Annotated in this window: 649 protein-coding genes, 3 tRNA genes, 2 rRNA genes, 3 other RNA genes, 19 pseudogenes, 1 CRISPR repeat array, 6 riboswitches and 1 other annotated feature (2 of these 684 cut by a window edge); of the genes and pseudogenes, 550 read left to right on the forward strand and 126 right to left on the reverse strand. The window is 55.1% G+C overall.

All coding sequences use genetic code 11. The features are described from left to right. Nucleotides 1–192 carry the final stretch of a succinate--CoA ligase subunit alpha gene (sucD, locus tag OL236_RS01860; protein ID WP_009645156.1) on the forward strand. It extends 714 nt beyond the left edge of the window, so only the last 192 of its 906 coding nucleotides appear in the window; its start codon lies off the left edge, out of view; it ends in the stop codon at nt 190–192. A 167-nt stretch (nt 193–359) separates the two neighbouring features. On the opposite strand, the gene OL236_RS01865 is transcribed toward sucD, so the two are convergent. Continuing rightward, nucleotides 360–605 (reverse strand): hypothetical protein, encoded by a 246-nt coding sequence (locus tag OL236_RS01865; RefSeq protein ID WP_265071125.1) that lies wholly within the window; start codon nt 603–605, stop codon nt 360–362. 122 nt (nt 606–727) lie between these two features. Next, a complete protein-coding gene (locus OL236_RS01870) occupies nt 728–2,083 on the reverse strand; it encodes a GHKL domain-containing protein (protein ID WP_265071126.1) in 1,356 nt (451 codons plus the stop codon). Between the two features lie 112 nt (nt 2,084–2,195). Between OL236_RS01870 and OL236_RS01875 the strand changes: the two genes are divergently transcribed. The 4 genes from OL236_RS01875 (at nt 2,196) to OL236_RS01890 (ending at nt 5,017) form a co-directional block, all read left to right on the forward strand. After that, nucleotides 2,196–2,927 (forward strand): LytR/AlgR family response regulator transcription factor, encoded by a 732-nt coding sequence (locus tag OL236_RS01875; protein ID WP_265071127.1) that lies wholly within the window; start codon nt 2,196–2,198, stop codon nt 2,925–2,927. Between the two features lie 235 nt (nt 2,928–3,162). Then, nucleotides 3,163–3,828, forward strand: coding sequence for a DUF5105 domain-containing protein (locus OL236_RS01880; protein WP_265071128.1), 666 nt, complete (start codon nt 3,163–3,165; stop codon nt 3,826–3,828). An 84-nt stretch (nt 3,829–3,912) separates the two neighbouring features. Further along, entirely contained in the window at nt 3,913–4,704 is a 792-nt protein-coding gene (locus OL236_RS01885; RefSeq protein WP_265071129.1) for a hypothetical protein, read from the forward strand. A 70-nt stretch (nt 4,705–4,774) separates the two neighbouring features. Then, nucleotides 4,775–5,017: a phospho-N-acetylmuramoyl-pentapeptide-transferase gene (locus OL236_RS01890; protein ID WP_265071130.1), complete on the forward strand. Its 243-nt coding sequence runs from the start codon at nt 4,775–4,777 to the stop codon at nt 5,015–5,017. A gap of 164 nt (nt 5,018–5,181) precedes the next feature. Here OL236_RS01890 and OL236_RS01895 read toward each other — a convergent pair whose 3' ends face one another. The 5 genes from OL236_RS01895 to OL236_RS01915 all read right to left on the reverse strand — a co-directional run bounded on the left by OL236_RS01895 (nt 5,182) and on the right by OL236_RS01915 (nt 11,813). After that, the gene (locus OL236_RS01895) at nt 5,182–6,513 is read right to left on the reverse strand and encodes a threonine/serine ThrE exporter family protein (protein ID WP_265071131.1); all 1,332 of its coding nucleotides are present in this window, start codon (nt 6,511–6,513) and stop codon (nt 5,182–5,184) included. A gap of 127 nt (nt 6,514–6,640) precedes the next feature. Further along, entirely contained in the window at nt 6,641–7,972 is a 1,332-nt protein-coding gene (locus OL236_RS01900; RefSeq protein WP_265071132.1) for a threonine/serine ThrE exporter family protein, read from the reverse strand. A gap of 212 nt (nt 7,973–8,184) precedes the next feature. After that, nucleotides 8,185–9,945 (reverse strand): NADH-dependent [FeFe] hydrogenase, group A6, encoded by a 1,761-nt coding sequence (locus OL236_RS01905; protein WP_265071133.1) that lies wholly within the window; start codon nt 9,943–9,945, stop codon nt 8,185–8,187. Next, nucleotides 9,945–11,195, reverse strand: a complete 1,251-nt coding sequence (locus OL236_RS01910; protein ID WP_009645120.1) for an NADH-quinone oxidoreductase subunit F — start codon at nt 11,193–11,195, stop codon at nt 9,945–9,947. The genes OL236_RS01905 and OL236_RS01910 overlap by 1 nt, the downstream gene beginning before the upstream one ends. A 126-nt stretch (nt 11,196–11,321) precedes the next feature. Further along, nucleotides 11,322–11,813 (reverse strand): complex I 24 kDa subunit family protein, encoded by a 492-nt coding sequence (locus tag OL236_RS01915; protein ID WP_009645110.1) that lies wholly within the window; start codon nt 11,811–11,813, stop codon nt 11,322–11,324. 155 nt (nt 11,814–11,968) lie between these two features. On the opposite strand from OL236_RS01915, the gene OL236_RS01920 reads away from it, so the two are divergent. Beyond that, nucleotides 11,969–13,123 (forward strand): metallophosphoesterase, encoded by a 1,155-nt coding sequence (locus OL236_RS01920; protein ID WP_265071134.1) that lies wholly within the window; start codon nt 11,969–11,971, stop codon nt 13,121–13,123. Between the two features lie 9 nt (nt 13,124–13,132). Then, nucleotides 13,133–14,137: a hypothetical protein gene (locus OL236_RS01925; protein WP_265071135.1), complete on the forward strand. Its 1,005-nt coding sequence runs from the start codon at nt 13,133–13,135 to the stop codon at nt 14,135–14,137. Between the two features lie 49 nt (nt 14,138–14,186). Here the strand turns inward: OL236_RS01925 and OL236_RS01930 are convergent, their stop codons facing one another. The 3 genes from OL236_RS01930 to OL236_RS01940 are packed head-to-tail and all read right to left on the reverse strand — an operon-like array spanning nt 14,187 to nt 17,576. Next, nucleotides 14,187–14,990 (reverse strand): TPM domain-containing protein, encoded by an 804-nt coding sequence (locus OL236_RS01930; protein WP_265071136.1) that lies wholly within the window; start codon nt 14,988–14,990, stop codon nt 14,187–14,189. Between the two features lie 12 nt (nt 14,991–15,002). Beyond that, nucleotides 15,003–16,115 (reverse strand): hypothetical protein, encoded by a 1,113-nt coding sequence (locus tag OL236_RS01935; RefSeq protein WP_265071137.1) that lies wholly within the window; start codon nt 16,113–16,115, stop codon nt 15,003–15,005. Nucleotides 16,116–16,148: 33 nt separating this feature from the next. Further along, complete coding sequence (locus OL236_RS01940; protein WP_265071138.1) at nt 16,149–17,576, reverse strand: SPFH domain-containing protein; 1,428 nt, start codon at nt 17,574–17,576, stop codon at nt 16,149–16,151. Between the two features lie 244 nt (nt 17,577–17,820). Here OL236_RS01940 and OL236_RS01945 point away from each other — a divergent pair, with 244 nt between their 5' ends. Continuing rightward, a complete protein-coding gene (locus OL236_RS01945; protein ID WP_009645163.1) occupies nt 17,821–18,105 on the forward strand; it encodes a glutaredoxin domain-containing protein in 285 nt (94 codons plus the stop codon). 121 nt (nt 18,106–18,226) lie between these two features. Here the strand turns inward: OL236_RS01945 and rpsT are convergent, their stop codons facing one another. Beyond that, nucleotides 18,227–18,490 (reverse strand): 30S ribosomal protein S20, encoded by a 264-nt coding sequence (gene rpsT / locus OL236_RS01950; protein ID WP_009645094.1) that lies wholly within the window; start codon nt 18,488–18,490, stop codon nt 18,227–18,229. Nucleotides 18,491–18,638: 148 nt separating this feature from the next. On the opposite strand from rpsT, the gene OL236_RS01955 reads away from it, so the two are divergent. From OL236_RS01955 to OL236_RS01985, 7 genes are all read left to right on the forward strand, one after another. After that, nucleotides 18,639–19,094, forward strand: a complete 456-nt coding sequence (locus tag OL236_RS01955) for an RpiB/LacA/LacB family sugar-phosphate isomerase (RefSeq protein WP_265071139.1) — start codon at nt 18,639–18,641, stop codon at nt 19,092–19,094. 111 nt (nt 19,095–19,205) lie between these two features. Then, nucleotides 19,206–19,281 (forward strand) — tRNA-Asn (locus OL236_RS01960). A gap of 5 nt (nt 19,282–19,286) precedes the next feature. Then, nucleotides 19,287–19,361 (forward strand) — tRNA-Glu (locus tag OL236_RS01965). A 242-nt stretch (nt 19,362–19,603) separates the two neighbouring features. Next, the gene (locus tag OL236_RS01970) at nt 19,604–20,203 is read left to right on the forward strand and encodes a hypothetical protein (RefSeq protein WP_265071140.1); all 600 of its coding nucleotides are present in this window, start codon (nt 19,604–19,606) and stop codon (nt 20,201–20,203) included. Between the two features lie 198 nt (nt 20,204–20,401). Continuing rightward, entirely contained in the window at nt 20,402–21,514 is a 1,113-nt protein-coding gene (locus OL236_RS01975) for a M48 family metallopeptidase (RefSeq protein WP_265071141.1), read from the forward strand. A 9-nt stretch (nt 21,515–21,523) separates the two neighbouring features. Then, nucleotides 21,524–22,747, forward strand: coding sequence for a tryptophan synthase subunit beta (gene trpB / locus OL236_RS01980; protein WP_264919448.1), 1,224 nt, complete (start codon nt 21,524–21,526; stop codon nt 22,745–22,747). A gap of 294 nt (nt 22,748–23,041) precedes the next feature. Continuing rightward, the gene (locus OL236_RS01985) at nt 23,042–24,415 is read left to right on the forward strand and encodes a DUF389 domain-containing protein (protein ID WP_265071142.1); all 1,374 of its coding nucleotides are present in this window, start codon (nt 23,042–23,044) and stop codon (nt 24,413–24,415) included. Nucleotides 24,416–24,567: 152 nt separating this feature from the next. Here the strand turns inward: OL236_RS01985 and OL236_RS01990 are convergent, their stop codons facing one another. Beyond that, complete coding sequence (locus tag OL236_RS01990) at nt 24,568–25,104, reverse strand: OstA-like protein (RefSeq protein WP_264919446.1); 537 nt, start codon at nt 25,102–25,104, stop codon at nt 24,568–24,570. A gap of 186 nt (nt 25,105–25,290) precedes the next feature. Between OL236_RS01990 and OL236_RS01995 the strand changes: the two genes are divergently transcribed. From OL236_RS01995 to OL236_RS02405, 84 genes are all read left to right on the forward strand, one after another. Continuing rightward, entirely contained in the window at nt 25,291–26,298 is a 1,008-nt protein-coding gene (locus OL236_RS01995) for a deoxyguanosinetriphosphate triphosphohydrolase (protein WP_265071143.1), read from the forward strand. A gap of 219 nt (nt 26,299–26,517) precedes the next feature. Next, on the forward strand, nt 26,518–28,302 hold the full coding sequence (gene dnaG, locus OL236_RS02000) for a DNA primase (protein ID WP_265071144.1): 1,785 nt from the start codon (nt 26,518–26,520) through the stop codon (nt 28,300–28,302). Nucleotides 28,303–28,380: 78 nt separating this feature from the next. Beyond that, entirely contained in the window at nt 28,381–29,508 is a 1,128-nt protein-coding gene (gene rpoD, locus OL236_RS02005; RefSeq protein WP_009645128.1) for an RNA polymerase sigma factor RpoD, read from the forward strand. A gap of 29 nt (nt 29,509–29,537) precedes the next feature. Then, on the forward strand, nt 29,538–30,233 hold the full coding sequence (locus OL236_RS02010) for a tRNA (adenine(22)-N(1))-methyltransferase (protein ID WP_265071145.1): 696 nt from the start codon (nt 29,538–29,540) through the stop codon (nt 30,231–30,233). After that, the gene (locus OL236_RS02015; protein ID WP_265071146.1) at nt 30,227–31,021 is read left to right on the forward strand and encodes a Nif3-like dinuclear metal center hexameric protein; all 795 of its coding nucleotides are present in this window, start codon (nt 30,227–30,229) and stop codon (nt 31,019–31,021) included. Before OL236_RS02010 ends, OL236_RS02015 begins: the two co-directional genes overlap by 7 nt. 117 nt (nt 31,022–31,138) lie before the next feature. Then, nucleotides 31,139–31,496: RNase P RNA component class A (gene rnpB, locus OL236_RS02020), an RNA gene on the forward strand. 27 nt (nt 31,497–31,523) lie between these two features. Continuing rightward, a riboswitch (cyclic di-AMP (ydaO/yuaA leader) is annotated at nt 31,524–31,693 on the forward strand. An 18-nt stretch (nt 31,694–31,711) separates the two neighbouring features. Then, on the forward strand, nt 31,712–32,362 hold the full coding sequence (locus OL236_RS02025; RefSeq protein ID WP_369791792.1) for a C40 family peptidase: 651 nt from the start codon (nt 31,712–31,714) through the stop codon (nt 32,360–32,362). A gap of 120 nt (nt 32,363–32,482) precedes the next feature. Further along, nucleotides 32,483–32,596: riboswitch (FMN riboswitch) on the forward strand. Nucleotides 32,597–32,676: 80 nt separating this feature from the next. Next, nucleotides 32,677–33,780: a bifunctional diaminohydroxyphosphoribosylaminopyrimidine deaminase/5-amino-6-(5-phosphoribosylamino)uracil reductase RibD gene (gene ribD, locus OL236_RS02030; protein WP_265071147.1), complete on the forward strand. Its 1,104-nt coding sequence runs from the start codon at nt 32,677–32,679 to the stop codon at nt 33,778–33,780. Between the two features lie 3 nt (nt 33,781–33,783). Continuing rightward, nucleotides 33,784–34,437, forward strand: a complete 654-nt coding sequence (locus OL236_RS02035; protein WP_265071148.1) for a riboflavin synthase — start codon at nt 33,784–33,786, stop codon at nt 34,435–34,437. Between the two features lie 50 nt (nt 34,438–34,487). Further along, nucleotides 34,488–35,702 (forward strand): bifunctional 3,4-dihydroxy-2-butanone-4-phosphate synthase/GTP cyclohydrolase II, encoded by a 1,215-nt coding sequence (locus tag OL236_RS02040; RefSeq protein WP_265071149.1) that lies wholly within the window; start codon nt 34,488–34,490, stop codon nt 35,700–35,702. 44 nt (nt 35,703–35,746) lie between these two features. Continuing rightward, a complete protein-coding gene (gene ribE, locus OL236_RS02045) occupies nt 35,747–36,214 on the forward strand; it encodes a 6,7-dimethyl-8-ribityllumazine synthase (RefSeq protein WP_265071150.1) in 468 nt (155 codons plus the stop codon). A 12-nt stretch (nt 36,215–36,226) separates the two neighbouring features. Continuing rightward, nucleotides 36,227–36,784, forward strand: a complete 558-nt coding sequence (gene yfcE, locus OL236_RS02050; RefSeq protein WP_009645143.1) for a phosphodiesterase — start codon at nt 36,227–36,229, stop codon at nt 36,782–36,784. 167 nt (nt 36,785–36,951) lie between these two features. Continuing rightward, entirely contained in the window at nt 36,952–37,773 is an 822-nt protein-coding gene (locus OL236_RS02055) for an Rpn family recombination-promoting nuclease/putative transposase (RefSeq protein WP_265071768.1), read from the forward strand. 246 nt (nt 37,774–38,019) lie between these two features. Then, nucleotides 38,020–39,744 carry a hypothetical protein gene (locus tag OL236_RS02060; RefSeq protein WP_265071151.1) on the forward strand — a complete coding sequence of 575 codons (1,725 nt, stop codon included), beginning with the start codon at nt 38,020–38,022 and terminating at the stop codon, nt 39,742–39,744. Then, the gene (locus tag OL236_RS02065; protein ID WP_265071152.1) at nt 39,737–40,666 is read left to right on the forward strand and encodes an RAMP superfamily CRISPR-associated protein; all 930 of its coding nucleotides are present in this window, start codon (nt 39,737–39,739) and stop codon (nt 40,664–40,666) included. Before OL236_RS02060 ends, OL236_RS02065 begins: the two co-directional genes overlap by 8 nt. 1 nt (nt 40,667) lies before the next feature. After that, nucleotides 40,668–42,314 carry a hypothetical protein gene (locus OL236_RS02070; RefSeq protein WP_265071153.1) on the forward strand — a complete coding sequence of 549 codons (1,647 nt, stop codon included), beginning with the start codon at nt 40,668–40,670 and terminating at the stop codon, nt 42,312–42,314. Between the two features lie 5 nt (nt 42,315–42,319). Next, nucleotides 42,320–43,741 (forward strand): RAMP superfamily CRISPR-associated protein, encoded by a 1,422-nt coding sequence (locus OL236_RS02075; protein WP_265071154.1) that lies wholly within the window; start codon nt 42,320–42,322, stop codon nt 43,739–43,741. After that, entirely contained in the window at nt 43,738–44,337 is a 600-nt protein-coding gene (gene csx19, locus OL236_RS02080; protein WP_265071155.1) for a CRISPR-associated protein Csx19, read from the forward strand. Before OL236_RS02075 ends, csx19 begins: the two co-directional genes overlap by 4 nt. After that, nucleotides 44,321–46,135, forward strand: a complete 1,815-nt coding sequence (locus OL236_RS02085; RefSeq protein ID WP_265071156.1) for a TIGR03986 family CRISPR-associated RAMP protein — start codon at nt 44,321–44,323, stop codon at nt 46,133–46,135. Before csx19 ends, OL236_RS02085 begins: the two co-directional genes overlap by 17 nt. After that, nucleotides 46,132–46,944, forward strand: a complete 813-nt coding sequence (cas6, locus tag OL236_RS02090) for a CRISPR-associated endoribonuclease Cas6 (RefSeq protein WP_265071157.1) — start codon at nt 46,132–46,134, stop codon at nt 46,942–46,944. Before OL236_RS02085 ends, cas6 begins: the two co-directional genes overlap by 4 nt. Before the next feature lie 385 nt (nt 46,945–47,329). Further along, a CRISPR array of direct repeats spans nt 47,330–48,008; the repeat unit is 36 nt; unit sequence ATTGCATGCAATCCATACCGCTTGCGGTATTGAAAC. A gap of 88 nt (nt 48,009–48,096) precedes the next feature. Further along, nucleotides 48,097–49,071 (forward strand): CRISPR-associated endonuclease Cas1, encoded by a 975-nt coding sequence (cas1, locus tag OL236_RS02095; RefSeq protein ID WP_265071158.1) that lies wholly within the window; start codon nt 48,097–48,099, stop codon nt 49,069–49,071. Continuing rightward, entirely contained in the window at nt 49,068–49,343 is a 276-nt protein-coding gene (gene cas2 / locus OL236_RS02100) for a CRISPR-associated endonuclease Cas2 (protein WP_265071159.1), read from the forward strand. The genes cas1 and cas2 overlap by 4 nt, the downstream gene beginning before the upstream one ends. Nucleotides 49,344–49,483: 140 nt before the next feature. Beyond that, nucleotides 49,484–49,744, forward strand: coding sequence for a L7Ae/L30e/S12e/Gadd45 family ribosomal protein (locus OL236_RS02105; protein ID WP_265071160.1), 261 nt, complete (start codon nt 49,484–49,486; stop codon nt 49,742–49,744). 261 nt (nt 49,745–50,005) lie between these two features. Beyond that, nucleotides 50,006–50,383, forward strand: coding sequence for a 30S ribosomal protein S12 (rpsL, locus tag OL236_RS02110; RefSeq protein ID WP_006191709.1), 378 nt, complete (start codon nt 50,006–50,008; stop codon nt 50,381–50,383). A 42-nt stretch (nt 50,384–50,425) separates the two neighbouring features. Further along, nucleotides 50,426–50,896 carry a 30S ribosomal protein S7 gene (gene rpsG / locus OL236_RS02115; protein WP_006191712.1) on the forward strand — a complete coding sequence of 157 codons (471 nt, stop codon included), beginning with the start codon at nt 50,426–50,428 and terminating at the stop codon, nt 50,894–50,896. A 39-nt stretch (nt 50,897–50,935) separates the two neighbouring features. Further along, nucleotides 50,936–53,014 carry an elongation factor G gene (gene fusA, locus OL236_RS02120; protein ID WP_009645153.1) on the forward strand — a complete coding sequence of 693 codons (2,079 nt, stop codon included), beginning with the start codon at nt 50,936–50,938 and terminating at the stop codon, nt 53,012–53,014. A 19-nt stretch (nt 53,015–53,033) separates the two neighbouring features. After that, a complete protein-coding gene (gene tuf, locus OL236_RS02125; protein WP_009645155.1) occupies nt 53,034–54,221 on the forward strand; it encodes an elongation factor Tu in 1,188 nt (395 codons plus the stop codon). A 179-nt stretch (nt 54,222–54,400) separates the two neighbouring features. Then, nucleotides 54,401–54,754 (forward strand): 30S ribosomal protein S10, encoded by a 354-nt coding sequence (gene rpsJ, locus OL236_RS02130; protein ID WP_006191717.1) that lies wholly within the window; start codon nt 54,401–54,403, stop codon nt 54,752–54,754. A gap of 15 nt (nt 54,755–54,769) precedes the next feature. After that, nucleotides 54,770–55,429 (forward strand): 50S ribosomal protein L3, encoded by a 660-nt coding sequence (rplC, locus tag OL236_RS02135; protein ID WP_006191718.1) that lies wholly within the window; start codon nt 54,770–54,772, stop codon nt 55,427–55,429. Between the two features lie 23 nt (nt 55,430–55,452). Next, nucleotides 55,453–56,076, forward strand: coding sequence for a 50S ribosomal protein L4 (gene rplD, locus OL236_RS02140; protein ID WP_006191719.1), 624 nt, complete (start codon nt 55,453–55,455; stop codon nt 56,074–56,076). Next, the gene (gene rplW, locus OL236_RS02145) at nt 56,076–56,357 is read left to right on the forward strand and encodes a 50S ribosomal protein L23 (protein ID WP_009645115.1); all 282 of its coding nucleotides are present in this window, start codon (nt 56,076–56,078) and stop codon (nt 56,355–56,357) included. The genes rplD and rplW overlap by 1 nt, the downstream gene beginning before the upstream one ends. Nucleotides 56,358–56,382: 25 nt before the next feature. Beyond that, nucleotides 56,383–57,207 carry a 50S ribosomal protein L2 gene (gene rplB / locus OL236_RS02150; protein ID WP_009645099.1) on the forward strand — a complete coding sequence of 275 codons (825 nt, stop codon included), beginning with the start codon at nt 56,383–56,385 and terminating at the stop codon, nt 57,205–57,207. A 49-nt stretch (nt 57,208–57,256) separates the two neighbouring features. Further along, nucleotides 57,257–57,538 carry a 30S ribosomal protein S19 gene (gene rpsS / locus OL236_RS02155; RefSeq protein ID WP_009645084.1) on the forward strand — a complete coding sequence of 94 codons (282 nt, stop codon included), beginning with the start codon at nt 57,257–57,259 and terminating at the stop codon, nt 57,536–57,538. A gap of 23 nt (nt 57,539–57,561) precedes the next feature. Beyond that, nucleotides 57,562–57,894, forward strand: coding sequence for a 50S ribosomal protein L22 (rplV, locus tag OL236_RS02160; RefSeq protein WP_009645138.1), 333 nt, complete (start codon nt 57,562–57,564; stop codon nt 57,892–57,894). A gap of 16 nt (nt 57,895–57,910) precedes the next feature. Continuing rightward, the gene (gene rpsC, locus OL236_RS02165) at nt 57,911–58,582 is read left to right on the forward strand and encodes a 30S ribosomal protein S3 (protein WP_006191728.1); all 672 of its coding nucleotides are present in this window, start codon (nt 57,911–57,913) and stop codon (nt 58,580–58,582) included. Next, the gene (gene rplP, locus OL236_RS02170; protein WP_009645139.1) at nt 58,582–59,031 is read left to right on the forward strand and encodes a 50S ribosomal protein L16; all 450 of its coding nucleotides are present in this window, start codon (nt 58,582–58,584) and stop codon (nt 59,029–59,031) included. Before rpsC ends, rplP begins: the two co-directional genes overlap by 1 nt. Then, the gene (gene rpmC, locus OL236_RS02175; protein ID WP_006191731.1) at nt 59,021–59,233 is read left to right on the forward strand and encodes a 50S ribosomal protein L29; all 213 of its coding nucleotides are present in this window, start codon (nt 59,021–59,023) and stop codon (nt 59,231–59,233) included. The genes rplP and rpmC overlap by 11 nt, the downstream gene beginning before the upstream one ends. Nucleotides 59,234–59,261: 28 nt before the next feature. After that, the gene (rpsQ, locus tag OL236_RS02180; protein WP_006191734.1) at nt 59,262–59,519 is read left to right on the forward strand and encodes a 30S ribosomal protein S17; all 258 of its coding nucleotides are present in this window, start codon (nt 59,262–59,264) and stop codon (nt 59,517–59,519) included. A gap of 33 nt (nt 59,520–59,552) precedes the next feature. After that, nucleotides 59,553–59,921, forward strand: a complete 369-nt coding sequence (rplN, locus tag OL236_RS02185) for a 50S ribosomal protein L14 (protein ID WP_009645106.1) — start codon at nt 59,553–59,555, stop codon at nt 59,919–59,921. Between the two features lie 14 nt (nt 59,922–59,935). Next, nucleotides 59,936–60,268, forward strand: coding sequence for a 50S ribosomal protein L24 (rplX, locus tag OL236_RS02190; protein ID WP_265071161.1), 333 nt, complete (start codon nt 59,936–59,938; stop codon nt 60,266–60,268). Nucleotides 60,269–60,289: 21 nt separating this feature from the next. Then, nucleotides 60,290–60,829, forward strand: a complete 540-nt coding sequence (gene rplE, locus OL236_RS02195) for a 50S ribosomal protein L5 (protein WP_009645131.1) — start codon at nt 60,290–60,292, stop codon at nt 60,827–60,829. Between the two features lie 17 nt (nt 60,830–60,846). After that, the gene (locus OL236_RS02200; RefSeq protein ID WP_009645105.1) at nt 60,847–61,032 is read left to right on the forward strand and encodes a type Z 30S ribosomal protein S14; all 186 of its coding nucleotides are present in this window, start codon (nt 60,847–60,849) and stop codon (nt 61,030–61,032) included. 35 nt (nt 61,033–61,067) lie between these two features. Continuing rightward, entirely contained in the window at nt 61,068–61,466 is a 399-nt protein-coding gene (rpsH, locus tag OL236_RS02205; RefSeq protein WP_009645148.1) for a 30S ribosomal protein S8, read from the forward strand. Nucleotides 61,467–61,484: 18 nt separating this feature from the next. Beyond that, the gene (gene rplF, locus OL236_RS02210; protein ID WP_009645095.1) at nt 61,485–62,036 is read left to right on the forward strand and encodes a 50S ribosomal protein L6; all 552 of its coding nucleotides are present in this window, start codon (nt 61,485–61,487) and stop codon (nt 62,034–62,036) included. Between the two features lie 28 nt (nt 62,037–62,064). Then, nucleotides 62,065–62,424 (forward strand): 50S ribosomal protein L18, encoded by a 360-nt coding sequence (gene rplR / locus OL236_RS02215; RefSeq protein WP_009645159.1) that lies wholly within the window; start codon nt 62,065–62,067, stop codon nt 62,422–62,424. Between the two features lie 19 nt (nt 62,425–62,443). Then, on the forward strand, nt 62,444–62,974 hold the full coding sequence (gene rpsE / locus OL236_RS02220) for a 30S ribosomal protein S5 (RefSeq protein WP_006191759.1): 531 nt from the start codon (nt 62,444–62,446) through the stop codon (nt 62,972–62,974). 12 nt (nt 62,975–62,986) lie between these two features. Continuing rightward, nucleotides 62,987–63,166, forward strand: a complete 180-nt coding sequence (gene rpmD / locus OL236_RS02225) for a 50S ribosomal protein L30 (RefSeq protein WP_006191760.1) — start codon at nt 62,987–62,989, stop codon at nt 63,164–63,166. A gap of 25 nt (nt 63,167–63,191) precedes the next feature. Further along, on the forward strand, nt 63,192–63,632 hold the full coding sequence (rplO, locus tag OL236_RS02230; protein ID WP_265071162.1) for a 50S ribosomal protein L15: 441 nt from the start codon (nt 63,192–63,194) through the stop codon (nt 63,630–63,632). After that, complete coding sequence (gene secY / locus OL236_RS02235; protein ID WP_009645098.1) at nt 63,633–64,889, forward strand: preprotein translocase subunit SecY; 1,257 nt, start codon at nt 63,633–63,635, stop codon at nt 64,887–64,889. A gap of 13 nt (nt 64,890–64,902) precedes the next feature. Continuing rightward, nucleotides 64,903–65,547, forward strand: a complete 645-nt coding sequence (locus OL236_RS02240; RefSeq protein WP_009645085.1) for an adenylate kinase — start codon at nt 64,903–64,905, stop codon at nt 65,545–65,547. 172 nt (nt 65,548–65,719) lie between these two features. Beyond that, complete coding sequence (gene infA, locus OL236_RS02245; protein WP_009645081.1) at nt 65,720–65,938, forward strand: translation initiation factor IF-1; 219 nt, start codon at nt 65,720–65,722, stop codon at nt 65,936–65,938. 44 nt (nt 65,939–65,982) lie between these two features. Beyond that, complete coding sequence (gene rpmJ / locus OL236_RS02250; RefSeq protein ID WP_005842139.1) at nt 65,983–66,096, forward strand: 50S ribosomal protein L36; 114 nt, start codon at nt 65,983–65,985, stop codon at nt 66,094–66,096. A 14-nt stretch (nt 66,097–66,110) separates the two neighbouring features. Next, entirely contained in the window at nt 66,111–66,485 is a 375-nt protein-coding gene (gene rpsM, locus OL236_RS02255) for a 30S ribosomal protein S13 (protein ID WP_006191768.1), read from the forward strand. A gap of 16 nt (nt 66,486–66,501) precedes the next feature. Then, the gene (gene rpsK / locus OL236_RS02260; RefSeq protein ID WP_006191770.1) at nt 66,502–66,894 is read left to right on the forward strand and encodes a 30S ribosomal protein S11; all 393 of its coding nucleotides are present in this window, start codon (nt 66,502–66,504) and stop codon (nt 66,892–66,894) included. 18 nt (nt 66,895–66,912) lie between these two features. Then, nucleotides 66,913–67,506, forward strand: coding sequence for a 30S ribosomal protein S4 (gene rpsD, locus OL236_RS02265; protein ID WP_009645113.1), 594 nt, complete (start codon nt 66,913–66,915; stop codon nt 67,504–67,506). Between the two features lie 62 nt (nt 67,507–67,568). Beyond that, a complete protein-coding gene (locus tag OL236_RS02270) occupies nt 67,569–68,528 on the forward strand; it encodes a DNA-directed RNA polymerase subunit alpha (protein WP_009645117.1) in 960 nt (319 codons plus the stop codon). Nucleotides 68,529–68,542: 14 nt separating this feature from the next. Then, a complete protein-coding gene (gene rplQ, locus OL236_RS02275; RefSeq protein WP_265071163.1) occupies nt 68,543–68,881 on the forward strand; it encodes a 50S ribosomal protein L17 in 339 nt (112 codons plus the stop codon). 168 nt (nt 68,882–69,049) lie between these two features. Beyond that, the gene (gene nikB, locus OL236_RS02280) at nt 69,050–69,997 is read left to right on the forward strand and encodes a nickel ABC transporter permease (protein ID WP_265071164.1); all 948 of its coding nucleotides are present in this window, start codon (nt 69,050–69,052) and stop codon (nt 69,995–69,997) included. Further along, entirely contained in the window at nt 69,994–70,812 is an 819-nt protein-coding gene (locus OL236_RS02285; RefSeq protein WP_265071165.1) for an ABC transporter permease, read from the forward strand. The genes nikB (OL236_RS02280) and OL236_RS02285 overlap by 4 nt, the downstream gene beginning before the upstream one ends. 31 nt (nt 70,813–70,843) lie before the next feature. Next, complete coding sequence (locus tag OL236_RS02290) at nt 70,844–72,400, forward strand: ABC transporter substrate-binding protein (RefSeq protein ID WP_265071166.1); 1,557 nt, start codon at nt 70,844–70,846, stop codon at nt 72,398–72,400. Further along, entirely contained in the window at nt 72,397–73,164 is a 768-nt protein-coding gene (locus OL236_RS02295) for an ABC transporter ATP-binding protein (protein ID WP_265071167.1), read from the forward strand. Before OL236_RS02290 ends, OL236_RS02295 begins: the two co-directional genes overlap by 4 nt. An 18-nt stretch (nt 73,165–73,182) precedes the next feature. Beyond that, the gene (locus OL236_RS02300) at nt 73,183–74,718 is read left to right on the forward strand and encodes an ATP-binding cassette domain-containing protein (protein WP_265071769.1); all 1,536 of its coding nucleotides are present in this window, start codon (nt 73,183–73,185) and stop codon (nt 74,716–74,718) included. An 87-nt stretch (nt 74,719–74,805) separates the two neighbouring features. Beyond that, nucleotides 74,806–75,096, forward strand: a complete 291-nt coding sequence (locus OL236_RS12460) for a hypothetical protein (protein WP_320109804.1) — start codon at nt 74,806–74,808, stop codon at nt 75,094–75,096. Nucleotides 75,097–75,120: 24 nt separating this feature from the next. Beyond that, on the forward strand, nt 75,121–75,675 hold the full coding sequence (locus tag OL236_RS12465; RefSeq protein WP_320109805.1) for a hypothetical protein: 555 nt from the start codon (nt 75,121–75,123) through the stop codon (nt 75,673–75,675). A 657-nt stretch (nt 75,676–76,332) separates the two neighbouring features. Next, a complete protein-coding gene (locus tag OL236_RS02310) occupies nt 76,333–86,601 on the forward strand; it encodes an autotransporter outer membrane beta-barrel domain-containing protein (protein ID WP_265071168.1) in 10,269 nt (3,422 codons plus the stop codon). Between the two features lie 151 nt (nt 86,602–86,752). Beyond that, the gene (locus OL236_RS02315; RefSeq protein ID WP_265071169.1) at nt 86,753–87,757 is read left to right on the forward strand and encodes a protein tyrosine phosphatase; all 1,005 of its coding nucleotides are present in this window, start codon (nt 86,753–86,755) and stop codon (nt 87,755–87,757) included. 172 nt (nt 87,758–87,929) lie between these two features. Continuing rightward, nucleotides 87,930–88,955 (forward strand): branched-chain amino acid aminotransferase, encoded by a 1,026-nt coding sequence (locus OL236_RS02320; protein WP_265071170.1) that lies wholly within the window; start codon nt 87,930–87,932, stop codon nt 88,953–88,955. A 78-nt stretch (nt 88,956–89,033) separates the two neighbouring features. Beyond that, on the forward strand, nt 89,034–89,969 hold the full coding sequence (locus OL236_RS02325; protein WP_265071171.1) for a DUF1848 domain-containing protein: 936 nt from the start codon (nt 89,034–89,036) through the stop codon (nt 89,967–89,969). A gap of 57 nt (nt 89,970–90,026) precedes the next feature. After that, entirely contained in the window at nt 90,027–90,287 is a 261-nt protein-coding gene (locus tag OL236_RS02330; protein ID WP_265071172.1) for a type II toxin-antitoxin system Phd/YefM family antitoxin, read from the forward strand. Continuing rightward, nucleotides 90,280–90,588, forward strand: coding sequence for a type II toxin-antitoxin system RelE/ParE family toxin (locus OL236_RS02335; protein ID WP_265071173.1), 309 nt, complete (start codon nt 90,280–90,282; stop codon nt 90,586–90,588). The genes OL236_RS02330 and OL236_RS02335 overlap by 8 nt, the downstream gene beginning before the upstream one ends. A 240-nt stretch (nt 90,589–90,828) precedes the next feature. Beyond that, nucleotides 90,829–91,551 (forward strand): MBL fold metallo-hydrolase, encoded by a 723-nt coding sequence (locus OL236_RS02340; RefSeq protein WP_265071174.1) that lies wholly within the window; start codon nt 90,829–90,831, stop codon nt 91,549–91,551. Then, entirely contained in the window at nt 91,548–92,126 is a 579-nt protein-coding gene (locus OL236_RS02345) for a peptidylprolyl isomerase (RefSeq protein WP_320109806.1), read from the forward strand. Before OL236_RS02340 ends, OL236_RS02345 begins: the two co-directional genes overlap by 4 nt. Further along, entirely contained in the window at nt 92,110–92,418 is a 309-nt protein-coding gene (locus OL236_RS02350; protein ID WP_264919401.1) for a GIY-YIG nuclease family protein, read from the forward strand. Before OL236_RS02345 ends, OL236_RS02350 begins: the two co-directional genes overlap by 17 nt. Nucleotides 92,419–92,562: 144 nt before the next feature. Next, nucleotides 92,563–93,033: a transcription elongation factor GreA gene (gene greA / locus OL236_RS02355; RefSeq protein ID WP_006191814.1), complete on the forward strand. Its 471-nt coding sequence runs from the start codon at nt 92,563–92,565 to the stop codon at nt 93,031–93,033. An 85-nt stretch (nt 93,034–93,118) separates the two neighbouring features. Then, nucleotides 93,119–94,600, forward strand: a complete 1,482-nt coding sequence (gene lysS, locus OL236_RS02360) for a lysine--tRNA ligase (RefSeq protein ID WP_413777386.1) — start codon at nt 93,119–93,121, stop codon at nt 94,598–94,600. A 45-nt stretch (nt 94,601–94,645) separates the two neighbouring features. Continuing rightward, a complete protein-coding gene (locus OL236_RS02365) occupies nt 94,646–94,885 on the forward strand; it encodes a hypothetical protein (RefSeq protein WP_006191821.1) in 240 nt (79 codons plus the stop codon). 195 nt (nt 94,886–95,080) lie between these two features. Continuing rightward, on the forward strand, nt 95,081–95,767 hold the full coding sequence (gene ftsE / locus OL236_RS02370; protein ID WP_009646406.1) for a cell division ATP-binding protein FtsE: 687 nt from the start codon (nt 95,081–95,083) through the stop codon (nt 95,765–95,767). Further along, nucleotides 95,757–96,644 (forward strand): permease-like cell division protein FtsX, encoded by an 888-nt coding sequence (ftsX, locus tag OL236_RS02375; RefSeq protein ID WP_009646532.1) that lies wholly within the window; start codon nt 95,757–95,759, stop codon nt 96,642–96,644. The genes ftsE and ftsX overlap by 11 nt, the downstream gene beginning before the upstream one ends. Nucleotides 96,645–96,656: 12 nt before the next feature. Then, nucleotides 96,657–97,802, forward strand: coding sequence for a murein hydrolase activator EnvC family protein (locus tag OL236_RS02380; RefSeq protein WP_265071176.1), 1,146 nt, complete (start codon nt 96,657–96,659; stop codon nt 97,800–97,802). Nucleotides 97,803–97,817: 15 nt separating this feature from the next. Continuing rightward, nucleotides 97,818–98,987 (forward strand): S41 family peptidase, encoded by a 1,170-nt coding sequence (locus OL236_RS02385; RefSeq protein ID WP_369791801.1) that lies wholly within the window; start codon nt 97,818–97,820, stop codon nt 98,985–98,987. Nucleotides 98,988–99,010: 23 nt separating this feature from the next. Continuing rightward, nucleotides 99,011–99,262: a type II toxin-antitoxin system RelB/DinJ family antitoxin gene (locus OL236_RS02390; RefSeq protein ID WP_009646431.1), complete on the forward strand. Its 252-nt coding sequence runs from the start codon at nt 99,011–99,013 to the stop codon at nt 99,260–99,262. Nucleotides 99,263–99,264: 2 nt separating this feature from the next. Further along, on the forward strand, nt 99,265–99,528 hold the full coding sequence (locus OL236_RS02395) for a Txe/YoeB family addiction module toxin (protein WP_009646454.1): 264 nt from the start codon (nt 99,265–99,267) through the stop codon (nt 99,526–99,528). 209 nt (nt 99,529–99,737) lie between these two features. Continuing rightward, nucleotides 99,738–101,756, forward strand: coding sequence for an OPT family oligopeptide transporter (locus OL236_RS02400; RefSeq protein ID WP_009646449.1), 2,019 nt, complete (start codon nt 99,738–99,740; stop codon nt 101,754–101,756). A gap of 152 nt (nt 101,757–101,908) precedes the next feature. Continuing rightward, nucleotides 101,909–102,127, forward strand: a complete 219-nt coding sequence (locus OL236_RS02405) for a hypothetical protein (protein WP_006192315.1) — start codon at nt 101,909–101,911, stop codon at nt 102,125–102,127. A 79-nt stretch (nt 102,128–102,206) separates the two neighbouring features. On the opposite strand, the gene OL236_RS02410 is transcribed toward OL236_RS02405, so the two are convergent. Further along, on the reverse strand, nt 102,207–103,382 hold the full coding sequence (locus OL236_RS02410) for an aminotransferase class I/II-fold pyridoxal phosphate-dependent enzyme (RefSeq protein ID WP_006191462.1): 1,176 nt from the start codon (nt 103,380–103,382) through the stop codon (nt 102,207–102,209). Then, nucleotides 103,379–103,858, reverse strand: coding sequence for an Lrp/AsnC family transcriptional regulator (locus OL236_RS02415; protein WP_009646370.1), 480 nt, complete (start codon nt 103,856–103,858; stop codon nt 103,379–103,381). Before OL236_RS02415 ends, OL236_RS02410 begins: the two co-directional genes overlap by 4 nt. A gap of 174 nt (nt 103,859–104,032) precedes the next feature. Between OL236_RS02415 and OL236_RS02420 the strand changes: the two genes are divergently transcribed. From OL236_RS02420 to OL236_RS02485, 14 genes are all read left to right on the forward strand, one after another. Next, nucleotides 104,033–104,515, forward strand: coding sequence for a YhcH/YjgK/YiaL family protein (locus OL236_RS02420; protein ID WP_009646435.1), 483 nt, complete (start codon nt 104,033–104,035; stop codon nt 104,513–104,515). A gap of 51 nt (nt 104,516–104,566) precedes the next feature. Further along, complete coding sequence (locus OL236_RS02425) at nt 104,567–108,352, forward strand: phosphoribosylformylglycinamidine synthase (RefSeq protein WP_037370265.1); 3,786 nt, start codon at nt 104,567–104,569, stop codon at nt 108,350–108,352. Between the two features lie 88 nt (nt 108,353–108,440). Then, nucleotides 108,441–108,974 carry an acyl-CoA thioesterase gene (locus OL236_RS02430; protein WP_009646479.1) on the forward strand — a complete coding sequence of 178 codons (534 nt, stop codon included), beginning with the start codon at nt 108,441–108,443 and terminating at the stop codon, nt 108,972–108,974. A 378-nt stretch (nt 108,975–109,352) separates the two neighbouring features. Continuing rightward, a complete protein-coding gene (locus tag OL236_RS02435) occupies nt 109,353–110,258 on the forward strand; it encodes a DUF2156 domain-containing protein (RefSeq protein WP_265071177.1) in 906 nt (301 codons plus the stop codon). 40 nt (nt 110,259–110,298) lie between these two features. Beyond that, nucleotides 110,299–111,219, forward strand: a complete 921-nt coding sequence (locus OL236_RS02440) for a DMT family transporter (RefSeq protein WP_265071771.1) — start codon at nt 110,299–110,301, stop codon at nt 111,217–111,219. A gap of 110 nt (nt 111,220–111,329) precedes the next feature. Beyond that, nucleotides 111,330–112,469, forward strand: coding sequence for a cell division protein FtsZ (gene ftsZ, locus OL236_RS02445; RefSeq protein WP_265071178.1), 1,140 nt, complete (start codon nt 111,330–111,332; stop codon nt 112,467–112,469). A gap of 69 nt (nt 112,470–112,538) precedes the next feature. Continuing rightward, nucleotides 112,539–113,279: a tRNA threonylcarbamoyladenosine dehydratase gene (locus OL236_RS02450; RefSeq protein ID WP_265071179.1), complete on the forward strand. Its 741-nt coding sequence runs from the start codon at nt 112,539–112,541 to the stop codon at nt 113,277–113,279. Nucleotides 113,280–113,415: 136 nt separating this feature from the next. Then, nucleotides 113,416–114,375, forward strand: a complete 960-nt coding sequence (locus OL236_RS02455) for a TAXI family TRAP transporter solute-binding subunit (RefSeq protein WP_009646419.1) — start codon at nt 113,416–113,418, stop codon at nt 114,373–114,375. Next, nucleotides 114,376–114,909, forward strand: a complete 534-nt coding sequence (locus OL236_RS02460; protein ID WP_265071180.1) for a DUF1850 domain-containing protein — start codon at nt 114,376–114,378, stop codon at nt 114,907–114,909. Continuing rightward, nucleotides 114,906–116,852 (forward strand): TRAP transporter permease, encoded by a 1,947-nt coding sequence (locus OL236_RS02465; RefSeq protein ID WP_265071181.1) that lies wholly within the window; start codon nt 114,906–114,908, stop codon nt 116,850–116,852. Before OL236_RS02460 ends, OL236_RS02465 begins: the two co-directional genes overlap by 4 nt. A gap of 226 nt (nt 116,853–117,078) precedes the next feature. Beyond that, nucleotides 117,079–118,821 carry a GGDEF and EAL domain-containing protein gene (locus tag OL236_RS02470; RefSeq protein ID WP_265071182.1) on the forward strand — a complete coding sequence of 581 codons (1,743 nt, stop codon included), beginning with the start codon at nt 117,079–117,081 and terminating at the stop codon, nt 118,819–118,821. Continuing rightward, the gene (gene queF, locus OL236_RS02475) at nt 118,797–119,294 is read left to right on the forward strand and encodes a preQ(1) synthase (RefSeq protein WP_265071183.1); all 498 of its coding nucleotides are present in this window, start codon (nt 118,797–118,799) and stop codon (nt 119,292–119,294) included. Before OL236_RS02470 ends, queF begins: the two co-directional genes overlap by 25 nt. After that, nucleotides 119,291–119,863 (forward strand): cob(I)yrinic acid a,c-diamide adenosyltransferase, encoded by a 573-nt coding sequence (locus tag OL236_RS02480; protein ID WP_265071184.1) that lies wholly within the window; start codon nt 119,291–119,293, stop codon nt 119,861–119,863. The genes queF and OL236_RS02480 overlap by 4 nt, the downstream gene beginning before the upstream one ends. 125 nt (nt 119,864–119,988) lie before the next feature. After that, a complete protein-coding gene (locus OL236_RS02485; protein ID WP_265071185.1) occupies nt 119,989–122,076 on the forward strand; it encodes an ATP-binding protein in 2,088 nt (695 codons plus the stop codon). A gap of 64 nt (nt 122,077–122,140) precedes the next feature. Here the strand turns inward: OL236_RS02485 and OL236_RS02490 are convergent, their stop codons facing one another. Further along, nucleotides 122,141–122,476: a hypothetical protein gene (locus tag OL236_RS02490; RefSeq protein ID WP_264919381.1), complete on the reverse strand. Its 336-nt coding sequence runs from the start codon at nt 122,474–122,476 to the stop codon at nt 122,141–122,143. A gap of 184 nt (nt 122,477–122,660) precedes the next feature. Here OL236_RS02490 and OL236_RS02495 point away from each other — a divergent pair, with 184 nt between their 5' ends. The 8 genes from OL236_RS02495 to OL236_RS02530 are packed head-to-tail and all read left to right on the forward strand — an operon-like array spanning nt 122,661 to nt 130,952. Continuing rightward, on the forward strand, nt 122,661–124,574 hold the full coding sequence (locus OL236_RS02495; protein ID WP_265071186.1) for a sigma 54-interacting transcriptional regulator: 1,914 nt from the start codon (nt 122,661–122,663) through the stop codon (nt 124,572–124,574). Between the two features lie 12 nt (nt 124,575–124,586). Beyond that, nucleotides 124,587–125,237 (forward strand): tRNA (guanosine(46)-N7)-methyltransferase TrmB, encoded by a 651-nt coding sequence (gene trmB, locus OL236_RS02500; protein ID WP_265071187.1) that lies wholly within the window; start codon nt 124,587–124,589, stop codon nt 125,235–125,237. 11 nt (nt 125,238–125,248) lie between these two features. Further along, nucleotides 125,249–126,466, forward strand: coding sequence for an FtsW/RodA/SpoVE family cell cycle protein (locus OL236_RS02505; protein WP_009646368.1), 1,218 nt, complete (start codon nt 125,249–125,251; stop codon nt 126,464–126,466). A 16-nt stretch (nt 126,467–126,482) separates the two neighbouring features. Further along, nucleotides 126,483–127,118, forward strand: coding sequence for a GTP pyrophosphokinase family protein (locus OL236_RS02510; RefSeq protein WP_265071188.1), 636 nt, complete (start codon nt 126,483–126,485; stop codon nt 127,116–127,118). Continuing rightward, the gene (locus tag OL236_RS02515; protein WP_265071189.1) at nt 127,115–127,783 is read left to right on the forward strand and encodes a response regulator transcription factor; all 669 of its coding nucleotides are present in this window, start codon (nt 127,115–127,117) and stop codon (nt 127,781–127,783) included. The genes OL236_RS02510 and OL236_RS02515 overlap by 4 nt, the downstream gene beginning before the upstream one ends. Then, complete coding sequence (locus OL236_RS02520; protein ID WP_265071190.1) at nt 127,784–129,022, forward strand: sensor histidine kinase; 1,239 nt, start codon at nt 127,784–127,786, stop codon at nt 129,020–129,022. Nucleotides 129,023–129,034: 12 nt separating this feature from the next. Continuing rightward, nucleotides 129,035–130,057 carry a glycosyltransferase family 2 protein gene (locus tag OL236_RS02525; RefSeq protein WP_265071191.1) on the forward strand — a complete coding sequence of 341 codons (1,023 nt, stop codon included), beginning with the start codon at nt 129,035–129,037 and terminating at the stop codon, nt 130,055–130,057. Then, nucleotides 130,026–130,952 (forward strand): YitT family protein, encoded by a 927-nt coding sequence (locus OL236_RS02530; protein WP_265071192.1) that lies wholly within the window; start codon nt 130,026–130,028, stop codon nt 130,950–130,952. The genes OL236_RS02525 and OL236_RS02530 overlap by 32 nt, the downstream gene beginning before the upstream one ends. A gap of 138 nt (nt 130,953–131,090) precedes the next feature. On the opposite strand, the gene OL236_RS02535 is transcribed toward OL236_RS02530, so the two are convergent. Both OL236_RS02535 and bioB read right to left on the reverse strand, forming a co-directional pair. Beyond that, nucleotides 131,091–132,320 carry an NAD(P)-dependent oxidoreductase gene (locus OL236_RS02535; RefSeq protein WP_265071193.1) on the reverse strand — a complete coding sequence of 410 codons (1,230 nt, stop codon included), beginning with the start codon at nt 132,318–132,320 and terminating at the stop codon, nt 131,091–131,093. Between the two features lie 111 nt (nt 132,321–132,431). Further along, nucleotides 132,432–133,445, reverse strand: coding sequence for a biotin synthase BioB (bioB, locus tag OL236_RS02540; RefSeq protein ID WP_265071194.1), 1,014 nt, complete (start codon nt 133,443–133,445; stop codon nt 132,432–132,434). Between the two features lie 132 nt (nt 133,446–133,577). Here bioB and OL236_RS02545 point away from each other — a divergent pair, with 132 nt between their 5' ends. The 9 genes and pseudogenes from OL236_RS02545 to OL236_RS02585 all read left to right on the forward strand — a co-directional run bounded on the left by OL236_RS02545 (nt 133,578) and on the right by OL236_RS02585 (nt 141,569). Further along, the gene (locus OL236_RS02545) at nt 133,578–134,672 is read left to right on the forward strand and encodes a PhoH family protein (RefSeq protein WP_265071195.1); all 1,095 of its coding nucleotides are present in this window, start codon (nt 133,578–133,580) and stop codon (nt 134,670–134,672) included. After that, nucleotides 134,669–135,127 (forward strand): annotated as a pseudogene (gene ybeY / locus OL236_RS02550) (rRNA maturation RNase YbeY); the annotation flags it as partial. The gene OL236_RS02545 and the pseudogene ybeY, both read left to right, overlap by 4 nt. 61 nt (nt 135,128–135,188) lie before the next feature. Beyond that, nucleotides 135,189–136,082 (forward strand): GTPase Era, encoded by an 894-nt coding sequence (era, locus tag OL236_RS02555; RefSeq protein ID WP_265071196.1) that lies wholly within the window; start codon nt 135,189–135,191, stop codon nt 136,080–136,082. A gap of 28 nt (nt 136,083–136,110) precedes the next feature. Beyond that, a complete protein-coding gene (locus tag OL236_RS02560) occupies nt 136,111–136,812 on the forward strand; it encodes a DUF502 domain-containing protein (protein ID WP_265071197.1) in 702 nt (233 codons plus the stop codon). Beyond that, nucleotides 136,793–137,566 carry a DNA repair protein RecO gene (recO, locus tag OL236_RS02565; RefSeq protein ID WP_265071198.1) on the forward strand — a complete coding sequence of 258 codons (774 nt, stop codon included), beginning with the start codon at nt 136,793–136,795 and terminating at the stop codon, nt 137,564–137,566. The genes OL236_RS02560 and recO overlap by 20 nt, the downstream gene beginning before the upstream one ends. Nucleotides 137,567–137,649: 83 nt before the next feature. Then, nucleotides 137,650–138,208, forward strand: a pseudogene (locus tag OL236_RS02570) (NAD-dependent epimerase/dehydratase family protein). 86 nt (nt 138,209–138,294) lie between these two features. Then, a complete protein-coding gene (locus OL236_RS02575) occupies nt 138,295–139,311 on the forward strand; it encodes a nuclease (protein WP_265071772.1) in 1,017 nt (338 codons plus the stop codon). Nucleotides 139,312–139,557: 246 nt separating this feature from the next. Beyond that, on the forward strand, nt 139,558–140,115 hold the full coding sequence (locus OL236_RS02580) for a gamma carbonic anhydrase family protein (protein WP_006191537.1): 558 nt from the start codon (nt 139,558–139,560) through the stop codon (nt 140,113–140,115). Nucleotides 140,116–140,213: 98 nt separating this feature from the next. After that, nucleotides 140,214–141,569 (forward strand): sodium-dependent transporter, encoded by a 1,356-nt coding sequence (locus tag OL236_RS02585; protein ID WP_265071199.1) that lies wholly within the window; start codon nt 140,214–140,216, stop codon nt 141,567–141,569. A 102-nt stretch (nt 141,570–141,671) separates the two neighbouring features. On the opposite strand, the gene uraA is transcribed toward OL236_RS02585, so the two are convergent. Continuing rightward, the gene (gene uraA, locus OL236_RS02590) at nt 141,672–142,931 is read right to left on the reverse strand and encodes a uracil permease (protein ID WP_265071200.1); all 1,260 of its coding nucleotides are present in this window, start codon (nt 142,929–142,931) and stop codon (nt 141,672–141,674) included. Nucleotides 142,932–143,120: 189 nt separating this feature from the next. Between uraA and OL236_RS02595 the strand changes: the two genes are divergently transcribed. The 3 genes from OL236_RS02595 to OL236_RS02605 all read left to right on the forward strand — a co-directional run bounded on the left by OL236_RS02595 (nt 143,121) and on the right by OL236_RS02605 (nt 146,536). Beyond that, nucleotides 143,121–144,779 (forward strand): DUF4153 domain-containing protein, encoded by a 1,659-nt coding sequence (locus tag OL236_RS02595; protein WP_265071201.1) that lies wholly within the window; start codon nt 143,121–143,123, stop codon nt 144,777–144,779. A 55-nt stretch (nt 144,780–144,834) separates the two neighbouring features. Continuing rightward, nucleotides 144,835–145,047 carry a type II toxin-antitoxin system RelB/DinJ family antitoxin gene (locus OL236_RS02600; protein WP_265071202.1) on the forward strand — a complete coding sequence of 71 codons (213 nt, stop codon included), beginning with the start codon at nt 144,835–144,837 and terminating at the stop codon, nt 145,045–145,047. Between the two features lie 160 nt (nt 145,048–145,207). After that, nucleotides 145,208–146,536 (forward strand): MATE family efflux transporter, encoded by a 1,329-nt coding sequence (locus OL236_RS02605; protein WP_265071203.1) that lies wholly within the window; start codon nt 145,208–145,210, stop codon nt 146,534–146,536. A gap of 93 nt (nt 146,537–146,629) precedes the next feature. Here the strand turns inward: OL236_RS02605 and OL236_RS02610 are convergent, their stop codons facing one another. Further along, nucleotides 146,630–148,582 (reverse strand): methyl-accepting chemotaxis protein, encoded by a 1,953-nt coding sequence (locus OL236_RS02610; protein ID WP_009646443.1) that lies wholly within the window; start codon nt 148,580–148,582, stop codon nt 146,630–146,632. A gap of 503 nt (nt 148,583–149,085) precedes the next feature. Here OL236_RS02610 and ileS point away from each other — a divergent pair. The 7 genes from ileS (at nt 149,086) to OL236_RS02645 (ending at nt 156,657) form a co-directional block, all read left to right on the forward strand. Next, nucleotides 149,086–152,202: an isoleucine--tRNA ligase gene (ileS, locus tag OL236_RS02615; RefSeq protein ID WP_265071773.1), complete on the forward strand. Its 3,117-nt coding sequence runs from the start codon at nt 149,086–149,088 to the stop codon at nt 152,200–152,202. 19 nt (nt 152,203–152,221) lie between these two features. Beyond that, nucleotides 152,222–152,638 (forward strand): tRNA (N6-threonylcarbamoyladenosine(37)-N6)-methyltransferase TrmO, encoded by a 417-nt coding sequence (gene tsaA / locus OL236_RS02620; protein ID WP_265071204.1) that lies wholly within the window; start codon nt 152,222–152,224, stop codon nt 152,636–152,638. Nucleotides 152,639–152,690: 52 nt separating this feature from the next. After that, nucleotides 152,691–153,041: an Hpt domain-containing protein gene (locus OL236_RS02625; RefSeq protein ID WP_265071205.1), complete on the forward strand. Its 351-nt coding sequence runs from the start codon at nt 152,691–152,693 to the stop codon at nt 153,039–153,041. 331 nt (nt 153,042–153,372) lie between these two features. Then, on the forward strand, nt 153,373–154,434 hold the full coding sequence (locus tag OL236_RS02630) for an HD-GYP domain-containing protein (RefSeq protein ID WP_265071206.1): 1,062 nt from the start codon (nt 153,373–153,375) through the stop codon (nt 154,432–154,434). A gap of 17 nt (nt 154,435–154,451) precedes the next feature. Then, a riboswitch (TPP riboswitch) is annotated at nt 154,452–154,555 on the forward strand. A gap of 107 nt (nt 154,556–154,662) precedes the next feature. After that, nucleotides 154,663–155,970 carry a phosphomethylpyrimidine synthase ThiC gene (thiC, locus tag OL236_RS02635; protein WP_265071207.1) on the forward strand — a complete coding sequence of 436 codons (1,308 nt, stop codon included), beginning with the start codon at nt 154,663–154,665 and terminating at the stop codon, nt 155,968–155,970. 108 nt (nt 155,971–156,078) lie between these two features. Continuing rightward, complete coding sequence (locus OL236_RS02640) at nt 156,079–156,345, forward strand: DUF4160 domain-containing protein (RefSeq protein ID WP_264919356.1); 267 nt, start codon at nt 156,079–156,081, stop codon at nt 156,343–156,345. Between the two features lie 12 nt (nt 156,346–156,357). Then, entirely contained in the window at nt 156,358–156,657 is a 300-nt protein-coding gene (locus tag OL236_RS02645; protein WP_264919355.1) for a DUF2442 domain-containing protein, read from the forward strand. Nucleotides 156,658–156,662: 5 nt separating this feature from the next. Here OL236_RS02645 and OL236_RS02650 read toward each other — a convergent pair whose 3' ends face one another. Beyond that, nucleotides 156,663–157,691, reverse strand: coding sequence for an AI-2E family transporter (locus OL236_RS02650; protein WP_265071208.1), 1,029 nt, complete (start codon nt 157,689–157,691; stop codon nt 156,663–156,665). 245 nt (nt 157,692–157,936) lie between these two features. Between OL236_RS02650 and rny the strand changes: the two genes are divergently transcribed. The 6 genes from rny to OL236_RS02680 all read left to right on the forward strand — a co-directional run bounded on the left by rny (nt 157,937) and on the right by OL236_RS02680 (nt 163,255). Continuing rightward, complete coding sequence (rny, locus tag OL236_RS02655) at nt 157,937–159,481, forward strand: ribonuclease Y (protein WP_265071209.1); 1,545 nt, start codon at nt 157,937–157,939, stop codon at nt 159,479–159,481. A gap of 105 nt (nt 159,482–159,586) precedes the next feature. Next, complete coding sequence (locus OL236_RS02660) at nt 159,587–160,117, forward strand: hypothetical protein (protein WP_009646514.1); 531 nt, start codon at nt 159,587–159,589, stop codon at nt 160,115–160,117. 139 nt (nt 160,118–160,256) lie between these two features. After that, complete coding sequence (locus OL236_RS02665; RefSeq protein ID WP_198003332.1) at nt 160,257–161,033, forward strand: TIGR00282 family metallophosphoesterase; 777 nt, start codon at nt 160,257–160,259, stop codon at nt 161,031–161,033. A gap of 178 nt (nt 161,034–161,211) precedes the next feature. Beyond that, on the forward strand, nt 161,212–161,472 hold the full coding sequence (locus OL236_RS02670; protein WP_009646475.1) for a stage V sporulation protein S: 261 nt from the start codon (nt 161,212–161,214) through the stop codon (nt 161,470–161,472). Nucleotides 161,473–161,509: 37 nt separating this feature from the next. Beyond that, nucleotides 161,510–162,340, forward strand: coding sequence for a PHP domain-containing protein (locus OL236_RS02675; RefSeq protein WP_009646380.1), 831 nt, complete (start codon nt 161,510–161,512; stop codon nt 162,338–162,340). An 81-nt stretch (nt 162,341–162,421) separates the two neighbouring features. After that, entirely contained in the window at nt 162,422–163,255 is an 834-nt protein-coding gene (locus OL236_RS02680; RefSeq protein ID WP_265071210.1) for an Asp23/Gls24 family envelope stress response protein, read from the forward strand. A 69-nt stretch (nt 163,256–163,324) separates the two neighbouring features. Here the strand turns inward: OL236_RS02680 and OL236_RS02685 are convergent, their stop codons facing one another. Further along, nucleotides 163,325–163,840, reverse strand: coding sequence for a DNA-deoxyinosine glycosylase (locus OL236_RS02685; protein ID WP_265071211.1), 516 nt, complete (start codon nt 163,838–163,840; stop codon nt 163,325–163,327). 379 nt (nt 163,841–164,219) lie between these two features. Here OL236_RS02685 and OL236_RS02690 point away from each other — a divergent pair, with 379 nt between their 5' ends. From OL236_RS02690 to OL236_RS02810, 25 genes are all read left to right on the forward strand, one after another. Then, on the forward strand, nt 164,220–164,621 hold the full coding sequence (locus OL236_RS02690; protein ID WP_265071212.1) for a hypothetical protein: 402 nt from the start codon (nt 164,220–164,222) through the stop codon (nt 164,619–164,621). Between the two features lie 146 nt (nt 164,622–164,767). Then, nucleotides 164,768–164,945, forward strand: a riboswitch (cobalamin riboswitch). Between the two features lie 179 nt (nt 164,946–165,124). Continuing rightward, on the forward strand, nt 165,125–166,108 hold the full coding sequence (locus tag OL236_RS02695; RefSeq protein WP_265071213.1) for an ABC transporter substrate-binding protein: 984 nt from the start codon (nt 165,125–165,127) through the stop codon (nt 166,106–166,108). A 34-nt stretch (nt 166,109–166,142) separates the two neighbouring features. Beyond that, complete coding sequence (locus tag OL236_RS02700; RefSeq protein WP_265071214.1) at nt 166,143–168,074, forward strand: TonB-dependent receptor plug domain-containing protein; 1,932 nt, start codon at nt 166,143–166,145, stop codon at nt 168,072–168,074. 113 nt (nt 168,075–168,187) lie between these two features. Beyond that, the gene (locus OL236_RS02705) at nt 168,188–168,826 is read left to right on the forward strand and encodes a MotA/TolQ/ExbB proton channel family protein (protein ID WP_006191989.1); all 639 of its coding nucleotides are present in this window, start codon (nt 168,188–168,190) and stop codon (nt 168,824–168,826) included. Beyond that, nucleotides 168,823–169,236, forward strand: a complete 414-nt coding sequence (locus OL236_RS02710; RefSeq protein WP_006191990.1) for an ExbD/TolR family protein — start codon at nt 168,823–168,825, stop codon at nt 169,234–169,236. The genes OL236_RS02705 and OL236_RS02710 overlap by 4 nt, the downstream gene beginning before the upstream one ends. Nucleotides 169,237–169,239: 3 nt before the next feature. Next, nucleotides 169,240–169,971, forward strand: a complete 732-nt coding sequence (locus OL236_RS02715; protein ID WP_265071215.1) for an energy transducer TonB — start codon at nt 169,240–169,242, stop codon at nt 169,969–169,971. A gap of 4 nt (nt 169,972–169,975) precedes the next feature. Beyond that, on the forward strand, nt 169,976–172,018 hold the full coding sequence (locus OL236_RS02720) for a TonB-dependent receptor plug domain-containing protein (protein ID WP_265071216.1): 2,043 nt from the start codon (nt 169,976–169,978) through the stop codon (nt 172,016–172,018). A gap of 69 nt (nt 172,019–172,087) precedes the next feature. Beyond that, complete coding sequence (locus tag OL236_RS02725) at nt 172,088–173,068, forward strand: sugar phosphate isomerase/epimerase family protein (RefSeq protein WP_265071217.1); 981 nt, start codon at nt 172,088–172,090, stop codon at nt 173,066–173,068. 47 nt (nt 173,069–173,115) lie between these two features. Continuing rightward, nucleotides 173,116–173,622 carry a hypothetical protein gene (locus OL236_RS02730; RefSeq protein ID WP_265071218.1) on the forward strand — a complete coding sequence of 169 codons (507 nt, stop codon included), beginning with the start codon at nt 173,116–173,118 and terminating at the stop codon, nt 173,620–173,622. A 22-nt stretch (nt 173,623–173,644) separates the two neighbouring features. Then, a complete protein-coding gene (locus tag OL236_RS02735; RefSeq protein ID WP_265071219.1) occupies nt 173,645–174,676 on the forward strand; it encodes a FecCD family ABC transporter permease in 1,032 nt (343 codons plus the stop codon). A gap of 3 nt (nt 174,677–174,679) precedes the next feature. Then, nucleotides 174,680–175,714: an ABC transporter substrate-binding protein gene (locus OL236_RS02740; protein WP_265071220.1), complete on the forward strand. Its 1,035-nt coding sequence runs from the start codon at nt 174,680–174,682 to the stop codon at nt 175,712–175,714. Nucleotides 175,715–175,754: 40 nt separating this feature from the next. After that, entirely contained in the window at nt 175,755–177,959 is a 2,205-nt protein-coding gene (locus tag OL236_RS02745) for a TonB-dependent receptor (protein ID WP_265071221.1), read from the forward strand. A gap of 70 nt (nt 177,960–178,029) precedes the next feature. Then, nucleotides 178,030–179,007: a FecCD family ABC transporter permease gene (locus OL236_RS02750; RefSeq protein WP_265071222.1), complete on the forward strand. Its 978-nt coding sequence runs from the start codon at nt 178,030–178,032 to the stop codon at nt 179,005–179,007. Between the two features lie 4 nt (nt 179,008–179,011). Further along, nucleotides 179,012–179,770: an ABC transporter ATP-binding protein gene (locus tag OL236_RS02755; protein WP_265071223.1), complete on the forward strand. Its 759-nt coding sequence runs from the start codon at nt 179,012–179,014 to the stop codon at nt 179,768–179,770. Nucleotides 179,771–179,785: 15 nt separating this feature from the next. Continuing rightward, nucleotides 179,786–180,088 carry an RNA helicase gene (locus tag OL236_RS02760; protein ID WP_265071224.1) on the forward strand — a complete coding sequence of 101 codons (303 nt, stop codon included), beginning with the start codon at nt 179,786–179,788 and terminating at the stop codon, nt 180,086–180,088. 1 nt (nt 180,089) lies between these two features. Beyond that, the gene (locus OL236_RS02765) at nt 180,090–180,881 is read left to right on the forward strand and encodes a HesA/MoeB/ThiF family protein (RefSeq protein ID WP_413777387.1); all 792 of its coding nucleotides are present in this window, start codon (nt 180,090–180,092) and stop codon (nt 180,879–180,881) included. A 297-nt stretch (nt 180,882–181,178) separates the two neighbouring features. Next, nucleotides 181,179–182,270: a tryptophan--tRNA ligase gene (gene trpS / locus OL236_RS02770; protein WP_265071226.1), complete on the forward strand. Its 1,092-nt coding sequence runs from the start codon at nt 181,179–181,181 to the stop codon at nt 182,268–182,270. 10 nt (nt 182,271–182,280) lie between these two features. After that, entirely contained in the window at nt 182,281–182,670 is a 390-nt protein-coding gene (locus tag OL236_RS02775) for a PBECR2 nuclease fold domain-containing protein (RefSeq protein ID WP_265071227.1), read from the forward strand. A 219-nt stretch (nt 182,671–182,889) separates the two neighbouring features. Further along, nucleotides 182,890–183,127, forward strand: a binding site (T-box leader). A 47-nt stretch (nt 183,128–183,174) separates the two neighbouring features. Further along, entirely contained in the window at nt 183,175–184,845 is a 1,671-nt protein-coding gene (locus OL236_RS02780; RefSeq protein ID WP_265071228.1) for a 2-isopropylmalate synthase, read from the forward strand. Then, entirely contained in the window at nt 184,842–185,798 is a 957-nt protein-coding gene (locus tag OL236_RS02785) for an alpha/beta hydrolase (protein ID WP_265071229.1), read from the forward strand. The genes OL236_RS02780 and OL236_RS02785 overlap by 4 nt, the downstream gene beginning before the upstream one ends. An 87-nt stretch (nt 185,799–185,885) precedes the next feature. After that, entirely contained in the window at nt 185,886–186,323 is a 438-nt protein-coding gene (gene dtd, locus OL236_RS02790; RefSeq protein ID WP_006192015.1) for a D-aminoacyl-tRNA deacylase, read from the forward strand. A 260-nt stretch (nt 186,324–186,583) separates the two neighbouring features. Further along, nucleotides 186,584–187,348, forward strand: a complete 765-nt coding sequence (locus OL236_RS02795) for a dihydroorotate dehydrogenase electron transfer subunit (protein ID WP_265071230.1) — start codon at nt 186,584–186,586, stop codon at nt 187,346–187,348. After that, nucleotides 187,345–188,259 carry a dihydroorotate dehydrogenase gene (locus tag OL236_RS02800; protein ID WP_009646527.1) on the forward strand — a complete coding sequence of 305 codons (915 nt, stop codon included), beginning with the start codon at nt 187,345–187,347 and terminating at the stop codon, nt 188,257–188,259. Before OL236_RS02795 ends, OL236_RS02800 begins: the two co-directional genes overlap by 4 nt. Beyond that, nucleotides 188,256–189,074 (forward strand): hypothetical protein, encoded by an 819-nt coding sequence (locus tag OL236_RS02805; protein ID WP_265071231.1) that lies wholly within the window; start codon nt 188,256–188,258, stop codon nt 189,072–189,074. The genes OL236_RS02800 and OL236_RS02805 overlap by 4 nt, the downstream gene beginning before the upstream one ends. Before the next feature lie 76 nt (nt 189,075–189,150). After that, complete coding sequence (locus OL236_RS02810; protein ID WP_009646519.1) at nt 189,151–190,407, forward strand: aminopeptidase; 1,257 nt, start codon at nt 189,151–189,153, stop codon at nt 190,405–190,407. 71 nt (nt 190,408–190,478) lie between these two features. On the opposite strand, the gene OL236_RS02815 is transcribed toward OL236_RS02810, so the two are convergent. Next, nucleotides 190,479–190,563: transfer RNA gene (locus OL236_RS02815), tRNA-Leu, on the reverse strand. A gap of 184 nt (nt 190,564–190,747) precedes the next feature. On the opposite strand from OL236_RS02815, the gene OL236_RS02820 reads away from it, so the two are divergent. The 17 genes from OL236_RS02820 (at nt 190,748) to OL236_RS02900 (ending at nt 207,951) form a co-directional block, all read left to right on the forward strand. Then, nucleotides 190,748–191,347 (forward strand): ComEA family DNA-binding protein, encoded by a 600-nt coding sequence (locus OL236_RS02820; protein ID WP_265071232.1) that lies wholly within the window; start codon nt 190,748–190,750, stop codon nt 191,345–191,347. A gap of 54 nt (nt 191,348–191,401) precedes the next feature. Then, nucleotides 191,402–192,574, forward strand: a complete 1,173-nt coding sequence (locus OL236_RS02825) for a hypothetical protein (RefSeq protein WP_265071233.1) — start codon at nt 191,402–191,404, stop codon at nt 192,572–192,574. A gap of 39 nt (nt 192,575–192,613) precedes the next feature. Next, complete coding sequence (locus tag OL236_RS02830; RefSeq protein WP_265071234.1) at nt 192,614–195,010, forward strand: DNA internalization-related competence protein ComEC/Rec2; 2,397 nt, start codon at nt 192,614–192,616, stop codon at nt 195,008–195,010. An 89-nt stretch (nt 195,011–195,099) separates the two neighbouring features. Beyond that, a complete protein-coding gene (locus OL236_RS02835; protein WP_009646508.1) occupies nt 195,100–195,348 on the forward strand; it encodes a type II toxin-antitoxin system Phd/YefM family antitoxin in 249 nt (82 codons plus the stop codon). Next, nucleotides 195,345–195,611: a Txe/YoeB family addiction module toxin gene (locus tag OL236_RS02840; protein WP_265071235.1), complete on the forward strand. Its 267-nt coding sequence runs from the start codon at nt 195,345–195,347 to the stop codon at nt 195,609–195,611. The genes OL236_RS02835 and OL236_RS02840 overlap by 4 nt, the downstream gene beginning before the upstream one ends. Nucleotides 195,612–195,782: 171 nt before the next feature. Further along, complete coding sequence (locus tag OL236_RS02845) at nt 195,783–196,766, forward strand: 5-bromo-4-chloroindolyl phosphate hydrolysis family protein (RefSeq protein WP_265071236.1); 984 nt, start codon at nt 195,783–195,785, stop codon at nt 196,764–196,766. Between the two features lie 26 nt (nt 196,767–196,792). Next, a complete protein-coding gene (locus OL236_RS02850) occupies nt 196,793–197,947 on the forward strand; it encodes a toxic anion resistance protein (protein ID WP_265071237.1) in 1,155 nt (384 codons plus the stop codon). Nucleotides 197,948–198,008: 61 nt separating this feature from the next. After that, on the forward strand, nt 198,009–198,500 hold the full coding sequence (gene purE, locus OL236_RS02855) for a 5-(carboxyamino)imidazole ribonucleotide mutase (protein WP_006190842.1): 492 nt from the start codon (nt 198,009–198,011) through the stop codon (nt 198,498–198,500). Between the two features lie 24 nt (nt 198,501–198,524). Beyond that, complete coding sequence (gene purC / locus OL236_RS02860) at nt 198,525–199,238, forward strand: phosphoribosylaminoimidazolesuccinocarboxamide synthase (RefSeq protein ID WP_314761872.1); 714 nt, start codon at nt 198,525–198,527, stop codon at nt 199,236–199,238. A gap of 92 nt (nt 199,239–199,330) precedes the next feature. After that, nucleotides 199,331–200,383, forward strand: coding sequence for a phosphoribosylformylglycinamidine cyclo-ligase (gene purM / locus OL236_RS02865; protein WP_265071238.1), 1,053 nt, complete (start codon nt 199,331–199,333; stop codon nt 200,381–200,383). Next, a complete protein-coding gene (purN, locus tag OL236_RS02870) occupies nt 200,376–200,987 on the forward strand; it encodes a phosphoribosylglycinamide formyltransferase (protein WP_265071239.1) in 612 nt (203 codons plus the stop codon). The genes purM and purN overlap by 8 nt, the downstream gene beginning before the upstream one ends. Before the next feature lie 38 nt (nt 200,988–201,025). Further along, nucleotides 201,026–201,619 carry an IMP cyclohydrolase gene (locus OL236_RS02875; protein ID WP_265071240.1) on the forward strand — a complete coding sequence of 198 codons (594 nt, stop codon included), beginning with the start codon at nt 201,026–201,028 and terminating at the stop codon, nt 201,617–201,619. 10 nt (nt 201,620–201,629) lie between these two features. Next, complete coding sequence (gene purD, locus OL236_RS02880) at nt 201,630–202,907, forward strand: phosphoribosylamine--glycine ligase (protein ID WP_265071241.1); 1,278 nt, start codon at nt 201,630–201,632, stop codon at nt 202,905–202,907. Between the two features lie 6 nt (nt 202,908–202,913). Continuing rightward, nucleotides 202,914–205,856, forward strand: a complete 2,943-nt coding sequence (locus OL236_RS02885) for an insulinase family protein (RefSeq protein ID WP_265071242.1) — start codon at nt 202,914–202,916, stop codon at nt 205,854–205,856. Between the two features lie 90 nt (nt 205,857–205,946). Next, nucleotides 205,947–206,834 carry a 4-hydroxy-tetrahydrodipicolinate synthase gene (dapA, locus tag OL236_RS02890; RefSeq protein ID WP_265071243.1) on the forward strand — a complete coding sequence of 296 codons (888 nt, stop codon included), beginning with the start codon at nt 205,947–205,949 and terminating at the stop codon, nt 206,832–206,834. A gap of 39 nt (nt 206,835–206,873) precedes the next feature. Further along, the gene (locus OL236_RS02895; RefSeq protein ID WP_265071244.1) at nt 206,874–207,422 is read left to right on the forward strand and encodes a coenzyme F(420) biosynthesis enzyme; all 549 of its coding nucleotides are present in this window, start codon (nt 206,874–206,876) and stop codon (nt 207,420–207,422) included. A 112-nt stretch (nt 207,423–207,534) separates the two neighbouring features. Then, nucleotides 207,535–207,951: a YbaN family protein gene (locus OL236_RS02900; protein ID WP_265071245.1), complete on the forward strand. Its 417-nt coding sequence runs from the start codon at nt 207,535–207,537 to the stop codon at nt 207,949–207,951. Here the strand turns inward: OL236_RS02900 and OL236_RS02905 are convergent. Further along, nucleotides 207,936–208,685 carry a transglycosylase domain-containing protein gene (locus OL236_RS02905; RefSeq protein ID WP_265071246.1) on the reverse strand — a complete coding sequence of 250 codons (750 nt, stop codon included), beginning with the start codon at nt 208,683–208,685 and terminating at the stop codon, nt 207,936–207,938. The two genes, OL236_RS02900 and OL236_RS02905, sit on opposite strands and share 16 nt — an antisense overlap. A 40-nt stretch (nt 208,686–208,725) precedes the next feature. Then, nucleotides 208,726–208,968, reverse strand: a complete 243-nt coding sequence (locus tag OL236_RS02910) for a DUF2442 domain-containing protein (protein ID WP_265071247.1) — start codon at nt 208,966–208,968, stop codon at nt 208,726–208,728. 302 nt (nt 208,969–209,270) lie between these two features. On the opposite strand from OL236_RS02910, the gene argC reads away from it, so the two are divergent. The 7 genes from argC to argH all read left to right on the forward strand — a co-directional run bounded on the left by argC (nt 209,271) and on the right by argH (nt 217,372). After that, entirely contained in the window at nt 209,271–210,305 is a 1,035-nt protein-coding gene (gene argC / locus OL236_RS02915; RefSeq protein WP_265071248.1) for an N-acetyl-gamma-glutamyl-phosphate reductase, read from the forward strand. An 18-nt stretch (nt 210,306–210,323) separates the two neighbouring features. Further along, the gene (gene argJ, locus OL236_RS02920; protein WP_265071249.1) at nt 210,324–211,535 is read left to right on the forward strand and encodes a bifunctional glutamate N-acetyltransferase/amino-acid acetyltransferase ArgJ; all 1,212 of its coding nucleotides are present in this window, start codon (nt 210,324–210,326) and stop codon (nt 211,533–211,535) included. A 12-nt stretch (nt 211,536–211,547) separates the two neighbouring features. Further along, on the forward strand, nt 211,548–212,432 hold the full coding sequence (gene argB, locus OL236_RS02925) for an acetylglutamate kinase (protein ID WP_009646467.1): 885 nt from the start codon (nt 211,548–211,550) through the stop codon (nt 212,430–212,432). Nucleotides 212,433–212,458: 26 nt separating this feature from the next. Next, entirely contained in the window at nt 212,459–213,664 is a 1,206-nt protein-coding gene (locus OL236_RS02930; protein ID WP_265071250.1) for an aspartate aminotransferase family protein, read from the forward strand. Nucleotides 213,665–213,679: 15 nt separating this feature from the next. Continuing rightward, complete coding sequence (gene argF, locus OL236_RS02935) at nt 213,680–214,612, forward strand: ornithine carbamoyltransferase (RefSeq protein WP_265071251.1); 933 nt, start codon at nt 213,680–213,682, stop codon at nt 214,610–214,612. A gap of 115 nt (nt 214,613–214,727) precedes the next feature. Further along, nucleotides 214,728–215,948, forward strand: a complete 1,221-nt coding sequence (locus OL236_RS02940) for an argininosuccinate synthase (protein ID WP_006190805.1) — start codon at nt 214,728–214,730, stop codon at nt 215,946–215,948. After that, complete coding sequence (gene argH, locus OL236_RS02945) at nt 215,945–217,372, forward strand: argininosuccinate lyase (RefSeq protein WP_265071252.1); 1,428 nt, start codon at nt 215,945–215,947, stop codon at nt 217,370–217,372. The genes OL236_RS02940 and argH overlap by 4 nt, the downstream gene beginning before the upstream one ends. Before the next feature lie 668 nt (nt 217,373–218,040). Here the strand turns inward: argH and OL236_RS02950 are convergent. Both OL236_RS02950 and OL236_RS02955 read right to left on the reverse strand, forming a co-directional pair. Beyond that, nucleotides 218,041–218,400 (reverse strand): hypothetical protein, encoded by a 360-nt coding sequence (locus OL236_RS02950; protein WP_265071253.1) that lies wholly within the window; start codon nt 218,398–218,400, stop codon nt 218,041–218,043. A gap of 17 nt (nt 218,401–218,417) precedes the next feature. Continuing rightward, on the reverse strand, nt 218,418–218,996 hold the full coding sequence (locus OL236_RS02955; protein ID WP_265071254.1) for a helix-turn-helix domain-containing protein: 579 nt from the start codon (nt 218,994–218,996) through the stop codon (nt 218,418–218,420). Nucleotides 218,997–219,207: 211 nt separating this feature from the next. Here OL236_RS02955 and OL236_RS02960 point away from each other — a divergent pair, with 211 nt between their 5' ends. Both OL236_RS02960 and OL236_RS02965 read left to right on the forward strand, forming a co-directional pair. Next, nucleotides 219,208–219,390, forward strand: a complete 183-nt coding sequence (locus tag OL236_RS02960; protein ID WP_265071255.1) for a hypothetical protein — start codon at nt 219,208–219,210, stop codon at nt 219,388–219,390. Between the two features lie 739 nt (nt 219,391–220,129). Beyond that, nucleotides 220,130–220,315 carry a hypothetical protein gene (locus tag OL236_RS02965; protein ID WP_265071256.1) on the forward strand — a complete coding sequence of 62 codons (186 nt, stop codon included), beginning with the start codon at nt 220,130–220,132 and terminating at the stop codon, nt 220,313–220,315. A gap of 261 nt (nt 220,316–220,576) precedes the next feature. On the opposite strand, the gene OL236_RS02970 is transcribed toward OL236_RS02965, so the two are convergent. Both OL236_RS02970 and OL236_RS02975 read right to left on the reverse strand, forming a co-directional pair. Then, nucleotides 220,577–220,915, reverse strand: coding sequence for a hypothetical protein (locus OL236_RS02970; protein WP_265071257.1), 339 nt, complete (start codon nt 220,913–220,915; stop codon nt 220,577–220,579). A gap of 141 nt (nt 220,916–221,056) precedes the next feature. Continuing rightward, nucleotides 221,057–222,203 (reverse strand): annotated as a pseudogene (locus OL236_RS02975) (IS3 family transposase). Nucleotides 222,204–222,730: 527 nt separating this feature from the next. On the opposite strand from OL236_RS02975, the gene OL236_RS02980 reads away from it, so the two are divergent. Beyond that, nucleotides 222,731–224,464, forward strand: a complete 1,734-nt coding sequence (locus tag OL236_RS02980; protein WP_265071258.1) for a nuclease-related domain-containing DEAD/DEAH box helicase — start codon at nt 222,731–222,733, stop codon at nt 224,462–224,464. A 121-nt stretch (nt 224,465–224,585) separates the two neighbouring features. On the opposite strand, the gene OL236_RS02985 is transcribed toward OL236_RS02980, so the two are convergent. Beyond that, on the reverse strand, nt 224,586–224,966 hold the full coding sequence (locus OL236_RS02985) for a hypothetical protein (protein ID WP_009646433.1): 381 nt from the start codon (nt 224,964–224,966) through the stop codon (nt 224,586–224,588). Between the two features lie 445 nt (nt 224,967–225,411). Between OL236_RS02985 and infC the strand changes: the two genes are divergently transcribed. From infC to OL236_RS03005, 4 genes are all read left to right on the forward strand, one after another. Then, a complete protein-coding gene (gene infC / locus OL236_RS02990; protein ID WP_049781183.1) occupies nt 225,412–225,942 on the forward strand; it encodes a translation initiation factor IF-3 in 531 nt (176 codons plus the stop codon). 2 nt (nt 225,943–225,944) lie between these two features. Next, on the forward strand, nt 225,945–226,139 hold the full coding sequence (gene rpmI, locus OL236_RS02995; protein ID WP_006192168.1) for a 50S ribosomal protein L35: 195 nt from the start codon (nt 225,945–225,947) through the stop codon (nt 226,137–226,139). Between the two features lie 31 nt (nt 226,140–226,170). Next, entirely contained in the window at nt 226,171–226,524 is a 354-nt protein-coding gene (rplT, locus tag OL236_RS03000) for a 50S ribosomal protein L20 (protein WP_006192170.1), read from the forward strand. Between the two features lie 116 nt (nt 226,525–226,640). Next, nucleotides 226,641–227,513 (forward strand): TrmH family RNA methyltransferase, encoded by an 873-nt coding sequence (locus OL236_RS03005; protein ID WP_265071259.1) that lies wholly within the window; start codon nt 226,641–226,643, stop codon nt 227,511–227,513. Here the strand turns inward: OL236_RS03005 and OL236_RS03010 are convergent. Further along, the gene (locus tag OL236_RS03010) at nt 227,501–228,202 is read right to left on the reverse strand and encodes a thiamine diphosphokinase (protein WP_265071260.1); all 702 of its coding nucleotides are present in this window, start codon (nt 228,200–228,202) and stop codon (nt 227,501–227,503) included. The two genes, OL236_RS03005 and OL236_RS03010, sit on opposite strands and share 13 nt — an antisense overlap. 108 nt (nt 228,203–228,310) lie before the next feature. Between OL236_RS03010 and OL236_RS03015 the strand changes: the two genes are divergently transcribed. The 4 genes from OL236_RS03015 (at nt 228,311) to dut (ending at nt 230,672) form a co-directional block, all read left to right on the forward strand. Then, nucleotides 228,311–228,988, forward strand: a complete 678-nt coding sequence (locus tag OL236_RS03015) for a metal-dependent hydrolase (RefSeq protein WP_006192175.1) — start codon at nt 228,311–228,313, stop codon at nt 228,986–228,988. Continuing rightward, the gene (gene miaA, locus OL236_RS03020; RefSeq protein WP_265071261.1) at nt 228,985–229,944 is read left to right on the forward strand and encodes a tRNA (adenosine(37)-N6)-dimethylallyltransferase MiaA; all 960 of its coding nucleotides are present in this window, start codon (nt 228,985–228,987) and stop codon (nt 229,942–229,944) included. Before OL236_RS03015 ends, miaA begins: the two co-directional genes overlap by 4 nt. Next, nucleotides 229,913–230,146 (forward strand): RNA chaperone Hfq, encoded by a 234-nt coding sequence (gene hfq / locus OL236_RS03025; RefSeq protein WP_265071262.1) that lies wholly within the window; start codon nt 229,913–229,915, stop codon nt 230,144–230,146. The genes miaA and hfq overlap by 32 nt, the downstream gene beginning before the upstream one ends. A 70-nt stretch (nt 230,147–230,216) precedes the next feature. Beyond that, complete coding sequence (gene dut / locus OL236_RS03030) at nt 230,217–230,672, forward strand: dUTP diphosphatase (protein ID WP_265071263.1); 456 nt, start codon at nt 230,217–230,219, stop codon at nt 230,670–230,672. Between the two features lie 12 nt (nt 230,673–230,684). On the opposite strand, the gene OL236_RS03035 is transcribed toward dut, so the two are convergent. Both OL236_RS03035 and OL236_RS12505 read right to left on the reverse strand, forming a co-directional pair. After that, nucleotides 230,685–232,442: an NFACT family protein gene (locus OL236_RS03035; protein WP_265071264.1), complete on the reverse strand. Its 1,758-nt coding sequence runs from the start codon at nt 232,440–232,442 to the stop codon at nt 230,685–230,687. 172 nt (nt 232,443–232,614) lie between these two features. Further along, nucleotides 232,615–232,710: pseudogene (locus OL236_RS12505) on the reverse strand (methyl-accepting chemotaxis protein); the annotation flags it as partial. A 279-nt stretch (nt 232,711–232,989) separates the two neighbouring features. Here OL236_RS12505 and ylxM point away from each other — a divergent pair. From ylxM to ssrA, 10 genes are all read left to right on the forward strand, one after another. Next, nucleotides 232,990–233,358: a YlxM family DNA-binding protein gene (gene ylxM / locus OL236_RS03045; RefSeq protein ID WP_037370306.1), complete on the forward strand. Its 369-nt coding sequence runs from the start codon at nt 232,990–232,992 to the stop codon at nt 233,356–233,358. After that, nucleotides 233,348–234,718 carry a signal recognition particle protein gene (ffh, locus tag OL236_RS03050; RefSeq protein WP_265071265.1) on the forward strand — a complete coding sequence of 457 codons (1,371 nt, stop codon included), beginning with the start codon at nt 233,348–233,350 and terminating at the stop codon, nt 234,716–234,718. Before ylxM ends, ffh begins: the two co-directional genes overlap by 11 nt. A gap of 74 nt (nt 234,719–234,792) precedes the next feature. Next, nucleotides 234,793–235,068, forward strand: coding sequence for a 30S ribosomal protein S16 (gene rpsP / locus OL236_RS03055; RefSeq protein ID WP_006191829.1), 276 nt, complete (start codon nt 234,793–234,795; stop codon nt 235,066–235,068). A gap of 70 nt (nt 235,069–235,138) precedes the next feature. Continuing rightward, nucleotides 235,139–235,366 (forward strand): KH domain-containing protein, encoded by a 228-nt coding sequence (locus OL236_RS03060; protein ID WP_006191831.1) that lies wholly within the window; start codon nt 235,139–235,141, stop codon nt 235,364–235,366. Nucleotides 235,367–235,477: 111 nt separating this feature from the next. Continuing rightward, nucleotides 235,478–235,885 (forward strand): YlqD family protein, encoded by a 408-nt coding sequence (locus tag OL236_RS03065; RefSeq protein ID WP_009646489.1) that lies wholly within the window; start codon nt 235,478–235,480, stop codon nt 235,883–235,885. After that, nucleotides 235,878–236,387, forward strand: a complete 510-nt coding sequence (gene rimM / locus OL236_RS03070) for a ribosome maturation factor RimM (RefSeq protein WP_264919815.1) — start codon at nt 235,878–235,880, stop codon at nt 236,385–236,387. The genes OL236_RS03065 and rimM overlap by 8 nt, the downstream gene beginning before the upstream one ends. Beyond that, nucleotides 236,377–237,132 (forward strand): tRNA (guanosine(37)-N1)-methyltransferase TrmD, encoded by a 756-nt coding sequence (trmD, locus tag OL236_RS03075; protein WP_265071776.1) that lies wholly within the window; start codon nt 236,377–236,379, stop codon nt 237,130–237,132. The genes rimM and trmD overlap by 11 nt, the downstream gene beginning before the upstream one ends. Nucleotides 237,133–237,222: 90 nt before the next feature. Then, on the forward strand, nt 237,223–237,825 hold the full coding sequence (locus tag OL236_RS03080) for a 3D domain-containing protein (RefSeq protein ID WP_009646398.1): 603 nt from the start codon (nt 237,223–237,225) through the stop codon (nt 237,823–237,825). 110 nt (nt 237,826–237,935) lie between these two features. Next, a complete protein-coding gene (gene priA, locus OL236_RS03085) occupies nt 237,936–240,344 on the forward strand; it encodes a primosomal protein N' (protein WP_265071266.1) in 2,409 nt (802 codons plus the stop codon). 110 nt (nt 240,345–240,454) lie between these two features. Beyond that, nucleotides 240,455–240,807: a transfer-messenger RNA gene (ssrA, locus tag OL236_RS03090) on the forward strand. A 140-nt stretch (nt 240,808–240,947) separates the two neighbouring features. Here the strand turns inward: ssrA and OL236_RS03095 are convergent. After that, on the reverse strand, nt 240,948–243,134 hold the full coding sequence (locus OL236_RS03095; protein WP_265071267.1) for an EAL domain-containing protein: 2,187 nt from the start codon (nt 243,132–243,134) through the stop codon (nt 240,948–240,950). Between the two features lie 421 nt (nt 243,135–243,555). Between OL236_RS03095 and OL236_RS03100 the strand changes: the two genes are divergently transcribed. Then, nucleotides 243,556–244,215: an HAD family hydrolase gene (locus OL236_RS03100; protein WP_265071268.1), complete on the forward strand. Its 660-nt coding sequence runs from the start codon at nt 243,556–243,558 to the stop codon at nt 244,213–244,215. Between the two features lie 33 nt (nt 244,216–244,248). Further along, entirely contained in the window at nt 244,249–245,625 is a 1,377-nt protein-coding gene (gene rlmD / locus OL236_RS03105) for a 23S rRNA (uracil(1939)-C(5))-methyltransferase RlmD (RefSeq protein WP_265071269.1), read from the forward strand. 319 nt (nt 245,626–245,944) lie between these two features. On the opposite strand, the gene OL236_RS03110 is transcribed toward rlmD, so the two are convergent. The 4 genes from OL236_RS03110 to OL236_RS03125 form a co-directional block, all read right to left on the reverse strand. Continuing rightward, entirely contained in the window at nt 245,945–247,216 is a 1,272-nt protein-coding gene (locus tag OL236_RS03110) for a tyrosine-type recombinase/integrase (protein WP_265071270.1), read from the reverse strand. Nucleotides 247,217–247,332: 116 nt separating this feature from the next. Then, nucleotides 247,333–247,605, reverse strand: a complete 273-nt coding sequence (locus OL236_RS03115) for a hypothetical protein (RefSeq protein WP_265071271.1) — start codon at nt 247,603–247,605, stop codon at nt 247,333–247,335. A gap of 270 nt (nt 247,606–247,875) precedes the next feature. After that, nucleotides 247,876–248,586: a hypothetical protein gene (locus OL236_RS03120; RefSeq protein ID WP_265071272.1), complete on the reverse strand. Its 711-nt coding sequence runs from the start codon at nt 248,584–248,586 to the stop codon at nt 247,876–247,878. 26 nt (nt 248,587–248,612) lie between these two features. Next, entirely contained in the window at nt 248,613–249,293 is a 681-nt protein-coding gene (locus tag OL236_RS03125; protein ID WP_265071273.1) for an XRE family transcriptional regulator, read from the reverse strand. A gap of 138 nt (nt 249,294–249,431) precedes the next feature. Between OL236_RS03125 and OL236_RS03130 the strand changes: the two genes are divergently transcribed. The 32 genes from OL236_RS03130 to OL236_RS03285 all read left to right on the forward strand — a co-directional run bounded on the left by OL236_RS03130 (nt 249,432) and on the right by OL236_RS03285 (nt 272,688). Further along, nucleotides 249,432–249,632, forward strand: a complete 201-nt coding sequence (locus OL236_RS03130) for a helix-turn-helix transcriptional regulator (RefSeq protein WP_265071274.1) — start codon at nt 249,432–249,434, stop codon at nt 249,630–249,632. A gap of 70 nt (nt 249,633–249,702) precedes the next feature. Further along, nucleotides 249,703–249,909 carry a hypothetical protein gene (locus OL236_RS03135; protein WP_265071275.1) on the forward strand — a complete coding sequence of 69 codons (207 nt, stop codon included), beginning with the start codon at nt 249,703–249,705 and terminating at the stop codon, nt 249,907–249,909. 304 nt (nt 249,910–250,213) lie between these two features. Next, a complete protein-coding gene (locus OL236_RS03140; protein ID WP_265071276.1) occupies nt 250,214–250,408 on the forward strand; it encodes a hypothetical protein in 195 nt (64 codons plus the stop codon). Between the two features lies 1 nt (nt 250,409). After that, nucleotides 250,410–250,473, forward strand: an RNA gene (locus OL236_RS03145) — hammerhead ribozyme type II. A 155-nt stretch (nt 250,474–250,628) separates the two neighbouring features. Continuing rightward, on the forward strand, nt 250,629–250,940 hold the full coding sequence (locus OL236_RS03150) for a helix-turn-helix domain-containing protein (RefSeq protein WP_265071277.1): 312 nt from the start codon (nt 250,629–250,631) through the stop codon (nt 250,938–250,940). Then, the gene (locus OL236_RS03155; RefSeq protein WP_265071278.1) at nt 250,937–251,305 is read left to right on the forward strand and encodes a DUF4406 domain-containing protein; all 369 of its coding nucleotides are present in this window, start codon (nt 250,937–250,939) and stop codon (nt 251,303–251,305) included. Before OL236_RS03150 ends, OL236_RS03155 begins: the two co-directional genes overlap by 4 nt. Beyond that, nucleotides 251,302–251,433 (forward strand): hypothetical protein, encoded by a 132-nt coding sequence (locus OL236_RS03160; protein WP_265071279.1) that lies wholly within the window; start codon nt 251,302–251,304, stop codon nt 251,431–251,433. The genes OL236_RS03155 and OL236_RS03160 overlap by 4 nt, the downstream gene beginning before the upstream one ends. A gap of 6 nt (nt 251,434–251,439) precedes the next feature. After that, on the forward strand, nt 251,440–251,982 hold the full coding sequence (locus OL236_RS03165) for a hypothetical protein (RefSeq protein WP_265071280.1): 543 nt from the start codon (nt 251,440–251,442) through the stop codon (nt 251,980–251,982). 88 nt (nt 251,983–252,070) lie between these two features. After that, nucleotides 252,071–252,418, forward strand: a complete 348-nt coding sequence (locus OL236_RS03170; protein WP_265071281.1) for a hypothetical protein — start codon at nt 252,071–252,073, stop codon at nt 252,416–252,418. Between the two features lie 11 nt (nt 252,419–252,429). Then, nucleotides 252,430–252,936 (forward strand): siphovirus Gp157 family protein, encoded by a 507-nt coding sequence (locus OL236_RS03175; RefSeq protein ID WP_265071282.1) that lies wholly within the window; start codon nt 252,430–252,432, stop codon nt 252,934–252,936. Beyond that, on the forward strand, nt 252,900–253,610 hold the full coding sequence (locus tag OL236_RS03180) for an ERF family protein (protein ID WP_265071283.1): 711 nt from the start codon (nt 252,900–252,902) through the stop codon (nt 253,608–253,610). The genes OL236_RS03175 and OL236_RS03180 overlap by 37 nt, the downstream gene beginning before the upstream one ends. 12 nt (nt 253,611–253,622) lie before the next feature. Then, nucleotides 253,623–254,171, forward strand: a complete 549-nt coding sequence (locus OL236_RS03185) for a single-stranded DNA-binding protein (RefSeq protein WP_265071284.1) — start codon at nt 253,623–253,625, stop codon at nt 254,169–254,171. 11 nt (nt 254,172–254,182) lie between these two features. Continuing rightward, a complete protein-coding gene (locus tag OL236_RS03190) occupies nt 254,183–255,583 on the forward strand; it encodes a DEAD/DEAH box helicase (RefSeq protein WP_265071285.1) in 1,401 nt (466 codons plus the stop codon). Further along, nucleotides 255,561–255,962, forward strand: coding sequence for a VRR-NUC domain-containing protein (locus OL236_RS03195; protein WP_265071286.1), 402 nt, complete (start codon nt 255,561–255,563; stop codon nt 255,960–255,962). The genes OL236_RS03190 and OL236_RS03195 overlap by 23 nt, the downstream gene beginning before the upstream one ends. A 48-nt stretch (nt 255,963–256,010) precedes the next feature. Further along, a complete protein-coding gene (locus OL236_RS03200; protein WP_265071287.1) occupies nt 256,011–258,929 on the forward strand; it encodes a DUF927 domain-containing protein in 2,919 nt (972 codons plus the stop codon). A gap of 339 nt (nt 258,930–259,268) precedes the next feature. Next, nucleotides 259,269–259,706: a hypothetical protein gene (locus OL236_RS03205; RefSeq protein WP_265071288.1), complete on the forward strand. Its 438-nt coding sequence runs from the start codon at nt 259,269–259,271 to the stop codon at nt 259,704–259,706. Nucleotides 259,707–259,850: 144 nt separating this feature from the next. Continuing rightward, the gene (locus OL236_RS03210; protein WP_265071289.1) at nt 259,851–261,185 is read left to right on the forward strand and encodes a DNA cytosine methyltransferase; all 1,335 of its coding nucleotides are present in this window, start codon (nt 259,851–259,853) and stop codon (nt 261,183–261,185) included. 39 nt (nt 261,186–261,224) lie between these two features. Continuing rightward, nucleotides 261,225–261,458 carry a hypothetical protein gene (locus OL236_RS03215; RefSeq protein WP_265071290.1) on the forward strand — a complete coding sequence of 78 codons (234 nt, stop codon included), beginning with the start codon at nt 261,225–261,227 and terminating at the stop codon, nt 261,456–261,458. After that, a complete protein-coding gene (locus OL236_RS03220) occupies nt 261,455–261,913 on the forward strand; it encodes a hypothetical protein (RefSeq protein WP_265071291.1) in 459 nt (152 codons plus the stop codon). Before OL236_RS03215 ends, OL236_RS03220 begins: the two co-directional genes overlap by 4 nt. Nucleotides 261,914–262,274: 361 nt before the next feature. Next, the gene (locus OL236_RS03225; protein WP_265071292.1) at nt 262,275–262,763 is read left to right on the forward strand and encodes a hypothetical protein; all 489 of its coding nucleotides are present in this window, start codon (nt 262,275–262,277) and stop codon (nt 262,761–262,763) included. After that, nucleotides 262,747–264,546: a phage terminase large subunit family protein gene (locus OL236_RS03230; RefSeq protein WP_265071293.1), complete on the forward strand. Its 1,800-nt coding sequence runs from the start codon at nt 262,747–262,749 to the stop codon at nt 264,544–264,546. The genes OL236_RS03225 and OL236_RS03230 overlap by 17 nt, the downstream gene beginning before the upstream one ends. 22 nt (nt 264,547–264,568) lie before the next feature. Then, a complete protein-coding gene (locus OL236_RS03235; protein ID WP_265071294.1) occupies nt 264,569–264,772 on the forward strand; it encodes a hypothetical protein in 204 nt (67 codons plus the stop codon). Further along, nucleotides 264,769–266,328 (forward strand): phage portal protein, encoded by a 1,560-nt coding sequence (locus OL236_RS03240; protein ID WP_265071295.1) that lies wholly within the window; start codon nt 264,769–264,771, stop codon nt 266,326–266,328. Before OL236_RS03235 ends, OL236_RS03240 begins: the two co-directional genes overlap by 4 nt. Further along, nucleotides 266,297–268,192, forward strand: a complete 1,896-nt coding sequence (locus tag OL236_RS03245; RefSeq protein WP_265071296.1) for a prohead protease/major capsid protein fusion protein — start codon at nt 266,297–266,299, stop codon at nt 268,190–268,192. The genes OL236_RS03240 and OL236_RS03245 overlap by 32 nt, the downstream gene beginning before the upstream one ends. A 14-nt stretch (nt 268,193–268,206) precedes the next feature. Further along, nucleotides 268,207–268,533: a DUF2190 family protein gene (locus tag OL236_RS03250; RefSeq protein WP_265071297.1), complete on the forward strand. Its 327-nt coding sequence runs from the start codon at nt 268,207–268,209 to the stop codon at nt 268,531–268,533. Beyond that, complete coding sequence (locus OL236_RS03255) at nt 268,533–268,871, forward strand: hypothetical protein (protein ID WP_265071298.1); 339 nt, start codon at nt 268,533–268,535, stop codon at nt 268,869–268,871. Before OL236_RS03250 ends, OL236_RS03255 begins: the two co-directional genes overlap by 1 nt. 5 nt (nt 268,872–268,876) lie before the next feature. Next, on the forward strand, nt 268,877–269,395 hold the full coding sequence (locus tag OL236_RS03260) for a hypothetical protein (RefSeq protein WP_265071299.1): 519 nt from the start codon (nt 268,877–268,879) through the stop codon (nt 269,393–269,395). 3 nt (nt 269,396–269,398) lie between these two features. Further along, on the forward strand, nt 269,399–269,878 hold the full coding sequence (locus OL236_RS03265; protein WP_265071300.1) for a hypothetical protein: 480 nt from the start codon (nt 269,399–269,401) through the stop codon (nt 269,876–269,878). 10 nt (nt 269,879–269,888) lie between these two features. Beyond that, entirely contained in the window at nt 269,889–270,305 is a 417-nt protein-coding gene (locus OL236_RS03270) for a hypothetical protein (RefSeq protein WP_265071301.1), read from the forward strand. Nucleotides 270,306–270,307: 2 nt separating this feature from the next. Continuing rightward, a complete protein-coding gene (locus tag OL236_RS03275; RefSeq protein WP_265071302.1) occupies nt 270,308–271,759 on the forward strand; it encodes a phage tail sheath family protein in 1,452 nt (483 codons plus the stop codon). Nucleotides 271,760–271,777: 18 nt separating this feature from the next. Beyond that, entirely contained in the window at nt 271,778–272,308 is a 531-nt protein-coding gene (locus OL236_RS03280; RefSeq protein ID WP_265071303.1) for a phage major tail tube protein, read from the forward strand. Between the two features lie 14 nt (nt 272,309–272,322). After that, nucleotides 272,323–272,688, forward strand: coding sequence for a hypothetical protein (locus tag OL236_RS03285; RefSeq protein WP_265071304.1), 366 nt, complete (start codon nt 272,323–272,325; stop codon nt 272,686–272,688). Nucleotides 272,689–272,885: 197 nt separating this feature from the next. On the opposite strand, the gene OL236_RS03290 is transcribed toward OL236_RS03285, so the two are convergent. Further along, nucleotides 272,886–273,125: a hypothetical protein gene (locus tag OL236_RS03290; RefSeq protein WP_265071305.1), complete on the reverse strand. Its 240-nt coding sequence runs from the start codon at nt 273,123–273,125 to the stop codon at nt 272,886–272,888. A gap of 72 nt (nt 273,126–273,197) precedes the next feature. On the opposite strand from OL236_RS03290, the gene OL236_RS03295 reads away from it, so the two are divergent. From OL236_RS03295 to OL236_RS03475, 37 genes are all read left to right on the forward strand, one after another. Continuing rightward, nucleotides 273,198–277,001 (forward strand): phage tail tape measure protein, encoded by a 3,804-nt coding sequence (locus OL236_RS03295; RefSeq protein WP_265071306.1) that lies wholly within the window; start codon nt 273,198–273,200, stop codon nt 276,999–277,001. Beyond that, on the forward strand, nt 276,994–277,197 hold the full coding sequence (locus OL236_RS03300; protein ID WP_265071307.1) for a tail protein X: 204 nt from the start codon (nt 276,994–276,996) through the stop codon (nt 277,195–277,197). The genes OL236_RS03295 and OL236_RS03300 overlap by 8 nt, the downstream gene beginning before the upstream one ends. A 3-nt stretch (nt 277,198–277,200) precedes the next feature. Continuing rightward, the gene (locus OL236_RS03305; RefSeq protein ID WP_265071308.1) at nt 277,201–278,331 is read left to right on the forward strand and encodes a phage late control D family protein; all 1,131 of its coding nucleotides are present in this window, start codon (nt 277,201–277,203) and stop codon (nt 278,329–278,331) included. Then, a complete protein-coding gene (locus OL236_RS03310; RefSeq protein ID WP_265071309.1) occupies nt 278,321–278,743 on the forward strand; it encodes a hypothetical protein in 423 nt (140 codons plus the stop codon). Before OL236_RS03305 ends, OL236_RS03310 begins: the two co-directional genes overlap by 11 nt. Before the next feature lie 12 nt (nt 278,744–278,755). Continuing rightward, nucleotides 278,756–279,046: a PAAR domain-containing protein gene (locus tag OL236_RS03315; protein ID WP_265071310.1), complete on the forward strand. Its 291-nt coding sequence runs from the start codon at nt 278,756–278,758 to the stop codon at nt 279,044–279,046. A 21-nt stretch (nt 279,047–279,067) separates the two neighbouring features. Continuing rightward, nucleotides 279,068–279,544: a phage tail protein gene (locus OL236_RS03320; RefSeq protein ID WP_265071311.1), complete on the forward strand. Its 477-nt coding sequence runs from the start codon at nt 279,068–279,070 to the stop codon at nt 279,542–279,544. Further along, the gene (locus tag OL236_RS03325; RefSeq protein ID WP_265071312.1) at nt 279,516–279,857 is read left to right on the forward strand and encodes a GPW/gp25 family protein; all 342 of its coding nucleotides are present in this window, start codon (nt 279,516–279,518) and stop codon (nt 279,855–279,857) included. Before OL236_RS03320 ends, OL236_RS03325 begins: the two co-directional genes overlap by 29 nt. A 21-nt stretch (nt 279,858–279,878) precedes the next feature. Then, complete coding sequence (locus OL236_RS03330) at nt 279,879–280,997, forward strand: baseplate J/gp47 family protein (RefSeq protein ID WP_265071313.1); 1,119 nt, start codon at nt 279,879–279,881, stop codon at nt 280,995–280,997. Further along, nucleotides 280,990–281,727, forward strand: a complete 738-nt coding sequence (locus tag OL236_RS03335; protein ID WP_265071314.1) for a phage tail protein I — start codon at nt 280,990–280,992, stop codon at nt 281,725–281,727. The genes OL236_RS03330 and OL236_RS03335 overlap by 8 nt, the downstream gene beginning before the upstream one ends. A gap of 2 nt (nt 281,728–281,729) precedes the next feature. Continuing rightward, nucleotides 281,730–282,518: a phage tail protein gene (locus OL236_RS03340; RefSeq protein WP_265071315.1), complete on the forward strand. Its 789-nt coding sequence runs from the start codon at nt 281,730–281,732 to the stop codon at nt 282,516–282,518. Nucleotides 282,519–282,535: 17 nt separating this feature from the next. Continuing rightward, nucleotides 282,536–283,066, forward strand: coding sequence for a hypothetical protein (locus tag OL236_RS03345; protein WP_265071316.1), 531 nt, complete (start codon nt 282,536–282,538; stop codon nt 283,064–283,066). Nucleotides 283,067–283,078: 12 nt separating this feature from the next. Further along, nucleotides 283,079–283,456 (forward strand): hypothetical protein, encoded by a 378-nt coding sequence (locus OL236_RS03350; RefSeq protein WP_265071317.1) that lies wholly within the window; start codon nt 283,079–283,081, stop codon nt 283,454–283,456. Beyond that, nucleotides 283,453–283,605, forward strand: coding sequence for a CD1375 family protein (locus OL236_RS03355; RefSeq protein WP_265071318.1), 153 nt, complete (start codon nt 283,453–283,455; stop codon nt 283,603–283,605). The genes OL236_RS03350 and OL236_RS03355 overlap by 4 nt, the downstream gene beginning before the upstream one ends. Before the next feature lie 74 nt (nt 283,606–283,679). Next, on the forward strand, nt 283,680–284,126 hold the full coding sequence (locus OL236_RS03360; RefSeq protein ID WP_265071319.1) for a holin family protein: 447 nt from the start codon (nt 283,680–283,682) through the stop codon (nt 284,124–284,126). After that, nucleotides 284,123–284,263 carry a hypothetical protein gene (locus tag OL236_RS03365; RefSeq protein ID WP_265071320.1) on the forward strand — a complete coding sequence of 47 codons (141 nt, stop codon included), beginning with the start codon at nt 284,123–284,125 and terminating at the stop codon, nt 284,261–284,263. Before OL236_RS03360 ends, OL236_RS03365 begins: the two co-directional genes overlap by 4 nt. A 5-nt stretch (nt 284,264–284,268) precedes the next feature. Further along, nucleotides 284,269–284,796, forward strand: coding sequence for an N-acetylmuramoyl-L-alanine amidase family protein (locus OL236_RS03370; protein WP_265071321.1), 528 nt, complete (start codon nt 284,269–284,271; stop codon nt 284,794–284,796). Further along, entirely contained in the window at nt 284,793–285,053 is a 261-nt protein-coding gene (locus OL236_RS03375) for a hypothetical protein (RefSeq protein ID WP_265071322.1), read from the forward strand. Before OL236_RS03370 ends, OL236_RS03375 begins: the two co-directional genes overlap by 4 nt. A 157-nt stretch (nt 285,054–285,210) precedes the next feature. Continuing rightward, on the forward strand, nt 285,211–285,498 hold the full coding sequence (locus OL236_RS03380; RefSeq protein WP_265071323.1) for a hypothetical protein: 288 nt from the start codon (nt 285,211–285,213) through the stop codon (nt 285,496–285,498). Nucleotides 285,499–285,842: 344 nt separating this feature from the next. Next, nucleotides 285,843–286,946: a hypothetical protein gene (locus tag OL236_RS03385; RefSeq protein WP_265071324.1), complete on the forward strand. Its 1,104-nt coding sequence runs from the start codon at nt 285,843–285,845 to the stop codon at nt 286,944–286,946. Continuing rightward, nucleotides 286,936–288,726, forward strand: a complete 1,791-nt coding sequence (locus tag OL236_RS03390; RefSeq protein ID WP_265071325.1) for a GNAT family N-acetyltransferase — start codon at nt 286,936–286,938, stop codon at nt 288,724–288,726. The genes OL236_RS03385 and OL236_RS03390 overlap by 11 nt, the downstream gene beginning before the upstream one ends. Then, on the forward strand, nt 288,707–290,011 hold the full coding sequence (locus OL236_RS03395; RefSeq protein ID WP_265071326.1) for a DUF3440 domain-containing protein: 1,305 nt from the start codon (nt 288,707–288,709) through the stop codon (nt 290,009–290,011). The genes OL236_RS03390 and OL236_RS03395 overlap by 20 nt, the downstream gene beginning before the upstream one ends. A 9-nt stretch (nt 290,012–290,020) precedes the next feature. Then, entirely contained in the window at nt 290,021–290,536 is a 516-nt protein-coding gene (locus OL236_RS03400; protein ID WP_265071327.1) for an IbrB-like domain-containing protein, read from the forward strand. A 15-nt stretch (nt 290,537–290,551) separates the two neighbouring features. Beyond that, nucleotides 290,552–290,743 carry a YlcI/YnfO family protein gene (locus tag OL236_RS03405; RefSeq protein WP_265071328.1) on the forward strand — a complete coding sequence of 64 codons (192 nt, stop codon included), beginning with the start codon at nt 290,552–290,554 and terminating at the stop codon, nt 290,741–290,743. 69 nt (nt 290,744–290,812) lie between these two features. Further along, nucleotides 290,813–291,268 carry a hypothetical protein gene (locus OL236_RS03410; RefSeq protein ID WP_265071329.1) on the forward strand — a complete coding sequence of 152 codons (456 nt, stop codon included), beginning with the start codon at nt 290,813–290,815 and terminating at the stop codon, nt 291,266–291,268. A gap of 212 nt (nt 291,269–291,480) precedes the next feature. Beyond that, a complete protein-coding gene (gene ylqF, locus OL236_RS03415; protein WP_265071330.1) occupies nt 291,481–292,389 on the forward strand; it encodes a ribosome biogenesis GTPase YlqF in 909 nt (302 codons plus the stop codon). Then, a complete protein-coding gene (locus tag OL236_RS03420) occupies nt 292,389–293,156 on the forward strand; it encodes a ribonuclease HII (RefSeq protein WP_413777383.1) in 768 nt (255 codons plus the stop codon). The genes ylqF and OL236_RS03420 overlap by 1 nt, the downstream gene beginning before the upstream one ends. Before the next feature lie 89 nt (nt 293,157–293,245). After that, nucleotides 293,246–295,366 carry a DUF4175 domain-containing protein gene (locus tag OL236_RS03425; protein WP_265071332.1) on the forward strand — a complete coding sequence of 707 codons (2,121 nt, stop codon included), beginning with the start codon at nt 293,246–293,248 and terminating at the stop codon, nt 295,364–295,366. Further along, nucleotides 295,363–295,692 (forward strand): EscU/YscU/HrcU family type III secretion system export apparatus switch protein, encoded by a 330-nt coding sequence (locus OL236_RS03430; RefSeq protein WP_009646424.1) that lies wholly within the window; start codon nt 295,363–295,365, stop codon nt 295,690–295,692. Before OL236_RS03425 ends, OL236_RS03430 begins: the two co-directional genes overlap by 4 nt. Beyond that, complete coding sequence (locus OL236_RS03435; protein WP_265071333.1) at nt 295,689–296,054, forward strand: YraN family protein; 366 nt, start codon at nt 295,689–295,691, stop codon at nt 296,052–296,054. Before OL236_RS03430 ends, OL236_RS03435 begins: the two co-directional genes overlap by 4 nt. 279 nt (nt 296,055–296,333) lie before the next feature. Then, on the forward strand, nt 296,334–296,774 hold the full coding sequence (rplM, locus tag OL236_RS03440; RefSeq protein ID WP_009646432.1) for a 50S ribosomal protein L13: 441 nt from the start codon (nt 296,334–296,336) through the stop codon (nt 296,772–296,774). Nucleotides 296,775–296,799: 25 nt separating this feature from the next. After that, entirely contained in the window at nt 296,800–297,192 is a 393-nt protein-coding gene (rpsI, locus tag OL236_RS03445; RefSeq protein ID WP_006192988.1) for a 30S ribosomal protein S9, read from the forward strand. 867 nt (nt 297,193–298,059) lie between these two features. Beyond that, nucleotides 298,060–299,001 (forward strand): LysR family transcriptional regulator, encoded by a 942-nt coding sequence (locus tag OL236_RS03450; RefSeq protein WP_265071334.1) that lies wholly within the window; start codon nt 298,060–298,062, stop codon nt 298,999–299,001. Continuing rightward, entirely contained in the window at nt 298,976–300,565 is a 1,590-nt protein-coding gene (locus OL236_RS03455) for a nitrogenase component 1 (RefSeq protein WP_265071335.1), read from the forward strand. Before OL236_RS03450 ends, OL236_RS03455 begins: the two co-directional genes overlap by 26 nt. Nucleotides 300,566–300,674: 109 nt before the next feature. Beyond that, entirely contained in the window at nt 300,675–302,918 is a 2,244-nt protein-coding gene (locus tag OL236_RS03460) for a TonB-dependent receptor (RefSeq protein WP_265071336.1), read from the forward strand. Nucleotides 302,919–303,040: 122 nt separating this feature from the next. Beyond that, a complete protein-coding gene (locus OL236_RS03465) occupies nt 303,041–304,105 on the forward strand; it encodes an ABC transporter substrate-binding protein (protein ID WP_265071337.1) in 1,065 nt (354 codons plus the stop codon). Nucleotides 304,106–304,113: 8 nt separating this feature from the next. Beyond that, nucleotides 304,114–305,127, forward strand: a complete 1,014-nt coding sequence (locus tag OL236_RS03470; protein WP_265071338.1) for a FecCD family ABC transporter permease — start codon at nt 304,114–304,116, stop codon at nt 305,125–305,127. Continuing rightward, complete coding sequence (locus tag OL236_RS03475; RefSeq protein ID WP_265071339.1) at nt 305,124–305,891, forward strand: ABC transporter ATP-binding protein; 768 nt, start codon at nt 305,124–305,126, stop codon at nt 305,889–305,891. The genes OL236_RS03470 and OL236_RS03475 overlap by 4 nt, the downstream gene beginning before the upstream one ends. A gap of 193 nt (nt 305,892–306,084) precedes the next feature. Here OL236_RS03475 and OL236_RS03480 read toward each other — a convergent pair whose 3' ends face one another. After that, nucleotides 306,085–307,362, reverse strand: coding sequence for an MFS transporter (locus OL236_RS03480; protein WP_265071340.1), 1,278 nt, complete (start codon nt 307,360–307,362; stop codon nt 306,085–306,087). A gap of 100 nt (nt 307,363–307,462) precedes the next feature. Here OL236_RS03480 and OL236_RS03485 point away from each other — a divergent pair, with 100 nt between their 5' ends. From OL236_RS03485 to OL236_RS03525, 9 genes and pseudogenes are all read left to right on the forward strand, one after another. Next, nucleotides 307,463–308,869, forward strand: a complete 1,407-nt coding sequence (locus OL236_RS03485; protein ID WP_265071341.1) for a PLP-dependent aminotransferase family protein — start codon at nt 307,463–307,465, stop codon at nt 308,867–308,869. A gap of 96 nt (nt 308,870–308,965) precedes the next feature. Beyond that, a complete protein-coding gene (locus tag OL236_RS03490) occupies nt 308,966–309,658 on the forward strand; it encodes an aspartate/glutamate racemase family protein (RefSeq protein ID WP_265071777.1) in 693 nt (230 codons plus the stop codon). Between the two features lie 159 nt (nt 309,659–309,817). After that, entirely contained in the window at nt 309,818–310,567 is a 750-nt protein-coding gene (locus tag OL236_RS03495) for a Bcr/CflA family efflux MFS transporter (RefSeq protein ID WP_265071342.1), read from the forward strand. 14 nt (nt 310,568–310,581) lie between these two features. Next, nucleotides 310,582–310,968, forward strand: a complete 387-nt coding sequence (locus tag OL236_RS03500; protein WP_265071343.1) for a hypothetical protein — start codon at nt 310,582–310,584, stop codon at nt 310,966–310,968. 148 nt (nt 310,969–311,116) lie between these two features. Beyond that, on the forward strand, nt 311,117–311,542 hold the full coding sequence (locus OL236_RS03505; protein WP_265071344.1) for a hypothetical protein: 426 nt from the start codon (nt 311,117–311,119) through the stop codon (nt 311,540–311,542). Next, nucleotides 311,500–311,871 (forward strand): class I SAM-dependent methyltransferase, encoded by a 372-nt coding sequence (locus tag OL236_RS03510; RefSeq protein ID WP_413777388.1) that lies wholly within the window; start codon nt 311,500–311,502, stop codon nt 311,869–311,871. Before OL236_RS03505 ends, OL236_RS03510 begins: the two co-directional genes overlap by 43 nt. A gap of 215 nt (nt 311,872–312,086) precedes the next feature. Then, nucleotides 312,087–312,319: pseudogene (locus tag OL236_RS03515) on the forward strand (magnesium chelatase domain-containing protein); the annotation flags it as partial. A gap of 151 nt (nt 312,320–312,470) precedes the next feature. Next, complete coding sequence (locus OL236_RS03520; RefSeq protein WP_037370324.1) at nt 312,471–312,776, forward strand: nucleotidyltransferase family protein; 306 nt, start codon at nt 312,471–312,473, stop codon at nt 312,774–312,776. After that, a complete protein-coding gene (locus tag OL236_RS03525; RefSeq protein WP_265071346.1) occupies nt 312,773–313,138 on the forward strand; it encodes a DUF86 domain-containing protein in 366 nt (121 codons plus the stop codon). Before OL236_RS03520 ends, OL236_RS03525 begins: the two co-directional genes overlap by 4 nt. A 97-nt stretch (nt 313,139–313,235) precedes the next feature. Here the strand turns inward: OL236_RS03525 and OL236_RS03530 are convergent, their stop codons facing one another. The 14 genes from OL236_RS03530 to OL236_RS03595 form a co-directional block, all read right to left on the reverse strand. Continuing rightward, nucleotides 313,236–313,613 (reverse strand): hypothetical protein, encoded by a 378-nt coding sequence (locus OL236_RS03530; RefSeq protein WP_265071347.1) that lies wholly within the window; start codon nt 313,611–313,613, stop codon nt 313,236–313,238. A gap of 33 nt (nt 313,614–313,646) precedes the next feature. Beyond that, a complete protein-coding gene (locus OL236_RS03535; protein ID WP_009647115.1) occupies nt 313,647–313,883 on the reverse strand; it encodes a hypothetical protein in 237 nt (78 codons plus the stop codon). A 5-nt stretch (nt 313,884–313,888) separates the two neighbouring features. Next, nucleotides 313,889–314,323, reverse strand: a complete 435-nt coding sequence (locus tag OL236_RS03540; protein ID WP_009647107.1) for a hypothetical protein — start codon at nt 314,321–314,323, stop codon at nt 313,889–313,891. Beyond that, nucleotides 314,307–316,142, reverse strand: coding sequence for a hemagglutinin repeat-containing protein (locus OL236_RS03545; protein WP_265071348.1), 1,836 nt, complete (start codon nt 316,140–316,142; stop codon nt 314,307–314,309). Before OL236_RS03545 ends, OL236_RS03540 begins: the two co-directional genes overlap by 17 nt. A 79-nt stretch (nt 316,143–316,221) precedes the next feature. Continuing rightward, nucleotides 316,222–316,935, reverse strand: a complete 714-nt coding sequence (locus OL236_RS03550; protein ID WP_265071349.1) for a hypothetical protein — start codon at nt 316,933–316,935, stop codon at nt 316,222–316,224. Between the two features lie 30 nt (nt 316,936–316,965). Then, entirely contained in the window at nt 316,966–317,142 is a 177-nt protein-coding gene (locus OL236_RS03555) for a hypothetical protein (RefSeq protein ID WP_265071350.1), read from the reverse strand. A 42-nt stretch (nt 317,143–317,184) separates the two neighbouring features. Beyond that, nucleotides 317,185–318,165, reverse strand: coding sequence for a hypothetical protein (locus OL236_RS03560; RefSeq protein ID WP_265071351.1), 981 nt, complete (start codon nt 318,163–318,165; stop codon nt 317,185–317,187). Beyond that, the gene (locus OL236_RS03565; RefSeq protein WP_265071352.1) at nt 318,162–318,614 is read right to left on the reverse strand and encodes a hypothetical protein; all 453 of its coding nucleotides are present in this window, start codon (nt 318,612–318,614) and stop codon (nt 318,162–318,164) included. The genes OL236_RS03560 and OL236_RS03565 overlap by 4 nt, the downstream gene beginning before the upstream one ends. Nucleotides 318,615–318,736: 122 nt before the next feature. Next, entirely contained in the window at nt 318,737–319,363 is a 627-nt protein-coding gene (locus tag OL236_RS03570) for a hypothetical protein (RefSeq protein WP_265071353.1), read from the reverse strand. Then, the gene (locus OL236_RS03575; protein WP_265071354.1) at nt 319,344–319,829 is read right to left on the reverse strand and encodes a hypothetical protein; all 486 of its coding nucleotides are present in this window, start codon (nt 319,827–319,829) and stop codon (nt 319,344–319,346) included. The genes OL236_RS03570 and OL236_RS03575 overlap by 20 nt, the downstream gene beginning before the upstream one ends. A gap of 242 nt (nt 319,830–320,071) precedes the next feature. Then, a complete protein-coding gene (locus OL236_RS03580; protein WP_413777389.1) occupies nt 320,072–321,331 on the reverse strand; it encodes a hemagglutinin repeat-containing protein in 1,260 nt (419 codons plus the stop codon). Nucleotides 321,332–321,602: 271 nt separating this feature from the next. Then, nucleotides 321,603–322,406: a hypothetical protein gene (locus tag OL236_RS03585; protein WP_265071355.1), complete on the reverse strand. Its 804-nt coding sequence runs from the start codon at nt 322,404–322,406 to the stop codon at nt 321,603–321,605. 69 nt (nt 322,407–322,475) lie between these two features. Next, the gene (locus OL236_RS03590) at nt 322,476–323,153 is read right to left on the reverse strand and encodes a hypothetical protein (protein WP_265071356.1); all 678 of its coding nucleotides are present in this window, start codon (nt 323,151–323,153) and stop codon (nt 322,476–322,478) included. 260 nt (nt 323,154–323,413) lie between these two features. Continuing rightward, complete coding sequence (locus OL236_RS03595; RefSeq protein ID WP_265071357.1) at nt 323,414–323,860, reverse strand: hypothetical protein; 447 nt, start codon at nt 323,858–323,860, stop codon at nt 323,414–323,416. 198 nt (nt 323,861–324,058) lie between these two features. Here OL236_RS03595 and OL236_RS03600 point away from each other — a divergent pair, with 198 nt between their 5' ends. Next, nucleotides 324,059–324,412, forward strand: coding sequence for an HNH endonuclease (locus tag OL236_RS03600; protein ID WP_265071358.1), 354 nt, complete (start codon nt 324,059–324,061; stop codon nt 324,410–324,412). 9 nt (nt 324,413–324,421) lie between these two features. On the opposite strand, the gene OL236_RS03605 is transcribed toward OL236_RS03600, so the two are convergent. After that, nucleotides 324,422–324,703: a type II toxin-antitoxin system YafQ family toxin gene (locus OL236_RS03605; RefSeq protein WP_265071359.1), complete on the reverse strand. Its 282-nt coding sequence runs from the start codon at nt 324,701–324,703 to the stop codon at nt 324,422–324,424. After that, nucleotides 324,700–324,972 carry a type II toxin-antitoxin system RelB/DinJ family antitoxin gene (locus tag OL236_RS03610; RefSeq protein ID WP_037370401.1) on the reverse strand — a complete coding sequence of 91 codons (273 nt, stop codon included), beginning with the start codon at nt 324,970–324,972 and terminating at the stop codon, nt 324,700–324,702. The genes OL236_RS03605 and OL236_RS03610 overlap by 4 nt, the downstream gene beginning before the upstream one ends. Before the next feature lie 62 nt (nt 324,973–325,034). Between OL236_RS03610 and OL236_RS03615 the strand changes: the two are divergent. Next, a pseudogene (locus OL236_RS03615) lies at nt 325,035–325,588 on the forward strand (P27 family phage terminase small subunit). Between the two features lie 197 nt (nt 325,589–325,785). Continuing rightward, nucleotides 325,786–325,913 (forward strand): annotated as a pseudogene (locus tag OL236_RS03620) (HNH endonuclease); the annotation flags it as partial. Nucleotides 325,914–325,935: 22 nt separating this feature from the next. Here the strand turns inward: OL236_RS03620 and OL236_RS03625 are convergent. Next, the gene (locus tag OL236_RS03625; RefSeq protein ID WP_265071360.1) at nt 325,936–326,208 is read right to left on the reverse strand and encodes a type II toxin-antitoxin system YafQ family toxin; all 273 of its coding nucleotides are present in this window, start codon (nt 326,206–326,208) and stop codon (nt 325,936–325,938) included. Continuing rightward, nucleotides 326,201–326,494 carry a type II toxin-antitoxin system RelB/DinJ family antitoxin gene (locus tag OL236_RS03630; RefSeq protein ID WP_009646550.1) on the reverse strand — a complete coding sequence of 98 codons (294 nt, stop codon included), beginning with the start codon at nt 326,492–326,494 and terminating at the stop codon, nt 326,201–326,203. The genes OL236_RS03625 and OL236_RS03630 overlap by 8 nt, the downstream gene beginning before the upstream one ends. A 238-nt stretch (nt 326,495–326,732) precedes the next feature. Here OL236_RS03630 and OL236_RS03635 point away from each other — a divergent pair. The 3 genes and pseudogenes from OL236_RS03635 to OL236_RS03645 form a co-directional block, all read left to right on the forward strand. Further along, nucleotides 326,733–326,855 (forward strand): annotated as a pseudogene (locus OL236_RS03635) (ParB N-terminal domain-containing protein); the annotation flags it as partial. Then, nucleotides 326,854–327,063, forward strand: a pseudogene (locus OL236_RS03640) (terminase large subunit); the annotation flags it as partial. The pseudogenes OL236_RS03635 and OL236_RS03640, both read left to right, overlap by 2 nt. A 43-nt stretch (nt 327,064–327,106) precedes the next feature. Next, a complete protein-coding gene (locus OL236_RS03645) occupies nt 327,107–327,373 on the forward strand; it encodes a hypothetical protein (RefSeq protein ID WP_265071362.1) in 267 nt (88 codons plus the stop codon). A gap of 80 nt (nt 327,374–327,453) precedes the next feature. Here OL236_RS03645 and OL236_RS03650 read toward each other — a convergent pair whose 3' ends face one another. Then, nucleotides 327,454–327,813: a hypothetical protein gene (locus OL236_RS03650; protein ID WP_265071363.1), complete on the reverse strand. Its 360-nt coding sequence runs from the start codon at nt 327,811–327,813 to the stop codon at nt 327,454–327,456. Here OL236_RS03650 and OL236_RS03655 point away from each other — a divergent pair. From OL236_RS03655 to OL236_RS03670, 4 genes and pseudogenes are all read left to right on the forward strand, one after another. Continuing rightward, nucleotides 327,808–328,601, forward strand: a pseudogene (locus OL236_RS03655) (phage portal protein); the annotation flags it as partial. The gene OL236_RS03650 and the pseudogene OL236_RS03655 overlap by 6 nt on opposite strands. Nucleotides 328,602–328,824: 223 nt before the next feature. Further along, the gene (locus OL236_RS12510; protein ID WP_265071364.1) at nt 328,825–329,070 is read left to right on the forward strand and encodes a phage major capsid protein; all 246 of its coding nucleotides are present in this window, start codon (nt 328,825–328,827) and stop codon (nt 329,068–329,070) included. Further along, nucleotides 329,003–329,342: pseudogene (locus tag OL236_RS03665) on the forward strand (head-tail adaptor protein). The gene OL236_RS12510 and the pseudogene OL236_RS03665 overlap by 68 nt, the downstream one beginning before the upstream one ends. Before the next feature lie 60 nt (nt 329,343–329,402). Then, nucleotides 329,403–329,804 (forward strand): holin family protein, encoded by a 402-nt coding sequence (locus tag OL236_RS03670; protein WP_265071778.1) that lies wholly within the window; start codon nt 329,403–329,405, stop codon nt 329,802–329,804. Nucleotides 329,805–329,861: 57 nt separating this feature from the next. Here the strand turns inward: OL236_RS03670 and OL236_RS12515 are convergent. Next, nucleotides 329,862–330,196: pseudogene (locus OL236_RS12515) on the reverse strand (winged helix-turn-helix transcriptional regulator). 236 nt (nt 330,197–330,432) lie between these two features. Between OL236_RS12515 and acgA the strand changes: the two are divergent. From acgA to OL236_RS03720, 9 genes and pseudogenes are all read left to right on the forward strand, one after another. Beyond that, nucleotides 330,433–330,645, forward strand: a complete 213-nt coding sequence (acgA, locus tag OL236_RS03680) for an ACGX-repeat peptide (RefSeq protein WP_265071365.1) — start codon at nt 330,433–330,435, stop codon at nt 330,643–330,645. Between the two features lie 129 nt (nt 330,646–330,774). Next, the gene (gene acgM, locus OL236_RS03685; RefSeq protein ID WP_265071366.1) at nt 330,775–331,824 is read left to right on the forward strand and encodes a radical SAM/SPASM domain protein, ACGX system; all 1,050 of its coding nucleotides are present in this window, start codon (nt 330,775–330,777) and stop codon (nt 331,822–331,824) included. 27 nt (nt 331,825–331,851) lie between these two features. Further along, on the forward strand, nt 331,852–332,817 hold the full coding sequence (locus OL236_RS03690; RefSeq protein WP_265071367.1) for an alcohol dehydrogenase catalytic domain-containing protein: 966 nt from the start codon (nt 331,852–331,854) through the stop codon (nt 332,815–332,817). A 34-nt stretch (nt 332,818–332,851) separates the two neighbouring features. Then, nucleotides 332,852–332,962, forward strand: a pseudogene (locus OL236_RS03695) (phage holin family protein); the annotation flags it as partial. 108 nt (nt 332,963–333,070) lie between these two features. Continuing rightward, complete coding sequence (locus OL236_RS03700; protein ID WP_265071368.1) at nt 333,071–333,256, forward strand: SHOCT domain-containing protein; 186 nt, start codon at nt 333,071–333,073, stop codon at nt 333,254–333,256. A 34-nt stretch (nt 333,257–333,290) separates the two neighbouring features. Continuing rightward, a pseudogene (locus tag OL236_RS03705) lies at nt 333,291–333,689 on the forward strand (recombinase family protein); the annotation flags it as partial. Between the two features lie 570 nt (nt 333,690–334,259). Continuing rightward, entirely contained in the window at nt 334,260–336,032 is a 1,773-nt protein-coding gene (locus tag OL236_RS03710) for a type I restriction-modification system subunit M/S (RefSeq protein WP_265071369.1), read from the forward strand. Nucleotides 336,033–336,034: 2 nt separating this feature from the next. Beyond that, a complete protein-coding gene (locus OL236_RS03715; protein ID WP_265071370.1) occupies nt 336,035–336,568 on the forward strand; it encodes a hypothetical protein in 534 nt (177 codons plus the stop codon). Between the two features lie 50 nt (nt 336,569–336,618). Next, the gene (locus tag OL236_RS03720) at nt 336,619–337,296 is read left to right on the forward strand and encodes a type I restriction-modification system subunit M N-terminal domain-containing protein (RefSeq protein WP_265071371.1); all 678 of its coding nucleotides are present in this window, start codon (nt 336,619–336,621) and stop codon (nt 337,294–337,296) included. A 243-nt stretch (nt 337,297–337,539) separates the two neighbouring features. Here OL236_RS03720 and OL236_RS03725 read toward each other — a convergent pair whose 3' ends face one another. From OL236_RS03725 to OL236_RS03765, 9 genes are all read right to left on the reverse strand, one after another. Next, a complete protein-coding gene (locus tag OL236_RS03725; protein WP_265071372.1) occupies nt 337,540–338,433 on the reverse strand; it encodes a BRO family protein in 894 nt (297 codons plus the stop codon). Between the two features lie 101 nt (nt 338,434–338,534). Continuing rightward, complete coding sequence (locus OL236_RS03730) at nt 338,535–341,894, reverse strand: DEAD/DEAH box helicase family protein (protein ID WP_265071373.1); 3,360 nt, start codon at nt 341,892–341,894, stop codon at nt 338,535–338,537. Beyond that, a complete protein-coding gene (locus tag OL236_RS03735) occupies nt 341,881–342,549 on the reverse strand; it encodes a restriction endonuclease subunit S (protein ID WP_265071374.1) in 669 nt (222 codons plus the stop codon). The genes OL236_RS03730 and OL236_RS03735 overlap by 14 nt, the downstream gene beginning before the upstream one ends. 38 nt (nt 342,550–342,587) lie before the next feature. Next, a complete protein-coding gene (gene xerA, locus OL236_RS03740; RefSeq protein WP_265071375.1) occupies nt 342,588–343,583 on the reverse strand; it encodes a site-specific tyrosine recombinase/integron integrase in 996 nt (331 codons plus the stop codon). Nucleotides 343,584–343,627: 44 nt separating this feature from the next. After that, a complete protein-coding gene (locus tag OL236_RS03745) occupies nt 343,628–344,728 on the reverse strand; it encodes a restriction endonuclease subunit S (protein ID WP_265071376.1) in 1,101 nt (366 codons plus the stop codon). After that, nucleotides 344,725–345,267 (reverse strand): restriction endonuclease subunit S, encoded by a 543-nt coding sequence (locus tag OL236_RS03750; RefSeq protein ID WP_265071377.1) that lies wholly within the window; start codon nt 345,265–345,267, stop codon nt 344,725–344,727. Before OL236_RS03750 ends, OL236_RS03745 begins: the two co-directional genes overlap by 4 nt. Continuing rightward, entirely contained in the window at nt 345,264–346,754 is a 1,491-nt protein-coding gene (locus tag OL236_RS03755; protein WP_265071378.1) for a class I SAM-dependent DNA methyltransferase, read from the reverse strand. The genes OL236_RS03750 and OL236_RS03755 overlap by 4 nt, the downstream gene beginning before the upstream one ends. A 38-nt stretch (nt 346,755–346,792) precedes the next feature. Then, nucleotides 346,793–347,725 carry an ImmA/IrrE family metallo-endopeptidase gene (locus tag OL236_RS03760; RefSeq protein ID WP_265071379.1) on the reverse strand — a complete coding sequence of 311 codons (933 nt, stop codon included), beginning with the start codon at nt 347,723–347,725 and terminating at the stop codon, nt 346,793–346,795. Next, nucleotides 347,703–348,209, reverse strand: a complete 507-nt coding sequence (locus OL236_RS03765) for a helix-turn-helix domain-containing protein (RefSeq protein ID WP_265071380.1) — start codon at nt 348,207–348,209, stop codon at nt 347,703–347,705. The genes OL236_RS03760 and OL236_RS03765 overlap by 23 nt, the downstream gene beginning before the upstream one ends. A 734-nt stretch (nt 348,210–348,943) precedes the next feature. Between OL236_RS03765 and OL236_RS03770 the strand changes: the two genes are divergently transcribed. The 5 genes from OL236_RS03770 to OL236_RS03790 all read left to right on the forward strand — a co-directional run bounded on the left by OL236_RS03770 (nt 348,944) and on the right by OL236_RS03790 (nt 353,563). After that, nucleotides 348,944–349,489: a hypothetical protein gene (locus OL236_RS03770; protein WP_265071381.1), complete on the forward strand. Its 546-nt coding sequence runs from the start codon at nt 348,944–348,946 to the stop codon at nt 349,487–349,489. Nucleotides 349,490–349,632: 143 nt separating this feature from the next. Then, nucleotides 349,633–349,884, forward strand: coding sequence for a hypothetical protein (locus OL236_RS03775; protein WP_265071382.1), 252 nt, complete (start codon nt 349,633–349,635; stop codon nt 349,882–349,884). Next, the gene (locus tag OL236_RS03780; RefSeq protein ID WP_320109808.1) at nt 349,884–351,011 is read left to right on the forward strand and encodes a DUF2800 domain-containing protein; all 1,128 of its coding nucleotides are present in this window, start codon (nt 349,884–349,886) and stop codon (nt 351,009–351,011) included. Before OL236_RS03775 ends, OL236_RS03780 begins: the two co-directional genes overlap by 1 nt. A 1-nt stretch (nt 351,012) precedes the next feature. Then, complete coding sequence (locus OL236_RS03785; protein ID WP_413777384.1) at nt 351,013–351,570, forward strand: DUF2815 family protein; 558 nt, start codon at nt 351,013–351,015, stop codon at nt 351,568–351,570. A gap of 55 nt (nt 351,571–351,625) precedes the next feature. After that, nucleotides 351,626–353,563 carry a DNA polymerase gene (locus OL236_RS03790; RefSeq protein WP_265071383.1) on the forward strand — a complete coding sequence of 646 codons (1,938 nt, stop codon included), beginning with the start codon at nt 351,626–351,628 and terminating at the stop codon, nt 353,561–353,563. 47 nt (nt 353,564–353,610) lie between these two features. Here the strand turns inward: OL236_RS03790 and OL236_RS03795 are convergent, their stop codons facing one another. Together OL236_RS03795 and OL236_RS03800 are read right to left on the reverse strand one after the other, a co-directional pair. Beyond that, nucleotides 353,611–354,240 (reverse strand): DUF4163 domain-containing protein, encoded by a 630-nt coding sequence (locus OL236_RS03795; RefSeq protein ID WP_265071384.1) that lies wholly within the window; start codon nt 354,238–354,240, stop codon nt 353,611–353,613. Between the two features lie 26 nt (nt 354,241–354,266). Next, nucleotides 354,267–354,680 (reverse strand): peptide deformylase, encoded by a 414-nt coding sequence (locus tag OL236_RS03800; protein WP_265071385.1) that lies wholly within the window; start codon nt 354,678–354,680, stop codon nt 354,267–354,269. A 155-nt stretch (nt 354,681–354,835) separates the two neighbouring features. Between OL236_RS03800 and OL236_RS03805 the strand changes: the two genes are divergently transcribed. The 9 genes from OL236_RS03805 (at nt 354,836) to OL236_RS03845 (ending at nt 362,214) form a co-directional block, all read left to right on the forward strand. Beyond that, nucleotides 354,836–355,516, forward strand: a complete 681-nt coding sequence (locus tag OL236_RS03805; RefSeq protein ID WP_265071386.1) for an ORF6N domain-containing protein — start codon at nt 354,836–354,838, stop codon at nt 355,514–355,516. 131 nt (nt 355,517–355,647) lie between these two features. Then, on the forward strand, nt 355,648–356,055 hold the full coding sequence (locus OL236_RS03810; RefSeq protein ID WP_265071387.1) for a DUF4406 domain-containing protein: 408 nt from the start codon (nt 355,648–355,650) through the stop codon (nt 356,053–356,055). After that, nucleotides 356,046–358,325 carry a phage/plasmid primase, P4 family gene (locus OL236_RS03815; protein WP_265071388.1) on the forward strand — a complete coding sequence of 760 codons (2,280 nt, stop codon included), beginning with the start codon at nt 356,046–356,048 and terminating at the stop codon, nt 358,323–358,325. Before OL236_RS03810 ends, OL236_RS03815 begins: the two co-directional genes overlap by 10 nt. A 233-nt stretch (nt 358,326–358,558) precedes the next feature. Continuing rightward, nucleotides 358,559–358,831 (forward strand): VRR-NUC domain-containing protein, encoded by a 273-nt coding sequence (locus tag OL236_RS03820; protein WP_265071389.1) that lies wholly within the window; start codon nt 358,559–358,561, stop codon nt 358,829–358,831. After that, a complete protein-coding gene (locus OL236_RS03825; protein ID WP_265071390.1) occupies nt 358,821–360,170 on the forward strand; it encodes a DEAD/DEAH box helicase in 1,350 nt (449 codons plus the stop codon). Before OL236_RS03820 ends, OL236_RS03825 begins: the two co-directional genes overlap by 11 nt. After that, the gene (locus tag OL236_RS03830; protein WP_265071391.1) at nt 360,167–360,385 is read left to right on the forward strand and encodes a hypothetical protein; all 219 of its coding nucleotides are present in this window, start codon (nt 360,167–360,169) and stop codon (nt 360,383–360,385) included. The genes OL236_RS03825 and OL236_RS03830 overlap by 4 nt, the downstream gene beginning before the upstream one ends. Before the next feature lie 83 nt (nt 360,386–360,468). Continuing rightward, the gene (locus OL236_RS03835) at nt 360,469–360,810 is read left to right on the forward strand and encodes a DUF1492 domain-containing protein (protein ID WP_265071392.1); all 342 of its coding nucleotides are present in this window, start codon (nt 360,469–360,471) and stop codon (nt 360,808–360,810) included. Between the two features lie 130 nt (nt 360,811–360,940). Further along, nucleotides 360,941–361,303: an HNH endonuclease gene (locus OL236_RS03840; RefSeq protein ID WP_265071393.1), complete on the forward strand. Its 363-nt coding sequence runs from the start codon at nt 360,941–360,943 to the stop codon at nt 361,301–361,303. 350 nt (nt 361,304–361,653) lie between these two features. Continuing rightward, complete coding sequence (locus OL236_RS03845; protein ID WP_265071394.1) at nt 361,654–362,214, forward strand: P27 family phage terminase small subunit; 561 nt, start codon at nt 361,654–361,656, stop codon at nt 362,212–362,214. A gap of 45 nt (nt 362,215–362,259) precedes the next feature. On the opposite strand, the gene OL236_RS03850 is transcribed toward OL236_RS03845, so the two are convergent. Together OL236_RS03850 and OL236_RS03855 are read right to left on the reverse strand one after the other, a co-directional pair. Beyond that, the gene (locus OL236_RS03850; protein WP_265071395.1) at nt 362,260–362,784 is read right to left on the reverse strand and encodes a hypothetical protein; all 525 of its coding nucleotides are present in this window, start codon (nt 362,782–362,784) and stop codon (nt 362,260–362,262) included. A gap of 34 nt (nt 362,785–362,818) precedes the next feature. Beyond that, nucleotides 362,819–363,394: a hypothetical protein gene (locus OL236_RS03855; RefSeq protein ID WP_265071396.1), complete on the reverse strand. Its 576-nt coding sequence runs from the start codon at nt 363,392–363,394 to the stop codon at nt 362,819–362,821. A 91-nt stretch (nt 363,395–363,485) separates the two neighbouring features. Here OL236_RS03855 and OL236_RS03860 point away from each other — a divergent pair, with 91 nt between their 5' ends. The 7 genes from OL236_RS03860 (at nt 363,486) to OL236_RS03890 (ending at nt 367,167) form a co-directional block, all read left to right on the forward strand. Then, the gene (locus OL236_RS03860; protein WP_265071397.1) at nt 363,486–364,748 is read left to right on the forward strand and encodes a site-specific DNA-methyltransferase; all 1,263 of its coding nucleotides are present in this window, start codon (nt 363,486–363,488) and stop codon (nt 364,746–364,748) included. Continuing rightward, a complete protein-coding gene (locus OL236_RS03865; RefSeq protein ID WP_265071398.1) occupies nt 364,748–365,290 on the forward strand; it encodes an N-acetylmuramoyl-L-alanine amidase family protein in 543 nt (180 codons plus the stop codon). Before OL236_RS03860 ends, OL236_RS03865 begins: the two co-directional genes overlap by 1 nt. Beyond that, nucleotides 365,291–365,584 carry a prevent-host-death protein gene (locus OL236_RS03870; RefSeq protein WP_265071399.1) on the forward strand — a complete coding sequence of 98 codons (294 nt, stop codon included), beginning with the start codon at nt 365,291–365,293 and terminating at the stop codon, nt 365,582–365,584. It begins immediately after the preceding gene. 67 nt (nt 365,585–365,651) lie between these two features. After that, nucleotides 365,652–366,371, forward strand: coding sequence for a virulence protein (locus tag OL236_RS03875; protein WP_265071400.1), 720 nt, complete (start codon nt 365,652–365,654; stop codon nt 366,369–366,371). After that, nucleotides 366,355–366,591, forward strand: coding sequence for a DUF4314 domain-containing protein (locus OL236_RS03880; RefSeq protein ID WP_265071401.1), 237 nt, complete (start codon nt 366,355–366,357; stop codon nt 366,589–366,591). Before OL236_RS03875 ends, OL236_RS03880 begins: the two co-directional genes overlap by 17 nt. Then, nucleotides 366,588–366,770, forward strand: coding sequence for a DUF5049 domain-containing protein (locus OL236_RS03885; protein ID WP_265071402.1), 183 nt, complete (start codon nt 366,588–366,590; stop codon nt 366,768–366,770). Before OL236_RS03880 ends, OL236_RS03885 begins: the two co-directional genes overlap by 4 nt. 118 nt (nt 366,771–366,888) lie before the next feature. Continuing rightward, the gene (locus OL236_RS03890) at nt 366,889–367,167 is read left to right on the forward strand and encodes a hypothetical protein (RefSeq protein ID WP_265071403.1); all 279 of its coding nucleotides are present in this window, start codon (nt 366,889–366,891) and stop codon (nt 367,165–367,167) included. A gap of 81 nt (nt 367,168–367,248) precedes the next feature. Here the strand turns inward: OL236_RS03890 and OL236_RS03895 are convergent, their stop codons facing one another. Then, nucleotides 367,249–367,965 carry a DUF554 domain-containing protein gene (locus OL236_RS03895; protein ID WP_265071404.1) on the reverse strand — a complete coding sequence of 239 codons (717 nt, stop codon included), beginning with the start codon at nt 367,963–367,965 and terminating at the stop codon, nt 367,249–367,251. 302 nt (nt 367,966–368,267) lie between these two features. Here OL236_RS03895 and OL236_RS03900 point away from each other — a divergent pair, with 302 nt between their 5' ends. The 4 genes from OL236_RS03900 to OL236_RS03915 all read left to right on the forward strand — a co-directional run bounded on the left by OL236_RS03900 (nt 368,268) and on the right by OL236_RS03915 (nt 371,834). Continuing rightward, nucleotides 368,268–369,194: an amidoligase family protein gene (locus OL236_RS03900; protein ID WP_265071405.1), complete on the forward strand. Its 927-nt coding sequence runs from the start codon at nt 368,268–368,270 to the stop codon at nt 369,192–369,194. A gap of 75 nt (nt 369,195–369,269) precedes the next feature. Then, nucleotides 369,270–369,755: a gamma-glutamylcyclotransferase family protein gene (locus tag OL236_RS03905; protein ID WP_265071406.1), complete on the forward strand. Its 486-nt coding sequence runs from the start codon at nt 369,270–369,272 to the stop codon at nt 369,753–369,755. A 61-nt stretch (nt 369,756–369,816) separates the two neighbouring features. Continuing rightward, nucleotides 369,817–371,418: a terminase large subunit gene (locus tag OL236_RS03910; RefSeq protein WP_265071781.1), complete on the forward strand. Its 1,602-nt coding sequence runs from the start codon at nt 369,817–369,819 to the stop codon at nt 371,416–371,418. 89 nt (nt 371,419–371,507) lie between these two features. Beyond that, nucleotides 371,508–371,834, forward strand: a complete 327-nt coding sequence (locus tag OL236_RS03915) for a hypothetical protein (RefSeq protein WP_265071407.1) — start codon at nt 371,508–371,510, stop codon at nt 371,832–371,834. A gap of 149 nt (nt 371,835–371,983) precedes the next feature. On the opposite strand, the gene OL236_RS03920 is transcribed toward OL236_RS03915, so the two are convergent. Together OL236_RS03920 and OL236_RS03925 are read right to left on the reverse strand one after the other, a co-directional pair. Beyond that, nucleotides 371,984–372,367 (reverse strand): hypothetical protein, encoded by a 384-nt coding sequence (locus OL236_RS03920; RefSeq protein ID WP_265071408.1) that lies wholly within the window; start codon nt 372,365–372,367, stop codon nt 371,984–371,986. Nucleotides 372,368–372,425: 58 nt separating this feature from the next. Continuing rightward, a complete protein-coding gene (locus OL236_RS03925) occupies nt 372,426–373,316 on the reverse strand; it encodes a GIY-YIG nuclease family protein (protein WP_265071409.1) in 891 nt (296 codons plus the stop codon). Nucleotides 373,317–373,355: 39 nt separating this feature from the next. Here OL236_RS03925 and OL236_RS03930 point away from each other — a divergent pair. The 28 genes and pseudogenes from OL236_RS03930 to OL236_RS04065 all read left to right on the forward strand — a co-directional run bounded on the left by OL236_RS03930 (nt 373,356) and on the right by OL236_RS04065 (nt 399,767). After that, nucleotides 373,356–374,615: pseudogene (locus OL236_RS03930) on the forward strand (phage portal protein). Next, on the forward strand, nt 374,605–375,300 hold the full coding sequence (locus OL236_RS03935) for a head maturation protease, ClpP-related (RefSeq protein ID WP_265071782.1): 696 nt from the start codon (nt 374,605–374,607) through the stop codon (nt 375,298–375,300). Before OL236_RS03930 ends, OL236_RS03935 begins: the two are co-directional and overlap by 11 nt. A 13-nt stretch (nt 375,301–375,313) precedes the next feature. Next, complete coding sequence (locus OL236_RS03940; RefSeq protein ID WP_265071410.1) at nt 375,314–376,489, forward strand: phage major capsid protein; 1,176 nt, start codon at nt 375,314–375,316, stop codon at nt 376,487–376,489. Nucleotides 376,490–376,581: 92 nt separating this feature from the next. Continuing rightward, nucleotides 376,582–376,857, forward strand: a complete 276-nt coding sequence (locus tag OL236_RS03945) for a head-tail connector protein (RefSeq protein ID WP_265071411.1) — start codon at nt 376,582–376,584, stop codon at nt 376,855–376,857. Continuing rightward, nucleotides 376,857–377,198 (forward strand): phage head closure protein, encoded by a 342-nt coding sequence (locus tag OL236_RS03950; RefSeq protein ID WP_265071412.1) that lies wholly within the window; start codon nt 376,857–376,859, stop codon nt 377,196–377,198. Before OL236_RS03945 ends, OL236_RS03950 begins: the two co-directional genes overlap by 1 nt. Further along, on the forward strand, nt 377,188–377,577 hold the full coding sequence (locus tag OL236_RS03955) for an HK97 gp10 family phage protein (protein ID WP_265071413.1): 390 nt from the start codon (nt 377,188–377,190) through the stop codon (nt 377,575–377,577). Before OL236_RS03950 ends, OL236_RS03955 begins: the two co-directional genes overlap by 11 nt. Then, a complete protein-coding gene (locus OL236_RS03960) occupies nt 377,574–377,927 on the forward strand; it encodes a hypothetical protein (RefSeq protein ID WP_265071414.1) in 354 nt (117 codons plus the stop codon). Before OL236_RS03955 ends, OL236_RS03960 begins: the two co-directional genes overlap by 4 nt. Continuing rightward, entirely contained in the window at nt 377,927–378,523 is a 597-nt protein-coding gene (locus OL236_RS03965) for a major tail protein (protein ID WP_265071415.1), read from the forward strand. The genes OL236_RS03960 and OL236_RS03965 overlap by 1 nt, the downstream gene beginning before the upstream one ends. A 16-nt stretch (nt 378,524–378,539) precedes the next feature. Next, nucleotides 378,540–378,851: a phage tail assembly chaperone G gene (gene gpG, locus OL236_RS03970; protein ID WP_265071416.1), complete on the forward strand. Its 312-nt coding sequence runs from the start codon at nt 378,540–378,542 to the stop codon at nt 378,849–378,851. 173 nt (nt 378,852–379,024) lie between these two features. Continuing rightward, nucleotides 379,025–379,603 (forward strand): annotated as a pseudogene (locus OL236_RS12480) (hypothetical protein); the annotation flags it as partial. A gap of 53 nt (nt 379,604–379,656) precedes the next feature. Further along, entirely contained in the window at nt 379,657–379,914 is a 258-nt protein-coding gene (locus OL236_RS03980) for a phosphoribosylformylglycinamidine cyclo-ligase (RefSeq protein ID WP_265071783.1), read from the forward strand. A gap of 2 nt (nt 379,915–379,916) precedes the next feature. Beyond that, the gene (locus OL236_RS03985) at nt 379,917–380,330 is read left to right on the forward strand and encodes a hypothetical protein (protein WP_265071418.1); all 414 of its coding nucleotides are present in this window, start codon (nt 379,917–379,919) and stop codon (nt 380,328–380,330) included. A 12-nt stretch (nt 380,331–380,342) separates the two neighbouring features. Further along, nucleotides 380,343–381,290 carry a hypothetical protein gene (locus tag OL236_RS03990; protein WP_265071419.1) on the forward strand — a complete coding sequence of 316 codons (948 nt, stop codon included), beginning with the start codon at nt 380,343–380,345 and terminating at the stop codon, nt 381,288–381,290. A 1-nt stretch (nt 381,291) separates the two neighbouring features. Continuing rightward, complete coding sequence (locus tag OL236_RS03995; RefSeq protein WP_265071420.1) at nt 381,292–383,355, forward strand: hypothetical protein; 2,064 nt, start codon at nt 381,292–381,294, stop codon at nt 383,353–383,355. Nucleotides 383,356–383,357: 2 nt separating this feature from the next. Further along, nucleotides 383,358–383,582 carry a hypothetical protein gene (locus tag OL236_RS04000; protein WP_265071421.1) on the forward strand — a complete coding sequence of 75 codons (225 nt, stop codon included), beginning with the start codon at nt 383,358–383,360 and terminating at the stop codon, nt 383,580–383,582. Nucleotides 383,583–383,610: 28 nt separating this feature from the next. Next, nucleotides 383,611–384,804: a hypothetical protein gene (locus OL236_RS04005; protein ID WP_265071422.1), complete on the forward strand. Its 1,194-nt coding sequence runs from the start codon at nt 383,611–383,613 to the stop codon at nt 384,802–384,804. After that, on the forward strand, nt 384,789–385,193 hold the full coding sequence (locus tag OL236_RS04010) for a holin family protein (protein ID WP_265071423.1): 405 nt from the start codon (nt 384,789–384,791) through the stop codon (nt 385,191–385,193). Before OL236_RS04005 ends, OL236_RS04010 begins: the two co-directional genes overlap by 16 nt. Before the next feature lie 162 nt (nt 385,194–385,355). Next, complete coding sequence (locus tag OL236_RS04015) at nt 385,356–385,784, forward strand: RNA polymerase subunit sigma-70 (RefSeq protein WP_265071424.1); 429 nt, start codon at nt 385,356–385,358, stop codon at nt 385,782–385,784. 6 nt (nt 385,785–385,790) lie between these two features. Next, entirely contained in the window at nt 385,791–385,979 is a 189-nt protein-coding gene (locus OL236_RS04020) for an SHOCT domain-containing protein (RefSeq protein WP_265071425.1), read from the forward strand. 80 nt (nt 385,980–386,059) lie between these two features. Next, complete coding sequence (locus OL236_RS04025) at nt 386,060–387,652, forward strand: recombinase family protein (protein ID WP_265071784.1); 1,593 nt, start codon at nt 386,060–386,062, stop codon at nt 387,650–387,652. Then, a complete protein-coding gene (locus OL236_RS04030) occupies nt 387,558–389,180 on the forward strand; it encodes a recombinase family protein (RefSeq protein WP_265071426.1) in 1,623 nt (540 codons plus the stop codon). The genes OL236_RS04025 and OL236_RS04030 overlap by 95 nt, the downstream gene beginning before the upstream one ends. A 443-nt stretch (nt 389,181–389,623) precedes the next feature. Continuing rightward, nucleotides 389,624–390,601, forward strand: coding sequence for an endonuclease/exonuclease/phosphatase family protein (locus OL236_RS04035; RefSeq protein WP_265071427.1), 978 nt, complete (start codon nt 389,624–389,626; stop codon nt 390,599–390,601). Between the two features lie 39 nt (nt 390,602–390,640). After that, on the forward strand, nt 390,641–392,986 hold the full coding sequence (locus OL236_RS04040) for a hypothetical protein (protein ID WP_265071428.1): 2,346 nt from the start codon (nt 390,641–390,643) through the stop codon (nt 392,984–392,986). 85 nt (nt 392,987–393,071) lie between these two features. Beyond that, complete coding sequence (locus tag OL236_RS04045) at nt 393,072–393,281, forward strand: hypothetical protein (RefSeq protein WP_265071429.1); 210 nt, start codon at nt 393,072–393,074, stop codon at nt 393,279–393,281. Between the two features lie 41 nt (nt 393,282–393,322). Beyond that, nucleotides 393,323–395,893, forward strand: a complete 2,571-nt coding sequence (locus OL236_RS04050) for an SIR2 family protein (protein ID WP_265071430.1) — start codon at nt 393,323–393,325, stop codon at nt 395,891–395,893. A gap of 1,117 nt (nt 395,894–397,010) precedes the next feature. Further along, a pseudogene (locus OL236_RS04055) lies at nt 397,011–398,156 on the forward strand (recombinase family protein); the annotation flags it as partial. 222 nt (nt 398,157–398,378) lie between these two features. Beyond that, nucleotides 398,379–399,323, forward strand: a complete 945-nt coding sequence (locus tag OL236_RS04060) for a Dyp-type peroxidase (RefSeq protein ID WP_265071431.1) — start codon at nt 398,379–398,381, stop codon at nt 399,321–399,323. A gap of 198 nt (nt 399,324–399,521) precedes the next feature. Beyond that, nucleotides 399,522–399,767, forward strand: coding sequence for a SemiSWEET family transporter (locus tag OL236_RS04065; RefSeq protein ID WP_009646032.1), 246 nt, complete (start codon nt 399,522–399,524; stop codon nt 399,765–399,767). Nucleotides 399,768–399,881: 114 nt separating this feature from the next. Here the strand turns inward: OL236_RS04065 and OL236_RS04070 are convergent, their stop codons facing one another. Then, the gene (locus OL236_RS04070; RefSeq protein WP_265071432.1) at nt 399,882–400,157 is read right to left on the reverse strand and encodes a GNAT family N-acetyltransferase; all 276 of its coding nucleotides are present in this window, start codon (nt 400,155–400,157) and stop codon (nt 399,882–399,884) included. A 115-nt stretch (nt 400,158–400,272) separates the two neighbouring features. Between OL236_RS04070 and OL236_RS04075 the strand changes: the two genes are divergently transcribed. Then, a complete protein-coding gene (locus OL236_RS04075) occupies nt 400,273–401,937 on the forward strand; it encodes a malolactic enzyme (RefSeq protein WP_265071433.1) in 1,665 nt (554 codons plus the stop codon). 170 nt (nt 401,938–402,107) lie between these two features. Here the strand turns inward: OL236_RS04075 and OL236_RS04080 are convergent, their stop codons facing one another. Then, nucleotides 402,108–403,043 carry a LysR family transcriptional regulator gene (locus OL236_RS04080; protein ID WP_009646077.1) on the reverse strand — a complete coding sequence of 312 codons (936 nt, stop codon included), beginning with the start codon at nt 403,041–403,043 and terminating at the stop codon, nt 402,108–402,110. Nucleotides 403,044–403,164: 121 nt separating this feature from the next. Here OL236_RS04080 and OL236_RS04085 point away from each other — a divergent pair, with 121 nt between their 5' ends. The 7 genes and pseudogenes from OL236_RS04085 (at nt 403,165) to OL236_RS04115 (ending at nt 409,839) form a co-directional block, all read left to right on the forward strand. After that, on the forward strand, nt 403,165–403,977 hold the full coding sequence (locus OL236_RS04085; RefSeq protein WP_265071434.1) for an MBL fold metallo-hydrolase: 813 nt from the start codon (nt 403,165–403,167) through the stop codon (nt 403,975–403,977). 209 nt (nt 403,978–404,186) lie between these two features. Next, a pseudogene (locus OL236_RS04090) lies at nt 404,187–404,330 on the forward strand (magnesium chelatase domain-containing protein); the annotation flags it as partial. Between the two features lie 153 nt (nt 404,331–404,483). Further along, nucleotides 404,484–406,013: a YifB family Mg chelatase-like AAA ATPase gene (locus tag OL236_RS04095; RefSeq protein WP_265071435.1), complete on the forward strand. Its 1,530-nt coding sequence runs from the start codon at nt 404,484–404,486 to the stop codon at nt 406,011–406,013. A gap of 30 nt (nt 406,014–406,043) precedes the next feature. Next, on the forward strand, nt 406,044–406,361 hold the full coding sequence (locus tag OL236_RS04100; protein WP_265071436.1) for a TfoX/Sxy family protein: 318 nt from the start codon (nt 406,044–406,046) through the stop codon (nt 406,359–406,361). Nucleotides 406,362–406,438: 77 nt separating this feature from the next. Beyond that, nucleotides 406,439–407,065, forward strand: a complete 627-nt coding sequence (locus OL236_RS04105) for a DUF47 domain-containing protein (protein WP_009646011.1) — start codon at nt 406,439–406,441, stop codon at nt 407,063–407,065. Beyond that, nucleotides 407,058–408,053, forward strand: coding sequence for an inorganic phosphate transporter (locus tag OL236_RS04110; protein WP_009646076.1), 996 nt, complete (start codon nt 407,058–407,060; stop codon nt 408,051–408,053). The genes OL236_RS04105 and OL236_RS04110 overlap by 8 nt, the downstream gene beginning before the upstream one ends. Before the next feature lie 139 nt (nt 408,054–408,192). Next, the gene (locus OL236_RS04115) at nt 408,193–409,839 is read left to right on the forward strand and encodes a nucleoside kinase (protein WP_009646054.1); all 1,647 of its coding nucleotides are present in this window, start codon (nt 408,193–408,195) and stop codon (nt 409,837–409,839) included. A 307-nt stretch (nt 409,840–410,146) separates the two neighbouring features. Here the strand turns inward: OL236_RS04115 and OL236_RS04120 are convergent, their stop codons facing one another. Then, nucleotides 410,147–410,914, reverse strand: coding sequence for a TVP38/TMEM64 family protein (locus OL236_RS04120; protein WP_265071437.1), 768 nt, complete (start codon nt 410,912–410,914; stop codon nt 410,147–410,149). 236 nt (nt 410,915–411,150) lie between these two features. Between OL236_RS04120 and tig the strand changes: the two genes are divergently transcribed. From tig to OL236_RS04160, 8 genes are all read left to right on the forward strand, one after another. Continuing rightward, nucleotides 411,151–412,440, forward strand: coding sequence for a trigger factor (gene tig / locus OL236_RS04125; RefSeq protein ID WP_265071438.1), 1,290 nt, complete (start codon nt 411,151–411,153; stop codon nt 412,438–412,440). Between the two features lie 61 nt (nt 412,441–412,501). Continuing rightward, nucleotides 412,502–413,110 carry an ATP-dependent Clp endopeptidase proteolytic subunit ClpP gene (clpP, locus tag OL236_RS04130; RefSeq protein WP_174261621.1) on the forward strand — a complete coding sequence of 203 codons (609 nt, stop codon included), beginning with the start codon at nt 412,502–412,504 and terminating at the stop codon, nt 413,108–413,110. A gap of 11 nt (nt 413,111–413,121) precedes the next feature. After that, entirely contained in the window at nt 413,122–414,399 is a 1,278-nt protein-coding gene (gene clpX / locus OL236_RS04135) for an ATP-dependent Clp protease ATP-binding subunit ClpX (protein WP_265071439.1), read from the forward strand. 63 nt (nt 414,400–414,462) lie between these two features. Next, nucleotides 414,463–416,796, forward strand: a complete 2,334-nt coding sequence (gene lon, locus OL236_RS04140) for an endopeptidase La (RefSeq protein ID WP_265071440.1) — start codon at nt 414,463–414,465, stop codon at nt 416,794–416,796. Then, entirely contained in the window at nt 416,786–417,409 is a 624-nt protein-coding gene (gene yihA / locus OL236_RS04145) for a ribosome biogenesis GTP-binding protein YihA/YsxC (protein WP_265071441.1), read from the forward strand. Before lon ends, yihA begins: the two co-directional genes overlap by 11 nt. 49 nt (nt 417,410–417,458) lie before the next feature. After that, nucleotides 417,459–417,911 (forward strand): Lrp/AsnC family transcriptional regulator, encoded by a 453-nt coding sequence (locus OL236_RS04150; protein ID WP_265071442.1) that lies wholly within the window; start codon nt 417,459–417,461, stop codon nt 417,909–417,911. Nucleotides 417,912–417,923: 12 nt separating this feature from the next. Next, nucleotides 417,924–418,418 carry an AsnC family transcriptional regulator gene (locus OL236_RS04155; RefSeq protein WP_009646071.1) on the forward strand — a complete coding sequence of 165 codons (495 nt, stop codon included), beginning with the start codon at nt 417,924–417,926 and terminating at the stop codon, nt 418,416–418,418. Then, nucleotides 418,418–419,602 (forward strand): pyridoxal phosphate-dependent aminotransferase, encoded by a 1,185-nt coding sequence (locus OL236_RS04160; protein WP_265071443.1) that lies wholly within the window; start codon nt 418,418–418,420, stop codon nt 419,600–419,602. The genes OL236_RS04155 and OL236_RS04160 overlap by 1 nt, the downstream gene beginning before the upstream one ends. Before the next feature lie 82 nt (nt 419,603–419,684). On the opposite strand, the gene OL236_RS04165 is transcribed toward OL236_RS04160, so the two are convergent. Together OL236_RS04165 and relB are read right to left on the reverse strand one after the other, a co-directional pair. Further along, entirely contained in the window at nt 419,685–419,951 is a 267-nt protein-coding gene (locus OL236_RS04165) for a type II toxin-antitoxin system RelE family toxin (protein ID WP_265071444.1), read from the reverse strand. After that, nucleotides 419,948–420,169, reverse strand: a complete 222-nt coding sequence (gene relB, locus OL236_RS04170) for a type II toxin-antitoxin system RelB family antitoxin (RefSeq protein WP_037370060.1) — start codon at nt 420,167–420,169, stop codon at nt 419,948–419,950. Before relB ends, OL236_RS04165 begins: the two co-directional genes overlap by 4 nt. 196 nt (nt 420,170–420,365) lie before the next feature. On the opposite strand from relB, the gene OL236_RS04175 reads away from it, so the two are divergent. From OL236_RS04175 to OL236_RS04255, 17 genes are all read left to right on the forward strand, one after another. Beyond that, nucleotides 420,366–421,403 (forward strand): ABC transporter substrate-binding protein, encoded by a 1,038-nt coding sequence (locus OL236_RS04175; RefSeq protein ID WP_265071445.1) that lies wholly within the window; start codon nt 420,366–420,368, stop codon nt 421,401–421,403. A gap of 79 nt (nt 421,404–421,482) precedes the next feature. Then, the gene (gene rimO, locus OL236_RS04180) at nt 421,483–422,811 is read left to right on the forward strand and encodes a 30S ribosomal protein S12 methylthiotransferase RimO (protein ID WP_265071446.1); all 1,329 of its coding nucleotides are present in this window, start codon (nt 421,483–421,485) and stop codon (nt 422,809–422,811) included. A 77-nt stretch (nt 422,812–422,888) separates the two neighbouring features. Further along, entirely contained in the window at nt 422,889–423,380 is a 492-nt protein-coding gene (locus OL236_RS04185) for a CinA family protein (protein WP_265071447.1), read from the forward strand. Nucleotides 423,381–423,709: 329 nt separating this feature from the next. After that, nucleotides 423,710–424,312 (forward strand): hypothetical protein, encoded by a 603-nt coding sequence (locus OL236_RS04190; protein ID WP_265071448.1) that lies wholly within the window; start codon nt 423,710–423,712, stop codon nt 424,310–424,312. A 113-nt stretch (nt 424,313–424,425) separates the two neighbouring features. Then, nucleotides 424,426–426,381: a molecular chaperone HtpG gene (htpG, locus tag OL236_RS04195; RefSeq protein ID WP_265071449.1), complete on the forward strand. Its 1,956-nt coding sequence runs from the start codon at nt 424,426–424,428 to the stop codon at nt 426,379–426,381. A 225-nt stretch (nt 426,382–426,606) separates the two neighbouring features. Next, a complete protein-coding gene (locus OL236_RS04200) occupies nt 426,607–427,476 on the forward strand; it encodes an Rpn family recombination-promoting nuclease/putative transposase (RefSeq protein WP_265071450.1) in 870 nt (289 codons plus the stop codon). A gap of 158 nt (nt 427,477–427,634) precedes the next feature. Then, complete coding sequence (gene speD / locus OL236_RS04205) at nt 427,635–428,408, forward strand: adenosylmethionine decarboxylase (RefSeq protein ID WP_265071451.1); 774 nt, start codon at nt 427,635–427,637, stop codon at nt 428,406–428,408. A 41-nt stretch (nt 428,409–428,449) separates the two neighbouring features. Then, nucleotides 428,450–429,919, forward strand: a complete 1,470-nt coding sequence (locus OL236_RS04210; protein WP_009646101.1) for an aminotransferase class I/II-fold pyridoxal phosphate-dependent enzyme — start codon at nt 428,450–428,452, stop codon at nt 429,917–429,919. Next, nucleotides 429,916–430,770 (forward strand): polyamine aminopropyltransferase, encoded by an 855-nt coding sequence (gene speE / locus OL236_RS04215; protein WP_009646027.1) that lies wholly within the window; start codon nt 429,916–429,918, stop codon nt 430,768–430,770. Before OL236_RS04210 ends, speE begins: the two co-directional genes overlap by 4 nt. Then, nucleotides 430,757–431,638 (forward strand): agmatinase, encoded by an 882-nt coding sequence (gene speB / locus OL236_RS04220; protein ID WP_265071452.1) that lies wholly within the window; start codon nt 430,757–430,759, stop codon nt 431,636–431,638. Before speE ends, speB begins: the two co-directional genes overlap by 14 nt. A 43-nt stretch (nt 431,639–431,681) precedes the next feature. Next, nucleotides 431,682–432,881, forward strand: a complete 1,200-nt coding sequence (locus OL236_RS04225; protein ID WP_265071453.1) for a saccharopine dehydrogenase family protein — start codon at nt 431,682–431,684, stop codon at nt 432,879–432,881. Next, nucleotides 432,881–434,044 carry a carboxynorspermidine decarboxylase gene (gene nspC, locus OL236_RS04230; protein ID WP_265071786.1) on the forward strand — a complete coding sequence of 388 codons (1,164 nt, stop codon included), beginning with the start codon at nt 432,881–432,883 and terminating at the stop codon, nt 434,042–434,044. The genes OL236_RS04225 and nspC overlap by 1 nt, the downstream gene beginning before the upstream one ends. Nucleotides 434,045–434,183: 139 nt before the next feature. After that, on the forward strand, nt 434,184–435,530 hold the full coding sequence (locus OL236_RS04235; protein WP_037370052.1) for an MFS transporter: 1,347 nt from the start codon (nt 434,184–434,186) through the stop codon (nt 435,528–435,530). A gap of 3 nt (nt 435,531–435,533) precedes the next feature. Further along, the gene (crcB, locus tag OL236_RS04240) at nt 435,534–435,923 is read left to right on the forward strand and encodes a fluoride efflux transporter CrcB (protein WP_265071454.1); all 390 of its coding nucleotides are present in this window, start codon (nt 435,534–435,536) and stop codon (nt 435,921–435,923) included. Nucleotides 435,924–436,035: 112 nt separating this feature from the next. After that, nucleotides 436,036–436,776, forward strand: coding sequence for an alpha/beta hydrolase-fold protein (locus tag OL236_RS04245; protein WP_009646074.1), 741 nt, complete (start codon nt 436,036–436,038; stop codon nt 436,774–436,776). A 76-nt stretch (nt 436,777–436,852) separates the two neighbouring features. Next, nucleotides 436,853–437,806: a serine O-acetyltransferase gene (locus OL236_RS04250; protein WP_265071455.1), complete on the forward strand. Its 954-nt coding sequence runs from the start codon at nt 436,853–436,855 to the stop codon at nt 437,804–437,806. 129 nt (nt 437,807–437,935) lie between these two features. Continuing rightward, a riboswitch (cobalamin riboswitch) is annotated at nt 437,936–438,114 on the forward strand. Nucleotides 438,115–438,494: 380 nt separating this feature from the next. Continuing rightward, entirely contained in the window at nt 438,495–439,493 is a 999-nt protein-coding gene (locus OL236_RS04255) for a sirohydrochlorin cobaltochelatase (RefSeq protein ID WP_009646039.1), read from the forward strand. Nucleotides 439,494–439,613: 120 nt separating this feature from the next. Here OL236_RS04255 and OL236_RS04260 read toward each other — a convergent pair whose 3' ends face one another. Genes OL236_RS04260 through OL236_RS04270 form a run of 3 tightly spaced genes read right to left on the reverse strand, consistent with a single transcriptional unit; the run spans nt 439,614 to nt 440,560 of the window. Beyond that, nucleotides 439,614–440,006, reverse strand: a complete 393-nt coding sequence (locus tag OL236_RS04260) for a hypothetical protein (RefSeq protein ID WP_265071456.1) — start codon at nt 440,004–440,006, stop codon at nt 439,614–439,616. 24 nt (nt 440,007–440,030) lie between these two features. After that, nucleotides 440,031–440,219: a hypothetical protein gene (locus tag OL236_RS04265; RefSeq protein ID WP_009646066.1), complete on the reverse strand. Its 189-nt coding sequence runs from the start codon at nt 440,217–440,219 to the stop codon at nt 440,031–440,033. Next, nucleotides 440,219–440,560, reverse strand: a complete 342-nt coding sequence (locus tag OL236_RS04270) for a type II toxin-antitoxin system RelE/ParE family toxin (protein ID WP_265071457.1) — start codon at nt 440,558–440,560, stop codon at nt 440,219–440,221. Before OL236_RS04270 ends, OL236_RS04265 begins: the two co-directional genes overlap by 1 nt. A gap of 238 nt (nt 440,561–440,798) precedes the next feature. On the opposite strand from OL236_RS04270, the gene clpB reads away from it, so the two are divergent. The 22 genes from clpB to OL236_RS04380 all read left to right on the forward strand — a co-directional run bounded on the left by clpB (nt 440,799) and on the right by OL236_RS04380 (nt 465,682). Next, nucleotides 440,799–443,372 carry an ATP-dependent chaperone ClpB gene (clpB, locus tag OL236_RS04275; protein WP_265071458.1) on the forward strand — a complete coding sequence of 858 codons (2,574 nt, stop codon included), beginning with the start codon at nt 440,799–440,801 and terminating at the stop codon, nt 443,370–443,372. Nucleotides 443,373–443,548: 176 nt separating this feature from the next. Then, on the forward strand, nt 443,549–444,865 hold the full coding sequence (locus OL236_RS04280; RefSeq protein ID WP_265071459.1) for an HD-GYP domain-containing protein: 1,317 nt from the start codon (nt 443,549–443,551) through the stop codon (nt 444,863–444,865). Nucleotides 444,866–445,037: 172 nt separating this feature from the next. Further along, nucleotides 445,038–446,210 (forward strand): HD-GYP domain-containing protein, encoded by a 1,173-nt coding sequence (locus OL236_RS04285; RefSeq protein ID WP_265071460.1) that lies wholly within the window; start codon nt 445,038–445,040, stop codon nt 446,208–446,210. A 96-nt stretch (nt 446,211–446,306) separates the two neighbouring features. Continuing rightward, a complete protein-coding gene (locus OL236_RS04290; RefSeq protein ID WP_009646061.1) occupies nt 446,307–447,692 on the forward strand; it encodes an HD-GYP domain-containing protein in 1,386 nt (461 codons plus the stop codon). 170 nt (nt 447,693–447,862) lie between these two features. After that, complete coding sequence (locus OL236_RS04295; protein WP_265071461.1) at nt 447,863–448,276, forward strand: DUF4418 family protein; 414 nt, start codon at nt 447,863–447,865, stop codon at nt 448,274–448,276. Beyond that, a complete protein-coding gene (locus OL236_RS04300; protein ID WP_009646044.1) occupies nt 448,273–449,463 on the forward strand; it encodes an ABC transporter permease in 1,191 nt (396 codons plus the stop codon). Before OL236_RS04295 ends, OL236_RS04300 begins: the two co-directional genes overlap by 4 nt. Beyond that, nucleotides 449,463–450,140 (forward strand): ABC transporter ATP-binding protein, encoded by a 678-nt coding sequence (locus tag OL236_RS04305; RefSeq protein ID WP_265071462.1) that lies wholly within the window; start codon nt 449,463–449,465, stop codon nt 450,138–450,140. The genes OL236_RS04300 and OL236_RS04305 overlap by 1 nt, the downstream gene beginning before the upstream one ends. A gap of 105 nt (nt 450,141–450,245) precedes the next feature. Next, entirely contained in the window at nt 450,246–451,106 is an 861-nt protein-coding gene (locus tag OL236_RS04310; protein WP_265071463.1) for an energy-coupling factor transporter ATPase, read from the forward strand. Beyond that, complete coding sequence (locus OL236_RS04315; RefSeq protein ID WP_413777385.1) at nt 451,091–451,954, forward strand: energy-coupling factor transporter ATPase; 864 nt, start codon at nt 451,091–451,093, stop codon at nt 451,952–451,954. The genes OL236_RS04310 and OL236_RS04315 overlap by 16 nt, the downstream gene beginning before the upstream one ends. After that, the gene (locus OL236_RS04320) at nt 451,948–452,754 is read left to right on the forward strand and encodes an energy-coupling factor transporter transmembrane component T family protein (protein ID WP_265071464.1); all 807 of its coding nucleotides are present in this window, start codon (nt 451,948–451,950) and stop codon (nt 452,752–452,754) included. The genes OL236_RS04315 and OL236_RS04320 overlap by 7 nt, the downstream gene beginning before the upstream one ends. Further along, entirely contained in the window at nt 452,751–453,527 is a 777-nt protein-coding gene (gene truA / locus OL236_RS04325; protein ID WP_265071465.1) for a tRNA pseudouridine(38-40) synthase TruA, read from the forward strand. Before OL236_RS04320 ends, truA begins: the two co-directional genes overlap by 4 nt. Before the next feature lie 187 nt (nt 453,528–453,714). After that, nucleotides 453,715–454,005, forward strand: coding sequence for an Asp-tRNA(Asn)/Glu-tRNA(Gln) amidotransferase subunit GatC (gene gatC / locus OL236_RS04330; protein WP_265071788.1), 291 nt, complete (start codon nt 453,715–453,717; stop codon nt 454,003–454,005). Nucleotides 454,006–454,017: 12 nt separating this feature from the next. Then, on the forward strand, nt 454,018–455,490 hold the full coding sequence (gatA, locus tag OL236_RS04335; RefSeq protein WP_265071466.1) for an Asp-tRNA(Asn)/Glu-tRNA(Gln) amidotransferase subunit GatA: 1,473 nt from the start codon (nt 454,018–454,020) through the stop codon (nt 455,488–455,490). Beyond that, entirely contained in the window at nt 455,487–456,932 is a 1,446-nt protein-coding gene (gene gatB, locus OL236_RS04340) for an Asp-tRNA(Asn)/Glu-tRNA(Gln) amidotransferase subunit GatB (protein WP_265071467.1), read from the forward strand. Before gatA ends, gatB begins: the two co-directional genes overlap by 4 nt. A gap of 602 nt (nt 456,933–457,534) precedes the next feature. Then, entirely contained in the window at nt 457,535–458,986 is a 1,452-nt protein-coding gene (locus tag OL236_RS04345) for a ShlB/FhaC/HecB family hemolysin secretion/activation protein (RefSeq protein WP_265071468.1), read from the forward strand. Between the two features lie 16 nt (nt 458,987–459,002). Further along, on the forward strand, nt 459,003–462,167 hold the full coding sequence (locus OL236_RS04350) for a filamentous hemagglutinin N-terminal domain-containing protein (RefSeq protein WP_265071469.1): 3,165 nt from the start codon (nt 459,003–459,005) through the stop codon (nt 462,165–462,167). Nucleotides 462,168–462,370: 203 nt separating this feature from the next. After that, entirely contained in the window at nt 462,371–463,162 is a 792-nt protein-coding gene (dapB, locus tag OL236_RS04355) for a 4-hydroxy-tetrahydrodipicolinate reductase (RefSeq protein ID WP_265071470.1), read from the forward strand. A 32-nt stretch (nt 463,163–463,194) separates the two neighbouring features. After that, a complete protein-coding gene (locus OL236_RS04360; protein WP_265071471.1) occupies nt 463,195–464,229 on the forward strand; it encodes an aspartate-semialdehyde dehydrogenase in 1,035 nt (344 codons plus the stop codon). A gap of 42 nt (nt 464,230–464,271) precedes the next feature. Next, on the forward strand, nt 464,272–464,535 hold the full coding sequence (locus tag OL236_RS04365; RefSeq protein ID WP_006190529.1) for an IreB family regulatory phosphoprotein: 264 nt from the start codon (nt 464,272–464,274) through the stop codon (nt 464,533–464,535). Then, complete coding sequence (ruvX, locus tag OL236_RS04370; RefSeq protein WP_265071472.1) at nt 464,532–464,981, forward strand: Holliday junction resolvase RuvX; 450 nt, start codon at nt 464,532–464,534, stop codon at nt 464,979–464,981. Before OL236_RS04365 ends, ruvX begins: the two co-directional genes overlap by 4 nt. 10 nt (nt 464,982–464,991) lie before the next feature. Next, nucleotides 464,992–465,330 carry a DUF1292 domain-containing protein gene (locus tag OL236_RS04375; protein ID WP_009646095.1) on the forward strand — a complete coding sequence of 113 codons (339 nt, stop codon included), beginning with the start codon at nt 464,992–464,994 and terminating at the stop codon, nt 465,328–465,330. A gap of 175 nt (nt 465,331–465,505) precedes the next feature. Continuing rightward, nucleotides 465,506–465,682, forward strand: a complete 177-nt coding sequence (locus OL236_RS04380) for a hypothetical protein (protein WP_013740765.1) — start codon at nt 465,506–465,508, stop codon at nt 465,680–465,682. Here OL236_RS04380 and OL236_RS12485 read toward each other — a convergent pair. Together OL236_RS12485 and OL236_RS04390 are read right to left on the reverse strand one after the other, a co-directional pair. Beyond that, nucleotides 465,657–465,773: pseudogene (locus OL236_RS12485) on the reverse strand (hypothetical protein); the annotation flags it as partial. The gene OL236_RS04380 and the pseudogene OL236_RS12485 sit on opposite strands and share 26 nt — an antisense overlap. Then, nucleotides 465,718–466,164, reverse strand: coding sequence for a hypothetical protein (locus OL236_RS04390; RefSeq protein ID WP_265071473.1), 447 nt, complete (start codon nt 466,162–466,164; stop codon nt 465,718–465,720). The pseudogene OL236_RS12485 and the gene OL236_RS04390, both read right to left, overlap by 56 nt. A gap of 464 nt (nt 466,165–466,628) precedes the next feature. Between OL236_RS04390 and OL236_RS04395 the strand changes: the two genes are divergently transcribed. The 35 genes from OL236_RS04395 (at nt 466,629) to OL236_RS04565 (ending at nt 498,637) form a co-directional block, all read left to right on the forward strand. Beyond that, nucleotides 466,629–466,811: a hypothetical protein gene (locus OL236_RS04395; protein WP_265071474.1), complete on the forward strand. Its 183-nt coding sequence runs from the start codon at nt 466,629–466,631 to the stop codon at nt 466,809–466,811. Beyond that, a complete protein-coding gene (locus OL236_RS04400; RefSeq protein ID WP_265071475.1) occupies nt 466,811–467,401 on the forward strand; it encodes a hypothetical protein in 591 nt (196 codons plus the stop codon). Before OL236_RS04395 ends, OL236_RS04400 begins: the two co-directional genes overlap by 1 nt. A gap of 464 nt (nt 467,402–467,865) precedes the next feature. Next, nucleotides 467,866–468,468: a hypothetical protein gene (locus tag OL236_RS04405; RefSeq protein WP_265071476.1), complete on the forward strand. Its 603-nt coding sequence runs from the start codon at nt 467,866–467,868 to the stop codon at nt 468,466–468,468. Further along, nucleotides 468,468–468,830 carry a hypothetical protein gene (locus tag OL236_RS04410; protein ID WP_265071477.1) on the forward strand — a complete coding sequence of 121 codons (363 nt, stop codon included), beginning with the start codon at nt 468,468–468,470 and terminating at the stop codon, nt 468,828–468,830. Before OL236_RS04405 ends, OL236_RS04410 begins: the two co-directional genes overlap by 1 nt. 143 nt (nt 468,831–468,973) lie before the next feature. After that, nucleotides 468,974–470,221 (forward strand): endolytic transglycosylase MltG, encoded by a 1,248-nt coding sequence (gene mltG, locus OL236_RS04415; RefSeq protein WP_265071478.1) that lies wholly within the window; start codon nt 468,974–468,976, stop codon nt 470,219–470,221. A gap of 51 nt (nt 470,222–470,272) precedes the next feature. Further along, entirely contained in the window at nt 470,273–471,499 is a 1,227-nt protein-coding gene (locus OL236_RS04420) for a peptidase U32 family protein (RefSeq protein ID WP_413777390.1), read from the forward strand. 5 nt (nt 471,500–471,504) lie between these two features. Beyond that, complete coding sequence (locus tag OL236_RS04425) at nt 471,505–471,786, forward strand: acylphosphatase (RefSeq protein ID WP_265071480.1); 282 nt, start codon at nt 471,505–471,507, stop codon at nt 471,784–471,786. A gap of 28 nt (nt 471,787–471,814) precedes the next feature. After that, nucleotides 471,815–472,273 carry a type II 3-dehydroquinate dehydratase gene (gene aroQ / locus OL236_RS04430; RefSeq protein WP_265071481.1) on the forward strand — a complete coding sequence of 153 codons (459 nt, stop codon included), beginning with the start codon at nt 471,815–471,817 and terminating at the stop codon, nt 472,271–472,273. Next, nucleotides 472,270–473,355, forward strand: coding sequence for a M24 family metallopeptidase (locus tag OL236_RS04435; protein ID WP_265071482.1), 1,086 nt, complete (start codon nt 472,270–472,272; stop codon nt 473,353–473,355). The genes aroQ and OL236_RS04435 overlap by 4 nt, the downstream gene beginning before the upstream one ends. A gap of 18 nt (nt 473,356–473,373) precedes the next feature. Next, nucleotides 473,374–473,931, forward strand: a complete 558-nt coding sequence (efp, locus tag OL236_RS04440) for an elongation factor P (protein WP_006192454.1) — start codon at nt 473,374–473,376, stop codon at nt 473,929–473,931. 102 nt (nt 473,932–474,033) lie between these two features. Continuing rightward, nucleotides 474,034–474,429 carry an Asp23/Gls24 family envelope stress response protein gene (locus tag OL236_RS04445; protein ID WP_006192453.1) on the forward strand — a complete coding sequence of 132 codons (396 nt, stop codon included), beginning with the start codon at nt 474,034–474,036 and terminating at the stop codon, nt 474,427–474,429. 17 nt (nt 474,430–474,446) lie between these two features. After that, nucleotides 474,447–475,025 carry an alkaline shock response membrane anchor protein AmaP gene (gene amaP, locus OL236_RS04450; RefSeq protein WP_265071483.1) on the forward strand — a complete coding sequence of 193 codons (579 nt, stop codon included), beginning with the start codon at nt 474,447–474,449 and terminating at the stop codon, nt 475,023–475,025. A 15-nt stretch (nt 475,026–475,040) separates the two neighbouring features. Further along, the gene (locus tag OL236_RS04455) at nt 475,041–475,328 is read left to right on the forward strand and encodes a DUF2273 domain-containing protein (RefSeq protein ID WP_265071484.1); all 288 of its coding nucleotides are present in this window, start codon (nt 475,041–475,043) and stop codon (nt 475,326–475,328) included. Between the two features lie 66 nt (nt 475,329–475,394). Then, nucleotides 475,395–475,817 carry a transcription antitermination factor NusB gene (gene nusB, locus OL236_RS04460; protein ID WP_265071485.1) on the forward strand — a complete coding sequence of 141 codons (423 nt, stop codon included), beginning with the start codon at nt 475,395–475,397 and terminating at the stop codon, nt 475,815–475,817. 67 nt (nt 475,818–475,884) lie between these two features. Then, nucleotides 475,885–477,087, forward strand: coding sequence for an exodeoxyribonuclease VII large subunit (xseA, locus tag OL236_RS04465; protein ID WP_265071486.1), 1,203 nt, complete (start codon nt 475,885–475,887; stop codon nt 477,085–477,087). Then, complete coding sequence (xseB, locus tag OL236_RS04470; RefSeq protein ID WP_265071487.1) at nt 477,084–477,338, forward strand: exodeoxyribonuclease VII small subunit; 255 nt, start codon at nt 477,084–477,086, stop codon at nt 477,336–477,338. Before xseA ends, xseB begins: the two co-directional genes overlap by 4 nt. Further along, the gene (locus tag OL236_RS04475; RefSeq protein ID WP_009646036.1) at nt 477,322–478,209 is read left to right on the forward strand and encodes a polyprenyl synthetase family protein; all 888 of its coding nucleotides are present in this window, start codon (nt 477,322–477,324) and stop codon (nt 478,207–478,209) included. Before xseB ends, OL236_RS04475 begins: the two co-directional genes overlap by 17 nt. A gap of 11 nt (nt 478,210–478,220) precedes the next feature. Beyond that, a complete protein-coding gene (gene dxs, locus OL236_RS04480; RefSeq protein ID WP_265071488.1) occupies nt 478,221–480,119 on the forward strand; it encodes a 1-deoxy-D-xylulose-5-phosphate synthase in 1,899 nt (632 codons plus the stop codon). Continuing rightward, complete coding sequence (locus tag OL236_RS04485) at nt 480,100–480,915, forward strand: TlyA family RNA methyltransferase (protein ID WP_265071489.1); 816 nt, start codon at nt 480,100–480,102, stop codon at nt 480,913–480,915. The genes dxs and OL236_RS04485 overlap by 20 nt, the downstream gene beginning before the upstream one ends. A gap of 11 nt (nt 480,916–480,926) precedes the next feature. Further along, nucleotides 480,927–481,778 (forward strand): NAD(+)/NADH kinase, encoded by an 852-nt coding sequence (locus tag OL236_RS04490; RefSeq protein WP_009646014.1) that lies wholly within the window; start codon nt 480,927–480,929, stop codon nt 481,776–481,778. Nucleotides 481,779–481,813: 35 nt separating this feature from the next. Further along, on the forward strand, nt 481,814–482,269 hold the full coding sequence (gene argR / locus OL236_RS04495; protein ID WP_009646025.1) for an arginine repressor: 456 nt from the start codon (nt 481,814–481,816) through the stop codon (nt 482,267–482,269). A 10-nt stretch (nt 482,270–482,279) separates the two neighbouring features. Next, a complete protein-coding gene (gene recN, locus OL236_RS04500; protein ID WP_265071490.1) occupies nt 482,280–483,995 on the forward strand; it encodes a DNA repair protein RecN in 1,716 nt (571 codons plus the stop codon). 10 nt (nt 483,996–484,005) lie between these two features. Next, nucleotides 484,006–484,554 (forward strand): NUDIX domain-containing protein, encoded by a 549-nt coding sequence (locus OL236_RS04505; protein ID WP_265071491.1) that lies wholly within the window; start codon nt 484,006–484,008, stop codon nt 484,552–484,554. 13 nt (nt 484,555–484,567) lie between these two features. Then, nucleotides 484,568–485,194 carry a site-2 protease family protein gene (locus OL236_RS04510; protein ID WP_009646086.1) on the forward strand — a complete coding sequence of 209 codons (627 nt, stop codon included), beginning with the start codon at nt 484,568–484,570 and terminating at the stop codon, nt 485,192–485,194. A gap of 9 nt (nt 485,195–485,203) precedes the next feature. Continuing rightward, nucleotides 485,204–485,926 (forward strand): segregation and condensation protein A, encoded by a 723-nt coding sequence (locus tag OL236_RS04515; protein ID WP_009646043.1) that lies wholly within the window; start codon nt 485,204–485,206, stop codon nt 485,924–485,926. Then, a complete protein-coding gene (scpB, locus tag OL236_RS04520) occupies nt 485,926–486,594 on the forward strand; it encodes an SMC-Scp complex subunit ScpB (protein ID WP_313972005.1) in 669 nt (222 codons plus the stop codon). The genes OL236_RS04515 and scpB overlap by 1 nt, the downstream gene beginning before the upstream one ends. Further along, nucleotides 486,587–489,073 carry a DUF3656 domain-containing U32 family peptidase gene (locus OL236_RS04525; RefSeq protein ID WP_265071493.1) on the forward strand — a complete coding sequence of 829 codons (2,487 nt, stop codon included), beginning with the start codon at nt 486,587–486,589 and terminating at the stop codon, nt 489,071–489,073. The genes scpB and OL236_RS04525 overlap by 8 nt, the downstream gene beginning before the upstream one ends. A 16-nt stretch (nt 489,074–489,089) precedes the next feature. Further along, the gene (locus tag OL236_RS04530) at nt 489,090–491,465 is read left to right on the forward strand and encodes an endonuclease MutS2 (RefSeq protein ID WP_265071494.1); all 2,376 of its coding nucleotides are present in this window, start codon (nt 489,090–489,092) and stop codon (nt 491,463–491,465) included. Nucleotides 491,466–491,555: 90 nt separating this feature from the next. Next, on the forward strand, nt 491,556–493,736 hold the full coding sequence (locus OL236_RS04535) for a transglycosylase domain-containing protein (protein WP_265071495.1): 2,181 nt from the start codon (nt 491,556–491,558) through the stop codon (nt 493,734–493,736). Nucleotides 493,737–493,774: 38 nt separating this feature from the next. After that, nucleotides 493,775–494,995, forward strand: coding sequence for a tyrosine--tRNA ligase (gene tyrS / locus OL236_RS04540; protein WP_265071496.1), 1,221 nt, complete (start codon nt 493,775–493,777; stop codon nt 494,993–494,995). A gap of 43 nt (nt 494,996–495,038) precedes the next feature. Further along, complete coding sequence (locus OL236_RS04545; RefSeq protein WP_006192433.1) at nt 495,039–495,770, forward strand: YebC/PmpR family DNA-binding transcriptional regulator; 732 nt, start codon at nt 495,039–495,041, stop codon at nt 495,768–495,770. Between the two features lie 44 nt (nt 495,771–495,814). Continuing rightward, a complete protein-coding gene (gene ruvC / locus OL236_RS04550; RefSeq protein WP_006192432.1) occupies nt 495,815–496,309 on the forward strand; it encodes a crossover junction endodeoxyribonuclease RuvC in 495 nt (164 codons plus the stop codon). A 55-nt stretch (nt 496,310–496,364) separates the two neighbouring features. After that, the gene (ruvA, locus tag OL236_RS04555) at nt 496,365–496,970 is read left to right on the forward strand and encodes a Holliday junction branch migration protein RuvA (RefSeq protein ID WP_006192431.1); all 606 of its coding nucleotides are present in this window, start codon (nt 496,365–496,367) and stop codon (nt 496,968–496,970) included. Nucleotides 496,971–496,994: 24 nt separating this feature from the next. Further along, complete coding sequence (gene ruvB / locus OL236_RS04560) at nt 496,995–497,999, forward strand: Holliday junction branch migration DNA helicase RuvB (protein ID WP_413777391.1); 1,005 nt, start codon at nt 496,995–496,997, stop codon at nt 497,997–497,999. Then, nucleotides 497,996–498,637, forward strand: a complete 642-nt coding sequence (locus tag OL236_RS04565; protein ID WP_265071498.1) for an epoxyqueuosine reductase QueH — start codon at nt 497,996–497,998, stop codon at nt 498,635–498,637. Before ruvB ends, OL236_RS04565 begins: the two co-directional genes overlap by 4 nt. 149 nt (nt 498,638–498,786) lie before the next feature. Here OL236_RS04565 and OL236_RS04570 read toward each other — a convergent pair whose 3' ends face one another. The 3 genes from OL236_RS04570 to murQ are packed head-to-tail and all read right to left on the reverse strand — an operon-like array spanning nt 498,787 to nt 502,225. Beyond that, nucleotides 498,787–499,872 carry a DUF871 domain-containing protein gene (locus tag OL236_RS04570; RefSeq protein WP_265071499.1) on the reverse strand — a complete coding sequence of 362 codons (1,086 nt, stop codon included), beginning with the start codon at nt 499,870–499,872 and terminating at the stop codon, nt 498,787–498,789. 17 nt (nt 499,873–499,889) lie between these two features. After that, nucleotides 499,890–501,323 (reverse strand): PTS transporter subunit EIIC, encoded by a 1,434-nt coding sequence (locus tag OL236_RS04575; protein ID WP_265071500.1) that lies wholly within the window; start codon nt 501,321–501,323, stop codon nt 499,890–499,892. After that, entirely contained in the window at nt 501,320–502,225 is a 906-nt protein-coding gene (gene murQ, locus OL236_RS04580; RefSeq protein WP_265071501.1) for an N-acetylmuramic acid 6-phosphate etherase, read from the reverse strand. Before murQ ends, OL236_RS04575 begins: the two co-directional genes overlap by 4 nt. A gap of 357 nt (nt 502,226–502,582) precedes the next feature. Between murQ and OL236_RS04585 the strand changes: the two genes are divergently transcribed. From OL236_RS04585 to aspS, 18 genes are all read left to right on the forward strand, one after another. Continuing rightward, on the forward strand, nt 502,583–505,201 hold the full coding sequence (locus tag OL236_RS04585) for a heavy metal translocating P-type ATPase (protein WP_265071502.1): 2,619 nt from the start codon (nt 502,583–502,585) through the stop codon (nt 505,199–505,201). A 248-nt stretch (nt 505,202–505,449) separates the two neighbouring features. Then, a complete protein-coding gene (locus OL236_RS04590; protein WP_265071503.1) occupies nt 505,450–507,051 on the forward strand; it encodes a bifunctional metallophosphatase/5'-nucleotidase in 1,602 nt (533 codons plus the stop codon). A 189-nt stretch (nt 507,052–507,240) separates the two neighbouring features. After that, nucleotides 507,241–508,485 carry a SpoIID/LytB domain-containing protein gene (locus tag OL236_RS04595; protein ID WP_265071504.1) on the forward strand — a complete coding sequence of 415 codons (1,245 nt, stop codon included), beginning with the start codon at nt 507,241–507,243 and terminating at the stop codon, nt 508,483–508,485. A 15-nt stretch (nt 508,486–508,500) separates the two neighbouring features. Then, nucleotides 508,501–509,547, forward strand: a complete 1,047-nt coding sequence (queA, locus tag OL236_RS04600) for a tRNA preQ1(34) S-adenosylmethionine ribosyltransferase-isomerase QueA (RefSeq protein WP_265071505.1) — start codon at nt 508,501–508,503, stop codon at nt 509,545–509,547. After that, nucleotides 509,544–510,659 (forward strand): tRNA guanosine(34) transglycosylase Tgt, encoded by a 1,116-nt coding sequence (gene tgt / locus OL236_RS04605; protein WP_265071506.1) that lies wholly within the window; start codon nt 509,544–509,546, stop codon nt 510,657–510,659. The genes queA and tgt overlap by 4 nt, the downstream gene beginning before the upstream one ends. Nucleotides 510,660–510,766: 107 nt before the next feature. Beyond that, complete coding sequence (yajC, locus tag OL236_RS04610; protein WP_009645216.1) at nt 510,767–511,063, forward strand: preprotein translocase subunit YajC; 297 nt, start codon at nt 510,767–510,769, stop codon at nt 511,061–511,063. Nucleotides 511,064–511,066: 3 nt separating this feature from the next. Further along, nucleotides 511,067–511,654, forward strand: a complete 588-nt coding sequence (locus OL236_RS04615) for a 5-formyltetrahydrofolate cyclo-ligase (protein ID WP_265071507.1) — start codon at nt 511,067–511,069, stop codon at nt 511,652–511,654. Nucleotides 511,655–511,663: 9 nt separating this feature from the next. Further along, nucleotides 511,664–512,374, forward strand: coding sequence for a PP2C family protein-serine/threonine phosphatase (locus OL236_RS04620; RefSeq protein ID WP_265071508.1), 711 nt, complete (start codon nt 511,664–511,666; stop codon nt 512,372–512,374). A gap of 51 nt (nt 512,375–512,425) precedes the next feature. Beyond that, nucleotides 512,426–512,767, forward strand: a complete 342-nt coding sequence (locus tag OL236_RS04625) for a hypothetical protein (RefSeq protein WP_009645212.1) — start codon at nt 512,426–512,428, stop codon at nt 512,765–512,767. A 42-nt stretch (nt 512,768–512,809) separates the two neighbouring features. Further along, entirely contained in the window at nt 512,810–514,078 is a 1,269-nt protein-coding gene (gene secD / locus OL236_RS04630) for a protein translocase subunit SecD (protein WP_009645228.1), read from the forward strand. Beyond that, the gene (gene secF, locus OL236_RS04635; protein WP_009645203.1) at nt 514,071–514,988 is read left to right on the forward strand and encodes a protein translocase subunit SecF; all 918 of its coding nucleotides are present in this window, start codon (nt 514,071–514,073) and stop codon (nt 514,986–514,988) included. The genes secD and secF overlap by 8 nt, the downstream gene beginning before the upstream one ends. A gap of 123 nt (nt 514,989–515,111) precedes the next feature. Next, nucleotides 515,112–517,082, forward strand: coding sequence for a single-stranded-DNA-specific exonuclease RecJ (gene recJ / locus OL236_RS04640; protein ID WP_265071509.1), 1,971 nt, complete (start codon nt 515,112–515,114; stop codon nt 517,080–517,082). A 115-nt stretch (nt 517,083–517,197) separates the two neighbouring features. Further along, complete coding sequence (locus OL236_RS04645; RefSeq protein ID WP_265071510.1) at nt 517,198–519,420, forward strand: RelA/SpoT family protein; 2,223 nt, start codon at nt 517,198–517,200, stop codon at nt 519,418–519,420. Continuing rightward, nucleotides 519,417–520,058, forward strand: a complete 642-nt coding sequence (locus OL236_RS04650; protein ID WP_265071511.1) for an MBL fold metallo-hydrolase — start codon at nt 519,417–519,419, stop codon at nt 520,056–520,058. Before OL236_RS04645 ends, OL236_RS04650 begins: the two co-directional genes overlap by 4 nt. A 336-nt stretch (nt 520,059–520,394) precedes the next feature. Beyond that, entirely contained in the window at nt 520,395–520,841 is a 447-nt protein-coding gene (locus tag OL236_RS04655; RefSeq protein ID WP_006192969.1) for a Fur family transcriptional regulator, read from the forward strand. After that, nucleotides 520,838–522,364: a coproporphyrinogen dehydrogenase HemZ gene (gene hemZ / locus OL236_RS04660; protein WP_265071512.1), complete on the forward strand. Its 1,527-nt coding sequence runs from the start codon at nt 520,838–520,840 to the stop codon at nt 522,362–522,364. The genes OL236_RS04655 and hemZ overlap by 4 nt, the downstream gene beginning before the upstream one ends. Further along, nucleotides 522,358–523,623: a histidine--tRNA ligase gene (hisS, locus tag OL236_RS04665; RefSeq protein WP_265071513.1), complete on the forward strand. Its 1,266-nt coding sequence runs from the start codon at nt 522,358–522,360 to the stop codon at nt 523,621–523,623. Before hemZ ends, hisS begins: the two co-directional genes overlap by 7 nt. Next, nucleotides 523,623–525,422: an aspartate--tRNA ligase gene (gene aspS, locus OL236_RS04670; RefSeq protein ID WP_265071514.1), complete on the forward strand. Its 1,800-nt coding sequence runs from the start codon at nt 523,623–523,625 to the stop codon at nt 525,420–525,422. Before hisS ends, aspS begins: the two co-directional genes overlap by 1 nt. A 62-nt stretch (nt 525,423–525,484) precedes the next feature. Here the strand turns inward: aspS and OL236_RS04675 are convergent, their stop codons facing one another. Continuing rightward, nucleotides 525,485–525,694: a hypothetical protein gene (locus OL236_RS04675; RefSeq protein ID WP_006192860.1), complete on the reverse strand. Its 210-nt coding sequence runs from the start codon at nt 525,692–525,694 to the stop codon at nt 525,485–525,487. Between the two features lie 67 nt (nt 525,695–525,761). Further along, nucleotides 525,762–526,358 carry a hypothetical protein gene (locus OL236_RS04680; protein ID WP_265071515.1) on the reverse strand — a complete coding sequence of 199 codons (597 nt, stop codon included), beginning with the start codon at nt 526,356–526,358 and terminating at the stop codon, nt 525,762–525,764. Between the two features lie 313 nt (nt 526,359–526,671). Between OL236_RS04680 and OL236_RS04685 the strand changes: the two genes are divergently transcribed. The 53 genes from OL236_RS04685 (at nt 526,672) to OL236_RS04945 (ending at nt 592,614) form a co-directional block, all read left to right on the forward strand. After that, entirely contained in the window at nt 526,672–527,931 is a 1,260-nt protein-coding gene (locus OL236_RS04685; RefSeq protein ID WP_265071516.1) for a L,D-transpeptidase family protein, read from the forward strand. A 56-nt stretch (nt 527,932–527,987) separates the two neighbouring features. Continuing rightward, nucleotides 527,988–530,591: a DNA polymerase I gene (polA, locus tag OL236_RS04690; protein WP_265071517.1), complete on the forward strand. Its 2,604-nt coding sequence runs from the start codon at nt 527,988–527,990 to the stop codon at nt 530,589–530,591. 13 nt (nt 530,592–530,604) lie between these two features. After that, the gene (gene mutM / locus OL236_RS04695; protein ID WP_265071518.1) at nt 530,605–532,038 is read left to right on the forward strand and encodes a bifunctional DNA-formamidopyrimidine glycosylase/DNA-(apurinic or apyrimidinic site) lyase; all 1,434 of its coding nucleotides are present in this window, start codon (nt 530,605–530,607) and stop codon (nt 532,036–532,038) included. Beyond that, complete coding sequence (locus OL236_RS04700; protein ID WP_265071519.1) at nt 532,014–532,700, forward strand: lytic transglycosylase domain-containing protein; 687 nt, start codon at nt 532,014–532,016, stop codon at nt 532,698–532,700. The genes mutM and OL236_RS04700 overlap by 25 nt, the downstream gene beginning before the upstream one ends. 11 nt (nt 532,701–532,711) lie before the next feature. Next, complete coding sequence (locus OL236_RS04705; protein ID WP_265071520.1) at nt 532,712–536,479, forward strand: PolC-type DNA polymerase III; 3,768 nt, start codon at nt 532,712–532,714, stop codon at nt 536,477–536,479. Between the two features lie 283 nt (nt 536,480–536,762). Then, nucleotides 536,763–538,097 (forward strand): tRNA (N6-isopentenyl adenosine(37)-C2)-methylthiotransferase MiaB, encoded by a 1,335-nt coding sequence (gene miaB, locus OL236_RS04710; RefSeq protein WP_265071521.1) that lies wholly within the window; start codon nt 536,763–536,765, stop codon nt 538,095–538,097. Between the two features lie 55 nt (nt 538,098–538,152). Then, nucleotides 538,153–540,738, forward strand: coding sequence for a DNA mismatch repair protein MutS (gene mutS, locus OL236_RS04715; protein ID WP_265071522.1), 2,586 nt, complete (start codon nt 538,153–538,155; stop codon nt 540,736–540,738). Beyond that, the gene (mutL, locus tag OL236_RS04720; protein WP_265071523.1) at nt 540,735–542,657 is read left to right on the forward strand and encodes a DNA mismatch repair endonuclease MutL; all 1,923 of its coding nucleotides are present in this window, start codon (nt 540,735–540,737) and stop codon (nt 542,655–542,657) included. Before mutS ends, mutL begins: the two co-directional genes overlap by 4 nt. 8 nt (nt 542,658–542,665) lie before the next feature. Beyond that, nucleotides 542,666–543,457: a class I SAM-dependent methyltransferase gene (locus tag OL236_RS04725; protein ID WP_006192415.1), complete on the forward strand. Its 792-nt coding sequence runs from the start codon at nt 542,666–542,668 to the stop codon at nt 543,455–543,457. Nucleotides 543,458–543,577: 120 nt separating this feature from the next. Continuing rightward, on the forward strand, nt 543,578–544,390 hold the full coding sequence (locus tag OL236_RS04730; RefSeq protein ID WP_265071524.1) for an amidohydrolase family protein: 813 nt from the start codon (nt 543,578–543,580) through the stop codon (nt 544,388–544,390). 50 nt (nt 544,391–544,440) lie between these two features. Next, entirely contained in the window at nt 544,441–544,908 is a 468-nt protein-coding gene (gene def / locus OL236_RS04735) for a peptide deformylase (protein ID WP_006192413.1), read from the forward strand. Next, nucleotides 544,905–545,846 carry a methionyl-tRNA formyltransferase gene (gene fmt, locus OL236_RS04740; RefSeq protein WP_265071525.1) on the forward strand — a complete coding sequence of 314 codons (942 nt, stop codon included), beginning with the start codon at nt 544,905–544,907 and terminating at the stop codon, nt 545,844–545,846. The genes def and fmt overlap by 4 nt, the downstream gene beginning before the upstream one ends. A gap of 33 nt (nt 545,847–545,879) precedes the next feature. Further along, nucleotides 545,880–546,710 carry a DUF116 domain-containing protein gene (locus OL236_RS04745; RefSeq protein WP_009645200.1) on the forward strand — a complete coding sequence of 277 codons (831 nt, stop codon included), beginning with the start codon at nt 545,880–545,882 and terminating at the stop codon, nt 546,708–546,710. Nucleotides 546,711–546,719: 9 nt separating this feature from the next. After that, nucleotides 546,720–548,051 carry a 16S rRNA (cytosine(967)-C(5))-methyltransferase RsmB gene (gene rsmB / locus OL236_RS04750; protein WP_265071526.1) on the forward strand — a complete coding sequence of 444 codons (1,332 nt, stop codon included), beginning with the start codon at nt 546,720–546,722 and terminating at the stop codon, nt 548,049–548,051. A 4-nt stretch (nt 548,052–548,055) separates the two neighbouring features. Next, nucleotides 548,056–549,108, forward strand: coding sequence for a 23S rRNA (adenine(2503)-C(2))-methyltransferase RlmN (gene rlmN / locus OL236_RS04755; protein WP_265071527.1), 1,053 nt, complete (start codon nt 548,056–548,058; stop codon nt 549,106–549,108). A 15-nt stretch (nt 549,109–549,123) separates the two neighbouring features. Then, a complete protein-coding gene (locus OL236_RS04760; protein WP_264919183.1) occupies nt 549,124–549,876 on the forward strand; it encodes a DUF3662 and FHA domain-containing protein in 753 nt (250 codons plus the stop codon). Beyond that, on the forward strand, nt 549,877–550,329 hold the full coding sequence (locus OL236_RS04765) for an FHA domain-containing protein (protein ID WP_265071528.1): 453 nt from the start codon (nt 549,877–549,879) through the stop codon (nt 550,327–550,329). Further along, entirely contained in the window at nt 550,326–551,045 is a 720-nt protein-coding gene (locus tag OL236_RS04770; RefSeq protein ID WP_265071529.1) for a Stp1/IreP family PP2C-type Ser/Thr phosphatase, read from the forward strand. Before OL236_RS04765 ends, OL236_RS04770 begins: the two co-directional genes overlap by 4 nt. Next, complete coding sequence (locus OL236_RS04775) at nt 551,032–552,285, forward strand: FtsW/RodA/SpoVE family cell cycle protein (protein ID WP_265071530.1); 1,254 nt, start codon at nt 551,032–551,034, stop codon at nt 552,283–552,285. The genes OL236_RS04770 and OL236_RS04775 overlap by 14 nt, the downstream gene beginning before the upstream one ends. Further along, complete coding sequence (locus OL236_RS04780) at nt 552,278–553,672, forward strand: peptidoglycan D,D-transpeptidase FtsI family protein (RefSeq protein WP_265071531.1); 1,395 nt, start codon at nt 552,278–552,280, stop codon at nt 553,670–553,672. The genes OL236_RS04775 and OL236_RS04780 overlap by 8 nt, the downstream gene beginning before the upstream one ends. A gap of 11 nt (nt 553,673–553,683) precedes the next feature. After that, nucleotides 553,684–555,465, forward strand: a complete 1,782-nt coding sequence (gene pknB, locus OL236_RS04785) for a Stk1 family PASTA domain-containing Ser/Thr kinase (RefSeq protein ID WP_265071532.1) — start codon at nt 553,684–553,686, stop codon at nt 555,463–555,465. A 21-nt stretch (nt 555,466–555,486) separates the two neighbouring features. Further along, a complete protein-coding gene (gene rsgA, locus OL236_RS04790; protein WP_265071533.1) occupies nt 555,487–556,371 on the forward strand; it encodes a ribosome small subunit-dependent GTPase A in 885 nt (294 codons plus the stop codon). Beyond that, nucleotides 556,368–557,012, forward strand: a complete 645-nt coding sequence (gene rpe / locus OL236_RS04795; protein WP_006192401.1) for a ribulose-phosphate 3-epimerase — start codon at nt 556,368–556,370, stop codon at nt 557,010–557,012. The genes rsgA and rpe overlap by 4 nt, the downstream gene beginning before the upstream one ends. A gap of 17 nt (nt 557,013–557,029) precedes the next feature. Further along, complete coding sequence (gene queC / locus OL236_RS04800) at nt 557,030–557,704, forward strand: 7-cyano-7-deazaguanine synthase QueC (protein ID WP_265071534.1); 675 nt, start codon at nt 557,030–557,032, stop codon at nt 557,702–557,704. Between the two features lie 10 nt (nt 557,705–557,714). Continuing rightward, nucleotides 557,715–558,533 carry a GTP cyclohydrolase FolE2 gene (gene folE2, locus OL236_RS04805; protein ID WP_413777392.1) on the forward strand — a complete coding sequence of 273 codons (819 nt, stop codon included), beginning with the start codon at nt 557,715–557,717 and terminating at the stop codon, nt 558,531–558,533. 39 nt (nt 558,534–558,572) lie between these two features. Next, nucleotides 558,573–559,574, forward strand: coding sequence for a lysylphosphatidylglycerol synthase transmembrane domain-containing protein (locus OL236_RS04810; protein ID WP_265071535.1), 1,002 nt, complete (start codon nt 558,573–558,575; stop codon nt 559,572–559,574). 110 nt (nt 559,575–559,684) lie between these two features. After that, a riboswitch (cobalamin riboswitch) is annotated at nt 559,685–559,935 on the forward strand. Between the two features lie 228 nt (nt 559,936–560,163). Beyond that, nucleotides 560,164–561,108 carry a nickel ABC transporter permease gene (gene nikB, locus OL236_RS04815; RefSeq protein ID WP_013740786.1) on the forward strand — a complete coding sequence of 315 codons (945 nt, stop codon included), beginning with the start codon at nt 560,164–560,166 and terminating at the stop codon, nt 561,106–561,108. Next, complete coding sequence (gene nikC / locus OL236_RS04820) at nt 561,105–561,917, forward strand: nickel transporter permease (RefSeq protein WP_006192394.1); 813 nt, start codon at nt 561,105–561,107, stop codon at nt 561,915–561,917. The genes nikB (OL236_RS04815) and nikC overlap by 4 nt, the downstream gene beginning before the upstream one ends. Before the next feature lie 41 nt (nt 561,918–561,958). After that, nucleotides 561,959–563,518, forward strand: coding sequence for an ABC transporter substrate-binding protein (locus tag OL236_RS04825; RefSeq protein WP_265071536.1), 1,560 nt, complete (start codon nt 561,959–561,961; stop codon nt 563,516–563,518). Between the two features lie 18 nt (nt 563,519–563,536). After that, nucleotides 563,537–564,325 (forward strand): ABC transporter ATP-binding protein, encoded by a 789-nt coding sequence (locus OL236_RS04830; RefSeq protein WP_265071537.1) that lies wholly within the window; start codon nt 563,537–563,539, stop codon nt 564,323–564,325. After that, nucleotides 564,315–565,295, forward strand: a complete 981-nt coding sequence (locus tag OL236_RS04835; RefSeq protein WP_009645176.1) for an ABC transporter ATP-binding protein — start codon at nt 564,315–564,317, stop codon at nt 565,293–565,295. Before OL236_RS04830 ends, OL236_RS04835 begins: the two co-directional genes overlap by 11 nt. A 139-nt stretch (nt 565,296–565,434) precedes the next feature. After that, nucleotides 565,435–566,766 carry an MATE family efflux transporter gene (locus tag OL236_RS04840; RefSeq protein ID WP_265071538.1) on the forward strand — a complete coding sequence of 444 codons (1,332 nt, stop codon included), beginning with the start codon at nt 565,435–565,437 and terminating at the stop codon, nt 566,764–566,766. 44 nt (nt 566,767–566,810) lie between these two features. Next, on the forward strand, nt 566,811–568,094 hold the full coding sequence (locus tag OL236_RS04845) for an S-layer homology domain-containing protein (RefSeq protein WP_265071539.1): 1,284 nt from the start codon (nt 566,811–566,813) through the stop codon (nt 568,092–568,094). A 173-nt stretch (nt 568,095–568,267) separates the two neighbouring features. Further along, nucleotides 568,268–568,606, forward strand: coding sequence for a YerC/YecD family TrpR-related protein (locus OL236_RS04850; protein WP_265071540.1), 339 nt, complete (start codon nt 568,268–568,270; stop codon nt 568,604–568,606). After that, entirely contained in the window at nt 568,593–569,777 is a 1,185-nt protein-coding gene (hisZ, locus tag OL236_RS04855) for an ATP phosphoribosyltransferase regulatory subunit (RefSeq protein WP_265071541.1), read from the forward strand. The genes OL236_RS04850 and hisZ overlap by 14 nt, the downstream gene beginning before the upstream one ends. After that, a complete protein-coding gene (locus tag OL236_RS04860) occupies nt 569,774–570,298 on the forward strand; it encodes a phosphohydrolase (protein ID WP_265071542.1) in 525 nt (174 codons plus the stop codon). Before hisZ ends, OL236_RS04860 begins: the two co-directional genes overlap by 4 nt. Before the next feature lie 90 nt (nt 570,299–570,388). Then, the gene (gene hisG, locus OL236_RS04865) at nt 570,389–571,057 is read left to right on the forward strand and encodes an ATP phosphoribosyltransferase (RefSeq protein ID WP_265071543.1); all 669 of its coding nucleotides are present in this window, start codon (nt 570,389–570,391) and stop codon (nt 571,055–571,057) included. Further along, a complete protein-coding gene (gene hisD / locus OL236_RS04870) occupies nt 571,054–572,403 on the forward strand; it encodes a histidinol dehydrogenase (RefSeq protein WP_265071544.1) in 1,350 nt (449 codons plus the stop codon). Before hisG ends, hisD begins: the two co-directional genes overlap by 4 nt. Before the next feature lies 1 nt (nt 572,404). Beyond that, the gene (gene hisB, locus OL236_RS04875) at nt 572,405–572,989 is read left to right on the forward strand and encodes an imidazoleglycerol-phosphate dehydratase HisB (RefSeq protein ID WP_265071545.1); all 585 of its coding nucleotides are present in this window, start codon (nt 572,405–572,407) and stop codon (nt 572,987–572,989) included. A 10-nt stretch (nt 572,990–572,999) separates the two neighbouring features. Next, nucleotides 573,000–573,620, forward strand: a complete 621-nt coding sequence (gene hisH, locus OL236_RS04880; protein ID WP_265071546.1) for an imidazole glycerol phosphate synthase subunit HisH — start codon at nt 573,000–573,002, stop codon at nt 573,618–573,620. Nucleotides 573,621–573,631: 11 nt separating this feature from the next. Then, nucleotides 573,632–574,363 (forward strand): 1-(5-phosphoribosyl)-5-[(5-phosphoribosylamino)methylideneamino]imidazole-4-carboxamide isomerase, encoded by a 732-nt coding sequence (hisA, locus tag OL236_RS04885; protein ID WP_265071547.1) that lies wholly within the window; start codon nt 573,632–573,634, stop codon nt 574,361–574,363. Nucleotide 574,364: 1 nt separating this feature from the next. Further along, the gene (hisF, locus tag OL236_RS04890) at nt 574,365–575,123 is read left to right on the forward strand and encodes an imidazole glycerol phosphate synthase subunit HisF (protein ID WP_265071548.1); all 759 of its coding nucleotides are present in this window, start codon (nt 574,365–574,367) and stop codon (nt 575,121–575,123) included. Next, a complete protein-coding gene (gene hisIE, locus OL236_RS04895) occupies nt 575,120–575,827 on the forward strand; it encodes a bifunctional phosphoribosyl-AMP cyclohydrolase/phosphoribosyl-ATP diphosphatase HisIE (protein WP_006192378.1) in 708 nt (235 codons plus the stop codon). The genes hisF and hisIE overlap by 4 nt, the downstream gene beginning before the upstream one ends. Then, nucleotides 575,820–576,455, forward strand: coding sequence for a SagB/ThcOx family dehydrogenase (locus OL236_RS04900; protein ID WP_265071549.1), 636 nt, complete (start codon nt 575,820–575,822; stop codon nt 576,453–576,455). Before hisIE ends, OL236_RS04900 begins: the two co-directional genes overlap by 8 nt. A gap of 95 nt (nt 576,456–576,550) precedes the next feature. After that, nucleotides 576,551–578,200, forward strand: coding sequence for a putative manganese-dependent inorganic diphosphatase (locus OL236_RS04905; protein WP_013740791.1), 1,650 nt, complete (start codon nt 576,551–576,553; stop codon nt 578,198–578,200). Between the two features lie 102 nt (nt 578,201–578,302). Then, a complete protein-coding gene (gene pcrA / locus OL236_RS04910) occupies nt 578,303–580,576 on the forward strand; it encodes a DNA helicase PcrA (protein ID WP_265071550.1) in 2,274 nt (757 codons plus the stop codon). Nucleotides 580,577–580,583: 7 nt separating this feature from the next. Then, nucleotides 580,584–582,593, forward strand: coding sequence for an NAD-dependent DNA ligase LigA (gene ligA / locus OL236_RS04915; RefSeq protein ID WP_265071551.1), 2,010 nt, complete (start codon nt 580,584–580,586; stop codon nt 582,591–582,593). 133 nt (nt 582,594–582,726) lie between these two features. Continuing rightward, nucleotides 582,727–585,351 carry an alanine--tRNA ligase gene (gene alaS, locus OL236_RS04920; RefSeq protein ID WP_265071552.1) on the forward strand — a complete coding sequence of 875 codons (2,625 nt, stop codon included), beginning with the start codon at nt 582,727–582,729 and terminating at the stop codon, nt 585,349–585,351. Nucleotides 585,352–585,485: 134 nt separating this feature from the next. Continuing rightward, nucleotides 585,486–586,436, forward strand: a complete 951-nt coding sequence (locus tag OL236_RS04925) for an HlyD family secretion protein (RefSeq protein ID WP_232208161.1) — start codon at nt 585,486–585,488, stop codon at nt 586,434–586,436. 25 nt (nt 586,437–586,461) lie between these two features. Further along, entirely contained in the window at nt 586,462–587,214 is a 753-nt protein-coding gene (surE, locus tag OL236_RS04930; protein ID WP_265071553.1) for a 5'/3'-nucleotidase SurE, read from the forward strand. Between the two features lie 44 nt (nt 587,215–587,258). Next, nucleotides 587,259–588,500 (forward strand): adenosylhomocysteinase, encoded by a 1,242-nt coding sequence (locus OL236_RS04935; RefSeq protein WP_265071554.1) that lies wholly within the window; start codon nt 587,259–587,261, stop codon nt 588,498–588,500. Between the two features lie 14 nt (nt 588,501–588,514). Further along, the gene (locus OL236_RS04940) at nt 588,515–589,795 is read left to right on the forward strand and encodes an amidohydrolase (RefSeq protein ID WP_265071555.1); all 1,281 of its coding nucleotides are present in this window, start codon (nt 588,515–588,517) and stop codon (nt 589,793–589,795) included. Between the two features lie 170 nt (nt 589,796–589,965). Continuing rightward, a complete protein-coding gene (locus tag OL236_RS04945) occupies nt 589,966–592,614 on the forward strand; it encodes an FtsK/SpoIIIE family DNA translocase (protein ID WP_265071556.1) in 2,649 nt (882 codons plus the stop codon). Nucleotides 592,615–592,732: 118 nt separating this feature from the next. Here the strand turns inward: OL236_RS04945 and OL236_RS04950 are convergent, their stop codons facing one another. Further along, the gene (locus tag OL236_RS04950; RefSeq protein ID WP_265071557.1) at nt 592,733–594,361 is read right to left on the reverse strand and encodes an SGNH/GDSL hydrolase family protein; all 1,629 of its coding nucleotides are present in this window, start codon (nt 594,359–594,361) and stop codon (nt 592,733–592,735) included. 118 nt (nt 594,362–594,479) lie between these two features. On the opposite strand from OL236_RS04950, the gene cobO reads away from it, so the two are divergent. The 18 genes from cobO to OL236_RS05040 all read left to right on the forward strand — a co-directional run bounded on the left by cobO (nt 594,480) and on the right by OL236_RS05040 (nt 610,682). Continuing rightward, nucleotides 594,480–595,019: a cob(I)yrinic acid a,c-diamide adenosyltransferase gene (cobO, locus tag OL236_RS04955; protein ID WP_265071558.1), complete on the forward strand. Its 540-nt coding sequence runs from the start codon at nt 594,480–594,482 to the stop codon at nt 595,017–595,019. A 96-nt stretch (nt 595,020–595,115) separates the two neighbouring features. Further along, nucleotides 595,116–596,768, forward strand: a complete 1,653-nt coding sequence (gene ilvD, locus OL236_RS04960) for a dihydroxy-acid dehydratase (protein ID WP_009645953.1) — start codon at nt 595,116–595,118, stop codon at nt 596,766–596,768. Nucleotides 596,769–596,783: 15 nt separating this feature from the next. Continuing rightward, nucleotides 596,784–597,266, forward strand: coding sequence for a tRNA (cytidine(34)-2'-O)-methyltransferase (locus tag OL236_RS04965; RefSeq protein ID WP_265071559.1), 483 nt, complete (start codon nt 596,784–596,786; stop codon nt 597,264–597,266). 68 nt (nt 597,267–597,334) lie between these two features. Next, a complete protein-coding gene (murB, locus tag OL236_RS04970) occupies nt 597,335–598,258 on the forward strand; it encodes a UDP-N-acetylmuramate dehydrogenase (protein ID WP_265071560.1) in 924 nt (307 codons plus the stop codon). A gap of 185 nt (nt 598,259–598,443) precedes the next feature. Then, nucleotides 598,444–598,896: a ribosome maturation factor RimP gene (gene rimP, locus OL236_RS04975; protein WP_265071561.1), complete on the forward strand. Its 453-nt coding sequence runs from the start codon at nt 598,444–598,446 to the stop codon at nt 598,894–598,896. 18 nt (nt 598,897–598,914) lie between these two features. Beyond that, a complete protein-coding gene (nusA, locus tag OL236_RS04980; RefSeq protein ID WP_265071562.1) occupies nt 598,915–600,057 on the forward strand; it encodes a transcription termination factor NusA in 1,143 nt (380 codons plus the stop codon). A 1-nt stretch (nt 600,058) separates the two neighbouring features. Beyond that, nucleotides 600,059–600,349 carry an RNase P modulator RnpM gene (gene rnpM / locus OL236_RS04985; RefSeq protein ID WP_265071563.1) on the forward strand — a complete coding sequence of 97 codons (291 nt, stop codon included), beginning with the start codon at nt 600,059–600,061 and terminating at the stop codon, nt 600,347–600,349. Nucleotides 600,350–600,368: 19 nt separating this feature from the next. After that, nucleotides 600,369–602,825: a translation initiation factor IF-2 gene (infB, locus tag OL236_RS04990; RefSeq protein ID WP_265071564.1), complete on the forward strand. Its 2,457-nt coding sequence runs from the start codon at nt 600,369–600,371 to the stop codon at nt 602,823–602,825. A 15-nt stretch (nt 602,826–602,840) separates the two neighbouring features. Further along, a complete protein-coding gene (gene rbfA / locus OL236_RS04995; RefSeq protein ID WP_265071565.1) occupies nt 602,841–603,200 on the forward strand; it encodes a 30S ribosome-binding factor RbfA in 360 nt (119 codons plus the stop codon). Nucleotides 603,201–603,205: 5 nt separating this feature from the next. Continuing rightward, nucleotides 603,206–604,162 carry a DHH family phosphoesterase gene (locus OL236_RS05000; RefSeq protein ID WP_265071566.1) on the forward strand — a complete coding sequence of 319 codons (957 nt, stop codon included), beginning with the start codon at nt 603,206–603,208 and terminating at the stop codon, nt 604,160–604,162. Continuing rightward, nucleotides 604,162–605,043, forward strand: coding sequence for a tRNA pseudouridine(55) synthase TruB (gene truB / locus OL236_RS05005; RefSeq protein ID WP_265071567.1), 882 nt, complete (start codon nt 604,162–604,164; stop codon nt 605,041–605,043). Before OL236_RS05000 ends, truB begins: the two co-directional genes overlap by 1 nt. A gap of 29 nt (nt 605,044–605,072) precedes the next feature. Continuing rightward, nucleotides 605,073–606,038, forward strand: coding sequence for a bifunctional riboflavin kinase/FAD synthetase (locus OL236_RS05010; protein ID WP_265071568.1), 966 nt, complete (start codon nt 605,073–605,075; stop codon nt 606,036–606,038). After that, nucleotides 606,019–606,774: a WecB/TagA/CpsF family glycosyltransferase gene (locus tag OL236_RS05015; RefSeq protein ID WP_265071569.1), complete on the forward strand. Its 756-nt coding sequence runs from the start codon at nt 606,019–606,021 to the stop codon at nt 606,772–606,774. The genes OL236_RS05010 and OL236_RS05015 overlap by 20 nt, the downstream gene beginning before the upstream one ends. A gap of 95 nt (nt 606,775–606,869) precedes the next feature. Further along, a complete protein-coding gene (locus OL236_RS05020; protein WP_009645926.1) occupies nt 606,870–607,523 on the forward strand; it encodes a phosphatidylserine decarboxylase family protein in 654 nt (217 codons plus the stop codon). Continuing rightward, nucleotides 607,508–608,209 carry a CDP-diacylglycerol--serine O-phosphatidyltransferase gene (pssA, locus tag OL236_RS05025; RefSeq protein WP_264919051.1) on the forward strand — a complete coding sequence of 234 codons (702 nt, stop codon included), beginning with the start codon at nt 607,508–607,510 and terminating at the stop codon, nt 608,207–608,209. Before OL236_RS05020 ends, pssA begins: the two co-directional genes overlap by 16 nt. A 37-nt stretch (nt 608,210–608,246) precedes the next feature. Further along, nucleotides 608,247–609,518: a glycosyltransferase family 2 protein gene (locus OL236_RS05030; protein ID WP_006192370.1), complete on the forward strand. Its 1,272-nt coding sequence runs from the start codon at nt 608,247–608,249 to the stop codon at nt 609,516–609,518. Between the two features lie 56 nt (nt 609,519–609,574). Then, a complete protein-coding gene (gene queD / locus OL236_RS05035) occupies nt 609,575–609,952 on the forward strand; it encodes a 6-carboxytetrahydropterin synthase QueD (RefSeq protein WP_265071570.1) in 378 nt (125 codons plus the stop codon). Between the two features lie 4 nt (nt 609,953–609,956). Further along, a complete protein-coding gene (locus OL236_RS05040; protein ID WP_265071571.1) occupies nt 609,957–610,682 on the forward strand; it encodes a 7-carboxy-7-deazaguanine synthase QueE in 726 nt (241 codons plus the stop codon). Between the two features lie 23 nt (nt 610,683–610,705). Here the strand turns inward: OL236_RS05040 and OL236_RS05045 are convergent, their stop codons facing one another. From OL236_RS05045 to OL236_RS05085, 9 genes are all read right to left on the reverse strand, one after another. Beyond that, nucleotides 610,706–611,497, reverse strand: a complete 792-nt coding sequence (locus OL236_RS05045) for a tRNA 2-thiocytidine biosynthesis TtcA family protein (protein WP_009645955.1) — start codon at nt 611,495–611,497, stop codon at nt 610,706–610,708. Nucleotides 611,498–611,685: 188 nt separating this feature from the next. Further along, nucleotides 611,686–612,066 carry a universal stress protein gene (locus tag OL236_RS05050; RefSeq protein WP_006192339.1) on the reverse strand — a complete coding sequence of 127 codons (381 nt, stop codon included), beginning with the start codon at nt 612,064–612,066 and terminating at the stop codon, nt 611,686–611,688. 177 nt (nt 612,067–612,243) lie between these two features. Further along, a complete protein-coding gene (csaB, locus tag OL236_RS05055) occupies nt 612,244–613,362 on the reverse strand; it encodes a polysaccharide pyruvyl transferase CsaB (RefSeq protein ID WP_265071572.1) in 1,119 nt (372 codons plus the stop codon). After that, nucleotides 613,359–615,413: a DUF5693 family protein gene (locus tag OL236_RS05060; RefSeq protein WP_265071573.1), complete on the reverse strand. Its 2,055-nt coding sequence runs from the start codon at nt 615,411–615,413 to the stop codon at nt 613,359–613,361. The genes csaB and OL236_RS05060 overlap by 4 nt, the downstream gene beginning before the upstream one ends. Before the next feature lie 5 nt (nt 615,414–615,418). Continuing rightward, nucleotides 615,419–616,114, reverse strand: a complete 696-nt coding sequence (locus OL236_RS05065) for a DUF2993 domain-containing protein (protein WP_265071574.1) — start codon at nt 616,112–616,114, stop codon at nt 615,419–615,421. A gap of 16 nt (nt 616,115–616,130) precedes the next feature. Then, nucleotides 616,131–617,238, reverse strand: a protein-coding gene (gene prfB / locus OL236_RS05070; protein WP_013740801.1) for a peptide chain release factor 2 whose coding sequence is annotated in 2 segments (ribosomal slippage) — nt 616,131–617,168 and nt 617,170–617,238 — 1,107 coding nt in all. Because the reading frame shifts where the segments join, the coding sequence is not laid out codon by codon here. A gap of 83 nt (nt 617,239–617,321) precedes the next feature. Next, nucleotides 617,322–619,850, reverse strand: coding sequence for a preprotein translocase subunit SecA (gene secA / locus OL236_RS05075; protein ID WP_265071575.1), 2,529 nt, complete (start codon nt 619,848–619,850; stop codon nt 617,322–617,324). 127 nt (nt 619,851–619,977) lie between these two features. Beyond that, complete coding sequence (locus tag OL236_RS05080) at nt 619,978–620,886, reverse strand: YitT family protein (RefSeq protein WP_009645962.1); 909 nt, start codon at nt 620,884–620,886, stop codon at nt 619,978–619,980. Continuing rightward, a complete protein-coding gene (locus OL236_RS05085; protein ID WP_265071576.1) occupies nt 620,886–621,542 on the reverse strand; it encodes a hypothetical protein in 657 nt (218 codons plus the stop codon). The genes OL236_RS05080 and OL236_RS05085 overlap by 1 nt, the downstream gene beginning before the upstream one ends. 333 nt (nt 621,543–621,875) lie before the next feature. Here OL236_RS05085 and lexA point away from each other — a divergent pair, with 333 nt between their 5' ends. Then, a complete protein-coding gene (lexA, locus tag OL236_RS05090; RefSeq protein WP_009645923.1) occupies nt 621,876–622,490 on the forward strand; it encodes a transcriptional repressor LexA in 615 nt (204 codons plus the stop codon). Nucleotides 622,491–622,567: 77 nt separating this feature from the next. Here the strand turns inward: lexA and OL236_RS05095 are convergent, their stop codons facing one another. The 11 genes from OL236_RS05095 to OL236_RS05145 form a co-directional block, all read right to left on the reverse strand. After that, the gene (locus OL236_RS05095) at nt 622,568–623,815 is read right to left on the reverse strand and encodes an aminotransferase class I/II-fold pyridoxal phosphate-dependent enzyme (protein WP_265071577.1); all 1,248 of its coding nucleotides are present in this window, start codon (nt 623,813–623,815) and stop codon (nt 622,568–622,570) included. A 15-nt stretch (nt 623,816–623,830) separates the two neighbouring features. Beyond that, nucleotides 623,831–624,520: a hypothetical protein gene (locus tag OL236_RS05100; protein WP_265071578.1), complete on the reverse strand. Its 690-nt coding sequence runs from the start codon at nt 624,518–624,520 to the stop codon at nt 623,831–623,833. A gap of 72 nt (nt 624,521–624,592) precedes the next feature. Then, nucleotides 624,593–625,168, reverse strand: a complete 576-nt coding sequence (gene pyrE / locus OL236_RS05105; RefSeq protein ID WP_265071579.1) for an orotate phosphoribosyltransferase — start codon at nt 625,166–625,168, stop codon at nt 624,593–624,595. Next, nucleotides 625,165–625,884, reverse strand: coding sequence for an orotidine-5'-phosphate decarboxylase (gene pyrF / locus OL236_RS05110; RefSeq protein ID WP_009645944.1), 720 nt, complete (start codon nt 625,882–625,884; stop codon nt 625,165–625,167). Before pyrF ends, pyrE begins: the two co-directional genes overlap by 4 nt. A gap of 59 nt (nt 625,885–625,943) precedes the next feature. After that, the gene (carB, locus tag OL236_RS05115; RefSeq protein WP_265071580.1) at nt 625,944–629,174 is read right to left on the reverse strand and encodes a carbamoyl-phosphate synthase large subunit; all 3,231 of its coding nucleotides are present in this window, start codon (nt 629,172–629,174) and stop codon (nt 625,944–625,946) included. Nucleotides 629,175–629,176: 2 nt separating this feature from the next. Beyond that, nucleotides 629,177–630,250 (reverse strand): glutamine-hydrolyzing carbamoyl-phosphate synthase small subunit, encoded by a 1,074-nt coding sequence (gene carA, locus OL236_RS05120; protein ID WP_009645921.1) that lies wholly within the window; start codon nt 630,248–630,250, stop codon nt 629,177–629,179. Further along, on the reverse strand, nt 630,247–631,557 hold the full coding sequence (locus OL236_RS05125; protein ID WP_265071581.1) for a dihydroorotase: 1,311 nt from the start codon (nt 631,555–631,557) through the stop codon (nt 630,247–630,249). The genes carA and OL236_RS05125 overlap by 4 nt, the downstream gene beginning before the upstream one ends. Then, a complete protein-coding gene (locus OL236_RS05130; protein WP_265071582.1) occupies nt 631,541–632,500 on the reverse strand; it encodes an aspartate carbamoyltransferase catalytic subunit in 960 nt (319 codons plus the stop codon). The genes OL236_RS05125 and OL236_RS05130 overlap by 17 nt, the downstream gene beginning before the upstream one ends. A gap of 210 nt (nt 632,501–632,710) precedes the next feature. Next, nucleotides 632,711–634,324, reverse strand: a complete 1,614-nt coding sequence (locus tag OL236_RS05135) for an MBL fold metallo-hydrolase RNA specificity domain-containing protein (protein ID WP_037369986.1) — start codon at nt 634,322–634,324, stop codon at nt 632,711–632,713. 26 nt (nt 634,325–634,350) lie between these two features. After that, nucleotides 634,351–634,923 carry a UbiX family flavin prenyltransferase gene (locus tag OL236_RS05140; RefSeq protein ID WP_265071583.1) on the reverse strand — a complete coding sequence of 191 codons (573 nt, stop codon included), beginning with the start codon at nt 634,921–634,923 and terminating at the stop codon, nt 634,351–634,353. Between the two features lie 76 nt (nt 634,924–634,999). Further along, on the reverse strand, nt 635,000–636,076 hold the full coding sequence (locus OL236_RS05145; RefSeq protein ID WP_265071584.1) for a VanW family protein: 1,077 nt from the start codon (nt 636,074–636,076) through the stop codon (nt 635,000–635,002). A 330-nt stretch (nt 636,077–636,406) separates the two neighbouring features. Between OL236_RS05145 and OL236_RS05150 the strand changes: the two genes are divergently transcribed. Then, nucleotides 636,407–637,750: a hemolysin family protein gene (locus OL236_RS05150; protein ID WP_009645969.1), complete on the forward strand. Its 1,344-nt coding sequence runs from the start codon at nt 636,407–636,409 to the stop codon at nt 637,748–637,750. A gap of 61 nt (nt 637,751–637,811) precedes the next feature. Here the strand turns inward: OL236_RS05150 and OL236_RS05155 are convergent, their stop codons facing one another. From OL236_RS05155 to mnmA, 13 genes are all read right to left on the reverse strand, one after another. Further along, nucleotides 637,812–638,057, reverse strand: coding sequence for a late competence development ComFB family protein (locus tag OL236_RS05155; RefSeq protein WP_265071585.1), 246 nt, complete (start codon nt 638,055–638,057; stop codon nt 637,812–637,814). A 161-nt stretch (nt 638,058–638,218) separates the two neighbouring features. After that, a complete protein-coding gene (locus tag OL236_RS05160; RefSeq protein WP_265071586.1) occupies nt 638,219–638,956 on the reverse strand; it encodes an ABC transporter permease in 738 nt (245 codons plus the stop codon). Beyond that, the gene (locus OL236_RS05165; protein ID WP_265071587.1) at nt 638,953–639,702 is read right to left on the reverse strand and encodes an ABC transporter ATP-binding protein; all 750 of its coding nucleotides are present in this window, start codon (nt 639,700–639,702) and stop codon (nt 638,953–638,955) included. Before OL236_RS05165 ends, OL236_RS05160 begins: the two co-directional genes overlap by 4 nt. Continuing rightward, nucleotides 639,699–640,628, reverse strand: a complete 930-nt coding sequence (locus tag OL236_RS05170) for an ABC transporter substrate-binding protein (protein ID WP_265071588.1) — start codon at nt 640,626–640,628, stop codon at nt 639,699–639,701. The genes OL236_RS05165 and OL236_RS05170 overlap by 4 nt, the downstream gene beginning before the upstream one ends. A 32-nt stretch (nt 640,629–640,660) precedes the next feature. Next, the gene (locus OL236_RS05175; protein WP_265071589.1) at nt 640,661–641,137 is read right to left on the reverse strand and encodes a hypothetical protein; all 477 of its coding nucleotides are present in this window, start codon (nt 641,135–641,137) and stop codon (nt 640,661–640,663) included. A 350-nt stretch (nt 641,138–641,487) separates the two neighbouring features. Next, nucleotides 641,488–641,886 (reverse strand): DUF3783 domain-containing protein, encoded by a 399-nt coding sequence (locus OL236_RS05180; RefSeq protein ID WP_265071590.1) that lies wholly within the window; start codon nt 641,884–641,886, stop codon nt 641,488–641,490. Between the two features lie 13 nt (nt 641,887–641,899). Then, nucleotides 641,900–642,625, reverse strand: a complete 726-nt coding sequence (locus tag OL236_RS05185) for an NYN domain-containing protein (RefSeq protein ID WP_006190981.1) — start codon at nt 642,623–642,625, stop codon at nt 641,900–641,902. A gap of 167 nt (nt 642,626–642,792) precedes the next feature. Then, on the reverse strand, nt 642,793–644,127 hold the full coding sequence (locus OL236_RS05190; RefSeq protein WP_265071591.1) for an AMP-binding protein: 1,335 nt from the start codon (nt 644,125–644,127) through the stop codon (nt 642,793–642,795). After that, nucleotides 644,124–645,266, reverse strand: a complete 1,143-nt coding sequence (locus OL236_RS05195; RefSeq protein ID WP_265071592.1) for a thiolase family protein — start codon at nt 645,264–645,266, stop codon at nt 644,124–644,126. Before OL236_RS05195 ends, OL236_RS05190 begins: the two co-directional genes overlap by 4 nt. Before the next feature lies 1 nt (nt 645,267). Beyond that, nucleotides 645,268–645,816, reverse strand: a complete 549-nt coding sequence (locus OL236_RS05200) for a biotin transporter BioY (protein ID WP_009645929.1) — start codon at nt 645,814–645,816, stop codon at nt 645,268–645,270. Between the two features lie 53 nt (nt 645,817–645,869). Then, nucleotides 645,870–646,451, reverse strand: a complete 582-nt coding sequence (locus OL236_RS05205; protein WP_265071593.1) for a hypothetical protein — start codon at nt 646,449–646,451, stop codon at nt 645,870–645,872. Between the two features lie 129 nt (nt 646,452–646,580). Continuing rightward, nucleotides 646,581–647,699 (reverse strand): hypothetical protein, encoded by a 1,119-nt coding sequence (locus OL236_RS05210; protein ID WP_009645947.1) that lies wholly within the window; start codon nt 647,697–647,699, stop codon nt 646,581–646,583. Between the two features lie 98 nt (nt 647,700–647,797). Next, nucleotides 647,798–648,856: a tRNA 2-thiouridine(34) synthase MnmA gene (gene mnmA / locus OL236_RS05215; RefSeq protein WP_265071594.1), complete on the reverse strand. Its 1,059-nt coding sequence runs from the start codon at nt 648,854–648,856 to the stop codon at nt 647,798–647,800. Between the two features lie 78 nt (nt 648,857–648,934). Between mnmA and OL236_RS05220 the strand changes: the two genes are divergently transcribed. Next, the gene (locus OL236_RS05220; protein ID WP_265071595.1) at nt 648,935–650,194 is read left to right on the forward strand and encodes a nucleotidyltransferase; all 1,260 of its coding nucleotides are present in this window, start codon (nt 648,935–648,937) and stop codon (nt 650,192–650,194) included. 17 nt (nt 650,195–650,211) lie between these two features. Here the strand turns inward: OL236_RS05220 and rrf are convergent. Further along, nucleotides 650,212–650,328: ribosomal RNA gene (gene rrf, locus OL236_RS05225) — 5S ribosomal RNA — on the reverse strand. Nucleotides 650,329–650,396: 68 nt separating this feature from the next. Then, nucleotides 650,397–651,263: ribosomal RNA gene (locus OL236_RS05230) — 23S ribosomal RNA — on the reverse strand; it runs 2,051 nt beyond the window's last position.

Consider the following 651,263-nt stretch of genomic DNA (forward strand, 5'->3'; position numbering starts at 1 on the left):
CAGGCGCCTCCGGGCAAGCGCATGGGTCATGCCGGCGCGATCATCTCGGGCGGCAAGGGCACGGCGGCTGACAAGGTCGCGGCTCTGAATGCTGCGGGCATTCCCGTTGCCGATACGGTCGCCCACATCGGCGAGACGATGGTCAAGCTCCTCAAGGAGAAGGGTCTCTTCGAGAAGTGCCATACCTGCTGAGTTTTGGCGGGATAAATAGCGAGATGCCACTGCGGTTTGCGGTGGCGTCTCGTTCTTGTTTTGGGCGGTTGTCTCTGTCGACGTTTGGTGTGACGGGGTTCGTGGCATGAAAAAGCCCGGGATGTGCATAGAGAACATGCACATCCCGGGCTTTTCATGTTTCTTGCTTAATAGTAGTAGCCATCCTCGTCGTAGGTGCTGCCGTCTGCACCCTCGGCGCTGACGGAGTAGTTGCCGTCCGCATCCACGGCTACGGCAGCGACGTTGCCCTCTTCGTCCGCTACGGCGTAGACGTAGTTGCCGTTCTCATCGTACCCTTCATACTCGTATTCGTCCGCCGAAGCGACGCCTGCCGTGCCGAGCATGATGGTGCAGGAAGCCATGACTGCAAAAGCTTTGAACCAGTTTTTCATAAATAACATCCCCTTTTTATGTGTGCCTTGCTCTATTCTTTTTCTAGTGTAACAGGAAGGTGGATGCTTTTCAACGAATGGGAAAAAAGTGTCGAGATCTTGCATGAAAGTGGTCATTTGCCTCATTTTTCCATGCGCTCGACCTGCGGCACATGCAGCAGGATGCTGAACCAGCCGTCCTTTTGCTCCGTGAAGAACTCGGCGCCGTACTTTTCCGCGAAGAGCAGAAGGGAGCGCGTGCCGTAGCCGTGGCCAGGCAAGGAATCTCTGCTTCTGGGCAGGCCGTTTGCGGCGAGTGGTACGGGCGTGCTGCGGCGGTTCTCAATGGAGAAGAAGATACTGGCACCCTTGGTACGCGCGAGGAGACGGATGGCTCGCTGCTGCTGCGGCTCTTCCTCTTCGGCATGGATGGCGTTTTCAAAGAGATTGCAGAGGACGAGCGAGAGATCGACTTCCGCGGCAAAGGAGGCGGGGAGGTCGATTCGAGCCTCGACGGCGATGTCCTTTTGGTGCGCTTGCCGCACATAGACGGAGAGCGCTGCATCGATCAGGGGATTGCTGGCGAAGTGCTCGACGCGCGTCGCATCGATCTGCCCGCTCATCCTTTGGACGAGACGCATGGCGGCATCATCTTCGCCGCGCGAGATGAGGTCGGCGAGCATCTGCGCATTGTGTCGGAGGTCATGGCGCACGATGGAGAGGCGCGCCTGCTTTTCCTGCAGGGTGCGCGTATACTCGCCGATCGAGTTCATGCGCGTCAGGAGCGCGAGATTTCGTTCCGTCGTTGCTGCCTGCTGGAGGATGTACTCAAGGCCACGCCATGCGGCGAGAGCGATGAGCACGCCGCAGACGAACAGCAGAACGCGAGGGAAGAGGTAGCGGGAGGCAAGGACCTCAGGCGAGGTGGAGAAGTAGACATCGTGAACGAGCATGAGAAGCGGCAGCGGGCAGATGTAGAGCCAGAAGCGGTCGGTGCTGATCGTGGAAAAGCGCAGGAAGATTTGCCGGAAGAAAGGGCGCACGATGGGCAGTGCGGTGAGATAAATCGTGAGATTCAAGGCGCAGTAAGTGGCGAAGTGGTCGAAAAAGTCGCTTTCGTTGTTGAATGTCAGCACGAGGAGAATCGCGATCGTCGAGATCGTGCTGCTGAGAATGAACTGCATGCCGAGGATGAAGATGTGCTGCGCGATGTATGGTCGGATCATGCAGAGGTTCAGCAGAAAGTAGGGAAGAAAGCCGAAAAAGATATAAAAGAGTTTGAATGTGTGAAAGCCGTAGGACAGGATGCCGAAAAAAAAGAGCAGCACGGAAATGGCAAACTCGGCAAAGAAGATAAGGGCGTATCCCTGCAGCAGTCGCCGCCGCACCTTCGGCGCAAGGATGGAGCGAAACGGCAGGTAGCGCAGGTAGACGGCCGGCAGGAGCGAGAGTAGGAACAGGAAGGTGTTGAAGATGACGGCAAGACTGTTTTCGTTCAAGACAAACCCTCCAGACTGTTTGCTTATGTATGGTTTTGTGGTATTATACGATAGAAGTCGTGCTTCGTCAAATGAATGACGGAGTCATACGGAAACAGAAAGGCGGGAAAGGATGCGCATTGCTATTGTCGATGATGAGGAAGAGGTGCGCGAGGCGGCGCGACGCTATCTGGCGAAGATGCTCGCGAGATATTGGTCGAAGGAAACAGCCGTCGTGCAGCTTGACCTCTTCGATTCTGCTGAAGCGCTCCTGGAGGGCTTTGATCGGCAGTCCTACGATCTCGTGCTCCTCGACATCTGCATGCCCGGTCTTGACGGCATGGAAGCGGCGCGTCGCTTGCGTGCCGAAAGCGCCGACATCGGCATCATATTCCTCACGACGAGCGAGGAGTATCTGATGGAGGGCTATCGCGTCTTTGCCGACGGCTACTTCCTCAAGCCTCTGGGGACGGATGAGGAGGCTTTTCAGGCCTCTCTGCGTCATGTCTTCGCACGCCGCGATCAGTCGGCGCACGTTCTCAGCGTGGAATACAACGGACGCGCCCTGGAGATCCCCTTTCAAAAGATTTTCTATGCGGACATCGAAGGCGGCAGGCTGCACATCGTCCTCGAAGAGCGCGATTTTCACCTCTCGCGCCCTTTCACCTATGAGTGGAGCGCGGAGCGGCTGCTGCACGACAAGCGCTTCCTTGAATGTTACCATCGCATCATCGTCAATATGGACAGAATCGAGCGCATGGAAGAGGGGGCGTTCGTGCTCACGAGCGGCATGAAATTGCCGATCAGCCGCAGGCGGTACGGTGCGGTCAAGGTAGAGTATATGCAGTATATGCTGAATAAGTAGCAGCAAGTTGGGGGGCTTAAGATATAAGTCCCATGGGTCTTTCTGCTGGCATATCTGTGACCACTTTCGTGCAAGAAAAAGCCACTTTCTGCAGATTCTTTGCAGGAGGTGCTTTTTTTTTGCTACAATTTAAGCGAAGGGGAAATTCGGCAAGGATGTTCGATAGCGGGCTGAGGGTTTCATCTCCTTGCCCATTGCCGTACTTTTCCGAAAAAATATAAAAGGAGAGGGTAATATGAAGAGGAAGATGATGTTGACAAAGAGGTTACTGCTGCCGTTCATCGCCGTTCTGGCGATGCTCCTCGTTGCGGGCTGCGGCGACAAGCCAAAGGACACGGCGGACAAGGCTGTCCTCGCTTACGCGGAGCTTTATGCTTATGGTGACACGGACAAGACCGAGGCGGCGGGCTTGACGAAAGAGCAGAAGGAGAAGATCAGTGAGGCGCTCCTGACTGAGGTCGATCAGCAGTTCCAGAGCATGATGCTTTCTGAGGACAATGCGGTCGCTGTCACGAATTACTATATTGCCGATCGCAAGGCGAACATCACGCTCAAGGCGAAGGTCAAGAAGGACGACAGCGAGCATCCCGTTGTCGAGTTGACGGCTACGCCGGTCGACAAGGCGGAGTTTGACAAGATCATGCAGACGAACGAGGATCTCGTCGCCTTGGGGGTTGTCCTCGGTCTTGCACAGCAGCAGGGCGTCGACGTCCGCAAGGATCCCTCTTATCAGCAGGGAGCGATGGACGTCTTGCGCAAGTTCATCGACGAGATTCCTTACGACGATGAAAAGACGCTCGATGTGCCGTGCGATATGGTGAAGAGCGATGACGGCAAGACGCTGCACTGGGCGCCGAAAGATCCGAAGGCGATCCAGAAGTTCCTCGACGGCGAGAAGTAAGGCGCTCGTATCTCCGTGAGGGAAGAGCGGCTGCTTTGTATGAGCAATATGCAGCAAGATAAAGGGAATCGCGAAGGAGGGAATATGATGATGAATCGCTTTTGCCGCATACTGCGACAGGCTTTCGCGGTTCTTTTACTGACACTCATCCTTGCGGGCGGCTATGGTGAAGCGGTGAAATCGAGATGGTGTTTTGCCGCTTCCCATGACCTTGCAGGACTTGAAGATCGCGCCGTCGATATTGATCCGTCGGATGGAAGCGTTTCCGTTACGCTCAGTGAAAGCGAAATGGAACTCCTCTCGTCCGTGCGCTGCAACCTGCTCTATCTCGACGAAAATGTCGTTATCCACCTCGGCAGCGATGCGAACATCGACGCCGATTGGGACACGGGCGTCTTTCGTGACAACTTCGACGGTACATGGCCGATGCTCGACGGGCACCCTGTCTACATCGAGCTCACCGAAGAAGGCGACGATTACAACCTCTATTCCATACCCATCAAGCTCAACGGTGAGGAGTGCATCCTGCAGGTTTCCTACAACTACAACGATGAGACGTATCACATCCTCGGCGCGCAGCGCGAGCTTGAGGAAAGCGACATGAGCGATCAAGAGCTGATTCCCTTGAGGGCGGGCGATATGGTCACGACGATCCATTTCGCGAAGCCCGTTTCCGACAATGATGATGATGAACTCGCTGCTGTCGAAGCCGAGACCTTTCAAATCGGCAGTCATCCTGCGGTCGAGGACGAAGAACTCGGCGACGGCACATACGGCTATATATTTGAGTTTCTTGCGCCGACGGGTGAAAGCGCCCTTTCGGAGATCGCCGTATTCAACATCGAGGACGGAAACATCACGACATTTGATGAATGAGCGGCAGACCTTCTGCCGCCGGTATTATTCCAGTATACAGGTCATACAACATCCAAAGGAGAGATTCATTATGAGCAAAAAAAGTCCTATTCTCGGAGCAATTCTCGGCTTCTTCATCTTGGGTATCTTCTACAGCACGGGCTTCAACAAGCAGGGCATCATTGCCGTTGTCGGACTGATTGTCGTCAGTTGGCTTATCAGTATGTTTGTCAGCCCGGAAGTCTCTGTGATCGTCAACCTTGTCGGAGCTTTTCTCGGCTACAAGTGGGCGAACGATCACAATGCATCAATCGAGGGCGGCGGTGCGATGTAAGGAGACGCAGCATCCAGTTTGCGTCTTTTGGCGCATCTTTTGCATCGTTTCGAGCAATCTCGAAACGATGTGCTTGTAACCGAGTCTGGCCGATAAAAAGCGTGCAGCGGAATCGAATCTGCTGCACGCTTTTTGCATGGTGATTTCATGGGAGCATCGCTCTGTCAGTCTTCCTGATCGACGAACCTCGACGCGAGCAGCTTCTTCTCCTGTGCGATTTTGTTGCGCTGGATTTGTCTTGACCAGAAGATGCTGGGAATAGCGACGCCGATGGCGATGCCGGCGATGATGCTCGCGGCTTCGACGCCGTTTCTAAGCGCCGCGAGCAAGAGGGGGGTGCTGACCTCGTTGATATTTAAGAGTGTGAAGAAGAAGCGGTAGAGAAGAACGCCGGGAATCAAAGGAATGGCGGAAGGGATCGTCAGCACGATGTTCGGCGTGTGAAACCAGTGAATGGCAAAGAGTGCGAGAACGCCGACGAAGGCGGAGGCGAGGAAGGTGCCGGCCGCTTGGCTCATGCCAAGTTCGAACATACAGATGTTCCGAAGGAGGATCGTGATGCTGCCGCCCGCGGAGACGACCCATAGCAGGCGGCGCGGCACGCTGAAGATCAGGGAGAAACCACCGGCTGCGATGGCGGCGGCTAGCGGGTGGTAGAGGTAGATCTCGCCGGGACTGAGGCTCACGGTCGTGAATGAACTGACGTGTCCAAGGCGCAGGGCGATCGCCATGCCGAATGCCGTGCTGCAGACGATGAGGAGCGTGTCGAACGCCCGCGTCATGCCCGAGGTGATGAAGTGGTTCAGAAGGTCATTTGCCGCGTTGATCAGAGGAACGCCGGGCACGATGAAGAGCGTGCAGGCGACGATGGGCAGCATAGGCGTCGCAGACAGATTGAGGTTTTGCAGCAGCACGGCGGCGAGCGTCGCAGTAAAGGCGGCGATGGCGATGCCGGCGTAGACGTTGAAGCCGTGCTCGTTGCAGAAGCGCCGTGCATAGAAGCCGAGGAAGGCACAGAGCGCTGTGATGAAGAAGGCGGCGAGGTCGCAGCCGAAGAGAGCGCACGAGCCGGCGCACGCGAAGCCTGCACCGAGCGCCGTCAAAAAGCCGCTGTAGGGGGATTTTCGTTTTTCCAGAGCTTCCATCTCGCGCTCGAAAAGTTCGAGCGACCAGGCGTCGCGCATAGCGCGCCAGATCATGCGGCTGACGGCGGAGAGAACGAGCATGTTCACGCGGTGCGTGCGGCACTTGCTGAAGCGCGTGTAGGTGCGCTCTTCGTCTTTGATGTTCAGCATGATGGTCGTGTAGGCGATGTGACAGCTGACGTTTTCCGCAGGGATGCCCATGTACGCCGCTGTGCGCATGATGTACTGCGAGGTGCGGTCGGAATCGGCGCCGTTTTCCATCATCGTGCGCGCGACGAGGAGGATCAGATGCATCTTGTAAATGATCTGGGAGAAGGGGTGCGTGAGAACATGTTCTTTCGTTTCTGCCATGGGGAGACTCCTTTCCTGTGCAAGGGGTGGTGCAAAAGCTGCTATGCCTTAAAGGTATTTTATGATAATAGTTTGGAATATTGTGACGATTCTTCATAGACTGCCCAGCGGGCAATCTATGAAGCGGTCAGTCCTCCTGATCGACAAATCTCGACGCGAGCAGTTTCTTTTCCTGTGCGATCTTGTTCTTGCGGATCTGACGTGACCAGAAGATGTTCGGTATGGCGACGCTGACGGCGATGCTGATGATGATGGTCGCCGCCTCGATGCCGTTTCTGAGTGCGCCCAAGAGGACTTCCGTACTGACGTCGTTGATGTTGAGGAGCGTGAAGAGCAGGCGGTAGAGCAGGATGCCGGGCACAAGAGGGATGGCGGACGGCGTCGTGAGGACGACGTTCGGCACATGGAAGCGATGGATGGCGGAAAGCGCGGCGATGCCGACGACGCCGCCGCCGATGAGCGTTCCCGTCGCCTGGCTGAGGCCGAAGTCGAACATGCAGATGTTTCGGAGCAGGACGGCGACGGCGCCGCCGACGGATACCGCCCAGAGGACGCGCTTCGGCACATTGAAGAGCAGCGAGAAGCCGCCCGCCGAGATCGCTGCAGCAATCGGATGGTAGATGTAGATGTCTCCGGGACTGAGGCTGATCGTCGTGAATTCGGTGATGCGTCCGAGGTGCAGCGCGATCGCCGTGCCGAACGCCATCGAGCCGATGATGAGCACGGTGTGGAAGGCTCGTGTGATGCCCGCCATGATGAAGTTGTTGAGCATGTCGTCTGCTGCATTGATCAGCGGCACGCCGGGTACAATGAAGAGGGCGCAGGCAACGATGGGGTGCATGGGCGTCGCGGAGTGGACGACGCTCTGCGAGAGCGTCGCTAAGGAGGTCGCGACGAAGGCGGCAATGGCGATGCCCGCATAGTTGTTGAAGCCGCGCTTGTTGCAGAGGATGCGTGCGTAGAAGCCGAAGAAGGCGCAGACCGCCGTGACGAAAAAGGCGATGAAGTCGCCGCCGAAGAGCAGGCACGAGCCGCCGCAGGCGAAGCTGGAGCCGATGGCGGTCGCAAAGTTCGAGTAGGGATTCTTGCGGCTTTCGACGGTTTCCAGTTCCTTTTCAAAGCGTTCGAGCGACCAGTTGTCGCGCATGGCACGCCAGATGACGCGGCTGACGGCGGCGAGGACGGTCATGCTCACGTTGTGCTTGCGGCATTTTGTGAGTTCCGTGTAGGTGCGCTCCTCGTTCTTGACGTTGAGGAGAAGCGACGTATACATGATGTGGCAGCTGACGTTTTCGGCAGGGATGCCCATGTAGGCCGCCGTGCGCATGATGTAGCGCGTCGTTCGGTCGGAGTCGGCGCCGTTCTCCATGAGGAGTCTGCCGACGGTCAAGATCAGATGCATCTTGTAGGTAATCTTGTAAAATGGGTCTTTGAATACTTGTTCAAGGGATGATTGCATAGTTTGTTAACCTCTTTATTTAGGAATGTTCGTGTGCTTTTTTTGTATGTGGGTATAGCTTATTTCGTCGTTAGCGTGTTAGACGAAATCGTACTTCTATTTTGCCTTAAATCTTATTCAATAGCAAGGAAATATGATATTATTTCTAAAAAAAGGGGGCGCAAGCGCCCCCTCATCGTGTTCCTGGCAGAAGATCTGCCGCGCTGTCTTCGTTATTTTCCTGCGCCCGTGAAGTCGTAGAGTTTCTCCGCCTTGTGAAAATGGGTGTGCAGCAGTTCGTGCGCTTTGCCTTCCAAGGGTGCGCCGAGGAATTCTTTGTAGATGCGCACGACTTCGGGATTTTCATGCGATTTTCTCACGGGGAGATTCTTGTCGATCTCGTAGAGAGCCTTCATGCGCTCGGCGCGGCGCGCGTTCGTCGTATTGAGAGGCTGTCCGCCGCCGCCTTGGCAGCCGCCGGGGCAGGCCATGACTTCGATGAAGTCGTAGGGACTTTTGCCGGCCTTGAGTTCGTCCATGATGTGCTTGGCATTCTTGAGCGTGTGCGCGACGGCGACGCGCACCTTGCGCTCGCCGAGGTCGACGGTCGCTTCCTTGATGCCGTCCATGCCGCGCACGGCGAGAAAGTCGATGGAAGGGAGCGTCTTACCCGTCGCCTTTTCGTAGACTGTGCGCAGCGCGGCTTCCATGACGCCGCCTGTCGTGCCGAAGATCGCGCCCGCGCCCGAGCATGTGCCGAGCGGGCTGTCGAAGTCCTCTTCGGGCAGATCGTGGAAGGTGATGCCGACGTAGTGGATGAGTTTGGCAAGTTCGCGCGTCGTGATGACGATGTCGACGTCCTGATGACCGTCTCTGCCCATCTCAGGACGCGCGGCTTCGAACTTCTTCGCCGTGCACGGCATGACGGAGACGGTCACGATGTCCTCGACGGGGATGCCCGACTGCTTCGGATAGTAGGTCTTGGCGACAGCGCCGAAGATCTGCATGGGTGACTTTGCCGTCGAGAGATGGGGCAAGAGGTCGCTGTAGTGTTTTTCGACGTAGTTGACCCAGCCGGGGCTGCACGAGGTCATCATGGGAAGCGTGCCGCCGTTTTCCAGGCGATGGATGAATTCATGCCCTTCTTCCATGATCGTGAGGTCGGCGCCGAAGTTCGTGTCGAAGACGCGGTCGAAGCCGAGCCGCTTCAAGGCGGCGACCATCTGTCCCGTGACGATGGCGCCGGGCGGCAGGTGGAATTCGTCGCCCAAGGAGACGCGCACGGCGGGCGCGACCTGCACGATGACGTGCTTTTTCGGATCTTGCAGGGCATCGAGGACGCGCTGCGTATCGTCTTTTTCCGTGATCGCTCCCGTCGGACAGACGAGGCTGCACTGGCCGCAGAGGATGCAGTCGGTCGCTTCGAGCGGGCTGTCGTAGGCGGTCGTGACGGTGATCTTGTCGCTTCGTCCAGCGAAATTCAGGGCTTCGATGCCCTGCACGTCCTTGCAGGCACGGATGCAGCGGCCGCATTTGATGCACTTCGTCGGGTCGCGAGCGATGCTCGGGTTGTTCGCCGCATCCTCTTTGCTTTCGACGACGATGGGCAGTCCCGTATGGCCGATGTTGAAGCGGCTGCAAAGCTCCTGCAGGTCACAGCGGTGGTTGCGCGGACAGTTCAGGCAGTCCTGGTTGTGGTTGGCGAGGATGAGCTGCAGGATGGCGATCTGCGTGTCGCGCACGATCTGCGTGTCCGTATGGACTTCCATGCCTTCCCAGACCTCGGTCGCGCACGCTGCCATGAGGCGGCGACTGCCCGTGACCTCGATGGAGCAGATGCGGCAGCGAGCCTTGACGCGCTGATCGGGGTGGTAGCAGAGATGCGGGATATTGATGTGCACCTTGCGTGCGGCATCGATGATCTTCGTGCCCTTGGGGACTTCGACGGGGATGTTGTTGATTTTCAGGTGTACGAGTTCTCTTTCTTCTGCCATCAGTGTACGCCTCCGATCCGGAATGTTTCAGGGAAGAGCTTGAAGGCGGCGGAAAGGGCGTTTTCGGCGCTTTCGCCCAGGCCGCAGAGGGCGGACATGGGCATGATGCGCGCGATCATCTTCATGTTTTCGAGATCCTTTTCCGTCGCTGTTCCTTGCGCGAACTTTTCCAAGATGAGCTTGATGTGGAGGACTCCCTCGCGGCACGGCGTACACTGGCCGCAGCTCTCGTGCGAGAAGAACGCCTGCGTCATGCGCAGAAAGTCGAGGACGCTCGTGCGCTCGTCGACGACGAGGATCGCGCCCGAGCCTACGGTCACGCCGGCCGCCTTGAGGTCGTCGTAGGTGTAGGGGACGTCGAGGATGGATTCGTCGGCGATTTTGCCCGACGCGCCGCCGAACTGGATGAGGCGGATGCGTCGGCCGCCCTGGATGCCGCCCGCAAGGTCATAGATGATTTCGCGCACGGTCGTACCGAAGGGGATCTCAAAGACGGCAGGACGGTTGACGTTGCCGCCGACGGAGACGAGCTTCGTGCCGAGGGATTCGCCCGAGCCGTAGCTGATGTATTCCTTCTTGTCGTCGAGGAGGAGATGCGGCACGATGGAAAGGCTCTCGACGTTGTTGACGCACGTCGGCAGTGCGAAGAGACCGCTCTGCTTGATGAAGGGCGGCTTCATGCGCGGCCGGCCCGCCTTGCCCTCGATGGAGCGGATGAGAGCCGTGCCCTCGCCGCAGACGTAAGCACCCGCGCCTGAGCGGAGGTGGATGTGAAAGTCGAAGCCTTCCTTGCCGAGGATGTTCTTGCCGAGGAAGCCGCAGCGCTCCGCCTCTTCAATGGCGTTCTTGAGGCGCGAGCGAAGGTGCGCGTATTCTTCGCGCAGGTAGATGTAGCCATCCTGTGCGCGGATGCTCCAGGCGCCGATCGTCATGGCCTCAATGAGGTTGAAGGGGTCGTTCGTGATCAGTTCACGATCCTTGAAGGTGCATGGCTCGCCCTCGTCGGCGTTGCAGATGATGACTTTGTGCTCGCCCTTGACGGCGCGCGCCTGCGACCACTTGCGTCCCATGGGGTAGGCGGCGCCGCCGCGCCCCTTGATCTGGGCTTCGGAGAGAAGGGAGGCGATGTCCTCGCCGTCCATTGTCACGGCCTTTTTGAGGGCGTTGAAGCCGCCAATCGCCAGGTAGGATTCGATGGACATGGGATCGTAGCGGTGGAAGTTCTTTGTCATGAAAGAAACCTTGCTCATATAGTCTCCTTTCGTGTGGATGGCGTTTTGTTTCCGGTCCTTTTTGTGCGCCTCGCAGAGAGAAGGCGCGGCTGCAAGGGGTGGAGAGCTCTTGCAGCGCAGGTTCGGTGAAGATGTGCAGGCCGCTTACTGCAGCGTGTGCAAAAGTTCCTCAATCTTCTCGCGGCTGTCAAGATGCCCGTAGACTTCGCCGTTGACGCGCACGGCGGGCGCGATGTCACAAGCGCCGAAGCACGGCGTCTTTTCGAGCGTGAAGCGTCCGTCGTAGGTGACTTCGCCGATGTCGATGCCGAGGAGGCTCTTGAGCGCAGAGAAAAGCGTTTCGTTCTCGTTGATGCGACAGACGACAGAGTCGCACACTTGGATGGGGTATTTGGCGCGCGGCACAGGCGACAGGCTTGCGTAGAATGTTAGACAGTCGTAGATCAGAGAGATCTTCAGCGGCAGTTTCTCCGCCACGTAATAGGCGGCAGGCTCGGGCACATAGTGGCGCTCGAAGAGGTCTTGCACGTCGAGCAGGATGCCGACGATCTGCGTCGGGTCGTAGGAATGAGCCTCAAGCACGCGGTCGATCTTCTCGCGCGTCGCGAGTTCGAGACTCTTGGGGTCGGCGTTCATGGCAGCATCTCCTTTTCTTGGAAAATATGTTTTCTTTTATCATTATAGAGGAGAACGGAGATTCATTCAAGAGAAAGGGGTACATGAGTATGTTTCTCCGTCCGTTTGTGCTATAATGTCTGCGATATCATCTGTTTGACTTTCGGAGGTGCAGCTTGGTCTCCTTTCTCATCATTTTAGTCACCGTTCTTGCAGTGTTCACCGTGGCGGCGCTTTGGGCGCTGCGCTATCTTCTCGCTGAGCGTGCGCTGTTTATTTGCCGCGTGCTGGTCGGCGTCGTGTTCACCGTCGCGTCGGCATCCTTCTTCTTGCGGCGCAATCCGCTCGTGGCGTTTCTTTCGGACGGTGCGACGATTTCTCTGGCTTCTGTCTTCTTCCTCTCTTTGATGTTCTTGTTTCTCTTCGTGTTGGCAGCCGTCGTCCTTCGTGCCGTCTATCGCAGGACGCTCGCCGTGCCCGAGGATGTGGGGCGGCGCAGGGTCTTGAAGGCGGCGGGCGCGTATCCTGCGGCGGCGCTCGGTGCGGTGCTCTACGGCAATCTCTACGAGCGGAATGCGACGGTTGAGCGTCGCTACGACATCCCCGTTGCGGCGCCGGCACTCGCGGGCTATACGGTCGCCCAGCTCAGCGACGTGCATCTCGGCATGTTTTTCTCGCTTGAGCGGCTGAAGAGCCTTTTGCAGCAGGTCGCCGACGCTGCTCCCGACGCACTCTTGCTGACGGGCGACATCTTCGACTATCCCGATTGGACGGTGGACGCCGTGCGCCTGATCGACGGCTTTGCCGCCGCCTTTCCTGACGGTATATGGTACTGCCACGGCAATCACGAGCATATACGCGGCATTGCGCTCGTAGAAGAAGCGCTGGCGACGTCGAAGATTCACTTTTTGAAAAATGAGGCGCAGTGCGTGAGGCAGGGAGCGCAGCCGCTCTACTTCGCGGGCGTCGACTACCCGATGTCGGAGTATGAGAAGAGGCTTGACGCCGAGGCATTCCAGCGCGAGAAGGCGATGTACGCGAAAGCGGCGCTCGAAGCGATTCCGGCAGATGCCGTGACCGTGCTGCTCGCGCATCATCCCGAGTTCATCGATGATGGCGCTGAGTACGGCGCACGTCTCGTGCTCACGGGGCACACGCACGGCTCGCAGTTCGGCATCTTCGGCCTGCCGCTCTTCCCTGTGTTCAAGTACACGCGCGGCATCGTCGAGAAGGGGAAGACGACGGGCTACGTCCACTCAGGCAATGGCAGTTGGTTTCCGTACCGCCTCGGTTGCCCGCCCGAGATCGCGTACTTCGTCTTGCGCGCTTAGGAGGAAGCAATGAAAATACTCGTGACAATACCGCATTACTATGCACATGACCCACAAGGCATCTATGCTTCGAACGGCGACCCTGAGCGCAAGGCAGGGAATCTTCGGAAACTCATCGTTCATCTGAAAACCCTGTTTGAAAGTCCGCAGGCATATTGCCGCTACGATCTGCAGAATGCAGACGGCTCGCGCTTCACGGATGCCGATTTGCAGGCGGGCAGGCCGATTGCACGCTCACTGGCGAACTACTATGCAGCGAACGAGGCGCTTCATGCCAGGGTCGACATCGTGCTCTCGACGGCGGGCGAGCGTCATGTGCTCGATCGGCTTGGATTGCCGCAGGGCATGTACGAGCGAAGGGATTTTCCCGCTGTCGATCCGAAGCTTCTGGGATTCACTTGTCAGGATGTACTCAAGGAGAGACGCGGCGAATACGACTACTATTGCTACATGGAGGACGACCTCGTCGTGCACGATCCGCTGTTCTTCCAAAAGCTCGTGTGGTTCGATGCGCTCTTCGGTGCGGAAGCCGTACTTTTGCCGCATCGTTTCGAGTACAATGAGCAGTGTGTATTCCCCAAAGGGTATGTGGAGACGGACGGTTTTGAGGCGGGAAGCGAGCTTGTGGAGCGTCTTTCCTTCGCGCAGAAGTACATCGACTTTGCCGAGCGTCCCGTCTTGATGGCTTCCATGCCCAGCGGCAACGTGCGCTTCGTCAAGGCGCGCAATCCACATTCAGGCTGCTTCTTCCTGACGGCGGAGCAGTTCGAGCACTGGCTGAGCCGTCCTTACTTCGGCGAGCGTACGGGGGAGTTTTCATCGACGTTTGAGAGTCCCGCGACGTGGGGGCTCATTCGCACCTTTGGCGTCTACAAGAGCGATTTTCCCATGGCGGCATTCTTTGAGATCGAGCATGCGGGTGCGCGCTTCCTGGGGCAGAGTCTTTCCAAGGAGCCGCAAAAGCGCATCAATGAGGAATCGTTTGCGCGGGAAGGCATCCATTTTTCGTTTTGATGCAGGAGTAAGACAAAGGAAAAGCCCGCTTTCGCGGGCTTTTTTTATGTCAATATTTCCCGCCACCACCGCCGTGGCTTTCATCGCGGCTCGAAGTGTCTTTTCCTTGCTTTTTGGGCTTTTCGTGCCGTGTGACGTTCATGTAGAGGAAGGAGTCGCGGTTTTCTGTCAGATGCAGTCCTTCGTGACTCAGATAGGCGTCGGCTTCCGTTGCCGAGGTGACGTTGCTCATCGAGGCGATGAGGCTGCTGCGCACGAGGTAGAATACACCGCCTGCGAGCACGACGGCGATGCCTAGGGCGATGAAGCTGAAACCTGCCTTGGGGTCGAAGGGTTTGCCTTCCTTTTCATAGTAGGTGAGCATTTCATCAGCTGCAGCGGCGTAGGCTTTGAATCCCGCCGCATAGTCGTCCTTCTTGAACGACGGCAGGAACTTGCCCGAAAGGTAGTCCGTACCGATGTCGTCGGTGATGCGGCTCTTCATCTTCTTGTCTGTCGCGAGATACCAGTCGCGCTCTTTCGGCGCGACAAGGAGAACGAGGGCGCCATTTTCCGTGCCTACTGCGAATTTGTCAGCGAATCTGTTCGCGACTGTGCCCGCTTTCTCCCCCTTGAGGTCTTTGACTGTGTAGACGACGATACGCGCTTTGTGTGCCGTTCCGATGTCGGCAAGCGTCTTTTCGAGTGAGGATTCGTCCGCATCGCTCAAGAGTCCTGCATCATCCATGACGCATGCGTCCGCCTGTGCGCGACTCTTTTCAGCCGCCTCGCTCAAGGCGGGGGCGGCGAGTGCGAGCAAAAGGATGAGGGAGAGGAGAACGGCGCTGAAGAAGTTTCTTTGTTCACGTTTCATGTGCAGCCCTCCTCATATTGTTCCCAAAAGGAATTTCGCGATGAAGTAGAGAATCGGCACGCTGATGAGTGAGGCGGCGAGGGGATAGAGCGTCGCCTTCCGCTTGTCGATGGGCAAGGAGCCGATGACCTTGCCTGTCTGTCCGTTCATCATGAAGGTGTAGGGCTTGCCTTCGTACTTCGTTGTGAGAATCCAGACGGGCACCATAGCGTAGCTGACGGTGCCGTCCTCTTTGATGATGCACGGCTCGCCATCGAGCGAGCAGCGGTCGTAGCCTTCGACGGTGCTTTCGAGGACGCCGAGGGCGCTTTCCGTCACGCGCTTGTCGGCGCGCGGCGCGGAGGCCTCGGCGTCGACGTCGTACTTCTCGGCGAGGAAGCCCGTGAAGTAGGCGGCCGAGAAGGGCACGAGTTCGCTGTAGTCGAATGGTTCGATGCTCTCCATGTAGGTATCGTCCATGCGTTCGCTGCCGTCGACGGGGATGCGCTCGAACTTCATCGAGCCTGTGCGCTCGCAGTCGTAGACGCTCGTTTCCGTGATGATCTCGTCCGCCGTCTCGTAGATGTTGTCCCTTTCCGCGCGGAAGGAGGCGCTTGCTGTGATGGCAGAGTCGAAGAGCCAGAACGGCACGTACATCGCCTGGATTTCTTTGATGCGGTTGTTCGATTTGAAGGAGTCGGGCAAGAGGTAGCGCTTCTCGTAGAACTTTTTGAGGGCAGCGATGGCTTCGTCCTTCGTTTTCTTGAATGGGATGACGAAATCGGGGCGCAGCATGCCGGAGAATTGCTGCGGCAGCATGTTTGGGCTGCCGCAGTAAGCGCATTCCGTCGCCATCGTGTTGCCGTCTGAGACCAGCTCCGCGCCGCACGATGAGCATGTCTGCACCTTCATGGTGGCGGCGTCCTGCTCATCCCATTCGCCGCCTGCATTCTCTGTGTTCCAGCGCGAGTCGCGCGCTTCTGCGGCAAGACGCGCCTTTTCCTGCTCGCGCTCGAAGAGCGCTTCAACGGTCGCGATCTCAAGCTCCGTCGAGCAGTATTCGCAGGTCACATGGTCGTGACCGGGCAGGAAGGAGAGCGGTGCGCCGCAGTTGGGGCATTTGTAGCTTACCGATGTATCGGCCATTTGCTTCACCTCGCTTGCTCGTCAGTGCATCATTTACTGCAGGTCGTTTTCGTCGAAGGCGTCGCCGCACTCGGGGCAGAACTTCGGCGGATTCGTCGGATCTTTGGGCTGCCAGCCACACTTGTCGCAGCGATAGAGGGGCGCGTCCGCCGGCTTCGGTTTGCCGCAGTTCGCGCAGAAGCGTCCCTGGTTCGTCGCGCCGCAGCTGCACTGCCAGCCGTCCGCTGTCGGCCGGGGTTTGCCGCAGTTCGCGCAGAACTTGCCCGTATTGCCCGCGTGGCCGCAGCTGCAGCTCCAAGTCCCTGCAGGCGCGGGCTGTGGCTTGCCGCATCCCGCGCAGAACTTGCCCGTGTTGCCCGTCTGGCCGCACGCGCAGTTCCAACTGCCGGCTGCTCCCGCCTGTGGTTGCTGCTGCGGCGGCGGAGCGAGCGGGTTGCCCTGCGGCGCTTGGCCGCCCGCAGGGCCGAAAGCACCCATGGCTCCGGCGCCGGCGTTTCCCGCCATGCCCATGCCCATGAAGCCGAAGGCGCCGCCCATGCCGGCTTCGTTGCCCGCTGCCGTGCGCATGGCATCCGCCGTCGCCGTCGCGAGGCGGCCGGCACGCAGGTTTGGGTCACTCATGATGGCGCTGTCCTGGATCTCCTTGATGCGCTTCTCGTCCTCTTCGTCCGCCTTGACGCTCGACACGCCGAAGGAAACGATCTCGATGCCGCGCTTTTTGCCCCAGTCCTCGGAAAGCTCTGCCGAAAGTTCCGTCTTGATGTCGCGCGTGTAGTTGATGAGCTGCGTGTAGCGGATTCCTTTGGCGGCGATGCGACCGAAAGCCGGCTGCAGCGCCGTCAGAAGCTCGCTCTTGAGCTGGGAGTCGATTTCGCTTCTCGTGTAGATGTCCTCGACGTTGCCGCAGACGTTCGTGTAGAAGAGAATCGGGTTCGTGATGCGGTAGCTGTATTCGCCGAAGCAGCGGATGTTCACGTTCATCATGTACTGGCCGATCATCGTCTCGAACTGGATAGACTGCGGCGTGCCGTACTTGTTGCCCATGATTTCCTTCGTGTTGAAGTAGTAGATGCGCTGGTCTTTCGGCGCATCGCCGCCGAAGGTGAAGCGCTTGCCGATGTTTTGGAACACCGCCTTGAGGTCGCTTGCGAGGTCGCCGCCAAAGATTGTCGGCTCGGTCGAGCTGTCGTAGGTGAATTCGCCGGGCTGTGCGCAGACCTCGACGACCTTGCCCTGCTCGACGATGATCATGCACTGCCCCTCGTTGACGGCGATGATGGAGCCGTTCGAGATGATGTTCTCCTCGCCCGAAGTGTTGGAACTGCGTCCGCGTGCGCTCGCACGCTTCTGCCCCTTGGCGACGAGCGAATCCTTGTCGAGGCTGTCGCAGTAGAAAAACTCTTTCCACTGATCGGACATGACACCGCCGGCAGCGCCCATAGCAGCTTGAATCAAACCCATGATGCATCTCCTCCTTCGTATGACTGTACAAATATACAAGTGTATCTATGAAACTAATTCTATTCTGTGAATAAGAAATCCTTGTGGAAAAGTCGGTTTTGCCTGGGTATTTTGGTGGAATTTTCCGATGTTGATTCTTTTTGCAAATGTAGAAGAAATGGATATAATATAGAAGAGACGGCGTGCTTCGTCGTGGAATTTTTTGTCGGACGAAAAGACTCTTTAAGGGAAGGCGGTCATTCGATTGAAGAAGATTACGGTGCTCTACATGGAAGGTTGTCCGTATTGCCGCAACGCGGCGCGGGCGATGGACGAATTGGAAAAGGCGTATTCGGCCTACGAGGCGGTTCCCGTCGAATGGATCGAGGAAACTCGTGAGAAAGAGAGGGCGCTGCCTTTTGCCAAGGATTATTACTATGTACCTTCGATGTTCGTAGATGGTGTGAAGCTTTATGAGGCGAAGCCCGGCGAGAGCTATGAAGAGTGCAAGCGTTGTGTCGAGGCGGTCTTTCAGGCGGCTGTAGATTGATGAGTGGAAATGGGGCAGTGTTTTTTACGCAATGTTTCGGGCATAGAAAAATCCCATCTCCATAAGCAATGCGTTTTCGCGTTGCTTATGGAGATGGGATTCTATCGTGTCGCTGGTGAGTCTACGCCATGGCGTTGACCTTGCGGGCAAGGCGCGACTTCTTGCGGGCAGCGCAGTTCTTGTGGAACACATGGTTCGCTGCAGCCTGATCGATCGTCTTGCAGGCAGCCTTCAGGAAGGACTTCGCTTCATCAGCGTTTCCTGCCTCAACGGCGTCGAGTACATGGCGGGAAGCCGTACGAACGCGGGACTTCTCCGCAGCGTTCTTGGCGCGGCGCTTCTCATCCTTCTTGACGCTGCGGATGGATGCTTTGATGTTCGGCAAATGTTTCACCTCCCTTGAAGGAAATTACACTGTAGTATATTAGCATGGATGGGGGGAAAATGCAATATTTAATTTTGTGGCAGGGAAATTGGAAATAACTGCGAATGAATAAAAGGGATTCAATAGCCGGATCAAGGGAGGTACTTCGATGAAGAAAACAATCGTCATAGGCGCAGATCATGCGGGCTATCCCATGAAGCAGTTCTTGCTGCAGCAGTTGACGGAAGCGGGCTGCAGCGTCGAGGATGCGGGCACGTATGATGAAGCGTCCTGCAACACGCAGCCCTATGCGCAAAAGGTGGCGGAAGAGGTGGCGAAGGGCGAGGGGAAGCTTGGCATCCTCGTCTGCGGCACGGGTGCGGCGATGTGCATCATGGCGAATAAGGTCAAGGGAGCGCGTGCCGTCGTCGCGCACGACCTGTTTACGGCTCGCATGACGCGTACGCACAATGACGCTAACATCCTCTGCATGGGGCAGCGCGTCATAGCGAACCATATGGCCTGGGAGATAGCAAAGACGTGGCTCTCCTATGAGCCGCTTGGAGGCAAGTATGCTGAGCGGCGCGAAACCATCGCAAGGTATGAGGAAGAGCATATGAAATGACGAGGGTCTGTGCGCATTGCCGGAAAAAGTGGGAAGTTGTAAAAATAATGCTTGCGCCCCCTTTCATAATCGTGTATAATATCCCTTGCTGGTGCATGAGCACCGCATGATTCCTCGATAGCTCAGTAGGTAGAGCGCCTGACTGTTAATCAGGTTGTCGCAGGTTCGATCCCTGCTCGAGGAGCCATTCTCGGCGCGTTGGTCAAGTGGTTAAGACACCGCCCTTTCACGGCGGCTTCACGGGTTCGAATCCCGTACGCGTCACCATAAGGCAGAAGCAGCACCGTCCAGTCGGGCGGTGCTTTTTTGTGTGCATCCTTGGATGATTGTTGAAAAAGATAGAGAAAAGCATGCGTTAATTTTAATGAAGAGGATGCTCGCCTTTTAGGAAGGATTTTTTCTTTCCGCGACGAAGTGTTTCAGCGAACAGAGAAGATTTGACATTTTTTGAGAGAAATTCGCGAGGAGGGTGAGGAACTGCTATGCTCGTCGGTGGTGTTGTTTGTTCTATGGCGTTTTATTGTCAGCGCTGCGGCAAGATTCATGTGCACGATGTGCCGTATTTTCTCGGCGTAAAGCGCTTCTCTCTTCGCTGTGCAGGCTGCGGGCACGAGCAGGCGCTGCTGGTGCGTGGGGACAAGGGCTGCTTTGAGGTCCATGTGCCGTGCGTCGCCTGCAATAAGGAGCATGTGATTGCCTGCAGTCTCGCGCAGCTCAGGCACATGGATCTTGAGAAGGTCTATTGCAGTCGAGATCGCTTCGAACTGGGTTACATCGGAAAGCGCCGTCGCATCGAGGAACTTTTGGCGTTCAATCAGGCGGAGTTTGACAGGCTTCATCCTGCTGACGGCGCAAATTTCATCGGCAAGCAGCAGCTTCTTCTTGAGGCGGTCAACCGTGTGCATGAGTTTGTCGCTGCGGGTGATGTCGTCTGCCCGTGCGGCAGTCATGATTTCATCGCACATGTCGATGGCGCGTCCGTGTTCCTAGAGTGTAGGAATTGCGGCAGCAGCGCCGTGATTCCTGCTGAGAGCGCGGCCGATCTTCGCCGTCTCCTGTGCGGTTCATCGATCCGCTTCCTGGCGCCGACGGTGCACAACAAGCGCTAGAGAATCAGAGACCTCGCAGAGACGAAAGGTACGTTTGTGGAGATAGAGACTTGCGGTGCAATCTTTGCAAAAAGATGGTCGCAGGTCTTGTTTTTTTACCGAAAAAGGATTTTCATCGAATATCGTCGAAAAGGTGTTAAAGAGTAAACTATTGTTTATGGGTTTATGCGTAGCCGCTTCTTGATGAAAGCAAGGGAGATGATGAAAATGAATACTTGGAAAAAACGTGTGGCTGCAGGACTTACAGCGGGCGTGCTCGCCTTCGGAGGAAGCTTCGCCCTGCAGCCTGCTCCTGTGGCGGATGCGGGTTGGGGCGATCTCATCGGTACGGTCATAGGCGGCTTCCAGGCAAAGGCTGAGGCGGAGAATCAAATCAAGGAACTCGACCAGACGGAGGAGGGGCGGCAGGCGCTTTTCGCCTCGTACCAAGAAGAGCTTGGCGTAGAAGAATATTCTCCGTGGGAGGGACTTTGCAGCCGTGCGATTGAACGCGTTTCGGCTGGTATCGCTAAGAGCGATCCTTCTGTCCGCGACAAGCCGTTTCTTTGGTTCATTAATCAGGACGACACCTTCAATGCCTTTTGTTCGCTCGGTCATGTGATGTCGATCAACCGCGGACTTTTCTATTATCTGCAGAATGAGGACGAAATTGCCGTCGTCTTGGGGCATGAGATGGGGCATGGAATGAAGAACCATGTGGCGGATGGTTGGCGCAAGAAGATCGACGTGGCGATCGGTGCGCAGGTTCTTGCCGATATGACGAATGCGTCGGCGGTTAGAAACGTCGTGCTCAATACGGTTGTCACGCAGATCAACCAGGTGTCGATCGGCCGTGCGCACGAATGGGAAGCAGACGGACTTGCACTCAAGTACATCACGGACGCGGGGTACAATCCCGGTGCTGCAGCCGCCGTCTGGCAGCGCTTCATGGAGCAGATGGGCGACAATCGGCAGAATTTCGTCAGCGAGATGTTCGATCCGTCCGATCATCCGACGAACAAGGAGCGCCGTGACAAGTACATGCAGAGCGTCAAGGAGTACAGCGGCGGTCATGTCGAGGTCAAGGACGGCGTCGTTTATGTCAAGGGCAAACGATTCGTCGTTCCCGCTGAGACCGACAATATGTCGAGCGCCGAGCGCGCCTACTTCGTGCAGGGAAACTTGGCGGCGGCATACCACAACGGGCATAACAAGGAGAGTGCCTATGCGGACGGAAACGTCGTCATGCTCGGCGCACAGCCGGTCATGACCTGCCTTAGAGGCGACGACTCCGCAGCGGCGCTCGCCGAGAAATTGAATCAGGTAAAGTGAGGAAGATGTATGGATTTCAAGCGTTATCTCAAGGAATATCCGAACAAGGAGGGGCGTTTCGGCAAGTTCGGCGGCGCCTACCTGCCAGAAGAACTCGTGCCTGCTTTTGCGGAAATCAACGAGGCGTATCTGACGATTTGCCATTCTTCGCAGTTCATCAATGAGCTGCGGCGCATACGCCGCGAGTTTCAAGGGCGGCCGACGCCCGTCTACCACTGCGAGCGCCTTTCGCGCAAGATCGGCAATTGCCAGATCTATTTGAAGCGTGAGGATTTGAACCACTCGGGTGCGCACAAGCTCAATCACTGTATGGGAGAGGGGCTTCTGGCGAAGTTCATGGGCAAGAAGCGCATCATTGCCGAGACGGGCGCGGGACAGCACGGTGTGGCGCTCGCGACGGCGGCGGCCTTCTTCGGGCTCGACTGCACGATCTACATGGGCGAGGTCGACATCAAGAAGCAGGCGCCGAATGTGGCGCGCATGAAGGTGCTCGGCGCGAAGGTCGTGCCCGTCTCGCGCGGTGCGAAGACGCTCAAGGAAGCTGTCGATGCGGCTTTTGAGGATTATCTGGCGAACTACAAGGAGACGATCTACTGCATCGGCTCTGCTGTCGGACCGCATCCGTTCCCCATGATGGTGCGCGATTTCCAGACAGTCGTAGGCATCGAGGCGCGCGAACAATTCAAGGATATGATGGGGTTCCTGCCTGATGTTGTGACGGCGTGCGTGGGCGGCGGCAGCAATGCCATCGGCATGTTCGTGCCGTTCCTCGACGATCCTGTGGAGATCGTCGGCGTCGAGCCTCTGGGGCTTGGCAAGAAGCTCGGCGATCATGCGGCGTCCATGTCGTATGGCGAAGAGGGTGTCATGCACGGCTTTGACAGCATCATGCTCAAGGACGCGGCGGGCGAGCCGGCTCCTGTGTATTCGGTAGCAAGCGGACTCGACTACCCATCCGTCGGCCCCGAGCACGCCTTTTTGCGGGAGATTGGGCGCGTCAAGTACGATACGGCGACGGACGAGGAGGCGATCGGCGCCTTCTTCAAACTTTCGCGCTACGAGGGAATCATCCCCGCGCTCGAAAGCTCTCATGCGGTTGCCTACGCCATGCGCCGCGCCAAGGAGATGGATACGGGCTCGATCCTCGTCAACCTCAGCGGCAGGGGCGACAAGGATCTCGACTACGTCATTGAGAAGTACGGTACGGGCGAGAAGTATCTGGAATTTGCTTGAACGCTTGGATGAAGGAACAGTAAGAGGCCTTTGGGAATTACCCACAGGACTCGCATGCAAAAAGGAGCTGCTTTACGGTAGCTCCTTTTGCATGCGGGTCCTGTCTATGCTCTTATAGTATACTTCTTTCTATACACATGCTTTTCTGCTGGAAAAGTTAGATTGTACGACTTCTTACCGGGTTGACGGTTTTTGAGCTGGGAGGTTCGATATGATGGTGAAGGGCTCGAAAATATTCATGAAACATGGTATGCTTCTATATAATGAAAGTATCCCGATGCCCAGACAAAGGAGATGGTTTGTTTGGTTTGGAATAAGCTGAAAGATTTTTTTGATTTGCATGGCGACATCGCGTCGATACGGGAAATTACAGATCGGATCAACGCCGGCGTGCGATTTCGGGGGACGAATCTCTGTGTGCTGATGTTGGCCATCTTTATCGCCTCCATCGGACTCAACATGGACAGCACGGCGGTCATCATCGGCGCGATGCTGATCTCTCCGCTGATGGGGTCGATCTTGGGTATCGGCTATGGCCTTGCCCGGTATGACAGCACATATATCCGCTCTAGTGCAGGCAGTCTGTTGGCCCAAGTGCTCATTTCGGTTGCCACATCGGCACTTTATTTTTCCCTTACGCCCATAGCTACACCTTCGTCGGAACTGCTTGCACGGACATCACCGACCATCTGGGATGTTTTGATCGCTGTTTTCGGTGGACTGGCAGGCATCATCGGTATAACACGTAAAGAAGGTGGAAATGTCATCCCCGGCGTTGCGATTGCGACGGCTCTCATGCCTCCTCTCTGTACCGCAGGATACGGCATTGCTACGGGTGTGACTGCGTATACCGTAGGTGCGTTATATCTTTTCTTCATCAATAGTTTCTTTATCTGTTTGACCGCATTCAGTGTCCTGAAAATCATTGACATTCCATCCAAGATCGAGCGGGACTCCGTGGAATTTTCAAGACAGAAACGCTACCTGCTGACATTTGCCATACTTATCACATTGCCCAGCTGTTTCTTTGCGTATCAGAGCGTGCAGGAAAATCTGGAGAGCGAGCAGGCGAAGATTTATATCGAGGAGAATTTCAAAGTGCCGCCTCATCTGGCGATCTCCTATACCTTGGATAGTGAGGAGAAAATATTGACGGTATTTACGATTGCCGGAATATCGGAGGATGATTTGACAGTATTGACGGAGAAACTGCATGAAAAGGCATATCTCAAACCTTTCCGTCTGGAGGTTTTTTCTGCAGAAACGGTGGAAGAGCGGGAAAAGATGGAGGCGATGATCGATCAGAGACTCAGCGAGGTTGAAAAAAGAGCCATTCCTTCCGTACAGGAACAACAGACAGTGACCGCACTCAAATCTGCTCGAGAGGAAAGTGAAAAGCAGGGCACTTATATATTGGACTGGAATCGTGAGGCACGTATCGTGTTCCCGGAAATCTCCCGCATCGCCGTTGGGAGTGTGCGCGGCCCTGCTGCGACTGCAGATCCATCGGATTCTCTGAGTGAAATGCCGATTGCTTTTATATACTTGAAGGCCGATATGGACGAAGCGTTGCGTGCTCGTTTGACCGAATGGATTTCCACTAAGGCGCAGCGCCGTGTACAGGTGCAGTTCTTCCCCGAATCCACACGGGCAGAGGGAAAAACGTAACGATATTGCCGAGTCAATGTTCAGCGAGTCGTTGGGCAGACGCCAAAAAAGCCCGCCCAGTCCCCGTGAGTAAGAGGAATGGGTGGGCTTCAGTTTGTGAAATCTCGTGTTCGTTTCGACGGTGCGGTGTGAAGAAGGTCGTGTACTGCAGCTTAGAGCAGCTCGTCCTTGGCGACGTCGTAGAAGGCGTGCTCCGCCTTGATCTCGCGCTTGCCTTGGCGAATCCTCACGTTGTCGTCGAACTGTGCGACCTGAGTGTCCCAGTTGAAGAGGCCGCTGTCCGACTGAATCGTGACCTTGGGACGCTCAAGGAAGACGTTGCCTTCGACGACAGCCTCGTGCGTCTTGCCGATGACATGCGCCTTGTCACCCGTCAGTTTCAAGCCGTCCTGCGAGACGCTGACGTTGCCCTCGCACCAGACCTCGAAATCGGGGGAGTTGACGCCACTCTGGGCATCGAAGGCGCCGTTTTTCAGGTACTTGAGCGCCGTCGCAAGGTCGACCTCGGCATGGTCGGCCTGGAAAGTGCAGCCGTTGGCGACGATGCGAATGTTGCCGTCGAAGACGCAGCGTCCCGAGGAGAAGTCGAGACGGTAGGAGTCAAAGGAGAAGTTCGGTGCGGCAAGAGCCGTCGCGCTCAAGGCGAGCAGAACGAACATCATGAGAACCGAAACAAGGTTTTTTTTCATAAAGACGCTTCCTTTCATTGGCGTGAAAAGTATTTTCCATACAGATCCTTTTTCTATCATACAGCATGAAGGCGGGTTTTTCCAGCGAATTTTCCTTAAAGGCTAAGTTTCAGCAGGATAAAGCGGTGTTCTTGCCGTATTATTTCATCATATAATGGAAGACAAGCAGGAAGAGGAGGCGGACAAATGACGATACGGGAAAAACGTGAGGCGTTGGAGTATGAAATACTTTCCCCCCTTGCGGCGAAGAGCAGGGAGAGCCGGCGGCGAGCACCGATCGTACCGTGCCCTTTCCGCACGGACTTTCAGCGCGACCGCGACCGCATCCTGCACTCGAAAGCGTTCCGGCGTCTGAAGCGCAAGACGCAGGTTTACATCGTCTCGGGTGATCACTACCGTACGCGCATGACGCACAGCTTGGAGGTGTCGCAGATCGCCCGCACGATCGCGCGAGGGCTTTGCCTCAACGAAGATCTGACGGAGGCGATCGCACTCGGTCACGACGTCGGTCATACGCCTTTTGGTCATGCGGGCGAGGCGGCGATGGCGGAGATCATTGGACACTTCGCGCACAACGAGCAGAGTCTGCGCGTCGTCGAGTATTTGGAGCGCGATGGCGCGGGTCTCAATCTGACCTTCGAGGTCAAGGACGGCATCGTCAATCACACGGGAAAGCACTTGCCGAAGACACTTGAAGGGCGCATTGTGCGCATTGCCGACCGCATCGCCTACCTTTGCCACGATTACGACGACAGTCTGCGCGCGGGTATGCTTGAGGCGGGCGATCTGCCGACGCTCGTTTACGCGAAGCTCGGGTATACGACGTCGGAGATGATCACGGGCATGGTCTCCGACCTCATTGTGCATTCAGAGAAGCGGGAGGACATTGCGCTCTCTCCTGCCATGCAGGAGGTTATGGATGCTTTTCGGGCCTTCATGTTCGAGCATATCTACCATTCGGAGCGGCTGGCGCGTGAGAGGAAGCAGGCGGTGTTCGTGCTGCGCGAACTTTACGCGCACTACATGGAGAACTTTGAGGAACTGCCCGAGGAGTTTCGCCGCTATGAAACGCGCTGGGGCAGGCAGCAGACCGTCGTCGACTATGTGGCGGGACTCAGTGACAACTATGCCGTGCATACGTTCGCACGCATCTTCATGCCGCCCGTCGGCTTTTCCGTGCCGGGCGATGCGTGATTTTCAGGACGGAACTTTTGTGTTTTTTTGTGCTTGTGCCTCTGCAGCAGATTTCGGCAAAATTTTTTGGCGTAACGGAAAAAAAGAGGATATTTTCAATTTATAGGGAATATAAAATTTAGTGGAATTTGAGTGGATGTTCCGCGTGGCTCGTTCGTTTCAATACGGTAGAAAAATCGCAGAAAATCAAGAAGAGGGAGCAGCGAAGGGTGAAGAAGCATGAGGAATGAGGCGATGGACGCCTTTGTCGAGCGCGTACGCGCAGATTCCGACATCGTTGCCGTCGTTTCCTCCTATGTCGCGTTAAAGAAAAAAGGAAATCGTTATTGGGGCTGCTGCCCGTTTCACCACGAGAACACGCCGTCTTTTTCGGTAGTTCCCGAGCAGGGATTTTTTTATTGTTTCGGTTGTCACGTCGGAGGAAACGTATTCAAGTTCCTCTCGCTTATTGAGAACATCCCCTATTTCGAGGCAATCAAACTGCAGGCGGAAAAGCTCAATATTCCTTTGCCCGAGAGAGAGAGAAGCGCAGCGGAAATCGCGCGTGACAAGAAGGCGGAGGAACTTCGCCGCGTGCATGAGATGGCGCAGACCTTTTTTCACAACTGTCTGACCAAGACGCATTACGGCGAGGCGGCGAAGGCCTATCTCGCGGGGCGCGGTATCGGCGAGAGCGTCATCGAGGCTTTCGGCATCGGCTATGCGCCGCCCGCGTGGGACAAGCTCGCCGTCGCCTTCGAGAAGCGCGGCGTGCCTGCTGCGCTCCTTGAAGAGAGCGGCTTGGCGGCGAAGCGGCAGAAGGGCGCGGGTCATTACGACCGCTTTCGCAATCGCGTGATCATCCCGATCCGCGACGCGCGAGGGCGCGTCGTGGCGTTCGGCGGACGCATCTTGGGAGACGGCAAGCCGAAATATCTGAACTCGCCCGAGACGCTGATCTTCAACAAGCGACGTCTGCTCTTCGGTCTCGATCGCGCGCATCGTGCCATTGCGCGCGCGGGATTCGCCGTCGTCGTCGAGGGCTATATGGATGCGATTTCCGTCGCGGCTGCGGGCATAGAGAACGTCGTTGCCTCCCTCGGCACAGCTTTTACTGCAGAGCAGGCGAAGCTTCTGCTGCGCTATGCGCCGGAACTGCGCTTCTGCTATGACAGCGATGCGGCGGGACAGGAGGCGACGCTTCGCGCGCTTTCCGTCGCGCGCGCGGCGGGGGCGATGGTCAAGGTGCTGCGCGTGCCCGACGGCAAAGATCCCGACGAATACATCCGAAAACATGGCGAGGCGGCTTTTCGAAAACTCGTCGAAGCGGCGCTTCCCTTCATCGAGTACCGCATGGTGCGCGTATTGGAGACGGCGGACAAGGAGAGCCTGCAGGGCAGGCTCGATACACTCGCGGCGCTTCTGCCCGTGCTCGCCGAGGTGAAAAGCCCTGCGGAACTTGATGGCTATATCGTGCGCACGGCGCGTGAACTGACGCTCGACGAAGGGCTCATACGCGCCGAGCTTGGCCGGGCGGCAGGATCTTCTGCGCCGCCCGCTGCCGTGCGAGAGACGACGCGGCGCGCCTTCAAAAAGGCGGACGATATTCTGCAGCGTGCAGGGCGGATCGTGCTTCGGACAGCGTGGCATGATCCGGCTGTTACGGAGCATATTGCCTCCCTCGTGCCGTTCGAGGCTTTTTCGACAGAGGAACAGGCGAAGGCGCTCGCGTGGCTCTATGGACTTCATCTTGCGGGCGAGAGGCCGACGGATGCGCGTGCGCAGGCGGAGCTTTCCGAGGCGGTCGCGACGGAGATCAGTCGATCGCTTGCCGAGGACACGGGGACGATGGACGCGCTGGAGGCTTACGATGACTCCATGAGACGCTTGCGCAGGACGTATCTTGCGCAGCTCTTTGAGGAGCATACGCGGCGCGCTGATCGATGGGAAAAGGAAAATGATGCGCGGTTCTTGCAGGAATTAGCGCAGATTCAGCGAATAAAGAACGAAATGGAAGGGCTATGAGCAAAACAAAGGCATTTTCCCAAGCGGGCGTCCTTGCCCGACATGACGAAATGAGCAGCAGAAAGGAGGCGCGATTCCATGGCTGAGAAAGCGAACAAGACGGTTCTCGACGTGGAGAAGAAGCCGACGCAGAGCTCTGCCATCGTGTCGAGCCTTCTCACAAAAGGGCGGGGCAACGGCGGCGTGCTGACTTACGGCGAGCTGATGACGGCATTGCAGGAGCAGGAACTCACGCCGGATGAAATCGACGACCTTTACGAGACGTTCAGCAACAAGGGTATCGAGATTGTGGATGATTCGAACCGTGCACAAGCGGAGGTAGACGAGGACAAGGCTGAGGAAGAAGTGGATATCGATCTCAGTATTCCCGAGGGCATCAGCATCGACGATCCCGTGCGCATGTATCTGAAGGAGATCGGCCGCGTGCCTCTCCTTTCCGCAGATGAGGAAATCGCTCTTGCCAAGCGCATGGAAGCGGGCGACGAGGAAGCGCAGAAGGAATTGGCGGAGGCGAATCTGCGTCTGGTCGTGAGCATTGCCAAGCGCTATGTCGGCAGGGGCATGCTGTTTCTCGATCTCATACAGGAGGGGAATCTCGGCCTCATCAAGGCGGTCGAGAAGTTCGACTACAACAAGGGCTACAAGTTCAGTACCTATGCGACGTGGTGGATTCGGCAGGCGATCACGCGGGCTATCGCCGATCAGGCGCGTACGATCCGCATCCCCGTCCACATGGTCGAGACGATCAATAAGCTCATTCGCGTTTCACGCCAGCTCCTGCAGCAGCTTGGCCGGGAGCCGTCGCCCGAAGAAATTGCCGAGGCTATGGAGATCAGCGTGGAGCGCGTGCGCGAGATCATGAAGATTGCGCAGGAGCCGGTTTCCTTAGAAACGCCGATCGGCGAGGAAGAGGACTCCCATCTCGGCGACTTCATCGAGGATCAGGACGCGCCTGCGCCGGCGGAGGCCGCATCCTTCATGCTCCTCAAAGAGCAGCTCGAAGAAGTCCTCGACACGTTGACGGAGCGCGAGGAACGCGTCCTGCGCCTGCGTTTCGGTCTGGACGACGGCAGGGCGCGCACGCTTGAAGAGGTCGGACAGAACTTCGGCGTGACGCGCGAGCGCATCCGTCAGATCGAGGCGAAGGCTCTTCGGAAGCTGCGGCATCCGAGCCGCAGCCGCAAGCTCAAGGACTTTCTCGATTGATTGGATGCCGAAAAAGATGAAAAGGGGCGGTGACGGTGCCAGAACTCGATGAGCGTCTTGCGGCCGTCGCCGCCTTCGTACCTTTGGGTGCGCGTCTTGCCGACATCGGCACCGATCATGCGAAGCTGCCGCTCGCACTGGCTGCGTCAGGAAAAATTGCACACGCGATTGCCGTTGACGTGAATGAAGGGCCTTTTGAGGCGGCGCGGCGAGCCGTGCGAACGGCAGGGCTGACGCAAATGGTCGAGGTGCGCATCGGTGACGGTCTTGCGGCGCTTGCACCTGGCGAGGTCGACAGCGTCGCTGTCGCGGGCATGGGAGGCTCGCTGATCGCGCGCATCCTCACGGACGGTGCTGCCGTGCTGCAGACGCTGGAAACCCTCGTCCTGCAGCCGCAGAGCGATGCGGCGGAGCTTCGCACCTGGCTCTATGACAACGGCTGGCACGTCGCGGAGGAAAGCCTTGTGCGTGCGGGCGGCAGGCTCTATGAGATCCTTCTGGCAAGGCGAGGGAAAAAGGAGAAGCCAGAGCCGATCCTCTTGGAGATCGGCCCTTGCCTTTGGCAAAAGAAGCCGCCGCTCTTGAAAGAACATATCGAGCAGCTGCTTTCTCGTGTGCGCCGTGCGAGAGAAGGCATGGGAAAGAGTGCGCGTGCAAGGGAAGGGGCGGCGTATCGCGCGCTTGGAGAAAAGGCCGCCGCATTGGAGGAAAAGCTTATATGGTAAAGTTGCAGGACGTCATGCAGGCGATGGAGCGCATCGCGCCGCGCCGCTTGGCAGAGGAGTGGGACAACCCTGGCCTCCTCGTCGGCTCGCCGCACGATGAAGTGAGGAAGATCCTCGTCGCGCTCGATGTGCGCGAGGAAACAGTGGAACGTGCAATCGAGGATGGCTGCGATCTGATCGTCGCGCACCATCCTCTTATTTTTCGTGGACTCAAGGCGGTGCGCACGGACGATGCGACGGGACGCAAGATCGCGCGTCTGATCAAGGCAGACATCGCTGTCTTTGCCGCGCACACGAACCTCGACAGTGCGGCGGGCGGCGTCAACGATGTGCTCGCTGAAAAGCTGGAATTGAAGGGAGTTGTGCCGCTTGCCGAAGGCACGGCAGACGGCGAGCCGGGTCTTGGGCGCATCGGCTCGCTCGATGCGGAATTCTCCCTGGATGATTTTGCTGCACGCGTCAAGGCGAAATTGGGGCTTTCGTCGATGCGCATTGTGCGTGCAGGCGCTCACAGGATTTCCCGTGTCGCCCTCTGCGGCGGCAGTGGTGCAGAGTTCATCGGCAGGGCGGCGGCCAAGGGCGCCGACGTCTATGTGACGGGCGATGTCAAGTATCACGATGCCGAACGCGCCATAGGTCTTGGGATCCATATTCTTGATGCCGGGCATTTTGCGACGGAGCAGCCGATCGTTGCCCGTCTTGCTGAACGGTTGGAGAAGGAACTTGGCGATGGCGTGGAAATTGTCGCCGAAACAAAATCTAGTGATTTTTTCAAGTTTATTAACTAGATGTATGATAAATGGAGAAAATAGAATTAGTGTTCTCTTATAATAATTGTTTGCATGTGCCTCGAATCGTTTGACAAATCCTTGGGCAACTGGTATAATGGTCACGTTGTGAGTTTGCTGAGCATCCGGGCAATCGCGGGCGTTTCGCCTGAGGAAAGTCCGGGCTTCAGAGGGCAGCGTGCTGGATAACGTCCAGCGGGGGCAACCCTAGGGAAAGTGCCATAGAGACTTAGACCGCCGCACGGCATAGCCGTGTTGGCAAGGGTGGAAAGGTGCGGTAAGAGCGCACCAGCAGTCAGGTGACTGGCTGGCTAGGCAAACCCCACGCGAAGCAAGACCGAATAGGGAAGGGATGAGGCGGCCCGCCGACCTTCCGGGTAGCGTCGCTTGAGCCGTCCGGCAACGGGCGGTCCAGATAAATGATTGCCACTGCCGTAAGGCAGCACAGAACCCGGCTTATAGGACGCCCAGCGAGCAAAACAACGAGGAGCTAATACGCATCAGCGAAGAAAAGCCGAATCCAGCTCAGGAGCGGGGGAACCATAGTTTTTGGGGTGAATGATGAGGCGGCAGAAGGACGGCGGGGATAAGGTTGCTTTCCAGTCGCGTCAAAAAGGGTGTTCTCTTCCCTAACCCGGCAGCTAACCTCGTAGGCGAAATCAGAGAGGGAGTGTCTATTTGAGTAGAGTAATGCGTATTTTCGTGCTGACCATGGTTTTGATGTGTGGGTTTTCTGTTGCGGGGGCTTCGGCTTTCCGAATCGGAGACCAGGGAAGCGATGTAGCGGAGATTCAGGGACGGTTGGCGAGCCTTGGATATGACGTGGCGGCGGACGGCGATTTCGGCCCCGCAACGGCAGAGGCGGTCAAGGCTTTCCAGAGTGCGCACGGCCTTGAGGCGGACGGCCTCGTCGGCTCAGCGACGTACTCGGCGCTTCTCGGCAAGGGTATGCCGGAAGTGAGCCGCGGCTCGAACTATATTTCGCGCCGCATCATCTCGGATTCGATGCAGTATCTCGGCGTGCCGTATGTATTCGGCGGCACGACGCCGAGCGGTTTTGACTGCTCGGGCTATGTGCGTTATGTGTTCGCCAACGCCGGCATCTATCTGCCGCGCATGGCGGATGAGCAGTTCGAGGTGGGTACTCCCGTTTCGACCGACGAGCTTATCCCTGGCGATCTCGTGTTCTTCACGACGTACACTTATGGTGCATCGCATGTCGGCATCTATCTCGGTGACGGCAACTTCATCAACGCATCATCGAGCCGTGGCGTGGCGATTGATTCGCTTTACAGCTCGTACTGGGGGTCCTGCTACATCGGGGCTCGCAGGGTAATGTAATCTTTTTTGGGGGAGGCTGCAAGCCTCCTTCTTTTTTTGTGCGCATATATAGGATGTCCAGTGTCTCAGCCTATGAACTTGACAAATATCCTAGTCCTATGGTATTCTTTCTAGCAGAGGAGCAGTCTTTGGGGCGGGGTGGAAGTCCCCACCGGCGGTATAGCCCGCGAGCCTTTTGGCAGATTCGGTGTGATTCCGAAGCCGACAGTATAGTCTGGATGGGAAAAGACGTGCAAGTTGCGTTACGGAGACTGTGAAAAGAGTGTTCTTTTTGCGGTCTTTTTTTGTGCAAAGAACAGGAAGGAGGTGGAGAGATGCAGCAGGACGAGGACTTTATGCGCGAGGCGCTCCTGCTCGCTGCGAATGCGCGTGGCCGCACCTCGCCCAATCCGCTCGTCGGTGCTGTCATCGTGCGCGAGGGGCGCGTCGTCGGCGCAGGCTGGCACCGCAAGGCGGGCACGCCGCACGCCGAGGTGCATGCGCTCGCCATGGCGGGCGATCTCGCGCACGGCGCGACTGCCTATGTGACACTGGAGCCATGCTCGCACCACGGGCGCACGGGACCGTGCGCCGAGGCGCTCGTCAAGGCAGGCGTCAAGCGTGTCGTCGCAGCCATGCTCGACCCGAATCCGCTCGTCGCAGGCAAGGGCAAGGCGATGCTCGAAGCGGCGGGCGTCGAGGTGATGGTCGGCGTGCTCGCCGAAGAGGCGCGGCGGCTCAATGAAGCATATCTCAAATGGGTGACGCAGAAACTGCCCTTCGTCACGCTCAAGACGGCGATGACGCTCGACGGTAAGATCGCGACGGCAGCGGGGAAATCGCAGTGGATCACGGGCGAGGCGGCACGTCAGCGCGTGCATGAGATGCGCGACATGGCGGACGCCATCGTCGTTGGCATCGGCACGGTGCTCGCCGACGATCCATCGTTGACGACGCGTCTGGCGGACGGTACGGGCAGGAATCCCGTGCGCGTCATTGTCGATAGCCGCGCGCGCACGCCGCTCGCAGCGAAGGTCGTACAGGACGGTGCGGCGAAGACGCTCATCGCCGTGACATGCGCCGCACCCGAGGAGCGTTGTGCAGCTTTGGAAGCGGCGGGCGTCGAGATCGTCCGTGTGGGCGAGGGTGAGCGTGTCGATCTTGACGCGCTTATGCGCCTGCTTGCGGCGCGCGACCTGACCTCTGTATTTGTCGAGGGCGGCGGCACGCTGAACTTTTCGCTCTTGGCGGCGGGTCTTGTCGACAAGATTCATGCCTTTATTGCACCGAAGATCGTGGGCGGCAAGGCAGCTCTGACGCCCGTCGAGGGCGCGGGATTCGCCGAGCTTGCCGATGCCGCACTTCTGACAAGACTGACGGCGGAGCAGGTCGCAGCGGACATCCTCCTCACGGGCTATGTGGCGAAGGGAGCGAGGTAGCCTTTGTTTACAGGAATCATTGAAGAGGTCGGCGCATTGAGGCGTCTTGCGGGCGGTGAGATCGCCATCCGCGCGAAGAAGGTACTCGAAGACGTCGCGCTCGGCGACAGCATCGCGGTCAACGGCATCTGCCTGACGGTCACGCACTTCGATGCGGCGCACTTCACGGCGGACGTCATGCCCGAGACGGTCCGACGCACGTCGCTTGCAGAGCTGAAGCGCGGCAGCCGCGTAAATTTGGAGCGCGCCCTGACGCTTCGAAGCCGCCTTGGCGGTCACATCGTCAGCGGCCATATCGACGGCGTGGGCACGATCGCCGCCATGAAGGAGGAGGGCAATGCCATCCTCTTGACGGTACGCGCAGGTGCCGACATCCTGCGCTACATTGTGGAGAAAGGCTCAGTCGCGCTCGACGGCATCAGCCTTACGGTCGCGCGCGTGAGTGCGGCGGATTTCACGGTCAGCCTCATTCCGCATACGCGCGAGATCACGAACCTGCGCGAAAAGCGCAGCGGCAGTCGCTTGAACATCGAGACGGACATCCTCGGCAAGTACGTGGAGAAACTTTTTCCGGGAGTGCGCACACAGGGAGAAAGCGATGCGCCGAAGAGCGCGGGCAAAATAACTATGGATTTCCTGCGTCAGCAGGGATTTTAAGGGAGTGCGGAATTTATCCGTACTTCCCAGAGATAAGGAGATGCAGCAATATGTCAGATTTTGCAACGGTGGAGCAGGCAATCGAGGATATCAAGTACGGCAAGATGGTCGTCGTCGTAGATGACGAGGATCGCGAGAACGAGGGCGATCTCATCGTCGCGGCGGCGACGGTCACGCCTGAGGATATCAATTTCATGGCAAAGTACGCGAAGGGCCTGATCTGCACGCCGATCGACGGTAAGCGACTCGACGAGCTGAATATCGGACAGATGGTCGTGAACAACACGGACAATCACGAGACGGCGTTCACGGTTTCCATCGACGCCTACAATACGGATACAGGCATATCGGCTTTCGAGCGCTGCCAGACGATCAAGCTCCTGCTCGATCCGAAGGCAAGGCCATCGTCCTTCCGCCGTCCCGGCCATGTGTTCCCGCTGCGCTCCGTCGAGGGCGGCGTGCTGCGGCGCACGGGCCACACGGAGGCGACAACGGATCTCGCACGCTTGGCAGGATTCTATCCCGCGGGGCTTTGCTGTGAGATCATGGCGGACGACGGGCACATGATGCGCACGCCCGAGTTGAAAGAATTTGCGAAAAAACACGGACTCAACATCATCACGGTCAAATCGCTCATCGAGTACCGCAAGCGCACGGAGAGTTTCGTCAAGCAGGTTGCCGACGTCGACTTCCCGAGTCGTTACGGTCACTTCCGCATCAAGGCGTATGAGAGCACGCTCGACGGCAAGTGCCACATCGCTGTCGTCAAGGGCGATGTCGCGGGCAAGAAGAACGTGCTCGTGCGCGTCCACTCCGAATGCCTGACGGGCGACGCGCTCGGCTCGCTGCGCTGCGACTGCGGCGACCAGCTCGCCATTGCCTTGAAGAATATCGAGAAGGAAGGCGAGGGCGTCGTGCTCTACATGCGCCAGGAGGGGCGCGGCATCGGCCTCGCAAATAAGATGCGTGCCTACGAACTGCAGGACAAGGGCGCGGATACGGTTGAGGCGAACGTCGAGCTGGGCTTCGCGCCCGATCTTCGCGACTACGGCATCGGCGCACAGATCCTCTCCGACCTCGGCCTCACGAGCATCCGCCTCATGACGAACAATCCCGCCAAGCGCGCGGGACTTGAGGGATACAATCTCGAAATCGTCGAACGCGTGCCGCTCGTCGTCAAGGCGAACAAGTTCGACAAGCGCTACTTGAGCGTCAAGAAAGTCAAGATGGGACATATGCTCAGCGACGATGCGCTGAACGGTTGAGATAAACGATAGGTTGAAGGACAGAGACATAGGGGGAAATAATCATGGCAAAGACGATCGAAGGTTTTATTACAGGCAAGGGACTTCATATCGGCATCGTGGCGGCGCGTTTCAATGAGTTCATCACGAGCAAGCTCTTGGGCGGTGCGCTCGATGCGCTGCATCGTCATGAGACGAAGGAAGATGACATCGACGTCGCCTGGGTGCCGGGCGCGTTCGAGATTCCAATTGTTGCCAAGAAGATGGCCGAGAGCGGCAAATACGATGCCGTGATTTGCCTCGGTGCAGTCATTCGCGGCGCGACGACGCATTATGATTATGTCTGCAATGAAGTGTCGAAGGGTGTCGCGCAGGTCGGGCTTTCGACGGGCGTGCCGGCGCTCTTCGGCGTCCTGACGACGGAGAATATCGAGCAGGCGATCGAGCGCGCGGGCACGAAGGCGGGCAACAAGGGCGCGGACTGCGCTCTGGCGGCGATGGAGCTTGCAAGCCTGCTGAAGAAGATCGGCTGAGGGGGCGAGGTCATGAAAATCGGCATCATCAGCGATACGCACGGCTGCGAGAAGCGCTGGCAGCTTGCCTACGAGAAGCACTTTTCCGACGCCGACCTCATCATCCACGCGGGCGACGTGCTCTACCACGGCCCGCGCAACCCAATGCTCGAAGATTATAACCCCGCCGGGCTTGCCGATAAGATCAACGAGAGTGTGCCGCCCGTCCTTATCTGCCGCGGCAACTGCGATTCCGAGGTCGATCAGCTCGTGCTCAAGACGCCGATCCAAGCGCCTTACGCCTATGCTTTTGCGGGCGGCAAGCGCATCGTCGCGACGCACGGGCATCTCATCGAGAGCGACGCCGCCAAGGATGAGGCGGCACAGACGATGCGCGCCGACGTCTTCATCACGGGTCACATCCACACGAACGTCCTCGAAAAGCGCGGTGCGACCGTGTTCGTCAATCCTGGCTCGCCGTCTCTGTCAAAGCGCGAGGACGGCAGGGCGACCATCGCTTTAATGACCGATGAGAAAATCACGATCCTCGACCTCGATACGGATGAGGTGCTGATGGAATTGAAATTTTAGATATGTGCGCCGATAATCGGCGATGTTGTCTGGGAAATGTGCACATTGTGGTGTAGAAAGCCTGTCATGCCGCACACAAAAGACGCTCCGTTGAGGAGCGTTTTTGTGTGCGATTTTTGTTGCCTTGAAGCGAAAAAATTCGTACAATGGAGAAAAGGGGTGAGAATATGGGCGACTACAAGATCAAGCCGTGGGAAGAGTTGACGATTCGTGATGATTACATGTTCAAACTCGTTATGAGGCGCAGGCGCATTTGCAAGAAGATGCTTGAAGGAACACTTCGCATAAGGATTGAGAAGATTCGGTATCTGGAAACGGAAAAGTCTATAACAGCACCTTATCGAAGCAAGGGAATACGCCTGGATGTCTACGTCAAGGATGAGAGAAATACAGTCTATAACATTGAGATGCAGATTCGGCGACTGGAAGGAGATGCGCTTTTCAAAAGGACACGATATTACCAGTCCATGATGGATGCCGATCTTCTCGCGGCGGGAGCGGATTACGATGAATTGAATAAAACAATCATCATATTCATCTGTCCCTTCGATCCCTTTGGTGAAGGGCGCTATATGTATACGTTTGAAAATATTTGTCTGGAAAATAAGAACCTCAATCTACTGGATGGTGCGACGAAGATTTTTCTCAATACGAAAGGACAGATCGGCGATATTGATGATACGATTCGCGCATTTCTGCAGTATGTTGACGGTGTAGTCACAGATAACAGCTTTGTGCAGGAGGTCGAAGAGGAAATTCGAAGAGTCAAGCTTGAAGAAGGAGAGAGGGTGAGTTACATGACATTTGCCATGAAGATGATGGAAGAACGCAAAGAAGGACGCAAGGAAGGACAGCGGGACGAGCGTGTGGCAATTCTACGGCGACTTGTTACGCAATCTCAAATTCCTGTCGAACAGGCTCTTGAGATGATTGGCATACCGCAGGCGGAGCATCTTTCGTATAAGAAGATGCTCCATGCGAAGCTGTGACAGCAGTGTGAGGACAGGTGCAGCGGCACGGTTCTCGTGTACATTATGGACCGTATTCGGGCTATGCTCGAAAGTGAAAAGCCACCAGCTGTACAGGTGGCTTTTTTTCATGTGGATTGCCTCGGCTTAGGGAGATCTTCCTGAAGGTTTGTGCAGATTTCTCGCTTTTTGAGAGGATTTCTTCCTATAAAAGCGAATTAGATAAATACGACGGAAATTAGAACAAGAGGCAAGGGGGAAGGATAGATGGCAATCAAATTGCAGGCGATTCTTTTTGATACGCGCTCGATTCAGAAGTATATCTTCGCGAGCAACCGCCTCAAGACGAATATAGGGGCGTCGTTCTTGGTGGAGAGCGCTTTTTCGCGCGAGCTGCTTCATGTTCTGCGCGAGCGTTTCGGTAAGGATGAAGTCGACGATGCAACGTGGCGCGAGGTGGAAGCTCCCGATTGGACGAAGATGGAGCAGAAGTGCCGCATCGGCTATATCGGCGGTGGCAACGCTCTCGTGCTGTTTTCTGAGGGAACGACGGATGAAGAACTCGTCGAGGTGATCAAATCCTTCACGAAGCGGCTGCTGTGGACGACTCCCGGACTGCGCACGGGAGCGGCGCGCGGCGAAATGGTGCTCGAAGCGGACGGCGCCTATCGCGTGACGCGCGTGAAGCGTGCGGATGGCGAGGAAGAGGCGATCGACGATCTCACGCATCTCGTCCGCAAGCTCAGGGCGCAGCAGAACTTGTTCTTTCCTGCCGTATCGCTCCCCTATACGGGATTGACGCTTTCGTGCGAGGCGAGCGCGGAAACGGCGAATGCCTACGATGTGGACGATGTGCGCAAGGAGAGCCGCTTCCTTTCGTGGGAAGTGAAGAGGAAGCTCTTGGCGGCACGTCAGAAGGGGGGCGTCATCGCACCCGCTGAGGAAGCGCTTCTCGACAAGCTGCGCAGCATCCTGAGGGCACATGCCTTGGCGGGTGAGACGTTGCCGCCGTCGCGAGTCCGCGCTATGAGTGATCCCGAGGAATTGGCACGAGAGCTGCAAAAGTATGCTTTTCCTTCCGAGTTCGAGAAGCTCGGGCAGAGGGAGACGGAAGACTACATGGCGATTGTCCATATCGACGGCAACAACATGGGCGAGAAGTTCCGTGACTGCAGCACACTGACAAAGCGCAAGAACATGTCGCGCGCCGTGTACTGGAAGACAGTTCTGGCGTTCTGCATGCTCCTTGCGGACATCTTAGGCGATTATGCGGCGATGCATAAGCATCTCTCACTGGAAGAAGCTGACGACGGCAAGATGCTTCTGCCGATCCGCCCCATCGTGCTCGGCGGCGACGATATGACCTTCGTCTGCACGGCGAAGTACGCGCTCTCCTTCACGCGTACGATCATGGAAGCGCTCAATGACCTCGGCATCGATACTTGCGGCGGCGTCAGCATCCTGCCGACCGCCTATCCGTTCTTCCGCGGCTACGAGATTGCCGAGCAGCTTTGCGGTGCGGCGAAGTCGAAGATGCGTGCCATGCGCACGGAAGGAAGCTCGTGCTGGCTCGACTTCGCCATCCTGCACGGCGAGCAGCCGCCGACCTTGGAGCAAATCCGCGAGCAGCAGTACAGCGGCAAGTGCGGTGCGATGCACTTCGGCCCCTATCGCGTCGACGGTGATGCATCGAAGCCCGAGTACGTCGGCAATCTCATCGAGGCCGTGCGTCAGCTCGTGCAGGGTGAGGGACGCATGCCGATGAACAAGATCAAGGAACTGCGTGCCGTATTGGCGGCGGGCAGACATGAACATGCGCAATTCATGGCGCAGTATCACCGCTTGATTGCAAGTGGCGGAGCGATGCGCCTGCCCGAGATCGCGGCTTGGTCGTCGTACCGCGAATCTTTGTGGCAGGAGGGAAGGACGCCTTACGTCGACGCCATCGAGATGATCGACTTCTATGTGCCCGAGGAGGTGCAGCATGGCTAAAAAGAAGAACGCAAAGGAGGCGCGCGAAAACAAGAAGAAAGAGCTGCTGGCCAAACATGCCGAGAGTCGCAGACAGCAGATGGAGATGAACCAGCAGAAGCAGCAGGCAGCGCAAAGGCCTGCTCCGAGCGAGAGCAATGCGGCGGACGATGGCATGCCGACGCTGGAAGAACAGCTCAAGCGTGTGCCCAGGAACTCGTTTCCTCCTGTGCGACTCCCAGAGCATCCCTTGGCTGAGTCCAAGGAGATTCGCTTCGACGAATTTACGCTGGAAGTCGCGGCGCTTTCACCGCTGCACCTCGGCTCGGGGCGCGCCGATGTCAACGTCGATGCTGAGGTCGTGCATGACCGGGCGGGATTGCCCTACTTCCCCGGAAAGCGGCTCAAGGGGCTCATTTACGAGAGTGCGCTGGAAGTCCTTGAGATGTCCGAATTGGCAGGATTGAACCTCTTTACAGAAGAGGAAATGGAGGAGCTTTTCCAGCATAACGTGCAGAGCGATACACAGCTGACGATACCGAACCTTCACCTTGCGTCGGAGGAAGCAGCGCGGCAGATGGAAGAAGACTGGCTTTACCTGCAGCAGCACTATCCCGACCTCGTCTCTGCGCAGGATGTTCTTTCGCTCTATACCTCGCTGCGCTATCAGACGATGATTGACCGTGAGACAGGTACAGCTGCCGAAACGTCGCTCAGGAACATCCGTGTCGTCGATGAAGGGCTCACGTTTTGCGGCACGGTACGCCTCAAAGGAGGAACGCGGAAAAAGCTCACGATTCTTGCGCTGGCGCTGCGCAACCTCTCGCATGCCGGCATGAAGCGCAATCGAGGCTTCGGCCGCATATCGTGCGCGATGCTGCAGCATGGGAAAGATATACGGAGCGTCCTCGTCAATGAAGCGCTGAAAGGGGGCAAGGTTTGAGATGAAAAAGATCCGTGTAAAAATAGAGACCCTTTCGCCGATCGTGCTGGCGACGCGCACCAATACGACCGTCATGACGTCGTCGCACGATTTCTTCAGCGGCACGCTCGTGCGCGGTATGCTGGCCGAGCGCTACATTGAAGCGAAGAATCTTGGCAGTCAGGCGCAGGAGGACGAGAATTTTCTCGGACTCTTCTTCGACAAACTGCGCTTCGTCGCCGCCTATCCCGTGCGTGCGTTGGATGGAAAGCGCGCCTCCTTTGTGCCCGCTTCGGTGCAGCGCCTCAAGGACGGAGAGGCGGTCAGGGACTTGCTCGCAGATGCTCCCGAGGCAGGGTACAAGACATTGCGCGGCTTTGCCGTGATCGAAGACGGCGGCATCGAGAAGGTGGATGTCGCAAAGAACATATCGCTGCACATGAGCCGCAGTAACGTCAAGGAACGGCAGGGCAAGGAGAGGGGAAGCTCGTCCTTGGAGCGTCTTGCGGGACGTTCGCGCGACGGCGCGATCTACAACTATGAAGCTGTAGAGAAAGGCGTGCGCTTCGAAGGCGAAGTCTTCGGTGAGGATGCGGCGTTGGAAAGCTTCATGGACGCCTTGGGAACGGCTTCATGGACGGCGCAGGCGGGGCGTGCGCGCCATGCGCAATACGGCGCCTGCCGCGTACAGCTTGAGCCGGTGGAATTCATGCCTGAAAGCGTCGAGCCGGATGTGGACAATCGCATCAATCTGCGTCTAGAGACGCCGCTTCTCGCGGCGGATGACCTCCTGTCGAGCGCTGCTGTGGCTCTGCAGCAGATCGTTGACCGCCTCAACGAGGGCACTGCGGGAGAGTTTTCCCTTCACGCCTACGATCCAAAGCGGAGTGCAGCACAGGGAGATGTGGAAAACACGGTCTTTGCCGATTTTGTCGAGGTGGACAACTTCGTAGGCATCTGGGGCATGAAGCGCCCGCGCGCCGTTGCCCTCGCGGCAGGAAGCGTCTTTGCCGTAGAGAAGGAGAGCGCGTGGACAGAGAGCGACAAGGAGCGACTGCAAAGACTGCTGTACGATGGCGTCGGCGTACGCACGGAAGAGGGCTTTGGTCAGCTTCGCCTCTGGCATCTGCAGCCGCTTTCCCTCGCGAAGAGGATGCAGCAAAAGGAACGGCGTGCAGTCAAGTCGCCCGAGGTGCGCAGGCGGGCGAAAGAACTCCTCCTCTGCGCGGCGCAGCGGAAGATGGTCGTCTATGCGGCGGAAGATGTGCAGAAGCTCACGGGGGGTAAAGGGGTATCGCACTTTTTCGCACGACTCGATTCGATGTGGATGCGTGGACGGGCAAACATGCAGGGAGCATTGCGCGAGGAAATCCGCAGTCAGAAAAGCAATGCGTCGACGCCCTTTGCCAAGAATCTAGAGGCGATCAAGTTCAACGGGCGCTCCTTGGAGGAACTTTTGATGAAGGCGAATCTCGCCGATATGCCGTACAACAAGGAACGTCGTTGGAAAAAAGAGCTGGGCGAAGATCTCGAGGCATTCCTGGAAGATGTAGGCGAGCCGGACTTCCTGACGAGCGGCACGGCGCAGGACGCGCTCTTCTATGCGTATTGGCACAATTTCTTCCGCTTCGCGAGAAAGGCAGCGGCAGGAAAAGGAGGCGAGGAGTGATGGCGATGAGCGAAGAGAGTATCAAGAGCAAGGTCATCCTCAAAGGCACGCTCGTCCTCGATGCGCCGCTCCTCATCGGTGCGGGCGGCAGCGGTGCAGGCAATGAGATCGATACCGAGGTGCTGAAGACAAAAGCAGGACAGCCGTTCATCCCCGGCACATCGCTCGCCGGAGCGCTGCGAGACTTCATGACAGCGGAAAATGCGCTCGGCATGCGTCTGCTCTTCGGCACAGAAGCCGCGTATGAAAGACAGCATAATGCGGCTTGGCAAAGCTCCATCCGCATCGACGACGTCAAGCTGAACAACGTGGAAATCGTCGTGCGCGACGGCGTGAGCCTCGACGAGATCACGGGCACGGCAATCGAGCATCATAAGTTCGACTACGAGGCGGTGGGCAGCGGCGCGACGGGGAAGTTCTTCGCCGAGATCACGCAGCGCGGCATCCATGAGAGGTACGAGGACGCTATGAAGGAGGCGGTTGACCTCTTGGCGCATAGACTCGCTGCAGGGTTCTCCCTGGGTGCACATACGGCGAAGGGCTTTGGCGAAATACATGTGGGGGAGTTGAAGGTCTACCGCTACGATTTCAAAAATCCCGATCACGTCAGAGCTTGGCTTGGCTCAGAGGGAAAGAGCGAAGCTCTCGTCGAGCCGGAAGTATACGAACGACAGAAGGGCTTCTATGCCAAGGACGACTGCGTGCTCGAAGCGAAGTTCGCCTTGAAAAGCTCGCTTCTCGTGCGCGACTATGCGCGTGCTATGGAGGTGAAGACGGCAGAGCGCATGGATGATAAGGGGACGTCCGTGCAGGCGCTCATGCTGCGCGAGAACGATCATTGGCTGATTCCCGGCGCGAGCATCAAGGGGGCGCTGCGTCATCGCGCGGCGGAAATCCTGCGCAAACTCGATATCGACAGCACACTGCTCGACCGCATGATGGGGCCTTCGCTCGATCGCATCAAGGAGAAGCCTGCGGAGAAGTGGAAGAGCCATCTGCTTGTCTCGGAAGCACGCCTCGAAAATGGCGTTGTGACGGGACTGCAGACGCGCGTGCGTATCGACCGCTTCACGGGCGGCAAGATTGACACGGCCCTTTTCGCCACGGCTCCCATCTGGCAGAGGGAGAAAGAGGGAGCGGCGCTTTCCATGCGCCTTGTTCTGCATGAGCCGAAGGAAGAGGAGCGCGCCTGGCAGATCGGCCTTCTGCTCCTTTTGCTCAAGGAATTGTCACTCGGCAGACTGGCGCTCGGCGGCGAGAAGGGCATCGGCCGCGGTGTGCTTGAGGGAAGAGGCGCCGTCCTGCATTATCATGGTGAGGAAATTGCCTGGGATGCGACGCCCGGCGCCTTGACGGATGAAGAGAGACGGAAATTGCAGGGATTCGTCGAAGCCCTGCTGAAAAAGAGGGAGGCGAAAGCTCTATGAGCATCGAACTGGCATTGGAAGATCAGATGTGCATACAGCAGGGAAGCTCAGAGAGGCTCGCCGTAAGTCTCGCGAGGAAGGAAGCCGCCCTCTGCGAAAAGCTCGAAGTGCTCGGCATGAAGGAAGCGAATGTCGTCGTCTGGCAGGTGCACGGCATCACTTGGGGACGCTGGCAGAACGGCTCGCTCAAGCTGGCAGGCGATGCGGCTAAGAAGTGCAGCCTGTGGCTGGAACTGCGCGTATTCAACGAGGAAGAAGAGCTTCATTTGAAGAAGAGCGGCGACATGTGGCTCGGGCGTTGGCGCAAGGACGGCGCGGGCGAGGCGACGGAATACGTTGACAGCATCTCACGCTTCTGGGGCGAGAGAGTAGAGGCAGCGGATGCGCCCGAAGGCTATATGAAGCTCGAAGATGCAGCGCGAAAGCTCAAGCAGATTTTGCCGCAGGCCGAAGAGCGCGCGAAATACTACGGCTTGGTGACGCGCAGCTATATCGGCTACGAGGCGACGGGGCAGGCCGGCTATGCGGACTATCGCTATGTGCGCATAGCGGCGGCGGATGTGGAAGGAGGTATGGAAGATGGCAATGCGAGATGAAAAAGCCACGGCATCGTACAACTTCGTGCCGCTGCCAGCGACGGTCATCCGTTCGCCCATCGACGGCGGTGCGAAGAATGATGCAGAACGGCAGGAAAACTACAAGAGATATGTGAAGGAACATGGCAGGCTCAGCGGCTATATTGAGCTGAGCTGCCGCACGATGACGCCTGTCTTCATCGGCACGGGCGACAAGGAAGGCGCGTTCTTCGCCCCCGTCGGCAAGCCCGTCCTGCCGGGCAGCACGCTTCGCGGCATGGTCAAGAACATCTTCAAGATCGTGACCTGCGGCGCGATGCGCACGATGAAATCCGATGTTGTGGGCGGTCAGCGACAAGATTTCGATGTCGACAATCGGAGACTCTACTTTCGCACTGTAGCTGCGAAAAAGAACAGTCTCACGAAACTCTATGATGAAGAATTGCTCGAAAGGACTGATACGGATGAAGATGGCGAGCGGATCAGCATAACGAAGGCGGAAGCAGCGTTTCTCGTCCATGACAGCCAGGATGGAAACCATTACATGTGCCGTGCCGAATATCGCCATAAGAAGGTCGAAGATAAAGGTTTTCTTAAGCACAATGCAGGAAAGATCCTTTGGGAAACGTACGAAAGGACGGGAGAACTTCCCTGCTTTACCGGCGCGATGTTTTCCAAGAAGCGCTATACCGTGCATTTCAATCCAGACTGGAATGACCGTGTGCTTGTCACGCCGGAGGTTATAGCGCAATACAAAGAAGATCTTTTGCGCAGCGATGTCTTGGATTTGTTCAAGCTGGCGCGCAAGAATGAGGAGGCAAGGAACTTTACGGGAGATGATCGCTATGATTTCGTTGTGCCTTGCTTTTACAAGAATGAAAATGGCACGGTGAAACATTTCGGGTTTGGGCAGTTCTATCGTATTTGCTACCCTTATCGGCTTGGTGAGGCAGGGCATATTCCCGAGATCCTTCAGTCGAAAGCCGTTGATTATGCGGATGCGCTTTTTGGTCGCACGGAGCTTTGGGGCAGCCGCTTGTTCTTCGAGGATGCTGTGCTCAAAGAAAGCAAGGGATTTGAAGGGCAGCATTACTCGAAAACCTTGGGCGAGCCGAAACCCACGTCGTTCCAGCTCTACATGAAGCAAGAAGATGGAAAGAATCTCAATCACTGGGGCACGGAAAATGCCGCGATTCGCGGCTACAAGCTGTATTGGCATCAGAAGCCGGGTTTTCGCTGGCAAAAAGACGGCGACGTGAAGGACAATGTTGACCGCAAATTGCGTCCCTTGAAGGCGGGCAATGTGTTCAAGGGTAGAATACGCTTCAAGAACCTCAGCGAAGTGGAGCTTGGCGCATTGCTCAAGGTCTTTTCGCTCGCGGCAAAAGATCGCGAGCTTTGCTTCAAGATCGGACAGGGCAAGGGCATCGGGCTCGGCAGCGTGCGCATCGATGCGAAGCTCGTTCTCGTGGACGAGGTGCACGGCTATGAGCAGCTTTTTGCGGCGGACGGCGACTGGAACAAGGCGGAAAAAGAAACTTCGATGGAAGCATATCTGAAAGCCTTTGATGATGTCATCGCACAGCTCGGCAAAACGGAGCGGGCGCGCTATGAATTGTCACAGCAAGCTCTGCTCGATCTTCTCGATTGGAAGGCTGTAGAGCAGAAGGACTGGGCGGCGAGGACGCGGCAGATGACCTTGGGTGACAGGGATTCTTCTGATCGTGACGAAGTTTCCGACGCAGAGAAAAAGCAATTCCGCAATCGTTGGGTCTTGCCGACGGCGCATGAGGTATATGATGAAGGGATAGGCAAATGATCGGTGCTGTTGTCTATCGGCTGCGGGCAGAAGATACTGCCCGTGTGCCAGTTTTTCACGGACGTTGGCTGCATGGGCTGTTCTTCAAGATTATGGAAGGATATTCGGCGGAGCTTTCCACCTATGTCCATGAGACGCTTAACGTAAAGCCGTTCACCGTGTCGCTCCTCAAGTGGCGGCAGGAAAAAGACGAGGGCGGCTATCGTGTGGTTACCAGGGGCGAGAGCCTGAGCTGGCGCGTCACGGCGCTTCGGGAGGACGTATTGCAGGCGGCGCTCCATGTTCGCACGGGCGAGGTTCTGCAAGCGGGGAATTTGCCGCTTCGCGTCGAGAAAGTCAAGGCGGACGGCACAGAGGATTCGGGCGTCGTCGATGAGATGGAGCTTGTCGGCGCGGCGCTCCAAGCAGGGCGCATCGCGGAACTTCGTCTGCGCTTCCTCTCGCCCGTCGCCTTTCGCCGCGACGATAAGGACTATCCGACGCCTGATCCCGTCTTCATCTTTTCGTCGCTTGCCGACAAGTGGCAGCAAGCCGCCATGCCCGTGGAGATGGATCGCGCCTGGGTTCGCGAGGCGGCGGCGAGGGCGCTTCTGGCAGAATGGCACGGCAGCTCGCGCCGCGTCTACTTCGGCGGCGACCGCGGCATGCTAGCGTTCTCGGGCAGGTTCAGCTACGATGTCACGGCTTTGAATGAAGAAGAGCAGCACGCACTCCTTCTCCTCGCCCAATTCGCCAACTTCTCCGGCGTTGGCAGACTCACGGGACAGGGATTTGGCGAGACGCGGGCGATGTATCGGCTCTTGAGATGATCGGCATACCGCAGGCGGAGCAGCTGTCGTATAAGAAAATGTTGCAGGCGACGCTGTAAGAGCGGCAGAAGAAGCGGGAACGCTCCCTATGAGTGTTCCCGCCTTTGCGTTTGCAGAGAAAGAAATTCCGCAAGGGATATTGACAGCAGTTCAACTTCATGCTATACTTCATTACAGTGAAGTCTGGGATTTGCGAGAAACTGCCATGAGTTTTAGGTTTTCCTTGTGGACAAAAGTTTCCTTGATATTGCTGGCTTCACACCCCTTTTGAACCGCTTTTTGCGACAAAAAAGTTCCCTGAGGTTTGGGGAAAAGTGCAAAAAGGGAGGGAGTATTAGAAAACCTATTTCTGGGTTCACTGTTTTCAAGGGTTCTGGGAGACAGTATTGCATGCAATCCATACCGCTTGCGGTATTGAAACACAGAACCTTCTGGTTAGGTCTTACCTCTACACGATTGCATGCAATCCATACCGCTTGCGGTATTGAAACTCAACTCCCTCTTCCACTTTTTCCCTTCCCAATTCATTGCATGCAATCCATACCGCTTGCGGTATTGAAACTTCATCAAACATGCCAATCGTTGCGGACAGGCGGAATTGCATGCAATCCATACCGCTTGCGGTATTGAAACAATTTTATGTTTGTCTTCAGCAGGGACAATAAATTTATTGCATGCAATCCATACCGCTTGCGGTATTGAAACGATTACGCTCAATCTGCGAGCAGATCAGCGACTTCATTGCATGCAATCCATACCGCTTGCGGTATTGAAACGCTGATTTTGTTTACGAATACTACAAATTTGTTCATATTGCATGCAATCCATACCGCTTGCGGTATTGAAACTGTTTAACTGGTTAAACCCCGCTTGCTTCAGAAGCATTGCATGCAATCCATACCGCTTGCGGTATTGAAACAAGATTTTTCCTATTTTAGGAATCAAATACAACCGCATTGCATGCAATCCATACCGCTTGCGGTATTGAAACTAGCCTCCATTGGTGTTGTCAGCACCAATGTTTTCCAATTGCATGCAATCCATACCGCTTGCGGTATTTTTTTTATTTTTCGGTGCGTTTTTTTCAAACGGCCGCTTTTTTTATGGCATAATGGAGCTATCGAAAAAAAATCTTTCCGGGGAGGGATAGCGATGTGTGTCATTTATATGATGTCGGAGGAAACGAAAGCGATTAAGGATCATGGCAGGTTGATTCTTTATCGTAGGGATGAGAAGGTGGCGAGCCAGCCGATTCGTCATATTTCGGGTGTCGTGGTGACGAAGCAGGCGCATATAACGATGCCGCTGGTCTATGCCCTGTTGGAGGAAGGGATTCCGATTTCCTACATGGATTTTCGCGGACGCGTTTTGGGCGTCTTGGGCGGGGAGCAGATTTCTCTTGAGCATCTGTTTCGACAAAAAGAGGTGATGGAGCGCCCGAAGGAGCAGATTCGGCTCGTACGGGAGATTGTCTGCCGCAAGATTGGCAGCCAGCGCAGGCTGCTTAAGGAGTACAGCTATCGTGAACGGGAACTGCAGGCGATGGCGGCCATCGGCCGTCTTGCCGCATGTGCACATAAGGCGAAATATCTGATGGATCTAGAGGTGCTGCGCGGCATGGAGGGGGCAGCGTCGAGGGCCTATTTTTCGGCATTTCCGTGTCTGCTTAATGAAAAGATTTGGCGCTGGGAAGGTCGTGCGCAGCATCCAGCGCACGATGCGGTCAATGCGCTTTTGAACTACGGCTATGCGTTTCTTGAAAAGGAAGTGCGTCTTGCTTTGGCGGGCAGCGGACTGGATGCGCGTTTGGGCTTCTTTCATGCGAACAACGGACGCAAGGATAGCCTCGTCTACGACATGATGGAGCCGTACCGCCATGATGTGCTCGACCGTCTCGTTTTGAATCTCCTTCGCGGCGGGTCTTTCACGCCCGATGATTTTTTTGTGACGGGTGAGGAGTGCCGTCTTTCGCCAGCAGCGAAGAAGATTTGGGCGGCGCACTATGAAAACTATATGGAGAAACCGACGGCACGCTATGACGGGCTTTCACCGCGTGAGATGATTCGCCGCGAGATAGAAAACTTCGGCACTCGGGTTTTAAGGAAGAAAGGGGATGGTGACGTATGAAATTTCTCATTGGTTATGATATTGCCAGCAATCGCGTTCGCTCGCGTGTGGCGAAGTATCTGGAAGGCAAGGCGTACCGCATCCAATACAGTGTGTTTCTCTTTGAGGGGACGGAGCGCGAAGCGCAGGAGATTCGTGCGGCTTTGCTCACCTTGACGGAGAAGGAGGAAGGCCGTGCACTCTTCATGGCGCCGATGTGCGAGGCTTGCTGTGCGCGAATCTGGAAGGCGGGGAAGATGAGGGAGGAGGACGAGATTTGCATTGTGGCATAGCTGTTAGAGAAATGTGACACACGAGGCGCGGTGTACATAAAAATGCCGATAAAATAAAGTGTTGACATAGTTTTTTCCTTTTGCTAATATATATAGGTGCCTGACACTGAGCAGGAATCGTGCGTTGGGAGGGAAGCTGCATGACGTTGGAATCGCTGAGGGACGCGGAGCGGGTCATCGGGGTCAAGCAGGTCACGAAGGCCGTGCAGAAGAGCCGTGCGGATGCCGTTTTTTTGGCGGACGATGCGGATGAACGCGTGACGCAGCCGCTTCTCGATCTCGCGAGTGAGATCGGCGTGCAAGTCGTGCATGTCCCCACGATGCAGGAGCTTGGAAAGGCTTGCTCCATCGAGGTCGGCGCCGCTGCGGCAGCCGTACTGAAGGAAACGATGATAAAATAAAGTCCCCCAGATTTGCACAGATGCTCTGTATCTATCGAGGAGACAAACCGCAGGCGTAGCTGTGCTACGTCGAGGATTTGTCGACGACGAGAGGACAGTGCAGATGTGTGAAGATGGGTGGCTGAATTTATCAGTGGTTCCTCGAGAGCGATGCCTCAGGTCGGTAAATGCTTCGCCTGCCGCAAGGCGAGCGGCTCAAAGAGCTGCGGCGGAGTAATTATAAATAATAAATTCTCAATATGAAGGAAGGAGGTGCATCAAATGCCTACAATTAATCAGCTGGTTCGCAAGAGCCGCAAGAGCATGCAGGAGAAATCGAATGCACCGGCACTGAAGAATTGCCCGCAGAAGCGTGGCGTCTGCACGAGGGTCTACACGACGACCCCGAAGAAGCCGAACTCGGCTCTCCGCAAGGTCGCCCGTGTTCGCTTGACGAACAGCATCGAGGTGACGGCATACATTCCCGGTATTGGCCATAATCTGCAGGAGCATAGCGTTGTCTTGATCCGCGGCGGCCGTGTCAAGGATCTGCCTGGTGTTCGCTACCACATCATCCGTGGTTCGCTGGATACGGCGGGCGTTCAGGATCGCGGTCAGGCGAGGTCGAAGTACGGCGCGAAGCGCGCGAAGAAGAAGTGAGACGCTTTTTCTGAGAAGAGATTATAGCCAGGAGGGGTAAGTATGCCAAGAAAAGGTGCCGTACCCAGACGTGACGTGTTGCCGGATCCGGTATACAAGTCCAAGACGGTTACAAAATTTATCAACAAGGTGATGCTCTCGGGCAAGAAGAGTGTTGCCGAGCGCGTCGTTTACGATGCGTTTGAGACGATCCGCGCCAAGACGGGCAAGGATCCTCTGGAGGTCTTCGAGACGGCTCTGAAGAATGTCATGCCGGTTCTCGAGGTGCGCGCACGCCGTGTCGGTGGTGCGAATTATCAGGTGCCGGTTGAGGTTCGTCCCGATCGCCGCATGACGCTCGGCATTCGCTGGCTTGTGAACTACGCAAGACTGCGCGGCGAGAAGACCATGGACGAGAGGCTTTCGGGCGAGCTCATGGACGCAGCGAACAATACGGGCGCGGCGATCAAGAAAAAAGAAGATACGCATAAGATGGCTGAGGCTAATAAGGCATTCGCTCATTATCGTTGGTAATCCCAAGCAGTATCTCAACTAGTTAAGGAGCGATAATAAGTGGCAAGAGAGTTTTCTCTGGAAAAAACTCGCAATATCGGCATCATGGCTCACATCGATGCCGGCAAGACAACGACGACAGAGCGTATCCTCTTTTATACGGGCATTACACATAAGATCGGTGAGGTTCATGATGGCGCTGCCACGATGGACTGGATGGCACAGGAGCAGGAGCGCGGCATCACGATCACGTCGGCTGCGACGACCTGCCATTGGAAGAATCATCGCATCAACATCATTGATACGCCCGGTCACGTTGACTTCACAGTCGAGGTGGAGCGCTCGCTGCGCGTCCTCGATGGCGCTGTTGCCGTCCTGACGGCCAGAGGCGGCGTCGAGCCTCAGACGGAGACGGTCTGGCGTCAGGCGGAGAAGTACAATGTCCCGCGCATGGCTTATGTCAACAAGATGGACATCACGGGCGCGGACTTCTTCAACGTCATCAAGATGATGCAGGAGCGCCTGCAGGCAAATCCGGTGGCAATCCAGCTGCCGATCGGCTCGGAGGATACGTTCTCCGGCATCGTCGATCTCATCAAGATGGAAGCGATCATCTATGAGGACGACCTCGGAAAGGTCGCCGATGAGGTGGCGATTCCCGATGATATGAAGGATATGGCCGACGAGTACCGCGACAAGCTCCTCGAAGCCGTCGCCGAAGAGGATGACGACCTCATGGAGAAGTACCTCGGCGGTGAGGAAATCTCGGAAGATGAGATCCGTAAGGCCATCCGCAAGGCGACGATCGCCTGCAAGATGACGCCGGTGACGTGCGGCTCTTCGTACCGCAACCGCGGCGTGCAGCCGATGCTCGATGCGATCGTCGACTTCATGCCCGCGCCGATCGACATCCCCGCGATCAAGGGTGTCAACCCTGATACGGGCGAAGAGGATCATCGCGATTCGACGGACGACGGCCCCTTTGCGGCGCTCGCGTTCAAGATCATGGCCGATCCTTACGTCGGCAAGCTCGCGTTCTTCCGCGTTTACTCGGGCACGCTTTCCTCCGGCTCTTATGTCTTCAACTCGACGAAGGGCAAGAAGGAGCGCATCGGCCGCATCCTGCAGATGCACGCGAATCACCGTGCCGAGCTTGATACGGTCTACAGCGGCGACATCGCTGCTGCCGTCGGCTTGAAGGACACGACGACGGGCGACACGCTGTGCGACGAGTCAAAGCCGATCATTCTTGAGTCGATGGAGTTCCCTGACCCGGTCATCTCGGTCGCGGTCGAGCCGAAGACGAAGAACGATCAGGAGAAGATGGGCATCGCCCTGCAGAAACTGGCGGAAGAAGATCCGACGTTCCGTGTGCGCACGGATCAGGAGACGGGTCAGACGATCATCTCGGGCATGGGCGAACTTCATTTGGAAATCATCGTCGACCGCATGCTGCGCGAATTCAAGGTCGACTGCAACGTCGGCAATCCGCAGGTTGCGTACCGCGAGACGATCCGCAAGTCCGCGAAGGCGGAAGGCAAGTTCGTCCGTCAGTCGGGCGGTCATGGTCAGTATGGCCATTGCTGGCTCGAGCTCACGCCGCAGGAGCCGGGTGAAGGCTTCACATTCGAGAACAAGATCGTCGGCGGCGTCATTCCGAAGGAGTTCATCAACCCGATCGAGAACGGCGTGCGCGAGGCTATGGACAACGGTGTCATCGCGGGCTATCCGATGGTCGACGTCAAGGTCACGGTCTACGACGGTTCGTACCACGAGGTCGACTCTTCGGAAATGGCGTTCAAGATCGCCGGCTCAATGGCGTTCAGGAATGGTGCCGAGAAGGCGAATCCGGTGCTCCTCGAGCCTTATGTAAAGGTCGAGGTCATTGTGCCGGAAGAGTATATGGGCGATGTCATGGGCGACATCAATTCACGCCGTGGCCGCATCGAGGGCATGGAAGCGAGAAACGGCGCTCAGGTCATCAATGCGTTCGTTCCGCTGTCCGAGATGTTCGGATATTCGACGGATCTGCGCTCCAAGACACAGGGTCGAGGGAACTACTCCATGGAAGTTTCTTACTATGATGAAGTTCCTAAGAATATAGCCGAGGCTATCATCGCCAAGAACAAGGGCGAGTAACGAGGGAGGAAAAAACAATATGGCAAAGCAGAAGTTTGAGAGAACCAAGCCGCATGTCAACATCGGTACGATCGGCCACGTCGATCACGGCAAGACGACGCTGACGGCAGCAATCACGAAGGTTCTGTCCAAGAAGGGCATGGCGCAGTTCGAGGACTACGCGGACATCGACAAGGCTCCGGAGGAGAGGGAGCGCGGCATCACGATCAACACGGCGCACGTCGAGTACGAGACGGACAAGCGTCATTACGCGCACGTCGATTGCCCGGGCCACGCCGACTACGTCAAGAACATGATCACGGGCGCTGCTCAGATGGACGGCGCGATCCTCGTCGTCAGCGCCGCCGACGGCCCGATGCCGCAGACGCGCGAACACATTCTCTTGGCTCGCCAGGTCGGCGTTCCGGCGATCGTCGTCTTCCTCAACAAGGTTGACCAGGTTGATGATCCTGAGCTTCTTGAGCTTGTCGAGATGGAAGTCCGCGACCTCCTCACGGCTTATGAGTTCCCCGGCGACGATATTCCGGTCATTGCAGGTTCTGCGCTCAAGGCTCTTGAGGACGATGCGGAGCAGGAGAAGAAGATTCTCGAACTCATGGATGCTGTCGATGAGTACATTCCGACGCCGACGCGCGATACGGAGAAGCCCTTCCTCATGCCGGTTGAGGACGTCTTCACGATCACGGGCCGCGGCACGGTCGCAACGGGCCGCGTCGAGCGCGGTGAGCTGAAGCTCAACGATACGGTTGAGATCGTCGGTCTCGAAGATAAGACGAAGCAGACGGTTGTTACGGGCATCGAGATGTTCCGCAAGATGCTCGACACGGCTGTCGCCGGCGACAACATCGGCGCTCTCTTGCGCGGTGTCGATCGCAAGGACATCGTCCGCGGCCAGGTTCTCGCGAAGCCCGGCTCGATCAACCCGCACACGAAGTTCAAGGCTCAGGTCTACGTCCTCAAGAAGGAAGAGGGCGGTCGTCATACGCCGTTCTTCACGAACTATCGTCCTCAGTTCTACTTCCGCACGACGGACGTCACGGGCGTTGTCCGCCTGCCCGAGGGCACGGAGATGGTCATGCCTGGCGATAATGTCGAGATGGAAGTTGAGCTCATCACGCCGATCGCCATCGAGAAGGGCCTGCGCTTCGCGATCCGCGAGGGCGGCCATACGGTCGGCGCCGGCCGCGTGACGGAGATCGAGGGCTAAGGTAAAGGTTTCCAACATCATAAAGGCTTTTATAAGGGCTGCGGTCTCGCAGCCCTTTATAAAGGCTTTGTGTATTTATCTCATTTCCGGAATCACTGACAAGTTCAGCGCTTCCTTATTGCTCCCATGCGATGACGCGGCAGATGGCTCGGCAGAGCCGAGGGAACTGTTGCGGAGAAATGTTTGGGCCATGGAGTCCGGACGACAAGGAGGAAAAAACATTGTCGAAACAGCAGAAAATCCGTATTCGTTTGAAGGCCTACGATCACAAGGCTCTCGACCAGAGCGCGGTTAAGATTGTCGATACCGCGAAGAGGACGGGTGCTCGTGTGTCGGGTCCGATTCCGCTCCCCACGGAGAAGAACATCTACACGATCCTGCGCTCCCCGCACGTCAACAAGGATTCGCGCGAGCAGTTCGAGATGCGCACGCACAAGCGCCTCATCGACATCCTCGATCCTTCCAACAAGACGGTGGACGCACTGATGCGCCTTGACCTGCCGGCCGGGGTGGACATCGAGATCAAGCTGTAAGGGGAGGTGGAATTTATGTCGAAAGCTATTTTGGGAAGAAAACTTGGCATGACGCAGATCTTTACGGAAGAGGGCACTGTCGTCCCTGTCACGGTCGTCGAGTCAGGCAACAATGTTGTCATCATGAACAAGACCGTGGAGAACGACGGCTACAACGCTGTCCAGATCGGCTTCGGCGAAGTCAAGGAGAAGAGGGTCACGAAGCCTCTGAAAGGTCACTTCGCCAAGGCGGGAGTCGCGCCTGTGCGCTTCATCCGCGAGATGCGTCTTACTGATGCTTCGGAATATAACGTCGGTGACACTATCGGCGTTGACATATTTGCTGCCGGCGACCTCGTCGATGTGACGGGCACCTCGAAGGGTAAAGGTTTCGCTGGTACGATCAAGCGCCACAACTTCGCGCGCGGCCCCATGGGGCACGGTTCGAAGTCGCACAGAGAACCCGGCTCGACGGGCGCGATGATCAGCGGTCATGGCGGCCGCGTCTTGAAGGGTAAGAAGCTTCCTGGCCAGATGGGTCATGCGAGGGTCACGGTGCAGCGTCTTTCCGTCGTCCGTGTGGACGCGGAGCGCAACCTCATCCTCATCAAGGGCGCAATCCCGGGCCCGAAGAAGGGTCTTGTCGTGGTTCGTGCCACGGTCAAGCCGGACAAGCCGAAAAAGGCGGAAAAATAATCTGGAAGGAGGATTGCTAACTTATGCCAAAAGTAGCAGTTTATAATAGCGCAAACCAGCAGGTTGGCGATATCGAATTGAATGACAGCGTCTTCGGCGTGGAGATGAATGCCGGTCTCGTGCATCAGGCCGTCGTCATGCAGCTCGCATCGCGCCGTCTCGGCACGCATGCGACGAAGACGCGCGGCCTCGTGAGGGGCGGCGGAAGGAAGCCGTGGAGACAGAAGGGCACGGGTCGTGCGAGAAGCGGCTCGACGCGCTCGCCGCTGTGGGTCGGCGGCGGCACGGTCTTCGGCCCGCAGCCGCGCTCGTATGCTTTCCGCATGCCGAAGAAGCAGCGCCGCCTCGCGATCAAGTGCGCTCTCTCGGACAAGGTGGCGAGCGGTGATTTCATCGTCCTCGACGACCTTCAGTTCGATGCCCCGAAGACGAAGAGCGTCGTCAAGATGCTTGGCGATTTCGGCGTCGATGCGAAGAGCCTTATCATCACGCTCGATGAGAACGAGAACGTCGAGCTTTCTTCGCGCAACATCCCCGGCGTCAAGGCGATCAACACGATGGGCCTCAACGTCTACGACATCCTGAACCACACGAAGCTCTTCATCACGAAGGCTGCGATAGAAAAGATTGAGGAGGTGCTCGCATAATGGACGCACGCGATATCCTCATCCGCCCGCTGATCACAGAGAAAAGCACCCAGCTCATGGAGGAAGGCAAGTATGTCTTCGTCGTCGCCAAGAAAGCGAACAAGATCGAGATCGCCAAGGCGGTCGCTGAGGTCTTCAACGTGAAGGTCGCAAACGTGAACACGGTCAACGTCAGCGGCAAGATGAAGCGCATGGGTCGCTTCGTCGGCAAGCGCTCGGACTACAAGAAGGCGATTGTGAAGCTCGCTCCGGGCGAGACGATCGAGTTCTTCCAGGCATAAAATCGAGCAAAGGAGGTAAAAAGAAGTGGCAATCAAAAGTTTCAAACCTTATTCCGCAGGCCGCAGGTTCATGACGGTCGCGTCGTTTGACGAAATTACGACGGACAAGCCGGAAAAATCCCTCGTCGAGAGCCTCAAGAGTCATGGCGGACGCAATCAGCAGGGCCGCATGACGGTTCGCCATCAGGGCGGCGGTCACAAGCGCCGCTACCGCATCATCGACTTCAAGCGCACGAAGGACGGCATCCCCGCCCGCGTCGCGACGATCGAGTACGATCCGAACCGCAGCGCTCGCATCGCGCTCCTGAACTACGCAGACGGTGAGAAGCGCTACATCCTCGCACCGAACGGCCTTAAGGTCGGCGACAAGGTGGAGTCGGGCGCAGAGGCTGACATCAAGGTCGGCAACGCGCTTCCCATCAAGAACATTCCTGTCGGCACGATGATCCACAACATCGAGCTGAAGATCGGCAAGGGCGCACAGCTCGCAAGAAGCGCCGGCAGCGCCGTGCAGCTCATGGCGAAGGAGAACGACTACGCGCTCCTGCGTCTTCCCTCGGGCGAGCTTCGCAAGGTGCACATCAACTGCCGCGCGACGATCGGCCAGGTCGGCAACCTCGAGCATGAGAACATCACGATCGGCAAGGCGGGGCGCAATCGCTGGCTCGGCAAGCGTCCGGAGAATCGCGGCGTAGCGATGAACCCGAACGACCATCCGCATGGCGGCGGCGAAGGGCGCAGCCCGGTCGGCCGCAAGCATCCGGTCACGAAGTGGGGCAAGTGCGCGATGGGCGCCAAGACGCGCCGCAAGAAGGCGTCGGACAAGCTCATCGTGCGTGGCCGCAAGTAATTCGTGGGGGAAGGCAGCTCAGGCTGCCTGAGCGGAAGGAGGATATATTTTGTCGAGATCAGTCAAGAAGGGGCCTTTCGTACAAGAAAGTCTCGTGAAGAAAATTGACGCGCTCAATGCGGCGAACGACAAGAAGGTCGTGAAGACGTGGTCGAGGAGTTCCACGATCCTGCCGGATTTCGTGGGTCACACGATCGCCGTGCACGACGGCCGCAAGCACGTTCCTGTATATGTGACGGAAGATATGGTCGGACACAAGCTCGGAGAGTTCGCTCCGACGCGCACGTTCAAAGGCCATGCCGGCGAAGAGCGCAAGACTTCGCTGAGATAAGAGCGAAAGGAGGCATTTCCCCTTTGGAAGCAAAAGCTACAGCCAAGTATGTACGGATTGCGCCGCGCAAGGTGCGTGTCGTCATGGATCTCATCCGTGGCAAGAACATCGCCGAAGCTTTCGCAATCTTGAAGTTCACGCCGAAAATCGGTGCGGACGTCATAGAGAAGGTATTGAAATCCGCCGTTTCCAATGCCGAGAACAACTTCGACATGAATGTCGACAAGCTCTACATCAAGACGGCTTATGTCGATCAGGGCCCGACACTCAAGCGCATCCACCCGCGTTCTCGTGGGCAGGCGTTCAAGATTTTGAAGCGCACGTCCCACGTTACCGTCGCCGTGGAAGAAAGATGAGGAGGAGGGAAAAGGTTTGGGTCAGAAAGTAAATCCGAACGGCATCCGCATCGGCATCGTCAAGGATTGGGATGCAAAATGGTACGCAGATAAGGACTTTGCAGACAACCTGCATGAAGATATCAAGATCCGCAAGTATTTGAAAGACAGCCTCGGCGCTGCCGGCGTCTCGAAGATCGAGACGGAGCGCTCGAAGAACCGTCTGAAGCTCACGATCCATACGGCGAAGCCCGGCATGGTCATCGGCCGCGGCGGCTCGGGCATCGAGCAGATCAAGGAAGGCCTCAAGGGCAAGACGGAAAAGACGGTCGACATCAACATCTCCGAGATTCGTCAGCCTGATCTCGACGCGACGCTCGTCGCCGAGAACATCGCGCAGCAGCTGGAGCGCCGCATCGCGTTCCGCCGCGCCATGAAGCAGTCGGTCGGCCGCACGATGCGCCTCGGCGCCAAGGGCATCAAGGTCAAGGTTTCGGGTCGTTTGGGCGGCGCGGAAATCGCCCGAAGCGAGGCATATCGCGAGGGCAGCATTCCGCTGCACACGCTGCGCGCCGACATCGACTACGGCACAGCGGAAGCCCGCACGACGTACGGACGCATCGGCGTCAAGGTCTGGATCTTCAAGGGCGAAATCCTTCCAGAGAAGAAGCAGTCCAAGAGGGCTGCCGCTGAAGGGAGCGAAGCTTAATGTTATTACCGAAGAGAGTCAAATACCGCAAGCAGTTTCGCGGACGCATGAAGGGCAAGGCACATCGCGGCAACACGGTCAGCCACGGTGAGTTCGGCCTTGTGGCTCTGGAGCCGGCTTGGATCACGAATCGTCAGATCGAAGCCGCCCGTATCGCCATGACGCGCTACATCAAGCGCGGCGGTAAGGTCTGGATCAAGATTTTCCCCGACAAGCCGGTCACGGCGAAGCCGGCCGAGACCCGCATGGGCAGCGGCAAGGGCTCGCCCGAGTACTGGGTGTGCGTCGTCAAGCCCGGTCGTGTGCTCTTCGAGATGGACGGCGTGTCGAAGGAAGTCGCCATGGAGGCCATGCGCCTTGCAGGCCACAAGCTGCCGATCCGCACGAAGTTCGTCACGCGCGAGGAGTCACTGAAAGCAGCAGAGGGCGGTGAAGTAAATGAAGGTTAATGAGATACGCGACTTGAATGCCGGGGAGCTTGTTGAAAAGCTTGCTTCGCTCAAACAGGAGCTGTTTAACCTCCGTTTCCAGCACGCTACCGGCCAGCTGGAGAATCCGATGCGTATCAAGGAAGTCAAGAAGTCGATCGCGCGCGTCAAGACGGTGCAGCGCGAACTTGAGAATCAGGACGTTTGCTTGGCGAAGAATTGATTGATATGCAGAGGAAGGAGGCTCTTTGATGAGCGAGAGAAATGAACGCAAGACGAGAGTCGGCAAGGTCGTAAGCGACAAGATGGACAAGACCGTCGTCGTCGCCGTTGTCGACATTGAGCAGCACAAGCTCTATAAGAAGGCCGTCAAGAAGACGGTGAAGTTCCAGGCGCACGACGAGAACAACGAGGCGCATGTCGGCGATACGGTGGCTCTGATGGAGACCCGCCCGCTCTCGAAGCACAAGCGCTGGAGAGTCGTGAAGATCGTCGAGAGGGCGAAATAATTTCGCCACGATCTCGAAAGGGAGGTTCATACATTGATTCAACAGCAGACCATGCTGAATGTTGGCGACAATACGGGCGCGAAAGAGATCATGTGCATCCGCGTGCTCGGCGGTTCGTACCGCAAGTATGCCAACATCGGTGATGTTATCGTGGCTGCCGTCAAGGCAGCGGCCCCCGGCGGCACGGTCAAGAAGGGCGATGTCGTCAAGGCTGTCGTCGTTCGAAGCGTCAAGGGCATCCGTCGTCGGGACGGCTCTTACATCCGCTTTGACGAGAACGCCGCCGTGCTCATCAAGGAAGACAAGACGCCGAGAGGAACCCGTATTTTTGGCCCCGTGGCCAGGGAGCTGCGCGAGAAGGATTTCATGAAGATCGTTTCCTTGGCTCCTGAAGTTCTTTGATAGGAGGCGCTATTTTGTCACAGGTGAAACTGCACGTAAAGAAAGGCGACACGGTCGTCGTCCTCGCAGGCAAGGACAAGGGCAAAGAGGGCAAGATCGTCGAGGCTCTGCCGAAGAAGGGCAAGGTTGTCGTCGAGGGCGTGAACAAGGTGAAGCGCCATACGAAGCCGAGCCAGAAGTACCCGCAGGGCGGCATCATCCAGAAGGAAACCCCTCTGAACGCCTGCAAGGTCATGCTCGTATGCCCGGCCTGCAAGAAGGCGACGCGCACGGGCAAGAAGGAAGTCAACGGCAAGATGGTTCGCGCCTGCAAGAAGTGCGGCGAAGTCATCGACCAGACGAAATAATTGAGGAAGGAGGAGCACGGTTTGGATAGATTACAGGAAAAGTACAAGAACGAAGTTGTGCCTGAGCTCACGAAGAAGTTCGGCTACAAGAACATCATGCAGCTTCCGAAGATCGAGAAGGTCATCATCAACATGGGCGTCGGCGAAGCCGTCGGCAATCCCAAGGCTCTTGACTCTGCGGTCAACGATCTGACGATCATTGCGGGACAGAAGCCCATCCTGACGCGCGCGAAGAAGTCGCTTGCCGCCTGGAAGCTCAGGGAAGGCATGCCGATCGGCACGAAGGTCACGTTGCGCGGCACGCGCATGTACCAGTTCCTCGACAAGTTCATCAACGTCGCCCTGCCGCGCGTCCGCGACTTCCGCGGCGTGAGCAGCACGGCTTTTGACGGCCGCGGCAATTATGCGGTCGGTCTCAAGGAGCAGCTCATCTTCCCCGAGATCGAGTACGACAAGATTGACAAGCTGCGCGGCATGAACATCGTCATCGTCACGACAGCAGAAAAAGACGAAGAGGCGCGCGAGCTCTTGAAGCTCATGGGTATGCCTTTCAAGGCTTGAAGAAGGAGGTATGAACTGTGGCTAAGAAATCGATGATCGAAAAGTGGAGCCAGCAGCCGAAGTTCAAGGTGCGCCAGCACAACCGCTGCAAGATCTGCGGTCGTCCGCATGGCTACATGAGGAAGTTCGACATGTGCCGCATCTGCTTCCGCGAGCAGAGCTACAACGGCGCCATTCCCGGCGTGACGAAAGCCAGCTGGTAAACTACGAAACGTATGAAAGGGAGGATATCGGTTCCATGGTAATGACTGATCCTATTGCAGATATGCTGACGCGCGTTCGCAACGCGAACTCCGTCTACCACTCCAAGGTGGAGATTCCCGCCTCCAAGATCAAGAAGGCAATTGCCGAGGTCTTGAAGGAAGAGGGCTTCATCAAGGATTACACCTTCACGGCAGACTCGAAGCAGGGCATGCTGACGGTTTTTCTCAAGTATGGCCCCGCACGCGAGAAGGTCATCACGGGCATCAAGCGCATCTCGAAGCCCGGTCTTCGCGCTTATGCGAAGCACGATGAACTGCCGCGCGTCCTCGGCGGACTCGGCATCGCCATCATCTCCACGTCGAAGGGGATCATGAGTGACAAGGAAGCCCGCAAGGCCGGCCTTGGCGGCGAAGTCGTCGCCTATGTCTGGTAAACGTCTGGAGGTGAAAAGATGTCGAGAATTGGCAGAGCACCGATTGAGATTCCCGCTGGCGTAACCGTCAAGATCGAGGAAGTCAACAAGGTGACAGTAAAGGGTCCGAAGGGCGAGCTTTTCCGCGAGCTTCATCCGGACATGAAGATCGCGGTCGAGGGCAATGTCCTCACGGTCACGCGCCCGTCGGACGACAAGGAGCACCGCTCCCTGCACGGCCTTACGCGCACGCTCATCAACAACATGGTCATCGGCGTGACGGAAGGCTTCAAGAAGACGCTCGAAATCAACGGCGTCGGCTACCGTGCCGCGAAGCAGGGCAAGAATCTGAACCTTTCCTTGGGTTTTTCCCATCCCGTCATTGTCGAGCCGCCCGCAGGCATTACGCTTGACGCGCCCAGCGCGACGAGCATCGTCGTTTCGGGCATCGACAAGGAAGCTGTCGGCGCCATCGCTGCAAAGATCCGCAGCTATCGTCTGCCTGAACCGTACAAGGGCAAGGGTATCAAGTACGAGGGCGAGCACATCCGCCGCAAGGTCGGTAAGGCCGGCGCCAAGGCGAAGAAATAAGGCAGCTTAAAGGAAAGGAGTGACCATAGTGCTGATCAAGGCAGACAAGAACAAGGCAAGGCAGAAGCGCCACCTGCGCGTCCGTAACCACGTTTCGGGCACGGCAGAGCGTCCGCGCCTCAACGTATACAGAAGCCTCGCGAACATCTACGCGCAGGTGATTGACGACGAGAAGGGCGTGACGCTCGTCTCGGCAAGTTCGAAGGACAAGGGATTCTCGAACTACGGCGGCAACATCGAGGCCGCGAAGGCTGTCGGCGCTGCTGTCGCGAAGCGTGCGCTTGAAAAGGGCATCACCGAGGTTGTCTTTGACCGCGGGGGTTACATCTACCACGGTCGCGTCGCGGCGCTCGCAGAAGCAGCGCGCGAGGCAGGCCTCAAATTCTGACTTGCAAGGAGGTAAATGAATGGCTAGAATGGACAGGAACCATGACAGGGACCGGGACAGAAACAACGAGACTCCTGAATTTGAGGAGAAGGTCGTTTACATCAACCGCGTCGCCAAAGTCGTCAAGGGCGGCCGCCGTTTCTCCTTCAGTGCCCTCGTAGTCGTGGGCAACAAGAAGGGCAAGGTTGGCGCAGGCCTCGGCAAGGCGAGCGAAGTGCCCGAGGCAATACGAAAGGGCATCGAGGACGCGAAGAAGAACCTCATCGAGGTTTCCTTGAAGGATACGACGATTCCGCACGAGATGATCGGCATCTTCGGTGCAGGCCGCGTGCTCTTGAAGCCCGCCGCCAAAGGTACCGGCGTCATCGCGGGCGGCCCTGCGCGCGCCGTCTTGGAGCTTGCGGGCATTCGCGACATCCTTACGAAGTCTCTTGGCTCGTCGAATCCGAACAACATGGTTCGCGCCACGGTCAAGGGTCTCGAGCAGCTCAAGCGTGCTGAAGCGGTCGCTGAACTGCGCGGCAAGACGGTGCAGGAACTCTTAGGTTAAGGAGGAAGTTCGATGGCAAAGGTTAAAATCACTCTTACGAGGAGCCTCATCGGTCGTCCCGAGACGCAGAGAGCCACCGTTCGTTCGCTCGGACTTCGTAAGCTCAACTCGTCGGTGGAGCGTGAGATGAACGACGCATTGAAGGGACAGATCCACAAGGTCGAACATCTCGTGAAGGTCGAGAACATATAAGAAGGAACAAGGAGGTGCAAGCAGTATGAAGTTACATGAATTGTCCCCGGCGCCTGGCTCCAAAAAGACGCGCAACCGCGTGGGGCGCGGCATCGGCAGCGGCAACGGCAAGACCGCAGGCCGCGGGCACAAGGGTCAGAATTCGAGGAGCGGCGGCGGCGTCCGCACGGGCTTCGAAGGCGGCCAGATGCCGATCTACCGCAGGCTTCCGAAGCGCGGCTTCAACAATGTGTTCCGCAAGATTTATGCGGAGGTCAACATCGAAACCTTGAACCGCTTTGAGGACGGCGCTGTTGTCGATCCCGTCGCACTCGTCGAAGAGGGTATCCTGAAGAACGTCCGCGACGGCATCCGCATCCTCGGCAAGGGCGAACTCACGAAGAAGCTCACGGTTCGAGCCAACGGCTTCACGAAGTCGGCGGAAGAAAAGATCAAGGCGGCAGGCGGACAAGTCGAGGTGATCTGATTGTTTTCAGCCCTTGCGAACATCTACAAGATTCCGGAGCTAAGACAGAAGGTCATCTTCACGCTCATCATGTTCGCCGTGTTCCGGCTCGGTACGCACATTCCTGTGCCGGGCGTTGATCCGTCAGCCATTGAGCAGCTGTTTGCCACGGGCAACCTGTTCGGCCTGTTGGATCTCTTTTCCGGCGGTGCATTCAGCAAGTTTTCCATCTTTGCGATGAGCATCACGCCGTACATTAACGCGTCGATCATCATGCAGCTTCTCACGGTTGTCATTCCGACTTTGGAACAATGGTCCAAAGAAGGGCAGGAAGGGCACAAGAAAACGACGAAGGTCACACGCTACTTGACCGTAGCGCTCGCCTTTTTCCAGGCTGTCGGCATGTCGATCGGTCTGAAGCAGGCGATCTTGAATCCCAATCCCGTCTCTATTCTGATCATCGCGATCACCTTGACGGGAGGCACGATATTCCTCATGTGGATCGGCGAGCAAATCACGGCGAACGGCGTCGGAAACGGCATATCGCTTATCATCTTTGCCGGTATCGTCGCAGCATTGCCGAAGAATCTCGGCACGATCTACAGTTATTTGCAGGCGGGGACGATCAGCTATTTCAACGCATTCGTCTTTGCCGTCATCGCTCTCTTGATGATCGTGTTCGTCATTTACATCCAAGAGGGCAACCGCAGAGTCCCGATTTCCTACGCGAAACGGGTCGTCGGAAAAAAGACGTATGGCGGAAGTTCCAGCCATATCCCGCTGAAGGTCAATCATGCGGGAGTCATCCCAATCATCTTTGCGTCATCCGTGCTGATGTTTCCAGTAACCGTCGCCCAGTTTATTGAAGTTCCCTGGGTGACCACACTCGCCGGTTATTTTGCGTGGGGCACACCGCTGCAGACAAGCATCTACGCGCTGCTCATCATCTTCTTCACGTACTTTTATACCGCGGTTACTGTAAAGATATCGGATATGGCAGAGAACCTGAAAAAATACGGTGGCTTCATCCCGGGCATACGTCCGGGCAAGCCGACGGAAGAATATCTCGATACTGTCATGACGCGCATCACGCTGGCAGGCGCGTTCTTCCTGGCATTCATCGCAGTGCTGCCGAACCTCGTCGCGGGCGCGACCCACATCGAGGGTGTGTACTTCGGCGGCACGGCACTGCTCATCGTCGTCGGGGTTGCGCTGAACACGATGAAGCAGATCGAATCCATGGTGGTCATGCGCCATTACCAAGGTTTCATGAAATAGGAGGAGTCCTTTGATGCATATCCTGTTAATGGGTCCGCCGGGCGCCGGCAAAGGCACGCAGGCGGCCAATCTCGTGAAAGAATTCGGCATTCCGCACATCTCGACGGGCGACATGTTCCGCGCCGCCGTGAAGGAGGGGACGGAGCTTGGGCTACAGGCGAAGGCCTGCATGGACGCCGGCAAGCTCGTGCCGGACGAGGTCACGATCGGCATCGTAAAGGAGCGGCTCGCGAAGCCCGACTGCAAGAAGGGCTTCATCCTCGATGGTTTTCCGCGCACGGTGGAGCAGGCGGATGCTCTTACGGGCATCCTCAAAGAGCTGGGGCTATCCCTCACCGCAGCCCTCAACATCACGGTGCCGGCAGCGGACCTCATCGAGCGTGCTGTCGGACGCCGCATCTGCAAATCCTGCGGCGCGACGTACCATGTGAAGTTCAACCCGCCCCAGAAGGCGGGGGTTTGTGACACATGCGCGGGCGACCTCTACCAGCGTGCAGATGACAGCGAGGAGACGATGAAGAATCGCCTCTCCGTTTACGAGGCGCAGACGAAGCCCTTGATCGCCTACTACGAGAAGGCAGGCGTCTACAAGGAGATCGACGGCAGACAGGCCATTGACGATGTCAAGGCCGCCATGCTCGCCGCCTTGAAGGACTGAGCTGCGTGTCCGAGAGCCACCGAACGATAAAGACGCGAGAGCGTCACGGCGGGCGCGGGTTTGGCGTCCGAGAAAATACGATGTTGGGCATGGGCAATTCCCGATGCGGAACGCTCCTTTCACGGAAGATGGACAGCTTTCGCCCAACCCAATTTCAGAGAGGGAGAAGCTCATGTCAAAACAAGATGTAATCGAAGTTGAGGGCAAAGTGCTGGAAGCGCTGCCCAACGCGATGTTTCAAGTCGAGCTGGAAAACGGTCACGTCGTCCTGGCGCACGTCTCGGGGAAGATCCGTATGAATTTCATCCGCATCCTTCCCGGCGACAAGGTCACGATTGAGCTTACGCCTTACGACCTGACGCGCGGCCGCATCACCTATCGTTTTAAGTAGACGCGGCCGCTATTCGGCAGGCAGCGCAGAAGGAGGCAAAGTCAATGAAAGTCAAGCCGTCCGTCAAACGGATTTGCGAAAAATGCAAGATCATCAAGCGCAAGGGACGCGTCATGGTCATTTGCGAAAACCCGAAGCATAAGCAGAGACAAGGTTAAGGAGGTGCTTTTCTATGGCACGTATCGCCGGTGTGGATTTACCGCGTGACAAGAGAATCGAGATTGCTTTGACATATATCTATGGGATCGGCCTGACGACCTCCCAGAAGCTTCTGAAGCTGGCAGGCGTCAACCCCGACACGCGCACGCGCGACTTGACGGAAGACGAAGTCGTGAAACTGCGCGACGTCATCGACAAGGAAGCGATCGTCGAGGGCGATCTTCGCCGTGAGCGTCAGATGGCGATCAAGCGTCTCGTCGATATCGGCTGCTACCGCGGTCGTCGTCACCGCCTGGGACTTCCCGTGCGCGGACAGAACACGAAGAACAACGCCCGCACGAGGAAAGGTCCCCGCAAGGCCATCGCAGGCAAGAAGAAGGACAAATAAAAGGGAGGGTCATTGAGTGGCAGTAAAGAAAACGACGCGGACGAAGAAAAAAGACCGCAAGAACATTGAATATGGCGTTGCGCATATCAGCTCCACCTTCAACAACACGATCGTCACGCTGACGGACAAGAGCGGCAATGCCCTCTCGTGGGCGAGCGCGGGCGGCCTCGGCTTCCGCGGCTCCAGAAAGAGCACGCCGTTCGCTGCACAGATGGCGGCGGAAGTCGCGGCGAAGGCCGCGATGGAGCATGGCTTGAAGCAGGTCGAGGTCTATGTCAAGGGCCCCGGCGCCGGCCGTGAAGCCGCAATCCGCTCCCTGCAGGCGACGGGTCTTGAAGTCAACATGATCAAGGACGTCACCCCGATTCCGCACAACGGCTGCCGTCCGCCGAAGCGCAGAAGAGTTTGATGGAGGTGCAGAAGAAATATGGCTATTGATAGATCCGCAACCCTCAAGCGGTGCCGTTCGCTCGGCATTGAGCCGGGCATGGTCGGCATCAGCCGTCAGTCCAAGCGTCAGCCGCGCCGCCAGGCTCGCAAGGTCAGCGAGTATGGCATGCAGCTCAAGGAAAAGCAGAAAGCGAAGTTCATCTACGGCGTTTTGGAAAAGCAGTTCCGCAAGTACTATGAAAAGGCGAAGACGATGCCGGGCGTCACGGGTGAGAACCTCCTCGGTCTCCTGGAGCGTCGCATCGACAACGTCGTATACCGCCTCGGTCTCGCGCAGACGCGCCGTCAGGCTCGCCAGCTCGTGACGCACGGTCACATCCGTGTCAACGGCAAGCGCCTCGATATTCCGTCCGCGCTCGTTCGTGCCGAAGATGAGATCACGATCGATGAGAAGAGCCGCTCGAATGCGTTCTTCAAGGCGCTCGCCGAGAACTACAAGCCTCTGAACCTTCCCGCATGGCTCACTGCCGACGGTGCGAAGCTCAGCGGTACGGTCACGCGCTATCCGAGCCGCGATGAGATCGACGTCCCCGTCAACGAGCAGGCGATCGTCGAGCTGTACTCCAGATAATCTCTTGCCGGTATTTTCAATATGATTGACTGCATGAGAACAATGGAGGAGGGTTATCCCAGATGATCGAGATCGAAAAGCCAAAGATCGAGATAGTGGAAATCAGCGAAGATAATCGTTATGGGAAGTTCGTCTGCGAGCCTTTGGAGCGTGGCTACGGCACGACCCTCGGCAACAGCTTGCGGCGCATCCTCTTGTCATCCCTGCCGGGCGCTGCGATCACTTCGATCCGCATCGACGGCGTACTGCACGAGTTTTCCACCATTCCGGGCGTCCGCGATGATGTGACGAACATCGTGCTGAACCTCAAGTCGCTCTGCTTCAAGATGTACAGCGAAGAGCCGCGCGTTCTTCGCCTCGATGTCAAGGGTGAGAAGGAAGTCACGGCGGCGGACATCATCACCGATCCCGACGTTGAGATCTTGAACCCCGATCTTCACATCGCGACGCTTAACGAGGACGGAGAGCTGCACATGGAAATGACCGTTGAACGCGGCAAAGGCTATGTGGCAGCGGAGAAAAATAAGAAGCCCGATCATGTCATCGGCGTCATTCCGATCGACTCCATCTTTTCCCCGATTCAGCGCGTCAACTACACCGTGCAGGACACGCGCGTGGGCAACGTCACCGACTATGACAAGCTCATCCTCGAAGTGTGGACGGATGGCTCCATCCGCCCCGAAGAGGGCGTGAGCCGCGCGGCGACTATCCTCATCTCGCACTTTAAGCTCTTCCAAAATATGGCGGGCATTCCAGAGATTGAGGAAGAGGAGGAGATTGTTCCTCCCGAGCCTGAGGAGCCGGACGCTTCCAAGGTTCTTGAGACGACGATTGACGATCTTGACCTCTCTGTTCGCTCTTTCAACTGCTTGAAGCGCGCGAACATCAATACGGTCGCAGATCTTGTCTCGAAGACGGAAGAAGACATGATGAAGGTCAGGAACCTCGGCAGGAAATCCTTGGAAGAAGTCAAGAAGAAGCTTGAAGAGTACGACTTGACATTGAAGAAAGAAGAAGAATAAGAGAGGGATAAACCATGAGCTATAGAAAATTAGGGCGTAATTCGAGTGCCCGCAAGGCACTCTTCCGCAGCATCTTGGCCTCCTTCTTCAAGCATGAGCGCATCGAGACGACGGAAGCGAAGGCGAAGGAAGTCAGAAGCCTCGCGGAAAAGCTCATCACGCTGGCAAAGCGTGGCGACCTTGCCGCCCGTCGTCAGGCGATTGCCGATATTGGCGATGAAGAAGCAGTCCGCAAGCTTTTCAGCGATATCGCTGCAAAGTATACGGAGCGTTCGGGCGGTTACACGCGCATCCTGAAGCTTGGCCCCCGTCGCGGCGATGCCGCGCCGATGGCGCTTTTGGAGCTTGTCTGAAGACCCGCTGAAAGTAAGAAAGCAAGGAACGGGAGTCTCACCTATAAGGTGGGACTCCGCATCCTTGCTTTTTTGTTATGACATGAAAGAGGCAGCTTAATCTTTTCGGGAAATTTTCTATGAAATGTTTTGTGTAGGAAAGATGAGAGGCTTTGCGAATGGTAGAAAATGATGAAGAATTATATAATCGGACGATTCCTGCAGATGGTGCCGATGCTTTTGTGCATCACATTTTTGGCGTTCGCCGCGATGCGGTTGGCAGGCGACGATGCCGTTGACTTGATGTATGAGAAGTCGGGCGGTGTGACGGAGGAGGTCAAGGCGGCGAAGCGTGCGGAGCTGGGCCTCGATCAGCCGTTCCTCGTGCAGTACGGAGTATGGCTCAAAGGGGCTGTCACGGGGGATATGGGAAAATCGTATATCTCGGGCAAGCCGGTATGGGAGACGTTCATGGAAAAGCTGCCGGCGACGCTCTACTTGATGCTTGCTTCCGTCCTCATGACGCTCGCTTTCGCCTTGCCTCTCGGTATCTTGGCGGCGGCGCGGCAGAATCATTGGGTAGATGTTCTCATTCGCATCGGCACTTTTGTTGGCAACTCCCTGCCGAATTTTTTCGTGGGGCTTTTGCTCATCTATGTCTTTGCCGTGCGACTTGAGTGGCTGCCGATCTTGGCGAAGGCGGGCGATGGGCGTGCGGTCCTCCTGCCTGCGCTGACCTTGGCGATTGCCATGGGCGCGAAGTACACGCGCCAGATTCGCGCCGTGATCTTGGAGGAGCTGGCGAAGCCGTATGTCATAGGGGCGCGTGCGCGCGGTGTGAAGGAACGCACGATCCTTGTGAAAAGCGTGCTGCGCAGCTCTCTCGTGCTCATCGTCACGCTGCTCGCACTGTCGATGGGCTCTCTTCTCGGCGGCACGGCGATCGTCGAGACGATTTTCCTTTGGGACGGCGTGGGAAAAATGGCGGTCGAGGCGGTCTTGGCACGCGACTATCCGCTGGTGCAGGCGTATGTGGCATGGATGGCGGTGATCTATGTCGTGCTGAATCTCGCAGCGGATATTTTTTACCGTTTGCTCGATCCGCGCGTCGGCTATGAAAAGGCAGGGGCATTATGACGGTGCGCAGATATCTCCCGCTGCTGCCATACGCGGCAGCTGTGGGCGTCGTGCTCATCGTCGCCGCCTGTGCGCCGCTCTTGTCGCCGCATGATCCGTATGCACAGGATTTGGAGCAGGCGCTTCTCGCGCCGAGCGCCGAGCATCTTCTGGGGACGGATCGCTACGGGCGCGATCTCTTGTCGCGCGTCCTCGTGGGGGCGCAGACGACGCTCGGTTCGGCGCTGGCGCTGCTGCTCTTTGTGAGCTGCGCGGGCAGTTTGATCGGCGCGGTTTCAGGCTATCGCGGTGGGCGGCTCGATGCCTTTTTCATGCGGCTCGCCGATATGCTGCTCGCGTTTCCGCAGCTCGTCTTTGCGATCGCAATCGCAGGCGCTTTCGGCGGCGGACTTTTTTATGCGGCGGCGGCTCTCTCGTTTCTTGGCTGGGCGAAGTATGCACGCATCGCGCGCGGCTTGACGCTCTCTTTGTGTGCATTGCCGTACATGGAAGCGGCGCGCATGGCGGGCGGCAGTTCATGCGCCGTTCTTCGCCATCACGTCCTGCCGAATATCGCGGGACCGATTCTCGTCACGGCGTCGCTCGATCTCGGCACGCTCACGATGGAGCTGGCGGGACTTTCGTTTCTCGGACTCGGCGCGATGCCGCCGACGGCGGAGTGGGGTTCGATGATGAGTAGCGGGCGCAGCATGCTGCAGACGACGCCGTGGGTCATCTTAGCGCCGGGGGCGGCGCTCACTCTCACGGTGGCGGCGTTCAACCTGTTCGGCGACAAGCTGCGCGACGTGTTGGCACCGAAGGAATTAAGTAAGTAAGCGAGTAGGAAAAAGAGGAGGCTACAGGAAAATGAAGCTGAATAAGAAGAAATTGGTGGCAGCTTTGGCAGGGCTTTTCGCGGCGGCGATTTTCGCGGGCTGCGGTGCGGATAAGAACGAGGCGGCAGGGGAGAAAGTCTTTACCTACGGCACGATGTCGTATGGCGCGGCGATGGAGAATGCGGGCACGAACCCGCATGTTTCCTATAACGGTTGGAGCACCCTGCGCTACGGTATTGGCGAGACCTTGTTCCGCTTCAATGAGAAGATGGAGCCTGTGCCTTGGCTTGCCGAGAGCTTTGAGCAGGTCGATGAATATACGATGAAGATCAAGCTGCGCGACGATGTCGTGTTTTCCAACGGCAAGAAGATGACGGGCGAAGCGGTCAAAGCGTGCTTGGAGGACCTCGTGGCAAAGCATGACCGTGCGCCGAAGAATCTGAAGCTCAAGTCCATCACGGCGGACGGGCAGACTGTCACCCTCGTATCGAGCGAGAAGATGCCGACGCTCATCAACGCATTGGCAGATCCCTATGCCTGCATCATCGACATGGAAGCGGGAGAAAAGGATCGCATCGTCGTCGGCACCGGCCCGTATGTGGCGCAGAAGGTCACGGATACCGAAATGGAGCTTTCGAAAAACGAGAAGTATTGGGGCGCTGTCAAGCCGAAGCTCGACAAGATCATCGTCAAGAGCATTGCCGACGGTGATACGCTGACGATGGCGATGCAGAGCGGCGAGTTGGATGCCGCGCAAGGTCTGCCCTATGCGAGTTTGGAGCTTTTCCAAAAGGACAGCGCAAAGTACAAGATCAGCCAAGCCGATACGTCGCGCGTCTATCAGGCGGCATTCAACTACAAGACGCCCGAGCTGCAGGATGTGCGCGTGCGTCGGGCGATTTCTATGGCGCTCGATAAGGAGAACTTCTGCAAGGTGCTGCTGAAGGGCAACGGTACGCCTGCGGTCGGTCCATTCCCCAAGAGCATGCCTTTCGGCGGTGATGCCGTGCGGGCGGCTGCCTACGACTTGGATGGGGCAAAGGCGCTCTTGAAGGAAGCCGGCTACGAGGATACGGACGGCGACGGCTATGTGGATCAGGGCGGCAAGAATTTGGAACTTCGCTATCTGACGTATCCGTCGCGGCAAGAGCTGCCGATTCTCGCCGAATCGCTGCAGGCGAATCTCAAGAAGATCGGTATCAAGCTGAATGTCAACTCGACGGATAGCTACAAGTCGTTCTTGAAGAGCGGCGACTATGATATATTCGCCAAAGCGCTCGTAGCGGCGCCGACGGGCGATCCCGAGTATTATTTCCTGGGCAATCTCCTCAAGGATGCTGTCGATAACAGCGGCTTTTACTACAGTCCGCAGGTGGAAGAGCTCGCCGCCAAGCTGCACAACACCTACGGCGCCGAAGCACGCGCTGCGCTTGCCGTCGCCATGGAGCAGCAGGTCTTGGATGACTGCGCCGTTCTCTACGCATCGCACCTGCGCATGAGTCTCGTGATGAAACCGGGCATCGAAGGCCTCAAGGCGCATCCATCCGATTACTATGAAGTAAGCGCGGAACTGGAGAAGAAGTCGTGAGTGATACGCCGCTTCTCGCCGTGCGAAATCTCACGGTTTCGTACGGCGAAAAGCAGGCGGTGCGCGGCGTGAATTTTTGCCTGCATCGCGGGGAGATCCTCGTCCTTGCGGGGGAGTCGGGCAGCGGCAAGAGCACAATTCTGCGGGCGGTCATGGGCATCTTGGACACGAGCGTCTGCGAAGGAGAAATCCTTTGGGAAGGGACGGATGTTCTGCAGCTTGCCAAAGATGCACGGCGAAAACTCGCAGGCGAAGAGATCGCGATGGTTTTTCAAAATGCAGGCGCGTCCTTCTGCCCCGTACGCACGATCGGCAGCCAGCTCTATGAGAGCGTATGCGCCCATAGGGCGTGGAGCTATGCCGAGTTTCGCGAACGAGCCGAGGCGCTGATGGTGCAGATGCAGCTTCCGCGTGCAGTGCTCGATGAGTACCCGTTCCGCCTGTCGGGTGGCATGGCGCAGCGCGCAGGCATCGCCGCCGCGATGCTCCTGCAGCCGAAGCTCATCTTGGCGGACGAACCGACTTCGGCACTTGACGCGCTGACGCAGGTGCGCGTGGCGAAGGAGCTCATGGCACTTCGCCGACGCACGGGCGTCGCCATGCTTCTGGTCACACACCACATGGGGTTGGCGTATTACATGGCGGATCGCATTCTCGTCTTGCGGCGCGGGGAGACGGTGGAGCAAGGTACGCGCGAGGATATCTTCCGCCATCCGAAGGAAGCCTATACGAAGGAGCTGATCGCCGCCGTGCCGAGATTGTAGGTGGAATGAATCGTGGAAATGATTTTGAAAGCCGAAGGGCTGGTAAAATCCTTTGGAAAGGGGGCGGCGCGGCGGCGTGTGCTGGACGGCGTGGACTTCTCTGTTGCGGCGGGCGAGTGTCTGGGTATCGTCGGGCAGAGCGGCTGCGGCAAGAGCACCGCCATGCGCATCGCCGCACGCCTTTTGGATGCGGACGAAGGACGCATCTCTTTTTGCGGCAAAGACATCACACATACGCGCGGGCGCGAGCTTCGTGAAGTGTACGGCGCGATGCAGATGATCTTTCAAATGCCCGAGGATTCCTTTGATCCCAGAAAGACACTCGGTTGGAGCATCGCCGAGCCGCTCCTCCGGCACGGCTGGAGAAAGGAGCGGCGCAAGGAGCGCGTGGCGGAGCTCTTGCAAGAGGTGGGGCTCGGAACGCATTTTGCCGTGCGCTATCCGCACGAGGCAAGCGGCGGCGAATGTCAACGCGCCGCTATCGCGCGCGCCTTGACGCTCTCGCCGAAACTTCTGATCTGCGATGAGGTGACGAGTGCGCTCGACGTTACGGTGCAGGCGCAGGTCGTGCGCCTCCTGCGCCGCATCTTGCAGGAGCAGGGGGCGGCGTGCCTCTTCGTCACGCACGACCTCGCTCTCCTGCCTGCAATCGCTGACCGCGTCATCGTCATGCACGGCGGCAAGGTCGTGGAGGAAGGAACGGTGCAGGAGGTCGTGCGGCAGGCGAAGTCGCCTCATACGCAGGCACTTTTGGCGGCAGATTTTTCCGTTTGCCGCGAGAGGAAGATGGAGGGGAGACATCATAGGATGAAAACGAAGGAAATGATAGCGAGAGAAGAAGCGCTGGGAAAGCGGATTGAAAGCTACTGGGACGCGAGGAGCCCGAAGTTCTCTGCCGTGCGGCGAAGGGAACTCGAAGGCTCCGACGCTGCACGTTGGCAAAAGTTCATAGCGTCTCATTTGCCCGAGAAAAAGCCGCTGCGCATCCTCGACGTCGGCACGGGTGCGGGTTTCTTTGCCGTGCTGCTTACGCGCATGGGACACGAGGTCACGGGCATCGACATGTCGGCGGGCATGATCGATGAGGCACAGAAGAACCTCGCGGCGTTCGGCTGCCGGGCCGATCTTCGGAAGATGAATGCACAGCAGCTCGACTTTTCGGACGAATCCTTCGATGTCGTCATCAGCCGCAACCTCACATGGACGCTGCCCGATGCGATGGAGGCGTACCGCGAATGGCATCGCGTGCTCAGGGCGGGCGGCATGCTCTTGAACTTCGATTCGGATTACGGAAAGACGACATTTTCGGCGGCAGATGCTCGGGATTCTGTACACACGGGCATCGGCGAGGCGCTTCTCATTGAATGCAACAAGATCAAAGACGAGCTTCGCGTCAGCACGCATCGCCGTCCTCTTTGGGATGCAGATCTCCTCGAAAAACTCGGTTTTTCCGTGCAATACGACGCCGACGTCGCGTCCCTTGTGCATGGTGACGAGAGCCTTCGCTATGACGATGTGCCGCTCTTTGGCATTTACGCGAAAAAGGTGCGGTGAGCGACGTAGGGGGAGAGAGGCGGCTCATTTCCTTGTCGTGCAGGAGACTTCATAGTATAATAAAAGAAACAAGATGGGAGAGAAGCTATGACTTGGAGCGAGAACGAAGAATGGCGGCAGAGGTTCCTAAAGGTTCTGGCAGGATTCCGCCTGCTCGATGACGACTTCATGACGGCAGTCTTCCGCAGTTTGGCATGCGTCGACCTGCTCCTGCAGATCATCTTGGATAAGCCGCAGATCAGGGCGACGAAAGCAATCGTGCAGGATACGCTGAAGAATCTACAGGGTCGCAGCGTGCGATTGGACATCCATGCATGGGCGGACGGGCAGGAATTCGACATTGAGATTCAGCGAGGCGGCAGAGGAGCGGCAAAGTGACGAGCCAGATACAACGCGAGCCTGATGGACGCCAATGCCCTGCATGTGGGCGAGGATTACAATGAATTGCCCGAGTCGTATGTGATCTTCATTACGGAGACGGATGTGCTCGGCGAAGGGTTGCCGATTTATATAGTTCGGCGCACGATTGAAGGAAGCGGCAAAGTTTTCGATGATGGATCGCATATTATCTACGTCAATAGCGCGATGGCAGATGAAGATACTCCGCTGGGCAGGCTGATGCACGACTTTCACTGTACGCGGCCGGAAGACATGTATTATGACGTGTTGGCGGAACGAATGAGGTATTTCAAAGAGACGGAGGAAGGAGCGAGCGCTATGTGTGAAGCGATGGAAAAACTCGCAAGGGATTTCGCAGGAGAACTTGCGAAAGAAGCCGAGGCACGCGGCATGGAGCGCGGCATGGAGCGCGGCATGGAGCGTGGTCGAGAAGAGCGAAACATTGCAGTCGTCCTCGGGATGCTGAAAGAGAAGCTGCCGCTGGAAATGATCGCGCGTGTGTCAGACATTTCCATGGACAAGATCCGGGAGATCGGCAGACGGCACAGACTGCTTTGAAAAAGACATGGGGCACGCAGATGATGCAGGCAAAGATTACACAAATTTTCTTAATGTGAGTAAACTACACGCACAAACGTCCACTTTGTGGACATTATGCGCCGCCCTTACAGAAGCCTAGCCAATCGGCCTGCGCCTGCGTCTTGACCTCTTGGGGCTTCATGGTAAAATTGGGAGAATAGTTTTAAGGGGCGCTGTCGATACAGCGCTTCTTTTTTTTGTATAGCTCCACATATCTTCATGGAAAATAATTGACTGTTAAATTTTAATGGGATATAATGGGACTATAAATCTATGAGTACCGAACACCTGAGCTTCATGGGAAAGGGAGAGAAAGTCATGTTCAAGAAAGGGAATTCAAAACGCTGGAAAGCGCTTTCGCTGGCGGTTGCTTTGTATGTAGGGGGGGGACAACTGTCTCTTGAACATGTTGATGCTGCGGATGTGACGGGCGCGGATGTAACATATGATTCGGGGAATCATCTTCCACCTGTCACTTCGCCTTATGGAGGAGCAGTCTTTGGCGGGGTATCCACACTTGGTAATACGACCTACAACAAATTAACGATTAATGGTGGCGATAATTTTACAGGGCGCAAGGTTGCTGCTGGCTACACGTTGTCGCTGACGGGAGACGCCACCCATAACGAGCTCGTATTGAAAAATATCTCGGCCTCAACACTTACGTATCATACACACCTGTATGGAGGCTGGTCAGAGCAGGGGGATGCTACCAACAACACTATCGCGCTGGACGGCACAACGTATGGAAATTTTGGTGCGTGGTATTACGCCGATTTGCATGGTGGCGGTGGTAATAACAGCTCCAAGGACAAGACGACTGGGAATACGCTCAAGGTAACAACGAAGGACAATGCAGCGAATTCACTTGTCAACTTCGAGAAGATGCATTTCAATCTTAATTCTGGCATTGCGTCTGGCGATACGATGCTGTATGTCCGAACCTCGGTGCAGGATTTTGACTGGAACAAAATTTCTGTCGCGGGTGCTGCCGAGTGGATGACGGGTGCGCAGGGATCCAAGGACGTGACTCTTTACAACGGCGCTTCGATGAACTTGAGCAATTATGCGCCCAGGGGGACGACCTCGGGTGATTTTGAGTATGGTGTACGATCCAACACATCGACACCGGCGCTGTCGACGGTGAGCGCAACGAAGATTTATTTTGAGGGGAATAAATTCCAAAACGCGGATGTGACGTATGATTCGGGGAATCATATTCCGCCTGTCACTTCGCACTATGATGGAGTAGTCTTTGGCGGGATATCCACACTTGGTAATACGACCTACAAGAACAAATTAACGATTAATGGTGGAGATGATTTTACGGGGCGCAAGGTTGCTGCTGGCTACACGTTGTCGCAGACGGGAGACGCCACCCATAACGAGCTCGTATTGAAAAATATCTCGGCCTCAACGCTTACGAATCATACAGACCTGTATGGAGGCTGGTCAGAGCAGGGGGATGCTACCAACAACACTATCACGCTGGACGGCACAACGTATGGATATTTTGGCGCGTGGTATTACGCCAATTTGCATGGTGGCGGTGGTAATAACAGCTCCAAGGACAAGACGACTGGGAATACGCTCAAGGTAACGACGAAGGACAATGCAGCGAATTCACTTGTCAACTTCGAGAAGATGCATTTCAATCTTAATTCTGGCATTGCGTCTGGCGATACGATGCTGTATGTTCGAACCTCGGTGCAGGATTTTGACTGGAACAAAATTTCTGTCGCGGGTGCTGCCGAATGGATGACGGGTGCGCAGGGATCCAAGGACGTGACTCTTTACAACGGCGCTTCGATGAACTTGAGCAATTATGCGCCCAGGGGGACGACCTCGGGTGATTTTGAGTATGGTGTACGATCCAACACATCGACACCGGCGCTGTCGACGGTGAGCGCAACGAAGATTTATTTTGAGGGGAATAAATTCCAAAACGCGGATGTGACGTATGATTCGGGGAATCATATTCCGCCTGTCACTTCGCACTATGATGGAGTAGTCTTTGGCGGGATATCCACACTTGGTAATACGACCTACAAGAACAAATTAACGATTAATGGTGGAGATGATTTTACGGGGCGCAAGGTTGCTGCTGGCTACACGTTGTCGCAGACGGGAGACGCCACCCATAACGAGCTCGTATTGAAAAATATCTCGGCCTCAACGCTTACGTATCATACAGACCTGTATGGAGGCTGGTCAGAGCAGGGGGATGCTACCAACAACACTATCACGCTGGACGGCACAACGTATGGATATTTTGGCGCGTGGTATTACGCCAATTTGCATGGTGGCGGTGGTAATAACAGCTCTAAGGACAAGACGACTGGGAATACGCTCAAGGTAACAACGAAGGACAATGCAGCGAATTCACTTGTCAACTTCGAGAAGATGCATTTCAATCTTAATTCTGGCATTGCGTCTGGCGATACGATGCTGTATGTTCGAACCTCGATGCAGAATTTTGACTGGAACAAAATTACCGTTGGAGGGCTTTCTGCATGGGTAAATAAACTAAAGGCGGATGGTGTGAATAATCCGACAGCGACACTCTATACAGGTAGCGGCTTTACCCTCACTAATTATAGACCAGATTTGATTGGCACAGTTGGCGACTACGAATTTGGCAAGAAGGCGAATGTGACGGGTACGGGTACGGTGTCTGCTTCCGTCCTCACACTCGACGGCAATCGCTTCCAAAATGCCACGGAAACGCCGACGACGAGCAGCAGCACCGACATCCATGCGGGTATCTCTACCTATGGCAATACGACGAATCACAATACGCTGAACCTCAAAAAGAATGGTTCGACGCCTCTTTCTTTCACCACGGTGCGTGCCGGCTATACGAAGGCTTTGAATGGCGGCTCGGATTTCAATACGCTCAATCTCCTTGACGGCGCTTCTGTAACGACGGGCTATGCAGGCTATACCGAAGGTCGGAATCTGCTTCTTCATCCGACGGATGAAGATGATCCGACAGCTGTCGACACCACGAAGAACGCCGATGCAAAGAACAATATCGTCAACATCCAAGGCGGCACGCTCAATGCGGGAGGCAAGCTCTATGGCGGCTATATCGCGACGAATGCCGCACTCACGCCGCCGAATAATGTGTCGGCGGGCAACGCTTCGGGCAATACGATCAATATCGAGAGCGGCACGTTCGGCGGCAGCAACGAAATCTACGGCGGCTACACGAACGGTACGGGCAAGGCGACGGGCAACACCATCAACCTTGGCAAGAGTGACGGATCTCTGGCATCGACCACGTTGCAGAATGTCTTCCTCTATGGCGGCGCGGCGAGCGGCACGACGAACGACGTCTTTACGGACAACCTGCTCAATGTCAATGCGAAGAGCCTGACGGCGCGCAACATCAAGAACTTTGGCAAGATGAAGTTCAACCTCGGCGGCATGGGGACGATCGCTCAGACCGATCAGCTCCTCACGCTCAACGGTGGTGCGACGAACGGCCTCGATTGGGCGGGCGTCGAAGTCGTGCCCGGCAGCTATCATCCGTTCACGCCGAGCACATACAACGCACGTCTCTTCACGGCGCTGCACAACGGTTCGGGCATCAGCTTCACGAAGGGCACGACGGACACCTATCTGCCGATCGGAGCCAAGGAGAAGATCGTCGGCGACTTCGAATACATCATCGACACGGCGACCGGCTCGGTTTCCGCGCAGGACGTCTACGTCGACGGCTTTCGCTTCCGCAATCATACGGCGACGTACAACGAGACGCCTGCACACGCGGAGGCATGGGCAGGGCGCACAGCGAGCGGCCAGACCGTCACGGACAACAAGCTCATCGTCGCAGGCGGCACGCTCAATACGGCGGCTTACGGCGGCCTCGTCGAGAACAAGAAGCACAACACCGACGGCACCTTCCAGACGGCGGCAGGAACGGCGAAGAAGAACGCGCTCGAAGTCCGAGGCGGCACGATTGCCAATGCCTACGGCGCAAAGGTCGCAGCGGCTGCTGGCAGCGCGGAAGAAAACAGCGTCAAGATCACGGGCGGCACGATCGGCGGCTCCGCCTACGGCGCAGACCTCGCTGCAACAGCGGCTGCGGGAACCGCGAGGAAGAACAAGGCCGAAGTTGCGAACGGCAGCTTGAGCGGCTCTCTTTATGGCGCCCATACGGCGGGAAGCGGCTCTCTCGCAGAAAGCGAAGTCAAGGTCTCGGGCGGCACGATCGCAGGAGACGTCTACGGCAGCGATGTCGCCTCGGGCGCGGGAAGCGCCACGGGCAGCAAGATCGAGCTGACGGGCGGCACGATTACAGGCTCCGTCTATGGCGGCAAGACTGCCGGCACGGGCGCGGCGACAGGTCATACGCTAAGCCTCAACGGCGGCACGGTAGGCGGCAATGTCTACGGCGGACACGCGGCGTCGGGCGCGACGACGGGCAACACCGTCAACCTCGGCAATGGCACGACGAACGCTGTCACCACCATCACCGGCACAATCTATGGCGGCAGCGGGGCGACGGATACGGACAACGTCCTCAACGTCAATACCAATGCACAGGCGGGTAACATCGCCAATTTCAGCATGGTCAACTTCAACTTCAACGCGACCTTTAACCAGGCGAACCCCATGCTGAACCTTGTCGGCGGTTCGGTGACGAACCTCGACTGGAGCAAGTTCAAGCATACGGGCAATGCGCCGAGCGGGCAGTCCGTCCTCCTGCAGAACATGACGGGCATCAACGTCGACCACTACACGGGTGCGAAAGAAATCTCCTCGACCGGCACGCACGAATACACCATCGACACCGACACCAACACGGCGACGGCGAAGCAGATCCTCTACGGCGGCTACCAGTTCAAGGACGCCAATACGACACCGACGACAGGAAATGCTCTGGCAGACATCTGGGCCGGCCGCTCCGTCATCGGCAACACGACGACGAACAACACGCTCACGATCAACGGCACGACGCATCGCGACGCCTACGGCGGCTGGACGGCAGGCACGGGCACGACGGCCGCAGCGAAAAACAACAGCACGGGAAACACCGTCAACCTCAAGGCAGGTACGGTGCGCACCATCTACGGCGGCTTCACCTCCGTGCAGACGGGAAGCGCCACAGGCAACACCGTGACCATCACGGGCGGCTCGATGGCGGACGTCTACGGCGGCTTCACGAATGGCACGGGCGCGACCACGGGCAACACCGTCAACCTCGGCACGGCGACGAACGCCGTCGCCTCAGGCACGACGATCGGCACGATTTACGGCGGCAGCAAACCGACCGCCACGAACAACACGCTCAACGTCTACGACTCCGTCACGGCGGGCAACATTGCCAATTTTGACACGGTCAACTTCAAGGCGACGAGCAGCCACATCCAGACAGGCGACACCCTCCTGACCCTGAACGGTGGCGCGACGAACCTCGACTGGAAGAAACTCCACGTCGACAACCTCGACAGCCTCAATGCAAGCGCCACGAGTGACACGATCCTGACGCTCATGCACAACAGCAACAACATCAACCTCGCGAACTACAGTACGACGGGAACGCGCGGCCGCATCCACACGGCAGACTACGAGGCCGACATCACGACCGACGGCAACCTTGCCACCAGTCAGAACGTCTACCTCAAGGGATATCGCTTCCAGAACAATGTGACGGCCTACGCAGGCGGCACGGCGACGAATGCATGGGGCGGACGCTCCATCATCGGCAACAAGGTGCAAAAGAACGAGCTGACGCTTACGGGCGGCAGCGCGATGTTTACCGCACGCGGCGGCATGGTATCGAACACCGAGCTTGACGCGCACGGCAACCCTAAGACCACGGGCGACGCGGAAAATAACAAGCTCATTCTGAACACCGGCGCACAGGCACTCAACGCCTATGGCGCAGAGATACAGACCAAAGCGGGCAGCGCCACGGGCAACCAAGCCATCCTCAACGACGGCACAATTGCAGGCAACCTCTACGGCGCCTCCTTGACCGCAGCGGGCGCAACGGGCAATGCGACGAAAAACACCGTCGAAATCAAGGGCGGCACGGTTGCAGGCAGCATCTACGGCGGCCATATCGCCGATGGCGCAGCGACGGGCAGCGCCACGGACAATGTCGTCACCGTCGCGGGCGGCTCTGTCACAGGCGATGTCTACGCAGGCTTTACGAACGGCGCAGGCGCGACGACGGACAACACCGTGAGCCTAGGTGACGGCGAGCACAGCCTAGCTGCCGGCACGAACATTGCCGGCACGATCTTTGGCGGCAACAAAGCGGCGGACACGGGCAACACGCTGACCGTCAACACCAATGCGACGGCGGGCAACATCAAAAACTTTGAAAACCTCCGGTTCAACATCAACAGCAATGCGCTGAACCCCGCCAATCCTATGCTGAGGCTGAATACAGGTGCGACGAACGACCTCGACTGGGGCAAGCTCACCGTCGATGCGACGAAGTTCAACAGTACGATCAGCACCTATCAGGCGTACAACCTGACCCTCATGCAAAATGCGGCGGGCATCGACTTCAATAAAAACAGCACCAATACCTATACCGCAAACGGCGGCATCAAAAATGTGACGAGCGGCAACTTTGAATTCAGCATTGATACGCTCGGCTCCTCCGTCCATACAACCGAGGTGCGTGCGGCAGGCTACCAGTACAAGAACCACACGGCAGCGACGTACGTGGCAGCGGACGGCACCCATACAGAAGCATGGGCAGGACGCACCGCCGTCGGCAACAAGGTGGAGAACAACAAACTCACTGTCACGGGCGGCACCATCACCACCGCAGCCTACGGCGGACTTGTGAAAAACAACAGGCTCGATGCCCATGGCAACCCGCTTCCGACGGGAGATGCCGAAAAGAACACCCTTGTCATCTCGGGGGGCATGGTCGCCAATGCCTACGGCGCCGAACTGCACACCAAGGACGGCAACGCGACGGAAAACACCGCAGAGATTACGGGCGGCAACGTCGGCTCTGCCTACGGCGCCTCCCTTGCAGCAGCCGGTGCAGCAGGCACGGTAGACAAGAGCAAAGTCACCGTCTCCGGCGGCACAATCAACAACGTCTATGGCGGATCGATTGAGAGTGCTGCAGCGACGGGTCACATCACGCACAGCGAAGTAAATATCAAAGGCGGCAACGTCGGAACTGTCTACGGCGGCAAAAACGAAGGCGCGGGCAATGCCACGGGTGCGACGATCAATATCACGGGCGGCACGATAGGTGACATCTACGCAGGCCATGCGGCAGGCGCAGGTGCGACGACAGGCAACACCGTCAACCTCGGCACGGCCGCCGACGCCTTCGCGGCGACCACCGTCGGCACGATCTGGGGCGGCAACAAGGCCGATGCCACGGGCAACACCTTGAACGTCAACAGCCGCGGTGCAACGGCAATCGACATCAAGAACTTTGAAAACGTCAACTTCGACGTCGCCCACAACGTCAGCCATGGCGACACACTGCTATCGCTTACGAACGGCGCGGGCACATCGATCGACTGGTCCAAGATGAAGCTCAAGAACCTCGACGCCATCACGGCAAGCCCCATAACGAACCGCATCTTGACCCTTTTAAACAGCACGAACGATGTCACCTTCACGAACTATGATGCCACACGCGCCAAAGAAAGCAAGCGCGACGGTGACTACGAATACGTCCTCAACACCGACAATGAAACGGATCATGCAAAGAAAATCGACCTGATCGGCTACCGCTTTGCCAACAACCATGCGACGTATTCCGCCTCCCTCGGGGCGAACCCCGAAGCATGGGGCGGTCGCACGAAAGTCGGCAACAAAGTGGAGCACAACGAACTCACCGTCACGGGCGGCGCCATCACCACCGCAGCCTACGGCGGCATTGCCGAAAACTTTGAAGGCGACGGCCATGGCAACTACAAGCCGACGGGCGATGCGGAAAACAACACGCTGAGCCTCGAAGGCGGCACGGCAGCCGACGCCTACGGTGCCGACGTGCGCACCAAAGCGGGCAGCGCCACGGGCAACACCGTCGACCTCAAGGGCACGGCCGTCACAGGAAACCTCTACGGCGGAGCGCTGACGCACACCGCAGCCAGCGGCGCTGCCACGGGCAACAAGATCAACCTCTACAGCGGCACGGTCGCAGGCGACGTCTACGCAGGCTTTGCCAACGGCTCGGGCACGACGACGGGCAACACCGTCACCATCGGTGACGGCGTGACCGATGCAACCGTCACCGTCGCGGGAAAACTCTACGGCGGCAACAAAGCGGCGACAGACAACATCCTCGACATCAAGAGCAAAGGCGCGCAAGTCGGCAGCCTCGCCGGCTTCTCCAAGATCAAGTTCAACCTTGGCACAAGCGTGGCTGACGGCGATACCGTCTTGACGCTCAACCAAGACACGACGCTCGACTACAACACCGTCGAGAAACCGACCGGCGCCAGCGTATCGGCATGGCTCGGCAACGTCATGGAAAAGAACGCACACCTCTTCCAAATGGCAGCAGGCAAGACGCTTACCCTGAACGGCTATACGCCGACCACGGGCAGTGAACGCGAGGGCGATGTCGAATACAGTCTCGTGACCGACACGAACACCGCCAGCACCACCAGCGGCAGACTTGACCTCTCCGCGTACAAGTGGCAAAATGCCAACGTCGAAATCACAGGCGTCATCGCCAACGTATTCGGCGGCAAGACCACCTACGGTACGACTGGCGAGACGAAGACAAACAAACTCACCCTCAAGACGGGCGCAGCCGTCACCAACGCCATCGCGGGCGACACGCAAACGACAGACGGCACCGCCGAAGAAAACACCTTGACCATAGAAGCCGGAACCGCCGTCAACGCCCTCGGCGCAAAGACAACGAACGGCAAGGCTCTGAAGAACAAAGCTGTTCTCCAAGGCGGCTCGGTAACGAACCTCAAAGGTGCGCAAAGCGTGAACGGCACCGCTGAAGAAAACGCCATCGAAATCGCAGGTGGCGCCGTCACGGATGCCGTTGGCGCGGAAGCCGCAGGCGACGCAACGGGCAACAAAGCCGTCATCACCTCCGGCACGGTCACCGGAAGCCTCAAGGGCGCAAAGAGCGCCGCCAAGGCGAACAAGAACATCGTCGAAATCAACGGCGGCAATATCAACGGCGCCAAAGTCATGGGCGCAGAAGCCGCTGGCACAGCCGAAGAAAATGTTGTCACCATCAGCGCGACGCCGACCTCGAATGCAGTGACCGAAATTACCGGCGGACATTCGACGAACGGCGATGCGATCGGCAACATCTTGAACGTCGACGCTAGCGTCACGGGCAATCTCTACGGCGGACGTGCGCATAACGCCTCCTTGCGGAACGTCGTCAACATCAAAGACGGCGTCACCGTCACAGGCAACGTCACGGGCGGCGCCTGCCTCAATGCCAACGAAAACACCATCAACATCGGCAGAGGATCGACCGTCACAGGAAACGTCGTCGGCGGCAACGGCTCCGTCGAAAATAAGAACAACATCATCAACCTCAGAGGAGGCACCATCAACGGCGATGTTATCGGTGGTGCAGGAGCATCCGCGGACAACAACACACTCGCCGTCTATCACGACGAAACGCACACCAGTCAGATTCACGACTTCGACAAGGTCAAGAACCTCCACTTCTACCTTGGTGAGAGCATCGCCAACGAGAACCCGACGCTCCTGCAGCTCGGCGTCACAAACAAAGACATCCGCGGCGTTGATGTCGGTGTCGGCGTCATGGGACTTGCGCATGGCCTCAAGGTCAACGACGTCATCAGCCTCATGAAGGTCAACGGCGGAACGCTTACGACCGATGCGGACGGCGCCGTGCCGCCTGCGCCTGCGACGCTCATCAATCACGTCGAAGCCATGCATGGCGTATCGCTCCTCTATGGCTTCGATCTCATGAAGCGCGGCTCGGGCGAACTCATCGCCACCGTCACCAAGGCAGCCATCAGCGACCAGGCGAAATCCTTCGTCGAGACGAGGGCCGGCATGACCGACTTCATCAACCGCGGTGCAGATCTTCTGACCACGAACGGAATCCATGCCGCCAAGAAAGGCGCCGCAAGTGTAGCAAGCGACAAAGAAAAAGGCAAGTACAAGCTCTGGGCAGCTATCAGCCGCGGCAACATGAAAGTCGAAACCGGCTCCTACGTCGACACCACCGGCTGGCACTTGGCGCTCGGCTGGGCGAAAGAACTCGAGAGAAAGAACGGCAAGATCACCGTCAGCCCCTTCGTCGAATACGGCAGAGGAACATACGACTCCTACCTCGACGACGGCACGCACGGCAGCGGCAAACTCAGCTACCTTGGCGCGGGCGTTCTTGCGAGAATGGATCAAGAAAACGGCCTTTGGATGCAGGCGGCGCTCCATGCAGGACAAGCCAAGAGCGATTACACCGGCAGCATCTACCGGGGCACCGTATCGAACTACGACAGTTCCGACACCTATGTCGCAGCCGAGCTGAGCATCGGCAAGACGATGAAGCTCAAGGGCGGCGACAAGCTCGACACCTCGCTGCGCTACCTGTGGTCGTACCAGAGCGGTGGCGACGTCGCCATCAAGACGGGCAAGTACAACGACGTCTATGATTTCGCGGCGGTCAACTCGCACCGCCTGCGCCTCGGCACGAGGTACAGCCACAAGGAAAGCGAGGGCAACGAACTCTACGCCGGACTCTACTGGGAGTACGAATTCAGCGGCAAGGCGTGCGCGAGCTTCATGGGCTACGAAGCGCCCAGTCCGAGCCTCAGGGGCGGCAGCGCCCTTCTGGAACTCGGCTGGAGGTTCCAGCCGAAGGATTCGCGCGTCAGCTACGACCTGAACCTTTCCGGTTGGCAGGGCAAGCGCGAAGGCGTCACGGGGAGCGCCCATGTGAACTGGGCGTTCTGAGGAATGGACATGGAATAGAAGAATGAGGCGGGGCGGCTGCAAGGCCGCCTTGCTTGTTCATGCCGGCATCGTGCGCCGCACTTCGGTGAAGGGGAGAGGGTTTGCACGTATGGTATAATAGGAACATGGAAAAGAAGGGAGATATGAAGAAATGCAGAGGAAAATGTGGATGAGTCTTTGCGCCGCAGTGCTTCTTGTCTTGGGAGCGATGCTTGGCGCGGCAAATGTTGTTTCAGCGGCGGATGCGCCGCCGCGCATGCGCAATCTTGGTTATATCTGGCGCATCGACGCCGATGATGTGCGAGGGCTGCCGCGCAACTTCCGCACGATGGAGGATGAGTTCCATGCTCCTTACAAGAAGGACATGGACGATTCCTATGTGCCGACACGCGAGGGGCTTGAGCGTCTCCACGCGTCGGGCAGCGGAGAGTTTTCTGCGAGCGGCTTGCAGTCCTTGCTGGAAGCGCTTGCCGAGAAGACGCAGATGCCGATCTGCATCGTCGACCTGCGTGAGGAGTCGCACGGTTTCTTCGACGGAATAGCGGTCAGCTGGTACGGCGAGCACGATTGGGGCAATGTGGGCTTGACGCAGGAAGAGGCGCTCGCCGATGAGGCGGAGCGCATCCATGGTGCGGCAGGGCAGATGACGGCGGTTGCGCACCTCGGTGGGGAGAAGAATCCCCTCGATGAGCACGAGATCTTCGTGGAAGAGGCGCAGACGGAGAAGGAGCTTGTCGAGGCCGCAGGGCTTCGTTACAAGCGCATTGCGGCGACCGATCATATATGGCCATCGCCTGCTGCTGTCGATGAGTTTGTACAGTTTTACAAGAGCTTGCCCGAGAACATTTGGCTGCACTTCCATTGCCAGGCGGGCGAGGGACGCACGACGGAATTTCTCGCGATGTACGATATCTTGAAGAATCCTGCGGTGCCCTTGCAGGACATCCTTTATCGTCAATGTCTGCTCGGCGGCAGCTATGTCGCGCATGTAGAGCCTGAGGATTCAACGTATTGGAAAGTGCCGTATTATGCGGAAAAGGCGAAGCACATCGCACTTTTTTACCGCTATGTGCAGGAGAACGAGGGGGCGGGTTTCGCTGTCTCGTGGTCGGATTGGCTTGCGGCGCATGAGTTGGATGACGATGCCGATGAATAACTTTTGAAAAAGGGATTGACGGCGCAAAGAGTTCGATGTACTATATATTTTGCAGGATTACAGAAGGATGGCTGTGACAGTGGATGGGGATTCCTCCTGAGGAAACAGATGTCTTTTTGCTGATTCGGAAATGTGTGCCTTTTCTTGCGGCACGAACTTGGGAGGAATCATCATGGAGAAGAAGGATATTGATTGGAGCAGCTTGGACTTTTCCTATCATGTGACGGAACAGCGCTACGTTGCCAATTATAAGAACGGCGCTTGGGATGAGGGCGGACTCACGGGCGACGACAAGATCGTATTGAGCGAGGATGCGGGCGTCCTGCAGTATTCGCAGTCGGTCTTCGAGGGACTCAAGGCGTACACGGCGGAGGACGGCAGGACGGTCTGCTTCCGTCCCGATCTCAACGCGCACCGCATGTATGAGTCGGCGCAGCGCCTTGAGATGCCTCCGTTTCCCGAGGACAGATTCCTCGATGCCGTGCGTCAGGTCGTCAAGGCGAATGAGGCTTGGGTGCCACCTCACGGCAGCGGCGCGACGCTCTACATCCGTCCCTACATGTTCGGCTCAAGCCCCGTCATCGGCGTTGCACCGGCAGACGAGTACCAGTTCCGCATTTTCGTCACGCCCGTTGGCCCGTACTTCAAGGGCGGAGCGAAGCCCATTACGGTCAAGGTCAGTGACTTCGACCGCGCCGCGCCGCACGGCACGGGTCACATCAAGGCGGGGCTCAACTACGCGATGAGCCTGCACGCTATCATGACGGCGCACCGCGAGGGCTTTGCCGAGAACATCTACCTCGATGCGGCGACGCGCACGAAGGTCGAGGAGACGGGCGGTGCGAACATCATCTTCGTCGATGCGGATGGCAATCTCGTCGTGCCGAAGTCGCCGAGCATCCTGCCGTCGATCACGCGCCGCTCCATTACCTATGTCGCCGAGCATTATCTCGGGCTCAAGGTGGATGAACGCGAAGTGCTGTTCTCTGAGGTGCCGAACTTCAAGGAATGCGGTCTCTGCGGCACGGCGGCCGTCATCTCGCCCGTCGGCAAGATCAACGACCACGGCAGGGAGATCTGCTTCGCGAGCGGCATGGAGAAGATGGGGCCCATCACTCAGAAACTCTACGACACCTTGACGGGCATTCAGATGGGTCATATCGAAGCGCCCGAGGGTTGGATTTACGAGATCAAATAAGCCTTGTGCGAGGGGCGTATACGAGAAGCCGGGCGGGAGTTTTCCCCGTCCGGCTTCTTTGCGGGAAGGGGGAGAGCCATGATTTTGAATACGGGAAGCCGCACGGACATCCCTGCCTTTTATGCCGAGTGGTTCGTGCGGCGCTTGCGCGAAGGATTCGTCATGGCGCGAAGCCCCTATGACCCGCAGCGTATCACGCGCTATGTTCTCGATCCCGCCGTCGTCGATCTCATCGTTTTCTGCACGAAAAATCCCGCACCGCTTCTCGCGTACAGGGACGCACTCGCATCCTTTCGCCAGTTCTGGGGTGTGACGATCACGCCCTACGGAAAGGAGGTCGAGCCGGAGACGCCGCCCGTCGAGGCGGCGATCGAGAGCCTTGCCGCTTTGTCGCGCATTGTCGGCAGATGCGCCGTGCATTGGCGCTATGATCCCGTATTCATCACGGAGAAGTACACGCTCGACTTTCACAGGCAGGCCTTTCGCCGCATGGCAGAGAAACTGTCGGGAGCGACAGAGAACTGCGTCGTGAGCTTCGTTGACCTCTATGAGAAGACGCAGCGCAATTTTCCCTCTTTGCGCGAGGTCAGCGCAGAAGAGCGGCTCGCGCTCGGCAAGACGTTCGCGGCAGTTGGGCGGGAGTTCGGCATCAAGGTGCGCACCTGCCTTGAAGGAGACGATCTCGCGCCCTTCGGCATCGACACGCAGGGCTGCATGACGCAGGCTGTCCTCGAAGAATCCGTTGGCTGCCGCTTCCATATTCCGCGCACCTCGGCGGCGAGAAAGGGCTGCGCGTGCCTCCTCGGCAACGACATCGGTGTTTACAATACCTGCGCTCACTTCTGCCGCTACTGCTATGCAAACGCGAGCGTCGCCGCCGTCAGAAAGAACCGCACCCGCCACGACCCCGCCTCGCCGCTCCTCATCGGTCATGTGGAGCCGGGCGACATCGTGCAGGATGCAAGGCAGGTTTCGTATGTGGCGAAGAATGAGCAGCTGGGATTATTTGAGTAGCGATGTGCGTTGCATGGGCGAAAGTATGGTATAATCATGGGGGAAGGAAGTGAGTGTATGCCGAAGATTGTTCCAATTCATGATCTCAAAGATACCAACGCGATTTCAAAAATGTGTGCGGAATCAAGCGAACCGATTTATGTTACAAAAAATGGCTATGGTGATATGGTCATTATGAGTATGAAAACTTATGATGAATATATGCTCAGGCAGGAGATTTACCAAAAACTTTCTGTTGCGGAAGAAGATTTTCATAGTGGAAATGTGATGGATGCAGAGGAGTCTTTGCAAAAACTGAGGCAGAAGTATCATGTATAGGCTTTTTTTGTCGCGGGCGGCAGAAGAAGATTTTGAGCAAATTGTTTCGTATATGACGAAGGAACTTGCGAATCCTATAGCGGCAGAACATTTTTTGGATGCTGTGAACGATTGTTACACGAATCTTAAAAATATGCCGAAGATGTATGAAGAATCGCGCGATCCATACCTGCGATCTTCAGGCTATCGCAAGGCAGTGATTGGGAAATATATATTGCTTTATAAGATTGATGAATCAAAACAATGTGTGAAAATATATCGTATCTTTTACGGAGCAAGAAATTATAAGGAACTGTTGTAAACTCATGCTACTACCAATCTCTCGAAGCTTTTGACGTCAAAGAAGAGATCGCCCCGCTCAAGCTCTTCTTGAAAGCGGCGCTTGTCAAGACATGGGATCGTCCGCGATTTTTGCGCCATGCGCATGTATCACGGTGAATGCGGGGAAATCTAGGGGAACGGGTGCAGAAGAGCAAAGGAATTGTCTTTTCCCGTATTCTTCTGCTATAATGATACAGGCACTTCTGGAAGGAGGCAGCTTTTGGAGATTGCATATTTATTAAACAGCGGCTTTGCCGTGCGGCTTTCGCGCACTTTGCTCGTCTTTGACGACTACCTCGACCCCGCGCAGGCGGTTGAGAGTCTCTTAGCGGGGGCGGAGCGCGTGTATTTCTTTGTGTCGCACGCGCATTTCGATCACTTCGACGCGCATATTCTCGACTATGCGCCCTCGGTCACGCGCTACGTCATGGCGGCGGAGATTCGGCGCACGAAGCGCGGCAAGCGGTTTCCCGCGGAAAAGACGGTCTATCTTGAAAACTACAGCCACTATGAGGAAGAGGGGCTTCGCGTCGATACGTTTGACTCGACGGACACGGGCACGTCGTTTCTCGTGGAGGTCGAGGGCGTGCGCATCTTCCATGCGGGAGACTTCAACTGGTGGCATTGGAAGGGCGATACGGAGGAGAACAACAAGTTTGCGCGAAACGGCTTCCTAAAGCAGATGAAAAAGTTGGACGGGCTGACTGCCGACGTCGCATTCTTCCCTGTCGATGGGCGGCTTGAGGAGTTCGCCGACATTGGCGCGAAGGAGTTCTGTGCGCGTACGAACATCAAGGCGCTCGTGACGATGCACAGCGTCGGCTATCCGGCGTGGCATCCGGCGGCGGACTTCTTCGCTGAAGGGCGTGCCGTGCCGTATTGGACGCCGCTCGAAGCGGGGGAGAGGCGGCGCTGGACGGCGGAAGGAGGATTCACACGATGAAGAAGGCTCTCGTTTTTTTGCTGGCGACGTTCGTCCTCTTTACGACGGGCTGCTCGGCGTCAGGCATGAATGACAAGGATAAAGGAGCGAAAAAAATGGCAAATCCTATTGCAGTTTTTGAGACAAATCATGGCACGTTTGAAATCGAGCTTTTCGAGGACAAGGCGCCGATCACAGTGAAGAATTTCATCGACCTTGCGGAGAAGGGCTTCTACGACGGCTTGATCTTCCACCGCGTGATCGATGGGTTCATGATCCAAGGCGGCGATCCGAACGGTACGGGCACGGGCGGTCCTGGCTACGTGATTCCCGATGAGTTCCATAAGGATCTGAAGCATGACAGCGAGGGCGTGCTGTCGATGGCGAACGCAGGGCCGAATACGGGCGGCTCGCAGTTCTTCATCACGCTCGCGGCGACGCCGTGGCTCGACGGACATCATTCGGTCTTTGGCAAGGTCGTCAAGGGCATGGATGTTGTGCGCGAGATCGGCAAGGTTGACACGGATTTCCAAGACAAGCCGCTCGCGAAGGTCGTCATGGAAAAGGTCACGATTCGCCGTGAGGAAAAAGAGTGAGGTGAAGGCGTTCACTTACATCCTCGTCTGTGCAGACGGTACGCTCTACACGGGATGGACGAACGACTTGGAGAAGCGCCTTGCCGCGCACAATGCGGGCAGGGGCGCGAAGTATACGAGGAGCCGCCGTCCCGTGCGGCTCTTTTACTATGAGGAGTTCGCGGAAAAGTGCGAGGCGCAGCGCCGCGAGTGCGAGATCAAGCGACTGCCGCGTGAAAAGAAGATCGCGCTTGCCGCGCATTTGACGCAGGCGGGGCTTGGCGTCGCGCTTTCGGCTGAAGCGGGGATTTGACAAGGCGCGGCTTGCTACCTATAATGATAGGATATACGGGGCAGTATCAGACGGCACTTCTTTTTGCAGGGCGGCCGGGCGCGGAGCGTGCTTGGTGAGCCTGTTCGCGGAGGAGTGCCAAGTGCCGGGAAAAGGGGAATTTTGATGGCAGAAAAGCGTGTAATGCTGACGGAAGAGGGCTACAAAAAGCTGCAGGAGAAGCTCGACTATTTGAAGAGCGTGCGGCGCATCGAGGTATCGGAGCGACTCAAGGCGGCGATCGCGCTCGGCGATCTCTCGGAAAACTCGGAGTACGACGACGCGAAGAACGAGCAGGCGTTCCTTGAGGGCGAGATCCTCGATCTTGAAGCGAAGATAAGAAACAGCGACATCATCCAGGGCGGCGCATCGTCCGACACCGTGCAGATGGGAAGCACCGTCGTCGTTAAGGACGTCGAGTTCGATGAGCAGGAGACGTATACGCTCGTCGGCTCGGCAGAGGCAGATCCGACGGAGTTCAAGATCTCGAACGAGTCGCCTGTGGGCGCAGCGATCATCGGTAAGAAGGTCGGTGATCGCGTCGACGTTCATGCGCCGGCCGGAATCATTCAGTATGAGGTTGTAGAAATCAAGTAAGCAAGCGATATATGAGTTAGGAGAGGAAATATTGGCTGAGAACAAGCAGCAGAACGCGGCGCAGAAGGAAGATCTGAACGATCTCATGCGCGTGCGCCGCGAGAAGATGGAGAAGTTCCGCGAGATGGGCGTTGCGCCCTTTGGGCATCGCTACGAGGTCACGCGCCATGCAGACGAACTGCTCGCGGAGTTCGCCTCACTCGGTGAGGAGGCGGAGGGCGAGACGGAGGTCAGCATCGCCGGGCGTTTGATGGCGATCCGCGGCCATGGCAAGGCGAGTTTCGCTGTGCTCATGGATCTTTCGGGCAAGATTCAGATCTACTTCAAGCTCGACGTTCTGGGCGAGGAGAAGTACAAGGAGTTCAAGCTCTTAGACATCGGCGACATCATTGGCGTCCGAGGCGTCGTCTTTCGTACGCGGCGCGGCGAGCTCACGGTGCGCGTCGACGACTTCACGCTGCTCTCGAAGTCGCTTCGTCCGCTGCCCGAGAAGTTCCACGGTCTGAAGGATGTGGAAATGCGCTACCGCCAGCGCTACGTCGATCTCATCATGAATCCCGAGGTCAAGGACACGTTCATTGCTCGCACGAAGATCATCCAGTCGATTCGTCGCTACCTCGACGAGCGCGGCTTCCTCGAAGTGGAGACGCCCGTGATGTCGACGATCGCGGGCGGTGCGGCGGCGCGTCCCTTCGTGACGTATCACAACGCGCTCGACATGAAGCTCTATCTGCGCATTGCGACAGAGCTGAATCTCAAAAGGCTCATCGTCGGCGGTTTGGAACGCGTCTACGAAATCGGGCGCATCTTCCGCAACGAGGGCATCGACGTGCGCCACAACCCTGAGTTCACATCCATTGAGATTTATCAGGCGTATGCCGACTATAACGATCTCATGGACGTGACGGAGGGGATATGCTGCCAGGCCGCGAAGGACGTGCTCGGTACGACGGCGCTGACCTACGAGGGCACGGAGATCGACCTCTCGAAGATTCGCCGCGTCAGCATGAACGACGCCGTGAAGGAAGCGACGGGCAAGGACTTCATGAGTGCCCAAACCGTCGAAGAGGCGCGTGCCATGGCGGATGCAATCGGCGTCGCCTACGAGGAGAAGCATGGCATCGGCGGCATCTTGAACGAGGCGTTCGAGGCGAAGGTCGAAGAGTCCCTGATTCAGCCGACGTTCATCACGGGTCATCCGACGGAGATCTCGCCCTTGGCGAAGCGCAATCCCGAAGATCCGCGCATCACCGATCGCTTCGAGTTCTACGTCTACGGGCGCGAGCTTGCGAACGGCTTCACGGAGCTCAACGATCCGATCGATCAGAAGGAGCGCTTCCTTGAGCAGGTGAAGCAGCGCGAAGCTGGCGACGACGAGGCGCACCCGATGGACAACGACTACATCACGGCGATGGAATACGGCCTGCCGCCGACGGGCGGCCTCGGCATCGGCATCGATCGTCTCGTGATGCTCCTGACGGACAGCTCGTCGATCCGCGACGTGCTCTTCTTCCCGCACATGCGTCCTGAGGCCGCATCGCGTGCGCAGGAGAGTGCGGCGGAGTAACAGAGCGAAGTGCAGACGTTTTCACAAAGAAAGAAGGCTGATTGCATGAATATGAACGGAGTGCCGGAAGTCTCTTCGCGTCCGCTGAAGATGCGTTCGCAGGCGGAGGTCAAGGCGCAGTACGAGGTGAAGATCAAGAAGTACAACGAGCTGATGCAGGCGCAGGGAGACCACCGCGAGCAGCGCATGGAACTGTATGCGGAGATCAAGCTGCTCGGCTGGGTTCTCGGCAAGAAGGAAAAAGCGGTCATCGACGACCTCGGTTCGCATCACATCAATCGCTGAACAAGGGTGCAAGAACGTAGGGAACTGCTGTACGAAGGCGTGCGGCAGTTCTTTTTATGTGCAGTTGATATGAAAAAATGATTGGGAAATCCCTTTGTTTTCTGTGATATAATTAAGGGAGTGAAATTGGGAGAAGTGTGCTATAATAAGTAGGAATGCCAAAAATAGGCACTTGGTATGGGGGAATTCACTGCAATGATTTATATGAAGGATGTTTCCAAGGTATATGACAACGGCACGGTGGCGCTCGACCATGTGAATGTCAGAATCGAGAAGGGGGATTTCGTCTTTCTCGTGGGGGCGAGTGGTGCGGGCAAGTCGACCTTCGTGCGCATGCTGCTTCGGGAAATTCTGCCGACGAGCGGGAGTCTGCGCGTCAACGGGCACGATATGATGAAACTTCGCCCGAAGGATGTGCCGTACATGCGGCGTGGCCTCGGCGTGATCTTCCAGGACTATCGCCTTTTGCCTGACAAGACGGTCTACGAGAATGTCGCCTTTGCCATGGAGGTCATCGAAGCGCCGCGCCGTCTCATGCAGCGCAGTGTCAACGCCGTCCTCGACATCGTGGGACTGCGCGAGAAGTGGAAGAATTTCCCGTCGCAGCTTTCGGGCGGCGAACAGCAGCGCGTGGCCATTGCGCGTGCCATCGTCAACGATCCCGCACTCATCATCGCCGATGAGCCGACGGGCAACCTCGATCCCGAGACGTCGTGGGAGATCATGGACATCTTCCGCCGTATCAACGATGCAGGCGCGACGATCGTCATGGCGACGCATGACAAGAATATCGTGGATACGATGAAGAAGCGCGTCATCGCGATCGAGGGCGGGCGCATCGTGCGCGATGAGGCGAAGGGGGGGTACGGCTATGAAGCTTAGGACGACGGAGTATTTCGTGCGCGAGGTCTGCATATCGATCAAGCGTAACAACTGGATGTCGTTCGCCTCCATCAGCACGGTCGCCGTATCGCTCTTCGTGCTCGGCATGTTCCTCATCATCGTGCTCAACATGAACCGCATGGCGTCGATGCTTGAATCACAGGTGCAGATCAACGTCTACTTGGACGACAAGCTCAAGGGATCGGAAATCGACGATCTCGAAGACGACTTGAAGAAGATGCAGGGCATTGAGAGCGTGCAGTATGTGAGCCGCGAGGATGCCATCGTGCGCCTGAGGGAAAGGCTCGGCGACCAGAAGTATTTGCTCGATGCGCTCGGCGACAAGAATCCGCTGCCGAATGCCTTCGAGGTCACGGTCAAGCAGCCGACGATGGTGGAGACGGCAGCGAAGGCAATCGAGAAGTTCGGCGGCGTCGAATCGGTGAAGTATGGGCAGGACGTCGTCGAGCACCTCTTCGACATGACGCGCCTCGTGCGTATCTTCGGCTTCACGCTCATGCTGCTCCTAGCGGGCGCGACGCTCTTCATCATCTCGAACACGATCCGCCTGACAGTCTTTGCGCGCCGCAAAGAAATCGCCATCATGAAATACGTCGGCGCGACGGATTGGTTCATCCGCTGGCCGTTCCTCTTGGAGGGCGTCGTGCTTGGCTTCTTCGGCGGCGTTCTCGCTTCCATCGCGCTTCGAAGCATTTACGGGCTGATCACGGCGAAGGTTTACAGCACGCTGGCGTTTCTGCCGCTCATACCGCAGTACCCGTTTGTCAACTTCATCAGCCTCGTGATGGTCTTGAGCGGCATGGGAATCGGCGCGTTGGGCAGCACGATTTCCTTGAAGCGATTCCTCAAGGTATAGGAGGCTTTTCTCATGGTTTTTTATCCCGTAGGAGGAAAAAAGGGGAAGAAAGCGGCGGCGGCGCTTCTTTCTGCCGTCTACTTGATGACGCTTGCGCCGCTCGCGCAGGCTGAGACCTTGGAGGAGCAGCGCGACGCGCATATCGAAAAGGCGGAGCAGGCGCAGAAGAAGAAGAACGAGATCGAGTCCAGGATCGAGGGGCTTTCCGAAGAGAAGCGTGTTGTCGATGAGGCGGCAGACGAGGCGACGAAAGCCTACAAGGATGTGAGAAAGGAACTTGACGCGACCGAGAAGCGTATCGATGAGAACGAAGACAAGCTCAAGGTATTGAACAAGGACTTTGCCGTGAAACGCGACCAGCTCGCCAAGCGCGTGCGCGACATCTACATCAACGGTCAGATCAACTATCTCGACGTTCTCTTCGGCGCGAAGGATTTTCAGGACTTCTTTACGCGCATGGATCTCTTGAAGCGCGTCATTCAGCAGGACTACGACCTCGTGCAGGTCGTGTTTGCGGAAAAGACTGCGATCGAGACGTCGCAGAAGGAATTGGAAAAGGACAAGGCGGCGAAAGAAAAGCTCGTCGTCTCCGCTGCTGACCGTAAGAAAGAGGCGGAGAAGAAGCAGGCGGCAAAGCAGGCGATCATTGACAAGATGGAAACGGATCGCGCGACGCAGGAACGCATCATCAACGAGAATCTTGCGGCATCCAAGGAAGTCGAGCAGATGATCCGAAACAGCCGCTATCAGCCGGCGTCCCCCGCCCTTTCGGGCGGCGGAGCGCTCAACTGGCCGCTTGGCGGGCCGATCACCTCGCCCTTCGGCTGGCGCGTCCATCCGATCACGGGCGCGAGCCGCTTCCATTCGGGCATCGACATCGGCGGCGACTACGGCGATACGATTCATGCGGCCGGCGCGGGCATCGTCTCTTATGCCGGTTGGATTTCGGGCTATGGCTATGCCGTCATCATCGACCACGGCGGCGGCATATCGACGCTTTATGGGCACAACCAAGCGCTCCTTGTCAGCGAAGGGCAAAGCGTCTCGCAGGGACAGGCGATCGCCGAATGCGGCTCGACGGGGAATTCCACAGGGCCGCACTGCCACTTCGAGGTTCGTGTTGACGGCGAACCTGTCGACCCCATGGGGTATCTTTGATAGGTGGAGGATATTTTGAAAAAGAAAACGGTTTTCCTGCTCGTCGTCGCGACGGCTGTCGTGACGCTCAACGCGACGATCTTCGGATTCTACGCCTTGATGGGGTTCAATAATCAGAAGACGAAGGATATCCTGCGCTTCTTCGGCGCTCTGCGCTTCATCGAGACGCAGTATGTGCGTGACGTCGACTATACGAAGCTCATCGACGGCGCCATCTCGGGCATGGTCAAGACGCTTGACGATCCCCATTCCATCTATCTCGATCCCAAGATGTACGAACTCATGCGCTCGCATACGGAGGGAAGCTTCGGCGGCGTCGGCATCGTCATGGGCTTCAAGGACAACAAGATCACGGTCATTTCCGTCATGGAGGGGACGCCGAGCGAGGCGGCGGGCATCAAGACGGGCGATGAGATCATCGCCGTCGACGGTGTGCCGACGAGCGAGATTGAGCCGGAAGAGGTCGTGCTGCACATTCGCGGCGAGATCGGCAGTGAAGTGACGCTCAGGGTTCGCCGCGCAGGCGAAGAGGACAAGGACTACGTCGTGCGTCGTGCGACGATCCAGGTGCATACGGTCGCAGGGCAAATGCTGCCCGACACGGACGGCATCGGCTACATCCGCATCGCTTCGTTCTCCGAGCATACGGCAGATGAGTTCAAAGATGCCTATCATGCGCTGGAAAATGAAGGCGTCAAGGGCATGATCATCGACTTGCGCGAGAACCCCGGCGGACTTGTGACGAGCTGTGTGGCGATCGCCAATATGGTTGTACCGAAGGGACCGGTCGTCTCCGTCGTGCAGAAGGACGGAAGACGCGAAGAATATGAATCGGAGCTCTCGGAAGAGAAATATCCGCTCGTCGTGCTCATCGATGGCAACAGCGCCTCGGCGAGCGAAATCCTCGCGGGCGCACTGCAGGATACGGGCGCGGCGACGATCGTCGGCCAGACGTCGTATGGCAAAGGCTCCGTGCAGGTCATCTTACCGCTCTACGATGATGATGCACTGAAGCTCACGATTGCCAAGTATTACACTCCGTCGGGCAGAAGCATCGACGGCACGGGCATTGAGCCAGACGTTCGCGTCGAGCCGCAGGCGGACGGTGCACAGGACGTGCAGCTCTTGAAGGCAATCGACGTCATGAAGGACAAGCTTGCCGGCATTGGTGCAAATGTAATATAATCAAGAAGAAGGGGGATGAGATTATGGCACAGATTTGTCTGAGCATTGATGATGATGTGAAGCGGGAGGCAGAACAGGTGTGTGAAGACATGGGGATGTCCATGTCTACTGCAGTCAACATCTACCTGAAAAGGCTCAGCAGAGAAAGGCGCATCCCTTTCGAAGTCATGGCAGAGCCGTTTTGGTCTTCAGAAAATGCGGCGATTCTGGATCGGAGGATTGCAGACATAAGAGCGGGAAGAAATGTGTCTGAGCATGAACTCATTGAGGTGTAGCGGTGCGAAAAATATGGCATGATGAGGCGTGGGCTGAATATATCGAATGGCAAACCAAGGATAAGAAAACACTGAAAAAGATCAATAATCTCATCAAGGACATCGATCGAAACGGGTATGACGGTATAGGAAAACCGGAGCCTTTGCGCGGCAACTGGAGCGGCTTTTACAGCGTGCGCATCGATGAGAAGAATCGGCTTGTCTTTCAAATATCCGATGGCGTGTTGGAGATTGCTCAATGCGGTTCTCACTATGGAGACAAATAAGAGCGGCATGTATGAGATACAGATGGATATTATGATGAATCGCTGCGCCAAATTGCGCAGCGATTTCTTATTTGGTACAAATGAGGAAAATGGATTCATTTTTACGATTTTTATATAAATTTTGCCATATGTTCTATAAATATGTGCTATAATAGACAGGCATCCATTCGCCTGCTTCATGGGCGCAAATTACTATAGGGAGCGATACTATGAAAAATGAACACAATGAGTTCATGCAGCATGAGCTGCGATTACCTGAGCTTACCGTGCGCGGCATGCTCTTGGGTGCCGTATTGACAGTGATCTTTACGGCATCGAACGTCTACCTAGGGCTGAAGGTCGGCCTGACGTTCTCGTCCGCCATTCCGGCAGCTGTCATCTCGATGGCCGTCCTCAAGATGGCGAAGGATTCCAATATCCTGGAAAACAACATGGTGCAGACGCAGGCCTCGGCGGCCGGCACCCTGTCCGCGATCATCTTCATCATTCCGGGCATGCTCATGATCGGCTACTGGCACGGCTTCGAGTTCACGCAGACGCTTCTCGTCGCGGCTTGCGGCGGCTGCTTGGGCGTGCTCTTTACGATCCCCTTGCGCCGCGCCATGGTCGTGCACAGTGATCTCGCTTATCCCGAGGGTGTTGCGGCGGCGGAGATCCTGAAGGTCAATGCGCATGATGAAGATGGCAAGGGCAAAGGCACAGGGCTCAAGGAAATTCTGTCGGGCAGTTTCGTCGCGGGTGTCATCGCGCTCTGCACGAGCGGCTTTCAAGTGCTGTCGGGTGCGCTTTCTGTCTGGATTCCCGTCGGGCGCGGTATGACGCAGTTCCCTATCGGCTATTCGTCGGCTCTCGTCGGTGCAGGCTACCTCATCGGCATAGCGAGCGGTCTTGCCATGCTCGTCGGCATCCTCATCGCTTGGGCGGGTTTCGTTCCCTTCTACACGATCACGAGTACGCCGCCCGACGGCGTGACGATGCAGAAGTTCGCTGCCGCCGTCTATCAGGAGCGCGTGCGCCTCATCGGCGCGGGCGCCATGGGCGTCGCCGCCATCTGGACGCTGATTACGCTCGCGCGTCCCGTCATCGACGGCATGAAGGAATCGCTTGCCGCCATGCGCATGCCCGAGACGATCAAGGACAGGCATCGCATGGACATCGACATGTCGATGAAGAGCATCGGATTCGTATTCCTGCTGACAGTCGTCGGCCTGCTCGCTGTATTCTACGCCTTTGTCAGTCCGGAGGGACTGCCAAGTGGTCAGGTGCTCGCCTTCACGCTCGTCGGCGTCGGCGTTGCCGTATTCATGGGCTTCTTCGTCGCCGCTGCCTGCGCCTACATGGCAGGCCTCGTCGGCACGTCGTCGAGTCCGATCTCGGGTATCGGCATCCTCGGCATCATCGTCGCCTCGCTCGTCATGTACGCGCTCTGCTCTTCGTTCGGCATCTTCGATTTGCCGGGCGGTGAGAAGTTCGCGACGGCGACGGCTATTTTCACGACGTCGATCATCCTCGCCATCGCCTGCATCTCGAACGACAATATGCAGGACCTCAAGACGGGTTGGCTCGTCGGTGCGACGCCGTGGCGTCAGCAGGTCGCGCTTCTTCTTGGCTGCGTCGTCGGCGCACTCGTCATTGCGCCCGTCCTGAACCTCCTCTATGAGGCGTACGGCTTCGTCGGCGCCTTGCCGCGTGAGGGCATGGATCCTTCGCAGGCGCTTGCCGCGCCGCAGGCGGTGCTCATGAAGACGATCGCCGAGGGAATCTTCTCGAACAACCTCGCATGGGAGTACATCTACATCGGTCTCGGACTCGGCGTCGTCATCGTGCTCGTCGATCTCTTCCTGCGCCGCACGACGAGGAATCTCATGCTGCCGCCTTTGGCCGTTGGCATGGGCATCTACCTGCCGCCGAGCATCCAGACTCCGCTCGTCATTGGCGCTGTCCTTGGCTATGTGCTCGACAAGGTGCTGAAAGATCGCGGGGCGGAAGAGGGCAAAGCGGCACGCCGCCGCGGTACGCTCTTCGCCTCGGGACTCATCGTCGGCGAATCCATCGTCGGCGTCGCGCTCGCCGGACTCATCGCCATATCCGTATCGAGCGGCGGCAGCGAAAGCCCGCTGGCGCTCGTCGGTGCCGATTTCGCCGACACGGCGGAAATGCTCGGCCTCGCCGTCTTCGCGCTCGTGGTCGTCATCCTGAGCCGCGTCGTGCTCGCGAAGGGAAAATAAAAGCAAACGAAAAAGCATAGAAAAGCTGCCACATTTCGTCGATGTGGCAGCTCTTCGTCTTTTCATCGGATGGCGTCTGTGATATAATGCAAGTAGAAAGAGGATTCAGAACCTTCGTTCATTCAGAATTTTCATGGAAGGAGGTTTTCCGAATGGATGTCCAGGTGGAACGGCTGCACCGTGTGAAGCCGCTTGCGCCGATTTCCTTTTTTGAAGAGACAGCGCGGCGCGAGAAAAAGCAGGAGACGCATGAGGCGAGGAAACCTCTGCGCGGTACGGAGTCGGACGCTTACAGCGTGGAGATTTCGGCAGCGGGCAGGCGTGCAGCAGCGCGCAGCGAGGCAGGGGGTATGATGGTGGAGGGTTTTTGATGATTTTGCGGGATAATGGGAAAAGCCCCGCTTGAGCGTCTCTCGAAAGAGAAGGCGCACAAGCGGGGCTTTGTGTCTCTTATTTCCGATGATTCTTGAGGAAGTTGCCGATCCTTGCGAGCGCTTCGGAGATCTTGTCGATGGAAGTCGCGTAGGAACAGCGGATATGTCCCTTGCCGCTCTCGCCGAAGGCGCTGCCAGGGACGAGGGCGACGTGCTCCTTGATGAGCAGGTTTTCGGCAAATTCTTCATCCGTGTAGCCGCTCGACGTGATGTTCGGAAAGATGTAGAAGGCGCCTTTCGGCTCAAAGCACGAAAGACCGAGTTTCTGGAAACCATCGTAGATGAGGCGGCGGCGGCGGTCGTATTCTGCGACCATCTTTTTCATGTACTTCTCGCCGCGGCGCAGAGCTTCGACGGCGGCGATTTGCGCCGTGATGGGGGCGCAGAGCATCGTGTACTGATGGATCTTCGTCATAGCGGCAATGAAGTCGGGGTTGCCGAGCGCATAGCCGATGCGCCAGCCCGTCATGGCGTAGGCCTTGGAGAAGCCGTTCAAGAGAATCGTGCGCTCCTTCATGCCGGGCAGCGAGGAGAACGCCGTGTGTTCCATGCCGCCGTAGGTGAGGTCGCCGTAGATTTCGTCGGAGACGACGATGAGATCGTGCTTTTCGGCGAAGGCGGCGATCTTCTGAAGGTCGTCCTTCGCCATGACGGCGCCCGTCGGGTTGTTTGGGTAGCCGATCAGAAGCGCCTTCGTTCGCTTCGTCACGTGCGGCTCAAGTTCTTCGGGCGTGATGCGGAAGTCGTTTTCGAGTTTTGCGGCGACGGGTACGGGCTTGCCGCCCGCAAATGTCACACAGGCCTGGTAGGAGACGTAGCAAGGCTCGGGAATCAAGACTTCATCGCCGGGCGAGAGTATGGCGCGCATGGCGATGTCGAGCGCCTCGCTGACGCCGACGGTGATGAGGATGTCTTTTGCCGGTTCATAGGAAATGCCGTAGCGGCTCGCGTAGTGCGCGGCAATTTCTTCACGCAGTTCGAGCATGCCGCGGTTTGCCGTGTAGGAGGTGTAGCCCTGCTCAAGCCCGTGGACACAGCTTTCGCGGATCGACCACGGCGTGATGAAGTCCGGTTCGCCGACGCCCAAGGATACGACGTCCTCCATCTCGGCGGCGATGTCGAAGTATTTTCTTATGCCTGAGGGCGGCACGGCATGGACGGCGGGTGAGATGCGCTCCTTCCAGTTCGTCATGGCGACACCACCAGTCGGCGATCCTTCTCCTTGTCGTCGATGATCGTGCCGTCCTTCTTGTACGCCTTGAGCATGAAGTGACTGCGCGTCTGTGTGACGCCATCGATCGTCGAGAGGCGCGTCGCGACGAAGTTGGCGACGTCCTGCAGCGATTTTCCCTCGATGATGACGAGGAGATCGAAGCTGCCGCTCATGAGGTAGACGGTGCGCACCTCTTCAAAGCGATAGATGCGCTCGGCGATGGCGTCGAAGCCGACTTCGCGCTCGGGCGTGAGGTTGACCTCGATGATCGCCGTGACCGTGTCGTCGCCAAATTTCTGCCAGTTGATCAAGGTGTTGTAGCTGAGGATGATCTTGTCCTGCTCCAGTCCCCGGATGTCCTTTTCCACCTCGTACTCGCTTTTCTTGAGCACGGCAGCGATTTCGCCGATGGGACGGCGGGCGTCGTGCTCCAAGAGTTCCAAGAGTTCGCGCATAGTCATTTCTCCTTCTCTGCCCCAATTCGCGCACTTGCGGATATTGGTCTTTCATCATATAATATAAAAGAAACGCTATAAAGGATAATAGCATAGAATAAATGGGGAAATCAATCGCTTTTTTGGGGAAGCGCTGAATTTGTCTGTGCTTCCTATAGCGAAGGAGGATTGCTTATGATGACGGGCATCATCGGGGTATCGAAGGATGAGCAGAAGGGATATTCGGCGGCTCTGATGAAAGCGCTTGCCTTCTTGCGCGCACAGGACTTCCGCAATATGCCAGAAGGGCGTCACGAGATTGACGGCGACAAGATCTTCGCGCTGCTTTCGCGCTATACGACGCGGCCGCAGGCAGAGTGCGCTCCCGAGGCGCATCGAAAATTCGTGGATGTTCAGTATGTCGCAGACGGCGAGGAGTTTCTCGGCTGGTGTCCGATGAGTCCCGACCTCGTGGAGATGGAGCCTTACGATGAGGCGCGGGACATCATCTTTTATCGCGCCCTGATTCCCGAGAGCAGCATCCTGCTCAAGGCGGGAAGCTATGCCGTGCTCTATCCGGAGGACGTGCATCGCCCGGGCGTTTCGGTGCTCGACGAGTATCCAGCGGACGTGACGAAGGTCGTCGTGAAGATTGATTTGGAGTTGATGAAGAACTGACAAGATGCAAGAAGAGATCAGGGAACTGACCAGAGAGGATGGTTTGTGGGCATGAGTGTAAGAAGACTTTTTGTAGAGAAGAGGCAGGGATATTTCGACATTCCCGCGCAGCAGCTTTGTGACGACCTGACGGAGACGTTCCGTTTGGCGACGGAGCTCAAGGCAGTGCGCATCTTCATTCGCTACGACATCGAGGGACTTTCAGACGAAGAATACAAGGCGGTGCGCGACATCGTCTTCGTTGAGCCGCCCGTCGATACGGTCTATGAGGAGAAACTGCCCGACTTTCCCGAGTCGAAGGCGTTCGCTGTTGAGTATCTGCCGGGGCAGTACGACCAGCGTGCTGATTCGGCGGCGCAGTGCGTGCAGCTTGTGACGCAGAAGGAGCGTCCGACAATTCGCACGGCGATCGTTTATGTGCTCGTCGGCACGATTTCGGCAGATCTTTTGGCAAAGATTAAGGCGTACTGCATCAACAAGGTCGAAAGCCGCGAGGCCGCTTTGCAGAAGCCGGCGACGCTCGCGGAGAAGATCGAAGAGCCTGCCGATGTGGAGACGCTTGCGGGATTCTGCCGCATGGATGTGGCGGCGCTCGGAAATTTGTTGAAAGAGCGCGGCTTTGCCATGAGTCTGGAGGATCTGCAGTTCTGCCAGAAGTATTTTGCCTCGGCGGAGAAGCGTGAGCCGACGATCACGGAGCTTCGCGTCATCGACACGTATTGGTCTGATCACTGCCGCCATACGACGTTTACGACGGTCATCGACAAGGTGGACTTCGGCAACGGCAAATACGCACCGATGCTTGCGCAGGCAGTGAAGCTCTACATGCTCGACCGCGAGAAGATTCATGCGGGAAAGCAGGCGGACGTATCCTTGATGGATCTTGCGTGCATCGGCATGAAGGCGCTGCGTCAGCAGGGGCTTTTGGAAGATCTCGATGCTTCCGATGAGGTCAACGCGTGCAGCATCGTCGTGCCTGTGGAGATTGACGGCAAGGAAGAAAATTGGCTCGTGATGTTCAAGAATGAGACGCACAACCATCCGACGGAAATTGAACCGTTTGGCGGTGCGGCGACGTGCCTTGGCGGTGCGATCCGTGATCCCCTGTCGGGGCGTTCCTACGTCTATCAGGCGATGCGTGTGACTGGCGCCGCCGACCCACGCGGCAAGATCGCCGATACATTGCCGGGCAAGCTGCCGCAAAAGAAGATTACGCAAGGGGCGGCGGCAGGCTTCAGCTCCTACGGCAACCAGATCGGTCTTGCGACGGGCGAGGTGCATGAGTTCTACCATGAAGGCTACATGGCGAAGCGCATGGAGATCGGCGCCGTCATCGGCGCTGTGCCGCAGGCGGACGTCGTGCGCCAGACGCCGGAGCCGGGCGACGTCGTCGTCTTGGTCGGCGGCCGCACGGGACGCGACGGCTGCGGCGGCGCGACCGGCTCGTCGAAGGTACACACGGAGGCTTCTTTGACAACGGCGGGCGCCGAGGTGCAGAAGGGAAATGCGCCGACGGAGCGCAAGCTTCAGCGCCTCTTCCGCCATCCCGAGGTCAGCCGTTTCATCAAGCGCTGCAACGACTTCGGTGCGGGCGGCGTCGCCGTCGCCGTCGGCGAACTTGCGCCGTCCTTGGCGATCGATCTCGATGCCGTGAAGAAAAAGTACGAGGGACTCGACGGCACGGAGCTTGCCATTTCCGAGTCGCAGGAGCGCATGGCTCTCGTCATGCGTCCCGAGGCTCTACCCGTTCTCACGGCGTTCGCTGATCGCGAAAATCTCGAGGCGACGCCGATCGCTCAGGTCACGGATACAGGCAGGCTTGAGATGGTCTGGCGCGGGCAGAAGATTGTGAGCCTTGCGCGTGTATTCCTCGATACGAACGGCGTCAAGCAGCATGCGCGCGTAACCTTGAAGTCACCCGACGTGGAGACAAACTATCTGCGCCAGCTGCCGCCTGCTGTCGTCAAGAACCAGCGCGACCTTACGGCGGCATGGCATGCAAACCTCGCCGATCTCAATGTTGCCAGTCAGAAGGGACTTGCTGAGCGCTTTGACTCTACGGTCGGCGCGGGCACGGTTCTGATGCCGTTTGGCGGTAAGGATCAGCTGTCGCCGCAGCAGGGCATGGTCGCGAAAATTCCCGTGAAGAAGGGCGAAACGGATACGGCGACGGCGATGACCTTCGGTTTCGACCCGTACTTGTCAGAGTGGAGTCCGTTCCACGGTGCGCTCTATGCCATCGTCGAGGCGGTTACGAAGATGGTGGCGCTCGGCGCGGATGCGGCGACGGTGCGCCTCTCCTTGCAGGAGTACTTCGAGAGCCTTGGCAAGGATCCTGAGAAGTGGGGCATGCCGTTTGCGGCGCTTTTGGGTGCACTATGGGCGCAGCATGAGCTTCGCGTGCCTGCCATCGGCGGCAAGGATTCGATGTCGGGCACGTTTGAAAACATCCATGTGCCGCCTACGGTCGTTGCCTTTGCCGTCAACGTCATGAAAGCGAGCGAGGCGATTTCCGCCGAATTCAAGTACGCGAACAGCAAGGTCTATGCTGTCGAAGTGCCGATTGATGCGAACGATCTGCCTGTTTTTGCCAACCTGCGCCGCAACTATGAGCGCGTGCACGCTCTGATGCAGAGCCGCCGCGTGTTCTCGGCATCGAGTGTCGGCAGGGGCGGCATCGCGGCTGCTCTGACGAAGATGTGCCTGGGCAACGGCCTCGGTTTCAAGGCGGCGCCCGGCGCGATCAAGTTCGAAGATCTCTTCCGTCCCGCCTACGGTACGATTCTCTTGGAGATGAGCGAGGCGGTCAACGTGACGGATGCGCTCGCCGGCGTCAAGTGGACGCTCCTCGGGCGCACGACGACGGTTGCGAGCATCGTTTGCAATGGTATGGTGCAGACGCTCGATGAGCTTCGCGAGTCTTATGTGGGAGCGCTTGACGGCATCTTCCCGGCGGCAGTCAGCAGCAAGGGCAGGACGGCCTCGGCAGCCGCGCCGTTCCGCCGCGGCGTGCGTCAGCGAGCCAGCGATCGCTATACGAAGCCACGCATCTTCATGCCTGTTTTCCCCGGCATCAACTGCGAGTACGAGACGCAGCGCGCCTTTGAGAAAGCGGGTGGCGAAGTCGATGCGCTCGTCATTCGCAATCTCACGCCGCAGACGGTCGAAGAATCGGTGCAGGCGATCACCTCGGGCATCAACAAGGCGCAGATCCTCATGCTGCCGGGCGGTTTCTCGGGTGGTGACGAGCCGGACGGCTCGGGCAAGTTCATCGCGGCGACGCTCAGAAATCCGCGCATCGCCGAGGCGATCATGGAACTTCTGCAGAAGCGAGAGGGGCTGATCCTCGGTATCTGCAACGGTTTCCAGGCGCTCGTCAAGCTCGGCCTCCTTCCTTACGGCAAGATCATGCCGCTTGATCCGGAGTCTCCGACGCTCACGCGCAATACGATCGGCAGACACGTCTCGTGCATGGTGCAGACACGCATCATGTCGAACCTATCGCCGTGGTTCAACAACGTCTCAGTCGGCGATATTCATACGATTCCTGTCTCGCACGGTGAAGGAAGGTTTGTCGCCGACAAGGAAGTCATCGCGAGGATGCGCATACGCGGGCAAATCGCGGCGCAGTATGTCGACGATGCAGGCGAGCCGACGATGGAATCGCCGTTCAATCCGAACGGTTCGATGGAAGCGATCGAGGCGATCACAAGCCCCAATGGCCGCATCCTCGGCAAGATGGGGCACTCTGAGCGCGTTGGCGACAATATCTCGAAGAACGTTCCGGGCAACAAGGATCAGGGACTCTTCGACGCAGGTGTGCGTTTCTTCCGCTGAGATGGTGTCGAAGCAAAGGTAATAAGGAAGATGAGACTGCCGCATGAGTTATTTTTGCTTGTGCGGCAGTTTTGATAGGAGGAAATACATGAAGCATTTCAGTATGCAGGAAAGCCGCATCGTCATCAGCGAGGTCATGATGCCGAGCCAGGCGAACCCCAACGGCAACGTCCACGGCGGCGAGATCATGAAGCTCATGGATTCGGCGGCTTACGCGGCGGCGCGGCGCTATGCGCGCTCGAACGTCGTGACGGCGCGCGTCGATGAACTGGAATTCCATCTGCCGATCCGCATCGGCGATCTCGTCGTCGTGACGGCGGACGTCGTCTACGTTGGGCACAGCTCTATGGAGATCGCCGTCAATGTTATCGTCGAAGATCTCGATGACGGCAGCGAGCCGCAGCTTGGCCTGTCGGCGTATTTCACAATGGTGGCGCTTGACCGCAACGCACGGCCGAAAGCCGTGCCGCCCCTGGAGCTTGATACCGAAGAGGCGCGCGTCGCTTTCGAGGAAGGAAAGCGACGCTATGAGGAGCACAAGGCGCGCAAGAAACGCAAAGTGGCAGTGCCGGCGGGAATTGTCAAGCGCGGTCAGGGGAAGTCTGAGGACAACGGGAAATAGACAAAAAAGAAGGGCAAGCCGCAAGGCGAGCCCTTCTTTTTCGGGATAGAGAAAGAATTAGATTTTCAAGCAGCAGGGAGGCACAGAAGTGTGGAAAGGGCCACCGTTGCCGCTGGCATCGAGCCGGCTGCTGGATTCCTGCTCGATACGGAAAGTATAGCATGGTAAGATTAAAGGAAAGGGGCAAGTGCAGTTAAAAAGCAATTAACAATTCCGACTGAAATAGAAGGGATTGTTAATTGCTTGACACAGTTGATATAATGATAGGACAACAGGGCAAGAAAATTGCTGAATCGTGAGGTTTTGCAGCGGGAGTTCATGCGAGAAAAAGGCGCACGCTTCTTGTTCGCAGAACCTTGGTGACTGAGCGAGAGAGGAATGAGCATCATAGATTTCAAGGTTTTGCAAAAAGAGGACAAGCCGCTGCTCGACTGTTTTTTTCGGGCGCGTTACTATGAGAATTCGCACTTCAATTTTACGAACCTCTACATGTGGCACGAACCGTACAAGATCATGTGGGTGAAGGAAGACGATGTGCTTTATATGAAGGCTGAGTGGGAGGGGAGAGAATTCGCCATGCAGCCTTTCGGCCCGGAGGAGAAGATGGCGGCTGCCGTCGGACGCTTCATCGACTACTTTAAGGCGCAGGGAAAGCCCGTACGCTTTTCGGGCGTCGAGCGCTCCTTTGCGGACATCCTTGAAAATTACGAGGGCGCGGCCTTTGCTGTCGAGTCTGACCGCAACAACTTTGACTATGTCTACCTCGCCGACGATCTGATAAAGCTGGCAGGACGCAAGTTCCATTCGAAGAAGAACCATCTGAACAGCTTCCGCAAAAATTATCCCGAGGCCGAGTATCAGCCCATTACGGATGAGATCGTCACGCAATGCAAGCTGACGATCAACAGCTGGTACAAGCAGCATGCGCAGGAAGCTCCCGACGATCCGTTCATCGCGCTTGAGCGTCAGGCGATCATCGAGGTCTTGAACAACTTCGAGGATTTTCAGCTCAAGGGCGGTGCGATCCTCATCGGACAGCGCGTCGTCGCCTTCACCTTCGGCGAGCAGCTCAACGACGACACGGCGGTCATCCATGTGGAAAAGGCAGATCCCGAAGTGCGCGGCGCGTACCCTGCGATCAATCAGGCGTTCGTTGAGCACGCGTGGTCCGATATGACGTACATCAACCGCGAGGAGGACATGGGCATCGAGGGGCTTCGACAGGCGAAGGAGTCGTACAAGCCCGTTAAGCTCATTGAGAAGTTCAATGCTTGGATGAGATGAAGAAGCACTGAAATTGTCATGACTTCTCTAAGAAAGTGTGGTGAGACCTGTGCGTTTGCGCGGCAGCTTGGCACTCTTTGTCGCCGCCTTCATCTGGGGTACGACATTTGTCGCTCAGTCCGTCGGCATGGAGGGCATCGGTCCTTTCACATATGGTGCGGCACGCTATGTCGTCGCTGTCCCCGTCGTCTTTCTCCTGTGGCTCTTTTTCGCGCCCAAAAGACGCGCGGCGAAGGCGGCGGGTACGTATCGTCCGGGCTTTAAGGCGGGCGCTCTCGTGGGCGTGATCCTCTTCCTGGGGACGACATCGCAGCAGGTGGGCATGCAGTATACGACGGTGGGAAAGACGGCGTTCATCACATGCCTTTATCTCGTCCTCGTGCCGCTTGCCGCCGTATTTTTCGGCAGCCGCATCCGTCCGCTTCATTGGGGCGGCGCGGTTTTGGCGCTCAGCGGACTTTATCTCCTCTCGATGAAGGATGGCTTTTCCCTCTCTTACGGCGATGCGATCATGGTGGGAAGTTCGCTCCTCTGGACGATGCACATCCTCTGCGTCGGCCGCTTCGCGTCCTTCGTCGATGCGGTGGAGCTTTCCCTCGCGCAGCTCTTCGTCTGCGCCTGTGCGAGTCTGGCGCTCGCTTTTCTCTTCGAGCAGCCGACCGTCGCGGGCATCGAGGGCGCGGCGACGGCGATCCTCTATGCAGGGATCATGAGCTCGGGCGTCGCCTTTACGCTGCAGATCGTCGGACAGCAGTACGCTGAGCCTGCCTTGGCGGCCGTCATCATGAGCCTTGAGTCCGTGTTCGGAGCGCTTTCGGGCGCAATCCTCCTCGGTGAGTCGATGAGCGCTGCCGAGCTTTCCGGCTGCACCTTGATGCTTGCGGGCATGCTCCTCGCGCAGCTTGCGGGAGTTCGCGGGATGAAACGTCCTCAAACAGAGGAGGAGAACGGGACGAATTAAGCATTTTCCCTCTTTTTGCAGGAATGGCGAGAAGAATGGCGAATAAAAGCAAGTGGATAATTGACAAAGAGGGATGGATCTGCGAGGCATAGAGAGGGGGAACCGCTTCCATGATGACGGATGATACGAAGATCAAGAGAGCGGTAGTCACGATAAAGATCATCGGCGTGGGCGGCGGTGGCAACAGCGTCATCGAGCGTATAGCCGAGGGAAACGAGCTTGATGTGGAGCTGATCGCGATCAATACGGATGCGAAGCAGCTTGCCTATATGGAAGAGGCGGGCATCAAGGCGCTCGCTATCGGACGAGAGCTGACGAAGGGGCTCGGCACGGGCGGCGTGGCGGATCTCGGGGAAGCAGCGGCGAAGGGCGACGAGGCAAAAATCAAGGAAGTTTTAAAGGGCGCCGACCTCGTATTTGTCACGGCGAGCATGGGCGGCGGCGCGGGCACGGGCGCGGCGCCCGTCGTCGCAAAAATTGCCAAGGACATGGGCATACTGACGGTCGGCGTCGTGACGGTGCCCTTTTCCTTTGAGGGCGCGCGCAAGAAGCGCATCGCCAATGAGGGCATCGCAAAGATGCAGGGAAATCTTGACGCCTTGATCGTCGTACATAACGACAACCTCATGAAGCTTCCCGAGAACAAGCACATGACGCTCGTCAACGCGTTCAAGGCGGCGGACGACGTCCTCCGTCAGGCGATCAACTGCATCGCGGAATTGATTCTGACGACGGGCGAGATCAATGTCGATTTCGCCGATCTCACGTCGACCTTCCGGCAGAGCCAGAGCGGCGATGCGCTCCTCGGCATCGGCGAGAGCCAGAGGAGTGCGATCGAGGCCGTGCAGAAGGCAGTGGAAAGCCCGCTCGTCGAGAAATCTCTGACGGGCGCACGCGGCTTGATCCTGAACCTCAGTGGCAGCGAGCGCATGACGCTCGACGACGTGGGCGAGGCGACGAATTACATCCGGGAAAACACGCACCCCGATGTAAATATCATTCTTGGCACGGTCATCGACTCTTCCATGGGACAGACGATCCGCGCGACGATCATCGCGACGGACTTCGTCGATGGCGTCGTCATGAAGGCGCAGCGCATGGAGGCGCCCGAAAGCAAGCTCAAGACGGAGAGCATCGCCTCCTTGGAACCGCCGTCTTTCATGAAGCAGCCGACAGAGAAGGTTCCGGCCTTCGCCTCGCGCAGCGATTTCGCTCTGCCGAAGTTCGATCCGTTCCATCCGAAGAAGTGAGCGGTGCGTCGATGCGTCAGCATCCATGCAGCTGAGAAGCTACGTTTGCTTGGAGAGGAGCGAGTTTTTATGGAGGAACGCTTTTGCCGCACGGCGATGCTCATCGGCGAGGCGGGACTTGTGCGACTCAAGGCGGCTCGTGTCGCTGTCTTTGGCATCGGCGGCGTTGGCTCGTTTGCGGCGGAGGCGCTCGCACGCGCGGGCGTAGGGCGTCTCGTGCTCATCGACAACGATGCGGTCGCCGCCTCGAATCTCAATCGTCAGCTTGCGGCGCTCTACAGCACGATCGGGCGCAGCAAGGCGGCGGTCATGAAGGCGCGCATCGAGGACATCAACCCTGCTGCTGAGGTCGAGATCATTGAGGACTTCTTCCTGCCCGAGCGGGCAGGTCTTTTTTTTCACGGGTCTTATGATTACATCGTTGATGCCATCGACACCATCGCGGGTAAGATCGGGCTCGTCATGGAGGCGAAGAAACGGACGATCCCCATCGTGAGCAGCATGGGGGCGGGCAACAAGCTCGACCCGACGAAGTTCGAGGTCGCCGACATCTATGAAACGAGCGTGTGTCCTCTGGCGCGCGTCATGCGCCGCGAGCTGAAATCGCGCGGCGTGGAATCTCTGAAGGTCGTCTATTCCAAGGAAAAGCCGCGAAAGCCGCTCTTCGCGCTGCGAGAAGAAAGCGCAGAAAAAGGCGCGCAGGCTTTTTCCAAGCAGCCGCCGGGCAGCATCTCCTTCGTGCCATCCGTCGCCGGGCTCATACTCGCGAGCGTCGTCGTGCGCGAACTTGCGGGACTGGCATTGGAATGAGTGGTCATTTCGTGTGCGTGGTATCTGCAGGCAAGTAGATGCGTAATTTGTACGGAAAATTTGCATGGATATGCAAGATATGTTATAATAGCATACGTAGTATATAATAGAATTATATCTGTAGGAGGTATGAACCATGCATTTGGGCAAACTAGGGAGAATCCTCTCAGCGGCGGCGCTCCTGATTTTTGGCACATTGCTCCTCGTCGGCTGCGGTGGCTCAGGAAGCAACAAGTTCATCAACATCGCCACGGGCGGCACGGCGGGTACGTATTACCCGATCGGCGGCGCGATGGCGGAGATCCTGAACAAGGCGATTCCCGGCATGAATGCGAGTGCGCAGTCCACGGGCGCGACGGTCGCGAACATCAACATGCTGAAGGAAGGCTCGGTCGATCTCGCCATCGTGCAGAACGACATCACCTATTATGCCGTGAACGGCACGGAGATGTTCAAGGACAAGAAGGTCGAGAACCTGCGCGGCATCGCAGCGCTCTACCCCGAGACATGCCAGATCGTCACGCTTGAGTCGACGGGCATCAAGAGCATTGCCGACCTCAAGGGCAAGCGCGTCGCCGTCGGTGCGGCGGGCAGTGGTGCGGAGGCCAATGCGCGTCAGATTCTTGAGGCGTACGGCATCACGTATGATGATATCGATGAGCAGTTCCTGTCCTTCGGCGAGGCGGCAAGCGCCCTGAAGGACGGCAACGTCGACGCGGCTTTCGTCACGGCAGGATTCCCGACGGCGGCGGTGCAGGACATCACGTCGCAGAACAAGGTGCGTCTCCTGCCGATCGAGGCGGACAAGGCGGACGCCTTGATCGCAAAGTACCCGTTCTACACGAAGACGAAGATTCCGGCGGGTACCTATGCGGGCTTCGATGAAGAAGTCCCGGGAATCTCCGTCATGGCGATGCTCGTTGCGACGGACAAGGTGGACGAGAAGCTCGGCTACGACATCACGAAGGCGCTTTTCGACAATATCGAGAAGCTGCAGGCGGCGCATTCGGCGGCGAAGCAGATTACGAAGGAGAGCGCGAAGGACGGCATGTCCATTGAGTTGAATGCCGGCGCAGAGCGCTACTACAAGGAATAAATGAAGAAGCGGCTGGGTGTGAGGCTCTTCTTTGCGGCTCTCGTGCTCGCGGCGCTTGCAGATTTCTTGGCACGCCCCCTGCTCGTCGTGGAAAGCGAGCAGGGGGCGCTCCTTTATGCGGAAAAAGCGTACGCGGGGATGCCTGTCGTGATTCGCTTCATCCATTCGGTGCAGAAGACGCCCGTGGAGGAAGACCTGCGCGTGGATGACGAAGTTTCGGGCTTCGTGCTCGACAAGACGCGCTACCAATCGTTCGGCGTGGGGCTGCCGTTCCTCGCGAGCGAGGGCGAGTTCCGCGCGGAAGGCGACTTTTTCGTCATGGACGGCATGGAGCGCCGCTTCCCGCGTCTTTCTCTGCGCACGGGGGTGGGAACGGAATTGACGCTCGTGCTCGACGGCACGGAGGAGAAGCTTTTTGAAAAGCTTCCGGCAGGAAGCCGCGTCGACCTCACAGTCATCGCCCCGTGGCGCTGGGGCATGGAGAAGCTCTTCGGCAAGGAGCTTGGAGCCGCTGCTGCGGCAGGAAAGGAATGATGTTCATCATGCCGGACAAGAAGCATGAGGAACTTGCAAAAGAAGTTCTGAAAAAATACGATAAGGAATCCGACGTCATCGAGCACAAGGGATTCATGGCGAAGGTCGTGGCGGTTCTCGCCATCGCGTTTTCCCTCTTTCAAATCTATACGGCGGTCTTCGGCGTGCTCGATGCGCAGCTGCAGCGTGCCGTTCATCTGGGCTTCGGCCTGACGCTCGTCTATCTGCTCTTCCCCATGCGGCAGGGCTGGTCGCGCGAGAAGGTGCATGCCGTCGATGTCGTCCTCGCCATCTTGGGTGCGGGCGCTCCCGCCTACATCATCTTCGCCTATCGAAGCCTCGTGATGCGTGCGGGAACGGTCAATTCGCTTGATCTCGTCGTAGGTCTCATCGGCATCGTGCTCGTCATCGAGGCGACGCGCCGCGTCGTCGGCATGCCGATGGTCTGCGTCGTGCTCTTTTTCCTCGCCTATGCATTCGCAGGGCCGTACCTTCCGGGCGTTCTCGCACATCGCGGACTGAATCTCGACCAGCTCGTCTCGCATCTCTTCTTCACGACGGAGGGCGTGTTCGGCATACCGCTCGGCGTGTCCTCGACCTTCATTTTCCTTTTCATCCTTTTCGGTGCCTACCTGGAGTCGACGGGGCTCGGCAAGTTCTTCATCGACCTTGCGAATGCCGTGGCGGGCTGGGCGCGCGGCGGCCCGGCGAAGGTCGCCGTGCTTTCGAGCGGCCTCATGGGTACAGTCTCGGGCAGCTCGGTCGCCAACGTCGCGGGCACGGGAGCCTTCACGATTCCCATGATGAAGAAGCTTGGCTATGAGCGCAACTTCGCGGGCGCGGTCGAAGCGGCGGCTTCGACGGGCGGACAGCTCATGCCGCCTGTCATGGGAGCGGCGGCGTTCCTCATGGCGGAGTTCGTCGGCGTGCCGTACTTCGACGTCGTCAAAGCGGCGACGATTCCTGCACTCCTCTACTTCCTCGGCATCTGGCTCGGCGTCCACTTTGAGGCGCGCCGCAGCAATCTCAAGGGCGTGCCGCGAAGCGAACTGCCCAAGCCGTGGGAGATTCTGAAGGAGCGTGGCCATCTCGCGATTCCTCTCATCGTCATCATCTATCTGCTCGTCTCGGGCTTCACGCCGATGCGTGCGGCTCTGTGGGCGATCGTGCTCGCCATCGCGGCCTCGTCTTTGCGCAAGTCGACGCGCATGAAGCCCGTAGAGATCGTGCGCGGTCTTGAAAACGGTGCGCGAAACGTCCTCGGTGTCCTCGTCGCCTGCGCTTCAGCGGGCATCATCATCGGCGTCGTGACGAAGACAGGGGTGGGCCTAAAGCTCGCGTCGGCTCTGCTCGATCTTTCGGGCGGCATGCTTTTGCCGACGATGTTCTTCACGATGATTACGTCGATCATCCTCGGCATGGGCGTGCCGACGACGGCGAACTACGTCATCACCTCGACGATTGCCGCTCCCGCGCTCGTCCAGATGGGCGTGCCCGTGCTCGCGGCGCACATGTTCGTCTTCTACTTTGGTATCATCGCCGACGTGACGCCTCCCGTGGCTCTCGCCGCCTTCGCTGGGTCTGCCATCAGCGGCGGCAAGCCGCTGAAGACGGGCATCAATGCCTCGAAGCTCGCGATCGCCGCCTTCATCATTCCGTACATCTTCGTGCTGTCGCCCGTCGTCCTCATGATCGATGCGACACCCATATCGCTCATCACTGTGCTCGTGACCTCGGTCATCGGCATGGTCGGTTTGAGCGCATCGATGATCGGCTGCCTCGTGAAGCCGTTGAACGGACTTGAGCGCGTTATGCTGTTCGTCGGCGGTCTTTTGATGATTCAACCAGGACTTGTGACCGATCTCGTGGGATTCCTTCTCCTGGCGTCCGTGCTCTTCTTCCAGCAGAGGCGCAGCAAAGCGGAGGCGAGCAGCCTTGGCTGAGGAAGGGAATCGCGAATAGAGCGAAAAAGCGTTGATAAGTGAGGTCTGTACATCTCAAAGCCTTCGATTGCCATTCCGGCGTCGGAGGCTTTTTCTTTGGTCGGAAGATGGATTTCCTCCATAAAGTTTTATGGAGGAAATCTTTGTCAAGTCTTGCATTTAGGAAATTTGTCGGTTATTATATATTCATAAGATCATCGGGTACACCCGACAACAGGAGGTCGCCATGCGCCGAGCACCTAGAACTGCATTGAGTCCGCTTTTGAAGCGGCTGAAGATTTATTTTGATGTGCTGAAGAGGACGACGTCCGGCTATCTTTATGTGGTGGATCTGCAAAATAAGGTGGCGATGACGTCGCCGAACATCGTGCGGGATTTCGGCATACCTGCGGAAACGATGGGATTTTCTGCTTTTCGCCAGGCTTGGCAGGAGATCATGCATCCGACGGAGCGCGAAAACGTCACGAAGGTCTTTGACGATGTGCTGCAGGGGCACACGAGAGAGGGCTGTGTTGAGTTTCGCGCGAGGACGCGCAAGGACGACTACGAGTGGATCGAGTGTCGCTGCGCTGCTGCGCTCGACCATGAGGGAAAGAGGACGCTCTATGCGGGAATCTTTCGGCTCATGGGACAGCGCATCCGTGCGGACGCCGTCACGGGACTTTTGAACAAGTACCAGCTGGAGCAGCGCATGAAGGCGGCGCTTGACGAGGCGCGCGAGACGGGCAGGGGCGGCGCACTGATGATTCTTGGCATCGACAATTTTAAGATCGTCAACGAAGCCTACAACCGCGCCTTTGGCGATCAGGTTCTACGCGAGGTTGCAAAGCGCATCAAGAAGATCCTCTCGACGGATTTCCGGCTCTATAAGCTCGACGGTGACGAGTTCGGCATCGTTTATCCGGGGGCGGATGAGGCGGATGTTGAAACTCTCTACCGGAGTATACAGACGGCTCTCTTGAAGCCGCAGCAGATTAACGAACACAAGTATTTCTGCACGGTGTCGGGCGGCACGGTGTTCTTCCCGCAGTTCGGCAAGGACTACCTCGTGCTGCACAAGTATGCGGAAGCGGCGCTGACCTTGGCGAAGCAGGGGGGCAAGAACAAGAACTGCATCTTCTCGAAGGAGCTTTACAACCGCTGGCTGCGCTCTTTGACGGCGCGCGAGGACATACGCCGCTCGGTGGAGGACGGCTGCCGCGGCTTCAGCCTGTGCTTTCAGCCGCAGGTGGGGGCGGAAAACCGGCGCATCATCGGTGCGGAAGCCCTGCTGCGCTGGCAGAATTCCAAGGGGCGCATGGTCGCGCCTATGGAGTTCATCCCTCTGCTGGAAGAGTCGCAGCTGATGATTCCCGTCGGCAAGTGGATTGCCGATACGGCAGTGCGCATCTGTCGTGAGTGGCAGAAGATTGTTCCCGATTTCTGCATGAGCATCAACCTTTCCTATGTGCAGCTGCGCGACCCGTCCTTCAAGGAGGCTGTCAGGGAATGTATTGAGCGCTATGGCGTAGATCCGGCGAGCATCGTTTTGGAGCTTACGGAGCACACGGTCATCTCGGACTGGGATTTCATCAATCGTCAGTTTGCCTCTCTGCGCGAGTATGGCCTGAAGATCGCCATGGACGATTTCGGCACGGGCTGTTCCTCCTTGGCGATGTTCAAGAACCTCTCGTGCGACATCGTGAAGATCGACCGGGCCTTCGTCAAGCAGATCTTGTGGTCGGACTTCGATCGCCGCATCGTGGACTACACGGTGGAGCTTTGCCACAGCATGGGCATGAAGGTCTGCATCGAGGGTGTGGAAACGCAGGAGGAGTATGATCTTCTGGCAAAGACGTGCAAGGTCGATTCCATTCAGGGCTATCTCTTCGGACGGCCGGAAACAAAGGAAGGATTCGAGGAAAAATTTTTGATGCGTCAAGAAGCGCACGGAAAGGAGCAGCTATGTCACGCACGAGCGATGAGATGAAGGGCGTCACGCATCTCGGCGAAAAGAACACGCAGTATGCGGCAGACTATGCGCCTGAGCTTTTGGAAACCTTTGAGAACAAGCATCCCGACAAGGATTACTGGGTCAAGTTCAACTGCCCCGAGTTCACGAGCCTCTGTCCGATTACGGGGCAGCCGGATTTCGCGACGATCACGATCTCCTACGTGCCCGAGCGGCGCATGGTCGAGAGCAAGTCGCTGAAGCTCTATCTCTTCAGCTTCCGCAATCACGGTGACTTCCACGAGGACGTCGTGAACATCATCCTCAAGGATCTCGTGCGGCTCATGGAGCCGCGCTACATCGAGGTCTGGGGCAAATTTCTGCCTCGCGGCGGCATCTCCATCGATCCGTATACGAATTACGGCAGGCCGGGCACGAAGTATGAGAAGCTCGCCGAAAAGCGCTTCTTCGAGCATGACCTCTACTTCATGGAAAAGGTGGACAACCGATGATCGAGGTCTATACGGGCGCGGGCAAGGGCAAGACGACGGCGGCGATCGGCCTCGCCGTACGTGCCCTAGGTGCAGGGCTTCGCGTCTACATCATGCAGTTCATGAAGAGCCTCGCCTACAGCGAGCAGAAAGTTCTGCAGGGATTCGCACCGCAGCTTGCGCTCTATACGACGGGCAAACCGTTCTTTATCGCGAAGGAAGGCATGCTGACAGAAGAGGAGCGTGCGGCATGGGGAGAAGACGTCGTCGTATTCCCTGAGGGTGAGCCGCCCGCTGACTACCTGAGGCTGATGCAGGACGGCTTCGCCGAGGCTGCCGCAGCTGCACGCTCGGGCGCTTGGGACGTCGTCATCCTCGACGAGCTGAACGTGGCTCTCTTCTTCGAACTCATCTCGCGTGAGGCAGTCGAGTCCCTGCTCAATGATCTGCCGCCCGAGCGAGAGGTCGTCCTGACGGGCAGGAATGCGCCCGATTGGCTGATCGCGCGAGCCGACCTCGTCACGGAGATGCGGGAAGTGCGCCACTATTATGCGAAGGGCGTGGCGGCGCGCAAGGGCATAGAGAATTGAAACGAGATGAAGCATGATGAGAGGGGGGCGAGAGCCGCTCTCTTTTTTTGGACTTTCCTTGGAAAAACTGTTATACTATAGCGTAGAAAACGGATGGCAGAGAGGTGCTGAATGTGCAGGAAGAAATGACGGGGGTTCGCGGCGATTTCGTGGAGCAGATCGTGGCGGAGAGCGGATCTTTTTTGAATACGGCCGTGGCTTTTGCGAACGGACGAGGCGGACGCATCATTTTCTACGGTGAAAGCGGCAGGGGCTTTTCAGCAGAGGCGGAGCTCATTCCGTGCATAGATGAGATCACGCAGAAGATTTTCGACAGCTGCGAGCCGCGCATTTTTCCGCGTGTCGGTGTGGAACTGCAAGATGGACGGCAGGTCGTCGTCGTGGAGATTTTCCCCGGTATGGAAAAGCCGTATTTCGTCAAGGAATTGGGCATGATGGATGGCACCTATGTGCGCGTCGGCGGCGCGACGCGCCTCGCTGAGCCGTATCAGGTGCAGGAGCTTCTTCTTTCGGGCACGAACAGCAGCGCCGATCAGCTCGCGGCCGAGAGCACGGTCAGTGATGTGGAAATCGAGGAATTCTGCCGCATGATGTACGGCGAGGCGGAGAAACGCCGCGCTGATGATGATGTCGTGCGCCTGCAGAAGGAGGATCTCCTGGCATGGAAGCTTCTTCGTGAGGAGGAGGGCGAGTGCCGCGCGACGGGCGGCTGGCATCTGCTCGCAGGAACGGCGGAGGAACTTTTTCCCGAGGGCTTCATCCAGTGCGCCGAGTATCTTGGTGCGACGCGCCTTGATTTCGTCGGCGGCGAAGAGTTTGCCGGTTCTCTGACGGAGCAGGTGGACGGTGCGGCGGACTATGTGCAGGAGCGTCTTTTGGCGCGGGGTGTCAAGGCGCGCGGCTTGGAGGAGCTTCCGGAAGGTCTCATGCGCCGTCTGCTTGCTCGCGCTGTCTGCCAGAGGAACTATGCGGCGCCGGGACGCATCGCCCTCGTGCTTTACGAGGATCGCTTGGAAATCACCGTACCGGGATTGCTGGAAGAGGACATGACGATCTGGAAGCTCAAGACGGGCTTCTCCAAGATACGCAACCGCGCGATTGCGGCGGCGTTCCTCTACATGGGCATGATGACGGGATTCCAGAGCATCCTGCCCGAGCTTTATCGTGCGGCGAAGCGGGCGCGCTTGCCCGAGCCCGCCGTCATCACGCTCGGCGATTCCGTGCGCATCAATCTCTATTGCCGTGCCGAGGAAGAGGCACAGCAGCACGAAGGTGTTGTCGAGGAAACTGAACTTGTGCAGACTGCTGAGGCCGCTGAGGAGTCTGAGCCTGTCCAAGAGCAGGAACTTGTCGGTGAAGCCGAACTCATGCAGGATGTTGAGGCCGCTGAGAAAGAGGAGTCTGTCCAAAATCAGGAGCTTGTCGTCGAAGCTGAACTCGTGCAGGATGTTGAACCTGTTGAGATCGTGGAGCCTGTTCAAGAGCAGGAGCCTGTCGAGGAAACGGAGCTTGCAGAGGAAGCTGAATCTGTGCAGGAAGTTGAGCATATAGAAGAAGCTGAACCTGCGCAGGAAGTTGAGCATATAGAAGAAACTGAACCTATAGAAGAAGCTGAACCTGTAGGAGAAGCTGAATCTATCCGGGAAGAAGAGCCTTTACCGGAGGAAATAGAGGAAGAGCAGGCGCCGTTGCAGGAAGAAAGCGGCGCAGGCGATGTTTTGGCATCCGGGACTTCGCTGGAAGATGGACAAGATGCGAGCCTTGTTCAAGAAGTGGAAGCCGATCATGAGCCGGATTTTGAGCCTGCGCCCGAGCTGAAGCTTGAACTTGAATCCCTTGCGGATCTCAAGGCGGATGATGTCGCCCTTGAGGAAGAGCCGGCAGAGCCGCGGGAAGAAAAGGTGAGCGCGGGGCAGCAGGAGCTTTCTTTCGATGTGGAAGAGTCTGCAGAAGCGATGGCGGAGGAATCTGCCAAAGAAATCGTGAAAGAAGTTTTGGAAAAGCCTGTGGAGGTTTCTTCAGAAGAATCTATGGAGGAAAGGCTTCTCCATGTGATTCGTGAGAATCCCAAGGTCACGCAGAAGGCCTTGAAGGAAGCGCTCGGCGTATCGATCGCCACGGTCAAGCGCATGACGACGGCACTGCACAAGGCGGGCGTCATCGAGCGCACAGGAACGAATCGCAGTGGCGAGTGGCATATCCTCAAGGATTGAGAAAGCGGAAAGCAAAGAGAAGCAAAGAACCCACCACGCCGAGCGGGCATGGTGGGTTTCTGTATCAGGCAAAGTATTGGAAGTAGCAGATGGCCGCGAAGAGGGCGAAGGAGAGGGCGATGAAGAACATGCTGGCGCGCGTCATCCAGAGTTTTTCCTTCTCGCCGAAATTTCCCTGCTTGTAGCCGTAAATGAGGAGGAGGGAGGCGGCGAGGGAGCCGTACATCGAGCGGTTCAGCCACGTCATTTCCGACCAGCCGATGAACGCGATGAAGAACGTGAGCGCAATCATGATCAGGAGGAAGGTGTCCTTGCCCTTTTTTTCAGGGCGCTTCTCCGTATTCGTGCCGCCCGCCTGCGACTTCAGATTCCGGCGGATCTTCTTCAGTTGTTTCGCCATATCGAATCCCTGCTTTCTATGCAATAATTTCTTTTTTCATATCTTTTCTATTATACATGGGATATGAGAACTTGGCAATGTGCTTGTCGCTCTTAACATTTCGTAGTAGAATGAGATAGTATGATACGGAGGGAAACGAGATTGTTCATTCATAGAATACATTTGGCTAGGATGGGGGAGAGATATGATACGGGAGCAGCGCAGCAGGGAGAAGCTTGAGGCGTATTACCAGAGGTTTCGCGACGAAGGAGAGATTGATGTCAACGTGCATCCGTGGGTGGCCGAGGCGTGGCGTGAGAGCAGGCGGCTCGGTGTGCCGTCGATGGGGACGGAGCCGAAGCGTGTGCTTTCTGCGGAGGATTTTTGTGCACTGCAGAAAAAGCATGCCCCTGCCATCGACTGCCTTCTGCAGCTGACGGAGGGCGTGCAGGAGTTCTTTGCGCGTTACGGCTTGAGTCTCTTGCTGCTCGATGCCGAGGCGCTCGTCTTGAAGAGCTGCACGCTGCCCTTCATGCGTCTGCCTCCCGGCAAGGTCGAAGGCTCGCGCCTTGGTATCGAAGAGATCGGCGCTTCGAGCATCAGCATAGCGAAGGAGAAGCGTGTGCCGTTTTGGGTCTTCGGGCCGGAGATTTGGCGCGAGGCGTCTCACGAAAGCGATGCCTGTACAGCGCCCGTCCTCGTCAGCGGCGAACTGCGCTATCTCGTGAACATCGTCGTGGACGATCCGAAGCTCGTGCCGCAGGATGCCGTCATCGCTCAGCTTCTGCTCATCGCGCGTTCGCTTGAGGCCGCCTTGGCGCGCGACCTCAGACTGCAGGCGCAGGAGGCAATCTTGGATGCCGCGCCGTTCGCCGTCTATCATATCCTGCCGAGCGGCGAGGTCGCTTACGCGAACCGCTTGGGATTGGAGCGTCTCACGCGCATCGGAGCGCGCGATCAGGCGACGAGCCGTCTGTCGAACCTTAACGACATCGTTTTGAATTATCGTCACACGCCGATCTATCAGGGATTCAGCGGCACGCCCTGCTACAACAAGGAGGTCACATGGATCACGGAGGCGAAGACGTATGAGGACGTCACGACCGTCGTGCCGATCGAAAGCCCTGTGACGCGCGAGGTCAATGGCGTCGTGACCGTTTCCATGCCCATTGAGGATCTTAGAATGCTCGTCGCGCACACGGCGGGCTATACGGCGAAGTACAGCCTCGCCACGATGGCAGGCAAGGGACAGGCGTTCCAAGCGCTGCGTGAAAAAGCGCTGCGCGTGGCGAGGGGAAAGAATCATGTGCTGCTGCAGGGCGAGGGCGGCACGGGCAAGCAGCGTCTGGCGCACGGCATACATCAGGCGTCGGCGCGCGCGGCGGGGCCTTTGATTTCCTTCCGCTGCGGCGATGTGCAGCCGGAACTTCTGGACGAAGAGCTTTTCGGCGCGGCGGTTTCCCCCGATGTCAGCCGTCCCGGCAAATTGGAGCTTGCCTTTGGCGGCACGCTCTTTCTCGATGAGATCGAGAAGCTGCCGAAGAAGACCGCGGCCGCTCTCGCGGCGGCTCTGCGCGAGGGCAAGGCGCATCGTCTCGGCGAGACGGTCGTGCGCCCCATCGACGTGCGGATCATCGCCGACTGTGACGGTGATCTCAAGCGCTTGACGGAGCGAGGCCTCTTCGACCGAAGTCTCTACGACATCGTTTCACGCAGCGTCATACGCATGCCGGCGCTGCGCAACCGACGCGAGGATATCCCCCTGCTCGCCGAGCAGATTATCTGCGAGCTAGCCGAGCAGCACCGCATGGAGAGGAAGCGGCTTCTGCCGGAGACGCTGACGATTCTTGAAGAGTACGATTGGCCCGGCAACATCAAGCAGATGCAGAGCATCTTGGAGCAGGCGTTCTTCCATACGGAGGGCGTGGCGATTTCGCCCGAGAACATCAATCTCATGGGCGACGTCAAGCCCGATGATGACTGGAAGACGGATCGGGAAATATTCCTGCGTGCATGGCAGGCGGCGGGCGGCAACGTCAGCCGCTTGGCGAATCTTCTCGATGTCAGCCGCGTCACGCTGTATCGCTATTTGAAGAAGTTTCAGTTGGAAAAAGTGTAAGGAGGAAGTTCTGTGCGACTGCGCAGGAAGCCGTGGGTGGATGAGGCCATTCACGCATACGATGATTTTGTCTATCCGAAGGATCGCCCGGCGGGCGAGGCGGAAAGGGGACGTTGGAAGGAGATCTTCGGACGCGAGGCGCCGCTCTTTGTCGAACTTGGCACGGGCAAGGGCGATTTCATCCGTCAGATGGCGGAGCGCTCCCCTGAGGTCAATTTCATCGGCATCGAGAAGCAGCAGGATGTGCTCATCGCGGCGGCGAAGAAGGTGCGCGAGAAGGAGCTGAAGAATGTGCGCCTGCTCGTCTTCGACATCGCCCAGCTTGAGAAAATTTTTGCGCCGGGGGAAGTCGATCGTTTCTTTGTGAACTTCTGCGATCCGTGGCCCAAGGCGCGTCATGCGAAGCGCCGCCTCACGCACCACAGTTTTCTCGCTCGCTACAAGGAACTCCTCGTGCCCGGCGGCAAGCTTGTCTTTAAGACGGACAACCGCGCGCTCTTCGACTTTTCTTTGGAGGAGTTCCGCGAGATGGGGCTTTCGCTGCACGACGTTTCCTATGATCTGCACAGCGAGGCACGTCCCGACAACGTGATGACGGAGTATGAAAAGAAATTCAGCGGCAAGGGTGAGAAGATCAACCGCTGCGAGGTCACGTTCGCGTGAAGGAGGGGACTATGGAAAGACAGGAAGCCGCAGAAGAAAAGGGCAAGAAGAGCTTCTGGGTCAGCGATATGGAGGCGGTGCTCGCCATCTTCATCGTGCTCCTCGTCTTCGGCAGCATCAACGTGTTCAGCTCAAGCTTCATCTTGGCGGAAACGACGTTCGGCACGCCGTACTTCTTCTTGCAGCGTCAGCTTTTCAATCTTGCGGCGGGCTTCTTCTGCTTCTTTCTTGGCTGCCGCGTGAATTACCATCGCTGGCGTGCGTGGATCGTGCCCGTCGTCATAATCACGATCCTCTCGCTCATCGCAGTCCTTCTCGTGGGCGCGGAGGTCAACGGCTCGAAGCGTTGGCTCGGCACGGCAGGTTTTCAGATTCAGCCAGCGGAAATTGCGAAGCTCGTTTCCCTGATGCTCATTTCTGCTTATGCGGCATACCGTGTGCGAAATGACAAGCCCATCGACATTCTCTTCCCGAATCCGCAGTATCTGCTCGTCCTCTTCATGGGATTGTTGATCGAGCTGGAGCCGGACGGCGGCACGATGTTCATCGTCATCTTCGTGCCTTTCATGCTCCTTTGCATTGCAGGGCTTCAAAAGACGAAGGTGCTGACGACAGTCGCCATCTTCGCGGCGGCGGGCACGGCACTGTCCATCCTGCAGCCGTACCGCCTTGCACGCCTCAAGGTTCTGCTCGATCCGTGGGCGGATTCGCAGGGCATCGGCTATCAGACGGTGCAGTCTCTGTCCGCCATCGGCTCGGGCGGCCTCACGGGCATGGGGCTTGGCATGGGCGTGAGCAAGTACAGCTACCTGCCCGAGGCGCATACGGATTTCGCCTTCGCCATATTCAGCCAGGAGACGGGGTTTCTGGGCGTCATTCTCGTGCTCGTGCTCTACTCGGCATTCACCGTCTATGGTGCGCGCATCGCAAATGCCGCCTCTGACGCTTACGGACAGTTTCTCGCTACGGGCATCCTGCTGCTCATCAGCGGTCAGGCGGTCATCAACCTTCTGATGGTCGGCGGCCTCCTGCCTGTCATCGGCGTGCCGCTGCCTTTCATCAGCTACGGCGGCACATCGCTGATGATCAGCATGGCGAGCGTCGGCATCCTCTTGAACATTGGACAGCACGGCACGGGCGCGTCGAACCGCAGCAAGCTCCGGGAAGCCTTGGAGCGCGATGTGGCGAAGAAGAAAGCGGAGCGTCATCTGCGTCTCGTGAAGAAGTAGCAGGGGAGGGATTCTCTTGGAAAGCATCTATGGCAAGCAGGGAGAGGCGCTCCCTGAGATTCTAGGCGCGTTTCGCACGCGCATTGAGGAGATCAGCGCACGCGTCAAGGAGCGCACAGGATCGGCGCCCTACGAGCATCTGATCTGCCGCATCAAGTCGGACGAGAGCATGCGCGAGAAGTGCCGCCGCAAAAGCCTGCCCGAAACGCCGCAGTCGGCTCTCTGCAAGGTGCATGACGCCATCGGCGTTCGCGTCGTCTGCCGCTTCATCGATGACGTCTACGTCGTCGTGCGTGCGCTCAAGGCGCTTTCGGGCGTGACGGTCTTCGAGGAGAAGGACTACATTCGCGACGTGAAGCCGAACGGCTATCGCAGTTACCACATGATCGTTTCGATCGAAGCGCCGTTCGAAGATGTGGAAGGGAGGAACCCCGGGCATTTCTTTGTGGAATTGCAGCTTCGCACGCTCGCCATGGATTCCTGGGCGAGTTTGGAGCACGAGATGATGTACAAGCACACGGTCAAGAATCGCAAACTGTTGGCGGCGGAGCTCAAACGCTGCGCCGATGAGCTTGCCTCGTGCGACCTTTCGATGCAGACGATCCGCAACTTGATTCGAGAGACTGATGTGATGGGCGAGGTGATGGCATGAAGCTCCTGCTGGCGGAAGATGAAAAGGATATGGCGGCGGCGCTCGTCGCAGTTCTGGAGCATTCGGGCTACGAGGTCGACGCTGTTCGCGACGGCAGGGCGGCTCTGGCGCTCGCGCACAAAGGCACTTACGCCTGCATGGTCTTCGATGTGATGATGCCCGTGATGGACGGCGTGACGGCCTTGAAAGAGCTGCGTGCGGCGGGCGATACAACGCCCGTCCTGCTGCTGACGGCGAAGGCGGAAGTCGGCGACCGCATCGAGGGGCTTGACGCGGGGGCGGACGACTACCTGCCCAAGCCTTTCGCGATGGGGGAGCTGCTCGCACGTCTGCGTTCCTTGACGCGCCGCGCCGAAGTCTATGCGCCCGCCGAGCTGTCGCTCGGCTCGGTCACGCTCGACGTCGGAAAGCAGGAACTGGCGGCGAAGAGCGCCGTGCGCCTTGCGAGAAAGGAGACGCAGCTTATGCAGCTCTTGATGATGAATGCGGGAAAGTGCGTCACGACGTCGGAGATTTACGAGCGCGTGTGGCAGGGAGCGGAAGAGGGCGCGGACATCGTCTGGGTCTACATCTCCTACCTGCGACAGAAACTCAAGGCGATTCATGGCGACGTTGCGATTCGCGGTGAGCAGGGGGGAAGCTACACGATCTGCGAGGTGGGCTAGATGGAAATGGTATCGCGGCTGCGGCGCAAGTTCATCGTCCTAGGCACGGCTGCCGTCGTCCTCATCGTCTTCGTCGTGCTCGCCGCCTTGAACCTCGCGAGTTTCTACGACGAGGGAAGCCGCATCGAGGCGGTGCTCTCCTACATCACGCGCCACGACGGCAAGCTGCCCGAAAAGCGCATTGTCGACGAGGGCTTCGACTATACGCCGGAGTTTGCCTTTCAGACGCGCTACTACTGGGCGAAATTCAGTAAGGATGGTGCACTCCTTGCGGCGGATGCGAGCCACATCGCCGCCGTCACCGACGAGGAAGCCGAGGCATTGGCGACTCGTCTCGCTCATGGCGTCAGCCTGCGCGGCAACTACGAAGCCGATGGCGCCTACTACGCCTATCTCGTCACGAAGCTTGAGGGGGGCGGCTCCTTCGTCGTCGTCATGGACTGTACGCGCGAGATGCAGATGGTCTGGAACGGCGTGCGCTTTTCCGTCCTCGTCGGCATCCTCTGCGTGCTGCTCTACATCGCGCTCGTCGCGTGCTTCTCACGCTGCCTCGTCGCGCCCTTCGTGCGCAACTTGAAGAGCCAGCGACAATTCGTCACGAACGCGAGTCATGAGCTGAAGACGCCAATCGCCATCATCTCGGCGAATACGGAGGTGCTTGAGATCACGATGGGTAAAAACCAGTGGACGGAGACGATCTTGAAGCAGGTAAAGCGACTCTCAGGTCTCGTCAACGACATGGTCGCGCTCGCGAAGCTCGAAGAGCGCGTCTCGGAGCATTTCCACCCGATCGACGTCAACTGCGCGGAGACAGCGCGTGAGGTTGCCGCCTCCTTTGAACTTCCCGCGAAGGAGCAGGGAAAGCGGATCGTGACGGAAATCGAAGACGGCGTTCATGTGCTCGCCGACCAGCGCATCATTTACACATTGATGAACGTCCTCGTCGACAATGCCGTCAAATATGCAGACGACGGCGGCGACGTGCAGATCGCTCTCGCGAGCGGCAGGCGCGGGCGCGGCATGGTCTTTTCCGTGACGAATCCCTATGCGGCGGGCGAGGGCATAGACTATTCGCGCTTCTTCGAGCGTTTCTACCGCGAGGATGCGTCACATAACAGCGAGAAGGCCGGCTACGGCATTGGTCTGACGATTGCTGCTGAAATCGTCAGCTATCTCAAGGGAAAGCTCGCGGTTCGTTACAAGGATGGTGCGATCACTTTCGAGGCCGCACTGAAGTGAGGAGAAAAAAGATTGAAGCTCATTTCCATCGTTGTCCCCGTATTCAACGAGGAGGACAATCTCGAACATTTTTATCAGGCGATTTCTGAAGTCATGGCTGCGACGAAGTACGACTTCGAACTGATTTTTGTCGATGACGGCTCGTGTGACAAGAGCCGCGAGATCCTGCGCCGCTTGGAGGAAAAGGATGCACGCGTGCAGCCCATTTTCCTCTCGCGCAACTTCGGGCATCAGCTTGCCTTGACGTGCGGTCTCGACCACGCGGACGGCGCGGCTGTCATCATGATGGACGGAGACATGCAGCATCCACCCGCGCTGATTCCGACGCTTCTTGCCAAGTGGGAAGAAGGTTTTGACGTCGTGCAGACGATCCGTGAGACGACGGAGGGCGTCGGTTTCTTGAAGCGGACGACGTCGTATTGGTACTACAAGGCGCTCAACAAGATTTCGCGCGTCCACATCCAGGAGGGCGGCTCGGATTTTCGACTCATGGATCGCAAGGTCGTGCTGGAATTTCGCTGTTACCGTGAGCGTGCGCGCTTCATTCGCGGCATGATCGGCGCCATGGGCTACCGTCAGGTGCAGATCCGCTTCGTCGCGCCCAAGCGCTTTGCGGGCGTCTCCAAATTCTCGCCGCGAAAGATGCTGCACTTCGCGCTCGACGGCATCCTCGCCTATTCGACGGTGCCCCTGCGGCTGGGGCTTTACTCGGGGTTCATCTGCGGCATATTGAGTATCTTGCTGCTCCTCCATGTGCTTTACATCAAGTTCATCGAGGGGAGTGCCGTGCCCGGCTGGGCGACGATCACGGCCTGCGTGCTGCTCTTCGGCGGCCTGCAGCTCGTCGCGCTCGGCATTCTCGGCGAGTACATCGGGCGCATCTTTGAGGAGGTCAAGCGGCGGCCTCTCTACCTCGTCGCACGCGGCAAGCCCAAGGAAATCGCACGCATGGCGAGCGAGGACGCTGGGAGGGAGAAGGGAAGTCGTGAGGAGAGGAAAGGACATGACGATGAAGAAAAAGGAAATCATCCATGAGGTGCGCCGCTACTTTGTAATCCTTTTCGGCTGCGCCGTCTGCGGCGTCGGTATCAACCTCTTCATACTGCCGGCAAACTTGCTGACGAGCGGCCTCGGAGGCATTGCCATCCTCCTGCACTACTTTGTCGGCTGGCCTGTCGGCGCGCAGCTCCTCGTCTACAATTTGCCGATTCTCTACCTCGCGCATCGCTTCGTGGGAAAGCGCTACGCCGTCGATACGATCTTGGGCACGGTGCTCTTCTCCCTCGGCATCGATGTGTTCGCGCCGCTTTCGGTGCTGCATCCCGTGCACGACACGATGCTCAACGCCATCTTCGGCGGCGTCGTCTCGGGCATCGGCTACGGCGTCATCTTTCGCTTCGGCTCGAATACGGGCGGCGTCGACGTGCTCGGCGCCATCTTGAAGAAGTATTGGTCGATTGATGTCGGTACGGGCGTATTCCTGCTCAACATGCTCGTCATCGCAGCGTCGGCGGCGCTCTTTGATCTGGAGACGGCGCTCTTCACGCTCGTCTGCATCTATGCGACAGCGGAGCTTACGAACCGCTGGGCGGCGGGATTCAATCGCGAGAAGGCGATCTTCATCATCTCAGAGGAAAGCGAGAAGATCGGCGACGCCATCATGGAGAGCCTGCACCGCGGCGTCACCTACCTCGAAGGCCGGGGCGGCTTTCTGCAGGAAAAGAAAGCCGTCGTCTTCGTCGTCGTCTCCCTGACGCAGCTCGCACGCGTCAAGGCAATCTGCGATCGCTTGGACAAGAATGCGTTCCTCATCATCGCGAACGCTTCCGAAGTGCGCGGCAGAGGTTTTTCGCGCGAGCGCATCCTCTATCAGTTCGCGCAGCGCAAGGAGCTGATCGAGGCGCGGGAGAGGGAGAAGGGCGGGACGTGATTCAAAGGATGACCTCAGTAACGACAATAGGCAGAGCCGCATGGGATGGCGGCTCTGCCTGTTGTCGTTTTTGCTTATATTTTTTTGCGGCGGCACCGGCTCGATTCGTCCCGCTTCGATCGTCTTGTCAGCGAAGTCTCATTTCGCGCCGCGCTTTTCACGCAGGTAAACGTCCATCGCTTCCGCCACATGTTTGGCGTCGTTGACAACTTGGACGACGTTGCACGGGCCGAGGACGACGTCGCCGCCCGAGAAGACGCCGGGGCGGGTGGTGGCACCGGTTTCATCGACCTCGACCAAGCCTTTTTCGTTCGTCTCTATGCCCGTGGTCGTGCGCACGATCTTGTCTTTCGGATCTTGGCTGACTGCGATGACGGTGCTGTCGGCAGGACACAGGACAGGATCTCCTTCGCCCGTCAGTTTGCCTTCTTCGTCGAAGTGGCGGTCGCGCATCAAAGGTCCGTCCTTCGTGATGGAATCGACGCCCTTGCAGAACTCGAATTCCACGCCGTCTGCCTGCGCGTACTCGAATTCGCGCACGCTGGCGGCGACCTTGTTGCTGCGCGAATAGACCGTGACGTAGCGGCAGCCCTTGCGGATCGCGGTGCGCGCGACATCCATGGCGGAGTTGCCCGAGCCGATGACGGCGACGCGGTCGCCGAGAGCAAAGGAGTCGGGGTTTTGCAGATAGTCGACGGCGAAATGGCAGTTGCCGAGGCTTTCGCCCTTGACGCCGAGGCTGCGCGGTCGCCAGACGCCCGAACCGATGAAGATGGCGTCGTACCCGTCGGCAAAGAGCGTGTCGAGCGTCAGAAGGCCGCCGATCGTGCGGTTGGGTCGGATGCAGATGCCGAACTCACGCAGCTTTTTCTCATAGCGGTCGAGAATGCTCAGCGGCAGACGGAAGTCGGGGATGCCGTAGCGCATCATGCCGCCGATCTTGTCCATGCGCTCGAAAATCGTCACGTCGTAGCCCTTCTGCGCAAGCTTGATGGCAACGGTGATGCCGGCAGGACCCGAGCCGATGACGGCGACGGTCTGCCCCGTAGAAGGCGCACGCTCCAAGGTGACGCGGTCGAAGTAGGTATTCGAGATGTAGTGCTCGATGCTGGAGATCTGTATGGCGGATCCTTTGCGCAGTTGGATGCAGTTGCCCTCGCACTGCTTCTCATGGTCGCAGACGAGCGAGCAGATGATGCTCAGGGGATTGTTCTCGAAGAGCATAGCGCCCGCCTCGTTGATGCTGCCTTCGAGAAAGAGGCGGATCATCTCGGGGACGTTCGTCTGCACAGGACAGCCCTTGATGCGGCACAGGGGCTTTTTGCACTGGAGGCAGCGCCGCGCCTCGTCAATGACATGGATTGCCATGAAGATCACCTATCCTTTGTTGAATTGAAATATATTCCACCCTTCAGTCTACTTCAACGCGGGGATATTGTCTGTTGCTATTATCACATTTTCTTTAGAAAAGATAAACCTTCACCCGTTGGCTGTATGTGCGGCGTCCTGCCTTGTGCCCGCCGTCTCGTTGGATAGGCCGAGCCGCTGCAGAAGAGCCATGTCCTCGGCAATGGTCGTGCCCGAAGTCGTGAGCATGTTGCCTGTGATGGAGGCCGATGCGCCGTAGAGGAAGGCGGGCGTGCCATTGTCCTTGATGAGTTTGCGTCCCGCGCCGAGGCGGATGTTTGCCGTCGGGTTGATGAAGCGGAAGAAAGCGATGGTGCGCAGGATCTCATCGCTCGTCAAGGGCGTTCTGCCCTCAAGCGGCGTGCCGGGAATCGCCATGAGGGAGTTGATGGGAATGGATTCGATGCCGAGTTCGGCAAGGCTCACCGCCATGTCGAGGCGGTCTTCCCACGTCTCGCCCATGCCGATGATGCCGCCCGAACAGACGTTAAGCCCTTCGCCCTGTGCGAGACGGATCGTGCGGATGCGGTCGTCGTAAGTGTGCGAGGTACAGATCTCGGGAAAGAAGCGGCGCGACGTCTCGATGTTGTGATGGTAGCTCGTGACGCCCGCGGCGCGAAGCGCACGGAACTGTTCTCGCGAGAGAATGCCGTGCGAGGCGCAGAGGTCGATTCGGAGTTTCTTGCGCATGGCACGGTAGCAGTCGAGCGCGGCGTCGAACTCCTTGCCCGCGAGCGCCCTGCCCGAGGTCACGATGGAGAAGCGGTTGACGCCCGCCTCCTCGTTGGCGCGTGCGTTGGCGATGATCTCTTCCTGTGCGAGAAATGCGTATTCCTCGACGCCCGTCCTGTGGTGCGCGGATTGGGCGCAGTACTTGCAGTCCTCGCTGCAGTGACCGCTGCGCGCGTTGATGATCGTACAGAGGTCGATGTGCTTGCCGCAGAACTGTCGCTGCAGCTCGTGTGCGCCCTCCTGCAGCGCTTCAAGCGGCGCATCGAGGAATATGGAGAGGTCGTCCTCGCGCTTGATGCGGCGGCCGCAGAGAATTTCTTTCGTGAGTTTTTTGACGGCGTTTTCCTTTGTCATGGCAGAGCCTCATTTCTTTCAAGAAGTTTGCATTTCCTCCCATTATATTTCAGACGGCGCATATAGTCAACTGATATGGAAATCCTGGTTAACCTTGGACTACTATTGCTTCCTCGACGGCTGCAAGGTATAATGGGAACGATGAATTTAGAAGAGAGGAGTCTTTCTTTGCAAAAGGTTTTGGAGGAGAAGATCGCCTTTGCCGATCAGCGCGAAGCGACGGCGCTTCTTGGCGAGCACGACGAGTACTTGCAGGTGCTCATGGACAATTTCGACTGCCGCTTCATAAGCCGCGGCGAGGAGCTTGCAATCGACGGCGAGGCGGCTGTCGTGCGGGCGGCGGCGCAGGTCGTGCGCGAGCTGCAGTACCTGCACCGGCAGGGCACGACACTCACGATGCACGAGGTGCGCTACAGTGTGGGACTCGTCAAGCGCGGCAAGGGTGAGGCGCTGCACAGCCTTTTCAGCGACACGATCCTCGTGACGAGCCGTGGCCGTCATGTGCGCCCGAAAACGCTCGGCCAGCGCATCTACCTCGACGCCATCCGCAAGAACTCCATCACGTTCGGCATTGGACCTGCAGGCACGGGAAAGACGTACCTCGCCGTCGTCATGGCGGTGGCGGCGCTTCGTGCGAGGCTGGTGGAAAAGATCGTGCTCACGCGCCCCGCTGTCGAGGCGGGCGAGCGGCTGGGCTTTCTGCCCGGCGATCTGCAGGAGAAAGTCGATCCGTATCTGCGCCCGCTCTACGATGCGCTGCATGACATCCTCGGCTTTGACACCTACCAGAAGCTCCTCGCCAAGGGCGTCATCGAGATTGCGCCGCTCGCTTACATGCGCGGACGCACGCTGGAGGACGCCTTCGTGATTCTCGACGAGGCGCAGAATACGACGCCGAGCCAGATGAAGATGTTCCTGACGCGCTTGGGCTTCGGCTCGCGCATGGTCGTGACGGGCGACTTGAGCCAAGTCGACTTGCCGCGTGGCGTGTTCTCGGGACTCTCTGAGGCGAGCCGCATCCTGCGCGATGTGCGCGGCGTGGGCGTCGTCCGTCTGGAAGCGCTCGACGTCATCCGTCACGACGTCGTCGCACGCATCGTCGAGGCGTATGACCGCGCGGACAAGGCGCGTCGGGATTCTGAGAAAAAGCCGGCAGAGCTGCAGGAGAAAAAGCCGGCGGCTCAGGAAAAGGCTACGGCATCAGAGAGAGGGGAGGCGGACGCATGAACATCCTGCTCAGCCACGAGGTGGAAGACCTGCCCCTTGACGAGGGCCTTGAGGCGGAGATTCGGCGCGCTGTGGAAAAAGTCGGCGAGATTTACGATGTGGCGGACGCCGAGGTCAGCATCACCTTGACGGACGATGCGCACATCCATGTGCTGAACCGCGAGTACCGCAGGGTCGATCGTCCGACGGACGTGATTTCCTTTGCGCTCAATGAGAGCGAGGAGCCGGCGATCGCGGGCGGGCCTGCCGTCAACGTCCTCGGCGACATCGTCCTATCGGTTGAGCGCGCCGCGGCGCAGGCGGCGGACTACGGGCACAGCCTGCGCCGCGAAATCGTCTTCTTGACGGTGCACGGCATGCTGCATCTCCTCGGCTACGACCATGTAGAAGAGGCGGAGCGGCAGGAGATGGAGGAGGAGCAGCGCCATGTGATGGCGGCTCTCGGCGTGACGCGCGAGGAAGCGGCGGAAGGCTCTGCGGAATGCACGGAGCAAGTGACAGCGAAAGGGGAGAACGATGGAAAAGGCAAAGCATAGATCGGGCTTCATCGCTGTCGTCGGGCGGCCGAACGTCGGCAAGTCGACGCTCATCAACAGCCTCATCGGGCAGAAGATCGCCATCATGAGCGACAAGCCGCAGACGACGCGCACGCGCATCCTCTGTATCCTGACGGAGCCAGACGCGCAGATCGTCTTCCTCGACACGCCGGGCATCCACAAGCCGCGCCACAAGCTCGGTGAATACATGGTGCGCGCAGCGGAAAGCACCTTGAAGGAGGTCGACGCCGTCTTCTTCGTCGTCGATGCGACGGAGAAGATGGGACCGGGCGAGCGCTATATCGTAGAGCGCCTGCAGGCGACGAAGTGCCCGTGCATCCTCGTCGTCAACAAGCTCGACCTCATCGAGAAGCCCGCCGTGCTGCCGATCCTCGAAAGCTACATGAAGGTATATCCGTTTGCAGGCGCCGTGCCCATATCGGCGAAGGAAGAGGTGAACCTCGACTCGCTTCTTGCGGAAGTCAAGAAGTATCTGCCCGAAGGTCCTGCCTATTATCCGGAAGACATGGTGACGGATCAGCCCGAGAGACTCATTGTGGCGGAGCTCGTGCGCGAGAAGGCGCTTCTTGCGACGCGCGACGAACTGCCCCATGCCATCGCCGTCGATCTCGACGAGATGAAGGAGCGCGCCAAGGGGGGCTTCTACATCCGCGCGACGATCTACGTGGAGCGCGAGTCGCAGAAGGGCATCGTCATAGGCGCAAAGGGCGCTCTTCTGCGCGAGATCGGCGCACAGGCGAGAAAGGACATCGAGATGCTTCTCGGCGCGAAGGTCTTCCTCGATCTCTGGGTCAAGGTGAAGAAGGACTGGCGCAACCGTGAGGGCGTTCTGCACAACTTCGGTTTTGAATGAGAGGAAATAGGGAAAGGGCGGCAGCAGGATGAACAAGGTATCGAAGCGCTTTATTAACGGTCTTATCCTTCTCGTGCCGTTGGCCATCACGGTTTTCGTCGTGACAGAGGTGCTGAACTTCACGGAGATCGTGCTCGGCAAGCATTTTCCCGTCTATTATCCGGGCATGGGCATCGTGACGGTGCTGCTCGTCATCTATCTCGTGGGCTGGCTCTCGTCGTACTGGTTTATGAAGCGCGTGATTTCCTATGGCGAATGGCTGCTCGGCAAGATTCCCGTCGTGAAGTTCATTTACAACAGTGTCAAGCACCTTTCGACCGCCGTTTTTGAGTCGAACAACATGTTTGACCACGTCGTGCTCGTGCCGTTTCATCAGTCGCGGGCGCTCGGCTTCGTCATGGCAGAGGTGCCGGCAGTCTTGCGCGAAAAGCTCGGCGACGACTACGTCTGCGTCTTCGTGCCGTGGAGCCTCAACATGACCTCGGGTACGAACCTCTTCGTCAAGAAGAGTGATGTCATCTATCTCGACATCAGCAATGAGTCGGCGCTGCAGTACATGCTGACGGCGGGCGCCGTCATGCCGCAGCGGCAGATGGCGGCGAAACCGCAGGAGGTGGGCAGTGCGACGCGGCTGGCGGACGAAGTCGTGGCAGCGTCGAAGACGCAGTCAGCGCGTGCAGCCGGGGAAGCGTGCGAGGAGGCCGAACCGCATGGCACGCCGCAGCGCTGAGGCGCTTGTGCTCGCCACGAGAAACTGGGGCGAGGCGGACAAGATGGCGTCGCTCTTGACGCGTGAGTGCGGGCGCGTCGAGGCGGCGGCGTTCGGCTGCCGCCGCCCCAAGAGCGCACTTGCGGCAGGGATGCAGATGTTCAGCCACCTAGACGTGGAGCTTACGGAAGGCGGCCGGGTCTGGACGGTGCGGCAGTGTTCGCTCAAGGGACGGTTTCGCCGTCTCTCGGAAGACCTCTCGGCCATGGCATACGGCTCCTTTGTGGCGGAACTGGCGCTTGAGCTTTTTCCCGAGCACGAGCCTGCGCCCGATGCTTTCGACCGTCTGCTGCAGATTTTCTGCGCCTTTGAGGAGCGCAATCCGCGTCTCGTGGCGCTGGCGGCGGCGTATCAGCTCCTCGCGCTCGCGGGGCTTTCGCTTCATCTTGCAAGCTGCGTCCACTGTGGTGCGCCCTTCGAAGAGCCGATGTCCGTCGACATCGGCGAGGGCGGCGCATTGTGCGCCGCTTGCCGCAAAGAGGATATGCCACTCTTTTCTGCCGAATTGAAGGAGTTCATCGAGAAGCTGACCGCTCTCGATTGGCAGGCGTTTCTCTCGTCGCAGAAGGCGGCGGGCGGGCGCTCTCCGGCACCGTTTTCCGTCAGAAAGCAGGAACTTCTGGCAGCGGAAAGCCTGCTGCTCGCTTACCTGCGTGCGCTTTTCGGCAAGCCGCTGCGCTCGCTCGCCTTCATCGCACAGATCGGCGGCGTTTGAAGCGTTTGCTGTGCGCTTGTGGCGAAGGCATGAGGTGCGTTCTGCGATAGTTTTTGGCAATATGTTTGGGAGGGGAATTTTCCATGGCAATTCTTGTTTGCGGCGGCGCCGGTTACATCGGCTCTCATGCCGTTCATCAGCTCATTGAAAAGGGAGAAGAAGTCGTCATCGTTGACAACCTGCAGACGGGTCATCGCGGCGCGATTCACGCGCGGGCAAAGTTTTACGAAGGCGACATCCGCGACCGCGCCGTATTCGATGCGATACACGATCTACGGCGATGACTACAAGACGCCCGATGGCACCTGTCTGCGCGACTACATCCACGTCGTCGACCTCGCCGATGCACATGTGCGCTCACTCGAATACTTGCGGAAGGGCGGCGAGAGCGACATCTTCAACCTCGGCAACGGACAGGGCTTCTCGGTCAAGGAAATGATCGCCGCCGCAGAGAAGGCGACGGGCAAGAAGATCGCGGCAGAAATCGGCGCACGCTGTGCAGGCGACCCTGCGCAGCTCATCGCTTCCAGCGACAAGGCGCGCCGCATCCTCGGCTGGCAGCCGCACTTCACTGACGTGGAAGAAATCATCGCGACGGCATGGCGGTGGCACGAGAAGCATCCGAATGGGTATGGAGAGTAACTTTCTGGCTAAAGTGCGTAATCGGTGCTATAATGATAATAGAAGGTGGAAAAGAAACAGTTCTCATACAACAAGGAGAAATCTTAATGGCAGAGAGTGTAGGAGATTCCTATCAAGATCCGACATACGATCAACATGCCAAACGTTTGCTTTCACAAAGAGCGATCATGGCACGTCTCTTGAAGCGAACTGTGCCAGAGTTTAAGGATGTTGCAATCTCTGACATCGCAGAAAAATATATCGAGGGCACGCCACAGATCAGTGAGATTCCCGTGGATAGGGATAAGACGAATACCGTAAGAAACAGGAAAGATTCGCCGAAAGAATTCCTCGGTGATGCCACGGAAAATGTCGGCATCACGGAAGGCTGGATTCGCTTCGATATACTTTTCCACGCGAGAGTTCCCCAATCGGGTGAACGCATCACCTTGATTATCAATGTTGAGGCACAGCGGACACAGAAAAGAGCGAAGCTGGGCTACGCACTCCTGCGCCGAGCCGTCTACTATGCGAGCCGCTTGATTTCTTCGCAGAAAGAAACTGAATTTACAGGATCATCCTACGATGAAATCAAGAAAGTCTACAGTATTTGGCTTTGTATGGACTCCCCGGACGGCAGGAGCGCCATCAATCGTTATGACCTTGCCGAGCATCATATTCTGTACCATCACAAGGAAAAGTGTGCTGACTATGATTTGATGAGCATCATCACGGTTTATCTTGGAAATGAACGACAGCAGGACGAGGATTGGCTCATTCGATTCCTGCAGATCTTGTTCAAAGACACGGAAATATCTCCGGCAGCGAAGAAGCAGCTTTTAAAAAATGAATTTGATATGGATATAAGTGCAGATATAGAAGAGGAGATGAGGACAATGTGCAATCTGAGTACAGGTATCTATGAACAAGGCATGGAGCGTGGCATGGAGCGTGGCATGGAGCGTGGCATGGAGCGCGGCATGGAACGTGGGCGGGAGGAAGGAAAGGTTGATATTGTTCTGGAAATGCTGCGAAATAAGCTGCCGCTCGAAATGATCGCAAGCATGTCGAAGTTTTCCTTGGAAAAAGTGAAAGAGCTTGGCAAGATGCACAGCTTGCTTTAATTCATGGAATTTTCGTGTTCTGCTGAAATTGGTTTTGATACGTATAAAACCGCTCCTCTACTGCTCGGACGAGTAAGGAAAGGGGCGGTTTTATGTGTTTGATACAGAAGTATCTTTCGCCATTGTTCTCTTCTATGGGAGATCTTGCTGTGTCTGCATTTGGGTACGATATATTCCCTTTCCGCCTCAATCGTTGTATAATAGTATGCAACAAGCAAATTCAATCGAAGAAAAGGAGAGAGTCTTATGTATACGCTTTCCAGCACGGAATTTCATGGCATCAAGCCGCAGATTGACGAGGAGGCATTTGTCGCACCGCAGGTGTTCCTTTCGGGCGATGTGCGCGTCGCGAAGTATGCGAGTCTTTGGCCGGGTGTTGTTGCGCGCGGCGATGTGAATTACATCTCTGTCGGCGAGTGCTCGAATGTGCAGGATCTCGTCTGCCTTCATGTGGCGGACGACAATCCGTGCATCATCGGCGATTATGTGACGATCGGCCACAGCGCCGTCGTGCACGGCGCGGAGATCGGCAACCATGTCCTCATCGGCATGAACGCGACGGTTCTGACGGGCGCAAAGGTCGGCGAAGGCTCGATTATTGCTGCAGGGGCACTCGTGCGCGAGAACGAGGTCATTCCGCCGAATTCCCTCGTCGTCGGCATGCCGGGCAAGGTCGTGCGCACGATTGACCGCATCAAGACGATTCATGCGCAGGCGATCAAGTACAAGTGCGAGTGGGCGATTGAGTACGGCGTCTATCCCGAGATCGGCGGCGAGAAGTACCACGGCGAGCACATTATCTGACGTTTGCCGCTTTACAGCTTTGCACCTTATGATATAATGAAAGGCACAGCCTTCGTTTTGGCTGTGCCTTTCATTATATTTTTCAGGAGGTTTGATTCATGGCGCGAGAAACGCTGAAGAGCCGTTTCGGCTTCATTCTCCTCAGTGCCGGCTGTGCGATCGGCATCGGCAATGTCTGGAAGTTCCCTTATCTTGTCGGGCAGAACGGAGGCGGGGCGTTCGTTCTTATCTATCTTTTCTTCCTCATCGTGCTCGGCATCCCTGTCATGACGATGGAATTTTCTCTTGGCCGCGCGGCAAGGCGCAGTCCTGTGCGCATGTACCAGAGACTGACGCCCGAAAAGTGGGGCTGGCATTGGCATGGCTACGCATGTTGGTTCGGCTGCATCATGCTCATGATGTTCTATACGACGGTCGCGGGCTGGATGCTGCTTTACTTCTATCAGACAGCGTGCGGCGCGTTTGCGGGACTTTCTCCGAAGGAGATCGGTGCGGCCTTTGGCTCTATGCTCGGCGATCCTATCTTGCAGGTCGTGCCGATGGTGATCGTCGTCATCAGTGGCTTCCTCATCTGCTCGCACGGCTTGCAGTCGGGGTTGGAGCGCGTGACGAAGGGCATGATGGTGCTCCTGCTCCTCATCATGGTCGTGCTTGCCGTGAACAGCATTTTCCTCGACGGCGCGTCTGAGGGCATCTCCTTCTACCTGCGCCCTGACATTGCGAAGATGGAGGAGATCGGCTTTACGAACGTCATCGTCGCGGCGATGAATCAGGCGTTCTTTACGCTGAGCCTCGGCATCGGCGCGATGGCGATCTTCGGCAGTTACATCCCGAAGGATCACGCACTTCTCGGTGAGTCGGTCAACGTCGCCATCCTTGATACGCTCGTTGCCATCACGTCGGGACTTATCATCATCCCCGCGTGCTTCGCTTACGGCGTCGAGCCGGATAGCGGGCCGGGACTCATCTTCATCACATTGCCGAACATCTTCAATCACATGGCGGGCGGCATCATCTGGGGCAGTCTCTTCTTCCTCTTCATGACGTTTGCGGCCTTTTCGACGGTGCTCGCTGTCTTTGAAAACATCATGGCCTGCACGATGGATCTGACGGGGTGGAGCCGCAAGAAGACGGGATTCGTGAACTGCGCGGCAATCCTCGTGCTGTCCCTGCCCTGCGCTTTGGGGTTCAACCTCCTCGCGGGCATTCACCCGATGGGCGGCGAGAGCAGTTTCCTCGACATCGAGGATTTCATCGTGAGCAATATCCTCTTGCCCGGCGGATCGCTCATCTTTGTGCTCTACACGATGCATCGTTTCGGCTGGGGCTGGCAGAAGTTCTACGAAGAGGCGAATACGGGAAGCGGCTGGAAACTTCCTCGATGGGCGCGCGGTTATTTCGCCTACGTCCTGCCCCTTGTCGTCGGCGCGATTCTCGTGCTGGGATTGATGTGAGCTGCATGCACAAATTTCTGTGAATGCTTATGCCACTCTTGTGAAAGCGAAAGAAAGAACCCGACGCACGGCAAACGTCGGGTTCTTTTCTTTCAATATTGCCTATTCGCTTGCTACGCTCTTTTCGCGGCGCAGCCGAAAGATGAGACGGAAGGACAGCGAGAGGATGATGGCGATGACGGTCGCGAGCGACATGCCCCTGAGCGTCACCGTGCCGAGCGTGAGGCTTGCCGTCGATACGCCGACGCCCATGACGATAGAGGTCAGCAGGAGGTTCGTGGGCTTGCCATAGTCTACCTTGGATTCGACGAGGATGCGGATGCCTGAGGCGGCGATGACGCCGAAGAGCAGCATGGAGACGCCGCCCATGACGGGCGTCGGGATGCTCTGAATGAGTGCGGCGAGCTTGCCGAGGCATGAGAGCGCGACGGCGAAGACGGCGGCGCCGCCGATGACCCATGTCGAATAGACCTTCGTGATGGCAAGGACACCGATGTTCTCGCCGTACGTCGTGTTCGGCGTTGAGCCGAAGAAGCCCGAGAAAATCGTCGATATGCCGTTGCCGAGAAGCGAGCGGTCGAGTCCCGGATCCTTCGTGAGATTGCGCCCGACGATGTTGTTCGTCACGATGAGATGGCCGATGTGCTCGACGATGACGACGATGGAAGCCGGCAGGAGGATGAGGATCGCACCCGGCTCGAATTTCGGTGTGTAGATGGTCGGGATGGCGAACCACGGGGCGCTCTCGACAGCGGAGAGGTCGACGATGCCCGCTGCATAGGCGATGACGTAACCCGAAATGACGCCGATGAGGATGGGGATGATGGCGAGGAAGCCGCGAAACGCGATGGAAGCGAAGATCGTGACGGCGAGCGTGGCGATGGAGACGAAGACGACGGTCGGATCCGCCTCGGCATCGGTCAGACCTGCCATCTTCGCCGCCGTCGGCATGAGCTCAAGTCCGATGACGGCGACGATCGCGCCCATGGAGGCGGGCGGGAAGATCACGTCGATCCAGCCCGTGCCGATGGCATGGATGATGAAGCTCACGAGGCAGAAGACGATGCCTACGACGATGAAGCCGCCGAGCGCCGCCTCGTAGCTGTAGTCGGCGAGCACGAGGAATACGGGCGAGAGAAAGGCGAAGCTTGAGCCGAGATAGGCGGGGATCTTGCCCTTGCAGAGGATCAGATAGAAGAGTGTGCCGATGCCGTTGAAGAGCAGCACGGTCGCGGGGTTGACATGGAAGAGGATCGGCACGAGCACCGTTGAGCCGAACATCGCGAAGAGGTGCTGCAGGGAAAGCGGGATCGTCTGGAGGAGCGGCAGCCGCTCCTCGGGGGCAATGGTTCTTTGTGTCATGAAAATGCTCCTTTGGAAGATAGTTATACCAAAGAAGAATTTAGCACAGAATGAGCGCTTTGTCTAATGGATTATTTGACGATGCGGACGCTTTTGGAATCCAAGTATAATGTGTGTGCAGCAGGAAAGAATGAAACGGAAGGCGAATAGGCAAAGAAGGGATAGGGCGGTGATGGTGGAGGTGCAAGTATGGGCGTAAAGGACATGGGTCAGAGACTTTGTCGGTCCGTGCAGGGCGGCTATCAGCGCTTTCGCACGGCGATGATTCTTGATGTTGTACTGTTTGTTTGCGTGGGCGTGCTTACGTACTGCCATGTGTATGAGATGCAAGATTGGTATACGGAGGAGATTGGTTGCGCGGCGGCAGCGGCGGTGATCGGCTGCATCTTCGCTGTCGCCCTGCGGTTATTCTTGGAGAGGCGCGGACAGGAGCGGCATGGCTTCGAGGCACTGCTGACGGTTGTCGTATTTGTGTTTTTCTTCATTCTTGTGCAGGGACATGATTGGACGAATTCCTATATTCTGCTCAAGACGGCAGGGCCGGCGCTTGTTTTTGTGTCTGTCGGTCTTTATTGTCTTGAGCCGCAGAACGAAGGCGAGAATCCGCCACTTGCCGTGTTTTTTGCAATCTCTAAGGCATGGCTTGTCGGCACACTTTTGCTCATATCTCTGGGTATCTGCTTGACAGCATTCGATTCGCTGATTTTTTCTTTGGAATTTCGACTGCAGGCGATGCTGCATTTCCTCATGGTGGAATTTTCCTATCTTTTCATCGCGGTGCAGATCTTTCTCGCTAGCCTGCCTGATCGGGGGAAGACGACGGAGACTCCCGTGCTCTTTCGTGCGCTTCTCGTGCACGTGCTTTGGCCGGTCTATCTGCTCTTGCTCGCTATTCTCTATCTCTATGTGGCAAAGATCATCTATGCATGGGAGATGCCCGTCGGCATGATGAATTGGTTTGCCTCGTTGGCTCTTCTAGCCTTCAGCGTGTTTTTCTTCTGCTTTGCGAATGATGCACGCTATTCGCTGCTGCAGCGTTTCCTGCGCTGGGGTCTTTTGCTCTTTCTGCCGATCCTTGCGGTGCAGACTGTCGCTGTTTGGCAGCGAGTCGAGCCGTACGGCCTGACGGTGCTGCGCTATACGTCGATCCTCTGCACGATTTTTGGTATCTTTTTGCTCGTGCTTGCTTTCCTGCGCAGCTCGCCGCGTCCTGCGTTTCTCGTCTTGGCACTCATGATTGCCGCATGCACGCTGACGCCGCTCAATATCGTCGATGTGCCGCTTCGCACGCAGGAAGCGCGTCTTTGGGGCGTGCTTGAGGAAAACAGCATGCTGCAGGATGGCGAGGTCGTGGAGAATCCTGCACTCTCTGAGGGGGCGCGTGACAGGCTCTTGAGCGCTTCGGAGTATCTGACCGATCAGAAGAAGACATCGTTTCTCGAAACGCCGGGCATGCGTGAGACGCTTGCGAAACTGCGTGGGATGCAGAAGAGGGGAAAAACTACCGAATGGTTCGAATTCCAAGCGGAAAATCCTGTCTACATTCCTGTAGAGGGTTGGAAGAAAGCTTATCGGATTGACAATCCTGCTGTGGAGGATGGCGTGATTTTCGTGGACAAGGGCGACGGAACAAAGGAACGATTCGATGTTTCTGTGTATCTCAAGGAGCTTTTGGCATACGCGCACAAGGAGGATGCGAGGGGAACGGGAAAATTCATGCGGGAGCTTAGGATCGATATAGATGAAAACACTTGCCTTTGGCTGTATGATGTCGGCTTGTCCGTCCGCAGCCATAAGGGCAGAGAGGATATAACGGCGCAAATCAAGGGTGTGCTTTTGAGGCGCTAAATGGTTAACAATGTTTGTATTTTGTTATATAATTGTAATGAAAGGAGCTGATTATATGGCAGCAAATGCTACGTTTACTGTTCGTATGAATCCGGAACTTAAAAAGCAGGCGGAACTTGTCTGTGAGGAAATGGGCTTGACCATGTCATCTGCCATGACGATTTTTCTCAAGCGTTTGGTCAAAGACCGTGCCATACCGTTTCGCGTATCGGCAGGCGACCATTTTTACCATGAAACCCCAAGAAGTCAAGCCGAAGGCGCAGACTGATTGGCTAGGTTTCTGTAAGGGCGGCGCACAATGTCCACGAAGTGGACGTTTGTGCGTGTAGTTTACAGTGAGGAGAATAAGGAACACTATGATGATTGACGGAGAAGTTTGAAGGGAAGAAGGAAGTTTTTTGCTGGGGATTCATCGAAGAGAAATCAATATGCTTGAAGGTTCGCTGTGGGATAAGATTATCGTCTTTGCCCTGCCCATCGCTTTGACGGGCATTTTGGAGCAAATGTTCAATGCGGCGGACGTCGCGGTGCTCGGTCGCTTCGTTGGGACGGAGGCGATGGCGGCAGTCGGCAACAACGTGCCCATTGTCGGACTCATTGTGACGCTCTTCCTCGGACTTTCGCTCGGCGCCAATGTCGTTATCGCACAGTACATCGGCGCACGTCGCCTCAAGGAGGCGAGCCGTGCCGTCCATACGGCTCTTGCACTTTCGATCCTTGCAGGCATAGGCGTGACCTTGCTGGGCGAGCTTTTCGCTGCGCCATTGCTTTCCCTGCTTGACGTGCCCGATGCCGTCATGCCGCTGGCGGAGCTTTACCTGCGCGTATTTCTTATGGGGATGCCCTTTATGAGCGTCTATAATTTTGCCTCGGCGATTCTCCGAAGTCATGGAGATACGGGCACACCGCTCATTGCGCTCCTGGCGGCGAGCGCTCTCAATGTCGTCCTTGACTTGGGCTTCGTGCTCGTCCTGGGGTTGAGTGCTGACGGCGTGGCGTGGGGCACGGTGCTCTCGTATCTCGTGGCGGCTTCCCTGCTCATCCACGCCTTGCGCCGCGAAGAGGGTGTCCTGCGGCTCGATTTCCGCCTCCTGTGCGTGCGCCGTCACCATACGAAGCGCATTTTCGTCATCGGTATGCCCGCTGCCGTGCAGGGCATGGTCTTTTGCTTTGCGAACCTCGTCATTCAGGCGGCTTTGAACAGTCTCGGCGCGGAGGTCATGGCGGCGTCTGCGGCGGCATTCACAATCGAGATCAACATGTACTGCGTGATTGCGGCCTTTCAGCAGGCGTGCACGACCTTCGTCAGCCAGAACTACGGTGCGGGAAATCTGCCGCGCTGCCGCGAGGTCACGCGCTGGAGTCTTCGCCTGAACATCGTCGCCATGCTCGTTCTCGGCGCACTCATCCTTCTCTTCATGCGCCCGCTGCTGCGCATCTTTAACGGCGATCCTGCCGTCGTCGAGATCGGCGTCATACGCATCATCTACGTCGTCGTGCCCGAGATCTTTTCCGTATTCATCGACATCTTCTCCGGCTCGATGCGCGGCTACGGCTACTCGTTGATGCCGGCTCTTGTCACGCTCGTTTGCATCTGCGGTGTGCGTCTCTCGTGGGTATGGCTCGTCTTCCCGCATCGTCCGACGTTCGAGACGCTCATGGTCATCTATCCGATCAGTTGGATGGTGACGTCGCTGTTTCTCTATCTTTTGTACCGTTTCTACTTGAAGCATCTGAAGGTGATGCGCCTGACGTAGAGAAAGAAAACATGATCCCCTGCACAAAAAAACTCGGTCAAAGGCGAAATTCGACCGAGTTTTTTCGCGTTTTTCGTTTTGTCGGAAACAACGTCAGACGTGGAAGCGACCGACGGTCTCCTTCAGCTCGTGGGCGAGCTGCGACAGTGTCTGGCTCGCTGCAGCGATTTCCTGCGTTGATGCGGCCTGCTCCTCAGAGACAGCAGAGACATTCTCGGCCTCCTTGCGCACATCGTTCGAGGCGTTCTTGATTTCCTGTACGGAGGAGACGGTCTGTGCGCTGCCCTGGCGCACGCGCTGCGCCAACGTCTCGATGCTCGTGACGCGCTCGGACAGTTCTTGTACGAGTTCGGCGATGCGGTCAAACTTCTTGCCCGCTTCATTGACTTGCGTTACGCCCTCGCCGACGCGCTCCTTTTGCTGCTGCATGATGGAGAAGGTGCGCTCGATCTGAGAGGAGTTTTCCGTGATGAGCGTCGTGATTTGCTGCGCTGCTGTTTCCGACTGCTCGGCGAGCTTTCGCACCTCTTCAGCGACGACGGCGAAACCCTTGCCCGATTCGCCGGCGCGTGCAGCTTCGATGGCAGCGTTTAGGGCGAGGAGGTTTGTCTGGCTGGCAATTTGGGTGATCATCTCGACGATCTCGGATATGCGCTTCGAGCCTTCATAGAGAGAGTTGACAGCATCGGCAACCTCTTTCGTGCTGCCGTTGATGGTCTCCATGCCCTCGACGGCGACATGAAGACCGCTCTGGCCTTCCGTCGTAGCCTTGTGCGTCTCGGCGGCGGAGGCGGCGACATCGTGAATAACATTGACGACCTTGCCCATTTCATCGGACATTGTGTTAACAGAGTCGATGGAGCGGTCGACGATGTCATTTTGCTGCTGTGCGCTCTGGGCGATGTGGGTTACAGCTTCCGCCGCGCTCTGCGAAGCGTTGGCGGATTGGCCAGCCGATGAGGTCAATTCTTCGGAGGATACGGCGAGCTGATCGGCAGCTTTGAGGGAGCGCTGCACGAGGTCGTGCAGGTTCTTGGACATCTTGGCGAAGCTCTGATGCAGTCGTCCGATCTCATCCTGACGATCGGTGTCGCTGAACTTGTGCGACAGATTGCCTTCTGCCACCTGTTCGGCGATCTTGCCGAGTTCCGTGATTGGTGTTGCAATCGAGCGCGTGATGTAGAGGATGATGGCGATGAGCATGGCGATCGAAAGGAGGATGACGACGGCGACGATCGCGCCCATCTTCATGATCGGAGCGAGGATTTCCGACTTCGGCACTTCGAGCACGAGCACCCAGCCCGTATCGCCGACAGGAGCGGAAGCGAAGAGCATCGTCGTGCCGTCCTCGCTCCATGAGGCGATGGTTGGTTTGCCTTTGAAGAAGGCTTTGATCGCGTCAGCGTGTTCCTTCTGATCGAGAATCGTGTCGTCGATTGTCTTCGACTTGTGCGAGATGAAGTTGCCGTCCTCGTTGAGGAGGAAGGCGCCGCCCGTTTCTCCGACCTTGATGGCGGAGACGAAATCTTTCACGGCCTCGAGCGATAGGTCGAAGCCCGCGACGCCTGCGACCTGACCGTTTTGGCGAAACGCCGAGCTGAAGCTCACGACGGGCTTGTGATCGGTCTTGGTCAGGTAGATCTTCGAGATCATGACGTCCTGAGAGCCTGCTGCATCCTTGTACCAGGCGCGTCCCGTCGCATCGAAGGTGGGATCCGATGTCTTGTCCGCGCCGTCAATGAAGGGCTGGTTTGGAAAGCCGATGAAGAAATCCCCGATGCCGTTTTTGTTGGCAAAATAGTTCGCCGTCGTCTGCATGTCCTCGTATGAGGGAAGCTTCGCATCCCAAGCGCGCGTCACGGCGGCGAGCATTTCTTTCTTGCCGATTAGCTTGCCGTTGATGTCGCTCGCGTGATGGGTTGCCATTTCTGTCATTTCCTGTTCCATGGAATCCATGAGGATCTCATAGACGATGCCGGCCATGACGATGAAGACCAAGAGGACAGGCGTGCCAATCAGGGCGATCATCCTTGTTTTCAAATTCATGATAGTGACTCCTTTCTTTTCCTTTGCTGCATCTTGGATATCGGCAAAAGGATTATCTTTCGTTCGACTTTCCAAGTGTTCATGGCAGACTCGTCATGATGAATACGATAGAATATAAGGAAATTGACTCGTATTCTCTTATATCCTTATTACGAGATTAGATTCTGTTTTCCTGCCGACGATATATAAAATACGAGGAATCTCCCATAGAAAGAATTTGTTGGGTTTTTTGGCAAAAAGAAGGAGGAAAAATTACCATCAAGTCGATAAGTCAAGTCGAAGGTATGACGGATGGCTTGGGTTTCTATATGACCAGCCACAATATTCTTAAAGCGGACATTTGTGTGCGCAGCTTTCTTGGAAGATTACACTTGGCTTTTTTGTTGTTTTGCGTTATCATTAGGGTTGGAAAAAGGATATGAAATGCTGAAAGAAAGCTGGCAGGAAAGTACGCCTTCATCCTGTTTCGGGATGGAGGCTTTTTTATAGGAGGGAAAATCTTGCTGTACAAGAAGGTAGACACGACATTGAATTTTGTTGAGCGCGAGAAGGAGGTCGAAGACTTCTGGAAATCGCACGACATCGCCCAGAAGGCGATTGATCAGCGCGCAGGCAAGGAGAACTTCACGTTCTACGATGGGCCGCCGACGGCGAACGGCAAGCCGCACATCGGCCATGTGCTGACGCGCGTCATCAAGGACATGCTGCCGCGCTACCAGTCGATGAAGGGAAAACGCGTCCTTAGAAAAGCGGGCTGGGACACACATGGCTTGCCTGTGGAGCTTGAGGTGGAGAAGGCGCTCGGACTCGACGGCAAGGATCAGATCGAGAAGTACGGCATGGAGCCTTTCATCAAGAAGTGCCGCGAATCCGTCTGGAAGTACAAGGGCATGTGGGAGGAGTTCTCCGATGTCGTCGGCTTCTGGGCCGATATGGAGCATCCGTACATCACCTACGAGAACGACTTCATCGAGTCGGAGTGGTGGGCCTTGAAGGAGATCTGGAAGCGCGGTCTGCTCTACAAGGGATACAAGGTCGTGCCGTACTGCCCGCGCTGCGGCACGCCGCTTTCCTCGCACGAGGTCGCGCAGGGATATAAGGATGTCAAAGAGCGCTCCGCCATGGTCAAGTTTAAGGTGAAGGGGGAGGACGCGTATTTCCTCGCCTGGACGACGACGCCGTGGACGCTGCCGTCGAACCTCGGCCTCTGCGTCAATCCCGATGTGACCTACGTAAAGCTGCGTGTCGGCGATACCGTTTACTATCTCGCGGAAGCGCTCGTCGATGCGGTCTTCGAGGGTGTCGAGGGCGAACGTGAGGTTCTCGCGCGCATGAAGGGCAAGGAGCTTGAGTACCGTGACTATGAGCCGCTCTATCCGTATGCCGAGGGAAAAATCAAGAAGAAGGCATTCTTCGTCATCTGCGACGACTATGTCACGACGTCTGACGGCACGGGCATCGTCCATACGGCGCCGGCGTTCGGCGAGGACGACAACCGCGTGTGCCGCAAGTACGACATGCCTTTCGTGCAGTTCGTTGACGCAAAGGGCGAGATGACGGCGGACACGGACTGGCCGGGTGTCTTCGTCAAGGACGCCGATCCGCTGATCTTGCAGGACTTGAAAGAAAAGGGGCTTCTCTTCAAGGCACCCGTCTTCGAGCACAGCTATCCGCATTGCTGGCGCTGCGACACGCCGCTCATCTACTACGCACGCGAGTCGTGGTTCATCAAGATGACGGCGGTGCGCGACGAACTGATTGCGAACAACGACACGGTTAACTGGATTCCTGAGAGCATCGGCAAGGGACGCTTCGGCGACTGGCTTGAGCATGTGCAGGACTGGGGCATCAGCCGCAACCGCTACTGGGGCACGCCGCTCAATATATGGGAGTGCAACTGCGGACACCAGCATTCGATCGGCTCGATCGAAGAGCTGAAGTCCTTGTCGGACAACTGCCCGGAGGAGCTTGAGCTGCATCGTCCCTACGTCGACGCCGTGACGATCCGCTGCTCCGAGTGCGGCGGAAAGATGCACCGCGTGCCCGAGGTCATCGATTGCTGGTTCGATTCCGGCTCGATGCCCTTTGCGCAGTGGCACTATCCGTTCGAGAACAAGGAAATCTTTGAGCGCCGCTTCCCGGCGGACTTCATCTCCGAGGCCGTCGATCAGACGCGCGGCTGGTTCTATTCGCTCATCGCCATCTCGACGCTGCTCTTTCACAAGGCGCCGTACAAGAACGTCATCGTCCTCGGCCATGTGCAGGACGAGAACGGCCGAAAGATGTCGAAGTCGAAGGGCAACGCCGTCGATCCGATGGATGCGCTGAGGAAGCACGGTGCGGATGCGATCCGCTGGTACTTCTATGAGAACAGCGCACCGTGGCTGCCGAACCGCTACCACGACGGTGCCGTGCAGGAAGGGCAGCGAAAGTTCATGGGCACGCTGTGGAATACCTATGCCTTCTATGTGCTCTATGCCAATATTGACAATTTCAATCCGCTCGATCATGCGCTCGACTACGAAAAGCTCGCCGTCATGGACAAGTGGATTCTGTCGCGCCTCAACACGATGGTCAAGGCGGTCGACGAAAATCTCGCCGCCTACAAGGTCACAGAAGCGGCGAAGGCCCTGCAGAGCTTCGTCGATGAACTGAGCAACTGGTATGTGCGTCGCAGCCGCGAGCGCTTCTGGGCGAAGGGCGAGGGCGAGGACAAGGTCAATGCCTATATGACGCTCTACACGGCGCTCGTGACGACGGCGAAGGCCGCCGCGCCGATGATCCCTTTCATGACGGAGGCCATTTATCAGAACATCGTCTGCAGCATCGACAAGGAGGCGCCCGAGAGCATCCATCTTTGCGATTTCCCTGCCGTGCATGAAGAGTATATCGACGCATCGCTGGAAGACAACATGGAGATCGTTCTTGAGATCGTCGTCCTGGGGCGTGCGGCGCGAAACGCTGCGAACATCAAGAACCGTCAGCCCATCGGCAGGATGTTCGTCAAGGCGGCGCACGCGCTCGACGACTTCTTCCGCGAGATCGTCGAGAACGAGCTGAACGTCAAGGAAGTCGTCTTCAAGGACGACATGGAAGAGTTCCTAAGCTACAGCTTCAAACCGCAGTTCAAGGTCTTGGGGCCGAAGGTCGGCAAGAGGATCGGCGAGGTCAAGGCGGCTCTCGCAAAAGTCAATGGGCACGAGGCAAAGGACGAGCTTGACCGCACGGGCAAGCTGAAGCTCGCGCTCCCTTCGGGTGAAGTCACGCTGGAGGCCGAAGATGTCGAGGTGTCGATGGCGCAGACGGAAGGCTTCGTCACGGAGCGCTACGGCGCGGTCACGATCGCCCTGGAGACGACCTTGAGCCCTGCGCTCATCGAGGAGGGCTTCGTGCGCGAGATCGTCAGCAAGGTGCAGACGATGCGCAAGGAGAACGGCTTCGAGGTCACCGACCACATCAAGATCACGGCGGGAGGCAACGATAAGATCGCAGCGCTCATGGCGAAGAACGAGGAGTACATCAAGCGCATCACGCTCGCCGACGCAATCTCCTATGAAAAGGAGCCGGAAGGCAAGGCGTGGAACATCAACGGCGAGAAACTGACGCTCAAGGTCGAGTGAAGCGAGGGGAGGAAGCTGGATGGAATTGCAGCGCATCGGCGTGGTGCACAGTCCCTACAAGAGTTTGCAGCAGATACCGCGCCAGGGATTTTTCAGCGAGGAGGAGTCTGTCATCGAAATCGATGAGGCGTATGCGCCCGCCTTGGAGCATGTCGAAGAGAGCGAATGGCTCACGGTGCTCTACTGGGCGCACCTCGCCGAGCGCGACCGCCTAGTGACGACGCCGCCGAGCGGCACGCGTTCCTGCGGCGTCTTCGCATGCCGCTCGCCGCATCGCCCGAATCCCCTGTCGCTCTGCGCCGTGAAACTTCTGCGGCGCGAGGGAAGGAGGCTCTTCGTGCGCCATCTCGACGCCTTGGACGGCAGCGCTGTCGTCGACATCAAGCCGTATGTCGATGCGGTTGGTCTGGCAAGTGGCAAAAGCGGCGGCATGTGACTTGGACGCGCGGAATAGTTGGTTGGAAGCGTTGGCGAAAGGAGGATGTTTCTTGAAAGAAGAGACGTGCAGGGCGGCGGGCATCGACTATGCCAAAGGTTTGGAGCGTTTCATGGGAAACGAGGCGCTTTACCTTGAATTTCTGTCGAAGTTCCTCTATGACGGCTCTTTTCAGGAATTCTGGGCAGGTATCGAAATGGGCGACATCTCCATGGCGGAGAAGGCCATCGATACGTTGAAGGGGACGGCAGCGAATCTCAGTCTCGTCAAACTCTCGGCGCTGGCGGATGCGATAGGCAAAGAGCTTCGCTCGGGCAAGGAGGTGGAGGAAATCCGGCCTTTGATTTACGAGGTGCGTGAAATCCACGAAAAGGTGTGCGACGCGATTCGGCAGAATGGGTAAAAAGTCGGTTCTTACAAAAAGGAAAGAATTTCCCAGTACGATAAAGGATTTCCGACTTTTGTAGAGAATTAAGCATAGAGAAAGTATTCGGATGAATTCCGAATCGATTCATGTACGGAAGAAACGCGACTATGGGAATCACGGATAAATTCAGCTGTCCATCTTCACACATCTGTGCTGTCCTCTCGTCGTCGACAAATCCTCAACGTAGCTGTTGCTACGCCTGCGGTTTGTCTCCTAGACAGAACGAGCACATCTGTGCAAATCTGGACGACTTCATTTTATCAGCGCTTCCCATGATATATGCCGTTTCCCAAAGGAGGAGTTTGCTTTGAAAGCCGTATCCATCGAGGATCTGCATCCTGGAATGACCTTGGCGCGCACCATCGTCAACGACAACATGATCGTCGTGCTCTCGGAGAACACCGTTCTGACGAAGGCGCATATCACGCGTTTGGGATTCTTGAATATACCGGCCGTCTATGTCAAGGACGACTTCGAACTGACGACGACGCCTGTCGTCGGTGAGCCGTTGACGCGTAGCCATGCTTTCGTCGCTGCATACAAGGAAGTTGTCTCCGAAGCGCAGGACATCTTCAAATCTGTCGCCAAGGACAACGAGGTGCCCGTCGAGCGCACGACGGCGATGGTGCAGCGAGATCTTGCGCCCATGTCGAAGCAGAGCGGCGCCATTGACTATTTGTATGAACTCAACCATCTCGCGAGCGACGTCTACAATCATTCGCTGCGCGTCTCCATCCTCGCAGGCGTCATCGCCAAGTGGATGCGCATTCCGCAGAAGAAGACGCATGACATCATCATGGCGGGCTTCATGCACGACATCGGCAAGACGAAGTTTACGGAGCGCCTTTTGGAAAAGAACATCCAGACGCTCAAGGGCGAAGACCTCGAAGCGTACCGCAATCATGCGCGCGACGGCTTCAATATCCTCAGTGCCAACAAGGACGTTTCCGAGGGCGTGCGTCTCGCCGCGCTGCAGCATCACGAGCGCATGGACGGATCGGGCTTCCCGTCGGGACTCACGGGCAAGGACATCCATGAGTATGCGCGCATCATTGCCGTCGCGGACATCTACGACAACATCACGACGGAGCGTGAAGGCTATGTGAAGCAGACGCCGTTCAGCGCCATCGCGCAGATTTCCGAGGACATGTTCAGCAAGCTCGATCCCGCTGTCTGCATGCCGTTCCTCAACAACATCAAGCATGTGTTCCTCGGCTCGACCGTCACCTTGAGCAACGGTCTCCAAGGCATCCTCGTCGGCTATCCCGAAGACTTTGCGGCGCATCCGCTCATTCGCATCACGCAGGATCAGGTCGTCGATTTGAACGAGCATAAGAATATCAAGATCATCGAATACAATCCGAAATAAGAAAAATAAAAAGAATATGAATCCACTGGGGGAGCATTTGCTGAGAGACTCGCGCATGACGGAGTCGACCCTTGGAACCTGTTGGGGTAATACCTGCGTAGGGAAGTGGTGGTTTTCTAGGAATCTTGAGGGAGCTGCCGCACTTTGCGGGCAGCTCCTTTTTGCTGTTGCTCTGCTGTGGATTCGCCGAGAGAAAATAGTTTTGTGCAATTTGCAAGGAGGAATATTATGGCAACGCAGATGCAGCATGCAAGAGAGGGAAAGATCACCGACGCCATGCGGCAGGTGGCAGAGGCGGAGCAGCTGACGGCGGAGATGATTCGCGAGCGTGTGGCAAGGGGAGCGGTCGCCATCTGTGCCAACGTCAATCACACGGGGCTGAAGCCGGCGGGCGTTGGCGAGGGACTGCGCACGAAGGTCAATGCGAACATCGGCACATCGAGCACGTTCCCTGACATTGAGCCGGAATTGGAAAAGCTCGATGAAGCCGTGCGCTCGGGAGCGGATGCCGTCATGGATCTCTCGACGGGCGACAATATCGACGAGTCGAGGCGGCGCATCATTGCACATTCGCCCGTCATGGTCGGCACGGTGCCGCTCTACGAGGCGACGGTCACGGCGATCAAGCGGCACGGCGCCGTGGTCGAGATGACGGCGGATGACATCTTGCAGACGATCGAGCGGCAGGCGAAGGATGGAGCGGACTTCATGACGCTGCATTGCGGTCTGACGCTTGAGGCTGTACGAAATTTGCGTGAAGAGGGGCGTGTCATGGACGTCGTGAGCCGCGGCGGCTCTTTCATCACGGGCTGGATGCTCTACAATGAGAAGGAAAATCCTCTCTACACGCATTTCGATGATATTCTAGACATCTGTGAAACGTACGATTCGACAATCAGTCTGGGCGATGGCCTGCGTCCCGGCTGTCTTGCTGATGCGACGGATCGTGCGCAGATCACGGAACTCGTGAACCTCGGCGCACTCGTTGACCGCGCGTGGAAGCGCGGCGTACAGGTCATGGTGGAAGGGCCGGGGCACATGCCGTTTGATCAGATCGCAGCGAACATGAAGCTCGAAAAGAGGTTGTGCCACAATGCGCCGTTTTACGTCCTTGGTCCCTTGGTGACGGACGTCGCGCCGGGCTATGACCACATTACGGCGGCAATCGGCGGTACGCTCGCCGCCGTGAGCGGCGCGGACTTCCTCTGCTATGTGACTCCCGCCGAGCATCTTTGCCTGCCGACGTCGGAGGATGTACACGACGGCGTGATCGCAAGCCGCATTGCCGCACATGCAGCGGATATCGTCAAGGGTGTACCGGGTGCAGCGGAGTGGGATCGGAAGATGGCGGAGGCGCGAAAGGCGCTCGACTGGGAGGCACAGCTCGCACTCGCCATCGATCCGGCGCGCGCGCGGGCACGTCGCGAGGCGAGAAATGACGCGGGTGAAGGCGCCTGTTCCATGTGCGGTGACTACTGCGCGGTGGAGATCATCCAGAAGTATTTCGACAAGCCTGCCGGAGGCTGCTGCGACTGAGAATAAGAAAAGAGCCTGCCGTATTTTGCGGCAGGCTGTTGTTTTCTGAAGAAATGTCTTATAATGGAGGAAGTGAACAAATGAACAAGGTTAAGGGAGCGGATTGGGATGCCGGAAATTAGTCGCTTTATGGGCATGGTTATTAAAATGTTGTTTCTTGACAATGACCAACATCATAAACCTCACGTTCATGTGATTTATGGCGATTTCAAGGCGTCGGTCGGAATCGACGGTGAAATGCTTGCAGGTTCATTGCCTGCAAAGCAGTTGAAGATTCTTACGGCATGGCTGTGTATTCATGAAGACGAATTGTATGCTGCGTGGAACAAAGCTGTTCGCGGCTTACATTTTGACAAGATCGAACCTTTGCGATAGGAGGGGTGCCTTGTGTATATTATCAATGGAATTGTTTATGCTGGAGAAATGAAGGAAGGAATCTATGTCAGGGATTTCCGAATACTGCAGAATCTTTATATGCTCGTGACGTTTTCCACTGGGGAGGTACGCGTTTTCGATGCGGCTGAACTTTTGCAATACCCTGTCTATGCCCCTTTGGCTGATAATGCAGTGTTTCGGAGCGCGAAAGTGGAAGACGGTATCCTTGTTTGGCAGAATGGTGAGATCGATATAGCGCCGGAGGCTCTTTATGAAAGGAGTTATCCGTATAGCTCCTCTCAAGTTATCTAGAAGTCTCATATATCTCCCTCACGCTGCTTTCCCAATTCCTGCTGATCGCGATAGATGTCGGCGATTACGAGCTTTACGATGACGATGAAGGGGACGGCGAGGAACATGCCGGCGGGTCCGAGGATCTCACCGCCGAAGATGACGCCTAGGATGATGGCGACCGGGTGGAGATTTAGGGATTTGCCAATGAGAAGAGGGTAGACAAAATTGTGGTTGATCTGCGTGAGCACGATGTAAAATAGGACGGTCTGCAGCACGAGGGCGCTCGACTCGGTAGCGGTCAAGAAGACGCCGAACGCCGAGGCGGCAGTCGGGCCGAGTACGGGGATGAACTCGCCCGCCCCAGAGAGGAACGCGAAGACAGAGGCGTAGGGAAGGCCGGCGAACTCGAAGTAGAGGAAGACGACCGTGCCCGTGATGGCACACATGACAATCTGGCTGAAGATATAGACGCGCAATGCGCGAAGGATGTCATTAAAGAGGTTCAGTACGCGTCTTCTTGAGGCTTGCGGGAAGAGTCCTGCAAGCCAGATTTTTATGCTCTTGCCGTCCTTAAGAAGATAGAAGGTCACGAAGATGATGATGACGAACGCCATGAACTTGCCGAAGATTTCTAAGAGGAAGGACAGAGAGGATTTCAGCAGATCCGTGCTCAGACTGCGCAGGTTGGCGAGAGCGTCGCTGAGTTCGCTGCGCAGGAACTCGGAATCTGGCACGAAAGGAATGTTCTGCAGGCTCAGGGTGATGGTTGGCAAGTCGGTGACAAAGTTGCGGAAGGTAGGAACGAAGGAGAGCGAGAGCAGGACGATCATTCCTGTGAGAAGTGCGATGAAGGCAATGACGACAAGGCCGGCCGCAAGTGTGCGCGGCACCCTCTTGCGCTGCAGAAAATCGACGGGCGGCTGCAGGAGGAGCTGCAGGAGGAGCGAGAGGAAAATGATGAATGCGAGATCGGGGAAGAACCAGAAGGCAGAGAGCAGGAGCGTAAAGGTGATGCCCAGGATGATGGATGTGCGGTAGTTTGCCAGATGCATGGGGAAGCCTCCTTTTCTATTTATATATTTATAGAGAATGGGAAAATTTCCTGCACGAAGAGATGGGACGGGGAATTTTTTATCGTCGCTCCCTAGGGCTTTAGGGGGGCCTTGGAGGATAATTCTTGACAGGACATGGGAAACAGCATACAATAGGAAAGTATAGTTTTTAGCCACATACGAAAAACATATCATAGAAGGAAGAGTCGAAGAAGAGTCTTGGCGAATCCTGAACGACTTAGGAGGTGTTAGTTATCATTGAGATAGTTTTGGCGGTCATTCTCTCGTTGATCGCCGGCGTGGGCGGCGGTTATCTGCTGCGCAAGAGAGCTGCGGAGGCGCAGATCGGCTCTGCCGAAGATGAGGCGAGGCGGATCGTTGCCGAGGCGGAGGCCAAGGGCGAGTCCAAGAAGAAAGAGGCTTTGCTTGAGGCGAAGGAGGATATTCATCGGCTCCGCCAGGAGCTTGATCGCGATACAAAGGATCGGCGCAGTGAGCTGCAGCGGCAGGAACGCCGCATCGTGCAGAAGGAAGAGAATCTCGACCGCAAGCTCGATTCCTTGGAGAAGAAGGAAGAAGTCCTCTTGAGCAAGGAAGCGAAGATCGACCGCACGCGCGCGTCCATCAATGAGCTTCGCGACAAGCAGAAGGAAGAGCTGGAGCGCATTTCGAGCCTGACGGCGGAGGAAGCGCGCACGATGCTCCTGACGGAGGCGGAAGAAGAGCTCAAGCACGAGAAGGCTCTGATGATCAAGGATTACGAGCAGCAGGCGAAGGATGAGGCGGACAAGCGTGCGCGCGACATCGTTTCACTTGCCATCCAGCGCTGTGCTGCCGATCAGGTGGCGGAGACGACGGTTTCCGTGGTCTCGCTGCCGAACGATGAGATGAAAGGTCGCATCATCGGACGCGAGGGGCGCAACATCCGCACGCTTGAGACGCTGACAGGAATCGACTTTATCATCGACGATACGCCCGAGGCTGTCATCCTTTCGGGTTTCGACCCGGTGCGCCGCGAAGTGGCTCGCATCGCACTGGAGAAGCTCGTGACGGATGGGCGCATCCATCCGGCGCGCATCGAGGAGATGGTCGAGAAGGCAAAGCGTGAGGTTGACCAACGCATCAAGGAAGCGGGCGAGCAGGCGACATTTGAAACGGGCGTACACGGGCTTCATCCCGAGCTTGTGAAGCTCCTCGGACGTCTGCGCTATCGCACGAGCTACGGACAGAACGTGCTCAACCACTCGATCGAGGTCGCTCATCTCGCTGGCGTCATGGCATCGGAGATCGGCGCTGATGTGATGCTCGCAAAGCGCAGCGGCCTGCTGCACGATGTGGGCAAGGCGGTTGATCACGAGGTCGAGGGATCGCATGTGACGATCGGCGCCGATCTTGCGAAGAAGTACCGCGAGCACAAGGACGTGATCAACGCCATTAGTGCGCATCACGGCGATGTGGAGCCGACGACGGTCGAAGCCGTGCTTGTCGCGGCGGCGGACGCCGTGTCGGCGGCAAGGCCGGGCGCGCGCCGCGAGAGTCTGGAAGCGTATCTGAAGCGCCTGACACGTCTCGAAGAGATCGCCGAGTCGTTCGATGGCGTCGACAGTTGCTTCGCCATCCAGGCGGGGCGCGAAGTGCGCGTTATGGTCAAGCCCGAGAAGGTCGACGATACGGCATCGGTAGCGCTCGCGCACGACATCGTGAAGAAGATCGAGTCGGAGCTTGAATATCCGGGTCAGATCAAGGCGACGATCATTCGCGAAACGCGCGTTGTTGATTACGCCAAATAGTTGTATAATAGGGGTGTTGGGAGGATGCTTCTCAGCACCCTTGGTTTTTAGAAAGAGCGGCGCAAGGCGTACCGCGAGTATTCTGGCTGTGATTAGGGAAACGAGGTGTTTGCTTTGGGCAGATTCATGACAAGTGCGAAGAAGCCGAACAAGGATGGGATCAATCTGTTGGTGTCCATTCTCGTCTGTTATCCGGAGATCGGCATGGTGAGCTATGAACCGGAAAAGGAGGCTCTGTACTTCTCCTTCACCCTGACGAAGGTTCCTCCTCGGCAGGAATTCGAGGAGACGGCGGCGTTTCTTGAGGAAAGTATTCTCACATACCACGACCTTGAAGGGTTGATTCCGGGGGAGATTGATTTTTCTCTCGAAGGACAGGGGAATACGGCGTTCTTTCGTGTCCTGCGCGATGTCCGCACGCTTTCCCGCGGCGAGATCGCCCTTCTGGCAGACCTCATGTACGAACGCTTCGGCGACGCACTCGTTTCCGATGAGACGCGCGACGGCTACGAGGAGGACAATTTTCTGCGTGAGGAGGCGATCGACCACATCATCGGCAGCCTCAAGGGCAGCCGCATGTCTGATCGCATGATCGGCATCCGTGAGGAAGGCCGCGTCATGGTGTTCAATAAGTAAGCCGTCCGGCAAAAAGAAAATATGACGCAAGCGGCAGGAGTGCCGCTTGTCGTTTGTTGAAGGCGCGTGAGTACGAGAACGTGTCCACAAGATTCGTGCCCGTGGGGAAGACCTCGGGCGCACGAGAGGTGGTTATGTTTTGAGAGTCATGCTGGTTGGAGATGTTTGCGGCAGAGCGGGCAGGGAGGCGTTCAGTCGCTTCACACCGGGAATCCGCAAGGAAAAGGCGGTGGACATCGTCATCGTCAACGGGGAAAATTCTGCGGGGGGCAAGGGGTTTACGCGCAAGTCGCTCGATGCGCTCTACCATGGGGGCGCCGACGTCGTGACGTCGGGCAATCATGTCTGGGACAAGAAGGACGTTTTGGAGTTCATCGACGACGAGCCTTTTCTCATCCGACCCGCCAATTACCCAGACGGAGCGCCGGGGAAAGGCTATTGCATCTATCCTCATCGCGCGAAGAACATCGCCGTCATCAATATGTCCGGCCGCGTCTTCATGCCCGATATGGATTGTCCGTTTCAAAAGATCGAGAGAATCCTGCGCGAGATTCGTGACGAGGCGGACGTCATCTTTCTCGATTTCCATGCGGAGGCGACTTCGGAGAAGGCTGCGATGGGCTGGTATCTCGACGGACGCGTCAATGCCGTCGTCGGCACACATACGCATGTGCAGACGGCGGACGAGCGCCTTCTGCCGGGCGGTACCGCCTATATCACGGATCTCGGCATGACGGGGCCGTGGGACTCGGTGCTCGGCGTGCGCGTCGACCGCGTGCTGGAGAAGTTTACGACGTGCCGCCCCGTGCGCTTTGAGGTGGCGGAAGGCCCTGTCGTCTACAGTGCCGTGATCGTCGAGGTGGACGATGCGACGAATCGGACGCTCTCCATCGAGCGCATCATGAAGAAGGGCTAGAAGAGCGCGGATAAAATGAAAATGGACGGCTGAATTTATCCGTGCTTCCTTGGCAGCAGGATTTTTCTTTTTTGTATAGAATACATGGAGAGATAAGGTGTACGGTTCTTCTGATAATGAATGAAAAATCTGAATCGGCAGAAAGACGCTGCAGGGATTTTTGGGAGGGAAGGCGATCATGGAAGTCTTGAAGGTTTCAGCGAGGTCGAATCCGAACGCTGTCGCGGGGGCTTTGGCCGGAGTCATTCGGGAATCAGGCGCGGCCGAGATGCAGGCGGTCGGCGCAGGCGCCCTGAATCAGGCCGTCAAGGCAATCGCCATTGCGCGCGGCTTTGTCGCGCCGCACGGCATCGATCTTGTCTGCGTTCCTGCTTTCGCCGATATCGAGATCGACGGCGAGGAGCGCACGGCGATCAAACTCATCGTAGAGCCGCGTTGAGGGCTTTGCATGGGTTCAGCAAGGGAGTGAGGTTCCAGTGTCCAGCGATCTGCATACGCATACGTCATATTCCGACGGAAAGATGACGCCCGAGGAGCTTGTGGCGGCGGCGAAGGAAGCGGGGCTTCGCTACATCGCAATCACGGATCATGATACCGTGGACGGCGTCACGCATCTTTATGAGGAAGGGCTTTTGCCTGCGAAGGGCATCGGCATCATACCGGGCATTGAGTTCAGCGCCCATCATGAAAAGCGGGAAATCCATATCCTCGGCTACAATGTCGACATCTATCGCCGCGATCTCCTCGACCGCCTGAACGATGTGGGAGAGGCGCGTTGGAGTCGCTTCGCTGAGATGGTGGAGAAGCTGCAGGAGCTTGGCTACGGCATTACGGAAACGGATGTGCTGAAGGTAGCAGGCACGAGCAAATCCATCAGCCGCTCGCACATCGGACGGGCTCTCGTGCTCAAAGGCTGTTTTTCCAGCGTACGCGAGGCGTTCGATGCTGTGCTTTCCAAAGGCCGTCCCGCTTATGTTTCACACTATCGCCTAGAGCCGGAAGAAATCGTCGCGCTGATCAAGAATGCGGGCGGTACGCCCGTCCTCGCTCATCCGAAGCTTGTCGGTGACGACGCGCTCGTCGAGCATGTGCTCGACCTCGGCATCGAGGGCATTGAGGCATTTTATCCGCAGCACGATACGGTCGATACGCAGCGCTATCTCGGTATGGCGGAGCGCCGCCATCTGCTCGTGACGGGCGGCTCGGACTTCCACGGCTTTGCTTCGCGCTATCCGCAGGAACTTGGCATCTTCACGGTGGAGGATTCATTCGCGGAGAAGCTGTATAAGCCGAGAATGAATCTTTAGAGAGACCGACTGTCCTTTTTGCAAGGATTTCGCAGGAAAATTCCCTCGCTTTAGTTTCTTAAAGAAGCAGGAGAGAAAGATATGGACGTCATAGCATTCGTAGGTCCGAGCGGCACAGGCAAGAGTCACCGCGCCTTGCTCGTGGCGCATCAGCATCAGGCGGACGCCATCATTGATGACGGCATCCTGATCAAGGACGGCAAGATCGTCGCCGGTTCTTCCGCCAAGATGGAGAAGAGCAAAATCATGGCGGTGCGCCGCGCCATTTTCGTTCTGCCCGGACATGCGGAAGAAGTGCGTTCTGCTATCGCCGAGTGCAGGCCGCATCGCATCCTCATCCTTGGGACTTCCGAGAACATGGTCTATAAGATCGTGCGCATACTGAAACTGCCGACGATCGAACAGATCATCCACATCGAAGACATCGCGACGCAGCGTGAGATGCAAAAAGCGCGGGACAGCCGACTGAAGCAGGGCAAGCACATCATACCCGTTCCGACGATCGAGCTGAAGCCTCATGCTTCGGGCTTCCTCATCGATCCCATCCAGTCCTTTTTCCGCCGCAACCGCACGCGTCGCCGCAAACTCGGCGAGAAGTCCATCGTGCGCCCGGTGTTCAGCTATTATGGCAAGCTCATCATCGACGATCTGGCAATTCGCGAGATGGTCGTGCGCATCGTGCATGAGAAGGAATACATCTCGGAGGTCGGTTCTGTGCGCGTGCGCCACGTCTGGAAAGGCGACGAGGATCGCGGCCTTGAGATTTCCTGTTCCGTCGTGCTGACCTACGGCAGCCATATTCCGACACTCATCAAGGAGACGCAGCAGCGTGTGAGAACGAAGGTCGAATACATGACGGGACTTTTCGTGCGCGAGGTCGACATCATGGTGCAGGCGCTTTATATCGAAGCGTAATCTGTACGCGCAACGTTCGCTTTGTGGACGTTGTGCGCCGCCTGCTCATCGAGAAGAAAGGCGCTCCCCTTACTCTTCGAGGGGGAGCGCCTTTTTCCATGCTTTTACGAGATCGTCGAAGCGCCAGCGCGCGTTGGCTGCGCTCGTCGAGGGCAGCGCATGAAAGGTGAGATCGTCGCGTTTCAGGAGCGACTTGTTGGCACGGCGAAAAGTATCGGCCGATTTGCCGCCGTTCAGGCAGAAGGTGGAGAGGCGCGGATAATGCGCGAGGAGCGCGGTGAAGTCGTTGGGCTTTGCCGCGCGAATCGCTGAGTCCAAGCTGCCTTCGCGCTCGCATGAGGCGATGGAGTCCCAAAGCGCGATATGGTGGCGGAGCAGCATTTGAAGCCGCGCCGTATAGTCCTGCGGTGGCTCACCGCCCTCCAACAGATACGCCATGAGCCGCCAGAAGCGATTCTGCGGGTAGGCGTAGTATTGCTGCGCCCTGAGCGACGCCGCGCCCGGCATTGAGCCGAGAATGATATGCGTACAGTTTGCGTCGATGCTCGGAGGAAAGCCGACGCAGGTGAAGGAAGAAGCGGGCATGAGCAGGACTCCTTTGCAGTGGAATTTGACGAATCTGCCTTTACGTCGTATAATAAGCGTAGAAAGGGTGCTACTGGTAACGGTCAGCCCCGCTAGAGAAATTTGGGTTAAGAAAGCCCGCCTCTTCCGGCAAAGACTAGGCGGGTTTTCTTATGCTTTCAGAACGATAAGGATGAAAAGCGTTACCAAGAGCAACGCAATCAAATCATTAATCGCCATAAGCAACGCCCCCTTTCGAGGGCTAAGAATCGACCGCCACCGTTGTAGTAGCACCGTCTATATTATAGCACACATCCAATATTCATGGAAAGATTCCCGAAAAGGAAGCGCCTTAAGGAATTCTCCGATTCTTTCGACATAGAAATTGGAGGTGTTTTCTATGAACATGATCGAGAAACTTGGCGGGCATGGTCTCGCATCTGCTGTAGGCGCGGTGCACAAGAAGAAGTCCGAGGCGGCACAGGATGCTTTTTCCGCCATCCTGCGGCAGATGGAAACGGGCGGCGGTGCGCCTCGCGGCGAAAATTCTGGCGATAAGAACGAGGAAGAAACGACGACCGTGACGAAGGTGATGGCAGACGGTTCCGTGCTCGTCACCGTCTATCGTGGGACGGAAATCATTTCGGAGAACAAGACGAAGGCAACGACTGCCGAGAAGGATTCGACGGTCATCAGCACGAGGACAGAGCACATTGGGGGCGCGAAAGAAGCTGAGTTGAACGGTCGAACTGGTGCTGCGAGCGGAGCGAGTGCAGCGATGCTTCTGCAGTCGTTGGGCTGAGCATAGCTTTCATAAGAGACGAAGCGAAGGGGCTGCCTTTTGGCAGCCCCTTGTCGTTCTCGCCGAAGTGCATTGACAAGCCGAGAGTTTTGCGGTAGCATAGGCGGTGAAACAGTGTATTCATAATTTCATGAAGGACAGCGGAAAATCTCCGCTGTGGAGCAGGTACCCGCAAGGGTTTAAGAGAAAATCCGGATATGCCGGAGCGGTCCCGCCACTGTGAGGGGAGCGAAGCTGCAAGGATGTCACTGGGGCGTTGCCCTGGGAAGGCGCAGCCGAGCGATGAACCGAGCCAGGAGAACTGCCTGCTTGACAATCACCGTTTGACCTGCGATCGATGGGAAGGGGATTCTTCTGTGCCTGTGTGCGCCTTCGTGCCGCTGTAGGAGGGAGCTTTTCTCTTCGAGGGAGGAAGGCTCTTTTTTATGGATGATTTTCCTCGCAGAAAGTTGGATTTCACCGCTATCGAAGCTTTGTCGTAGGCGGTGGGAGGAGGAACGGGCTTGAAGAAAAGTTTCTTTGCCATAGTCCTAGTCGTTGTCTGCCTGCTGCTGACGGCGTGTCGTACAGCGCCGGAGGCGGCGCAGGGCGGCGCGGGAAGCTATACGGTCACGGACAGCCAAGGTACGGTCGTCACCGTGCCTGCGCGGCCACATCGCATTGTCACGCTTTCGATGAGCACGGACGAGGTCATGCTCGGTCTTGTGCCGCCCGAGGATATGGCGGCGGTAAACGGCCTCCTCGACGATCCTGTAAGCTCGAATGTTGTGGATCTTGCGAAGAAGGTGGAAAAGCGCGTCGGCAATCCGACAGTTGAAGAACTCGTCGCACTCTCGCCCGATCTCGTCATCGTGCCTAACTGGGGGGATCTCGCCATCGTGCCGTCACTTCGTGAAGCGGGGCTTACCGTCGTCGTCTGCAAGGGCGCGAGGAATCTCGCCGAGATCAAGGAGACGATCGTGCTTCTCGCACAGGCGGCAGGCGTGCCCGAGCGCGGGGAGAAGCTCCTTGCGATGATGGACGAGCATCTCAAAGGCATAGAGAAGAAGGTCAGCGCCATCCCCGAGAGCGAGCGCAAGACCGTCGTCTTGATTTCCTTGATGTCGGGTTATGGCGGCATCGGCTCCAGCTTTGACGACGCCTGCCGTTATGCGGGCGTGAAGAACGGCAGGTCGGCGCTCGGCATCCGCGACGGGCAGGTCATGACGAAGGAGCAGCTCGTCGAGATCAATCCCGACATCCTCTTCGTGCCGACGTACAACGACCATGGGAAATTTGACGTCGACAAGTTCCGCAAGGAATACTTCGATGATCCGTCTCTGCAGACGGTCAAGGCCATCCGCGAACATCGCCTCGAAGAGCCGACGGAAGCCTATATCTACAACTGCTCGCAGGACTTCGTGCTCGGCGTGCAGGAAATCGCCTATCGCGCATACGGAGACGCTTTCGCCCAAGGGCGTGAAGAGCATCTCTCGGCGGTGGAATAAGGATTCATCAAATCATCAAGGAGGAGAAAAGAGCATGAAGAGCAAGAAAATCTACGGCAAGGATTGTTTGACAAGGAAGGTGTTGGCGGCTTTTTTTGCGTCGAGTCTCTGCTGTGCACCAGTGTTCGCGGCAGAAAGCGACGCGGCTGATGAAGCGACGGATAATGCAGTGAACGATCTCGGCGCGACCGTCGTGACGGCGGAGCGCATACCGACGGAGCGCATGGATACGCCTGCCAACGTCACGGTCATCACGGCGAAGGAAATCGCCGCGAACCACTATGCGACCGTCGGCGAGGCGGTCGAGCATGTGAACGGCGTGACCGTCACGCGCATGGGCGGACAGCAGCAGGAATTGGTGCGTCTCAATGGGGATGGCCGAGTGCTTCTTCTTGTGGACGGAGAAAGGCTCAATAATGAGCAGGGGACTTCTACAGGGCGTTCCAGTGTTGATCTCAATATGATTCCTTCGATGAAGAACATCCAGCGCATTGAGATCGTCAAGGGCGGCGCTTCGGCGCTTTACGGCAGCGATGCCGTGGGCGGCGTCATCAACATCATCACGAAGAAGGGCGTGAAGAACGAGACGACCGTCGACCTCAGCACGGGCTCGTGGAAGACGCACAGCATCGAGCTGACGAATCAGGGCACCGACGGCAACTACAGCTGGTTCGTGACGGGCGCCATGACGAACGGCGGCAACTTCGACTACAACTACAGAGGCTCGGGCTATACGATGAACAGCAGCGACTACCGCAACCGCAGCTTCTCCGTGCGTCTCGACGGCAAGATCGACGAGCGCAGCTCGGCGCATATCTACTACGGTCATCGCTCGGTCAATGCGGCGCAGTATAGCAGCACAGGAGCGTCATCCACATCGAGTGGTAAGCTGACGGAGGTGTTCAACAATGTCAGCGCTTCTTACCGCTTCAAGGAAGGTACGGCGGCGCCGGGCTTCCTGCGCGTCTTTAACAACTATAAGACCGCGACACAGGGCTCGGAGTTCAATGCGCTCCTTTGGGGCTTTGACTACCAGAACGGCTGGCAGCTCGATGATAAGAATACGCTGATTGCCGGTGCAGAGTGGCATCAGAGCGATTCCTCGAATGAAAGCGAAGGACACTATAAAGGTAAGGGCATTACCAATAAAGCACTCTACGTGCAGGACACGATGAAGCTCGGCAAACTGTCGTTTGTGCCCGGCGTGCGCGTCGACAATCACAGCATGTTCGGCACGCATTGGACGCCGAAGGCAGCGCTGAACTATCGTCCCGATGATGCGACGCAGTTCTATGCTTCGTGGGGCAAGGTGTTCAAGGCGCCGACGGCAGACGATCTTTATTATAACGACGCATATGGACTGCATGGCAACCCAAACCTTGAGCCGGAAACAGGTTGGACGGCAACGGTTGGTATGAATCACAAATTCAACGACAAGACGAGCATGGGCATCAGCTATTTTGAAAGCCACTTGGATGATGCCATCCGCTGGGCGAACGGTCCTTCCGGTTGGACTCCTTCCAACGTCAATAAGGAAAAGAAGCGCGGCATAGAGCTTTCCTTCCGTCAACGGCTCGATGATGCTTGGAGCTATGACTTGGGGTATTCGTATATCCGCACGGAAGTGGATGCCGGCGCGGGGCGCGGCTTTGTCTGGGAGAACGGCAACAGTCAGCCGAACGGCTATCGCCTCGGCCTGCACTATGCGAAGGGGCCATGGAAGGCGAATATCCTCGGACGTATCGGCACGGGGCTTGATGAAGCCGTTTACCTCGACCATAGCTATGCCATCTGGGATTTCAATGTCAACTATGATATTGAAAAGAACATGACGGCGTACTTCCGCATCAACAATCTTACGGATGAGGAATACTATACGCGCAAGTTGTCTTCTGGCTGGTTAGGAAATTCCTACTATCCCGGCACGGGTCGCTTTTACCAAATCGGCCTTACCTGCTCGTTTTGACGCTTGCATGATGAATGGCGCCTTCTGCCCGCATTTTGACAGGAGACGCCTTTCTCATACGTTTCGGTTGTTGTCGATGCCATCATTTTATGTAATTTCAGGAGGATTTTTTCATGGACGCAATTATGACAGGCATAGAGTTTTTCCACAAGGGCGGCTCCATCATGTATGTGCTGCTCCTTTGCTCGATCTTCGTCGTGACGATCGGCATCGAGCGTGCGATGTACTTTTCGCGCATGGACACAGGACGCGCCTTTACGCGGGAGTTTTATCAGTGCATGGCGAACGATGATTTTGCGGGGGCGAGGAAACTTGCCGAAGATCATCGCGGGGCGCTTGCCAACATTCTTTTCGGGGCGATGAAGCTCGTAAAGAAGGATTCGTCTCGCGTCTCCTCCTACATGGAGATTCAGTCGGGCATCGTGCTGTCGAAGCTTAGGAAGCGTCTCTATTATTTGAGCGTCATCGTGACGATGGCGCCGCTTCTGGGACTTCTCGGCACGATCAGCGGCATGATCTCGGCATTTTCCGTGTTCAACCTTCAGTCGGGACAGGCGACGGCGATCACGGGCGGCGTCGGCGAGGCTTTGATCGCGACTGCCATGGGGCTTTGTGTCGCCATCATCGCGCTCTCCGTGCACGCGTACTTCACGCAGCGCATTGAGAGCATTGTGACGGATATGGAGCAGTGCTTCTCACTTGTCGAGGGTGCGAAGGATGCGCTTTCTTCCAATGAGGGGGCGGCGCGATGAGGCTCAGGGACAGGAGGGGCTTCGACAAGCCCGAGATCATCATCATCCCGATGATTGACATCATGTTCTTCCTTCTCGTCTTCTTCATGCTCAGCACGCTCTACATGGTGAATCTCAAGACTGTCGACGTCAATATGCCGAAGGCGGCAAATGTAGAAACGCAGATGCGCGTGACTTATGTCGTCACGATGAAGAAGGACGGCAGCCTTTTCCTTGAGGATCAGCCCATCGCGGAAAAGACGCTTCTTGAGCGTGCCAAGGCGGAGAACGCGAGGAACGGCAACTTCTCCCTCGTGCTGCGCGCCGACCAGGATATCGACTATGGCATGGTCTATGCACTCCTCGACAAGTTTAAGGGCGCGGGCATCACGCGCTTCGGCCTTGCCGGTGAAAGCGCAGGGGGCAAGTGACGTATGGAGAATACGAGGGATAAATACAAGGCTCTCCTCGCGTCTCTCGGTGTACATCTCATCATCTTCCTCATTGCGGCAGCTGTCGGGGTCTTTTCCGTGGCGACGATGAAAGAGAAGAGCGATAACGTCGAGGTCGTCATTTACGACGAGGTGCAGGATGAGGGGAGTGAAGGCGGCGGCTCGCCGCCGCAGGTGGAAGCGACTCCGGCCGTCGATGAGGTTGTGATACCCGACAAGACTTTACCTCCCATCGAGCAGAAACCTCCCGAGGAGCCGGACAAGCCGAGTCAGAAGCGAGAAGCACATGCGGGCAATCCCCTGGGACAAGGCGGTGAAGGGAAAGGCGTCGGCACGGGAGTCGGCGATGGCAAAGGACCGGGCACGGGCGGCAAGGGTACGGGAGTCAGTCAGTCTGAGCCGCCGCCTCCGCCTCCGCCGCCACCCCCGCCACCTCCGCCGCCGCCCAAGGAGCGCATTGAGGCGAGCCTTCGCTCGGAAGCGCGCCCTGACTATCCGCCTGACCTCATTGAGGAAGACGTCGAGGGCAGCGTCACGATCAAGATTTTCGTCGCTTCCGATGGCTCGATCGAAGATGTCGCCGTCATCTCGTCCTCGGGCTACGCCGAGATGGACAGTGCGGCGGTAGCGGCAGGCTACCGCTTCACGTTCAATCCCGGTGACGGCGGTGCGCGCGGCGTCTGGACGAAGACGTTTCATTTCCGTTTGAACTAAATTTATGAAAGAAGGATATATTTTGCAAAGCGAGAAAAAGAAGATGCTCACACTCGCCATCGCGGCTGCATTTATGGCGACATCCGCCCCCGCTTGGGCGGCGCAAATGCCGCAGCAGACGAGTGAGGCAGCAAAGGAAGAGTCTTCTGCTGCGCCTGTCGCAGCGGCAGAAGACGATCATGCGCTCGAAGATACCGTCGTGACGGCGACGCGCCGCGAAAAGCGCGACATTGACGTGCCGGCGGCAACCGTGGTCATCACAGGCGAGGCCATCAAGGAGAGCGGCGCCGCCGATGCGGCGGACGCGCTCGCCAAGGTCAACGGCTTCGCCTACAAATCCTTCGGCCCTTCCGGTGCTTCGATGGGAACGATGAACAACGAGCTGAACGTGCGCGGCTTCAAGAGCGGCACGCTCGTACTCATGAATGGCAGTCCCATCTCATGGCGTGGCAAGTACAACCTCGACCAGATCCCTGCCGACCAAATCGAGCGCATCGAGGTCGTCAAAGGCTCGGGATCCGTCCTCTACGGCAGCGAAGCGATGAGCGGTATCGTGAACATCATCACGAAGAAGGGCGCGAGCAATGCGGCGCATGTCGGCTTCGGCAATTTCGGACAGCGCCAGTACGGCGTGAGCGCAGGCGACGAGCGCTTCGGCGTCTACTACAATTACGACAAGTGGGGGCATCTGAACGGCCTTGCCGAGACAGATGTCATATCTGCGAAGTTCAACGGCTCGACGCGCACCGACTTGCGCGATGTGGAGAAGACGAGCGCGGGATTGACATATCATATCAATCCTCAGCTTGATTTCCTCTTCGGCTATTACAAGACGGAAGCGACCTATCTGCGCTTCGTCGACCGCGTGGATCGAACCTCCTCGGGCGTGCGCCTCGGCGACCCGTTCCATGCACGCACCTACACGACGGAGCAATACGTGAGTCAGCTCAATTACCACGATCATGCGTGGAAGGGCAGCCTCTATTTCAATACGGGGACGGTGGAAGCGAAGGGGCCGACAGAGATTTCGCGCACGGGTGCGAAAACGCCCGGCGATTGGTACAACACGCGTGAGCGCAATACGACGTACGGCGTCGATCTGCAGCGCACATGGAAGCTAAGTCCGAAAGCGACCGCCGTGCTCGGATTCAGCTTGGAACACGAACTCTACAAGGCGCTTCCTGCGCCGTCGACGAAGAACCCCGCGAGCTATATGCGAAACAACTGGGGCGTGTTCGGACAATGGGAGCAGAAGTTCACAGAGCGCGATACGGGCATCTTCGGCATGCGTGAGACGTGGACGACAGCGGCGATGCGCGATGAGAACTATCATAATTTCAGCGCTTCGGGGCAGTGGCTGCACAAGCTCGACCACGAAAATAGCCTCTATCTTTCCGTCAGCCAGTCCTTCATCATGCCGAAATTCGCGCAGATGTACGGCGCGAGCAGCCGCCTCGTGCCCGCACCGGATTTGAAGCCTCAGACGGGCGTTACCTACGAGATTGGCTGGAAGGCGAAGCACGCAGGACATACGTGGAAGGCGGCGCTCTTTCACATGGACGTCAAGGACAACATCACGGCGACTTGGAAACCGCGGGAGGACAGGTACCAATACACGAATGAAGATTTTCGCAACACGGGACTGGAACTTTCGTGTGAGACGCAAGGAAAGCACGGCTTTTCGTGGAACTGGGGAGTCACATGGCAGAATCCCGAGACGAAGGGCAGCAAGGGCGCAGACTGGCAGCGTACCTTCGGCAAGCTGCAGCTTACGGGCGGCGTGCTTTACAAGAAGGGCAAGTGGAGCTCGTCGCTCACAGGATCCTACCTCGCAGGCCGCGTGCAGTCGCCTTCGAGCAAGCCGGCCTATGCGTGCAAGCCGTACTTCCTCACGAGTTGGAGTACGGCATACCATCCCGACGAAAGAAGCGAGATTCGCCTGAGCGTGGAAAACGTGCTCGACCGCGCGGATGTGACATCGCATACGGGTGCGAACTACCGCGTTGCGCCGACGAACTTCATGCTGAGCTGCAACTATACGTTTTGAGAAATTAACGATGAGAGGGCGGCACGGAGCATCCGCATTCTTCGATGCTTTCGGACAGGGGGAAGAGATGTGCAGGAGCTTTTGAACATCTCGGATCATGCGTGCGATACGCTGGGTGTCCTCGACGGTGATCCGTCGCTCCTTGCTGCACTTTTGCAGCAGGGCGGCCTTTCAGGCATCGAGTTGATGGTCACGGGCTATGGCGATCCGGCTTTCTTTCCTACGGAAACGGTTCACGGCGTGCATCTGCGCTTCTGGCCAAACTGGCTCGATTTCTGGCTGGGCAATGAAGAGGAACTGCAAAAGGAGTTTGGCAGCAGAGAGAACGTCGCTGCCGTCTTCGGGGAGAATCGTGCAGAGTGGCTCGCGCTTTGGCGCGAGAACATGCGCACGGCGGCGCGTGTCGGGGCACGTTATGTCGTCTTTCATGTAGCGAATGCGCGCAGCTGGGAGATGAAGTGCCGCCATTTCGCTTATGGATCGGTGCAGGTCATTGACGCTGCAGCGGAAGTGGTGAACGCCATCGCGGATGTTCTTCCTGAGGAGTGTTTGCTGCTCTATGAAAACCTCTGGTGGCCGGGATTGACGCTGACCGAGCCGAAGCTCGCCACGCGTCTGATCGAAAAGACGCATCATGAACGCACAGGCTTCGTGCTCGACACGGGCCACATGATGAATACGAATACGAGTCTGACGAATGAGGATGAAGCTGTCCGATATATTCTGCAAAAGGTGGAAAATCTCGGCTCTTTGCGAGAAAGGATCTTTGCCATGCATCTGCACCGATCACTTTCGGGCGATTTCGTGCAAAGGAGCATGGTTGAGGCGCAGAAGGAGGAGATGCGGACACTGTCCTTTGAGGAGGGGTATCGTTACGTCTCGGCAGTCGATCGCCACGAGCCATTCGAGACTGCAGCTGTGCGTCGCCTGATCGAGGCGGTCGCGCCCGAGTTCCTCGTGCATGAGTTTCTGATTTCCTCGTGGGAGGAGTGGCAGAAGAAGGTGAAGAAGCAGAAAAACAGTCTTTGGGGAGGTGATGCATCGGAATAAAGAGGGATGTAAGTTTGCTGTTTATCTAGGAGAAGGAGTGCATTTTTATGAAGTTGAAGAAAATTGCTGTAAGCTTGCTGCTGGGCGCAACTCTCGCCGCTGGAAGTGCCGTATGCGGTGCGGAAGGGCTTGATTGGATCACGCCGCAGGATATGTCGCTTGGCGGCGTGGAGCCGGGAATGTCACTTGACTATGTGGAGAGCATTTACGGACCGATGAAAGATGTGCAGTCGCATTACGTCGAGCATCTCTTCGGCTACGGCGACACCGTGAAGATCGTGCCATCGGCGGATGGTATGAGTGTGAAGTCCGTCCTCGTCAAGGGAAACAATGGCTGGGCGACGCCTGCAGGTGTGACTGTCGGCATGGATGCTTCGATCCTGCAAAAAATCTATGGCACGGGTGCAGTCGACTCGACGAAGCATAAGAAACACCGTATGCCAGGCTACGACTACTACACGTATTGGCAGACAGACAATCCGTTTCACTATCTGACCTTCGGTGTCAAGAACGGTAAGATCGCCTTCATCAAGGTCGGTTTGATGCAGCGCTAAAAGAGAATGGAGGAATCATGGCATGAGGCAGGATGTTTTCAAATATAGTTTTTTTGTACTCCTGCTCTGCCTTGGTTTTGTTGCGGCCTTGGGAACTGGCGTTATCAACATCCCATTGTCCGATACGGCAGCGATTCTTATACATCGTATGACAGGGATGCTCGCGAATCCTCTGACGCAGGGCATCCTTGGCGATGTGATCTGGCAGCTCCGTCTGCCGCGCTTTTTTGCTGCCTGTTTTGCAGGTGCCGGACTCGCGGTGTGCGGTGTCGTCATTCAAGCCGTCGTTCGCAATCCGTTGGCAGATCCTTATATCCTCGGCATTTCGTCAGGTGCAGGACTGGGGGCGACAGCGGCTGTAGCGTTGCGATTGAGCCATGTGCTCGGACAGGACAGCATGGGTGTGTTTGCCTTTTTGGGAGCGCTTGTTGCATCGTTTCTCATTTTGCTGTTTGCTTCACGCAGTCGTCAGAAGGATTCGTTTCACCTGCTTCTTATTGGCATGGGACTCAATGTCATCTGTTCAGCTGGCATCAGCCTTTTTGTCGCATTGGCGGCAGATGAGGCTGGCATACAGACGATTACTTATTGGCTCATGGGAAGCCTTCTGCAGATTCAGTGGCACGGCCTTTTGATTTTGACCGTCGTTGTCTTGCTCGGTGTCGTCTTTTTCTGTACGCAGCAGAAAATCTTGGATTTGCTGTTGCTCGATGATGATACCGTGCTCACGATGGGACTGCGATTGCAGCGCTATCGACAAGCTTATGTCATGCTCAGTGCCTCCATCGTCGGCATCATTGTATATGAAACGGGCATGATCGGCTTTGTCGGTTTGATCGTGCCGCATATCGTCCGCAGGATTTTCGGCAGCAGCCATCGCCGCGTGCTGATTTTCAGTGCGCTCTTCGGTGCACTCTTCCTTTGTTGGGCGGATGTGCTGGGGCGCATATTGTTGCCCGGCATGGATGTGCCAATCGGCATCATGGCGGCGCTCTTCGGCGGACCGGTGTTTCTCGGACTGCTTTGCAGTCGCAGGTATGGCTTTGGGAGGTGAGAGATGAGAAAACGATTTTTGAAAATCAGCATGTATCTGTCGGTTTTTTGTACGATTTTTTTCAGTGGCTGCACACATCAGAATATGGAGTCGATGGAACAAAGTCGTACGGGAAAAAGCGAAGATGCCATTAAAGTGGAAAACCTGCGCATTGAAAATTACTTTGTCAAAGGGAAAAACATTCAGACGTTTGACGAAGTACCGCAGCGTGTCGTTGTCATCGGTGAGACGGAAACGGAGGCGCTCATGGCGCTTGGCATCCAAGATCGTATCGTCATGGCGTTCAAGTCGAATGATCGCGGGCAGAACATGCGCCCCGAAAATGCGGCGCGCTTTGCTGAGGTACCGCAAAAGACGCGGGCGTACATCAACGTCGAGTATATATCCTCGCTGCGCCCCGACGTCATTGTAGCGGAGCAGGATAAGTTCACGCAAGCGCGTTTGCGCGATACGGACTATTGGAATCGGCGCGGCATCAGAACATTCGTGCCATACAACACAAATACACCGTCGAAGCATATTTATCCTGAAACAATTGAGAAGGAAATGCAGTATATCGAAGGCTTGGGAAAAATTTTCCACAAAGAAGAGCGGGCTGCGGAAATTGTCTGGGAAACAAGGGAAACCATACGGGAAATCCGCGAAAAGACCGCGAATGAACCAAAACCGAAGGTGATGTTTGTGGAGTTTTTGAGCAGTTTGATATCCTATGACAGGACGAAGTTGGCTGGTGATATGGCGGCGAGCATCGGCGCTGATGTACCGACGACGCCGCCGGTTATCAGTTTCGAACAAATCATTCAAGAGGATCCTGATGTGCTTTTCGTCGTCTGCAGTCATACTGACTATGGAGCATGTCGCGTGCGCATTACGGAAAATCCGGCATTGGCACAGCTCAAATGCGTGAAAAATCATCGCGTTTACAGCATACCGTTGCGCTACACCTACTCTTCGTTGGCACGTACGGCGGACGGTTTGCGCTATATGGCGCAGTGCATATATCCGCAGGAATTTCCGTGGGTGGATGATCCACATTAAGAAAGATTTTAGAAACAAATGTTTTAGGAGGAAGAATTTCATGAAAACGGATTTGGCGAAGAAGATTTTGCTGGGAGTGTTTTCTGCATCATTTGCATCGACATTTTTAATACCCTTCCCTGTATGTGCTGCAGCAGATCAACAAGCTGTCAATAAAGACGCTGCGAAGACTGCAGAGAATGACAATGCACATGAGCTTGGAGACACCGTTGTCGAGGGTGCACGGCGCGGCTATGCAGGCGGCAGAGTCAGCGGTAGGGGAGGCGTGGGGCTTCTCGGCAAGCAGGATGTCATGGATGCATCCTTTAATGCGGTGACGCTCGGGCATAAATCCTTCGAAGATTTTTCGCTTCCCGGGCAGGCGCTGACGAATGTGCTGACGCTTGATCCGTCTGTGCGCTCAAGCACGAGCAATCTCTACAACGACATTTCGATTCGCGGTTTCAATGCAAGCGGTCATTTTTATTACGTCAACGGTATTCCAGCGATGTTTTTCCAAGGGAACATTCCTACGCTCTTTGCAGAAAGCGTGACGGTGGTAGCAGGTCCCGGCTCTGGTACGAACAGCACTTCGTTCAGGGATAACGCAGGCGGCACGGTCGATATCACTTCGAAACAGGCGCAGACGAAGCCGAATCTTGATATGAAGCTGACATTTTCAGGACGCAGCTCGTTGGAAGAGAGCATCGACTTTGGCAAGCGGTTCGGTGCCAATAATGAGATGGGTCTGCGCATCAATGCCAACAATATTTCCGGCGGCACGTCTACGCAAGGTGAGAAACTGAAGCAGGAGAACATCTTTGTCAACCTCGACCAGAAGAGCAGCCATAGCAAGACGAATCTTCTCTTGGGTTATACACATACGAAGCATACGGCAGGCATGTGGAGTATTACATTCCAGGATGCGGTCACATCACTGCCGTCTGCCATCGACGGCAGCCGTAATCTGAAGCCGAATTGGGCGTACAATGAGTACGACAGTATCTTCGCCGCGCTCAACCATGAGGAGAAGCTCAGCGATCATGCAAAGCTCTTCATCAATGCCGCATGGCATCATCTGAACTGGTACGGCTATGTGGATGGTACGGTTAAAGTTGGCAACAACCTCGGTGATTACACCATCGGCTTCTCGAACTATCCGATTGAAACGTACAATCGCTATTTGGGCATCGGTATTCGCGGTGATTTCAAGCTAGGTGAAGTCAAAAACGACTATGTCTTGAGCCTCGACCGCATCTCACAGGCGAACTACGGCGGACAGAAACCGGGATTCAGCGCCGGCGTTACCGGCAATATCTATCGCGGTATTGCCACGCAAACATATACGGGCACGCCTGACTTTGTTGCTCCGCATGGAAGCGATACGGCTTTGCGTGGCTGGCATATCATTGACACGCTGACTTCGCCAAATAAGAAACTCATTGTGACGCTTGGTTTGCATGGTCACAGCGCTACGGTGGACAGTTATAACAAAACGACGGGAAAGATCACATCGAGCGTCAATTCCGATGCGACCTGCCCGACCTTTGGCATCACTTACAAGTTCACTCCGCATCTGATGGCGTATGCGAACCATGCGGAGAGCTTCAGTACGGGAAGTTTGGTCGGTTCGAGTTATGTCAATGCAGGCGAGGTGCTTGCTCCCGCGAAGACGAAGCAGAATGAAATTGGCGTGAAGTGGGAAAATAAAAAGGTTTTGCAGACCCTGAGCCTTTTCGAGATCAAGCAGGCGAACAATGCTATTGAAAATGTGGCAGCGGGACAGCGCTTGACGCGCAATGGCGAGCAGCGGAACAAGGGTGTCGAATACATGGTATCGGGAGCGATTTCTCCGAAGTGGGAGCTTGTCGGTGGTCTGATGTATCTCAATGCGAAGCAGGAAAAGACGACGGCGGGTAGATTCGATGGAAAGAGTGTAAATGGCGCTGCTCCATGGTCAGGCACGCTGGCTGCCATCTATAAGCCGCAGCGGGATCTTTCCATGCTTGCAAGACTCAATTACATGAGCTCGGCGAAGCTCTTTACATCTTCAGACGCGTCCTATAAAGAGCTCGATGTGCCCGCTCATCTGACGCTTGATCTCGGTGCAACATGGAAGACGAAGTGGGAGCAAGTGCCCGTGACTTTAAGTCTTATGTGCTATAATGTGACGGATAAAAAATATTGGCAGCCGCGCACTGGGCAGAGTTCATTGATTGTCGGTGGACCGCGCACGTTTATGTTCTCTGCTGGCTTTGAACTTTAAGCCGCCCATGCGAAGAAGAAAAAGCAGGTATCGCCTGTATTTCATCGCTGTCAGCCTCACTTTGTTTCTTGTGACTTCTATCGTCGCTGGCTTGAAACTTGGTTACTTGGAAATCTCGTGGCAGCAGCTTCTTGCGTGCCTTGCGGATTTCCCGGCATCATGGCAGAGCAACGAGCCACTTGATGATACAATCTTCAACCTGCGTATGCCGCGCGTCGTTTTGGCCGCGGCCGTAGGTATGGGGCTTGCCGTTTGCGGCGTCGTTATGCAGGCGATCCTTGCGAATCCGCTTGCCGATCCGTATATTCTCGGCGTATCGTCCGGTGCCTCGCTCGGTGCTGCTGTCGCCATCTTTTTTGGTGCAGGCGCGATTTTCGGTGCACAGAGCATTGGCATCTTTGCCGCCGCAGGAGCATTTCTCATCTCCTTGCTCGTCCTCCTGATGGTTTCTTCAGGGAAGAAGGATGTGAGCACAAGACTGTTGCTCGCAGGCATGGCGTTTCATGCCGTTTGCTCTAGCGTTACATCTTTCATCGTGTTCATCGGCGGCAGTAAGGAGGGGATGCAGTCCTTTTCCTTTTGGCTCTTGGGCAATGTCGCGAATACGAAATGGGAAAATATCTTTGTGCTCCTCGTGATTGTTGCGTTCCTCAGCGTTTTTTTCCTCGCACAGTCGCGGCGGCTGAATTTGCTGCTGCTCGGTGAGGAGGACGCCGTCGTACTCGGTCTTGATGCGAGACATTGGCGTCTCGTGCTTCTTGCGACAGAGGCGCTCTTGATCGGGTTCATCGTCTACAATGCAGGTATCGTCGGCTTTGTTGGGCTCATCGTGCCGCATATAAGCCGCACCTTTTTTGGGGCAGATCATTGGGTCATGTTGCCGATGTCTGTGCTTTTGGGCGGCATCGTCGGTGTTTGGGCGGATATTCTGGGACGCACGCTTTTTACCGGAGTGGAAGTACCGTTCGGCGTTATGCTTGCATTGGTGGGGGGACCGTTTTTCCTCTATTTGGTAGTTCGTCGCTCCTATGGATTTGGGAAAGGGTGAGGCCATGGAAATCCGTGTAGAAGATCTGGAGAAATCTCTCGATGGCAGGAAAATCATCGAGCGCATCAATCTCGCAGTCAAGGACAAAGAGACTGTCGGCATCATCGGACCGAACGGCAGCGGCAAGAGCACGCTCTTGAAGTGCATCTACCGCGTGCTGGAGCCGGAATTGGGCAAGGTGTTCTTGGGCGGCGATGAACTGCGTGATCTCTCGGTGCGCGAATCGGCGATGCGTCAGGCTGTGCTCGCGCAGCATCACAGCACGGGATTTGACTTCACGGTGCTCGAAGTCGTGCTTATGGGCAGAAGCCCCTACAAGGGCATATTGGAGCGCTACAACGAAGAGGACTTCGCCCTCGCGCACAAGTACCTCGCTTTCACGGGCATGGAGAGGTTCGCCAAGAACTCCTTTGCGACGCTCTCAGGCGGCGAGCAGCAGCGCGTGATGCTCGCGCGTGCGCTCACGCAGTCGACGCCGTGTCTCATCCTCGATGAGCCGACGAATCATTTGGACATCCGCTATCAGCTGCAGGTCATGGAAAACGTGCGGCAGATGAACCTCACGGTCATCGCCGCCATCCACGACCTCAATATTGCCGCCGCTTACTGCGATCGTCTGATTGCCATGCGGCGAGGTCATATCATTCGGGAGGGGACGCCGAGGGAGTTGCTGACGGAAAAGTTCATCTATGAGCTTTACGAGGTTCATGCGCGCGTCGTAGAACTTGATGACGATGCCGTCGTTATTTCGTATCGTTTGTAAGGAGAGGAATCCACTATGATGGAAAAGGAATGGCTGCTGAACAATCCACATCTGACGGCGGAAAAGATGAGTCCGATCGAGGAGCGCATCCCTGCGGCTCGCACAGAGGTGCATGAAGGACTTTCGCGTGCGAAGGGCATCCTCGGGGAAGAGGGCTACAAGAAGTACCTTGCGCCGTTGCAGAATCTCGCGAAGAGCGGCACGACGCTCCTCCTCACGGTGCGCACGGCGCGCGAGCGCACGATGCTTGTGAAAGAGTGCCTGCCAGCCTTGAAGGAAGCCTTCGGCGCGAACGTCGTCAAGGTCGTTGCCGTCTGAAATGGGCGGCGAGGAAGCGGACTTGAAAGAACGATTGCTGACGCAGGAAGAGCGCGAGCGGTATTCGCGCCAGATGCTCTTGGCAGATGTTGGGGAAGTCGGACAGAAAAAGCTTCTCGCCGCAAAGGTTTTGATCGTCGGCGCGGGCGGGCTTGGCTCGCCTGCGGCGATGTATCTCGCGGCATCGGGCGTCGGCGAGATCGGCGTCGTCGACGATGATGTTGTCGATCTCTCCAACTTGCAGCGCCAGATCGCGCATCGGTCAGCGGATGTGGGCAGGAAGAAGGCGGATTCGATGGCGAGGGCGCTTGCCGCGCTCAATCCTGAGGTGCGCGTTAACGTCTATCGGGAGAGACTTTCTGAGGACAATGCCGAGGATATTCTCTGTGATCGCAGCTATGATTTTGTTCTCGACTGCACAGACAATTTCCCTGCGAAGTTTCTCATCAATGACGCCTGCGTGCGTCTGCATAAGCCTTTTTCTCATGCGGGAATCACGGGATTCAGCGGGCAGATCATGACCGTCCTGCCAAGAGAAAGCCCGTGCTATCGCTGCATTTTTGAGGATGTGCCCAAAGAGGGGACAGTGCCGACGAGTCGCGAAATCGGCGTTCTGGGCGCAGCGGTAGGCGTCATGGGATCTTTGCAGGCGGTCGAGGCTGTCAAGTATATTCTGGGCATAGGGGATCTTCTTGTCGGGCGATTGCTGATTTACGACGCGCTGACGATGAAATTTCGTGAAGTGGAGTTGCCAAAGCGGAATGAATCGTGCACGGCATGCAGGAACGTTTGATTGTGAAGCGATGAAGGAAAATATCGCAAGGCAGAGCGAGGCGGCGAATGTACATGGCGATGTGCATTCGCCGCCTCGCGCTCTTCCCTTCGGGCTTGACCTCTTGGATTTTCATAGCAAGCTACACGCACAAACGTCCACTTTGTGGACATTGTGCGTCGCCCTTACAGAAGCCTAGCCAATCGGTCTGCGTCTTCGACTTGACCTCTTGGGGCTTCATGGTAAAATAAAGGGTGAGTTTGGAAGTACGCATACATTCGGCACTTTCTGGCAAATCAAAGGAAAAGAGGCTTTATCGTGAAGAAAATCATATTGACAGGCGACCGTCCTACGGGGCGGCTTCATCTCGGACATTACGTCGGCTCGCTCAAGCGGCGCGTTGAGCTGCAGAATTCGGGCGAGTACGATGAAATATACATCATGATCGCCGATGCACAGGCATTGACCGACAATATGGACAATCCTGAGAAGATTCGTCAGAATATCATCGAAGTCGCGCTCGACTACATGGCATGCGGACTTGATCCAGCGAAGACCGTGATGTTCGTGCAGTCTGAGGTGCCGCAGCTCTTCGAGATGACGGCTTACTATATGAACCTCGTGACGGTTTCGCGCCTGCAGCGCAATCCGACGGTCAAGGCGGAGATTCAGATGCGCAACTTTGAGACGAGCATCCCTGTGGGCTTCTTCACCTATCCGATCAGCCAGGCGGCGGACATCACGGCATTTCAGGCGACGACCGTCCCCGTGGGCGAAGATCAGGAGCCGATGCTTGAGCAGACGCGCGAGATCGTGCGCAAGTTCAACGAGGTCTACGGCGAGACGCTCGTCGAGCCGCAGAGCCTGCTCGCCTCGCAGAAGGCGGCGATGCGTCTTCCCGGCACGGACGGCAAGGCGAAGATGTCAAAGTCCCTTGGCAACGGTATCTACATCTCCGATTCGGCAGCGGAGGTGAAGAAAAAGGTCATGTCGATGTACACCGATCCCGATCATATCCGCGTCGAAGATCCCGGTAAGATCGAGGGCAATACGGTCTTCACCTATCTCGACGTATTCTCGCGTCCCGAGCATTTCGAGAAGTTCCTGCCCGAGTACGAGAATCTCGATGCCTTGAAGGCGCACTACAGCCGTGGCGGCCTCGGCGACGTCAAGGTCAAGAAGTTCCTCATCGCGGTATTAGAAGATGAACTGGCACCGATCCGCGCACGCCGCAAGGAGCTTGAAAAAGACATCCGCGCTGTTTATGCCGTGCTCGCCGAAGGCAGCGAAAAAGCGCGCAAAAAAGCCGCCGCAACGCTCGAAGCGATGAAGGCGGCGATGAAGATCAACTATTTCCAAGACGAGGAATTGATCGCTGAGCAGGTAAAGCGGTTTACAAGCGAGGCGTAGGGGCTGCTTGATGATCCATCACGTTTGCAATCTGGATAAATCTCTGTTTTCTCTCGTTGAGGCGAATATACAGTCAGATGAAGTGGTATTTACTGAAGAGCGGATGGCACATGTTCGGATTCAGCATGGGAATGATTTTCTCATATTCAAGGAGCGCTTGGCAGAAGCGATTATGAATCCAGACTATATATTGGCATCTGCTTTTCCACATACGGCAATGATTTTGAAGGAATTTCATAGCGATGGAAAACGTTTGAATCTCATTTTGCGATTAGCCGTGGTGAGCGATAATTCGAAGAGGAAGAACTCAATTATTACTTATCATGTATTAAGTGGCAAGAAATGGGAGAAATATTTGCGAAATAAAAAAATCCTTTACAGAAAGGCGAGTATCATATAAGATGAAAGTAGAGAAGAGAACATCTGAGGTGGTAAATTTCGTGTCGACCACACGCCGATGGCATGACAGGGGAAACCCGAGAGATGCAGGGGCATGGCACGCCTGCCGGATGTTTTCTTGGCTCGGTTGCCGCTCAGAAATGGGCGGCTTTTGTTTTAGGAAATTTCTTCTTGCACAGTGACAACATATATGCTATCCTATAGAGCATAACTTCAAATTGCAAATGCGTTGCAGAGGAATAGTAGGCGTCGTGGAATGGATAGAGAGCCGCTGGCTGGTGGAAAGCGGAGAGGAAGCGCCGTCGAACTCGCCTTGAAGCAGCTCGCTGAAACCGACATGGAGTAGGCGGAGCCGGTGCCTGACCGTTAGAGCAGGAGGATATGATGGTATCCGTTAAAGTGCGCGCTTCGGCGCGAAATTGAGTGGTAACACGTAAGCATTGCCTTTCGTCTCTTTGGGGATGAAAGGCTTTTTTTATGAAGAGGCATGTAGGAGGCGTTATTTATGAAGAATTTCACAAAGTACGAGAAGCAGTATTTTCTGCCGCCTGAGATAGATTTGAGCTGGCTCAAGAAGGAGCATCCGACGAAGGCGCCAACGTGGTGCAGCGTCGATCTGCGCGACGGCAATCAGGCGCTGATCATCCCGATGAGTTTGGAGGAGAAGCTGGAATTTTACAAGATGCTCGTGAAGATCGGCTTCAAGGAGATCGAGGTGGGATTTCCTGCAGCATCCGATACGGAGTTCGCGTTCCTGCGCCGCCTCGTAGAGGATGATCTGATCCCCGACGACGTGACGGTGCAGGTCTTGACGCAGGCGCGTGAGCATATCATCAAGAAGACGTTCGAGGCGCTTGACGGTGTGAAGAACGCCATCGTCCACGTCTACAATTCGACGTCGGTGCCGCAGCGCGAGCAGGTGTTCCACAAGTCAAAAGAAGAGATCAAAAAGATTGCCGTCGAGGGAGCGAACCTCCTCGCCGAGCTTACGGCGAAGGCGGGCGCCGACTACCGCTTCGAGTATTCGCCCGAGAGCTTCACGGGCACGGAGCCGGAGTATGCTCTTGAGGTCTGCAATGCCGTGCTCGACGTCTGGCAGCCGAAGCCGGAGCGCCCTGCAATCATCAACATCCCCGTGACGGTGCAGCTTTCGATGCCGCATGTCTATGGCATGCAGGTCGCCTATATTTCGCAGAATCTCAAGTACCGCGACGCCGTCCGACTGTCCCTGCATCCGCACAACGACCGCGGCTGCGGCGTGGCGGATTCGGAGCTGGGCATCTTGGCGGGCGCGGAGCGCATCGAGGGCACGCTTTTCGGCAACGGTGAGCGCACGGGCAACGCGGACATCGTGACGCTTGCCATGAACCTCTTCGCGCTCGGCGTCGATCCCGAGCTGGACTTTTCCAATATGCCCGAGCTTGTCGAGCTTTACGAGCGCGTGACGCGCATGAGTGTCCACGCGCGTCAGCCGTATGCGGGCGAGCTGGTCTTCGCCGCGTTCTCTGGCTCGCATCAGGACGCGATCGCCAAGGGCATGAAGTGGCGCGAGGAGAAGCATCCGAAGTTCTGGAATGTGCCGTACCTTTATATCGATCCGAAAGATGTCGGGCGCGAGTACGACGGCGACGTCATCCGCATCAACAGCCAGTCGGGCAAGGGCGGCGTCGGCTATCTCTTGGAGCAGAAATTCGGGCTTGATTTGCCGAAGAAGATGCGCGAAGATCTCAGCTACTTCGTCAAGGGCGTTTCCGATCGTGGACATAAGGAGCTTCTGCCCGAAGAGGTGCATGAGCTTTTCCAGAAGGAGTACGTCAATGTCGATGCGCCTGTGCGGCTCGTCGATTTCCTACTGCGCAAGGCGCCGGACGGCGTACGCGCGGGCGAGGTGCACATGGAAATCGAGGGCAAGCCCGTGACGTACCAGGCGCGCGGCAACGGCCGCCTCGATGCCATCAGCAACGCTTTGCAGGAAAATCTTGGCATTTCCTATAAAAATCTGACGTACAGCGAGCACGCGCTCGAAATCGGCTCAACTTCGCGCGCTATGGCATACATTGGCATCACGGCGGAGAACGGCAAGGTCACATGGGGGGCAGGAATGGATACGGACATCATCACGGCATCGGCGATGGCGCTCGTCAGCGCCATCAACCGCATGAAAGCGGGAAAATGAGGACGCTGGTGACCATCGTCCTCACAAGTATCGTGACGACGCTTTTGCTCGCGGCACTCTCTGCAGGCGCTTTCGTCTATATTGTCGACGGTTACTTCGTTGACCTCGCCTTGGAGCGCGGCAGCGGCAGCGATCCGTTGGCGCCGCCCGTCATCGCCGCGAGTCTTTCCGACCCCAATGTCCATCTGCCAGAGAAGCCTGAGGCGAAGAGCGAGGATTGGACGCTTCGCTCCTTTGACGGACTGCATCTGGCGGCGACACACTTTTCGCCCGCTGCACCGAGTCATCGCTGGGTCGTGCTGCTGCATGGCTACGGGCGCAGTCAGGCAGATGCGTGGGATTATGCCGAAGCGTACATTGAGCACGGCTATCATGTCCTGACGCCGGATTTGCGTGCTTCGGGCAAGAGCGAGGGCAAATATGTGACGATGGGGACGTTCGAAAGCCGTGATGTTGCCGCATGGGTTTCGCGCATCGCCGAGGTTGACCCTGCAGCGCGTGTCGTGCTGCACGGCGTTTCCATGGGAGGGGCGACGGCGCTTCTCGCGGCAGGGCGGGACGATGTGCCGCAGAACCTTGTCGCCGTTATCGAGGATTCGGGCTATACGAGCGCCGAAGACATGTTCGTGCGGAAGATGGAGAGCTTCAACCTGCCAGCATCCGTCATCATGCGCGGCATGGATTACATGAGCCGCAAGAAGACGGGCGCTGCGCTCTCTGACGCCTCGGCGATCGACGCCGTGCGCCGCATGAAGGCGCCGACGCTCTTCATCCACGGCACGTCCGACCTGCTCGTACCTTACAGCATGATGCAGGAGTTGGCGGCGGCGTCGAGCGCACCGCAGAAGGAAGTGCTGACGGTCGAGGGCGCGTGGCATGCGGCGGCGAAGGCGAAGGATCCGGAGAATTACTACCGCCATGTATTCGCCTTTGCCGATCGCTGGACGAATTGAGATTTGGACGGCGGGCGTTGCTTAGACTTTCGGGTTTGCGGGTGTTTTGCTGTTGGCATGGTTTTTGCTGTAGGAAGGGATGAGTTTATGCGGGCAGTCGTGACGAGGGTGAAGGAGGCCGCCGTCTCCATTGACGGTGCAGTGACGGGCGAGATCAAAGAGGGCTTTCTAGTCCTTCTGGGCGTGGGACCGGCAGACGGGGAAGAAGAGGCGAAGCGCCTCGCAGAGAAAATCTGTCGTACGCGCGTCTTTTCCGACGCGGCGGGCAAGATGAATCTCGCGCTCGAAGATGTCGGCGGCGCGCTCCTCGTCGTCTCGCAGTTCACGCTCTACGCCGACCTTTCGAGCCGCCGCCCGGGCTTTTCCAAGGCCGCGAAGCCCGCGATTGCCGAGCCGCTCTACGAGAGTTTCATGGCACATTGCCGCGCTCTGGGCTTTCGCGTTGAGCACGGCAGTTTCGGCGCAGATATGCAGGTCACATCGGTCAATGACGGGCCTGTGACGCTGCTTTTTGATACGGAGTGAGAGAATCCCCGCCCAATGTGGATTGCTCACTGCTAAGCGGACAAGAAAGTAAGCCAATGTCGTAGAATTACGCTGATTTATGCAGTCTTGCTCCATATTTCGTATGGAGCAAGACTGCTTTTCTGTTGTATGCGCTTATGGTTATAAAGGTGCACATATTGATCTGCAGGCGGGGTATTTTTATTGCGAAGAAGGGGATTTCATCCAATAGTGTGCTATAATACAGAAAGACATAAGAATCAGGACAGGAGGACGATTCCTTGAAAAAAACTTTGGAGGATGCCGTTGTCGTTTTGAACCGCGCCATATTGCCCGACGTCTGGCAGATGGAGCTTCTCTCGCCGAAGATTGCAGCGGGAGCAGAGCCGGGGCAGTTCGTCATGGTGAAGAAGCCAAAGAGCGCGCATCTTCTGCGCCGTCCGTTCGGCGTGGCGGACATCGACGACGAGAAGGGGACGATCACGCTCTTTTACCGCATCTTGGGCGAGGGGACGGCGGAGCTTTCCACGCTGCGGCCGGGTGAAACTCTGAGCGTCGAGGGCGCACTGGGCACGGGCTTTACGCTCACGGACGAGCCTGCGCTTATCGTCGGCGGCGGCTTGGGACTAGCACCGCTTCTTCTGCTTGCGCATCGTCTGCATGAAAAGCCCGTCGTCATCGTCGCCGCCCGCACGGAGGCGGAGACGTTCTGGACGCGCTTCTTCACGCCGCATGCGAAGGCGGTCTACATCGCGACGGACGATGGCTCAAGCGGCTTCCACGGCTATCCGCTTCACTTGATGCCGCTCGTCCTCTGCGAGAATGAAGTGCATGCTGTCAAGGTCTGCGGCCCTGACCCGATGATGGACGGCATCGCGCGTCTGGCGCGGAGCGCGGGGCTTTCCTGCGAGGTATCGTTGGAAAAGCGCATGGCGTGCGGCTTCGGCGTCTGTCTGGGCTGCACCTTCGAGGGAAAGGCGACGGGCAGGAGGCGCAAAGTTTGCACGGAAGGGCCGGTCTTTGCGGCGGAGGAGGTTTTTGAATGAACAGGGAAAGGCTTGCCGTCGAGGTCGCGGGCATCCGCATGGCGACGCCGATCATGGGCGCGTCGGGCACGTTCGGCTTCGGCATGGAGTATGAAGATTTCCTCGACCTCGCGGACGTCGGCGCCGTCGTCTCGAAGGGCATCACGCCGAAGCCGCGTGCGGGAAACGGCGGCGTGCGCATCGCTGAGACGCCCGCCGGCATGCTCAATTCCATCGGTTTGGAGAATCCCGGCGTCGAGGCGTTCTGCCGCGACATCCTGCCCGAGACGGCAAAACTGCCGACGTCGTTTATCGTCAACATCAGCGCGGGCACGGCGGAGGAATACGGCGAGATGGCGCAAATGCTCGACGTCGAGGGCGTCGATGGCATCGAGGTCAATATCTCATGCCCGAACGTCAAGGAAGGCGGCATCGTCTTCGGCACTGACCCTGTGCAGGCGGCGCGTGTGACGCAGGAGGTCAAAAAGCATACGAAGAAGCCCGTCATTGTAAAACTTTCGCCGAACGTCACCGACATCACGCAGATGGCGCGCGCCGTCGAGGAAGCAGGTGCGGACGCCGTATCGCTCATCAACACGCTGACGGGCATGGCGATCGATGTCGAAAAGCGTCAGCCGCTCCTCGGCAACATCACGGGAGGCCTTTCCGGCCCTGCTGTCAAGCCCATCGCCCTGCGCATGGTCTATCAGGCGGCGCAGTCGGTCTCTATTCCCGTCATCGGCATGGGCGGCATACAGACGGGCGAGGATGTCGCGGCGTTCCTGCTCGCTGGTGCGAGCGCCGTCGAGATCGGCGCGGAGAATTTCGCGAATCCGCGTGCCGTCGTCGAAGCGGCCGAAGGACTCGATGCGTATTTGGAGCGCCAGGGCATTGAGCATGCGCGGGATTTGATAGGAGCGTTGGAACTTTGAGGCCAGGGAAAAGGCGCAGGATGCGTTTCGCCTTCCTCTTTGCGCTGTTCTTCCTGCTCGCGCTCTCTGCCGGCTGCGGCGGAAGGAGCGCCGTCTACCGCGAGCCTCCGCACCATCCCGAGTTCGTCGAGGGCGCGAAGTTCTCGGAGAATCCTGCGAAGTTCAAGGGCAAGGAAGTGCAGTTCGTCGCGCGTGTCGTTGATATCGACGGCGCGGCGATGCAGGCGGAGATGCATGAGGGCGGACCGCGCCTCCTCGTCGAGGGCAAGGGCGTCAGCGCCGCCGAGCCGCGCCCGTCGCGCGGCGACTATGTGCGTCTCTATGGCAAGGTGGCGGAAGACGACAGGGCGGGCTATGTCGCCGTCATCGACTCCTACAAGGTCACGGTGCCGCGCTGGAGCGAACTCATGCGCACGTCGAGGAGTCTTAGAAGCGACGATGGTCATGTCGAGGTACAGATTCTCTCGGCTGTGGCGGCACGCAATTCGCTCGAAGTCAAGGAGGGAAATATCTCCCTGATGCCCGAGAGCGCGGCGACGAGGCTTTCGGACATCGCTTTCATCGGCATGACGCTGAAGATTCGCGGCGAGATCGACGACGACGGCGAGGGTGATTTCGACTACCTCGAGCGCAGCGGTCAAAGGATGCGCTCAGGCTTCACGCTCGACTTGGACGGCGATGGCACGGCAACTTTCAAGACGGAGGCGCTTTCCGTGCCGATGGAGTACAAGGAGGCACTGAAGGCGGTCGGCGCGTCGGGCGACGGTAGCGTCGCCCTGCCTGAAGGAAAGACATATCGTCTGCGCTATCGCTGACGTTGGCACTGACAGAAAGCCCCTGTATCGCGCAGGGGCAGTGGATAGTCTACGGTTTTTGGAAAGGAAGCAAGGCATGGAAGGTATGGACGAAAAGAGCCGAGAGGAACTTCTCGAAGAATATGCGCGGCTCATTGTGCGCATGGGCGTCAATCTGCAGACGGATCAGCCGCTCGTCATCAACGCGCCGCTCGCGTGCGCCGACTTCGCGCGCCGCGTTGCGGGCGCAGCGTACGATGCGGGTGCGCACGATGTGACAGTCGCGTGGAACGATGAACGGCTCGCGCGTCTGCGCTACGACAAGGCGAAGAAGAGCGTCTTCACGGAGTTTCCCGAATGGCGTCGCCGCCTTTACGAGGACAGTGCGGCAGAGGGCGCGGCCTTCGTCACGATCCATGCCGCTGATCCCGAAATCTTCAGCGGCGTCGAGCCGGAGCGTCTGACGCTCGCGCAGCAGGCGGCAGGTGCGGCGCTCCTCGAATACCGCCAGCGCTTGATGAGCAACAAGAATGCTTGGTGCGTCGTCTCGATTCCGACGGAAAGCTGGGCGAGCAAGGTCTTTCCCGAGGATGCACCTGACGTTGCCGTTGAAAATCTCTGGCAGGCGATCTTCGCTGCCGTGCGTCTAGCGCCAGGCGAGGATGCGGCTGTGCGCTGGCAGAAGCACATCGAATTTTTGGCGCGTGCGGCGAAGTTCATGAACGACCATGCTTTCTCGCGCTTGGAGTACAAGAACGCTCTCGGCACGAACCTCTCCATCGAACTGCCCGAGGGACATATCTGGATGGGCGGCGCGGAAAAGACGCAGGATGGCGTGACCTTCGTCGCCAATATGCCGACGGAGGAAATCTACACGCTTCCCAAGCGTGACGGCGTAAATGGCACGGTCAAAGCGACGCGCCCGCTGAATGTCAACGGCAATCTCGTCGAGGGATTTTCGCTGACCTTCAAAGATGGCAAGGTGGTCGACTACAAGGCGGAGCGCGGTGCAGAAATCCTCAAGGAACTTTTCTCGACCGACGAAGGTGCGAGCTATCTCGGTGAAGTCGCGCTCGTGCCCTACGATTCGCCAATCTCGAAGAGCGGCGTGCTCTTCTTCAACACACTCTTCGACGAAAATGCCGCGTGCCACCTTGCCTTCGGCAAAGCCTACCCGACGTGCATCGAGGGCGGCGAGGCGATGACCAGCGTCGAGCTTTTGCAGCGCGGCGTCAACGATTCGCTCGTGCACGAGGACTTTATGGTAGGCTCAAGAGATCTCGCCATCGACGGAATCGAGGCGGACGGCACGCGCGTCCCTGTGTTCCGCGAGGGGAATTTCGCCTTTGTTTGAGGACGGCAGACTTCAAGTGCGTCGTATCAATAGAAAAAGCCCGGATTTTCCGGGCTTTTGTTCATCATCGTTGGTGCGGACGAGAGGGTTCGAACCTCCATGCCTTGCGGCACTGGATCCTAAGTCCAGCGCGTCTGCCAGTTCCGCCACGTCCGCATTGTACATTTGACGGTTCTTATTCTAGCATGACGGCAGAAGGCTGTCAAACATTGGGAATCACAATCATATATTTGCCGAAATGGCAGGAGAAATATAAAACTTTATAGAATATTCCATATATGGAAGAATAAATGCGAAATCGTCTTGTTAGAGGTGCAGTTCTGCTTAGGAGGCTGAAGCCATGCCGATGTTCAAGAAGTCGATGCTTGTTCTCCTGGCCGTCGTCGCCCTTGCGGCGGGCGGTGCTTTCTATGCGGGGATTCATGGGCAAGAGGAAGTTGTCGAGCTGGATGCGGGTACGGCGCCTGTGCAAGAAGCACAGGCGAAAGAGATCGTCGTTTATGTCGCGGGCGCGGTCAATCGCCCGGGCGTCGTGCAGCTCGCTGAGGGGGCACGCGCGAAAGATGCGGTCGATGCTTGCGGCGGCTTTCTGCCTACGGCGGATACGAACGGTGTGAACCTTGCGCAGAAGCTCAAGGACGGTATGCAGGTCACGGTGCCGGAGAAAATGACTGCAGCTGCACAAGGTGCGGCGACGCAAGGCGTGACGGGAGGCGCACAGGCGGGGGCGGCGAAGCCCCTGCCCGAAGGCATGGTGAACATCAACACTGCGGACGAGAAGGAGCTGGACAAGCTGCCGGGCGTCGGCCCCGCCATGGCGAAGCGTATCGTCGAGTACCGCACGGAGAACGGCGCGTTCCAAGCCCCTGAGGAGATCAAGCGCGTCAAGGGCATCGGCGATGCGAAGTATGAGAAGATGAAGGACAAGATTGCATTGTGAGGGGAGAAGCAGCGATCATGAGAGGACGGACATTTAAGATGGGACGAGGCAGATATGAATAAACAGACGAAATATGCGATACTGCTTGCTGTTTTTATTGGTGTTTTTATAGGGGCGGGAGTGGCTTATTTGGCATCGCATGTGGGAAGAGATGCGATGTCGTCTGATGTCCGTGAAGAACCCGTTAATGTCAAAACGCATGAAGAAAAAACGGAAAAGAAAGTTGAGAACATTTACAATATCGGGATCACCGAAGAGGAATTTCGCCAAAGATTTAATAAAATTGCGGACGAATATGAATTGGATTTACGGTTAACCAAAAGACATATTTATGAAGGGACTTATGCGAACGTTTATGAAGCTCCTTTAAATATAAGTTCTTCATTAATTGTATCTTATGAACCAGACACGGGACTCATACGAGGCGTTCTCTTGTCAGGAACGACTGCAACTGAGCTTGAGTCAATTCGCTTCCTTTCTGCGCTTTCAGACATTACGGCAACGCTAAACCCGGATTTGCCTGATGCTGGAGCAAGAGAATTGTTACCTAAACTAGGGATATTTGATGGAAAACATACAAATTATAGAAATGTAAACAAAGCGACCTCTTGGAATAATATTTACTACAAACTGCAAGGAAATGGAGAGGGAAAGGTGATGTTCTTTGCCGTTGCAAAAGACATCAGCACCGAAGCCGATGCATCACTTGGAAGAGATGCGCCGCATAATATCATCACCGATATTGCGAATTATATGGTTTGGGATTATTCTAATCAGAACTCGTATAATGCAACAATGGATACTATGCCGAACAAGAAAAATAGCCCACAAAGTTCATCTGTAGAAATGTCTCTGGGCGGAATCGCTATTGGCGATACAAAAAACAGGGTTTATTCTATGTTGGGAAGAGAATCAAGGATTTCTTATGAAGGCAGCTATAGCGATCCTCGTTACCAATATCCGAATATGGAAGTGGTCATGTCTGGAAATATTGTCACGGCATTTGTTTCTAAAAATGCAATGGTCAAAACGGGACGCGGGATTGGCGAGGGAAATAGTGTTCAAGACGTATTGGCGGCCTATGGTAAGGCGGATATGATTATGGAGTATGATGGCTATCTTCTCTATGAATATAAATTCATCTCTGCGAATGGAAGAAACTGTCTATTGCGCTTTGCGATGAAAAATGGTACAGTCTCGTACATTAGCGGGAGAGTTGCAGAGTAATGGGACGACAACAAGGAAGCTGAGAGGCGAGGCGTAGCCATGCGGTATGGACAGCAACAGCTTATTTTTCTCAACGGTCTTTTCCTTGTGCTTTTGCTCGGCATCTACGGCGAGGATTTGCTGCATGTCTCGCTTGGCGCTCTCGCCCTCGGCATGGCGGGGTTCTTCTTCTTGTCGCTTTTTCTTCTCGTGCGCGAGAGCAGCAAGACGTGGCTGGCGTTCTTGCTGCTCTTTCTTTTTTTCGGCGCGTGGCGTTTCGCTTGGGGCGAGGCTCTGCCTGCCGATGATGTTTCGCATTTAATTGGCCGTGAGGCGGCGGTCAAGGGCGTGCTCGTCGAGGCGCCGCATGTGCGGCGGACGGAGCAAGGAGTGTTCGTGCGTTATACGGTGGAGGCGAAGCATGTGCGCATCTCCGGTGAGGAGCAGGCGGCGTCGGGAGCGCTCTACGTCTCGGAGATGCGCGAAAATGTCGGCGACTTGCCTGAGATTGGCGCGGAAATCACGGCTTTTGGGAAGGTTAAGGGCATCTACGGCTACGGCAATCCCGGGCGCATTGATGTGGAGCGCGCGGCGGCGGTCAAGGGCGTGCGCGCGCGTCTTTCGGCGAAGAAGCCGGGTGTAGCATGGGAAGCGGGAGAGTCGCATCCCGTGCTGCGCTGGAGTGAACGGGTGCGTTCGGCATACCGCGCTTCGATGGAAAGTGTGATGCCCAAGGAAGATGCAGCGGCGATCTTTGCCATGCTCTTTGGCGGCTACGAGGGTATAAAGCCCGAGCTTGTCGAAGCCTTCACGGCGACAGGCATCGTGCACATCCTTTCGGTGTCTGGCTCACATATCACGCTGTTGGCGGCAGTCATGGCTTGGCTCGGCGCACTCCTGCGCCTGCGTCCCGTCGTGACGGCTGTTTTTGTCACCGTCGTCATCGTGCTGTACTGCGTGCTCGCGGGTTGCGTGCCGCCGGCAGTGCGTGCGGGTGCGATGGGATTGCTCGCATTTTTCGCACTCGCCTTGGAGCGCGAGAACGATGCGCGGCGGCTTTTGGCTCTCGTTGGCATGGCGCTGCTCTTCTTCGAGCCGCTTCTGGCGTTTGATGTCAGCTTCCAGCTGTCGTTCGCGGCGACGGCGGGGCTTCTCTACCTTGCGCCGCCTTTTGCCGAGCGCCTTTCGACCTTGCGCTTTCTGCCGCGCTTCGTCGTGCTGAGTCTTGCCGTCACGCTCGGGGCGCAGCTCGCGACCTTGCCGCTCCTCGCATGGTACTTCCACCGGTTGTCGCTTTCGTCTCTTATCGCCAATATCCTCGTCGTGCCCGTCGTGGAACTCGTCATCGTCGCGGGGCTTTTCGCGGGGCTTACATCCTTCGTACTGCCGTTTTTGGCAAAGATCGTCTTCCTCGCGGATAGCTTGCTCTTGGGACTTGTCTACGAGTGCACGCGGCTCTTGGCGGTTATGCCCGGCGGTGAGGTGTATTTGCCGACGTTTTCCGTGCCGCTCGCGCTCGTCTACTTCGCCATGCTTGCTGTATTTGTGCAGCCTGAGGAGCGGCGAGAAGCTGTCTTCTCTTGGTGCAGCGAACGGCGCAAGGTGATTTTTGCCGCATTTCTGTTCGCTGCTGCAGCCGTCGCCTTATGGCAGATTTCACGTCCACAGGAGATGGCGGTGCACTTCATCGACGTGGGACAGGGGGATGCGGCTCTTGTCGTGACGCCGCACGGCAGAGCCTTGATGATCGATACGGGCGGCACGCGCGACGGCGGCTACGACATCGGCTCGCGCGTCGATGTGCCGTACCTTTCGCATTACGGCGTGCGAAGGCTCGACTATATCATCCTCACGCATGTGCACGAGGATCATGCGGGCGGTGTGGGCGGCATCGTGCGCCATATTCCCGTCGGCATGGTCTTGACGGCGCACGAGCCGCGCAGCGAGTATGCACGCGTGCTCGGCTGCTCTCTCGATGCGTCTGAGATGCAGCATCTGGCCCCTGCGGAGGCGGGTGAGCACATCGACCTCGACGGAGTGGCGGTCGACATCCTCTATGCGCCCCAGGTGGAAGGCGGCGCAGCGGAGGGTGCGACGGGAAACGAGTATTCGAACGTCATCCGCGTGCGATACGGTGCGGCCGCGTTCCTCTTCACGGGCGATCTTGTCGCGGAGCAGGAAAAGACCATGCTCGCGGAGGGGAGAAATCCTCAATGCACCGTCCTGAAGGTCGCACACCACGGCTCGAAGACATCATCGACGGAGGCTTTCCTGGCTGCTGCACAGCCGCGCCTAGCCGTCATCAGCGTCGGCAGGGACAACAACTTCGGACATCCCGCCCCCGAGGTCATCGAGCGTCTGCAGAAAAGCGGCATGAAAATCTACCGCACCGATGAGAATGGTGCGGTCGTATGCAGGACGGATGGGAAGACGCTGCGGGTAGAGACGTTTCGCTGATATAGGTGCAATGAGGTTCATTTTGGCGTGGAAAAGATTGCGCTTCACAATGGTGTACGTTATAATGTACGTAAAGGAGGGCGGCTATCATGCAGGTGATGAATGCGACGACATTTCGACAGAATTTGTTTCAAACGCTTGAGCAGACTGTACGCTATAATGAGCCTGTCCATATCACAGGAAAGGAAGGGGCAGCGGTGCTCATGAGTGCCACGGATTACAATGATTTAATGGCGACGATCGAGCTTTGTGCCGTTCCTGGTATGCAGAAGAAAATCGTCGATGGGCTGAATACTTCGACGGAAGAATGCCTGTCTGCGGATAAGGTGACGTGGTGAGCTGGCGAATCGTATATACGAAAGCAGCGGCGGCGGATGTGCCGAAACTCAAGGCAGCGCATTTGGCGGAAAAAGCGCAGGCGCTTATCAAGATTCTGGGGGAGAATCCATTTCAGAAACCACCGCCTTATGAGAAGCTGCGAGGCAGTCTGCAAGGTGCATATTCCAGGCGGCTGAATATTCAGCATCGTTTGGTGTACGAAGTTTTGGGGGAAGAAAATACTGTTAAGATCATCAGCATGTGGACGCATTACGAGTTTTAAGGAAGAGCTGATAAAATGAGGTCAAGCCAAAGGTACAGACAGACTGGGCATCATGTTATCCATGATTTCTTGAGAAATACGCTATGGATATGAGTTTGCTTCAATGATATAATGGAGCACATAAGAAGTCCTTTTTCGCGATCGGCATTTGTCATAGGAGGGAGCGAGCGTATGCGCTATCTGTGGCTGATTTTCGCAATCGCTGCCTTGGGCGGCGGCGCTTGGCTCGGCTATGAGGGGGACTGGTGGAAGGCCGGCGTGATGGTTTTTCTCGGCGGCTTTACACTTTTTCAGGCGAGGGGACTGCGCGGCGGAAAGCAGAGGCTGAAGCTCAAGAGGGCGCAGCTGCAGGGGCTGCCCGATGCGCGAGCGGAGCTTCTGGAAGCGAGTTTTGCCAAGGCGGCAGGCGACTACGATGTTCTGCAGGATTTGCGGCAAAAGGTGAAGGATCGCGAGATGTCGCAGGAGCTTGTCGCCCTGCAGCATGTTGCGGGCAATATGCTGCGCTATCTGGAGCGCAATCCCGAACGCATCGCGGCAGCGGAGGATTTCATCGAGATATATCAGGAGAAGGCGGCCGTCATGCTGCGCCAGTATGTCGAGCTTGAGGAAACGCAGCTCGCCTCCGAAGAGGTGGTGCAGGCGAAGCGGCGTGTCAAGGAGATGCTTTCTTCCCTGCGCACGACGTATGAGGAGGAGTTCAAGCGCGTCATCAACTATCAGCTCATGGATCTCAACGCTGAGATCGAGGTGCTGCAGCATTCGATGAAGGGGCAGGCGATGGGGGAAGCGTGCACCGTGCCCGAAGCGGCGGAGCAGCCCTTCGTAAGGCGAGGTGCGCAGCATCCGATGAAGGCGGCGAACGCGACGCCAATCTTCCTGCAGAAGGTTTCGAGTCTCGCGCGAGGGACGAGCGTCATACCGCAGGAGCTTTACTGGCAAGTCGTGCGGCGCAAGATCAAGGCGTCGCTGCTCGGCATATTCCTCGGTGGTTTCGGTGCGCACAAGTTTTTTCTGGGCAAGAATTTTCAGGGTGTTGGTTACATCCTGTTCCTCTGGACGGGACTGCCGATCTTCGTCGGCTTCATCGAGGGCGTGCGTTGGCTCTTCATGCCCGTTGATGATTTTTACTTCGATTACTGTGATGAGGATTAGGCAGAGCAGATAAAGGAGAGGGAGAAATGGCGGAAATCAATCTGGACGATCTCTTGAGCAAGCGTGCGCAGCAGCCGCAGGAAAAGGCGCTGGAACTTGCGCCTGAAAAGGAGCTTGAGCGCATCGCGCAGGCGGTCGAGGAACTGACGCCTGCGGAGCGTGCCGAGGTGGAGAAGATCAAGGAGGGGCTTGACCTCACGGACTCGGCGGCGATCATCGACTTCGGCACGGCGGCGCAGAAGAACATCGCCGACTTTTCGGACAGCATTCTTTGCAACGTGCGTGCGAAGGACAGCGGTTACGTCGGCGAGCTTCTGGGCGAGCTTCTGACGAATGTCAAGAGTTTCGAGCCGAAGTCATCGGACGGCGGCTTCCTGAAGAAGCTGCCGCTTGTCAGCTCCCTCGTCGGCAAGGCGGAGACGATGATGCAGGGCTACGAGAAGGTTTCCGTGCAGGTCGAGAAGGTCAAGACGTCGCTGCAGAAGGCGCGCATGCTCATGATGAAGGACGTCACGATGCTCGACACTCTCTTTGCAAAGAATCTTGAGTACTTCAAGACGCTGGAACTTTACATTCGCGCGGGCGAGGAGAAGATGCAGGAGATGCGCGAGACGACGCTGCCCAAACTGCGTGCGCAGGCTGCCGCTTCGAGCGACCCGATGGCGGCGCAGGTCGTCAGTGATTTTGAGAGTTCCGTCGAGCGCTTCGAAAAGAAGGTGCATGACCTCAAGATCAGCAAGACGATCTCCATCCAGACGGCGCCGCAGATCCGCCTCATACAGAACAACGACAAGGTTCTCATCGACCGCGTGCAGAGTGCGATCTACAACTCGATTCCGCTGTGGAAGAATCAGATGGTCATAGCGCTCGGCCTCGCGAACCAGAAGAAGGTTCTTGAGATGCAGCACTCGGTCAATGAGATGACGAACGATCTTCTAAAGAAGAATGCGGAAATGCTCAAGATCGGCACGATCGAGACGGCGAAGGAGAACGAGCGCAGTATCGTGGACATCGAGACGGTGCGCAAGGTGAACGACGATCTCGTGACGACAATCGAGGAGACGCTGAAGATCCAGCAGGATGGCAGGGCGAAAAGGCGTGCGGCGGAAGCCGAACTCGTTGCGCTGGAAAGCAGGCTTAAGAAAGCGCTGGAAAGCACGCTTGACGGGCGAAATGGTTGACAGCGTTTCCTTTCATCTGCTATCATAAAATGTGCTAGAAAGAAAAGGAGATGGAACTTTCATGAAAGCAGCTCTTTTTATGGGAAGTGATTCGGACTGGCCGATCATGAAGCCGGCGGTGGAGCTTCTCAAGGAGTTCGGCGTCGAGGTCGATGTCATCGTGGCGTCGGCGCACCGCACACCCGCGAAGGTGCATGAGTATGCCGAAAACGCGCGTGAAAACGGTGTCGGCGTCATCATTGCAGCGGCGGGCGCGGCAGCGCACTTGGCGGGCGTTATCGCGAGCTACACGACGCTTCCCGTCATCGGCGTACCGATCAATGCGACGCCTTTGAATGGTCTCGACGCGCTCTTGAGCACGGTGCAGATGCCGTCGGGCATCCCCGTCGCGACGATGGCGGTCAACGGCGCGAAGAATGCGGCGGTCTTCGCCCTCGAAATCTTCGGTGCAGGCGATGCCGCTGTTGCAAAGCAGCTCGAAGGGTATCGCGAGAAGCTCAGGGAAGGCGTGGCGAAGAAGGCGGCGCGCGTCGCATCGCAGGTCAATCAGTAGGAATTCAACGGAGGACAGGAAATCATGAGCAAGAAGGTTCTGTACGAAGGCAAAGCAAAAATCATGTACGAGACGGAGAATCCCGACGAATTGCTCGTCTATTACAAGGACGATGCGACGGCAGGAAACGGCGCGAAGAAGGGCACGATCGTCGACAAGGGCGTCATGAACAACAAGATCACGGCTTTTTTCTTTGACCTCCTGAAGAAGAACGGCATCGACCATCACTGCATCAGCATGCCGAGCGACCGTGAGATGATCGTCAAGAAGCTTGAGATCATTCCGCTTGAGGTCGTCGTGCGCAACATTGCGGCGGGCAGCCTTGCCGAGCGCCTCGGCCTTGAAGAAGGCACGAAGATGGCGATTCCCATCGTGGAACTTTACTACAAGAGCGACGAGCTTGGCGATCCGATGATCAACCACTACCATGTCAAGGCAATGGCGATGGCGACGGATGAGGAGATCCGTGAGATTGAGCGCCAGGCCTTGAAGGTCAACGAGATTATGCGCGATTATTTGAAGACGAAGAAGATTACGCTCGTCGATTTCAAGCTGGAATTCGGCAGGGACAAGAACGGTACGATCATTCTTGCCGACGAGATCTCGCCGGACAACTGCCGTTTCTGGGACAGCGATACGAACGAGAAGCTCGATAAGGACAGATTTCGCCGTGACCTCGGCAACGTGGAGGACGCCTACAAGGAGATTCTGCGCCGCCTGACAGGCGAGGAGAGATAATAGCCCGCAGCCCGCCGCCATTCCGTTGGATGGCGGTGGGTTTGTGTATTTCTTTACATTTTTTCGTTTTCGATTGTGTTGGAGGAGGCAGAATGGAAAAGAAACTTACCTATCGCGATGCGGGCGTCGATATCGACGCGGGCAATGAATCCGTCAAACTCATCAAGGACAGCGTGCGTGCGACGTACCGCCCCGAAGTGCTCGGCGATCTCGGCGGCTTCGGAGGCCTCTTTGCACTGCAGGCGGCGAAGTACAAGGAGCCGGTGCTCGTCTCAGGCACGGACGGCGTGGGCACGAAGCTGCGGCTTGCCTTCATGCTCGACAAGCACGATACCGTGGGGCAGGATGCCGTCGCCATGTGCGTCAACGACATCCTCGTGCAGGGTGCAGAGCCGCTTTTTTTTCTCGACTACCTCGCCGTCGGCAAGCTCGTTCCCGAGCAGGTGGCCGCTGTCGTCAAGGGCGTTGCCGCCGCCTGCAAGGAGTCGGGATGTGCGCTCATCGGCGGCGAGACAGCGGAGATGGCGGGCTTCTATGCTGATGGCGAGTACGACATCGCGGGCTTTGCCGTCGGCGTCGTCGAGAAGTCGAAGATCATCACGAGCGAGCGCGTCCAGGAGGGCGACGTGCTGCTCGCGCTGCCGTCCTCGGGCATTCACTCGAACGGCTTCTCGCTCGTGCGCAAGATTTGCTTCGAGCACAAGGGCTTCACGGGAGCTGAAACCTTCCCTGAGCTTCAAAAGACGCTCGGCGAGGAGCTTCTGGCACCGACGCGGCTCTATCCGCGCGTGTGTCTGCCGCTCATCGAAAAGTTCGACATTCATGGCATGGTGCACATCACGGGCGGCGGCTTCTACGAAAATATCCCGCGCGCCCTGCCCGAGCATCTTGCCGCAGAGGTCGATGCTTCCGCCTGGCAGACGCCGCCGATCTTCCGCCTGCTGCAAGAGTGGGGCAATGTCGATGGACATGAGATGTACCGCACGTTCAACATGGGCGTCGGCATGGTCATCATCGCCGGGCCCGAGGAGGCCGCGAAGATTCGCGCTCACCTTGCGTCAGTGGGTGAGGAGGTCTACGAGATCGGCTGCGTCAAGAAGGGTGCGCATGATGTGACGATCAAAGGCGGGGTTCTCGATGCGTAAGGAAGTTCTCGGCATCCTGTGCTCGGGGCGCGGCACGAACCTCGAATCCATCATCAAGGCGCAGAAGCAGGGCGAGATTCGCGCTGAGATCGCTGTCGTCTTGACGGACAAACCCGAAGCGAAGGCCTTGGAACGCGCGGCACAGGCAGGCATCGCGCATCATTGCGTCGATCGCAAAGCGTGTGCGACGCGCGAGGAGTTCGAGGAGAAGCTCGTTGCAGCGCTTGAAAAGGCAGGCGTGACACTCGTTGTGCTCGCAGGTTTCATGCGCATCTTGAGTCCGTACTTCGTGCGCAAGTTTTGCGGGCGCATATTGAACATTCATCCGTCTCTCCTGCCGTCGTTTGGCGGGGCGCACGCCCATCGCGACGTGCTCGCCTATGGCGTCAAGGTCTCGGGCTGCACGATTCACTTCGTCGACGAGGGCATGGACTCAGGGCCGATCATCCTGCAGGCGGCTGTGCCTGTCATGGATGACGATACGGAAGATACGCTCGCCGCGCGGGTGTTGGAGCAGGAACATATCCTCTATCCGCGCGCCATCGCGCTCTATGTGGATGGGCGGCTCAAGGTGGAAGGCCGCCATGTGACGATTTTGGAATAAGTTATTTGTTTGTTGTAGACGAAAGGTGGAGGTTGACCATGAAAATCAAGCGTGCTCTCATCAGTGTATCGGACAAGACGGGCGTCGTCGAGTTCGCACGCAAGCTGCATGATGCCGGTGTCGAGATCGTCTCGACGGGCGGCACGATGAAGGCGATCCGCGATGCGGGCATCCCCGTGCTCTACGTCAGCGATGTCACGGGCTTCCCTGAGATCATGGACGGCAGAGTTAAGACGCTCAATCCCTACATCCACGGCGGCATCCTCGCCGTGCGCGACGATCCCAAGCACGCACAGCAGATGAAGGAGCACAAGATCACGCCGATCGATCTCGTCGTCGTCAACCTCTATCCGTTCGATGCAACCGTGGCGAAACCAAACGTGACGCTCGCCGAGGTGATCGAGAACATCGACATCGGCGGCCCTGCGATGATCCGCGCCGCCGCGAAGAACTTCAAGTTCGTTGCCGTCGTGACGAATCCCTCGCATTACGATGAGGTAGCGGAAATGATCCAAAAGGACGGCTGCGTGCGCGGCATGAAGCGCATGGAACTCGCTCGTGAGGCCTTCCGTCATACATCGGTTTACGATGAGCACATCGCCGCATATCTTTCGGAGCAGATTGAGAAATAGGAGCAACGAGATGAAGATTTTGGTCATCGGCAGCGGCGGGCGCGAGCATGCACTTGCCTGGAAGCTCAAGGATAGTCCGCAGACGGAGAAGCTTTATGCGATTCCGGGCAATCCGGGCATGGCGGCAATCGCCGAATGCGTACCGCAGATCTCTCCGACGGACAATGCGGCAGTCGTCGCTTTTACCAAGGAAAACGGCATCGATCTCGTCGTCGTCGGCCCTGAGGCGCCGCTTGCGGGCGGCCTCGTCGACGCACTGGCGGCGGAGGGAATCAAGGCATTTGGCCCCGCGAAGCTCGCGGCGGAGATTGAGGGTTCGAAGGCATTTTCCAAAGACCTCATGAAGAAGTACGGCATCCCGACGGCGAAGTACGAAGTGTTTTCCGATGCCGCCGCCGCACGCGCCTACGTCAAAGCCGAGGGTGCGCCCATCGTCATCAAGGCGGACGGACTCGCGGCGGGCAAGGGCGTCGTCGTCGCCATGACCGAGGAGGAAGCGCTTGCCGCCGTCGACGAGATCATGGAGGGCGAAGCATTCGGCGCAGCGGGCAGCCGCGTCGTCATCGAGGAATTCATGGCGGGCGAGGAGGTTTCCATTCTCGCGTTCACCGACGGCAAGACGATTCGTGCGATGATTCCGTCGCAGGATCATAAGCGCGCCTACGACGGCGACAAAGGGCCGAACACCGGCGGCATGGGCGCTTATGCGCCCGCTCCCGTCGCGCCTCCCGCACTCGTCGCCGAGGTGCAGCGGACGATTCTGGAGCCGACGATCCGCGCGATGGAGCAGGAAGGGCGGCTCTACAAAGGCTGCCTCTATGCAGGACTCATGGTCACAGAGGAAGGCGCGAAGGTCGTCGAGTTCAACTGCCGCTTCGGCGATCCTGAGACGGAGGTTGTGCTGCCGCTCCTCAAAGGCGACCTCGTCGAAATCATGCTGTCGTGCGTCGACGGCAATCTCGCCGATGTCGAGATTCCGTGGAACACGGGCGCGGCGGTAACCGTCGTCCTCGCGGCGGGCGGCTATCCGAAGACCTACGAGAAGGGCGCGGAAATCACGGGTCTCGCCGATGCTGAGGCGGAAGGATGCCTCGTCTTTCATGCGGGAACGGCAGAGAAGGACGGCAAGATCGTCACGGCGGGCGGCCGCGTGCTGAACGTCGTCGCTGAGGCAGCAGACATCCGCGCGGCGGTTGAGAAGGCATATCGCGGCGTCGGGCGCGTACATTTCAAGAACGCCTTCTGCCGCAAGGACATCGCGCACCGTGCATTGGAAAGGATGAAATGAACCTCTATGAAGTTGAACCTCAAGGAAAATGAGATTCTCCACGGTTTCCGTCTGCTCAAGCAGCAGACGGTGCCGGAGATCGATGCGAAGGCCTATGCGTTCGTGCATGAAAAGAGCGGCGCCCGCCTTTTCTTTTTGGAAAACGACGACGACAACAAAGTCTTTTCCATCAGCTTCCGTACGACGCCGGCGGATGATACGGGCGTGGCGCACATCGTCGAGCATTCGGTGCTCTGCGGCTCCAGGAAGTATCCGCTCAAGGAGCCGTTCGTCGAGCTTGTCAAAGGCTCTTTGAACACCTTCCTCAATGCCATGACGTTCCCCGATAAGACGATGTACCCGGTGGCGAGCCGCAATGACAAGGACTTTCAGAACCTCATGGACGTCTATCTCGACGCGGTCTTTTATCCTTCGATGAAGGAGACGCCTGAAATCTTCCAGCAGGAGGGCTGGCACTACGAGATCGACAATGCCGAAGAGCCGCTTCGCTACAGCGGCGTCGTCTACAACGAGATGAAGGGCGCTCTGTCCTCGCCTGATGACGTGCTTGAGAACAAGGTCATGCTCTCCCTTTATCCCGATACGACGTACGGCTTCGAGTCGGGCGGCGATCCTGATGCGATTCCGACGCTGACATATGAGGATTTCTGCGCCTTTCACAGTCGCTACTACCATCCGTCGAACAGCTATATCTACCTCTACGGCGCGATGGACATTGAGGAAAAACTCGCCTATCTCGACCGCGAATATCTCGCCGCGTTCGACCGAATTGAGCCGCATTCCGAGATTGCTTTGCAGCAGTCCTTCCGTGATATGGCTCGCAAGGAGGACTTTTACTCCATTAGCGAGGGGGAGAAGGAGTCGGAGAAAACCTTCTTGGCGCTGAATTGGCTCGTGGGAGAGGCGGACAATGCCGAAGCGATGCTCGCTCTTGAAATCCTGCAGCATGCTCTCCTGCAGACGGAAGCCGCGCCCCTCAAAAAAGCGCTGATGGACGCGAAGATCGGCAAGGACGTCAGCGCTTCCTTCGAGGATGCGCTGCGCCAGCCTTACCTGAGCATCATCGTCACGAGTTCGGAGGCCGAGCGCGCCGAGGAGTTTTGCCGTCTGACGGAAGAGGCGATGCGCGGCCTCATCGAGAACGGCATCGACAAGACGCTGCTCGAAGCGTCGATCAACCGCCTCGAATTCAAGGCGCGTGAGGCGGACTTCGGCACGTTCCCCAAGGGGCTTGTCTACAACATCAAGATCATGAACAGCTGGCTCTACGATGCCGACCCTGCGCTCTACCTCTATTATGAGGAGCTTTTTCAGAAGATGCGCGAAGGACTCAAAGGGCGCTACTTTGAAGAGGTCTTGGAAAAGTACCTCGTGAAGAATGCGCATCGTTCTCTCGTCGTACTCAAGCCTAGCAAGACGCTTTCCTCTGAGCGCGAGGCGGCGCTTTCCGAAGCGCTGGAAAAGAAGAAGCAGGCGCTCACGCACGAGGAGATTGAGCGCATCATCGAGATGAACAAACGACTGAAGGAACGGCAGGAAAGCTCCGAGACAGCGGAGGCCCTGGCGACGATCCCTCTTCTTGAACTCTCCGATATTCGCAGGGAAGTGGAGAAACTGCCGCTCACCGAGCGCGAGATCGAGGGCTGCAAGGTGCTCCACAGCGATATTTTCACGAACAAGATCGCCTACGTTAACCTCTATTTCGATGCGCAGGGCGTACCACAGGAGCACATCCCGTATCTCTTTTTGCTGACCGAGCTTCTTGATGCGGTTGACACAGAGAGCCATACATACGCCGAGCTGTCGAATCTCTCGAACCTCCATACGGGCGGCATATCGTACGAAAATTCCGCCGCCGTCCGAAACGGCGAGCCAGATTCCTGCATGCCGATGTTCCGCGTGCGTGCACGCGCCTTCGTACGCAAATTGCCCGAACTGTTCTCGTTTCTCGCGGAAGTTCTGACCGAGAGCAAGTTCACGGACAAGAAGCGCATCGAGGAGCTTTGCGGACAGTGCCGCGCCGTCATGGAGGCTCGCGTCATGAGCGCCTCGCAGCGCAGTATGGCGGCACGCATCGCGTCTTATCTGTCGCCAGCGGGCGCTTACAACGAGCAGGCGATGCTGTCCTTCTATAGCTTCATCGCCGATCTCACCGATCACTTCGAGGAACGCTTCGAGGGACTTTCTCAGATACTCGCAAGCCTCCTGCCGCTTGTGTTCACAAAGGGCAATTTGACCATCGGCGTGACGCTCGCCGAAGCCGAATATGCCACGTTCGCCGAGGAGGCCGCAAAGTTCTGCCGCCGTCTGCCGCAGGCGAAGGCAGAGCCGCAGGTCTATCACTTTGATGTACGTGCGAAGAACGAGGGGATTCTGTCGTCGAGCCGCGTGCAGTATGTGGGCAAGGCGGCGAACTTCCTGCGCCTCGGCTTTTCCTACACGGGCAGTATGAGCGTTCTGGAGACGATCCTGCGCTACGACTACTTCTGGACGAAAATCCGCGTGCAGGGCGGCGCCTATGGCGCATTTACGCAGTTCAGCCGCGTCGGCTTCCTGTTCTTCGGCTCGTACCGTGATCCGAACCTCAGGGAAACGCTCGACGTCTTCGACAAGACGGCGTACTATTTACGCGGCTTCGACGTGTCCGACCGCGAGATGGTGAAGTTCATCATCGGCACGATTAGCACGGTCGACGCGCCGCTGACGCCGCAACTCAAGGGACTTGCCGCGCAGGACGGCTTCCTGCGTCATGTGACGGAAGCCGACCGTCAGAAGTCGCGCGATGAGATTCTTGCGACGCGGCAGGCGGACATTCGCGCGCTGGCGGATGTCGTCGACGCCTGCATGCAGGAAAATGTCCTGTGCGTCTTCGGCAATGAAGAAAAACTGAAGGAAAATGCAGGCCTTTTCGGCGGGCTTCTGCACGCTCTGGGCAGTGCGGCTGATTGACTTTCTTCCCTTGTCATGCCATAATGAAGAGAAACGCTGCATACGTCGGCGTTTCTCTCCAAATGAGATAATATCAAGGGGGACTTCGGAATGAAAGAACCAATCTTTACCGGTGCGGGCGTCGCCATCATCACTCCCTTTACGGAAGATGGCGTGAACTTCGAGGAGTTCGGCCGCATCATCGAAGATCAGATCGCGGGCGGCACAGACGCCATCGTCGTCACAGGAACGACGGGCGAGGCGGCAGCCATGAGCGATGCCGAGCACAAGGAAGCCATCAAGTTTGTCGTTGAGACAGTCGGCGGACGCATCCCCGTCATCGCGGGCACAGGATCGAACGATACGAACTACGCGATCCAGCTTTCGCAGTATGCGGAGAAGGCGGGGGCGAACGGGCTGCTGCTCGTGACGCCGTACTATAACAAGTGTACGCAGGGAGGCCTTGTCAAGCATTTCTCGAAGATTGCCGACAATGTCAATATCCCGAGCATCGTCTACAATGTGCCGTCGCGCACCGGCGTCAACATTCTGCCCGCGACGTATGCCCGTCTCGCCGAGCATCCGCGCATCAACGCGACGAAGGAAGCGAGCGGCAACCTCGCGGCAGTGGCGCGCATCCGTAAGGCTTGCGGCGATTCGCTCAACGTCTATTCGGGCAACGACGATGAGATCGTGCCGATCCTCTCCGTCGGCGGCAAGGGCGTCATCTCCGTTCTTTCCAACGTCGCGCCGAAGGCGACTCACGATATGTGTCGTCTGTACTTCGAGGGAAAGGTTGAGGAAGCAGCGAAGATTCAGATTGACTACATGGATCTGATCGAAGCGCTCTTCTCCGAGGTCAATCCGATTCCCGTCAAGACGGCGATGCGCCTCATGGGCTACAAGACGGGGCACTTGCGCATGCCGCTTTCCGAGCTGGAGCCTGAGCATCTGGAACCGTTGAAAAAGGCGCTGAAGAGTCACAGCCTTTTGCAGTGACCTCATGCCGATTGAGAAAGAGTCAAGGAGGAAGATTCAATGAAGAAGATTGTCCAAGTCATGCTTTTCGTCTGCCTGACCGTGTTCGGCATGCAGGTTGCTTTCGCCAACTCCGACAAGGTCACGATTCCGGAGGGCGCCGACATTGTCAGCGTCAAGCGTCTTGCTCTCGCAGCGCCGCTCTACACGCCGACGAAGGACGCTCCGACGAAAGAAGAATTGCTCGCTTCAATGTATGAGGCAAGCAATGTGGCGCGCAGCTATGTGCTTTCCTATGATATGGTTGCCGCCGACATTCAGAAGAATACAGGCGTTGACATCAAGTCGCTCGACCGCCGCCAGGCCGCAAAGGTCTACAAGGAAAACGTGGCCGCCGATGCCGATGCTTATGTCGTCTTGACAGTCGCGAACAACAGTCGCATCGTCTTTTTCTTCGATGTCTACCGCTCGGGCACGAACGAGCTTCTCTACACCTATCAGATCGTAGCGAACAGAAGCCAGAAGGCGAATACGGAAACGTACAAGGCTCTGTCGGAGCAGTTCTACAAGAACTTCGAGCGCTCCGCCAACGAACAGGCAAAGAAATAAAAGGAAAGGGGGCTGCGCATAAGTCGATCGGACTTGTGCGGCAGCCCCTTCTTTATGCGGCGGGGTGCAGCTGAAAACCTGCACGGACAATACGGACAGAAAGGAAGATCGGATGATTTCAGCGAATCGCTTGATGCGCTATCTTTGGCTCGGTGTCGGCATGACCGCCTTCGCCTTGGGCACGGCGGGCATCGTTTTACCGCTGTTGCCGACGGTGCCGTTCTATCTTCTGGCGGCGTTCTGCTTTGCCAAGAGTTCGGAGCGTCTCCATCGTTGGTTTGCCGCCACCAAATTGTATCAGAAATACGTCGTCCCGTTCAACGACGGCAATGGCATGACGTGGCAGGCGAAGCTCAAGACCATGGCGCTTGTGACGGGCGTCATGAGCGTCAGCGGCTACTTCCTTTCGGACAACCGCATGGGCTTGATGATGCTCGGCGGCGCGTGGCTCCTGCAGTGCGTTGCGATGCTCTTTTTCGTCAAGACGAGGAGGCGTGAGAAGTCTCCTGTCGGTCAGTGTGCGAAGTAGAGCGGCTTGATCTTGGCGGATTCTGCGACGGATTCCGAGATGCAGCCCGTCCGCACCATGGCGTCGAGCACAACGAGCTGCCGCTTCTTTGCAAGCATGAAGTCGACGTAGGGCGAATAGACGGAAGGCGCATTGGGGATTCCTGCAAGCATTGACGTCTCGGGCAGGTCGAGTTCGTTGGGCTCTCTGCCGAAGTAGCCGACAGAAGCTTCGTGTATACCGTAAAAGCCTGAGCCGAAGTAGATCGTGTTGAGATACAGCTCCAGAATCTCATCCTTGGAGTAGTGCATCTCAAGATCGAGCGAAAGCAGCGCTTCTTCCAGCTTGCGGTCGAGGGACTGCTCATCGGACAGGAAGAGGTTTTTGGCGAGCTGCTGTGTGATCGTGCTCGCGCCTTCCTCGATGCGTCCGTATTGCAGATTGACGAGCGTCGCGCGTGCGATCGCTTCGGGATCGAAGCCGTGATGTGAGTAGAAGCGGCTGTCTTCGACGGCGACGACGGCGTCGAGGAGCGAGTCGGGCATCTCGTCAATCGTCACGTAGCGCTCGCGCTGGCGCACGCGCTCGGCGACCGCATCACGCAGAAAGATGAGGCGGCGAGCTTCCTGCATCTTCGGCAAGGAGTCGAAGAACGCGGGACGAAAGATTGCCGCACTGCCCGTGACGAGAAAGGCGAGACAGAAAATGGTGAGGAGAAAGAGGGAAAAGCGCAAGAGCCGCTTGATTTTCTTCATGATGGCGGAAGCGTCCTCCTTTGATGGTCTTTGAATGCACTCAGCTGGCAGGCACGGAATCGTCATAAAGCTCATGCGGCGCGATGTCTTGTCCATCGGCCCACGCAACGGTATGTCCGGCGATATGCACGGTATGAAATACCGATATGTCGCGCAGTTTGCCATACCAATCTCCTTGGATGTATGGTTCGACGTCAAAAATCTTTTTCTCGCCCGTTTCAAAATCCAAAAGCAGCTTGTAATCGGGCAATGGTTTTACTGCCGTAACTTTGGGTTGCAACATAAAGATGACTCCTTAAAGCAGGTTCGTCTTTATTATAAGTTATACCGTCCTTTTTTGGAATACATTTCGCAAAACAGCAATCATACAATTTGTTTTAGAAGATAAACTATACGCACAAACGTCCACTTTGTGGACATTGTGCGCCGCCCTTAATGAAAGTTCGCCAATCAGTCTGCGCCCTTCGGGCTTGACTTCTTGGACTTTCATAGTAAATTCCACAAACCTATTGCATAATTATGCAATAAAATGTATAATTATAAACATCGTTCGACAAAGGAATTCGGGAAGGGGCGGTCGAGCACATGAGAGTGAGCATTATCGGAGCTACAGGCTACGCGGGGGCGGAGCTTCTGCGGCTTCTTTACGAACACCCGCAGGCGGATGTCGTGCATATCACGTCGGAGAGCCATACGGGGGAGAAGATTTCGAGCATCTATCCGCATCTTCGCGGCATTTATGATGAAGAGCTTGAGAGCATGAAGGACATCGTGCGCATCGGCAGGGACAGCGACTTCGTTTTCATCGGTCTGCCGCACGGTCATGCGATGGCGGCAGGCAAGGCGCTCGAAGGCGAGAAGACGCGCATCATCGACCTCGGCGCGGACTATCGCTTCGCTGACACATCGGTCTATGAAGCGTGGTACAAGGTCAAGCATACGCACAAGGACGCCGAGCGCGTCTATGGTCTGGCGGAGCTCAATCGCGAGGCGATTCGCGGTGCGAAGATCATTGGCAATGCGGGCTGCTACACGACGGCGAGCATTCTCGCGCTCGCACCTCTCGCCAAGAATCACCTCGTCGACATGGCGAGCATCGTCGTCGACGCGAAGTCCGGCGTATCGGGCGCGGGACGCTCGGCGAAGCAGGCGAATCTTCTGCCCGAGCTTTACGACAGCTTCAAGGCGTACGGTGTCGCCACGCATCGCCATACGCCTGAGATCGAGCAGGCGATGACGGAGCTTTCGGGCGAAGCGTGCATCCTGTCCTTCACGCCGCACCTCGTGCCCATGTCGCGCGGCATCCTCGCGACATGCTACGCGCGGCTGAAAGAAGGTGTCGAACCCAATATGGTCGATGCAGCGTATGAAAAGATGTACGGCGAGGAATACTTCGTGCGGCTTCTCGGACGCGGCGGCTATCCGGCGACGAAGGCGGTGCGCGGCTCGAACTTCTGCGACATCGGCTGGCACATCGACGAGAGGACGCGTCGCGTCGTCGTCCTCTCCGCCATCGACAATCTCGTCAAGGGGGCGGCGGGACAGGCCGTGCAGAACTTCAACATCGCCTGCGGCTTCGATGAGAAGCTCGGGCTTGATCATATCGCAGTTTATCCGTAATACAGGAGGGTATACAACATGTTTTCTGATGCAGCAGCAAAAAAAGGCGTGACATTTCCCAAGGGATTCAAGGCGGCGGGCGTCAAGGCCGGCATTAAGAAGAGCGGCAACCTCGACGTCGCCGTGATTTACTCGGAAGAGGAGGCTGCCGTCGCGGGCGTTTTCACGCAGAATGCCGTGGCGGCGGCGCCCGTCTACGTTTCCAAAGCGGCGGTCGAGGACGGCAAAGCGCGTGCCATCGTGGCCAATGCGGGCTGTGCGAACGCCTGCACGGGCGAGCAGGGCATGAAGGATGCAAAGCGTACGGCGGAGATTGCAGCGAAGGCGCTCGGCTGTGCGGCGGATGACGTCCTCGTCGCCTCGACGGGCGTCATCGGCGTGAATCTGCCGATGGACAAGCTGGAGCAGGGCGTCAAGGATGCTGTGGCAAGCCTTTCCACGGAAGGCAGCATGGATGCGGGCAATGCCATCATCACGACGGACACATACTCCAAGGCGTGTTCGACGGAGGTCGAGATCGGCGGCAGGAAGGTGCGTTTCGGCGCGATTGCCAAAGGTTCGGGCATGATCCAGCCGAATATGGCGACGATGCTCTCTTTCATCACGACGGACGCGGCAATCGAGAGCAAGCTTCTGCAGGAGGCTCTTTCCGAAATCACCGAGGTCACGTTCAACATGATCTCGGTCGACGGCGACATGAGCACGAACGATATGGTGACGGTGCTTGCGAACGGTGCGGCGGGCAACGCGAAGATCACGGAGAAGAACGCTGACTACGAAATTTTCTATCGGACGCTCAAGGAGATCTGCACGGGGCTTTCCGAGCGCATTGCGGCGGACGGCGAGGGCGCGACGAAGTTTTTGACCGTGCATGTGACGGGCGCGGAGTCCTTCGACGCGGCGAAGCAGGTCGCGATGAGCGTCGCGAAGTCGCCGCTCGTCAAGACGGCCTTCTTCGGTGAAGATCCGAACTGGGGGCGCGTCATCTGCGCTGTCGGCTATGCGGGCGTGCCCATGACGCCGGAAAAGACCGTCGTGAAGTTCGGCGGCATTCCCGTCTATGCGAACGGCACGGGCGCTTCCTGCGATGCAGACGCCTTGCGCAAGGTCATGGGGCAGCATGACATCGTCATCGATGTCGAGATGGGCTTGGGCAGTGCCGAAGCGACGGTCTGGACGTGCGATTTTTCCTATGAGTATGTGAAGATCAACGGCGAGTACCATACCTGAGGCGGTGGAGCGATGTTTGCGGCAAACGACAAGGCGGCGATCCTCGTCGAGGCGCTGCCTTATATACAGGAATTTTATGGCAAGACCGTCGTCATCAAGTACGGCGGCAACGCCATGATCAATGAAGAGCTCAAGGAAAAGGTCATGCAGGACGTGGCGCTGATGAAGTACGTCGGCATACAGCCCGTCATCGTGCATGGTGGTGGCCCCGAGATTACGGGATTTCTCGGCAAGGTCGGCAAGGAGACGGAGTTCATCAGCGGCCTGCGCGTGACGGATGAAGAAACGGTCGAGATCGCCGAGATGGTGCTCGACGGCAAGATCAACTCCGACATCGTGACGCTCCTCAATCGCCGCGGAGTCAGTGCTGTCGGGCTGTCGGGCAAGGATGCGAACCTCATCCGCGCGCAAAAGAAGCTCGCGACGGTCTACGAAGGGGAAGAGAGCCGGAAGGTGGACATCGGCTATGTCGGTCAGGTCGAAAAAATCGACACGCGTCTCCTGCAAGACCTCATCGCGCACGACTACATCCCCGTCATTGCACCGATCGGCGTCGGTGCGGACGGCGAGAGCTACAACATCAACGCCGACTACGTGGCGGCGGAGATTGCGGGTGCGCTCGGGGCGGAGAAGCTCCTGCTCCTGACGGACGTCGAGGGCGTCTACAAGGACTATGAGGACAAATCATCCTTCATCTCGACGCTCACGGCAGCCGAGGCGCGTCGCTATATCGAGGACGGCACCTTGACGGGCGGCATGATCCCGAAGGTGGAAGCGTGCCTGAGGGCGCTCGATGCGGGTGCGGCAAAGACGCATATCATCGACGGCAGGCTCGGCCACTCCATCATCTTGGAAATCTTCACCTCGGCGGGCATCGGTACGCAGGTCGTGAAGTGACGGCGCATGGAAAAGCGGGGGAAATTATGAAAGAAACAGATGAAGCAATCTACGCGAAGGACGCGGCGGGCTATCTGCCCGTGTTCAACCGCTACAAGATTGTGCTCGATCACGGCGAGGGCGTCTACGTTTTCGACAACAACGGCAGGAAGTACATCGACTTCCTCGCAGGCATCGCGGTCAACGTGCTCGGCCACGCCTATGCGCCGCTCGTCAAGACGATTGCCGAACAGGCGGGGCGCATGATCCACTGCTCGAATCTCTATTACACGCAGGCGCAGGCGGATGCAGCGGAAAGGCTCGTGCGCCTATCAGGACTCGGCAAGGCATTTTTTGCCAATTCGGGTGCAGAAGCGAACGAGGGCGCAATCAAGGTCGCGCACAAGTATGCGCACGCGAAAGATCCTGAAAAGTCGCAGATCATCACGGCGTGGCACAGTTTTCACGGACGCACGCTCGCGACATTGACGGCGACGGGGCAGCCGAAGTATCATAAAGACTTTGGCCCACTGCCCGAGGGATTCGACTATGTGCATTACGGCAATATCGAAGAGCTGGAAAAGATGATGAGCGCGAAGACGTGCGCCGTCATGCTCGAAACGATTCAAGGCGAGGGCGGCGTCCATGTGCCGACGGCAGAATACTTGAAGCGCGTGCGCGAGCTTTGCGACGAGCACGGCGCACTCTTGATCTTCGATGAGATCCAATGCGGCATGGGGCGCACGGGCAAGATGTTCGCTTACGAGCATTTCGGCGTGCAGCCCGATATCGTGACTCTTGCCAAGGGGCTTGCGGGCGGCGTGCCCATCGGTGCGTTTATCGTGACGGATGAGGTGGCGGGGGCGTTCCATGCGGGCGACCACGGCACGACCTTCGGCGGCAATCCTCTCGCGTGCGCGGCGGCGAACGTCGTGCTCGACACGGTGCAGAAAGAGGGCATCTTGGGTCATGTCGACAAGGTCGGCGCGTATTTCCGTGAAAAGCTCGAAGGATTCCGAAAGAAGTATCCGGCTCTCATCAAGGAAGTGCGCGGCATGGGGCTTATTCTCGGCATGGAGCTGACCATAGAGGGACGCGGCATTGTCAACGAATGTTTGGAGCACGGCGCGATCATCAACTGCACGGCAGGAAATGTCCTGCGCTTCGTGCCGCCGTTGATTGTCAAGGAAGCGCATATCGACGAGCTCTGTGCGATCTTGGAGCCGATTCTGGCGAAGTACGCCAAAGGCTGAAGGGGAGGAAAACGTATGTTAAAAGGCAGGGATTTACTTTCCATCCATGATCTGTCCTCTGAGGAGGTCGAGGCGATTCTCGCGCTTGCCGAAGAACTCAAGGCAATGCAGAAGGCGGGCATCGAGCACCGCGTTCTCGCGGGCAAGACGCTCGGCATGATCTTCGAGAAATCCTCGACGAGGACGCGCGTTTCCTTTGAGACGGGCATGTTTCAGCTCGGCGGACAGGCGCTCTTCCTCTCGAACCGCGACCTGCAGATTGGGCGCGGCGAGCCAATCAAGGATACGGCTCGCGTCCTCTCGCGCTATCTCGACGGCGTGATGATCCGCACCTTCGAGCATGAGAAGGTGGAGGAGTTCGCCAAGTATGCCGACATTCCCGTCATCAATGCCTTGACTGATCTCCTCCATCCGTGCCAGGCGCTGACCGACCTCTTGACGATTCGCGAGCACAAGGGCAAGAATCTCAAGGGGCTGAAGATGGCGTACGTCGGCGACGGCAACAATATGACGCATTCTCTGATGTATGCGGCAGCAAAGACGGGCATGAACTTCGTCGCCGCGACGCCTGCGGACTACGCACCCGATGAAGGGGTGACGCAGAGGGCTCAGGAAGATGCGAAGGAGACGGGCGCGAGCATTACGCTCGTGACCGACCCGTTTGCGGCGGCGAAGGACGCCGACATCCTCGTGACGGACACATGGGCGAGCATGGGGCAGGAGGCGGAGCACGAGGAGCGCAAGAAAATTTTCGCGCCGTACCAGATCAACGGCGACCTGCTCGCCGCCGCCGACAAACGCGCCATCGTCATGCACTGCCTGCCCGCCTATCGCGGCGAGGAGATCACGGACGACGTCATGGAAGCATTCTCCGACGTCATCTTCGACGAGGCGGAGAACCGTCTGCATACGCAGAAGGCGATCATGGCACTTTTGATGGCGGACTGACTTCATATTATCTGCAATCCCCGGCAGGAAAAATTTATGAAAGCGCGTATTCTTAAGGAGACGCTGAATTTATCAGTGCTTCCTTGATATAAAATATTTTAAGGAGCTGTTTTTCATGGCAAAGGCAAAAGTGAAGAAAGTCGTACTCGCATATTCGGGCGGTCTTGACACATCCGTCATCATTCCGTGGCTCAAGGAGAACTATGACGGCTGCGAGGTCATCGCGGCGTGCGTCGACATCGGGCAGGGCGACGAGGTCGCTCCCGTGCATGACAAGGCACTGAAGTCCGGCGCGTCGAAGGCATACGTCGAAGACCTCACGCAGGAATTTCTCGAAGACTACGTCTGGCCGACGCTCAAGGCGCAGGCGGTCTACGAAGGCAAGTACCTCTTGGGCACATCGTTCGCACGTCCCCTGATCGCCAAGCGTCTCGTTGAGATTGCGAAGGAAGAAGGGGCAGACGCCATCGCGCACGGTGCGACGGGCAAGGGCAACGATCAGGTGCGCTTCGAGCTGACGATCAAGGCGCTCGCGCCGAACCTCACGATCATCGCCCCATGGCGCGAATGGGAACTTGGCGCGCGCACGGAGGAAATCGAATACGCGAAGAAGCACGGCATCCCCGTCGCCGAGGAAAACAAGACGTACAGCATGGATCGCAACATCTGGCACCTGTCGCACGAAGGTTCCGACCTCGAAGATCCGTGGAACGAGCCGAAGAACGAGATGTTCCTGATCTCGAAAGCTCCCGAGGACGCGCCCGACAAGCCCGAGTATGTCACGGTTGACTTCGAGAAGGGCATTCCCGTCGCCGTCAACGGCGAGAAGCTCGGCGCGGTCGAACTTCTGACGAAGCTCAACGAGATCGGTGCGCGAAACGGCGTCGGCATCACGGATATATGCGAGAATCGCCTCGTCGGCATGAAGTCACGCGGCGTCTACGAGAATCCTGGCGGAGCGATCCTCTACTACGCGCACCGCGAGCTTGAGTACCTGTGCCTCGACCGCGCGACGTACCACTACAAGGAAGGCGTCGCCATCCGCTTCGGCGAACTCGTCTACGACGGCATGTGGTTCTGCCAGCTCAGGGAAGCGCTGCAGGCGTTCGTCGACAGCACGCAGGAGAGCGTCACGGGCACGGTGCGCCTGAAGCTCTACAAGGGCAACATCATCAGCGCCGGCTCGAAGTCGCCGTACTCGCTCTACAGCCAGGAGTTCGTGACCTTTGAGCGCGACGAGGTCTACGACCAGTCCGACGCGACGGGCTTCATCAACCTTTTCGGCCTGCCCTTGAAGGTGCGTGCCCTCATGCAGGAAAAGGCAGGGAAGAAATGAGCGAACAGCTTTGGGGCGGCCGTTTTTCCAAGAGCACGGACGAGATGATCAACGATTTCCAGGCATCGATTTCCTTCGATAAGCGCATGTACCGCGAGGATATCGCGGGCAGCATCGCGCACGCGAAGATGCTCGCCAAGTGTGGCATCATCGCGGAAACGGATAAAGATGCCATCATCTCCGGGCTGCGCGATATCCTGCAAAAAATCGAGCACGGCGATTTCGACTTCGCCGTTGCGCTCGAAGACATTCACATGAACATCGAGAAGCGCCTGACCGACGCCATTGGCGAGGCGGGCGGCAGGCTGCACACGGCGCGCAGCCGCAATGACCAAGTCGCACTCGACACGCACCTCTATGTGCGCGGGCAGACACTCGCCGTGCTCGGCTGCATCGCTGACCTGCAGCGTGCGCTCGTCGAAACGGCGGAGCGCTATCCCGACGTGATCATGCCGGGCTACACGCACTTGCAGCGTGCGCAGCCGATCCTCTTCTCGCACCACATGCTCGCCTATTTCTCCATGCTCGCACGCGACTTCTCACGCTTCCTGGGCGTTTACGAGCGTGCGGACATCATGCCGCTCGGCGCGGGTGCGCTTGCGGGCACGACGTTCCCCATCGACCGCACGTTCGTGGCGAAGGAGCTTCACTTCGACGCTGTCTACACGAACAGCCTCGATGCCGTCAGCGACCGCGACTATATCATGGAATTCCTCTCCGCCGCCTCTATCCTCATGGTGCATCTCTCGCGGCTCTCCGAGGAAATCATCCTCTGGTGCTCGCGCGAGTTCTCCTTCATTGAGTTGGACGACGCGCACTGCACAGGCTCTTCGATGATGCCGCAGAAGAAGAACCCCGACGTCTCCGAACTCGTGCGCGGCAAGACGGGACGCGTCATCGGCCACCTCATGGCGATGCTCACGATCGTCAAAGGGCTGCCGCTCGCCTACAACAAGGATCTGCAGGAAGACAAGGAGGGCGTGTTCGATGCCATCGACACGGTGAAATTCAGCCTCGCCGTCTACACCGCGCTCCTGCGCGGCATGACGGTCAAAGGCGACATCATGAAACGCGCCGTCACAGAGGACTTCTCCAATGCCACCGACCTCGCCGACTACCTCGTGAAGAAAGGCATGCCATTCAGAAAAGCGCACGCCGTCGCAGGACGCGCCGTGCATCTTTGCATTGAGCAGGGCAAGTGGCTCGAAGACATGACCATGGAAGAATTCCGCGCCCTGTCTGACCTCTTCGACGCGGACATAAAAGACGCCATCCGTCCCGAAACCTGCGTGAAAAACCGCAATTCCTTGGGCGGCACCTCGTACAGCCAGGTTGCATGGCAGCTTGAAAAAGCGAAAGCGCTGCTTAATGAGGAAGGCAAGAAACAGGAAAAATTGAAGGAGAAAGAGATTCGGCTCGATTGATGAGACATCCCCTTGCATGGCGCGTTGTGCCGGCAAGGGGATTTTTCTGTAGGTGTTCTTATGGAAGAGCTGTATGTGCTGGCATAGAAGGAGATTTCTCTTTGAAGAAGAATAAGGTTAGCATACCTTGTGAAAATCTTTGCGGTTTATATGGTTTTGAATTGTTTTGCATATGATTGAATTTGAGTTATATCAACAATCATTTTTCAGAGCGTAAATTCGCAAAGTAACTTCTGCTGATGTAAGTCTATGGGATTTAGTCTAAGAAAGCCGATAGGAGTAAGTGCGAGAAGCATCGGAATTTGTATGCAATGGATGACCTGAGCACAATATCATCTCAAAAGCTACCGAACCATAAGGGATAATCTGGAAAAAAGGACATGCTTCGCACTCCGAAAAGCGAGGTTTTTCAGAGTAAGTTCCACCCTAGCGGGATTTACTATGAGAAAGACGTGCAGCGCAAGATTAGCCCTTCAGAAGCCTAGGAGACTGCACGACATCTTCCGGCGCAACATACGAGATACCCAAAAGAGCAGCCAGTTCCTCGGAAAAAGCGAACGTAAACATCTCATAGGGAGACTTGCCGCTGTAAATGTTGCGACGGACGCCATTGATGTGAGAAAAATCAAATTGACGGTATCCTGTGTGAAATGGTCGTGTGATTCTTCTCAATTTGCGCCTTCTGGCAAGACTGCATGGGATCGCAGAAAAAAAGGCAGGCCTCCTTTTCCCCCCTCAAGATTGTTCTCAAAGGCGAAAACATCGGAGAACTCTCCACCGTTGTCCGTAAGCATCACGGGCATAAGGTCAGGAAAAGCAAAACCGCCTGCAATCAAAGTTCGTTTGACATCTTGGAACTTCAAGGCAGCCTGCACAGCAATCTTGTTTTCGAGCAGAAGCCCGAACATGAAATTGAACGCAGTGAAGTGGACGATGAGGATGACTTTGCCGCCCGAAACTTCGATAACGGTATCAAGCTGCGTATGTGCGCAAAGCCCTTCCCGTTCCATATGAGCGAGGAAATCCACATAGGTGCGTTACTTCTTTATGGCAGAAGGAACGACATCCGCCCGCTTCTTTTTGCGAAGCTTGACTTTACGGCGTGTGGAAGGTGAATTTTGGAAGCCGAATAATATCCCTCGGAAAAATGCCGATAAACCGTGCTGAGAGACACATTGAGCTCCGGGAGAGAAGCGACGATATGATAAATGTGCTGATCCTTCTCAATGCAAGAGGAAATGATGCGATCCTGCTTGTAAAAAGACGCACAGTTCAATGGAATGCCTTCGCGTGCAACGTGCAGGAGCGCTTCGTATTCGGCATGTGCCTGCGGAGCGACATAGAGAAGGTGGAGGAAGCGGCAGTTAGCGGAACGGCGCTGGGAGTAAGCGTTGCAGACGAAGGGTGCCTTGTCGAGCAAGGGGCAGAGTTCGTCTGTTTGCACGAATGCATTGCGGTGCTCTTTGCGATGTCGCTTCACTTCGTAAGATATGGTAGTAGGATTTTTCTGAACGAGCAGGGCGATCGCCTTGAAGGACAATCCCTTGTCGAGCCCGTTCATGATTTCCTGGCGGTCTTGCGCAGTAAGGTGCTTGTTCTTCTTGTTGTTGTCTGCTTTCTTCATGATGACAGCCTCCTTTGTGTAGAGAACTTTCTCACACTAAATTCAGCCATAAATTCTTCTCAGAGTAAATCCCATCAGTGACCTATTATGTGGGATTTACTTTGGAAATTTACCAGAACATCTTGATACATACCTAGCGGTTCTTAAAACTTGACTTTTTGACCTAATTATGCTATAGTATAAATATCACAGAATGAAGGAGGTGAGTAAAATGAATGGATATAGGTATTACAACGGGACTCGATTCGTTGGTGGGACGGCGGCACTTTTGCATAAGATCAAGAAAGACGGGGGTCTTAGCAAGCATTATCAAAAAATCATCCAGCAATCGATTATGGACTTCATCCAAGCGGCCAACGAGGAAGAAAAACGTAATTATATCAAGCTCGCGTAACTCCAATGGATCGACAAATGATAACGCACCTGCAAGGTGCGCTATCATTTTTTTGTGCACATATAATATGCTGCTCGGTGTATGTAATGATGATAAAGAGAGGGAATTGGACATCTGCTGGAGGTGATAAAATGAGTGAATGTACAATAATTGCAATTTGCATGGCGATTGTCGCTCTTTGCGCTCATTTCTGAGAAACATGAGAGTAAGTTGTTGAAAAATACGGGAAGTCGCAACGTAGTTTTGATGTAATTGCTTCTCAAAAAATATAGGACTTATTTATTCTTTGTAATGAAAGAAACTCTGTGCAAAAATATAGATAACTTCCGTACCATATATCGTTTGTAATGTAGGGAGCGAGAAAGTAAAAAATTAGCAAAGAATTGGAGGTGGTTGAAGTACTTGACACAGTATCAATCATATCAATGTGTTTTGCCATAGTCGTAGTATCTCTCTGTTGTTGATTATAAGGATAGAAGTGGAGCTTGTACGAGCGGGAAATCCTTTCGTACAAGCCCCTTTTGTTTCAAAACCTATACTTTTTAGGAGTTTGCAGATCACCAATAAAATATGCTTCAAAAAGCCCCATCTACACTTTTGAAGCATTCTAAAAGTGTAGATGGGACTTTTTGAAACAAATATGATAAAATTTTAAGTAAAGGAGAGGAACTTGCAAAATGAAGATTGGATACATTCGCGTTTCTGATAAAAAACAGAATCCCGATCGACAGATTGAAAAATGCTGGCCATTGGAATTGAAACACGCAATATCGATATTGATATTGTGGTGCTGGAGCAGGAATCCTTGTTTGACAGTAGGCGATTCCGGGAAATGGGAGAATTGGGGAAGCTGATGGAAGATCAGTTTCTCCGCCTTTTGAGTTACGTTGCAGAGCAGGAGCGCAATAAAATTCGGATGCGGTAGCGTGAAGGAATCAATATTGCGTAGCGGAAAGGGGGTTGATTCGGACGACCGCGCGTCGAGATTACGAGGGAATTTCAAGATGTTGTAAAACAATGGCGAAACGGGGAGATTATCACAAAGAGGCGATACGTATATCCAACATGAAGCCGTCCACCTTCTATCGGAAGGCAGGAGAATTCAGCTGATAAGTGTTGGAAAGCCTTTTTGAGGGAATACAAAAAGGAATCCAACGAATTGGATTCCCCTGCTTATACGTTATTGTTAGTTCTGTAAAAGATCTCTTATCTCGTTTATGATCTCTCTTACACGCTCCACGGCTTCTTCTGGTGAGTTTAGTCCATAGTCTTCGTAGTTGTCGACTACATCCATGATGTGTTGTCCGATAAACTTGTCACCTAAGAAGTCATTGATGTCTTCTTTGACCTTTTCATCATTATGAGATAAAGCGTATCGATGGCCTAAGGCAAAGTTCACAGGACTTTTCCAGTCATCTCTTAGTAGGTTGTCATTTGCTTTTATACCAAAATCCAAATAATGGCATTTTAGATGTTTTCTCAAAATTCCTTCTAGGCTTTGGGCTAAATTTGCAGGATCTGCCATTCTAAAAACCTCCATACGAATAAATTGAATCTTTAGGATTTTTATCTTGCTTAGTATATCATATACCTGATTAGATGAAAAGATATATATGAGAATTTATGTTGTGGTCAAGCGTTTTTGTAACATGAGTGTCCAATCAACTTATGTCGAATATCTCGCTTCGAATGGCGTACGATATCCGTTATAAGAATGACATGGTTATATGTGGTATAAGCAAAATGTTCCACAGCGCGGTAGAGAGACTCCTCATCTTGATACTCGTGAAGATAAATTTCTTCGTTCTTCAGCGTATTGAAATAGCGCTCCATAGGGGCGTTATCATACGGGTATCCAGCCTTGCTCATGCTTTGCATCAGGTCATGTTCCTCGCAAAAGTCGGTGAACGCCTTCGATGTGTACGGGCTGCCTTGATCGCTATGAAGGATCAGACCTTTGATTCTCTTTCGTTGACTGCTGAGTGCTTTGCCAAGCGTTCGGATTGCCAAGTCACTCGTCATACGCCGATCCGTCAGACTTGCGACAACGCTGCGGTCATGCAGATCAATAATCGTACAGTTATATCGGACATCGCCTCCATGGAGAAATAAATAGGTGAAATCTGTTGCCCATTTTTGATTGATTTGTGGTGCTGTAAAATCTTGCTTGAGCAGATTCTCAAATTTCTTATGCTGCGTACCGCCTTGATATCTCGGGGCTTTTCGCCGTACAATGGAGCGCAGTCCCAGTTCCATATTCATATACTTATGAACCGTGAGGGCAGAAAGTTCGATGCCATTGCGTGCCAAATAAATCCGCATCCTGCGATATCCGGCAACGCCGTTGGTTTCATGATATATGGTTTGAATTTGATGCAGGATATCTTGTTTTCGGGCAACTTCTTTTGCCCGTCTGTGCTTTCGGTAGTTATAATAAGCATTTGGATAAATTTCCAAACGTCGCAGCAGCCATCGAACACCAAACAGATCCCGATATTCGGCTATGGACCGATAGGCCTCTAGTCGATTCCCTTTGCGAAGAATGTTGCCGCTTTTTTAGGAAAAGATTTTCTGCTTCTGCAAATTCTTCGCGCAAGCGGTGATTCTCCTTCATGAGCTCCAGATCATTCTGGGCAGTTGGGTTTTTTTGAGACACTTTTCTGGCATTCTTCGCTGAATTCTTTGCACCATTTGCAGATGCTTGATTTTGAGACTCCATACTCTTCCGTCAGGCTTCGGTATGTGCGTTCCTCTTCGATATGAAGACGGACAATCTGTTGTTTGAATTCTGGTTCATAATGTTGTTGTGACAAGAATCGTATCTCCTTTCACTAGATGGTTTTTCTTTGGACATTCCTGTTACAACTTTAGTTTACCACAACAGATGTTTACGCTCGCTTTTCAAAGAATTTTGCCGCTATATTGGGTATCTCGTATGTTGTATCGAAAGATGTCGTGTAGCTCCTATGCTTCTGAAGAATTGATTTTGCTCTGTCCATCTTTCTCATAGTAAAGCCCGTCAGGGGTGGCCGCACTCTGAAACACCTCGCTTTTCAGAGTGCGAAGCATGTTTATTTTTCAGTTTTTGCCTTATGGTTTGCTCATTTTTAGTATATGTTTTGCCTAGGGCATCCGTTCCGACTAAATCTAAGGCTTATCGCACTACTTCTATCTGTCTTTTCTGACTAAATACTACAGGCCTGCATTAGTGAAAGTTACTTTGTGAATTTACGTTTTTGCTAAGCAACGCAATCGCAAGCACAAAGAAGGGCGTTGGGGTCGACAATGCCTATGGCAGCGCATACTATGAGAGTGAACATCAAGATGAGGAGGGGCGGCGATGGCACGATTTTATCCTGCATTCGCGGGGGATTTTCATGGGAGCGAGGGGGAGCGGCAGGCTTACCGTGCGTTGGAAACGCTCGGGGATGATTATACGGTGTTCCACTCGTATTGCTGGCTGGGCGACGGCGTTCGCACGGCGCCGCAGGGGGAGGCGGATTTCGTCGTGCTGCATCCGAGGCACGGCATTCTTGCCGTTGAGGTGAAGGCGGGCGGGATTGCCTACGAAGATGGCGCATGGCAGCAGACGAACCGCCGCACGGGCGAGCGGAAGGTCATCTATCCGTTTCAGCAGGCGGAGAACAGCTGTCAGCGCATCCTTGCGGAGCTGCGCCAAAGGACGCCGCAGCATGTGCCTCTCGTAGGCAAGGCAGTCTGGTTCACCTCCGTGGAGATTCCTCAAGGCAAACCCTTGCCGTTGGAATCGCCGCGCGACATCATCCTCGACGCGGGCGATTTGCGTGAGCCGAAAGCGAAATTGGAGAAGATTTACAGCTATTGGCGCAAGTTGTTCCGCATTCCTGAGCGCGTGCAGTCGCCGAGCGTGTTCAGACAGGTCATTCAGACATTGCAGCCCGTGTTCCGCATCGTGGAGACGGTTTCTGCCGCGTCGCAGGCGGTCGAGCAATCGACGGCGCGTCTGACGAATGCGCAGTTCGCGCTCTTGGAGTATCTGACTGATCAGCGAACGGCGGCGATTCACGGCGCGGCGGGCACGGGCAAGAGCCTGCTGGCGGCGGAGAAGGCGCGCATGCTGGCGCGTGAGGGACAGAAGGTGCTCTACCTTTGTTTCAATGAGTTTCTTTTTGAGCGGCTGCGCTCCTGTCACTGGGATTCGCAGATCATGATCCACAATGAGCGCACGTTGGCGGAGGAGTTGATGGCGGGGCGGAATCTGCCGCTCACGACGGTACTGCGCGAGTTCGAAGAGTTCTTTCAGAATGAATTTGATGATACACTGTGGGAGTATCCGAACATCGTCATCGATGAGGCACAGGATTTCCCGAGCGCATTGCTCGAACATCTCGCTCTTTTGGCTGAACTTCATAACGGAGCGTTCTACCTGTTTTATGATCGCGGGCAGACGATCATTTCGCGCCGTTCGACAGGGCAGACGCAGCAGACGGCGGCAGAGTGGATCGACGCGCATATGGACTGCCGGCTCGTTCTCTATCGCAATTGCCGCAATACGGCGGAGATCGGGCGTACGGTGCAGAGCTTCCTTTCGGGTAGGCACAAGAATTATCTCAATGCCATCCATGGCAACAAGCCTCGTGCCGTATTCGTTCCCGATGCAGAAGCGCTTGCGGCGGCCGCCGCCGATTTCGTACGCCGTATGAAGAGCGAGGAGAAGCTGGAAATTCAGGACATCGTGATCCTTACGGTGAGCACGCTGGAAAAGAGTATGCTCGCAGGCGTGACGTCGCTCGCAGGGATTCCTCTCGCCCATCAGCCGGCGGAGGGAAAGGTCTGGTTCACGACGGTGCGTCGCTACAAGGGACTGGAGGCGAAAGCCGTCCTCCTCGTGGATGTGCATGTGTCGAAGCTCGTGAAACCGACCTGCCAACGACTCGTCTACGTCGGCAGCTCACGCGCTTCTGCATATCTTGAGACGATATTTCTTAGCGATGTTTCGGCAGAGGAATATCCAGCGTTGGTCGAGCAGTTGGATACGGCTATTGAACCGTCTCCACAAGGAGTTGCGAAGTGGCTGGGGATGGAGGCGCAATAATTTCCGCAATTCCCGCATCGTGCGCTTTGAGCATGACAAATCCCGCCTGTTGCAGATCGTATTCTGAACAGGCGGGATTTGTCATATTGGGGAGAAATTCGTGCGTTCGAGAGCGGTGGTCTCAATAGTACCAGTATCCCTTGATGTAATATGACCAACCTAAGGAATCCATGCAAAACTCGAAGACCTGATTCCTGGGGAGGACGACCGTCGTATGGTCTCCTCGCATAGTGCTTGTTTCATATCTCCACATATCCGATTTGTATTTGATGAAATTCCAATGGACGATACGGATCAGCTCTCCGTTTCGCACCTCCTTGGTAGATACCTTGAAATATTTTATGCTGTCGGATGAACCAGTTGTAAGCGTATCATCCATAACGTAGATATCGACGTCCTCTGAATTCCAATGGTCGACCCAGACGTCCTTTGCCTCGCAGACGTATGATGGCAGCAGAATGGCTGCAGATACGAGCAAAGCCATGAGAAAAAATCGTTTCATTTTGCATTCCTCCTGAGAATTCCTCAATCCCGACGTATCTTTAGATGCTCATAAGAGAAGTCTCCGTTTTGAGCAACCATTGTCCAGCCTGTCGTCCCATCACTCTTGCGAAGGCAGTACCATGTCTCGATGGAAAGGAAACGTACCTAGGTGCAGCTTGTCATTCATATTCATGTAAAATCCCTCCATAAAGCCTTTTACATAGAGTATATTCTGCATATTATATGAAATTCCTCTAACATATTTCGGGGTAAAAGCGGTGTTTTTGAAAAATCCCTTGACGTACGGTGCATTGATATGATAATATATGCAAGTAATTCAAGAAGAGGCCGCCGCTTCTCACCTGCCGACATGCGTCGAGCGGGTCTTATATGCAGGTTTTGCAAAGGAAGGGGTGGCGTCTGCCGCCCTTTTTATTTGCTCGTTCACCAGGAGGTGTTTTCCCATTAGCAGGGACTCTTTAAGAATCAACGAAGAAATCCGCATTCGCGAGGTACGCGTCACGAGCGCGTCCGGCGAGCAGCTCGGCATCATGGCGACACGCGATGCCTTGCGCATGGCGGAGGAGCAGCATCTCGATCTCGTCGAGGTTGCGCCGAAAGCGAAGCCTCCTGTCTGCCGCATCATGGATTTCGGCAAGTACCGTTACGAGCAGCAAAAAAGGGAGAAGGAGGCGAAGAAGAAGCAGAAGATCGTCACGATCAAGGAGGTCAAGCTGCGCCCGAACATCGAGCAGCATGATTTCGACGTGAAGCTCAAGAATGCTCTTCGCTTTCTGGAAGAAGGAAACAAGGTCAAGGTCACGATTATGTTCCGTGGCCGCGAATTGTCGCATCCGGAGCTTGGCCGAGAGGTCTTGAACAAGGTGGCTGATCGGCTCAAGGAGCTCGTTTCCATCGAGCGCGATGCGAAGCTGGAGGGCAAGAATATGACGATGATTCTCGCCCCGAAGGCGCAGACTAAAGGAGGAAAATAAACATGCCAAAGGTAAAGACACGCAGGGCCGCTGCCAAGCGCTTTTCGATAACGGGTTCCGGTGAGTTCAAGCGGAACAAGGCGTTCAAGAGCCATATCCTTGAGAAGAAGACGAGGAAGCGCAAGCGCAACCTGCGCAAGGCTACGCTTGTCGCCGCCGCTGACCACAGGCGCGTGCGCGATATGCTGAACAAGTAAGATTCGAGCGAAGTTAATGGAGGAATAAGATATGCCAAGAGTAAAATCCGGCGTTACGGCGCATCGCCGCCATAAGAAGATTTTGAAGCTCGCCAAGGGCTATCGCGGCGCAAAGAGCAAGCAGTTCAAGAAGGCGAACGAGACGGTCATGAAGGCGCTCTACTATGCGCGTCGCGATCGCCGCGCGAAGAAGGGCGAGTTCCGCAAGCTCTGGATCGCCCGCATCAATGCGGCTGCACGCATGAACGGCATTTCCTACAGCCGTCTCATCAACGGCTTGACGAAGGCCGGCGTCGAGGTCAACCGCAAGATGTTTGCCGATCTTGCCGTGCACGATGAGAAGGCGTTTGCTCAGCTCGTCGCTATTGCCAAGGAAAATCAGTAAGAAGATGACGAAAGGGGAGCTTTCCACAGCTCCTCTTTTTTTATGAAAGCCAAGAAGTCAAACTCGAAGGGTGCAGACTGCTTGGGGAACTTTCTGTAAGGGCGGCGCACAATGTCATGAAAGTGGATGTTCGTGCGTATAATATCTACAATTTCCGCGGAGGAACGATGGAAAAGATCGAGAGCGCACAGAATAAGAGGATCAAGTGGATTGCGAGCTTGAAGAATGCTAGGCGGCGAAGGGAAGAAGGCGTCGTCGTCGCCGAGGGCGTGCGGCTCGTCGAGATGGCGGCGGAGGCGGGCTGGACGACGCGCTTTTGTCTCGTCACAGCCGAGGCGGCGCGCGAGGAGCGCGCAGAGCGCATCCTCGCGCGGCTTGCGTCCCTCGGCTGCCCGCTCGCTGAGGTGACGCCCGAAGTCTATAAGAAGGCGAGCGACACCGACGCGCCGCAGGGCATTTTGCTTGTACTGGAAGAGCGGGGCGCGAGTCTTGCGGCTCTTGCGATGCGGCAGGAAATGCACGTCGTCGTGCTCGATGGCGTGCAGGATCCGGGTAATGCGGGAACGATCGTGCGCACGGCGGATGCGGCGGGCGCGGAGGCCGTCGTCTGCCTGGAGGATACGATCGACGTGTTTTCTGCCAAGGCGGTTCGCGCAAGCATGGGATCGGTCTTTCATGTGCCCGTCGTGCGGAACGTGTCTCGCACGGCGCTGTGCGAGTTCCTGCAGCAGGGACGCGTGCGGCTCTTGGCTGCCGATCTCGACGAGGCGGCGCAGCCGTACTATGCGGCGGATTACAGTGGCCGAATCGCGCTCGCCTTCGGCAACGAGGGCAACGGCGTGTCGGATGAGGTTCGTCGTATGGCCGAGGCAAAGCTCTTCATTCCGATGTTCGGCAAGGCGGAATCGCTCAACGTGGCGACCGCCGCCGCCCTTGTGCTCTACGAGGCGGCGGGCGTGCGCCGCGGCTTTCGGCGTCATTGCCAGTAGAGATAGACGGCGAGCGTGCCCGCTTGCAGGCTGACGCGGAAGGAGGAGCTTCCTTCCGCCAGTTCGTTGCTCACGGCGTAGGGTTCTTCTTGGCGCAGGACGGCGTCTTCGAGCGGCCATTGTGTTCCCGCTAGAGAGACGCCGCGACATTCGCCGCCCAAGGCGAGGAGAGAGATGGCCTTGGGCGTTTGCTTTGCGGTGAAGGAAAGGCTGTCTTCTTCGTGCAGGAAGAAGCACGCTTCCTGCTCGTCCGCCAGAATCATCGGGATGCCGCTGAAGGCGCAGGAAAAGAGCGTGCTCATGGCGTGGTCGAAGCGGCCGCCGAAAGCCCCTGTGAGCAGGAGAAACGTGTCGGGGGCTTTCTCCTTGATTTTGACAAGTGCGAGCTGCGTGTCCGTGAGATCCTTTTTGACCTCGAAGCGCTCGCAGGGGACGCCTTCGGCGAGCGCCCAAGACCAGGCGGCGGGCGAGGCGCTGTCTGCGTCGCCGAGCAGGAAGTCGGGTACGCATTTCATCGCGTGGCAGAGATCGATGCCGTGATCGATCGCCCAGAGCTTGCCACGCCGCGCCCTTTGCAGCCAGTCGGCGGCGGGCGGACGGCCTCCTGTGACCAAGGTGCAGATATGTGCGGGAAGCGCCCGAGAAAACGCGATCGTGCCCTGCGGCAGGGAAAATTCATGGGAGCGCATGTTTTTCCTCCTCCATTTCCGTTTGTAGGAAGGTTTTTCAATTTTTTTGTTTAATTATACAATATATAGATTTTTTGTGCTCGACTAAAATGGGAGGAGTCAAATGCGATGATCAAGTATACGTATTACGGGCACGCTTCGTTCTTGCTCGATGACGGCACGTCGAAGGTTCTGACCGACCCGTTCCTCACGGGAAATCCGCTCGCTGCGATTCAGGCGGATGAGGTGGAGTGCGACTACATCTTGCTGACGCACGCGCACGGCGATCATCTCGGCGACGCGCCTGCCATCGCCAAGCGCACGGGCGCGATGGTCTTGGGCATTCCGGAGGTTCTCGACGTCTGTTTGCAGGCGGAGAGCGACATCAAGACGCACGGCATGAACATCGGCGGCTCGGTCAAGCTGCCCTTCGGCAAGGTGCGCATGACGATGGCGCTGCACAGCTCGGGCGTCGCGGGCGGCATCGCCTGCGGCTACGTCATCCAGATCGGCGGCATCAACGTCTACTTTGCCGGCGATACGGCGCTTTTTAGCGACATGAAGCTCATCGGACAGAAGGATCCGCTCGATTACGCGGTTCTTCCAATCGGCGACAATTATACGATGGGACTTGAGGATGCGGCTCTTGCCGCACAGTGGCTCAACACGAAGAACGTCATACCGATCCACTACAACACTTGGCCCGTCATCGCGCAGGAAGCGGGGCGGTACAAGGAAGTGACGGAGGGCATGACGCGTGCCGCCGTGCATATCGTAGAGCCGGGCGGTACGTTGGAGCTTGCATGAAGAAGGCGCGGCTCGTCGTCCTCATAGGGCCGACGGCGGTCGGCAAGACCGCGCTTTCCCTTGCGCTTGCCCGACGGCTTGATGCGGAAATCATCTCGGGCGATTCGATGCTCTTTTATCGGGGCTTCGACATCGGCACGGCGAAGCCGACGAAAGAAGAGTTGAGTGTCGTGCCGCATCACTTCATCGACATTCTCGCGCCTGCGGCTTCGTTCAACGTCATGGACTTTCAGCGCCTCGCGCGGGAGGAGATCGGACGCATCGCCGCGCGCGGCAAGCTGCCGCTCGTCGTCGGCGGCACGGGGCTTTACATCAAGTCGCTCCTGGAAGGGTACGTCTTCAACGAGACTTCGGGTGATCGCGCCTATCGTGAAAAGATTGAGAGGCTGGCACAGGAAAAGGGCAAGGCGTTTGTCCATGGCCTTTTGCAGGAAGCCGATCCGGAGGCGGCGGCTCGTCTGCATGTCAACGATTTCCGCCGCGTCGTGCGTGCCTTGGAGGTCGCTTCCTTGGGAAACGAGCATATCTCCGAGCAGCGCGAGGCGGCAGGCGGGGAGCTTGCTTACGACGCCTATGTCATCGGACTGCGGCGTGAGCGGCAGGCGCTCTATGCACGTATCGAGGAACGTGTCGATGCGATGTTGGAGGCAGGTCTTGCCGACGAGGTGCGCTCTCTCTTGGCGGAAGGCGTGCCTCGTGACTGTCCGGCGATGAAGGGCATCGGCTATCGCGAGATGCTTGCCTATCTTGCGGGAAGCATGGACTTGCCGCTTGCCGCAGAGGAAATCAAGAAGGCGACGCGCCATTTCGCGAAGCGCCAGCTCACTTGGTTTCGCAAGATGCCGTATGTACATTGGTATGCGGCGTCGCAAGGGGAAGAGCTGCTGCTGGAAAAAATTTGTACGGATATAAGGAGGTCTTTCCATGCCGGTAAAACCGCTGAACCTACAGGATAATTTTCTCAATCAGATGCGCAAGGAGAACCGGGCAGTCAGCATCCATCTGCTCAACGGCTTCCAGATGAAGGGATATGTCAAGGGCTTCGACAATTTCACGGTGATTCTTGAGGTGGCGGGCAAGCAGAATCTTGTTTACAAGCACGCCATATCGACGATCGCGGCGACGAAGCTTGCGTCGGCTGGCGAGGTGGAAAAATAAGAAGAGCCTTCTCCCGCAGAGGGGGAAGGCTCTTCTTCGTGACGCGGCGAAGATCTTAGGAGGAAATACTTTGCGAAAGCGTGGATTTGAAATCATCAAGGCGTATGAAGCGGCGGGGCTTTCCCTGCCGCAGAGAAAGACGGCGGCGAGCGCGGGCTACGATCTCGCGGCGGCGGAGGACTGCGTATTGCCGTGCAGCAAGGTGACGATCGTGCCGACGGGACTCAAGGCGTACATGCAGAAGGATGAGTATCTCGGACTGCACATCCGCTCGGGAATCTCGCTCAAGCATCAGCTTATGCTCGTTAATGCGCAGGGAATCATCGACGCGGATTACTACGACAACGAGGAGAACGAGGGGCATATCATGGTGGCGATCCTGAATCTCGGCGCGGCGGATTTTCGTGTGGAGAAGGGCATGCGCATCGCGCAGGGCATCTTCTACAAGTATCTCGTCGCCGATGACGACGAGGCGGGCACGGGCGAAGCGCGTACGGGAGGGTTCGGCTCGACGGGCAAGCGCTGAAGCGGGCTGCTGTCAGCGCTCTTCGAGAAGCAGTCTTGCCGCGTCTTCTGCTGAAGGCGTCACATAAAGCGTCTTCTGGTGTGTGAAGATGACGAAGCCTGGACGTGAGCCGGAGGGCTTTTTCACATAGCGTCGGTAGGTGTAGTCGACGGGCACGTTCGAGGAATCCTGCGCCTTGCTGAAGTGTGCAGCGAGGAGGGCGGCGTGGTGCAGGCTCTCTTCGCTCGGCTCTTCGCCTGAGAGGCGCAGGATGACGTGCGAGCCGGGGATGTCCTTGGCGTGCAGCCAAATGTCGTCGGGTGCCGCCGTGTGGAAGGTCAGGCGGTCGTTTTGGTAATTGTTCTTGCCGACGAGGATGCTCTTGCCGTCCTCGGTCACGAAGCGAAAGGGAGCGGAGGGCTTGTCCTGCCGCTTTTTTTTCGTGCTCTCCTTGAGGAAGCCGCTTTGAATCAGCTCATCTTTGATTTCTTCGATTTCGGGCAGTGTCGAGGAGGCGGCGAGGGAGCTTTCGACGCTGGAGAGGTAGCGGATGTTCTCCTCGCAGAGTGCGATTTGCCCGTCGAGCAGCTTCTGCGCACGCTTGAGCTTGTCGTACTTGTGGTAGAACGCCTGCATGTTCTGACTGAGCGTCAATCTCTGGTCGAGTTTCAGCGTGATCTTTTCACCCGCTTCGCTGTAGATGTTGTCGACGGTCAGCGAGGCGTCGGCGTGGTCTTCGTAGAGATGCGCATACGTCATGAGATTGTCGCCAAAGATTTTGTAACCCTCGGCGTTTTCTGCTTGGCGAAGCTCTTCCTGCAGGACGCCGAGCTTGTTTTCGGCACGCGTGAGTTCGGTCTTGACGAATTTCTTCAGGCGATCCTTTTCGGGCGGCGTGTAGGCTCCCGCAAGCTGCGTGGCTTTTTCGAGCATCGCGCTGATCGTGGGAAAGGAGAACTGCGTGCTTTCTGCCGGGAAGTAATGGAGAGGAAAGGGCGAGGTCGCGAGCACCTTGTTGTTCTTGTCAAGGGTGAGGCTGGGCGCAGCTTCTTCCTCTATGCAGGCAGCATAGACTTCGGCGAGGGCGCATTGCAGCGCTTCCTTGTCCTTTGCGTCCAAGTCGGTGCAGCTCATCTTCTCGGGCAATCCGGCAGAAAAGATGACCTCGCGGGCGCTCACCGGGCCGAAGCCCAGACAGACGTTCAAAAGTCCTTTGCAGAGTGTCGCTTCCGCATCTTGTGCGAGGCGTTCGACGATGATGTCGGGCTTCACGGTGCGCAGGTCGAGTTTTTCCTGAGCGGGCGGCGGCGCGTATTCGCGTGCGGGCAGAATGAGGCGCGTGCGGCTGTTCGCGCTGCCGACTTTCTTGAGAGCGTCGATGACGACGCCGTCCTGCACGAGGATGATGTTGCTGTACTTGCCGATGAGCTCGACGATGAGGGTCTTCGTGACGATCTTGCCGCCGGCCGCGAGGGAATCGAAGTCGAAGCAGAGGATGCGGTCGAGAGAGTGCTGGCGGATGTCGGCGATGCGGCTTCCTTCGAGCTGCTTGCGCAGAACCATGCAGAAGAGCGGCGGTTCGGCTGGATTCTCGGGCGGCTTCGTCGCGAGGAAGACGGCGCTTGCCTGCGGGCTTGCCGCGATGTGCAGCAGGTGATTCCTGCCGGGCTGGCGTATGCTCAAGAAGACGGAGGCTTTCGTCGGCTGCGTGATCTTGTCGATGCGTCCGCCTAGAAGCGCGGCGCGCAGTTCCCTGACTAAGGGCTGTGTGGAAAATCCATCGAGGCTCATGGTCGTCACCTGTTCTTTCGTAAACTTAATACGAAGTATAGCATTGATGAAAGGAGTGGTCAACGGCGCGCGTCTTGCACGGGCGCGGGAATGTGGGGGAACGCGCGCTTCAGATCGTCCGCCATGCAGTTCAGGCATTGTCGTGATAAGTCAATGGTATTGCTGTATTTTGGAGGGAGGTGATTTCCTGTGCGGCGTTTTCCGACTGCTCGGCAAGCTTTCGCACTTCTTCCGCCACAACGGTGAAGCCGCGGCCCTGTGTGCCTGCACTTGGGCACGACGCCTTCTTTACTGACGAGAAAGTCGCGCTGACGTGCGTTTTACGATACAGATATTTTATTTATTGTCTTATGAGGAAACACTTAGATTTACAGGGAAATGATACACTGATTCATCGTCAACGTATCAAGGATAGAAAAATCTTATCTTTCTGCCAAGGAAAAAACTTGACAGGATGCATCACCTTGCTTATAATAGCCTAGTCAGGGGAGATTTCCCTGCGCATGTCCGTTTTGGAAACGTGCCTTGCAGGAAGGCGGGTGGAGTGATGCTCGAAAGACTCTTTCATCTGGCGGAACTGTTCGACATGTACGGCATGCTGCTCACAGAAAAGCAGCGGCGCTGTCTGGAACTTCATCTCTTCGACGATTTCTCCCTCGCGGAGGTCGGCGAAGCGGTCGGAGTTTCGCGGCAGGCCGCTTACGATATCATTCATCGCTCGGAGCAGGCGCTGGAAGGCTACGAAGAAAAACTCGGCCTCTTGCGGCGCCTTGCCAAAGAGCACGAGGAACTTGCGGCGATCGGCGAGGCGATTCGTAAGCTGCGCACGGAAGAGAACGATGTCGCCGTAGAGGCGGTCTTGCAGCGGATTTCGCGTCTTTTAGGGGCGCAGCGGGAGGTACAGCATGATTTTTGAAAGCTTGGCGGATCGCCTGCAGCAGACGTTTAAAAAGCTGCGCGGGCATGGCAAGCTGACGGAGGACGACGTAAACGAGGCGATGCGCGAGGTGCGCATGGCGCTCCTCGAAGCCGACGTCAATTTCAAGGTCGTCAAGGATTTCATCAAGAAGGTGAAGGAACGTGCCGTCGGGCAGGATGTGCTCGACACCTTGACACCAGCGCAGGTCGTCGTCAAGATTGTCGACGAGGAACTTACGGAACTCATGGGCGGCACGCAGAGCCGCCTCAATATCTCGTCTGTGCCGCCGACCGTCATCATGATGGCGGGACTTCAAGGCGCGGGCAAGACGACCTCGGCGGGAAAGCTCGGCCTTTCTCTCAAGAAGCAGGGGAAGAAGCCTTTGCTTGTCGCGGCCGATATCTATCGACCTGCGGCTGTCAAGCAGCTCCAGGTGTTGGGCGAGCAGCTTGGCATCCCCGTCTTTTCCATGCCGCAGGGTACGGATGCCGTGACGATTGCCAGAAGTTCGATCGAATATGCGCGTTCGCACATCAACGATGTCGTGATCATCGATACGGCGGGTCGTCTGCACATTGATGAGAAGCTCATGCAGGAGCTTAAGGATATCAAGGCGGACGTCAAGCCGCACGAGATCCTGCTCGTCGTCGATGCTATGACGGGTCAGGACGCCGTGAATGTGGCCGAGAGCTTCAACGAGGGGTTGGGCATTGACGGCGTCGTCTTGACGAAGCTCGACGGCGACGCCCGAGGCGGTGCGGCGCTGTCGGTCAAGGCAGTCACGGGCTGCCCGATCAAGTTCGTCGGCATGGGCGAGAAGCTTGAAGCACTTGAGCCTTTCCATCCCGATCGCATGGCGTCGCGCATCCTCGGCATGGGCGACGTGCTCTCCCTCATCGAGAAGGCGCAGTCCACGTTCGATGCGGAAGAAGCCAAGAAGATGGAGAAGAAGCTGCGCAAGGCGGACTTCACGCTCGACGATTTCCTCGCACAGATGCAGAAAGTGCGAAAGCTCGGCTCCTTTGAGCAAATCCTCGGCATGATTCCGGGCATGGGCGGGCTCAAGAAGCAGCTGCAGGGACAGGACATCGACCTCAACGGCAAGGAAGTGCGCCGCATCGAGGCGATCATCAAGTCCATGACGCCGAAGGAACGCGCGGACATTTCCATCATCAACGGCAGCCGCCGCAAGCGCATCGCGCTCGGCAGCGGCACGCGCGTGCAGGATGTGAACAAGCTCTTGAAGCAGTTCAACGAAATGAAGAAGATGATGAAGCAGGTCAAGAAGATGCAGGGAGGCAAGAAGGGCAAGGGATTCCCCGGCCTCGGCGGCATGAAGCTGCCGTTCATGCACTGATCGGCTCATGGAAGATTCGTCGGCTGCGATGCGTCGCGGCTGACAAAGAATTATCCTTTAAAGGAGGTGAAAACATGGCAGTAAAGATTCGTTTGACCCGCATGGGTGCGAAGAAGAACCCGTTCTATCGCATCGTCGTGGCGGATTCCCGCTCGCCGCGCGACGGTCGTTTCATCGAGATCCTCGGCAACTACGACTCCACGAAGGAGCCGGCCGTCATCAATGTCGATGAAGACAAGGCCATCGATTGGATGAGCAAGGGCGCACAGCCGACGGATACCGTCCGCTCGCTCTTCAGCAAGAAGGGCATCATGGCGAAGTTCGATGAGAAGAAGCGCTCGAAGAACTGATCGAGACGAGGCGACGGAGACGGCGTGAAAAGCCGCCTCCCGCAGCTTCTCTTGAGAAAAGAGGATCAGCATGAAGGAAGTCGTTGAAATCATCGCCAAGGCGTTGGTCGATCATCCCGAAGACGTCGTTGTCGACGAAAAGCAGGAAGACCGCATGACATTGATCGAGCTTCATGTCGCTTCGGACGATATGGGAAAGGTGATCGGCAAGCAGGGCAGGATTGCGAAGGCGATCCGCACGGTTGCCAAGGCCGCCGGTACCCGCGAGAACAAAAAAGTCAAGGTCGACATCAATTAGTGAACTACGCGGCAGCATTCCCTTCGGGGGTTCTTGCCGCTATTTCTTTAGGCGCACGGATGAGGTGACGGTGTTGCCTCTCATCCATGCGCTCGATGAAGGAGAGAGAATATGGACAGCATTCAGGTGAAGGTTCCTTGCACGGTCAAGGCGAAGCTGACAGAAAAGCTCAAGAAGCGCATCATTGACGAGCTGGAAGACAGTCTGCAGAAGGTTGATCTCGAACTGCAGCAGATGGGCATTGAGGAGAAGCGCATCGTCTCTGAGGCGGCGCAGCAGGACATCCAGCGTGCGCAGGCGGCGCGTCAGCACTTCGCCATTGAGCGTCAAAAGCGCATGGATTTCAAGGAGCAGGCACAAGCGAAGCTCGAAGAGACGAAGAAGCTCGCCATCGGTGCTGAAATCGTGCAGGGCACACTGGAGCGCACGGCGGAGCTGAAGGTTGGCTCGAACATGCGCGAGCTTATGAACGTCGAAGTCCTCGTCGAGGACGACAAGGTCGTTGCGATTCGTGGCTGACGGGCGCGTCGTCATAGGCAAGGCGGGTGCACCGCACGGCCTTCGGGGCGAAGTGCGCGTGATACCGCTGACGGATTTTCCCGAGCGCTTCGAGTCCCTGCGCGAGGTCTTCATCGGCGAGCGCGTTTTCCACGTCGAGCACGTTCACTACCATCGCCAGTTCGTATTGCTGACGCTCGCTGAATGCACGTCGCGCGAGGCGGCGGCAAAATTGACGGGCGAGCTTCTGCGCGTCGCGCGGGAAGATGCCGCGCCGCTCGCTGAGGGCGAGTTCTACACGTTCGACATCATAGGACTCGCAGTGCTCGATATGGCAGGGGAAAGGCTTGGTGAGGTCACGAACGTCCTCAAGACGGGCAGCAATGACGTCTATGTGGTGAAGAAGCCCGACGGCGCGGAATTGCTCGTGCCGGCACTGAAGAAGGTCGTGCGCGAGATCGACATCGCCGGAGGATTTTTGCGTGTCGACTTGCAGGAAGAGTTGGAAGACCGTGCGGATTGACATCGTGACGCTCTTTCCCGCGATGTTTGAGGCGGTGTTCGGTGAGAGCATCATCAAGCGTGCGAGGGAGAAGGGGCTGCTCGACATACGTCTGACGCAGCTGCGGGACTTTGCCTTTGACAAGCACCGGCAGGTCGATGATTCGCCCTTCGGCGGCGGCAGCGGCATGGTCTTGAAGCCTGAGCCGATGTTTCGCGCCGTGCGCTCGATCGTGGCGAACAGTGCTTTGAGGCGGCGGCGCATCGTGCTTCTGTGCCCGAGCGGCGAGACGTTCACCCAGGCGAAGGCAAAGGAACTGGCGAAAGAGGAACAGCTGATCTTCCTCTCGGGACATTACGAGGGATTCGACGCACGCATCCATGCGCATTTGGCGGATGAAGCGATCTCCATCGGCGATTTCGTGCTGACGGGCGGCGAACTGCCCGCGATGGTCGTCGTCGACGCCGTGGCGCGCATGATCCCGGGCGTCCTCGGCTCGGAGGAATCTGCACCGACGGATTCTTTCTACGATGGCCTCTTGGAGTTCCCGCAGTACACAAGGCCGCGCATCTTCGAGGGAATGGAAGTGCCCGAGGTGCTTCTGTCTGGCGATCATGCGAAGATTCGCGCCTGGCGTCGCAGAGAATCGCTGCGCATCACGCGCGAAAGGCGACCAGAGCTTTTGAAGGGCGTGCAGCTGACGGAGCGAGAGAAAGCCTATTTGGCGAATCTTATGGCACAGGAAGAGAATTGTGAGAAAGATTAGTCAGGGCTAAAGGAAAGCTTTGACGGAGTATCGTTTCTTTGCTATAATAGTCCTCGTAGGAAAATCAGCTTTTCTGTGAGGTGGCGTCTATTGAGAAAAATGGTGATTTTTTCGTCCATCCTTTGCATTTGCCTGCTCTTGTCGAGTGCTGCAGCCTTTGCCAGCGGCTTCCTTGTCAAGGAAGGCATGCGGGGCGACAGCGTTCGTGCCGTGCAGAAGCTGCTGATCGGGCGCGGCTATCTTGCGGATGGAGAAGATGACGGTGTATGCGGCAAGAAGACGGTGACTGCCATCACGAAGTTCCAGCAGGAGAATGGCTTGGATGCCGACGGCATCTGCGGACAGATGACGTACAGGGCGCTCTCGGGCGGTGAGGAGCCGCCTGTCATCGAGACTCCTGTGAGCCGCGGCGGCGGTCGTTCGCTGCTTGTGTCGGCGTCAGCGTACAGCCGTTTCGATCCCGGCCTTTCAAGTCATACGGCAAGCGGAACCTTGGTGAGAAAGGGTGTGATCGCTGTCGATCCTGCGGTCATACCGATGGGCACGCGCGTCTTTATTCCGGGATACGGCGAAGCGGTGGCTGAGGACATCGGTTCGGCGATTCGCGGCAATACGATCGACATCGCTTTTGAGACGGCAGAAGAAGCGATTCAGTTCGGCCGCAAGACCATCGAGATCTTCATCATGGATTGAGAAGCGTTTGCTGTTTTTGCAGCATGATGGCGGCAGAGCATCGGAAAGGCAGGCTTTCGGCGTGAAAGATTCGCGCTGGAAGCCTTTTTTCTTGTGGGAGGAGAGCAATTTTGCGAAGGGCGGAAGTCTTTGTCAATATTCCCGTGAAGAGCATAGCGAAGGCGTACAGCTATGCTGTGCCCGACGAGATGTCTTTCCTTGCGGCGGGCTGGCGCGTATTCGTGCCTTTCGGCGGGCGCAGGGTCGAGGGTTTCGTCGTCTCTGTCCGGGAGGACGAAGGGGAACGGACAGGCTACGAGCTGAAGCCGATCATCTCTGTTGTCGACGAAGAGGCATGGTTTACGTCCGAGATGCTGGAAACGGCATGTCGGATCGCGGACTTCTACCTGTGCTCGCCCGCTGAGGCGATGCGGCTCTTCATGCCGGGCAAGAGCGGCTTGAAGATCGAGGTCGAGTATGAGGCAAAAGAGGGGGAAGAGTCGTCTTTGACGGGCGCGGCGCAGCAGGTTTTCCGTTGCCTCCGTGAAAATGGCGTCATGCGGCTTTCTGCACTTCGCAAGGCGCTTCCTGCGCTTGCCGCCGAGATTCCCGGCCTCTTGGAAAAGCTCGTGCAGCAAAAGCAGGTGAGAAAGCTCTATCGGGCGCAGCAGCGCGACAAGGCGCGTTATGAGAATGTCCTGTCGCTTGCACGTCCGCTCGATGAGGCGGTGCTCTCCCGCTATCGAAGGCGGCACGCGCAGAAGCGTCTGTTGGAGCTCCTTGCCGCAGAGGGGGAAAAGGCGGATGCCGCCCTGCGCGAGGCAGGATTTTCCGCCGCTGTCCTTCGCGCGGTACTCGAAGCGGGCGATGTGAAGAGCGAGAAGCGGCGCGTTCTGCGCGACAGTTACGGAGATGTGACGGGCGTCGGGGCGATGGTCGACCTGACGGCAGAGCAGAGAGCGGCGGTCGATGCCGTGCTTCCTTACATCGGGCGGCGCGAGCACCGTGGCTTCCTCTTGCAGGGCGTGACGGGAAGCGGCAAGACTCAGGTCTATATCGAGACGGCGGCGGCCGCGCGCAGGGAAGGGCGCAGGGTTATCGTGCTCGTTCCTGAAATCGCCCTGACGAGCCAGATCGTCCTCGCCTTCAAGGGATCTTTTCCCGAGGACATCGTCGTCATGCACAGCCAGCTTTCCCTTGCCGAGCGAAACGACGCGATCTTCCGCGTGCGGCGCGGGGAGGCGGGCATCGTCATCGGTGCACGCTCGGCGCTCTTTACGCCCATCGAGGACGTCGGACTCATCATCCTCGACGAGGAGCAGGATATGTCCTACAAGCAGGACGAGGCACCGCGCTACCATGCGCGTCCTATCGCCGAGGTCATGGCGAAATTGCATCGCGCCGTACTGCTTTTGGGCAGCGCCACGCCGTCTCTTGAAACTTCGTATCGCGCGCGCTGCGGCGAGTTTACGCTGCTTTCGATGCCAGAGCGCATCGGTGCGAGACCGCTCGCGCATGTCGAATGTGTAGACATGCGCGAAGAACTGCATCGCGGCAATCGCACGATCATCTCCGCGCCTCTGCGTCAGCTCATCGAGGAAACGATGGCGAAGAAGGAGCAGATGATCCTCATGTTGAACCGTCGCGGCTTCTCGACCTTCGTCATGTGCCGCTCGTGCGGTGCCGTCGTCAAATGTCCTTCCTGCTCGCTGCCGCTCGTCTATCATCGCAGCGGCAGGCTCCTGTGCCATCACTGTGACATCGAGCAGGCCGTGCCGCTTTTGTGCCCCGAATGTTCGAGTCCCTACATCAAATACTTCGGCTCAGGCACGGAAAAGCTAGAAGCGGAACTCAAGGCGCTCGTGCCGACAGCCCGTGTCGTGCGCATGGACCGGGACACGACGGCGCGAAAGCTCGCGCACCAAGAAATTCTCACGGCGTTTCGCGAGAAGAGGTACGACATCCTGCTCGGCACGCAGATGGTCGCCAAGGGGCATGATATCCCGGGCGTTACGGCGGTCGGCATCCTCAGCGCCGATGCGAGCCTCAATGTGCCCGATTTCCGCGCGGCGGAGCGTTGCTTCATGCTCATCACGCAGACGGCGGGCCGCGCAGGCAGGGGCGAGGCGCCAGGACAAGTCGTCGTGCAGTGCTACAGCCCCGAGCACTATGCGGTGCAGGCGGCGCTCAAGCAGGACTACGAGGCCTTTTATCGCGAGGAGATCGCTATACGCGAGCAGCTTTTCTACCCGCCGTTCAGCCGTCTCGTCAAGCTTATCGTGCAGCATGGGGAAGAGGAGGCGGCGCGTCAGGAAGCGTGCCGCATTCAGGAAAACTTCCTCGCTGCCTTCGCAGGCAGGGAAGGGCAGCAGATCATTGGTCCTGCGCCCGCCCTGATTGCCCAGTTTCGCGGCATCCATCGCTTCGTGCTTCTCATCAAGACGGCGGATCTTGCCGCCGTGAGGGAGTTCCTGCGCGGCGAGGGGCTGGATAAGAGAAACGATGTGCTCATCGACGTCGATCCAATCATGACGATGTGAGTCATGCAAAAATACTTGTTGCAAAATTTCTTCAAAGGCAGTATACTATACATCCAAGCTGGACGGGCTTTTGAAAGTCTTTTCAGCGAGCGCTTCATGTGCATGCCAACGGGGACGTAAAGGTTTCGACGAGGGTAGATGGTGCATGGGCAGCGAGCCGGGGGTTCACCATCCCGTCAGCAAGGTGAAACTTTTATTTAAACATAAAAGCAAACGAAGACTACGCTCTGGCGGCTTGACGCCAGCCTCTGTCCGCTTGGCTCCCGCCTGAGCGGATAAGAGGACAACTGCGGGATACCTGAGAGTTGATTTTCGCAGGCTCAAAAGGGAAATTTTTGCGGAATCGGATGACGGAAGCCTGTCTGCGGGCGTCTGGATTCTTAAATAAAAACACAGACTGCGCTCGGAGAAGCCGATGAAACGATGCTTTCGGACAGGAGTTCGATTCTCCTCGTCTCCACCAGAGGAAAAGCGGCAGAGCCGCTGAAATAAAGAAGAGGACGCTTGCGGCATTCGTACCGCAGACGTCCTCTTTTCGTGTTTGTACATCGGCTTCAGTGATCGACGTGTAGGGGAGAGTCCCTCTGTTCATTCATGGGCATTCTACTTCTTTTTCTTTTCCAACAGGGCAAAGAAATCAGAAATCTCCATCGGCCGGTGGAAGTAGAAGCCTTGGATGTAGTCGCAGCCCGCTTCGAGGACGGTCTGAAGTTCCTGATCTGTCTCGACGCCTTCGACGCAGACCTTTTTGCCAAACTTATGGCAGGAGTAGACGATGCTCGATATGAAGTCGCTGCTGTTTTTGGAATATGCCATTTCTTTCATCAAGCTGCGATCGAGCTTTACGATGTCGGACGGGTGCTTCAAGAGAAGTTCCAAGGAGGAATATCCTGTGCCAAAGTCGTCGAGCGCGAGACGAATGCCGAGGTCGCGGCACGCTTCAATGAAGGTCTGTAAAGTGGCGGGGCTTTCGTTGTAGTTCGTTTCCGTGAGTTCTGCGACGAGATTTTTGCCGTCCATTTCGTGACGGACAAGGGTCTGACGCATGAAGGGCAGGAAGTCGGGGTCGAGCACTTGATGATAACTGACGTTGAAGTTTAGGGAAAAATTTGGATTCGTACGGCGTATGCGCTTGGCATGGATGACTGCCTGTTCGAAGATCCAGCGTCCGACAGCGCGGATTTGTTGAGTGCGCTCCAAGATGGGGATGAATACGGCGGGTGAGATGTTCGTGCCCTCGTGGGACCAGCGGCACAGAAGTTCGCCGCTGACGATGCCGAAACCGTCGGTGGTGACTGTTGGCTGGATGACCGTGCGGAAGTTGGCGCAACCGTGCTCGACATCCTCATTGATGGCGAGCAGGAAACGGCTGAGGTTTTTGCGCGTTTCGAGATTCTTTGAGGAGAAAAGAACATAAGGCTCATCGGGGGATTCTTTTGCGAGATCCAAGAGGCTCAGCATGTTAGCTATGATCTCATCACATGCCGTATCGCTCGGTATGTCCTCCATCAAGGCGAGAGAAGAGGGCGTTTGCACAGCAAGACCGTAGATGGCATAGAGATTCCTCACCGTCAAACTGATGAATTCGAGTATCGTCCTCGGATCTTCAGTGATGCTGGGCGAAAGGATTGCGAGGAAGCGCAGACCGTCGAGGCGGTAGATCAGAAGACCGTCGCGGAAGCGGTTCGTGAGCCCGGCTGCGATGTCCTTGAGGAGTGCGTCGGAATGGCTTCGGCCGTGCATCTCGTTGATTTCGCGGAAGTTGTTCAAGCGGAAGCCTATGAAGGAAAGGGAAGGATATTCCTTCTGCAGTTCCTGCAATTTGATTTCCGCGCCTTTCTCGCGTGCAAATCCTGTGATGGGATCAACGACAAAATCGAGTGCGAGGCGCGAGATGCTGCCGGAGAAGAATAGGGGGTTCTCGCGTGTCGAATCCCATTTGAGGATGCCGCAACAACGAATCCAGAACTCGTTTCCTTTATGATCGGTCACACGGTAGCGCAGATCATGGGTATCGCGCTTGCTTTTGATGATGTCGGCAATGTCCGCTCTGTATGTGGCGAGATCATTGGGACGATGGATTCGACTTTCCCATTTTTTGAGAAAGTTCTTGACAACGTTGCTCTTGAAAGCAAAAGTTTCGCGCATCTGGTCGTTGATGTAGAATAGGTTCGATTGCATGTCGCCGAAGTAGATGTATTGGTCGGCGAGTTCAATGGAATCGAGGAAACTTGGGAAGTCGAAGCGATTCTCTCGAAGGAAGGTGGAGAGAGCTCCCTTGTCGGCATCGGCATCGATTTCTGCAGCAACGCCGCCCGTGCTGCGCAAGAGATCCCTCATGCGGATGATGCGCATTGCAAAGCGCCCGACAAGGTACAACGCTGCTGTGAGATAACGAACTTTTTCCCAATCAGGAACATCGGAGATGATGATGCCTGATGGTTCGCCATCCTTGAAGAGGGGGACAGCGGATAGGGAGTAAAGACCGAGCGAGGTGAAGCACTGGCTGGCAAGAGGGTGTTTAGCAGCAATCGTCTGCGTATCCTTATAGAGAATGCACTTGCCGTTCATCAATTGATCATACGTCAAGGCGACAGCAGCGCGCACGAGGTCGCCCTCAGGCTGCCTGTATGGTTCCATATCATTTGAACTCCAAGTGTAGGCGGGCGTAGAGCGCTCATCCAAGGGTTCGATAATCATGATACGATGCAATGCAAAGATATCGCCCATATACTGAAAGAGCGAGTGGATGCCTTCGTCAGATTCTTCCGTATCGACGATCTTTTTCAAAAAAGCCGCAGAAAGTTCGCTTTTTTCACAGAATTCATCAAGCCATTCCAAAACGGAGTTCATGATTCTTCCCAACTCCTTTGTAGCGTTTTTGGGAATTGCTGATAAATTTAGTACAGCCATCTGGATGCATCTTTTCTGCCTGCTCTGCATCGACAAATCTTCACCGATCTGACAGACTTCGTTTATCAGAGCTCCCTTTACTATATGATGTTATTATACATGAAATCTCACTATTCGTCTATTGTTTATAGGAAAAAAGTTCATGTTTTGGAATTTTTGAATCGCACTTCGTTTTTAAAAGCAGTGCGATGGACTTTGGTGTGTGTTTTCGATCAACCGCGTATTCATGCAGGGAAAAAGAAGCTTTTCGCGAATAAAAAAAGAGCAATAGTTCGACAATAGCAGAAAGGTGATACCTATGCAATATAAAGCTGTGATCTTTGATTTAGACGGTACCCTTGTTGATTCCTTGGCTGATCTTTCGGACAGCGTGAATCTCATGCTGGAAAGTTACGGCTTTCCGACACATGAGATAGAACAGTACCGTTATTTCGTCGGTAATGGCTCGAAAAAGCTCATGGAGCGTACCTTGCCGAGGGATAAGGCGGCGTCCGCCGAATTTGTTGTGGAAGCGCTCGTGAAATACAAGGCGATCTACAAGGAGCGCCTTCTGGAAAAAACGCGTCCCTACAATGGCGTACGGGAACTTCTGGCAGAATTGAAGAGTCGTGGCATTCCCTTGGCAGTCTGCACGAACAAGCATAATGATGCGGCGTTGACCATCGTGAAGATTCTTTTTGCACCTGGTACCTTTGAAGAAGTGCTCGGCGATCGCCCGGGTTTTCCGAAGAAGCCCAATCCTGCGACCCCATTGGAAATCGCTTCACACCTTGGCGTGAAGCCTGATGAGGTGGCTTATTTGGGTGACACCTCGGTTGACATGGAAACCGCTGTGCACGCGGGATTTTTGCCTGTCGGTGTCCTCTGGGGATTCCGTCCCGAAGAGGAACTTGTGAAAAGCGGCGCGAAGGTCTTGCTCAAAGCACCGTTGGAGCTCTTGGAAAAAGTGGAGTTTTGAATAGCTATCGGACGATTGAAGGAAAGAGAAGCAATGAGAAAAGAAATTCCCGTGCAACAGGGCGAAAAATATGAAATCACAATCAAGACCCTTGGCGCGAGCGGCGAGGGCGTGGGGCGTGTCGCCGATTTCACTGTATTTGTGCCTGGCGCTTTGCCTGGCGAGCGCGTGCTCGTGCGTATCGACGAGGTTAAGAAAACGTATGCGCGCGGAAAACTCGTGGAAATCTTGGAGAAAAGTCCTCGGCGCATTTCCCCCGCCTGTCCGATTTACGACTTTTGCGGTGGCTGTCAGCTTCAGCACCTGTCGTATGAGGGGCAGTTGCACTGGAAGCGTCAGCAGGTCGTCGATGCCGTCGAGCACATCGGAAGGCTTCCCGGTATCGAGGTGCTGCCCGTTTTAGGTGCGAAAGAGCCGTGGTTCTATCGCAACAAGATGCAGTTTCCCGTAGGAAGGAAGCGAGGGAAGACGGTCATCGGCTGCTTTGCCAAAGGCTCGCATGACATTATCGATACGAGGGACTGTCGGATTCAAAAGGAAGGTAACAACACCATCGTCAACGTCATGCGCGAGGTCGTCGAGCGTCTGCGTATTCCCATCTATGATGAAGATCGTCACACAGGCATCCTGCGCCACGTCGTCGGCCGTATTGGGGAAAACGGCGAAGCGATGGTCGTGCTCGTCACAGCGACGAAGGATTTGCCTAAGGCGAAAGAAATCATACGGTTTCTTAAGGAGCGCGTGCCAAACCTCAGGAGCGTGCAGCAAAATATTCAGACGTACCGCAATAATGTCATATTGGGGCGCGAGACAAAACTTCTCTGGGGCAAGCCGACGATCCCTGACCGCATCGGCAAACTGCACTTCTCCATCTCCGCACGGTCGTTTTTCCAAGTCAATACGGAACAGGCCGCCGTTCTTTATGAGAAGGCTCTCGAATATGCAGACCTCAATGGAATGGAAACCGTCATCGACGCCTACTGCGGCACAGGTACGATCACGCTCTTCCTCGCACAAAAGGCGCATCGTGTTTATGGCATCGAGATCGTCAAGCCCGCGATCGATGATGCGAAGAAAAATGCGCGTGACAATCGCATAAAAAATACGGTGTTCCTCGTCGGCGACGCCACAAAGCTCATGCCGCGCCTCTATCACGAAAACGTTCATCCCAATGTCATCGTCGTCGACCCGCCGCGCGCTGGCTGTACGGAAACCGTTTTGAAAACCTTCGCCGCCATGCACCCCGACCGAATCGTTTATGTGTCTTGCAATCCCGCAACTTTGGCAAGGGATATGGCATTCTTGGCGACATTGGGATATATGGCGAAAGAAATACAGCCGGTCGATATGTTTCCGCAAACATCGCATGTGGAAACGCTCACGAAACTTATCAGGAAAGATTTGCTGTAAAGAAAAGGCTTCAAATCGAATTGACTGCACTCCAAAATACGGACATGGATAGCGATAAATCGTGATTTCTTTGTTTTGTACCTAGGCGCATGATGCAAGAACTCAGTAAAATCAAGGGTCGAAGGGAATATGTATAATGATAAAAAATGATGTAGCGAGAGATATACCCATCATCCAATGGTATCCGGGCCGAATGGCGAAACGCTGAGTAGAAGCCTTATTTTACTAGGGGATTCGGCGCGTCTTGTCTCCCGATGTAGTGAAATGTCTCCCATTCGTCTCCCAACCTTTTGCGGGAGACGAATGGGAGACATGAGTTTTACAGAACATTTTTCACTTTACTTGATATGATCCGCACTGGTATGGTTTGCATCTCCTGTCGGTTTCCGATGTAGCGGAGCGTCGTGTCGTAATCGGAGTGTCCCGCACGCGCCATGATGTCGTTCGGTGCCGCTTGCGACTCGCCGAGCATGGTGAGATTCGTGTGCCGCATGCAGTGAAAGTCGAAATTATGGACGCCGAGTTCACGGATTCGCTTGCATTGATAGCTCATTGTGCAGGGTTTGATGTACTTGCCGTTCTGCTGCGTGCATATGATATCAATGCGTGGCCCGGGGGCGGGATAGCCTTTTTCCAAAGAGACAATCTTCTTGATGTCGCGCCCCTGATAATCTTTTGCGGGGACGATGTAGTTATAGAAATAATCCTCTCCGTAGTAGAGTTCGTTTTCCGCCTGCTGACGTTTCCATCGCTGAAAGAGCGGAAGGATGACCTGTGCATCGAAAGAGAGTGTTCGGCAGCTGCTGTCGGTCTTCAGGTCGCAGACATAGTGCAGGCTGTGCTTGCCCCGCATGGCGAGGCGCTGGATCTGCTGCGTGATGGCGAGTGTCATGCGTTGCAGATCGCAGTTATCCCACGAGAGACAGATCGTCTCGCCGATCCGCGTACCGAAGTACAGCCCGATGATGAACGGCATGTGGAATGTCGTGCCAAAGGGATGGCGCTGAAAAATCATAGCGAGTTCGTTGTCCTCGATACGACGCCGCGGCTGTCGTTGGCTGAGAGGGGCGAATTCTTTGCCCGGCACATTGATAAGCCGGGCAGGGTTTTCGCGCAGCAGCTCCATTGGGTATATTGCATAGTCGAGAGCCGTGGAGATGTTGCTGAGGATTCGGCTGACCGTTTCGTAAGCATATCCGTCTTTGCGCTTTTGCTGAACAAATTGGTCGATGATGGCCGGTGTGAGAGAAGAGAGGCGGTATTCGCCGAGTGCCGGCTTGATGTGCAGTCGGATGTTCTTCTCGCGCAGCTCCAATGTGTTGTTTCGCGCGGAAAGGCGCGTACGTTCATACCAGATATCCAAGTAGTCTGCAAAGCTGATGCTGGCATCGTTTTTCTTGGTGCCGGCGCCGATGTATGCGTTGTACGCTTCGACGCCTGCGAGCCTTGCGTCCTGCTCTGTGGCATACCCGCCACATTCGCCGCGACAACGTTTGCCGCCGACTTTCGCTTTCTCGAAATAGTACGACCAAGAGGAGCCGCGCTGCTTCACGCGGACGTGATCGAGGGGATTGTTCGATTTTTTTGCCATAATAAAAGCCTCCCTTGAAAATCGGAGGCTAATCCCATATAATATATTCGTGGGTAGATGTGATTAGCCTCACATTTATGCTAAGCCGTCCGGAGGTGGTGCTCCGGGCGGTTTTTTTAATATCTTATCTGAAAATGTTCTTTCAAAGCTTCTTTTACTTTCTTTCGTTCAAATGGGCCATATCCATAGTGTTCATTTAAAAAAGCTAAAACTATATCGTAATGCTTCTTGTTTATTTCTGGTGAAATATAGTCAAACTTAAACTCTGCGCCAGTGTATTCGGCTTTTAGGTGTGAAACGGAACCAGCAAGCATACAGTCAAAAAAGATAGTGTGCGGATGCTTCTTTTCAAAATGAAAATCCGTCAATATGAGTGCATGTGTTGTCATTGTTACATTCTCCTATCTAACATTATATATGTGGCGGTAATACCACTAGAAGGGAATATCGTCGTCTGTCAGGAGTGCATAGTTATAACAAAAAAAGACCTCCGCTAAAGCAGAAGCCTTTTTTGTGTTACGCCGTAACATTTCGGTATTATTTGGGAGTCAAGCCCAATCTATACACATATATTACACGGCTTTTAGTAACATGTCAAGGCTTTCTACTTCTGGCACTCCCTCTGGCACGCCTGCTGATGTCGAAGAGAGCGCTCGATCCTATTTTGCGTTCTTCCAGTCAGGGCCTTGTTTGGTGTGCATTCCCGCAGTGATGTATTGATCGTAAAGCCATTTAGAGCGGTCGCCTACGTATTGCGCAGGTGCGACCCCGATCGAGATGTTATACGTATCAAATAGACTACCGTAGGAATCTTTTGTTGGCATGGTAAATGAGCTGTCGTGGATAACGACATTGGAGGAGTATCGTCTTATCAGTGTGTCCGCCATATCGAGTGCGGCTTTTTTGTTGGTCGCTGGATTCACAACAAGAGCCATCGTGACTTCCTTTTTGTCATGATCCACCTTGATAGAGAGGTCTTTTACCAGTGGGTAGTTTTGTGGATTCTTGAATTCGGCTATTGTGTCCCCTACTGCTTGATTTATCGCAGAGGTGGCCTTTTCCTTGGCTTTTGCTGCCTGTTCAGCCTGTGCTTTCTTTTCGGCTTCTGCTTGTTTATTTGAGGGAGTCTGTGCTTCGGTTTTCGTATTGTTTACAACGTGTTGTTCACTAGTAGTAGGGTAGGATACGTTATTTGATTTGGTTATGGTAAGAAGGATTGCAAATATGATTGTTGCAATAAGATAGATGACAGAGATCTTTTTTCGCTTCCACTCAGGTTTTTTTCCAAATGTTCCCCATGCAGGGTTCACTAGGGATATGAGTAGCATAATCAAACACACGAGATAAACCGCATAAAAGAAATTATGCATAAAAATCATCCTTTCCAATATTAATATTACAACGTCACATTATACATAACGACCTTACCGACGAGCTGCAAGTCCTCGCAGTTGTCGTAGCTGAAAACGATGTCACGATAGGACATATCGCTGCTGTCAGGGCGGAAGATGAACTCTTGGCGCTCTTTGTCGTTGAAAAATCGTTTGACCGTGTAATCGCCGTTATTGCTGACGACCACAATATCGCCATTCTTAATTTGCGGCAGCTCGATTTTTGTGAGCACGGCAATGATTGCGCCGTTACGGATGACGTTGTTCATGCTCTCTCCGTTGACGGGCATAAGAATGATGTTTTTGTTACGTGCGTACCGCCCGAGCATACAATCGGGAACGGTCACGAGCGGCAGATCGGTCAGTCCTTCGATGGTAGTGAGACTTCCTGCAGCGACCGAGGCAGGCACATAACGATAGGCGGAGGAGGGGAGAGCTGCTGGTTCTTCTGCTGGAGTGTCTTCCAGAAAATAGCTTTTCCCTACATCAAAGTAATCGGCTATCTGCTGGATAAGTCCCATTGTTCGCGGCATAGATTTTCCCAACACCCATTTTCCTACGGTACTTTCGGAAACATTGAGGATTTTTGCTAATTCATTTTGATTTAAATCGTGCTCTTTAAGCATTTTTCTAAGGCGTTCGCTAAATAGATCACGCGCTTTTAGCGTCTTGTCAGATAGAGACATCGCTTGTACACCTCCATAGCCTAAGTATAGAATAAAATTCTAGTTTTTGCAATATAAATATAGAAATGTAGAAAAATATTCTTGACACTAGAATCTAATTCTATTATACTGATATCAGAAAAGAAACGGGAGGTGATTATGTTGTTCCCCAAGATATCCCTGAAAGCAGCTCGTGTAAACGCGAATCTCACGTTGTTGGAGGCTGCAAAGCTTTTGGGAGTGGGAAAAGACACTCTTATAAAGTGGGAACGTAATCCAGATCGCGTTCAACCACGTTATCAAAAACGCATATCTAAGGTGTATGAAATGCCTATTGATGTGATTTTTTTTGGGATCTGACTAGAATCTAATTCTATACGCTGATCCTCGCGATCCAGCGGGGCGGCGTAGAGAGGGGGAGGGATGCGGCGTGCAGGTAGATGTCGATCTTTTGCGGAGAACGCTGAAGTTTCACGGACTGACGAATGAGATTGCAGGCAAAGCGCTCGGTGTATCACGAGATGCCTTCCAGCGAAGGCTTCGCGAAAGGTCGTTCCGCATTGATGAGATTCATATGCTCATGCGAACGGTACCACTCACAAAAGACGAGGTGTGGCAAATTTTCTTCAGCGAATGAAAAAGGTAGAGTGCGGTCACACTCTACCTCTTGGAAATCTTATGGCAGGTTACTTCTTGCCGCGCGCGGGGCGCTGTGAAAGTGCACTTCCTGCAGCGGTCTTAGATGCCTTGCTGGTGCGTCCGTCGCGCAACACCTTGGACGCTACACTTGCCGCGCGAGCAGAGGTTACCTTGCTACTATTCGACTTTGCCATGCAGATTCACCTCCTTTATTTAGTATCTATGCAAATTATACTACATATTGTATTGGAAATCAAATATAGATACTAAATATAGGGAATAGAAAAGGAGAGATTTACACCATGAAAACTTACTACTGTGTTACATCATCTGTTGACGACCGTGGCCGCATGACGGCAGCGGTTACGGAATCCATGGAGGCGGAGCAGATGCCCAAAAACACCTGCACGTCGACGCGGCGCAAGGACATCTACAAGGACTGGTTTGAAAGCCGCAAAGAGGCAGAGGATTTCGCCACTGAAGCTCGGAGCGCATAACAGCCGAAACGCCCGCAAGGGCGTCCGCGGGAGATTGCCTACCCGCGCTGATGAGGCAGGCAGAAGCGCCCTGCATAGATGCACGCGGACGCATGGGACGTTAGTCAAAACCGTGCAGGGCGTATTCCTGTAAATTTTATGGAGGTGATACTGCAACAATAAATCGTCGGACGGCTGAGCGTTGTGTGAGGCTAAATCAACGGATCGGAGGTGCAGGGATATGGAGATCGCAGCGATGGAATGTGTCATCGCCAGTGCGATCGAGCGTGCGGCAAGAGCAATGACCGTGGTGCGGGAGCGTCAAACACCAGACGAACTCCTGACGGTGATCGAGGTCGCCAAGGTGCTCGGCGTCGGCAAGAATTACGCAAATATGCTGGTTCAGTCCGGTATCATCCGAGGGATCAAGCTCAACGGCATGAAGGTTCGCCGGCGGGAGCTTGAGCGCTGGATGGAAGAGATGGAGGGGATGGATCTGGAAGATCCTCGGAATCCGGTTCCCATCGAACGAGAGGAGAGACGTGTGGTATGAGAATATACTTGGCGCATCCGTACACAGGCGACGAGGAGAAGAACCGCGAACGTGCGCTGCGGGCGGAGGAGCTGCTGCGCAAAGCAACGCCGCAGACGGCGTTTTACAATCCCGCCGGCAGGCTGTCCGACTCGAAACAGTTTGCAGCGATGTCCTACGCCGGCATCATGGCGCACTGCCTGGGCGAACTCACACGATGCGACGGTATCGTGCTTTGTGGCGACTGGGCAAAGAGCACGGGCTGCCGCATCGAAGCACAGGTGGCACAACGGTTGAGCTTACCGCGCTGGTACGGAGTGGATGCCTACATCAAGATGTGGATGCGCGTCGAGATCGAGGCGCAGTTCGAGGAGGTAGTCTTATGACAGAGACAACACGCATGCAGGAGCTTATCGAGATCTTTTGTGACGCCGATCGACGTCGGGGACTCACAGCGGAGGAGATCGAGCAGTATTGCCCAACCGTCGACGCCGCTGTTGATGCGGTGGGGTGATGGGCGATGAGCCAAGAATCCAAACGCGAGTACGCACGAGAAACGTACCACTGGCGCAAAGAGCACGGTGTTTGCGTGAAATGCGGCAAAGAAGATGCTGAACCAGGAAAGACACTCTGCGCGGAGTGCGCGGAAAAGCAGAGTGTGCACAACAAGAGATACTGGGGCTCACTGGACGCGGAGAAACGGCAGAAAATCATACGGCAGACACGAGAACGGAGTCGCGCGCAAAGGGAGCAGCGCAAGAACCTAGGGCTGTGCGTAATCTGTGGAAAGAAAGCAGCAAAAGGAAAGGCGCACTGCATAGAATGCCTGCTCAAGGAAAGGCGCAGAAACTTTGAGCGGTACAACACAAGGCGCGTGAAGACGGATTTCTCCGAGGGGCTTTGCTGCTGCTGTAACGAGCCCGCCCTGCCCGATAAAAAGTTCTGCAAAAAGCACTACGACATTGCACAACGTCGAGCAGAAAAGGCACGGAAAAGCCAAGACATTACAAAACACACGTGGAAGCAAGACAATCGCTTGATTTTCATCAAACAAAAGAAATAGCCTGCACCGCAAGGGACGCGATACAGGCTGCTCCATTGGAGACCTACAGATTACACCTCCAATGTAGCAAATCAGGGAGGTTATGTCAATGACGAATTGTGAGAAGTTGTATACGTATTATGCAGAGCATCCGAAGGCGACGACGGATGAGGTTATGACGGCGCTGGATTGGGAGCGCCGTCAGGTGACTCGGTACAAGCATCGGCTCAAGGCGCGCGGCTTCATTGATGTGGATCCCGTCGACGGGGTGCGGGCGCTGCGTCCCTACCGCAAGGAGGAGGACAGCGATCCGATCCACGAGTACAAGCAGGATGCGTATCGGCAGGCAGCCGATGCCTGCCTCGATCGGATGCACGCGCTGGAGACGACGATTCCGCAGATGATCGAGCTTATCCGCGAGCTTCGGATGATCTTGAAAGAGATCACCGCAATATAGGGAGGTACAGCATGGCAAAACAGACACTTTTCGATTTGTCGAGCGGGTTCAACAACATTCTCGACCTTGCGCTCGACGACACGATGGATCTCAACGTCTTGGAGGATGGCTTGCAGACGATCGAGGCGGAGCTGACAGTCAAGTGCCAGAACGGCATCGGGCTGATCCGCCACCTTGAGGCGCTGCACGCGGGCATGAAGGCGGAGGCGACGCGACTCACCGCGCAGGCGCGGTTTTTGAAGAACCGCATCGATTCTATCAAGATGTGGTACGCGAAGAATCTTGACGCGATGGGCAAGAGCAAGGTCGCGACGGAGTTCGGCACGATGCGCGTGCAGAACAATCCGCACTCCTATCCGCACGAACTCTGGCAGCGCGACAAGATACCCCCAAAGTATTTCGACGTGGTGCCGGAGCACTTGGAGTTGAACATCGACCGCGTGAAGGATGACCTCAAGGCGAATGTTGAAGTGCCGGGCGCATGGCGTACGCAGACGAGGGGGCTGAGAATCCAGTGAACATCTATGAGAAGCTGCAGGCGGTGCGCGTGGAGCTGGCAAAGCAAGGCATCAAGAAGGGCAAAAAGAACACCTATGCAGGCTACAGCTACTATGAGCTTGCGGACTTTCTGCCGCAGATTCAGGAGCTTTGCCAAAAGCACAAGGTGACGCCAATTTTCACCGTGTCAAGTGACGGGACGTCGGCATTGCTGATAATCCAAGATACAGAGAAGCAGGATGCGAGCTTGGAGTTTTCCATTCCGATGAGTCAGGCGCAGCTCAAGGCGTGTCATCCGGTTCAAAACCTCGGTGCGGTACTGACGTACGAGCGCCGCTATCTCTATATGATCGCCTTCGAGCTTGTCGAGGCCGACGTATTGGAGGCGACAACAGGCGATCCGAAGCAGGCAGTGCAGCAGGCCGCGCCCAAAGGGCAGGAGACGCGGAGTTTCGTTGTGAACACGGACGCCGACCCAAAGACGGAGCTTGAGCGGCTCTGGGCGTTCGTCGGCTGGGATACGAGCGGCATAGAGGAATATATCAACAGTTATGCCGCCCGCAACAAGCGCCCGGCTAATTCCCTGCTCTACGAGAGGATTCTGCATGAGCAGGTTGCCTATATCAAGAGCGAGGCGGAAAAGGGAAATCCGCAGTATGCAGCAATGACACTTGATGATGGAATACCTTTTTGAGGAGGATGTAAAATGAATGTTTCTTTTTTCGGCAGATTGACGCGCGATGCGGAGATCAAGACAGGCAAGAGCGGTGCGAACTTCACGGCATTTACCGTGGCGACGAATGTGCGCGCCAAGGGAAATGACGGCAAGGCGAAGGCGGTCTTCGTCGATGTGACGGCGTTCGGCAAGACGGGCGAGACGATCTGCCAGTATTTCCATAAGGGCAGCCGCATCGTCGTCCATGGCGAGGTGCAGGACATCTCGGCATGGCAGGGCAAGAACGACGGCAGTCTGCACGCGAATGTCAATGTGACGCTGAACGGCTTTGATTTTGTCGATACGCAGGCGGAGAGCCAGCAGCAGGCGCAGGGGAGTTATGCGCCGCCACAGCAGGCAGCGCCGCCTCAGCAGGGCGGCTATGCGTATCAGCCGCCCACGGCACCCGCAGGGTATGCCGGGCAGGCACCGCAGGCGCCGCCTCCTGCACAGGCACAGGCTGCAGCACCTTGGGGCGCACCTCCTGCAGCTGCCGCGATGCCGCCCGCTGCGCCACAGTATCAGTCGGTACCGTATTGAGGTGAGTCGCAATGTTCTCCCTGAGACCTTATCAGGAGCAGTGGATTGAAGATGTCGGCTACGAATTTTCTGCAGGACGGCGGCGCGTCTTGGCCGTCGCTCCCTGCGGCGCGGGCAAGACGGTCATGACGGGGTGGATGGCGCGCGGCACGGCACTTGCCGGACGGCGCGCCATCTTCATGGTGCATCGTCAGGAGCTTATCGAGCAGACGTCTAAGACATTTACGGCGCTCGGCATACGACATGGCATCATCGCAGCGGGAGTGGCGAAGGAGTACGCATTGCCGGTGCAGGTGGCGAGCGTTCAGACGCTCGTGCATCGCTTGGGCGAGGTGCCTGCACCGGATTTTCTCATCTGCGACGAATGCCACCACGTCATAGCCAATACCTACCTGCGCATCCTCGGCGAGTGGCAGGGGGCGCAGGTGCTCGGCGTGACAGCGACGCCGGAGCGCATCGGCGGACGCGGGCTCGGCGATGTGTTTGAGTCGCTCGTGTTGGGGCCGAGCGTCAAGGAGTTGATCGGGCTGGGGAATCTCAGCCCGTATGTTTACTATGCACCGCCTTCGAAGTTCGACAGTTCGCGTGCCAAGGTGAAGTTCGGCGAGTTCGTCCAGAGCGACCTCATGGAGCAGATGGACTCGGCGGACATCATCGGCGGCATCGTCAAGAATTATCAGCAGTATGCACGGGACAAACGCGCGATCTGCTACTGCATCAACCGCGCCCATTCGGAGCATATTGCACGGCTTTTTCGGGAGGCGGGCATCCGCGCCGTGCATGTGGACGGGGAAACGCCGCGCAGGGAGCGGGCACAGGCAATCGAGGATTTCCGTGCTGGCAGGATTCAGATTCTTACGAATGCGGAGCTTTTCGGCGAGGGGTTCGACGTGCCCAAGATGGAGGCGGTCATACTCGCGCGGCCGACAGCGTCATTGACGCTCTATATCCAACAGGCGATGCGCGCCATGCGTCCCGATGCAGACAATCCGGAAAAGCGTGCCGTCATCATCGACCACGTGGGAAATGTGTTCCGTCACGGACTGCCCGACGAGGATCACGAATGGAGTCTGGAAGTCAAGAAGAAGAAACGTCAGATGCGCGAGGCGCCGATCCGCGTCTGCCCCGCGTGCTTCGCGGCGATGCCCATAGGCTCGCGCACCTGCCCGCGCTGCGGCTGCGTCATGCAGGCGCCGGAGCGCACAATCAAAGAAAAAGAGGGCGAACTGGTCAAGATCGAAGAACTGCGGCGCAAAAAAAAGAGGCAGGAGGTCGGGCGTGCGCGGACAATCGCCGAGCTTGAGGAGATTGCAAGAAAGCGCGGCTATTCCATGCGCTGGGTCAGCCGCATGGCTGACATCAAACATATTGAGCGAGGAGCGGTAGAGAATGGCAAACAAAACCGAGCATGAGATACAAAATGAGATTCGTTTGGCCGTGACACGAAAAAGCAAGGCAACGACGCTTTTCCGCGCGAATGTCGGCAAGGCATGGACAGGGAAGAAGGTCGTCTGCTCGGACGACATGATCACGCTGCATGAAGCGCGTCCCTTTACGACGGGACTGCCCATCGGCTTTCCCGATCTCTTCGGACTGAAAAAGGTGAAGATCACGGAAGATATGGTCGGAAAGGAAGTCGCCATGTTCGTATTCCTCGAAGTGAAGCGCCCGGGCGGGCGTGTGATGAAGGCGCAGGAGCGCATGATCGAGCATCTGCAGAGTCTGGGTGCTCGCGGCGGCATCGTTCACTCTGCCGACGAGGCGATCGGCGTGCTTGAGGAAAAGCCTTGAACTGCATGATGGGCGAAAGGGGGCGAGGGGTTGGAGTCACGGGAGTTTTTGGAGCTGCTTTATCAAAGCGCCGAAGGGTATACCTATCTGTGGAAATTGCCGGAGAAGCAGACCGTCAGCTTTTCCCTGGATCAGCTGGACGCCATGACGCGGATGGCGCACGAAGAGGGTGCCGCCTACCGTCGGGACATGTTTTTCTCAGTCGGTATATCTGCAGGAGAATATCCGTCGAATAAACGCGCGAAAAACGAGGACATCATCGCCATCCCTGCGCTCTGGGTAGACATCGACATCGCGGGCGCGGGACATACCGCGAAGAACCTGCCGCCGGACTATGCGTCGGCGCGTGCGCTCCTGCCGGGCGCGATCGATCCGACGGCGATCGTCATGAGCGGGCACGGCATCCACGCCTATTATGTCATGAGAGAGGCGATGCCGACGACGACGGATGCTGAGCGTTCCGAGGCAGTCGATCTCCTGCGCCGCCTGCAGTACGTCGTCCGCGCGAATGCGGATGCGCATGGCTGGACGGTCGACAACACGACGGATCTCGCGCGCGTGCTGCGCCTGCCGGGAACGATGAATTTCAAGGGAGCGCCCGTGGCGTGCGAGGTTGTCGAATACGATGCGGCGCGACTCTACAATCCCGAGGATTTTGACATATTGCCGCCCGTCGAAGAAGCCGCATCGAAGGCTGTGCGCAAAACAAAATTCGAGCGGCGGCAGACTGACGGCGACGCGAAGCTGATGCTCGCAAACTGCGCCTTCCTGCAGCATTTCCAGCAAAACTATAAGACGCTCCCGGAGCCGGTCTGGAAGGCCGCCTGCACGAATCTCATGCGCGGCGTGGGCGGTGAGGATCTCATCGTGCCGCTCGTCAGGGATTGGCTCGGCGATAAGTACAATGAGCAAGAAACGCTGAAGAAGCTCACGCACTATCTTGATGACTGCCAACCGCAGACCTGCACGCATATCAAAACGGAACTGGGCTTTCAAGGCTGCTCCGACTGCCCCGGCGTAAAATCGCCGTGCGCGTGGTCGCTCGGCAAGGTGCCGCAGGCGATCGCGAAGATTCGTGAAATTACGTTGCCGGATGTCGAAAACACGCTGAATGAGGAAATCCTTGGGGCGCTCGCGCTCGTCAATCGAGAAAACGGCTTGGAATATGCACGCTTCAAGGAACGCTGCAAGGGCAGGGTCAATCTGAATGATTTGCAGCGCGAAGTGAAGCGTATGCAGGCGAAGCAGGCTGGGCTCTCAGTGGTCGAGGGCGGCGCCGCAGAAGCAGGGCAAAGGCTCGGCGATGTGACGACGCGCTCGATCTTGCCGGACACGCCGCTCGATCTCATCGTGCCGCCGAATTTTTCCTACAGCGCGAACGGCATATACGAGGTGCGGATGACGGACGCGGGAGAGGTGCAGCGGCTCGCTGCAGGTGCTCCTGTCATCATCTCGGAAAAGCAGTACAACATCGACACGCAGGCGGAGAAGGTGCAGATTTCCTTCCGCTATTACGGCCGTTGGATGCACGCGGTATGCAAGCGTTCGGAGGTGTTTTCCGCACGCGGCATCCTTGCGCTCGCCGATCGCGGTCTCAATACGTCGAGCGAGGCGGCGAAATACCTGGTCAAATACCTGCAGGTGCTCGAAGCCGCCAACCCGGACATTCCGCTCGTCCATGCCGTGTCAAAGATTGGCTGGCGTCCCGATGGATTGACCGAGTTTGTCATCCCTTCGTCGAGCAAGTACCGCGTCGACATGGACGACGACGGCGAGCTCTCTGCAGCATTCACGCAGGGCGGGACGCTTGACGAGTGGAAGCGGGCGGCCGAGGCGATCCGATTTCATCCGTTCGCCCGCTTCGCCTTGGCGGCGGCGTTCGCCGCTCCGCTCCTCAAGATCTGCAAGAACCGCAATTTCATGATTTATTTCTGGGGCACGTCGGGCGGCGGCAAGACGGCGGCGCAGCGCTTCGCGCTCTCGGTCTGGGGCAATCCGAAGCGACTCATGAAATCGTTCTACGGGACGACGAACGGGCTTGAGCGCGCCGCCGAGTACAGCAACGATTTCCCGCTCGTCATCAATGAGCGCCAGGTCATGATGGGCAACAACAAGCAGGAATCCTTGGAGAGTCTCGTCTATATGCTTGAGGGCGGTCATGGCAAGGTGCGTGCGAGCAAGTTCGGCATCCGCAAGACCGCCACATGGCGTACGATCGCGATGGCGTCGGGCGAGGAGCCGCTGTCAAAGGAGTCGAGCATCCAGGGCGTCAAGACGCGCCTCATTGAGCTGAACGTCTATCCCGTACTGCCGGAGATGGTCGCCAAGATGGTCTATGCGATGGATGAGGAGCAGCACGGCACTGCCGGCAGGGCGTTTGTTGAGCGGCTTCTGCAGGAGGCGTCGACGGCGTATGCGGAGATTCTTGCGGCGCGTCAGGCGCTGATCGCAAGGCTTCGGACGGATTATCCCGAGCACTTCGAGCCGCACATCGACAACGTGGCGACGGTCGCCATCGCGGACATGCTTTCGAGCCTGTGGCTTTTCGGCGAGCCGTCCGAGACGGCGCAGCAGGAGGCGTACGATATGGCTGCCGCCATCATGGCGGAGCTGCCGACGAGGATCGAGATATCCGATACGCAGCGTGCGTGGGACTTCGTGGAGGCGTGGCTTGTGAGTAACTGGCAGCATTTCAGCAATGACAACGGTTATGAAGCGCGCGCCAAACTGTCGCCGGAATACGGCTTCATCCGCAACGGCTATATCAACGTCTATCCGATATATCTGCGCGATGCGCTCGATGGGGCGGGGTTTGCGTCCAACAAGTTTTTAAAAGAGCTTGCCGAGACCGGGCTGATCTGCTCGACGCCCGAAAAGGGCAGGCGAAGATTTACGAAGAGGGTCAGCTATGGTGGGGCGAAGATTCATGTCGTACAGATTCCACAAAGAGAGGAGCGCTTGTTATGAATTTGCGGGAACTATGGGAACTCTGTGGGAACTCCTGTGGGAACTGGAAAAATCGAGGTTTTGCAAGGGTTTGCGGTATATATAAGAGAGAGTTCCCACAGTTCCCTCATAATATATATATACTAGATGCATACCCTTACCCTATGTATATATAGGGTATAAGGGGGGGTATAAAAATTTATATATATATGTCAAATTTTGTGGGAACTGTGGGAACTATTGCCCTCAAACCCTTGCGGCTCTAAGGCTCAAGCAGTTCCCGCAAGTGTCAAAAATCGCGGTACCGTCGCGGGAACTGTACGCTTTTTTGGGAACTCTTGTAAATTTGGAGGCGTTGATATGGGATATTTTGAGCACGTGCAGCGCAAGACGGAGGAAACGAAGCCGTATGCGTCTGTTGCGTCCATGGTTGAGCGCGTCGAGCGACGTGCGTATGAGGCGCTGAGTCCGAAGGAGCAGCAGGCGACGGAATATGCATGTGTTGATCCTTATGTCGTGATGAGTCCGCAGGATTCGGCGCTCTGGGTCGTGGCGCTGACCAAGGCGCGGGAAATGGACAAGGAATTTTATGTGCGGCTCTACTACATGCGCGGACTCGGCACGCAGCTCGTACGTCATCAGCGATGGGGGTATGTGCTGCGTCCGCTCATCACAGGAGACAGCGCGAACGGATGGCTGAATCAGGCGGCATACGAGGAGGAAAAACGATGCTTAGAGCCATACGCGCAGCAGCTCATACAGCTCTTGCAGATGTTGGCGTATGGCAGTGATGCATAAGTGAGGAGGATGAACAGATGCGACACGGAGGACAGAGGAGCAGGAGGTTTATGCGCCGGCTTATGGAGCGTATGGCGCAAAAGCGATTGATTGCATTAGGGCGCGAGGTAGAGCGCCGCGAGAGGCAGAAGCGGGAGGTGCGCGATGGAGCTGATCGTAGATAATTTTGCTGGAGGTGGTGGTGCGTCGACAGGTATTGAGCTTGCGACGGGGCGGAACGTCGATATTGCCATCAACCACGACCCTGCCGCGATCGCAATGCACAGAGCCAATCATCCTGCGTCAAAACATTACTGTGAGAATGTCTGGGATGTTGATCCGGTCGAGGCGTGCGGTGGCCGTCCTGTAGGATTGGCGTGGTTCTCGCCGGACTGCAAGCACTTTAGTAAGGCGAAGGGCGGCAAGCCTGTCGAGAAAGCCATCCGGGGGCTTGCGTGGGTGGCAATCCGATGGGCGAAATTGGTGCGGCCGCGCATCATCATCCTGGAAAACGTCGAGGAGTTTACGACATGGGGCCCGCTCGTTGATAATCGCCCTGACCCATCGCGCAAGGGGCAGACGTTTCGGCGGTTTGTCCATGCGCTCAAACGATACGGGTATCAGGTGGACTGGCGGGAGCTTAGAGCTTGCGACTATGGAGCGCCGACGATACGCAAGAGGTTTTTCCTTATTGCTCGATGCGATGGGCGGGCGATAAGATGGCCGGAGCCGACGCATGGGGATCCGTCTACACTGTTTGTGACGGGCGGGGCATTACGGCCATGGCGGACGGCGGCGGAAATCATTGACTGGTCTATCCCGTGCCCGAGTATCTTTACCCGCAAAAGGCCGCTTTGTGGCAACACGATGAGGCGCATTGCACGCGGGCTAAAAAAGTTTGTCCTCGACAATCCAGAACCGTACATCGTGGACAAGAGGCTGGCACCGCTGCTCATACAATATCACGGCGAGCAATCAGGCAAGGAGGTGCGAGGGCAGGCGATTGACCGTCCGCTTATGACGGCAGATGCGTCCAATCGTTACGGGCTGGTGACGGCATTTATCAGCAAGTATTTTGCAGGAGGCTACCAAAGCGCCGGGGCTGATGTAACGGTGCCTCTGCCGACAGTGACCAGCATAGATCATAATGCGCTTGTTGAGGCATTCTTGGTCAAATATTACGGTCAAGGCGAAGGGCAGTCTCTTACAGATCCGCTGCATACAATCACTGCAAAAGACCATTTCGGACTTGTCGTTGTGCGCGGAGAGATGTATCAGATCGTGGATATCGGTATGCGGATGCTCACGCCGCGCGAGTTATTTAATGCGCAGGGATTTCCGCCGGACTACATCATCGACCGCGATGCAGATGGCAAGAGTTATCCAAAATCGGCGCAAGTCGCAAGGTGCGGCAATGCAGTCCCGCCGCCCTTTGCCGAGGCGCTTGTACGAGCTAATCTGCCGGAGATGTGCAATAAGAGCGAGTGCGTGAGTGCATAGACTGGATGAGGCGGATGTGTGAGGAGGAGGAGGAGGAAGATGAGCGAGGCGAATGCGAAATCCTATGAAAATCTAGCGAACGCCATCATTTTGTTGGCAGTCAGTGACTACCGAGCCGCAAAGAAGAGACTGCGGGGATTTCCGACGAGTAGAGATGCGCTTGCAACGTGCAGAGAGGTGAGACGGTTTTTCCTGTCGGCGTATTTCGGAAATCTGACAAAACTGGATGGGAGATTGCTGCTGGAACAGCTGGACAAGGAGGCGGAAGCTTGAACGACACGAAACAGGCGAAGGCGTATCTCTGGCGGGTGCGTGATGCGGAGCGCGAACTGAAACGTCTGGAAGAGGAGTACGAACAAGCCAAGTCAGATATTCTGCATCTCAAGGCGATGGAGTACGACAAGGACAAGGTCAGTAACTCGCGCATCGGAGACTTGTCGGACGCGATTGCGGCGTTGGAGGGATATGCGGAGCGCATCGCCAAGCAGTGGGACAAGCTGATCGCGTTGCGCGAGGATGCTAAGGCACGGATTGAGCAGATCGAGGACGGGCGATACCGTGATGTGCTGGTGCGTCGGTATTTGCAGGGGCAGTCCTGGGAGTGGATTGCAGCGGGGATGGGGTACGATTACCGATATACGCTGAAGCTGCACGGGCTGGCGCTGGCGGCATTCGCCACGACAAAGACACAGAAAGACATAGAAAGACACATGCGACCTGTGATATAGTATAAGCTGAGAATCGAGGGTGCTGCAGGAGCGGCGCCCTTTTTATATGCAGAGGTGAGGCGCATGACGTTGAGAGACTATCTGCTTTGTCGCAGGGCGCAGAAGCAGTGTAGTACGCCAGTGCGTCCGAAGAAGAAACACAAGACAGGGAGTCGTAGGAAAAGCGTAAAAAGCAAATGAACCGCCTTGGGGCTGGTCTCCAGTCTAGTTTTTTTTGTGGAAAGATACCCCCGGGGATGCAGGTACTACAAGGGTTCACGGGCTACACGGGTCTGCGAGTCCCGAAAAGTGTCCCGATGAAAATGAAAAAAAGTATCCGTCAACCCGTTAAATGGAGGAGTGGTCAAAATGAGGTGAGCGTGTGGCGAAAGAGAATCCTGACAAATTTATTTACAGTACGCAGGATGCAGCAGAATTCTTCGGCGTCCATCGCGACACCATGACGGATTGGGCGAACCATGGCGCTCCGAAAGAGGGGCGAGGAAAATGGAATATCAAGGCGGTCATGGAATGGCGATTCAAGACGGATTCGAGACCAGGCGAAGAGTCGGCTGTAATCCGCAAACTGAAAGCCGAAGCAGACCTGAAAGAAATCAAGAAGCAGCAGGAAGCTATCCGCCTCGCCGTGCAGGAAGGGAAGTACATCTCGATTGAGCAGACGTCGCGCGACCTTGCACGGCTTTTTACGTCGCTCAAGAACAAGCTGCTTGCCATCGGGCATAAGGTTGCGGTGGAGGTAAATGGGCTGGATCCCGAGGTCGCCGCATTGGCAAACGGCGTTATCGAGGACTGTATCCGCGAAGCTTTGGAACAGCTTGCAGAAGGAGGCGTGTATGGCAGAAAGAAATAAGGCGTTTCCCGAATACATCCGGAAAGCCTTTGACGCTTTTCGCCCGCCGGAGCGCCTGACCGTTTCGGAGTGGGCGGACAAGTATCGCATCCTCTCCGAGAAAGACAGCGCTGCGCCGGGGTTGTGGCGCACGGATCGGACGCCGTATCTCAAGGAGCCGATGGATGCTTTCAACGACCGCGCTGTAAAAGACATCACATTCGTCGCCGGGACGCAGCTCGGCAAGACTGTCATGGAGCAGAACATGATCGGCTTTGCCATCGCACAAGACCCGGGACCGATGCTCATCGTTTACCCGACGGACAAACTCGCCGAGTTTACGAGCGTGAACCGACTGCAGCCCATGCTTGAGCTGTCCGATCCGTTGCGCACGCGTTGGGACAAGCAGGGGAGTGAGCGGCTGGAACTTCGATTCGAGCAGATGTATATCGCGCTCGTCGGGGCGAACAGCCCGTCGAACCTCGCGAGCCGCCCTGCCCGGTATGTGTTCTTCGATGAGATCGACAAATTCCCGCGCTGGTCGGGAAATGAAGCGAGTCCGATCGCTCTTGCAGAGGAGCGCACGAAGACCTTTTGGAACAAGAAAATCGTTAAAGTGTCCTCTCCGACGCTCAAGACGGGAAACATCTGGCAGAGCTGGGAGAATGCCGGCGCACAATATCGCTATTTTGTCCCCTGCCCGCACTGTGGCGCTTATCAGGAGTTCGTTTTCAGGCAGCTCAAATGGCCGGAGGGCGCTACGGCAGAAATGGCGCGCTATGCGACCTACTATGAATGCGTGCGTTGTAAGGAGCATATTGACGATCGCCATAAGATGCAGATGCTTCGTCAAGGAGAGTGGCGGCGCATCAATAAGGGTAGTGGCAAAGTGCAGAGCGTCGCGTATCATCTCAATTCGATTTATTCGCCGTGGGTGACATTCGGCGACGTGGCGGCCAAATTTCTTGGGGCGAAAGATTTCCCCGAAGAACTCATGAACTTTATCAACTCCTGGCTTGCCGAGCCATGGGAAGGCAAGAGCGGCAAAATGAAATCCGATGTTGTCATGGAAAAGGCGCTGCCGTATGAACGCGGGCAGATGCCGGAGGCGGCGCAGCTCCTGACATGTGGAATCGACGTGCAGCTTGACCATTTCTGGTATGCCGTGCGGGCTTGGGGGCCACACTTGACGTCATGGCTTGTCGATTGGGGGCGTGTGGAGACGTGGGCAGACATCGAGACGGTCATCAACCGCAACTATGCGGACACAAACGGCGTCATCCGCAGCGTCAATCTCGCCTGCATTGACTCGGGATACAACACAGATGACGTGTATAACTTCTGCGCGCAGCACATGGACGTCCTCGTGCCGACGAAAGGCTCCAGCTTTCCCCTGAAATCTCGCTATAACGTGACCATCCTCGACAAGCGAGCGGCGGGATTCGGTTTGCGGCTCTATATCATGGATCCGAACCAGATGAAGGATTTCATTGCCTCGCGCATGATGATTGACGCGGGAGCGCGCGGAAGCTGGAACGTCTGCCGCGATATCGAACGCGAGTACGCCGACCAGATTTGCGCAGAGCAGCGCGTCGAACAGCGTGATAAGAAGGGGCGCGTCTCTGTGGTCTGGAAGAAGATCAGCAGTCATGCAGCGAACCATCTGCTCGACTGCGAGACGAACAACACGCTTGCGGCGGAGATCATGGGCGTGCGCTACTTAATGGAGCAGGAAGATGAGCCGCAAGAGGAAACGAACGGGGAGAAAGACGATTGGATTGGCGCTGGAGAGAATTGGCTTTAAGGCTGAGAGGAGGTGAAACCATTTGGACACGTTGGAAACACAGCTTGCTCATGTGCAGGAGGCGATTCGAGCGGTTGAGGGTGGGGCGCAGGAGTACAGTATCGCAAATCGGCGCCTTGTAAAAGCGAATCTCGCGACGTTGTATGCGCGTGAAAATGCGCTCAAGGCGGAAATTGCGCGGCGCGATGGCGGCGATTTGCGATTTGCTCAGATGGGGCGCTTATGATCGGGCTTTTGGAAAAAGCAATCGCGGCAATCTCGCCGCAGTGGGCGTGCAAACGCGCCTTTTACGCTGAAAGCCTGCGTGCCTATGAGGCGGGCGAGGTGACGCGTTTTAACGACGGCTGGGTGCCTGTCAATGAGGACACAGAAAATGCGGACAAACCGCAGCGCGATCTCATCAAGGCGCGGGCGCGATACTTGGAGCGCAACAGCGACATCGCGGGCGCAGCTGTCGGCGGTATCGTGCGCAATGTTGTTGGAACAGGTATCAAGCCGCAGGCGCGTACGGGGAACGAAGAGCTGAACCGCCGCATTGAGTCGCTTTGGCGCGAGTGGACGGCGGCAGAGAACTGCGACATCACGGGACAGCAAACATTTGAGGAACTGCAGGCGATGCTCCTTCGGCGCAAAATTGTCGATGGGGAAATCCTCGTCAAGAAGGTGGTCGCGCGCAAGGGCAGGCATCCACTGAAACTCCAGGTCATCAAGGCCGACCTCCTCAGTAGTTTCATGATGTACGCCCCCAAAACGAGCAACATCATCCGCTCGGGCATCGAGCTCAACGACCACTTGCGGCCGCTTGCCTACTGGATCGATCGCAAAAGCCCCGACGGGTACATTGAATACAATCCCGATCGCATTCCCGCCGAGCAGATCATTCACCTTTGGACGCGTGCGCAGCCCGACCAGATCCGCGGCATTTCTGACCTTGCGCCCATCATCAAGCGGCTCAAGGATACGCAGGATTACCTTGACGCCGAGACGCTGACTGCGAGGATCGCGGCGTGCTTCTCGGTGTTCATTACGACGCAGACGGGCGCACCGGGGACGATGCCCGGGCGCATAGGCAATGGTAGGAAAGACTCTGAGGGGAAGAAGCTGAGCGCGATCCGCCCGGGTATGATCAAGTATCTTGCGCCCGGGGAAAGCGTCGAGACGGCGAATCCGTCGCGCGGTCTTGCCAATGCGCGGGATTATGTGGCGATACAGGAGCGGCTTGCGGGTGCAGGGCTCGGCCTGTCGTATGAGCTGATGAGTCGCGACTTCAATACATCGAGCTTTTCGAGTGCCCGGCAGGGGATGCTCGAAGACCGCAAGACCTTCGAGCCGATGCAGGTGTTCATGGCATCACACCTTTGTGCACCGATTTATCGCGAATGGATGGATTTATGCGTATTGTCCGGCAGTCTCGACATTCCCGATTATTTTGAGCGCCGCGAGGCGTATCAATCGGTCGAATGGGTAACACCGGGCTGGTCATGGATTGATCCGCAGAAGGAAGTTCAGGCGGATATCGCCGCCATACAGAACGGCGGCAAGACGCTCTCGCAGTGGTGCGCAGAGCGTGGCTATGACTGGCGCGAGCAGTTGGAGCAGATGGCGCTCGAAAAGGAGACCGCCGAGGCGATGGGGCTGACGCTCTCCGTACACACGCCGATCACGGTGCAGGCGGCGCAGAGCAATCACGTCGAGGGCGCGGGCGGAAGTGCAGACGCCAACGACGACGAGGACGAGAAGGAGGATGCAGATGGCGAAGACAAAGACGAGAAACAAGAATGAGCCGCAGCGGCGCTCGATGTACGAGGAAGCGATCATTTGCCGAACGGAAGGAGAGGACAGCCGCCAAGCGGAGCTTTCGCTGTCGAGTGAAGAGCCGTGCCGCCGTTGGTTCGGCAATGAAATCCTCTCGCACGATGCGGAGGCGGTTGATCTCAGCCGCCTGCAGGAGATCGGCGTGGTGCTTTTCAATCATAAACGTGACTGTGTGATCGGGCGCGTGCTCTCTGTCCGTTTGGATGAGGTGACACACAGGCTGCGTGCCGTCATCCAGTTTGACGAGGACGAAGAGAGCGAGCGCGTCTATCAAAAAGTCCGCAGCGGTACGCTCAAGGGCGTATCGGTCGGCTACTCGGTCGATGTGTGGGAAGAGGTCAAGGCGGGAGCGACAAGCACGAACGGACGCTTTACGGGTCCGTGTGAGGTCGCGACGCGGTGGATGCCCTACGAGCTGTCGATTGTGTCGGTACCGGCCGATGCGACCGTTGGCGTAGGAAGAAGTTTTGTAGAGAATGGAGATGGAACCATGGACGAAAAGGAAAAGGATATCGTTGAAAGGGAGCAGGCGCCGGCTGTGCCGTTGCCGACGACAACGGAAAGCTCTGCCGCTCCCGATGCGGAGGCAATGCGCCAGGAGGCGGTGGCTGAGGAGCGTCAGCGCGTGCGCGAGATCGGCACGATGTGCCGTCAGTTCGGCGTTGACGATGCGAAGTTTATTGCTGACGGCATGAGCGTCGAAGGCGTTCGCGCAGCAATCCTGACGCAGCTCGCCGAGGAGCGTAAGGCGCAGGCGGTCACGGTGCAGGTGGACGAAATGGATAAGTTCCGCGCTGCCGCGACGGACGGTCTCGCACTGCGGGCAGGACTGGAGGTCGAGAAGAAGGCGGCAGGTGCGGACGAGTATCGCGGGAAGCGCATGCTGCGTCTCGCGGCGGAGTGTGTCGAGCGCGAGATGGGCAAGAGCACGCGCACGATGGACGATGAAACGATTGTGCGTGAGGCGCTGACGGGTACGGGAGCGTTCCCCGGCATCCTCTCTAACGTCGCACATAAGAGTATGGCACAGGCGTACCAGACCGCGCCGACGACGTATCAGCTTTGGGTCGCGCATGGGAGCAATTCCGACTTCAAGGACGCGACGCGCTACCGCTTGAGTGAGGCGGATACGCTCGAAAAGCTCAATGAGAGCGGCGAGTTCAAGGCGAGCGGCGTATCTGAGAGCATGGCAAAGACGAGCATCGCGACCTACGGGCGCATGTTCTCTATCACGCGTCAGGCAATCATCAACGATGACCTGGGCGCACTGCAGCAGCTCCCGGCGATCTATGGCGCAGCGGCGCGACGTATGATTAACAAGATGGTCTACAAGACGTTGCAGGACAACCCGAAGGTCGAGGGCAAGGAGTTATTCCATGCCGATCGCAAGAATCTGCACGCAGAGAACATCACAATCGATGGCCTGGCGAAGATGAAGGCAGCGATGGCGAAGCAGAAGAACATCGCGGGCTTGGAGTATCTGAACATCCAGCCGGCATTTCTGATTTGCCCTGTGGAGCTTGAGGTCACGGCCGCGCAGCTCATTAGTTCGATGGTTGACCCGACCAAGGCGAACGCGACACCGAACCCTTTTGCCAACAAGATGACGGTCGTATCGGAGCCGGAGCTTGAGGATGCAAAGGCGTTCTACCTCGCTGCAGCCGCAGGCGTCGCGCCGACGATCGAGGTGACGAGCCTCAACGGCAATCTGACGCCCGTTATGGAGCGCGCGGAGCAGTTCGACACGCTCGGTATCAAGTGGCGCATCTACATGGATGTCGGCGTCAATCTGCTCGATTACCGCGGCATTCAGAAGAGCACGGGCAAGTAAGGAGGATCTGAATCATGGCAAAAGCAGAATACATCCAGCGCGGCGACAACATCGACTACACGGCGGCGGCAAATATCGCCTACATGGAGGTCGTGCCGCTCGCCGCACGCATCGGCGTCGCTCTCGCCGAGATTCCGAAGGACGAGACAGGCGCGGTCACGCTCGTGGGGGCGTTTCGCTTTCCCGCAGCAACAGGCAAGATTGACGTTGGTGCGGAAGTCTACTGGGATAAGACGCAGAACGTCATTGTCGGCGCGTCGGGGGCGTCTACGGTGCGCGCGGGCCATCTGATTGCGCCGAAGGCACAGGCGGACACGACGGCGCTCGTCCGCATCGGCTGATGGGCTTCAAGGAGATGGTCGCGGCGGATATTTCCGCCGTGTTCCTGAATCCCGCGGAGTTTGGTGAACGTCATGATCTCAACGGAACGGAGTGCGTCTGCGTCGTGGAGGGCATGACGGCGCGGGAAGGATTCCAGCAGAGTGAGAAGTACGAAGGCTATGACGTCGTGCGTGGCGCAACGAACGTCGTGCACGTCAAGAAAGCCGACCTCGGCGAAATGCCCGTAGAGGGCGAAGTGTTCAAGCTCGACGGCGAAATTCATTATGTGCATTCGTGCGCGGAGAACATGGGGATGCTGAGCATCTGCCTCCGAGCCAATATCAGCGGATGGGGGTGAGGACTTTGGTTGAAATCGGCATGTCGCGCGAGAGCATCAACAACATCGAAACAAGTCTCTCTTCCATGCGCGGAGACAAGCTGCACGCTGCTATGGGCAACGCGGCGGCACGGGCAGCGTCAAGCGCAAGAACCGTTGGCAAGAAAAGCGTGCGGCAAATCTACACCGTCAAGCCCGCCGCGATCAAGAGTTCTATCAGCATCAAGCGCATACCGAAGGGCGCCGTTCTGCGCGTCGTCGGGTATCGGCTCAGCGCCAAGAATTACAAGGCGGCGAAGCGAAAGAAAGGCATTTTTGTTTCTGTCAAGAAAGGCTCGGGGGACATCGTGCCACGCTCTTTTTCCTACGGCGACAAGTTCATGCGACGAAAAGGCGCGGCAAGATTCCCCATCAAAGGGATCACAAGCCCCGCCGTGCCGCAGCTCTTCGGCAATGCGGCGGTGCGCGAGGAAATGGCGAAGGAAGCTATGAAGAAGTACGAGGAACGGCTGCGCCATGAAGTCGGACGCATCATAGGAGGGTGACGCATGGAAACACCGATGCAATGCGCGAAAGAGATTGCAGATTTTCTCAAAGAGAAGTTTCGCGAATATGGTGAGAAAGAGCCGGACACAGGCGCAGAATACAACGTCTATGCGGGCTTTCTGCCGCGCGAGGACAACCCGAAGAAGATGAGGACGCAATGCCCTGCCGTCGTTGTCCGTCCACTGCTGATTGAGGATAACGCGGAGGAAACCGTCACGAAGATGGCGGTTTACGCTGTCACGTATGACGATGACATGAAATTCGGCAGCGAATCCCTCTATCACGTCCTGCAATTCATCCGCTTCCATCTGCTCACGAACAATCCGATTCGAAAACGGTTTGAAATCAATCTCAGGGACAGCGAGACGATGGAGACATACATTCCCGACGAACAGCCATATCCGTTTTGGCAGGGGCGGCTAGATTTCGCTGTTTATCTTGAGCAGCCGAGCCGCAGCCCGCTTGCCGGGAGAACCATCTAGGAGGTGCATTATGGCAAAAGCATGGAAAACGGACGACGAGCAGGAGAACACGCTTGTCGCTGAAAATGTAGAAACGCCCGAAGAAGCGGCGGACGTTGATTCTTCCGTTCCGAATACGGAGGCGGCAAAAGAGTCGGTGAATCTCTCGCCAAAAGGCGAAACAGCAGACGCACCGAAAGAGTCGGCGAATCTTGCGGAAAAGGTCATCTATGTGGGACCGTCCGTGCGCGGCACGATGCTTCACACCTTCGCCGTCTTTTCCGACGGCGTTCCCGCAGAATATCGCGGGCATCCGACGCTCAAGCATCTGTTCGTCGCGCCTGAGCGGCTGGACGAGACACGCGCGGAAATCGCCCGCACAGGCTCCTTGCGCAATACGTGTTACAAACGCGCAAGTGAAGAAATGAAATCGAAGGAGGCAGAATAATTATGGCGTATTTTCATGGCGCAAAAGTCAGGGAAATCCCGACATCTATCATCCCGCCAGTCAATACCACGGCGGGACTTCCCGTTGTATGGGGCACGGCGCCCGTACATCTCACGAAAGACCCGCAGAAGAATGTCAACAAGCCCGTGATCTGCTACGACTGGGCAGAGGCGGTGCGTGCGTTCGGCTACAGCGCAGACTGGGACAGCTTCACGCTCTCCGAGGTCATGTACGCAGAGTTCAAGCTGTACGCTGTCAAGCCGATCATCTTCATCAATGTGCTCGACCCGAAGAAGCACAAGGAGAGCAAGAAGGACACGGAAGGGCGCAAGGTGAACGGGGCGCATGAAGTCGTCATCGAAGATACCGTGCTCATCCCTACGCTCAAGGTCAAGGCGACGGCTCTTTCCGATCCCGCCAAGCTCGATACGGACTATGCGGCGGCCTACGACGACGACGGGCGGCTCATCATCACGCTGATCGAGGGCGGCGCACTCTTCGGCAAAACGGAAATCTTCACGGAGTATGACCGTGTGGATGCCACGAAGGTCAAGAAGGACGACATCATCGGCGGCGTGTCGACAAGCGGAGAGATCAAAGGCTCGGAATGGGCAAGCTCCATCTACACGCTCTTTTCCCTTGTGCCCGGCATCCTTGCCGCTCCCGGCTGGACGGATGATCCGACGGTCGCCGCCGTCCTCAAGGCGAAGGCGCTGACGCTCTGCGGGCTTTTCCGCTGCATCGTCCTCACGGACGTGGACACGGGCGAAGTCAAGAGCTACGCCGATGTCAACGCATGGAAGAACAAGAACAACTATACGGGCGTCAATCAGGTCGTATGCTGGCCGTGCGTCAAGAACGGCGATTACGTTTTCCGCATGTCCACGCATATCCTCGGCGTCATCGGCGTCATGGATGCTGCGAACGACGACGTACCGTATGAAAGCCCGTCGAATCTCTCTTTGCAGGCGACGGGGCTGTGCCTCAAAGATGGCACGGAAGTCAGCATCAGTTTTGAGCAGGCGAACATGCTCAACAGTCAGGGCGTCATGACGGGGCTGAACTTCAGCGGCGGTTGGAAGAGCTGGGGCAACTATACGGGCGCATACCCGTCTGTCACCGACACGAAAGACTGCTTCATCAGCGTGCGTCGCATGTTTGATTGGCAGTACCAGACGTTCATTCTGACGTATTGGCAGAAGGTGGACAGGCCGCTCACGCAGCGTCTCGTGCGCACGGTTGTCGACAGCGAATCCGTGCGGCTGAACGGGCTGGTGGCGCGTGGATTCCTCTTGGGGGCGAGCGTCCAATTCCTTGAAAGCGAGAACCCGCTGACTGATCTCCTGCAGGGCATTTTCCGTATCCACAGCTACATCACGCCGCCCGTCCCCGCGCAGGAGATTGAGGACATCCTTGAGTACGACGTCAACAACTTCAAGACGCTCTTTGCGTAAGAGAGAGGAGGCTAAACCATGGCAGTAAACAAAGTCCCCGAAATGGTGACAGATGCAAAGGTATACTGGGAAGGCGCCGACACGATGATCGGCGTCGCCAATATTGATCTGCCTGAGCTGTCGTCTATGACGACGTCCATCACGGGCGTCGGGCTTGCGGGCGAGATCGACGCGCCCGTGAAGGGGCATTTCCAGTCGCTGGAGCTGAAGATCAACTGGCGCACGCCGCACGTCACGGCGCTTCAAATGTCGGGCGGCAAGCCTGTCAACCTCGAAATCTGGGCGAACATCCAGAACATGGACGGCGGCAAGAACGAGTATGACGACGACTGCCTGCGCATCGTCGCGCGCGGCAGGGCTAAGTCCTACGCGCCCGGTACGTTGGAGACGGGCAATACGACGGATAGCTCCAACACGATTGAAGTGCATTACTACAAGGTCGAGTACGAGGGCAAGACCATCGTCGAAATCGACAAGTACAACTACAAGGCGATCGTGAACGGCGTGGACTTCTTGGCACAGGTCAGGAAGAACATCGGCATGAACTGAATGGAGGCATAAAAATGGCAACGGAAGAAAAGAAAATGGACGAAACCTCGGCGGCAGAGAACACCGTCGAGGTCGTAAAGGCGGAAGCGGAAGTCGTTGATGAAAGCAGCATCGTGCATTTGTCGAAGCCCCTGCGCGGCAAAGACGAGCTGATCTTCGACTTTGCAAAAATCAAGGGAAGCACTCTTTTGAAGTGTGAGAAGAAGGCGAAAGAGGTGGACAACTCCATCGTCGTGCCGCAGCTCTCCATGGCATTTCAGGCACACGTCGCGGCAGCGGCGGCAGGCGTCAAGTACGATGAGATCATCAATCTTCCCGGCTTGGACTTCATGGCGGTCACATTGAAGGTGTCGCGTTTTTTAAGCGGTGCGGAGAGATAAGCCGACTCAGGCTTTCCGCGCTTCGCCTTGCCAAATACAGCAAATCGCCAATCGGCTACTTCCTTGATCTGCCGATTGGCGATTTCTATGAATGGGTGAAGGTCATGAACGATGAGATGGACAGAGAAATCGCAGCGCAGAAACGTGCGGCGAAAAAGCACGGCTGAAGGCAAAGAAAAACCGCCCGTTAAGGGCGGCTAGGGAAGGCGCTTGGGGTCGAGCGACGGATAGGGCGTCAGGGAGTCAATAAGCTCCTGCGCTTTCGCTTTGAGCTCTTCGAGTTGTTTGCGCTCAACGTACAATCTGCCGATGTCGCAGCTGCCATAACGCGCATGATCGCAGTTTTCGCAGTCATGGTAGTGCGGGTGTCTCGTAGCACCCCAGTGACATGCCTGCCAGGGATCTCGATTTGTTGCCGCAAACACCCAGATTGGCATGACACTCGCCTCCTTCGTACGCATACACCATTCTTTTTTCTTTATTATATCATAAGCGAGGTGAATCAGACAATGGCGGGAAGACTGATGGAACTGGCAATCGCCATCAAGGGCAAGCTCGATGCCTCGTATACGGCGTCCATGCAGAAGGCGCTCACGGAGGCGGGAAACTTGCAGCGCAGGCTCGGCGATACGAGCCGCGCCATGCGCGACGCGCAGAAAGCCGTCGGCGGACAGTCCCTCGGCGGTTTCTCGCAAAATCAGCGGCAGCTCCTCGCACAGCTCGGTTCCTTGAATAAGGTGCAGTCGGACTTCCGCGCCTTTGCCGACCTCAAGCGCTCCGTAGGCGCTATGGGCGCGAGCTTTGACCAGGCGAAGGCGAAGACCGCCGCGCTTGCAGCGGAGTTCCGCAAGTCGCAGGCAAGTACGGCGCAGCTCAAAGCGCAGTTGGAGCAGGCGAAGAACGCCATGCAGCAGATGAAGGGGAAAGTGCCGGCGGCAGAATACCGCGCCGCGCGGGCGGCAGTCAAGGAACTGACGGTGGCGTATAAGGAGAGCCAAACGCAGACAAGGGCGCTCGGTGCAAGTTTCGAGGCGGCGAAGCGCAATGCAGCAGGCATGAAGGGAATGCTGAGCGAGCAGAGAGCCGCGCTTCAAGCCATGCGGGCGAGCCTTGCAAATGCCGGCTACTCGACGCAGAATCTCTCGCAGAATGAAATACGCTTGCGCAGCGAAATCCAGCGCACGACACAAGCATTACGGCAGGCGGCGCGTGAGCAGGAAAGGCTTGCGGCGCAAAGAGATCGCCAAACGGCTCAACGAGAAAACCATCGTCACGCTCAGCAAAACCTTTTCAATGCGACAGCAAACTGGCAAGCCGGATTGGGCGCGGTGCAGACGGCAGTCTCGCCGCTGACGGGAGCAATAGAAACTGCCGCCAATTTCGAGCAGGCCATGGCAAAAGTTAAGGCCATTACGAGATCGAGCGACGTTGAGATGCAAAATCTCACAGCCACGGCCAGAGCCATGGGAGAAAAAACACAATTCTCCGCATCGCAGGCCGCTGAAGCAATGAGCTATTTAGGCATGGCGGGGTGGAAATCTGAGCAGATCATCAGCGGCTTGCCGGGGCTTTTGGACTTGGCCGCCGCAGGCGGAACAGATCTGGCAAGGACGGCGGACATTATCTCCGACGACTTGACCGCTTTCGGCATGAGCGCAGATAAAGCGGGGCACATGGCAGACGTTTTTGCCTACACCATCACCAACACGAATACGAATGTTGAGATGTTGGGCGAAACGATGAAATACGCCGCGCCTGTGGCGCATCTTTTTGGCGCATCGTTGGAAGAAACCGCTGCCCTTGCGGGATTGATGGCGAACAGCGGCATCAAGGCGAGCCAAGCGGGAACATCCTTGCGAGCGGGATTCCTACGCTTGGCAGGGCCGCCAAAGAAAGCGTCGAAAGAGCTGAACGCGCTCGGCGTAGACCTTGACTCGCTCTATACGGAGCAAAGAGAAGCCGCCGAAGGAATGAAAGCTCTCGGCATTGATATGGAGAAATTCGCGGACGGTCCCGGGAAAATGGGGAAAATCCTCACGGAGCTGAAAGAAAAGACCGCAGGCATGGGGCAGGAACAGAAAATGGCAGCTCTTGGCGCTATTTTTGGTACGACTGCCGTCAGCGGCTGGCTTGCCGTCCTGCAATCTTCGCCGGAAGACTTCAATGCGTTTGTCAAGGCGCTTGAAAACTCCGACGGGGAAGCCGCAAGAATGGCGCAAATCATGCAGAATACGGCAAAGGGCGCACTGACGAGACTGAAATCCGCTGTGGAATCTGCCGCGATCAGTATTGGCAGCGTATTCCTTCCTATGCTTGCGAACGCGGCTGATGCTGTGGCAAAGTGGGCGGGCGTGCTCTCCCAAGCCGCAGCCGAACACCCAAGACTTATCCAGATGCTCGGCATTTTGGCGGCGGCGCTTGCGACCGTCGTCATGACAGCGCTCACGATCAATGTCGCGACAGCGGCGTGGAGCCTTCTTACATCCACAGCGGCCATGGTCAAAGGCGCAGTGCTGGGCGCACAAACGGCATTCATGGCGTGGGCGGCCGCGCAAAGAGCTGCTGTAGTCTCTACGGCAGCCTCAATCGCCGCACAGAGAACTGCCGCCGCAACCGCAGTGGCGACGGCAGCCGTACAGCGGGGCGCCGCCACGGCTACGGGCTTGTGGACGGCGGCACAGTGGGCGCTTAATGCGGCGATGGCGGCAAACCCCGTAGGGCTTGTTGTTGTCGCCATCGTCGCCCTAATCGGCATCATCGCTTTGGCAGTTGCCAACATCGACAGCTTGAAAGCGACGGCATCCATTACGTTCAACCACATCTCCGGCACAGTGAGCGCATGGGTGGCAACCATTCAGGCGAAATTCGCCGAAGCCCTGAATAAAATAACCGAGGTATGGAACAGCATCACGGGACAGAGCCTACAATCCTCCGAGCTTATTGGAGCGATTTTCAACAATTTAGGCTTTGTGCTGGGAGCGGTTTTCGATGTTGCCGTGGGTATCATCGGCAATTCCATTTCTGTGATGATAAACTTGGTCACATCGCTGGCGCAAGTGATCGGCGGTGTAGTCAACATCGTCGTCGGATTGTTTACGGGCGATTGGGACAGGGCGTGGAAAGGCGCTGGGCAGGTCGTCGAGGGCACTCTAGGGGCGACGATCGGGACGCTCAAAACGATTGCCGGCAGTATCAGCGACGTTTTCGATACGCTCATGGGGAAATCTGCCGAAGTGCAGAAGCAGGCGGAGCAGGCAAAGGCAAGCCAAGACGTTGTCGCGGCGGGTAGGAACGCACTGCCGCAGATCAATGCGGACTACCTGCCCGACGAAGGCATGATGCAGACCGCTGCAGCTGCACAGCAGACCTCGCAGGCGACCGCCGAGGCGGCGACGCATGCGCAGGAGCTTTCTGCCAACGTCCAGCAGACGGGACAGGACACGCAAGCGACGACAGACTACATGAAGCAGCTTCAGACTGTCGTCGGGCAAGTCCCGGCGCAGGCGGGAGCGGCGTTCTCCGACATGGGCGAGCAGTCCGCAGCGGCGGCGCAGGCCATCAACACGAACATGCAGCAGATTCCTGCACAGACGCAAGCGACCTTTCAGCAGCTTCCGCCGATGGCACAGCAGGGAACGGACGGCATGGTGCAGGAGTTCTCACAGCTCGCTACGAAATGCCAGCCGGGCGGCAACGCCTTCGTGCAGGGAGCGAACGACTGGGGACAGAGAGCACATCAAGCCATTGCCACATGGGCGGAGCAGATGGCTTCCACCGTGGAAAACAAGCTGTCGAGCGCATGGGGGCGCATCTCGTCACAGTTCAACGCGGGATTGAATGTCAACGTGACCACGAGCGGCGGCGCGAGTATCGCCGCAAACGCTACAGGCGGCATCTACCGCAAGGGCGCGTTTCTCACGACGTTCGCCGAGGACAGCGCAGAGGCGGCGATTCCTTTAGACGGTTCAAGCCGCGCCATATCGCTCTGGCGGCAGGCAGGCGAGATGCTGGGCGTACTGCCGAAGAACATGCCGGGTATCCTGCCACCCGACATCAACACCACAGCAGAGCTCGCCGCGCCGCCGACAGAAGCGCAAGTGGCAGCCGCGCCCGTTGCGCGTGAACCGTACCGCGAGGCAAGCGACGTCAAGATCGAGTACAAACCGACGATCACCGTTCAGGGTGGTGCAGGGAGCGAAGTCGTGCATCAGATTCAAGATATCTTGCGTCAGGGCAAGGACGAGATGAAAGCCCTCGTCCTGCAAGTCCTGCGCGAGCAGAAAATAAAGGAGAGGAGGACGTCTTTTGCCTAGTATCTATACGACGATTCAGGGCGACACATGGGACATGATTGCCTACAAGGTCTACGGCAAGGAAGCCTGCATGGCGAAGCTTATCGAGGCGAACGACGACCTTGCCCATATCGCCGTCTTTTCTTCGGGTGTCAAGATCGTCTGCCCTTCACTTGAACCTCAAGCATCGAAGATTCTGCCACCATGGAGGAGATAGCTTATGGCAGAGTATAAAAACCCGCTCGACGATTGGCTCAAGGAACTGCCGGAGAAAGCGGAGCTGTCGCGCCGCGCCTGGCTGGAAATCAAGTACACGCCTGCGGGAGAGGACGAGGAAACGGACATCTCCGAAGATGTCAGCAAATATCTCATTTCCATGTCCTACACGGACAACCTCTCGGATGCGGCAGACGATGTGACGCTCAACCTCGAAGACAGGGCGCAGCTCTGGACGGAAGACTGGTTTCCCGAGGGCGAAGGCAACATGCTCGACATCACGATCCACACCTACAACCGCATCAGCTTGCAGGACGGCGAGACGGTCTTTCATGTCGGCAAGTTCGAAATCGACGAGGTGGAAATCACTGGCTATCCGTCCACTGTACAGATCAAGGCGGTTTCCGTCCTCGGCGATTCGTCGCTTCGCGGCACGAAGAAAAATCAGACATGGGAAGAAATATCTGTCTGGAAATGCGCCGCCGATATTTGCGAGCGCAACGGACTCTCGCTTCTCTGGGATTGCGACGAAAATCCGAACCTCGACCATGTGGAGCAGGCAGATGAGTCGGACTTAGCCTTTCTCCTGAAAATCTGCAAAGACCACGGCATGAGTCTCAAGATCATGGCGGAGCAGATCGTCATTTTTGACGATGCGAAGTACGAGGCGCAGGCGCCCATCATCACGGTGTATAAGCCGGGCATAAAAGCTGAACTGGATGAGAATACGATGCCGCTGCGCTGGCTCACGGGCTACGGTCTGCGCTCCAAGACGCGCGACACTTACTGGAAATGTCATGTGAAATACCAAAAAGGCGAGGAAAAGGAAGTCATCGAAGGGGAGTTTGCCGCACCCGACCGGGAGAAGGGGCGCGTCCTCTATGTGCGCGAACAGGTCGAGGATACGGCAGAAGCCGAACGTCTCGCGAAGAAGAAACTGCGCGATGCGAACAAGGAAGCCGTCACAGGCAGCTTCTCCACGCTCGGCAACACGAACTTTGCGGCGGGGACGGTTCTGCAGCTCAAGAACTTCGGCAAATTCGACGGCAAGTATCTTATGACGAAGGTGGAGCACAGCGTCACGACGAGTTACACGACGACGGTCGATATCAGGAGGTGTCTGGATGGCTACTGAAAGAAATGCGGGCAGCGCGGCACTCTCCGAGTGCATCTTTATCGGGCAGGTATCGGCGTACGGCAAGACACCGGGAACGGTCATCGTACGCCGTCCCGACAAGGACGACCGCACAACAGCTGAGCTTGCCGTGATGAGCCGCTGTACGAAGGAAACAAAGGATTACTGGATGCCCGACATAGACGAACAGGTGCTTTGCATCCTTCTGCCGAACGCCTCGGGCAAAGGCCCCGGCGCGGGCTTTGTCATCGGCGCGTTTTACAGCACGGCCGACCCGCCGAAGGAGCACGATACGAGCGTCCGGAGCATCCGCTACAAGGATGGCAGCTACATCGTGAACAACAACGGCGCGATGGAAATTCATGCGTCGAAATCGCTCAAGATTACGGCGCCGCGCATTGATTTGAACTGAGGAGGATTGAAGATGCCTGCGGCAACACGACATCATGACAATGACACAGGGCATGACGCCTGTCCGCCGCGAGGTCTAGCCTCGCACAGCGGCGACGTATTCATCAACGGCAGGGGCGCAGGTCGCGTCGGTGACACCTACCCGCCGCACGGCTGTCCTGTGCACGCGCCGCACAGCGGCAAGATCGCCGCAGGGAGTGCGACCGTATGGATCAATGGACGGCAGGCGGGGCGCATCGGTGATCCCGTTTCCTGCGGCGGCAGCGTCGCCGTAGGAAGCGCGGACGTGTTTATTGGCGGCTGATAAACGGAAGGGGGATAAGCCGTGGAAGTCGGCTATATGGGCGATATTGTCTTTGTCTCGTCGGAAAGTCGCTTGCTCACGCCGACAAAATACGAGCGCGAGAGCACGGGGAGATGGGCAGAGCATGAACTGCTCATGCGAAAGCCCGTCAGTCAATACGGCGGCCCCGGACTGGAAAAGCTCTCGTTCAGCATCATCCTCGACGTGGGGCACGGCATCGACGTGCAAGAGCAGCTCAAGAAGCTCCGTACCATGCGCGACACGGGCGCGGTTTTCCCGCTCATCCTCGGCGGCAAGCCCGTCACGCAGAGCTATTGGCGCATGGACAGCATCAAGGAGACGGAGCATTATTGGGCGACCGACGGCAAGCTCATCCAATGCCGCGCGGACATCGCGCTCACGGAATACAACGACAGAAACGAGGTCGAGGAAACGAGTCTGGAAAGCAAGTACGGCAAGAAGGCGGACGATGAGAACGGCACGGCAGGAGGCGGCTGATATGGTCTATCTGATCAAGGGGAGCGTTGGGGCAGAAGTAGACTTCGCGCCCGCTACTGTCGTCGAGGAGGTTATTCAGAACGTCCGTACGCTCCTTGCGACGATGAAGTTTTCCGTGCCGATGGATCGCGATTTTGGTATTGACGGTACAGTGATCGACCGCCCCATCAATCTTGCTAAGGCGAGGCTGAGCAGCGAGATATTTCGTGCCGTGCGCCGCTATGAGCCGAGGGCGATCGTTGAATCCATCGAGTTTGAAGGCGCGGAAAGCGGGCGGCTGACGCCGATCGTGAAGGTGAGCGTTCGCGCATAAAATCTTGGGAGGTGAAGCGAAATGAAAATCAAGGACTTGGCAAAACTGACATTCGTTGACGCCGATCCGCAGGAAATGGAAATCCACATCTTGACGACGGTCGAAGGCCTCTTGAAGCGGAAACTCGCGCGAGCCGATCCGCTGCGACTGTTCCTCTTGAGTGTTGAAGCGCTGCTCATTCAGCAGCGCCTTTTGTTTGACCAAATGGCGAAAATGAACCTTTTGGCGTATACCAAAGGCGACTATCTTGACCATATCGGCATCCTCGTCGGCGCGAATCGTCTGCCTGCGAGTCCTGCCAAAGCGACGATGAAGCTCACGCTGTCGGCGGTGCGCGATCAGGCGGTGATTCTCCCGAAAGGCGCACGGATCACGGCAGGCGACAATATCTATTTCGCACTCGACGAAGCTGCCATCATTCCCGCAGGAAGCCTCGCTGTCAGGGCGGCGGCGACCTGCACGGAAGAAGGCGAAAAGGGAAACGGCTACCTGCCGGGCGAGATCAACAAGATCGTCGACCCTGTACCCTTCTGGGCGGCGGCAGAAAACGTGACGAAGAGCGAGGGCGGCGCGGATACGGAAAGCGACGAAGCATATCGCGAACGCATCCAAGAAGCGCCGGAAAAGTTCTCGACGGCAGGACCCGCGCTCGCCTACGAATATCATGCCAAGGCAGCTTCCGCGCTCATTGTGGATGTCAGCGTCGACAGCCCCGCACCCGGCGAGGTCATCGTCTATCCGCTTCTGAAGGGCGGCGTGATTCCGGGTAACGAAATCCTTACGCTTGTTGACAAGAAGCTCAACGATCGCAGCATACGCCCGTTGACGGACAAAGTGAGCGTCAAAGCGCCCGAAAGCGTCAAGTATGATGTCGATGTCCTTTACTACATCGACCGCCGCGACGCGACCGAGGCGGCGCAGATTCAGGCGCGCGCTGAAAGCGCCGTGCAGGAATTTATCGCATGGCAAAAAGAGCGTTTGGGCAGGGACGTCAACCCGACGGAGCTCTACTACCGTCTGCGGGCGGCAGGCGTGAAGCGGGCAGAAATCAAGCAGCCTGCATTTACTGCCATGAACAAGAAGCAAGTTGCCGTCGCCGAGAGCGTCAAAGCGTCGTTCGGAGGGCTGGAGGATGAGTAAGGAACTACGGCACACATCGCTCCTCGACATCCTGCCGCAAAATCTCTTGAGAGACGAGCAAATCAAGGCGGCAGCACAGGCGCTCGACGCGGAGCTGCAAAAAATCACGGAAGCGACGAAAGAAGCTCTGCTCCTGCCGCGCTTGGACGAACTGCAGGAAGCGGTCATTGACCTCTTGGCTTGGCAGTGGCACGTTGATTTTTATGAACCGAACATGAGCCTTGAGACGAAGCGTCAGCTCGTCCGCGAATCCATCGCATGGCATCGTCTCAAGGGCACGAAAGCCGCTGTCGAGAAGATGGTGCAAGCCGTGTTCAGGGGCGGCATCGTTACGGAATGGTTTGAGTACGGCGGCGAGCCCTATCATTTCCGCATAGACATTCTATCCGCGCCGCAGATAACGGCAGAGAATACGGCACGTTTGCTCAATGTCATCAACGCCTCTAAAAATATCCGCTCATGGCTGGATGAAATCACCTATAGGCGTGACTTGCAGGATTCGATCCACTACGCCGCCGCCCCTACACTTCACGCGACCTACGAAATTAACCCGATTGTAGCGCGTGATGCAGATGCAACAGCGAACCTCCATGCGGGCGGATTGCCGAGCGTATGCACGGAATATGAAGTCTATCCCATGTCGGTGCAGGATGCGGCATTGTCGCCGCATGTCGTCATCGGGGCAGCGATGGCGCTCCATCAAGCACATGAAGTCACAGAAAGGAGTTAATCATGGCAAACTGGCAAAGCGGGCAGCTCACGAAAGCGGGGCGCGACCTGCAAATCAAAGTGGAGGCGGGACAATGCAAGCTTGAACTGACGAAAATCAAGCTCGGCGACGGCACAGAGGACATCGGCGCGATTGACGCCCTGACCGATCTCGTCGGGCCGAAAGCCGTTTTTGACATCAGCAGCGTCGTCGCGAAAGACGGCATGTGCACCGTGACGGGCGTCATCTCCTCGTCCAACGTCACGGCGGCGTTTTATGCAAGGGAGTGGGGGCTTTTTGCCAAAGACCCCGACAAGGGTGAAATCCTCTACATGATCTCGCTCGACCCGAATCCCGAGAGCATCCCGCCGAAGACCGCCGCCTTGAAACAAGCGGCGACGTACGCAATGAACATTGTCGTCTCCAATGCGACGCATATCGAGGTGCGCATCGACCCTGCGGGGCTGGTCAACGCCTCCATGCTCGCGAATGGCGCAGGACTCGTACAGCGCAGCACGCGCTACGAGATGGGCGACATCCTCTACGATACGCAGCTCACGCGGCACGACCTGCGCCTTGAGTGCGTGCAGGCGGGCACGACGGCGGCGACACTGCAGGACCTGAGCGACGTGCATCTCGGGCAGAGCATCACCGATGGTACAGTCGTCTGGCGAGTTAAGCGTCTCTACACCATCGATGGCGACATGTTTGAAATTGACACAGACGGCGGCATCATGCCGACGGCAGAGCCGCACTACAGCGTCAACTATGAGCTGGATGAGGACGGAAATATCATGCCAAAGGCAATGTAAGAAAGGATTGGTGACACATGGCAACAAGAAACTACGTCCCGCGTGCAAATGGGGAAGGCAGCATCGGGACGGAAAAGAAGCGCTGGGGAGCGATATTCGCCGAAAAGGTCGCAGTCAAGGCGCTCGAAGTAATCGGAGGTGGGACGGAGAATGATGCGCAGCCTGCAACGGTCGGGTGGGTGAAACAAGGCTTTGAGAAGTTATTGAAGTCTACCATTGAAGCGTCTGGAATAAGAGTGATGGTCGGTCACAATGCGAGCTATGTCTGCTTCGGAAATCTTTTCGGCAATCTGACCATCCAGTGGGGAACGCTGGGGTGGGATGTTGGGAAATTTTATAAAGATGTAGTGTATCCTATATCCTATCGAAAATCGTGCAGGACAATCGTTGCAGATACCTCTTTCAACGTTGGAGAAAATGGTATTTCGGAATTAGATAAAAGCATACATCTCTTAATTGATGAAGGAAAATCTGACCTGACGAAATGTAGAATAACAAGCTCGATGACGGACGTTGGGGCATTTTCCTATTTATCTATTGGGCTCTGAGGAGGATGACAAATGGCAGAGATTTTAGCCAAATTTGACGCACAAGGCAGACGCCTTGCCACAGTGCTCTTTGGCATTCACTACACGGCCGATGCAGAGCGGCAGACATACATCCATAACGGCTACATCCTCATCTCCGATGAGGACTACCAGCACTACATCGGTAATCGCGGAATGGGTGACAACGGTACGGGCTACATCCGCGACCCAAAGACGGGAAAGCCTGTCTCCGCGCCGCCCGCGCCGCCTGTGGAGGAAGAGCCACAAGAGCTGCCCGTCGACCAAGAACGCCTCGCCGTCTACGAGGCCATGGCTGCGCAGGAGGAACGTCTTGCGACGTATGCAGAGCGCATCGCAGCGCTCGAAGCGAAGGGGGGTGAAGGAAAATGAAGAAGTGGGCTTATATGATTCCCATCTACGCCTACCTTGTACGGCGCAAAACGTGGGCAATCTCCGAAGAGGACAAACAGGAGGGGCAGAAGGTCGTACCCGAGGTCTACCGTGACGACGTTGCCGCATACCTCGTCGAGCACGCGTAGGACGTGTGAGGATCAAGAAGAGCCGCTGTAGTGATACGGCGGCTCTTGTATTTGCAGAGAGGAGAGGGTAAAGATTGAATGAAGTCATCGTGTTCCTGCGTGAGCTTATCCCAACACAGGTGCAGATTGAATGGGGGGCGATTGCCTCGGTGGTGGGGGCTGCCGTGTCGTATGCGCTCGGCTGGAACGGTGTTTTGGAAGCGCTCTTGTGCGCCATGGTACTAGATTACCTGTCCGGTTTGCTCGCGGCATACATCAATCCGCACATGATGCTGGACAGCCGTCGAGGGTTTCGCGGCATTGGCAAGAAGATCATGATCCTGCTGCTCGTGTCCCTTGCGCATTTTGCGGATTACGCGACGGGGCAGACCATCGTGCAGACCATCGCCGTATGGTTCTTCCTCGGCAACGAGGGGCTGAGCATTTTGGAAAATGCCGCCAATGCGGGCGTGCCAGTGCCAGAGAAGCTGAAAAAGACACTCGAACAGCTCAAGAGCGAGAAGGGAGGACGCGAGAAATGACGCGCGAGGAGTGGCAGGAGCTTTGGACAAGCTATTATGCGTTTCTCGCCATCGCCACGAGAGTAGGATTTTATAGCGACGAACTCAAGCGGATGGAGTCGTCCCTTTGGGCGTGTCGTCCGCTGAAGAAAGGATGATTGAAGTGAAAGTGTTTTTGAACCCGGGGCATGCGCCGGACGGTAATCCCGATCCGGGTGCTTGCGGTTGCGGCCTCAGGGAGTGCGATGTGGCAAAGAGTGTCGCCGATCTCGTGGAGCACTATCTAGTAGGTGCGGGTGTCGAGGTCGTCGGCAATCTGCAGGATGACAGTCTCTATACGATCACAAGCACGGCCAACGAGAGCGAGGCGGATGTTTTTGTGTCGATCCACTGCAATGCCTTTAATGGAAATGCGAACGGCACGGAGAGCTGTGTTTATCCCGGCAGCACGCGCAGCGGTCGGCTCGGCAACTGCATCCAGCGGCAGATCGTGGACAGCCTTGACACTACAGATCGCGGGCTCAAGGATCGCCCCGGACTCTATGTCCTCAAGCACACTGACATGCCCGCCGTGCTCGTCGAGCTTGCCTTTATCGACAATGAGGACGATGCCGCGCTCCTGCGTGACAATCAGGACGACTTCGCCCGCGCCATCGCGCGAGGCGTGACGGACTACGAGCAGATGCTGTGAGGCGACGGGCGAAAAAGGAGGCACGAGAGCCGCCCGAGCAAACGGAGTGGCACGACCTCGTGCGGTTGGACGCCATGCAAGATTTTGCCGCATGGCTGTCCGAGCCGCGGCAGGGTTGGTCAATAGACGCCTGCAGAGGGAGAGCTGCTGCGGGCGCATCGGTATGGGCGGTGCATCGTCGTCGCCTGGGACGAGCGCAGGGGAGCGACAGTCTGCCCAAGGGCGGTCATGGTGCTCTGGTATGCGTTTGTGTTTGATGCGTCGTTAAACCCTAATAACGACAATTTTGAAACTTGTAACAAATAATAACCAAATTATCGTTATTTTGGTTATTGCAACCTGTAAGTATGTTTTACATGTTCACCGTAAAAGTTGAAAGTTTCAAGGGAAAGAACAGAGAGGAGTAAAAAAATCATGAGCAAGTGGACGGACATCAGGGACAACATTGTCAAGGAGCTTAATGTTGATCGTGTCACAGAGGACGTCAAGCAGCGTGTGACTCGCGCGATCTTGAGCGAGGGCGTGCCGCTGGTCGAGCAGGCCGTGGACAAGTTTGTGGCGCAGATCAAAGAGCAGTCCAAGGAGGAGCATGGCTGGTGCTACTGGCGTGACGCTGTAGTATTGCCGACGGTCATGCAGGGAGCAGTGTGGCTGGTCAAGATGGTTCTGACCAAGACGCTCGCGCCGACGGAACAGGCGTAAGGCAATCGCAACGGCCCCGAGGCTTTGGCTTTGGGGCCGTTTTTTATTTGGGGTAGTTGACAGAATATTGAGATTGGACTATAATAAAAATGCAAGACAGCTCGCCTAGAAGCGGGCTGGTCGCCTCGTAGAGGCGCGGATTAGAATAGCGAAATAAAAATGGTGTCTATTGCAAATGAGTGGGAACACTCAAACGGGCGGAGACGCCAGCAAAAATGGAGAGTGTCGAAAAGGCCTCTCCATTTTTGCTTTTTATTTTTACAAAAAGTTAAAAAGCCTCTTGACATATCAATGATTTATATGCTAGCATATATATGCTAGCATATAAATAGGGAGGGCTTAAGATGGCAAAATATGATGTTGTTTGCAGCTGTGGGCACGAAGAAACTATCGTGCTTTACGGAAAGTCTTCAGAGCGTGAACGGAAAATTGAATGGCTGGAAAATTACGGGCTTTGCAGTGAATGTTACAAAGCCCAAATGCAGAAACATGAGGAGACCAGTAGAAAAGAACGCAAAGAAGCATTTAATCTTCCCACGCTTGAAGGGTCGCCCAAGCAAGTGGCTTGGGCGGAGAAGATTCGTGATGGTTTTTTTAAGGATTGGGAAAAGCTCGGGCCGCAAAAAGACCCGCGCGCTGAAAAATTCGTCAACTGGCTGAAAAACCAGACAGAAGCGAGGTTTTGGATTGATAATAGAGAGAAGTCAATCCGTGAATTGGTAAAAGAATGGGCGGAAAACGAAAGTAAAATATATGCTGTTGAAGAATCCAAAGAACTGGAAGCCGCCGCAAAAGAGGAGGCTTCCATATATCCGGAGAACGAGCAGACAAAAGATATAGCAGAGATCTGCCACAAGGGCGAGTTTATAGAAATAAAATCGCCAAAAAACGACATTATCATAGAAACCGCAAGAGCGGCAGGATATAAATGGGACGGTGAGAAGGCTCGGTGGTGCATGAAAGTGACGGCGACAAGGGGACGAGTAGAAGACCGCATCGCAGAAATCGGGAATCTCCTGCTGAATGCGGGCGTCCCTATCTGCATATATGATGAGGAAGTACGAGAGAAAGCCGTCAGGGGAGAGTTTGAGCCACAAAAACATAAGTGGATACTAAAGAGCGGGGATGAAGAAGTAGAGATATATTGGCGCACCAGAGAATATAGCCTCTATGATGAGGCAAAGCGCCTGCCGCACGCGAAATATCGCGAAGGCACTATGCGCGTGCCATCACGGTATTTTGCGGAGATACGGGAGTTTGTGAAACTCTACGATCTCGGAATCTCGGAAGCGGCAGAAGCCCTCCTTACCCAAGAGGAGAAAGCGTATAAAGAAAGGATTACCGTGTCGCCTAAAAAGACAGAGAGCGACAGCCAAAGAGGCGATAAGTTGAAAGAAATCCTGGAATCGTCCCGCGATGTTTTGGAGGATTTGAGGGATGAAGATTGATATCCCGCTCTTACCACATCAGGAAGAGGCCGTAAACAAGCTCAAAAAAATAAAAGTCGGTGCCTTGTATATGGAACAAGGCACCGGGAAAACACGGACGGCACTGGAACTCATCTCAGCGAGATTGAACAGCGCAAAGGTGGACGCTGCACTCTGGCTTTGTCCGTGCAGCGTTAAAAGGAACTTGCGGGAAGACCTCGCTTATTACTGCGGGGAATTTCCGCAAGATATTATTGTGCGTGGGATAGAAAGTCTATCATCCGCCGACTTGCTCTACATGAAGCTGTTGGAGCTGGTAAAACGATACCGCGTGTTTTTGGTGGTGGATGAAAGCAATCTCACCAAAAATAAAGACGCGATCCGCACGCAGCGCGTCATCGAACTCGCCAGTCATTGCGAGTATAAGCTTATTTTGAATGGCACGCCGATCTCAAAGAATGAGGCGGACATGTTCGCTCAATGGTACATATTGGACTGGCGAATTCTTGGGTATCAAAGCTTTTATAGCTTTGCGGCAAACCATTTGGAATACCGAAGAATTCGATTGCCAAGTGGACGTGAGATCGTGGACTACAATCGAATCGAAGCGGTGCTGAATACAGACTACCTGTCAGAGAAAATAGCACCGTATACTTATCAGGTAAAAAAGGCGGAATGCCTTGAATTACCTGATAAAAAATATTTTGGGGAACCATTTTCTTTAGATGAAACGCAGATGGAAGAGTATAGGGAGGTGAAACTGGCATATCTTGAATATGTCGATGAAATTCGCTCGGAAACAATATACAAGCTATTTGCGGCATTACAGCATATTGTATCTGGGCGGCGGATTCTGACCAGTCCGCAAGAACGGATGGTAACAGAAGCGATGATGCCTGATGAAGATAATCCTCGCCTTTGGGCATTGAAGAATCTGTTACAGAGAGAAATAGGGGATGAAAAGGTTCTGATTTTCTGCAAATACAGAACGGAGGCTACAAGTATTTGCAAGATGTTGACGCAGATGGGGCGAAGCAGCGTGTTGTTTACGGGTGAGATATCACAAAAGAAGCGACAGGAAAACAGAAAAAGGTTCCGGGATGATATGCAAGTCATGGTCGCAAATAAGGCTTGCGGCGCCTATGGCTTAAACCTGCAATTTTGCAGAAATATCATATTTTACAGCAATGACTTTGATCTTGCGACGCGGATGCAAGCAGAGGATCGCGTACATCGCATTGGTCAGACTGAGGAGGTGCGTATTTACGATATTTACTCTGTAGACACCATAGATGAGTTCATCATGCGTTGTTTGTGGCGAAAAGAAAGCCTCGTAGAAGAGTTTAAGAAGAATATTGAGAAATGGAGGGACGAAATGATAAAGTACAGACAAATTTCTTCAGGAATAATGCCGGAAGAATTTTACATCAAACTGGGACCGTTCCTCGGATCGAGGGATGTGCGCAAGGAGTTTGATGGATATCCGCTCAGCAATGCGGATGATTGGACGTGGATTGTCGCCGAAGATGGCGATGAAATTGTCGGCTTTGTGTCCATCGAGCCGAAAAACAAAGTACTGCAGTTCAGTGCCGGATATGTCATTCCGTCGCATCGCAGGAAAGGTGTATACAAGCGGCTCATAAAAGAGGCGGTTAAGTTTGCGGGCAATCGGGCAATGGACGTGACGACACGAGAGTATCTTGTGCCACTTTTTGAAAAGGCTGGCTTCCAGGCATTGAAAATGAAGGGAAAGAAATGGCGGCGTATGAGGAGAGTGCCCAATGAAAAAGGTGTATCTTAAAGAAAATGTATATGAGGCCGCGCAGGCGCGGATGCGCTACATTTTCGACGAATTCGAGAAAGTGTTGATTTCTTTTTCAGGCGGCAAAGATAGTGGTGTCGTCTTAAACATGGCCATAGATATGGCACGTGAGCGAGGACGGAAAATAGGAGTACTGTTCATCGATCTTGAAGCATTCTATGAAAAGACAATTTCCTATGTCGAGAAGATGATTTCCGAGAATCTCGATGTGATCGAACCATATTGGATATGTCTGCCAATGGAGAGTCCAAACAGTCTATCGTTTCTCGAACCAACATGGATATGGTGGCAGCCAGAGAAAGAGCCGATCTGGGTGCGCCCGATGCCGAAGAATCCGTGGGTCATAAATTTGAACAATCAAACATTCCCGTGGTATCGGCAGAATATGCCCTTTGAGAAGTTTATTCTCCATTTCGCTGAATGGTATGCTCAAGGGAAGAAAACCGCGCAGCTCGTAGGCATACGGACAGATGAAAGCCTCAACCGATGGCGGGCAGTGGCTGCTGACAGCAGCCAGAAGAATATTTACAAAGATAAAGCATGGTCGGTCAAAATGGCGGAGGATGTATATAGTTTCTACCCCGTATACGACTGGTCGTCGGAAGACGACTGGATCTATTACGGAAAACACAATAAGCCGTATAATACACTATATGACCTGTTCTATCGAGCGGGAATATCCATCCATAAAATGAGAGTGGACGAGCCGTTTGGGAATGAGGCAAAAGCGGGATTGAGCTTGTTCCGTGTGATTGAGCCGGAGACGTGGGCACGGGTTGTTAATCGCGTGTCTGGCGCGAATTTCGGCAATATATACAGCGGGAAAAAAATTATGACCGCCGCGTACACGCTGCCAAAAGGTCACACATGGAAAAGTTTCTGTAAATTCCTGTTGACAACCTTGCCGGAGGAGACGGCAGACAATTATCGGCGGAAATTCATAAAATTCATCCGGTACTGGAGAAAAACTGGATGCCCGGTGCTGGCAGATGCGATCGAGGAAATCGAGCGCACAGCTCCAGGAGCATACGAAAATACCCATAAACCAAGCAATAGGGGGAAAGGCGACAAGGACGTAATCAAGGCGCGGCGCGTACTGGATGAACTTCCGGGACTGGATAGTCGACAAGATTTATGCACTTGGAAGCGCATGGCCATGTGCATCATCAAGAACGATTACGTGTGCAAGGGACTGTGCTTTACGATTACAAAAGACCTGACCTTGCGACAAAAGGCAATCATTGAGAAATACAAGAACATTTAAGGAAGGGTGATGGAAATGGCATATCAGAGTCCAGTGTATGGCGTGAGAGCCGTACCGATCGAAAAAATACGAGCAAACGAGTACAACCCCAACAGCGTGGCGCCGCCGGAAATGAAGCTTTTGTATGACAGCATTAAGGAGGACGGATACACGATGCCGATTGTCTGCTATATGGCAGATGATGGCATGTATGAAATTGTCGATGGATTTCATAGATATTCCATTATGCTCAAGCATAAGGACATCTATGAGCGCGAGGGCGGGATGCTTCCTGTCTCAGTCATTAACAAGCCGATCGGTGAGCGGATGGCCAGCACGATACGCCACAATCGGGCGCGAGGATCGCATGACCTTGACCTGATGAGCAATATCGTGCGCGAACTCGTGGATATGGGTAAGAGCAACCGCTGGATCATGCAACACCTCGGCATGGATGCCGATGAGGTGATCCGTCTCAAGCAAATCACAGGGTTGGCAGCGCTGTTCAAGGACAAGAACTTTTCCCGCGCTTGGGAAGCAAAATAAGGAGGTGCGTGTGCGATGGCTTGGCAAGATAATGCAAAAAGATATATAAATAAATACAATAGTGAAAAATATGACCGTATTGCGATTCGCGTCCCTCAGGGTTTGAGGGACGCGATAAAAGACGCGGCCAATCAAGCAGGGCTTTCAATGGCTGCTTTTATCACAACGGCTGTGGAAGAAAAAATAAAATCTTTGAAAAAGACTTGACGTATCGATAGTTTATATGCTAGCATATATATGCTAGCATATAAACGACAACGAATAGGAGGAGTCAAGATGGTAGAATTTGTTGTACACTACGGGGCCTGCAATGAGGGATGGAACGAATCATTCCAGTCTATCGATGAGGCCTTAGAGTTCGCCCGAGAAGTTACACCAGAAAGCACTTGGTGCTTTATTGATCTTCAAGGCGGCTTTGAGGGATTGCCCCGACCAAAATACGTTTTGTGCGAAGCAAGCAAAACGGGAGGGAAGTGGTACGTCGGCAAGATGCCAGCAACGGAAGCCGACGCAAAAAAGTTCCTTAAAGAATATATGGCCGTTGGACAGTCCAGAGAAAAGCGAGTGAGAGAGGCAATAGAGGAGGCGGAAAAAGACTTCCCCAAGACAGGAGATTTTTTGTATGATGCTTTACTTCTACACCTTCCTGAGATTGATGTCCCTTTGACGGAAGAAGAGGCGAAGATGCAGGAGAAAATCCTTGCACTGTGCAAAGAAATGGAAGATGAATAAAGATAAGCCCCGACAGTCTTCATACGAACTGTCGGGGCTTATTTCCCTGTCTCCCGTTTTACGTTATCGTCTCCCGTTCGTCTCCCATTTATGGGTTTTTACACTAAAGTATGATATAGTATGGATAGCGATAAATCGTGATTTCTTTGTTTTGTACCTAGGCGCATGATGCAAGAACTCAGTAAAATCAAGGGTCGAAGGGAATATGTATAATGATAAAAAATGATGTAGCGAGAGATATACCCATCATCCAGTGGTATCCGGGCCACATGAAGAAAGCACGGGAACTGGTGGAGGAGAATTTGAAGCTTGTAGATGTCGTTGTCGAACTGCTTGACGCGCGGATTCCAGCGGCGAGCGCGAATCCCATGCTGCGGGAGATCGTCGGCGACAAGCCGCGCGTCGTGGCGCTCAACAAGAGGGATCTGGCGGACGAGAAGATGACGAAGTGTTGGCTGGAATATTTTCGTGCACAGAAGCTTCCGGCTGTCGCGCTCGATTCTGTGACGGGGAAGGGCATGCGGGAACTGTTGGTGCTCATTGAGAAGGCTGCGAAACATCGTACGGAAAGGTTGGTATCGAAAGGTGTTGCAGCACGCAAGGCGCGTGTGATGATCCTCGGCATACCGAACGTCGGAAAGTCGTCCCTGATCAACCGCTTGGCAGGCGCGGCGAAGGCGAAGACGGCGGACAAGCCAGGCGTCACGCGCGCGAAGCAGTGGATCCGCATCGGAGCGGACGTTGATCTCTTGGATACTCCGGGGATTCTTTGGCCGAAGTTTGAAGACCGCGCGGTTGGACTTAAGTTGGCGTTTACCGGCGCGGTCAACGATGAGATCTACGATTTGGAGAATGTGGCGCACTTGCTCCTTGCGGCTTTGCGGCGCGATCATCCGGAACGCTTGCAGGAGCGTTTCAAGTTCAAGGAGGCGCTTCCAGAGACTACGGAGGAACTGATGGAGGCGATTGGACGCAAGCGTGGCTGCCTTTTGAAGGGCGGACGCATCGATTTCGAGAAGGTGCAGCATATCCTTCTGACGGAATTCCGCATGGGGAAGTTTGGCAAGATCAGCTTGGACGTGCCCCCGACGGAACCATCGGAGGAAGTGGACGGCGGTTAATGGATAGGGAAGAAATGACGATAAGAGAACTGGAGTGCCTTTATCGCGCAGGGAAGTGGACTGAGGAGCTGCAGCGGCAGTGCCTGTCTGATTCCCGCACAGGTGTGCAGCGATTGGTGCGTCGATGGGAGCGAGATGCGCAGGAGCGCGCCCGCGTCGCAGCACTGTACCATTACGAATTTTTGGCACGTGAGAAGGGCTGTCTGCTTGTGGCAGGCGTCGATGAAGCCGGTCGTGGCCCTTTGGCGGGACCAGTTGTAGTCGCCGCAGTCATCTTGCCGCTGGGTCTTTTTCTGCCACATTTGAATGATTCGAAGAAATTATCTCCAGCCGTGCGCGAGGAACTTTTTTCTGCCATTATGGAAAGCGCTGTCGCTGTGGAAATCGTGAGCATTTCAGAGAAAATCATCGACGAAAAGAATATCTATCAAGCGACGAAGCAGGGGATGTACGAAGCTGTTTCCGCCTTGCGGCCGCAGCCGCAGCATGTCTTGCTCGATGCCGTGCCGTTGAAGCTTTCTATGACGTCTTCTCCCATTGTCCACGGGGATGCAAAGTCGGCGTCGATTGCGGCGGCATCGATCGCGGCCAAAGTTACGAGGGATCGCCTGATGCTGAAATATGACGAGGAATATCCGCAGTATGGTTTCAAAAGGCACAAGGGCTATGGGACGGCGGAGCATTTGGCGGCTTTACGGAAGTATGGGCCTTGTCCCATTCATCGAAGATCCTTCGAGCCGGTTCTTTCGATGGCGGTGAACCCTTGAGGCAAGGACGCGTTGATGAGGCCGGCATCAAACGGATGGATTTCATTTTAGCAGGTGTTCCTTAGAAGATTACACGGAGGATTCGTTTCATGGCAATGGAAGCAAATGCCGCCAATGCTGCGGGGTCTTTGCAGCGAATACAGCGGCCTCAGACGACAGGATCGACAGATGCCGTAACGCGGCGAGGGGACGGCACTTCGTCCTCCCCTTTTGCAAAGGAGACGAATGTCTCTATACGAAATTCCATTGCGGATTTGTCATCCGTCCTCGGGAGGATTTCCCAAGGACAGGAGGATTCGGTGGAGGTTCTGCCCGATCACCTGCAGAAGGTGATTCGTAATGTCATGGAAAGCGCTTTTTCGTTAAGTGCGACCTTGGAAGAGGGATTGGGCAGTACGACGGAGAGCCAGCGTTTTTCCTTGGAGCAGTTGGGCACGCTTTCGCGCATGCTCACACAGCTGGGTGCACTCGCGGAAAAGGGCGTGCAGGTCAGCGATTTCAGTGAGAGCATGCAGACGTTGCTGCGAAATCTGAAATCGCTTCTGACGGCGCAGGAGGGTGGAAACTCCTTGGAGCCAGCCCTCTTGAATAAGCTGTCCTTCCAACTGCTTGACGCTAAGGCGCTGGAGGATTTGCCGGCAGCCTTGCAGCAGGCATTGACGGTTTTGGCACAGACGCAGCCGCAGCCGCAGCAGGGTGCGAGCGAGACAAGTTCTTTTGACTTTCTGAAGTCTCTTGTGCAATATTTCATGCCGCGGCTCGGAGAGGAGAGTGTGTCGCCGATCATGCAGGAGTCGGGGCAGACGATGCCCGAAGGCGACGCGGATGCTGAGACCAGTGCGAATCCACCGATGCGCGATATGAGTGAAGGCGGTGCGAAGGAAGTGCGGCAAGAGGCGGCAAGGCAGATGTCGGAAGCCGCCAATGAGGAGACGAACGCTGCGCAGAAGGAAGGTGAAGCGGTACTTGGGAAGGAGGCGGCGTTGAGAAAAGCGGCGACGCAACAGCCCCAACGGAATGACGCCATTGTGCAGCAGAATGCCGAGGGAATGGAACCTGACTTGTTGCCAGACGCTGAGGATGGCGCTTCGGAAACAACACAGCAGCAGAAGGTTTCAGGGCAGGCAGAGACTACCGAGGGCAAGGGGCAGACGAAGACTCCTCAGGAGCAAAGCGGAGCACAGCAGCAAAAAGCCCTCGGACAGGGAAATGCTGCCGAGGGCAAAGGACAGTCGAGTGAGCAAATGCTGCGTGGTGCGCAGCAAGAGGGAAAGTCGACGGAATCAGCGGTATCGCGTCAGGATGAACAAAGTGTGAATCCGCAGTCGACAAGACAGGAAGGCACCAAACAGAATACAGCGCAGGAAAAGTCTCTGCTGCAGGGGCGGAATCCTGCCGGTCCATCGACTAACTCATCGAGCAATACGCAGGGAGAGGCGAAAGCTTCTGCGCGTCAGATGCCCGTGATGCAGAATACGCCTCAGCTCATGCAGAGTCTGAAGGAGACGGCGTCATTCATGCTGAAGAATATGCCGCTTACAGAGAAAGATGCCGCCTTGCTGCGCGACTTTATCAACAACGGGCAAAAACTCTTGCCGGACAAGGAAGCGAAGCAGCTGCAGCTTCTCCTGCGCCTCAGTCAGAATAATGTTCCTGCTGCCGTCAATCAGGCTGCCGTGCAGAAGAATCTCGGCGATCTGCCGCGTCTCTGGGCATTTATGCAGCTCTGCGATATGACGGCGGTGAAGGACATGAAGGAGCAGCAGCTCAAGCGAGCGGGTAAGGATGTCGCGGAATTTGCCGCTTCGATGAAGCGTTCTATGGAAGGCGGCAGTCTTTTTCAGACGGATGGCAAGGGCAATGTGCATCGGTCACTGAATTTCATGTTGCCATTGTATATGGGGGAAGGCGAAAAACAGAGTTTCCCCGCGTATGCCAATGTCTATAACGAGGAGAAGTATTCGCCCGAGGATGGGAGCATGCACAAGGAAACGTGGCTCAGACTCTGCGTGCTTACAGACCATATTGGCGCCGTAGAGCTGACTTGCCAGGTGTACGACGCGAAGAGCCTCAACATGCGCGTGCTTTTCTCGGAGGCGTCCGCTGTGGAAGAGTTCAAGTCGTATATTCCTGAGTTCAAGGAATCATTTCGTACGATGGCATTGGAACTGACCGATCTCAAAGTCAGTATAGCGGGTAGTAAAGAATGATGGACACGAATATGGAAAATAAAGATTTGCCGCTGGAAGAGCGAGACGTTGCCAATCAAAGAGCTGTGGCTTTGCGTTATGAGCCGGAAAGGCAGCAAGCTCCGAAAGTCGTGGCGAAAGGACGCGGTTTCGTCGCGGAAAACATCCTCGCAGCGGCACAGAAAAACGCGATTCCTGTCTACCAGAACAAATCGCTTGTCAACATGCTGATGGCCTTGGAACTCGACCGAGAGATTCCGCCGGAACTTTACCGTGTAGTTGCTGAGGTTCTCGCCTATGTCTATCGCATCGACAAACGCCATCAGAAGCCGGAGTTGCCGCGGTGATAACGAAGAGACTTGGCGACCGAGGTGAGGAAGCGGCGGCGCTGTATCTGGAAAAGCGTGGCTGCCGCATATTAGAACGGCAATTTCGCATGAAGACGGGTGAGATCGACATCATTGCTGAGGAAGATGGGACATTGCTCTTCATCGAGGTCAAGACGCGCCATCCGACGCGCTTCGGCACGCCGGCTCAGGCCGTAGGACGCACGAAACAGCGGCGTATTTTTCGTACAGCCTTTTTGTATATGCAGAAGCATGGGTTTGTGGAAAGAGCCTGTCGATTTGATGTCATAGAAATCCTCGCGATGGACGAATCTTATGCGGTACGCCATTATGAGAACGCCTTTGAATTTGATGGTATTTAAGGGAATTTGATAAATTCAGTGATTCCTGAAGGGTTTGGAGGGAAGGCGCCTTTGTCGTTTGCGGCTGCATAAGCTACCAAAGTTTGGCAGAACGATGCGACAATTAAACTTGCAATCTGCCAAGCAGAGCAGCGGCAAGAAAAAATGCTTGACAAGCTGTGCCCTTTTGAATAGAATATTTCTGTATGAGTCGTAGCAAGCGCATCCATTAGCCCCGGAGCGCCAGCGGGCCATCATCTATGAAAATAATGCATTACAATAGGTTGAGGGAGGATTCGCATGAAGACGACATTTATGGCGAATGCAGCGAATATCGAACGCAAGTGGTATGTTGTCGACGCTGCCGGCCAGACGGTAGGTCGCTTGGCGGCGGAAGTCGCCAAGGTGCTTCGCGGCAAGAACAAGCCGACCTTCACGCCGCATGTTGATACGGGTGATTTCGTCATTGTGATCAACGCGGAGAAGGCAGTCTTTACAGGCAAGAAACTCACGGATAAGATGTATTTCCGTCATTCCGGATATCCGGGTGGCACGACGTTCACAGCGGCAGGAAAGCTCATGGAGAAAGCTCCGGAGAAGGTCATTGAGAAAGCGGTGCGCGGCATGTTGCCGAAAAATCGCCTCGGTGCACAAATGTACCGCAAGCTCAATGTCTATGCTGGTTCGGAACACCCCCACGCAGCGCAGAAGCCCGAAGTGCTCGCGCTCGACATCCGTTGATTTCTGGAAGGAGGAGTTTTAATCCATGGCATTAGTCAGCTATTACGGCACGGGTCGCAGGAAGACCTCGGTCGCTCGCGTTCGCTTGGTTCCCGGTGACGGCAAGGTCACGATCAACGGTCGCGATATGGAAGAGTATTTCGGTCTCAAGACGCTTGAGCTCATCGTTCGTCAGCCATTGAACCTCACCGATACGGTGGACAAGTACGATGTCATTGCTAACGTCAAGGGTGGTGGCGCCTCGGGCCAGGCAGGTGCGATTCGTCACGGCATCACGCGCGCCCTGATGGAGCTCGATGGAGAGCTTCGCCCGGCGCTGAAAAAGGCTGGATTCGTCACGCGCGATCCGCGCGAGAAGGAGCGCCGCAAGTACGGTCTCAAAAAAGCTCGCAAGGCCTCTCAGTTCTCGAAGCGTTAAGCAGCAAGAACCGAATAGAAAGTTACAAAAGCCCGCTATCCAAGAGATGGCGGGCTTTTTCGGTTATGGGTCGTGACCCAGTGTCGCATGCAAAGCATGCGACACAATAAACCATCTGCTATGCGGGTGGAAGATAAAGGGGTATGGTCAAGCGTTTTTGTAACGCGAGTGTCCAATCAACTTGTGTTGAATATCTCGATTAAAAGTCGGTGTGTAGAGGCAATGGACAGAATGGACAGTTTAGATGGTATGATTACATTTCGCGTGATGTAAAGAGAGGAGCGTTGCCGCTACGCAAATGATGACCGCTTTTAGAGGCGTTTTCCTTAAAGACTTGTTTCTTGGAGTACCAGAGTGACATTACGGAAGTTCCTGTGCCAAACAAGTTTATTGTTCATTATTTGAATATCATGACGAGGTAGCATTTACATTCGCAAAGTTGCTGTGGGATTTACTTTGGAAATTTACCGTTGAATTCGGCGAGGATTTATGGGGCGGACTGCTTGATCATATCTGTGTTAAGATGGATGGGATGGCAGTTGTTGCTTTTAAAGGCGGGATTGAGGTTGGTGGTGGACAATATGTTTGCTTTGCATGATTTTTATATAGTCATTTTTTCTCTAAAATCCTTTCACATAACAGACGAAGTCTTTTCCTACATTGAATTTCGATGGAGAATGCGCGGCATTTATGGTAGAATGAACATCGAATGTACACCATCTCATGGTGGTCTTGGCAAAGGTGTTTTGCTGGAACGATTTTGTATGTTCGACTTTTTATGTGTCCAATTTCATTTTACAATGGACTATTTCTTCTCTACACTTTTTGTTTTGAGTATTTCATACTTACCAATGAGGATAGATACGGATGGAGCTAAAAATATTCACGACGTTCAAGACAATTGTGCGCACGGGTAGTTTTACAAAGGCGGCGCGCCTCCTTAGCTACACGCCATCGACAATTACATTCCACGTTGCGCAGCTGGAAAAGCTCGTGGGTGTACCGCTTTTTGAGAAAAATGGACGGCACATGATCCTAACAAAGGCGGGCGAGGCACTGGTTCCATATGTGGACGAGGTGCTTGCTGCAGTGAAGAAAATCAAAAGCTTTCAATATGGCATCACCGCCTATCAGGGGACACTCACGGTCGGCGCACCGGAGTCACTGCTCTGCTTCCGTCTGCCACCCCTGCTCCAACGTCTTCATGCACATGCACCGCACGTCGATCTGCGCCTGCGTTCACTCACGAGCCGCGATGTTGTTGCGGCACTCAGTGAAGGGCAGATCGATGTCGGTCTCGCGTACACGATTCAGGAAAAAGATAAGGAAAGTCTTGCATTCTGGATGCTTGAGGAAAATTCCGTGCATTTCTATACCTCGGTTGATACAGCTGTATGGTGCCCAAACTTTCGTGAGAGGGAAATGGAGATTAACGAGATGCCATTAGTTATAATGCCGCGACCAGGTGAGATTCGTCAGATGGTGGATGATTATCTGCGGAAACAGTCGATCTCATTTACGAATATGATTGAACTGCGGAGCATACAGACCATCATCAATCTGGTTGAGAACAACATGGGAGTTGCGCCACTGCCAGATTATGCGGCACGACAGAGTGTCGCTCTCGGTCGATTGGCTGTAGCAAAGTCGGCTCCGATGGCCGTCACGTCATATTATGGAATACATCGGAATAAATGGCGCAGTCCTGCAATGAATCTTTTCCTCGAAATCCTTGAGGAGAATGGACACCCGGGCAGGGAGGAACTGCTGCGTTGCGAGGAGGATGCGGATGCAGCCAATCGTCGCTGAGGAAATTAAAGACTTTGATACGAGCCTCGACCGACTGTGGGCACGACGCGATCTTGTTGTCGTTGCGGCAGGGGCACTCATCTGTTTTCGCTCCATCTACCGGCGCGCACTGCAGATCGGCGCACTTGAGAGGTTCCGCTATGTTGCTGTGCGAGCAGAGGATTATGTGTTGGGAACGGCGGAGGACGCGATCCGGGATGCAGTGTCGGATGCTGCACACCTTCCTGGCACACGTGCGGTCGTGATCTATCTCTCTTGCCTCGACATCCTCACGCGCCCAGATTTTGCAGACATCGAGCGCACACTCTCTGCGGAGACGGGCTGCGTCGTGCGCTGTTTCTTCCGCGGGCCACTGGCAAAGTCGGACGGCATTCGGCACGAGACTGTGGAAGAGCTCATTGCCTCATTGCCGCCAGAAGACGGCGTGATCACTGCAACAGCCCAGCTGCCGCCGCCGATGAGCGATGCGGCAGGCGTGTCGGATTTCCTGCAGGAAGATGGCGCAGCGCATGTTCTTGTCACGCCGTCGGGCTGTCGCAATGCGCTCGTACGCATGGATCTCATGTCGGGACGCAGCAATGTCTATGCGCTCATCCCGCAGGCGGAGGACTATATCTTCGGCATGGAGGAGACCGCTGCCGCAGAAACCAGTGCGCTTGCAGCAACGGGCGCATACCATACGGTGCATCTTCTCAGTTCTCCAGTGCCCTCTTTTATGGCGATGGAAGCCGCGCCGGTTCTGCAGGCTGCGGAAGAGCATGGTTGCCGCGCATGTGCATTACCAACAGACGGTTTTCATGACGCCGTGTACGGCACTGCAGAGGCGACACTTCGTCTTGTGCAGGAAGCGTCCGACGGATGGCTGGAAGGGGGGCGGACAGTCTTTATCCTCGGGTACAGCCCGCTGCTGTTTGGCGATATAGCACAGCTGAATATCCCAATTGATTTTCTCGCTGCGTACGGCTGCGATGTGCGCATTGCAGGGCGCGATGCACTGACCGAATGCCCCGCGCTGGTCTGGCTGATATCTGCTGCCGGCACGTCTGCGGCGGAATGGCTGCACAAGGAATACGGTGTGCCTGTTGTACGCAGCCTGCCGCTCGGGAATGCAGGTTGGGCCAGATGGCGGGCTGAAATCGCTGCGACACTTGATTTTCCCCCAGAGGATGCCGTTGTGGAGCAGACAGTGGAAGATGTACATACAGATAAAATCCTCATCATCGTTGATCCGATTGCTGCCGCAGCCATTGTTCATCTGCTTCGTGCATACGGGTTTTGCAATATCTACAGCGCAGCCTATACGTGGGGCGAGGAAACTGCAGTACTGTATCGGCAGATAGCCGAGGCCGACGTACTCGTCTTTCGTACGGCTGCAGACCTGCAATCTGCATGGAATGCGGCAGATGTTGTCATTGCCGATCCTGCGTTGCTGCCTGCGATGGGGGAGAAGTGCCTCGTTCCGCTGCCGTCAGGCCTGCTCTCGGGCAGGGATGCCGCGGGAGAGGGGAGCGGCGTGCTTGGCGCGGAATTCGCTGCAGTACTGGACGCATTTTTGAGAGGTTGATATTTTAAAAATATTGAACTATCGTTTTGAATCTATTCAATTGTATTTAATCGTAGACTATGATAGTCTTTCCAACGATTAATAGTTTCGATACAAAGGATGGTTCAAAATGACACGAAAGAAGAAACTTGCTCTGCTCTTCGCATGTCTGACGGGCACGGGCATGATGAGCACTGCTGCTGCCGAGGAGCATCCGCAGACAGAGACGGCAGAGGAGCATCCGCAGACGGAGGCGGCAGAGGGAATGAACACCTATGATCTGCCCGAGACAACGGTGATCGGAGTGCGCCGCCACGCAGGTACTCTTGCGCGTAGAAATCTGCCCGGTGGGTTTCATGCGAAACAGACGAATTTTGGTCTGATGGGTGATCGGGACGTAATGCAGGTGCCGTATACGGCGCAGAGCCTCACAACGAAGAATTTCGATACGTTTGCTGCGCCGTCGGGCGACGTGAATCAGGTCCTCTCGAATGTGTCGTCGTTGCGTGTTGGCACCTCGCTTATCAAGACGGACTTCTCCGCGCGCGGGATGCTTGCGAACGGTTCGGCAATGTATCTCAACAACGTGCCGGGTTTTTTCATCATGGCATCCGGTCCTGTGACGAATACCATTGACCGCGCAGATGTGATGGTTGGTCCTGCGGCAACGCTTTCCGGCTCGGTGCAGTCGTATAACGGCCCTGACGGCGGACAGCCTGTCTCCGTCTATCTCTACACGAAGCGCCCGGAGAAGGACGACTTCACGCGCTATCGGCAGACAGTGGGCGGCTATGGGCACTACGGCAGCTATATCGACGTGAACCGCAGCGGTCTCGGCGATGGGACATTCGGCGTACGCGTCTACGGCGAGCACAGCGAGGGGAATTTCGCCGTAAGCGGTGCGGGACGACAAAAGACGAACCTCTTTGTCGATGTCAGCCGCGAGACGCCAAAGAGCACGACAAACTTCTTCGGCGGATACTACAAGGATCGTCTGCGCGGAACGGAGCGGCGCTTCCAGATCCAACGTTCCGCACGACAGGTACCTGGCGCACCCGATGCGAGCCGCAGCTACGATGATCCGAACCTCATGCACAGTGACTGGGACGGCTATCAGATCACACTCAACCACGAGCAGAGGATCAATCCGCATACGAAGTGGTTCCTGAACGCGGGTATGAACGACATGACGAACCGCCGTTTCATCTACTGGGCGCAGGTCACGATCGATGGGGACGGCAACCTGCGCGGCAATCGCGTCTGGTCGCAGTATTTCTACCTCAAGAGTCGCTATGGACAGATTGGCGTAAACCACAAGTTCCGCACGGGTGCGGCGGAGCACGATGTGACGCTCGCCGTGGATCGCTCATGGCGCGTGCAGTACAACAATACGCGGCGCGATGGGGCAGGAGCGCAGGTGTCGGGCAATATCTACTCCGGCATCATCTACAAGCCGTCGATCTACAACTACGACATCTCCAGCAGCCTTGGTCGGAAGTTCCAGTATCAGGAGATGGATACGAGCATCAACTTGATGGACAATGTAAAGATTGGTAAGTGGAATCTGCTCGCAGCCGTCGCGCGCCGCTATGGCAACTACCGCGGCGCTGCTGCTTGGAATCAGGTGTCCGACACGCAGTATGCGCCTACGTTCGGCATGACGTATGCGCCGACGGATCGCCTCTCGGTCTACGGCACGTATGCGAAAGCCACAACGCGCGGGCAGGTGGTTCCCAGCGGCTATGTCAACGAGGGAGAGATTGCAGAAGCGGTTAATGTGACGCAGAAGGAGCTCGGTGTCAAATATAAGTTCGGCAGCATGTATGCCGCGCTTGCATACTTCGATGTGAACCAGCCGAACTACGTCGATATTCCGAACCCCGCTGTTCCAGGGACGAAGTTCTACCGTCTCGACGGAGAGAACCGCTACCGCGGTCTTGACCTCAGCGTCACGGGCGCCACCGCGCCAAAGTGGAACGTATTCGGCGGGATTCAGTACATCCATGCGCGCCAGCAGCGGACGCAGGGAGGCGCAAACGACGGATTGCCGACGGACAGCTCGGCGCCGTGGAGCGCTGTTGTCGGGCTTGAGTATATGCCGAATGCGGACTGGACCATCACGGGGCGTCTGAACTACGTTTCGCGCGGCACGATCATCGGCACCGGCCGCCGCGAACTCTCCGTGCCGTCCTCGGCAGTATTTGATCTCTTTGCTAACTATCGGACGAAAATTGGGACGACGCCGGTATCCGTTCAGGCATCCGTCTACAACGTATTCAACCGCAGCTACTGGATTCTGCAGCCAGGACAGGGGAGCAAGCTGTTGCTCTCGATGCCGCGGACGTTCATGCTCTCCGCGACATTTGATCTCTGACGGCGCTGCAGATAAACATACAAGAGAGGCTGCTCCGGGACTTTTACAAGCATTTTGGGTGTGCCCCGTATTGTATTTATGCTATAATTTCAAATGAAAGTTTTGGGAATGGGAGGATGATCATGACACATCGGTTTTCTCTTGGCGTTCTTGCGGCGCTGATACTCCTTTGCGCCGTGCTCGCAGGATGCGGACAGGAGCAGGCAGCGCCCGTAAAGGAGCGCGTTGTAATCGATCCCAAGGGAAGAGAGGTAAAGGTACCCGAAGAGGTAAAGAGCATCGCCGTTGTACCGATCCCATGGGCGTCCGTGGTTTATGCTGTGGACGGTTCGGCTGACCGCATCGCGGGGATGCACCCGTCGGCGAAGGCGGCCTACGAGATATCCATGCTGAAAAAACTCGCGCCGGAGATGGAAAACATTTCGAGCGATTTCGTGGGAAAGGATTTCTCCATCCAAATGGAGGAACTCGGCAAACTGAATCCGAGCGTTATCGCCGTCTGGCAGTGGCAGGATGATGAGATCAAACAGCTTGAGAAGCTGAACGTCCCGACGATCGCACTCACGTACGGATCGATGGAAGCGCTGCAAAATGGTATACGCGTCATCGGCCAGGTACTCGGCAAGGAGGAGCGTGCAGAGTCCCTCATCGCGTTCCAGCAGGATACAATGGGATATTTTGACGGGAAAAAGGCGGCGCTTGAAGGACTGGAAAAACCGAAGGTGCTTTATTTTCACGATCCGTCAGATCTCAAGGTGTACGGCGGTGGGGCGCTCAATACGATGATGATCGAGACGGCAGGCGGCGTGAACGTGGCAAAGGATCTCTCGGGGGAGTCCATACCGGTCACGATGGAGCAGATCGCCGCATGGGATCCAGATTTCGTCATCCTCAGCAATTTCTCGCCGGTTCAGCCGGACGATCTCTACGGTGACCATCTCGCAGGGCAGAACTGGAAGAACATCAAGGCGGTGCGCGAAAGACATGTCTACAAGGCGCCGATCGGTATCTACCGCTGGGATGCGCCGTGCATCGAGACGCCGCTGATGATCAAATGGCTCGCGCAAAAGCTGCATCCAGAGGTCTTTAACGACTACCAGTTGGCGGATGATCTTCGCGCGTTCTATCAGAAATTCTTTTCCTATGCACTGACGGACGATGACCTCAAGTCGATCCTGCATGAGTGAGGGCACGTATGAAAAAGCGTAGTGCTCTCCTGTGGATTGCGTTCAGTGTTCTGCTGATGGCCGTCTTTTTCTTGTCGCTCGCGGCCGGACGCTTTGCGATCGCGCCCGGCGAAGTCTGTGATATTCTCATGCGTGCGGCCGGAGGTAATGCGGGGACGGATATGGCGTCGACCGTCGTCTTGGAGCTGCGCTTGCCGCGGACGCTCCTCGCCATGCTCGTCGGCGCAGCGCTCTCGCTCTCGGGCGCGGTCTACCAGGGCATTTTCCGCAATCCGCTCGTCAGCCCCGATGTGCTCGGCGTCTCGAGCGGTGCGGGCTTCGGCGCTGTGCTCGGCATCCTCCTCTGGGGGACAGGCACGGGGACCTCGGTCATCGCCTTTCTTTGTGGCATGGCAAGTGTCGGGCTCGCGTATTACTTCTCGCGCAGCCGCGGCTCCGTCTCGATGATGTCGCTCGTGCTCTCGGGCATCATCATCTCGTCGATCTTCTCCGCGCTCATCTCGCTGGTGAAATACTCAGCCGACCCCTACGACAAGCTGCCGGCCATTACCTACTGGTTGATGGGCAGTTTTGCCAAGGCAGACTTTGATAAAATCCAGATCATCGGGCTGCCCATGATTGTCGCAGGGGCGCTCCTGCTCGCGATCCGCTGGCGCATCAACATCCTCTCGCTCGGCGAGGAGGAGGCACGCAGCCTCGGAGTGAATCCCGCGCGCATCCGCAACATTGCCATTGTTGCGGCGACGGTTCTCACGGCGCTCTCGGTGACAGCCTGCGGCATTGTCGGATGGGTCGGGCTCGTCATCCCGCACATGTGCCGCCGCATGGTCGGCGTCGATCATGCGCGCCTCCTGCCCGCGGCGTGCTTCACGGGGGCGATCTTCCTCGCGCTCGTCGACATCTGCGCACGGAGTCTCCTTGCTGCAGAGCTGCCGATCGGTATTCTCACGGCACTCCTCGGCGCACCGTTCTTTGCCTTTCTGCTGAAGCGTACGCGGGAGAAACAGGGGGACTGGTCATGATTACGGTGAAGAATGCCGCCTTTTCCTACGATGGCAGAAACGAACTGTTCTCCGATCTCACATTCTCCCTCACGGCGGGTGAGATCCTTACCATTCTGGGGCGCAACGGAATCGGAAAGACTACGTTCCTGCGCTGCCTGCTCGGCATCCTGCCGTGGACGCGTGGGGAGTGCCTAGTGGACGGGCAGCGGCCCGATCCCGCCGTGGTCAGCGATGTGATCGGCTACGTGCCGCAGAGCCATACGCCGGCCTTCCCTTATACTGTCTTTGAGATGGTCATGATGGGACGTGCGCGGCGTATTGGCCTCTTTCGGACACCTGTGGCGGCAGACCGTGCACGTGTTGCGGAGCTGCTCGATCTGGTCGGCATCCTGCCGCTTGCAGACCGTGCGACGACCGAGCTCAGCGGTGGGCAGCTGCAGATGGTCTACATCGCCCGTGCACTTGCTGTCGAGCCGAAGCTGATAATCCTCGACGAGCCGGAAGCACATCTGGACTTTCATAACCAGCTGGTTGTTCTGCGCCTGTTGAAGAAACTGTCAACCGAGCGGAATATGACCATTGTCATGAATACGCACTCGCCTGAGAATGCGCTCAAGATCTCGGACAAAAGTTTGCTTATGAGACGCGGGGAGCATCTCTTCGGGCCGACAGAAAACCTGCTCATTGAAGAGAACCTTCGTCGGTTCTACAACATCGATTGTCGTGTCACAGAAACACGTATCGGGGATACGTTGCATCGAGGTCTATTGACGTTGCTGTAAAAAATCAAAGGGATTATTAAACGGAGGAAAAAGAGATTTCATTCGCTCTACTTAGCGGGTGGAATCTCTTTTCTGTTATAAAGAATCATTAACTATTTTCTCTTATCCTGGGTTATAATTTTCTTACTCAAACTTCGCAGATAAATAATGTGTTGTACTATGATGATGGTCTTGTCCTGTGTCAGCGCCTCGATTATCTCTGCGTATTTTGCGTGGAGGCAGGGGTACGGCTGAGACAAACAGCGCAGCAGAGCGCAGCCGATGCGGCGCACACTTGAAGGGCGAGGCCGTCCACATAGGCCGCGGGCGAGGCAAGGGATGCGCCATCTCCCATGAGAAACTTGCCAGCGAATACAATTCCGAGCGCACCTGCAAGCTGCTGACCCGTCGTCAGGACGGCGCCGCCAACGCCCGCGTCCGCCATCGGCAGATAGCGCAGAACAATACCTGTCGAAATGGGAATCACCGTGCCGTTGCCAATCCCGAGAACAAACAACGCGAAGAGGACAAAGGGAATTGCAGTAGACAGTCCTGTGATTGTGCCGAGCAGCACGGCGAGGATGCCCGTGCCCGTGCAGAGTGTTCCGCAGATAAGCACGCGCGGCGGCGAGTATCTTCGCATGAGCACAGGACCTGCAGAGGAGGCGAGGACGAATCCCGTGCCGACCGCCATAAAGACAAGCCCCGCCATCTGCGGTGAGAGTTCACAGATGTTTTGCAGGTAGAGGCCGAGAATGACAAAGAAGGGGACAATGGCAGCGTACAGGCATACATTGAGAAAAATTCCGATTGTATAGCCACGATAACGAAAGAGTCGAAGAGGATTTCCGAGATGCTTTTGGTATGCCTCGTGTGCAGCTTTTAGATTCGGCGGAAGCGACGTGCAGCCAATGGCGGCGATCAGGCAGATCGGCATGTTGGCAAGGAAAATCATGCGCCAACCGAGTCCAAGAAAATCCCATGCAGGAATCCAGCCGCCAAGTACCTGCCCCATGATCTGCCCGAGTCCAATGGACACGCCGAATGCGGATAGTGCCTGCACCCGTGCATTCTCTTCGTATGAGACACGAATCAGAGCGAGTACCTGCGGCACCATGACCGCGCCCGAAAGCCCCTGCAGAAGACGTGCGACAACAAGCTGCTGTGCCGTCTGAGCAGTACCGCAGAGCACCGAGGTCACGGCAAAAAGAAAAAGCCCGAGACGGTAGATATGCCGCCGTCCGAAACGGTCGCCGAGGCGGCCGCCGATAATCAGGCCTACGCCGTAGACGAGTGCATAACCGCTCATAATGCCCTCGAATTCTGCAGCCGACGGATGTAATGAGGAAATGATGGCGGGGGCGGCGACATTGATAACGAACTGGTCAAAGATGGACAGAAACGAGCCGACCAGGATAAAGGGCAGAATATAAAGTGAGACGGATACCGTTGCGCTCGTTGAAGCAATGCTGTTTTTCCTATCCACTGTCATCTCTCCTGTGATATAATGCATACAATTATTATGTTAGACTGCCTATTGTATGATTTCAACAGTAAAATTGTATGTATGACAATGTTGTAGGAGATGTCCTATGCCCATCAATTCGTTCGATAATTATCCTATGACGTGGCGTCCCGCACGCGCGGAGCTCCATCCTCCGTTCTATCGTGCACTTGCTGCTCAGCTCGAATACGACATCCTCAGCGGACGGCTGCTGCCACATACAAAACTTCCGCCGCAGCGGGAACTTGCCGACTTTCTGGATCTTAATCTGAGCACGGTGACGCGCGCCTTTCGTCTTTGCACGGACAAGGGGTTGATCTATGCGGTCATTGGGCGCGGGACGTTCGTCTCGCCGAATGCCGTGCTGCATGATACGATGGGAGGAACGGAAAAGTCAATCATCGAACTCGGCAGCATTCATCCATATGAGGAGTTCAACGAGATTCTTGCGGATACTGCACGGGATATCCTGCGCGGCAAGGATGCAGCGCGGCTCTTCGCGCTTAGTGGTGTGCAGGATGAGGATCGTCATGCGCGAACTGCGTGCAGCTGGCTTGCACGTTTTTCTCTCGCGGCAGAGCCGGCGAATCTCCTTCTTACTTCTGGCACGCAGAGTGCACTTGCAATCGTACTCACTGCGCTGTTTGATGCAGGAGATCGAATTGCGGTGGACGGATATACGTATGCGAATTTCATCGGCCTTGCAAAACAGTTGAACATACGCCTCATCCCCATCGAGGGAGATGGGGATGGGATGCTGCCAGATGCGCTCGCACGGCAGCGTCAGCAGATAAACATCAAGGGTGTCTATCTTATGCCGTCCTGCGCGAATCCGACTGGCATCATCATGCCTGAGGAACGGCGCAGGAAGATTGCAGCGGTGCTGCGTAAGCACAATATGCTTTTGATTGAGGACGATGCTTATGGCTTTACGGTACGCGAGAACGCTGTGCCTATGACCATGCTTCTCCCGCGGCAGTCCGTTTATCTGCACAGCCTGTCAAAACTTACCTGCCCCGGACTGCGCGTTGCATATATGCTTGTTCCCGCGCATCTCAGGCAACTCATTCGGAGAGCAGCGCGCAGCATTAGCATGGCGATCCCTCCGCTGAGTGCGGAGATCGTATCAGAGCTGATTGCCAGCGGCGCGGCAGAGTGTATAATGAGGGAGAAATGTCGGATGTCTGAGGAGCGCAATCGCATCTTTCGAGGGATCTTCCCTGCACATACGAGGAATACACGCAGCTTCTTCCAATGGATGCCACTGCCTGTGGGATGCGGTGGGGCGAATTTCGAGGCACAGGCGCAGCATCGCGGTGTGCGTGTCCTCTCGTCGGATCGCTTTGCCGTCGGCGGGGAGGCGGAGCATTCCTTTATTCGCCTCGCCCTCTGCTCGCCGCCAACGAATGAGGAGCTGGCGTGCGGACTACGGATTGTTCATGATCTGATGGAGGAAAATACGATTCCGCCGCAGACGGAAACATTGATCCTTTAGGAAGAATAAAGGCAGAGCGGGGTGAATTGTCCTCCCTACAATTTTTATCTTGTTATGACGGATGGGCGGTGCTATCGTAATGGCAGAGGTGATATGATGAAAACAATAGGGCTGATCGGTGGTATGAGTTGGGAAAGTACGGTGACATACTATCAGGTCATCAACGAAACGATTAAAAATCAGCTGGGTGGTCTGCACTCTGCAAAATGTATTCTATACAGTGTTGATTTTGATGAAATCGAGAAATATCAAGCGAGCGGGGAATGGGATAAGAGCGCAGCTGTTTTGTCTGAAGCCGCACAAGCATTGGAACGGGCGGGGGCAGACTATATCGTAATCTGCACCAATACGATGCACAAGGTAGCGCCTAAAATCGGCAGGAGAATTCATATCCCCATCCTGCATATTGCAGACATGACCGCTGTACAGCTAAAGAAACAAGGCATCCGAAAAGTCGGCCTGCTCGGCACGAAATATACCATGCAGCAGGATTTCTATAAGAACGTTCTAATCAGACAAGGGATTGAGGTCATCATTCCGAACGATGATGATGTCGATGTCGTCAATCGCATTATTTACGATGAACTGTGTCTTGGGAAAATCTTGGAGGAATCCAAAGCCGTATATCTGGACATTATTCATGAACTCGCACGGAACGGGGCACAGGGGATCATCCTGGGATGTACTGAAATCGGACTTCTTATCCAGCAATCCGATACCGATATTCCACTCTTTGATACCACACTCATTCATGCAGAACAAGCAGCACTCAAATCACTTGAGAGATAAAAAAAGAGATTCCATTCGTCTTATTGACGTTTGGAATCTCTTTTCTACAGATCCCGATGCAGTAGTTATAATATGCAATATCAACAAGAGAAAGAGCATCCGTTATACGGAAATGGAAAGGAATTTACTATGCAGGAACCGAAACGCAGTCTGCCCTTTATGATGATCCTAAGTGCCTTTATGGCATTCGCCTCGCTGTCGACGGACATCTACCTGCCCGCGATGCCTGCGATGCAGGATGACCTCGGTGGTGCAGTGGCCCTGACGATCACGAGCTTCCTCGTTGGCTTTGCCATTGCCCAGCTCGTCTGGGGACCGATCAGCGATCATATTGGTCGTCGCATTCCGCTCGCGATCGGTGCGCTGCTCTTTTTTATCGGATCGGTCGGCTGTGCACTAGCACCCTCGATGGAGGCCGTCATTGGATTCCGTGTGGTGCAGGCCGTCGGCGCATGTGTCGGCCCGATGCTCAGCCGCGCGATGGTGCGTGACCTCTACACAAGCAATCAGGCGGCAGCGATGCTCTCGACACTTGTCCTCATCATGGCGGCGGCGCCGATCGTGGGACCACTGCTCGGTGCATTTCTCATGGGCGTCGGTGGTTGGCGCATGGTTTTCTGGCTGATGGCTGCGATTGCCGTACTGCTCTTTTTCTCCGTGCATTTCCTGCCGGAAACGCTGCCGCACGAAAAACGCTCTGCCGAGAGGCTCGGTGCGGCATTCAAGAGCTATGGGAGGCTCGTACGGATGAAATCCTTCGTGATGAATACCCTCAGCGTGACGTTCTTCTATGTGGCGGTGTATGCCTTCATTACGGAGTCGCCTGTCATCTACATCCGTCACTCGGTATTGATCCGCAGTACTATGGGCTGTTCTTCGGTGTCAACATCATCGGCGTTGCGGCGGTGAGCTATTTCAACCGCATGTTTGTGACACGTTTCTCCCTCTCGCAACTGCTCAAGGCAGCAACGGGCATTGCCGCACTCTTTTCTCTCTGGCTGCTCGCGGATGGACTGACGGGTATGCTCGGTTTGTGGGGGATCGCCATTCCCATGTTCTTGGTATGCAGTACAAATGGTATTATTACCGCGTGCTCCAATGCGGCGGCGCTCTCCAAAGTTCCGGATGAGATCACGGGTTCTGCGGCGGCACTCATCGGCGCACTCCAATACGGCAGCGGCATGATCTCCTCCGCTCTCCTCGCCGTGTTCTCGGGCGGCACGCCCGTCGCCATGTGCTGCATCATTACTGGCTTTGTTTTGCTCGCCGCTGTCTTTGCATTCGCGGCAGGAAAATTCGTGCGTGCATGATGGGGATGCACCATTCTCCGGATAGGATAGAGATTTCCATTCGCCTCACTTAGCGCTTGGAATCTCTTTTTTTGCAAAGAATCATCAGCCATCTTGCCCTATCCTATGTTATAATTTTCTTATAGTTGAAACGTGGGAGGGAAAGGCGTTGCTTGCAAAGACCTATCAAGATATAAATAAAGAAACGATTGACCGATGGGGTGAAGAAGGGTGGATGTGGGGAAAATCTATGTCTCATGAGGAGTATCTCGAAGCGAAGCAGGGGAATTGGAATGTTTTACTGACGCCTACGGTTTGTGTTCCGCATGAATGGTTTGGTGATATAAAAGGGAAGAAGATTCTGGGATTGGCGTCAGGCGGCGGTCAGCAAATGCCGGTTTTTCATGCGTTGGGCGCGGAGTGTACCGTGCTTGATTATTCCTCGAAGCAGATAGAATTTGAATTGTTGGTAGCTGAGCGGGAAGGCTATCATATTGATGCGATTGAGGGGGACATGACAAAAAATTCCCTTTTCCAGATGACAGTTTTGATATTGTATTTCACCCTGTTTCAAACTGCTATGTGGAAGATGTGAAGTTTGTCTTTCGTGAAGCGTACAGAGTTTTGAAACAAGGCGGCATGTTGCTTGCTGGATTGAACAATGAAATCAATTATATGGTTGACAATGAAGAAAAAGAGATTGTTTGGAATATGCCGTTCAATCCATTGAAAGATGAAAAAGCTAGGGCGTTCATGCTTGAGGAACGCTCCGGGATGCAGTTTTCTCATACGATGACCGAACAGATCGGGGGACAACTGAAAGCAGGATTTACGTTGCTTGATTTATATGAAGATACTAATGGTTTTGGCAGACTGCATGACATGAACATCAAAACCTATATTGCAACAAAATCTGTCAAATGAATAATCCGTATGAAGGTAGATGATGAACAAGGATCGTCATGTTGTGCAAGGCGAGACAGAAGAGCACGAGGAGGGCATCAGGATATAGGCTCCTCGCAGGTAATAAGTTCATAATTTTATGTAAATTCCCATTAATAAGCAGGATTAAATCTCAGCAATGAAGAAAAGTAACAAACAAAAGAAACACCATACCAATCAAAAAGAGGGGCAGCCTTGTGTTTGCTAAATCGTATGGTGCGGTGACTTTCGGGGTCGATGAGAGGATCATCGATGTCGATGTCGATGTGTCTTATGGATTTCCTGCGTTCGACATCGTTGGCTTCTCGATACGGCGGTGAAGGAGTCGCGTGAGCGTGTGCGCACAGCGATCAAGAATACGGGCGTGAAGCTCAAGCCTGCGCAGGTGACGATCAATCTTGCGCCTGCGGACATACGAAAGGATAGTTCACGGAAAGAATACCAATTTTCAAGGATTTTATGGCATTGATAGCATGGGGGTGTATATCCAAGAGTTAGGATAAAAAGAAGAGTGCATCTGGAACAGGACGTTCAAAGTGCAGAGCATATGATATAATTACAATGAGTGAATGGGAGGGACTGTGATGCAAAATCCTGTATTTACAATGGAACATATCGTTGCGATGGTAAAACCGCTTGCTGATAAATATCGTGTGAAAGAAATTTATTTATTCGGTTCGTATGCGAGAGGTGAAGCGGACGAAAATAGCGATTTGGATTTTTTGGTTTTTGGTGGAGAAAAGTTTAAACGAACGATGATTTTTGCTTTGGCAGAGGATCTACGAGAAGTTCTGAAGAAAAAAGTGGATGTTTTTGAAATCGGCGAAGTCAATCCGGACAGCAATTTTTATAAGAGGATCATGAAAGAAAAGGTTTTGGTGGCATGAAGTATTCAGATCGACAAAGGGTTGAGAAGATATATGACTATGCCGTTCGCTTGCAGGAATATATTCTAGAAAACCGCATTAAAAAAGAGGCGTTACTGACACAGTTGCCGTTGCAGTGGCTTGTCACAACGCCGCTATATAATATGGGTGAGCATTGTCATAATCTGTCTGCAGCGTATAAAGTCAAACATGGTGAAATTCCATGGGCAATGATAGCAGGTTTACGACATCGCCTTGTACATGATTATGATGGAACAAATTGGAACATTATCTCAGATGTTGTTTTTGAAGAACTGCCAATTTTGATAGAGCAGCTAAGGTTGCGTTTGACGGAAAACGAGAATACGGATGATGTAGGATGACAAATCACCGTTTCAGCTTCAAAAGTTTCGTTTGATTGACGATACATGCTTTATACAACATCCGTAGATTGGTTTACTACTTTCTGCAATATAGCCATTAAAACCTCCACCCGAGGGAGAAGCCGCAGGTCGCGTCCGGCGTGTGGAATACTTCGGGTTTTTCTATGGACGCGGCAGCGAAAACATCGTAGGAAATATCGTTGACCGTTCCGCGAACGCCGAGCGTTGCGCCTGCGAGCACATGCCCGTTGTAGAGATCGGCGCCGTAGCCATAGACGGCGCCGACATTGAGGCCGAGATAGAGTTCCGCCTTTTGTTTCGGGAACTGCAGCCGCTCCTGCCGTGCAGCCTCCTGCGCCCGCGACTGGTCGAGCTGCTCCTGCTGCGAGAGCGGAGCAGCTTGGGCGGGAGAGACGGATAAGGGGAGGATGGCTGCTGCGAGCAGGAGGGCGGATGGGAGTTTGTTTGGGATCAAATGGATTCACCTCGAACTTCTTGGGTCGTAGCTTTATTCATCGAAGTCGTCGTCATCTTGGATAAAGCCTGTGTCCCAACCTCCGACATCTACGCGACACTTGTCGATGTAGAAACAGTCCATCGGGTAGTCTCGAAAGCCGGGCTTTTTGCTGTACATGATCAGTGCTCGTTCAGCTTTTTCTCTTGTTGAAAAAATGCCGAGCATCTTGAAGATATCAATGCCGCGTTCATTTTCATAGTAATGTCCCAATTCATAACAGTATTCCATACTCGTCACTCCTTTGCTTCCAGAATAATTTTGGCATATCGTACCAAGGCTCCGGATTCTTCAGAGAAGAATCTGCTTTTCGGTTTTTCGGATTTCCCGTGCTTTGCCAAGATTCTCTTGAGAAACTGCTTGGGACGCTCCCCTTTGCACATCTGTTCCTCGCTTGCCCAAAGGGGGATATCGCAGGAGATGTTCTGCGGGGTCATGCGGGCGATGAAGCCTTCCTGCCAGTAACAAGCATCGATTTCGTATTCAATCACGTGAAAACAAGAATACGGATAATCCCGGAAGCCTCCCAGCTTAAAGTATCTTGCTGCTTCATCCTGCGCATTTTTGCGGCTGCTGTAGATTCCGATTTTTTTTGCTTCTATGTTGTATCTGGCCAGATCATAAACATGCAGCAGCATATAGACGACAGCCGGCTTATTTGTTTTTTCCACCGCGATCCCCCCATTTCTTTAATCTGTTATAATCGCTACCTGGCCCTCTGTCATAATTCCCTTCGCCACAGCGCTCATCCATAACTCTTTTGGCAAATTCCTTTCCGCTTTCTCCGGGGTTCGGGCGTAATCCTTTCGCCCATGATGGCAGATCCGTCGATTTCTCCTTTTCAGACTTTCTCGTGAAGAATATGTTGTCATTCGGGAGATCCTTTGTCCATTCCTCTCTGAAAATGGACAAAGGATCTGTATAGGTTTCTCGGTTAGAGTCTGGTATGTAGGGATGAAGCATAAACGGGTATCCGGGAGTATCCCAAGGAGTCACTGTCGTTGAATCTAAGATGTAATGCCTAGTATTGTCTGTCGACGATGAAGTGGAATAGGATATTCCAAGTTTTTGCAAAACAGCTTCTAGTGCCGAATCTGCTCTCTCAAGTATGCAATGTCCGTTTTCCTCTATTTTGGCTAGAGCTTCTTTTGTATCTGTATTTTGGATATACTGTACTCCGCTGGAAAAAACAATAGCATAGCTTATTCGAGGTAATGCTTCCTCTAAGAGTTGAACAATTCTGGGCGACTGTGATGAAACGGCAGCGGCAACTGCAGCAGCCGCTGCCGCATGATTGTTCTTCGTCCCACTAGTTGCCGAAGTCGCACCAGAACCCGCATTCCCACCGATCGCCTTAGCCGCCGCAGCTCCTACAATCGCACTGACGATCTGTGCGGTGCCGGGATCCTTGATCTTCTTGATCTCGCCGATGATCGCCTCGTTTACGCCTGCGCCAATGGCGCCAGAAGCAAACCCTGCGCCTGTGATCTGGCTCATGATGCCGCCGATGATGGCGTGGACGGCAACTTTTCTGCCGCTGCCGTCGTCGGGGAGGTTATGGGCAAGGCGGAAAGCTTCTTCGCCGAAGGCTTTGGCAAGTTCCTGTTGCTCTTCAATTTTTTGCTTGTCAAAGATGCGTCCAAGCTCATTCAAAGCGTTGTTCGTATCACGACTGAGGGCAGAGATGTCCTGCGTGGGATTCTTGCGAATGTCGATTGTTCCCGGTGCAACGGCAGAAGTTGTCGTGCTATTCGCATCGCCCTTGGCAGGCATGGAAAGGCTGGGGGAGAGGCCTATGGTGTTATAGACCTTGTTCTTCGCTTGTCGGCTCATCTTTTCATAGCTGCCGTAGTGGTGATACTCGGCGCCTATGCTCTTTGAACTGTAGTCCGCACCGTTCTTCAAATCGCTGAAAGAGAACGTCCCTGTCGAGAGGCGGTTCTTTCCCGCCTCCGCTTCGCTTGCGATGACCGCGCCCTTGAGGTTGGTGTTCTTTTCGACGTAGATGTCGAAGCCGCCTTTTCCAGCGAAGATGCCGGACTGGCCTCTGGCGCTTCTATAGTGGGAGTCGATCGTTCCCCTGCCCGCCGAAAGGCCGAACGTGGGCTTGGAGAATTTTCCCGCGCGAATATCCCACGAGAGATCGAAGCCTGCCGATGTGTTCTTCTCCTCGTAGGTTTCTTTTTCCTGCAAGGTCTCGATGTTGAGATTGCCGCCGATCTTTGCCGTGACCTTATTGCCCTGCACTGTGCTGCCGAGGATGTTCGTATCCTTGCCGCTTTTGATCTGCAGGGTGTCTTTCGCAGCGATCTCCGTCGGGGTATAGGTCGAGGCATTTTCCTTGCTGTTTCCCTGTGCTTTGCTTGCACTTAGACTGAGTCCTGAGAGTCCTTGTGGGCTAAAGGAGACGCCGATGCCGGCGGAGCTTGCTTCGTTCTCGCTCGTCGTGCGGTTGCTGTTTTCTCCAGCGAGCAGCTCTATGTTTTTCATGATCCTAACAATACGGTATTAATTGAAAGGAGTTAGTGTATCACCGTTTATCGAATGATTTTGGCAATAAAGATGTTGTTTAATTTTTATGAATTCCACAAATCAAATCTCGAAAGAGAGATAGGGGAAAGGATTGATCCAATGTTATTTTTTCTAGGGGTTCATGATCGTCTGAGGTGGTTTTTAATATTTGTTTTATGGTATATTTTAATGAATTTAGTCGGTTTTGAAAATGGGTGTTCTCTTGTGAACGATCCCATACTCTGCAGTATTTACCCCAATCAAACAATACATATATCTCTATATCGTTCCATTGTTGTTGTTGTTGTTGTTTGGCTTCGTGGAAAACAAGATTCTTTTTGATATGTAATTGAATCTCTTGAAGTGTGTGTATAACCTTTGTGAAATGATTATTTCCGAAGTTAATACGAAGTGTTCGTCCATAGAGAGAAGGCATTGCCGTTAGTAAATATTGTTTCCTTAAAGCATCTTTTTCTTTGATATATTGTTGGTCATATTTCTTATCCCAATACGCATGGCGAATGAAAATATCCTGTTGATAAGATATTTTCCTTTCTTTTGCATAAATCATGAAAGATGAGATTTTTTTATTGGGAATAAATTCTCGGAGTCTAAAAATTTGCTCATAAGGTTCATCTTGATTATCATAAATAAAAATGGGTTCTTCTGTATAGTGTGTGGCAATACTTTCATATCTTAATAAGAGTAGAGGTAGTACAGGTTTGCATTCTGTAATAATTTGCTTGCAATTTCCGGTTTCTATTGGATGCATTTATGGTACACTCCTTATAAATAACTCTGTTTATTTTCTAGGTTCCACATCTGCAACATGCTTAGGTTCACCGCCTTTTTTGGGAACACTATAAACTTCACCTGTTTTTGGATTCCAATATAAGTCGGATTTCGATTTTCCTGTCTGTTTTTTTACTTCTCGCGTAAAATCTTCGCCACCTAATTCATCAATTTTATCTTTAGGCATTCGTTTTAGTTCAAAGCCACTTTTAGCCCAAACAATAAAATCTTATATTTCAGAACCTATTGTGTCACCATTTGTATCTAGCCATGCACCGATATCCTCAGAGTATTCGGCGATGGCCTTAGGTATTCCGTCAATCGTATTGCTTATGGATTGGTTTCCTTTTTCATCCGTTATAAGAACATATCCCATCGCGAAAACCAATGCTGTTAAAGCCATTTCAGGAATCGCAACAGCCGCATTATTGTTCTTCGTCCCGCTTGCCGCAGCAGTCGCACCAGCACCGGCATTGCCGCCGACCGCCTTAGCTGCTGCAGCACCTACAATAGCGCTGACGATCTGTGCCGTGCCGGGATCCTTGATCTTCTTGATCTCGCCGATGATCGCCTCGTTTACGCCTGCACCGATGGCGCCAGAAGCAAAGCCAGCACCTGTGATCTGGCTCATGATGCCGCCGATGATGGCGTGGACGGCGACTTTTCTGCCGCTGCCGTCGTCGAGGAGGTTATGGGCAAGACGGAAGGCTTCTTCGCCGAAAGCCTTGGCAAGTTCCTGTTGCTCTTCAATTGTTTGCTTGTCAAAGATTCTGCCCAGCTCATTCAGCGTGTTCGTTGTGTCGCGGTTCAAGGCAGAGATATTCTGCGTAGGATTCTCGCGAATGTCGATGGTTCCCTGCGCTACAGCAGAACTGGTCGTGCTGTTTGCATCGCCTTTGGCAGGCATGGAGAGGTTGGGGGAGAGGCCTATGGTGTTGTAGACCTTGTTCTTCTTCTTCTGGCTCATCTTGTCATAGCTGCCGTAGTGGTGATACTCCGCGCCAATGCTCTTCGAGCTGTAGTCTGCGCTGTTCTCCAAGTCGCTGAACGAGAACGTCCCCGTGCTGAAGCGATTCTTTTCCTTATCCGCTTCGCTTGCAATGACCGCGCCCTTGAGGTCAGTGTTCTTTTCGACGTAGATGTCGAAGCCGCCTTTGCCTGCGAAGATGCCGGACTGGCCTCTGGCGCTTCTATAGTGGGAGTCGATCAAATTTGAATTCTTTCTACCATATATTGTTTGCATTCTCCAGTTTCGAGACTTTTTACTGTGACATTTATATCTGATTTAGTAATAACCTCAACAAAGAAATTTAATGAGATTATTATATAATGTAAAGGTTTTTCATATTCGAATAAATCTCCCATATATTTTTTAGTAAATGAATCATATTTTCCATTACATATTCTATAAAGTACGTTATCAAATTGTTTTCGGCGATAATACTCAAATTCTCTATCTTCATAAGGATAAAAAAGCCAGTTGGCTTCATCAACACAATGAAATGAAATATCTCCGAGAAAATCTAAAGATATTTCATGTGAAATACTCTTCAGAAAGACTATTAAATTTTCAAAATCACCAGTTTGTAGACGCATAGAATAATCTCCTGGCGGGATCATTCCTGGATTGACTTCCACCCATTTTTCATTTTCCATCATGAAAGACACCTCTTTTACTTTGGAAGTTTACCGTTGAAATTAAGAGCCTTTGACAAGATTTTAAGAGCATCTTGCCCGTTCCTTCATCTTGCATGGGCATGGGGATGACGAGATGTCAATATTTACTTATCTTGGTGTATATTATTGTGCTGTAGAACATGCTTTTTCCAAAGATGATATTTGTTTGTAAATAGAAGATCTTTGATTGTAAATTGGGCTTCATTGTTCTCCGCTGTATAAGCAGCTATATATTCCTGCCCGGCTGGTATTTTTGTATAGCCTCTTTGATTCAAATATAATTCTGCATCTATATGCAGAGAAATCGCGTGTATATGCTCGGCAGTATCATAATCCAAGCCGCAACGCCCTTCTATCATATCCTCCAAACCATTTTCATCATAATTTTTTATGGAAAAATTATGCACTATGCGAAATACCGGACAAATTTTTGAAATACTGAGACGGGATTTAAAACAAGCATAGAAACTGCTCGTTTCAATAGCAGAATACCAGATCTGCCAATTTTTCGATGGGTAGGTGCTTTCGTGAGCTTCTTCCTGCCAGTTACCCCATTTTGAGAATATGGCCAGCAAAGTATCGTCAATATTTAAATCCCTGCTGCATAATTGCCTATACAGCGTATCCTCCTTGTCGGCATAAACCCTCATGATATGGGCCGACAACTTTTCTAGGAATTCCGCACGTTCGAAGTTGTCCATAAGATGCGGCTCACTCATCGGCATCTTCATGTGCCTCCCAATCATAGAGAAAATCTGTAAATAGAAACTCCCCCACGCAACCGTATTTCTTATTTGGTATAATGCTGTTAAACCACCCGACACCAACGGCATATTCCTCTGCCTCTGAATCATAAATCATGCGGTAGCCTTCCTTTGAAAAATAATTTGTTGCCCTTTCATGGAAATCTTTTTGTTCCTTGCAATATGGATTAGATGAAACGCCGCTCAGCTCATAACAAGCATATTTTTTTCCTTCCTTGGGCACCATAACATTAAAACCATATCGAATGGTAACAACAGGAATGAGTTTACATATGAATAATTGCGCATCATACTGGATATGAAAATCTCCTCGCTTCTTTTCATGAAAAGTTACACAAAAAGCCCTTACGACAGAAGACATCCCATCTTCCAGAGAGTCCGAATATGCAACGCTGCTGTTCAAGAGATCATAAAATTCTTTTTTGAATTTCAAATTTTTTCTGCATAGCTGCATAAATCGCCCATGATTTGGTTTTCCGTAGAATGCTTCTATACATTGTATTATGTCTTTTCGCAATCGTTTCAACTCTTTCGTAAATTATGTTTACCTGATTTATCTGGAGGTTTTGTTTGATTCATATCAATATCGAATTCCCCTAAATGTTCCCCTCGTTTGTATGTGTTTACTAGCCCGGTTTTTTCTACGGGATCCTCGCGCCAAGCATAGATCTCAACCTAGAAGGGAGTGTTATATTCCGACAAGGGATGCGGCAAATGAATCCTTTTTGTGTTGTTCCCGCTGTTGGCCTCAATATCTAAATCGTAGATATTGCCGTCTCGATCTATGGTAACGGCAACTTTTTGTCCGGTTTTTTCTCTGTACAGCGGGATATACTCGTTTTCCCGCTGGGATTCGTATTCTTCGGTTATCAGTTGTTCTTCTAGCTGTTGCCTTATCTCAGGAATTTTCTCGTAGAGGTTATTCTTCGTCCCGCTCGCCGCCGCACTTGCACCAGAACCAGCATTCCCTCTGACCGCCTTAGCTGCTGCAGCCCCTACAATCGCGCTGACGATCTGTGCGGTGGCGGGATCCTTGATCTTCTTGATCTCGCCGATGATCGCCTCGTTGACTCCTGCACCTATCGCACCAGAAGCAAAGCCTGCTCCCGTAATCTGGCTCATGATGCCGCCGATGATGGCATGGACGGCGACTTTTCTGCCGCTGCAGTCGTCGGGGAGGTTATGGGCGAGGCGGAAGGCTTCTTCGCCGAAGGTCTTGGCAAGCTCCTGTTGCTCTTCAATCTTTTGCTTGTCAAAGATGCGCCCGAGTTCGTTCAGAGCGTTGTTTGTATCACGATTGAGGGCAGAGATGTCCTGCGTGGGATTCTTGCGAATGTCGATTGTTCCCGGTGCAACGGCAGAAGTTGTCGTGCTGTTCGCATCGCCCTTGGCAGGCATGGAAAGGCTGGGGGAGAGGCCTATGGTGTTATAGACCTTGTTCTTCTCTTGGTGGCTCATCTTGTCATAGCTGCCGTAGTGGTGATACTCGGCGCCTATGCTCTTTGCGCTGTAGTTCGCACCGTTCTCCAAATCGCTGAAAGAGAACGTTCCCGTGCTGAGGCGGTTCTTTCCCGCATCCACTTCGCTTGCAATGACCGCGCCCTTGAGGTCGGTGTTCTTTTCGACGTAGATGTCGAAGCTGCCTTTTCCAGCGAAGATACCGGACTGGCCTCTGACGCTTCTATAGTGGGAGTCGATCATTCCTCGGTTCGCTGAAAGGCCGAACGTGGGCTTGGAGAATTTTCCCGCGCGAATATCCCACGAGAGATCGAAGCCTGCCGATGTGTTCTTCTCCTCGTAGGTTTCTTTTTCCTGCAAGGTCTCGATGTTGAGATTGCCGCCGATCTTGGCCGTGACCTTATTGCCCTGCACTGTGCTGCCAAGGATGTTTGTATCCTTGCCTCTTTCGATCTGTAGGGCGTCTTTTGCGGCGATCTTCGTCGGGGTATAATGTGCATAAAGTAGGTGTTTTCATTGGCATAGAGCCAATACTTTAGGGATGTAAAATATTTTTGATGTGCGAAGTTTGAGTAAAATAAAAGGAAACCCAACGCGACGCATATTGCCGATATGTTATTTTTCAAACATGATAATGTGTTGTTTCCCAAGATTTTTCGACTCTAATTTTTCCTTACAGCGCATGTTTTGATGATTCTCTGTGCGCGGAAGCGTTCGTCCAGATGCGCTCATAGCGGAAAATAAAACACTATATGGGAACACCTAATTTATATATTATATCATCAGAGTTCGAGCTTATTCGTTTTGAGCAGGCTAGGATAAACAAACAATACATATCTCCACGAAGGGTTCCTACAGCATACGAAAAACTCATATATTTAGAAATAGATAGCTTCCCACACTCTCCTTTATAGAAGAGGTAGACGCACTCCTCGCTAACTAAAATAAGCAAGTCTCTAATAATTTCAATAAAGTGTATCTGTTTCCACGATGGCACCTCTGCTGTTTCATTTATTCTTCCCAGATTATATTTAATCGGCGAATTGATCCTCTCTACTATATAGTTTTGATTCATATCAGTATATCCCAAAACACGTTTGGAAAAATCGGCATATGTAATGTTTTTTTGATAATCATATCTTATTGCCTTCTGGTAAAGGAGATAATCCCGATAAAATCCTTTGTCGATAGATTTCATATCTTTCTTGGAGATCTGCTCAATGACGGCGCGGGATATATCCACACAAAAGAACTGTTCACTATAATCACCGATATATACTTTGTCCTTTCTCCAATGATAACACATGGAATAAATTACTTCCCGGTATACTGTTGGAATTTTTATGATCTTATACATCTGCTTTAGAAGGTCGATGTGTATAAATCGATTATTCTCCCTACAAAACAACAGAAATTCTCTTGTATCCGTATTTTTGTAGCAAGTTTCTATCATCAAGCCGTGCATAATCTCCATAGAATATATTGTTTTTAAATTTTCATCGTAAACAGTGATTCCTTTATGTCCGTCATTGACCACAATCATATCGTTCATATTTTCTATGAGGCATACTTCTTTTCCTCGCATAATACGTTTTCCCAAATTCGATACAATCATATTTCTTCACATCTCCAATTTCTTCGTAGAATCTGCGGTTCCCGGTCTAATTTCTCCAGTTTGAGGATCGGCTTCTCCCAAATGCTTTCCTCGTTTATCAAAAACCTCCAAATGAGCACTTTTACCGAAATGTTTCGTATCTCGATAATAATAACGATCTCCTTTTTTATATATCTTTACATGGTCTCGAGTTCTTCCTGTAAAACGATATTTTGGATTTCGCAATACAGTCTCTGAATCTAAAGGTATACGTCTGTCTCTTACATAGGCAGGAATATTATTGGTTTGGGGCTTGGAATCCGAAGCAAGGGAATGAGAAGCATCTTTGTTTGTCCCACGCGCTTCTGCTTTGTTAAACAGCTTCAGCAATCTGGGATACTTGCTGAGGTTTATGCCTTTGGCTGCTGCGCCGCCTGGAGCCAAGAAGATGAGGAGTTTTCCTGTTGTCTTTCCCAACTTTGCGGCTTGTTCTTTGGAATCCACATTATTGAAGTCATCTAGATCGGAAAAGAGTTCACTTAGGAGTGCCGGAGGAATTTGTGCCGCTAATGCCGTCTTTTTTGCTATTTCATCTGCAAGACCTCGAATTTCCATGAAGAATTTCCATGGATGCATTCCAGCATCGAGGAGTTCTTCACCTGCATCTATGCCGCTTTGCATGAGACATTCTGCGAAGTAATCCATATGCCCGCGTCGTCTGCCATGGAAGGGGATGGAGAGTTCCTGCGTTGGTTTTAGGTGCAGTTCTTCGCTTAGGGTCTCGTTCGACTCGAAAAAGATCGGCTTCCCGTCCTTTCCGATGCCCAGATATGCATAGTTGCCTTGTAGTCTCCTGAAGTCGTCTGGATCTTGACCCTCCTAGGTGATTTCGCAGTCCCATCCCATGCTAGAGCCGTCCCCGTCATCGACCCAGACAATCATGCCTTTTTGTGGTTGATGGATTTCTACATCAAGGTCTTTTTTTGCATCGTATTGATAGTATCTCCCATTGTGGTAGGTCGCTTCCTTGTCATAGTATCTTTTATGTCCGTGACGATTGTATTTGATGGCATGGAAGCTTCGTTTTTAAGGTCGCTGAAAGAGAACGTCCCTGTCGAGAGGCGGTTCTTTCCCGCATCTGCTTCGCTTGCAATGACCGCGCCCTTGAGGTCGGCATTCTTTTCGTTTTGGATGTGCGAAGCCTGCACATGGATCGTATTGCCGTAGATTCTGCCCGTGGCGTTGTTCTTGAGATTCGAGGCGGTGATAGCGGCTCCTTCGTCGGCTTGCATGAGGCCGCGATTTTCTATATCTGCCGTATGAATGGCGAGGCTTTTTCCGGAGATTTCTCCCACAGCCGTTTGCGTAAGGCTTCCTGTCGTTGCAAGGGAAAGCGTGCCGCCTGCGTTCATCGTCTTTTGATTGTGGATGTTCGGCTACACGGAGAAGGATTGAAAAATTTTTCGATTCGGGCATAGAATGTCACTAAATGGCAGTCGATGTCCTCTTGATGTCACTGGGTTGATTTTGATATGATAGAATCAGTAAGAGTAGGAAGAAGCCATCGAGGGAGAAATCCCGTCGGTGGCTTTTTTGATGAAGGGGAAGCGATGCCGAGGAAACCGAAACGCCCATGTCGCTACGGTGGCTGTCCCAATTTGACGGGCAGCAAGAGCGGCTACTGCGAGAAGCATGAGAAACCGATGCAGAGGTACTACGAACGTTTTGCTCGCGGCTACAGACAGCACGAGCGGTACGGCAGTGTGTGGCGAAAGATTCGTGACAGGCATCTGGCACGAGAACCGTTATGCGAGATGTGCAAAGAGCACGGACGCTTTGTGGCGGCGACACTCGTGCATCACATCAAGCCGCTTGGCGATGGCGGCACGCATGACGAGAGCAATCTCATGTCGCTCTGCATTAGCTGTCACGAGAAAATTCACCAAAGAAAAAAGCCGTCCTAAATGAACAGCTTATTCATCGAATATATCTGCATGAGTTCCAGTTTCGACAAGGGTCAAGGTTAGGATGTCATTTTCAACGAGGTACACCAACAACCAATCAGGTTGAACATGACACTCGCGAAACCCCGCCCAATTTCCGTGGAGTTCGTGGTCACGGTATTTGGCATCCAGCTTGTGTCCCTGCCGCAATTTATCGACAACATCATCTAATAGTTTGAGTTTCAAGCCGCGTTTTTTTGCACGCTTGTAACTTTTCTTATAGGCGCTGGTGAATTTGATGCGATAAGTCATTCTTCCAAGGCCCTCTTTAGCTCATCCATATTGTCGTAGCTGGGGACGTTCGGGTCGCGGGAGATTTTTCTTGCTTCGTCCATAGCGGCCAAAGTGCTTTGCTTATAATGGGGCATTTCGACAGAAAAAGGGATGCCTCCACGAAGAACGCACTGATGCAGAAACATGTTAACGGCACCGGACATATCCAAGCCCAACCCGGAAAACAAAATCCCGGCCTGTTCCTTTATATCTCGGTCAATTCTTATTTGAGTAGGGACAGTTGACATGGTGATCACACTCCTTTCTTTTAGAAATAGTATAGCTTGTTTGGTTTACGATGTAAAGCGAAATTCTTACTCATGACTGGGGAGGAGCAGTCAAATCTCCAAAAGCGCGCCATTGCTGGACCAGCGATGGGTCACGCGCAAAAAAAGAACGGTTCATAGAATTCCCCATGACGGAATTGGACGAAGCAGACCTTGCAGATGCCGCAGAGCTTTTCGGTGCAGATATGCCGAATCCGAGTGAGTATCTGTCTGCTCGGCAAAGGAACGGCAAGCCTCTCGTCGCGGACGAGATTTTCCGCGAAACATGGCTGTGGCCCAAGGAGCGCGGCTGTGAGCGTCTGGTGAATCCACGACTCCTCGAAAGTTACGCGCAGGCCTTCGCCCGCTTCATCCAATGCGAGGAAGCTGTGAGTCAATACGGGCTCATTGGCAAGCATACGACGCGACAGGCGGTGCGATTGCAAGCCCCTTCGTTCAGATGGGGCAGGCATTCCAGAAGCAGTCTAACCTGCTTTGGTACGAGATTTTCGATATCGTGAAGCAGAACTGCACGACGACGTTCAGCGGCTCGTCGCAAGAAGACCGAATGGAGCAACTGCTCCGATCGAGGAAGTAAAAGAAGCACCAATCCATAGATAGTGCTTCTTGTTTTGCGCTACGGTTAATCGAGATCTTGGCTCAGGTCAAGTACTCCTGCACAATACCAGAACCGTCCATTTAAAAATCCATTATCGTTTTTTTAGGTAGTTTCGGTAGAATTTCTTCCGGTATTGGGGGAAACAGCACTCAAGAACCTTATGATTCTTTTATCTGTTCGTGGCGGCGACGCTCGTGCATCACATCAAGCCGCTCGGCGATGGCGGCACGCATGACGAGAGCAATCTCATGTCGCTCTCATTAGCTGTCACGAGAAAATTCATCGGAGAAGCCGAGAAAGATAAAAGCCGACTCAAAAAGAATCGGCTAGAAGAGATCAGAGTGTGAACCTGTGCGGGAAGCGGCTAGGATAAGCTGTCCCTTGTCGATAGCATAGACGAGCAGCCAATCGGGAGCGACATGGCATTCACGAAACCCGATGTAATCACCGACAAGCGCGTGATCGCGATGCTTTTCAGACAAGGGTTCTTCTGCGCAGAGTGTTTGCAGGACATCGTCCAGCTTTTTCATATTCGCCCCGCGTTTTCGCAGACGTTTCAAGTCCTTGCGAAATTGCGTGGTAGTTACGAGTTCAAGCATCGCCGTCCTCCTCACCTAAGTCTTTTAAAAGTGCACTTAGGGAACGATAGCGTTTTGCCTCGATTTTCCCGTCCATAATGGCGCGCGCTTCATCGATGGCTAGTAGCGTCTCTTTATTGTAGCGCGGCAGCTTCGGCTGGAAGGGAAAGCCGCCCTCCATTATGGATGCGTGCAGAAAGATGTTGATGGCATCGGTGATGGATATGCCGAAGCTGGAAAAGACATCCTCTGCTTGGGCTTTCACCGTAGGCTCGATGCGCATGTTGATGGTGGCAGTTTTGGTCATGATACGATTCCTCCTTTCATTTATTGTAATGCGAAAGTGAAGCAGATGCAAGCTGTGTTTTGGCATCCCCCGGGGGCGGTAAAATCTCCAAAAGTGCGCTATTGTCGGACCGACGATGGGTCACGCGCAAAAAAAGAACGGTTCATGGAATTCCCCATGACGGAATTGGACGGAGCAGACCTTGCAGATGCCGCAGAGCTTTTCGGTGCAGATATGCCGAATCCGAGTGAGTACCTGTCTGCGCGGCAGTCTGCGCGAATTCGACTTCATCAATCCCGTCATCATTGACAAGAACTGCGGCATCCTCGCAGGTCACGGGCGCGTTGCCGCTGCCAAGGCGGAGGGGATGAAGAGTGTGCCAGAAGCGCGTGGTGTATCTGCCGACGAATAGTTTCTATCAGGTGCTCTCAGCAGAGGCCTATTCAAAGCACGGATTCAACATCCACGGCGTTGTGTTTGACGAACTTCACACGTAGCCGAATCGCAAGCTCTTTGACGTTATGACGAAAGGCTCGGGCGATGCGCGAATGCAACCGCTCTACTTCCTCATCACGACGGCGGGGACAAATCGCCGAGATTATCGAGAGCAAGGCCGTCGAGTACGGATTCACGATGCAGGAAAACACGATGGGCTGGGCAAACGAGCGCGACCGCGACACCTGCATCCGCATCGAGATTCGCAAAGAGACGGATTACGAGAAGACGGATTGGGAAGACCGCAAGGTTTTCCGAGACATCGAAGCCAACGCCAGAATTTGCCAGATGGGCGGACATCCCACGCCGGAGGAACTTTTGAAAGCCGCCGACGAGATTGCGCGAGGTGCGAAATTCACCGCCGAAATCAACGGCATGGAGCTTTCCTGCATCGAAACCTTCTGAGCCGAAAAAAGGAGCGCCGCTCGGAAAGGCGGTGCTCCTGCTTATTACATAATTTGTTCTTGGATATTCTATTGTTCTGTTCAATTCCAATATTTGCTCAACATGATATGGTTCATTCGACTGCCGAAGGAAAGATACTCTTCACCGCCGATGGCATAGCATCCGCCGCTTGAATAGCGGTCATCATAATCGATTTTCGGGATGCTTTTCAGATGATAAGCCTGTGCAAATTCATACGGAGTGTTTTCGCAGTTTAGTCCTGAGCGGTCAAGCGAAGCAGAACTCCCCCTCATAAGGATGATGCGGTCAACCGTATTCGCGTCGAATGTGACTGCGATGCCTAGGCTACGATAATACCAACCATAGGTATTCACATAAGGAGATAGATTCCTTGTTTCTGTAGGAGCACCGAGTACTTGTGCCACATCAGCTGAGATCATACCGGCAAGGTTCTCGGACTTTATCCTCTGCTTCCAGACAAGATGGAAGTTAGCCGCGACAGCCGCACAGGGGGAATCTACTACACTTACACCAGAAGTGCGGAGGAGAATCCGAACTTCAAGGACAAAGGACAGATTCGTTTGCGGCGTGAGGATGTGTTGCATATTCCAGGACTAGGCTTCGACGGTCTTGTGGGCTATTCACCCATTGCTATGGCAAAGAATACCGTCGGCATCGCTCTGGCGACGGAGGAATACGGCGCGGCATTTTCCGACATGGTGCGTGTCCAGGTGGTGTCTTGGAGTATCCGGGCGTATTGAAAGACCCGTCGAAGCTGCGCGAAAGCTGGCACGCCGTCTACGGCGGTGCGATGAATACGGGCAGAATCGCCGTTCTCGAAGAGGGCGTCAAGTATCAGCAGATTGCCATACCGCCAGAAGAAGCGCAGTTCCTTGAGACGAGGAAGTTCCAGATCGATGAGATTGCGCGGCTCTATCGCGTGCCGCCGCATATGATCGGCGACTTGGAGAAATCGAGCTTCAACAATATCGAGCAGCAATCCTTGGAGTTCGTCAAGTACACGCTGAATCCGTGAGTCGTGCGCTGGGAGCAGTCACTGCAGAAAGCCTTGCTTACGGATAAGGAGCGAGAGGAATATTTCATTCGCTTCAAGGTGGACGGGCTTTTGCGCGGGGACTACAAGAGCCGCATGGAAGGGTACGCTATCGGCAGACAGAACGGTTGGCTCTCCACGAACGACATCCGAAGTCTTGAGGACCTCAATCCTCAACGGCGACGGTGTGCACAAGCCGCAGGGGCTTATTGCTACGGGGCAGATTTCCCTCACCCAGCGGCGGCAGACATCAAGGCGGACGAGCCTCTTTCCTTCGTCTACACGCTCAAGCGTCCTACCGCAAGAATGCGGCATTTCTTGGCAACGACTAGACGCTTGCAAGTATCCGCAACTTAAGGACAACAATGGCGCCTATCTGTGGTAGCCCTCGTACCAGATGGGCGAACCCGACCGGCTGCTCGGCCATCCCGTGTATTCCTCAGCATATATGCCCGCTATCGCAGCGGGCAAGACCGTCATCGCATTCGGCGATTACTCCTACTATAACATCGGGGATCACGGCATCCGCGCCCTGCAGGAAATCAAGGAACTGTTCGAGGGCAACAGTATGTTAGGTGAGAGTGTCCATGAGCGAACTGCGTCACCGAATTTCTATCCTACGTCCCGTCACGGATACAGATGATGAGGGAAATATACTCGCGCAGTCCATGTAGGAGATTGCAAAGGCATGGGCGATTGTTCTGCCCTTTGCGGCGAAAATCTCCGACGGGTATGCGGAGAAGGTGCAGGAGGTGGATTATCGCGTAGTCATTCTCGTTACCGTGCGGATGTACGAGTGACGGATCGTATCCGTTGGGGGACAAAATGCTCACACCGATTGCGCCACCGTATCCGCTTGGCGGAAAGAAACGATGGCTTGTTCTGGAATGCAGGGAGTTGGTGGAGGATGCCTGAACCGTCGTCTGCGCAGGATGAATCATCTGGGGAAATGGAAAAAGCAGGAGGTTTTTGATGATGGATCAGATTTTAACAATACGCCTCTATGTAGCGGGCATCGGCATCGTGGTTGGGGCGTTCCTCGGCAGTTTCGGCGATCTGCTCTATGCCCTTGTTATGTTTGTGGCAACGGATTATGTTATGGGAGTTCTCCGTGCGATTGTGGAAAAGAAACTGTCGAGTGCCAGCGACTTCAAGGGAATCTGCAAGAAAGTTTGCATCTTCACCCTTGTCGGCGTGGCAAACGTGCTGGATACACACTTCATCGGCAGCAGCTGCCTCCTGCGCTCCGACGTGATCTTCTTCTACATCTCGAATGAGCGAATCTCCATCATCGAGAACGCAGTACGAATGGGGCTTCCCGTTCCGCAGAAATTGCAGGACATGATGCACAGCATTAAAAATCAGGAGGGTACATAACAACTTCAATGCCCAGCGGATAATCGTCGGGCGTTGAAGTTTGTGTGAAGCATATTTTTATTCTGCAAGCTCTTTATATCTGCACCCCCATTGTTTCATAGCTGCAATGATGGGATTTAGGGATTCGCCCAATGAAGAGAGTGCATATTCCACACGCGGCGGCACTTCAGGGTAAACGGTGCGCGTGATGATGCCGTCAGCCTCCATCTGTCGAAGACTGTCCGTCAGTACCTTCTGGCTGCTCCCCCCAGAGCTCTTTGCAATTCGTTAAAACGCCAAGGACGCAAGATGAGATTCCTGATAATAAGAAGCTTCCACTTGCTTCCAATCATGCTGACTGTCGTTGCGACATCGCATTCCGGAAGATCTTCTTTTTTGGCATGACAAACCATCTCCTCACATTATATATGCAGCACTTAAAATGAAATGTTACATACTATATATAATGTAACAGCCGCAAAATTTCAATAACCTGCCACTCTGTTATAGAAGAGTTTCTTTCGTTATACTTACTTTGAGGTAACGCAGGTTACAAAATTGTGCGTACTTGCGGAAGGTTACATCCTTGAATATAATCGAAATCCCAGGAGGCAATGATGCCTGCTGGATGTCGATAAGGAGGACGATCATGGCGTTATCAAACCTTTCCGGATGGACGGAAGACAAGACTGCCAGCGGCTGCGGAGCAGCCTGCGGTGCAGGTGACAAGCCCAATGAGGAACCTGCTGCCTGCGGTGCTGATGACAAGCCTGCAGAAGCCCCTGCAGCCTGCGGTGCCGGCGACAAGCCACAAGAGAAGCCGTCGGCTTGCGGGTCTTCCTGCGGCGCAGGTGACAAATAAGATTGGGATAAAAACCTTTCTTGTTTGAGCAGAACGGGAATCCTCCAGCTTTATCAGGGTTGGAGGATTCTTTTTGAAAGAAAACAGCTGCGCAGATGATACAGTTGAAACGGACAACGGTGAAAGATCATGAAACCATACTTTTCCTTTCAATGGCACATAACAGATGCATGTGACCAGAGGTGCAAGCACTGCTATATTTATTCCGCCGGCGACCATACCTGTATTCTTTCCATGACATGGAAGCAGATGGAAAGCACCTTCTACAACTGCCTTGATTTCTGCGAAGTATATGGAAGAACGCCCTATTTTTATATTACGGGCGGTGATCCGATCCTGCATCCTGATTTCTGGAAACTGCTTAAACTGATTCACGATCATGCGATCAAGTTCACGATTCTCGGCAATCCGTTTCATCTGAATGACCAGATTTGTCGGGAGTTGAAATGGTATGGCTGTGAGAAGTACCAGCTTTCTCTTGATGGACTCAGGGAAACGCACGATTGGTTCAGGAAGCCAGGCTCTTATGACTGTACCTTAGAAAAGATTGCCTGTCTCAACAAAGCGGGCATACGGAGCGTCATCATGACCACGGTATCCAAAACGAATCGTATGGAAGTATCAGGCATCATTGATGCGGTCGCGTTGGCGGGGGTGAATGTATTTGCCTTTTCCAGATACGTTCCGAGCGGCGATGATCTGGATGTGTCCATGACAGCGCAGGAATATCGGGATCTGCTTGCTGTCTGCGATCAGAAGTTCAAAGAATATGCAGAGCAGGGGTGCGATACCTACTTCAACAAAAAGGATCACCTATGGACGTTGTATGAATACGAGACAGGGGCATTTAAGATTCCCCCAAACGCGAAGACCGGTATGATCTATGGCGGCTGCAACTGTGGAAACTGTCATATCACCATTCTTCCTTCCGGCGATATCTACGCTTGTCGCAGAGTAGCAGACAGCAAGGTCGGAAATGGTTTTGAAGACCGTCTTGCTGATGTATGGGTGACAAGCATGGAAAGTTATCGAGAATACGAGCGGTTTGGTAAATGTGCGCGATGCAAACTGCTTGCATGGTGCAGGGGCTGCCCTGCCGTGGCAAAGGGGACAAGCGGTAGCTTTTATGCCGAAGATCCGCAGTGCTGGGCAGATGAAAACGGAATACTGTTTCAATAAAAACTCAAGATAAGAAGGATATGCCACATGAAAACAATGAGAGCGATTGTGATCGATAAGCCGACAACAGCAGAAAATATCACGTTTTCAGAGGTCGCTGTTCCTGCAGGCAAACATGGTTGGGTTCTTGTAAAGATCAAGGCATTTGGACTGAACCATTCGGAGCAGATTATCTGGGAACATGAAATCCTGCGGGATTATATCAAGAAACCCGTCATCCCCGGCATTGAATGCGTAGGCGTGATCGAGGATGCGTCCGATACAGATCTGAGCGTTGGGCAAAAGGTGGTCGCCCTTATGGGCGGCATGGGGAGAAGCTTTGACGGCAGCTATGCCGAATATGCACTTTTGCCGCGACAACATGTGTTTCCGGTCGATACGGAAATGAGCTGGGTCGAGATGGGCGCTGTTCCAGAAACCTACTATACCGCATGGGGATCGCTGATGCAGCGTCTGCAGCTGAGGCGTGATGACACGCTTCTGATCCGCGGCGCAAGCTGCGCTCTGGGGTATGCCGCGATGCAGCTGGCCAAGGCACTTGGCTGTAAAATCATCGCAACCACACACCGGGACAAACACCTGCATTTGCTTCAGGAAGGCGGTGCGGATGAATCTGTCCTTGACGATGGAGAGATCGCCGACAAGATTTGCGGAGCAACGAAGGCACTGGAACTGATCGGCTGCAAAACATTATTTGATACGATGCGGTCGGTAGAACCCGGCGGCATCATTTGTTATACCGGCGTTCTTGGAAATGTATTTGCATTCCAGAGCTTTTCGTCGCTGAATCACATACCAAATGGCGTATATCTGACCGGATTTCACTCGAATGATCCAACGGATGATGATTTGAGGGACATTTTCAGTTTTATAGACAAGTATAACTTAAAGCCGCTCACCGGAGCGATATATCGTTTCGACGACATCAGGCAGGCGCTGATTGACCTTGATGGCCATAAGGTGCAGGGAAAGATTGTCATCTGCATGGAGTAATGTGGATACATGAACGCGAATACGCAATCAGGCATTTCTCTTCATCTCGAATGAAGGAATCTCAATTGTAGGACACGCAGCGAGGATGGGGCTTCCTGTACCGAAGAAATTACAGGACATGGTGCATAGTCTTAAAAATCAATAATTAGTTTAACCTCAACGCCCGGCGAATGATCGTCGGGTTATTTTTATGCCTCCGAAGGTGGCCAAAAGTGCCGGTTTTGTCTGCTGTTCCATGAAGGGAGATGTTGAAATGAGCAAGGAAGAAGGACTTGGGGAAGTGACGTATCAGATGGTGATGCGTGCTTCATGGAAAATGCTGCAGAGCGAACTTTTGTCAGAGAACGAGTATATTGCCTTTGAAGCGAAAATGCGTGAGAAATATCGCCCCGTCATCGGGCTTCTATTTTCAGATATTGGCTCGCTATTGTGCGGATAGTACGGGAATATGAGCATGGAAAGGAGCAGATGAGATGAAAATACGAAGAGTTGAACGCAGCGTTCCTGTCATGCGCCCGAAAATACGTGTAGCCACATATGCCCGCGTTTCTGTGGATACGCTTCACCACTCTCTTGCGGCGCAGGTCAGTTATTACAGCCCCCTCATCCAGAAGAATCCCGCATGGGAGTACGCAGGTGTTTACGCAGATGAAGGAATCACAGGCACAAGTACCGCGCATCGGACGGAGTTCAAGCGGCTGATTGCGGACTGCAACACCGGGAAGATCGATTTGGTGCTCGTCAAAAGCATCAGCTGCTTTGCCTGCGACACTGTAGATTGCCTTCATACCGTCCGACGCTTGAAAGAGAAGGGGATCGCCGTCCGTTTCGAGCGCGAGAACATTGATTCCATGTCTGAGGACGGAGATGTCCAATGCGTGAAAATGATACAAAGGCTATCGCTGCCATACGTCGTGAAACCGCAGTATACAAGGGATTTCAGAGATTTCTCTGTCTGGAAGCTCGTTGATTTTTGACGATGTTCAGCGATTTTTCGCTCGATGGAAGATTGACCAACTGGCAGGGGTGTCAAAGTGTTTGACACCCCTATGGCACACTCGAAAGGAAAAATATCAGAGTTCATGAAGGCTTACGGGAACTGGCTTCACGAGCATTTTTACGACTCGGATTTTTGACACCCTTGTCGAGAATCAGCCATTGACATTTTGCTTAAATAACGGTCTTCAAAAACGTATGCCAGTTATGGACGTTCTGTCATAGGCATAAATCTTAAGCAGGAATAGAGAACCCAATTGTCGAAAACAAATATTAATATAGGTATTTATGGGAAGGAAGAAGAGCCAACTTGAATGAAGGAAACACTCGATAGATAGTGAATTTCTTGAAAAAGTTATATATAACTATTGACGGCTGCGCAACGTTATACTATAATTTGATTATGTCATATAGTTATATATAATCATTTATGGGAGGGGTTGCCTGTGGCTCTCGAAACATCAAGTCAAGCGCCGTTCATGTTGCTTTCTAAAGAAGAACTGCTTGCCTTGAAAGACATGCCCAACAAGGATGTGGCGCGGGATGGCATGAATCTGCTTCGAGCAAAATTCGTGCCTGATTTGGCGGATTTCGTGTCTTTTGCGTTATTGGCATATTGGAAGAAGTCTGTTCCAGACGATAATAAAGAGACCTTGAGGAATTTGACAGAGTGGTTGGTAGAAGATGATTCTGTAAAGATAAAGCTTCGTAATGTATTAGGAAACTGTTTCCGTGAAATCATCGCATTTGCTGATGAATGGAGTTCGAAGGAACTGCTTGCCGTGATTGTGAATGATTTCTCGTGGTATGCTAAAAATGATGGAAAGCGAAGCGGGTTGTCCGATACACCGAAGCCATTTGCATATATAGCGAGGGAATTGCTCTGTATTGGCGCGGGGGAAACGGTGCTCGACTACTGCTCGGGGACGGCAGGGTTTATCCTTGATGCCTATCTGCACACAGAAGCTGCAAAGTATTATGGAACGGAAATTTCCACCGAGGCTGCCATTGTAAGCAAAATAAGGGCGTTGTTCTTGGGCGATGCGCTTTTTATTCGTCAAGGCAACAGCGTGACTGCTGAACTCAATGCGGATAAAGTATTCGCTGACCCGCCCTTTGGCATGAAAGATGATTATGGCATAGAAAAATGGCGGCCACAAGATACCGGCCTCGCCCTTGTTTATGAAAGCATTCCCAGAACCCGGCGTATGGATTGGGCATTTGTGCTGTCTGCTCTTACCAGACAAAAAGACGGCGGGAGAACGGTCATATTGACCTACGACAGCCTGTTGTTCCGAGCCTCTAAGGGCGAGCAGGAAATGCGTCGTAGACTTGTGAAAAGCGGACGTTTGGAGTCAGTTATTGCTTTGCCTCAAGGGATTCTTCCTGCGACCAATATTCTGTGTGACTTGTTGGTGTTTAGTCATGGCAATACCAGCGTAAAGATGGTGGATGCAAGAGATTGCAGAGTAAAAGAGCGTTTCACCAGCGAAATGACGCAGGAAAACCTGGATGAAGTTTTGCGGCGAGTGAGCGAAGTGACGGACTACAGCCGCACGGTATCCCACGAGGAGATTGCCGAGCGGGAATATGGTCTAAGCCCCGTGGATTATATGGCGTCTGCTCGTATCAAGGTTGAAAATGGTGTACCCTTGGGGAATTTACTTATTTCGTTAGAACGAGGGCAGCTTGTGCCGGCGGCAAAGCTGGAGGCGCTTTCCACCAAGGAAGAAACAGAATTTCAATATCTCATGCTTAAGGACGTCGAGGATGATGCCATCCGCACGCCTCTGCCATACTTGACAGACATACCGGAAGCATGGGACAAGTACTGTGTAACGACAGGAAGTCTGGTCATATCTCGCAGTGCGCCGATAAAGGTCGCCATCATTCCCGATTTGAAGGGGAAGAAGGTTCTAGCCAACGGCAATATGTATTTTATGAAACTTGACGAGAACCGTGTAAACTCCATCTATGTGCTTTGCTACCTAAAAAGTCGGGAGGGTATCAAGCAAATAGAATTTCTATCAAAAGGCTGTTCTATTACAACGCTTTCCATTAAGGACTTGCAAAAGATTCTCATCCCTATGCTACCTATCGAGGAACAGGCAGAGCTTGCGGAGAAATATACATCGCTCCGCCGTCACATTGCCTCGCTGAAACGACAAGAGCGTGAATTGGAGGGTAAAATTGCCTCCCTCATAGAGGAGGTGCATTGACTTTGCTGTCTGAAAATGATTTTGCCGGATTGGTGGATGAGGTGCAGGACAAAATCTATCAGCAAATGGAATTCGCTTGGAAGAATCACCAACTGGACGACTATTTGCGGCAAATCGGTCTGGGGGATTTGGCAATCCGGCAACCAGCGAGTGATTGGGACGATTCTCTCTCGCATGGCAAAATTATCGTATTCGGAGAAGCTGCCGCTAGGGAAAACGATATTGTCAAATCCATAACCAGCCAAGGTGTTTCCAAGGATAGGGTGGAACTTCACCTTGGTTATGACGAGTTCAAGCGGTATAGGTTTGGCGATCTTCAGTACAACAGCGCGTATCGACTGATACTGGCAGGGCCGCTTCCGCATTCTACGAACGACAAGGGCGGCTATTCCAGCGTTATTGCGAGGATGGAACAGGAGGAAGGTTTTACCAAATTGGTAAAGCTGTCCAGCAATGGCAGGCTAAAAATTACGAAAACAAATATAAAGGAAGCCGTACAGCGGGAAATCGAATCAGGATATTTGGCTGTAGGCTGATCTCTTGTGGAAACAAAGATAAAAGATAGAAATGGAGATTTAAGAGGGTTATGGCTGTGAAAAAATCAGAATTGTATTCGCTCCTATGGGAGGCTTGCAATAAACTTCGGGGAGGCGTGGAGCCTGCCCGCTATAAGGATTATGTTCTTGTGCTGCTGTTTTTCAAATATGTGTCCGACCGATACAAAGGGGAGCGGCGCGCCGATTTTACGGTAAACCAAGGCGCGTCCTTCGATGAACTCATTGAGGCAAAATACACACCTAATGTGGCGGAGACGGTGGATAAAATCCTCCAGAAGTTCTTGGAGGACAACCATCTTTCCGGCGCTCTGCCGGACGTCAATTTCAATAACCCGGACGAACTTGGTACGGGCAAGGAACTGGTGGACAAGGTGTCCGGACTGATCGCCATATTCGAAAATCCTGCCATTGAATTCAAGAGCAATCGCGCCAGCGGCGATGACATCATCGGTGACGCCTACGAATATTTCATGATGAAGTTCGCCCAAGAGTCCGGCAAGAGCAAGGGCCAGTTTTATACCCCTAGCGAAGTCTCCCGCATTATTGCCCGCTTGATTGGCATTGGGGACATCAAGCCCAGCCTCACGAAGAAGTGGACGCTTTACGACAAAAGCACCGCGAGAATGATACACCTGAAATGGCGCAGAAGTGCCTTGAAATCACTGGAATTCGGAGGTTTTACAGGTTATTCGGGCAAGGCAGCATAGATGGAATCTAGAGTGGGAGACGAAAATAGTCGGTTCGATAGAATACCCTGAAACGATAGAAAAAGCTATCGTTTCAGGGTATTCTATCGTTAAAATGTAAGAACGAGGTGAATGCAGGTTTCTGTAAGGCGTGAGGACATATGTACAGCGTGACGCTATGATGTACCATCGCCAGAATCGGGCGCAAAAGGAAACTGTGCCCTTTGGCGTGGCGGCTGAACATATGTCCTGAAAGTTTGCAATCTATTCGTTGTCCTTCACATCATTTTCCGATATTGCTGCATCTGCGCTCACCTCAATCATCTGCGTAACCACATGATTAAGCTCCGAGGCATTCTTACTCGTGATGCTCGGTTTCCTTGTTTCACTTTCGATGGCTCTCCGAGCATTTCCGGCTACTTTGCCGCCCCGCTTGGCTACGGAAATACTTTGAGAAAAACCTTGCGGCTGCTCGGCAGCGGAAAATTCCCTGGTCGCGGTTTCTGCCAGCATATTCAGCACCAGTTCCGTGGTGCTCATGTTGTCGCGCAGACTCTCTTTTTTGAGCCCTTTCAGATTTTTGTACTGACGGGTGGTCATTCCGCTCCATGCGCGAGTGAGTTCATCGGTTAAAATGGCGTACTCCTTTCCTTGTTTGACGCCGCGCTCTTTCCATTCGTCGGTGAGTTCTTTGCGGGCGCTGATCGCCATGAGCCGCTGGTTGATCCATTCCCGTGTGTAGCCTTTATGCTCGTAGGTAGATACCAGTCGCTCGGCGATAAGTTCTGGGTCAAGGGTTTCGTCAATGCGTTCTCGTCCCACCTGTGCCAGCCAGAGCTTGAGCGGCTCGGCCTTTTTTGATGGAATGGACTGGATAAGGCGGAGAAGCTGCTCAGTGTTGGCGACATCCGTAAGGCGGCGTTTGCCATCAGCGGCTTTCAATCGCAAACCGTGACAATTTGTCACGGTTTCATTTCCCTCTTCTTTGAGTCGTTGTTTTAGTTTTCGCCAATACGCTGTTGGATTCTTGCTTTCTGTCAGCACGCCTATCACATCAACGATGGAGAAATACCACGCCTCTTCATCTTCGCTCCAAGCGGTGCGGATAGGTTGATTTTCAAAAAGTTGGAGATTTTCGTTGCATGTGTTCTCTTTCATGGCATAGCCTTTCTGCCTGAGTGGCTGGGAGTCGGAAATACATACCTTTTTCTGGACACCTTGTCAATCGATGTTTTTGCATGATTTTTGCTCCGTACATGCTAGGCTGCCTTAGGTGCAGCATTGGTGTTGATGCCATCGATGACGGCGAGGATGTTTTTAATCATGTTTGGCTCGAAAACTTCGCCTATGGAAAGACCGCCAAGGTTTTCACTGTCGCTGAGGTCTTGTCGATCCATTGTGCCGTTTTGTACCAACCAATCCATGATGCACTTTACGAGACCGATTTGCTCTTCGCTATATACGCTTTCGTCAAGAAATGCAGAGAAGGCTTTTTGCGCTGCTTCCTGTGTGAGTCCTGTAAGGCTTCGGACGAATTTTCCTAAAGGCATATCCTGCGTTTCTTCCGGGAGCATTTTTCGATACTCTTCCTGGCTGCCAACTTCGTGCCAAAAGATTTCTTCTAAGATAGAGATGTCGCTGTCATCAAGAGGAAGATTATTCTTCAGTTTTACGAGAACGGGGGTGTTTTCATTTTCCTTCACATAGCGGGAGGCGCGTTCGTAGTAATCGTCTAATGTGTTGCCCGTTCCTAGTCGTTCCCCTTCGCGTTCAAAGATAACGGCATCCGTGATATTGATTTCTTTCAGCTTCATTTCTTTCTTCAGATACTGCATGAGTCCTCGCAGTTCCTTGCGAATACTCTCGATCTTTATAATGCTGGCGTTTGGCCAAAATTCTTCGGTCGAGATCGCCGTCAGCGTATCCTTGGCCTTAATCACGTCTGGTATGGTGGCTTTTTGAGAGAGTTTCACGGCAATCAGACGGATTTTCTTGCTATATCCGTCAAATGCTTTATCATCGTGCTGCGCCCTAGAAAGCATCATGCGATACATGATTACATCCAGTCGTTTTGCTGATTCATCCTCGTTCACGGCAGGAATCAGCGGGGCGATGTTGTGCACGAGTTCCTCTGAAGATATTACTTCCAAGCACTCAAATGCTTTTATGCTAGAAAATTTCTCCACATATTCAAGGTTTTGGCGAACTTGGAATTGTAGCGAATTTAAGGCAGAAATGGCTTCCACAGCTTCACTTACCAGTTCCTTTCGGTAGCCTATTAGATCGGACTGTTGGTATTCTATTGCCTGCAGTTCCTTCATCATCTTCACCTTCAAACTGAAGGTGAGTTCAGAGAGGGATGTCACTCCATCGACTTCTTTTCCTTTGGGGTTGTTGGCAAAATAGGTGCAGTTTCCCATGTAATCGAAGATATAGAATTCTTTTTTGTCTTCGCCAGGGCCGAATAAATCTGCGCAGAGCCTTGTGCCGCGCCCAAACATTTGCCAGAACTTGGCTTTTGAGAATACGGGCTTATAAAACACTAAATTGAGAATTTCCGGCACATCTATGCCTGTATCCAGCATGTCTACGGAGATGGCGATTTGCGGGAACTTGTCTTTGTCTTCAAAATCCTCCAATAGCTTTTTACGATACTTTTCCTTGTTGTCGATCACTCGTGCAAAACGTCCCTTGTACTCGGGGTAGAGTTTATCAAACTGCTTCTTGATAAAATCGGCATGGTTGTGATTTTTGGCGAAGATGATGGTCTTGCCTAGCTTGTCGCCGCCGTCCACCTTTATCCCCTTTAACATTATCTCCGTAAGGACTCGCTGAGTGGTGTTCGCATTGAAATACACACGATCCATCTCTGAGGAAGAAATAAATTCTGGCATATCATCATCCTCGTCAAAGGCATCCTCATAGCGTTCCCTGTCCTCTGGCGATAATTTATCATAGCTTATGCCCTCGGTGGGAATGCTGTAGAGTTTTTCAATGCAGTGGTAATCTGCAAGATACTTGTTTGCCAGAGCCTCTTCATATTCATAGGCAAAGGTTGGCATATCGTTTTCCAAATCGAAAAAATCATAGGTGTTGTGATCGACGTCCGTTTTGGGAGTAGCTGTAAGACCTATCAACAAGGCGTCAAAATACTCGAAAATGGCGCGATATTTTTTGAAAATGCTGCGGTGTGCCTCGTCGATGACGATGAGGTCGAAATGGGCGGGCGTGAAAAGCTTTTGCCCGTCTGCAGTTTTCATGTCATCAATGGCGTTCATGATGGTGGGGTAGGTAGAGAAAATCGCCCGATCGGTGGGCTTGTCATCGCCACGCTCTAAAAGATTGCAGGTGGAGAGATTTGGCATATGCATGGTGAATGCCTTTTTCGCCTGCCGCACCAAATCTATACGGTCGGCGAGAAAAAGAATATTGGTTATATAGTTGTGCGCCAAGAGTACGTCGATGAGCGAAATAACTGTCCGAGTCTTGCCAGATCCGGTAGCCATTACCCACAGAACCTTTCGCTTGTTGTTGCCATATTCATTGCAAGCCCTCTGGATGGCAATTTTCTGATAGGGGCGATTGCTGATGTCGTCATTGATCGCGAGTTGACGGAATGGCTTTTTTTGATTTCGGCGATTCATGATGCGTTCCATATCCCTCTTGGCGAATACGGAATAAACCTTGCGGGGGGCATAGTTCGTGTCGTCCCAAAACCATGTGGTATAACCGTTGGTATAAAAGATCAGCGGGCGCTGCCCCGTCATTTGCTCCAAACAATCGGCATAGAGTCGGGCTTGCTCTCTGCCTACCTCGGCATCAATCCCCGTTTTTTTAGCTTCCACTACGGCTAAAGGTTTGTGATTGTTGCCGTAAAGGACATAGTCGACCCGTCCTCCTCCGGCGGTGGAAGGCATGCCACTAACAGAAACCTCTGTGAGGCAGTCCTCGCCAAATGTCCAGCCCATCTCCTTGAGGTCAACGTCGATGATGGTGCGGCGGGTGTCCGCTTCGGTCTTGGCGGCGGCAGCGGATACTGCAAATGTATGTGTCACTTCATTCTTTTTGCGAAGTTCGGCAAGTTCTGCTTTGAGGTTGAACATTTCTTTTGCCAAGGATTCACGCTCTTTGGTCTTTTGGGAAAGTTCATCCTTGAGAGTTTCCCACTCTTTATTTGAAATGGACTGATTTTTGTCAGCAGCTAAAATGGATTCATCAAAGGCACGTTCCGTATAGGATTTGCCGTAGCAGTAGTCGATGAACTGGACAAATTCAAACAGGTTTGCCAGAGCAAGGATGGCTTCTTTATATGTAACTTGCTTATTCGTGTGTGCAGAGAAATTTCCAAGTTTAATGATGAAGCGAAGGCAATTTAGGATTTTATTATCGACAGAGTCTGTGAAGGATGGGTTATATACGAGGGCTGAGAAATTATCCTTGTAGGGGAGACGCAAAGTATCATCTACGGAATAGAGCCATTTTACGGCAAGTTCCGCACTTTTTCGGACACCAAGAGCAGAGAGTGCAGGGCTTACAGAGATAGACTTTTCTGCCTCAATGCAGGCCTCGGCAAAGGCTGCAAATTGCGTTTCCTTCTTCAAAAAGTCAAAGTTCGTCATGTTCTACGCTCCTTCGATGTAAACTTTTGCAAATCCGTCTGTCCGAATTTGTATACGATGAAAACATTGCTGATAGCAGGGCGGTTTTTAGCGAGATTTGTCGATGCATCAAAACAGCAAATTTCGATTTGTCGGCCTGTTCGACAAAGGCGGCAAATTCGTTTTGTAGGTCGAGGGGAGGGACAAATACAACAAGGGATTTTAGTCTTTCTTGCGATATGTTTGACATAGATTGCGCTGAACCCGTAGCCAGTTTTTTGATTTTCGGACGGAATACATCGTGATTGATTAGCTTCCATAGAAAGATCGGATGAATGTTTTTGTTAGGAATCAATCGAAAAATCAAGTCTGGCATCATCAAATTTTCGGGAGTTTGCCAAACATAAGCACACATTCCGACAAGGTCAGGTGTATTTTTTCTCGTAAATAATAAATCTCCCGCATGAATCTCTGCTTGTTTTACAAAATCAGCATCTGAATGAAGAGCTTTATTTTCTTGAGGGTTGTATACGCCATAAGTTGCAGCACTTAATTTGAGTAGCCCAGGGGATGTTCCTTGCCGTTCGTTGCTATCACATATAAAACTCTTTCCGCTTTCGATTTTTTGTAAACATTCACTAAGGAAACCCATTTTCCACCCCTTCGGATTCGTCACAGGGTCACCGAACAACTCTATAAACCGTGATTTGAAACCTATGCGATGTACCTGCGATGCGAGATTTTCACATTGTTTTGATCGACCATAGCATATTCCATCGTGGTGTCAATTTTGCTATGACCTAAGAGCTGCTGAACTTGCTCGATGGGCATACCTTTATCGATGGCTTTCGTGGCTAGGGTACGGCGGAACTTATGCGGATGTACCTTTGGGATTCCCAGCATACGCCCCATATTTCGGAGGCGAATCTCTACGCCGCTGATTTGCAAACGATGATGGGGGTTCAAAAGAGAGACGAAGAGAGCCGGGTCATCGTCCGAGCGGCTGTCCAGATAATTTTTTAAGTGAATTTTCGTTCGTGCATCGAAGTACACGGGACGCTCTTTGCTGCCTTTCCCCAATACGACGCACTCCCGGCTTTCGAAGTCGATATCAGCGCGATTGAGCCTTACCAATTCACCAACACGCATTCCCGTGGAAGCCAGGAGATCAATCATAGCTAAATCTCGGATATTGGTGCAATTATCCCGCATTTGCTCCAAAGCCTCGTCCGTGTAAGTTTCTTTGACAACTTTAGCCGTCTTGATTTTGTGGATGCGACGCACCGGACTTTTAAGGATGTAGTTCTCTTCCTCCAGCCAGGCAAAAAAACTAGAGAGAATGCGCCGGATATTATCGATATTCGCCTTGCTGCACTGATGCTTCTCTTGATAGTCTGACAGATATTTCCGTAAATCATCTGTGGTGATATGGGTGACGTGATTTTCGAGGCTATCCAACACCTTGCGGAGAGTGGTCTGATAGTAGCGGATAGTTTTTTCACTGCATCCTTCCACCTTCTTGGCAGCGATAAACGTGGCAATCAGTTCGTCGTTGGTCACCGTGTCCATAGGATCGCTTGTCCTCGGGCAATCAATGATTTCTTTGTCGATCAAGCATCGTGTCAACACCGTTTGAAGGTGTGCCATTTGGGCGTTATCTAAAAAAGGGAGCATTCCTTGCATGATTTCGGTCATCAGATGCTCTTTCATATTGAATTACCTCTTTCTACCGACCACTGACGCCACAGATTTAATCAACCAAAATACTTTTGCAGTAGGGCTTCTTTCAGTAATTCGTGCTTTTTTAAGAGTTCTTGGATTACCAATTTCGATTTGTCGGCCTGTTCGACAAAGGCGGCAAATTCGTTTTGTAGGTCGAGGGGAGGAAGTGGAACATATAATCCTGACAGAATTTGTTGATTGAGATTCTGTATGTTGGCACCTCTGCCAGTCATTCTATGTCGCATTGATTCGTGTTTGAGAACCTGCAACAGATAACTAATAGTCAACCGCTCTTTATCGGCAAGTCGAAAGCGTATGCAAAAACCACTGAACACAGTTGGTATCTCGTTGGGATAAACAGCCAAACAACGTCCCACCAGATTTTTATTGCCATTTGAGCGAACGAAGACAATATCTTCATTCTGTAATAGATATTCTTTAGAAGGCTTATCATTGAGTGAAACGATCGGAAGTGTTGATGTATCATCAATAATAGATAAATTTTGAAAATCTCCGACGCCTAGACAATGTAATTCAACACCGTTTTCCCCCTTATGAAAATTCATGCCGTTTTTGCAGTCCCCCATATCCGATAACGGCGCAATTTCCCACCCCTTCGGATTCGTCACAGGATCACCGAACATCTCTACAAACCGTGACTTTACGAGCTCTTCAAGATGGGCTATTTGTGCGTGGAGTGTGTCTATCGCTTTATCGACTAGGATCAATATGCTTGAGATTTCTTGCTGTTTATCTCTGGATGGGATGTTAAGCGGCTCATGCTTGTAGTCTTTAAAATAAATGTGTGGAATCGTGGATCCAGTGTAGTATTTTTCAAGATGCATGAATTGTACTGCATAATAGAGGTAATTGACATCAATGCTATCTTTGGGTAGCAGATATTGCATTGTGCCTATAACCGAGGAATACGGTGGCAAAGAAAACACACGCCCGATGCCAGCTCCGTCTTTGACCACGGCTATATATTGCTGCTCCTGCTTATAAAAATTTACAAACCCAATGAGTCCACTTGCCCCATAGATGGGATATTGTCCTTTGTGACCCACTAAATCTTTTTGGGCGATATTTGATGACATCGAGCTACACGCATCCGCCAATGTTGACAGGCTCATGCCGCCACCTCCTCAAAGTCAGCGACAAGCCGTGATTTGACGAGATCCTCAGTCTTTTCCGTCAGAAGATTGCACATCTCAATCGCTTGGTCTATGTCCTCCAGATTTTTCACAATCTCTCGCTGTTCTTCTAAAGAAATCAACGGGATTTCAATATTCTCAAGTATGCCTTTTGAAATAGCTTTGAATGTACTCCCTGTTCCTTTTGCATTTAGTTCAGGCACACGACTACTCAAGAAATAAAATATATAATCTTTCAGGCATTTTAATGAAACAACCTGTATTGCCGCTAAACCTCGCCCTATGCAACATTCTTGATCTGCAACATTTAATGCGCCGATAGGAGCACGTACAGAAATTAGAATATCGTCTTTATGGGCATATTTTTTAGGGGATGAACACCAAACTCTTACATTTGGATGTGCTTTTCCAAAATCGGCATTTCCCTGAAAAAAAGGAATACCTTCGCGCACAATATTATAAGATGCAGAATCTGGGGACTGTCCCATCGTTATGGTAGCAATTTCATTGAGTTTCATAGTCGCTCCTCCAGCCGTGTCAGAACATCGTCCAATTTGTGATAAAGTCCTCGAATGTCCTGCATAATCTCCGCAACAGGTGGATACTCCAGAGGCGTATACTCAATCTTCTTGTATTTATTGATGGACAGGTCATAACCGTTTTGCCGGATTTCCTCCGCCGACACCATAAAACTCTGGTCGGTGCGGCTGCGGCTTTTTTCGGCATCAAGATTTTCAAAACGCGTTACGATATCATTGATGTCGCCGCCTGTTCCTAAATCATCTCGCTTATCGTCGAGCGAATATCCGTCGGATTTCATGTCATAGAACCAAACGTCATCCGTACCGCCGGAACCTGTCTTGGTGAAAATGAGGATGGCTGTTGATACCCCGGAATAAGGCTTGAAAACGCCAGATGGCATGGAGATGACCGCTGAGAGTTTGTTGTTGTCAACCAGTTCTTTCCGTAAATCCTTATGTGCCCTGGACGATCCGAAGAGGACTCCATCCGGGACGATGCAAGCGCAACGGCCTCCTGCGTCAAGCAATCGCAGGAAAAGCGCCACAAAAAGCAGCTCTGTTTTCTTCGTATCAACTTTCGATATGAGATTGGCCGCTACGGTATTGTTGTCCAGCGATCCCTTAAACGGGGGATTGGCGAGGATGAGAGTGTATTGATCTGCGTCGGTGTTGTTTTTCGACAGGGAATCGTTGAAACGAATATTCGCATTGTCCATGCCGTGAAGGATGGTGTTCATGGCCGTGATTCGGAGCATGGTTTGGTCGGTGTCGTAGCCTGTGAACATTTCATCTTGAAAATGGTCACGAATTTTCCGGTTGGTACGTAGCTGAGAATCATAATGCTCCTTGATGAAATTTCCGGCTCCCACGAGGAAGCCGCCTGTGCCGCAGGCCGGATCTATGATAAAATCCTTTAGCGTCGGCTTCATCATGCGCACCATCATCCGGATAATGTGGCGCGGCGTGCGGAATTGTCCGATGCGCCCGGCAGTCTGGATTCTGCCGATCATATATTCGTAGAGATCGCCCTTGAGGTCTTTGTCTTTCAACGGAAGTTCATCAATGGCGGTGACGACTTTTTCTGTGATGAGAGGATTCGGCAGGGCGAAGGTGGCGTCCTGCATATAGCGGGCATAGGCGCTCTTGCGGCTGTCTTTTTCCCTAGGATTTGGTTCTCCTTTCAAGGTTTTAATGAAGGGAAACACCTTCGTCCCCAGTATTTCGTGTATCTCCTCGGCCTTTTTGTCTCGGAAGATATGCCACCGCATGGCTTGTCCTTCGTCGTTTTGGGGGAATATTCGTCTGCCGTTCGCAATGCCCAAGAGAGCGTCATTCTTTTCATTATCTGTTTCAACATCATCTAAAGACTTAATGAAAAAAAGATACGTAAGCTGCTCAATGACGGTCAAAGGATTCGCCAGCCCGTAAGAGTACATATCATTCCAGATGCTGTCGATTTTGTTTTTGAGTTCGCCCGTAATCAACGCCTTCCTCCTAACTTATATACATAGTTTACGCTTCATTAGAGTTCACATTGTTCAAAGCAGAAGCCCTGCCTGATACGGAAAACCATCGCGCCGCACTGTTCGCAGAAAACAGTATCACATTTTTGACGATTGCCGCATGGTTTGTTTTCTGAGTTCTTTGGTGATGGCTTCAGAACCGTGCCGCAGTAAGGGCAGTAGTTCGCACTGCTGCTGTGCCGTCCGCCACAGTAGGGGCATTCGTCGGGATGCCGCAGAAATCTTGCCTTGGGTTTGATATACTTGGGACGTGGTTGATTTTGCGAGATAAACTCTGGCATCAATATATCATCCTTGTCCATGCAGACCGTGATTTCCTTGCAGTAATCGGCAAATCGCTCCTGTGTCAGAATGACATTGGTTGGGATAAATTGATAATCCTCCGTGGCCTTGACATATCTGTTCTGCGCCGCCTTATCAGAAATGCCGCAGATCATAGTGATGGCTTTTTCGTCATACACATCGAGACTGCGCATCAGCCACTTTGAGGCCAGCACCTCCCCGGCGAACATATCTGCTTCAAATTCCAGCTGATCGTACAGTTCCAGCGGAAGCTCTGATTTGACGATTTTTGTCAGATGGTTGTCTCGCAGATGTCCCAAGTATATATGCCCAATCTCATGTAGCTTCGTCCAAAGCAGCCGGCCAGGAGGTATAGTATCGGCAGCATTGATGAGGATTCTATACTTGTTTGCCTTTACATCGTACATTGACAGCCCGTCTTGACTGCGCATGACGTGGTCTAGGACATGCTGCTCGTTTTCACCAATTTCGTGGGCAAGTTGATGGACGTACTTGAGCTCCCAATTGTGGTGCTGGTTGATGATATCCTCCGGATTCACCGGGAGCCAACGGATATCATGCTCACGGAGGAATTGATGAGCGCTGCAGAAAATACGCAGTGCACGTTCACTGCTGCTTGGAAAAGGCATCAGGATAAAGCGACTCCATGACTTTCTTTACCTTCTCCAAGTCTTCGTCCGTCAAAGTGGCTCCAGCTTTGACGATGGCTTTTAGCTTGGGATTTTGTACGAAATCGGCAATGGTGCTATCGTCTTCCGTAGCGCGGAAAGCAGCCTGCGTTTTGGCAAGAGCGGCCGCATCGATGAACTGACTGCTGTTTGCCGTCCTTGCTACAGCGCGAATTTCATCGTCGTTGGCTTTCACATCACTGACCTTAAGTTTCGTGATAGCGGATTCTATTTGCTCCCTTTTTTGAATATTGACCATTGTTTCCAAGGGGACATCCAAGACAACCGCGATCTTTGCAAGCATATCCACTTGCGGTTCTCGCGCACCAGACTCAATATAGTCGATGTAAGATTTGGATATTCCTGTCCTGGTGCTGAGGTTTTTGGCAGAAATCTTTTTGTTTCGCCGTTCATCTTTGATGTAAGCGCCCAGTTTTAAACCCATGATAGCCTCCTTTCGATAAGTGTGATAATAATGTTGACAATGACCACAAATAGTGGTAATATGTAATGGTTGAATGATTGATGGTCAAGCTCGTGCAATAGAAAGCGCGAGTTTTTATTTGACCACAGCCTACCACAAATAGTAGGCATTTGTCAATAAAAATCTACATTGGGGGAGGAATTCTATGAGAGTGTTTCGGAAAGTCGGCGAAGGAATGGAAGAGGTGCGGAATTTGGACAAAAAGCGTGTCTTTGACAAGAGTAAGGATGATAGACTTATTGAGATTCGTCGTCAGCATTGCGTTACGAGAATCACAGCGAATGCCGACAAGACGATGAACATCTCTCATTGTTACGAGAAATAAATATTTATCCGCGAGAGCGCCAGACGACAGTGCGGGTACCGACCAGTTATCGGTATCTCGCTGTCGTTTTTTATTTAGAAGAATAATAGCGAAGCCTTAGTGAGCACAAGGGCATTTCATATGTATGCGCTTCTATGTAGAAAGATTTCTAAGGAGGTGATAGGAAAAATCAAATTCGGTTTCCCTAAGTAGTCAATCTGTTGTCCAAGATGGCCATAGGACGGCGGGATGCGGATAGGGATGCTGACAGGTAACGAGCTTGTCAGTAGCTCTATGCTCCCACCGTGCTTCTTTACGCCCATTTTCGGATAGAAGCCCATGCGTAGTTTTGCATCCCGCCGTTCGGCAAGAACGAAAGGAAGGCAAAACTATGAGCGACACCATCAAAGACTATTTCATTCCGCTGGAAGTCGATTCCCAAATGATTCGGGATTTCGACATTGATCGAAAGACGGTCAAATGGCGTATGGTTGGCAATCGTCGGGTAAGAGTCGTGATGATTCCGGTGACGGAGGATGTGTATCGCGAGTATATGCGTACGACATGGCGCGAGCAGAAGCAGGAGATACGGGCGAAGAGCCTTTGCATTTATAAGGATTGGGAAAATGCCTGTGACCATGACTGCGAACATTGCACACAGCCTGTATTTTTAGAATCCTCCATCAACTTTATGGAGGATGACGAACGGCTTTCCGTCAATCTGGAGGATTCCTGCATTGAAAAGATCATGTTGGAGCAGCTGGCTGAAGCGATGGAGGAGCTTACTCCTGCAGAGCGGGATTTGCTTGAACGAATCAAAGCAGGAGAATCCGAGCGCACCATCGCAAAAGCTCTCGGCTACAAGTCTAAGATGAGTATTCGTAAGAAAAAAGAAAAACTTTTCGCCCTTCTCCGAAAAAAATTGGGAATGTGGTGACCATTTCGCCGGTTTCTGTCCGCCCTCTAGTGAAAGGGGGGAACAAGTGATGCGAAAGAAAGAAATCGCAGCCGTGCTGATGGCAATCAGTCTGATTGCTAGAAATGCCGCAAAGAAGATTTTGCTGAAAGGAACTGATTCTAATGGTTGATTTGAAAGACTTGCCCAAGGTGCTGTGTGATGCAGCCGATGCGCTGGAAAAGGCGATGCCGCACAGCAGCGAGCCTGCAAAAAGCGTAGGACTCGAAGAGGTGCGTGCCGTTCTCGTGCGCAAGAGTGCGGCGGGAAAGCGGGAGGCGGTCAAGGCGCTGATTACGAAGTATGGCGCGGAACGCTTGAGCGATATCCCGGACGAAAATTACGCTGCGATGCGCGAAGAAGCGGAGGCGCTCTGATGGGGGCACATGCACTGCTGCCGCCGTCGGCAGCACTTCGGTGGATGAACTGCCCGCCGTCCGCGCGGCTTGAGGGAGAGTTTCCCTCTGCTGCAAGCAAGGCTGCCGCCGAAGGGACGGCGGCGCACGCGCTCTGCGAGCATAAGCTGCGCAAGCTTCTGCATCTGCGCAGCAAGCGGCCGCATTCGGATTTCGAGGATGAAGAGATGGAGCGCTGCTCGGATGATTATGTCGCATTCGTGCAGGAACAGATGCGGAAAATCCCCTCGCCGATGACGCTTGTCGAGCAGCGTCTTGACCTTACGCGCTATGTGCCGGAAGCTTTCGGGACGGCGGACTGCATCATCGTCGGAGGAGATACGCTCTGCGTCATCGACTTCAAGTACGGCATGGGCGTGCTCGTGGAAGCGGAGCGCAATCCACAGATGATGCTTTACGCGCTCGGCGCATTGGAACTGCTCGACGGAGTCTATGATATCCGAACCGTTTCCATGAGCATCTTCCAACCGCGCAGGGAGAATGTATGCACATGGTCGCTCACGAAAGACGAACTTCTGCGATGGGCAAAAGATGAGCTTGCAGAAAAGGCAAGGCTCGCCTATGCAGGAGAGGGAGAATTCTGCGCAGGTGTGTGGTGCACGTTTTGCCGTGCCTCCGCTCGCTGCCGGGCGCGTGCGGAGGCAAAGCTGCGCATGGCAAGAGAGGAATTCAAGCTTCCGCCGCTCATTACGGACGAGGAAATCGAGGAAGTCCTCAGTGAAATCCCCGACCTTATCAAGTGGGCGAACGCTATTCTCGCCTATGCGACAGATGCGGCAGTCAATCATGGCAAGCGATGGAAGGGCTTCAAGGTCGTGGAGGGGCGCTCTGTTCGCAAGTACAAAGATGAAAGTTCTGCTGCAAGAGCGGCGGAAGCCGCAGGCTATACGGACATCTTCGATAAGAAGCTCATTACGCTGACACAAATGGAAAAGCTGATGGGAAAGAAAGCGTTCATGGAGATTCTTGGCAATCTTGTTGTAAAACCGCCCGGAAAGCCGGCGCTCGTGCCACTTTCAGATAAACGTCCGGCAATTCAGGCAGGTAATGCACAGGCCGAATTTACAGATATTATGGAGGGAAATTAACATGGCTATGAAAAACCTTAACACGAAGGTTATCACGGGCAAGGTTCGCCTTTCCTATGCGAACGTATGGGAGCCGGCATCCATCAATGGCGGTGAGGAGAAATACTCCGTCAGTCTCATCATTCCGAAGTCGGACATGACGACCATCGGAGCGATTCAGGCGGCGGTGGATGCCGCCATCGAGGCGGGAATCGGCAAGTTCGGCGGCAAAAAGCCGAACAAGGCGTTGATCAAGCTGCCGCTGCGCGATGGTGACGTCGAACGTCCTGAGGACGAAAACTACAAGGACGCCTATTTCATCAACGCAAACTCCCGGACGGCTCCGCAGATTGTCGACCGCAAGGTGCAGCCGATTCTGGATCGCGATGAGGTGTATTCCGGCTGCTATGCGCGTGTGAGCATCACGCTGTATGCGTTTAACAGCAACGGGAACAAGGGAATCGCCTGCGGCTTGGGGAACATTCAGAAACTTGAGGATGGCGAACCGCTCGGCGGCCGCACGACCGCCGCTGCGGATTTTGCAAGTGTCGACGACGATGAAGAGGACTTCCTCAACTAAGTCTATAGGGATGGGCAGCGGTGAGAGCCGCTGCCTGTTTTATGGGAGGGCGAATATGAAATCCATCAGTATAGATATCGAAACATTTTCCAGTGTGCTGCTCGCCAAAGCAGGCGTTTACAAGTATGCGGCATCGGAAGATTTTGAAGTCCTGCTGTTCGGTTATGCCGCAGACGGCGGAACGGTGCATGTCGTGGATTTGGCAAATGGGGAAACGATTCCGGCAGAGATTCTTGCGGCATTGACGGATGATCGTGTCATCAAATGGGCATTCAATGCCATGTTTGAGCGTGTGTGCTTGTCGCGATACCTTGGCGTCAGACTGCGGCCGAACGCATGGCGATGCTCCATGGTTTGGGCGGCGACGCTTGGCCTGCCCTTATCCCTCAAGGATGTGGGAGCTGTGCTGCGTCTTGAACGACAGAAGATGGAAGAGGGCAAGGACCTTGTCCGCTATTTCTGCACACCTTGTAAAGCGACAAAAAGCAACGGCGGCAGGACGTGCAATCTGCCTGCGGATGCTTCGGAGAAGTGGGAGATGTTCAAAGCATACAATAAACGCGATGTGGAAACGGAAATGGCGATTCAGGAAAGATTGAAGAAGTTTCCTGTGCCGGAGAGCGAGTGGGAAAACTACGTCATAGACCAGGAAATCAACGACCGTGGCATTGCTGTAGATGCGGAATTTGCAGTGCAGGCAATTCGCTGCGACGAGCGCAGCAAGTCGCTCTGTCTTGCGAGGGCGAAAATCCTTACAGGGCTTGAAAATCCAAACTCTCCGCTGCAGCTTATGGACTGGCTGCGCGGGAAGGGGATACAAACGGAATCTCTGGCAAAGAGCGAAGTGGCGGAGATGCTCAAGGCGGCGACGGGAGATGTGCGGGAAGTATTGGAACTTCGGCAGAGACTCGCCAAGATAAGCGTCAGGAAATACATGGCGATGGAGTCGGTCATGTGCGCAGATCATCGTGCCCGCGGCCTGTTTCAATTTTATGGAGCAAACCGAACGGGGAGATTCGCAGGGCGGCTCATCCAGCTGCAAAATCTGCCGAAGAATAATATCGCGCCTTTGACAGAGGTTCGCACGCTCGTGAAAGACGGTTCGTTCGACCTTTTGGATATGCTCTATGACAGTACGGCAGATGTGCTTTCACAGCTGATTCGCACGGCTTTTGTTCCGCGTCCTGGTACGCGTTTCATCGTCGCGGACTACTCTGCAATCGAAGCGAGGGTGCTTGCATGGCTTGCAGGCGAACAATGGGTGCTGGACGTGTTCAGAAAGAACGGAGATATTTACTGCGAAACGGCATCGCGCATGTTTCACTGCAAGGTGGAAAAGCATGGTGAGAATGCGGAACTTCGTCAGAAAGGAAAGCAGGCGGTTTTGAGCTGTGGCTACGGCGGCTCTGTCGGCGCGCTCATTGCCATGGGCGCAGTCGAATCCGGCATGAAGGAAGAGGAACTTCAACCGCTTGTGGATTTGTGGCGCACGTCGAATCCTCATATTGTGCGGTTCTGGTGGGATGTGGATCGCGCTGTCAAAAATTGCGTGCGGCATCGCACACCTGTGGAAACGCACGGCATTCGCTGTGCATGGAAGAGCGGCATCCTGTTCATCCGGCTGCCAAGCGGCAGGAATTTGGCATATGCAAAGCCGCGCATGGGCAAGAATCGGTTTGGAGGGGAGTCCGTCACCTATGAAGGTCTTGGGATTGGGAGAAAGTGGGAGCGTATCGAGACGTTCGGAGGCAAACTTGTGGAAAACATCACGCAGGCGACGGCACGCGATCTGCTCGTCTTTGCAATGAAGCGACTGCGGAAAGAAGGTTTCTCCATCGTGATGCATGTCCATGATGAAATCGTGCTTGAAGTGCCGAAAGGCATCTCATCGGTCGAAGAAATATGCTCCATCATGGCGGAGAATCCACCATGGGCGAGAGAACTGCCGCTGAAAGCTGACGGATATGAGTGTGATTTTTATCGGAAAGACTAAAAAGTGTTCGGACTGCATATACATACAGTCCGAACACATGGGGGCTTTCATGGATTTTTCCGATTGAAGTAATCAATCCATTTAGGCTCAATGGGCGTGTAAGTCATGCCTTCAAAAAAGGCAGCCCTTTGATACTCTTGAAAAATCAGTGAAACTGTACCGTTTCCAGACAAGAAATAGTCGTCCGGGATGGTATGATCGCATTCTCGGTAAGGCACCCTTGATTTTATGTTGAGGAATTTATTCTTCTCGTTGTAGAGTGGAAAATCGAAAAGTGTACTGAAATCTTCATTAACTAAGTGGATAAAATATCGCAAAGGGACTTTTTCACCTGAGTGTTTGTTGTATACGAGACCAGTATGTATAGTATGCCCATGTACTCCTCCCCTCCAACGGTAATCATGAAGGATTAAAGAAACATAGTCAGCATTCTCGAATCGGAGTTCATATGTAAATTTTCCATCGATAAATTCTCCGTTTCGATAGTCGATTCGGAACTTCTCAATATATCTATATAAATCCGAATTGATTTTATTTTGAGCGACAGCATTTTCCGTGTACACAATAGGATAGTGCATTTCATAATTAACAGCCCTGTCAGTGCCGGTGCCCACACTCGCAGATGCATATGAGCAGAGAAAAGTGAGCAGCGAAAAAAGAAGCAGAACCTTTTTCAAGCATTTCATTTCTCATCACTCCTTATTCATATCAATATCCCGTTGCAGTGGTCAATCTCGTGCTGGATGATCTGTGCCGTAAAGCCGGAGAATGTATCTTTCTGTTTGTGAAATTTCATGTTGCGGTAAGTGACTTCAATCCACTCATACCGTATCGCTTTTCGCTGTCCAAGGAGGGAAAGACAGCCTTCTTCTGTTTCATATTGCTTGGCGGATGTTTTTGTAATTTCCGGATTCAGCATCACGACATGGGATTTTCCTATGCATATAGCTATGATGCGTTTCCGCGCTCCGATCATGTTGGCGGCAAGGCCTACGCAGTGTCCGACATGCGCCTTGAGGGTATCAAGCAGATCGTTCGCAAGGGAAAGGTCAGCTTTTGCCGCTTTTTCCGATGGCTGCGCGAGAAATACAGTATCCGTGATGATTGGCCGTACCATCTGTTTCACCCTTTCGTTGTTTGATGTATTCGCTTAGATAAATAAAATTTCCTGCACGTGGTGACCAATATGCCTCTTTCTGTCCGCCCTCTTTTGAGAGGGGGATGAACGTTCCCCATCATCACGAATTGACCATGTATTGGAGGGAATCGCTTATGAATGATTTGCAGGTTTTGGAGCATGATGCAGTGCGGGTGATGACCACGGAGCAGCTTGCGGAGGCGTATGGTTGTGAAGGTCGGAACATCAGTGACAATTTCAAGAACAACGAAGACCGCTTTCAGGAAGGCACGCACTACTTCCGCCTTGAGGGCACGGAATTGAAGGACTTCAAGAGGCAGTCCGAAAATATCGGATTGCCTGTGAGCAAGTTCGCCTCTGCGATTTATCTCTGGACGAAGCGGGGAGCGGCGCGTCACTGCAAAATGCTGGGGACGAATCGTGCATGGGATGTCTTTGAGGAGTTGGAAGAAAGCTACTTCAATCCCGTCAAGAACATGATGCCGGAGGAGGTTCTTCTGCATACTGTTCAGAGACTCGTAGAGCAGGCGAAGGCGATCAAGGCTGCAAATGCTCGTCTTGACAAGGTGGATGCGCGGCTTATGGAGGTCGAATCCAAGCAGATGACCATCGACCAGCAGCATTATACAATCATCGGCTATGCCAATCTCACGGGGGTTCGGGGCGTGAGCCGGGAAATTGCAGCATCTCTTGGGCGCAAAGCTTCGAAGATGTCCAGAAAGCAAGGCTACCACATCGGCAAAGAATATGATGCCAAGTATGGCATGGTGAACACCTATCATGTCGATGTGCTGCAGGAAGTTTTTAGAAGCTGAGTGAACTGCACGCACAAACGCCCACTTTGTGGATATTGTGCGGTGCCCTTACAGAAACCTAGCCAATCGGTCTGAGGATTTCTTTGGGGTTTTATGCTAAAAACCATCATGTGAACAGGGAGCGTGACGTCATGCTATATTTCAATGAGGCGCATTATCCGGATCCGACGGCGGGCGAGGCGATGAGGAACATCGAAAACTGCGAGAACGCCTATTTGCCGCTCATCTATGTTTGTTCGGCGTACCGAAGCAATCCGTCCGTCAATATTCGACGAGCACGGGAGTATTGCCGCTTCGCCGTGCGGAAGGGCTGCATTCCGCTTGCGCCGCATCTTCTTTTTCCGCAGTTTCTTTCAGAGAAAAAGGATCGTGCGCTTGCGATGCGCATGAACTTCGTTCTCCTGCGCAAATGCCGCGAACTTTGGGCGTTCGGCGCGGAGATTACCGAGGGGATGCAGTGTGAGATTGACAAGGCGCGAGTCTTGCGTCTGCCGATTCGCTGCTTCAGCACGAAATGTGAGGAGGTCGTATGGGAATGACCATCGCCAACCTCAAGGAAAAGAAAATCTGGATTTGCTGGAAGTACATCGAAAAAGACGGCAAGCGAAAGAAGAAACCTTGTGCTGCGGGCGGCGGCATCACGGGTGTGAATCATGCCTATCGGGCAAGTTGGGTGACATTCGAGGAAGCGCGGCGGGCGGCTGAGGAATCATCCTATGCCGGAGTGGGGTTCATTATCCCGAAAGGGATGTACTTCCTCGACATTGACCACAGGGATGCGGCTGATGCTATGGTGCAGCTGCAGATCCGCAGGCATGAAACTTATGCCGAAAAATCGGTCAGCGGAAACGGCATCCATCTTTACGGCTGCTGTGACTATGACCGCATTCCGAAGAAGAAAAACGAGAAGGGCGAGGAAAAGCTCGATCCGAAGTTCTATGTCAAGAATCCGCATAATGGCATGGAACTTTACATCGGAGGGCTGACCAACCGATTTGCCGTATTTACGGGCGATGTTGTGCATGACGTGCCGTTCGCCGACGGGACGGAAGCCGTGCTTACCACGTTGCGGAAGGATATGCTGCGAAAGAAGCCCGTGAACTGGATATCGAAGGAGGATGGTGACCGCGCCGTTTTCGACATTGTCTGCTCTCTGCGAAAAGCGAAAAACGGCGGAAAGTTCGAGCGGCTCTTCGATCGCGGTGACATCACGGAGTACAGTAGCGCGTCGGAAGCGGATGCAGCACTCTGTGCCTTGATCGCTTTTCGGACGGGAGATGATGCGGCGCTGATTGATGCCGTTTTTCGCCAGTCTGCCCTTTATCGGCAAAAATGGGAGCGTGAGGATTATCGAGCGGCGACCATTCGTACGGGAATTGAAGCCTGTCACGGCGTGTTCCATGCATCAGCGATGGAGCATCCGAAATTCATTCGTTTCAACGCAAAAGGAATCCCCTTCATCAGTTGCCCGGCGCTGGCGGACTACATCCGTAAGAATCTACATTACATCTTTGTCCGCGACAGCGCACGGCATGGCGTTCTGCGCTACGTTTATGAAGGCGGCGTGTACCGTCTCTATGCGGATGATATGCTCAAGGGACTCATCAAGAACTGCATTGCGTCCTACGATGCAGAACTTATCGAGATGCGGAAAGTGGACGAGGCTTTCCGCATCCTCACAACGGATTTGAACTACATCAAAGACTCTGACCTCAATGCAGACGAGGACATCATCAACTTTCAAAACGGCATTCTGCACCTCGCCGCGATGGAGTTGACGGAACACGCGCCCGATCTTCTCTCCACCATACAGATTCCGTGCGCATGGTCGGACGAAGAAACTGCAACGCCTGCATTCGACGCTTTCATGCATACGCTTACGGACGGGGATGCGGAAATTGAGCGTCTGCTGCTCGAATTCATCGGTGCGTGTCTTTCCAACGTCAAGGGATGGCGCATGAAGAAGGCGCTCTTTATGTACGGTGCAGGAGATACGGGAAAATCCCGGCTCAAATGTCTGGTGGAGCAGCTGCTCGGGCGAGGAAATTACATTGGCATCGACCTTCGCGAGATCGAGGCGCGATTCGGCACGGGGCTGATTTACGGTATGCGGCTTGCAGGAAGTTCGGACATGAGCTTTATCACCGTAGATGAACTCAAGACCTTCAAGAAATGCACGGGTGGGGACAGTATCTTTGCAGAATTCAAGGGGCAGAACGGATTCGAGTTCACCTTCAATGGGCTGTTCTGGTTCTGCATGAATCAGCTGCCGAGGTTTGGCGGTGACGACGGGCAGTGGGTTCACGAACGCATCATGCAGGTGCATTGCAAGAATGCCATCCCTCTGGAAAAGCAGGACAGGCATCTCGGCGAAAAGCTTTATGCAGAGCGCGAGGGAATCGTCCGTAAGGCCGTCCATGCTCTGCAGATGGTCATTCAAAACGGCTACCGCTTTACGGAACCGCAATCCGTCATAAAAGCAAGGGAAGCATACATGGTCGAGAATAATTCGGTGCTTGCTTTCCATGCGGAATGCATGATGAAGCGCCCCGAGGGAGCAAAATGCGGCGAGGTCACAACAGGGAAAGTCTACCGCATTTATCAGGTTTGGTGCAGGGACAACAACAACGGCTACGCCAAGACGGCGCGGGAGTTTAGAGCCACGCTGGCTCGGTATTACCGTACAGATTTCAGCGCCATGACCGTTCGGCGAAGTTACGGCAGCGTTTATAAGGATTTGATTTTGACGGAAGATGCGCTTCGTGAATACACGACGCATTACAATGAGCCTGAGGATGATTTTTTGTGACAGCAGTGATCGTCCGGTGACAGGAAAAGCGAAAAACTGTCACTGGCGCAAAGTCTTGTCAGTATTGGGATTACGAAGCGTGAGTGATAGCAGTGACAGTTCTTTTATCTTTTATATATAGGGAAAAAAGAAAAGTCAGGAAGAAAGAAAAGTTAAAAATATTTATATATATAAAGATATAGGCGGCAACTGTCACTACTGTCACTATGCACCTATGGAAGCGAGGAATATCAATGCGAGAGCGTGATTTGGAAACATTCACTAAAACGTACATAGAATCGCACGGCGGACTTGCACTGAAGTTCATATCTCCGGGATATGTGGGCGTGCCGGATCGGCTTGTGCTCATGCCGGGCGGGAAGATGTGCTTCATGGAACTCAAGGCGTTCGGCAAAAGTCCGCGCCCTTTGCAGGTACGGTGTATCGACAAACTGCGTGCACTTGGTTTCAAAGTGTTCGTGGTTGACGGAAAGGAACAGATCGGAGGGATTCTTGATGCGTTATGAACCGCATTTCTATCAGACGTATGTCAAGGAATTCATTCTCTCACACAAAGAAGCGGCGATATTTCTGGACTGTGGGCTTGGCAAAACGGTCGTCACGCTTACGGCACTCGAAGAACTGCTGCATGATTTCTTCGAAATCGGCAAGGTGCTCGTCATCGCCCCGCTGCGTGTGGCGCGGGATACATGGCCGTCGGAGATCGCAAAATGGGAGCATACGAAAAACATCCGCGCTTCCGTGGTTATGGGGACGGCAAAGGAACGCACGGCGGCTTTGCTGAAACATGCCGAGGTTTACATCATCAACCGTGAGAATGTGAAGTGGCTGATCGAAGAGAGCAATATGCCCATGGACTTCGACATGATCGTCATCGACGAGCTTTCCTCGTTTAAATCTTATCAGGCAAAACGGTTTCGTGCGCTTATGAAACTGCGTCCGTCAGTCAAACGCATCGTTGGATTGACGGGCACGCCATCGGCGAACGGTCTCATGGATCTCTGGGCAGAGTTTCGGATTCTGGACATGGGAAAACGACTTGGAAGATTCATCTCCCATTACCGCGATGCTTATTTCCTTCCAGACAAACGGAATCAGCAGATGGTGTTCAGCTACAAGCTGCGTGAAGGCGCGGAAGATGCCATCTATCGACGCATCGAAGATATCACCGTTTCCATGCGCGCCATAGAATATCTTAAAATGCCGGCTCTCATATCGAATATCGTGCCTGTCGCCCTGGATGCGCGTGAACGAAAACTCTATGACGATATGAAACGAGATATGGTCATCGCAGTCGAAAACGAAGAGATTGACGCTGTCAGCGCAGCAGCGCTCTCCAACAAGCTGCTTCAGATGGCGAATGGAGCAGTCTATGCGGATGGTAGGAAAGTCATCCGACTCCACGACCGAAAGCTTGATGCTCTGGAAGATTTGGCAGAAAGTGCGAATGGGAAGTCTGTCCTCATCGTCTATTGGTACAAGCACGATCTTGAGCGCATCCAATCGCGCCTGTCTGTGCGTGAAATTCGGTCGAGTGAGGATATCGAAGCGTGGAATGCGGGAGAAATTCTCCTTGGCGTCATCCATCCTGCAAGTGCGGGGCACGGGCTCAATCTTCAGTTTGGCGGTTCAACTCTCGTCTGGTTTGGATTGACATGGAGCTTAGAGCTTTATCAACAGACAAATGCGCGTCTTTATCGGCAGGGGCAGAAGGATACGGTGGTTATTCATCACATCGTTGCTGCTGGGACGATGGATGAGAAGGTTATGGAAGCACTCGAACACAAGGACAAGACGCAGGCGGCTCTGATTGACGCCGTAAAAGCGGAGGTGAAAAGCAGATGATACGGTCATACGAGAATCTGGCGAACGCCGTCATCGAGCAGGCGGTGAAAGATTATCGACGGGCGAGGGTGAAACTCGCCAAGGAGGCCGGAGATGTCATGGCGCTCAAGATGCGCAGGGAAACAGAGCGGTTCTTCCGTTCCGCATGGTTCGGTCAGCTGACGGCTTTGGACGGCGAGCTTCTGCTCGAAAAGCTGGAGGAGGAGTCTGAATGACGGCAAAAGAGTACTTGGCGCAGGCGCGGAATATCGACCAGCGCATCAATGACAAGCTTGCCTATGTGGCGTAGCTGCATGATATGGCAACGAACGTTAGCGCGGTCATCAGCAATATGCCGAAGAGTCCGAGTCCGAACAATCAGAAGATGGAAAGCATCATTGTGCGGCTCGCGGACACAGAAGCGGAAATCAATGCGGACATCGACCGTCTGGTGACTCTGAAACTTGAGATTATGAATACAATCTGGCAGGTCGAGGACGCAAAAGCCTGCGCCGTTCTTGAGCGACGCTACCACAGCTTTAAATCGTGGGAGGAAATCGCAGCCGAACTGAATGTCAGCGTGCGATGGGTGCATAAGATTCACGGCAAGGCGCTGGAAGATGTAGAAAAATTTTTGAAAAAGGACAGGGAAATGCACTAGACTGCACAAGAGTTCACAAAGGTTCATATTGCGTTCACTAGGTTGATTTTGATATGATAGAATCAGCAAGAATAGGAAGAAGCCATCGAGGGAGAAATCCCGTCGGTGGCTTTTTTGTTGGAGGTGCGAGATGCCGAGGAAACCGAAACGCCCGTGCCGCATAACAGGCTGCCCGAATCTAACAGACAAGAAGAGCGGCTACTGCGAGAAGCACGAGAAGCCGATGCAGCGGCACTACGAACGATTCACTCGTGGCTACAGACAGCATGAGCGGTACGGCAGTGCGTGGCGTAGGATTCGCGACCGTCATTTGATGCGAGAACCGCTGTGCGAGATGTGCAGAGCGCACGGACGCTTTGTGGCGGCGACGCTCGTGCATCACATCAAGCCGCTCGGCGATGGCGGCACGCATGACGAGAGCAATCTCATGTCGCTCTGCGTGTCGTGTCATGAGCGGATTCATCATAGAAGATGTGAAAAAAATAGACCGTAGCGAAATGCTACGGTCATAAAAGTCTAGGCTGAGTCCGTCAATACCCGTATACGTTGAAATCAACATGGTGATAAAAGACACTGTTGTTGAAATGTTAGATACCATAGGCAACACTCCTTTGATAGATAATGAACCTAAGTGCTCCATGTCAGGCATTATCTTTAGAGTTTGTTGCAAGTATTGTTGGACTCCCTGGAGCAACTAAATTATACATCATTTCGCGTGAAAAGTCTAGTTTAGCCCCCGGGGGGAGGTAAAATCTCCAAAACCGCGCCATTGCTGGACCGGCGATGGATCACGCGCGAAAAAAGACCAGTTCAAACGGGGTATTAAAGAAACGAGGTGAAACGATGGCGAAGGACGGCACGCACCGAGGCGGCAGGCGCATCCGTGCGGGAGACAAGCCCGACGCTCTGGTGGACAAGATTGCAGGCGGCAGGGCGGCAAACATCATGGAGCTTCCCATGATGGAACTGGACGGAGCAGACCTTGCAGATGCAGCAGAGCTTTTCGGTGCAGATATGCCGAATCCGAGCGAGTACCTGTCGGCACGGCAACGAAACGGTAAGCCGCTCGGCGCGGATGATATTTTCCGCGAAACATGGCTGTGGCTCAAGGAGCGAGGATGCGAGCGATTGGTGAATCCACGCTTGCTCGAAAGTTACGCGCAGGCCTTCGCCCGTTTCATCCAATGCGAGGAAGCTGTGAGCCAATACGGGCTTATCGGCAAGCATCCGACGACAGGCGGCGCGATTGCAAGCCCCTTCGTTCAGATGGGGCAGGCATTCCAGAAGCAGTCCAACTTGCTCTGGTACGAGATTTTCGACATCGTGAAGCAGAACTGCACGACGACGTTCAGCGGCTCGCCGCAGGAAGACCGAATGGAGCAGCTGCTCCGATCGAGGAAATAAAAGAAGCACCAATCCGTAGATAGCGCTTCTTGGTTTGTGCTACGGTTAATCGAGATCTTGGCTCAGGTCAAGTACTCCTGCACAATACCAGAACAGTCCATTTAAAAATCCATTATCGTTTTTGTAGGTAGTTTCGGTAGAATTTCTTCCGGTATTGGGGGAAACAGCACTCAAGAACCTTATGACTCTTTTATCTGTCTTATATGTGCTGAAGCGCATGACCTCCGGAGAATGCTTAGCAGCATTTCCATGGCCATCGGCACCACCCGAGCCATAATAGACCAGACAGGAAATAATTGCCACACCATCTGAGAGCTCATACTTACAGCTCGTCTTATCCAAAAAAATAGTTCCGTATTCAGTAAGCCCTACGAGAGGATAATTCATGTCCCCGTACATATAGTTATCTTGTATCTTGTCGCCTTGTTTTGGAAATGCCGGGATTGTCCCCGTTGTGTTTTTGTATATCCGTTCTTTATTGGTAATATCATAGCCTTCGTAGGGGCTGGCATATGCTGTCATGACAGAAAGCAAAAAAATGCTGAGTAGAGAGAATATCATCTTTTTCATGGTTTAGTTCCTCTTTTCTGGTAGCTAAAAGATTCTACTTTGATTGTTCGAATCCAATCTCATAGGATATAACCTTTCTTGTATCGTTATCTATGTCCAGCAGAACATAGTTTACTGTATTGGTATAAACAAAGGTTTTCACGGATGGTTCATTTTGAATTATCGTGTTCGGATTTCCGCATGATTCTTTTACTTTGGATTCTGGCCAACCGATTGCAGCAAAGTTTTCGATATCTGGGCTTTCATTTTTTCCATTGACTATTCGGGGATACACTTTGATAGTACTTATATGATTGTCTATTGTCGTGATCGTACCGTAATTGAACATAATCTGTTCAACGCGAGTTCTTCCCACTTGAATAGGCCCGGATGAGTTTACTGCTTTTCCAAGAAGATATTCTGCATCTACCAAGTTTATATGCTCACCTAATCCTATGCGAACAAAAGAAAGCGTGGGGAAGCGATTGTTGATGGAACATAGTTGTGCTTTGAAGATAACACGAGCACTTGGTCGGTTGATTGGAGGGGCTTCTATGGCATATGAAATTGCCGGTATACAGATGAGGATGGAGAGAAAACAGATACATTGGCTGACCGCTCTGTTTAGCATCTCATATCAATCCTTTCCCGAGAGTAATCTACACAAATTGATTCGGCAATAGCCGTAAAAAATCCTGCTCGATCAAGAAGGAGGTTAAAGATTGGATAAAACAACATCTGAGATGAAGCTCGTACCCATCGACAAACTCGTGCCCTATGCCAACAACGCACGGACACATTCGCAGGAGCAGATCAACAAGCTGCGCGGCAGTCTGCGCGAGTTCGGCTTCATCAATCCCGTCATCATCGACAAGGACTATGGCATCCTCGCAGGGCACGGACGTGTTGCTGCTGCCAAGGCGGAGGGTATGGAGAGCGTACCTTGTGTCTTTGCCGAGCATCTGACCGAAGCGCAGAAGAAAGCCTACATCCTCGCGGATAACCGCTTCGCGCTCGATGCGGGATGGGACGAGGAAATGCTACGCATCGAGATGGAAGCCTTGCAGGGCATGGACTTCGATGTATCTCTCACCGGCTTCGACGAAGCGGAGATTGCCGATTTGCTCTCAACGGACGACGAAGCGCAGGAGGACGATTTTGATGTGGATGCCGAATTGCAGAAACCTTGTGTCACTCAACCGGGCGACCTTTGGCATCTGGGAAAGCATCGCGTCCTCTGCGGAGATTCGACAAAACTCGAAAGCTATGAGCGTCTGCTCGGCAACGAGAAGGTCAACCTCGTCTGCACGGACCCGCCGTATATGGTGAAGCTCGAAAGCACGTCGGGGAAAATCAAGAACGACGATTTGAATGACAAGGACGCCTACGAATTTCTCAAATCTGCCTTCACGGCATTCCACTCCGCGATGGCAGTGGATGCTTCCATCTACGTATTCTACGCAACGGCAAAAGCCTGCATCTTTCATGACGCTTATGAAGATGCGGGCTTTAAAGTTGGTGCGGGACTTGTGTGGAAGAAGGATCGCCTCGTACTCACGCGTACGGACTGGAAGTACATCCACGAACCCATCATCTGGGGCTGGCGCAAGGATGGCAAGCATAAGTGGTACGGCGACCAGAAGCAGACGACAGTCTTTTCTTTCGACCGCATCAAGGACTCGAAAAAGGACGGCTGCGGTCATCCGTCCTCGAAGCCCGTGCCGCTTCTGGCATATCTCATCAAGCAGTGTACGCAGACAAACGGCATCGTGCTCGACGGTTTCCTCGGCTCGGCATCGACGCTCATCGCCTGTGAGCAGTTGGGGCGCATCTGCTACGGCGTGGAGCTTGAGCCGAAGTTCGTGGATGTAGCGGTGGAAAGATACATTCAGAGCAAAGATGGAGTGCCAGAAGATGTGTATTTGGAGCGCGATGGAGAGCGTATTCCGTATGTGAATGTAGCGAAATCAAAGGAGGAAGAGTGATGCGTGTATTTTTGAATCCAGGACACGCCCCAAACGGAGAGCCGGATCCCGGAGCCTGCGGCTGGGGGATTAGGGAATGCGACATTGCAAAGAATGTCGCAGATTTGGTGGCGGGCTATCTCACTGCCGCAGGTGTGGAGGTCGTGGGAAATCTCCAATCGGACAGTTTGGAGGAAGTCGTCGATGCCTCCAACGAGAGCGAAGCCGACCTTTTCATCTCCATCCACTGCAATGCCTGCAACGGGAATGCGCGAGGCACGGAAGTCTGGTATTACCACCGAAGCGCATACGGAGAAATGCTTGCCGATTGCATTCGCCATCAGATCGTCGATGTGCTCGGCACGGCAGATCGCGGCAGCAAAGGCGCGAAGCCCGGCGTCAACGGCTTGTATGTTCTGAACAACACGGGCGCGACAGCGGTCTTGGTGGAGCTTGCCTTTATCGACAACGAACAGGATGCACAGCTTCTGCGCGACAAACAGGATGAATTTGCCCGTGCCATCGCACGCGGCGTAACGGATTACGAACAGGAGGTTTTTTAGATGGTGGATTGGAAAATGCTGCAAAGCGAGCTGAAGGTTCATGCGGTGGACTTCGTGCGAAAAGAAGCGAAAGAGGCGGCAGTACTCTGGGTCAAGGAGAAGGGGCTTCCCACAGCGAAGGAAATCGCATCTGCCTACATCGCCGCTCTGAAGGAAAGCGCCGAGAAGGAAACGGGCTGGTGCCGCTTCCGAGACTGCGTGTTCCTGCCGGGCGTGGTGCAGGGGGCACTCTGGCTTGCGGGCAATATGCTCGACCGCATGACGGCGGTGCAAAATACCACGAATCGGGCATAAACCGCTTGCTATATTTCTGCTTTTGAGGGATGTATGTAGTGAAACTATTTCAAGGGAGGAATGCACCATGAAGATTCATTACAGCATCACGAAAGAGCAGCGGAAGAAGTTGGTCGAAGTAGTCGGCAAGGCGCTCGGCGTGACGGCTTCCTATTGCGGCGCACCATCATTTTCCTACAGGGTGGGAGCGTTCGAAATCACGCGAGACGGATGCCTCTGCTTTGCCGACGATGCGGATGAAGCGGAAGTCGAGCGCGTGCGCACGGCACTTCGAGAGGTGGGCTTTGTCGCGGAGGAAGATCCATTCGAGGTGGCGATGGCAGAATCCGAGGAAGAGGCAACGACCGATGACGAGAACAGCCTCACCATCAGCCTCCCGCGCAGCTCTTTCACGGAAACGGCGCTGAAGAATCTGGACGCGCTCCTTGCCAGCAAAGGGAAGCTGATTCAAAAAGCGTTCAACATTGAGAAGGCGACGTACACGCTGACCGAAGAGACGATCAAATTCGCATGGTTTCATGGGAAGATCGCCGAAGATACGGTACGCGCCTACACGGATTTCATCAGCAAGCTCTGCGAAATGGCGCAGAAGCAGAAACGCGCCGTGGCAAAAGAGAAGGCCGTGGAGAACGAGAAGTACGCCTTCCGCTGCTTCCTCCTGCGCCTTGGCATGATCGGCGATGATTACAAGACGAGCCGCAGGATTTTGCTGCAGAACCTCACAGGCAGCAGTGCCTTCAAATGTGGGCATCGAAGGGAGGTGGCAAGCCATGAAGTTTCCGAGTAGGGAGCAGATCGCCGCGCTTCGGCGAATGTACCCGGCAGGAACGACGGTGGAGCTTATCTCGATGGAGGACGCGCAAGCCCCGCCGCCTAGAACCTTGGGTGAAGTGCAGGGCGTAGACGACGCGGGGCAGATTCTCGTGCATTGGCAAACAGGCTCCACGCTGAATCTCATCCCGGATGTCGATTCCTTCCGCATCGTGAGAGGAGGAAGCAATCCATGAGCGATGTGATTTTTCGCCAGATTATGACCATTCGCGATACCGGGAGCGTGAATATGTTCGACGTTCCTGCCGTCCAGCGCATGGCATTCGAGAGCGGCTTCTACGAACTGGTCTGCTTCATCGAGGAGCATCGAGAAGCGTACGTACACTTCATTCTGACGGGAGAGGAGCCGCCTTGAAAATCTTCCATCCTGTGCCGGACTTTCACGGAAATATGACTTGCTATCATCCTCGCTTTGAGGCATATATACACATGAACGAAGAAAATAATGCCACACAGAAAGCGAGAAAAAGAAAATGAAAAACGCAGAAGCAAGATGGCCGAAGGAAGGCACGATGGAAAAGCTCGAAGAAATGCGCTTTTCAACATGCGGTGCGGTACTGCGGTATGGCGAACAGGTTCTCGTGGTCGGGCGCGAGTTTCGGGGCTTCCACGCAGCGGTCTACGAGATGGTCGAAACGCCTGCGGAAACGGGATTCGCGGACATCGAATGCCGCCTGAACCTTGTCGAAGCCGCCACTGAGCTTTTCGAGGACGGCGGCCACGCGATGGCTTGGTGCATGGCGCACATCTAAGGAAGCACTGATAAATGACAGCCGCTCCTCCTGACCTTTATAATACATAGTTCCAGAATAGTATTCGGGGCAGAGGAGGAGCTACATTACGCCCCATACGACCGCGATCACGAGTGCGGGGAGGAAGTTCGCGACGCGGATGTAGGGGAGGGTCATGAGATTCGTACCGACGGCGAAAATGAGGATGTTGCCCACATAGCTGAGATTATGGAGCGCGGCGTTCGTCATGAACGGCTCGATCACACCCGCCGCGAGGAAGACCGCACCTTCGAAGATGCCGACGGAGAGCGCGGAGAAGATGCAGCCCTTTCCGAGCGTCGCCGTGAGCAGGAGGATGACAATGCCGTCGAGGACGCTTTTCGCAAAGAGGACAGAGGGATCGGCGAGCAGGCGGTCGTTCACTGCACCGATGACCGACATCGCGCCGACGCAGATAGTGAGCGAGGCGGAGACAAAGCCGTTGATGAAATGCGTGTCGCCCGTGCTGCCTGAGATGCGTTTCAGCCATGCGCCGAAAGAAGTCATGCAATCCTCGATGTTGAGGATCTCGCCGATGATCGCTCCGCCGATGAGGGCGGCGAGCATCATGTCGATACCGATGAAGGAAATCCGGCCGTCTGTGTCGATCACGAGCATTTTGCTGAGTACTCCGCCGAGTCCAAGGAAGATCACGGCGAGCGCACAGGCTCGCATGATGGTCTGGTGGAATCGCTCCGCAAGGAAGCGCCCGCACCCAAGTCCAAGGAGGCCGCCAAGCACAACAGCAATCACATTCGCGGCAACGCCAATTCCGGGCATATTTCCACATCCTTTCACGCTAGAGAATCCATTGTACCTCATTGTGTGATGTATGTAAACAGTCATTGCATGAGTACAAAAACCGGGAAGATTGCAAGTTTAATTGTCACATTGTTCTGCCAAACGGAAGATACGCCGAGAAATTGTCGAAAAAATCTCTTGAAAATCCCCAAGTATACACGAATATTCGCTTGCTATATGTGTCTTTTAGAGGCATATATGTACATGAAAACAGAAAACAGGGCAAGCAAAGAAAGGGGATTTCAAAAATGAAGGCAGCGACGGCAAGGCAGATCGAGAACATGAAGAAGCAGACTATCGGCGTGGAAGTCGAGATGTACGGCATCAGCCGCAGGGACGCAGCGGCAATCGCGGCAGACTTCTTCGGAACGGGAGACTTCAAAGACACGGCAAGGTGCAACGGCTACTGCACTTGGAGCGCATGGGACGACCAGGGACGCGAGTGGAAATTCCAGCGCGACGTCAGCATCGAAGCCGCAAGCAGCACTGAGCAGACCGAACTGGTCACGCCCATCCTGCACTACGAGGACATCGAGCGCCTGCAGGAACTCCTGCGGAGACTGCGCCACGCGAGAGCGAAGAGCAACCCCGCCCACATGTGCGGCGTACACATCCACATCGGCAAGGGCAGCCACACGGCGCAGACACTCAGAAACCTCGCCAACCTGATGGCAAGCCACGAAAGCTTCCTGATCGCCGCCATGCGCATCGACCAGAGCCGACTCGGACGCTACTGCCGCACGGTGAACCGCACCTTCCTCGACCGCCTCAACAAGGAAAAGCCCCAGACGATGGAAAAACTCGCGGACATCTGGTACGAAGGAAACAGCGCAAGAGAGGGCAGAGAGCACCGCTACAACGGATCAAGATACCATTGCCTGAACCTCCACGCGACCTTCACCAAAGGCACCATCGAATTCCGCCTCTTCCAATTCGCGAACCCCACGGCAGAGCGCAGGGGCGGCCTCCACGCAGGCGAACTCAAGAGCTACATCCAGCTTTGCCTTGCCCTTTCCGAAGCGGCGAAAAACCTCAAGACCGCAAGCCCCAAAGAACCGCAGAGGGAAAACCCCAAATTCGCGATGCGAACCTGGCTGATGCGCCTCGGCTTCATCGGCTGGGAATTTGCCACGGCAAGGGATATTCTCACGAAGAACCTTGCAGGCGACGCCGCTTTCCGCTTCGGCAGGAGCACCCCTTCGGCATAAGAGCCGAAGCCAGCCCCGCCCGCCAACAGGCGGGCTTCGGGCAGTAGAAGGGATGTTCCTTCGGAAGCGGAAAGGATGAGGAAGATGAAAACGAAGATGTACATCGCCTACGGCTCCAACATGGACTTGGAGCAGATGCAGCATCGCTGCCCAGAAGCGGAACTTCTGGGAACGGGGCGTTTAGAGAACTGGCGGCTGATGTTCAAGGGAAGCAAAACCGGGGCGTATGCGACCATCGAACGCGAGAAAGGGCAGAACGTGCCGATCCTGCTCTGGCGCATCACGAAGATGGACGAGGAGCGGCTTGACCGCTACGAGGGATTTCCGACGTTCTACTACAAGCGCACGATTCAAGTCGTGAAAACCGATGCCGACGGAAAGCCCTGCGGCACGACGCGCGGCATGGCGTACATCATGCACGAGGAGAGGAAGCTCGGCATTCCCCCCATGGAGTACTTCGACATTCTCCACAGAGCTTACTGTCGCTTCGGCTTCGACAGGAAGATTCTCGAAGAAGCCTACGGATACACATGGGAGTGGGGGCGCAAGGCGAAAAGATGAGACGGAAATATAGTTTGAGGAGATGCTTTCGGGCATCTCCTTTTGCGTTGGGGGTGATGAACTGCGGAAACTGACGGACTACAAGCCGACAAAGTTCATGGCAAAAAGCTCCAAGTATGACAAAGCCGCTGCGGACTACGCTGTGGGCTTTATCGAGTGTCTGTGCCACACGAAGGGAACATGGGCGGGAAAGCCGTTCGAACTCATCGATTGGCAGGAGCGCATCATCCGCGATCTCTTCGGTATCTTGAAGCCGAACGGCTATCGGCAGTTCAACACGGCGTATGTTGAGATTCCCAAGAAGCAAGGAAAATCAGAGCTTGCAGCCGCCGTTGCACTGCTCCTTTGCTGCGGCGATGGGGAAGAGCGCGCCGAAGTCTATGGCTGCGCCGCCGACCGTCAGCAGGCGAGCATCGTGTTCGAGGTCGCCGCCGATATGGTGCGCATGTGCCCTGCGCTCGGCAAGCGAGTGAAACTCCTCGCCTCACAGAAGCGCATGGTGTATCTGCCGACGAACAGCTTCTATCAGGTGCTTTCGGCGGAGGCCTATTCAAAGCACGGATTCAATATCCACGGTGTCGTGTTCGACGAATTGCACACACAGCCAAATCGCAAGCTCTTTGACGTTATGACGAAAGGCTCCGGCGATGCGCGAATGCAGCCGCTTTACTTCCTTATCACGACGGCAGGAACGGATACGCAGTCTATCTGCTACGAGACGCACCAGAAAGCGAAGGACATTCTCGAAGGGCGAAAGATTGATCCGACCTTCTATCCTGTCATCTATGGAGCGAAGGAGGACGAGGACTGGACAGATCCCGAGGTATGGAAGCGGTCGAATCCGTCGCTCGGCATCACGGTCGGCATCGACAAGGTACAGGCGGCTTGTGACTCTGCACGGCAGAACCCCGCTGAGGAGAACAGTTTCCGTCAGCTTCGCCTGAACCAATGGGTCAAGCAGTCCGTGCGCTGGATGCCGATGGATAAGTGGGATGCGTGCGCTATGCCTGTGGATGCCGAAGCCTTGAAGGGGCGCGTCTGCTACGGCGGTCTTGACCTCTCGTCGACGACGGATGTCACAGCATTCGTGCTTGTATTTCCTCCGACGGATGAAGATGAGTCTTTTGCCGTGCTTCCGTATTTCTGGATTCCCGAGGAGAACATCGACCTGCGTGTGCGGCGCGATCATGTGCCTTACGACGTATGGCAGAAACAAGGCTTCCTGCAGACGACCGAGGGCAATGTCGTGCATTATGGCTTCATCGAAAAGTTTATTGAGAAACTGGGCGAGAAGTACAACATCCGCGAGATCGCCTTCGACCGATGGGGCGCAGTGCAGATGGTGCAGAATCTTGAGGGGATGGGCTTCACCGTCGTCCCTTTCGGGCAGGGATTCAAGGATATGAGTCCGCCGACGAAGGAGTTGATGAAGCTGACGCTGGAAAAGAAAATAGCGCACGACGGGCATCCCGTCCTGCGCTGGATGGCAGACAATATTTTCATCCGCACAGACCCAGCGGGGAACATCAAGGCGGACAAGGAGAAGTCCACCGAGAGAATTGACGGCGTGATCGCGCTGATTATGGCGCTCGACCGTGCGATTCGCTGTGGCAACGATGCATCTGCGTCGGTGTATGATGAGCGAGGAATTTTGGTGTTTTAGGGGATTGTATACTCACATAAGGTCTTGCTATTTCTCGGATAGTACGGGAATATACACATGCCGAAAGGGAAAACTGAAGAAACAAGAAAATGACGAAGAAGGAAATTGCCGAGATCATCGAGAGCAAGGCCGCCGAGTACGGATTCACGATGCAGGAAAACACGATGGGTTGGGCAAACGCGAGCGACCGCGACACCTGCATCCGCATCGAGATTCGCAAAGAAACGGATTACGAGAAGACGGATTGGGAAGCTCGCAAGGTTTTCCGAGATATCAAAGCCAACGCCAGCATTTGCCAGATGGGCGGAAACTCCACGCCGGAGGAACTTTTGAAAGCCGCCGACGAGATCGCGCGGGGCGCGAAATTCACCGCCGAAATCAACGGCATGAATCTTTCCTGCATCGAAATCTTCTAAGCCGAAACAACAGGAGCGCCGCTCGAAAAGGCGGCGCTCCTGTTCGTCGCATAAATCCTTCGAATAGCATACGGTGGGTATATCATCATAGCGCTCAATCGAGCGATTCATTGTGGGAATAGTGTGCGCTTTTTGATAGGTTTAGAGGATCAATAGCACCAGTGTTCCTTAACGGTGTACGGCCATCCTAAAGCATTCATGCAAAATTTAAATACCTGATTCCCGGGCAAGACTACCGTCATATGCGTTCCATCCATTGTACTTGTTTCATATCTCCACATATCGGTTTTGTATTTGAGAAAGGTCCAGTTGACGATATCAAGCAATTCTCCGTTTCGCACGTTCTTAGTCGATACTTTGAAATGTCTTTCTGTATCCGATGTATCGCCTCTAAGCGTATCATCCATTACATAAACATCAATGTTTTCAGAGTTCCAGTGGCTTACCCATACATCTTTTGCCTCACAGATGTATGTCGGCAAGAAAACGGTGACAGCCAAGATCAAAGCCGTGATAGAAAAGATTTTTTTCATTTTGGGTTCCTCCGTTTCGATGATTTACATTTGACTCGCGTCGCAAACATCGCAATTTTCATTTCAGCATCATTTTTTCGTATTCTTTGAGGGTTGTTCCACTTTCTGTTTTCCAAGCCATCAAACCATTCGTAGATTGTCCTATAAGAAATTTTGCAGCGGCAGATGGACTGGAGAAAAGCATATCTTCCAAGAGAATGCCATTGGATATACGGGCGTTTCTTCTGCGCTTGCTTATTCCAGCAGATATTGTTTCATCCTCCACGGGGGAGACATCGCTTCCCTGTAAGACGACAAATCCTTCTGCCGTACGCTTGCCGTTAGCCTCGATGGTTTGACCGAGTTTCCGTATTCTTCTTGATAGACGGAAAAGCACATCCGTTGTTTCTTCTGCAGAGTGTGATAACGTCCCTTCTGATATTGGCGTTGAGAGTGGCTCGAAAATCTTGTGCCCTAATACGCCCATGATTATACAGGCTTTTTCGGTAAACTCTTCCAGTTCGCTTTCTTTTTCCTCGGTTATATTTCCCTGTGTTGGTTCATTTTCATTTTTTAGTTCGTATCGATGAGCATCTATTGCAAGATTGTAAAACTTATTTTCAAGAAAGCTTATTTCAGTAGGACCGAAAGAGTTGTTTGAGGTAGTGAAGACAACCACCTCGTTCCAATAATCATTTTTCCTGTGCTCAAACAATCGATAGAGGATGCCTTTTTCATTTTTCCGAATGCCAGCCTGTCCTATATAGGCGAGGGGTTTTTCGGTTTCGTCAGATGTGCCAAAGAGAAAATATACACCGCTTTGTTTTAGATCGTCACGATCGGTACACTTTTCAAGAGCTGTTCTTGGAATTTTATAGACTGTGCCAGTCCAGTTGGATAAGGTGCATTTTATGCGTCCGACTGGTGTGTTGTCCATAAGAAATACATTGATGTTTTTCCCATGTGCCATTTTATTCTCCCTAGTCCTAATCGAAAGGTTGCTGATAGCATGAACTTCTTCTCAAAACTCTTCCGCTCACGGGATAAGCCGCAAAACCTCTGCCGCTTCGGCGGTTGGCCATTCATGTTCGGTAAGTCTGCTGCAGGGCAGAATGTCAACGAGTTCACGGCAATGCAGACCATGGCGGTGTATGCCTGTGTCCGCATCCTTGCGGAGTCTATCGCGGGATTGCCGCTTCATGTGTATGAGTATCGCGGAAACGGAAAAGAGCGTGTGCCGGAGCATCCGCTCTATTTTCTTCTCCACGATGCGCCCAACCCTGAGATGACCTCTTTCATATTTCGAGAGACTTCCATGATACACCTGCTTCTGTGGGGAAATTCCTACGCATAAATTTTGCGTGATGGGCGAGGACGCGTGATGGGGCTGTACCCGCTTCTGCCCAATCGCATGAGTGTCGGACGCGATGAATCTGGGGAAATCGTTTACACTTACACACCGATGAGCGAGTCCAATCCGCAGCTCAAAGGACAGCGGCAGATTACTCTGCGGCGCGAGGATGTGCTCCATATCCCTGGACTCGGCTTCGACGGTCTTGTCGGTTACAGTCCCATCGCCATGGCGAAGAACGCCATCGGCATTGCGCTTGCAACGGAGGAATACGGCGCGGCATTCTTCCGCAACGGTGCGCGTCCGGGCGGTGTCTTGGAACATCCGGGTGTTTTGAAAGACCCGTCGAAGCTGCGCGAGAGCTGGCACGCCGTTTACGGCGGCACGATGAATACGGGCAGGATTGCTGTGCTCGAAGAGGGCGTCAAGTATCAGCAAATTGCTATCCCGCCCGAAGAAGCGCAGTTCCTTGAAACGAGGAAGTTCCAGATCGACGAGATTGCGCGGCTCTATCGCGTGCCGCCGCACATGATCGGCGACTTGGAAAAATCCAGCTTCAACAACATTGAGCAGCAGTCCCTTGAGTTCGTCAAATACACGCTGAATCCGTGGGTGGTGCGCTGGGAGCAGTCGCTGCAGAAAGCCCTGCTTACGGATAAGGAGAGGAAGGAGTATTTCATCCGCTTCAAGGTGGACGGGCTTTTGCGTGGAGATTACAAGAGCCGCATGGAAGGGTATGCCATCGGCAGGCAGAATGGCTGGCTCTCCGCGAACGACATCCGAAGCCTCGAAGACCTCAATCCAATTGAGGGTGACGAAGGCGGCGACCTCTATCTCATCAACGGCAGCATGACGAAACTCAAGGATGCTGGATTGTTTGCAAACAACTGGAAGGAAGGGAATGACGGTGAAACGTAAATTTTGGAACTGGGTACGAAACGAGGGAGAAAGGCGGACGCTGCTTCTCGACGGTGAGATTTCTGACGAGACGTGGTTCGGCGATGAAGTCACGCCTGCAATATTTCGCGAGGAGCTTCATGCGGCAGAGGGAGATGTCGTTCTCTGGATTAACTCGCCCGGCGGAGACTGCTTTGCGGCGGCGCAAATCTACAACATGCTGATGGACTATCCGGGCAAGGTCAACGTCAGAATTGATGGCCTTGCGGCATCGGCGGCATCTGTCATCGCGATGGCAGGTTCGACCGTGGAAATATCTCCTGTAGGCATGGTAATGATCCACAATCCTATGACCATTTCCATCGGTGACGTGCAGGAGATGGAACGCGCCATCGCACTGCTTGCCGAGGTCAAGGAAAGCATCATCAATGCTTATGAAATCAAGACGGGGATGTCACGAGCGAAGATTTCGCGGCTCATGGATGCCGAGACGTGGATGAATGCAAAGAAGGCAGTGGAGCTGGGATTTGCCGATGCTATTCTCTATGAAGATCGGGAATATTCCGCAGGTGATGCGGCAGACGGGGTGATCTTCTCTCGCGCCGCCGTCACAAACTCGCTGCTCTCGAAATTCGGGCAGGGCAAGCAAATGAACAAAGTCGATGCGGAGTCGCTGAAAAGGCGGCTCTTTTCTATTGCACACTGAGGGAGGAAATAACATGGATAAGATTTTGGCAATACGTGAAAAGCGTGTGGCTCTCTGGGAGCAGGCAAAGACGTTCTTGGATGAACACACGCAGGAAGGCAGCCTCTCGGCAGAGGATGCCAAAGCATACGAGCAGATGGAAAGCGAGGTTCTCGCGCTCGGCAAGGACATCGAGCGCATGGAGCGGCAGGCGATTCTCGATGCGGAAATGGCAAAACCGACGTCGGTGGCAATCACCAATCTGCCGGGCGCATCTTTGGGCAAAGAGCAGACGGGCAGGGCGAGCGACGCCTACCGTGCCACGATGCTCAAGGCGCTGCGCACGAACTTCAGGCAGATTGAAAATGTGCTGCAGGAAGGTACGGACGCCAGCGGCGGCTATCTCGTACCGGAGGAGTACGACAAGCGCCTTATCGACGTACTCAGCGAGGAGAATGTCCTGCGTTCCCTTGCGACGACGATCACGACGAGCGGCAAGCACAAGATCAACATCGCGGCCACGAAGCCTGCGGCATCTTGGATTGAGGAAGGCGCACCTCTTACCTTTGGCGATGCGACCTTCGACCAGATCGTTCTCGATGCGCACAAACTGCACGTTGCGGTCAAGGTCACGGAAGAGCTGCTCTATGACAATGCCTTCAAACTCGAAAGCTACCTCATCGAGCAGTTCGGCAAGGCGCTCGGCAATGCCGAAGAGGATGCCTTCCTCAATGGCAACGGCGTGCATAAGCCGAAGGGGCTTCTTGCTACGGGGCAGACTTCCCTCACCACGGCGGCAGCCGACATCAAGGCGGACGAGCTTCTTTCCTTCGTCTACAGCCTCAAGCGTCCATACCGCAAGAATGCGGCGTTCCTCGTCAACGACCAGACGCTTGCAAGCATCCGCAAGCTCAAGGACAACAACGGCGCATATCTGTGGCAGCCCTCGTACCAGATGGGCGAACCCGACCGTCTGCTCGGCTATCCCGTCCACACCTCGGCATATATGCCTGCGGCTGCGGCAGGGAAGATCGCACTTGCTTTCGGCGACTACGCCTACTACAACATCGGCGATCGCGGCACGCGCTCTTTGCAGGAACTCAAGGAGCTTTTCGCGGGGAACGGCATGGTGGCGTACCTTATGAAGGAGCGCGTCGACGGCAAGCTTGTTCTGGCAGAAGCCGTGCAGTTGCTGAAAATCAAGGGATAAGGCAAAAGAAGAGGAAGAGGAAAAGGAAAAGGAAAAGCCGCTACATCAATGGGTGCAGCGGCTTTTTCTATGCTGAAAGGAGATGCGTTCCTATGCTTGTATCGCTCGAAGAAATCAAGGGTTATCTGCGCATCGATTCGGATGCCGAAGACAGCCTACTCACCTCCTTTGCCGATACGGCGGAGCAGCTTTCGCTGGCGATTCTGCGTGCCAAGTCGTGGAAGGAAGTCAAGAAGCAGGAAGCGGCACGGACGGCGATTCTCTATGCTGTCGCGTATCTCTACGAGCATCGCGAGGAGGCTGACCATCGGAAGCTCGCACTGACGCTTCGGGCGTTGCTTTTCGGAGAGCGAAAAGAGAGTTTTTGATGTACGTCAACATTGGCGAACTGCGCCACCGCATCACGGTGCTGCGCCCGAGAAATGCGCCCGACGAGGCGGGCAATCTCGTCGAGCAGAGTCGCGAGAGATATTGTATCTGTTGGGCGAAGGTCTTGCCGTTTGCAGCAAAAATCTCGGACGGGTATGCCGAGCAGGTCAAGGAAGTCGAGTATCGCGTGGTCGTTCGCTATCGGGAAGACATTCGAGATACGGATTTCATCCAATGGGAAAACAAGACTTTGGCAATCAAAGCGCCGCCTTATGGCATGGACGGCAGGAAGCGTTGGCTCGTGATTGAGTGCAGGGAGTTGGTGGAAGATGAGCCGTGACTATATTTCAACACGCGAGCTTTTGAATAGTATGGGCAAGGGCGCTATGAATGTAGCGAAAAAGGCGCTGGCAGAAGGAGCAGAAGCCGTTAAGACGGAGGCGAAAAGCCGCTGTCCCGTCTATCGGGGACGAGACAAGCGTGTCGTGCCGGGTGCGCTCCGGGATTCCATCCACTGCGTCAAGCGCGGGGGCGGTATCTCGTGGCGCATCGTTGCGGATGCCACGGCACAGGACGGTACGGCTTACGGCAAGCTCGTCGAGTTCAGCCCGAAGATCAACAAGCCGTTTCTCTATCCCGCACTCGATGCCGAGCGGGACGCCATCAAGAAGAACATCGTCGAAGCCGTCAAGGCGGCACTGCGGAGGGAAGGAAGATGAGCATAGCCAGCAAGGTTTATCAAGCATTGGCGAGATACAAGCCGCTTACAAGACTGCTCCATCGGAACGGCATCTATCATGGCAGAAGCCCCGATGCAGGAAGCTATCTCGTCCTCGTGTATTCCATCATCTCCGACGTTCCCGCGCTGTCGGCGGACGGCATGGAGATGGAGCGGCGCGTGACCGTGCGACTGCACATTCTCACGAAGGACGGCGCGTATGAAAAAATTGAGGATGCCGCGAGGAAGGTCATGGACAGTCTCGGTTTTCGCCGCTATCAGTCGATGGAGCTGGCGGAAAAGCATGTCTTTGTAAAAATCATGGATTTCAGAACAGGAGTTGAAGCATAATGCCAAGTCCAACCGTAACCGCGCCTGCCGCCAATCTCACGAGCGGGCAGTTTATCAATGTGGAAAAGCTTCATATCGCCAAGATGCTGACGGACGTACCGAACGGCGCGGCGACGTATGAACCGCCCATCAGTCTGGGCAAAATTCTGCGAAAAGTGGACATCAAGCCCAAGACGAGCCAGGCAGAACTTTTTGCCGACGGGCAGTCCGTAGATACGGCGGCCAATACCGCCTCGTATGACCTGACCTTCGATACGTCGGCACTCCCCTTGGAATACGTCGCCTATCTTTTCGGGCACAAGATTGACAAGGGTGTCATGACAGCGAACAAGGACGACGTGCCGCCGTATTTCGCCGTCATGTTCCAGTCGGACAAGAGGAACGGCAAGAAGAGGTTCACAAAATTTTTCAAAGTCCAATTTGTCGAGCCTTCGGAATCGGGCAACACGAAGGAAGAGAACATCAAGTACGATACGCCGACCATCTCGGCGAAGGCGATCTATCGCCTGTCGGACGGGCAGTCGTATGCGAAAGCCGACGAGGAGGCGACGGGCTTCATTGCCGAAACCGGAACGAAGTGGTACGAAAGCGTTTGAGAGGAGATGAGCCGACGTGGAAACACCAACCATCACGCTCTATGGCAAAACGTATGCGCCGAAACCGCCCAAGATGAAGGTGTGGCGCAAATTTCTTGCCTTCTTCGACGAGGACAAGAAGAACCTCAGCGTCGAGGAGTTCCTCGATGCGGAAATCAACCTCATCCTGCTCGCCTTTGACCGCGAGGAAGTGACAAAGGAAGCCATCGACGACAACATCGAGATCGCGGACATCGTACCGCTGACACGGGAACTTTTCCGCTGGATTCAGTCCCTGACCTTCCAGAAACTCGTGAAACTCCCAAACGACGAGGAGGGGAAGGCGTAGAGCTTTCCCCGTATCAGAACATCCTGCGCTACTACGAGCGCCTGCAGTCCTCCTACGGCTGGACGATGCAGGAGGTCGACGCTCATGAGATCGCCTTCCTCTTAGATCAGCTTATTGCGATGGTTGAAATCAAGGAGGATGGGCAGAAAATTTTCATTGACGATGTGATGTAAATGGCAAGAGGACAGAAAATCGACGAGCTGTATATCAGCTTAGGACTCGACATCGCACGCCTGCAGCTCGACTTCGATACGGCGGGGCGCACGGTGTCCGAGACGATTTCAAGGCTCAACAGCAAGAGCAATCAGCTGAAACTCAAGATGGATGTCGACCTCGCTAAACTCGACGGTGCGGGTACGGAGCTTGACAAGATCAAGGTCAAGTATGAAGCCATCAACCGTCAGCTGGACATCCAACGAAAGAAAGAAGAAATCCTCGTCAACGTGCTCAAGGATGTGCAGAAAGCGGACAAGGACGGTGCACGCACGCGCTATGCCGAGATGAATCTCCTCAAGCAGCAACGGCAAGTTGCTCAATTAGAGGCAGAGCTTAGAAAGCTCAATGCCGAGATGAAGACGACGGGCAGCCGCGCAAAGGCGATGGGGCAGAAACTTTCGGCGGGCTTTTCAGCTGCCAAGGGAGGAGTTCACAGCCTGTCGGAGGGGATGTCCATCCTCAATGCCAAGACAGCGGCTCTTATGGCAGTATTCACGTCGGGCGCGGGACTGTTCAACATCTTCAAATTGGTGATGTGCGGACTTTGGAAGCGGAGAATTGGCAGGTCTTGTCCGACAACCGTCAGCGCATGGTGGAAATCGTCGGCGGTGCGGTCGTGCAGGATTTCGGACACGTCGCTCAAGGCGACCGCATCTCCTGCACTGCCACAGTGCTGGCAAGTGACTGGGAGAAAATCAAGAGATACTGGGACGCTCGCGAGAAAGTGGACGTTACGGACGAGGCAGGAAATGTTTGGCACAACATGCGCGTGACGATGAAAGCATACGCTTATGTGCCGCACTTTTCTAAGGCGTATAAACTCACACTGGAATTTTGGAGGGTATGACTATGGCGAACAAGCTGCACATTTATATGAACAATCCTACGATCCGCATGAAAGACGGCACGGAAGCCAGCACGGATACGGAGACTTCTCCTATTGCAGTATTGCTGGATGCGGCGAAGGAAGAGGAGAAAGCCGTCAAATGCGCTGTGCGCTGCGATTCCGGCTACAAGGCCGAAGGTGCGGTCACGATCAAGTTCGTCGGCACGAACGCCGCCAAGTGGAAAGCCGCTCAAGATAATAACTACACGGCAGATACGGTCTTGGCTTCCGCTGATTGGAAAGACACGATCTCCCTGCAAAGCGTCGGCGAAGGCAACGTCATCTTCTGGGTCAAGGCGACGAGTACGTCGGATGAAAGCCCAAAGAACGACACCACGGTTGACGTGCAGGCGGAAGGGCTGATCGTAGAAGTCTGAGGAGGCGATGGCATGGCGTTCAAGTACATCAATCCGGGATATGCCAATCTGCTCGACACCGATACGGGGACGTCGGTGGAGGGCGCGGCATACAGCAAGACGGGTACGGCTTTCTGGCAGCCTGCGGAGAAGCGCGGCATCGTGCTCACCGAAGCACCGACGGAGCTTTACGGCAAGTTTGACGTGTATCTGCACCGTGAAAGTGATTCTGGCAAGGATAATTTCGAGGTCAGGGTTGCACTCGCAGGGGGGCATGGCGCAAGGATTTCAAAAAGGTACGACAATTGGTACGTCAACGGAACCTTGCATTCGAGTTCTATCGTCAGCGCGACAGGGAGTACGGATTATCTGGACTTCAAGGAAAGCTCGCATCTCAAACTGGATGACGTCAATACGCTTTATTTTCACGTCAAGTATAAACCGGGTACTCGCGAAGGGTCAGTAACCCTCATGGTGAACGGAGCAGAGCTTGGTACACGTTCATACGATGGGGATGGCGTTTTCAAAGAAAGTAAGGTGCTGGAAATTGTGAGCACTGCAAAACATGGGCTTTTCTCCAATATCATCCTGTCGGATACCGTAATCGATCCGAGGGAACAGGTCATCCTGCTGCCGAGTATGACGGTTGAGACGACAATGGAGGATTCCGGCAATGGCATGTATACGGCGACATCTCCCGGTCAGATGCTTTTGCAGACTGTGGACACGGCGGCTCTTGCAGCGACGTATGGGGAAGAATCCCAAGTGACGGGTATCGCACTTGTCGGCAATCCTGCATACCGGACAGCGGAAGGGCTTTGTGCGCTTACGGCGCTTGAGAAAAATGGCGAGACCGTTACGGAATACGGCAGGCATGTCTTGAAAGAGCAGCCGCCGGGCGGCATCGTGGACAGCCGCGCTGTTTCCTTGCGCTTGGCGGAATTGACAGGGAGAAAGTTCGGCTGGAAGGCAGGAGAATAGGATGGACGCTTCGCTGAAACCGCAGCTTTGGATTTCATGGATTCCTGTGGGCAAGGAAGTTCTCGCCCCGAAGATATACATGACATGGATTCCGAGGGGGATCGAATGTCTGCGTCCTCAACTATACGGCACGATCATCCCCGCGTCTAAGCACAGGGAGACGGTGAGTGTAGATACCAAGCGCCAAGTTGCCGAAACAGCTGAAGCAAGAGCAGACAGTCAAAGGCAGGTTTGCAGCACCAACTGCATTATGGCAGATACGAAGCGCACGGTCACTTCCTCCGCCATCGACTGGACGAGCGCCAAACTTTTGCGGCGTGTTGCACAAAGAAATACGGCTTCTGCCGCCACGCGAAGATGCGTAGGCGGCATTTATGTCTGCATCCGCTGTGATACTTACCGCACGCTATCTCCGAACTACTGCATCGTGCGTGGGGCGACAGGGCGCGAAGTCGTCAAGCGGGAGACGGTTTGTTGCGACACCAAGCGCACGCCAGGCATGGGGAATCGCGCGGCGGCGAAAACGCAGCGCAGACTCGGCAGGGGAAATGTCGCCAAAGCCGCCTTGCGCCGTACTGTCGTGGCGCGAGTGCGCGTTCGCTTCGACACCTTGCTTCGCATTCCTCATGTGTTCGAATATGTCACGTCATCGCATGGAAGAAGAAACAAGCGAAGCAAGCGTGCCGTATCACAGATCGCCGACAACTTTCGCACCCATGGCATCCGTTCCTTTGCTGTCACGCTCGGAGAGATGACGCTTTCCGACAATTTTCAGATGGAGACAGCACAGCCGCTTGCCATCGGCGATGCCGTGCGCGGTCAGATCTTGGACTATCGCTTCTCATTTTTGGTGGAAGAAACACTCCAACGGGACTTGCTCCAAACGGTGAAAGGCGCGTACAGCAAGGACGCGACGCTCTACTCTGCCATTCGCATCTTCGTAAAAGAAGCGCAAGCCTCTTATTACGCGCAGTCCATCGCCGCTGCGCTCGGCTTGCATCTCCATTGGGCGTGCGATGACTTTACGCCGTCACAGAACTTCGAGGACAGCGGCATGACATACCAAGACTTCATCTCTGCGCTTTTTGGCTGGACGGCGAAACTGCCGCAGCGGCAGGTCAATGTGTTCATCCGCGAAGATACGCTGCATATCGTCCAACGGGGCAGAGAAGCGTCCGTCCTCGACATCACGGACTGGCCGCACAGTTGCCCAACGGTGGAGCGCCGCCTCGTGCGCTCCCTGTGGCACAGCGGCCACGTTTCCGAGACGGCAGGCAACGCCTACAACGAGGAAGATACCGAGCCGATTCCTTTTACGGGTACGATCTCTTGGGAAGAAATGAGCCGCACCTACCACAACGGCTTTCTGACAAGCGAAACGAATGAGAAAGGCATGACGCGATACACCTACCATGGCGAATATCTGACGAGCAAGCAGACGCACAATAAGGATGGCTCCACTAGCCGCACGGAATACACCTACGCCGAAACCGAGCGTGATGTGTATCTCGTCAAGGAATGGGAACGCACGACAGAACCCATCAACGATGGGAAGAAGCACACGGAATACGACTGGACGGACTGGAACAACGAGCGCGGCACGGAGCGAATCACTTACCACGCGCCACTGGGCTACGGCTGGTACGCGACGACCGTCTACGTTGACGGCAATCTCGAGGGCAGCACCCTCTCGCAGGGCAAGCCCGGCGGCAAGGCAAGCCGCTTCACGGTCGAGCAGTCCAATCTCAGCCTAGGCTCACGCTACTCAGGCGACGACGATGATGCACCCTTCACCTCGCTGATTGATACGGAATTTCCCGTCAAGGGCGAAGCGGTCCTCAAAGAACTGACGCAGGCGATTCTCTGGCTCAACCGCAAGACGCAGGAAACCGTCACGTTGGAAGTGTTTGCGAACATTTGCGACGGCGTGCCGGATGTCGGGCATATCGCTGATTTCACCGAGCGCATAAAATTCGAGGGCAAAGAATATTTCCTGCAGTCGAATGCCGTCGAGCTTACGCCGCGCTCCCTCAAGCAAACCATAAAGATGACGAGGTGGTACTGATTATGAACGGCGTGCAAGGACTAGCCGACGCGCTCAGAAAAAGCGTCAAAGATACACGAGAGAAACAGGAAGGCAAGGCGCAGAGGGGCGTGATTCAAGGCGGCAGAGTCCGCATCGGATCGCGCTCCTATTCGTTTAAAGCCGTCGTAGACTGCAGCACGGAAGAAGGCGCTCTCGTCTGGGTGCAAATTTCCAAAGGCGGCACGGCAATCATCTTAGGAGCGTGAGAATATGCACAGGGCAAGAGTGAGCACTGTGGCGGGTAAGAAGGCACTTGCCGAAGGGAAGTGGCTCACCGTCATCGGAAACCGGAGCGTCCACAGCGGCGACTGGGTGTGGACGGACGGCCGCTGCATCTACGGGCATGAATCCGCAGGCGGCAGTGCGCCTGTGCTCGGTAAAAGAAGGGAAAGCGGCGTTCCTCTATACGTTGGCGGATGGCATTGCATCTACCAACGAGGAGAACTGCGATGGCTGTCAAAACTTCCATCGGTCAGTTACCGAGGGCTTCTTTATCTGGGGGCGCATGCCGCATATCTTCTGCCGCATCCGTATCCGCGAGACAATAGGCAGCTCCTCGATGCGGATATGGATGCCTACGGAAACATTTTTACGCTCACGGGCGTTTACTGGGTGGAGGGTGATTTAGGGATAAGGCCGAGCGCTCTGGGCGCTGTCCGTGTAGAAAAGAATGGGAAAGAAATCGCCTCGCATGATCTCAGACCGTATTACGGGGTGTTGAAAAATGCCACTTTCACAAGCATCATTACCGGAGGCGGACATGTAGACTGCGAAGGGAACTGGGGCTTCTATTTGGAAATTGACGCCTCCACAGACGGCGGATATGAAGGCAGAAAACCCGGCAGGGAAATGACCAATACCGTGTATTATGTGGATGCTGAAGGGGCACATCCGTTGTTCTATGAATATGCACGCTATAACAAAAACGGATTTCTGCGGAAGATAGAAAATTTTACGGGCGCGAGGGGGAAAAAGTTCCCGATTCACGACGGCTACTATTATATGTGGAACAGTTATGAGCCAGCGGGCGCCAATGCGCTCAACCGTCCCGAGCGTATCATCTTGACTATTTTTACGCCGGCAGGAGACAAGGCCGTCACCGGGTGCTTTCGTCTTGGCACGCGCTTTACGATTCTTCGCATCGGCGAAGGGGCATATCTGCTCGGCGTGTATCATGTGACTATACAGAAGCTATGGGCGATTAGTAAAGGCTGGGATCAGAATCCGGAAGAACCCTATCCGCAGGAGTGGGACGAAGTGCGTCCTTTCGAGGATGGATTGTACCTATGCAAAGACGGCGTGATGAAAAGACTTGTCAAGGGTTATTGCGACACGTTCCGCTTCCGTCGTGTACGGGATATAAAGACGTGGGAAACGACGTTGAAAAATGCAATTCAAGGAGGCAGCAAATCATGGAAAACCTTATGAACCTTCGTTGGTGGTCGACATGCATCGGTGTGCTTGTCGGCGAGTTTCTCGGCGACTTCGACCATCTGCTCTACGCACTGGTCGTATTCATCGCCGTAGATTACATCACGGGCGTCCTCTGCGCCGTATTGGACAAGAACCTGTCGAGCGAGATCGGCTTTCAGGGCATCGTGCGGAAAGTCGCCATCTTTCTGCTCGTCGGCGTGGCGAACGTGCTCGACGTCCACATCATCGGCAGCGGCTGCGTCCTGCGTTCGGCGGTAATCTTCTTCTACTTGTCGAACGAGGGTATCTCAATTGTAGGACACGCAGCGAGAATGGGGCTTCCCGTACCGAAGAAGCTGCAGGAAGCCATGAAGGAGATACGGGAAAAACAGATGCTCGGATAAAGGAACGAAGCCCGGCGGGGAAAATCCTGCCGGGCTTATTTTTTTGCCCAAAATCCATGAAGTTTCACCTTTGCCGTGGCTCTCTTATAGAGGTGATTTCATGAAAACATCCGCTAAAAATTCGACTTTCTGTCCTTTCAATAGTAGAAGGGGGACAGCAGCATGACAGAAGAGCAAAAGAAGCAAATCAAAGACCTTCGCGGGAAGGGCGAGGGCTACAAGAAAATCGCGCAGTGCATTGGCCTATCCGAGAACACCGTGAAGTCTTTTTGCCGCAGGATGAATGCAGCAAAGCCGGAGGCAGTCAAGCCGCAGGCTGCGGATGTTGGCTTGAGTTGCGAATGCTGCGGCAAGTCGATGGAGCAGATTCCCGGCAGGAAGAAACGGCGGTTCTGCTCCGATGCTTGCCGCCAGAAGTGGTGGAACAGCCATCTGCAGCTCGTGCAGCGAAAAGCTGTCTATCCATTGGTGTGTCGTCATTGCGGCAGAACCTTCGAGATTTACGGCAACAGCCACAGGAAATACTGCTCTCATGCGTGCTATATCGCCGAGCGGTTTGGCGGATGCAAGAGCACCAGAACTCGGAGGTGATCGCCCATGACGAAGGAAGCGTTTCAGCGCGAAAAAATGTACCAAGCCACGATGGGGATGGTGCGCCGTATGCGTTCTGCGGGGCTGATCTCTTCAGAAGAGTACGCCAAGGTCGAGCAAATCTTCCTCGAAAAATATAAGCCGCTGATTGGCTCGATCTATGCGGAAATACCGTTGACTCCTTGCCCGAGTTGAGGGATATATGGTGAAGGGTGATACAATTGAAGATTACACGCATAGAGCCGACCGTGGCGACACTTACGCCCAAAAAGAAAGTGGCAGCTTATGCCCGTGTTTCAATGGAATCAGACAGGCTGAACCATTCACTCTCGGCACAGGTCAGTTATTACAGCAATCTCATCCAGAACAATCCCGAATGGATCTATGCCGGGGTGTACGCCGACAGCGGCATCTCCGGCGGCGGGATTCGCCGCCGGGCAGAATTCAAGCGAATGGTCGAGGACTGCGATGCCGGGAAAATCGACATCGTTCTCTGCAAGAGCATTTCAAGATTTGCCAGAAACACGGTAGACCTGTTGGAAACCGTGCGGCACTTAAAATCTCTCGGCATCGATGTATGGTTTGAGAAGGAGAACATCCAGTCGCTCTCGGCGGACGGGGAACTCATGCTCGGAATTTTGGCGGGCTTTGCGGAAGAGGAGAGCCGCAGCCAATCCGACAATGCCAAGTGGTCGATTCAGAAGAAATTCGAGCGTGGGGAGCAATGGCACGCTGCCGCCTATGGCTACCGATGGGACGGCAAGTCCTTCGTCATCTGCGAGGAAGAAGCAGATGCCATCCGGGTGATTTACAACAATTTCCTCAAGGGTATTCCGCTTAGTCAGACATCCCGCTGGCTGCAGAAACACGGACATGCTTCATCCGTGCCGTTCATTCGCTACGCCTTGCGGAACATGGTCTATGCCGGAGATGTTCTTCTGCAGCGTTACATCACGGAAAATCCTCGGACGCACAGAATCATCGAGAACAAGGGACAGCTGCCGCGCTACTACATTACGGACAATCACCCTGCCATCATCGACAGGGTGACGTTTGAGAAGGTGCAAAAGAAAATCCAGGCCAGCTACGACTTCAACCTGGCGGCGCATCGCATCGTAAAGCCCAGCTGCTTCTCGGCGAAAATCATCTGCGGCAAATGCGGCGCACACTTCGTCAAGGGAGCGACCAGAACCAACGGACATGACGGCTTGCAGGAACATTGGTATTGCTACGACAAAATCCGCAAGCGGACGTGCGATGCGAGGAACATCCGTGGCTATCGGCTGCGGGAGGCTTCTTGCGAGGTGCTGGGACTGACGGAATTTGACGAGAATGTGTTTGCCAAGACCGTAGAGAAAATCCGCACCACCGATACGGACGTGTTGGAATTCCACTTCTACGATGGCACGGTCAAGACGGCGAAAATCCACTACTTCAATCAAGCGGAAAAGAAGTGCACCGACCCGCACAAGAAGCCCTTCGGCTACCGATGGAGCAAAAACGGTTATGTGCTTGTTCCCAAAGAAGCCGAGGCGGTTCGGCTGATATTCCAATACTATCTCGACGGCTGGCAAATCACCGACATCTCACGGAAGCTGGAAGCCGACGGCTATGGCAGCATGCGTGGGAAAATATCGCGCAAGCTGATTGCCTATACGCTGGACAACGACTTCTACCTCGGCGTTCGCCGAATCAAGGCGCAGTTCTCCGAGAGCGGACGGGAGGAAATTATCGAGAACGACCATGAGCCGCTAGTGACGCAGGAGATATTCGATGCTGTTCAAATGCGGCGGCAAGCGGAATACAGACGATGGAAAGGACGTGAGCGCGATGCGAAGTGTGACGGTCATCCCGGCCAGCATCCATAGATTTTCGGAAGTGCCGCTGGCGAGTGCAGAAAAGCGTAAAGTGGCGGCGTATGCACGAGTCTCCACGGACAACGAAGATCAGAAAACCTCCTACGCCGCCCAAGTGGATTATTACACCAACTACATCCAGAGCCGCTCAGACTGGGAGTTTGCTGGGATGTATTCGGATGAAGGCGTGACGGGAACCTCCATGAAAAAGCGCGAGGGATTTACTCGTATGGTGCAGGATGCTCTGGATGGAAAAATCCAGCTGATTGTCACGAAATCCGTGTCGCGTTTTGCAAGAAATACGGTTGATTCGCTCACTACCATACGGAAACTCAAGGAACATGGTGTTGAAGTCTATTTTGAAAAAGAGTCCATCTGGACATTTCAGGCTCGCGGCGAAATCCTCTTGACGATTCTTTCTAGCCTATCGCAGGAGGAAGCGAGGAGCATTTCCGAGAACGTCACATGGGGCTTGCGGAAGAGATTCGCAGACGGCAAGTTCTCCGTCGGATACTCGCGCTTTCTCGGCTACGACAAGGGCGAGGATGGAAATCTTGCTATCAACGAGGAGCAGGCCAAGATCGTGCGGCTCATCTTCCGGCTTTTCCTTGAGGGTATGACGGCTTGCCGAATTACCAAGGAACTGGCCGTACGACATATCTTGACGGTCACGGGCAAGGAGAAATGGAACGCCAAGACCATCCGGGGAGTCCTCGCCAACGAGAAGTACACGGGCTGTGCGAGGATTCAAAAGACCTTCACGCCGGACTTTCTCACCAAGAAAGCCGTCAAGAACTGCGGGCAAGTGCCAAGCTACTTCGTGGAGCAGAGCCATCCCGCCATCATCGACCCTGCCGTGTTCGAGATGGTGCAGAGGGAGATGGAGCGACGCACACGGGAGGGCGGGAGATACAGTGGTGTGAGTATTTTCTCGGGGAAAATCCGATGCAGTGCGTGCGGCGGTTACTTTGGAGCCAAGGTTTGGCATTCCACAGATAAGTACAGGCGCACCGTTTACCGCTGCAACAGCAAGTATGACGGGCAGAAATGCCAGACGCCCCATGTGACGGAGGATGAAATCAAGGAAGCCTTCGTCACAGCATTCAATCGGCTGGTGACGGAGCGGGATGAGATCATCGCGAATGCTCGGCTCGTGCGACAGGTACTCTGTGACACGACGGTGCTTGCGGAGGAGAAAGCCAAGCTGCAGCAGGAACTGGCGGTGTTGGTGGAGATGATGGAGAAAGCTGTCCGTGAGAACGCCCGCATTGCACAGAATCAAGAGGAGTATCAGAAGCACTACGAGGGGCTTGTGGCGAGATATGATGCCGCCAAGGCTCGGTTTGACGAAGTGACGGAAACCATCTCTGCCAAGGAAGCGCAGTCCGAGCGATTGGCGGTGTTCATCAAGTGCATCAAGGAACAGAGTGTGCCTGTGGCAGAGTTCGGCAGCCAGCTTTGGGCGAGCATGGTAGAGTGCGTGACCGTGGGCAAGGGCATGACGGTGGTGTTTCGGGATGGAACGAAGGTAAGAATTTGAAGAAAGATTTAGGAGAAATTGTTTGAAATTTTCTATCAAGAAGCAGGGCTTTAAAAAGTTATGTAGAAATTTTGTAATATATTAAAGAGGACTTCATGTGGGAAGTTTGAAATATTTCTATCTCATTGCATTTATAGAGGTGGGGAAAGGACTCCCCGACCATCTTTCGTATTGACCGCATTGTTCCTTTGCAGCGCCAGGGAGTGTTTTCACATTTCTCACGGCGATGAGTTTAGCGACGGCGAAATCTGCAAACGTATCCAATTCGTGTATGTAGGCGAACTGTGCCGCATCATCTCTGTCGAAGCCATCCACGCCCACATCCCTTCTTAAGAGGAGAATAGCGTCTATTTGATCACCACTGAGGTGTATGGGAACGGGGCGATATGCGTTGCGGAGTTAGGGAGGGCGGTGCGGGTAGTGAAGTAGAAACGAGGGGAAAAATGAGCTATCGCATCGGATCGTTTAATCTGAAAAATCTTGGACTAAAAGCTATGGGGAGAGATAATCCAAGAGATTTACGAAAAATTGCGGAAATTATTCGAAAAGAAGATTTTGATGTCGTTGCTTTGCAGGAGGTTTTAAGTAAAGGTAAAGTGCTTTCTTGGGAGGAGAATGCACGGAAACGCGCTCTTCTATATGAACTAGGTGCATCGGAATGGGACTTTGCATGGGCGGATGCCGAATCGGAAAATGATCCCCGCTCTGAGGGATATGCTTTTTTGTGGAAGAAGAGGCGTTTACGCTTGCCCGTGGCAAAATTGGAAGACGGTACAATTCGGACGTTCAAGCCACGCATATGCAGACTAAGAAAAGATTTAATGACGCGTATGCCGTACTATGCGCGGTTCACCCCTGCAGGTCTTGGCGGACCATATTTTGAGATACGTTTGCTATGTGTACACACGCATTTTACGGATAAAGTTCAGCGGCGGCGAGAACTAGATAATCTTATCAAAGAAGTATATCCGCAGGTGGAAGATCGTGTCTATCATGGCAGTAAAACCACGGAGCAGTGGGAAGGAGAGGGGCGAATGCCTTCATATACGATCATCCTTGGCGATTATAATGCTGAACTTCAGAGACCGTTTAATACATCGGGGTTTTATGTAGAGGATATTGAGATTGCCAAACGATGGGGAAATAAGAAGATAAAGACAGTTCAGTATGAAAAGACTACTCTGAAGAGGAAATTTGACGATGATATAACGGATGAAGAGGTAGGCGAGTACCAGAATAGAGCTAGCGGGTATGCAAATAATTATGATCATTTTTCTTATGATGTTGATAGGTTTTTTGGTATTCGAATTTATGTAAAGAAAATTGATGCTGTTAGAAAATATTGTAACGATGATTTTGAAACTTACTTCAAAACAGTATCAGATCATGTTCCAATTGTTATGACGATGGGGCTTAAATAATTGTCCTGGCTAATTCATGAAGGGAGTATATGGTATATCATGAGCAACAAGGAGTCGTTGTCCAACAGCAAAAAGGAACAAATGAATATGCTTCAGACAGATGATGCTAAACTACGGGCTGCCTATGCACTGAATATGTGTACGGTGTCTGTGTCGCAGATCATTGACTATGATGATCTCAATGTATTGGAACAGGAATATGAAACGATACTAAACAACCTCGATCTTGAGAAAATCCCTAAGGACGATGCGCTTCTCCACATACTCAGACAGTTACTGGATGTAATTACCTATTTTAAAATTCAAGAAGGCGATCGAAAATTCATCGAGCGAGAATACCAAGAGAAAATGCGGAATGCCGTTTGGTCAGCAGTTCCCAACTTTGGCGTTTTTGTCGCAGGTACAGATCCATATACAATGGCGTTTTCGTTGGTATCACAGGTCGGTGTCGGTTATATGAATTATCGTCGCAACAAGAATGAATATCTGCTTCAGCGGGAAAAGGAGGAATGGAAGCTCCAGCGTGCGGCGATGGAACAATTCAATGCTCTGCGGCGGGAACTGTTCTATACAGCGTGGAGACTGGCTGACACCTATGATTTCCCCGATGAGTATCGTTTGACAGAGCGGCAAATCAATCAGTACAATAAGATATTAATGGATTCAGATGATATAAGGAAATATGAACGGCTGGATTCCATAAAAGAGAAATTTACCGCATATCCACCCTTCTGGTATTTCTTTGGAAATGCAGCAAACTATATCGCAGAAAACAGGTCAATTCCTATCAGTGATGAGCTTCGCTGTGATTACAGAAAAAAAGCCTTAGAACACTTTGAAAAATATCAGGGATTTGAAAGCGTTCGTGTTTTGCGGGAAGATTCTATTGCGGCATCATGTCTGCTGGAACATGTGGATATTCTTATCGGAACTGGGAATTATGAACCCTATCGGGATAAAGTTCTTGATATGCTCCAGCGGGCAATTCGTATTTCAGGAAATACAAACGATGTCCTTGAACTCTGTGCAGTCATGTATTTGCGGATGGGCGAGGAAAAGCAGGCGGCTAAGATTCTTCGGAACTTGGTGAATGAGGACTACAATAAAGTTCTCAATGGACAACTCTTGAGCGGTCTGTATGTACGTATGCATGATCGTAAAGGGTATGAAGTGCTCCTCCAGCGTGTTGATCCCCAGTATCTTTACCCCATGCCTATGAACGGTCAATCCGCACCTGAGGCAGAAACAGATTTTATGAATCGGCAAAGATTGCTATTAAAGAAAAAATACCAGCGTGTTTTGGCTGACTTGGTGCGCAAGTATTCGATTCGCTGGAATAAGCTGACATCCGTCTTTGATGAGGAGCGCGTATATCCAGAGAAATTCTTCTGGGATACAAGACAGTCCGAGATGCAGCGTTGTGTTGCTGTCTCCCGCCTATTCCAAGAGAGGCGAGGAAAGGGGCGACGGTATACCGAGCGTATGCATCAAGTAGAACTTGAACTTGGTATGTTGGATAACTTGAATGACCTCTTCCAAGCCGCGTTTGATATTGACGAATGTTTGCGTGCTCCTGCTCAGGTTGATCAAGTGGTTCATCAAATCGAGGAGAATCTCGGTCTTGTTCGTAAAGGTATCAGTGAAGCACAGACGGCGATGGATAATGGCTCCTTTGGCGAAAGGGCATATATTTCACTTCAAAAGGTCAATTTTTCTGCCATTGTAAAACCTGCGATTATCGAGCTGTATAGAAGGATCGCAAAGAGTATTGATGGGGATGATATGGCTGTTATCACAGCGAGAGAGGCAAAATTGAATCGTTTCTGTAAGGAGCAGGAGCTTGAGTTGCCGGAAATTGCTGTCAATCCAGGGTGTGCTGTTGCTGTTGTTCTTCGTATGGAACACGAACTGTTTGCACCTGACTTATTCGGTGGCGGTGCAGTACAGGCTCAGAAGAGGAGGAGAGCTGAAAAGGCATTGATTGACGATATGAAGAAAGAGATGGATGAGAGTGTCGTTCAATCCAATGCACAGAAGGCTGTTTTTTATAAAGGGGATGAAGCGTTTACGCGTTACCTTGACAGGCATTCGAAGATAGAATCACTGGTTGCACGCCATACCTACATGATTATCGACAACGGAGAAAAAGCCCTTTTCTTTACAGGTGCAGGGATTCTTATTGATGGGCAGCGAACAAAATGCACAAAATACCATGAGGTAAAGCTAATGCGTGGCAAGAATGGTGAAGATGGGATTATTCTTCATGAGGTTACTTTTGGAGTGTTGTCTTATAAATCGACCTATCGTAATAAATTCTTGGATATGGGAGCATTGTATCAATTCATTCAAAGATTGTCGGATTGTTTTGGAGAACATGAGGGATGAGGTGGGCATCATTTCTTGTTTGTGAATATATTGAAATTGCGTTTTTCCCGTCTTATGAACTTAAGAAGTATAGGAGATGATGCATGTGAATGTATTTAAATTTGTATTTCCAGTGGAATACGCTGCTTATCAGTGGGCAAAGAAAAAGCGGCGAAAAGCTGAAGAACATGAGTTCAAGGAAGCATTCTCAAAAGATGTAGATACTTCGGAGGATATTGTTGACTCTTCTAGCATGAAATCCGCATACAGTGATGTGTGTGATGCAGATGGGCGTATCAATTTTACTGGAGTTTGAAAGCCTAAAAAATAAGATAAAGCAAATAGGAGGGTATATTTATGCCATTGGATGAGGTTATTGATTTAGCACTGGGTGGCAACAGTATATTGTTTTTGGGATCTGGCTTTTCGGTTGGCGCTGTTAATAAGCGGGGAGAAAAATTTTTGACCGGCGAGGAACTGAAACGTTATTTTGCAAAAAAATGTGAAGATCTGAGTGATGAAGAGTATGCAAGTTCTAATCTGGCGGATATTACCGAATATTATATAGAACGACAAGAGTTATCCGTCTCTGAAAAAGAAAGTCGCAAACAGAATCTGATTCACGATTTGCAAGACTTGTTTTGCGTTTCCTGTGTTAAGGACTATCATAATGTTATTTTATCCGTCCCGTGGAAACGGATCTATACAACGAATTATGATGATGTCGTTGAGGTCTCATCTAAAAGGAATGAGAATGAGAGAGTGCCGATTGTTTTGTCTGCGTCCATTCAGGAATATATTAAAAAGAATATCTGTGTGCACTTAAATGGATATATAAAAAAGCTTTCTACACGAACTATTAAAGATGAGTTTAAGCTTTTGGATAGCAGCTATACAGAAAACACACTTCAAGGAAACCCTTGGTTTGATTACATGAAGGAGGATTTCTTTGCTGCCGATAGAATTATTGTTATAGGTTATTCTTTCTCTACGAGGGATGCAGATATCAATAGGATTTTTGCACTTCCAAAACTTAGGCAGAAAATTGCGATTATTTCTTATGATGGGATAGAGAAAAAGAACCTGACAGTCAGTAGATTGAAAAAATATGGCGCATTGTATACTCCAGGATTGCCAGGTTTTGCGGAGCGTATAGAAAAATGCAGAAAAAAATTCCGTCCATCACCATTGGCAGAGAAGCCGTTTCTTTCTTTTTGTGAGTATAAGTCAACAAATCGGGCGCTAAAAAAACCTACACTTGAAGAGTATAATCAGTTTTATGTTTACGGGAAATATAAGCAAAATATTTTTTTGCACAATGATGGACATTCAAGCAATCCATATGAATCCATTGTTTATCGAAAACAGGTGACGGATTTTGTTCAACGTTATCAGGAGCAAAGACATAAAGTGTTTTTAATAACATCGGATTTGGGAAATGGAAAAACAATCTTTTGTGAAATGCTGAAAAGAGAAGTGCATACATTTTGCAAGGTTTTTGTCTTTTTGCGAGAGACAGAAGGGATTGCAGGGGAAGTCGAACGCATTTCGCAAATAAAAGACGATGTCTTGGTCATTATTGAAGACTGTTATTCCTCCCTGCATATATTATCATATTTTTCTCATCAGCCGATGCAACATATAACGTTTTTGATGACGACGAGAATGTCGCTAGCGAGTCATGTTCGCATGAAGATAAAGGAGAGATTAGATCTTCGGAAAAAGGAACTTTTGGAGATACCCCTGCAAAAATTGGAGGATGAGGAGTGTAGGGGATTGGCAGAAATTTTTTGCAGAGAACAATTGCGAAAAGGATATTCTGAAGAAGCACTTTATCACAGATTTACCGAAAAGTGTAAATCCTCCATGGCAGACATTATATTGGATTTATTGGAAGCACAACAGATCAAGGATAGACTGGAGAAGCTGATGGCTTCCGCTATGCGTCCGGAAATGAAGAGCGTCCGCGAAGTCGTTATTCTTGGGATGTGTATTTCAACATGGAAATTGTCATTAACGCGAGATGATTTGTTCTTCTTACTCAAGGTGGACAATTCTGCAGAAACTGAGATTGAAGAGAGAGCTATATTAAAGGAGCTGATTGGTGGTGATAACACAACAGAAGAAGTTTTTGTAAAATCGTCTATTATCGCCGAATATATGGTAAAGCATGTAGTTGATGTGTGGGATTTGTGTTGTGTCTTGAAAAAGACGATTGAGGCACTTGATTGCTCCTGCCGTAGTAATCCTCGTTATGTAGAGGCGCTCAAGGCGATTATATCGCATGCAAATTATAGCTCTTTTACGGAAACACAAGAGGACAAGCAAAAGATTGGTGCAATAAAAGATTTATATGAGTCTGTACGTAAGTTTAAATTTTACCGGGACAACCCGTTTTATTGGGAGCAATATGGTTCGGCATGTATTGATGCCGGAGACTTTAATACGGCAAAGAAATGCATTGGTAATGCCTATGATTGTGCAAAGGAAAAAGAAAATTTCGTACCCTTTCAGATAGAAACTGTGGAAGCGAGATGTTATCTGGAACAGGCAAAAGCTAACATAGATCAATTCAGCCCCAAAGAGATTCTGTCTGATTATATCACTGAGGCGCAGAGGCTCTTGTTAAAACATTATCACCATGAAGAAAATAACAAGAGATATTCTATTTCAATAGCAGAAAAAATCTTTGATTTGTTTGAGGAGAAAAAGAATACGTTTACAGTTGAAGATTTTTCTCGATATATTGAGATTATGAAGACGTTTTCTGCCAAGTGGGGGATGTCGAAAGATGTGGAGGAGATAGAGGAGCGAGAACTTGAGAGCTTCCTTAAATCTGCTCAGATGTCAATAGATGATGCAAATAAACAAATTTCATTGAAAAAGAAGAAAGACGCTCGAAAGCCAAAGAAGACTTTTTCTGAGTGACTAATGGCGTTGAGACGTTTATAGGATCATGGATAGAAAAAGAATAAGGCGATGCGTGATCTGATCTACTATAGGAGGAAACCCGTATTCCTCAGGGGTATACGGGCTTTTAGGGAATGTGGTTCGCGCTCCTGCTCCAACGGGCAGGGGGCGAGGTAAAATGGGCTATGTGCTGGATATATCGGCAGAAGGTGGGCGCAGGACGTTCGAATAGCTCGGCGTATTGAAGGAGATGTGCGATGTATATGGCGATGTGTGTATTCCTCCTGTGATTCATACGGTTTCATACGGTGTACCGTATTGTCTTTCAACTCGCGATGTAGCAATTGTACGCGATATCTACCGCCAGCTGTCGCAATATTCGCGGCGAATGTGATGGCACGGTCAACCCGATCGAATTCGTTGGTATGTTGGATACGGTGTGCTCTGTGCTCTTCGGGATGACGGACAATGTGTATGAGGCAAGGAGTGGCGTGGGGCTACTGTTGTGATATACTAAAATTTTAACAGGAAGGTCTAAAGGCCATTATGTGAAAGGGGATTCGATTCTTGTCACAACAACACTTATGAAACAGAAGTTCAAGCAACGGAGCGTTCGCATTCATATTGAAGACGGACGCATATACCGAAGCCTGACGGCAGGGTATAGAATTTAAAAAGGAGCATCTGCAATGGTGCAAAGAATTTAGCGAGGAATGCAGAAAAATGCCTCAAAGAGTCCAACTGTCTAGAATGATTTGGAGTCCATGCATAAGAATCGTCGCTTGCGTGAAGAACTTGCAGAAGCACGGAAAGAAAATCTTTTCCTATTTATTCCTCTGTGGAAGCGTACATAAAACCTTTTATGTGCATTGAACTCTCCGTTACGGTCTGATCGATATCCAGATTCCCATGACCAAATTTTCGATTCTCGTGTCCAGTTTTTCGCACAGGGGTGTGCAAAAAATTCTACTTAGGGGGTGCAAATGCACCCCCTTTCGCTATGCCGAGAAGCCTTGATTTATGCGGCTTTGCGACGGATATTCGCTTAACGATAAGCAGGGGGTGCAAGGGGGTGCATCGTTAATCGGGTATAGGGGGTGCATCGTTAGATTGTATCAAAATCAGGGGTAAGACGGAACTCCTTATAACGATTATGTCCAGCCTGGCCCAGGAGGAAAGTCGCAGCATCTCGGAGAACACCACATGGGGCAAACGCAAGCAGTTCGCCGAGGGTAAGACCAGTGTGGGCTACAGTGCCTTTCTCGGCTATGACAAGGACTTCAAAATCAACGAGGAGCAGGCGAAAGTGGTGAAGCTCATCTACAAACTATTCGTTGGAGGTCGATCCTTCTATGCCATCACCAAGGAATTGGAGAAGCGCGGTATCAAATCCCCGTCGGGAAAGGACAAGTGGTATATTTCCACGGTACGGTCAATCCTTACGAACGAGAAGTACCGTGGCGATGCGCTGATCCAGAAGGAGTATACGGTGGATTTCCTCGATAAGACGAGACGGAAGAATACGGGTGAGATTCCGCAGTATTATGTGGAGGAACATCACGAGGCGATTATCCCGCCGGACTTATTCGACTTTGTGCAGTCGGAGATAAAACGCAGAGAGCAGAACGGCAAGCACAGCGGTGTGAGCATCTTCGCAAACAAAATCAAATGCGGCTGCTGCGGCTGTTGGTACGGAGCGAAGGTATGGCACTCGACCGACAAATACCGCAGGGTGATCTACCGCTGCAACAAGAAATATTCCCAAAAGGGAAAGCCGTGCAGCACGAGGCATCTGACGGAAGAGGAAATCAAATGGATTTTCGTCAAAGCACTGAACTCCTTGGTAGAGGTCAAAGAGAACGTGATTGCGGAACTCACGGAGCTGATTGACAGTGTTTGCCAAACGGAGGAGCTGACGGAGGAACGGGATAAAGTAGAGCAGGAACTCGGCGGTTTGACAGAACACCTTGAAACGCTGATTCGCGAGAATGCACGGGTGGCACAGGATCAGAATGCGTATCTGAAACAGGAAAACGAGATTCGTGCACGCTATGTGGAAAAGCAGGGGAATTTGGAGAAGTTGGACGAGCAAATTGCCGAGAGGGAGAGTAAGAGAAACACCTTGGAGACCATAATTCAAGTGATATGTGGTATCAACGAGGAGCAGGCTGAGTTTGACGAGGATTTGTGGAGCGGACTGCTCGATTACATTGTGGTCAAGAAGGACGGGCAGATTGTTGTTGTTTTTAAGGGTGGGATTGAGAGTGGCGTTGGAGGATGACGCTCATTAGATTGGTACAGTGTATTTGCTCCATCAAGAGAATAAACTGAACAACGATGAAAATTTATTAAGATGGACAGGAAAAAGACAGATAAAAAAGAACTCTTTAATAAGAATTCTTCCCTAACACATTCTTTTGTCGATATTTTTCTTGTACTGCACGGAGAAAAAGCGTACAATCAAACACAAGGCAGATGTTATTATGAAGTAGGAGGGGGATCTATGGAGGTCAATGCAAATCTGGCACAGGATGTGTTCAAGGATGCAGGTGAGAGCGTCATTTTCGTCATGCTCTCACTGAAACGCGAGGATATTGAGAAGGAGCGGGAGATCATCGCCGATATGGCAGATCGGATGGAGGCGATTCAGCGCTCGATGAACATCCGCGTCGCACCGGAGACGGTGAAGCTTTCGTTTGGGTTCAGCAACCGTGCGTGGGAATATCTCTTTCCAACGGCAAAGAAGCCGAAGGAACTCGAGGATTTCCAGGGGGTAAACGGCGAACACCACACGGCACCTGCGACACCTGCCGATCTCTTTCTCCATGTGCGTGCGGGTCAGGCGGCAACAAGCTATCTCGTCGTCGATCAGATCATGAGCTTCCTTCGTCCTGTCGTGGACGTGGTAGATGAGACACACGGCTTTCACTATCTTGAGGGACGTGCAATCATTGACTTCATTGACGGAACGGAGAATCCCGTCGGTGAGGAGGCAAAGGAGTGGGCGATCATCGGTGCGGAGGATCCGGAGTTCATCAACGGCTCCTATGCTTTTGCACAGAAATACATTCACGACCTCGACGCGTGGCGGGCACTCCCGACCGAGGTGCAGGAGAAGTATGTCGGCCGGAGGAAATACAGCGATCTTGAACTCTCCGACGGGGAGAAGGATCCGCGTGCGCACAACATCATCTCGCAGGACAACCGCGATGGTGAGGAGCACAAGATCGTGCGCATGAACGTCGTCTTTGCGAATCCCGGCGAGGGGGTGCGCGGCACCTATTTCATCGGCTACGCACGCCATTGGAATGTGACACGGCAGATGGTCACCAATATGTTTACGCAGGATGACCGCCTACTCGAATATTCGACCGCGGAAAAGGGGCAGCTCTTCTTCATTCCGTCGAAGGAAATCTTAGGGCGTATCGCCGAGGGGGAATTGTTCTAGGGAGCATTGAGTATATCGGTATACACTGGGGAATGTGGTATCAGTCAAGAAATTTTGTGTTACAATATCGGGTGTTGAAAGATCATTGATCTTTTTGGAGGGAACACAATATGGAAGAAGTATTAAAAAACAGAAGCTGAGGTAGAGCATCTGGAAAAGAAGGCTGTACAGCTTGGCAAAGAGGCTGCCAAAAAAAAGATGAGCATCGTCGGCGTGATTGCCTCCGGTCTGTCCATTTGTATGTACGTTTCCTATATCCCGCAGATCCTTGGAAATCTGTCCGGTCATCAGGGAGACTGGATTCAGCCGTTCGTCGCATTCATCAACTGCACGATGTGGGTTGGATACGGGTTTTTCAAAAAGCAGCGCGACTGGCCGCTCGTAATCGCCAATTCTCCGGGCATCATCTTTGGTCTGACGGCTGCGATTACCGCTCGTCTCTAAATGTGTAAACACAGCAGCCAATACAAATGATGTGAATTTCCGTGAGTTCGCGGGACTGTTGCACGAAGTTAGAAAACTTCGTGCAACAGTCCCTTTTTGTCGAACGGATTCCACTCAGTCTGCAAGCACGTCGGTGTATTCCTCCCTGCCGCGCATCATCTTCTCTGCATAGGAGCAGACGGGGACGATCTTCTTCCCTGTATGGCGCGCCTCGGCGATGATTTCCTCGATGAGGCGGCGGGCGATGCCCTGCCCTCCGTAGGCGGGGTCAACCTCGGTATGTGTGATGACCCAGCATCCGCGCGCCTCCTCAAGCTCTGCGACGCCGACGCGTGTTTCGCCGTCATAGGCCGCGCTGCGGAAATGTTCGGGTTCAAATACGATCTGCATGGTGATTCCTCCTTTGCCCGTATTGTAACGCATGAGGAATGTGCCTGTCCAGTATGCGGCAGCAGATTATAAATTGTGCACAGCAGGAAATCGGAGGGCTTTTCTCGAATACCGAATGCAAGAGTGTTTCGCTGACGAAAAGGAGGAAATTATGGACAAGAAAGGGTATGCTCTGTTGAGCGATCCGTTTCAAAACAAGGGGACGGCGTTCAGTGCTGACGAGCGCGCACAGTTTGGACTTACGGGCCTCCTGCCGCCGCATGTTGACACGATTGCGGAGCAGGCGCAGCGCATCTATCAGCAGATGGAGCGCAAGAGCTCGGGGCTCGAGAAGCGCCGCTTCCTGATGGACGTGTTCAACCGCAACCGCCGCCTGTTCTACTATGTGTTTCGTCAGCATATTGCAGAGCTCATGCCGATTGTCTACGATCCCGTGATCGCCGAGAGCATTGAACAGTACAGCGAGCAGTTTATCAACCCGCAGGAGACGGCATATCTCTCGATCGATCACCCGGAGGCGGTCGAGACGACGCTGCGGCAGGCGGCGGGCGACCGGGAGATCCGTCTCATCGTTGCAACGGACGCAGAGGGCATTCTCGGCATCGGCGACTGGGGGACGGACGGTGCCGATATCGCCGTCGGGAAGCTGATGGTCTATACCGCAGCAGCGGGAATTGACCCCACGTCGGTGCTGCCGGTCATGCTCGACTGCGGGACGAACCGCGAGAGCCTCCTGCAGGATCCGCTCTACCTCGGCAATCGTCACGAACGCGTGCGGGGCAAGGCATACGACGACTTCATCGATGCCTTTGTGCAGACGGCGGAGCGGCTTTTCCCACGCCTCTATCTCCACTTCGAGGACTTTGGACGGCCGAACGCCGCGTCGATTCTGCGCCGGTACCAGAAGACCTATCCCGTCTTCAACGACGACTGTCAGGGGACGGGCATCATCACGCTCGCAGGACTCCTTGGCGCGATGAAGATCACGGGGCAGAAGCTCACGGAGCAGAGATACATGTGCTTCGGCGCGGGGACGGCGGGCGCGGGCATCACGAGCCGTATTTGCCGCGAGATGGTCGAGCAGGGGCTCAGCGAGGAGGAGGCGCGCGGGCATTTCTACCTCGTGGACAAGCAGGGCCTCCTCTTTGACGACATGGGCGACCTGACGCCGGAGCAAAAGCCATTCGCGCGAAAACGCAGCGAGTTCGACCATGCGGATTCGCTCACGACGCTTACGGCCGCCGTGATGGCGGTAAAGCCGACCATCCTTGTCGGCACGTCGACAATGCCGGGCGCGTTCACGGAGACGATCATGCGAGCGATGGCATCGTGGTGTGATCGTCCGATCATTTTTCCGCTGAGCAATCCGACAGAGCTTGCCGAGGCGACAGCGGAGGACCTCATTCGCTGGTCGGACGGGCGTGCGTTGGTTGCGACCGGTGTTCCGCGTGATCCGGTCTCCTACCGAGGAACGACCTACGAGATCGGACAAGCGAACAACGCACTTATCTATCCGGGACTCGGCCTCGGCAGCATGGCGGTCGATGCGAAGCTCGTGACCGATGAGATGATCTCGGCCGCGGCGCATTCACTCGGCGCATTCCTTACGCCCGAGGCAAAGGGCGCTGCCGTCATTCCGCCCGTTACGCGCCTCATTGAGTTCTCTGCCGCCGTCGCTGTTGCCGTTGCGGAGTGTGCCGTGAAGCAGGGACTGAACCGACGCGCGGTCGCGGATGTAAAGGCCGCTGTCGAGGAAATGGTCTGGAAGGCGGAATACTGACGCATTGAGAAAGGGGCTGTTGCACGAAACCAACGTGTAGCAGCCTCAATTTTGTGGAAAAAACACAGAAGGAGGTGTTGCCCCATGAGTGACCGACTTCTCCCCTATGAAACCATTGTAAAGGCACATGAGGGCGACCCCCATAGCAATAGAATGGTTCTGTTCATCAGTTACCATATGATATGATCCTTTCTCGTTTTTTTCAGCCAATCCAAGAGGAATTGACGGAATGTACGCGCCGCTTCGGTGAGGATGACGGTCTTGTCCTGTATGAGGCATACCTCCTGCCCCATATCTTTTCCGTCGCCAAGTTCTCGCATGACAATGTCTGGCTGTCTGTTCATGACGGCTGCGTAGTCGTAGCCGAGATTGATCGCAGGATTATGACGCAGCAGATCAACAATGAGGGATTCATCGGCAGTTTCGGCTAGAATCTCGATTTTGAGACCTGGCAGGAGGATGTGTTTGTCGATATTGTGACGGAAACAGTGATAGGCGCGTCCTTTACTGATGATCATTTGCCCGTCGAGATCTGTGTAGGTGATACGGCTCTTTTCTGCCAAGGGATGATGCGCAGAGAGACGAGCACAGTAGCGGGAGAAAAAGAGTACGTCCCCTTGAAAGCGGGTCTGATCAAAGGGGGCGGTGACAATGGAAAAATGAGATCGCTTTGTTAGAAGTCCCTCCATTGCATCGTCGTCTGTTGTATCGACAATGCTCAGAATAATGCTCGGATGAGCAGTATGAAAATCCTGTAGAAATTGTGCCCCCAGATAAGAAAAGACGTGATCCAGTGCAAAAATGGTAACGACACTTTTTGAATGGGTGGCGAGGGATTTCATGCTTTCGATGGATTGATATTCATCCAGCATACGTTGAACGTGGGGCAGTAGTGCTGCTGCATAATCGGTCGGAATGATTCCGCGTGGGGTACGGGTGAAAAGCGGCTGCCCAAGCTCCTCCTCCAATGATCTCATCGCTCTGCTGAGACCTTGTCTTGCAACATAAAGATGATCTGCTGCCGTCTGGATATTGCCGCAGCGATAGACTTCAATGAAATACTCCATCTGCTTTCGATTCATCTTCATACCTCCCGCCTGTTTCATCGGTATCTATTCTACTGCAACAATATTGTTGCGGCAAGCCCCGTTGTTTTTCTTGTCGTCATGAGGGAAGTACACTATACTGTGAAGCAGATCAACCAAATGATGAACAGGAGAAACACTTATGAAACTCACACAGATTCGCAATGCAACAAACCGTTTGGACTATGCAGGGAAAGTCTTTCTGATTGACCCGTGGCTTGCACCGAAACATCAGCTGTCGTTCGTCGATATTCCAGGCATGCCGTTCCATGTCCCTGATCAGATGAAGGAGCATCTTCCAATGCCGTTCTATGATTTGCCAATGAATACAGAGCAGATTTTGAGCGGTGTTGACTACTACATCGTTACGCATCTGCATCCCGATCATATTGATATGGCACCGGACGGGACGGTCGGTGCACCGCTTGATAAGGCGGTTCCAGTCATCTGTCAGTCGGAGGAGGATGCCTCTGTTCTGCGGAGTTCCGGGTTTTCAGAGGTAATCGTCCTGCCGACAAGCGGTATGGAGTTCGGTGCGGCGAGACTGACCCGCGTCCCTGCCCTGCACGGCACCGTTGTTCCTTGCGGTGACGCGATGGGGATTGTGTTTGAGGCACCGGAGGAGAACACCTTCTATTTGGCAGGGGATACGGTCTGGTATTCCGGCGTAGCTGAGACACTGCGGAACTATCAGCCTGAGGTGATTGCCCTGAACTGTTGTGCCGCAGAGACCGTGGAAAACGGACGCCTCATCATGAACGATGAGGATGTTCACTGCGTTGCAATGACTGCGTCTAACGCCCGTCTTTATCTGACGCACTTGGACAACGTCGCACATGCTGCGCTTACGAGGCATACACTGCGAGGATGTTTGGCACGTCGCGGCGTGGTGAATTATGATATGCCGTCCGATGGTGCGTCGGTTGAATATAAAGCCGCAACAGTCGGAGCTTAATTCCTGTCATACGGTAAATTCCACACACAAAAGAGATTCCATTCGCCTGTAGTGACCCCCAAAAGTTAGATTCTCTAAGTCTAGCTTTTGGGGGTCAGGTCAGCCATACCCAGCGTTTGGACTCTTTTTTTTTGCAAAGAATCGTTAGCCATCTGCCCCCTTTCCTGTGTTATAATTTTCGTATATTTGAAACGTGGGAGGGAAGGTCGTTGTTTGCAAAGACTTATGGTGCGGTGACTCTCGGGATAGACGGACGGATTATCGACGTTGAGGTGGATGTGTCGCCCGGGCTGCCGGGGTTTGAGCTGGTGGGGCTTCCCGATACGTCGGTGAAGGAGTCGAAGGAGCGGGTTACAGTCCATCTCGCTTAATCATATTTGCAGAATACAGAAGTGGGATTTTGGTATTCGCCGCAATTTTCCATCAAAAGCAGGATTAAATCTCATCAATGGAGAAAAATAACAAACAAAAGAAACACCATTCCAATCAAAAAGAGGTGCAGCTTTGTGTTTGCTAAATCGTATGGTGCGGTGACTTTCGGGGTCGATGGGAGAATCATCGATGTTGAGGTCGATGTTTCTTATGGATTTCCTGCTTTCGACATCGTCGGGCTTCTTGATACGGCGGTGAAGGAGTCGCGTGAGCGGGTACGCACGGCGATCAAGAATACGGGCGTGAAGCTCAAGCCTGCGCGGGTGACGATCAATCTTGCGCCTGCAGATATACGAAAGGACAGCTCGGGACTCGATCTGCCGATCGCCGTCGGGCTTTTGGCGGCGTATGGGCTGATTCCAGCAGAGCGCATGGAGCGTGCCTTGTTTGCGGCGGAGCTTTCGTTGGAGGGGGAGCTTCGGAGTGTGCGCGGCGTGCTCTCCATGACGGTCGGGGCGAAGGAGCATGGCTTTCGTGAAATCTTCGTTGCGCCCGGCAACGGCAGTGAGGCATTGCTCGTCGATGGCATCCGCGTGTATGCGCCGAAAAACTTGCGCGAGCTGTACGATTTTCTCTTGGGCAAGGCGGAATTGCTTCCGTTGGAAGCAACACCTGCTGCGGCCTGTGATACAGAAGTGCCTTCGGATGACTTTGCCGATGTGCAGGGGCAGTTCTTCGCCAAGCGTGCGCTTGAGATTGCGGCGGCAGGCGGGCACAATCTTCTGATGGTCGGCGTTCCAGGCTCGGGCAAGACGATGCTCGCGCGCCGTCTGCCGTCGATTCTGCCGCCGATGACGCGTCAGGAAGCGCTTGAAGTGACGAAGATCTACAGCATCGCGGGGCTTTTGAAGGACGGCAGCGGCCTCGTCGAGACGCGTCCCTTTCGCAGTCCGCATCATACGACGTCGACGGTGGCGATGATCGGCGGCGGCAGCATCCCGCGTCCGGGCGAGGTGACGCTTTCGCATCACGGCGTGCTGTTTCTCGACGAGCTGCCTGAGTTCGGCAAGTCGACGCTGGAAGTTCTGCGCCAGCCGTTGGAGGACGGCGCTGTGACCGTGGCACGGGTCAATGCCACGCTGACATTTCCTTCTTGTATCATTTTGGTCGTGGCAATGAATCCCTGTCCGTGCGGCTATTTTGGTGACAAGGAGAAGAGCTGCGACTGCACACCGAATGAGATCAAACGCTATACGCGGAAGATTTCGGGGCCGCTGCTCGACCGCATTGATATTCACGTCCATGTGCCGCGCGTCAAGTACGAGGATATGACGTCTGTGGCGAAGGCGGAACCTTCGGCTGCGATTCGTGAGCGTGTCCTGGCGGCGCGTGAGATTCAGATGGAGCGGTTGCGTGAATGGGGCATATTTTGCAACGCGCAGATGAGCCATGCGATTTTGAAAAAGACGTGCCATCTTGAGCCAGAGGCGCAGAATCTCTTGGCGCAGGCATTTCAAGTCATGAATTTATCAGCACGCTCGTATGACCGCATCATCAAGGTCGCACGCACGATTGCCGATCTCGACGGAGCGGCGACGATCGAGGCGAAGCATGTGGGAGAAGCCATACAATTGAGGGACGATGTGGGGCTGAGTGTGGAATGATTGAGAAGTAATGTTGATGGAGGAATGTTTATGGCATCGACGAAAGAGTATCTGGAGTTCGTATTGGAACAGCTATCCGGTTTGGAAGATATTTCTTATCGTGCTATGATGGGCGAGTACATCCTATATTATAAGAAAAAAATCTTCGGAGGAATTTACGATGATCAATTCCTTGTGAAGCCGGTCAAGGCAGCTGTTGTGCATATGCCGGATGCAGCGTATGAACTGCCTTATGAGGGGGCGAAGGAAATGCTGTTGGTGGATCGTTTGGATGATAAGGCGTTTTTGAGCGAGTTGGTGCGTGCGATGTATGAGGAACTGCCTGTGCCGAGAGAGAAAAAGAAATGAAATATTGCTCTATCCGTAAAATAGTGATATAGTGATAGCGAAAGAGTCGATGATTACTGTATTCTGGGAGGAAACAGATGTTTAATTTCAAGAACAAGGACTCGGAGTTTTTCGACTTGTTCCTCGAAAGCGCCCAGTATTTCCATAAATGCGCTGTGATGATGGATGAGGTCATGCAGGACTACAGCAAGGCGGAAGCGAAGATGCGCGAGATCATCGATCTTGAGCATGAGGCCGATGCCGTCAATGACAGGATTATTGACAAGCTCAACCAGACATTCATCACGCCGATCGATCGTGAGGATATCTATGCGCTCGCCAACGGCTTGGACGATGGCGTTGATTTCCTGCAGGGCACGCTGCAGCGCGTCGTCATGTATCATATCGCTGGTGTTCGTGACAGCGCGATCGCCCTCACGAAACTCCTCATCGAATGTACGGAGGAGATGATGAAGGCGTTCAAGCTCTTGAAACATGTGAAAAAGAACCAGAATGAGATCTTAAAGTGTACGCACCGCATCAGCAGTTTGGAGAGCGAAGGGGATCGCGTCTATCGCAATGAGGTCGCCAATCTCTTTGAGAATCTCAAAGATCCCATCGAACTCATCAAATGGAAGGATCTTCTGGAATATCTGGAGGATACACTCGATCATTGCGAGAAGGTCGCGGACATGGTGCGCGGCGTGGTGATGAAGTATGCATGAGCTGCAGTTTCTTATACTGACGGTTATCGTGCTTGCCTTGCTGTTTGACTTCATCAATGGTTTTCATGATACGGCAAATGCTATCGCCACGTCCGTTTCGACACGCGCCATCAAGCCCGCACATGCCATCATCATGGCGGCTGCTTTAAACTTCCTCGGTGCGATTTACAGCACGGGCGTTGCAAAGACGATTGGCGGTGACATCGTTGCGAGCGCGGAGATGGTTGATGAGCATATCATCATAGCAGCTCTCATGGGATCGATCGTTTGGAATCTTTTCACTTGGTATGTGGCGATGCCAAGCAGCTCTTCACATGCGCTGGTCGGCGGTATTATCGGTGCGGTGCTCGTTTCCACGGGAAGCACGGGATTGAATTTCATAGGTATAGGCAAGATCGTCCTGTCGTTGATCGCGTCGCCGCTCTTGGCGATTTTTTCCGGCTTCATTGTCATGACAGTGCTCTTTCTGTTGTTTGGCCGCTTCGCACCGTCGGCGCTCAATGGGCGCTTCAAAAAGATGCAGATTCTCTCGGCTGCGACCATGGCTTTTTCACATGGCTCGAACGATGCGCAGAAGTCGATGGGTATCATCACTCTGGCGTTGCTTTCTGGCGGCTATCTGTCGAGCTTTGAGGTTCCCGATTATGTGAAGTTCCTATGCGCGGCGGCGATGGCGTGCGGCACGGCGCTCGGCGGCTGGCGCATCATCCGCACGATTGGCGGTAAGATCTTCAAGCTTGAGCCGATCAGCGGCTTCGCTGCCGATCTCAATTCTTCCATCGTCATTTTTTCGGCGACGCTTCTGCATCTGCCCGTCAGTACGACACATGTTGTTTCCGGATCGATCATGGGCGTTGGCACGGCGAAGCGCATTCGTGCCGTGCGTTGGGGAGTTGCGCAGCAGATGCTCGTGGCATGGGTGCTGACGATTCCGTGTACGGCTGTCATGGGGGCATTGGCATATCAGATTGTTCTTTGGATTTTTTAGGAAATTACTGCTCATGGATTCTTATGTTGCTATCAATGGCTGGAAATGGACGCTTTCGGCGTGCTTTTCAGCCATTTCTTTTTATAGGAATCCCTTATAGTTTGTCGTTTGACTGTACAGGATGGTAGGAGGAAGAGATATGCGCTGGGAGAAGGGAATGGGGCGGGAGATTCCTGCCGAAATGACGCTGTTGGAGCTTGCGCAGGAGGTGCAGAAAAAAGGGGAGCCGCTTATCGTGGCAGCGCGTGTGGATAATGTGCTGCGCGATTTGCAGACGCCTGTCGGAGATTTTCATACGATCGAGCTTGTTGATACGAGGAGCGAGTTCGGACGGCGCATCTATCGCCGATCTGTGGTATTCTTGCTCATCATGGCGGTGCGGGAACTTTATTCCGAGACGGAGGTCGTCGTACAGTTCACAGCGCACAAGGGGCTTTATTGTGCCATACAGTCGCCGTTCGATGTGACAGAGAGCGTGGTGCTTGAGTTGGAGCAGCGCATGCGCGAGATTGTTGCAGAGAACCGTCCGATCGTCAAGAAGCGCCTGCAGAGAGAGGAAGTCGTGCAGCTCTTCAAGAAATCAGAGCAGATTGAAAAGGCGAATCTCGTCATGTCTCTTGAGACAGAGAAGGCAAGCCTTTACTACTGTGGCGAGTTTTATGACTATCTGTTTGGCCCGATGGTGTCTGCGACGGGCGTTTTGGATAAGTTCGCTCTCGATGCCATGCCGGGCGGCGTTTTGCTGCGCACGCCGGAACCGAGCGCGCCTGAGATCGTGCCTGCATTCAAGGAGCAACCGAAGTTCGGCAGCATCCTCATGGAGGCGGAGCGCTGGGCGAGTGTCCTGCACTGTGACTATGTATCTGATCTCAACCGTTATATCCGTCGCGGTGAGGTGGCTGACATCATCCATGTATCGGAGGCTCTGCACGAAAAGAAGATTGCCGAGATTGCCGATCATATTGCATCGAACATCAAGGAACTGCGTCTCATCTTGATTGCGGGGCCGTCGTCTTCGGGCAAGACCTCGTTCGCTCAGCGCCTGCGCATCCAGCTTCGCGTCAACGGCATCGAGCCGGTTTCCATCTCGCTTGACGACTACTTCCGCAACTGGGAGGATACGCCGCGCACGAAGGACGGGGCGTATGACTTTGAAAATATCGGCGCACTCGATGTCGAGCTGTTCAATGACCATCTTGTGCGCTTGTTGAATGGCGAGGAAGTTATCCTGCCGCATTACAACTTCCTCACGGGGAAACGCGAGGTGGGATCGGAGCATCTTTCCATCGCGCCGACATCGCCGTTGATCGTCGAGGGCATCCATGGCCTCAACGAGGCATTGACCGCCTCTGTGCCGCGAGGCAAGAAGTTTAAAATCTACATCAGCGCTTTGACGCAGCTCAATATCGACGCGCACAACCGCATACCGACGACAGATGCACGGCTTCTGCGCCGCATGGTGCGCGACTATCAGTTCCGTGGCGCCTATGCCTTGAAGACTTTGCGTCAGTGGCCTGATGTGCGTGCGGGGGAGGAGAAGAACATCTTTCCATTTCAAGAGGAGGCGGATGCGATGTTCAATTCGGCTCTGATTTATGAGCTTGCTGTATTGAAGCGCTACGCCGTGCCGCTTCTTGAGATGGTGCCGCGTGATGTGCCTGAGTACACCAAGGCGAACCGCTTGCTCGATTTCTGCCGTTGCTTTTCTGACATCACGGAGGAATACGACATTCCGAACAATTCGCTCCTGCGCGAATTCATCGGTAAATCGATCTTCTTCAAATAGGAGAGGGGAAGTGAAGAAGAGGTTAAATGGCACGGTTCTAAATAACAAAGGGGCTCCTCCACAGACTCGAAAGAGTCTGCGGAGCCCCTTCTGCGATAAGTTATACGCACAAACGTCCACTTTGTGGACAGTCGTCGCCGTCTTTAATAAAAATTTGCCAATTAGTCTGCACCCTTCGGACTTGGCTTCTTGGACTTTCGCTGTCAATTTATTTACAAATGATTATATGGGGTGTTCCTATGCCGCGCAGTAAAGCGGAATTAAGAACAGAATCATTCGCGTGCAACGAAGAAATGACTTCTATGCATCAGGATTTCGCATTTTGTCGCAGTCCCTTGTTCTTTTGCATTTTTGCGTGTTCGTCGAGGATTTTCTGCATGGCGTCCGCCTTTTTCTCGACGCGCTTCTCGTAGTACCAGGCGCCGATGACGAGGAGGACGGCTGCGATGCATACGAGAACGAGGCGCGTTGGGTCGGGATTCTTGAGCACGGTGTCGTGCCCGATGATCGCCTCGATGGCGGTCGAGGGAAATTTGCCGACGAAGGAGGAGATGACGTAGTCCCTAAGGCTGATGGCGCTCAGGGCGCCGAGTGCGTTCAAGAGCGCACTCGGCACATAAGGCACCATGCGTGCGATGAGCATGACGGTGAAGCCGTTCTTGCCGCTGTAGGCGTCGACCTTCTTGAGCCTCGGGTGCTTGGCAATCAGCTGTTCTGCCGAGGCGCGGAAGAGAAAGCGCAGCAGCAGGAAGCTGATCGTGACGCCGACGGTCTCGGCGATGACGGAGAGGACGATGCCCGGCACAATGCCGAAGATCAGGGTGTTCGCCGTGGAGAAGATGATGGCGGGCGGAAAGCCGATGGCATTGACGAAGAGCACGAGCCAGAAGCTGAAGAACATCGCCCAAGAGCCGAAAGAGCGGATGTATTCTGCCGTCGCAAGGAGATCGCCGCTCCTTAAGACCTGCCAGAGTTCGGGAAAAAAGGTCGGATTGGCAAGGTGGATTGCATAGAGGAGAGCGCACGAGAGAAAGAGGGCGACGAGCTTGACGATGTTCATGGGATTCTTGAGCATGGACGGCCTCCTTCGATCCAATAGAAAAGACGGCTTTATTATAGCAGAGATTCGTTGGTTTTGCACGCGGCAAACCGCGAGCATCGAATGAATAATCCGTGGGAGAAATGCTTGTATTTCCCATTTGAGTATGGTATCATGAATAGTATGGCAAAATGGGATTGCAAGGGGGATGCCCTTGCTTTTGTCCCTTGGAAACCATCGATGAAGGAACATTTAGGAGGGTATTTCATACTATGAAGGTTACTGCAGAGAAGATGGACAACCACGAGGTCGTGCTGACAATAGAGGTAGAAGCGGAGGTCTTGAAGAAGGCCGAGGCGAAGGCTTGCAAGGACCTTGCAAACCGCGTGAGCATCCCAGGCTTCCGCAAGGGCAAGGCGCCGCGCCATATCATCGAGCAGCGCATCGGCAAGCAGGCGATTCTTGATACGGCATTTGATGCCGTGGCGGACAAGGCGTTTGCCGACGCCCTGAAGGAGCAGGACGTGACGCCTGTTTCGCGCCCCGATATCGAGGTCGTGACACTGGAAGAGGGAAAGGATGTCGTCTTCAAGGCACGCTTCACGGCAAAGCCCGAGGTAACGCTCGGCGAGTACAAGGGTATCCAGGTTGAAAAGAAGGTCGATGAGATCACGGATGAGGACATCGACAAGGAAATTGAGAGCATGCGTCGTCGCCGCAGCCAGATGGTCGATGCCGCCGAGGGCGCTGAGGTCAAGAGCGGCGACCTCGTGACGCTTGATTTCAAGGGCTTCGTTGACGGAGAGGCATTTGAAGGCGGCGAGGGCAAGGACTATCCGCTCGAAATCGGCTCGAACCGCTTCATCCCGGGCTTCGAGGATCAGCTCATCGGTGCGAAGATCGGCGAGGCGCGCGACGTCAATGTGACGTTCCCCGAGGAGTACCACTCGAAGGATCTCGCAGGAAAGCCCGCAAAGTTCGAGTGCACGATTCACAGCATCAAGGAGCGTCAGCTGCCTGAACTCGACGATGAGTTTGCCAAGAAGGTCAGCAAGTTCCAGACGGTCGAAGAGCTTCGTGCCGACATCCGCAAGAACCTTGAGCATGCCGCGCAGCAGAAGGCAGATAACGACTACAAGGTCGCCGTCATCGAGAAGGCGACGGAGAACATCACGGTCGACATTCCTGCCGTCATGATCGAGAACCGCGTGACGATGATGATTCAGGAGATGGCGATGCGCCTGGAGCAGCAGGGCATGAAGCTTGAGCAGTACCTGCAGTACGCGGGCACCGACCTCAACCAGATTCGCGAGCAGTACAAGAAGACGGCTGAGGAAAACGTCAAGACCGACCTCATGCTGGAAGCTGTGGCGAAGGCCGAAGATATCAAGGTCGAAGGCAAGGATCTCGACGACGAGGTTGCGGCGATGGCGCTGACCTACGGCGCGACGCCGGCGCAGGTCCGGAAGGTCGTCAAGGAGCAAGGTCGCATCGGCGATCTCATCACGACGGTTCTCAGAAAGAAGACGTCGCAGTTCATCTTGGACAACGCCGCGAAGTGATGTCACGTTCTTTCACGGTCGTTGACGTCGTCATATATGGAGTGATTGCATGAACAGCTATATGAACAGTTATGTTCCCATGGTGGTCGAGCGGTCGAATCGAGGAGAGCGCGCCTACGATATTTATTCGCGTCTCTTGAAGGATCGCATCGTCTTCGTCGGCGGGCCGATCGACGACAACGTCGCGAATGTCGTCGTCGCGCAGCTCCTCTTCCTTGAGTCGGAAGATCCCGATAAGGACATCCACCTTTACATCAACAGCCCGGGCGGCGTCGTGACGGCAGGCCTTGCCATCTACGACACGATGCAGTACATCCGCCCCGACGTGTCGACGATCTGCATCGGGCAGGCGGCGAGCATGGGCTCTTTGCTCCTGACGGCGGGCGCGAAGGGCAAGCGCTACGCGCTTCCTTTGGCACGCATCATGATTCATCAGCCTTTGGGCGGTGCACAGGGACAGTCGACGGATATCCAGATTCAGGCGAAGGAGATTCTGCGCCTCAGGGAAGTCGGCAACGACATCCTCGCCAAGCACACGGGGCAGCCGCGTGAAAAGCTCATTGCCGACACGGAGCGTGACAATTTCATGACGGCAGAGGAGGCGAAGGAATACGGTCTCATCGACGAGGTCATCACGCGTCCTGTCAAAATTGAGAAGCCCAAGGAGTAAGAGGTGGTATCATGTTGAAGTTTGGGGATGAAAAGGGCCAGCTCAAGTGCTCCTTCTGCGGCAAGTCGCAGGAACAGGTAAGAAAACTTGTGGCAGGTCCAGGCGTCTACATCTGCGATGAATGCATCGAACTTTGCAACGAGATCATCGAGGAAGAGTTCAGTGAAGATAGCGAAGTGGAACTCAAGGATGTGCCGAAACCGAAGGAGATTCGCCAGATCCTCGACCAATACGTGATTGGACAGGACGAGGCGAAGAAATCGCTTTCCGTTGCCGTCTACAACCACTACAAGCGAATCAACCGCACGCAGGGAAAGGCAGACGAGGTCGAGCTGCAGAAGTCGAACATCCTCATGATTGGTCCGACGGGCAGCGGCAAGACGCTCTTGGCGCAGACGCTCGCCAAGATCCTCAATGTACCGTTCGCCATCGCCGATGCGACATCCCTGACGGAAGCCGGCTACGTCGGCGAGGATGTGGAGAATATCCTCTTAAAGCTCATACAGGCGGCTGACTACGATGTGGAGAAAGCGGAGAAAGGCATCATCTACATCGATGAGATCGACAAGATCGCACGCAAGTCGGAGAATCCGTCCATCACGCGCGATGTCTCGGGCGAGGGCGTGCAGCAGGCGCTCCTCAAAATCTTAGAGGGCACGGTGGCTTCCGTACCGCCGCAGGGTGGGCGCAAGCATCCGCACCAGGAACTCATTCAGATCGACACGACGAATATCCTGTTCCTGTGCGGCGGCGCATTCGACGGCATCGAGAAGATCATCGAGGCACGTCTTGGCAAAAAGAACATGGGCTTCGGCGCGGAAATCGAGTCGAAGGTGGAGCGCAATATCGGGGAAACGCTGCGCCATATCCTGCCCGAGGATTTGCTGAAGAACGGCTTGATTCCCGAGTTCATCGGGAGACTTCCGATCGTTGTGACGCTCGAAGCGCTCGATGAAGATACGCTCGTACGCATCCTGACCGAGCCGAAGAACGCGCTCATCAAGCAGTATCAGAAGCTCTTGGAGATGGACGGCGTGAAGCTCGATTTCGATGAGGAGGCGCTTCATCTGATTGCAAAGGAAGCCTTGAAGCGAAAGACGGGGGCGCGAGGTCTGCGTTCGATCATCGAGAGCATCATGCGCAACGTCATGTACGAGGTGCCGTCGGTCGACGGGGCTTCGCACTGTCGCGTCACGAAGGAGGTCATCTCGGACAAGAAGGATCCTGTGCTGACGATTGACAAGGCGAAGGCGAAGACGAAAGGCACGGACAAGGAAGCATCGGCTTGAGCATCGAAAGGGGGCGCTGCGGCAAGCAGCGTCCCCTTTTTTCTATATTCAGGAGGATTGTTTATGTCGGAAATACGTAAGCTGCCGCTCCTGCCTCTGCGTGGAATGATTGTGTTTCCATTCATGATCATCCATCTCGACGTTGGCAGGGAGCGCTCCGTGGCAGCCTTGGAGGAAGCGATGGTGCGCGACCGTCAGATCCTGCTCGTGGCGCAGAAGAATGCCGAGACCGATGAGCCGGGAGAAAAAGATCTCTACGATGTCGGCACGATCGCCGAGGTGCGCCAATTGCTGAAGCTTCCGGGCGGCGCTCTGCGCGTGCTCGTCGAGGGGCAGAAGCGTGCGGCAATCGAAGCGTATGAAGAGCTGGAAACCTTTGCCGAGGTGACGGTCGTCGAATACGCCGAGGTCGTGGAGGAATCCATGGAGATGGAGGCTCTGACGCGCGCCGTCGTGCATGAATTCGAGCAATGGGTGAAACTCAGCAAGAAGATTCCCGCCGAGACGCTCGTTTCCGTGGCGATTCTCGACGATGCGGGACGATTGGGCGACCTCATCGCGAGCCACTTGAGTCTCAAGGTTGAGGACAGGCAGGCGCTCCTTGAGCAGGTCAATATCAAGAACCGCATGGAGCTTCTCTATAAGATTCTGGCACGTGAGCTTGAGGTGCTTGAGATGGAGCGCAAGATTGGCATGCGCGTGCGCAAGCAGATGGAAAAGATCCAGAAGGACTATTACCTGCGCGAACAGATCAAGGCGATTCAAAAAGAGCTGGGTGACGAGGACGACAAGGCGGCGGATATCGAAGCGTACCGCAAGAAGCTCGCTGAGGGCGGCTATCCCGAGGATGTGCAGAAAACGATCGAGAAGGAAATCCACCGCATGGAAGGGCAGGCGAGCATGTCCGCTGAAATGGGTGTCATACGCACCTATATCGAGACATTGCTTGAGCTTCCGTGGATGATTTCCTCGGAGGACAATATCGATATCAAGGCGGCGGAAGCAGTCTTGAACGAGGATCACTACGGACTCAAGAAGGTCAAGGAGCGCATCCTCGAATACCTCGCCGTCCACCAGCTCACGAAGGAGCAGCATGCGCCGATCCTGTGCCTCGTAGGCCCGCCGGGCGTTGGCAAGACGTCTCTGGCAAGCTCCGTGGCGCGGGCGACGGACAGGAAATTCGTGCGTGCGTCTCTGGGCGGCATCCGTGACGAGGCGGAGATTCGCGGACATCGCCGCACCTACGTCGGTGCAATGCCGGGACGCATCATGGAAGGGCTGCGCAAGGCGGGCACGAAGAATCCCGTATTCCTGCTCGACGAAGTGGACAAGATCGCCATGGACTACAAGGGCGATCCGTCGGCGGCGCTCCTCGAAGTGCTTGATCCCGCGCAGAACACGACGTTCAGCGATCATTACGTCGAGCTTCCCTTCGATCTCTCCGAGGTTCTTTGGATCGTCACGGCGAACAGTCTCGCGAATATCCCGCGCGCCCTGCGCGACCGCATGGAGATCATCACGCTGTCGAGCTACACGGAGCAGGAGAAGCTTGAGATCGCCAAGCGCTATCTCGTCGGACGCCAACGCACGGCGAACGGCCTGAAGGCGCGTGACCTGCAATTCGGCGAAGGCGTCATTGAGAAGATGATCGTCGAGTACACGCGCGAATCGGGCGTGCGCGAGCTTGAGCGCACGATCGGCCATGTATGCCGCAAGGCGGCACGGCTCATCGTCGAGGGAGAGAAGAAGTCTGTGCGCGTGACGAAGAAGAATATCAGAAACTTCTTGGAGCGCCCGAAGTTTCTCAGGAAGAAGGCGGAGAAGAAGCCCGAAGTCGGCGTGGCGACGGGTATGGCATGGACGGAGGTCGGCGGCGACATCCTGCCGACGGAGGTCACGGTGCTCGCGGGCAAGGGCAAGCTGATTTTGACGGGTCAGCTCGGCGACGTCATGCAGGAGTCGGCGCGCGCGGGGCTTTCCTACATTCGCAGCCGGCAGGAGAAATTCGGCATAGACGGCGACTTCTACGAGAAGCGCGACATCCACATTCATCTGCCTGAGGGCGCGATTCCGAAGGACGGGCCGTCGGCGGGCATCACGATGGCGACGGCGATGATTTCGGCGCTGACGGGGCGAAAGGTCAGAAGTGACGTCGCCATGACGGGTGAGATCACGCTGCGCGGACGCGTGCTCGCCATCGGCGGGTTGAAAGAAAAGGTCTTGGCGGCGTACCGCGAAGGCATGACGCGCATCGTGCTGCCGAAGGAGAATGAGCGCGATATCGAAGACATTCCGCAGGAGGTGCGCGAAAAGCTCGCCTTCGTGCCCGTGGAAACGATGGACGAGGTTCTTGCTGAGGCGCTCGTGCCGCAAAAGGGGGGCGCACATGCCAGATAGGGTCACGATCACGCAGGGCAAGTACATTGCCTCCGCCGTAAAGAAGGAACAGTACCCCGAAGTGCGTCGCAGGGAGATCGTCTTCATCGGACGCTCGAACGTCGGCAAGTCGTCGCTCATCAACTCGCTTGCACGCACGAAAAATCTCGCTCGCGTCTCGGGACAGCCCGGCAAGACACAGACGATCAACTTCTACGAGCTTGGCGCGAAGATCGAGGGGGAAGACGAGCGGCGCGACTTCTACCTCGTCGATCTGCCGGGCTACGGTTATGCGCGCACGGCGAAGAAGAACCGCAAGATTTGGTCGCGTTTCATCGAGGCGTACCTGCTGCAAAGCGAGGACTTGCAGTTCGTTTGCCAACTTATGGACATCCGCCACGAACCCATGGCTTCGGATATTGAGATGTTCCAATGGCTGGTGGCGAAGGGACTGCCCGTGCTCGTCATAGCGACGAAGGCGGACAAGCTGAGCCGCAATGAGCAGAAGAAGAGCATCGCTGCCATGCGAAAGGCGCTCGGCGTCGCGGAGCTTGATATCCTGCCATATTCTTCGGTAAAAAATGAAGGGCGTTCAGAATTGCTTGACGCGATAGCGAACGTTCTGATAGAATGAAGGAAGGGTGTATTGCCAGAGATTCCCCAGAGAAAATGAGGGTGAAAATATGTTGACAGCTTTTGACAAGAAGCTCCTCAACGTCTTGCAGGCCGGCTTGCCCATCAGCAGCCGGCCTTTTGCTGACTTGGCGCAAGGCTTGGAGTCGGACGAGAAGACCGTTCTTTCGCGCGTGAAGGAACTCAAGGAGCAAGGGTATCTGCGCCGCATCGGGCCGTTTTTCGACTCGGCGAAGATGGGCTACCGCGGCACGCTCGTGGCGCTTCGCGTGAAGCCCGAGGCGATGAAAAGCGTGGCGGAGGCCGTGAATCGCCATGTGGGTGTGACGCACAACTACGAGCGTGAGGGCAGGTACAACCTTTGGTTCACGCTGCTCACGCCGAACGAGGAAATGCGCCGCAGGATTCTCGCGGAGATTCGAGCGCTTCCCGGGGTCGAGGATCTGTTGAACCTTGCCTCGCACAAGAAGTACAAGGTCAACGTGCAGTTCAAGCTCGGATAGGGGGGCGTCACGATGGAAATGCTCGATGAAATCGACAGGAAGATCACACGGGCTATGCAGGGGGATTTCCCGCTTGTGGAAGAACCGTACAAGGAGATCGCCGCCAAGGTTGGCATCGGCGAGGAAGAGCTTCTGCTCCGTCTGCGCCGTTTCAAGGAAAACGGACAGATCCGCAAGATGGGAGCCGTGCTTCAGCATCGCGCGGCGGGCTTCACGGCAAACGTTCTGAGCGCATGGGTCGTGCCGCCCGAGCGCATGGATGAGATCGCGCGATGTATGTGCGAAAGCCCTGCGGTGTCGCATTGCTACGACCGCGATACGGCGGAAGATTGGCCGTACAACGTCTATACGATGATTCATGCGAGGAGTCGCGCCGAGTGCGAAGAGATTGCCGCTGCGCTTGCGGCAGAGTGCGGTCTCAGTGAGCGCGTCATGCTCTACTCCGTCAAGGAGTGGAAGAAGACGAGCATGCGTTATTTCTGTGAGAATGAAGAGGGTTTGGCATAATGGTATCGGAAAAGATGCGGGAACTCGGCACGAAGAAGTCGACGATCCGCGAGATCTTTGAGTACGGCAGGAAGCGAGCGCAGGAGGTGAGGGAGGAAAACATCTGCGATTTCAGCCTCGGCAATCCCAATGTCCCTGCGCCCGATTTCATCAAGCAGGCGGTTCTTGCAATCATGACGGAGATGGAGCCGCAGGCGGTGCACGGCTACACCATTGCGCCGGGCAATCCCGCCGTGCGCGAAACGCTTGCCGCGAGTATCAACGAGCGCTTCGGCACGCACTTTTCGGGCAGGAACCTCTTCATGACGGCGGGCGCGGCGGCGGCGATCACCGTGTGCTTCAAGGCGCTCGCCGAGGAGGGCGACGAGTTCATCGCCTTTGCGCCGTTCTTTCCCGAGTATCGCTGCTTTGTCGAGTCCGTCGGCGCGAATCTTCGCGTCGTGCCCGCCAAGACGGAGGATTTTCAGATCGACTTCGTCGCCTTGGAGGAGCGTCTTTCGCCCAGGACGAAGGGCGTCATTGTCAATTCGCCGAACAATCCGAGCGGCGCCGTATACTCTGAGAAGACGATCAAAGAACTTGCCGCACTCCTTCGCAAGAAGCAGCAGGAATACGATCATCCGATCTTCCTCATTTCCGATGAGCCGTACCGCGAGATCGCTTACGGCTGCGAGGTGCCGTACATCACGAAGTATTACGAGAATACGCTCGTCTGCTATTCGTACAGCAAGTCCTTCTCGCTTGCAGGAGAGCGCATAGGCTACATCGTCGTGCCTGATGAGGTCGCGGATTTTTCGAGTGTCTGCGGCGCTGTCGCAGGTGCGGCGCGCGTCCTCACGCATGTGAATGCGCCATCTTTGTGGCAGCTCGTCGTCGCGCGCTGCGCGAGGCTGCCCTCGGATATAACGCCGTACGAGAAGAACGGCACGATGCTCTACGAAGGACTCGTGCGCGCGGGCTTCTCGTGTGTCAAGCCGCAGGGCGCGTTCTACCTCTTCCCGCGGTCGTTGGAGGCGGACGACTATGCCTTCTGCGAGCGCGCCAAGAAGTACGACCTTCTGCTCGTCCCCGGCACGGACTTCGGCTGCCCTGGACACTTCCGCGCGTCCTACTGCATCAAGGAGCAGACGATCGAACGCTCTCTGCCGCTCTTTGAGAAGCTGGTGAAAGAATACGGCGTTTGAAATCGGTCGGCATAAACTAAAGAGGGTTCGGAGCACCTGGCAGGTGTTCTGAACCCTCTTTGAGTACATCTGGAATAGAATTTCAATCATAAATATCACGACGATGACCGATGGATACGATTAGTATGATGATTTTATCGTCTTGAATTTCTGCAATCAAACGATAGTCTTCAATGCGGTAGCGCCATTGTCCGCTTCGATTTGCGGATAGAGCTTTGCCGTGCAGGCGCGGATTGCTGCACCCCTCAAGGTTGTGTCGAATCCACGAGGTAATCTTGGCAGATATATGACGATCGAACTTTTTCAGTGATTTTTTTGCTTGTGCAGTGAAAACGACACGATAATTCACGAAAGTCCGAGCTCCTTTTCGACTTCATCCAACGTATAGGTAACGGGATTGGCACGAAACTCTTTCATCGCCTCTTCGTATGCTTGTCGGTCAAGTTCATCTTCTATACGTTCACGCATGGCTTTTGCGGCGAAATCAGATAAGGTCATGCCGGATCGAGCGGCATGTTTTTTGAAAAGACGGGCATCGCGAGGATTTAGATGTACAGTCACAGTCATATATATCCGCTCCTTAATAAGAATATCATGTATATGCCAGCGTGTATATGCTAGCATATACATGATAGCATATATGTGCTGGCATGTATAGACAGTTGTATAAGTGCGGCATTTTATGTATAATGTACCCAATGATATACTTTCAAGGAAGCGCTGAAGCTGTCGGCGCTTCGATAAGAACCAAGGAGGGAAAGCGATGCGACGATATACATCCCTGCTCCTCGTGGCGTTCATGCTGGTTCTTTTGATCGCGACGATTTCGGACAATTTGGCGGGGCATGCGGACAGGACGCGACGGGAGCGGCCTCAGCAGTCCGTCACGGTATATACGACCTTGCCGCCCGAGCATGCGGGAATCCTTGCTGAAGGATACGAGAGGGCAAAGCGCGTGCAGGTGAACTTCGTTCCCGTAAGTTCGGCCGAGGTTTTGCAGAAGCTGCACCAGGATGCCGCGATCGGCAAGGACGGGGCGGATCTCGTGCTCGCTGATCGTGCGACATTGGAGAAGGCGGCGGCAGACGGTGCTCTGCAGCCGTACGTTTCGGAGAGCACGGACTCGGTCAGCGCGTCCTTCAAGGATGCGTCTGCTGCGTGGACGGGCATCTGGTACGATCCCGTCGTATTCTGCGCCAACCGCGACTATGTGCGTACTGTGCCGCGCGTGCCCAATACGTGGACGGAACTTGCCACGATGCAGGGGATGCGCGTCGGCATTACCGACTTTTTTGCGGCGGATGCGTCAGCGAATCTCTTCTTCTCCATGATGTCGCAGTTCGGCGATGCGGCGACGTATGACATCCTGCGCGGCATACAGCCCAAGGTCGTGCAGTATTCCAAATACCTTTCGACGCCTGTCCGCATGGCGGGCATGGGCGAGGTCGACATTTCCGTCGCCGTGCAGAGCGAGGTCATGCGCTACATCCATCAGGGCTATCCCTTGCAGATCATCTACCCCGAGGACGGCACGGCGTACACGCTGACGGGTGTGGGACTGGTCGAGGGAGCAAAGAACGAGGAGCAGGCGGAGGCCTTTGCGGAGTGGCTGCTGAGCGATGAAGCGCAGCTCACCCTGCAGAGCCGGGAGTTCTTCTTCGTGCCGCTCAATCCTGTGACGATCGCCTATAAGTCTTTTCCAGGGAAAGACGTCGTGCTCTTTTCCAGGTCGCAGGATTTCAGCCCGAGCCAGCGTCACGATCTCTTGGATCGTTGGGTGAAGGAAGTGCGGCTGCAGTAAAAGATGATGGTGGGAGGAATCCTTGGATTCCTCCCCTTATGCTTGATATACCTTGAATATACCTTGAGGAGGAAATTTTTTGAAAGCAGGATTCATCAGCCTCGGCTGCGCCAAGAATCTCGTCGATACGGAAGTCATGCTCGGCATCTTGCAGGACAACGGCATCGAGCTTACGCCCGATCCGGCAGAAGCGGAGATCATCATCGTCAATACATGCGCTTTCATCCAGTCGGCGAAGGAGGAATCCATCACGACGGTGCTCAATATGGCGGAGTACAAGGAAACGGGCTGCTGTCGTTCGCTCATCGTCGCAGGCTGTCTCGGGGAACGCTATCATCAGGAGCTTTTGGACGACATGCCCGAGGCCGACGCCATCATCGGCACGGGTGCATGGAACCGTATCATGGAGGCGGTGCGTGAGACTCTGGCGGGCAACCGCATCGTCTTGGCAGGAGAGAATGAGATTGTCTACGATGCGAAGACGCCGCGTATTCTGACGACGCCTGTCTATACGGCTTATGTGAAGATTGCCGAGGGCTGCGACCATCGCTGCGCTTTCTGTGCCATTCCGCTGATTCGCGGACGCTTTCGCAGCCGACCGATGGATGACATCAAGCGCGAGGTCACACGCCTTGCCGCCGAGGGCGTCCGGGAGATCATACTCGTCGCGCAGGATTCGACATATTACGGCAAGGACATCTACGGCGAGCCGTCTTTGGCGCGTCTCTTGCAGGAGCTTGTGAAAATCGAGAAGGTCGAGTGGCTGCGTGTGCTCTACTGCTATCCGAAGAATTTCACCGATGAACTCATCACGACGATTGCGCAGGAGCCGAAGATCTGCAAGTACGTCGACTTGCCGCTGCAGCATGCGCACAATTCGATTTTGAAGTCGATGCGCCGCCCCGATACGCAGGAGGAGGTTGTGACGCTCCTCGAAAAGATTCGCGCGCGCATACCGAACGTCGCTGTTCGCTCGACCTTCATTGTAGGGTTTCCAGGCGAGACGGATGCGCAGTACCAGACGCTGCGCCGCTTCCTCATTGAGCAGCGTTTCGAGAAAGTGGGGATCTTCACCTACTCGCAGGAGGAGGGTACGCCAGCCGCTTCCATGCCGCGCCAAGTACCCGAGGATGTCGTGCAGGAGCGTTACCATGATCTCATGAGCGTACAGTGTAAGATTTCGGAGGAACTGAACCAAGGGCTTGAGGGCAAGGAGCTTGACGTGCTCGTCGAAGGCCGCGACGAGGAGCAGACGAATCTTGCCTTTGGGCGTTCCTATCGCGAAGCGCCGGGCGTCGATGGACAGATCTTCATCGAAGGCGATGCGGCGAGCCGGCCGGGCGACATCGTGCGCGTGCGCATCGTGCAGGGATTCACCTACGATGCGGTCGGTGAGCTTGTCGAGTGAGGGTACGGTTTGTACGATGTACGGGCGGCGGCGCTTAGGAAACGAAAGGCGGCAGGATTTTGGAAGGGTGTATAGGTATGGCCGAGGAAAGGGAGTCGTTGGAGGCGCTTGTCGGACGACTGCTGCGTGAGTGCGGCAGAACGATTGCCTGTGCCGAGTCGTGTACGGGCGGTCTTCTGACGAGCCGCCTGACCGATGTCGCGGGAAGTTCTGCCTATGTCATGGGCGCAGTCGTCTCCTATACGAACGAGGTCAAGGCTTCGCTCGTCGGCGTGCACGAGGCGACGCTCAAGGCGTTCGGCGCCGTGTCCGAGGAGACGGCGCGAGAGATGGCGGATGGCGTGCGCCGGGCGATTCCCGCCGATATCGGCGTCGGCATCACGGGCATCGCGGGGCCGGGCGGCGCGACGGCAGAGAAGCCCGTGGGGCTTGTCTATATCGCCGTCGCCACGGCGGGGGCGGTGCGCGTGGAACGTCATATTTTCGATGGCGTGCGCACGGAGGTCAAGCGTCAGACGACAGAAGCGGCGCTCTCCCTGGTGCGAGATCTGCTTCTAGGGAATCACTGATAAATTCAGCCACCCATCTTCACACATCTGCGCTGTCCTCTCGTCGTCGACAAATCCTCGACGTAGCACCGCTACGCCTGTGGTTTGTCTCCTCGATAGATACAGCGCATCTGTGCAAATCTGGGCGACCTCATTTTATCAGCGCTTCCCTAGATGATTCACATTGAATGGAACACAATTTTGTCACACAGCCTTTTAGACAAGTTTCAGCCTTTATCGCTGATTATTTAAGCAAATGTAAGGAGGCTCTAGATTTTTCGTTGTATGATGGCATGAACAGCAAGATGTCGTTCTGCCGATATTTTGGGAGTTGGGAAAGGAGATTTTTTATGAAGCTGAAGAAGATTTTTGCTGTAGCCCTCGCCTTTTGTGCGATGTTCGCAGTGACAGCAGTGATGCCGCAGACAGCGGGCGCGGAGCCTTACACCTATACGAACAAGGAGGAAGGCTACAGTATCATGTGTCCGACGAAGCCGCTTGGCGTTCTGCCCGCAAGTGTGCTGAATGAGGATGAGAAGGGCAGCGTGCTCGTCTTTGCCAACGATGGCTACAAGATCAACAAGGCTTGGATCATCATCCCCGATGGCTTCGCCAAGGGGGATCTGCCTGATCTCACGAAGCTCTCACAGAAGGATGAGGCGCTTCTTCTGACACAGTTGAAGGAAAACAGCGCTTACGCTGTCGTCGATATCATACCGATTACGGCAAAGACGAAGGGCGTCTTCGCCGTGACAGCGAAGACCATCATGGTTGATACGGACGGAGACGGAGAGCTTGACACCGAAGCGACGGCGGACACGCAGATGGCAGTCGTTTTCCTGCGCTCGGAAAAGGGTCGCGCCTTCAAGATCGAGTTGATCGACAACCCAGAAATCACGGCGAAAAATGTTTCGGAATTCCGTGCGGGCATCTCGACGCTCCAAGATTTGTAATTTGTGCGGAGGATATTGACTTTTTGACCTTTATGTAGTATGATAATGCACGGGATGAACGGCGCATAGCGCAGTTTGCCGCCCGTGCATTTTCATGTAAAGGAGATTTTTTCATGGCAAAAGTACAGCATGAATTTCAGGCAGAAACAAAACAGCTTCTCGACATGATGATTCATTCCATCTATACGAATCACGAGATCTTTTTGCGGGAGCTTATTTCCAACGCGTCGGATGCGCTCGATAAGCTGCATTTCGCTGCCTTGACGAACAGCGCATTGCGTGAGGGTGACGAGAGTGCGGAGATCTTCCTCGTGCCGGATGAGGCGTCGCATACGCTTTCCATCTCGGACAACGGCATCGGCATGACGGCGGAGGAAGTCGTCGAGAACATCGGCACGATTGCGAAGTCGGGAACGAAGGCGTTCTTGGAGCAGCTGCAGCGTACGAAGGAAGAGAACGGAGCGGTTGACGAGAAGGAGCTGATCGGTCAGTTCGGCGTGGGTTTCTACTCCGCCTTCATGGTCGCCGAGAAGGTTACGATCCTCACGCGCAAGGCGGGCGAGAGGCAGGGCATACGCTGGGAATCGACGGGCGACGGCACCTACAGCATAGAAGAGTGCGACAAGGAGAAGCATGGCACGACGATCGTCATCACGCTCGCCAAGGAATACTACGGTGCGGAGGCTGAGGAGAACTTCCTCGACAAGTACAAGCTTGAAGGTCTCGTCAAGAAGTATTCGGACTATGTGCGCTACCCGATCAAGATGAGCTTCGAGATCGAGGAGACGCCGAAAGACGAAGATGGCAAGCCCATCGAAGGCGCGGAGAAGACGAAGCGCACGGAGGTACGTACGCTCAATTCCATGACGCCGCTATGGACGAAGAACAAGAGCGATATCAAGCCCGAGGAATACAACGAGTTCTTGAAGAATCAATTCCACGAGTGGGAAGACCCGATGGAGATCTTCCACACGAAGGCGGAAGGCGCGGTCGAGTACACGGCGCTACTCTTCATTCCGGCACATGCACCCTTCAACCTTTATCATACAGACTTCGAGCCTGGCGTGCAGCTCTACTCGCGCCACGTCTTCATCATGGACAAGTGCAAGGATCTCCTGCCCGACTACCTGCGCTTCATGAAGGGGCTAGTTGACTCCCCCGACCTCTCGCTCAACATCTCGCGCGAGCTTCTGCAGCAGAGCCGCGAGCTCAAGACCATAGGCAGGAATCTTGAAAAGAACATCCTGAAGACGTTGGAGCGCACGCTGAAGAACGAACGCGAGAAGTACGAAAAGTTCTGGGCGGAATTCGGCAAGTCGCTGAAGATCGGCATTTACAACAGCATCTACAGCGGCGAGAACACGGCTGACAAGCTCAAGGACTTGCTGCTCTTCCTTAGCTCGAAAGAAGGCAAGCTCGCAACGCTCAAGGAATATGTTTCGCGCATGCCCGAGAGCCAGAAGGAAATCTACTATGCGACGGGCACGGACAAGGCGACGATCGAGAAATTGCCGCAGATGGAACTGTTGCGCGAGAAGGGCATCGAAGTCCTCTACCTGACCGACCCCGTCGACGAGTTCACGATTGAGACGCTGCGCGAATACGAGGGCAAGAAGTTCCACTCGATCAGCCGCGGCGACCTCGACCTTGACGACGCCGAGTCGCAGGAGGCGAAGAAGGAGACGGAGGACATCCAGAAGAAGAACGACGATCTTCTGAAGGACGTCAAGGAAGCCTTGGGCGACCGCGTGGCAGAAGTTAAGCTGACCTCGCGTCTCAAGTCGAGCGCCGTTTGCCTCGTGGCGGACGCGATGGGGCCAAGTCTCTCGATGGAGCACACGTTCTCCGAGATGGACAACCCGATGTTCAAGGCGCGCCGCATCCTTGAGATCAACCCGCACCATGAAATCTTCACGCGCCTACAGGCCTTGCACGAAGCAGGCAAGGATACGGAGGACTTCAAGGACTACTGTGACCTCCTCTACACGCAGGCTTTGATCATCGAAGGCATCCTGCCCGAGAATCCCGTGGACTTCGCGAACAAGCTCGCGAAGCTTATGGCGAAGTAAAGAAAAATGGTGTGATAAGTGACGGATGCGAGTGAAGCAGTCGCTTATATAAAAATGAAAATCCCCGAGAAGTCCAATTTTCTTGGGGATTTTTCTATGTGAAGAATCGAGTGAGCTGCACGCGCAACCGTTAGTTTTTTGGACATTGTATGCAGGTTGTTGCTGCAGCAATTCTTGGCGGAATGCGGCAAAATGTAGTATAATACAAATAAGGAAGTGAGGAAGATGTACCGCATCAAGCCGTGGGAAGACTTGACGATTCAAGATGATTACATGTTCAAACTCATCATGGGCGTCAAACGGATATGCCTGAACTTGCTGCAAGGAATTCTCCGTGTGGAAATCAAGGACATCCATTATCTGGAAACAGAAAAATCCATGGGCGCACGCTATCAAGGCAAGGGTGTTCGCATGGATGTCTATGTGCGCGACGATGCTAATACAGTATACAATATCGAAATGCAGGTTCGTATGCTTGAAGGGGAAAGTCTTTTCAAGCGTACGCGCTACTACCAGTCAATGATTGATGCCGATCTCTTGGCGGCAGGTGCGGACTATGACGACTTGAATAAAACCGTTATCATTTTTATCTGTCCTTTTGATCCTTTCAGCAAGGGGAGGCATATCTACACTTTTCGCAATCTATGCGTGGAGGATAAGAAGCTTGAGCTTTCTGATGGAGCAATAAAAATTTTCTTAAATGCTAAGGGTACGCTGAATGATGTGGATGAAGGAGTCAAAGCGTTTCTCGATTATGTGAACGGTATCGTATGCGACAATCCTCTTGTAAAGGAAATTGACGAGGAAATTCGGCGAATCAAGAAAGAGAACGAAGAGAGGGTGAGTTACATGACTTTCGCGATGAAAATGATGGAGGAAAGGAAAGAGGGTTTCAGGGAAGGGGAACGTCAGGGTCTTGCCAAGGGCAAGGCTGAAGGAAAAGCCGAAGGAAAAGCCGAAGGAAAAGCCGAAGGGATGGCGCTTTCTATTCGCAGCATGATGGAGAAATTGAACTTTTCCATGGAAAAGGCGATGGATATTTTGCAGATTCCTGCGGCGGAACGTGCCAAATACGCAGCGCTCGTCAAAGGATGAGTTGTCCTCCAGCTTGCAGTGATGAAGTCTTGTCAAAGCACGAAATTTCCATTATAATAAGGCAGAGCTAGCAAAAACGAAAATGAACGGCAGGTGACGCAGCGATAGCTCGTTGTCTGCCTTTTCTTGTCAGCCAAGGGAAGGATGGGACGTTCGGGTTGGAAGGAAAGCTGAAGTTATACGGGTTCAATAATCTGACGAAGTCTTTGAGCTTTAATATCTACGATATTTGCTATGCGAAATCGCAGCGCGAGCAGCAGGACTACATCAAATATATTGACTCGCAGTACAACTCAGAGCGATTGACGAAGATCCTCATGCGCGTGACAGAGATGATCGGCGCACATGTCTTGAGCATCTCGAAGCAGGATTACGATCCGCAGGGTGCGAGCGTGACCTTCCTCATTTCGGAAGAGGATGCAGCAGGGCACAAGAAGCCGCTGATGAATGACGAGATCGTCGCGCACCTCGACAAGAGTCATGTGACCGTGCATACATACCCCGAGTTCCATCCCGAGACGAGCATCGCGACGTTTCGCGTCGACATCGACGTGGCGACGTGCGGCGAGATCACGCCTTTGAAGACGCTCGACTACCTCATTGGCAAGTTCGATTCGGATATTATCACGATGGATTACCGCGTGCGCGGCTTCACGCGAGATGTGACGGGAAAGAAGCTCTTCATGGACGATAAGATGTCGTCGATTCAAGAGTATATCAAGTCGGAGACTTTGGCGACGTACGACGCCATGGACATCAATGTCTATCAGGCGAATATTTTCCATACGCGCATGCTCATCAAGGAAATCGAGCTGCAGAATTACCTCTTCAATACGGATATTTACGAGATACCGCCGAAGACGCGGCTCGCGATCAGCAACAGCCTGCGGCGCGAGATGATTGAAATCTACAGCGGCAGCAATGTATTCTGAGCGAGGCTTCGCGCTTTGCTCTTTGGGAGGAAAAAGAAGGATTGGAAGCATTCGACTACTATACGCAGGACAGGGCGCCTGTTCTTGAAGCTCTGGAGCGCTTCAAGAGCAGGCGCGTCGTGCCTTTTGACGTGCCGGGGCACAAGCGCGGACGCGGCAACGCGGAGCTTGTGGACTTTCTTGGCGAGAAGTGCCTTTCCGTCGACGTCAATTCGATGAAGATGCTCGACAACCTTTGCCATCCCGTATCGGTGATTCGCGAGGCGGAGGAGTTGGCGGCGCGGGCGTTCGGTGCGGCACACGCATTCTTCATGGTCGGCGGCACGACGAGTTCGGTGCAGACGATGATTCTGACGGCGGCGAAGCGCGGCGAGAAGATCATCCTGCCGCGCAATGTGCATCGAAGCGTCATCAACGCGATGATCCTCTCGGGCGCCGTTCCTGTCTATGTGAATCCACAGATGGATCGGCGGCTCGGCATCGCGCTCGGCATGAGGCTCGCCGATGTCGAGCGTGCAATCGAGGAGAATCCGGACGCGAAGGCGATCTTCGTCAACAATCCGACGTATTACGGGATATGCTCGAACATCCGCGCCATCGCCGATCTCGCTCATGCGCACGGCATGCTGCTCCTCGCCGATGAGGCGCACGGCACACACTTTTACTTCCACGATCATTTGCCCGTTTCCGCCATGGCGGCGGGCGCGGACATGGCGTCGGCGAGCATGCACAAGTCGGGCGGCTCTCTGACGCAAAGCTCGCTCCTCTTGATTGGCGAGCGCGTGCACGAGGGCTATGTGCATCAGATCATCAATCTCACGCAGACGACGAGCGCGTCGTACCTCCTCATGGTAAGCCTCGACATCTCGCGGCGCAACCTTGCGATTCGCGGGCGCGAGACGATTGACAAGGTCATACGTCACGTCGAGTATGCGCGTTCTGAGATCAACGCCATCGGCGATTACTATGCCTATGCGAAGGAACTTGCCGACGGCGACGCCGTATTCGATTTCGATGTCACGAAACTTTCGATCTTCACGCGCTCTTTGGGGCTTGCGGGCATCGAAGTCTACGATCTCTTGCGCGACGAGTACGACATTCAGACGGAGTTCGGCGACATGGCGAACCTCCTCGCTTACGTCTCAATCGGCGACCGTCCCAAGGACATTGAGCGTCTCGTATCCGCGCTTGCCGAAATTCGCCGCAACTATAAGAAGCCGCCGAAAAATATGCTGGAGGTCGAGTACATCAGCCCGAAGGTCGTCTGCGGCCCGCAGGAAGCGTTCTACGCTGAGAAGGAGGCGCTTCCCATCGCCGAGACGGCAGGGCGCGTTGCGGGCGAATTCGTCATGTGCTATCCGCCGGGCATTCCGATCCTCGCACCGGGCGAGCTTGTGACGGCGGACATCCTCGATTATATCCGCTACGCGAAGAAGAAGGGCTGCTCGCTGACGGGGCCTGAGGATATGGAGATCCGGCGGCTCAACGTGATGAAGGAGACTGAGGCATGAATCTTTGGTTTACGGAGAAGCACACGAAGAATGCGGGCTTTTCCATCAAGGTCGATCGGCAAATCTACTCGGGCAGGAGCGAGTTCCAACGTATCGACATTTTTGAATCGCCGGAGTTTGGGCGGTTTCTGACGATCGACGGCTATATGATGCTGACGGAGAAGGATGAGTTCATCTACCATGAGATGATCGTGCATGTGCCGATGTGCGTCAATCCCGAGGCGAAGCGCATCCTCGTCATCGGCGGCGGCGACGGCGGCACGGTGCGCGAGCTTCTGCGCTACAAAAGCGTCGAGCGCATCGACCTCGTGGAGATCGACGAGATGGTCGTCGAGGCATGCCGCGAGCACTTGCCGCAGACGGCGGCGTGCCTTGCAGATCCGCGCATTCGCTTCTTTTTCGAGGACGGACTGCGTTTCATCCGTCAGCCCGAGGACGAATACGATTTGATCCTCGTGGATTCGACCGATCCTTTCGGGCCGGGCGAGGGGCTTTTTACGAAGGAGTTCTACGGTAACTGCTTCAAAGCTCTGCACGAGGACGGCATCATGGTCAATCAGCACGAAAGCCCCTTTTACAAGGACGACGCCTATGCCATGCAGCGTGCGCACAAGCGCATCGTCGAGTCGTTCCCCATCAGCCGCGTCTATCAGGCGCATATCCCGACGTATCCGTCGGGGCACTGGCTCTTCGGCTTCGCGTCGAAGAAGCGTGCGCCCATCGAGGGCGTTGATTGGCAGCGTTGGAAGCGGCTCGGCATCAAGACGCGCTACTACAATACGAAGCTGCATATCGGCGCCTTCGCCCTGCCAACCTATGTGGAGGAGATGCTGCGCGATGTTGAAAGATAATGTAGAAACTTTTCTTGGCTGCGAGACTTCATACGAAGAGTCGCGCATCGTGCTCTTCGGCGCACCTTTCGATTCGACGACGTCGTTTCGCCCGGGCACGCGCTTTGCGAGCCGCACGATGCGTGCCGAGTCGTATGGATTGGAGACGTACAGCCCATATCTCGACCTTGATATGGAGGAGGCGCACGTCTTTGACGGCGGCGACTTGGAGCTTTGCTTTGGCGATACGGCTCGCGCTTTAGGGCAGATCGAGGACTTTGCGCGGGACTTGCTCGCCGATGGCAAGAAGCCCTTCATGATCGGCGGCGAGCATCTCGTGACGCTTCCCGTCGTGCGTGCGCTCGCTGAGCGCTACAAAGATCTCCATATCGTGCATTTCGATGCGCATACGGATCTGCGCGATGATTACTTGGGTGCGAAGCTCTCGCACGCGACGGTCATGCGCCGCGCCTGGGACATCCTAGGTGATGGGCGCATTTATCAGTTCGGCATACGGAGCGGCGAGCGCGCGGAGTTCCTCTGGGCGAAGGAGCACACGCATTTGCAGCGCTTCGATTTCACGGGGCTTGAATGGAGTCTCTCTGAACTCATGGGAAAGCCCGTGTACTTGACGCTCGATCTCGATGTGCTCGATCCGAGTGTTTTTCCCGGCACGGGCACGCCCGAGCCGGGCGGCGTGAGCTTCCTCGATCTTCTTCGTGCGCTCCGAAAGACGCTGCGGCTCGACCGCATCGTCGGTTGCGACATGGTCGAACTGTCACCGCACTACGATGCGAGCGGCGCATCGACGGCGGTGGCCTTGAAGCTCCTCCGAGAGATGCTTCTCGCTTGGGAAGAGCCGGCAATTCGCGGAGCAGAGATGGTTTGATGCGGGCGGCGAACGCCCTTGAGTTGACGACAGGAGGAAAATCATGGGAAAGGCTTTGATCATCGGCGCGGGCGGCGTCGCAAGCGTCGCCGTGCACAAGTGCTGCCAGAACAGCGACGCCTTTGAGGAAATCTGCATTGCGAGCCGCACGAAGGCGAAGTGCGACGCATTGAAGGAAAAGCTCGCGGGCGGCAAGACGAAAATCACGACGGCGCAGGTGGATGCGGACAAGACGGACGAGCTCATCGCCCTAATTGAGCGGGAGAAGCCCGATGTCGTCTTGAATCTTGCATTGCCGTACCAGGATCTGACAATCATGGACGCGTGCCTTGCGACGAAGACGCATTACGTCGATACGGCGAACTACGAGCCAGAGGACACGGCGAAGTTTGAATACAAATGGCAGTGGGAGTACAATGATCGCTTCAAGGAAGCCGGCATCACAGCGCTGCTCGGCTCGGGCTTCGACCCGGGCGTCACGGGCGTCTTTTCCGCTTACGCCTTGAAGCATCATTTCGACGAGATCAACTACATCGACATTCTTGACTGCAACGCGGGCGATCACGGCTATCCGTTTGCAACGAACTTCAACCCTGAGATCAACATCCGCGAGGTTTCGGCGAAGGGAAGCTATTGGGAAAACGGCAAGTGGGTCGAGACGGAGCCGATGGAGATCAAGCGCGTCTACAACTTCCCCGAGGTCGGCGAGAAGGACATGTACCTCTTGCATCACGAGGAGCTGGAGTCGCTCGCGATCCACATCCCCGGCATCCGCCGCATCCGCTTCTTCATGACGTTCGGCGAGAGTTACCTGCGCCACCTCAAGTGCCTGGAAAACGTCGGCATGACTTCGATCGAGCCGATAGAGTTCGAGGGCAAGAAGATCATTCCGCTGCAGTTCCTCAAGGCGGTTCTGCCCGATCCCGCGAGCCTTGGTCCGAGGACGAAGGGAAAGACGAACATCGGCTGCATCTTCCGCGGCAAGAAGGACGGCAAGGAAAAGACGTACTATCTCTACAACGTCTGCGATCACGAAGCGTGCTACAAGGAAGTCGGCTCGCAGGCCGTTTCCTACACGACGGGCGTGCCCGCGATGATCGGCGCGATGCTCGTGATGAACGGCACATGGAAGGGCGCGGGCGTCTATAACATCGAGCAGTTCGATCCCGATCCGTTCATGGATGCGCTGAATCGCTGGGGCTTGCCGTGGCAGGAGAGCTTCACGCCGGAGCTTGTCGATTGATGGGCGAGGCTTTCGGGAAATTCGAGAAATACGCAGAAATTTTCCATGCCGTGCCGACGCCCGCCTACGTCGTCATGGAGGAGCTTCTGCGCAGGAATCTCACCGTGCTGCGCGACTTGCAGCAGGAGACGGGCGCACATGTGCTTCTGGCACAGAAGGCGTTTTCGATGTTTCACTTCTATCCGCTCATTGCCGAATACCTCGCAGGTTCGGCGGCGAGCGGCCTCTTTGAGGCACGTCTCGCATATGAGGAGATGAAGGGCAAGGAGAACCATGTCTTTTCGCCGGCGTTCAAGGAGGCGGACATGGCGGAGATCGTCAAGATTGCCGATCACATCGTATTCAACTCCTTCGCCCAGTGGGAAAAGTACGGCGAGTTTGCCTTGAAGCACGGCTGCGCGTGCGGCTTGCGCATCAATCCCGAGCATTCGACGCAGGAGCACGCGATCTATGACCCATGCTCGGCTGGCTCGCGTCTCGGCGTCAAGCTCGGTGATTTTCGCCCCGACAAGATGGAAGGGCTGACGGGGCTGCACTTTCATACGCTTTGCGAGCAAGGGGCGGAGCCGCTGGCGGAGACGCTCGAAGCCGTTGAGGAGAAGTTCGGCGCATGGCTGCCGCAGCTGGAGTGGATCAACTTTGGCGGCGGACACCATATCACGCGCGAGGGCTACGACATCGACCTGCTGAAACGGTGCATTATGCGTATGCAAACGAAATACGGACTCAAGGTCTATATCGAGCCGGGCGAGGCGATCGCGCTCGATGCGGGATTCCTCGTCGCCGAGGTACTGGAAATCGTTGAAAACGATACGCCTGTCGCCATTCTCGACACGTCGGCGGCATGTCACATGCCCGATGTCATCGAGATGCCGTACCGCCCGCCCGTTCTCGGTGCGGGCGAGGCAGGGGGGAAGCCCTTCACCTATACCTTTGCGGGGCCGACGTGCCTTGCGGGCGATACGATCGGCACATACTCGTTCGATGCGCCGCTTGCTGCCTCCCGCCGCATCGTCTTCGGCGACATGGCGATCTATACGATGGTGAAGAACAACACGTTTAACGGTATGCCGCTGCCCGCGATCATCGCCGTCGATGAAACGGGCGCATGGCAGGTCGTGCGCCGCTTCGGCTACGAGGATTTCAAGATGCGCCTGTCTTAGAAGAAGCGCCGTCGTTCGCGATGGCGCTTCTTCGCGTTCTGTAGGGAAGGCTTGACCTGCGGCGCATAGGTGGTACAATAAAAGGCGACGTCCTTTGTTCGGGGCGGAGAAGATATAATTTTATTTTCAAAGGAAGTGGATGTTTATGCTGCGTCGTTTGGAAGAATTGCCCATTGGCTCTTTTCACTACAAGATGCTCCTTGTCACAGGTCTGGGATGGCTCTTTGATGCGATGGATACGGGGCTGATCGCCTTCGTTCTGCCGCTCTTGGTCAAGGATTGGGGGCTGAGTCCCGCGCAGGCGGGCTGGATCGGCTCCGTGGGACTTATCGGCATGGCGCTCGGTGCGGTCGTGGCAGGATCTCTGGCTGATCGTTGGGGGCGAAAGAAGGTCTTCACTGCGACGGTTCTGCTCTACAGTGTATCGACGGGGCTTTGCGCCCTGGCTTGGAGCTATGAATCGCTGCTCGTCTTCCGTTTCCTCGTCGGCTTTGGCCTCGGCGGCGAACTGCCCGTCGCCGTCACGCTCATGACCGAGTATGCGCCGACGCGGTTGCGCGGACGTTTCATCGTCCTTCTTGAGAGCTTCTGGGGCGTCGGCTGGCTCGTCGCCGCCTGCATCTCGTATCTCTTCATTCCGACGTTCGGCTGGAAGCTCGCGTTCCTCCTCGGCGCTCTGCCTGCACTCTATGTGTTCCTCATCCGCCTGCACCTGCCGGAATCCGTTCGCTACCTGCTCGCGAAGGGGCGCGTCGAGGAGGCGAAGGAAATCGTCTGCCATCTGGAGGAAAAGCTCGGCCTTGCAAACCGTCCGTTTACGGCAGATGAACTATTGCCGAGAGAGAGCGGCAGAGAGACGGGATTTGCCGCTCTGTGGCAAAAGGGCTTCCGTCTGCGCACGGCGATGCTCTGGCTGACGTGGTTCGGCATCGTCTTCAGCTACTACGGCATCTTCATGTGGCTGCCGTCGCTCGTCTATGCGCAGGGCTTCGCCGTCGTCAAGACCTTCGAGTATGTGCTGATGATGACGCTCGCGCAGCTGCCCGGCTATCTTGCTGCCGCGTGGCTCGTGGAAGTCATCGGACGCAAGTATACATTGTCCGCATTTCTGCTCTTGTCGGGCGTTTGCAGCTACTTCTTCGGCGCTGCCGAATCGTCGTCGGCGCTTCTCGCCTGGGGCGCGGGTATGAGCTTCTTCAACCTCGGTGCATGGGGCGTCATCTACACCTACACGCCCGAGCAGTACCCGACGGCGATGCGCGCGCTCGGCAGCGGCTGGGCGGCGGGCTTTGGACGCATCGGCGGCATGATCGCGCCGATGCTCGTCGGCGTGCTGCTCGCCGGCTCCGTCGGCATTGGGACGATCTTCGCTCTGTTCGCGTCCGTATTCGTGCTGATCTCGATCGTCGTCATCGCCTGCGGCAAGGAAAGTAAGCAGAAGACGCTCGAAGATCTCTCCGATGTCCGCGAGGCGCACGGAGCGTAAGCGATGGGAGCACAGTATATCTTTGTCTTTCTTGGCGGCGGCCTCGGCGCTGTCTGCCGCTATTTGGCGACCTCGTTTTTCGCCGTGCGCTTCGGGGCGGCATTTCCTTACGGCACGCTCTTTGTCAACGTGTTGGGCAGTTTCCTTATGGGGCTTCTTATCGGCGTTTTGCCGTTTTTGCCGCGCGGCGCGCTTTTGCCTGAGAACCTGCGCTTTCTGCTCGCCGTCGGTTTCCTCGGCGGCTTCACGACGTTCTCGTCCTTCAGCATGGAGACGTTGACCTTGCTGCAGGGCGCGAATGCGCTTTCAGTGCTCTGGAATGTACTGGCGAACGTCGCCTTCGGTGTGGCGGCGGCATGGGCGGGACTCTTGCTCGTGCGCGCTGCACTGTAGGCGAGGAAAATAGAAACGGCTGCTGCAAATTTTTGCGGCAGCCGTTTCTTCTTGTCACGACAGACGTTGTATAGTATAGTTATGATTAGGGAACAATGGGGAGGGGATGTATATGGAAACGAGAGTGGATCGCTGGTACAGCGAGCGGCTGCAGAAAGAAATGACTGTCCGAACGTATGGGGCAGACGGCACGCCCGTGCTCGCCTTCCCGCCGCGAGAGATGCTTTCCGATGCCTATGAAGCGGCGGGCGTGACAGAAACGCTCGCACGCTGGCTCGACGGGCGCATGATCCGGCTCGTGACGGTCGATACGATTGACTCCGAGAGCTGGTTCAGTGCGGATGATCGTGAGTGGCGTGCCAATCGGCAGGAGGCTTACTATGAATATGTTGCCGAAGAAGTCGTGCCCTTTGTGCGCTCGCTGAGTGATTGGACGCGTCTTCCCGTCTCCGTCGGTTGCGGCTTCGGCGGCGCTCACGCGGCGATCCTCTTCCTGCGTCGCCCCGATCTCTTTACGGGACTCATCTCGCTTGCCGGTTCCTACGATGCCAAGACATTTTTCGGTGGTTGGCTCAATGCACAGCTCTACGACAATTCACCGCTCGACTTCCTGCCCAATATGGCGAACGAACATCCCTATATCGAGCTTTACAACGAGAGGAAGATGGTCTTCTGCACGGGGCAGGGCGAGGGGCTTGACGAGCCGCGTCGCACGACGGATCTCCTGCGCTCCGTGCTGCACGAGAGGGGCATAAATGCATGGGTTGACTTCTGGGGGGCGGACGTCGACTATGGCTGGGAATGGTGGAAAAAGCAGCTCATGTACTTCCTGCCCTACGTGCTCGGCAGGTGAAGGAAGACTTTGTTCGTAGGGAAGAGAGAAACAGCGGCAATGCGCCGCATTTTCTGAAAGAAAGAGAAGTGAAGAAATGGCGGACATCATAGCGGAAAATTTGCACGGCGTCATCGGCGACATCCTCGCCGACTACAAGACGGATCGCATCATCGACAAGATGGATGTGTTCTGTCGTCCCGACAAGAAGTCGGTCATCGACATTCTCGACAAGCTCGTGCGCATCGTCTTTCCCGGCTACTTCAAGGACGAGCACTACCGTGTCTACAGCGTCGAGAATAATATGACGATGGTCATGGAAGATGTGGCTTATCTGCTGAATAAGCAGATTGCTATCGCCTTGCCGTGCAAATGTGCGTCTATGCAGTCGGAAGAGGTCATTGCTGATCGTGCGCAGGAGATCACGCTCGCCTTCTTTCGTGCCATACCGAAGATTCGCTCCTACATCGAACTGGACGTTCATGCGACGTTCGAGGGCGATCCCGCAGCGTCGAGCGAGGCCGAGATCATCTACTCCTATCCGGGTCTTTACGCGATCTGCGTGCATCGCCTCGCGCATGAGCTTCATGTGCTCGGCGTGCCCGTGATCCCGCGCATCATGTCGGAGCACGCGCACAGCCGCACGGGCGTCGACATCCATCCAGGCGCGACGATCGGCAGGAGCTTCTTCATCGATCATGCGACGGGCGTCGTCATCGGCGAGACGACAGAGATCGGCGAGCATGTGAAGATATATCAGGGCGTGACCTTGGGGGCGCTCTCGACAAAGGGCGGCCGCTCCCTGAAGGACAAGAAGCGCCACCCGACGATCGAGGATCATGTGACGATCTATTCGGGCGCCTCGATCCTCGGCGGCAAGACCGTCATCGGCAGGGGGGCAATCATCGGCGGCAACGCCTTCATCACGAAGTCCGTCGCGCCGGGCACGCAGATCAGCGTGAAGAATCAGGAACTGCGCTACGACAAGTCACGCGACGAATTGGAACAGGTCGATTTCGAGGGAGAAGCTCCGTGGTTTTATGTGATATGAGCGGCGAGAGGGCGGCATGTGCTGCGACCCTCTCGCATGAAGGCTTTATGGATATTTTTCATAAAAGGTGTTGACAAGGGACGCGCGTAGTGCTACCATAATACATGAAGTTCATGAGAACATAAAAACTTCATATCGATTGGGTTAGGTGTCGCAAGACTTAATAGGGAATCCGGTCAATGCCGGAGCGGTCCCGCCACTGTAACAGCGAGCGAATCTGCATGATGTCACTGGGGAGTTTTCCTTGGGAAGGCGCAGAGGAGCGATGACCTGGAGCCAGGAGAACTGCCTAGCTGACAATCACCGTTTGACCTGCGAGTGATGGGGAAGGGGATTATTGCGCAACGCAATGAATCCCGGCTGAAGGCCGGGTTTTCTTTTGTAGTGCCTCCCCTCCGAAACCCCTTCCCCTTCGCGGGCAAAGGGGATCAATTTCGGCGGAGAGTTTTCCCTGCGGCTTGGGCTACAGGGGAAAGCATTGCTCATATATTATTTCCGATCCAGTTCTCTTTTGCTGCTCTGCAGCAGCTCCGTGTGTGGAGACACGGAGCTTCCTTTTTCAAAGACTGGCTTTACGTCTCTATGCCTTGACATCGAGCGCGAGGTCTGCCATAATTCTTCTAGGGAACATCCTTCGGGGGTCGTTTCCTGAAGCCTTATTTTTCAAGATTCAAAGGAGAGATATTGAATGAAGAAGAATTTCAAGAAAATGCTAGCCATGTCGCTCGCGTGCGGCGCTGTTTTCGCTTTGAGCGCACCCTCCGCCGACGCTTCCTACATGCTGAATCCCGAAGTCAAGGATGCGACGCCGGCTCTCCTTGAGGCGTCGGAAATCGGCGTCTTGAAGTATGAAAACCCCAAGATGCAGAATCTCCCGAACAAGGACGCCATCCTCGTCATGAGCTTTGGCACGACCTTCAAGGATTCGCGCGAAAAGACGATCGAGGCGACGGTCAAGGCGATTCAGGCGGCTCATCCGAACGTGAAGGTTGAGCTGGCATTTACTTCGCATATCATCGTAGACCGCATCAAGGCGAAGGAAGGTCTCGATATTCCAACACCGGAGGCGGCGCTGCAGCAGCTCAAGAAGGACGGCTATACGCGCATTGCGCTGTGCTCGCTCGATGTCATTCCGGGCATGGAATATGCCTATGACAAGGCGATCTTCAATGAGTACAAGGGCAACTTCAAGAAGATGACGCTCGGCACGTCGCTCATCTACTGGCAGGGGCAGGAAAAGCAGCGCGATGACGTCGAATCTGCTCTGAAGGCGCTTTCGACGCAGTTCCCCGAGGTTGCTGACGATGAAGCCGTCCTCGTCATGGCGCATGGCACGCCGCATCCGGCAAACGCTTATTATGCCGTAATTCAGGATGGCATCAACAAGATGCAGCTCAAGAATACGTTCATCTATACGGTCGAGGGCTGGCCGAGCCTTGAGGACATTATCCCCGAGCTTAAGGCGAAGGGCATCAAGTCCGTCACGCTCATGCCGATGATGATGGTCGCCGGCGATCATGCGAACAACGACATGGCGGGCGATGACCCGGATTCGCACAAGTCCGTTCTCATGAAGGCTGGCTTCAAGGTCAACACCTACATTCATGGTCTTGGTGAGAACAAGGCGATTCGCAGTCTCTTTGTCGAGCGTGCGAATGAGTCGTGGGATATGCTCGAAGCCAAGTAAGAAGCCTAACACATCTCCTTTCAATAAAAGAACGCCGCTCGGCTTGCCGAGCGGCGTTCTTGCGTCAATTGTGGAAACGGGAAATTATCGGTCTTGCGCGGCCGAGATTTGCGGTTTCCCTTAAATGTGGAAGAAATTCATCATCCGCATCGCGAGCTTCTTTGGTTCGGCGTCCTTGTTGCGCAGCAGGTAGGCGAGGGAGCCGGCAAAGAAGAAGGCAGAGATGGGGACAAAGCGCCGTCCCTTTCTGAAGTTCGCCCAGACGAGGAGCTTCTGGAAAAGCGTCTCAATGTCCGTGCGTGTACCGTTGTATCTTTTCATGATGCGCCGCAGCCGCCAGTCCGATGTGCAGTAGGCATAGATCGTGTCGATGAGCGCAGGATCGTTAGGCCGGTCGATGTACTCGTTGATGAGCGAGTTGACGAGCGTCGAACGCTTGAGCGAGCGGCGCATCTGCAGAATGAAGAGGGCGGTGAGGAGGCCGAGGGCTATGAGGAGAAGTGTGTTCAGCATATGGATTCCTCGCGTGTGTTCGGACTATACGGGAATGACAGTTCGGCTCTTGCGCGGTGGGTGCGGAGCGTTCGAAGCCGTGGGCTTTTCGGTATGGGCGAGTGCGTCCTGTCGTGCAAGCTGCTCCTGATACCAGCCTTCGAGTGCATCGTATTCACGTTTGAAGGCTGGGTCTTTGAGCTGTTCTTCAAGAAATTCTTCCCAAGTTGTCATTAGGGATTCCTCCTTTTATAGTCATCACGATATCGTTTTGCTCGTTCAAGTTCATGCAATGGCGTTTTCTGTGTTTTTTTAGCAAAGCCATTTGTTAGAACGGCGGTGTTTCCGATAAAAAAGAAGTAGAGGATGCGTGTCGTATTATTGCCTAGAATCGTTCGCAGCTCAAAGATTCCATCGCCCAGACTTTTTGATGCCGGGGCACGGAGATTATGACCTTTTGCTCGCAGTTGGTCTACGGTACGGGCGACTTTCGCTCGCATGTTTGGTTCTAAAGAGAGTAGAAATTCTTTTGCAGGCTCAGAGCCGTCCTCTTTCTGATAGAAAGTGATGTTCATCAAGAATCTCCTATAGTTGTATGCTGTGAAGAGCAAAATTCCTGTCTTTACTATATCATAAACCGTACCCGACATAAAGTCTGACCGACTTTATATTCTCTCGAAAATAATTGATCAAAAGGTCAAAAATTATTTGACTTTTTGACTTTTAGCGTTATAATAAGAAATAACGAGGCGAGGTGAAAGACGCCTTGTACTTTCTTAGGAAATCATCATTGATATATAGGAGGAAGAAATTATGGGTGAAGAAAGATATACGGAGAAAGCTTTAGCGGCGATGCAGACGGCGCAGCAGGCGGCGGCCATGCGCTATCAGCAGGAAATCACGTCGGCGCATCTGCTCTATGCGCTCGTGCAGGAGCCGGAGGGACTGCTTGCAACGATCTTCGAGGACTGCGACACGGATCAGGCGATGCTGCGCGCGCGGCTGGAACAGGAGCTTAGCAAACTGCCAAGCGTCAAGGGGCAGGATCGTCTGACGATGGGCATGGACATGGTGCGCGTCATTGGCAGAGCGCAGGAATATGCAAAGAGCATGAAGGACGACTACATCAGTACGGAACATCTGCTGCTCGGCGTTGCCGCTGACGGCAGCAATGAGGTGCAGGAGATCTGCCGCCAGTTCGGGCTTACGAAGAGCAGCGTCATGAATGCCGTCAAGAAGAACCGCAAGCAGAACGTCACGAGCGGCAATCCTGAGGAGGGCTACAAGTCGCTCGAAAAGTACGGGCGCGATCTCACGGATGCGGCGAAGAAGGGCAAGATCGATCCCGTGATCGGCCGCGATGAGGAGATTCGCCGTACGATTGAGATCCTGACGCGCCGCACGAAGAACAATCCTGTGCTCATTGGCGAGCCGGGCGTCGGCAAGACGGCGATTGTTGAGGGGCTTGCGCGTCGCATCGTGGCGGGTGACGTGCCTGAATCGCTGAAGAACAAGACACTCTACTCGCTCGACATGGGTTCTCTCGTTGCGGGCGCAAAGTTCCGTGGCGAATTCGAGGAACGCTTGAAGGCCGTCTTGAACGAGATCGCGAAGTCGGACGGTCAGATCCTGCTCTTCATCGACGAGGTGCATACGGTCGTCGGCGCGGGCGCAGCCGAGGGTGCGATGGACGCGGGCAATTTGTTGAAGCCGATGCTCGCGCGCGGCGAACTGCGCTGCATCGGCGCGACGACCTTGAGCGAGTACCGCAAGTACATCGAGAAGGATGCGGCTCTTGAGCGCCGCTTCCAGCCGGTCATGGTCAGTGAGCCGACGGTCGAGGACACGATTTCGATCCTGCGCGGCATCAAGGAGCGCTACGAGGTGCATCACGGTGTGCGCATCCGCGACAATGCGCTCCTGGCGGCGGCGACGCTTTCTGACCGTTACATTTCGGACAGGTTCCTGCCCGACAAGGCGATCGACCTTGTGGATGAGGCAGCGGCAAAGCTGCGTACGGAAATCGAGTCGATGCCGCAGCCGCTGGATGAGGCGCGGCGCAAGATCATGCAGCTTGAGATTGCCGAGCAGGCGCTGAAGAAGGAGACGGACGACGCCTCGAAGGAAAAGCTCGCGCATGTAACCGAGGAGAAGGAGGAACTGCAGAAGAAGGAAAAGGAACTCAAGGACAAGTGGGAGGCGGAGAAGCAGGCGATCCTGCGCGTGCGTGCCGTCAAGAAGGAGATCGATCAGGTCAAAAACGAGATGGAACTTGCCGAGCGCGACTACGACTTGAGCCGCCTGTCCGAGCTTCGCTACGGCAAGTTGCCGACCTTGGAGAAGCAGCTTAAGGAAGAGGAGGATGCCTTGGCGAAGAAGGCGGAGGACGATCATCTGCTCAAGGAGGAGGTCAGCGAGGAGGACATCGCCGAAGTCGTGAGTCGCTGGACGGGCATCCCCGTCTCGAAGATGCTCACGGGCGAGCGCGAAAAACTCTTGCGCCTCGAAGATGTATTGCATGAGCGCGTCGTCGGACAGGACGAGGCTGTGCGCGTCGTCAGCGAGGCAATCTTGCGGGCGCGTGCGGGCATCAAAGATCCGAACCGCCCGATCGGCTCGTTCATTTTCCTCGGCCCGACGGGTGTCGGCAAGACGGAACTGGCGAAGACTTTGGCGGAGGCGCTTTTCGACGATGAGCGCAGCATGATCCGCATCGACATGTCGGAGTACATGGAGAAGCATTCCGTGGCGAGGCTCATCGGAGCGCCTCCGGGCTACGTCGGCTACGAGGAGGGCGGACAGCTCACAGAAGCCGTGCGCCGTCGTCCCTACAGCGTCATCTTGCTCGACGAGATCGAGAAGGCGCATCGCGACGTGTTCAACGTGCTCCTTCAGATTCTGGACGATGGCCGCCTGACGGATGGCAAGGGGCGCGTCGTGAACTTCAAGAACACCGTCATCATCATGACGAGCAACCTTGGATCGCACGAGATTCTTAACAAGGACTTCGAGGAAGCGCAGACGGCAGTCAAGGAGCTTTTGAAAGAGTACTTCCGTCCTGAGTTTTTGAACCGTGTCGATGATATCGTCGTGTTCAAGGGTCTCGCGCGTGAGCAGGTCAAGGCGATCGCCAAGCTCCTGCTGGAGAGCCTTTCTAAGCGTCTCCAGCACCAGGTGGGCATCACGCTCTCGTGGACGGAGGACGCCTTGGAGTTGCTGGCGAATCAGGGATTCGAGCCGAACTTCGGCGCGCGTCCGCTGCGCCGCTTGATTTCGCACAAGGTGGAAACGGCACTGTCGAAGGAGATCATCAAGGGCGAAGCGAAGGAAGGAGATGTCGTCGAGATCGGCGCAGAAGGCGGCGAGTTCACGTTCAAGACGCTTTGAGGAAAAAAGCAAAAAAGATGGGAGGCGGATGCCTCCCATCTTTTTGCTTTTTATGAAGGAAAACGGATCTTAGATAAGAAAAAAATAAAATTTGAAAAAAGTATGGCGGTTAGTCCTATGTGATGTTATAATAGGATAAACAAACTAGTGAGGTGCGAAGAAGGGATGAATTTATCGTGAAGCTGAAAAAGTATCCGGTAAGTCAGTTGCAGGAAGGAATGGTTATTGGCAGAGGTATTTCTGAAGAGGATATGACGGTCATTTTGTCGGAAGGGACGGTTCTTGATCGTCAGATGATTTCTTTGCTGGAAAGCCGCGACGTATACTTCGTTCATGTACGTGACGATATCGCGCCTGTGCCCCTTGGGCATCAGGTTGACAATGTGAAAACCGCTCTGGCGGATGTGGCGGCGGCCTTGGGCGGCTCGCAGGCAAAGTCCGAGAGAGTTCCCTTGCCCACGCTGAACGTCATGCCTGAAGCGTCTTCTCCTGACAAGGACGCCGCCTTGGCGGAATTCATGCGAGAGGTGGCGGACACCGTTGCCGTGAAACCTGTGATTCGTCGGAGGGCTGCCCGTTCTGTCGTGCAGACGGGGATTGCCCCCCAAAAGGACGCCTCTCTTGAGGCCGCTTATGTGAGCCAGTACAAGGATCTTTGGCTCAATCTCTCGATGCTTTACGAAACGACGCGCACGAGCGGGCACATCGACAAGGCGGCGGTGGAGATCCTCGCGCAGCAGGTTCTGCCGCTTTGCTCAAGCGCCAAGGCGATGACGCACATTTACAATGTGAGGATGAAGGGCGACTACGCGCTTCATCACAGCGTGCGCGTCGCCATTCTCGCAGGCCTCATGGGGCAATGGCTAAAGATGTTGCAGCGCGATCGGCTGCGTCTCGTCATGGCGGCTCTCCTTCTTGATATTGGCTCCACACGCATAGCACCGGGGTTTCTTAAAAAGGTGGGCAGCTATACGAAGGAGGATCGCATGCTCATGCAGAAGCACACGCGCCTCGGTCATGCGCTCGTCATGAACTCGGCATTCGCTTCAGATGCGCAGATTGCGGGAGCGGTGCTGCAGCATCATGAGCGAAATGACGGCTCGGGCTATCCGGATGCCGTAAAGAAGGAGCAGATCTGTGACTTTGCACGCATCCTTGCCGTTCTCGACAGTTACGATGCGATGACTTCGAGACGCTCCTACGCCAAGAGGCGTTCGCCCTTCGACGTCTTTTCGGCGTTGTCCGATGAATTTGTCGCAAACCATCTCGATGCGGCTTATGGCCTGCCGTTCATCCGCCACGTCTGCAATTCATTGAACGGCAACTGGGTCAAACTCACGAACGGCGAGACGGGAAAGATCGTCTACATCGATGAATCGCGGCTCGATGCATTGCCAATCGTGCAGACGATGGACGGCGCCTTTGTCGACCTCAATATGCTGAGCAGCATACGCATCGAGTCCATGCTCGCGAGCGAAGAGATGACACATTGATAAATTTTCTGCTCGCGGTGTTATCTACTGAAAACAGTAGCATTTAGGAGGGAATCATGATATAATCGAATGCGACGATTGTAGGGTTTTTTGTGAATAAAGGCAGTCGGATACCATCGGGCGCAGACGTTTCGATGACGTACTTGGCTGCTTCGCCATGGAAGGGTGCAGGATGATGTTGAAGAAGTGTTCCATCGGCCGCCTGCGGGAAGGCATGATTCTTGGACGGGATGTATACAAGGACGATATGACAGTCCTTTTGGGCGAAGGAACGGTGCTCACGTCCAAGATGCTCGATTCCCTTGCCGATCACGACATCTTTTCCGTGTATATTCAGGCGGAGGACGAGGAGGAAGCGATCTCAGCGCCAAATCCGCCGTCGCTCGGGGAAGATGAGGAGCGAGGCGAGATTCCTGCCGAGGCAGATGAGAAGATTCCTGTGAAGGTTGCGCCGAAGAAGGAGCGACTTCAGGATGATTCCTATGTGCGGCAATATGACGAGGTTTTTGCCTTGCTGAAGAAGTTCTATGCTGCCACGAGGACGACCTCACGCATTGATGTGGAGACTGCTCGGTTGTTGACTCGGAAGTTTTTGCCGCTGTGTGAAAGTGCAAAGGCGATCGTGCAGATTTACAATATGGAGACGGAAGAGGATTATCGCCTCCACCATAGCATGCACATTGCCATTCTTGCGGGACTTATGGGGCAATTCCTCAAACTGCGTGCGTCGGAGAGGGACCGTCTCATTATGGCGGCCTTTCTCTTGGACATTGGTACGACGCGCATCGCGGCGGAATTCCTTGAGATCCAGGGCTATTACAGCGATGCGGAGCGCAGGCTCATGCAGAAGCATGTGCGCTTAGGGCAGGAACTTCTTGCCCGGTCTGCGCTCGGGACGGATGAGCAGATTGTCGGCGCTGTACTGCAGCATCATGAGAGAAACGATGGATCGGGCTACCCGTCAAGACTGAAGAAGGAACAGATCTGCGGCTTTGCCCGCATCCTTGCTATCGTGGATATCTTTGACGCGATGGCTTCTAACCGCGTTTATAAGAGAAAGCGATCGCCTTTTGATGTATTTAAAATTCTTGCTGATGACATCTTGAAAGGTCGCCTGGATACGGAGTATGGCGTTTCGTTCATCCGCCATATCGGACAAGCCTTGAATGGCTGTTGGGTCAGGCTCAGTGATGGAGGTGTGGGCAAAATCGTCTATATCGATGAATCGCGCCTCGACGCATTGCCGGTCGTTCAGACAATGGAAGGGGAGTTCCTTGATCTCAACACGAACGGCAATATTAAGATTGTGTCCTTGCTTACGAGTAATGAAGTACAGGGGGCATAAGATTTATTGTTGTTGCTTTGAAGATTTGCCGAGGAATTTTTGCATGAGAATAAATTCTTCCGCAATTTGCAGCGATCTGCAAGGGAGTGCAAGTGGATGTTGAAGAAGTATCCTGTTGACCAGTTGAAAACAGGTATGGTCATTGGGCGAACGGTATATGCTGAGGATATGTCCGTCCTCTTGGGCGAAGGGACGGTGCTCGATGAGCAGCGAATCGAATATCTCGAGCAGCGGGGGATAGTCTTCGTCCGCATTTTGCTGCCCGATGCAGATGAGTCTGCCGAAGTTGCCGAGTCGCCACAGGTGAAGAAAGAGCTGGACGCTGCCTCAAAGGTGTCGAGCGAGCAGACGCAAGCGGCGATGGCGGTGCTTGCGTCTGCAGAAGAAGCAAAGAAAAAGGCTTTGGCAGCGGTCGAGGAGCGGGCAGCTCAGAGGGCGGCAAAGGCGAAGAAGGAAGTGCAGGCTGAAGTCCCAGAAGAGGCGTATCACGAGAAGATGGCTCCTGTGCCTGAGGAAGAAGATCATCGGCCTACATCCAAGTCAGGTGTCGTGCTGCGCGAGACTTCAGTGCTTGAAGCAGCGTATCTTGAGAAGTATGAAGCGTGCTTCGAGGAGCTACAGGGATTTTTCAGTTCAGTACGTTCCAACGGCCGCATCAACACGGCGGAGGCGGAGGCGATCTCGCGCAATTTTGCGCCGCTTTCTTCGAGTGCGAAGGCGGTCACGCATATTTACAATATGGAGACGATCGGCGAATACCAGCTGCATCATACGATGCGCGTCGCGGTTCTCGCCGGACTCATGGCGCAATGGCTCAAGATGTCGGCGCAGGAAAGGCAGCGACTGATCTTGGCGGCGTTTCTCATGGATATTGGCTATACCTCGTTCGCACCGAATTTTCTCAGGAAGATCGCACTTTATACGCCGGAAGAGCGCCGTCTTATGCAGAAGCATGCTCGCTTAGGTTATGACATTGTTTCTCGTTCCTCGTTGCAACTTGATAAGCAGGTCGTAGAGGCCGTATTGCAGCATCATGAACGAAATGATGGTTCGGGCTATCCGCAGAGAATGAAGAAGGACGGAATTTGCAAGTTTGCACGTATTCTCGCCATCTTAGACACCTACGACGCGATGGCATCGCGCCGCTATTATGCGAAACGACGTTCTCCGTTCGAGGTCTTTTCTGTTATTTCAGACGAGTGTATTGCGGGACGTCTGGATGCGGAGTACGGCATCGTCTTCATCCGCAACTTTTCCAGCACCCTTAACGGCAATTGGGTCAAGCTTTCCAATGGTGAGGTGGCGAAGATCGTCTATATCGACGGCTCGCGCATGAACGCCCTGCCGGTCGTGCAGACGTCTGAGGGACAGTTCATCGACCTCAATACGATGCCAAACATCAAGGTCGAATATCTTCTGTCCAGTTCCGAGGCGGAAAAAAAGGCGAAATCTGCAGAGAAAACAGCAGCAGGCGGCATGTAAAGATGATAATACGGCTCTATGGGGGAGCGTTCCCGAATGGAAGGATGGTTCCGTTCGGGAGCTTTTTTTTGTAGAAACATGGTGCATTAAGGGAATATAGGCTTGAAAATAATTATCGATTTTGCTATGATGGGAAAAATGTTTGGCAAAAGAAGGAAGGAGAGTTTTGTTTGGAGAAGAAGCGGAGGTTTAAGATCACCGACATCCTGCTCTTGCTCGCAAGCGGTGCGTTTCTCGTCGGTATGCGCACGTTCCTTGCGCCTTGCGCTCAGCAGGCGGACGGCAAGTGGATGGTGTGCCACTGGGCGGGTGAGGCGCTCACGGGTGTTGCCGCTGTGCTCTTCGTCATCTCTTTGCTGCACGCTTTGATTCCTCGCGCCCGAATTAAGATGGGGCTGGCTCTGGCGATGATTCCTGCGGCGGCGTTGGCTTTCCTCCTGCCGGGAACAATGATCGATCTCTGCATGATGGAGACGATGCGCTGCCATACGGTGATGCAGCCTGCGGCCAGGGCGATTTCCGTCGTGTTGATCTTGCTCGCCTGCTTGGATGTTTACTGCTATCGGAAGGGAGATGACCGATGAGCTTCGCACGCTTTCTTGCCGTGCGGAACTGCCGCAGGAATCCTTCGCGCACCGCCGCGCTGGGGCTGGTGGCGGCGCTGCTCGCTTTGGCGCTCTTCGGCGGTTCGCTCGTCGTCTTGAGTTTGCAGAACGGCCTGAATCGCTTTCAGGAGCGTCTGGGCGCAGACATTCTCGTTCTGCCCAAGGCGGCGCAGGCGGACGGCGGCCTGGAAGGCGTGCTCGTGCAGGGAAAGCCGCTTCAGTTCTACATGGAAGCCTCGCGCCTTGCAGAAATCGCGTCCTTGCCCGGCGTCGAACGCGCCGCACCGCAGTTCTTCCTGACGTCAGCAAATGCCGGCTGCTGCTCTGTAGCGGTGCAGCTGATCGGCTTTGATCCGGCGACGGACTTCACGATCCGGCCGTGGCTTTTGGAGAGCTATGCGGGAGACGTCGGCTATGGTGACATCCTCTGCGGCAGCGGCATCTCCGTGCCCGCAGACAGGCGGCTGAAGTTTTACAATGTGCCGTGCCGCGTCGTCGGTCGCCTGAGCCCGACGGGAACGGGCATGGATACGGCGGTCTACGCGAATATAGAGACGATCCGCGCCATGATGAAGAATGCGGCGGATTTGGATTTCGCATCGTTTCAGGGTGTCGATCCCGAGCAGGCGATTTCCGCCGTGCTCGTCAAGACCTCGCCCGACTTCAGCCCTGAGGCCGTGGCGCAGGCGATTTCCGCTGCCTATCCCGATCTCGCGGCGCGGCCCGCACACGGCATGGTTCGGAGCGTGGAGGCGGGACTGGGCGGCGTCACGGGGACGGTCGGCGTCCTGCTCTTCGTGGTCTGGCTTCTGTGCATCGGGCTTCTGGCGCTCGCCTTTCGACTGGTGTTCGCGGAGAGACGCGGGGAGTTCGCCGTGCTCCTCATCAGCGGCGCAAGGAGAGGCGTACTCGCGCGAATCGTCCTCGCCGAAGCCCTCATCGTGTCCTCTCTTGGCGCGGCGGGCGGTGTCCTTGCGGGCGCTTTCGTGCTGCTGCCTTTTACCGCACTCTTGAAGGATAGTTTTGCGCGGCCCTACCTTCTGCCCGACGCTTCGTGCATCGCTCTTTTGGCGGCAGGGGCTTTTTGCGCCGCTGTTCTTTCCGCCGCGCTCGCGGCGCTTTGGACGGTGCGGCGCATGGATGTGACGCTGCGGGAGGATATGTGATGGAACTTCATGCAGAAAAAATCAGCCGGGATTTCCTGCGGCCGAGTGCGCCGCAGGGCTTCTTCATGGCGGTCGAGGAAACGGACTTCTCGCTGCGTGCGGGTGCCTTGATCGCCATCACGGGACGCTCGGGCAGCGGCAAGAGCACGCTTTTGAAAATGCTGGCAGGCCTCATGGAGCCGGGCACGGGACGCGTTCTCCTAGATGATACGGACATCTACCGACTGGAAGAGGCGGAGCTTGCCCGGCTGCGCAATCGGCAGATCGGCCTCGCGCCGCAGACGCTCATGGCGCTCTCCAGCTTGACGGTGCAGGAGAACGTGCTGCTGCCGTGCTCGCTCTACGGCGAGGCGCGAGAGGCGAAGCCGCGTGCCGAGCAGCTCATGGAGCGCCTCGGCATCGCGCATCTCAGGTGCGCCGATCCGACGGAGCTTTCGGGCGGCGAGCTGCGCCGCCTGACGCTGGCTCGCGCCCTGGTGCGCGACAGCGCCGTCCTGCTGCTCGACGAGCCGACGGGCGATCTTGACGACGAGAATACGCGCCTCGTCCTCACGCTGCTGCGCGAAGAGGCGGCGCACGGCAAGGCAGTCCTTCTCGTGACGCACGAACGTGAGGCGGCAGACTACGTTGACAGCCTCTATCGCATGGAGGCGGGAAGATTGGAATTGTTATCCTAAAATTTTATTTGTGTTGACGATTGAAATCGGGTATAATGGGGGTGTTTTGTTGACCGCGTGATTTGCGGTAGCTGGGAGAAGGGCGCGGCAGTTTTTCGTCCGCGCATGACAGGGGAGGCAAGAAGCGTGGCGGAGTTCATTCGTGCCGAACATCTTTCGCACGTATTCCATGCGGGGGAAGAGGACGCTTATCGGGCGCTTTCCGACATCTCCTTGTCCATCGCCGACGGCGAGTTCCTCGCCGTCCTCGGCACGAACGGTTCGGGTAAGTCGACGTTGGCGCGTCACTTCAATGCGCTCCTCCTGCCGACCGAGGGCCGATGTACGGTCGCGGGGCTGGATACGAAGGAGACGCAGGAGCTCTGGCGCATCCGCCAGCTCGTGAGCATGGTGTTCCAGAATCCCGACAATCAGATCATCGCCGCTGTCGTTGAGGACGACGTCGCCTTCGGGCCGGAAAACCTCGGCATAGAGCCGGCGGAAATCCGCGTGCGCGTGAGAGACGCGCTCGCTGCCGTCGGCATGGAGCGCTATCGCACGGCGGCGCCGCACCTCCTGTCGGGCGGGCAGAAGCAGCGTGTGGCGATCGCGGGTGCACTGGCGATGCGGACGCGCTGCCTCGTGCTCGACGAGCCGACGGCGATGCTCGATCCTTTGGGCAGGCAGGAGGTCTTGCAGACGGTGCAGCGGCTTCATCGCGAGAGGGGCATCACTGTCATCTATATCACGCACTTCATGGAGGAGGCGGCGGCTGCCGACCGCGTCGTCGTCATGGAGGAGGGGCACATCGCGGCGGAGGGAACGCCGCGCGAGGTGTTTCAGGACGTCTCGGGCATGAAGGCGCGTGGCCTCGACGTGCCGCTCGCCGTCGAACTGGCGGCGCTCCTTCGCGCGGACGGCATATCGCTGCCGCAGGATCTCTTGACGGATAAGGAATTGGTGAGTGCGCTTTGTCCATCGTGCTGAAAAATATCGACTACACATACATGCGCGGCACGCCGTTTGAGCGCAAGGCTCTTTCGGACGTCTCGCTGACGATCGAGGCGGGCAGCTTCACGGCGCTCGCCGGGCATACGGGATCGGGCAAATCGACGCTCGTGCAGCATCTCAACGGCCTTCTGCAGCCCGACAGCGGCACAGTTCTCGTCGACGGCACGGACATCGGCAAGAAGGGCGCGGAGGCGAAGAAGGCGAAACGCAGCGTCGGCATGGTCTTCCAGTACCCCGAGCATCAGCTCTTCGAGGAGACGGTGGAAAAGGATGTCGCGTTTGGCCCTACGCGTCTCGGGCTTTCCGCGCAGGAGGTCGAGGAGCGCGTGAGGGCGGCGCTAGACTTCGTGGGGCTTCCTGTCTCCGAGTTTGGGGCGCGGTCGCCGTTTGCTCTGTCCGGAGGGCAAAGGAGGCGTGTGGCGATCGCGGGCGTTCTGGCGCTCAAGCCGCGCTATCTCGTGCTCGATGAGCCGACAGCGGGACTTGACCCGCGTGCGAGCGCTGCACTCCTCGCACGTCTTGCCGAACTGCATGAACAGGGCGGCGTGACCATCGTGCTCGTTTCGCACAATATGGACGACATCGCGCACTATGCCGACCGCCTCATCGTCATGCACGCGGGCGGTGTGACGCTCGAAGGTGCGCCGCGTGAGGTCTTTTTCGCCAAGGAAAGACTGGCGGAGGCGGGGCTTCGTGCGCCGCATCTCGTCGAGCTTCTGGAAGAGCTGCGCGAGAAGGGACTCGATCTCGATCCCGCCGCCTTCGACACGGCGGATGGCGCAGTGCGCATCAAAGAGGCTCTGGGGAGGCGAAGACTATGCTGAAGGACATCACGCTCGGGCAGTTCTTCCCGGGCGACTCGCTCCTGCATCGCCTTGATCCGCGCACGAAGATCGTCCTGTTGTTCTTTTTCCTTGCGGCGATCTTCGTCTTTGACTCGCCGCTCGCTTATGCGGCTTTGACGGCTTTCACGGCGGCGCTGATCGCCGTCAGCCGCGTGCCGCTCCTCTTGATGCTCAAGGCGCTGAAACCGCTCTCGTGGATCATTGCCTTTACGTTCGTCATCCACCTCGTGAGCACGCCGGGCGACGCCTTTTTCCATGTATGGCTCTTCGACCTCACTTGGCAGGGAGCGGCGAAGGGCTTCTTCATCGCGCTCAGGTTGGCGCTTCTGATTCTCTTGTCCGCGCTCCTCACGTATACGACCTCGCCGCTCGCCCTGACCGATGCCTTGGAAACCCTCATGCAGCCCGCGAAGCGCGTCGGTGTACCCGCGCACGAGATCGCCATGATGATGACGATCGCGCTGCGTTTCGTGCCGACCTTGATCGAGGAGGCTGACAAGATCATGAAGGCGCAGCAGGCGCGTGGCGCAGACCTCACGGAGGGAAGCGTCATCGAGCGCGTCAAGGGGTTCGTGCCCGTGCTCGTGCCGCTCTTCATTTCGGCGTTTCGCCGCGCCGACGACCTCGCGCTGGCGATGGAGGCGCGCTGCTATCGTGGCGGCGTCGGACGCACGCAGATGAAGGCGCTGCGCATCAGCTCCATCGACTATGTCGCCTACGCTTTCGGCGCACTCTTTTTCGCGGCGCTCGCCGCCTTGAAGTTCGGCGGGATCGCATGAAGCGCGAGCATAAGGAAAGGATGAAGGCGCGCGCGCGCAATGTATGTCTTACCGTCGCCTACGACGGCACGGCGTACCACGGCTTCCAGCGTCAGAGTCCGCCGATCCGCGCCGTGCAGAACGTCCTGGAGGAAAAGCTTGCGCTCGTCTTCGGCGATGCGATCGAACTGGCGGCGGCAGGACGCACCGATGCGGGTGTTCACGCCATGGGGCAGGTCGTGAATTTCTTTACGGACGGGCGCATCCCGACAGAGCGCATCGTGCGTGCGATGAATAGCGTCCTGCCGCCCGATATCGTCGTCAAGGCGGCGCGGGAAGAAGGGCGTGACTTCTCCGCACGTCACAGCGCGAAGAGCAAGTCGTATATCTATCGCATACAGGAGGGCGAGATGCCGAACCCGTTCAGCGAGCGCTACGCTTGGTACGTCGGCACGCCGCTCGACCTTGCAGCGATGAACGAGGCGGCGGCGCTGCTCCTCGGCACGCACGACTTTTCGGCGTTTCGTGCCGCAGGCGGTGCGCCGATGCTGCCCGTGCGCACGATGTACAGCGCCGAGGGCAGACGCATCGAGGGCGAGAGGATTGAGTTTCGCTTCCATGCGAACGGCTTCCTCTACCACATGGCGCGCAACATCGTCGGCACGCTCGTCGATGTCGGCAGGGGGCGGCGCACGCGGGCGGACTTCGCCGCGATCCTCGCGAGCCGCGAGCGAAAGCGTGCCTCGGCGACCGCGCCTGCACGCGGCTTGTTTTTGGAAAGCGTCGTGTATTGAATACGAAGGATTTATTCCCCAGAAAGGCGCGGATGTGTTATAATGAATCGAGTGCACGATGTCTGCTTTTTGAATATTATACACTTCCCTGCCATAAAAACGGCCGATAGGTTTAGCCTTCGGCTCGATTTTTTAGGATTCATAGCAGACAGCGTGTAACAACAGTCATTATATGGATGGTGAGAAGATGAAAGTCACGGAGAAGGATTTGGCGGATGTCGCTGTCCTGTCGCGCCTCTCGATTGCAGAGGGGGAGAGGGAAAAGTATCTTGGGCAGCTCGACGCCTTTTTGCAGTATGTCGAGAACCTTGACGGTGTCGATACGGCAGAGGTTCAGCCGACGACGTATGCCCTGCCGATGCAGAATGTCTTTCGTGCCGACGAGGTGAAGCCTTCGCTCGCACGAGAGGCGGCGCTTTCCAATGCGCCTTTGGCGGACGACGGCTATTTCAAAGTGCCGAAGATTCTGGAAGGCTGAGGAGGAACCTAGGTGAAACTTTACGACAAGGCGGCGCATGAGCTTCATGATCTGCTGCAAAGGAAAGAAATCTCCTCGACCGAACTGACGAAGGACGTGCTCGCACGCATGGACGAGGTCGAGGGAAAAGTCGGGGCATATTTGACGCAGACGCGCGAGACGGCGCTACGAGAGGCAGCAAGCACCGATGAGAAGATCGCGCGCGGCGAGCAGATTGCCTTTTTGGAGGGCATCCCCGGCGCAATCAAGGACAACATCTGCACGAAGGGCGTCAAGACGACGTGCGCTTCTAAGATTTTGGAGAATTTCGTACCTCCCTACGATGCTACGGTCATGGAAAAGATTGCCTCAGAGCATCCTGTCATCTTAGGAAAACTCAACATGGATGAGTTCGCGATGGGCGGTTCGACAGAGAATTCCGCTTATCAGAAGACGCACAATCCGTGGAATCTCGACTGCGTGCCCGGCGGCAGTTCGGGCGGCAGCGCGGCGGCGGTCGCTTCAGGTACGGCGGTCTGGGCGCTCGGTTCCGATACGGGCGGCTCGATTCGCCAGCCCGCGTCGTTCTGCGGCGTCGTCGGCATGAAGCCAACGTATGGCCGCGTCTCGCGCTATGGTCTCGTCGCCTATGCGTCGTCGCTCGACCAGATCGGCCCCGTGACGCGCGATGTGACGGATTGTGCGCATGTGCTGAATGTCATCGCTGGACACGATGCGATGGATTCGACCTCCAGCACCGCGCCCGTGCCCGATTATACGAAGGCGCTGACCGAGGATGTGAAGGGACTCAAGATCGGTCTGCCGAAGGAATACTTCGTCAAGGGCATGGACGCCGACGTAGAAAAGGCGATCCGCAAGGCGATTGCGGATTTTGAGGCGATGGGCGCTGAGGTCACGGAAATCACTCTGCCGCATACGGATTATGCGATTTCGACGTATTACCTCATTGCGCCGGCGGAAGCCGCGACGAACCTTGAGCGTTACGACGGTGTGAGCTACGGTGCACGCGTCGATGGCGCGGACATCGTCGAGATGATGACGAATACGCGCAGCGAGAAGTTCGGCGAGGAGGTCAAGCGCCGCATCATGATCGGCAACTACGCACTTTCTGCTGGCTATTATGATGCGTACTATCTCAAGGCGCTGAAGGTGCGCACGCTCGTGCAGCAGGATTTCACCGACGCCTTCAAAAAGGTCGATGTCATCATGGCACCGACAGCGCCGACGCCGGCCTTCAAGATCGGCGAGATGGTTTCCGACCCGCTGAAGATGTATCTGCAGGATATCTGCACCGTGCCTTTGAACCTCGCAGGTCTGCCGGGCATTTCCGTGCCCTGCGGCTACTCGGCGAAGGGCATGCCCATCGGCCTGCAGATCATCGGCAAGGCGCTGGCGGAGGAAACGATTCTGCGCGCCGCCTACGCTTATGAGCAGGCACATTCCTTCCATGAGGACAGGGCGGAGATCGGGGAGGCGAAGGCATGAATTACGAAGCAGTCATCGGTCTTGAAATTCACAGCGAGCTCAAGACGAACACGAAGATTTTCTGCGGCTGTGCCACGAAGTTCGGCGCCGAGCAGAATACGCATGTCTGCCCCGTTTGCCTGGGGCTGCCCGGCGTCCTGCCTGTGCTTAACAAGCGCGTTGTCGAGTTCGCCATCAAAGCGGGTCTTGCACTCAACTGCACGATCAACAAGTACAGCAAATTCGACCGAAAGAACTACTATTATCCCGATTTGCCGAAGAACTTCCAGACCTCGCAGTACGATCTGCCGATTGCTGAGCATGGTTATGTCGATATTGAGACGGAGAATGGCACGAAGCGCATCCGTATCCTGCGCATCCACATGGAAGAGGATGCGGGCAAGCTTGTCCATTCGGGCGCTACGATCACGGACTCTTTGACATCGAACGTCGATTACAACCGCACGGGCGTGCCTCTCATCGAGATCGTTTCCGAGCCGGACATGTCGACGCCCGAGGAAGCGCGCGCCTACATGGAGAAAATCAAGTCGATCCTCGAATACATCGACGTTTCCAACTGCCGCATGGAAGAGGGAAATCTACGCGCCGACCTCAATATCTCGCTTCGTCCCGCAGGAGAGAAGACGCTTGGCACGAAGGCGGAGATGAAGAACATCAATTCCTTCAAGGCGGTTGAGGACGCTCTTTCCTACGAGATTGAGCGCCAGGAGGAAATCCTCGAAGACGGCGGTCATATCGTGCAGGAAACGCGCACATGGGATCCTGAGCGCGGCGTCACGAAGTCCATGCGCTCGAAGGAAGAGGCGCATGACTATCGCTACATGCCGGAGCCGGATCTCGTACCCATCGTGACCACGGAAGAAGAGATCGAGGCGTATCGCAAGGGTTTGCCCGAGCTGCCCGATGCACGCCGCGAACGCTACATGAAGGAGTTTGGCCTGTCGGCTTACGATGCGGGCATCATCACGGCGTCGCGGGCGATGGCGGAATACTTCGAGGCTTGCCTTGCGGGCGGCGCCGACGCGAAGAGCGCGGCAAACTGGATCATGGGCGACCTCGCGAAGAACCTCAATGCCGAGGGCAAGACGATCGAGGAATCGCCGGTCGAAGCCTCGCGTCTCGCGCAGATGCTCGCGCTCATCGAAAAGGGCACGATCTCGTCGAAGATTGCCAAAAAGGTTTTTGCTGAGATGTGGACGTCGAGCGATGCGCCCGAGAAGATCGTCGAGGACAAGGGACTCGTGCAGATCACGGACACGAAGGCGATCGAGGCGATCGTCGACGCCGTCATCGCCGCCAATCCGAAGCCTGTCGCCGACTACAAGAGCGGCAACAAGAAGGCGCTCGGCGCTCTCGTCGGTCAGGTTATGAAGCAATCGAAGGGCAAGGCGAATCCGCAGATGGTCAACCAGCTGCTGGCGGACAAGTTAAGGGAGTGCTGATATACGGTCGTTGGATTTGCACAAAGGCGTTGATTCTATCTAGGAAACAAGTTGCACGCATAAGAGCCCACTTTGTAGCTTTTGTGCGCCGCTTTTACGTGAAAACAGATAATCAGTCAGTTCCTTTAAATTTTCTTCTTGGAAGTTCAGGGTAAACCGCAGGTGTAACGGCACTGTGTCGACAAATTTTCGACGCAGCGTCGCTACGCCTGCGGTTTATCTTTTGATAGCACCAATTCGGAAAAATTGGACATAAAGGTTCAAATTGCCGTACCTGGATCGATCACATTTTGAAATGCTCGTTATTTCGGAAGCCTCGTGCCTTACAGAAACCTAGCTAATCGGTCTAGTGCCCTTCGGGCTTGACCTTTTGAGGTTTCATGGCAGGGTATGCAGCATGATGATGTCATATATTTTATGGATAAAATTGGTAATACTTTAACTTGTTTAAGAAAAGATTTAATAATGTCTAGCGGGGGGGGACTTCTATGCTATAATAAAGAACAATAGGGAAATTCCTCTATGTTGCAAGCTTGGACATCCACGAGGGATTGCCTGGAAAGCAGGGAAGCATAGAAAGGAAGGATGAACGAGTGAAAAGAATGTCAGACAAGAAGCTCGCGGCGCTCCTCGTCGCGGGCGGGCTGTGCGTGCTCACGGGAACGGCGGGCGCAGCGCCGATGGATTTACGCACGAGCGCGGAGAAGGAGCTTGCCGCATCGACGGCAGCTGCGCGTGACGGCGCGGAGAAGCGTGATGCGGGCGTCTCGACGGGAAAGATGGTCGTCTCGGTCAGCCGCATCACCGTCAACGGCACGAAGCGTATGACGGAAGATGATGTCAAGGCGCTTTTGCCCGAGCTCAAGAAGGAGCGCGTCAACATCCGCAAACTCTCGATGCAGATCCAGGCGGTGAATGACACGGGGGCGCTCGTGCTCGCCACGGAGTTCCGCCCGGCAGGTGCGGGAGCCTATGATGTCACGATCAACGTCGAGGAGAAAAAGAGCGATCACTTCCGCGTCAGTGTCAGCAACACGGGAACGGAGTATACCGGACAATGGCGCACAGGACTCAGCTATGTGAATACGAACCTCTCCCATGCCGCAGACACCTTCGGCGTGTCCTTCGTGACCTCGCCGAGCAAGATGTCTGATGTCAAGGTCGGTGCGATCTCCTATCGCCGCCTTCTGCCCTCTCAGCAGGGAGCCGTCCTTCTCAACGCAGGCTACGGTGATGTCCATCTAGACGGCTTCAGGAGCGTCAGCGGCCTCTATGACCTCAACATGGGCGGCAAGAGTACGAATGTTGACCTGCACTACCAGCAGAATATCGCCTACACCTCGCGTGAAAAAGACATCTTCGACTTTGGCCTGTCCTACAAGAGGAACAAGGCCGACTACAATCTTCGCTTCGGAGGTATGCCCGTCGGCTACGACACCGAATACAGCGTACTTCTCGCATCGGCGAACTTCATCCACAGCGAGCGGCAGCCGAACAGCGTCTTCCGCTACAACATCGGCATTGCCCACAACCTCATGGGCGACAGCAAGGACTACGAAAGTGTCATGCCCGGCAGTGACACGCATTTCACGCTTTTCAGGGCGGGCGCGAACTACCAGGTGCGCTCGACAAGCGACTGGATCGGTGTGCTTCGTCTGCAGGCGCAGTACACGAACAACCACGTCGTCGCCATTGAGCAGATCGGCGCGGGCGGACAGATGAGCGTGCGCGGCTTCGACGAGCGGGCTATCGGCGCGGACAAGGGCATCGTCGGCAGCCTTGAGATCTACAGTCCCGAGATCGCCAAGAATACGCGTCTCATCGCCTTCACGGACTTCGCGAGCCTTGCGAACAACACCGATCGTCATACTGGCACGGCTTTTTCCAGCGATCGCATCGCCTCGGCAGGTCTCGGCATACGTTATAACGATGTGAAGAGCGGCTTCTCGCTCTCCTTGGACTACGCGAAGATTCTGCGCGACGCGGACTATGACCTCGCATCGGCGAAGCAGAACAGTCGCCGTTGGAATCTGATGGCAAGCATGGACTTCTAAGAGGAGGAACACTTCGATGAAATGGAAAAACAGCTTCAAAAAAGGCTCTCTCGCCGCATTTGTCACGCTCGCCCTCACAGGCTCGGCTCTGGCGATGCCGACGGGAGGCACGGTCGAGAACGGCTCTGTCAATGTTGATGCCGCGAACTTCGGCGCCAACGATGCGATCGCCAACGTGGCGAACGGCGCGACCATCACGCCGCAGACGAACAGCATCATCAACTGGGAAGCATTCAATATCGCGCAGGGAGAAGCCTTGCACTTCAATACGACGAACGCTGCGCTCTTGAACCGCGTGACGGGCGCACAGATGTCGGAATTGCTTGGACAGATGACGCAGGTCGGCGGCAATTTCCTCTATCTTGTCAACCCGAACGGCATCCATATCGGCGGCACGGCGAGCTTCGATGTGAGCAATCTGACGCTCTCGACGCTCAATGTAGCGAGCGAGGATTTCCTCAGCTATGTGACAGCTGCGAAGCCGTATCTTCCTTCGCAGCAGGATGCAGCGAAAGGTGCGAAAACGATCACTGTTGATCAAGGTGCGCACTTCAATGCGGCGGGACCTTTGATGCTTCAGGCGTCGAAAGTCACGGTGGCGGACGGCGTGACTTTCGTGGCGACGCCTAGTCCTATGCCGCATGCTTTCTATATCACAGCGGCAAAGTCGAATTCCGGTTCGGACAATACGACCAAAACGGAAGCGGGAAATGATGTCGTATTCCGCGGCGAGGCCAAGAATTTTGATATCATTTCGATGCTCGGATCGAACATCACCTTAGACGGTGCGAAATTGGCAGGAAAGAATATCAACATGAATGCCGTTGGCACGTTTACGATGAATCCTATCGTTTCGGAAGACAGCTATACGATGACGGCAGCACCGACGAACACGCTGACGGTCAAGAACACGCAGATTGCAGGCGATGAAGTCGAGCTGCTCGGCGGCAAGGTGGATGTGGCCGATGATGTGAAGTTTGGCTTCGATGCAGGCTCGAATGAAGCACATCTGATGGTTGCAGCTGTAAAGAGCTATTCGAAAAACAATAAGGATAATAAGGAGACAATGGAAGTTTCTACGGTGCAGGGCAACGATGTAGCATTCCACGGTATGGTGACCTCCGATGCAGATCGTGATGCAGAAGTGAACATCGGCGGTGCAACGGTCAATATGGACGGTGCGAAATTCCGTATGCCGAAGGGGAATCTTTCCGTCGTTGCCATTGCAAGCTCGGAAGATTCTTATGCGGAAGATGCCGGCGTAGAAAAGGAAACCGCCTTGACGAAGGCGACGGCCGCGAATGTCGTGCAGGCAGACGGCTTGGACGTTGAAGGCAATCTGCACGGCACCCAGATTTATGGCGGCAAGGTGGAGCTTAAGAATACGACGATTAAAACGCCAGGCAAGATCGAAATCGAAGCCTATACTTCCCGCGATTGGAAGCACGAAGAAAGAACCACAGCACACGCGAATGAATTAAAATCTGAAAAGACGCTGTATGCGGGAAAAGATAATGCTGTTCGTTTGGAAAATACCAGACTGCTGAATGAAAACTCAGATCCTTCTTGGTTTAGCCGCCTGTGGATTCGCGGTGGCAAAATTGAAATGAATAACTCTGAACTTGCTTCGGAATCCGAGGTAAATGCGTTGGCGTTCCATTCGCTTCATGAAAGGCGCGAGAAGCCGATGGCAGAGAGTTATGTTCATACGAAAGAGTTTCAAATGCAGGCGAATGCCGAGAATACCGTCGATATCAGCAGTACAAAAATTCATGCCAATCGTGCTTCATGGGATACTCATGAAAAGCCGGACGTCTACGCTGATGTCGCAGGCGGCAAGGTTTCCTTGACGAACGTCGAAATCAAGGCGCCGAGAGATATTTCTGTCTCTGCACTGAGAGAAATGAATTCAGAGGAAACGGCCGATGGAGATAAGGGAGAAATCAAGAGTGATACGAGCAATGTCTTGGATATGCGCGGCGCGACGATTGAAGCTGGAGGCGTGGCAGAAATCTGGGGTGGCAAGACGCAGATGAAAGCTTCCTCGGTGCAGGCGGGCAAGATCGATATAGCGGCGGCAAACGAGACGCGTACAGCCTATCCGTTCAGAGAGATATATCCGACGGCTGAGACAAGCAATACGCTTTATCTTGAGGACGTAAAGCTCAAGAGTCAAGCGAATGCGATGGACTACTCTGATTACGCTGGTGATGCTGATCTTCAAGGTGGACAGGTCGCCTTGAAGAAGACGGAGATCGACGCTGCGCGTGCGAGCATCCATTCGGGGCAGATGAAACAGGGGGATGACGGCAAGTTCTACCTGACGAAGGGTACGACGCTTCACATGGACAGCACGAAGATCGAAACGCCTTCCTATATGAGCAGGAGCGGTGCAGTGAACCTCGTCAACGGCAGCGAGATCAAGGCGAAGGAGGCCTTCTTTGTCGCCGCCGAGAGTTACGACGACAGCACGGGCAAGGCGACGGTCACGAAGGACACGAACTTGTCGCTGTGGCGCTCGAAGGTGGAAGCCGACGATCTCGACCTTATGACGGGAGGACTGAACGCTTGGAAGACGAGCGAGGTCAAGTCGCAGAAGCCCATGAACGAATATGCAGCCGATCTCGTCCGCAAGGACGGTTCTTCCTTCACGATGCAGCGTGACGAGGGTTCGCATATCATCGAGGGGGGTGTAGAGATTGCAGCGCCGCGCGTGAGTGTTGTGACATCGCCCAAGGAGCCTTCCTCGCCCCTGTTCCCGCTGACGCCGGACAACGCGCAGCTTTCCGAGCAGGACAAGGAGAATATCGCGGCGGGCAAGTCCGAGGCGCAGGATATCATCGCCTCGGCGGCGGATACAGAGGCACAGGGCAAGGCACTCGCTGAAGCCGTCGGGAAGATCAACAATGTTCCGAACGCATCGAGCCGCCAGAAAGCGGGCGTCGTCACGGGCATGATCCAGGCGATCAACGAGATGAACACGCTGACGACAGAGGAGAAGCACGCGCTTCAGGTCGCCGTCCTCGACGCCTACGGCGCTGTGCAGGAAGCGAAGACGGAAGGAAGCAACCGCACGCAGCAGGCGAACGGCGACGCCATGCGTCTGACGACGATGGAAAGCGCCGCCGCCAATATGCCGACGGCAGAAGAGCCGCAGGATGCAGTGCATTTCGCAGGGTAAGTTTCTGCTTGACGCAGTATAAAAAGAACAAAAGAACGGCTTCTGAATCTTCGCGGAAGCCGTTCTTTCTATGCGTTTGTTACATGGACAGGCATACGACAATAAGAAAATACATTGACTTTTTCCATCTGCTTCATATACAATAGATGCACATTGGTCTTGCGCGTTTTCTTCGCAAGGCTTGCTTGAAGGGGGCGCATATCTTGGTAAATGTGTTGGTCAGCGGAGCTTGCGGCCGCATGGGACAGGCTGTCGTCAAGGCAGTGTTCGCGGATGCGGAGCTTTCCCTCGTTGCTGCTGTCGACGTGCATGGCGGCGGGGATGCGGGAGAGATCGCAGGCTGCGGTAAATGTGGCGTGACGGTGGCGACGGATCTCGCGCAGGCGCTCTTAGAGGCAAAGCCGGACGTCATGGTGGATTTCACGCGACCGGACGTCGTGTTTTCCAACGCGATGCTCGCCGTGCAGCATGGGGTCTCGCCCGTCATCGGCACGACGGGCATGACGGCGGACGAAAAGGCGCAGCTCGAAGCGCTGTCGTTGGAGAAGAAGACGCCGGTCTTTCTTGCACCGAACTTCGCCGTCGGCGCAGTCCTCATGATGCTCATGAGCCAGCAGGCGGCGAAGTATATGCCGCACGTCGAGATCATCGAGCTGCACCATGACAACAAGCTTGATGCGCCGTCGGGCACGGCCTTGCAGACGGCGGAACTGATCAAGGAGGCGCGTGCGTCCGTGCGGCAGGGGCATCCCGATGAGAAGGAGAAGCTTCCGGGCGCACGCGGCGCTGAGGTCGACGGCATGAGGATTCACAGCGTGCGTCTGCCCGGCTTCGTTGCGCATCAGGAGGTCATCTTCGGCGGACTCGGTCAGACACTGACGATCCGCCATGACTCCATCAACCGCGAGTCGTTCATGCCGGGCGTTGTGCTCGCTTGCAAGAAGGTCAGGGATCTTGCGGGTCTCGTCGTCGGCTTGGAGAAGCTGCTCGATTGATGTCGGCAGGAAAAATTACAGGAGATGGCAGCATGAAGAAATATAATGTGGCAATCATGGGCGCGACGGGCGCCGTAGGGCAGGAGTTTCTGAACCTCATCGAAGAGCGCAAGTTCCCTTTTGCAGAGCTTCGCTTGCTTGCGTCCTCGCGCTCGGCGGGCAAGAAGATCGCGTTTATGGGCAAGGAATACACGGTAGAGGAGACGCGCGAGGATTCCTTCGAGGGCATTGACATCGCGCTCTTTGCGGGCGGCGGCGCGAGCAAGACATTTGCACCTGCCGCTGTGAAGGCGGGCGCCGTTGTCATTGACAATTCGAGCACGTTCCGCATGGACAAGGATGTGCCGCTCGTCGTGCCCGAGGTCAATCCCGAGGCTTTGAAGGAGCACAAGGGCATCATCGCGAATCCGAACTGCTCGACGATCATCATGGTCATGGCGCTGAAGCCGCTTCGCAATCTCGCGCCCATCAAGCGCGTCGTCGTCTCGACGTATCAGGCCGTTTCGGGCGGCGGCAAGGAGGCGATGGCGGAGCTTGAGGAGCAGGTCGAGGCCATCGTAGCGAAGAGGCCCGTGAAAGCGGAGATTCTGCCGGGCGCATCGCTCAAGAAGCACTATCAAATAGCCTTCAACCTGATTCCGCAGATCGATATCTTCAAGGAAAATCTCTACACGAAGGAAGAAATGAAGATGATCGACGAGACGCGCAAGATTCTTTCCGAGCCTGACTTGCGCGTGACGGCGACGACGGTTCGTGTGCCTGTCTACCGCAGCCATGCGGAGTCGGTCAACATCGAATTTGCGGAAGCGGTCAGTGTCGAGGCAGCGCGAAAGGCGATCGCCGCCTTCCCCGGTGCTGCCCTAAACGACGATCCCGACGAACAGGCTTACCCGATGCCGCTCTTCACCTCGGGCAAGGACGACGTCGAGGTCGGGCGCATCCGTCTCGATGAATCGGTAGAGCACGGTCTGAACCTTTGGGTCTGCGGCGACCAGATCCGCAAGGGCGCGGCGCTCAATGCGCTGCAGATCGCTGAGTACATGATCGAGCATGAGATGATCGGCTGAAGATGCAGATGCGAGCATTTCCGATGGGAGGGACAGCAAGAGATGGTCAGCGATGAAACGATGATGTTCCGCTTTGGCGCGGAAGAAAACAAGGCTGAGGTCATCATTCGCGAAGCCTGCGAAGCGATGGAAGAAAAGGGCTACAATCCGATCAACCAACTTGTCGGATACCTTCTTTCCGGCGATCCTGCCTATGTGACGAGCTACAAAGAAGCGCGCAGCAAGGTACGAAAGCTGGAGCGCGACGAGCTTTTGGAAGAGCTCGTGCATTTCTATATCGAGGCGCATCGGGAGAAGAAGGCGTGAAGAAGCGAGTTCTTGCGCTCGACGTCGGCGACCGTACGATCGGCGTCGCCGCAAGCGATGCGCTCGGTCTCACGGCGCAAGGCGTCGAGACGATTCGGCGCAAGTCGTGGGACAAGGATTTTGCGCGTCTCAAGGAACTGATGGAGCTTTACGAGACGGACACCTTCATCGTCGGCTTGCCGAAGAACATGAACGGCACGCAGGGCGAGCGCTGCGATGTCGTGCGCGACTTCGCACAGAGACTGCAGAAGAAGTTCAAGGGCAGCCAGGTCGTCTTTTGGGACGAGCGGCTTTCGACCGTGGCGGCGGAGCGCTCGCTGATCGCGGCCGACGTGAGCCGCGCCAAGCGGCGCAAGGTCATAGACAAGATGGCGGCCGTGTTCATCTTGCAGGGATATTTGGACAATCTAGGGATGCGCGTCGGCGCAGTCCCAGAAGAGAAATGAGGAAAAAGATATGTCGGATAAGGAAAAAGAAATTCTGGACGAGGATGCGGACGTCATTGTCGAGATGACGGACGAAGAGGGAAACAGCTACTATTACCGCGAGGAAATGATCATCCCTGTCGGTGATGACAAATTCGCGCTGCTCATCGGCATCCATGACGAGGAAGAGGAAGAGGAGCATGCGCACAGCTGTGGCTGTGGCTGCGGCGAGCACGATGAGGATGTCCTCATCGCCAAGGTCGTCATGGGCGATGATGGTGAAGAGGAATACGTCGAGCCTACGGACGAGGAATTTGACGCCGTGCAGCGTGCTTATGATGCGCTGATGGATGACGAAGAGGAAGACTGACGATTCATGCGAGGAAGTGCCGACGCTCATGAGGCGTCGGCTTTTTCTGGTTCTATTCTATATGTTACGGGGATACATTTTGTGTCTAAGTAACATAAGCTAAAAAAAGATGTTGCGAAGATACATTTTGTATCAACGTAACATCTTTTTTAGCTTGACGGAAAGAAGGTATTTTATGATGCCGGAGGAGTTTATTGTGTATGTCGACAATCTTCCTGATGCCTGCATTGAGAAGCGCACGGCGGAGGAAGTGATCTTTCATTCGCCCAAGAAGAAGTACGCTTGTCCAGCGCCTCGGAAAAACGATCCAGTCCATAAGCAAGAAGAAGGCTCGTTCCGCCTTTCAAGATGAACGTATCGGTTTCCTTGTTGAGTTCTGTCAAGAAATTACGCATGATTTCTATATGACGCATTTGTGCGGTATTCATTCGCCTCTTGCTCATTTCTGAAAAGAATCCACTTCATTCGATACTCCTTTTCCATGAATCGGTCGATGTTTGTCCAGTGTGCTGTTTCGCGCAGTTTCCAAACTGCGGCAAAAATATCTGCGTCATAAATATCCGTGCAGATATAATCGCGGCGCATGCCTTGTAAATTGGAGAAATCTCCTGCCAAAAGCAGATCAAGGCAGGCTCGGATGTGATTCGCAATGTAGAAAATCCCTTTTTTGCCCATAAGGCTGTGATGCTGTTCGATCCCGTCCGTGCCAAACGGCGATTTCTCCGTATTCCATAAAGGAATGTTTTCCCATGACAAAGACAGCGTATGCCAATCGCCGCTCGTTTCCAAACGGCATGGAATGTTGAGCGCATGAAGCCCCGATATGTATTTCATGCCAATGCTCCTTTCCGTCATAGCACCTGTTTCACTCCCAGTATACAGGAAAATTCGCCCTTTAACAAAATCTCGTGAAAAAATTCACATCCGTTGGAAAGTGTGCAGTATTTAAATACTGCAAGCATTTACAATAGGCAGCACGGTGCAGAAAAAAAGAAAGACCTCTCGCCCCCTAGCAGGAATTTCACCTGTGATAGGGACGGCGGGAAGACTTTCTACGAGTAGTGTACGAGAAATATTCATCCGTGTCAAGGATGCCGACGGGAAGTCTTGCTATCAGCAGACGTGACATAATCAGAGACAAAAAAGAAGAGCTAACGCCCCAGCGGGGAGTTTACCCCTTGTGGAGCCAGATAACTCTTCTACTGCCACCACTATACACGAGATTTTCGCCAGTGTCAAGGAAGCCTCAGAAAATTTCTACTATAAGAATGATACAGAGAGAAAAGGAAGGATAGCAGATGGCGGAAGAACTGAAAGAATTGTTCGGCAAAGACGGCAGCCGCGTCTACAAAGAAGTCGAGAAGACGCTGCAAGGCGGCAATGCGAGGGCGAAGAGCGCCGCAAGCGTCCTCGCCGCTCACGCCGCGACATGGGCAGAGCGCGTATCACGCGCGACAGGGAAGCCTTTCACGGCACAGTAATGGTCGCGCATATCCATAGATTTTATGTACCCGTGCGCATAGGAACAGAACTGAAGACAATCCGAATCGTTGCGGAAGAACAGGAAGGCATCATCACTTTGATGCCAGCAGATGTAAACGTGTATGATGTGTTTCTTGAAGATGTACATACAAACAAAGGAGGAAGCGCTGCCACCTCAACAGGGATTTCACCTGCTGGGAGGCCAGACAACGCTTCCTCTGATGCCATTACTATACGCGAAATGCTCGCCGGTGTCAAGGACGCCGACGGGAAAACTTACTATCAGCAACATCAAGAATCCCGAGGTCAGATTCAAGGACCGTTCTCCGTGCTGCAAGAAGGCAGCCGTTTCGTCAGCTTCTTTGAAGCAGCCGACGAAAGCACATTTCTGCATGAGACAGCGCATATCTTTTACGACGATCTCGCGCGTCTCGCGCCTTTCGATAAAGAGACTGCCGAAGACCTTGCCAAGGTCGATGCTTGGGCGAGCTGGTACGAGGGCGCGGCAAAAGAATACGAAGATACGCCGTGGGCGATGGAATTTGCCGCACGCGAACGCGCGATCGAAGATGCAGGACGCGGCAGATAAAGAAAAAGCTGCCCGTTTCTCTCGATCCGCCGGAGTGCAATTCTCCCTGGGGAAAGAAACGAGCTGCCTCATAAGTAAAGTATAAAGACACAAGCGGCTTTTGTCAATATCGACCAATAAAAAGCTGCCGTTTTCAGCTCCCGCCGGGGTCCAATTCCCCCTGGCAGCCGAAAACAGCAAACCTCTTAATGCAAAGTATAAAGACGAAAAGGGATTTTGTCAATATCGATATAATAAAAAGCTGCCGTTTTCATCCCCCGCCGGGGTCCAATTCCCCATGGCAGATGAAAACAGCAGACTTCTTAATGCAAAGTATAAGGACAGAAAGGGCTTTTGTCAATGGAACATCCGACATATAAAAAGCATCCAAGGAGTGCGATCGGAAAGGGGCGATTCCCCTGACGGAGGCAATTCTTAGATGCTTTGATGAAAGAGGCGTTCCCGTCTATCTCAGCCCTCGGATAATGCTATCCGCAACTGAGAGGAACGCTCCTTTACAAGGCTACGATAGCAAAGTTTATAGGAAAAGTCAACGGGGAAGGCATAAAGAAAAAGCTGCTCTGTTTCTCACATCCGCCGGGGTCCAATTCCCCCTGGAAGAGCAAACGAACAGCTTCCTTAGCTATAAGATAGCCGAAGAAGAGGAGTTTGTCAACACGAAAAAGCACCGATCAAGCCAAGCACACTACCTCTGCGCGAGGTGTGGGGAATGTGCTCGTCGATGCTTTAACTACGTCGCATTATATCAAAAATTATTCCTCGGAGCAATAATTTCGTGCCTAGAACACATTCAAGTAAAGCATAAGGACATGTCAGAAGAAATATTAAAAAAGATACCTGCGGCGATGGCAGAGCCAATGATGATCTTCAAGTCTCATACCGTCTCCAATCGCATAGTTTTAGCTCTTGACTTAAAGGATAATCAAGGGGTGGATATAATTGTTCCCTTGGACTTGGAAGCCGTAAAAGGCAGGGAAAAACACATATTATCACATCGATCTATGGGCGCGGTTATGGAAGCGGGAGGACAAGAAGTACAGATCATGTATGGTATATCAATAACGTAATGGGAGGGAGCACGCTGTATGTAAATAAAAGAAAGGCCAAGAACTTTTACCAGTCCGCCAGGCTTCAATTGCCCATGGAGGGTAAAAGGTTCTTTGACCTCTTTGGTTCTAGTATAAAGACCGAAGAAGATCTTGTCAAGTTCAAACTGCAAAAAGAAGAAGAATACAAGGCCGCTGCGGCTCGTGAAGCCGCCAATGAAAAAAACAGTTCCCTTCAAATCCAGCCTGCTGACAAAAGCCACCTACAGCTGAGAGGAACTGCCTCTTATGAACCTATGGTAACGGATTCCATCAAAGCAGTCAACAAGGAGGAAGCCAAAATGACCGCAGGAAATCAAGTCGCCGCATCATATTCCTGCTGAACAACAAAGCCCGCCAAGCTCGCCGATCCAAAATCGCATAAACTATTTTGAAAAAAATTTCACCGTAACTCTTGACAAAGAGCCCTTTTTCTATGCCTGTTGTAATTTTCACGGGTATTGCGTATAATGGGATTGGAAATAGAATGGAAGGGGATGTTTTTTTGCGGCTGCCGGATTTTCTTGCGCCATGGGTCGAGCGCTTCAAGGGGATGCTTTCTGATTCACCTGAGAAAGATCAAGCGGGAAAGAGTCTCGGAACTGTGGCTTTGGCATATCTTGGCAAGGCTCTGGCGCTTTTCCTCGTCTGCGTGGTTTGGGTGCAGGAAATATTCCTTTCGTGGGCGAAGAGTCTTTCCTTCGAGGAACTGCGCCGCTTTCCGCCGGAAGATTGGACGGGATATATGAAAAAGTACATTTTGCCGCCTGCGCTTCTTTTTTTCTTGCTGCTCGGGCTCTTTTCTTACGCTCTTTCGCCGGCGACGCCTGTCTCAGAGGAGCAGAGGGACGTCTATGTCACGGTTCGCACAGGCATGAGCGCCGATGATGTGGCAGGAATGCTCGAAAAGCGCGGCGTCATACGCAGCCGCTTCAAGTTCTGGCTGGCGGCGAAGATGAACGGCGCGGACGGCGCTTTCAAGGTCGGCACGTATGCGCTCCATACGAACATGGAGCCGCGCGATGTGCTGCAGGCCTTGGTCGAAGGACAGACGGTGCAGGTGCGCTTTACGATTCCCGAGGGCTTCACCGTCGAGGACATCGCCAAGCGCCTCGATGCGAAGGGCATCGTGAAGAAGGAGGAGTTCCTGAAGGCGGCGAAGCATTATGCGCCCTACGATTATATAGAAAAGAACGATAAGGCGCGCTACTATGCTGAGGGTTTTCTTTTCCCCGATACGTATGAGGTCGACGGCGACATCACGGTCGACGGCATCCTCTCGATGATGTCGCGCGATTTTGACCAACGGCTCACGCGAAAGATGCGCGAGCGTGCGAAGGAGGAAAACTTGAGCATCTATGAGCTGATCATTCTCGCTTCGCTCGTGGAGAAGGAGGCGCGCTACGAGGAAGACCGCGCAATCATCGCGCAGGTTCTCTTGAAGCGGCTCGCCATCGGTATGCCGCTGCAGTCAGATGCGACACTGCAGTACCTGCTCGATGCACCGAAGGAGGATGTGACGCTCAAGGACACGGAGATGGATTCGCCGTACAACACCTACCAGCACCGAGGCCTGCCGCCCGGCCCCGTCGCCAATCCCGGCACGGCGTCCATCGAGGCTGTGCTCTGGCCGGCGAAGACAGACTACCTCTATTTCGTCGCGGACAGGGAGGGGCATAACTATTATTCCCATACATACGAGGAGCACGACGCCATCGTGCAGAAGGTGCGCTAGATGAATTTGACGGAAAATCGTGCCCCGTCTTGCCGCGCAGGCGATGGGTGCATGAAAAAGCCGGAGCTTCTTTCTCCCGCGGGCAACTTGGAGAAGCTCAAGATGGCGCTCATCTATGGTGCGGATGCCGTATATCTGGGCGGCAAGAGCTTCGGACTGCGCGCTTTCGGCGGCAACTTCAGCGAGGCGGAGATGGAAGAAGGCGTGCGTTTTGCCCATGCGCTTGGCAGAAAGGTCTATGTGACGCTCAATATCTTCGCACACAATGCGGATTTGGAGAGGCTTCCGGCGTACCTTTCCTTCCTCGCTGAGATTCATGTCGACGGACTGCTCGTCTCCGACCTTGGCGTTTTCTCGCTTGCGCGTGAGTTTGCTCCCTCTGTGCCGCTTCATATCAGTACGCAGGCGAACAATACGAATTGGGCAACGGTCGACGCTTGGCAGAAACTCGGCGCTGAGCGCGTCGTGCTTGCACGCGAGCTCTCGCGTGCCGAGATCGCCGCGATCCGTGCGCATTCTACGGTTGAGTTGGAGATGTTCGTGCACGGCGCGATGTGCATATCGTATTCGGGGCGCTGCCTCCTGAGCAGCTACCTCACGGGGCGCGATGCGAATCGCGGCGCGTGTGCGCAGGCATGCCGCTGGCGCTACGGGCTTGTGGAGGAGAGTCGTCCCGGCGAGGTTTTCCCCATTGAGGAGGACGAGCGCGGCACCTACATCATGAATTCCAAGGACTTGTGCCTCTTGCCTTTTTTGCCTGAGCTTTGCGACATGGGACTCGACAGCTTGAAGATCGAGGGGCGCATGAAGAGCGTCCACTATGCGGCGAGCGTCACAAAGGTCTACCGCGAGGCGATCGACGCCGCCTATGATGAGGGGCGGACGTTCCATCTGCGCGATTCTTGGCTCGAAGAGCTGCAGAAGGTATCGCACCGCATCTACACGAGCGGCTTCTTCGATCATGTGCCCGATGGGGGCGACCAGATCTATGCGAGCGCTTCGTACGAGCAGACGGCGGATTTCATCGGACTCGTGCGCCATTACGATGAAAGGACGCGCATGGCGACGGTCGAGCAGCGCAACAACATGAAGGTCGGACAGGAGATCGAAGTGTTCCAGCCCACGCGCGAGACGTTCTGCCAGCGCATGGCAGAGATGAGGGATGAGGCGGGCGAGCCTATTTCGACGGCAGCTCACGCGCAGCAGATCGTGCGTATGCACATGGAGCAGCCCGTTGAGGAGTATGCCATCCTGCGCCGCCGCAGGGAGAAAGGGTGAATGTGATGGAAAAGGAAAATGTGCGCTTCTTTGCCAGAGCCGAGGGGCGCGTGCAGGGCGTCGGCTTTCGCTTCTTCGTGCAGCAGAATGCGCTGGAGCTTGGCCTTTGCGGCTGGGTGCGCAACATGGAGGACGGTTCCGTCACGATGGAGGTGCAGGGTCAAGCCGAGGCTGTCGAGGCGCTTTGGAACAGGATTTGGCAGGGCAACGGCTACATCCGTGTCAGCGGTCTTGTCACGGAGGCGCGGGAAACGGCGGATGAGCAGGACTTTGTGATTCGCTATTAAAAAGATGGAAACGACGGGGGGAGAAATCTTGTCGAAAATTTTAGTGCTGAACGGTCCGAATCTCAATCTTCTCGGAAAGCGTGAGCCGGAAATCTACGGGGCTGCGACGCTTGCGGACATCAACGAGGTGCTGCGGGAGCGTGCGGCAAAAGCGGGCGCGGCAATCGAGTTCTTTCAGTCGAATCATGAGGGGGCGCTCGTCGATGCCGTGCAGAATGCCGAGGGCAGTGCGGACTTCATCTTGCTGAACGCCGCCGCTTTCACGCACTACAGCATCGCTCTGCGCGATGCGATCGCTGCCGTTTCCGTGCCCGTCATCGAGATTCATCTGTCGAACATCCATCGGCGCGAGGAGTTCCGCCATACGTCGGTGATCGCGTCCGTCGTCATGGGACAGGTTGCGGGATTCGGTGCGGAGAGCTATCTGGGGGCGCTCGAAATCGCTTTGATGAAGCTCGAAGCGAAGGAGAAGGGGGCGAGGCGATGAGCACGGAAAAGCGCGTAGAGCGTCTGCGCACCCTCATGAAGGAGAAGGGCGTCGAGGCGATGCTCGTGAGCAAGGTCGTGAACCTGCGCTACTTCAGCGGCTTTACGGGCGACGATTCGCTTCTCCTCATCACGGCGGAGCGCGAACTGCTGCTCACGGATTTTCGCTATATGGAGCAGGCGAAGGCAGAAACTGCTTTCGAGGTCATCGAGCAGAAGGCGGGGCTTTGGCAGCAAGCGGCGAAGGCGGTGCAGGAGCTTGGCTGCCGCTCGCTGGGCTTCGAGGGAAGGGATGTCTCCTTTGATACGTTCCAAGCGTTTCGGAAGCTCTTGCCCGCCTGGCAGGAGGAGAATTTCATCAGCCTCGCGCTTGAGCCGCTGCGCGAGGTCAAGGACGCCGAGGAGATTGCCTGCCTGAGAAAAGCCGTGGAGATCAGCGACCGCGCGTTTGACGACGTGCTGCAATTCCTGCGCCCCGGTATCTCGGAGCGTGCGGTTGCCGCGCATCTGGAGGCGTTCATGCGCGAGCATGGATCGGAACGTCCCGCCTTCACGACGATCGTGGCATCGGGCGTGCGCGGCAGCCTGCCGCATGGAACTGCATCAGAAAAGTTGCTTGTTGCGGGCGAATTTGTTACAATGGACTATGGTGCTGTTTACCAAGGGTATCATTCCGATATCACGCGCACCGTCGTCTTGGGCGAAGCGTCCGAAAAGCACAGGGAACTTTACCACACGGTGCTTGAGGCGCAGATCCTCGGTGTAAAGAGTCTCTATGTCGGCATCTCGGGCAAGGAGGCTGACCGAATCGTGCGCGATTTCCTCACGCAGGAGGGCTATGGCGAGAACTTCGGTCATGGACTCGGTCACAGCGTCGGTCTGGAGATTCACGAGGAGCCTCGCCTGTCGCCGAAGAGCAGGGCGGAGCATCTCGCGGAAGGTATGGTCGTCACGGTGGAGCCGGGCGTCTATCTGCCGGGCTGGGGAGGACTGCGCATCGAGGATACGGTGCTCCTGGAGGAGCGGGGCGGCGTGCCGCTGACGAAGGCGGCAAAGCACCTGATTGAGATAACGCAAGGATAGGTTACTGGAGGGCTACAAATGATTTCAAGCACAGATTTTCGTACAGGTCTCACGATCGAGATTGACGGCGGCGTTTGGCAGGTTGTCGAGTTTCAGCATGTGAAGCCGGGCAAGGGTGCGGCGTTCGTGCGCACGAAGATCAAGAACGTCGAGACGGGAGCCGTCGTCGAGCGTACGTTCAACCCGAACGAAAAGATGCCTGCGGCGCGCCTCGATACGCGCAAGATGCAGTACCTCTATGAAGCCGACGGCATGTATACGTTCATGGATACGGAGAACTACGAGCAGACGGAACTGAGCAAGGATCAGCTCGGCGACGCCCTGAACTACCTGCAGGAAAATATGGAAGTTAATTTGCAGACATTCAAGGATCGCATCATTGGCATCACGCTGCCGACGTCTGTCAATCTCAAGGTCACGGAGTGTGAGCCGAGCGTCAAGGGCAATACGGCGACGGGCGCGACAAAGATGGCGACAGTCGAGACGGGCTACGTCGTGCGCGTGCCACTCTTCGTCAATGAGGGCGATGTCCTGCGCATCGACACGCGTACGGGCAATTACATCGAACGCGCCTGATTTTCTTTCGCATCTGATGTTGATAAGGCGGCATACGATGTGTTTTCTGCATCTGCCGCCCGACAGGGCGGCGTGCAATGTGTTTTGAAGGAGGAATTTTCCATGGCAGAGGAAGTCAGCATGAGCAAGAAGGGTGCGATCGGTTCGATCCGCATCGCCGACGAGGTCGTGGGCATCATCGCGGGACTCGCCGCGACGGAGATTGACGGCGTCGCGGGCATGAGCGGCGGCATCGCCGGCGGCATCGCCGAAATGCTCGGCAAGAAGAGTTTCACGAAGGGTGTGAAGGTCGAGGTTGGCGAGAAGGAGACGGCGGTCGATCTCTACATGATCGTGAAGTACGGCGCGCGCGTTCCCGATGTAGCTATTGCTGTGCAGGAAAACGTCAAGAAGGCGATCGAGAACATGACGGGGCTGACCGTCGTCGAAGTCAACGTCCATGTGCAGGGTGTGAGTTTCGCTGAGGAAACAGAGGAAGAGGACGCGCGCGTCCACTGAGGAGGAGAGGAAAGTTCATGGGGATCATCAACCGCTTTCTTTTGTTCCTTTACGCGCTCGCCGTCGCGTGTCTTTCGCTGGGAATCGTGGCTCTTGCCTTGCAGATCGTGCCCGAACCGATCCTGCTCAACGAGTATCGCTACCTGATGGGAGCGCAGCAATGGCAGCTGGTTGCGGGAGGCGTCCTTGTATTTCTTCTAAGCATACATCTGATCGGCTGCAGCTTTTCGGGTGGCTCAGATAAACGGGAGGGCGGCGAATTCCTCGTGCTCCATGGCAAGGTGGGCGATGTCGGCGTCTCGCTCGGCGCCGTCCACAATCTCGTGGAGCAGACGGTGCAGGCCGTTTCGGGCGTCCGGAGTCTCCAGGTGAAGGTTTCCGTCGCGAAGAAGGCCGCGAAGGACGGGGCGCAGCTCTCCCTTCGCCTCGCTATCGTCATAGGCAAGGAGGCGAATGCCGCCGCTGTTTCCGATGATATTCGCACGGAAGTCCGCCGCGCTATGCAGGAAACGATGGGTGTCGATGAGTTTTCGCTGGACATTGTCGTCGAAGATATTTCCAATGCGCCGCTGACGAAGAAGAAGCGCGTCGTTTGACAGGAGGGAAGGCAGATGGGTGAGGAAAAGACATGCCCGTTCAAGGCTTTTTTTGAAGCGCACGCGCCCGCGCTCCTGCCGCATCGCGGCAAGATCGGCGGCGTGTTTTTCGGGGCGCTTTTTGGTCTCGCTGTACTTATCTTCGGCTTCTGGCAGACGTTCTTCGTGCTCTTCTGCTGCCTTGTCGGGCTGCTCGTTGGCGTTCGCATCGATCATGATATTCGTCTGCGCGATGTGGAAGATTTTTTTGATGAGATGTTTCCCTATCGGCAGCGTTATCGGCGGCATCGCTTCAGGGAATGAGACTGGATGCGGAAGCAGCTCGTTGCTTTGTCTTTTGAGCGACAGGAAAGGAAAAGGTTTTGTTTTATGAGTCGTAGACAGGCGCGCGAGGCGGCGCTTCAGACGTTGTTCCAACTGGAGCTCAATCCGCCGTCGGAGGTGGCTTCCGAAGAGGCGTGCCAGATGTGGGCGCTCGATGCGGCGGTTGAGGAAATGCCCGTTGAGACGAAGCGGGATTATAGCTATGCAGCTTCCCTCGTGCGCGGTACGCGCGAGCATCTCGCCGCCATCGATGAGGAGATCGCCGCGTCCACGCATGATTGGAAGCTCGACCGCATGACAGGCGTCGACCGCAACATCGTCCGCATCGCGCTCTACGAGATGAAGTACGGTGCGGAGAAGGTAGATGTCGGCATCGCCATCAACGAAGCGGTCGAGCTGGCGAAGAAATTTGGCACGGATGATTCCAGTCGCTACGTCAACGGGATCTTGGGCGGACTGGCAAGGTGATCCTCGGGCTGTTGCCTTTTGCGCGACAGCCCCTTTCCTTATGACGACTTCGGAAGGAGGCGGCGGTTTGACGGTTCACAGCGTATCTGCGCTCACGCAGTACATCAAGAGCATGTTCCAGTCGGAAGGATTGCTGCGCAATGTTTCCGTCGAGGGTGAGCTGTCCAATTACAAGATGTACGCTTCGGGACATTGCTATTTCACGCTGAAGGATGAGACGGCGTCTCTGAAGGGCGTAATGTTCAAGAGCCGTGCGCGGCTGCTGCGTTTTCAGCCGGAAAACGGCATGAAAGTCGTCGCCACGGGCGAGGTTTCCGTCTACGAGCGCGACGGCGCCTATCAGCTCTATGTCGAGCGCCTTCTGCCCGTGGGGGCGGGCGAACTGAGCGTCGCCTTCGAGCAGCTGAAGGCTCGTCTTGCCGCCGAGGGGCTTTTCAATGAGGAACACAAGAAGCCTCTGCCGCCGTTTCCTCGCACGATCGGTATCGTGACGTCCCTTTCGGGCGCAGTGCTGCGCGACATTTACCGCGTTTCCAAACGGCGTGATGCGAATGTTCGCTTGGTTCTTTATCCGACGCTCGTGCAGGGCGAGGGCGCGGCGGCTGAGATTGCTGCCGCCATCCGCTTCTTCAATGAGAAGTACCCCGTCGACCTTTTGATCGTCGGCAGAGGCGGCGGATCGGCGGAAGATTTGTGGGCTTTCAATGAGGAGCCTGTCGTGCGTGCGATCTATGACTCCGTGATTCCCGTCATTTCTGCCGTCGGTCATGAGACGGATACGACTCTTTCCGACTATGCGAGTGATGTGCGTGCGGCGACGCCGTCGCAGGCGGCGGAACTCGCCGTGCCCGAGACAGCGGCGCTCATTCGACGCATTGGCGAATGCGAGATGCGTCTCCAAAAGGCGGTGAAGAGCCGTCTTTACTACGAGCGCGAGCGCGTGGAGCGTCTGGGCGGCTTCTTCCTGAAGCGTCCGCCGCAGGCGCTCCTAGCCGAGCGTCGTCAAAGGCTCGACATGGCGGCAGAAGCGCTCGACCGCGGGATGCGCCGCGCCCTGCTGGAAAAGCAGCATGCCTTTCAGGTCGCAGCGGAAAAGCTCGAGATGCTCAATCCGCTGCACGTCATACGGCGCGGCTACAGCGTTGTGGAGAAAGATGGTGCGACCGTGCGCAGTGTAAAGGAGCTTGTCGCTGGAGATGGGATCCTCGTGCGCCTTGCCGACGGCAGCTTTGACGCCGTCGTCGGAGGTTTGCGAGAAGGAGGTTTATGATGCCGAGAAAGAAGACGCCGTCCTTTGAGCAAGCGCTCGCGGAGCTGGAAGAACTCGTGCAGGCGATGGAAAGCGGCGATTTGAGCTTGGAACAGCTCATGGACAATTATGCGAAGGGCGTGGAGCTTGCGAAGTTCTGCATGACTTCGCTCGATCGTGCGGAAAAGGCGATGGATGTCGTGCTCAAGGAAAAGGGCGGCGCAGTCGAGGAGTTTCGCTTGGAGATTGAGGGGGATGCACGTGAATTTTAAGGCGGAATGGAAAAAGCGTGCCGACTTGGTGGAAGAGGGGCTTCTGCGCGAGTTGAAGAAAGTGCCCGCGTATGATGAGACGCTGGAAAAGGCGATGGAATACAGCCTCATGGCGGGCGGCAAACGCCTGCGCCCCGTGCTCCTGATGGCGGCGGCAGATGCCGTCGGCAAGGATGGCGCGGCCTTCTTGACGACGGGATGCGCCATTGAGATGATTCATACGTATTCCTTGATTCACGACGATCTGCCCGCGATGGACAACGACGACTATCGACGCGGCAAGCCCACGAACCACAAGGTTTTTGGCGATGGAATTGCGGTGCTCGCGGGCGACGCTCTGTTGACGCTCGCCTTCGAGGTCATGCTGCGCCAAGAGGGCGCTGCCCCTGAAACCCTCGTCACCGTCGTCTCCGAGATGAGCCGCGCGGCCGGCCCTTACGGCATGGTCGGCGGACAGGTTCTCGACCTTGAGGGCGAGGGCAGGCGTCTCGATCTGGCAGCCCTTCGAAAGATTCACATGGGCAAGACGGGCGCACTGTTTTGCGCCGCCATACGCTCGGGCGCGATTCTGGCGGGCGCGAAGGAGGAGGAACTCGCCGCGCTGACACTTTATGCTGAGCGCTTTGGGCTGGCCTTTCAGATCACGGATGACATCCTCGACGTCACGGGAGACGAGGCGGCGATCGGCAAGCCTGTGGGCAGTGACGTTCGCAACGAGAAGGCGACGTATGTGACGCTGACCTCCCTGGAAGAGGCGAAGAAATTGGCTGAGGATGCAGTAAATGAGGCCGTGGCGGCACTCGACATCTTTGGCGAACGCGCCGCCTTCCTGCGGGATTTGGCGCTGTTTCTGCTCAGACGGAAAAAGTGAGGCGGATGGATATGGGACAGCTGTTGGAACGCATAAACGAACCGCACGCGCTGAAAAGCTGCACGCTCGATGAGCTTTCGCAGCTGGCGAGAGAACTGCGCCGCTATATCATCGACACAGTTTCCAAAACGGGCGGTCATCTCGCCCCGAGCCTTGGTACGGTGGAGCTTACGCTCGCCCTGCACAGGGCGTTCGACTGTCCGGAGGACAAGATCGTCTGGGACGTCGGTCATCAGGCGTATGCGCACAAGATTCTGACGGGCAGGCGCGAGGCATTCGCCGGTCTTCGCCAGAAAGGCGGCATCACGGGCTTCCCCAAGCGCGAGGAGTCCGTCTATGACGCTTTCGGCACAGGTCATTCGAGCACGTCGATCTCGGCCGCCCTCGGCATGGCGGCGGCGCGTGATATCGCGGGTGAGCAGTACCGCATCGCCGCCGTCATCGGCGACGGCGCACTGACGGGCGGCGAGGCGTTCGAGGGACTGAACAATGCGGGGACACTGGGCAAGGACATCATCGTGATTCTGAACGACAATGGCATGTCCATCGCGCCGAATGTCGGCGCGATGTCCGAGTATCTGTCGCGCTTCCGCGTCGCACCGGGCTACCATCGTGCAAAACAGGATATCAAGAACTTTCTCAAGAGCATCCCTCACATCGGCGAGCGCGTCTACCGGACGGCCGAGCACATCAAGGACGGCGTACGCTCAGCGCTCGTGCCGGGCGGCCTCTTCACCGACATGGGCTTTCACTACATCGGCCCCTTGGACGGGCACAACATCGCCCTTCTGCTCAATGTGTTCGAGCAGGCGAAACAGCTAAAGGGCCCCCTGCTCATTCACGTGGAGACGTGCAAGGGCAAGGGATATGCGCCGGCAGAGAAGGCGCCGGACAAGTTCCACGGCATCGGCAGATTCGACGTCGCCGACGGCACGACGCTGAAGAAGGCGGGCGCGAAGCCGACATACACGAGTGTCTTCGGCAAGGCTTTGCTGGAAGCCGCCGAAGAGGATGCGGATGTCGTCGCCATCACGGCGGCGATGCCCGACGGCACGGGTCTGCGCGCTTTTAGCGAGAAGTACCCGACGCGCTTCTTCGATGTGGGCATTGCTGAGCAGCATGCGACGACGTTTGCTGCAGGCCTTGCAGCGGCGGGCAGGAAGCCCGTGCTCGCGCTCTATTCGACGTTCGCCCAGCGTGCCTACGACCAGATCTTGCACGACGTCTGTCTGCAGAACCTGCACGTCGTCTTCGCGCTTGACCGCGCAGGCTTCGTCGGAGAGGACGGCGCGACGCATCACGGCGTCTTCGACTACTCGTATCTGCGCCACCTGCCGAATATGAAGGTGCTCGCGCCCAAGGATGAGAACGAGCTTGGACGCATGCTCAAGACGGCGCTTTCCCTAGAAGGCCCGGTAGCTCTGCGCTACCCGCGCGGCGAGGGGCTCGGCGCGGCGTTGGAAGAACCGTTCACTCCGTTGGAGAGTCTTGCGGCGGAAGTCTTGGAGGAGGAGGGAGAAATCGCAATCCTCGCTGTCGGCAGCATGGTCGATGCGGCGCAAAAGACGGCGAACCTTCTGAAAGAGGAGGGGCTTTCTGCCGCCGTCGTCAACATGCGCACCGTAAAGCCCCTGGACGAAGAATTGCTGCATCGCATGGCGCATGAGAAGAAAATGCTCGTGACGATGGAAGAGAATGCACTCGCCGGCGGCTTCGGCAGCGCCGTGCTCGAAGCCTTGGCAGACGCAGGTCTTCTCGTGCCCGTCGTGCGCTTTGGCATCGGAGATGCATTCATCGAGCAGGGCAAGCCGCAGGAGCTTCTGGAAATGGCAGGGCTCCAGCCTGAGCAGATGGCAAGAAGCATCCTCACGGCATGGAAGGGAGCACGCGATGGCGAAGGAGCGGCTTGACGTTCTGCTCGTCGAGCGCGGCCTTGCCGCGAGCCGCGAGCGCGCGCGCACGATGATCATGGAAGGCAGGGTGCTCGTCGACGGCAAGAAGGTCGAAAAGGCGGGGACGGGCGTGAAACCCGAGGCTGAGCTTCGACTTTTAGGCGAGGAGATGCCCTATGTGAGCCGCGGCGGGTTGAAGCTGGAAAAGGCTCTCAGAGCCTTTTCCATTTCGCTTGCGGGAAAGACGATGGCGGACATCGGCGCATCGACGGGCGGCTTTTCGGACTGCGCCCTGCAGAACGGCGCGACGAAGGTCTACGCCATCGACGTCGGTTACGGTCAGCTCGCGTGGAAACTTCGCACGGACGCACGCGTGAAGAACATGGAGCGCACGAACATCCGCCATGTGACGCCAGAGGCGCTCGGTGAGCTCGTCGATTTTGCATCCATCGATGTTGCCTTCATATCGCTCGCGAAGGTGCTGCCGGCAGTGCGCTCCTTGCTGAAACCGCAGGGCGAAGTCGCGGCTCTGATCAAGCCGCAGTTCGAGGCGGGACGCGAAAATGTCGGCAAGAAGGGTGTCGTGCGCGATCCGCATGTGCATGAGATCGTAATCCGGGACGTCTTTCGTGCCGCGCAGGAAGCGGGATTTTGCATCCGAGCGCTCTCTTATTCTCCTGTCAAGGGGCCGGAGGGCAATATCGAGTACCTTATGCACCTCGTTTGCACAGGAGAAGAGTCTGCCGCGTCGGGTGTTTCACAAGAGGAAATCGTCGCCGTCGTAGCAGAGGCGCATACGGAATTGGACAAGTAGGCAGGGATTTGATGTTTACCATAGCGGTTTTTCCCAATGTGACGAAGGCGAATATTCGTGCGATCCTCGATCGCGTGCTTGCTTTCTTTGCCGATAAGAGGGTGTGCGTGCTGCTTCCAGCGAAGGAGGCGAGACTCTTAGGGCACGAGGAGTACGGCATCGAGAACATCAACCGTCATCCGATCGACATGGCGCTGAGCATCGGCGGTGACGGCACGCTTCTGAATGTTTGCCGCCGCGTCTACGAGCAGACCGTTCCCGTCTGCGGCATCAACTTCGGCACGGTCGGCTTCCTCATCGATATCGAACTGGATGAGATAGAGACGAAGCTGCAGAAGATCCTCGATAAGGAGTACCACATCGAGGAAAGGCTCATGCTCTCGGGCTACGTCGTCCATCATGGCAAGAAAAGCTACAAGGGAAGCGCGGTCAACGACATCGTGGTGACGAAGGGCGGGCTTGCGCGTATGCTGCGCTTCGGACTTTCCATCAACGATACGCGCATCGCGAACTACAAGGCGGACGGACTGATCGTCTCTACAGCGACAGGCTCGACGGCGTATTCCCTTTCGGCGGGCGGGCCGATCGTCAATCCACACGTCAAGGCGCTTGTCCTCACGCCGATTTGCCCGCATACCTTCGACATCCGTTCTATGGTGATTTCCGAGGACGATACGGTGCGCATGCGCATCAAGGCTGGACATTCCGATATTTTCGTTACCTTCGATGGACAGAAGTCGTTTCAGATTGCCGATGAGGATGAGGTGATCGTGCGCAAGGCGAAAAATCCCGCACGCATTGTGAAATTCGGCGACAAGGATTATTACCGCACGATGAAGGAAAAACTTCTGGACAATGCCTGAGGGAAAGCGCGCTTTCGAGAGAACGGGGGAAGAGCATGAAGGTCAAGCGTCACGCGGTCATTCGTGAAATCATCGAAAACACTGCCATCGAAACGCAGGAGGAATTGGCAGCGGCGCTGCGTGCGCGTCAGATCGACGTGACGCAGGCGACCGTGTCGCGTGACATCAAGACGATGATGCTCGTCAAGGTGCCGGCGGGGAATGGCCGCTATCGCTATGCGCTGCCGAAAGAAAAGGGAGCCGTGCTTTCCAAGGAGCGCATGGCACGCCTCTTTTACGATTCTGTCGTTTCTCTCGATTACAGTGAGAACATCATCGTCGTCAAGACTCTGCCCGGCGCTGCCAATGCCGTCGCCGCCGTCCTCGATCATACGCCTTGGCAGGAGATCGTCGGCACGGTGGCGGGCGACGACAGCATCCTCGTCGTCGTCAAGCCTCGGGAGGCGGCGCCCGAGGTCGTGCGGCGCATGGAGAAATTCTTCGCTCAGTGAGAGGAACATCATGTTAAAGACATTGACGGTTTGGAATTTTGCCCTTTTGGAGCATGTGAAAATCGAATTTGGTGCGGGGCTGAACATCCTGACGGGTGAGACGGGCGCGGGCAAGTCCATCCTCATCGACGCCTTGGGCGCGGTGCTGGGCAAGCGTCTCGCGGCGACCGCCATACGAAGCGGCTGCGAATGGCTGCGCGTCGAGGCGGTTTTCGATCTGGAAGCGCAGACTGCATTGAAGAGTCTCCTTGAGGAGCAGGCGATTCCTGTGGAGGATGACGAGCTCATCATCACGCGCCAAGTCTCGCACAAGGGGAAGAATTCCGTCCTCCTGAACGGCTGCCGTGTGACGCTCGCGCTGCTAAAAGAGCTTGGCGCCTATCTCGTCGACATTCACGGGCAGCACGACAATCTTGCGCTGCTGCGCCCCGAAAACCAGCTTCTCCTCCTCGACACTTCGGATGCCGCCATTGAAAAGCAGCGCGATGTCTATCAGAAAAGCTTCGCCGCTTGGAACGACTGCAAGAAGCAGCTCAGGGCGAAGGAGGAGGAAGCGAAGAACACGACGGAACGCCTCGATCTCCTGCATTGGCAGGAAAAGGAAATCGAGGAGGCCGATTTGAAGGAGGGCGAGGACGAGCGCATCGAGGCGGAGATCAAGAAGCTCTCGAACGCCGAAAAGATCTCAGGCTTCGTCGAAGAATCCTACGCGCTCTTGAACGGCGATGTGGGAGGCAAGGCGCTGAACGTCCTCGCGGCTCTGAGCAAGGTCAAGAAGAACCTCGAATCACTCTCGCGCTTCGGCAATGAGTTGGACAATGCCTGCAAGATGGTGGAGAACGCCTATTGCGACTTGCAGGAAGCGTCGTATGAGATTCGCGACTACGGCTCCGACATGGAGTTTGATCCGCATCGGCTCGACTCGTTGGAAAGCCGCATGAGCGTCATCGATAAATTGTGCCGCAAGTATGGTGCGACAACGACGGACGTGCTCGCCCATCTGGCGAAGGTCAAGGCGGAACTGCAGCGCATCGAGAACTACGATGTCGATTTGGAAGACCTGAAGGCGGCTCTTAAAAACGCCGCGGACACGCTGAAAGAGGAGGCGCAGAAGCTCACGAAACTGCGCTCCGCCGCTGCCAAGGCGCTCTCTGCGCACGTCGGCGAGCAGATCAAGGCTCTCGGCATGGAGAAGGCGCACTTTTCCATCGCGCTCCGTGCAGCAGACTACAGTGCAACGGGAGCGGACGACATCGTCATGCTCTTCTCGGCGAATGCGGGCGAGAAGGAGCAGCCGCTGCAGGACGTCGCCTCGGGCGGCGAGCTTTCGCGCGTGGCTCTCGCCGTCAAGGCTGTTTCGGCCGCGAATGATGATTCGCCGCCGAGCATGGTATTTGACGAGATCGACACGGGCATTGGCGGCAAGACGGCGCGCATGGTCGCCGAACGCATCGCCATGGTCGCTTTGCACAGGCAAGTCCTCTGCATCACGCATCTGCCGCAGATCGCCTGCATGGCGGACGCGCATCTTTACATCCACAAGGAGACGCAGGAGGGGCGCACGCTGACGGAAGTGCAGCTCCTCGCCGAGGGCGAGCGCATCAACGAGATCGCACGCATGGCGTCGGGCAGCGACATCACGGCGGCTGCGCTTGACAATGCGCGGGAAATGGTGGATAATGCTAGAATTAAACGCGCTGAAATCAGCCGCAGTTTCTCGAAATAAAGGGGAAAATATGTACGAAGATTTGTTGGAGAAAAAGCTCCGGAGTGAAAACATCTACGACGGCGTCCTGCTCCATGTTCGGCGCGATACGGTGACGTTGCCGAACGGTAGGGAAGCCGTGCGCGAGTGGGTTAGGCATCCCGGCGCTTCCGCCGTCCTGCCCGTGTTCGAGGACGGTACGGTGCTGCTCGTGCGCCAGTACCGCTATCCCGTCGACCGCGTCACGCTTGAGATCCCAGCGGGCAAGCTCGACTCTCCGAAGGAAGATCCGCTCGCGTGCGCCGTGCGCGAACTTTCGGAGGAGACGGGATACACGGCAAAGCATTGGGCAAAGCTCACGACGATCGGCACGACCGTCGGGTTTTCCAATGAGTATATCCATATCTACGCCGCGCACGATTTGCAGGCGGGCGAGCAGCATACGGACGACGATGAGTTTATCCACGTCGTCAAGATGCCGCTCGAAGAGGCCGTAGAGCGCGTCAAAACCGGCGAGATCTTCGATGCGAAGTCCGTGACAGCAATTCTCATGACGGCGCTCGGCAAAGCGAAACACTGATGGGAGGCGGAATATGTTTGGTTCTGATTTGATGTGGTTCATCGCGGGTATCCCGGGAATTTTGATTGCCATGGTCGTGCACGAGTATTCCCACGCACGCGTCGCCGTTGCCATGGGCGACATGACGCCGCGCCTCATGGGCAGACTCACGCTCAATCCCAAGGCGCACATCGATCCCATCGGGCTTTTGACGCTGTTCCTCGTTCATTTCGGCTGGGCGAAGCCCGTGATGATAAATCCGAGGAATTTTCGCGACATGCGCAAGGGCGAAGTCCTCGTGGCTCTGGCAGGGCCGGCATCCAACCTTGTCATAGCATTTCTGGCCATGCTTTTTTTTGCTGTCTACGCGCGCCTCGGTCTGCCTGTATCGCAGGGCTTTTATACGGTCATGCAGCTTCTCGCGCTGATCAACGTCAACTTCGCTGTGTTCAATATGATACCGCTGCCACCTCTTGACGGTTCACGCGTACTCATGGCATTCTTGCCGGGGCGCTGGGCGTATGAACTCATGCGTCTGGAACGCTACACATTCATCATTCTCATCCTGCTGATCATGGTCGGGCCGTTCGCGCGCCTCTTGGGAGCCGTCTCCTGGGCGATCTACTCCACGCTCGCGGCGGTCGTCGGTCTGCTCATCTGATTCGCTCTCATGGACAAGTATACGGTACGGCTCAATGCTTTTGAAGGGCCGATGGATCTCCTCATGCATCTCATCGAGAAGAATAAGATCGACATCTACGATATCCCGATGGCGGTTCTGACCGAACAGTATATGAACTACCTTGCAGAGATGCAGGAGTTTGATATCGAGGTTGCGAGCGAATTCATCGTCATGGCGGCGACGCTTCTGCAGATCAAGTCGCGCATGATGCTGCCGAAGCCGCCGAAAGAAAAGGAGGAGGAAGAAGAGGAAGATCCGCGCAGGGAACTTGTGGAGCGCATCTTGGAGTACCGCCGCTTCCGCCGCGTCAGCGTGGAACTCGACGGTCTTGCCGCGCTGCAGGAGAGGGTGTTTGCGCGCAAGCCGCTGCCGCTTCCCGTGCGCCGTTTGCCGCCTGAGGAAATGTCCGTTGCCCTGCTCGTCGACGCCTTCCGCATCGCCATGGAGGTGCGAGAGGAGATCACGATTCCGAAGGCGCTTGTAGCGCCCGACGCCTACAGCATACAGGGAAAGATGGAGGACATCCTCGTGCTCCTTGACCGCGAGGGTGGGCAGATGCCGTTTGCCGCCGCATTCCCGTCAGGCACGCGTGCGGAACTCATCGTTTCCTTTCTTGCGCTGTTGGAGCTGATCAAGCTCCATTCCGTCGTGATTCGCCAGGGCGATCTTTTTGGCGATATTCTTGTTTGCCTAAGGACGAGTGATCACTGATGTTTATGGAAGAAATGCAGGCGCCTTTGGAGGCGCTGCTTTTTGTGCGCGGCGAGCCAGTGACGGCAATGCAGCTCAAGGAGATCCTGCAGGTTGACGAGGAGAGCCTAGCCGAGCTTTTGGCGCTTTATGCGAAGACGTTGGAGGAGCGTGGGAGCGGTCTCATGTTGCATCGTGTCGCGGGAGGCTTTCAGCTTGTCACACGCCCCGAGTGTCATGCCTATGTGCAGAAGCTTGCAGAGGTGCAGGACAGAAAACTCACGACGCCGACCTTGGAGACGCTCTCGATCGTCGCCTTCAAGCAGCCGATCACGAAGCAGGAAATCGAGCACATCCGCGGTGTGCGCGTCGAGCGAGCGCTGCAGAAGCTCCTGGAGATGGAGCTGATCGAAGAAGTAGGCAGGAAGCCTGTTCTAGGACGGCCGATCCTCTACGGCACGACGGATGTCTTTCTCAAGTGCTTCGGACTCAATGCACTGAGCGACCTGCCTGCTTTGCCGGCCTTGGAAGAGGTGGCGGAAGAAGGAGACGTGCAGCTTGAATTGCTCGCCGCCGATGGGGATGCTCAGACCGAGGAAGAAGAATCGTCGGAAGCGCTGACAGAAGATGGCGCAGAACGTGCTGAGGAGATTGACGAAGCCTTGCATACGGAGGAAAAAATTGATTGAATTATTGGCTCCTGCAGGGAGCAGGGAGGCGTTGACGGCCGCTGTGGAAAGCGGCGCTGACGCCGTCTATCTGGCAGGCAATATGTTCGGTGCACGCGCCTATGCGGATAACTTCGACGAAGATGGACTGCGCGAGGCGATCGCCTTCGCCCACAGCCGTGATGTGCGCGTGCATGTGACGGTCAACACCATCGTACGCGATGAGGAGATGGCGGCACTCTCCCGCTACCTGCGCTTCCTCTATGAGGCGGGTGCGGACGCCGCGCTCGTGCAGGATCTCGGCGTTTATCGGCTCGCGCGTCAGGCGGCGCCCAGTCTGCCGCTGCATGCGAGCACGCAGATGACCGTGCACAATCTGGAAGGCGTGCTCCTTCTTCAGGAGATGGGCTTTGAGCGAGTCGTGCTCTCGCGCGAGCTTTCGTTGGAGGATATCCGCTATATCACGGCGCACTGTCAGGTGGAGATTGAGACTTTCGTGCATGGGGCGCTTTGCGTCTGCTACTCGGGGCAGTGTCTGATGAGCAGCATGATCGGCGGCAGGAGCGGCAATCGCGGTCGCTGTGCGCAGCCGTGTCGTCTGCCCTATACGCTTGTAGATGAGACGGGCGCGGATGTTCTCGGCAAGGATGCGGGGCAGTTCCTGCTCTCGCCCAAGGATTTGAAAACCATTGAGCTTTTGCCGGAACTCTTGGAGAGCGGCATCGCTTCGCTGAAGATCGAAGGGCGCATGAAGCGTCCCGAGTACGTCGCTGTCGTCGTCGACGCCTATCGCCGCGCCATCGACGCCGTCGAGGCAGGCAGGGGACTGCCGAGCGCGGCAGAGGATGAAAAGGCGCTCGCGCAGATCTTCAACCGCGATTTCACGACGGCCTACCTAAAGGAGCGTCCGGGGCGCACGATGATGAGCGATTCCCGGCCGAACAATCGCGGCCTTCTTGTCGGACGCGTCTTGGAAAATGACAGGACGGCGGGGCGCGTGAAGCTGAAGCTCTCGGGCGATCTGGCCGAGGGAGATCAACTGGATTTCTGGGTCAAGGTCGGCGGCAGGAAGACGGCGACGGTGACGGATCTCCGCGACAAGAAGGGTCGCTCCTGTCCTACGGCGAAGGCGGGCGAGGAGGTCACATTGCCTCTCGATGCGCCCGTGAAGCCGCACGACCGCGTATTCAAGGTGTTCGACGCACATCTCATGGAGAAGGCGCGCGGCTTTTTCCGCGCGGGCGCTCCCGTGCGGCGCGTGCCCGTGGCGGCGCATGTTTGCGTGCGCCTCGGCGAGCCTCTTTCCATCAAGTTGCGTGACCGGGACGGCTTTAGAGCGCAGGCAAAGACGGAGTTTCATGCGGAATCTGCAAAGAAGCGACCGTTGGATGCAGCGACTGTTGAAAAGCAGCTGAGTCGCATCGGTACGACGATCTTTTCCTTAGGGGAGGTCTCCCTCGATATTGAGGATGGCGTGATGGTTCCCGTCAGCGAGATCAACGAGGCGCGGCGCAGGGCGTTCGCTGCCTTGCAGGAAGAGCGCATGGCGCACTATCGCCGCGCTGCCCTGCCGGCATTCCGCTACGAAGAAGCGCCTGCCCGCGCCAGAGGCAGGGTTGATGCGCGGATCGCGGCGGCGACGGACACGCTCGCCGGCGTGCGCGAGGCGCTGCGCTCAGGTGCCGACGAGATCGTCTTCGGCGGCGATTCCTACCATCATCGTGCGATTCTCCTGCGCGACTACGCGGAGGCGGCGCAGCTCGCACGCGGCGCAGGATGCGCCATCGTGTTCAACACGCCGCGCCTCGTGCTGCGCCGCGATATGGCGGCATGGAAAAAACTCGTCGAGGGTTTCGTGAGCCTTTCCCCCGACGCCGTCAGTGTCCACAACTTTGGCACGCTCCGCGTCGTGCGCGAGGCGGGGCTGAAGTTTTATGCCGATGCGTCGCTTCCCGTCATCAACTGCCGGGCGCTTGCGGAGCTTGCAGAAATGGGAGCGAGCCGCGCCGTTCTTTCGCCCGAGCTTACGCTGGAACAGGCGGGGGTGCTTGCCGCGCGTGCGCCTTTTCCCGTCGAGTGCATCGTCGAGGGAAATCTTGAACTCATGGTATCTGAATACTGCGCCTTGGGCAGTTTTCTCGGCGATGCAGCGTCAGGCTCGTGTTCGATGCCGTGCTGCAAGGGAAAGACGCGCTACGCCTTGCTGGACAGGAAGGACATGAAATTTCCGCTCGTATTCGACCAGTCATGCCACATGCACGTCCTCAACGGCAAGCGCCTTTCGATGCTGCTTCATGCGATGGAGTTTGCGCCGCGCGGCATCTCTTTTTTACGCATCGACGGGCGCTTCATGGAAGCGGCGGAACTGGGAAGACGCGTGCGCCTTTACAAGGAATGGAGCCGTTTTTCAGGCACGCTCATCAAGGAGCAGGAGGAATATCTGAAGGAGCTTGAGGGCAAGGATGTGACGCGCGGCCATTATTTCCGCGGCGTGCAGTAAAAGAGAAAGGTTATGTATGGAAAAGGAAACACTCGACACGCTTGAGTACGACAAGATTCGCGCGATGCTGGAAGCGAAGGCAGGCTCCGTCCTCGGCAAGGAGAAGGCACGAGCCGTCCTTCCGTCGGGCGATTTTGCTGAGGTAGAGGAGCTTCTGCGCGAGACGGAGGAGGCGGTTCGCCTCTCGGCTTTTTCCTCGCCGCCCATGGGCGGAGTCTTCGACATCCGCGAGTCTCTGGCAAAGGCCGAGCGCGGCGCCGTGCTCGACCTCGGCGATTTTACCGATCTTCTGAGCACGATGCGCGCGATGCGAGCCGTCAAGCGCTTCTTCAAAGAAGTGGAGATGGACTTGCCGCTCATCAAGGAGCAGGCAAAGGGCATCGAGATTCTCGGGCAGTTGGAACGCAGGCTGGAAAACAGCGTCGACGAGCACGGCAATTTGCTCGACGACGCGAGCGTCGAGCTTTCGCGTATACGGCGTGAATTGCGCTCAGGCAGACGCAGGGCGAAGGAGCAGATGGAAGCCATCCTGCACCGCACGGAGTATCAGAAATTCTTTCAGGACGCCATCATCACACAGCGTGCGGAGCGAAATGTCATACCGATCAAACAGGAGTATCGCCAGAGCTTTCCAGGCATCGTCCACGACCAGTCGGCGAGCGGCGCGACGCTTTTCATCGAACCGATGGCTCTCGTCGATCTCAACAACGATCTCAAGCAGCTTGCGCTCGCAGAGAAGACCGAGGTGCAGCGCCTCCTGCGCCTTCTCTCGCAGGAGGTCGGCAAGAACGGCAGTGTTCTCGAAGGGAATTGTGCCATACTCGCCTCTCTTGACTTCATCTTCGCGCGGGCGAAGCTTGCAGCCGATATGCAGGCGACGCGCCCTGCGATCAATCGCGAGGGAAGGACGAAGCTCGTCGCCGCGCGTCATCCGCTGATCGATGCGGCAAAGGTCGTGCCCATTGACATCGCGCTTGGAGAATCGTATCGCATGCTGCTTATCACAGGACCAAATACGGGCGGCAAGACGGTCAGCCTGAAGACGATCGGCCTCTTTGCGCTCATGGTACAGTCGGGCTGCTACATCCCTGCCGCCGCAGGATCTGAGATTTCTGTATATACGAATGTCTATACGGTCATCGGCGACGAGCAGAGCATAGAGCAGAGCCTCAGCACATTTTCCGCGCACATGTCGCATTTGGTCAAACTCTTGGAATGTGTCGAGGGCACGGATCTCCTGCTGCTCGATGAGATCGGCGCGGGAACCGACCCCGAGGAAGGGGCGGCTCTCGCCATGGCGATCCTTGAGCAGTTCCTCGCACGCGGCGCCTCGACGATCGTGACGACGCATTACTCGGAGCTGAAGACGTTCGCTTTTACGCGCGAGGGCATCGAAAATGCCTGTGTGGAATTCGATGTCGAGACGCTGCGCCCGACGTACCGTCTGCTGACGGGGATGCCGGGCGCAAGCAACGCCTTTGCTATCAGCCGCCGCCTCGGCCTTTCGGAGGCGGCAATCCTGCGTGCACAGCAATTCATCAAGGCCGATCATGCACAATTCGAGAAGGTCGTGAACCAGCTCGAAAGCGAAAAGCTCATGTACGAGCAGAGGAACGCCGACATCATGGAAAGGCAGCAGCGCGTGGCGAAGCTTGAGGAAAAGACGCAGGCGCTGAAGGATGAGATTCGCGAGAAGAAGGAGCAGATGCTCAAGAAGGCGAGGCAGGAGAGCGCAAATCTCGTGCGACGCACGCGACGTGAGGCGGAGGAGATCATCAAGAGCCTCAAGGCGCAGTTCGATGACCTCGGCATAGAGAGCCGCCGCCGCGCCATGCAAGAGGCGCGGGAGAAACTGCAGGAAGCGGCGGAGCGTTCGCGCACGGGACTCCTCCCCGGCAAGGCGTACAAAGAGAAGATTGACATGCAGAAGCTCGCTGTCGGCGATGTCGTCTATGTGCGAAAGCTCGACCAAAAGGCGACGGTGCTCAAGATTCAGGGCGCAAATATCGGGGTGCAGCTCGGCAATCTCAAGACGTATGTCAAGGCGGGAGACTGCCGCTTTGTCGAACGTGCGAGGAAGGAGCAGTCCGCCGCGAAAGGAAGCAGCCGCACGAAGGGGGCGGGTGCGCTTCTGCAGAAGACGGCGAACCTGCATCGTGAGATCGATGTGCGTGGACTCATGGTCGACGAGGCGGAGCAAGTGCTCGGTAAGTTCCTCGACGATGCCGTCGTCGGCGGACTCGGCCAGGTGCTCATCATCCACGGCAAGGGGACGGGAGCACTCAGAAAGGGCATCCACGATTATCTCAAGCATCACAAGAGCGTCGCCCGCTTCAACTTCGCCGACATCAGCGAGGGCGGTACGGGCGCGACGCTCGTCGATTTGCAGTGATGGAAGAGCGGGCAATAATGTCTTGCTCTGCCACTTTCGTTGCAGTATAATGAAAAGCATATCGTTGAATAGATCAGGAGGAGCTTCTTCATGGAAAAACGTACCGATGCGACGCGCGCCTCACGGCAGCAACTGCAGAGACGTCTGGCACCGAAGTCGAATCCGAAGCCGCCGCCGAAGAAGAAAAGCCGCGGCGGCAATATTGTGCGCGCTCTCGTGGGTTTCCTCATCCTTGTTTTCGTCATGCTCGTCGGCATCGGCTGCGGCTTTTTGACGGCGAGCATGAATACGAAAGAAAATCTCGTTGAGGACATCCGTCCGCCGGCGTCGTCTCATATCTATGACATCAACGGCAACGAAATCGCCAATGTTCATGCAACAGAGAACCGTGAGCCGGTAAAGCTCGCGCAGATTCCGAAAAATCTGCAGAATGCTTTCGTCGCAGTCGAGGACAACCGCTTCTATGAGCACATGGGCGTCGACCCGCGCGGCATTCTGCGCGCCGTCTATGCCAACGTCACGGGCAGGACGATCTCCGAGGGCGGTTCGACGATCACGCAGCAGCTCGCCAAAAATGCTTACCTGACGCAGGATCGGACGCTCAAGCGCAAGGTACAGGAAGTGTTCCTTGCCCTGCAGATCGAGCGCCAGTATACGAAGCAGGAGATCTTGGAGCTTTATCTGAACCAGATCTACTTCGGACAGGGCGCTTATGGCGTGCAGGCGGCGGCGAAGACGTACTTCGGCAAGAACGTCGAGGATCTTGATCTCAATGAATGTGCGATGCTTGCGGGCATACCGAAGAGTCCCAACTACTATTCGCCGTTTAACAACTTCAACGCCGCACAGGAACGCAAGGAAGTCGTGCTCGATCAGATGGAAAAGTACGGCTACATCAACCATGCGACGGCGCGCAAGACGACGGAAGAGAAGCCGACGCTTGCCAATAAGACACAGGCGAAGGATACGACGGGCGCGTACTTCATCGACTATATCACGCAGAAGGTCATTGATCGATACGGCGCCGATGCCATCTATAAGGAAGGCTTGAAGATCTACACGACGATCGACATGACGATGCAGAAGGCAGCGGAAGAGGCCGCGCATACCGTGGCCGTACAGCGCACGGATGGCAATGGAGTGCAGCAGCCGCAGATGGCGCTCGTCGCCATCGATCCGCACACGGGCTACATCAAGGCGATGGTCGGCGGCCGAGGCACGGATCAGTTCAATCGCGCGACGATGGCGGAGCGTCAGCCAGGCTCGTCGTTCAAGCCCTTCGTCTTTGCAGCGGCGCTTGAGGCGAATTATTCTCCCGATACTATCATTGACGACAGCCCGATCAAGATCGGTGGCTGGTCGCCGAAGAATTATAGCGGCAATTACAGCGGCAAGGTGACACTGCGCACGGTGGCGCGCTACTCGCTCAACGTGCCTACGGTCAAGATTGCACAGAAGCTCGGCATAGAAAAGCCGATTTACTATGCGCAGGAGATGGGCATAACGACTCTTGTGCTTGACGGTGAGCGCAACGACAAGAACTTCTCGACAGCGCTCGGCGGACTCACGAAGGGCGTGACGCCTCTGGAACTGACGAGCGCTTACGGGACGTTTGCAAACAAGGGCATACACGTCGAGCCTGTCGCCATCATTAAGATTCTCGACCGCAACGGCAAGGTTCTTGAACAGGCGGAGCTTAAGCAAAAGAGCGTCATCAAGGAAAGCAGTGCAGCGGCGTTGACGAGCATGCTGCAGGATGTCGTGCAGCATGGTACGGGAACGCGTGCGAATATCGGACGTCCTGCCGCAGGCAAGACTGGTACGACGGACAACTATCACGATGCGTGGTTCGTCGGCTACACGCCCGATCTCGTGGCTGGCGTGTGGATCGGCAACGACGACAACACGTCGATGGGCGTGATGTCAGGCGGCATGGCACCAGCAGAAATGTGGAAGGCATTCATGCAAAAGGTTGTCGCGGGCACACCTGCAAAGAACTTTGACGGTGTTTCATATACCGCAGGAAGTGCCAGCGAGATTAAGGACGAAAAATCTGCGAAGGACGAGAAGCATACAGATAAGAAGGAAAAGAATGCCAAGGATGCGAAAAACGGCAAGGATGCCAGGGATGTGCCAAGGCCCGAGGCAGGTGGCAGAACTATGGGAGACGGCGCACCGCAGTCCGATTCCACGCCCTCGCAGCAGCCGTCGCTCCCTGAACCAGGTGGCGGTCCTGAGCCGGGCGCAGGCGTTTCCAAGGGCAGGGATTGATGTGCTTTTGAAGGATGAGAAAAGAAGGGAAGAGTTCGTTGGCAAATGTTTTTGATGTTTTGAAAGAGCGCGGTTTCATCGCTCAATGCACAGATGAAGAAGGAGTGCGCGAACTGCTCGGCAAAGAGAGCGTGACCTTCTACACAGGGTTCGACCCGACGGCGGACAGTCTTCATGTTGGACATTTCCTCGGACTCATGGCGATGTCGCACATGCAGCGTGCCGGGCATCGTCCCGTGTGCCTCGTGGGCGGCGGCACGGGAACGGTCGGCGATCCTTCGGGGCGCACGGATATGCGCAGGATGCTGACAGACTCTGATATCGAGCACAACTGCGACTGCTTCAAGAAGCAGATCGCGCGTTTCATCGACTTTTCTGAGGGCAAGGCGCTGATGGTCGACAACGGCGATTGGCTGAGGAAGCTCAACTACATCGAACTTCTGCGCGAGGTTGGGGCGCATTTCACCGTGAACCGCATGTTGGCTGCTGAAGCCTACAAAACGCGTTGGGAGAAGGGGCTGACCTTCCTCGAATTCAACTACATGGTCATGCAGGCCTACGACTTTCTGGAACTCAGTCACCGCTGCGACTGTAAACTGCAGATGGGCGGCGACGATCAGTGGTCGAACATCATCGCGGGTGTCGAGCTGATCCGCAGGAAGGAAGCGAAACCCGCCTACGGACTGACCTTCACGCTTCTCACGAAGAGCGACGGTCAGAAGATGGGCAAGACGGCGGGCGGCGCCCTTTGGCTCGACGCCGAAAAGACATCGCCGTACGATTTCTACCAGTACTGGCGCAACATTGACGATGCCGACGTTGAAAAATGTCTTGCGCTCTTGACATTCCTGCCGATGGAAGAGGTGCGCCGCTTGGGCGCGCTCAGGGATGCGGCAATCAACGAGGCGAAGACGGTGCTCGCCTACGAGGTCACGAAGCTTGTGCATGGAGAGGCGGAAGCGAAGAAGGCGAAGGAGGGAGCCGAGGCGATGTTCGGCGGCGGCGCGGCATCCGCAGAGCTGCCGACGTTCACACTGACCGCCGAGGAGATGGGCGCGAAGCTCCTTGACATCCTCGCAAAGAACGGCGTTTTCCCTTCAAAGAGCGAAGGCAGGCGCCTCATCTCGCAAGGCGGCGTCACGCTCAACGATGCGCGGGTCACGGATGCCGATTATCGTCTGCAGGAGGAGGATTTCTCCGGCGGCACGGCGCTCGTCAAGAAGGGCAAGAAGAAGCATTATCGGCTTGTAAAAGCTTGAAGAAAAGGGCTACGTTATTTAAAATAAGGAGTTGCAAGGTTTCATGTCAGGACATTCCAAATGGGCGAACATCAAGAGGAAAAAGGGCGCGAATGATGCGATTCGCGGCAAGATCACGACGAAGATCGGCAGGGAGATCACCATCGCCGTGCGCATGGGCGGCGGCGATCCGACGGGAAATATGCGACTGAAGCTCGCGCTTTCCAAAGCGAAGGCGAACAACATTCCCAAGGACAACATCCAGCGCGCCATACAGAAGGGGCTTGGCGCTGCCGAGGGAAGCAACTATGAGGAACTGACCTACGAAGGCTACGGGCCGGCGGGCTCCGCCATCATGCTCGACATCCTGACGGACAATCGCAACCGCAGCGCCGCTGATGTGCGCCACATCTTCTCGAAGTACGGCGGCAATCTCGGCGAAACGGGCTGCGTTGGCTGGATGTTCAAGCAGAAGGCCGTGTTCATCGTGGAGAAGGAGACATTCGAGGACGAGGATGAACTCATGGGCATCGTGCTCGATGCGGGCGCGGAGGACTTCAAAGCGGAGGACGACGTCTTCGAAATTACGGCTGATCCCGCTGACTATGACGCGATCGAGGCGGCGCTCGGCGAGAAGGGAATCGAGACGGCATCGGCGGAGATCACGATGGTTCCCGATACGACTGTCAAGCTTGAGGGCAAGGATGCGGAAAAGATGCAGAATCTCATCGATGCCCTTGAGGAAAACGATGATGTGCAGAATGTCTACAGCAACTATGAGTTTGATGAAGAGTAAGTCCGCAGAAGGCGCGGTCGTGCAGTTTTCATCGAGGAGAAGGCATGCTGGCGCTGGGCATTGATCCGGGCACGGCGATCTGCGGCTTTGGCTTCGTGTCCTCGGAGGGAAGCCGTCTCGTGCCGCATGCATACGGCGCTCTGACGACGAGTCCCAAGGCTCGCATGGAAGACAGGCTCATGAAGCTCTACGATGGGCTTGACGCCTTGATCAAGGAATATAAGCCCGACGTCATGGGCATCGAGCAGCTTTTCTTCAACCGCAATGTCACGACGGCGATTCCCGTCGGGCAGGCGCGTGGCGTCGTGCTTCTGGCTGCGGCCAAGAATGGCTTGGAAATCGCGGAGCATACGCCGTTGCAGGTCAAGCAGGCGGTGACGGGTTATGGCAAGGCGCGGAAGGAACAGGTCATCTACATGGTCTCAAAGCTTCTGCACCTCGCGAAACCGCCAAAACCCGATGATGTGGCGGATGCGCTTGCCGTAGCCATCTGCACGACGCACTGCATGGCGAGTGCCGCCTGGCGCAATCGCCTGTAGGGAGCATGGATGAATTTAGCGCGGTCTGCGGTTCAATGATTTTTAGGAGATTTTCATGATCGGTTTCCTGCGGGGAAAGGTCGCGCGCCTTTCCCTTGATTTTTGCTTTCTTGACGTTGCAGGCGTCGGCTACCGCGTCTTCATTTCGGGCGCGACGCATGGTCGCCTGCACATGGGCGAAGAAGTGACGCTCTTCACGCATCTTGCCGTGCGCGAGGACGCCATGACGCTCTACGGCTTCTTTTCTGAGGAGGAGTACGAGCTTTTTCAAATGCTCATCTCCGTCACGGGAATCGGTCCCAAGGCGGCGCTTGGCATCTTATCGAACATCACGCCAGAGAACCTCTGTCTTGCCGTAAGGAATAAGAAGGCGGACATTTTAACGAAGGCTCCAGGAATTGGCAAGAAGTCGGCGGAACGCATCATCTTGGAACTCAAGGACAAGATGAAGGGATTTATGACGGAGCACGAAGCGATTGTCGAGGAAGGCTTGCTCGAAGAGCCTGTCGAAGATACGATGCTTGCCGAGGCGGGCGCCGCGCTCCTCTCGCTCGGCTACACGCAGGCGGAGTTCACGCCGATCCTGCGGCGTGCCAAGGACTGCAAGGACGCTGAGGCGCTGATTCGTTTTGCGTTGAAGGAGTTTGCCCAACATCGCTGAGAAAGGAGGGGCGGAATGGAGGAAATGGAAGGGCGCATCATTGCGCAGGACGAACGGACAGAGGACACATGGCAGTACAGCCTGCGCCCGCGAAAGCTCGCTGAGTACATCGGGCAGAAGAAGGCAAAGGAAAATCTCAAGGTATTCGTGCAGGCGGCATTGAATCGCGGTGAGGCGCTCGACCATGTGCTGCTCTATGGGCCGCCCGGCCTCGGCAAGACGACGCTCGCAGGCATCATCGCCAACGAGCTGGGCGTGAACTTCCGCATCACATCGGGGCCTGCCATCGAGCGCTCAGGCGATCTCGCGGCGCTCCTGACGAATCTCGGCGAGCGCGATGTGCTCTTTATTGATGAGATACACAGGCTTTCCAGAAGCGTCGAGGAGGTGCTGTACTCAGCGATGGAGGACTTCGCGCTCGATATCATCATCGGCAAGGGGCCGAGTGCACGCTCCATCCGTCTTGACATCGCGCCATTCACACTGGTCGGCGCGACGACGAAGGCAGGGGCGCTTGCCGCTCCTCTGCGCGATCGCTTCGGCGTGATCTCGCGTCTGGAGTATTACGAGCCGTCTGAACTCATGCATATCATTGAGCGTGCGGCTGAGATCCTGCAGATTTCCATCGAAAGGAGTGGGGCGGAGAAGATCGCACACCGTTCGCGCGGCACGCCGCGCGTCGCGAACCGCTTGCTGAAGCGCGTGCGCGACTTCGCACAGGTCGAAGGAGCCGCGGCGATCACCGCTGCAATCGCTGACGCGGCTCTCGATCGACTGGAAGTCGACCGCATCGGTCTCGACCATACGGATCGCCGCATGCTCTTGACGATGATTCAAAAGTTCGCGGGTGGGCCAGTGGGACTCGAAACCCTGGCAGCTGCCATCAGCGAGGAGAGCGACACGATCGAGGACGTCTACGAACCTTATCTCTTGCAGCTCGGTTTCATCAATCGCACGCCGCGCGGCCGCATCGTAACGCGCGCCGCCTATGAGCATCTCGGCATACCCTATGTGGAGGAAGGAAAATGAGCTTAAAACTTTTGCTCCATATGTGCTGCGGGCCATGCTCGTGCTATCCTGTCAAGAAACTTCGGCAGGACGGCATTGAGCCTGTTGGCTACTTCTTCAATCCTAATATCCACCCGTACAAAGAATGGGATATGCGTCTGAAGACAGCAAAGGAATTTGCCGCCAAGGTGGAGCTGGAAATACGGACGGACGAAAATTACATGCTGCGCGACTTCTTGCAGCGTGCGCTCTTAGCCGAGCGTCTGCCCAACGGCCGCTGCCGCATGTGTTATACATGGCGTTTGGGAGAGGCGGCGCGCTATGCGAGCGAGAATGGCTTTGAGGCATTTACGAGCACGCTTTTCTACAGCATTCATCAGCAGCATGATCTCATGCGCGAGACAGCGGAGTTCTTCGCTCGCAAATACGACATTGAATTTTATTACGAGGACTTCCGCCCGGGCTGGCAGGAAGGCATCGACATCAGTCACGAGTTGGAACTCTACCGTCAGCCGTACTGCGGCTGCATCTTCAGTGAAGAGGAGCGCTACAGCAAAGCGATCCGCAAGGAAAGGAAGAAGCAGGCAAAGGCGAGGAAGCTGGCGCTGCAGATGCAGGAGCAGGAGCTGGAGCTAGAGGCAGTTCAAGCCGCAGAATGAAGAAAGCGCTGATGAGTTCAGCCACCCGTCTTCACACATTTGGATGACTTCATTTTATCAGCGCTTTCTAAAAACTTCCGCCAAAAGCCGAAAGGTTTGGCGGAAGTTTTTATTTTGATGCAAATATGTACTGGTTTTTGTTCAGCGGACTATTCATCATCGAGATGAAAGGAGAATTTCTTGCCGGGAATGATGTAGTTGATGAGGAACTGCTCCTCCTCGGGAATGAGCGCCGCAACGTTGACGCGGGCATCGGCGGGCTGCGGGTGCTTGATGATCTGCAGTTCGCCCATGTACCTGCCGTAGTCCTTGTTGTCGAGCGTAATGGCGCCATAGGGGCGCATCTTTTGGTTTTGCGGCAGGATGTCTTTTCCCATCTCCTTGAGCAGGGCGCGGCTCTCCTGCGCACGCACGGCGTCACGCGCCTCGTCGAGCCTTGCAGTGAAGACGTGCGCGAGAAGATCCTCCTGCACGGGTTCGCGCAGCGAAAGCTCGGCGCGCATGGTCACGCAGTTCTCCTTGATGACGGCTAGCGTTTCAAGCTCCCCTTGCGACGGCAGGGAGTCGCCGATGAAGATCGAATCCATGCCGATGGCGGCGAGATGCCGCGCGGCGAGGGAAAGTGGGAAGTCACGGTGCATTTCGAGCGTCGGCAGGCCGCAGCGAAGCGGCGAGCGCCGGCGGAAATGACACGGCACGAAAGCGCCGACTGAGATGCCCGCCTTGTGCAGCATCGCCGTCTTGCGCACGAGCGTCGCCTCGGCAAGCCCCGTTCCTTCGCGTGGGTAGAAATTATGCAGCGCGTCGATGTTGTCGAAGTTCGCATTCTCCTGCAGGAGATCCGTGAGGAACTTGCCCGTGATCGTCGAAGCGTTGAGCTGGATGCGCATGTTCTGGGTGTTGCGGCTCAGATCAGCGACGCGGGCAGCACCGTAACCGTAGTCGATGCGCAGGGTATGGATGCCCATGAATTGGAATGCGGAGAGAGAGAAGTGGCGCATGCCGAGAAGTTCGAGCGTCTCAGGCGAGATGTCGGAGATGATCTCCATGTCGTGACTGCGGGCCGCCTGCACAATGGTGCTGAATTCCTCCTTGAGAGCGCTGTGATCCGTCTCTGGGATATGCAAGGAGGTGAATATGCGCGTGATGCCAAGTTTGGCGGCAGACTCAATGAGTTGAAGATTTTCTTTCGGGGTGTTGTCAAGGCCGGGATAAATGGAGATTCCTGTCTGCATGGCAATGCCTCCTTTCATTAGTTTGATGGCTCTTCGGGGTCTTGGAAGCCGAGCAGCCAAGTAGCGAGAAAGCCTGCGGCATAAGCGGTCAGAAGACCGATGAGGTAAATGGCGACTTTGTCCGTGACGGCGGCGAGCGGCAGCCCGGAGATGCCCATGGCGGCGGCGCCGACCATGAAGGCCGCCTGCACGGCACCGCCAAACGCGCCGCCGATGCAGGCCCCAAGGAAGGGGCGTCCGAGCGGCAGTGTAACACCGTAGATCAACGGCTCGCCGATGCCGAGAACGCCGACGGGAAGAGCCGTCGCCACAGTCTTCCTGAGGAAGGCGCTTCTTGTTCGGCAATAGACGCAGAGCGCCGCGCCGACCTGACCTGCGCCCGCCATGGCGAGCACAGGGAGCAGGATGGTCACGCCGTAGCGTGAGAGAAGCTCCGCATGAATGGGCGTCAATGCCTGATGTACGCCGAGCATGACCATCGGCAGCCACGCCGCGCCAAGCACGAAGCCCGTCAAGGCACCGCCCTTGTCGATGGCTGCAGTCGCAGCTTGGCCGACCCACTCGGAGAGGACGCCGCCCAAGGGCTGCAGGATGAAGAGGGCGGCAAGACCTGCGATGAGAAGCACGAGCAGCGGCGTGAGGAAGAGGTCGAGCATCTCTGGCACATGGCGGTGCAGCTTCTTTTCGAGCCATGCCGCGAGGGCCGTGACGAGGAGGACGGCGATGATGCCGCCGCGCCCCGGTACGAAGGAGAAACCATCTAAGGAAATGGCGGCGAGTCCCGGATGCGAGAGGATGATGGCGAGCGTGCCGCCAAGCATGGGCGATCCTCCGAATTCCTTCGCGGCGTTGACGCCGACGAGGATGTTCATGCCGAAGAAGACGGCATTTCCCATGAGCCCGAGAAGTGCGGCATAAGGCGTCGCGGCAAGCGCAGGAAAAGTCTTGAGCGCGACGTTCAAAAGCCCCGTGATGATGCCGCAGGCAATGAAGGCAGGAATCAGCGGGATGAAGATGTTGGCGATGCGCTTCAAGAAAAGCTTGGCGGGCGTTGCATTCCTCTTCCGGATGACTTCATGCAGTGCTTTGCCGTCGCCGACAGCAGAGTTTTGTGCGGCTTGACGTACGGACGGCGCATCTGCAGCATCGCTTCCGGCAGCGGTGTCCGCAGACGGCATTTCTGTCGTCGCGGCTGCAGCTTCTTGTTCAAGCAATTCCTTGAAGCACGCTGTCACGGAGGCGGCGCGGCCGGGACCGAGGATGATCTGCAGCTCTCTCCCGCTCGTATGCGTGCCCAATACGCCGTCGAGCGCTTGGATCTTTTGCGTGAGATCGGGCATTTGCTCTTTGAGCTCAAGGCGCAGGCGCGTCATGCAGTTTGCCGCCTTGCAGATATTGGCGGCAGGTCCGACGAGTCGGAGGATTTCCTTTGCAAGCGCTTCGGCTTTCATGAAGATTCCTCCTTCAGAGCGCGTCTGATATAGCCGTCGGAGGCGGCAAGCTGCCGCTGCGCCTCCTCGGCAGGAAGATTAGCGAGGAGCATGAGGATGGCGAGTTTTGCACTGCCCGAAGCCTTCGCCAGCGCTTCTTCCGCCTCAGCGCGGCTTTTTCCCGTCGCTTCGATGACGATGCGCCGCGCCCGTTCATCAAGCTTGGCGTTGGAACTTTTGACATCGACCATGAGGTTGCCGTAGACTTTGCCAAGACGAATCATCGCGCCCGTGGAGAGCATGTTGAGGATGATTTTCTGCGCCGTACCTGCCTTGAGCCGCGTCGAGCCTGTGATGACCTCGGGGCCGGTGACCGCCGTGATCGCGACATCAGCGAGTGCGGCGATGGGGGAGTCGGGCGTGCAGGCGACGGCGATGGTCGCCGCACCGAGCGAGCGCGCGTAGTCGAGGCCGCCGACGACGTAGGGCGTGCGACCCGAAGCTGCGATGCCGCAGAGCACGTCTGAAGAGCTAAGGCCACGTTCTCTGAGATCCTCCTGTGCGAGCGTGAGGGAATCTTCCGCTCCCTCCTGTGCACGGAAGACGGCATTCATACCGCCCGCGATGACGCCCTGTACGAGTTCGGGATTTGTGCCGAAGGTCGGCGGGCATTCGACGGCATCGAGAATGCCGAGCCTGCCTGACGTGCCTGCGCCTAGATAAAAAAGGCGGCCGCCTTTCTTTAGACGAACCGCAATGATTTCCACCGCCCGAGCAATCATGGGCAGGGCGTTTTCCACAGCCTCGAAGACTTTCCTGTCCTCATCATGGATGGTGCGCAGCATGTCGGAAACAGAAAGCTCGTCGATGTGAAGCGTCGCCGCATTGCGTTGCTCCGTCGTGAGCCTGTCAAAATCGATCATGAAGGCAAAGCACCTCGAATTCTTTTTCATCGTTGAGAAGAATTGTAAATTACACACACAAAGATCCACTTCGTGGACATTGTGCGCTACCTTTAATGAAAGTTATCCAATCGGTCTGCGTCGTCGGCTTGACTTCTTGGACTTTCATAGTAAAAGAAACAACCTTCTTCAAATTCTTTATTTTGACATAAAAGGCGGAAATCCTCTTTTCCTGACAAAGAATTATCAAAAAAGTTCAATAAATTTTTGATAAGAAGAGGAATGTGTCTGCATACATTTGAAACTTGTTCTTGACAAACACCTCATCGACGTATATTCTGTTCAAATAGTCATAGGAAGCGAGGAGGTGTTTCTCTTATGACGGAAAATGAAAAGTATCAGATCACAGGCATGTCGTGCGCGGCGTGCAGTGCGCGTGTTGACAAGGCGGTTCGCCATCTGGAAGGCGTGCGGGAAGTGTCCGTGAACCTTCTGACGAATTCGATGCTCGTAAGCTACGATGCGCCGCTGACGTCGGAGACGATCTGCGCCGCCGTCGAGCATGCGGGCTATGGCGCGAGCCTTGCCGCCGGCAAGGGGGCAGGGCGGGCGAAGGATATGCGAGAAGAGCGAGAGGCGCTTGAAGATCATGAGACGCCGAAGATCTTGCGCCGCTTTATCGTGTCGCTCGTGCTCCTTATGCCGCTCCTCTATGTTTCTATGGGACACATGCTTCTTGCGCTTCCCATTCCGCAGGCGATGGAGAACAATGCGCTCGTCATCGGTCTTTATGAGCTTCTTCTCGCCGTCGCCGTCATGATCGTTAATCAGAAATTCTTCATCAACGGCTTTCGCAATATCTTTTCGGGCGGCGTGAATATGGATACGCTCGTAGCTCTTGGCAGTGCGGCGGGTTTCGTTTACAGTACGGGAAATCTTTTCTCCATGCTTCTCGCGGCGCGTGCCGGCGACTGGCAGAGCGTCGCGGCGGGCGGCATGGATTTCTACTTTGAGACGTCCGCGATGATCTTGACGCTCATCACGGTGGGCAAGTGGCTGGAAAGTCGCAGCAAGGGCAAGACGACGAATGCCATCAAGGGGCTCATGGATCTTGCACCCAAGACGGCGCGACTCGTGAAGGACGGCGAGGAGGTCGTCGTCGCCGCGTCGGAGGTCGCCGTTGGCGACATCTTCCTCGTACTGCCGGGCGAGAGCTTTCCCGTCGACGGCAAGGTGCTCGAAGGTGAGAGCGCCGTCAACGAGGCGGCGCTGACGGGCGAAAGTCTGCCTGTGGACAAGGCGCCGGGCAGTCTCGTGAGCGCCGCCACGATCAATCAGAACGGCGCTTTGACCTGTGAAGCGCGGCGCGTCGGCGAGGATACGACGCTGCAGCAGATCATCGAGATGGTGCAGAATGCCGCTGCTTCAAAGGCGGAGATCTCGAAGCTCGCTGACAAGGTGTCGGGCGTATTCGTTCCCGTCGTCATTGTTTTGGCTATTGCTACGGGCGCTCTTTGGCTGCTTCTGGGTGAGACGGCGAGCTTCGCTCTCGCGCGTGCTGTCAGCGTGCTCGTCATCAGCTGCCCATGCGCCCTGGGGCTTGCAACGCCCGTCGCCATCATGGTCGGCAGCGGCAAGGGAGCGAAGAACGGCATTCTCTTCAAGACGGCGGCTGCTTTGGAGGCAACGGGCAAGGCGGACTTTGTCGTGCTCGACAAGACGGGCACGATCACGGAAGGAAAGCCTCGCGTGATGGATCTCGTGCCTGCTGCGGGTGTAGGGGAAGAAGAGCTTCTTTGCGTGGCGGCCGCCTTGGAGGCGCAGAGTGAACATCCGCTTGCCGTTGCCGTCCGGCGCGAGGCAGAAGAGCGCGGCATTTCTTTCTCGAAGGTGCAGGATTTCCAGGCACTGCCCGGGCATGGCGTTACGGGCACGGCGGAGCTTTCGGGTGAACGTCGAGAGGTGATCGGCGGCAGCATGGCGCTGATGAAGGAGAAAGGGCTTCTGACAGCGGACATGAAGGCGGCGGCGGAAAAGCTCGCGTCGGAGGGAAAGACGCCGCTTTTCTTCGCCGCTGCGGATCGCTTGCTCGGCATCATCGCCGTCGCTGACGCCTTGAAGCCGGACAGCCGCGAGGCGATCGAGGAACTTCTGCGCATGGGCGTGCAGCCCGTCATGCTGACGGGAGACAACCGCCGTACGGCGAACGCGGTCGGCGCGAAGCTCGGACTTTCTGCCATCGTCGCCGACGTTCTGCCCGACGGCAAGGAAGAGGTCGTGCGCCGTCTGCAGGAGGGCGGCAGGACGATCATGGTAGGAGACGGTATCAACGACGCGCCCGCTTTAACGCGTGCCGATGTCGGCATCGCCATCGGTGCGGGCGCTGACATTGCCATGGATGCTGCCGACGTCGTCCTTATGAAGTCGTCACTCAGGGATGTCGTCGCGGCCATCCGCCTTTCGCGGCAGGTCATCCGCAACATCAAGGAAAATCTCTTCTGGGCGTTTTTCTACAATGTCATCGGCATACCGCTCGCGGCAGGCCTTTGGTTGCCCGTGTTCGGCATCGTATTGAGTCCGATGTTCGGCGCGGCGGCGATGAGCCTTTCGAGTTTCTGTGTCGTGATGAATGCCTTGCGGCTGAACTTTTTTGATGTTTATGACGATAGGAAAGACAAGCGCAAGGTTCTGCGTGAACTGCCCGGCTTCCTTTTACAGAAGGAAGCAGAGGCGGGAGCGGAAGAAGTTGCACAAATGCAGGCAGATGAAAAATTGGAGGCAAGTGTAATGAAAAAGACGATTTCTATCGAAGGTATGATGTGCGGCCACTGCGTAGCCCATGTGACGAAGGCTTTGGAAGGCATGAACGGCGTAGAAAAGGCGGAAGTCAGCCTGGAAAACAAGAATGCCGTCGTCACCCTGAGTGCTGACGTTTCGGACAAGGCTCTTTCGGCGACGATCGTCGATGCAGGCTACGAAGTCGTCGGTATCAGCTGATTGATCATTCGTGCGTGTGCGCCTCCTCTAGGATATAGGGGAGGCGCGTTTGTTTTTTTATAAGGATATAATTAAAATATTTTAACCTGTCGCTTGTGACAGTGCGATATGCAGATTGTTCATGATATAATTTTTAGAAAGCACCGATAAAATGAAGTCGCCTGGATTTGTGAAGATGGGTGGCTGGATTTATCAGTGATTCCTTTACGTATAGAATTTGTATTTGATGGTCAGAACAGGAGGTCTTTATGAGAAACAAGATGCAAAAACTCATCGGCGGTCTTTTCGCGGCGGCCTGGATTGCCTCTCTGCCGCTGATCGCACACGCGGATGCTGTCATTCTGCACACGAACGACGTGCATTGCGGTGTCGCAAAGAACATCCATATCGCTGCTGTCACACAGTACAAGCACGACTTGCAGAAGGAAAATCCGGAGGTCATCCTCGTCGATGCGGGCGATGCGGTGCAGGGAGAGCCGCTCGGCAGCCTCTCGCGCGGCGCGGCACTCATTCGCATCATGAACCGTGCCGACTACGATTTCGCCATCCCCGGCAACCACGAGTACGATTTTGGCATGGATCGCTTCCTGGAGCTTGCATCGCAGCTCAAGTGCGGCTACTATAGCTGCAATTTCATCGACAAGAGGACGAATCAGCCTGTATTCAAGACACATAAGATCGTCACGCTCGACGGCAAAAGAATCGCATTGATTGGCGTGACGACACCGGAAACGATTGTCTCGTCGTCGCCGAAGGAGTTTCAGGATGAGAATGGCAAGTTCGTCTATAGCTTCCTCGAAGATGAGGACGGCTCGAAGCTCTATGAGGGGATTCAGAAGGCGGTCGATGAAGCGCACGCGGAGGGTGCCCAGTATGTCATGCTCGTCGCCCATCTGGGCACGACGGGCGCCGTTCCCGTTTGGTCGAGCGGCGCCGTGGCTGCGCATACGAGAGGGATCGACGTCATCGTCGACGGACATTCGCATGAGCAATATACGCGCCTCGACAAGAACAAGGACGGCAAGGACGTCCTCGTCGAGCAGACGGGCACGAAGCTTGCGAGCGTCGGCAAGATCACCATCCATGATGACGGCACGATCACGGGTGAACTCGTCAAGGGGCTGACGGCGGTCGATGCCGATGTCAAGCGGCTTGTCGATGAGGAACTCGCGCAGGTGGAGAGGCAGCTTGCCAAGCCTGTCGGTACGACGACCGTTGACCTCGTGACCGATGTCGATGGTGAATACCGCGTGCGCAGCGGCGAGACGAATCTCGGCGATTTTGTTGCAGATGCATTTCGCGCCTCGGTTCATGCTGATGTGGCGCTCGTCAATGGCGGTGGTTTTCGTGAGCCGATCTCGACAGGAAAAGTGACGTATAAGACGCTCGCAGCGCTGTTCCCCTTTACGAACAACCTTGTCGTCAGAAGTGTCACGGGGCAGCAGCTTCTTGATGCGCTCGAAATGGGGGCAGCAAAGTATCCCGAAGAATCCGGCGGCTTTTTCCATGTTTCAGGACTTACCTATACCATCGACGCGCGTGTGCCGTCTTCGGTGGTTCAAAATGAGCAGGGAGGCTTTGTTCGTGTCGACGGAGCTTATCGCGTCAAGGATGTCATGGTCGGCGGCGTGCCGCTCGACTTGACAGAGGATTATACGGTCGTCAGCAATTCCTACATCATGAGGAACGGCGGCAACGGCATGACGATGTTCGACGGCACGCCGCTGCTGCGCGACACGGCGTTCTCCGACATCGACGCGATTGCCGACTACGTCAAAGAACAGGGCGGCGTCGTCGGCGAGGGTTACGAGAATCCCGCCGGCGCGGGGCGCATCACAATCCTTGAGTGAAGAGGAAAGAATTTGCCGCTTTAGAAAACGTCGCTTTTCAAGGACTGCCGTACGGAATGTGCGGCAGTTTTCTTTTGTGCGCTTCCTTACCGGTGGCGCGGTGCGCTTCTCTGTGATATACTATAGGAATCGTTGCATTTATCCGTGCTTCCTATCGTGCAGGGAAGGGAAAGGAAAGGGGCGTTGGTCTTGTCAGAAAAGCGAAGCGGCATGTGGTGCGGCGCAATTCTTTTCTTTCTGTGCGGCTTGTTCTTCTGCTGCTCCCATACGGCGTCGGCGGGTCGCGTGATCGACTTTCAGGGTGCAGGGAAGGCGCAGAGGGAGGCGGCGGCCAAAGAGGCGAAGCAGGAGAAGGCGCACGCATCTTCGCAGGAGATTCGCGTGGGGCTGTTCCTCGGGCAGAAGAGCGTGCTCATATCGTCGGACGCTGGATTTTCCATCGTCGAGGACGGAAGCGGCAAGGTGCTGACGACGATCGCGCCGAATGCCGCCATCAAGCTGGAGGGTGGCGGGGCGGGAATCTTTCTCGATGGCAAGAGAATGTCGAGCGCATCCCTGCGCCTTGTGCCGCAGCGTGCCGAGGGCATCTTTCAAATCGGCGCTGGGCATTATCGCGGCAGTTTCTTCGTGCGTGTCGAGAGCAAGGGGCTTGACCTCATTGAGCAGCTTCCTCTTGACGACTATGTGAACGGCGTGCTCGCCGAGGAGATGCCCGCTTCGTGGCATATAGAAGCCTTGAAGGCGCAGGCGGTGGCGGCGCGAACTTATGCCCTTCGCAGCAAGGGACGCCATCGGTCGGAAGGTTACGACGTCTGCGCGACGACACATTGCCAAGTCTACGGCGGCGTCGATGCGGAAACGCCCGCGACGCGTGCGGCGGTCGCGCAGACGGCGAATCAGGTACTCCTCTACGCGGGAAAGCCGGCGGAAACGCTGTTTCACAGTGATTCGGGCGGCATGACGGAAAGCCGCGAGGCGCTTTGGGGCGCGGGTGTGCCGTATCTCGTGCCCGTCAAGGAGGATGTGCAAAGGACAAGCCCGTGGCAGGTGATCTTGTCGGAAACGGATTTCCTCAGGAAGCTCGCCGCCGCAGGCAAGGAGGTGGGAAGCCTGAAGAAGATCGGGCTTTCCCCGCTCGTCATCGGCAGAGGTGACGCCTACCGCACGCCTTCGGGACGCGTTTCGCACATGACGATCGAAGGCTCGAAGCGAACCGTGAAGCTGACGGGAAGCGAGATGCGCTCCCTCTTTGGTCTCAAAAGCACGCTCTTCGACGTGAAGCGGGAGAAGGGGCAGATCGTGATCGCCGGCTTCGGCAGCGGTCATGGCCTGGGACTGTCACAGCATGGCGCCGAGAGGCTTGCGGGCCGCATGAAGTATGACGCCATTCTGGCACATTATTATCCGGGAACGAAGTTGGAGATTCAGCCGTGAGGAGAAGCGGAAAATATGCTGCTCAAGGATTTTGATTATGAACTGCCGGAGGAACGGATCGCGCAGAAGCCGATCGAGCCGCGCAACGCATCGCGGCTCATGGTGCTCGACCCGGTGGCGAAGACGATAGAGCACCGTCATTTCTACGATTTGGGCGAGTTCCTCGCGCCAGGCGACGCCTTGATTCTGAACGATACGCGCGTCCTTCCCGCGCGTCTCTATGGCAGGCGCGAGCCGACGGGTGCGCATATCGAGGTGTTTTTGCTGCGCCGCCTCGACAAGGATTCGTGGGAGACCTTGGTGCGCCCCGGTAAGAAGGCGCAGGTTGGACAGGTCATCCGCTTTTCCGACGAGCTTTGCGCTGAGGTCATGGCACATACGGATTTCGGCGGGCGCATCGTGAAGTTCCGCTATGAAGGCGTATTCGAGGAAATCCTCGATCGCTTGGGAGAAACGCCTCTGCCTCCCTACATCCATGAGAGATTGGAGGACAAGGAGCGCTACCAGACGGTCTACTGCCGCGAGGAAGGTTCGGCGGCTGCGCCGACGGCGGGTCTGCACTTCACAAAGGAGCAGCTTGCTGAACTCAAGGCGCAGGGCGTCCATATCGGCTTCGTCACGCTCCACGTCGGACTCGGAACGTTCCGCCCCGTGAATGTGGAAAAGATCGAAGAGCACAAGATGCACAGCGAGTATTACCAACTGCCCGAGGAGACGGCGGAGCTGATTCGCCGCACGAAGGCGGCGGGCGGCCGCGTCATCGCCGTCGGCACGACGTCGATCCGCACGTTGGAATCGGCGGCTGAGGCACAAGGCGTCATTTCAGCGAAGAGCGGCTGGACGGACATCTTCATCTATCCGGGCTATCGCTTCAAGATCGTCGATGCCCTTGTGACGAACTTTCATCTGCCGAAGTCGACGCTGCTCATGCTCATCAGCGCTTTCGCGGGGCGTGAGTTCGTACTGCACGCCTACGAGGAAGCGGTGCGCGAAAAGTATCGCTTCTTCTCGTTCGGCGATGCGATGTTTTTGAGCAGAGCGAAAGAGGAGGCGGCTCTTTGACAGCCATTACCTATGAATTGATAAAGAAGGATGAGGCGACGGGAGCGCGCGCCGGCATTCTGCACACGCCGCACGGCAGTTTTCCGACGCCGATCTTCATGCCCGTGGGCACGCAGGCGTCCGTCAAGGGCGTCTCGCCTGACGAACTCAAGGATCTTGGTGCGGGTGTGATCCTATCCAATACGTATCACCTTTTTCTGCGCCCGGGCATGGAGCTCGTGCGTGAGGCGGGCGGACTGCATCGCTTCATGAACTGGGACGGCGCAATCCTGACGGACAGCGGCGGTTTCCAGGTATTCAGTCTCGGCGACTTGCGAAAGATCACCGAAGACGGCGTGACCTTCCGCTCGCATATCGACGGCTCGAAGAAATTCCTTTCGCCCGAAGTTTCGATGGAGGTGCAGATGGCGCTCGGCTCGGATATCGTCATGGCGTTCGACGAGTGCGTGCCTTATCCCGCCGACTACGAATATGCGAAGACTTCGACGGAGCGCACGACGCGCTGGGCCAAGCGCTGCAAGGATGCGATGACGAGCGAGAGTCAAGGACTCTTCGGCATCGTGCAGGGCGGCATGTATAAGGATTTGCGCGAAAAGAGCGTGGCCGATCTCGCAGAACTTGATTTTCCCGGCTATGCCGTCGGAGGTCTGAGCGTCGGCGAGCCTAAGGAACTCATGTACGAGATGCTCGGACTCACCGTGCATCTTCTGCCCGAAGACAAGCCGCGCTATCTGATGGGCGTCGGCACGCCCGATTATCTCCTCGAAGGCGTCATGTACGGCATTGACATGTTTGACTGCGTATTTCCGACGCGCGTAGCACGAAACGGCATGGCGATGACGCATGAAGGCCGGCTCGTGATGAAGAATGCCGCTTACACGCGCGATTTTTCCGTTCTCGAAGAGGGCTGCGGCTGCTACGCCTGCCGAAACGGCTACACGCGCGCCTACATCCGACATCTCGTTCGCGCCGAGGAAATCTTCGGCCTGCGCCTCCTGACGCTGCATAATCTTTATTTCCTGCAGGCGTTTATGCGCGAGATGCGCGAGGCGATTCTCGCCGATGCGTTCAGCGATTTTCGCGCAAAATTCCTGCAAAACTGGAAACGATGAGGAAATTTCCTTTGCAATAAAGGGAAAAGGCGAGAAGTGTCGAAAGAAATGAATGGTATACGGTTAGACGTATGCGCGATTTTTGTTCTATCTTCGGGAGGAATATCATGGATGCAAATATGATGAATGCCCTTTATACATACGGCCCTTTGATCTTCATGGTGCTCGTCATCTACTTTTTGATCATCCGGCCGCAGCGCAAGGAGCAGAAGCGCCGCAAGGAGATGCTCGATGGACTCAGGCGCGGCAATCGCGTCGTGACGATCGGCGGCATTTACGGCACGCTGACCGAGGTGCACGATACGATGGTCAAGATGAAGATCGCCGAGCATGTGGAGATCGAGGTGTCGCGTGCGTCCATCCATGCGAATGTCACGGATGGCGGGGCGCAGGAGAAATCTTGACGCATGACATCCGAGGAGATTTTGCAGGCGAAGAAACGCCTGCGGCAAGAGGCCTTGAAGCGGCGCGGCAGCTTTTCAGAGCAGACGAACCGGGTGTTCAGCGAGGCCATAGAAGCGAGACTGATGTCGCTCGACGTCTGCCGCGAGGCTGGGACAGTCTTCGCCTTCGCCGCGATGTCGGACGAGGTGCAGCTCTACAGCTTCATGGAAAAGGCGCTGGCCGAGGGAAAGCGCGTTGCCGTGCCGCTTATCGTCGGCAAGGGCGTCATGGAGGCGGTGCGCGTGCGTGCGCTTTCCGACCTCGTGCCGGGAGCGTTTGACATCCCGACCGTGCGCGAAGAGCGGCGCGAGATCGTCGATCCAAAGAGCCTTGACTGCGTGCTCGTGCCGGGCGCGGCATTTTCGCGCGACGGTGCGCGGCTCGGTCTTGGTGCGGGCTTCTATGATCGCTTCTTGGGCGAGAAGGCGCCGCAGGCGCAGCGAATCGCCGTGGCATTTTCTTGTCAGATCATGGACGAGGTTCCCCGAGAGGCGCATGACGTCATGATGCACGCGATTGTTACGGAGAACGAAACTATACTTTGCAGGTGAGAAGCATTGATGAAGATAAAAGTGGGCATGGCGAAGATCAACAAGTATGCGATGCAGCATTGCGGTGATAGCTTCGACATCATTGAGCGGCCTTACGGCGGACTTTCCGCCGTCATCGCCGACGGGCAGGGGAACGGGCTGGCGGCGCATCATACGAGCAGCTGGGTCGTGAACAAGGCGGCTTCACTCATCGCTGACGGCGCCCGCGACGGCGCTGTCGCACGCGCCGTGCACGACTACCTCTACGCGATGAAGGACAAGAAGGTGTCGTGCACGCTGACGCTCCTGAGCGCCGATTTGGAATCGGAAACGGTCGTCATCAGCCGCAATTCCAACTGTCCGACGATTGTCAAGACGGACGAGTACCTGACGATCTACGACGACGAGGTCTCGCCGATCGGCGTCAACCGCCACATGAAGCCACTTGTTTATGAACTGCCGTTCGCCCCGGGCATGATCGTCGTCTCTTTCACGGACGGCATCGCGCACGCAGGAAAGAAGTACGACGGCGCGTCGATGGATATGAAGAAGATCCTCGCCATCATCGAGGACAATGCGCCCGAGGACTGCGACTTCATCGCCAAGAGCATCCTGGAATACGCGCTCTCCTTGGACAAGGACAAGGCGGGAGACGATATGACGGTCGTCGTCATGGGCATAGCGGAAGCCGCAGCCGATGCGCCGAAGATCGAGCAGCTTTCCGCTTCGTATCCGTTCTAGTAGCAGCCGGTTCAGTCGAATGAAGCCATTGCGCTTCCAAAGGAGAAAGCTATGCGAATTGCTGTTGTCGGCGTCTGTGCGTCGGGCAAGACGACGCTCGTGCAGGGCCTGAAGGATGCGGGCTTTGACGCATACAACGTGGCGCAGGAGCATTCGTGCATCCGCGCTTTTTGGAACAAGCACCGCCCCGACATCCTCGTGATGATCGATGCGACGCTTCCTGCAATCAAGAAGCGCCGCCGCGTCTCGTGGACGGAGGAGCGTCTTGCCGTGCAGCACGAGCGATTGCGCGACGCGCGGGAACATGCTGACCTCTATCTGCAGACGGACGATCTTTCGGCGGCGGAGGTCTTGGAGACGGTCGTCGCATTCCTGCGTGAAAAAGGGGCTTGAACCGTGTCTTTTGCGCCTTGCGCTTGAGTGCGGAAGAATAATATGTATCAGAGGAGATGGGAAGATTTGAGACAGGACGCTTTACTGAAGCTCATCGCGGTCATCGCGGTGATCGTCGGCGTTTTTTTCGCCTTCGTCTCGCCGTTGGCAAATTCCATACGCCAAGGCCTTGACCTGCAGGGCGGCACGCATGTCGTGCTCGAAGCGGTCGATACGCCGGAAGCGCAGGTCAACGACGATGCGATGCAGCGCGTCGTCAAAATCATGGAGAAGCGCGTCAACGAGCTTGGCCTGACCGAGCCGCTGATTCAGCGCCAAGGCGAGCGCCGCATCATCATTGAATTGCCGGGCATCAAGGATCCCGATTCTGCCATTAAGACGATCGGCAAGACGGCGATGCTCGAATTCAAGGACGAGGATGGAAATACCGTCATGACGGGCACGGACCTGAAGAACGCGCAGGACGCCCGCAACCAGCAGAATCAATATGTGGTCAACTTGGAGTTCTCCGACGAGGGCGCGAAGAAGTTCGCCGATCTGACAACGAAGAACGTCGGCCGCCGCATCGCCATCCTGCTCGACGGAGAAGTCTTGACGAACCCGAATGTGCGCGAGCCGATCACGGGCGGCAGGGCTGAGATCACGGGACAGGAGAGTCAGGAAGAGGCGCATCGCATCGCGATGCTTCTGAGAAGCGGCGCACTTCCTGTCAAGGTCAATATCATTGAGACGCGCACGGTCGGGCCGACGCTCGGACAGGACTCGAAGGACAAGAGCGAGTTCGCCTTTGTCATCGGCATTTCCGCCGTCCTCGTGTTCATGATCCTCTTCTATCGCCTTTCTGGTCTCATCGCCGATCTCAGCCTCATGGCCTACGTCATCCTGCTGCTCTTCCTTTTGAAGATGCTCGATGCGACCTTGACGCTGCCAGGCGTCGCGGGCATCATTCTGTCCATCGGCATGGCGGTCGATGCGAACGTGCTGATCTTCGAGCACTTCAAGGAAGAATTCCGCTTGGGCAAGACGCTGCGCCTTTCGATGGAAGCGGGCTTCAAGCGCGCTTTCACGACGATCTTCGATTCAAACATCACGACGATCATCGCGGCGCTCGTGCTGTTCTTCTTCGGCACGGGAACGATCAAGGGCTTTGCCATCACGCTCGGACTCGGCGTCGTGCTCAGCATGCTGACGGCGATCACGCTCACGCAGTACATGCTGAAGCTCCTCATCGCCTCGAATATTTGCAAGAATCCTGCCGTCTACGGTGCGACGGGATTGACTGGCGGAAGCGGGGTGAAGAAAGATGCATAAGTTCGACATTGTAAAGCGCACGAAGATCTGGTTCATCCTCTCCCTGTGCGTCATTCTGCCTGGCATTTTCAGCATGTGCACGCAGGGCTTCAACCTCGGCATCGACTTCACGGGCGGCACGATCATCGAGCTGCGCTTCCAGAAGGAAGTGACCTTGGCGGATGTGCGCGGCGTCCTGCGCGAATACGGGCTCGACAACAGCACGATCCAGTTCTCGGGCGATACGGCGAATGCCGAAGCTGCGCCCACGGTCATGGTGCGAAGCGTTGACCTTGAGGAAGAGGAGCGCAAGGCCGTGATGGCGTCGCTCAAGCAGCAGCTCGGTGACTACGACGTGCTGCGCGAGGAGAAGGTCGGCGCGACGATGGGATCAGAGCTTATCATGAATGCCCTTTGGGCGCTCGCTCTCTCGTGGGTCATGATCGTGCTCTACGTCTCGTACCGCTTCGAGTTCAAGTTTGGCATTTCCTCCATCTTGGCCTTGGTTCACGATATCCTCATCGTCCTGAGCGTATTCTCCTTGACGCAGCGGCCGATTGATTCTTCGTTCGTCGCGGCGCTCCTGACGATTGTCGGCTACTCGATCAACGATACCATCGTCATCTTCGACCGCATCCGCGAGAATCTGAAGCTGCACTTTAGGCGCGGCGGCGACATCAACGAGCTTGTCAATACGAGCATTTATCAGACGCTGACGCGCTCGATTTACACGGTATGCACCGTGCTCTTCACGACGTTCGCGCTCTACTGGTTCGGCGGCGATACGACGAAGGACTTCTCGTTCGCCCTTCTCGTCGGTTTCTTTGCCGGATGCTATTCGTCCATCTTCATTGCAAGCCCCATCTGGGTCGTCCTGCGCAATTTCTCGGAGAAGCGCCGCAGGGCGGGCAGTGCGGCTGCAGCGAAGTGACCGTTGTTCATAATTTGCGCGCGGAACGCCAAGCTGATGAAAGGGCTGTGCACAGGTCGAAGGGTCTGTGCAGCAGCCCCTTTTATGTAGGTTGCTCCATCAGCGACAGATGGGAGGAGAACAATGGAGAAAGAATGGTCGCTCTTGCCTGATACATCGGCGAGAGCTGTGGAATTTTCCCAGCGCATCGGCACGACGCCCTTCACGGCGGCGCTTCTTCTGCATCGCGGCATCACATCGGACGAAGAGGCGCGGGCGTTCCTTCATCCGGAAAAGCAGCCGTTTCACGATCCGTTCTTGATGAGGGATATGGAAAAGGCTGTCTCGCGCATCGAGCAGGCGATCCAAGCGCAGGAGCGCATCGTCGTCTATGGCGATTACGACGTCGACGGCATCACGGCGACCTCGCTTCTCTGCCGCAATCTGCGTCAGCTCGGCGCGAATGCAGGCTACTTCATTCCGCATCGTCAAAAGGACGGCTACGGGCTGCACAAGGAAACGCTTGATGAGATCATCGCTGGGGGCGCCGGGCTCATCGTCACGGTGGACTGCGGCATCTCCGCCGTCGAGGAGGCGGCAGCGGCAAAAGACAAGGTCGATCTCATCATCACCGATCACCATCTGCCGGGCCAGGAATTACCCAAAGCCCTCGCCGTCATCGATCCGCATCGTGCAGACTGCGCATATCCCGACAAGAACATCGCGGGCGTGGGCGTGGCGTTCAAGCTCTGCCAGGCGCTTTGGCAGAAAATGCGCGGCAAATCCTTCACGGGCGATCTTGACATCGTCGCCCTGGGCACGGTCGCCGACGTTGTGCCGCTCCTCGGGGAGAATCGGAAGATCGTGCAGCAAGGTCTGCGCGTCTTGAAGAAATCGAAGCGTCCGGGTATTCAGGCGCTTCTCGCTGTGACGGAACTCCAAGAGAAGGAGATCACGGCAGGACATATCGGCTTCGTGCTCGCGCCGCGGCTCAATGCGGCGGGACGCCTGGCGTCCGCGCTGCGCGGCGTCGAATTGCTCCTGACGGAGGACGGGGAGGAAGCGCAGGCGATTGCGGAGGAGCTTGACGCGGCGAATCGCGAGCGTCAGGCCGTGGAGCAGGAGATCTTGCAGGCGGCAGAAAAACAGATCGAGGAGATTGACGTCAAGCGAGCGCATGTGCTCGTGCTTCATGGAGAAGGCTGGCATCCCGGCGTCATCGGCATCGTGGCCTCGCGCATCGTCGAGCGCTATTACCGTCCGACGGTCATCATCGCGGAAGAAGACGGCATCGGCAAGGGATCGTGCCGCAGCATACGCGGCTTCCACATGTTTGAAGCTCTTTCTGCCTGCGGGGAGCATCTTCTGGGCTTTGGCGGCCACGCGCAGGCGGCGGGGCTTTCGCTTCGCTCGGCGGACGTCGCTTCCTTCCGTGAGGCTATGGAGGCTTATGCGGCAAAGGTGCTGACGGAAGGGGATTTCGTGCCGATTCTCGACATCGAGCTGGAGCTTGCACCCGAGAAGATTACGGAGCAGCTGATGACGGAGATCAAGCTTTTGGAGCCGTACGGCATGGGAAATCCCAAGCCGCTCTTTTCGACGCACGGCGTTCGCGGCAGTTATGCGCGGCAGATCGGCAAGGAGGGGCAGCACCTGAAGTTTGAGCTTGACGGCTTGGACGCGAGCATTGACGTTCTGGCTTGGGGCAAGGGAGAGGAGGCGCCGCTCGTCAATCGCGAGCGCATCGACATTGCGTATTTTCCCGAATACCATGTGTGGCGCGAGAAGCGCTCTCTGCAGCTCATGCTTGAAGATTTTCGTCCGGCACGCGCCGAGGCGAAGCATCCCGACCGTGACGCGCTGGCCTCGGTCTATCGCTTCCTGCTCGTACGTCAAAGAGCGGGCGAAGGTCTGCCGGCAGATGCGGAAAAGCTTCTGGCAGAGTATCTGCTTCATTTCCCTGCCATGGGAATCTTCACGTTTCAAAAGGCGCTGCAGATTTTCGAAGAACTCAGCGTCCTGCTGCCTGACGACGGACGATATGCGTTCTGCCCGCCGCAAGAGAAGCTCGACTTGCAGAAGTCGCGCATCTTCCGTGAAGGGAATCCGCTGTAAGATATCGCTCTTTGTTCAAGCCTTGCGCGATGGTGTATAATGTATAATATGAGATTAGAATGGGCGAGCATGGATCGCTGCCCGTAGAATGCCGAGGAAAGCCGGGTGGAGTGCAATGAGTGAAATGAATCCCGTGACGATCGATGCGATCTTGGAAGCGGTCAAGCGCTATCAGCCAAATGCGGACACCGACCTCATCCGAAGGGCGTACGAACTTGCGGACGCCGCACACAAGGGACAGAAGCGCGTTTCGGGTGAAGACTACATCATCCATCCGCTGGCCGTCGCGAAGATTTTGACGGATCTGCAGATCGACGACATCACGATCAGTGCGGCCATCCTGCATGATGTCGTGGAAGATACGACGCATACGCTCGATGAAATGCGCGAGCTCTTCGGCGATGAGGTCGCAATGCTCATCGACGGCGTGACGAAGCTCGGCAGGATCCAATATAAGTCGAAGGAAGAGCAGCAGCTTGAAAGCTATCGCAAGATGTTTCTCGCGATGGCGAAGGACATCCGCGTCATCATGATCAAGCTCGCCGACCGTCTGCACAACATGCGCACGCTCAAGTACATGCGCGAGGACAAGCAGAAGCGCATCGCGCGGGAGACCATCGAGATCTACGCGCCGCTCGCGAACCGCCTCGGCATATCGAATGTCAAGTGGGAGCTTGAGGATCTGTGCCTGCGCTATCTCGATCCCAAGGCGTACTACGATCTCGTCGAGAGCGTCAAGCAGAAGCGGCAGGAGAGGCAGGCGTTCATCGACGAGGCGCACGAGCAAATCGTGGAAAAGCTTGAAGAGGCGCATATAACGGCAGAAATCCGGGGTCGTGCCAAGCATTTCTACAGCATCTACAAGAAGATGAAGCGCGATCAGAAGGACATCAGCGAGATCTACGACCTTTCCGCTCTGCGCGTGCTCGTCGACTCCGTCAAGGACTGCTACGGCGTGCTCGGCATCATTCATGCGATGTGGAAGCCGCTGCCCGGCCGCTTCAAGGACTACATTGCCATGCCGAAGTCGAACGGCTACCAGTCCCTGCACACGACCGTGATCTGCCGCGGCTATCCGCTTGAGATTCAGATCCGCACGTTTGCCATGCACAAGGTTTCGGAGTACGGTGTTGCCGCGCATTGGAAGTACAAGGAAGCGGGAAAGAGCGTCGGCGCGACGTGCGAGTACGATCAGAAAATGTCGTGGCTGCGTCAGATGGTCAGCCTGCAGCATGAACTGGACGATCCGCGCGAATACTTCGAGGCTCTGAAGGTCGACGTTTTTTCCGACGAGGTCTTCGTCTTCACTCCTAAGGGCGATGTCGTCGATCTGCCCAAAGGATCGATTCCCATAGATTTCGCCTACCGCATCCATACGGAAGTCGGGCATCACTGCGTGGGCGCTAAGGTCAACGGCAAGATTGTGCCGTTGGAGTACAAGCTAAAGAACGGCGACATCGTTTCCATCATCACGAACAAGTCGAACAGTGGGCCGAGCCGTGACTGGCTCAACATCGTCGCGTCCTCGGAGACGCGCACGAAGATACGCTCGTGGTTCAAGAAGCAGCGTAAGGAAGAAAATATCGCGCGCGGCATGGACTTGATGGAGAAGGAGGCCAAGCATCTTGGCTATGCGCCGAAAGAGGTGCTGAAGCCCAAGCGCCTAGAACTTTTGGCGAAGAAGCTCAACATTCCGCAGGTGAACGACCTTCTCGCCGCCATCGGTTACGGCGGCATAACGGTCAACAGCATCCTCTCGAAGCTCATTGAGATGCACAAAAAGGATCTGCAGAAGGCGACGACGCCCGATATTTCCCAAATGCTCAGCGAACTAAAGCAGCCGCTGAAGAACCGCAAGAAGAAGGCGAGCCACGGCATTCTCGTGGAAGGGGAGGGCGGATTCCTCGTGCGTCTGGCACGCTGCTGCAATCCGATTCCGGGCGATCCAATCACGGGCTACATCACGCGAGGGCGCGGCGTTTCCGTGCATCGTTCGGATTGCCCAAATCTCTTGAACGATATGGATTTCTCGCGCGTCATCGAGGTCAACTGGGATGTCGGTCTTGACAAGGTGTATACGGTGCAGATCGAGATCGTCTGCAACGATAAGACAGGAATGCTCGCAGAACTTTTCGCCCTGCCAGCTGAGATGAAGGTCAACATCACTTCGCTCACGGCGAAGGCGAATAAGTCGAACAAGACATCGCTCGTCACGATGGGGCTTGATGTGCGAAACTCGCAGCAGGTGGCGCAGATCATGACGAAGATTCGCCGCATGAAGGATGTCTATAGCGTATCGCGCTCTCTGGGCACGTCAGCAAGGGATGATGAATTATGAGTTTGAACATGAAGGCGCTCGTGGTAGGGGCGCTCGGCGTCAACTGCTATATTTTGCATGAAGAAGGAAGTAAAGAGGCGATAGCGATCGACCCGGGTGGCAGCAAAGAAACTATATGGCAGTATATCCAAGAAGATGGGCTGAACCTCAAGGCGATTCTCAACACGCATGCTCATGCCGACCATATTGGCGCCATCGACTTTCTGCGCGAGAAAACGGGCGCTAAGCTTTATATCCATGAAGCTGATGCGCCGATGCTCCTCGATGCGCGGAAGAACTTGTCCGCCTTTATGGGCGTGCCGATCATGACGCGCCCCGCCGATACTCTTTTGAAAGGCGGCGAGGTCTTGGAGATCGGCGGCATGAAGTTCACCGTGCTTCATACGCCCGGACATTCCCCGGGCGGCGTCTGCTACCTCATGGAGGATCGCGTTTTCAGCGGCGACACGTTGTTTGCTGAATCCGTCGGCAGGACGGATTTTCCCGGTGCTTCCTCCCAAGATCTCCTAACTTCCATTAAAGAAAAGCTCATGACTCTGCCCGACGAGCTTGTTGTATACTGTGGGCACGGTCCTGCGACGACGATCGGGCATGAGAGAAAGTGCAATCCCTATATCAATGGCTTTGGTTTCATGTAGAATCAAGGGGCGTGAGGCGTCTTGCTGCCGAATTTTGCTTCTCATTAATTCCTGTTCTTTTAGGGTCTGATTTTATTTTACAACGAATCTTTCCTGCGAAGTTTGAACTGCTTGAATAAATGTTTGTATTCTTTGATACTTTTTGCTACAATAGCTTATAAAGACTTTGAATTGACAGATACTTTCAATGTCTGCTCATTTTGTTTACTATGAAAATCCAAGAGGTCAAGCCCAAAGGGCGCAGAGCAATTGGATTTTTCATTAAGGACGACGCACAATGTCCACTTTGTGGACATTGTGCGTGTAGTTTGCAACAAATCGTAAAGGAGTATGGTCATGGCTAAAATAACAATGGAGGATCTGAGGAAGAGGCTGCAGGAACGTCAGCATAAAATGACGCCGCAGCGGCAGATTGTTCTGCAGGTTTTCATGGATCGTCCTGGTCAGCATATCAGCGCGGAGGACGTACACATGATCTTGCGCGCCAATCATTCGGAAATTGGCTTGGCTACTGTCTATCGTAGTTTGGAGCTTCTCGTCGAGCTGGGGCTTCTGCAGAAGATGGAATTCGGCGACGGCTGCAGCCGCTACGAGATCTCGGATCTCAATCCCGGCGAGCATCAGCATCATCACTTGATTTGCCTGAGCTGCGGTAAGGTCACGGAGTTTTCTGAGGATCTTCTGGAGAATCTTGAGAAGAAGGTTGCCGATGAATGCGACTTCCAGATCGAGGATCATCAAGTCAAGCTGTTCGGTTACTGCAAGGAGTGCCGCAAGCATTGATTGTTCGACGTTTCTTGCTCGACCGAAAAGAGGAGGTCATCGTCAAGCTCGTGCGCGAGCTTTTGGAACTCTTCAAGATCCGAGTGTTGGAGCTTGAAGAGGAGTGCGGCGAGGAACAGGCGGATTTTGCCGTATTGTCCGTGCGGCATGAAATTGCCATGGATCCTGTGCCTGCAGTTCATACAGAACTTCTTGCTGTAGAGGAGACGGGGGAGGAACGGCGCTTTTCTATAGAGGGCGCCGCAAGGCAGGGCGAAAAGGCGATGGCGGCTGTCCATCGCCTCGTCAAGCTCAACCTCTACCGTCTCTTTCGTACGCATTTCGATATGCCTGCGGCGGCATGGGGTATTCTGCACGGCGTCCGCCCGACGAAGATCGTGCATCGCTTCATCGAAGCGGGACTTTCGCGCGAGGAGATCGTCGCGCGCCTTTTGGAGGACTACGAGGTTTCTTTGGAGAAGGCTTCGTACATGACGGCGATGGCGTTTCGCCAGAAACCGTTCCTGCAGACGTCGGACGAGCGGACGATCAGCGTCTACGTCGGCATACCGTTCTGTCGCTCGCGCTGCCTTTACTGCTCGTTTCCCGCCTACATCCTGCCCAAAGAAGAGCAGCTCAGCACTTTTTTTACCGCATGGGACAAGGATCTCGCAGCGGCAAAGTGTGAGATCGAGCGTCATCGCCTGAAGGTGCAGAGTATCTATATCGGCGGCGGTACGCCGACGAGTCTCAGCAATGCCGATTTCGAACGTATGCTTTCCCTCGTCGAGGGAGCTTTCTATGGCGAGCATACGGGCGAATTTACGGTGGAGGCGGGGCGTCCCGATACGATGACGCCAGAAAAGGCGCTCTCAATGAAGAAGCATCGCGTGAGCCGCGTCAGCGTGAATCCGCAGACGATGCAGCAGCGCACATTGGAGCGCATCGGCAGGGCGCATACGCCCGAAGACATCGTCCGCATGTTCCGCCTGCTGCGCGAGACGGGCGATTTTTCCATCAACATGGACGTCATCCTCGGCTTGCCGGGGGAGACGTGCTCGGACGTTGCCGATACGATGGCGAAGGTTCTCGCGCTCGCTCCCGACGACGTGACACTTCACTCGCTCGCCTTGAAGCGCGGCTCGAAGCTCAAGATGCACTTGGAAGAATATGAGCTTCCAAATGATGCCGAGGTGCAGGCGATGTTTCGGACGGCGATGGATCAGGTGCAGGACGAGGGCTTTTTGCCGTACTATCTCTATCGGCAGGGCTATATGAGCGGGCAGATGGAAAATGTCGGCTGTGCGCGTCCGGGCGCTGAGAGCATGTACAATATGCAGATCATGGACGAGCATCAGACGATCCTAGGCATCGGCTGCGCCGCGACGAGCAAGATTATGAATTTCCGCACGAAGAGGCTCAAGGCGTCGTTCAACGCCAAGGATTTTCATACTTATGTGCGCGATATCGACGATTATATCGCGAAGCGAGCCGCTCTTTTAGCGGAGGCTTACGGAGACGAGGGGGAGGAAGAAACGTGTTGATCAACGGACCGCGCGGCACGAAGGATATTTTGCCTGATACGGTCGCACAATGGACGCATGTCGAGAAGGTGATCCGCGAGCTATGTGCGCGATACGGTTACCATGAAATCCGCACGCCGATTTTCGAGCATACGGAGCTTTTCCTGCGCGGCATCGGCGAGACGACCGACGTCGTGGAAAAGGAGATGTACACGTTCACCGATCGAGGCGAGCGCAGCCTTACGTTGCGGCCCGAAAATACGGCTTCTGTCGTGCGCTCGTACCTGCAGAACAAGCTCTATGCGGCGGACGCTCTCGTGAAGCTCTTCTACATCGGCTCGATGTTCCGCTATGACCGTCCGCAGGCGGGACGCTACCGCGAGTTCCACCAGTTCGGCGTGGAGGCTTTGGGCGAGGCAAGTCCTGCAGTCGATGCGGAAATCATCGTGCTTGCCGTCGAGTTCCTGCGCGCTCTCGGCTTGCAGGAGCTAAAACTGCATCTTAATTCCGTCGGCTGTCCCAAGTGTCGTCCCGTCTATCGCGAGAAACTGCAGGAGTTCTTCCGCCCGCATCTCGAAGAGCTTTGCACGGACTGCCGCTCGCGTTTCGAGCGCAATCCGCTGCGCCTCCTCGACTGCAAGAACGAGCATTGCCATGCACTCGCTGAGGATGCGCCGCGCATCACGGACTGCCTTTGTGACGAGTGCCGCACACATTTCGCTGAGGTGCAGTCGTATCTTACGGCGGCGGATGTTCCCTTCGAGCTTGATGCGAATCTTGTGCGTGGCCTCGACTACTATACGAAGACGGCTTTCGAGGTCAAGTACACGCCGCTCGGTGCGCAGAGCGCCGTGGCGGGCGGCGGGCGCTACGACGGACTCGTCGAGGAGGTCGGCGGTCCGCCGACGCCTGGGATCGGCTTTGCCGTGGGGCTTGAGCGCGTGCTGCTCGCGCTCGAAAAACAGGGGCTTTTGCCTGAGGAGCGAGAAGCGGTCGATGTCTTCGTCGTCGCCTTGGGCGAGGAGGCGAGAATTCCTGCCTTCAGGCTCTTGCACGAGCTTCGCGCGGCTAAATTCTCCGCTGCCATGGACTTCGCAGGGCGCAGCATGAAGGCACAGATGAAGCAGGCTAACAAGAAGAATGCCCGCTTTGTGGCGATCTTGGGTGAAGATGAGGTCAAGGAGGCTTCTGCCCTCTTGAAGGATATGAAGACGAGCGAGCAGAAGAAGCTCGCTTTGAAGGATTTTGTTCCTGCATTATGTGTTGAGGTGAAGAATTGATGGAAACATTGGAAGGCATGAAGAGGACGCGCCATTGCGGCGAGCTGCGTGAGGGTGATGTTGGCGCCGAGGTCGTGCTCTCGGGCTGGGTATCGAGGAGAAGGGATCACGGCGGTCTGATCTTCGTCGATATGCGCGACCGCTCGGGGTTTGTGCAGGTCGTCTACGATGAGGCGGCGATGGGCAAGGACGCGTTCCACAAGGCGGAAACCCTGCGCAACGAGTTCGTCATCGGCGTGCGCGGCAAGGTGCGCGCGCGCTCGGAGGATACGGTCAATCCGCATATCGAGACGGGCAAGATCGAGGTCGTCTGTGAGGAGCTGCGCATCCTGAATACGGCGAAGACGCCGCCCTTCTACATCCAGGACAACATCGACGTCGACGAGACGCTGCGCCTCAAGTATCGCTATCTTGACCTGCGCCGCCCCGAGATGCAGGCGAATCTCATGCTGCGTCACCGCGTGACGAAGATCATGCGCGATTTCCTCGACCGTCATGAATTCATCGAGATTGAGACGCCGATGCTCTGCAAGAGCACGCCCGAGGGCGCACGCGACTTCCTTGTGCCGAGCCGACTGAATCCCGGCAAGTTCTACGCACTGCCGCAGTCGCCGCAGATCTTCAAGCAGATTCTCATGGTCGCAGGCTTCGAGAAGTATTTCCAGATCGTGCGCTGTTTCCGCGATGAGGATCTGCGTGCTGACCGTCAGCCCGAGTTCACGCAGCTCGATATCGAGACGTCCTTCCTTGACGAGAACGACATCTTGGAGCTGATGGAAGGCCTTGTCGCGGAGCTTTTCGACAAGACGCTCGGCATCAAGCTCGAAACCCCGTTTTTGCGCATGAAGTGGGATGAGGCGATGGAGCGATTCGGCTCGGACAAGCCCGATCTTCGCTTTGGCATGGAGCTCATGGACATCTCGGAGTACGTCAAGGGTTCGGACTTCAAAGTCTTCTCCTCTGTCCTCGAAAACGGCGGACAGGTCAAGGTCATCAATGTCGAGGACTATGCGAATATCCCGCGCCGCGAGCTGGACGGTCTCGTGCAGTATGTGCAGGGCTACGGCGCGAAGGGTCTCGCGTGGATTCAGTACACGGAAGAGGGCGTGAAGTCGCCGTTCAAGAAGTTCTACGCCGATGAAGTCTTCGAGAAGATCAAGGAGGCCTGCCATGCTAAGACGGGCGATCTCCTGCTCGTCATCGCGGACAAGCCGCTCGTCGTCGCACAGGCGCTCGGCGAACTGCGCCTTGAGATGGCGCGCCGTCGCGGCCTCATCGATGCCGATGCGCTGAAATTCCTCTGGGTCACGGACTTCCCGATGTTTGAATACAACGAGGAAGAGAAGCGCTGGAAGGCCATGCACCATCCGTTCACAGCACCGCGCCGCGAGGATGTCGAGTACTTGATGTCCGATCCTGGAAGGGTCAAGGCGAACGCTTACGACATGGTTCTGAACGGCGTCGAAATCGGCGGCGGTAGCCTGCGTATCTATCAGGGCGATTTGCAGGAGAAGGTCTTCGAGGCCATCGGACTCACGCAGGAAGAGGCGCGTCAAAAGTTCGGCTTCATGATGGACGCCTTCGAGTACGGCACGCCGCCGCACGGCGGCATCGCTTTCGGTCTCGACCGCCTCGTCATGCTCATGGCGAAGCGTCGCTCGATCCGCGACGTCATCGCGTTCCCCAAGACGCAGAGCGCTTCGGACGTGATGTCGCACGCGCCGTCCGAGGTCGACGCCAAGCAGCTGCGCGAGCTTTATGTGCGCTCTACGGCGGTCAAGAAGGAAGAGAAGAAGTAGGCAGTCAGCCGCAAGATATAAAAAATCCCCATGCAGGAGCATGGGGATTTTTTATGTTCGGCTTATTTTTTGAGCGCTTCCTTCAAGATCGCCGTGCAAGCCTGTTGCGCGACGCGCAACACGTCGGTGTAGACCTTGTTGTAGAGCTCGCCGCCGTCGACGACACCGCGGCCGTTCTGCGTGATGAAGAACTTCTTCGGACGATCCTCGAAGGCCTTGTCCGCTTCAGCAAATTTCGCCTCGACCAGCTTCTCCAGTTCCTGCTCTGTCAAAATAAGTCACCTCTTTCTATAATTATACCTTATATTATACATCATTTTGATTGATTGTAAAGCTGACTTATTTGGCGGCGAAACGATAGTTGTGCCCGTCTTCTGTTACGATGCACTTGTCTGATTTTGAAAGGAAGCCCGCAACGACTTCATTGCGCAGTGCGAAGTAATTGGCCGGGTCGCCGCCGGCTTCCCGCCAAAAAGCGCGGTGCACGTCGAGGCGCAGTTCCCATGCGAAGCTTTCGTCGGACGAATCTGTGACCATGCAGGCGCCGTCGCACGGCATGCCGTCGAGCATGAGGCTGTCCATGGCATTGAACAAGGCGCTCGGCCGCGACTCTTCCGCAGCGGTTTCAGCCCCGAAGGCGAAGGCGGCTCGCTTCATGTCCTCCAAGCGTTCTGCATCCTGCTTCAGAAGCTTCGTCACAAGAGCGGCATAGCGGGATTCGGCATCCTCGATTTTGCCCAACAGCCAGCCATGGATGTTCGCCAGATCGATGATCGTTTCGAGCGGCCGCGACTCTTCCTTTACATAAGCGGCCGCCTCTTCTGCACTCATCCAACCTTTTTCAATGGCAAGATTGGCAATCGTCTTCGTCAGCTTTTCCTGTGACTGGATTTTCTCATACATGCGAAAATGAATCGGCCCTAAAAATGCACTCATTGCTCATACCTCCGTAAAAACTGATAAACTAATCAATAAATTATATAATACACCATTTACGGAAGAAATGTCGTATCATTTCTTACCATGAAAGTCCAAGAAGTCAAGCCCAAAGGGCGCAGACTGATTGGGTAACTTTCTGTAAGGGCGGCGCACAATGTCCACAAAGTGGACGTTTGTGCGTGTAGCTTACCGAGGATAAATTTATTGGCTATTGTGCAAAGCTTTTTCCAGTGGCAGTGAAAATAGGGCGCGGTTGTGCTATAATGAAAGCATCTTTTATGAAAGCAATTTTGAAGAAAAGGACGATGCAATGATGTTTAAGCAAATCGCGGCTTTTTTTGTCTGTCTTTCGATGTTTGCCGGCGTGTCCGGATGGGCAGGGGCTACGGAAAAGGAGCAAGGTTCCTCCTACGGCGCATGGGTCAAGGATATTTCGGCGGAGAGTCCCGAGCCTGAGAAAGTGCATGCATCGGAAGTCAAATCTGCCGTTGCCGAAAAGACGGAAGATCCCTACAAGATCATCATCAATGTGGCCGCACGCTCCCTGGGTGTTTACAAGAACAACGAAAAGATCCGCCTCTATCCTGTGGGATTGGGAAAGCTTTCTACGCCGACGCCCGTCGGTTATTTTTCCGTCTTGACAAAGGAGGAAAATCCTACATGGGTCGATCCCGGCGATTCAGGGAACACGATCCCTTCGGGGGAGAGCAATCCTCTCGGCTATCGTTGGATGCAGGTCTGGGGAAACTACGGCATCCACGGCACGAATCATCCCGAATCCATCGGTAGCTACGTCTCCAATGGCTGCATCCGCATGAAGGAGGCCGACGTCGAGGAGGTCTATGATTATGCGAGCGTCGGTACGCCCGTGGAAATCATGTATCAGCGCATCGTCATCGATAAGATCAAGGACAACATGATCGTTTACTATATCTATCCCGATGGTTATGGATATCAGCCGCTTGATGTCGAGACAGTAGCGAAGTGGCTTGCAGGCTACGGCGTGGATAAATTTGAATCCGACGAGGAAATCGAGCGGAAGATCGAACTGTCTGATGGTCAGCCCACATACGTCGCCAGGGTATACAATCTGTCCGTCAACGGAAAGCCGATGAGCGACAAAGCTCTGATCAAGGACGACATCGTATATCTTCCGGCCGATAAGATTGCCGAACAGCTCAAGGTGCTTGTGACATGGGATTCTAAGTCCGCCACGTTGGGGACGAAGTACGGCAAGGCGATCGGCTACGAAAAGAAAGGGTCGCTCTTCTTCAACGCGGAAGATGCAGGCGTATTGTTTCATTTGCAGGGCGGTTTGAGCAAACGCGGCGTCTACGAGCTGACATCTATAAAGGAGACGCCCGCCGCTTCGACGAAGGAGGAAGCCGTCGAGACGAAGGACAGCGTTGAGAGCGAGCCGATGAAGAGCGGTGCAGAAAAGAGCACGGCAAAGAGCGGCGAGGAGACGGTGGAAAGCGCTAAGACGCAGGATCGCCGTCCTGTCGCGGCGAGAACGACGCGAATCTATCGCGAAGGACAGGCGGATGCGATGGATTCTGCAAAAAAATGACTCCCTATTCGAGAAGCCATCGAAAAAATCCGCCGCGATTTGCAATGAGGTGAGCATTGTTGAGCAAACGATTTATCCTTGTCGACGGCAGCAGCCTTCTTTACCGTGCATTTTATGCGCTGCCGCTTTTGCAGACGGCGGAGGGCGCATACACGAATGCGGTATATGGCTTTGCGAATATGCTGCAGAAGCTGCTGAACGAATATGCGCCTGACTATCTTGCCGTCGCTTTTGACAAGGGGAAGAAGACCTTTCGCAATGAGATGTTTGCAGCGTACAAAGGGACGCGCAAGCCTACGCCGCCCGAGCTTTCGAGTCAGATTCCCATGCTGCACGAGTTTCTTGCCGCGTTGGGCGTGCCATTAATTGAAGAGGCGGGATATGAAGCTGACGACATCTTGGGGACGCTCGCCGTGAAAGCAGCGCGGGAGGACGTGGACGTCCTCGTCGTGACGGGCGACCGCGATGCCTTGCAGCTCGTGCGGGAAAATATCCGTGTGCTATTTACGCGCAAGGGTATGACGGATCTTTTGCTTTACGATGAGAAGCTGTTCTTGGAAGAGTACGGCTTCCCTCCAAGGGGACTCATTGATATGAAGGGCTTGATGGGGGACGCTTCTGACAACATCCCGGGCGTTCCGGGCATCGGCCCGAAGACGGCGAAGAAGCTCCTCATCGACTGCGGCTCCTTGGAAGGCGTTTACGAACGCTTGGCGGAAATCTCGGGCAAGAAGCTCAAAGAAAATCTCGCATCAAATAAGGAAAAGGCATTTCTGTCCAAAGACTTGGCGACGATTCGCTGCGACATGCCATTGGAATTTGCCCCCGATTCGTATGTGATGAAACCCAAGGGCGATGAATTGCAGGTTTTTTTCCAACGGTACGAGATGAAATCTTTGGCGACCGCGTTCGCCTCTTTTGCAGCGGCAGACGGAGTGCGGGAAGAAACTGCGCCGGAGCTTTCCCTGCATACGATGGATGATGAAGCGGCCAAAAAAGCCTTTGCAGAAAAAGCGGAAGAACAAGGCTTCTTTTCGATTGCCGCCTGCTTCGAGGGAAAGGTTCCTGACATGGAGGCGCGGCATCTCGTCTTATGCGCGGGGGGCGAGGTTCTGCTCGCTGAAGCGGCGGAATTGGCCTGTTTCTCTTCGTTATTTGAAAAAGAGGACATTCAGAAGATTGTCCATGAATACAAGCCGTTCCTTCATTGCGGCATGGGCTTCACTCCTTGCTTCGATGTTTCTCTTGCTGCATATTTGCTGGCTCCTGCCGCCTCGCAATACGATATGGCAAGCCTCGCAGCTACATACCTTCCTTCTGTGAACGCTGAGGAAGCTGCACGGGAAGGAGCTTTGGGAGCAGCATGGTGTGCGGTGCTGCTAGAAAAGATTTATCCTGTGCTGAAGGCGCGTTTGGAAGAGCAGCAGCTTCTTTCTCTCTATGAGACGATGGAGTTTCCGCTCGTGGAGGTGCTCGCTGCGATGGAGCAGGCAGGCATCTATGTCGATCGGGTGGCCTTGCATGAAAAATCCCGAGAGATTTCCGCCCACATTGCCCACTTGACAGCGGAGATTTATGATTTGGCGAAGGGCGAGTTCAACATCAATTCGCCCAAGCAGCTGTCTGCCGTGCTGTTTGAGCGTCTTGACCTGCAGCCGCCCATGGGAACGAAGAAGACGAAGACCGGGTACTCGACGAATGCCGAGGTGCTTGAAGCCATGCGCTTCGACCATCCGATTCTGGAAAAGATTCTTTCGTACCGCTTCTGGACGAAGCTGCAGTCGACGTATCTTGACAGCATGGAAGGCTTGATTTCTCCGCGCACGAAGCGCATCCATACGAGTTTCAATCAGACGGTCACGGCGACGGGACGCTTGAGCAGCTCAGAGCCGAATCTGCAGAACATTCCCGTGCGTACGGAAGAGGGACGGCAGATCCGTGCGCTCTTTGAACCGAGCGACGGCTATGACGCCCTTATGTCCGCCGACTACTCGCAGATCGAGCTGCGCATCCTCGCGCATCTTTCTGAGGACAAGAATTTCTTGGAAGCGTTCCTGCACGGGCAGGATATTCACGCGCGAACGGCGTCCGAGGTCTTCGGCGTGCCGATGGAAGCGGTCACGCCGGATTTGCGCCGCAAGGCGAAGGCCGTGAACTTCGGCATCGTCTACGGCATCAGCGACTATGGACTTTCCAAAGATCTCCATATCTCGCGACAGGAGGCAGCCGACTATATTGCGAGTTATTTTGAAAAGTGCAGCGGCGTCAAGCGTTTTATCGACGGGGTTGTGGAAAAGGCGCATAGCGACGGCTTCGTCACGACGATTTTCGGCAGGAGGCGCGACCTGCCCGCCATCAAAAGCTCCAATTACAATCAGCGGACACTGGCGGAGCGCATGGCGATGAACACGCCGATTCAAGGCTCGGCTGCCGACATCATCAAGCTCGCGATGATCAAGACGCATCGCGCGCTCCAAGAAGGCGGATTCAAGAGCCGCATCCTGCTGCAGGTGCACGATGAGCTTGTGCTCGAAATCATGCAGAACGAAAAAGAGCAGGTTGCGGAACTTGTGCACGACGCTATGGAAAATGTCGTGCAGCTTTCCGTGCCGCTTTCGGTCGATATTCATACGGGTGAGAACTGGGCGGCAGCGAAATAAGGGGATGAGATGAATGCCGGAACTTCCCGAAGTTGAAACCATACGGCGTTCTTTGAAAAAGACTGCGGCAGGACGGCGCATCGAGGAAGTCGATGTGCTTCTGCCGCGAACGATAAGATTCCCAGAGGTTGAGGAGTTCCGCTCGCGCGTGCGCGGGCAGCGCATCCTTCGCTTGGAGCGGCGCGGCAAGTATCTGCTGCTGCTTCTGGAGAGCGGGGAAACCTTGCTGCTCCATCTGCGCATGACGGGACGCTTTTATCGGCGCGATGCCGACACGCCGACTGGCAGACATGTGCGTGCCGTCTTTCATCTTGATGATGGAAGCTGTCTCTTTTTTGAAGATGTTCGGACATTCGGCGAGATCCATCTGCTGCAGCCGCAGGAACGGCAGGCGTTTCCTGCATTTGCCTGCATGGGCCCCGAGCCTTTGACCGAGGAATTTGATGCATCGTATTTATATGACGCCATGCAAAAGAGCGGTCAGCGCATCAAGAGCTTTTTGCTCGATCAGGGCAAGGTGGCGGGACTTGGCAATATCTATGTCGATGAAGCCTTGTTCTTTGCAGGCGTCCATCCTCTGCGAAGAGCGCATACGCTGAATCACGACGAGGCGTTCCGTCTTTGGCAGGCGATCAACAAGGTCATCGCCGAAGGCATCGAAGACGGCGGCACGACGTTTCGCGACTATGTGGACGGCGAGGGCAAGTCTGGCTTTCATCAGCAAAAGCTGCGCGTCTATCATCGGGAAGGAGAGCCGTGCCTCGTCTGCGGCACAAAGATCGAGAAGATTCGTGTGGGCGGGCGCGGCACGCGATTCTGCCCGCATTGTCAGCCGCTGCGCGACGGCAAGTTGAGATTGATCGGCTTGACCGGCGTCATCGCGAGCGGCAAGAGCACGGTCAGCCGCCAGCTTATGAAGCTTGGCGCACACGTCATTGATACCGATAAGATCGCGCACGATCTGGCGAAGCCGCACAAACCTCTTTGGGACGCCTATCGCGAGCATTTCGGCGAAGAGATCTTGGCCGAGGACGGCAGTCTTTGCCGCGAAAAGATTGCGGCGCGAGTGTTTTCTGATCCCGAGGAACGCCGCTGGATCGATGGGGCGGCGCATCCGTTGATTGCTGCAAGCGTGAGGAAAAAGATTACCGCTCTTGAGAAAAAGGGCGCGAAATTCATCTTCCTCGATGTGCCGCTGCTCTTTGAGGCGGGTTGGAATCGCATGGCAGATTTCATCTGGCTCGTCTCTGTGTCGAAGGAGACGCAGCTGGCGCGTCTGATGAAGCGCAACGGCTATACTGAGGAGGAAGCGGCGGCAAGGATTCGCTCGCAATTTCCGTTGGAGGAGAAAAGGCAGCGTGCCGACTGCATCATCGAGAACGATGGCACGCTGCAAGAGACGGCTGCGCAGGCAGCGGCGGCATGGGAAAGGCTGTCGGCGCTTTGATATGCGCCGCACGGAGGGAAGAGGGAGCTTGCATGGCGGAGGACAACGATTTTTACAGGCGCGTCAGGCAGAGACGGCAGGAGACGAATCGCCGTTTTGCCGCCTTCTTCCTTGGCGTCGTCATCCTGTGCATGGCGTTTTCCTTTTTTTTCGCCATGCAGTCGGAATCCATGCAGCGTCAGTACATCTACCCCTACCCATATCGCTCGGTTGTCGAGCATTACGCCGCAAAGTACAAGGTGGACAGTTCTCTCGTGGCGGGCATGATCTTGTCGGAGAGCAAGTTTCAAAGCGGAGCGAAATCTCATCGCGGCGCCGTCGGCCTGATGCAGCTGATGCCGGAAACGGCGCTGTGGATTTCCGAGCAAATCGACGATCAAGAGTATGATCCGGGCGAACTGCATGAACCGCAGAAGAATATCGAGTACGGCACATGGTACATCGCTTCGCTGGAAAAGGAGTTCGAGGGCAACGACGTGCTGGCTTTGGCAGCGTACAACGCCGGACGCGGCAATGTGCACGATTGGATGGAAGAAAATCATTGGGGCATGGATTTTCGTGAGGTTTCCGCCATACCTTATGAGGAAACGCGCGCCTATGTGATGAGTGTTCTGAAGAACAGGCAGAAGTATTTGGAGCTTTACGGCGACAAGGAAGATTGAGCGAGGCGCGTATGATGCAGAAGAAGCTATGTATTGTTCCGGAAAAAAGAAATATCCTGCGCGAACTCACGCAGGGCATCGAGCTTACGCAAGCAGAGCAGAAGATTCTCTTTGCCGCCGTCGTCAAGCATGTGGAGATTTCTCTGAAAGGGAACTCTTGGGAGATTCTGCTGCAGACGCAGGAATTCATCCGCACGAGCCTCCTCGACTATGTGGGCGCATACATCAAGAAGCGGGTGCAGATCGAGAATCTTGTGTTTTATCAGGACGTTCTCGATATTGAGGCTTCCATTGAGCGCGCATGGAAGGAACTCTGCCTCGTTGCCGCCAACGGCAATCCGACGGTGCTCCATCTGCTCAAGAATGCAAAGCGCATCTTCGACGGGAGTAGTCTGCTCCTTGAGGTCAAGGGTGAGCTTTCGGGCGAGATTCTGCGCGCGCACGATGTACCGAATCTCCTGCAGAAGGCCATCGAGAAGATGCTCACGATTCGCTGCACCGTTTCGTACAAGGCGCTTGACGAGGAATACGACATCCTGGAAGAGGATGGCGACCTCATGATGGATCGCGTCTATGAGGAAAATCTGCGGCAGAAGAAAGAAGCGTCTGCCGCGGCTCCTTCTGCGGCGCAGCCGACAAAAGCGGCTGCGGCTTCTGCGCATCGGTCAGCGTCCATGACGCGGACGGCGGGGCATGGCGCAGACTTGATTTTTGGCAAGAGGTTTACGGGCGAAGCGATTTCCATCGACGACACTGACGGCGAGATGAAGAACGTCATCCTGACAGGTACGATCGGGCGCGTCAGCTCACGGGAGTTCAAGACGAACACGAAGCTTCTGCTCTTCGATCTCGCCGACGCGACGAATGGTATCAGCTGCAAGAAGTTCTTCAAGGAAAAGGAGCAGGAAGCATACGACAAGGCACTGGCTTCCGTGAAAGAAGGGATGCTCGTACGAGTCAAGGGCGCGATTCGCTTTGACACGTTCCAGAACGAGTTCATGCTCTTCGTCGATTCGATGCAGAAAGTGGAAAAGCCGAAGCGCGAGGACAAGTCCGAGGTCAAGCGCGTCGAGCTTCATGCGCATACGCGCATGAGCAATATGGACGCCGTAGTTTCGGCGGAAACGCTGATCAAGACGGCGGCTTCCTGGGGCTGGCCTGCCATCGCCATCACCGATCACGGCGTCGTACAGGCGTTTCCCGATGCAGCCAAGGCGGCGTCCAAGCTCGACATCAAGGTCATCTACGGCATGGAAGGCTATCTTGTCCAGGAGGATTTTGAGCAGAAGCACGCGAATCATATCATTTTTCTGGCAAAGAACTTGAACGGTCTGCGCAATCTCTATCAGATGGTGTCGCTGTCGCATCTGAAATATCTGCATCGTCAGCCGCGCCTTCCCAAGCACATCATTGAGGAATACCGCGAGGATGTCATCATCGGCTCTGCCTGCGAAGCGGGCGAGCTGATCCGCGCCATCGTCGCGCAGAAGCCTGAAGAGGAGCTTCTGGAAATCGCGAGTTTTTACGATTACCTTGAGATCCAGCCCATCGGCAACAATGAATTCCTCGTGCGAAGCGACAAATTCCCGCATATCAAGGATGACGAGGACTTGCGGCGCATCAATCTCAAGGTGGCGGAGCTGGCGAAAAAACTCGGGAAAATGCTCATCGCTACATGCGACGTCCATTTTCTCAATCCCGAGGATGCGATCTACCGCGCGATTCTCATGAAGGGCAAGGGATTCGAGGATGCGGAACTGCAGCCGCCGCTTTTCTTGCGCACGACGGAGGAGATGCTCGCCGAGTTTGATTATCTGGGCGAAGAGGCCGCATACGAGGCGGTCGTGACGAATCCGCGCAAGGTCAGCGACATGATCGAGAAGTTCAAGCCCATTCCCGATGAGCTTTATTCGCCGATGATCCCGGGCGCTGCGGAGGAAATCCGCGATATGTCGTACCGCAAGGCACGTTCCCTCTACGGCGAGAACCTGCCCGAGGTCGTCGAAGCCCGCTTGAAGCAGGAGCTTACGCCGATCATCGGGCATGGTTTCTCGGTGCTCTACCTCATTGCCCAACGTCTCGTCAAGAAGTCGAACGATGACGGCTACCTCGTCGGCTCGCGCGGCTCGGTCGGCTCGTCCTTCGTGGCGACGATGACCGACATCACGGAGGTCAACCCTCTGCCGCCGCATTGGCGCTGCCCGCACTGCAAATTCAGCGAGTTTGTCGAGGACGGCTCCGTCGGCTGCGGCTACGATCTGCCCAGCCGAAAATGCCCGGTATGCGGCACGGAACTTCTCAAGGATGGACACGATATACCGTTTGCCGTATTTCTCGGCTTTGATGGCGACAAGGTTCCTGATATTGATTTGAATTTTTCGGGTGAATATCAGCCTGTGGCACACAAGTATACGGAAGAGCTTTTCGGCAAGGACAATGTCTACCGCGCGGGCACGATCGCCACGGTCGCCGACAAGACGGCGTTCGGCTATGTGAAGAAGTTCTTTGAGGAGAAGGGCGTCAAGAAGCACAATGCCTACATCGCGAGTCTCGCCGCCGGCTGCATGGGCGTCAAGCGCACGACGGGACAGCATCCTGCGGGCATCATGGTCGTGCCGCGCAATATGGACGTGCACTTTTTCACGCCGATCCAGCGTCCCGCCGACGACAAGAACACGACGACGATCACGACGCATTTCGACTATCATTCAATCAGCAGCCGTCTCGTCAAGCTCGACATCCTCGGACACGATGACCCGACGGTCATCAAGATGCTCGAAGACCTCACGCATCGCGATCCCAAGACGATACCGTTCGACGATCCGGCGACCCTGAGCATCTTTTCTTCGACGAAGGCGCTGGGGCTCGATCCCAAGGAGCTTGGAGCGAATTCGGGCACGTTCGGCATCCCCGAATTTCGCACGGGCTTCACGCGCCAGATGATCGACGATACGCATCCGTCGTGCTTCAGCGACCTCGTGCGCATCTCGGGCTTCTCGCACGGCACGGACGTTTGGCTCGGCAACGCGCAGGATCTCATCCGCAGCGGTCAATGCACCCTGCGCGAAGCCATATCGGCGCGTGATGACATCATGATGTACTTGATTCACAGCGGCATCGATCCGCTCCTTTCCTTTCAGACGATGGAATCGGTCAGAAAGGGCAAGGGCATCAAGGAAGCAACGGTGAAGATCCTGCGCGAGGGGGGCATCCCCGAATGGTACATCGAGGCGTGTCAGAAGATCAAGTACATGTTCCCGCGCGCCCACGCGACCGCCTACGTCATGATGGCTTGGCGCATCGCTTACTGCAAGGTGCATTATCCGCTTGCCTTCTATGCGGCCTATTTCTCGATTCGTGCGGCGGAATTTGATGCCGATGTCGTGGCGCGCGGCAAGGACTATGTGAAGAAGCAGCTCGACGCATTGGAGGCGAAGGAAGCGCCCGACATCAAGGAAAAAGCGACGATCATCGTCCTGCAGCTTGCTTGGGAGATGTATCTTCGAGGCTTTTTTATGGAACGCGTCGATATCTACGCTTCCGAAGCGGAACGTTTCGTGCTCCACGAGAAATCCCTCCTGCCGCCGCTCGCCTCCTTGGGCGGCGTTGGAGCTTCCGCCGCGCGCAGCATCGTCGAGGCGCGAAAGGACGGACTCTTCACGTCCATCGAGGACATCAAGAAGCGCACGGGCGTATCGAAGACATGCATCGAGGCGCTGCAGGCGCACGGCTGCCTTGCCGATATGGATGCGAGCGATCAGATGGAACTTTTCATGTAGTTGGGGGCGGCTTCGTCTTCCCCTCTTGGAACGTCATGAGAAAATAATATGACATTTCAAGAAAAATACTATATAATGATACGCAGATTTCAGGAATCACTGATAAATTCAGCCACCCATCTTCGCACATCTGCGCTGTCCTCTCGTCGTCGACAAATCCTCGACGTAGCACCGCTACGCCTGTGGTTTGTCTCCTCGATAGATACAGTGCATCTGTGCAAATCTGGGCGACCTCATTTTATCAGCGCTTCCTTCAGTTTTGTAAGGAGTACGTCAATTTTTCATGGGAAATGGTATCTTGCAGAAGAAGAGGGCATTTATCGGCGTCTATGGCTGCCAGATGAATTTTTCCGATGCGGAGCGGATGGAAGGCCAGTTGGCGACGCTCGGCTACGAGCGCACGGAGGATATGGCGCGCGCCGATCTCATTCTTCTGAATACATGCTGTGTGCGGGAGACGGCGGAGGACAAGGTCTACGGGAAGATCGGCGAGATCAAGCATATCAAGCGCGCGAATCCCGCGCTCATCTTTGGTATCACGGGCTGCATGGCGCAGAAGGAAGGCGAAGCCTTGATTCGCCGTGCACCGCACATCGACTTCGTGCTTGGAACGAACAAGGTGCATGAGCTGAAGGCGACGGTTCGCCGGCTTGAATCCGCAAGGCGCGGTCCTGTCGTCGATGTGCTGTTGGGCGATGCGCCGCTGCCCGAGAACGTGCCGATCGAGCGCACGGGACGGCTTTCCGCCTGGGTGCCCATCATGTACGGCTGCAACAATTTCTGCACCTATTGCATCGTTCCCTATGTGCGCGGCCGCGAGCACAGCCGCCGTCCGGAAGACGTCGTGCGCGAGGTGGAAGAGGCGGCAGCGCAGGGCTTCAAGGAAATCACGCTCCTGGGACAGAATGTCAACTCCTACGGCAAGGATCACAAGATTGCGAGCTTTGCGGAACTTCTGCTCATGGTCGATGCGGTCAAGGGCGTCGAGCGCGTGCGCTACATGACCTCGCATCCCAAGGATCTCAGCGATGCTGTCATAGACGCAGTACGTCAGGGCAGGCACATCTGTCCGCATTTCCATCTGCCCGTGCAGCATGGTTCTGACCGAATCTTGCGGGCGATGAACCGCGTCTATCGAAAGGACGCCTATCGTTCCCTCGTCGAGCGGATTCGTGCGGCTGTTCCGGACGCAAGTCTCACGACGGATCTCATCGTCGGCTTTCCGGGAGAGACAGAGGAGGATTTTGGGGAACTGCTCGACTTCCTGCGGGAAATCCGCTACGACGCTGCCTACACGTTCCTTTACTCGAAGCGCTCGGGCACCCCGGCTGCGACGATGGAGGCGCAGGTGGAAGATTCCGTCAAGAAGGAACGTCTGCACCGCCTCATGGAGGTGCAGAATGAAATCAGTTTGGAAAAGAATGCGGCGCTCAAAGGAACGGTGCAGGAGGTTCTGGCGGAAGGTCCGAGCCGTACCGATGAGGATGTGTGGACGGGCAGGACGGGGACGAACAAGATCGTCCTGTGGCGAAAAAAGGGTCAGGAAACCGAGGGCGACATCGTGCGCGTGCGCATCACGCAGCCGCAGACATGGGTGCTCAAGGGTGAATTGCAGTAGGGCGGGGGCGGCATAGGCTGCCCTTTTCTTGTTCGAGAGCGCTTTAGGAGGCTTTATGGAACTCACACCGATGATGCAGCAGTATCTGGAAACGAAGAACCGGCATCCCGACGAGATACTGTTCTTTCGCCTCGGCGATTTTTATGAGATGTTCTTCGATGACGCCAAGCTCGTTTCTCGGGAACTTGGACTGACTTTGACGAGCCGCAGCGGCAACAAGGAGAAGACGCCGATGTGCGGCGTTCCGTACCATGCCGCCGAGAGCTACATTGCGAAGCTCATCAACAAGGGCTACAAGGTCGCCATCGCCGAGCAGATCGGAGACCCGAAGGCGAAGGGGCTTACGAAGCGCGAGGTCATAAAGATTGTCACGCCCGGCACAGTGCTCGCGGAATCCTCGCTGCACGATGCGCAGAACAACTATATAGCTCTGATTTTTGAGGAAGAGGAAGCGCTCGCACTCGCCGCCGCCGATGTTTCGACGGGCGAGTGCTTCTACGGCGTTTATGAGGGAAAGGCTGCGCGGCAGATGCTCTTCGATGAGCTTTATCGCCTGATGATGCCGGAACTCATCCTGATGGGCGAGGTTGCTTTTCGCGATGAACTCGACGAATTCCTCGCGCTTCGGATGCCGAAGTGCGCCCTGACGCATCGAAAGGCTGTATTTCCCGATTGGAAGCTGCGTCTGACACAGCACTTTGACAAGGATTCCCTGCCGCGGCGTGAATTTGCACAAAAGGCGGTCGCTGTCCTGCTTGACTATCTGCATGAGACGGTCAAGACAGATCTTTCGCATATCAACCGCCTGATCTACCTCGATGCGAGCGCAAACCTCGTCCTCGACACATATACTTTGCGCAACTTGGAGATCATCCGCAATCTGCGTGACGGCGGCAAGAAGGATACCTTGCTCGACGTCCTCGACTTCACGAAAACGGCGATGGGAAGCCGCCTTCTGCGCAAGTGGCTCGAATATCCGCTGCTTTCCCGCGAAAAGATCGAGCGGCGCTTGGACGGCGTGGCGGAGTTTGCCGCAGACTTTTCCCTGCGCGAGGATGTGCAGGCGCATTGTCGGGAAATTTTTGACTTCGAGCGCCTTTTGACGCGCATCGAAGTGGGCACGGCGAATGCGCGAGATCTCGTCGCGCTGAAGCTGTCGCTCGGGGCATTGCCTCCTTTGAAGGCGCGGCTTGCCGCAGTCTCTGCGCCGCTCTTGCGCGAAGCAGAGGGCGGCGTCGCGCTCTTTGAAGAAATCGTATCGCTCTTGGAGCGTGCGATCGTGGAAGAGCCGGGCATTTCCCTCAGAGAAGGCGGCATCATCAAAGAAAACTATGATGCGGAACTCGACGAGTATCGCCATATCTCGCATGACAGCAAGAAGATGCTGCAGCAGATGGAGGAGCGTGAAAAAGAACTCACAGGAATCAAAACCCTGAAGATCGGTTACAACAAGGTCTTCGGCTACTATATCGAGGTGCGCCGCAGCGGCGCCGATCTCGTGCCCGAGCGCTATATAAGAAAGCAGACATTGGCGAATGCCGAACGCTACATCACGGAGGAACTCAAGGAGTTTGAAACGAAGATTCTCGGCGCACAGGAAAAGATCGTCCAGATCGAATACCGCCTTTTCACGGAGATCCGCGAGACGATCAAGGCGGATCTGAGCCGCATCCAGCAGACGGCGCAGCACATCGCCGTCCTCGATGTGCTCGCAAGTCTCGCCGAAGCTGCGAACAACTATAACTATGTGCGTCCCAAACTCGCAGCAAATGGGGAAATCTCCATCCGCGACGGCAGGCATCCGCTCGTGGAGCGCATTCTCACGAATGACCTCTTCGTGCCGAATGATACCGAGCTAAACCATCAAGAATGCGAGATCATGCTCATCACAGGGCCGAATATGGCGGGAAAGTCGACCTACATGCGCCAGGTCGCCCTTTTGACGCTCATGGCGCAGAGCGGCAGCTTCGTGCCGGCGAAGGAGATGACATTTTCTCCCGTCGACCGCATCTTCACGCGCATCGGGGCGAGCGATGACCTTGTCAGCGGGCAGAGCACCTTTATGGTCGAGATGAACGAGGTCGCGCAGATCTTGAAGTACGCGACGAAGGACAGCCTCGTCATTCTGGATGAGATCGGCAGGGGGACGAGCACCTTTGACGGCATGAGCATCGCGCGCGCTGTCGTCGAATACATGCGCAGCAAGATTCATGCCAAGACGCTGTTTGCCACGCATTACCATGAACTGACGGATATGGAAGACGAACGCATAAAGAACTATTGCATCGCGGTCAAGGAGCGCGGCGCGAAGGTCGCTTTCCTGCGCCGCATCATCCGTGGCAGCGCGGACAAGTCGTACGGCATCCATGTGGCGCGTCTGGCGGGTCTGCCGAAGAGCGTCACGCAGAGGGCGCAGGAAATCCTCGATGAAATCGAGCAATGCGCGGGCATCGCCGTTTCCTCGAAAGCGCCTGAGCAAACGGCGCCGCAGGAAGAAGCCGCCTTGATGGGTTCGCTCTTCGCTCCGTCCCTGCGTGATACCATTCTGTCGCTCGATGTCATGGCCATGACGCCGTTGGAAGCTTTGAATGAACTGTACCGTCTGCAGCAGCAGGTGAAGGGAGAGGAGGGAAAGCGATGAGCCGGATTCATGTGCTCGACGACAATACGATCAACAAGATTGCGGCGGGTGAGGTCGTGGAGCGCCCTGCCTCCGTCGTCAAAGAACTTGTAGAAAATTCGATCGATGCGGGAGCGACGAAGATCGAAGTGGAAATCATGGCGGGCGGCACGAGCCTCATGCGCGTGACGGACAACGGCTGCGGTATGAGCCTAGAAGATGCAAAACTTGCCATCGAGCGTCATGCGACAAGCAAGATTCAGGAGGTCGGCGATCTCTATTCCTTGAGGACGCTCGGCTTTCGCGGCGAGGCTTTGCCGACGATAGCCGCCGTCTCCCGCTTCCGTATGCGCACGCGAAAAGAGGGCGAAGAACTCGGTACCCAAGTGAGCATCATCGGCGGCGTCACGCACGACATCGGCGAGACGGGCTGCAGTCTGGGCACGACGATCCAGGTCGAAGACTTATTCTTCAATACGCCCGCTCGCAAGAAGTTCCTCAAGACGACGCATACGGAAGGCGGGCGCATCAGCGACTTTATGACGAAGCTCGCGCTTTCTCGCCCCGATATAGCATTTCGTCTCATCAGCAACAATAAGACGACAGCGATGACGCCGGGAAACGGTTCGCTCTTTGATGCCATTCGCAGCATTTACGGCTCACAGGCCGCCGACGCACTTCTGGCGCTTTCCTTCGAGGATGAGGACGTCAAGATCACGGGCTACATCACGAAGCCTTCGATGCTCAAGAGCAGCCGCGCTTGGCAGACCTTCATCGTGAACGGCCGCATCATATCGAACAAGGCGATTGCCAAGGCGATCGACAACGCCTATCACTCGCTCCTGCCGAAATCGGGCTTTCCCATGGTCGTCCTGAACCTCGCTGTGCCGCAGCGCTCCGTCGATGTCAATGTCCATCCGCAGAAGAGCGAGATGAAGTTCGAGGACGAGGGGCGCATCTTCAAGGCGGTCTACAAGGCGGTGGTCGACGCCATACGTCCCGTCGGGCAGACGCTTGAGGACGTGGCGGCTTCCGTGCAGAATGTCGAGCGCCGCTATGCCATGGAGCCGATGCAGTTTGTCGCAGCCGCTCAGGCATCGGAGGAGGAACATTTCGCTGGGAATGGTTCGGCCAAGACCTCTTTTGGTATCAGATATACGGAGAATCCTTACCAAGCAGCACCCGCGCAGGCGGCGATGAGTTTCGCTGAAGCGCAGAGTGTCCTCAAGGGCGAAGGTGCGGCATACAGTGCACACGACGGTGTCCCCGCTGACGGAGGACTCGTACACGAGGCGCGGGATGCGGCATATAAGCCGCAGGGAAGAGCCGCAGAGATGCCGTTTGCCGATGTGTCGGAAACCGGTCTTTACCATGCGGGCATCACGCCGATCGGGCAGGTCGATCTCTGCTACATCATCGCGAAGGACAAGGACGGCCTCTACATCGTCGATCAACATGCGGCGCACGAACGCATCCTTTATGACAAGTTTTCCGCCATGGCGGAGCGCATCCCGTCACAGCAGCTTCTCGTGCATCCGATCTTGTCGTTCGATGCGAGGGAAGCCGCGCTCGTATCGGAGAATCAGGAGCTGTTCCGCCGTCTGGGCTTTGACATGGAGGCCTGCGGCGAGCGCGATTTCCGCTTGAAGGAAGTCCCTGCGGACGTTCCCGTATCCGAAGCGGAGGATATGGTTCGCGAAATCCTCGCGAGACTCTATGACATGCACGAGACGACGGCGCAGGAAATCCGCCATGCGTGTCTCGCCACAATGGCGTGCCGCGCAGCCATCAAATCGGGCGACGAGCTGAATTTTCGCCAGATGCAGATCGTCTTGGAGGAGCTTTCGCAGACGGCGCGTCCCTATACATGCCCGCATGGGCGCCCGACCATCTTGAAGTTCAGCAGTGAAGAATTGGCGAAGATGTTCAAACGGACGTGAGGTGCAGGATGGAAGAAAAGAACTTGGCGATTGTCACGACGGGCTACAAAAGCCGCCCGGCGGACTGCCTGCTCGCCCAAGAGACTGCAGAGCGGCTGGGAATCCCCTTCGTCAAGCGCAGGCATATATCGTATGAGGACTTGCGAGTGCAGTACGGAGCGCTCTTCGTGCTCGTGGTGAAGAAGGGCGGTCTGCGTCTGGAAACGTCCGACGGCGAATTGTTTTTTCATCCCAATATGGCGCATGTGCGTGTCAGGGAACTGGGGCGCGGGCAAAAGGATCATATGGTGGAAGCGATGGGAATCGGCGAGGGGGATACGGTGCTTGACTGCACGCTCGGTCTCGGAGCCGATTCCATCACGGCGAGCTTCATCGCAGGGGAGCGCGGCAAGGTGACGGCGCTTGAGAAAAGCCCGTTGATTTATGAGATTGTGCGCCATGGACTCGCGCACTTCTCGGCAGGAAATTACGATCTGCACGCCGCCATGCGTCGAGTTGAGGTACGGCGGGCAGATTATGAGGATTTTCTGCGAACGCTTCCCGATGATTCCTATGATGTCGTCTACTTCGACCCGATGTTCCGGCATCCTCTGAAGGACAGCGTGCAGCTCGCGCCGCTGCGCCTTCTGGCGGAATCCGCGCCCGTCTCCCTTTCCGCCGTAGCCGAAGCGTGCCGCGTGGCGAGACGGCGCGTCGTGCTGAAGGAAAACAGCCGCAGTCTGGAATTCGCACGCCTGGGCTTTTCCCATATTGCAGGGGGAAAATACAGTCCCGTTCACTACGGCGTGCTCGATGTGTAGCGAAGAGTTTATCCATGCTGTCGTAACTTCCGTTTCTTTTCTTCTCACGCGTCTTGTGCTATGATAGGAAGGAGCTTTCGGCAGAATGAAAGGCTCTCGCTATGCGAAAGGATATACTTTATGAAAATCATAGATGCGCACCTGCACTTTTGCAAGGAAGATTACTTTGATGAGATCGCCCTTGCTGCAGGGCATGAAAATACAGCAGAGCATCTGGAGGACGCCTATCAGCGTCTCGGCGTCGTGCATGGCGTCGTCATGGGGAACAAGAGCCTTGAGCCAAAGGAGCATGACTACCCGGCTTTTCTCAGCTATTGCATCGGTCTTGACACCTTGGGAGAGGAGCGCTCGCCAGAGAAGCAGATTGCGCTCGTCGAGGAAAACCTCAAGCGCAGGCAATGCGTCGGCATCAAGCTCTATCCGGGCTATCGCCATTTCTACGTTTACGAAGAAGCTCTCGCACCGTTTTATGCGCTGGCAGAAAAGTACGACAAACCCGTCGCCATCCATACGGGTCTGACAGCTTCCACGGACTGCCTTTTAAAATACAGTCATCCGCTCGTGCTCGATGAGGCTGCCGTGCGCTGGCCGCGCGTGCAGTTCATCATGTGCCACTTTGGCAACCCGTGGCTCTTGGACGCCGTGGGCGTCGTGGAGAAGAACCCCAACGTCGCGGTGGACTTTTCGGGACTTTTGGAGGGAAAGATCGTTGACGCCGAGCGATTTTATCGAAAGAAGCAAGGGTATATGCGCATGCTGACGGATTGGTTGGAATACCTCGACTGCTATGACCGCATCATGTTCGGTACGGACTGGCCCTTGGCGAATTTGGAGGATTACATACGATTCATGAAAGAGATCGTTCCCGAGGAAGAGTGGGAAAAGGTATTCTTTTCCGCTGCAAATCGCATCTATGGGCTGGGTCTGTCGTGAGGTGCGAGGGTCGGTATTTTCAGAATCATAGCTTTTGGAGGAAATGAGGCATGTCGTTGTTGGAAATAAAGAAGGCGGGAGCGCCTGTCTTGAAGGAAATCTGCGCTCCCGTGGAACGTGTCGATGCAAGGCTCAGGAAACTGCTCGATGACATGGCGGAAACGATGTATGAGGCAAACGGCATCGGCATCGCCGCGCCGCAGGTGGGTGAGGCTCTGCGCATGGTTGTCATCGATATAGGCGATGGAATCATCGAGCTCGTCAATCCGAAGATCACGTTTCGTGAGGGAAGCGAAACGGATTCGGAAGGCTGCCTGAGCGTGCCCGGAATTTTCGGCGAGGTCGAGCGCGCGGCGAAGGTCAAGGTCGAGTTTCTTGACCGGCGCGGCAAGCGCAAGCATATTACGGCGAAGGGGCTTTTGGCGCGCTGCATCCAGCATGAACTTGACCATCTGGAAGGCGTGCTCTTCATCGACGTGGCGCAGAGCCTGCGCAAGGAAGAGGAGCAAAAGTCATGAAGCGCTTTCGTGTGATTTTCATGGGAACTCCCGATTTCGCCGTGCCGTGTCTCGCGCGTCTCGTGGAGATTTCCGATGTCGTTGCCGTCGTGACGCAGCCGGACAGACCCAAGGGGCGCGGGCAGAAGCTTCTGCCGACGCCCGTCAAGGTGTTCGCTCAGGAACATGGTATCGCGGTCTATCAGCCGGTGCGCGTCAAAGCGCCGGATTTCGTCGACGTCCTGCGCGGACTCGCGCCTGATCTCATCGTCGTCGTCGCCTTCGGGCAGATCTTGTCAAAGGAGATTCTTTCGCTGCCTCCCTTGGGCTGCATCAACGTCCACGCTTCGCTCCTGCCGCGCTATCGCGGTGCGGCGCCGATGCAGTGGGCGATCGTGCGCGGAGAGAAGGAGACGGGCGTCACGACGATGTTCATGGACGAAGGTCTTGATACGGGCGATATGCTCTTGCGGGAAACGCTGCCGATCACGCAGGCGATGACGGCTGCCGAACTGCACGATGCGATGATGAAGCTCGGTGCGGATGTCTTGGAAAAGACACTTTTTTCCTTGTCGGAGGGAACACTCAAGCGCACGCCGCAGGATGATGCGCTTTCCACTTATGCGCCGCTTCTCGACAAGGAGGTGGGGCGCATCGACTGGAAGAAATCGGCGCAGGAGATTCATGATCTCGTGCGTGGCCTGAACTCGTGGCCGGGCGCCTACACGATGCTGGCGGGGCAGAAGTTCAAAATCTGGCGCACGCGCCTTGCCGAAGGCACGGCAGAACCCGGCGAAATCGTTTCCGTGACGAAGCAGGGACTTCTCGTCGGCACGGGCGAGGGGATGCTGGAAATACTGGAAGTGCAGGCGCCGAGCAAGAAGAAGATGACGGCGGGCGACTATGTGCGCGGCCACGGGCTTCAGCTGCCCGCACGCTTCGATTTCGATGCAGAATGACGCATTTTGCGTTGAGGAAAGGAGGGAATCGTTTTGACATCTGTGATACCGGGGCTTGAGCGCCCGCACAAGAGACTCTTCATGGCGCTTCTGTCACTGAGCTTCCTCTGCATGACGTTTCTCGCCTATGCCGTCTGGCGTGTGAGCTACCTCGGTCTGCTCGAAATCAATGCCTATCTGCCGCTCGTGCTCGGCATCTTCTTCGCGAGCGTCGTATTTCTCACGGGTTTCGGCATCTTGAGCATGGTCGGAGCGATTCTCGGACTGCCGTTTCTGCATATTTTTCAGAAGCAGTCGTACACGCTGATCAATCTGCTCTTTCCCGTAGCTATCATGATCGGCAAGGTGTTCGGCTTCAACCGGCGACGCATCGAACGCTCCTTCATCGAGGTCAGCAACCAGATCATCCACCATCGCGGCATCAAGGTGCATGCGAACGAGCTTCTCGTTGTCACGCCGCATTGTCTGCAGCTTGCGACGTGCCCGCACAAGATTACGCGCGACCCGCACAACTGCAAGCGCTGCGGCGGCTGCGACGTCGGTGCTCTCGTGAATCTTGCCGATGAGATGGGCTTCCATTTCTTCATCGTGACGGGAGGCACGCTCGCGCGCCAGACGGTCAAGAAGATTCGCCCGAAGGCGGTCATGGCGATTGCCTGCGAACGCGATTTGACGAGCGGCATACAGGACGTTTACCCTCTTCCGGCCGTCGGCGTTCTGAACATACGGCCGAACGGCCCGTGCTTCAATACGCACGTCGATATTGAGAAGGTGCGTGAGGAAATCAAGAAATTCTTGATTGACGACGATGCGGCGAAGAAGGAGAAGAATGTGCCCGAAGACGAAGGTGACGGGCAAAAATGAGGAGGATCTATGGACAAGGCGCGGGAGACGGCGCTCAAGGCGCTTCATGAAGTGAATGAAAAGGGCGCTTATGCCAATGTGGCATTGGCGCGGTCTTTGCGTGCCGCGAAACTCTCCGAAGTGGATCGCCGATTTGCAACGGAACTGGTCTACGGCGCGGCGAAGGCGGGCGGCACGCTCGATTGGATTCTGCGGCGCTACTTGAACCGTCCGCTTTCCAAGATCCCGCCCATGGTGCGGGATATTTTGCGTTTGGGCGTATACCAGCTTTTCTTCCTTGCGCGCGTGCCTGCCTCCGCCGCCTGCAATACGGCGGTGGAGATGACGAAGCGCTGCAGCCATGCGGGCACGGTGAAGTTTGTCAACGCCGTTCTGCGCACGGCGGCTCGTGAACCGGAAAAAGCCACATTCCCGACGGGCAAGGCGCATGAAGCGGAAAATCTTGCCCTGTCCCTGCAGCATCCCGAGTGGCTCGTGCGGCGTTGGATCGGGCAGTTCGGCTATGAAGAGGCAAGGGCGCTCTGCGAATTTGACAATGCGCAGGCGACGCTTTCCCTGCGTACGAACACCTTGAAGATTACGCGGGACAAGCTCCTCGAACGCCTCTCGCAAGAGGGCGTGGAGGCGGAGCCTTCCGCTTGGACGCCCGAAGGAATCCTCTGCCTTCGCCACGGCTCTCTCGACGCTCTGGAATCCTTGCAGCAGGGGCTTTTTCAGGTGCAGGACGAAAGTTCGATGCTCGTGGCGCATGTCCTCGCGCCCGAGCTAGGTGAATTCGTGCTCGACGTCTGCAGTGCGCCGGGCGGCAAGACGACGCATATCGCCGCCTCTATGGGCGACCGTGGACGCATCGTCGCACTCGACGTGCATGAGCACAAGATGCGCCGCGTTGCGGAAAACTGCGAGCGGCTCGGCATTAAGTCGGTGGAGACTCTGCTCCTCGATGCGCGCGAGGCGGGGAGGCGCTTTCCGCGCCAGGCCGACCGCGTGCTCGTCGATGCGCCTTGCTCGGGACTCGGCGTCCTGCGGCGAAAGCCCGATGCGCGTTGGCGAAAGCGGCCGGACGACCTCGCCGCTCTCGCACGATTGCAGCGGGAAATTCTCAGCTCTGCTGCGGAAGCCGTGAAAAGCGGCGGCGTGCTCGTCTACAGCACATGCACGATCGAGCGCGAGGAAAATGAAGCCGTCGTGGAGGACTTCCTCGCGCGGCACGAAGAGTTCAGCTTGGAGAATGCAGGAGAACTCCTGCCGCTGAAAAAGCGCCCCGAGCGGATGCTGCAGCTTTATCCGCAGCGAGACGGCACGGACGGCTTCTTCATCGCCCGCATGAGAAGAAGGTGAATGCATGAAGAACATTTTCGGCATGACGCTCGAAGCGATGCAGGAGGATTTCGCTGCCCTGCGCTTGGAAAAATACCGCGCGAGGCAGGTGGCGGAATGGCTCTACAAGAAATGTGCGAAGCGTTTTTCCGACATGACGAATCTGCCGAAGTCCCTGCGCACGGAACTTGAGACGAGGTACACGATCGACACGCCTCTTTTGCGCGCGAGGCTCGATGCCGCCGACGGCAGGACGAGCAAGTTCCTGCTCGCCTTTTCCGACGGCGCGGCTGTGGAAGCCGTGCTCATGCGTCAACCTTACGGCAACAGTATATGCATATCGACGCAGGCGGGCTGCAATATGGGCTGCTCCTTCTGCGCATCGACCTTGCACGGATTGGCGCGTGATCTGACGGCGGGGGAAATGCTCGCCGAGGTTCTCTTCATCGAGGAAATGCTGAGATCGCAGGGCGGGAAGGTCGACACCATGGTCTTGATGGGATCGGGAGAGCCTTTGATGAACTATGAAAATGTCGTGGATTTCCTGCGCCTGCTGCATGAAGAATACGTGCTGAACATCAGCTATCGCAGCATCACGCTGTCCACTTCTGGCATCGTTCCCGCTATAGACCGTCTTGCCGAAGAGGGTATGCCTCTGACGCTTTCCATCTCGCTCCATGCGCCGCGTGAGGAACTTCGTTCCGAACTCATGCCGATCAATCGCAAGTATCCATTGTCGGACGTCGTCGCGGCAGGAAAACGCTATGCGGAAAAGACGGGGCGGCGCGTCACATACGAGTACATCCTCATCCGCGACGTGAACGACGGCGAGCGGGAGGCTCGGGAATTGGCCGAACTTCTCGAAGGACAGCTTGCAAGCGTCAACCTCATTCCCATCAATCCCGTGAAGGAGCGGGGCTTCGAGCGGCCATCCGAGGAGCGCACTGCAGCCTTCTGTCGTGCGCTCACGCGCCGTCACATCACGGCCACGGTACGTCGGGAGATGGGAGCTGACATACAGGCGGCCTGCGGACAACTGCGCAACCGACACATGTCCGAGAGTGAAGAGAAGCAATAGATTGTGAGGGATTCCATGGCTTTTACCAAATGGGAAACGTTTTTGGAAAATCATATCGAAGGATTTTTCAATAAGAAGTTTGGCAGCGCCCTTGAACCGATCGAGGTGGAGAAGAAACTCGAAAAAGAAATCGCGAACGCGAAGCGGCGGGCGAAAAAAGGGAAGAAAGAATGGATCTTGCCCAATGCCTATACGATCCTTATGAACGAGGAAGATTGCCACCACCTTTCGTCACAGCGCTTCCTCGATGATCTTCACATCTTAGCGGAGAAAAAAGTCATCTTGCTCGATGCCTTCATGGACGGGAAACTTGCCATCAACATTCAGAAGGATGCGGAACTTTCTCTCGGCCTGTGCCGTGTGAAGGCGTCATATTCTGACATGGTGCAGCGCGTGGCGCAGGCGGTGAAGGAGCAGCACACGATCGTCCTGCAGAGACCGTCTTTCCAGGTGCCGCTCGATTTGCCGACGGAGTACAAGATCGCTTCGCTCACGGTTGTGGAAGGGGCGGATCTCGATTCTTACCTCGCGTTCGGCGAGAAAAAGATCTTTCTCGGCAGACGTGAACGAAGCGATTTCATCTTGACCGATCCCAACGCTTCGCGCGTCCATGCCTCCATCCGCTATGAAAGGCATCGCCATTTCCTGCAGGATGAGGACAGCACGAACGGCACGCTTCTCAACGGACGTCCCGTGCTCGAATCATGGCTGCGGCATGGCGATGAGATTCAGATTGGAAATTCCGTCCTGCGCTATGAGGTGATATGATTGCCGGGTTCAGATCTTTTGCTGCGCGTTCTGAGCGTAGCTTTTCAATACGGCGTCCTGCTGCTGCTCTTTCGTTTTATCGCGCGCTTGGCACAGGCGATGTTTGAAGACGCCAAGGCTTTGCAGCAGGAAATAAAGCCGCGTGAGATATTGCCTGACGAAGCCGTGCTCAGCGTCGTGGAGGCAGGCGATGAAGCGCTTTTGGGCAAGCGCTTCGCCTTCACGCAGGGACTGACGATCGGGCGCAGTGCCGACAACGACATCCGCATTCCCGATTCCTTCGTATCGCACCGTCATGCTGTCGTACGTCTTGTAAACAATCAGTATGTCATCGAGGACATGGGCAGCATGAACCACACGTATCTGAACGATGCGATCCTGCAGGGAAAGGCCTATCTGAAGCCGGGGGATCTCATACGCATCGGCTTTGTGACACTGAGGTTTGAGAGGTGATTTTTTTGAAAGTCTCGAAAGCGACGGACAGGGGAAAGGTGCGCGAGAGCAACGAGGATGCATGCGCCTTCATACCGCCTGATACGTATGTCGTGGCGGACGGCATGGGGGGATATGCCGCAGGAGAAGTGGCGAGCGCGATGCTCGTCGATGTATTCACTGAGATGTTTTCCGATGCTGTGCATGAATACGGCGAGAAAGCTTTGCTTCATGCCGTACAGGCAGCGAACAGCAAGATTCTCTGTGCAGCGGCGGCGAGTGAAGCCCGAAAGGGCATGGGGACGACAGTCGTCGCCTTGCAGTATAGGGAAAATGCGGCGTATTGGGCGCATGTAGGCGACAGCCGCCTGTATCTTCTGCGAAAGGGTGCGCTCAGGCGGCTCACGCGCGACCATTCTTTCGTACAGGATCTCGTCGAGCGAGGCTCCATCACGGAAGAGGAGGCGAGGAATCATCCGAAAAAGAATCTTCTGACGCGTGCGGTCGGCGTGGAAGAAAAACTCGTCGTCGATACGGGAAGCTTCACGATCGAGGAGGGCGACATCTTTCTCCTGTGCTCGGACGGATTGACGAATATGGTTGGAGAAGCCGCCATTCGCGAGACTCTGCAGGGAGAGTCTGCGGACAAGGCACGGACTCTCGTCGAGCTGGCGCTTCTGGCAGGAGGACTCGACAATATCACAGCCATCGTGGTGGAATGCGATGAAAGAGGCTAAGCTGCACCTGCTGCTGCCTCCGCTCGGCATCCTGCTGCTGGGCACGGGCGTACTGCTTCTTGCACATCGTCTGACGGCGGATCTTTTGCTGCTGCCCTGGCTTGCGGCAGTCATCGTCGGTGCATTCTTCACGCAGTTCATTTTGGGCAGACGAGATGGAACGGACTTGACGCTTTTCCCTGCAGCCATGCTGCTCGCAAGTCTCGGCCTCATCATGATCGGACGCTTGAAGCCCGCGCTCTTTTTGACACAGATGCGTTGGCTGCTGCTCGGTCTGATCGTTTATCTTTTCCTCGTCTTTCTTGGAGAGAGGGTTCTTCGCCTCCTTTCCTATCCATATCTTCTGGGCGTGTTCTGTCTTCTGCTCCTGTGCTCGGCGCTCTTTTTCGGCACGGAGATCGGCGGCAGCCGCAACTGGATCGTCTTCGGCCCTTTCGCCGTGCAGCCCTCGGAATTTGGCAAGATCGTCATCATCATGTTTCTTGCTGCCTATCTGACGGAGCATCGGGAGGTATTGACGCTGCCCAGGCACAGGCTTCTTTGGCTGAAGCTGCCCGTGCTTCGCTTCATTGCGCCGCTCCTTTTAATCTGGGGCATCGCCATCTTGATGTTCGTCGTGCAGCGCGATCTCGGCTCGGCTCTGCTCTTTTTTGGCATAGCTGTTTCCATGACGTATATGGCTACGGGTCGAAAATCTTATGTGGCGCTTGCCTTCGCGTTCTTTCTGGGCGCAGCCGTGCTCAGTTACTCGTTCTTTTCCCATGTGCGCGTGCGCTTCAACATCTGGCTCGACCCTTGGAGCGATCCTTCGGGCAGCGCTTATCAAGTCGTGCAGTCCCTCTTTGCGCTCGGCTCGGGCGGCGTTTGGGGCGCGGGTTTTGCGCACGGCCATCCCAATTTGATTCCCGAGGTGCATACGGATTTTATTTTTGCGGCGATTGCGGAAGAACTGGGGCTGCTCGGCTCCCTAGGCGTCATGCTCGTCTTTGCCCTGTTTTTTTATCGTGCCATACGCATCGCGCTCGCCTGCCGGGAAGAGACGCGCATGCTGCTTGCCGCCGGTATCGCAGTCGTGTTTCTCCTGCAGGCTTTCATCATCATCGCAGGCGTGACGAAATTCTTACCGCTGACGGGCATCACGCTTCCCTTTGTAAGCTACGGGGGCAGTTCCATGATCGCCAGCTTCATGCTGCTCGGCATTTTGACCGTGCTTTCCAAAAAGGAGAATCGACATGGTTGAGCGAAATAATACAAGGTATATCCTGCGCACAGCCATCATCCTGCTCTTGTCATTTTCCTGCTTGGCGCTTTATGTCGTCTATCTGCAGGTCTGGGAAGCGGATCGGCTCGCAGAGCATCCTCTGAATCGCCGCGCGGCTCTCGCCGAGGACAGCGTGCTGCGCGGCAGCATCCTTGATCGAAAGGGTGAAGTTCTCGCGCTCAGCCCGAATGTGGGCGAAAGGCGCTACCCTTACGGGCGGATCATGGAGCCGGTCACGGGCTATCTCGATGATACGATCGGCAGCACGGGCATCGAGGCTTATAAGGGGGCAGAGCTTTCGGGACACAGCCGCCTTCTCGGGCGATTAGGGCCGCTCGCGCAGATTTTCTCTTCCTCACGCGGCGACGACGTCTATCTGACGCTCGACGCTGCACTGCAGGAAACGGCATACGAGGCGCTGGGAGAACGGCGCGGGGCTGTCGTCATGCTCGATGCGGAAAGCGGGGCGGTTCTCGTGCTCGCATCGCGTCCCTCGTTCGATCCGTCCGATATTCAAGCGCAGTGGGACAGCCTGAGGCAGGACAAGGAAAGTCCGCTCGTAAACCGTGCGCTGCAAGGTCTTTATCCGCCTGGATCGACCATCAAGCCATTGATTCTCGATGCGGCGTTGGAAAACGGCGTTACGAACAGCAAGGAAGTATTCGACTGCACGGGAGCGCTCAAAGTGGGGGATTCGGTCATCCACGAGAGCCACGGCGCTGTGCACGGCAGGATCGATGTGGAGCACGCCTTGATTGAGTCCTGCAACACGACGTTCGGCTCGCTTGCGCTGCGCCTGGGTGGCAAGAAACTGGCGGATGCCTTCCGACGTTTCGGCTTTGAGGAGACGGCGCAGGGCGAATTGGCGGAGGCGGCAGCGCATCTGCCCGACTTCGCTTCCCTCGGGCAAGGAGATACGGCTCAGATCGGCATTGGGCAGAGCACGCTTCTCGTCACGCCGCTGCACATGGCGCTGCTCGCCGCGGCGTTTGCAAATGACGGCATCATAATGAAGCCCTACATGGTTGAACGTGTCGTGACACCCAACGGCATCACACTCGAACAGCATCGAAGCGAGAAGTGGTTCGAGGCTACGACGGCGGCGCGCGCCTCCTTGATTCATGGATTCATGGAGGAGGTCGTGCAGGAAGGCACGGGCACGGCGGCGGCGCTCCGTGGCGTGCGCGTAGCGGGCAAGACGGGCACGGCGGAAAATTCGGGCGAGGATCATGCGTGGTTCATCGGCTCGGCGGAAATAAAAGGTCGAAAGGTGGCTTTTGCCATCCTTGTGGAAAACAGCGGCGGAGGCGGCACAGAAGCTGCACCAATCGCACGGAAGCTGTTGGAAAAGTTGCAAGATGATTAGGAGGCAGTGCCATGGAACAACGCATTTTAGGCAATCGCTATGAGCTTGTGGAGCTTGTTGGAAGCGGCGGCATGGCTGATGTATATAAGGCGCACGACAAACTGCTCGATCGAACGGTCGCGGTCAAGGTGCTGCACGCCCAATTCGCGAGTGACGCCGAGTTTGTAGCACGCTTTCAAGCTGAAGCACAGGGAGCCGCGAAGATGTCGCATCCCAACATCGTCAATATCTACGATGTCGGGCAGGAGGGAAACGCCCACTACATCGTTATGGAATACGTTTCGGGGCAGACCCTGCGCGAAGAGCTTGATGCGGGCGGACGCCTGCCCGTTGCCACGGCGCTCGCCATTGCGCGTCAGATTGCCGAGGCTCTGCATCATGCGCACAAGAACGGTCTTGTCCACTGTGACATCAAGCCGCACAACATCCTCGTGATGGAGGACGGGCGCATCAAGGTCGCCGATTTCGGCATCGCTCGCGCCGTGAGTTCGGTCACGTCGACGTATACAGGCAACATCGTTGGCTCCGTGCATTATTTTTCGCCTGAGCAGGCGAAGGGCGCTTCGATCACGCCGAAGTCAGATGTCTACTCCCTCGGCGTCGTTCTCTATGAAATGCTCACGGGCGAGTTGCCCTTCACTGGTGAAACCCCCGTTGGCATCGCCTTGAAGCACTTGCAGGAAGAGCCTCTTTCCGTCTGCGCCATCGACCCGTCGATTCCGCCATTCGTCGAGGCTCTCGTTGCGGAATTGATGGCAAAGGATCCGAATCGGCGGCCCGACAGTGAGACCGTCGTGCGGCAGATCGCGCAGGATGAGGCGATGCTTGGCGGCTCGGCATCGTCGCTGCTCGATCCCTATGCGACGCAGGTATTGCCGCGCGTGCGTGAGGCCGAGGTCGATTCATCTCTTTTGTCAAGACACGGGCAGGAAGAGCAGCCTTCCGTACATGTTCCGGATGCCGGGCATGGCGGTGCAGCGAAGAAGGCATACCGCTCCAAGGCCTTCCTTTTCATTCTGTTCCTCGTATTGTTTTTTGGCTTCTTTGCAGGCGCATTCCTTTCCTATGGAAAGTTTTGGAGCGGTGCGGAAGTCGTCGTTCCCGATGTGACGGGACAGACGCTGGCCGTCGCCAAGCAGAAGTTGGAGGACAAGAAACTGCGCGTGGACATCGCGGAGATGTACGATTCCAATATACCGGCAGGGCAGGTCGTCAAGCAAGATCCCGAGGGAGGTTCGAAGGTCAAGGAAGAGCGCCTCGTGACCATCTACGTGAGCAAGGGCGGCGAGGAAGTCAGTATGCCGGAACTCAAGGGGATGCAGAAGTCAGCGGCAGAGAGCAAGCTGACCGGAGCGGGCTTGAAACTCGGCGTCGTGACGGAAGAGTTCTCCTCGCAGCCTGCGGGGAGCGTCATCGGACAGGACCCGCGTGCGGGATCGAAGATCAGCAAGGGGCAGGTCGTCGACCTCGTGATCAGCAAGGGCGAGCGGCCGCGCAAGGTCTCCGTGCCGAGCGTTGTCGGCGGCGCGGAATCAAGCGCCAAGGAAGCGATCAAGAACCGCGGACTTCATGTAGGCTCCGTCACGAAGGAAGCGAGTTCGCAGGCGGCAGGCACGGTCGTGCGGCAGAGCCCGGCGGCAGGCAGCGAGGTGGAAGAAGGTACGGCGGTCGACCTTGTACTTGCCGCCGAAACGGAAAAGAAGTCTTCGAAGACGAAGGAGCGCGCGTCGGACGACAATGCAGGCGACAAGACGCCGAGCAAGGACGCAAGCGGCGGCAAGTCGAACCGCTAGCAAGTGGGAGAGGAGGCCGGTTTGTTGCAGGGAAAAGTGCTCAGAGCGCAAAACAGTTTCTTCTACGTGGCGACACGAGAAGGACTTGTGGAGGCGAAGCTGCGAGGCCGCCTGAAAAAGGAGCGCATTGCCGTCGTGCCGGGCGATGACGTGGAGCTTGAGCTTACAGAAGGCGGCGCGGGCGTCATCGAGCGGCGCTGTGAGCGAAAGAGTCTTTTGCGCCGCCCGTTGGTCGCCAATATCGATCAGGTCGTCCTCGTCTTCGCCGCACGCGAGCCGGATATCAATCCCGTGCTCATCGACCGTTTTCTCGTGCTCGCCGAGTGGTCGAAGATCGAACGCATCGTCCTCTGCATCAACAAGATGGATTTGTTAGAGGGCGATGCGGCGGAGATTCCTGCCCTCGCCGCGCTCTATCGCGAAATCGGCTATCCCGTATGCCTGCTGTCCACTGTTACAGGGGAAGGCGTGGCAGACATGCAGTCTCTTGTCGAGGGAAAGACGAGCGTGTTTGCCGGCTCATCGGGTGTGGGAAAATCCTCTCTCTTGAACTGTCTCGCGCCGGGCATCGCCCTTTCTACGGGCGCTGTCAGCGAGAAGATCAAGCGCGGCAGGCATACGACGCGAACGGCGCAGCTTCTGCCGTTCGCCGGAGGATTCCTCGTCGATACGCCGGGTTTCAGCGCTACGGAGCTTGCCGAGATCGATCCTTGTGCGCTCCCGGGGCTTTTCCCTGAATTTCGCTCCTTTTTCGGCGCTTGCCGATTTCAGCCCTGCACGCACAGCCACGAGCCGGACTGCGCTGTCAAGGAAGCCGTGCAGGCGGGAAAGATTGCAGACTCGCGCTACGCCTCCTATTTGGAAATGCTGCAGCAGAGTGTACAGAGAAAGAAGGTATATCGATGATTCAAGTGGCGCCGTCGATTCTCTCGGCGGATTTCGCGCATCTTGCCGATGAGGTGCAGCGCATTGAAACTGCCGGGGCGGAGTACGTCCATATCGATGTCATGGACGGCGCTTTTGTGCCGAACATCACGTTGGGCGCTCCCGTCGTGAAGTCGCTTCGCAAATGCTCTGCGGCGGTTTTTGATGTGCATCTGATGGTCGAGCGTCCGGAAGCGCAGATCGCTTCCTTCGCCGAGGCTGGTGCGGACGTCATCACCTTTCATATCGAGGCGGTGCGTCATGCCCATCGCCTCGTACAGGAGATCAAATCTCTCGGCTGCCGGGCGGGCGTCGCGCTCAATCCTGCGACACCGCTCGTCATGCTCGAAGAACTTATGGCAGATATCGACATGGCGCTCATCATGACGGTCAATCCGGGTTTCGGCGGACAGAAGTTCATTCCGTCGATGCTCGAAAAAATCGCGCTTCTGCGTCATACGGCAGAAGAAAATGATTTCGCTCTCGACATCGAGGTCGATGGTGGCATCAATGCCGAGACAGCGCCGCTCGTGAGAGAGGCGGGGGCGAACATCCTCGTCGCAGGCTCTGCCGTCTATGGGGCGAGCGATATAGAAAAAGCGATTCAGGCGATTCGTGGCTAAAGGAGGAGGAAACGCGAATGGAAAAGGCGGTAGTGCTGCTTTCGGGCGGACTTGATTCGACGACCTGCATGGCCGTCGCAAAGGAGCAGGGGAAAGAACTTTATCCCATCAGCTTTGACTATCATCAGCGTCACAGCATCGAGCTGGAAGGCGCGAAGAAGATTGCAGCTTTTTACAAAGTGAAGCGTCATCTGATCATCGAGACGAACATGGAAGCGATCGGCGGCTCGGCGCTGACGGACGACAGCATCGCCGTGCCCGAGGGCGACGTTTCGCGCACGTCTGTTCCCGTGACCTACGTGCCTGCAAGAAATCTGATCTTCTTGAGCTATGCGCTCGGCTATGCCGAAACCATCGGCGCGCGCTCTGTCTACATCGGCGTCAACAGCGTCGACTATTCGGGCTATCCCGACTGCCGTCCCGAATTTATCCGGCATTTTCAGGCCGTCGCGGACTACTCGACGGAAGCGGCCTCCGAAGGAAAGCGCATCGAGATCGTCACGCCCCTGCAGAATTTGTCCAAAGCCGATATCGTGCGCTTGGCGACGCGTCTTGCCGTGCCGTTGGAGCTTACGCACAGCTGTTACAGCGGCGGTGAAAAGGCGTGCGGCGTCTGCGACAGCTGCAAACTGCGCCTGCAGGGCTTCGCGGCTGCCGGCATAAAAGACCCGATCGAGTATGAAAAACGCTGAAGAAACGATGATGAAAGACATACAGAAAAGCGCGGATATGCGCGGCATCGACATACAGCATGTCGGCATCAAGGACGCCCATCTGCCGTTTCGCATCAAGACGAAGGCGGGTGATTTCCAGCAAGTCACAGCGCGCATCCTCTTTACGGTTTCCCTGCCCAAGGAGTACAAGGGCACGCACATGAGCCGCTTCCTGGAAATCTTGCAGCAGTGGTGCGACAAGCCCGTAGCGGAAGAAGAGATGGAAGCCATGCTGCAGGAGGCGCTTCATCGTCTTGAAGCGGAGACGGCGAAGCTGCGCCTTTCCTTCAAGTATTTCATTGAGAAGGAAGCGCCGGCGAGCGGCAAGAAATCCGTGCTCGACCTCGATTGCTTCTTCGAGGGCGAAAAGCGTGCGGGCGAGGCGATGTCGTTCCGTCTCGGCGTCACCGTGCCTGCGACATCCCTCTGCCCGTGCAGCAAGGCGATTTCGCGCTACGGTGCGCACAATCAGAGAAGTCTGCTGCAGGCCGTCGTCGAGTTCAAGCCGCCCGCGCCGTGCATCTTCATCGAGGATCTCGCCGCGCTCATGGAAGAGCAGGCGTCGTGCCCGATCTATCCGCTGCTGAAGCGTGAAGATGAGAAGTATGTGACGGAAAAAGCATACGAGCAGCCAAAGTTTGTCGAGGACATCCTGCGCGACCTCGTGCTCGCCCTACGTCCCTTGCCCGGACTCTTTTGGTTCTCGCTTTCCTGCGAGAATTTTGAGTCGATTCACAATCACAGCGCCTATGCGAGCCACGAAGAATATGTGAATTGCGAGGCGAGGACAGCCGGCAAAGAGCAATGATCTGAGAAACTGCGCCAGGCCGCTCTGAGGAGGTGTCAAATGAAGGTGTTCTGCAAGCGTTTCATCGTACCGCTGCTGCTCGTTTTCTTCATCTCGGGCGCCGTCATCTATTCGACGGTCGACATTCATACGTTGAAAAATCTCACAGCGTTCCAGCCGTGGTCCATCGCCCTTGCGCTCCTCTGCGTGAGCCTCGGTCTGACGCTTGATGGCACGCGCCTCATGCACCTCGTGAAGATCTCGGGCGAGCACATCACGCTGGGACAGGCGGTGCAGGTGGTCTTCGGCAACTACTTTCTCGCGCTCCTGACGCCGGGGGCAACGGGCGGTGCTGTGGCGCAGCTCATGTTCCTGCGTCATGCAGGCGTACCGGCGGGCAAGGCGACGGTGCTCGTCATCGTGCGAACCCTCGTGTCCATTCTCTTCCTTATATGTTGCATGCCGTTCATCTTCCTGCACGACGCAGGCATCCTGCCCGGCGTGGACAATCATACGCTGATGCTCATCTCTGTTATCGCCTTCGTCGTCATCGCACTCATCGCGCTTGCTTTTCGCGCGAATGCGTTCGACTACATCATCCTGCGCCTGACGAAGCGATTGAGCGTGAAACGCAGCAAAAAGCTGCTCTCTTTCTATCGTGATCTCAAGATGGGCGTGCATCTCCTCGCGTCCTCGCCCAAGAGCATGCTTCGTATCTTTTTTGAATCAGGCTTAAGTCTCATGTTCATCTATGCCATCGTGCCATGTCTTCTTTTAGGACTCGGCGTGACAGATGCCGATTGGTACACGGTCATGGGGCGCATGATTTTCCTTAACATGTTGCTCTATTTCACGCCGACGCCCGGCGGCTCCGGCATCGCGGAGGGCGGCTTCGTCCTGCTCTTTGCCGATTCTGTACCGGCAGGTACCGTCGGCATCCTCGCCGTTTGCTGGCGGCTCATCGCCGAGTACATCCCGTTCTTCATCGGCCTTTACTACACGCTCAAGGTCTTTGGCAGAGATTTTATGCATCGCCAGATGGAGCAGCAGGAGGATGGCTGAGTATGCAGGCATACTGCTGAAAATAATGTTTCTTAAAGAAAATTTTTTCGTGCGCTTGCCATGATAGGAACTTTGCTATATAATTACCGATAGTAATTGTTTTCTCAAAAATTCATACAGACGTCATAAGTGTCGCCGATGTATATCGGCGAGCGATGAGAGGAAAATGGGTGAAAGACCCATGCTGTCCCGCAGCTGTAATCGGGGAATTTGTTTCCATGGGAAACGCTGGAATCGCTGTTTCTGATGAAAGTGCTGAACGCATCGGCACTTCCTGACATGTCACTGGGAAAAACCCGGGAAGACGGAAACAAACGATGATCCGAGAGCCAGAAAGCCTGCTTATGATAAGATTCATTGCTTGACTTACGAGAGATGAGGAGATGGATGCCAGGGTATATTCGTTGGCGGAATATACCCGTGGTATTTTGCGCTTGCAGGAAAAATCCGCATGTCTTGTCTTGGTTGACGGACATGCGTTTTTTTATGGAAATGCCGGATAGCTGGGCGTTTCCTTATAGAGACCGATTCTGAGGATTCGGTCGCAAATGTCTTTTTTATATGATTTTTAAGGAGATGAGGTATTGCATTGAAAGGAAAAGATTTGATACGTCGCCTGTGTCAGATGCTCATCACGCTTTTGGGCGTTACATTCTTGACATTCGGTCTGACGTATCTCGCTCCCGGTGATCCTGTAGAGATGATCCTGGAGACTGGCGATACGATGGTGTCGCAGGAAACTATCGAAAAGACACGTCACGAATTGGGGCTTGACCGTCCCTTCCATGAGCAGTATCTGCACTGGCTTTCCGGCTTGCTGCATGGCGATATGGGCATGAGCTATTCCGCCAAGATGCCGGTTGCCGAAAAGCTTGAGCAGAATCTTCTCGGCACGCTGCTTCTGGCAGGAACAGCAACCTTGATGATGCTCGTCGTTTCTGTGCCTTGCGGAGTCATCGCAGCTTTATATCGCAACCGTTGGCCGGATTATTTGATTCGCGGCGTGTCCTTTCTCGGCGTTTCGATGCCAAGCTTCTGGGTCGGCTTGCTGCTTCTCTTCGTCTTCGGTTTGAAATTGGGACTGTTCCCGATTTCGGGCGGCGAGGTCACTCTGGAAGGGTTGATTCTTCCGTCTGCAACCCTGGCGATCCTCCTGTCTTCCAAGTATACGAGGCAGGTGCGTATCGCCGTGCTCGAAGAGTTCAGTCAGGATTACGTCATCGGCGCCAAGGCTCGCGGTCTGTCCATGCAGCGCATTCTGTGGCGCCATGTGCTGCCCAATGCGTTTTTGCCGCTCATCACGCTCTTCGGTTTGGCTCTAGGCTGGCTCTTGGGCGGTGTGGCGATCGTCGAGATCGTCTTCGGCTGGCCCGGCATAGGCCGCCTGGCGGTGCGGGCGATCGAGATGCGAGACTATCCGTTGTTGGAGGGATTCGTTCTCTGGACAGCCATCTTCTACATGGTAGTCAACTTCCTTGTGGATCTGTCCTATGTGTATCTTGATCCGCGCCTGAAGAAGGGGGAGAGGCCATGAGCAAGGACGCAAAGCTCCTGCGCTTCTATTCCATATTGGCAGGGTTGATCTTCCTCACAGCGCTTCTCGCGCCCTTCATCTTGACGCAGGATCCCTATGAGTCGTCGATGCAGCAGGCATTTCTGCCGCCTTCCGCCGAGCATTGGTTCGGAACGGATAAACTCGGGCGCGATCTCTTTACGCGCGTGATTTACGGCGCGCGCATATCGGTGTTCATGTCTTTGACGGTCGTCATCCTCATCGCCGGCATCGGCTCTGCCATCGGCGTCGTTGCCGGCTATGTCGGCGGCAAGGTGGATACGATCATCATGCGCCTTGCCGATATGTTCCTCGCCTTTCCGGGCATCGTGCTGGCGATTGCCATTGCGGGCATGATGGGCGGCAGCGTGGTCAATGCCATCCTCGCTCTTGTCGCCGTCGGTTGGACGAAGTATGCACGCCTGGCGCGCAGCATGACGCTGAAGGTGCGCCAGCAAGATTATATCGCGGCGGCTGTGACGAACGGCACGCGTCCCGTGCAGATGTTTTTCCGCCATATCGCGCCCAATATCCTTTCCATCATACTGGTGACGGCAGCCGTCGATATCGGGGCGATGATGATGGAGCTGGCAGGTCTTTCGTTCCTAGGCTTTGGCGCGCAGCCGCCGACGCCGGAATGGGGACTCATGCTCAACGAAGGCAGGCAGGCACTGCAGACGGCGCCGTGGCTCATGCTGTTCCCCGGCGCCGCCATCGTCCTCGTCGTCGCCGTGTTCAATCTGTGGGGAGATGCGCTGCGCGATTGGCTTGATCCAAACAAGGCAAGCTGATGGTTTTACGATGTCTTATGATTTTAGGAGGCTGAAATTTAATGAAAAAGTGGAAGAAGTTGCTTTCTGTTGCCATGGCGGCGTGTTTGTCCGTGGCGGTATTCGCAGGCTGCGGCGGCAAAGAGGCTTCGAAGGATACCTTGCGCGTCGGCGTGACGAACTTCGCGGACTCTCTTGAGCCGACGGAAAATGCTTTCGGCTGGGTCGTCATGCGCTACGGTATGGGCGAGACGCTGACGAAGTTTGATGAGAAGATGAACATCCAGCCGTGGCTCGCAGAGAAATGGACGATCAGCGACGACAAGCTCACGTGGACGTTCAAGATCCGCGACGGCGTGAAGTTCTCGAACGGGAACCCGCTGACGGCAGAGGCTGTCAAGGCCTCCATCGAGCGCGCCTTTGCCAAGAACACGCGCGCCGCGACGTTCTTCAAGTACACGGAGATGAAGGCGGAAGGACAGAATCTCATCATCACGACGGACAAGCCGGCGCCGAGTATGCCCGGCTACCTCGCCGACCCGCTCTTCCTCATCGTCGATGTGTCGGCGGAAAAGGATCGCGACTTTGCAAAGCAGGGACCGATCTGCACGGGGCCTTACGTCTGCGAATCCTTCGTCAAGGAAAAGGCAGTCATGAAGAAGAATCCCAATTACTGGGACGGCGAGGTGCCGTTCGAAACGGTGGAGATTCCTTCGATCGACGATCCGAATACGCGCGCCATGGCGCTCCAGTCCGGTGAAGTGGACATGGCTGTGAACATCGCCCCGGGCGACGTCGGCTTGTTCAACGATACGGGCAAGTATCATGTCGACAAGATTGCCTCGCTGCGCACGGTGCTCGCGCGCATCAATGAAAAGGGCATCCTCGGCGATCCCAAGGTTCGCGCTGCGTTCATCAGCATGTGTGACCGCAAATCGTACAACGAAGTGATCTTGAAGGGCACCTTCATCGAAGGCAAGGCTCCTGTTCCTCCTTCCCTTGATTATGGTTTTGATCAGCTTTCCGACCCTAACCACTACGATATCGAGCGTGCCAAGAAACTGCTTGATGAGGCAGGCTGGAAGGATACGGACGGCGACGGCATCCGCGACAAGGACGGCAAGCCTCTGAGCGTCGACTTCATCATCTACAACAGCCGCGCCGAACTGCCGATCTATGCGGAAGCCGTGCAGGCGGACGGCAAGAAGATCGGTTTCGACGTTAAGGTGAAGACGGTCGACTACAATCTGCTCGACAAGATCGGTATCAACGGAGAGTATGACCTGCTGATTTCCAATATCATCACGGCAAATACGGGCGATCCCGAGATTTATCTCAACTGGTACTGGCGCACGAACAAGGACGGCGACAACCAGCAGAACGGTTCGGGCTACAGCAACCCCGAGTACGATGCAAAGTGCGCGGCTCTTGCTGTCGAGTTTGATCCGGCGAAGCGCCGTCAGCTCATGATCGAGATGCAGCAGATTCTCTTGAACGATGCAGCTGCGCTCTTCCTCGGCTACCCCGAGACGAACATCATCAGCTCGACGAAGATCACGGGTGCGACGATGTATCCGTCCGACTACTATTGGATCACGAACAAGATCCGCCCGGCAAAGTAAGGAGAAAGGAAGAACGATATGCTTCTTGAGGTCAAAAACCTCCATATCCAATATGCCGGCACCGAGATGGTGCATGGCATAAGTTTTTCCCTCGATTCCGGCGAAGTATTGTCACTTGTGGGAGAGAGCGGCAGCGGCAAGACCAGCGTCATACGCGCAGTCTTGGGCTGCCTCCCCCACGAGGGGCACGTGAATGAAGGCGAGATCATTTTTTCCGGCGTGAACATGCTGAAAAATACGCCGAAGATGTGGCGTGACATCAGTGGGCGCAACATCTCGATGATTTTCCAGGACAGCGGCAGCATGATGAATCCCATCCGCACGATCGGCAGCCAGTTTGTCGAGTACATCCTTGAGCACAGCTCGATGGATCCACAGAAGGCGGAAAAAGAGGCGAAGGAAATGCTGGACAAGATGCAGCTTCCGAACCCCGATACCATCATGGACAGCTTTCCCTTTGAGCTTTCAGGCGGCATGCGTCAGCGCGTCGGCGTCGCCATGGCGATGTTCTTTCGTCCGCAGCTCCTCTTGGCAGATGAGCCGACTTCGGCGCTTGATGTTACGACGCAGGCGCAGGTGGTCAAGGAACTGATGAAAATCTGCCGCGAGGACGGCACGGCCATCATCCTCGTCACGCACAATCTCGGCGTTGCCACCTATATGTCGGACAAAATCATGGTCATGCAGAACGGGCACGTCGTGGAAGAAGGAACGTCTGAGGCGATCATCGAAAACCCGCAGGCGAACTACACGAAGGAACTCCTGCATTCCGTGCCGCAGATCGGGGGTATGTCGTATGCCAGTTAAAAACGAAGAAGTCCTGCGCATCGAGCATATCACGAAGCGTTTCCCTACAGCTGACGGCCGTGCGCTCACGGCCTGCGATGATGTGAGTTTCTCCCTGTGCAAGGGGGAAACTCTCGGCATCGTGGGCGAGAGCGGCTGCGGCAAGAGTACGCTGGTCAAGACGCTCATGCAGCTTCATAAGCCGACGGAGGGCAAGATTTTCTTTCAGAACAAGGAAATCACATCTCTTACGGGAGAAGAAGCGCGGCAGAATCGCCGCAACATCCAGATGGTCTTTCAAGACCCCGGTACGGCGTTCAATCCCAAGATGAAGATCAAGGACATCCTTGCCGAACCTTTGCGCAACTTCGGACTTTTGAAGACGAGTGCAGCGGAAAAGGCGAAGGAGCTATTGAACCTCGTCGAACTTCCCGCAGAATTTGCCGAGCGTTATCCCGGCAATATGAGCGGCGGGCAAAGGCAGCGCGTCGGCATCGCACGCGCATTGGCGCTTGAGCCGGAAATCCTCGTCTGCGATGAGGCGACGAGTGCGCTCGACGTCTCCGTACAGGAAAAGGTCGTCGAACTTCTGGCAAAACTGCAGAAGGAGAAGGGCATCTCCATCCTCTTCATCTGCCATGACCTGGCGCTCGTCGCGCTGCTCACGCACCGCGTCGTCGTCATGTATCTAGGCAATGTCGTCGAAATCCTGCGCGCAAAGGATCTGCCCAAGGCGAAGCATCCCTATACGCAGGCCTTGATGAAGTCGGTCTTTCCGCTGCAGCCCAAGGGCAAGGCGGACGTTCAGCTTCTTCGCGGCGAGATTCCGAGCCCACTCGATGTGCCCAAGGGCTGTCCTTTCCAGAATCGCTGTGACAAGTGCATGCCGGTCTGCAAGGAAAAGAAGCCTGCTCGCATGGAACTTTCCGAGGGACATATCGTAGCATGTCACCTTTTTGCAAAAGATCAAGAAGAGACAAAGGGCGCCTGAAACGAATCGTGCAGTTGACGATGATATTCTTAAAAAGAAAAAGATTTTTATTATCGTCTTGTTGCAAGGAAGGCTTTGTTGTATAATTGGCAACGGTAATTATGTGACGAGCTGGAAACAAAGGGGCTTGGGACGATTTATGACATTGACCTCTCACGATCGCAAGTATCTCGCAATCGCTATGCCTGCCGCCATGGAAGGCGTATTCATGAATCTCTTGGGCATGGCGGATCTCGTCATGGTCGGCGCCTTGGGCACGTTGTCCATTGCGGCAATCGGCGTCTTCGAGCAGCCGCGTATGGTGCTTCTGACCGTTGCGCGTTCCTTTGCCTCCGTGGTCGTGCTCTTGGTGGCACGTCATATCGGGGCGGGAAGGCGGCGAGAAGCGGGAGAGGCTCTTCTGCATTCGGTGTTCATCACGATGCCGGTTCTTGCTGTCATGCACCTTGCAGCCTTTCTCTTCGTAGACGATGTGCTACTCCTCATGGGAGCAAAAGAGGAGTATTTCGCTCTTGCGCACAGCTATGCGGCGATTGCCGTTGCGGCAGTCTTCTTTCTGTCCGTGGCGACGCTTCTGCAGGCAGTGCTCATCGGCTTCGGCAATACGGCGCTCGTGCTTGCTGTCAATGTGACGAGCAATGTCATCAATGTCATAGGCAATGCATTCTTGATTTTCGGTCTCGGGCCGTTTCCGGCGCTTGGCGTCGAGGGCGCGGCGATTGCCACGCTCTTAGGCTCGTTGTTTGCTTTCCTTGCGACGCTTGTCGCGCTTTTCCGCTTGGGCATTTTTCGTGGAATGCAGAAGATTTTTCCCGATCTGCCGTTTTTGCGGGAATTCGGCAGTCTCTTTGCCGGGATTTTCGGCGAGATGGGCTGCGAGCGCGTCGGCATGGTGCTCTATTCGCGCATGGCAGTGGAACTCGGTACGATTCCCTTCGCCGTGCACAGCATCTGCATGAATTTCTGCGACCTTTACTATGGCTTTGCTCAAGGCATGGGCAAGGCGAGCATGGTGCTTACCGGCCAGTCCTGCGGCGCACGCCGCGCACATGGCTGGCGCGCCTACCTGCGTGCAGGCATCCGATGGGGGCTGGCATTCTCTCTGCTCGCCGCAGTATTGACGGCAGTTTTCTCAACTTCCATCATCGGTTTCTACGACCGCGATCCTGCGGTCATCACCATGGGAACGCCCATCATGCTCTTCGTGGCGGCAGTGAGTTTCCCCGAGGCCTTGGCGCTGATTTTTGCCGGAATCCTGCGCGGCAGCGGCAAAACGGGGCAGGTGGCGATGTGCTACTTCGTCAGCGTGACCTTCTTGCGCCCGCTCTTCACGGCATTCCTGCTTTACGTGCTCGGCCTCGGCATCTTGGGCGCATGGATTGCGCTCGCCTTTGACCAGTGCTTGCGCGCAGCGGCATCGGGCTTCCTCGTGCGGCGCGTGCGTGTCGCAGAGCTGATGGGCAAGGATTAAGGAAAAATAATCTATTATAGAAGTATTCAGGAGGAATTTCATTCATGAACAAGAAATTTTTAACGGCAGCACTTGCTGCGGCACTTTCCTGCACGACAGTTTCCGCCTTTGCGGCGGCGAATCCCTTCGCCGATGTGCCGAGGGATCATTGGGCCTACGATGCCGTGGCTGAGCTTGCTGATGAAGGCATCATCGAGGGCTATGGCGACGGCACGTATCGCGGCGAAAACGAGATCACGCGCTACGAGATGGCGCAGATGGTCGCCAAGGCGATGGCGAAGGAAGATCAGGCCAATGCACAGCAGAAGGCAATGATTGACCGCCTCGCAGCCGAGTTCTCCGCAGAGCTCAGCAACCTCGGCGTGCGCGTCGCCAACCTTGAAGACCGCATCGACAACGTGAAGTGGGGCGGCGAGATGCGCTACACGGCTAAAAAGACGATGTTCCATGATGGACCGGATTCTTCTATGAACCGTTTGGAACTTCGCTTGAAGCCCGTCGCCACAATCAACGATCACTGGCTCGTGCGCGCTCGAATCGACGGCCGCGCTGATATGAAGACCGATACGGCAGGTTCGATGCAGCTCAAGCAGGCGAATGCTGAAGGTCACTACGGCGCATGGACGATTGAAGCAGGCATGTTTCCTGTGTGGACGGAGCAGGGCGTCATCTTGGATGACAATATCTCCGGCGGACAGGTCACCTATGCGGGCGACAAGGTCACGGCGGTTCTGACGGGAGGCCGTATCGGCAAGGGCAGGTTTGTTGCTCGCTATACGCCTGATGGCTCAGAGATTTATCCTTTCAAATCGACTGGCGACTTCGGCAAGGCGGCGCTGACCTTCCGCCCGAGCAGCAAATTTGACATCACGGGAGAGTACGTCCATATCGGAGGAGTTGATACCGAAAACTATACTCCCGAAACGAAAAGATACGGCAGCAACGATCTCGGCATCTGGGGCGTCGGCGCGAGCTACAAATTTGACAAGAATGTCAAGCTCAGCGGGTACTATGGAGAGAACACGAAGGGCGACCTTGAGAAGAAGTTCAACCGCAACTACAATGCCGAGCTTAGGTACAAGGGTGCTTCGAAGGCTGACCACGGCTCCTTCGGCCTTTACGCCGCCTACCGTCATCTCGGCAACATGAGCGTTGTCGCGCCGACGTTCTCGGGGGCTGAGGCTAGTTGGAAGGGCTGGGAAGTCGGCGGCGAGTACACGTTCGCGAAGAACATCGTCGGCTATGTTGCCTACTTTGACGGCGAGAATATCGTGGACCATGGGCGAGATGTAAAGAAACTCTGGTCCCGCATCCGCTACTTCTTCTGATTCCCATATTGCACAAACAAAAATTCGAGAGGCGATTTTCACCGCCTCTCGAATTTTTTATACGTTTGGAGGAATTACTTGCAGCATATAAGAATCAATGCTATAATAAAATAGTATTTTCGCAAAGTAAAGAACTAAAGAACTCATTGCTTCGATAAAAGGACGGGATGGACATGATCAACGAAAAGCTGCGCAGCGAGTTGAGCGATCAGCTTATGGCGGCAGTCTTGCTCCTGCGCAATACAGAGGAAAGCTATGCTTTTTTTGAGGACATTTGCACGGTCGCCGAGCTCAAGGCGATGGCACAGCGACTCGAAGTGGCGTCCATGCTGCGGCGGGGGAATACATACGATGCGATTGTGGAGCGAACGGGAGCCAGTACGGCGACGATCAGCCGCGTAAAGCGCTGCCTGAATTACGGCGCCGACGGCTACGAACTTGTGCTGGAGAGAATGCGGCAGAAAAAGGACGAAAAAAATAGGCAAGAGGTGGATGAAGATGTCCGAAAATGAATGGATTTTTGGGATTCCCTACGGAACGCGGGATCTCATGCCGCAGGAGGCGCAGGAAAAGCGCCATGTGGAAGCGGCGCTCATGGGGCTTTTCCGTCTCTGGGGCTACGATGAGATCGCGACGCCTGCTATCGAGTACCTTGACACCTTGACGATGGGAAACGGGCGCTGCCTGGAACCGCAGATGTTCAAACTCTTCGCTCAGGACAACAGGACACTGGCGCTGCGCCACGAGATGACGACGCCCATCGCGCGTCTTGTCGCGAGTCGCATGAGGGAGGAATCTCTGCCGCTGAAACTTGCCTATATCAGCAACGTTTTCCGCTCGGAGCAGGCGCAGGCGGGGCGGCAGTGCGAATTCAATCAAGGCGGCGTTGAGCTCATTGGCACAAGCGCCGTCGCGGCTGATGCCGAGGTCATCGCCTTGGCCATCGAAGGCATCCGCTCGGCAGGGCTGCAGGATTTTCAAGTTTGCCTCGGGCAGGTCGACTTCATCGGTGGCATGATGCGCCAGATGCACTTCACCGAGACGCAGCAGGAGCGCGTCACACTTGCCCTGGAGCGGCACGATCTCGTAGAGCTTGCCGCAATCGTGGAGGAAACGGATCTTCCCGCTGCGGCAAAGGAGGGCATGAAGCGAATTCCCACGCTGCACGGAAAGAAGGATGTCCTGTACGAAGCCTACAGCATTGTATTGAACGAGCAAGGGCGAAGGGCGCTCGACAATCTGTCGGAGATTTATCGCCTGTTGCAGGAATACGGCGTCGCCGAATACGTCTCTTTCGATCTCGGTGTGATTCGCGACTTGAATTATTATACGGGGATGGTGTTCGAGGCGTACGCCCCAGGGTTAGGCTATCCTATATGCGGCGGCGGACGCTACGACCAACTGCTTGCGGGCTTCGGCAATCCTTGCCCCGCCACAGGTTTCGCGCTGGGCATCGAGCGCCTGCTTCTTGCAAAGGAGCGTCAGAGTCAAGAGCGAATTCTGCCGTCCAAAGATTGCTACATCGCCTATGCACACGACAAACTGCCCGAGGCGCTGCAAGAGGCAAGGAAACTGCGTGAGCAGGGGAAGACATGCGAAACGGCGTTTCAGGCGCAGGCAGAGCAGAAGGCCGACGAGTACAGAAAATCCAAGGGCTATAAAGAGCTCATCTACATTTCATGAAACAGAGGGTTCTGCAATTCCTCCATGCCCTCACAGCGCATCTGAATGAAAGCGATCATGCTTTTGTGCGCCGGTTTCTTGCCGAAGGGGAGCGTGCACTGTTCTATGCGATGGACGTCATCGATCAGCGTCATGCGCTTCATACGGCATATACGGCATTGGAATTGGCGCACAAAAAAAACGGCGTAGACGAAATTTTTCTCGTACGCATCGCTCTCCTGCACGATGTGGGGCGCGTGAAAGGCGACCTCGGCCTTTGGGGAAAGGTCGCCGTCGTTCTCTTGAACCGCTTTCTGCCGCGCTTTTCGCGCCGTCATGCGACTGTCTCGCGCGATGGCATCTTCGGTTTTTGGCGTCATGCGCTTTACGTCTATTATCATCATGCCGAAATCGGCAGTGAGAAATTGCGTCTCTTGGGATGCAGCAGGGAGGCGTCTGTCGTGCGTCTGCACCATGCTTCGCCCACAGCCGGAGACTCGATGGAACTGCAGTTGCTGCGGCAGGCGGACAGTCTGAATTAGTGAAAGCACTGATAAATTCAGCCGCCCATCTTCACACGTCCGGGTGATCTCGTTTTATCAGCGCTTCCTTAGTGATTCGAGGTGTAATTGATGGATATAAACGGAAAGGACTACTTGACGATTGCTTTTCCGAAGGGCAAGCTTTTCGCTCTGTCCAAAGAGCTTTTTTCCCGCGTCGGCTATACGGCGGAGGGACTGGAAGAGAAATCGCGCAAGCTCATCATTTCCAACGAGGAAAAGAAGATTCGCTTCATCGTCGCGAAGACGGCGGACGTGCCGACGTATGTCGAATACGGTGCGGCGGACATCGGCGTCATAGGCAAGGACGTCCTCGCGGAAGCGGAAAAGGACGTTTATGAAGTCCTCGACCTCGGCTTCGGCAAATGCCATCTGATGATGGCGGTCGATAAAACGCAGAGGAGAGCAAAGCTCGCCGACTATGCGCATACGCGCGTCGCCACGAAGTTTCCTCATATAGCGGAGCAGTTTTTTACAAAAAAAGGCATGCAGATGGAATACATCAAGCTCAATGGATCCATCGAGCTTGGCCCCTTGGTCGGGCTTTCCGAGAGCATCGTGGACATCGTGGAAACGGGCACGACGCTCAAGGAGAACAATCTTGAGGAAATCGCGCACATCATGGATGCGACGGCGCGGCTCATCGTCAATCGCGTGAGCTACAAGCTGAAGTTTGAGCGGATCTACCGCTTGGTCGAAGATTTGCGCAGTGCGTTGGAAAGCGGGGAAGCAAAATCATGAAGATTGTATCGGCGAAAGAGCTCGGTAAAGATAAAATACGGAAGCTCTTGGTGAAGCCGCCCTTCGATGAGGTGCAGCTCAATCCAAAGATTCGCGAGGCGAACCGAAAAATCTTCGGCGCCGATCTCACGGCGGCGGAAGTCGCCGTGCGCATCGTCGAGGACGTGCGCCGTCATGGCGATGAAGCCGTTATCAAGTACACGAAGCTCATCGACGGTACGGAGTTTTCTCCCGAAGATTTTCAAGTATCGGAAGAGGAGTTTGCCGAAGCGGAAAAAAATGCAGACCCGGCAATCGTCGCATCGTTGGAAAGAGCCGCGCACAATGTGCGCAGCTACCACGAAGAACAAAAATCAAATTCATGGCTGACGTACCGTGAAAAAGGCTCGATTCTCGGACAGTCGCTGATTCCGCTCGACCGCGCGGGCATCTATGTGCCGGGCGGCACGGCGGCGTATCCGTCCTCCGTCTTGATGAACGCTGTTCCGGCTGCCGTCGCAGGCGTCGGCGAGATCATCATGATGGTGCCGCCGAAAAACGGCAAGATCAATCCCTATGTGCTTCTCGCGGCGAAGATTGCGGGCGTGTCCAAGGTCTACAAGATCGGCGGCGCACAAGCGATCGCCGCCATGGCCTACGGCACTGCGACGATTCCGCGCGTCGACAAGATCACGGGCCCCGGCAACATCTTCGTTACGCTCGCGAAGAAAGCTGTTTACGGCCATTGTGACATCGACATGCTCGCCGGCCCGAGCGAGATCCTCATCGTCGCCGACGAGACGGCAGATCCCGCCTATACGGCAGCCGATATGCTCAGTCAGGCGGAGCATGACACTCTGGCGTCAAGCATCCTCATCACGACGAGCGCAAAGCTCGCACATGAGGTCGAGGCTCTGCTGGAGGAACAGCTGAAAGGGCTGCCGAGGGAAAATATCGCCAGGGCGTCCATCGAGAACAACGGTCTCATCGTCATCGCCGATGACATCATGGAAGCATTGGAATACGCGAACATTTCCGCGCCTGAGCACATGGAACTTCTGACGAAGCAGCCGTTCGAGCTTCTGCCCTATGTGCGCCATGCGGGAGCCGTTTTCCTCGGCGCATATTCTCCGGAACCCTTGGGCGATTACTTCGCGGGTCCCAACCATGTATTGCCGACGGGCGGCACGGCGAGATTCTATTCCGTGCTCAACGTCGAGACCTTCATGAAGCGCACGAGCATCATTTCCTATACGAAGGACGCCCTGCATGATGTGGAGGCGGACATCATACGTCTGGCGGAGGCGGAGGGGCTGCATGCCCACGCCAATGCCGTGCGTCTGCGCAGCAAGGAGAGGAAGGACTGACATGCGCCAAGCCGAGGTCAAGAGAAAGACAAACGAAACGGAAATCGCGCTTCGCATCGGCCTTGACGGCACAGGCAAGTGCTCCATCAAGACGGGAATCGGTTTTTTCGACCACATGATGACCCTTTTCGCCGTGCATGGACTTTTTGACTTGGAAATCCTTTGTCATGGCGATACTGAGGTGGACGGACATCATTCCGTCGAGGACATCGGCATCGCCTTGGGACAGGCGTTTCGCGAGGCTCTGGGCGACAAGGCGGGCATTGCACGCTACGGGTCGTTCTACTTGCCTATGGATGAAGCGCTCGCCTTCGTGACGCTCGACATCAGCGGCAGGGCATACCTCGTCTACGATGGGGGCGAGATGACGCCCGTCGTCGGCAGCTACGATACGGAGCTGACGGAGGAATTTTTGCGTGCCTTTGCCTTCAATGCCGGCATCACGCTTCATGCCAAGGTGCTCTATGGCAGGAATACGCATCATAAGATCGAAGCGATCTTCAAGGCGCTCGCTCATGCGCTGCGCCTTGCCGTCGCAAAGGATTCGCGCGTCAAAGGCGTGCCGTCGAGCAAGGGTGTTTTATAGGAGGATTTGCATGATTGCGGTCATTGATTACGGCGTAGGAAACCTCTTCAGCGTGGAAAAAGCGCTCCTCCACAGTGGCGCAGAAGTGGAGGTCACGCACGATGCAGAACGAATTGCGGCGGCGGAGAAGCTCGTCCTGCCGGGCGTGGGCGCATTCGGCGACTGCATGAAGCGTCTGGAAGCGACGGGGTTGATCCCTGTGATACGGCATGAGATAGAAGCGGGAAAGCCGCTTCTTGGCATCTGCGTCGGCCTGCAGATCCTTTTCGAAGGCAGCGACGAATCGCCAAACGTTGCAGGACTCGGCATCTTTTCCGGCAAGGTGCGCCGCATCGAGGCGCCCGAGCTGAAGATTCCGCACATGGGATGGAACTCCTTGGATTTTGCGGAACACCATGAGGGGCAGCCGGTCATCGGCCTTTTCCGCGGTATTCGTGCAGGTTCTTACGTCTACTTCGTTCACAGCTATCATGCTGTGCCCGAAGAGCCGCAGATCATCACGGCGCAGGCGATGTACGGCGAATGCCTGACGGCGGCGGTAGCGAAGGACAATGTTCAGGCCGTCCAGTTCCATCCCGAGAAATCGGGAGCGGTCGGCAGCGCGATCCTGAAGAATTTTGTGAATGCTTAGGGGGCGGGAGAATGCTCATCATTCCAGCGATTGATATAAGAAATGGAAAATGCGTGCGCTTGTTCAAGGGGGACTTTGCCCGGGAGACGGTTTTTTCTGATCATCCTGAGGAAATGGCAATGAAGTGGCAGAGCGCCGGCGCACGCTTCCTGCATCTTGTCGACTTGGACGGCGCTCTGGCGAAGAAGCCGATGAATCTCGCTGCGGTAGAGCGCATCCTGGGGAGTGTAGACATCCCTGTTGAACTTGGCGGCGGCATCCGTTCGCTCGAAAATATTGAAGAGGTGCTGGCTCTCGGTGTGAGTCGCGTGATCCTCGGCTCCGTGGCGGTGCAGAATCCCGCGCTTGTGGAAGAGGCCTGCCAGAAGTACGAGGAGCGCATCATCGTTGGTATCGACGCCAAGGACGGCATCGTCGCCGTCGATGGCTGGGGCGTTTCCGGCGAAGTGGAAGCGGGCGAGTTGGCAAAGCGCATGGTCAATGCAGGCGTTCGCACCATCATCTACACCGACATTTCTCGTGACGGAACATTGACGGGCGTGAACGCGGATGCGACGGTCGCTCTCGCCAAGGAGAGCGGCGCGGCGGTCATCGCTTCAGGCGGCGTAAATTCTCTCGATGACATCCGCCGTCTGAAGCGGTTGGAAGCCGATGGCGTCTGCGGCGTGATCGTCGGCAAATCCATCTATACGGGGGCGCTTGACTTGCAGGAAGCCATTGAAATCGCCGGCCAGGAGGGGTAAAATGTATACGAAGCGCATCATTCCCTGCCTCGATGTCAGAAACGGGCGCGTTGTCAAAGGTACGAACTTCGTCGGTCTGCGCGATGCGGGCGATCCCGTCGAACTGGCAGCACGCTATGACAAAGAAGGGGCGGACGAGCTGGTGTTCCTCGACATTACGGCGTCGCACGAGGAGCGATCGACCATCGTCCAAGTGGCCAAGGCCTGTGCCTCCGAGATGTTCATCCCGTTCACCGTCGGCGGCGGCATACGCACGCCCGAGGATATCCGCAGGCTGTTGAAGTCGGGGGCGGACAAGGTGTCCTTCAACACGGCCGCCGTGAAAGATCCCGAGGTTCTGCGCCTCGGCGCGGAGCGGTTTGGCAGGCAGTGCATCGTCCTCGCAATCGACGCGCGAAAGAGCGGCGAGGGGCGCTGGGAGGTCTACATCAACGGCGGCAGGACGCCGACGGGCATGGACTGCCTTGCCTGGGCGAAGAAGGGCGTCGCTTTGGGCGCAGGGGAAATCCTATTGACGAGCATGGATGCTGACGGCACGAAAGATGGCTACGACATCGCGTTGACGCGCGCTGTTTCTGAAAGTGTCCCCGTGCCCGTCATCGCCTCGGGCGGCGCGGGGAAGCTTTCTCATTTTTATGATGTGCTGACGGAAGGGAAGGCGGACGCCGTTCTTGCCGCTTCGGTTTTCCACTATGGCGAATTTACCATAAGGGAAGTCAAGGATTATCTGAAGAATCGTGGAGTGGAGGTCAGATTATGAATACTTCGATTGATATTTCCATGATACATTTTGATGAAAAGGGTCTTGTCCCCGCCATCGTGCAGGAGGAAAACGGCGAGGTTCTCATGCTCGCCTACATGAATGAGGAATCGCTGAAGAAAACTTTGGAAACAGGCTTCACATGGTTCTACAGCCGCTCGCGCAAGAAGCTCTGGCGCAAGGGAGAGACTTCAGGCAATGTGCAGCAAGTCAAGGAAATCTCCTACGACTGCGACGGAGACACGCTTCTCGTGCGCGTGCATCAGGCGGGCGTCGCGTGCCATACGGGCACATATTCGTGCTTCAGCGGACGCAGGCTGGGCAAGGATGAGAAGGGCGTCGCCGTCATCGGCGATGAGCCGCAGACTTCGCTCGCAGAAGTGCTCAATGCCGTTTATCACGTCATCCAGGAGCGGCGCGTTCATCCCGTTGAAGGTTCCTATACGAATTATCTCTTCGACAAGGGGCAGGACAAGATCTTGAAAAAGGTGGGCGAAGAAGCGGCGGAGACCATCATCGCCTCGAAGAATATGGAAAAGAGCGACATCCTCTATGAGATGGGCGATCTCTGGTATCACTGCCTCGTGCTTCTCGCGTTCCACAACATCGTGCCCGATGAACTGTTCGTCGAGCTTATGAACCGCAGGAGCGGCGGCAGCTACCACCAATTCACAGGAAAGGACGGCGTGCGTCCCGATGTGTGAGGGAAAGGGCGATGTCCTGCAGCTGCCCGAGCCTGACCTCCTGCCCGACCGGGAAATCAACTTCCTGGAGCTTATTGAACTTCGCGCAAGCCGCAGGCAGTACACAGCGGAGGCTCTGTCCTTGCAGGAGCTTTCTTATCTCTTATGGTGCACGCAGGGCGTCAAGATGGTCGCAGAAGGAGGACGCACGCTGCGCAATGTCCCATCGGCAGCGGCGCTCCATCCGTTGACAACCCTGTTGTATCTGCAGAATGTAGAAAATGTGCCCACAGACTTTTATCAATTTATGCCTGTGGAACATGCACTGAAGCGTTTGACTCTTTCTGAAGATGCTCCAGAGGAAATGCTCACCGCCTTCGAGCAGCAGGCAATGGTGCGTCAAAGCGCGGCAATCTTCTTCTGGGTCGCAGACATCGTGCGCGGCATTCGCACGTATGGGCGCAAGGTCTACGAGTACATCTATCTCGATGCCGGTCATATCGGGCAGAATCTCTATCTGACGGCTCAGGCGCTGGACTTGGGCGCGTGCGCCGTCGGCCGATTCGATGAGGCGGCGCTGCATCGCTCGCTCCTGCTCGACGGTGAGGAGAAAAAGATCGTACATGCAGCCTGCATCGGCAAGATATGATTTCTATCTTGCCGATGCGGGCTTGCTTTTCGTATGTATCGTAGGATATAATGGAAACCATCATATATCATCTGAAAACGGGAGGCTTCTTTTCGATGAAAAATACGAAACCGATCTATACGATAGGGCATCGCAATCCGGATACGGATTCCATCTGCTCCGCAATCGGCTATGCGCATCTGAAGCAGGCGATGGGCGAGAATGTTGTGCCGGCGCGCGCGGGAAAGGTCAACGAGGAGACGAAATTTGCTCTGAACCACTTCCATGTGGAACAGCCTCTTCTCATCACCGATCTCTATCCGCGCGTGAAGGACATCACGCTCGACTGCAAGACTGTCGTCAAAGAAACGGACAGCTTGCGTCATCTCGGCGAAATCATGCGTGAAAACGATCTGAAGTCGGTTCCCGTCGTCGATAAGGACGAGCGGCTCATCGGCATCGTGACCGTCAGCGACCTCGCGCAGCGCTATTTCAAGGAACTCAGCATGCAGAATCTCGCCGACGCGGGCGTCTCCTTCCGCGATGTGATCCGCGTCATTGACGGTGAGGTCATCGTCAACGGCGATGAGGGCGGCAAGATTCGCGGCAATGTGCGCATCGCCGCGGGTAGCATCAGCATGATTCAGGATGTCGTCAAGGAGCACGACGTCGTCCTCATCGGTGACCGCAGGGACGAGACTTTGATTGACTGCCTGAAGCAGGGAATCGACTGCATGATCGTCACGGGCAACGGCAGGGTGTCGCCGAGCGTCATCGAGGAAGCCGAGGAGCGCCACATGCTCATCATCAACACGCCCTATGACACCTACACTTGTGCGCGGCTCATCAACCAGTGCGTGCCTGTCAAGCGCATCATGCAGGACGAGATTGTCGCCTTCAAGCCGCTCGACCTCCTGAGCGACATCAAGGGAACGATGGAGCAATACAGCTACCGCAATTATCCCGTCGTGGAAAATGGCAAGCTCGTCGGGCTCGTGAGCAAGGACATGCTCATGGTACCGGAGCGCGAGCGCGTCATCTTGGTTGACCACAATGAGCGCGGACAGGCAGTCGAGGGCATCGAGGAAGCGAAGATTCTTGAGATCATCGATCACCACCGTCTCGGCGGCATCCAGACGAGCGAGCCGATCTTCACGCGTCAAGAGCCTGTGGGCTGCACGGCGACGATCGTGGCGAACATGCACTGGCACAGGGATGTCGACATCCCGCCGTCGATCGCAGGCCTGCTCCTCTCGGCGATTCTTTCCGATACGGTGCTCTTCAAGTCGCCGACTTGCACGCCATACGACAAGAAGACGGCGGAACGTCTGGCGGAGATTGCCGGCGTCGATATCATGGAATATGGCATGGCAATGCTCAAGGCGGGTTCGGGCATCGGCAACATGTCGCCCTTGGAAATCACCAAGAACGATATGAAGGAATTCCAGATTGGCGATTACCGCATCATCGTCAGCCAGATTTCCGTCATGGACACGAAGGAAGTCATGGACATCGAGGCGGAAATTGTCAAGAGCATGGCGGACGTCTGCAAGAAGGAAGGCTACGACATGAGCCTCGTCATGGTCACGGACATCATCGCTGAAGGGACGTATCTGCTCTACACGGGATCGCCCAAGACGTTGATCGGCGAGGCGTTCCACAAGGATGCCAGCGGCACGCATATCTATCTGCCCGGCGTCATGTCGCGCAAGAAGCAGATCATCCCGCCCCTTTCGGAAGCCGTCAAATTGATCAAGAAGCAGTGAGAGCTGTAAAAGGCAGGAACGGCTGTTGCAGTATATCTGCGGCAGCCGTTTCCTTTGCTGCAATCAAACATGTATGCTGCTGATGTTTGCGAGGTTGATACAGTGGATATTTTTCAGGGCTTGAATCCCATGCAGCGGGAAGCTGTCGCACATATCGACGGCCCGCTGCTCATCATGGCGGGCGCCGGTTCGGGCAAGACGAAGGTGCTCACCTGCCGCATCGCCAATCTCTTGGCGCACGGCGTGCCGCCCTACGGCATCTTGGCAATCACGTTCACGAACAAGGCGGCGGCAGAGATGCGCGAGCGCGTCGATCGCATGATCGGCGGCTTGGGCAAGGATGTCTGGCTCAGCACATTTCATTCGTTCTGCGCACGCTTTCTGCGGCGCGAGATTGAAGCGGGCGAAGTCTACAAGAAAAATTTCGTCATCTACGATACATCAGATTCCAAGACTGTCATCAAGGCGTGCCTCAAGGAGCTGAATCTCGATGACAAGCAATTTGCTCCCGCAAAGGTGCAGAACGCCATATCGAACGCGAAGAATCTCATGCTCGGCCCGCGCGCCTACGCGCGGCAGGCGGATACGTTCCATGCGAAGAAGATTGCGGAGCTTTTCAGCCTGTATGACAAGAAGCTGCGCGAGAACAACGCCTTGGATTTTGACGATCTCCTGCTGCTCGCCGTCGACCTTCTGGAAAATAACGACGAACTGCGTCAAAAGTATCAGCAGCGTTTCCGCTACATCCTCATCGACGAATATCAGGATACAAACGGCGCACAGTACAGGCTCACGACGCTTCTGGCAGGCAGTCATCACAATCTCTGCGTCGTCGGCGACGCAGATCAGTCCATCTACGGCTGGCGCGGCGCGGACATCAGCAACATCTTGAATTTCGAGAAGGACTTCCCCGAGGCGAAGACGATCAAGCTTGAGCAAAATTATCGCTCGACGAAGAATATCTTGGCCGCAGCCAATGCCGTCATCCGAAACAATGAGAACCGCAAGCCGAAGAAGCTCTGGACGGAAAATGCCGTAGGGGAGAAGATCGCCCTTTATCAGGCGAATGACGAGCGCGACGAGGCAAGATTCGTCGTAGATACCGTGCAGAAGCAGAAGACGCTCTTTTCCGTCGATTATGGCGACATCGCCGTGCTTTACCGCACAAATGCGCAGTCGCGCGTCCTCGAAGAAGCCATGATGGCGGCGGGGATTCCCTATACGATGGTTGGCGGCTTGAAGTTCTACGACCGCATGGAAATCAAGGACATCATTGCCTATTTGCACGTCCTCTACAACCCGTTTGACGCCGTGAGCCTCCTGCGCATCATCAACGTACCCAAGCGCGGCATCGGCGCCTCGACGATCGCCAAGCTCACGAAGTATGCCGCCATGCGTGAAGAATCCCTCTTCGATGTCCTGTCGAGTCCCGAAGCGCTCGAAGCTATGGGATTCAAGACGCGCACGAAGAATCTGCTCGAAGCCTTCGCCGCGCTTCTCTTTGAGCTCATGGGCAAACTTGCCGCTATGCCGCTTTCTTCCTTTATCGAAGCCTTGCTTGACGATACGGGTTATATCAAGGATTTGGAGAAGCAGGATACGCCCGAGGCGCAGACGCGCATCGAGAACTTGCGCGAATTCGTCGGCGTGGCGCGAGAATTTGAAAAGACGGAAGAAGAGCCGACTTTGGAAAATTTCCTCAACCAGATCGCACTCGTCTCCGATGTCGATACGGCGAACATGGAGGACGACCGCGTGACGCTCATGACGCTTCATTCGGCAAAGGGCTTGGAGTTCCCCGTCGTCTTTCTCGTGGGCATGGAGGAGGGAATCTTTCCCCATGCACGCACGCTGCTTGAGCCGAGCGAAATCGAGGAAGAACGCCGCACCTGCTATGTCGGCATCACGCGCGCTGAACGCAAGCTCTACTTGAGCTACGCGCGCTATCGGACGCTTTACGGCAAGGGAAATGTCTATCCGCCGTCGAGATTCCTCGCGGAAATTCCCGAAACGTATTTGGAAAAGGCAAAGGCACAGGCTTTCGGGCGGAGCGCGTTTTTAGAGTCGAGGGGCATGGGGAGGCCGCAGTCCGCCTTTGAGATTCTGCAAAGCTTGCAGCGGACGACAGCTTCTTCTGCATCGCCTTCGCCTGTACCTTCTTCCCCTCGAGAGGTGCGTTCTGCCGCGTCCGCCGCAATTCGCCCGAGCATGGAAGTGGCATGGCGTGCGGGCGACAAGGCTCGCCACGGCAAGTGGGGCGTCGGCACAGTCGTCTCGGTCAAGGGGGAAGGCGAAGAAGTCGAGCTGAAGATCGCCTTCCCGCAAATCGGCATCAAGGGGCTCATGCAGAAGTATGCTCCCATCGAGAAAGTCTGAGGTTCGTATGGATATTCAAGAAGTCAAAAAAGAGCTTGCACAGCTGCGGCGCACGATACGTCACCACAATGTGCGCTACTACAACGACGACAATCCCGAAATCAGCGATTATGAATACGATCAGCTTATGCTGCGGCTCAAGGCGCTGGAAAGGGAATACCCCGAGCTTATCACGGAAAACTCGCCGACGCAGAAGGTCGGCGGTACGGCGAAGCGCACGGCAGGCACGCTCGTGCGCCACGACGTGCCGATGCTTTCGTTGCAGGATGTATTCTCTCGCGAGGAGATAGAAGCTTTCGTGCGCGATATAGAGGCGCGCATGGAAAATCCTGTGTTCGTCGTCGAAGAAAAGATCGACGGACTTTCGCTTGCCCTGCGCTATGAAAACGGGATGCTGAGCCGTGCCATCACGCGCGGCGACGGCGTCGTACAGGGCGAGGACGTCACGGAAAATGCCAAGGTCATCAAAGATGTCGTGCAGAAACTCAAAGAGCCGCTGCCTTACTTCGAGGTGCGCGGCGAAGTCTACATGACGAAGGCGGCATTTGAGGCGGTCAACGAGAGGCGTCAGCTTCTCGGGCTAAAGCTTTTTGCCAATCCGCGCAACTGTGCGGCGGGCACTCTGCGCCAACTCGACAGCCGCATCACGAAGGAGAGGGGGCTGTCCCTCTTCGTGTTCAATCTGCAGGCGGTGCGCGGCAAGGAGTTCCAAACGCATGTCGAAGCCTACGACTTCATGAAACGGCAGGGCATCAAGGTCATTCATGCCTATCACGTCTGCCGTACGGCAGAGGAGGTCTGGGATGCCATCGAGCAGATCGGCGCCTCGCGCGGCGATCTGCCCTACGACATCGACGGCGCTGTCGTCAAACTCAATGATTTTTCGCAAAGGGAGAGCCTCGGCGCGACTTCCAAGGCGCCGCGCTGGGCGATCGCCTATAAATACCCGCCCGAGGAAAAGGAAAGCGTCGTGCGCAGCATCACGCTTTCTGTCGGCCGGACGGGGCGCATCACACCGACGGCGACGTTCGATCCCATCCGTCTTTGCGGTACGACGGTCGAGCGCGCGACGCTGCACAATCAGGATTTCATCGACGATCTCGATGTGCGCGTAGGCGATACCGTCGTCGTCTACAAGTCGGGAGAGATCATTCCGAAGATCAAGGCGGTCGTAAAAGAAAAGCGTCCCGAGGGAACAGAGCCGTTCAAGATCGGCGATCGCTGCCCCGTCTGCGGTGCAAAGGCTGAGAGAGAGGCGGATTCCGCCGACGTCAAGTGCATCAATCAGGCATGTCCGGCGCAGGTGGAGAGCCACATCCTGAATTTTGTGAGCCGCGACGCTATGGACATCAAGGGTTTGGGCGAAAAGAACATCGCCGCCTTGATTGAAAAAGGTTTCCTTCACACGATCGTCGACATCTTCCGCTTGAAGGAGCATCGGGAAGAGCTGATTGCCCAAGGCGTTGTCGGCAAGGAAAAAAACACGGACAAATTGCTTTCGGCAATCGAAGAAGCAAAGAAGAACGAACCGCAGCGTCTTTTGACGGGACTCGGTATCCACGGTATCGGCAAGGCGGCAGCTGCCGCTCTCATGCAACATTTCAAGACCTTGGAGGCTTTAGAAAATGCGTCCGATGAAGCGATTCTCGCGGTGCGTGATATGGGCGAAACGAGCGTCGCCGCCATCCGTTCGTATTTCCAAAACGAAGGCAATGCAAAGATTTGCCGCGAACTGCAGCAGCTCGGCGTCGCGACGGCAGCACAAGAGCGTACGGCACAGGGCGACGAACTGGCCGATATGAGCTTCGTCGTCACGGGCACGCTGCATCATTTCGGGCGCAGGGAAATCACGGAGCTGATCGAGCAGCACGGCGGACGCGTGACAAGTTCCGTGTCCAAGAAGACGGACTGCCTCGTCGCGGGAGAAAACGCCGGCAGCAAGCTGCAAAAGGCGGAGCAACTGGGCGTCCGAATCTTGACGGAGGAGGAGCTTCTGCAGTTGATTGACCATATTTGACATCGCATATTGAAAACACTGGAACAATCGTGTCAGGCTATGCTATAATTGTTTGTTAGTACGAGGTCGAGCGAATGAATCCCAAGCGGAATTTGTTCAAGCTTGACGTAATCTCTGATGGGGGTAGGTTCTTTTGAAATACATGACAGGAAATGAATTGCGCGAAGCGTATTTGCAGTTCTTTGCGGAGAAAAAGGGGCATCTGCGGTTGCCGAGCGCTTCGCTCATCCCTGCAAACGATCCAACGCTCTTGATGATCGGCGCGGGCATGGCGCCGTTCAAACCGTTCTTTACGGGCAAGATGAAACCGCCGCGCACGCGCATCACGACGAGCCAGCGCTGTGTACGTACGGGAGATATTGAGAACGTCGGGCGCACGGCACGTCATCAGACGTATTTTGAAATGCTCGGCAACTTCTCTTTTGGAGACTATTTCAAAAAAGAGGCGATTCCTTGGGCGTGGGAGTTCCTGACGGATGTCTTGGATTTGCCGAAGGAAAAGCTTTGGGTCACGGTCTATCCGAAGGACGATGAAGCAGCCGCCATCTGGCGTGAGCAGCCCGGCTTCCCGCAGGATCATATCGTGAAACTCGATGACAACTTCTGGGAGATCGGCCCCGGCCCTTGCGGTCCTGATTCGGAAATCTACATCGACCTTGGTGAAGAGCGCGGTTGCGGCAGCCCAGACTGTGCTGTCGGCTGTGATTGTGACCGCTACCTCGAAATCTGGAATCTCGTCTTTACGCAGTTCGACCGCACGGAAGACGGTCAGTACAATCCGCTTGAGCACAAGAATATTGATACGGGATGCGGTCTTGAGCGATTGGCTTCCGTGCTGCAGAATAAGAAGACGAACTTCGAGACGGATTTGCTCTTTCCCATCATCGAATACGCCTCGAAAGTATCCGGTGTCGTTTATGGCGAAAATGCGGAGAAGGACGTCTCGCTCAAGGTCATCGCTGACCATGCGCGCAGCATGGCAATCATGATCATGGACGGCATCCTGCCTTCAAACGAGGGACGCGGCTATGTTCTGCGCCGCATCTTGCGTCGTGCTGTGCGCCATGGGCGCATCCTCGGCATTCATGACAAGTTCTTGGAAGGCGCGATTGATGCCGTTGCCGAAATCTACAAGGGTGCAGCGGACTTTGAAGAGCTTGCTGAGAAGAAAGAATACATCAAGAAAGTTATCAGCATTGAGGAGGATCGCTTCGCGGCGACACTCGCACAGGGCATGGAACTCTTGAACGGTCACATCGAGGACTTGAAGCGAGAAGGCAAAAAGGTGCTTCCTGGTGAAATTGGCTTCAAACTCTACGATACGTACGGTTTCCCATGGGAAGTCACCGACGAGATCTTGCATGAAAACGAAATGGAACTTGACAAAGATTCCTTCGAGAAAGCGATGGAGAAGCAGCGCGAACGTGCCCGTGCCGCGCGGCAGGAAAATCAGCGCGTCGCCGTACCCGACCTCTCGGGCATCGATACGTCACATCTCTGTGTCGATGAGAATGCGAAGGAATCGACCGTCGTCGCCATCTGGAAGGACGGCGGTCTCGTCGATGAGCTTGCCGACGGCGAGGAGGCGGGCATCATCTTGCAGTCGACACCTTTCTATGCAGAAGGAGGCGGTCAGGTCGGCGATGCCGGACTTTTGGAGACGGAATTTGGCCGCGTGCAGGTTGCCAACGCCAAGAAACTTCCCGACGGCACGGTTTATCATATCGGTTATGTTGAAGAGGGCATGTTGAAGGTTGGCGACCATGTTTCCATCCAGATTGATTGGATGAAGAAGCTGTCGTCAGCGCGCAACCATACGGCAACGCATCTCCTGCAGGCTGCGTTGAAGCGCGTCGTCGGCGATCAGGTCAATCAGGCTGGCTCCTTGGTCATGCCCGAGCGCCTGCGTTTCGACTTCTCCAATTTCGAGCCTGTGACGGCGCTGCAGTTGCAGGAAGTGGAACGCCTGGTCAATGAGCAGATTCTCATGGCAAAGCCTGTGGAAATCGCGCAGATGGAAATCGACAAGGCGAAGAAACTCGGCGCTATGGCGCTTTTCGGTGAGAAGTACGGCGATGTCGTGCGCGTCGTCTCTGTGCCGGATTTCAGCATAGAGCTCTGCGGCGGCTCGCATGTAAAGAACATCGGCGAGATCGGCATGTTCAAGATCATCAGCGAGACGGGCATCGCTTCTGGCGTGCGCCGCATCGAGGCTTTGACAGGCAAGGCGGCCATCGACTACATGAATGAGAAGGCGGAGACTCTCGCCGCAGCCGCACACGCGTTCAAATGTCGCGATGATGAACTTGTTTCCCATATTGAGAGCGCATTGGCAGAGAACAAGAAACTCAAGCAGGAAATCGCTTCTTTCACGAAAGAACGCGCCATGGGAGATGTCGATATGCTGCTCGCGCAGAAGACGCAGATAAAAGATCTTTCCTTTGCTTCGGGCATCGTTGAAGCCGATAATATCGACGATCTGCGAAAGATTGCCGACATGCTGCTCGATCGTCTGGAAAGCGGCGTGGTCGTGCTTGCCGCCGCGCACGAAGGGAAAGTCAGCCTCGTGGCGAAGGCGAGTGACACAGCTGTGGCAAAGGGCGCTCATGCGGGCAACATGGTCAAGGCGGCAGCTAAAATCGTTGGCGGCGGCGGCGGCGGACGAAAAGAGATGGCGCAGGCAGGCGGCAAAGAACCTGCCAAGATGCCGGAAGCTTTGCAGGAAGCTGAAAAGGTTCTGGCGGAACAACTTGCTTAACACGACTGTATGGTCAAGTCTCGTGCCTGCACACGCTGTTCGCAGTTCCGACGGGAAACTTTCCTTGGAGGGATTCCCATGGCGCAGAGGTGATCTTCGTGGAAATAGATGTTACGAAAAAGGCAATACGATTTTTGCAGTTCAGTCTGCTTGGCCTATTGATGCTCGCTGCCCTCACGATCGGCGGCATCTGGCTCTACCAGCGCTCGCATAATGTTGTGACGCTCGAAGACGCCCAGGTGAAAAGTGCGCTCGTGCCCGCAAAAGCAAAGGCAGATGGCACGATAGCGGAAATTCTGGTCGCCGACGGCGCTCATGTGGAGGCAGGGGACGTCCTCGCGCACATCAAGGTCAATGTCACGGACGAGGATATCGCCCAGTTGCAGCAAAATGTCACGTTAGCGAAACAAAGCTTGGAGAATTTGCAGAAAGGAATCGCTGTCACGCAGCCCGTCGTGAATGAAGCTCCGAGCGCTGCGGTCGATACGGAAGCGGCACGCGCACGCATGGAGCGAATGAACGAGCTCTATGCGATGGGCGCTATCAGCGCCGTGAAACGCGATGAAGCCGAGGCCGCTTACAATGCCGCTGTTGCTTCCAATCAGGCTCGTGCACCTTCATCAAGCTATCGCACCGTCCTGCAGCCCGCTTCGCCGGAACAGATCAAACAAGCAGAACTGTTTTTGAAGCAGGCGGAAATCGCCTTGGCAAAGGCGCAGCAGGATAAAGCGGGAACAGATATCATTGCGCCCGCTTCCGGAACGCTCTATCTAGCCGAAGACATCGCTGCTGAAAGCAAGGTCAGCACGGGGCAAACCTTTGCAAACATCGGCAATGCCAAGGATTTGTGGATTGAAGCCGTTTTGAACGATGATCAGAAAGCGAAGGTGCGCCTAGGGCAATTCGCTTCTTATCGCTTGGGCGGACGCGACATACAGGGTACGGTGCAGGATATAGAGGAACCTGATGCAGACGAGGGAGATGAGACGGTATCTGGCAAAGTCCGTGTGCGCATTTCTGTTCCCGAAGAGGCGGGAGAAGGAATACAACCTGGAATGAAGGTTTCTGTGCGCTTGTCGCCTTGAATGAACGATAGAGAGGACGGATGTATTGCGTATACTATTGACGAATGACGACGGTATAGAAGCTGCCGGAATAGAGGCGCTCGTGCGCGTGCTCTCGCCGCACCATACGGTCGTTGTGGCTGCCCCGGCCTTTGAGCAAAGCGGCATGTCCCATGCAATCACGGTCAAGAAGTACATCCGTCTCGATCGGTATCGCCCTTTGGAAGAGCGATACGGCGTGGCGGCATATCGGATTGAGGGTACGCCGGCGGACTGCGTGAAACTTTACCTTGAAGCGATTTCTTCCGATATATATCCGGAGTATGTAATCTCCGGCATCAATCACGGAGCGAATCTGGGCACGGATGTGCTTTATTCCGGCACAGCCAACGCTGCGATGGAAGCGTATCTGCATGGAATCACAGCGACGGCCGTATCCCTCGACATGAAGTCCGAAATCTCGTATGATACAGCTGCCGGACTTATGGAGGAGAATCTTTTTTCTCTCTTTTACGAAGAGGGAAAAGTGAACTTCTATAATGTAAATTTCCCCAAAAAATTCGGCGAAAATGGTCCGCAGTTCGTATTCACGCAGCTTGGCCGCCGCGATTACATCAATGCATTTCAAAGGATGGAAGATGTGGACGGGAAGGAATGCTATTTTCTCGGCGGGGAGATTCTCGACGAGGGAAACAGCGATGCAACGGACATCGCTGCCGCAGAGCGCGGCTACATCTCCGTCACGCCGCTTCAGACCGATCTGACGGATTACCTCTATTTGGAGAAACTGCTACGCTGAAATTGCCGCTTTGCAGGAAACGATTTTTAGGAGGAGCAACGCACATGGAATCAATGATCAAAGACATCAAACTCGCGCCGTCGGGTCATGACAAAATCAACTGGGTCAAGAACTTCATGCCTGTCATGGAAGCCGTCAACAAGGAATTTTCCGTGACGAAGCCCTTTGCAGGCAAGAAGATCGTTATCACGCTGCATCTTGAAGCAAAGACAGCGTATTTGGCGTTGATCATGAAGAACGCCGGCGCAGAGGTTGCCATCACGGGCAGCAATCCGTTGTCCACGCAGGATGACATCGCGGCAGCGCTCGTCGAAGATGGGCTTCATGTCTTTGCGACGCACGGCTGCACGGACGAAGAGTATGAGGATTACATCGACAAGGCGCTTGACCTTAAGCCTGACATCATCATCGACGACGGCGGCGACCTCGTGAATATTCTGCATACGAAGCGCCGCGAACTTCTGCCGAACATCCTCGGCGGTTCGGAGGAAACGACGACGGGCGTGCATCGTCTGCATTCTCTCGCCCGTGCGGGCAAACTTGAGTTCCCGATGATTGCGGCGAACGACGCCTACTGCAAGTATCTGTTTGACAACCGCTATGGAACGGGGCAGTCAACGTGGGATGGCATCATGCGCACGACGAACCTCTGCATCACGGGCAAAACCGTTGTCATTGCCGGTTACGGCTGGTGCGGCAAAGGCGGCGCCATGCGTGCTCAGGGTCTCGGGGCGAATGTCGTCATCACGGAGGTCGATCCCATCAAGGCGATCGAAGCTGTGTTCGATGGCTTCCGTGTCATGCCTATGGACGAGGCGGCGCGCATTGGCGACATCTTCCTGACCTTGACGGGCGATAAGGATGTCATTCGCAAGCATCACTATGAGGTCATGAAAGACGGCGCTATGATGGCGAACTCCGGTCACTTCGATGTGGAAATCAACATCCCCGAGCTTGAGAAAATCTCCGTATCGCGTCGTACCGTGCGCAAGAATATCGAGGAATTCAAGCAAAAGGACGGCAGGAAGCTATATCTTCTTGCCGAAGGCCGCCTCGTGAACCTCGCAGCAGGCGACGGACATCCGGCGGAGATCATGGATCTCTCCTTCGGCGTACAGTTCTTCTCCGCGCTTCATATTCTCAATCATCATGCAGAACTTGAAAACAAGGTCTACCTGATGCCGAACGAAATCAATACGAAGATTGCCGAACTCAAGCTCAAGGCTTCGGGCGTAGCCATTGACCATCTGACGGACGAGCAGAAGGCCTATCTCGGACTTGCTTGAGAGAGGTGCACGATATGAAAATATTGATTTCCAATGCGCATGTTCTTCATCCGGACGGCAGCGTGCGGGAAGGAAATATCGCAGTCGAGGGAAATAAGATTGCAGCAGTCGGAGAAATCCCCGCTTCGTGGCAGCCGGAGCGAACGATTGACGCAACGGACAGGCTCGCTGTTCCAGGCTTTATCAACGCCCATACGCATGCATCTATGACGCTTCTTCGAAGCTATGCGGACGATATGAAGCTCATGGATTGGCTGCAGCAAAAGATCTGGCCGATCGAGGCGAAGATGCGCAACGAAGACATCTATTGGGGCGCGATGCTCGCCGCTGTCGAGATGATACAGGGAGGCACGACGACCTTTGCCGACATGTACGGGCCTGATATGGAAAAGGTCGCCGAAGTCGTAGAGGAATCAGGGCTTCGTGCCGTTCTTTCGCGCGGTCTGATCGGTGTGGTGCCCGATGCAGACGAAAAGCTTGCAGAAAATGTGACGCTCTTCAAAAATTGGCATCAAAAAGCCGATGGGCGTATCACCGTGATGTTCGGGCCGCACGCGCTCTATACGTGCCCGCCCGATTATCTGCACAAGGTCGCAGAGGCGGCAAAGTCGCTTGGAGCGGAAATCCACATCCACATGTCAGAAACGAATGGCGAGGTGGAGGACTGCCTCAAACAATACGGCAAGCGTCCCTTTGCACACGTCGCCTCCACAGGTCTTTTCGACAACGGCACATTGGCGGCGCACTGCGTGCATCTTGACGACGAAGATATTTCCATCATCAAGAAGTACGGCATCCGTGTCGCGCACAATCCCGGCAGCAACATGAAGCTCGCGAGTGGCATCGCTCCCGTGCAGCGCCTTCTTGCGGAAGGCGTCTGCGTTGCTCTCGGTACGGACGGCGCGTCGAGCAATAACAACCTCGACATGCTTGAGGAAGTCAATCTCGCCGCTATGCTGCACAAGGTGGCGAGCTATGACCCCGAGGCTGTGCCCGCAGGAGAAGCGCTGCGCATGGGGACGGCGTACGGGGCAAAGGCTGTCGGTCTTTCCGATGTAGGGCTCTTGCAAGAGGGCTATAAAGCGGACATCGTCCTCTTCGATATGACGAGTCCCGCATGGGTGCCACGTCACGATCCCGTATCGCTGCTCGTCTATTCTGCCAATGTCTCTTCGGTCGATACGGTCATCGTCGACGGCCGCATTCTCATGGAGAAACGCGAGCTCCTGACGCTTGATGAAGAGCGTATTCTGTTTGAAACGAAGCGCCGCGTCGAGCATCTTCTTGCACATTGATTTATCTGCAGAAGCATATCCTCTGTAGGCAGGTCGTTTTGATTTTTACAGCAGCCCTTCACGGGCTGCTGTGATTTTAGATAGGTGATGTCGTTTTGAAAAAGAAAGGTTCCAATAGCGATAGAGGGAACAGCAAGAGGAGATCCCGCACGAAAAACAAAAAAGAGCCGATGACGACAACTGCACCTAAGGGCAGACGCTATGAGATCATCGGTCTACTTCTTCTTGCCGCAGGCCTCATATCCATCGGGGGACTGCTTGATTGGAACGTTGGTTTCATCGGTCTTTATTTCGCTAAATTCCTTCGGTATCTTTTCGGTTTAGGCGCTTGGGTCGCTTCCGGCGTCATACTGCTCATAGGCACGCAGTATGTGACGAAGCATCGGGGTATTGTTTATTCCACGCACTTTTTCGGCCTCATTGGGCTCTTCGTTTCTTTACTTGCCATCCTCCATCATTTCCTCGTACCTGTAGGGGCGGAAATCCTGCCCGAATATCTGCCGAATGCAGGCGGTCTTCTAGGCGGCGGCCTGCTCTTCTTCATCCGCAAGTTTTTCGGTGCGACGGGAGCCATCATCCTCTTGTGCACGGGTACGGTTGTCGCCATCCTGCTCTCTACGACATGGTCGCTTGCCCTTGGGATGCTGCGCACGAAACGGCAGGCGAAAGCAGGAATCGTCAAAGCGAAGGATACGCTCTCCGTCGCCCAGCAGAAGGTAACACAGGCTGAAAATATCTTTGAAGAACATGTGCGCGGAAGAATCAAAAGCTCGTTTTACAATCAAGATAAAGACGAAGCCTTTGAACAGGCGTTTGCAGCAGAAGCAAAAAATGTCGCTCCGGGAGAAGATGTACAGCCGACATCTTTTCCATCCTTTGCTGCACAGGAAGCATCTGTCACGCCGCAAACGCAGGAGGAAAGAGATTTTCTGACGGCTCTTGAGCCTCCTGCCACAGGGGAAGGGACGGCATCTTTTGCTTTCGGCGAGACATGCGATCAGAACGAATTATTGGTAGAAACAGAACAGGAAGAGGAAGCAGAAAAAGAAAAAACAGCAGAAGAGCTGCCGTCCTTTTCCATTGAATATGCCTCGAATGAAACGGAAGAACAAGCGGAAATCATCGCAGAACCACCGCCAGAAATCCCCGACGACTTTGATGTCGTTCCTTTGCCAAAAGACGTACCCATGGCAATGGAGGTGCAGGACAAGCGCCTCGCCATGATGCAACCGACAGTCTCCACACAGTCCATGACGGCGACCTTGCCGCAGGAAACCCTTGCAGCACCATCCGTGACAACACCGTCGTCTTTGACCATGCCGGCTGCTGTCTCAGAGACAAAGCCGCGTGAAGAAGCGACACAGCCGACGGAAAGGCCGTATGAGCTGCCAAAAGTGGAAGAAATACTCGCATCTGAAGTCAAGAAGAAGAACTTCGCGCTGGAGCGGGAAATTGCCGAAAACGCACAGACTCTGGCGCAGACCTTGGAAAACTTCAAGGTCAAGGCGAAGATCATCAATGCATGCCACGGACCTGCTGTTACGCGCTATGAGCTTGAGCCGGCGCCTGGCGTCAAGGTCAGCAAGATCACAAATCTGGCAGACGATCTGGCTCTGAGTCTTGCGGCATTTTCCGTGCGCATAGAGCCTATACCGGGAAAAGCCGCCATCGGCATCGAGGTGCCGAACAAGGAGCTTGAGGGTATCCGTCTGCGTGAAGTCTTGGAAAAGCCTGCCTTTGCGACGGCCAAGTCGAAACTCACGGTCGGCTTGGGCGTCGATATTGCAGGACAAGGCATCTTTGCCGATCTCGCCAAGATGCCGCATCTTCTCGTCGCCGGCGCCACTGGATCAGGCAAATCGGTCTGCATCAACACGCTCATCACGAGCGTTCTCTTCAAAGCGAGGCCGGATGAAGTGAAGTTCATCCTCATAGATCCCAAGATGGTTGAGCTTTCCAACTACAATGGCATACCACATCTGATGGTTCCCGTTGTCACGGACGCAAAAAAGGCGGCCTCCGTCCTGAATTGGTCGGTGCAGGAGATGGAAAAGCGCTATGCCAAATTTGCCGAGACCGGCGTACGCGATATGGAACGCTTCAATGCGGCAAAACCCGAAGAGAAAATGCCCGCCATCGTCATCATCATTGATGAGCTTGCCGACCTCATGATGGTCGCACCGCACGACGTGGAAGATGCCATCTGCCGCCTTGCACAGAAAGCGCGCGCAGCGGGCATCCATCTCGTGCTTGCAACGCAGCGCCCGTCCGTCGATGTCATCACGGGCATCATCAAGGCGAATATTCCGTCACGCATATCGTTTGCCGTGTCCTCGCAGATTGACTCGCGTACGATTTTGGATATGAGCGGCGCTGAAAAGCTGCTTGGAAAGGGCGATATGCTCTTTTATCCCGTCGGATCGGCAAAACCGCAGCGCGTGCAGGGTGCTTTCGTCAGCGATGAAGAAGTGGAGAGGCTTCTCGACTTCATCCGAGGACAAGGGCAACAGATGGAAGAAAATCAGGAGATTATTGAGTACACGGAAAATGCCGCCATGGAAGCCGATGACGGTAAGAAGGATGCAGCGAAGGAAAAGATTGATGAACTTCTCGGCGATGCGATCGAGCTTGTCATGAGTTCCGGGCAGGCATCGACATCAAGCATACAGAGACGTTTCCGCATCGGCTACACACGCGCCGCCCGCCTGATTGACACGATGGAAGAGATGAAAATCATCGGACCGAGTCTCGGCAGCAAGCCGCGCGAAATCCTTGTATCCTCGGAGGAAGCCGAAGCGGCTTTGAGAAAAATCAGTTAGAGCGCTTTTCTTGTCGACAACAAAGGAAGCACTCATAAATTCAGTCGCCCGTATTCACATATCCGAGCAATTTCATTAAGGAACGCCCCATGGTCGTCGCGTGACCATGGGGCGTTCCTTATTGTCGCAGTAAATCTCGCCGACGGTTGATGATTTCCGCCATGAGCATTTTGCCGCGAATATCGGGGTGAAGGCCGTCTACGGAAAGCTCCGGCGCCATAACAGCATGATTCGCATCATAGAAGTAAGGTTCCAGATCGACGTAATACTTCTGACTGCGAATATAAGCATTGACTCGTGCAAGTTTTTGCTGCCACAGAGGATCAGTATCCGCATGGAATGCGCTGCGGATATTCTTCGGGTTGATGGGCATGAGCGTGAGGAAGATCGGTCGAATGTCGTTCGCCTCACACTTCTTTTTGATAGCGTCGAGATCAGAGATGATTTGTTCGGCGCTGATTTCTTCGGCTCGCAGACTATTCGATCCTGTGAGTATCAAAAGGTTGTAGGGATGGAAATATAGAACGTCTTTCTCAAAACGGAGCATCGACGTATGCGCCGTATCACCGCTTCGCCCAATGTTGACAGTGGGAAAATCAAGGTAGGTTGTAAAACTATACTCAAGGTCAATGGGAGAAAATGACAAAGCTCCGCCACCATGTGTAATGCTGTCGCCGAAAGCGGCGGCAAAAATGCGACTGTTTTTTTCTTTTACGGTAAATTTCTCCACGTCCGAATATGTGCCGATCGTATTGCCATTTGCGTCAATCGCACGCACGCGCCAATAATATTCTCCGGCATAGGGACGCGGGTATTCATCATAACAGCTGAAGGCACCTTCAACCTTTTGCGCCCATTGACGATTTTTGGCAGGCTGCGTATTGTTGTTTTCGTCGGATGCAGGAGGAGTGACCATAAGCTCAACTTCATAATTCTCACAGCCGTTCAGAGGTATCCATTGATAAACGGGATAAACAGGTTCTGTCGCATTTGGCATTTGATCGAAGTTGTTGATCAAGGGTTTCGTTGGCAGCGGTTCATCGGCCTTGATATAAATCGGCTCAGCCTCGGAAAATTCGCCAATCGTTTCATGGTGGAAGCCAAGCGCGCGCACACGCCAATACAAGATGCCCGTCTCGCCATTTACAAAAGGTGTAAGATCGACCTGATAGCCATTTGTAAATATCTGCTTCGTACTGTAAAGATGATTCTTGCGCGACATTGCTGTACCGCCTTCGGCATCGGGCTTGTCCGAGAGAATTTCCAGTTCGTAGCAGACGGCTCCGGGAATGCTGTGCCAGACGAGGAAAGGCTTGCGGCTTGCCGGATGATCTTTCGTGTATTCGAAGATGGGACGCGGCCGCAGCGGCTCTTTGAAATTTGGATTTTCAACAACATTGGAAGGAGGTGTGAGCTGCCCGAACATCCCGAATGCCGTGATGCGGTAATACATGGAAATCGGCGTCGCGGGCATCTCGTAGGAAGCCTTGAAGGTCAACTCAGACTCGAAGGCATGATATTCCGGCTCACCTTCAACAAGTCCCGTCGTCTTGGAAAGCGCTTCGATTCGGTAGAAGCATGGATAGGGAAGCCTTTTCCATGAAATCACGACATGGTCGCCCTTGTTTTCAAAAATTGGGTCGAACGGTATGTTGCGCAGGCCGAGCACATCGGTTTTCTCCGTCAAGAAAATACAGAGAAAGGTAAAGAATAAGATGACGAAGGTAAACAAAAGAAATTTTTTCATAACAGCACCACAAAAAGAAAATAAAGGTTATAATAATAACTAAAGTATTAGTATACCATGTTTTTACTTTGTGGAATAGACAGACGAGAAAAAACTTATGCGTTAAAGGAGATCTGTGATGAAAAGAAAAGGACTTGTTCTCGTGCACACGGGTGAGGGAAAAGGGAAGACGACGGCGGCAATCGGTCTTGCTGTGCGCGCTTGGGGGGATGGCTTTCGCATTCTGATTCTGCAATTTATCAAGGGAAGCTGGAAGTATGGCGAACTTTCCGCGCTCAAGGCTCTTGCCGAAATCGACGGGCGCATAGAAATCCGTCCGACGGGCATAGGATTTACAAGGAACGCTTCTTCAGAAGAAATGGCGGTACACAGGGAAAAAGCTCAGACGGCACTGCAGGAAGCCTTGACAGAAATGACGAGTGGACAATGGGACATGATCATCCTCGATGAAATCAATTATGCCTTGAAATTCGGTTTGCTCGAAGAGCAGGAAGTATTGGAACTTTTATCGCAAAAGCCCACGGATCTTCATCTTGTATTGACGGGGAGGAACGCCTTGCCTGCCATCATCGACTGCGCCGATCTTGTGACGGAAATGAGGCTCATAAAGCATCCGTTTCAGAAGGGCATACGTGCGCAGAAAGGAATTGAGTTCTAAGTCTCGATAAACTTCTTGAATGTAAAGGCGAATTGCGATAAAATCTAGGGTATGTTTCGTGAAGAATTGTGTTTTTTATAGATAGGCGGGATACTTATGAGAAGTGATGTTGTAAAAAAAGGGGCGACGCGCTGTGCGCATCGATCCTTGTTCCATGCGATGGGCTATGGTCCTGAGGATTTGCAGAAGCCGCTGATTGGCATTTGCAACTCATTTAATGAGGTGATTCCCGGGCATATCCACTTGCGTGAGATTGCGGCTGCGGCGAAGCTCGGTGTGGCTGCCGCTGGCGGTACGCCGCTGGAGTTTCCTGCCATCGGTGTTTGCGACGGCATTGCCATGGGGCATACGGGAATGAAGTATTCGCTCGCCAGCCGCGAACTTATCGCCGACTCCATCGAGTCCGTGGCAATGGCATCGGGCTTTGACGGACTCGTGCTCATTCCAAACTGCGACAAAGTCGTGCCCGGCATGTTGATGGCGGCGGCACGCTTGAATATTCCGGCGATCGTCGTCAGCGGCGGACCGATGCTCGCGGGACGCTTCCACGGACAGGATGTCAGTGTCAGCCAGTCTTTTGAAGCGGCGGGCAAATTTGCCGCAGGACTCATCGACGAAAGCGTCATGGAAGAGCTCGAAGAGCAGGCATGTCCAAGCTGCGGTTCCTGTGCCGGACTTTTTACGGCAAACACGATGAACAGTTTGACGGAAGTTCTTGGCATGGGGCTGCCGGGCAATGGCACGATTCCCGCGGCTTATACGGGAGCGCGCAGACTCTTGGCGAAACGTGCCGGCGCCGTCATCATGGAACTCATCAAAAACGATGTGAAGCCGCGTGACATCATGACGCGCGAGGCCTTTGAAAATGCCATCACGGTGGATATGGGCGTGGGAGGCTCTTCGAACACCGTGCTTCACCTGACTGCCATTGCCCATGAGGCTGGTATAGAGCTTCCAGCGCCGCTCTTCGACGAAATCAGCCGCCGCACGCCGTATCTGACGAAGCTCAGTCCAGCAGGGAAGCATCACATGCAGGATCTCAATGAGGCTGGCGGCTTGCCCGCCGTCATGAAGGAGCTTTCGCGCAAGGGACTCATTCATCTCGACGCTTTGACCGTCACGGGCACGGTGGCAGAGCGCATCAAGAATGCGAAGATCGTGCGCCCCGATGTCATCCGCACGGTCGATGACCCTTACCGCAAGCAGGGAGGCCTTGCGATTTTGCAGGGAAATCTGGCACCGGACTACGCTGTTGTCAAAGCGTCAGCTGTGGCTGAAGATATGCTCGTCTATAAGGGAACGGCGAAATGTTTTTCCTCGGAAGAGGCCGGCGTCAACGCCATCATGGCGGGTGAGATTCATGACGGTGATGTCGTCGTCATACGCTACGAAGGCCCGAAGGGAGGCCCCGGCATGCAAGAGATGCTGAATCCGACGGCCGTCATCACAGGCATGGGGCTGAAGGTGGCACTCATCACGGACGGACGTTTCAGTGGGGCGAGCCAGGGAGCCTGCATCGGGCATATCTCGCCTGAAGCCATGGCGGGCGGTCCCATTGCGCTCATTGAGGACGGTGACATCATCTCGATTGACATCCCCAATCGCTCGCTGCGCTTGGAAGTCAGTGATGAGGAACTTGCGCGGCGCAAGGCAGCATGGAAGAAGCCGGAACCGAAGATTAAGACAGGCTACCTCGCTCGCTACGCCAAACTCACGACATCGGCGAGCACGGGCGCTGTTCTGCAATAAGCACGGGAGGCATTCTTGCATATCGTTTTGATTGAGCCGGAGATCCCCGGCAACACGGGAAATATCGCACGTCTTTGCGCTGTCAGTGGCATAGAATTGCATCTCGTCAAACCGTTGGGATTCTCGGTCGAGGACAAGTATCTGAAGCGTGCGGGACTCGACTATTGGCACTTGGTGAAGGTGCATTATCACGAAAATTTCTCCGAGGTTCTGCGTCTTTTTGCTGGCCGGCAATTTTATTACTGCTCAAAAAAAGCGCCTCGATCTTACGACGCCGTATCTTATGCGGAAGATGATCTACTTGTTTTCGGCAAGGAAACTGCGGGAATTCCTGAAACTCTGCTTGAAGAGCACTGGGAAAACTGCATTCGCATTCCCATGCGTCCCGGAGCACGTTCCTTGAATCTTTCGAGCGCCGCTGCCATCGTGGCCTATGAAGCCATGCGCCAGATCGGCTTTCCAGGACTTGACTCTTCTGGGCACTGGCATGAAAGTTGAGGAAAGCGTGATGGGAAAAGTATCTTGTTTACAGTTACGAGAAGAAAACGATTTTGAGATGGGGCTGAATGGATTTGCAAAACAATCAGAAATTTGTTGACGAGATTCGCAGTCGAATGGCACCAGAGCATATCCTCTTAAATGAACCGATGAAGGATCATACGACATTTCGGATCGGCGGGCCGGCGGACTGCTTGATCTTGCCTGCATCCATGGAAGATGTGGCGTTCGTTTTCCAATGTTTGAAAAGACATGACATTCCCTTTGTGATTCTTGGCAATGGATCAAACGTGCTCGTATTGGACAAGGGGATTCGCGGAGCCGTCATCAAGTTTAATTCTCCGATTTCTACCATTCGGAAGAAGAAGAATACACTTACGGCAGGGGCAGGTGCGCTTCTTCGTGATGTATCGGTATTTGCGGCTGAAAACAGTCTTTCCGGCATGGAATTTGCCTGTGGTATACCAGGAAGCATAGGTGGAGCCGTATTTATGAATGCCGGGGCTTACGACGGAGAAATGAAGAACATTGTTTCTGCGGTTCGCGCGATTTCTCCAAAAGGGGAGATCGTGCAGTTTGCGGCAAATGAATTGGATTTCGGCTATCGTCACAGCATATTTCAAGAGAACGGCTGTGCAATCTGTGAGGTTGACCTGACTCTTGCGCCAGGCAATGCAGAGGAAATCAAAGAAAAGATCGCCGGTTTCACCAAGCGCAGGGAAAGCAAACAGCCATTGGAGATGCCAAGTGCCGGCAGCACGTTCAAGCGCCCCGAAGGACACTATGCGGGAACTTTGATTGAACAGACAGGACTCAAGGGCTTCACTGTCGGCGGAGCGCAGGTTTCTGATAAACATGCAGGATTCGTCGTGAACGCAGGAGATGCTACGGCGAAGGATGTGCTGGAGCTTATCCGGCAAGTACAAGACCGTGTCTTTGAAAAGCATCACGTCAAGCTGTTTCCCGAAGTTCGTATCTTGGGGGAAGCGTAACGTAACGTAAATCCGGTTTGCATAGATTTCACTGTTTACATTTCTTTCGATTGATGGTAAAATGACAAGAGTCAATTTAAGTCGTTTGTATGAAGAGTGGGCGTTTGCCCACTCTTTAATCTTATGCACAAGAGCCCGTTTAACACAACGGGCTGCAATATGCGCGGCAAAAGAGGAGGGCTTTTGTGGCAAAACACATAGAAGAGGCCGTTGAGGCTATCGTACAAGAGATCGTTCAGGATTCCAATTTGGAAGTTGTCGATGTCGAATATGTCAAGGAGCGCGACTGGTATTTGCGCGTCTACCTTGATAAAGAAGGCGGCATTGAGATTGACGACTGTCAGAGGGTCAGCGAAACGCTTGAGCAGATTCTTGATGAAAAAGATTTGCTGACGGAGGCGTATATCCTCGAAGTATCATCTCCAGGACTCGACCGCGTCTTGAAAAAAGCGCGCGACTTTGAACGCGAGCAGGGGAAAGCGGTAGATGTGACATTCTATGCGCCTGTCGACGGCAAAAAGACGTGGGTGGGAACGCTTACAGGATATGACCCAGGAAAGAATGCCATCGTGCTGGATGGGGAAAAAGAATTGTCTTTGGAAAAAATAGCACAGGTGCGTCTGCACATAGATTTTTAAGCATTGGGAGGAAGAGCTTTGGCCAGCAGGAAAGAGAAGGTAAAGAAGAAGGATAACGACGGGGACTTTTTGGAAGCCGTACATGCTTTGGGCAAGGAACGGGGCTTGGAAGCCGAGGTGCTTTTCGCCGCAATCGAAGCGGCTCTGAGTTCTGCTTACCTAAAAGACTTCAAGACTGCCGAACAAGTGCGCGTCGCCTTGGATCGCATGACAGGAAAATACCATGTTTATGCAACGAAAACCGTCGTTGAAGAGGTTGAGGACGACGCCCGACAGATTTCTCTTGCAGATGCGCGCGCCATCAATCCCAATTATGAGGTTGATGACAAGATCGAACTGGAGGTGACTCCTGCAACGTTCGGGCGCATCGCAGCACAGACGGCGAAGCAGGTCGTCGTGCAACATATACGCGAAGCGGAACGCGGCATCGTCTATGAGGAATTTTCCAATCGTGACGGCGATATCGTCACGGGTCGTGTGCAGCGCGTAGAAGCAAAGAATGTATTCATCGACCTCGGCAAAACGGAAGCTGTCCTCACAGCGACAGAGCAGATCCCGGGGGAAGAGTACCACCACGGCGATCGCATCAAGGCATATATCATCGAGGTCTGCAAGACGGTCAAAGGGCCGCGGGTGCTCGTATCGAGAACGCATCCAGGGCTTTTGAAGAGGCTTTTTGAGCTTGAAGTTCCCGAGATTCAAGAAGGTGTCGTGGAAATCAAGTCCGTGGCGCGAGAACCGGGCATGCGCTCAAAGATCGCCGTCTATTCCAAGGATGAGAATGTCGATCCCGTAGGCTCCAGCGTCGGTCACAAAGGGATGCGCGTGCAGGCGATCGTCGATGAGCTGAGAAATGAAAAAATTGATATTGTCAAGTGGAATCCCGAGCCTGCAAAGTTCATCGCGAACGCCTTGAGCCCTGCAAAAGTCATTTCCGTGGCAATCAATGAAGAGGCGAAGGAATCGCGTGTCGTGGTGCCCGGCTATCAGCTTTCTCTTGCCATCGGCAAGGAAGGACAGAACGTCCGCTTGGCGGCCAAACTGACAGGCTGGAAAATCGATATCAAAAATGAAGAGCAGGCTGCGGCAGAGACGCTCGATGAGTCCATGAGCGTCATTGAAGTGACAGGCGAGGAATCCTTTACGGCTGAGGGCGACTGACATGAAAGGTCAGAAAAAGATTCCGGAACGCATGTGCTTGGGCTGTCGTACGGTTCATCCGAAAAAGGATATGATTCGTGTCGTCCGAAGCCCGGAAAATGTATATTCCGTAGATATGACAGGCAAAAGCCCTGGACGGGGAGCATATATTTGCCGAAACGAAGAATGTTTCCGCCGTGCGGAAAAGGAGCATGGCTTTGAGCGGGCTTTCAAGAGCAAGATGGAAGCCGCCATATACGAGACGCTGAGAAAAGAAATTTTTCAAGATGAAGCGGCGTCTAAAGAAAGCTGATATCAGCGGGGGTGGATCGATGTCGAAGTATAGAGTTTATGAATTGGCAAAAGAGTTCCATACGGAAAGCAAAGTTGTCCTTGATATTTTAACACGCAATAAATTCCGTGTGGCAAACCATATGAGCAGTGTTGGCGAAGAGGAGCGGGCGGTAGTTGCACGCGCTTTTGCACCTAAGAAGACCGTCTCTGACGCACCGAAGGCGCCTGTGGCGGATGCAGTAAGAAAAGCGTCTCAAAATAAGCCGAGACAGCAAGCCCAAGGCCAACCACAAAAGAACGCGAATGACCGCAAACAGAATCGCAGCAGCAACGGCTCTGCTTCTGCTGCAGCGACGAACCGCCCGCGTCAAGGCAGCGCACCTCAGCAGAAACGCGGACAGGGAGCGGCCTCCTCAAACGGCTCCAACGCAGCGAAGCGACCTTCGCAGGACAAGCGCGGCGGCAATGCCAACCAGCGCAACAACAATGCACAGGGCAACAATCGAAATCGCAGCGGCAATGCCGCAGGTGCCGGCAATGCGAATAATGCGGGCGGTTGGAATAATCGCGGCGGCGCCAACAATCGCGGCAAGTTTGGCAACAAGAACAATCGCGGCCGCAACAACCAACGCCAGAAGCAGCAAGCTCCCAAAGTGGAGATCGCCCATCCGACGCACATCAAGGTTGGCGAGAGCATTGCTGTCAAGGATCTTGCGAGCAAGATGAGCTATACGGCGACCGAAGTCATCAAGAAGCTCATGCTCATGGGCATCATGGCGACGATCAACCAGGAAATCGACTATGAGACGGCAGCGCTCGTTGCCATCGAATTCGGCGTCACTTGTGAGGAATTGCCGCCCGAGACGGATCCAACGGAGATTCCCGAGATCGAGGATGATCCCAAGTCGCTCGTCGTTCGTCCGCCGGTCGTAACCGTCATGGGACATGTCGACCACGGCAAGACGTCGCTCCTCGATGCCATTCGCAAGACATCCGTCTCGACGCACGAGGCGGGCGGCATCACACAACATATTGGTGCATATCAGGTCATGTGCCAAGGGAAGAAGATTGTCTTCCTTGATACGCCTGGCCATGAGGCATTTACTGCCATGCGTGCGCGCGGCGCACAGGTTACGGACATCGCGATCCTCGTCGTCGCCGCAGACGACGGCGTCATGCCGCAGACCGTCGAGGCCATTAACCATGCCAAGTCGGCGGGCGTGCCCATCATCGTCGCGATCAACAAGATCGACAAGCCCGGAGCGAATCCCGAGCATGTGAAGCAGGAGCTGTCCGAGCACGAGCTCATTCCTGAGGACTGGGGCGGCGATACCATCATGGTGCCTGTTTCCGCAAAGCAGAAACAAGGCATAAACGATCTCCTTGAAATGGTTCTCCTTGTCGCTGAGGTCAAGGAACTCAAGGCAAATCCGAATCGTGATGCGCGCGGCGTCATCATTGAAGCGCAGCTTGACAAGGGGCGCGGTCCAGTCGCGACCGTCCTCGTGCAGAACGGTACGCTGCGGATCGGCGATTCCATCATCGCCGGCACGACCTTCGGCAAGGTGCGTGCGATGATCAATGATCGCGGGGAGAATGTGAAGAAAGCGGGGCCGTCCGTCCCCGTAGAAGTACTCGGTCTTTCCGATGTTCCTGAAGCGGGAGACGTGCTCGCATCGCTTGACGAGAAGCTCGCACGCTCCATTGCAAGCAAGCGCATCGAAAAGAAGCGCACCGAGCTCATCCGAAGCAAGAAAGTCTCTTTGGATGACCTCTTCCAGCAGATTCAGGACGGCAACATCAAGGATCTCAACATCGTCATCAAGGCCGATGTGCAGGGTTCTGTGGAAGCATTGGCAAACTCCTTGCTCTCACTCAATAAGAACGACGAAGTGCGCGTCAATATCGTGCATTCCGGCGTCGGCGCCGTCAATGAGTCCGATGTCATGCTCGCTACTGCCTCCAACGCGCTCATCATCGCATTCAACGTGCGTCCTGACGCCAACGCCCGTCGTGTGGCGGATGCGGAAAGCATCGATATCCGTACATATCGCGTCATTTACGATGCATTGAACGATGTCAAGGACGCCATGTCTGGCATGCTCGCACCGAAGTATAAGGAAGTCGTGCAGGGCAAGGTGGAAATCCGCCAGGTCATGAAATTCTCCAAGGCGCTCGTTGCAGGCTCCTATGTCCTCGAAGGAAAGATCACGAATTCCTCGAAGATCCGCATCCTTCGCGACAACATCGTAGCGTTTGACGGCGAGCTCGATTCTTTGCGCCGCTTTAAAGATGATGTGAAAGAAGTTGCGGCCGGCTACGAATGCGGCATTACAATCAAGGATTACCGCGATTTCCAGGAAGGCGATATCATCGAGGCGTATACGATGGAAGAGATTGAGACATCCATCACGGAAGCGAACAAAGAAGCTGCAAAGAGACGCGATCAACAGGAGCAGACGAAGAAGGATTCCCCCGCTGAAAACGATGCTTGAAGGATGTGAGAAGAATTGAGCCAGCTTCGCATAGAAAAGGTGCAGGAACTGATGAAGCAGGAAATCAGTCAGATTATCCTGCAGGAGTTGAAAGATCCGCGCATTGGCTTTGTCACTGTGACGAAAGTGGAGATGACTGGAGACCTTCGAGAAGCGAAGATTTTTGTGAGCATCATGGGAAAAGATGAGGCCTTGAAAGATACCTTGCAGGGACTCAAAAGCTCCTTGGGATTCATTCGGCGAGAAATCGGCAAACGCATACGACTGCGCTTTACGCCGGAGATTTCCTTTGCGCTCGACGATTCTCTTGCCTACAGCTCGCATATTCAAGAACTGTTGATGGGATTGAACAGGAACGACAAGACGGAAGAGTGAGAACTATGCGGATTTCATTAAAAGAAGCCGGCACATTGCTTCAGGAAGCGCAGAACATCGTCATTACGGCGCATGTCAATCCCGATGGAGACGCCATCGGATCGTCCTTGGGTGTCATGCACTATTTGCGCGATCTGGGAAAGCAGGTGCGCGTCGTCATTGATGACGACATCCCGAGGAATTTCGCCTTTCTCAATGCCTGTGATATCATCGAAAAGCCGACGGCTGCTGAAACTGGCGAAAAGGAGCCAATCGACCTGCTGCTCATTCTCGATACGAGCATTGATCGAACAGGTGATGTGATGGAGGCCTTTTCGCCGACGCGGATCCTCAATATCGATCATCATGTCACGAATGCTCTTGCTTGTCCAGCGGTCTATCTCGACGCGGACAGCGCGGCAACGGCAGAAATCATCTATCAGTTGCTGCAGGAAATGAATGCAAAAATCACGAAGGACATCGCTATGGCAGTCTATACGGGACTGGCGACGGATACGGGATTCTTCCGCTTTCCCAATACGACACCCTTCACCATGCGTGCAGCAGCCGACCTTTTGGAACGCGGTGCAGAACCGGGCATCATATCGGAAGCCGTTGAAGCGAAGCCGTTTGTCCGCGTAATCGGCATGGCAAAGGCGCTCGAAGGGGCGGAGCTTCTTTTCGGCGGCAAACTTGCAGGCATCTTTCTCGATCGCGCTGCAGCCGAGTCGCTTGATTCCACAGAAGGCTTGATTGACTCTTTGCGCGTCATCGAGGGCACGGATGTTTCCGTTCTCTTGAAGTGGAAAGAGGACGGTGTTTTCCGCGTCAGCATGCGTTCCAAGAAAACGAACGTCAGCAAGGTAGCTGCGGCATTTTCCGGCGGCGGACACGAGAGAGCGGCCGGCTGTACGCTCAAAATGAATTTTATCGAAGCGAAAAGGACGATTCTCGAAGCGCTTGAGAAAGCGATGGAAACGTGATGGCAGCGGGTTTTCTCAATGTGCTGAAGCCTCCGGGCATGTCCTCGCATGATGTCGTAGGACAGGTTCGCAAAATCTTCCATACGAAGCGTGTGGGGCATGCGGGAACCCTTGATCCGGGCGCCGCAGGCGTCCTGCCCGTCGCTCTTGGCAACGCCGCGCGGCTTGTCGAGTACATGTCTTCAACCGATAAATCTTACCGGCTGGAATTGTTGCTTGGTTTTTCTACAGACACGGGCGATGACAGCGGCAAGATCCTCGAGCGCATGGAAGACTTCACATTGCCGAAACGAGAGGAACTGCTTGCCTCTTTGCAAGGTTTTCTCGGCGTCATCCAACAGCGGCCTCCCGTTTATTCAGCAATTAAGCTGCAAGGGAAAAGGGCGTATCAGCTTGCACGCGAAAATCAGACCGTAGAGATGCCCTTGAGGCAAGTGACGATTCATGCTTTGCGCCTTGTTGCATTCCATGCTTCACGCATCGTTCTCGATATGGACTGCTCAAAAGGCACTTACGTGCGTAGTTTTTGCCGCGATTTTGGCGAAAGCATAAAGATTCTCGCCACAATGGGATTCCTGCTGCGCACGCGCGTCGGCAATTTTCATCTGCATGACGCCTTTTCCTTGGAAGAGCTTGCACGCTCAGGTGAAGCGGCGCTTCTTCCTGCGGAGAAGGCCGTCGAGCATCTGCCGCGCTTCGACATGCCGGAACATCGCATCACGGCTTTCGTCAACGGACTCTCGACGGGCAACATAGATTTCGATGCCAAGGAAAGTATCCTGCGTGTCTATGGGAGAAACCGCTTCCTTGGCATGGGACGCTATGAAGCAGCCAAACGAGAGGTTTATCCGCTCAAGGTCTTTCGAGAGATGTCGGATTGAAGGCGTTTTGATTACAGGGAGTTTAATCCATGCTGCGATTTTCAAAAATCAAACATCTATCCGATTCCTACCAAGGAATCGTCATTGCACTGGGAACTTTTGACGGCGTCCATATCGGACATCAAAGCATATTGCAAAGAGCGAGGGAACTTGCAGCCGACATCCATGGCATCAGTATGGCGTTTACTTTCCAAGAACATCCGCTCTCTGTCATTTTCCCTGAGCGCGCTCCAAAGATGATTCGCAATACGGCGTCAAAGGAAGCAATTATAGAAAAACTCGGTGTGGATATCCTCATGAATGTTCCTTTTACGAAGAATTTCGCAGCTATATCAGCTACAGGTTTCCTCAAACTGCTGCAGGAGAATTTTTCCCCTGCTTATGTCGTCGTGGGCGCGAATTACACCTTCGGCTTCCAAGGAACAGGTGATTCTGCATTCTTGCAGCAGCGGGGGGAAGAATTTGGCTTCGTATCCCGTATTGGAAATTCCGTGCTGCGTGATGGGAAGATGGTAAGCAGCACTCGAATCCGCTCCTTGATTGCAGAGGGAAATCTTGATCTCGTCAATCAATATTTAAAGTGGCCGCTTGACTATACAGGCATTGTTACTTACGGAGAGCAGCGCGGGCGCAAGCTTGGCTTCCCGACCGCCAATATTGCCTTGGACGATTCTTATGCGCTTTTGCCGAACGGCGTCTATGCTGTCCGCGTGCATTTCAACGATGCTGTTTATCCGGGCGTCGCCAATATCGGCTCAAATCCTACCTTTGAAGAAGTGGAGCGTCGTTTGGAAGTTCACCTTATGCAATTTAACGGCAATCTTTATGGCCAGGAAATCTGCGTGGACTTCTTGGGAAAACTCCGTGACGAAAAGAAATTTCCCGATGTAGACGTGCTGGTGGCACAAATTCATCGCGACATCGAACAGGCGCAGCATTTTTGGGATATGCCCGTTCATGTGGGAGGTATGCCGTATGTCGAAAAAAAAGGTTGATATTTTAGGCGTACATGTCGATTCACTGACGATGGGCGAGGCAGTCAAAAGGATTCAAACCTTTATCGAAGAAAGAAAATCCGTCCTCATCGCTACGGCGAATGCAGAAATGCTCATGCGAGCAACGTATGATTGTGAGCTAAAAAACATCTTGAACGATGCTGCTCTCGTCGTCCCCGACGGTGCAGGAACGGTTTGGGCTGCACACCATCTCGGGCATCTCATGCCGGAACGTGTCGCAGGCTACGATCTTGCCCAAGAACTCATGCGCAAAGCTCCTCAGAAGAGGTATCGTCTGTTCTTCTTCGGCGCTGCTCCGGGCGTTGCAGAAAAGGCAAAGACGAAAGCGGAAAAACTCTATCCGGGCATTGAAATTGTCGGTGTTCGGAACGGCTTTTTCTCCTCAGATGACGAGCCTCAAATTCTGCGTGAGATTCAGGAGGCGAAGCCTGACATACTGCTCGTCGCATTGGGCGTTCCGAAGCAGGAGAAGTGGCTTGCCGCACATTTGCACGAACTTGCCGTTCCTGTATCCATGGGCGTCGGCGGCACTTTCGACGTTATGGCAGGCGTCATGAAGCGTGCGCCGCACTGGATGCAGAAAGCGAAGCTCGAATGGCTTTTTCGCGGGGCTATGCAGCCGAAGAGAGCGGGGCGGCTCATGGCATTGCCGCGCTTCGTATTCAAGGTCATGGCATACAAAAAGAGTGGACAAAGAAAGGGCGCTCGTCTATAATTAGTAAAAGAAGTTTTCTGATATGCTGAATCTGCAGAGATGCTGAGTATCTGCAGATTCTTGTGTTGCATAGATATTGTATGGAGGTAATGCCTATGTCGATATTCCCGGTTGTTCGCGAGGGATATGTCTTCATCCTCAGTGCCCTCGTTCTCGGAGGGATTCTCGGATTGGCAGTGCATCCGTATCTTGCAATACCGCTTGTCGTTCTTGCTTTTTACTTTGCTTACTTTTTCCGCAATCCGAAGAGGGAGATTCCCTCGGATCCCCTTGCCATCGTTTCCCCGGCAGATGGAACCGTACAGGAGGTCGTCTCGCTTGATGACGATGATTTTCTCAAGCAGCGGTGTAAAAAGGTCGTCATTTTCCTCTCCGTATTTGACGTTCATGTGAACCGCAGTCCCATCGAAGGCGAAATCAAGATTCAAAAATATGTTTGCGGCCGATTCAAACCAGCTTACAAAGATTCCGTGGGATTTGAAAATGAGCGCCATATGATCGGCATAGAAAATCCGCGTCTGCGCGTAACGGTCACGCAGATTGCCGGTATCTTGGCGCGGCGTATCGTTTCTTGGGTCACGCTGGACGATGTACTGGAAAAAGGCGAACTGTACGGATTGATCCGCTTCGGTTCGTGCACGGAACTCGTCGTGCCCGAAGAAGTGGAGATTTTTGTAAAGAAAGGCGACAAAGTGGTCGGCGGCGAAACCGTGATCGGGAGGCTCAGTGAGACATGTATAAAAGCTTGATTCCCAATTTATTGACTTCAGCCAATCTGGTACTAGGGTTTTGCTCGATTCTTTCCACATACAACGCCAATTATACTTGGAGCACCGTATTTATCCTGCTCGCACTTGTCGCCGACGGCTTGGATGGAAGGGCGGCACGCTTCTTCGGCGTGAGCAGTGAGATTGGCAAGGAGATGGACTCTCTATGTGACCTCGTTTCTTTCGGCGTCGCGCCGGCTTTTCTCGCCTATACCTACTGTCTCAAGGATTTCGATTACTTTGGCTGGGCGGTTGCCATTGCCTTCGCTCTTTGCGGCGCTTGGCGCTTGGCTCGTTTCAATGTGAATGTCGCCGTCGTGCACGGTTTCTTCATGGGGCTTGCAATTCCAGCGGGAGGCTGCCTCGTTGCAACGGCCATCTGGTTTTTCCGTTCCATTGGCATGGAGACGTCATCCCTTGAGCCTGCATTTCCTCTCGTGATGATCGTTGTCGCCTACTTGATGATCAGTGAGGTGCACTATCCGGACTTCAAGGGGAAGGGAGAAAAGATCTTTCTTGCCTCAAAAATTTTCGCCGTACTCTTTTTTGCCGCGATCCTTTTCCTCGGACGCGAAGCAATCGTGAGTGCTGTTCTCTTTGCCGTTTTCAGCACATACTCTGTCTTTGGTCTTTTCAATTTCAGCTTGTCGCTGCTTTTTCGGAAATAAGACATCATTTGTCGCGAAATAAAGGGGAAAGACTTTTATGAATCATGTGTTTGACATCGTGATGGTTCCTTTGCAGGTCATCATACTCTTGTTCACACTGTACTACTTTTTCATCGGTTTCTGCGGCATGTGGCGCAGAAAGGAAAACAAGATCCTGACGCCGAAAAAAACCTTCGCCGTCATTATCGCCGCGCACAACGAAAGTGCTGTCATAGGGCAGCTGCTGCAAAATTTACAATCGTTGGATTATCCAAAGACACTTTACGATGTCTTTGTCATCGCCGACAACTGCGACGACAACACGGCAGAAATTGCACGCGGTTACGGCAGCATCGTCTGTGAAAGGACGCATCCGACGAAAAAGAGCAAGGGCTTCGCCATGGAATGGATGTTCGAGCGCCTCTTCAAGATGGAAAAGAAATACGATGCCGTCGTCGTTTTTGATGCGGACAATCTCGTACACCCACGCTTCCTTATGGAAATGAACAACCGACTTTGCAAGGGTGATCGCATCATTCAAGGATACCTTGATGCCAAAAATCCTTACGATACATGGGTGGCGGGGACCTTCGCCATCGCTTTCTGGGTCATCGACCATATCAGCCATTTGGCAAAGACGAACATCGGGCTTTCCGCTGTGCTCGGCGGTACGGGCATGTGCATTACGACGGACGTCCTTGAACGCTACGGTTGGCGTGCCACATGCCTGACGGAAGACATGGAATTTACGATGAAGTCCTTGGCGGAAGGAATCAAGACGACATGGGCGCACGATGCCATTGTGTACGATGAAAAGCCGCTGACATTCATGCAGTCATGGCGACAGCGCAAACGTTGGGCACAAGGACAATTCGACGTGGCGCATCGCTATATTCCGAAGATGCTGCGAGAGGGGATCAAGCGTCGTGACATACGCATCTTGGATGGTTGTCTCTACCTCCTGCAGCCACACTTCTTGATGATCTCCACCTTCTTCATCGTTATCAGCTACATACAATCAGCATTTCCGCCGTTCTACACGAACATCTACAATATCATTCCTTCCCAGCTCATGACGGCGATCATGCTCGGTCAATACATCTTGCCCATGATCATTCTTCTCAAGATTCAAGTCAAATGGAAGGCTTGGTTCTACATGCTGCTTTACCCCGTATTCATCTATTCGTGGGTACCCATCATCTTCCTCGGTTTCATCCATAGAAACGAACATGAATGGAGTCATACGCAACATACGCGAGCCATGAGTTACGACGACATCGTCGGTAACGTAAAGAATACGACGATGGGACGAGACGTATCCAATCAATAAGCATTGGCAGGCTGCCGCAATCTCTGCGGCAGCCTGTTTTCCAAGGAGCGATTTTTATGTTTGAAATCAAGGTCGAAGAAGAATTTGAAGCTGCACACCGCATCGTGAATTATCCAGGAAAATGTGACCGCCTACACGGACACAACTGGAAGGTAGAACTGAAGATTTCCGGCAGCAGATTGGATGAATTGGGGATGCTCATAGACTTCAAGGCGGCGAAAGCAATGCTCCAAGAAGTCGTCAATTCACTCGATCACCGCTTCTTGAATGAACTCGCACCTTTTTCAGAAATCAATCCAACGGCAGAGAATATCGCGCGATATATCTACCAAGAGCTAAAGCAGCGTGAAATATTTTGCAACGACTCCGTGCATCTCACTGCCGTCTGTGTCTGGGAGTCGCCGCGCGCTTGCGTGACATACACCGAGGACTGAACGTATGGAAGAGAACATCCTCGAAATATTTTCCTCCATACAGGGAGAAGGAAAGTACATCGGTGCCCGGCAAGTATTTTTGCGCTTTGCGGGCTGCAATATCAAATGCAGCTTCTGCGATACTGCATTTCAGCCTGCCCGTTCCTGTCGAGTGGAAGCGATTCCAGGATGCGGCGAGTATGAAGAATTGCCCAATCCATTGTCCGTTCAGGAAGTTGCGGCAAGAATCCGCGCCTTCGTAGTGCCGGTGCGTCATCATTCCATCAGTTTGACAGGCGGGGAGCCGCTTCTTCATGCCGCCTTCATCCGTGCGCTTGCTTCTGAGGTAAATGTGCCGTTCTTCCTCGAAACGAACGGCACGCTCTATGAAGAGATGGCAAGCATTCTCGACATAACTTCCTACATCAGCATGGATATCAAATTGCCTAGCGTCACGGGAAAGTCTCTATGGGAAGAGCATCGTCGCTTTCTGCGGCTGCTGCACAATCATGACACCTATGTAAAGATCGTTGTCGCAGAAAATACGGAAGAAGATGAGTTTCAAGAGGCGGTGCATCTCGTCGCGCACATCGCACCGCAGATCCTCTTCATAATACAGCCTGCAACACCGTTTGGCGGCGTGCATGCGCCAACGGCAAAAAAACTTCTGCATCTGCAAGCGGAAGCCGCCGAACATCTGGCAAATGTCCGCGTCATCCCGCAGGCTCATCGCATGATGGGGTTGCTCTGACCGCGAGATTTTTCCACCTGTACTCATTTTTCAGGTACAGGATTTTTCTTGTATGTACGGTACGTTTCCAACATTTCATCTCGCGTCTGTATGCGCGGCCACAATTCTCCGACGGCATTTTCGCGCATGGAAGCAGCTAAATGATGGTAGATTTGCGGATCCTTTTTCTCCCATGAAGAAATCAGCTCTTTGACCTCCTGACGCATCGTCGTTCCATCGAGCGGACATGGAGCGGGGATGGGGCTGAACCCGTGAACAGCAATCGCATCACGAATTTCCGATTCACGGAAATAGACGAGCGGACGAATGACTGTGATGCCGGAGCGATCAAGATACGTTTTGGGCGTAAATGTATGAATTTGGCCCGAATACAAGATTCCCATGAGCAATGTTTCCACCGCATCATCGTTGTGATGCGCATAAGCCACCTTGTTGCATCCATGTTCCTGCGCATAGCGATTGATTGCGCCGCGCCGAAAAAATGCGCAGGTAAAACAAGGATTTTTTTCCGGCGTCTCCTCAATGGTGCCAGCTATATTCACCGAAACGGCTTCAAAGGGAATGGAGATCTCCTCGCAAAATGAAGCGATGCGCGCAACAGGAAAATCTTCCGTAAATTGCGGATCGATCGTCAAGGCGCAAAGAGAAAATTTCTTCTTCATACGTTTCTGCAGGATGGCTAACGCATACGCAAGAAATATGCTGTCCTTGCCTCCGGAAATCCCAATCAAGATGCGATCTCCGTCTTCGATCAGCTGAAACTCGACGACAGCTCGCATAAGTTTGCTGAAATAAAGCTGCGGGATATTATTCACGATAGGTCTCCCATCTTTTCTAAGAGTTTTATTTACTTCCGATAAGTATAAATTATCGGAAGTAAACGCACGGTGTAGCAAATCTGCTTTTATACTACTTAGTATTCTAAAACTTCCACCCATCATCGCAGACAAGACAAAAGCAGCCTCCTTTGCGGAGGCTGCTTTTTCTGCTTATTGTCCGCCGTTTACTTTACCACCATGACGGGAACCTTCGACTCTTCGACGACCTTCTGGCTGACACTGCCGATCAAAGCGCCCTTGAAGAGACCGAGACCGCGGCTGCCCATGATGATCATGTCGCTCTTTTCCGAGTCGGCAATCTTCAGGATCGCCTTCGGCACGTTGCCCGTCTCGACATGCCGCGTCGCCTTCATGTTCTCGGGGATCTTCTCCCAGATGCGGTCGAAGACGAGATGGCTCGGAATATCCTTGTTGATGTTGCTCGCCACATAGACGAAATCGAGACTTGCATTGCACTTCTCCGCAAAGGCGATCGCCTCATCCACAGCCTTGCAGCCGTTGACAGAACCATCGACCGGCACGAGAATTTTGTTGATGCTGCCCATATAAAACACCTCCAAGCGAACTTTTTTCCTCTGTTGTCTACTTCTATATCAAAGCGAAAATTCCTTTTATCTTTTGGTATTTTTCTGAAAAATTTTCCGATATTTTCTTGCACCGTAAAAAAAGCCGTCGCTGGAATGCGCGATGATTCCAACGACAGCTCTTCTCCTGCACTTCGTTCAATTCTTTTTCTCCAAAGAAGGCGCACCCTTTCGCAGGATTCCCACGGCAAGCTCAGCGTTTTGAAACGCGCGTCTCCTCAGCTCTTTCAGGAGGGCGGCATTTTTCTCGCAAAGCGTATCGCGCCTCTGCCACTTGCGCCGCACTTCCGCCATGAGTTCATCTGCCGTGATGGTCTCAAGTTTCGCGGCGGGCGTCTCACCGATGGAGTCAAGGAAACGATCGATCTTCGGATCGTACGATACGCCGACGAGCGGCACGCCCATGACGCCCGCAAAAATCAAGGCATGAAGGCGAATCGCGATGAGCAAATCCATATTGCCGACGAGTGAAAGAAGCTCCGCTGTCGAAAACTCGCCGTCGAGAACGATGGCTTCCTGCTTCATCATCGCAGCGATCGTCTCCGCCGTCTTGACATCCTCGGGATACTGCATGGGCAGAAAGACGAGATTCGCACCAAGCTCGACGGCGATGCGGTCGGCCGCCTCAGCGAAGGCTTCCTTGTAGCGCTGCCAGCCCTTCCACTCGCGCACAGATATGCCGACGAGCGGCTTGTCGTCCGTCACGCCGTTCCACTGCAAGACCTGCCACCCCATATCTTTCGCAACGGGATTGATGGCGAGCACCGGATCAGCAGTTTCGACGATTTTAGGACGATGAATGCCCATGGCCGCAAGCTCTGCCAAAGAGCCGTGGTCGCGCACGGTGATGAGGCGCACGCCGTTGCCGATGAGCCGCATCATCGTGCGCGCCCAGAAGCCCTCGATCGGGCCGATGCCCTGCGCGTAGAGCATGACGGGCCTTCGGGCGAGAAAGGCAAGGACGATGATCGCCATGTAGTAATAGAGACTGCGGCGACTCGTGACATTCTGCAGCAGACTGCCGCCGCCCGACACGAGGAGGTCGGAAGCGCGCAAAGCCTTCCATATATCGGAAAACGAGAGCCATGAAACAGCCTCAACACCGTGGCGGCGTTTCGTATCCGGAGGGTTCGCTGAGATCACCGTGATATTCGTTTGCGGGTCCAGTTCGGATAGAACCTCGATCATCGCGGCGAGCATGGCTTCGTCACCGGCGTTTTTCGAGCCGTAATATCCGGATACTACGATGTTGCTCATTCCTTTGAGAAACGCTCCTTTGCCGAAGATAGTATCATTTGCGCGAGGTGCACGAGCACCATGAGAGCTGCGCCGATGCCGCAGCCGAGGACGATGCCGCCGATGCCGCGCACAAAGGACATGTAAACGGGCGTGCGCATATGTGCAAAGGTCTCGACCATCGATCCCTGACCGATCGTCGCTACGAGCACGAGCGCAAAGAGCAGCATTGTCGGCCACTTGCGGCACCACGCGAGGACGGCGAGCATGAAAGCCGGATGGCCGATCATCAGCTCCTTCGAGCGCGGCCGCGCATAGAACGCCTGCTCCAGGATTGCACGGAACTTCAGCTCAAGCCCCGAGACGGGCATGCCCGACGTATGACCGGAACGTGCGACGAATACGACGGCGGCAAGAGCCACGAGCACGAAAATGAGAAGGGATTTGAGTTTCACGGGCATATCGAGAATCTGGCGAAGCTGCGTGAGAGCGCCCTGTTCCTCCGCCATTCTGCCATCGAAGACGTCGTAGCGCGTCAAAAACGCGATGGCGACGAGGACGATGGGTAGGACAAACGTCAGCTTGATGCCGCGGAAGATGTTGAACTCAAGGAAGTACTCGACATCAGCGAGCGCCCCCGACAGATATGCAGCTCCGACATAGGAGAGCGCCCCTGTCACAAAAAGGGCGACGGCAGCCGTTCCGATGATGCGCCAGAGCGGCGCTTTCGTATCGGGCTCCATGGTGCGAATGCGGTCGAGCTGCCATATCACGGCGAGCGCGGGAAAGAGGTTCGCGCTCAAAAACGCCGCGAGAAGTCGCATCTTCGCGCCGCTGCCCATGAGGATCGGCGCGGCAAAGACGAACGCCAACAGAGCAAAGAGTGCGTAGAGCGTCCTCGGCTGCAGACGGTGCGTGATCAGTGAGAGGTAGAGCACGACAGCCGCCGCCACGCCGAGCATCAGCACGGCACGCAGAGGACGCGGCGCATACCAGTTTTCAAACGTCCCCGCAGGACCAAGCGTGAAGCCATGTGACTCTACGGCTTCTGCCGTCGCCTTGATATAGTGCATGTTCGTCTCGAAGAGCGTCATGCCGGGCGCAGGCTTCTCGTAGATGCGCAGGAGGTTGATGCGAATGTTGCGCTCCATGTCCGTGTTCGCCCAACGCTCGACCGCCGTCTCGATCTTGAGCTTCGGCTGCTCGTCCTTCGGGATGGTGTAAAGACGCGCGACATGGTCGTAGCCGACGCCCTTGGAGATCTCGGAAAGCCCGTCCTGCTTATAGAACTGCAGCTGCGTCGTATCTTCGATGAGTCCGAGGACGAGATTGCGCTCCTTGAAGCGATCGATCGTCGTCTGCAGCGACTTCGGAGCGCCGAGCATCTGCGAGCCGGAGAATACGACTTCCGAGATGCGGTAGTCTTCCAGACGGCGGAACACGGCATCGACATCGTCGGGCGTGCAGCCCAGATAATTCGTCGGACGTGCGAGCACGAAGAAGCCGGCGTCATTGACCGCCTGCATCTCGTCCGTCGGCATACCGAGATCCATCTTGAGGAAGGTTTCGTAATTCGCCTTGACGACGAGGATTTCCACGCCGTTGACTGCGACGGCGTTCACACGAGCAGCGCCCAGGCGGCGCAGCAAGTCCTCCTTGACCTCCTTGTAGGTACGCGCATCATGCCCGACGACACAGACGTCAGATCCCTTGATCGTACCGTTCTCGATGAGGGTGCGCCACGCGGGATCGGTCAAGATCCCCGCATGGTAATTGGCTACGAGTTCACTTCCCGCGAGCGCCGTCACCTTTCCATTTGCATTGAGCTTCTTGAAGGTCGTCTCGTAGACGGCGAGCGACGTGATGCCCGCTTCCTTCGCCGCCTGCAGCACTTCAGGGACAGGTTTCCCCTCCTGCTCGGCAAGCTGCACGAGATCTTCGTAGTCAATGGCGAGATCGACCTGCTTGTTGACCTCCTCCGCACGCCAGCGTGCGACGTCGATGAGGAGCGCCGCGACAAGGCCGACGAAGATGAAGGCGATGAGCACCTTGTTGTATTGAAATTGCTTCATGTATCCTACTCCTCATTCCCTCCGGCAGAGAGGCGCACGACGATGGCGCCCTTCCTGTGTTCGACGCTCTCGATTCGCGTCTTCAAAGGCAATGCATCGAGCTTCGCGATCTGAATGTCGCCGAAAATGTCGCCGAGATTTGCCTTGCCGATCAAGGCGTTTTTGATGTCGAGCCGCGTCATGTGAAAGTACAGCGCCTGCGCGTCCTCGACGATCTTCCCTTCGAGCACGACATCCGCCATGCGCCCGAAGATCTTCACTTCCGCTGTCGCATGCACGCCATCTTCGTCAATCGTCACCTTGATGTTGTCAAGCTTGTCGATGCGCTTCGCCAAAAGATTGCGCAGAGCATCCTCGGAAACGACGCCCGTGAGTTTCAAATCCTTGGCAGAAATGAGATGCACGCGGTGATCGAGGAAAAGATCTCGCGACGAAAAATTCACGCCGCTTCCTGTCAGCTGCACGCGCTCCATGCGCAAATCGCCGATGCGAAGCCCCTTCGCATCAATCTTGAGAGTGTCGATCTGTCCCAAGAGGAACAGGATGCCGGGCGTGCTCTCAACCGTCACCTCGGCGCTCTCTGCCCCGCGATCCCTGAGCATCGTCTCTGCTGTCTGCCGTGCCCATGCGGGCAGCAAAGTTTCGCCAAAGACGAGAAGGATTGCCGCAGCGCCTGCAACAAGCATCAAAAGTTTGCGCAAAACATCACCTTAAATCTCAAATCTCATGATTCGCCTTCGCCGCGAGGAAGGCCTCGATGAAGGCGTCGAGATCGCCGTCCATGACCGCCTGCACGTTGCCCGTCTCCATGCCTGTGCGCATGTCCTTGACCATCGTGTAGGGCTGAAATACGTAGGAACGGATCTGGCTTCCCCACTCGATCTTCTGCTGATCGCCTTCGAGCTTCTGAATCTCGGCTTCCTTCTTCTCCTGCTCCAATTCAAAGAGCTTGGCGCGCAGCATCTTCATGCACTGTTCGCGGTTCTGCAGCTGCGAGCGCTCGTTCTGGCACTGCACGACGATGCCCGTCGGCATGTGCGTCATGCGCACGGCGGACGACGTCTTATTGATGTGCTGACCGCCCGCACCCGAAGCGCGGTAGGTGTCGACGCGCACGTCCGCCATATTGATCGCGACCTCGACGGCATCGTCGATCTCGGGCATGATGTCGCAGGCAGAAAACGACGTATGACGACGCGCATTGGAATCGAAGGGCGAGATGCGCACGAGACGATGCACGCCCTTTTCCGACTTCAAATACCCGTAGGCGTTGTGCCCATTGATGAAGAGTGTCGCACTCTTGACGCCCGCCTCATCGCCGGGCAGCAGATCTGCCGTGACGACGGAAAAGCCGTGGCGCTCCGCCCACCTGCCGTACATGCGCAGAAGCATCTGCGTCCAGTCCTGCGCCTCCGTGCCGCCTGCGCCCGCGTGCAGCGTGAGGATCGCATTGTTCGCGTCATAAGGGCCGGACAAGAGGACTTCGAGCTCCAGCTCGCGCACGGCGGTCTTGATGGTCTCAAACTCCGTCTGCACTTCAGGCTCAAGGCTCGTATCATTTTCTTCCAGCGCCATTTCAAGAAGCGCCTGTGCATCGTCCGTCTTGGAAACGATCTCCTTGTACTTGTCGACGCTTCCCTTGATCGCGGCAAGTTCCTGATTGATCTTCTGCGCCTCTTCCGCATTGTCCCAGAAGGTCGGCTCACCCATCTTGTATTCGAGTTCGGCTATCTTTTCTTCCTTTCTGGCGACGTCAAAGTGAATCCCCCATTTCCTTGAGCTTCGCTTGCATCGCCAAAATCTCCGGCTTCCAATCTTCGAGCATCTTGTCACATCCTTACGTAGTGCTTTCTCTCGCGGGAAATCTATTCTTTATCGCTGCTCTCCCGCAAGCGGGAAAGCTCTGTCTCACTTGTTCCTGCCGCAGCAATTCTTGTACTTCTTGCCGCTGCCGCACGGGCACGGATCGTTGCGCCCGATGTCGTTCTTGTTGCGCTGCGGCTTCTTCTTCGTCTCAGCGGCACTGGATTCCTCGCCGTGCGAGGCGCGCGCCGTCTGCAGGCGGTCTTGGAGCTGCTGTTGCTCCTGCGTCACGATGCTCACGCGGTACATGAGCTTCGCGATGTCCGTTTGAATCGCAGCTTCCATTGCCTCGAACATGTCGAGCGCCTCGATCTTGTACTCGACGAGCGGATTCCTCTGCCCGTAGGCGCGCAGGTTGATGCCCTCGCGCAGCATGTCCATGCGATCGAGATGCTCCATCCAATGATTGTCGACGACGCGCAGCATGACGACCTTCTCAAGCTCGCGCATATTCTCTTCGCCGAAGAGCTGCTCACGCGCCGCGTATGCTTCGTGCGCCGTCTTCCTGAGCGTTTCTTCCAGCTCGTCGCGGCTCATCGCCTCAAGCTCTTCCTTCTTGAGCTTGCCCTCGGGCGCGTAGATCTTCTCCGCGTCCTCGATAAGTCCGTCGAGCGTCCACTCCTCAGGATATAGCTTCGCGTTCGCGTACTGATCCATTTCGCTCTCGATGATCTTGTCGAGCATGAAGAAGATGTTTTCCTTGAGGTCTTCGCCGCGCAGAATCTTGCGTCGCTCCGCATAGATGACCTCGCGCTGCTGGTTCATGACATCGTCGTATTCGAGGACGTGCTTGCGGATGTCGAAGTTTCTGGCTTCGACCTTCTTCTGTGCACGCTCGATCGAACGCGTGATGAGTTTGTGCTCGATCGGATCGTTCTCGTCCATGCCGAGCCGATCCATGATGGAGGCGATATTGTCCGACGCGAAGAGACGCAGAAGGTCATCCTCCAGCGACAAGTAGAACTTCGAGCGGCCGGGGTCTCCCTGGCGACCCGCGCGGCCGCGCAGCTGGTTGTCGATACGCCGCGATTCGTGGCGTTCCGTGCCGAGGATGTAGAGGCCGCCGAGCTCCTGCACGCCATCGCCGAGCTGGATGTCCGTGCCGCGTCCCGCCATGTTCGTCGCGATCGTCACGGCGCCCCGTTGACCTGCGTCCTTGATGATCTCCGCTTCCTTCTCGTGGTACTTGGCATTCAGGACGTTGTGCTCGACGCCGTGCTTCTTCAAGATGGCGCTGAGCTCTTCCGACTGCGTGATGGACGTCGTGCCGATGAGGATCGGCTGTCCCGTCTTGTGAATCTCTTCGACCGCCTGTCCGACGGCACGGTATTTCGCACGCTTCGTCTTGTAGATGGCGTCCGGCTCGTCGACGCGCTGCACGGGACGGTTCGTCGGCACGACGACGACGGGCAGCTTGTAGATCTTGAGGAACTCGTCCTCCTCGGTCTTCGCCGTGCCCGTCATGCCGCCGAGCTTGTCGTACATGCGGAAGTAGTTCTGGAAGGTAATCGACGCGAGCGTCTGGCTCTCGCGCTGAATCTTCACGCCTTCTTTCGCCTCGATCGCCTGATGCAGTCCGTCCGAATAGCGGCGGCCAACCATGAGACGACCCGTGAACTCATCGACAATGATGATCTCATCGTCGCGCACGACGTAGTCGCGATCGCGCTTCATCAGAGCCTTGGCGCGCAGAGCTGCCGTAAAGCAGTGCGAAAGCTCCAGATTCTCAGGCGCGTAGAGATTCTTGATGCCGACGATGCGCTCAACCTTCAAGACGGCTTCATCGGACGGCGCAACGGTCTTCTGCTTCTCGTCGAGCTTGTAATCCTCGCCCTCCTTGAGCTGAGCGACGGCGCGTGCCATGACAGCGTACATGTCCGTCGACTTCTGCCCGGGACCTGAGATGATGAGTGGCGTTCTCGCCTCATCGACGAGAATCGAGTCGACCTCATCGACGATGGCATAGTGGAGGTCACGCTGCACCATCTGCTGCGGATGGATGACCATGTTGTCGCGCAGGTAGTCGAAGCCGAACTCGTTGTTCGTGCCGAAGGTAACGTCGGACGCATAGGCGAGCTTTCGCTCAGGGAAGTCCATGTCGTGCGCAATGAGGCCGACGGAGAGTCCGAGGAAGCGATAGACACGCCCCATCCACTCGCTGTCGCGCCGTGCGAGATAGTCGTTGACCGTGACCATGTGCACGCCCTTGCCTTCGAGCGCATTGAGATAGACGGGCAGCGTCGCGACGAGCGTCTTGCCCTCGCCCGTGCGCATCTCCGCAATCTTGCCCTCGTGCAGGCAGATACCGCCGATCATCTGCACGTCGAAGTGGCGCATGCCAAGGACGCGCCTCGACGCCTCGCGCACGACGGCAAACGCCTCGGGAAGCATATCGTCGAGGCTCTCGCCGTTTGCGAGACGCTCCTTGAACTTTCCCGTATGGCCTGCAAGCGCATCGTCACTGAGGCTTTCGAGCGCCTTTTCGTGACCGTTGATGACGTCGACGATGCCGCGCATCCGCTTGATTTCCTTATCGTTGTTATCTCCCAGGAATCGCTTGATGAATCCGAGCAATCCGTATCACTCCTCGTTCCCGCAGCCGCCTTCGCGGCGCAGACTGATGATAGAGAGCGCCTTGCGGCGTCCCTCCGAAAGTATTGAACACCTATCCTAATGATTCTAGCAGACAATCGCCCATAAGTCAAAAAATCCTCTTGCTTCGTTCCTTGAGCATCGCCTTCAGATGCATGCCGGGCATCGTGAAGCCCCTGCCCATGACCTCGTTCGCCGAAAGAACGATCATGAAGGCGTTCTTGTCGATGAGATTCGCGATGAGCTTGACCTTGCTGATCTGCGTGAGTGAGCAGACGAGGAAGAGCACGTTGCGCTCCTTGCGTGTAAACGCGCCCTGCCCATGCAGAAACGTCACGCCGCGCCCGACCTCGCAGATGATCGCCTCCGAAATCGGCTGTACATGGTCGGAGATGATGAGCACGACCTTGCGGCTGTTGAAGCCCGCGACGACCCGATCCGTCACGGCAGAATTCATGAACATGCAGATGAGCGTGTAGAGCGCGGGCATGACGCCGAAGAGCGCGGCGGCCAAGAGCATGATGACGCAGTTGAAAGCAAAGATCACGCTGCCCATGTTCAAAGAGTAATACTTCTTCACGATGGCGGCGACGATGTCGAAACCGCCCGAACTGCCGTTCATGCGGAAGATGATGCCATAGCCGATGCCGTTCAGCACGCCGCCGAAGATCGCCGCGAGCATCGTATCGGGCACGGGCGCATAGACATTCAAGAAGCGCGTTGCATCGACGCAGAAAGAAAAGAGGACCGTGCCAAAGGCGATATCGAGCGTGTACTCGCGCCCAAGCGTCTTGTACGCCGCCGCGAGAAGCGGCAGATTGTACAGAAACATCTGCACGCCGATGGGAAGCGAGAAGAGATAGTAGAAAATCATCGCAATGCCCGCGATGCCACCCGACAAGAGGTGCGCGGGCACGACGAAGAGGTTGATCGACGAACTGCTGATGAGACAGCCGAGCAGGATGCCGAGATAGCGGAAAACACGCCCCTTCAATGTCAAACTCCTGAGATGGAGCATCAAGATGCCTCCCTTTCGCGGCCTTCCCAGCGAAGCGTCGGTGTCTTATCTTTTGCCAGTGCACTCATGTCAATATCCCTGCCTTCCATGGAAAGCGCATGGAGATCCGTGTTCTCCCATTCGCTCCTCTCCTCATCCGTCAGAGCGTCCGCCTCTTCCTCCGTCAGCGGCAGGCTCGTCAAGCGCCACGAGCGCAGACTGCCGTTCGTCGCATCAGCGCTGAGAATGAGCCGCTGGCGCTGATCTTGCGGATTCTCGTAGACATAGCAGACGCTGCCGTCAAGAAACGTGCGCTCCTTCTCGCCGAACGTCGCGCGAATCTTGTACGCAGTCGCGCCGTAACGCACGCCTGCACGCGCCGTATAGTCCTTGCTCTTGACGAGTATATCCGCGACCTTGCCCGTATCGGCAGAAATACCGACTTCGTAGCCATCGGGGAATGTATAATAGCGCATGTGGATGTCCCAGACCATGCGATCCTTGTCAAAATCTGGCTTGCCGAAAGCCACGAGCATCTTCTCCTCCGAGTCGCCGAGCGCTATGCCCTTGACGGTGAAGTCCTCAGGCATCAAAGCGCCCTGCGCCTCTGCCGCCATCGGCAAGACAAGAAAAAGTCCGAGAAAGAACACCACCCATAAACCATGATAGAACCGCATTTTTTCACCATCCTCATACTGAATATCGTATTGCATCAAGATTCGCGAAAGTGCTCCCTTGGATTCTATAACACGAGCGCACAGTTGTCAAAAGAGGAAATACCTCAAACTGCGACTAATATGATAAGGTTAGTTGTAAAATGAAATCGGACCCTTAAAAAGGGTAAACAGAAGCACCTGCAGTAGAACGTTTTCAATAAAACAACGCCGAAAGAAGTATCCTGCATGTTCCATGAACATTCTACCACATATTGTTTTATAGCATAAATATGACATGTCTGTTATAATGGAAGCAACGGATTGATTTTCTTTATTTACATCTAGGTGATTGAAATGAAACGACGTCATACTTCGGCAGAGTGGCAGCAAACGATTTTTTCTTATATCAAAGACTTCCTGGCGAAAAAAGGTTATCCGCCATCTGTGCGTGAAATCGGCGATGCTGTAGGATTGAAATCCAGTTCCACGGTTCATGGTTATCTCGCAAAAATGGAAGAATCGGGGTTAATAAAGCGAGATCCCGCAAAGCCCAGAGCCATCGACATCCTTGAGGATAAGCCATGGGAGCGAAATGTCTCCGTTCCCCTCGTCGGCGTTGTGACTGCTGGCATCCCGATTTTGGCAGAGGAAAACATAGAGGATGTATTCTCGTTTCCTCAGGGACTCATCGGCACGCACAGCAAAGTCTTTGTTTTACGCGTGAAAGGACGCAGCATGATCAATGCGGGGATTCACGACGGCGATTTTGTCTTTGTCAAACAGCAGGAAACAGCAGACAACAATGACATCGTCGTCGCCTTGGTTGATGATGGCAGTGCTACCGTCAAGCGATTTTTCAAGGAGAAGGACTGCATACGCCTCCAGCCGGAGAATGACGAAATGGAACCATTCTACGAAAAAAATGTCAGGATTCTCGGAAAAGTGATTGGTACATATCGCCGTTTCTAGGGAAACATTGACGATGCAACACGGCTGTATCGTCTCCAAACGCCAGCTAGGAAAAATATTCCTAGCTGGCGTTTTCGTTATTCTGCAGAAAGCTGCCTGATTTCTTCGGCGGCTCCCAGAATGCCGAACATGACTTGCTCAAAGGTCAGACCGCCTTGCAGATAGACATTGTACGGCGGTCTCAAAGGCCCATCGGCGCTGAATTCGATGGACGCACCTTGCACGAAGGTTCCTGCCGCCATGATGATTTGATCCGTATATCCCGGCATATCCCAGGGCTCGGGTTTTACGAAGGAATCAACTGGCGAGTACTTTTGGACGCCGCTGCAGAACGCCACGAGTTTTTCCGCTGTGCCAAGTTTGATTGCTTGGATGATGTCTCCCCTCTCGTCGCTTATTCTCGGATATGTCATATAACCAAGGTTTTCAAAAATACCTGCAGCAAATAACGCGCCTTTGAGTGCCTGAGATACCACATGAGGAGCAAGAAACAAACCTTGGAAGAACAGACGGTTGTTGACGAGAGATGCCCCCAATTCTGCCCCCATGCCTGGAGCTGTCAGGCGATAGGAAGCAAGCTCTACGAGATCCTCGCGGCCAACGATATAACCGCCTGTGGGCGCAAGTCCTCCGCCCGGATTCTTGATCAGGGAGCCGGCCATGATGTCGGCGCCTGCTTGCGTCGGCTCAAGGGATTCCACGAACTCGCCGTAGCAGTTGTCAACGAAGCAAATACAGTCGGGTCTGAGACGATGGACTTGATTGCAAATTTCTCGAATATCTTCGATGAGCAATGTAGGGCGTTTGCTGTAGCCGCGTGAGCGCTGGATCAAGACCATCTTGGTTCGTTCATCGAGCACATCGGCAATTCTTTCCACATCCACGCGCCCTTCGGTCAAGGGGAGTTCATCGTAAAGGATGCCATACTCTTTCAAGGAGCCTGAACTGGACGCCGTATAGCCGATGACCGTCTGCATGGTATCGTAAGGCGTCCCTGTCAGTGATACAAGTTTATCGCCAGGACGCAAAATGCCGAAGAGAACGGTAGCCAGAGCATGCGTACCGGAAACAAACTGCGTGCGCACCAAAGCGCTTTCTGCGGCAAAGACCTTTGCATAAAGTTCTTCAAGTTTGCTCCTGCCAATATCATCATAGGCATATCCCGATGATGTATTGAAGTGTATATCGGACACCTTGCATTCGCGCATTGCAGTAAGAACTTTCAAGGTGTTTTCTTCGCTGATTTGCTCGATTCTTCGAAAGGAAGGCGCAAGTTCGTCCAAGACGCGTTCCTTCAATGTAAGAAGTTCTTTTGAAAACGACATGAAAGGGAATTCCTCCTATCCTTGTTGTTCCGTTGCCTTTTGTCGAATATCTTGCAGACGTGCAGCAAGATGATGTTCCAGCTTTGTGGCGAGTCCTGCAAGATCGTGTGAATCAAACAGGTAATTGATTTCAGGAATGCCATGCACCCTTCCCTCACCGAAAAATTCATCGCGAAAAATATTGTAATAAATGACGAAGTTGCTCGCGATGGAAAAGTCAGAATAATCCAAGATGATATACGAGCCATTTGTGATTTTCAGCGGCTTTTCCGGCGCAATGAACAGCTCGAAGCCCTCCAATTCAGTGGGAAGGCTCCTTCCGTATTCCCATTCCATAATTTTTTTCTTGCATACAATGCTGCTGATGGTCTTCGGGTCGAATGTAACCAGTTCCACAAGCAGCTTCCTCAAATGCTCATCAAGGCGTTTTTCAAAAGCAGCAATATTCGGAGCGATAAACTCGATGCGGCAAAAATTCGTCAGACCAATCTGCACGCTCAGCTTATATTCCTTCGTTTCTTCATGATAATATGCCGAAGCGGCACGATGCATGGCGTTGTTCTCATAGGAAAACAACGCATATATGTCCTCCTTGACATGCATATCCTTTCGATAAGAAAAACCTTCAAGTATTGGAGGAAGTCGTTTCAGATATGCCCAATCACAAACATCCGTTTCGACTTGTTGAATAGTTTCTTCTTTCAAAACAGTCTCCCAGATCAAAATATGTGAAGAAGACAGGAGGCGCCGCCGCGCTCCTGTCTTCTTCCGTCACAGTTATTTTCCAGTCCTGCCGCGCTTCGTCAAAGGCGTCCCCTCTTTACAGAGCGGGCATTCCTCCGGCGCGTACGCTTCGACATCCATGTGCAGAAGCGCCGTACACGGCACCCCGTCGAATTGCACCTTGCCGTTGCTGCGATCCACAAGCATGGCTACAGCCACGGGAATCCCCCCGAATTCGCGCACCACATCGATGACTTCTTTGATGGAGCCGCCCGTCGTGACGATGTCTTCTACAATCAGAACACGCTCCCCTTTTTTCAGCGAGAAACCACGGCGAAACGTCATTTTTCCATTCTCACGTTCCGTGAAAATGGCTCTCGTGCCAAGCGCTTTTCCTGTTTCGTGTGCCAGGAGAATACCACCCGTCACGGGTCCTACAACCGTATCAATATTCTGATCTTTGAATTTTTCCGCCATCGCTCTGCACAGAAGTTCCGTATATTTCGGATGCTGCAGTACATTGAACTTCTCCACATAATGCGGACTGTGCAGTCCCGAGGTTAGGAGAAAATGCCCATGCATGATGGCATTGGTCTTTGTCAGCAAGTCCTTGACTTCAGCTTCCGTCATGACTTCACGCTCCCCATTTCCTTCAGGATGTTTTCCGCAGCATGTTTGGGATTGAGCGCCGAACGAATCGGACGTCCGACAACGAGGTGCGTGGCGCCGCTGCTCAGGGCAATTGCCGGCGTCGTGATGCGGCTTTGATCGTTGATGGCTGTGCCTGCGGGACGTACTCCAGGCGTGACAATCAAAAAGTCCTCACCGCATGCCTGTCGAATGGTTTCCGCTTCCATCGGCGAGGAGACGACGCCATCAAGACCTGCTTCCTGCACGAGTTTTGCCATATGAACCGCCTGATCGTCAAGATCCATATCCGGCCACATCCTGCTCCAATCCTTCAAGCTGATGCTGCTCAAAATCGTCACGGCAACAAGCTTGGGCCTTTCGATGCCGAGCTTTTCTGCCTCATCCTTGACCGCTTCGAGCGCCTTCTCCATCATGACGAGGCCGCCCGTAGCGTGGACGTTGATCATATCGACGCCCAGATGCGTCAAGACGCGCAGAGCATTGGCAACCGTATTGGGAATATCATGGAGCTTGAGATCGAGGAACACCTTCTTGCCCTTGTCCTTAAGGTACGCGATCACCTCGTCGCCCATGCTGTAAAAAAGCTCCATGCCAACCTTGTAGAATCCCACACTGTCGCCCAGAGTTTCGACAAGGTTATGAACCTCATCCATGGAATGAACATCCAAAGCTACAATCAATCGTTCATCTGTCATTTCCTATCCCTCCCACTTTCTCCCATTGTACTATAAAACTTTGCTGCCGACAAGACGACTCACGCGAGGTCGTCGCCGCCGCCGACATAATCTTGCAATGCCAAAGCATAGACAAGACGACGCTGCTGCATGAAGGAGAGCACGCGAAGCACTTCCCACGCCGTATCCAACGAGGTCAGGCAGACGATGCCGTGTTCCACCGTCGCACGGCGAATCTTGAAGCCGTCACGCGCAGAACCCTTGCCTTGCGTAAGCGTATTGACAACCATTTGAATCTGACCGGTCTTGATCATCTGGATGATGTCCGTACTGCGCTCATGCACTTTTCCCACCACATCTGAGTCTATTCCGACGGATTGTATGGCACGCGCCGTTCCTTCCGTCGCAGCAATCTGGAAGCCCAGCTCGGAGAAAGCCTTCGCCAGTTGCTTCAACTCCTCTTTGTCCTTATCTGCAACAGTGAAGAGGATGCGGCCGTTCTTCGGCATGTTCATGCCTGCGCCCGTAATCGCCTTGTAGAGCGCTCGTGCGTAGTGATAGTCGATTCCCATGACCTCGCCCGTAGATTTCATCTCCGGTCCGAGGGAAATATCGACATCCTGCATTTTGGCAAAGGAAAATACGGGAGCTTTGACGGCAACGTACGGTTTGGGCGGCACAAGACCGGAGAAGTAGCCCATCTTCTCCAAAGAGTGCCCCATGGCTGCACGCGTCGCCAAATTGACCATCTTCACATCCGTGACCTTGCTCAAAAAAGGAACGGTGCGGCTCGAACGCGGATTGACCTCGATGACATAGACCTCATCGTTGACCACGACGTATTGGATGTTGAGCAGCCCCTTGACATGGAGGTTCAATGCCAGTCTCTTCGTATAGTCGATGATGGTGTAAAGAACACGTGCGGGAAGCGTCTGCGGTGGATAGACGGCGATGCTGTCACCCGAATGGACGCCGGCGCGCTCGATATGCTCCATGATGCCTGGGATGACAACCGTCACACCGTCGCATATACCGTCAACTTCGACTTCCGTTCCCTGCATATAGCGATCAACGAGAACGGGATGATCGGGCGTGACCTTGACCGCGCGGTTCAAGTAGTCGCGCAGCTCCTCTTCCTTGTAGACGATCTCCATCGCCCTGCCGCCGAGGACATAGGACGGTCGCACCATGACGGGATAGCCGATGGCAGCGGCGCCTTCGACAGCAGATTCCACATCGGTGACGCTGATTCCCTTGGGGCAAGGAATGTTCGTCTGGCGCAGCACTTCTTCGAAGCGCTCTCGATCCTCCGCACGATCGATGTCGTCCACGGAAGTTCCAAAGATATGCACGCCCGCCTTTTGGAGCGATGCAGCGAGATTGATGGCCGTCTGCCCGCCGAACTGCACGATGACGCCTTCCGGCTGCTCCTTGTCGACGATGTTCAAGACGTCTTCCGTCGTCAACGGTTCAAAGTACAGGCGATCAGAGATGTCAAAGTCCGTGCTTACCGTCTCCGGATTGTTGTTGATGATGATGGCTTCATAGCCCATCTCGCGCAGCGCCCATACAGAATGCACAGAGCAGTAGTCGAATTCGACGCCCTGTCCGATGCGGATGGGGCCTGAGCCGAGGACGATGATCTTCCTCTTCGTCGTTTCCGTCTGCACTTCATCTTCCTGCGCATTGAATGTCGAGTAATAATACGGCGTCATTGCTTCGAACTCTGCCGCACATGTATCGACCATCTTGTAGCAAGGCAGAAGTTTCATCGCCTTGCGCATCGTGCGGATTTCATTCATCGTCTTGCCTGAAAGTTCCGCAATGGACGCGTCGGAAAGTCCGATTTTTTTTGCTTCTATGAGATGTTTTGGGGTAATCTCCTCTTGCATGAGCCGTATCTCGACGTCAGCGATGCGCTTGATCTTGCGCAGAAACCACCGGTCGATTTTTGTGATATCATAGATTTCGTCTACATCAGCTATGCCTCTGCGGAATGCTTCGGCGATTGCGAAAATGCGTTCATCATTGATTTTTGACAACGATTTTCTGAGCTTCGCGTCGCTCCAATCGTCCATCTCAGGCAGGTGCAGACGCTTTACGCCAATTTCCAGCGAGCGTGCCGCTTTCAGGATAGCACCCTCAAAATTGCGGTCGATGGACATGACTTCGCCCGTCGCCTTCATCTGCGTGCCGAGGGTGTGATCGGCGAAAATGAATTTGTCGAACGGCCAGCGCGGAAACTTCACTACACAATAATCAATGGACGGCTCAAAGCACGCCTTTGTCTTCTGCGTCACGGCGTTCGTGATTTCATCGAGTGAATAGCCGATGGCAATTTTGGCGGAAACTTTCGCAATGGGGTATCCCGTCGCCTTCGACGCCAACGCCGAGGAACGGCTGACGCGCGGATTGACCTCGATGACATAGTAGCGATCACTGTTCGGATCGAGTGCATACTGCGCGTTGCAGCCGCCTTCGATATTCAGCTCACGGATGATGCGGAGCGACGCACTGCGCAGCATTTGATAGTCATGATCGGAAAGCGTCTGCGTCGGCGCAACGACAATGCTGTCTCCCGTATGAACACCGACGGGATCGAAGTTCTCCATGTTGCAGACCGTGATGCAATTGTCATTGCCGTCACGCATGACTTCATACTCAATTTCTTTCCAACCGGCAACGCTTCGTTCAATGAGCACCTGGCCGATCATGCTATACTTAAGTCCCTTGATGACCGTTTCGACAAGTTCTTCTTCGTTTTCGGCAATGCCGCCGCCCGTGCCGCCCATCGTGTAGGCAGGGCGCACGATCAGCGGATAGCCGATCTCGTTGGCAAACCCGACGGCAGATTCCACATCCTCGACGATCGTGCTCTCCGGAATCGGCTCTTTGAGTTTCTGCATCGTTTCCTTGAAAAGCTCGCGATCTTCCGCCTTCTTGATCGCCTCAAGGCTTGTTCCCAAGAGTTCGACATGATATTTTTCCAACACGCCTTTTTCGGAGAGTTTGACGGCAAGGTTCAGACCGGCTTGCCCGCCAAGGGTAGCAAGGAGTCCGTCGGGCAATTCTTTGGCGATGATTTCCTCAAGGAACTCCACCGTCAAAGGCTCGATATAAACGCGGTCGGCAATATGCGTATCCGTCATGATCGTTGCCGGGTTGCTATTGACGAGAACGACTTCAAGGCCTTCTTCTTTCAAGGAGCGGCATGCCTGTGAGCCGGCATAATCAAACTCCGCCGCCTGTCCTATGATGATCGGACCGGACCCTATGACCATGACCTTTTTCAAATAATCTTTTTTTGGCATGGTTACTTTTCCTCCTTGAGAAGTGCGCGAAACTGCTCAAATAAGTAGCGGTTGTCCGTCGGCCCTGGCGACGCCTCGGGATGATACTGCACCGTGAATACGGGAAGCTCTGTATGGCGCAGTCCCTCCACCGTCCCATCGTTTACGGCGCGATGCGTGACCTCCAGCGGCAGTCCCTGCAGAGACGATTCATCGACGGCAAAGCCATGATTCTGCGATGAGATGTGCACGCGGTTCATCGCCAAGTTTTTGACGGGTTGATTCGAGCCGCGATGACCGAATTTCAATTTATATGTATCGGCTCCCATGGCGAGCGCAAAGAGCTGATGCCCGAGGCAAATGCCGAAGATGGGCTTTTTGCCGATGAGCTTTTTGACTTCTGCGATGATGTCCGGTACATCCTTGGGATCGCCGGGACCGTTGGACAGAAATACGCCATCTGGATTCATGGCAAGTATTTCTTCCGCCGATGTTTGTGCCGGCACAACGGTGAGATGGAAGCCAAATTCATGCAGGGAGCGCAGGATGTTCTGCTTTATGCCGAAATCCATGACGACGACCCGCAGCGCATCCGCACTGTCCGCGGCCATGACATACGTTTCTTTTGTCGTCACCGTTGCCACAACGTCCTTTTGAATTTCTCGGGAAAGCATCCTGTTGATTTCCTTTTGCGTTGTGTTTTCCGGCACGATGACGCCCTTCATCGCACCGGCAGAGCGAATGTGGCGCGTCACAGCGCGCGTATCGACGCCATGCAGGCAGGGCACGCCCTGCTCGCGCAGGAAGTCCGCCAGCGCTCCTTCCGACTGCCAGTTGCTGCCGACATCACAAAGCTCCGCTATAATGAAACCGTTGACAAAGGATTTGCGCGATTCCATGAAGCTTTTCGCCACGCCATAATTGCCGATCAGCGGATACGTCAAGGTCACAATCTGGCTGCAATACGACGGGTCGGTCAGAACCTCTTGATAGCCCGTCATGCCCGTATTGAATACGACTTCGCCGAATGCTTTCGCTTCATCCAGCAATTCACCGGAAAAGGCGCTGCCGTCCTCTAAAATCAAATTCCCCTTCATCCGACATTCTCCTTTTTTGAGGCGAGGACATTTCCATCGCGCATCACAATGCGGCCATCGACCACCGTCATCACCGCTCTGCCTTTCAGGCGACGCCCAACATAAGGCGAGTGCGTGCCGCGCGTATAGAACTTGTCGGCATCCACCACCCACTCTTTTTCGAGATCGATGACCGTGATGTCCGCCGGCATTCCCGCTTCCAAACTGCCTGCGTTCAAGCGAAACAATGCAGCAGGCGCTGAAGTCATCTTGGCAATGAGCGTGGACAAATCCATTTTCCCCTTGTGGTAAAGCTCTGTCAGCAAAAGCCCCAACGTCGTTTCAAGACCTGGAAAACCGCTCGGCGCATACATGTATTCCCGATCTTTTTCCTCCTCGGCATGCGGCGAGTGATCGGAAACGATGATGTCGATCGTGCCGTCCTGAAGCGCCTCAAGCATGGCGTCGACATCCTTCTGCCCACGTAGCGGCGGATTAACCTTGGTGGAAGAATCCAGCGGATTGACACAGGCATCCGTCAGGATGAGGTGATGCGGCGTAACTTCCGCCGTGACCTTGACACCGCGCCGCTTCCCTTCGCGCACAAGCTCGGCAGAACGTGCCGAACTGATGTGCGCAACATGGACGGGCGAATCGACATATTCTGCAAGCAAGATATCGCGCGCCACAGCGATATCTTCCGCCACGGTCGGACGCCCCTTCATGCCGAGCATCGCGCTGCGATGCCCTTCGTTCATGACACCTTCTTCGATGAGCGAGAGTTCTTCATCATGATCGATGATGATCTTATCAAAATTTTTCAGATAATCCATGCCATTCATCATGACCTTGGCAGACTTCACATAGTGTCCGTCATCGGAAAACGCCACGGCTCCAGCGAGGCTCATATCGCCCACTTCTGCAAGCTCTTCGCCCTTCTGTCCCTTTGTCAGCGCTCCGATGATTTCGATGTGAACGAGGCCGACCTCTTTCGCCCGCGTCTGCAGACTGCGCACCAAGGCGGCGGTGTCTACGACAGGGCTTGTATTTGGCATAGTGGCGACCGTCGTGAAGCCGCCTGCAGCCGCCGCCTTCGAGCCGGACAAGAAATCCTCTTTCGCTTCCTGCCCCGGCTCACGCAGATGCGTGTGCATATCAATGAGGCCGGGAACGAGAACCTTGCCGCTGACATCGACGATTTCGGCCTCTTCATCCACCACATTCTTGTCAACCTTTTGAACAATGCCGTCCTCGACGAGAATATCCAGTTTTTCATCTACGCCATTCTTCGGATCTACGACGCGACCGCCCTTAAAGATCTGCTTCATTCTGCTTTCCTCCCATCAATGCCAGAGCCAAGAGCGCCATGCGAACTGCCACGCCGTTCTGCACCTGCTCCTGTATGGCGGAATGGCTGCTGTAAGCTACACGCGGTGATATTTCCAGTCCCTTGTTCATCGGACCCGGATGAAGTACAAGTACGTCCTCCTTAGCAAGCTTCAGCCTTTCCTCATTCAAACCGAAGATGCGTGCGTACTCACGCATGGAAGGGAAAAGACCTGCTTTCTGCCTTTCAAGCTGAATGCGCAGCACATTGATGACATCAGCATCGCGGATGGCATCTTCTATACACTCATGCACGAAGATTCCCGGTTCTTCTTTGAGAAAGCGCGGCAGCAATGTCTTCGGTCCGGCCAGATGAACCTCCATCCCCATTTTTCGCATGCCCCATAGATCGGAGCGCGCCACGCGGCTGTGCGAAATGTCGCCGATGATAGCGACCTTCAGCCCTTGCAAGGTATTCTTGTACTGCAAGATGGTGAACAAATCCAACAAGCCCTGTGACGGATGTGCATGCGCTCCATCGCCCGCATTGATGATCACGGGTGACACAACCTGTGTCGCATAAGCCGCCGCACCTTCAGCCTTGTGGCGCATGACGATGGCGTCAACTCCCATGGCTTCAACCGTCAGCAGCGTATCGCGCAGACTCTCCCCCTTGACGATGCTGCTCGTCCCCGCTGTGATATTGACGACATCAGCGCCGAGATACTTGCCCGCCAACTCGAAAGAGGAGCGCGTCCTCGTGCTCGGCTCATAGAACAATGTGACGATTGACTTTCCTCGCAATGTGGGAAGTTTCTTGATATCCCTGTGGATCACATTCTTCATGCCTTTGGCAGAATCAAGGACAAGCTGGATTTCCTCCGATGAGAAATCTTCCAGTCCTAAAATGTTCTTGCCGCGTAATGAAACAGGATTCTTGCTCAAGCGAATCACTCCCTAAGTGCTTGTAAGACAAAAAGCTTTCTTATGCAAGGCATAAGAAAGCTTTTTTGCATGGCAACGATGCGGTTCATGCCGCCGCACCCTTATGGCTTCCTTTATCAGCCTCACAGGACCAATTTCAAAGGACATCTCTATACACTTTATTCGACTTGAATCTTATCACATGTCCTCTGCGCTGTCAACGAAAACCCATCAGAGATTGAACGTCGCAAAAAGCTTCTTCATATAGTTCCAGCCCTTCTGCACCGTGCGGACGACAACCTCCATCTGCTGCGGATTGCGCACAACGTACTGCAGCAGGCGACGTCTCTGCTGGCGATAAGTGGAATCAACCGTGCGCAGGAAGTCCTCCATTTCCTTTTCGACAGAAACTTCCGGCAGATGAGACTCATGAATCTCATGTTCACGCCCCGTCATGACGATGGAATCACCAAAGAACGGAATATATGTCTTGAGCTTGAATCGCTTCTCGATTTGCTCGGCAAGCGACTCCGAAGCGGACGGCTCACCATGAACGACGAATACGCGCGCGGGATTCGGCTCCTGTATGGGCGCGAGCCAATCAAGAATCTGGTTCATATCTGCATGGGCGGAAAACCCTTCCAGCATTTGAATATTGGCTTTGACTGCGATTTCCTCGCCCATGACCTTGACTCGTTTCACGCCGTCGATGAGGCGTCTGCCCAAACTGCCTTCCGCTTGGTATCCGACAAAGAGAATCGTCGACTCCGGTCGCCAAAGGTTGTGTTTGAGATGATGGAGAATGCGCCCGGCATCTGCCATGCCGCTCGCCGAAATGATGACGGCGGAGCTCGCCTGCGAATTCAAAGCCCGCGATTCTTCTGCAGTCTCGCAGATGCGCAGATGCGGCATTTGCGGCAAGCCGCCGCCGTGCTTCGCCAACAGCTCTACCGTCGTCTCGTCAAACTCCTGCATGTTTTCCATGAACACGCGCGTAGCAGCAATCGCCATGGGGCTATCCAATATGATGGGAACATCCTCCATGCGCCCTTCCTTCCAAAGCTTATAAAAATAATAGAGCAAGGTCTGCGTGCGTCCGACAGCAAAAGCTGGGATGATGAGATTGCCGCCGCGCTCCATCGTGTCCTGCACGGCTTCCAGGAGGGCTGCTTCCTTATCGTAGAATTGATGCAGGCGATCACCGTATGTCGACTCAAGCAGCAGATAATCCGCCCCTTCGATGATCGTAGGGTCTTTGATGATGGGCTGATCGGGCTGACCTAAATCGCCGGAAAACACGAGCTTCGTCTTCTTCCCGTTCTCTTCCACGTACATTTCCACGATGGCAGAGCCAATGATATGACCGGCATCACGAAAGCGCACTTCGATGTTGTTTTCTACGCGAAACAATTCGTTGTAAGACTTCGGCACAAAATGTTTCAGCGACGCTTCTGCATCTTCCATCGCATAGAGTGGCTGAATCAGCGTATCGCCGCTGCGCTGAATCTTGCGGTTCAGAACCTCCGAATCGTGCTCCTGTATATGGGCAGAATCCGGCAGCATGATATGCGCCAACTCGCAGGTCACTTTCGTCGCATATACAGCCCCCTTGAAACCCTCTTTATAGAGTTTCGGCACAAGACCGCAATGGTCGATATGTGCATGTGTCAAAATCACGCAGTCGAGTTCAGCAGGATTGAAGCAAAACTCCTTGTAATTCAACTCGCGTATGCGGCGACCGCCTTGAAACATGCCGCAGTCCACCAAAACTTTCCGCTCCTCGCTCTCCAGCAAATAGCAAGAGCCGGTAACTGTATGAGCAGCCCCTAGAAATGTCAATTTCACTTCGCTTCACTCCTCTGCATCATCTCTCAAAGTCCCTGCCACGGACGATATGCCTTTGCCATAAGCCCGAAAGGGGCAAGCAGTCTTGCCGCTGCTTGCTGCACCATTTCTTCTATGGTTTTAGGTTGATTGTAAAACACCATCATAGGCGGCACGATATGAACCGTCGGCAAAAGCGACAACTCATGCATATTGCGCAAATGAATCGGACTCAATGGCGACTCGCGAACCGCGAGGACAAGCGTCCTCTTTTCCTTGAGCATCACATCCGCCGCTCGCAGAAGGAGATTGTCGGCGTATCCGCCATGTATGCCGGCGAGCGTTTTCATTGAACAAGGCACGATGAGCATACCTGCCGTAAGGTAAGAACCGCTGGCAGGCCCCGCACCGATTTCGTCAATCTCAAAAGTTTCATCCGCAAGTTCGGCAACATCGGACACTTTCATTTTTGTTTCATGCTGAAGCGTGAGCTCTGCCCCACGAGTCATCAGCAAGACAGAAGAAAAACCCTCCTCCTTGCGAATGAATTTTAGACATTCAATCAAGAGCGGCAAGCCGCTCGCTCCAGTGGCTCCGACAATGATTTTTTTCTTTTCCATAAGCATATTTCCTCATTGCGATAGTGAAAGAAGGATTCTGCTGGTCTCACTGTCATCGGTATTCCCTTGCAGCAATCTACGAATAAGAATCCGTATGCAGGTATTCCCTCTCGACGACCTGCCCGTTAGCACTGTAAATGCGATATACCGAAGGTCGCCTGCTTGAGCCGACCGTTTCAATAGAGATGTGCTTCCCTTGAAGATCTGCCTGCGTACCAAGCACTTGCACCGTAATTTTTTTGCCATCTGCACTTGCTAAAATATAAACATTATGCGGCAGAGGATTCATGAATTGAAAATCAATCAAATCATCCGCCACCGTCGCGTCAAGCCCCGGAGGACAATACGAAGACGGAATGAAATGCGAAAACCTCTCTGTCGGATTGAGACCTGCCAAGAGAATCGCATTGTAAAGCGTCGAACTGACCTGGCAGACGCCGCCGCCAATACCAGGAACGGATTTTCCGTTTACCAGAACCGCAGCATTTTTATAGCCGGCATTTGCGGTACGCGTTCCCACGATGTTGTTAAAAGAGAAGTTTGCTCCGCTGCGAATCAGGACGCCGTTGAGCTGCTGCGTCGCTATGGCAATATTGTCTCCACGCGCACCGTGACGATAATACGTCGTATAAGTTCCAAGCACGGCATTGACGTTGGCGACATCCTCCGTACGGACAAACGGGGGATTTTCTTCCAAAGGCAGCTCGATGTTTGCCGCCTGCATTTCTTTCAGCGGTTTATCCAACGCCTTCAATGAGGCGGCTATGTCGAGCTTCTTCCCCGATTTTCCTGGAATGTGATGAATCGCTCCGTTGGTGCTGATTTCACATGCTGCATTGACCGGTTGAACGAGGAGTTTTTCCGCTATCCCTTCCAATTTCGCCTGCAGGAGCGATTCGTCATAACTTGCCGTAAAAGGAATATTGCATCCGTAAATAGCATTCTTGATCTGCGTCACTGCTTGTAATACAAACGTTCCCTCGCGCCCAGAATTATAGGCCTCCTCTGCAGCGGCAGCCGCAGCAGGTTGCAGATTCACTTCCTGCGGTTGTATTTTCCACACAGCGCCGTTGCTTCTTAAAGAAACAGTCTGACTGGCGAGTTTCTTCTTTCCCAACTGCGTAAAATACTGCTCCGCTTCCTTCTGCGTCAAGCCAAACAAGGAGCGCCCCTCACTCTGCACTCCATAGAGGATGCGTCCGCGGCAGGAAGTATGATACGCGAAAATGCCACTCGCCAGCAACGTGAATATAACAAGCAAGGATACTGCAAGGATGAAATTCAATCGAGAAAATCTCATCGTTCATTTTCGCCCCTTCAAATAATAATATAAAATCCATTTTATTTATTTCGGTGTTCATTCGATTATTCCTGCTCGAGAGATTGTCAAGCCTTAATCTTTGCGGAAGCATGGATAAGATTTGCCGCAATATGGTATAATAGGCGTATCACTTTTATATTCAACAAAGGATGGTGTCCCCTCTTGGATAGTCCAGATTTGCCGCTGCTTATCCTTCTGACCGTTTTTCTCGTATCGGCAAGCAGTTTTTTTGCCTTGGCGGAAACCGCCATCACAGAAAGCCACAAGAGTCGTCTGGAAAAGCTCGCTGATGACGGTGATAAAAATGCGGTTGCCGCTTTAACGATTTTGGAAATGCCTGAGAATGTCCTCTCCGTCGTGCAAATCGGCATCACGCTCACAAGCATACTGCTCGGCATTGTCATCGGCAGTGCGATTGCCCCCCTCTTGGAGGAAGTTCTCCATTTCCTTCCCTACGCGCATACGATCGCATTCGTCTTGAGCACGATTGCCATATCTTATTTCACGCTTCTCATGGGAGAGTTTCTTCCCAAGAAAATCGCTTGGCAAAATCCAGAAAAGTATTTGCAGCGTTTTCACCGCTGGCTGCATGTCCTTGAGTACATCACGCGCCCTGCAGTATCGTTCCTTTCCAATTCAGCAAATTTCCTGCTTCTCTTAGTTGGCATCAATCCTCATGTAACCGACACAGTTACGGAGGATGAAGTCAAAGATCTGATCGAACAAGGTACCGAAGAGGGAACATTTGAAAAAGCAGAGCAGACAATGGTTGACAATATCTTCCATATGAGCGATCAAACGGCCTACGCCTTGATGACGCCGCGCACGCAGATGTTCTGGATCGATCTCGAAGATTCCATAGAGCACAATTTGCGGCTCATCAAAGAAAATCCCGAAACCATCATTCCGGTGGGACGTGACAGCCTTGACGATTTCTGCGGCATACTCCATGCCAAGGATCTTCTCGATGCCTGTCTGGAGAAGCGGCCGATTGAATTATCCCCTTTCATCCGCCAACCACTCTTCGTTCCGCGTTCCATGGAAACGTTCCGCGTGCTGGAAAAATTCCGTGAAACGGGTGTGCATGCGGCCGTCGTGCTGGATGAATACGGCGGCGTTATCGGTTTTCTTACCTTGACGGACATCATGAACGAAATCATCGGAACATCCTTCGACGCCGACGAAATCGACGCACCGCAGATGATTCCACGCGGCAAGGATGCTTGGTATATGGATGGACTGTTCTCAATCGACGACTTCAAAGAGAAATTTGATATTGACGTGCCTCTGCCCGATGAGGATAAAGCGCATTTCCAAACGATGGGAGGTTTCCTGACCTCTTACTTTGGCTACATTCCCAAAGAAACAGAAGTTTGTCAGTGGAATGATTTTACGTTTGAAATTGTCGACATGGATCGCGCGCGCATTGACAAAATTCTAGTCACGCATCGAAGACGACCCAAAACAAACGAAACAGAAGAAAACACTGTGACAAGAGCGCACTGAATAAAAAAGCGATGCCGTTTCAAACGACATCGCTTTCTTTGTGCCATAAATTCATACGCATTCAGTGGCGCGGCATCTTGTGTACAATCTGTATCGCCTTGGCAATCTCCTGAATGATAAACGCCTTGTCCACCGGATCCATCGTCGCGATTCTTGCAAACAAATCCCCTTTATGCGTAGATACGTACTTGGGCGGAAGATGATTGAGGGCAAGCGCCATGATGTCTTCCTTGCATTTTTCGCAGGAGCAGCAATCGGGATACATACGCAAAACAGCATCGATATTCTGCTGAACGAATTCTTCCATGGTATTTCTGATCGGCATATCTCACCCATCCTCAAGATGCTAAACTTTCATAAGTAAATTCTTTCTAATCAAATTATACAACAAGCAGCGCATCTTGTCACTCTTTATGGATAATTTTTCAAATTTCAGGACTGTCGCCCTCTGCAATAAGACTGAAAGACTTATTTATATTGCCATCGGCAAACTCTCATCTCGATAAAATCAAGCATGGAGAAGAGCAGCAGTCCGAGCAGACTGAGCACAACGATTCCTGCATACATCTCCAAATAATTGACACGAAGCCATGCGTCCATGATGAAATATCCCAAACCATATTGCGAACCGAATGTCTCCGTAAAAAACAATACGGAAATCGCCGTCGCCATGGCAACGCGCACAGCTGTAATGAATTTGGGCAAAGACGCTGGCCAAAGAACATGGCGAAAAATGGAAAAAAATGACGCCCCTAAGGAAAGAAGGGGCATGTACGTCTCTTGCGGAATCGCACGCACGGCATCGCGCACGGCGATGATGACTTGGAATACGATGATAAGAAAGAGCATCAAGACTTTGGACATCTCCCCCACGCCGGCAAGCAGCATGAGAATCGGCAGCAGGGCGATTTTCGGAACAGGATACATCAGATAGACAAAAGGAGAAAAAATACGGTCAGCCTTCGCTGCATATCCCATAAAAATCCCTATGGGGTAGCCAATTCCTACAGCAAGGACAAGTCCCAGTGCAATTCTGCCCAAACTGTAAATTGCATGAATGGCAATTGAGGATAAAAAGATGCTCTGCAAACAGGAAACAACACTCCATGGATTTGGCACAATCGGCAATGCAAGAAAAGAAGATAGAATCCACCAGACAAAAAACAGTATGGCGGCAGCGCCAATGTAAACAACAGTACGCTTCATGCCCGACGCCACCTCTTCTTAATTTGCTCACGCAAATAACAGCTCATACGAAAAAATTCTACTTTATTTCGCTGATCGATACAGCCAAAAAGAGGATTATCCAACACCTCGGCAATGCGCCCGGGAGCGTCGGCAAGAATCACGATTCTCTGTCCAAGGTACAGCGCTTCCTCCACATAATGCGTAACGAGAACCGTGGTCACATGCTGCTCGTGCCAAAGGGATAGGAAAACCTCCTGCATCTCTTCGCGCGTGATAGCGTCCAGTGCCGAAAACGGTTCATCCATCAAAAGCACATCGGGACGAAGCAAAAAGGCGCGTGCCAAGCCCACGCGCTGTTGCTGCCCACCAGACAGTTCTTTTGGATACCGTTCACTGAATGCATCGATGCCCAGTCGCTGCATCATGGAAGCGGTCTCGTTCTCCCGCACCCTTTCATGACGTATCCTCCCGCCAAGTTCGACATTTTCACGCACGGTTTTCCAAGGCAGGAGTCCGTAATTTTGAGGCATAAATCCGACGCGCTGCCGTTTCGGGTCAACAGGGACTCCATCGATCATCGCAGTCCCATCATAATCGTGCAAAAGACCGGCAATGATTTTTAGAAGCGTCGACTTCCCACACCCGGAAGGACCTATGACAGAGCAAATCTCCCCTTTTTCTACATGCATATTGATATCGTGCAACACTTGCATGCATTTTTTATCGACACTATAACCGTAGGACAGGTGCTGCAAATCGATCATGGCTGCAATAAATCGAGCACGAGATCAGCGTACCCGTAGGAATTCTCAATCAGTTCCTTGCCCTTGAGCCAGGCAATGCAGTCCGTAACGTCATTCTCCTTGGGCAGTGCTGCCGTGTGATAAACGGGCAAAACGAGAGCTTCTTTCGCCGCTGGCGGAAATCCGCTCTTTTCCACTACGAGGTCGATATACTCGGCACGATCCGTGCTGTTGAGATAAGCTACAGCCTTGTTGTAAGCGCGGTACATCGCTTGGATTTCTGCCCGCTTTTCCTTCGTGCTTTTTTCCGTAAACAATATGACGCCAGGGTTGATACCGAGTTCATCCGATCCAGTGATGAATCGGCATCCGTTGTGAACAGCAACGCTTGCCATTGGCTCCGGCAGAGTGGCCGCTGCCAGCTTACTGCTTTGCAAAAGCTCCAAGCGCGTCGGAATCTGCGGAATAACGACCTTCGCTATATCATCACCGGACATCGAGTTGCTTTCAAGAATATGATCTGTCACATATTCGATGATCGTATTGCGAGAAACAGCGACCTCCTTACCGGCGAGTTCCTTGACGGAAAGCTTTTCCGTCCCAGGCGCTGCAACAAGTTTGTAACTGCCGTCCGTCATGGAAGTAACCTTGACGTCGAAGCCGCCATCCTTGGCAAACGCAACGGCGAGCAGATCGGAAACAGCCCCATCAAGATTGCCGCTCTGCAAAGCAGAATCCCTGTCCATAGCACTCTTGAACGAGTGCAGTTCCACATTCAGTCCCTCTTCTGCAAAATATCCTTTTTCCTGTGCAATAATGAATGGAACGGAATCCGTATCAGGCATGAGACCGATGTTCAGCGTACCAAGCTCTTGTTTGCTTCCGCCGCCGCAGCCGGCCGTAAGGAACAGAAGCGGCAAGAAGAGAAAGGCAATGATTTTCTTCACGTTCATCCTCCTTTTGTATCTTGAAAAGCGCGTCAGCGAAGAATCTGACGCAGCATATCAGCGCCCTCGTTCACATAATGAAAGATCTGACTGATCGTCCCTTGATTTTTCTCATACGTATCTTGTGCAACCGTTTTCAAGCGATCTGCCTGATCTTTCATTTCATTGACATTGTCAAGCTGTTTGTCCACTTCATCAAGAACAGCTTGAGCATCCTTGATGGATTGTTGTACCGAAGCGATATCCAGATTTGTCTGCTGAATTTCAGCGGCATTCTTCTCATTCGCTTCCTTGCGCTCCTTTTCCTTTCCCGTGACCTTGTCCACCCAGCCGCCGACAACCGTTCCCTTGTCCTTTTCCTGCTTGATGCGTTCCGTGCGCCCGGCAGCGCGCTGCGCCTTTCGTTCAAGTTCCAGCTCTTTTTCTTCCAGCGCTCTTTTCTGCTCCGCTATGCTCGCCCTTTGCTTCTTTAGAGAGTCTTCGCGTGCAGCAAGTTCCTGCTGACGCATTTCAACCTGCTGCGCCTCCTTGCGGCCGTCCTCAAGAGCTTGTTCATGATTGCGAAACATATCGGACAAAAGAAACCCACAAAAAAGAGCCACCGCAAAACAAGCGGCAAAAATCAGCCCCTTGCGGAATCTGCTTTGCCGCCTATTTCCAGACTCTGCAGCATCCACCCTCTGATGCTCCATTTTTGATGTGAGCGGCGGAAGCTCCCGCACCGTCCCCTGCCTCGAAAAAATAGGAGAAGCATCTTGGGACAAAGGCGGCAGCTCCTGCGTATCGTCTAGCTTCCTGCCATCTGACGTATTTTTCTCCTTGCGCACAAGAACGCTCGTCCGATCGAGATCATCGTACCTCATTCCGAATTCTTATCCCTTTCCATCATATAAGCATGTTCTTTATGCATGGTTCGGCACAGTCGTGCGAGCGTCCAATACAGATTGAACGGCGTCGTCACCGCCTTGAACTTTATATGTGCAATGCCCGCATCTTTCAAAGCTTGAAGAACCTGATCGAGCCGCTTGCCTTTGATGTTATGAAAAACTGCCGCCTCATAAGGAAAATCAAAGGCTTCTTCCTCCGAAGTCCCCGGCTTGAAGCCCTTCAAGGCAAATAAGAAGCCAATGCGTTGATGCCATGCTCCTGGTTCTAGAACGCTCGCCTGGATTCTCAACTTGCGCAAAACCTCTTGAATAGCCAACGCAGCCTCATCGGAAAATTGGTAGAGCAGAACACTCTCTTCTTGCTTCTTCACGCTCCACCTCGCCTCAGTCGTTCAAACCGCGCATCAAAAGATATGTCACAAGCTGTTCCATATCAACATCTTCATGACGCTTTTTCTTCTGCAGCTTGTCAAAAAGAGATTTGGGCAAGCGCACTTGTAAAATATTCTTACCTGCAAGAGAAAGCTGCTTGTCAGACTCCTTCGCCGCATCTTCTTGATTTTTCTTCGCTTGCTTCTTCTGCTGTTTTTTGTCCGCCTTGCCTCCTGCTTTCTGCTTGTCCTTTTCTTCCGGCGCGTCTTGCTCCTGCGCCTTCGCTTTCTTCTTCTTGACAGGCGGATAGCAATAAAACTCATCATAAGCATCACGCAGAGACTGACTCGCCTGCTCTGTTCCCACGCCGATGATGTGACACGGCGTGTCGCTTTCGCGCAGCATCTGAGCAATCGCTACGAAATCGGAATCCGTCGTCACGATAAGAAAGCGGCGCACGCCCTCATCACGCAGGATTTTCGCCATGTCGAACAATGCGTAATCTAGTGAATTCTTGCCATCGACCTTTCGATCAATCTGGCGGAAAGTAAGCCCCTTGCGAGACATCAAGCGATTCCACCGCTTCTGCTCAGGGTGCTTTTCCCAGTCGGAGACAACGATCATACGGCAAGGAAAAAACTTCCGTGCCTTCCCCAAGGTAAAATCCAGCATCTCAAAAGGCGCATTCTCAATATCGTAAAGAACGGCCACCGTCTCTGTACTTGAATCAAATGTCATCAAAAATAAAACCTCGCAATTTCATAATGATTAACTCCATTAAAGAAGCACGGAATCTATCCATCCTTCCTTAATGATACAAATACACTCTTTCTTAATTCTATCCATTTTATCATACTTGTGAATGGATTTCCATGAAATATTGCGTTGATCGTCTCCATTCCTGGCTATTTTCTGATTTCCTTCAACAATAGGTCTTTTGCCAGTTTACCACGATCGTTGAGTGGAATTTCTGCAAGAAAATATATCTTTTTCGGCATCTCAACAGGCAAAAGTGCGCTGCGCACTATACGACGAAGTTTCTTTTTTTCAATCCCATCAGAAGGCACAAGAAATGCGACAAGGTCTGCACCTCGCACCTCATCCTCCACCGGAAGAACAGCTGCCTCACGAATGCCTGCAACAGCCTTAATCTTCAATTCCACACGCTCCAGACTGATTTTGAAACCACCTTTGTTTACCCACGCCTGTTCGCGTCCCTCGAAAATCAATTCGCCTTGCTCATTCATATATCCCTTGTCGTGCAAAGTAAATGGTAATGTGATGCCACTTACATGAAAGGGCGTATTTACATAAATCAATCCGTCCGCAACAGAGATGTCCACTCCTGGAAATGGTATTCCAACATTCCTCGGATCACGCGTACAGTCTCTGCAGTGCGCATAAGTGATGTAATTGAGTTCACTTGCTCCATAGTATAGGATGATGGAAGCATTTGGCAGTTTTCTCTGCAACAAGCGTAAGAGAGACGCAGAGATAATTTGAGACCCCGTAAACAAAGACCTCACACTCGAAATGGCAACCTTAATAGCTTCTACCAGAAGACGTAGTTTTGCAGGAACAAGATAGATGATGTCTGCTGTATGTTTCTCCATTAAAGCAATCCATAATTTCACGTTCGTGCATTCACTCGTACAAACGGAAGCACCTATGAATAGTGCAGCGAGAAAAGCATTGAGGTTACCAGTAAAACTCAGGCTGCCATGAAAGAAAAGACAAGACGTTTCTTTCAATCCAAAGATTTCATTTTGCACCGGGAAAAATCCCGCCCAACTTTCAAACGTACGATACATGACCTTTGGTGTGCCTGTCGTTCCTGAACTCAAGACCCCAAGGCAATCGGGATATTCATGTTGTCGAGCTTCATAGGGAAAACGTTTGTATGATAGACCTTCAGCATTTAAGATAAAAATTCCCTGCAAGTCATTCGTTTTTGCAATATGTTCTATATCTGATTCGACGAGACCATGGTGCAGCAAGATCGGACGAGCATTAAATTTCTGCACAGCAAAGAAGAGCAGCGCCTGGTTGAAAAAAGATTCAGCAGAAACAAGTACATCGGCATTCTTTAGGTCATCTTTTATAACGCGCGAAAGGTGTTGTGTCATTCTCTCAATTTTTGTGAAAAAAGCACGATAACTGTATATTTCTTCACCAATGTAAAGAAATGGCTTCTCTGCATAAGAAATCGACCGCTCCTTGAGCAATAGATAATAATTCATTCACAAACCTCCAACAGGATTGCTTCTCCGACGCCTCCAGCACCGGCAATGGAGAGAAGACCATAACCTCCGCCATGTTTCTTTACTGCCTCAATCAGGTGTAGGAGAAGCACCGCTCCCGATGCACCGTAAGGATGTCCATAAGCAAGCGCACCACCAAATGTATTATACCGTTCAACAAGCTTTGGGTATCGCCGCGCAAAGAGAACGTCTATGACAGCAAATGCCTCATTGAATTCAATCGCTGCCATATCCTCATAGGAAAGTCGCATTCTCTCCAAAAGTTGATCGGCAGCCTGCATGGCGCCACGCGGACTGTAAAGCGGATCGCCACCTGACATTTCCATCGCCAAAAGTCGAACTTCTGGTTTCTTTTCCATTTTTGTCAGATATTCTTCAGAACAAAGAAGCACGAGTGCCGCACCGTCGTTCGTTCTGCATGATGTTCCAGCTGTCGTAAGCCCTCCCGTGCCAAAGAGAGGTGGCAATCGCTTGAGAAAGTCGAAACTCATCGTTTCTCGTATGCCATCATCTTTCGACAAGCCTGCAACAGGAAAGATAAGTTCTTGCAGACTGCTTTCACGACGTGCAGCAGCGGCCCGAGCATGACTTCTTACAGCCCATTCTTCAAGCTCTGTACGGCTCACTTTCTCTTCCTTTGCGGTCCGTTCCGCCCCTCGCAACATGGCATTTTCGGTAAGCTCTTTCGGTGAAAACTGTGCTGTCATATATTCGCCATGCGGAAATAATGCATGGCGCTCATCTGTCTCAGCATAACGCCGCACAGGCTGCAAGGAGCGACTTTCCATGCCGCCCGCAACATAAAGATGTCCTTGTCCACTGGCAAGTCGCGAAAAAGCAAAATCCAACGAAGCCGCCGCTGAAGCACATTGCATATCAATCGTCACAGCAGGCACGCGTTCATCTATGCCCGCCAACAGCGCCGTCAAGCGAGCCAGATTCCCCCCTGTTCCTACAGCATTACCGCAAAAAATGGCATCCACCTCGTTGATGCTATATTGTTTCAACAAGGCGCTCAAAAGTTCTGCTGTGAAACATTCCGGACGTAAACTACGGAAATGTCCCCCATGCTTTGCAAGCGGAGTTCGCAAACCGCCGAATATGTAAACATTTTTCATATCATTCGCTCTGACGGAAAATTTTGTTGAGTTTTACACCCAGAAATGCAGCCAAGGCAGCCTTCAAGACATCTCCTGGAATGAATGGAAAAACTGCCATAACGAGAGCCTGCCAAAGACTGACATCCATCAAAAGCATCATGGAAGTTAATCCCCCGATATATGTGATGGGAATACCAACAAAAACGGCCGCCGACATGAAACGCTTAAACGAATTTCCCGTCCCCTTGAGCCAACTGACAATCGGGTAGGCAATAACAAAAGCGATGATGAATCCCCCTGTAGGGCCGAGAAGTTTTCCCAAACCTGACGTACCGCCGACAAAGACGGGCAGACCAATGCACCCAAGTAGAGTGTAGACGCAAAGCACCACAAACGTTTCTCGCGGTTTCAAGATAAAAGCTGTAAGATTCATCGCAAGCGTCAAAGCTGTGATCATCGCCGTAGTAAACGGCAACGGGATGGAAATATACGCGGCGACACAGCAAAGCGCCACACAAAGTGCCATCTTTGTTATCTTTTGCACAGACATCGTATCTTCTTGTTTCATACTTTTCAAACCTCACTTCTTTTTAATGTTCTCTGTAGTCGGAAATGCAACCTTCAACCATGTCTTGCATCGGAGCATTCACTCTTCCATAGACGATAAAAGAATTTTCGTTCTCCCTTCACCACCGCTAAACATCCATCCTTCTCTGGCAAGAAATGGAGTTCTTCCCCGCAGTAGAGTGGATGAAAAAAGCGTATTTCCACCTGCCGCGTCATAGGCCGCTCTGTTAAAAGTTTCTGTAAAATCAGCATCCCGGGTACAATGGCAGGCTCTTGACGATGTATGCTGTTTTCATCACCCGCCGCTGCAACAAAAGAAAGAACCTCTGCATAAGAAAAACATCGCCACGTTGTTCCAGTATTTTTCAGCATCCTCTCCTTTTTGGGTACTCTTTGCGATTTTTCAACGCCCTCTTTTCCAAGTATGAGACTCATGGAGATTTCTCCCATCAAAGGTTTCTTTGTTTCACAGCATGCCATTTTCAAAAAACGGTTTCCATGTTTTTGAAAGTGTACTCCATATTCCGCCTCTGGACGCGGCTCTTTTCTCCAAGAAATCTTGGCAATTCTTGCACCTTCATATTCGGCAAGATGCAGTTCTGCCATCATGCGTGCAAGATGCAAAACACTCTCCATCCATTCACCTCCAAAAGTTCAGTAAACTCATTATAGATAAAGCATCTTCTTTCGTCAACCTTTCGTAAGAATCAGTTAACAAAAGAGCATGCAAAAAGCCGCCGATTACGGCGGCTCTCCCATGGATTCCTATTGCAGTTCCGTCATGCTTTCCGATGTTTCATTTCCTGTTGGTTTTTGCTGCGGTTGTGGAACGGCATTCGATTGTCCCGACATGTGGCGTGCAAGCGCAGCTGCTTCGTTTTCCAGTGTCTTTGCCTGTTTCAGTTTCGCCTGCGCCTCGCGGATGGTCGCCGCCTTCTTGTCGTCCAGCCATGCCGCATACCCAAGGATGTAAGCAATGCGCATATCACAGCTGCGCAGACGGAGATGGTGTAGCGTATCCGCCATGGGCGGCACTGTGAGGTCAGACAGCTCAGCTTTGCGCTGCGTCCAGTCTGCCGCGGCCTTCTCCAGCATGATGGTCTTCAATGCCTGACGCGTTGCATCATTGCCAAGAGAGCCTTTCTGCAAAGTGCTGCTGAATTCCTGCTCGATCTCCTGCACTGATTTTCCGTGAGCATCTATGATGGCCTGAGATTTAGCGAGATAATCTGCCAGTATCGCATCGTGCGCCTTGGCAATCATCGCAACGAAATCATGAAGGTTCTGTATTTCCGTCACGCGCCAGACGCCATCTCCGCCCTGCACAAGCTTCACTTCAAAAATGAATTCCTCACCAATATCCGCCTGATAAACGCGTACGCCGGCGCGTGCCGTTCCCGTCTCCCGATCCGTTGCGACGTAATCAATGTTGCGGAACTGTATCGTCTTGAGTCCGATCCTCGTGAGCACCATATCAAGGCTCATCGGATCTTGCGTCTCCGATGCCGTCCCACTGTTTTTCCATTCGCCATTTTCAACGTAATACTGCACTTCCGTACGCAGTGTCAATGCCAAAGGCGCCTTGAACATCTGCACGAAACCATTCATAGCCGCCTTGGCGTCTCCGGACATCGGACGATCCGTATCAATCATAGCCTGAATCAATGTTTCCGTAGAGTTGCCCAGCAAAGCATCTAAATCAACGTATTTCTCAAATGTTTGCCAATCATGCTTTTCAAAGGACATTCTGATTTTTTCCAGCCCATACTCCGGCGTTTTCGTATAATAGAAAAAATACCATGCCCCGCAGCCGCATGTTGCCAAAAGCAGCAAGAATATCGCAAGAAAGAAACGCATCTTCTGCGACTTGGAAAACATCGCCATAGATTCACCCTCCCAAGATTACAAAGCGATAAGGCCTTTTCCTTATTATGCAACAAGAATAGCGTTTTCGCAAGAAAAACCCTTGAAATATGCCGCGTTCATGTCCGCGACTCAATCGTTGCCCCGCCTACAAGGCGCTCTCCGGAATAAAAAACAACGGATTGCCCCGGCGTAACAGCTCGCTGTGGTTCAAGAAAGGATACCTTGACCGCCCTATCCTTCAAAGGCAAAACATTCGCCTGCACCTCACGACTGCCGTAACGAATCTTGGCATGAACCGAAATCTCTTGTGTCGGTTCTTCCATCAGCCAATTCACATCGCTTGCAAAAAGCGACGAAGCATAAAGTTCCTCATTTTTTCCGACAATCACGCGATTATTTACCTCATCCAAAGCGATGACATAGAGAGGATGTGCCGCCGCTATGCCAAGCCCCTTTCGTTGCCCAATCGTATAAAAAGGAAGACCTCGGTGCTGCCCGAGAATTTTTCCCTGCATATCGATAATATCTCCTGCGTGAAAACGGTTTGGCCTGTGCTGCGACAAATACGCTTTGTAGTCATCTTCCGGTACAAAGCAGATCTCCTGACTCTCTGCCTTATTGGCTACCGGCAGGGAAAGTTTTTGGGCAAGGGCTCGCGTTTCTTCCTTTCTATAGCTTCCAAGAGGAAAGAGAATATGCGATAATATTTCCCGAGGCAAACGATAAAGGACATACGATTGATCTTTTTTTTCATCCCTTCCTTTTTTCAAGGCAAAGGATCCATCCGCTTCTTTCTCTACACGGACATAATGTCCCGTGGCAAGAAAATCTGCACCTTTTTCTCTCGCAAACGAAAGAAGCTCCCCAAATTTCAAGAAACGATTGCAAATCACACAAGGATTCGGCGTGCGTGCCGTCAAATATTCCGTCAAAAAATAATCAACGACCTTATCGGAAAAAAGCGTACGAAAATCTGCCACCACATGCTCTATGCCAAGAAAATCCGCCACGCGCCTTGCGTCTGTCGCCGCGCTGGAAACACCGTTCATCTCACGACTATCATCAGAAAGTTGCATAGTTATGCCGAGCACCTCATACCCTTGTTCCTGCAAAAGAGCTGCACAAAGCGAACTGTCCACGCCTCCGCTCATCGCTACCGCTACTTTTTTTTTCATCCATTGCCTCCTGAAAATATCTGCAACATGCAATTCTATGGTACACTAAGAGAACCATCTATACAAGGAGTTGATTCCATGAATGTCATCGGCATCATCGCAGAATACAATCCCTTTCATAATGGGCACATTTACCAGATTGAAACCATACGCGCGAAATATCCCAAAGCCTGCATCGTCGCATTGATGAGCGGCAGTTTCACACAGCGCGGCTGCCCGGCGATTCTCGATAAATGGCAGCGTGCCAGCCACGCCGTTTTGAGCGGCATCGACCTCGTGCTCGAACTGCCGGCGGCCTTTGCCGTGCGCAGCGCACAGAATTTCGCACATGGAGGCGTATCGCTGCTTTCGCGCTTGGGTGTCGTTGACGGTCTTGCCTTCGGCGCAGAAAGCCCTCTCGCCTTGCTTCAATGCGCAGCGGATTCATCGAAGAGAAACGATGTGCAGGAACTGCTCCATGCATACGTACAAAAAGGTCATTCCTATGCCGCTGCATTAAGTCATGCCATTGCCCAAAGCAGCGGTATAAACGAAGCTTTCCTCAAGCAGCCGAACAACATCCTTGCCTTGGAATACCTGCGCGCCTTGAATTGCTGCGCCACTTCGATCGAACCTTTTGCAGTGGCAAGAATGGGCGCCGCTTATCATGATGAAGAACTCCATGACACGTATGCCAGTGCAAGTTCCATTCGCCGAGAAATCCAAACCGCCGCACCGCGAAGAAACCTCCTAGCCAAAGTTCTTCCTGCAAACAGCATGGAAGCCTTATTCGAAGCGCATACGGAAGAAGCTATACCAGAAATCAATCTGCTTTTTCGTCCGCTTCTTGCTCAGCTTGAACATTATACTCTGGAAAATTTACAAGAAATCTATGGTATAAATGAAGGGTTTGAAAACAGATTGCTGCACGCCGCTTCTCATTGCCTCACCATGAAAGACCTTCTCGACGAATGCCGCAGTCGTCGTCATCCGCAAAGTCGAATCCAACGGCTCATATTCCACATCATGCTGCACCTTCGTCGACAGGATATTCATGAATTTGATAAGAATGGACCTCTCTATGCTCGTATACTCGCATTCAATCATGCAGGAAAAAGCTTGCTGCATGAAATTAAACAGAAAAGTTCGCTTCCTCTCATAAGCAAGACAAGTCATTTTTTGAAAGACGCCGCATTGAAACATCTGCCAGAAAAGCGAACGGCTTTGGAAAACATGCTCGCACTTGACATTCATGCCACAGAAATGCGACGGCTTTGCCTTCCGCAAATCACAAAACGCGGCGAGGACTTCCAACGCTCTCCGCTCTTCATTTCAGATAAGAGAAAAACGCCTGCATGAGCAGGCGTTTTGAATTGAACCAGCAGCTTTCTATCCTCCCAGGTCGTCTCCAACCAAGTACTTTCGACGTATGAGTGCTTAACGACTGTGTTCGGGATGGGAACAGGTGGATCCACTCAGCTATCGCCACTGGATTTGTGAAGGTGTTTGTTGCACCCTCAAAACTATACAGAAGACAAGAACATTTTAGGGCGACGAAACTTAGGTCAAGCCCTCGGCGTATTAGTACGGGTCGGCTGCACGCCTTGCGGCGCTTCCACTCCCCGCCTATCAACCTCATCGTCTTTGAGGCGCCTTACCGGATTACTCCGTGAGAAACTTCATCTTAGGGCTGGTTTCACGCTTAGATGCTTTCAGCGTTTATCCTTTCCGGACGCAGCTACCCAGCTGCACGGCTGGCGCCATGACTGGTACACCGTTGGTCCGTCCACTCCGGTCCTCTCGTACTAGGAGCAGCCCCCTTCAGGTTTCTTCCGCCCGCGATGGATATGGACCGAACTGTCTCACGACGTTCTGAACCCAGCTCACGTACCACTTTAATGGGCGAACAGCCCAACCCTTGGGACCTGCTTCAGCCCCAGGATGTGATGAGCCGACATCGAGGTGCCAAACCTCCCCGTCGATATGGACTCTTGGGAGAGATTAGCCTGTTATCCCCAGGGTAGCTTTTATCCGTTGAGCGATGGCAATTCCACTCTCATTCCACCGGATCACTAAGCCCTACTTTCGTACCTGCTCGACTTGTCGGTCTCGCAGTCAAGCTCCCTTCTGCCTTTATGCTCTTCGCGCGATTTCTGTCCGCGCTGAGGGAACCTTTGGACGCCTCCGTTGCTCTTTCGGAGGCGACCGCCCCAGTCAAACTGCCCACCTGGCACTGTCCCGAGTGTCGTAACTACTTCGGTTAGATGACCAGCGGAGGAAGGGTGGTATCCCAACAGCGGCTCCGGGCGTCCTTGCGGCCGCCTTTCTTAGCCTCCCACCTATCCTGTACATCATCCGCCGGGCATCAATGCCAAGCTGCAGTAAAGCTCCATGGGGTCTTTCTGTCCAGTCGCGGGTAACCTGCATC

The organism is Selenomonas sputigena (assembly GCF_026015965.1).
In the GTDB taxonomy this organism is placed as follows: Bacteria; Bacillota; Negativicutes; order Selenomonadales; family Selenomonadaceae; genus Selenomonas.

Excerpts from the sequence above, each read along its gene's own strand:
- OL236_RS01865 (WP_265071125.1), bottom strand. The coding sequence starts at position 605 with ATGAAAAACTGGTTCAAAGCTTTTGCAGTCATGGCTTCCTGCACCATC.
- OL236_RS01875 (WP_265071127.1), top strand. The coding sequence starts at position 2,196 with ATGCGCATTGCTATTGTCGATGATGAGGAAGAGGTGCGCGAGGCGGCG.
- OL236_RS01880 (WP_265071128.1), top strand. The coding sequence starts at position 3,163 with ATGAAGAGGAAGATGATGTTGACAAAGAGGTTACTGCTGCCGTTCATC.
- OL236_RS01885 (WP_265071129.1), top strand. The coding sequence starts at position 3,913 with ATGATGATGAATCGCTTTTGCCGCATACTGCGACAGGCTTTCGCGGTT.
- OL236_RS01890 (WP_265071130.1), top strand. The coding sequence starts at position 4,775 with ATGAGCAAAAAAAGTCCTATTCTCGGAGCAATTCTCGGCTTCTTCATC.
- OL236_RS01895 (WP_265071131.1), bottom strand. The coding sequence starts at position 6,513 with ATGGCAGAAACGAAAGAACATGTTCTCACGCACCCCTTCTCCCAGATC.
- OL236_RS01900 (WP_265071132.1), bottom strand. The coding sequence starts at position 7,972 with ATGCAATCATCCCTTGAACAAGTATTCAAAGACCCATTTTACAAGATT.
- OL236_RS01905 (WP_265071133.1), bottom strand. The coding sequence starts at position 9,945 with ATGGCAGAAGAAAGAGAACTCGTACACCTGAAAATCAACAACATCCCC.
- OL236_RS01910 (WP_009645120.1), bottom strand. The coding sequence starts at position 11,195 with ATGAGCAAGGTTTCTTTCATGACAAAGAACTTCCACCGCTACGATCCC.
- OL236_RS01915 (WP_009645110.1), bottom strand. The coding sequence starts at position 11,813 with ATGAACGCCGACCCCAAGAGTCTCGAACTCGCGACGCGCGAGAAGATC.
- OL236_RS01925 (WP_265071135.1), top strand. The coding sequence starts at position 13,133 with ATGAAAATACTCGTGACAATACCGCATTACTATGCACATGACCCACAA.
- OL236_RS01930 (WP_265071136.1), bottom strand. The coding sequence starts at position 14,990 with ATGAAACGTGAACAAAGAAACTTCTTCAGCGCCGTTCTCCTCTCCCTC.
- OL236_RS01935 (WP_265071137.1), bottom strand. The coding sequence starts at position 16,115 with ATGGCCGATACATCGGTAAGCTACAAATGCCCCAACTGCGGCGCACCG.
- OL236_RS01940 (WP_265071138.1), bottom strand. The coding sequence starts at position 17,576 with ATGGGTTTGATTCAAGCTGCTATGGGCGCTGCCGGCGGTGTCATGTCC.
- OL236_RS01955 (WP_265071139.1), top strand. The coding sequence starts at position 18,639 with ATGAAGAAAACAATCGTCATAGGCGCAGATCATGCGGGCTATCCCATG.
- OL236_RS01970 (WP_265071140.1), top strand. The coding sequence starts at position 19,604 with ATGGCGTTTTATTGTCAGCGCTGCGGCAAGATTCATGTGCACGATGTG.
- OL236_RS01975 (WP_265071141.1), top strand. The coding sequence starts at position 20,402 with ATGATGAAAATGAATACTTGGAAAAAACGTGTGGCTGCAGGACTTACA.
- trpB (WP_264919448.1), top strand. The coding sequence starts at position 21,524 with ATGGATTTCAAGCGTTATCTCAAGGAATATCCGAACAAGGAGGGGCGT.
- OL236_RS01985 (WP_265071142.1), top strand. The coding sequence starts at position 23,042 with ATGGTTTGTTTGGTTTGGAATAAGCTGAAAGATTTTTTTGATTTGCAT.
- OL236_RS01990 (WP_264919446.1), bottom strand. The coding sequence starts at position 25,104 with ATGAAAAAAAACCTTGTTTCGGTTCTCATGATGTTCGTTCTGCTCGCC.
- OL236_RS01995 (WP_265071143.1), top strand. The coding sequence starts at position 25,291 with ATGACGATACGGGAAAAACGTGAGGCGTTGGAGTATGAAATACTTTCC.
- dnaG (WP_265071144.1), top strand. The coding sequence starts at position 26,518 with ATGAGGAATGAGGCGATGGACGCCTTTGTCGAGCGCGTACGCGCAGAT.
- rpoD (WP_009645128.1), top strand. The coding sequence starts at position 28,381 with ATGGCTGAGAAAGCGAACAAGACGGTTCTCGACGTGGAGAAGAAGCCG.
- OL236_RS02015 (WP_265071146.1), top strand. The coding sequence starts at position 30,227 with ATGGTAAAGTTGCAGGACGTCATGCAGGCGATGGAGCGCATCGCGCCG.
- OL236_RS02025 (WP_369791792.1), top strand. The coding sequence starts at position 31,712 with ATGCGTATTTTCGTGCTGACCATGGTTTTGATGTGTGGGTTTTCTGTT.
- ribD (WP_265071147.1), top strand. The coding sequence starts at position 32,677 with ATGCAGCAGGACGAGGACTTTATGCGCGAGGCGCTCCTGCTCGCTGCG.
- OL236_RS02040 (WP_265071149.1), top strand. The coding sequence starts at position 34,488 with ATGTCAGATTTTGCAACGGTGGAGCAGGCAATCGAGGATATCAAGTAC.
- ribE (WP_265071150.1), top strand. The coding sequence starts at position 35,747 with ATGGCAAAGACGATCGAAGGTTTTATTACAGGCAAGGGACTTCATATC.
- yfcE (WP_009645143.1), top strand. The coding sequence starts at position 36,227 with ATGAAAATCGGCATCATCAGCGATACGCACGGCTGCGAGAAGCGCTGG.
- OL236_RS02055 (WP_265071768.1), top strand. The coding sequence starts at position 36,952 with ATGGGCGACTACAAGATCAAGCCGTGGGAAGAGTTGACGATTCGTGAT.
- OL236_RS02060 (WP_265071151.1), top strand. The coding sequence starts at position 38,020 with ATGGCAATCAAATTGCAGGCGATTCTTTTTGATACGCGCTCGATTCAG.
- OL236_RS02065 (WP_265071152.1), top strand. The coding sequence starts at position 39,737 with ATGGCTAAAAAGAAGAACGCAAAGGAGGCGCGCGAAAACAAGAAGAAA.
- OL236_RS02070 (WP_265071153.1), top strand. The coding sequence starts at position 40,668 with ATGAAAAAGATCCGTGTAAAAATAGAGACCCTTTCGCCGATCGTGCTG.
- OL236_RS02075 (WP_265071154.1), top strand. The coding sequence starts at position 42,320 with ATGAGCGAAGAGAGTATCAAGAGCAAGGTCATCCTCAAAGGCACGCTC.
- csx19 (WP_265071155.1), top strand. The coding sequence starts at position 43,738 with ATGAGCATCGAACTGGCATTGGAAGATCAGATGTGCATACAGCAGGGA.
- OL236_RS02085 (WP_265071156.1), top strand. The coding sequence starts at position 44,321 with ATGGCAATGCGAGATGAAAAAGCCACGGCATCGTACAACTTCGTGCCG.
- cas6 (WP_265071157.1), top strand. The coding sequence starts at position 46,132 with ATGATCGGTGCTGTTGTCTATCGGCTGCGGGCAGAAGATACTGCCCGT.
- cas1 (WP_265071158.1), top strand. The coding sequence starts at position 48,097 with ATGTGTGTCATTTATATGATGTCGGAGGAAACGAAAGCGATTAAGGAT.
- cas2 (WP_265071159.1), top strand. The coding sequence starts at position 49,068 with ATGAAATTTCTCATTGGTTATGATATTGCCAGCAATCGCGTTCGCTCG.
- OL236_RS02105 (WP_265071160.1), top strand. The coding sequence starts at position 49,484 with ATGACGTTGGAATCGCTGAGGGACGCGGAGCGGGTCATCGGGGTCAAG.
- rpsL (WP_006191709.1), top strand. The coding sequence starts at position 50,006 with ATGCCTACAATTAATCAGCTGGTTCGCAAGAGCCGCAAGAGCATGCAG.
- rpsG (WP_006191712.1), top strand. The coding sequence starts at position 50,426 with ATGCCAAGAAAAGGTGCCGTACCCAGACGTGACGTGTTGCCGGATCCG.
- tuf (WP_009645155.1), top strand. The coding sequence starts at position 53,034 with ATGGCAAAGCAGAAGTTTGAGAGAACCAAGCCGCATGTCAACATCGGT.
- rpsJ (WP_006191717.1), top strand. The coding sequence starts at position 54,401 with ATGTTTGGGCCATGGAGTCCGGACGACAAGGAGGAAAAAACATTGTCG.
- rplC (WP_006191718.1), top strand. The coding sequence starts at position 54,770 with ATGTCGAAAGCTATTTTGGGAAGAAAACTTGGCATGACGCAGATCTTT.
- rplD (WP_006191719.1), top strand. The coding sequence starts at position 55,453 with ATGCCAAAAGTAGCAGTTTATAATAGCGCAAACCAGCAGGTTGGCGAT.
- rplW (WP_009645115.1), top strand. The coding sequence starts at position 56,076 with ATGGACGCACGCGATATCCTCATCCGCCCGCTGATCACAGAGAAAAGC.
- rplP (WP_009645139.1), top strand. The coding sequence starts at position 58,582 with ATGTTATTACCGAAGAGAGTCAAATACCGCAAGCAGTTTCGCGGACGC.
- rpmC (WP_006191731.1), top strand. The coding sequence starts at position 59,021 with ATGAAGGTTAATGAGATACGCGACTTGAATGCCGGGGAGCTTGTTGAA.
- rpsQ (WP_006191734.1), top strand. The coding sequence starts at position 59,262 with ATGAGCGAGAGAAATGAACGCAAGACGAGAGTCGGCAAGGTCGTAAGC.
- rpsH (WP_009645148.1), top strand. The coding sequence starts at position 61,068 with ATGGTAATGACTGATCCTATTGCAGATATGCTGACGCGCGTTCGCAAC.
- rplF (WP_009645095.1), top strand. The coding sequence starts at position 61,485 with ATGTCGAGAATTGGCAGAGCACCGATTGAGATTCCCGCTGGCGTAACC.
- rpsE (WP_006191759.1), top strand. The coding sequence starts at position 62,444 with ATGGCTAGAATGGACAGGAACCATGACAGGGACCGGGACAGAAACAAC.
- rpmD (WP_006191760.1), top strand. The coding sequence starts at position 62,987 with ATGGCAAAGGTTAAAATCACTCTTACGAGGAGCCTCATCGGTCGTCCC.
- rplO (WP_265071162.1), top strand. The coding sequence starts at position 63,192 with ATGAAGTTACATGAATTGTCCCCGGCGCCTGGCTCCAAAAAGACGCGC.
- OL236_RS02240 (WP_009645085.1), top strand. The coding sequence starts at position 64,903 with ATGCATATCCTGTTAATGGGTCCGCCGGGCGCCGGCAAAGGCACGCAG.
- infA (WP_009645081.1), top strand. The coding sequence starts at position 65,720 with ATGTCAAAACAAGATGTAATCGAAGTTGAGGGCAAAGTGCTGGAAGCG.
- rpmJ (WP_005842139.1), top strand. The coding sequence starts at position 65,983 with ATGAAAGTCAAGCCGTCCGTCAAACGGATTTGCGAAAAATGCAAGATC.
- rpsM (WP_006191768.1), top strand. The coding sequence starts at position 66,111 with ATGGCACGTATCGCCGGTGTGGATTTACCGCGTGACAAGAGAATCGAG.
- rpsD (WP_009645113.1), top strand. The coding sequence starts at position 66,913 with ATGGCTATTGATAGATCCGCAACCCTCAAGCGGTGCCGTTCGCTCGGC.
- OL236_RS02270 (WP_009645117.1), top strand. The coding sequence starts at position 67,569 with ATGATCGAGATCGAAAAGCCAAAGATCGAGATAGTGGAAATCAGCGAA.
- rplQ (WP_265071163.1), top strand. The coding sequence starts at position 68,543 with ATGAGCTATAGAAAATTAGGGCGTAATTCGAGTGCCCGCAAGGCACTC.
- nikB (WP_265071164.1), top strand. The coding sequence starts at position 69,050 with ATGATGAAGAATTATATAATCGGACGATTCCTGCAGATGGTGCCGATG.
- OL236_RS02285 (WP_265071165.1), top strand. The coding sequence starts at position 69,994 with ATGACGGTGCGCAGATATCTCCCGCTGCTGCCATACGCGGCAGCTGTG.
- OL236_RS02290 (WP_265071166.1), top strand. The coding sequence starts at position 70,844 with ATGAAGCTGAATAAGAAGAAATTGGTGGCAGCTTTGGCAGGGCTTTTC.
- OL236_RS02300 (WP_265071769.1), top strand. The coding sequence starts at position 73,183 with ATGATTTTGAAAGCCGAAGGGCTGGTAAAATCCTTTGGAAAGGGGGCG.
- OL236_RS12460 (WP_320109804.1), top strand. The coding sequence starts at position 74,806 with ATGACTTGGAGCGAGAACGAAGAATGGCGGCAGAGGTTCCTAAAGGTT.
- OL236_RS12465 (WP_320109805.1), top strand. The coding sequence starts at position 75,121 with ATGGACGCCAATGCCCTGCATGTGGGCGAGGATTACAATGAATTGCCC.
- OL236_RS02315 (WP_265071169.1), top strand. The coding sequence starts at position 86,753 with ATGCAGAGGAAAATGTGGATGAGTCTTTGCGCCGCAGTGCTTCTTGTC.
- OL236_RS02320 (WP_265071170.1), top strand. The coding sequence starts at position 87,930 with ATGGAGAAGAAGGATATTGATTGGAGCAGCTTGGACTTTTCCTATCAT.
- OL236_RS02325 (WP_265071171.1), top strand. The coding sequence starts at position 89,034 with ATGATTTTGAATACGGGAAGCCGCACGGACATCCCTGCCTTTTATGCC.
- OL236_RS02330 (WP_265071172.1), top strand. The coding sequence starts at position 90,027 with ATGCCGAAGATTGTTCCAATTCATGATCTCAAAGATACCAACGCGATT.
- OL236_RS02335 (WP_265071173.1), top strand. The coding sequence starts at position 90,280 with ATGTATAGGCTTTTTTTGTCGCGGGCGGCAGAAGAAGATTTTGAGCAA.
- OL236_RS02345 (WP_320109806.1), top strand. The coding sequence starts at position 91,548 with ATGAAGAAGGCTCTCGTTTTTTTGCTGGCGACGTTCGTCCTCTTTACG.
- greA (WP_006191814.1), top strand. The coding sequence starts at position 92,563 with ATGGCAGAAAAGCGTGTAATGCTGACGGAAGAGGGCTACAAAAAGCTG.
- lysS (WP_413777386.1), top strand. The coding sequence starts at position 93,119 with ATGCGCGTGCGCCGCGAGAAGATGGAGAAGTTCCGCGAGATGGGCGTT.
- OL236_RS02365 (WP_006191821.1), top strand. The coding sequence starts at position 94,646 with ATGAATATGAACGGAGTGCCGGAAGTCTCTTCGCGTCCGCTGAAGATG.
- ftsE (WP_009646406.1), top strand. The coding sequence starts at position 95,081 with ATGATTTATATGAAGGATGTTTCCAAGGTATATGACAACGGCACGGTG.
- ftsX (WP_009646532.1), top strand. The coding sequence starts at position 95,757 with ATGAAGCTTAGGACGACGGAGTATTTCGTGCGCGAGGTCTGCATATCG.
- OL236_RS02380 (WP_265071176.1), top strand. The coding sequence starts at position 96,657 with ATGGTTTTTTATCCCGTAGGAGGAAAAAAGGGGAAGAAAGCGGCGGCG.
- OL236_RS02390 (WP_009646431.1), top strand. The coding sequence starts at position 99,011 with ATGGCACAGATTTGTCTGAGCATTGATGATGATGTGAAGCGGGAGGCA.
- OL236_RS02400 (WP_009646449.1), top strand. The coding sequence starts at position 99,738 with ATGAAAAATGAACACAATGAGTTCATGCAGCATGAGCTGCGATTACCT.
- OL236_RS02405 (WP_006192315.1), top strand. The coding sequence starts at position 101,909 with ATGGATGTCCAGGTGGAACGGCTGCACCGTGTGAAGCCGCTTGCGCCG.
- OL236_RS02410 (WP_006191462.1), bottom strand. The coding sequence starts at position 103,382 with ATGACGAACTGGAAGGAGCGCATCTCACCCGCCGTCCATGCCGTGCCG.
- OL236_RS02415 (WP_009646370.1), bottom strand. The coding sequence starts at position 103,858 with ATGCGCGAACTCTTGGAACTCTTGGAGCACGACGCCCGCCGTCCCATC.
- OL236_RS02420 (WP_009646435.1), top strand. The coding sequence starts at position 104,033 with ATGATGACGGGCATCATCGGGGTATCGAAGGATGAGCAGAAGGGATAT.
- OL236_RS02425 (WP_037370265.1), top strand. The coding sequence starts at position 104,567 with ATGAGTGTAAGAAGACTTTTTGTAGAGAAGAGGCAGGGATATTTCGAC.
- OL236_RS02430 (WP_009646479.1), top strand. The coding sequence starts at position 108,441 with ATGAAGCATTTCAGTATGCAGGAAAGCCGCATCGTCATCAGCGAGGTC.
- OL236_RS02435 (WP_265071177.1), top strand. The coding sequence starts at position 109,353 with ATGAGCATCATAGATTTCAAGGTTTTGCAAAAAGAGGACAAGCCGCTG.
- ftsZ (WP_265071178.1), top strand. The coding sequence starts at position 111,330 with ATGATGACGGATGATACGAAGATCAAGAGAGCGGTAGTCACGATAAAG.
- OL236_RS02450 (WP_265071179.1), top strand. The coding sequence starts at position 112,539 with ATGGAGGAACGCTTTTGCCGCACGGCGATGCTCATCGGCGAGGCGGGA.
- OL236_RS02455 (WP_009646419.1), top strand. The coding sequence starts at position 113,416 with ATGCATTTGGGCAAACTAGGGAGAATCCTCTCAGCGGCGGCGCTCCTG.
- OL236_RS02460 (WP_265071180.1), top strand. The coding sequence starts at position 114,376 with ATGAAGAAGCGGCTGGGTGTGAGGCTCTTCTTTGCGGCTCTCGTGCTC.
- OL236_RS02465 (WP_265071181.1), top strand. The coding sequence starts at position 114,906 with ATGATGTTCATCATGCCGGACAAGAAGCATGAGGAACTTGCAAAAGAA.
- OL236_RS02470 (WP_265071182.1), top strand. The coding sequence starts at position 117,079 with ATGCGCCGAGCACCTAGAACTGCATTGAGTCCGCTTTTGAAGCGGCTG.
- queF (WP_265071183.1), top strand. The coding sequence starts at position 118,797 with ATGTCACGCACGAGCGATGAGATGAAGGGCGTCACGCATCTCGGCGAA.
- OL236_RS02480 (WP_265071184.1), top strand. The coding sequence starts at position 119,291 with ATGATCGAGGTCTATACGGGCGCGGGCAAGGGCAAGACGACGGCGGCG.
- OL236_RS02485 (WP_265071185.1), top strand. The coding sequence starts at position 119,989 with ATGACGGGGGTTCGCGGCGATTTCGTGGAGCAGATCGTGGCGGAGAGC.
- OL236_RS02490 (WP_264919381.1), bottom strand. The coding sequence starts at position 122,476 with ATGGCGAAACAACTGAAGAAGATCCGCCGGAATCTGAAGTCGCAGGCG.
- OL236_RS02495 (WP_265071186.1), top strand. The coding sequence starts at position 122,661 with ATGATACGGGAGCAGCGCAGCAGGGAGAAGCTTGAGGCGTATTACCAG.
- OL236_RS02505 (WP_009646368.1), top strand. The coding sequence starts at position 125,249 with ATGGAAAGACAGGAAGCCGCAGAAGAAAAGGGCAAGAAGAGCTTCTGG.
- OL236_RS02515 (WP_265071189.1), top strand. The coding sequence starts at position 127,115 with ATGAAGCTCCTGCTGGCGGAAGATGAAAAGGATATGGCGGCGGCGCTC.
- OL236_RS02520 (WP_265071190.1), top strand. The coding sequence starts at position 127,784 with ATGGAAATGGTATCGCGGCTGCGGCGCAAGTTCATCGTCCTAGGCACG.
- OL236_RS02530 (WP_265071192.1), top strand. The coding sequence starts at position 130,026 with ATGACGATGAAGAAAAAGGAAATCATCCATGAGGTGCGCCGCTACTTT.
- OL236_RS02535 (WP_265071193.1), bottom strand. The coding sequence starts at position 132,320 with ATGGCAATCCATGTCATTGACGAGGCGCGGCGCTGCCTCCAGTGCAAA.
- bioB (WP_265071194.1), bottom strand. The coding sequence starts at position 133,445 with ATGACAAAGGAAAACGCCGTCAAAAAACTCACGAAAGAAATTCTCTGC.
- OL236_RS02545 (WP_265071195.1), top strand. The coding sequence starts at position 133,578 with ATGGGAACGATGAATTTAGAAGAGAGGAGTCTTTCTTTGCAAAAGGTT.
- era (WP_265071196.1), top strand. The coding sequence starts at position 135,189 with ATGGAAAAGGCAAAGCATAGATCGGGCTTCATCGCTGTCGTCGGGCGG.
- OL236_RS02560 (WP_265071197.1), top strand. The coding sequence starts at position 136,111 with ATGAACAAGGTATCGAAGCGCTTTATTAACGGTCTTATCCTTCTCGTG.
- recO (WP_265071198.1), top strand. The coding sequence starts at position 136,793 with ATGGCACGCCGCAGCGCTGAGGCGCTTGTGCTCGCCACGAGAAACTGG.
- OL236_RS02575 (WP_265071772.1), top strand. The coding sequence starts at position 138,295 with ATGGCAGAGAGTGTAGGAGATTCCTATCAAGATCCGACATACGATCAA.
- OL236_RS02580 (WP_006191537.1), top strand. The coding sequence starts at position 139,558 with ATGTATACGCTTTCCAGCACGGAATTTCATGGCATCAAGCCGCAGATT.
- OL236_RS02585 (WP_265071199.1), top strand. The coding sequence starts at position 140,214 with ATGGCGCGAGAAACGCTGAAGAGCCGTTTCGGCTTCATTCTCCTCAGT.
- uraA (WP_265071200.1), bottom strand. The coding sequence starts at position 142,931 with ATGACACAAAGAACCATTGCCCCCGAGGAGCGGCTGCCGCTCCTCCAG.
- OL236_RS02595 (WP_265071201.1), top strand. The coding sequence starts at position 143,121 with ATGGGCGTAAAGGACATGGGTCAGAGACTTTGTCGGTCCGTGCAGGGC.
- OL236_RS02600 (WP_265071202.1), top strand. The coding sequence starts at position 144,835 with ATGGCAGCAAATGCTACGTTTACTGTTCGTATGAATCCGGAACTTAAA.
- OL236_RS02605 (WP_265071203.1), top strand. The coding sequence starts at position 145,208 with ATGCTTGAAGGTTCGCTGTGGGATAAGATTATCGTCTTTGCCCTGCCC.
- OL236_RS02610 (WP_009646443.1), bottom strand. The coding sequence starts at position 148,582 with ATGAATTTGAAAACAAGGATGATCGCCCTGATTGGCACGCCTGTCCTC.
- tsaA (WP_265071204.1), top strand. The coding sequence starts at position 152,222 with ATGGAATTGCAGCGCATCGGCGTGGTGCACAGTCCCTACAAGAGTTTG.
- thiC (WP_265071207.1), top strand. The coding sequence starts at position 154,663 with ATGGCAACGCAGATGCAGCATGCAAGAGAGGGAAAGATCACCGACGCC.
- OL236_RS02640 (WP_264919356.1), top strand. The coding sequence starts at position 156,079 with ATGCCGGAAATTAGTCGCTTTATGGGCATGGTTATTAAAATGTTGTTT.
- OL236_RS02650 (WP_265071208.1), bottom strand. The coding sequence starts at position 157,691 with ATGCATCTGGCAAACTACCGCACATCCATCATCCTGGGCATCACCTTT.
- OL236_RS02670 (WP_009646475.1), top strand. The coding sequence starts at position 161,212 with ATGGAAGTCTTGAAGGTTTCAGCGAGGTCGAATCCGAACGCTGTCGCG.
- OL236_RS02680 (WP_265071210.1), top strand. The coding sequence starts at position 162,422 with ATGGACGTCATAGCATTCGTAGGTCCGAGCGGCACAGGCAAGAGTCAC.
- OL236_RS02685 (WP_265071211.1), bottom strand. The coding sequence starts at position 163,840 with ATGCCCGCTTCTTCCTTCACCTGCGTCGGCTTTCCTCCGAGCATCGAC.
- OL236_RS02690 (WP_265071212.1), top strand. The coding sequence starts at position 164,220 with ATGAACATGATCGAGAAACTTGGCGGGCATGGTCTCGCATCTGCTGTA.
- OL236_RS02700 (WP_265071214.1), top strand. The coding sequence starts at position 166,143 with ATGAAGAGCAAGAAAATCTACGGCAAGGATTGTTTGACAAGGAAGGTG.
- OL236_RS02705 (WP_006191989.1), top strand. The coding sequence starts at position 168,188 with ATGGACGCAATTATGACAGGCATAGAGTTTTTCCACAAGGGCGGCTCC.
- OL236_RS02710 (WP_006191990.1), top strand. The coding sequence starts at position 168,823 with ATGAGGCTCAGGGACAGGAGGGGCTTCGACAAGCCCGAGATCATCATC.
- OL236_RS02715 (WP_265071215.1), top strand. The coding sequence starts at position 169,240 with ATGGAGAATACGAGGGATAAATACAAGGCTCTCCTCGCGTCTCTCGGT.
- OL236_RS02720 (WP_265071216.1), top strand. The coding sequence starts at position 169,976 with ATGAAAGAAGGATATATTTTGCAAAGCGAGAAAAAGAAGATGCTCACA.
- OL236_RS02730 (WP_265071218.1), top strand. The coding sequence starts at position 173,116 with ATGAAGTTGAAGAAAATTGCTGTAAGCTTGCTGCTGGGCGCAACTCTC.
- OL236_RS02735 (WP_265071219.1), top strand. The coding sequence starts at position 173,645 with ATGAGGCAGGATGTTTTCAAATATAGTTTTTTTGTACTCCTGCTCTGC.
- OL236_RS02740 (WP_265071220.1), top strand. The coding sequence starts at position 174,680 with ATGAGAAAACGATTTTTGAAAATCAGCATGTATCTGTCGGTTTTTTGT.
- OL236_RS02745 (WP_265071221.1), top strand. The coding sequence starts at position 175,755 with ATGAAAACGGATTTGGCGAAGAAGATTTTGCTGGGAGTGTTTTCTGCA.
- OL236_RS02755 (WP_265071223.1), top strand. The coding sequence starts at position 179,012 with ATGGAAATCCGTGTAGAAGATCTGGAGAAATCTCTCGATGGCAGGAAA.
- OL236_RS02760 (WP_265071224.1), top strand. The coding sequence starts at position 179,786 with ATGATGGAAAAGGAATGGCTGCTGAACAATCCACATCTGACGGCGGAA.
- OL236_RS02765 (WP_413777387.1), top strand. The coding sequence starts at position 180,090 with ATGGGCGGCGAGGAAGCGGACTTGAAAGAACGATTGCTGACGCAGGAA.
- OL236_RS02775 (WP_265071227.1), top strand. The coding sequence starts at position 182,281 with ATGATCCATCACGTTTGCAATCTGGATAAATCTCTGTTTTCTCTCGTT.
- OL236_RS02780 (WP_265071228.1), top strand. The coding sequence starts at position 183,175 with ATGAAGAATTTCACAAAGTACGAGAAGCAGTATTTTCTGCCGCCTGAG.
- OL236_RS02785 (WP_265071229.1), top strand. The coding sequence starts at position 184,842 with ATGAGGACGCTGGTGACCATCGTCCTCACAAGTATCGTGACGACGCTT.
- dtd (WP_006192015.1), top strand. The coding sequence starts at position 185,886 with ATGCGGGCAGTCGTGACGAGGGTGAAGGAGGCCGCCGTCTCCATTGAC.
- OL236_RS02800 (WP_009646527.1), top strand. The coding sequence starts at position 187,345 with ATGAACAGGGAAAGGCTTGCCGTCGAGGTCGCGGGCATCCGCATGGCG.
- OL236_RS02810 (WP_009646519.1), top strand. The coding sequence starts at position 189,151 with ATGGAAGGTATGGACGAAAAGAGCCGAGAGGAACTTCTCGAAGAATAT.
- OL236_RS02820 (WP_265071232.1), top strand. The coding sequence starts at position 190,748 with ATGCCGATGTTCAAGAAGTCGATGCTTGTTCTCCTGGCCGTCGTCGCC.
- OL236_RS02825 (WP_265071233.1), top strand. The coding sequence starts at position 191,402 with ATGAATAAACAGACGAAATATGCGATACTGCTTGCTGTTTTTATTGGT.
- OL236_RS02830 (WP_265071234.1), top strand. The coding sequence starts at position 192,614 with ATGCGGTATGGACAGCAACAGCTTATTTTTCTCAACGGTCTTTTCCTT.
- OL236_RS02835 (WP_009646508.1), top strand. The coding sequence starts at position 195,100 with ATGCAGGTGATGAATGCGACGACATTTCGACAGAATTTGTTTCAAACG.
- OL236_RS02845 (WP_265071236.1), top strand. The coding sequence starts at position 195,783 with ATGCGCTATCTGTGGCTGATTTTCGCAATCGCTGCCTTGGGCGGCGGC.
- OL236_RS02850 (WP_265071237.1), top strand. The coding sequence starts at position 196,793 with ATGGCGGAAATCAATCTGGACGATCTCTTGAGCAAGCGTGCGCAGCAG.
- purE (WP_006190842.1), top strand. The coding sequence starts at position 198,009 with ATGAAAGCAGCTCTTTTTATGGGAAGTGATTCGGACTGGCCGATCATG.
- purC (WP_314761872.1), top strand. The coding sequence starts at position 198,525 with ATGAGCAAGAAGGTTCTGTACGAAGGCAAAGCAAAAATCATGTACGAG.
- purM (WP_265071238.1), top strand. The coding sequence starts at position 199,331 with ATGGAAAAGAAACTTACCTATCGCGATGCGGGCGTCGATATCGACGCG.
- purN (WP_265071239.1), top strand. The coding sequence starts at position 200,376 with ATGCGTAAGGAAGTTCTCGGCATCCTGTGCTCGGGGCGCGGCACGAAC.
- OL236_RS02875 (WP_265071240.1), top strand. The coding sequence starts at position 201,026 with ATGAAAATCAAGCGTGCTCTCATCAGTGTATCGGACAAGACGGGCGTC.
- purD (WP_265071241.1), top strand. The coding sequence starts at position 201,630 with ATGAAGATTTTGGTCATCGGCAGCGGCGGGCGCGAGCATGCACTTGCC.
- OL236_RS02885 (WP_265071242.1), top strand. The coding sequence starts at position 202,914 with ATGAAGTTGAACCTCAAGGAAAATGAGATTCTCCACGGTTTCCGTCTG.
- dapA (WP_265071243.1), top strand. The coding sequence starts at position 205,947 with ATGAAAGAACCAATCTTTACCGGTGCGGGCGTCGCCATCATCACTCCC.
- OL236_RS02895 (WP_265071244.1), top strand. The coding sequence starts at position 206,874 with ATGAAGAAGATTGTCCAAGTCATGCTTTTCGTCTGCCTGACCGTGTTC.
- OL236_RS02900 (WP_265071245.1), top strand. The coding sequence starts at position 207,535 with ATGATTTCAGCGAATCGCTTGATGCGCTATCTTTGGCTCGGTGTCGGC.
- OL236_RS02905 (WP_265071246.1), bottom strand. The coding sequence starts at position 208,685 with ATGAAGAAAATCAAGCGGCTCTTGCGCTTTTCCCTCTTTCTCCTCACC.
- OL236_RS02910 (WP_265071247.1), bottom strand. The coding sequence starts at position 208,968 with ATGTTGCAACCCAAAGTTACGGCAGTAAAACCATTGCCCGATTACAAG.
- argC (WP_265071248.1), top strand. The coding sequence starts at position 209,271 with ATGAGAGTGAGCATTATCGGAGCTACAGGCTACGCGGGGGCGGAGCTT.
- argJ (WP_265071249.1), top strand. The coding sequence starts at position 210,324 with ATGTTTTCTGATGCAGCAGCAAAAAAAGGCGTGACATTTCCCAAGGGA.
- argB (WP_009646467.1), top strand. The coding sequence starts at position 211,548 with ATGTTTGCGGCAAACGACAAGGCGGCGATCCTCGTCGAGGCGCTGCCT.
- OL236_RS02930 (WP_265071250.1), top strand. The coding sequence starts at position 212,459 with ATGAAAGAAACAGATGAAGCAATCTACGCGAAGGACGCGGCGGGCTAT.
- argF (WP_265071251.1), top strand. The coding sequence starts at position 213,680 with ATGTTAAAAGGCAGGGATTTACTTTCCATCCATGATCTGTCCTCTGAG.
- OL236_RS02940 (WP_006190805.1), top strand. The coding sequence starts at position 214,728 with ATGGCAAAGGCAAAAGTGAAGAAAGTCGTACTCGCATATTCGGGCGGT.
- argH (WP_265071252.1), top strand. The coding sequence starts at position 215,945 with ATGAGCGAACAGCTTTGGGGCGGCCGTTTTTCCAAGAGCACGGACGAG.
- OL236_RS02955 (WP_265071254.1), bottom strand. The coding sequence starts at position 218,996 with ATGAAGAAAGCAGACAACAACAAGAAGAACAAGCACCTTACTGCGCAA.
- OL236_RS02960 (WP_265071255.1), top strand. The coding sequence starts at position 219,208 with ATGAATGGATATAGGTATTACAACGGGACTCGATTCGTTGGTGGGACG.
- OL236_RS02965 (WP_265071256.1), top strand. The coding sequence starts at position 220,130 with ATGCTGGCCATTGGAATTGAAACACGCAATATCGATATTGATATTGTG.
- OL236_RS02970 (WP_265071257.1), bottom strand. The coding sequence starts at position 220,915 with ATGGCAGATCCTGCAAATTTAGCCCAAAGCCTAGAAGGAATTTTGAGA.
- OL236_RS02980 (WP_265071258.1), top strand. The coding sequence starts at position 222,731 with ATGGCACGATTTTATCCTGCATTCGCGGGGGATTTTCATGGGAGCGAG.
- OL236_RS02985 (WP_009646433.1), bottom strand. The coding sequence starts at position 224,966 with ATGAAACGATTTTTTCTCATGGCTTTGCTCGTATCTGCAGCCATTCTG.
- rpmI (WP_006192168.1), top strand. The coding sequence starts at position 225,945 with ATGCCAAAGGTAAAGACACGCAGGGCCGCTGCCAAGCGCTTTTCGATA.
- rplT (WP_006192170.1), top strand. The coding sequence starts at position 226,171 with ATGCCAAGAGTAAAATCCGGCGTTACGGCGCATCGCCGCCATAAGAAG.
- OL236_RS03005 (WP_265071259.1), top strand. The coding sequence starts at position 226,641 with ATGAAAGTGGATGTTCGTGCGTATAATATCTACAATTTCCGCGGAGGA.
- OL236_RS03010 (WP_265071260.1), bottom strand. The coding sequence starts at position 228,202 with ATGCGCTCCCATGAATTTTCCCTGCCGCAGGGCACGATCGCGTTTTCT.
- OL236_RS03015 (WP_006192175.1), top strand. The coding sequence starts at position 228,311 with ATGATCAAGTATACGTATTACGGGCACGCTTCGTTCTTGCTCGATGAC.
- miaA (WP_265071261.1), top strand. The coding sequence starts at position 228,985 with ATGAAGAAGGCGCGGCTCGTCGTCCTCATAGGGCCGACGGCGGTCGGC.
- hfq (WP_265071262.1), top strand. The coding sequence starts at position 229,913 with ATGCCGGTAAAACCGCTGAACCTACAGGATAATTTTCTCAATCAGATG.
- OL236_RS03035 (WP_265071264.1), bottom strand. The coding sequence starts at position 232,442 with ATGAGCCTCGATGGATTTTCCACACAGCCCTTAGTCAGGGAACTGCGC.
- ylxM (WP_037370306.1), top strand. The coding sequence starts at position 232,990 with ATGCTCGAAAGACTCTTTCATCTGGCGGAACTGTTCGACATGTACGGC.
- ffh (WP_265071265.1), top strand. The coding sequence starts at position 233,348 with ATGATTTTTGAAAGCTTGGCGGATCGCCTGCAGCAGACGTTTAAAAAG.
- rpsP (WP_006191829.1), top strand. The coding sequence starts at position 234,793 with ATGGCAGTAAAGATTCGTTTGACCCGCATGGGTGCGAAGAAGAACCCG.
- OL236_RS03060 (WP_006191831.1), top strand. The coding sequence starts at position 235,139 with ATGAAGGAAGTCGTTGAAATCATCGCCAAGGCGTTGGTCGATCATCCC.
- OL236_RS03065 (WP_009646489.1), top strand. The coding sequence starts at position 235,478 with ATGGACAGCATTCAGGTGAAGGTTCCTTGCACGGTCAAGGCGAAGCTG.
- OL236_RS03100 (WP_265071268.1), top strand. The coding sequence starts at position 243,556 with ATGCAATATAAAGCTGTGATCTTTGATTTAGACGGTACCCTTGTTGAT.
- rlmD (WP_265071269.1), top strand. The coding sequence starts at position 244,249 with ATGAGAAAAGAAATTCCCGTGCAACAGGGCGAAAAATATGAAATCACA.
- OL236_RS03110 (WP_265071270.1), bottom strand. The coding sequence starts at position 247,216 with ATGGCAAAAAAATCGAACAATCCCCTCGATCACGTCCGCGTGAAGCAG.
- OL236_RS03115 (WP_265071271.1), bottom strand. The coding sequence starts at position 247,605 with ATGACAACACATGCACTCATATTGACGGATTTTCATTTTGAAAAGAAG.
- OL236_RS03120 (WP_265071272.1), bottom strand. The coding sequence starts at position 248,586 with ATGCATAATTTCTTTTATGCGGTTTATCTCGTGTGTTTGATTATGCTA.
- OL236_RS03125 (WP_265071273.1), bottom strand. The coding sequence starts at position 249,293 with ATGTCTCTATCTGACAAGACGCTAAAAGCGCGTGATCTATTTAGCGAA.
- OL236_RS03130 (WP_265071274.1), top strand. The coding sequence starts at position 249,432 with ATGTTGTTCCCCAAGATATCCCTGAAAGCAGCTCGTGTAAACGCGAAT.
- OL236_RS03140 (WP_265071276.1), top strand. The coding sequence starts at position 250,214 with ATGAAAACTTACTACTGTGTTACATCATCTGTTGACGACCGTGGCCGC.
- OL236_RS03150 (WP_265071277.1), top strand. The coding sequence starts at position 250,629 with ATGGAGATCGCAGCGATGGAATGTGTCATCGCCAGTGCGATCGAGCGT.
- OL236_RS03155 (WP_265071278.1), top strand. The coding sequence starts at position 250,937 with ATGAGAATATACTTGGCGCATCCGTACACAGGCGACGAGGAGAAGAAC.
- OL236_RS03160 (WP_265071279.1), top strand. The coding sequence starts at position 251,302 with ATGACAGAGACAACACGCATGCAGGAGCTTATCGAGATCTTTTGTGAC.
- OL236_RS03165 (WP_265071280.1), top strand. The coding sequence starts at position 251,440 with ATGAGCCAAGAATCCAAACGCGAGTACGCACGAGAAACGTACCACTGG.
- OL236_RS03170 (WP_265071281.1), top strand. The coding sequence starts at position 252,071 with ATGACGAATTGTGAGAAGTTGTATACGTATTATGCAGAGCATCCGAAG.
- OL236_RS03175 (WP_265071282.1), top strand. The coding sequence starts at position 252,430 with ATGGCAAAACAGACACTTTTCGATTTGTCGAGCGGGTTCAACAACATT.
- OL236_RS03180 (WP_265071283.1), top strand. The coding sequence starts at position 252,900 with ATGGCGTACGCAGACGAGGGGGCTGAGAATCCAGTGAACATCTATGAG.
- OL236_RS03185 (WP_265071284.1), top strand. The coding sequence starts at position 253,623 with ATGAATGTTTCTTTTTTCGGCAGATTGACGCGCGATGCGGAGATCAAG.
- OL236_RS03190 (WP_265071285.1), top strand. The coding sequence starts at position 254,183 with ATGTTCTCCCTGAGACCTTATCAGGAGCAGTGGATTGAAGATGTCGGC.
- OL236_RS03195 (WP_265071286.1), top strand. The coding sequence starts at position 255,561 with ATGGCAAACAAAACCGAGCATGAGATACAAAATGAGATTCGTTTGGCC.
- OL236_RS03205 (WP_265071288.1), top strand. The coding sequence starts at position 259,269 with ATGGGATATTTTGAGCACGTGCAGCGCAAGACGGAGGAAACGAAGCCG.
- OL236_RS03210 (WP_265071289.1), top strand. The coding sequence starts at position 259,851 with ATGGAGCTGATCGTAGATAATTTTGCTGGAGGTGGTGGTGCGTCGACA.
- OL236_RS03215 (WP_265071290.1), top strand. The coding sequence starts at position 261,225 with ATGAGCGAGGCGAATGCGAAATCCTATGAAAATCTAGCGAACGCCATC.
- OL236_RS03230 (WP_265071293.1), top strand. The coding sequence starts at position 262,747 with ATGGCAGAAAGAAATAAGGCGTTTCCCGAATACATCCGGAAAGCCTTT.
- OL236_RS03240 (WP_265071295.1), top strand. The coding sequence starts at position 264,769 with ATGATCGGGCTTTTGGAAAAAGCAATCGCGGCAATCTCGCCGCAGTGG.
- OL236_RS03245 (WP_265071296.1), top strand. The coding sequence starts at position 266,297 with ATGGCGAAGACAAAGACGAGAAACAAGAATGAGCCGCAGCGGCGCTCG.
- OL236_RS03250 (WP_265071297.1), top strand. The coding sequence starts at position 268,207 with ATGGCAAAAGCAGAATACATCCAGCGCGGCGACAACATCGACTACACG.
- OL236_RS03255 (WP_265071298.1), top strand. The coding sequence starts at position 268,533 with ATGGGCTTCAAGGAGATGGTCGCGGCGGATATTTCCGCCGTGTTCCTG.
- OL236_RS03265 (WP_265071300.1), top strand. The coding sequence starts at position 269,399 with ATGGAAACACCGATGCAATGCGCGAAAGAGATTGCAGATTTTCTCAAA.
- OL236_RS03270 (WP_265071301.1), top strand. The coding sequence starts at position 269,889 with ATGGCAAAAGCATGGAAAACGGACGACGAGCAGGAGAACACGCTTGTC.
- OL236_RS03275 (WP_265071302.1), top strand. The coding sequence starts at position 270,308 with ATGGCGTATTTTCATGGCGCAAAAGTCAGGGAAATCCCGACATCTATC.
- OL236_RS03280 (WP_265071303.1), top strand. The coding sequence starts at position 271,778 with ATGGCAGTAAACAAAGTCCCCGAAATGGTGACAGATGCAAAGGTATAC.
- OL236_RS03285 (WP_265071304.1), top strand. The coding sequence starts at position 272,323 with ATGGCAACGGAAGAAAAGAAAATGGACGAAACCTCGGCGGCAGAGAAC.
- OL236_RS03290 (WP_265071305.1), bottom strand. The coding sequence starts at position 273,125 with ATGCCAATCTGGGTGTTTGCGGCAACAAATCGAGATCCCTGGCAGGCA.
- OL236_RS03295 (WP_265071306.1), top strand. The coding sequence starts at position 273,198 with ATGGCGGGAAGACTGATGGAACTGGCAATCGCCATCAAGGGCAAGCTC.
- OL236_RS03305 (WP_265071308.1), top strand. The coding sequence starts at position 277,201 with ATGGCAGAGTATAAAAACCCGCTCGACGATTGGCTCAAGGAACTGCCG.
- OL236_RS03310 (WP_265071309.1), top strand. The coding sequence starts at position 278,321 with ATGGCTACTGAAAGAAATGCGGGCAGCGCGGCACTCTCCGAGTGCATC.
- OL236_RS03315 (WP_265071310.1), top strand. The coding sequence starts at position 278,756 with ATGCCTGCGGCAACACGACATCATGACAATGACACAGGGCATGACGCC.
- OL236_RS03325 (WP_265071312.1), top strand. The coding sequence starts at position 279,516 with ATGAGAACGGCACGGCAGGAGGCGGCTGATATGGTCTATCTGATCAAG.
- OL236_RS03330 (WP_265071313.1), top strand. The coding sequence starts at position 279,879 with ATGAAAATCAAGGACTTGGCAAAACTGACATTCGTTGACGCCGATCCG.
- OL236_RS03335 (WP_265071314.1), top strand. The coding sequence starts at position 280,990 with ATGAGTAAGGAACTACGGCACACATCGCTCCTCGACATCCTGCCGCAA.
- OL236_RS03340 (WP_265071315.1), top strand. The coding sequence starts at position 281,730 with ATGGCAAACTGGCAAAGCGGGCAGCTCACGAAAGCGGGGCGCGACCTG.
- OL236_RS03345 (WP_265071316.1), top strand. The coding sequence starts at position 282,536 with ATGGCAACAAGAAACTACGTCCCGCGTGCAAATGGGGAAGGCAGCATC.
- OL236_RS03350 (WP_265071317.1), top strand. The coding sequence starts at position 283,079 with ATGGCAGAGATTTTAGCCAAATTTGACGCACAAGGCAGACGCCTTGCC.
- OL236_RS03355 (WP_265071318.1), top strand. The coding sequence starts at position 283,453 with ATGAAGAAGTGGGCTTATATGATTCCCATCTACGCCTACCTTGTACGG.
- OL236_RS03365 (WP_265071320.1), top strand. The coding sequence starts at position 284,123 with ATGACGCGCGAGGAGTGGCAGGAGCTTTGGACAAGCTATTATGCGTTT.
- OL236_RS03380 (WP_265071323.1), top strand. The coding sequence starts at position 285,211 with ATGAGCAAGTGGACGGACATCAGGGACAACATTGTCAAGGAGCTTAAT.
- OL236_RS03385 (WP_265071324.1), top strand. The coding sequence starts at position 285,843 with ATGGCAAAATATGATGTTGTTTGCAGCTGTGGGCACGAAGAAACTATC.
- OL236_RS03390 (WP_265071325.1), top strand. The coding sequence starts at position 286,936 with ATGAAGATTGATATCCCGCTCTTACCACATCAGGAAGAGGCCGTAAAC.
- OL236_RS03395 (WP_265071326.1), top strand. The coding sequence starts at position 288,707 with ATGAAAAAGGTGTATCTTAAAGAAAATGTATATGAGGCCGCGCAGGCG.
- OL236_RS03400 (WP_265071327.1), top strand. The coding sequence starts at position 290,021 with ATGGAAATGGCATATCAGAGTCCAGTGTATGGCGTGAGAGCCGTACCG.
- OL236_RS03405 (WP_265071328.1), top strand. The coding sequence starts at position 290,552 with ATGGCTTGGCAAGATAATGCAAAAAGATATATAAATAAATACAATAGT.
- OL236_RS03410 (WP_265071329.1), top strand. The coding sequence starts at position 290,813 with ATGGTAGAATTTGTTGTACACTACGGGGCCTGCAATGAGGGATGGAAC.
- ylqF (WP_265071330.1), top strand. The coding sequence starts at position 291,481 with ATGATAAAAAATGATGTAGCGAGAGATATACCCATCATCCAGTGGTAT.
- OL236_RS03420 (WP_413777383.1), top strand. The coding sequence starts at position 292,389 with ATGGATAGGGAAGAAATGACGATAAGAGAACTGGAGTGCCTTTATCGC.
- OL236_RS03425 (WP_265071332.1), top strand. The coding sequence starts at position 293,246 with ATGGCAATGGAAGCAAATGCCGCCAATGCTGCGGGGTCTTTGCAGCGA.
- OL236_RS03430 (WP_009646424.1), top strand. The coding sequence starts at position 295,363 with ATGATGGACACGAATATGGAAAATAAAGATTTGCCGCTGGAAGAGCGA.
- rplM (WP_009646432.1), top strand. The coding sequence starts at position 296,334 with ATGAAGACGACATTTATGGCGAATGCAGCGAATATCGAACGCAAGTGG.
- rpsI (WP_006192988.1), top strand. The coding sequence starts at position 296,800 with ATGGCATTAGTCAGCTATTACGGCACGGGTCGCAGGAAGACCTCGGTC.
- OL236_RS03450 (WP_265071334.1), top strand. The coding sequence starts at position 298,060 with ATGGAGCTAAAAATATTCACGACGTTCAAGACAATTGTGCGCACGGGT.
- OL236_RS03455 (WP_265071335.1), top strand. The coding sequence starts at position 298,976 with ATGCGGATGCAGCCAATCGTCGCTGAGGAAATTAAAGACTTTGATACG.
- OL236_RS03460 (WP_265071336.1), top strand. The coding sequence starts at position 300,675 with ATGACACGAAAGAAGAAACTTGCTCTGCTCTTCGCATGTCTGACGGGC.
- OL236_RS03465 (WP_265071337.1), top strand. The coding sequence starts at position 303,041 with ATGACACATCGGTTTTCTCTTGGCGTTCTTGCGGCGCTGATACTCCTT.
- OL236_RS03470 (WP_265071338.1), top strand. The coding sequence starts at position 304,114 with ATGAAAAAGCGTAGTGCTCTCCTGTGGATTGCGTTCAGTGTTCTGCTG.
- OL236_RS03475 (WP_265071339.1), top strand. The coding sequence starts at position 305,124 with ATGATTACGGTGAAGAATGCCGCCTTTTCCTACGATGGCAGAAACGAA.
- OL236_RS03480 (WP_265071340.1), bottom strand. The coding sequence starts at position 307,362 with ATGACAGTGGATAGGAAAAACAGCATTGCTTCAACGAGCGCAACGGTA.
- OL236_RS03485 (WP_265071341.1), top strand. The coding sequence starts at position 307,463 with ATGCCCATCAATTCGTTCGATAATTATCCTATGACGTGGCGTCCCGCA.
- OL236_RS03490 (WP_265071777.1), top strand. The coding sequence starts at position 308,966 with ATGAAAACAATAGGGCTGATCGGTGGTATGAGTTGGGAAAGTACGGTG.
- OL236_RS03495 (WP_265071342.1), top strand. The coding sequence starts at position 309,818 with ATGATGATCCTAAGTGCCTTTATGGCATTCGCCTCGCTGTCGACGGAC.
- OL236_RS03500 (WP_265071343.1), top strand. The coding sequence starts at position 310,582 with ATGTTTGTGACACGTTTCTCCCTCTCGCAACTGCTCAAGGCAGCAACG.
- OL236_RS03525 (WP_265071346.1), top strand. The coding sequence starts at position 312,773 with ATGAAGTATTCAGATCGACAAAGGGTTGAGAAGATATATGACTATGCC.
- OL236_RS03535 (WP_009647115.1), bottom strand. The coding sequence starts at position 313,883 with ATGGAATACTGTTATGAATTGGGACATTACTATGAAAATGAACGCGGC.
- OL236_RS03545 (WP_265071348.1), bottom strand. The coding sequence starts at position 316,142 with ATGAAAAACATAGAGCTGCTCGCTGGAGAAAACAGCAACCGCACGACG.
- OL236_RS03550 (WP_265071349.1), bottom strand. The coding sequence starts at position 316,935 with ATGCATCCAATAGAAACCGGAAATTGCAAGCAAATTATTACAGAATGC.
- OL236_RS03555 (WP_265071350.1), bottom strand. The coding sequence starts at position 317,142 with ATGCCTAAAGATAAAATTGATGAATTAGGTGGCGAAGATTTTACGCGA.
- OL236_RS03565 (WP_265071352.1), bottom strand. The coding sequence starts at position 318,614 with ATGATGGAAAATGAAAAATGGGTGGAAGTCAATCCAGGAATGATCCCG.
- OL236_RS03570 (WP_265071353.1), bottom strand. The coding sequence starts at position 319,363 with ATGAAGATGCCGATGAGTGAGCCGCATCTTATGGACAACTTCGAACGT.
- OL236_RS03585 (WP_265071355.1), bottom strand. The coding sequence starts at position 322,406 with ATGAACGATATGATTGTGGTCAATGACGGACATAAAGGAATCACTGTT.
- OL236_RS03590 (WP_265071356.1), bottom strand. The coding sequence starts at position 323,153 with ATGGATTACTTCGCAGAATGTCTCATGCAAAGCGGCATAGATGCAGGT.
- OL236_RS03595 (WP_265071357.1), bottom strand. The coding sequence starts at position 323,860 with ATGAACGCAGGCGGCACGCTTTCCCTTGCAACGACAGGAAGCCTTACG.
- OL236_RS03600 (WP_265071358.1), top strand. The coding sequence starts at position 324,059 with ATGCCGAGGAAACCGAAACGCCCATGTCGCTACGGTGGCTGTCCCAAT.
- OL236_RS03605 (WP_265071359.1), bottom strand. The coding sequence starts at position 324,703 with ATGACTTATCGCATCAAATTCACCAGCGCCTATAAGAAAAGTTACAAG.
- OL236_RS03610 (WP_037370401.1), bottom strand. The coding sequence starts at position 324,972 with ATGTCAACTGTCCCTACTCAAATAAGAATTGACCGAGATATAAAGGAA.
- OL236_RS03625 (WP_265071360.1), bottom strand. The coding sequence starts at position 326,208 with ATGCTTGAACTCGTAACTACCACGCAATTTCGCAAGGACTTGAAACGT.
- OL236_RS03630 (WP_009646550.1), bottom strand. The coding sequence starts at position 326,494 with ATGACCAAAACTGCCACCATCAACATGCGCATCGAGCCTACGGTGAAA.
- OL236_RS03645 (WP_265071362.1), top strand. The coding sequence starts at position 327,107 with ATGCAGGAAAACACGATGGGCTGGGCAAACGAGCGCGACCGCGACACC.
- OL236_RS03650 (WP_265071363.1), bottom strand. The coding sequence starts at position 327,813 with ATGATCTCAGCTGATGTGGCACAAGTACTCGGTGCTCCTACAGAAACA.
- OL236_RS12510 (WP_265071364.1), top strand. The coding sequence starts at position 328,825 with ATGGGCGAACCCGACCGGCTGCTCGGCCATCCCGTGTATTCCTCAGCA.
- OL236_RS03670 (WP_265071778.1), top strand. The coding sequence starts at position 329,403 with ATGGATCAGATTTTAACAATACGCCTCTATGTAGCGGGCATCGGCATC.
- acgA (WP_265071365.1), top strand. The coding sequence starts at position 330,433 with ATGGCGTTATCAAACCTTTCCGGATGGACGGAAGACAAGACTGCCAGC.
- acgM (WP_265071366.1), top strand. The coding sequence starts at position 330,775 with ATGAAACCATACTTTTCCTTTCAATGGCACATAACAGATGCATGTGAC.
- OL236_RS03690 (WP_265071367.1), top strand. The coding sequence starts at position 331,852 with ATGAAAACAATGAGAGCGATTGTGATCGATAAGCCGACAACAGCAGAA.
- OL236_RS03700 (WP_265071368.1), top strand. The coding sequence starts at position 333,071 with ATGAGCAAGGAAGAAGGACTTGGGGAAGTGACGTATCAGATGGTGATG.
- OL236_RS03720 (WP_265071371.1), top strand. The coding sequence starts at position 336,619 with ATGGCTGTGAAAAAATCAGAATTGTATTCGCTCCTATGGGAGGCTTGC.
- OL236_RS03725 (WP_265071372.1), bottom strand. The coding sequence starts at position 338,433 with ATGAAAGAGAACACATGCAACGAAAATCTCCAACTTTTTGAAAATCAA.
- OL236_RS03730 (WP_265071373.1), bottom strand. The coding sequence starts at position 341,894 with ATGACGAACTTTGACTTTTTGAAGAAGGAAACGCAATTTGCAGCCTTT.
- xerA (WP_265071375.1), bottom strand. The coding sequence starts at position 343,583 with ATGAAAGAGCATCTGATGACCGAAATCATGCAAGGAATGCTCCCTTTT.
- OL236_RS03745 (WP_265071376.1), bottom strand. The coding sequence starts at position 344,728 with ATGAGCCTGTCAACATTGGCGGATGCGTGTAGCTCGATGTCATCAAAT.
- OL236_RS03750 (WP_265071377.1), bottom strand. The coding sequence starts at position 345,267 with ATGAAACTCAATGAAATTGCTACCATAACGATGGGACAGTCCCCAGAT.
- OL236_RS03760 (WP_265071379.1), bottom strand. The coding sequence starts at position 347,725 with ATGCCTTTTCCAAGCAGCAGTGAACGTGCACTGCGTATTTTCTGCAGC.
- OL236_RS03765 (WP_265071380.1), bottom strand. The coding sequence starts at position 348,209 with ATGGGTTTAAAACTGGGCGCTTACATCAAAGATGAACGGCGAAACAAA.
- OL236_RS03770 (WP_265071381.1), top strand. The coding sequence starts at position 348,944 with ATGAGCGACACCATCAAAGACTATTTCATTCCGCTGGAAGTCGATTCC.
- OL236_RS03775 (WP_265071382.1), top strand. The coding sequence starts at position 349,633 with ATGGTTGATTTGAAAGACTTGCCCAAGGTGCTGTGTGATGCAGCCGAT.
- OL236_RS03780 (WP_320109808.1), top strand. The coding sequence starts at position 349,884 with ATGGGGGCACATGCACTGCTGCCGCCGTCGGCAGCACTTCGGTGGATG.
- OL236_RS03785 (WP_413777384.1), top strand. The coding sequence starts at position 351,013 with ATGGCTATGAAAAACCTTAACACGAAGGTTATCACGGGCAAGGTTCGC.
- OL236_RS03790 (WP_265071383.1), top strand. The coding sequence starts at position 351,626 with ATGAAATCCATCAGTATAGATATCGAAACATTTTCCAGTGTGCTGCTC.
- OL236_RS03800 (WP_265071385.1), bottom strand. The coding sequence starts at position 354,680 with ATGGTACGGCCAATCATCACGGATACTGTATTTCTCGCGCAGCCATCG.
- OL236_RS03805 (WP_265071386.1), top strand. The coding sequence starts at position 354,836 with ATGAATGATTTGCAGGTTTTGGAGCATGATGCAGTGCGGGTGATGACC.
- OL236_RS03810 (WP_265071387.1), top strand. The coding sequence starts at position 355,648 with ATGCTATATTTCAATGAGGCGCATTATCCGGATCCGACGGCGGGCGAG.
- OL236_RS03815 (WP_265071388.1), top strand. The coding sequence starts at position 356,046 with ATGGGAATGACCATCGCCAACCTCAAGGAAAAGAAAATCTGGATTTGC.
- OL236_RS03820 (WP_265071389.1), top strand. The coding sequence starts at position 358,559 with ATGCGAGAGCGTGATTTGGAAACATTCACTAAAACGTACATAGAATCG.
- OL236_RS03825 (WP_265071390.1), top strand. The coding sequence starts at position 358,821 with ATGCGTTATGAACCGCATTTCTATCAGACGTATGTCAAGGAATTCATT.
- OL236_RS03830 (WP_265071391.1), top strand. The coding sequence starts at position 360,167 with ATGATACGGTCATACGAGAATCTGGCGAACGCCGTCATCGAGCAGGCG.
- OL236_RS03835 (WP_265071392.1), top strand. The coding sequence starts at position 360,469 with ATGGCAACGAACGTTAGCGCGGTCATCAGCAATATGCCGAAGAGTCCG.
- OL236_RS03840 (WP_265071393.1), top strand. The coding sequence starts at position 360,941 with ATGCCGAGGAAACCGAAACGCCCGTGCCGCATAACAGGCTGCCCGAAT.
- OL236_RS03845 (WP_265071394.1), top strand. The coding sequence starts at position 361,654 with ATGGCGAAGGACGGCACGCACCGAGGCGGCAGGCGCATCCGTGCGGGA.
- OL236_RS03850 (WP_265071395.1), bottom strand. The coding sequence starts at position 362,784 with ATGAAAAAGATGATATTCTCTCTACTCAGCATTTTTTTGCTTTCTGTC.
- OL236_RS03855 (WP_265071396.1), bottom strand. The coding sequence starts at position 363,394 with ATGCTAAACAGAGCGGTCAGCCAATGTATCTGTTTTCTCTCCATCCTC.
- OL236_RS03865 (WP_265071398.1), top strand. The coding sequence starts at position 364,748 with ATGCGTGTATTTTTGAATCCAGGACACGCCCCAAACGGAGAGCCGGAT.
- OL236_RS03870 (WP_265071399.1), top strand. The coding sequence starts at position 365,291 with ATGGTGGATTGGAAAATGCTGCAAAGCGAGCTGAAGGTTCATGCGGTG.
- OL236_RS03875 (WP_265071400.1), top strand. The coding sequence starts at position 365,652 with ATGAAGATTCATTACAGCATCACGAAAGAGCAGCGGAAGAAGTTGGTC.
- OL236_RS03880 (WP_265071401.1), top strand. The coding sequence starts at position 366,355 with ATGAAGTTTCCGAGTAGGGAGCAGATCGCCGCGCTTCGGCGAATGTAC.
- OL236_RS03885 (WP_265071402.1), top strand. The coding sequence starts at position 366,588 with ATGAGCGATGTGATTTTTCGCCAGATTATGACCATTCGCGATACCGGG.
- OL236_RS03890 (WP_265071403.1), top strand. The coding sequence starts at position 366,889 with ATGAAAAACGCAGAAGCAAGATGGCCGAAGGAAGGCACGATGGAAAAG.
- OL236_RS03895 (WP_265071404.1), bottom strand. The coding sequence starts at position 367,965 with ATGCCCGGAATTGGCGTTGCCGCGAATGTGATTGCTGTTGTGCTTGGC.
- OL236_RS03900 (WP_265071405.1), top strand. The coding sequence starts at position 368,268 with ATGAAGAAGCAGACTATCGGCGTGGAAGTCGAGATGTACGGCATCAGC.
- OL236_RS03905 (WP_265071406.1), top strand. The coding sequence starts at position 369,270 with ATGAGGAAGATGAAAACGAAGATGTACATCGCCTACGGCTCCAACATG.
- OL236_RS03915 (WP_265071407.1), top strand. The coding sequence starts at position 371,508 with ATGACGAAGAAGGAAATTGCCGAGATCATCGAGAGCAAGGCCGCCGAG.
- OL236_RS03920 (WP_265071408.1), bottom strand. The coding sequence starts at position 372,367 with ATGAAAAAAATCTTTTCTATCACGGCTTTGATCTTGGCTGTCACCGTT.
- OL236_RS03925 (WP_265071409.1), bottom strand. The coding sequence starts at position 373,316 with ATGGCACATGGGAAAAACATCAATGTATTTCTTATGGACAACACACCA.
- OL236_RS03940 (WP_265071410.1), top strand. The coding sequence starts at position 375,314 with ATGGATAAGATTTTGGCAATACGTGAAAAGCGTGTGGCTCTCTGGGAG.
- OL236_RS03945 (WP_265071411.1), top strand. The coding sequence starts at position 376,582 with ATGCTTGTATCGCTCGAAGAAATCAAGGGTTATCTGCGCATCGATTCG.
- OL236_RS03950 (WP_265071412.1), top strand. The coding sequence starts at position 376,857 with ATGTACGTCAACATTGGCGAACTGCGCCACCGCATCACGGTGCTGCGC.
- OL236_RS03955 (WP_265071413.1), top strand. The coding sequence starts at position 377,188 with ATGAGCCGTGACTATATTTCAACACGCGAGCTTTTGAATAGTATGGGC.
- OL236_RS03960 (WP_265071414.1), top strand. The coding sequence starts at position 377,574 with ATGAGCATAGCCAGCAAGGTTTATCAAGCATTGGCGAGATACAAGCCG.
- OL236_RS03965 (WP_265071415.1), top strand. The coding sequence starts at position 377,927 with ATGCCAAGTCCAACCGTAACCGCGCCTGCCGCCAATCTCACGAGCGGG.
- OL236_RS03980 (WP_265071783.1), top strand. The coding sequence starts at position 379,657 with ATGGTGGAAATCGTCGGCGGTGCGGTCGTGCAGGATTTCGGACACGTC.
- OL236_RS03985 (WP_265071418.1), top strand. The coding sequence starts at position 379,917 with ATGGCGAACAAGCTGCACATTTATATGAACAATCCTACGATCCGCATG.
- OL236_RS03990 (WP_265071419.1), top strand. The coding sequence starts at position 380,343 with ATGGCGTTCAAGTACATCAATCCGGGATATGCCAATCTGCTCGACACC.
- OL236_RS03995 (WP_265071420.1), top strand. The coding sequence starts at position 381,292 with ATGGACGCTTCGCTGAAACCGCAGCTTTGGATTTCATGGATTCCTGTG.
- OL236_RS04000 (WP_265071421.1), top strand. The coding sequence starts at position 383,358 with ATGAACGGCGTGCAAGGACTAGCCGACGCGCTCAGAAAAAGCGTCAAA.
- OL236_RS04010 (WP_265071423.1), top strand. The coding sequence starts at position 384,789 with ATGGAAAACCTTATGAACCTTCGTTGGTGGTCGACATGCATCGGTGTG.
- OL236_RS04015 (WP_265071424.1), top strand. The coding sequence starts at position 385,356 with ATGACAGAAGAGCAAAAGAAGCAAATCAAAGACCTTCGCGGGAAGGGC.
- OL236_RS04020 (WP_265071425.1), top strand. The coding sequence starts at position 385,791 with ATGACGAAGGAAGCGTTTCAGCGCGAAAAAATGTACCAAGCCACGATG.
- OL236_RS04030 (WP_265071426.1), top strand. The coding sequence starts at position 387,558 with ATGCTGTTCAAATGCGGCGGCAAGCGGAATACAGACGATGGAAAGGAC.
- OL236_RS04035 (WP_265071427.1), top strand. The coding sequence starts at position 389,624 with ATGAGCTATCGCATCGGATCGTTTAATCTGAAAAATCTTGGACTAAAA.
- OL236_RS04040 (WP_265071428.1), top strand. The coding sequence starts at position 390,641 with ATGAGCAACAAGGAGTCGTTGTCCAACAGCAAAAAGGAACAAATGAAT.
- OL236_RS04050 (WP_265071430.1), top strand. The coding sequence starts at position 393,323 with ATGCCATTGGATGAGGTTATTGATTTAGCACTGGGTGGCAACAGTATA.
- OL236_RS04060 (WP_265071431.1), top strand. The coding sequence starts at position 398,379 with ATGGAGGTCAATGCAAATCTGGCACAGGATGTGTTCAAGGATGCAGGT.
- OL236_RS04065 (WP_009646032.1), top strand. The coding sequence starts at position 399,522 with ATGAGCATCGTCGGCGTGATTGCCTCCGGTCTGTCCATTTGTATGTAC.
- OL236_RS04070 (WP_265071432.1), bottom strand. The coding sequence starts at position 400,157 with ATGCAGATCGTATTTGAACCCGAACATTTCCGCAGCGCGGCCTATGAC.
- OL236_RS04075 (WP_265071433.1), top strand. The coding sequence starts at position 400,273 with ATGCAAGAGTGTTTCGCTGACGAAAAGGAGGAAATTATGGACAAGAAA.
- OL236_RS04080 (WP_009646077.1), bottom strand. The coding sequence starts at position 403,043 with ATGAAACAGGCGGGAGGTATGAAGATGAATCGAAAGCAGATGGAGTAT.
- OL236_RS04085 (WP_265071434.1), top strand. The coding sequence starts at position 403,165 with ATGAAACTCACACAGATTCGCAATGCAACAAACCGTTTGGACTATGCA.
- OL236_RS04100 (WP_265071436.1), top strand. The coding sequence starts at position 406,044 with ATGGCATCGACGAAAGAGTATCTGGAGTTCGTATTGGAACAGCTATCC.
- OL236_RS04105 (WP_009646011.1), top strand. The coding sequence starts at position 406,439 with ATGTTTAATTTCAAGAACAAGGACTCGGAGTTTTTCGACTTGTTCCTC.
- OL236_RS04110 (WP_009646076.1), top strand. The coding sequence starts at position 407,058 with ATGCATGAGCTGCAGTTTCTTATACTGACGGTTATCGTGCTTGCCTTG.
- OL236_RS04115 (WP_009646054.1), top strand. The coding sequence starts at position 408,193 with ATGCGCTGGGAGAAGGGAATGGGGCGGGAGATTCCTGCCGAAATGACG.
- OL236_RS04120 (WP_265071437.1), bottom strand. The coding sequence starts at position 410,914 with ATGCTCAAGAATCCCATGAACATCGTCAAGCTCGTCGCCCTCTTTCTC.
- tig (WP_265071438.1), top strand. The coding sequence starts at position 411,151 with ATGAAGGTTACTGCAGAGAAGATGGACAACCACGAGGTCGTGCTGACA.
- clpP (WP_174261621.1), top strand. The coding sequence starts at position 412,502 with ATGAACAGTTATGTTCCCATGGTGGTCGAGCGGTCGAATCGAGGAGAG.
- clpX (WP_265071439.1), top strand. The coding sequence starts at position 413,122 with ATGTTGAAGTTTGGGGATGAAAAGGGCCAGCTCAAGTGCTCCTTCTGC.
- lon (WP_265071440.1), top strand. The coding sequence starts at position 414,463 with ATGTCGGAAATACGTAAGCTGCCGCTCCTGCCTCTGCGTGGAATGATT.
- yihA (WP_265071441.1), top strand. The coding sequence starts at position 416,786 with ATGCCAGATAGGGTCACGATCACGCAGGGCAAGTACATTGCCTCCGCC.
- OL236_RS04150 (WP_265071442.1), top strand. The coding sequence starts at position 417,459 with ATGTTGACAGCTTTTGACAAGAAGCTCCTCAACGTCTTGCAGGCCGGC.
- OL236_RS04155 (WP_009646071.1), top strand. The coding sequence starts at position 417,924 with ATGGAAATGCTCGATGAAATCGACAGGAAGATCACACGGGCTATGCAG.
- OL236_RS04160 (WP_265071443.1), top strand. The coding sequence starts at position 418,418 with ATGGTATCGGAAAAGATGCGGGAACTCGGCACGAAGAAGTCGACGATC.
- relB (WP_037370060.1), bottom strand. The coding sequence starts at position 420,169 with ATGACTGTGACTGTACATCTAAATCCTCGCGATGCCCGTCTTTTCAAA.
- OL236_RS04175 (WP_265071445.1), top strand. The coding sequence starts at position 420,366 with ATGCGACGATATACATCCCTGCTCCTCGTGGCGTTCATGCTGGTTCTT.
- OL236_RS04185 (WP_265071447.1), top strand. The coding sequence starts at position 422,889 with ATGGCCGAGGAAAGGGAGTCGTTGGAGGCGCTTGTCGGACGACTGCTG.
- OL236_RS04190 (WP_265071448.1), top strand. The coding sequence starts at position 423,710 with ATGAAGCTGAAGAAGATTTTTGCTGTAGCCCTCGCCTTTTGTGCGATG.
- htpG (WP_265071449.1), top strand. The coding sequence starts at position 424,426 with ATGGCAAAAGTACAGCATGAATTTCAGGCAGAAACAAAACAGCTTCTC.
- OL236_RS04200 (WP_265071450.1), top strand. The coding sequence starts at position 426,607 with ATGTACCGCATCAAGCCGTGGGAAGACTTGACGATTCAAGATGATTAC.
- speE (WP_009646027.1), top strand. The coding sequence starts at position 429,916 with ATGAATCTTTGGTTTACGGAGAAGCACACGAAGAATGCGGGCTTTTCC.
- speB (WP_265071452.1), top strand. The coding sequence starts at position 430,757 with ATGTTGAAAGATAATGTAGAAACTTTTCTTGGCTGCGAGACTTCATAC.
- OL236_RS04225 (WP_265071453.1), top strand. The coding sequence starts at position 431,682 with ATGGGAAAGGCTTTGATCATCGGCGCGGGCGGCGTCGCAAGCGTCGCC.
- nspC (WP_265071786.1), top strand. The coding sequence starts at position 432,881 with ATGGGCGAGGCTTTCGGGAAATTCGAGAAATACGCAGAAATTTTCCAT.
- OL236_RS04235 (WP_037370052.1), top strand. The coding sequence starts at position 434,184 with ATGTTTATGCTGCGTCGTTTGGAAGAATTGCCCATTGGCTCTTTTCAC.
- crcB (WP_265071454.1), top strand. The coding sequence starts at position 435,534 with ATGGGAGCACAGTATATCTTTGTCTTTCTTGGCGGCGGCCTCGGCGCT.
- OL236_RS04245 (WP_009646074.1), top strand. The coding sequence starts at position 436,036 with ATGGAAACGAGAGTGGATCGCTGGTACAGCGAGCGGCTGCAGAAAGAA.
- OL236_RS04250 (WP_265071455.1), top strand. The coding sequence starts at position 436,853 with ATGGCGGACATCATAGCGGAAAATTTGCACGGCGTCATCGGCGACATC.
- OL236_RS04255 (WP_009646039.1), top strand. The coding sequence starts at position 438,495 with ATGAAGAAGAATTTCAAGAAAATGCTAGCCATGTCGCTCGCGTGCGGC.
- OL236_RS04260 (WP_265071456.1), bottom strand. The coding sequence starts at position 440,006 with ATGCTGAACACACTTCTCCTCATAGCCCTCGGCCTCCTCACCGCCCTC.
- OL236_RS04265 (WP_009646066.1), bottom strand. The coding sequence starts at position 440,219 with ATGACAACTTGGGAAGAATTTCTTGAAGAACAGCTCAAAGACCCAGCC.
- OL236_RS04270 (WP_265071457.1), bottom strand. The coding sequence starts at position 440,560 with ATGAACATCACTTTCTATCAGAAAGAGGACGGCTCTGAGCCTGCAAAA.
- clpB (WP_265071458.1), top strand. The coding sequence starts at position 440,799 with ATGGGTGAAGAAAGATATACGGAGAAAGCTTTAGCGGCGATGCAGACG.
- OL236_RS04285 (WP_265071460.1), top strand. The coding sequence starts at position 445,038 with ATGATGTTGAAGAAGTGTTCCATCGGCCGCCTGCGGGAAGGCATGATT.
- OL236_RS04290 (WP_009646061.1), top strand. The coding sequence starts at position 446,307 with ATGTTGAAGAAGTATCCTGTTGACCAGTTGAAAACAGGTATGGTCATT.
- OL236_RS04300 (WP_009646044.1), top strand. The coding sequence starts at position 448,273 with ATGAGCTTCGCACGCTTTCTTGCCGTGCGGAACTGCCGCAGGAATCCT.
- OL236_RS04305 (WP_265071462.1), top strand. The coding sequence starts at position 449,463 with ATGGAACTTCATGCAGAAAAAATCAGCCGGGATTTCCTGCGGCCGAGT.
- OL236_RS04310 (WP_265071463.1), top strand. The coding sequence starts at position 450,246 with ATGACAGGGGAGGCAAGAAGCGTGGCGGAGTTCATTCGTGCCGAACAT.
- OL236_RS04320 (WP_265071464.1), top strand. The coding sequence starts at position 451,948 with ATGCTGAAGGACATCACGCTCGGGCAGTTCTTCCCGGGCGACTCGCTC.
- truA (WP_265071465.1), top strand. The coding sequence starts at position 452,751 with ATGAAGCGCGAGCATAAGGAAAGGATGAAGGCGCGCGCGCGCAATGTA.
- gatC (WP_265071788.1), top strand. The coding sequence starts at position 453,715 with ATGAAAGTCACGGAGAAGGATTTGGCGGATGTCGCTGTCCTGTCGCGC.
- gatB (WP_265071467.1), top strand. The coding sequence starts at position 455,487 with ATGAATTACGAAGCAGTCATCGGTCTTGAAATTCACAGCGAGCTCAAG.
- OL236_RS04345 (WP_265071468.1), top strand. The coding sequence starts at position 457,535 with ATGTCAGACAAGAAGCTCGCGGCGCTCCTCGTCGCGGGCGGGCTGTGC.
- OL236_RS04350 (WP_265071469.1), top strand. The coding sequence starts at position 459,003 with ATGAAATGGAAAAACAGCTTCAAAAAAGGCTCTCTCGCCGCATTTGTC.
- OL236_RS04360 (WP_265071471.1), top strand. The coding sequence starts at position 463,195 with ATGAAGAAATATAATGTGGCAATCATGGGCGCGACGGGCGCCGTAGGG.
- OL236_RS04365 (WP_006190529.1), top strand. The coding sequence starts at position 464,272 with ATGGTCAGCGATGAAACGATGATGTTCCGCTTTGGCGCGGAAGAAAAC.
- OL236_RS04375 (WP_009646095.1), top strand. The coding sequence starts at position 464,992 with ATGTCGGATAAGGAAAAAGAAATTCTGGACGAGGATGCGGACGTCATT.
- OL236_RS04380 (WP_013740765.1), top strand. The coding sequence starts at position 465,506 with ATGATGCCGGAGGAGTTTATTGTGTATGTCGACAATCTTCCTGATGCC.
- OL236_RS04390 (WP_265071473.1), bottom strand. The coding sequence starts at position 466,164 with ATGAAATACATATCGGGGCTTCATGCGCTCAACATTCCATGCCGTTTG.
- OL236_RS04395 (WP_265071474.1), top strand. The coding sequence starts at position 466,629 with ATGGCGGAAGAACTGAAAGAATTGTTCGGCAAAGACGGCAGCCGCGTC.
- OL236_RS04400 (WP_265071475.1), top strand. The coding sequence starts at position 466,811 with ATGGTCGCGCATATCCATAGATTTTATGTACCCGTGCGCATAGGAACA.
- OL236_RS04405 (WP_265071476.1), top strand. The coding sequence starts at position 467,866 with ATGCTATCCGCAACTGAGAGGAACGCTCCTTTACAAGGCTACGATAGC.
- OL236_RS04410 (WP_265071477.1), top strand. The coding sequence starts at position 468,468 with ATGGGAGGGAGCACGCTGTATGTAAATAAAAGAAAGGCCAAGAACTTT.
- mltG (WP_265071478.1), top strand. The coding sequence starts at position 468,974 with ATGGAAGGGGATGTTTTTTTGCGGCTGCCGGATTTTCTTGCGCCATGG.
- OL236_RS04420 (WP_413777390.1), top strand. The coding sequence starts at position 470,273 with ATGAAAAAGCCGGAGCTTCTTTCTCCCGCGGGCAACTTGGAGAAGCTC.
- OL236_RS04425 (WP_265071480.1), top strand. The coding sequence starts at position 471,505 with ATGGAAAAGGAAAATGTGCGCTTCTTTGCCAGAGCCGAGGGGCGCGTG.
- OL236_RS04435 (WP_265071482.1), top strand. The coding sequence starts at position 472,270 with ATGAGCACGGAAAAGCGCGTAGAGCGTCTGCGCACCCTCATGAAGGAG.
- efp (WP_006192454.1), top strand. The coding sequence starts at position 473,374 with ATGATTTCAAGCACAGATTTTCGTACAGGTCTCACGATCGAGATTGAC.
- OL236_RS04445 (WP_006192453.1), top strand. The coding sequence starts at position 474,034 with ATGGCAGAGGAAGTCAGCATGAGCAAGAAGGGTGCGATCGGTTCGATC.
- amaP (WP_265071483.1), top strand. The coding sequence starts at position 474,447 with ATGGGGATCATCAACCGCTTTCTTTTGTTCCTTTACGCGCTCGCCGTC.
- OL236_RS04455 (WP_265071484.1), top strand. The coding sequence starts at position 475,041 with ATGGGTGAGGAAAAGACATGCCCGTTCAAGGCTTTTTTTGAAGCGCAC.
- nusB (WP_265071485.1), top strand. The coding sequence starts at position 475,395 with ATGAGTCGTAGACAGGCGCGCGAGGCGGCGCTTCAGACGTTGTTCCAA.
- xseB (WP_265071487.1), top strand. The coding sequence starts at position 477,084 with ATGATGCCGAGAAAGAAGACGCCGTCCTTTGAGCAAGCGCTCGCGGAG.
- OL236_RS04475 (WP_009646036.1), top strand. The coding sequence starts at position 477,322 with ATGCACGTGAATTTTAAGGCGGAATGGAAAAAGCGTGCCGACTTGGTG.
- dxs (WP_265071488.1), top strand. The coding sequence starts at position 478,221 with ATGGGACAGCTGTTGGAACGCATAAACGAACCGCACGCGCTGAAAAGC.
- OL236_RS04485 (WP_265071489.1), top strand. The coding sequence starts at position 480,100 with ATGGCGAAGGAGCGGCTTGACGTTCTGCTCGTCGAGCGCGGCCTTGCC.
- OL236_RS04490 (WP_009646014.1), top strand. The coding sequence starts at position 480,927 with ATGTTTACCATAGCGGTTTTTCCCAATGTGACGAAGGCGAATATTCGT.
- argR (WP_009646025.1), top strand. The coding sequence starts at position 481,814 with ATGAAGGTCAAGCGTCACGCGGTCATTCGTGAAATCATCGAAAACACT.
- recN (WP_265071490.1), top strand. The coding sequence starts at position 482,280 with ATGTTAAAGACATTGACGGTTTGGAATTTTGCCCTTTTGGAGCATGTG.
- OL236_RS04505 (WP_265071491.1), top strand. The coding sequence starts at position 484,006 with ATGTACGAAGATTTGTTGGAGAAAAAGCTCCGGAGTGAAAACATCTAC.
- OL236_RS04510 (WP_009646086.1), top strand. The coding sequence starts at position 484,568 with ATGTTTGGTTCTGATTTGATGTGGTTCATCGCGGGTATCCCGGGAATT.
- OL236_RS04515 (WP_009646043.1), top strand. The coding sequence starts at position 485,204 with ATGGACAAGTATACGGTACGGCTCAATGCTTTTGAAGGGCCGATGGAT.
- scpB (WP_313972005.1), top strand. The coding sequence starts at position 485,926 with ATGTTTATGGAAGAAATGCAGGCGCCTTTGGAGGCGCTGCTTTTTGTG.
- OL236_RS04530 (WP_265071494.1), top strand. The coding sequence starts at position 489,090 with ATGGAAAAGGAAACACTCGACACGCTTGAGTACGACAAGATTCGCGCG.
- OL236_RS04535 (WP_265071495.1), top strand. The coding sequence starts at position 491,556 with ATGGAAAAACGTACCGATGCGACGCGCGCCTCACGGCAGCAACTGCAG.
- OL236_RS04545 (WP_006192433.1), top strand. The coding sequence starts at position 495,039 with ATGTCAGGACATTCCAAATGGGCGAACATCAAGAGGAAAAAGGGCGCG.
- ruvC (WP_006192432.1), top strand. The coding sequence starts at position 495,815 with ATGCTGGCGCTGGGCATTGATCCGGGCACGGCGATCTGCGGCTTTGGC.
- ruvA (WP_006192431.1), top strand. The coding sequence starts at position 496,365 with ATGATCGGTTTCCTGCGGGGAAAGGTCGCGCGCCTTTCCCTTGATTTT.
- ruvB (WP_413777391.1), top strand. The coding sequence starts at position 496,995 with ATGGAAGGGCGCATCATTGCGCAGGACGAACGGACAGAGGACACATGG.
- OL236_RS04565 (WP_265071498.1), top strand. The coding sequence starts at position 497,996 with ATGAGCTTAAAACTTTTGCTCCATATGTGCTGCGGGCCATGCTCGTGC.
- OL236_RS04570 (WP_265071499.1), bottom strand. The coding sequence starts at position 499,872 with ATGCAGACAGGAATCTCCATTTATCCCGGCCTTGACAACACCCCGAAA.
- OL236_RS04575 (WP_265071500.1), bottom strand. The coding sequence starts at position 501,323 with ATGAAAGCCGAAGCGCTTGCAAAGGAAATCCTCCGACTCGTCGGACCT.
- murQ (WP_265071501.1), bottom strand. The coding sequence starts at position 502,225 with ATGATCGATTTTGACAGGCTCACGACGGAGCAACGCAATGCGGCGACG.
- OL236_RS04585 (WP_265071502.1), top strand. The coding sequence starts at position 502,583 with ATGACGGAAAATGAAAAGTATCAGATCACAGGCATGTCGTGCGCGGCG.
- OL236_RS04590 (WP_265071503.1), top strand. The coding sequence starts at position 505,450 with ATGAGAAACAAGATGCAAAAACTCATCGGCGGTCTTTTCGCGGCGGCC.
- queA (WP_265071505.1), top strand. The coding sequence starts at position 508,501 with ATGCTGCTCAAGGATTTTGATTATGAACTGCCGGAGGAACGGATCGCG.
- yajC (WP_009645216.1), top strand. The coding sequence starts at position 510,767 with ATGGATGCAAATATGATGAATGCCCTTTATACATACGGCCCTTTGATC.
- OL236_RS04615 (WP_265071507.1), top strand. The coding sequence starts at position 511,067 with ATGACATCCGAGGAGATTTTGCAGGCGAAGAAACGCCTGCGGCAAGAG.
- OL236_RS04620 (WP_265071508.1), top strand. The coding sequence starts at position 511,664 with ATGAAGATAAAAGTGGGCATGGCGAAGATCAACAAGTATGCGATGCAG.
- OL236_RS04625 (WP_009645212.1), top strand. The coding sequence starts at position 512,426 with ATGCGAATTGCTGTTGTCGGCGTCTGTGCGTCGGGCAAGACGACGCTC.
- secD (WP_009645228.1), top strand. The coding sequence starts at position 512,810 with ATGTATCAGAGGAGATGGGAAGATTTGAGACAGGACGCTTTACTGAAG.
- secF (WP_009645203.1), top strand. The coding sequence starts at position 514,071 with ATGCATAAGTTCGACATTGTAAAGCGCACGAAGATCTGGTTCATCCTC.
- recJ (WP_265071509.1), top strand. The coding sequence starts at position 515,112 with ATGGAGAAAGAATGGTCGCTCTTGCCTGATACATCGGCGAGAGCTGTG.
- OL236_RS04645 (WP_265071510.1), top strand. The coding sequence starts at position 517,198 with ATGAGTGAAATGAATCCCGTGACGATCGATGCGATCTTGGAAGCGGTC.
- OL236_RS04650 (WP_265071511.1), top strand. The coding sequence starts at position 519,417 with ATGAGTTTGAACATGAAGGCGCTCGTGGTAGGGGCGCTCGGCGTCAAC.
- OL236_RS04655 (WP_006192969.1), top strand. The coding sequence starts at position 520,395 with ATGGCTAAAATAACAATGGAGGATCTGAGGAAGAGGCTGCAGGAACGT.
- aspS (WP_265071514.1), top strand. The coding sequence starts at position 523,623 with ATGGAAACATTGGAAGGCATGAAGAGGACGCGCCATTGCGGCGAGCTG.
- OL236_RS04680 (WP_265071515.1), bottom strand. The coding sequence starts at position 526,358 with ATGAGTGCATTTTTAGGGCCGATTCATTTTCGCATGTATGAGAAAATC.
- OL236_RS04685 (WP_265071516.1), top strand. The coding sequence starts at position 526,672 with ATGATGTTTAAGCAAATCGCGGCTTTTTTTGTCTGTCTTTCGATGTTT.
- mutM (WP_265071518.1), top strand. The coding sequence starts at position 530,605 with ATGCCGGAACTTCCCGAAGTTGAAACCATACGGCGTTCTTTGAAAAAG.
- OL236_RS04700 (WP_265071519.1), top strand. The coding sequence starts at position 532,014 with ATGGGAAAGGCTGTCGGCGCTTTGATATGCGCCGCACGGAGGGAAGAG.
- OL236_RS04705 (WP_265071520.1), top strand. The coding sequence starts at position 532,712 with ATGATGCAGAAGAAGCTATGTATTGTTCCGGAAAAAAGAAATATCCTG.
- miaB (WP_265071521.1), top strand. The coding sequence starts at position 536,763 with ATGGGAAATGGTATCTTGCAGAAGAAGAGGGCATTTATCGGCGTCTAT.
- mutS (WP_265071522.1), top strand. The coding sequence starts at position 538,153 with ATGGAACTCACACCGATGATGCAGCAGTATCTGGAAACGAAGAACCGG.
- mutL (WP_265071523.1), top strand. The coding sequence starts at position 540,735 with ATGAGCCGGATTCATGTGCTCGACGACAATACGATCAACAAGATTGCG.
- OL236_RS04725 (WP_006192415.1), top strand. The coding sequence starts at position 542,666 with ATGGAAGAAAAGAACTTGGCGATTGTCACGACGGGCTACAAAAGCCGC.
- OL236_RS04730 (WP_265071524.1), top strand. The coding sequence starts at position 543,578 with ATGAAAATCATAGATGCGCACCTGCACTTTTGCAAGGAAGATTACTTT.
- def (WP_006192413.1), top strand. The coding sequence starts at position 544,441 with ATGTCGTTGTTGGAAATAAAGAAGGCGGGAGCGCCTGTCTTGAAGGAA.
- fmt (WP_265071525.1), top strand. The coding sequence starts at position 544,905 with ATGAAGCGCTTTCGTGTGATTTTCATGGGAACTCCCGATTTCGCCGTG.
- rsmB (WP_265071526.1), top strand. The coding sequence starts at position 546,720 with ATGGACAAGGCGCGGGAGACGGCGCTCAAGGCGCTTCATGAAGTGAAT.
- rlmN (WP_265071527.1), top strand. The coding sequence starts at position 548,056 with ATGAAGAACATTTTCGGCATGACGCTCGAAGCGATGCAGGAGGATTTC.
- OL236_RS04760 (WP_264919183.1), top strand. The coding sequence starts at position 549,124 with ATGGCTTTTACCAAATGGGAAACGTTTTTGGAAAATCATATCGAAGGA.
- OL236_RS04775 (WP_265071530.1), top strand. The coding sequence starts at position 551,032 with ATGAAAGAGGCTAAGCTGCACCTGCTGCTGCCTCCGCTCGGCATCCTG.
- OL236_RS04780 (WP_265071531.1), top strand. The coding sequence starts at position 552,278 with ATGGTTGAGCGAAATAATACAAGGTATATCCTGCGCACAGCCATCATC.
- pknB (WP_265071532.1), top strand. The coding sequence starts at position 553,684 with ATGGAACAACGCATTTTAGGCAATCGCTATGAGCTTGTGGAGCTTGTT.
- rpe (WP_006192401.1), top strand. The coding sequence starts at position 556,368 with ATGATTCAAGTGGCGCCGTCGATTCTCTCGGCGGATTTCGCGCATCTT.
- queC (WP_265071534.1), top strand. The coding sequence starts at position 557,030 with ATGGAAAAGGCGGTAGTGCTGCTTTCGGGCGGACTTGATTCGACGACC.
- folE2 (WP_413777392.1), top strand. The coding sequence starts at position 557,715 with ATGAAAGACATACAGAAAAGCGCGGATATGCGCGGCATCGACATACAG.
- OL236_RS04810 (WP_265071535.1), top strand. The coding sequence starts at position 558,573 with ATGAAGGTGTTCTGCAAGCGTTTCATCGTACCGCTGCTGCTCGTTTTC.
- nikC (WP_006192394.1), top strand. The coding sequence starts at position 561,105 with ATGAGCAAGGACGCAAAGCTCCTGCGCTTCTATTCCATATTGGCAGGG.
- OL236_RS04825 (WP_265071536.1), top strand. The coding sequence starts at position 561,959 with ATGAAAAAGTGGAAGAAGTTGCTTTCTGTTGCCATGGCGGCGTGTTTG.
- OL236_RS04830 (WP_265071537.1), top strand. The coding sequence starts at position 563,537 with ATGCTTCTTGAGGTCAAAAACCTCCATATCCAATATGCCGGCACCGAG.
- OL236_RS04835 (WP_009645176.1), top strand. The coding sequence starts at position 564,315 with ATGCCAGTTAAAAACGAAGAAGTCCTGCGCATCGAGCATATCACGAAG.
- OL236_RS04840 (WP_265071538.1), top strand. The coding sequence starts at position 565,435 with ATGACATTGACCTCTCACGATCGCAAGTATCTCGCAATCGCTATGCCT.
- OL236_RS04845 (WP_265071539.1), top strand. The coding sequence starts at position 566,811 with ATGAACAAGAAATTTTTAACGGCAGCACTTGCTGCGGCACTTTCCTGC.
- OL236_RS04850 (WP_265071540.1), top strand. The coding sequence starts at position 568,268 with ATGATCAACGAAAAGCTGCGCAGCGAGTTGAGCGATCAGCTTATGGCG.
- hisZ (WP_265071541.1), top strand. The coding sequence starts at position 568,593 with ATGTCCGAAAATGAATGGATTTTTGGGATTCCCTACGGAACGCGGGAT.
- OL236_RS04860 (WP_265071542.1), top strand. The coding sequence starts at position 569,774 with ATGAAACAGAGGGTTCTGCAATTCCTCCATGCCCTCACAGCGCATCTG.
- hisG (WP_265071543.1), top strand. The coding sequence starts at position 570,389 with ATGGATATAAACGGAAAGGACTACTTGACGATTGCTTTTCCGAAGGGC.
- hisD (WP_265071544.1), top strand. The coding sequence starts at position 571,054 with ATGAAGATTGTATCGGCGAAAGAGCTCGGTAAAGATAAAATACGGAAG.
- hisB (WP_265071545.1), top strand. The coding sequence starts at position 572,405 with ATGCGCCAAGCCGAGGTCAAGAGAAAGACAAACGAAACGGAAATCGCG.
- hisH (WP_265071546.1), top strand. The coding sequence starts at position 573,000 with ATGATTGCGGTCATTGATTACGGCGTAGGAAACCTCTTCAGCGTGGAA.
- hisA (WP_265071547.1), top strand. The coding sequence starts at position 573,632 with ATGCTCATCATTCCAGCGATTGATATAAGAAATGGAAAATGCGTGCGC.
- hisF (WP_265071548.1), top strand. The coding sequence starts at position 574,365 with ATGTATACGAAGCGCATCATTCCCTGCCTCGATGTCAGAAACGGGCGC.
- hisIE (WP_006192378.1), top strand. The coding sequence starts at position 575,120 with ATGAATACTTCGATTGATATTTCCATGATACATTTTGATGAAAAGGGT.
- OL236_RS04900 (WP_265071549.1), top strand. The coding sequence starts at position 575,820 with ATGTGTGAGGGAAAGGGCGATGTCCTGCAGCTGCCCGAGCCTGACCTC.
- OL236_RS04905 (WP_013740791.1), top strand. The coding sequence starts at position 576,551 with ATGAAAAATACGAAACCGATCTATACGATAGGGCATCGCAATCCGGAT.
- ligA (WP_265071551.1), top strand. The coding sequence starts at position 580,584 with ATGGATATTCAAGAAGTCAAAAAAGAGCTTGCACAGCTGCGGCGCACG.
- OL236_RS04935 (WP_265071554.1), top strand. The coding sequence starts at position 587,259 with ATGGAATCAATGATCAAAGACATCAAACTCGCGCCGTCGGGTCATGAC.
- OL236_RS04940 (WP_265071555.1), top strand. The coding sequence starts at position 588,515 with ATGAAAATATTGATTTCCAATGCGCATGTTCTTCATCCGGACGGCAGC.
- OL236_RS04945 (WP_265071556.1), top strand. The coding sequence starts at position 589,966 with ATGACGACAACTGCACCTAAGGGCAGACGCTATGAGATCATCGGTCTA.
- OL236_RS04950 (WP_265071557.1), bottom strand. The coding sequence starts at position 594,361 with ATGAAAAAATTTCTTTTGTTTACCTTCGTCATCTTATTCTTTACCTTT.
- cobO (WP_265071558.1), top strand. The coding sequence starts at position 594,480 with ATGAAAAGAAAAGGACTTGTTCTCGTGCACACGGGTGAGGGAAAAGGG.
- ilvD (WP_009645953.1), top strand. The coding sequence starts at position 595,116 with ATGAGAAGTGATGTTGTAAAAAAAGGGGCGACGCGCTGTGCGCATCGA.
- murB (WP_265071560.1), top strand. The coding sequence starts at position 597,335 with ATGGATTTGCAAAACAATCAGAAATTTGTTGACGAGATTCGCAGTCGA.
- rnpM (WP_265071563.1), top strand. The coding sequence starts at position 600,059 with ATGAAAGGTCAGAAAAAGATTCCGGAACGCATGTGCTTGGGCTGTCGT.
- infB (WP_265071564.1), top strand. The coding sequence starts at position 600,369 with ATGTCGAAGTATAGAGTTTATGAATTGGCAAAAGAGTTCCATACGGAA.
- OL236_RS05000 (WP_265071566.1), top strand. The coding sequence starts at position 603,206 with ATGCGGATTTCATTAAAAGAAGCCGGCACATTGCTTCAGGAAGCGCAG.
- truB (WP_265071567.1), top strand. The coding sequence starts at position 604,162 with ATGGCAGCGGGTTTTCTCAATGTGCTGAAGCCTCCGGGCATGTCCTCG.
- OL236_RS05010 (WP_265071568.1), top strand. The coding sequence starts at position 605,073 with ATGCTGCGATTTTCAAAAATCAAACATCTATCCGATTCCTACCAAGGA.
- OL236_RS05015 (WP_265071569.1), top strand. The coding sequence starts at position 606,019 with ATGTCGAAAAAAAAGGTTGATATTTTAGGCGTACATGTCGATTCACTG.
- OL236_RS05020 (WP_009645926.1), top strand. The coding sequence starts at position 606,870 with ATGTCGATATTCCCGGTTGTTCGCGAGGGATATGTCTTCATCCTCAGT.
- pssA (WP_264919051.1), top strand. The coding sequence starts at position 607,508 with ATGTATAAAAGCTTGATTCCCAATTTATTGACTTCAGCCAATCTGGTA.
- OL236_RS05030 (WP_006192370.1), top strand. The coding sequence starts at position 608,247 with ATGAATCATGTGTTTGACATCGTGATGGTTCCTTTGCAGGTCATCATA.
- queD (WP_265071570.1), top strand. The coding sequence starts at position 609,575 with ATGTTTGAAATCAAGGTCGAAGAAGAATTTGAAGCTGCACACCGCATC.
- OL236_RS05040 (WP_265071571.1), top strand. The coding sequence starts at position 609,957 with ATGGAAGAGAACATCCTCGAAATATTTTCCTCCATACAGGGAGAAGGA.
- OL236_RS05050 (WP_006192339.1), bottom strand. The coding sequence starts at position 612,066 with ATGGGCAGCATCAACAAAATTCTCGTGCCGGTCGATGGTTCTGTCAAC.
- csaB (WP_265071572.1), bottom strand. The coding sequence starts at position 613,362 with ATGAGCAACATCGTAGTATCCGGATATTACGGCTCGAAAAACGCCGGT.
- OL236_RS05060 (WP_265071573.1), bottom strand. The coding sequence starts at position 615,413 with ATGAAGCAATTTCAATACAACAAGGTGCTCATCGCCTTCATCTTCGTC.
- OL236_RS05080 (WP_009645962.1), bottom strand. The coding sequence starts at position 620,886 with ATGCTCCATCTCAGGAGTTTGACATTGAAGGGGCGTGTTTTCCGCTAT.
- OL236_RS05085 (WP_265071576.1), bottom strand. The coding sequence starts at position 621,542 with ATGCGGTTCTATCATGGTTTATGGGTGGTGTTCTTTCTCGGACTTTTT.
- lexA (WP_009645923.1), top strand. The coding sequence starts at position 621,876 with ATGAAACGACGTCATACTTCGGCAGAGTGGCAGCAAACGATTTTTTCT.
- OL236_RS05095 (WP_265071577.1), bottom strand. The coding sequence starts at position 623,815 with ATGTCGTTTTCAAAAGAACTTCTTACATTGAAGGAACGCGTCTTGGAC.
- pyrE (WP_265071579.1), bottom strand. The coding sequence starts at position 625,168 with ATGACGGAAGCTGAAGTCAAGGACTTGCTGACAAAGACCAATGCCATC.
- pyrF (WP_009645944.1), bottom strand. The coding sequence starts at position 625,884 with ATGACAGATGAACGATTGATTGTAGCTTTGGATGTTCATTCCATGGAT.
- carB (WP_265071580.1), bottom strand. The coding sequence starts at position 629,174 with ATGCCAAAAAAAGATTATTTGAAAAAGGTCATGGTCATAGGGTCCGGT.
- carA (WP_009645921.1), bottom strand. The coding sequence starts at position 630,250 with ATGAAGGGGAATTTGATTTTAGAGGACGGCAGCGCCTTTTCCGGTGAA.
- OL236_RS05125 (WP_265071581.1), bottom strand. The coding sequence starts at position 631,557 with ATGAAGCAGATCTTTAAGGGCGGTCGCGTCGTAGATCCGAAGAATGGC.
- OL236_RS05140 (WP_265071583.1), bottom strand. The coding sequence starts at position 634,923 with ATGGAAAAGAAAAAAATCATTGTCGGAGCCACTGGAGCGAGCGGCTTG.
- OL236_RS05155 (WP_265071585.1), bottom strand. The coding sequence starts at position 638,057 with ATGGAAGAATTCGTTCAGCAGAATATCGATGCTGTTTTGCGTATGTAT.
- OL236_RS05160 (WP_265071586.1), bottom strand. The coding sequence starts at position 638,956 with ATGAAGCGTACTGTTGTTTACATTGGCGCTGCCGCCATACTGTTTTTT.
- OL236_RS05165 (WP_265071587.1), bottom strand. The coding sequence starts at position 639,702 with ATGATCGATTTGCAGCACCTGTCCTACGGTTATAGTGTCGATAAAAAA.
- OL236_RS05175 (WP_265071589.1), bottom strand. The coding sequence starts at position 641,137 with ATGCGTCAGCAGGAACTTGCTGCACGCGAAGACTCTCTAAAGAAGCAA.
- OL236_RS05185 (WP_006190981.1), bottom strand. The coding sequence starts at position 642,625 with ATGACATTTGATTCAAGTACAGAGACGGTGGCCGTTCTTTACGATATT.
- OL236_RS05190 (WP_265071591.1), bottom strand. The coding sequence starts at position 644,127 with ATGAATTATTATCTATTGCTCAAGGAGCGGTCGATTTCTTATGCAGAG.
- OL236_RS05195 (WP_265071592.1), bottom strand. The coding sequence starts at position 645,266 with ATGAAAAATGTTTACATATTCGGCGGTTTGCGAACTCCGCTTGCAAAG.
- OL236_RS05200 (WP_009645929.1), bottom strand. The coding sequence starts at position 645,816 with ATGAAACAAGAAGATACGATGTCTGTGCAAAAGATAACAAAGATGGCA.
- OL236_RS05205 (WP_265071593.1), bottom strand. The coding sequence starts at position 646,451 with ATGGAGAGTGTTTTGCATCTTGCACGCATGATGGCAGAACTGCATCTT.
- OL236_RS05210 (WP_009645947.1), bottom strand. The coding sequence starts at position 647,699 with ATGGCGATGTTTTCCAAGTCGCAGAAGATGCGTTTCTTTCTTGCGATA.
- mnmA (WP_265071594.1), bottom strand. The coding sequence starts at position 648,856 with ATGAAAAAAAAAGTAGCGGTAGCGATGAGCGGAGGCGTGGACAGTTCG.
- OL236_RS05220 (WP_265071595.1), top strand. The coding sequence starts at position 648,935 with ATGAATGTCATCGGCATCATCGCAGAATACAATCCCTTTCATAATGGG.